Here is a 911,004-nt window from a genome sequence, read left to right on the forward strand (position 1 = left end):
GCACCGTCCCGACGTGCTGGTCATCGACCTTGAGATGCCCGAGATGGACGGTCTCGAGGCTGTCGCCGCGATCCTGGCGGAGCGTCCGCAGCAACCAGCGCTGATGCTCACCCGGCACGCCGGACCTGGGGTCCTGCGCCGTGCGCTGAGGCTCGGCGTGCAGGGCTTCATGTCCATGGGAGCCGACCCGGAGGAGATGGTCGACGTGGTTACGTACATTGCACGATGGGGGCCGTTGGATCGCCCACGATGTGCTCGAAGCCTCCGTCATCGACGACTCGCCCCTCCCCGATCGTGAGGCCGATGCCCTTCGCGAGACCCGTGAGGGCCACTCGGTCCGGGAGATTGCCCGGCGACTGCACCTGGCGCCGGGCACTGTTCGCAACCATCTCTCCAGCCCAGCGCTCTGCACAAGACCGGCCCGACCACTCGGCACGACGCCGCGAGGGTGGCGCGCGACCGCGGCTGGCTTTGACCTATCGCCCGCGCGTAGAGGTCCTGGTGCTTCCACACCGTTTGCCAGGGCCCGAACCGATCACGGGGCAGATCACGCCCCGGGATCCTGGTGCGGGACCGGAAGATGATCCCCTCTCAACGATCTTCCGATTGTCCTGGAGCGGATGCCCTTTGCGCCCCGTGGTCGAGGGCACCAGCGGCTCGATCCGCCCCCACTGCTCGTCGGACAGGACCTGATGTCGAGTCGTCGCGGTCGCCAAAGATCCTGATTCGGTCGACCACAGATGACACCGTGCGTTCACTCCTCCTCAGTGCCCTCGAGGTGCTGGTAGGAAAGTAGGTACGCCTGGCGGAGTGCTTCAACCTGCGCCGGATTGTAGAGCTCGGTGACCGCTCGGGTGAGATCGCGGAGCGATTCTCCGGTACGGGCACTGAGCGGAGGGGTCCGCAGGCCCGGGCGCTCTGCGTAGATCATCTCGAGCATGGGCACCAGACGCGCGGCGACGCCGCGAATCTCATCCGGCCCCGCGTTTCCAGGGAGTTCGTCGAACTCATCGTCCGCATCCTGGTGGGCGGCGACGATCTCCTTCATGTCCTGCACGCCTCGAGCGTGGAAGAGCTGCGAGTTGATCATGACCATCGCCCGGTCGGCGGGGGTGAGCGTGCCCGCGACCTCGGTAAAGCCGGCGGGCGTGTCCGATGTGGTTCGGTGCCGGATGAGCTCGGCGATCTCAGCGCGCAAGTTCTGTTGGTGGGTGATCGACTCGGCGAGCTGAGCGTCGAGCTGGTGCAACGTCTCGGCGAATGCTGCCTCGGAGGCCTCCAGACCGGCGATCTGGGCGAGCCCCATCCCGAGGTCACGTAACCGAGCGATCTGCAGGACGCGAACGAGATGAGCTGTGCCGTACTGCCTGTAGCCGTTCGCGGCGCGTTCCGGCTCGTCGAGCAGCCCGATCTCGTGGTAATGACGGATGGTCTTGACCGTGGTCCCCCCGAGCTGGGCGAGGCGCCGGGTACTCCAGGCCATCAGTGCTCGGAGGCATCGGTCGAGGTGCAGCTGCGCATGACACCCATCTTCGAACGCCGGGCTCGGCAAGGGAAGCCGCGCAGGAGGGCGGCGCGATCCCGAGCGGCATTGACCGTGCCCCCGGGGCAGAGTTTCGACTGGCAGACACACCGCTACTCCCGGAAGGAGCTCCGATGACCGCCCTTGACCGTTTCGTCGATGTCTCCCGCCCGTTCGGTGCCCACATCGCCATGCGCTGGTGGGCACCGCTGCTGCTGACCCTCCTCGTGGTCGGCGCGACGTACATTCTGCAATTGCTGTTCCTCTCGGCCGCCGCGATCGTCGAGGTCGGACTGTGGGGGAAGGACCCGAACGATGCCACTCTCACACCCCTCACCTATCTCGCCACCAACTTCGCGATCATCCTCATCGCTCCACTGTCGCTGCTCGCATTGCGGGTGACCAGCAAGGCTCCCTGGCGCAGCGCCATAGCGCTGGACCGAAAATTCTCCTGGCGCCGCCTCAGCAGCTACACAGCTCTGTTCGCCGGGCTGATGGTCGTCCTGAACCTGCTCATCCACCTGGTCGAGCCCTCACCGGGCTCCGCCTTCGCCATCACCGGAACGACGGTCGCCCTTGTGATCATCGTTCTCCTGACGACTCCTCTCCAGGCTGCAGCCGAGGAGATCGCATTCCGCGGAGTGCTCACCGCTTCCTACGCCGCGTGGATCCGCGCGGCGCGCCCCGCGCTCGTCGTCGGGATCGGCCTCTCCACAGTTCTCTTCGCCCTGCTGCACACCAGCTCTGACCCGTGGATGCTCCTGAATTACCTCGGCCTCGGAGCGAGCACGGCACTCATCGCCCTGATCGGCCGCGGCCTCGAAGCCTCCATCGCCTTCCATGCCATGAACAACGTGTTCGCCATGGTGATCGGATCCCTCTTCGCATACGGCGGAGGTATCAGCCAGGATCGGTCAGCGGGCGCCGCCGGACCGTACATGCTGCTGTCGCTCCTCGCCCAAGCAGTCGCCGTCCTCCTGGTGTGGAGGATCGAGAAGCGGCGAGCAACTGCAGCGATGGAGGACTGACACGAGCAGATCCTCCAGGCGGCGGCATAGGGAACACTCATGATCGGGCGCGTCGGACGCCTCATCGGCTGCCCATCGCCGATCGAGGGCCGTGCCCGTGCAGCCCCATCTGCGCATGGCTGGTTGGAGACTGCAGCAGGTCCCGGGGTGCGGTGTCGAGGCCGGACAGGCATGCCTCGACCATCGCGGGCAAGGCGCGGGTGGGCCTGCACCAGGGCGTCGAGCGTCGCCCAGGTGACGGCGAGAAGGGTGAGCACCTCAGCGGCCGACGTCGTCGCCTGCGAGCTCTCACGGGTCAGCGCGGTATGGCCGATGATCTCCCCCGGCTCGACCCGACAGATTTCCCACCGGGTGGTCTCGGCATCCAGCGTCACGGGGGTGATGACCCGTCGGGCGCGGAGCCGGGATCGTGCTCGGCGGGATCGTTCCGGAGTTCGGCCCAGTGGCGCAGGCGCTCGGCGACGGCATGTTCATGGCCGTGCTCGGTGGGCTCGTAGAACGTCTGGCGGGGCATGTCGTCGGGGAAGTAGTTCTGGCCGGAGAAGCCTCGCTCGGTGTGGGGGTCGTACTCGTACCCCTTCCCGTATCCGAGGGTCTTCATCAACTGGGTCGGGGCGTTGAGGATGTGCGCCGGCGGCGCGAGCGAGCCGGTCTCCTTGGCGGCTCGCATGGCTCGATTCATACCCCGGTAGACCGCGATGGATTTCGGGGCGGTGGCGAGATAGACGACGGCTTGGGCGATCGCGAGCTCTCCTTCGGGGGAGCCGAGCCGCTCGTAGACGTCCCATGCGGCGAGTGCCTGGTGGATCGCCTGCGGGTCGGCGATGGCGATGTCCTCGTTCGCGAAGCGCACGAGCCGTCGGGCGATGTAGAGGGGGTCCTCGCCGCCGTCGAGCATCCGGGCCAGCCAGTACAGGGCCGCGTCGGGATCGGAGCCGCGCATTGCCTTGTGCAGCGCCGAGATGAGGTTGTAGTGCCCTTCCTGGGACTTGTCGTACAGCGGGGCGCGCTGCTGCACGAGCTGGGCCAGGCCCGCTGCGTCCAGCGACCCACGAACCGTCTGCAGCTGCTCGATGAGGTTGATCAGATAGCGCCCGTCGCCGTCGGCCATCGCGATCAGCGCCTGCCGGGCGTCCGCGTCCACCGGCAGCGGCGTCCCGGTCGCGTGCTCCGCTCGCTCGATGAGCGCCGTCAGAGCGGTTTCGTCGAGCCGATGGAGGACGAACACCTGGCAGCGGGAGAGCAGCGCGCCGTTGAGCTCGAAACTCGGGTTCTCGGTCGTCGCGCCGACGAGCACGATCGTGCCGTCCTCGACGTACGGCAGGAACGAGTCCTGCTGGGCCCGGTTGAATCGGTGGACCTCGTCGACGAACAGCAGCGTTCCCTGCCCCAGATCACGCCGCCGCTGCGCCGCGAGGAACACTTTCCGCAGATCACTGACGCCGGAGAACGTGGCCGAGAGCTGCTCGAACACCAGGCCGGTGCTTTCGGCGAGCAGGCGGGCGATGGTCGTCTTCCCACAGCCGGGCGGGCCCCACAGGACCATGGACACCAAGCGGCGCTCGGCGACCATCGACCCGATCGGGCCTCCGGGGGCGAGCAGATGGTCCTGGCCGACCACCTCGGTGAGAGTCTGCGGGCGCAATCTGTCCGCCAGGGGCCGCGACGACTCGTCGGCCTCGAACAGCGCCGGTGGGTCCTGGTTCACCTGTTCGTCTCCCTTCCCGCGCCGTGCACGGAGAATGCTCGTGACCTACTCGGGCCGGTCCTTCGCCGGTGCCTGATGCTCGGCGAGCCGGTAGGACTCGTGCACGAGATCCTCCACCAGAGCGGGAGTGATTCCCTCCCCTGCCGCGACGGAGATCCAGTGCTCCTTGTCCAGATAGTGCCCGCGGCTGATCGACGCGTGCTCGCGACGCAGCGCATCGCCGTCGTCGGGCTCGGCCTTGAGCGTGATGATCTCGAGCTCCGGATCGTCCTCGGTCACGATCAGGAACACCTTTCCCGTGACCTTCCACACCCGCAGATGCCGGGTGAACGGATACCCGCTGCTGGTGCCCGGCAATCCCTCCGCCGTCTCCCGCGCAACCCGCTGAACGTCCGTCCCGCCCAGGCTCATGACGTCTCCTGGGCGAGAGCATGCGGATCGACCGGCTGCTGGTCCTCGGGCAGGTACTTCTCCACCGCGAGCACAGACGACGCGACCCCGGCCGTGGTGCCCTGCATCGGCGTGCCTCCTCTGTGCGGTAGGGATACAGATCTTGAGCTGTACCGAGAGCGTGTACGTCCGATCGTCGTATCGTCGCACGCGCCGAGGTGCCTCTGGGCCCAGCTCTTCGTCTCCGAGCAGTCTCGGACCGTGATGCGCGCAAGGAATCATGCACCATCGCGGTCACGAAGAACGTCGGAAATCACCACATAAGAGACTGGGCGGAAAAATCGGACCGAACGAGCTTCATGCGAATCAGCCCCTACGATTCGGGCGTGACCCACGTGCGGCGATCATCGACGTTGAAATCGCAGCAACAATCGGCGGAATCAGGACGAACACTGAATAGAAGATAAATACCCTCCACCACAGTTGATCGAGAAACCCCTCCGCTGTCGCGGTCACCAGCGCAAGTATCAGCACAAGATAACCTGCCACTGTGACCAACGAAGCAGACCTCGGCCGCCCGGTCGCAACGCACGCGATGAAGAAAGTCATGATGACCAAGGCAGCGGCAACACCAGACAGCAAGATCGGGTATCTGTAATACACAAAGGCCATGGGGTGGCCAGTCGTGACCCAGCTGTACACGAGGCCAGCTGCAACCGCTGTCAGCAGAACGCTCGCCGCATAGTTCCTGACAACCCTGTTCATGTCTGACCAGGTACCTATTCGTTCGGGCCGCAGCTGTCCCGTGCGAACCAAGGGAAGCCTTCTGCGATGGGAGGCGATACTACCACTGAAGACTGCGCCGCCATCCGCGCCCCCTTGCAGCCCCACAGCACATCGTCGGTGCTCTCGGATGCGCGGTAGTCCTTGATCGCGCGGGTCCAGTTGATGCCGGAGCGCGGCGGCCAGGACCACAGCGCCGAGACCTTCGTAGGCACGTCGGCCCCGTACCGGGTCTCCCACTTGGCGGGGTCCTCATCGAGCATTGCCTCGGGACCGCGGAACACCGCAGAGTCCACCAGCCCCTCAGGGGTCTTCCACGCCGCGGCCACCGATGTCGTCGATGTCTGCCAGGTCGTGATGTCCGGGCCGCCCGCGGGGCCGGTGCGCACGTTGCAGACCTCGACCCCGAGTCCGTCCGGGGTCACGCGGGTCTGGCCCTTGTCGCCGGTGTCGTCCACGGGCCGCTTCGGCAGTTCGTCGATCCGCAGGCCGAGTGCGTCGCTCCAGGTGCCGGAGTAGGCCAGGAAGTCATCGATGCCCGCTTGGGGTCGACGGTGTCACCGCCCCCAAGGGACAGATCGATCAGGTTGGTCGAGGCGGTGTTGCGCTTGGCCAAAAACTCCATCAACCCGTAGGCGGCGTCCCACACGGACGCGTTGCGTGCGATGTCGCCGTCGAAGGGGCCGGTCCCGGACGGCTCACGGAGTAGTCTGGCTGCGACGTCTCGGTTCGGCCGGCTCCGCCTAGATTCCGTTCAGGGTCATCGATCGAGGTACGAGTTGAGAACGAGTTATTCGGTGTAGCACCGTGAGATCGGCGGATCTTGACTGAGGCGTCGCGAGACAGTTTTCGACCATACGCGCAGGTGACAGCCACTAAACCCCCAGTGACCTGCAGGGGCAAGACACCCCGTTCAATAATCCGTAGGTTGGAGGTTTGAGTCCTGCTGGGGGCACTGCCGTCCCCGTTCCCTCTGGAGCCGCCCACATGCTGAAGTTCCTCACGATCGGCGCGATCGCGCTGCTGCTGGTGCTCCGGCTGCTGCGCACCCGGTTCGGGGCCCGCCTGCTGGGCGTGTCCGTGCGCGTGATGACCTTCGTCTACCTCGGGGTGCTGGTGATCACGGGGATCGCTGCCGGGCTGCTGGAGCAGTGGGTGCTGCTGGGGGTCGTGGTCCTGCTGCTGGTGCTCAGCGGTCTCGAGGAGCTGCGCCGTCGCGCTCGACGGTCCACGGACGTCGCCCCCTCGCGTTCCCGGCGCTGACCTGGATCGTCCCGGACCGCGGAGAGGCCTCAGCAGGCAGGCCGGGCTCGCCGACCTGCAGGTGCTCCCAGACGGTCCCCGCGCTCGTCATCATCGCTCGGGCCTGTTCCGCGTCGACGTCCGGGAGGCGGAAGGCGCCGCTGCCGCCCGCCGACGCCGCCACGACGGTTCCCAGGCCCGCGCGCCGCTGGAACGGCGAGCGGGTGAGATTCCAGCCCAGCACGTCGTCCCGCCCCAGCACATCGGTGCGGCGGAAGAGGGATCCCTTGCGCAGCACGACGTGGCGGTCGGTCACCTGGTGCCCCAGCCCGCGGGAGTTGTCCTGGGCGAGCACAGCCGTGACCAGGCCGAGGACGACAGCAGTGAGGACCGGGATCCACCACAGGGTCGGCATGAACAGAGCAGGGATCACGGCGAGGAGGACCCCGGCCGCGGTGAGCAGCCCGGCACGCAGGAACCGCTTGCGTCGCGCTGCGGGCGGGTGGGAACGCAGAGCGTCGGGCACCGGGGCGCCGAGTATCGTTCCGGCCACCTCTGCACCGACCGTTCGGGGCGCGGCGGGCACCAGCGCCGGCGACTGTGCGTTCTGCTGATCCCCCTCCGGGGCCTTCACGCCGACGGCGATGACATCGAGCCGGGCCCCGCCCGCACGGCGCAGCCCCAGCGGCTCGTGCAGCGTCACTCCCCGCAGCCGGTCCCCGTCGAACACGGTGGACCGGCTGACGAGCAGTCCGCGCCGCAGATCGAGGGACCCGTCCTCATGCCGTCCGAGCCGGTACCCCCACCAGCCCTCGAGATAGACCGCGAGAGTGCCGATGGCCCCGATGACGATAGCGCCCACGACCAGTACCGGAAGCAGGACGACCAGAGGGATGGCTCCAGCCGACGTCCCGAGCCAGGCGATCAGCACGGGCACCGCCTGGAACCAGTCGAAGACCTGGAAGACGACGCCGTAGGCGGCCAGGCCGATCGCCCCGGTGGCCAGGGACACCGGGGCATAGCGCAGCCAGCCCCAGTCGATCCTCGCCAGAATGCCGGTCTCCGCGGTGGCCCGCTCCCCCAGCAGCTCGGTCCGCAGCGCATCGGCGACGGCGCGGTCCAGGGCCTGGAGCTGGAAGCGCTCCCCGCCCCCATCGGCGGTGGCCAGTTTGACCTCTGCGATGCCGAGTCGGCGCTGAACGAGGTCCGCGGACAGCTCGACGTTGCGGATCCGCTCCCGGGCGAGGGAGGTGCGGGAGCTTCCCAGAAACCGCACGCGCCGTTCGATCCGGGTGGCGTCCAGGCGGTATGTCGTGGTCCGCAGACGGATCCATTCCGTCGCGGCGATGAGAGCGCTGAGCACCACGACGCCGCCTCCGACCCAGAGCAGCACCCAGCCCGGACTGACGCCGACCAGCAGCAGACCGACCGCCACCACCACGCCGATGCCGAGGAGCACGGCGGTGAGAGCGAGGACGGATGCTGCGATGGTGCGCACGTCCAGGCGCTGCCACGGCACCTCGGACTCGGGGTCGTTCACGTCGCATCCTCGTCGTCGGCCTCCGTCAGCACCGTGAAGCGTTCGACGAGGTCCGTCGCGAGCTCCGCGTCCAGGGCGCTGATCCGGACCGCTCCGCGTGCGGAGGCGGTGGACACCGAGATCGTGGCCAGCCCGAAGGAGCGCTGGAGCGGCCCACGATCCAGGTCGACGGTCTGGATGCGCGACAGCGGCGCCGCCCGCCACTCCTCCCACAGCAGCCCGGTACGGCTGTAGAGCGCGTCGTCGGTCGCCTCCCAGCGGTGGATCCGCCACCGCACCCGGGGCACGACGAGGCTGGCCGCGATGCCGAGCAGCAACAGGACGAGCGCGGGGATCAGCAGCCACCAGCGGGCCGAGTCGATGAGGAACCCGAGCACGGCGAGCACCACCACCGGCAGGGCACACCACAGAGCGGTCTGCACGGTCCACCAGGGACGGCACCGCGGATCGATCCGGTGCCGCGGTGGGCGCAGGGCGAAGCCGGCGGACGGGGACTCGTCGGCGCCGAGCGCAGGGCCTGGGTCGGGGGCGGCGGGAGAAGACATCACGGTCTCTCGATCGTCGGAAGGTCGGTGGACCGGGCGATGACCCACCGTATCGTCGGCCCTGCGCCCGGACCAGAGAAATTCCTGCCGGGCGGCCTCTGAGGTCCCGCGCCCTCAGAGGTCGCGGCCGTGCCGCGAAGAGGCCTCGTTCCAGGCGACGACCCAGTCCGGCACCTGCACGTCCTCCGGGACCGGGCCGACGAGTTCCAGCACGTCGTCGATGTCGACCGAACCCCCCGTGCGCCGCAGGAAGCGGGCCCGGATGATCGCGTCGGCGCAGACCGTGTCACCGACGCGGAAGACCTGCTCCATGTAGATCCAGCGGTCGTCGTGCCCGAGCACCCGGGACGAGAGGTCGAAGCGCTGTCCCAGCGTCAGCGACCGCCGATAGGTGATCGACTGCCCGGCGACCACCGGGAACCAGCCCTTCTCGGTCACCCGCTTCCAGAAGCCCGACCGGAGCATGAGGTCCATCCGCCCCAGGTCCATCAGCGTCAGATAGCGGCCGTTGTTCATGTGCCGCTGCACGTCGAGATCGAGAGGGTTCACGCGGAAGCGGACGTGGGAGGTGTCCCACATGGTCAGCCGGCTGCGGAAGCGCACCCGGATCATGAAGACCAGCAGGCGGAAGTACAGGTTCACGTCGGCTCCTCCCCGAGCATAGGTGACTCCATGGTAATCACTGTCGTGGCAGGAGGGGCGCTCGGACGACGCATCTGCACGGGACGCGGCCTTGTCGATCACGGGTAGCTCGCCAGGCCGTCGGCTCTGGAGTCGGACCGGGACGACGACTTCCTGGGAGCTGTCGCGATACTGTGGTCCGGTGACTTCCAGCTCTTCCCGCGCCCCCAACGACCGCATCATCTGGGTCGACTGCGAGATGACCGGCCTCGACAAGCAGCGCGATGCGCTCGTCGAGATCGCGGTGCTCGTGACCGACGCCGATCTGAACGTCCTCGGAGACGGCGTCGATGTCGTCATCAAACCACCGGCCCAGTCGCTGGAGGGCATGGATCCTTTCGTGGTGAACATGCACACCGTCTCCGGCCTCCTCGAGGAGCTCGACGACGGCATGACCCTCGAGCAGGCGCAGGAGCTGTGCCTGCAGTACGTGCGCGAGTTCTGCCCCGAGCCGGGCAAGGCTCCGCTGGCGGGCAACAGCGTCGGCACCGACCGGGTGTTCCTGGACCGGGACGTCCCCGAGTTCGCGTCCTGGCTGTCCTACCGCACCATCGACGTCTCCAGCCTCAAGGAGCTCGCCAAGCGCTGGTTCCCCCGGGTGTACTACAACATCCCCGCCAAGCACGGCGGCCACCGGGCCCTCGCCGACATCCGCGAGTCCATCCAGGAGCTGAAGTACTACCGAGAGGTGCTGCTGATCGACGAGCCCGGCCCCACCACCGCCCAGGCGCAGACCGCTTCGCGCACCTTCGAGCTCTCCGCCGAGCCGACTCCCGGGGCCGACGTCCCCGCCCCGGGTCCGCACGTGCCCTGGCTGGACCGCGCCTCGCACCGCAGCTGGCTCGAGGGGGAGGGCGATGAGCTGCTGGTGTTCGGCTCCGAGTCCGTCCGCGAGGACGGCGGGTTCGCCTGGCTCGACGAGAACGGCGCCCCGGATCTCTCGCGCCCCTCCGAGCTGTGGATCACCTGCCGGATGACGCACAGCTTCGCCCTCGGTCATCTGCTCGGCCGCCCCGACTTCGGGCGCTTCGCCGATCACGGCATCGCCTCGCTGCGGGGCGTGTTCCACGACGACGAGAACGGCGGCTGGTTCGCCTCGGTCGCGGCGGGCAAGCCGGTCGACGACTCGAAGCAGGCCTATGCGCACGCCTTCGTCGTGCTCGCAGCCTCCTCCGCCGTCGCCGCCGGGCGTCCGGGCGCCGCCGAGCTGCTCGACGAGGCGCTGACGGTGCTGGATGAGAAGTTCTTCGACGAGGACGCCGCGATGAGCGTGGACACCTTCGACCGCGCCTTCGGCGTGTGCGAAGAGTACCGCGGGATCAACGCCAACATGCACACGGTCGAGGCCCTGCTGGCCGCGGCCGACGTGACCGGGCAGCGGCGCTGGCTGGATCGCGCGGTGGGCATCATGACCCGGGCGATCGACGAGTTCGCGCGCGGCAATGACTGGGCGCTGCCGGAGCACTACGACACCTCCTGGACCCCGCTGCTGGACTACAACCGCGACGAGCCCAACCATCCCTTCCGCCCCTACGGCGCCACCATCGGGCACTGGATCGAGTGGGCCCGCCTGGTGCTGCACGGTCGGGCCGCGCTGATCACCGCCGAGGGCGAGGCCCCCGAGTGGATGCTCGAGGCGGCCACCGCCCTGATGGAGAAGGCCGCGGCGAGCTTCGGGGCCGACGGCGAGCCCGGTTTCGTCTACACCGTGGACTGGGACGGCACTCCCGTGGCGCGCGAGCGCATGCACTGGGTCGCGGCCGAGGCCGTCGGCGCGGCCGCGGTGATGCACCAGGTGACCGGCGATCGGGTCTGGGCCGAGCGCTACGAGCAGTGGTGGGAGTACATCTCCACCTACCTGCTGGATCCCGAGACGGGCTCCTGGTTCCACGAGCTCGACGCGGACAACGAGCCGCAGGGCGTGACCTGGCCGGGCAAGCCGGACATCTACCACGCCTTCCAGGCGACGCTCATCCCGCGTCTGCCCGTGGCGCCGACGCTGGCCGCGGCGCTGCGCGACGGGCTGCTCGACCGGGATCTCTGAGCCGGCCGACCTGCCGCGGGGTGCTGAGGAGCGTAAGTCAGCTCTCGAGGCGGTCGACCGCGGTCTCGAGCCGCTCGACCTTGCCCTCGATCTCCCCGTCGTGCCCGGGACGGATGTCCGCCTTGAGCACGAGGGAGACGCGGGAGCCGTAGCGCGCCGCCTCGGCGGTGGCGCGCTTGACGACGTCCATGACCTCGTCCCACTCCCCCTCGACCTCGGTGAACATCGCCGAGGTGCGGGTGGGCAGGCCGGAGTCGCGCACGATGCGCACGGCGGCGGCGACCGCGTCGTGGACGCTCGCGGCATCGGCCCCGTCACCGAGGGTGCGCACGAGCGCGGGGTCCGAGGGCCGACCGGTGGGCTGGATGGAGAATGCAACGATCATGGAACCAGTGTCCACCTTCGGAGCAGATGCAACACGTCTCACACTCTCCCCGGGCGCTCCCGAGACGAGAACTCCCTGCGGAGCCGGTATGCTTGTCTCTCGTTGCGGGTCGCGATCCGCACATGGTGGTCGTAGCTCAGTTGGTAGAGCTCCTGGTTGTGGTCCAGGCGGTCGCGGGTTCAAATCCCGTCGATCACCCTCTGTGATGTCTCAGGACATCGTGAACGGGTGAACCTCAGATCGAAGGGGTTCACCCGTTTTTTTTCATGGGTGGATCCGGGGTCGAAGGCGTGTCCGGCGATGACCGCGCCGGACTCGATGCCTTCCGGGACCGCGCGCTCGTCTCGATGCCTTCCGGGACCGCGCGCTCGTCTCGATGCCTTCCGGGACCGCGCGCTCGTCTCCCACTCCTCCTGGTCACGGCTCATGCCAGATGATGGGCTCCGGCCACTTCGCCGTCAGCGAGTCGCCCGACGAGACACCGCGGACCCGGCGGCGGACCCAGGGCAGCACGTGGATGCGCGCCCAGTGGGCGTCCGCCCGGGCCCGGGCGAGGCGAGCCGGTGCGGCCGTGAGCTCCCCGGACGCGGAGCCGTCGTCCTCCTCGTCGTCGGGGTCCAGGCCGAGCGCCACGAGTGCGGCATCGGTGACACGGCGGTGGCCCTCCGGGGTCAGGTGCAGCCGGTCATCGGCCCACATCCGCGGTGAGGCGATCGACTCCATCCCCCACAGGTCCAGCACGTATGCCCCGTGCTTGCGGGCGATCGACCAGAGGCTCGAGTTGTACGCGCCGGTGCGTCCGCGGGTGAGCGACATCGGTCCGCTCCCTTTGAAGCCGGCGGCAAGAAGCACGTCAGTCCCCGCGGCGCGGAGGGTGCCCACCGCGTCGTCGATCCTCTCGGTGAGATGCTCGAGATCCGCGTGGGGACGCAGCAGATCGTTGCCGCCGCCCACGAGGGACACCAGGTCGGGAGCGGTTGAGAGCGCGAGGGGCAGCTGCTGATCGAGGATCTGGCCCAGGAGCCGGCCTCGGATCGCCAGGTTCGCGTACTCCAGCGCTCTCTGCCCTGCCGCGATCCGTCGTCGTGAGAGAGCATCCGCAAGCCGATCGGCCCAACCGCGCTGAGTGGCCGCGGACGCGGTGCCCGCCGGCGCCGACGAGCCGTCGGGATACGGGTACGGATCCCAGAGGCCCTCGGTGAAGGAATCACCGAGAGCGATGTACCGCGTCCAGCACGGCGCATCTCTCCCGGAGCCGGTGTGCGACGTCGCGGCGGGAGCCGGAACGCGCGGGGCGGGGGCAGCGGGCAGGTCGGGGTCGTACGACATGGTCCCTCCGGTGACGCCGAGAAGCGAGGACCGGACAAGAGTGGCACGTTCCGGCCGTGACATCACGGTGTTCGCCGACCTACCGGTCCGAGCGCGCGGCCCTGCAGGAGGCCGGAACACGCCGACGAGCTCCGCCGGCCCGACCCGTCCTCCGGATGTCCGCGGACCCGACGAACTGCCGCTCACCCGACCCGCTCTTGCGGCCTCCCGCGCCGTCGCGCAGGCTGGTGCCATGATCATCGATGAGCTGCTCGCCCTCGAGCACCGCGGCTGGGACTCGCTCTGCGACGGCACCGGAGACGACGTCTACGGTCGCCTCCTCACCGCCGACGGCGTCATGGTCCTCGCCCACGGGATGGTGTTCGACCGCCCGACAGTCATCGCATCCCTGGCCGAGGCCCCGCCCTGGCAGCGGTACGAGATCCGCGATGCGCGCCTGATCGAGATCGACGCGGCCACGGCGATCCTCGTCTACACCGGGATCGCCTCCCGGGACGAGGACGAGCAGCCCTTCCGGGCCCTCATGTCCAGCACGTACACGCGCCGCGACGGTCAGTGGCGGCTCGCGCTCTATCAGCAGACGCCGATCCCCGCCGACCCCGGGGAGGGGGCATGAGCGACGAGGCCACCGTGCGGCGCCTGGCGACGGCTCTCCCCCGCGTCACCGAGAAGCCCTCCTACGGCACTCCCGCGTTTTACGCGGCCGGGAAGATCTTCGCCCGGATGCACGAGCAGCCCGGCGTGCTGATCTGCTGGCGGGCGGACCTCACCGAGCGCGAGGCGCTGCTGGCCGCGGATCCGCAGCGCTTCTTCACCACGGACCACTACCGTGGGCACGCCAGCGTGCTGGTGCGCCTGGAGCAGATCGACGAGACCGAGCTGGCCGAGCTGCTGGCCGAGGCCTGGGAGGCGCGCACCGGACGGCGCGCGCCGGAGCCGGGGGCCGACCCGGGCGTGTGATCCCCGGCGGGCACGAGCGCGTCATCCCCGCTGCGACGGGGACCAGGCGCCCGCGCCGCACCGCTCCCCGGGGATCCGGCGAGGTCTCCGCCTGCACCACCCATGGTCAAACGCCCCGCACGGGGATACCGTGAGGAGGCCCAGGTGAGTTCGGGAGGACGCCATGGCACAGTTGCCGGATCGTGCAGACATCGTCGTCATCGGAGCCGGGGTGGTCGGCAATGCCGCCGTCAGCCACCTGGCCGATCTGGGATGGCGCAGCATCGTCCAGATCGACAAGGGACCTCTGCCGGATCCGGGCGGCTCGACGGGCCACGCCTCGAACTTCGTCTTCCCCGTCGACCACTCCAAGGAGATCACCGACCTCACGGTGGACTCCCTGCGCCAGTACGACGAGCTCGGTGTGCTCTCGCTGTGCGGCGGCATCGAGGTCGCCCGCAGCCCGGAGCGGATGCAGGAGCTGACGCGACGGATGACGTCGGCCCGGGCCTGGGGCGTCGAGGCGCACCTCATCTCCCCCGCCGAGATCCAGCAGCTCGTGCCGTACTGCGATGCGCGCCTGCTGCTCGGCGGCTTCCACACCCCGACCGGCGCGATCGTCGACCCGATCCGGGCCGGAGAGCTCATGCGCGAGCGCGCCGAGTCCGTCGGCGCGCTGACCACCTGCGCCGAGACCGAGGTGCTCGACCTGGAGGTCGAGCACGGACGCATCCGCCGCGTGGTCACCGATGCCGGTCGGATCGAGGCGGAGACCGTGATCATCGCCTGCGGCGTGTGGAGCCCGCGCATCGCCGCCCTGGCCGGGGCGGCGATCCCCCTGACCCCGGCGGTCCACCAGATGATCGACGTCGGCCCGATCCCGCAGCTGGAGCAGACCGATCAGTGGATCAGCTTCCCGCTGCTGCGCGACATGGACTCCCTGATGTACGAGCGCCAGCGCGGGCCCGACCTCGAGATCGGCTCCTATGCGCACCGGCCCCTGCTGCACCACCCCGACGAGATCCCGCCGGTGGGCGACCACCCCGGGCAGGCCACGCCGACCAGCTTCCCCTTCACCGAGGACGACTTCACGCTGCAGATGCAGCAGGCCCAGCAGATGTTCCCGGAGCTGCTCACCGATCCCGAGCCGCCCCGGACGGCGGCGCTGAACGGCCTGCTCTCGCTGACCCCCGACGGCGGGGCGCTGATCGGCGAGACGCCGGAGGTGGCCGGGCTGTGGTCGGCCGCCGCGGTCTGGATCAAGGAGGCCGCCGGCGTCGGACGGATGCTCGCCGAGCTGATCACCGACGGGACCAGCGAGATCGACCCGCACGGCTCCGACATCGCCCGCTTCGCCCCGGCCCAGCGCACCTCCTCCCATGTGCTCTCCCGCGCCGCGGAGGGCTTCCCGAAGATCTACGGGATCACCCACCCGCGCGAGCAGTGGCTCTCGGACCGCCCCCTGCGCACCAGCCCCTTCCATCCGCGCACCGAGGTGCTGGGTGCGCGGTACTTCGAGGCCGCCGGGTGGGAGCGCCCGCAGTGGTACGAAGCCAATGCCGACCTGCTCCAGGAGTACGGCGACCAGGTCGATCGGCGCACGGCCGAATGGGACCGGCGCTGGTGGTCGCCGATCATCGAGGCCGAGCACCGGGCGATGCGGGACCGGGTCGCGATGGTCGACCTCGGCGCCTTCGCGATCTTCGACATCCACGGTCCCGGAGCGGTGGATTATCTCGAGCAGCTGGCCGTGGCCCGCATCGACGTGCGCGTCGGCCGGGTGGTCTACACGCCGCTGCTGACCCCGGCGGGGACCTTCCGCTCGGACCTGACGATCGTGCGCCGCGGCGAGGAGGACTTCCGGGTCATCACCGGCGGCGCCGAGGGAGCGCGGGACCTGACCTGGTTCCGCGGCCACCTGCCCGCGGACGGCTCGGTGCAGCTGACCGACGCCACCTCGGCCGTGACCACCCTGGGGCTGTGGGGGCCGCGGGCCCGCGACCTGCTGGAGCGCGTCACCGAGCACGACCTGGCCTCCGAGGCCTTCGGCTTCGGCACCGCGCAGGACGTGCAGATCGGCTCGGTGCCCGCCTCCCTGCTGCGGATCTCCTACGTCGGCGAGCTCGGCTGGGAGATCCACCTGCCCGTCGAGCACGGCCTGCGGGTGTGGGACCTGCTCTGGGGCAGCGGCCAGGACCTGGGGCTGGTCGCCGCCGGCATCGGCGTCTACGGCACCACGGGCCGGCTCGAGAAGGGCTACCGCCTGATGGGCGCCGAGCTGAACGCCGAGTACGACCCCGTGGAGGCCGATCTCGCCCTGCCGAAGGTCAAGACGCACGACTTCGTCGGCAAGCAGGCCTACCTCGCCGCCCGGGCCGCGGACCCGGCAGCCCTCCTGTGCACGGTGGCTCTCGACCCCGTCGCCGACGACACCGAGCCCCGCTGCCCGACCGGCGGCGAACCGGTCCTGACCCCCGACGGCGAGCCGATCCTCGACGCGAAGGGTCGGCGCTCCTACGTCACCTCGGCCGGACCGGCCCCGTCGCTGGGGTGCTACCTGCTGATGGTGTACCTGCCCGCGCAGCACGCCGTCGAGGGCACGGCGCTGCAGGTCGAGTACCTCGGGCGACGTCTCCCCCTCACCGTGCTGACCGTCGGGCGCACGCCCGCCTTCGACCCGCAGGACCTGCGGATGAAGGGATGAGGGGCCGCGTGCTCAACCGGTGACGTCGGCGCGATATCCGAGCCGCTGCGAGATCGTCTCGCCCTCCCGGACAAGCACCTCCGCGACCCCCGGCAGATCCTCGGGAGCCAGACGGTAGGCAGGACCGGCGACCGACAGCGCCGCGATGACGCCCCCCTCCGGCCCTCGGATCGGGGAGGCCACGGCGTTCAGCCCCTCCTCGAACTCCTCGACCACCGCGGCCCAGCCCCGCTCGCGCGCCTCGTCGAACTGCCGGCGCAGCGCGTCGGCATCTATCACGGTGGCCGCGGTGAACCGTTCCCGCGGCGCTTCCAGCACGGCATCGCGATCGGCGGCGCTCAGGTGTGCCATGAGCATCTTCCCGCTCGACGTGGCGTGCAGGACCGTCCGGTTCCCCACCCAGTTGTGCAGGGCGACGGTCCGGGTGCCTTGCGCCTGGTACACGTTGACCGCGGCGCCCTCGCGCAGGATCGCGACGTTGACGGTCTCCCCGAGCTGCTCCGCCAGCGCATCGCACACAGGTCCTGCCTCGGCGGTCAGATCGAGATTCGAGCGGGTGGCCGCCGCCAGACGCAGCACCCCCATCCCGAGCCGCACCTTGCCGGAGACGCCGTCGCGTTCGACGAGGTCATGATCCTCCAGCGCCGCGATCAGCCGGGAGGCGGTCGAGCCGTGGACCTCCAGCTCCCGCGCGACCTCGCCGACGCCCGCCGCGCCCTCGCGGGCGAGGATCTCCAGCACCCGTGCCGCCCTGTCCACCGACTGCACCGAACCATTCGTGACCATCCTCCGATACTACCCGCAGAACCTCGTGCTTTGCGCACGACGCAACCCATTGCGTATTACGCGCACAGATGGGAAAGTGGAGTACGGACACGACGTTGGAGGCCATGATGGCTGTGAACCAGAATCCCCACGTACTTCTCTACCCGCGCATCCGCAAGTCGCCGTTCTTCTACGCCTCCCGGCGTCACGGCGTGCAGATGTACAGCGTGTACAACCACACGTACCACCCCCGGCACTACGGCGACCCGGTCGCCGAGTACTGGGCGCTGCTGGAGGGCGTCACCCTCTGGGACGTCGGCGTCGAACGGCAGATCCAGATCTCCGGACCGGACGCCTTCGACTTCACCAACCTGCTGGTCACCCGCGATCTGAGCAGGTGCAAGGTCGGTCAGTGCAAGTACGTCTTCCTCACCGACCAGCATGGTGGGATCCTCAACGACCCGGTCCTGCTGCGCCTGGAGGAGAACCGCTTCTGGCTCTCCCTGGCCGACAGCGACATCCTGCTGTGGGCCCGCGGCGTCGCCACCTACGCCGGGATGGACGTCGACATCCGGGAGATCGACGTCGGCCCGGTGCAGGTCCAGGGCCCCAAGTCCTACGCCGTCATGCGGGACCTGCTCGGCGATTCGGTGGCGGACATCCGCTACTACTACCTGCACGACTTCACGATCGACGGGATCGACGTGACCGTCTCGCGCACCGGCTACACCGGGGAGATCGGCTACGAGATCTACGTCCACAACGCCTCCCGCGACGCCGCACGGCTGTGGGAGCTGGTGTGGGAGGCCGGGCAGCCGCACGGGCTGAAGGTCATCGGGCCGTGCCACATCCGCCGGATCGAAGGCGGCATGCTCGCCCACGGGGCGGACATCACGGTCGACACCAACCCCTTCGAAGTCGGGATGGGCTACGACTGGATGGTGGATCTGCGTCAGGAGGCCGACTTCATCGGCAAGGAAGCGCTGCGCCGGATCAAGGCGGAGGGCCCGCGCCGCAAGCTGGTCGGTCTCGAGATCGGCGGGGCGCGGCTGGGCAGCTACAACGACGGCTCCATGATCGACGCCTTCCCCGTCCACCACGACGGGTCGGTGATCGGTCAGGTCACCTCGGCGTGCTGGTCCCCCCGCCTGGAGAAGAACATCGGCCTGGCCCTCGTGCCGACCGAGTTCTCCGCCGTGGGCACGGCCGTCACGGTCGACACGGGCGAACGGCCGGGGACCCTGCTGCCCTCCGGCGAGGAGCTCGTCGACGCCGTGGTGGTCCCCAAGCCCTTCATCGATCCCACGAAGGAGCAGCCCAAGGGAGATGTGACGGCCCTGGCCGCAGCCGGTTCCGCGGGCATCGCCGGGGCGTGAGGTGAGCTCCCGCGGAGCGGACGTCGCGGACCCCGTCCCGGCGGGCCCGGGCGCGGCGCAGTTCGAGGTGCTCCCGCTGCGGGGGATCACGGACCGTGTCGGCGCCCACCTCTCGCCGGGGGTGCGCGTGACCGTGACCGCCTCCCCGGCGCACGGCCTGGAGGCCACGCTCGCAGTGGCGTGCGAGCTGGCGGGCCGAGGCTTCACAGCGGTCCCCCACCTCCCGGCGCGCCAGATCCGGGACCAGCAGGAGGTGCGGGAGATCCTGGAGCGGCTCGAGAGCGCCGGGATCCACGAGGTGTTCGTCATCGCCGGCGACGCGCCGCGACCTGCCGGGGACTTCGAGGGCTCGCTGCCCCTGGTGGAGCTCCTCGCCGCCGAGGCCCCCGATCTCACGATCGGGGTGGGCGCGCACCCGGAGGGCCATCCGTTCGTCGACGAGCGCGAGGCGATGCGACTGCTGCGCGCGAAGGCGGAGCACGCCTCCTATCTCGTGACCCAGATGTGCTTCGAGGCGGTCCCGCTGCTGGCCTGGATGCGCGGGCTCCGAGCTTCCGGTATCGCTCTGCCGGTGCGCCCGGGCATCGCCGCCCCCGTGGGCACCGCGCGGCTGCTCCGGATCGGGGCGCGCATCGGGGTGGGCCGCTCGCTGCGGATGCTCGGCGGCGAGGGATCGGGGATGCGACGACTCGTCGGCCCGGGCTCCTGGGATCCCGGCGCCCTGCTGGAGGACCTCGATCAGGCCCGGGAGGAGCCGGGGCTCGCGCTGGCCGGGCCGCACGTGTACACCTTCAACGACCTGGAGGCGGCGGCACGCTGGCGAACAGGCGCGTGAGCACGGCTCGAGGGCGGATCGAGGGCGCGGATCGCGGGCGTAGCCTGACCCGATCGACGGTCGGATCGCGGGCGGTGTCCAGGACGTTCCGCTCCCCCTCAGAGAGATCTGGCATCGTCGAGGGCCCGGATCTCTCCTCGAAGGGGCAGCACCTGATGGATGATGACGACTCGGCCCAGGCCGACACCTCGCAGCGCGTGAGCTCGTTGGTGCGCGCACGGCAGGAGGAGCTGAGCCGTCCGGGCACCGACCCGGAGCAGCTGGCCGCACAGATGAAGCAGGTCCACGAGGAGTTCACCCGGCTGCGGATGTACTACCAGTTCGGCATCGACGAGGTGCAGACCAAGGTGAACATCCTGCGCCAGGAGTTCGAGCAGATCCACGAGTACTCCCCCATCGAGCACGTCCGCTCCCGCCTGAAGTCCACCGAGAGCCTCGTCGAGAAGGCCGTGCGCACCGGCGGCGATATGACGATTCCGGCGATCCGCGAGCGGGTCCATGACATCGCCGGCGTGCGCATCACCTGCAGCTTCGTCTCCGACGTGTACTGGATCGCGGACATGCTGCGCCGTCAGCCGGATCTCGAGGTGCTCACCACGAAGGACTACATCGCCTCCCCGAAACCCCACGGGTACCGCTCGCTGCACCTGATCGTGCAGGTGCCGGTGTTCCTCTCCGAGCACACCGAGCACGTCCCCGTCGAGCTGCAGCTGCGCACCATCGCGATGGACTTCTGGGCCAGCACCGAGCACAAGCTGAGCTACAAGTACCGTCGCAACCTGCCCGCTCCTCTGCGTGCGGAGCTCGACGACGCCGCCCGGGTCGCCGCGGATCTCGATGCGCGGATGGAGCGACTGCGTTCGGAGATCCGCCCGATGCCCGACCCGGAGCGGCCCGCGCGCTCATAATGGGGTCATGAGCAACTCGACGAAGCGTGTCCTGATCACCGGTGCCACGGGCGGTGTCGGCGCCCGCCTGGCGGACGACCTGCGCGAGGAGTACGACCTCGTCCTCCACGGCCGCGACGCGGGCAAGGTGCCGCCGGATGTGGAGTTGAAGCTGGCGGAGCTCGCCGAGTACGACCAGGTGCTCGCGCTGATGGACGGTGTCGACACGGTCGTCCACCTGGCCGGAGCCTCCTCCCCCGAGTCCCCCTGGGAGGCGGTGCTGGAGGCGAACCTCATCGGGCAGCGCAATGTGCTCGAGGCGGCCCGCGATGCCGGGGTGCGGCGGGTCGTGCTCGCCTCCTCGAACCATGCGATGGGCATGTACGACCGCTATGAGCAGTGGCCCGTCTACCCGGACCAGATCCAGCGGGCGGATTCGCTCTACGGCGTCTCGAAGATCTTCGGGGAAGCGCTCGGGCGCTACTACCACGACGAATACGGCCTGGACGTGATCGCGCTGCGCATCGGCTGGGTCGCCGAGGACCCGCTCGCGGCCGAGGAGGACGTGCTGCGGGCCATGTGGCTCAGCCCCGCCGACTGCACCCGGGTGGTGCGTCGTGCCATCGAGGCCGAGGTGCGCTTCGGCCTGTTCTACGCGATCTCGGACAACCCCAACCGCCGCTGGTCGCTGACCAACACGACGCTCGAGCTGGGATACCGCCCGCAGGACTCCTGGACGGATCTGCCCGGTGCCGAGGAGCACGTGGTCGAGGGCGGAGCCGACGTGCGGGACTCCTGGCCCCTGGGCTCGTGAGCCTCGCGGCGCGCACGCTGCGGGTGCTGGTCGCCCTCGCCGTGCTCGCCGCCCTGGTCCACGACGTGGTCGTCGCCGCCCGGGACGGCCTGCTGGCCCAGGACGTCTCCTACTTCACCAACCAGTCGGGCCTCGCGTTCGTCCTGCTCGTGGCCGTGGGCCTGGTGCTCGGGCGGAAGCGGCCGCCGTGGCTGGAGGACGTGCGGGGCGCCGTCGCGTTCTACCTGGCGATGACGGGGATCGTCTACGCGCTGCTGATCGCGCCGCCGTCGGAGCTGCTGCGCTGGGACATCGGCTGGACCGGGATCGTGCTGCATCGCCTCGCTCCCGTGGTCGCGGTCGCGGATTGGCTGCTGACCCCGCGGCAGCGGCCCGCCCCGGCCCGACGGATCCTGCTGTGGCAGCTCTATCCCATCGCCTACCTCGTGCTGACCTGGGTGCGCGGCGGGGTCACCGGCTGGTATCCCTATGACTTCCTGGACCCCTCGGTCTCCTCCTGGGCGCAGGTCCTTCTGGTCACCGTGATCGTGCTGGGGGCGTTCTTCGCCGTGGCCGCGCTGCTGCATCTGTGCTGCGGGCGGCTGCGGACGGGACCGTCGACGCAGGAGGCCCCCGAACCGTTCGCACGGCGCAGGCGCGAGCGCTCCTGAGCTGCCGGCGCCGTCTCCTCTGCACCGGTCGTGACGTCAGTGGTGCCCTTCGGCGATCAGCGCCTCCATCTGCGCGCCAGCCTCCTGGTCGCCGATGATCTCGACCTTCTCGCTCTGCCCGGAGAGGTGCTCGAGGGCCTGTCCCCTCCCCCAGGCCCACAGGTCAAGAGCGAGCGGCGATCCGGACACCTCCGCTCGCGGCAGACCGTCCGTCGCGTCCTCGTCCGTGGCGAGCCGGCCGACGGGGACATCGAACTCCTGCCCGTCGCGGGGTCGGGTCCCGGTCCAGCGGCTGATCAGCAGCCGACGGGGCTGCCCGGCGTCGGCCGTGATCTCGGCGAGGGCGACCGGGGCGAGACCGGCCCACTCCGGGATCCACTCGAGAGCGGCGGGCCACATCACTCGCAGCACGTGATCGAGACCGGCATGGGCGACCTGCGGGGCGATCGGGCTCACCCTGCGGCCGGCGGCGAGCTCTGCGTCGACGCGGTGGATGGTCGCCTCATGGATCTGCATACTCCGGATGACGGAGACGGTCTGCTCCGCCGAGTACCAGAACCATGCCGGTTCCTCGTCGTCGTGCGTCTCGAGCTGGCTCAGGAGCGCTTCGGTCGCCGCGGCGCGCCGCTCCAGCAGCTCCTCGAACTGCTCGGGTCTCGCCGCCGCGGCGTCCTCGAGCTCCTGGGCCTCCTCCTCGCGGGTGACGCCGCGGGCGAGGATCGCGCCCCAGAACTCGTGGACCTCGGTGAGGTGCCACAGCAGATCGGCGGCGGTCCAGTCCGGGCAGGTGGGGACCTTCTGCTCGGGGTCGGTGGTGGTGAGGGCGGCGGCGAGAAGGTCCGCTTCGTCGCGGATCACGGAGACGGCATCGATGCTCATCTCTCCATCGAAGCACTCCCGCCCGAGAGACGGAAGCCTCGCGCCGTCCGAACGGTCCATCCGTTGCGCCCGGTCCCGAGGCGGCCTAGCGTCGGGATGGAGCACGTGCCCGCTCCGATCGGTTGCCCGGGCCCGCCCTCGTGCTCCGTCGACCGGGCCGCACGGACGGAGCACCGCAGGCTCCGACGACGGCTGGGAGGCCATGATGCGCACCGTCCCGTTCGACAGCACCCTCGCGTTCCTGCGCGAGGGGTATCCGTTCATCGCCTCGCGGTGCGAGGCCTCCGGCGCTGACGTGCTGACCACGCGTCTGGCGCTGCACCCGGTCACCCTCCTGCGCGGCGCCGAGGCGGCGCGGGTCTTCTACGACGGGCGGCACCTGACCCGGCAGGGCGCGATGCCGGCCCTCGTCCAGCACCTGCTGCAGGACGAGGGCTCCGTCCAGAGCCTCGACGGCGCGGCGCACCACCGCCGCAAGAAGATGTTCCTGTCGCTGATGGGCCCCGACGCGATGGATCGCCTGGGCGCTCTGTTCGAGGCCGAGTGGGACCATGCGCTGGCCAGGCTGCACGACAGCGGCCGAGTGCGACTCGACCACCTCAGCCGGGTCGTGCTCACGCGGGCGGCCCTGCGCTGGTGCGGGATCGGGCTGGAGGCGGTCGGTGTCCCGCGGCTGACGACGGAGCTGAGCCTGATGATCGACCAGGTGGCTCGACCGGGGCCCGCGAACTGGTACGCCCGATGGCGTCGGCGAGGGACCGAGCGCTGGGCGAGCGAGCTCGTCGAGCAGGTGCGGGCCGGGGGCCTGACCCCGCCGCCCGAATCACCGCTGGCCGTCCTGGCCGCCCACACGGAGGACGGGGATCTGCTCCCACCTCGGGTCGCGGCCGTGGAGATCCTGAACCTCCTGCGGCCCCTGCTGGCCGTCTCCCGCTTCATCGAGTTCGCCGCCGTCGCCCTGGTCCGGCATCCGCAGTGGCGGGACACCTTCGCCGCGGGGGACGAGCGCGACCTCGAACCGTTCGCGCAGGAGGTGCGACGCTTCTTCCCCTTCTTCCCGGCGGTGCCGGGGCGGGTCCGCGCTCCCTTCCGGATCCAGGATCATGACTTCCGCATCGGCGACCGGGTGATCCTGGACCTGTACGGCACCTGCCACGACCGCCGGACGTTCCCCGACCCGGACAGCTTCCGTCCGGAGCGCTTCCGCGGCTGGTCCTGGCAGGAGGATCCCTTCACGCTGATCGCCCAAGGCGCCGGGGACCCCGAGGAGGACCATCGGTGCCCGGGCGAGGGGAGCACGGTCGCCCTGCTCGAGCGAGCAGTGCGCCTGCTCAGCCGCAGCGGGCTGACGATGCCTCCGCAGGATCTGTCGATCCCCCTGAACCGCTTCCCGGCGGCGCCCCGCAGCGGCGTGGTGCTCGCCGGGCTCTGAGGGCCCTGGCGCTCGCCGGGCTCCGTGCGGCGATGGTGCTCCCCGATCTCTGACCGTGCTCAGCGCGCCCAGCGCTCGAGAACCTCCGCGGAGTCGGCGAGATCGGCCTGCCGGTCCCCGATCAGCAGGTCCCGCACGGCCCGCGTGTGCTCGGGACGCTCGTCGGCCACCGCGTCCTCGACGATCGTGGCGCGGATGTTGTTCGCGTAGGCGTCCCGCGCGGTCTGGGCGATGCAGGCGTGTGTCGAGACCCCTGCGATGACGACCCTGCTCACGGCGAGGTTGTGCATCCGCAGCAGCAGGTCGGTGCCGAACCAGGCGCTGTCGCGGGTCTTCTCGAGCCGGGTCATGCCCGTGGTGTCGAGCTCGGCGATGACGTCGGTCGCCGGGTCCCCGTGGAAGAGGAAGCCCTCATCGTCCTCGAGCATCGAGAGCGTCCAGGTGGAGCGGTCGCGGCTGTGCTCGGTGGAGATCAGGAAGATCGGCACGTCGGCGCCGCGTGCCGCCGCCGCCAGGGAATCGACGGCGGTGACGACCGCGGTGCGCGCCTCGGCGAGCGCGGGGCCGGCGAAGAATGCCTCCTGCAGATCGATCAGCAGCAGGGCATCGGCAGGTCGCGAGGTCACGGCGTCGGCATGCCCCCGTTGACGTGCAGGGTCTCCCCGAGCACATAGCTGGACTCCGGCGAGGTGAGGAAGACGTATGCCGGGGCGAGCTCGGTGGGCTGGCCGGCGCGGCCCAGCGGCGTGTTCTTGCCGAAGTGCGGCAGCGCCTCCTTCGGCTGACCGTCGGAGACCTGCAGCGGGGTCCAGATCGGCCCGGGAGCCACGGCGTTCACCCGGATGCCCTTCGGGGCGAGCTGCTGGGCGATGCCCTTGGAGAAGTTGTTGATCGCGGCCTTGGTGGAGGCGTAGTCGATCAAGGTGGTCGAGGGCTCGTAGGCCTGGACCGACGTGGTGTTCACGATCGTGGAGCCGGCCGAGAGATGCTTCAGCGCCGCCTTCGTGATCCGGTACATCGCGTGGATGTTGACCTCGTAGGTGGTCATCCACTGCTCCTCCTCGAGGTCCTCGAGGCTCTCGACGGCGATCTGCCGGCCGGCGTTGTTCACCAGGGCGTCCAGTCCTCCCAGCTGGGCGACCGCGTCCTCGACGAGCTGTCGGCAGACGTCGGCGTCGACGAGGTCGCCCGGCAGCAGGATCGCCCGGCGCCCGGCCTGCTCGATCACATCGGCCACGTGCTCGGCGTCCTCCTGCTCCTGCGGGAGGTAGTTCATGGCGACGTCGGCGCCCTCGCGGGCGAAGGCGATCGCGACGGCGGCACCGATCCCGGAATCGGCGCCGGTGATCAGAGCCTTGCGGCCCTCGAGCCGTCCGGTGCCGCGGTAGGAGTCCTCGCCGCGGTCGGTGCCGGGGATCAGATCGGCGTCCAGGCCGGGTTCGCTCTGGTCCTGCTGCGGCGGGGTGATGTCCGGAAAACGGGTGACGGGGTCGACGACGGTGAGTTGATCGGTGGATGCCATGGGTTCTCTCCTGATCGGTCAGGGCGGGTCCGGTCGCGTCGCACGGAGGTGCGGCGCGGTCAGTGCGTCTGTGTGGGGGCGATGGTCGGGGTGGGGGCGATGGTCGGGGCGGGGACGATGGTCGGGTCGAGGACGACCTTGATGCAGCCGTCGTGCTTCTTCTGGAACAGGTCGTAGCCGACGGCGGCCTCTTCGAGAGGCAGGCGATGGGTGACGAGGTCGCCGACGCCGAGCGGGTCGGCGGGATCCTCGACCAGCGGCAGCAGCTCGTCGGTCCAGCTGCGCACGTTGCACTGGCCCATCCGCAGCTGCAGCTGCTTGTCGAACATGGTCAGCAGCGGCATCGGGCTGGCCGCTCCCCCGTAGACGCCGGCGAGGGAGACGGTGCCGCCGCGGCGGACCAGATCGAGGGCGGTGTGCAGCGCCGCGAGCCGGTCCACGCCGGCATGTTCCATCAGCGGTCGGGCGACGACGTCCGGCAGCTTGCCGACGAGGGTCTGGGCGAGTCCGCCGACGGGGCTGTCCTCGGCCTCCATCCCGACGGCGTCGAGGACGGCGTCCGGCCCCCGCCCCTGTGTCTCCTCCCGGATCTCGCCGACGGTCCCCTCCGACAGATCGAACACCTCGATGCCGTACCGCTCGGCCAGGGCGCGGCGCTCCGGCACCGGATCCACGCCGAACACCCGCGCTCCCAGATGCCGCCCGATGCGGGCGCTGAACTGGCCGACCGGGCCCAGGCCCAGCACCACCAGGGTGCGGTGCTCGGGGACGCCCGCATACTGCACGGCCTGCCAGGCGGTGGGGAGGATGTCGCTGAGGAAGAGGTAGTTCTCGTCCGGCAGCTCGGTGCCGACCTTCATCAGCCCGTAGTCCGCGTGCGGCACGCGCAGGTACTCGGCCTGCCCGCCGGGGACCTGCCCGTAGAGCTTCGAATAGCCCAGCAGCGCAGCGCCGGTGCCGTACTCGGTCACCTGCGTGGTCTCGCACTGGGACGGCAACGCCTGCTCGCACATCGTGCAGCGGCCGCAGGAGATGGTGAAGGGGACGACCACGCGGTCGCCGGGTCGCACGTGGGTGACGCCCGCCCCGATCTCCTCGACGATGCCCATGGGTTCGTGGCCGATGACGTCGCCCGGGGTCATGAACGGGCCGAGCACCTCGTACAGATGGAGATCGGATCCGCAGATCGCGGTGGAGGTCACGCGGATCACCGCGTCGGTGGGCTGCTGGATGATCGGATCGGGGGCGTCCTCGACGCTCACGTGCTCAGGGCCCTGCCATGTCACTGCTCTCAATCGTCCCGCCTCCTCGGTGTGGTCCCGTGCGGCGAACTTCCACCGTAGGGTCCCGCGGCGCTCATGTCTGCAGGGTCGACCGGAAGGTCTGCATCGGGGGGTGTCCCTATGTTTCGAGTCAAGCCGCGAGGGCGGCCGGCTCAGGGGTAGGGACGGTTCTCGGGGGCTGGTAGTAGGTGCCGTCGCGGAGCATTGCGAAGATGACGTTGCAGCGGCGGCGGGCCAGGCAGATAACGGCGGCGTTGTGACGTTTGCCCTGGGCTCGTTTGCGGTCGTAGTAGGCCTTCGAGGCAGGGTCGTGGTTCGAGGCGACCCAGGCCGAGTAGAACATCGCGTTTTTCAGGCGTTTGTTGCCGGATCTGGCGGGGAACTCGCCGCGGATCGAGGTTCCGGATCTTCGCGTGACCGGCGCGATGCCTGCATAGGCCGCGAGGTGGCCGGGGGTTTCGAACGCGGAGCCGTCGCCGATGTTCAGGAGGATCTGGGCGGCGGTCTTGATGCCGATCCCCGGCATGCTCATCAAGACCGAGGCGAGAGGGAAGTCCTCCAGCATGGCCTCGACCTCCCGCGCCACTGTCGCCCGCTGTTCCTTCAGTTCCTTCACTTGACCAGCGACTCGGGGGATCACGAGCTCCACTGCCGCGGTCGCCGGCACGACCACGGTCTGCTCGCCCAGCGCCTTGAAGATCTGGTCGATCAGCGCTTCGGGATCGCGACGCGAACGGGACCGGGCAAACCGTAGAACCCTGGCCCGGCCTGCAGCCCTGAACCTGGTCGGGCCGCCAAACTTCTCCAGCAGGTCCAGCACGAGCCCGGTGGCCAGACTGCCGCCGGCGAAGACGCGCTCGAACGCAGGATGAATCTGCGTGAGCAGAGACCGAATCCGATTCAGCGCCCTGGTGGTCTCGTGGGCGAGATCCTCATCGAAGCCGGCGAGGACCTTGAGCGCCGAGAGAACCTCGTTGTCGCGGTCGACCTGGCGAAGCGTGTGGGGCATGGTGCGGGCCGTGTCGGCAATGATGAACGCGTCCCGCGCGTCGGTCTTTGACCTGCCCGGATAGAGGTCTGCAGCCTTCCGCATCGCCAGGCCCGGTAGGTAGGCGACGGAGCAACCGGAATCTCTGGCGACCGCGATCGGCAACGCTCCGATGGTGTTGGGCTGATCGACGACCATCAGTACCTCGCCATGCTTCTGCAACTGAGTGAACAGCTCGCGGAGCTTGGTCTCGTCCTGCGGGAGCGGCTTGTCGAACAGCTTGTTCCCGTCCGGGTCCAGAGCGCAGGCATGGTGGCCGGACTTTCCGACGTCCAGGCCGATGACGACCGCAAATCGTGTGTCCATGATGCTGTCCTTCCTTGGAGCATCATCGCTGGTCGCAGTCTTGACACCCGATGCCGGCACCCACGTTACGAAGAGACCTCAGCAGTGCTGGGCCGTGTCCCTATCAGCGGTCAACGCGTGCCTCTCGACCGGGCGGCAACACCCCCCGGACCATTGATGGCAGGGCAACAAAGCCATACCCGGCCGAGCGACCAGACCCCCGGCGATCGGGGGTGCTCACAAGGTAACGGGGGAGCTCGTCGACCGGGGAGGGAACACCGCGAACCGATCGGACGGCGGCGCCGACGATGCAGATCCGGCCCAGCTGTGCCGGTTACTGTGCACCTCGTCCCCGCCCCGCGAGAGAAGAGCCCGATGCCTGCCTCGACCACGCTGACCGCCACCGCCCTCCAGGCCGGATATCCCGGAGAGTCGGTGCTGACCGGTGTGGACCTGACCCTCCGCGCCGGCGCCGCGCCGCTGGGGCTGATCGGTCCCTCCGGAGCGGGCAAGACCACCCTCGTCCGGTTGCTCCGCGGCGTGCTGAAGCCGAGCGCCGGGCAGGTCACGCTCGATGGCCGCAGCGTGCACCGCCTGCGCGGCAAGGACCGCCGCGCCTTCGGCGCCGCGGTGCGCTTCGTCTCCCAGTACGCGATGACCATCTCCGACCCCCAGGAGACGGTCTCCTCCCGGCTGACGCTCGCCGCGAAGGAGGCCCGCAAGGGCGGACGCACCCATGCCGTCTCTCCCACCGAGATGCTCGCGACCGTGGGCCTCGACGAGCGGTACCTGACTCGTCGGATGCGCACCCTCTCCGGCGGCGAGACGCAGCGGGTCGCGCTGGCCACGGCGCTGGCCACCCGGCCGGAGATCCTGGTGCTGGACGAGCCGCTGACGGCGGTGGATCCCGGTATGCGCGGAGAGATCTCCGCGACCCTGCGGGAGATCATCGAACGCCTGGGCATCGGCGTGCTGATCGCGTCGCACGACCTCGAACTGGTCCAGCGCCTGTGCCCGCAGGTGGCGTTCCTGGGCCAGGGTCGGATCCTCGCGCAGGGCACCGTCGCCGAGGTGCTCGCCCGCACCGAGCACGAAGAGATCCGCGAGCTCGCCGAGAATGCCGCGGAGGCCGTGCAGCGGTTCCGCTGATCGCAGGCGACGTCCGGCGAGCCTCCGTGCGCGACGTCCTCGCGACGTAGAATGCAGGGGGACATGCGCACCGGTGACCCATAGATCAGGCGGCATGCGATGCGATCGCGTCCATGGCAGAGAGGGGACGTCATGGGATCTCGCACGGGCGATGGTCTGGGACACCGTTCTTCGCACAATGAGGGAGAGGCGATCGGCGAGGATCCGCTCGCCGTCGAGCTGGCCGATCTCGCACAGGACCTGTACGACCGCTCTGCGGATGAGCTGCTCGAGGCGATGGTCCGAGCCGCGGTGCAGATGATCCCCGGTGTCGAGGACGGCTCGATCAGCATCGTCATCGGTCGGGCGACGATGTCGTCGCAGGCACCGACGAGCGATCTGCCGAGCAAGGTCGATGCGATCCAGATGGAGGAGCGCGAGGGCCCCTGCCTCTCGGCCGCCTACGAGGAGACGACGGTGCGCATCTCGGACATGAACACCGAGCAGCGCTGGCCTGCCTTCTCACGTCGCGCCGCCGCGGAGACGGGCGTCCGCGCGATGTTGGCGTTCCAGCTGTTCGTCGAAGACGAGAACCTCGGCGCCCTGAACCTCTACTCCAGCCGGCCCGATGTGTTCACCGACGAGTCCGAGCACGTGGGTCTGCTGGTGGCAGCGCACGCCGCCGTGGCCTTCGCGGAATCGCGCGAGGTGACCCAGCTCAACGAAGCGATCGCGAGCCGAGATCTCATCGGGCAGGCCAAAGGCATCCTGATGGAGCGCTACAAGATCACCGGCAACCAGGCGTTCTCCATGCTGTCCGAGATCAGCAGCCGAACCAACACGAAGCTGATCGCCGTCGCCGAGCATCTCGTAGCCAGCGGAGAACTGCACAGCATCCGGGAGACGTCGCCGGCACCCTCGGTGCGGACCTCGCCGAACGCTGCCCGCTGACCCCTGCGGCGACCGTCGAGCACGCGACCCGATTTCGTAGACCGAGTGGTTGAAGGCCCTGCTCCGACCTGCCCTCCGGGCACGATCCGGGAACGAGTCCCGGCCCGTCACCTGGCCAGCGAGGTGCTGGCACGCGATGCGGGGGTGCGGAGGATCCGCTCCCTGCGGTCCCCGCGATGCCGCCGACCTTGCCGCGGGCACGCGCCGTGGTTACGTTCGAGAGCAGGAAGACTCCCGCATCGTTCTCCGCTGATCACCGCCGGGAGGTCCACGTCGAGCACGGCACGGCGAGCTTCGAGGACCTCTGGCTCCGGGCGCCGTCGATCGCCTGCGCACGGAACAGCAGGCACCAGTCACGACCCGAAGGGAACACATCATGGCCAACGTCAGCGAATTCATCATCGACCGACTCATCACCTGGGACCTGCACCGCTTCTACGGCTATCCCGGCGACGGCATCGGAGGATTCGACGGGGCTCTGGAGAGCGCCGAGCGGGACGGCAAGGACTTCCGGTACATCCGGCCCACACACGAGGAGATCGCCGCATTCATGGCGACCGCACATGCCAAGTTCACCGGCGAGACCGGCGTGTGCATCGCGACCTCGGGGCCCGGGGCGGTCCATCTGCTCAACGGCCTCTACGACGCCCGCATGGACCACCAGCCGGTGCTGGCGCTCGTGGGACAGCAGGCACGCGTCTCCCTGGGCAGCGACTTCCAGCAGCAGATCGACCTCGAGCGCGTCTTCCAGGACGTGGCCGGGTACGTCGAGACCGTCACCACACCGATGCAGGCCCAGCTCGTCCTCGACCGTGCGCTGCGCATCGCATCCACCCGTCGCTGCCCCGCCGTGGTGATCCTGCCCAATGACGTCCAGACCGCCGAGATGGAGACGCCGACCGCCGAGCACTTCGTCTCCCGAACCGGCATCGGGCGTCCCTCGACCCGTCTGCGACCGCCGGTGGACGAGCTGCGGCGAGCCGCCGCGGTGCTGGACGAGGGCGAGCGGATCGCCCTGCTCGTCGGCGCGGGCGCCCGGGGAGCGACCGACGAGGTGCTCGCCGTCGCCGACCGTCTGGGCGCGGGCATCGTGACGTCGCTGCTGGCCAAGGACGTCGTCCCCGGCGACGTGCCGCACCACACGCAGCAGGCGGGCCTGCTCGGATCCCGCCCCAGCTACGACATGCTGCAGGACTGCGACACCCTGCTGATGGTGGGTTCGAACTACCCGTACACGGAGTTCCTGCCGCCGACGGGGCAGGCCCGCGGTGTCCAGATCGATCTGAAGGCCGACAACCTGAGCCTGCGGTACCCCATGGAGGTGAACCTGATCGGGGACGCCCGGGAGACCCTGAGCGGACTGCTCGAGCATCTCCAGCATCATGACGACCGCAGCTGGCAGAACGGCATCGCCGAACAGATGAAGGACTGGGACGAGGTCACCGCCGGCCTGGCGGACGTGGAGGCCGAGCCGGTCAATCCCCGGTACGTCTACCAGACGCTGAATCCGCGCCTGCCGCGGAACGCGATCATCACCGCCGACGCCGGGAGCACCGCGGACTGGTACGGCCAGCACATCAAGCTGGGCCAAGACATGATGGGCAGCCTCTCGGGCTCGCTGGCCTCGATGCTCGCCTCGATGCCGTACGCCCTCTCCGCGAAGTTCGCCCACCCCGATCGCCCCGTCGTGTGCACCATCGGCGACGGCGCCTTCCAGATGCTGGGCATGAACGAGATGCTCACGGTCAAGCGCTCCTGGCGCGAGTGGGAGGACCCGCGCTTCATCGTGCTGGTCCTGCACAACAACGATCTCACCCAGGTCTCGTGGGAGATGCGTCAGGCCGGTGACCCCCGCTACGACACGAGCCAGCTGCTCGAGGACATGAACTACGCCGACTATGCGGAGCTGCTCGGGCTGACCGGGATCCGGGTGGATCGCAAGGAGGACGTCGCCGCTGCCTGGGACCGGGCCTTCGCGTCGGATCGTCCCGTCATCCTGGACGTGCGCACCGATCCCGACACCCCTCCGCTGCCGCCTCATATCACCCTCGAGGACGCCAAGAACATGACCGCGACGCTGGCCAAGGGCGACCCCGCGGAGGGCGCCGTCATCGCGCAGTCGGCGCGGGGCATGGCCGCCGCGCTGTTCGCGAAGGCTCGGGAGACTTTCCATCGCGATCGGTGATCCTCCCTCGGGGCCGGGATCGCCTCACTCTCCCCCATCGCCGCCACTACCATCGGTGCCACGCCATCGGCGGTGAGCAGCCCCCTTCTCAGAGAAATCTGCCTCGGCGTCGGCGCCGGCACCCGGTGCCAGGCCGCACCGACGCTTCCGCGCACCGCGACGTGCCAGGCATTCGACGACGAACGAATCGAGGACCCATGAGCTCCCTCCGCACCTCTCGTCCCGGCCCGAAGCTGGCGGCCACCGCGATCGGGACAGTCGGGGTCGCGGCGCTCGGCGTCCGTGATCTCCTGCAGCGCCGGCACTCCATCCTGCGGATCTACCCCGTGCTGGGCCACGCCCGCTGGGCGGCCGAAGCGATCCGTCCCGAGATCCAGCAGTACTTCATCGAGTCCAACACCGACGGGCGCCCCTTCGACCGGGACGCCCGCACGATGATCTACCGGCGCGCCAAGGGCCTCGGCTCGGACGATGCGTACGGCACGCAGAACGACATCACGAGCGCGGGGTACGACCACATCCTCCATGCCTCGAGCCCGCTCGAGCCGATGAAGACACCGCCTCGGGTGCGCCTGGGCGGGCCCGACTGCACCCAGCCGTACGACACCTCGATGCTCAACATCTCCTCGATGAGTTTCGGGTCCCTGTCCGCGAACGCCGTGATGGCGATGAACTACGGTGCCAAGGAGGGTGGATTCGCGCAGGAGACCGGAGAGGGCGGCCTGTCCAAATATCACCTGAAGTACGGCGCCGACATCATCTGGGAATTCGGATCGGGCTACTTCGGCTGCCGCACCTCCGAGGGACACTTCGACCCCGACGAGTACGCCCGGAAGGCGAACAAGCCTGAGGTCAAAGGAACTCTGATCAAACTCAGCCAGGGTGCCAAGCCCGGGGTGGGCGGCGTGCTCCCGGCAGCCAAGATCACACCCGAGATCGCCGCGGCACGCGACGTCGCACAGGGCGAGGACTGCGTCAGCCCTGCGGCCCACACCGCGTTCTCCACCCCTGTTCAGATGATGCATTTCATCGCCCGGCTGCGCGAGCTGTCCGGTGGCAAGCCGGTCGGATTCAAGCTCTGCGTCGGCGACCGCGCGGAGGTCCTGTCCATGTGCAAGGCCATGCTGGAGACCGGCATTACTCCTGACTGGATCTCGGTCGACGGTGCCGAGGGAGGCACCGGCGCAGCACCGCTCGAACTCGAGGATCACGTGGGAACACCGCTGTCGGAAGGGCTGATGACCATTCAGAACGCGCTGGTCGGCACAGGTCTGAGAGAACGGATCGCGATCGGATGCTCGGGGAAGATCGCAGGCGGCAATGACATCGTCCGGAGAGTCGCCCTCGGCGCGGATTTCTGCAACGCGGCCCGTCCGATGATGATGGCCACCGGGTGCATCCAGGCCCAGCGGTGCAACACGAATACCTGCCCCAGCGGGGTGGCGACGCAGGACCACCGTCGCAGCCGTGCCGTCGTCGTCGAGGACAAGGGCCCGCGGGTGATGCGTTTCCAGCAGGAGACGGTGCAGTCGGCCCTGCAGCTGCTGGCCTCGATGGGTCTCGAATCGTTCGACGATCTCGGTCCGGATCATGTGCTGCGACGCATCGACCCGGCCCGGGTCGTGACCTACGGGGAGCTCTACACCTGGCTGGACGAGGGCGAACTGCTCAACGGCGCGTCGGACTCGGCGTGGGCGCACGATTGGGAGCTCGCCGACGCCCATCGCTTCCAGGGCGCGCGGCCGTCCCACCAGCGCCACCGCAAGCATCGTCGCGACACGGACGCCTCGGACGGATCCTCCGACGGCCGGTGATCGGTGACGACACAGCGCCCGGTGCCCCATGCCCCGCCATGAGTTCCGAAGCCATGACGAGATCAACCGCAGAACGACTCATGGTGATTGATCCTGTTCCTGCCCTGCGGGAGCGGACTTGCTATGAGCCTCTGGCCTCAACTCACCCTGACGCGCAGGGTCCGGGTCGAAGCCCTCACCTCTTACCTCCGGGTGCGCCCACTGCGTACAGTCCGATACCGAGACGTGAAAGAGGGAGCAATCTTGTGATGACCGCCGACCGCAGACCAGAGTTTCCCGCCCCGACTGCCCCTGCGGCCTCGCGCGACGACGTCCTGCTCCGCTACCTGGACTACTTCCGCGCGGTCCTGGTCTCCAAGCTGGACGGAATCGCCGACTCCGAGCTCCGCTCCAGCCGCCTGCCCAGCGGGTGGACGCCGCTCCAGCTCCTCTCCCACGTGATCCATGTCGAACGACGCTGGCTGGAATGGGGCTTCGAAGGGCGCGACGTGGCCGATCCGTGGGGCGATGAGCGCGACGGGGCCTGGTACGTCGGTCCCGATCATTCGGTATCCGACCTCCTGGGAGCGCTGAGCGCGCAGGCGGATCGCACCCGGACCATCGTCGACGCGCATGCCCTGGAGGAGAAAGGACGACCCGGACCGCGGTGGGACGGTGCCGAACCGGCGACCCTCGAGCGCGTGCTCCTGCATCTCGTGCAGGAGTACGCGCGGCACGTCGGCCACCTCGACATCATCCGTGAACTCATCGACGGTCGGACCGGCGAGGAGTAGCGCCCGGGGCGCGTCACGATCTCACGGGTGACGCAGGGGCGAACCGCTCCCAGACGCGGTGACCACCCAACAGGGACTGGATCTCTCCGAGCACCGCGAACGGCTCGTCCCCGAGGACGATGCCGGCGCCGCCGGACCCCGTGTGCGCCTCGAGCGCACCGCGTCCGTCGCCCCAGGCACCCATCGCCTTCGCGTGGTGCCAGCATTCGTCGATCAGCTTCCCGACCCGTGGCTCGATCGCGCCGGAGCCGGGCGCACCGGCCGTCGGGTCCACCGAGGGCCGGGAGTCGGGAGCGGTGAGAGGGGCGCCCGCCAGCAGGAGCGCATCGAACTCGACGGACGCGGCGGTGGCGAAGGTGCGGCCCACGGGGACTCCAACCACCTCACCGCCGTGCGGCGCGATGACCAGGGGCGTCATCGAGGCGGCGACGATCTTCTCGTGCAGCGCCAGCAGGCCGGAGTTGTCGTCCTCAGGGTCGACGACGATACCGATCATCCGCCCGTCGATCGGCCACGTCCCACCGAGCTGGGACAGCGGCCCGCTGGTGACCACCTGGCCGTCGCTCTCGCCGTCGGCGGCGACCGTCGGCTCCGGCGCGGCCATCCCCAGCGCCGCGGCGACGCGGGAGCACAGCTCGCCGTCGATGTTCGCCAGGCATTGCAGCTGGCGCTCCCGGATGACGTTCTCGTAGCACTTGCCCAGCTCGAAGGAGTAGGCATCGATGATGTGGTCCCGTTCGATGGGCGTCATGCTGCGCCAGAACAGGCGGGCCTGACTGTAGTGGTCCTCGAAGGTCGCCGAGAGCTCCCGCTCCTTCACGCCCTCGGGCACCCGCACGGGCAGATCCGTGAACGCGCCATCCGCCTCCCCGGCCATGAACGGGCACCCGCCGTCCAGCGAGTTGGGCTGGTACGGCGCCACACCCGCGTAGTCGCCCTGCTGTCCGTAGCCGTCGCGCAGCATGTCGTTGATCGGCGCGTGGGCCCGGTTGATCGGCAGCTGGGCGAAGTTCGGCCCGCCGAGGCGGGTCAGCTGGGTGTCGACGTAGGAGAACAGCCGTACCTGCAGCAGGGGGTCGTCGGTGACGTCGATGCCGGGCACCAGGTGCCCGGGGTTGAACGCCACCTGCTCGGTCTCGGCGAAGTAGTTGCTGGGGTTGCGGTCCAGGGTCATGCGTCCGATCGGCTGGACGGGCGCGAGCTCCTCGGGGACGAACTTGGTGGGATCCAGCAGGTCGATGCCCTCGAAGGACTGCTCCTCGTTGTCGGGGAAGACCTGGATGCCGAGCTCCCAGCTGGGGTGTGCTCCGGCCTCGATCGCGTCGGAGAGGTCACGGCGGTGGAAGTCGGGGTCCGCGCCACCCAGGATCTGCGCCTCTTCCCAGGTCAGGGAGTGCACGCCGAGGGTCGGCTTCCAGTGGAACTTCACCAGGGAGGTCTCCCCGTCGGCGTCGGCGAGCCGGAAGGTGTGGATCCCGAAGCCCTCCATCATCCGGAAGGAGCGCGGGATGCCGCGGTCTCCCATGAACCACAGGGTGTGGTGCTGTGCCTCCGTGTGGAGGGAGACGAAGTCCCAGAAGGTGTCATGCGCGCTCTGAGCCTGCGGGATCTCCCGGTCCGGGTGGGGTTTGGCGGCATGGACGACATCGGGGAACTTGATCCCGTCCTGGATGAAGAAGACCGGGATGTTGTTCGCGACCAGGTCGAAGGTGCCCTCGTCGGTGTAGAACTTGGTGGCGAAGCCGCGGGTGTCCCGCGCGGTGTCCATCGAGCCCCGGGAGCCGACGACGGTCGAGAACCGGGTGAACACCTCGGTGCGCTTCCCCTTCGCGAGGAAACCGGCCCGGCACACGGACTCCGCGGTGCCATAGCCCTCGAAGACGCCGTGCGCGGCGGCACCACGGGCGTGCACGACGCGCTCCGGGATCCGTTCGTGGTCGAAGTGGGTGATCTTCTCACGCAGGTGGTGGTCCTGCAGCAGCACCGGGCCGCGCCGACCGGCCTTCAGCGAGTGATCGGTGTCCTGCAACCGCGCGCCCTGTGAGGTCGTCAGGAACTCGCCCTGCTGCGCGGTCGTGGACCGGTCGGGCCCGGGCTCCGCCCCCGTCGGGGTCCGTGGCTGGGCCCCTTCCTGGTCGGGCTTGGGCGGCAGCGGACCGGTGGGATCGGTCGGCTCCCCGAGCGACGGCGGGCGGCTGCTGGGGCGGCCGGGTGCCGGAGTGGGGGTGTTGTTCGCAGGCGTCATGACGTGCTCCTCCTCAAAGGGGGCCGAACGAAGTCCGTGACTCCCGTCACCGTAGGCCCGCCCGGCTCGAGCACGAAAGACGGTCCCCTCCGACCACGGCCGAAGCACGTGGACCGAGCGGTCTGCCCGCGAGAAGGGGCTGGCGCCCCCGACGGTGTCGTGGCCCGCGAGAACCTGACGACCTCTGTCGATCCGGGCGGCCGGCGACATCATCGAGCACCCAGATGCCGTCCTCAGCCGCACTCCACCCAGCAGGACGACGACGTCATGACCAATGACCGCTAGCGTCGGCGTCATGCCGACTGCGCCGCCTGCCCCGAAAGTCCTCGTGTTCGACGTCAATGAGACGCTCAGTGACATGGCCGGGATGCGCTCCCGCTTGGCGTCCGTCGGCGTGTCGCCCACGGCGTTCCCTCGGTGGTTCGCCGGGGTTCTGCGCGATGGGTTCGCTCTGACCGCTGCGGGAGGGTATGCCGATTTCGCCGACCTCGCTCACGACGGTCTGCGGGCATTGACGGATGGCATGGAAGTCCCGGCGCTGACCGATGAAGCCATCGAGCATGTGGTGGCCGGGTTCGCCGATCTGGAGGTTCACCCAGATGTCCCTGCCGGAGTTCGCGCATTGCACAGGGCCGGGTTTCGCCTGGTCACGATGACCAATGGCAGCGTGGCGGTCACCGAAGCCCTGCTGGAACGCGCAGGATTGCGAGACCATTTCGAGTTGCTGCTGGATGTCCGAGGTCCGCGGTGCTGGAAGCCGGCGCCCGAGGCGTACCGGTACACGATCGACGCCGCTGACGTCACCCCCGCTGACGCGATGCTGGTCGCGGTGCATCCCTGGGACATCGATGGCGCGGTGCGCGCCGGCCTGCGCGGCGCGTGGATACGCCGCGGCACGCCTCCCACTGCATACTCGAGCGCGATGAGGCCTCCGACCCTGGTCGCGGATGGCCTGGACGAGCTGAGCCACCTGCTGACCCGCGGCAGCGGAAGCTCAGGTCCTCATCCACGGGTCGACCGGTGAGGACGCAGAGGCTGTTCACGGTGAGTCGCGATGCCCGCCTCGCTCACGCGCAGCAGAGCCGTGGCGTCGTAGGGAGCCGACCGGCGAAGCGTCCAGGTCTCGTCGCGCGATCAGTTCGAGAACGGAGCCGGACGGTCCCGCGGAACAGATGCTGCAGCTGGAGCAGCACTCCGGAGAAGAGTGCGACGGCGTCGAGATCGTCGATGTATGCGGCGATATGCCGAATCCTCATGCGGCCAGGCACTGCGCTCAAGAGCGCTTGAAGTCGACCCCCGCGACCATCCACCTCTCGCTGGCAGACCTCTACGACGGCCTCGGCCTCTTCAACGACACGAAGAAGCCCCACCGGCCATCCGGTGGGGCTTCGACTGTCGGTGCGCCATCAGGGATTCGAACCCCGGACCCGCTGATTAAGAGTCAGCTGCTCTAACCAACTGAGCTAATGGCGCCGAACAGAAAAGAACTTTACCTCTCTGTCGCGGTGACGCCAACTCGAGGAGCCCCTGTGTGAGAGAGCCGACAGCCCCTCGGGCGGCGTCCTCCCCGACCCTTCCGCATCGGCGGTTCCGGCGGTCAGTCCCGGAGCGATCACATAGACTCATTCCCCCAGGAAGGTCGACGTTCGAGGGTCCCCGCGGGCCGTCGGCGAAGGAGGTCAGCGTGAGGATCGCGGTCACCGGTGCCACCGGAGTGCTCGGCCAGGAAGCTGTGGAGGCGCTCGTCGCCGCCGGGCACGAGGTCACAGGCATCACCCGACGCGATTCCGGTGTCCCGATCATCGAGGGTCGCGGCGGCGGCGCCGCCGTGGCCGATGTGTTCGACCCCTCCGACCTGGCCCGCGCCTTCCGCGGATACGACGTGGTCGTCAATGCGCTCGCCCACGTTCCGGTCGGCATGGCCGGGCTGCGACCGCTGTCCTGGCGCGAGGACGACAGGCTCCACCTCGAGGCCTCCGTCGCGATCGCCCGGGCCGCCTCCGAGGCCGGCGTCCGCAAGCTGATCCAGGAGTCCACCATCTACCTGTATCCGGACAACGGGTCGGAGTGGATCGGCGAGGACCAGAGCCTGAGCGTCCGCAACCAGGCGTTCCGGCCCCGGGTCGCCGAGATGCGCGCGGCGGTGGACTTCGCCTCGGCCGATCGCAGCTCCGTCGTGCTGCGCCTGGGCCAGCTGTTCGGCCGCGATCCCCACACCACGCATGCGCTGAAGGCCACCCGGGACGGCGATCCGATCCTGCTGGGCAAGCCGGAGAACTACGTGACGCTGCTGCACCATTCGGATGCGGGCCGCGCGTTCGTGGCGGCGCTGCGCGCCGACAGCGGTTTCTACAACGTGGGCGGCGAACCGATCACCAAAGCCCGCTGGGCGAAAGACCTTGCCATGGAGGCCGGCGTCGCCACGCCCGCCAAGTTCTACCCGGAGATCACCCAGGCCATCGTCGGCACCCGGTTGGACACCCAGCGCCGCTCGCTGCGGGTCTCCTCGCTGCGGTTCATGTCCGAGACCGGTTGGCGGCCGACGGTGGGCCCGTCCACCCCGGGCTGGTCGAGGCGCTGAATCATGCGCATCGAGCCTCTCACCCTCGACGACACGTCCCGCTGCCCCTGCGGGAGCGGCGACGCCCACGGCGCCTGCTGCGGCCCGCTGCTGGCCGGCGCCCGCCGCGCCGCGACCGCCGAGGCCCTGATGCGCTCCCGCTTCACGGCGCACGTGGTCCAGGACGCGGACCACCTGCTGCGCACCTGGCACCCGAGCACCAGCCCGTCCTTCCGCGACCTCACCCGGTCCGTCGGCGACGAGATGGAGTGGAAGCGGCTGCTGATCACGGAGACCAGCGGCGGCGGGCCCTTCGACGACGAGGGCATCGTGGAGTTCACGGCGATCGCCCGCACCCCTCAGGGACGCCGCGAGCTGCGCGAGCGCTCCCGCTTCGTGCGCGAGGACGGCCAGTGGCTGTACGTGTCCGGAGAGCTGAAGAACGCCCCGAGCCGCCACTGAGGCGGGCCCGGGGCGCGGACAGGATCCGAGACGGCGCGGTCAGCGGCCCGCGGCCGCAGACCTCTTCTCCGCCTTCTTCGCGACGTCCTGCAGGACGGCGTCGAGCTCTCCGGCGTACTTCTCCGCCTCCGTGGAGCCGGGCAGTGAGGACTTCTTCAGCGCCGCCCGGACGTCCTTCGCGGACCGAGCGGTCTGACGCCGGGTCTGCTTGATGGTCCGGGCGACCTTCTGGCCCTGGGTGGGCTCGCGACGCGAGAGAACCACGGCGATCGCCACGCCTGCCCCGAGGACCACCACGCCGATGACGCCTCCAGCGATGGCCGTCAGCGGCACCGAGGAGGTCTTCTCGTCATCGGCGTCGGAAAAACCCTTCACCGAGCCGACGATCTCGTTCTTCCAGCGGGTCACCGCATTCTTGGGGTTCACACGATCGACCAGCTCGTCGATGTCCGACGCCAGGTTGTCCTGCCGGCGGTACGCCTCGTCGCGCATGTCGTCCAGGCTGTTCTTCTTGGCCACCACTGCCTCCGGGGGTCGTCAGGGCTTGATTGCGCCGATCGTATCGCGAGCATGCCGTCCGTCCGGAATCGGCACGATGCAGGACGGGATCGGATCTGCTCCATGGCGGGATCGGATCCGCCGCGGGCCGGCTCAGCCCTGGGTGCGGGCGAGGAAATCGTCGGCGCCGCCGACCAGCTCGATATGACCGGTCGGAACGTCGGCGCTCGCCATCGCCACGACCTCGGCAGCGAACTCCTCGACGGAGTAGAGCTTGCCCGCGGCCTCGCGACGCTCCTCGAGCGCACCGGGACGCGCGCGGTTCAGCAGCGTGGCGGTGACGGTGCCCTCGATCATGTCGCCGGAGACGACCACGAAGGAGACGCCCTTCTCGGACATCTCGCCGAGCCGCTCGGTCAGGGCGGTCTCGCCGGCGCGCTTGGACCGGGCCACGAGCTCGTACTCGGGCATGGTCTCCACCTGGTCGATGAAGTGCGCCTGGTGGCTGGTCACGAAGACGACGCGGCCCCCCGGGGAGAGGCGCTCGAGGCCTGCGGTCAGGGCGGCGACCTGGGCGTCGCGGTTCAGCCGCATCGCGTAGTCCTCGCCGAGGTCCGCCTCCATCCCGCCGGAAGCATTCAGGACCAGCAGGTCGAGGCTGCCGAAGGTGTCGAGGGCCGTCTGCATCAGGGCACTCACGTCCTCGGCGTCGGTGAGGTCCGCGCCGACGGCGACGGCCCTGCCCCCGGCGGCCTCGATCTCGGTGACGACCTTGTTCGCCCGGGGCGCCTTCTGGCGGTAGTTGATCACGACGTTCGCGCCCTGCTCGGCGAGGAGCTTCGCGGTGGCGGCGCCGACTCCGCGCGAGGATCCGGTGATGACGGCGGTCTTGCCTGCGAGGGCGCTCATGGAGGTCTCCTGTGAGGTCGGGACGGGATCGTGTCGAGGAGGCGGGACGGGTGCTCGCGCTGCCCGCAGCGGGCAGGGAGCATCGCGCCACCAGGGCCCCGAGCCTACCCGGAGCACCCTTCCAGGGCCGATAAGCTGTCCCGGCGCGCGAGTGGCGGAATTGGCAGACGCGCTGGATTTAGGTTCCAGTGCCCGAGGGCGTGGGGGTTCGAGTCCCCTCTCGCGCACGCACCCGAGCTCGCCGCACCCCGCAGGAGAATGTCACCATGTCGTCGCAGCACGGTGACGGATCCAGCGCAGCGGGGTCCTCGGCGCATGGCGGTTCCCTGCTGCTGGGCCTCGCGGCGACCTGCCTGCTCGCCCTCAGTCTGAGAATCCCGACGACCTCCCTGGGACCTGTTCTTCCCCGGATCGGCGAGGTGACGGGCCACGGGGAGACCTTCCTCTCGCTGCTCACGGCGATCCCCCTCGCCCTCACGCTCGTCGCCGCTCCCGTCTCGCCGCGCATCGCCCGGCGGCTCGGACGGGACCGGGCGGTGGGTCTCGCCCTGGCCGTCGTCGCCGTCGGGGTCCTGGTGCGGTCGCTCCCCGGGGACGTCCCGCTGGTGGCAGGGACGGTGCTGCTCGGGCTCGGCATCGCGGTGGCAACGGTGCTGGGACCGGCGACGATCAGTTCCGCCAGGCGCGCGGACCGACCCGCGCTGACCGCCACGTACTCGATGTCGCTGAGCGTGGGCCCGGCCCTCGCCCTGGCCCTGACCGTTCCGCTCATGCATGTCGCCGGTCTCGACTGGGCCGGGGCCCTCGCGCTGTGGTCCCTGTGCGTCATCGCGGCCTGGGCGCTGTGGATCGCCCGCACCCGGGATCTGCATGCCGCCCGCGTCCCGGAGCCGATCAACGGCGCCCACGACACCGACGCGACCGGCGCGACCCCGGCGGTGATCTCCGATCCGGGCGTCTGGCAGCTCGCGCTGTACATGGGGCTGACGTCCCTCACCTTCTACACCACCTCGACCTGGCTGCCCACCGTGCTGGTCCTCGGCGGGACGGGGACGGCTCCGGCGGGTGCCGCCGCCTCGCTGGTGAGCATCGCGGCGATCCCCTTCTCCTTCGCCGCGCCGATCCTCCTGCGTCGACCCGGCTCTCGCCTCCTGGTGCTCCTGGCACCGCTGGTCGCTCTCGCGGGCATCGTCCTGCTCGTCGTGACCGGGTCGTCCGCGCCCATCGCCATCGCCGTGCTCCTCGGCATCTCCCAAGGGCTGTGCCTCGGGATCTCTTACGACAGAGTCGTCCAGTACGCCTCGTCCCCGGATCACGCGGCCTCCGTCTCGGCGCTGACGTTCACCGTCGGCATCGCCCTCGCGGCGCTCGGTCCCCTGCTCTTCGGAGCCGCACTCGAGGCGACGCGCTCGACGCTGGTCCCCCTGTGCGGACTCGGGGCGACAGTCCTCCTCCAAGGGATCATCGGGCTGCGGTCCCGGGCGCTCGGGCCCTCATGACGTCGGCCCGGTCGGCGCAGCCCGGCACGAGGTCCCGCCGATGCCTCGCTAGCATGGGTCGGGGCACGAGGGTCCGGAGCCGATTCCGGCGCTCTCCCGCGCCCACAGCATTCGCGACCGGAGGAGACGCCCCATGACCCTGTTCGGGCTCGTCCGCCATGGGCAGACGGACTACAACCTGCAGAACCTCTTCCAGGGGTCCTCGGACATCCCCCTGAACGACACCGGGATCGAGCAGGCCCACCGCGCCTTCGACCGGCTGCCGCCGGTGGATTGGGATGTGATCATCTCCTCGCCGCTGCAGCGCGCCGAGCAGACCGGCCGGATCATCGGCGAGGACCACGCGATCCCGTTCGGGGGCACCGACGCCCGCTTGGTCGAGATCGACTGGGGCGCGGCCGAAGGGCGACCGGTCGAGGAGATGGAGCGGCACTACCCCGATCGCTCCTTCCCCGGCCGCGAGGACCACCAGGCCGTCGCCGACCGCGGCTACGACGCCCTCGAGGCGCTCGAGGAGCGCTACCCGGGCCAGAAGGTTCTGGTCATCGCCCACGGCACCCTGATCCGATTCATCCTCTCGGGGATCATCGAGCAGCCGCTGCCCTCGATCCCCAACGCGACCCTGTCGACCGTCGAGCTCGAGGCCACCACCTGGCGGGTGCGGATGATCGCCGGGGTGGAGGTCGACCATGCCGTGAAGGTCGCCGATCGAGATCAGAACCCCCGCTTCTTCGTCGAGAAGGGTCAGCTGGCGCCGGCCCAGCTCGCGGCGACCTCTCCGACGCGGGCCGACGCCGCACCCGATGGCGCCGCATCCGACGGCGCCGCGTCCGACGGCGCCGGGGCCCCCACCGTTCACTCCGAAGGAGGACCGCGATGAACAACCGCACCGCCGTGGACGCCGAGGGCGCCTGGTTCGAGCCCGAGGACATCGCCCAGCTCCGACGCCGGCTGCCGATCCCTTATGTCGACGTGGTGCCGGTGCGCACCGACGTCGACGGGTCCGTGGTCGAGGTCGGTCTGCTGCTGCGCGCCTCCGGGGACGGGCAGATCGTGCGCGCGATCGTCTCCGGACGCGTCATGATCCACGAGACGATCCGCGAGGCCATAGGCCGGAACGTCGAGAAGGACCTCGGGCCGATGGCGCTGCCGCGGATCCCGGTCTCGCCGGTGCCGTTCACGGTTGCCGAGTACTTCCCCACCCCGGGGATCTCCCCGTTCCACGACCCGCGCCAGCACGCGATCTCGATGGCCTACATCGTGCCCGTCGACGGAGAGACCGCCCCGCAGGAGGACGCCCTGGACCTGGCCTGGTTCGGGATCGACGAGCTGCTGGCGGACCCCTCTCCGCTGAGCGAGATGAACGGGGGACGTGACCTCCTCGTGCGCCGCGCCCTCGCGCATGTCGGCGCCGCCTGAATCGCCCCTTCCCGGAGGCCCAGCGCCGTGGGGCCGGCCCTGCGGCGCGCTGCCGGCCGCCGTCGCCGGGCCTCGCGGGGGTCAGCTCAGCAGGTGGGCCACGTGGCGGGAGATCGCGCGGAACGCGATGCCGCGATGCGAGATCGCGTCCTTCTCCTCGGCCGTGAGCTCGGCGGAGGTCCGCGTCTGCCCGTCGGGCAGGAACAGCGGGTCGTAGCCGAAGCCGCCCTCGCCGCGGCGCGCCCGCAGCAGACGGCCCGGCATCTCCCCGCGCTCGACGGCTTCGGAGCCGTCCGGGGCCACCAGCGCCGCGGCGCACACGAAGCGTGCCCGGCGGTGCTCCGGGGGGACGTCCGACAGCTGGGCGAGCAGCAGGTCGTTGTTGGCCTCGTCGTCGCCGTGGCGTCCGCTCCAGCGCGCCGAGAAGATCCCCGGGCTGCCGCCGAGCACGTCCACGGCCAGACCGGAGTCGTCGGCGACGGCCAGCAGGCCCGTCGCCGCGGCGGCGGAGTGCGCCTTCAGCAGGGCGTTGCCCTCGAAGGTGACGGCGTCCTCGACCACGTCGGGCAGCTCGATGCCGGCCGAGGAGATGATCTCGCGCGGCGCGAGCCCCGGCACCGCCGCGGCCAGAATGCGCTGCAGCTCGTGCAGCTTGCCCCGGTTGTGCGAGGCCAGGATGACCCGGGCATCGGCCGGGACGGTCGCCGCCGGGACAGTCATCACGGGGCGGCGAGGACGTCGCGCTGGATCGCCGTCAGCTGCTCGCAGCCGCCGGTGGCCAGGTCCAGCAGCGAACCCAGCTCCGCACGATCGAACGGGGCGCCCTCGGCAGTGCCCTGCACCTCGACGAAGGAGCCGGATCCGGTGACGACGACGTTCATGTCGGTGCCGGCCTCGACGTCCTCGCGGTACTCGAGGTCCAGCAGCGCCCGGCCCTCGACGATCCCGACGCTGATGGCGCTGACCGAGTCGGTGAGGACCTCGCGGGCCGCGGGCACGGACGTGTGCTGCTTGCCCCAGGTGATCGCGTCGGCCAGCGCGACGTAGGCGCCGGTGATCGCGGCGGTGCGGGTGCCGCCGTCGGCCTGGAGCACGTCGCAGTCCAGCTGGATGGTGTTCTCGCCGAGGGCGTCGAGGTCGATGACGGCGCGCAGGGAGCGGCCGATCAGCCGGGAGATCTCGTGGGTGCGGCCGCCGATCTTCCCCTTGACGCTCTCGCGGGCGCCGCGGGTGTTCGTCGCGCGGGGCAGCATCGCGTACTCGGCGGTGACCCACCCGGAGCCGGAGCCCTTCTTCCAGCGCGGGACGCCCTCGGTGAAGCTGGCCGCGCACAGCACGCGGGTGCGGCCGAACTCGATCAGGGCGCTGCCCTCGGCGTGATCGAGCCAGCCGCGGGTGATGCGGACCTCGCGGAGCTGGTCAGGGGTGCGGCCGTCGACGCGGTCGCCGGTGGGGGTGGGATTCTGGGTGCTCATCGAGCGGGTTCTCCTCCGTGTCGCTCAGGCGTACGGATCGAGGATAGCCGCTGGTCCTGGGCCGCCCGATCACGCCGGACGGTCGGCGCGGTCCAGGTCGTACACGGCGCCCGGCGCGGCGAGCTCGAGCGGGCCGTCGTAGACGCTGCGGGCCTCGGCCAGCGGGACCGCCGGGTCCGTCCAGGCGGCGATATGGGTGAGCACGACCTGCCCGGCCCGGGCGGCGACCGCCGCCTGCCCGGCGCGCAGACCGGTGAGGTGGACGCCGCTGAAGCGGTCGTCCCGGCCCTCGACGTATCCGGCCTCGCACAGGAACAGGTCGGCGCCGTCTGCGAGCTCGTCGAGGGCCTCGCAGGTGTCGGTGTCCCCGGAGTAGGCCAGCACGCTCCCGCCCGCGGTGATGCGGAAACCGTAGGCCTCCACGGGGTGCAGGACCTCGCGCACCTGGATGTCGAAGGGCCCGATCGTGAAGCGCTGTTCGTCCTCGAGCACGTGATGGGTGAAGGGCTCCCAGGCCACGCCGTCCGGGACGTTGCCCGTCCGTCCCAGCACCGAGGAGAGCCGCTCCGGCAGCGGCCGCGGCGCGTGGATCGGCAGCTGGGGCAGGTCGCTGCGGGAGTGGTAGGCCCAGAACACCTCGAGGCCGGTGAGGTCGAGGTAGTGGTCGGGATGCAGGTGGGAGACGATCACCGCGTCGAGATCCGCGGGGTCGATGGCGGACTGCAGCGGCCCGAAGGCGCCGGATCCGAGGTCCATGAGCACCCGCCAGGTGCGTCCGGACGCGTCCTCGTGCTCGAGGAGGTAGCTGGAGGCGGCCCCTTCCGGGCCGGCGAAGCTGCCGCTGCAGCCGATGACGTGGATCCTCATGCCGTCACCACCGGCAGGCTCGCGGTCACATCGAGCATCGGGCCCAGGAACCGACGGGAGAGCCGCACGAACGACTCGCTGCCGGCGCCCTCCGCGGTCTGGGCGAAGACGTGCCGCGGCGGCCGCTCCGACTCGCGCAGCAGGGAGGCGCCGCGCAGCTGACGGTAGACGTCCAGGGCGGTCTCCTCGGCGGAGGAGACCAGGGTGACCTCCGGGCCCATCACATAGCTGATGGGCCCGGCGAGCATCGGGTAGTGGGTGCAGCCGAGCACCAGGGTGTCCACCCCGGCCTCGCGCACCGGAGTCAGGTACGACTCGGCGACGTCGATGAGCTCCTCGCCGGTGATCACCCCGTTCTCGACGAACTCGACGAACCGGGGGCAGGCCTGGGTGACGATGTCCAGGTCGGGGGCGGCGGCGAAGGCGTCCTCGTAGGCCCGCGAGGTGACGGTGCCCTGGGTCGCGATCACCGCCACACGGTGATTGCGGGTGGCGGCGACCGCCCGGCGCACGGCCGGCTGGATGACCTCGATCACGGGAACGTCGTAGCGTTCGCGCGCATCACGCAGCACCGCGGCCGAGGCGGTGTTGCAGGCGATGACGAGCATCTTCACCCCGTGCTCGACGAGGTCGTCCATGATGTCCAGGGTCAGCGAGCGCACCTCGGCGATGGGCCGGGGCCCGTACGGACCATGCGCGGTGTCGCCGATGTAGACCAGCTCCTCCTGCGGCAGCTGGTCGAGGATGGCCCGGGCGACGGTGAGCCCGCCCACCCCGGAGTCGAAGATCCCGATCGGCGCGTTGTTCATCCCCGCAAGGTTAGTGTCGATCCGCGCCGACGGCAGTGACGGCACGCTCACTGCGTGCCGTTTCACAGTCCGATCACATTCCGGTGACGGTCGGGCGACCCTCGGTGACGACCCCGACGACCGGGGTCCTCACGCTCAGTCGAGCGCTCTGAGCAGGCTCTCCTGGAGCCAGGACAGCAGCTCGTAGACGGCGATGACGATGTCGGAGCCGACGTGCTCGTCGTCCGGATCGGTCGCGCCCTCCACGCGCTCACCGATCTGCTGGAGCATCCGCACGGTGTCGAAGTCGCCGTCGCGCTGGAGGTCCAGGCGATCGGCCAGCACGATCCGCACGTCGTTCATGGCGCGCAGCAGGATCATGGCCTGCTCGTCGTCGAGGACGACCTCGCTGTGGCCGTGGCCGGTGGCATCGAGGATCGACATGACCGTGCGGAGATCGGCGAGCTTGCCGTCGGCGAGATCCTGCTGCCCGAAGCGGCGGAACTCGCCGGCGAGCGTCGGGTCCTCGGAAGCCGCGGGGAACAGCCGCTTCACGGCGGAGTCGGCGGGCTCGCGGGGGTCGCGACCGGCGAACTCGGCCTCCAGCCGGCGCAGCGGGTCCTCGCTGTCGGCGGCCCGCTGCAGCGGGTCGGACCCCGTGTCGATGCCGAGGTCCGCCCGGATCAGGTCCGAGGTCTCCTGCGCGACCTGGGCGATGATCGCCTTCTCCTCGCCGTCGAGCCGGCAGGCGAGGCTGCCGTCGGGGCGGCGGCGGAACGCGTGGGCCATCAGCCCTCCCCCGCTCTCTCCAACGTCGCGCGCAGCCCGAAGGAATGCATGGCCTGGACATCGGTCTCGACCCGTTCCCGGGAGCCGCGCGAGACGATGGCCCGTCCTTCCTCGTGGACCTGCATCATCAGCTGCTCGGCGACGAGCCGGGAATAGCCGAAGTGCTGGCGCAGGACGAACACCACGTAGCTCATGAGGTTCACGGGGTCGTTCCAGACCACGGCGACCCAGGGCCCGTCCGTCTCGACGTCCAGCTGGACGCTCCCGGAGGGGTCGGTCACCGAGCCCGTCCCGGGCTCGGTCTGCCGCAGCTGAACCGACATTCGTGCTCCTCCTGTGTCCCGCCGCCGCCCGATCAGTCCGCTGGTGGCCGGACGCGGCGCGGACGAGTCTACGGGGCGCGCCCGACCATCGAAGGTCCCGCCACGCATTACGGTGGGCACTGTGACTTCTGCCCTGCTCACCGACCTCTACGAGCTGACGATGGTGCACGCTGCCCGTGAAGCCGGCACCGCCTCGCGCCGCTGCGTCTTCGAGGTGTTCACGCGGTCTCTTCCCCCGGGGCGCCGCTACGGCGTCGTCGCCGGCACCGCCCGGGCGCTGGAGGCGATCGCCGATTTCCGGTTCGACGAGGCCGATCTGCGCTACCTGCGCAGGACCGGCATGGTCGATGCGGCCATGCTCGAGCACCTGGCGGACTACCGGTTCACCGGGGACGTGCACGGGTACGAGGAGGGGGAGCTGTTCTTCCCCGGCTCCCCGGTGCTGCGCGTGGAGGGCACCTTCGAGGACGCCGTGATGCTGGAGACGGTGATCCTGTCGATCCTCAATCATGACAGCGGGATCGCCTCGGCCGGCTCCCGCATGATCACCGCCGCGCGAGGGCGTCCCAGCATCGAGATGGGCGGGCGCCGGGTCCACGAGGACGCCGCGATCGCCGCCGCCCGCGCCGCGTACATCGTCGGCTTCGCCTCCACCTCCAACCTCGCCGCAGGAGCCCACTACCGGATCCCGGTCGCGGGCACCGCCGCGCACGCCTTCTCCCTGCTGTTCGACACCGAGGAGGAGGCCTTCCGCGCCCAGCTGGCCTCCCAGGGCGTCGGCACCACCGTGCTGGTGGACACCTACGACGTCGAGGCGGCCGTGCGCAAGGCCGTCGAGCTGGCCGGCCCCGAGCTGGGGGCGGTGCGGCTGGACTCCGGCGACCTGGGAGCCCAGGCCCACCAGGTGCGCGCCCTGCTGGATTCCCTGGGCGCGACGGGCACCCGAGTGACCGCCACCGGGGATCTGGACGAGTACCGCGTCGAGGAGCTGCGCGACGCCCCCCTGGACGGGTACGGGATCGGCACCCGTCTGGTCACCGGGGGCGGGCATCCCGCCCCGGGGTTCGTCTACAAGCTGGTCGAGCGCGAGGGCGCCGACGGGCAGATGCGCCCGGTCGGCAAGCGGTCGCAGGACAAGGCCACGCTCGGGGCCGGCAAGAGCGCCTACCGCCTGCTGGTGGGAGGGCAGGCGCGGGCGGAGCTGGTGCTGCCCGGCAAGGAGGAGGTCGCGGAGTTCGAGCGGGAGCTGACCGCCGAGCTGATCTCGGAGCAGGCCTCCGCCGACTGGGCGCGGACCGCCCTGCGGCCCCTGCAGAGCCCGATGATCCTCGGCGGCGAGATGGTGGAGTCCCTGAGCGCCCCGCAGCGGGTGCTGGCGGCCCGCACGCGGCACGCGGCCTCGGTCGCGGAGCTGGGGCTGGCGGCCGAGGCCGGTCCGGACGGTCCGGTCGCGATCACCACCGTCACCGACGGCGCCGAGGCCGCCCGCGTCCTGCCCTGACAGGCGGTCCGTCGTCCGTCGGCGGCGGCCGACGGACCAGCACAGTCCGACAGATCACCGGCCGACAGATCAGCGGCGGCCCACGAACCAGCCGCGGACGATCCCGATGCGTTCCTGGATCTGCTCGGCACTGGCCTGGGCGACCGCCGGCCCCCCGCTGCGACTGCGCAGGGTGTTGTGCACGGAACCGTGGGGCGCGCCGGATTTCTTGGCCCAGGCCGAGACCAGGGTGCTGAGCTCCTTGCGCAGCTCCATCAGCTGCCGGTGATCCACGACGCCGGGGGTGGTGGGCTTCTCGGCGGCCCCGCTCTTCTGCCGGCGGGCCTGCTGCTGGGCCTGCTGCTGCTGGAGGACGGTGCGCATCTGCTCGGGGTCCAGCAGTCCCGGGATGCCCAGGAACTCCTGCTCGTCCTCGCTGCCGATCGTGCCGCCGGCTCCGTATTCGCCGCCGTCGAACAGGACGCGGTCGAAGGAGGCCTCGGACTCGAGCGCCTCGAAGGTCATCTCGAGCTGGTCGCTGGTCTGTTCGGGACGATTGGCCTGCTCGATCAGGCTCTCGTCGAGCCCGGTCTCCGGATCGCCCTCGGGCGGCCGCAGGTCCAGCACGTGGTCGCGCTCGGCCTCCAGCTCCGCGGCGTGCGCCATGAGGATCGGCACCGTCGGCAGGAACACGCTGGCGGTCTCCCCGCGGGTCCTCGAGCGCACGAAACGGCCGACGGCCTGGGCGAAGAACATCGGGGTGGCCGTCGAGGTGGCATAGACGCCCACCGCCAGGCGAGGCACGTCCACGCCCTCGGAGACCATCCGCACCGCGACCATCCAGCGGTCCTCGGAGGCGGAGAAGTCCTCGATGCGCCTGCCGGCGCCGGCATCGTCCGAGAGCACGACGGTGGGGGCCTGCCCGCAGATCTCCTGGAGGGTGGCCGCATAGGCTCGGGCGGCCTTCTGGTCGGTGGCGATCACCAGTCCCCCGGCGTCGGGGACGTGGCGGCGCACTTCCGTCAGGCGGCGGTCCGCGGCCGAGAGCACCGACTGGATCCATTCGCCCTGGGGGTCCAGGGCGGTGCGCCAGGCCTGCTGGGTGATGTCCTTGGACTCCAGGGCGCCGAGCTGCGCGGAGACCTCGTCACCGGTCTTGGTGCGCCAGTGCATGCGCCCCGAGTAGGTCATGAACAGCACCGGGCGCACGACGTGGTCGCGCAGCGCCTCGCCGTAGCCGTAGGTGTAGTCGGCCTTCGAGCGGGAGAAGCCCTCGCCGTCCTCCTCGTAGACCACGAAGGGGATCTGCGAGGAGTCCGAGCGGAACGGGGTGCCGGTCAGCGCGAGCCGCCTCGTCGCCGTATCGAAGGCGTCGCGCACACCGTCGCCCCAGGTCAGCGAGTCTCCCGCGTGGTGGATCTCATCGAGGATCACCAGGGTGCGCTCGGCCTCGGTGCGGGCGCGATGCAGGGCCGGGTGCATGCCCACCTGGGCGTAGGTGAGCGCCACGCCCTGGTAGTGGGAGCCGTGGGCGCCCTGGGCATTGGTGAAGTTCGGATCCAGGGAGATGCCCACGCGCGCCGCGGAGTCCGCCCACTGCGTCTTCAGGTGCTCGGTCGGGGCGACCACCGTGACCCGGCGGACCGTGCCCTCGGCGAGCAGGGCGGCGGCGATCTGCAGGGCGAAGGTGGTCTTGCCGGCGCCGGGCGTGGCCACGGCCAGGAAGTCCTTCGGATCGCGGCTGCGGTACAGCTCGAGGGCCTCGGCCTGCCAGGCACGCAGTTTGGGGACGGTGCCCCAGGCGGCGCGTTCGGGGTAGGCCACCGGCAGCGACCGGGCGGCGGCCTCGGAGGGCTGGCGCGGATCGCTGGTGGAGAACAGGGAGGGAGTCGTATTCACAGCGGGATCCACCGTACCGCCGCCGTCCGACGACCCGCCGACGGACCCGATGTGAGGAAGTCGCCGGGCGCGTCGTGACGGACGGCGTCGTGCCGTGCGGCCCGCGGCCGCCGTTGGCGCAGGTCAGCGGCGGCCGCGGAGGTCAGCGTGCGCGCGGAGGTCAGCGGTGCCCGCAGCGGACGGTCAGCGGCGCCCGCCGAAGAAGCCGCGGAAGCCGCCGCCCTTGCCCGAGCCGCCCGAGCCGCCGGAGCCGTCGTCCCCGCCGCCGTCCCGCGGAGCGCGGAACCCTTCGTAGATCTCCTTGCACTCGGGGCACACGGGGTACTTCTCGGGGTCACGGCCCGGGACCCACACCTTGCCGCACAGCGCGATCACCGGGGAGCCGCCCAGGGCCGCCTGGGTGATCTTGTCCTTGCGCACGTAGTGGGCGAACCGGTCGTGGTCGCCGTCGTCGGTGGTCTGCTCCTGCTCCTGCAGCTGGCGGTCCAGCACCGCGGTGCTGCCCGGATCGTCGCTGTACGGGTCCATCCGGGACGGGTCGGACGTGGAGGACATGGCTCGCTCCCTCGATCGGTGTCGTTGCGAAGAGCCTAACGGCCCTGCCTCCCGATGGTCAGGTGCGGTCGCTGGAACACTGCCGTCATGGATGCTGCCGTCGAGTTCTGCCGTCACCTGCCGCACGAGATCCGTCGCGTGGGCGGGTCGCTGCCGTGGCGGGTGGGGGCGCTGGTGCTCGCCATCGTGGCCAACATCGGCTTCTACCTGCCCTCGATCCCGAGCGGGGTGCCCGGAGCCGGGGTCGTCGGGGTCGACAAGCTCGTCCATCTCGTGGTGTTCGCCCTGACCGTCTGGGCGGCCGGTCGCCTGCTGGCTCCGCGCCGGCGGTTCCCCATGGGGTGGGTGGTGATCGTCGCCCTCGCCCATGCCCTGCTGATCGAGCTGATCCAACTGGTGCTGCTGCCCGAGCGCGGGGCCGAGGGCGCGGACATCCTCCTGGACGTCATCGGCATCGCCCTCGGGGTGGGGCTGTGGATCGGTGAGCGGCTGCGGCGCGCACCCCGGAGGATGCGCGCCGCAGACGATGACCTGGACCGTGGACCCGAGGTCAGCCCTCCAGCGTGATCTCGTCGGCGTACACCGCGGGCATGGCACCGGTGATGGTGTCGACCGTCCCGGCGTCCTCGCGGGCGACCTGCTCGACCGCGCTGGCCACGGCCTTGGTGACGCCTTCGTTGAAGACGCTGGGGACGATGTAGGTGGGGTTCAGCTCCTCGGCGGTGACCACGTCGGCCAGGGCATTCGCCGCGGCCAGCAGCATGCGGTCGCTGACCCGCGTGGCGTGGGCGTCGAGCAGACCGCGGAAGACGCCCGGGAATGCCAGCACGTTGTTGATCTGGTTGGCGAAGTCGCTGCGCCCGGTGGCGACGACCTCGGCGTGCTGGGCGGCCTCGGCGGGGTCGATCTCCGGGGTCGGGTTGGCCATGGCGAACACGATCGAGCGGTCGGCCATCGTGGTGACGTCCTGCGCGGTGAGGATGTTCCCGGCGCTGACGCCGATGAAGACGTCGGCGTCCTCGATCGCGTCGTGGAGGGTGCCGGTCAGCCCGCGGGGGTTGGTGACCTCCGCGATCCAGGGCAGGCGGCCCTCGAGCTGTTCGCGGCTGCCGTGGATGATGCCGTCGACGTCGGTGACGACGATGTCGCGGGCACCGGCGGCGCGCAGCAGGCGCAGGATCGCGGTGCCGGCGGCTCCGGCGCCGGAGAGCACGATGCGGGCGGAGGCGATGTCCTTCTCCACCACGCGCAGCGCATTGCGCAGGGCACCGACGACGACGATCGCGGTGCCGTGCTGGTCGTCGTGGAAGACGGGGATGTCCAGCTCGTCGCGCAGACGGTCCTCGATCTCGAAGCAGCGCGGCGCTGAGATGTCCTCGAGGTTGATACCGGCGAAGACGGGGGCGATCGCCTTGACGTGGGAGACGATCTCGTCGACCGAGTGCGCGTCCAGGCAGATCGGGAAGGCGTCGATGCCGGCGAAGCGCTTGAACAGGGCCGCCTTGCCCTCCATCACCGGCATCGCGGCGAGCGGGCCGAGGTCGCCCAGTCCCAGGATCGCGGTGCCGTCCGTGACGACCGCGACGGTGTTGCGCTTGATGGTCAGCCGGCGGGCGTCGTCGGGGTTCTCCGCGATCGCCTTGACCACGCGGGCCACCCCGGGGGTGTAGACCATCGAGAGGTCGTCGCGGTGACGGATGGGGACCTTCGACTCGATCTTCAGCTTGCCGCCGAGGTGGGCGAGGAAGGTGCGGTCGGAGACCTTGCCCAGCTCGACGCCCTCGATGCCCTTGAGGTCCTCGACGACCTCCATGGCGTGGTCGTGGCCGGCGGTGAGGACCGTGACGTCGGCGCGCATCCGCTCCGGCCCGGAGGCGGACACGTCCAGGGCGGTGACGTTGCCCCCGTGTCTCTCGATGCGGCCGGTGATGTCGCTGACGGCGGCGGAGCGCGCCGCGAATTCGAGTCGGATCGTGATGGAGTAGCTCACGGATGGCAACGGTGACATGGCTTCAGCTTAACGATGCCGGAGCACCTCCGGGAGACGGCGCACCGACGAAGACGGGGACGAAGAAGGCAGGGACGACGACGTCGGGGGCCGGGAGGTCCCGGTCCCGGCCCCGGACGTCCTCCGGTCGGAGCTCGGCGTCCGGGTCGGCCGGTGATCGGCCTCCGGGTCGGGGATCAGTCGGTGTACGGCTCGACGTCGTCGGCGTAGCGGTCCCAGAGAGTCCGAGCGGCGGCGACCTGCTGGCCGTAGCGCTCGGGGTGCGCGGAGCCCTGCACCAGCTGGGCGACGGCGCCGACATCCCAGGACGCGTAGTCGGGGGCGGCCTGGAGCAGGCCGGGCGCGGCGGCGTGCTCGCCGACCCCGAGGAAGGCCTCGATCGCGAGCTTCTTGTGCCGCACCTCGTCATAGCTGCCCCAGCCCATGGAGGGGCGCTGCTGGAACAGGCCGCCGGAGTCGGCATCGACGGCGGGCTCGTAGTTGTACAGCCACGATTCGACGATCGCGGTGGCCAGCGCGATCGTGGCCGCCTCCTCGCCCAGGTCGTGGCCCGTGACCACGGCGATGACGAACTTCGCGTTCTCGACCTGCCAGTCGTCCATGGCGTCGATCGCGAAGCCCTCCCGGGTCTCCGGGCGCGTCATGAACTCCTCCGTCCACTCCTGCTCCGCGGCGGAGGCGGGCGCGATGGTCGCTGCGGTCGTCGCGGTGGCGAGGCCGAGGACGCCGGTGACGAAGAGCGATCGACGGGACAGAGGGGTGTTCAGTGCGCTGGTCATACAGTGAATCCTTCGGAGGTCCGGGGGTCGTGGGCACCGCCCGGGTGCTCCGGGCCGTGCCAACGTAACGATGCGATCACGGTGTGAAAAGACCCTGGTCGCCGCACCAGCGGAGGCGTCCAGAACCCCTTTGGGTGATCATGACCGGAACGTCACCGGGCGCAGAGGCGGCGCGGGACCGCGTCGTCCCCGGTCGTCGCGCCGCAGGCGCCCGGTGCGGACAGGCGGTGGCATCGGCAGCGGGACAGCGTTCGCCGGAAGGTAAAAGTTCTGCAAGGTGACCGCGCGGACACGCGAACCGTGCCGCACACCACGCTCCGCCCGTCCGGCACACACCCGCAGGCTCTGCGGGCTCCGCCCGTCCGGCGCACGCCCGCGGGCCCTCGGCCTCCGTCCAGGCAGCGCGGGTTCCCCGACCTCCCGGGGCGTCGCGGCCGCCGTGGTCAGGACAGAGCGGCGATCGCCGAGCGGATCCGCTTGTCCGAGACCGTCTGCTTCGTCCCCAGGGTCTGGGCGAACAGGCTCACGCGCAGCTCCTGCAGCATCCAGTCGATCTCCTGCACGTCCGGCTCGGCGCGCCGACGGGCCGACAGCTTCGCCCGCGCTCCGGCCCAGTACTGCTCGAGGTCGCCGATCTGCCAGGCCAGCTGCTCGTCACGGCGCGGGTTCTCCGGCAGCTTCTCCAGCCGGATCCGATCGGCCTCGAGGTAGCGGGACAGATCCGGCAGATGATCCGGTCCCGTGCGGGAGATGAAGCCGTCCCCGAGCAGCGCGGCGGCGTGCTCGCGGATCTGGGTGAGGTGGGAGAGCACCGACAGCGAGGACACGCGGGCGAGCTCCTTGTGGAGCCGGGCCCCGACGGCGAGCGCCGAGGCGGCGTCCTTGACGGCCCGGGCGGCGAGCGCGTCGTGCTCCTGGCGGATCCGGGCCAGCAGGGCGTCGTACTCGGCGCGGGTGCGCACCTGCGCATCGCCGGCGAGATGGAGGGTCGCGGCGCGGGAGGCGTCGGCCAGCAGCGCCGCGGTCGAGGGGTAGTCCGAGCCGGCGACGGCGAGCTTGGTGGGATTCGGCAGCGCGTTCAGCACCGCGGGCAGGTCGGTGCCGAGCTCGCGGTCCAGCAGGGCGATCACCCCGTCCCGGTGGGCGAGGGCCTGCTCGTCGGCCGTGGCGAGGACCGCTAGGTCGACCCGCTGCAGCTGCCCGTCCTTCCCGCGGCGGGCGATGAGCGCCGGGTTGCCGGTGACCTTCATGCCCCCGACGGTGGACTCGTGCACGCTCGGCACGCCCTCCTCGGGGAAGGTGGGCAGGTCGCGGCGGGTCAGCTCGTCGGCGCGGGAGGAGACGGAGGCGTCCACCCGCTGCTTGAGGCGCTGCGTGAGCGCCCCGAGATCGTCCCCGGCACCGATCTGCTTGCCCGTCGTGTCCACCACGCGGAAGTGCATCCGCAGATGGGCGGGCAGCTTGGAGAGGTCGAACTCCGGGCCGTACAGCGTCAGGTCGTCGGGCACGCCCGGCAGCGCGACCAGCTCGTCGGCGACCGCCTCCAGGAAGGGCTCTCCGGCATCGGGATCGTCGTCGTGGAGCTTCGCGGCGACGGCCTTGGCCCGTTCGGGGGCGGGGACCAGATGGCGACGGATCGCCTTGGGCAGCGAGCGGATCAGCTCGGTGATCAGCTCCTCGCGCATTCCGGGCACCAGCCAGTCCAGCCCGCGGGACCGGACCCGATTGAGCACGTCCAGCGGGATGGTGGCGGTGACGCCGTCGGGCCCCTGCCCGCCGACGTCGCCGAAGGAGTAGCTCAGCGGCAGCGTGAGGTCCCCCTGCACCCAGGTATCGGGGAAATCGGCCAGGATCGCCTCGCGGGCATCCTCGTCGGTGGCCAGCAGGTCCTGCTCGGTGAGCGTGAGCAGTTCCGGGGTCTCGTGGCGCTGCTTCTTCCACCAGGAGTCGAAGTGCCGGCCGGAGACGACGTCCTGCGGGATCCGTTCGTCGTAGAAGCGGAACAGCTGCTCGTCGGAGATCAGCAGGTCCCGTCGCCGTGCCTTGGCCTCCAGCTCCTCCAGCTCGGCGATCAGCGCGCGGTTGTCGCGGAAGAAATGGTGACGGGTGCGCCAGTCGCCCTCGATCAGCGCGTTCTGGAGGAAGATGTCGCGGGCGGCGACGGGGTCCACCCGGCCGTAGCCGACGACACGGTCGGCGATGATCGGCACCCCGTAGAGGGTGACCTTCTCGTGGGCCATGGCGGAGGCGCGCTTCGAGGACCAGTGCGGCTCGGAGTAGGAGCGCTTGACGACGTGGGAGCCGGTCTCCTCCGCCCAGGTCGGATCGATGCGCGCGGCGGTGCGGCCCCAGAGCCGGCTGGTCTCCACCAGCTCGGCGACCATCACGTAGTCGGGGCGCTTCTTGGCCAGGGCCGATCCCGGCCACAGGACGAAGCGGGCGCCGCGGGCGCCGGAGTACTCGCGGGTGCGGTCGTCGGCCAGGCCGACGTGACTGAGCAGCCCGGCCAGGAGCGACTGGTGGATCGCCTCCGGGGAGGCGTCGTTCTCGTTCGCGGACAGGTCCACGTCCTTGGCCATGTCGCGCAGCTGGGCGTGCAGGTCCCACCACTCGCGGATGCGCAGGTAGTGCAGGTGCTCGGAGCGCACCTCGCGGCGGAACGCGGAGTTCGACAGCGCCTTGCGACGCCCCTGGAGGTGGTTCCACAGGTTCAGGAAGGCGAGGAAGTCGCTGCTTTCGTCCTCGAACCGCTTGTGCTTCTCCTTGGCCTGCTGCTCCTGGCCCAGCGGCCGCTCGCGCGGATCCTGGATGGACAGGGCGGCGACGATGATCAGGACCTCGCGCAGGGCGCCGAGCCGGTGGGCCTCGATGAGCATGCGCGCCATCCGCGGGTCCAGCGGGAAGCGGGCCAGGGTGCGGCCGACGCGGGTGAGGCGGCGCCCGCCCGGCTCGCGCGGGGCGTCCTCGATCGCGCCGAGCTCGTCCAGCAGCCGCACGCCGTCGGTGATGGCGCGGGTGGCGGGCGGCTCCACGAAGGGGAAGGCCTCGACGTCGCCGAGCCCGAGCGAGGTCATCAGCAGCACCACGGAGGCGAGCGAGGTGCGCAGGATCTCCGGTTCGGTGAACTCGTCGCGCGCCTCGAAGTCCTCCTCGGAGTACAGGCGGATCGCGATGCCCGGGGCGGTGCGCCCCGAGCGGCCGGAGCGCTGGTTCGCGCTGGCCTGCGAGATCGGCTCGATCGGCAGGCGCTGGACCTTGGTGCGCTGGGAGTAGCGCGAGATGCGGGCGAGCCCGGCGTCGATGACGTAGGCGATCCCGGGGACCGTCAGGGAGGTCTCGGCGACGTTGGTGGACAGGATGATGCGGCGATAGGTGCCCGCCGGCGGCGGGGAGAAGATCTTCTGCTGGTCCTGGGCGGACAGGCGCCCGAACAGCGGCAGCACCTCGACCGGCAGGGCGGCCCGCCCTCGGGTGCCGCGGCCGAGGTGGGCGGTCACGGCCTCGGAGATCTCGCGGATCTCCCGCTCGCCGGGCAGGAAGACGAGCATGTCGCCGGGACCCTCGGCGGCGAGCTCGTCGACCGCGTCGATGATGGCCTGGGTGAGGTCACGCTCGGTGGAGTGGATGTCCTCGAGCTCGTCGTCGTCCTCGTCCGGATCCGCCTCGAGCACCAGCGGGCGGTAGCGGATGTCGACGGGATAGGTGCGGCCGGAGACCTCGATGATCGGGGCGGGGTCGAGCTCGCCCGAGGGCAGGCGGGAGCCGAAGTGCTCGGCGAACCGCTCCGGGTCGATGGTCGCCGAGGTGATGATGATCTTCAGGTCCGGGCGCTGGGGCAGGATCTGACGGAGATAGCCGAGGATGACGTCGATGTTCAGCGAGCGCTCGTGGGCCTCGTCGATGATGATCGCGTCGTAGCGCGTCAGCAGGCGGTCGCGGCCGATCTCGGCGAGCAGGATGCCGTCGGTCATGAGCTTCAGCCGGGTGCCGCGGGCGGTCTGCTTGGTGAAGCGGACCTGGAAGCCCACGGCCCCCTCCCCCAGCGTCTGACCGAGCTCGCTCGCGATGCGCTGGGCGACCGAGCGGGCGGCGATCCGGCGCGGCTGGGTGTGGCCGATCAGGCGCCCCTCGGTGCCGTATCCCAGCTCGAGCAGCATCTTGGGGATCTGGGTGGTCTTGCCGGAGCCCGTGGCGCCGGCGATCACGGTCACCTGGTTCTGCGCGATCGCCTCCATGATGTCCTCGCGGCGCCCGGACACGGGCAGCTCGGCGGGATAGGACAGGCGCAGGTCGGGGCTCGGGGAGGACGTGGTCATGGCGCGCCCACTCTACGTGGCCGGGCCCTCCCGGGTCGCGGGCAATACGAGCGGGCGCCGCCGGGCATCTTCGTCGGCCGCCGCCGGGTCCTTCCGTCGACCCCGTCGGGATCTTCCGTCGGCAGCGGCCGGTACTCCCGTCAGCGGCACGGGACCGTCGGACGCGGCGCCCGGAGCCGTCTACCATCGGGGGCGGGTCCGCACCGGCGGGCCGACGAGACCGAGGAGGATCGCTGCCGCGATGATGCGTGCGCTGCGCAAGACGGAGCCCGGACCCGGGCTGACGATGGTGGACCTGCCCGAGCCGAGCACGGGCCCGCTGGACGTGAAGATCCGGGTGCTGCGCGCCGGGATCTGCGGCACCGACCTGCACATCCTGGCCTGGGACTCCTCGGCCGAGGCGATGTGCGACACGGTGCCGTTCACGCCCGGCCACGAGTTCTACGGCGAGGTCGTGGAGGTCGGGGTGGATATCACCGACGTGCGGGTCGGGGATCGGGTCTCCGGCGAGGGGCACGTGGTGTGCGGGACGTGCCGCAACTGCCGCGCCGGCCGCAAGCAGATGTGCATCCGCACCCGCTCGGTGGGGGTCCAGCGCGACGGGGCCTTCGCCGAGTACGTCGTGATCCCCCACTTCAATGTCTGGGTCCACGAGCACGACGGCGGCACCGAGCTGATCAGCCCGGAGCTCGGGGCCCTGTTCGACCCCTTCGGCAATGCCGTGCACACCACGCTGAAGTTCTCGATCATCGGTGAGGACGTGCTGATCACGGGGGCCGGTCCGATCGGACAGATGGCCGTGGCCGTGGCCCGCCACGCCGGCGCCCGGTACGTCGCCATCACCGACATCGCCCCGCACCGCCTGGCGATGGCCGAGGACAGCGGGGCCGACGCCACGATCGACGTCTCCTCCACCCGGATCCGTCACGCGCAGGCGGAGCTGAAGATGCGCGAGGGCTTCGACGTGGGCCTGGAGATCTCCGGGCAGCCCCGGGCGCTGCAGGAGATGATCGAGAACATGAACCACGGCGGGAAGATCTCGCTGCTGGGACTGCCCTCGCAGAGCTTCGAGATCGACTGGACGATGGTCGTCACCCGCATGCTCACCCTGCAGGGCATCTACGGCCGGGAGATGTACGAGACCTGGAACGCGATGTCGGCGATGCTGACCAGCTCGCCCGAGCTGCGCGCGAAGGTCACCCGGACCGTGACCGACGTGATCCCCGCGGCGGATTTCGCCCGCGGCTACGAGATCGCCCGCACCGGCGACGGCGGCAAGGTCCTGCTGGACTGGGAGAACCTCGGCTGACGCCGTCCTCGCCCCGTCGCGGCCACCGCGCCCCACCTCTGCGGATCCGGTCCGCCCCCGGACCCGTCCTGCCCCACCGACTCCACCCCTGATCTCCCCTGACGGAAGGACTCCCGTGTACACGGACCTCAAGGACCAGCTGACCGCCGAGCTCGCCGAGATCGAGCAGGCCGGCACCTTCAAGCACGAGCGCATCATCTCCACCCCGCAGTCCGGGCGCATCACCGCCGCACCCATGGGCCGGGGCGGCACCGAGGTGCTGAACTTCTGCGCGAACAACTACCTGGGCCTGGCCGATCACCCCGATCTGGTGGCCGCGGCGAAGAAGGCACTGGATGATCGCGGTTTCGGGATGGCCTCGGTGCGGTTCATCTGCGGCACCCAGGACCTCCACCTGCAGCTGGAGCGGGAGGTCTCCGCCTTCCTCGGCACCGAGGAGACGATCCTGTTCTCCTCCTGCTTCGACGCCAACGGCGCCGTGTTCGAGCCCCTGTTCGGCAAGGATGACGCGATCATCTCCGACGCACTGAACCACGCCTCCCTGATCGACGGGATCCGCCTGTCCAAGGCGGCCCGCTACCGGTACCGCAACGCCGACCTCGAGGACCTGCGCGCCCAGCTGGAAGCCACCCGCGCCCAGAACGACGGCGCCGGGGCGCGGCGCACGATCATCGTCACCGACGGCGTGTTCTCCATGGACGGCTACCTCGCCCCCCTGCCGGGGATCTGCGATCTGGCCGACGAGTACGGGGCGCTGGTGATGGTCGACGACTCCCACGCCGTCGGCTTCATGGGCGCCACCGGCGCCGGCACCCCGGAGCACTTCGGGGTCTCCGAGCGGGTGGACATCTACACCGGCACCTTCGGCAAGGCTCTCGGCGGCGCCAGCGGCGGCTACGTCTCCGCCCGCGCCGAGATCGTCGCGATGCTGCGCCAGAAGGGCCGCCCCTATCTGTTCTCCAACTCCCTGGCGCCGGCGATCGTCGCCGCGACGCTCACCGCGCTCGAGCTGGTCGCCGGCAGCGCCGAGCTGCGCACGAAGCTGTTCGACAACGCCGAGCTGTTCCGTCGGAGGATGAGCGAGGAGGACTTCGAGCTGCTTCCCGGCGAGCACGCGATCGTGCCGGTGATGTTCGGCGACGCGGCGCTGGCCGGGAAGGTCGCCGATGCGATGCTCGACAACGGTGTGTTCGTCACCGCCTTCTCCTACCCCGTGGTCCCCCAGGGCAAGGCCCGCATCCGCGTCCAGCTCTCCGCCGCGCACACCGAGGCCGACGTCGAAGCCGCGGTGCAGGCCTTCGTCGCCTCCCGCGCCGCCGTGCAGGGGTGATCCCGAAGGGCTGACCGCGGCCGCATCGGACGCCTTCGTCGGACCCCGGGGCGTTCCCGCGGGAACGCCCGACACGGCTGCCGTCCCCCTCCGGGAGCCTCTCCTGCGATGCTGCGCACTGTCCGAGAGCAGCGACGAGCCGGTGTGATCTCCCGTCACCGGCACGCATCGAGCAGGCGCTGCCCGGCCCGCCCCAGGCGATGCCCCCGGGGGTATGCCGTCAGCAGGGAGAGAGCGAGGCGCACGCCCCAGGCCCAGGAACGGTCGACGAGTGCCGACCAGCACGCCTCGTCCGCGATGCCGGCCCAGGTCGCTTCGGCCCGGTAGGCCCTGAGCATCGAGTCCGAGGGGTCATGCAGCAGCAGGGCGCCGAGGTCACTCGCGGGGTCCCCGATCGTGGCATCGCCCCAGTCGATCAGCGCCGCCTCGCGCACCGTCCCTGCCGGCGGGACCACGACGTTGCCAGGGTGCGGATCGCCGTGCATCAGCAGCGCAGGACGATCCCAGGTCGTCGCGCCCAGTCCGCGGTCCCACCCGCCGCGGGCCCGACGGCGGGTGACGGCATCGACCCCGGAGCGCTCGAGATCGCCCGCGAAGGCCTCCGTGCGGGTGGCGAGCGGGGCCCCGCGCACCGGGTTCGGGTCGACCCGGGGCGCCGGCAGTGAGTGGACCCGTGCCAGCATGCGCGCCACGGACCACGCCACCCCCACCCGGGATCCCTCCTCGACCTCGCCTGCGGTGCGGCCGGGGATCCACGGCACGAGCGTGGCGTGATCCGTCGTGGCCAACGGTGTCGGGATCCGCATCGGCAGCTGCTCGGCGACGTCGGCGAGATGGCGCAGCACCAAGATCTCGCGTCCCAGCAGCGGCACGGCCGAGGCCCGTCGGACCACACGGAGCACCACGGGCTCGCCGCGGACCGTGCCGACCGGCCACAGCACGTTGTCCCAGCCCTGGTCGAGCGGCGCGGCGCCCACCGTGGTCACGAAGTCCTCGAGCTCCCTGCCGGGCTCCGGGACCAGCGCCGCGCACAGCGCGTCGACGCGGGCGGCATCGACCGGCAGGTCGGCGGGCGGCGGCGCGGGATCGGGTCCGACCGGGGCGGGCATCGTCCCAGCGTACGAACGCGGGCCCGCAGTAACAAGCGCGGTCCCGCGCAGAGGACGTCCCCGTGGGAAAGCCTCGGGACTCAGCGCCGATCGTGCGGTCCCTCATTCGGCACCGGGTGATCGAGGACCTCAGGAGCGTCGACGGGAGCCTCGCCGCCGCCGGCCCGGCGCTCTCGGAGGCCCTGCGCGAAGGGCAACCCTCGGCAAACTGGCCGAGGTCGCGGGCATCGCTCGATAGCGTGGACGTCACGCGGCCGGGTCGGCGCCCCGCCGTCCCCGGGCGAGGCGGCCCGGACCGACCACAGGAGGCTCGCTTGGCTCGCATCGGTATCCAGCTCATGATGCTCAAGGACCACATCGCGGCAGAGGGGGTCCTCCCCGTCCTGCGGCGGGTGCGGGAGACCGGCTTCGACGTCGTGGAGGTCTCGCAGGTCCCGATGACGCAGCAGAACGTGGCCGCGGTGGAGGAGGCGCGAGACAGCCTCGGCATCGAGGTCGCCGCGATCTCCGCGAAGACGTCCGTCCCGGCCGGCAGCGAGGAGCTGACCCTCCAGGACCACTTCGACCTCCACGTCGAGCATGCCCGGCGCCTGGGCACCACCATGATCCGCATCGGCATGATGCCGCTCGGCGCGATGGCCTCCCAGGAGGCCTTCGACGCCTTCGCCCATGAGGCAGACGAGTACGCCCGTCGCCTCGCCGACGAGGGGATCTCGCTGAGCTACCACAACCATCACGTCGAATTCGCGAAGTTCGGCGGGGCCACGCTCCTGGACCAGCTGCGCGAGAAGGCACCGCACCTGCGCTACGAGATCGACTGCCACTGGGTCCAGCGCGGCGGACGCGATCCGGAGCGGACCCTGGCCGACTTCGCGGGCGTGCTGGACCTGGTCCATCTCAAGGACTTCCGCATCGTGCTGCCGTCCGCCGAGACGTTCGAGGCCATGCACGCCGGCGACCGTGATGCCTTCGGCGACTACTGGGCGCGCGACATCGTGCAGTTCGCCGAGGTCGGTCAGGGCACCTTGGACTGGAGGCCCGTCATCGACCAGGGCATCGCCTCCGGTGCCCGTCACCTGCTGATCGAGCAGGACCAGACCTACGGCCGGGACATCTTCGACTCCCTCGCGATGAGTCGCGACCACCTCGTCTCCCTCGGCTACGAGTCCCTGATCACCGGCTGATCCCGGTCCGTCGGCCTCCGCACGTCCCTCGCCCATCACGACCCCAGGAGCATTCATGCCCGCCCAGATCCCGCTGTCCAGCCGCGTCAAGAAGACCCTCGAGGTCGACGGTCTCCGTTTCCGTGACCTCGACGGCGACGGCGAGCTCACCCCCTTCGAGGACTGGCGGCTGAGCCCGGCCGAGCGCGCCGCGGACCTGGTGGCGCGCATGTCCCCGGACGAGAAGCTCGGTCTGATGGTCATCAGCTCCCGTCCGATGGGCATCTCCCAGCACAACAAGGACTTCACCAGCGGCGACGGCGTGCTCGATGAGCAGCATCTGCCGATCAAGCTCGATCCCCACACGAGCGCGGGAATCCCCTTCGAGGGCACCACCGAGATGATCACCGGGCTGCACATGCGCCACTTCATCATGCGGGAGGAGCCCACCGGGGCCCGGATCGCCACCTGGATCAACGCGATGAACGAGGTCGCCGAGTCCACCCGCTGGGGCATCCCCGTGATCGTGACCGCGAACTCGAAGAACGAGGCCGGCGGCTTCAAGATGGGCGGCACTCCCCAGGACCAGCCCTTCACCGCATGGCCCGGCACGCTGGGCCTGGCGGCGACCGGGTCGCTCGAGATCATCGAATCCTTCGCGGCGCATTCGCGCGCAGAGTGGGTGTCCTCCGGCCTGCGCAAGGGCTACATGTACATGGCGGACGTGTTCACCGACCCGCGCTGGTTCCGCGGCCAGGGCACCTTCGGCGAGGACCCGCAGTTCGTGGCGCGGGCGATGTCCGCCATCGTTCGCGGGTTCCAGGGCCAGGACGGGCTCTCGGCCGACGGTGTCGCCCTGACCACCAAGCACTTCCCCGGCGGCGGCGCCCGGGAGAACGGCACCGATCCGCACTACGCGGAGGGCCGCTTCAACATCTACCCCACGCCCGGCTCCCTCGAGGAGTACCACCTGCCGCCGTTCCAGGCCGCGATCGAGGCGGGCACCTCCTCGATCATGCCCTACTACGCGATCCCCTCGGACGAGAAGTCCGCCACCCCGCAAGGGCGCCTGACGGACTTCGAGCAGGTCGGCTTCGCCTTCAACAAGGAGGTGATGGACCTGCTGCGGGCGATGGGCCATCGCGGCTACATCAACTCCGACTCCGGCGTGATGTCGAAGATGGCCTGGGGCGTGGAGGACCTCACCCCGGCCGAGCGTGTCGGCCGTGCCGTGATGGCCGGCACCGACATGTTCGCCGACACCAACGACGTCGCCTCCGTGCGCGAGGCGTACGTGGCCGGGCACTTCACCGGTGATCGCCTCGACGAGGCGGCGCAGCTGCTGCTCCAGGAGCTGTTCACCCTCGGCCTGTTCGAGAACCCCTACGCGGATCCCGAGGAGGCGGACCGCGTGGTCCAGAACTCCGCCGCCCAGGCCGCGGCGACCGACGCGCACCGGCGCTCCGTGGTGCTGGCCAAGAACCACGAGGCGGTCCTGCCGCTGACCGCCGAGTCCCTGGCGGGGAAGTCGGTCTACGTCGAGCTGATGGCCAAGGACCTCACGGTCAAGCAGCTGGACGCGCTGCGCGCGCGCCTCGAGCAGGCCCATCCCGACATCGACTTCACCACCGACCACCGCCGCGCGGACGTCGCGATCGTGCTCGTGAAGCCGTTCGTCGGGTCGTACTTCGAGTTCGTGGGGATCACGGATCTGTCGATCGGCGAGCACGCCCACATCGACATCGAGAAGCTGCGTCGCATCCGTCAGAGCGTGGACACCCTGGTCATCGGGCTGGATGCCATGTACCCGTGGCTGCTGGATTCGATCGAGCCGCTGGCCGACGGTCTGCTGATCGGCTTCGAGACCCGCGAGGAGATCGTGGTCGAGGCGGCGCTCGGCGGGTTCTCCCCCAGCGGTCGGCTGCCGATCACGTTCCCGATCGACGCCGCCGCGGTCGCCGTGGACGAGCAGGGGCGCTGCGCCTCCCCCAACGACGTCCCCGGCTACGCCAAGGAGCAGCATATGAATGGGCACCCCTACGTCTACGTCGACGCCGACGGCAACCGGTACCAGCTCGGGCACGGGCTCGGCTACGGCGCCTGAACCGCCGGCGCTCCGCCCTCCGCGGGCACCGATGTGCCGACGACCTGGTGGATCCGGGCCGGTACGGCCTTTTCGTCGGGGAGCTGCACGGTGGCCACGACCCGGGAGCGACCCTGCCCCTCGGGATCAGGATCCGACGAGCGGTCGGTCCCCGTCCGTCGAACGCCGAGCATCGGCCCGTACCCCGGGGATGCGGGACAGCACGAGGTCGAGCGCGGACTGCAGCAGGCCGACCAGCGTGCCGACGGTGCTGTCCAGGAGCTTCTTCCAGAAGCGACGGGCACGGGGGTCCTTCTCGACGCTCACGTGCAGCAGGTACGCCAGGACCAGCACGAACGCGAGGATCAGCGGGTAGGCGACCCACTTGTTCTCCTCGGTCGCGAACCTCGTCAGCAGCATGTAGCCGATGTGGGCATGGACCAGGTACAGCGGGTAGGTCAGCGCGCCGGCGGTGGCCGATCCGGGGAGCCGCCAGCTGCGGACGGTCGGGTTGAGGGTCGCGAGCATAAGAGCGAACAGGATCGTCGTGAGCACCGTGAGCACCGGGTCGTGGTACGGCAGCACGGTCACATAGGCGGCGAGGAGACCGAGCGTCCGGTACACGCTCCACCCGGAGTCCGCGATCGCGGCGATGACGGCTCCGGCGGCGAAGTAGCCGAAGTACCCGCCGAGGAACGGAGTGTTCGCGGCGAAATGCGGGGCGAGCTGCGACATCACGCCCATGAGGATCGCCCAGGCCGGCATCAGCGCCGCCACGCGATGGTTCAGGCGCAGCAGCACGAGGACGAACACGGCCGCGTAGAACGCCAGCTCGTACAGCAGGGTCCAGTAGACGCCGTCCACGAACGGCTGCCCCAGCAGTGTCGGGATCATCGTGAGGTTGACCAGCACCTGCTCCAGGTCGACGCCCATCCGCTCCCCGCCGAGGACGAGCGCGAACCCGGTGGTGATCAGCACGGCCACCCAGAAGGCGGGGTACAGGCGCAGGGCCCGGCCGACGGCGAACTGACGAGCGGTCTTCCCACGGACCGACTGGACGATGACGAAGCCGCTGATCATGAAGAACAGGTTCACGCCCAGGTAGCCGTACTGGGCGAGGGCGATCACGGGCTCATGGGTGATGCCCTGGACCTTGCCGTTCTTGATGCCGTTGTACAGGTAGTGGAAGGCCACGACCGACAGGGCGGCGACGAAGCGGAGGTAGTCGACCACCTCGACGCGTCGACGAGGAGTGGCGGCCGCCTCGACGCCGTGGCGCGGGCCGGCAGCCTCGACGCGGTGGCGCGGGTCGGCTGTCTCGACGCGGTGGCGCGGGCCAGCAGGAGGTGCGATCTCATGCATCCGACAGAGTGTGCCACGCTCGTGACAGCGGACGAGGGAAGGATGCGCACCGACATCGCGGAACTCACCGGACTCGGAGGTGGGGCGAGGGCAGCGGACCTCCGCCACCAGCACCCGGCCCACCCACACCCCCGTCCCACCCACCGACCTCTGCGCAGGCGTTGCCACAGGGCCGTATGGCACCGACACCGCAGATCTCGCCGAGGCGGAGCATGGGCTGGAGCGGTCGATGGAGCGGGATGGGACATAGCGGTCCGGGCATGCAAAAGACCCCCTCCCACGCGCATCTACGCAGGTGAGGGGGTCTTTCATGGTGAGTACACTCGTGGAGCCGGCGGGAATCGAACCCGCGTCCGATAGTGTGGAGCGAGGGCTTCTCCGGGCGCAGTCCGCAATGGCGTTTTCTCAGTCCCGACGCTCGTGCGAACGCGTCGTCGACGGACTCAGTCACTCTGAGGTGTTCATCCGACCTCGATGACGAAGGTCGGCAGCAGTGGCTCCTTTGATGATGGAACGATCCGGGTCAGGAGCAAGCCCGGGGTTCCAGACTGCTAACGCTGATCAGGCAGCGAGAGCGAAGTCAGTGCGCTTGGGTTCGGCACTTATTGGTTTCCAGAGGACATTAACGAGATGACTCTGGATTCTCGGCCCGCTTCCCCTCGCTGGACAACTACCGTCGAAACCGATCGGCCCCTGGCGTGGGTCTGCAGCACAGAACTGGACGGTCTGGACGGCCGTCCCGTGTACTCACTGTTGTGTTGTCAAACATCCACGACGCTCGGGCGAGCCCGTCGCGTCTGCCTCGAGTCTACCGCGTCCGGCCCACGAACTGAAGCGAATATCCCTCAGCTCACGGCGAAGCCGGGGGATGCTGGACCGGGGCGACGGAGCGCGGGATGATGGGGCGATGGACGGACCGATCGGATTCACCGCGGCGGGCGTGCAGGTCATCGTCGACGACGAGACCCTGCGCGAGTCGGTGCAGGATCCCGCTGCGTTGGCCGCCTGGTGCGCCGAGAACCCCCAGGACCCTCGCACGGTCGCTCACCTGCGGATGCTGGGGCGCCTCGACGAGGCCGCCATCGCCGGACGGAACTCCCTGGAGGACCCCGCCCTGCCCGCTCTCGTGCGCGCGGTGCGCCGCACCCGGTATGCGCATGTCCTGCAATGGCAGGGCGCGTACCTCCCGGCCGAGGAGCAGTTCGACCTCGCCGCTGAGGAGACCGGGCTGGAGGACCCCACGTCCCCCTCGTCCCTGGCCGTGCTCGCCTCCGTGTTCCAGCACCGCGCCAAGAGCCGCTTCGAACACTCCCTCGCCCAGCGGCGGGCGCAGAACCCGCGCTCCGCGACCCGGCTGCGTCAGCACGCGCTCGAGGACGCCCGCCGGGCGCTGACCATGCGGGAGATGCTCGGGGCGACCGAGGACGGCGCTCTGGCCTCGAGCCGGCAGACCGTCGCACGCCTGGAGCGGGAAGTCACTCGATCCGCCGACGCCGCCGACGGGGCATCGGAGCCTCCCCCGCCGGGGAGGACTCAGACCAGCTCGCGCTGACGGATGGCGCGCTGCGCCTCGCGCAGGTCCTGCTTCTCGCGCAGGGTCTGACGCTTGTCCCATTCCTTCTTGCCGCGGGCCAGGCCGATGACGACCTTCGCGTGCGAGCCGAGGAAGTACAGCTCCAGCGGCACGATGGTGAAGCCCTTCTCGCGGGACTTGCTGGCGAGCTTGACGATCTCCTGCTTGTGCAGCAGGAGCTTGCGCTTGCGTCGGGTGGCGTGATTCGTCCAGGTCCCCATGACGTAGGGGGCGATATGGACGGAGTCCATCCACACCTCCCCGCCCTCGACGAAGCAGTAGCCGTCGATCAGCGAGGCGCCGCGATCGCGCAGGGACTTGACCTCGGTGCCGGTGAGCACGATGCCCGCTTCCCACGTCGCGTCGATGAAGAAGTCGTGGTATGCGCGCTTGTTCGAGGCGATGAGCCGCTTCTCGGGACCGCTGTCCGTGGTGGCCTTCTTCTTCGCCTCGCCCTTCTTCGCTGACATGGGTCCCTCCGTTCTGCAGCCGATCTGCGATGCGTGCGATGGCCGGGCTGTCGCCGCGACCGGATGCCCCAGCATACGCGGTGGTCACCGCCGGGCGCGAGCAAATATGGCGTGCTCGACCCGGCGGTGGCGCCCCGGGGGCCGCATCGGCGGACGTGCCGGTCCAGCGCCCGGCGAGCGTCATCCCCGCTGACGAGCGTCGTCGTGCCCCGCGAGCACCGGCGGGTTCCCCGCGAGCGCCGGCCGGATGCTCAGAGATAGCCCGCCGGGTTGACGGAGTTGCCGTCCTCCTGGATCTCGAAGTGCTGGTGGCAGCCGGTCGAGGAGCCGGAGGTGCCGACCTGGCCGATGGTGTCCCCGGCCGAGACCTGGGTGCCCACCGGCGGGCCATAGCTCTGCAGATGGTGGTAGGAGCTGGTGACCAGCTTCCCGTTCTGGATGCCGTGGCTGAGGATCATCTTCTTCCCGGCGCCGCTGTTGTAGGCGTGCGCGATGACGCGGCCGGAATGGGTGGCGCTCACCGGGGTCCCGCAGGCCACGGGGAAGTCGACCCCGGCATGGAGCTTGCGGGTGTTGTAGATCGGGTGGTAGCGCCACCCGAAGTTCGAGTTCATCCGGGAATTGACCGGGTAGACCCAGCCTCCGCCCGTGTTCGCCGAGCCGCTCGAGGAGCTGTCGCTCCCGCTCCCACCACCGTTGTTCTTCTGGGCCTGCGCCTCGGCGCGCTCCTGGCGGGCGCGCTCCTCGCGCTCGCGCTCCTGGCGGGCGAGCTCGGCGATCTCCTCGTCGAGCGTGGAGCTGCGGGTCTCCAGGTTCGCCTCGTCCTCCTGGTACTGGGCCTTCTTGGCCTCGAGGTCATCGCGCTGGCTCTGCTGGGTGGCGTAGAGGGCGTCGAGCTCGGCCTTCGCATCGGCCGCGGCGTCCTCCGCCGCGGTGGTGCGATCGACGGCCTCCTCCGCCTCGACCTTCAGATCGTCGATCTCCTCGCGCACTGCCGTGAGCCGGTCCGCGGAGTTCTCCGTCACGGCCTGATCGGAGCGCAGGGTGTCCAGCTGGCTGCCCTGGGAGGCCATCGTCAGCCGGTAGTTCATCGACCGGTCGACGGTCTCCTGCGGGCCCTGCCCGCCGACGTAGATGGAGGACGGGCTGGGCATGCCGCCACCCTTGTAGGCGGACAGCGCGACCTCGGCGAGCTCCTCGTCGCTGCTGTCGACCTCGGCCTGCCCGGCCTCGACCGCGCCGGTGAGCTCGTCCTCCTCGGCCTCCGCCGCCGTCAGCCGGTCACCGATCCGCTCGTTCTCCGCCTGTGCGGCGGCCAGTTCGTCCTGGGCGTCCTCGAGCTCCTGCTGTGCCTGGGGGATCAGCAGCTCGGTCTCGGCCAGGGCCATGTAGGTGTCGGCGAGCTCGTCGCTGACCCCGCCCAGCGAGATGCGGATGTCCTCGAGCTCCTGGTCGACCTCCGCCTTCTCGGCGACCTTGTCCTCCTTGTCCCCGTCGGCGGAGGCCGGGGCCATCGGGCCGGCGAGCGCCGGGGTGAGGACCAGCATCGCGGTGGCGAGGAGGACCAGTGGGCGGCGCAGGACGCTGTCGGACATGCTCACACCTTCAGATAACGGTTGAGGGAGACCACGGAGGAGGCGATGGACAGGACCGCGCCCAGGCCGATGAGCACCGGGGCGGCCCAGATCAGATCCGCCACCCCCACCGTGATCAGCTGCTCGCCGAGGGTCGGGGCGAGCCAGCCCTGGACGATGTAATGCAGCCCCATCCACAGCATCCCGGAGGCGATGACGCCGCCGATGATCGCGGCGACGGCCCCCTCCAGCAGGAACGGGAGACGGATGAAGAGGTTCGAGGCGCCGACCAGTCGCATGATCGCGATCTCGCGGCGACGGTTCGCCACGGACATGCGGATCGTGGTCGCGACCAGCAGCAGCGCGGCGATCAGCATCAGCACGGCCAGCCCGAGGGCGAAGAGGGTGGACTGGTTCAGGACGTCGATGAAGGGAGCGAAGGCGCTGAGCAGATCGGTGACCTCGTCGACGCCGTCGCGGCCCTGGAAGAACTCGACCACCGCTGCGGAGTCGTCGGCGTTCTTCAGCGTGATGTGGAAGGAGACCGGCATGTCCTCGGCGGTGAAGTTCGAGACGAACCCCTCCCCGGCGAACTGCTCCTGGTAGATCGACAGCGCCTCGTCCTGGGACCGCTGCTCGGCGGAGGCGATGTACGGCGAGAGCACATCGCCCTCGAGGGCCTGCTGGACGGATTCGATCTGGGCGTCGGTGGCCGCGCCGCCCGCGCAGGAGGCGGAGGTGGAGTGCGGCGAGCACAGGTAGATCGTCACCTGGGACTGCTCGACCAGGGTGTCCTTCATGTCCATGATCTGCTTCTGCATCAGCAGTCCGGTGCCCACGAAGGTCAGCGAGACCGCGGTGACGATGACGACCGAGATGACCATGGCGATGTTGCGCCACAGACCGGTGACGATCTCGCCGACGATGTACCGCGCCCTCATCGCCGCTCCTCCGCGTCCTCGTCCTCGGTGAAGGCGTCCTCGTCCTGGTCGAGCCGCGCCTCGCGCTCGTCGATCAGCTCCTCGTCGAGGACATCGGTGGCGGGGGCCTCGACCTCCGCCGGGCGCTCCTCCGCCTCGAGGCCCTCCAGCGGGTGCTCCTCACGATGGGAGGAATCGTCGGGCAGGTGCCCGGAGATCACGCTGACGGGGGTCTCGGACTCGTAGAGGCCGCCGGCCTCGTCGCGGACCACCAGGCCGCCGACCATCTCGACGACCCGACGGCGCATGCGGTCCACCGCCGAGTGGTCGTGGGTGGCCATCACCACGGTGGTCCCGCGCTCGTTGATCTCGCCGAGCAGGTCCAGGATCCCCTCGGCGGTGGAGGGGTCGAGGTTGCCGGTGGGCTCGTCGGCCAGCAGGATCGTGGGGCGGTTGACATAGGCGCGGGCGATGGCCACGCGCTGCTGCTCGCCGCCGGAGAGCTCGTGCGGCAGCCGCTTGCCCTTGTCCTCCAGCCCCACCATCTCGAGCATCTCGGGCACGAGGCGGCGCACCACCTTGCGGGGGGTGCCGATCACGGCGAGCGCGAACTCGATGTTCTGGTAGGCGGTCTTGGAGGGCAGCAGGCGGAAGTCCTGGAACACCATGCCGATGTCCCGGCGCAGCGCGGGCACCTTCCACGAGGGGATGCGCGAGAGGTCCTTGCCGGCCACGTACACGGTGCCGCGGGTGGGCGTGACCTCCTTGAGCACCATGCGCATCATGGTGGACTTCCCCGACCCCGAGGCGCCGACCAGGAACACGAATTCCCCGCGGGTGAACTCGATGTCGAGATTCTCCACCGCGGGGTGCTGGCCTCGCATGTACGTCTTGGTGACGTTGTCGAAACGGATCACGGGTGCCTGTTCGCTTCGGGGACGTCGTGCCGCTCCAGCGTAGGTGCGCCGACGCACGGATCACCGCAGGCGGAGGCCCAATCCGGGTCAAAACCTGGTCAAGGCCCCGTGCCGTGGCTCACGCGCTCCCGCACACGGGGTCGGCGGCCGACGGACCGCGAGCGGGCCGAGCCGCTCACGACCGTCCAGCCGGCCCCGTCGGGCCGGGCGGTTCCGGGTCGCCCGACGGCCGCAGCCGGGCGGCGCAGCTCAGGAGTCGGACTTGCCCTCGGCACGCCAGCGGATTCCGGCGTCGATGAAGCTGTCGATCTCGCCGTCGAAGACCGAGGAGGGGTTGCCCTCCTGGTACTCGGTGCGCAGGTCCTTGACCATCTGGTACGGGTTCAGGACGTAGGAGCGCATCTGATCGCCCCAGCTGGCCTTGACGTCACCGGCCAGCTCCTTGCGCTCGGCGGCCTCCTCGGCCTTCTTCAGCAGCAGCAGGCGCGACTGCATGACGCGCAGCGCGGCGGCGCGGTTCTGGATCTGGGACTTCTCGTCCTGCATGGAGACCACGGTGCCGGTGGGCAGGTGGGTCATGCGCACTGCGGAGTCCGTGGTGTTCACGGACTGGCCGCCGGGTCCGGAGGAGCGGAAGACGTCGACCTTGAGGTCGTTCTCGGGGATCTCGACGGAGTCCGTGGACTCGATCAGCGGGATCACCTCGACGGCGGCGAAGGAGGTCTGGCGCCGGCCCTGATTGTCGAAGGGGCTGATGCGCACCAGGCGGTGGGTGCCGCCCTCCACGGACAGGGTCCCGTAAGCGAAGGGGGCGGTGACCTCGAAGGTGACCGACTTGAGACCGGCCTCCTCCGCGTAGGAGGTGTCCATCACCTTGGTGGTGTAGTGGTGGCGCTCGGCCCAGCGCAGGTACATGCGCATCAGCATCTCGGCGAAGTCGGCGGCGTCGATGCCGCCGGCGCCGGCGCGGATGGTGATCACGGCGCTGCGCTCGTCGTACTCACCCGAGAGCAGGGTGCGCACCTCGAGCTCGTCAAGGGTCTTGTGGATGCTGGTCAGCTCCCGCTCGGCCTCGGCGAGGGTGTCGGCGTCGTCCTCCTCGGCCGCGAGCTGGACCATCACCTCGAGGTCCTCGATCCGGGATTCGAGCTCACTGATGCGGCGGCGTTCGGACTGTGCGTGCGACAGCGCGGCGGAGACCTTCTGGGCGTTGTCGACGTCGTCCCAGAGGTCCTGGGCCGAGGCCTGCTGCTCGAGGTCGGCGATCTTGGCGTCGAGCGCCTCGATGTCCGTCACCTGCTCGATCGACGACAGGGTCGATTGGAGTCGGGAGATCTCTGCGGAGAAGTCGATGGAAGCCACGAGGCGAGAGTCTACGGCAGGTGACCTGATCGCCTCGACGGATCGCCTCCGACCCCGCGGTCCCGAGGTGCCGATGCCGTGGCCCGCCGGGTCTCGCGCGGCGGTTCCGCCCGGTCTCACGCGGTGATCCGTCGAGTCCCACGTGGTCGATCCGGGTGGTCTCACACCGTGATCCGTCCGGTCTCACGCGGTGGCGGGGCCTTCCTCGCTGGCCCCGGGGCCACAGACAGCGGGGTCATCGGCCGGGGCGGCGCCGGCCACGAGCCAGCGCCCGAGGTCCTCGCCGACCTCGATCAGCCAGCGCTCGGAGTGCGCGATCGCCTCCTCGGGGGAGCCGGCACGGGTCACGAGGTCCCAGCTGCGGTCGATGCCGGCGCGGCGCAGCGCCTCCTGATCGAGGGTGATGACGCCGGCCACGGCCGCCACCGGCAATCCGCGCTCGCGGGCGCGGCGGGCGATCTCGGCCGGACCCTTGCCCTGCAGGGTCTGCTCGTCGAGCTTCCCCTCCCCCGTGACCACGATGTCGGCGCCGTCGAGCTGGGCGTCGACGCCGATCAGCTCGAACAGGGCGTCGGCGCCGGAGCGCTGCGCGGCACCGAGCAGGGACAGGGCGAAGCCGGTGCCGCCGGCTGCGCCGGCTCCCGGGAGGTCGCGGTGACGCGAGGACGGATCCAGCAGCGCGGCGGCCGCGGCGAGCACCGAGTCGGCGTGCGCGATCCGTGCGGCGGGGATCCCCTTCTGCGGTCCGTACACGGCAGCCGCTCCGTCCTCGCCGAGCAGAGGGTTGGTGACGTCGTTCGCGGCCACCAGGCTCACCCCGTCCAGGACGGCGAGGGCGGGGGCGAGATCCACGGTGGCGAGGGTGGCGAGCCCGTCGAGGCCCGGGCCGATCTCGGTGCCGTCGGCGGTGAGCAGGCGGGCCCCGAGGCCCTGCAGCAGTCCGACGCCCGCATCGGTCGAGGCGCTGCCGCCGAGGCCGACGAGAAGTGTCCGGGCGCCGGCGTCGACGGCGGCGTGGAGCAGCTCGCCGAGCCCGCGGGTGGAGGCGGTGTCCGGGGCGAGATCACCGCCCGGCAGGGCGCTCAGGCCGACGGCCTCGGCGAGCTCGACGACGGCGACGTCGTCCGCGAGCGCCCAGCGAGCAGTGTGGGGGCGCCCGGTGGGGCCGGTGATCGTGGTGGTGCGGGCCTGGGAGCCGGCGGCGAGCGCGGCGTCGACGGTCCCGTCGCCGCCGTCGGCGATGGGGCACGAGCGCACCGTCACCCGCGGCGCGGTCCGGGCGATGCCGGTGGCGAGGGCCCGGACGACCTCGGCGGCGCTGAGCGTGCCCTTGAACTTGTCGGGTGCGAGCAGCACGGTGCGGGTCGCGGTCATCGGGCTCTGGCCTCTCCTTCGACGGTCAGGGGAATGGACGTGCCTGTCCTGCGTGTGAGCCATCCTGCCAGGGGCGGGTGCGTCCGCGCGGTCAGGACCACACGGACCGTCCCGTCGGCGTCGACGGAGACCTCGGCGATGCGGAGGTCCTCGGTGCGGGTCGAGTCGATCGGGTAGCTGCGCAGCTGCTCCTCGGCGGCGCGGCGGGCGGAGCCGGTGTGGATCACGGCACCGGAGGAGTCGACGTAGATGCGCTCCGGGTCCACGGCCTGGGAGGCGGCCAGGGCCACGCTGTCGGCGGCGTGCTGCAGCTCGGTGCGTTCGAGGTGGACCCCCGTGATGGCGGTACCGACACCGATCACCATCAGGATCACCACCAGCACCCCGGTGGTGAGAATGGTGATGGAGCCTCGGGTCTGCTGCAGTCGGGCCCGCAAGCGGTGCATGAGTGTGCGGCCCCGATGCAGGAAGAGGCGCCGTCGGGTGGTCATCGGTCCGCTCCACGGTCGGCGCGGTACTGGTCCACCTGCACGGCGTGCGAGGCGCCGACGGCGACGGGCCCCGTCTCCCCCAGGACCGGGCCGAGCCCCGGGACCGGGACGGGGATCCTGACCTGGGCGCGCACGGTGCCGCCGGGACTCGAGCAGGGATCCTCGCTGCAGCGGATCTCGACGACGTCCCCGGCGTCGAGGCGGTAGTCCTCGAGGACCATCGCGGCATGCTGCTGGGTGCGCATCGCCGCCCGGTCCGGATCGGTCTGCACCGCGTGGATGCGGGCGGCGTCGCGGGCGATGGTGTCGGCGGCGAACACTGCGGCCTGGACCGATCCCAGGGTCAGGACCAGGTACAGCGTGGGGATGAGCAGAGCGGCGGCGAGCACCACGAATTCGACGATGGTGTTGCCGTCCTCGGAGGCCGGGCGGACTGATGTCCCGTGATGCCGTCGGCGATGGCGCGGCACCGCTCGGGGGCCGCGGCGGTCGGCGCGGGTACCGCGAGGGCCTGCGGACCCGCGTCCCGGCGTTCGGGCCGGCCGTCTCACCAGGTCTCCTCGTCGATCGCCCGTCCCTCGACGGTGAGCGTCCCGGCGGGGCCGAACAGGCCGACCAGCGGGAGCGTCGCGCTGACCTCCACCTCGATGGTGCCGTCGGCACCCTCGGCGGCGGTCGCATCCGCCTGGAACGAATCGCCGAAGCGATCGCTGATGAGGCGCTCCGCACGCTCCGCCCCGTCCTCGGGGCTCGCACCGACCAGCGAGGCATGATGCGCCCCCTGCACCGCGGCGTCGATCAGGGTGTTGCGGGTGTGGACGATGAGCGCGGCCTGGACCACCCCGAGGGCGATCAGCACGATCAACGCCGCGACCATCGGGAACTCGACCACCGCCGAGCCCTCCTCGCCGCGCAGCCGCTGGACCAGGGGCCGTCCGGGGCGCGCAGGGGTGTCCCGTCCTCCGGACGGGGACTGGCCCGGCTGGTGGTGGTGCACGGTGGTCATCTCGACGCGGGTGTGGAAGCGCGCGTGCTCAGAGGCTGCCGCCGAGGAAGGGCGCCATGGCGTTCTCGAAGATCTGGACGATCTGGTCCGAGGCGACGGCCCAGAGGGCGACCACGATCCCGGCGGTCATGAGCGTGATGAGGACCCATCCGGGAACGTCGCCGCGCGGGGAGCTCAGGCGCGCGACCAGGCGGGCGGCGCGGCCGGGGTGGTTCGCGGCGTCCTGGGTCGGTGCTGCGGCGACGACGCGGCGGGGCGAGCGATGCAGGCGGGTGCGGTGGACGGTCATGTCAGCCTCCTCGGCGGATGGCCCGGGCGGAGCTCGGGGTGGGATCGGAACTGCAGATGGTGCGGGTGCTGCGATCGGGATGGGCGGTGGGCAGCTTCTCGGGGGAAGTCGAACGGCCAGAACGGTCAGACGGAGATCTCCAGGACGGCGAGGCCCGGGAAGATGGCGAAGACGATCACCAGGGGCATCACGAAGAACACCACCGGCATGAGCATGTAGATCTCACGACGACCGGCGGTCTCCATGAGGTCGCGCTTGGAGGATTCTCGGGCGTCCTGGGCCTGGGCGCGCAGCACATCGGCCAGGGGCGTGCCCCGCTCGATGGCGACGGAGACGCCTTCGCCGAATCGCCCCAGGGACTGCAGTGGGGTGCGGGATCCCAGGGAGGCCAGGGCTTGGGAGACGCTGGTGCCGGATCGGATATCGGCGACGGTGGCGGCGAACTCGTCCGGCAATGCCCCTGAGGAGGTGCTGGCCACCCGCTCCATCGCAGCGATCGGGCTCTCCCCCGCCGCGACCGCCAGGGCGAGCAGGTCAGCGACGGTGGGGAACTCGCGGGCCATGCGCGAGGCGCGACGCGAGATCTCCATGCCCAGCAGGTAGTCCCGCAGCAGGACGCCGGAGAGCACGCCGAGGACGACGATGACCAGGCCCAGCAGCGGACTCGCTCCCCGGGTGCCGATGGCGAGCAGGGCGATGACGACGCCTCCGACCAGGCCGATCACGGCGAAGATCACCTGCTCGATACGGAAGGAGTCGGTGGAGGAGCGCCGTCCGGCCAGCCGGAGCCGACGCTCGAGCTGGTCTGCCCCGCCGGTGAGGCGCTCGAGGAGGCCCAGGGCGCGCCTGGCGATCGGGCCCAGCAGGTTCTCGGCGACCACCCGGGCGCGGCTCGTCGCGGCAGGGGCGCTGAAGAGGGAGGCGGATCGCGAGCGCCGCAGGTACGGGTCGATGCGGGCTCCCAGGTCACGACTGCGCAACCAGGGGAGAAAGCCGGCCAGGAGGGCGAGTCCGATGCCGAGCAGGAGCCCGAGAAGGGCTCCGATCAGGACCGTTCCGGAGTCGATCACCGCAGCACCCGCTCATCCTGGGGAAGGCGGGCGATCAGCAGCATGACGCGGTAGGCGATCAGCGAGACCACGGCACCGATGACGATCATCGCCATGCCGAGCGAGGAATCATAGGCCTGGGCCGCCTGCGGCCTGGTCGACATCAGCGCAAGGACCAGCCAGGGTGCGGCGAGGGCGAGGCGCGCCGCATTGACGGTCCAGGATTGCCGTGCCTCGAGCTCCGCACGGGTCCGGGCGTCCTCGCGCAGGAAGGAGGCGAGAGTGCGCAGCAGACCCCCCAGATCGGTGCCGCCGACGTCGCGGGTGATTCGCAGCGCCTCGACGATGCGGTCGCCCACCGGGTCCGCCAGCCGCACCTTCAATCGATCCAGGCACGCCGCGAAATCACCGCTGGCCTGGTAATCCAGGGAGAACTCGTGGAAGGCGGGCCGCAGCTCCTCCGGGCCCTTGCGGCTGAGCTGCACCAGCGCTTCGGGCAAGGACAATCCGGCCCGGATGGCGGAGTTGATGTGGTCGACGGCCTCCGGCCAGACCTCGCGCAGCGCGGTGGCCCGACGACGGGCCGCCGAGCGCAGGAACACCACCGGCAGCGCGGTCGAGACCGCTCCGATCGTCAGCGACGGCACGACCGCGCTGGAGGTGGCCCACAGGGCGGCGGCGATGACCAGGCCGAGTCCCGCGCTGAGAGCCGGGACCGCCGCCGGGGGGACCGACGTGAGCCCCACGGCCACCAGGTCGTCGCGCAGCCGTTCCATGGCGCGGCTGATCCGTCCGCGACGAGGCTCCTGCCCATCCTGCTCCCACAGCGACCACCAGATCGAGAGCAGGCCGAGCCCGGCGACCAGGCCCAGGAAGGCGCCGTCGCTCATGCCGCCTCCGCCCCACCGAGCAGCGCGGTCAGGTCGTGACCGGTGCGGGCGAAACGCTCCGCGTGCGGAGGATGCCCGTTCCCACGCACCAGGCGCTCGCCGATGAGGGTGAAAAGATCTGCGATCTCGATGACCTCGTCCTCCACCCGCCCACTGAGCCCGACGATCTCGCGCACGCGGCGGCGACCGTCGGCCAGCATGTCGAGGTGGACGACGAGATCGATGGAGCTGGCGACCGTGGGGACCACGAATCGGCTGGAGACGTTCTCCCCGGCGAGCAGCGGCAGGGTGCACAATTTGACGACGGCGTCTCGGGCCGAGTTGGCATGGATCGAGGCCAACCCGGGCAGACCGCTGTTCAGGGCGATCAGCATGTCCAGCGACTCCGCCTCGCGGACCTCGCCCACGATGATGCGGCTGGGCCTCATCCTGAGGGCTTCCTTCACCAGGCGCCGCATCGAGATCTCGCCGGCTCCCTCGAGATTCGCCTGCCTGGTCTGCATGGCGACGACATCCCGCAGGCCCAGCCCCAGCTCGAACACCTCCTCGATGGTGACCACGCGCTCCCGCGCCCCGATGGACTGGGCGAGACAGCGCAGGAAGGTCGTCTTGCCCGCGCCGGTAGCCCCGCTGCACACCACGTTCAGCCCGGAGGCGATCGCGGCGTCGAGGAAGTCGGCGGACTGCGGCGTCAGCGCACCCAGGGCGACCAGGCCCGGCAGGTCGAAGGCCTTGGCCACGAATTTGCGGATGTTGATCGCCCAGTGCGTGCGGGTCACGCTGGGAATCACCACGTGCAGCCGGGACCCGTCCGGCAGCAGGGCGTCCACGAAGGGGGTGCTCATGTCCAGACGTCGCCCGGAGCTGACCAGCATCCGCTCGACGATTCCGCGCACCTCGGTGTCGGACAGGACGATCGTGGTCAGCTCGCTGCGCCCGTTGCGTGCGCAGAACACCTCGCTGGGCGAGTTCAGCCAGATCTCCTCGATCGTGGGGTCGTCCAGCATCTCCTGCAGCGGTCCGAACCCGCCGATGCGGGCGGCGACCTCCGCCACCATCGTCTCGTCGTCGTGCAGCACGGGGACCTCGCCGGAGGAGGAGCGCCGGTCGTAATCGGTGACCACCTCGCGGATCAGCGGCTCGAGCTGATCGGCGTGCACGTCCAGACCGCGCCGACGGATCAGCTCCCGCGACTCGGCCTCGATGACGGTGGCTGTGTCCATCCGGTCCCCTCCCGACCCCGACCGACCGGTCCTCCCCGGCCCTCAGCTGTGGCGTGAAACACGCACGCCGGTCACTGTAAGGCGGATCGGACCCTCGAGGCAGGTGAATGTCAGGAATTGTGGACAACCCTCCCCGTCTTCTCCCATGGCAGGATGTCGACACATCCGTCCCGAGATCGTCCTCACCTCAGGAGTCCTCCTCATGGCTGATTCCCCCGACCCCTCCTCCGAGTCAGGGTCCCCCCGCCTGAGCGGGCGCACCGTGACCTACATGACCAAACGCGTGCTGGCGGAGTTCTCGCGCGACGGCGGCACCGACCAGGCCGCCAAGCTGACCTACTACCTGGTGCTCTCGATCGCACCGACGATGCTGGCCCTGTTCTCGCTGGCCACGCTGCTGTTGTCCGATATGAAGGACGAGATCGCCGGCCTGATCAAGGAGGCCATCTCCTCCGGCGCCGGCGGCAGCGGGATGGAGGTCGGAGGTGCGGTCGACTCCACCTTGGACTCCCTCATGGGATCGGCGACCGGCGGCACCATCGCGCTGATCATCGGTATCGCCACGGCTCTGTGGTCGGCCTCGGCCTACATCAAGGCGTACGGACGCGTGGCCAACCAGATCTACGAGGTCCCCGAGGGCCGGGGATTCATCCGTCTGACCCTGTCGATGCTCGGCCTGACCGTCGCGCTGATCCTCGGCATCCTGCTGGTGCTGATCTCGGTGCTGCTGAGCCAATCGATCGTGGACAGCCTGCTGGGCCCGATCGCCTCGACCATCGGCGCCGAGGGCCTGCTCGCCTTCCTCACCGACTCGTTCCTGCCGATCTGGGCCTGGGCGAAGTGGCCCGTGATCCTGGTGCTCACCTTCGCGCTGGTCTCCCTGCTGTACTGGGGTGCCCCGAACATCGCCAAGCCCTTCCGACTCATCTCCCCCGGCGGGATCTTCGCGATCGTCGGCATCGGTGTCGCCGCGGTGGCGCTGTCCATCTACATGAGCACCGTCGCCGGCTACTCCAGCTACGGCGCGATCGGCGGCATCATGGCCGTGCTGTTCGCGCTGTGGATCATCAACATCGTGATCATCCTCGGCGCGGAGGTCGACGCCGAGTTCGAGCGCGCCAAGGAGCTCGAGGCCGGCAAACCCGCCGAGGACGACCTCGCCCTGCCCATGCGCGGGTCGAAGGGCGCCGAGAAGGCGGAGGCCAAGCACGAGGACATCGTCGATGCGGGCCGTGACATCCGGCTGCGGAACCTCCACCGCGACGCGGAGGCCTACACCGCCGAGGACGCCCGCCTCACCCCGCGCCACGGCGTGCCCACCGTCGGTTCCGACGGAGCCGACGGGGCCGAGCGGGATGCGGAGGAGGCGGTGGCCGAGAGCTCCCCTGCACCGCCCGCCGCGAAGACCGGGGACTGACATGTGCGGCCGCTTCGCCTTCTTCCAGGAGATCGAGCCGCTGATCGACGACCTCGGCGCGGTCGATCTCAGCGACCCCCACCTGCGCAGCCGCTGGAACATCCCGCCGACCGCCCCGATCCACGTGGTCACCGAATCGATCGACAAGGACTCCGGGGAGGTGCTGCGGGCCCTGCGCATCGCCCGCTGGGGCCTGCTGCCCCCGTTCGCGAAGGACGAGTCCTTCTCCTCGCGCACGTTCAACGCCCGCCGCGAGACGCTCGCCGAGAAGAACAGTTTTCGCGGGAGCCTGGCGCGCTATCGAGCGCTGGTCCCCATGGACGGCTACTACGAATGGGTCCGCGATCCTGCGGGCAGGCGCAAGCAGCCCTACTTCATCGCCCCGGCCGACGGGTCCCCGCTGTACATGGCGGCCCTGGTCTCCTGGTGGAAGGGCCCGGCCAGCCACGAGGGACCCGCCGCCAGCGCGGATGGCCGCTTCCTGCTCAGCGCCACGATCATCACCCGTGCGGCCTCCGGAAAGCTCGCCGAGATCCATGACCGCACCCCGGTGATGCTGCGGCGCGACCAGCTCGATGCGTGGCTGGACCCCGCCATGGACGACCGTCACGCCGCCCAGGAGTGGATCCTGGAGGATGCGCATCTGCTCCCGGACGCGACCCTCGCCCTGCGCGAGGTGGACCCGGCCGTGGGCAAGGTCGGCAACGACGGGCCGGAGCTCCTCGAGGGGCCGCGGACCCTGCTGTGAGCTCCGAGACGGATCTGCCCACCCCGGCGCGTGAGATCCGAGGATCCGGAGCGGTCCTCCTGAGAGCGTGAGATCCGAGGATCCGGAGCGGTCCTCCTGGGAGCATGCGGTCCGACGCGTCGGCTGGGAGTCCGGACACCGACGCGCCGGACCGTCGTGACGCCGGGTTCCGCCCGTCACCCTGCGGCGGCCGGGGATCCGACCGCGGTCTGACGAGACGGGTCGCTGACTCCCCGTACCCTCGAGACCATGACGGACGGTTCCCCCCAGAGCACGGACGCGCCGCACCGGCGCCTCCGACGCCTCGACCCGTTCCGCTGGATCATCGAGAACCCCGGCACCGTCGATCTGATCGGCTTCGGTGCCGGCGCGCTCCTCATCCTCGTCTTCGCCGTCGGCACCGGAAGCTTCGGCTGGTGGACCCTGTTCACCGTGCCGATGATCGCCGCAGGGGCGCTCTGCCGGGTGCGTCCTCTGCTCGGCGTCATCGTCATCGGGATCCTCGCGGTCAGCCACCTGCTGGTGAACATCCCGGTCGTCGGCGGCGACGCGTTGACGTTCTACGCCATGTTCTGCGCCGTCGCCTACGGCGGACGCGCCGTCGGCTGGGTCGGGGTGGGGGCCGGTTTCCTCGGTGTCCTCGCCCAGGCCGGCTACTGGGGCGTGTTCACCTACTTCACGGAGTACGGCGGTCCGGCGCAGGCCGCGGGGACCTTCGCCGGGCTGATCACCATCGGTTCGATCACGATCGTGGCGATCTGGGCGCTGGCCAGCCTCCAGCGGGCCCGGGTGCGGCAGCTGGCCCTGATCAGCGACCGCGCCGAGCAGGCCGTCCGCGAGCGCGAGCAGCGGACCGCTCTCGCCGTCGCCGACGAGCGGGCCCGCATCGCCCGGGAGATGCACGACGTCGTCGCCCATTCCCTCTCCGTGATCATCGCGCAGGCCGACGGCGGCCGGTTCGTCGCCTCCCAGCAGCCCGAGAAGGCGGTCGACGTGCTCGGCACCATCGGCGAGACCGGACGCGCGGCGCTCGCGGACATGCGCTCCCTGCTCGGCGTGCTGCGCCACGAGGACGAGACCAGCTTCGGGCCCCAGCCCGGCCCGCCGATGCTCGAGGACCTGGCCGACCGGGTGCGCGCCGCCGGGCTCGAGGTGGATCTCGACCTCGACGGCGATCTCGAGGATCTCTCCCAGGCGCTCGGCATGTCCGTGTTCCGCCTGGTCCAGGAGTCCCTGACCAACGTCCTCAAGCACGCCGGGGCCGGTGCCTCCGCGGCGGTCCGCATCCATCGCACCGCCGCGCACCTGGAGATCGAGATCCTCGACGACGGCCAGGGCACCGACCCCGCCTCCGACGGTCAGGGCCACGGCCTGACCGGGATGCGCGAGAGGATGTCCGTGTTCGGCGGCACTCTGCAGGCCGGGCCGCTCCCCGGTCGCGGATACCGGGTGCGGGCCGTGGTCCCGCTGGACGGCACCCTGCGCGGCGGCGAGACCGCTGACGGCCGGACCGCCGCCGCGCACCCCGACGACACCCCGGGTCCCCCCGCCGGCCCCCCGGACACCGCCACCGGATCCGGTGCTGGATCCGGCACCGCCGCCCCCGACCCGTCCCACCCCGGAGGAGATCCCCGATGACCGATCCACTCGACCGTCCCCTGCGCATCGCTCTGGTCGACGACCAGCCGCTCGTGCGCGCCGGCTTCGCGATGGTGATCGACTCGCAGCAGGACATGGAGGTCGTCGTGCAGGCGGCCGACGGCGCCGCCGCCGTGCAGGACCTGCGCGCCCGCACCGTCGACGTCGTGCTCATGGACGTGCGGATGCCGCGGATGGACGGCATCGAGGCCACGCAGCGCATCCTCGAGCAGGCCCCGGAGGGCCGCGCCCCGAAGATCGTGGTGCTGACCACCTTCGACATCGACGAGTACGTCGTCTCGGCGATCCGTGCCGGAGCCAGCGGGTTCCTGCTCAAGGATGCCCAGCCCGAGGACCTGCTCGGCGCGATCCGCACCGTCCATCGCGGGGACGCCGTGATCGCCCCGTCGGCCACCCGTCGCCTGCTCGCCCGTGTGGTCGCGACCCCCGAGCCGCAGGAGCAGGACACCTCGCCCCTGGACGCCCTCACCGAGCGGGAGCGGGAGGTGCTCTCGCTGATGGGCCGCGGCTGCTCGAACCAGGAGATCGGGGCCCGGCTCTTCGTCGCCGAGGCGACCGTGAAGACGCATGTGGGGCGCGTGCTGGCCAAACTCGGCGCGCGCGACCGGGTCCAGGCCGTGATCATCGCCTTCGAGACCGGGCTGGTCGCCCCCGGTGCCGACTGAGACGCCGGACCGGACGGTGCCGTCGGGTCCGCAGACGCGCCCCGGACCCGACGATCCCCTGGCCTGACCGGCTCGGCGGCCCCGCCGCCGTCATCCCCTGGTATGACCCCGTCCCATCCCCCGGTCTGGCCGCAGCCGGCAGGTCGCGACCCGAGACGGACGCTCCCCGGCACCCGGACGCGGGAACATCGTCATGACCGCACACCCCGTGACGAAGGATCCCGATGACAGCCCAGCCCGTCCCCGCTCCACCCGCCACCGCGGAGGCCACCTCCCCCGCCATCGTCGCCCGCGGCGTGACCCGCACCTACGGCACCGGCGCCGGGACCGTCACCGCCCTGGACGCGGTGGACCTCGACATCGCCCGCGGGGCGTTCACCGCGATCATGGGCCCCTCCGGCTCCGGCAAGTCCACCCTCCTGCACACCCTGGCCGGCCTCGACGTCGTCGACGACGGCTCGATCCGCATCGACGGCACCGAGATCACCGACCTCGGCGACGACGCCTTGACGCGCCTGCGCCGGGAGCGGGTCGGCTTCGTGTTCCAGTCCTTCAACCTGCTGCCGATGCTCAGCGCCGAGCAGAACATCCTGCTGCCGCTCGAGCTCGCCGGCAGACGCGTGGACCGCGCCTGGCTGGAGACCATCACCACCGCCTTCGGCCTGACCGACCGCCTCGATCATCTGCCCTCGCAGCTCTCGGGCGGGCAGGTCCAGCGTGTCGCCATCGCCCGGGCCCTGGTCACCTCTCCCGCGGTCGTCTTCGCCGACGAGCCCACCGGCAACCTCGACTCCCGCACCACCGAGGAGGTGCTGGACTTCCTGCGACTGTCCGTGGACGAGTTCGGCCAGACGGTCGTCATGGTCACCCATGAGCGCGAGGCCGCCGAGCGCGCGGACCGGATCGTCTCCCTGGCCGACGGCCGTCTGGCCGCCGACGAGGATCTGCGGGGCCGGCACTGATGGCGCGCCGCACCCCGCTGAAGCTCACCCCGCTGCGCCGCCACCTCGCGGCCGTCCTGACCATCGCGCTGTCCTGCGCCTTCGTCACCATCATGGTGCTGGCCGGCAATCTCATGCAGGCCTCGTTGGCCTCCCAGGCCAGCCAGCAGTACGACGGGGCCGATCTCGAGATCTCTCGCCCCCTGACCGATGAGCAGTTCTCCTCCGAGCGGCCTCTTCCAGCTCCCGAGATCGACGGCGCCGAGCAGACCTGGCCGCTGCTGACCAACTACCTGCAGCTGACCTCCGAGGCGGACGGTGGCAGCGCATTCCTCTCGGCGGCCATGCTCCCGCCCTCGGCCACGGCCGAGCAGGCCCTGACCGACGGCGAGCTGCCCTCGGCGGCCGACGAGGTCGTGCTCGACACGGCCGCCGCCGAGGCTCTCGAGGTCTCCCTCGGGGACACCGTCACCCTGGCGGCGGACGTCTCCCCCACCGGTCAGGAGGCGAGCTTCACCGTCACCGGCCTCGCCCCCACCGCCGAGGGATCCGTCTTCGGCGGCACCCCCCGCGTGCTGGTCACCGACGCCGACGCGGCCGCGCTGCTGGGCCCCACCGAGGGCACGCTGACCGAGACCTGGCTGGCCTCTGTCCCGGAGGGCACCGATCCGGCCACCGTGGCCGAGGCCGCGAGCAGCGGTGACGTCACCGTGCGCAGCGTCGAGGAGGCCGAGCAGGAGGCGACCTCCGAGCTCACCCAGGGCTCCGCCGCCCTGGGGATGATGCTCGGCGTGTTCGTGGTGATCGCCCTGTTCACCAGCGCCGTGGTCATCGCCAACACCTTCGCGGTCACCATCGCCCAGCGCACCCGATCCCTCGCCCTGCTGCGCACGCTGGGGGCCACTCGCGGCCAGGTGCGCCGCGTCGTGCTGCGGGAGTCCCTGCTGGTCGGCGTGCTCGGCGCCGTCGCCGGCCTGGTCAGCGGTCATCTGCTGGTCCAGGCCGCCCTGGCCGTGGCCGATGCCGTGGGCTGGCTCGACGGGCTGATGATCGTCCCGGTCGGCCTGTGGTCGGTGCTGCTGCCGGTGATCGCCGGGGTGGTCATCACCCTGGCAGCGAGCCTGGCCCCGATGCGCGCGGCCACCCGGGTGGCACCGCTGCAGGCGCTGCGGCCCGAGCCGCCCTCGCAGCGCCGCGGGCTCGGCGCCCGCGGCGTGATCGGCATCGTGGCCGTCGTGCTCGGTGTCCTCGCCCTGGTCGGCGGCACCCTGCTGGCCGTGCAGGACGCGCCCTCGCTCGGAGTCCTGCTGGCGATGGCCGGGGGCGTGGTCAGCTTCACCGGCGTGCTGCTGGTGCTGATCGTCCTGACCCGCCCGCTGTCCTCCCTGATCGGCCGGATCATGGGCCGCTTCGGAGGACTCCCGGCGAGGGTGGCCAGCGCCAACGTCGCCCGGAATCCCCGGCGCAGCGCCGCCACGATCTCGGCCCTGCTCATCGGCACCACGCTGATGACGATGATGGCCGTCGGCGCGCGCACTGCCGAGGAGACGCTGACCTCGGAGCTCGATTCCCGTCGTCCGATCGACCTCATCGTCAGTGCCGAGGAGATGCCCGAGGACGGGGTCGATCAGATCGCCGGGATCGAGGGCATGGACGGGGCTCAGCCCGCCGCCCGCACGGACATCGACGTCGGAACCACCGAGCCGATGACGCTGTACGGCACATCCCCCGACGCCGTGCGTGAGACCTCCCACCGGCCCGGCATGGCCGACGAGCTCGAGGACGGCATCGTGCTGCTGGGGTCCGAGCGGGCCGAGCGGTTCGGCGTCACGGACGGGCAGACCCTGAGGGTCGAAGGTGCCGACGGGAGCCCGCAGGAGCTGCGGGTCCAGATCGACGCCAATCTGGCGATGTCCCTGGTCACCCCCGCCACCCTCGAGCAGATCGCCGGGGACGGGGCCACCCCCGTGGTCCTGGGTGACTTCGCTGATCCGGGCACCGCCGAGCGCGGGGACCTCGACGCCATGACCCTGGTCAACACGATCACCGAACAGACCGCCACGTCGGGCTGGTCCGAGGTCAGCACCGACGTCGGCGGCGCCGAACGCGAGATGTACGGGCAGATCCTCGACATCCTGCTGGGCATCGTTGTGGCCCTGCTCGCGGTCGCCGTGGTGGTCGCGCTGGTGGGGGTGGCCAACACCCTCAGCCTCGGTGTCGTCGAACGAACCTCGGAGAACGCCCTGCTGCGGGCGCTGGGCACCACGCGGCGCCAGATGCGGGCCATGCTCGGCTGGGAAGGCGTTCTGCTCGCCGTGGTCGGAGCCGTGCTCGGCATCGTGATCGGCAGCGGGTACGGGGTGCTCGGCATCAATGCTCTGCTGGGGTCCACCTACCCGGTCACGGTCACCATCCCCTGGGGCCAGGTCGGCCTGGTGCTGCTGCTCGCGATCCTCGCCGGGGGCGCGGCCTCGGTCCTGCCCGGTCGGGCCGCAGCCCGCACCGCGCCGGCGGCCGCGCTGGCCGGCGGTGAGTGACGCGCAGAGGTCCTGAGGAGACCGGGCCGGTGCGACGGCCAGCAGAGAGGACGGGCCCTGCCCCGGAACGCTCCGGAGCAGGGCCCGTCCCTCACAGCACGTCGATCAGACTCCACCCCCGGACCGATCTCCTACCGTTCGTCCCTCACAGCACGTCGATCAGTCGTCACCGCCCGGCAACGGGGTCGACCGCACCAGGTTCAACAGCAGCACGAACAGCACGATCGCCAGGCTGAGGGCGAGACCGCCCGGCCAATACAGACCGGTGCGCAGCAGGCTCGCTCCGACCAGCGCCTGGAACAGCTGCCAGGTGATGCCGTATCCGAGACCGAATCGCCCGGCGACCAGGATCGACCGGGCAGCCAGTGCCGTGCCGGCCGCGAAGATGAGCAGGAAGACCCCCAGGCCGATGCCGAACCGGCCGTTCAAGCCTCCCGCGGTGACCATCACGAAGCAGTAGGTGGCGGTGGCCGCGAGCAGCAGGGTCTCGACCCCGAGGAGGGCCGCGACGGTCGGGCGGATCCGCGGGCCGGGTGCTGGGGCGCCACCGGGACCGGAGCCGGCATCGCCAGAGGCCGTGGATCCGGCGGAGTGGGTATCGGTGGGCATGGGGAGACTGTATCCGTCGGCGGCGACCTCCCGCAGATCACCGCTCCCGCGCCTCCCTCACCCCGTCGCGCCCCGCCCGAAGCACTCCCCGCGGCCTTTTTCAACGCCTTCGTGCCGGGCATCACGCCGCCCTCCGACCTTGTGGGAAGTGCCACCCAGCTCGGCCACGCAGGCCCTTGTCGAGGCCGCGACCTGCCCAGAGAATGGAGGTCGGCTCGCTTTGACGTCGAGATCCGCGACAGCTGTCGCCGCCGCCGGATCCGCATCGACGAGCCGGAGACCCGAGAACGCCCCACCCGGAGCGACCCTCGCCGCGTCACGCCCCACGGGGTGGGGCGTGGCGTTCTGGAAAGAGAGAGTGACGATGGACTGGCGCCACCGTGCCGAGTGCCTCAACCATGATCCCGAGCTGTTCTTCCCGATCGGGAACACCGGACCGGCGATCACGCAGATCCAGGAGGCGAAGGCGGTGTGCCAGAAGTGCGACGTCATGACTGCATGCCTCAAGTTCGCCCTCGAGTCCGGTCAGGATTCTGGCGTCTGGGGAGGTCTTTCCGAGGACGAGCGTCGCTCCCTGAAGCGGCGCAACGCGCGCGCCCGCCGCGCCAGCTGAACCCTCGTCCTGCGTCCCGGAACGCCGGGTCGCGGGACATCCGCCCGGGGCGGAGTGCGTGCAGGCGCTGAGCGCCTTCGCGACCTCTCCGCCCCGGGCGGACCTGATCAGAGCGTGAGCGGGTCCAGGTGCACGTCGACCACCGCCCGCGTCCCCCCGTCGGGAGAGTCCTGCCAGGTCAGGGTCCCGCCCAGCTGACCCTGCACCAGCGTGAGCGCGATATTCGTGCCCAGACCGGTCGGCTTGGCCGCTCCCATCCCCTCGCCGTCGTCCTCGATGTTGATGACCAGATGCGAACCCTTCCGCTCGCTGCGGACGCTCAGGGTGCCACCGGTCTCCGAGAGCCCGTGCTCCACGGCGTTCGTGGCCAGCTCCGTGACCACCAGGGCGAGCGGGGTCGCTTCCTCTGCCCGGATCGACCCCACCCGGCCGAACTTCTCGGTGCGCACCTCCACCTGGGACTCGGTGAGCCGGGGCGCTCCGGCCCGGTGCACGGTGGCGCTGGCGGCGTCCACCGCCAGGCGCAGGCAGCGATCGATCACGTCGTCGAAGTGGACGGCCTCCTCCGAGCCCTGCAGCAGGGACTCGTGCACCAGGGCGATCGTCGAGACCCGGCGCATGGCCTCGCTGAGCGCATCACGCGCCTCGTCGGACTTCATCCGTCGCGACTGCATCCTCAGCAGTGCCGCGACCGTCTGGAGATTGTTCTTGACCCGGTGGTGGACCTCGCGGATGGTCGCATCCTTGGTGATCAGCTCCCGTTCCCGGCGGCGCAGCTCCGTCACGTCGCGCACCAGGATGATCGCGCCGGTGCGCTGCTCCTTCTCGGTCAGCGGCACGGCGCGCAGAGACAGCGTTCCCCCGCGGGCCTGCATGTCGGAGCGCCAGGCGGCGCGCCCCATGAGCACCAGGGGCAGGGACTCGTCCACCGGGCTGCGCGTCTGCAGCACCTCGGTGGACAGCTCGGCCAGGGTGATGCCCTCCATGTCGCCCTCGACGCCGAAGCGATGGAAGGCGGACAGCGCGTTGGGCGAGGCCCACTGGACGACCCCGCCGCCGTCGAGCTCGACGACGCCGTCTCCGACCCGGGGGGCGCCGCGGCGGGGCGGGATGGGCGCGCCCTCGATCGGGAAGGCCCCTGCCTGCAGCATGCGCAGCACGCGCACGCCGAGCTGATGCTGTCGGATCTCGTTCGTCGAGCGGATCCCGTCGCTGATCGGGCTCTCCGCCGCCAGCACCGCCAGCGTGCTGCCGTTCTTGCGGACCGGCACCAGCAGGCCGGTGGCCTCCCGGCCCTCGCGCTCGATCGGGGTGGGCTCGCCGAAGGGCTCCGCCCCCTCGAGCAGGGCGGGGATCTCGGAGTCCGTATCGGCCTCGAGCAGGTTCCCGACCGGATCCTCGTAGTAGACGGTGGAGCCGGTCGCGGGTCGGCAGTGGGCCACGGCCTGCGGACCGTCCGCGCTCTGGATCCACAGCACCAGATCCGATCGGAGCAGATCGGAGACGAGGTTCCAGTCCCCGACGAGGTGCTGGAGCCAATCGGCCTCCTTCTCGGTCAGGGCGCGGGCGTCGGCGAGGAACTTGGACAGGCTCGGCATGCGCCCAGGATAGTGCGATCCCCCGGGGTGGACGCGACCTGACCGCCGTCGCTCCTGCCGTAGGCTGAGACCGACCGATCCCCCGGGAAGGACGAGGATGAAGCTCCGCGAGACGTTGACCCTGCCGCTGTCGGCGCGCACCGCCGCGACGATGTACGCCGATCAGGAGTACACGGCGATCCGTCGCGAGACCCTGAAGGCGACCAGCGCGTCCTCCCAGGTCGACGGCGACCCCGTCGGCTCTTTCACGGTGCGGACCGAACTCGTGATGCCGACGGACAAGGTCCCCGACATCGCGCGTCGATTCGTCGGCTCCTCCGTCACGATCCGGGAGACGCAGACGTGGTCCGCTCCCGAGCCCGATGGCAGCCGCAGGGGCACGATGGATCTCGAAGTGGTCGGGACCCCGGCCGGGCTGACGGGAACCGTACGGCTCGCCCCCACCGGGGAGATGACCAGCAGCGTCGACATCGACGGTGACCTGGTGGCCAAGGTTCCGCTGCTGGGCCCCCGACTCGAGAAGGCTGCGGTGCCCTACGTCTCCACGGTGCTGCGCGCCGAAGAGAAGTCCGCCGCGGCCTACGCGGACCGCGCCGACGACTGACCCGAGGGCGGGTTCACGACCCGACCCGGGACGAGGCGTCCTGCAGCAGAGCCTCCTGCGCCGGAGCCTGGTACGGCCACGCCCGGTGCGATCATGCCGCCCGCGGCGATCAGGCCTCTGCCGCGTCGTCGAGGAAGGCCAGAGCGGCGCCGCCCTCGGAGGCGTCGAACCACAGCAGTGCGGGGTCGGTGTCATCGGCATCGGCCGCTGCGGCGTCGAGCTCGGTCACGTGGAAACTGGCGATCCGCGCCTGCGTCGGTGCGACGGTGACGACTCCGAAAGCACCACCGTCCTCCCCGGCGACCTCGACAGCGGCATCCGGGACGTCGGCGGCGATGACGAGGGCTCGCTGATCGGCAGCGCCGATCCGGTAGGCGATGTGCACGGCATCCTGCAGCGCGTCGTATTCCAGATCCTCCACGTCCTGGCCGGGACGGTCACGGAGCGCCTCGGCGTGCACGCCCCAGGCCGCCCGCCGCGCTGCCAGTTCCAGCCGCGCAGCGGAGGACTCCAGGGCGACGCGATCCTCGGTGGCCAGCGGCAGATAGATCCTCATGGTCGCCATCTTCTCACCCGCTCCGCCACCAGGAATGCACGGCTCACCCGGACCGCGCAGCGTCCCCGGGGGCCGAGGCTTCCGCCGTGCCCGGGGCGGACTCCCCCGGCCCGAGCAGCACCGGGGATCGGGAGAGCTCCCGCAGCCCTTTGCGCAGCGGCGAGCGCGGCGCGGACTCCGCCAGCAGAGCACCGTCCCAGGCCGCGGTCCGGCAGGCGACGGGATCGTCCGGCAGCACGTGGAGGGAGGACGCCGGCAGGCGGGAGCCGACGAGCTCGCGCACCCTGTCCGCGGGGACCGGAGATCCCACCCGGTTGACCACCACGTGCAGCTCGTGCACGCCGAGGTCCTCGAGCCGGGAGTGGTCGCGCAGGAGACGAGTGATGCTCACCGGATCCGCACCGACCACGGCCAGGACCGCGTCGGCGTTCTCGAGCGCGCTGATCGTCGCCGCATTGCGCTGGGGCGCGGCCGTGTCGTAGCTGAGCTCCTCATCCTCCTCGAGCACGGCCCCGACATCGGCGACGGTGAGCCCGCCCCGGCGCGAGAGCGCCTGCCAGACCCCGTCCATCGAGGTGCGCCGCACCTCCGCCCAGCGCGCCGGGACGCCGATCCCGCTGAGCAGGTGCAGACGCGGCTGGGCGAGCGGGAGCAGCGATTCCAGCGCGTCCTCGTCGAGGGTGTCGCGATCGTGGGCGCGGCACGCGGCGACCAAGCCCGGGGTCTCGTCGAGCACTCCCAGCATCTGGCTCTGCGAGGGACCGTAGGTGTCGGCGTCCACCAGGACCGTCTCCCGTCCGGCCAGCGCCGCTTCGGCGGCAAGGTTCATCGCGATCGTCGATCGGCCGGGGGCACCGGTCGGCCCCCAGACCGCGACCAGCCGTCCGCGCGGCTCGGGGGCTGCGTCGGTGGGCTCCTGCACCCAGGCCGTGGCGTCCTCGACGTCAGAGGTGACGGCGGCGGAGATCGCCGTGAGGATCTCCTCGATCGATGAGCCGGCGGGCAGGACGCGCCGCAGCCCCAGGGTGGTCTGCTCCGGGGCGTCCTCGGAGCGCAGCCCCACCACCGCGACCTCGCGCATCATCGTGGCGAGCGGCTCCCGGCCGAGCCCCCGGACGGAGACGTCGATCAGGACGACATCTCCGATGCCTGCCGCGCTCACCGCCAGGGTCTCGGCGAGATCCGCGCAACGACGCACCACCCGGGCCCTGCGACTGCGGTCCTGCGCGAGATCATGGACGATGCGCACCTCATCGCTGCCGGAGGCGCACAGGACGATGTCGATCACGGGGTGACCCCGTACGCTCCGGGCACGCCGATCACATCGAGCCGCTCCTCCTGGGCGAGCACCTGCAGGACGGCGGCCAGGTCGTCACGGGGCACCAGCACCTCGACGGACATGGAACGCATCCCCAGCGAGCTCCCCTCGTCGATGTGCCGGACGATGCCCTCGGAGACCAGCAGCTCGGCCTGCCCCGTGCCGCCGTCCTCCGGGGCGGGACCCGTGTGCCAGAGCTCGACCTTCGCCCCCGGCGCCACGGACTCGGCGACGGTCGTGTCCACAGGGATGACGATCGGTCGCAGCGGAACGTCCGAGGCCTGGCCGACGGCGGACAGCGGCAGCAGTTCGCCGGCCTGGATCGCGCTGGTGGCGACTGCTCCCTCCGGGATGGCCTCGACCGTGCCGACGTAGAGGTCCTCCTGCTCACCCAGACGCATCTGGACCGTCGCCAGGTCGTCGGGATCGATCACGTCACCCGGGACGACAGGGCTGCGCACGACCAGCACGGGCACGGTGGCGGCCAGGCGGGAGACCAGCAGGGCGCCCATCAGCACGCTGGCCACCACCAGGATGATGCCGACGATCAGCCGGGGATCCTTCCATCGTGGCCGACGCAGCCTCATCACCGGTGCAGTCCCCGCCACGTCATCCTCCCGCCCTCGTGCCCGGCCCCCGTGGCCGAGTCCTCTCCGGGAGGCTACGGGACGGTGGGCGCCCCGCGAGGGCGGTCTGCACGATTGTGGACAACCGGGCCGATCCGGCCCGGGCAGGCGTTGTCCACAACGTTCCTTCAGGCGGAGTCGCGAGGATGGGAGACTGTTCCCGACGCAGACGGATGGTTCCGCCCGGAAAGGATTGTCGATGACGCCTCGCTTCGTGCCGTTGTCCGATGTCGCCGAGATGCTGTCGATCTCGGCGTCACAGGCGTATGCACTGGTCCGGTCCGGTGAGCTGCGAGCCATCAAGGTCGGAGGACGCGGCCAGTGGCGGGTCGAGGTCTCCGAGATCGAGTCCTACATCGAGCGCAGCTATGCGGCGACGGCCCGGATCCTCGAGCATGAACGTGCCCTCGAGCGCCAGAAGGCCGACGGGAAGCGCTAGCGGGGACGCACCGCCAGCAGAGCATCCATCGCCACGGTGATCCGGGCGGACCCCGGGACGGTGCCGCTCTCCCCCGTGGGCAGGGAACGCACGTCCACGGCATCGGCCCCGACCGTCGCGAGTCGCCCCATGACACCCCCGGCCGTCGTCTCCAGGCGCACCACGCCGCGATCACGCGCGATCGTCCGCAGCACAGAACCCAGGCCCAGCGGTGAACGCAGGGACTCCTCGGCCGGCCGCGCACGGACCGGAAGCCCCTCGAGGAGGGCGATCGCGGTCAGCGGGACGACGGTGCGGCGACCGCCGCCCTCCTCGTGCAGGGCGACCCATCCCTCCCCGACGTCCTCCACGACCCCCTCGAGCCGCAGCACCGACCCGAGGTGGAGCGTGAGAGTCCTGCCGCCCGCTCCCCGCAAGCGGTCCCCCAGGGACAGCTGTGCGCGCTCGGCCCGGGCCAGATCCTCGGAGACGGCGCGCATCTCCTCGCGCTCGTGGTGGGCGAAACGCCCTTCCAGGTCCTCGAAGATCCGCTCGAATCGCATGGCGTCACTCTAGGCGGCCGGATCGTCCCCGGATGCCCGATCCACCGCGGCGTGCGACGACCACCTGCTCCGCCCCTCGCCGCATCCCGCCGCCCATCGCCGCGCCCCGCCTCGCGCAGCGCGGCCCGACGTCCCTCCTCCCCCGACCCTCCTCGTCCACACCCGTGTCCTGCACACTTGCGCCGCGGAATGTCCCGCACTAGTTTGCTCTACATCGGTTCGTTCTGTATCAAACTTCATCAAACAGCATGATGTGACCGGGAACGAGCGGAGTCAGCGACGACAGGGGAGTTCATGGGGTCCGACGACGAGACCGCGGCGACGCCGGCAACCCGCCCGGCGTCCGCGGCACTGAGCGCGATGCTCGCAGCCGGCGGGGCGCTGGCGATGTCGAGCGCGCTGACCGCCCTGCGGCAGACGGCCACCCAGGGCGTGGGCGAGAACGCCCTGATCGCCGCGGTGCTGATGACGATCGCCGGCCTCGGCCTGGTGCTCTGCGGGTATCTCACCCTGATCTGGTCGCTGGCCACCGTGGCTCTCTTCGCCGGGCCCGCGAGCCGCGTCGGCGTCGCCGTGCTCCTCGCCCTGCGGGTGCTCGCGCCTCGGATGGCGCGACGCGTGGTGCTCGGTGCCGCCGTGGCCACCACCGCCACCGGGCTCGTGCTCGTCCCGGCCACCGCCGCCGACGCAGGGGCCGATGCCGACGACGGACAGACCCCGCGGCCGACCTCGGTGTCCTCGCAGCTCGTCCCCTCAGCGCCCTCGGACGCGGCGCCGTCGAACCCCGATATCGACCCCGAGCCCGAGGCCGAGGCTCCCTCCTCGAGCGGCGACGAGGACGGTGGTTCCCGGCAGCTGCCTCCGCTGGGATGGGGCGGCAGGCACTCACCGGGCGACACTGCGCCCTCGGGCGTCGACGCCGCAGACGAGGCAGGTGGCCCGGACACCGAACCGACGGATCTCCCGGCGCCCGCCGACACGGGCGCAGCGCCCTCGACGCCCCCGCGCACCGTCGTGGTGCAGCCCGGGGACACCCTCTGGAGCATCACCGACGACCTGCTCGGTCCTGCCCCGGACGACCCGTCCGAGATCGCGTCGGCCTGGCCGACGCTCCATGAGGCCAACCACCGGGTCATCGGACAGGATCCCGACCACCTCGAACCCGGGCAGGAGCTGATCGTGCCCGCATCCCTTTCCCCTCAGGAGCAGTGATGACCACCACCGGCCAGCGGCCCGCCCCGACCAGCGACGCCCCCGAGAACCTGTCCCTGCACGACCCCCGCGTGGTCGAGCGGATGGTCGCCCCGGTGGCGCGCCGTGCCGTGGAGATCGTGCGTGACATGCGACCGGAGAACGCGCTGTCGCGGATCGTCACGCCCGAGGTCGGCACCTTGCTGTCCCGGCGCGCGGCGCTGACCCGGCGGCTGCGGGCGTCGACCGGCTACGCACCGCCGCAGCGTCTGCTGGTCAGCGGCGTGCGCACCTGCATCGTCAACGAGCACACCGTCGAGGCGAGCTGTGTGCTGCGCGAACCCGATCGCGCCCGCTTCCTGGCGATGCGCTGGGAGCTGCGTCACTCCGGCTGGCGGGTGACCGTCCTGGAGATCGGCTGACTCAACCTCGACGTCGGCTGCGGGCCCGCCGGGCGGCCCGGTTCGAACTCGTCGGGGCGCCTTCCGGCTTGTCCTGCGGGGTCTCGGAGGCCGTCGGTGCGGCGGACGCTCCCTGGCGGGCTCGGCGGCGGCGCTGTGCCCGCGAGAGGGTCGACTCGTCCTGGACGCCGTTGCCCTCCGCGGAGGAGTACCGCAGCTCGCGCGAGGTAGTTCCGTCATCGAGCCCACGCGCGGTGAGCACGACCTTCTGCTCGCCCGCCAGCGCCTCGGAGCCGGAGCGCGGGGCGGACTCCTCGGCAGATTCCTCGCCGGCCTCGGCGTCGCCGGAGACGTCGGTCTCCGCACCGTCCTCCGCATCCGTGGCGTCGGAGGCCACCTCGTCCGAGGAGTCCTCCTTCGAGGTCTCCTCGTCCCGTGCCGTCTCCTCCTCGTCGGCGGTGGCCTTCTGGGCGGCCGCGGCCGCGGCGGCGGCCTTGCCCATCGCCGTGGAGCTGCGCAGCAGGTCGCTGACGGCCTGGGGCACCACCGGCTCAGTCTTCTCGACCTGCACCTCGAGGTTGAAGATGTACCCGACGACGTCCTCCTTGATGCCCGCGATCATGTCGTTGAACATCAGGTGGCCCTCGCGCTCGTACTCGATGAGCGGGTCGCGCTGGGCCATCGCCCGCAGACCGATGCCCTCCTTGAGATAGTCCATCTCGTAGAGGTGCTCGCGCCAGCGACGGTCCATGACCGACAGCAGCACGCGGCGCTGCAGCTGGTGCAGCCCCTCCTCCCCGAGTTCGTCCTGACGTGCCGCGTAGGCCACGCGCGCATCGGCCAGGATCTCCTCGCGCAGCACATCGGCACCGAGGTTCTCCTTGCCGCCGACCTCCTCGATGAGCTCATCGGCCGTGATCGAGACGGGATAGGCGGGCCGCAGAGCACCCCACAGCTCCTCGAGGTCGACGTCCTCGGGCGTCCTGCCCTTGGTGTGCTCGTCGACCGTCCCGCCGATCACCTCGTCGATGAACCGCCCGACGTGGGAGTCGAGGTCCTCGCCCTCGAGGATCTGGGCGCGCTCCTGGTACAGCTTCTTGCGCTGCTTGGTCAGGACGTCGTCGTACTTCAGGACGTTCTTGCGGATCTCGGCGTTGCGGGACTCGATCGAGTTCTGGGCGCGCTCGATCGCGCCGGAGACCATGCGGCCGGTCAGCGGGATCGACTCGTCCACGCCTCCGCGTGCCAGCAGCGACTCCGCGGCGCCGGAGTTGAACAGACGCATGAGGTCGTCCTGCAGCGAGAGGTAGAAGCGGGACTCGCCGGGGTCGCCCTGACGGCCCGACCGGCCGCGCAGCTGGTTGTCGATGCGGCGGGACTCATGGCGCTCGGTGCCCAGCACGTACAGACCACCGAGCTCGACGACCTCGTCGTGCTGCTCGGAGACGGCCTGCTTGGCCTTCTCGAGCTCCTCGTCCCAGGCGGCCTCGTAGCCCTCCGGGTCCTCCTCGGCATCCAGGCCCCGGGCCTCGAGGGCCGCGTGCGCCATGAACTCGACGTTGCCGCCGAGCATGATGTCGGTGCCGCGGCCGGCCATGTTGGTGGCGACGGTGACAGAGCTCTTGGCCCCCGCCATCGCGATGATCGCGGCCTCACTGGCGTGGTTCTTGGCGTTGAGCACCTCGTGATCGACGCCCTGGGCGGTCAGCAGCTTGGCGAGGTACTCGGACTTCTCGACGCTGGTGGTACCCACGAGCACCGGCTGACCCTTCTCGTGCCGCTCGACGATGTCCTCGACGACGGCGTCGAACTTCGCCTTCTCGGTGCGGTAGATGCGGTCGGCCTCGTCGGCACGGATCATCGCCTTGTGGGTCGGAATCGGAACCACGCCGAGCGAATAGGTGTTCATGAACTCGGCGGCCTCGGTCTCTGCCGTGCCGGTCATGCCCGAGAGCTTGTCGTAGAGCTTGAAGTAGTTCTGGAGGGTGATCGTGGCGAGGGTCTGGTTCTCCGCCTTGATCTTCACCCCCTCCTTGGCCTCGATCGCCTGGTGCATGCCCTCGTTGTAGCGGCGACCGGCCAGGATGCGGCCGGTGTGCTCGTCGACGATCATGACCTCGCCGTTGAGGACCACGTAGTCCTTGTCGTCCTTGAACAGCTCCTTGGCCTTGATGGCATTGTTGAGGAAGCCGATCAGCGGGGTGTTCAGGGACTCGTAGAGGTTGTCGATGCCCAGGTGGTCCTCGACCTTGTCGATGCCGGACTCGAGGACTCCCACGGTGCGCTTCTTCTCGTCGACCTCGTAATCGCGGTCCCGGCGCAGGAGCTTCACGACCTTGGCGAACTCGCTGAACCACTTGTTGGCGTCTCCCGAGCCCGGACCGGAGATGATCAGCGGGGTGCGGGCCTCGTCGATGAGGATGGAGTCGACCTCGTCGACGATCGCGAAGCTGTGCCCGCGCTGGACCCTCTCGCTCGGGTCCAGGCTCATGTTGTCGCGCAGGTAGTCGAAGCCGAACTCGTTGTTGGTGCCGTAGGTGATGTCGGCGCCGTACTGCTCACGACGCTCGGCCGGCGACATGCCGGACTTGATGACGCCGGTGGTCAGTCCGAGGGCGCGGAAGACGCGGCCCATCAGGTCGCTCTGGTAGCCGGCGAGGTAGTCGTTGACGGTGATGATGTGGACGCCCTTGCCGGACAGGGCGTTGAGATATGCCGGCAGCGTGGCGACGAGGGTCTTGCCCTCGCCGGTCTTCATCTCGGCGATGCGACCGCGGTGCAGGGCCGCACCACCCATGATCTGGACGTCGTAGGGGCGCTGGCCGAGCGTGCGGTGCGCCGCCTCACGGACCGCGGCGAACGCCTCGACCATGATGTCGTCGAGGGTCTCGCCGTCCTCCAGGCGCTCGGAGAAATGGACCGACTCCTCCCGCAGCTCCTCGTCGCTGAGCTCGGTGAAGACGTCCTCGGCCTCCCCCACCTTCCGGGCGATGACCTCGAGCCGGCGCACTTCACGGCCTTCGCCGGCGCGCAGGATCTTGTCGAAGAGGTTGACCACTCGTGCTCCCGTAGTTCTGTGGATGCGTCCTCGCGGACGGCTGATGCCTGACCCATCGTAAGCGTCACGTCACGCAGAGGAGACGACGTGCGCGGATCGTCACGAAGCGGCGCCTCGATCCCCGGCCTCCAGGACTGCGGCCAGCGGCTCGGCCAGGGCGCCGGTCCCGGCCCCGGTGCGCACCCGGACCCGATCCAGCCCCTGCCATCTCGCGGCCCGCCCCAGCTCGGCGCCGAGCGCTTCGACCACGGCTTCGTCGGCAGGTCGCTGCCGGGCCGGCAGATGCGGGAGGTCCTCGCGGAAGGTGCCGCGCACCTCGAGCACGCCCCGGGCCCGATCGGCCTTGAGGTCGACGAGGGCCGGGATGACGTCCCCGTGCAGGAACAGCAGTGAGTAGTAGCCGGTGGTGCGGCGCGCCTCAGGGGTGTAGATGCCGATGCGGTACTCGACGTCGAAGAGATGCGACAGGCGCGGACGGTGGAAGACGAGCGGGTCGAAGGGGCTGACCAGGGCGGAGATGCGCAGCGGAGTCGGCGCCGGGGCGTCCCGGTGCAGCAGCATCTCGCGCGCTCCGGCGGGGTGCTCGACCCGGACCCGCCGCACCTCGCCGGTGGCCTCGAGAGCCTCCATGGCCGCTCGGGCCTCGCGGACCGGCACCCGGAAGTAGTCGGCCAGCGAGGCGGTCTCGGCGATGCCCAGGGATCGGGCGGCCAGGGCCATCAGCGCCCGGATCGACTCGGCCCGCTCGGGGTCCTCCGCCTCGGCCGCCGGGGCGAGGTCGTCCGCGCCGGGTGGAGCGGGCGCCCGGAGCGTTCTCGGGGCGTCCTCGGCGGCGACGTAGAGCCGTTCGAACTGGGCGCTGCGACCCACGCAGTCGAGGGTGCCGGAGCGGAAGAGGTACTCCACCGCCCACTGGCTGTCGGTGCGGCGCCATCCCCAGCCGCCTCCCCGCTCGGTGTCTCCGAGGTGGCGGGAGACGGTGGCCGCGCTGGCGGGGCCGATCTCCTCGAGCGCAGCGAGGATCTTCTCCAGCAGGTGCGGGCTGGAGGCGCCGGCCTCACGGATCGCGCCCCAGTCCCGGTGAGCCGCGGCGCGGCGGCGGAAGTCCAGCAGACCATGGACCTCGTGGGTGGCGAAGGTGGCCTCGTGCGCGAGCGCTTCACGCACCAGGCGGCCGGGGCCCGGGCGCGAGAGTCGGTCCAGCACCGCCGGATCCCAGCTGCCGGTCCGGGTGAACACCGGCAAGTGATGAGCGCGCGCGAAGACGCTGACCGAGTCGATCTGGAGCAGGTGGGTGTGCTCGAGGGTGCGGCGCAGCGCCCGACGGCTGGCGGCAGGGGCCGGGATCTCGGTGCGACGGGCACGGCCCATCCCCTGCGCGCGCAGGGCGATGCGTCGGGCCCGGGTCCAGCTGAGGGTGTCGGTCACCGGGGCACTCTCCTCGGGGTGGGCCGGGCGCTCGATGCCGCTGCGCGGGATCGGCCGGCCCAGCGACGTCGGGCGGGAGGGCGCCCTCGCGCACCTCCCGCCCGAGCGATGTCGGTGGGGATCAGGACGACTGGAGCGCCGCGTCGAGCTCGATGACGCCGTAGTTCCAGCCCTTGCGCCGGTAGACGACCTTGGGGTTGCCGGTCTCCGCGTCGACGAAGAGGAAGAAGTCGTGGCCGACGAGCTCCATCTGGTAGAGGGCGTCGTCGATGCCCATCGGGGTGGCCCGATGCTTCTTCTGGCGTATCACGACCGGGCTGCCGGCCTCGGCGAGGTCCGTCTCGGACGATGTCGGGGTCTCGGACTCCTGGGACGAGGCAGCGGGCTCCGACGGGGTCTCCTGGAGCGCTGCGGGCAGGTCCTGGTCGGCAGGCATCGTGCGCACACTCGCTCCGGGCCCCTGATGGGAGCGGTCGCGGCCGCGACGATGGTCCTTGCGCCGATCGCGAGCGCGACGGAGGCGCTCCAGCAGCTTGCCGTAGGCGATGTCCAGGGCGCCGTAGAGGTCATCGGCCCTGGCCTCCGAGCGGATCACGGAACCGTTGTCGTGCACGGTCAGCTCGACGCGATCGCTGAGCTCGGCCTGCCTGGGGTTCTTCTCCTGAGAGACCTCCACGTCCACGCGCAGAGCGGCGGGCGCGAACTGGGTGACCTTGTCGAGCTTGTCGGTGAGGTGGCGACGGAATCGGTCCGGGACGTCCATGTGGCGTCCGACGACATTGATCTCCATGAGGTGTTCTCCTCCTATCCGGATGCGGCCGCTCTGAGCCCGGCCGCAGTGGCTCATCGGCTGGGGCTGGCACCTCCTGATGAGAGGGGGCTCGTCCGATGTGACGAGTCGCACCAGCATGCCACGTTTTGCTCAACGATTCCTGGTCCTCCGTCATGACAGGTCCGGATTCGCGGGTGTCCCCGCGATTCGAACGCGTGCCGAGGCGACGACGACCGCCCCGAGGACCTGCATCCCGGCCCGTGTGAGCGCCTCGTGCATTCCTCTCAGGGTCGCGCCGGTGGTGACGACATCATCGAGGATCACCACTTTCGCGTTCTCGGCCCCGGCTCGACGGACGGCGCCGCCGGACAGACGGATGCGCCGGGTGCGGCGCTGCCGCGCTCCCCGACCCTCCTGGGCGGTGGTCGGGACCGCACGCAGCGGCAGTGCGCGCGCGGCGCCGGTGCGCCCGATCGCATGGGCCAGCTCGGTCGTGTGGTCCTCCCCGCGACGCAGCCGGGCACTGCGGCGGGACGGCACCGGGACCAGATGCGGGCGGCGCACCCCGCCCGCGACGGCGAGCGTCGTCACCGCCGGGGCGAGAGCAGGGGCGAGGCGGGAACCGAGGTGCAGCATGCCGCCGTTCTTCCAGGCGAGCACCAGGTGCTGCAGGGGTCCGGTGTACTCGCCGAGGGCGAGCACCGGCAGCACCGGGGTGTGGTCCACCCCGGCCGGGAGCGCGATGCCCTCGCGCAGCTCCGGGCGGATCCGGGCGGCGGTCAGCTCCTGCAGCGCGTCGCAGCAGGTCTCGACGCGCACCGGGCGGGCGGTGAGCATCTGCGTGCACTGCGGGCACAGCCAGGCTCCCTCGCGCCCGCAGGGGCAGCGTCGTGGCGCGACCAGGGAGCAGGTCTGCGCGGCGATCTCCCGCGCCAGGGGCAGCAGGCCCATCCGTGTCCCGGGCGTCGTGTGCGTCGTGTGCGTCGTGTCCACCAGACGATTCCATCGTCCCGCCGCTCGCCGCGCTCGGGTGGGCCGTCGGGTGTGGACGGACCCGGGATGGGGAGGACGGACGGCACGCACCCGGGCGGGTGCAGCCATCCGGGTGGACGCCACGAGCACTCCGGGATGCGCCCGCCCGGCGGCCGCCGTCCTCGGCGCGCACCGAGGGTCCTCGTGGTCAGTAGAACCAGGGGTCGTGGGCGTCGAGGTCGACCGTGGTCCATCCGCTGCTGTCGCTGCGCAGCAGCGTCCCGTCGGAGGTCCCGGCCCAGATCGATTCCCCGACGACGGTTCCGGCGATGCGGTTCACGTCTGCCCGCAGGGCGGGCAGCGGCTCGCGACCGGTGGCGAAGTCGACGACCTGGGCCCGCAGCTCCTCGGTGCCGGGATCGGAGCCCAGCACGATCACGGCGACCTCGTCGTACCAGCTGGCCTGGGTGACGTCGGCGAGGAAGGTGCGCACCTGCACCGGCTCGGTCAGGGAGAGCGGCACCCCGTCCTCATCCCGGACCACCGCGCACAGGTCGAGCCGGGAACCGCCGGCGTCCGCGGAGAGCACCACCATCCGGGTGGCGTCCGCCGCCAGGTCCAGGGTCAGCACCTCTCGGCCCTCGAGCCAGGCGGCATCGACCTTCGCATCGTCCTGCGGTCCGCTGCCGGCCAGGGCCAGCAGCACTCCGCCGCTGTGCTGCGCGGAGGTCCACACGTATCCCGCGTCGTCGATCCGGGGCGGGACGAACACGCCGCCGGTCGCCGCCTCGCGCAGCGGCACCGAGTCGTCGGTCGAGGCCACCAGCACCACCGAGGCGTCCTCGGCGAGAGCTGCGGCCAGGACGCCGTCCTGGGCGATCACCGGCGAGGTCAGCTCCCGCTCCGCGAGCGCGGGCACCTGCTGCTTCGCGGGCGCGTCGGTGCTGGGGTCCGCCAGGGAGATGACGCCGGTGGGGCCGGCGGCGATCGGACGGTGCCCCGGCAGCGCCCGGTCGACCCCGGACTCCGCGTCCGCGGTGTACTCCTCGCCGTCGCGGACCAGGCGGACCCCGGACAGGGTGCGCACCGAGCGCAGCGAGGACTCGAGCTGGGCGAGGGCCGCGGCACGGGAGGGGGCGGGCAGAGCGACGATCGCGGTGGGCACAGTGATCTCCGGCGTGCCGTCCACGCCGGTGGCGACCTCGGCGTCGGTGACCTCCGGGGTATCGGGCACCTCGCTGTGCACGGCGCCCTCGAGGAAGGCGGCGGGACCGGCCGTGAGGGCCTCGAGCACCGCCGCGGCACCGCGCTGCAGGGAGAACCAGCGGTGGTCGGGGACCAGATGGATGCCGCGGGCGTCGAGGAAGTACAGCCGGGCCGGGGCATACAGGGTCTCGAAGGCCGCCTCGGACAGGAAGATCCCGTCCGCCACCTCGCTGATCCGCCACTGATCGTCGACCAGTTCCATCGCCACCTCGACCTCCTCGTTGACCGGTCCGGCCAGCAGGCTGCGGGTGCCGGCCCCGTCCACGAGAGCGAGCACCTGGAGCACCAGCACCATCTCGGTGTCGCTGATCTCCCGGACCTCCAGCTCCTGGCTGCTGGAGTAGATCGTGATCCCCGCCCGTGGGTCCCAGTCCGGTCGCTTCTCGGCCGTGAGATAGGAGCGGGCGACGGCGAAGTTCTCCGCGGAGCCCACGCCCGCCTGGACGAAGCCGACCACGACGGCCTGCGCCGTGGCGTCCTCCGGCGGAGGCAGCGCCTGGACATAGGGAGCGCCCGGCTGAGCGCGCCCGGCCAGCGGGCGGCTGGAGACCGGGGACGAGGTCGGGATGCGGGCGCAGGCGGAGCCGAGACCGAGCACCGCGACGGCTCCGGCCGCGCGCAGGACGGATCGGCGAGCGGGGGTCATCGGTCTCCTCCGAGGGTCGGCGGTTCCTGGTCGGGGCTCGCAGCAGAGCTCGGATCCGGGCTCGTCCACGGGCTCACCTCGGGGCTCGCAGCGGATCGAGCGGGGTCGGCCAGGTCCGGGAGATCCGGCAGCAGCCCGGGACCGATCGGGATCTCCCCGGTGCTGGTCACCGAGTAGGTGCCTGCCGCGTCCAGATCCCGGTCGAAGCTGCGTTCCAGCCGCAGGGGCGAGCGGACGAACGTGCCCCCTGGTCGACGCGGCAGGGTCAGGCGGAACACGGCGCCGCGGCCCTCCTGGCCCCAGGCCTGCAGCCACCCGGTGTGCAGTCGGGCGTCCTCGACCGAGATCGACAGTCCCAGCCCGGTGCCGCCCAGGGTGCGGGCGCGGGAGGGATCGGCACGCCAGAAGCGGTCGAAGACGTGCTCGGCGGCCTCCGGAGAGATGCCGTGGCCATGGTCCTGGACGAGGACCGCGATCGCATCGTCGTTCGCGGCGGTCTGGACCAGGACCGGGCCGCCGGCGCCGTGCTCGATCGCATTGGTCAGCAGGTTCCGCAGGATCCGGTCGACACGGCGGGCGTCGACCACGGCGTCCATCCCGTGGCCGGCGAGGTGGACGTCCAGCAGGCAGCCCCGGGCGCCGGCGAGCGGACGCACATCGTCGACGGCGCGCACCACGAGCGCGTCCAGGTCCTCCCGGCGTGCCTCCAGCTCGGCGGCCCCGGCGTCGAAGCGGGAGATCTCCAGCAGGTCGCCGAGCAGCACTTCGAACCGCTCCACCTGCGCCACGAGCAGCTCGACGGTGCGCTGCAGATCATCGGGCAGCTGGGGGCGCCGCCCGTCGAGCACGGAGGACGCCATACGGATGGTGGTCAGCGGGGTGCGCAGCTCATGGGAGACATCGGAGACGAAGCGCTGCTGGAGCCGGGAGAGCTCGGTGAGGTCGTCGACCTTCTGGGCGAGGCTGCGTGCCATGTCGTTGAAGGATTCCCCCACCCGGGCCAGCTCGTCCGCCCCGGCCACCTCGACGCGGCTGTCGAGGTCGCCGCCGGCGATGCGCTCCGCGGCCTGGGCGGCGCGTTTCAGCGGCGTGGTCACCAAGCGGGCGACCACGATCGCGATGCCCACGATCAGGGCCAGGAGCACGCCGCCGCCGCCGAGGATCACGCGCTGGACGAACGCCAGGGTGTCCTGCTCCTCCTGCAGGGAGTAGACGAGATAGAGGTCGTAGGAGCCGACGCCCGGCACCATGACGCGGGTGCCGATCAGCAGGGCGGGCACCGTCCGTCCCTCGGAGTCCTGGCGGCCGATGGAGCGCCAGGAGACGGCCTCGGGATTCTCGGAGACCGCACTGGTGATCTCGTCGTCGACCTCCTCGAACAGGGTGCGGTCGGAGGAGGCGACGGGGAACACCACCCCGGAGGTCTCGACCGGGACCAGGGCGACCTCCCGCCGGTCCCCGCCCCCGCGGCCGCCGGCGGACTGGACGAAGGCGTTGACCGCGTCCTGCTGCTGGGTGCTGGTGGCACCGGAGAGCTGGGTCAGCGAATCGGTCAGCTCGCGCCGGACTTCGACGGTCTCCTCGAGCACCCGGTCGCGCCGCTGCTCATACAGACCGTCGGCGATGACGGAGGAGAGATAGGCCCCCACGGCCAGCATCGAGACGATCGACAGCAGCGTCGTCACCAGCACCACGCGCAGGGCGAGCGGCCAGCCGCGCGGGTCGACGGCCTGGATGCCCAGCGCGGCGCGGGTCTCCGGCGCCGCGCCGCGCTCGGCGGTGCTCACGGGCGGTCCGACGTGCTCAGGATGCGCCTCCGGCGCGATACCCGACGCCGCGGACCGTCACGACGATCCCGGGATTCTCCGGATCGTGCTCGATCTTCGAGCGCAGCCGCTGGACGTGCACGTTGACCAGGCGGGTGTCCGCGCTGTGGCGGTAGCCCCAGACGTCGCGCAGCAGCACGTCGCGGGTGAAGACCTGCCAGGGTTTGCGGGCCAGCTGGGTGAGCAGGTCGAACTCGAGCGGGGTCAGGGAGATCAGCTCGTCCCCGCGGCGCACCTCGTGCCCGTCGACGTCGATCATCAGGTCGCCGATGGCCAGCTGCTCGGTCGTGGGCGGATCGACCCGCCGCACCCGCGCCTTGATCCTCGCCACCAGCTCCTCGGGCTCGAAGGGCTTGGTCAGGTAGTCGTCGGCGCCGGCCTCGAGCCCTTCGACCACATCGGCGGTGTCGGTGCGGGCGGTGAGCATGAGGATCGGGACCCCCGACTCGCGGCGCAGCCGGCGGCACACCTCGATGCCGTCCATCCCGGGGAGCATGAGGTCGAGCAGGACCAGGTCGGGCCGCAGGCGCGGGAAGGTCTCCAGCGCTGAGGCACCGTCGGGGGAGGTCGCGACCTCGTAGCCCTTGCCGCGCAGAACGATGCCGACCATCTCGGCGATCGCCTGGTCGTCATCAACCACGAGGATCCGTGAAGGCGTCGTCATGGAGGTCATTGTGCCATCGCGAGAGGCCGGGGCCCCGCATCCGACCGGTGCAGGGGTGTCCGGAAGATCCGCGGTCTTCGACGTTCGTCGGATCGGTCCGCGGCTCCCGGGTCCGTAGGTTGTCCCTGAGGACATCGTCCCGGCCCGGCCATCGCGCCCGGGCGGGACCGCACTGCAGCAGGAGGACAGATGAGCACGGGATGGACCGCACCGGGATCGAGCGAGAGCTCCGACCTGCCTGCCGCCGACCACCCCGCGGAGGGTCCGGCGACGGGTCCCGGACCCGCCGGAGGCGCCCCGTCCGACGGCCCGCGACGGGAGCTGGTCCAGTCCCTGCCGCTGTTCCCCCTGCGCCCCCTCGGGCTCGGCGAGGTGCTCGGGGCCGCCGTGCGCATCTATCGGCTGCGGGCGCGGACCGTGCTCGCCCTCGCCGCCGCCGTCTACGGGGTCGCGTTCGTGATCATGACCTTCACGACCGGGGCGGGAATGATCCCGATGATGGGCGACATGCAGGCGATGATGGAGGACCCCACCTCCTCCGCCGCCTCCTCCGGGGGGACCTTCTCCGCCTCCGACACCGTGCTGACGGTCGTCTCCTCGGTGGTCTCATGGGTGATCACCATGCTGGCCGCTTCCCTAGTCACCGCGGCCCTGACCGCCGTCGCGATCGGTGAGGCCACCGGGCACACGATCACCGGCGCGCAGATGCGTGCGCGCACGCGGACGCTGGCTCTGCCCGCGATCGGGATCAGCATCCTGGTCGGGCTGCTGACTGTGATCGCCGTCGGCGTGCCCACCGCCCTCGGCGTCCTGCCGCTGGTGCTGATGCGGGAGGCGACCGTGCTGACCATCGGGGCGCTTCTCGTCGGTCTGGGGATCGGGGTGCTCGCCGCCATCTGGGTCTGGGCCCGCACCATCCTGGCCATCCCCGCGCTGGTCATCGAGGACACCGGGGTGCTCGGCTCGATCGCCAGGGCCTTCCGTCTGACCGCCGGGCGAAAGCTCTGGCGGGTGCTGGGCATCGGCGTGCTGCTCTATGTCATCTACTCGCTCGCCGTGCAGGTGCTCGCCGGGGTGTTCGGCTTCGTGGCCGGCCTCGCCTACTTCGTGATCCTGCTGGCCAGCTCGATGCAGGCCATCGTGCTCGGGATGATGGTGCTCACGGTGATCTCGATGCTCGGCTCCTACCTGGCGACGGTGCTGCTGGCGCCGTTCCTCTCGGCCGGGTTCGCAGCCCTCTACGCCGACAGCCGCATGCGCCACGAGGCGTGGGACGTCGAGCTGACGCGGCGGGCCCGGCAGAGCTGGGACGCCGACGGGAGCGGCGGGCGATGATCACCGCCGGTCCCCCGCCCGTGGACCCGGACGAGGCGCGCTCCCGCCTGCTCGATGAACTCTCGAAGTCGGAGTACGACAACTCCCCCGGGTTCCTCCAGTGGCTGCTGGGGGCGATCGAGCAATGGCTCGTCGACGTCGTCGACGGCATCGACGGCACCTCCACCACCCAGGCGGTCCTCGCCGTGCTGCTGATCGGGGTCCTGGTGGCCGTGGCCGTGCTGGTGCTGCGCCGCACCGGCCTGATCCGCCGCAACCCCTCGCTCGCGGTCGCCCCCGAGCTCGACGCCGACCCGGTGCGCTCGGCCCCCGAGCTGCGCACCGCCTCCCGGGAAGCGATCGCGGCCGGACGGACCGACGACGGCACCGTGCTGGCCCTGCGCGCCCTGGTGCGCGATCTCGAAGTGCGCACCCTGCTCGACGTCTCCGCCGGTATGACGGCCCACGAGGCGGCCTCCCGCGCCGCCCGCGCCTATCCCGATCTGCGCGGCCGCCTGCTGCGCGGGGCCGATGCCTTCGACACCGCCGCCTACTCCCACCGTGCGGCCACCGAGAAGCAGGCCGATGACCTGCTGCGCCTGGCCGACTACATCGCCGAATCGGCCCCCGACCTCGTCGCGGCCGAGACCGACGACGCCTCCGCGGCCGACGACGAGGCCGCCGAGGCCGGCCCCGGGGAGCGCCCATGAGCCCGGCGGCCCCACCGCGCACCGCTGCGCCGAGCGCCCCCGCTCCCACCATCGGCGGTGCCGCCGCACCGGGCACCACCGGCGGCACGGCCGCACCGGGTCCGGAAGCCCCTGCCGCGGAGCGCCGACGCCCCTGGCTGGTCATCCTGGTCACCCTCGCGGTGCTCGCCGCCGTCCTGGCCTCCGTCGCCCGCGGGTTCTACCGCGACGGACCGCTCGAGCCCGACGCCCCCACCGCGCAGGGCTCCAAGGCCGTGGTGCAGGTGCTCGAGGACCTCGACGTCGAGGTGGACGTGGACCGCCACACGACCGATGCCACGGAGGCGCTGCACGGCGGCGGCACGGTGCTCGTGACCGCGCCGAGCTCGCTGTCGGCCCAGCAGCTGACGACGCTGGCCGACGCCCGGGAGGCCGGGGACGGCCGCCTGGTGCTGGTCGAGCCCGACTTCGTCAGCCTGTCCTATCTCACCTCGGACATCGCCCCCGCCGGGTCCCTTCGCACCGCGACCGACCTCTCGCCCGACCCGGGCTGCGGGGACCTCGCCCACGGCGCCCGGACGCTGCACGTGCCCGGCGCCGACGGGCTGTACGGGCCCTCCACCCTCTACCGCACGTCGGGCCCGGCCCAGGGCTGCTTCGGCTCGGGCGAGGGCTCCCTGATCGCCGCCGCTGACGGGATCCTCGTCCTCGGCAGCGCGGACCTGCTGACCAACGAGGGCATCGCGGCGGCCGACAACTCCGCGCTGGCGCTGAACGCCCTGGGCAGCGCGGGCGAGCTGACCTGGTACATCCCCTCCCCCTCCGACCCGATGAGCACCTCCGGGCAGACCATCCTCGGCTACCTCCCGAGCTGGGCCGGGCCCCTGGCCCTGTGGCTGCTCGCCGTCGCCGCGATCGCCCTGATCGCGCTCGGGCGCCGCTTCGGGCCCGTCGTCGTCGAACCGCTGCCGGTCACCGTCCGCCCCCAGGAGCTCGTCCTCGGCCGGGCCCGGATGCTGCAGCAGTCCGGCTCCCGCGACGCGGCGGCCGCCTCCCTGCGCTCCGCCTCCGCCACCCGCCTCGCGGACCGCCTGGGGCTGCGCCGCGAATCCGCCCTCGAGGGCCTGCTGGCCGCCCTCGCGCCCCATGTCGACCACACCCCCGAGCAGCTCAGCGAGCTGCTCGGACCCACCCCCGTCACCAGCGACCAGGACCTCGTGCACCTCGCCCAGGACCTCGACCGTCTCGAGAAGGAGATCGACCGATGACCGACACCCCCGACGTCGACCAGGACACCCGGACGGATCTCCAGAGCCTCTCGGCCGAGATCCACAAGGGCATCGTCGGCCAGGACGCGGCCGTGACCAGCCTCGTCGTCGCCCTCCTCTGCCGCGGCCATGTGCTGCTCGAGGGCGTTCCCGGCGTGGCCAAGACGCTTCTGGTGCGGTCCCTGGCCGCCGCGCTGGACGTGCGGATGCGCCGCGTGCAGTTCACGCCCGACATGATGCCGGGCGATATCACCGGATCGCTGATCTACGACAACACCACCAGCGATCTCGTCTTCCGCGAGGGCCCCGTGTTCACCAACCTGCTGCTGGCCGACGAGATCAACCGCACCCCGCCGAAGACGCAGTCCGCCCTGCTGGAGGCGATGGAGGAGCGTCAGGTCACGGTCGACGGGGCGAGCCGGCCGCTGCCCGATCCGTTCCTGGTGATCGCCACCCAGAACCCCATCGAGTTCGACGGCACCTACACCCTGCCGGAGGCGCAGCTGGATCGCTTCCTGCTCAAGGCGGTCATGCCGCTGCCCGACCGTGAGGTGGAGGTCGACGTGCTGCGCCGGCACGCCGGCGGCTTCGACACCACCGACCTGTCCGCGATGGGGCTCGGCCCCGTGGTGGACGTCCCCTCCCTGCACAGGGCCCAGGACGACGTCGCCCGCGTCGTCGCCGAGGATCCGGTGGTCCAATACATCGTGGACGTGTGCCGCTCCACCCGCCGCTCCCCCAGCCTGTCGCTCGGCGTCTCGCCCCGCGGCGCGATCGCGCTGCTGCGCACCTCCCGCGCCTGGGCATATCTCTCCGGGCGGGACTTCATCACCCCCGACGACGTCAAGACGATGGCCCCCGCCACCCTGTCGCACCGGGTGCGCCTGACCACCGAGTCGGAGCTGGAGGGCACGCAGGTCGAATCCGTGCTGGCCGCGACCCTCGCCTCCGTGCCCGTGCCCCGCTGAGGCCTCGTCGATGAGGATCTCGCTGACCCCGCGCGCGGCCCTGGCCGCGCTGCTCGCCCTGCCCGTGATCGTGCTGTGGCCGACCTGGTGGGTGCTGCTGGCACTGCTGGCGGCGTGGGCGCTGGTGGTGCTCGCCGATGCCCTCGCGGCCCCGAACCCGAGGTCGATCCGGGTGCGCCGCGAAGCACCGATCCAGGTGCGGCTGGGCCAGGAGGTCAGCGGACGGCTGCTGCTGACCAACCCCACGCGTCGCGCCGTCTCCCTCGAGGTGCGCGACGCCTGGAATCCCACCGCCGGACTGTCGCAGCAGCGGGCCGAGCTGCGCGTCCCGGCGCTCGAACGACGCGCGATCGGGCAATCCTTCACCCCCACCCGGCGCGGCGAGCACCGTTCGCGGGTGCTGCTGATCGCCTCCCGCGGGCCCCTGGGCCTCGCCCGCCGCACCGCCCGGGCCGAGGCACCCGGCCGCCTGCTGGCCCTGCACCCCTTCGGCTCCCGCCGCCACCTGCCCTCCCGGGTGCAGCGGCTGCGGGAGATCGAGGGCCTCGCCGCGATCCACCAGCGCGGCCAGGGCACCGAGTTCGACTCGCTGCGGGACTTCGTCGACGGCGACGACGTGCGTTCGATCGACTGGCGCGCCACCGCTCGCCGTCGCAGCGTCGTGGTGCGCACGTGGCGCCCGGAGCGGGACCGGCACGTGCTGATCGTCGTGGACACCTCCCGCACCTCGGCCGGGCGGCTCGGGGAGGCGACCCGGCTGGACTCCGCGTTCGATGCGGCCCTGCTGCTGACCGCACTGGCCGGGCAGGCCGGGGACCGCGTGGACCTGCTGTGCATCGACCGCATCCCGCACGTCTCGGTGCTGGGCCGCTCGCGCACCACGGTGCTCAACGACATGGTGACCGCGACCGCGGCCGTGCATCCCGCACTGGTGGAGACCGACTGGGAACGCGCCGCAGCCACGATCTCCCAGCGGGCCCGCCGCGGCTCGCTGGTGGTGCTGCTGACCCCCGTCGAATCCTCCGTGGTCCACACCGGTCTGCTGCCCGTGGCGGCGCGCATCGCCAAGGATCATCCGCTGGTGGTCGCCTCCGTCTCCGATCCGGCCCTCGAGGAGCTCGCCGCCGGCCGGGGCGACCTGGAGTCGGTGTACCGGGCGGCGGCCGCCGAGCAGGCCCGCACCGAGCGCGGCGGAGTCTCGCGCGCGCTGGAGCGGGTCGGGGCGCACGTGGTCGATGCCCCGCCGGAGCGGGCACCGCAGTCCCTCGCGGATGCCTACCTGGCGCTCAAAGCCGCCGGGCGGCTCTGAGACGAGGCAGCTCCGAGACGCGGCGGCTCTGCGACGAGGACCTCTGGCTCCGGAACGCGGCCGCGAGGCAGGAGGTGCGGGGCGCGGAGCCTCTCACCCGGCGGTGGCGATGCTGTCGCCGACCATCTCCTCGGACAAGTCGCCCGTGATGCCACGGCGGTGCACCTGCCGGCCGCGACCGAGCATGAACACCATGAACGCCAGCCACGCCACGGCGCCGAGGCCGACCCGCACCACGGTCGGCAGGCCGCTGGGCGTCACGAAGGCCTCCAGGAAGCCGGAGACCAGCAGCACCGGCACCAGGCCGATCGCGACGGTCACCAGAGCGCGGGCGGCCTGGGACAGGGCCCACATCCGGGGCAGCGGACCCGGGCGCACCCAGGCCCAGAAAGTGCGCAGGCCGGCACCGGCACCGACGAGCACGGCGGTGATCTCGAGCAGCCCGTGCGGGAGGATGTAGACGAAGAAGGTGCCCAGACCGCCGTAGGCGCCCATCACCCCGGCGGACAGGCCGATGTTCAGCCCGTTCTGCAGCAGCATGATCACCGGCCAGATCCCGGTCGCGCCGAACACGACTGCCTGGACGGTGATCCAGGCGTTGTTCGTCCACACCTGCGCGGCGAAGCCCGAGGCCTCGCCCTCGAAGTAGTAGGAGACGAAGTCGCGCTGGGCCAGCGAGCGCTGGGCCGCCTCGGGCACCACCAGCTCTCGAGCCACCGGGTCCAGCCCGAAGTACAGCCCGGTCACGACGGCGGAGAGCAGGAAGATCCCCGCAGCGAGCGCGACGGTCCAGCGCGCCGTGTACAGGGCCGCGGGCAGGTCCTCCCACAGGAAGGTGCGGGCGTGCTTCCACAGCGGGATGCGGGCACCGGTGATCCGCAGTCGCGCGCGGTGGACCAGCAGCGACAGGTGCGCCGTCAGCGCCGGGTCCGGATTCGTCGACCGCACCGTGGACAGATGGGTGGCGGTCTCCTGGTACAGGGAGATCAGCTCGTCGATCCCGGCCGCGTCGAGGGCCCGGGCGCGGGTCAGGGTTCCGAGCCGCTCCCACTGCGGTCGGTGCACGGCGATGAAGGCGTCGGTGTCCACGCTCTCAGCGTATGACGCCGCCCGCGCCCCGACCGCCGACGAAAGTCGGAGTCGGCTCGGTCGGAAGCCGACGCTCGACGCTGACCCCGGCCGCCCCGCGGTGTCAGGATGGAGCCATGACGACGACGGGTTCCGCGACGGCCACCCCGGCCGGCCTCGACCGCGAGGCGGTGATCACGGGTGATGCCGTGCTGCTGGATCTGCGCACGGCCTCCTTCGCCGCCCGCATGCTCGCTGCCCTGATCGACGGGGCCCTGCAGCTGGGGGTCCTGGTTCTCGGCACGCTCGCGGTCTCGGTCGCCGCGGCGCGCGCGGACCTCGATGACGGGCTGGTCGCCGCCGCGATCGTGACGGTGTCGGTGCTCGCCTACGTCGGCTACCCGGTGCTCAGCGAGCTGCTGCTGCGAGGGCGTTCGGTGGGCCGGCTGGCGATGGGCACCCGGGTGGTGCGGGACGACGGCGGGCCGGTGCACGTGCGGCAGAGCCTGCTCCGCGCCGTCATGGCGATGCTGGAGATCTGGTCGACCGCCGGATCGCTCGCGCTCGCCTCGTCCGTGATCGATCGTCGCTCCCGCCGCCTCGGTGATCTGCTGGCCGGCACCGTGGTGATCCAGGAGCGCATGCGCGACCTCGAGCCCGCTCGGGTCGAGGTGCCGGAGGTGCTGAGGTCCTGGGCGGACACGGCGGACGTCGGACGGCTGCCCCTGACGCTGATGCAGGACATCCGCTCGTTCCTGCCGCGCTCGGGGTCGGTCCATCCCGCCTCGCGTCGGCAGATCTCCCGCGATCTGCTGCATCGCACCCTTCCGCACGTCGCGCCCGCGCCGCCGCCGGGCACAGATCCCGAGGAGTTCCTGGCGGCCGTGGTGGCCGAGCGCTCCCGGCGGGACGAGACACGCCTGCGACGCGCCCAGGATCGCCAGGTCGAGCTCTCGGCCGAGGTCCGTGCGGTGCCGTTCAGCGGCTGACGGGACGCGGACCGCCGGTTCGGACACGGCATCGGGGCCGGCCGTCGCTGCGGAGCCGCCGCCTCGGGCCCCCAGATCGAGAGCGTCCTCGCGTCGCGCCTCGGACCCGAGATCGAGAGTGTCCGTTCGGGCGCTTCACCAGGTGCGGAGGCGCCCACAATGACACTGTCGCTGCTCCGAGCGACGGAGGCGGAGCAGCGCGACGGCGGCGGAGCAGCGCGACGGCGGCGGAGCAGCGCGACGGCGGCTCGGGGCGGCGGCGGCACAGGGCCCAGCGGCTCAGGGCGACGACGGCGGAACAGGGCGACGGGGCGCCTCAGAGGGCCGGCGGGTCCGTCCGTCCGGCGATGAGCACCGGGATCCCGTCCTCGATCGGATGCCGACGGGCGCACCGCGTGCACCGCAGTGCCGCCTCGGCGTCGGCCAGCTCGCCCCCGCAGTCGGGACACCGCAGCCGCGAGCGCAGCCAGCCGGGCACCTCGGCACCGCCGGAGACGGTCGCCGCCCCGGCGTCATCGGTCGGCGTGGTCTCCCCGGTGGTCGCCTCCGGGGCAGCGGCACCGGAGGTGGTCGCCGCGTCCACGCCGTGTGCTCCCGCGAGATCCTCGTCCTGCACGATCGCCAGGATCTCGTCCCGGATCCGGATCATGGTGGTCTCCCGCTCCGCCTCGACGTTCAGCCGCAGCAGCGGCTCGCTGTTCGATGAGCGCAGGGAGAACCACCAGCGCTCCTCGGGGCGGGAATCTCCGTCCCAGTGCTCGACGGTCAGCCCGTCCAGGTCGTCCGTGGCCGCCTCGGGGATCCGGGCCACGTGGTCGCGCACCCGCTCCCGCGCCGCGGCCGCGTCCCGCACCCGAGAGTTGATCTCCCCGCTGGAGGGATAGGGGTCGTGCTCGGCGACCAGGGCGGAGGCCGGGGAGTCGGTCTCGGCGAGCGCCGCCAGCACGTGCAGGGCCGCGAGCATTCCGGAGTCGGCGTAGAAGAAGTCCCGGAAGTAGTAGTGCGCCGAGTGCTCCCCGCCGAACACCGCGTCGTGCTCGGCCATCAGCGCCTTGATCAGGGAGTGGCCCACCGGCGAGCGCACCGGCTCCCCGCCGGCCTCGCGCACCGTCTCGGCCACGTGGCGGGAGGAGACCATATTCGCGACGACGGCGGGACGCTCCTGGCCGGCGGCGCGGGCGCGGGTCACCTCGCGCCGGGCGATGAGCGCCGTCACAGCCGAGGGCGGGATCGGGGCGCCGGTCTCGTCGAGCACCACGCAGCGGTCGGCGTCCCCGTCGAAGGCCAGGCCGAGATCGGCCCCCTCGGCCACCACGGCCTCCTGCAGGTCGCGGAGGGTCTCGCGGTCCAGCGGGTCGGCGCGGTGGTGGGGGAAGGTGCCGTCGAGCTCGAGGTGGAGCCCGATCAGCTCGACCTGGTCCAGCGCACCGAGCACCGCGGGGGCGGTGAGCGACGCCATGGCATCGGCGGCGTCGACCACCACCCGCAGTCGGCGCCGATCGGAGACGCTCACCAGGTCGTGGAGCGTCCGGACGTAGTCGGGAAGGGTGTCCAGCTCCTGGGTGCGGCCCTCGCCGCGGGCGGGGATCTCCCCGGCGTCCAGGTAGGCCTCGGCGCCGCGGCGGATCTCCTCGAGCCCCGTCTCGCGACCGACCGGGCGCGCCTCGGGCAGGCACAGCTTCAGGCCGTTGTCCGCGGCGGGATTGTGCGAGGCGGTGACCATCACGCCGGCCGCGTGGTGGAGCCCGGAGGCGCAGTACAGCTGATCGGTCGCAGACAGTCCGGCGTCGGCGACGATCGCCCCGCGGCGGACGGCCCCCTCGATCACGGCGCGGGCCAGCTCGGGAGAGCTGAGTCGCATGTCGTGGGCGACGATCAGCGCCGGCGCCTCGAGGTGGTCCGTGAAGGCGGCGCCGAAGGCGCGGGCCACGTCGACGGTCAGCTCCTGGCCGGCGATGCCGCGCACGTCGACGGCCGTGACGATCCCGGAGAGATCTGCGCGACCAGCGTGGTCCGTCCGGGACGCGGCGGTCGGGCCGGTGGACTCAGTCATGCGTGCTCCTGATGACATGCAGGTGACGGCCGGGCTGCTCGTCCTGGTCGGCGGAGCGCCGCGGTGGCCGGGGCGAGGGCGCGGGGCCCGGCCCGGGCTCCTCGGTGGGCTCCGGCCGGGGCCTGACGGCATCGGCGAGGGCGACCAGGTCGTCGCTGACCTCGCCCCCGCTGCCGGGCACGCGCAGCAGCTCCCATCCCCGCGGGGCGGTCATGCCCGTGGCGTGCTCGCTGCACAGGTCGTAGGCATGGGGCTCGCTGCTGCGCGACAGCGGCCCCAGCACCGCCGTCGAGTCCTCGTACACGAAGGTCAAGGAGCTCACGGCCGGTCGCGAGCAGGCGGTTCTGGAGCATTCACGAGCTGGCACGTCCAGCAGTGTACGCAGGCCGCCCACCGCGGCGTCGGCGGCGCGCCCGGACCAGGGAGGGCCCGGCCGCGAGCGCTAGGGTTGCCCCATGGATGTCGCGCCGCTCCCCCCGGCCTCACCGGGTCCTCGCCCCGGGCCGCGGCGCCGTGATCGGCACGGGCGCGGCCGGCGCTGGGATCTGATCCCGCCGCACGTGCCCGGGTACCGCACGCGTCGGCAGCAGTTCGACGACACGGTCGCCGAGGCCGGGGCGGCGCTCGCCGAGCGGTTCCCCCGTCGGCTCGCGCATCTGCAGGTGCTCGTCGAGGAGGTCCCGCCGTCCGATCCCGCCCCCTGGGAGGACGCGACCGTGCTGCTGGGGCGGGCGCTGCCGCCGACGCGCGAGCATCCTGCACGGGTGATCGTCTACCGCCGTCCGGTCCAGACCCGGTGCCTCGGGGAGCTGGAGCTGGAGACACTGGTGCGCCAGGTGCTGGCCGAGCAGATCGGCTCGCTGCTGAACATCCCCCCGGAGGACGTGGACCCCGACGCCTGGCTCGAGTGACGCGGTCCGCGACACACCCGGTCCAGCGCGACGCACCTGCTCCTGCGCGGCGTGCCCGGCCCTGCGCGACATGCCTGCTCCTGCGCGGCGAGCCCGGTCCTACTCGGTGAGCCGCACCGTCAGGGTCTCGGCGTCCAGCTGGGCGGAGGGCACCGGCAGCGAGGAGATGAGGTCTCCCCCGTTCCCGTCGTCCTCGCGCTGCATCCATCCGGCGTGGACGGCTCCGGGGGTGCTGGGCACGACCGTGAGCGCCCGGGTGCGCATGCTGTCGATCGCCAGCTCCTGCCAGGGGACGACGCCGGAGGTGCCCGCGTCGAGGTCGACCTCGACCGGGGTGCCGGCGGTGCCGTCCGCTCCGATCGGCACCACCGTGACGCTCGCGTCCTCCGTGGCGGCCAGGGTCAGAGCGCCGACCGCGCCTTCCGGCGGCAGAGCCAGCAGGCCGCTCGTGCTCAGGGCGGGGGCCGGGCTGACCAGGGCGAAGTCGACCGGGGCCGCGACGGTGTCTCCCGGGAGGTCCTGGCCGGTGGCGGCGGTGCGGGCGACGGCGAGCACCGGGTCCTGCGAGCGGACGGAGACCGAGTAGGCCCCGTCCGCCAGGGACGGGAGCGGCACCGGGACCACGGCCCCGGCGGGGACGTCGACGTCCTCGGCGGCGTCGGCGACCGGGCCGTCCGGCCCGGTCACCTCGATGCTCGCCGTGGTGTCCGCGCCGCGGGGATTGGCCAGCACCACGGTCGGCGTCCCTCCGGTGACCTCGAGGCCCGGCAGCACCTGCTCGACGGCGGCGGAGGGCAGCGGGGAGAGGATCTCGGCTCCCCCGGGCGTGAGGCCGTCGCGCTGCGTGGTCTGGACGTGCATCGACAGCGGGGCGCCGAGCACGGAGGCGTGCACGCCGATGGCGTCGTGACCTCCGGCCACGGATTCCAGCAGCACCCGCTCCTCGCCCCCCGGGGCGACGGTGACCTGGCTGCGGCCCTCCATCGGGGCCGGGCCGTCCTCGGTCCAGATCTGCACCGAGGCGGTCGCCGGGCGCTGGGTCGGGTTGTGCAGGACGAGGACGGAGCTGTCCCCGCGGGCGGTCGAGACGCCGAGGAAGGAGGCATCCGTGGTGGGCTCCTCGCAGCGGCTCAGGGCCAGCGAGCGGAAGTCCCCGCTGGTGGTGACGCTGGACTGCACGGCATCGGCGACGGGGCGGGACCCTTCGGCGGCGGCCGCCTGCACCGAGGGGGTCTGCTCGATCTCCCCGAGCGTCTGGACGCCGACCCCCAGCGTCGAGGCGGCGGTCGCGTCCTCGAGGGTGCTTCCGTCGCCGTCCACGGTGGTCAGGGACGGTGCGCGGGCGCTGCCATCGGCCTGCTGCTGTGTCTCGGATCCGCTCACGGTGCCGAACAGCAGTGAGGAGTCTGTCTCCAGCGCCACGGAGTTCAGTCCGATCGAGTCGCTCGGCGGCGTCAGCGCGAGCTCGTCGTCGGCTCCCCCGGTGAACAGTCCTTCGGGGATCTGCAGCGGGCCCGGGCAGCGCAGCGTGCTCGGCCCGGGCTGGGACCGGGTCTCGGCCCGGGTCACCGCCGTGGTCTCGGGCGGGGGCGAGACGCTGACGGCGCCGACGGCCGCGGCCAGCGGGATCAGGGCGGCCACGGCCAGCACCGGACGCGCCCGTCCGCGGCGCGGGGCCCGGGCCTCGGAGGCATCGGCCTCATCGTCCAGCGGGCCGGGATCGTTCTCAGCCATACATCTCCTCCGCGGAACGGGTGCGCGCGCGCCAGGGGATCGAGATCAGCACGGTCAGGGCGATCGTGGCGTACAGCAGGATCTGCCACAGGAGCCGGGCGGGCTGCTCGCGGTGGATGTCGATCTGACCGCTCTGACCGGCCGGGACGATGAACCCCTGGGCCCAGTCGTCGACCGCGACCGGCTCGAGCTCGGCGCCGTCGAGGGTCGCCCGCCACTGGCTGTCGTGGCGTTCGGACAGCAGCACGGTCCGTTCCGCGTCGGCGGTCGGGATCTCCCCCGTGGCGCCGATGACGCCGCTGGACAGGGCGACGGGCTCCTCGCCGCCGAGCACGACGGCGCGCGGCGCCGCGTCGATCACGCGCCACATGCCACCCCGGCTGCCCTCGGTGACCTTCTCCAGCAGCGTGGAAGCGTCCAGGGTGGACACGAGCTCCGTCTGCTCGCCGGTGTCCCCCTCGACGACGACGTAGCCGATGGCGAGCGCCGAGGTGGCCTCTTCACCGTCGGCCCCGGGATCCGCCCCGGTGGACAGCATCCGCGCCACGGCCTGGCGCAGGGCGGCGTCGGCGGGGTCCTCGTCGATCGCGGCCCCGGTCCCGACGGTGTCCACGGCCCGGGCATCGGCGATCGCCGCGTGCTGGATCACCGTGTCCCCGCCGTGGACGACGAGGCGAGCGGTGACGGAGGCGTCCTCCTGCTGGTCCAGCACGAGCACGCGGCTGCGGGCATCGGTGCGGCCCTGGTCGGCGGCTGCTGCGGGGACCTCCCCGCCCTCGACGCGGTCCAGGCGGAGCTGGCCGGGCAGCAGGAGCGTCCACCCGACCACCGTGACGACGCACACGGCGGCGACCAGGGTGCCGATCACGCCGGTGATCGCGCGCCGTCCGGGGCCGTCGCCCGCCTCGCGCCGGGCGAGGGCGTCGAAGCTCGCGGCGGCGCCGGCGGACAGCGCCAGCAGCGTCGCGCTGAGCAGAGCGTGCAGCGGGGCCGGGGCGAGCTGATCTCCGGCGACGGCCACCGGGACCTCGCGCACCAGCAGCACCGTCATCAGGCCCACGGCGGCCAGCAGCACGCTGAAGCGGCCGGCCCGGCCGGCGTTCCCCGCAAGCCACGGGGCGGCGAGCGCGCCGAGGACGACGGGGACCACCGGGAGCATCGGCAGCAGCAGCGCGCCGGTCGCCCCGAGCATCGGGGTGAGCTGGTCCTGGAGCCCGGACGCGACGGGCCACAGCGACAGCAGGTCCGTGGTCGTCGTGGTGCCGGCGCGCGCGGGCACCCCGCTGACGGCCAGCAGCGTCTCGGGGTGGCCGAGGTAGACGGGCACGTACGGGGCGTGCAGGGCGAGCGAGGGCAGCAGCACCCACAGCAGGCGCAGCCGCCGTCCCGGCACGGTCAGCGCGATCAGGACGAGGGCGAGGGCCGCCAGCAGCACCAGGACGGGCTGGACCGCTCCGATCACCAGCAGCAGCAGCCCGCCGGCGGCAGCCGCGGAGACGCTGGCCTGGGATGCCTTGTGCGGCAGCCCGACGGCGCGCCCCACGGCGAGGGCGAGCAGCGGAAGCAGAGCGTGGACGAGCAGCAGCGGCCAGGCCCCGACGGCGAGGGCCGCGATGAGCGAGGGGGCCAGCGCCCAGACGGTCGCGATCACCAGGCGCGCCCCGACGGCACGGGTGATCGCCCCGGCGGCCCACCAGGCCGCGAGCGCGCTGACCGGCACGACCGCGAGGACGACGGCCTCCACCAGGGTCGAGCCGGTGATCGGCAGATGACCCAGCAGACGCAGCAGCGGATCGCCCGGTCCGCGCTCCCCCAGGCCGCCCGGGATCCAGGTGGACCAGGCGGCCTCCCAGGCCGCGGTCCAGTTCTCGGGCAGCGCGCGCAGACCGGGCCCGGTCAGCTCGCCCCGACCGAAGAGGCGGCGCAGCGCCGCCAGGCCGAGCACGGTCGCGGACAGCGCGACGACGACGCTCCAGACGGTGTGGCGGCCGTAGTCGGCGTCGTCCACGCCGTGGTGGGTCCCGGCGATACCCCAGGTGGTGCGCCGGATGCGGCGGCGACGGTCGTCGTCGGCGAACACGCGGGTCCAGACGTTCTCGAGACGTCGGCGCGCCCCCTCGCCCCGGGGCAGGTACAGGGGAGCGAGGCGTCCGGCGGGAACCCGGGCCCGACGCCGGTCACGCAGCCCGCGGGAGAGCACCCGGCGCACCCGCGGCATCGCCGCCGCCCAGGCCCGCAGCTCCATCCCGGCCCGCCGGGGCTGGGAGGCGGCGACCGCTCCGATCATGCGGGCGAGCGTGACCAGGGGAAGCAGCAGGAACAGCCCCAGCGCCATGAGCAGGGAGCGGTGCTTGAGCTGGACCAGCATCCTGCCGGTGCCCTGCTCCCGCAGCCGCTCGAGGCGGGGGCGGGTCGGTCGGGGGAACAGCACGCGCGCAGAGGACTGCACCGCGACCCGCTCGCCGGAGCGCCACACACGGCGGCACAGGTCGATCTCGGCCCAGGGGGCGGGGAGGTCGGGATCGAGCCCGCCGACCTCCCGCAGGGTCTGCTCGCGGATCAGCATCCCGGGCAGGGCGACGCCGAGGACGTCCTGGCGCCAGTCCGCCTGTCCCTGATCGATCTCGCCTGGGTCCACACCGGTGATGATGTGTCCGCCGTGGGTCAGCGTGAGGCCGACGTCGACGAGCACGTCGGCTCCGTCCGCGGTGAGGTCCTGCTCCGGCTCGTCGGCCCCGGCCGTGCCCGCTGCGGGTCCGGACGTGCCCGCTGCGGCCACGGCCGTGCCCTCTGCGGGTCCGGACGTGCCCGCTGCGGATCCGGGGGTGCTGCGGCGGACGCGCTTGGCCCCGACCACGCCGGTGGTGGGGGCGTCGGCGACCATCGCGAGCTGCTGCTCGAGCGCGGTCAGGGCCGGAGTGGAGCCGTCGACGACGAACCACAGCCAGCTCTCGTCGTCTACCCCTGCGGCCAGACCGGCGCGGCGCCCGGGCCGGGAACGCTCCTCGCGCAGTCGCTGCGGGATCCGGGCGAGGTCCTCGGCCTGCTGGGTGCGTCGTCGTTCGACGCTGGCGCTGTCGACCGCGCGGGCACGGCGGCCGCTTCGGCGGTTCGCGCGGTCCGTCCCCGAGTCCGCACCGCGTTCGTCCGCGGCGCTCCCCTCCGGCGCGGGCTCGTGGCCGTGGGAGAGATGGTCGAGGGTCTCGCGCACGGCGCCGGAGCGCCCGACGGAGCCCGCCGTCATCAGGACGTCGTCGACGGTGCCGTCGCCGAGCTGCTGGTCGAGGGCCGCCAGGACGGCGTCGGGGAGATCGGTGGGGGCGAGGACGAGCACCCGGTCAGCGGGTCGGGTCTGCCCGACCAGCGCTTCGACGCTCGCGCGATGGGACCCTTCGGACGTCGACCCGCTCAGCAGGACGACAGCGGTGACATGGGGCTGACTCACCGAGGGACGTCGTCAGACCGCCCGGCGCTTGAGCTTGCGACGCTCACGCTCCGACAGTCCGCCCCAGATCCCGAAGCGCTCATCGTTCTCCAGCGCGTACTCGAGGCACTCGGCACGCACCTCGCAGGAGACGCACACCTTCTTCGCCTCACGCGTGGAACCACCCTTCTCCGGGAAGAATGCTTCCGGATCCGTCTGCGCGCACAGGGCGCGCTCCTGCCACGACATCTCGACGTCCTCAAGGTCCTCGAGGTCGTGCCATGAGGTGCCGGATTCGTCGGCGCCCTGCCCGGCGAGGTCGAGCAGGGACAGTTCCGCACGTGCGTCATCCTTGACCTGTTCGTCGTCCATCGCCACCTCTCCTTCCACTGCTGATGACCACCGAAGGCCTGTTGCGGCCCTAAAATACACCCGTGTAGTTATGGGGCGTCAAGCGCGCTCGGCGCGCCGCGCCCCTCCGACCGACCGAATCACATCCCGGGGAGGTTCCTGTGACCCCGACACAGAGTCCGCAGGTCGCACCGTCCGCGAGCGTCCCGTCGAGCCGCCCGCCGTCCCCGGGAGCGGTCCAGGTCCTGCCCGTCCACGGTATCCCGGAGATCCGCGAGGGTGATGATCTCGCGACCCTGCTCGCCCCCGAGCTGGAGACCCTCCGGGTCCGCGACGGCGACGTGCTGTGCGTCTCGACCAAGATCGTCTCGAAGGCTGCCGGACTGCGGGTGGCCCCGGAGGAGCGCGACGCCGCGGTCGAGGCCGCGGCCGTGCGGACCGTCGCCCGCCGCCGCCACACCCACGTCGTCACCTCGGTGGTGCAGATCCCCTCCGGGCCGGTGATGGCCGCCGCCGGGGTGGATTCCTCGAACGCCCCCGACGGGCCGCTGCTGCTGCCCGAGGACCCCGACGCCTGTGCCCGACGGCTGCGGGATGCGCTGGCCGAGCAGCTGGACCTGCAGCTCGGCGTGCTGCTGACGGACACCTCCTCCCGGATCTGGCGCATGGGGGTGGGGGACATCGCTCTCGGTGCCGCCGGCGTCGCCTCCCTGCAGGACCTGCGCGGAGAGGTCGACGCCGACGGCCGCCCGCTGAGCGTCACGGTCCGGGCGCTGGCCGACGAGATCGCCGCCGCCGCGGACCTCGTCAAGGGGAAGTCCGGCGGGGTGCCCGCGGCGATCGTGCGCGGGGTGCCCGCGGCGACCGGAGCCGACGTCCCGGCGCGCGACCTCTCCCGCACCGGGGGCGAGGACTGGTTCCGCCGACCCAGCCTGGAGTCGGTGTGGGTCGCCCTCGGGCTCTCCCTCGACCAGGAGCCGATCGCCCGGATGTCCCCCGAGCCCGCGGCAGAACGCCTCCGTCGTGCCCTCGAGGTGGCCGCACTCCCCCGCCCCGGGACCGCGGCCCGCCGCGCGACCGCCCGTCTCGCCTCGCCCCTCGGACGCGGCGCCGCTCATACCGACCGATCGGACGGGAACGCGGTACCCCCACCACCGGGCGATGCCTCGGTCCCCCGGGGCGCACCGGCCCCGGACGGGCCCGACGGTCCATGCACCCCGCCCGTCGTGCGCATCGAGGTCACGCCCCTCGGCGCGGGGCCTGCGGACTGGATCGCCGCCGGGGAGCTCGCCGAACGGATCCGCACCGCCCTCGGCGCGGAGTCGATCGCCGACCCCCTGCCGCCGGTGCAGATCGAGATCACCCACCCCCTGACCCCGGAGGATCCACGATGAGCCCCCAGACATCCACCCAGCTGCTCACGGCGCTCGAGCGCAGCGGGCCCCGCCCCGCCCTCGCCTGGTACGGCGAAGCCGCCCGCATCGAGCTGTCCGGGCACGTGCTGGCCAACTGGGTGATCAAGTCCATCGGCCATCTGCACGACGAGCTCGCCCTCGAACCCGAGGAGACGGTGGTGCTGGACCTTCCCGTGCACTGGAAGCGTCTGGCGCTGGCCCTGGCCGCCTGGTCGCTCGGCGCGGACGTGACGATCCTGGACCGAGACCGAGACGGGAAACAGGACCCCGAGCACGCCGCCGCCGGCCCGGCGCCCCGGGTGGTGGCGACGGATCGTCCCGACTCCCCCCTCGCCGCGGACGCCGACGAGGTGCTGGCCCTCGAGGCGGTCTCGCTCGCGCCCCGCTTCGACGGAACGCTGCCGGCCCTGGCCCACGACTGGGTGGCGGAGGTGCGGGCGAGCCCGGACCAGCTGGGCGTCGACCTGCCGGCCTGGAGCGGCCCCTCGCCCGCCGTCGCCGCCCCGCTCGGCGGGGGCGCGGTGACGCGGCTCCTGGTGGCGGGCGACGGGCTGACCGCGGCGCCCGAGATGCTCGGTGCCCTGCTGGCCGGCGGCGGGATCGTCGGTCCTCGGGCTGCGGTCGGCGAGGACCGGGCCCGGGAGGAAGCGGTCACGGGACACGCGAGCGGCGCCTGACCGCTGCGGCGCGTCCCGCCCGCGGTGGCAGCTCAGTCCGCGCGCAGGGTGGCGACGGCCTGCGTCGGGTCCCCGTCGAAGACGATCGAGCCCCGGCGCAGCACGACGATGCGCGTGCACAGCTTCTCGAGCATCTCCAGCTCGTGGGAGACCACGACCATCGTGCGCCCGGCCTCCTGGAGCTCCCGGATCCGTTCCAGGCACTTGCGCTGGAAGGGTTCGTCGCCGACCGAGAGGATCTCGTCGACCAGGAAGATGTCCGGATCGGTGTGCACCGCCACCGAGAAGGCCAGGCGCAGGAACATGCCCGAGCTGTAGTACTTCACCTCGGTGTCGATGAACTCCTCGATCTCGCTGAAGGCGACGATCTCGGCGAACTTCGCCTCGATCTGCGCCCGGCTCATGCCGAGGATCGCCCCGTTGAGATAGACGTTCTCGCGCCCGGACAGATCAGGGTGGAATCCGGCCCCCACCTCGATCAGGCCGGCCACCCTCCCGCGCAGCATCACCCGCCCGCGATCGGGGAACAGCACCCCGGAGATGGTCTTGAGCAGCGTGGACTTCCCCGAGCCGTTGAAGCCGATCAGCCCCACCGTCTCCCCCGCGTGCACGGTGAGGTCCACGTCGTCCAGGGCCAGGAAGGTGTCGGCCAGCTTCTTGCGCTGCAGCGCCGAGAACACCAGCTCCTTGAGGGAGTGATCGTGGCGCAGGGAGAACTGCTTGGTCACGTGCTCGACGCGCACCATCTCCGTCTCGGTGGGGACGGCGGCCGAGGTCGGCACATCCTGCGGGTTCGGACTCATCACGGCGCTGCCCTCACAGTTCCTGCGCGAAGCGCCGCGTGGAGCGCTCGAAGACGACGGTGCCGAGGACGAAGGTCGCCCCGGCGATCAGCAGCCCGGCCCACCACAGGCCGAAGGGCTCCCCGGGAGCCATCAGCGAGGGATCCTGCGCGACCCCCTCCACGACCTCCGGGGAGTAGCGCCAGAAGGCGACGTGGAACAGCTCGACCACGATGGTCAGCGGGTTCAGCTGGTACAGCCACCACCAGATCGTCCCCCCGATCGCCTCCTGGACCATCGTGATCCGGTACAGCACCGGGGACAACCAGGTGGCGACCATGACCAGCAGGTCCACGAAGTTCTCGACATCCCGGAAGGCGGCGTTCAGCGCGGCCGCGAGCATGCCCAGTCCCATGGTGAACACCAGCAGGATCAGCATGCCCAGGCCGAAGGCGACCAGCGCGGTCGGCGAGGGCAGCCAGCCGAACAGCAGCGCCCCCACCACCAGCACCAGCAGCTGCGGCACGAAGTGCACCAGCGCCACGATCATGGACGACCAGGGGAACAGCTGGCTGGGCAGGTAGATCTTCGAGACCAGCGGGGCGTTGCCGGTGATCGACCGGGTGGCGTTGCCGAACACCTCCCCGAACAGGTTGATCACCACGATCCCGCTGAACAGGTACACCGCATAGGCGGGGGTGCCCTTGTTCAGCTCCAGGAACACGCCCAGGGCGATGTAGAAGACGATGAACTGCACCGCGGGCTTCACGTAGCTCCACAGCATGCCGAGCATGCTGCCGCGATACCGGACCCGCAGCTCCTTGCGCACCAGCAGCCTCAGCAGGAACCGCTCGTGCAGAGGGTTCAGCCATCCGGCGTCCTGCCCCGGTGCCCGCCACCCCTGCGCCTGCTCGGCGCGGGACGGGGGTCCTGCCGCGGGAGGCTGATCCGCCGCGGGAGGCTGTGCTGCCGCGGTCACGCCGGTGCGTCCCCGGCCTCTGCGGCGACAGCGGCCTCGTCCCGGTCGCGGTCGCGGACCGGGGCAGGGTTCTGCGCGAAGGTCCGCTCCCAGGCCTCGAAGGAGGTGATGCGCTGGGCGGCCTCCCGGTAGGCGCGCTGCAGCTCGGGCCAGCGGCGGTGGAGCTGGACGTGCGCGCCGATCGCGCCGGCCAGCATCGAACGCACCTGCCGGCGGTCCCGCTTGTACCAGGACACCTGGGTGCCCTCCGCGTTGGAGACCAGAGCGCTGTCGTAGGCCGACAGCCGCCACCACTTCGCGTCGATGTGCGCGATCGCGGCCTGCGGGTTCTCCTCGGAGCGGGGCTTCGGCGGCTTCACCAGCTGCTTGGCCAGGGTCTTCACGGTCCAGGCGGGCAGCAGCGGACGGGCCGGCTCGGTGAAGGGCCGGCCCTTGCGCGGCGGCTTGTCGAGACGGACCGGCGGATAGTGGTCGAGATCCTTCTTCGCGGAGGCGTCGTCGAAGGCGGCGGCCATCTCCCGGATCTGGGGCAGCTTGGTGCCGATCGACGGATGCAGCGCGTCGGGCCCCTCGAGCACGTCCTGCTGGGCCATCAGCCGCCCGGCCTCGGTGTAGTACTGCATGGAGATCAGGTGCTTGACGTCCATGAACTGCGACTCCTTGACCACGCGGCCGCCGCGCTCGTACGGGGAGTGCAGCAGCGCGGTGATGATCCGGTTGCGCTCGTGGAAGTAGGCCTGCCAGCCCACCAGGTCGTCCTTGTCGACCCAGCTCATGTGCCACACGCCGGCGCCCGGCAGCGACACCGTCGGATACCCCGCCTGCTTCGCGCGCAGGCCGTACTCGGCGTCGTCCCACTTGATGAACAACGGCAGGCTCAGCCCGATCGCACGCACCGTCTCGGTCGGGATCAGGCAGCTCCACCAGCCGTTGTAGTCCACGTCCGCCCGCCGGTGCAGCCACGGGGTCGAGCGCAGCGGCGAGATCGAGAAGTCATGGCCCAGGACCGCCTCGGGGTCCGGCAGCGAGGGCTGGATCCGCCAGGGATCGACCACCTCGCCGAAGGTGTGCAGCACCGCACGGTTGTTGAGGTCGAACATGTGGGCGCCGACGATCGTGGGGCGGGTGGCGAAATCGGCGAAGGTGGTCATCCGGATCAGCGACTCCGGCTCGATCACGATGTCGTCGTCGCAGTTCATCACGTAGGTCGAGGCGCCGGCGGTGGAGGCCTCGTACATGCCGCGGGAGAAGCCGCCGCTGCCGCCGATGTTGCCCTGCTCGATGATCCGCAGCTGGCCGCCGAGCTCGTCCTGGAGCCCGGCGAGCTCGTCGGTGTGGTCCCGGAGCCGGTCCGATCCCTGGTCGATCACGTACATGACGTCCAGCAGCGCGCGCAGGTCCGGGTCCTCGGCGATGGTGGCGATGTTGTCCAGGCAGTACGGGACCTTGTTCATCGTCGTCATCGAGATCGAGAAGGTGCCCTCGGTGCGGGCAAGATCGGCGTCGGCCGTCCATCGCGCCCCCAGGATCGTGAGGTCCTCGTCGCCGGAGTAGGCGTCGAACCAGTACCAGCCGCCGTCGCCGAAGGCGGTCAGGGGCAGGTCGAAGACCTGCTCGGCGGGACCGCCCTCGACGGTGCGGGACGTCTGGCGCTGCAGCGTCCCGCGCGCCGTGGAGCGCATGATCACCAGCTCGCCCCGGCCTGCGGTGCGGATGCTCAGACGGATCGAGCGCACCGGGGTCCAGCGGCGCCAGTAGCTGGCCGGGAAGGCGTTGAAGTAGGTGGCGAAGGATCGCATCGAACGCGGCGGGATCTGCACCGCGTACCGATCGTTGAGCTCGGTCGCGTCCACGTGGACCTGGGTCCCCGGTCGCGCCGCGTCCGTGGTCGCCCCCGCCGCGTCCCGGTCGGTGCCTCCGAGCCCGAAGGAGCCGCCGGTGACGCCGGAGCGCACATCCTCCGCCTCGATGTACAGCGGAACGATGTCCGCCGACGCCTCTGCGGGCATGATCAGTCGTTGCAGCAGCCGCTGCGGCGGGACCTCGGGGGTCTCGTCGGTGCCGCCGGATGCGGCAGGGATCGCGTTCATGATGCTCCTCGTCGGCGCGTCTGGGATGCCCCCGCCGGTCCCGGCCGGGGCCGTCGTCTCACGCCCGCAGCAGGTCGGGCAGCTTGTTGTCGGCCATCGACAGGGCGGAGCCGATCGCCATGTGCATGTCGAGGTACTGGTAGGTGCCCAGCCGGCCGCCGAACAGGGTCCGCGGCTCCGCGTCGGAGAGCTCGCGGTAGGCCAGCAGGGTCTCGCGGTCCGAGCCGGAGTTGATGGGGTAGTACGGCTCGTCGCCCGATTCGGCGAAGCGGGAGTACTCGCGCTGGATCACCGTGCGGTCGGTGGGATAGTCGCGCTCGGGGTGGAAGTGGCGCGGCTCGATGATGCGCGTGTAGGGGACCTCGACGTCGGCGTAGTTCATCACCGAGGTGCCCTGGAAGTCGCCCACCTCGTGGTGCTCGGTCTCCAGATCGATGGTGCGCCAGCCCAGCTCCCCCTGCTGGTAGTCGAAGTACCGGTCGATGGGGCCCGTGTAGACCACCGGGATGTTCCCCCGCACGGCCTCCTTGTTCAGCGGCTGCGAGTCATCGAAGTAGTCGGTCTCGAGCTGCACCTCGATGTTCGGGTGGTCGGCCATCCGCTCGAGCCACGCGGTGTAGCCCTGCGCCGGCAGGCCCTCGTACTTGTCGCTGAAGTACCGGTTGTCGTACGTGTACCGCACCGGCAGGCGCGAGATGATCGAGGCCGGCAGGTCCTTGGGATCGGTCTGCCACTGCTTGCCGGTGTAGTTCTTGATGAACGCCTCGTACAGCGGACGACCGATCAGGGAGATGCCCTTCTCGTCGAGGTTCTCGGGGTCGGTGCCGGCCAGCTCACCGGCCTGCTCGGTGATCAGCGCCCGCGCCTCGGCCGGGGAGTACGCGGCCTGGAAGAACTGGTTGATCGTGCCGAGGTTGATCGGCAGCGGATACACCACGCCCTGATGGGTCGTGTAGACCTTGTGCTGGTAGCCCGTGAAATCCGTGAAGCCCCGCACGTACTCCCAGACCCGGGGATTCGAGGTGTGGAACAGGTGGGCGCCGTACTTGTGGACTTCGATCCCGGTGACCGGATCCACCTCCGAGTACGCGTTGCCGCCGAGGTGGGGCCGACGGTCGATGAGGGTCACCCGCGCACCGTGCTCGGCGACCGCCCGCTCGGCGATGGTCAGACCGAACAGGCCCGAGCCCACGATCAGAAGGTCAGGAGTCGACACGGAGGGTCCTTTCGACAGGTGCGGAGAGTCCGCGGGGAACCAGGTCACCGTAACCGTGCCAGGGAAACTCCTGGTTACGAGAGGGTGATGGACCCGCAGGTGTGGCGCTGTTCACGCCGACTTCTCGATGAACGTGCGGTATCCCAGCCGACGCGCCCAGCCCGGGGCCACCCGGTACGCGCCGCGGAGGACGAGATTGCGCAGGAAGAGGCCCGGACTCGTGACCCGGTCCCTCACCATGCGCCGCTGCAGCCGCACGTCGCTGGCGAACAGACGCCAGCCGCCGCGCCGTGCGAACAGCTCCTCGTCCACCCGGTAGTCGACCACCACCTCCGCGAGGTTACCCATCCTCGCCCCGCCGAGCATCATGCGCTCCCACAGCCAGTAGTCCTCCAGCAGCGGCAGGTCGCGGTATCCCCCGACGGCCAGGGCCACGGAGCGACGCAGCACGATGGTGGGGTGGTGGAAGGGACTGTGATGGGGCAGGTACGCCACGATCTCGTCGTGCGAGAGCGGGCGCGTGCGCAGCGGCCCGTCCCCGGGGGCGAGACGATCGCTGAACTCCCGCATCGCCCCTCCCATCAGGTCCAGGGCCGGCGGGCCGCTCATGGCGGGGATCTGCAGGGCGAAGCGGTCCGGTCGGCAGAGATCGTCGGCGTCGGCCCGGGCGACCAGCTCGTGGGGCGAGGCCTCCAACCCGTCCTGCAGCGCGGAGGCGACGCCCCGGTGGGCGTCATGGCGCAGCACCCGGGCGGGGCCGAAGCCGCCGTCCTCCACGCGCGCGACGAGAGCATCGAGCTCGGCGGTCAGCGGGCCGTCGACGGTGAGGATGAACAGGTCGGGTCTCAGCTGCTGCTCACGGGTGGCAGAGGTGATGGCCGCCACGACGCGCTCGGGCACATCGCGCTTCCACAGCGGCATCAGCACGACGAACGGCGTGGTCGAGCCCTGCGGTGCGGGGGTGGCCGACGGGGCGCTCACCGTCCGGCCGCCCGGTCGATCGCACGCACGTCGGCCGCGACGTCCCCGTCGGCCGCCAGCACCACGGGCGAGGGGCGCGGGCCCCGGCGCAGCGCCGCCATCAGGCCCCGTGCTCCCACGCCCGCGAGGGTGCCGCGGTGGCGCAGCAGCTGTCCGCCCCAGCCGAACGCGGTGCGTCCGCCGTAGACGAGGCGCTCCCACGGAGCGAAGGACGTCGACCTCAACAGCGCCCACAGGCGGTTGCGCACGTCGTAGTAGAAGCGGGCGCCCGGGCTGGCCTGGGCGTTGCTGAAGACCTTCGTGCGGTGCTCGACCACGGAGGCGGGGACCTGCAGCCCCCGACCGTGGCGCAGCAGGCGCCCGGTGTGCTCGAAGTCGTCGGACCAGATGAAGTAGTCCGCGTACGGCAGTCCCAGCCGGCGCACGTCCTGCCCGTTCAGCAGGGCGGAGACATAGCTGGCGGTGCGGATGGGCATGCCCCCGGCGCGGGCGGCGTCCTGCTTCTCCGCCGCGCTCGCGTCGAGCCGGGCCCGCTGGGTGTTCATGGGGTGATCCCGCCCGTCGGTCCACACCGCCCGGGAGCTGAGCACGCTCAGCCGCACCGGGGAGGCCCCGAGGGCGGCCAGCAGCGCTGCGAGCGCGCCGGGGCGCGGGATGGTGTCGTCGTCCATCAGCCACACCCAGTCGGCGCCGTGGCGCACCAGGGCCCGGGCCATGCCTGCCGCGAAGCCGCCTGCTCCCCCGACGTTGCGCCGCAGGTGGACGACGTCGGCCCCGATCGGATGCGCATCGGCGACCGCACCGCTCGCGTCGCTGGAGGCGTTGTCGATCACCACGACCGCGTCCGGGCGTCGCTGCTGGTCCTCGAGCGCGTCGAGGCACTCGCGCAGCAGGTCCTCGCGGTTGTAGGTCACCACCACGGCGACGACTCGGGCCGAGTCGGCATCGGGGTGGGCGGTCCCGGGCTGCGGCGTCGTGCCGCCGGCGGGTGCGGAATGGGTCACGGCTTCTCCTGCGGATGGTCGTGGCCGCCGGGGCGGCGCGGACCCCAGTGTACGGACGGCGTCGGGGCGGGAGCAGGAGCGGCACCGGATGAGGTGTGAAGGTTCGCGGGAGGTTCCTCGCAGGAAACCGGAAGAGTGTCCCGGGGGTGCACGGGCAGGGGCCATGGGGGACTACTGTGTCGTTCGCCGAAACACCTCCGGACCCTGTGGCCGGGAAGGAGACAGCTGTGAGCGATCAGCAGCCGCCGCGCTCCCCGCGGCCGGGAGGACCCCGCCGTCCTGCCGGGCATCGAGCGCGCGCCGGAGGCAGCGCCCGCCCGGTCACCGGTGCCCGCCGAGGACGATCCGCCCCGGGCCCCGCTGACACCCGTGCCCTGCCGCGACAGGAGCAACATCCGCCCGGCGAGCCGCGGGGCGGCCGGCAGCGCATCGTCCCCAGCTCCCGCGATGACCACCAGGCCCCCGCGGACGCCGGCGACGCCTGGGGCCCCGGCGGACCGGCCGGACCGCCCTCCGGCCCTCCGCCCGGTCCCGGGCGCCGCCCCCGTCGCCGCTCCCGCATCCCGCGGCCCGTGCGCCTCGGGGCCACGCTGCTGGCCCTGGTGCTGGTGGTCGTGGTGGGCTGGGGTGCCGGTCTGGTCCTGTGGGCCGACAGCCGCATCGAGCACGTCGACGCCCTGTCGCAGGCCGAGAACACGCCGGGCACCACCTATCTCATCGCCGGGTCCGACCGCCGCGGCGGGGAGGCGGTGGGCGACGACGGCACCGAGGGCGCTCGCACCGACACGATCATGCTCCTGCACAAGGCGCGGAACGGGAACAGCTACCTGGTCTCCCTGCCCCGCGACACCCTCGTCGACATCCCCGATGAGGGCGGGTACAAGCTCAACGCCGCCTATTCCTTCGGCGGCGCCCCGCTGCTGGTCGAGACCGTCGAGGACTTCACCGGGCTGACGATCGACCACTACGTGGAGATCGGCTTCGACGGCGTCTCCGGCATGGTCGACGCGGTCGACCACGTGAACCTGTGCATCGACCAGGACGTCGAGGACGAGAAGTCCGGGCTGTCGATGACCGAGGGCTGTCATGACGTCGGTGGCGAGCAGGCCCTGGCGTTCGTTCGCGCCCGCTACTTCGATCCCAGCGCGGATCTCGGGCGGCAGCAGCGTCAGCAGCAGTTCATCGGAGCGCTCATGGAGCGGGTGACCTCCCCGGCGGTGCTGCTGAACCCGGTGCGGCACGTGAAGCTGGCCGGCGCCGGTTCCGACTCGCTGGTCACCAGCGACGGCACCGGGATCATCGACGTCTCCCGCATGGCCCTGTCGGCCCGCGGCGCGATGAGCAACGGCACGATGACGATGCCGATCGAGAATCCCCAGTTCCAGACCGAGAACTCCGGGGTGGCGATCCTCACCGACGACGAGGACATCGCCGACTTCTTCGGCTCCATCGAGGACGGCTCGGCCGACCCCGCCTCCGGCGAGGAGGGCTGACCTCGACCCGGCGGAGGTCGAGCGGTCCGACGGAGGTGACGGACGTCGTGATGCACCGGGGACGTTCCCGCGGGAACGTCCCCGGTGCATCACGACGGGTCCGAGCCGCGGTTCAGCGGAAGAGCATGTCGATGACGATGTTCACCGAGTTCAGCATCGACTGGCCCTTGGAGCGGGAGTAGTCCGTGTAGAGGATGTGCACCGGGTGCTCCCGCACCGTGAAGCGATGACGGCCGATCTCCTCGACGATCTCGGAGGCGTGCGCCATCCGGTTCTGCTCGATCGCGATCTTCTGGCAGGCCTCCCGGCCCAGGACCCGCAGCCCGTTGTGGGCGTCGGAGAGCTTCACCCCGCTGGTGATGTTGGAGTACCAGACCGCACCGCGCAGCACCGCGCGCTTGAGCAGGCCCGGCTTGGTGCGCGCATCGAGGAAGCGTGAGCCCAGCACGATGTCCACCCCCTCGGCATCGCGCAGCGCGATCATCGAGGCCGCATCGTCGACCTGATGCTGGCCATCGGAGTCGAAGGTCACGACCTGGCGCATCTCCGGGTCCCGCAGCGCATAGTCGATGCCGGTCTTCAGTGCGGCGCCCTGTCCCATGTTGTACGGGTGGCGCACCACCGCGGCACCGGCCTCCTCGGCGATCGCCGCCGAGTCGTCCAGGCTGCCGTCGTCGACGCAGACCACCAGCGGGTACCGCGTGCGCAGGTCGCGGATGACATCCCCGACGACCGACCCCTCGTTGAACAGCGGAACGACGAACCAGGTGGTCGCGGCACCGGGGGATGCGGCCACGGCGTCCGGGTCGCTCACGGGCTCGGGGGTGCTCATGGGCTCTCCTCCTGGGGTGTCCGGCGCGTGGTGCTGGGCGGCCTCACAGCGGCGCGGGGCGACGCTCGTGAGCCGCCGATGACGATACCCTGTCATGGTGGGCCGCCCCTGGTGGTCATCATCGCGCTTACGAGGCCGGATGCGGCCTCCGACGAGGAGGAATCTCGCTGTGAAGACTGCTGTCGTCGCCCTGGGGAAGATCGGTCTGCCGCTGGCCGTGCAGTTCGCGGATGCCGGTCACGAGGTGATCGGTGTGGACACCAACCCCCGTCAGGTGGAGCTGATCAATCAGGCCACCGAACCGTTCCCCGGCGAGGCACATCTCGCCGAGAAGCTCGCCGAGCTGGTCCCGGCCGGGAAGCTGCGCGCCACCACGGACTACGCCGAGGCGATCCCGGGCGCGGACGCGATCGTGATCGTGGTCCCGCTGTTCGTCGACGACGCCACCTGGGAGCCGGACTTCGCCTGGATGGACGCCGCCACGACGTCGCTGGCCGAGCACATCACCCCCGGCACCCTGGTCTCCTACGAGACCACCCTGCCGGTGGGCACCCTCCGCGGCCGCTTCGTGCCGATGATCGAGAAGATCTCCGGGCTGCGGGAATCCCGCGACTTCTTCGCCGTGTTCTCCCCCGAGCGGGTGCTGACCGGGCGCGTGTTCGAGGACCTGCGCAAGTACCCCAAGCTGATCGGCGCCCTGACCGAGGAAGGCACGAATCGGGCCCGGGAGTTCTACACCTCGGCGCTGACCTTCGACGAACGGCCCGACCTCAAGCGTCCCAACGGGGTGTGGGACCTGGGCACCCCGGAGGCCTCGGAGCTGGCCAAGCTGGCCGAGACCACCTACCGCGATGTGAACATCGCCCTGGCGAACGAGTTCGCGCTGTTCGCCCAGGACAACGGCATCGACGTGTACAAGGTGATCGAGGCCTCCAACTCCCAGCCCTACTCCCACATCCACCAGCCCGGCATCGCCGTGGGCGGGCACTGCATCCCGGTCTATCCCCGCCTGTACCTCTCGACCGATCCCGTCGCGGAGACGGTCCGCACCGCCCGCACCCTGAACGCCTCGGTGCCCGCGAAGCTGGTCGAGCGGGCCGCGGACCTGCTCGGCGACCTGGCCGGTATGAAGGCCGTGGTGCTGGGGGCGTCCTACCGCACCGGGGTGAAGGAGACCGCGTTCTCCGGTGTGTTCCCCGTGGTCGAGGCGCTGCGGAAGCACGGCGCGGAGGTCGCCGTCCACGACACCTACTACGACGACGAGGAGCTGGCCGGATACGGCTGGACCCCCTACCACGTCGGCGAGGACGCGGATCTGGTGATCGTCCAGACCAACCACGCCGAATACCAGGACCTGTCCGCGGCCGACGTCCCCGGCATCAGGCTGCTGATCGACGGCCGCAACATCACCACCGCCGAGAACTGGAAGGGCACCCCCCGCCTCGTTCTCGGCGACGGCTCCGCCTCCACCCACCAGCAGGCCGAGGAGTCCTGAGCCGATGGGTGAGCACGAGCTGATCGTCTCCCTGGGCCCCGCCCTGGTCTCGAATCGCACCTTCATCATCCAGCTGCTGCTGGTGGCGGGGATCGTGGTGATCGTCGCCTGGCTGTTCGCCAAGCGCGGTGCGAAACAGCTCGCCGTGCGTCGGCTGCTGATCATCGCCTTCGCGGTCTTCGCCGTGGCCACGGTCCTGTTCCCGAGCGTCCTGAGCCGCGTGGCGAACCTGGTGGGGGTCGGGCGCGGCGCTGATCTGCTGCTGTACGCGACGGTCCTGGTGCTGCTGGGCTTCCTCGCCCTGCAGGAGGCCCGGACCAAGGCCGCCGAGAAGCGCACCACCTACCTCGCCCGACGGCTCGCGCTCGACGAGGCGCGGCCCCCCGGTGAGTACCGCGCCGCGGCGCTGGGCCGTCAGGACGGATGACCGCCCTGGCCGCGCTCGTCGGAGCGATCCTGCTCGTCCTGGCCGCGGCGTATCTGCCCGGGTACGCCGCCGTCCGGATGCTCGGCGGCTCGCATCTGCTCTCCCTCGCCCTGGGTCCGGCGCTGGCCGCCGCGATCGCGGGCATCAGCGCGATCGGTGCCGCCCTGGTCGGGATCCCCTGGTCCCTGCTGCCCTTCCTGCTCGGCATTGCGCTGCTCGTCGCCGGTGCCTACGGCCTGCGGCGCCTGGGGGTGACGCTGCCGGCGACCGTGCTCGACGGCGCCCTGTCCCCGCGCCGCGCCGTGCCCGGCGGGGCCGCCTGGATCGGCGGGGCGGTCGCGATCGCCCTCGCCCCCATCGCGATCCAGGCCGGTCGCCCCGACGCCGTGCTCGAGCGGTGGGACACGCTGTACCACCTCTCCGCGCTGCAGCGGATCCGGGAGACCGGCATCGCCTCGAGCCTCCAGGTCGGCGCGGTCTCGAACACCGAGGGCGATCCGAGCTTCTACCCCGCCGCGTTCCACGCCCTCGCGGCGCTGGTCCCCGGCGTCCCCACCCCCACCCTGCTGAACGCGACCGTGCTGGCCCTGGCCGTGACGCCCTGGATCCTCGGCATCGCGCTGCTGGCCCGCACCCTGTTCGCCGAGGTGGCGTGGGCGCCGACGGCCGCCGCACTCGCCGCGACCCTGATCCCGGCCACTCCGCTGGACCTGTGGATCCACCTCTCCCCCATTCCGAACCTCGCCGGCTTCGCCGCGCTGCCAGGAGCGCTCGCGGCCGCCGCGGCCCTGTGGACAGCGCTGCTGCCGGGCACCGCCGTGCGCCCCGCGATCGCCGCCGCTCTCGCCGTCGGCGTCGCCGGTGCCGGGCTGGGCCTGCTGCACCCGAACGTCGCGGTCACGGCCCTGATCCTGCTGGCGGTGCTGACCGCCGTCACCGCGGCGGGACGGTGGCGGCGCCGCCCCGCCCTGATCGCGGTGCCCGTGCTGGCCCTGCTGCCGGTCGCGCTGCTGTCCTACACGCCGCTGGGCTCGGACGTGACCGGCTTCAACGGAGGCCTGGAGGTGTCCTGGTGGCTCGCTCTCGGCGAGGTGCTGCTGGGGCTGCTCACGGTCTGGCCGATGGCCCTCGGGGTCGTCATCGCCGTGCTGTGGTGGCCGGGGCTGATCACGTCCTTCGGCTCGTCCACGCGGCGCTGGCTCGCGGTCGCCTGGGTGGTGATCGCGGTGATCTATCTCGACGCGGCACTGGATTCGCCGCTGAACCTCTCGGCCCTCTACTACCGCGGTCAGGACCGGATCTCGATGCCGCTGGCGATGCTCTCCGCGGTGCTGGTGGTGCCGGGCCTGCAGGTCTGGGCACGGGTGCTGGGCCGCCGCTCCCGGGAACGAGCACGCCGTCCCGGCCCGTCGATGGCGACGGCCGTGCTGGTGATCGCCGCCGTCCTCGCCTCTCTCGCCTCGATCCCGGCCCGCACCGACAACGCCGCCAAGAACCTCGCCGCGGACTATCCGGGGCGCGGGCGCTTCCTGCAGGCCGACGAGCGCGCCCTGTTCGAGCAGTACGGCCCGCAGATGGACCGCGACGGCACGGTGCTGGCCAGCCCGTTCTCCGGGGCGGCGCACCTGTATGCCCTGCAGGGGCAGGACGTGCGGCTGCCCGTGGCCGGGATGGCCTACACGGATCTGGACCGCGACCTGATCTACGCCACCGAGGACGCCGCGACGGATCCCGCCGACTGCCGCCTGCTGGAGGAGAACGGGATCGCCTACGTCTACCAGGAGCTGCGGCCCTACAACAGGCACAAGACCTCCGATTCGGTGAACTTCGCCGGACCGGACCTGGGCCGGGTGCTGTTCCAGACGGTTCACTCCCGCATGATCGAGATCGACTGCGACCCCGGGGACGGGAGCTATGACCCGGTCTGATCCCGCATCACGGACGATCCCCGCACCGCATCCGAGCCCCGCGTCGTCTCCGGGCCCCGCGCCATCTCCCGGTTCCTCGCCGCGGTGGGGCCCGGACGGCCGGCTCGCGGCGTCCGCGCCGCGGCGGTACTCCCCGCTGCTGGACGTGATCCGGATCCTCGCCGTGATCGCGGTGATCGCCGTGCACGTCACCGCCGACCATCTGGACTCCGGCTCGACCGTCGCGATGCACGTGCTGCGCTCGCTGCTGTCCACGGCCGTGCCCGCCTTCATCATGATCTCGGGCGCGCTGAACCTGGCTCCGTCGGCGATGCGCCACGGCTCGGGCCGTTTCCTGGGCCGACGGCTGCGCCGCCTGGTCCCGGCCACCCTGGTGTGGACCGCCTTCTACGCGGGCGTCATGGGCATCCTGCTGACCGGCGAGCCGCCGGACTGGCGAGCGGAGATCGTCGACCTCCTGACCGCCTCCACCTATCCGCATCTGTACTTCCTGCCGCTGATCCTCGGGCTGACCGTGATCACCCCCGTCATCACCGCCTATGTGGGCGATTCCGGGCGACGGGCGTGGATCTGCGGGGCGGTCGCGGCCGGCTGGGCCCTGGTCGTGATGGCGGTCCCGCCGCTGACCCAGGGGCTGCTCCAGGAGCCGCTGGTGCCGCTGCAGATGGGGATCCTGACCTACTTCCTGCCGTTCATCGGCTACTACGTGCTGGGCCGTGCGGCGTGGGCCGCGCCGGTGCGCCGACGGCCGGCCCTCGTCCTGCTGCTGGTGGCGGTGCCGGCGCTGACGGCGGCGACCGTCTGGGCGTACCTGTCGCGGACCACGGACACCCCGCCCGGGCAGGTGCTGCTTCCCACCTATGTGGCGCCGACCGTGATGCTGCTGTCCCTGGCGCTGGTGGTCGCCCTGATGGGTCTGGGCCGCCGATGGACGGTGACCGCACGCACCGAACGGTTCCTGCGCACCGTCGGCGATGCCACCTTCGGCGTCTTCCTGGTGCACTTCGCGATCCTGGTCGGTCTGCGCGAGCTCGGATATCCCGAGGTGTCCGTGCTCACCGTGACCGGGCTGCTCGTCCTGGTCACCCTCGGCGCCTTCGCCGTCTCCCTCCTCGGCAAGAAGGTCCCCGGGCTGCGCGCGATCCTCTGAGCGCGGTCCCAGGGGTCAGCGGCGCAGGCTTGCCATCACCTGCGATGCCCCGGCGGCCGCGCATCCCGCCAGCGAGGCGTTCTGCAGCGTCCAGGAGCGCAGGTGCTCCCGCGACGGTCGGCCCTCGCCGCGCAGAGCACGGTCCAGCGCCGCGGCCACCGCCTCGACGTCGTGATCGCACGCCCACCCCAGGTGGTTGTCGCGAATGCGGTCGTGGGCGGCCCCCTCCCCCGCGTGGATGACGGGGGTGCCGGTCGCGGTGGCCGCATAGATCTTCGTGGGCAGCGCGAACTCGTAGCCCTGCCCGGGCGTGATGGAGGACAGCCCTGCGACCGCGCCGCGCAGGTGCGCGGCGACCTGGGAGGGCGGGATCTTGTCGCGGAACTCGATCCCCTCGATGCCCTCGGCGCGCACCCGCGCCTCGAGCTCGTCGCGGCCGGATCCCTCGGAGAAGAACAGCAGGCGGGCCCCGGGATGGTCGACCCGCACGCGGGCGAAGGCGTCGACGAAGACCTCGGCGCCCTGCCATTCGGAGACGGTGCCGGCGTAGACGACGTATGGCGCCGTCTCCCCGCCGTCCTCACCGGCAGTGGTGAAGGTCTCGGTGTCGACGCCGTTGCCGACCATGGTCAGGCTCGCTCGCCGGCCGATGAGCTCCTCGATCCGGTGCTGGACGCCCGGGGAGATGGTCAGCACCGCGTCGGCCCGCTTCCACACGGTCTTCTCCGCCCAGCGGACCGCCGAGCGCACGAGAGAGGGGACCCCGTCGACGCTGTCGGTCGCATCGGACCAGACGTCGGCCGCATAGAAGGTGTACGGCACCCGCCGGATCGCCGCGGCGACCATGCCGACCATGCCCGTGGTGGGCGGCGGTTCGAGCACCAGGGCGTCCATGGGGCGCTGGGCCAGCAGCCGCAGCGCGAGCGGCAGGTCGAAGCTGAGATAGGAGAGGTACCCGCGCACCTGCCCCTGGTGGTCGCGCTTGACCGGCCAGCGCGAGACCTTCCGGGACCGGGAGCGGACACGCCCCGCACCGGGGGCAGTGGTGGTGAGAACCGTCACCTCGGCGCCGGCCCGTTCGAGGGCGAGCACCAGGGCCTCCTGGCGGAACGCGGCCGCGACCGGCTCCGGGGTGAACAATCGGGTGGCGACGACGACGTGCGGCGGGCGGCCGGGGCGGCGGCGGGCGGTGCGCGAGCGGGCCATCAGGCGCGCTCCGCCAGGGCCTCGACGCTGCGGGCGGCCGCGCGGCCGTCGCCGTAGTGCGGTGGTCGCTCTGCGGTCGGGCGGGGACGGCCCACGGCGGCGGGCAGCTCGCGCGGGTCGGTGACCAGGCGGTTCCAGTCACCCTCGAGGGTCTCGACCCATTCGGTCTCGGTGCGGATCGTGGAGCAGGGGGTGCCCAGCAGGTAGGCCTCCTTCTGCAGACCGCCGGAGTCGGTGATCACGGCGCTCGCGCGCTGGACGGCGCCGATCAGCTCGGGATAGGCGACGGGTTCGCCGACGTGGACGGCGCCGCCGGCCAGGGTGATGCCGGCCTCGGCGGCCTTGGCGACCAGGCGGGGGTGGGCGAACAGCGCCACCGGCAGCTCCAGGTCCTGCAGTGCGGTGACGAGGGCGCGCAGGCGCTCGGGGTCGTCGGTGTTGTCGGCGCGGTGGATGGTCGCGACGGCGAAGGGCTCGGCCGGGTCGATGCCCGGGGGCAGCACGAGGGCGGCGTCGCGCACGGACTCCGCCACGCGCAGGCACACGTCGGTCATGACGTCGCCGGTGACCAGGGTGCGCTCGGCGAGGCCCTCGGCTGCCAGGTGGGTGCGGGCGACCTCGGTGGGGGCCAGCAGCAGGTCCGCGGCGTGGTCGGTGAGCACGCGGTTGTGCTCCTCGGGCATGCGGCGGTTGAAGGAGCGCAGCCCGGCCTCGAGGTGGGCGACGCGCAGGTGCATCTTCACCGCGGACAGAGTGCCGGCCAGCGTGGAGTTGGTGTCGCCGTAGACCAGGGTCCAGTCCGGCTGGTGCTCGGCGAGGACGTCGTCCATGCCGGCGAGCATGGCGCCGGTCTGGCGGCCGTGGGTCCCGGAGCCGACGGCGAGGTTCACGTCCGGGGCGGGGATGCGCAGATCGGCGAAGAACACGTCGCTCATCGCGGCGTCGTAGTGCTGGCCGGTGTGGACGATCACGTGCTCGACGTCATCCCGCCGCGCGGCCGCATCGGCGATCGCGGCGAGCTTGACGAACTGCGGGCGGGCGCCCACGACGGACAGGATCTTCATCGACGGATCTCTTCCTCTCGGCACCGGTCGGGCCTCGGCTGTGCCGACCGGGTCGACGGTATGGTGAGCGCTGACCACCATAGTCACCCGCCGGCACCGGACGGCACATCACGACACGTCGAGGACGGGCGCGCGGGATCACCTGCGGCACGCTCGGGAACGGACTTTGCATGACCTCAGGACGGCGTGCGGCGACCCCACGGATCGCAGTGCTCGTGTACAACGACGCCGCCAACGACTCCCGCGTGCTCAAGGAGTCCGCCTCGCTGCGCGATGCGGGCTACGAGGTGCGGATCATCGCCGTCGAGCGCCGCGAGCTGGGGCGGGACGCGGACGTGACCGCCCTCGGGCCGCGGCTGATCCTCGAGCGGGTCCCGGAGTTCGCGATCGAGCGGATCCTGCCGGCGCTGGCCCCGCACTGGCGCCGGCTGATCAGCGGAGCCGACACCGCCACCGAGCGGGCCCCCACGAGCTCTCCGGTGCAGGCCCTGCGCCATCCGTCCGCGCCGCTGGCGGGGGTGAGGGCGGGCCTGCTGCGCGGGCTGCGCAGCGTCGGCGAGCGCGCCTACCGCACGGTCGCGCTCGGGACCTACTGGAAGAACGCCACGGCGGCGGGCCTGCGGGCCGCTCCCGAGGTGATCCACGCCAACGACGGCAACACCCTGGTCCCGGCCCTGCTCATCCGGGCGCTCTCCCGCGGCGAGGTCGCCGTCGTCTACGACTCCCATGAGCTGTGGCGCCACCGCAACGTACGGTCGGACCGCTGGCTGGCCCCGCTGCTCGAGACCGTGACCGAAGCGATCGGCATCCGCCGCGCCGACGGCGTGATCACCGTCTCCCCATCGATCGCGACGTGGCTGCGCGACACCTACCGCCTCGCCGAGGAGCCGACCCTGGTGCGCAACGTCCCGGTCGCCGACGCCCTGCCCTCGCGCTCCACCGGGGTGCTGCGCGAGCGCGCCGGATTGACCGAGCAGCACCGCGTGATCGCCTACGGGGGCCGGATCACCTCGGCCCGCGGCATCGAGGAGACGATCGCCGCGCTCCCCCACCTCGACGAGGACGTCCACTTCGTGCTGCTCGGTTACGGGGAGCGGGCCGCGCTGGACCAGGTGCGGGCCGAAGCCGCACGGCATGACGTCACCGACCGGGTCCACCTGGTCGGGGCCGTCGCTCCCGACGACGTCTCCCGCTCCCTGGCCGACGGCGATGTCGCCGTGGTCCACGTGCGACCGATCTGTCTCTCCTACCGCTACGCGCTGCCGAACAAGCTCTTCGAGTCGATCCGGGCGGGGCTGCCGATCGCCGCGGCCGACCTGCCCGACATGCGCCAGGTCGTCGAGGAGCTCGGGGTCGGTGAGGTGTTCCGCGGCTCCAGCCCGCAGGATCTCGCGGAGGCGCTGGCGGCCGTCCTGGAGGCCCCCGAGACGTATCGGGAACGGGCCCGGGCCGTGGCCCCGCAGCTGACCTGGGAGCACGAGACCGAGCCCATGCTCGCGCTCTACGAGCGGGTGCTGGCCGCACGACAGGGGGCCCGCCGATGAGGATCACGCTCGTGGCGACCTGGTTCCCGACCTCCGTCGCCCCCTCCCGGGGATCGTTCGTGGTCCGGGACGCACTGTCCATCGCCGCGACCCATGACGTGCGCCTGGTCCATCTGGTCCCGCCGGCCGACGACGACGGCACCCGCCGCCTGGTCCACGAGGGCCTGGACGTGCTGCGGATCCCGATGGATCCCCGCCGCCCCGATCAGGTCCTCGCCGCGGCCCGACAGCTGCGCCCCGCGCTGGCGGGCGCCGACGTCGTGCACTCCATGGCGTTCTCCGCCCTGCTGCCGCTGGTGCTGCGCCGCCCCACCGCCCCGTGGCTGCACACGGAGCACTGGTCCGCGCTGACCACCCCCGGGACCCTCCCGGCCCCCGCCCGTGCCGGGCTGCCCCTGCTGGCGCGGCTGCTGTCGGCCCCGGACCGGGTCACGGCGGTGTGCGAGTTCCTCGCCCGCCCGATCCGTGCGGTCCGCGGGGCCCGGCCCACCGACATCGTCCCGTGCATCGTCGAACCGGGAGAGGTGGCGCAGCGGCGCGACCGGAGCGACGGGGCCCTGCGCCTGGTCTCCACCGGCGGGCTGATCCCCCGCAAGGACCCGCTGCTGGCCGTGGACGTGCTCGCCGATCTCGTCGACCGCGGGATCGACGCCCACCTCGAGTGGCTCGGCGACGGGCCCCTGCGGGATCAGACCCTGCAGCGCGCCGCCGCGCGGGGGGTCCAGGAGCGCCTGGCCCTGCCCGGAACGGTCGACGGGCCCGGGGTCCGTGCGGCCCTGGCGCGGGCCGATGTGTTCTTCGGCCCCACCCGCGCCGACAACTTCTTCGTCTCGGCCGCGGAGGCCATCGTCGCCGGGCGCCCCGTCGTCCTCGGCGCCACCGGCGGCCAGGGCGAGTACGTCGAGGCCGCGGTGGGCGAGCTCGTCGACGTCCAGGAGACCGCGCCGTACGTCGAGGCGATCCTCGCCCTCGACGCCCGCACCCGCGACCTGCCTGCCCGCACGATCGCCGACACCATCGGGGACCGCTTCTCCGCCGCGACCGTCGGCCGCGGCTACAGCGCCCAGTACCAGCAGCTCCCCGCCCGCCCGGGAGGCCGCTGATGAGGCCCGTCGACGTCATCATCGCCTGCCACACGCCCACCCGGCCCGTCGGCCGCGCCGTCGCCTCCGTCCTGGACGGAAACGGGGACCACGCCGCGGTGACCGTCGTCTGCCACAACCGGCCCGCGGCGGAGATCGCTGACGCCGTCCGCCCGGAGCATCGCGAGCACGTGCGATTCCTCGAGCACCACGACGAGCACCGCTCCGCCTCCGGACCGTTCAACGCCGGGATGCGCGCCGCCGCGGCACCCTTCGTCGCGATCATGGGCTCGGACGACACCCTCGCGCCGGGAGCCGTCGCCTCGTGGCTCGCCGTCCAGGAGCGCACGGGCGCGGATTTCGTCATCACCCGTCTCGCCCTCGGGGCGGCCTCCGCCGGGGTGCCCACCCCCGCGGTGCGCATGGCCCGCGGCGGGCTCGTCGATCTGGTCGCGGACCGGCTCAGCTACCGCTCCGCGCCGCTGGGCCTGCTGCGCCGCGAGATGCTCGAGCGCACCGGGCGGTATCTCGTCGAGGGGGCGCAGATCGGGGGCGACGTGGGCATGGTCACCGCGCTGATGGCCACGCAGGCCACCGCCTACGACCGCTGCGGGCCGCCGTACGTGATCGGGGAGGACGCCGGGGACCGCGTGACCTACGTGGTGCGCCCCGTGCGCGAGCAGCTGGGCTTCTTCCCGGACCTGCTGGACGCGGACTGGTTCGCACGGCTCCCCGCGGCCGCTCGGCGGGCGATCGGCGTGAAGCTGCTGCGCATCCACGTCTTCGGGGCCGTCTTCTACCGTCAGGACGTCGAGATCTGGACCCCGCGGGAGCGCGCCGATCTGGCCGAGACCACGGCGTGGGTGATCCTGCGCGCCCCGGGGTGCCTGGCACCGCTGTCGCGGGCCGACCGCGATCTGGTCGACGCCTGCCTGGACCCCTCGATCGGGGCCGCGGAGCTGGTGCATCGTGCCCGGGCCCGACGTCGGCACGGCCGCCCGGCCACGATCCTGACCCGCGGGGCCGGCCATCTCCTGGACCGGGAGGCGCCGCTGCGCTTCATGGCGGCGTCCCTCGCGGTGCGCCATCTCCCCCGGCTCAGCGCCGCGCGGCGATCGCGGTGATCGCCCGGCGCCAGGTGTCGATCTGGTGCTCGGCCGAGAGCTCCGTCGCGGCGGCGTCGGCCGCGTGCTTGAACCGGTCGACGTCCGCGGGGGTCATCGTCTCCAGCGCCGCCCGGAGCGAGGCCGCGTCGGCCCCGTCGAGCACCCTCCCGAGTCCGTGCTCGCGCACCAGCTCTGCCATGTCCGGAGAGGGCCCCACCAGCACCGCGGTGCGGGCCTGGACCGCTTCGAAGAGCTTGTTGGGCAGGCTGTGCTCGAGGTTGAAGGTGGTGGCCGGGAAGACGACGATCGAGACGTCGTACTCGGCGACGGCGTCGACCAGCTCGGTGTACGCCACCGGGTCGCGGAACGTCACCGCGGGCAGGTCGGAGGCCCGCTCGCGCAGCGCCTCGATGTAGCCGGGCTCGCTGGGCACCAGCATCAGATCGAGCGTGAGGGTCGCCGGGGCGCCGCGCAGCGCGTCGATCATCGATTCCAGACGACGGTTGGCCCGGGCCACGCCGGTGTGCAGCAGACGGATGGTCTGCCCGGTGGGGCGCGGCGCGCGGTCCTCGTAGGCCGACGCGTTGGTCACCACCTGGACGTCCACCCCGAACCGGGCCGCGTACTCGTCGGCCAGGCCCGGGGAGACGGTGGTGATCGAGGCGACCTCCGGCAGGCAGGTGCGGCAGATCCAGCGCTGGTACGGCGCGACGAACCAGCGCCAGGAGCGCACGTGCTCCTTCTCCCGGGGAGCGTACTCGTGCAGGTCCGCGTGCACGCCGAGGCGGGGGGCGAGCCAGAGCGCGAGCGGGAGGGTGTTCACGTCGTTGGCCAGGACGATGTCCGTCGTCCCGACCCGGTCCGCGAGCGCCTCCCGGGCCGCGCGCACGGCGCTCATGTCCCAGTAGGCCCGGCGGTACCTGCCGCTGAGCAGGTACTGCTTGCTGCTGGGCCAGGCGCGGGTGCCCTCGGGCAGCTCGATATGGGTGACCTCGGGATGCGGGGAGGTGCCGAAGCCGACGGTGGTGACCTCGAACTCCGCAGCGAGCAGATCGATCTGGCGCTGGACGCGCGGATCCCGGGTGAGCGTGGAGAACGACGCGATGAGCAGGGAGGTCATGCGCCCGTGTCCTCGGTCGTCGCGGTCAGCTCCGTCGCCGTGGTCTCCCCGGTCGCTGCTGTCTCCTCGGTCCCGTCGATCACGCCGCCGGAGACGAGCCCGGCGAGGGCGGCCTGCTCGGCGAAGGCGGGCACGGAAGCGACCACCTCGTCGAAGGTGCCGGAGGCGGCGACCTGGCCCTCGGACAGGTAGAACACGACGTCGCAGTGCTGGATGGTGGCCAGGCGGTGCGCGATGGTGATGGTGGTGACGTCGTCGCCGAGGTCCCGGATCGAGCCGGTCACCGCGGACTCCGTCTTGGTGTCCAGGGCGCTGGTGGCCTCGTCCAGCACCAGCACCGTGGGCTCGGCGTACATCCCGCGGGCGATCCCCATGCGCTGGCGCTGCCCGCCCGAGAGCGTCATGCCGCGCTCCCCGAGGCGGCCCTGGATGCCCTCGGGCCGTGCCTCGATCACGTCCAGCAGCTGCGCGCGATCCAGGGCGGTGCGCACCCGCTGTTCATCGACCTGGTCCGGGTCCCAGGTCAGGGCCACGTTCTCCCCGACGGACACGTCGAACAGCGCGACCTCCTGGGGGACGTATCCGACCGAGGAGCGCCACTGGCGCAGCACGGTGGTCATGTCGGTCCCCCCGATCAGGATGCGACCGCTGCTCGGGGTGAGCAGCCCCAGCAGCAGATCCACCAGGGTCGACTTGCCGGCCCCGGAGGTGCCGACGACGGCCACGGCGGATCCTGCCGGGATGCGCAGGGAGACGCCGTCGACCGCGGGCTGGTCCCGTCCGGGGTAGGTGAAGGTGACGTCCTGCAGGACGATGTCGTGCAGACCCCGCTCGAGGGTGCCGGTGTCGGGCTCGTCCTGGCGCTCCACGGCCTCTCGGGCGAACTCGATGTCGTCGACGATGTAGTCGGCGAAGGCGGCGTTGGTCAGGATGCGGTTCTGGGTGGACTGGAACCGGGTCAGGGAGGGCACCAGGCGGAAACCGGCGACGGCGAACAGCGCGACCGAGGTCATCGCCGCGGTGGCGCCGTCGTCCGGGAGCCCGGTGAGGTAGCCGACGCCGCCGACGACCACGAAGCCGCCGACCATCCCGGCGTCCAGCACGAAGCGGGGCATCTGGTTGTAGTACTGGGCGAAGGCCCGGGTGCGGGAGGCCTTCGCGCGCCGGTCGGCGACGATGTCGGTGACCTCGCCCTCGTTGCCCTTCAGGGTCAGCTCCTTGAGGGAGGCGAGGACCTCGCCGAGCAGCCGCACCACCCGGATCGAGTTGTCGCGGTTGCTGGACCCGTTGGTCACCGCCCGCGGGGTGATCACGCGCGAGAGGATCATGGCGATGATGCCCAGGTAGGCGAAGGTCGCCAGCGCGATCTGCCAGTCCAGGATCAGCAGTCCGATGCTGATCACCGTGATCGTGGCGAACTCGGCGACGACGGTCATCGAGGGCATGAGCACGTTCGCGACCACGGCTGCGACCCCGGAGTCGACCATCCGGATGATCTCCTGGGTCGACTTCGAGGTGCGGTCCACCCAGGAGGCGGACATATAGGAGCGGAACAGCGTCTGACCGATCGCGACCTCGTGCTGGGCGAAGCGCTGGGTGGCGATGCGGATCGTCAGCAGGTTCAGGAAGCTCTTGATGATGATCAGGCCGACGAAGGCCGCGACCATCACCATCATCTCCTCGAAGCTCTCCAGGGTCCATCCCACGACGGGGATGGTGACGGTGCTCCCGGGGGACATGAGGGCGGGGATCACCAGCGCGATCGCGCCGAGGGCGACGACGTCCAGCAGCGCCAGGACGCTCATGACGACGCCGAATGTCACCAGGAAGCGCCGGGAGTCCCGGGGCAGCACCGACAGGGTGCGTCGAACGATCCGGATGGTCTGCTTCACGGGGTGTTCTCCTCGGTCGTCGGTCCTCGTCCGTCTGCGCGGTCCGCCAGCAGGTCCGCAATGGGGAGTACGCTCAGCATGCGAGATCCAGCTCGTACAGAGCGTACGGTCCATCCTGGGCGAGGAGAGTCAGCCGATCCGGGGGGATGTCGTGGACGCCACTCCATCGGTCCGAGACCTCCGGATTCATCCGGCTGCCGGAGAACTCGGACGAGTCGCGGTACAGATGCGTGGGGCCCACCCGGTCCACCGCTGCGCAGATCCGTTCATAGGCGTTCGCCGCCGGATGATCGACGCGCTGGGCGTAGCCGGCGATCAGGGCCGTGTCCTCGGTCAGCGGCCGCGACATGGTCGGATACACGGTCTCGACCCCGCCCACCGACCAGTACAGCGGAGCCCCGTCCAGCGGGTCGGCGAGCACGACCGCGTCCTCGGGCAGCTCGGCCGCGGTGCGCTCGATGAACGCGCGCTCCTCCGCCGTGACATAGGGCGAGAGCTGCAGGCCGTAGGCCGTGTAGGCGAGCGAGCCCAGCAGCGGCAGCCGCCCGGGGGCGAACGCTCCGACGACGACCGTGATCAGCACCAGCACCGCCGCCGCAGGAGCGAGCATCGAGCGCGGCCCGCCCCGACCGGTCGCGACCAGGGCGAGCACCCCGCGCGCCATGAGCAGCACCAGCAGGCACATCATCAGCGGCGCGATCCGCTCCCGGGCGCCGTACCAGGGGTTGACCAGGGCGGTGGTCAGGGGGCTGTCGATCTGGGTGGACAGGCCCAGCACGATCGCGGCGAGCACGCCGAGGGCAGCGCTGACCCCGACCACCTCGCGGCGCCGCAGGGCGGCGACCGCGCCGACGACCGCGAGCAGCCAGATCACCGCGAGGGGCCACAGGGGCGCGCCGATCACCGGGATGCGCGGGGAATCGACCAGGATCTCCCCCAGCACCTCGCCCAGCCCCTGTGCGCTGGGCCGCGTGAGGTCCATCCCGCCGAGCAGCGTCCCGGAGACGACCACGAAGGCGAGCGCCGCGGCCAGGGCGAGGACCACCTGGATCACCCCGCGCCGCCGCTGCCCGTCCCGGATCCGATGCACGCCGGAGACCAGGACCAGCAGTCCCGCCACGACCGCGACCGAGAAGAGCATCGAGGGGTGGGCGAGCGCCGTGCCGAGCAGGATGGCGCCGTGCCCGGCGGCGGCCGGGAGGGTGAGCGGTCCGTGCCGACGGTCGACCAGGCGGACTGCGGAGGCGATCGCGACCGGCAGGCAGAGGACCCCGAGCACGATCGGCCACAGCCCCATGACCAGCCCCATCGCGGGTGTGCTGAGGAACAGGGTCGAGGCGAGCGCCGCCAGCGCCGCCAGCACCCCGGCTGCGCGTCCCCGGGGCGCGATCGTCGCGACCATCGCGCCGACGGCGCAGGGCAGGGCGGCCAGGAGTGCGAGCATCAGGGCGTTCGCGGCGACGATCGTCTCCAGCGGCAGCAGCGCGGCGAGGGCGTCGAAGGTCACCGGGTAGTACGTCGGGGTCCCGTAGATGTCCACCAGGGCGGTGGTGAGGAAGGCGTCGCCGCCGTCTCGGATGGTCGCGATCGCGGAGAGGTGGAAGAAGGAGTCGTAGCTGCCGTTCAGCGTCGAGATCCCACCCATCCCGCGGGTGGCGGCGGTGACGACGAGCACCCCGCCGAGCACGCCGACGGCGGTGACCACCGCGCCGGGCCAGGGCGGGGTGGGCGGAGTCCGGTTCTCGGCCCCCAGGGCCCCGGCCGCAGCGTCCGGGGCGCTGCCCTCGGCATCGTGGGCGCTGCGTGCGGCCTCCGGGGTCGGGGCGCTGCGACGCCGGCCGCTCCGGGACAGCCGCCGCCGCAGGAGGAATGCGAGGCCGCAGACCAGGGCGATCCCGATCAGCACGCTCCCCAGCTGCCAGTCGATGCCGGCCAGGGGGAAGAGACCGCTGAGCAGCGTCATCAGCAGGATGGTCACCACGGGTGAGAATCCCCAGGCCAGGCGCACCCGGGCGCCGACGGCGCGCAGCAGGAGCAGCCCGGGGACGCCGAGCAGGGCCCAGGCGCCGAGCACGGGCAGGATCCAGCTCATCCGCGCTCCCCAGGTCGTTCCGCGGCGAGGACGGGTCGTCTCATGCCGCGGCGGGATCCGGGGTCAGCGCGTGCTCGTAGGCGGCGACCAGCACGTCCGGGTCCCGGTGCGCGAGGGCGAAGTCCCGGGCCTCCCGGGCGGCCGCCGCATAGCGCTCGGGGGCGGCGAGGTCGAGCACCCGCTGCACGGCGGCGTCGACGTCGGCCACCACCCAGTCGCGCTCGTACAGCGTGGCCGGTCCCCCGTAATCCGCCGCATCCGGCCAGTCGCGGATGACGGCGGGGCATCCGGCGGCCAGGCCCTCCATGACGGACTCATGGGTGCCTTCATGGTGCGAGGAGGACAGGATGATCCCGGATTCGGCGAGCAGGGTCGGGACATCCTCGCGGCGGCCGAGCTGCTCGACCGCATCGGGGTCGAGCGCGGCCAGGCGATCGCGCACCCGGCGATGGAAGGAGCTGTCCTGGGAGGCGGAGGCCGGCAGGCCGGGGCCGATCAGACGCAGGCGGTAGCTCGTATCGCGGGCGCGCAGCCGGGTGAGGACCTCGAGGGAGAACAGCACGTCCTTGACCTCGCGCCGCCAGCCCACCTGCACCAGCAGGTGCGGGTCATGATGCGAGCCGGGGTCCGGACCGAGTCCGCGGGCGAGCAGGTTGCCCACCCGCACGGCGTCGACGTCGGCGAATCCGGGGGCGACGATCCGAGCCAGGTTCCACACGGGCGGGGAGACGTACAGCATCCGGTCGATGCGGGCGTGGTCGTGCAGCAGGACGAACGGGGTGAAGGCCTCGAAGCGGTGCAGCCGGGCCATCAGCGCGCGCGGTGCCCGATCCAGGAGGGTGACCCAGGTCAGCACGTGGTGGCTCCACTCCACCAGGACCACGTCCGCCCACTCGTAGCCCGCGACGATCTCGGGCGGGGTCGGCATCCGCCGCCCGGTCGTGACGAGGTCGTAGCGTCCGCGCAGGATCCGGTCGCGGTCCGGGAAACCGGCCTCGGCGAGCTCGTCGACCTCGATCTCGCGGACCTCGAACCGTCCGGTCGCGCGCAGGGCCGTGATGATCGGACGGATGAAGGTCCAGTTCTCCTGGGCGATGACCAGCAGGCGGGTGGTGGCGTCGCCCTCGTCGCGGCGGCGGGGTGCGGGCCGCTCGGGCAGGCTGGGAGCGGGCACGGTGCCATGCAGCATGATCGTCCCCATCGCCGAGTCCTGCAGCGGTCGCAGGAACGCGGCCGGATCGGCGGCCAGCGGCGAGCTGCCGGCCTGGTGCAGCGCGGGGTCGTAGCTGATGCGCAGGGCTTTGTCGTACCAGCGCAGGCTCGCGGAGATCCTGCCGCGGGCCAGGCTGTGATCGGCGAGGGCGAGCAGGGCGTCGACGTCCGCGTGCCAATCGGTGCGGTCCGGGTCGTCGGCCAGGCGGTGCTGCGCCGAGAAGTAGATTCCCATTCCCCCGACCGTGCCGGGCAGGCGGCGTGCGATCCGCGACCCGGTGCGGATCGCGCGATCGAGGAGTCGGGAGAGGTCAGCCACCGAGGGCGGATCCGTCCAGATGGACGACGCTGCGGTCCTGGGCGGATTCCAGAACGGCTTCGACGGTGCGGACCGTGTGCAGGCCTTCGCGCATGGTGACGATGTTCGACGTGTCGCCGCAGATCGCGTCACGGAACGCCTCGTGCTCGGTGGCCAGCGGCTCCCGGCGCTGGATCGAGTAGGTGATCGAGTCGCCCTCGCTGACCCCGCGGAAGGAGGCCATCGATTCCCAGAGGTTGGTGGTCGCCTCGGCGTTGGTGTGGAAGGTGAGGTCTGCGTTGACGGTGTCGGCGATCAGCGCGCCCTTCTCCCCCGTCACCACGGTGACCCGCTCCTTGAACGGGGACAGCCAGTTCACCAGATGATTGGTGATCGTCCCGTCCTCCAGCCGACCGGTGATCGAGACCATGTCCTCGTCCCGGCGGCCGCTGCGACGGGTCGAGGTCGCGGCCACGTCGGCGAACGGCGACTGAGCCACCCAGGCGGTGAGGTCGAGGTCGTGGGTGGCGAGGTCCTTGACCACGCCGACGTCCGCGATCCGCGCCGGGAACCCGCCCTGACGCCGGGTGACGATCTGGTAGATCTCCCCCAGCTGCCCATCGGCGATGCGCCGACGCATCTCCTGCAGCGCCGGGTTGTACCGCTCGATGTACCCGACCGCACCGACCAGCCCCGCATCCTCGAAGGCCGTCGCGATCTCCTCGGCCTCGCTGACGTCGAACGCCAGCGGCTTCTCCACGATGCAGTGCACCCCCGCCTCCGCCAGGGTCATCGCCACGTCACGATGGAACTGCGTGGGCACCGCCACCACCGCGTAGTCGATCCCCGCCGCGATCAGCGCCTCCACATCCGGCAGCACGTCATGGTCCGGCGCCGCCCCATGGGGATCACCGAAAGCATCCGCCACCGCCACCAGGTCCACGCCCTCCAGCGCCTGCAGATTGCGGGCATGATGGCGCCCCATCATGCCCAGACCGATCAGCCCGGCCCGCAGCGCCCTCTTCTCGTCCGTGGTCCCGCTCAGGGCCCTGCTCGTCGTGTCGCTCATGCTCATGCCCCTGCCTTCGCCACCGTGTTCACAGCCGCCACGACCCGCTCCCGATCCAGATCCGACAGCGACGGATGCACCGGCAGCGACAGCACCTCGGCCGCCAGCATCTCCGTCACCGGCAGATCGACCTCGGTCCGGAACGTCGCCAGACGATGGACCGGCGTCGGGTAGTACACCCCGCAGCCCACCTGATGCTCCTCGCGCAGCGCGGTCGCGAACGCATCCCGCTCCGCCGCCGAGGCACCCTCGATCCGAACCGTGTACTGGTGATACACATGCGTCGCCTGCTCACGCACCACCGGCGTCACCACGCCCTCCAGGTGCTGATCGAAGAACGCCGCATTCGCCTGCCGCGTCGCCGTCCATGCCGCCAGCTTGCCCAGCTGGACCCGACCGATCGCCGCATGGATGTCGGTCATGCGGTTGTTGAACCCCGCGACCTCGTTCGCGTACTGCGCCTCCATCCCCTGGTTGCGCAGCAGCCGCACCTGCCGCGCCAGCTCCCCCGAACCGCAGGCGACCATGCCCCCCTCCCCCGAGGTCATGTTCTTCGTCGGATACAGCGAGAACATCCCACCCTGACCGAACGTGCCCACCTGCGCGCCCTGCCACCTCGCCCCATGGGCCTGCGCCGCGTCCTCGAACACCCACAGCCCATGCTCCGCAGCGATCGCGCAGATCCGATCCATCGGCGCCGGGTGCCCGTACAGATGCACCGGCTGGATCCCCACCGTCCGCTCCGTGATCGCCGCCTCGATCGCGGCCGGATCGATCGTGAACGTCTCCGGATCCACATCCACGAACACCGGCGTGCCCCCGCACACCGCTACCGTGTTCGCCGTCGCCGCGAACGTGAACGACGGCACGATCACCTCATCGCCGACCCCCAGACCCAGGCCCAGCATCCCCAGATGCTGCCCCGAGGTCCCCGAGTTCACGGCCACGACCTCCCGACCCCCGGCCAGAGCACTCGAGAACTCCTGCTCGAAAGCCGCGACCTCCGGCCCCTGCGCCACCATGCCCGAAGCCAGCACACGATCGACCGCGTCCCGCTCCTCCTGCCCGATGATCGGCTTCGCCGGAGGAATCATCGTTCGTTCATTGTTCATGCGGACATTCCATCCTGTTCGTCGGAGTCGAGGAGCTCGGCCGGGCGGGGAGCACCGGCCTGCGGTGAGGAGGCGAGCAGCAGTCCGCCGGTGGAGTCGTCGGGGACGTACCACTCGCCGGTGGTGGGGCAGACCCAGGCGTCGGTGCCGTCGGCGGCGGGGGTGAGCTTCTGCCCGGAACGGCCCACCCAGGCCAGGCGCCGGGCGGGGACCCCGGCGACGAGGGCGTGCGGCGGCACGTCGTGGACCACGGTGGCGCCGGCGGCGACCATGGCCCAGGTCCCGATCGTCACCGGCGCCACGCAGACGGCGCGGGCACCGATGGATGCGCCGGTCTCGCAGGTCACGCCGACGGCGTCCCAGTCCGAGGCCGATTTCGGGGTGAGGTCGGGAGCGACGGCGCGGGGGAAGTGGTCGTTGGTGAAAACCGCCGCGGGTCCGACGAAGACGCCGTCGGCGAGCTCGGCCGGCTCGTAGACCAGGGCGTAGTTCTGGATCTTGCAGCCGGCGCCCATCACCACCCCGCTGCCGATGTAGGCGCCGCGGCCGATGACGCAGTTCGCGCCGAGGCGGGCCCCTTCCCGCACCTGGGCGAGATGCCAGATCGAGCTGCCGTCCCCGATGGTCGCGTCCGGCGAGATGTCAGCCCCGGGCGCGACCCGGTACGCGGGTGTGTCACTCATGGCTCCGACGATACCGTGACGGATCGGGAAGGTCGCACCGGCGTGCCGTCAGGTCGGACGTCTCGTCGCCGGTGGACGGCCCGCCGGACGTCTCGTCGCCGGTGGACGGCCCGTCGGACGTCTCGTCGCCGGTGGACGGCCCGCCGGGCGTCTCGTCGCCGGTGGACGGCCCGCCGGGTGCCGCGAGCAGCCAGCTCGGGCCCCACCGTGTGATCGACCGGTCCAGGGCGAGGGAGCCGAGCACGGCGAGCGCCGTGACGGCGGGGATGACCAGCAGCTGGCGGGACAGCGCGGTCAGGTGGTCATCGACCCCGAGCAGGATCCATGCCACCACGCCGACGTTCAGCAGCACCGGGTGGACGAGGTAGATCACCAGGGTGCGGCTGCCGAGGTGGGAGCCGAGGCGCGCCGCTGCCCCCCAGCGGGCCAGCAGCGGGACCAGGGCGACGGCCGCGCCCAGACCGGTCAGCGACGCGGCGAGCTCGATCAGCCGCACCAACGGCAGCGGGGCGTCGCTGCGCAGGACGGCAGCGGCCAGCACGGCGAAGACGGCCAGCAGCCCCGCTCCCGCGAGCAGCCCCGGGACGGCGCGGACCCGGGCCCCGATCGCCAGCAGCGGTCCGTGCAGCGCGGCGCCGAGCAGGTACCACAGGGCGTTGTCGGTGAGCTGGAAGACCCCGTAGGTGAGGTCGCCGTCCACGCCGCCGGCGAGCATCCCGGCGTGCAGGACGGGGGCCAGGAGGTAGACAGCGAGGGCAAGGGCGACCGTCGCCGTCGGCCGGTCCCGGCCCAGCCGCGCGAGGGCGAAGAAGATCGGGAGCACGGCGATGAACCAGTACGGGGAGCCGATCACCAGCATGCCGGTGACCTCGCCGAACAGGAAGCCGACGGGGTCGCTCGGGGCGTAGCGGGGCCAGCCGGTGACGGCGAACAGCAGGCACCACAGCAGATAGGGCCAGAGCAGATCGAGCACCCGGGGCCTCAGCACGGCCCGCCAGGGGCGGCGGACGGCGCGGGTCGCCAGGGCACCGGCGATCAGGAAGAACAGCGGCATCCGCAGCGGGATGAGGGCGACGTTCACCCGGCTCCACCATCGGGCCGCCGGCGAGTCGCTGCCGCCGAGCAGCTCGGGTCCGGCCGAGACCGCCACGTGGTAGAGCACCACCAGCAGGATCGAGATCGCCCGCGCCAGGTCCAGCCAGGCGATCCGAGTCGGCGGGGCGGCGGGCGAGCGATCCATGGAGCGGCCTCAGCGCTGGGCGCGCAGGGACTCTCCCTTGGCCACGGCGATCTCCCGCAGCTCGGCCTGGAAGGCGACCATGCGCTCGCGCAGTCGGGCCGCCTGCTCATCACCGCCGGCCGCGAGGATCCTCGCGGCCAGCAGCCCGGCGTTGCGGGCCCCGCCGATGGAGACCGTCGCCACCGGGACCCCGGCGGGCATCTGGACGATCGAGAGCAGGGAATCCATGCCGTCCAGGTGCTTCAGCGGCACCGGCACGCCGATCACGGGCAGAGGGGTGAGGGAGGCGAGCATGCCGGGCAGGTGCGCCGCACCCCCGGCGCCGGCGATGACGACGCGCAGGCCGCGCTCGGCGGCGGAGCGCCCCCAGGTGATCATGTCCTCGGGCATGCGGTGGGCCGAGACGACGTCGACCTCGGCGGCGATCTCGAACTCGGCGAGCGCCTCCTCGGCGGCCTTCATGACCGGGTAGTCGGAGTCGGAGCCCATGACGATGCCCACCGGGGGCCGGGACGCGCTCTCGATCATCGGGTCTCCTTCGAGGGGCCTGCAGGGATGGGACGAAAGGTCGGGGCGGGGCCGGCGGCGGTCTCCGGGCTCCCGGAGTCCGGGCCGCCGGTGTCCGGGCCGACGGCGTCCGCGACGGAGGGGCCGTCGATGATCAACCGCTCGGCGCGATGGGCCCGATCGAGCAGGTCCGTCGCGTCCTCGCCCACCAGGGTCACGTGGCCGAGCTTGCGGCCGGGGCGGACCGACTTTCCGTACAGGTGGACCTTCAGCTCCGGGTCGGCGGCCTGGGCGGCATGGGCGCCGGGCGCGAGGTCCTCGGCGGCGCCGCCGAGCAGATTGACCATCACCGCGACCGGGCCCCGGGGCGCGGTCGAGCCCAGCGGGAGGTCGGCGACGGCGCGCAGGTGCTGTTCGAACTGCCCGGTCACGGCCCCGTCCATGGACCAGTGGCCGGTGTTGTGAGGGCGCATCGCGAGCTCGTTGACGCTGACGGCGCCGTCGGCGGTCTCGAACAGCTCGACGGCGAGCATCCCGACCACGTCGAGGTCCTCGGCGATCGCGAGGGCGAGGGCCTGGATGCGCTGCTGGGCTGCGGCGTCGAGGTCGGGCGCGGGGGCGACGACCTCGTAGCAGACGCCGTCCTTCTGGACGGACTGCACGACGGGATAGGCGAGGGCCTCTCCCCCGGGCCGACGGGCGACCTGGGCGGAGAGCTCCCGGGTGAAGGGGACGAGCTCCTCGGCGAGCAGCTCGCCGTGGTCGGACAGCCAGTCGTCGGCCTGGTCGGGGCCGTCGATGATCCGGACTCCGTGGGCGTCGTAGCCGCCGCGCGGGGTCTTGACCACGAGGCGTCCTGCGGTCTCCGCGAGCGCCGCGGCGAGGTCCTCCCGGGAACCGACCCGCCACCAGCGCGGACAGGGATGGCCGAGCTCCCGCAGGCGCTCGCGCATGACCAGCTTGTCCTGGGCGTGGGCGAGCGCGGCGGGTCCCGGCCGCACGGCGGCCAGTCCCTCGTCCCGGACCGCCTCGAGGATCTCGGCGGGCACGTGCTCGTGGTCGAAGGTGATCACCTCGACGTCGCGGGCGAGGGCGGCCACGGCGTGCTCGTCGTCGTGCCGGCCCAGGCGCATCTGTCCCGCGACCGCCGCGGCGCTCTCCCCGGCGTCCGTGGCGAGCACGGGCGTGGTCAGCCCCAGCTCGATGGCGGGGCCCAGCATCATGCGGGCCAGCTGACCGGCACCGACGATGCCGATGCGGCGGGCCCCGCGGGGCAGGCCGGCGGCGGACGGGGCGGGGGGCTGCGCAGTGGTCGACACGGCGGTCAGTGTACGAGGCTCAGGCCCGGGAGCGCGGGCGGCGACGGACCACGGACCCCTGCGGGAGGCTCTCGAGGTCGTCGCCCGCCTCGCTCGGTGGATCCTCGACGGGCTCCGGATCGTCGACGTCCTCCCCGGGGGCGGAGATGAGGAACACGCCGAAGGTCGCGGGAGTCTCGGTGAGCAGCTCGAGGCGTCCGCCGTCGTCCTCGACCAGGGTGCGGGCCAGGGCCAGGCCGACGCCGGTGCCCGAGGAGCTGCGCCCGGAGATGGAGCGCTCGAAGATGCGGGTGCCGAGCTCCGGATCGATCCCGCCGCCCTCGTCGGTCACCTCCACCACCGTGGAGTGCTCGTTGCGCCGCACCTTCACCGTGGTGCGGCCGTCGCCGTGCGTCAGCGCGTTCTCGAGGAGCGTGGCCACGACCTGGGTGAGCGGACCGTTCGACCCCCACACGGCGGCGCTGCGCGGCACCTGGATGCGCAGCTCGCGGTGGGCACGGCGGTAGGCCGGCGACCACTCCTCGCTCTGCTGGGTCAGCACCGAGCGCAGCTCGACCACGCCGGGGGTGCGGCGCTGCGAGGAGCGAGGGGCGTTGATGAGGTCGTGGACCACCTCGGTGAGGCGGTCGATCTGCTCCAGGGAGATGCGGGCCTCCTCGCGCACCCACTCCTCGGAGCTGGTCGCGAGGATCTCGTCCAGTCGCATGGACAGTGCCGTCAGCGGGGTGCGCAGCTGATGGGACGCGTTGGAGGCGAGCTGGCTCTCGGCCTCGAGCCGCTCGGTGAGCATCGCGCCGGAGCGGATCAGCTCCTCGGCGACATCGTCGATCTCCGTGATCCCCGAGGGGTTCCAGGGGCCGCGGGCGCGACCGGACCCCATCTCCTCCGCCCGGCGGTTCAGCCGGGCCAGCGGCATCGAGATCCGTTGTGCCTGCCACAGGGCGACGGAGGCGCCCACGGAGAGCGCCGAGAGCCCCGCGACGACGATGATCACCCAGGCGCTGGCGGTGTGCGCCCGGACGTCGGACTGCGGGATGTCCACCACGATCTCCTGCTGCTCGGCTCCGCGACCGCTGACCGAGAGCGGGTCGCTCCCGGGAGGATCGCCCGCCGTGATGGTGTCGCCCTCGCGCGTGGTCACCGAGATGGCGATGTTCAGGTCGGTCTGCTCGTCGACGATGCCCTGCAGCAGCGCCTCGTCCAGCGGCCTGCCCTCACTCAGGCGCGCGTCGCTGGCGACCCGCACGGTGTCGAGGATGTCGGTGGCCTCGGCGGAGAGCCGCTGCTTCGCCAGCTGCAGCCAGGACCAGCCCAGCGGTATGCCCAGCAGCAGCACCGCGAGGACCACGGTGATGATCGTGGCCTGCAGGACGCGTTGCCACACCCGTCAGCTCTCCGCCCCGGTCTCGAAGCGGAAGCCGACGCCCCGGACGGTCGTGATCCGGCGCGGGTTGGTGGCGTCGTCGCCGAGCTTCCGGCGCAGCCAGGAGACATGCATGTCGAGGGTCTTGGTCGAGCCCCACCACTCGGCGCCCCAGACCTCACGCATGAGGTCGTCGCGGGTGACGACGCTGCCGGACTCGCGCACCAGCACGGTCAGCAGGTCGTACTCCTTGGCCGACAGGCTCAGCTCCTCGCCGTCGACGTAGGCGCGGCGGGCGGAGACGTCGAGGGTCACGCCGTTGACGTCGAAGGCATCGCCGGATTCCTCCACCGCCTGCGTGCGCCGCATCAGGGCCCGGATGCGGGCTTGCAGCTCGCCGAGCCGGAAGGGTTTGGTCACGTAGTCGTCGGCGCCGGCATCGAGCCCGACCACCGCATCGACCTCGTCGGCCCGGGCGGTGAGGATCAGGATCGGCGATTCGAGACCCCCCTTGCGCAGACGGCGGGCGACCTCGAGACCGTCCAGATCGGGCAGGCCGAGATCGAGGATCACGAAATCGATCGGGTCCCCTGCGGCCGCGATCGCGAGCGCATCCATCCCGCGCGAGGCGCGCGTGACGGTGTACCCCTCGCGGTCCAGCGCGCGGGAGAGAGGTTCAGCGATGGCCGAGTCGTCCTCGACGAGAAGCAGTCGTGTCACGCAATCCATCCTATGTCGCAGCGGGCGACGGGGCGCGCGGCCCCGTCCTCACAGACCCAGGTCGAGCGGCGCCGAGCGGTCGCGGCGCATCTCGTTGATCCGCACCGTCCCGATGCCGTGGAGCTCCACGTCCTCGCCCTCGCTGAGGGAGAAGCCCCCCGGCAGCGCCTGGGTGATGGACTCGGCGGTCTCGGCATCGACCATGACCGCTCCCGGCCGCGCCACCGATTCCATCCGGGCGGCGAGGTTGACCTTGGGCCCGAAGACGTCACCGTACCGGGAGAACATCGATCCCCAGGACAGGCCCACCCGGATGGGAGGCAGCTGGGAATCGGCGGTGATGGCCTCGGCGAGGCTGACGGCGATCTGCGCACCGTCCTCGGGCGTGTCCGCCAGGAACATGATCTCGTCGCCGACCGTCTTGACCACGCGGCCGCCGCCGACGGAGATGAGGTCGCGGCTCACCGCCTCGAAACGACCGACGACGTCGGCCAGCTCGCTGCCGGAGAGGTCCTGGGCCAGCCGCGTGAACTGCACCAGGTCCGCGAATCCGACGGCCCGCTGCAGCGGGAACAGCTCATCGGTGTCGCGGTGGAGCACCTCGGAGCCCGCGCGCGCGGCGTACGCGGCGAGCTGCCGGCGGAAGGCGAACATGACCTGGGACTCGAGGGTCTCGAGCAGCTCGGGGATCTCATCGAGCATCTGCTGGCGGGCTTCGGCGTCGTCGGCCCCGTCGGCGTGCTTGGCCTCGTCGACCAGCGCCTCGGTGATCCACATGGCCAGCCGCCCCATGTGGAAGCCCAGCCCGCGGGTGATGCTGGCGAAGGCACGCTCGGAGAGCACCCCGTCCTCGACGATCGCGGAGAGGTCGCCGATCGAGTAGGCGTCCTCCTCGGTGAACACCACGGTGTCCTCGTCGACCGGGCTGAAGCCCAGCGAGCGCCAGTACACCGAGGCCAGCCGCTCCGGGATGTCCTGCTGCTGGGCGAGGTCCCGGCGCGAGAACTTGCGGGGCCCCTGCAGCAGCACCTTCTCCAGCGCCCCGACGCTGCGGCGCACCTCCGCGAAGCGACGATTGAGGTCGAGGATCTCCTGGTCGTCGAGCGGAGTCTGCACGAGATCAGGGGATTGCTCCGGGGGCACGCTCGCGGGCTCCGACGGGGAGGTCCCCGCGGAGGTGGTCGTGTGCTCCAGGTCTTCGGTTCCACCCGTCACGTGCCGTGCTCCTCCTGTTCAGCGCCGCCCGCGGCGCCCGTCGCGGGCCGAGCGGTTCCGCCCGGCCTCACATGCCTCACATCGCCGACGTCCACGGCCCGGCGGCCCCCGGTCTCGAGGTCCACCACCAGGCGGCCGTGCACGTCGACAGCCCGGGCGGTGCCGTGCAGCGAGGGAGACGGTGCTCCGCCCGCCCCGACCGATCCCAGCGGATCGACCCGCACCGACCGTCCGAGTGTGAGGCACGTCATAGTGTAACGGTGTGCCAGCCCTGCTGCGTCCGCGTCTCCCGTCGTGGACTCCAGCGTCGCCAGCTCGGCGGCGAGCGCCTGCACGAGGTGCTGCTCGATCCGTCGTCGCAGCTGATCGACGTCGGTCGCCCCCTCGCGAACCCCTCCGTCGAGGCCTCCGCCGTCGCGGACTTCGCCGTCGCGACGGATCCCGCCGTCGCCGAGCAGCCAGGCCGCGTCCGGAACCTCCGCGCCGTCCCCATCGCGGACCGGTCCCTGCACGTTCAGCCCGATCCCGATCAGCACGAGATCGCTCCCCCGCCCCTCGACCAGGATCCCGCCGAGCTTCCGACCGTCGGCGGTATGGAGGTCGTTGGGCCATTTCAGACCCAGCACCGGGCCCTGCGCCCCGACCGCGGCCGTGACGGCCTCGAGTGCGGCGAGCCCCGCAGCCAGCGGGATCCAGGTGCGCTGCTGCGGGGCGAGAGAGGTGCGGTGGGCATAGGTCAGGTACACATTGCCCCCGGCCGGGCTCGCGAAGCGTCGGCCGAGCCGACCGCGTCCGGCGGTCTGCTCGCCGGTGGCGACCACGAAGGGCGCCTCCTGCCCGTCATCCAGGAGCCGAGCCGCCTCGTCCTGGGTCGAGGGCACGCGCGCCCGGCGACGGATCGTGGGGCTCGGGAGCACCCCGAGATCGGGGACACCCTCGGAATCGGGGACGCCCTCGGAGCCGGGGACGACCGTCGAACCGGGATCGACCCCGGGGCCGGCATCGGATCGCGCCACAGTCCTCATCCCTCCCGTCCCCTTCCTGTCGTGCTCATGACGACCCTCACACAGGATCGTCCGGGTCGGAGACATGTCCGACGGACCGGGCCCACGCCGGTCGGCGTCGGCCCTCGTCGAGAGTTCGTAGCGTAGTATCCCGGTGTTCAGCTCCCCGGATTGAAGGCGGCCCACGGGCCGCAGCAGGAGGCTCCGTGACCGACGCCCCGCGGCCGCTCACCACCGCCCAGCGACTGGAGGACCTCCGCGAGCGTGACGCCGCCGTGGTCTCCGCCGCCGATGAGGTCGCCGTCCAGAAGCAGCACGCCCGGGGGAAGAAGACGGCCCGCGAGCGCATCGCCGACCTGCTGGACGACGGCTCCTTCGTCGAGACCGACCGCTTCGTGCGCCACCAGGCCCGCAACTTCGGCATCGACGCCAAGCGGCCCGACGGCGACGGCATCGTCACCGGGCACGGCACCATCGACGGCCGCCAGGTGTGCGTCTACGCCCAGGACTTCACGGTCTTCGGCGGCTCCCTCGGCGAGGCCCATGGCCGCAAGATCCAGAAGATCCAGGATCTCGCCCTGTCCACCGGGGTGCCGGTGATCGGCATCCTCGACGGCGGCGGCGCCCGCATCCAGGAGGGAGTGGCCTCGCTGGCCGCCTTCGCGGGCATCATGCGGCGCAATACCCGCTCCTCGGGCGTGGTCCCCCAGATCGCCATGATCATGGGCCCGGCCGCGGGGGGCGCGGTGTACTCCCCCGCCCTGTCGGACTTCATCGTGATGGTCGAGAAGACCTCGCACATGTTCATCACCGGCCCCGATGTGATCCGGACCGTGACCGGGGAGGACGTCGGCTTCGAGGAGCTCGGCGGGGCCCGCACGCACTCCTCCCGCTCGGGCGTGGCGCACTACATGGCCCCCGACGAGGACGAGGCCATCGAGTACGTCAAGGACCTGCTCAGCTACCTGCCGGCCAACACCCTCAGCCCCGCGCCGTCCTTCCCGGTGCGATTCGAGGAGACACCGACCCCGCAGGACACGGCGCTGGACGCCCTGATCCCGGACTCCCCGAACCAGCCCTACGACATGCTCACCGTGCTGCGCACGATCCTGGACGACGAGGAGTTCCTCGAGGTCCAGCCGCTGTTCGCCCAGTCCATCCTGGTCGGATTCGGGCGCGTCGAGGGCTACAGCGTGGGCATCATCGCCAATCAGCCCTCGCACCTGGCCGGCACCCTGGACATCGACGCCTCCGAGAAGGCGGCACGGTTCGTGCGGCTGTGCGACGCCTTCAACATCCCCGTGCTCACCTTCGTGGACGTGCCCGGCTTCCTGCCCGGCACGGACCAGGAGTTCGGCGGCATCATCCGACGCGGCGCGAAGCTGCTGTACGCCTACGCCGAGGCCACCGTCCCGCTGGTCACGGTCATCACCCGCAAGGCCTACGGCGGCGCGTACATCGTGATGGGCTCGAAGGACCTCGGGGCGGACATCAACCTCGCCTGGCCCACCGCCCAGATCGCCGTGATGGGCTCGCAGGGCGCGGTCAGCATCCTGCACCGCCAGCACCTGCGCACCGTGCAGGAGGAGGGCGGTGACGTCGCCGCCGAGCGCACCGGTCTGGAGACGGAGTACGAGGAGCAGTTCGCCACCCCGTACACCGCCGCCGAGCGCGGCTGGATCGACGGCGTGATCCGCCCGTCCGACACCCGCCTCGAGATCGCTCGGGCGCTGCGGGCGCTGCGCACCAAGCGCGACTCCCTGCCCACCAAGAAGCACGGGAACATCCCGCTGTGAGCGAGCAGGCCTCCTCCGCCGAGCAGCCGGTCGCACCCCGTGCCGACGTCCGTCTGGTCCAGGGCCGTCTGGCCGCCGACGAGCTGGCGGCGATCGCCGTCGTGGTCTCGGCGATGAGCGTCACCAGCCGTCTGGAGGCGGACGAACGGGCCCTGGCCCAGGGCCGCGCCGGAGGACCGGGCGCCTGGAGCGACCCCGTGCACAGCCATCCGCGCTCGCACGCCCTGCGCCACCATGCCTCGGCCGCGGCCTGGCAGTTCTCCGACCGCTGAGCCGTCACCGACGCGGAGCAGCGATTCGAGCTGCCCCGCTGCCTGGGCCGGCCCGGCCCCTCCTGCCCTGCACGATCGGCCGACGGGTCCAGGAGCAGCTGCGCGAACGCGACGGCGGTCCTGCCCGCTGCTTCCCCTTCCGAGCCCTCGACCTGGGCAACCCGCCGCTTTCCGTCCTCGAAGGAGTCCTGTCATGACGACGCCGTCCACGCCCCTCCCGGAGCCCGATGCGGTGACCGGCCTGCCGGACCACGATCCGCTGCTGCTGCTCGCCTCCGCCTCGGCCGGCCGCCGCGCCACGCTGCGTGCCGCCCGCATCGAGCACGGCACCCTGCCGGTCGACCTCGACGAGGAGGCGATCCTCGCGGCGGCCCGCGAGCGCGCCGCCGCCACCGGAGATCCCGAGGACGCCCTCACGCCTGCTGAGGAGGTGCTGCTGCTGGCCCGCGAGAAGGCGCTGGCCGCGACCGCCCGCAGCGAGGGCGGCTACGTGGTGCTCGGCGGCGACTCGATGCTCGAGCTCGACGGCGTCTCCATCGGCAAGCCCCACACCCCCGAGCGGGCCGCCCGGCGCTGGCGGGAGATGCGGGGACGCACGGCGACCCTGCACTCCGGGCACTGGCTGGTCGACGACCGCGACGAGGCCGACGGCGGCACGGCGGCGACCTTCGGGGCCACCGCGAGCTGCCGCGTCACCTTCGCGGAGGTGACCGACGAGGAGATCGACGCCTATGTCGCCACCGGCGAGCCCCTCGGCGTGGCCGGAGGATTCACCCTCGACGGCGTGGCAGGGCCGTTCGTCGAAGGCGTCGAGGGCGACCCGCACGCCGTCGTCGGCCTCTCCCTGCCGCTGCTGCGCCGGATGCTGGGCGAGATCGGCATCGCCGTCCACGAGCTGTGGGATGAGGCACTGCCCGCCAGCGCCGCCGGGGACTCCCCCGCCACCACGCCGCCGCCTGCGACCGCGTGAGCCCACGCGGTACTAGACTCGGCCTCTGCTGACTCCCGGAAGGAACTCTCGCCCATGCCCGCACGCTCCTCCAAGCCCCGCCCCCTGTCCACGGTGCTGATCGCCAACCGTGGAGAGATCGCGGTGCGGGTCGCCCGAGCCTGCCGGGATGCCGGGCTCCGTTCGGTCGCCGTGTACGCCGATCCGGACCGCGACGCCCTGCACACGCAGATCGCCGACGAGGCCTACGCCCTGGGCGGCACCACCGCCGCCAGCTCCTACCTGGTCGTCGACAAGATCCTGGACATCGCCCACCGCTCCGGGGCCGACGCGATCCATCCCGGCTACGGATTCCTCTCCGAGCGCGCCGACTTCGCCCAGGCCGTCATCGACGCCGGGCTGACCTGGATCGGCCCGCCCCCGTCGGCCATCGAGAAGCTCGGCGACAAGGTCTCGGCCCGCCACATCGCCCAGAAGGCCGGCGCGCCGCTGGTCGCCGGCACCAAGGATCCCGTCCAGAACTCCGACGAGGTCGTGGACTTCGCCCGCGCCAACGGGCTGCCGATCGCCATCAAGGCCGCCTTCGGCGGCGGCGGCCGCGGCCTGAAGGTCGCCCGGGAGGAGTCCGAGGTGCGCGAGCTGTTCGACTCCGCCGTGCGCGAGGCGACGGCCGCCTTCGGACGCGGCGAATGCTTCGTGGAGCGCTACCTCGACGCACCCCGGCACGTGGAGACCCAGTGCCTCGCGGACATGCACGGCACCGTCCAGGTGGTCTCCACCCGGGACTGCTCCCTGCAGCGCCGTCATCAGAAGCTGGTCGAGGAGGCGCCCGCGCCCTTCCTCTCCTCCCAGCAGAACGCGCAGCTGATCTCCTCCTCCAAGGCCATCCTGCGCGAGGCCGGATACGTCGGGGCCGGCACCTGCGAGTTCCTCGTCGGGGCCGACGGCACCATCTCCTTCCTCGAGGTCAACACGCGCCTGCAGGTGGAGCACCCCGTGACCGAGGAGGTCGCCGGCGTCGACCTGGTGCGCGAGCAGCTGCGCATCGCCGCCGGCGAGACCATCTCCGCACAGGATCCCGTCTCGCGCGGGCACTCCTTCGAGTTCCGCATCAACGGCGAGGACCCGGGTCGCGGCTTCATGCCCGCCCCCGGCCGGATCCAGCGCTACGACCTGCCCTCCGGCCCCGGTGTGCGCATCGAATCGGGCGTGCGCGCGGGAGACGAGATCTCCGGCGCCTTCGACTCCATGCTGGCCAAGCTCGTGATCACCGGCGCCACCCGGCAGGAGGCTCTCGAGCGCTCCCGTCGGGCGCTGGCCGAGTTCCGCATCGACGGCCTCCCGACGGTCCTGCCCTTCCACCGGACGGTGGTCGAGGACCCGGCCTTCGCCCCGGCCGACCCGGAGGAGCCCTTCACCGTCCACACCCGCTGGATCGAGACCGCCTTCCACAACGATCTCCCGGCCGCCCCGCTGCCCGCTCAGCCCGACGAGCCCGAGGATCGCGAGGCCGTCGTGGTCGAGGTCGACGGCCGCCGGGTCGAGATCAGCCTCCCCGCCTCCCTGCGCGCGCCGCAGCAGCCGGTGCACCAGCGCCGCAAGCGCAGCCACCGCGGGGTGGGCGAGTCCGCCGCCGGAGGCAACGCGGTGACGGCACCCATGCAGGGGACCATCGTGAAGATCGTCGCCGAGGAGGGCCAGAGCGTGGCCGACGGCGACCTGCTGGTCGTCCTCGAGGCGATGAAGATGGAGCAGCCCATCACGGCGCACCGCTCCGGGATCGTCAAGAACCTGGCCGCCGAGATCGGCGCGACCGTCTCGGCGGGCGCCGTGCTCTGCCAGATCGAGGACTGACCCGGGCAGGGCCTCCCCTGCGGGTCCCTCCGCCCTGTCAGCGGGTGACGGTGATGCTCGCGCGGCGGGCGACCTCCGCGAGGGAGCCGGTCAGCGAGGGGTAGACGGTGGACGTATCGGCGACCTGGTCCGCCGTGAGCCGATGGGCGACCGCCAGGGTGTAGGGCAGGATCAGCTCGCTGGCCCGCGGGGAGACCACCACCGCACCGAGCACGGTGTGGGAGCCGGGGCGCACGATGAGCTTCACGAAGCCCTCGGAGAGCCCCTGCATCTTCGCGCGGGGGTTCGTGTCCAGGGGCAGCGTGAGCACCTCGCCGGCGACGACGCCGTCGGTCACGTCCTGCTCGCTCACCCCGACCACCGCGATCTCCGGGCTGGTGAAGATCGCCGAGGAGACCTGCGCGGAGATCAGCGGGGAGACCGCATCGCCCAGGGCGTGGTGCATGGCGATGCGCCCCTGCATGGCGGCGACCGAGGCCAGCGGGTACACGCCGGTGCAGTCGCCGGCGGCGTAGACGCCGCGCACGGAGGTGCGCGAGACGCGGTCGGTGTCGATGTGGCCGCTGTCCTTGATCCGCACGCCCGCGTCCGCGAGGCCCAGGTCGGCGGTCCAGGGGATTCCCCCGAGAGCCATCAGCGCATGGCTGCCGGCGATCTCCTCGCCCGAGGTGAGGGTGACGATCACGCCGTCCTCCGTGCGGCGCACGGAGGCGGCGCGCGATCGGGACTGCACGTGCACACCGCGCCGGGCGAAGGCGTCCTCGAGCACGTCGGCCGCGTCCCCGTCGGTGCCGGGCAGCACCTTCGCTCGGGAGGAGACCAGGGTGACCTCGCTGCCCAGGGCCCGGTAGGCGCTGGCGAACTCGGCCCCGGTCACGCCGGAGCCGACCACGATCAGGTGCTCGGGCAGGCTCTCCAGCGCGTACACCTGGGTCCAGTTCAGGATCCGCTCCCCATCGCAGGGTCCGGTCTCCAGCTCGCGGGGGCGGGCGCCGACGGCCAGCAGGATCACGTCGGCCCCGAAAGAATCGTGCACCTCGCCGGAGGCGTCGAGGACCTCCACGGCGGAGGCCCCGGCGAGGCGTCCGCGCCCGTCGACGATCTGCACGCCGGCGTCCTCCAGGCTCGCGCGGATGTCCGCGGACTGTGCTGCTGCGAGGCGCTGGACGCGGGCGTTGACCGCGCCGAGGTCGACGTCCAGGCTCCCGGCCCCGGGCGCGGAGCCGTCCTCGGCGTCGCGGATCCCGAGCTGCTGGGAGGTGCCGACGACGTCGAGCACGTCGGCCGTGGCGATGAGGGTCTTGGAGGGGACGACATCGGTGAGCACGGCTGCTCCCCCGATGCCGCGCTCCTCGATCAGGACGGTCTCGGCGCCCTGGCGCGCCGCGGTCAGCGCGGCCTCGTAGCCGCCGGGACCGCCGCCGATGATCACCACCCGGGAACGGTCACCGGCACGGGCGACACGATGGGGGTCCGACGCAAGGGCGGTGCTGGGATCGCTCACGCCCTCCATTGTGGCCCACCGCGCCGAGGCCGGGGCCCGTTTCTGCGGCGGGGAGGCGGCAGCCTGCGTTACCTTCGATCCATGACTGAGACCTCCTCCGACCCGTACCTGCTCGCCCGCGACGCCGCCGCCGCGATCGCCGAGGCCAGCGGCGTCGCCTCCCATGACCTCGCCCTGGTGCTGGGGTCGGGCTGGGCCGGCGCGGCGGACCTGCTCGGCGAGACCGTCTGGCAGGCCGACGCCACCACGATCCCCGGGTTCCGGCCCCCGGCGGTCGCCGGCCACGTCGGCACCCTCCGCTCGATCCGCGTCGCGGGCAGCGGCGCCCGCGCCCTGGTCCTGGGCGCCCGCACCCACTTCTACGAGGGTGCCGGGGTCGACGCCGTCGTGCACGGCGTGCGCACCGCCGCGGCGACCGGCGCCCGCACGATGGTGCTGACCAACGGCTGCGGCGGGATCGATCCCTCCTGGGTCCCCGGCACCCCGGTGCTGATCTCCGACCAGATCAACTTCACGGGGGCGACGCCGCTGGCGGGCGCGAACTTCGTGGACCTCACCGACCTGTACACCCCGGCGCTGCGGGACATCGCCCGCGAGGTCGATCCGAGCCTCGACGAGGGCGTGTACATGCAGTTCCGAGGGCCGACCTACGAGACCCCCGCGGAGGTGCAGATGGCTCGGACCGTCGGCGCGCACCTGGTCGGCATGTCCACCGCCCTCGAGGCGATCGCGGCCCGTGAGGCCGGGATGGACGTGCTGGGCATCTCCCTGGTGACGAACCTGGCGGCGGGCATCAGCGCCCAGGCGCTCAGCCATCAGGAGGTGCTCGAGGCCGGCCGCGACGCGGGCCCGCGGATCTCGGAGCTGCTGGCCGAGACCGTCCGCCGCATCACCGGCGGCGCCCCGTCGGCCAGGACCGAGGGGAGGGCGTGATGACTCCCGACGACGGCGGCACCACCTCGCCCGCCCTCCTGGACCCTGCGCTCCACGAGCGCGCCGAGGCCTGGATCGCGGACGATCCCGACCCGGCGACCCGTGCGGCGCTGACCTCCCGGCTCGAGCAGGCCCTCGCCGGGGGTGAGTCGGCGATCGAGGAGATCACCGATGCGTTCTCCGGCGAGCTGGAGTTCGGCACCGCCGGGCTGCGCGGGAAGATGGGGCCGGGGCCGAACCGTATGAACCGTGCGGTGGTCTCCCGCGCGGCGCGCGGCCTGGCCGACCATCTTCTCGGCGACCTCTCCCTCCCCGAACCGCTGGTCGTGATCGGCTACGACGCCCGATGCAACTCGCAGGACTTCGCCCGGGCCTCGGCGGCGATCCTGACCGCTGCCGGCTGCCGGGTCCGCCTGCTGCAGCGGCACGGCCCCACGCCCCTGGTGGCCTTCGCCGTGCGGCACCTGGAGGCCGACGCCGGCATCGTGGTCACCGCCAGCCACAACCCTCCCGCGGACAACGGGTACAAGGTCTACCTCGGCGGCCGTGCCGCGGACGCGAACGGTCGCGGCGTGCAGATCGTGCCGCCCTCGGACGGACAGATCGCGGCCCGCATCGCCGCCGTCGGCCCAGCGAGCGCGATCCCCCTGGCCGAGACGGGCTGGGAGCTGCTGGGCGATCAGCTGCGCGAGGACTATCTCGCGGCGATCTGCGCGCTGCCGGACCCGGACGGGCCGCGGCAGGTGCGCATCGTGCACACCGGGATGCACGGGGTCGGCACCGAGACGGCGCTGGCCGCGCTGGCCCGCACCGGCTTCGCCGAGGTGCGCACGGTGGCCGAGCAGGCGGATCCCGATCCGGACTTCCCCACGGTCTCCTTCCCCAACCCCGAGGAGCCAGGCGCGATCGACCTCGCCCTCGACCTGGCTCGCACGGCCGAGGCCGACGTGGTGATCGCCCACGACCCCGATGCCGACCGCTGTGCGGCCGCCGTCCACGACGAGCACCTCGGCGACTGGCGGATGCTGACCGGCGACGAGCTGGGAGTCCTGCTGGGCGATCACCTGATCCGCCGTCACGGGTACGAGGGGGTCATGGCGCGGTCGATCGTCTCCAGCCGCTGGCTGGACCGGGTGGTGCAGAGCGCGGGGCTCGAGCCTGCGGCGACGCTGACCGGCTTCAAGTGGATCACCCGGGCTCCCGGCATCGTCTACGGCTACGAGGAGGCGATCGGCTACTGCGTGCTGCCCGAGGTGGTGCGCGACAAGGACGGTCTCTCGGCCGCGCTCGTGGTCGCGGAGATGGCGGCGCTGGCACGGGCCGAGGGGACGACGCTGATCGACCGGTTGGACGAGCTCGCCGCCGAGCACGGCCTGTTCGCGACCTCGCAGCTGTCGATCCGGGTCGAGGACCTCGCGGCGATCCCCGCGATGATGCGGCAGCTGCGCACCGCTCCGCCGACGCAGCTGCTGGGCTCCGCGGTGACCACCACCGAGGACCTCTCCGAAGGGTCGGTGCAGACCACCGGGCTGCCGCCGACCGAGGGCCTGCTGCTGCTCAGCGCGGAGGACACCCGTGTGGTGGTGCGACCCTCGGGCACCGAGCCGAAGCTGAAGTGCTACCTCGAGGTGGTCCAGCACGTTCCCGCGGGAACGTCCACGGCGGAGATGACGCGGCTGCGATCCCGCTCCGGCGAGCGCCTGGACCAGCTGCAGGGCGAGCTGCGCGAGGCGCTCGGGCAGTCCTGACGTCGGCTCCGCCGCGAACGGCTGGTCTCCGAGGAGCCCGACCGTCGCGGCGGACCAGGGCGGGCGCTGCCCGCCGAGGTCAGGACCCGCTGCCGGCGCCGCCCTCGAGGATCGCCCGCGAGGAGGACAGGCCCAGTCGGCTCGCCCCGGCGGCGACCATCGCCTCGGCCGCCTCGCGGGTGCGGATCCCGCCGGAGGCCTTCACGCCGAGCCGGTCGCCGACGGTGCGGCGCATGAGCTGGACGGCGTGCTCGGTGGCTCCGCCGGCAGGGTGGAACCCGGTGGAGGTCTTCACGAAGTCTGCGCCGGCGCGCTCGGCGACCTCGCAGACCGCGACGATCTGCTCGTCGGTCAGGGCGGCGGATTCGATGATCACCTTCAGCACCACCGGTGCCGGAGCGGACTCCCGCACGGCCCGGATCTCGTCCTCGACGTCCGCGTAGGCCGCGGCCCGGGCGAGGCCGACGTTCAGGACCATGTCGACCTCGTCGGCGCCCTTGGCCACGGAGTCCGCGGCCTCGGCGGCCTTGATCCCCGGGGCGTGCTGGCCGGAGGGGAAGCCGCAGACGGTCGCCACCGTGACGGTGGTCCGCACCGGGAGCATCGAGGGAGAGATGCACACCGAATAGGTGCCCAGGTCCTCGGCCTCGCGCAGCAGCGCGGTGACGTCGTCCCGCGTGGCTTCGGGCTTGAGGAGGGTGTGGTCGATGAGGGCGGCGAGCTGGTCGCGATCGGAAGTCGTCATGGTGCGATCTTGGCAGACAGCCCTCGCGCCGCGCATCCGGGACGGCGACGATCGGGTCGCGACCGAGGATCAGATCACGACCGAGGACCGGATCGGGGCCCCGGGGCCCGGCCGGTGGCCGGGGGCCGTGGCCCCGGGCGCGTGCCCGAGGCAGGATGTCGGCATGGACCATGATGTCGGACGGGACGAGGAGGCGTCGGCGGCCTGGCCCGGCGCCCGCCCACACGCTGACCCGCTTCGTCGGCCGGGAGTCCGAGACGTCGGACCTGGCGCAGCTGGTGTCGCGCTCCCGCCTGGTGACGCTGGTGGGCGCCCCGGGGGCCGGCAAGACCCGCTTGGCCGCCGAGACCTCACCCCTGCTGGCGGAGTCCTTCCGCGACGGGGTGCGACCGGTGGCGCTGGCCACCGTCTGGGCCCCGGGCGACGTGCTGACCGGGATCGCCGCCGCCCTCGGCGTCCGCGCCGACGACCAGGAGAGCCTGCTGGACGCCCTGCTCGCCGTGCTGCGGCCCGCCCGCACCCTGCTCGTCCTGGACAACTGCGAGCATGTGATCGGCCCGGTGTCGACCCTCGTCGAGCGGATCCTCGGCGCCGCACCGCGGGTGCGCGTCCTGGCCACCAGCCGGGTGCCGCTCGGGGTGCCCGGCGAGCATCTGCACCGCGTGGGACCCCTCGATCGCTCGGAGGCGTACGAGCTGTTCGTCGATCGCGCCCGGCTGGTCACGGACCTGGACCTGGACCAGGTGGGAGCCTCCTGGGTCCATCGCCTCTGCGACCTGCTCGACGGCCTCCCCCTGGCCCTCGAGCTGGCCGCCCGGCAGACCCGCGTGCTGTCCCTGCCCGACCTGGCCGAACGGCTCGACCGCGAGCTGGCCCGGACCGACGACCCCGGTTCCCCCGGGCCCGGGAGACCGACGATGGAGGCGACCCTCGCCGGGAGCTGCCGAATGCTGTCACCCGCGCAGAACGAGCTGTTCGATCAGCTCTCCGTCTTCTCCGGGGACTTCGACGTGCCGGCCGTCGAAGCGGTGGCCGCGGGCCTCGAGGACGTGGTCTGGGAGGTGGGCACCCTGGTGGACCACTCGCTGCTGTGGACCCGATCGACCGGCTCCGGGTCTCTGCGCTGCCGGATGCTGGAGCCGATCCGCCAGTACGCCGCCGCTCGCCTCGCGGCCCGGGGCGGGGCCGACCGGGTCCGCGAGCGACACGCCCGCTACTTCCTGGCCGCCGCCCGGACCGCCTCCCGCGGGCTGATGGACGTGGACGGACATCATCGGTACGCAGCGCTGCGGAGCATGGAGACGAACGTCCTGGCCGCCGTCGCCTGGGCCCGCAGGGTCGATCCGGACCTCGCCCTCCAGCTGCTGACCTGCCTGTCCGGCTACTGGGAGCACCGCGGCCATGTCCTCGAGGCCTGGACCCGGCTCGAGGAGCTCCTCGAGGACGGCTCGGTGTCGGTCCGGACCCGGGCCGACGCCCTGGTGGCCCTGGCCCAGCTCAGCTACCGCCGCGAGCAGTACCGGCTCGCTCAGCGGTGCACGCAGGAGCTGATCCCGCTCATGCAGGAGCTGGGCGACCACGACGGACTGGCCCGGGGCCTGAGAGCCCGTGCCCAGGCCTGCATGGCCGCCGGGGATCACGATGCCGCTCTCGCCTCGGCACGGGGCAGCGTCCCGGCGTTCCGCGAGACCGAGGACCGCCTGGGCGAGGCGTGGTCGCTGACGAGTCTGGGCGCCTGCTTGATCGCCGCGGGCCGGCTCGAGGAGGGTCTGGAGGCGGACCTCGCGTCCTGGAAGATCCTGCAGGCCGAGCCGGAGGCGCCCACGGTGGCCCGCTCCACCCACGTCGGTCTGGCGTTCGCCTACGCGAACCTGGGGGACACGGCGGCCCATCGCCGCCATCTGACCGCTTCGATCGAGGCCCTGCAGCAGGTCGGCGCGCTCGAGGGCGACTCCGAATGGCTGTGGGGGGCGGTGTCGCTGGCTCATGACGAGGGCCGCTGGGCCTCGGCCCTCCGGATGGCCGCGCTGGCTCGTGCGAAGGGCCGACGGGGCAGCGGCCTGATGCCCTTCGCGCGGGAGTTCTGCGACCGTGCGACCGACGACGCCGAGCGGCGGGTCGGCGCTGAACGAGCCGCCGACCTCGCCGAGCAGGGGGCGCGGATGACCACCGAGCAGGCTCTCGACGAGGCGCTGGGCCGTCCGGAGGCCGATGCCTCTCCCCTGACCCCGCGGGAGCGCGAGGTCGCTCGTCTGACCGGACAGGGGCTGAGCAATGCGGAGATCGCCGAGCAGCTGGTGCTCTCCCGGCGGACGGTGGAGACCCATCAGGACCACATCCGGCAGAAGCTGGGCCTGGCGACCCGGTACGAGGTGATGGCCTGGGCGATGTCAGGATCCGTGTGATCACGGATGGTGCCGACCTCGGTGCCGTTGCAGGCTCGAGGGATGACGGACATCACACAGGCCGACTACCTCTTCGACAACAGCACCGACGCCGGACTGACGCACATGGAGATGCTCTCGGCGATCTTCGACCGGCACAGCATCCAGGTCCTCGAGCGGACGGGGCTCCGGGCGGGCGCACGCTGTCTGGACGTCGGGGCCGGTTCCGGCTCGATCAGCCGCTGGCTGGCCGACCGGGTCGCTCCCGGGGGCGCGGTGACCGCCCTGGACATCGACACCAGCAGGATGTCGGAGCATCCCGGGGTGCGCATCCGCCGGCACGACCTCGACCACGGACTGCACGGGGACCTCGCCGGCCCGTACGACCTGATCCATGCCCGACTCCTCCTCACCCATCTCCCCCGCCGCCACGAGATCCTCCGCGAGCTCGTCGACGCCCTCGCCCCCGGCGGCTGGCTGGTGATCGGGGACATGACGGATCGACCCCTGGGCGTCCTGTCGGAGCACAGCGCCCGGGACATCGCCGTGTGGGAGCGGATCCAGCACCTCTCCCACGAGGTCGTCAGCCCCGCCGGCGGGATCGACTTCGGCTGGGCCCGGCGCATCGACGCCGCGATGGTCGGGGCCGGGCTGGAGGAGCTGCACGGCATAGAGGTCTCCGAGACCGTCGACGGCGGCTCCCCCGGGGCGCTGCTGCATGCCTCGCTCAACGCGCAGGCCGCTCGGCACCTGCTGGATGCGGGCGCCGACCCCTGGGAGATGGAGCGGTACCAGGAGCTCACCCGGGACCCGACCTTCCGCAGCTGGTTCTACCAGTTCATCTGCTGCCGGGGGCGCAAGCCCTTCTGATCCTCCGGTGCCCCGGCCCCTGCGGAGGGCCCGGGGCCGCGGACTCCTCGTCGACATCCGTCGAGATCTCACCTCTCTACCTATGTGATAGGTTGCCCGGCATTGGTGCAGCGCGGCCCGCCGGGGCGCGCAGCACGAGATATTCCCGCCCTGGCCCCGAGGAGTCCCGTCGATGTCGACGCCCACACCACTTCCCCGTCCCGCCGCAGCCGCGAGCGCTCCCACCCGCACGACCATCGGCGCCGACGTCGACCCGTACGTCGTCGACGGGTCGCAGACCACCGAGCCGCCGCGCAGCTTCCGGGGCAAGCTGAAGTTCCTCGGGCCCGGCATGATCACCTCCGCGGCCGTCGTCGGCTCCGGCGAGCTGCTCACCGCGACCACGCTCGGCGCCCAGGTCGGCTTCATGCTGCTGTGGCTCGTGCTGGTCTCCACCTTCCTCAAGGTCTGGGTGCAGATCGAGCTGGCCCGATGGTCGATCTCCACCGGCCGCGTCGCCCTGGACGGCTACGACGACGTCCCGCCGCGGGTCGCGAAGCGCGGCTGGATCTCCTGGCTCGTGCTGCTGATGTTCCTGCAGTTCTTCATCGGCCAGGCGGGCGTCATCAGCGCCTCCGCCTTCGCCTTCAGCTCCCTGTTCCCGATCGGCCCCGAGCCCTACTCGATGCTGTCGATCGGCAGCTGGGTCGCCATCCTCGTCGTGGTCGCGATCGGGATCCACGTCGCCAATCGCTACGCCGTGGTCGAGAACATCTCCACCGTCCTGGTGCTGCTGGTGACGGCCTTCGCCGTCGTGATGCTCTTCCTCCTGCACGGCACCGAGTTCGCCTGGACCCTGGGCGACGTGGCCGACGGGATGCGCTTCGAGATCTCCCTGGGATCGGCCGGCATCGCCCTGGCCATGTTCGGCATGACCGGCGTGGGCGCCGGCGAGACCACCGCCTACACCTATTGGGTCGTCGAGAAGGGCTATGCGAGCTGGACCGGGCCCAACGACGGCACCGAGAGCTGGGTCGCCCGCGCCCGCGGCTGGATCTCCGTGATGAAGGTCGACGCGTGGGTGTCCTGGGCGATCTACACCGCCTCCACTGCCGCCTTCTACATGCTCGGCGCCGCCGTGCTGCACCCCCAGGGGATCGTCCCCGAGGGCAACGACGTCATGACCACGATCTCCTCGATCTTCGACTCCGCCGTCGGCACCTGGGGCGGCGTCCTCTTCCTGCTCGGTGCGGGACTGGCCCTGTTCAAGACGATCCTCGCCAACGTTCCCAGCCTCGGCCGCCAGGTGGGGCACACGCTGTCGATCTTCGGCGCCTACGACTGGCGGGACCAGGTCGCCCGCGACCGCTGGCAGCGGGTCATCATGATCATCCTGCCGATCGGCTGGGGCATCCTGGGCACGGCGGTGTCCTCCCCGCTGGCCCTGGTGATCATCGCCGGCATCCTCAACGCGATCTACCTGATCGGCGCGGCGATCGCGACGCTCTACCTCGCGCGGACCCAGACCGATCCGCGCATCCGTGACGGCCGGCCGACCTCGGTGCTGCTGTGGATCTCCGCGATCGCCATCATCTTCGTGGGCGTCATCGGACTGTTCAATGCGTTCTGAGGTGCCTGAGGAGCCGATGGCCGGAACGCTCGGGGACACGACCTGGCGCTATCTGACCGCCGGGGACGATGCCCCGGGGTCCACGGAGCTGGGACGGACCTCGCTGTCGGATCAGGCGCGCCGCGCCGTCCTGGACCTGATCGACGAGCAGGGCCTCGGGGCCGGGGACGCGCTCCCCTCGACCGGGGCGCTGGCGGAGCGCTTCGCGGTGTCCAAGACCGTGGTGCGCGAGGCCCTCAGCGCCCTGGCCGCGCTGGGGATCATCGAGATCGCCAACGGCCGCAGCGCCACCGTGCGGGCACCGGACAGCTCTGTGGTCCGCTTCTACCTCTCCCGCGCCGTGCGCGACTCCCCCGGCGACGGCTTCACCGCGCTGATGGACCTGCGCAGCCCGCTCGAGATCCGCGCGGCGCAGGTGGCCGCGAGACGCTTCTCCGTCGCCGCGACGGAGGGCCCGCCGGCCACGGAGGCCGCCCGGGCCCGGCTGCGTGGGCTGCTGGCGGAGATGGACGAGGCCTTGGACGACTCCCGGCTCTATCCCGAGCTCGACCTGCGGCTGCACCAGGAGATCGCGCGGCTGAGCGGCAATCGGGCCCTGCACGGCATCCTCGAGGCGGTCAGCACGCCGCTGTTCCGTGCCATGCGAGATCTGCGAGCCACCCGGGATCAGCACGGGCTGGTCGGCGCCGAGCACGAGGACCACGCCCGCATCGTGCAGGCGATCCTCGACGGGGACGAAGCGGCCGCCGCGGCGGCCATGTCCGCGCACATGGTCTCCGTGGAGGCCTTCGCGATCCCCTCCCCCGGGTCGACCTCGGTCCCCGGGTCCGACGGCCCCGCCGTCTGACCCGCGCTCTCCTGCGATCCGCCCTCCGGCGGCGCCCCTCGCCGGCGTCGCCGCAGCCCCTCCCGGTGCCCCCGGCAGCACCTCGACCCGAAAGGCATCCCATGCGCTCCCTGGAGATCCACGGCATCGACGACCTCCGCGTCGTCGACCGCGACGACCCTGCTCCCGGACCCGGCGAGGTCCAGATCGCCGTTGAATGGGGCGGCATCTGCGGCTCCGATCTGGCCTATTGGCGCCGAGGCGTCTCCGGCACCGCGGTGATGAGCCATCCGTTCGTGCTCGGCCACGAGGTCTCCGGCCGCGTCTCCGCGCTCGGCGCCGGGGTGAGCGGACCGGGCGTGGGCAGCCCCGTCACGGTGCATCCGGCGCGGACCACCGGACCGCTCCCGGAGCGTCTGCGCGGACGCGAGAACCTCCACCCGGATCTGACCTACCTGGGCTCGGCCGCCGGTGATCCGCACACCGACGGCGCCTTCGCCCAGACGATCACGGTCCGCGCCGACCAGGTGGTGCCGCTGCCGGCCGGGCTCGACACCCGGCGGGCCGTGCTCGCCGAACCGCTGGGCGTGGCGATGCACGCCGTGACCCGGGCCGGCGACCTCACCGGTGCCCACGTGCTGGTCAGCGGGTGCGGCCCGGTGGGTCTGCTGGTCGTCCTGGCCGCTCGGGACGCCGGTGCCGCCCGGATCAGCGCCGTGGACCTCTCCTCGCCGGCCCGCGAGCGGGCGCTCGCCCTCGGCGCCGACGAGGCGCTGGAATCCGCCGCGGACATGAGCGAGGAGATCACCGTGGCCTTCGAGGCCTCCGGCGCTCCTGCCTCGCTGGACGGGATCCTCCGCCACATCGCGCGCGCCTCCGTCGTGGTGCAGGTGGGGAACCTCCCGCCGACCCCGATCTCGGTGACGCTGGGCCCGATAGTCTCCCAGGAGCTGGAGTACCGCGGCACCTACCGCTTCGCCTCCGAGATCGAGGACGCCACCCGCCTGCTGGCGCGCACGCCCCGGGCCGAGCAGGTCATCACCCACGTTCTCGACCTCGAGGATGCCCACGCCGCCTTCACCACGGCCGCCACCGACCCGGCCAGCAGCAAGGTCGTGCTCCGCCTGAGCTGATGCCCGCGGTCGGACGACCGTTCGGGCGCCCGGGGCAGCCGGAGCCCCGTCGTCGGAGGAGACGGCACGATCGCTTAGACTCGACGCCCGTGACGACTCCCGGACCCCTCCCCCGCCCGCCGCGGCGCATCGTCCTGCTCGCCGGCCCCTCCGGCAGCGGGAAGGGTCTGATGGGCCGGCGCTCGGGACTGCCCGTGCTGGGTCTGGACGAGTTCTACCGCGAGCACGACGACCCGGGCCTGCCCCGACGGTTCGGGATCGTGGACTGGGATGATCCGGCGTCCTGGAATGCCGGTGCCGCGCTCGAGGCGCTCACCGCCCTCGCCCACGACGGAGCAGCCGACGTCCCCGAGTACTCGATCTCGGCCTCGCGCCGGATCGGCAGCACGCGCCTCGAGGCCGGAGGCGCCCCTGTGATCATCGCCGAGGGCATCTTCGCCGCCGAGCTGATCGCCCCGCTGGCCGCCGCGGGCCTGCTGGCCGACGCGGTCGTGCTGCGCCGCCCGGTCCCGGTGGTGTTCACGCTGCGTCTTGCCCGGGACCTGCGCGAGCATCGCAAGCCGCCGCTGACGCTGCTGCGGCGCGGCTGGGGACTGGCCCGGGATCAGCGCGGGGACCTCGAGAGGTGGATCCGCGCGGGGATGCGTCCGGAGGGGCTGACCTCCGGGGTGCGCCGTCTCCGCGCCCTGACGGCCCTCGCCGAGGCGGAGGCCGCGCACGGTCCGGGACCCCGGGCCTCGGACGTCCTGCGGATCACGGCCGTCAGCTTCCTGCGTCCCGGCCCCCACGGCCCGGAGGTGCTCGCGGTGCGCAAGCGCGGCACGGGCACCTATATGCAGGTGGGCGGCAAGCTCGAGGCGGGAGAGACCGCACTCGAGGCGGCGGTGCGGGAGGTCGCCGAGGAGATCGGCGTACAGCTGGAGCCCCGCGATCTCGAACCGCTGGGGGATTTCGAGGCGGTCGCCGCCAACGAGCCGGACACCCTGGTGCGCTCGAGCGTGTTCGTCTGCCGCCGGGAACTTCCCGAGCCGATCGCCGTCCGGGCCGAGCTGGCCGACCACCGATGGGTGCGGGTGGACGATCCGGGCACCGGACCGCGCCTGGCCCCGCTGATGCTCGAGCACATCCTCCCGGCGCTGCGGGGGCTCTGAGGTCCCACCACAGTCCCCTGAGGCCCCGCCCTCCTCGGACGTCCCTCCCTCCTGGGAGCCGCCTCAGGCGATGCGGTCCCGCACGATCCTGCGCTCACCGGCCGCGGACCCGGGCGCCGCGAAGGTCCAGGACCCGTCGATTGCCGCGAGAGCCCGGTCCACGCGCTCCGGGGTGTCGGTGTGCAGCCGGGCCAGGACGTCGCCGGAGCGCACCTCGTCGCCGATGTGCGCCGTGATCTCCACGCCGGCGGCGGCCTGCACGGCCTCGCCGGGACGGGAGCGTCCGGCTCCCAGGCGCCAGGCGGCCACGCCCACGCCCATCGCATCCAGCCCGGTCACCACGCCGTCCTCGCGGGCCCGGAGGTCCTCGACGTGCCCGGCCGTCGGCAGCGGGGCGTCGACGTCTCCGCCCTGGGCGGTGATCATCGCCCGCCAGGTGTCCATGGCGCGGCCGTCGGCCAGTGCCGCCTCGACATCCGGATCGTGGATCCCGGAGGCCTCGAGCATCTCGCGGGCCAGGGCGCAGGTGAGCTCGACGACGTCGGCCGGTCCCCCGCCGGCGAGCACCTCGAGGGACTCGCGCACCTCGAGGGCGTTGCCGGCCGTGCGGCCCAGCGGGGCGGACATGTCGGTCAGCAGGGCGACGGTGCGCACCCCGGCATCGGTGCCGAGCTCGACCATGGTGCGGGCGAGTTCGCGGGCGTCGGCCTCCTCCGTCATGAAGGCCCCCGCCCCCGTCTTGACGTCCAGGGTGAGCGCCGCGGTGCCCTCGGCGATCTTCTTGGACATGATCGAGCTGGCGATCAGCGGGATCGCCTCGACGGTGCCGGTGACGTCGCGCAGCGCGTAGAGCTTCTTGTCCGCCGGGGCGAGCCCGGAGCCGGCCGCGCAGATGACCGCGCCGACCGCCTCGAGCTGCGCCATCATCTCGTCGTTCGACAGGTCGGCCCGCCAGCCGGGGATCGCCTCGAGCTTGTCCAGGGTGCCGCCGGTGTGGCCGAGCCCGCGCCCGGACAGCTGCGGGACCGCGACGCCGTAGCTGGCCACCAGCGGGGCCAGCGGGAGGGTGATCTTGTCACCCACGCCCCCGGTGGAATGCTTGTCGGTGGTGGGCTTGGACAGGGACCGGAAGTCCATCCGCTCGCCGCTGGCGATCATCGCGTCCGTCCAGCGGGCGATCTCGCGCCGTTCCATGCCGTTCAGGAAGATCGCCATGGCCAGCGCCGACATCTGCTCCTCGACGACCACACCGCGGGTGTACGCGTCGACGACCCAGTCGATCTGCTCGTCGCTGAGACGTTCATGATCGCGCTTGGCGCGGATCACGTCGACGGCGTCGAAGGGCTCGACGGCGGGGGTCGACGGCGCGGGGGCCGAGGAGACGGGAGCGGACGGGGCGGGCTCGGAGGATCCGGTGGTCATGGGGTGCTCCTCGGGAGATCGGGGCGTCGGCCGCGGTCAGATGGTCCGCAGCTCGGGCTGGAGAGGTCGGGCGGGAGTGTCGGGCGGGAACTCGTCAGGGGCGCAGGTCGGCGGGCCCGAAGGCCTGGGGCAGCACGGCATCCATGCCCAGCGGCCCCTCGGGGGTGAGGATCACGAGGTCGTCTCCGGCGTGCTCGGACAGCAGCTGGCGGCAGCGACCGCACGGCATGACCACCTCGCGCTGGTCGCGGCCGAGGTGCTCGGCGCCGCCGACGCAGACGAAGCGGGCCAGCCGTCCCCCGCCGCCGGCGATGAGCTCGCTGATGAGCCCGCATTCCGCGCAGAGGGTGACGCCGTAGCCGGCGTTCTCGACATTGCATCCGCGCACCAGGCGGCCGTCGGTGGTCAGTGCCGCCGCCCCCACCCGGAAGTGCGAGTACGGGGTGTAGGCGCGCTCGGCGATCTCGCGGGCCGAGGCCAGCAGCGTCGCGAAGTCGGACGTGGTGCTCATGCTTCCGATGGTCTCATTGCTTGACGTACGGGGTGCCGTTGGCGGCCGGGACCCGCACCCGGCCGACGACGCCCGCCACCGCGAACAGGGCGACGACGTAGGGGAGCATCAGCAGGAAGTCGCCGGGGATGTCGACGCCGCCCTGGGCGGCGGACATCGTGCCCAGCCGCAGCTGGAGGGAGTCCGCGAAGGCGAAGGTGAGCGCCGCCAGCAGCGCGCCGATCGGGTGGTAGCGGCCCAGGATCATCGCGGCGAGCGCGATATAGCCCTTGCCGGCGGACATCTCCTCGCCGAAGGCGACCCCGGTGCCGATGGTCAGCGTCGCGCCGCCGAGGCCGGCGACCGCGGAGCCCAGCATGACGTTGATCCAGCGGGTGCGGTTGACGTTGATGCCGACGGTGTCGGCCGCTCGGGGGTGCTCGCCGACGGACCGCACGCGCAGGCCCCAGCGGGTGCGGAACAGCGCCACCGTCAGTGCGGCGACGATGATCCACATCAGGTAGACCAGCACGTTCTGCTCGAACAGGACCCGACCGATGACCGGGATGTCCGCGAGCACCGGGATGCGCAGGGTGGGCAGGCGCAGCGGCGAGTTGAACATGCCGGGGTTCTGGCGCATCACGGTGCCGAAGAAGAAGGACGTCACGCCGATGGCGAGCACGTTCAGCACCACGCCGACGATGATCTGCTGGACCCGGTAGCCGACGGCGAACATCGCCAGCAGGGCCCCCATCACCAGGGCCATGAAGGGCGCGGCGATCAGGCCGACCCAGGCGCTGCCGGCCAGGGAGCCGACCAGGGCCGCACCGAAGGCGCCGAAGAGCAGCTGGCCCTCGATGGCGATGTTGATGACGCCGGCGCGCTCGGAGAGCACTCCGGACAGCGCCCCGAACGCCAGCGGCACCGCGAGGGCCAGGGTGCCCTGCAGCAGGGTCGCGACGCCGAGGGTCCGCTCCGAGATCACCCAGGTCAGGAACGCGAGGATCCACGCGAGAGCGAACACCGCGATCAGCGTGGTGCGCACCGCCGGGCGGGGACGGGCGACGCGGGCCTGCAGCAGCCACAGGGCCGCCGAGACGGCCAGGGCGATCACCGACAGCACGATCGCGGCACCCATGGAGGGGACCGTGATGCTCTGCGGGACGAGGCCGCCGGGGTTGATGTCCCGGGATCGGGCGAGGGCGTAGACGGACTCGGCACCGGGGATGCCGCGCAGCCCGAAGAGCACCAGCGCGATGACGCCGAGCACCGTGGTGGTCGCGGGCAGGTGCCACCAGCTGTCCGGGCGGACGTCGGCGTGGTCCGCGCGGATCTCGGGATCGTCCTGGACGACGGCGGGTGAGGTGGTCATCGCTGGTCTCCCTTCGCGTCGGTGGGCTCGTCGCCGTCGGTCGCGGGCGGGGTCGGATCGGGCGGGGTCGGATCCAGTGGTGTGTCCGGGGGCGGGGATCCGGGGGACGCGGTGCCGGAGGAGCCGGCGTCGGGTGATGCGGCGGCCGGTGATGCGGCGTCGGACGGGGCCGCGCCGGGCAAGGCGGCGGAGGCGGCGGACGCCGCGGCCGTCGTCCGTGCCCGGCGCACACGGGAACCGTCACCGGGATGGTCGATGCGGCGCAGGCCGACCAGGGTGCGCACGAGCGGCGGGGCCGCGATGAACAGCACCACCAGCACCTGGATGACCTGCACGAGGTCCAGCGGCACGCCCTGGTTGGTCTCCATGAAGCGGCCGCCGGTGGACAGACCCGCGAACAGCAGACCCGCCAGCACGATCCCCACGGGACCGGAACGACCCAGCAGCGCCACCGTGATGGCATCGAAGCCGATGCTGCCGGCGATGCCCTCGGTCAGTCGCTTCTCGGTGCCCAGCACGTGGACCGCCCCGGCGAGTCCGACGAGCGCCCCGGCGACGGCGAGGACCAGGAAGGAGGTGCGGGCCGTGGAGATGCCGGCGACCCGGGCGGCGCGCGGGTTCGAGCCGACGGCGCGGAACTGGAAGCCGAGGGTGGAGCGGCTCATCAGCCACCACAGGGCCGCGGCGCAGCCTGCGGCGAGGAAGATCCCGGCGTGCAGGCGGAAGCCGGAGCCCAGCAGGTGCGGCAGCGCCGCTGAATCCGCAATGGACGGGGAGGTGGGCTGTGCCTGGTTCGCGCCGGTGAAGGCGGCGGTCTTCAGGGCGAAGAACAGCAGGTAGGTCGCGATCCAGTTCAGCATGATCGTGCTGATGACCTCGTTGGCGCCGAAGCGGGCCTTGAGGAAACCGGCGATGCCGCCCCAGACGGCTCCGGCCAGCACGCCGCCGAGCAGGGCGAGCAGCAGGTGCACGACGATCGGCAGGTTCCAGGTGAAGCCGATGTAGCCGGCGGCCATGGCCCCGACGATCAGCTGGCCGGTGCCACCGATGTTGAACAGCCCGGCGCGGAAGCTGACGGCCATGCCGGCGGAGGCGATGATCAGCGGGGTGGCGACCGTCAGGGTCTCTGTCAGGGGGCGCAGCCCGGTCGCGAGGGCGGGGAGGAGCACATAGGTTCCGCTGCCGCCGGCGTCCCGCAGGTCCTCGGCCACCCGGGAGAAGCCGGGGCCGTCGAACACGGCGCCGCGGAACATGGCTCCGTAGGCGTGGGTGACGGACTGCCAGATCGCGGTCACGGCGTCGGTGGGTCGGTCGAAGAAGTAGCCGAGGGTGGCGCGGACCTCCTCGTCGGCGATGACGATGAGGACCGATCCGATCAGGAAGGCGAACACGAAGCTCATCACGACGACCAGCAGGTCGCCGCGGGCGATCCCCTGGAGCGTCCGGCTCAGGCGCGTCTCGGCCCGTTCCTCGGGCGGCGGCGGGGTCTCGGTGTCCCCGGATCCGACCCCGGGGGCGGATCCGCTGCCGGCGGGTTCGGCGACGGCGGTGCTCATACGATCTCCCCTTCGTCGGCGAGCTGCGAGTCGGTGGTGCGAGCGCCCTCGGCGACGGCGGTGCGGGCGGCGTCGGCCGTGTAGCCGGCCATCATCAGCCCGAGCACGTCGCGGTCCTCGTCGCCCGGGACGATGCCGAGGATGCTGCCGCCGTACATCACGGCGATGCGGTCGGCGAGCTGGGTCACCTCGTCGAGCTCGGTGGACACGATGACCACGGGGGTCCCCTGATCGCGCTCGTCGAGGATGCGGCGGTGCAGGAATTCGATGGAGCCGACGTCGACGCCGCGGGTGGGCTGCGAGGCGATCAGCAGCGAGAGCGTCCGGTTCAGGGCACGGGCCATCACGACCTTCTGCTGGTTGCCGCCGGACAGAGTGGACACAGCGGAAACGGTCGATCCGGTGCGCACGTCGAACTCGGGGATCAGCCTCTCGGCGTTCTCGCGGATCTCCCCCAGGTGCATCGCGAGGCCGGAGGCGAAGGGCGGGCGGTCGTGCTGGTCCAGCACGAGGTTCTCCGCGACGGTGAAGTCGGGCACGAGGGCGTCATGGGTGCGGTCCTCGGGGACGAATCCGACGCCGGCGTCGAGGACCTGCTTGGTACTGCGGCCGATGAGCTCTCGGCCTTCGAGCCGAGCGGAGCCGTGGACGGTGGTCTCCAGGCCCAGCAGCGCCTCGGCCAGCTCGGTCTGCCCGTTGCCCTGGACACCGGCGATGGCGAGCACCTCGCCGTGGCGCACGTCGAAGGAGACGCCGTCGAGGGTGCGGACCCCGGCGTCGTCGGTGACCCGCAGGTTCTCGACCTGCAGGGCGATCTCCCCGGGTGCGGCCGCGGCCTTGTCCTGGGCGAGGGAGACCTGGCGGCCGACCATGAGGGAGGCCAGCTCCGCCTGATCGGCCGACGGATCGGCCTCGCCGACGACCTGGCCGCGGCGGATCACCGTGATGCGATCGGAGACGGCTTTGACCTCCCGGAGCTTGTGGGTGATGAACACGATCGAGGTGCCCTCGTCGCGCAGCTGACGCATGATCGTCATCAGCTCGTCGGTCTCCTGCGGGGTGAGCACCGCGGTGGGCTCGTCGAGCACCAGCACCTCGGCGTGGCGGCTGAGCGCCTTGATGATCTCCACCCGCTGCTGGGCACCGACCGGGAGGTCCTCGACCAGCGCGTCGGGGTCGAGGTCGAAGCCGAAGCGGGCCGAGATCTCGCGCACGAGCCTGCGGGCCGCGGCGAGGTCGAGCAGGCCGCCGCGGGTCGGCTCGTGGCCGAGCACCATGTTCTCGGCGACGGTGAACACGGGCACGAGCATGAAGTGCTGGTGGACCATGCCGATGCCGGCCGCCATGGCGTCCCCGGGGTCGGAGAACGACCTCGGGACGCCGTCTATCACGATCTCGCCGCCGTTGGGGCGGTACAGCCCGTACAGGACGTTCATCAGGGTCGACTTGCCCGCGCCGTTCTCCCCCAGCAGGGAGTGGATCTCCCCGGGTTCGACGACCAGGTCGATGGCATCGTTGGCCACGAAGGTCCCGAAGGTCTTCGTGATTCCGCGCAGTTCGAGCTTCACGGTTCTCTTTTCGTCGTCCGTCGGCGTCGGCCGAGGTCATCCGCCGCGGAGCCGGCGTCGGCCGAGATCGTCGGCCGGGCGGTCGGACGAGGCGGTCCCGGCCCGGTCGGGGCCGGGACCGCCTCGGGGTCTCGACGTCTCAGGCGCCCTGGGGGGATGCCGTGGACTCGACGGTGACCTTGCCGTCGATGATGTCCTGCTCGAGGGCGTCGAGCTCGGTGACGAGCTCGGCGGGGACGTCGTCCTCGTACTCGTGGAACGGGGCCAGGCCCACGCCGCCGTTCTCGAGGGTGCCGACGTAGGGGGCGGCGTCGAACTCGCCCTCGGACGAGGTGGTGATGACGTCCTCGACGGCGGTGGTCATCTCCTTCATGACGGAGGTGAGGATGACCTCCTGGGCGGCCGCGTCGCTGGAGTTGGTCTCGTACCCGTCGGCGTCGACCCAGATCACCGTGCGGTCGTCGCCTTCCTTGGCGGAGGCCAGGGTGCCGGCGCCCACGGGGCCGGCGACCGGCATGATGATGTCCGCGCCGGCGTTGTAGAACTCGTCGGAGACGGCCTTGCCCTTGGACTGGTCCTCGAAGGTGCCCACGATGGAGCCCTCCTGGCTCTCCTTGTTCCACCCCAGGACCTGCACGTCCTCGCCCTTGGTCTCGTTGTAGTACGCGACCCCGTCGACATAGCCGTCCATGAAGATGGTGACGGTGGGGATGTTCATGCCGCCGTAGGTGGCGACCTTGCCGGTCTCGGTCATGCCTGCGGCGAGGTAGCCGGCGAGGAAGGCGGCCTCGGCGGTGTTGAACTCGATCGGCTTGACGTTCTCGACCTCGATCGGGTTGCCGTCCGCGTCCTGCGCGGTGGAGTCGACGATCGCGAAGTTGGTGTCCTCGTTGGCCTGGGCCGCGTTCCCCGTGGCGGGCGCCAGCAGGAAGCCCACCGTGATCACGAGGTCGCAGCCCTCGGTGACCATGTTGTTGATGTTGGGGGCGAAGTCCGAGGTGGTCGTCGACTCGGCCGAGGCCGTCTCGACGCCGAGGTTCTTCTCCGCGGCCAACAGGCCGTTGTAGCTGGACTCGTTGAAGGACTTGTCGTCCCAGCCGCCGGAGTCGGAGACCATGCAGGCCTTGTAGTCGCTGCTGCCACCGCCGTCGCTGGAGCCGCCGCCACCGGCATTCTCCTCGGGGGCGGTGCCGCAGGCGGCGAGGGTGAGTGCGCCGGCCCCGATCAGGGCGAGCGCGCGCGCGTGAAGCTCTTCATGGGTTCCTCCGCAGGAGAGTCGGGACCGATCGGGCCCCGCGTCGACTCGGGCGACTGCTCTGTCGCGTTCCGGAAGGACAATAGCCCCGCCGCGGCCCCGTCGGAGGCCGTGCCAGCACCTGGATGGGAACCGTTATGCAATCGACGCGAGCGCGAGACCGCGGCGTTTCCGCAGGACGCTCCGGAGGCCGTTCAGGAGGACGTCCGGACGGCGACCGGGCGCTGTGGACGCCGGCGCTCGCGACCTGTCCGGGCGTCCGCGTCAGCGCAGATGACCGTGTCCCGTCCCATCCAGTCCTGCGACGAGACGGGAGAGGTCCTGGGCGCGGTCGTCGGCGAGGACCAGCAGGACGTCCTCGGTGTCGACGATGCTGATGCCCTCCAGCCCGACCAGGGCGATGGGGCGATCGCGGGACCCGTACACCGTCGCCGTGGAGGAGACCGCCCCGACATCGGCGGTGCCCAGCACCTGGACGTCGCCGCCGGCGACGTCCCCGTTCGGCTCCGCCGCGCCCGCGGAGCCGACCGGTGGCGACGCGCGCAGCTGGCGGGCCAGCGCGGCGAAGTCGCCGATGTCGTCCCAGGCGAAGTCCGCGGGCACCAGGGCGACCCTCCCGGCGGCCGCGAGCGGCTCGGCCAGGGCGTGATCGATCGCGATTCTCGTCAGCTGCGGCCAGATCCGCTCCAGCACCTCCTGGTACCGGGCCGTGCCGTGCGCGGCAGCGATCGCCCGGACCCCGCGGGCGAGCGACGGGATCTGGGCGGCGAGCTCGTCCAGCAGCACGCGGGCGCGGGCCACGAAGATGCCGGCGTTCCAGGAGAAGGTGCCCGCGGCGAGGAACTGCTCGGCCCGATCACGGTCCGGCTTCTCGACGAAGCGGGCGACGGGGCGGGCGCCGACGGCATCCAGCGCGGTCGCCCCGGAGCCGCCGTCCCCCGCGGCCGCCGTCGCGGTGCCCGGAGCGCCGCCGGCCGCCCCCGCCGTGCTCTGCGCGCCCGTCCCCTGCTCGATGTAGCCGAATCCGGTCGCCGGGCGGGTCGGGGTGACGCCGAGGGTGACCAGATAACCGAGCTCGGCCGTGCGCCGCGCGGTGGTGACGGCGCGGACGAAGGCCTCCTCGTCGCCGATCAGGTGGTCCGCCGCGAAGGAGCCGATGACCGCCTCGGGCTCCTCCCGCTCCACGAGGGCCGCGGCCAGGGCGATCGCGGGCATCGAATCGCGGGGGGAGGGCTCGGCGAGGACCCGCGCACGGGGGCCGACGAGACCCTCCGCCTGAGACGTGACCGCCTCGGCGTGCTCGACGCCGGTGACGATGATCGGGGCGCGGTCCGTGAGCGGAGCCAGGCGGGCAAGGGTCTGCTGCAGCAGGGAGCGACCGGAGCCGGTGAGGTCGAGCAGGAACTTCGGATGCGCACGGCGTGAGAGCGGCCACAGACGGGTTCCGGCGCCGCCGGCCGGGATCACGGGGACGAAGGGAGCCTCAGGCATATGGCCAGCGTATCCGGGGCCCGGGAACCGGTGGAGGGACGACGCCCCGGGGACGGCGAGCCGTGTTCGCAGCACTCCGGGATGCACAGAACCTGCACGTCATGGTGCTACGCTGGCTCCGCCCCTGTCGGGGGCGATGATGATGTCGCCGTGTCGTGAAACGGGCGCCCGCCAGGCGCCCCGAGCGCCGCGAAGGCCGTCCGGGCCCGTCCCGGGGCCCGCGCGCCCCACCTCTGCGGCGGCGCATCCCGCTTCCCGTCGCCACCCGTCGCTTCTGGAGGATCTCCGTGGCATCAGCCCAATCCGGGACGCTCTATCGCGGACGCGAGGGCATGTGGTCCTGGGTCGCCCACCGCATATCAGGAATGCTCATCTTCCTGTTCCTCCTCGTGCACGTCCTGGACACCGCGCTGGTGCGGGTCTCCCCGGAGGCGTACAACGAGGTCATCGGTCACTACAAGACCATCGTGTTCGGTCTCGGAGAGATCGGACTGGTCGCGGCCGTCGTCTTCCATGCCCTCAACGGCCTGCGCATCATCCTCGTGGACTTCTGGTCGAAGGGCACCACCCACCAGCGCAAGCTGTTCTGGGGCGTGGTCGTCGTCTGGGTGGTCCTCATGGCCGGCTTCCTCCCCCGTCAACTCATGCACATGTTCGGAGCGTGATCATGAGCGCACAGTCCTCTCCCGCGATCCCTGATCCCACCACCCGCTACGCCCGCACCGGCCAGCGGGGCATCAACGCCGAGATGCTGTCGTGGCTCTTCATGCGCATCTCCGGCGTCCTGCTCGTGATCCTCGTCTTCGGCCACCTGTTCGTGAACCTGTGGCTGGGCGAAGGCGTCAACGGCATCGACTTCGCCTTCGTCGGCGGCAAGTGGGCCTCCCCGTTCTGGCAGGTCTGGGACCTGCTGATGCTCTGGCTGGGGCTCTTCCACGGCGGCAACGGCGTCCGCACGATCATCAACGACTACGCCCGCAACCCGACGCTGCGGCTGACCCTGAAGGGTCTGCTGTACTTCGCGGTCGTCGTCACCGTCGTCCTGGGCACGCTGGTGATCTTCACCTTCGATCCCTGCCCCGTCGGCGCCGAGCCGAGCCTGCTGCCCTCCTTCTGCACAGGCTGAGCCCCCTCCCGGAGGCCCGCTCGGCCCCCGGAACCCTCTTCCCGGTCGCCCCCTCGAAACGGAGCAGTCACCAGACATGCAGACCCATACCTACGACGTGGTCATCATCGGTGCCGGCGGTGCCGGCATGCGCGCGGCGCTGGAATCCTCCGGCCGCGCCCGCACCGCGGTCGTCACCAAGCTCTACCCCACGCGCTCGCACACGGGCGCCGCGCAGGGCGGCATGTGCGCCGCCCTGGCCAACGTCGAGGACGACAACTGGGAGTGGCACACCTACGACACCGTCAAGGGCGGCGACTACCTGGTCGACCAGGACGCCGCCGAGGTCATGGCCAAGGAGGCCATCGACGCGGTGCTCGACCTGGAGAAGATGGGGCTGCCCTTCAACCGCACGCCCGAGGGCCGGATCGACCAGCGGCGCTTCGGCGGGCACACCCGCGACCACGGCGAAGCGCCGGTGCGCCGCTCCTGCTACGCGGCCGACCGCACCGGTCACATGATCCTCCAGACCCTCTACCAGAACTGCGTCAAGCAGAACGTCGAGTTCTTCAACGAGTACTACGTGCTCGACGTCCTGATGACCGGCGACCCGCGCACCGACGAGGGCGTGCGCGCCTCCGGCGTGGTCACCTACGAGCTGGCCACCGGAGAGATCCACATCTTCCGCGCGAAGTCCGTGGTGTTCGCCTCCGGCGGGTTCGGGAAGATCTTCAAGACCACGTCGAACGCCCACACCCTCACCGGGGACGGCCCCGCCATGGCGTTCCGCCGCGGCATCCCGCTGGAGGACATGGAGTTCTTCCAGTTCCACCCGACGGGCCTGGCCGGCCTGGGCATCCTGCTGTCGGAGGCGGCCCGCGGCGAGGGCGGCATCCTGCGCAACAGCGAGATGGAGCGCTTCATGGAGCGCTACGCCCCCACGCTCAAAGACCTCGCCCCGCGCGACGTGGTCGCCCGGGCGATGGCCAACGAGGTGCGCGAGGGACGCGGCTGCGGCCCCAAGAAGGACTACGTCTACCTCGACCTGACCCACCTGGAACCCTCGCACATCGATGCGAAGCTCCCGGACATCACCGAGTTCGCCCGCACCTATCTCGGGGTGGAGCCCTACACCGAGCCGGTGCCGGTCTTCCCCACGGCGCACTACGGCATGGGCGGCATCCCCACCAACATCAAGGGTGAGGTCCTCCGCAACGAGACCGACATCGTCCCCGGGCTGTACGCGGCCGGGGAGACCGCCTGCGTCTCCGTGCACGGCGGCAACCGCCTGGGCACGAACTCGCTGCTGGACATCAACGTGTTCGGCCGACGCGCCGGCATCGCCGCCGCCGAGCACGCCGACACCGTCGAGATGCCGGACCTGCCCGACGGCGTCCAGACCCCGACCGACGAGCTCCTGCAGCGGCTGCGCGACCGGCCCGCCACCGAGGACCGCATCGCCGACATCCGTCGCGAGCTGCAGGAGACGATGGACGCCAATGTCCAGGTGTTCCGCACCGACGAGACCTGCCGCACGGCCCTGGGCGACATCGAGGCGCTCAAGAAGCGCTACGAGACCGTCGCGATCCAGGACAAGGGGATGCGCTACAACCTCGACCTCATGGAGGCCGTCGAGCTGGGCTTCCTGCTCGACCTCGCCGAGATCGTCACGCTCGGTGCGCTGAACCGCAAGGAGTCCCGCGGCGGCCACTTCCGCGAGGACTTCGATACGCGTGATGACGTCAACTACCTCAAGCACACGATGGCCTACCGCACCCTGGAGGGTGAGGAGGGGTCCGAGGGCACCACGGTCCGTCTGGGTACCAAACCCGTCGTGATCACCCGCTACGAGCCGAAGGAGCGTACTTTCTGATGACTGCCGTCGCCGAGAAGCCCCAGGCCGAATCCCCGCAGTCCGCCGCGGAGGAGATCCCCACGTTCCAGGTGACGATGCGCATCGCGCGCTACAACCCGGAGGACGACAAGGGCACCCACTGGGAGGACTTCACCGTCACGATGCACGGCACCGACCGTGTGCTCGACGCCCTGCACGAGATCAAATGGCACCAGGACGGGTCGCTGACCTTCCGCCGCTCCTGCGCCCACGGCGTCTGCGGCTCCGATGCGATGCGGATCAACGGCCGCAACCGTCTGGCCTGCAAGACGCTGCTGAAGGACCTCGACATCACCAAGCCCGTCACCGTCGAGCCCATCAAGGGGCTGCCAGTGGAGAAGGACATGATCGTCGACATGGAGCCCTTCTTCGAGTCCTACAAGGAGGTCATGCCGTTCCTGGTCGCCGAGGGACAGGAGCCCAGCCGGGAGCGTCTGCAGTCGGCCGAGGAGCGCGAGCGCTTCGATGACACCACCAAGTGCATCCTCTGCGCCGCCTGCACCTCCTCCTGCCCGGTGTTCTGGACCGACGGGCAGTACTTCGGCCCCGCCGCGATCGTCAACGCGCACCGGTTCATCTTCGACTCCCGCGACGACGCCGGCGAGCAGCGCCTGGAGATCCTCAACTCCAAGGAGGGTGTGTGGCGCTGCCGCACCACCTTCAACTGCACCGAGGCCTGCCCGCGCGGCATCCAGGTGACCAAGGCGATCGCCGAGGTGAAGCAGGCCGTGATCCGCGGCCGCGTCTGACCCGTCGCGCAGGGGGCGGGAGCGCCCCCGCGCCGCATGACCTGACGTACGACGCCCCGTCCGGAGAGATCCGGGTGGGGCGTCGTGCTGTGCTGTGCGTCCGGCAGAAGTCATGCCATGCCCGGAGGCCCGGGGCTGCGGGCGGGCGCTCCCGCGGGAACGCCGCACCCGAGCGGGCCCGCCTCAGGAGTTCACGCGGATGACCTCTTCCTGGTACGGGGCGATGACGGTGCCGGAGATCCGCAGATCCAGCACGAGGAAGGGGCGCTGCTCGGGCGCTTCAGCGGCCCAGCTCGACACCCGGTCCAGGTCGGCGAGGGAACGCACCACGATGCCCTCGGCCCCGGCCGCCGCCCCGAGAGCGGCGAAATCGATCTCCGGGATCAGCATGGGCTCGCGCACCAGGCCCTTGAGCCCGTAGAGGTTCACCTCGGCGCCGTAGGCCGCGTCGTTCCACACCACGGCGATCCCGCGGCCCCCGGCACTGCGGACGGCCGATTCGAGGTCGGCCAGGGCCATCGCCCCTCCCCCGTCGCCGGTGGTCAGCACCACGGTGGAGTCGGGATTGGCGCGGGCGGCCCCGGGCACGCTGGGCCAGCCCAGTCCGATCGACTGGAAGGCGGTGCCGACCATCGCCATGCGGTGGGGGTCGGCGATCGGCCAGTACATATTGGCCCAGGCGATGAAGTGGCCGCCGTCCGAGACGACCACTCGGTCCTCGGGCAGCAGCTCGCCCAGGCGGGCCGCGGCGGCTCGCGGGTCCAGGCGGCCGTCCTCGGCGAGCTCGGGTCCGACGGCATGGGTCCGCAGCGCCGGGGCGTCGACGGTCTCCCGCCACGGCGGTGTCGCTCTCCGAGCCGGATTCTGCTCCTGGTGCCGAGGCAGGGCGCGGGTGATCGCCTCGAGGCTCAGCCGCGCGTCGGCGCGCACGAACCCTCCCACCCGCGCGTGGGTCGCCGCGGGTGCTGTGTCCACCTGCCACACGGTGGTGTCTGGCTGGAACAGCTCCCCGAAGCGCATCGTGAACTGGTTCAGGTCCGCGCCGACCACCAGGGCCACATCGGCCTCGCGCACCCGTTCCATGGCCCCGGGGGCGCCGAAGCCGCCGGCGACGCCGAGGTCGTAGCGGTCCTCGGGGAAGATGCCGCGCCCCAGGGCGGTGGTGGTGGTCAGGGCGCCGGTCGCCGCGGCGAGCTCGCCGAGGGCCTCCCCTGCCCCGGAGAGCCAGGCGCCGCGCCCGGCCAGCAGCAGCGGGCGCTCGGCGCCGGAGAGGTCCTGGGCCAGGCGCGCGATCGCGGCACGGGTGAAGTCGGCCCTGGGGGCGAGCGGTTCGGGCCGCCCGGGGCCGGGGACCTCCGGGACGGAGCCGATGTCGAGCCGGGCGACGTCGTAGGGGATCGCGAGCACCACCGGGACGCGATAGGACAGGGCGTGCTCGATCGCGGTCACGGTCGCCGCGGCGGCGTCGATCCGTCCCACGGTGTAGGTGCGGACGCCGACGGCGGAGCTCAGCGCGATCTGGTCGACGTCCCAGGGGCGCGGGCCGGAGGTGGGCTCGTCGCCGACCACCAGGACCAGCGGGATGCGGGCCTGGGCGGCCTCGGCGAGGGCGGTCAGCGTGTTGGTGAATCCGGCGCCGTAGGTGGTCGTCGCCGCAGCCAGGCGGCCCGAGGTCCGGAAATGCGCGTCGGCGGCGACGACGGCCCCGGCCTCGTGGCGCACGGCCGTGTAGGTGGCGTCGGTCTCGCGCAGCAGGGCGTCGAGGAAGTAGGCGTTGCCGTTGCCCATCAGGCCGAAGACGTCGTGGACGTGCTGGGCGAGGGCGCGGGCGACATGGGTGGAGACGATGGCCATGGGGGTCCTTCCGAGATGTATGCGGAACGCAGATGCGCTGTCCGTATATGTCTCGCCCCAGGTCCGCCTGCGGTTTCGTGCCCCTTGTGAGAGCACCGGCGTCGACTCCTCCGTGAGCCCGCCTGACGGGGTCGAGGGTAGCACCGCCGGCCTCGCGGGCCCGCCGGGACGACGGCGGCGCCGCCCGCGCCGATCGAGGCTGCGGGCGGCGGCGGGCGTGGGTCAGGAGTAGGAGATCACCAGCGGCGCATGGTCGGACCAGCGGGTGTCGTAGCTGGGGGCGCGATCGACCGCGGCGGAGCTCGCCCGGGCGGCGAGGTCCTCGGTGGCCAGCTGGTAGTCGATCCTCCAGCCCGAGTCGTTGTCGAAGGCCTTCCCCCGCTGGGACCACCAGGTGTAGGGCCCGGGCCCGTCGCCGTGCAGGGTGCGGTGGACGTCCACGAAGCCGGCGTCGGTGGTGAGGCGGTCGAGGTACTCCCGCTCCTCGGGCAGGAAGCCGGCGGACTTGCGGTTCCCCTTCCAGTTCTTGATGTCCCATTCGGTGTGGGCGATGTTGATGTCGCCGGTGAGGACCACGTGGCGCCCGTCGGACCGCAGCTGCTCGAGGTGGAGCATCATGGTGTCGAGGAAGGCGTACTTGTCGGCCATGGTCTGCGGCTTCTCGGTGTTGCCCGAGTGCATGTAGCAGGAGATGACGGTCAGCGCCCGGCCGTCGCCGAAGGGATCGGCGAGGTCGATCTCGAGCCAGCGGCCGGTGTGCGCGTCGCCCTCGAGCCCGGGCAGGCCGTGACGGACGCCTTCGAGGTCGGCGTCCTGGCGATTCGAGCGCACGGCGATCGAGACGCCGGCGCGGCCCTTGAGCTGCGAGACCTCGCTGGCCGTGGACCAGTCCTCGCCGACCAGGTCGGGGACGAGGTCCTCGGGGGCCCGTACCTCCTGCAGGGTGACGACGTCCGCGGGGGTGGAGGCGAGCCAGTCGCCCATGCCCTTGCGGGCGGCGGCGCGGATGCCGTTGACGTTGACGGTGGCGAGGGTGAAAGTCATGGCTCGAGTATCCCAGGTGCTGCGCCGCTGCCGGTGCTCAGCTCCGTGAGTGGTTCCTCCATGCAGATGACAGGCTCATCTGATCCCGGGACCGGGAAGGGTGTACGGCTGGCCGAACTTGCCTCTGTCCGTGAGGATCTCCGGGATCGTCTTCTGGTCCCCATAGGTGCCGTCCTCCCGGCTCACGGAGACGTCGACGGTGTCGACGACCCTGCCGTCCTCGAGGTACTGCCGCATCGAGGGACCGGTCTCGATATCTTTGATGATGTTCCCGGTCTGACCTGTAGCGTCGTTGATGCTGTCTTGATAGTTCTGCACACCATGGTTCTCGCCGGGGTTGCTCGTCGGCGCGGGAAGACCGATCTCGTCCCGGTGCGACGCCGTCCCCGTGGCGTCGTGGGGGTCGCCGTCCAGGGTCGGCACGACGTCACCGACCGGGTGGTCACCGCGCAGCGGCGCGCCGATGTCCGCGAGCACCGGTGATGAGGGCGCATCCAGCACGGGTTCGTGCGCGAAGTTGACCGTCCTCGTGGAGGCGGGCACATCGGCGAGCTCGACCGGGCTGCCCACGCTCACGACGTTGCCGAAGTTCCATCCGTCGGGGGCACCGTTCACGGAGGGATCCGCAGCCAGATTGTTGGCGACGATACCTCCCTGGGAGTGAGCGACGAGGGAGACGTCCGCCCCGTGGGGGATCCCGGCGGATTCCATCGCCGCGATGACGGCCTGGGAGGAGTCAGTCTCCTGGCCGCCGAGGGCACCCGGGTTCTGGTTCCAGTCCATCGGATTTCCTGTGGCATCCGGCCCGATGATGTTCTCCATCGCCCCGTGGGAGCCAGGGACGTAGACGATGTACCGGGTCTGTCCGTCGTCGCCGAGGACCTGTTGGACGCGGATGGACGTCGAGTCCTCCTTCTGCGCCTCCCCGGCCGCGCGAAGGTTGTCCATCATCTCGGCGATCGTCGACGGGTCCGTGGCGCCGCCCGGTCGGCTGATGTCATCTGCCGTGATCGGCGCGATGTCATCGCCGGGGTCGTCGTGCGATCCCAGAGCAGCGCCGAGGCGAGGGCCGATGCTGCTGAGAAGAGGTCCCCCAGCAGTCGTCGGCGTGCCGCCGAACGCGATCGCCCCGCTGATCGCACCTCCGGCGAGCATCGACGCGACGCCACCGGCGATGAGCCCGCCCGCGCCGCCATCGGCCCCCGAGGCCCGATCCTGCTGTGCGACGTGGTCGACGAGGTCGGCAGCGGAGGTGTCGCAGCGTCGGGTCCATTCGGCGAACTGCTGCATCACGGAAGATGCCTGATCGCGGAAGGCGTCGGCATCCGAGCCGACCCAGGCCACCGCGGCGACGGATCCCATCAGCTCGGTCTCCAAGGACTCCAGGCGACGAGCTCGCGATGTCAGAAGCTCTGCGTGTCCGTGGACCTCCTCGGTCTCCATCCCCAGGAATCCGCTCATAAGCTCCCTGCCCCTTCCCTGCGCCGGGTGTTCCGGTTCGCCCTCGGCGCCGGGATCAGGCTAGAGCGATGTCACCGAGGCGGCCATGGGGACTGGTCCCCATGGCCAGGTCCCGCCGGGCCGTGCGACGACGGAGCTGCACAGGTCGTCTCAGCGCTGCTCGGCGGCGCGCTCGGCCGCCTCGACGACGTTCTTCATCAGCAGTGCGCGGGTCATGGGGCCGACGCCGCCGGGATTGGGGCTGAGCCAGGCGGCGACCTCGGCGACGTCCGGATCGACGTCCCCGATGAGCTTGGCCCTGCCGCCGGCGGGATCCTCCTGGCGCGAGACCCCGACGTCGAGCACGATCGCGTCGCGCTTGACGTCCTCGGGGCGCACCAGGTGCGCGCTGCCGGCGGCGGCGACGATCACGTCGGCGCGCCGCAGCTGGGCCGGCAGGTCCGCGGTACCGGTGTGGCACAGGGTGACGGTCGCGTTGTACTCGCGACGGGTCAGCAGGGAGCCGATGGAGCGGCCGACGGTGATGCCGCGCCCGACGACCACCACGTCCTTGCCGCGGAAGTCGAGACCGTGGCGCTCGACCAGCTCGATCACGGCCCGCGGGGTGCAGGGCAGGGGGGTGTGGATCGGGGTGTAGGCGTTCAGCACCAGACGGCCGAGGTTCATCGGGTGCAGACCGTCGGCGTCCTTGGCCGGGTCGATCCGCTCGAGGATCGCGTCCGTGTCGATCTGCGCCGGCAGCGGCAGCTGGACGATGTACCCGGTGCAGGTGGGGTCCTCGTTCAGCTCGTCGACGAGCGCCTCGACGTCGGCCTGCGCGGCGTCGGCCGGGAGGGTCTTCTGGATCGAGTGCAGACCGATCTGCTCGCTGTCGCGGTGCTTGCCGCGCACGTAGGCGGCGCTGCCGGGGTCCTCGCCCACCAGGACGGTCGCCAGGCCCGGACGGTCGTGTCCGGCCTCGACGAGTCGCGTGACGCGCCCGGCGAGCTCCTCCTTGATCGCCTTCGCGGTGGCCTTGCCGTCGAGGATCTGTGCCGTCATGGCGCTCCTTGTGTGGGGGTGGTGGGTGGGAGACGCGGAGTGGTGGTGGGTGGGAGACGCGGAGTGGTGATGGGTGGGAGACGCGCAGTGGTGGTGGGTGGGAGACACGCAGTGGTGCTGGTCGCCAGCGGCCGCCAGGGGCGGGGACGGGCGCAGGGCCCGGCGCCGCCGCGCCGGGCCCCACGGGGCCGATCAGTACTGCTGCAGGTCCGCGTACAGCGGCTTCGCGGCGGCCAGGGCCGAGGTCCGTGCGCGCAGGGTCTCCACGTCGGCGCCGCCGGTCAGGGCCAGGGCGATGACCTCGGCGACCTCGGTGAACTCCGCGGCGCCGAAGCCGCGGGTGGCCAGGGCCGGGGTGCCGATGCGCAGGCCGGAGGTGACGCGCGGCGGGCGCGGATCGTTGGGGACCGCGTTGCGGTTGACGGTGATGCCGACCTCGTGGAGACGATCCTCGGCCTGCTGACCGTCGAGCTCGCTGTCGACCAGATCCACCAGCACCAGGTGGACGTCGGTGCCGCCGGAGAGGACCTTGACGCCGGCGGCCGCGGTGTCCTCGGCCTGCAGGCGGTCGGCGAGGATCTTCGCGCCCTCGAGGGTGCGGGCCTGGCGGTCCGCGAACTCCTCGGAGGCGGCGACCTTGAGGGCGACGGCCTTGGCGGCGATGACGTGCATGAGCGGGCCGCCCTGCTGGCCCGGGAACACGGCGGAGTCGATCTTCTTCGCCCACTTCTCGGTGCACAGGATCATGCCGGAGCGGGGGCCGCCGATGGTCTTGTGGATCGTGGTGGAGACGACGTCCGCGTAGGGGACGGGGCTCGGGTGCAGACCGGCCGCGACCAGGCCCGCGAAGTGGGCCATGTCCACCCAGAGGGCGGCGCCGACCTCGTCGGCGATCTCGCGGAAGGCCGCGAAGTCGAGCTGGCGGGTGTAGGCGGACCAGCCGGCGACGATGACCTTGGGCTGCTCGGCGACGGCGAGCTCCCGCACCGCGTCCATGTCGATGAGGCCGGTTGCGGGATCGGTCTCGTAGGCGACGATGTCGTACAGGCGGCCGGAGAAGTTGATCTTCATGCCGTGGGTGAGGTGGCCGCCATGGGCGAGCGAGAGGCCCATCAGCTTGTCGCCGTGACGGGCCAGGGCGTGCATGACCGCGGCGTTCGCGGTGGCGCCGGAGTGGGGCTGGACGTTGACGTGCTCGGCGCCGAAGAGATCCTTCGCGCGCTGGATCGCGATCTCCTCGGCGACGTCGACCTCCTCGCAGCCGCCGTAGTAGCGACGACCCGGGTAGCCCTCGGCGTACTTGTTGGTCAGGACGGATCCCTGGGCCTGGAGCACGGCGCGGGGGACGAAGTTCTCGCTGGCGATCATCTCCAGCGTGCGCTGCTGGCGGGCGAGCTCACGGTCGAGGACGCCGGCGATGTCCGGGTCGAGTTCGGCGATGGACTGGTCGAGGACGTTCACGGGGCCTCCTGCGGTGACGGGCGGGACTACGGCGGGCGCCGCTCCCATATCCTAGGCCGAGCTCACAGCTGGAGGCCCAGCCGGACGGGTTCCGGGACCAGGTGGATCCCGTAGGCCTGCTCGACGCGGTCCTGCACGTCGTGCGCGAGGGTCACGAGATCCTCGCTGCTGGCTCCGCCGCGGTTGGTCAGCGCGAGCGAATGCTTGGTCGAGACCGCGGCACGCTCCCCCACCGCGTGCCCGCGCTCCACACCGGAATGGCTGATCAGCCACGCCGCGCTGGTCTTCACACGGCCGTCCCCGGCGTCGAAGCGCGGCGCCTCCGGGGGCAGGGCGGCGGCCCGGTCGGCCTCCAGGATCGGGTTGGTGAAGAAGGAACCGGCGCTCCAGGTGTCGTGGTCGGCCGGATCGAGCACCATGCCCTTGGAGGCGCGCAGGGCGAGGACCGCCTGGCGCACCTCCTGCATGGGGGCCCGGTCCCCCACCTCGACGCCCAGCGCGCCGGCGAGCTGGGCGTAGCGGATCGGGGTGGAGAGGTGGCCGAGGGTGTGCTGGAAGGTCACCGAGAGCACCACGTACCGGCCGGTGGCCGAGGGCACGGGCCCGGTGTGGCGGGTGCGCTTGAAGACGCTGTCGCGATAGGAGAAGTCGCAGTCGGCGGCGAAGAAGGTGCGCACGGCCCGGCGCTCCCGGTCCCAGGTGCGCACGCGGGAGATCGTCGCGGAGACCTCCTGGCCGTAGGCGCCGACGTTCTGGATCGGGGTGGCGCCGACGGTGCCGGGGATGCCCGAGAGCGCCTCGATGCCGACCATCTCGCGGGCGATCGCGTAGCGCACTGCCCGGTCCCAGTTCACGCCGGCGAAGTATTCGACGATCGCTCCGCCGCAGGTGGGATCGAGGGGGGTGAGCTCGGCGGGGTCGACGGGGATGCCGTCGGGCTCGCCGGAGGCGCCGACCTCGCAGGTGGCATCCAGCAGCGGCGGGTCCTCGGGATCGCGCAGCAGCACGACGGTGCCGTCGAACGGCTCGTCGGAGGCGACCAGGTTGGATCCGCCTCCCAGGACCAGCAGCGGCCGACCGGCCTCGTCGGCGGCGGAGACCGCGTCGATCACCTCATCGGCGGTGCGCGCCTCGACCAGGTCCGTGACGGGGCCGCCGATGCGGAGGGTGGTGAGATCACCGAGCCTCATGCCGAGGCGCCCGCGGTGGTGGCGATGGTGGCGCGAGCACGTCCGAGCACCTTGGTGCCGTCGACCTCGGCAGTGAGGTCCGCACGGGCGGTCCCGGCCGCCTCGTCGACAGCGCCGACGACGGCGACGACGTCGAGGGTCACCGAGCCCGTGGCGGGCACGGGGACAGGGTTGGTGAACCGCACCGAGTACTCGCGCACGAGGGTGGGGTCGCCGAGCCGCTCGAGCAGTCCCGTGAGGGCGGTGCCCATGGTGAGCATGCCGTGGGCGATGACGCCGGGCAGGCCGGCCTCGGTCGCGGCGGTGTCGTTGTAGTGGATGGGGTTGAAGTCGCCGGAGGCGCCGGCGTAGCGCACCAGGGAGTCGCGAGAGATCTCGTGGCGGGTGCGGGCGAGCTCCTGGCCGATGCTCAGACCGGTGAGGTCCAGCGGCTCCGGGCCGGTCGCGGGCGTGGTGGGGGTGTCCGAGGTGGCGGTCATCTCTGCTCCTGGGGTCGTGGCGTCACGGCCGGTCGACGGCGGACGGGCGGGTCGGCGGCGGGCGCGGGTTCGGCGGGCCGGTGGCGTGCGGAGTGCAGGTCGGGGCGGTCAGTCGCCGCGCACGACGATCAGGCTCGTCACGCTCGCGACCTCGGCACCGGCCTCGTCGGCCAGGTCGACGCGGGTGGTGATCATCGTGTGGCCCCCGGCGGCGCGCACGGATTCGACGCTCAGCGTGGGGACCAGGCGGTCCCCGGCGACCACGGGGCGGTGCAGGGCGAAGGACTCCTGGCCGTGGACGACCCGCGTGAAGTCGATGCCGGCGGCGGGATCCTCGATGTACTGGGCCTCCGTGGCCTGAGCGAGGGAGACCAGGAAGGTGGGCGGGGCGATCACGTCGGCGTGCCCGGCCTCGCGCGCGGCGGCGGCGTCGGTGTGCAGCGGGGAGCTCGAGCCCGTGGCGCGGGCGAACTCGGCGATCTTCACGGAGGAGACGGTGTGCACAGGACCGGCAGGGTACGTGCGGCCGGCGAAGGCGGGATCAGGGGTGGTCGTCATGAACTCTCCCGGGGGACGTGGCGCAGGGCCGACGGTGGACGGTGGGCATCAGGTCGACGGCGGGTGAGGGGCCGAGGACTGCTGTCTGTTCGATGATCTCACCCTCGAGGATGGTCCCACCGTCGCTCGCACGGCGTCGGACATCCGGCCCGCACGGCCTGGAACCGGCTCCGGACGCACGAAAAGCCACCCGGGACATGCCCGTGTGGCCTTTGGTGTGGTGCGCGGGGCCCGCTCAGCGGGTCTCGCGATGCGCCGTCTGCTTGCCGCAGGTCGGGCAGAACTTCGACAGCTCCAGCCGGTCCGGGGTGTTGCGACGGTTCTTCTTGGTGATGTAGTTGCGCGCCTTGCACTCGACACAAGCCATGGTGATCTTGGGACGCACGTCGGAGGTCTTGCTCGCCACGGTTCGCCTCTTTCGTCCGGGTGGCGCGCCCAGCGGCGCACCTCGTGGGTCCCCGTGCTCGGGGGATGTGGAACATGCACTCCGGTAGGACCGGCGTGGTACCGAGGGCGGGGATCGAACCCGCGACCTCACGATTATGAGTCGTGCGCTCTAACCGTCTGAGCTACCCCGGCTTGACCGATGAGAACGGCCCGATCTCGAATGAGACCGGGCCGCCGCATCCATCAGAGCCCTGAAAGGGAATCGAACCCTTGACCTTCTCCTTACCATGGAGACGCTCTGCCGACTGAGCTATCAGGGCAACCTGATGAACCTTACCCGCCGGTCTGCCGCGAGGCAATTCGGGGGCTGGTCCCGGTGCTTCGAGTCACAAGGACTCTCCGCGGTGGCAGGTGAGGGATTCGAACCCACGAAGGCGATGCCAGCTGATTTACAGTCAGCTCCCTTTGGCCACTCGGGTAACCTGCCGTCGTCCGCATCCCTCGGCATCCGATCGAGATCGGGGTGCCGTCGGCAGCGGACTCGGAACAGCATACCGGCGCGCCGCCGACGGCGCTAACCCAGAGGCCCTCTGCGGCGCATGAAGAAGGTCACAGGGGTCGATGGGGCTCCCGACCAGGCCCGTTGGGCGCGCCCGCCGATGCACGAGGATGCAGGAGAAGGACAGGACCGGCCCCTCGGGCCGGTCCACGAGAACAGCTCCACCCGCGAGGGTGACCGCAGAGCGTCACCCCCGTGGGTGGCGGCAGGAGGGAAGGACGCACCGTGGCAGATTCATCGTTCGACATCGTCAGCGAACTCGACCGCCAGGAGATCGACAACGCCGTCAACCAGGCCATCAAGGAGGTGGGTCAGCGCTACGACTTCCGGAGCACCGGGGCATCGGTCGGGCTCCACGGCGACGAGATCGTGCTGACCGCCAATGCGGAGGAACGGGTGCTCGCGGTCCTCGACGTGCTGCAGTCCAAGCTGATCCGTCGCGGGATCTCCCTGAAGGCGCTGGACGTCGGGGAACCGAAGCAGTCCGGCAAGGAGGTGCGCCTGGTCGCCGCCCTCAAGGAGGGCATCTCGAGCGAGGACGCCAAGAAGATCTCGAAGATCATTCGCGACGAGGCCCCCAAGTCGGTCAAGGCGCGCATCCAGGGCGAGGAGCTGCGGGTGTCCTCGAAGAACAGGGACGATCTGCAGTCCGTGATCGCGCTGCTGAAGGAGAAGGACCTCGACCTCGCGCTCCAGTTCACGAACTACCGCTGAACCCCCTGCTCAGCAGGTCAAACCTGGCCTATAGTCCGCAGAGAGTCCGCAGGAGCATCGAGAACGGACCGCATCAGGGTCGCCGCCGCGTCTCTGGTGCGGTCCTCTGCGTCCGGCCAGAGGTGGCTGTACGTGTTCAGCGTGATGGACGGCTGGGAGTGCCCCAGCGCCCTCTGCACCGTCACCACGTCGCAGCCCGAGGAGATCAGCGCCGACGCATAGAAGTGCCGGAGCGTGTGCAAGGTGTAGGTCGCCGGGAGCTTCGCGGCCTTGCGGATCTCGCGCCAGATGTGGCCGGCAGAGTTGCGGTTCAGCAGGTCTCCCCCGCGGAAGAAGAAGTAGCTCTCGTCGCGGATCGTGCCGATCTCCGAGATGTGCCGCGCCAGAATGTCGGCCAGCTCCTTCGGGATCGCGATGGTCCGCTCCGAGCCGGCCTTCGGCGACTCCAGCCGCGTCGACTCCACGTTGTCGCCCTGCACCTGCCGATCCACGCGCAGCGTCCGCCGCAGGAAGTCGACATCACCGATCTGCAGGCCCGCCGCCTCCCCCAGGCGCAGTCCTGCGAAGGCGCAGACCGCGACCAGCGCGCGGTACTCCTTCGGCGCGGCATCGAGGGCGGCACGGACCTGCTCGACGGTCGGGATCACCATGGTCTGCTCGGCCCGGCGCCTCCGAGGTAGCTTCACACCCTCCGAGGGGTCGACGGGGATCTCCCTGTCGCGGACCGCGCCGCGCAGCACCATCGACACATAGTTGAACCGGGTGCGCACCGTCGACGGGGCGAGCCGCCCAGAGGACTCCTTCACCCATTCTTCGACGTGCGAGCGCCGGAGCTTCGCCAGCGGCACCGAGCCGAACGACACCGACTCGACGGCCTGGTCCGCTGACTCCCGGGTGCCGCGGGCCCACACCTGACGATCAGCCCACGACGGGTACCAGGCAGAGAAGGTCGCCTTGCCGGCGCTGGGGTCGACGTACTGACCCGTCTTCTTCGACGCCGTAACGTCGTCCAGCCAATCCTGCCCGTCGACCTTCCGCCTGAAGTGCCGCGCGCGCTCCTTCCCCGCGTCATCGCGGTACCGGGCGCGCCAGCGGCCGTCAGGACGTTTCCGGATCGACGCCACGGCCGTCCCTCCCGATGCCGAACTTCTCCCGCAGATCGGCACTGTCCGTCACCAGCTCCGGCTCCTCGCCGTCGGCCTTCTGGCGCTCCTCCCGCTCTCGCTTCATCTGCCTCATCGCTCCTCGCTGAAGATCCTGGACACTCTCTCCTAAGAGACGTTGCGTCTCTTTCACGAGGAACGTCCACGCGTTCACGTCATCCTCAGCAATGTCGAGGTCTTCCGCGCCTAAAAGCGACGTGATGTTTTTGAGCTCAGCGATACCGTCCAACCAGTCCAGAATGCCGTTATGACCGGACTCGCGTCCATGGAGCGCCATGCGGTATGCGCGCTCTAGTTCCACTACCGGAGAATCTACCGGGCGCAGCAAGTCGCTCATAGCTAGGCCTAGAGCTTTAGCGATGGCCATTCCTTCATCGAGACGGATCGTGCGCGTGCCGTTCTCGATCTTCTGCACGGTCTGCGGGAAGAACTTGAACCCCTCCAAGGTCACCAGCTCAGCGAGCTCGGCCTGACTCAGCTCGCGTTCTTTCCGGTAGCGCGTCACGTTCTTTCGGACATCCGCAAGGTGGTCCCTGGTGTTGTCTTCCATGCCCAGACTGTACACCGCGGGAGTGTCCTGTTGACACCCCAGCCGTGCCCGTGCTTCACTAACACTCACAGGGTGTCGAAGAGGCACCACAGGAGTGAGAGAGGAGGACACCGTGAACATCAAGCTGCTGACCATCCCCCAGGCAGGGGAGCTGCTCGGCAAGACCGCTCGGCAGATGGAGTGGCTGATCTACACCGGCCAGGCACCGCGCTCGGCCAAGATCGGCGGCCGTCGCATGTTCCGCGAGTCGGACATCGAGAACTGGGTCAACGAGCAGTTCGAGAAGGAGTCCGCATGACCACCACGACCAACGAAAAGACCCCCAGCGCCGATCTTGCCGGATGCCGCGCTGAGGGCCTGGAATCCACCCCGATCAAGGAGATCAAGATGAACAGCACCATCGTATCCGCGGCCGTCCCGACCCGCATCCAGCTTGACGAGTTCGCGGTGATCGACGTCGACCCCCGCGACGAGAACGCGGAGATCACCTTCTCCTCGCGCAACGAGTTCGGCGAGACCCGCACCACGTTCGGGATCGCCCTCGCGCCAGAGGAGGCCCGCAAGCTTGCCTCCGCCCTGTTGGACGCGTCCGCGCCCGACCTCGGATCGGCCGATGCCGAGGAGATCGAGGAGCACGTCGCGGTGGCACGCAAGATGCCCGTCAACGTCCCAGTCTCCGAGCTCGCCGCCGGCACCGTGACCGACATCTTCCGCTGGGCGCAGGACCACGACATGGGTTCGGGCGACGTGATGGCCATCGTCGAGGATTACATCGACGGCGTGGCCGAGGCCGAGTGCATGTCGCCCGCGAAGGTCGCCGCGAAGATGCGCGAGGCCCGCTGATGCGCACGATCAACTGGCGCGCCCATATGCAAGCGATCTTCTCCAGCAGGGCCGGTCTGCGAGTCGGCCCCTCCGATCAGCCGGGGAGCTTCGGGATCCTCGGCCCAGACATCTCGGTCACCCGTCCCCGAGCCGGTGATTACACGGGAGTCCTCAGCTATCCCCGCACCGCGGACGACCATCGGCGACTCGGAGATCTGCTCCATCGCATCGCCGACGACATCGACAACTGACCCCGAGGGGGCGGCACCCAGTAGAGGTTCCGCCCCCTCTCCATCCCGAAGGGAGGACCGATGACCCCCATCCCCAGCTTCAACCTTCCCGCCCGCCTCGACCCCGAAGGACTCGACTACACCGAGCGCGTCGTCGCCGCGGGTGTTCTGGGCGCTGCGCCCGATCTCACCACTGAGACGATCGCGGCGCTGCGCGGCAGCGACTTCGAGTCTGTGGCCCTCGAAACTGTCGTGCGGGCCGTCGACCGGACGATCCGCGCGGGACGGCGGAAGACCCCGGCGAGTATTACCTCGGTTGCCGTCGAGCACGGCGTTATCCGTCAGCGGCACGAGGTCGAGTTCGAGCGGCTCTTGCACGACCTGATCGACGGCGGCATGGGCGACCTCGGCACCTGGCAGGCACCGACGCTGATCTTTCGCAGCGGACTGCGGTCGCTCCTTGAGATCACCGACCGCGCCGAGCAGGTGCGCGAGATCTACCAGCCCGACGGGCCATGGTTCGGACACTCCGGTCTCGACCCTGCAGGAGCGTCGATCGCGGCAGCGCCCGACCTTGCTGATGCTCTCGATGGTCTCGCCCAGCAGCTACAGGCCGCGGCTCTCAGGCTGCGTACCGAGGTCGCCCCGCGTGACGAGTTCACGGCACGGCGCCTCGCCACGAGACCCGGTGTCCGGCTCGTCCGTCAGGCGGTGAGCGCATGAGCCGCCCCGGCCACGAGATCCTCGACGAGCTCGAGCAGACCTTCCGTCGCTTCACCATCCAGCAGGCACCCCAGGACTACGAGGCCCTCGCCCTCTGGAGCTTGTACACCCACGCGGCCGCGTCCTTCGATTACGCCCCTCGCTTGGTGCTGACGAGCGCTGAGAAGCGCTCCGGGAAGTCCCGCACCATGGAGATCGCCGCGGCGCTGACGCACAACCCGATGATGACGGCCTCGGTCACCCCAGCGGCGCTGTACCGATCGATCCCCAACGACGGCGGGACCCTCACGGTCTTCGCCGACGAGGCCGACACGATCTACGGCAAGAATGCCTCCAGCGAAACCGCAGAAGCGCTTCGCGGATTCATCAATGCCGGATTCAGGCGTGGATTTCCCACGATGCGATGCGAAGGACCGTCCAACATCGTGACGGCCTACTACACCTTCTCTCCGGTCTGTATCGCGGCGATCGGCCACCTTCCCGACACAGTGGTCGACAGAGCGGTGAACATCCGGCTCCGGCGCCGTAAGGCCTCCGAGACCGTCGACTCCTACCGGCTTCGCACCGACGAGCCAGGACTGCTCGATCTCGCTGCTGCGGCCACCGAGTGGGCCATCGAGCACGCTGACGAGATCACTGCCCACACTCCTATCGACGTACCGGTCGACGACCGGGCTGCGGATCTCTGGGAGCCGCTCATCACGGTGGCGGACATCGCCGGCGGCTCTTGGCCAGATCGGGCGCGTGACGCTGCTCGGCACCACACCGGGGCCGAGGCCGACGACGAGGACGAGTCCACCGGCATCGAGCTGCTGAGGGACACCAAGGAGGTGCTCGAGCTCCATCACGGGGACCGCATTGGCTCCAGCAGTCTGGTCGAGCTCCTCAGGGGGAAGGACGAGTCGCGATGGGCGGACGAGGATCTCAAGCCGCGGCGCCTCGCGATGACGCTCAAGGAGTTCGGGATCAGACCGACGAGGATGCCCAGCGGCAGTGGGCGCGGGTACTGGATCAGCAACTTCGAGGACGCCTTCGATCGCTACTTGACCCCCTCCATTGCCCCTATCCCCCCTACCCCCTCGCCTCAAGCGACAGAAGCGACAGATTTGCAAGATGACCAGGGAGAACAGTCCAGTCACATCTCTGTCACTTCTCCCCCGTCTGTCACTTCAAGTGACAGACCGACAGAGAACCGACAGAGCCATCCTCGCAGGTCACGCCCTGAATCTGTCGCTTCTGTCACTTCTAGCAGGGGGGTCGACGGGGAAGAGGGAGAACAGCACCTCGGACCCCAATTATTCGACGCAGGTTTCGGCCATGGAGGCGATGCCGCATGACCCCCGGCCCCCGCACAGTCGCCGTCCGTCCGTGGCGCTGGCACTACGACGAGACCGGGACCGTCGAGCTCTGCATGACGCTCTCGGACAGGCGATCCCAGATCATCATCCCGGCCTGGCAGCTCCGCGACATCGCCGACGCCCTCCACGACCGAGCCGACGAGCAGGAGCAGACATCGTGACGATCCACCCCACCTCCGAGGAGCCCCGATGACCGTGATGCGCAGAGAGATTGACGTGCCCGTTGCCGAGCTCTTCGACAGCCTCGAATATGGCGACTTCGCCGCCCCTGCGACTCCTGTCCCCGGTTGGCGGTATCAGCCGATCACCGCGGACGGGATGATCAGGAACGCCGACCCCGACACGCTTGAAGCACCCCTTGCTCTCTGCGGGGGATGGGAGCTCGAACGTTCGCAGCTGTCCATGTGGAACAGGCCCCGGACCCCGAAGCAGCTTGTCGCGATCCACCACGACCCGGCCTGCGTCTGCGGCTACCGCATCTGTAACACGCTGGGCACTCTGCGTGATTACATGCGCCAAGAGTCCGAGATGTGGAACCTCGACGACCCGATCGCCTACGGCAAGGACGGCTTTGCGGCGATCGCTCTCGTCTCGGTTGAAGGCCACGGAATCGCCGCCGCCCGCTCCACCGTCGAAGCTGAACATCCCGGCACGATCCGGATTACCAACTACCGCCTCACCGGGACGGTCTACATTCCGCGGACGTGGAGTCACGTCGAGATCCCAGACTCCGTGGCCGATGCGGTTGCGGCCCGCTACCCGGCCCTCACCGTCGAGCGGATCCCCACCCTGTACGAACCGCCCGGCGTGACCGCCAGGCCGGCACCAACCCCCAGTGTCGACGCGTACCACCCGGAGACGGAGCGGTGGGGACGCGAGGGGGCCGCGTCGGCGCTCATCCGCAACGACGGGAAGTTCCTGATCGTCCGGAGCCTCAGTATGCCCCGCTGGGAAGCACCCGGCGGCGCCCGTGGCCGACACGAGACGTACCAGGACGCTGCGCTGCGGGAGGCCGGAGAGGAGGCCGGATATCGACCAGTCAGATTCGAAACGCTCGCCGACGTTCATTTCGAGGACCGCGGCTGGAATCACCATTCGTTCGCGATCGATGCGCGTTCCGGATTCAACACCAAACTGCAGAAGCTTGTCCGCGCCATGCATGCACCGAGGTGGGCCGACCGTCAAGCACTCAAAGGATTGGCGATGTTCGGTGCCCTGACACCCGACTTCAAGCGCGATTTGCCCGAGCTGCTCGCAGCGTTCGATCGCCACGACAAGGAGAACAACCAATGACCGACGACCAGTCCTGGACCTACCCCCACGACCGCGCTAATCCGCAATGGGTCACGAACGCGGACGGGGAGACCACGAAACTCGTGTTCACCGACGAGGATGGCAATCCGATTCCCGCCTGCCCCGAATGCGCCGGCATCCATTTGTACGGCCTGACATTCGAGCACGCGCCGCGCTGCGCACTCTACGAGGCCGACGCGTCCCGAGCTGCCGCCGACCACGAACTAGGGAGAGGAGTACGCCCCGCGACAGTCACCGAGGAGGCCTTCGCCGCTGCGCTCGGCACCGTCGCCACCGACGGGCAGCAGCTGATGGTCACCTTCGCGCACGGCGGTATCCACCACCGTGCTGCACACATCGAAGAGGAGGAGACGAAATGATCGACGGACCGGAATACCACGACGAGGACGGCAACCGCCTGTTCAACCAGGAGCAGGTGAACGTTCTGCTCGCGAGAGGGAAGCGCTCCACCCGCGCCGTCAAGGCCGACGAGTACGACAAGGCCTGCCGCGAGCGCGACATGTGGAAGCGCCACGCCCAGACGAACCTCGGCAAGATCGAGGCCCTCGAAAAGATCATTGACCGATACATCATGGAGGACTGACCAATGAGCACCAACACCACCCAGAACCCGCAGGACGCCGCCCAGGACCACGAGACCCCCGAGGACGCCCAGGACGCCGCCGAGGCACCGGAGACCGACCAGGAGGCCACCGAGGAGACCCAGGAGTCGCCGAACAAGGAAGCCGCCCGGTACCGGGTCAAGCTGCGCGAGACCGAGACCGAGCGGGACCAGCTCTCGACCGAGCTCGCCACCGCGCAGGCGACCATCGACCAGCTGAGGACCCGGCACCTCGAGGACGCCCTCGGTGCCACGCAGCTCGCCGCGCTGCGCTACCACGAGGTCTCGACCGACGATGTGCTGCGCGAGGACTGGACCGTCGACCCCGACGCCGTGAAGCGAGTCAAGGACCAGGGCAAGCGCCGCGGCGTCATCTGGCGCCCCACCGGCGCGGCCTACAAGCCCAACGCCGGCACCGGCGGTGCTGACACCGGCCAGCCCGTCTCCTGGGCCGACGCCGCCCGCGGCAACCGCGCCAACTGACCAGGACCAGGTAGACTAACTGCAGGACGGTGAGGTCGGGTCGCACGCCAGGCGCGGCGACCCGACCCTCCACCTCCCGGACGACGCCCCAGGCAGGGTGTCCCGCAACAGCCCCAGGCGGGCCAGCGGTAGACCAACTCATACCCCTGCCTGAAAGGCACCCCATCATGAGCTTCATGACCACTTCCCTCGGCGTCGACTCCATCCTTCCTCCGGAGTACGGCGCACTGATCACCGACCCCCTCGAGGCCGAGGCCCTCGCCTTCCGCCCCCAGGTCGCCACCACCACCCGCCTCGCCGAGCACGGCGTCCTTCGCATCCCCCGCGTCGTCTCCGACGCCGCCGCCCAGTGGGTCGAAGAGGGCCAGGAGATCGCCACCAGCGAGCCCACCCTCGACGAGATCACCGTGATCCCCACCAAGGTCGCCGGCTTGGTCCCCACCTCCCGCGAGCTCGCCAATGACAGCAACCCCGGCGCGATGGATATCGTCGGCCGATCCCTCGCCCGCGCCATCCGCGACCAGATCGACGCTGCGTTCACCGGAGACCTGGCAGCGCCCGCGCCCAGCGGCCTCGCCAGCCTCACCGACGGGATCAACGTCATCGAGTCCGGACCGCTGACCGACCTCGACCCGATCTACGAGGCGCGCGCCGCTGTCGAGTCCGCCGGCGGCAGCGCCACCGTCGTGCTGGTCAACCCGGCCGATGCCCTCGCGCTGCGGAAGGTGAAGGAGTCCGACAGCTCCAGTCGTGGCCTGCTCGACACGCTCGACACGCTCGACGGTGTTCCCGTCATTCGACACGCAGGCATCACGGCAGGACAGCTGTGGGTGATCGACAACAGCGCGGTCTACACGGCTCTGCGTGAGGACGTCGAGATCGCCATCTCGGACGGGCCGTACTTCACCTCCGACCGGATCGCGATCCGCGCCACCGCCCGCGTCGGCATCGCCTTCCCCTACCCCGGACGGCTCGCACGCATCGACGTGACCGCAGCCTGATCACACCGAACGGCCCGGAGCATCCGACCAGATGTTCCGGGCCGTTCCTCTGTCTACGGCCGCGATCTCAGCGCCCAACCCCACCCCTGATGCCCCTCCCCCAGTCCCCGCTCCACACATCCTGCATAGTCGGGATTCCCTCCCCGACCCTCTGACCTGGTGTTTCGTCTGGATGCGTTGGTGTATCGAGAGCGCCATATCTGACTGTGCAGGTCACATGGTTTTATCCGTAACACTGAGGTAGGCTGGTGCCATGCCCAGGACATGCGAACAGTGCGGCGGCCGACTGGCCGTGACGGCGCGGCGCGACGCCCGGTTCTGTCAGGCGAAGTGCCGCGTGTACGCGCAGCGGCAGCGGACCGCGATCCCGGCCGAGCTGAGGTTCGCGGACCGGTGGACGCGCCGTGTCGGCAAGCGCCCGTTCACTCCGATGGGGTCGTCGGCAGCGTCGACCAGGCCGGGGACGTGGAGCACGTACCGGGACGTTCGCGCGTCGAAGCTCGGCGACGGGATCGGGTTCATGCTGGGCGCCGGCTTCGCCTGCCTCGACCTGGATCACTGCGTGAGCCCGGACGGCAGCATCTCCGAGCTCGCGCAGCACGCCCTGGCCGTGAACCCCGATGCGTGGGTAGAGCTGTCCCTCTCCGGCACGGGCCTTCACGTCTGGGGGCTCATGCCCGAGGGTCCGGGGCGCAAGCAACACGGCCTCGAGGTCTACTCCAAGTCGAGGTTCATCGCCCTGGGCAGCACGTACCGACAGGGCGGGCTGTACCCGCTGCGAGTGCCCGAGCTGGTGGCGTGATCGCTCCCCGGATCAGGTGAGGTCGCAGTCCGCAGAAAGTCCGCAGGAGGTCCCGCGGAGCACGTCGAGCCTCAGTAGACCACCGTGGAGTCAACGCAGGTCAACGCGGATTCTCCGTACTTTGCGGGATCGCGCAGAACCCCCGGAACAGTTCACGAACTACCGCTGACGAGGAGCCGCCCGGTCCGCGGCACGGGCGCGGCCCGGACGCGGCGCGGCGCCGGCCCGGTACGTGGCCAAGGCCGGGGCAGGGCGAAGGCACCGGGTCGCGGCGAAGGCCCTCGCGCACGGCGAAGGCCCCGTCCCCCACCATCGGGGAACGGGGCCTTCCACTCGCCAGCTCAGGCGATCACTGCTGATTCGAGGTCGTGTCCTGCTCCTCAGCATGCTGGTTCAGCAGCTCCGAACGACGCTGGAACGCATCGACCAGATTCGTCACCGGACCGGACACGAACGAATTCCACTCATCCAGATACGCATCATAGTCCGGACCGATCCACTCGACCGAGGTCACCACGCTCGACACGCTGTCGATCGCATCGAGCACCTGCGACCCCGCATCGCCGACCGCACTCGCGACCTCACGACCGTCCTCCGGATTCATACCCTTGAAAGCCATCACAAACCCCTCACAAACACATCAGAACAACAAGCAAAAAAGAAGAAAGTACCCGCCGGAACTCAGGCAGACGCCTCACGCTGAGCATTCGCATTCCGCGACGCACTATCCGAGAGCTCCGTGGTCCGCTGCACCAACTGATCGATCATCTGACCGAGCTCACTCTCGAACTCGCTCACGAACTGATCACGGTCCTCACCGGTCCAATCCAGCTCCGACACCCGCCCCTGCACCTGCGTGTAGATCTGACGAGCCTGCTCACCGGCCTCGGTGATCCGAGTACCCATCTGCTCGACGGCCTCCGGGTTCATACCCTTCTTCATGGTGTCCTCCATGTCGTGGTTGTCATCATCCCCACCCATCAGAGCCGAACTCCACGACCACCGGCCGCTTCCACATCCCCATCCCTCCAGGTGATGACCCCACACTAGACGGACCGTCCCGGCCTGACCATGGGGACAACTCCCCATCGTCCTCCCCACCCCGGTTTCATGCTCTCCGCCCAGGTCACCGCGAATTTTCTGCTTCACAGCGGTTGTGGACAACAGGGAACTCCCCACCCGGTCGCCCCTGCGCGGGCATGGTCCGGGAGGGGGCCGGCCCCGGGTCATGGCGAAGGCCCCCGCGTACGGCGAAGGCCCTCGCGCACGGCGAAGGCCCCGTCCCCCACCATCGGGGAACGGGGCCTTCCACTCGCCAGCTCAGGCGATCACTGCTGATTCGAGGTCGTGTCCTGCTCCTCAGCATGCTGGTTCAGCAGCTCCGAACGACGCTGGAACGCATCGACCAGATTCGTCACCGGACCGGACACGAACGAGTTCCACTCATCCAGATACGCGTCATAGTCCGGACCGATCCACTCGACCGAGGTCACCACGCTCGACACGCTGTCGATCGCATCGAGCACCTGCGACCCCGCATCGCCGACCGCACTCGCGACCTCACGACCGTCCTCCGGATTCATACCCTTGAAAGCCATCACAAACCCCTCACAAACACATCAGAACAACAAGCAAAAAAGAAGAAAGTACCCGCCGGAACTCAGGCAGACGCCTCACGCTGAGCATTCGCATTCCGCGACGCACTATCCGAGAGCTCCGTGGTCCGCTGCACCAACTGATCGATCATCTGACCGAGCTCACTCTCGAACTCGCTCACGAACTGATCACGGTCCTCACCGGTCCAATCCAGCTCCGACACCCGCCCCTGCACCTGCGTGTAGATCTGACGAGCCTGCTCACCGGCCTCGGTGATCCGAGTACCCATCTGCTCGACGGCCTCCGGGTTCATACCCTTCTTCATGGTGTCCTCCATGTCGTGGTTGTCATCATCCCCACCCATCAGAGCCGAACTCCACGACCACCGGCCGCTTCCACATCCCCATCCCTCCAGGTGATGACCCCACACTAAGCGCGGTCCCCGCGGCGGTCGATGGGGAGAACTCCCCGTGCCGAGCTCCCCATCCCGTGCTCCCTGCGCGGCCCCGTCCGCCCCGCAGCGTGCCTCGGTCAGCTCAGGTCGATGCTCACCGAGTCCTGGATGGTGCGGACCACCTCGATCTCGTCCTCGGCAGACTCCGCCCCGCAGCTGCCGACGATCTCCAGCACGTCCACCGCCACTCCTGCGCGGTCCAGGACCGTGTACCGGGCGGCCTGCACCACGGTGGGCCGGCCGGGCTGGGTGTAGCCGTACTCGCTGGCGATCCAGGAGGCCCCCTCGATCTCGATCTCGCCGGTGCCGAGCTCCTCGAGCTCGGGAAGCGCCGCCTTGCGCTGCTCGAGGCCCGTCCGGGCCGCCTCGAGGGTGAAGTCGGGTCCGAAGCGCTGCACGGTCACGACGACGTTCGCGCGGAACTGCCCGTCGGTCCGAGGCTGGGCGACGGCCAGCTGGACCCCGGGGACCGTCAGCGTCTCCCAGTCGTCCGGGACCTCGACGGCGACCCGCGGCGGACCGGGAAAGTCCGCACTCGGGTACGAGATGCGCTGGGCCATGTGAATTCTCCATTCCGTCCACGGGTGACGGCGACAAAGCTACCAGGAACGGCGAAAACCCGAACGGATATCCGTTCGGGTTCCCATGCGCGTTCGCGGGAGCCGGCCGGCTCCTCGACGCGTGGCGGTCTCCTCAGGTCGTCGAGGCCGCGTCCTGCTCGGCGGCATTGCGGTCCGCCGTCTCCCCCAGCTCGTTGACGGAGTTCATGATCTGCTGCAGCGCGGGAACCATCTCCCCGGACCACTGGCCGCGGAAGCGGTCCGCGTCGGGCCCGGTCCAGTCGACCCCCTCCAGTCCCGAGGTGAGCTCCTGCTCGATCCGCGTGATCTCGTCGGCGGCCTCGCGCAGCTGGCCCGACATCCGACGGACCTCTTCGACGTTCATACCCTTCGTGGCGTTCACGGTGGATTCCCCTTCCTGGTGTCTCGCGACCGCGCCCGTTGAGTGCCCCGGCCCCTCCGTCGTGTTCGACATCCACACTGTAGAGCGGATGGGCGGGCCGGACCATGGGGAGGAGTCCCCATGGGGATAACTCGCCGCACAGGGCCTGCCGGCGAGGTCAGCAGGAGGCGCAGGCGCGGGGTGAGCACGCCGGCGCGACCGGAAGCGATCAGCCGGTGATCTGTGCGACCTGCAGTTTCATGGCGCGTCCGCTATGGATGAGGAATCCACGGCCTGCGGGGAAGTCCGCGCGACGGATCCTCCCCAAGCTGGTCCCCAGCAGCGAGTCGCCGTCCATGTCCCCGGGCTGGAGCAGCAGTCCGCGCCGGCCGGCCTTGAACGGCTGGGCGAGCACGTACGCCTGCGACCACGACGCGGACTCGTTCTCGCCGACGACGAACTGCCCCTCCCGGGTGCAGGCCCGGATCAGCTTGTCGAGGTCGTTCTCGACGCCGCTGCCGGTGAAGTCGGCGACCCCGTCGATGAACAGGGCCAGGCGCCCCTCGCCGACCGCGCCGGACTCGATGGTCCGGCGCAGCTGCGCCGCGAGCTCGCGGACGGTCTCCGGGTCCGATCCTTCCACGTCCCAGACCGGCAGCCCGGTCAACGGTGTACGGCGCGAGGAGAACCGCACCAGGCGCATCGGGGTCTCCATCGCCTTCAGGCCCGAGGCGATGGTCAGCATCGCGGTGGTGCGCCCCGATCCCATCGGACCGGAGACCATGAACGCCCCGCGCGGCTCATAGGCGATCTCGGCGAGGGTCTCGTCGGCCAGTCCCAGCACGGGGCGACCGTCGACCACGCCTCGCAGCTGGGAGAACTCCACCCGTTCGGGCAGGCGCCGGATCTCCGGGGCTTCGGGCACCCCGGCCCGGCGCATGGCCCGGGCGAGCTTGGAGACCTCCCGGGACTGGATGGCCACGTTCGCGTCACCGCCGTGGACGGCCACCTGCATCTCGTGTCCGGCCAGGATGGCGCGCCCGGCCGGCGAGCTGCCGTCCAGCACGTCCTTGGGCTCGCCGAACCCGGCGTAATCATCGATGTTGGACATGCGGTGGATGAGTCGACGCTGGATCGAGGATCCCAACGAGGTGGGGATCGCGCTGGGGCGATCACCGGTGACGATCACGTGCACGCCCACCTGGCGGCCGTCGGTCGCGATCTGCACGAAGGCCGTGAACCACTTGGAGAGGTTGGAGTAGTCGTAGGCCTCGCGGAAGGCCGCCATCCCGTCGACCAGCAGCAGGATGCGCGGCACGTCCGGGGAGCCGGAGAGCTCTCGGTACTCGGCCACCGACCCGGCCCGGACCTCGGCGAAGTCCCGGGCCCGGTCGTCGATCATCGCGCGCAGGGTGCGCAGCAGGCGGATCACGCGCTCCTCGTCGTCGCCGCCGACGATCGAGCCGACGTGCGGCAGCTCCTCGAGCATCGTCAGGCCCGAGGCACCGAAGTCCAGGCCGTAGACGTGGACCGGGCCGCCGCGCACCGTCGAGGCCGCGGAGATCGCGATCGTGCGCAGCGTGGTCGACTTCCCGGAGCCGCCGGTGCCGTAGATGGCCATGTTGCCGTCCCGGTCCGGGTAATAGGAGACGGTCGGCTGGGCCTGATCCTCCGGGACATCCATGACGCCCATGAGCAGCTCTTCATCGGTGCGCCGGGTGGGCAGCCGCGACAGGTCGTAGGCGTCGGCGAGTTCGGACAACCAGGGTTTGCGCGGGACGGGGACCCCGGCCTGCTCGGCCGCGCCGATGACGGTGTGGACCACGCGGGAGATGTCATTGGGTCCCGGGTCCGCGACCTCCTTGGTGACAGGGGCGGGGATGTCCCACTGCTCCCCGGTGCCGAAATCCTTCTCGACGATGTCGATGCGCGCCCGCTCGGGCTCATCGGTGGTCCAGCCGCCCGCGTACCCGGTCTGGAAGGTCGCGATCCGACCCGGGCCGGTCTTGGCCGCGGCACGGCCGGGGATGCTCGGGTCGAAGTGGGCGGCCATCTTGTCCCCGAGGATGTCCTTGGAATCGGCCTCGTCGGCCATCCGCAGCGCGATGCGCAGGTTGGTGTTGGCGCGCAGGTTGTCCTTGATGACCCCGGCGGGGCGCTGGGTGGCCAGGATCAGGTGCAGCCCCAGCGAGCGTCCACGGGCGGCGACGTCGACGACGCCGTCGACGAATTCGGGGATCTCCTTGGCCAGCGCCGCGAACTCGTCCACGATGATGATCAGGCTGGGCGGCGTCTCGGGATCGCCCGTGCGCTCCAGCGACACCAGGTCCTTGGCCTTCTTCCGGTTCAGCAGGTGCTCGCGGTACTGCAGCTCGGCGCGCAGCGAGGTCAGGGCGCGGCGCACCAGGTGCTGGGAGAGGTCGGTGACCAGGCCCACGGCATGGGGCAGCTCGATCGCGTCGGCGAAGGCCGCACCACCCTTGTAGTCCACGAACAGGAAGGTCACCCGGTCCGGGCTGTGAGCGGTGGCCATACCCATCACCCAGGCCTGCAGGAACTCCGACTTGCCGGCACCGGTGGTGCCGCCCACCAGAGCGTGCGGTCCGTTGGTGCGCAGGTCGAGGTGGTAGGCGTCCTGACCGTTGTGGCCGATCAGGCCGCGCAGGTTCGCGTCGTGCTTGAGCCGCTGCGGCTCCGACCCGTCCCGCGGGGTCAGGGAGTTGTTCTCCTTCCACCGCTCGATGATGTAACCGGGGTCCTCGGCCATCGCCATGCCGCCGAGCTTGAGATAGGAGATCGCGCGGGGCAGGTCCGAGTCGTCGTCGATCGGCACGCCCGCGTCGACCACCGGGGAGAGGTGGCGGGCGACGCCCGCGGCCACCTCGACGGAGACGGTCTCCACGGCCACCGGGTAGAACCGCTCCCCCAGGCGCACGTGTCCGGCGCTGGCGCCTTCCACGGCCTCCTCCACGGCGACGTAGGTGCGGCAGGCGGCGGGCAGCGCCGCGATGTTGGAGGCGCACCAGATCACGTGCACGCCGACGTCGGGACCGCGCTCGGCGATGCGCACCAGGCGGGCACGGTCGACGGGGGCGTCGTCCTCGATCACCACCACGAGGTTCGGCGTGATCGGCTCCGGCGGGATCTCCGGCTCCGCGGTGATGTCCGTGGTCATCGGGGTGCGCAGCGCCGCCGGGGCGTCCTCGGAGCGCTGGGAGATCAGCTCCTCGATCCGGGCGAGCAGGGAGGTGCAGCGGCCGGGGGTGTCGGCCAGATGATCGCCGGGCAGCGGGGAGTGCGGGCTCGAGGTGTGCGGCAGCCACTTCAGCCACTCCCACATGCCGCGGCTGGAGCGCGAGGTGATCCCGGCGATCGCCATCTCCGCCGGCGAGTGCAGGGAGAACATCTGGGTGACGAGGCCGCGGGCCACCCCGTCGGCCTCCTGACCGCCCCCGGCGACGCCGATGTTCCCGGCGTAGCGCAGCTGAGCGGAGATCGGCACCCCCGCGATCATCTTGTACTCCTCATGCATGTCGTCGAGCATGTCGTAGTACATGGGGATCGCATCGTTCTCCGCCGGCATCTCGATGCCCACGCGGGATTCCGCCACGCCGAGGCCGAGGCGCACCGTGGCGAAGGCGCTGTGCTCGGGGCGGTGCGTCCACAGCAGACGGCCCAGCCGGAATGCGGCATCGACCGTGTCGGCCGCCGAGGGCGTCTCGACCAGTCGCACCGCCCGCTCGAGGTCCTGGGCCGCGGTGACCCGCCGCTTCAGGGAGGCCAGTCCGTCCTCGAAGTTCTTGATCTGCTGCTCGAGCTGCTTCTTCTGCTGGAACTTGCGGTTGAGGTACCCGGCGGTGGCCATCATCGGCATCATGAACACGAACATGAGCGAGAAGGGACTCCGGGTGATCGAGAACATGAGCCCGCCCATGAGGAGCGGGGCGAACATCATGAAGATCGGGAAGAACTGCGGATTCGGTTCCTTCGGCGGCGTCGGGGACTTCAGCGGCCGATACGGGAAGCGGGGCACCACGCGCGGGGAGCGGTTGAACTCCACCACCGGGGAGCTCGGCGCGGTGCCGCCCAACCGGTGCAGGGCGATCACCGAGAACGTGGTCTGGCCGATCAGGACCGTGTCGGCGGGACCGATCACGGCGCGCTGGACCTGCTCACCGCCGATCACGACGCCGTTGGAGGATTCCAGGTCGACGATCTCGATCGACTCGCCGACGTTGATGCGGGCGTGGCGCTTCGAGAGCATCGGGTCGGAGATGCGGATGTCGAGGTCGCCTTCGCGGCCGACGACGCTCGAGCCGCTGGGCAGGGGGAACTCGCGCCCCGCTTCGGGTCCGGAGAGCACTCTCATCAGGGCGACCGCCGCCCCGCGGGATTCGGAGCGGGTGGCGTACTCCTGGGATGAGCGCGCGATCGAGACGACGCTGCCGGAGCGCAGGCCGGCCTGGATCAGGTCGATCTCACGCTCCAGGGACCGCAGACCGTTGGCCCCCGGCCCGGCGCCGGGGTCCTGGACCTGCAGGGTCAGGCCCTCCGGGGGGTCGACGTCGTCGCGCAGCGGATCGGCCAGGTACAGCGCATTGGCCACATCGGCCACGGACGCCGTGGCGTCGGCCGTGACCTCGAGATCCGTCAGCCGGTCCTCGGGCCTGCGCAGCGTGAGCTTGATGCGCATCCGTCGTCCTCCCCCTGGCGGGCTCCTCGCCCGTCCTCCCGGGCCGTCCTGATCGGACGGTCCGCTCCATCATCGTGTGTCCTCGCACCGGTCCGGATCGGCCGGTCGATCAGTCCGTGCCGGTCAGCCCCCGGCGCCATGAGCCCTCGCCGTCCGGGCCGCACGGGTCAGTCCTCCTCCTGACCGGCCTCCTCCGGGGCCTGGTCCAGCAGCGGCAGATCGTCGGTGGTGACCAGGCGGGAGAAGACGGCATGTTCGACGAGGCGAGCGCGCCGGTTGCTGGCCAGCTTGCCGGGGCCTCCGCGCAGCCCCCGCACCCCGAGGCGGTCGAGCTTGTCGCAGACGTTGTCCAGCTTGCGGTTGAACTTCGTCATCTGCCAGCCCAGTCGCTGGGAGGCCTGAGCCGACGTCGGCACCGAGCTCATGCCCGAGCCCTCCCGGGTCAGCATCCCTTCGGCCAGGGCGAGGATCAGCAGCTTCTGGCTCGGGGTGAGCTGCACCGCGCCGACGGTCGTCTCCCCTGCCGGGTCGTCCGGGCCCGCCGTCCGGGCGAACTCGGGGGATTCGGCGTGGACGGAGAAGTCATAGGTGGTCGGCCCCGCCGTGAAGACGACCTTCGTCTCGTCGAAGACCAGCGGGATGCGGGCCCCCGGCGCCAGCCAGGCCTGCATGGACCCGGAGCCGTCGGTGATCGTCGCCGACAGCCGGGACCCGATGTTGGCCAGCCACCACATCGATTCGACCTGGACGATGGTGAGGAACCGGCGGTGCAGGAACGGATTGTCCTCATCGACGGTGAGATCGGCCTCGCGGCCGATCGTCAGCTCCTCCCCCTCCTCGGCGCGGTACCACTCACCGCAGAACTCGACCGAAATCGTCGACGCCATCGTCTCCCTCTCCCCTCTGTCGTCCCAGCTCGCCAGGTCGTGGCGCGCTGCCCGACCATCCGTCCCCGTGCACGGTACCGCTCACCCGTCCTCCAGGCAGGCCTGAACCGCGCCGCTGGCACCGCCGTTCTCATCGACGGTGACCACCTCGGCGCAGAGGTCCTCGATCCCCGGAGGGATCTCGAGCACCGTCGAGTTCTGTCCGTACACGTCCCTGCGCCCGGAGAACTCCTCATAGTTCTCGGGCAGGTCCTTCCAGTACACCTGGAAGTGGTCGCCCTCCTCGTAGTCCGCCGGATACGCCCACTCCACCTTCGCGCGCGCCGTGACGCCGCCCTCCTTCGCGGGCGCGATCTGCTCGACGCCGACGGATGTCGGCTTTCCCGGTGGTTCGCGCGGGGCATCGGGGGTGTTGACCTCGATCGTCGCCCGCTCCTTCTCCTCGGGAGCCACGAAGTACCGCACCCCCAGGGTCGCCCCGACGCCGACCAGGACGACCAGGACGGCGGCCAGGGTGACGAACGGCCAGGCCGGTGTCCTCGGTGTCTCCTCCTCCGGCTCCCGCTGCGGCGGTGGCAGCGGAGCGGGGCCGGAGGCCATCCGCGCTCCGGCGGGGCGCAGCTGGGTCGCCTCCCCGGGGGACGAGGACGCCGAGCTCGCACGGCCCGGCCCGGCCGGCGAAGCGGCCCCGAGCGCCGGGGCGACCCCGGCGAAGGGGTCCAGTCGGCGTCGGTCGCCGTGTCCGGTGGTCCCCGTCTCCGGGTCGACCGTGGCGACCTTCCGGATCCGGGTGTGCATGTCCATCTCGTCGTCCTCGGCGCTGTGCATCGCGGGGGTGCCGCGGTCGTCGAGGACGTCCATCTGGGTGACCGGCAGCGACAGCGCCAGCTCCACCTGCTGCAGGCCGCGGCCGAAGGCGAGCGCGGTGTCGTAGCGCCCGGCGGGATCCTTCGCCATCGCGATCGACAGCACCCGGTTCAGCTCCGGGGGCACGTCGGGCCGGTCCAGGGCCTCCAGCGGCTCCGCGGCGATGCGGTGGATGAGGTCGGAGGCGGTGTTGCGCTGTCCTCGACGCTCGAACGGGGTCCGGCCCGCCAGCAGCGAGTACACGGTCGCGGCCAGGGAGAACACGTCGCTGCGCACATCGGCGCGGGGCGGGTCGGCGAAGAACTCCGGAGGAGACCAGGGGATGGACATGCCCTGGGAGTCCTCGACCTCGTGCCCCTGCGCGGTGGCGATGGAGATCCCGAAATCGGTCAGGGCAGGGCGGCTGTAGTCGGTGACCAGGATGTTGGCCGGTTTGATGTCGCGATGCAGGATGCCGGCGCGATGCGCGGTCTCCACGGCCCCGGCGATCTGGACGCCGACCCGCAGCGCCTCGGCGACGGTGATCCGCTCCTTGCGGAAACGCACCCCGTAGTTCGGGCGCGGGCAGTACTCCATGACGATGTACGGCCGATGGTCGTCGGAGACCTCGGCCTGGTGGATCGTGACGATCGAGGGGTGGGTCGACATCTGCGCCATGACGTTGGCCTCGGCGTCGAACTGACGGCGCACCGAGTCGTCCAGCACGTTCGAGAGCAGCACCTTGATCGCGACCCGGCGCTGCGGGCGTGCCTGGCGGTAGAGGAAGACGTCCGCGAAACCGCCCGAGCCGAGGATCTGCTCGTACTCGTAGCCGGGCAGCCGCGGCGGTGGCGAGGGCGGCCGACTGCTCATGCTCGTTCCCTCATCCGCAGCTGGACGCCGTCGCCGAGATCGAGGACGTCTCCCTCGTGCAGCACCACGCCCTCCCGCGGGCGCAGCCGCAGCGGGTCGGCGCCCTCCCGGTACAGCGTGGTGCCGTTGGTGGTCCCCAGGTCGAGAGCGACCACGTGCCAGCCCTCGAGCCGCAGCTCGAGGTGCGAGCGGGAGATGTCCTGCTGCGGGCTCGGCACGGTGATCAGCTGCGGGACGTCGTGGACGCTGACGCGGGAGGCGCGGGGCCGGCGCCCGACGATCGCGGAGCGGTCCAGCACGAACCGGTCGCCGGTGGAGAGCTCGATGGCGCCCAGCGGTGGGCGGGCGACGGTCCGCGGCGTGCCGTGGAGCGGTCCGCCGCAGGCGCGGCAGGTCGAGCGCTCGGGGGAGTTCGCGTGCCCCGACGGGCAGACCAGACCGGACAGGGTGACCGTCCCCGCGGTGGGCTGGTCGGCGCCGGAGGCCGAGGACGCCCCGGGCGCTGCGGGGCCGCCGCGAGCGCCGTCATCGACTGGTCGGGCCGGGGGCCCGGAGGGCGCCACAGGATGCGGGGCATTCGCGTGACGATCCCCGATTGCTCCGGGGTCCACCCGGGGCGCGCCGTCGGACTGCCGGCCCTCAGGCTGCTGTCCGTAGGGCTGCTGGCCATAGGGCTGCCGATCGTAGGGCTGCTGGCCATATGGCTGCCGATCATAGGGCTGCCGTCCGTAGGGCTGCTGGCCGACCTGTGCGGAAGCGTCCACCGGCCCTGGCTGCGGCGCCGGAGGGCTCTCAGCCATGTGCACCTGCGGGTAGGCAGGCGCGGGGCGCGGGGGCGTCGCCGCCCGGCGCGCGGCGGTCCGGGCGATCTCCGGGGCCGTGCGGCCGACGCCGGGCACCCAGTCGATGAAGTCGCCGCCGGAGGCCGCGGGCGACGACTCGACAGGTGCTGCCGCAGCACCGTGGTCCTCGGCCTCCGCCTCCGGGGGTGCGGCGGCCGGCGGCGCGATCTCCTCGGCGTGCGGGCTCGGCGCCGCGTCCTCCGCCGGGTCGTCGTCCTCGTCGCGCCGCACTGCGGCGTCTTCGATCCGCCGGAAGACGGTCTTGCCGAACAGGTCGTCGTAGGCGCCGGTGCTGTCGAGATCGGGCGCTGAGGATCCGGCCGGCGCAGCGGCGCGACGCGGGCGCGGGGCGGGCACCTGCTCGTCGGGCTCCTCGTGCTCGCCATCGTCGATCGGAGCGATCCGGGTGATCGGCGCCCCGGATTTCTCGTCCGTTTCCGAGGCGGGCTCGGCCACCTCCTCGAGCGGAGCGACCTGGGTGTCCGAGGAGACGACCTCCTCATCCGTCTCGGGCGGCGCCGGGGTGGGGATCGAGGGCGGCGGGGTCGGTACCGCGGGTGCCGACGAGGCCTCCGGGACCGGTGATGCCTGCTCGGTCGGAGCCGCCGCCGGCTCAGCAGGTTCCGCTCCCCGGCCGGAGGGTGCGGGGTGCGACGCGGCCGGAGCGGCCGCCGGCTCGGCGGAGGCGGCTGACTCCCCCGCGGGCTGTCGGCCGGGTCGCTTGCGGTCGAACAGCGAGGTGCTCACCAGGCGTCGACGCGGGGCCGCCGGCGTCGCCGGGGCCGCTGCGGTTCCCGTGCTCGCCGGAGCGTCCGCAGCCCGCGTGGCCTCCGGCGCGGTGGTCGGCTCGGCGGCAGGGCGGGCGGTGGCAGCAGAATCGCTCGCGGATTCCGCGGCGTCGGCGGTGGGCTCGGTCGGCCCCGCCGCCGAGGGGGCGGCGGGATCGGTCGCCGGCACGGGTGCGGCGACCGAGGGCGCGGGCACCGGGGTCGGGGCTGCGGGGACCGGGGACGAGGCGGCGGGGGGCGGGGACGACGGCGCGGGTGTCGGCTCGGCCGGAGGCGTCGGCACGGATGCAGCGGCCGCAGCCGCCGGCCTCGCCTCCGCGAACAGTCCGTCGAACATATTGGGCCCGTCGGAAGCGGGCTCCGCGGCCGCGGCACGGGAGGATCCGCCTCGGGAGAGGGACGGAGGCATCTCCCCCGGCTTCCGGTCCGCGAGCTTCGGCGTGCGGGCGGACGAGGAGCTCGAGGCGGACGCGCCGGTGGAGGGCCGGGACGCCGGAGCCGGCTTGCTGGCGCGGCGCTTGGCGGCCTCCGGGTCCTCGATGGACCTGCCGTCCTTCTCGACCTGCGCCGCGAGGTCGGCGCGGGCCTCCTCGTCCAGCTCCGCGGGGTCGATCACCATCTGCACGAATCCCCGCACCCGGGCGACACCGGAGGAGACGCGCGGAGCACCGACGGGCTCCTCGACAGGCAGATCGCCGAACGCGATGCGGCGCACGCCCTCGAGGGTCGTCAGGACGAACGGCTCCTCGTCGGTCCCGGCGACCTGCTGGGCACCGTCGGCGGTGTAGACCGCGAGGGGCGTCCTGCCCTTCACCCCGAGGGTGGCGGTGGTGCCGTGGACGACGCCGAACAGGATCGCGGCGAGCGTGTCGGCGCTCTCGAGCCCCGCCTCCTCGACCAGTGTGTCGAGGAGGACCTCGGCGGCGGGGGCGTCCCCCAGCACGGTCCAGGCGGCCTCAATGACCTCCTTGCGCGTGCCGGGGACCAGGACCGCCCAGCCGGCTTCGCGGACGACGAGCGTGGCGGGGCCCTGCTGGGTCCAGGTGCCGAGTCCGAGCAGGGGGGCCGGAGCGGTCGCCTCGGTCTCCTCGGTCATCGACCACTGCCTCCGGTCTCGGGGATCCCCCGGGGCAGGGTGTCCTCGTCGATCTCGAACTCGTCGTCCGCGGAGTCGGCGCTGCTGCCCGCGGTGTCCTCGGAGGCCAGGGACAGGCCGATCACCTCGACCGCCTCGACGACGACGACGCTGACGTTGTCGCGGCCGCCGCCGTCCAGGGCCAGACGCACCAGGTCCTTGCTGAGCGTGCGCACGTCGGCGGGCCCGCGCAGCGTGCGCTCGATGGTCGAGTCGTCGACCTCGCCGGTGAGCCCGTCGGAGCAGATCAGCATCCGGTCGCCGACCTCGGCGGGGATCAGCCAGTAATCGGGATCGGACTCCGGTCCGGCGCCGAGCGCACGGGTGACCATGTGCCGATACGGGTGCACGCGGGCTTCCTCGAGGGTGAGCTCGCCGCGGTCCATGAGCTCCTGGACCACCGAGTGATCGACGCTGACCTGCTCGAAGATCTCACCCGACAGGCGGTACACCCGGGAGTCGCCGAGATTGAGCACCACCCAGTAGCCGATGCCGTCCAGGACCATGGTGGCGACTGCGGAGACCGTGGTGCCCGCGCCCAGGGTGGACTCTCCCCCGAGCTCGCCGATCCGGTCCGCGGCGCTGCTCAGCGCTTCGCCGAGCTGCTCGACGGTGACGTTCTCCTGGATCGTGAGCTTCTCGAACTCCTCGACCGCGATGGCGCTGGCGACTTCACCGGCGTTGTGACCCCCCATGCCGTCGGCGACCAGGTAGATCGGCGAGGCGTCGAGGATGCTGTCCTCGTTGGTGGCCCGCACATGCCCGACGTGCGTCGCCGAGGCGGAGACGACGCGGACCGTTCCATGGACATCGGGATCGGACAGGGACCGCTCGATCACTGCTCCCTCTCCACCGACAGCGTCCGGTCACCCAGGGTGACCTGCGCGCCGGATGGAAGCACCGTCGGCGAGTTCGGGACCAGACTCTCTCGCGAGCCGTCCTCCCGCACGACGCTCGAACCGTTGGTCGACCCGAGATCGGTGACGACGACGTCCTGACCGGTGCCATCGATGCGCAGGTGCGTCTTGGAGACCGAACGGGTCTCGTCCTTGAGCACGAACAGCACGTCCTGGCCGTCGGAGGAGGGGTTGCGACCGATCACCACGGCCTTGTCCACCACGCGATCGGAGCCGTCGTCGGCCGTCAGGCGCACCCTCTTCACCGGGGGCATCGGCACGGCGGAGACGCGCGTCTGCTCCAGGTCCTCGATCGACTCGTCGGGAACCGTCAGCCGGGTCTGCTCGTCCACGCCGTCGTCGGTTCCGCCCCAGGCATCGCCGGTGAGCTCGTCCGGAGCCCCTGCCGGCTCCCCGGTCGGCGGAGGCCCCGCCCCCTGTGCGTCCGCGCTCTGAGCCGGGACGGGATCCGCCGACGGGGTCGGTGCCCGGTACGGGGACTGCTGCGCCGGATCACCGTACGATCGTGCCGGCTCCGGCTCCTGCGGGGCCCGCTCCGGGAACGGCTGCGGGGCAGCCAGGCCGTCGGAGGGTGCCGGCTCCTGCGAGGCCTGCTCGCCGTAGGAGGGTGCCGGCGGCTGCAGGGCGTCCGGTGCGGTGCCCCAGGACTCCTGCCCCGCGGGTTGGTCCGGCGCGGGAGCGTACTGGTCCTGGCCCCATGATGCCTGCGAGGCGGCCGGAGGCTGCTGGCCCCACTGCGGCTCCGGCCGGCTCTGCGCCGAGGGCTGACCCCACTGCGCCTCGGACTGCACCGGGGGCTGACCCCACTGCGGCTCAGGCTGGGCCTGTGCGGGAGGCTGCGGGGACTCGGACTGCTGGGCGACCGGCTGCACGGGCGGTGGCGCCCAGGCGCTCCCGGCATCCTGCGCGGCCGGGACGGCGGGTTCCTGCGCCGACGGGGCCGAGGACCAGGGCGAGGCGCTGATCGGCGCGTCGGTGGCCGAGGAGCTGCTCGGGGCCGAGGGGGCGTACGGGCTCGCACCGGCCGGAGCGTCGGTGCCCCATCCGCCGTCGGATCCCTGTCCGGAGGGACCCTCGCTGCCGTCGTGCCAGGCGGCGCCCGGTTCGGCCAGGAGGTTCTCATGGGCGCTCACGGCCACCGAGGGGTCGCCCAGGTAGTGGTCGTTGCTCGCGCGCTCGAAGTCGTCGCGGCGGGGTACGAAGGGATTGCGGCCGGCCTTGACGTCGACCACGACGGAATCGATCGCCCGGTCGTGGAAGCCGCGCAGGATCTTCTTCGGATCGATGAAGATCGACAGCCCCATCAGCCACGGGATGATGCCGTACAGCACCCAGCGGCCCAGCGCCCGCAGGAATCCGATGCCGCCGCCTGCGCTGAACCGCGTGATGCGCAGCCCCATGATCAGCTTGCCGAGGGTGAACCCCTTGGCGCCGGACAGCCAGATCATCAGGATCGAGTACGCCAGCGGCAGGGCGACGCCCACGCCGAGCAGGATGTACGGGAGCACGGCACCGGGATCCTGCACCAGCAGGACGATGCCGATCACCAGCGGGATCATGACCAGGAATGCGATCACGCCGTCGATCAGGACCGCCACGAGGCGCTTGAGGGGGGACGCCGGGATGCAGCCGTCCAGCGGCGGCTCCATCTGCGTTCCCTGCCCGGGGCCGGGCCCCGCGGCGTCCGGGCTCCACGCCGGAGCGGGTGCCGGCGGCGGTGACCCGGGCCCGCTGGGCTGGCCCGCGGAGGCTCCGGGACCGCTGGGGTTCATCGGTGGCTGAGTGACCATCATCTGATCGTACTGTTCCCGGGGGCGCAGCGTCGTCGACCCGGGCTCCTTCGGAGTCAGGGACTCCCGGGAGATCAGCTCGATGCCCTCGTCGTCCTCCTCGTCCTGCTCCCGCTTCCCGAGGTCGCGGGAGCGGGCCCTCGGAGGCGTCGACCAGGCCCCGGGAGCGTCCGTGGCGCGGCGCTCGTACGGCGAGGCCTGGTAGCGCGCCCCGCACTCACCGCAGATCACGGCCCCTTCGGTCAGCAGCGTCCCGCAGGTGCTGCAGTATCGCGTCCGGCTCATCAGGTCGAACCCTTCCTCGACGACTTCTTCGCTCTGCTCTTCTGCACGCTCCGCAGCGACGACCTGCGCCGACGCATGGCCTCGGCACGGCGCTGGGCCTTCTCCCGGGCGCGGGTCGTGGCCCGCTGCCGCTTCTGCTCCGCCCGACGGTCCTGGGACCGGCTGCGGAAGGAGCGCAGGGAGATCGCCGACCGCAGCTTCTTGTGCCAGGGCACCGCAGCGGTCATGTCATGGCGGGCGGTCATCACGTGCGACCAGTACTCGTCGGCCGCCGGCTCGGCGAGGTCGTCGGGGCCGAAGACAGCGCGATCGGCCCGACCGGCGAGGGTCAGAGCGCCCAGCTCGGGCAGGTCCGCGTGCAGGCGGGCGGCGGTCTCGGCGCGCGTCATGTTCGGGTCCGGCTTGCGCCCGAGATCCGTCATGAGATCGAGGATCTCCTGCCAGCCGCCGTCGATGCGATCCGGCGGCCCGCCCCGCGTGCGTCGCCGTCCGCGACGGACCGACTTCGCCACGATGACCGCCACGACGGCGAGGATCACCAGCAGGACGGGGATCATCCCGAAGGCGGCGTAGACGACCCAGGAGGTGGTCTCGTCGGTCTCTTCCTCGTCGTCCTCGGAATCATCGCTCATCGCGCCGGGCGGCGGGCTCGGCGGTTCCGCCGGCGGGGGCGGAGGCTGCGCGACCTGCGGCAGAGGCTTGTCGACTTCCTTGGGCTCGGGCTGCGTGGGCTCCTCGTCCTCCTCGGGCGCCGGATCGAAACGCTCCCAGCCCTGTCCGTCGAAGGCGACCTCGACCCAGGCCGTGACATCGTCACCGGTGATGGAGACGGTCCCGTCCTGCCCCTCGGGGACCTCGAAACCCATCACCACGCGGGCGGGGATGCCGATGGATCGGGCCAGCACGGCCGTCAGCGCCGCGAACTGCTCCTCGTCACCGATCTTGCCGAGCGGCTGCGCGTCGTCACGATCCTCGTCGAAGCCGATCGGCTCGAGCATGGCGAGCAGGCGGCTGGCGCCGTGGCCGGGCAGGGAGGCGGCATCGTCTCCGAGGCCGTGGGAGAAGTAGGCCTCTGCCTTGATGCCCCGCTGCAGATTGGCGAATCGCTCGTAGTCGGACTCCGAGGTCCCGGCCCACTCCTCGGCGATGGCTGCCATCTTGTCCATCCGCGAGTTCGGCGGCAGCTCGATGTCCGCGAAGCGCGCCGTCTTGATCTCCTCGGTGGACATCGGCGCGTACGGCTCGTAGAGCAGGTCGTAGGTGTCGCCCTGGCGCAGACCGGAGGCGTTCACCGCGGTCTGGGACTTCTCGTTGAGGTAGAGGTTCTCCGCGGTGGCGCCGGCCCGATCGATGGGCATCTCGTCGATGTCGATGCGGTCGGTGCGCTGCCCGAGCGTGGGCATCCAGACGCCGGAGTACGCCCCGATCGTGACCGTCGAGGTGCGCTGGTCGGGGCCGGCCTCGTGGAGGTTCACCCCGGTGGCGGTGGGCAGGAAGGCGCCGGAGGCGCTGTCCTCGTCACGGTTGCCGGCGACGTCGTAGACATGCAGGTTGTACTGGTCCATCGTGGCCAGGCGCACCTTCGCGCCGCCCTCGACGCCGGTGACGGTGAACAGCTCCTCCTCACGCTGATTCTTGAGGTAGCCCCGGAACTCGCTCAGCGGCGAGACGTAGTCGTGCGGGTCGAACGGTGGGGTGATGTGGTTGCGCTGGGCGTAGCGGACGGTGCCCTCGGGCGGGTCCAGCAGCGCCTGGGCACCGACGGCGAGTCCGCCGGCCAGCGCCATGATCACGGCGCCGCCGATCACCCGTCGGCGCAGCACCGGGTTCTTCCACGAGCCCGGCCGCACGGTGTCGGAGATGATCGTGGACTGTGCGCTGTCCAGCCGTGCGCCTTCGAAGCGCCAGGTCAGCCAGCCCACCGAGATCACCGCGAACAGCACGCCGCGCAGCACCGGCAAGAACACGTCGGTGGTGCCGAACACGATGGCCAGGAGCACCAGCGCGATCGGGAACAGCCAGGCGAGAACGTAGAACCGGGTGCGCAGCACCACCGTCATGCCCAGCAGCGTCAGCAGCAGCACGCCGATCCACACCACGCCCAGCACGCCCTGGGCGGAGCCCACCGGCGATGCGACCGTCAGGGCCGCCTTCCAGCTCGTCACCGGGGCGAACAGCAGCTCCTTCAGGGAGCCGAGGCTCGGCACGATGCCCCAGATCGCCCGGGTGGGGGCGGCGAACATGGATCCGAACAGGAAATAGACCACGAGCACCACCGGGGTGATCCGCAGCGGTCCCCAGCGGAAGCGGGCGGCGATCAGGGCGATGAGGGTGCCGAAGACCATCGCCATGATCCCGGTCAGGAGGTACTGGATCCCGCCGTAGACCGTCTGGAAGCCCATCAGGGCCAGGAGGAGCAGGGCGGCCAGGACGGCGATGTCCGTCGCGCGCCGCCCGTGGGTGACGCTCGAGAAGTAGGTGGGGCGCGGGGCGCGGGAGCTGGTGGCGGTCATCGTCCCACCGCTCTCATCGCGCGGGCCAGGGTCTCGAGCGACCCGAGGGTGACCACGTCGAGGCCGCCGATCGCGGAGCGCTTGACCTCGGCATCGTCCACGCAGCGGATCGCCACGGCCATCACCCCGATCGGAAGCTGGTTGGCGGCGGAGTTCAGCTCGCGCGCCGTGGTGTGGGATCCGACGACCATCATCACCGCGGAGGCGTTGGCGGCCAGGTCGGTGGCCTTCTGGCCCAGCTCATGGAAGGAGATCTTCTCCTTGAGCGGGTCGATGACGGTGTAGTCGTCCATCAGCCGACGGAACGTGCTGGTGCGCTGGCGCGCCTCGAAGGTGAAGGGGGTCAGCTCCTTCTCCTCGCGCAGGGTCTGGGCGGAGATCGAGGCCGCGATGGAGACGGCCAGCTCGAACTCGTCGTCGCTGGCGTAGTGCTCGGCGAGGTTGTCCAGCGCGACGACCACGTGGGAGCGGCGGGTCTCCTCGAACTGGCGGACCATGAGCTTGCCGGTGCGAGCGGTGGTGCGCCAGTGGACGTGGCGGCGATCGTCGCCGGGCGCGTAGTCGCGCAGGGCGTGGAAGGCGATGTCGGAGCTGGAGAGATCCGAGGACGGGGTCCCCTCCAGGTCGCGGAGGAAGCCGCTGGCCGCTTCGTCCAGGCGCACGGTGCGCGGGTGGACGTACAGCTCCTGTGCCTTGGCCCAGGTCACCTGGCGGCGCATCAGCGAGAGCGGGTCGTCGCGGACGGATCGCACCGGCCCGACGACCAGCACCGCACGCCGCTTGGTGGGGACCGCGAACAGCTCTTCGTGCTCGCCGCCGGCGTCCAGGCGCGGCACCATGAACTGGGCGGTGGCCGCGCCGACGGCCAGCTCGATGCGGGAGGGCAGGATGGGGCGCTGGGTGGGGTTGGCGACCTCGACGCGGCCGACGGCCCGGGTCCCGACCACGACGCGGTGCGTCTGCAGGTCGAGGGTGACCTGGTAGCTGGACCTGCCGAGGACGAACAGCCCGGCGATCACCAGCGGCACCGTGAGGACGAGGGCCACCACGTTCAGCTCGGTCAGGTGCAGCAGCAGCCCCAGGACCCAGCAGGTCACGGCGACGGCGAAGACGGCCCAGCCGATCGGGGAGACGACGTCCAGGGCCGGGTGGACGCGGCGCATCCACAGCTCGACCAGGCGGTCCCTGACGCCGGCGAGGCCGGTGCTGCGCGGGGTCCCGCCCGTCCCCGGGGCGTCGGCCGACGACCCCGCATCCGCCGAGGAGCCGGAGCCCGCGGGCGACCCGCTCGAGGAGTTCGTGGCCCCGCGGCGCCGATCCCTCGCCTGGGCTCGCTTCCCGGCCTTCGTCGCGGCACGCCGCTTCTTCGCCGCGGCCTTGGCGACCTTGGCGTCGGCGGTGTCGGTGGGGAGGGAGGACTCGGGACTCATGCGGACTGCTGACGCGCCTGGGGAGGCGCCACCTCGCTGAGGATCTTGGTCATGACGGTCTGAGCCGTGGTGCCCGCGAACTCGGCTTCGGGATCGAGCACGAAGCGGTGCAGCCACACGGGCTCGACCAGGTGCTTGACGTCGTCGGGGATGACATAGTGGCGGCCGTTGACCGCGGCCCACACCTTGACCGCGCGCATGAGGGCGATGGCGCCGCGGATGGACACGCCCACGCGCACCTCCGGGGCGAGGCGGGTCTCCTCCATCAGGCGCGAGACGTACTCGAGCACCGCGGGGTCCACGTGCACGGTCGAGGCCAGCTCGGTCATGTCGTTGACGGCCTGCAGGGAGATGCGCGGGCTGAGCTGGCTGGAGCGGTCACGCAGCGCGGAGCCCTGGAGGATCTGCACGCTCGAGGCGTGATCGGGATAGCCCAGCGAGGTCTTCATGAGGAAGCGGTCCAGCTGCGCCTCCGGGAGGCGGTAGGTGCCGGCCTGCTCGATCGGGTTCTGGGTGGCGATGACCAGGAAGGGGTCGCCGACCTCATGGGTCACGCCGTCCACGGTGACCCGCCCCTCCTCCATGACCTCGAGCATGGCCGACTGGGTCTTCGGAGAGGCGCGGTTGATCTCGTCCGCCAGCACGATGTTCGCGAACACAGGGCCCTTGTGGAACTCGAAGGACTTGGTGTTCTGGTCGTAGATCGTCACGCCGGTGACGTCCGAGGGCAGCAGGTCCGGGGTGAACTGGACGCGGGTGCTGGTGCCCTGCACGGTCGCGGCGATCGAGCGGGCCAGGGAGGTCTTGCCGGTCCCGGGAGCGTCCTCGAGCAGCACATGGCCGGGGGCCATCATCGCGGTCAGCACGAGGCGGACCACCTCGTTCTTGCCCAGGACGGCCTGTCCCACGCTCTGGACGAGCTTGTCGAAGGTGTCGGCGAACCAGCGGGCCTGTTCAGGGGTCATGCTCATGGAAAGAGGGTTCCTTCTGTCTCGGAGGGGCGCGTCGTGCTGTCACCCGGTCATCGGATGGGCAAAGGATCAGTACGGCCTGTAGATCCCGTCGGCGACGACCTCCCATTTGCCGTTCACCTTGGCCTCGATCGTCATCGGCCAGTCCGGTTCACCCCCACGGACGTACCCGTAGAAATTCGACTTGCGTGCGGAGGTGGCCGTTCCGTTGCTGTCTGCCGTCATGGTGATGGTCTTGTAGTGCGTCTCGCCCTCATTGGAGAACGAGACCTTGTAGGACTCACCGGGTGTCATGTTCTTCAAGGTGAAGCGGAACCACCGGCAGTTGTTGTTCGAGCACCCGTCCGTCCCGTCGGGGACATCGCCTCCCCACTGGGCATTGCCGCTCATCTGCGGCGTCTTCTGCCAGGACTGAGCCTTCTGGTCGTCCGAGACGGTCTTGCTGACCAGCCCCTCGCCGTTCTTCACGCGAGCCTCGGCGGCGACCGTCTTCCCGGAACCGATATTCTTCGTCACTGTCGCGGAGTTCTTGCTCGTGGACTGCCACGAGCCGCCACCGACCCGGTACTGCAGCGTCTTGCCGCCGCCCCCACCGTCCGAGCCGTTGGCGGTGATCTCGAAGGTCACCGGGCACTTCGAGCCGCTCGAGCACTTTTCATTGTTCGAGGAGATGCTCGGCCTGTCCGGCTTCGTGTACGGCGTCACCGAGTTCGACGACTTCGACAGCGCGCTCTCGCCGCCCTCGAAGCGGTTCCTGGCCTGGACCTGGAACTTGTAGGACTTGCCGTTCTTCAGACCCGACGCCGTGTACGAGGTCTTCGAGGCGTCCACGACGGCGCGGCCTCCGCCGCTCCAGGTGATGACGTAGTCCTTGACGGGGGTGCCGTGGTCCTTGGCAGCGGACCAGCTGACCGTGGCCTTGCCGTTCGGATCCTTGCCGGGCAGCGAGGCCTTCACGCCCGTCGGAGCAGCGGGCTTCGCCCACGGGACCACGGCATTCGATGATCCCGAGCTCCCTCCCTTCCCGACGGAGTTCACCCCCTGGTACGTGAAGGAGTGCTTGGAGTTCTCATCGAGGCCCTGGAAGGTCGTCTTGGTCTTGGAGGCGGGGACCGTCTGGGACGCCCCTGAGGAGGATGTGACGACGTACTCCGTGATCGGCTCGCCGTTCGCCTCAGCGGTGGTCATCTCCGGCCAGGTGACGGTGATGCCGCCCCCGAGGGGATTGTTGATCCTCGACGCCGTCGCCGTGCCCGCCGGGGCGGCCGGCTTCCCCGCGGGATGCTCCGCCCGGGACCACTCCGACCACTCCGAGGGCTCCTCGGCGAGGTTGTGCGCGCGGACCCGGAACCGGTAGTCGGTGCCGTTGGTCAGATCCTGCCACGTCGTGCTCGTGGATCCCGCCTCGAGCTCCTGGGACTGGATCTCGCCGGTGGAGGTGTTCTGCATCTGCAGGTCGTAGCGCTGGATCGCGGAGCCGCGGTTCACCGGCGCACTCCACGACACGGTCAGCTGCGTATCGCCCCGCTCGACCGACGGGGAATCCGGCTTCTCCGGGCGCACGTCGGGGCGCGCCTCGGCCGACGGAGCCGACGGGTCGGACTTCCCGACGTCATTGATCGCCACGACCTTGAAGGTGTACTTCGTGTCGTTCGTCAGCCCGTCGATGGTGCACGAGGTCGACGCGCAGGTCTTCGAGACGGCGGGTCCGCCGGCCGAGGTCACCTGGTATTCGGTGATCGGGGCGCCGTTGTCGTCACCGGCGGTGAAGTTGAGTTCGACGAAGCCGTCGCCCACATCGCCGACGCGCGGCGCGGACGGCGCATCGGGCGTGCCGCGGACGGTCACATGGATCTCGCCGTTGGCCATGCGGTCCGGGTCCTGGGTGTCGTCCAGGACGGAGTACTGGATCGAGAGGACCCCGTGGAAGTCCGCGTCCGGGGTGACCTCGACCTGGTCCCCTTCGACCGAGACCTCTCCCTCGCCGTTGATGACGCTGGCGGCCTCGACGGTCCGCTTCCCGCCCGGGAAGGGGTTCGAGTCGTTCTCCAGCACCGCGATCTTCTCGGTGTCGCCGGCATCGATCTGGGCCGTATCGAGCACGGCGGACAGCAGCGGTTTGGTGGAGGCGACGACGGTCACCTCGACGGTCGCGGTCACCGGTGGGTTGGTGCCGTCGCTGACCGAGACCGGGACCTCCAGGACCGTCCCCTTGGTCGCCTGCGGCGTCGCGTCCGCGATCACCGTCGATCCCTCCAGGCTCACCTCGAGACCCTCGGCCTCGGGAACCTCCCCGAGCGAGTAGCTCAGCTCATCACCCTCGGGGTCCTCGGCCGAGGCGGCCAGGTCCACGCTCCCCTGGACATCGCCCTGTTCGACCTCGAGCGCGGCGCCCTGCAGCGTCGGCGGGAGGTTGGCCTCCTCCGGGGCGACGACCACGGGGATCGCCAGGGTCGCCGTCGCGGCCGCGGAGTCGCCGACCTCGCCGTCGGTCACCTCGACCGAGATGCTGTCGCGGCCGGAGAAGTCCTCGGCGGGGCGGTAGCGCAGCGTCGTCTCGTCCTCGACCAGCTCGGAGCCGTCCGTGTGCGCGGCGGTCACCAGCGACGGATCGGTGATCTGGGCGTTCTCGGCCCCCGGGCGCACCCGCACGTTCGCGGGGTCGGCGAGGTCGATCTCCACCTCGGAGCCGGCCTGGACCTCGACGGGCTGGCCGACCCACTTCGGGGCCTGCTTGGCCGTGCCGGGGACCCAGACGTATCCGGCGGACGTCATGCCGTCCTGGTCCTCGATGACGTATCGCAGGCGCTGCTGCTCCTCCTGCGGGGTCACGCGCACCGTGTCCTCTCCGCGCAGGGAGGCCCCCTCCGGATTGCCCTCGAGCGTGACCTTCAGGTCGGAGGTGCTCCCGTCGGGATCGGAGTCGTTGGCGAGCACGTCGACGTCGATGTACTCGCGCTCGGGATCCATCACCTGCTCCGCAGGGACGAAGTCGTCCCGGGCGACGGGACTGCGCAGCGGCGCATTGGGGTCGACCTTGACGGTCACCGAGGCCGAGCTCTTCAGCTGCCCGTCGCTCGCGCTGTAGAGCAGGGTGTGGGTCCCGGGCTCGGACGGAGTCGTCGCCGTGACCACCCCCTCGATCTTCTCGTCCTCCGGATCGGCGACCTCGATCTCGGTCATCGCCTCGACGTCCTCGCGCACCACGCTCAGCGGGGTGCCCTCGGGGTCGGTGTCGTTCTCGAGCACCGGGATCTGGATCTCCCGATCCGGGCGCACCTCCACGGTGTCGTCCACCGCGTAGGGAGGCTGGTTCATCTCGTTGGGCTGCGCCACGCCCACCAGCACCTCTGCGGTGCCGATGGCCCCGTATCGGTCCATGACCTGGTACCGGAAGCGATCCGTCCCGGCGGAGTCCTTGTAGGGGGTGTACTCGATCCACTCGCCGTTGGCGCTCTCGACCACGCCCAGCTGCGGGGTGGGGCTGGTGATGCCGGTGAGCATCACGGAATCACCCTCGGGGTCGATGCCGCTGGTCGGGACCGGGATCCTCACCGTGGACCCGGCGACCGTGCGGGCTTCGAGGTTCTCGGGCTTGGGCGGGGAGTTCGAGGCATCCCGGGGGACGATCTGGATCGTCACGCGGGCCGCGCCGTCGCGACCGGTCTCATCCATGACCTGGTAGGTCAGGGTGACCTCCCCGCTGGCGTCGTCGTCGGCGCGGAAGCGCACCTGGTCCTGATGGGACTCGGCGTGGCCCGCGGTCTCGGCGTCGGACTTGTCCAGGATCTCCCCGAGGTGCATCTCGGAATCCGTGGGCGAGACGTCGTTGCCGATCACATCGATCGAGACCATGTCCCCGGCCCGGACCACGGCACGGTCGGGCACGGCGATCGGGTTGGCGAACTGGGTGTCCGTGCTCGCCAGCATCACCCGGATCGTGCCCTCGGTGCTGCCGGCGGAGTTCGCGACCTCATAGGTCAGCGGCACGGGTTCGTCGGACACCGTCGCGCCGGGCTCCGCCTCGACGCGCACCAGGTGGTGAGCGACGATCGTCGCCTTCAGCCCGCTGTCCTCGGGGACCTGGACGGAGTTCACCACCAGCACGCCGCCGGTGGGATCGACGTCGTTCTGCAACGGGTCGATCAAGGTGTCCGTCCCGGTGGTGACCGTGCCCAGGTCGTCGACCGCGACCGGAATCAGATCGTCCGAGGCGGGCTCGACGATGTCGACGCGGATGATCCCCAGGGAGGCGGAGCTGGCACCGCTGGCGGCGACCGTGTACTCGAGGTAGTAGGTACCCGGGCTCGCCCCGGACACGCGGATCGTGCCCGCGTCCAGGACCGCGTCGATCTCGAGGGCATCCGGCCCGGTGACATTGGTCAGCTCGAGCTGACCGCCGTTGGGGTTCAGATCATTGACCAGGGGTTTGATCGTCGTCGTCCGTCCGGAGACGATGCTGGCGTGATCGGCCGTCGTGATCGGCGCGAGGTCGTTGTCGGTCACGGCCTCGACCTCGACGGTGCCTTCGTGGGTGGCGCCGTTCTCGTCCCGGAACTCCACGGTGACCGTCTTGGTCCCGGTCTGGATCCCGGCGTCGTTGAAGGTGATCAGGCCGTCGGGCTGGAAGCTGACGACGTCCTCCGGCTCGGCGACCGCGTTGGTGAGGTAGAACGCGTCCCCGTCGGGGTCCTGCCAGTACGGCTTGATGTTGAAGCTGATGTCCTCGCCGGAGCGCACCTGCACCTTGGTGGTGGCACCCTCGACGGGTTTCGGCGGCTCGTTCGTGCTCTCGCCGTGCACGTCGAGGTCGACGCTGGCGGTGTCGGTGCCGCCGCGTCCGTCGTCGGCCTTATAGGTGAAGCTCGCACTGCCGGAGGCGTCCTCGTCCACCACCACCTGCATCTGGGTGCCGCCCTGGATCGGGGTGACCGTGCCGATTCCCGGCTGGTCCCCCTCCAGGCCGACGGTCAGGACGTCCCCGTCGGGGTCCGTGTCGTTGCGGGTCACCGGCAGCACCACGCTGGCCCCGGGGCGGACGCCGAAGGAGTCGTCGTTGGCCGTCGGCTTCCGGTTCTCCTCCTCCCGCTCGGCGGCGGTGTTGGTGATGGTGGTGGTGAGAGTTTCCTTCTCCTTCTCCTTGGACTTGTCGGTCTGGATGTCCTGGGAGATGTTCCAGTCCTCGACGACCTCCATGTTCTCGGCGATCTTCCAGGACAGGCCGAACTCCTGGTCGTTGAGCACGACCAGGTCATGGTTCACGCGGAAGGTGAGGTCCGCGGCGCTGTCGGCCTCCGGGATGGAGTCCTGGACCGGTTCGCCGCCCTCGCAGATGCGCACGTAGCGCACCGATTGGTTCCATGCCCCGTAGGCACAGCCCTGGGCCTGCGCGGGTGCCACCGGCTCCCCCGTGCCCCCTGCTGCGATCTTCTGGGCGTCCCCGCCGGCCAGGGGCACGAGGAACAGGGTGTCCTCGGTGGCGACGACGACATCGTCCGAGGCCGAGCTGGGCTGCTGCAGCTGGGCCGCCTGGAGGTCGGAGACTCCGTAGTCCGAGAGGCTGTACTCCGAGGCGTCGGTGCCGATCCGGAGCAGCCGGTTCTCCTTGTCGAGGATGACGGGGTCCTCCCCCACCGTCGTCATCTGGAGCATCTCGGGCTTGGCGCTGACGTTGCTGACCGTGATGGGCTTGTCGGCCTCGGTGTCCCGGGTGTCGTCGGTGCGGGGGAACTTCAGCAGCTGCTCGCCGTCCAGGACGAAGACGGTGCCCTGGGTCGACACGGCGATCTTCGGGGCTTTGTCCTCCGCCTCATAGGTCGGGTCGACATCGCCGGCGTCGAACGCCGCCGCCTCTCCCGGAGTGAGGATCCAGACCTTGCCGTCAGGGCCCGCGATGGCCACGCGATCGCCTCCGAGCTTCACCTGCGTGCCCGCCTGGAGCTCGACGAGGCCGCCGCGCTGGACGGAGGCGGTGTTGATCGGTGTGATCCCCCGCGGTCCCGTCTCGATCACGGTGTCCCCGGATTGCAGGATGTCGAGGTCGTCGCCGCTCATCGACAGCCGGGCATCGAGCTGGCCGGCGTCGACGTTCAGGCGGCCCATGAGACGCTGATCGGAGCCGGTCACCCAGACACCGCCGTCGGAGACCTCGACGTCCGAGGACGACAGTCCCGGGTAGTGGATCGCGAATCCCGTCACGACGAGCGCCACCACGGTGAGCACGGCGCTCGAGACGACGGTGGACCGTCGTCGGCGCTGCTTCACCCCGGCGGTGACAGACATGGTGATGACCCCTCGAAATCGCTTCCTCGCTCCACCCGCACGCCCCATGACCCCATTGCATCCCCGCCGGGGTGCACCCCCGGGGTCGGCCCTGCCGTGCGCGCGACCGTCCCAGGGTACTCGCCGGGTCTTCTGGGTGCCACGAGCGACATATCACCTTCGGGAATACACCGTCGTGACGCACGGATCCGGGGGCTGACCTGGACAGGTCCTCAGCGGTGCCGTTCGACCAGGCTGCGGGTGAACTCGATCAGCGCCTCTCGCACCACGCCCGCGGGCAGCTCCTCGAGGATCGCCACCGACTCATCTGCCGTGCGCTGCCCCAGCTCCCGAGTGGCCTCCAGAGCGGGGTCAACCTGCAGCAGTGCCACCAGCTCCGCCAGGGACTCGTCGCTGCTGAGATCGCCGTCCAGACGTTCGACGATCGCCAGGCTGCGGGCGTCGCCCTCCTGGGAGGCACGACGTCGTACGAGGAGGGTCGGCATCGTCGGGACCCCCTCCCGCAGATCGATGCCGGGCGTCTTGCCGCTGGTGGCCGCGTCGCTGCCCAGGTCCAGCACATCGTCCGCGAGCTGGAAGGCCACGCCGACCTTCTCGCCGTAGCGGCGCATGATGTCGCCCGTGCCGGCCGGTGCTCCGGCCAGGATGGCGCCGAGCTCCCCGGCGAGGGCGAGCAGCGACGCGGTCTTGTCGGACAGGACCGAGATGTAGTGCTCGAACGGGTCATCCTGCGGCGCGGGGCCGACGGTCTCGTGCAGCTGGCCGAGGCACAGCCGTTCGAAGGTCTCGGAATGCAGCCTCACGGCGGCTGGGCCGATGCGGGCACTCAGAGCGCTGGCTCGGGCGAAGAGGAAGTCCCCGGTCAGGATCGCGACGTTGTTGCCCCAGAGGGCGTGCGCGCTGTCGGTGCCCCGCCGCGTCGGCGCAGAGTCCATGACGTCGTCGTGGTACAGGCTGGCCAGATGCGTCAGCTCCACGAGCACCGCGGCATCGAGGACGTTGTCCTCCTCGATGTCGCCGAGGGCCGCGGCGAGCAGCACGAGCATGGGGCGGACCCGCTTGCCGCCGGCGTCCATCAGGTGACGGGCGGTCCAGCGGGTCATGTCGTCCGAGGTCGCGACCGAGGCCCGCAGGCGATCCTCGATGGACTCGAGACGGTCCGCGATTCTCGTCGCGACCGCCTCGTCGACGACGGGGACGGCCGGCAGCGAGGACGTCATGACTCTCCTGGGACTCGGCGGGAACGCCTTCGGAGTCGTTCCCCGGCTCTGGCTACTTCGTGGACGGCGACGACGGGCGTCGCCCCCGCTGTACGGGGCACCTCCCGATACCGTCTCGCACACGGTCGCCCAGTCTACCCTCGGCCCCTCGAGGGGACCCATCGCAAAGGTCCCGGCGTGACAGGTGGTACGTCAGCATCGTGCTCCTCCAAGCCGCACGCACCACGAGCCGGCCCGCGCGGCTGCCTGGACGAGTTCCTCGCGAGCGAGCGGCCGCGGTAGCCTTGAGCACCGCGTCGAGAGCCCGGTGACGGCACGCCGTCATGGACGCCGGCACCGCGTCGGTCAGCCGCGGTCACGGCTCGGCACCCGCACGGCACCGCAGGGCACGGGACGTGCACGGCACGGCACCGCAGGGCACGGCACGGCACGGCACGGGACGGACCCGGGGCATGAAAAAAAGGGAGTGGGAGGCGCGAAACCAGCCTCGAGACGAGGGGTTTCCAGCAGCCTCCCACTCCCGTGGAAGATGTCCGGCGGCGTCCTACTCTCCCACACCCTCCCGAGTGCAGTACCATCGGCGCAATCGAGCTTAGCTTCCGGGTTCGGAATGGAACCGGGCGTTTCCTCGATGCTATGACCGCCGTAACACGACGAGACAACCAGCCCACAAACACCAACCCCAACCGGGAACAGTGTCCAGGGATTGTTTCTCCAGAACCACACAGTGGACGCGAACACACAACAGTAAACAAAAATGTGTTATTAAGTCATCAGCCATTAGTACCAGTCAGCTCCACACATTGCTGTGCTTCCACATCTGGCCTATCAACCCAGTCATCTACTGGGGGCCTCTCACACCACAAGGGTGCATGGATATCTCATCTTGAAGCAGGCTTCCCGCTTAGATGCTTTCAGCGGTTATCCCTTCCCGACGTAGCCAACCAGCCATGCTCTTGGCAGAACAACTGGCACACCAGAGGTCAGTCCATCCCGGTCCTCTCGTACTAGGGACAGGACTTCTCAAATATCCAACGCGCGCAGCGGATAGGGACCGAACTGTCTCACGACGTTCTAAACCCAGCTCGCGTACCGCTTTAATAGGCGAACAGCCTAACCCTTGGGACCAACTCCAGCCCCAGGATGCGACGAGCCGACATCGAGGTGCCAAACCATGCCGTCGATATGAGCTCTTGGGCAAGATCAGCCTGTTATCCCCGGGGTACCTTTTATCCGTTGAGCGACACCCATTCCACAATGGAGTGCCGGATCACTAGTTCCTGCTTTCGCACCTGCCCGACATGTCTGTCTCGCAGTCAAGCTCCCTTGTGCACTTACACTCAACACCTGATTGCCAACCAGGCTGAGGGAACCTTTGAGCGCCTCCGTTACTCTTTAGGAGGCAACCGCCCCAGTTAAACTACCCATCAGACACTGTCCCTGATCCGGATCACGGACCGAGGTTAGGAATCCAGAACGACCAGAGTGGTATTTCAACAATGACTCCACACTCACTGGCGTGAATGCTTCCCAGTCTCCCACCTATCCTACACAAGCCGTCCCGAACACCAATATCAAACTATAGTAAAGGTCCCGGGGTCTTTCCGTCCTGCTGCGCGTAACGAGCATCTTTACTCGTAATGCAATTTCGCCGAGTTCGCGGTTGAGACAGTGGAGAAGTCGTTACGCCATTCGTGCAGGTCGGAACTTACCCGACAAGGAATTTCGCTACCTTAGGATGGTTATAGTTACCACCGCCGTTTACTGGGGCTTAAATTCTCAGCGTCGACCCCCGAAGGGATCTAACCGGTCCTCTTAACCTTCCAGCACCGGGCAGGCGTCAGTCCGTATACAGCGTCTTACGACTTCGCACGGACCTGTGTTTTTAGTAAACAGTCGCTTCTCCCTGGTCTCTGCGGCCCTCACCGCTCTCACGGTTCGGGCCCCCCTTCTCCCGAAGTTACGGGGGCATTTTGCCGAGTTCCTTAACCACGATTCTCTCGAACGCCTCGGTATTCTCTACCTGATCACCTGAGTCGGTTTCGGGTACGGGCGACCGTATTCGTCACGCCGGAACTTTTCTAGGCAGTACAGGATCACTCACCTTCGCCCCTACGGGATCCCCATCACGTCTGACCCTCATGGCCCCAGCATTACCCGGGGCCGGGCTGCACGCTTAGACGGACTATTCCATTAAGTCCGCGGAAGCTACCTCACTGCGTCATCCCACGCGCTGACCTACTACAACCTTGGTTCCCAGCCTCACCAACCTCCACACCCCGAAGGGTATGGGGCCAGCTCGGGTGGTTAGCATCGGAAGCCTCGGTATGGGTCCTCCTACGATCGGTTCGGGAATATCAACCCGATGTCCATCGACTACGCCTGTCGGCCTCGCCTTAGGTCCCGACTAACCCAGGGCGGATAAACCTGGCCCTGGAACCCTTGATCAATCGGCGGACGGGTTTCTCACCCGTCTATCGCTACTCATGCCTGCATTCTCACTCGTACAGCCTCCACCACTGGGTTCCCCCGCGGCTTCACCGGCTGCACGACGCTCCCCTACCCACCCCAGCACAAGGCTGGAGTGACACAGCTTCGGCGGTGTGCTTGAGCCCCGCTAAATTGTCGGCGCAGAATCACTTGACCAGTGAGCTATTACGCACTCTTTCAAGGGTGGCTGCTTCTAAGCCAACCTCCTGGTTGTCTCAGCAACTCCACATCCTTTTCCACTTAGCACACGCTTAGGGGCCTTAGCTGATGTTCTGGGCTGTTTCCCTCTCGACCATGAAGCTTATCCCCCACAGTCTCACTGCTGCGCTCTCACGTATCGGCATTCGGAGTTTGGCTAAGGTCAGTAACCCGGTGGGGCCCATCGCCTATCCAGTGCTCTACCTCCGACACGAAACACGCAACGCTGCACCTAAATGCATTTCGGGGAGAACCAGCTATCACGAAGTTTGATTGGCCTTTCACCCCTATCCACAGGTCATCCCCTCCATTTTCAACTGAAGTGGGTTCGCGCCTCCACGCGGTCTTACCCGCGCTTCACACTGCCCATGGATAGATCACTTCGCTTCGGGTCTAGAGCCGGCGACTGAACGCCCCGTTCAGACTCGCTTTCGCTACGGCTACCCCACACGGGTTAACCTCGCCACCGACCACTAACTCGCAGGCTCATTCTTCAAAAGGCACGCCGTCACCCCAAAAGGCTCCGACGGATTGTAAGCACACGGTTTCAGGTACTATTTCACTCCCCTCCCGGGGTGCTTTTCACCTTTCCCTCACGGTACTTGTCCGCTATCGGTCAAGAAGTAGTATTCAGGCTTACCAGGTGGTCCTGGCAGATTCACACCGGATTTCACGGGTCCGGTGCTACTCGGGAACAGCATCACGCCGCACATCAGTTTCGTCTACGGGGGTCACACCCTCTACGCCGTCGCACTCACCACGACTTCGACTACTGCTATGCGTCCACGTCGATCCGCCGGCAGACGGACCAGACACGTCCCACAACCCCCGACCTGCAACCCCTGCCGGGTATCACACAGACCAGGTTTAGCCACCTCCGCTTTCGCTCGCCACTACTCACGGAATCACTCTTTGTTTTCTCTTCCTGCGGGTACTGAGATGTTTCACTTCCCCGCGTTCCCTCCACACCACCTATACATTCAGTGGCGGGTACCGCGACATGACTCGCGGTGGGTTTCCCCATTCGGACATCCTCGGATCACAGCTCTGTTGTCAACTCCCCGAGGCTTAACGCAGACTCACACGTCCTTCGTCGGCTCTTCTTGCCAAGGCATCCACCGTGCGCTCTAAAAAACTTAGCAACACAAAGACACAAAATCATAAAAATTGCTTACAAGATGCTCGCGTCCACTATGTAGTTCTCAAGAAACAACCCCACACCCACCACACCCGCAAACCAGCGGACCATGACGAGGGAGGACCAGCCACACACCCCAGCACCCAAAAGCACCAGGGACGCGTGCAGCCTCACAACCCAATAGCGTGTCTCCACCTCGAACCACCCGGCAGCACTCGTTCCAGACCCCTCAAAAAGAGGCCGTACTGAAGAAACCACACCGACTGGTGAAGTGCCCATTCATTGATGTTCCACCCGTGAGCAACCATCCCCACCACACTCGGGCAGGAAAATGGCCACCATAATGGTGATGCTCCTTAGAAAGGAGGTGATCCAGCCGCACCTTCCGGTACGGCTACCTTGTTACGACTTAGTCCCAATCACCGATCCCACCTTCGACAGCTCCCTCACAAGGATGGGCCACTGGCTTCGGGTGTTACCGACTTTCGTGACTTGACGGGCGGTGTGTACAAGGCCCGGGAACGTATTCACCGCAGCGTTGCTGATCTGCGATTACTAGCGACTCCGACTTCATGGGGTCGAGTTGCAGACCCCAATCCGAACTGAGGCCGGCTTTTTGGGATTCGCTCCACCTCACAGCTTCGCAACCCATTGTACCGACCATTGTAGCATGCTTGAAGCCCAAGACATAAGGGGCATGATGATTTGACGTCGTCCCCACCTTCCTCCGAGTTGACCCCGGCAGTCTCCCATGAGTCCCCGCCACTACGCGCTGGCAACATGGAACGAGGGTTGCGCTCGTTGCGGGACTTAACCCAACATCTCACGACACGAGCTGACGACAACCATGCACCACCTGTGAACCAGTCCGAAGAAAGCCACATCTCTGCAGCCGTCCGGTCCATGTCAAGCCTTGGTAAGGTTCTTCGCGTTGCATCGAATTAATCAGCATGCTCCGCCGCTTGTGCGGGCCCCCGTCAATTCCTTTGAGTTTTAGCCTTGCGGCCGTACTCCCCAGGCGGGGCACTTAATGCGTTAGCTACGGCGCGGAGAACGTGGAATGTCCCCCACACCTAGTGCCCAACGTTTACGGCATGGACTACCAGGGTATCTAATCCTGTTCGCTACCCATGCTTTCGCTTCTCAGTGTCAGTAATGGCCCAGAGACCTGCCTTCGCCATCGGTGTTCTTCCTGATATCTGCGCATTTCACCGCTACACCAGGAATTCCAGTCTCCCCTACCACACTCTAGCCTGCCCGTACCCACCGCACGCCCGAGGTTGAGCCTCGGGTTTTCACGGCAGACGCGACAAGCCACCTACAAGCTCTTTACGCCCAATAATTCCGGACAACGCTTGCGCCCTACGTATTACCGCGGCTGCTGGCACGTAGTTAGCCGGCGCTTCTTCTGCAGGTACCGTCACTTTCGCTTCTTCCCTACTGAAAGAGGTTTACAACCCGAAGGCCGTCATCCCTCACGCGGCGTCGCTGCATCAGGCTTTCGCCCATTGTGCAATATTCCCCACTGCTGCCTCCCGTAGGAGTCTGGGCCGTGTCTCAGTCCCAGTGTGGCCGGTCGCCCTCTCAGGCCGGCTACCCGTCATCGCCTTGGTGAGCCATTACCTCACCAACAAACTGATAGGCCGCGAGTCCATCCCCCACCGAAAAACTTTCCAGCAACCACCATGCGGTGGAAACTCATATCCGGTATTAGCCTCGATTTCTCGAGGTTATCCCGAAGAGGGGGGCAGGTTACTCACGTGTTACTCACCCGTTCGCCACTAATCAGGCGGTGCAAGCACCACCATCATCGTTCGACTTGCATGTGTTAAGCACGCCGCCAGCGTTCGTCCTGAGCCAGGATCAAACTCTCCATGAAAACATAGAAAAATCCCAGCAAACAACAAACAACTAGCATAAACTGCTAATCATCCGTTAAAATTTGCCATTCAAAATAATGGCATCAATAAACAGACACGCTATTGAGATATCAAGCAACACGCGCACATCGTTTCCATCCCGCGATCGCGGTCTGAGTCAGAGGCTCGGATGCGCCGTCCGGGATGACCCGGTGACGACTTGTTGTGCTTCGTCGTCCCGGCGCGAGTCGCTACTCTAGCAGTTCCTCGCGGCCAAGTCCAACTCCGCTGTCCGTGTCGTGCATCTCGGTCAGATCGCTGGGCGATCATCCCGCCGTGCCGGTCACGGCCGCTCCTCTGGTTGCCCAGGAGACCGGGTCAGCATCTCGTCCTCATCCGCTCCTGGCCGCCAGCTCCTCGGGGGAACCTCTCGGCCTCTCGCGTCTGCGTCCTCGCTGCTGACAAGAGAAGACATTACGCGGCCTCGGGCCCACGGGCAAACCGGGATGTTCGCCGTCCGTTCACCCGTCTGCACATCCATCAGTGCAGGTCATCGCTGCTTTCCAGGCTCTGGGAAAGCGCTCGTTCACTCCGATGTGACCCACGTCTGTAAGGGGCGTCACGGGAATCGGATCCGGTGGGGCGTGCGCCGCCGGCCCGGAACGCGCAGCGCCCCGGTCCCCCACCAGGGGAACCGGGGCGCCGCAGGGCGAGGGGCGTCAGCCGACCAGGCGCACCATCGCGGCGTTCTTGCGTCCGCGGCGCAGCAGCAGGTGACGGCCCGGCAGCAGGTCGAGCTCTCCCAGCTCACGGGTGAGCTCGTCGGCGGTGAGCTTCTCGCCGTTGACCGAGAGTCCGCCCTCGTCGGCTCCGCGACGGGCGGCGCCCTTGGACTGTGCGATGCCGGTGGCGATGAAGGCGTCCACCAAGGGGGTGGTCGGACTCAGCTCGGCGCCGGGCAGCTCCCGGGCGATCGAGTCGACGGTCCGCTCCTCGAGCGCCCGCACGTCCCCGCGCCCGAACAGCACCGCCGCCGCGGCCGTGGCCTGCGCGGTGGCCTGCTCACCGTGGACGAGCGTGGTGAGGTCGTCGGCCAGGGCGCGCTGCGCCTGGCGCTTGTGCGAGGCCTCCTCGGTGGCCTGCTCGAGCTCGGCGATCTCCTCCTGGCAGCGGAAGGTGAAGTAGCGCAGGTACTTCACGACGTCCGCGTCGGCCGCGTTGAGCCAGAACTGGTGGAAGGCGTAGGGGCTGGTGAGTTCGGCGTCGAGCCAGATCGCGCCGCCCTCGCTCTTGCCGAACTTGCTGCCGTCCGCCTTGGTCACCAGCGGGGTGGTCAGCGCATGGGCGTCGTGCCCCTCGACCTTGTGGATCAGCTCGACCCCGGAGAGCAGGTTGCCCCACTGGTCGTTGCCGCCGTACTGGAGGCTCACCCCGTAGCGTCGGTGCAGCTCGAGGTAGTCGATGCTCTGCAGCACCTGGTAGCTGAACTCCGTGTAGCTGATTCCCTCGTCGCTCTGCAGACGGCGGGCGACGGTCTCCTTGCCGAGCATGGTGCCCATGCGGAAGTGCTTGCCCATGTCCCGCAGGAAGTCGAGGGCGCTCATCTGCCCGATCCAGTCGAGGTTGTTGACCATGGTCACGGCGTGCTCGCCCTCGAGGTCGAGGAAGCGGGAGATCTGGGAGCGCAGGCTGTCCACCCAGCCGTGCACGATCTCCGCGTCGTTGAGCACGCGCTCCCCGGACATGCGTGGGTCGCCGATCAGGCCGGTCGCCCCGCCCACCAGGGCGTAGGGGTGGTGGCCGGCGAGCTGGAGACGCCGCATGGTCAGCACCTGGGTGAGGTGGCCGACGTGCAGGGAGGCGGCCGTCGGGTCGAAGCCGCAATACAGGCTGACCGGTCCGTCCGCCAGAGCTCTGCCGAGCGCCTCGCGCCCGGTGGTCTGCACGACGAGTCCTCGCCAGGCGAGCTCGTCCAGGACGGAATGCATCGATCGGTTCCTCTCGGTGGGGCACGCAGTGCCGTGACGGGGTGCGGAGGTCGGAGCGGACGGGGGCCGGGCGGACGGGCACCATGGACGTCCGGGCGGGCGTCGTGCGCCATTGTCACAGATCCGGGCCGACGGGACCGTGCGACGCCACGACCGCAGACCGACGGCCGACGACCTCACCGGTCATCGGTCGCTCCGGGAGCGCCGGGCCCGTCCGCCCGGATCACCGGCGGCGGAGGGGTCCCGGCGCGACCGTGCTCAGCGGTCCCGGGTGAAGGACCGCAGGTCGCGGATGGTCTCGGCGACGGCCTGTTCCTGCTCCGCCACCCGCGCCGGGGCGGTCCCGCCCTTGGCGTCGCGGGAGGCGATCGAGCCCTGGACGGTCAGGACCTCGCGCACCGAGGCGTCGAGGTGCTCGGAGATCTCGGCGAATTCGGCATCGGTGAGGTCCCACAGCTCCTTGTCCTGCTCCTCGGCGACCTTCACGCAGGCCCCGGAGATCTCGTGCGCGCTGCGGAAGGGCACGCCATGGCGCACCAGGTGGTCGGCGATGTCGGTGGCGAGGGAGAAGCCCTGCGGGGCCAGCTCCGCCATCCGCTCGGTGTGGAACACCAGAGTCGCCATCATCCCGGTGAAGGCCGGCAGCACCAGGTCGAGGGAGTCGACCTGGTCGAAGACGGGCTCCTTGTCCTCCTGCAGGTCACGGTTGTACGCCAGCGGCAGGGCCTTGAGCGTGGTCAGCAGCCCGACCAGGTCGCCCACGACGCGGCCCGCCTTGCCGCGGGCGAGCTCGGCGATGTCCGGATTCTTCTTCTGCGGCATGATCGAGGAGCCGGTGGAGAAGGAGTCGTCCAGGGTGATGAAGGAGAACTCCTTCGTGTTCCACAGGATGATCTCCTCGGCCAGGCGCGACAGATCGATGCCGATCATCGCCAGCACGAAGGAGAACTCGGCGGTCAGGTCCCGCGAGGCGGTGCCGTCGATCGAGTTCCACACCGAATCCGTGAAGCCCAGCTCCGCGGCGACGGCCTGCGGGTCCAGTCCCAGGCTCGAGCCGGCCAGAGCCCCGGACCCGTACGGCGAGACGGCCGTGCGGCGGTCGAGGTCGGCCAGGCGCTCCACGTCGCGCAGCAGCGGCCAGGCGTGGGCGAGCAGGTGGTGGCTCAGCAGCAGCGGCTGGGCGTGCTGGAGATGCGTGCGGCCCGGCATGGGGACGCCGTGCACCTCGCGCGCCCGCTCGAGCAGCACCTCGGCGAGGTCGAGGACCTGGTCGCCGACGGCGCGGGCCTGGTCGCGCAGAAACAGCCGGATCAGCGTGGCGATCTGGTCGTTGCGCGAGCGGCCGGCGCGCAGCTTGCCGCCGAGCTCGCCGCCGGCGCGCTCGATGAGGCCGCGCTCGAGGGCCGTGTGCACGTCCTCGTCGTCCGCGGCCGCGACGAATTCGCCGGAGGCGACGTCGGCCGCGAGCACGTCGAGGGCCTCCTGCATCCGAGCCAGCTCGTCATCGCTCAGCAGCTCCGCGGCATGCAGCACGTTCGCGTGGGCCTTCGAGCCGCGCAGGTCGTACTGGGCCAGGCGCCAGTCGAAGTGGGTGGACACGGACAGGGCGGCGAGCGCGGCGGCGGGGCCGGAGCCGAAGCGTCCGCCCCACAGCGCGGCGCTCGCGCCCGAAGGTGCCGAGGTGGCCTCCGGGCCCGGGGTCGAGGTGCTCACTCGGCGTCCTCGGCGTCCAGGTTCTCCCCGTTGCCGAAGGCGACGTCGCGGGCCGCGGCCTGCTTGGCGGCCAGCCCGTAGATGTCGATGAAGCCGCGGGCGCTGGACTGGTCGAAGGCGTCGCCCTCGTCGTAGGTGGCGAGGTTGAAGTCGTACAGACCGGTCTCCGAGCGGCGGCCGGTCACGGTGGCGCGGCCGCCGTGCAGCGTCATCCGGATGTCGCCGTTGACGTAGCGCTGGGTGTCCTCGATGAAGGCGTCCAGGGACTTCTTCAGCGGGGAGAACCACTGGCCGTCGTAGACCATCTCGGTCCAGCGATCGCCGACGGTGCGCTTGAAGCGGGCCTGCTCGCGCTCGAGGGTGACGCGCTCGAGCTCCTGGTGGGCGGTGATCAGGGCCATGGCGCCCGGGGCCTCGTAGACCTCGCGGGACTTGATGCCCACCAGACGGTCCTCGACGATGTCGATGCGGCCGATGCCCTGGGCGCCGGCGCGGCGGTTCATCTCCTGGATGGCCTGGAGCGGGGTGACCGTCCGGCCGTCGATCGCGACCGGGACGCCGCGCTCGAAGGTGAGGACGACCTCGTCGGCGACCGGCGGGAAGGCCGGATCGTCGGTGTAGCTGAAGATGTCCTTGGTGGGCTCGTTCCAGATGTCCTCGAGGAAGCCGGTCTCGATGGCGCGGCCCCACACGTTCTGGTCGATGGAGAACGGGTTGTGCTTCGTGGTCTCGATCGGCAGGCCCTTGCGCTCGGCGTACTGGATCGCCTTGTCGCGGGTCAGGGCGAGGTCGCGCACCGGGGCGATGCACTTCAGCTCGGGGGCGAGCGAGGTGATCGAGACCTCGAAGCGCACCTGGTCGTTGCCCTTTCCGGTGCAGCCGTGGGCGACCGTGGTGGCGCCGAACTTCTTGGCGGCCTTCACGAGGTGCTTGGTGATCACCGGGCGGGAGATCGCCGAGACGTTCGGGTAGGCGTCCATGTACAGCGAGTTGGTCTTGAGGGCTGCCATGCAGTACTCCTCGGCGAACTCGTCGCGGGCGTCGGCGACGTAGGCCTCGACGGCGCCGCAGTCCAGGGCGCGCTGACGGATCACCTCGAGGTCCTCGCCGCCCTGGCCGACGTCCACCGCGCAGGCGATGACGTCGGCGCCGGTGGCGTCGTGGATCCAGCCGATGGCCACGGAGGTGTCGAGTCCGCCGGAGTAGGCGAGGACGATGCGTTCGGTCACGGGAATGCTCCTAGAAGGGGGGTCGGTCGGTGGTCGGGGCGGGCGGGGCGCGGGCCTCGCCCGGGTCTGTGAGGTCTTGCGGGGTCTGTCAGATCTCTGGGGGTCGGTGGGTCGCTCAGATGCCGGGGGCGGGATCTCCGGGGGCCGTGTCCACGGGGACCGCGCCGGGCTCGGGCGGCGCGGGGGGCTCAGGCGTCTCAGGGACCTCACGGCGCCCGTCGGCCAGGTCGAGCAGCCGCGCCGCGAGGCGATCGCCGCCGACGGGGTCCCGGGAGACCAGCAGCACGGTGTCGTCGCCCGCGATCGTACCCAGGACGTCGGGCATCACCGATCGGTCCAGGGCAGAGGCGAGATACTGCGCTCCGCCCGGCGGGGTCCGCACGACGACGAGGTTGCCGCTGGCTTCCGCGGAGACGAGGAGACCTTCCGCCAGGCGCGGCAGGCGGGCCTCGAGCAGCTCGCTCTCGGCGGGCGGGCCCGTCGGCCGCGGCGCGCCGCCCTCGGGAGGCAGGCGGTAGACGAGGCTGCCGGCCGAGCCGCGGACCTTCTCGGCCTGCAGCTCGACGAGGTCGCGGGAGAGCGTGGCCTGCGTGACCTCGATCCCCTCGGCGGTCAGCAGCTGTGCGAGCTGCGACTGCGAGGAGACCTCCCGGTGGGTCAGCAGCTGGACGATGCGCTGCTGCCGGGAGGTCTTGGTCTGGGCCAGGGCCCGGCGCTGTTCGCTCATCGTCGCTCCCCCGCCGGGCGGGCATGGCCGGCCGTGGTCGCATCGGGATGCTCCAGCAGCCAGGTGAGCAGCGCCTTCTGGGCGTGCAGGCGGTTCTCCGCCTCGTCCCACACCACCGAGGCGGGACCGTCGATCACGGAGGCGGCGACCTCCTTGCCGCGATAGGCGGGCAGGCAGTGCAGGAAGATGCCCCCGGAGAGGTCCATGAGCTCCTCGGTGACCTGGTACGGCGCGAAGGTGGCCTCGCCGCGGCCGTCCTCACCCTCCTGCCCCATCGACACCCAGGTGTCGGTGAGCACGGCGCTCGCCCCGGCGACGGCCTCTCGGGGATCCTCGGTCACCCGGACCGAGCCGCCGGTGGCGGCGGCGATCTCGGTGGCGCGCGCCAGGACCGCCGGGTCGGGCCGGTGGGAGGCGGGGGCTCCGATGCGCACGTCCATGCCGGCGGTCGCGCCGCCGAGCAGGTAGGAGTGGGCCATGTTGTTGGCGCCGTCGCCGAGATAGGCCAGCGAGCGGCCGGTCAGCGCCGCGTCGCCATCGGCCAGCCCCCCGGTGTGCTGGGCGATGGTCTGCAGGTCCGCGAGGATCTGACAGGGGTGGAACTCGTCGGTCAGGGCATTGACCACGGGGACGGAGGCGTGCGCGGCCATCTCCTCGATCCGCTCCTGGCCGAAGGTGCGCCACACGATCGCCGAGACCATGCGGGTGAGCACCTCGGTGGTGTCGCCGATCGACTCCCCGCGCCCCAGCTGGCTCGCCCCGGCCTCCATCACCAGCGGGCTGCCGCCGAGCTCGGCCACCCCGGTCGCGAAGGAGATCCGCGTGCGGGTCGAGGACTTGTCGAACATGATGGCGACCGTGCGCGGCCCCTCGAGGGGACGACGGGCGAAGCGATCCCCCGCCAGCTGGAGGGCGAGGGCGAGGACCTCCTTCTGCTCGGCGGGGGCGAGGTCGTCGTCGCGCAGGAAGTGGCGGGGCATGTCAGTTCCCTCCGGCGGCCGTGGCGGCCGCGAGCAGGTCGGGCAGGGCGGCGACGAAGCTGTCGAGGTCCGCCTGGGCGATGATCAGGGGCGGGGCGAGGCGCAGGGTCGAGGCGTCGGGCGCGTTGATGATGAAGCCGGCCTCCAGCGCCGCGGCGACGACCTGCTTCGCGATCGGCTCCGCGAGCCCGATGCCGAGCAGTAGCCCGGCGCCGCGCACCCCGGTGATCAGGGGGTCCTCGAGCGCGAGCACGTCGGCGCTCAGCTGCGCACCGACGGTGCGGACGTGCTCGAGCACGCCGTCCTCGAGCAGGGTGCCGATCACGGCGAGGCCCGCCGCGGCGGCCAGCGGATTGCCGCCGAAGGTGGTGCCGTGCTGGCCGGGCTGGAGCAGGTCGTGGACGTCCGCGCCGAAGCTGATCACGGCACCGATCGGGAAGCCGCCCCCGAGGCCCTTGGCCAGCGTCATGACGTCGGGCTGCAGGCCGTCGATCCCCTGGTGGGCGAACCAGTTCCCGGTCCGGCCCATGCCGGTCTGGACCTCGTCGAGGATCAGCAGGGTGCCGTGCTCCCGGGTGAGGCGACGCAGGGCGCGGAGGTACTCGGGGCTCAGCGGCAGCACTCCGGCCTCGCCCTGGATGGGCTCGGCGAACACGGCGGCCACATCGCCGGGGGCGAGGGCCTCGGCCAGAGCCCGCTCGTCACCGGCGGGCACGAACTCCACCCCTCCGGGCAGCGGCTCGAAGGGAGCCCGGTAGGCCTCCTTCGCGGTCAGGGCGAGAGCGCCCATGGTGCGGCCGTGGAAGGAGTTCGTCAGGGACAGGATGCGCGGTCGCCCGGTGCGGCGCGCGATCTTGAACGCCGCCTCGTTCGCCTCGGTGCCGGAGTTCGCGAAGAACACCCCGGAACCGGCCGGGGCACCGGCGAGGGTCAGCAGCTTCTCGGCGAGCTCGATCTGCGGGGCCGTGGCGAAGAAGTTCGAGACGTGCCCGAGGGTCTCGGCCTGCTTGGTCAGCGCGGACAGGATCGCCGGATGGGCGTGGCCGAGGGTGTTCACGGCGATACCGGCCAGCAGGTCGAGGTACTCCTTCCCGTCGGTGTCCCAGACGCGCGTCCCCTCTCCGCGGGCGAGGATCCGCTGCGGGGCGCCGAACACGGGCAGCAGCGCCTCGCCGTAGCGCGTGGCGAGGTCGCCGGAGCCCTCCCCCGCGCCGGCGGAGTGGATGGGGGGCCCCGAGGTCGTCCCCTGCGGGGAGTTCTTCTCCAGCTCAGACATAGTCGTCCCTCCTGACCATCGTGCCGACACCCTTGGTGGTGAAGACCTCCAGCAGCACGGCGTGCTCGATGCGCCCGTCGATCATGGCGGCGGTGCGCACCCCGGCGTCGACCGCGCCGAGCAGCGCCTCCGCCTTCGGGATCATCCCCGAGGTGAGGGTGGGCAGCATCGCGCGCAGCTCGCTCGCGGAGATCTCCGGGATCAGCGATCCGCGATCGGGCCAGTCGCGGTAGAGGCCCTCGACGTCGGTGAGCATCACGAGCTTCTCGGCGTCCAGTCCCTCGGCGAGCGCCGCGGCCGCGAGGTCGGCGTTGATGTTGAGCACCTCGCCGGTGGGCTCGCCATGGGCGTCGATCTCCGGGGCGATCGAGGAGATCACCGGGATGCGGCCGCCCGCGAGCAGGTCGCTGATCGCATCGATGTGCACGCCGTCGACGGCGCCGACATGCCCGAGGTCCACGTCCTCCCCGTCGACGACGGCGCCGCGGCGCGTCGCGGTGAGGAGTCGCGCGTCCTCGCCGGACATCCCCACGGCGAAGGGACCGTGGTGGTTGATGAGGCCGACGAGCTGGCGCCCCACCTGGCCCACGAGGACCATGCGCACCACGTCCATCGTGTCGGTGTCGGTCACGCGCAGCCCGCCCTGGAAGGCGGAGTCGATGCCGACGCGGTCGAGCATCGTGGTGATCTGCGGTCCGCCGCCGTGGACCACGACGACGTGGATGCCGGCCAGGCGCATGAAGACCATGTCCGCCGCGAAGCCGCGGCGCAGCTCCTCGTCGACCATGGCGTTGCCGCCGTACTTCACCACGACGATCCTGCCGCGGAACCGCTGCATCCAGGGCATCGCCTCGATGAGCACCTCGGACTTCTCGCGCGCCTCGGTGCGGGCGGCGTCGAGCTGGGCGAGCGGGTTCTTGCCGACCAGCGGGCCGTCGGTCGCGGCCGGGTCGGGGGTCTCGTTCTGCGAAGACGTCTCGGGCTGGTCGGTCATGAGGAGTAGGCGCTGTTCTCTTCGACGTATTCGTGGGTGAGGTCGTTGGTCCAGATGTCCCCGCTCGCGGAGCCGGCACCGAGGTCGACCTCGATACGGGTCTCGCGCGGGGTCATGTCGACCTCGGAGCGGTCGCGGTGGGCGCCGCCGGAGCGGCACACCTGCACGCCGTTGACGTGCACGGAGAGGTCGTCGACGGCGAAGGGGGCGACGGACTCGGGCACGCAGCCGGCGGCGGCCACGATGCGGCCCCAGTTCGGGTCGTTGCCGAAGATCGCGGCCTTGACCAGGTTGGAGCGGGCGATCTCGCGCGCCACGGCGAGGGCCGCGTCCTCGGTGCTCGCGGAGCGGACGACGACGTGGACGTCATGGCTCGCGCCTTCCGCGTCGGCGACCAGCTGGCGGGCGAGGTCGGCGCTGACCGTGCGGACGGCCTCGGTGAGCTCCTCGAGGCCGGGGGCGATCCCCGACGCCCCGGAGGCCAGCAGGATCACGGTGTCGTTGGTGGACATGCAGGCGTCGGAGTCGACCCGGTCGAAGGTGGTCGCCGTCGCGGCGCGCAGCGCGGCGTCGGCGGTGGCGGCGTCGACGTCCGCGTCGGTGGTGAGCACGACGAGCATGGTCGCGAGCTGCGGAGCGAGCATCCCGGCGCCCTTGGCGATGCCGCCGACCGTCGCGCCCGACGGGGTCGTGGCCTCGGCGGTCTTGGCCACCGAGTCGGTCGTCATGATCGCGCGGGCGGCGGCCGCATCGGCCTCGCCGCCCGCGGTGAGCTGCTGCGTCGCCTCGGTGACGCCGGCCAGCAGCGGGTCCATCGGCAGCCGTTCGCCGATCAGGCCGGTCGAGCAGACCAGGACGTCCTGCGCGGAGACGTCCAGGAGGCCGGCGAGGTGCTCGGCGGTGCGGTGGGTGTCGGCGAAGCCGTCGGGGCCGGTGCAGGCGTTGGCCCCGCCGGAGTTCAGCACCACGGCGCGCGCCCGGCCGTCGGCGACGGCCTCGCGCGACCAGAGGACGGGGGCGGCCTGCACGCGGTTGGCGGTGAAGACGGCGGCCGCGGTGTCGCGGGGGCCGTCGTTGACGACGAGGGCGAGGTCCGGGGCGGCGGCGGGCTTGATGCCGGCGTCGAGGCCGATGGCGCGGAAGCCGTGGGGACGGGTGATCGACACGAGGTCTCCTCTGTCGGGTCGGTCGGGACGGGGCCGACGGTGCGGGGCTGCGGTGGGGTGAGCCGGGACGGTGTGCGCTGCGGGGGGACGCGGGCTCAGGGGGCGATCGCGGTGCGGGTGAGGCCGGTGCCCTCCTCGATCCCCAGAGCGAGGTTCAGCGACTGCAGCGCGGCGCCGGCCGTGCCCTTGACCAGGTTGTCGATCGCTGCGATCACGGTGGCCTGGCCGCTTCGGGGGTCGGTCGCGGCGCCCAGGCGGATGGTGTTCGCCCCGACCACCTCCCCGGTGGAGGGGAAGACCCCCTCCTCGAGCACGGTCACGAAGTGCTCTTCGGCGTAGTCGGCACGCAGGGCGTCCAGCAGATCCGCGGTGGTCGTCGAGTCGGTCACCGGCGCCGTGATCACCGCGAGGATGCCGCGGCTCATCGGCACCAGCACGGGGGTGAAGCCCAGGCGGAGATCCTCGCGCCCAGAGGCGCGGCGCAGATTCTGGAGCACCTCGGGGACGTGCCGGTGGGTGCCGCCGACGGCATAGGCCGAGGCGGCCCCGGAGATCTCGCTGAACAGCAGGTGCTGCTTGGGGGCACGGCCCGCGCCGGAGGGGCCGACGGGCAGCACGGCGCTCATCCGGGTGGCGTCGATCAGCTCGGCGCGCACCAGCGGGGCCAGGGCAAGAGAGACGGCGGTGGCGTTGCAGCCGGGGACGGCGATCTCCCGGGCGCCGACCAGCAGCTCGCGCTGGCGGCGGCCGTCGGCCAGCGGCAGTTCGGGCATGCCGTAGGTCCAGGTGCCGGAGTGCTCGCTGCCGTAGTACGCCGCCCAGTCCTCGGCGCTCTCGAGCCGATGGTCGGCGCCGAGGTCGAGCACCAGCACGTCTGGGTCCTCGACCCGCAGGGCGGCGGCGATCTGTCCCGACTGCCCGTGGGGCAGGGCGAGGATCACCACGTCGTGGCCGCGCAGCGTCTCCACCGTGGTCTCCTGCAGCACGGGGTCGTGCCCGAGGTCGATGTGCGGGGCGACCTGGCTGAGGCGCTTGCCGGCGCTCGAGTGCGCGGTGACGGTGGCGACTTCGATGCCAGGGTGCCCGGCCAGCAGGCGCAGCGCTTCCCCGCCGGCGTACCCGGACGCCCCGACGACGGCCGCTCGCGGCAGGCGCGTGGGTGCCGCACTCGCCGCCGCGGGCGCGGGGGCGGTGATCGCGGACGCAGGGGTCGCAGGAGTGGGGGCACCCGGTGCAGAGGTCATGTCGGAAGTATATACAGCTGACTGCATGATCAGCCAATGGGATTCCTGCGGGTGCCGTCACATCGGCCGACCGAGCCCGGCGCACCGTCCGCCCGAGTCCCGACCCGCGAGAGCTCAGGCCCGGTCGAGCATGCGGTGCTTGAGCCGCTTGCTCCACTCGTAGGTGGTGTGGTGGATCTCGTCGTCCTTGAAGGCGACGCCATCACGGCCATCACCCAGACGCCGCCGGACCAGGTCGATCAGATCATCGAGCACTGCCAGGTCCTGCAGCAGGCCGTCGCCGACGACGCTCCGTACATCCCGGTGCAGTCCAACGGCGCGGGCGGCATGTTCACGACGAAGCAGTGGTCCGGGCTCAAGCAGGCCGAGGAGATCGACTACTTCCCGCGCGTCGACGGCTACAACAACATGATCCGGACCATCGCCGACTTCACGCCGACGAAGGGCTGATCAGTTCAGCGCAAGGACCACCCGCACGGGCCCGCCCCGCACCCCGAGGAGGGTGCCGGGCTGGCCCGTGCGACGAGTGCAGCCGCTGCCTGGCGGAGCAGCGGAGGCATCCGTCTCACCCGTACTGGGCCGTACTGCCGTAGAACGGCCCGGTGAACGCGGAGACCAGCTCGGACTGGTCGCTGGGCTGCAGCTGGTAGGTCACCAGCGCCCCGTACCCTCCCTCGAGAGTCCGCTCGGCGAAATCACCGACGAGCTCCGGGGTCGTGGCGCTGCCGGCGCGGAAGTCGACGGCGGCGGCCCCGTACCGCGAGCGAGGAAGCCCCGGCACATCGAGATCGAGGAACGCGCCGTAGTAGGGGTTCCAGGCATAGTCGATGGCGTCTCCGACTCGTCGGCCCTCGAACACCTGGTGCTCCGCAGCAGGCCCGATGACATAGAAGCTGATCAGCTTGTTCGGCAGATGCTTGCGCAGCGACTCGACCAGGTCGACGAACGAGTGCTCGTTGGGCATCCCGGTGCCGTTCTTGCCGTACTCGACCCACTCGTCGTCGAGATCCACCCCGTCCAGCCCGTAGCGGCGCACCGTGGTGGCGACCTCCTGCGCGAACCGATCAGCGGCGTGCGCGTCGGGGAAGTTGGCGAAGCCGGCCCCCTGGTGGTTGCCGAGGACCGACAGCGTGACCTTGATCCCCAGCTCCTGGAGCGGGCGCACGAGGGTGTCGCCATGATCGAGGACGTGCTGGACGTTCTCGTTGAGGTGCAGGTAGGCACGCTCGCCGTCGTAGTTGATGTTCGCCGCGAAGATGACGGCGACGTCGAATGCGGCGCTCCCGTCGTCGAGCGTGTACCGGCCGACGTTCTCCAGGGTGTTGTCGTTGACCTCTATGTAGGCGATGGAGACGGGGCTGCGTCCGGGCCGACGGACGGGATCGGCCTGGGCGGGGCCGGCGAGCGCTGCGGCGGAGAGCCCGCCGAGGGCGAGACCTCCGGTCCCTGCGAGCATCGTCCTGCGAGAGATGGCTGCCATGAGGTCTCCTCCGGTGAGGTCGTGGTCGATGCCCGGCGGGCTGTGCGTCGTCGCACGACGAAGACCCTAGCCACTTCACCGCATAAGTACCAGACGCCGACCGTCCGATTCCTGCACGAGAGCGTCCCTCGTCGTCGCCCCGGCTCCCACGACTCCGGCACCATCCCTCAGCCGCGCTCCCCCATCACCCGTGCGAAGGGCACCAGCCAGGTGTCGAGCAGTTCGAGCGTCTCGCGCTCCCCGAGCGCCTCGGGACTGTCGCACCAGACCGAGAGCGAGGCGCCGAGCACCGGATCGGGCGTTCCCGCGGGAACGCGGGGCACGTCGAGATGGACGTCCTGGGCGGCGAGCCCCATGAAGCGGCGCGGGGCGAAGGTGTCCTCGAGCAGGCCGAATCGTCCTCGGCCGTGCGGGGCAGGGATCCCGTCCCCGGAGAGCACGAAGTACAGCAGGTCCCCGTGCGAGGTGACCACGCGATACCCCGACCCGAGGAAGTCGTGCACCGACGGGGTCCACTGCCGCCAACGGATCCACACATCCAGCACCACCTCGGTGCTGATCGGCACCAGCGGCGCCGCGGAGGCGGGGACCACGTGGTCGTTCCACAGCATCGGGGTACGGCCGAGCTCGAGGGCCCGTGCGGCCAGGGTGTTGATGAACAGGGCGTACGAGTCGTGCGCCGTCGCCCCCTCGCCCACCTCTCGCCGCGCGTGCTCGACCAGGGACGGGAATCGCTCGGGATGCTGAGCGTCCTCGTCCTCCCAGGGCGCGGCGAAGAACTCGTCGCCGCCGAGGTGGATCGCGTCCCCGGGGAAGGCCCGGGCTGCGGCCTCGAGCAGCTCGAGCGCGAAATCCAGCGCCTCGGGACGGGAGATGTCCAGCCGATCCGCGTGCACGGTGCCGTGGCGGTCGACCAGCCGCAGCTGCTCCCGGCCGACCAGCAGCGCGGCGGCATGGGAGGGCAGGTCGACCTCGGGGATCAGGGAGATGCCCGCGGCACCGGCGGAGGCGACGATCTCCGCGATGTCGCGCGCGTCCCAGGCGTCGTCGGCCGCGAGCTCCTCGAAGCCGGGCAGCCGCACCCCGACGCGATGGGTCTCGGTCAGGTGCAGGTGCAGCGCGGTGAAGCCCAGGTCGGCGAGGCGGCCGATCAGCGTGATCACGGCAGCGGGCGAGAACGCCTTCCGGCCGACGTCGAGGCTGATGCCGCGGTAGGCCGCCGTGGCCAGGCCGCTGGGTGGGGCCGATCTGCCCTCGGGCGTCGTCGTGCCCTCAGCCGTCGCCATGGCCCCCGTCGCGCGGGGCGCGCAGGAAGGGGATCACCGGCAGCCGGACCCGGCGTCCTCGATGTGCCTGCACCGTGCCGACGATGCCGTAGACGAGCTCGAGGATCCCCACCACGAACCACAGTCCGAGGACCGTGAAGACGACGGCGTTCATCGCCGGGTGGAACACGACGCCGCCGGTCCCCGACGGGGTCCCGGTGAGCAGGCCCACCGTCACGGTGATCGCCAGGAGGATCGGATAGCACAGCTGGGTCAGACCCCAGTTCGCCGCCCGCACCCCGTTGACCGCGGCGAGGCCGCCGTGCTTGCGCTGTGCGAGGCCGACGACGACCTGCACGGCGCCGACGATGAGCACGTTGACCACCGGGATCGGGATGTAGGCGAGGAAGCCGAGCGCCCACGCCACGGTCCCCCGCTGCTGGGGCAGGGCCGGTTCGGCAGGGGCCGGTTCGGCAGGGGCCGGTGCGGCGTGGGCCGGGGCCGATCCGGCCGGGACCGCGGCCGGCGCCGGTTCGGCGGGGGCAGGGTCCGATCCGGGCGACGGTCCGCCCGCCATCGCGTCCGCGTGTGCATCGCTCATGCTCGGAGCACGCCCCCGACGGCGGTCTCCACCGCGGTGATGCAGCGCCGCCGGGCCTCGCCGATCTGCTCCGCGCTCAGCGTGCCCTCGGCCGAGCGCAGCCGCACGGAGAAGGCCAGCGACTTCTTGCCGTCGCCGATCTGGTCTCCGGTGTACACGTCGAACAGGTGCACGTCCTCCGCCAGGTCGCCGATGCCCACCACGATCGCGGCCTGGACCGCGCTCGCGGGCACCGAGTCCTCCACCACGAAGGCGAAGTCCTCCTTGGCCAGCGGGTACGTGGGCACGGGAACGGCCCGTACGACGCTCGGCGCCGAGGCGATCAGGGCCTCGAGATCGAGCTCCAGGGCGCTGGTGCGCGCCGGGAGCGAGAACTCCGCGACCACGGCGGGGTGCAGCTCGCCGGCATGGCCGACGACGACGGACCCCCCGTCGGCCCCGGCGATGCGCAGCTCCCCGGCACGACCGGGATGGAAGGGCGCGATCTCGCGCTGGCGCACCTCGAGACGGGCGCCGACGGCCATGGCCGCGCGACGGGCGAGGTCGAGCGCGTCGGCCCAGCCCCAGGGCGCAGGATCGCCCTGCCAGGAGCCCGGCCCGGAGGCGCCGCCGACCACGGCCGCCAGGGTGCGGGTCTGCGCGGGCAGCGCGCCGAGGATCTCCTCGAGCTCCGCGTCGGTGGGACGCTGCGAGGCCGCCGGGATCGGCGAGCGCGCCTGCGTCCCGCGGGCGATCGAGGTGCCGGCGATCTGGAAGATCGCCACCGACTCCGCGCCCCGGCCCAGGTTGCGCCGTGCCACGGGCAGCAGAGTCTGCAGCAGGGAGGTGCGCAGCAGGGGCTCGTCGTCGGCCAGCGGGTTCAACAGCCGCACGGCCTCGCGTCGCGGATCATCCTCCGTGTAGCCGAATGCGTCGAAGATGCCGTCGGCGACGAACGGGGCGGAGGCGACCTCGGTCAGGCCCGCCTCGACCAGCGCCCGGTTCGCATCGCGGCGCGCCCGCTGGGCGATGGTCAGACCGCGACCGCCGGGGGCCGTCGGCAGGACCGAGGGGATCTTCTCGTAGCCGACCAGGCGTGCGATCTCCTCGACCAGGTCCTCCCGCAGGGTGAGGTCCGGGCGCCAGCTCGGCGGGGTGACCACGAGGGTGTCCTCGCCGCTTGCGTCGACGGTGCAGCCGATCTGCTCGAGGGACCCGCGCACCTGCGCCGGGGTGTACTCGATCCCGACCACGCGCTCGGCGTCGCCGAGGGCGAGGGTGATCGCGACCGGCTGCTGGACGGTTCCCTCGTCGGTGACCTCCGGGGCGATCGTCCCGCCGCCGAACTCGACCATCAGCTGGGCCGCGCGGTGGGCGGCGACCAGCGGAAGCTGCGGATCCACGCCGCGCTCGAAGCGCTTGGAGGCCTCCGACGGGAGCCGGTGGCGGCGGGCGGAGCGGGCCACCGTGACGGGGTCGAAGGTCGCGGCCTCCAGGACGATGTCCCGTGTGGCCGGGGAGACCTCGGTGTCCTCGCCGCCCATGACGCCGGCGATGCCGAGCACGCGCGCGCCCTCGCCGCCGTCGCTGTCGGTGATCAGCAGGTCCTCGGCATCGAGGCGGCGGGTGACGTCGTCGAGCGTGGTGAGCTCCTCCCCCGCCCGCGCACGGCGCACCACGATGGGGGCGACGACCTGCTCGGCGTCATAGGCGTGCAGGGGCTGGCCGAGATCGAGCATGACGTAGTTGGTCACGTCGACGATCAGGGAGATCGGTCGCATGCCGGCCTGGGTGAGGCGCCGCGCCATCCAGCGGGGCGTCTGCGCGGTGGGATCCACGCCGTGCACCTCGAGGGCGACGAAGCGGCTGCAGCCCGGGCCGGACGGGAGCGGGGCGTCGTCGTGCAGCTGCACCGCGACGCCGGGTCCGGCCGGGGTCGGGACCTCGACGGTGGTGACCGGGTCGGTGAAATCCGCGCCGGTGGCGTGGGAGTATTCGCGGGCCACGCCGCGCATCGAGAAGCAGTACCCGCGGTCGGGGGTCACGTTGATCTCGACGACCTCGTCGGACAGCCCCAGCAGGGCGATCGCGTCGTCGCCGGGCGCGGCGCTCAGGCCTTCCGCATGCCCGCGGCCGAGCACGATGATGCCGTCCTCGCCCGACGGATCCTCGCCCAGTCCCAGCTCCTGGCCGGAGCAGATCATCCCGTCGGATGTGTGCCCGTAGGTCTTCCGCGCGGCGATCGCGAAGTCTCCGGGCAGCACGGTGCCCGGCAGGGAGACCACGACGAGATCTCCCGCGACGAAGTTGTGCGCGCCGCAGACGATGCCGCGGCTGGGGCGCTCCGCGCCCGGCTGGGGGTCCTGGGGATCGTCGGCGTCCTCGTTGTGCTCGGGGCCGACGTCCACGCGCACCCAGTTGATGGTCTTTCCGTTCTTCTGCGGCTCGCCCACGAGCTCGAGCACGCGGCCGACGACCAGCGGGCCGGTCACCTGCGCGCCGAAGATCGTCTCCTCCTCGAGGCCCACCCGGGAGAGGTCCGTGGCGACCTGCAGGGCCGAAGCGTCGGAGGGCAGGCTCGCGTGCTCGGCGAGCCAGGTCAGGGGAATGCGAGGCATCTCAGATCTCCGTCCCGTAGTGCTGGGAGAAGCGGACGTCGCCCTCCACCATGTCGCGCATGTCCGCCACGCCGTTGCGGAGCATGAGCAGACGCTCGATCCCGAGGCCGAAGGCGAAGCCCTGGTACCTCTCGGGGTCCACCCCGGCGGCGCGGAGCACGTTCGGATGGACCATGCCGCAGCCGCCCATCTCGATCCAGCCGGTGCCGCCGCAGACCCGGCAGTCCGGGTCCGCGTCGTGGTCCAGGCCCAGCCGCGCCTGGCAGCGGAAGCAGCGGAAGTCCATCTCGGCGCTGGGCTCGGTGAAGGGGAAGTGGTTGGGGCGCAGCCGCGTGATGGGCGCCCCGCCGAACAGGTGCGCCGCGAGGGCGTCCAGCGTCCCGACGAGGTTCGCCATAGTCAGGTTCTCATCGATCGCGAGACCCTCGACCTGGTGGAACATCGGCGAGTGGGTCGCGTCGATCTCGTCGGCGCGGTACACGGTCCCCGGGCAGGCCACGTACAGCGGGGCGCCGCGCTCGAGCATCGCGCGGATCTGCACCGGCGAGGTCTGGGTGCGCAGCAGCATCCCGGAGCCCTCGGGCGCGACGTACAGCGTGTCCTGCAGCGAGCGCGAGGGGTGCTCGGGATCGGCGTTCAGGGCATCGAAGTTCAGCCAGGAGGACTCGATCTCCGGGCCCTCGGCGATCTCCCAGCCGATCCCGACGAAGAAGTCGCCGATGCGATCGGTCAGCGTGGTCAGCGGGTGCGCGGCGCCCCGGGGGCGCAGATCCGTGGGCAGCGTGACGTCGACGGTCTCGGCGGCGAGCGCGGCCTCCTCCTCGGCGGCGGCGAGCTCCTCCTGCCGGGCCGACAGCGCCTTCTGCACGCGGCCCTTGCCCTGGCCCACCAGCTTGCCGGCGGCGGCCTTGCGGTCCTTGGGCAGATCCTTGATGGCGCGGTTCGCGGAGGTCAGCACGCTCGCATCGCCCACGTGCCGGGTCCGCACCTGCTTCAGGGAGGCGGTGTCGGGCGCAGCGGCGATCGCGGCGAGCGCGTCGTCGACCGCGGCGGTGATGCTCGCCTCGTCGATCTGGGGCGCCTCGGGCGCGGGGGGTGTGTCGGACACGGGCATCGCTTTCGTCGGGAGTCGTCCTGAGGGGTCACGGGGTGCGGGCACCGGGGCGCGGCACCGCGGACCATTCTAGGAGGCCCGGCGCGCGGACGTCGGCCGTGCCTGCGAGCGAGGGTCGTCGGCCTGGTGTCCCGTCGTCGACCGCGCCCACGAGCGGACGCCGACCGCGCCTGCGAGCGGACGTCCGCCGCGCCTGCGCGTGCACTCTCGGCACCCGGCCCGGACCCGTCCGGCCCTGCTCATCGACAGGCGCCGCGGAGCTGGTCACGGCTAGGCTGGCCCGGAACCCCGACCTCGAAGGAGGCCAGCATGTCCTGGACCGTGAAGGGCGTCGTCGCCCGCGCCGAGAAACAGCCCGCCGAACTGGTCGACATCGTCGTACCGGACCCGGGACCGAACGACGTCGTCGTCGACATCGAGGCCACCGGTGTCTGCCACACCGATCTCGCCTACCGCGACGGCGGCATCAACGACGAGTTCCCCTTCCTGCTGGGCCATGAGTCCGCGGGCCGCGTCTCGGCGATCGGCGAGGACGTCACCCACGTCGAGATCGGCGACTACGTCGTGCTGAACTGGCGCGCCGTGTGCGGCCAGTGCCGCGCCTGCAAGAAGGGCGTGACGCAGTACTGCTTCGACACCCACAACGCCTCGAAGCCCATGACCCTCCCGGACGGCACCGAGCTGACCGCCGCCCTCGGCATCGGCTCCTTCGCCGAGAAGACCTTGGTCCACGAGGGCCAGTGCACGAAGGTCTCCCCCGACGCCCCGCCGGAGGTCGCCGGTCTGCTGGGCTGCGGCGTCATGGCCGGCATCGGGGCCGCGATCAACACCGGCGCCGTCCAGCGCGGCGAGTCCATCGCGGTGATCGGCCTGGGCGGCGTGGGCTGCGCGGCGATCGCCGGGGCGGAGCTCGCCGGGGCCACGACGATCATCGGTCTCGATGTCGACGAGCAGAAGCTCGCCGCCGCGGAGGAGCTGGGCGCCACCCACACCCTGGCCACCAAGGGACTCTCCCCGCAGCAGGTCGCCGAGAAGATCCAGGAGCTCACCGGCGGCTTCGGGGCCGACGTCGTCGTCGACGCGGTCGGCATCCCGCAGACCTACGAGACCGCGTTCTACGGACGCGATCTCGCCGGCCGCGTCGTGCTGGTCGGCGTCCCCCGCCCGGACGTCGAGATCACGCTGCCGATGCTGGACGTGTTCGGCCGCGGCGGCGCCCTGAAGTCCTCCTGGTACGGGGACTGCCTGCCCGAGCGGGACTTCCCGTATCTCACGGACCTGTTCCTGCAGGGCCGGCTGCCGCTGGACCGCTTCGTCACCGGGCGCACCGATCTGCCCGGGGTCGATGCGGCGCTGGATTCCCTGCACGACGGCGCGAACCTGCGCACCGTGGCGGTGGTCTCCTGATGAGCATCCGACTCGATCACGCCACCACCTCCGGCACCTTCAGCCTCGACGGGGAGACCCACGAGGTCGAGAACAACGTGTGGGTGCTCGGCGACGACGAGCAGTGCCTCGTCCTCGACGCCCCGCACGACGTGACGACGGTCCGTGACCTGGTGGGCGAGCGCGAGTGCGTCGGCATCCTGCTGACCCACGCGCACGACGATCATGTGCGGATGGCCCCGGAGCTCTCCGAGGCGCTCGAGGCTCCGATCCTGCTGAACCCGGCCGACCGCGAGGTCTGGCAGCTCACCCACGGCGACCTCCCTTGGGACGGCGACGTCACCGACGGTGACATGTTCACCCTCGGCGGCGTGGACCTCGAGGCCCTGCACACCCCGGGCCACTCCCCCGGCTCGACCTGCTACTACGTCGAGGAGCTCGGCGCGGTGTTCGTCGGCGACACCCTGTTCCAGGGCGGTCCCGGCGCCACCGGGCGGTCGTTCTCCTCGCGGGAGACGATCGAGCAGTCGATCCGGGAGCGCCTGTTCGCGCTGCCGGAGGACACGGTCGTGCACACCGGGCACGGCCCGGACACGACGATCGGGGCCGAGAAGAGGGCCGCGCAGGGCGATTGGCTGTGAGAGCCTCTCGCGCTCGGCCCTGCTGAGCACCATCTGCTGCTGACGGCGGCGGTCGCATCCCTGCGGCCGTCGCCGTTCGTGTGCGCGGGGTCGCAGAAGATGCTCGTGTGCGCGGGGCCGCGGATGATGCGCGGGGCTGCAGACGATGCTCGCGGGCCGCAGGGCCAGCGTGACGTCCCCCGTGGCGATGCGGGCCGCCGTACGTGCATGCGGAGCCGCGCGCGGTCGACAACGAAGAATCATCCGCCCGTTCGACATTCCATCACTGCAGGTCATCCTCGCCCCGAAGTTATCCACAGCTCTCCATCTGTCACACCCTCCTCTGTAGAATAGGTCACACGTTCGATGATCCGGCGGGGAGCAGTTCTCGCCGCAGACCCCAAGGAGGCGAGGGACGATGGGCGAGTTCGACGACGGCGCGGCACCGTTCCTCCTCGCGCCTCCCAGCCCCGAAGCGGCCGCGGCGGCGAAGCAGACGGCGGCCCGGAAGCGGCGTCGCGGCCCCATCTCGCGCGATGCGGTCCGACGTGCGGGGCTCAGCAGCTCTCCGCGGATCGCGCAGAAGCTGGCGGAGCTGTGGGACAGCGGCCGCCAGGACTCCCGCCGCCTCGCCCTGCGTTATCTCGTCGTCATCGAGGCGTCGCAGGACCCCTGGGGTCCGGAGCTCGATCGGGATGCCGCGGCCATGGAGGAGCTGCACGTCTCCCTCGCGCTGCGCTGCACGAGGGTGCAGGCCGCACGGACGATCCGCGAGTCCCATCGCGTCGGCGCCCTGCTCCCCCACATCCTCGACCGCCTGGCCGAGGGTGACTTCCCCGCCGCATGGTTCTCGACGGTGATCGAGCGCACCCACGAGCTCGGGGACGATGCTGTGCGCGAGGTGGACGAAGCGCTCGCGGACGCCGACCTCGCCATCAGTCCCGAGGCCTTCTCGCGGCGCCTCGGCCATCTGATCACGGCCGCGACCGCGCACAGCGAGCTGCCCGAGCACGCCACCCCCGAGGCTCGCCGCCGCGTGGTCCTCGATCCGCCGCGGCCCGATGGCACGGGCTGCCTGCGCATCATCGGCCCGATCCCGGAGCTGCTGGATCTCAGCCGCCGTCTCGACCAGGCCGCCCATGCCGTGAAGAACGCCCAGCTGGCCGCGCTCGAGGACGGCACGCCGATCCCCTCGGATCCCGACGGCATGATCGAGAGCACCGGCCAGGTGCCGCCCCTGACCACCACCCGCTACTCGGTGCTGCTGGGTGCGTGGCTCGACACCGACGGGGTCGAGGTGCCCGCAACGAGGTTCCGCATGACGGTGACGGTGCCGTTCATGACCCTGCTCGGAGAATCCGATGCTCCCGGCATGCTCGACGGCACCACTCCCATCCCCGCGGACATGGCGCGTGACCTCGCGGGCCGCGAGGATTCCTGGTACCGGGTCCTGACCGACCCTTCCACGGGCCGCTTCCTGCCCCTGGCCGCGGATCGCTACCGTCCGACGGCCGCGCAGCTGGAGCATCTTCGGCTGCGCCACCCCACCTGCGCGGTGCCCGGATGCAACCGGCCCACCTCCTGGCTGGCCGAGGCGGACCACATCGAGGAGTTCGACCATGAGGATCCCGCCTCCGGTGGTCCGACCGACGTGGACAACCTGCACGACCTCTGCCGCGAGCACCACCGGCTGAAGACGCTCGGCCTGCTCGATCCGGTGCGCGACGACCTCGCCGGCAAGACCTGGTGGGACGTCTCCGGGATGCTCATGACGATGCAGGACGACGGCCGTGACCTCGCCACCGAACAGGTCGTGACCGAGATGACCACAGCCTGGGAGCAGTTCGAAGCATCACGGGCGATGCGCACGGAGAGCACACGGCGACGGCGCGAGGTCCAGGAACGAGGGCTCTCCCCGGGGGACGTGACCACCGGTCCGGATGGTGAGGACGGATGGTGGGTCGGCCGCGATGGCGACCTGCATCCGCCCGGGCCGCCTCCGCCCTTCTGAGCCGCTCCTGCCGCCCGATCGACCGGGCTGCGGGGCAGGGCTCCGCGCCGCCCTCCGCGGCGATCACCCGGGAGGCTCGGACGCATCCTTCGACCGCTGGTCACGAGGCTGCGTCTCGTCGTGCGACGCCTCGACCCCGTGCTCATCCGTCGCGGTGGTCGCAGAGCCCGGTTCTCCCGCCCCTGCCGCGTCGGGGTCCGACATCGCAGAAGCCGACATCGCAGGGTCCGGCACCGCAGGAACCGACACCGCAGGGCCCGAGGACGCAGGCCCTGAGGCCCCGGGTTCGCGGCGTGCGGTCTCCGGTGCCGCCGCCGGCGCCTCCCCCCGCAAGCTCGCGAGGTATGCGTTGTACGCCTCGAGCTCCGCCCCGCCGTCGCGGTCCGCCTTGCGGTCGAACTGACGGGCGCGACGATCCTCGGACTGCATCCACATCGTCGCCATCAGGATCGCGTAGAAGAAGGTGGGGATCTCCGAGACCGCCCACATGATCGTGGCCCCGCGCTCCTGGATCAGCGCGAGCTGGTCGGCCGTGTACATCCCGAGCTCCCCGTACCAGTCCGGGGCGATCAGCCAGGTCGCGGAGACCAGCGCCACTCCGAAGAAGGCATGGAAGGCCAGAGTGACCAGCAGGGTGATCAGCTTCAGGATCGGGTTGATGGTCCTGGTGGACGGATCCACCCCGATCAGCACCCAGGCGAACAGATAGCCCGAGGCCAGGAAATGCACGGTCATCATCACATGGCCGACGTGCGTGTACATCGCCGCCTCGAACAGCGGCGAGAAGTAGAAGATCACCAGCGACCCGGCGAAGATCAGCCCGGCCACCGGCGGGTTGGCGACGAGCTGGGAGTACCGCGAGTGCAGAGCGGCGAGAACCCATTCGCGGATCCCGCGGGATCCGTCGGTCCGCGGGGCGACGGCACGCGAGAGCAGGGTGACGGGCCCGCCGAGCACCCACAGCGGCGGGGCGATCATCATCATCGCCATGTGCTGGACCATGTGGGCATCGAAGCGGAACCGACCCCAGGCGGCCACTCCCCCGTTCATCACCCAGGCGAAGGCCACGCAGCCCATCACGAAGGCGAGAGTGCGGTGCCACGGCCAGGTGTCGCCGCGGCGCACCAGCCGCACCACGCCGATCACGTACAGCGCGGCCATGGCCACGGCCAGCAGCAGCGCGATCCAGTCGGGCTGGAACAGCGTGAACATCGTGGCGGGGCCGAACTCCTGCTCCGGCGGCAGGTAGCCCACCAGCGACAGGACCTTCAGATCTCCCTCCGCAGGGATCTCCTGCGGCACCGGGGGCGCCGAACGCCCCAGAGCGATCGAGGCCCCGATCACGGCGGCCATCACCACGCCCTCGGTCGCCGCCAGGTGGCGGAAGCGCAGCCGATCGCCCAGTCGGCGGCGCTGGACGGCGCCGAGGCAGGCCAGCGTCACCAGTCCGATCGCCTTGACCAGCACCACGCGGCCGTAGCCGGTGCTCAGCAGCTCGCCCCAGGCGGACATGCGTATCGAGGCGCTGACCAGACCGCTGATCGCGAGGGAGGCGACCGCGGCCAGAGCCCACGGGGAGAAGCGGCGCACCGTCGTCGTCAGACGCTTGTCGTCGAGCCACGGCGCGATCAGGCCGATCACCAGCAACCCGCCGGCCCAGACGGAGACGGCGACCAGATGCAGGACCATCGCGTTGACCGCGTTGACGTGATCCAGGCTCGCTCCGGCGTGGCCGGCGAGTCCCAGGGAGGCGACGCCGAGGCCGGCGAATGCCAGCCCCCAGCAGGCCAGGACGGTGGAGCGGGCCAGCGCATAGGCGAGGGCGGACAGCGCCGCCAGGATGCCGATGGTCAGCTGGGTCCGGCCGAGGTCCCCGTTCAGGGCGATCTGCCAGATGTCCAGTCCGGAGTTCGCGCCGGCGGCCTCGAGCCCGCCCAGCGGGATCTGCGTCACCGACGCCACGGCCCACAGCAGGGCACCGGCCGCGCCGAGGCGGATCGTGCGGCGCCGCACCCGGTCCAGGGTGGTCACCTCGCGTCGGCCCGGGCCCGGCAGCAGCAGCACGGCGGTCCCGCCCGCGCCGACGGCGAGCAGCAGGCCCAGATGGTGCAGGGCGCGCACGACGGGGGTGCCCCAGGTGACCAGCGGGGAGGCGGGGACGAGCGTCGCGGGTTCGGCGGCTCCGGTGGCGAACAGCCCGACCAGGGCGCTGGCGACGGTCAGGGCCAGCAGTGCGGGGACGGCGAGGGCGGCGATCCGCAGGACGCGGGAGCTCATGCCCGCGCCCGCCGTCGCCGCAGCGTCTCGAAGAGGCAGACCGTCGCTGCGGTGTGGACGTTCAACGATTCGGCGTGTCCGGCCAGCGGGATGCGCACCGCGAGCGGGGCCGCGGCCACGACGTCCTCGTCCAGGCCGTGGGCCTCGTTGCCCAGGATCCAGGCGATCCGCTCGGGCAGGTCGGCGGTGAACAGCTCGGTGGGTGCGTAGCCGCTGGTGGCGGCCGCGGTGATGTCCGAGGCGGCGAGGGCCGGGAGCAGCTCGGCGCTCTCGGCGCCGGTGATCACGGGGAGGTGGAACAGGCTGCCGGCGGAGGCGCGGACGGCCTTGGGGGCGTAGGGGTCGGCGCTGGTGCGGGTGAGAACCACGAGGTCGGCGCCGGCGGCGTCGGCGGTGCGGATCAGGGTCCCGACGTTGCCGGGGTCGCGCACCTCGTGCAGCACGACCACCGTCACGGGCCGGTTCGAGGGGAGGTCACCGATCGCGGTGACGGCTCCGGCGGCGTCCGGGGCGGGCAGGGAGCCGACGGCGAGCACGCCCTGGGGGCTGACCAGTGCTCCGGTCCCGTCGGGCGCATCGGACTCGGGGCCGGTCTCGCGGACCATGGCGCGCAGGATGCGGTCCTCGACCTCGTGCACGGCGATGCCTGCGGCGGCGGCGAGGTCGGGGAGATCAGGGTGGTCGGTCGCGGCGCGAGCAGTGATCAGCAGCTCGAGCGCCAGCTCGGGGCGGTGCGTGAGCAGGGAGCGGACCGCCTGCGGGCCCTCGATCCGGAACCGATGCTGCTTGCGACGCGCAGAGCGCCCGGCCAGCGCCGCCACCGTCCGCACCCGCTCGGAGCGGGGGGAGGTGATCGGGGGCTGATCCGGGCGCTCGGTCATCGCGTGATGGGGCGCGATGTCAGGCTGCCGGGGCGTTGACGTCCTTGGGGAGGGCGTTCTTCGCGACCTCGACCAGGGCGGCGAATGCCGGAGCATCATTGACCGCGAGCTCGGCGAGCATGCGGCGATCCACCTCGACGCCGGCCAGGCCGAGTCCCTGGATGAGGCGGTTGTAGGTCAGGCCGTTGGCGCGGGACGCCGCGTTGATGCGCTGGATCCAGAGCTGACGGAAGTTGCCCTTGCGCTTCTTGCGGTCGCGGAAGTTGTAGGTCTGCGAATGCAGCACCTGCTCCTTCGCCTTGCGGTACAGGCGAGAGCGCTGACCGCGGTAGCCGCTGGCCTGCTCGAGGATTTCCCGACGCTTCTTATGGGCGTTGACCGCCCGCTTCACGCGTGCCACGTGATACTCCTTCGATCGTAAGTTCAGGGCGCGGGAGACGTGCTCCCGCGTGGGCGAGTCAGCGGCCCAGCAGCTTCTTCATGCGCTTGACGTCGGCCTTGTCGACATTCGTGTCGCTGCCGAGCCGGCGCTTGCGGGTGGAGGACTTGTGCTCCAGCAGGTGGCGGGCGTTCGCCTTCTCACGCATGAGCTTGCCCGAGCCGGTCACGCGGACGCGCTTCTTGGTCCCGGAATGGGTCTTGTTCTTCGGCATGTGCCTGTTCTCCTTCGTACGTTCAGGACGCGGAGCCGGTGTCGGCGTCGGCCGCGGAGTCGGACGAGGAGTCCTTCTGCCGGGCGGCGGCCTTCTCGGCATCGGTCTTGCGCTTGCGGGCCTCGGCCATGGCCTGGGCCTTCTTCTTGTGAGGCCCGAAGACCATCACCATGTTGCGGCCGTCCTGCCGCGGATGGGACTCGACGAAGCCGTATTCGGACACGTCCTCGGCCATGCGGCCCAGCAGTTTCACGCCGCGCTCTGGACGGGACTGCTCACGTCCGCGGAAGCGGATGATGACCTTGACCTTGTCGCCGCCGTCAAGGAACTTCTCAACATTGCGGCGCTTGGTCTCATAGTCGTGGGTGTCGATCTTCAGGCCCATACGGATTTCCTTCTGGACCGTGTTCGCCTGGTTCTTCCGCGACTCACGGGCCTTCAGGTTGGCTTCGTACTTGTACTTGCCGTAATCCATCAGGCGGGCGACCGGCGGGTTCGCGCCGGGTGCGACCTCGACGAGGTCGAGATCTGCTTCCGCGGCGAGACGCAGGGCGTCCTCGACACGGACCTCACCGACCTGTTCGCCGGCGGGCCCGACCAGCAGGACCTTGGGGACCCTGATCTGACCGTTGATGCGCTGTTCGCTGATGTTGGCTCCTCACCTTGGTTCGAGTCGGACACGACGAAGGCCCCCGCTTCATGCGGAGGCCCCAAGGTGCTCGACGCCGGAGCGTCGGTCGGACCGTACGGCCCGACGTCCGGGCACGACGACCCGGCTGCGATACTGACCCGGCGGCTGTTCGCTCCCGGCCCGAAGGACGCGAGCGGGTTGCTGCAAGGTGGGAAGGGACTCCACTTGAGGAACGACGTGACGAGGGTTTCGACCTGTTCCAGTCGTCTATTCTAGCAGGAGCGTTCGCGCAGTCCAGGTGATGTGCGTCGCGTCCACGTGCCGCGACCAGTGAGGAGTTCGGGTGGGTATCGACCGAGGCACTGGCGAGGAGCCTGATCCGCGCAGCGGGCCGTCCCCCTCGTCGGCCGATGCACCGCATCCTGCCGAGGGCAGGGCGTCGACCGGCACCTCGCAGGCGGGCACCCCACGGTCGGGCACCCAGCAGCCCAGGTCTGGCCAGCCCAGGTCTGAGCACCACGGTGCTGAGCAGCCCGGCCCTGAGCGGTCCGGCACCCAGCAGCCCGGTCCCGAGCAGCCCGACGCGCAGCAGCCCGACTCCGCTCCGGAGTACGACTACGGGACACCGGAGACGGCAGAGCCCTCCGCCGGGGGAACCGCCGCGGATCCCGCGACGGGCCAGTCCCCGGCGTCCGAGCTGCACCCCGAGACCGGCCTGCGACCCGGCACTGCGCCCCGTGCGGTGCTGCGCCCGGTGCCCGAGGGCTTCCCGACCCCTCCGCCGCGCCCGGCCCGGCCGAACCGTCGCCCCGCGCCGAGCGCCGACGCGGAACAGCCCTCCCGGCGGCGACCGGCGGTGATCATCTCCCTCGTCGTCGTCGCGGTGCTCGTCCTGGTGGTCGCGATCGGCGGCAGCATCATCGTCTATCGCGCCCTGAGCCCGGGCCCCTCCGACGCGGCGTCCCCGGCGGCCACGGCGGAGGAGGACGAGGGCGCGGCCGGCGAGGTCGCGATCGCCGACGTGACGGTCCAGGAGGTGAGCACCGAGATCGGGGTACGCGAGGTCGGCGGCCCCGGATCGGACGCTCTGGAGCCCGAGGGCGAGTTCGTCGTGGTCACCGTCGAGGTCGCCAACGACTCGGACATCGCCGTCTCGATCGACGGGCACGAGACGCTGCGCACCGCGGACGGGGAGACCTACGAGCCCGACTCCGAGGCCTCCCGGAAGTACGTCGCCGAGAGCAAGGCCTTCGGCACGATCGCGCCGGGCGAGAGCGGCACCTTCCATCTCGTCTACGACGTCTCCGTCGGTGCCGAGCCGACGGAGCTGGAGCTCGACTTCAGCGAGAACGCCGCGGTCGGCACCGGCGTCCTCCCCCTGGGCGGCTGACCCCGCCCCGCCGACCGGCCGCCGCCCGGCGGCCCGCACCTGTACCCGCTGCGGTCACCGCCGGTGACCGCGCACCCCTGAGCACGAAGGATCGCCATGAACGAGAACCACGTCCACGACCTCACCGACCAGGACACGGAGGCCGACGACGCGCTGCGCGACATCTCCGAGGTCGCCGCGGTCGAGATCATCACCTCCGCCTGCGTGCACCTGATGAGCGCCGCCGCGGTGAAGGTGGGCCTGGCAGAGGACGAGGAGACCGGTCAGTACCAGGACCTCGCCGAGGCCCGGAAGCTGATCACGTCGCTGGCCGGCCTGGTCACCGCCGCGGCCCCCGAGATCGGCAACGAGCACGCGCGCTCGCTGCGCGATGGGCTGCGGTCCTTGCAGCTCGCCTTCGCCGAGGCGCTGCCGTTCCCGGACGATCCCGGGCAGGCCCCGGGCGAGAAGTACACCGGCCGGGTCTCCTGACCGGTTCTCCTCTCCTGACCGGTTCTGCTCTCCTGAGCGAGTCGCTCAGGACCCCAGCACGAGCCGCAGGGAGCTGATGCGTTCGGCGACCAGCGGCTCGGCGCCGAGCCGGGTCGAGACCTCATCGACCACGGCCCGGACCTGGACCTTGGTCAGCCCCGGGCGCAGTCGCAGGTGGAGGTCGACCTCGCTGCGCTCCCCCGCCCGTGCAGCGAGCTCCACGACCTGGTCCGTGGCCTCGGCCACAGAATCCAGCGCCGCGGTGAGATCGGGGTCCAGATGGGGCGGGATCCACTCCCGGCCCTGGGCGAGGGCCCACAGCACGGAGCGGGGCAGCAGGATCGGCCCGGTCCCGCCCGCCTCGTCGTCGCGGCCATCGCCCGCCGCACCCTGCCCGGCCGTGTCGCGGCCCGCCTCGTCGCCTCCGGACGCGGCGTCCACCAGCAGGGCGGTGCAGCCCTCCTGCACGGCGGCCTGCGCCGCCTGCGGGGCTACCACCGGCACCGGACGGGCGTCGCTCCGCCAGGCTGCCAGCTGCGCGACCGAGGTGAAGATCGGCAGCACCCTCGACCCGTCGGGCGCGGTGATCGAGACCATCGCCATATCGGCGCCGTTGTCGCCGGTCACCCCGTGGGCCGTGGTGCCGGTCCCGGTGGCGACCGCCATGATCGGCACCAGCACCCGGTGCGCGGCGAGCGCGGCCACCAACGCCCGACGGTGCGGATCCGCGCCCGAGCGGTGGTCGCGCAGTGCCCGGGCGACCTCGGGCGGGGCGGAGCCGTCGTCGCCCGGGAAGGGGCTGACGGTGTAGTCCCGTCCTGCCCAGGGCACCCCGGCGGTGTCGGTCAGCGGCGACTTCTCCCGGAAATGGGCGGGCAGCGAGCGGTGCGCCTGCTCGGCGCGAGCCGCCTCCTCGTGATCACCGGTGCGAGCGGTGCCGCCCTTGACGTGGGGGTGTTCGGGTGTCTCGCTCACGGCCGCCCCGCGACGTCCAGCGCCTCGCCCATCGTGAATGCCTGCGCATACAGGGCCTTGCCCACGATCGCGCCCTCGACGCCCGCGGGCACCAGCTCCCGGAGCGCCGCGAGGTCCTCGAGCGAGGAGATGCCGCCGGAGGCGACGACCGCGGCGTCGGTGCGGGAGCACACGTCGCGCAGCAGGTCGACGTTGGGTCCGCGCAGGGTGCCGTCCTTCGTGACGTCGGTGACGACGTAGCGCTGGCAGCCGGCCTCGTCCAGGCGCTCCAGGGTCTCCCAGAGGTCCCCGCCCTCACGGGTCCAGCCGCGGGCGGCCAGCGTGGTGCCGCGGACGTCGAGGCCGACGGCGATCCGGTCGCCGTGCTCGGCGATGATCTCCGCGGTCCATTCGGGGTTCTCCAGGGCCGCGGTGCCGAGGTTGACCCGTCGGCAGCCGGTGGCCAGCGCGGCCGCGAGGGACTCGTCGTCGCGGATGCCTCCGGAGAGCTCGACGTTCATGTCGACGGCGGCGACCACGTCGGCCAGCAGGGCGGCGTTGGAGCCGTGCCCGAAGGCGGCGTCGAGGTCGACCAGGTGCAGCCAGCTCGCGCCTCCGTCCTGGAAGGCGAGGGCGGCGTCCAGCGGCGCGCCGTAGGCGGTCTCGGATCCTGCTTCGCCCTGGACCAGGCGGACGGCCTGGCCGGACTGCACGTCGACGGCGGGGAGCAGCTCGAGCACGGGAGCGGTCATGGGGTGCCTCCTGGCGGCGGGGTGGGCCGGGGTCGAGGCCGGCGCTGGGACCGAGGTCTCCGGTCGGGACCGGGACTCCGATGGGGATCGTGAGGTCGGATGGGGTCGAGTGGGGTCGGGGCGCGAGACCCCGCGGCGGGGGGTGCCGGTCCCCGCGGGAGGGCCGGGGCGGCCGACGGGGTCAGCCGGCCTGGATCCTCCAGAGCGACGCGCCGATGCAGGCCAGGCCCGCCAGAGCCATGGCGACGACGGCCCACCGGGGCTTCTGGGAGCGGTGGAAGGACCAGGCGCCGCCGAGGACCATGCCTCCGGCGAACAGCAGAAGGAAGGCGTAGATCATCGGGTGGGCTCCTCGAGGGTCGCGGTTGAGGCCGATGGTGCGGCCGCCGGGGCCGAGTCCGTCGCCGTGGCTGGGAGTGTCCGGTCTGCATCGGCGGCGCCGCGACGCGGCAGGGTGCGCAGCCAGTTGGCCAGCAGCGTCGCCCCGGCCTCCCCGGACTTCTCCGGGTGGAACTGGGTCGCGGTCAGCGCCGCGTTCTCCACGGCGGCGACGAAACGGTCGCCGTCGTGCTCGGCCCAGGTCACCAGCGGTGCGGGGAGGGAGCCGATCTGCTCCATCTGCCAGGAGCGGGCGGCATAGGAGTGGACGAAGTAGAAGCGCTCGGCCTCGATGCCCGCGAACAGCCGCGTCCCCGGCGGGGCCTCGACGGTGTTCCAGCCCATGTGGGGCACGACGGAGGCCTGGATCCGGGTGACCTCGCCGGGCCACTGGCCGAGCCCCGCGCTGCGGGTGCCGTGCTCGGTGCCCGCGTCGAACAGAATCTGCAGACCGACGCAGATGCCGAGGACGGGCAGGGCGCCGGCCAGGCGACGCTCGATGATCCTCTCTCCACCCACGGCCCGGATCTGCTCGATGGTGGCGGCGAAGGCGCCGACACCGGGGACCACGAGGCCGTCGGCGGCCAGGGCGCGCTCCCGGTCCGCGGTCAGCTCGACCTCGGCGCCGGCGGCCTCGAGGGCGCGCACGACGGAGCGGACGTTGCCCGAGCCGTGGTCCAGGACCACCACGCGGGCGGCGGTCTCGGCACTCACTTCTGCTTGCCCTTGCCGGCGATCCAGGACAGCGCCTCGGCGCGGGTGATGGTCGCGGGGTCGATGCCGTCGTCGAGCTCCGCGAGCTCCGTCGCGCCGAGCAGCAGCTCCTCGACCAGGTCGTCGACCGCTCCGAGGACGATCGCGGGAGAGATGTCCTCGCCGCGCTGGCCGTTGCGGTAGCGGGTGGCGGTCATGCGGTCGCCGCGACGCCAGAACAGCACGATGCCGTTGCGCTGCAGGGCGGCCGAGGCGATCGCCGCGAGGTCGTGGGCCGCGGTCTCGGCCAGGGCGCCGACGGCGATCGCCCCGGTGCGGGTGTCGAGGGTGCGGCTGCCGGTGGGGATGTCGATCCCGTCGGTGCGGGCCTCGCGGCCCAGCCGGATCGCGCCGGCGAGCGCCGTGGCCGAGGCGACGGAGGTCGCGACCACGGCCATCGTGGGCTCCTGGTCGTCCTCGGTCCCCTCGGAGAGCACGTCCTCGACGGTCAGCGGGACCTCGTCGAAGGAGAGCCCCTCGGTGAGGCGGGCGAACTCGGCATCGATGTCGCCGCCGGGACGGCCGGACGCGGCGGGTTCCTGTCCGTCGGCGGGCTCCTCGTGGGGATCCTCGTGCGGGTCGCGGGGGTCGGCGGTGCTCACAGCGCTCCCTTCGTGGAGGGCACGTCCAGCACGCGGTCGTCGACGGCGCAGGCGGCGCGCAGCGCGCGGGCGAGCGCCTTGAACTGCGCCTCGACGACGTGGTGGGGGTCGCGCCCGTCGAGCAGGCGGATGTGCAGGCAGATCGCGGCGTGGTGGGCGAGCGACTCGAAGACGTGACGGGTCAGCGAGCCGGTGAAGTGCCCGCCGATCAGGTGCAGGGCCTGCGCCTCGCTCTCGCCGGAGTGCACGCAGTAGGGGCGGCCGGAGAGGTCGACCACGGCCTGCGCGAGGGCCTCGTCCAGGGGCACCATGGCGTCGCCGAAGCGGGCGATGCCCCTCTTGTCGCCCAGCGCCTCGCGCAGCGCCTGGCCGAGCACGATCGCGGTGTCCTCGACGGTGTGGTGCGCATCGATATGAGTATCACCTGTCGCCGACACCTTCAGGTCGAAGCGCGCGTGGGTGCCCAGCGCCGTGAGCATGTGGTCGAAGAACGGCACGGAGGTGGAGATGTCCACCTGGCCGGTCCCGTCGACGTCGAGGGTGACCTCGACGGAGGATTCCCGCGTCGTGCGGGCGATGCTGGCGCGGCGGGACGGGCGCGCAGCGGCGGCGGAAGCGGGATCGGTCATCGGGGGTCGGCCTCCTCGAGGGCGGTGCGGAATGCGGCGTTGTTCTCGGGTGTGCCCACGGATACGCGCAGCCAGCCGTCGGGGCCGACGGCCCGGACGAGCACGCTGCGCGCCAGGAGGGCCTCGAACACGGCGTCCCGGTGGGCGAAGGTGCGGAAGAGGATGAAGTTCGCGTCGGACGGTGCGACGGCGTGACCGCGCCCGATCAGGTGCGCGGCCAGGACGTCGCGCTCGGTCCGCAGCAGCGCGACCTTGCCCAGCAGCTCCTCGCGATGGGCGAGGGCGGTGCGGGCGACGGCCTGGGTGACGGCCGAGAGGTGGTAGGGCAGGCGCACGACACGGACGGAGTCGACGACGGCCGGGTCGGCCACCAGGTAGCCCAGCCGGGCCCCGGCCAGGGCGAAGGCCTTGGACATGGTGCGGGTGACCACGAGGTTCGGATGGGCATCCAGCAGGGTCAGCGCGCTGGGCACCCCGTCGCGGCGGAACTCGCTGTAGGCCTCGTCGACCACCAGCAGACCGCGGGTGGCGGCCAGGGCGTCCGCGGCGGCCTCGACCACGTCGAGCGTGAGCGCGGTGCCGGTGGGGTTGTTCGGGCTGGTCAGCACGACGATGTTCGGGCGGTGGGCGGCGATCGCCGCGGTGACGTCCTGCGCGGTCAGCGCGAAGTCGGGGGCCGGGCCCCGTTCGGCGGTGACCCAGTCCGTGTAGGTGTCGCGCGCGTACTCCGGGTACATGGAGTAGTGGGGCGTGAACCCCAGGGCGGTGCGGCCGGGGCCGCCGTAGGACAGCAGCAGCTGGTGCATGACCTCGTTGGAGCCGTTGGCGGCCCAGACCGCCTCGGGGGCGGGGGCCCGGACGTCGGATTCCGCGGCGAGGTATGCCCCGAGGTCGGCGCGCAGGGCGAGGGCCTCCCGATCCGGATAGCGGTTCAGTCCGACGGCCGCCTCCGCGGCGGCGCGGCCGATCGCCGCGGCCAGCTCCGGGGAGGGCCCGTAGGGGTTCTCGTTGACGTTGAGCGCATGCTCGACCTCGAGCTGCGGGGCGCCGTACGGGGCGGCACCCACGATGCCGTCGCGCGGCACGGGCAGCGCGGCAGGGGCCGTGGTCGAAGCAGAGGTCTCGGGCATGGTGCCCATCGTAGTTCGGGCGCGGCTCCGATACCTCTCCCGCCCACCGTCCAGACGGCTCGGGCACCGACGTCCAGGAGTCTCGGGCGCCGACGTGCCCGGTCGGGCGTGGTCCCGTTCACAGCGCCGCTCCCGCTGGGAGGTCGGACCAGGTGTCGGGGATAGCCTGGGGCGATGTTCCGTTCCCTGGGTGCCCTGGTCGGCGACCTGCTGGTCGTCATCCTCTTCGTCACGATCGGCTTCCTGCAGCATGGCACGCCGCTGACCTCGCAGAACATCATCCTGGTGGGCTGGCCGTTCGCCGTCGGCGTGCTGCTGGGACATCTCGCGATCCGTGCCTGGAACGCCCCGTTCCGGATCTGGCCCCACGGCGTGTTCGTGTGGGCGATCACCCTGGCGGCCTCCATGGCGATCCGCACGCTCTTCTCCTACGGCACCGAAGTGTCGTTCATCATCACCACCGCGATCGTCACCGGCGTGCTGATGCTCGGCTGGCGCGCGGTCGCTCTGTTCCTCACCCGCGGCGAGCGGAAGCGCCCCCGGGTCGTCACCGGTGCCGAGGCGGCCGAGATCGACCAGGCCGCGGTGACGGCGGCGGGGAGCGACGGGGACGAGCCGAACGGGACCGCATCGAGCAGGACCGCATCGGGTGGGACCGCATCGGACGAGACCGGGACGGGCGAGACCGCAGCGGGCGAGCCGACCGGTGCCGACATCCCGCCGTCAGGACGCGACACCTCCCGCTGAGCGTCACCCGAGGACCGGGACGTTCCGGCTTCACCGCCGGCTGCTGATCACCTGGTCGATCTCGAGGCCGTGGCCGCGGGGATACAGCGGGTCGGCGGTCCCGCCGGGCACGTCCTCGTCCGCGGCCCGCACCGCCTCCATGGAGCGCGGCAGCTCGATCGGCAGGCGTCCGCGCGGCGGGAGCACGCCGCTGATCGCATCGGCCCAGGCCGCACCGGAGATGCCGAAGCTGCCGGTCAGGGCGTCGCACTCCCCCACGATGCTGGTCAGCACCGCGGCGCGATCGAGGTCGACGTCCAGGATCAGCGGGCAGTCCGTGCGGATCCGGGCCAGCCGGTGGGCGAGACCGGGCGGGAACCCGAGGTCGCCCTGGTGGAACCAGGATTCCAGGAACAGGTCGTCGCGGGGCTGGAACGGAGCACCGAGCCGCACCAGCGCCACCTCCGCCTCGGCCGGGGAGCCGACCCTCACCCCGAGGTCGGCGATGACCTCGTCGGCCACGCCCTCGGCGTAGATCCGGGTGCTGCCCGTCGCGGTCAGCAGCGGCAGGACCCGGCCGTCATCGTGCAGGACCACCACACTGTGCGCCTGCGCCTCGTGGCCGCGGCGTCGGTCCGCCGCCGTGCCGACGAGGTCGTCGGCCGCGGACTCGTCGACGTAGGGGTCGTCGAACAGGCCGAGAACGAACTTCGCCCGCAGCAGGCGGCGGGCCGAGGCGGTCACCCGCTCCTCGGCGACGGTGCCGTCGCGGACCAGGTCCAGCAGCAGCTCCATGCACTCCTCGCCGCCGAACTGGTCGGCTCCCGCCTCGAGGATCCGGGCCATGCGCTGGGAGGGCGTGAGGTGCTCGACACCCCAAGCGCGGGCCGGCAGCACCTGGTCGCCGACGTGGTTGTCGTTCACCAGCTCCCAGTCGCTGAGGATGACGCCCTCGTAGCCGAGCTCCTCGCGCAGCAGTCCGGTGAGCATCTGGCGGTTGAAGCCGAAGCCGACCTCCTCGATCTGCTCGCCGCCGCGCTCCAGGCCGACGGGCCGGCCGTAGTAGGGCATGATCGCCTCGGCCCCCGCCTCGACGGCCACCCGGAACGGCTGCAGGTGCTCCTCGAACCGCCCTCCCGGGTAGACCTGGTCCCGACCGTAGGGGAAGTGCGCGTCCTCGCCGTCCTTCTGCGGGCCGGCGCCCGGGAAATGCTTGACGGTGGCCTGCACCGACGCCTCGCCCTCGGCGCCGCGCAGACCCTCGAGGGCCGCGGCGACCAGACGCGCGACCTCCTGCGGGTCCTGGCCGAAGCATTCGCGCTGACGGGCCCATCGCGGGTCGGCGGCGAGATCCGCCACCGGATGCAGCGCCGCACGGATCCCGACGGCGGTGTATTCGCGCCGCACGGTGTCGGCCCAATCGCGGACCAGCTCGACATCGGCGAGAGCACCGATCCCCAGCGGCTCCGGCCACAGGGAGAAGAACGAGGTCGCCCAGGAGGCGCCCGCGTTCTGCGCGTCGCCATGGCGGGGATCGGTGGAGACGGTGACGGGGATGCCGTGCGGAGCGGACTCGGCGAGCTCCTGGAGCCGATTGTGCCAGCGGGCCGCCGCACCCGCGCTCTCCAGACCGTGGACGTTGAAGTGGTTCATGGCCTTGCCGAGCACCACCTCCTCGGTCCCGGACTTCGAGATCGCCCCGGGCTCGTCCAGCAGGGTGCCGTCCGGACCGGTCTCGATCACGGTGTGGAACATGAGCCCGACCTTCTCGGCCAGGGAGAGCCGGCCCAGCAGGTCCTCGGCGCGCTCGGCGGGCATGCGGCGCGGATCCTCGAAGGGGTCCATCACGCCGTTGCGGTTCAGGTCCCGGTACGGGGTGCCGTCCGCGGCACCGACGAGACGGGGACGGGAGCGGTCAGCCGTGGGCACGGAAGACCTCCTGCTCGATCACGGGGCGCAGCCGTGCGGCGACCTCGTCGGTGGCGAACCACTCGTGCAGCTGCTCGTCCAGCAGCACGTTGCCGAGAGCCCCGAGGACCATCGACTGGTCCAGGGAGAGGTGACGGCGGGCGATGACGCCGGAGCGCACCGCCACCGCGTCGTGGAATCCACCGGGGCCGTAGGCGCCCAGCTCGGTCTCGATCCGCGAGAGGTTCTCGAGCGCGGAGTCGCGCTCGTGCTGCAGCGCCAGCGCGGCGGCGTGCGGGGTGACGACGCCGTCGAGGCCCTGCGGGTAGGGCTCCCCCTGGTGCCAGTCCGTGCCGGCCGCGTCGGAATAGTAGCCGGTGGGGTTCAGCCCGAGCGCGTCGACGCCGTACTCGCGGTATCCGGCATGGGGATCGGAGCTGGGCGAGAAGCCCCAGTAGCCGTAGCCGGCCTCGTCGAGGCCGTGCTCGCGCTGTGCGCGCACGTGCAGGGGGTGATTCCTCCCCCAGCTGTGCGGGCCCCAGGCGGCCTCGGGCACGAACAGGTCCGGCATCAGCTCCTCGAACATCGAGCCGCCCCAGCCGGGCACGATCTCCATCCCGCGGTAGGTATGGGCGCCTTCGAAGACGGCCACGCCCTCGTGCTCGGTCCAGTCCCCCACCGGCGGCATCTCGGGCCAGGTCCACTCGGGCGGGAAGGTGCGGTAGGTCGTGTAGTAGGCGCCGGCGGGGATCTGGCCGGTCATGATTCCCAGGTAGGTGACCATGCGGGCCTCGGAGACGGCGGTGTCGTAGTGGTGCTCGCTGTGGTACCAGACGTCCGCGCCCGGGATGCCGCCGAACAGCGGGCGCAGGTGGACCCCGTCGCGGCCGGGGTCCTCGACCCAGAAGCCGCCGATGGTCTGCCCGGGCTGGGCGTCGACCTCTCGGTCGAAGAACACGTCCCAGCGCATCGCGTCGAAGAGCCGACGGGCGCGGCGCCGGTTGGACGGGTCGGCCTGCGCGACCACGTGCAGCGCGGCGCCGAGCCAGCCCATGTCGACGCTGGAGACGAAGGGGACCACGGGATCGCCGGAGCCGGGCCAGGTGCGCAGCACCGAGCCGTCCCGCTCGTCGTACCAGTTGAAGAACATGCCCGAGGGTTCGTGGTGGTCCATCTGCTCGAGCGACGCGAGGGTGCGGGCGATGCGATTGCGCGCGTGACCGGGGGTGATCAGCCCCAGCTCGCGGGCGATCAGGACGGACCACAGGGAGCCGCCGATGTTCGTCGGCGAGGTGTTGCCGGAGTGACCGGAGAGGTCCGCGTCGATCGCGTCGGAGATCAGTCCCGTCTCTCGGACGGTCATGGTGTCCAGACAATGCCAGGTGTCCGCCGCCCAGCGGCGCAGCAGGGCGTCGTCCCCGCGGTCGGAGCCCGTCGTGGGCCGGGTGAGTCCGGCCGGGGCGACCGGCGGGACGCCGGTCCCGGCGGGGCCGGGCGGCGCGGCCGCAGCGGCGGAGGTTCCCGCAGCGGTGCCGGCGAAGGCGCCGGCGCCCAGCAGCGGGACGGTGAGCAGGGTGCGTCGGTCGATGGGGTGCACGAGGCCTCCTCGAGGCGATGGGGTGCTTACTTGATGCCGCTGGTGGCGATGCCCTGGATGAAGTAGCGCTGGAAGAACAGGAAGACGACGAGGATCGGCAGGACGATGAGCGTGGCCCCGGCCAGGAGCAGCCCGTAGTCCGTCTGGTTCTGCCCGGTCGAGATCAGGGCGAGGGCGACCGGCAGGGTGTAGGTCGACTCGCTGGAGGAGACGACCAGCGGCCACAGGAAGTTGTTCCAGGAGCCGAGGAAGGTGAGGATGCCGAGGGTGGCGAAGGCGGGCCCGGCCAGCGGCAGGTAGATGCGGAAGAAGATCGCGATCTCCCCGACGCCGTCGATGCGGCCGGCCTCCAGCAGCTCCCGGGGCAGGCCCAGGAAGAACTGCCGCATGAGGAAGACGCTGAAGGGCTGGACCAGGAACGGCAGGATCAGCGCCGGAATGGTGTCGGCCAGCCCCAGGTTCACGATCAGCACGTACTGCGGGATGAACGTGACCAGGCCCGGGATCATCAGGCAGCCGAGCACCAGCAGGAACAGCACGCGCTTGAAGGGGAAGTGCAGGTGCGCCAGCGCGTAGCCGAACATCGAGGAGAAGAAGAGGTTCCCGACGGTCACCGCGATCGCCACCACCGCGGAGTTCTGGAAGTAGCGGCCGAAGGGGCGGTCGAAGAGCCGACGGAAGTTGTCGAGGGTCGGCTCCTCCGGGAGCCACGTGGGCGGCACGCGCAGCAGCTCGCCCTGGGTCTTCAGGCTGCCCAGGATCATCCAGACGAAGGGGGTGATCACCAGCAGCAGGAAGGCGGTCAGGACGATGTAGGTCAGGACGGGGCGGCGACGATCGATCATCACTTCTCCCTCATCAGGCGGAACTGCGCGAGGGTGACGATGCCGATGACGATGAACGTCAGATAGGCCATCGCACCGGCGACTCCGTAGTTGCCGAACCCGAACTGGTTGTACGTGTACATGGAGGCCGAGATCGTGGCGTGCAGCGGGCCGCCCTGGGTCATCACGAACGGCTCCTCGAAGAACTGCAGGTACCCGATCGAGGTGGTGACCATGACGAACAGCATCGTCGGCCGGATCGACGGCAGGGTGACGTTGAGGAATCGCTGCCAGGCGGAGGCGCCGTCGAGCGCCGCGGCCTCGTGCAGCTGCTGGTCCACGGCCTGCAGGCCCGCCAGGAAGATGACCATCGAGGTGCCGAAGTTGCGCCAGACGGCCATCACGATCAACGACAGCAGGGCGGTGCGCTCATCGCCCAGCCAGTTCGGTCCGTCGATCCCGACCCAGCCGAGCACCGTGTTGACCAGGCCGTTGTCGGGCCGCAGCAGGAACCGCCACACGACGGCGACGGCCACGATGGAGGTGACCACGGGGGTGTAGAAGCCCACGCGGAACACCCCGCGCAGCCGGGTGACGCCCCGGTCCAGGGCGAGCGCCGCGGCGAGCCCCGCGGTGATCGTCAGCGGGACGCCGATCAGGACGAACACCCCGGTGTTCACGGCGGAGCGCCGGAAGACGGGGTCCTCGAAGGCGGCGATGTAGTTGTCCAGGCCGACGAAGTCGACGGCGAAGGGCGAGCGGATGTCGCTGATGCGCATGTCGGTGAACGACATGAACATCGACTGCAGCACCGGCCACGCGATGAACACCGCGAACAGCAGCACGAAGGGCAGGGAGAGCAGCAGGCCCGCCCGGGCCTCCGCCGCGGCGCGATGGCCGCGGCGGCGAGCGGGCGCCGACGAGCTGCCCGGCCCCGGCCCCGGCGGCGACGGGGAGGCCGTGGCGGAGGCGGACGGGGTGGTCATCTCAGGCGCCGGTCCCGATGCCCTGCGCGTCGGACTGGACGGACTCCAGCGCCGCGGCGGGGTCGAGGTCCTGCTTGCAGACCTGCTCGATCTGGGCGTCGAGCTTCGCGGCGACCTGCTCCCAGGTGGCGATCGTCGGCGGGGCGAAGGCGTTGCCGAGCTGGGTGTGGAAGACCTCGAACTTCTCGTTGGAGGCGACGGCCTCGTCCTCCCAGGCGGACTGCAGCGCCGGCAGGTCGCCGACCTGCTCGAACCACGCCACCTGCACCTCGGGGCGGGAGAGGTGCTCGATGAGCTTCCAGGCCGCGTCGCGGTTCTGCGAACCCTGGAAGACGCCGATGTTGGCGCCGCCCAGGAAGCTGGCGCTGGTCTCCTTCTCCGGCATCACGAACACGCCGTACTTGTCGGCGAAGCCCTCGCCGCCGACGCTCTCGACGGCGGCCATCATCCACGGCCCGGAGATGAACATGGGCACGGCGCCGGAGACGAAGTCCTGCTCGGTCGCGCCCTCCGGCGGCGCCGGATCGGAGACCCCTTCGGTGAAGTAGGACTGGTAGTAGGCCAGCGCCTCCTCGTTCTCGGCGCTGGCGAAGGTGAACTCGTCGCCGGCCTCGGTGACGACATCTCCGCCGTTGGACCAGAACAGGGGGAGCACGGTCTGCCAGGAGCCGTCACCGCCGGGCTGCAGGGCGATGCCCCACTCCCCCTCCGGTCCGCCCTGCATGGCGCGGGCCATCTCGAACAGTCCCTCCCAGTCGGTGGGCGGCTCGGTGATGCCGACCTCCTCGGCGATGTCCTTGCGGTAGAAGACCACCCGGGTCTCGACGTACCACGGGACCCCGTAGACGGTCTCCTCGACGGTGACGGACTCGAGGGCACCGGGGAAGTAGTCGTCGGTGGCGATGTTCTCCGGGGTGGGCTCGAGCGCGTCCAGGCTGACGAACTCGGCCATCCAGGTGGAGCCGACCTGGGCCACGTCCGGTGCGGTGCCGGCGGCGATGGCGGAGGTGAACTTGTCATGGGCGGAGTCCCAGGGGATCGGGGTGACCTCGACGGTGACGTCGGGGTTGTCCTTCTCGAAGCCCTTGAGCAGCTCTGGCAGGGCCTAGCCCTCGGCGCCCATGGCCCAGACGTTCAGGGAGCCGGTGGCGGGGCCCTCGGCGATGGGCTCGGCGGAGACGGCCCCGCCGCCGCCCTCCTCCTCGGGGCGTCCGCAGGCGGCGAGGACGCCGAGCGTGCCGGCCGCGCCGAGGGACCCGGTGAAGGTGCGGCGGGAGATGCGCGAGGTGCGTGCGGTGTTCGTCATGACGACTCCTTCGTCGGTGGTGCGGTGGTGCTGGATCGGCGATGCGGTGGGAGGTTCGGCGATGCAGTGGGAGGTGGTGTCGGCGAGGTGCGGGCGATGGTCGGCGGCGAGGGGTGCGGCGCCTCAGGGCGCGACGCCGGCGGGTGGACATCCGCAGGAGCGGCGCAGCACGACGGAGGAGCCGACGGTCACGGGCCGCTGGGCCTCCTCGCCGTCGATGCGTGCCGCGAGCCGGTGGGCGGCGAGCGCCCCGAGCTCCGCGACGTCCTGCCGGACCGTGGTCAGGCCCGGCGTGAGATAGCGGGCGGTGACGGTGTCGTCCCAGCCGGTGACGGCCAGGTCCCCCGGAACATCGACCCCGGCGGCGGTGAGGCGGGCGATGATCGCCATCGCCAGCTCGTCGTTGCCGCAGACCAGGGCGTCCAGGCCGGCCAGACCTGTTCCCACGGGTCCGGCGGGACCACCGGCGCCGTCGGCACCGTCGGGCGCGGCTGTGCCACCGATCTCGTCGGACCCGTCGGACGCGGCTGCGCCGCCGACCTCGACGGCCCCGTCGACCACGCCGGTCGCTGCGGGAACGGCGGCCGCGTCGGCGCGGCCCGCGCTCAGCAGCGACTCGGCGATCGCGATCCCGGCCTGTTCGACGGGATCGGCGCGCAGATGACGGCCCGGGGCGAGCCCGGCGGATTCGAGGGCGTCGAGGTAACCGCGGTGGCGTCGGCCGATGTCGGAGCCGTCCTCGGGATCGCCGACGAAGCCGATGCGGCGGCGCCCGTGATCGATGAGGTGGGTGGTGAGCCGGCGTGCCGTCTCGCGGTTCTCGGCGTAGAAGGCGTCGACCCCCTCCAGCTGTCCGCGGGCGACGCTGACCGTGGGACGCAGGTTCGCCACCTGGGCGACGAGCTCGTCGTCCGCCCCGCTGCGGGCCATGAACGCGATGCCGTCGACCCGTCCCAGCAGGTCCAGCACCGCTGAGGGATTCTTCTCCTGCGGCGTGGCCAGGGCCAGGACCACCGAGAGCCCGAGCTCGGAAGCCGCCACCTCGAAGCCGACCAGCAGCTCCGCGTAGTAGGGGCCGTCGATGTGCGGCAGGACCACGCCGAGCGCCTTGCTGCGGCGCACGGCGAGCGCGCGGGCCGCCGCGGCGGGGACGTACCGCAGGTCGCGGGCGGCCGCGAGGACGGTGTCGCGGGTGCGGGGGGCGACCTTCGCACTGTCGGCGAAGACGCGGCTCACGGTTGCGATCGACACCCCGGCGCGTGCGGCGACCGAGTAGATGGTGGGTCCCGGAGAACTCGCGCCGTTGGCCATCATCGGCCCTCCTGTCTCTGCGTTCCGCCGGGTCCTGGTGGTGCCTGGGACCTGCCGCATCCGGTGGCGCTCTCTCGCCCCGAGGGCCGGATGCGATCCGTGATGGAAGCGCTTACAACGCGACACTGTATGCGCTTACATGTAAGGCGCGCAACCGTTCGCGGCACGCGAGATGCGCCTCTCGGCGCCGGAGCTCAGTCCTGGAAGCGGACGTCGATCGCGGTGCCGTGGGCGGGCAGGCCCTCTGCCGCGGCGAGGGTGGTCGCGGTCTCGCGGGCGCCGGCCAGGGCGTCCTGGTCGTAGTGGACGACGTGGATGCCGCGCAGGAAGGTCTGCACGCACAGGCCCCCGTTGAAGCGCGAGCTGCCGCCGGTGGGCAGCACGTGGTTGGAGCCGGCGGCGTAGTCGCCCAGACTCACGGGGCTGTGGGGGCCGACGAAGACCGCACCGGCATTGGTGACGCGGGCGGCAACGGCGGCGGCGTCGGCGGTCTGGATCTCGAGGTGCTCGGCCCCGTAGGCATCGACCACGGCCAGGCCCTGGTCGAGGTCGGCGACGAGCACGAGCCCGCTCTGCTCCCCCCGCAGCGCCTCGTCGATGCGGTCCCGATGACGGGCCGCGGGAACCTGCCGGGCGAGCTCGGTCTCGACCGCACGGGCGAGCTTCTGGTCGTCGGTGACCAGCACGCTCGCGGCCATCGGGTCGTGCTCGGCCTGGGAGATGAGGTCCGCGGCGACATACGCGGGATCGGCCGTTCCATCGGCGAGGATCGCGATCTCGGTGGGACCGGCCTCGGCGTCGATCCCGACCCGTCCGCGCACCAGGCGCTTGGCGGCCACGACGTACACATTGCCCGGGCCGGTGATCAGATCGACCGGCTCCAGCAGGCCGCCGTCGTCGAGGTCCTCGGCCCCGTGGGCGAGCAGGGCGACGGCCTGGGCGCCGCCGGCGGCGATCACCTCGCTCACCCCGAGCAGGGCGCAGGCGGCCAGGATCGTGGGGTGGGGCAGCCCGCCGAACTCCTTCTGCGGCGGGGAGGCGAGGACGATCTGCTCGACCCCGGCGACCTGCGCGGGCACGACGTTCATCACGACGGAGCTGGGGAGCACCGCGCGACCGCCCGGAACGTACAGGCCCACCCGACGCACGGGCACCCAGCGCTGGCTGACCGTGCCCCCGGGGACGACCTGCACCGTCTCCTCCGGCCGCGCCTGCGCCGTGTCCACGCGACGCACCCGCGCCGCGGATTCCTCGAGGGCGGCCCGGATCGTCGGGTCGAGCTCGTCGAGCGCGCGCTGCAGCTCTGCCTGCGGGACCCGCAGATGCTCGGGCCGCACTCCGTCGAACCGCTCGGAGGCGTCGAGCACAGCGGCCGCGCCCCGCACCGCGACATCCTCCACGACGGGGCGCACGGCGGTGGCGGCGGCCTCGACGTCCAGCTCCGCACGCGGCAGCGCCGCGGTGAGCTCGGCGGCGGTCAGGGTCCGCTCGCGCAGGTCGGTCACGGCGAGGAAGGGGGCAGGTTCAGGCATGGGGGCAGTCTAGAAGGGCGCCGCCGACGGGGCACGCCGTGCCCACGGCCCGGAAGGACGTCCCGGCGCGGTCCGGCCGTTGCGGCGACTAGGGTCGTGCCGTGCTCGTCGCCTTCCTCCTCACTCTCCTCGCCGGTGGTGCCACCAGCATCGGCGCCGCCCTCGGCGTGCTCGGTCGCGGCACGAACCCGAAGGTGCTCGGCGGCGGTCTCGGCCTGTCGGCCGGGGTGATGCTCTACATCTCCTTCGTCGAGCTGATGCCCCAGGGCGCGCAGATCCTCTCCGACGGCGACGCGGTGACCACCCGGGGCACGGCGCTGGCGGTGCTCTCCTTCTTCGTCGGCATCGTGCTGATCGCGGTGCTGGACCGTCTGGTGCCGGAGTCCGTGAGCCCGCACGAGTTCGCCGGGCGGATGACCGGCAGCGAGGGGCACGCCGAGGTGCGCGATGCCGCCGAGCAGGCCGAGGACCGGGCTCTGCGGGCGCGGCTGCTGCGCACCGGTGCGGTGACCGCGGGCGCCCTGGCCCTGCACAACGTGCCGGAGGGCTTCGCGACCTTCGTCGCCGCGATGCAGGCCCCCGAGATCGCGATCCCCGTCGTCGCGGCGATCGCCGTGCACAACATCCCCGAGGGCCTGGCGGTCGCGGTGCCCGTCCGTCGGGCGACCGGATCACGAGCGAAGGCCTTCTGGCTCGCGACGATGACGGGCCTGGCCGAACCCGTCGGTGCGGTGATCGGGTTCCTGCTGCTGGCCCCGCTGCTCGACGGCGGCGCGATGGGCGCGATCCTGGCCGGTGTGGCCGGCGTGATGGTGTTCGTCTCCCTCGACGAGCTGCTGCCTGCGGCCGAGGAGACCGGCGAGCACCATGCGGTGATCTACTCCCTGATCGCGGGGATGGCGATCATGGCGCTGACCCTGCTGGTGCTCTGACCCTTCTGGCGCCGTGAGCGGGCACTCCGGTACGTTCCTGCCTCAGGGGAAGCTCCCGGAGCCGTTCGGGACCATCATGTTCAGGGAGGGGATGGCATGCGGCAAGGGCCCGGCGACCAGCGCCCGTCGACGCGTTCCCTCTCCCCTGGTGCGTCCGGGCAGACCCGCCACGGGACCGCGCGCTCGTCCGCCGCCCGACGACTCCGCCGGGTCCTCGCCGCCTCCACCCTCCTGCTGACCCTCGCCGCCTGCGACGGCCTCCCCCGCGACCAGGATCCGACGTCGGCCGATCCCGCGCCGACCATGAACCCGACTGAGGTCGCGCAGTCCGAGCCCGCCACCGTGGATCCGTCCTGGCTGTGCGCACCCGACGGGGAGGCCGAGGCCCCCGCCTACACCCCGGAGCCGGGCGAGTTCACCCCCGAGACCGTGCAGGCCGAGGGCAGCACCGTCACGATCTCCGGCGCCTTCGACCTCGAGGACGGCTACGAGTACGGCGGCTTCGCGCCCGACGCCACGATCGTCCCCGCGGACCCCGCGCACCGCGGCACCCCGGCCGACGGGTACGACACCCACCTCGGCACCGCGAACGCCCCTGCTCCCCCGATCGTGGTGCGCGAGCGGGTGGAGGTGCCGGCCGAGGGCGCGACCCCGTCGGCGGCGACGGCGCGGCTGACCCTGGGCACGTGCGACGACGCCCCGCTGCCGGATGGCCAGTACCTGCTCTCCCTGCGCGGCGGCGGGGTGGACGGGCCCGGCCGCGGCGAGGACGGCTGGAGCTCCTCGACTCCGGTGATGCTCGACGTCGTCGACGGAGAGCTGCAGAGCGTGCCCGGCGCTCTGGCGGCCTCCGACGGCGAGGTCCCCGCGGACCTCGCCCCGCTGCACTGCCGCGCGCCGTTGGAGGCCGTCGGGGACGGCGACGGGCTGAGCGTGGCCGTCTCGCGGCAGGAGTCCCGCGTGTCCACGCAGGTGCCCGAGGAGGAGGTCGGCGTCTCCGTCGATGCCCGCGTCACCGTCACCTCGAAAGACCTCGGCACCCGCGCGCTGCTGCAGGGCGTGGTGCTGACGAACCCGGCGACCGGCACCGTCGTCGCCGGGGCGCGCAACGCCGAGGCCGTCGGCCTGCAATGGATCGGTGCGGAGGGCGTCGCCACCGCCGAGTCCGCCTGGACCACCCGCGGGACCTGCACCCGCGCCCCGCTGGAACCGGGCGATTACGCGGCGCACGGCTTCGCGGTGACGGTCGACGACGAGGGGTCGACCCACGTGGTGCTCTCGGATCCCTGGACCGTCGAGGTGGTCGAGGAGAGCGCCCCGTCCTGAGCAGCCCGTCGGGGCGGTGAGAGGGTCTCGTCACGTACCGTGGAGGTATCCGCATCGATCCGGCGGGCCCGCGCCCGCCGTCGATTAGTCTTGACGTCAAGACACATGCCGCACCGACCCGAGGGAGCCCCGCGACACATGGCGCGCATCATCTACACCCACACCGACGAGGCACCGATGCTGGCGACCGCATCGTTCCTGCCGATCCTCGACGCCTTCTCGAACACCGCCGGGATCGACGTCACCACCCGGGACATCTCCCTGGCCGGCCGCATCGTCGCGGCCTTCTCGGACCGGCTGCCCGAGGACCAGCGCGAGGCCGACGCTCTGGCCGAGCTGGGCGAGCTGGCGAAGACCCCCGAGGCCAACATCATCAAGCTGCCCAACATCTCCGCCTCCGTGCCGCAGCTGAAGGCCGCCGTCGCGGAGCTGCAGGGCCAGGGCATATCCCTGCCGGACTACCCGGAGTCACCCGAGACCGACGAGGAGAAGGACGTCCGCGCCCGCTACGACTCGGTCAAGGGCTCGGCCGTGAACCCCGTGCTGCGCGAGGGCAACTCCGATCGTCGTGCGCCGGCCGCGGTGAAGAACTTCGCCAAGAAGCACCCCCACCGCATGGGCGAGTGGTCGAAGGACTCCCGGACCTCCGTGGCCACCATGGACGCGAACGACTTCCGCGCCAACGAGAAGTCCGTGGTGGCCGATGGCGAGGACACGCTGTCGATCGTGCACGTCGGATCCGACGGCGCCGAGACGGTGCTGAAGCCCTCGATCCCCGTGCTGGACGGCGAGGTCGTCGACTCCACGGTGATGCGGGCCGAGGCGCTGGACGCGTTCCTGCGCGAGCAGGTCGCCGCCGCCAAGAAGCAGGGGGTGCTGTTCTCCGTGCACCTGAAGGCGACGATGATGAAGGTGTCGGATCCGATCCTCTTCGGCCACGCCGTCCGCGCCATGTTCCCCACCCTGTTCGACCAGTTCGGCGACCAGCTCGCCGCGGCGGGGCTGTCCGCGAACCACGGCCTCGGCGGGATCCTCACCGGGCTCGAGGAGTTCGACGCCGAGCTCCGCGACGGCGTGCGCGCCGTGATCGACAAGGATCTGGCCGACGGCCCGGATCTGGCGATGGTCAACTCCCACAAGGGCATCAGCAACCTCCACGTGCCCTCCGACGTCATCATCGACGCCTCCATGCCGGCGATGATCCGCACCTCGGGCCACATGTGGAACTCCGACGACGCCGAGCAGGACACTCTCGCCGTGATCCCGGACTCCTCCTACGCGGGCGTCTACGCCGCCACCGTCGAGGACTGCCAGAAGAACGGCGCCTTCGACCCGACCACGATGGGCACCGTGCCCAACGTCGGCCTGATGGCGCAGAAGGCCGAGGAGTACGGCTCGCACGACAAGACCTTCGAGATCGCGGCCGACGGACAGGTCGAGGTGCGTGATGCCTCCGGCACCGCACTGATGAGCCAGGACGTGGCGACCGGGGACATCTTCCGCGTCTGCCAGGCCAAGGACGCCCCGATCCGCGACTGGGTCCAGCTCGCGGTGCGCCGCTCGCGCGAGTCCGGGATGCCCGCGGTGTTCTGGCTCGACGAGTCCCGCGCCCACGATCGCAACCTCATCGAGAAGGTGAACACCTACCTCGCCGAGGAGGACACCGAGGACCTGGACATCCAGATCATGTCCCCGGTCGAGGCCACGAAGCACACCCTCGCGCGGGTGCGTCGCGGCGAGGACACCATCTCGGTGACCGGCAACGTGCTGCGTGACTACCTCACGGACCTGTTCCCGATCATGGAGCTGGGCACCAGCGCCAAGATGCTCTCGGTGGTGCCGCTGATGAACGGCGGCGGCCTGTTCGAGACCGGCGCGGGCGGCTCCGCCCCCAAGCACGTCCAGCAGCTGATCGAGGAGAACTACCTGCGCTGGGATTCGCTCGGCGAGTTCCTGGCGCTGGCCGAGTCGCTGCGCCATCTGGCCCGCACCGCGGACAACGCCCGCGCCGCCGTGCTCGCCGATGCGCTGGACCGCGCCACGGAGACGCTGCTGAACGAGGGCAAGTCCCCGCAGCGCAAGCTCGGCACCATCGACAACCGCGGGAGCCACTTCTACCTCGCGATGTACTGGGCGCAGGAGCTCGCCCAGCAGAGCGAGGACACGCAACTGGCGGAGGCCTTCGGCCCGATCGCGCAGGAGCTCACCGACAGCGAGGCGACCATCGCCGAGGAGCTGCTGGCGGTGCAGGGCTCCCCGGCCGACATCGGCGGCTACTACCGTCCCTCCGATGCGAAGGCCGATGCGGTGATGCGCCCCTCGGCCACCTTCAACCGCATCCTGGAGGAGATCTCCGCGGCGCTGTGACGGCAACGACGCCCTAGAAGCAGGCGGGGCAGGTCACCAGTGGTGACCTGCCCCGCCTGCTCATCTCGCCTCCGATCGCCGAAGGACCCGCCATGCCTGTGATCCCCTCCCCCGTCGACGGCATCGACCTGCGCTACGACGTGACCGGCACCGGCCCTGCCCTGGTGCTGCTGCACGGCTCCGTGCTCTCGCGCGCGATCTGGCGGGGGCTGGGCTACCTCGAGCCGCTGTCCGCCGAACTCACGGTGATCCGGGTCGATCTGCGCGGCCACGGACTCTCCGGCGCCCCGCGGGATCCGGCCGCGTACACCCAGGACATCTTCGTCGCCGACCTGCTGGCCGTGCTCGATGCCGTCGGCGTCGGCCGCGCGGCACTGCTGGGCTACTCGCTGGGTGCCCGGATCGCGCTGAGCGCGACGCTGGAGCATCCCGGGCGCGTGAGGCGTCTGATCAGCCTCGGGGGGTCCGCCTCACCGCAGCGGGGCGCGGTGGATTCGGTGTTCTTCCCCGGCGTGATCGACGCGTTGCGCGAGGATGGCATGGAGGCGTTCTGCGCCGGCCAGGGGCTGGGTCCGGAGGTCACCTCGCGACGCGCCCGCGCCACCCGCACCGCCTTCCTCGCCGCCGACCCCTGGGCGATCGCGGCCCTGCTGGAGGCCACGGATGCGGCCCCGGGGATCCCGGACGAGCCCCTTGCCGACTGCACGGTCCCGGCCCTGTGGATGGCGGGTACCGAGGACCACCCCCGGTTCGAGGAGTCCCAGCGCGCGGCGGAGGCGATGGCCGATGCGGAGTTCGTGCCGCTGCCGGGCCGCGACCACGGCGGCACCCTGTTCCCGCCCGACGAGATCCTGGCCCACGCCCTGCCGTTCCTGCGCTGAGGGGAATGCCGGCGCGAGGCACACAGACCAGTCAGAGCACCTGGCGGATCAGCGCGGCCAGAGCCACCACGACGATGATGCCGCGCAGCAGCCACTCCGGCATCCGCTTGGCCAGGTGCGCTCCGAAGAAGCCGCCCAGCAGCGCACCGAGCGCGATCGCGGCGCTGCCGATCCAGACGATCTCCGCGTCGATCAGGAAGAACGCGATCACGTACACGACCGCGGCGGCGAGGTTGACCGCGAGGCTCATGAGGTTCTTGATGCTGTTGACCGAGCCCATCGAGCGGCCGGTGAAGATGCCGAGGATCCCCAGGTACAGCACACCCTGCGCGGCGGTGAAATAGCCGCCGTAGACCGAGGCGGCTCCGAGGGATCCGATCAGGGCCGGCGAGCGCAGCGGGCTCCGCTCGGCGGACGCTCCCGTGGCACGGCTCGGGCCGGACGCGCCCGCCGCGAGGTCCGTCGACGCATCTGTTTCTGCGTCCGTCGCTGTGTCGGCCTCCGTGTCCGTGTCCGCAGCCGGGAGCCCGCGTTCCTCCCGCCGCGTCGCCCGGCGCTCGCGCCCGGACCGGATCGCGGCGGTGAGCGGCTTCTGGAAGAGGACCATCGCCAGGGCGAGCACGATGAGCACCGGTACGACCACGTCGAGCGCCGCCGCCGGGGAGACCAGCAGCAGGAGCGCCCCGGCCGTCGCGCCGACCGTGGCGGTGATCGTCAGGGGCGTGAGGTGCTGTTTCTCGGCGGCGATCTCCCGGCGGTATCCGAGGCAGGAGCCGAGGGTCGAGAAGAACATCCCCACCGTGTTGGTGCGCACCGCGACCCCCGGCGGGACGCCGACGGCCATCAGCACCGGGAGCGTGAGCAGGGACCCCGATCCGACGGCCGCGTTGATCGCGCCGGCGACGGTGCCCATCACGAGCAGGACGATGAGGCTGAGGGGTTCCACGACCGCTGACCCTACTGGCGGCCGCGAATCGGCGGCGGGATGTCCGAGCGCGCGTGGCGGGCATGACAGGGCCCGGCCCGCCCAATGCGAACCGGGTCCCGGGACGGCGCGCTCACAGCACGTCGATCAGGCCTCTGCCCTACCGCCCGATCTCCTGCCGATCGCAAGCTCACAGCACGTCGATCAGGCCTCTGCCCTACCGCCCGATCTCCTGCCGATCGCAAGCTCACAGCACGTCGATCAGGCGAGAGCAGCCTTCGCCGCGTCGTAGTCCGGCTCCTCGCCGATCTCGGCGACCTGCTCGGCGTGGACGATCTTGCCGTCCGCGTCGGCCACGACGACCGCACGGGAGAGCAGACCGGCCAGGGGACCGTCGGTCATGGTCACGCCGTAGTCGCCGCCGAAGGTGGAGCGGAAGGCGGAGCCGGTGACCACGTTCTCGAGGCCTTCGGCCCCGCAGAAGCGGGCCTGGGCGAAGGGCAGATCCTTCGAGACGCACACCACGACGGTGTTCTCGAGGCCGGCGGCCATCTCGTTGAACTTCCGCACGCTCATCGCGCAGGTGCCGGTGTCCAGCGAGGGGAAGATGTTCAGCACGACGCGCTTGCCGGCGAGGTCCGCGCTCGAGACGGGGGCGAGGTCCTGGCCGACGAGCTCGAAGGCCGGCAGGGCCTCTCCGATCTCGGGCAGCTCGCCGACGGTGGTGACAGGGTCATTCTTGAAGGTGATGGAAGCCATGACCCCATCCTCGCCCTCCGGCCTGAACGGCACAAGCCGACTCCTGGGAGCATCCCGACAGGTCGGGCGCGTGCCGGAGGCGCCCCGACGGTCGGGGCCGGGAGCGGGCGCCCGCCACGCGGTCAGTCCATCGTCTCCCGCAGCCGCGCGATCTGCTCGTCGACGTCGAAATCCGCCGTCGGCCACTGCGGATCGATGCCTCTCAGAGCGTCCAGCAGGAGCTGCTGGACGGCGATGCGGGCGTACCACTTGCGGTCGGCCGGGACCACGGTCCAGGGCGCGTTCTCGGTCGAGGTGGCCCGCAGTGCGCGCGTGTACGCGTCCATGTAGGCGTCCCAGTGGGCGCGCTCGTCCACGTCGCCGGGGCTGAACTTCCAGTGCTTGTCGGGACGCTCGAGGCGCTCCATCAGCCGCTCCCCCTGCTCCTGGGCGGAGATGTGGAGCATGACCTTGACGATCACGGTCCCGGCGTCGGTGAGCTCCTTCTCGAAGGCGTTGATCGCCGTGTAGCGCCGGCGGATCTCCGCCGCGTCGGCCCAGCCGTGGACGCGGTGGATCAGCACGTCCTCGTACTGGGAGCGGTCGAAGACGCCGATCATCCCGGGCTCGGGAGCGTGCTTGCGGATCCGCCACAGGAAGTCGTGGCGCTTCTCCGCCCGGGTGGGGTCCTTGAACGCCGTGATGTCCACGCCCTGCGGATCGACGTCACCGACCACGTGCCGCATGATGCCGCCCTTGCCGGACGTGTCCATGCCCTGCACGATCAGCAGCACGGAACGTCCATCGTCCTGCTCGTGGTGGGCCGCGTAGAGCCGCTCCTGGAGATCATCGAGGGTGCTGTCACGGGTAGCCAGCAACTTCTTGCCGTCGGCCTTCTTCCCGCTGAAACCCGGGGTGGCCCCGGGATCCAGCTCGGTGACCTCGCCCGTCCAGCCCGGGCCGAGGCGGAACCCCGTCGGCGTCTTCTCGGCATGCTTGCGCTTCTTCGCCATGGGTATCTCCTATGTCAAGCGGCTTGCCGGACGCAAGTCGTTGAGGTGGGGTTCAGTGGAATCGGGGTGTTGGCGAGGGCTTCGGCGTGGGCGTGGGTGAGAGTGCGCCAGATGCGGCGGGCGATGGCATTCTTGAGACAGCGGAGTGCTTCCATCACGGTCTTTCCCTGTTCTCGGAGTCGTTCGTAGTAGTCCTTGCCGGGCCCCTCGAGGCGAATCTGGGTCAAGGCGATACGGTGAATCGCGCAGTTCAACTGACGATTCCCGCCCCTGTTCAGACGGACCCTTCCCTCGGTCTTGCCTGACCAGACCGGGATCGGAGCGCAGCCGGCGAACATCGCGTACTTCCCGTCGTTCGCGAACCGTTCGATCCCCGCGGTCTCGGCGATGATCTTCGCGGCCGACAACTCCGCGCAGCCAGGGATCTCCAGTAGGACCGGCTCCACCTCCCGGACCATGGCACGCAGCCGCGCATCGAGCTCGCTGATCGAGTGGCAGAGCCGTTCAAGATCGGCAAGGACCATGCCTGCGATCTCCGCGACGATCCCCTCGCTCGTCTCGATCACGCCCCGCACCTGTTCCTGGGCCGGTCGATGAGTCAGCGCGCGCGGTGCCGGATCGACTTCAGGATCAAGTTCGTGCAGGTGCCAGCGCAGGCGGTTGATCACCCGGGTCCGCTCCGCGACCAGGTCCTCACGACGGGCCAGGACCAGCTTGATCTCTCGTGCCTGCTCATCGGTGAACGCGATGGGAAGATCCTCTTCCCTGGCCAGCGCACGAGCGACGGCGAGAGCATCGATCGGGTCGGACTTCCCGCGGGTGCGCGCTGCGGCGCGTTGGCGAGCCATCAGCTTCGCCGGAACTCTGACCACGGGCTCTGCGTGGGCGAGGAGGTCGCGTTCGAGCAGACCGGTGAGGTGGCGGCAATCCTCCAGCCCCCACCGACGATCCTGCTCGATGAAGCTCTTCCGGGCCCAGCGATATGCGTTCTCGTGACCGCTGTGAGTCGCGCGGACCGTGATCTGCCCGATCTGCTTGCCCGCCGCGTCGACCGCGACGAAGGTGTGCGAGTTCTTGTGGACGTCAGCGCCGATCAGGACCACCATGGCGACTGCCTCCCTTGTATTCGAGTGGGGTCGAACGGTCGGGCCGGTCGGCGGACAAACCTCAGTGGGGCAGCTGCACGCTCCTATCAAGTCACGCCGGCCGGTCCTTCCCACCCGGCGACGGCAATACCCATGCAGGCCAGCTCAACACGGAGCGGCAGCCAGGCTAAGAGCCAATCACCGGATGGAAAGGATCCAACCACCGCGACACCCGCGGCACCACCAAGCCTCACACTGAGGGCAGGCTAACCGCGGTGCCGCCCGGGCACGAGGGTCGCGGCGAACTTGACTCTTCCGATCGGTCGGCGGAGTGTCTTCCGCATGACGATCACCGCCATCACCGATGCTCATGTCCATCCCGTGTCCGCGCCCGCCTTCGACGGCACCGTCCTGGTCGAGGACGGCCGGATCACGGCCGCCGGAGATGACGTCGCGGTCCCCGCGGGCGCCGAGGTCGTCGACGCCGACGGCGCCTGGCTGCTGCCGGGCTTCATCGACGCCCACGTCCACCTCGGCGTCGATGAGGAGGGCGAGGGCTGGGCCGGCCAGGACACCAACGAGATGACCGATCCGGTGATGGCCGCCGCTCGCGCGATCGACGCGATCAACCCCGTCGAGATCGGGTTCGACGACGCGATCATCGGCGGGATCACCGCCGTGAACGTCAACCCCGGCTCCGGGAACCCGATCGGCGGTCTGGCCGTCGCGATCCACACCCACGGCCGGGTGGTCGACGACATGGTGCTGCGCAGCCCCTCCGGACTGAAGGCCGCCCTCGGCGAGAACCCCAAGCGCGTCTACGGCGAGCGCACGCAGACGCCGTCGACGCGCCTCGGCGTCGCCCTGACCATCCGCAAGGCCTTCGCCACGGCGCGCGCCTGGATGGGCAAGGACGAGGCCGACCGCGACGCGGACCTGGTCTCCGAGGCGCTCGCCCGCGTGCTGAACCGTGAGATCCCGTGGCGCCAGCACTCCCACCGCGCCGACGACATCGCCACCGCCCTGCGGCTGGCCGAGGAGTTCGGCTACGACCTGGTGCTGGACCACGGCACCGAGTCGTACCTGATCGCGGACAGGATCGCGGCCGCCGGGGTGCCGGTGCTGTACGGCCCGCTGATCGTGTCCCGCTCGAAGGTGGAGGTCCGCCACCGCACCCCGAAGGCGCCGGGCCTGCTCACCGCCGCCGGGGTCAAGGTCTCGATCATCACCGATCACCCGGTGGTGCCGATCGAGTTCCTGGTGCACCAGGCGGCGCTCGCGGTCACGCACGGCATGGCCCCGGACGACGCCCTGCGCGCGATCACCCTGCACCCCGCCGAGGTCCTCGGCGTGGCCGACCGGATCGGGTCGATCGAGACGGGCAAGGATGCCGACCTGGTGCTGTGGGAGGGCGACCCGCTGGACACCCGGCACCGCACCCTGCGGGTGTGGCAGGGCGGCACCGAGGTCATGCACCGCGACGCGTCGGGCGAGCCGGTGGTCGCCGAGCGCTGATCCGCGACGCGGCGCAGATCGCGCCGACGTCGCGGGGTCTCGCTCCGGCGGAGGGGGCGGGCCGTCCTCGCTCGCGGGCTGCGCGCTCGATCAGTCCTCGACGCGGACCTCACCGGTGCTGACGTCGACGTCGACCTCCACGTCGTCCTCGCCGTCGGAGGATTCGATGTCGACCTGGTAGCGGATCGTGCCGTCGTCGGAATCCAGGTCCCAGCCGGAGACCCGGCCGTCACGCTCCTGGACGGCGAGGTCGAGGGCCTCCGGGGGCGTCATCGGCGAGGTGACGTCGACGACGGGATCGTCGACCTCGTCGTCCTCCTCGTCGTGCTCGAGCACCTTCCCGGTCGTGGCGTCGATGTCGAGATCGTGCTCCTGGCCGTCGACGGCCACCTCGATCTCCCAGACCCAGCCGTGGTCGTCATCGTGGTCGATCGAGACCGACACCGTCTCGCCGCCGCCCGCGGTCTGCACCGCGATGCCGACGGCCTCCTCGGCGGGGACCGGCAGCTGTTCGGTGGCGAGGTCGGCATCGGCGGGCAGGGCGGCCGCATCCTCGGAACCAGCGGTGTCGGAAGCGGACCCGCCGCCGTCGCTGGCCGCCGTGTCGCCGCCGTCGCTCGCCGCCGTGTCGTCACCGGTCTCCCCGCCGCCGTCGTCGCTGGCGGAGCTGCCGGAGCCGGCACCCTGGGTGATGCCCTCGTCGTTCTCATCGCTCTGCCCGCCGCAGCCGGCGGCCAGAGCGATCACGAGCGCACCGAGAGCGGCGGCGCGGGCGGTGGTGGTAGAACGCGTCGTGCGGATCATGTCCGGTCTCCTCCTGTGGGGCGTCGGCCCCGATGAGTGGTCGATGACCCCAGCGTAGAAGCGGTTTTCAGTTCCGGCGAGCTTCCTGAGAGCACTCTCATCGTCCTCTCATCCGGGGGGCGCAGCCCGGAAGTGCTCCGCCCTCGTCGGCCACTCCTGGAGCGGAACCGAGCCCGGCGTCCGTCCTTCCCCCGCCTCCGCGTCCGCCGTACGGTGAGGCCAGGCCCTCCGGGGCCCTCGACGGCACCCACCTGCTGGAAGGCGTCATGACCACCACCGCGACCTGGCCGAACTCCCCCGCCCACGCCCCGACCGAGGAGGAGCTCGACCGGCTCCACGCCTGGTGGCGCGCCGCCAACTACCTCTCGGTCGGGCAGATCTACCTGATGGACAATCCGCTGCTGCGCAAGCCCCTGCAGCGCGAGCAGGTCAAGCCGCGCCTGCTCGGCCATTGGGGAACCACCCCGGGCCTGACCTTCCTGTACGCGCACGCGAACCGGGCGATCCGGCAGCGCGGCCTGAACGCCCTGTACATCACCGGCCCCGGCCACGGCGGACCGGGTCTGGTCGCCGCGAGCTATCTCGAGGGCACCTACTCCGAGGTGTACCCCGCCGTGGGGCAGGACGAGGAGGGCCTGAACCGCCTGTTCACGCAGTTCTCGTTCCCCGGCGGGATCCCCTCGCACGTCGCCCCCGAGACGCCCGGATCGATCCACGAGGGCGGCGAGCTCGGCTACTCCCTCTCCCATGCCTACGGGGCGATGTTCGACAGCCCCGACCAGATCGCCTTCACGGTGGTCGGCGACGGCGAGGCGGAGACCGGCCCGCTGGCGACCTCCTGGCACTCCAACAAGTTCGCCAACCCCCAGCAGGACGGCGTGGTGCTGCCGATCCTGCATCTGAACGGGTACAAGATCGCGAACCCCACGGTGCTGGCGCGGATCGGCGACGAGGAGCTCGACGCCCTGCTGCGCGGCTACGGCCATACCCCGCTGTTCTTCACCGGCGGCTTCGACGACGAGGACCCGATCGCCGCGCACGAGCGCTTCGCCGCCGTGCTGGATGAGGCCCTCGACCAGATCGCTCAGATCAAGCAGCAGGCGCAGGAGGACGCCGCGGCCGGCCGGGAGAGCGAACGCCCCGCCTGGCCGATGATCGTCTTCCGCACCCCGAAGGGCTGGACCGGGCCGAAGACCGTCGACGGCAACGTCACCGAGGGCTCCTGGCGCTCGCACCAGGTCCCGCTGGGCGGCGCCCGTGACAGCGACGAGCACCTCGCCGAGCTGGATGCCTGGTTGCGCTCGTACCGCCCCGAGGAGCTGTTCGACGAGGACGGGCGACTGCTCGAGTCCATCGCGGAGACCGCTCCGCAGGCGGAGCTGCGGATGTCGGCGAACCCCTCGACCAACGGCGGCTCCGTGCTGGAACCGCTGCGGCTGCCGGACTTCCGAGAGCATGCGGTGGCCGTCCCCCACCCCGGCGGCGCCACCGCCGAGGCCACCCGGGTGCTGGGGACCTGGCTGCGCGACGTGATCCGCGATAACCCGCACAACTTCCGGATCTTCGGGCCCGACGAGACCGCCTCGAACCGCCTGCAGGCCGTCTACGAGCAGACGGACAAGCAGTGGAACGCCGAGATCGAGCCCCATGATCGCCAGGAGCACCTCGCCCGGGCCGGCCGGGTGATGGAGGTGCTCTCCGAGCACCAGTGCCAGGGCTGGCTCGAGGGGTACCTGCTGACGGGCAGGCACGGGGTGTTCTCCTCCTACGAGGCGTTCATCCACATCGTCGACTCCATGGTCAACCAGCACGCGAAATGGTTGAAGGTGACGAACGAGCTGGAGTGGCGTCGGCCCCTGGCGTCGCTGAACTACCTGCTGAGCTCGCACGTGTGGCGTCAGGACCACAACGGGTTCTCCCATCAGGACCCCGGCTTCATCGATCACATGGTCAACAAGAAGGCCGAGATCGTGCGGGTGTACCTGCCGCCGGACGCGAACACGCTGCTGTCGACCTACGACCACTGCCTGCGCTCGCGCCAGTACGTGAACGTGGTCGTCGCCGGCAAGCAGCCGGGCCCCACCTGGCTGTCGATGGACGAGGCGATCGTCCACTGCACCCGGGGGCTGGGCATCTGGGAGTGGGCCGGAACGGAGGTCGACGGCGAGGAGCCGGAGGTGGTGCTGGCCTGCGCCGGCGACGTCCCCACCGTCGAGACGCTCGCCGCCGCGAAGATCCTGCGCACCAGGATCCCCGCGCTCCGGGTCCGGGTGGTCAACGTGGTGGATCTGATGCGGCTGCAGGACGATTCCGAGCATCCCCACGGGCTCGCGCAGCGGGACTTCGTGGGACTGTTCGGCCAGGACATCCCGGTGGTGTTCGCCTACCACGGCTATCCCTGGCTGATCCATCGCCTCGCCTACCGCCATGACCGCAGCTCGCGGATCCACGTGCGCGGCTACAAGGAGGAGGGGACCACGACCACGCCCTTCGACATGCTGATGCGCAACGACACCGACCGCTTCCATCTGGTGATGGACGTGCTGGACCGGGTCGAAGGGCTCGCGACCCGATATGCGGGGCTGCGTCAGCAGATGGAGGACGAGCGGTTCCGGGCCCGGGCCTTCGCGTACGAGCACGGGGAGGACCTGCCGGAGATCGCGGGGTGGCAGTGGGACGAGGGCGCCGGTGCCCAGGACGAGACGGTCGGGGCCACCGGCGGCGACAACGAGTGAGGGTCCGCGGGGCGATGCGATCGACGGGGCGATGCGATCCACGAAGCAGCGGGGCAGGATCCGCCGGACGCGGCGCGGGACGAGGGAGGCGGACCCGGTCAGTCGACCCGGCGCAGGGCGCTGCCCTTGTGCATCGCCACATGGTCGGTCTTGTCGCTGGCGATCTCGTACTGCGGATCGTCCGGGCTGCAGTGCCGGGTGCGCCCCTTGAACGGCACGTCCTTCGTGTGCGCGGCCGTGATGACGCCGCTGACGACGCCGGCCTCAGAGTTCCATTGCACGTGGTCGCCCACCGAGAATTCCGTCATGACCCGATCCTGCCACCGGTGGCGCGGGGACGTCCGAGCGATCGGTCGGCTCCCGCGGGAAGCCTGCTCGGTACGATCGAGGGATGGGACGACATCCAGACCCCTCTGACCCCGCCTCGTCGGCCGGGTCCGCCGATGACGTCGTGCGGCGGATCGTCCGCGTCCGCGGGCAGGTGCAGGGCGTCGGATTCCGGATGTCGGCGGCCTCGCAGGCCAAGCACCTGGGCGTGAGCGGGACCGTGCGCAATCTGTGGGACGCCTCGGTGGAGGCCGACGTCGAAGGCCCCGCTGAGTCGGTCGAACAGATGATCAGCTGGCTGCGCGAGGGACCACCCAGCGCGCAGGTCAGCGGGATCGACGTGCGGTCCGAGAGCCCCCGCGGGGCCGAGGCCTTCCGCATCACCGGTTGAGGCGGCTCACACCGTCGCGCGATCTCCTGAGCTGGTGCGCAGGTAGTGCGCCGCGACGAGCACCCCCGCGGTCACCATCACCGTGGACGTCAGGATCACCGCGGTCTGGCCGGCGCCCTCCAGCAGCACCCCGCCGACGAGGGCTCCGCCGGCGATCGCGGCGTTGAACACGGCGCTGTTCAGCGCTGTGCCCTCCTCGATGACCTCGCCGGCCTGCGTGTTCACGAAGGCCTGGACGGTCACCGAGACCGCCCCGACGAACAGTCCCCACACCAGCATGACCAGCAGCGCCGAGACCGGACCGCGCATCAGCACCAGCACCGCGAGCAGCCCGGCGCCGATGCCCGTGGAGACCACGAGCACGCCGAGCGGGGCGCTGCGCCGCAGCAGCGGGGCCACCGCGAAGTTGCCGATCAGCCCGGCGATCCCGTAGGCGAGCAGCATCCCGCCCACACGGGTGAGGGGCACCTCGCCCCGCTCCAGCAGGATCGGGCTGATGTAGGCGTAGGTGATGAACTGCGCGAGGACCACCAGCACGGCGAAGGCCAGCGCGTAGCGCACGCCGCGGTGCCGGGCGGCGGCCAGCATCATCTGCGGGGTCACCCGGGATTCGGTGCGGACGGGCCGGACGAGCACGAGCAGCAGCACGGTCACCACGGCCGCGGCGGCGCCGACGACGGCGAAGGCGGAGCGCCACCCCAGATGGGTCCCGATCCAGGCTCCGACGGGGACACCCAGGACCAGGGCGGCACCTGCCCCGCCGAAGGCGAGGGTCAGGGCACGGGCGGCCTGCTCGCGCGGCACCTGGCCGAGGGCGACGATGGCCATCACCGCCCAGTACAGGCCGATCGAGATCCCCGCGAACAGTCGGGCGATCAGCAGCACCGCGAAGGTCGGCGCGACCACGCTGAGCGCGCAGGAGACGACCACGGAGGCCATGGCGATCACCGGCACCAGACGACGGTCCATCCCGCGCACGATCACCGGGGTGAGCAGGGCGACGACCCCGGCCAGGAATCCGGGGACCGTCACGGCGAGGCCGGCCACGCCCTCGCTGACGCCGAGATCCGGTGCCATCACGCTGAGCACGCCGATCGGCAGCTCCTCGATCGTGACGAGCACGAAGATCCCCACCGCCAGCGCCGTCACCGCAGCCCATCGCCGTGCGCCGTCCACTGCTGCTCCTTCACCTCGTCCTCGCGCCGCTGGCGAACCGCGCGCCGTTGGGCGTGCGCCGTCCGGACCTGACCGCCCCGCGGGATCTGTCCGCACCGCGACCGATGTCCGCGCCGCGGCGCGTGTCCGGACCGACGACGGCCCCGCCCATCCTGCCGGATGACGGGGCCGTCGACGTCGACCGTCTGTGCGAGTGCCTCAGCGCGCGGCGTCGAGGGCCGCGCCGACCTCCTGCTCGCCGTCGTTAAAGGTGAGGAACTTCCCTGCGGTCGCCGGACGCTCGAGCACGCCGGCGATCACGCGGGCGACGTTCCCGCGCGAGACCGTGCTGCCCTCGGTCGCGGCCAGGTCGATGCGTCCGCTGGGCTCTTCGAGGGTGAGGCCGGAGGGCCCGAGGACGGTCCAGTCCAGCTGCGAGTCCTGCAGATGGGCGTCGGCCCGCGCCTTCGCCTCGGCATAGGCGTGGAACGGCTCGCTCTCCGGCACCCCGTGGTCGAGGGACGCTCCGAAGTAGCTGACCATCACGTAGCGGTCCGCGCCGACCCGGGCGGCGGCGTCCATCGACGCGACCGCCGCGTCGTGGTCGACGGCCCAGGTGCGCTGCGGGTTCCCGCCGCCGGCGCCGGCGGACCACACCACCGCGTCCTTGCCGCGCAGCAGCTCGTCCCAGCCGGCGGCGTCCAGCGATTCGATGTCCGCCACGACGGCCTTCGCGCCGGTGGCCTCGACCTCCGCCGTCTGATCCGGGTTGCGGATCACCGCGTGGACGGTGTGCCCCGCCTGTGCCAGCAGCGGCTCCGCGAGCAGCGCGATCTTGCCATGTCCTCCGATGAGTGCAATATCCATACCCCCACCTTTGCACCGTCATCGTCTGGCGTCGAGGCCTATGGGCGATGGTTCGCTCGCAGAGCAAATGCCGGTGACGGTGCGAGAACACGGACAGAGAGCGGAGTCCTCCCGCTATCCTGACCCGGACCGTCGACGGACGGTCGGGACCCCGGGGGAAGGAATCTCGCCATGGCCGGTGGCCTCGCCGCCCTGCTCGATGACGTCGCCGCACTCGCGCGCCTGGCCGCCGCCGGCGCCGACGACGTGGCCGCCGCCTCCGCGAAGGCGGGTTCGAAGGCGATGGGCGTGGTCATTGACGACGCTGCCGTCACGCCGCAGTACGTCCAGGGCATCAAGCCCAAGCGTGAGCTGCCGATCATCTGGCGCATCACCAAGGGGTCGCTGCGCAACAAGCTGATCTTCATCCTGCCGGTCCTGCTTCTGCTCAGCGTCTTCGCCCCGTGGCTGCTCACGCCGATCCTCATGCTCGGCGGCCTCTATCTCAGCTTCGAGGGCGCCGAGAAGATCTGGGAGCTGGTGCGCGGAAAGCCCAAGAAGGCGCCGGCCACGTCGAAGGGGGCGGCGGCCGAGGACAAGATCGTCGCCAGCGCCGTGCGCACCGATCTCATCCTCTCCGCCGAGATCATGGTCATCTCCATGAACTCCATCGACGCCGAGTCCCTGTGGGCTCGGGCCGCCGTGCTGATCGTGGTCGCGCTCGGCATCACCGCCCTCGTCTACGGCGCGGTCGGGATCCTGGTGAAGATGGACGACGTCGGCCTGGCCATGACCGAGGACGAGGACTCCGAGGTCAAGCAGCGCTTCGGCGCGGGCCTGGTCGCGGCGATGCCGAAGGTCATGGACGTCATCAGCTACGTCGGCATGATCGCTATGCTCTGGGTGGGCGGCCACATCCTGCTGGTGGGCACCGATGAGCTCGGGCTCGCCCAGCCCTACGGTCTCGTGCACCACCTCGAGGTCGCCGCCGGGGGCGTCGCCGGCATCGGTGCCGTCCTCGCCTGGCTCGTGAACACCGCCTTCTCCTTCGTGTTCGGCCTGATCATCGGCGCCGTCGTCGCCGTCATCGTGCACTTCCTGCCCTTCGGCCACCACGGGGAGGCGGACGCGAATCCGGAGGCGGAGGCGGACGCGAATCCGGAGGCGGACGAGGACGCGAGTCCGGAGGCGGATGCGCCACGGGGCGACGCCGAGCCGACCGACGACGACGACGCGGGCACGACGGGCTCACCATCACGCGAGCGCCGGTGAGACCCAGCGGACGGGGTCCGCGGTGACGGTGCCCGACGCTCTTCGACGAGGGAGCACCGCCCAACTCCCCACCGATGGCGTGTGGTGCCGTGCACAACGGCCGGGTAGCGTCCACGGATGATCACATCAGTCGCCTCTGCCATCCTCTACGTCAGCGATCAGGCTGCCGCTCTGGAGTTCTACCGAGACGTCCTCGGATTCGACGTCGTCATGGACGCCGAGATGGATGAGGCGTCGCGTTGGCTGGAGGTCAAGCCCTCGGGCGCTCAGACCTCGATCGTGCTGGCGTCCGCAGAAGGCTTCGGCAGACGACCCGGCGACGGCGCGTTCCTGACGTTCGCCGCGGACGATGTCGCGGCGACCGTCGAACAGCTCAGGGCGCGAGGTGCCCGGACGTCCGATGTGATCCGGGAGCCCTGGGGAACCTACGCAACAGTGGATGCGCCGGACGGGCACAAGCTCCAGTTCAACGAGCGCCCCCAGAACTGACGGCCGTCGAGCCGACGGCGGGGTGATGGCCGGCAGTGTTCCGGGCCGACCGGATCCCGCGCGGAGGCATCCGGGCAGACCCCTGGAGCGCCAGCGGTGAGGGCCCCGCTCAGATGGTCCCGGCCGACGGGGTGACCGGCGGTTCGGCGGACCAGGGGAAGACGATCCACTCATCGGTGCGACGCCACACGAAGTCCGGGGAGACGACGGAGGCGGACTTCGCGTACAGCACCGCGCTGCGGGCGTCGGCCCCCATCTCGCGCAGCAGGTCCAGGACCAGGGCGAGGGTCCGCCCGGAGTCCGCGACGTCGTCGACGACCAGCAGGCGCTTGCCCTGGATCGACTCGGCATCGAGCATCGGGGCCAGCAGCACCGGGTCCGGCAGGGTCTCGTGCACGTCGGTGTAGAACTCGACGTTGATGGCGTCCGCGAGCTTCAGGCCCAGCGCATAGGACAGCGAACCGGCCGGCAGCAGGCCGCCCCGCGCCACCGCGATGACGATCTCCGGATCGAAGGCGGAGTCGGCGATGGTCTGCGCGAGCTCGCGGGAGGCGGTGCCGAAGAGCTCCCAGTCCAGGACCTCCTTGGTCGTGAGCTCGGACGAGTCGGCATGGAAGGCCTGGGACATGCGGTCACTTCTCCTCGGGTGCGGTCGGCGCAGAGTGTCCCGATGGTATCCGCCGACGGCCCGTGCACGGTCGCTGAGGCGGGTGCACGCGAGGGAGGTCTCGTCCGGGCGGTGCACCACGCGACAGAAGGCCTCGTCCGACTCTGCTTCGCTGTTGCCTCGCTACCCCAGAACTGGCACACCTCCACAGATCCCCACACATACAAACTGTTGTTTTCTGTGGGTTCAGTGCGTAGAGTCCTGGCATCCAGCGGCCGCATCCGGCTCCGGCTCCGAATCCCAGGTTCCGCGGGACCTCCGCCCCTCCTGAGGAACGACTGTGTCATCTCGGGCGCTTCCGCACCGGACGAGGCGCCCAAGACGACACTCTCGAAGCCACGTATCGACGCCAGAGCTCGACAGCAGGTCTTGGTGGTAGATCTTCACGTCACATCACGAAGGCAGGTGACCCGCATGTACGCCCGCGAACGACAGCGCCAGGTCCTCGATGTCCTCAGCAGCTCCGGACGCGTCACCGTCACGGCGCTGGCCGAGCATTTCGCGGTGACCACCGAGACGGTGCGCCGCGACCTCGACCAGCTCGCCGCCCAGGAGCTCCTGGTCCGTGTGCACGGCGGTGCCGTCCCCCGCAGCACCGCTGAGCTCGAGCCCGACCTGGAGTCCCGGCGCACGACCCACGTCGAGGCCAAGCGCCGGATCGCTCTCGCCGCCGCGCGCCTGCTGCCCGCCGATCCTCGAGCCGCCGTCCTGCTGGATGCGGGCAGCACCACGGCCGAGCTGCTCCCGCACCTCGCGCTCCGTCGCGGACCGGTGATCACCAATGCGCCCGCGATCGCCCAGGGTGCCCTCGTCCACACCGATCTCGAGGTGCACCTGCTGCCCGGCCGCGTCCGCCCCACCACCCAGGCGGCGGTGGGCTCCTCCACGGTCGACGCGGTGCGCGCGCTCCATCCCGAGGTCGCGTTCCTCGGCTGCAACGGCCTGGACGAGGAGGGCTTCACCACGCCCGATCCGGACGAGGCCGCCGTGAAGGGGGCCATGGTCCGCTCGGCCGGGCGGCGAGTGGTCCTCGCGGACTCCTCCAAGGCCGGGACGCGCCACCTGGTCACCTTCGCCCGCAGCACCGAGATCGACGTCGTCGTCACCGACACCGCCCTGCCCGAGGCGATCCGCTCGTCCCTGATCGAGGCCGGGATCGAGGTGATCCAGGCATGATCATCACCTTGACGGCGAATCCCTCGCTGGACCGCACCGTCGACCTCGGCGGTCCCCTCACCCCGGGCGGCGTGCACCGGATCGCGAGCGAGACCATCCAGCCGGGCGGCAAGGGTGTCAACGTCGCCCTCGGCATGCAGCGCGCCGGGCTCGACGTCACCGCGATCCTGCCGGCGGCAGCGAGCGATCCGCTGCTCGGCCTGCTGGAGGCGGAAAGCCTGACGCATCGCGCCAGCCGAGTGGCGGGGAGGACCCGGACGAACCTGACCGTGCTGTCCACGCCGCAGCTGACCACCAAGCTCAACGAACCGGGCACCACGCTGACCCCCACCGAGATCGCAGACCTCGAGCACCTGCTGCTGTCGGCCGTCGGGCCGGGTGATCTCGTCATGCTCTCGGGATCGCTCGCCCCCGGCGTCCCCGTGGACGAATACGTCCGTCTGATCGACCGGCTCCGGGATCGAGGCGCCCGGGTGGGCGTGGACACCTCCGATGCCCCGCTCGATGCACTCGCCGCCGCCCTGCCGACCACCTCCCCGGACTTCCTCAAGCCCAACGCCGAAGAGCTCGGACAGATCGTCGGCGTCCGCGGCGATCAGCTCGAGGAGCAGGCCGCGGCCGGGCGCCTCGACGGCGTCCGCGACGCCGCACTCATGCTGCATCACCGCGGCGTCGGTGCCGTGCTGGTGACCCTCGGCGGATCGGGCGGGCTGCTCGTGACCCAGGGCGCGGCCTGGTACTGCCCCTCCCCCGTCGTGCCCGTCGTCTCCACCGTCGGTGCCGGGGACTCCGCGACCGCCGGCTATCTCATCGCCCGCGTCCGCGGCGAGGAGCCCGGACGCTGTCTGGCCCGTGCGCTGGCCTACGGGACGGCGGCCGTCGGACTGCCCGGCACCACCATCCCCCGCCCGGAGCAGGTCCGCCTCGAGACGGACCGCGTCGTCCGGCTCTGACCGTGCGGCCCCGCCGCCACGTCACCTCTGCCCCTGTTCCTCCCGCTACCCTCCCGCGCGGCGTCTGCGCCGCAGCCCCTGCCTCCCGGTGCCCCGGGAGCGTCCTGTCGAAGGAGAAACCATGCCCGGATCACTGATGACCCCTGAGCTGGTCCGTCTGGAGGTCACCCCTCCCGGCGACAAGAACGCGGTGATCGGCCTGATGGCCGACCTCATCGCCGCCACCGGCCGCGCGGACCGCGACGGCCTCGAGGCAGGCCTGCTGAGGCGCGAGGAGTCCTTCGCCACCGGCATGCCCGGCGGCTTCGCGATCCCCCACTGCCGCACCGAGGCCGTCCAGGAAGCCGCCCTGGGCTTTCTGCGCCTGGCCGAGCCGGTCGATTTCGGATCGGCCGACGGCCCGGCCGACCTCGTGATCGGCATCGCTGCCCCGGCGGGGACCGACGACCAGCACCTGAAGCTCCTCGCGCAGCTGTCCCGCGCGCTGATCCGCCCCGAGTTCCTCGCGGACCTGCGCGCCGCCCAGGAGCCGCACGAGGTCTCCGACCTGGTGATGGGGATCCTCGAGCCGGAGGAGGAGACGCGGACGGAGACCGCCGCGGGCGATGATCCGTCGGCCGACGGACCCGGGGGCGATGGTTCCGACGCGGCTGGGACCGCCGAGACCGCAGCGGCCGCTGGAGCCGCTGGAGCCGCCGGAGCCGCTGGAGCCGCTGGGTCCGCTGGAGCCGCTGGGGACGCCGGCACCGCCGGGGCCGCCGGGGCCGCAGGGGCCGCTGGGGACACCGGAACCGCCGGGGCTCCCCGAACGAGCGCAGACGCCGACTCCGCGCCGGTGCTGCTGGCGATCACCTCCTGCCCGACCGGCATCGCCCACACCTACATGGCCGCCGAGTCCCTCGAGAACGCCGCGAAGGACAAGGGCCTCGAGCTGTTCACCGAGACCCAGGGCTCCGGCGGCATCACGCCCTTCACCGACGAGCAGATCGCCTCCGCCGGCGCACTGATCGTCGCGGCCGACGTCAGCATTTCCGGGCGGGAGCGCTTCGCCGGCCTCCCCCTCGTCGAGCACCCGGTCAAGCGGGCCATCTCGCACGGCCCCGAGATGATCGACGAAGCGGTCGCGGCGGTGTCCGACCCCTCGGCGCGCCGGGTTCCCGCCGCGAGCGGTGAGACGGCGAAGGATTCCAGCTCGTCCGGCGCCTCCGAGTCCGCAGCGCGGCAGTCCTGGCCGAAGCGCATCCAGGCCTCCGTCATGACCGGCGTGTCCTACATGATCCCGTTCGTCGCCGCCGGCGGACTGCTGATGGCACTCGGCTTCCTCATCGCCGGCTTCGACGTCGCCTTCATCGCCCAGGACGTCGCCACCGGCTTCTCCCTGGGCGAGCTGCCGGGCCATCAGTCCTACGAGGGCGCGACGGGCACCACCGAGACCGAACGCGCAGGACTGGCCCTTTATCTCGGCGCCGTCCTGTTCACCCTGGGCACCACGGGGATGGGCTTCCTGGTGGCCGCGCTGTCCGGCTACATCGCCTTCGGGCTGGCCGGACGACCCGGCATCGCCCCCGGATTCATCGGCGGCGCCGTCTCCGTGCTGATCGGCGCAGGCTTCCTCGGCGGCCTGGTCACCGGTCTGCTGGCCGGCCTCGTCGCCCTGTGGCTGACGACCCTGAAGCCGCCGCGGTGGCTCGCCGGGCTGATGCCCGTGGTGATCATCCCGCTGGTCACATCGCTGCTGGTCGGTGGCCTCATGCTCCTGTTCCTGGGCCGACCGCTGGCCTCGCTGATGACCACGCTGCAGGACGGCCTGACCGGGATGTCGGGATCCTCGGCCATCCTGCTGGGCGTCATCATCGGGCTGATGATGTGCTTCGACCTCGGCGGGCCTGTGAACAAGGCGGCCTACCTCTTCGCCACGGCCGGACTGTCCCAGGGCACCGAGGCGTCCTTCGAGATCATGGCGGCCGTGATGGGCGCGGGCATGGTGCCGCCGCTGGCGATGGCGCTGTCGACGGTGGTGCGGCGCCGGCTCTACACGGATCTGGAGCGAGAGAACGGCACCACCGCCTGGCTGCTCGGCGCGGCCTTCATCACCGAGGGCGCCATCCCCTTCGCCGCGGCCGATCCGCTGCGGGTGATCCCCTCGATGATGACCGGCGGTGCCGTCACCGGCGCTCTGGTGATGGCCTTCGGCGTGGGCTCGCAGGCCCCGCACGGCGGCATCTTCGTCGCCTTCGCGATCTCCCCGATCTGGGGATTCGTGATCGCGATCCTCGCCGGCGCCATGGTCGCAGGGACCGTGGTCACCGTGCTGAAGGAGAGCGCACAGCGCAAGCACGCCGTGGCCGCCTGACCTGGTCGGTCGCTCTCGTATCCGCGGGCGTCATACGAGCAGATGCCGCCCCTGTGCGGGCTCCTGCTCACGGACCGCCCGTGGATACGAATCCATGGTGCCGCAGGGCTCGACCCTCCGAGGGAGGATCCCTGCCGTGGGGCTCGGGCGGTTCGCACCGGATCCGCGGAAGCGCCCCGCCTCGGCGGGGCGCTTCCGTATGCTCGAGCCCGATACGGGCGATGCCAGGCGGCTCACGCGGTCGCGGATCACAGACGGCTCCGGGAAGAGGACGATGATGCGGGAGACCGACGGCGCCGTCCTGGCCGAGGGCACCTTGGGGCACATGCCCGCCTACGGCAGTGCGCACCTGAGCATGCTCGCCCTGCTCGTGATCGCCGCGGTGCTGCTGGTCCGCTGGGCCCGGCGCGCCGAGGCCGCGAAGGTCGATCGGACCCTGCGGATCGCCGGCTGGGCGCTGCTGGCCAACTCCGTGTTCTGGACGTTCTGGGGGTTCATGCCCTGGTCCTGGAACCTCCAGGAGTCACTGCCCCTGCACTACTCCGACGCCCTGCGCTTCATCGCCCCGATCGCCCTGATCACGCGGGCCCGGTGGGCGATCGTGGTCAGCTACTTCTGGGGCCTGACCCTGAACATGCAGTCGGTGCTCACTCCCGACGTCAACTACTTCGTGTGGATCCCGCTGGAGTTCGTCGAGTACTGGATCGCGCACCTGAGCGGAGTCCTCGTGCCCGTCGTCCTGACCTGGGGTCTGAGATTCCACCCCACCTGGCGCGGTTACGGCCTGGCGTACGCGGTCACGGCGGGATGGGCGGTGCTGGCCTTCACGCTGAACCTCCTGGCCGGCACGAACTACGGCTATCTCAACGGCGCGCCCGACGGTCCCAGCCTGCTGGACGTGATGGGACCGTGGCCGCTCTACCTGCTGGTGGAGGCCGTGGCCATAGCGATCGTGTGGGCGCTGATGACCTGGCCATGGACCGCGATGGACCGGCGTCGGGGAGCACCCCTGGACGGCCCGGGTGCGCTGCTGCGACGACCGGGCCGGGACGCCTGCGGCCCGTTCACCCCAGCAGCTCCAGCTCGGCCAGGCGCAGCGGCCCTTCGGCGGTGGTGATCACCAGCCGGTGGTGGGTGAACGCCCGCGGTGAGGCGACGGCGAAGGGGCGGGTCTGGCGGCGCCAGCGGAAGCTCTGGGAGGAGCGCTCGTCGAGCAGCTCCCACGTCTCGGCGTCGTGCGACCCCTCGAGCCGCCACGCGATCGGGTCCCCGCCGGCTTCGGCCGCCGAGGTCAGGGTGAGGAAGCGGGCCGGCAGCGGCTCGCCCAGCTCGGGCAGGTCGATCACCGCGCTCGCACCGTCCCAGGCGCGCTCGGTGCGGGAGTCGTCGTCCCGCAGGGGGTCCTCGGGGTCGGCGGCGAACAGGTCGCGCAGGGGCTCGGGCCGCTCCCCCGGCGTGCTGGCCGACGGCGGCACCTCGCCCCACGTGCCCTTCTCGTCGCCGAGCGTGACTTGGATCCGCCCGCCCAGGTCCGCGTGGTCGATCCAGGCCTCGGGGTGCTCCTCGCCGTCGACCGTGACGCCCGTGATGCAGGCGTGCTGCGGGTCCTGACCGTCCGTGGTGACGGTGAAGGGCTCCCCGCCCAGGGGCTTGACGTGCACGTGGTCGAACAGCGGCGCCACCAGGTGGTAGCGCCCGGTGCCCAGCTGCAGCGGGTACAGCCCGAGAGCGGTCAGCAGCCACCAGGCGCTCATCTCGCCGTTGTCCTCGTCGCCGGGGTACCCCTGGCCGATCTGCTCGCCGACGAACAGGCGGCGATGGACCTCGCGCACCACCTCGGAGGCCCGGTGCGGAGCCCCGGCGTGGTGGAAGAGGAAGGGGATGTGGTGGGAGGGCTGGTTGGAGACGCCGAACTGGCCCATCCGCACCGCCCGGGCCTCGTCCATCTCATGGATGACGTGGCCGTAGGTGCCCTTGCGGTCGGCCCGCTCGGGGGTCGCGAAGAACTCCTCGAGCTTCGCCCGCAGGCCCGCCCTGCCGTCGTGCAGCGTCGCCAGGCCCTCCCCGTCGTGCGGCACGTGGAAGGCGAAGTTCCAGCCGTTGGTCTCCGTGAAGTCTCCGCCCCACTCCTTCGGGTCGAATTCCTCGGGACTCTTGGCGAAGCCGCCGTCGGGCCGTCGGCCCTGGAAGAATCCGATCGACGGGTCGAACAGCAGTACATGGTTGGCCGAACGGGCCCGCAGATACGTGGCCTCCTCGCGCAGGTGGGCCGCCTGTTCCTCGTCCCCGGTGCTCGCGGCGAGCAGCTCGGCCTGGGCGGCCAGGCCGAAGTCGTTGATGTGCGCCTCGAGCGTCCAGGAGACGGACTCTGAGGTATCGGTGTCGACGTAGCCGGTGAACACGGCGCGCTCGTTGCCCCGTCGGCCCACCTCGGTGCGGTCCGGGGCGACGGTCGCGTTGCGCAGCCCGGATTCATAGGCGGCCAGCGGATCCGGCAGCGGCACGCCCTTGACGGCGAGGTCGGCGAAGGCGATGTCGCTGCTGGTGCCGGTCATGCAGTCGGCGTACCCGGGCGAGGACCAGCGGGCGATCCAGCCGCCTTCGCGGTACTGCTGGACGAAGCCGTCGGCGAGCTCGGCGGCCAGCTCCGGGTACAGCAGCGCGTACGCGGGCCAGGCGGTGCGATAGGTGTCCCAGAACCCGTTGTTCACATGCAGCTTCCCGGGGATCACCTGGGCGTTGGTGCGGGTGTCGGTGGCCTCGCCCTTGACCGGCAGGACCGGACTGGCGTGGACGGGCTGGGGCCGCTGGGAGGTCCCGGCGTTCTCCCAGTGGGAGTTGGGGTAGAGGTTGAGCCGGTAGAGATTGCCGTACAGGGTGCGCAGCTGCGGCGGAGTGGCCGTGCCGGGTTCGATCACCCGCAGCCGCTCGGTCCACGCCGCGTGGGCCGCCGCCCGAACGTCCTCGAACCGTCGGCGCTCGACCTCCTGGGCGAAGGTCCGTCGGCCCTGATCGATCCCGAGGAAGCTGGTGACCAGGCGGACGGTGACGCGTTCGGTGCCGGCGGCGAAGGTGAGCACGCTGCCGGTGGACTCGCCGTGAGCGGCACCGACGGCGATCGGAGCCGGCTCGACCTCGGCGAGCACGAACATGCGCGTGGCCCCGTCGGCCCGGTCGTAGCCCTGGGCGAGGCCGGAGTCGACCCAGGCCCGCAGCCGTCCGTCGAAGACGGCGCCGGCGGCGTCGATGCGACTGTGCTCGTCGACGCCCTCGAGCAGCAGGTGCAGCTCCCCCGCGTCGGCATCGGCGTCGATCTCGCAGATCGCGCCGTGGTCGGTCGGTGCCAGACGCAGCGAGGTCCCCCCGTCCAGCGCCACCTCGTACAGGTCGGGCCGGGCGGTCTCGTCGGCGTGATCGAAGCCGAGGGCACGCACCGTCGGCGAAGCATCCGGTTCGCTGCCCCGCAGGGGCATGAGCACGAATTGGTTGCGGTCGCCCATCCAGGGGCTGGGCTGGTGGGAGATCGCCAATCCCTGCAGACGAGGGCGGTTGTCCTCGCCATTGCTGCGGTGGTACTCGTACACCCAGCGGCGGGTGCGGGCATCGGTGGCCGGGGTGAAGAAGGCGAAGCCGTTCGGGACGGCGGTCAGCGGGAGGTTGTTGCCGCGGGAGAAGTCGCCGGAGGCGTAGGTGCCGCGCCGCGTATCGACCCAGGCCACGGGATCCTCGCGCGACGGGGCCGCAGGCAGAGGAGCGAGATAGGGACCGTCGATCCAGCCGGTCATCTCCTCGGGCTCGGGACGCTCGGCCTCCAGAGCCTCCTCCCGGGTCTCGACGAGGTCGGCCTCCTCGTCCGCCGGGACGTCGACGCTCAGGCGGACCTCGGCGATCGTGCGGCCGACGGCGACCTCGAGCGGGACCTGCACGTCGTTCCACTGATCGGCGTACAGGATCCGTCCCTCGCCGAGGCCACGTGCGGTCGCGGGGGTGCCGTACTGGTCGTGGGGGTCGAGCTCGGACAGCCGGGCGCCGTCCTCGAAGACCAGCTCCACGGCGACGAAGGTCGCGCCCCAGGTCTGGGCGCCGTCCAGTCGCGGGTGGAGGTAGGTGCGCAGCACCTCGCCGCGCTCGACGATGCGTCCGATGAGCGCGGGCAGTCCCTCGAGGAGGGGAAGCGTCCGCTCGGCGCTCTCCCCGGCACGGGCCGCATAGCGCAGCGCAGACGGTGCGAGGAAGCCCGCGGCGTCCTTGCTGGTGGGGGATCCGACGGGGCCCGGGTCTGCAGTGACGATCATGAGCACCAGGCTATCGACTGAGCGCGGCCGACGCGCCTGTCCCTCCCGGCGCGGCGAAGGTCGGGACCGGAGGGATGCCGGGATCCTCTGACTGCGCGATGGGGAGTCCTCCCCATCGGGGAGGCACGCATCCGGGCCAGAGGTGCGGGATACTTGCCGTGCACTCGAGGACCTTCAGGGGAGACACTATGGCCTACGCCCAGGCACCGCACGACGGGCCGATGACTCCGCCGCCCAGCCGCCCCCGGCGACCCACCTGGCACTGGCTCGTGGTCGGCGGCATCGCTCTGATCGGTCTGCTCGTGGTCGCGGCCTTCGCGGTGTTCATCGGTTGGAAGATCCTCGATCGCGGCGATCCGGAGCAGACCGTCGACGACTTCTACACCTCGTTGCAGGACGCCGATTGCGAGCTGTTCATGGAGTCGACCACGGACGAGTTCCAGGAGGCGACCGGACTGACCTCCTGCTCGATCTTCGACGACAACATCGCGGGAGTCTCCGCAGTGGACTACGAGGTCACCGAGCGCACCAACCGGCAGGGGTATGCGATCTTCGAGGTGACCGAGTCCTACTCCGCCGACGGCCAGTCCGAATCCGTCGACCTCCGCTTCTACGTGCGCCGCATCGACGGGCAGTGGGACCTGGACCTCATGGAGCTCGTGGAACCGGGGTCGAACCCCATCGCCTGATCCACTGCTGGAACTCGTGCCGGCGACCGTCAGGACGGTCGATCAGGGCGGTCCGTGAGCCGGTGCGCCCGGCAGCGCGCCTGGTAGGACTCGCTGCCGCCGATCTGTTCGGCCGTGGCCCGCAGCGCGTCCCCGCCATCGGCGAGCAGACGGATGTGGAAGGCGGCGTCCGCGCCGCAGACGCTGCACACGGCGGTCAGCTTCACGACCTCCTCCGCCTGCGCCATCAGGCTCGGGACCGGTTCGAACGGACCGCCGTCGTAGGTGACGCAGAGCCCGGCCACCTCGACCTGGATCCCGGCCGTGAGCAGCTGCTCGATCACCGGGATGATCCGGGGGCCGAAGAACTGCGCCTCGTCGATCGCGACCAGGTCGGGGGCCCTCCCCTCCAGCACCTCGAGCACCGCGTCGGCGGTCTCGAGCATGCGCGCGGGCACGGTGCGGCCGATGTGGGTGCTGAGGCGCTCCGGGCCGCCCCGGTCGTCGAGCCGGTGGCCCACGACCTCGACCTGGAGGCCCGCCAGGCGTGCGCGGTGGACGCGCCGCAGCAGCTCTTCGGTCTTGCCGGCGAACATGGGGCCCGCGATGACATGCAGTCGACCTGCCTCACCTGTGCGCATGGTGTCAGAGTACGCGCGGGCCCGGCGAGGCACGCGGGGCTGACGTTCCGGGGACCAGTCGCTCCGGCGTTCAGTCGCTCAGCTGTGCTCGGAAGGCGTTCTCGGCGTCGGTGCCGAACGGGACGAACACGACCTCGTCGATGCCCGACGTCCCGGTCTTCTGCTGGGCGGAGACATCCCGGACGGTCTCGACGGCGATGCGGGCGGCGTCGTCCATCGGCCAGCCGTAGACACCGGCGGAGATCGTGGGGAAGGCGACGCTGCGGGCACCGATCTCCTCGGCGACGCGCAGTGCCTCGCAATAGCACGAGGCCAGGGTCCGGGAGCGGTCCTCACGCGTGGAGTGCACGGGGCCGACGGTGTGGATCACCCAGCGGGCCGGGAGCTTCCCCGCCGTGGTCGCGACCGCCTGTCCTGCGGGGAGCCCCTCGGGCAGGGAGGTCTCGCGCAGTCGACGGCACGCGGCGAGGATCTCCGGCCCGCCGCGGCGATGGATGGCGCCGTCCACGCCGCCGCCGCCGAGCAGGGACGAGTTGGCGGCGTTGACGACGGCGTCGACGGCGGTCTCGGTGAGGTCTCCGGGGGCGATGCGCAGCTTCATCTCTTCACGGTAGCGGGGAGTTCGGAGCACCGCACGACCGCCGGGGCGGCCCCTCAGGGTCGTCGGGGTGGGGTGTGGTCGGTGGTGAGGATGAAGTCGGTGCGGTCGTTGGGCTGGTGGTGGCGGTATCCGGGCCAGCTGTTCGCGGCGAGGTGGGGGCGGTGGGTGGTGGCCGTGGATCGTCCGACACGGTCCAGGGCTTTCTCCAGCATGGCCGTGGGCCCGGTCCTGGCTGGGACCGGTCCGTGCATGCCCTCGACCACCCAGGGAGTCCACCGTGTCCGCGCAGGGCCGGCGGGGCCGGCGGGCTCGCTTGGGTTGGCGGGGTCGGCCGGGTCGGCGGGGTCGGCGGGGTCGGCGGGGTCGGCGGGGTCGGCGGGGTCGGGGTGTCGGGCCAGGCGGTGGCGGGCGGTACCGACCGGGTCGAAGTTGTGGCCCGCCCGGCGGGCTTTTTGCCCATACCGCGTCGTCCACTCCACACTGGCCCGCCGGCCGTGCGCGTCGGTGATCACCCGGGCGGTGACGCCGGCTTCTTCCTTCTGGTTGTCTGCCGCGCACAGACTGTTGCCGTTGTCCCGCGACGTCGCCCCACCGCGGGAGTGCGGGGTGATGTGGTCGATCTGCCGGATCGGCGCGTCACAGTACGGTGCCCGGCAGGTGAGGTGAGACCACCGCAGAAACCGCGACAGGGCGGGCGGGAACGCGCGGGAGCGGGACTGGACCGCGACCAGCTGCCCGTCCTCGGGATCGATATACAGGTTCCGCAGCGCCAGCTTCAGCTGCGGATTGTTCTCCCCGGCCGCGGTGATGGCCTGCAGCATCTCCTCCCGCACGTGCTCATAGGGCACCGAGCCGACGCCCTCGATCACCGCCGCATCAGCGTGGGCCGGGGCCAGCAGCGACCGGTCGGTGATGATCACCCCGATCTCCATCGTCGTCCCCCCTGCGCTCCCGTCCCCGTCGCGGGCGCCACGGCCCAGCAGCACATCGACGAACTGATCAGCCATGATCTGCTGGTGACCGCGCCGGTCCCCACCGGCTCGGGCTTTCTCCGCCCCCAGCGACAGTCGTTTGCGGATCCGGGCCGCGTCCATCGCGCCGACCCGCGCGGTCAGGGTGGACATCCCGTCCTCCGCCCGACGCATCGTGACCCCACGCTGCTGACGAGCGCGCAGGTGCCGGCCCGCCGCCCCGTCGGGGTCCAGGGCGTGCAGGACCTTCTCGGCCTCACCGGCCCACTCCTCGACCCCGCACCCCTCCAGCTCGGCCAGACGCTCGGTGAGGACCTCATCGACCCGGCTGCGCAGCGCCGGGCCGGCCGAGGCGAGGACCTTTCCCACCCGGTGCGCGGCTGCCGGCGAGGCCTGTCCCCGTGACAGGGCCGCGACCATTGCCGGCATCGAGGCGACCAGGCGCCGGGAGCTGGACATCGTCTGTCCCGCCGCGGCCGGCGACGCCTTCAACGCGAACGACGCCTCCGACCGTGCGGTCTTCACCGCCGCCCGGCCCCTCTCGCCCCGCGCCAGCGCGTCGTCCTTCGCCGCTGCTTCCAGATGCACCAGCGCCCGGGCCTGGACCGCCGCCATCGCCGAGGACAGTTCCCCCAACCCCGTCAGCACCCCGATCGTCTCGACCGCAGAGAGCCCCTCCAGCGAGGAAGACCCCCGCGCGCCCAGCTCCGCGAGCGGCCCGATCACCGCAGACAGCTCCACACCCCCGACCACGACCCCACCCTCACCGGCCGTGATCTCCACCCCGCAACCACCCGCCGCGGACTCGGCGCGACCACCCGCCGCGGGCTCAGCCGGACCACCCGCCGAGGACGCGGCGCGATCACCGGTCGAGGGCCCGGCGGTTCCGCCGGTGGAGGGTCCGGCGGGTCCACCGGTGGAGGGCTCGGCGGGGCCACCGGTGGAGCCATCACCTGCTCCCGCGGTCTCCGCACCCTCGAACTCGTCATCCATGCCATCCAGTATCGCATGACTGTTCGACTTACTGAAGAGTCACCACACAATTTCTCGAAGATCGCCCGAGAATGTGGATAACTACCCTCTGGGGAGGAAGGTCGAGGATCTTTACGTCCGACTCGAGGGATGCTCGCCAGTGCTGCCACCAGCGGATCCTCAATTCAGGCCACAAGCGCCTCCACCGTCGCCCCGGGTCCGCCTCTCCGACCGCAGAACAGCACTGCCCCACCCCTGTCAAGACACCGATCACGAATGTGGACAAACCGAGATTGTGGAGGACGCACAATCACTCCCGACCCCCGACGAAACAGCTCCAGGACCCCGCGCGCCCGCGGCTCCACACCGCCCTCAGGCCGTCAGCACTCCGCCAGCACGCTCGTCGGCAGGAACGAGCGCGCCGACGTCACTCCCCCGCTGTTTACGCCGTCCGCCCCGGGGTCGCCCTGCGGGCAGTTGCGGACGCACCCCGGTGCGCCCTCGGAGCCGATCCACCCAGCGTCGCGGCCTGCGATAGTGGGCAGGAGATGGCGGGCAGGAAGAGTCGTCGGGAGGATGCTGTGATGATGCGAGGGACGACGCGAAAGAATCGACGCATGATCGACCCGCCCGATGCCCGCGCGAGCACAGCTGTCCCCGGGAGGACGACTGCCCCCGTGGGCACGACTGCCCGCAGGAGCATCGCCCTGCCCGCATGAGCACTCCACGCACCTCTCCCCTGGCAGGTCGCAGGCCGACCCGAGCTGATCTGGCCGCCTTCGCCGCCTCGCCGCAGGACGCGCTCGTGGACGTCCTGCCCGATCCCGCACGCGGCCAGGTGCTGCGCCTGCTCATCGTCGGCATCAACCCGGGCCTGTGGACCGCCGCCGTCAACGCGCCCTTCGCCCGCCCCGGCAACCGGTTCTGGCCGTCCCTGCACCGCGCCGGCCTCACGACGCGACTGGTCGACGCCGCGAGCGGCCTCGAGGAGGACGATGAGGAGGATCTTCGCGAGCGCGGGATCGGGATCACGAACCTTGTCGGCCGCGCGACCGCCCGGGCCGACGAGCTGAGCACCGCCGAGCTGCGGGCCGGCGGCGAGGAGCTGGCGCGGCGCGCCGCAGCCCTGCGGCCGACAGCGGTCGCGATCGCCGGGATCACGGCCTTCCGCACAGCGTTCGGCGACCGGAGAGCACGGCTGGGAATCCAGGACCCGCAGACGATCCCGCACTGGCCGCAGGGCGTGACGCTCTGGGTGGTGCCGCAGCCGAGCGGGCTGAACGCGCACGCCACCGTCGAGACTCTCGCGGGAACCTGGCGAGAGGTCGCCGCAGGGGCAGACGTCCCCGTCTCCCGGCCGACCTCCGAGGGCGAGTGACCAGGCGCGTCCCTGCACGCCCCGCACGGCCCGCGGGCCCGCGCACAGCGGGGCGTGCGTTCGCGGCGGGGGTCAGCCGTCGCGCTCCGTCTCCGGCTTCTTCTCTCCGGTGGACCAGAAGTACAGCAGGTCGGTGCCGTTGACGAGACGGTCCCCGATCGCCCGTTGCTGGTAGATCACCGGGTTGTGCGAGGCCAAGGTCCGGACGTTGCGCCAGTGCCGGTCCAGACCCCGACCGCGCGAGGTGGCGGAGGCTCCGCCCACGTCGAACAGCTCCGTCGTGACGCGAAGGATATCTCGGACCGTCGTGATCTGTGCTTGGACGGTGCGCAGCTCCGCCGCGTCGGTGAGTTCCTGCGCCCGGGCACCTCCGGCGGCGTCCTGTGCTGCGGCGAGCGCACGGGCGGCTGCGAGGACCGAGTCCTGCGCGGAGGCGACATCGGCGGACAGCGTCCCCACCACCTGCTGGATCAACGGGTCCGTCGCGGCGCTCGCCCCGCTGCCCTGCGAGTAGACACGAGTGCGGGAACGCACGAACCCGATCGCGTCCCGGAGCGCAGCGCGCCCCGCCCCCACGAGGGAGGAGAGCAGGACGAGCTGGAGGAACGCGGTCTGCGTCGTCGCGGCCCCGTCCCCGCGCCCCTCGAGAACGCGCACCCGGGAGGCCGGGACCGCGACGCGGTCGAAGAGCGTCGATCCGCTGCCGGTGAGGGTCTGGCCGAAACCGTCCCAGTCGTCGCGCAGATCCACGCCCGGGTCGTCGGACGCGACCGTGACCCGGGCTCGCCGCCCGTCGGGAGTCCTCGCCGAGACATTGATCCAGTCGGCGAAGATCGATCCCGTGGAGTAGTGCTTCTCGCCGGAGAGTCTGTAGGCCTCTCCGTCCGGGGTCACTGTCGTGCGGAGGTCCCCGACCGTGGCGGTGCTGCGCTCGTGACTGGCGTTGCCGACCACGGCCCCGTCCGCGATCACGGACAGCCAGGATTCCGCCTCCCTCGTCTCCGCGCCGATCAGAATGTCCTGCACGAACGCGAAATGCGCCCGCAGCAGCTGGGGCAGGTTGGAGTCCGCCTCGCCCAGGTCGAGAAGCAGGCGGAACAGGGTCTCGGTGCCCGCCCCTGCTCCACCCTGTGCCCTCGGCACGGTGACGGCGGTGAATCCCGCCGCGGCGAGCGCCCTCACCTCCGCGTGCGGGAGTCGTCGCTCCCGGTCCCGCTCGGCGGCTCCCTGCACGATCGTGGCGAGGACCGGAGCGAACCTCTCCCGCAGCTCGGTGTACTCGCTGTCGATCGGGCCGACGTCCGGGCTGTCGAGGGGCGCGGTCGCGGTGTGTGTCTCGGTGGTGGTCATGCGATCTCCTCCAGATCGGGTCGGGGCAGCGCGGCGACGAGCTCGCGCGTGTAGTCGTGCTCGGGGGCGAAGAACACCTCGTCGGCCGTGCCGGACTCCACGATCCGGCCGCCCTGCATCACCAGCACCCGGTCGCTGAGGTGGTGGACGACGCCGAGGTCGTGGGAGATGAACAGGTAGGCGGTGCCCAGCGCGTCCTGCAGGTCCGCGAGGAGGTCGAGGACCTGTGCCTGGATCGAGACGTCGAGGGCGGAGACCGGCTCGTCGAGGACGAGGATCTCGGGACCGGGCGCAAGGGCGCGGGCGATGGAGACGCGCTGGCGCTGTCCTCCTGACAGGGTGAGCGGATGGCGGACGGCATGCTGCGGCTCGAGTCCGACGGCGACGAGCAGCTCGTCGACCCGGGCGACCCGTTCGGCTCGACTCGTCGCGGCGGGCACCGCATCGGCGATCGTGCGGCCGACGGTCCAGCGGGGGTCGAAGGATCCCAGCGGGTCCTGGTGCACGACGCCGATGCGCCGTCGTCGCTCGCGACGCCGCCTCTCGGGCAGCCCGGACCACGGCCGTTGCCCCAGCAGGACACGGCCGGAGGTCGGATCGGTCAGCGCGAGCGCGATGCGGGCGAGGGTCGACTTGCCCGAGCCCGAGGCACCGACGATGCCCAGCGTCTCCCCGGCCCGCAGCTCGAAGGAGACGTCGTCGACCACGGTGCGTCCCCGGCCGTCGGGCCCGCGGAACTGCTTGGAGACCCCCTCGAGCGCGAGGGCCGGCCCGGCCGGGAGCTGCCGCTCGTCCCGGCGAACCTCGATCCGGGTCGGCGGGGCGTCGGAGAGCCGCCTCCCGCGCGAGTGCGCCGAGGGGACCGCGGCGATCAGCCGCTTCGTGTAGTCCTCGCGCGGCCGGGTGAGGACCTCGCTGGTGGGGCCCTGCTCGACGACGCGGCCGTCGTTCATGACCAGCACCTGGTCGGCCAGCCGCTCCACCACGGCCAGGTCATGGCTGATCAGGACGACGGCCCGTCCGTCCCCGAGGCTCTTCTCGAGCAGCGCGAGGATCTGCGTCTGCACGGTGACGTCGAGCGCCGTGGTGGGCTCGTCGGCGATGAGGATCTCGGGCCCGAGGGCGAGGGCGGCGGCGATCAGCGCCCTCTGCCGCAGGCCCCCGGAGAGCGCGCCCGGCAGCTGCCGAGCGCGCAGCTCCGGCTCGGGCACCCCTGCCGCCTCGAGCAGCTCGAGCGTTCGGGGCCACCGGTCCGCACGCGGAACGCCGTGGATACGCAGCGGTTCCGCGATCTCCGCCCCGACGGTCCGCAACGGGTCGAGGGAGACGAGCGCGTCCTGGAGGACGTACCCGATCCTGCTCCCCCGCAGGCGCCGGAGCTCGGCCGCCGAGCACGTGAGGAGGTCCGCCCCGGCTTCGAGCGTCGTCGCGGTGACCTGGGCGCGGTCGCCGTTCAGACCCAGCAGGGAGCGCGCGGTGACGGACTTTCCGGAGCCGGATTCGCCCACGATCCCCAGGCAGCTTCCGGCCCGGACCGAGAAGGACACGTCCTGGACGACCTGGGTCCCATCGAAGGCGACCGAGAGGTTCTCGACGTTTATCGGCGCGCTCATCGGAGGATCCCGGAATCGTTGATGCGCTGCAGGTGCCGGCCGAGCACGGTGAGCGAGAGGGTGAACAGGACGATCGTGATGCCGGGGAAGAAGTCCATCCACCATGCCTGCTGGATGTAGGTGCGTCCCGCGTTGAGCATCGCTCCCCATTCCGCCGTGGGCGGCTGGACCCCCATGCCGAGGAAGCCGAGCGCCGCGGCCCAGACGATCGCTTGGCCGATGCCCAGCGTGATCAGGACGGTCAGCGGCCGGAAGGCGTTCGGCAGGAGGGTGCGCAGCAGGATCCGGGCCGGCGGATGACCGAGGGCGCGGGCGGCCTCGACGTACAGCGAGCCACGCACAGCGAGCACCTGGCCGCGGACCATGCGCGCGTACCCCGGCATCGTCGCGACGCCGACCGCGACCATCTGGGTCAGGGCGCTGTTGCCGTAGACGGCGATGAGGATCATCGCCAGCAGGATCCCGGGGAAGGCGTACAGCACCTCGATCACCCGGGTGACGGTGGCGTCGGCGAACCGCCCCGCGAGGCCCCCGACGAGACCGAGCACGAGCGCCCCGACCAGGCCGATCGCGGTAGCACCCAGTCCGATGGCCAGCGACTGGCCGGCGCCGTGGATGACCCTGCTGAACACGTCGCGCCCCGACTGGTCGGTGCCGAAGACGTGCTGGATGCTGGGGGCGTCGAAGCTCTCCGACAGGCTGATCTCGAGCGGGTCCTGCGGAGCGAGCAGATCGGGCAGCAGCGCCGCGAGGAGGACCAGCGCGACGACGGCACCTGCCGCCCAGACACCAGGACCTCCCAGAGCGGGGTGGCGTCGGAGGCGCCGTACGGGGCGCGCGCCCTCCTCGAGCGCGGGGGCCTCGGGAGCAGGTGCCAGGACGGTCATGAGGTGGCTCCGATCGAGCTGCGCAGTCGGGGGTCGACCGCGACATAGGCGAGATCCGTGAGGACGTTGGCGACGACATAGACGAGGGCCACCACGAGAGTGACGCCGACGACCAGGGGGAGGTCCTGGGCGGTCACGGCCGCGACCAGCACCTGTCCGATCCCTTGGCGGGAGAAGATCACCTCGACCACGACCGCTCCGGAGATGAGGGAGCCCAGCCCCCATCCCGACAGGGCGATGCCGGGCAGCGCCGCATGGCGCAGCACATGACGCCATCGCACGTCCCCGGGCCCCGCGCCGCGGGAGAGGGCCGAGAGCACGAAGGGTTGACGCTGTGCCGCCTCGAACTCGTCGCGGGTGACCTGCGCGAGGAAGCCGCCGAGCGGTATGCCGAGGGTCAGCGAGGGCAGGATCATGCCCAGCGGTCCCCCGTCGACGACCGGCAGCCAGCCCAGCACGACGGCGAAGACGACCAGGAGCAGCACTCCCAGCCAGAAGGGCGGCAGTGCGGCCAGGACGACCTCGAGGGCCGATCCGATCCGGCCGATGGCCCCGGGGCGACCAGCCGTGATCAGCGTCGAGGCGAGCGCGAGCACCCAGGCGACGACCAGCGCCGCAGCCGTGAGCTGCAGGGTCGGCAGGATCTGCGCGCCGATGACGTCGAGGACGGGTTCCTTCATGGTGTAGGACTCGCCGAGGTCGAGCTGGACCAGACCGCCCAGGAACGCGGCGTACTGCACGAGGAGGGGGTCGTCGAAGCCGTACTGCTCCCGGACCGCCTGGACCGTCGCCTCGGGCGGATTCGCCGAGGCACCGCCGAGGATCGCGAGGGCAGGGTCCCCGGGGACCAGGTGCTGGAGGAAGAACACGATCGTGGCGACCGCCCACAGCAGCAGGAGCGAGGATCCCACCTGCGCGGCGAGGCGGCGGAGCACCGGGGGGACCCGGGGCCCGGAGCGGACGGAGCTCTGGGCGGCAGACGAGTCAGCGGCAGGCGGGTCGGAGACCGACGGATCAGCGGCAGCGGTGGCCATCTCAGCGCCCTCCTCGGACCAGGTAGGCGTCGTGGAGGACGGGTTCGCCCTCGCTCGGTTCGATCCAGATGTCGCGGACCAGATCGGAGCGGACGGCGAGGCGCGTCTGGATCGGGTAGAGCGGGACGTGCCAGGTCCGGGCGACGAGAAGTTCCTGCGCCCGCGAGTAGAGCGCCACCTGCTCCTCGGCATCGGTGGTGGCCGCGGCGGCGAGCAGCGTCTCGTCGAGCTCCTCGTCGTAGTCCTGGGACACGTTCTGGCCGTTGCCGAGCTCCAGCGTCTCCTGCGAGAACTTGATGTACATGACGTTCGGCGTCGGACTGTTCCAGTAGCGCCCCTGGATGTCGTACCGCGTCGGGTCGCTCTTCATCGCGGTCATCGTGGCGGCGTCGGAGGGGAGCAGCTCGATCTTCACCCCCACGCGCTTCTCCATGGCCTGGAAGTTCTGATAGATGGTGAGGTCCGCCGGCGGGGTCTCCCCCGGATCCGAGGCGTAGGGCAGACGGAGGGCGAGGGTCCTGCCCTCCTTCATGCGGTACCCCTCGGCATCGCGCCCGGTCCAGCCCGCCTCGTCCAGGAGGTCGTTCGCCCGCCCGGGGTCATAGGGGAAGGGCTCATGGAATCGTTCGTCGTACGCCGGGGTCCCCGAGGAGACGGCATTGCCCTCGTAGGGGAAGACGCCCGCGTAGGCGCTGGCGACGATCCCCCGCGCGTCGGAGGCGTGCACGATCGCGCGGCGCACCCGGAGGTCGTCGAGCGCCGGGTCGGTCGTGTTGAGGTCGAGGGCGAACGGGACCCCCGAGTGGATGAAGTCCTCGGTGTCGATGGTGTCGTCGGCCCGGGCGGCCGGGACCGACTCGGGCGGCAGGTTGAAGATCGCGTGTGCTCTGCCGGACTGCAGCGCCCCGAAGCGGGCCGTGTTGTCCGGGAGGAACCGCCAGGTCACCTTCTCGAGATAGGCGGGTCCCTGGTGCTTCGCATCAGCGGGCGCCGAGGTGTAGTTCTCGTTGCGGATCATCACGACCTCGCGGTTGCGCTTCCACTCGGTGACGATGAACGGCCCGGTCCCGACCGGCGCGAGGCAGTTCTCCTCCAGGCCTCGTGCCATCGCCGCCGGGGACTCGATCCCGAAGAAGGCCTGGGAGAGCACCGTCAGCAGCGGTGAGTACGGGCGCTTCAGGGTCAGACGCACGATGTGCTCCGAGATCGCCTCGGCGGACTCGAAGTACGGCGAGAGGTAGAGCAGGGCGGTCGAGGACTGCGTCGCGGGGTCCATGATCTGCTCGACGTTGGCGACCACGGCCTGCGCGTCCAGCGACTCCCCGTCCGTGAACTCGACGCCCTCCTTCAGCGTGAAGTCGTAGATGAGGCCGTCCGAGGAGATCTCCCAGGACTCGGCGAGCCAGGGCACCACCGTGCCGTCCTCCTGCATCGAGACCAGGGAGTCGAGGTACTGCCGTGCGATGTACGTCTGCGGCATGTCTCCGCTGTTGTGCGGGTCGAGACAGGTCGGCTCGCGATCCGTGGCGTACACCAGCTCCCCTCCCGACCTCGTTCCGGTGGGAAGGGTCGCGGACGGGGCGGGCGGCCCGCAGGCGGCGAGGCCGGTGCTCGCACCGGCGACGCCGATCGCGGCGAGCAGATGTCGTCGACGCACGATGGACCTCCTGGTTCTCGTCGGGTCGTCGGGTTCTTCCCGTGCTTGTCATGGAACGATCGCCGAGAACTCTAAGTACAGCTTGGGGCTGGCCAAAGTTTTATGACGGGGCGCGAACGAGTGCGTCGGCGTCGGGCCCGACGGTTCTTCGGCCGTCATCGGGGTTCACGCCGGATGCGCACCCGGGCCCCGACGACACATCGTGCAGGGGTCCGCCCCTCCCCCACGATCGGAGCCTCATGAGCCCCAAGCCACTGATCCTGAACCTCTTCGAGATGAACTGCGTCGGGCACATCACCCACGGCCTCTGGCGCCTGCCGGGGAACAACCGGCACCGCTACACCGACGTGAGCTACTGGACCGAGCTCGCGCGCCTGGCGGAGGACGGCGGCTTCACCGCGATCTTCCTCGCCGACGTCGTCGGTGCCTACGACACGTACGGCGGGTCGGCCGAGGCCGCGCTGCGCGAAGGGCTGCAGATCCCCAACAACGACCCCATGCTCGTGGTTCCGGCGATGGCCGCCGTCACCGAACGGCTCTCCTTCGGGATCACCTTCTCCACCAGCTACGAGCCGCCCTTCGCCTTCGCCCGCCGCATGTCCACCCTGGACCATCTCACCGGGGGCCGCGTGGGCTGGAACATCGTCACCTCCTACCTCCCCAACGCCGCGCGCAACTTCGGCCTGGCCGAGGAGATCGAGCACGACCGCCGCTACGAGATCGCCGACGAGTACCTCGAGGTCCTCTACAAGCTGTGGGAGGGCTCCTGGGACGAGGACGCCGTGGTGCGGGACGTCGAGGGGAACCTGTACAGCGATCCGACCAAGGTCCACCGCATCGACCATGCGGGCGCGAACTTCTCCGTCGCCGGACCCCATCTCTCCGAGCCCTCGCCCCAGCGCACCCCCACCTTGATCCTCGCCACCGCCTCTCCGGCGGGAGCGGTGCGGGCAGGGCAGAACGCAGAGCTCGTATTCACCCACGGCCCTCTGCTGGAGAAGACCGCACCGGCGGTGCGGGCCGCGGCGGAGGAGGCGGGGCGCGACCCGCAGGAGCCGAAGTTCATCGTCCAGGCCGCCGTGATCACGGGGCGGACCCAGCAGGAGGTCGACGAGAAGCTCGCGCAGTATCACGCCCACCGCTCCACCGAGGGACTGCTCGTCCACCAGTCGGTGCCGATCCGTGCTCTCGAGCACCCGCGGGAGCGGACCATCGCAGAGGCGCTCGAGGTCGAGGGACTGCCGGCCGACACCCCGGTGGGTCGCCGTGGCACCCAGGAGACGGTCGGGGACCTGCTGGCCGCCGTCGACGAGGCCTGGCACGACCGCTTCTTCGTGGCCGGGACGCCGGAGGCCGTGGCCGACGCGATCGAGCACTGGCTCGACGTCGACGGGATCGACGGGATCAATCTGCGCCAATACCACTCCTTCGACACGGTCCGGGACTTCGCCGAGCTGATCTCACCGATCCTCCGCCGCCGCGGGCGGCTCCCGGAGCGCAGCGGCACGATGCGCCGCCAGCTCACCGGCCACGACCGACTGCCGACGGAGCACCCGGCCACCCGTTTCCGCGGTGCCTTCGCGGGGGTCGGTGTCTGACCCCGTCTTGCGCTCAGGACGGACACCCCGTAACTTTGGTGAGGCTAACCTAAATGCTGACCCGGGCGTGTGGACCTCGACCCCGTCGTGCCGGGCCCGTCCTGACGCGCGTCCGCGCGCACCACCGAAAGGCCCCCGATGCCACAGATCTCCCGCCGTGTGTTCGCCGGCTCCTCCCTCGCCCTCGCCGCCGCGCTGGCCGGCTGCTCCTCCGGGGGCGCGTCCGGGACCGGCGGCTCGGACGGCGGGGGCGATCCGGGCGGCGGCACCTCCGCGGACGGCACCGAGATCACCATCGAGCACGCCTTCGGCACCACCACGATCCCGGCTGTCCCCGAGGTGGTCACGACGGTCGCCTGGGCCAATCACGAGGTCCCGCTGGCCCTCGGGGTGGTCCCTGCCGGCATGGCCGCGGCAAATTTCGGCGATGACGACAGCAACGGTCTGCTGCCCTGGGTCCAGGAGGCGCTCGAGGAGCTCGGCGCGGAGACGCCGGTGCTGTTCGACGAGACCGACGGCATCGACTTCGAAGGGGTGGCGGACACCGCGCCCGAGGTGATCCTCGCGGCGTACTCCGGGCTCACCCAGGAGGACTGCGACACCCTCACCCAGATCGCACCGACGGTGCCCTACCCCGAGATCGCCTGGGGCACGCCCTGGCGCGAGATGATCACGGTCAACGCCACCGGGATGGGCAGGGCGTCCGAGGGTGATCAGCTGGTCACGGACCTCGAGGCGCAGATCGAGGAGGCCGTCGCAGCACATCCGGCGATCACCGGCAAGAACGTCATGTTCCTGACCCACGTGGACACCACCGACCTCTCCGAGGTCAGCTTCTACACCGCCCATGACACCCGGACGATGTTCTTCGAGGACCTCGGCATGGCCATCGCCCCGAGCGTGGTCGCGGCCTCCGAGGAGACCGAGGAGTTCTCCTCGACCGTCAGCGCCGAGAACGCCGACGTCTTCAGCGACGTGGAGATCATCGTGACCTACGGCGACGAGTCCCTGCTGGCGGCGCTCGAGGCCGACCCGCTGCTGTCCCAGATGCCTGCGGTCTCACGCGGCGCGGTGGTGAACCTTCCCAGCAACAGCCCGCTGGGCACTGCCGCGAACCCCACCCCGCTGGCGATCCCGTACATCCTCGAGGACTACCTGGCCGAGCTGGACCGCGCGGCGTCGGCCTCCGCCTGATCGCGTCACCCGCACCTCGATGACCACGAGAATCGGCTCCCCGCCCGGGACGACCGCCGCCACGCTGCGGCGGTCGACCCGGACGCGTTCCCTGTGGCTGCTGCTCACCGTGACCGTGCTCCTCGCCGTCGCGGTGGCCTCGGTGACGATCGGGGCCCGCGACGTCGGGGCGCAGGACGTCCTCGCCGCGATCGGAGGGTCGACGGACGGCTTCGGCGCCGCCGCGGTCGCCAAGCGCATCCCCCGTACGCTGCTCGCCGCCCTCGCGGGCGCCGCACTGGGCGTCTCCGGGGCCGTCATGCAGGGCGTGACCCGCAATCCCCTCGCGGATCCGGGGATCCTCGGCATCAACACCGGGGCCTCCCTCGCCGTGGTGATCGGCATCGCCCACTTCGGGCTCGCCGCTGCCTCGACGTTCATCTGGGTGGCGATCCTCGGGGCGGCCGCCACCGCCGCGCTCGTGTACGTGCTGGGGTCCCTCGGTCAGGGCGGGGCGACCCCCTTGAAGCTGGCCCTGGCGGGTGCTGCGACCGGGGCGGCGCTGACCTCGTTCATCAGCGCGGTCGTGCTGCCGCGCTCCGACATCGGCGACAGCGTGCGCTCCTGGCAGATCGGCGGCGTGGGCGGCGGGACCTACGCCTCGCTGCAGCAGGTCGCACCGTTCCTGCTCGCCGGGTTCGTCCTGTCGCTGCTGTGCTCGCGCGGGATGAACACGCTGGCTCTGGGCGATGAGCTCGCCGCCGGGCTCGGCGAGCGCGTGGCCCTCACCCGCGCCGTCGCGGCGCTCGGCGCGGTGGTGCTGTGCGGCGCTGCGACCGCCGTGACCGGCCCGATCGGCTTCGTCGGCCTCGTGGTCCCGCACGCCTGCCGACTGCTGATCGGTGTGGATCATCGCTGGCTGCTGCCCTTCAGCGCGGTGGTCGGGGCGATGCTGCTGACCGCGGCCGACGTGCTGGGCCGGGTCGTCTCGCGGCCCGCGGAGCTCGACGTCGGCATCGTCACCGCGCTGATCGGCGCCCCGTTCTTCATCGCCATCGTGCGTCGGCAGAAGCTGGTGAGCCTGTGAGCCCGACGACGGATCAGGACGTGCGCGACGCGGCCGACGGGGACCGCGCCCGCGCCGTCACCGCCGACGGGGACCGCGCCCGCACCGCCACCGCCGACGGGGACCGCGCCCGCGGCGTCACCGCCACCCCGACCACCCCGACCAGCGCGACCAGCGCGACCCTCGAGCGGGTGCGGGCGGGTCGGCGTCGGCGCGGCGCCCGAACCGCGCTCGCGATCTCCCTGCTCGCCCTGGCGATCGTGGCCGTGCTCTGTCTGTCGCTGATGGTGGGGCGGACGTTCTACCCGCCGCAGGACGTGCTGCGGGTGCTCGCGGGCCAGGAGGTGCCCGGGGCGAGCTTCACGGTGGGCAGCCTGCGCCTGCCCCGCGCCGTGCTCGGCCTGCTCGCCGGGGCGTGCTTCGGCCTGGGCGGGGTCACCTTCCAGACCATGCTGCGCAATCCGCTGGCCAGCCCCGACATCATCGGGATCTCCTCCGGGGCGAGCGCCGCGGCGGCATTCGCGATCGTGGTGCTCGGACTGTCCGGGACCACCGTCTCCCTGGTCGCGATCCTCGCCGGGCTGGCGGTCGCGGGCGTGATCTTCCTGCTGTCCCGCCGGGGCACCTCGGCCGGGACCCGGCTGATCCTGGTGGGCATCGGCATCGCCGCGATGCTGCAGAGCGTGACCGACTGGGTGCTCTCCACGGCCGGGCAGTGGGACCTGACCGAAGCGCTGCGCTGGCTGACCGGTAGCCTGAACAACACCTCCGCCGATCAGGTGTGGCCGGTGCTCGGGGCGCTGGTCGTCCTCGGGCCGCTGCTGCTGTCGAGGTCCCGGGAGCTGCGGATCGGTCAGCTCGGGGACGACGCCGCCCGCGCGCTCGGTGTACGGGTGGACCGCACGCGGCTGCTGGTGGTGATCGCCGCCGTCGGCCTGATCTCCTTCGCCACCGCGGCCTGCGGGCCGATCGCCTTCGTGGCGTTCCTGTCCGGCCCGATCGCCGCCCGTCTGGTCGGTCCCGGCAGCTCGCCGCTGGTGCCGGCGGCTCTCGTGGGCGGCCTGCTCGTGCTGGTCGCGGATCTGGTGGGCCAGTACGCCACCGGCACCCGCTATCCCGTCGGCGTCGTCACCGGCGTGCTCGGCGCCCCGTACCTGATCTACCTCATCATCCGTGTGAACCGTCGAGGGAGCTCCCTGTGACCACCAGCCATACCCTGACCGCCGCATCGCTCAGCGTCGGCTACGCCGACCGCACCGTCATCGACGGTCTCGACCTCGAACTGCTGCCGGGGCGGGTCACGGCGATCGTCGGCGCCAACGCCTGCGGGAAATCGACCCTGCTGCGCTCCATGTCGCGCCTGCTCACCCCGCGCCACGGCCAGGTGCTGCTGGACGGCCAGCAGGTGCACCGGATGCCCGCCAAGAAGCTCGCCCGCCTGCTGGGGCTGCTCCCCCAGTCCCCGCTCACGCCGGAGGGCATCACCGTCGCGGACCTCGTCGGTCGCGGCCGGCACCCGCATCAGGGGATTCTGAGCCGCTGGTCGACGTCCGATGATGAGGCGGTCGCCGCTGCCCTGGACACCACGCGCACCGCGGACCTCGCCGATCGTCCCGTCGATGAGCTCTCGGGCGGGCAGCGCCAGCGGGTGTGGATCGCGATGGCGCTGGCCCAGGACACCGATCTGCTGCTGCTCGACGAGCCGACCACCTTCTTGGACGTCAGCCATCAGGTCGAGGTGCTCGACCTGCTCACGGATCTGAACCGTTCCCGCGGCATCACCATCGTGATGGTGCTGCACGACCTGAACCTGGCCGCTCGGTACAGCGATCAGCTGGTCATGATCGCCGGCGGCGCGGTGCGGGCGAGCGGGCCCCCGTCGGAGGTGCTCACCGAGGAGCGCGTGCACGAGGTGTTCGGGCTGAGCTCCCGGGTGATCCCCGATCCCGTCTCCGGGCTGCCGCTGATGGTTCCCATCGGCCGCCATCGCGTGCGGGGCGACGGGGCCCAGGGGGCCGACGGGATCTGACCCCGCCGGCCCGCACCGCTCAGACTCCCCGGGCGACGGGGTTGTCCATCCGCCCCGCGTACAGCAGCGAGGAGGCCTGGTCGCCCAGATCGACCATCGCCAGGGTGTTGCGCAGCTGCAGCCGGTTCAGGCAGGAGTGCGCGAAGCTGCCGGCGCGCAGGTCGACGTCCCCGCCCGACCCCCGCGCGGTGTCGGGGTGTTCGGCCTCGTAGCTCTCCAGGACTTCCGCGACGACCTGCCAGAAGGCCTTCGCCGACATCACCCCGTCGGCCGCGAGGATGCCGCTGAGGTGCCGCAGCACGCCGTCGAAGACGTCGGTGAAGATCGACAGCGCCTTATCGTCCCCGCCGACGCGGGCCCGGACCCGCTCGATGTCCGCCGGCAGCGAGCGTCCGCCCACCACGGCCATCTCCTCGCCGATGTCCTTGAGGAAGGCGCCGACCACCGCATGGCCCCGCATCCGCAGGATGAGGTTCTCACCGTGGGGCATGACGACGACGTCGTGCGCGAGCAGGAGGTGCACGAGGGGGCGGAGATAGGCCTGCAGGTAACCGGTCAGCCAGGTGCGGACCTCGAGTCCCGAGGCACGGATCGAGGCGGTGGCGAAGGCGGTGCCGTCGTGGTCGCGGTGCAGCAGCGCGGCCATCGTCACGGCCTGCTCGCCGTCAGTCAGCAGCGGCAGCGGGTTCTCGCGCCACAGCGCCGCGAGCATCTTGCGATGGGGATTGCTCACGGCGGTGCGGTGGTAGACGTCGCCCGTGTAGCCGAGGGCCGATCGCTCCCGCAGCAGGGAGAAGCCGCGAGCGGCGAACTCGGCATCGCCGGCGACGACGCTCTGGAGCCAGTCGTTCACGGCCGGGGTCTCGCGCATGTAGTGCGGGGACAGCCCGCGCAGGAAGCCCATGTTCTGGATGGCCAGGGCGGTCTTGACGTAAGGGGCGCCGGGGCGGGTGCGGTTGAAGAAGGTGCGCAGGGACTGCTGGGGCTGGTGCTCGTCCCCGCCCGGGCCGAGCACCACCAGGTCACCGCGGGCCACGTCCGGGGCGAAGGTGATGGGCACCCGGTGCTCGGCCTGCCACGGGTGCAGGGGCAGCAGGTGGTAGTCGGCGGGGTCGAGGCCGCGGCCGACGAGTCGCTCCGCGAAGGCGTCCCGTTCCTCGGGGCTCAGCGCGAGCTCGAGATGGGCGGTCTCGCCCATGCCCTCCCCCAGTGACAGGTGGCTGTGCTCACGGCGCGCGGCGACCCAGATCAGGCGGGTGGTGCGCCCGCATTCGGGAGCATAGGCGCGATAGTCCGCCAGGGAGTAGCCGATGCGGCCGTTGTTGGCGAGGAAGCCGGGGTGGCCCTCGGTCATCGCCGCCTCGACGGTCTGCAGGTCCGCGTCCAGCAGCTCGGCGGTGGTCGGTCGCAGGCCGCGACGGGCCTGCTCGGCGATGGCGGTGCGGGCGGCGAAGGTCGAGGCGAGCTCCTCGAGATAGGTGGAGACCAGGTCCTCGGGCAGGCCGAGCCTCTCCTGCAGCTCCAGCACCAGCTCCTGGACGTCCAGCGGCCGGGGCGCCCCGTCGACGGTGCGCTCGAGGGTGTCCTGCTCGAGCAGCCAGTGCTCCAGGGGCAGCACCTGGGCCCGGAAGGTGTAGCACGAAGGGCCGGCGGTCAGCTGCCAGGTGTCCTCGCCGGTCGGCTCGGGACGGAGCAGGCGCTCGTGGGAGAACTCGGCGAGCGCCTTGGCGACGAGGTGGCGGTGCGCGGCGGCGCCGTGCTCGGCCGCGAGGTGGGCCCAGGGGGCTGCGGGCCGCCCCGGTGCGCCGAGGGCACCGGCCGACGAGGCGTCCTCGGAGACCGCACCGGTCGCTGCGCCCGGCCCGGCACCGAGAGTGCTGAGGGCGAAGTCCTCGCGGGTGCAGACGCTGAGGGCGGCGCGCTTGGTGTGCCCGTCGGCGGTCAGGTCGATCTCCCGCAGGGTGCGGAAGCCGGCCGCGGCATTCTTGCGCAGGATCGGTGTGTGGGATGCGTCGGGCTCGACGATGACCCGCAGCGCGCCGCGTCCGTCGCCCTCGCGCTGGCAGAAGGAGACGGTCTCGGCCATGACGGCGGCGGTGAAGCCGCGGATTCCCTCGCCCTCGGGCGGTGCGATGAGCAGATGCATGCCCAGATCACCGGTCCGCGTCGCGAACTGCGTCGGATCCAGCAGCAGCTCGGGGTGGTAGGTCTCGACGTAGAACGCCGGGTGGCCGTCGGCGCGCCCCAGCCAGGCGTCCTGGCGGGGATCCTCGGCGAGCGCGGCGAGATGGGCGCGGATCTCGCCCTCGGTGCTCTCCAGCAGATTCCAGGAGCGGGCACGAGGATGGATCAGCCAGCGGTGGACGGCGGCGGCGTCGCGGGCCGGATCGGCGGGCTCGAGGGTGAGGCTGGGCATGGAGGAACTCCTGGTGGTCGATGGATCGGCGGACGCCTGCCCGGTGGCGGTCGGTCCGAGTGGTGCCCGTCCGACGGAGCCCGGACGGGGTCGGGCGGTCACGCGGATGCTCCGGCCGAGGAGGTCTGCTGGGGTGGCAGTCCGAAGCTCTGGAAGGCGATGCGACGCTCGATCGGATAGGGCTCGCGCCCGGTGATCGCGGCGAGGACGACGCTGGCCCGCCAGGGCCCGAAGCCGAGGTCGGGGGCGGTGACGCCGTGGGTGTGGATCTCGGTGCCCAGCACGTGGAGGCGCTCGGCATCGTCGACGGTGTAGTCGCGGCGGGCATCGAGCCGCCCGGCGCGGTCGAGGCGGATCCGATCCGCGAGCGGGCCCAGGAAGTCCGGCAATCCGGCGCGGTAGCCGGTCGCCGCCACGACGGCGCCGGTGCGGTGCTCGCGCTCGGTGCCGAGCCGAGCATGGCGGAGCCCGAGGACGCTCGCCCCGGTGGCCGGATCCCGCCGGGCGGAGGTCACGGCGACGTCGCTCAGCAGCGTCGTCGGCAGCTCCTGTCCGCCCTGGCTGAGGCGGTAGAGAGTCTCGTGGATGTCGTCGATCAGGTCGCCGCTGATGCCCTGATGGAGGGCGCGCTGGCTGCGGCCCAGCTCATCGCGCTGCTCCTCGGGCAGGCTGCGATGGTGGTCGGTGTACTCCGGGGAGGTCATCTCCAGGGTGAGCTTGGTGTACTCCATCGGGAAGAACCGTGGCGACCGTGTGATCCAGTCCAGCCGGATCCCCCGAGCGCAGGCCTCCTCGAGCAGGTCACGGTAGATCTCGGCGGCCGACTGGCCGCTGCCGACGATGGTGATCGCCCCGCCGGCCAGCAGCTGTCGACGATGCTCGAGGTAATCGGCGCTGTGGATCATGGGCCCGGCCGTCGGGTCCGCGGCCGTGCTCTCGGCGAGGCCTGCCAGGGCGGGCGGCAGGCTCGGCCGTGTGCCGACGCCGAGCGCCAGGTGCCGGCCGCGGTGGACCTCGTGGCCGATGACGTCGCCGTCGGCGTCGAGGATCTCCGCCGTCACCGCGAAGTGCTCACGGCCGGACGTTCCGCCACCGCTGCGACCCTCGACGGCTGGGTCGATGGTCGGATGGACGACTGGGTCGACGGCCGGATCGACGTTCGGGTCGACGGCTGGGTCGATGGTCGGATCGACGGCTGGGTCGACGGCTGGGTCGACGTTCGGGTCGACGGCTGGGTCGACGGCAGGCTCGACGGAGACCACGCGGCGTCGCCAGCGCAGGCAGTCCAGCTGCTCGGCGACCCAGCGGCAGTAGGCCTCGTACTCGGTCCGCAGCGGGTAGAACGACTCGCGGATGTAGAAGGGGTAGAGCCGCCCCGTGGCCTTGAGGAAGGCGAGGAAGGAGTAGGGCGAGGTGGGGTCGGCGAGGGTGACCAGGTCCGCGAGGAACGGGACCTGCAGGGTGGCCGTCTCGAGCATCATGCCGGGGTGCCAGCGGAACTGCTCGGCCTGATCGAGGAAGACCGCGTCGACGTCGTCGAGGGGTTCGGCGAGGGCCGCCATCCCGAGGCCGAAGGGGCCGATCCCGATCCCGACGAGGTCATGGATCGTCTCTTCAGCACCGGCGTCGGCCGCGAGAGCGGGCGATGCGCCATCCGCAGCGTCGACCGTCGTCCGGGGCGCGGCGCCCGTCGCGTCGTCAGTCGCGCTCATCGTCGGGCTCCTGCGCTGCCGGCCATCCCGGCGGGTTCGGGGGCGGACGCCGAGATCGGAACCTGCGCCGGCGTCTGCGCGGCGAGGTCGGAGCCGGCGAGCAGTCCGCGTCCGGTGGCCCGCACCAGGTCGAGCACGGCTGTGAGGTCGTCGAGCGTGGAATCGGGGTTGAGCAGGGTGAGCTTCAGCCAGGGGGTGCCCTCGACGGTGGTGCGGGCGACCATGGCGCGTCCGGAGTCCAGCAGCACTCGTCGGATCAGCGGCACCAGGCGGTCCGCGCTGGCGGCGTCGATCCCCGCGGGGTGGAAGCGGAACAGCACGGTGCTCAGATCGCTGCGCCCCAGCACGGTGAAGTCCGCATCGGCCTGAAGCAGCTCCCGCGCCGAGGCGGCGAGGTCGCAGACCGCATCGACCATCTCCCCGAGCCGCTCGGGGCCGAGGGCGCGCAGCGTGGTCCAGAGCTTGAGAGCGTCGAAGCGGCGGGTGGTCTGCAGGGACTTGTCGACCTGATTGGGCTCGGCATCGTCCCCGCCCGCCTCGGCCGCCGGGTTGAGATAGTCGGCGTGCCAGGCCACCGCGGCGAGATCCGCGGGGTCGCGCACGAGGACAGCGCTCGAGGAGACCGGCTGGAAGAAGGTCTTGTGGAAGTCGACGGTGACGGAGTCGGCGTGCTCGATGCCATCGAGCAGGTGCCGCCGGGTGGGCGAGAGGAGGAGGCCTCCCCCGTAGGCGGCGTCCACGTGCAGCCAGACGCCGCGCTCCGCGCAGAGCCGCGCGATCGGCGCCAGCGGGTCGATGAGTCCGCGATCGGTGGTGCCGGCGGTGGCGGCGACGGCCATGACCACATCACCGGCAGCCTCCCGGCGCGCCATCTCCTGCGCGAGCGCCTGCGGGCAGAGCCGCCCGTCGACGTCGCCGTCCACCGTGATCACGGCGTCCTCGTCCAGTCCCAGCAGCAGCGCGGCGCGCGCCACGGAGAAGTGCCCGGCGGCTCCGGCGAGCAGACGCAGGCGGGGCAGGTTCGCTCGCCGTGACCCGTCCAGATCCCGCAGTGCCCGCTCCCGGGCCAGGAAGAGCCCCTGCAGGTTCGACTGCGTGCCGCCGGAGGTGAAGACCCCGTCGCCGCCGGCCAGACCGATCCTCCCGGCGGTCCAGTCGATCAGGCGCCGCTCCATGAAGGTCGCGACCAGGGACTGGTCGTAGGTGTCCACGGAGGTGTTGATCGCTGCGAGCATCGCCTCGGCGGCCACCGCCGGCACCGCCACCGGGCAGTTCAGATGCGCGGTGTAGGCCGGATGATGGAACCACACGGTGTGGCCGGCGTAGAGCCGATCCGCCTCGCGCAGGGCGTCGCGGCACCCGATCCCGGCGGTGTCCAGCTCGACCGCGTCCACCAGATCGTGCAGGCGCCGGCCGTCGGGACCGGACGACGGCGCGGCGACGGTGCGGAAGCGGTCGGCGATCGTGTCCACCACCTCATGCAGGAGGGCGGAGTACTCGTCGGCGCTCGCGGCACCGAGCAGAGCGGGCACGGCCCCTGTGGTGGTGCATTCGGTCCTCTGCGGACGGGGAGACGGCTCTGGCATGGCGGAAAGGTCCTCCTGGCTCAGGGAGCACGCCGACGCGCACCCCTCCTACTTAGGCTTGGCTACCCTAAGTAGCGATGCGCGACCTCGCGCAACCCGCCGCCGCACCCCGCATGAGATAGCCCACGCCCCTCGCGACCAGGCCGATGTCCAGAATCTTGCGTCGTCGTCGGGCGACGACAGATGATCACGGCCGACGGGACCCGCGGGAGAGCCGGGTCGGGAGTTCTCCTTGCGGTGACCCCCTCCGCGTGCAAAGGTGAGGTGACCCACGCGGTGCAACGAGGCCGAGCTGGGAGCTCGGTCCCCCGCACGTCGAGCACGCAGGAGGTCATCCGTGAAACTGCCCTGGCTGAAGCCCGCCCTCGAGGCCCCCGGCCCCTTCACGTCGGTCCACATCGACACCACCCGGACCGATCCGCACGCCGTCGGCCAGCTCGAGGCGCGATGGGCGCGGATGCGCTCCGATCTCTCGGCCGACGGGGCACCGGCTGCGCTGCTGGACCGGATCGAGGAGACGGTGCTGAGCCCCTCCTCGATCGGTGGGCGGCACGGCCGGACCCTGCTGGCGACCGACACGGAGGTCCTCGTGGACCGGGTGCTGCCCGCGCCACCGCTGACGGAATCGGCGCATCGCGGCGAGCACCCCCAGCTGCTGCCCCTGCTGCAGCTGACGCCCTTCGCCGTCAGCCAGCTGCTGATCATCGTCGACCGCGCCGGCGCCGATCTCCACCTGCGCGCCCCGGACAACCCGTCCATCGCGCACGGCCACAACGATCTGGACGCGGACGCGAGCGTCGAGGGCGGCCACGACGTGCTCCACAAGGCGAGCCTCGGGGGCGGCACCCAGCACGGGTGGCGGGCGAACAACTACGAGACCCGGGTCGAGGACTCCTGGGAGCGCAATGCGGACGCGGTCGCCGGGACGGTCGAGCGGATCCTGCGCGAGAAGTCCCCCGACATGCTGATGCTCAGCGGGGACGTGCGCGCCATGGGTCTGCTGAAGGACGCCCTGAGCCCGGAGTCCCGCGCGCGGGTGATCGACGTGCCCGGCGGCACCCGCGGGGTCGCCTTCGATCGCGGCCCCTTCCGGGAGGAGCTGACCGCTGCGACGGAGGAGTTCGTCGCCCACCGTCAGCAGGAGCTGGCGGAACGCTTCCGGGAGAGCCAGGCCCGCGACGGCGCCTCGGTGGGAGGCGCTTCCGAGGTCGCCCAGGCGCTGACCCGGGGCCAGGTCGAGGAGCTGGTGTTCGTCTCCGCGCACGCCCCGGACACCATCGAGGACCTGCTGCGCCGGACGCTGCTCACCGACGGCGCGGTCTCCGCCCTGCCGGAGGACGTCGACGGGATCCCCGAGGGCGTCGGCGCCCTGCTGCGCTGGCGGGACGGGACCACGCCGTCCAACAGCATCGGCAGCATGACCGGGGACTCGCAGCGCGAGTGAGGCGTCGGCCGCTCCGGGGACCGGACGGTCCGATTCCTCGACAGGGAGGGGGCGCGTCCCCAGGATGGAGATGCACGAGCATGGACGACACCATGCGGTACGTCCTCAGCAACGCCGTCGAAAGAGGTGAGCACCGTGCCCGAGGCATGGAGCGACAAGCGTGAACGACAGTACGAGCACGTGAAGAAGAGCCGGCTGGATGAGGGCAGCTCGGAGGAGGAGGCCGAGGAGGTCGCCGCCCGGACCGTGAACAAGACCCGCGCCCAGGAGGGTGAGTCCGACGAGGCCAGCAAGACCTCCACGCAGGACAAGTCCCCCTCGGAGCGCGGCTGGGAGCGATCCGGTTCCGGCCCGCAGGGACGCACCAAGGATCAGCTGTACCAGGATGCGAAGCGCGAGGACGTCGAGGGCCGGTCGCAGATGGACAAGGACGAGCTGCAGGAGGCGGTCGAGCAGCACGAGGACAGGTGAGCCGGCGATCCTCGCCGACCGAGGAGCGCCGAGCCGACCGAGGAACGCTGAGCAGATGCTCAGCGGTCTCCCAGGCAAGCTGGGCCGACGGTCCGGACTCACCCAGGAACGCTGTATAGCGTTCCTGGAGACATCGGGGGAGTATCCCGCACGCTGCGCCCGTCACCACGAGAGCTGACGACAGCCTTCCGGGCGCAGCGGCCTGCCGCAGACGTCGGCGGGTGGAGAGACTCGGGTCGACCACACGACCCACGAAAGCAGATCCTTGACTGTCTCTCCCCTCGTCTGGGTCCTCACGATCATCGCGATCGTCGGACTCCTGGCCTTCGACTACTTCTTCCACGTGCGCAAGGCGCACATCCCCACCATCGGCGAGGCCGCGGTCTGGTCCGGCATCTACGTCGGTATCGCCCTCGTGTTCGGCATCGGCGTGCTCATCCTCGGCGGCTCCACCATGGGGGCCGAGTACTTCGCCGGCTACGTCACGGAGAAGGCGCTGTCGATCGACAACCTCTTCGTCTTCCTGGTGATCATGGGGGCCTTCGCCGTGCCCCGCCAGGACCAGCAGAAGGTGCTGCTTTTCGGCATCACCTTCGCGATCATCGCCCGGTCGGGCATGATCACGATCGGCGCTGTCGCGATCGATCGCCTCTCCTTCGCCTTCTACATCTTCGGGGCGATCCTGCTGTACACGGCCGCCAAGATGATCCTCGACGAGGCCAAGGACGACGACCCGGACGCGGAGAAGAAGGACAGCTTCTTCGTCGGCCTGGTCAAGAAGGTCCTGCCGGCCACCGACGAATTCGACGGCGACAGACTGTTCACGATCGAGAACGGCAGACGCGTCCTCACCCCCATGCTGCTGGTCATGATCGCCATCGCCGGCACCGATCTGCTGTTCGCCCTCGACTCCATCCCGGCGATCTTCGGCCTCACCCAGAACACCTACATCGTGTTCACCGCGACCGCGTTCTCGCTGCTGGGCCTGCGGCAGCTGTACTTCCTCATCGACGGGCTGCTCGATCGCCTCGTGTACCTCTCCTACGGGCTGTCGGTCATCCTCGCCTTCATCGGCGTCAAACTCATCCTGCACGCCCTGGGCACCAATGAGCTCTTCTTCGTGGCCGGCGGCGAACCGCTGGACGTCCCCGAGGTGAGCACCGGACTGTCCCTCACCGTGATCATCACCGTCCTCGTCGTGACCGTGCTGGTCTCGCTGCTGTCCCCGAAGGGCCGCGCGCAGGCGGCGGTCAACAACGCCCACCGCGAGGCCGTCGCCTACGTGGAGATGACCTATGCAGGCTTCGAAGCCCGACGGGACGCGATGTACGAGCGCATGCTCGAGGACGAGAAGACCCTCCAGGGCCTGCCCTCGAAGTTCCAGGACCTGGTGGTCTCCGAGCAGAACGTGCGCGCGCTGCTCGCCGATGCCCACCGGATCCACGAGGCGCGCCTGGAGTTCAACCAGCGCGGTGAGCGATCCGACGAGCAGCCCGAGGGGCTGGTCGTCACCCGGGCCGACGGCACCATCGCGACCGACGGGAACGGGAAGGTCGTGACCGTCTCGGAGGAGGAGGCCGCCCTCGCCCGGTCGCAGGCCAAGCACCGCGAGCGCGAGGATGACCGTGCCGCGTACGCCGGAGGACACCGGGGCTGATCGCGTCGGCTGAGCACACCTGGCGACCACACCGGCTGACCGCGGCTGCTGCCCGTGCCGGTTTGTCCGCGGCTGCTGCCCGCACCGTTCGGCGCCGCCCGGGGCTCGCCCGACGGGCTCACCGGTCGGGGCGGGGTCAGCGGGTCCGGACCGGCCGCAGCTCCGCGTCGGCCCTGCGCACCGCGACCATCAGCAGCAGCTGGGCCAGGAGGTACGTGCTCATCACCCAGAATCCCTGGTCGGCAACGGTGAGCACATCGAAGGCGTCCAGTGCGATCAGGGAATCGGAGACGACGAAGACCGCTCCCCCGACCGCGCCGATCCGGCCGAGCCCGGTGGCGAGGACGGCCATCGTCGCGATCGCCGCCGAGTACACGGCGATCGCGGGCAGCAGCGCACCGGCGCTCGGCGCGCACACCAGCACGATCGCCGCCGCGGCGACCAGATAGGGCGCCGCGCGCACCGGTCGGGCGAGCAGGGAGCGGTGCCGGTACGGCCAGAAGGCGCAGGCGTAGACCACCTGCGCGCCCAGGAAGAACACGACCATCACCAGGAAGGAGAGTTCCTCCGGGGCGAGGCGCGGCGCCGAGTCCCCGAGCCAGGACAGGGCCAGGGCACCCAGCGCGAGGCGCACCAGGGGCCCGCGCGGCGAGCTGGTGGAGGTCCACAGCACCGCGGCGAGCACCGGCATCGCCAGCACCTGGGTGAGGCCGGCCAGGACGGCGACGCCGCCCAGCTGCGCCGCCAGGTGCACGGACCAGACCAGGACGAGGAGCACCACCGCCCGACGTCGTCGCACCGCCTCGGTGCGCGGGCGGCGGCCCCGACCCGTCACCGCTCGGTCCATGCCGAGATCGTACGGGGGAGCTTCCCGCGCCGCGCCGGAATCCGCTGGCCGAACCCGCCACCACGGTGGCAGACTTCTGCGATGGCCTCGACGACCCCGCCCGCCGACCTCGACGACCTCCTCGCCCTGGCCTCCGCGCACGGCCTCGAGCTGGACCGCTCCTCGCTCCGCGCCGAGGAGATCGGCCTGGACTTCCGCGTCGTCTTCGGGCGCGAGGCCGACGGGACCGACTGGGTGCTGCGGATCCCGCGGAGAGCGGACGTGCTCGCCCGGGCGGACATCGAGGGGCGCCTGCTCGGGCTCATCGCACCGCAGCTGGATGTGGCGGTGCCGGAGTGGCGGGTCCACTCCCCCGACCTGATCGCCTATCCCCTGCTGCCGGGCACCCCGGCCCTCTCGATCGGGGGTGACGGCGAGCTCACCTGGAACATCGACATGGCCTCCCTCGACTATGCGGCCTCGCTCGGGGACGCCGTCGCACAGCTGCACCGGATCGATGCCGACGCGGCGGCCGAGACCGCGATCGAGGTGCGCACCGCCGATCAGGTGCGGGAGGCCTGGCGTCACGACCTCGATCGCGTGGCGGAGTCCTTCCGGATCGCCCCGGCCCTGTGGGAGCGCTGGAACGCCTGGCTGGCCGAGGACAGCTACTGGCCCTCCCGCACCGTGCTCACCCACGGGGAGATCTATCCCGGCCACACCCTGGTCCAGGGCGAGCAGATCTCCGCGATCCTCGACTGGACCACGGCAGCTGTCGGGGATCCTGCCAAGGATCTGATGTTCCACCAGGTCAGCGCCCCAACAGAGGCATTCGACGTGGCGCTCGAGCACTATGTACGCGGCGGCGGGCAGGTGTGGCCGCGACTGGCAGAGCACTGCACCGAGATGTATTCGGCAGGGGCCGTCGGCTACGGGCTCTATGCCCTGGAGACCGGCGAGCGCGCCCACCGGGACGCCGCCGCAGCAGCGCTGGACCCGTCGTCGGAGACGGCGGACGCGGCAGCGGACGACCCGGCCTCGGAGGCGTGAGTCACGTCCGTCGTGACCATTCCGTGACCTGAAGAACAGAAGCGCTCCAGGTCACATTCCCGCACAGGATCCCGCGAGGCGCCACATCATCCCTGGTCAGGGTTTCGCGCTGCGATGACGCGCCATGGGCCCGGCACGCGGTGCCACGTAAAATCCCCGTTTCCCCTTGGCCATGCCCCTTGCCCGGAGGGGGGAGCGCGCCCCTAGCGTGACTGTCGTTCGAGACGCGAGATACGCGACGTGCGCCCCGTGACCCATGGGGGCCGCAAGAACCGCGAAATGCGAAAGGACGTGTTCATGCCTCGGCACAACACGCACGCCATGAGGACCACAACGGCCGCGCGCCGCGGCCTCGCCCGTACCGCCATCACCCTTGCCGGCGGCGCCGTCGTCGCCACCGGCATGCTCGCCACCGGCTCCGCGGCCAACGCCGCTACCGGCTGGGACGAGGTCGCCGCCTGCGAGTCCGGCGGCAACTGGTCCACCAACACCGGCAACGGCTACTACGGCGGCCTGCAGTTCTCCCAGCAGACCTGGGACGCTTTCGGGGGCTCGCAGTACGCCTCCAGCGCCGACCAGGCCTCGAAGAGCCAGCAGATCGCCGTCGCCGAGAAGGTCCTCGCCCAGCAGGGCCAGGGTGCCTGGCCGAACTGCGGCGGACCGCTCTCCGGCGGTGCCGACACCTCCGGCGCCCCGGCTGCCGAGGACAACAGCTCCTCGGAGGAGAGCTCCTCGGACGAGGGCTCCTCCGACGAGGGCTCCTCCGACCAGAGCTCCTCCGACCAGGGCGACTCCCGCGAGGCCCGCGAGCCGCAGCAGCAGGCCGACCGCTCCACGCAGCGCGAGAGCACCGAGAAGCAGGGTGACTGGAGCTGCGACGGTGACGGCATCGCCGACAACTGCACGGACAACGGCTTCACCAAGGAGACCGAGCAGGACGACGAGGGCCAGCAGGCCCCCGAGCCCGCCCAGGAGCAGGCTCCGGAGCCCGAGACCGAGCAGCCCGCCGAAGAGGCCGCCCCCGAGGCCGGCTCCCAGGCCACCGGTGATCTCCAGGTCGCCGGCACCCTCGAGGTCGACGGCAAGATGGGCCCCGAGACCGTGACCGCCCTCCAGGATTGGCTGGGCGTGGAGCAGACCGGTGAGATGAACGAGGAGACCACCCTCGCACTCCAGGACTGGGCGGGCACCGCTCAGGACGGCGAGATCGGTGACAACACCGTCGCCGGCCTCCAGCACGAGATCGGCGCCCAGCAGAACGGCTCCGAGAACATCGAGGACGGCGAGGGCACCACGAAGGTCCTGCAGAGCTTCCTGAACCTCTACTGATCCTCCCGCGGCTTCCCGCCGCACCCGCGGTCACGCACCGCATCTCCCGGACGGCCGGGTCACCCATCAGGGTGGCCCGGCCGTCCGTCGTTCGTGGGCGGCTGGGCCATCCGTCGCCTGTGGCAACAGTCGGCAATTTCCACATCGGCGTGACGCATTGCGCACCGGACGACTGATCGTCGCTCCCACCGCCGTCCTCGACGTCCCTGGTGACAGCCCCGTCGCCGTCATCACGCCCGTGACCTGCCCCACATGTGGGGTGCCGTCGTCGTGCAACTGATGGCAAGAACCTCGTGCGGTATGGGGCCCCGACCAGAATCGGTCCATTCGTTCCGCCCGGTCTTCCGGCCGAGGCGACGATCACGACACAGGGACCCCACCGGGCCTTCTCCTGTGTCCTCTCAAGGATGAGGAGCGAGGAGCACAATGATGAGCACCACGGACGCATTACCCGGGCCGGACCGCATGGTCCCGACTGGCCCGCCGATCGCGGCGCACACACGGCCGTTCAGCGTGCGCGACAAGATCGGCTACATGTTCGGAGACTTCGGGAACGACTTCACGTTCATCCTGCAGTCCACGTTCTTCCTGATCTTCTACACCAATGTGATGGGGATCAGCGCCGCCCACGTCGGGACCCTGCTGTTCGCCGCCCGCATCCTCGATGCTTTCACCGACGTCGGCGCGGGCCGACTGATCGATACGCTGCGCCCGGGCCGCAGCGGCCGATTCAAGCCCTGGCTGCTGCGCATCATGATCCCGGTCGCCGGCGCCGCCTTCCTGATGTTCTCCCCGTTCCTCCAGGACGGCAGCTACGGCGCGCGCCTGGCCTGGATGATCGTCACCTACATCCTGTGGGGCTCGGTCTTCTACACCCTGATCAACATCCCTTACGGCTCGATGGCCTCGGTGATCTCCAACAAGGCCGGCGAGCGCGCCTCGCTGTCCGTGTTCCGCTCGCTCGGCGCCACCCTCGCCAACCTCGGCATCTCTGTGATCCTGCCGCTGATCGTGTTCGTCCAGATCGAGGGCAACTCGGAGATCTCCGGCAACCGCATGATGTTCGCCGCCCTCGGGTGCGGCATCCTGGCGGTCGTGTGCTACCTGCTGTGCTTCACGAACGTCGAGGAGCGCATCCAGACAGCGCCGAAGCCCAGGGGAGAGCGCATGGGTTTCGCGAAGACCATGGGCACCCTGATCACGAACCGCGCGCTGACCGGCCTGATCTTCAGCTCGCTGTTCATGCTGATCGCCTTCATGATGATGGGCGGCATGATGCCGTACCTGTTCAACGAGTACTTCAACAACGGCCAGCTGCTCAGCGCCGTGAACTTCGTGGGTATCGCACCCACCCTCCTGCTGGTGCCGTTCGCCGCGAAGCTCGCGAAGAATCTCGGCAAGAAGGAGGTCGGCGTCGTCGGCATGCTGCTCGGCGTCGCCGCGGGCCTGGTCCTGTTCGTCCTGCGCACCGACAGCCCGGTGGTGTTCATGATCGGCTACGCCGTTCTCATGTTCGGTGTCGCCTGCCTGAACATCCTGATCTGGGCGTTCATCACCGATGCGATCGACTTCCAGGAGGTCCGCACCGGGGAGCGCAACGACGCGACGGTGTACGCCACCTACTCCTGGGCCCGCAAGCTCGGCCAGGCGATCGCAGGTGGCCTCACCGGGTGGGCGCTGGGCTGGATCGGTTACGAGTCCGCCGCGGGAGGCACGGAGCAGTCGCAGGGAGTGCTGGAGGGCATCTACACCCTGTCCACCCTGCTCCCCGCCGGTCTGCTCCTGGTCTCGGTGCTCGCTCTGGCCTTCTGGTACCCGCTGTCCAAGAAGCGGGTCGAGGCGAACGTCGCTACCCTCGAGGCCAAGCACGCCGGGGATGACGCTCAGGCCTGATCCGCCCCCACGGCGGGCCTGTCCAAGGGGCCGCTGAGGAGCATGACCGTGCGGTGCCGCTTTCGCGGTGCCGCACCCCGTCCTCACGATCCGCTTGACGGATCGTCACCATTGACCGAAGACAGGAGACAGGAGACACCATGTCGGAGAAGCCAGAGAAGAACGTACGGCTCGGGATCATCGGGCTCGGCGCCCAGGGCGGCATGTACGCCGGCGTCATCAGCGAGGGCAAGGTCGCGGGCATGACCCTCGGCGCCATCGCCGACGTCGACCCCGCGAAGAAGGAGGCCGCCGCCGAGAAGTACCCGGAGGTGCCCTTCTACGACGACTACCTCGCGATGCTGGACTCCGGCGACGTCGACGCCGTGGTCACCACGGTGCCGCACTTCCTGCACTCGGAGATGACGATCACCGCGCTCGGCAAGGGCATCCACACCCTCACGGAGAAGCCGGCCGGTGTCTACACCAAGCAGGTCGAGGAGATGAACGACTTCGCGGCGGCTCATCCCGAGACCACCTTCGCGATCATGTTCAACCAACGCACCAACCCGGTCTACACCGATCTCAAGAAGCTCATCGACTCCGGTGAGCTCGGGAAGCTGCGCCACACCTCGTGGATCATCACCACCTGGTGGCGTCCGCAGGGCTACTACGACCAGTCGGCCTGGCGCGCGACCTGGGGCGGCGAGGGCGGCGGCGTCCTGGTCAACCAGGCACCGCACCAGCTGGACCTCTGGCAGTGGCTCGCCGGCACCCCGAAGAAGGTGTTCGCGAAGCTCGCCTTCGGGTTCCAGCGCGACATCGCCACCGAGGACGAGGTCAACGCGGTGGTCGACTTCGGCGAGGGCGTGACCGGACACTTCATGACCTCCACCAATGACTTGATCGGCACCGACCGCCTGGAGATGCTGTTCGACCAGGGCAAGATCGTCGTCGACGGCTCCAAGAAGGTCACCATCACCCGACTCACGGAGCCGGAACGGGATCTGAGCGACAAGATGTCGATGCAGGACGTCGCCAAGCTCTTCCGCGGCGAGATGGACCCCTCCGAGGTCTACACCGTCCAGGAGAAGGAGTACGAGTCGGTCTGGGGCAAGCAGCACCTCGACGTCCTGACGAACTTCGCGGCCAACGTCAACGACGGCACCCCGCTGATCGCGGACGGCGCCGAGGGCATCAACGGCGTCCGCCTCGCCTCCGGCATGCAGCTGTCCGCCTGGACCGGCCGCGAGATCGACCTGGTCGACTACCCGGCCGAGGAGTACCTCGCCGAGCTCAACCAGCGCATCGAGGCCGAGGGGAAGTTCCCCGTCCGCGACTGATCGCTTCCCCGGGACGGCCCGGAGCCGACACCACCGTCGGCCCGGGTCGTCCCGTTCCCGGATTCCCGCACGCACCGCTCGCACCCCGGAGCCGGCTCCCCCGGCTCCTCGCCCTCGTCGAAGGAGAACCACCATGCCCGTCCTCGGACTCCAGCTCATGATGCTCAAGGACCAGATCAACGAGAAGGGAATGTACGAGGTGCTGCGCCAGGTGCGCGAGCTGGACATCGACGCCGTCGAGGTCTCCCAGGTGGAGATGACCGACGAGCTGATCGACGACCTCGTGCGCGGCAAGGCCGACTTCGGCGTCGAGACCGCCGCCATGAGCGCCTCCATCGCCCCGGGCGGCAACGGCTTCGCCCTGGAGACCGAGTTCGACCGTGCCGTCGAGGCCTGCCGGAAGACCGGCTCGCGCTTCCTGCGCATCGGGATGATGCCCTTCGGGGCCATGACCTCGAAGGCTGCCTGCGAGGAGTGGGCCGCCTCCGTCGAGCCCTACGCCGCTCGCCTCGCCGAGCAGGGCATCACGCTGTGCTACCACAACCACCACGTCGACCTCATCCAGTTCGACGGCGAACGGATCTTCGACATCGTGCGCCGGGTCGCCCCGTCGCTGCTGTTCGAAGTGGACCTGCACTGGGTCCAGCGCGGCGGCATGGCACCGCTGGACATGCTGGCGGCCTACGAGGGCGCCTGCAAGCTCATCCACGTCAAGGACTTCCGCATCGCGCCGCTGCCGGCCGAGACCTATGAGAAGTTCGAGGCGCAGGAGATCGACATGAAGGAGTTCTACGGCGCCTTCCTGTCCCTCGCCCAGTTCGCCGAGGTCGGCCAGGGCAACATGAACTGGCCCGCCCTGCTGCCGGCCGCCGAGAAGGCCGGCGCGGAGTACTTCCTCATCGAGCAGGACGACACCTACGGCCGCGACCCGATCGACTGCATCCGTGACTCGCGCGAGTACCTGAGGTCCATCGGGTACTGACCCGTACGCGGCACTGCCGCCACCGGCACCACGCCCGTCGCCCGTGCTCTCGCACGGTGCGGCGGGCGTCGTGCGTCCCCGGGCCCCGCACCGGGGCCGAGGTGCCTCCGGGCAGGATCGCGGTCGGCGGCGTCAGTCGTCGGTGGTGGAGCGCTGCAGGTAGGTGCGGATCTCCCGGATCTTCGCGGTCTTCGTGGCACCGGCGAAGCGGATCACGTGGCAGAAGTCCACCCGCTCGCCCTCGCACACGAGGTAGCCGTCGCACGCGGCGAGACGGCCGTGGTTCAGGACGGTGAGGATCTCTCCGCTCTCGGGGGACGGCGGAGGCCCCACATACCCGTCGCTCGTCGGCGCAGGTTCACCGGCGAGCATCCAGGAGGCATCCTCCCGGAGCCACGCGCGCACGCTGTCCTCCTCCCCCGCCGCCCAGGCCGCCGCGATGTCCGCCACGATCGCCATCCGCGGGGAGTTTCCGCAGTCCTCCGGAATCATCATCTCCATGGCTCGACACCCTAGAGCTGCATGGCGGCATCCTCCAGACCCCCAGCACATCGATCATGTCGCGCTCGAGGCGGCGAAGGCCCCGTGCGCTTGACGCGACGTCACGCTTCACCGTGGTGCATGCACCGATCGCGACGGCCTGCCGCGACTGCAGCGGATCCTGGTGCTGCGGGAGCTCGGTCCGGGAACTGGTGATGACCACGATGTTCGACGGATTCGACCACACGCAGCACAAGGAGGAGGTCGAGGAGCGGTGGGTGCCGAGGCGTTCGCGGGCCTCGGTGACATATATGTCGCCGATCCGCACTGCGGGGCCACGTTCTCGGTCGAGGGCCGGCCTTCGCCGGTTATGTGCGCGATGCCATGACCGTCGACGCCCTGGACCCTCTCCCGTAGGGAGTACCGTTACCGTTTCGTGATGCTGCACACGGAACTCGGATTCCTGAGGGGAGTATGAGCGCTCCTGCAACGGGATCCCAGGTTTCGGGGCGTAGCGTCGCTCGCGCCGTCAACCTCAGGAGGCACAGTGAAGGTCCCCCGCACCAAGGCGATCCGCAACTCGGTCGCCGCCGTCTCGTTCGCCGCCATCGTGGCGCTGACCGGATGCAGCGACCAGGGCGCTCCCTCGGGCGCCAGTGATGGTGGCGGTCAGAAGCCGGCCGCCAGTGATGGCGGCGCCCCCGCCGGTAGCGACGGAGGAGGCCAGGCGATGCCCGAGGCCGACACCTCGGACGTGCCGGACGTCGTCGCTGAGGTCAACGGCGAGAAGATCTCCAAGGACGAGTTCGTCACCTTGTACGAGTCGCAGTTCCAGCAGGCCTCGATGCAGCAGCAGCAGTCCGGCCAGCAGCTCGACCAGGCCGAGCTGAAGAAGCAGGTCGCGAACCAGCTCGTCGACAACCGTCTGCTCCTGCAGGCCGCCCACGACGCCGGCATCGAGCCGACCACGAAGGACGTCGATGCGACCCTCGAGCAGATCGCGAAGCAGAACGGCCTGAAGTCGGGCGACGAGGTCATCGCCGCGCTCGAGAAACAGGGTATGAAGGAGAAGGACGTCCGCGAGGACGCTGCCTCCCAGTTCGCCCTGACCTCCTACATCGAGCAGGAGGCGGACATCAAGGAGCCGAGCGAAGAGGAGCTGAAGGCGCAGTACGACCAGCTCGTCCAGCAGCAGCAGGCCGGCGGGCAGCAGTCCGGTGGCCAGCAGTCCGAGGTTCCGCCCTTCGAGGACGTCAAGGGGCAGCTCGCCGACCAGGCCAAGTCCCAGCAGCAGAACGAGGCGGCCACCCAGATGGCCAAGGATCTGCGGGAGAAGGGCGACGTCACGATCAACCTGTGATCATCGCTCGCTCCGCCCGGTGACGGCGGCCGCCTCCTGGCGATCCGGCCCCGCACCACGACAGACCCCGTCGGTTCCGGCCGACGGGGTCTGTCGTCGTCGGCTCCGGCCGACGGGGCCGTCCCCCTCGCAGGGATCCGCTCAGAGATCCCGTCGTGTGCGCTTGCGGACGGCGTTGCGCACCGACAGCGCGATGACCACCAGCAGCAGTCCGTAGATCACCAGGGTGATCGGGCTGGAGACGAGCACCCGCGGATCCCCGACGGAGGAGAGAAGGGCGTCGCGCAGCGAGGACTCCGCCAGCGGCCCCAGCACCATGCCGATCATCAAAGGCGCGACCGGGTAGTCGTAACGGCGCATCAGGAATCCGATCACGGCGATCACCAGGAGCAGCACGAGATCGAAGACGGCCGCGGAGGTCGCCCAGATCCCCAGGCCGCAGAACAGCGTGATCCCGGCGTACAGGTACGGCTTCGGGATCAGCAGCAGCTTCGCCCACAGCTGGGCGAACGGCAGGTTGATCACCAGCAGCACGATCATGGCCAGGAAGAAGCTCGCCAGCAGCGGCCACACCAGGTCGGCGCTGTTCTCGAACAGCAGCGGGCCGGGCTGCAGACCGTACTGCTGGAAGGCCGCGAGCATGATCGCGGCGGTCGCCGAGACCGGCAGACCGAGTGCCAGCAGCGCCCCCATCGCCATGCCCGTGGTGGCATTGCCGGCGGCCTCCGGCGCCGCGAGGCCGCGGATGGCGCCCTTGCCGAACGTCGGGACGCGCCGGCGCCGGTCCAGCCGCCGCTCGGCCTCGTAGGCGAGGAAGGTGGGGACCTCGGCGCCCCCGGCGGGGATCACACCGAAGGGGAGGCCGATCAGGGTGCCGCGCCCCCAGGCCGGGGCGGCCTCGGCGAACTCCTTCCGACTCAGGAACGGGCGTCCCTTCCCCCGGCGGACCCGGAGGTCCTCCCGGTCCCGGCGCACGCGGGAGGCCACGAACAGCACCTCGCCGAGGGCGAGGACCGCGACGGTCACGGTCACCAGCGAGATGCCGTCGAACAGCTGCGGAGAGCCGAGGGTGAAGCGGGTCAGTCCGGAGATGCCGTCGGTGCCGATCAGCGTGATGCCGATGCCCACCACCAGGGCGGCCAGGCCCTTCAGCACGTTGTCGGCCACCACCGAGGAGGTGGCGACGAAGGCGAACAGGGCGAGCGCGAAGAACTCGGCGGGCCCGAAGCTGGAGGACAGCTTCACCAGCGTGGGCGAGACGAAGACGACCAGGACCGTGGCGACCATGCCGCCGACGAACGCGCCGATCGCGGCGGTGGCCAGGGCCTGGGGTGCCCGGCCGGCGTTGGCCATCTTGTGGCCCTCGAAGGTGGAGGCGATGGCCGAGGCCTGGCCGGGCGTGTTCAGCAGGATCGCCATGGTCGAATCGCCGAACAGGCCGCCGAAGTACACCCCGGCGAACAGGATGAATGCGCCGGTCGGATCGAGTGCGAAGGTCATCGGCAGCAGCAGTGCCACCGCCATCGAGGAGCCGAGCCCGGGCAGCACGCCGACGGCGGTGCCCAGGAGGCAGCCGACGACGACCCAGAGCAGGTTCATCGGGGTGAGGGCTCCGGCGAAGCCCTGCATGAGCAGGTCGAGCTGGTCCATCAGAATCCCCCTCCCAGGATGCCGGAGGGCAGGATCAGTCCCAGCCCGGTGCCGAAGATCAGATACACGACCGAGCTGAGGAACAGCGCGACCAGGATGTCGAAGAGCGGACGACGGGACCCGAACCCATGCGCGGCGCACCAGAACAGCAGGGCGCCGGCGAGGATCCATCCGAGCCAGGGCAGCAGCAGCGCGAAGGCGAGGAAGCCGCCGACGACCCAGCTCAGGGCCACGAAGTCGGAGTGGGTGCGGTAGTTCTGACCCGCGGTCTCGGCGACCGGCTCCGGCGTGCGCAGCACGCCGAGGGCGAGCAGCGCGGCCAGGACGAGCCCGACCGCCCCGAGGATCATCGGGACGAAGCGCGGGCCGGGGAACTCGGTGTCACCGGCGTCGAGGAGCCCCGCCCCGATCACCAGGAACAGGCTGAAGGCCGCCAGCAGACCTGGCATCAGCAGGGCGGAACGGCCGTGCCAGAAGCCGTGAGCCTTCTCGTCCGCAGCCGGGGCCGCGGGCCCGTGCCCGTCGGGGTCGGGGGCCGCGTGCTCGTCCACGGTCGCGCCGCGGGGAGTCTGTTCGTCGGGGGCGTGGCCGCCGGTGGTGTCGGCGCCGGTCATCCGCGGATCTCCTCGAACAGGGCGCCGATCCGCTCGGTCTCGTCGGCGACGTACCGGATGAGCTCATCGCTGCCCAGCGGGACTTCCTTCCAGTAGTACCGCTTCACGGCGTCCTTCCATTCGGGGGTCTCGATCGCCTCGGCGATGAGCTGCTCGAGCTCGGCGACCTCCTCGTCGGTCACCACCGGTGGGGCGAACAGCGCCCGCCAGTTGGTCAGCGTCACGTCGTAGCCGAGCTCGGTGAGGGTGGGCATATCGATGCCCTCCAGCCGATCGGGGGCGACGATGCCGAGGCCGCGCAGCCGCCCGGCCTCGATCTGCGGGTACATGTCCGCGAAGCCGCCGGCAGTGGCCTGGGCCGTGCCGTTGAGCAGCGCCTGGATCGCCTCGCCGCCGCCGTCGGAGGGGATGTACGTGGTCTCGCTCGGGCTGATGCCGACGTTCAGGGCCAGGTCGGTCATCACCAGCTGGTCGAAGGAGCCGCCGCCGGTCCAGGCGAGTGCCGCGGGATCCTCCTGCCAGGCGGTGACGAGGGAGTCGAGGTCCTGGTGCGGAGAGTCCACGGGCACGGTGACCAGGGCGTACTCCTCGACCACGCGGGCGATCGGGGTGACATCCGTGATCACCGAAGCGGTGTCGAACTGGATCTGCGCGGCGATCTGCCCGGTCCCCCCGACCATCAGGGTGTTCGGCTGGTTCTGCTGGCTGACGCTGCCGATGGCGATGGTGCCGCCGGCGCCGGGGACGTTCAGCACCTGCACGTTGCCGACCAGCCCGTTGGTGCGCATCGCCTGCTGCATCTCGCGCTGGAAGGCGTCCCAGCCACCCCCGGCGGCCGCCGGGGCGACGAGGGTCAGGTTCGCCCGCACGTTGGATCCGCCGGCCGCTGTGCGGATCGACTGATAGGCGGCGGCCCCGATGACGGGGACGGCGAGGACGCCGAAGCCGATGCTCAGCGCGCGGCGTCGGGTCGGCTGCGCCGGAGGCGGCGCGGTCTCTTCCGGGGGTGCCATGGGCACGACTCCTTCGTCGGGGGCGCAGCTCGGGGCAGGTCGGCGCGCCGATGCGTGTGACCCGTCCATGGAAACATGCTGCTGCAGATGCCTGCGCACGCTGTCCGCGCATCGGTGATGGATGCTTGCGACCGCCGTCCGCGCATCGGTTAGGGTTCCGGCACACGACGTCGTCACAGCTCGCGAAGGAGCGCCCATGTCTGTTCTCGTCGCCGGCACCGACACCCCGGCAGGTCAGGCCGCCTACCAGTACGGGATCGAGGAGGCCCGCCGACGCGGCGAGGACCTGGTCGTGTTCCTGATGGAGGGCGAGCACTCCCCCTCCCCGGATCTCGGAGAGGTCAGCGAGAGCATCGAGCACCCCGACGACCGCACCCACTCCCCCTCCGGCGACCTCATCGACCGGGCCGAGCGCGACGACATCTCGGCGGTGGTCATCGGTGTGCGTCATCGCACAGCGGTCGCGAAGCTGTTCCTCGGCTCCTCCGCCCAGCAGATCATCCTCGAGGCCAACAAGCCCGTCATCTGCATCAAGTCCTGACGGTCAGGAGCTCGCGGCGCCTCTCAGATCCTGCCGGCCCGGAGCTCCTCGGCGAGATGCTCCGCCTGGCGGATCGCGAGCGCCACGATCGTCAGCGTCGGGTTCGCCGCGGCACCGGTGGTGAACTGCGAGCCGTCGGAGACGAACAGGTTCGGCACATCGTGCGCCCGGCCCCACTTGTCGACCACGCCGTCCTCGGGCCGCTCGCTCATGCGGCAGGTGCCGAGGTTGTGCGTGGACGGGTACGGGGTGGTGCGATGGCTGCTGACCGCACCGACCGCCCCGTACAGCCGCTCGGCCGCCGAATAGGCGTGCTCGCGCATGGCGAGATCGTTGGCGTGGTCGTCGACGTGGACGTTGGCGACCGGCAGTCCGTGCTGGTCGGTGACCGTGGAGTTCAAGGTGATCGCGTTGGACTCCTGCGGCATGTCCTCCCCCACCAGCCAGCAGCCGGCGGTGTTCTCGTAGGCATCCAGGAGCGCCGTGAAGCTCGGGCCCCAGGCCCCGGGCTCGACGAAGCTGGCCAGGAAGGCCGGCCCCAGCGAGATGGTCTGGATGTAGTAGCCGCCGGCGAAGCCGCGAGCGGGGTTGTGCACCGACTCGTCGGAGATGTTCCCGGCCATCGTCTCGCCGCGGTACATCGTCACCGGTTCGTCGAACTGCGCGTACACGCTGCCGGTCATGTGGCGCATGTAGTTGCGCCCCACCTGCCCGGAGGAGTTCGCCAGGCCATCGGGGAACAACGAGGACGAGCTCAGGTGCAGCAGGCGCGGCGTCTCGATCGAGTTGCCGGCCACGCACACGACCTTCGCGGCCTGCCGGTGCAGGTCCCCGTCCCGGTCCAGGTAGATCACCGCATCGACCCGGCCCGAGCGGTCGTGCAGGATCTGGGCGACGTGGGACTCCGGGCGCAGGTCCAGAAGCCCTGTCCCCAGCGCCCGCGGGATCTCCCGCACCCTCGTCGACCATTTCGACCGGTTCTTGTCCCCCTGGAAGTTGAAGCCGTCCTGGATCGAGGCGGGCCGGCCGTCGTACGGCTCGGCGTTGGTGCCGTAGGGACCCGTGGCGTAGTAGCGGTAGCCGAGCTTCTCGGCCCCGGCGGCGAGGACCTTGTAATTGTTGTTCGCCGGCAGCGGCGGCCGGCCGCCGCGATGCGTCGAACCGATCGCGTCCTCGGCCCGGGTGTAATACGGCTCGAGGTCCTCGAGACCGATGGGCCAGTCCAGCAGGTTCGCACCGTCCACGCGGCCGTAGGTGCTGCGGGTGGCGAACTCATGGGCCTTCAGGCGCGGGGTCGCGCCGGACCAGTGCGTGGTGGTGCCGCCGACGGCCTTGACGATCCAGGTCGGCAGGTTCGGGAAGTCCCGGGCGATCCGCCAGCTGCCGGAGGTGGTGCGGGCGTCCGTCCAGGCCATCTGGTTGAAGGCCTCCCACTCGAGGTTCATGTAGTCCTCGCTGTGCAGGTACGGGCCCGCTTCGAGGACGACGCACTCGATGCCCTGACGGGTGAGCTCGTAGGCGAGGGTGCCTCCGCCCGCGCCGGATCCGATGATGACGACGGCTTCGGTGTCGTGGTCGATGGTCTTCATGCTCCGTCCTTCCTCCGGTTCCCGACGCGCCCTGCTCTGGCCCTGCTCTGCCCGGCGGGCACTGCGGCACCGCGGGTGCTGGACGTGCTGGCCGCCGCCGGCAGGTCCGAGACGACCTCCTGGAGCGGTTCGCCGTCGTACTCCTCGATCCGGGGATCGGGCAGCCAGTCCAGGTCGTCGAAGCCACGATCGATGTAGCCGCCCTTGTCGAAGGACGGTCCCTCGTAGCCGAGCGCGTCCCACACCTCTTCGTCCTCGTAGAGGGTGACGACCACCGTCTGCCGGACGAAGCCGAAGAAGGTGGTGTGCTGGATGCGCAGCAGGATCGGCAGGGCCTCCTGGGCGCTGAGCTGTTCGAACCGGCCGTCGGCCAAGGCCTGCAGGGAATCCAGTCCCTGCGCGAGCTTGAGCCGCATCCACGTGCTCTCCTCGGCCTGTCTCTGCACGACGGCGGCGGTCCGCGCGTAGGCGGAATCCGGGACCGTCTCATGGGGGAACGCGGCCTTGATCAGGGCGATCAGCGTGCTCTCGGCCTCCGCTGTGCCCTCGACGTCGTTGACGGCCTCGCTGCTGTGCGCTGCATTCATGACCTCTCCTTCCCTGGCCTCCTCGCCAGTGATGTGGAGCACAATCTAGGAGGCGCGCAGAGCGCGGGCAATCCGCGTTATCGCGGGGTGAGAACGATCCGGGGGCTCAGGAGTGATGCGCCCCGAGACGGTAGGCGCGGCCGGCCCTCGAGGCACAGGCCCGCACCCGGTCCTCGACGTGCCGCGTCCTGCCCGCATAGGCGGTGACCGGCGCCGAGACGGCGACCGTGCCGATGAGCATCCCGTCGTCGGCCTTGATCGACGCGGCGAGGCAGTCGGTGCCGCGCTGGAACTCCTCGTGCTCCCAGGCAATGCCCCGATCCGCGATCTCGTCGAGGTGACGGCGCAGCTCCTCCGGGTCGGTGAGCGTGTTCGCGGTATGGGCGCGCAGTTCGCCGCGGTCGAGATAGGCATCGCGGTCCTCGGGCGTCAGGGCGCTGAGGCCGACCTTGCCGAAGGCGGTCGCATGCGGACTCTCGTGGAATCCGAAGCCCATCGGGGACAGCCGCGGGCTCTGCGGGGAGTCGGAGACATGGACGACGACGAAGTCGGTGCCGCGGTGGATGGCGAGGTAGGCGGCCATCCCGAGGTCCCGGAACATCGCGTGGACCTCCTCGCGGACGGAGCGCGGAATGCCGAGGTCGTCGTGGAGGCCGACGGCGAGGCGGTGCAGCTGGTAGCCGAGGGCGAAGCGCTGCTCATCGCGCAGATGGACCAGGTATCCGGCGCGGATCAGTTCCTGGGCGGTGCGGTAAACGGTGGGCAGCGGGATCGCGGTGGCCTCGGCGATGGTGCGCGCGGTGCTGCTGCCTCCGGCGGCCACGGCCTCGAGCACGGCGAGCGCGCGGGCGATCTGACCCGTCGGGGCCTCCTCGTCCCGATCCGGCATCGTGTTCATCCAACCCCCTCGTGCTCTGCTCCCATTGTGCCGCAGGATCCGTTGTGTGCCGCAGGATCCGTTCTTGCCCTGCGAGAATCGGGCTGTCGCCTGCGCCGGTCGTGGGGCAGGCTGTTCCCGTCGCTCGATCAGACCCGATCAGAAAGGACCCGACGATGATCCTCATCAACGTGAAGTTCCCCGTGAAGTCCGAGTTCGCCGAGCAGTGGCCGGAGATCGCCCGCGAGTTCACCGAGACCACGCTCGCCGAGCCCGGCAACCTGTGGTTCGAGTGGTCGCGCAGCGTGAAGGAGCCCAGCACCTACGTGCTGATCGAGGCGTTCACCGACGAGGGCGCCGGCCCGCACGTGAACTCCCCGCACTTCGCACGGATGCAGGAGGAGTTCCCGCAGTACCTCACCGCGACACCGCAGATCGTCTCCCACCAGGTCGAGGGCGACGGCTGGGGGCCGATGGGCGAGCTGCAGGTGGACTGACGGATCGCCCCCTGCCGGGTCACGACAGGTCCGCGGGGTCGATCTTCCCGAGCTCGGCGCGGACCAGCGCCGCGGCCAGTCGGGCGCGGTCTTCCGGATCGACGAGCGCATCGAGCTCGTCGGGGTCCTGGGGCAGGCCGAGCCGGCGGGCGCCGTCGAGCGCCTTGCGGTCGTAGGAGGGGGCGAGGTCGGGCCAGACCCCTTGCACCTCGCGCGCGAAGATCGACGCGCCGGTGGGACCGATGCCCGGGAAGTCCTGGAGCAGCTTCCGCACGTCCCCAGGCCCGTCCGCGGAGTCCCGGAGTGCGCGCAGATCCCCGCGGTAGGTGTCCAGCAGCAGACGGGCACCGTCGCCGAGGCGAGAGGCGGTGGACTCATCGTAGCGGCGGTAGTGTCCTCGCCCCAGGGCGTCGACCCGTTGCTGCCAGGTGGCCTCGTCCATCTTCTGCGGGGTGCGGAACCCGGCGGCGGACAGCTCCCGGGCGGCCGCCACGGCGATGTCGGCGTCGATGCGCGTGGACAGCAGGGTGGCCAGCACCAGCAGGCGGTACAGGGGTGAGGGCTTGTCCCGGAGGGTGATGCCCGCCTGTGCGGCATAGGTGGTGCCATGCGCCTCCAGCACAGCGGTGGCGAGCTGTCGGTGCGATCGGTTCATCATCGCTCAGCGCTCCCAGTCGGTGCCGGGAGGGTGGGGCAGGTACGTCGGCACGTACTCGAGCAGCTGCAGCCCGCCGGCGAAGGTGCGGGCCTCGGTCAGCTCGAGACCGTAGTCGGCGAACTGGTCCCAGATGCGTTCCAGGCCGGTGCGGCCGGTGAGCACCGGGAACAGGACGATGCGGAAGCGGTCGACGAGCCCTGCCCGCATCAGCGAGCTGCTCAGCCGGATGCTGCCGGTCGTGGTCAGCGGACGAGTCGAGGTCTGCTTCAGCTCGCGCACGGCCTCGACCGCGTCGGTGCTGACGAGGGTCGTGTTCGGCCAGGACAGGGGGGCATCGAGCGTGGAGGAGAACGCCACCTTCGGCATCTCGGCCATCTGGGCGAAGCTCTCCTTCTCCTCCTCCGCGACGTCGATTCCTGCGGCCTGCTCGGCCATCTGCGACATGAGCCGATAGGTCGTCGCCCCCATCAGCGTGAGGTGTTCGGGTTCCTGGCTCAGCCACTCGAGGTATTCGCTGCTCTGCAGTCCCCACCAGCCGGGCCACCCCTCGCCCGCGGCGCAGCCGTCGAGGGAGAGGATGAAGTCGACCAGCAGCGGCTGGGTGGCGGAGGTGGGCGGCGCGGTGCTCATGGGACGTCCTCGTCGTCGAGATGACTGCCTGTCCGTGCCCGGACCACGCTACGGGGCGCACCAGGTTCCGGCTACCCCGGCCATGGCCCGGGACCACGGGTCGGCGCCGCTGCGGATCCGTCCGGTCGGTGCGCGACGCAGGGCCGTCGCCCGACGGTCAGGCCGTGCCGCGGGCCAGACGCGCCAGGGTCACCGCGAGCCCGGCGGCGACGAGGGCCCACGCCAGCAGGGCCACCCCCAGGAACACCACGCCGACGACCTCGACCATGGGCAGGTGCTCGACCCGACCCAGCCGCATCGAGGCGACGGCGAACATCCCCAGCGGGAAGACCATCGACCACAGGGACGGGGTGTATCGCAGCGGGACGCGGTGGAGCACGTGGCGCCAGAGACCGGCGCCCGCCAGGAGCGGCATGAGCCAGGCCGCGAAGCACCAGAACACCACGACCGTCCCGCCGATGAGCCCGCGGGCCGCGTCGACCATCGGCACCGGGGTCATGTCCACGATGCCGGCCCCGGCGACGACCGAGATCGCCAGTGCCCCCATCGACACCCAGTACGTCGGCTCGAACTGCTCCGGGGTGATCCCGTGGTGGACGACCCGCAGGATCACCAGCACGGCGATCCCCAAGTAGAGGATGATCCCCACCGACCACGCCATCACCGTGAGCACGCCGAGCACGTCGGCCAGTCGGGGCGTCGCCGGATGCAGCCCGGACAGGCCGACGGCGAGGGACTGCGAGGCCACCGACCAGATGAACCAGGACCCGTTGGTGCGGGCCAGGATCGGCTCGCCGTCGCGGGTCATCAGCACCTGCCACGGCAGCACGTATCCCAGCACCAGCCAGATCGCCGCGGCCAGGGCCAGCAATCCGGTCGCGACCGTGCCCCACCCGTGCTGGTGCAGGCCCACGGCCACCACATCGGTGCCGGCGACGATCGTGAAGAAGGCGAAGGCCGTCTCCGGGTTGCGCGCGTCGGCCCGCAGGCGGTCGCCGTGGCGGAACCAGCGCGCCACGAAGAGGACCACCAGCACCCCGTAGGCGACGGCCGCGATCCCCAGCGGGATCAGCGCGAGGCGCGAGGCTCCCGCCTCGTGCACAGCGATGGAGAGGATCCCTGTGCCCATCACCAGCGCGAAGTAGCCCGGGGACAGCTCTGCGAGGGCCTGGTCCGCTCGAGCGGCGAGGATGGAGGGAGGACTGGTCACGCCTCCATTGTCACCTGAGATTCCCCTGAACGGGATCACGGGCGCGAGACCGCCCGGGCCCACCGCGGGATTCCGGCCCGTGAGACCTCGAACATTTAGTTGCACCCACTGCAATTTCAGGCCTACTGTCGTGCACGGACGATCGCCGGTGGCGCTGCAGCATGCCCACGGCCAGGAGCGTCCGCAATCCATGACGCAGGAGAGGGGCCAGGTCGCGTGACGAGCAAGACCACAGGAACGCCGCACGGAGCGACCGACGGTGAAGGACCCGACAGCGGGTCCCCGCACGTCGTCGGTCGCAACGTGGTGCTGGCGACACTGGTCTCCGGGGCCTTCATCGTCATCCTGAACCAGACGCTGCTGAACACGGCGCTGCCGGCCTTCATGCGCGAGTTCGGCATCACGGCGGTCTCAGCGCAGTGGGTGACCACGACGTTCATGCTGGTCAACGGGATCATGATCCCGGTGACGGCCTTCCTCATCCAGAAGTTCACCACACGGACGCTGTTCTTCACCGCGATGACACTGTTCACCGTCGGCACGGTGATCTGCGCCGTCGCGCCCGCGTATTCCGTGCTGCTGCTGGGCCGGGTGATCCAGGCGGCCGGCGGCGGCATCATCATGCCGCTGATGCAGAACATCCTGTTCGCCGTGTTCCCGATCGACAAGCGCGGCACCGCGATGGGTACCTTCGGTCTGGTCATCGCCTTCGCGCCGGCGATCGGCCCCAGCCTCTCCGGGTGGATCGTGGACCACCTTCCCTGGCAGACCCTCTTCATCATGATGCTGCCGATCGCGATCATCGACATGATCGTCGCCTACTTCATCCTCAAGAACGTCACCGAGCGCACCTTCCCGCGCCTGGACGTGCTCTCGATCATCCTGTCCACCCTCGCCTTCGGCGGCCTCCTGTTCGGCCTCGGAAATGCCGGCAATTCCAGCTGGACGAGCCCGCAGGCCCTGGTTCCGCTGGTGATCGGCGCGCTCACCCTGGTCTGGTTCGTCCGCCGCCAGCTGCGACTTCCCGAACCCATCCTCGAGTTCCGCGTGCTGCGCTACCGCATGTTCACCCTCGGCACCCTGCTCGGCATGCTCGTGTTCATGGCGATGATCGGGGGGATGCTCCTGATCCCGCTGTACATGCAGAACATGGTCGGCTACACCGCGATGGAGTCGGGACTGGTGCTGCTGCCGGGCGCGGTCGTGATGGGGCTGATGTCTCCCGTGACCGGGCGGATCTTCGACCGCTTCGGGGCCTCGGTGCTCGCCGTCGTCGGCTTCACCCTGGTCACCGTGACGACCTTCCTGTTCGCGGTGCTGACCACCGAGACCTCGCTGGCCTACATCGCCGTGGTCAACGCGGTGCGGATGTTCGGCACCGCCATGGTGATCATGCCGGTGACCACGGCGGCGCTGAACCAGCTTCCCCCGCATCTGATCCCCCACGGCACGGCGCTGAACAACACAATGCGCCAGATCGCGGCCTCGGTGGGCACCGCCGTGCTGGTGACGGTCATGGCGGAGTCCGCGCTGGATCCGGAGAAGTACGGCGTCTCCGGGGCGATCCACGGGGTCAACGTCGCGTTCATCGTGGCGGGCGTGATCGCCGCCCTCGGCGTCGTCGGAGCATTCTTCCTGCGTGGCACCAAGCCTCGCCAGGTCTCGGCCGATCCCTCGCCGCAGGACGCTCCCACCTCCTGACCCGTCGGCCGCGCGAAACCCGTCGGCCTCGCGAACGCACCCGGGGCCCGGGTGCGTTCGCGAGGCGTCAGCTCCGGGGCCCGGGTGGTGCCGGGTCGGCGTCCCAGTTCCCCCGCAGCGCGGCCTCGCTGCCGGCCATCCACACCGCGAACATCGCGGCCCCGAGATCGAAGGCCACCAGGCGGGAATCCCAGCGCCCTTCGCCGGGCACGTCGCGGGCGCTGTGCACGCCGCGGGCGACGAGGGCGAGGCCGCCGACGAGGTTGGCGGCTCCCCAGACGGCGTTGATCCGGTGCGAGGAGCGCGGACCGCCGATCGGCGTGAGGTGGCGCCGTCCCGCCACCGCGGTGGCCAGGTGCGGGATGCTGTTGGCGCACAGCACGCCCGCCACGAAAGCTCCGGTGCGTGCTCGAGCTGCTGTCATCGTCATCCTCCGGGAGATCACCGTGGGCCCGGCTGCTCCGCACCCCTCGACCCCAGTGTGGCGCACGGCACAGGTACGCTCCTCCTGACGAGTGCATCACCATCCCCCAGCACATAGTGGACCTTCGAGCCAAGTAACTCTAGGGTCGCCTGTGGCCTGCGGCTCCGTCGTGTGCGCAGCTGCGGGTATCGTGCCCCGGTCGGGCCCGATCGCCCTGCGATCGGGTGCGGCCCGTCCGCCCCTCGATCGAAAGGACCCCGATGGCCGAGGCCTCCCAGATCCCTCGCCCTGCGAAGACCCCCGATTCCGGGAGAGACCCCGGGGGCGGCGATCCGGCCTCGCAGAGCACCGGCACCCCCACCGCGTCCCCGGTGAACTGGCCGGTCTTCGTGGGCACCGCCGCGCTCATCGTCGCCTTCGTGCTGTTCGCGGCGATCTGGCCCGGCACCGCGGACACCGTCATCTTCGGCGCCATGGATTGGATCGCCACGAACTTCGGGTGGTACTACGTCCTGACCGCCACCATCGTGGTGGTGTTCGTGCTGATCGTCGCCTTCTCGAAGGTCGGCCAGACCAGATTGGGTCCGGACCATTCGGTGCCGAAGTACAACATGTTCACGTGGGCGGCGATGCTGTTCGCCGCCGGCATCGGCGTGGACCTGATGTTCTTCGGGATCTCCGGCCCCGCCACGAACGTCCTCACTCCCCCCGAGGCCCCGCCCGGCTCCGACGAGGCCGCTCGGATGGCGCCCCTGTGGACGATCTTCCAGTACGGCATCCCCGGCTGGGCGATGTACGCCCTGATGGGCATGGCCTTCGGCCTGTTCGCCTACCGGTACCACCTGCCGCTGTCCATCCGCTCGGCCCTGGCCCCGATCTTCGGCAAGCGGATCCACGGCGCGGTCGGCCACGTCGCCGAGATCGGCGCGACGATCGGCACCATCTTCGGCATCTCGGTCTCCCTGGGCATCGGCGTGGTGTTCCTGAACTTCGGGCTCTCCGCACTGTTCGGCGTCCCGAACTCGATCGCCGTGCAGATCGCGCTGATGGCCCTGGCCGTGTTCATCACGATCCTCTCCACCGTCTCCGGCGTCGACAAGGGCATCCGTCGGCTCTCCGAGCTCAACGTGCTCCTCGCCGTGACCCTCATGCTGTGGGTGCTGTTCTCCGGGAACACCCATCATCTGCTCAATGCCCTGGTCCAGAACATCGGCGACTTCTTCTCGCGCTTCCCGTCGATGATGATGAACACCTTCGCCTACACCGATGGCGCCGCGGAGGTGGGCTACTCCGCAGACCAGTGGATGGCCGACTGGACGCTGTTCTTCTGGGCCTGGTGGATCGCCTGGGCTCCCTTCGTGAGCCTGTTCCTGGCCCGCATCTCCCGCGGCCGCACCCTGCGCCAGTTCGTGGTCGGCGTGCTGCTGATCCCCTTCGCGTTCATCCTGCTGTGGGTCTCGATCTTCGGGAACGCGGCGATGAGCTTCTTCGGCGACGAGAACTTCCTGGACCTCGCCGTGAACCAGCCCGAGTCCGGGTTCTTCAACCTGCTCGAGCAGTACCCCGGAGCGCTCTTCACCGTCTCCCTGGCCCTGCTGACCGGGCTGTTCTTCTACGTCACCTCCGCCGACTCCGGCTCGCTGGTGATGTCGAACATGACCTCGAAGCCCTCGAAGACCGACTCCGACGGTGCGCCGTGGCTGCGCATCGTGTGGGCGGTGATCACGGGTGCGCTGACGCTGGTGACGCTGTTCATCGACGGCGTCTACACACTGCAGGCGGCGACGGTGATGGTCGGTCTGCCGCTGTCCGTGCTGGTCTACCTGGTGATGTTCAGCCTGTGGAAGGTGCTGCGCACCGAGAAGGCGGGCATGGAGTCCCGGCAGGCGACGCTGCCCGCGCTGCTGACCAGCCGGGTGCGCGAGAGCGGCGAGCGCGGCTCCTGGCGCCAGCGGCTGCACAAGCGCATGTCCTACGCCGACGAGGAGCGGGCGCGGACCTTCGTGGAGACCGTCGCCGCCCCGGCGATCGAGGAGGTCGCCGGGGAGCTCACCACGATGGGGGCCGACGTCTCCTGCCATCGCGGCGTGCACCCGGACAGCTCGGTCCCCTTCGTCGACCTGCTCGTCGCCTTCCAGGGCGCCGAGGACTTCAAGTACCAGGCCTACCCCGTGGCCTATTCGGTGCCGAGCTTCGCCGCGAATCTCTCCACCGTGCGGGACGTCTACTACCGCATCGAGATCTTCTCCCTGCTCGGCTCCCGCGGCCGCGACATCATGGGCTACACGAAGGATCAGGTCATCACCGATGTCCTGGACGCCTACGACGCCCACATCATGTACCTGACGATGAGTCAGGAGATCGGCACCGCGACCGGGACCGTCCCGGTGACGGCGCCCGAGACCTGGATCGACACCGACCAGGTCCTCGATCAGCGGACCGGCCACGCGGCCGCCTCCCCGGCCGAGGCGGAGCCCGCCACCGGGACCACCACGACGACCGGCACCGCACAGGCCACCGAGACCACCGAGACCACCGAGACCACCGAGACGAAGGAGCGTCATGACTGACCAGATCGCGACCCTGTACATCGACGGGGCGTGGGTGCCCGCCACCACGGGCGAGACCCGCACCGTCACCTGCCCGGCCGATCAGCGCGAGGTCGGCGTCGTCTCCGAGGCGAGCGCCGAGGACGTCGAGCGCGCGATCCTCGCGGCCCGTCGGGCCTTCGAGGAGCGGATCTGGGCCGACAAGCCCGCCGCCGAGCGCGGAGACCTCCTGCTGCAGGTCGCCGACCAGCTCCAGGAGCGCAAGGACGAGTTCGCCCGTGCCGAGGCGCTCGACACCGGCAAGCGCCTGGTCGAGGCCGAGGGCGACATGGACGACATCACCGCCTGCTTCCGCTACTTCGGCAAGATCGCCGACCAGAACCCGGGCCGTCTGGTCGACGCCGGCGACGACAGCGTCATCTCCCGCGTGGTCCAGGAGCCGATCGGCGTGTGCGGCATGATCACGCCCTGGAACTTCCCGCTGCTGCAGGCGGCGTGGAAGATCGCCCCGGCGCTGGCTGCGGGCAACTCCTTCGTCATCAAGCCCGCCGAGCTCACCCCGCACACCACGATCCTGATCGTGGACGTGCTGGACTCGCTGGGCCTGCCGGCGGGGGTGGCGAACCTGGTGCTCGGTGACGGCGGGACGGTGGGCGCTCCCCTGTCCTCCCATCCGGAGATCGATCTGATCTCCTTCACCGGCGGTCTGGTCACCGGGCGGAAGATCGCCTCCTCCGCAGCGCAGGGCATCAAGAAGGTCGCCCTCGAGCTGGGCGGGAAGAACCCCAACGTGGTCTTCGCCGACGCCGACTACGAGGCCGCGATCGACAATGCGATGAACGCCGGCTTCATGGATTCCGGTCTGCTCTGCTCCGCGGGCACCCGCCTCGTCGTCCAGGACACCATCGCCGAGCAGTTCGTGGACGACCTGGTCGCCCGGGCCGAGGGCATCGTCATGGGCGGACCTTTCGATGAGCAGGCGGAGACGGGTCCGCTGATCTCGCAGCAGCACCGTGACAAGGTCACCGACTACGTCGAGCGCGGGGTGGAGGCCGGGGCGCGGCTGCGCACCGGTGGTCACTGGGGCGGGCCCGAGCACGAGCAGGGCTTCTTCTACGCCCCGACGGTGCTGGATCGGTGCACGGCCGAGAACCCGGCCGTGATCGAGGAGGGCTTCGGCCCCGTGATCACCGTAGAGACCTTCTCCACCGAGGCCGAGGCGATCGCGATCGCCAACGACACCGAGTACGGCCTGGCCGGAGGCGTGTGGACCTCGGACTCCGGGACCGCCAACCGGGTCTCGCGCCGACTGCGCCACGGCACCATCTGGATCAACGACTTCCACCCCTACCTGCCGCAGGCGGAGTGGGGCGGCTTCAAGATGTCCGGCGTCGGCCGCGAGCTGGGCCCGTCCGGGCTCGGGGAGTACACCGAGTCCAAGCACATCTACGAGAACACCGAGCCGGCCGTCACGGGCTGGTTCCCCCGCAAGAGCTGATCGACCTGCCGCGCCGTGACCGCGGCACCGGATCAGCGGCCCCACCCGGGCCGAGCGACCGCGCGGCGGGTCCCGTCGGCCCGCCGCGCCCCGAGCGAGAATCCCTCCATCGACAGGAAGCAGGAGACATGTCCTCGAAGGACCTCACGTCCGAGAATCCCATCGCCGAGTTCGACTACGTCATCGTCGGCGGCGGCTCCGCCGGTGCCGCGCTGGCCTCGCGCCTGAGCGAGGATCCGAGCATCGATGTCGCCCTGCTCGAGGCCGGGCCCTCCGATCTCGAGCACCAGGAGGTGCTGCAGCTCAAGCGCTGGCCCGAGCTGCTGGAGTCCGGGCTGGACTGGGACTACCCGATCGAGCCCCAGGAGAACGGCAACTCCTTCATGCGCCATGCCCGCGCGAAGGTGCTGGGCGGCTGCTCCTCCCACAACTCGTGCATCGCCTTCCACCCGCCCGCGGAGGACATGGACCTGTGGGAGAAGCTGGGCGCCGAGGGCTGGAACGCCGAGACGATCATCCCGCTGATCGCGCGGCTGGAGTCGAACATGTCCCGGTCCGGCGAGGGCCACGGCACCGACGGTCCCGTGCACCTGATGGACGCTCCGGCGGAGGACCCGGTGGGCGTCGCCCTGCTGGATGCCTGTGAGCAGGCGGGCATCCCCCGGGCCACGTTCAACGACTTCGAGACCGTCGTCAACGGCGCGAACTGGTTCCAGGTCAACCGCCAGGCCGACGGCACCCGCGCCTCGTCGTCCGTCTCCTACCTGCACCCGAACCTGGAGCGGGAGAACCTCCACGTCCTGACGGGTCTGCAGGTGATGCAGGTGCTGTTCGACGAGAACGAGCGGGCCACGGGCGTGGAGTACATCGACAACGCCTTCGACCGCTCCTCGATCATGCATGCCCGGCGCGAGGTCATCCTCTCCGCCGGAGCGATCGACACGCCGAAGCTGCTGATGCTCTCCGGGATCGGCCCGGCCGACCACCTCGCCGAGGTGGGTATCGACGTCCGGGTCGACTCCCCCGGCGTCGGCTCGAACCTGCAGGACCACCCGGAGGCCGTGATCTCCTGGGAGTCCTCGCAGCCGATGACCCGCGATTCCACCCAGTGGTGGGAGATCGGGATCTTCACGAACCTCCAGGAGGGTCTGGACCTGCCGGACCTGATGATGCATTACGGCTCGGTGCCCTTCGACATGCACACCCGTCGTCAGGGCTACCCCACCTCCCCGGAGTCCTTCGCGCTGACCCCGAACGTCACCCATGCCCGCTCGCGCGGCACGGTGCGGCTGCGCACGATCGACTACCGCGACAAGCCGCGGGTCGATCCGCGCTACTTCACCGACGAGGACGGCCATGACATGGCCGTCGCCGTCGCGGGGATCCGCAAGGCCCGCGAGATCGTCTCGCAGGCGGGGATGGACGCCTACCGCGGCCGGGAGCTGTTCCCCGGCGAGGACGTGCAGTCCGACGAGGAGATCGCCGACTACGTCTCCAAGACCCACAACACCGTCTACCACCCCGCCGGCTCCTGCCGGATGGGCGCGGTCGACGACGACATGTCTCCGCTGGACCCGCAGCTGCGGGTCAAGGGCGTGACGGGTCTGCGCGTGGTCGACGGCTCGGTGATGCCGCAGCTGGTCGCCGTGAACCCCAACATCACCACGATGCTGATCGGAGAGCGCGCGGCGGATCTGATCCGCGGCGCGCAGCACGAGGACTGATCGATCCCCTCCGGGCCGACGCTCGACGAAGGGCGCGATCCCGCACCCGTGGTGCGGGGTCGCGCCCTTCTCGTGCCAGGTCTCGTGCCAGGACCGCCGAGGTCTTGTCGGCGACGGCGACTGCCTGCTGACTCCCCCCCCCCATGGGAACACAGTCGTACCGCCACGCACGCGTCGAGCCGTCCGGATCCTCACCCCCGGCAGGTCGCTCGTGCCGCGCCCGTCGGCTTCTGTCCGCCGCGGGGGTGGCTCACCGTGGGCTTCGGCACCGTGCACACCCTCGCGGCCCCGTTGCTCCCCGGCAGGCCCCGCGTCTGGGCACAGACCCTGTCACGCGGTCCATGGCGCACGATCTCCCTCGAGCCGACGGACGACGCTCGTCGTCACGCCGAAGCGTTCTGGGTCGGACCGGGAAGCTTCGGCCCGCCCGCCGCACTCCTCGGAGCCCTCTTCCTGACAGGGGCCCGAGACGGCGCACGAGTCCCAGCGCCGGTGGCCTGGGGGACTCTGGCCTGGTCCGTGGCACTCACGGCCCTGCTGCCGAAGTCTCCGGCCTGGGCGTCGCTGCCCATCGGGCCGATGCTGCTGCTGTCACGGCGGGGACATGATCGCGGACCACGGGGCTGACACGGCGCCGAGGAGACCGCCGACCTCGGCCCGGCGGGCCGCTCGCTCTCAGCGCGTCGCGTCGATCAGCAGCTTCCCGCCGGCCTCGCCCCGCCTGCTGACCTCGAGGGCCTCGGCAGCATCGGCGAGCGCGAAGCGGCGATCGATCGGGACCGCCAGGGTGCCGGCGGCGACCTTCTCCAGCAGGGTCCGCAGGCGCGGGGCGTCCGGGCGCACCCACACCCAGCGGCCCCCGACCTCCTCGACCGAGGGATCGGCGATCGAGACGTGCCGACCTCCCTCGGTGAGCAGCGCGAGGGTGTCCTCCCGGACTCCGCCCACGAAGTCTGCGACGGCGCTCACGCCGTCGGGCGCGATCTCACGCACCCGGTCGACGAGGCCTTCGCCGTAGGTCACCGGCGTGACGCCGATGGCCTGCAGCTTCTCGTGATGGCGGGCCGAGGCGGTGCCGATCACGCGCGCGCCGATCTCCCGGGCCAGCTGCGCGGCGAGGTATCCGACGCCGCCGGAGGCCGCGTGGATCAGCAGGGTGTCCTGCGCGCTCAGCCGCAGGGTCTCGAGGCTGCGCAGCGCGGTGAGGCCGGTCAGCGGGAGCCCTGCGGCGACGTCGGCGTCCACGCCGTCCGGGATCGTCGTGACCAGGTCGGCAGGCAGCGCCACGTACTCGGCGTAGGTGCCGCCGTGGATGAGGTGGGTGCGCCCGTAGGAGGCGACGCGGTCCCCCGGGGCGAACTCCGGGGTGTCGGGGCCGACGGCCTCGACGACTCCGGCGACGTCCCAGCCGGGGATGACGGGGAATACGGTCTCGATGAGCCCGTCCAGGCCGCCGGCCATCACCTTCCAGTCCACCGGGTTCACGGAGGCGCGCTCCACCCGGATCATGACGGTGCCGGGGCTGGCCTTCGGCAGCGGGGCGTCGGTGAGCTCGAGGGTGCTGGGGTCGCCGTACTCGGTGTAGGTCATCGCTCGCATACCCGGCACAACTCGGTCGGCTCACCGGGAATTCCTCGGCCGTCGACCGTCCGGTCGCACAGCCCTCACCATCTTTCGTCGCTCAGCGTGACCTCACGGGCTCCTGGGCCGTGAGGTCGCGCTGAGCGACGCATGTCTGCCGGCCCCGGGCGCCCCGGTGCCGGACCGCCCGCCCCGGCGCCGTGTGTGACCCCGGGGCGGGAATCAGTCCTGCGGGATCCGGATCAGGCCGCGCCGTCGGCCCCACCCTGCGGGATCCGGATCAGGCCGCGCCGTCGGCCCCACCCTGCGGGATCCGGATCAGGCCGCGCCCTCGGCCCCACCCTGCGGGATCCGGATCTGGCCGTGCTGCAGGGCACCCCAGAAGTCGCCGCGGACGTAGCGCTGCTCGGGGTCCGGCTCGTGGTCCCAGTGCCGGACGGTGCCGCGCTGGAGGGCCTCGGCCACCAGGCGGCGGCGCGCCTGGCTGGTGAGGATCTCCGCTTCCAGGCCGCGGAGGTCGTACTGCGCCTCGAGCTGGGCCCGCATGCTCGCCGTGACCTCGGCGTGCTCCGGGGCGTCGGCGACGCTGCGCAGCTCGCTCGGGTCGGCGACCAGGTCGAACAGCTGATCCGGATCGCCGGGGCAGACCACGAGCTTGTACTGGCCGCGCACCAGGGTGAGCTGCGGGCGCAGCGTGCCCTCGGCGAGGTACTCGATGGTCACGTCACGATCCTCCGGCCCGGAGCGGCCGCTGCGCTCCCGACGGGCGGATTCCAGCAGGGACAGGCCACGCCGAGCAGGGGCGATCTCCTCCTCGGGCGACCCGGTGGAGGCCACCTCCGGGTCCGTCCCGGCGAGCTCGAGCAGGGTGGGCATGAGGTCCAGCAGCGAGACCGGGTTCTCGTAGCGGCCCTGCGGCACCAGGTGCTCGGGGCCGCGGATGATCATCGGCACCCGCGAGGACTCCTCGTAGGGCGACATCTTGAACCACAGGCCCTTCTCCCCGAGCATGTCGCCGTGGTCGCTGGTGACGATGATGACGGTGTCCTCGGCCAGTCCGAGGGTCTCCAGACGCTCGCGGATCCTGCCGATCTGGTCGTCGATGTAGCTCACCGCCGCGTAGTAGGAGCGCCGGGCCCGGCGCACCTCCTCGTCGGTGGTCTCGCGCTGATCGAAGCCGCTCATGGCCCGCAGCCGGTGGCTGTGCGGGTCCTGTGCCGGGTCGGGGACCTCGGGGTGCGCGGGGTCGGGGATGTGGACGTCCTCGAACCGGTCCCAGTGCTCCTGCGGCGGCTCGTAGGGGTCGTGCGGGTGGATGAAGCTGGTGACCATGAGGAAGGGGATCCGCTCCCCCGCCGCCTGGTTCGCCCGCACCCGGTCGTTGAGGTGGCGCAGCGTGCGGAAGGACACCTCGTCGTCGAAGTCCTGCTGGACCGTCGCCTGGGAGGCTCCGGCGGTGTAGACCGCGTCGGCGTCGTGGTACCACTGCAGGCGATCGTCGAGCTCCCGCCGCCAGTCCGGGACCATGTCCATGTCCGCGGGGTAGACGTCGGTGGTCAGCCGCTGCTCGAAGCCGTGGTGCTGGTCGGGGCCGATGAAGTGCATCCGGCCGACGAGCGCCGTGTGGTAGCCGGCGGCCCGCAGGTGGTGGGCGAAGGTCGGTGTCGAGGCGGCGAAGTCGTCCCCGTTGTCGTAGCAGCCGATGTCCGAGGGCATGCGCCCGGTCATCATCGACGCCCGGGACGGGGCGCACAGCGGGGTGTTGCAGTAGGCCCGGTCGTAGACGGCGGCGTCGGCCGCCAGGGCGTCGATGTGCGGGGTGCGGGCGGCCGGGTCGCCATAGGCGCCGAGCGCCTGGGCGGCCATCTGATCGGCCTGGATGACGACGATGTTCGGTCTCATGAGCGGGTGTGCCCCTTTCGTGGTCGGTGTGGTCTCGCGGGCGTGGCCGAGGCGCGGGCAGGCCGCGCGCCGCCGGGGCCGGGGAGCGGGGACGCGGCACGGAGGCTGCCCCGTTCCCCGGCCTCCTGTCAGTTCTTCGTCGGTGCCTCGGGATCGCCCTCGGGCGAGGAGGACCCGTTCACCGCGTCCGGGTCGACGGTCTCGACCTCCCCGGTCTCCGGGTTCCAGCCGTCGGCCCACTGCCCGGTCGCGAAGTCGAATCCGACCGGATCGCCCTCTTCATCGGTGCGCTGGTACCACTCGGTGTAGTCCTCGTGGGTGGAGTCGACCTCCGCGCCGGCGCCCTCGCCGGGCTCCGTGCGGATCACCTGCAGGCTGAAGTCGTCGTCGTAGCGGTCCACGCCGTCGACCACGGCATTGCTGACCGCGACCTCGGCGTACTGCTGGCGCAGGGCGAGCGGGTCGGTGCGCAGCTCGCGGACCCAGGCGACGATGATCAGCAGCATCACGAAGGCGAAGGGCACGGCGGTGATGATCACCAGCGACTGCAGACCTTCGAGCGCGGTCTCGTCGCCCAGCAGCAGCATCACCAGGGCGATGCCGCCCATCACCAGGCCCCAGAAGACCACCACCAGCTTCGGCGGGTCCTGGCCGCCGCGGGTGGTGAAGATGCCCATGACCACCGAGGCGGAATCCGCCGCGGTGATGAAGAAGATCGCGAGGATCGCCATGATCAGCACGGGGAACACGCCCGCGAGCGGCAGGTTCTCCACCATCGAGAACAGCACCTGGGCCGGTTGGACCGTGTCCATCTCGCCGAGCTTCCCGTCGCGGTACATCGAGATCGCGGTGCCTCCCATCACCCCGTAGGCGACGAACAGCAGCGCGGAGGGGATGAGGATGACGCCGAGGATGAACTGGCGGATCGTGCGACCGCGGGAGATGCGGGCGATGAACACGCCCACGAAGGGCGACCAGGAGATCCACCAGGCCCAGTAGTAGACGGTCCAGGCCGACTGGAAGTCCAGCGTCTCCTGGCCCCAGGAGGCCGAGCGCGCCATCATCTCGAACAGGGATCCGACGTACTCCATGACGGCCGAGGGCAGCATGTTCAGCAGGAACAGCGTGGGCCCCAGGATGAACAGCAGCGCGGCGAAGCCGATCGTGAGCACGATGTTGGTGTTGGAGAGGTAGCGGATGCCGCGGGAGACGCCCGAGACGGCCGAGATCACGAAGCCGATGGAGAGCACCGCGATGATCAGGACCATCACCGTGTTGGTCAGCTCCGAGGCGCCGGAGACGATGACGACGCCCTCGCCGATCTGCAGCACCGCGATGCCGAGGGCGGCGGCGGTGCCGAACAGGGTCGCGATGATCGCGAAGATGTCCACCAGCTGTCCGGCCCACCCGTCGGTGAGCCGCTTGCCGAACAGCCGCTCGAAGATCGAGGACATCAGCAGGGTGCGCCCGCGCCGGTACGCGGCATAGGCGACGGCGCCGCCGACCAGGGCGTACATCGCCCAGGCGTGGAAGCCCCAGTGGTAGTAGGTCTGGGCGAGCGCCTGGTGCAGGGCCTCGACGGTCTCCGGATCGTTGGTCAGCGGCGGTGGGGTGATGAAGTAGGTCAGCGGCTCCGAGGGGCCCCAGAACATCACGCCGATGCCGAGGCCGGCGGCGAACAGCATCGCGACCCAGGAGAAGGTGGAGAACTCCGGCTTCTCCCCGTCCTTGCCCAGGGGGATCTTCCCGTACCGGGACAGGGCCAGGATCAGCATGGCGACCAGCACGACGCTCGCGACCGCGTTGAACAGCCAGCCGAGATGGGTCATGGTCCAGGCGTACGCGGCGTCGGCGACCTCGCCGACGCTCGCCGGGTTCACGATGCCCCAGATCACGAACGCGACGGTCAGGACTCCGGCCACCCCGAGGATGATCTTGTCGACGCCGTAGCGGCGCCGCTGCTCGTCGATGGCGATCCCCGGCACCAGGGCCGGGTGGATGTCATGGGGGTATTTCGGCCGCGAGTAGTCGATGCTCGCCAGCGGGTTGCCGGAGGGTCGATCGGGGCGCTGCGCCCGATCTCGGTCCCGTCTCCGGGTGGCGTGCTCGTCCTCGTTCATCGCGGCTCGACTCCGTTCATATAGGGATCAGGGCAGGTCACAGGCAAGCTGCGGCGCCGGGACCACGGTGCCCGAGTCGGGTCGTGGCCCCGTCGAGCGGGTGCAACCAGCAACCCACTGTATCGAGGACCAGAAGTCTGGCCACCGCGGGAGCGCCCCTGGCAGCTCTCGAGTGCGGCATGACTCCCCGGGAGGCGCTCCCGGGACGCACGTCGTGGGGTCCGCTCCGCAGGGCCCCGGATCCGGCGTCCGCGGGGATCCCACATGCGGGAGCTGCGAGCACACGCGGCCCAGGAGGCCTATGGTGCGAAGAATGCTGTCTGTCACCACGCTGCGCGAGGCGTTCTCCCATTTCCCGCAGGGTGTGGTCCTCGTCGCGGCGGAGATCGACGGGGTTCCGCACGGACTGGTGGCCTCGACCTTCACCGTCGGCGTCTCCCTGGACCCGCCGTTGGTCTCGCTGGCCGTCCAGCATTCCTCGCAGACGTGGCCGCTGCTGGCCGCGCGTCCCGTGCTGGGGGTCTCTCTGCTGGGTCGCGATCAGTCCGGCGTCGCCCGTCAGCTGGCCTCGACGAGCCGGGAGAACCGATTCTCCGGGGTGCCTCGCGAGGTCGACGAGAACGGCGCGCTGACCCTGCAGGACGCCCCGGCGACGATGAGCACGCAGATCTACGGCACCACGGAGGCCGGGGACCACGATCTGGTGCTGCTGGAGGTGCTCTCGATCGACAGCATTCCCGGCGCACAGGCGATGGTGTTCCACCGCAGCGCGTTCAAGGAGCTCTCCGCGAGAGATCTGCCGGCCTGATCCCGTCCCGCGGGGCCTCGCTGTCCCGGTCCCGCCGGGAGCAGGTTCGCCCCGCCTGATCCCACCCGACACCCCGGATCGTGACCTCCGCGCGCATCACGCGTAATCTCGAGGTCAGGTCTCGCGCGCACCGCGCCGGGAGCAGCGAGCAGAGAGGGGGGAGCAGTCATGTCCCTCCATGAAGGTCGCACCTATGTCGTCACCGGAGCGGACGGCGGGATCGGGGCCGCCGCCGCACGCACTCTCGCCGCCCGCGGGGCCCGCGTGATCCGCTGCGGGCGCGGTCCCGAGGTCGACGTGCGCGCGGACCTGGCGGACGATCCCGGGCGCGATGAGCTGGTCCAGGAGGTCGCACGCCGCGCTCGCGGCGGCGTCGACGGGCTGGTGCTGGTCGCGGGCCCGATCTCCGCTTCGGAGCGCACGGTGCACGAGGACTACTTCGGGACCCTCGCCGTGCTGGCCGGGCTGCGGGTGCTGCTGCGACGGAAGCGGTCCCCGCGCGTCGTGGTGGTCACCTCCGCGTCCTCGCTCACCGCCGGGGACGGTGACGTGATCAGCGCCTGCCTGCGCGGGAACGAGGAGCTGGCGGGAGCGGCTGCAGAGGTGGCGGTCGCGAGCGGCCGCGGCGGAGAGCTGTCCCGGTCCGCGGCGATCGCTCTGAACCGGTGGGTGCGCCAGTCGGCGACCGCCGAGGAATGGGCGGGCACCGGGGTGGTCGTCAACGTCGTCGCGCCGGGGCTGGTGGAGACCGACGCCGCCCGCGAGGTGATGCTCGCCGATCAGGATCAGCTGAACGTGCTGCGCACGGCGCTGCCCCAGCCGCTCGGCCTGCCGGGGCCGATCCAGGCGGTGGCCGATGCGATCGCCTGGATGGTCAGCGAGGAGAACTCGTTCATGGCCGGACAGATCGTGTTCGTCGACGGCGGGGCCGATGCGGCGCTGCGCAAGGACCATCCCTATGCCGAGGGTGCCCATTACGGGCCTCTCGCGATGGGCCGGATGATGTACTGGTCGCTGCGCGCGAAGGCCCGGCCCTGGCTGGAGCTGCGCAAGGGTCGGCTGGGCGGGTGACCGCCCTCGAGAAATCGGCGACGCAGCTGGCGGCCGGCCTCGGTCTCGAGCTGGCCTCCCCGCTGCCCGCCCGCAGCAACCAGGCGTGGCGGGCACGGAGCAGGGGCGAGGAGCTCGTCCTGCGCTGTCATCGCGATCTGCTGGAGATCGGTGCGGAGCAGCTGGGCCGCGGGCTCTCCTGGCAGGCGGAGGTGCGTGAACTCGCCACCGCGGCCGGATGGCCGACGCCGCGGCCCCGCGGGGCCCCGTTCCGAGATGCCGGCCGCTGGTGGACCCTCGAGGAGTTCCTGCCGGGAGATTCCCGTCGCACGAGCGCAGCGGAGCGCGCGCGGCTCCTGGCCGCCTGGCACGCCACGGCGTTCTCGCGGGAACTCCTGGGACCGCGCCCGGGCGCGGTGGACCATCTCGCGATCCTCACGGCCACGGACGCTGCGGAGGTGCTGGGCCGGTGCGACCCGCCGGATCGCCGCTGGCTGCTGCGCCGTCTCGAGCAGGCCACGGCGATGGCGGAGGGCATCGACTGGTCGGCGTCGCGGACCGTCGTGGTGCACGGCGATCTCACGGACCCGAATCTGCTATGGCGCGGCGAGCATCTGACGGGACTGCTCGACCTCGAGCTCACCACCGTCGATCGCCGCGTCACCGATCTGGTGCTGACGTGGCGCTGCCGGCACGACGGCCTCGTGATGGCCCTGGATCGGATCGATCCGCTCACCCCCGACGAGTGGCGGATGCTGCTGGTGGACTGGTGGGCGCAGCTGCTCACGCTCGCCGCCTTCCATCTCCGCCGAGGTCGCTCGCCCGAGCGCTGGGAGCTCGACGGTCTGCGGCGGGAGTCCCCGCTCTCCCTTCTCCTGGAGCGCGGGGAGCTGCCCGACCACGCGGGGTGATCGGCTCCCAGGACCTCCGATAACTGGTGCTGTCGCAGCGATTCTGGTCGTGTGTCAGGGGTGTGCGGCACTCTCGGAGCACGCACCGCCCCTCCCTGCACGACCGGCCGCGCACGACCCGCCTCATCGGCGACGTACGGCAGCGGCTCCCCATTCCTCGGCGGTGCCTCCTCTCTGCGCGACGGTCCGTCGGCGCCCGCGGAGGACCATGCATTCCCGAGAGGACACCTCATGCGCTTCACCCGTGCCTTGGCCGACGTCTTCGGCGACCAGCTCGAGCAGGACCGGATCCGGCAGGCGCTGGTCGCCGCGCGACCCGCTCTCGCCGGGCAGGTGCACGCCGACGAGGAGCGGCCGCTGTTGCAGATCCTGCGGCCCCGGGGCGCCGCCGTGCTGGTCGCCAAGACCTCGGAGGGACCGACCGGGGCCCAGTGGGTGGTCGGCGTCCCCGGCACACCGGAGCCGACCCTCCACGAGGCGACCAGCAGCGAGGAGATCGTCCGCCTCGTGCTCGATGCGGTGGACGGAGTCACGGCGGAGGAGGAGGAGACGGATCCGGCGGGCGCGGCGGACGACTCCCGCGCCGAACCCTCTGACGGCTGACGGGCACCCAGCCGCCAGGATCCCGCGGACGACCCGAGCGCTGCTCCCGACGAACGGGTCGCCCCGCTCAGCGCTCGATGACCTCCAGCGGGGGCCGGCGGACGAAGAACGCCAGGACGACGGCCACCAGTGCCAGGGCCAGACCCACCCCGAAGGCCCGCTGCGTGCCGTGCGCCGTGGCGATCGCGGCGTCGCCCGCCGGGGAGGCGTGCATGCCGATCGTCAGAGCGGTGACCAGGCCCGCTGTGCCGAAGGCACCGCCGAGCTGCTGCATCGTGTTGACCACAGCGCTGCCGTGGCCGTAGAGGCGGCGCGGCACGGAGCCGAGCGAGGACGTCATCAGGGTGGTCATGAGGATGCCCATGCCGACCGAGAACACGGCGAAGGAGCCGACGATCCAGGCCACCGAGGTCTCGAGGTCGACGAGGATGAGCATCGCCATCCCGGCCGCGAGCAGGAGAGTTCCGGGCACCAGCAGCGGAGTCGGCCCGACCCGGTCGTAGAGACGACCGATGATGGGGGCGACGGCGGCCTGGAGCAGACCACCCGGCAGGGTCACGAACCCGACTGCGATCACCAGCAGTCCGAGCGATCCCTGCAGGAAGATCGGCAGAGTCACGACAGCACCGAGCATCGTGGCCATGCCGAGGAAGAGGATGACGACGCTGAGGGAGAAGTCCCGGTAGCGGAACACGGACAGATCCAGCAGCGCCGACCCGTCGCGGGCCTGCAGGACGAGCTGGCGGCGCACGAAGGCGACCAGTCCGACCAGGCCGATCACGGCCGCGACCACCGGGGTGATCCAGGCGCCGCTGATGATCTCCGCGGCGTGGGCGAAGGCGAAGACGATTCCGCCGAAGGCCGCCACGGACAGCAGGACGGACGCGATGTCCAGCGGCGCCCGGCGGGTCTCGCTCGCATCCCGCAGCACGAATGCGCCGACGAGGAACAGCACCGCCGCGATCGGCAGCATGAGACCGAAGACCCAGCGCCAGCTGAGAGACTCGATGACGATGCCCGAGAGCGTCGGGCCGATCGCCGGGGCGACCGAGATGACGATCGAGTTGACCCCCATCACCGCTCCGCGCTTCTCGGGTGCGACCAGGGTCATCGTCGTGTTCATCAGCAGCGGCATGAGGATCGCGGCGCACAGCGCCTGGATCACGCGGCCCACCAGGATCACGAGGAAGGTGGGGGCGAAGGCGGCCAGCGCCGTACCGACCAGGAACAGCGACATCGAGGCGATGAACAGCTGCCGGGTCCGGAATCGCTGCAGGAGGAACCCAGTGGTCGGGATGACCACGGCCATGGTGAGCAGGAAGGCGGTGGTGAGCCACTGCGCGGTGGCGGCCTCGATGGAGAAATCGGCCATCAAACTGGGCAGCGCGACGGACAGAACCGTCTCGTTCAGAAGCATCACCAGCGCGGCGATCACGAGGACGGCAAGCGTCGAGGTGACGGCCCTCCCCTCGGGGCGCTGGAACGAGGAGCGGGTCCCGGGCGCGGCGCTGCCTGGGGAGAGGGTCTGAGACATGGAGGGGGGAGATCCTGATTCATGAGGCGGGCTCGAGGAGCGAACCCGCCGATTCTGGCATTGAGTGCCATCTTTTCGTCAGCATGAAACTGGCAGTGAGTGCCCTTTTTCACGCGCAAGCCGCCCCGGTGACTCCGTCAGCCCCGTGGGACGGCGCCCGCCGCCGACGCTGCGCCACCCCGCGGGCAACCGCTCCGCGTGTGAGGATGGGCCGATGACCACCGAGGAGGCGGGCGTCGGCCGGCGCGAGCAGAATCGCCGGCGCACCGAGAGAGCCCTCCACGAGGCCGCGCTCGCCTGCGCCGAGCGCGACGGCTATCGGGGCGCGACGGTGGCCCGGATCGCCGAGGCCGCCGGGGTCGCGCCGCGCACTTTCTTCCGGTACTTCGCGACCAAGGACGAGGTGATGGTGCCGGGCCAGCAGCGCGTGCGCCGCCTGGTCGAGGAGGCCGAGCTGCCCGAGGGCGACCTCGCCCCGGCGGTCCGGGCGATCGCTGATCTCTGCGAACGAGCGCTCGGCGCGGCAGAGCTGATCCCCGAGCTGGAGGAGCTCCCCCGCTTGGAGCGCCTCGTGGCCGGGTCCCCGGAGCTCCAGGCGGCCATGACCCACCACGACGCACAGATCGCCGAGGCGGTGACCACGCGCCTGATCGCGCTGCTGCCGCAGGCGAATCCGCTCGACGTACATCTGGCCGGCGAGGTCGTGATGGCCATGTGGCGCACCTCCTGGGATCGCTGGCGCGCCGAGGCTCTCGAGGTCGGGCCGACGGCGCTGCCGCTGGAGAACTTCCGCGCCTGCCGTGCTCGCCTCGCCCCCGTCCTCGACGCGCTCACCGGTCGCTGAGTTCACCAACGTCGAAAGGCCCGCCGCGCGGGGCCCAGCGCTCTACGCCGGTGCGGCACACTCGAGGGATGGATGATCTGCTGGTGACGTCGGGACCTGGGGCACCCCATGGGCTCCGCATCCCGGCGAGCGAGCTCACCGAGCAGTTCTCCCACTCCTCCGGCCCTGGTGGTCAGGGCGTGAACACCGCCGATTCGAAGGTACAGCTGGGCCTGGACCTGGCCGCCACCTCCGCGCTGGACGAGGATCAGCGGGCCCGGGTCCTCGGCCACCTCGGCCCGCGCCTGGCCGGCACCGTGCTGAGCGTCAGCGCCGAGGAGCATCGCTCCCAGCGCCGCAACCGGGTCGCCGCCCGCGAGCGCCTCGCGGCGCTGCTGCGCGAAGCCGTCGCCCCACCGCGGCCGCGTCGGCCGACGAAGCCCACCCGCGGCTCGCAGCGGCGACGGCTGGAGAGCAAGCGGCAGCGCGCGCGGACCAAGCAGAACCGTCGGCGACCGGGCATCGAGTGAGCCGCCCGTGCCGCGCCCTGGCCGCGCGGCGGGGTGCCGGCTAGTCGCTCAGCAGGTCCCGCAGCACGGCGACCTGGCTGTGCTCGATGTCCTTCGTGGCCGTCAGCAGGGTCAGCCGCTTCCCCGTGGGCGCGTCCCGGAGGCGCTGGAGCGCCTCGCGACCCTGGTCGGTCTCCAGCTCCTTCCGGTACCGGCGGGAGAACTCCTCGAACTTCTCCGGGTCGTGGCCGAACCACTTCCGCAGCTCCGTGGAGGGGGCGACGTCCTTGTTCCAGTCATCGAGCCGGGCGTCCTCCTTGCTCACCCCGCGCGGCCACACCCGGTCCACCAGCACCCGGGTGCCGTCGTTGTGCCCCACCTCGTCGTACATGCGCTTGACCGTGATGTTCATGATCCACGTATACACCGCTGAGACCCGGAGGGCCGACCGGTCGGACCGACCGGTCCCGTCGCCCCACGGGGCGGACGCCGCGCCGACGGCTACACTCTGGATCGTGACAGTGCTCACACCGTCCGCGACCGAGGGCGTGCTCGCCCCGGCGATCGAGCTCGCCCGGCAGCGACCGGCCGAGCTCAGCGTCACGGACCTCGCGGACCACGTCGGCTACAGCCCCTTCCATTTCTCCCGTCTCTTCGCACAGCAGGTCGGTATCGGCCCGGGCCAGTACCTCACCGCCCTGCGGATCGAGACGGCCAAGCATCTGCTGCTGGCCGATACCGACGCGGTGATCGACGTGGCCACCGCCGTCGGCTTCGACTCCCTCTCGAGCTTCGCCCGCCGCTTCCGGGCCACGGTCGGGGTGCCGCCCGGGCAGCTGCGTCGGCTCGCCGAGCACATCAGCGACCGGCCGCCCAGGCCGTTCTCGCTGCTGAGCGCCGGGGAGGGCGTGGTCCGGGCAGCCCTCGAGCTGCCCGCGGACTTCAGCCCGCGCGGTGATGCCTCCATCTGGGTGGGCTGGTACCCGCATCCCGCACCGATCGGGCTGCCCCGCTCCGGCGTGCTGGTCTCGGGGGTCGACGCCGTGGAGCTGCCGCTGTGCCCCGGAGCCCCGTTCCTGCTCGGATTCGCCGTGCCGGTGCATGCCGATCCCCTGGACCAGCTGGCGCCGTCGGCCCCCGTCGTCGCCGTCCATCCCTCGCCCCTCACGCGCTCCGCGCAGGTGACCCTGGCCTTCGCGGCCGCGACCGCCCCGCGGCCGCCGCTGCTGACCGCACTGCCCAGCCTGTGCACGCGGTGACCGCAGGGCGCCGGATCCCGCGGCGAGGGACGGGGCCGCGCAGGGGGACACGACGAGGAGCGACGAGGAGCAGGACTGCGCGGACACGGGGCTGCGCAGGATCGGACAAGGATGCCGAGCCCCGCGCCCATAGCGTGATCCCACGACCTCGGGCCCCGGGCCCGCCCCACCGAAGGAGCAGCCATGACCCGCAGCACCGGCACCAGCACCTGGATCGACGCCAGCGTCACCGACCTCGACAGCGCGAAGGCCTTCTACTCCAGCCTGTTCGGCTGGGAATTCGAGGACATGGGCGAGGGGTTCCACCACTACCACCTGATCCGCAACGACGGAACGCTCGTCGGCGGCCTGATGGACGTCAGCGGGATGACGTGCCCGGACGGTGAACCCCTGACCGCTGAATGGGGCGTGCACCTCGCGGTCGACGATGTCGACGCCCGGGCCGCGACCGCCACCGAGCACGGGGCGACGCTGCTGATGCCGATCGACGACATCGGCTCCTTCGGCCGCACGGGCACGATCCTGGATCCCACCGGGGCCCTGGTCGGCATGTGGCAGGCCCGCGACCTCGAGGGCTACGAGTTCACGGGCGACCCCGGCTCCCCCGTCTGGTTCGAGCTCATGACCCACGAGTTCGACGCGGCCTCTGCCTTCTACACCGCTGTCTTCGACGCGAACCTGGTCCCCATGGGCGAGCCCATGGAGGATGACTCCTTCCGCTACTCCACCAACGGCCCGGCCGAGAGCGCCAGCTGGGGGCTGTGCGATGCGAGTGGTGTGATGCCGAAGGAGGACACCGGCTGGCGGGTCTACTTCGGGGTCGAGGCCTCCGAGGCGGCGCTGGCCAAGGTCGCGGAGCTGGGCGGGACGGTGCTGGACGGTCCGACCGATTCGCCCTTCGGACGGATCGCCACCATCGCCGACCCGTCGGGGGCCACCTTCCAGATCAGCGCGATGAGCGAGGCGGTGACGGAGGGGTGAACCGGGCGGATCGCCTCGCCCGCCCCCGCGGCGCCGAGCGCTGACCCGCCACGCTCGCATCACCATGACACGCACCACGATCCTGTTCCTGCACTCGGCGGGCCCACAGTCAGCGACCGAGGGCAGCGGCCCGCTGCTGGCACGGCTTCGGGCCGAGCTGCCCGATGTGCCGATCTCGGCACCTGCTCTCCCGACGCCGGATGATCCCGATCCGGAGGCGTGGGAGGAGGCCGTCCGGGCGGAGATCGCCGGACAGGAGGGACCGGTCGTCGTCGGCCACTCCCTCGGCGGATCCGTGGCGCTGAGGGTGCTCGCATCGGGTGGTCCCGCCTGGCCCGAGGCGGTGCGCGGCGTCGTCACGATCGCCGCGCCCTGCTGGGACGAGCACGATCCGGATTGGCCCGTCGCCGGATTCGGCCTGCCACCGGATGTCGTCGATGCCCCCGCATCTGACGACGTCCTGCTGCTGCACGGCACCGCCGATGAGCTCGTCCCGCCCGACCACGCCGACCGGCTCAGATCCCGCCTGCCCTCGGCGCAGGTCCGGCGGATCGAGGGCATGGACCACGCAGCGGCTGCGCACGCCGACCGGATCGCCGAGGTGCTGCGGCCGCTGCTGGGCGCGTCCGACGAGGCTTTCCCGCCAGATGCCGACGCCACCGGCCCGGGGAGATCGGGGTGGACGCGTTCGGGATCGACCTCTCCCCGACGATGATCGCCATCGCCCGACGGGATCACCCCGCTGCGCGGTTCGAGGTCGGCACGATGACGGGCCTGCTGCGGGAGGCCGGATTCACGATCGACTCCGAGGTTCTCCTGCGACCGGACGACGAGGTGCCCGGAGCCCTCGTCCTGGCGCGGAAAGCGCCGCTGAACAGAGCGCGACACGGGACGTTATGGGCCGACGGACCACCACGACGGTTTCGTCGGTCCATATGGTCCACAGTTCTGATGCGGCACCACTCACCGCAGCATCCATCGCCGCCGCCGCACCCCAGCGACGGTCCGCGCGACGCGGAGGGGCTGAGCTCGGGCGTCGGCCCTGGCCCCCGCGTCGGCCACAGCGCAGCGTGACGCCACCGATCCCGCGGGGTCCGGTCCCGCGACCGAACACCAGGAGGACACCATGGCAGGGCACGTCTACAACATCACCGAGATCGTCGGCACCTCGCCGGAGAGCAGCGATGCGGCGGTCGCGAATGCCGTCGCCGAGGCGTCGAAGAGCCTGCGGAACCTCGACTGGTTCGAGGTGCAGTCGATCCGCGGCCGTCTCGAGGACGGCGCGGTCGCTCATTGGCAGGTCGCGATCAAGGTCGGTTTCCGCCACGAGGGCTGACCCCGGGCGGTGGCCGCGCGAAATCGCCTTGGAGCGTCCGCATCGGTGGTCCACGATGGGGCGATGACTGCGGCACCCACCCGTTCCTCCCATCCCGTGCTCCCCTGGCTCGCCGCGCTCGCGGTCATGGTCATGTGGGCGTCCTCGTTCGTCGTGATCCGCGCCGCCGGGGCGGACCTCTCCCCCGGGGCGATGTCGCTGCTGCGGGTGGGATCGGCAGCGATCGTGCTGGTCCCTCTGGTGGCGGCGGGCCGCGTCCGCTTCCCGCGGACCGGGCGGTTGCGCGCGGCCGTGATCGGCTGGGGTGCGGTGTGGTTCGCCGCGTACACGCTGGTGCTGAACGCGAGCGAGCTGTTCCTCGATGCCGCGACGGCCGCGATGCTGGTCAACGTCGCCCCGCTGATCGTGGCGGTCGCCTCCGGGCTGCTGCTCGGCGAAGGGCTCTCCGTCCGTCTGATCTCCGGGGTGCTGGTCGCCTTCGGAGGCATCGCACTGATCACCGCGGCGACCTCCACCGGTCACGTCGCCGCGGCCGGGCTCGTGCTCGGTCTGCTGGCGGCGGTGCTCTACGCCGGCAGCGTGCTCGCCCAGAAGCCGTTGCTCGCCCACATCGATTCGACCTCGATGACCGTGATCGGCATCGGCGCCGGCTTCCTCGCCTGCCTACCCTTCGCGCCCCGGCTGGCCGGTGAGGTGGCCGATGCCCCGGCCTCCTCCCTCCTGGCCGTGGTCTACACGGGCGTGTTCCCGACGGCACTCGCCTTCCTGCTGTGGGGCTATGCGCTGACGCGCACCCCGGCCGGGGTGCTGACCTCCTCCTCGCTGCTGGTCCCCGCGATCTCCCTCGTGCTCGCGTGGCTCCTGCTCGGGGAGACCCCGCCATTGCTGGCCGCGGCCGGCGGTCTGCTGTGTCTGACCGGAGCCGGGTTCGCGATCCTCCCGAACGTCCTCGCGGCGGTCAGGACCGCTCCGCTGCGCAGCAGGTCCCAGCCGGAGACCGTCCCCGAGCGCTGCGATGACCCGGCCGTGGAGTCCTGAGATGGCCATGCACCTCGGACAGCTCGAGCTCACGAGGCAGGATGCACAGCGGCTGATCGGCCGTGCCCTGGCCCGTCTCGGCCTGCCTGCGGCGTCGTGCATCGTCCCGCTCGTCGGCGCGGGCACGACCAGTCATGTGCTGCGGGTGGGGCCCGACCTGCTCGCCCGGTTCCCGCTCACCGGGGAGGACGCGGGCCAGGAACGTGCGTCCCTGACGGTGGAGCATGCCGCCATGGAGGAGTTCGCACGGTGCTCCCCCGTGCCCGCGCCGCGGCCCGTCGTGATCGGCGAGGGCGATGCCACATATCCCCTCCCCTTCTCGGTGCAGACCTGGGTCGAGGGGGAGATCGCCACACCCACGTCGGTCGCCCGGTCCGGCGCGTTCGCCGCGGACCTCGCCGACCTGATCCGCGCCCTCCGGGCCGTCGACCCCCGGGGCCGCACCTTCACCGGCGAGGGCCGCGGGGGCTCCCTGCCCGACCACGATCCGTGGATCGCCGAGTGCCTGGACCGCAGCGAGGGTCTCCTGCCGGTCCCGGAGCTGCGCACCCTGTGGAAGAGGCTGCGCGGTCTGCCGCACGAGAGCGCCGACGTCATGAGCCACACGGACCTGATTCCCGGGAACCTCCTGGTCGACGACCAGCACCTGGTGGGTGTCCTGGACACGGGCGGTTTCCGCCCCGCCGATCCTGCTCTGGACCTCGTGGCCGCCTGGCACCTGCTGGAGGACGACTCCCGGGACGTTCTGCGTTCCCGTCTCGACGTGCCCGAGCTGGACTGGCGGCGGGGAGCCGCCTGGGCCTTCGCGCAGGCCATCGGCCTGGTCTGGTACTACGAGCAGACCAATCCGGTCATGAGCGCTCTGGGCCGCAGCACGCTGCGGCGCCTGCTCGGCGCGGGCGAGGACCTGCGGGGGTGAAGGGGCGAGGAGGTCACGCCCCGCCCTCAGAAGCAGGCGCATCCACCGCGCCCCGCCCTCGGAAGCGGGCGCATCCACCGGCGCCCCGCCAGCAAGCAGGCGCTGCACAGGGGATGCTTGCTCGTATGGCGCCGGTGGATGCGATGCCTCCTCCCCGCGCCGCCACCGACGGCATCCCCGGGTCCTGCGACGTTCAGTCGTCCGTGTCGCCGACCCGCGCGACCAGCTGAGTCGGGTTCACGAAGCGCAGCGCGATGATCAGCGTCACCAGCATCATCGCCGTGTACACGAAGGCCATCGCCGAGACCAGCGGTCGCGGCTCGGAGCCTCCCGCCGACGTCATGGCGCGGAAGATCGTCACCACCAGCGTCTCGGTCCCCGGCCCGGAGACGAGATAGGTCAGCTCGAACATGCCCACCGTGCGCACCAGCACCAGGATCGCGGCGGCGAGGATGCCGGGCACCAGCATCGGGCCGAGGATCCGCAGGAACACGTGCCGCATCCGGGCACCGCTCATCCGCGCGGCGTTCTCGATCGCCGGATTGATCTGCTCGATGAACGGCGTCATCGTGATGATCACGAACGGCACCGAGGGCACCAGGTTCACCAGGATCACCGCCAGCACGGTCCGGCCCAGCCCGACGTTGTAGATCACGGTGGCCAGCGGGATGCCGAAGGTGATCGGCGGGATGATCACCGGCAGCAGGAACAGCGCGGTGACGGCCTTCTTGAACGGGAACTGGTGCCGGGCGAGCACATAGGAGGCGGGCACGCCGATCAGCACCGACAGCACCACCACGGAGAAGGCGACCACCAGGGTGACGGCGATGACGTGGGTGAGCTCGAAGCGGGCCCACGCCTGGCCGTACCAGCTGGGGGTGAACCCCGTCGGCAGCCAGTCGTCGTACCAGGCGCGACCGAAGGAATCGATCACGACGCTGATCAGGATCCCCAGCAGGAACACCAGGAAGGCGGCGATGCCCGCCCAGGCCAGCCAGGTGCTGGGCTGGGCCGACAGGGACTTGTCGCCCGGGATCCGGTCGTCGCCGCGCTGCCTGCTCGGCGGCTCCGGGACCGGCAGCGCGGAGTCCTCGGCGCCGACCGGGACCTCCTGCGGCGTGGAACGGTTCGTGTCCTGGGTGGTCATCAGCCCTTGCCCCCTGTCGAGCCCTTGTAGAGGAAGGAGCGTGCGAACAGCACGATCGCGACGACGATCAGCTCGGCCAGGCCCATCATGATCGCGACGGTCGAGGCCATCGGATAGTCGAACTGCTCCCCGAAGAAGCGGTAGGCGACCACGGCGAGCACGCGCGTGGACCCGCTGGGGTCGCCGACCAGCGTGGCCGACGGGAACACGCTGAAGGCGAGCACGAAGGTGAGGATGAACGTGGTCGCCAGCCCCGGGGCCAGCAGCGGCAGGGTGATCTTCGTGAACCGCTGGGCCCATCCGGCGCCGAGCGAGCGGGCGGCCCGGTCCAGCGAGGGGTCGATCCCGGAGAGATAGGACGAGATCAGCAGGAACGCGAAGGGGAACCCGGAGATGATCAACGACAGCAGCACGCCGATGTAGTTGTGCACCAGCTCCAGCGGTGTGTCCAGGATCCCGAGATTGATCAGGGCCTGGTTCAGCCAGCCCTGGCGGCCGGCGAAGATCAGCAGACCCTGGGCGGTCAGCACGGTGCCCAGGGTGATCGGCAGCACCAGCAGCGTCGAGAGCAGACGCTTGCCGCGGAACCGGTGCTGGAGCTTGATCGCCAGCGGGATCGAGACGAGCACGTTCAGCAGCGCCGCCGGGATCGCCAGGCGTGCGGTCAGCCAGACGGACTCGAACGTGAAAGCGTCCCCGAAGAACCGCAGGTAGTTGGCGAAGATTCCGCCGCCCCAGCGCTCGACCGTCTCCTCGGTGGGCTGCAGCGTGAGCCCGAAGCCGTAGGCGAAGGGGTAGACGAACAGCGCGAGGATGAACACGATCGCCGGGACCATCATCAGCAGCTGCGCATCGATCCCGCGGTCCGCCAGCCGATGGCGCAGGCTCGCACTGCCCCGCGAGGGCCTGCCCCGCGTCGCCTGAGCGGTCATGACGCCACCGCGTCGGCGTGCTCCGCCGGGGCGACCGCGTCGAGATCGCGCTGGTAGACCAGCGCCCGCGACGGCTCCACCGTCAGCAGCACCGTCGACCCCACCTCGGGGGCGTGCTCGGACCGCACGTGCAGGGCCCGGCCGCCCGGCGTGCGGACCTCGACGGCGTACTCCCGGCCCTGGTACTCGACGACCTCGACCTCGGCCTGGATGGTGTTGGCCGCCGTCGGGCCCGCGTGGTCGCTCCGCTGGACGAGGAGGTCGGTGGGCCGCACGGCGACCCGCACCTCGTCACCGGCCGCCACCGTGTTCACGGCGGTGCCCAGCAGCTCCATGTCCTCGGCCGCGACCCGCACGCGCCCCTCCCCGTCCGCTGCGGCGCGCTCGGCGGAGACCGTGGCGTCGATGAGGTTGCGGTAGCCCATGAAGTCGGCGACGTGCCAGTTGGCCGGCCCGTCGTGCAGCTCCTGCGGCGTCCCGATCTGCTGGACCTGCCCCAGCCGGAGCACCACCAGGCGGTCGGCGAGCGACAGCGCCTCCTCCTGGTCGTGGGTGACGTAGATGGTGGTCAGCCCCAGGGTCTGATGCAGACGCCGGATCTCGGTGCGCATCTCCAGCCGCAGCTTCGCATCGAGGTTCGACAGCGGCTCGTCCATCAGCACCACGCGGGGCTCGATGACGATCGCGCGAGCGATCGCGACCCGCTGCTGCTGCCCGCCCGAGAGCTGACCGGGCAGCTTGGTGGCCTGGTCCTCGAGCCGCACCAGGCGCAGCGCCTCGGTGACGCGTCGGGTGGTCTCCGATCGGCCGACGCCCCGCATCTGCAGCCCGAAGGCCACGTTCTTCGCGACCGTCAGATGCGGGAACAGGGCGTAGCTCTGGAACACCATCCCGAAGTCGCGCTTCTCCGGCGGGAGGAGGTCGATCCGCTGCTCGCCCACGCGGATCTGACCGTCGGTCAGCGGCAGCAGCCCGGCCAGGCAGTTCAGGGCGGTCGATTTGCCGCAGCCCGACGGGCCGAGCAGCGCGATGAACTCCCCGCGCTGCACGGTCAGGTCGAACCCCTGCAGGGCCGTGGTGCCGCCGAACCGTCGGCCGACGTTCTCGATGCGCAGGGAGTCGAACTCCCCGCCGGACGTCGTGGTCATCTCATACCTTCCTGTCTCCTGTGCCGGCCGGGTCGCCGGGCTCTCAGCCCTCGCTGCCGACCTGGCGGTCCCAGAGGTCGAAGGCGGTGACCATCAGGTCCGGCTCCAGCGGCGTCTCCTTCGGGGCGGACTCGATCAGCTCGTCGTACCAGTCGCGGCCGAACTCCTCGACCACCTTCTGGCTGGACTCGGGCGCGAGGTCGAGGGTCGCGCCCTCGACGGCCGGGCCGGGGTAGAAGTAGCCCTCGTCGTAGGCCATGGCGTTGTACTCGGGCTCGAGCATGCCGTTGAGGAGGTTGAGGATCGCGGAGATCTTGTCTGCGGTCTGTCCGGCGGGGACCACGGCGTAGTGGGCGTCGGTGACCCAGGTGAACTCATCGAAGGGCGCGGCCTCGAACTCCGCGGGCAGCTGCCCGGTGGCACGCGGGTTGATGTCCCAGCCGGTGGTGGTGGGGATCAGGTCCCAGGTGCCGTCGGCCATGTTGGAGATGACCTGGCCGGTGCCGCTGGGGTAGCTGTCGATGTACTGGCCGATGTTCTTGAGGTACTCCCAGGTCTTCTCCCACCCGTTCTCGGGATCCTTGGGATCGGAGTCGCCGAGGATGTACGGCAGGCCCATGAGGAAGGTGCGCCCGGGCCCGGAGTTGGCGGGGCGGGCGTAGCCGAACTTGCCGGGGTGCGCCTCGGCCCAGGCCAGCAGATCCTCCGGGGTGGTCGGGACCTCCTCGACCTTCTCCGGGTTGTACTGCAGCAGCGGGCCGGAGGGGTAGTACGAGACCACGGCGCCGTAGCCGGAGGCGAGCTCCTGCATGGCGGCGGCCGGCTCGAGGTAGGTGTCCTGGTTGCTCAGGCGATCGCCGTAGGACTCGATCAGCGGGACCCACAAGTCCGAGCCGATCCCGGCCGACAGGCCGTCGTTGCCGGTCAGCACCATGTCGACCTCGAGGCGGCCGCTGTCGACCTGCGGCTTGATCTGGCCGACCAAGGACGGCGCGTCACCGGATTCGAAGCCGACCGAGGAGATGATCTCGGGGTTGTCCTCGGCCCACTTCTCGATCATGGGGCCGAGCTCCTTCTGGCCGCCGGCGACGTCGAAGATGTTCAGGGTGACCGCCTCGGACGGGGTCTCGGGGACGTCCTCGGCCGGTGCCGGCTCGGAGCTGTCCCCTCCCTCGCCGGGTGCAGTGCAGGCGGCGAGGCCGACGACGCCGGCGGCGACGATGCCGGTGGTCGCTGCGCGACGGGTGATGGGCCGGCGGGAGATGCTGGTCATGGCGGATTCCTCCTGGATGGGTCCCGGCACTGCGGTGTGCGCGGGAGGTCGGGGTCGATGCTCGCCGAGAGGTCAGCGAGCGAGTGGGGTGGGGGCGACCGCGGTGGTGGCGGTGTGCTCCGCCGGGACCGGGGCGGCGTGCGCCGACGGGGCGACGGCGGTCGAGTCGCGGACGATGAGCTCCGTGGGCAGGATCTGCGGGAGCGGGGCACGGTCGGAGTCCAGGGCGCCGACGAGCAGGTCGACCGCGGTGCGGCCCATCCGCGCCCGCGAGGCGTCGACCGTGGTGAGGTGGGGGCGGACGTAGGTCGAGGCCGCGACGTTGTCGATGCCGCCGATGCTCATGTCCGTCGGGACCCGGACGCCGCGCTGGATCAGCCGGTCGATGATGCCCAGCGCCAGCAGATCGTTGAAGGCGACGACGGCGGTGACGCCGCTGGCGATCGCCTGGTCCGCGGCGCCCTGGCCGCCCCGGAGGTAGGGCAGGAAGGATCCGAGGTCGATCAGGTCGACGTCCTCGGTCTGCTCGCCGAAGCGGTGCGCCGCGTCGGCCCGGCGGCGATGGGTCCAGGACACCGACGGCCCGCCGGCGTAGGCGATCCGGCGGTGGCCGAGCGCGACCAGGTGACGCAGCGCGGAGACCATGCCGTGCTCCTCGTCGAAGACCACGGACGGCAGATCGTCGACCTGGCGGTTCGCCAGCACGGTGGGGACCCGGGCGGCGACGGCGCGGATCGTCTCGTCGCCGGCGCGGGGTGAGCACAGGATCAACCCGTCGACGCCGTCGGCCACGGTCTCGAGCATCGTGCGCTCGATCATCGCGTCCTCCTCGACGTCGGCGACGACGACGAGGAGGCCTTCGGCGCGGGCCCGGGCCTGGACGCCCTTCGCCATCAGCCCGAAGAAGGGGTTCTCGAGATCGGGGACGATCAGCCCGATGGCCCCGGGCCGCACGGTCGGGCCCGGGTCGACAGCGGCGGGGCGGTAGCCGAGCTCGCGGGCGACCCGGCGCACGTGCTCGCGGGTGTCGACGGCGACGAGGTCCGGCTTGGACAGGGCGCGCGAGACGGTGGAGATCGACACCTGCGCCGCGGCGGCGACGTCGCGAACGGTGGGGCTGGGCATGCCGCCTCGCCTCCTCCCGCGCTGGTCGCCCTCGGCTCGCTGCCGATGTGTCGAAACAGTGCGCCGTGTTGCAGTGTTGTGTCAATCACAGTCACCGAAACGTGACCTGGGGTTCGACTGACCAGTGCATCGACGCAGGTCGCGAGCTTCCCACGCATCACGCGGAGCGCCACGCTGGACTGAAACGTGTTTCAGGCTGCTCCGGAGTTCGGCCAACGCAGCCAAGCGATCTCGGACGTCGTCGCGCCTCGACCAGAGATCTGACCGGCGCCCCATCCCTCTCTGGCCGGCCCAGCTCTCGTATGTCTGCACCGCAGTGCACCCTCGAACCTAACCCGCCGGGCCGCCATGTCTCGGCCGGCAACGCACGCGCTCCCATCCCCAGGAGGTTCACATGTCCGCCCTCGCGTCGGCCGTCGCGGCCCATGTCCTTCAGGGCCGCAGCTTCGGACAACGAGCAATCGCGATGATCGCCTCGATCTATGCAATCGCGTCCGTCCTCGGCCACCACCTTCGAGACATTCCCTCACGGACTGGCGACGCGGTCATCGCAGACGCTCTGCGAGCCCTGGACCTTGACGGTCCTGCCGATTGGTTCACGGACACCCTGTTCGCACAGCTCAGTGAGTCCGTCGTGGCGCTCGCCTGTCTTGCAGCCGTGCTGGCCGCATCCGTGATCAGCATGGTCTCAGTGTTCTCCACCACCATGTACAACGCGACGCCGCAGGCATCGTTCATCTGCCTGCTCAGCCTCGCCCTGCTGATCGACCTCGAGGCGATCTCAGCGGCACAGGCGCTGGGTGGGATGATCGTCTCCGGGGTGCTCGGCGGAATCTTCTGCGCGCTGAGATCCGATACCTCGGCGACGGAAGCAGCAGCTATCGGGCTGCTCACCGTCGTCTCCCCTGTCATTGCAGTCGTCTACGCCCCACTGCGTGCCATCTCGTGGCTCCTCCGCGAGCCGCGAAACGAGGAAGGCGCGATGCGCATCGAAGGCGGATTCGATCCTGTGCGCGTGCGCATCGTCGACGACATCCGCCCCACTGGCGCACGAATCGATCCGTGATCTCACGCCATAGCTGGTGCTTTCCCGGTGCGCGGCGATTGGCGGGACGTCTCGGGTGGGCGACGCAGAGGGGGTCGAGCCATGCTCATAACCCGCCACGCTGCTGAGAACCAGGGTCCTCCTTCGAATACTCGAGGCCGTTCCGGGCAGCCAGATCGGCCTCCTCAGCTTCCTCGACATCCCCGAACTCCTCGATCGGGGCGTCCAGCACGACGCCGCGGCGGATGGAGATCGTCACCGCCACCGCGATCGCGGCGACGGCCACCGCGGCGATCACGTACCGCAGGGGATTCGCGTCCCCGCTGAGCGCGGACATCCCCACCACGGCCGGGGCGATCAGCACGGCCACCAGGTTCATCACCTTGATCAGCGGGTTGATCGACGGACCAGCAGTGTCCTTGAACGGGTCGCCGACGGTGTCGCCGATGATCGTCGCCTCATGGGCGGCGGAGCCCTTGCCTCCGTGGTGGCCGTCCTCGACGATCTTCTTGGCGTTGTCCCAGGCACCTCCGGAGTTGGCGAGCAGGATCGCCATCAGCACGCCGGCGGCGATGGCGCCGGCGAGGTAGCCGGCCAGGGAGGGGGCCCCGAGGCCGAAGCCCACGGCGATCGGGGCGGCGACCGCGAGCAGGCCGGGGGTGGCCAGCTCCCGCAGCGAGTCGCGGGTGACGATGTCGACCACCCGGCCGTACTCCGGCTTCGCGCTGCCGTCCATGATCCCGGTGATCTCCCGGAACTGTCGGCGCACCTCGAGGACCACGGCACCGGCCGCTCGGCCGACGGCGCTGATCGCGAGACCGGAGAACAGGAACACGACCGAGGCGCCGATGATCACGCCCACCAGGGTCTGCGGGGCGAAGACGACGGACTGGTCCAGGAAGTCCTGGTAGCGATCGCCGAGCACGCCATGGATGGCGTCGGTGTACGAGCCGAACAGCGCGGTGGCCGCGAGCACGGCGGTGGCGATCGCGATCCCCTTGGTGATGGCCTTGGTGGTGTTGCCGACCGCGTCGAGCTCGGTGAGCACCTGCGCGCCCTCGCCGTCGACGTCCCCGGACATCTCGGCGATGCCCTGGGCGTTGTCGGTCACCGGGCCGAAGGTGTCCATCGCGACGATCACGCCGACGGTGGTCAGCAGCCCGCAGCCGGCCAGGGCGATCGCGAACAGTCCGGCGATGCCGGCACCGCCCAGCAGGAACGCGCCGAAGACCGCGGCCGCGATCACCAGGGCGGTGAACACCGCGGATTCCAGGCCCAGCGAGAACCCGGAGAGCACCACGGTCGCCGCCCCGGTGCGGGAGGTCCCGGCCACCTGGCGCACCGGACGGTCCTCGGTGCTGGTGTAGTAGCCGGTCAGGAACAGGATCAGCACGCCGAGGGCGATGCCGATCGCCACGGAGCCCGCCGCGAGGATCCGCGGATCGTCGACCGTGGCCGTGACGTCGGAGACGCCGAGCTCGGCGAAGCTGCCCGGGAGGTAGACGAACGCCGCCACCGTGCACAGCACCGCCGAGATGATCGCCGAGAGCACGAACGAGCGTCGGATGGTGCGCAGCGCGCTCTCACCGGCGCGCGGCGTGGTCAGGTAGATCCCGATGAGGGCCGTGATCACGCCGATCGCGGGGACCAGCAGCGGGAAGACCATCCCGGCCTCGCCGAAGGCGGCACGGCCCAGGATCAGCGCCGCGACCAGGGTCACGGCGTAGGACTCGAACAGGTCCGCGGCCATCCCGGCGCAGTCGCCCACGTTGTCCCCGACGTTGTCGGCGATGGTGGCGGCGTTGCGCGGGTCGTCCTCGGGAATGTTCTGCTCGACCTTGCCCACCAGGTCGGCGCCGACGTCGGCGGCCTTGGTGAAGATGCCTCCGCCGACGCGCATGAACATCGCGACCATGGCCGCTCCGAACCCGAAGCCCTCCAGGACGAGCGGGGCGTCGCTGCGGAACAGGAGCACCACGGCGCCGGCCCCGAGCAGGCCGAAGCCGATGGTCGCCATCCCGACGCAGGCGCCGGTGCGCACGGCGATCAGCATCGCCGTGTCGCGTCCGGTCTCCCGAGCGGCCGCGGCGACCCGGACGTTCGCCCGCACCGCGAGCCACATGCCCAGGTAGCCGATCAGGCCGGAGAACGCCGCACCCGCCAGGAACGCCACCGATCGGGCGCCGCGCAGCAGCATGCCCTCCGCGCCGGTGGCGCCGTGCGCCGGCAGCAGGAGCAGCAGCACGAAGGCGATCACCGCGAAGACGCCCAGGGTGCGCAGCTGCCGTCGCAGGTAGGCGGCGGCGCCTTCCTGGACCGCCCCCGCGACCTCGTTCATGCTCTCCGTGCCGGGGCGCGCCCGCAGGACCTCGGTCCGGAACCTCAGGGCCATCGCCACCGCCACCAGGGCGATCACCACGATCACGCCGACCGTGGTGAGGCTCGCGGCGGACAGCTGTATCGGTTCCGGGTTCATCAGGTCCTCCGCACGTCTTCGTGGGTCGCAGGGTCCGGCGTGACGCCGCCCCCATCACAGTGATCGCGGTCACGCTCGTGCCGGGCACCCTAGCCGGAATCCGACGGTGCGGGTACCCCCGGGGTCGGCCCGGGCGGGCGCGGACCTCCCCGTGACAGGCGCGTCGTCCGGACTCGGGGAGGGACATCGCTTACCGTGAGGGCGTGCCCCTCCCATCGGATGACCGCCCCCATCTCGAGCTCACGCGCCGGGGTCGACTGCTGCGGTCGGTGCTGGTCGTGGTGGTGCTGATCGTCCTCGTGGTCGCCGTGACCGCGATCGTGCGGGCTGTCGCCGGACAGGGCGATCCGTCCTCCGGTGCGGCCTCCTCGCTCACGGGGACGGCCGAGGAGCCGGACGCCCCCGATCCGTCGGACGCGGGCGGCTCATCCGACGGCAGCGCCTCCGATGCCGACGGTGCGGAATCGGCCGAGGACCCCGCATCGTCGACGCCGGAGGCCGAGACTCCGGCGGCCGATCGCGCGGCGGCCGAGGGTGCGGCGGACCCGTCGGACGAGGAGATCCAGCGCTCCGGCGACGTCGGCGACGGCACCTGGACCGCGGCCGAGCCCGCCGGCGACTCCGCGCCGGAGGCGGCGACCGTGCACACCTACGCCGTCCGCGTCGAGGACGGCATCGACCTGGACGCCGAGGAGGTGGCCGGCCAGATCGAGGAGATCCTGGCCGACGACCGCGGCTGGACCGCGCGCGAGGATGTCGCCTTCGAGCAGGTCGCCTCCGGCGAGGACGCGGACTTCACGATCTCCCTGGCCTCCCCGCCGACCGCCGACGAGCTCTGCCTGCCGGCGGAGACGGGCGGTCTGTGGAACTGTCGGGTCGGTGCGGACGTGGTGCTGAACTCGGATCGCTGGCAGCTGATGACGCCCACCTATGACGATCTCCCGGCGTACCGCGCCTACATGGTCAATCACGAGGTGGGGCACTTCCTGGGCCACGACCACGTCCCCTGCGGCGGCGAGGGCGAGCCGGCCCCGGTGATGCTCCAGCAGTCGATGGGCCTGGACGGCTGCGAGCCCAACGCCTGGCCGCTGGGCGAGGGCGAGAACTGAGCGGGCGGCGCTCTGCCCTACAGTGAGCGTGTGCTGCGACTCCTCCTCTCCCGTGCGTTCTGGACCCTCAGCCGATGGCGGCTGACCGGTGAGCGCCGACCGCAGCGCTCCACCGTGCTGGTCGGTGCCCCGCACACCTCCAACTGGGACTTCGTGCTCATGCTCGCGCTGGCCTGGCGGCTGCGGATCAAAATCCACTGGCTGGGGAAGCACAGCCTGTTCGTCGGCTGGCGCGGGCCGATCATGCGAGCCCTCGGCGGGATCCCCGTGGACCGTTCCGACCCCAGCCGCATCGTCGCCGAGGTCGTCCAGCGGGTCCATGCCGGCGAGGAGTTCGGCCTGGTCGTCACGCCCGACGGCACCCGCAGCGGGAACACGCATTGGAAGTCGGGGTTCTACCGGATCGCTCGCCAGGCCGGGATGCCCGTGACGCTCGGCTACGTCGACGGGCCGACGCGGACCGCCGGGCTCGGCCCGACCTTCGACCTCACTGGTGACGTCGCGGCGGACATGGACCGCATCCGCACGTTCTACGCCGACAAGCGCGGCGTCCGCCCGGCGCATCGCGTCGAGCCGCGCCTGCGCGAGGAGGATCGGGAGGACTGAGGGGCGGGCGGCCCGGAGGTCCGACGGCAGGAGGTCTGCTGTGCCGGGCATGAGCACTCTGCGCGTGGATCACCTCGGACTCGTCCTCGAGGATCTCGACGCCGCGATCGGCTTCTTCACCGAGTTCGGCCTGCAGGTCACCGGGAGCAGCACGGCGATGAGCTGATCGGCGAGATCGTGGCGGCTCAGTGGAGGTGCCGGTGAGGATGGACCTCGATCACCGACGACGCCCGATTCCGAGGGGCCGCGCGCCCGGGAGCGCCGTCCCCGTCGTCCCGTCTCGCTCGGGAGCGCTCGTCCCCGTCGATCAGCAGGCGCAGGAACAGGCCGCCGGCGAGCACTCCGCCGACGAGGTCGCTGGCCCAGTGCCAGCCGAGCATGAACGAGACCACCACGGAATTGACCGTGATCGCTCCGACGCCCCAGCACAGCAGACGCACCAGTCTCGGGGAAGCACTGCTGTAGCGGGCGATCAGGTACACGACCGCGCCGTAGATGAGCACGGCCTCCGCGGCGTGGCCGGAGGGGAAGCTGATCCCCTCGGACCCCTTCTCGAAGAAACCGGCCTGGAAGAACCGGGGATCGCGATCGTAGGTGACCCCCCGCGCCAGGAACACCTTCATCCCGCCGACACCGATGAGGAAGGCCGCCTCGGTCAGCAGCGTGAACACGATCGGGCGCCAGGAGCGTCGGCGCCGGGCCAGCACGATCGCGACGACGGCCAGGGCGGGCAGACAGACCGCGTTGCTGGCGATGCGGTCCAGGACGTTCTGCGCGAACCAGATCAGGTCGGGGTTGATGCGGTAGAGCCACATCTTGGCCAGGAACAGGTCCAGCTGCTGCAGGGGTCCTCCGGCGAGGAGGATCACCGCGAGCAGGGAGATCGCGAGCGTCCAGGGTGAGGTCAGCCGCCCGATCCACGTCACGCTGCGGGCCCGGGTCAGGTGGCGTTCCAGCGGTGAGTCGATCGGGGTGCGGGGGGACATCTCAGAATCGGCGACCATCGCTGAGAAAGTCTAGATGGGTTCCTGTGACCGGCTAAGGAGCAGAGTCCAACTTCACGATTCGCCGATCGGCCCACGGGACCGAACGGACATTTCATGATCGTCGCCATGCGGTTCGCCCGCTCTCGCCGTCACCGACCTTCCGACCGAGTGCATCTAGCGCAGCAGGCGGCTGAGCAGTCGGTGCGCCGTCCGTCGGCCGACGCGCTTGCCCACGGCCTCCGGACCTCGCTGCGCGGCCCGCACGTCCCCCTGGGCGCGTCGTGCTCGAAAGAGCCATTTCAGCATATCGACCTCCTCGCCACGGACCGGCGGGCGACGGGATCATCCCGGTGCCGGTCCTCTCCGCGTCAACCTTCCACACCGGTGCATGGAGCGCAAACTCCTACAGCCATCCTTCCTCCCGCGCCGCCCGCAGGGCCTCCGCACGGTTGCGCGCTGCGGTCTTCCCGATGGCGCTGGAGAGGTAGTTGCGCACCGTGCTCGACGAGAGGTGCAGGGCGTCGGCCATCTCGGCGATGGGCGCCCCGCCGTCGGAGGCGACCAGGACCTCACGCTCGCGCACGGTCAGCGGGCTCGGCCCGGCGCGCAGCGCCTGGGCCGCCAGCACGGGGTCGACGACGGTGCTCCCGGCGGCCACCGTCCGGATCGCCCCCGCCAGATCCTCCACCGGGTCGTCCTTGACCAGGAAGCCGCGGGCCCCGGCGTCCATGGCGCGTCGCAGGTAGCCGGCGCGGCCGAAGGTGGTCACGATGATGACCGCTGTGCCGGGACTGGCCCTCAGCACCTCGTCGATCACGTCCAGCCCGCTGCGTCCCGGCAGCTCGATGTCCAGGACCAGCACGTCCGGGCGATGCACGGTCACGGCCTCGACCACCTGGTCGCCGCGCTCCACGTCCCCGACCACGAGAAGATCGGCTTCGAGCCCGAGCAGGCCGGTCAGGGCCGAGCGCATCATCGTCTGGTCCTCGGCGACCACCACCATGGTCCGGGGCGGCGCGGTCACGGCATTCATGGGGTCGTCCCCTCCCCCGTCGGCACGCTCACGCCGAGCCGGAATCCGCCCTCGGTGTGGTCGGCGGCGAGCACGCCGTCCAGCAGTTCGGCGCGCTCGCGCAGACCGGACAGTCCGGAGCCGGGCCGCGTCGGTCCCCTCTCCTGCTGTCGTCCTGGATCGGCGCGTCCGCGCGCGCTGCCGTCGTCGGTGATCTCCACCGTGGCCTCGCCCCCGTCGGACTCCACGAGGATCGTGACGGTCCGGGCGCGGGCGTGGCGCAGGATGTTGGTCGTCCCCTCTCGCACCACCCAGGCGAACAGTCGATCCACGGCCGGCGGCAGCGCGGGGGCGTCCGCGGTCACCTCGACCTGCACCCCGGCGTCGGTCAGGGCGGCGTCGGCGGCCTCCAGCTCATCCTCCAGGGTGACCTCCCGGTAGCCGGCGACTGCCTGGCGCACCTCGCCCAGGGCGGTGCGGCCGATCTCCTCGATGCCCTGGGCGTGCTCGCCGGCCGCGGCCGGGTCGACGGGGACGAAGCGTCGCACCGCCTCGGCTTTCACGACGATCAGGGACAGCGTGTGTCCGAGCAGGTCGTGGAGGTCGCGGGAGAAGCGTTCGCGCTCCTCGACGACGGCGGTGCGGGCGAGACGTCCCTGCGTCGCACGGAGGGCCGCTGCGGTCTCGGCGAGGACATCGATCAGGTGGGCGCTGATGCCCGCCATGTACGTCACGACGGCGAAGACCAGGGCGTCGGCGAGAGAGCCGGTGGTGAATCCTGCGGCGACGGCACCGCTGACGGCGAGGCCGCCGACGAATCCCATCGCCGTCCGGCGCCGGATCCCGACGGCCATCCCGAGGGCCAGCAGCGGGTAGAGGAAGACCTGGTGCTCGCTCCAGAGGACCTGATATCCGGCCACCATCACGGTGGAGGCGGCGACCAGCACCTCCGTGCGCCGGCCAGGACCGAGCCGATCTCGCGCCAGAGTCGTCGCGAGGTGCGCGGCGGCGAGGAGCAGCAGGGCCAGCAGCTGCCCGGGATGCCCGTCCTGGATCGTGCCGACGATCGGGGCGAGCAGCAGGAGGGGCGACCATGCCAGGGCGTACCAGGGTACGGGGCGACGGGCGATCAGCGGCAGGACGTGCTCGTCGCAGTGGTTCGGTGCCGGCGGCGCGGGATGGACGACGGTGCTCATGATGCCTCCGCGGTCACGGTACGCCCGGCCGCGGACCGCGGCACGGCACTTCGGCGGAGCCCGAGGATCAGCACCGTCCCGACCAGCAGGTGCATCCCCTCGAGAACCAGCAGAACGCCTCCGGCGGCACCGGAGACGACCGGCCCGATCAGGGACAGGACGAGAACGAGGATGCCGAGCCGGGTCCATCGCGCCCGTCCACCGGGTCGTCGGCCCAGCAGTGCCAGCAGCAGCCACGCTGCCGCGCCGCCCAGCAGGGCGGCTGCCGTGACGGAGCCCGGTCCGACGCTCTGCCCGGCGCCGGGCACCTCGAGGGGGAGCCCGCCCAGCGCCGTGGCCGCGCCCCGGACCAGCAGGCCGACGGCGACGGCCGCCCCGAGCGCGGCGACGGCGGGGCCCGGCCGCACCCGGTGTCCGATCGATGCGGTGTCGGGGGTGGTCGAGGTGCTGTGCATGGCGCGCTCCTGGCGTCGAGGGAGCCATCGGTCCCCGATGGCGTGATCGACGCTACGGAGCCGGACAGTCGACCGGCAGAGTCGGCTGTACTCACCTCAGCAGGACATTCGTCCTGCGGGTGGCGCCGGCGCCGGCGCAGGCATCAGGGCGTCAGGGCGTCAGGGGAAGCCCCGCAGCCGGCGCGGGCGGCTCGGCTACTTCACGTCCTGGCCCATGGTGGAGACCATGGTGGTGGAGGTGACCGGGGCGGTGGCGCCGCCGGTCCGGGAGGACAGGGTGCCGGCGAGCTTCGTGGCCAGCCAGGTCAGGATGTAGTTGATGACGATGAAGATCACCGCCGCGACCACGAGGGTCTGGAGGATGTTCGAGTACCCGGAGCCGAGCTGCCGGGAATACTGCAGCAGCTCGTAGAAGCCGATCAGGAACCCCAGGGCCGAGTCCTTCAGGATCACCACGAACTGGCTCAGCAGCGACGGCAGCATCGCCGTGAGGGCCTGCGGCACCTCGACGACCCGCAGGGACTGGTTGCGCGTCATGCCGACGGCGGCCGCGGCCTCGCGCTGCCCCTTGGGCAGGGACTTCACGCCCGCCCGGATGAGCTCAGCGATCACGGCGCCGTTGTAGACCGTCAGTCCCACGATGACCGCAAAGTAGGCGGAGTCCTCCGAGGCGATCAGACCCGTGGGGGCGATCCGGCGGGAGATGAAGAAGTACAGGAAGAACATCATCACCAGCACCGGAACGGCGCGGAAGAACTCCACGACGACGCCGGAGGCTCCGCGGATGATGGCGAACGGGGCCAGGCGGAGGAAGCCGAAGACCAGACCGAAGACCATCGCCGTCACGACGGCGATCCCCGAGGACTGCAGGGTGAACTGCAGGCCGGGCAGGTAGTAGTTGGCCCAGGCGTTGCCGTTCAGCGCGTTCGCCCACTGGTTCGGAGCCAGCTGGCCTTGTCGGTCCAGCTGCAGCAGCACCAGCGCCGCGACCACGAGGACGCCCGCCAGGGCGATCAGATTCGCGACCAGGACGGTGCGCTTGGCCCGCGGGCCGGGCGCGTCGAACAGGATGCCGGGCGCGGCGCTCATCGTGCCACCGCCAGCTTGTCGGAGAGCCAGGTCGTCACGATGCCCATCGGGATCACCAGGATGCAGAAGCCGATCGCGATCGTGAGGAAGATGTAGATCATCAGGTTCGGATTGAACTCGATCATGGTGCTCATCAGGCCGGATGCCTCCGCCACGGAGGCCGCGGCGGCGACCGTGGTGTTCTTGGTCAGGGCGATCAGCGTGTTGCCCAGCGGCGTGACCGCTCCGCGCAGCGCCTGGGGCAGCACCACGATCCGGGCAGCCGGGAGGAAGGTCAGCCCGATGGCGCGTGCGGCCTCGACCTGCCCCAGCGGCACCGTGTTGACGCCGGAGCGGATCGCCTCGCAGACGAACGAGGCGTGGTAGAGCGACAGCGCGATCACGGCGTAGGTGAAGAAGTTCAGGTCGAAGTCCGAGAAGAACTCGACCTTCAGCTGCCCCCAGACGGCGAGGACGCCGAGCACCATGATGATCGTCAGCGGCGTATTGCGGACGATGTTGATGTATGCGGTGCCGATGGTGCGGAACGAGGCCACCGGGGAGATCCGGAACAGGGCCAGGATCGTGCCCAGGATGAACGAGCCGACGGCGGCCAGCAGCATCAGCTTGATGTTCATCCAGAAGGCGCCGAGCACGTCGTATTCGGCGAAGAGTTCTATGAATCCGTTCATGCGCTTCCTGTCTCGGTGGCCGTCGGCCGGGTGGAATGCACCGGCCGATCGCCGACGGAGGACGAGGGCGGCGGGCCGGGCCTGCGCTCGGCCCGCCTCCTCATGGGGTCCGGCTCGGTCGCCCGGTCCGGCTCGGTCGTCCGGTCCGGCTCGGTCGTCCGGTCCGGCTCAGTCGTCGCAGGATTCGAGCTCGGACTCCGGACCGGTGTTCAGCTCCTCATCGGGGGTGTAGCCGGTGCCCTCCGTGGCCGTGTCCAGGGCCTCCTGCCAGGCTCCCTCGTCCTTCATCTTCGTGATCGCCTCGTTGATCGCCTCGCACTGGTCCGAGCCGGTGGGGATACCGACTCCGTAGCGCTCGACCGTGAACGCGTTGCCGACGACCTCGAACTTCCCGGCGTTCTCCGGGGTCGCGGCCAGACCGGCCAGGATGATGTCATCGGTGGTCACGGCGTCGACCTGACCGGACTCGAGGTAGGTCACGCACTCGGCATAGCCGCCCTGCTCCACGAGCTCCACGCCCTCGGAGTAGTCGTCCTTGATCGCCTGGGCGGAGGTGGACCCCGTGACCGAGCAGAGGTTCTTGCCGTCCAGGGTCTCGGGGCCGGTGATGTCCGACTCGCCCGCGCGGACCAGCAGGTCCTGGCCGGCCACGAAGTAGGGACCGGCGAAGTCCACCCGCTCGTCCCGCTCGGGAGTGATGGAGTAGCTCGCGAGGATCATGTCGACCTCGCCGCCCTCCAGGGCGTTCTCGCGGTTCGCCGACGGGGTCTGGACCCATTCGATGTCGTCCTCGGCATACCCGAGCTCGCCGGCGACGTACTTGGCCACCTCGACGTCGAAACCGACCGGGTCGCTGTCGCCCTCGCGGAAGCCCAGGCCGGGCTGGTCGTACTTGATGCCGATGCGGACGGTGTCGCCGCCGCCTTCGCCACCGCCACCACCGCCGTCGGCGCCGTCGCCGCCGCCGGATTGGGACGGGGAGCAGGCGGTCATGACGAGAACGGTCGAGGCGGCCAGCGCCGCCGCGGAGAGAAGCTTCTTGCGCATCGTTCCTCCAGTGGTGAGGGGTGGGTGGTGAGGTGTGCTGCGGTCAGTGCGCCAGGATCTTCCCGAGGAAGTTCTTGGCGCGTTCGTGCTGCGGATCCGTGAAGAAGGATTCGGGGTCGGTGTCCTCCAGGACGCGCCCCTCATCCATGAAGACGACGCGGTCACCGGCCTGGCGGGCGAACCCCATCTCGTGGGTGACGACGACCATGGTCATGCCCTCCTTGGCCAGCTGGACCATGACGTCCAGGACCTCCTGGACCATCTCCGGATCCAGCGCCGAGGTCGGCTCATCGAACAGCATGACCTTGGGCTTCATCGCCAGGGCGCGAGCGATGGCGACGCGCTGCTGCTGACCGCCGGAGAGCTCGGCGGGCATCTTCTTGGCCTGCTGGGCGACGCCGACGCGCTCCAGCAGCGCCATGGCCTCCTGGGTGGCCTGGGCCTTCTTCAGGCCCTTGACCTTGATCGGCCCCACGGTGACGTTCTCCAGGATCGACTTGTGGGCGAACAGGTTGAAGGACTGGAACACCATGCCCACGTCGGCGCGCAGCTGAGCGAGGGCCTTGCCCTCCTCGGGCAGCGCCGTGCCGTCGATGCGGATGGTGCCGCCGTCGTCGATCGTCTCCAGCCGGTTGATGGTGCGGCACAGGGTGGACTTGCCCGAGCCCGACGGTCCGATCACGATCGCGACCTGACCCTCCGGGATGGTCAGGTCGATGTCGGTGAGGGCCTGGAACGACCCGAAGTGCTTGTTGACATTCGTCAGTTCGACGAGCGGACGCTTCTCCGCTGGAGCGCCGGCAGGGGGACCCTCGGATCCCGGTGTGGTCTGCGTCATAGCGCTGAGACTATAGGGTCGCCGCGGCCATTCCTCGTGGTCTCCGGACACTTGATCAAATCGTTGTCTGCTCAGGTGAGGTCTTCTGCCCGAGTGGAATTGTCTGTTCGGGTGGATCCGGGGCCGGGCCGCTCCTGGACCGGGCGCCCTTCCGGGCGCGGCCGGTCCGGTCGGGTCAGGCGCCGGGATCCGCCGCCGCGCGCAGCATCCTGCTCGCGGTCGCCGTGACGAGGTCCCGGAGCTCCCCCGGGTGGTCGATCCTCACCGTGCAGTCCAGCACCGCGAGCAGCGCGGGGATCCAGTCGAGGTGCTCGGCGTGGATCTCGGCCCGGTACCAGGGCAGGCCGCCCTCGCCGTCGACGTCGGCCTCGCCCTCGCCCTCGAGGTCGGCAGGGGGGTCCAGCCGTTCCAGCCGGGCCACGGTGGATGGAAGATGGGCGCGCAGGTGGTCCTCGGTCGCCCGCAGCCGCAGCACGACCTGCCAGCGGTAGTCCGCCGCGACGAAGTGCTCGATGAGACGATCCGTGGGGTCGGCCCGGTCGCCGGCGGCGGGGTCGGCTGGGGGCGAGGGCGCGAAGGTGCCGGGAAGCGTGCGCGCGGTGCGGATCCGATCGAGCCGGAACGTCTTCTCCTGCTGCGCGTCCGGGTCGAGCGCCAGCAGGTACCACCGGCGTGCGTGCGCGACCACGCCGGAGGGATGGACGGTGCGCCGCGACGGCTCCCCCGTGCGGTTCCGGTACCGCACCTCGAGGGGGCGCCGGTGGGTCACGGCCTCGGCCAGGGTCAGCATCACGGCGGGGTCGGGGACGTGGCTCGGCTGCTCGTCGCGACGCGAGATAGTCCCGAGGACGTCGTCGACCCGGTGCGCGTCCTGCGCCGGCAGGGCCCGGCGGATCTTGGACAGCGCGGTCTGCGCGGTCAGATCCGGATCGTCGGAGGCCGCCTGCGCTCCGGCGAGCCCGACGAGGACGGCGACCGCTTCCTCGCTGCTGAACATCAGCGGCAGCACCCGTCGGCCCGGCGCGAGGCGGTATCCGCCGTAGCGGCCTCGCAACGATTCGACGGGCAGCCCGAGGTCGACCAGGCGGGCGACGTCGCGGCGCACCGTCCGCTCATCGACGCCCAGGCGCTCGACCAGCTCGGAGACCGTGCACACGGGCACGGACTGCAGCGCCTCCAGCAGCTGCAGCGCTCGCGCCGTCGGGTCCGTCATGACCCCATCATCCTCCGATACCGGGCAGGTATCGCCCGGTATCTCCCTTACGGTCGCTCCGTGCCGGAGCCGCCGGCCGCACCACCCGAGGAGACGACCATGCAGCTTGCCGCGACCCGCATCTTCACCGACGACGTGGACGCGCTCGTCGCGTTCTACGAGGGAGCCACCGGGATCGACGCCGCGCGGCCCCACCCGCTGTTCGCCGAGCTGCGCACCCCGTCGGGCACCCTGGCGATCGCCAGCACCTCCACGGTGCCCCTGCTCGGCGACGGTGCCGCCGCGGCCCGTGCCAACCGCAGCATCGCGTTGGACTTCCTCGTCGACGACGTCGACGCGACCTACCGGAGACTGCAGGGAGTCGTCGACGTCTTCGTCAACGAGCCGACGACCATGCCCTGGGGCAACCGGTCCCTGCTGGCGAGGGACCCCGACGGCACCCTGATCAACTTCTTCGCCCCGGTCTCCGAGGTCGCCGGAGCAGACGTGCGGCTCGGGGCGTGAGCGCGGGGCGAGCCTTCCGGTTTCCCTCCCCCGCATCCGAGGGCTATCACCACTGCGGCGGCCGACGGCCCTGCGTACCGTGGAGGGCATGAGCACATTCTTCGACAGCATCCGCGGCATCGGCTTCCGACGGGGGCCGCGACGAGTCGCAGCCGGCATCGGCGGCGGCCTCGCCCAGCAGTTCGGGATCAACGTGTGGCTGGTGCGCGTCCTGGTCCTGGCGTCGTTCCTGCTCCCCGTGCTGGGAGTCGGGGCCTACGTCGCAGCCTGGATCCTGCTGCCCTGGCAGGACGGCCGCATCCCGCTGGAGCGCGCGATCGCGGGGCTGCGGTAAGAGGTCCCTGCCCCGTCATCCCCTCGTCACCAGGGCGTCATCCGGGCGGAGTTCACTGACCGGATGGAACGCTCCTCGTCACCGAACCGCCGGGCCCTCCTCATGGGCGCTGCCGCCACGGCCCTGACCACTTCCCTGCCGGTCGCCGGGGCCGCCTCCGCCGCCCTGCCCCGCCCCGCGAGCCCGACGCCGTCGCGGCTGACGCTCCCGTCCGGTCTCCAGACCGGGGACGTCACCTCACGCTCCGCGGTGCTCTGGTCCCGCGCCTCGGGAGAGGGGCGGCTCCACGCCGTCCTGCACGCCCTCGACGCCGACGGCGAGCGCCTCACCGGCACCGGCCGTGGGCGCGGGAAGGGCCGCGGTCACAACGGGCGGCCGATCACCCTGCGCGGACCCTGGGCCACCGCGGAGACCGACTTCACCGCCCGGATCAGCGCGAACGGCCTCCCCGCCGGCACGGCCTTCGAGACCGAGCTGTTCTTCGAGGACGAGCACGGCGGGCGCAGCGAAGTCGGCACCGGGCGCTTCAGCACGGCCCCGGGCAAGCGGTCCGACGGAGCGCAGAGCTTCGTCTGGACCGCGGACACCGCCGGGCAGGGATACGGCATCAACCCCGACGTGGGCGGCATGTTCGGCTATGAGACGATGCGCGCCCTCGCCCCGGACTTCTTCCTCCATGCCGGCGACACCATCTACGCCGACGGCCCGATCGCCGAGACCCTCGAGGAGCCCGACGGCGCCGTGTGGCGCAACGTCGTGACCGACGAGGTGACCAAGGTGGCCGAGACCCTGCAGGAGTTCCGCGGCCGCCACCGCTACAACCTCCTGGACGACAACATCCGCGCGATGTACGCCGAGGTCCCCGTCATCGCCACCTGGGACGACCACGAGACCACCAACAACTGGTGGTCCGGCGAGGTGCTCACGGACGAGCAGTACACGGTCCGCGACGTGGACACCCTGGCCGCCCGGGGCCGCCGCGCCTGGCAGGAGTACCAGCCGATCGCCGATGAGCGCGCCATGTCCCAGGGATCCGGCTTCGAGCCCGAGCGCATCTACCGCCGGATCGAGCGCGGCCCGGACCTGGACGTGTTCGTCCTCGACATGCGCACGCACAAGGGCGAGAACACCGACGGCATGGAGCAGCAGGCCACCGCGATCCTCGGCGAGGAGCAGCTGCAGTGGCTGCTGCGCGGGCTGAAGACCTCGAAGGCGACGTGGAAGGTGATCCTCGCCGACCTCCCGCTGGGCATCGTGGTCCCCGATGGGGATGCGCAGGAGTCGATCTCCAACGCCGACAGCGGCGCGCCGCTGGGGCGCGAGCTCGAGCTGGCCCGCCTGCTCTCCGGGATCAAGCACCAGAAGACCCGGAACGTCGTGTTCCTCACCGGCGACGTCCACTACTGCGCGGCCCACCACTATTCGCCGGAGCGGGCCGCGTTCACGGATTTCGATCCCTTCTGGGAGTTCGTGGCCGGCCCCATCAACGCCGGCTCCTTCGGACCCAACGAGATGGATCAGACCTTCGGGCCCCGCGTGGACTTCCAGAAGGCCGGCCCCGCGATGGGATCACCGCGGGACGGCACCGGCCAGTTCTTCGGCCGGGTCCAGATCGCCCCGCAGGGCGAGGAGTTCACCGTCGAGCTGATCGACGCGAACGGCGACGTGCAGTACACCCGGACGCTGACGCCTCAGCTCTGATGTCAGCCCGGCCCCGTCCCCGACGAGGCTCGGCCGGATACGGACCCGAGGTCCGGAACACCACCCACGCACCGCCGCGCGAGGCTCGCTGCTCATTTCCGTCGCACCAGCGCACGAGTGGTGACCAGCAGACCGAGTGCGGTCCACAGCGCCAGGACCAGCAAATCGCGAACCTCGGCCGTGAAGACGTCGGAGGCGACCCCGGCCCGCAGGAGATCCGCAGCGGACTGGACGGGCAGGACGCGGTGCACGGACTGGAACCATTCCGGCAGCTGGCTCGCGGGAAACGTGATCGGTGAGAACAGCAGGACGAAGAACACCAGCACCTGGGAGAGCAGTTGCGCCAGCATCGCGGGGAAGGTCACCGCGATCGCGTATCCCACCGCGGTGGCCATCGTCGTGACCAACAGCGAGGCGAGGATCAGCAGCGGCCAGTCGAAGGAGAAGGTCAGGTCGTAGCGCAGCCACGCGACGAGGAGCCCGATCGCCACCCCGGGCAGTGCGATCAGCGTCCACACCGCGAGGTCGACCGCCAGCAGCAGCGGCCGTGCGACCGGCAGTGCCCGCTGGTAGTCGAGCGCGCCGGACGCCCGGACCCGGGAGACCCCTTGCGGCACGATGACCAGACCGATGGTCAGCAGCAGGATCGTCGGCGCGCCGGAGGACAGGAACAAGGCGCTGTCCGGCGTGATGTCGGGGATCAGGAAGCCGAATCCGATGACGATCCCGGCGGCGAGCATGGATTGGATGACGACGATGAGAGGCAGCGTCGGTCCGATCGATGCCAGCGACCAGCGCATCATGGTGCGGAAGCTGCTCCACGGGCTCACCTGGACCGGAGCGATCGGCTCGGGTCGTGGAGCAGGGGACGTCGTCGGGGCTGTGGTCGACTCAGGCATCAGTGGTCTCCCGGTGGGTCGAGGTGGTGTCGAGGTGGATCTCGTCCCGGGGCTCGGGCTGCGCGGTGAGGGCCAGGTAGGCGTCCTCGAGCGTCGCCGGCGCGAGCGAGAAGCCCTCGACCCGGTCGTCGGCGTGCTGGGCGGTGGCCCAGGAGACGGCGGCCGCCGCGTCCTGGGCAGCGACGGTGAGCAGGATCCGCCTGCCGGTGCGTACCCGGCGCAGCACCGGCAGGTGCGGGTCCGACTCGGACGGATCCGCCCCGTCGGGTGGCAGCTGCAGTTCCAGACGCAGGTCGCTGTCCTGTGTTCCTCGCAGGCGCGCGGGTGATCCGTCGGCGACGAGCCGACCCCGGTCGAGGACGACCAGTTCGTCCACGATCCGTTCGGCCTCGGCGACGTTGTGGGTGACCAGCAGGACGCCGCTGCCGAGGTCGCCTCGGCGGCGCACCGCGTCCCACAGCAGGCGGCGCCGGGAGGCATCGATATCATTGGTGGGCTCGTCCAGGATCAACAGCGGGGTGGGCGCCGCCACGGCCATGGCGAAGCCGGTCAGTCGTCGGATCCCGCCGGACAGGCCGCTGCCTTCGGGAAGCGCGCGCCGGTCCAGCCACGGTCCGATGTCCAGCTCCTCGGCCAGGTCGATCGCGGCCGCGCGGGCGTCGCGGACCGACAGTCCGCGGAGGCGGCCGGCGATCTCGATCGCCGAGCGCGGGGTGAGCCCGTCGATCGGGGTCTGCGCCTGGGGCTGCAGGGCGACGTGTCGGCGTGCGGCGGCGGGAGCCTGCACGGCGTCGGTGCCTCCCACCCGGATGTCGCCTGCCCCGGGTTTCAGCAGCCCGACGACCTGGGAGACCACCGTGGTCTTCCCCGCCCCGTTGTGGCCCAGCAATCCCACGACCTCCCCGGCGCGGACGCGGAGGGAGATGCCGTCGTTGGCGATGACCTGTCCGTAACGGCGGGTGAGACCGGTGATGCGCAGAACGTCGATGTCCATGACAACTCCTCGAATACCATCGGTATGTAGATACCGACAGTATTCGGATACCTCTGGTAGGTCAAGAACTCGCGCAGCTCTACCCTGGAGTCATGACACAGCTTCCCGATCCCCTCTCCCGCCGGGATCGCCAGCGACAGACGCGCGAAGCGCTGATCTTCGCGGCACGCGCGGTGTTCTCCGAGGACGGCTATCACGCGGCGAGCCTGGAGCGGATCGCGCGCGAGGCCGGCTTCTCGAAAGGTGCCGTGTACTCGAACTTCGACGGCAAATCCGCCCTGTTCCTGGCCGTCATGGATCAGAACCTGGAGCTCGCGGAGGCCGACCCGAGGCACCCGTTCGAGAAGCCGAGCAACCCGGCCTCGACCGGGTGGGATGTGGCGGAGCGGGAGGGGTACCCGCTGGAGGCCACGCAGGGCTTCGCGCTGGCCACCCTCGAGTTCATCGCCAGCGCGGCCCGCGACGAGACGCTCGCCCCGCAGCTGCATCAGCGTCTCGCGGCAGTCCTGGACCGCTATGACGCGATCGCCCGGAAGGCCCGCCCCGACGACGAGACGCTCGGCGCCGCGGAGGTCGGCACACTGCTGGCCGCGCTGGATCAGGGTGCCGGGCTGATCCTGCTCGCCGGGGACGTGATGCCGGATCCCGCCGTCTTCACCGCCGGGATGCGCCGCCTGGTCGATCCGGCGCGCGCCGCGGCCGAGGCCGGACCGGAGGCGTGAGGCGCACAGGGCGTCGCCGTCGCCCTCGATGGCACGGTCCTCAGCATCAGCGAACTTCGCTGACCCACTGCTGCCGGCCGGCCCTCACCCGCCCTCGCGGCCCCACCTCACCAGAACTCTCTTCGCGGCGACGAGCACTCCGAGCAGTCCCTGCACCCACGTCATCCCCGTCGCCTCTTTCCCGACCGCTCAACCAGCGCCCGCCGTCGGCGACGTCGAAGGGGATCTCGCGCCGTCGGCCGGCCCGGCCGATGGCCGCGCGGCGCGGCAGATCCCGCCGAGCACGAATACGGTGCGGCGATCGTAATCCGTCCGGGCCGGCCTCCCGCCGTGCTTGAGGGCCAGGGCGTTGTCACGGGTCAGAGCCTGGAAGTCGCCCGGCGTGAATCCGGGCGCCAGGACGCCGGCGGCACGCCCGTCCGTGACCAGTTCGTCGTGGAAAGCTCCCGCGACATGGCACAGGTTCATGAGCTGCTCGGAATCGGGGAACTCCTGCAGCAGCACGTCGTTGACCGCCGGCAGCCGGTACTGCAGATCCCGGATCGCTCCGACGTAGGAGCAGATCCGCTCCCGGATCTCGGCGATCGACCGCGCATCGTCGACGATGTCCCGCAGCTCTGCTGCGACGAGGTCGTCGAGAACGGCGTCGATCACGCCGATGCGCCCCCCGAAACGATTGAAGATGGTCGCCTTGCTCACGCGAGCCGCCGCAGCGACCTCCTCGAGCGGTGCAGCGAGCCCCTGCTCGCGGAACACCTCCACCGCGGCGGCACGGATCCGGTCGACGTTGCGGCGGGCATCCACGCGCAACGCCGGCGAGGGTTCGGCACTGGTCACACACCACTCCATGACGGACAGGACAACTTGACCCGGCGGGTCAGATTCGTGCACGATCGTACCCGATCACAAGTTGACCCCATGGGTCAATTTGCGCGCACCGCACCATCCGCGTCGTCCACCCCGCTCCCGCGACAGCACAGGACCCGGACGCCGCCCCACCGGAAGGACACCCTCATGATCATCGTGACCGGAGCGACCGGCACCCTCAACGGGGCCACGGTCGACCACCTCCTGACGCAGGTTCCCCCCGCCCGCATCGGCGTCAGCGTCCGCGACCCCGACCGCGCGAAGCATCTGGCCGACCAGGGTGTCCGCGTGCGACGGGGCAGCTACGACGACCCCGCCGCCCTGCGCCACTCGTTCGCCGGCGCCGAGCAGGTGCTCCTGGTCTCCTCGAGCGACGTCACGGCGGACGTCGTCACGCAGCACCGGACGGCGATCGATGCCGCCGTCGCCGCCGGCGCGGAACGGATCCTGTACACCAGCGCCCATGGGACCGGTGTCGACACCCCCTACCCGCCGCTCTCGATCCATGCGGCCACGGAGGCGCACCTCGCCGCCTCAGGCGTTGCCTGGACCGCGCTGCGCAACGGCTTCTACGGAGACCTCGGGCAGCTGCTCGGCCCGTGGCAGAGCACCGGAGCGATCGCCAAGCCCGCCGACGGCCCGTTCACCTGGGTCGATCGGCGCGATGCCGCCGAGGCCGCCGCGACGATCCTCACCGGGGACGCCCCGCTCGAGGGGCCGGTCGAGCTGACGCCGTCCTCTCCGGTCACTCTCGCGGACTTCGCCGCGGCGGCCTCCGAGCTCACCGGGCGTCACGTCGAGCGACTTGTCGTCGAGGACGAGCAGTGGGTCGCCGGGGAGACCGAGAACGGTGTGCCGGAAGCGGCCGCACGCTTCACGCTCTCGATGTTCCAGGCGACCCGCAGCGGCCATTTCGCACGCACGGATTCCACGCTCGCCCGGCTCCTCGGACGGGAGCCGCGCAGTATCGCCGAGCAGCTGGCGGGGGCGGCTCGCTGAGCTGCGGGGGCTCGCGGCCTGCGCGTCAGAACTCCGCCACCGGGTCCATGACCGACAAGCCCAGGTGTTCGGCAACCGTCTTCATCGTCGTGTCGTGACTGGCGACCGTGAGCGGAGCACCGACCAGGAGCGCCGTCGCCAGGTGGAGAGCGTCGAGAGTCCTGACGTGCCGCTCGATCGACTCCGCCACCGTATGGGTCTCCCGGCTGATCTCGAGCATGCCCACACGATCGAGAAGCGCCGTCCCGTCCGCGAGCGAACTGCCGTCGCGTCGCAGGACCCGGACCACCTCGGTCCGCAGGAGGCGGGAGGAGACATGCGTCGTCCCGGGAGTCTGCATCCACGACTGCAGCCGGGCACGCTCGGGAACGTCCAGGATCGTGCGGAGCGCGACCGAGGAATCGAGGTAGACGATGTGCGCGGTCACGAGTCAGTGATTCCCGCGCATCTCGTCGAGCAGCGCGTCGACCTCGCCCTCGGCGTACGCCCTTCCACCTGGGTGGCTGGGCCAGGGCGCGGGCGTCGACGCGGGCGGCGTGTATCGCCCCTCGCGTTCGAGCCGGACCAATGCTGTGTCCTGCTCTCGGACCGTGCTGACCCTCCAGCGCGGCGTGCCTCGCTCGGTCACCACGACATCGTCGGTGTCAGTGACCCGCGCGAGCACGGCCGCGGTGTGCTGGTTGAGCTCGCGCTTGTTGATGGCCTGCATGACACTCATTGTACTACGCATGTCTGACATTGAAGGGAGGGTCAGAAGTCGGTCTCCGATGCCGAGCACGGTGCGTCGCCGGTCGCGAGCGGAGAGCTCGCGACGCGCGACAGGGCCGGGGCCGTCTCGCCGTGGAGTCGGGGGCTCAGGAGCGCTGGATCTTCTTCACGGCCTTGCCGCGGGCCAGCTCGTCGACGACCTTGTCCATGTACCGGATCTTCTGCATCAGCGGGTCCTCGATGTCGTGGCCTGCGCTCGGTCGCCGTCGCCGCGTGCTTCCTCGTGCGACGCACTCTGCGACGAACAGGACGGATGCCCCGGTCCCGACGCCCGCGCCCGTGGCATCACATCTCCTGCAGCGACCACGGATAACCGTCCGGATCCTCGAAGAACGCGAAGCGGGACCCCGGCATGCCCTCGGGGCCGAGCTGCTGGACGGCACTGATGGGGACGTCCCGTGCGGTCAGCGCGGCGACCGCGGCGTCGATGTCCTCGACGACCAGTTGGGGACAGGTCGACGAGGGCGGCCGGCCGATCGGCATCCCCTCACCGATCACGACCGAGCAGTCAGAGTGCACCACCCGATGAAACGCTCATCCGAGCGACGGGCGACGGCAATGCGAACGCCCGACCCGTCATCGGACATCTGGCGGCATCCTGCCAAGAATCGCTCGATGCGGGATCGGTCCGTCCACGGCGGTGAGTCCCAAAAGCGCATCACCTGAGCATTGCTCTGCAGCGCATAGAGATCCTCGCCGTCGGCGTCAAGGAACGGCCGCAACAACAGACGGTCGGTGTGCAACGTCGGCACCGGGAGGGACACGAATCCCAGCCTCTCACGGATTGCCGCGGACTCGCCTGCGCAACCGGAGACGGCCCGGCCAGCGGATGCTGCGCCGACAACGTCGCACTATGAATCTCCCTTCCACCGAGTTCCGACAGAGATGGCTGTCCTCTGGATCGCGACTCCGACAGTGGTGGCGACGACGGCAGCAGCGTGAGCCGGTCATCGATCAGTCCGCGAGTCGGTCCCATGGGTGTCCAACACCTGCTCGATCACCTCGGCCGCCCTGGGAGCGCCGCCGGCTGCGACGCACTCCTCGCGCATCCGAGCCAGTCGTCGGTGCACGTCGGGGTCCTCGGCCACTGCGTCCACCGCTGCCCAGAGCGACGAGGCGTCGAGGTTCTCGGGGCTCAGTGCCCGGCCGAGTCCGAGTTCGGCGATCCGATCGGCTTTCGCGCGCTGCTCGGCCATCTGCGGCACCGCCACCATCGGGACCTGATGGTCGATTCCTTCCATCGTGCTGCCCATTCCGGCGTGCGTGACGAAGGCGCGCGCATGGCGAAGAACGGCGAGCTGCGGCACCTGTTCATGGACCTCGACGTTGTCCGGGACCGACCCGAGACCGTCGGGGTCGACCTGGTCGCCGATCGCGAGGACCACGTGCCACGGGCGGGCAGCGGCCGAGGAGATCATCATCCGGAAGAAGTCGGGCTGGGCGTTGTAGCCGGTGCCCAGCGCGACGAGCAGGACGGGAAGGTCGCCGGCAGGAGGGGTCCAGTCAGTCTGGAAGGACCGCTGGGTCAGGGCTGGTCCCACGAAGTCCCAGCCGGTGAAGGTGTCGCCGGCGTATTGGAAGGCGCGCGGGATGGTGACCAGCCGCGCTGCGGCCAGCTTGCCCTGCATGAAACTGCCGATGTCACGGATGCCCTGGCTGCGCAGGTAGCGTCCGATCCGGAGAATCTGCCACAGGAACCGCGGGCTCAGCGGGTTGATCTTGGTGTAGGCGTTCATCGACCAGTGCTCGTTGCCCACGAAGTTCGGCCACGTCTCGACCGCCGATACATCCCAGTGATGCGCCAGGACCCTCCCCCACCAGGCGAGTGTGCCATCGTGCAGGACGAGGTCGGGAGGTGGCGCGTGGATGAGCCGAGGCACCATGGCCGCCGTCTCGTCCAGCAGCAGCCCCATGGCCCCGATGAGCTCCTTGCCATGCATCTGCGGCGGGCCGCCCTCGAGCTGCTCCCAGGTGGAGGTGACCGGCTCGAACCGGGCGCCGGTCTCGATGATGCGTTCGGCGAACATCTGCGGGGCCCAGTACGTCACCTGGTGCCCACGCCGGACCAGCTCAGTCACGATGCCGAGGGTCGGATTGACGTGTCCGGCACCCAGCGGCCCGTATGCATAGACGGTGGCCATGGCCGTGATGCTACGCGGGAGGTTCCGGGTGGTGAGGTGAAGTGCCGAGCGCGGGTCCTCCAATGGGCCTTGGGCCACCGTACGAGGCCTTCGAATCAGGCACACCATGATGGTGGTCCCACGCGGTGAAGCGGGACTCCACCACGTGCCCACGGTTAGCAACCTCATTCACCGGCCCCGCGCGAAGCCGGCGGCCGACCAGCGCAGCCGCGGATGCTGAACAGCCTTTCTCTTCTCCGCGTCCAGGCCCTCGAGACCTCGAGTCGACACGAGAAACGGTGGTAGGTAGACTGGCCTACCTAGATCGCTCGAAGGCAAGGTGGACATGGGAAGAGCAAGGGAGCGGCTGCTCGTCGCCGCGTCGAGGCGGTTCTACGACGACGGCGTGCATGCAACAGGGATCGACACGATCACCTCCGAGGCCGGAGTCGCGAAGAAGAGCCTCTACAACAACTTCTCATCGAAGGCAGAGCTCGTCAGCGCCTACGTCGACGCCCGCCATGAGGAGTGGCTCGACCTGCATCGGGAGCGCTCTGCGAAAGCTTCGACAGCCACGGACCGGGTCCTGGCGGTCTTCGACGCCTACATCGACCACGCGAACGACGGCCACGACAACGGCTACCGAGGATGCGGGCTGCTCAATGCGGCCGCCGAATTTCCCGCGGGACACCCCGCGCGTGACGCCGTGCGCGGACACAAGGAGCAGGTGGAGCGGATCCTGTTCGAAACACTGGAAGCCGTGGTCACCGAGGCCGAGGCGCTGGAGCTGGCCGAGCACTTCAGCTTCCTCCTCGAAGGAGCCGTCGCACGGGCCGGTCTCGAGGGCACCCCTGCGCGCCTGGAGCACGCCCGGGCCATCGCATCACGGATGCTGGCCGCACTGTGAAGCGAGGCTCCCTCACCGGCATCTTCGCGGTGCTCGTTGCCGCCTTCCTGTGGGGCACCACGGGGACCGCGGCGACGTTCGCACCGTCAGTCGGGCCGCTGGCCATGGGCGCGGCAGCGCTCGGCATCGGCGGCATCCTGCAGGCGGTCATCGCTGCCCCTTCGCTCCGCCGGGAACGTCCCGCACTGTCTTCGCAACGTGGGACAGTGCTCGCCGGAGCCGCAGCCGTGCTGATCTACCCGCTGGCCTTCTACAGCTCGATGCATCTGGCTGGCGTCGCGGTCGGCACGGTCGTGTCCCTCGGCTCTGCCCCGATCGCCTCGGGCCTTCTGGAACGGGTGATCGAGCGACGCAGGCTCAGCGGCTGGTGGATGCTCGCAGCGGCGCTCGGCATCGCGGGGAGCACATTGCTGTGCGTTGCGAAGATGCACGATGCGCCGAGCGAGGCGTTCCCCACGGTCGCCGGTATCGTCCTCGGCCTGGTCGCCGGAGCGACGTACGCCCTGTACTCGTGGAGCGCTCACCGCCTCATGAACCGCGGCGTCGGGCGCGCGGCAGCGATGGGTGCTGTCTTCGGCCTGGGCGGCATCGCCCTGATGCCCGTGCTCCTGCTCACCGGCGCACCGCTCGTCGCCTCGGCTCAGGCGTTCACGGTCGGGACCTACATGGCGCTGATCCCGATGTTCCTGGGATATCTGCTCTTCGGGTACGGCCTCACGCATGTCTCCGCAAGCACCGCGACGACGCTCACCCTGGCCGAGCCCGCCGTCGCCGCCGTCCTGGCCGTGGTCATCGTCGGAGAGCGCCTGCCCGTCATCGGCTGGGCCGGGCTCGCGGGCATCTGCGCCTCGCTCCTGATCCTCGCCCTCGCACCAGCGACGCACGGGGCCGCCACCGAGACGTCGTCTTCGAACAGGCGCCCCGTGAGGCAAGGAGCCTGAACCAGGCCGCTGCGGCAGGACGTCGCCGGACTCGGAGACCCATTCCGACTGCCGGGAACGAATCGCCCGGTGCAGCCCAGATGGTTCGCGGCTTCACCGGCTATCTGCAGGGTGCGCTCGATCGCGTCCCGCGCCGTGCTCATCAGGGCCGTGCCACCGTCAAGAGCAGCGCCATGGCGCGGCCATCGAGCTCGACCGCGTCGTTAGGCTGGTGGGATGGCGACAGTACTCCTCGTGCGGCACGGCCGCACCACGGCCAATGCGACGGGACAGCTGGCTGGGCGGACCGCCGGCGTCAGGCTGGACCAGCTCGGACGGAAGCAGGCGGCGCTGACCGGGGACAGGATCGCGGCCGCGCCCGTGGTCGGGGTCGTCTCGAGCCCCCTCGAGCGCTGCACGGAGACCGCCGGAGCCATCGTCGAGCGCCAGAAGGGCGCACCGCCCTCGTCGGTCGAGCCCGAGCTCATGGAGTGCGACTACGGCCAGTGGCAGGGGCGCCAGCTCAGCGATCTCGCGACCGAGGACCTGTGGCGGGTCGTGCAGTCACAGCCTTCCGCCGCCGTCTTCCCCGGTGGCGAGTCCATGGCGGGGATGCAGGCCCGGGCGGTGGCAGCGATCCGACGCCACGATGCCGCCGTCGAGGCCGAGCACGGACCGGGCGCGGTGTGGGTGGCGGTGAGCCACGGCGACATCATCAAGTCGATCCTGGCCGACGCGCTCGGCATGCACCTCGACGTCTTCCAGCGGCTCGAGGTGGGCCCCGCCTCCGTGTCGATCGTGAGCTATGGCGCGAGCCGGCCGCGGGTCTCGGCGACCAACACGGATTCCGGTGACCTGTCCTGGCTCGCACAGGCGATCGCCTCCGGCGACGCGCCCGTGGGCGGCGGTGCCGGCACGCCCGACGCGGACGGCAGCGCCAGGGCGCCCGACGCGGACGGCGGCGGTGCAGGCACATCCGACGCAGACAGCCGAACGCCTAGGATCGTCACATGACCGACGCACCTGCACATGTTCACGAGTTCGACTGGCCGGACCGGGTCGTCATCGGGACGGTCGGGCGTCCGGGAGCCCGGACGTTCTACCTGCAGGCGCGCGCAGGGGCACAGATCGTGAGCATCGCACTCGAGAAGCAGCAGTCGGCTCTGCTCGCGCAGAGGATCGACGAGATCCTCGACCAGCTCATCGCCGTCGAGGGCAACCGCTACAGCGTTCCCACCGGCACTCCCGTCGAGCTCGTCGACAACGATCAGCTCGAAGCCGTCCAGGAGCAGTTCCGCGCAGGAACCATCGGCATCGGATGGGACCCGACCACAGCGCAGGTGATCATCGAGGCACACCCCCTCCTCCTCGACGACGACGAGCTCGACCGAGGCGCTGAGGTGGAGTCCGAGATGCTGCGGGTGAGGATGCCGGTCGGCGCTGCCCGTGCGTTCACCCAGCGCACCCTGGAGGTCGTGGACGCCGGGCGTCCCCTGTGCACGCTCTGCGGCTATCCCATCGACCCCGACGGTCACATCTGCACCATTCCCGGGTTCTGATGACCGCGACGGACCTGGCGACCGCCGATCTGACGCTCACCGGCCGCATCACGACGGCGTCCAACGCGACGTTCCTGGGCAGCGTCGGTGACGCGGTGGTCGTCTACAAGCCGGTGGCGGGTGAGGCCCCGCTCTGGGACTTCCCCGCCGGCACGCTGGCCCGCCGGGAGATGGCCGCCTACCTGATCTCCCAGACCCTCGGATGGGGCGTCGTGCCGCGCACCTGGATGCGAGACGGCCCGATGGGCGAAGGGATGGTGCAGCTCTGGCAGGAGCAGGATCCCACCCAGCGCGCCGTGGACCTGATCGCGACGGACCACCTGCCCGCGACGGGCTGGAGAAGCGTTCTCGAGGGACAGGACCAGGACGGGCAGAGGATCACCCTCGCCCATGAGGACACGCCGCCGCTCCGACGCATGGCGGTGTTCGACCTGATCGTCAACAACGCCGATCGCAAGGGCGACCACATCCTCGCCATGGCCGACGGACATCGCTACGGCGTCGACCATGGGCTCACCCTCCACCGCGACGACAAGCTCCGCACAGTCCTCTGGGGATGGCTGGGAGACGCTCTGACCACCGAGGAGCGCGACGGCGTCGACCGTGTCACCAACGGGCTGCACGGCGAGTTGGGCCGACGCCTGACGGACCTGCTCAGCGCGGAGGAGATCGCCTCGCTCGCCGCGCGCTGTGCCCAGCTGCGCGCGGCAGGGCGGTTCCCGGCGCCGAGCGGTGAGATGCCGGCGGTGCCGTGGCCTCTCTTCTGAGGGCCGCCGCATGCTCCGGCGATGCCTCCGCGCTCGGTGGGGACATCGATGACTCCCGAGCTGGTCGCGGGATGCGGCCCCACTGCACAGGGAAGCGGAACTCCACCGAGTTCCGCAGCCGAACAACCTTTGACGTCAGGCGACCTGCATACGCCCAGTCGGTGACCGCATCGATGGACAGGTGCACCGAGCCTGTGCGCGCGGCGGCGATCTCAGCAACGCATGTCTTTCCGACTCCGGGAAGACCGGAGATCACGATGAGACGCCCGGTCATGCGACCTGCAACGGCGTGATCGCGGCAACCTTGTCGCGCAGTGCACGGCGCTCAAGCCGGAGCTCGTAGTTCGACTGCAGATTCATCCAGAGCTCCTCGGACGTTCCGAAGTAGCGCGCCAGACGGATCGCCGTATCAGCAGTGATCCCCCGCTTGCCGTGCACGATCTCGTTGATCCGGCGCGGCGGCACACCGATGGACACGGCAAGCTTGTTCTGCGTGATACCGAAGCCCTCGATGAAATCCTCCATCAGGATCTCTCCCGGGTGGATCGGCTCGATCAGGTCGCGCTCAGTGGTAGTCGACGAGTTCGACATTGTCCGCACCTCCCTCTCTCCAGACGAAGCAGAGACGCCATTGCGCATTGACGCGGATGCTGTGCTGCCCGCGTCGGTCGCCGACCAGACGCTCCAGGCGGTTGCCCGGCGGGACCCTGAGGTCCTCGACATCCTTCGCCGCATGAATCAGCTCGAGCTTCCGCAAGGTCGCCCGCTGCACCGTCCGGTCAACGCGCTTGACGTACTGCTCATGCCAGATGCGCTCGGTGTCCTTGCTGCCGAACGATCTGATCACGAGACCAGTGCATAACGGATGCCGTCAATAACGCTAGACGTTAAACCGGAACTCCACCACGTGCCCACACGTAGGGCCATCACGAGCAGGAACTTGCACACTGCCCTTCTGACCTTCCGTCTGATCGGCGCGCAGTGCTCGCAACGCCGACGAATGTCGGCAGACGGTTCCGGTCATGCCAGCAGACCGCCCAGGACGAGCTCCGAGAGCAGCTCGTGATCCTCCGCGTCGCCAGGACGCCCCAGCAATGCCGCGAGAGGCGGCTGCACATAGAGGCTCGTGGGAGCGGTGACGAGGAAGTAGAACATGTACCACGGCATCGGCCGGCACTCCCCGGTCGCGACGACTCGCTCGAAGATCGCCCGGAGTTCGTCGTTCACCGGGCGGATCAGGTCGTAGATGTAGGCGAGCCGCTCAGTGTCCTGACGTGATTCCTGATCGATCAGGGCTGCCAGCCCGGCCTCGTCGAACGCCGTACGGTGCATGGCCCTGACTGCCCCGATGAGCCGCGTCAGGTCGTCCGGGGCATCAGCGCGCAGTGCCTCCACGACCGGCGGTCCCGACTTACTCACCGCATGCTCGACTGCGGCTTGCCAGAGCTTCTCTTTGTATCCGAAGCGGTCGGAGAGGAAAGTGTGCCCCATCCCGAGCTCGGCGCTCAACCGGCGCAACGAGACGGCGTCGTAACCCTGCACCGCGAACACCGCGAGGGCGCTGGACAACACGTGATCCGCGTCGATCGTCTCGTCGTCAGCCGCAGGGCGGCCCGGACGTCGTCGATCTTCCATCTCTCCTCCTCGATCCAATCGATCACCCTACTTTAAATCAGGCACATGCCGGATTAGGGTGGCACGGACGGCTCGCTTCAATCGAGGAGATCTCATGCCCCGCATCGCGCCCGACATCACCATCCCCGATCTGCGAGGACGACGCGCGATCGTCACCGGCGCGAGCGACGGCATGGGGCTCGGCATCGCGAGGAAACTCGCCGCCGCAGGCGCGACCGTCCTCATGCCCGTCCGCACTCCCAGCAAGGGCGAGGCGGCGGTCGACACCATCAAGTCCTCGGTCCCCGAAGCAGACGTCTCCCTGGCATCGCTCGACCTGGCATCACTCGACTCTGTCGACGCCTTCGCGCGAACGGTCCTGAACGAAGGCGATCCGATCCATATCCTCATCAACAATGCCGGGATCATGACGCCGCCCGAGCGTCGCGTCTCCCCCGACGGGTTCGAGCTGCAGCTCGCCACCAATCACCTGGGTCACGTTGCCCTCGTCGCACACCTCCTGCCCGTTCTGCAGCGCGGACGCGCCCGCGTCACGTCGCAGATCAGCGTCGCCGCGAACCAACACTCGATCAACTGGGAGGACCTGAACTGGGAGCGCAGATACGCCCCGGACCCTGCCTACAGCCAGTCCAAGATCATGCTCGGACAGTTCGGCCTCGAGCTCGAACGCCGTTCTCGAGAAGCCGGATGGGGCATCTCGAGCAACCTGGCTCATCCCGGCGTCGCGCCGACGAACCTGCTCGCGGCACGACCCGACCTGGGGCGCGCCCGCGAAACCCCACGCCGGAAACTCATCCGAACGCTGTCCGCCCGCGGAGTTCTCTTCGGAACGGTCGAGAGTGCCCAACTCCCCGCCCTGCTCGCCGCGACATCTCCCAACGCGCACGGCGGGTCCTTGTACGGCCCTCGCGGGTTCCTGCATCTCGGCGGAGCGCCGGCTGAGCAACCGCTCTACTCCCGGCTCACACGTGCGCAGGAGGCGGCGCGGACATGGGAGACATCGGAGCGACTAGCGGGCGTGGCGTTCCCTGCGTGAGCGAGCACGACGGCGCGAGCGGAGACGCGACCGCGCATCGGACGCCCACCCCGCCTTGGCCGGGACGACGCCGAAAGAAGGGGACACGTCACTCATTCACTCTCGCCGCGGCCGCGACCGAGCGCGCCAGCCATGCCGGGGCGCGCCCGTGATGCTGGGGCGGGATCAGCTCACCGGCCTCGCAGCACGCGACGAGTTGATGCGTCCGCCGCTCCCACGTGTCAGACTGCTTCGCGGACATGATCCAGTGGTGGACGGCCTTGCGGTACCCCGGTGTCGCCGCGTCGAGAAACGCAACGGACCGCGGCGACGCATCGATGATCGCCTGCAACGCAGGAGCGATCCCCGCCTCGGCGTTCTCATGCGTGTAGACACCGGATCGATCAGCGGAACGCCGCTCATACGCCGCGATTCCAGCCTGATGCATACGCCCCTGCGACGTCAGCCGCTCGACATGCGCGATGTTCACGTTCGACCACGTGCTTCGGTGCCTGCGCGGCGACCAGCGCTGGCGACGTGAATCGTCGTCGATCCTCTGCGACACCGAATCGATCCACCCGAAGCACAGTGCCTCGATCACCGCGTCGGCCCAGGTGAGGCCGCGATCAGGGACATGGGCGAGGCGGAGCTCCATCCACAGTTCGCTCTCGGTGTCGTGATAGCGCTCAAGCCACGCGCGGAACTCACCGGCGTCACGGAAGAAGACGGCCGGACGCTCGGCTGACCCGCCAGGAGTCCCCGGCCCACGTCTCATGCCCCCACCTCGCTCGCCATGTGTGCGCGGCGCGCGAGAACGGCGAACGCCTCAGCGAGAGCAGGAGGCTCGACGCCGTCAATATCGGCCTCGAAACGGAGGAACGCAGCGGCAAGAGCGCCCCATGACCACGACCCGGCGCGCAGTCGGCACCGCTCGTCGGCGAGCTCCTCGACGGTTCCGTCACCGGCGAAGGGATGAACGCCACGCGCCGGCAGATCGAGGACCACTGCCCCCTCGCACGGCCAGCGATCGACGTGGTCCGAGCCTTTGAAACGCGCCGAGACGAACGCGGCAACGGAGCCGCCAGGGATGGCCCGCGGGGTGAAAAGCGCCCCATGCGGAGGGCGCAGCACCAGGCGGTCCACACGCAGCGTGCGCCAGCCATCGTTGTCGAGGTCCCACGCGAGCAGGTACCAGCGCCCACCTAGGGTAATGAGACCGTGAGGCTCCAGGCGATTCCGCTCGAGCGTCGTGTCCGCTCTGCTGTAGTCCACACGGAGGATCCGACAGTCGCGGACCGTGGCCGACAGCTCGACGAGGACCTCGGGCGGTACGACGGGCGGAGGACTATCGCCGGGGCGCGCCGACAGTGACGTGACCGGCATGCCGTCGAGCCGATGCCGCAGCCGGCTCGGCAGCACCTGGCGCAGCGTGGCTAGTGCGCGCGCCGCCCCCTCTTCGATGCCGCTTCCCGGAAAGACGTTGGACTCGAGAGCGATCGCCAGGGCGACCGCCTGATCGTCGTCGAACAGCAGCGGCGGCAGGTCGGCCCCGCCTTCGAGGCGGTAACCGCCGTCCGGGCCGGTGAGCGCGCCGACCCGATATCCCAGCGCCCGCAGCCGCTCGATGTCGCGACGTACAGTGCGCTCGCTCACCTCGAGCCGCCCGGCGATTTCGGGCCCCGACCAGTCGCGGCGCGCCTGCAGGAGCGAGAGGAGTTGCAGCAGGCGGTATGTCTGTTCGGCCATGAAACCACTGTAGATCGAGTTGCGGACAGAAGCTGACCTAGTTGGCGTGGATCGTGATCTGACGCCGGGACGGCCCGGCGAAGAACTCTCAAGGAGCTGAACCATGAGCATCATCACCACCACGCACCTGAACTTCCGCGGCGATGCCCGCCCGGCGCTCGACTTCTACCGGTCGGTGTTCGGCGGCGACATCACCGCCTCCTCGTATGCCGACTTCGGCATGCCCGCCGATGCGTCCGGCGCAGGCGGGCTGGTATTCGGCATGCTCGCTTCGCCATCGGGCTTCCGGCTGATGGCGTACGACATCCCACACCAGACGGGCGGATCCGCGGATCATGCCGGCACGACGACCCGCGAGAACGGGATGACCATCACCGACCAGCCCGCCTTCGTGTCCGTGCGCGGCGAAACTCTCGATGAGATCCAGCACTACTGGAGCGGCCTCACCGACGACGCAACGGTGATCGAACCACTCGCCGCCTCGTCATGGAGTCCCGGATTCGGCATGCTCACCGACCGCTTCGGCGTGACCTGGATCCTCGACGTCGCCGCCTGACACCGCGTATTCGTCGTCGGGGCCATCTGTGCGGTGCCCCGACGACGAATCGCCGAATCCGCGATCTTCGCCGGAGCCACAGACGGTTGACCTGCGGAGAAGTCAGCCACCTCGCTGGCTATGCCGCAGCATCACGCGTCCGAACCGGACCCACACTTACACATTGAACCGGAACTCCACCGAGTTCCGGCACAGACCAACCTCTGACTATCAGTAGCCAGGTTGCCAGCGCTAATCATCCCGCGGGTCAGCGCGTTGCTCTGATCAGTTCGTACAGTGCACGGCCGAGACCAGGTGCGCATAGCCACCGGCGATGCACAGGAGCATTCTCACCACCATGCGGTCGGCGAGTTATGGCAGGGGATCGCAGTTGAAAAGCAAAGCGCGTAGCTCGCTCCTGAGCACCGCGATCGGGCGCAGAAGGATCTCAGGTAGAGGTTGCCAAGTCATCACAGTCATCGAGCGCCGGCTGTTTCGATGTCGTGTACGCGGTGTGGGCGGCGAGAATAGCCGTCACGGCGAGTACGGCGGCGCTCAACGCAATCACCGGCAGGTGATCGATCAGCAGCATCGCTGCGATCGTGATCCCCACCAGCACGGCTGCTGCGATGAATCGGGACCGTGCGAGGCGTCCGAATCGGGACCGGAGGAACAAGAGGTTCCCTGCCAGGTATACGAGCGGACCTGCGGCCGTCACGAGAACGATTGCGGGCGTGAGGTGGTCGTGGGAGAGCCGTAGCTCGATGGAGACGGCAACGAGGATCGCGCCCAAGACCATGAAAGCATGCGCGTAGGCATAGGCCGAACGGAGAGCTCCGGTTGACGAGTCGCCGCCTTGGGTATCAGGGCCAGCAAGGGCGAAGTAGTTCCACCAGAGCACGAACAGAGATGCGAAGCCGACGAGCATGCTCAGGGCGAGCGACGCAGTGAGCTGACCTTGGGCGACAATGCTGCCGCCCATGAGCAGGATCGACTCGCCGAGGGCGATGATGAAGACGAGACGGTTGCGCTCGGCCAGGTGCTCGGCGTCCGTGTCCCACTGGTCCATGGGCGCTGCGCCGATGCCGGGGATCCGGTAGTGGGCCAGCGGGGCCGCGTAGTCGATGAGCACCGCGATTAGCCAGAGACCCAGCCGCCATTCAAGGGGCAGTGCCGCACCGAGGACCCAGAAGATGCCGGCCATCAAGGTCCACAGCAGCAGCATGCGGTAGTTGGCAGCGAGCTGATGGCCGCGGTAGGCGATCATCATGAAGACCGGGCGAAGGATGCCCATGAACACGTAGCACCCGACGAACAACCAGGCTCCGTCACCGAAGGCACTGGGGATGGCGATCGACATGCCCAGTGCGGCAAGCATGAGCACCCCGGAGAGCAGCTGCACTAGGGTGCGGCTCGGATCCAGCCAGTTCATCGCCCAGGCGGTGTAGTTCCAGCCCCACCACACCGCGGCGAACACCACGATGGTCTGGGCAGCGCCTTCCCAGGAGAGGTGCTCGATGAGCAGGTGCGAGAGCTGGATGATGGCGAAGACGTAGACCAGGTCGAAGAAGAGCTCGACGGGGCCGGCCTCGGATCGACGGTGCCCGGTGCGCGCGAGCGGGAAGGTAGTCATGGTTGGCGAACCTCGTGTGTGTTGTGCGGGGCCTCGAGGACGACAGCAACGAGCGGGCGTCCCTTTGGCTGAACGCCCGCTCGAGATGCCAGTGTTGGCTCTAGCCTTCGCGGATCGTCATCTTCGCGAGCTTGTCGCCGCCGACGTCGAAGACGAACTTCGAGCGGCCGTTGGCGTGGTCGGAGCGCCAGTCGCCGATGACGGTGATCGTGTCGCCGGCGGTCTCGACTTCCTCGACGGCGAGAGTGCCGTGGGAGCCGATGAACTCCTTGTCGCTCCAGGCCTTGATCTGCTCGCGCCCGTTGAAGGTGCGGCCCCAGTCGTCTACAGCCCCGTCAGGAGCGAAGGCGTCCAGGAAGGCCTGTTCGTCGTGCCTATTGACGGCGGCGATGAACGAGGCCACGGGTTCGGGGACGGTGGATGCTGCCATGAGGTGCTCCTCTTCTCGAAGGGTCGGGCTCAGCGAGTGGTGTAGCCGCCGTTGGCGAAGATGGTCTGCCCGGTAATCCACCAGCCCTCGGAGGCGAGGAAGCGGACGATCGGGGCGATGTCCTCGATCTTGGTGAGCTGGTTGCTCATGCCCTGGGACTTGTGGAACTCGACGCGCTCCGGGGTCTCCTGGGCGTAGAAGAACGGGGTGTCCATGGGGCCGGGCGCGATCGCGGTGACGGAGATTCCCCGGTCCGAGAACTCCTTGGCCGCGGCGCGGGTGAAGTGCTCCACCGGCGACTTACCACCGGCATAGGTGGAGTAGCCATCCGTGAACGCAGCCAACAGCGCGGTGACGATGGTGATGATCTTGCCGCCGTCGGCGAGGTTCTTCCCGGCCTCCTGGATGAAGAAGTACGCGGCCTTGGAGTTGATGTCGAACATCGAGTCGTACTCGTCCTCGGTGGTCTCCATGATCGGCTTGCGCAGCACCTTGCCGGCCGTGTTCACCGCGACATCGATCTTCCCGATCGCCGCCTCCGCGTCGGCGAACAGGCGGGCCACGTTCGCGGGGACCGTGAGATCGCTCTGAAAGATCACGCCCTTGCCCCCAGCGGCTTCGACTGCGGCGAGCGTCCGCTCCGCGTCGGCGCCGCTGGAGTCTGAGTTGTAGTGGATCGCGACGTTCGCGCCCGCCTCCGCCGCCTGGCGAGCGATGAGCCCGCCGAGGTTCTTTGCGCCGCCCGCGATCAACACGTTCTTGCCGTCGAGTGTGTGCTCGGCCATGATGCTCCCTCTATATCTTCGATATGCCACAGTATCTGTCTGCTACATGAGCTAACGTAGCACCATGACAGGAGCACCGACAAGCGATACACGGGAGCGGATGATCGCGGCTGCCGCGGACCTCATCGCCGCCTCCCCCGGGGAGGAGTTCTCCCTGCGCGCTGTGTGCGACGCCGTCGGGGTGAAGATGCCCACGCTGTATCACTTCTTCGGGTCCAAGCAGGGACTGATCGACGCGGTCATCGAGCACGGGTTCGACCTGTACTTGGGGGAGAAGGCGTCGATGGAGTCCTCGGGCGATCCCATCCAGGACATCCGCGCCGGCTGGGACGCCCACGTCGCATTCGGCCTGACCAACCCCGGGTTCTACACACTCATGTACGGCAACGTCAGACCCGGATACTCGCCAGCCGCCCAGTCACGACCCAGTGAGATCCTGCGTGGACTCACGGCGAGGGCTGCCGATCAGGGCAGGCTCATCGTCCCTTCCGAGCAGGCCGCCGCGCATATCCTCGTGAGCAACATCGGCGTCACCCTGCGACAGCTCATCCTGGCAGCGCCGGATCCTGCCCTCTCTCAAGCTGTCCGTGAAGGCGCTATCTCGGCGATCACCGGTAAGGGAATGCGAGCCGACAACCCGCTCACCACCGCCATCGAGCGCGCCGCAGCACAACCAGATGTCCTTGGTAAGGCAGAGACCCAGCTCCTCATCGAATGGCTCGACCGGCTGGGCAGGGATAACGAGAAGCTGCAGTAGGCGAGTGCCAACTAACTACGGAGAGGCACAGCGGTTCAGGAGGTAGAGAACAGACCTTCTTCGATCAAGCCAACGCCGTGCCTATGGGCAGGATTCGCGCCCGGATGCAGAGTGCCTAACTGGCTCTTCGCGGTTCGTGGTGAATGACCCTGCTGTGGAGGGTGTTCACGCTACGGTTCTCGCGGCGCTGGTCAGCAGGATACGCATCCGGTAGTTCTCCGCGTTGCGGAATCCGCGGCCGGTGCGTTTGATGTTCTTGATGCCGGTGTTCGCGGCCTCGACGCGGGCGGTGGTCGCGCCGGTGACGATGGGGACCTCGATCGCGTCCCACCAGGCCACGACGGTGTCGTAGAGCTTTGTCGCCTCGGGCATGTTCGCGATCTGGGCGAAGTAGCCCATCCGCATCCGTTCGTCCCAGGCCTGGGCGAGGGTGTCGGTGGCCAGCAGGCGGCGGAGTTGCTCCTTGATGCCCCAGGCGGCGGAGAGCTCGTCGGTGGGGTCATCGGTGCGGAACACGTCCTCGAGCCGCTCCCAGGCTCGCGGGGTGAGGGTGTCGCCGCCGCGTAGCAGCAGCATCCGGTGGGCCCAGGCCGGGTCGTCCTTGCGGCCCCGGCGACCGCGGTGGGTGCGGGCCAGGCGCTGCCTGATGGTGGTGACCATGTCGTTGCCGAGCTTTACGAGGTGGAACTTGTCGACCGAGACCGCGGCGCGGGGCAGGTAGGTCCGTAGTGCTTTGCGGAACGCGGCCGAGGGGTCGATCGCGACGATCTCGATCCGCTCCCGCCAGGCCTCGGAGCGCTGGGCGAGCCAGTCCCCGACGGTGGCGCTGTCGCGGCCGTCGACGATGCCCAGGACCTGCCCGGTGGCCAGGTCGACCAGTGTCGTCATCCACGGCTCGAACCGCCTCCAGGAGCCCTGATCGGTGCGGAACCAGCGCACTGACCGGTAGCGGTGCTCATCGATGCCCAGCCGGGTCACGCACGTCTTCTCGACGTCGGTCAGGACCACGGCAGCGGCGCTGAGGGCGGCCTGGACCAGCCACCACGAGACGCCGTGGGCCCGGGCGACCTCGGAAGCTGCCCGGCCGGAGGTGATCACGGCCGAGACGACTTGATCGCGCAGCCTGGTGGTCGAGCGGGCGTATCGGGGGATCTGCTCGGTGGCCTCAGCGAACGTGCCCCGGGCGCAGGCCGGCTCGAGACAGAACCAGCGCCGCTTGGCCCACACCACCACCGTCGCCCCGGCGACGGGAACGTCCCTGACTTGCTGCATCCGGCGGGAGTGGACCTGCGTCGCGAGCGCCCCGCAGGACGGACAGCCCGGCGGGACGGTCGAGGCGATCACCACCCGCCGGCTGCCATCGGGCAGGTCGACGGCATCGATGACGCGGTAGTTGGGCAGGTTGAAGATCGTGCTCGCAGCATCCCGCTGCGAACCAGTATTCTCGTGCACAGGCTCGTGGTCCTCTGGAATGTGGATGTCTTGACAACACCCATCACAGCAGGACCACGAGCCGTTCTACGCCAACGACGCGACGCTCCCCATCACCACGAACCGGGAAGAGCCGCCTAACTCAACGAGAGGTAAATCGCCCACAGAGACTCCTTCTCGAGGGACGAAATCAACCTTACCGGCCAGAGACAACGGGATGCCGTCTAGCCCGTCGGACCCCACCTGACGCTAGTTTGAAAAGCGGAATTCAACGGCGTTCCGGCACAAACCAACCTCAGAGATCGCCGTCGGCCCCGACACCTCCAAGACGTGCGCCAAAGCCAGCGCAGAGCAAGTGAGCGCATCCGTCAGCGCTATCCACCAGCACGTCCAACTGACCGGTTGGCCGCCGTCGGAGGCATATTCTCACGGCCCGCGCCTTGGCGCTGCGGATCAGACGTCAGATCGGAAGTCCACCACGTCGCCGCCGTGAGAACCGTGCGCAGTCTCGACTGTCCTCTCGCCACGGAGACCGCCCAACGCCCGAAGAACCTCTAGATCGTGGTGGTCCTCGGCGCGGAGGGAGTATCCGGTTCGCAGCTCCCTTAGCCGTTCGGCGCATGCGACGACCATCGTCCGACCGCCGATCTCGCCGACGGTTCGCTCGCGCTCCCGATGGACGAAGGTGTCGTCGCCGAATCCGCGCTGCACACCATCACCGTTCGCGTCGATCTCCATCGGGTGCACGTCGACAGCATGGTCGCCCCGGCGAAGCTCCACACGGATCGGACGCCAGTCCTCGACGATCTCGTAGCCGGCGCTCTTGAGCCACGCGATGAGGTCATCGACGACCGTCGCGTCGACGAAGATGTCGAGGTCCCCGTGCGATCGCGTCTGCGAACCGTACAGGGCGTCGACTGCCCACCCTCCGTTGACCTGGTAGACAGCGGATCTCGACCCGAGCCATTCGACGACACGGACGACTTCGACCGCGCTCATCCCGACGAACGTCATGCGAACTGCAGCGGCGTGATCGCAGCAACCTTGTCGCGCAGCGCCCGACGCTCGAGCCGCAGCTCGTAGTTCGACTGCAGGTTCATCCACAGCTCCTCGGAGGTCCCGAAGTATCGAGCGAGACGGATCGCCGTATCCGCGGTGATCCCCCGCTTGCCGTGCACGATCTCGTTGATCCTGCGTGGTGGCACACCGATGGACACGGCAAGCTTGTTCTGCGTGATCCCGAAGCCCTCGATGAAATCCTCCATCAGGATCTCTCCAGGATGGATCGGCTCGATCAGGTCGCTCTCAGTGGTAGTCGACGAGTTCGACATTGTCCGCACCTCCCTCTCTCCAGACGAAGCAGAGACGCCATTGCGCGTTGACGCGGATGCTGTGCTGCCCGCGTCGGTCGCCGACAAGACGCTCCAGGCGGTTTCCAGGCGGAACCCGGAGTTCCTCGACATCCTTCGCCGCATGGATCAGCTCGAGCTTCCGCAAGGCCGCCCGTTGCACCATCCGATCAACGCCTTTGACGTACTGCTCATGCCAGATGCGCTCGGTGTCCTTGCTGCCGAACGATCTGATCACGCCATCAGTATATAACGCGCACCGTCATTAACGCTAGACGTTAAATCGGAACTCCACCACGTCGCCGTCCTTCATGACGTAGTCCTTGCCCTCCATGCGCACCTTGCCCTTGGCCTTGGCCTCGGCCATGGATCCGGCCTCCATGAGATGGTCGAAGGAGACGATCTCGGCCTTGATGAAGCCGCGCTCGAAGTCGGTGTGGATCACGCCGGCGGCCTGCGGGGCGGTGGCACCCTGGGGGATGGTCCAGGCGCGGGATTCCTTGGGGCCGGCGGTGAGGTAGGTCTGCAGGCCGAGGGTGTCGAAGCCGACGCGGGCCAGCTGGGAGAGGCCGGATTCGTCCTGGCCGGTGGATTCGAGCATCTCGGCGGCCTCGGCGTCGTCGAGTTCGATCAGCTCGGCCTCGAACTTCGCATCGAGGAAGATCGCCTCGGCCGGCGCGACCGACTTCCGCAGCGCCTCCTGCGACGCGGTGTCCGCCAGGCCCTCCTCGTCGGTGTTGAACACGTAGATGAAGGGCTTGGTCGTCATCAGCTGCAGCTCGCGCAGCGCGGAGGTCTCGATGTCGGCGGCATCGGCGCCCTGGTACAGGGTCTTGCCGGTCTCCAGCAGGGCCTTGGCCCTGGTGACGTTCTCCAGCACGGAGGCGTCGAGCACGCCGCGCTTGGTCTCCTTCTCCAGGCGCTGCATCGAGTTCTCGATGGTCTGGAGGTCGGCGAGGATCAGCTCGGTGGTGATGATCTCCATGTCGCCGGAGGGGTCGCTGGAGCCCTCGACCCGGGTCACGTCGGGGTCGGAGAAGGCCCGGGTGACCTGGCAGATCGCGTCGGCCTCCCGGATGTTCGAGAGGAACTTGTTGCCCAGGCCCTCCCCTTCGCTGGCGCCCTTGACGATGCCCGCGATATCCACGAACGACACGGTCGCCGGGAGCTCCTTCTCGCTGTGGAAGAGCTCGGCGAGCTCGCCGAGCCGCGGATCGGGCAGCGGCACCATGCCGACATTGGGGTCGATGGTCGCGAACGGATAGTTCGCGGCGAGGACCTCGGCGCGGGTGAGGGCATTGAACAGGGTGGACTTGCCGACGTTGGGCAGTCCCACGATTCCGATAGTAAGAGCCACGGGAGGAGATTCTACGGGGCCGTGGTCGGCTCCGCCGCCGCGTTCCGGGTGAGTTCGAAGACCCCGACCGGGGCGTGGCCCTGCAGCCCCTCTCCAGGCGCGTGCCATGAGCCCCTCTCGCGCCGCCATGACCGACGCGACCGCCTCGTCCGCACCGGCTCGCCGCCCCGCGGGGCCCGTCGGCCCTGCCGACGGGCCCCGCGGTCCACAGGTCAGTAGGCGACGGTGAAGCGGGTGCGACGGTGCGCGGGCTTCTCGATCTCGTCGACCACGGCGAGCGCGAGATCGGCACCGGAGATGAAGGATTCGCCGTCCTCGTCGGACAGCAGCACGTCGCCGCCGAGGCGGTAGGCGCCCTTCGCCTCGCCGGGGGCGAAGGCGCCGAAGCCGCCGGCAGGGCTGACGAAGAACCAGTCCAGGTCCTGGTCGGCGCCGCGCAGGTCCTGCAGCACGGCGTCGAGCACCCGGGGCTCCTGAGCGAACTCCGTGGGGAAGTCCGGGGTGTCCACGAGCTTGGGACCGTCCTCGGCGACCAGCAGCGAACCGGCACCGCCGATGACCCCGAAGCGAATCCCGTGGTCGTGCGCGAGGCGGGCGACGGTCTTCTCGACGGCGCGGAAGGCCTCGGGATCGGCCATGTCGCCACGCGGGGAGAGCGCGGAGACGACCACGTCGGCCGCCTCGAGCACCTCGGAGAGGAAGGACTCCTCGCGCACGTCCCCCGTGCGGTACTCGGCCTTCTCCACGGGTTCGGATGCGGCCGTACGGCTGACGGCCAGCACCTGGTGACCGCGCGAGACGGCTTCGGCGACGAGGTGGCCACCTGCGTATCCGGTGCCTCCGAGAACGACGATGCGCGACATGCTGCTCCTTCCTGCACCCGGAGGTGCGAGGTCGGCGACGAACGCCGCCCGACCACTGATGATTGAGGCTTGAACAATATACTCGGTCGCGGATCCGCCGGAAGGAGTGTTCATCGAGAGCGCATTCGGCGCCTGCTCCGCCCTCGGGAGAGTCTCGCCGCCACGGTCGAGGCGTGGCGACGTCCGTCCGTCACACCTCCGTGGTGTGCTGATCCCATGAGCGGAACACAGATGCTCCTGCTGGGGCTGATCCTCGGCGCAGCGCTCGGCGCGGTCGTGAGCTGGCTGGTGATGCGAGAGCGCGCACGGTCCGCCGAGCTGCGCCACCACGCGGCGGCCGATTCCTCGGGTCAGCTGCTGCGCCTGGCCGACGAACGGCACGAGCGGGACGTCGCCCGCCGTGACGCCGCCGAGGAGGAGCGCGAGGCCGAGCTGCAGCGCACCCTCGCACCGATCACCGCGACCCTCTCCCATCTCGAGCGCTCCCTGGCCCGCTCCGAGGCCGCCCGGGGGGAGGCCGAGGGGGCGCTGCGCTCGCATCTGGCCCAGCTGTCGCAGCGCGCCCAGTCCCTGGAGACCGGCACCAGTGCGCTCACCGCAGCGCTGCGCGCCCCCACGGCCCGCGGCCGCTGGGGCGAGGTGCAGCTGCGCCGGATCGTCGAGGCCGCCGGCATGCTCGAGCACGTCGACTTCACCGAGCAGCTGCCCGGCACCCGGGCCGACGGGGACAAGGGGCAGCGTCCGGATCTCGTGGTGCACCTGGCCGGGGACCGGCACGTCGTCATCGACGCGAAGGCCCCGATGGACGCCTACCTGGATGCGACCGAGGAGGCCGACCCGCAGCGCGCCGCCGCCCGACGGACCGCGCACGCGAAGGCGCTGCGCCACCACGTCGGCGTGATCTCCTCGAAGGCGTACTGGAAGGCCCTCGGGGACACCCCGGAGTTCACCGTGCTGTTCGTGCCCAGCGACGGTGTGCTCGCCGCCGCGCTGGAGACGGATCCGGTGCTGCTGGAGGACGCCTTCGGCAAGGACGTCGTGATCGCCTCCCCCGCGACCCTGGTGGCGCTGCTGCGCACGGTCGCCCACACCTGGCGCACCGATGCCCTGAACCGCGACGCCCGGGCGGTCCTGGATGCCGGGCGCGAACTGCACCATCGCCTCGGCACCTTCACCTCCCACCTGAGCAAGGTGGGGCGATCGCTGGACTCCTCCGTCGCCGCCTTCAACGACGCGGTCGGCTCCCTGCAGTCACGGGTCATGGTCACCGCAAGGCGCTTCGAGGATCTCGGGCTGACCGGCACGCCGGTCGACGAGGTCGAGCAGCTCACCCGGCGGGCCCGCACCCTCGAGGACGAGGAGATCGCCGACCTCGCGTCTCCCCCGGAGAACCGGGGAGATGGCGAGGTCGAGTCCGAGGGCAGCGCCGGCTGAGGTGCGGATACGGGAGCTGTGACGCTCCCGCGGGAAAGCTCTGCCGCGAGATGTCCGGAGGCGACCTGGGACGCGATCCGTCCTCCCCACCGGCGCTCCATCCCCAATCCGAGGTGGGCGCGCGGACTGTCGGCCCTTCGTGCCACAGTGGTGCCCATGACCGAGAGCAGCACCGAGCACGGCGGCGGCGATGCTCCGCGGCCGGCACCGGCCCCGACCGCCGCGCTGACCACGGCGGAGAATCCCTGGCCGCTTCGCCAGCTGTCGGTGAAGGTCGGCGAGTACGTCGCCCGCATGTCCCCGCTGTGGGTCGAGGGCGAGATCGTCCAGTTCAACCGGCGCCCCGGGGCGGGGCTGTCGTTCATGACCCTGCGCGACGTGGACGTGGACATGTCGTTCTCCGTGCCGGTGCGCGAGTACGTGCTAAGGGGACTGTCGATCGAACCGGTCCCAGGTGCCCGCGTGGTCGTCCACGCCAAACCCACCTTCTGGACCAAGCGCGGCAGCCTGCAGCTCGAGGCCGACGACATCCGGCCCGTCGGGCTCGGCGAACTGCTGGCCCGCCTCGAGCAGCTCAAGCGTGTGCTGACGGCGGAGGGGCTTTTCGAGGCGGCCCGCAAGCAGTCGCTGCCGTTCCTGCCCCGCACGGTGGGTCTGATCTGTGGCCGCGAGTCCGCCGCCGAGCGGGATGTGGTGGTCAACGCCCGTCGCCGCTGGCCGGCGGTGCAGTTCGAGATCCGTGAGGTCGCGGTCCAGGGGAACAAGGCGGTCCGCGAGGTCTCCGCCGCGCTGCGCGAGCTCGACGGCCGGGAGGACGTCGACGTCATCATCCTCTCGCGCGGCGGCGGCTCCCTCGAGGACCTGCTGCCCTTCTCGGACGAGCAGCTGACCCGCCTGGTCGCCGGGGCGAAGACGCCGATCGTCTCGGCCATCGGCCACGAGGTGGACACCCCGCTGATCGACCTCGCGGCCGACGTCCGGGCCTCGACCCCCACCGATGCCGCCAAGCGCGTGGTGCCGGATATCCAGGCCGAGCTGGACCAGCTCGACCTGGGCCGGACCCGCCTGCGCTCCGCGATCCGCGCCCGCCTGGAGCGCGAGCAGTCGGCGCTGGATGCGATGCGCTCCCGGCCCGTGCTGGAGAACCCTTCGACCATCCTCGCCGGCCGCGCCGACGAGATCCGTTCCCGCATCGCCCTGGCCCGCACTCTGGTGGGTGCTCGCCTGGATCGGGCGGCCGACGAGGTCGATCATCTCGGGAGCCAGGTGCGCTCGCTCAGCCCGCTGGCGACCCTGGAGCGGGGCTATGCGGTGGTCCAGAGCCCGGACGGGACGATCGTGCGCTCCCCCGAGGCCACCTCCGTCGGAGATCCGCTCTCGGTCCGGGTCGCCGGGGGCCGCTTCGGCGTCCAGCGCACCGAGACCGATCCGTACACGCCACCCGCTCCGTGAGAGTCGTGCCCACGCCGCCGCCCGACGGCACGCGGTTCTCGCCCCGAGGCCCTGCCTGACACTGCCCGATCGCTGCCCGAAGAAGTCCCCCGATCCGTCACCCTTTCGAGGAGTCGCCATGACCCAGTCCCCCGCCGAACCCTCCCCCTCCGATCCCGCTGCTCCCACCGATGCTGTCGAGGACGGCCCGGCGCAGGCCCCCGAGGTCACTCCCACCGAGGACGTCCAGCTGCCGCCGGACATCGCCGAACTCTCCTACGAGGCCGCGCGGGACCAGCTGGTCGAGGTGGTGCGCCGCCTCGAATCCGGCCAGGGCGGGCTCGAGGACTCGATCGGCCTGTGGGAGCGCGGGGAGATGCTCGCCCGTCGTTGCCAGCAGTGGCTGGATGGAGCACGCGAGCGTCTCGACGAGGCCGTCAGCGCGCGACGTCAGGCGGACTGACCGCCCACATCATTCCTGGACGTCGGCGAGCGCCTGCTCCATCAGCGCCTGGATCTCCTCACGGTCCGTCGCGCCGTGCACGAGCAGACCGAAGTCCTCGCCCTGGCAGGAGAGGGCGAGCTCCGTCGTCCCGTCCGTGTCACCGCTGAGCACCTGGCACTGGGCACCGCCGATGCTCAGCTCCTCCTGGACCGTCGCACCCGGCAGCGCCGAGGACAGCATCGGGGCGCCGACCTCGGCCGCCTCCGTCAACGTCACCAGCTGGTCGCTCGGGGAGGTGTACTCCACGGTCCATTGCGGCGACTCGCCACCGGTGAAGCGGGCGGAACGCTCCGTCCAGCCCTCCTGCGGATTCGGCGCCGCGACGGGGAAGCTCACGGCATCCTGCGCTCGTTCGGCGCTCTCGGAGACGTCGAGCTCCGAGTTCGCCAGCGGCTCCCGCCCCGGATCGCTGCCCACGCCGAAGAACGCGATCGCGATCACGACGACGACCGCCATGGTCAGGACGAGGGCCCAGATCATGTTCCGCAGCACGGTGTTCTTCTTCGACGGCAGCTCGTAGGCCGACTTCGGCTGCGGTCGCGGCTCCGGGGTCTCCGCGACGTCCTCCGGCGCAGAGTTCGCCGGGGCCTCTGGAGTCTCCCGCGAGTCCGGGGTCTGGTCATCAGGCACGTGCATACCTCCATTGTCCCCGCTGCGTCGGGTCCCCGCTCCCAGGGTGCGGCCCCACCAGCGCTCCCCGCGTTCGCCCCGGCCGGGGAAACCTGCGATGATCGACGCGTGACCGCGACATTCCTCATCACTGGAGAAGCACTCACCGACATCGTCGTCGACGCGGACGGCGCACGGCGCGAGCATCCCGGCGGCTCCCCCCTGAACGTGGCCGTGGCCCTCAGCCGCCTCGGCCATGATGCCCACCTGCTCACGCGCATCGGCCGCGACGATCGCGGTGACGCGATCCGCGCCCATCTGGCGGACTCCGGCGTGGAGCTCACGCCGGGCAGCACGGTCGACGCGCCCACCTCGACCGCCCAGGCCACGCTGGATGCGACCGGCGCCGCCACCTACACCTTCGACCTGGTGTGGGATCCCGACCCCGCGGGGCTCCCCTCATCGGTCGACGCCGTGCACACTTCGTCGATCGCGGCGGTGACGGACCCGGGAGCGGCGACCGTCATGGACGTGCTGCGCCGCACCCGCGACCGCGCCACGATCAGCTACGACCCCAACGCCCGGCCGACCCTGATGGGCGAGGCGGAGCCCGTGCGGGAACGGGTGGAGGCGAACATCGCCCTGAGCGACGTCGTCAAGGCATCCGACGAGGACGTGGCCTGGCTGTACGGCACCGACGACGTCGAGGACGTCGTCGCCTCCTGGCTCGAGATGGGCCCGGCGCTGACGGTGATGACCCGTGGCGATGACGGCGCCGTGGGCTTCGCGGGTTCCGGCCGCGTGCAGGTCTCCCCCGTCGTCGTCGAGGCCGTCGACACCGTCGGCGCCGGGGACACCTTCTCCGCCGGGATCCTCGATGCCCTCGCCGCGAAGGGCCTGCTGGGCGCGGACCGGCGAGAACCGCTGGCCGCGATGCCGTCGGACGACGTCGCCACCGTGCTGCGCCGCGCATCCTCGCTCGCCGCCATCACCGTCTCGCGGGCCGGGGCGAATCCCCCGTGGAGCCACGAGCTCACCTGACCCGCCCGTCAGCCGGCTCCGTCGGCCGGTCCACCTTCGACCACCCGCCCCGCCCACCAGACCCACCGGCCCGTCGGCCGATCCATCGATCTCGCCATCACGCGGCCACGCCGCGCGTCGACCACCCCGTACTCCGTCCGACCCACCACCACCCCCGAGGAGGCCTCTCCATGTCCCAGTCCACGCCCGGCACCGCCCAGGACGGCTACCGCATCGAGCACGACACGATGGGAGAGGTGCGCGTGCCCGCCTCGGCCCTGTACGGAGCCCAGACCCAGCGCGCCGTCCAGAACTTCCCGATCTCGGGACAGGGGCTCGAGCCCGCGCACATCCACGCCCTGGCTCAGGTGAAGAAGGCGGCCGCCCGCGCTAACCAGGACCTGGGCGTGCTGGATGCCGGCATCGCCGAGGCGATCATCGCCGCGGCCGACGAGGTCGTCGCCGGTCAGCACGATGACCAGTTCCCGGTCGACACCTACCAGACCGGCTCCGGCACCAGCTCCAACATGAACATGAACGAGGTGCTGGCGACCCTTGCCTCCGACGGCGACCGCCAGGTCCACCCCAACGACCACGTCAACTGCTCGCAGTCCTCCAATGACGTCTTCCCGACCTCGGTGCACGTCGCGGTCACCGCGGGCGTCGTCGAGAAGCTGCTGCCCGCGCTCACCCATCTCGCCGAGGCGCTGGAGACCAAGGCCGAAGCGTGGAAGGCCGTCGTGAAGTCCGGCCGCACCCACCTCATGGACGCCACCCCCGTCACCCTCGGCCAGGAGTTCGGTGGCTACGCGGCCGCGATCCGCTACGGCATCGAGCGGGTCGAGGCGGCGCTGCCGCGCACGGCCGAGGTCCCCCAGGGCGGCACCGCCGTGGGCACCGGCATCAACACACCGACCGGGTTCCCGCAGAAGGTCATCGCCAACCTCGCCGAGCAGACCTCCCTGCCGCTGACCGAGGCCCGCAACCACTTCGAGGCACAGTCCGCCCGCGACGGGCTGGTGGAGATGTCCGGGGCACTGCGCACGATCGCCGTCTCCGTCACCAAGATCTGCAACGACCTGCGCTGGATGGGCTCCGGCCCCAACACCGGCCTCGGCGAGATCGCGATCCCCGACCTGCAGCCGGGCTCCTCGATCATGCCGGGCAAGGTCAACCCCGTCATCCCCGAGGCCGTGCTCATGGTGTGCGCGAAGATCGTCGGCAACGACGCGGCCATCGCCTGGGGCGGCGCGCAGGGCGCCTTCGAGCTCAACGTGCAGATCCCCCTGATGGGCACCAGCCTGCTGGAGTCGATCCGGCTGCTCGCCAACGCCTCCACGGCCCTGGCCGACAAGACGGTCGACGGTCTGGTCGCGAACGAGGAGAAGGCTCGCTTCTACGCCGAGGCCTCCCCCTCGATCGTCACCCCGCTGAACAAGCTCATCGGCTACGAATCCGCCGCCAAGATCGCCAAGCACGCCGTGGCCGAACGGGTCCCGGTGCGCGATGCCGTGATCGAGCTGGGCTTCGTCGAGCGCGGCGAGCTGACCGAGGAGCAGCTCGACGCGGCCCTGGACGTGCTGTCGATGACCTCGCCGAAGGCCTGATCGCCGGGCAGGGAGCACTCCGCCGACAGCGCACCGGTCGCCCGGTCATGGGTCGGTGATCGCATCCACCGGCGCTCTGCGAGCAGGCGACGTCGTATACGGCCCGCCATGCTCGCAGGCCGCCCGTGGATGCGACCGGCTCACGCGGTGTCGGAGAGAGCCATCGACTCACGCTGTGCCGGCAAGAGCGACCGACGCACGCGGTACCGGAGAGAGCCATCGACTCACGCTGTGCCGGCAAGAGCGACCGGCTCACGCGGTGTCGGAGAGAGCCATCGACTCACGCTGTGCCGGCGAGAGCGACCGGCTCCAGCGGCACTGGCGAGAGCGACCGGCGCCCGCGTGGTCGGATCAACTCACCGGGGACCTTGTCGGGCGTCAGTCCCAGCGGAACACCCGCACCGCCACGACTACGCTGACTCCCGTCCACACCAGGCACACCAGCACGTCCGGCCAACTGCCGTGCCCGCCCGCGAGCGCGGTGTTCAGCAGCTCTGCGGAGGCGCCGCCGGGCGTGAGGTCCGTGAGCGTGCGCGCCCAGTCGGGCATGACCGCGCGGGGGATCCACAGCCCGGCGCAGAACAGCATGAGGATCGCGACGAGGTTTCCCACACCCGCAAGCACCTTCACGGTGGGGATCAGCGCGCACAGCACTGCGCCGACGGCCAGGAACACCGCACTCATCAGCAGGATCACGGCCGCCAACAGCAGCGGATGATCGGGCGCCCGTCCCCCGGCGGCGATCGTGACCAGCACGATCACGGAGGCCACCACCACGGCCAGCACCGCGTGCACGGCGATCGTCGCCACGAGCAGGTTGGAGGGGGCGATCGGTGTGGTGCGCAGCCGCCGCAGGAAACCGGACTCACGGTGCGTGCCGAGGGTCTGCGGCATGACCATCACGCCGGTCATCGTCACCGAGAACATCACGATCGGGGCGGTGAACGCCTCGATCACGCTGAGCCCACCGAACGCGGCCCGCTCGACGCGGGCGGCCGGGATCAGCGCCAGGATCACGATCGCCAGCAGCGGCAACCCGACGCTGAACAGGATCGAGGCCGGCGAGCGATAGATCTGGCGCATCTCGGCGCGGGTGAGGGCGGCGCTGGCCGCAGCAGCGGTCATCGCAGGGTCCTCTCGTCGGCCGGGCGGACGCCCGGTGCGGCATTCTCGTGCTCCTCGCCGGTGACGAGACGGTGGTAGGCGTCCTCGAGAGTGGGGCGGTCGACGCCGACGCCTCGCGCCCGGATCCCCCGGCGCGCCAGGTGGGCCAGCACCGCCTGCGGGCTGGCGTCGCCGCCGTCGACGACGATCGCTCCCCCGGACCGGGCGACGGCGGCGACGTCCTCGCACTGCTCGAGCTCCGTCAGGACGAGCTCATCGACCTCAGCCTGGAAGGTTGTGCGCTGCACTCCCGTGCGCCCCACGATCTGCTGCGGCGAGCCGTCGGCGATGATCTCGCCGTCCTGGAGGATCACCATCCGGTCGCACAACCGCTGGGCCTCCTCCATCGAGTGGGTGACCAGGAGCATGGTCATGCCCTCGGCTCGTCGGCGTTCGAGCTGGGCCCAGATGCGGCGGCGTGCGGCCGGGTCGAGCCCCGTGGTCAGCTCGTCGAGGATCGCGATCCGCGGGCGGCCGATGAGGGCGAGGGCGACCGAGAGCCGCTGCTGCTGCCCTCCGGAGAGCTTCGCGAAGGCCTGATCCGCCTGAGACGTCAGGTCGAACTCCTCCATCAGCTGGTGCGGGGGCAGCGGATCCGGGTAGAAGGCGGCGAACAGCTCGAGCACCTCGCGGGTGCGCAGCACGCCGGGGACGCGGATCTGCTGCAGCTGGACCCCGAGGAGGCGACGCAGTTCCGGGGTGGGGCGGGAGGGGTCGATGCCGGCGACGGTGATCGTGCCGCCGTCGTTCTCGCGCAGACCGGCCAAGCATTCGACAAGCGTCGTCTTCCCGGCCCCGTTGGGGCCGGCGACCCCCAGGATCTCCCCTTCGTCGAGGTCGAGATCGACGCCCCGGAGGACCGGGCGGTGCGCATAGTTCTTCGTGAGTCCACGGAGCGAGAGCAGGGGCATGACCTGATCCTCCGCCTGTTCTCGAGGACGCGGATCGACCATTCGGGGTGCAGTGCATTCACCGATCGGGGGACCCCATCGAGCTCGCACGCGCACGACGTCTGCGTTGTCGACTTCGCGCCGGCGCTCCTCGAATCGCCCCGGCCCACCTACGCGACGAGCGCGCCCTCTCCGCGTCGAGGACGCTTCCTGTACTCGCCACGGCGGTAGATCGCCAGCAGCATCCGCTCCGTCTGTGACCAACGCCGGAAGACCTGCTCCCACGACAGACGGGTCACGGTGTATCCCCAGGAGGTCAGGTGGAGGTCCCGCTCTCGGTCCTCGTCGTAGCTGCGCGGGTCGTCGTGGAACTCCCGGCTGTCGCACTCGATCACCCAGCTCTCCCCCACCAGCAGGTCCATTCGTCGCCGCCCGTCGGGGAAGCGGACCTGGGAGCGGACCGCCACTCCTCGGGACTCGAACCACCAGCGCACGGTGGTCTCGGTGCCGGACTCGGCATCGCCGCGAACCCGTGCGAGTGGTCGCCGCGCGCATTGCGGCAACGAGGCGATGATCCTGTCGACGTCGCGCCGGCTGAGCATCTCGCGGTGCATCGCGGACTCGAACAGCACCGCTGCCTTCACCACGGGGAGGCAGCGACCGGCATGCTCGAGAATGAGCTGCACGTCCGGAACAGGGTCGAGGTCCGGCCACGCCCGCAGCTCGGGACCATGGAGGACCAGAGGCTGTGCCTTCCCGCTCGGGACGGCTTGCCCGCCGCGGCGTCGCACGCGGAGCGCCCGAGTGTTCTCGAGCTCGAGCCCGGCGGTCAGTCTGCGGGGGCGGTAGACATGTGTCCCGGTATGGGGAGGAGTCCAGAGACCGTGCACGGAAGCGCCATCGAGGCAGGTGGGACGCACTCCGAGGCGCAGCAGCGCCACGATGTCCGGTGGCGCTTCCGGGGTGGCGTACCACGGCTGAATGCTGGTCACCGCATCCTCACGGAGCCATCTGGCCAGAGTCCGGCGCGCGATCCCTTCAGCTCTGAGCTGCTTCTTGTGCCGGATACCTGGGATCTCCATGGCCCGTATCCGATCACCGACACGCCGTCGCCGTCTCCGTCGTGCGCACGCCTGTGGACGGCAGAAGCCTGGGGAGGAAAGGCAGCCACGGGCGCGGTACGCGACCTGCGCGACAGATGGCGACCTGCGCGACAGTTCGCGACCTGCGCGACAGATGGCGACCTGCGCGACAGTTCGCGACCTGCGCGACAGATGGCGACCTGCGCGACAGTTCGCGACCTGCGCGACAGATGGCGACCTGCGCGACAGTTCGCGACCTGCGCGACAGATGGCGACCTGCGCGACAGTTCGCGACCTGTGCGACCGCTGGCGACATGCGCGACAGCTGGCGGCGGCGCCACAAGGGGGCGATGTGAGTGGCCCCAGACCGTGATCGCCGCATCGACCGGCGCTATAGGAGCAGCCAACGCTCCCACGAGCCCTCCCCGCTGACATGGCGCCAGCGGGCACGATCCCCACTCAGCACTGCACCATCCTGGTCCTGATCCACCGACCGGCCCACCCGGCGCGACCCGCCGACCGGCCCACCTGGCGCGACCCGCCGAACGGCCCCACCGGCGCGACTCACCGGCTCGGCGGGGCCCTGCGCGGTTCACGCCCCTGGCGGTCGTCCCGGGACTCAGGGCACCGGCTCGTCCAGCACGTGCGTGACCAGCTCCGCCACCTTGGACCGCTCGGAGCGCTGCAGGGTCACGTGCGCGAACAGCTCCTTCTCCTTGAGCGCCTCGACGACCGAGGCGACCCCGTCGTAGCGGCCGATGCGCAGGTTGTCGCGCTGGGCGATGTCGTGGGTGAGCACCACCCGGGAGTTCTGCCCGATGCGGGAGAGCATCGTCAGCAGCACGTTGCGCTCCAGGGACTGGGCCTCGTCGACGATCACGAAGGCGTCGTGCAGGGACCGACCGCGGATGTGCGTCAGCGGCAGCACCTCGAGCATGCCGCGCGAGAGCACCTCATCGATCACGTTCTGCGAGACCATCGAGCCGAGCGTGTCGAACACGGCCTGCCCCCAGGGGCCCATCTTCTCGCCCTGGTCGCCGGGCAGGTAGCCGAGCTCCTGACCGCCGACGGCGAACAGCGGGCGGAACACCATGATCCGGCGCTGGGTGCGGCGCTCGAGCACCGCTTCGAGTCCCGAGCACAGCGCCAGGGCGCTCTTGCCCGTGCCGGCGCGACCGCCGAGGGAGACGATGCCGATGGACTCGTCCTGCAGCAGGTCGATCGCGACCCGCTGCTCCGCGGAGCGGCCGCCGACCCCGAACACGGTCTGGTCGCCCTGGACCAGACGCACCTGCTTGTCCCGGGTCACCCGTCCCAGGGCGGAGCCGCGCGGGCTGGTGATGGTCAGCCCGGTGTGGACGGGCTGGTGGGCCACCTCGGGGATCTCGATCCTCTGGCCGTCGTAGAGGTCGCTCATGCTCTGCTCGTCGACGGCGGCGGTGACCATGCCGGTGTATCCGCGGTCGCGGGCGAGCTCTGCCCGGTACTCCTCGGCGTGGATGCCGGAGGCCGAGGCCTTGATCCGCATCGGCAGATCCTTGGAGACCAGCACGACGTTCTTGCCCTCGAGCTGCAGGTTCTTCGCGACCGCCAGGATGCGCGTGTCGTTGTCACCGAGGCGGAATCCGTCCGGCAGCGACTCGACGCTCATGTGGTTCAGCTCGACCTGCACGTGCCCGCCCTCCTTGCCGATCGGCAGGGGCACCGAGAGGTTCCCGTGCATCTCGCGCAGGTCATCGAGGATCCGCAGGGCTTGGCGGGCGAAGTAGCCGAGCTCGGGGTGGTGACGCTTGGCCTCGAGCTCGGTGACCACGACGATCGGCAGCACGACGTCGTGCTCGGCGAAGCGGTGCAGGGAGAGCGGGTCGGACAGCAGCACCGACGTGTCCAGCACGTAAGTGATCAGCCCGGTCTCGATGCCCGACAGCACCTGCTGGGCGGCCCCCGGCACCAGCGAGGGCACCACGGGCGATCCGTCGGAGTTCGCCGCGCCGATCACCCCCGGGCCGACGCCGTCCCCGGTGCCGGTGAGCGCCGGATCGGCGGTCATGGTCTCGCGGGCAGTGGTGGTGTCGTGCATCGGAGCCTCCCGAATTCTCGCGGATGCCTGGACCTTAGCCCTGCCGGCATCCGCTGCCGGGCGCGTCCCGCCGTCTGCGGGCTCGACGTTCACCCGATCGTCACCCGGAGTTCTGCCGACCTCCCGGTGCGGCCAGTCTGCCACCGCCGGGGCGGTCCGGCGGGAGGCTGCGAACATTCGTCGCTCAGCGTGACCTCACGGCCCATACGACCTTCAGCTCACGCCGGGCGACGAAAGCTCGCAGGCCGCCCTCGGGCCGGCGCCCACCACAGGGCCGCCCCACCGCCCGGCTCCCGACGCTCGGGCCCTCAGGCGCCGTAGCGACGTTCGCGGCGGCAGAAGTCCCGCAGGGCGCGCAGCAGGTCGACACGGCGGAATCCGGGCCAGTAGGTCTCGCAGAACCAGTACTCCGAATGCACCGACTGCCACAGCAGGAAGCCGGAGAGGCGCTGCTCGCCCGAGGTGCGGATGATCAGGTCCGGGTCCGGCTGGCCGCGGGTGTAGAGATGCTCGGTGATCGACTCGACGCTGATCGCCTCGGCGATCTCCTCAGGACTGCGGCCCTGCAGTCCGTAGTCGCGCACCAGTTCCCGGACGGCGTCGACGATCTCTTCGCGGCCGCCGTAGCCGATGGCGACGTTGACCGTCAGCTGCGACTCCGGCGCGGCGCGCTCCTGGATGCGGTCGATCCCGTCGCGGACCTCCTCGGGCAGGGCCTCGGGCGTGCCGGCCAGTCGCACGCAGTAGCCCGCCTCCGCGATCTGCTCCACGGTGGAGGTGATGATCTCGTAGAGGGCTTCGAGCTCCTCGGGCGTCCGGCTGAGGTTGTCGGTGGACAGCATCCACACGGTGACCAGGGGGATCTGCAGGCTCTCGCACCAGGAGAGGAACTCCACGATCTTCGCGGCACCGGCGCGGTGACCGCCCTCGGTGGTCTCACCGGCCTCCTTCGCCCATCGACGGTTGCCGTCGACGATGACGCCCAGGTGCTGAGGCAGCTCGAAGGCCTCGAGCTCCCGGACGAGCCGACGCTCGTAGACGCGGTACAGAAGGCCGTTGTCGTCCACTGCAGCCTCCGCTCCCCGGGTCGGATGTCTCTGCGGCGCACGGCGTCCCGAGGGATCCGGGCACCGTGGTCCGTCGCTGTGCGGCCCGACCCACTCGCCGCACCCTTCCAGTATCGATGATGCCGGACGCCTCGCCCGACGCTTCGGGCCGATCAACACCGGATCGTCACAGCGCCCCCGTGTGACCTTACGCGAGCGTAGGTTACGCTCGGCGACATGCACACCAGCTCCCACCGGGAGGACGATCCGAGCTCGTCGGAGTCTCCCGTCGGCCCGTCGGCGCCCGTCGCGGACGACGCCCCGGCGACCCCCGGCCCCGGCGGCTCGGCCGGGAACGATCCATCGCCTGCCGCGGCGGACGACCCGCAGGACCCGGACGACCCGCAGGACCCGGCGCTGCGCGAGGCCGTGGAGGCGGTCGCCGAGTCGGGAGCCCCGCCCACCGTGGCCGACGCGGAGATCCCCACCGCCCAGACGCATCCCTTCGCTCCGCGGACTCTGACCCGGTCGATGGCGGCCCGGGCACGGCAGCTCGGGCTGCAGCTGCCCAAGCCCCGCCTGCGCGGCGTGCTCCATCTGATCGCCTTCCCCACCTCGCTGGTGGTGGGCCTGCTGCTGATCGTGGTGGGCGAGACGCTCGCGATCCGCCTGGCCTGCGCCGTGTTCGTGCTGACCGCGGGGATGCTGTTCGGCGTCAGCGCCGTCTATCACCGCGGCACCTGGTCCCCGCAGCGCGCGATCATGCTGCGCCGCTTCGACCACGCGAACATCTTCTTGATCATCGCGGGCACCTACACCCCGCTCGCGGTGATCCTGCTGGCTCCTCGTCAGGCGTGGACGCTGCTCGGGATCGCCTGGGGCGGCGCCCTGATCGGGGTGTGCTTCCGCCTGTTCTGGACCGGTGCGCCGCGCTGGCTCTACGTACCCGCATACATCGCCCTTGGCTGGGTGGCGGTCTTCTACATGCCCGCTCTGTACGCCACGGGCGGGGCCGCCGTGGTCTGGCTGCTGATCCTGGGCGGCCTGGCCTACACGGTGGGGGCGGTCGTCTACGGCCTCAAGAGGCCGAATCCGTCCCCGGCCTGGTTCGGGTTCCACGAGATCTTCCACGCGGGCACGCTGATCGGCTTCGGCTGCCACTTCGCCGCGGTCGCGACCGCGGTCCTGTGAGCCCCGGAGCACGCGCTCCCCGATCCCGGGGCCTGTGAGCTGGTGGGATCGACCCCAGGGAGTCAGCGCCGGTCGTCGCCGCGGGGGTGGGCCCCACCGTCGGTCCCAGGGTCTCCCTCGCCATCGGCCCTGGAGCCGGCATCGCCGTCGGTGCCACGGTCGGCGTCGCCGTCGGTCCCGTGCTCACCGTCGGTGCCGGTTCCGCCGTCAGCGACCTCCGCGTCCTCACGGCCACCGTTCCCGCTGTCCCTGTCCCCGGTGTCTCTGTCCGCGGGGCCTCTGTCCGCGTGCTCCCCGCCGTCGTCGCCCTCGGCGCGCTGCGCCTCGTCGGCGTCCTCGGCCTCCTGCTCGGCCTGTGCTCGTGCCTCGGCCTCGTTGCGGGCACGGACGCGTCGGGTCCGACGGGTCATGTCCAGCACCAGCAGCACCACGGCCACGGCGAGGATGAACGTCGCCAGGAAGCCCGGCAGTCCCGGGGAGACGGTGACGGAGTTGAAGCCTTCGCCGTCGGACGGGGCCGGGTCCGCGAGCAGGATGCCGCCGGCAGCCGACAGGGCGCCCAGCGGTGCCGCGATCACGGCCTCGCCTCGACGCTCTCGTGGCGCAGACCGGCGAAGAGGTCCTGTTCGGGCAGCTTCACCCCGATCCGGGAGATGTGCAGCTCGTAGTCCTCGGTGCCCCACGCCTCCGTCTCCACGTCATGCGAGATGCGGAAGAACGGCCCGTCGGGGTCCACCTGGGTCGCGTGAGCGCGCAGCGCGTCATCGCGGACCCCGAGGAACTCCCGCACATCGATGCGCGTGGTCAGCACCCGGTCGGTCGACTCGTCGAGGCGCTGCAGCATCTGCTCCAGCTCTTCGTTCGGCGTCCCCGCGGCGCGCATGTGCCGCGCGACGGCGGAGAACCGCTGGCGATGGAAACCGTTGATGTAGTAGAGCTTGGCGACCGCCCAGGGCTCGCCGAGCTCCGGGGCGAAGTCGGGATCGGCCGCGAGGTCGAAGGCCGCGAGACTGACCCGATTGGTCTGGACGTGATCCGGGTGCGGGTAACCGCCGTTCTCGTCGTATGTGGTCAGCACGTGCGGCCGCAGTCGGCGCAGCGCCTCCACCAGCGGGGCGGCCGCTTCCTTCACGGGCAGGGTCGCGAAGCTCCCCTCCGGCAGCGCCGGCATCGGGTCGCCCTCGGGAAGGCCCGAATCGACGAAGCCGAGCCACTCATGATCCACCCCGAGGATCTCCTGGGCCGTGGCCATCTCGCGGCGACGCACCGCGGGCAGCACCTCCGGGGTGAGCGTCGGGTCGTCGCGCAGGCGCGGATTGAGGATGTCACCGCGCTCACCGCCGGTGCAGGTGATGACGGTGACCTGAGCGCCCTCGCGGGCGTAGCGCGCGGTGGTTCCGGCACCCTTGGAGGATTCGTCGTCCGGATGCGCGTGGACGGCCACCATCCGCAGGGTCTCATCGGGGGCGGGCAGCTGGACGGTCACGATTCTCCTCGGCGACGACGGCACGGGGACGAGGCTCCCCGGGGACCGGTGCGACTCCCGAACAGGGGTCCCACCAGCGCCCGATCCTACGCCACCGCGCCTGGGCGGACCCCGGACCGGTCGAGAGCACTGCACCGACGTGACCGGTCCCTCTCGAGTCGTCCGCGCCCCTGGGAGACCGGGCGGTCGGGCTCTGGGACGATGAGGGCATGAATGGCACTGTGCAGCGCCCCGCGGACCGCTACGGCGCACCGCTGCTCTCGAAGCGCGCCACGCGGGTGCTCATCGGCCTCGTCGCGATCGTGTTCCTCGCCGTCGTCGTGCTGGTGGGCTACTGGTCGACGAGCGCGCCGATCCGATCGCAGATGGTCGGGTACGACCACGTCGCCGACAACGTCATCGCGGTCGACTACACGGTCACGATGGATCCGGGGACCGGAGCGACCTGCCGTCTCCAGGCCATGAACAAGGGGCGCGCACAGGTCGGCTTCGTCGAGACGACCATTGCGCCGCAGACGGAGCGTCGCACGGCGCATCGCGTGGAGATCTCCACCCAGGGCGAGGCGGTCTCCGCCGAGGTCCTGGGCTGCGAACCCACCTGAGCCGTCCGGCGGCTGCGCGGCGCCGATTACTCGGACCGCGAAATCACCCCGGAGGTCCCCGGGACAGGGAAAAGAGCGGTGTAAGGTATCCCGAAACCGGCATCACGCCGGGGATCATCACCCGCAGCACGGGGCGCATGAGGACATGTGCCCCGTGATTCGCGTATAGGGGCCCTTTTTCGGAGTTCCCCGTGCGCATGGACCGAAGACGACAGGAGTGAACCCATGAGCAGCCAGCCGAATGGCGCCTGGCTCACCCAGGACGCGTACGACCGCCTGGCCAAGGAGCTCGCTGAGCTCGAGGGGCCGGGTCGCACCGACATCGCGGAGCGCATCGCCGCTGCCCGCGACGAGGGCGACCTCAAGGAGAACGGTGGATACCACGCCGCCCGTGAGGAGCAGGGGAAGATGGAGGCGCGCATCGCCGATCTCCAGCGCCTGCTGAAGAACGCCGTGGTCGGCGAGGCGCCGAAGGACGACGGGATCGTCGAGCCCGGCATGGTCGTCAGCATCACCCTGGCCGGGAAGGACCGCACGTTCCTGCTCGGCAATCGGGAGATCGCCGAAGGCTCCTCCGAGCTCGAGGTGTACTCCACCGAATCGCCGCTCGGCAGCGCGATCCACGGCTCGAAGGTGGGCGACACGGTCGACTACACCGCACCGACCGGGAAGTCCTTCCCGATCGAGATCCTCAAGGCCAGCCCGTACCACCCGTGAGGCGCACCGCGCTCGCCCCGTGAGCGCGGCGCCCTCGCCTGCACGATGACGACGGCCCCCGATCCGGCTTCTGCCGGAACGGGGGCCGTCGTCATGCGGTCTGGTGGACGCAGCGCGAGGTCACGGACGGGAGGAGGGCGGCTCCTCGGAGTCCGTCGTCGACCCCGGCGCGTCCTCCGACCCCAGGGCATCGTCCGCAGCCGGACCGTCCGAGGCCGGACGGTCCGAAGCCGGACGGTCCGAGGCACGAACGTCCGAAGCCTGGCCGTCGGAGGCCGGACCGTCGGGGGACGGATCCGTCGCGTCCGTCGGTCCGGCGACGGGCGCTTCGGTGGCCGGCTGGTCGGCAGGGACGGTTCCCGCTGACCCGGGGGATCCCGGCGATCCGGGGGACCCCGCCGAACGAGCCCCGTCTGCCGCTCCGGCCGGCACCGCCTCGCGCTGTGCCCCCAGCCCGGTGCGGGCGGACTGGGCGTGAGCGCGGGAGGCGGCGCTGATCGCGGAGAAATGGTCCGCGATGGGCTGGTCCGTCCCCAGCTCCGGGCTGGGATCGCGGCCGACGATGTACAGCAGCGTCGCATTGACGAAGGCGATCAGCGGGATCGCGAACAGCGCCCCGGGGATCCCGGCGATCATCGCGCCGCCGGCGACGCCGAGGAACACCGCCAGCGGATGCAGCTCCACGGCCTTGCCCATCAGGAACGGTTGGAGGATGTTGCTCTCCAGCTGCTGGACCAGCAGCACGATGCCGAGCATGATCAGCGCGAAGATCCAGTTCTGCAGCACCAGCACGAGCAGGATCGCGATGGCCCCGGAGGCGATCGCACCCACGAGGGGGACGAAGGAGAACAGGAACACCAGCAGCCAGATCGGCACCGCGTAGGAGCCCAGGCCGAGGAAGACCATGCCGAGGGCGATGCCGACGGCGTCGACCGCGGCCACCATGATCTGGGTGCGCACGTAGGCCGACAGCGCCTTCCAGCCGCGCCGGAACGCCTCATGGGTCCCCAGGCGCGCGGCCGGCGGCATCAGGCCCACCACCCAGCGCCAGATCGTCGGCCCGCTGGAGAGCAGGAAGAACAGGGTGAACAGGCAGATCACGATGCCGGTGGCGAGGTTGCCGAGCACGGCCGCGGTGCTCACCGCCGAGTTCACCAGCGTCTCCGCGTTCTCCTGCAGCTTCGCGAGCCCCTCGTCGATCGCCGAGTTGATCATCGTGTCGTCGATCTGGAAAGTGGTCGTCACCCAGTTCGTGATCGACTGGAAGCCGTAGACGGCCTTGGCCTGGATGTCGGCCCACTGGGCGATCAGCTGCCGGCCGGCCAGCGTGAACATGCCCGCCACCACCAGCAGCAGGCCCAGCAGGGAGACGCCGCTGGCCGCCGCCCGGCCCAGGAAGGTGTAGCGGGTGAGGATCTTGACCACGGGCGTGAGCATCACCGCCAGCAGCACGGCCAGCAGCACCGGGATCAGGATGCCGGTCACCTGCAGGGCGCCGTACAGGATCACGGCGGTGGCGGCGACGATCACGATGATCCGCCAGGACCACGCGGCGAGCCGACGGATCCCCAGCGGGATCTCCTCGACCTCCGGGGCGAGACCCGGTGCCCGCGGGGTGGGGCGCAGCTTCGTCATGGGGTTCCTTCCATCGAGCACCAAGGCGACTGCGGGCATCCTAGTCGGCCGCCAGCGCACCGGCGCACGCGCGGTCGTGCCCCACGAGACCGGGCACGGTGCCCGGGCTCCCGATCGGGCGTCCGCCGCACCCCGACGAAGGTCGGACCGGGCCTGGCCCTCCGGCGGAGCAGGCAGGAATCCCGGCCCGATAGCGTGATCCCATGCACTTCGCCGACCCCTCCTCCCCGTCCGGCTCCTCCGTCGCCGACCAGCCGGTCCACCCGGCCGCCGTCGCGGATGCCGCCGCACCGGTCCCGGCCGATGCCGCGGTGCTCCCCGAATCAGCTCTGTCGATCCGTGGACTGCGCAAGTCCTTCGGCCGGACCGAGGTGGTCCACGGGATCTCCCTCGACGTCCCGCGCGGATCCTTCTACGGCATGGTCGGCCCCAACGGCGCCGGCAAGACCACCACCTTGTCCATGGCCACCGGGCTGCTGCGGCCCGACGGCGGCACCGCGCACGTGCTGGGCACCGACATGTGGGCCGAACCCACCAGCGCCAAGGAACAGCTCGGGGTGCTCGCCGACGGGCTGCGCACCTTCGATCGCCTCACCGGTCGCGAGCTGCTGACCTATGTCGGCCTGATCCGCGGCATGGAGCCCGACGTGGTCCAGGAGCGGATGGAGTCCCTGCTGGCGGCGCTGGACCTGGCCGGTGAGGACGGCAAGCTGGTCGTCGACTACTCGGCGGGCATGACCAAGAAGATCCTGCTGGCCAGCGCCCTCCTGCACGCACCACGCCTGCTCGTGCTCGACGAGCCGCTCGAGGCGGTCGACCCGGTCTCCGCGCAGGTGATCCGGAAGATCCTGACGGCCTACGTCGACGGGGGCGGCACCGTGGTGCTCTCCAGCCACGCCATGGAGCTGGTGGAGGGGCTGTGCAGCCACGTCTCGATCATCGCCGACGGGGAGCTGCTCGCCGCCGGGACGCTCGACGAGGTCCGCCGGGGCGGCAGCCTCGTGCAGACCTTCATCGATCTCGTCGGCGGCGGCGACGTCGCGGAAGGGAGCCTGTCGTGGCTGGAGTCCTGAGCAGCGAGCATGCTGCGACCGCCTCGGCGGCCGACGTCCACCACGGAGAGGTCGCCCGGACGTCCCTGGTGCGGCTCCTGCTGCGCCTGAAGTGGACGCTGTGGAAGCGCTCCTACCGCAAGAACGTCGGCAAGCTCATCGGGACTCTGTTCGGGGTGCTCTACGCCCTCGGCGGCCTGGTCGGCCTGGTGTTCGCCTTCCTCGGCACCACGCTGTGGGCCGGTGAGGGCGAGACCTTCGGGCTGGTCATCCGGGGCCTGGGGACGGTGACGGTGCTGGCGTGGTTCCTGATCCCCGTGCTGGCCTTCGGAGTGGACGACACCCTGGATCCGCGCTCCTTCGCCCTGTTCCCGCGCAGCGCGAAGGAGCTGCAGCCGGGCCTGTTCGCCGCGTCCGCGCTGAGCCTGCCGAGCCTGTTCACCCTGCTCGCCGTCGCCGTCGCCACAGCCTTCGAGGTGCTGTGGCTGGTGCTGTTCGGCCAGGGCGTGGGGTGGATCCTCGCCGCGATCGTGCTGCTGATCCCTGCCAACCTGGCCGGAGTGGTGCTGTGCCTGCTGCTGCCGCGCGCCTGGTTCGCGCACTCGGCGAGCAAGGCCTCCTCCCGCAGCGGCCGTGAGCTCGGCGGAATCTTCGCGATGATGGTCATGTTCGCCGCGATCTACGGCTTCTCGCTCAGCATGCAGCGAATCGAGGACCTGAATGTCGAGCTGGTGCGCCAGTGGCTGCCCGGCGTGGTCGACGTGCTCGCCTGGACCCCGTTCGGGGCCCTGTTCTCCGTGCCGATGGACCTCGCCGAGGGCGCGGTGCTGCCGGCCCTGGCGCGCCTGCTGATCGGCGCGGCCACGATCGCGCTCACCTGGCTGTGGTGGCGCCGCTCCATCGATGCCTCCCTCACCTCCGCGCTGACCGGTGACGCCTCCTCGGGCACCACCAAGGTCTCCGCCCTGGTGCCGCGATGGGCGAAGCCCTCCCCCTTCGGGGCGGTGCTGGGCAAGTCCCTGCGCTACTGGCGGCGCGACACCCGCTACCTGGCATCGATCGGCATCTACCCGTTGATCATCGTGTTCTTCGTGGCGATGGGCCTGGTGCTCCCCGAGTCGCGCCCGATGATGCTCGCATTCACCGTGTTCATGTGCGGCATGACCGGGGTCAGCCTGTGCAACGAGATCGGCTTCGACGGGCCCTCGGGCTGGGTCAACATCACCGCGAACCTGCCCGCGCGGGCGAACCTGCTGGGCCGGGTCGCCGCGATCGCGGTGCTCATGGTCCCGCCGGTGCTCGTGATCACGGTGGCCCTGCCGCTGCTGTACGACATGGCATACCTGATCCCGCTGGTGCTGCTGGCCTCCGTCGGCGTCATGATCTCCGGCTGGGGCTCCTCGGTCGCGGTCGGCGCGATCATGCCGTACCCGGCCTCACCTCCCGGCACCAACCCGATGAAGGACAAGTCGGCCTCGAGCGCCAACGCGATGCTCACGATGGCGATCGCGATGGTCTCCGTGTTCGTCCCGCAGATCCCGACGATCGGCCTGGCGATCTGGGGCCTGGTCGTGGGCAGCGAGGTGCTGCTGCTGGTGGCAGGACTGGTCTCGCTGGTCCTGGGCGTGCTCGCCTTCTGGGTGGGGCTGCGGATCGGCACGGCGCGCCTGGAGGCGCACTATCCGGACCTGTTCCAGAAGGTCCGCGACTTCCTCTGACCTGCGTCGGCGACACGTGCGCGGCCCTGCGGCCGGGCACCCGCCCGCTCACGCAGCCAGAGTGCGCTGCATGACCAGGGCGTCGATCCCCCGGCCCCGGATCCGGTAGTAGCCGCGGCGCCGGTCGATCTCGCAGTACCCGGCGGCGGTGTAGAAGCGGCGGGCGCGGGCGTTGTCCTCGCGCACCTCGAGCAGCATCGAGGTGGCGCCGGCGGCGCGGGCCTGCTGCTCGCACCAGGTCAGCAGCGCACGGCCGATGCCGAGGCCCTCGCGCAGGGTGCCGATGGTGTGCAGGTCGGCCAGGTCTCCGGCGATCATGATCCCCGCGTACCCCAGCAGCCGCCCCTGCGCGTCGACGCCGTCGGCGGCGAGGACGTAGCGACGGTCGGGGTGGGCGACCTCCTCGGCGAGCTGGAAGACGGTCCAGGATTCGTCGGGGAACAGCTCGAGCTCGGCGTGGGCGATCGCCTCGACGTCCTCGAGGGTCGCGGGGCGCAGGCCCCACTTCCCCGTCGGCTCCGCGTCGCGGTGGGCTCCCGCGGCGCTCCCGGCGGCTCCGTCGGGTGCCGAGCCCGACGCATGCTGGTCCGTCATCTCAGCGGCCCAGGGCGCTCTTGCGGGCGGTGGGCTTGGCGGCGTCGGGCTCGCGCAGGTACAGCGGCGCCGTGTCGGAGAGGTCCTCGCCCCGGGCGATCCGCTGCGCGGCGGCGAGGATCAGGTGCCCGGCGTCGGCGTGCGCCATCTCGGCGGTCGCCGGCAGCAGCTGCGGGTACAGTCCGGTCCCGGAGCCGACCAGGAGGTCGCAGGCGGTGAGCTCGGCCGCGACATCCGCGGGCGCGTCCACGGCCGGTCCCGCTTCGCGGGTGACGGTGCCGTCGGCGGCGCGGCGGTAGCGCGCGTGGTAGACCTCGCGGCGGCGGGCGTCCAGGGCCACGGCGACGGTGACCGGTGCCGTCCCCTCGCCTCCGGCGGCGGCGAGGGCCTGGTGCGCGAGGGCGTCCAGCGAGCTGATCCCGTGCAGCGGGAGGTCCAGCACCCCGGCGATGCTGCGGGCGGCGACCAGCCCCACCCGCAGACCGGTGAACGGGCCGGGCCCGCGGCCGACGACGATGCCGGTGAGGTCGCTGCGCCCGGCGCCCGCCTCGGCCATCGTCTCCTCGACCAGGGCCAGCAGCACCTCGTCGTGGTGACGGGCGCGGTCATCGCCGCGGACGGCGAGGATCTCCGGGGCGTGCCCGTCCCCGCCGAGCGTTCCACGGGCGACGGCGACGCTCACCGCTCCGGAGGTGTCTATTCCCAGCAGCATCAGCGGTTCTCCTCGTCGGTGGCGGCGGATCCTTCGCGTGCGGACGGGACGCGCTGTGCAGCGTCCGCTGACGGGCCGGGCTGCGCGGAGGGGCCAGGCTTGGCGGAGGGGCCGGGCTGCACTGAGGGGCCAGGCTGCACGGAGGGGCCGGGCTGCGCGGAGGGGCCGGGCCGCGCAGAGGGGCCGGGCTGCACGGAGGGGCCGGGCTGCGCAGACGTTCCGGACAGCGCGGACAGCGCGGAGGCGAGCTCGGTGCGCGCCCGCTCGTCCCAGCGCCGGCCGCTCGGGGTCAGGCGCAGGGTGCGGGGCTCGTCGGGGTCGTCGGGGTCCTCCACCTGGTCGGGCCGTTCGAGCTCGACCAGCAGGACGGAGTCCACGAGGTGCTCCACCCGGTCGCGGCCCCATTCCACGACGGTGACGGAGGCGTCGAGGTCGGCTTCGAGGTCGAGGTCGTCGATGTCGCCGCCCCCGCCGAGGCGGTAGGCGTCCACGTGCACGAGGGCGGGGCCGCCGCGGAGACTGGGGTGGACCCGCTCGATGACGAAGGTCGGGGAGGCGACGGGACCGCGCACCCCGAGGCCCTCGCCGAGCCCCTGGGTGAAGGTGGTCTTGCCGGCGCCGAGCGGACCGTCCAGCACCAGCATGTCGCCGGCGCGCAGCACGGTGGCGAGCGCGCGGGCGGCGGCGCGGGTGCCGTCGGCGTCCAGGGTGCGGATCTCGAGGTCGTTCACGGGAGCACTTCCCGGGTGACCCGCCCGGAGACGGAGGTGAGGATCTCGTAGGGAATGGTCCCGGCGGCCCGCGCCCAGTCGTCGGCGGTGGTGGCGGCCGGGCCGTTGGGGGCTCCCCCGGCGTCGCCGAAGACGAACACCTCGTCCCCGGCGCGCGCGTCGGAGTCCGGGCCCAGGTCGATGACGATCTGGTCCATGCTGATCCGGCCGATCTGGGCGGCGCGGCGGTCCCCGGACTCGGTGCGCACGAGCACCTCGCAGCGGTCGCTGCCGGCACGGTGCAGCCCGTCGGCGTAGCCGAGCGGCACCAGGCCGACGCGGGTGCGCTGGGCGGTGGTGTGGATCCGGCCGTAGCCGATGCTGTGGCCCTCGGGGACCTCCTTGACCATGGCCAGGCGGCTGCTGAGGGTCATGGCGGGGCGCAGCGGGACGTCGGTGGCGACCGGCGGATAGCCGTACAGGGCGATGCCGGGGCGCACCAGGTCGCGGTGCAGGTCGGGGCGGGTCAGCAGCGCGGCGGAGTTGGCGATGTGCTGGAGCGGGACGGGCCCCACCTCCTCCTCGAGCGCCGCGCACGCCGAGTCGAACAGCTCGACCTGCTGGTCGGTGGCCGGATCGGCCGGGTCGTCCGCGCTGGTCAGATGGGTCCAGGCGGCCACGACCTGCAGGAAGTCGTCTTCGACCATCGCCGCACCGAGCTCACGGATCTGCCAGGGCAGGACCCCGCCACGCCCCATGCCCGTGTCGATCTTCAGGTGCACGCGGGCCCGACGGTCGGCCTGTCGGGCGGCGTCGGACACGAGCGCGATCATCTCCGGGGAGCCGACGGACACGTCGATCCCGGAGGAGAGCACCTCGGGCAGCACGATCTCGGCGGTGTGCGGCTCGTACAGCCAGGTGAGGATGTGCGCGTCGAGATCGGCGCGGGCGAGCGCGAGCGCGCTGGCGGGGTGGGCGACGCCGAGCCAGGTGGCCCCGCCCTCGAGCGCGGCCCGAGCGGCGGTGAGCATGCCGTGCCCGTAACCGTCGGCCTTGACCACCGCCATCAGGGCAGTCTGTTCCTCCAGCAGTCCGGTCAGCGCCCGGGTGTTCTGGGTGATCGCCGCAGGGTCGATCACGGCCCGGTTGGGCACGTGCCGAGGGTCCTCGGCGGGGATCGGAATGGTCATCGAGCTCCTCGGTTCACGACAGGGCGCTCGCCAGGATAGTCCCGAGAGCCTCGGGGACGTGCTCGGCGACGTCGAGGGCGACCAGGGGCAGCATCCCGTCCCGGGAGGCGAGGCGCCCGGCGCGGCCGTGCAGGATCGCGGCCAGCGACGCGGCGTCCGGGCCCGCCAGCCCGGCGGCGAGCAGGGTCCCGGCCATTCCCGCGAGAACGTCCCCGGTGCCGGCGGTCGCGAGCTGGCTGGTGGCATCGTCCTGGGTGCGCAGCGGCCCGCCGTCGGCGGGGGCGACGAGGGTGATCGCGCCCTTGAGCAGGACGGTCGCTCCGGTCGCCGCCGCGAGGGCGACCGCGAGATCGGAGCCGGGGAGGTCCCGGTCGATCCCCAGCCGCTCGGCCAGGCGGTCCGCCTCTCCGCGGTGCGGGGTCAGCACGACGTCTCCGGAGAAGCGGTGCGCCGCGCCGATCGCATCGAGGCCCCCGGCGTCGATCACGCCCCGGGCGACCTCTCCCCGTGCGCCCTCTCCCCCGGCGGTGCTGAGCAGGTCCACACCGGCGCGGGTGCGAGGATCATCACCGGACAGGCCGGGGCCGACGACGAGGGCGTGCAGGCGGCCGATCGCCTCCGGGTCGACCGACTCGGCGGGGTGCCCGACGACCTCGGGGCGGGTGTGCAGGACGAGGTCCAGCACGCTCTGCGGGGCGATGACCCGGACCATCCCGGCACCGGAACGGGCCGCCCCCGTGGAGGTCAGGACCGCGGCGCCGGGGAAACGAGGACTGCCGGCGGCGATCGCGACCACGCCGCGGGAGTACTTGGTGGCGTCCCGCTCCGGGCGCGGCCAGCGCTCCGTCACCTCGGCGTCGTCCAGGCGCAGCACGGCGGCCTCGGTCGGGAGGTGATCGGCCAGGCCGAGATCGACGAGGTGGACGTGGCCGGCCAGCTCGGCGCCGCCGGGCAGCAGCAGCCCGGCCTTGACGGCCCCGAAGGTGACGGTCTCGCGCGCCGCGAGGGCACCGGGCGCCGCCTGTCCCGTGGAGGCATCGACGAAGCTGGGCACGTCGACCGCGATCACGGGTACTCCGCAGCGACGCACCGCCTCCAGCAGCGTGGTCAGGCGCGCAGGGACCTCGGGACGGCCGCCGATTCCGACGATCGCGTCCAGCACGAGGTCGACCTCGGCGAGCCGGGACTGCAGATCCTCGGGGTCCGTGTCGTCGAGATCGTGGAGGGTGCCTCCGGCCTCGCGGAGGGCCTCGGCCCCGCCGGCATGGAAGCCGTCGGCGGCGGCGATCGCGTCGGCGGCGATCCCCTGACCGCGCAGCAGGGCAGCAGCGTGGAGCCCGTCCCCACCGTTGTCCCCGCTGCCGGCGAGCACCACGACAGAGGGCTCGTCGGGGGCGCGCAGGTGCTCTGCGACCCGGCCGGCGAGCGCTCGCGCGGCATGCTGCATCAGGGGTCGGCCGGCGTCCAGGAGAGGACGTTCCGCCGCGCGGACCTGCTCGGTGGTGTAGCCGCGGATCATCGTGCCTCCTCGTGGTCGGCGGGCTCGCCGCGCTCGGCGACCACGATCGCGGTCGCGATGTCCCCGTCGTGCGAGAGCGAGAGGTGCAGGTGGGCGACGCGCTGGGCCTCGGCGGCCCGCAGCGTGGCGCCGCGCAGGCGCAGATAGGGGCGGCGGGCCTCGGTGCGCTCGACGGTGACGTCCTGCCAGGAGAAGTCCCCGGGGGCGCCGAGGGCCTTGCCCACGGCCTCCTTCGCGGCGACCCGGGCGGCGCGGGAGGCGGCCGACAGCTCTCGCTCCTTCGGGGTGAACAGGCGCGCCAGCAGAGCGGGGGTGCGCTCGATCATCGCGGCCAGGCGCGAGATGCCCACGACGTCGACGCCCACACCGGCGACGGTGCCGTCCTCCCGGGGCGCGAACGCCCGGCCCCCGAAGCTGTCGTCGGGGCCGGGCGTCGGCGTCGCGGTCGGGAAGCTGCTCATCCCCGCAGTATCACACCCCGACCCGAGGATCGTGTGGCAGCCCTATCGGGCAGGGTCGCCGCAACCGGCCGGACGGACGAGAGGACGTCACCACCGGCCGCCGGGGTCACTCGACGGTGACGGACTTGGCGAGGTTGCGCGGCTGGTCCACGTCCAGGCCCTTCGCGGTGGCCAGCTCGCAGGAGAAGATCTGCAGCGGGATCACAGTCAGCAGGGCCGCGAACAGGGTGCGCGTGGCGGGCACCCGGATCACCTCGTCGGCGTAGGGCAGCACCGCGTCGTCGCCCTCCTCGGCGATCACCAGGGTGCGGGCACCGCGGGCGCGCACCTCCTGGATGTTGGAGACCACCTTGGCGTGCAGCGAGTGGCGGCCATGGGGCGAGGGCACGATCACGAAGACCGGCTGGCCCTCCTCGACCAGGGCGATCGGCCCGTGCTTGAGCTCGCCGGCCGCGAAGCCCTCGGCATGGATGTAGGCGATCTCCTTGAGCTTCAGGGCCCCTTCCATCGCGGTCGGGTAGCCGACGTGACGACCCAGGAACAGCACGCTGGTGACGTCCTGCATCTGATCGGCGAGCCGCTCGATCTGCCCGGAGTTGTCCAGCACCTGCTGGATCTGGTCGGGGATGCGCTCGAGATCGCCCATCAGCGCCGCGATCTCGTCGGGGTAGAGGTTCCCCCGCACCTGCGCCAGGAACAGACCCAGCAGATAGCAGGCGGCGATCTGGCCCAGGTACGCCTTGGTGGAGGCGACGGCGATCTCGGGGCCGACGTGCAGGTACAGCGCGGCGTCGGACTCCCGCGGGATGGTCGAGCCGCGGGTGTTGCAGATCGCGATGACCTTCGCGCCCTGCTCGCGGGCATGGCGCACGGCCATCAAGGTGTCCATCGTCTCGCCGGACTGCGAGATCGCGACCACCAGGGTCTTCTCGGTGACGACCGGGTCGCGGTAGCGGAACTCGTGGGCGAGCTCGACCTCGGTGGGGATGCGGCACCAGTGCTCGATGGCGTACTTGGCGACCTCGCCGGCGTTGGCGGCGGTGCCGCAGGCGACCACGACGATCTTGTCGACGCTGCGCAGCACGGAGGGGTCGATGTCCATCTCGTCGAGCTGGAGGGAGCCGGCGGCCAGGCGACCCAGCAGCGTGTCGGCCACGGCGCTCGCCTGCTCGTGGATCTCCTTGGCCATGAAGGAGGAGTAGCCGCCCTTCTGCGCGGCGGCGGCGTCCCACTCGATGGTGTAGCGCTTGGCGTCGGTGACCTCGTTCCCGTCGAAGTCGATCAGGTCGACGGAATTCGCCGTGACGGTGACGACCTGGTCCTGGCCGATCTCGAGGGCCTCCTTGGTGGAGTCCACGAAGGCGGCCACGTCCGAGCCGAGGAAGTTCTCGCCGTCGCCGAGGCCCACGACCAGCGGGGAGTTGCGGCGGGCGGCGACGACGGTGTCCGGGGCATCGCGGTGCACGGCCAGCAGGGTGAAGGCGCCCTCCAGCTGGGAGGCGGTGCGACGCATCGCCTCGGTGAGGTCGCCGGCGGACTCCATCTCGCGGGCGATCAGGTGCGCGGCGGCCTCGGAGTCCGTCTCTGAGGTGAAGGAGCGGCCGTCCTTCTCGAGCTCGGCGCGCAGGGTCGCGAAGTTCTCGATGATGCCGTTGTGGACCACGGCGAGCTCGCCGTCGCGGCCGCCGACGTGGGGATGGGCGTTGATGTCGGTCGGGCCCCCGTGGGTGGCCCAGCGGGTGTGGGCGATGGAGACCTGTCCGGTGGTCTCCGGCGCGCCGTCGAGGGCGTCGCGGAGGTTGACGAGCTTCCCGGCGCGCTTGGTCACGCGCACGCCGTCGTCGTCGAGCACGGCGACGCCTGCGGAGTCGTAGCCGCGGTACTCGAGGCGGGCGAGGCCCTGGAGGGCGACGTCCACGGGACGGGAGGAGGGGGCTGCGGCCTGCGGGCCTGCGTATCCGACGATTCCACACATGCCGATCACGCTAACGATCCCGGAGCTCTCGCGCCGCTTCCGAGCGGCCTCGGCAGGAGTCGTTCCTCACCCTGACGGGGGTGCGTGCATGCGCCTGGCCGAACCTGCGCACGACCGGTCAGATTCGCGCAGTGGCGATGAGTGGTCGGTTCGCCCGACGGAGCGTGCCGGGCGGGGAGGCTCGGTTCGCCCGACGGAGCGGGCCGAGCGGGGTCGGTCGGTGCAGACGTCGTTCCGGTCGGGCGCGGGCGGTCCTCCCGTGAGGCACGGTCGGTCGTCCCGTCGGGCGCGGGCGGTCGGCGCAGACGCCGCTCCCGTCGGGCGCGGGCGGGCCATCCCTTCGGGCGCCGGTCTCATCTCACAGCGTGGTGGCCGGTTTCTCGGCCCGGAGCTGGAAGAATCATGGCCATGAAGGCCGCTTCAGCGTCGAGCACCGTCACCCCGTTCGAGGAGATCCCGCGGGATGACTGGGCACGCCTGTCCAATCAGACCCCTCTGCCGTTGTCCGAGGACGACATCGCCAAGCTGCGAGGCCTGGGCGACCGCCTGGACCTGCGAGAGGTCGACGCCGTCTACCGGCCGATCTCCCGTCTGCTGAACATTCAGGTCGCGGCGGCGCAGGCGCTGCGCCGGGACCGCGAGGGCTTCCTGGACCATCATCAGCACCGCACCCCGTACATCATCGGCGTGGCGGGTTCGGTCGCGGTCGGCAAGTCGACCACGGCCCGTCTGCTGCGCGAGCTGATGGCGCGCTGGCCGGAGACGCCGCAGGTCCAGCTGGTGACGACCGACGGCTTCCTGCTGCCCAACGCCGAGCTCGAGAGGCGCGGCATCATGCATCGCAAGGGCTTTCCCGAGAGCTACGACCGACGCGGCCTGCTGCGCTTCGTCGCCGACGTGAAGTCGGGGCAGGAACGGGTCGAAGCCCCGGTGTATTCCCATCTGTCCTACGACATCCTCGAGAACGAGCGGGTCGTGGTCGAGCAGCCCGACGTGCTGATCCTGGAGGGTCTGAACGTGCTGCAGCCGGCCCGGCCGCGCCGCGACGGGCGCCTGGGGATGGCGGTCTCGGACTTCTTCGACTTCTCGGTGTACGTCGACGCCCGCGTCGAGGACGTCCGGCGCTGGTACGTCGACCGTTTCCTGCAGCTGCGCCGCACCGCGTTCTCCGACCCGCGCTCCTACTTCCGGCGCTATGCGGACCTCAGCGATGACGAGGCCGTGCAGACGGCGGAGCGGATCTGGCGCACCATCAACGGGCCGAACCTCACCGAGAACGTGCTGCCCACGCGCGGCCGCGCAGACCTCGTGCTGCGCAAGGACGGCCGACACCGCGTGCATTCGGTGCTGCTGCGCAAAGTCTGAGCGGCCGCAGCCGTCACCGTCCGGCGAACCCGCCCGTGCCGGCGTTGCCGCCCGCCGACCCGGCCCGCTCCACTGAACCGGCCCCTCCCCACTGAACCAGCCCGCCCCCGGCCGAACTCTGCACAATCGTGGCCAAGATCGATCTTGGCACCATCAACGCAGAGCTCGGAAGAAGAGCCGGGGCAGCCAACCCGGAAACCGGCCCCTCCCCACCGAACCGGCCCTTCTCGCCACCGAACCAGCCCGCCCCCGGCCGAACTCTGCACAATCGTTGCCAAGATCGATCTTGGCACCATCAACGCAGAGCTCGGCGCGGGAGTGGGCTCGGCGCGGGAGTGGGCTCGGCGCGGGAGTGGGGTCGGCGCGGGAGTGGGGTCGGCGCGGGGGTGAGCTCGGCGCTGGGGAGGGCCCGGCACTCGGGGTGGGGTCGGCGCGGCGGGTGGGGTGGGGTCAGAGGGCGACGCGGTCCCGGACGATGGTGGCGAGGCGTTCGGCGACCGAGCCGGCCACCTCGTCGGAGGGAGCCTCGACCATGACGCGGACGACGGGCTCGGTGCCGGAGGGGCGCAGCAGGACCCGGCCGGTCTCCCCCAGTTCCGCCTCCGCCGCGGCGACGGCGTCGAGCACGCCGCGGTCGATGGTGGCGCGGGCCTTGTCGACGTTCTTGACGTTGATCAGCGCCTGCGGGAGGCGGGTCATGACGTCGGCCAGCTCGCGGGCGGTGCGGCCGGTCTCCGCCATGCGCTGGAGCAGGTGCAGGGCGGTCAGCTCGCCGTCGCCGGTGGTAGCGTGCTCGGCGATGATGACGTGGCCGGACTGCTCGCCGCCGATGGAGTAGTCGCCGAGGGTCATCTCCTCGAGCACGTAGCGGTCCCCGACCGCCGTCTGGCCCAGCATGATCCCGTGCTCGCGCATGGCGAGCTTCAGGCCGAGGTTGCTCATGACGGTGACCACGAGGGTGTCGTCGTGCAGGCGGCCCTTCTCCTTGAGGTCGAGGGCGAGGATGCCCATGATCTGGTCGCCGTCGATGATCTTGCCGTCCGCGTCGACCGCGAGGCAGCGGTCGGCGTCGCCGTCGAAGGCGACCCCGATGTCGGCTCCGTGCTCGCGCACCGCAGCCTGCAGCGGGCCGAGATGGGTGGAGCCGACGCCGTCGTTGATCAGGCCGCCGTTGGCGTGGTCACCGATCACGTGGACGGTGGCGCCGGCGCGGCGCAGCGCCTGGGGCCCGGTCTCGGAGGCCGCGCCGTTCGCGCAGTCGGCGACCACGCTGAGCCCCTCCAGAGAACGATCCAGGGTCGCGACGAGGTGCTCGACGTAGGCGTCGACCGCGCCCTCGTACCGGGTGATGGTGCCGACGTCGGCCCCTTCGGGTCGGTCCCACTCCTCGCCGAGCCGCGCCTCGATCGCATCCTCGACCTCGTCGGGCAGCTTGGTGCCGCCGCGGGCGAAGAACTTGATGCCGTTGTCGGGCGCGGGGTTGTGGGAGGCGGAGATCATCACGCCGAGGTCCGCGCTGGTGGACTGGACCAGGTGGGCCAGACCCGGGGTGGGCAGCACCTCGGCGTCGAGCACGTCGACCCCGGCGGAGGCGAGGCCCGCGCAGACGGCGGCGGAGAGGAAGTGCCCCGAGGGGCGGGTGTCCCGGGCCACGATGGCGCGCGGCCGACTGCCGCCGAAAGCACCCAGCGTGCCCAGGACGTGGGCCGCTCCCACGGAGAGCTCGACCGCGAGCTCCGCGGTGATGTCGCCGTTGGCGCGTCCGCGCACTCCGTCGGTTCCGAACAGTCGTGCCACAGGGATCTCCTCATGAGGACGGGGGTGTCGTCGTCCGGGCGGGGCCGCCGCACGGCGGGGCCCGGGCCGGACGTCCGCTGTGAGACTACCCGCTGCCCCGGCCCCCACTCGTCATCGATCCGCTCGCGACGTTACTTTGGGAGGTATGCCTGACGCCGTCCTCCTCCCCCGCCTGCTGCCGTCGGCCATCAGCCACCACGTCGGCGACCGGTCCGCGGGCCGGGGGCTCGCCCGGGCCCGCGGCGGAAGCGTCGAGGACCTGCACTGGGACGCCGACACCTCGACGGTCGATGCCGACGTCACCGATCAGGACGGCACCGTCCAGCACCCCCGAGCAGTGCTGGTGGAGTACGAGGAGGACGCCGTCTCGCGGCGGTTCCTGCCCTCGGCCCCGGGCGGCCTGTGGCGACCGCGCTCCTCCGAGTGCAGCTGCTCCGCCGGCGGCAGCTGCGAGCACGTCGCGGCGCTGCTGTACCGGCTGAACGACCTGGGCACCCGCGCCGAGGCATCGGACCCGCCGCCCGAGTGGCGCAGCGTGCTGCGTCCCCTGCTGGGCTCCTCGGGCCCTCGCGGGGCGGCCCGGCCGCTGGCGATCGGGGTGGATCTCGAGGCCGGCCCGTCCGGTGCGGGAGCCTCCCGGAACCGGCGCGAGACCGCCACCCCGGCGGATCTGGGGACCGACGCCGACCTGTGGCTGGGGCTGCGACCGCTGACCCGCGGCCGCACCGGGTCCTGGATCAAGGGCGACCTGTCCTGGCGGAGCTTCGAGGGCCGGTTGTCGGCCCGGGAGTACGACGCGGTCCAGACCGAGGCCCTCTCGCGGCTGTTCGCCTCCGCCTCCGCGGAGCGCTCCTACTCCAGCGGGGCCATCGACCACCTGTGGCTGAACACGATCACCTCCCCGCTGCTGTGGCAGTCGCTGGTCCATGCGCGCGACGCCGGGGTCGAGCTGCTGCCGGGAGCGGGCCTGACCTCGGTCGCGCTGCTGGGCGAGGCGGACGTCGGCCTCGACCTGCGCCTGGACGAGACGGCGGAGGACCTGCAGGTGCTCCCCCGCCTCACCCTCGACGGCGAGCACGCCCCGCAGGCTCGTCTGCTGGGCGCGGCCGGAGTGCTCGACGTCGCCCCGCACGGCGAGGACGCCCTCGCCGCCCGCATCGCCCCGCTGGTCTCCCCGGTCCCCCGCGCGCTGCGCTCGCTGCTCCAGCGCCGCCGACCGCTGCGGGTCCCGGCCGCGGACCGGCAGGCCTTCCTCGAGGTCGCCTACCCCCAGCTGCGCTCCCTGACCAGCGTGACCAGCTCCGACGCCAGCGTCCAGATCCCGGCCGCACGGCGCCCCACCCTGCGCCTTTCCGCCTCCTACGCCTCCGGCGACCGCCTCACGCTGCGCTGGTCCTGGCACTATCACGATCCCGATCGCCTGCTGCCGATCGACCAGCGGCAGGGGGCCCGGCGCGACCTCGCCCATGAGGACGAGGTGATCGCCGCCGCCATGACACGGTGGCCGACGGCGGGCTCCGCGGATCCGGAGCTGCTCAGCGGCCCCGACACCGCCGAGTTCACCGAGCACGTGCTCGACGAGCTCGCGGCGATGAATCATGTGGAGACCGAGGTGGTCGGCACACGGCACGCCTACCGCGAGCTCGACGGCGCCCCGGACGTGCGCATCACCCAGCAGACCACCCCGGGCAAGAACGACTGGTTCGACCTCGGCTTCCAGATCACCGTCGAAGGCCGGGAGATCCCCTTCCCCACCCTCTTCGTCGCGCTCGCCCGCGGGCGCAGCCGGCTGCTGCTGCCGGACAAGACCTACTTCTCCCTGGACCACCCGGCGTTCGACACCCTGCGGGAGCTGATCCGCGAGGGCGAGGCGCTCGCGGAATGGGAGCCGGAGCAGCAGCAGCTCAGCCGCTTCCAGGTGGACATGTGGAACGACCTCGAGGAGATGGCAGACGAGGCCGCCGCGAGCGCGGCCTGGGAGCGCACCGTCGGCCGGGTGCGGACCGCCCCCGACGCCGACCCGCCTGCACTGCCCGATTCCCTGGACGCCGATCTGCGCCCCTACCAGCGGGAGGGCTACGCCTGGCTCGCGACCCTGTTCGACCAGGGCCTGGGCGGAGTGCTCGCCGACGACATGGGCCTGGGCAAGACCCTGCAGACGCTCGCCCTGATCGCCCGCGCCCGCGAGGAGCACGCCCCCAAGGGATCCGCCGCCGACGCGCCCCCGTTCCTGGTCGTCGCCCCCGCCTCGGTGCTGCCGGTGTGGCGCCGCGAGGCCGAGCGCTTCACCCCGGACCTGGACGTGCGGGTGCTGGATCGCACCTCCGCCTCCCGCGGCGCACCCCTGAGCAAGCACATCGCGGGCGCGGATCTCGTCGTGACCAGCTACACGGTGCTGCGCATCGACGACGAGGACTTCGCCGCGCAGACCTTCCAGGGTTTCGTGCTCGATGAGGCCCAGTTCGTCAAGAACCGCCGCTCCCGCACCCATCGCGCGGCCAAGGGCGTGCGCGCCGACTTCCGCCTGGCCATCACCGGCACCCCGATGGAGAACTCGCTGGATGACCTGTGGGCGATCCTGGACCTGGTCGCCCCGGGTCTGCTGGGCGGCGCGAACGGCTTCCGCCAGCGGTACACGCTGCCGATCGAGACGGGCGAGCACCCGAGCCGGATGGAGCTGCTGCGTCGGCGCGTCAAGCCGTTCCTGCTGCGGCGGACGAAGGAGCTGGTGGCTTCCGAGCTGCCCGAGAAGCACGAGCAGGTGCTGACCGTGACGCTCGGCGAGCAGCATCGTGCGGTCTACGACTCGATGCTGCAGCGCGAGCGCAAGAAGGTCCTGGGCCTGATCGAGTCCGACCTGGATCGTCAGCGGTTCATCGTCTTCCGCTCCCTGACCCTGCTGCGGATGATGGCGCTGGATCCTCGCCTGGTCGACGCCGAGGCGTACGGCGAGGTGCCCAGCTCGAAGCTGGAGGCGCTGTTCGACCGGCTCGAGGAGGTGCTCGGCGACGGGCACCGGGTGCTGCTGTTCAGCCAGTTCACCTCCTACCTGGACCGCGTCGCGGGCGAGCTCGAGGAGCGCGGAATCCGCTACGCGCACCTGGACGGGTCCACCCGCGACCGCGACGCGGCCGTGGCCGGATTCCGCGAGGGCGACGCCCCGGTGTTCCTCATCTCGCTGAAGGCGGGCGGCTTCGGGCTGACGCTGACCGAGGCCGACTACGTGTTCCTGCTGGATCCCTGGTGGAACCCGGCGGCGGAGAACCAGGCCGTGGACCGCGCCCACCGGATCGGGCAGGACCACCAGGTGATGGTGTACCGCATGGTCGCCGAGGACACCATCGAGGAGAAGGTGCTCGCCCTGCAGCAGCGCAAGGCGGAGCTGTTCGACGCCTTCACCGACGGCGGGGAGGCCTTCCGCTCCGCGATGACCGCCCAGGACATCCGGGAGCTGCTGAGCTGATCGCTCGGATGCCGTGCGGAGCGGCTTCTCCGATCCGCTCCACCCAGCCGTGCTCTGCGCTTTTGTTGCCATAGGGCTGGGTGCGAACGGCATTGCAGATCTCGGAGTATGCGGACGGGGAAGAACCACCCGCCGCGGTCATCGGGTCCAGCCCACCGTCGCTGCGCCGTAGCCGCCGACGGGACGCTCGAGGGTGCGTCCCTCGATCCGCAGCGGCGGCGGCACCGCCTCCAGCGGTCCGTCGGCGGACATGACGCTCACCCGCGGCACCTCGAGCGCTTCGCGTCCGACGGCGGGCGGGGCGGCCCGTGCGTCCGGCGACGGCTCGGCCAGCAGCGTGCGGGCCGCGCCGAGCAGATTCACCCGGATCGTGGTCGCCCGGCCGCGGACGAGGCCGTCGAGGATGTGCCCGGCCATCCGGTGCCCGCTGGCATGGTCGAGGGCCTGCACGGGGAGGGCGCCGGGCCGCCCGTCGGTGCCGCAGCGCACCGCGATCCCCGTCGCGGCCTGGACGATCGAGTCGAAGCCCGCCCGTCCGCCCCAGGGCCCGTGCTCACCCCAGGCGGAGAGGGAGACGAGCACAGCCTGCGGGGCTGTCCGCTCGAGGTCCTCGGTGCCCAGACCGTGGGCGTCGAGGGCACCGGGACGATAGCCGTCCAGGATCACGTCGGCCTCGGCGGCGAGCTCCCGCAGCCGATCCGCGTCGCGCCGGAGGTCCAGCAGTGCCAAGCGCTTGCCCATCCCGGTGGAGAGGTGCTGGGCGAGGATCTCCGGACGGTGCGGAGGATCGATCCGGAGCACGTCCGCACCCAGGCAGGCGAGGAGCTGGGTGCAGGTGGGGCCGGCGATCACCCGGGTCAGATCGAGCACTCGCACCCCGGTCAGCGGCAGCGTCGCGGGACGTCCCTCGACCGCGCCGGCGGGAGCCGCGATGGGCTCGTGAAGGCTGCTCAGCTCGGGCCTGCCCCGGCGGTCGTCGACGCTCGACCAGGGGTCCCCGGCGGTGGCGAGGTGGTGGGGATGACCCTGCCACTCGTGCTCGGCGCGGACCGCCACCGCGATCCCGCCGGCGGCCGCGATCCGGGTCTCGACCTCGGCGACCTCGCGGCGCCCGACCTCCCGCTCGAGACCGGCACGATCGTCGATGCCGAGCACCTCGCGGATGATCGCCGCGTGATGGGGATAGTTGCCGTGCAGACGCACCCAGCCGTCACGACCTGCGACGAAACCGGAGAACTCACCCCACGCCCGCGGGGCCCGGCCGTCGATGCGCAGATGCTCATGGGCGGCGAAGGACGCGGCCGTCAGCGCATCGGTGGTGTCGATGCGGATGTCCAGGCCGCGGGCCGCGGCGAGCTCGGCAGCGGCGTCGCGCACCCGGCGCACCTCGGTCCGGGCCAGGTGCTCCGTGTCGAGCGGCCCGCCCCACCAGCGCCGAGGGCCGTCCACCATGCCCCCAGAGTAGTCCTCGCCGACCGCCGCGCCTCGGGTGGGTGGCCGCGGGCCATCGCCCTCCCCGCGCGGCGCGCTGTCACACCTCCGCCGCCTGCGGTGTCCCATGGGCAGACCCGTTCACGCAGGAAGACCCAGGAGTGAGACCCATGACCCGCACCCTCGAAGCCGTCGTCATCGGAGGCGGCTACGCCGGCGTCGTCGCCGCGAACCGGCTGAGCACGTCCGACGAGCTGTCCGTCACCCTCATCAACCCCCGCCGTGATTTCGTCGAGCGGATCCGGCTGCACCAGCGGGCAACCGGCACGTACGGCGCGACGGTGCCGTACGCCGACGTGCTGGCGCCGAGCATCCGCCTCACCGTCGACTCCGTGACCAGGATCGATGCCCCGTCCCGGAGCCTCGTGCTGGCCTCCGGTGCCGTCGCGCGCTACGACCACCTGGTCTATGCGGTCGGCAGCCATGCCGCGACGTCGGAGGTGCCCGGCACCGCGGAGCACACCATCGCGCTGAGCACTCTCGAGCAGGCCGACGACCTCCGGGACGCCCTGGCGGCCGTGCCGACCCGTGCACCGGTCACCGTCGTCGGCGGCGGGTCGACCGGGATCGAGGTCGCCGCCGAGCTCGCCGAGTCCGGCCGCCCGGTCACCCTGCTCGCCGGCGACCGGCTCGGGCCGTCCCTGCACCCCGCGGCACGGGCCACGGTGGCGCGACAGCTGGGGCGGCTCGGTGCCACGGTCCTCGCCGGCGCGGGCGCCCGGGCGGCTGCCGTCGTCGACGGGGGCGTGCACCTCGCCGATGGCCGCGAGCTGCCGAGCGCCCTCACCGTCTGGACCGCGGGGTTCGGCGTCCCCGATCTGGCCCGTCGCAGCGGTCTGAGAACCGATCCCCTCGGCCGCCTGGTCACCGACGAGACGCTGACCAGCCTCGACGACGAGCGGATCGTCGCCGCCGGGGACTGCGCCGCCCCCTCCGGGGTGCCCTACCGGATGTGCTGCGCCGCTGCGCAGCCCCTCGGGGCGCAGGCTGCGGACACGGTGCTTCGGCGCGTGGCCGGCGACGCGCCGCGCGGCAGGTCCCTCGCGATCCCCGGACAGTGCCTCAGCCTCGGTCGCAGGGCAGGCCTGCTCCAACTCGCGCGACGCGACGACACCGCGCTCCCCGTCCATCTCGGCGGCCGGCTCGGCGCCGGGCTCAAAGAAGCCGTCACCGCCGGGACCCTGGTGGGCCTGCGCACCATGTCGCGTCGGCCCGGCATCATCCCCGCCCTGGGCCTGCTGCAGGATCCGCGCCGAGCCGGACGCCTCGCCGCAGCCTCCCCCGATCTCGCCCCTGTCCAGGACCGCCCCGCGCTGGCAGACTGAGCACCCTCCTGAGAGGTCGATCATGCCCGATGCCATGCCCCGGTCCGCGACCGACGCCTTCGTCACCCACCGGAACCTGCTGTTCACCGTCGCCTACGAGATCCTGGGCTCCGCGGCCGACGCCGAGGACGTGCTGCAGGAGAGCTGGCTGCGGTGGGCGGAGGTGGACCTCGACGAGGTCCGCGAGCCCCGCGCCTACCTGGTGCGGATCGCGACCCGTCAGGCCCTGAACCGGCTGCGGAGCCTCGAGCGGCGCAAGGAGGACTATGTGGGGCAGTGGTTGCCGGAGCCGCTGCTGACCGCGCCCGACATCGCGGAGGACGTGGTGCTCGCGGACAGCGTCTCCATGGCGCTGATGGTGGTGCTCGAATCGCTCGCACCCACCGAGCGCGCGGTGTTCGTGCTGCGGGAGACGTTCGGCTTCTCGCACCCCGAGATCGCCGAGGCCGTGGACCGCTCCCCCGCCGCGGTGCGGCAGATCGCCCATCGTGCCCGGGAGCACGTCGCGGCGCGCCGCCTGCACCACCGCACGGACGCCGCGGAGGCACGTCGCACGCTCGACGCCTTCACCCGCTCGATCGAGACCGGTGACGTGCAGGCACTGATGGACGTGCTGGCACCGGACGTCGTGGTGCTGGCGGACGGCGGCGGCATCAAGCAGGCCGTGCCCAATGCGGTGCGCGGGGCCGACAGGGTCGCCCGCCTGTTCCTGGGCGGGATGAGCAAGGCGCCCGGGACCCTCACGGCACGACCGACCGCCGTCAACGGCCACCCGGCCCTGGCCATCGACCTCGACGGCGAGCTGGACGGCGTCTTCAGCGCACAGATCCGGGACGGGCGCATCGCCGAGATCTACTACGTCCGCAACCCGGAGAAGCTCTCCCGCCTCTCCTCCGCGACGGTGCTCACGGCGCGGTGAGCCCGCGAGCGCGGCATCACGGGGCGCACGATCACGGGCGCTGGATCAGACGCGTGGGATCGCGGGCGCGGGCCCGGGACGGCAGCTCAGGACGACGAACGGCCCCGACCGGTGCAGGTCGAGGGCCGTTCGTGCAACGTGCTCGGTGCGGAGCGATGCTCCGCGCCCGATCAGCGCTTGGAGTACTGCGGCGCCTTGCGGGCCTTCTTCAGACCCGCCTTCTTGCGCTCGATGATGCGCGCATCGCGCTTGAGGAAGCCGGCCTTCTTGAGCGTCGGGCGGTTGTTGTCCCGATCGATCTCGTTCAGGGCGCGGGCGACGCCGAGGCGCACGGCACCGGCCTGGCCGGACGGGCCGCCGCCGCTGATGCGGACGACGACGTCGAAACGGCCCTTGAGGTCGAGGACCGTGAACGGGTCGTTGACCTCCTGCTGGTGCAGCTTGTTCGGGAAGTAGTCCTCGAGGCTGCGCTCGTTGATGGTCCACTGGCCGGAGCCGGGGATCAGACGCACGCGGGCGACGGCCTGCTTGCGACGGCCGGTGCCGTAGCCCGGTGCGGTCGCCGACTGGCCGGCGCCGACGGCGGCTTCGCCGGTGGACTCGGTGGTGAAGTTGGACGGGACGTTCTCGTCCGTCTCATCGGTCGTGGGCTCGAGGGTCTCGGGGGTGGTCTCAGTCACGGTTCTCCTTGGTTCGTCCGTGCGGCAGGGCGGAGTGGCGGGACGCCCCGCTTACTGCGCCACCTGATCGATGGTGAAGGGGACGGGCTGCTGAGCGGAATGCGGGTGCTCGGAGCCCGAGTAGATCTTCAGCTTCTTGATCTGCTGATCAGCGAGCTTGTTCTTGGGGAGCATGCCACGGATGGCCTTCTCCACTGCACGCTCGGGATTCTTCTCGAGCAGCTCGGAGTAGGGGATGCCGCGGAGGCCGCCGGGGTAGCCGGAGTGGCGGTACGCCAGCTTGGCGTCCCGCTTCTTGCCGGTCAGCGCGACCTTGTCAGCGTTGATGATGATCACGAAGTCGCCTGCATCCACGTGGGGTGCGAAAACCGGCTTGTGCTTTCCCCTCAGGAGCTGTGCAGCCTGGGAAGCGAGCCGGCCGAGGACGACATCGTTTGCGTCAATGACGTACCAGGAACGCTCGACATCGCCGGGCTTCGGGGTGAACGTACGCACTCGTGCCTTCTTCTCTCGTCATGGTGCCCGAGCAGCAGGATGCCGACCGGACACGGTTCGATGGACCGTGGGCACGCTTCCTTCGGGTAAAAGCATGGCCCTGTCGCTGCGCCCGTCCCGCTCCGCACACGATGCGACGGCGGTCCTGGATGTGTGTGAGATGCCCTTTTCGCGCCGGGCGTGAGAAATCGGCTGCGGAGTCGGGCACACATCAAGGCACAACGACCCTCCACGATAGAGCGTCCGAGCTGGCAGCGTCAACGCGAGGAGGCCTCGGCGGGGGTGTGATCTCCGGCTCTGTCGGCCATCGCACCGCGCAGTTCAAGCCCGGCGCGTCCGCGTGAACGCCGGTGCGCCCGCGGGAACCGGCGCGCCCGCGCGAATTCAGCCCCGGCGCGCCCGCGCGATGGCGGCGCGGGCGGCGAGCTCCTCGTCGGGCGGGTAGGCGACGTGGTCGAGGGTCAGCCCCTGCGGCGGGCACATCGGGGCGGAGCCGAGGCCGTCGCGGGTGGCGGCTTCGCGGGTGCGGGCGGCGAGCACCTGGGCGGGCCAGCCCTCGTCCCGTCGGCCCTCCCCCACGGCGATCAGGGTGCCCACCAGGGAGCGCACCATGTGATGGCAGAAGGCGTCGGCGACCACGGTCGCGACGACCAGGCCCTCGTCGGCGCGGCCGACGTCCGGACGCTCCCAGCGCAGCTCGCGCAGGGTGCGGATGGTGCTCGCGCCCTCGCGGGGCCGGCAGAAGGAGAGGAAGTCGTGCTCGCCCAGCAGCGACTCGCTCGCGCGCGCCATGGCGGGGACGTCCAGATGGCGACGGTGGCGCAGCACGTCGCGCCGCAGGGGGTCGTGGACGGCGGGACCGTCGGAGATGCGATAGCGGTAGCGGCGCCAGAGTGCGCCGAAGCGGGCGTCGAAGTCACCGGGGACCTCGCGGGCGACGTGCACGACGACGTCCTTCGGCAGCACTCCCGCGAGCCGGGTGATGAGGGACTCGACCGGGCTGCGGTCGGAGCGCCCGGGGAGGGTGGCCAGCACCTCGCGCGGCACGTCGAGATGACAGACCTGGCCGCGGGCGTGGACGCCGGCGTCGGTGCGACCTGCGACGGTCACCCGCAGCGGGACCCGGGTGATGCGGGCCAGCGCGTCCTCGAGCTCGCCCTGCACGGTGCGCTGGCCGGGTTGGGCGGCCCAGCCGCGGAAGGCGGAGCCGTCGTAGGAGAGGTCCAGGCGCAGCCGGGCGGTGGGCGCCGCGGGCCGGGTCTGCTCCGCGGCGGGGGCCTGCTCAGGGACGGTCCACTCCACCGGGGTCGCGGTGCGGTCGGGGTCCGGGAACGCGGCGGGCATGGCTCAGATCGTAACGGCGTCGGCGGGTGGCCCCACGCATCGGGGCGACCTCTGTCTCCCACCTCAGGTACCCCGTGTCTCCCCCATGAGGCACCCCCGGTTCCCCGCCCCGATGCCGCAGTGCGGTCACTTCATCGGGGCTGGCGGCCTGCTCGGTACGCTGGCTGACGTGAAGATCCTCGTCATCGGCTCCGGAGGCCGCGAGCACGCGATCATCCGTCGCCTCGCCGCCGACCGCCCCGCCCCCGAGCTCCATGCCGCTCCCGGAAACCCCGGGATCGCCGAGCTCGCCACCTGCCACGATGTCTCCGTCAGCGATCTGGATGCCCAGGTGTCCCTCGCGCTCGAGCTGGCCGCGGACCTCGTGGTGGTCGGCCCGGAGGCCCCGCTGGTCGCCGGCAGCGCCGACCGTCTGCGTGCGGCGGGGCTGACGGTGTTCGGCCCGTCGGCCGCCGCCGCGCAGCTCGAGGGCTCGAAGTCCTGGGCGAAGGAGATCATGGCCGCCGCCCGTGTTCCCACGGCCGCGTCGGTGACGGTCACGGCCATCGAGGAGCTGGGGGCCGGGCTGGACCGGGTGAATCCGCTGTCGGACGTTCCCTTCGTGGTCAAGGCCGACGGGCTCGCCGCCGGCAAGGGCGTGGTGGTCACTCCCGATCGCGACGCCGCGGTCACCCACGCCGAGGCGGTGCTGACCGCGGGCGGGACCGTGGTCCTCGAGGAGTTCCTCGACGGACCCGAGGTGTCCCTGTTCTGCGTCAGCGACGGCACCCGGGTGGTCCCGCTGGCCCCCGCGCAGGACTTCAAGCGCGCCCTGGACGACGACGAGGGTCCCAACACCGGCGGCATGGGCGCCTACTCCCCGCTGCCCTGGGCTCCGGAGGGCCTGGCCGACGAGGTCGTGCGCACTGTCGCCCAGCCCACGATCGACGAGATGGCCTCCCGCGGCACCCCCTTCGTCGGCGTGCTGTACTGCGGCCTCGCCCTCACCTCCCGGGGCGTGCGAGTGGTCGAGTTCAACGCCCGCTTCGGCGACCCGGAGACGCAAGTCGTCCTCGAGCGGCTCGCCTCCCCGTTCGCTCCCCTGCTGCTCGCCGCCGCCCGCGGCGACCTGAGCACCGTCCCCGCCCCGACCTGGCACGACTCCGCCGCCGTGACCGTGGTCGTCGCGTGCGCCGGCTACCCGGCCGCGGCCCGCACCGGGGACGTGATCGCCGGGATCGACGCGGCCGAGATGCTCGGCACCCACGTGATCCACGCCGGCACCGTCCGCGACGAGCACGGTGCGCTGCTCAGCGCCGGCGGCCGCGTGCTCTCCGTCGTCGGCGCCGGGGAGGACCTCGAGGCCGCTCGCGTGCTGGCCCTGGCCGGCGCGGAGGCGATCGCCCTCGAAGGGTGCCAGCACCGCCACGACATCGCCCGCACCGCCGCCCGGGACGCGCAGTCCGACCCCGGCGCACCGTCGACGTCGAACACACAGTCCGCATCGAGCGCGGGATCCACACCGGGTGCCCACCCCGCGTCGGACGCCCCATCGACCCCGATCCCTGACGAGGGAGCCCCCGCATGAGCCCCACCACCTCCACGCCCCTGAACGAGGCTCCCCAGCTGCCCGGCTGGGACCACGTCGTCACCGGCAAGGTCCGCGAGCTGTACGTCCCCGCCGGCGTCGACCCCGCCGAGGCGAGCGAGGTGCTGGTGGTCGCGACCGATCGCATCAGCGCCTACGACCACTCCCTGCAGCCCGGCATCCCGGACAAGGGCCGGGTGCTCACGGCCATCAGCCGGTTCTGGTTCGACCAGCTGACCGACCTCGTCCCGAACCACGTGATCTCCGCGTCCGACGTGCCCGCGGAGGTCGCCGGCCGTGCGCTGCGCTGCCACGGTCTGGACATGGTGCCGCTGGAATGCGTCGCCCGCGGCTATCTCACCGGGTCAGGGCTGGCCGACTACCGGGCCGGGGGCTCCGTCGGCGGGCACGTGCTGCCCGGCGGCCTGGTCGACGCCTCGCGCCTGGATCCGGCGATCTTCACCCCGTCCACGAAGGCGGAGGCCGGGGAGCACGACCAGAACATCACCGTCGCCCAGGCTCGGGACCTGGTGGGCGCCGAGCTCGCCGACGAGCTGGAGCACCTCACCCTCGCGGCGTACGAGAGAGCCCGGACGATCGCCGCGGAGCGCGGCATCCTGCTGGCCGACACGAAGTTCGAGTTCGGCCGCTCACGCACCGACGGCACCCTGATGCTCGGCGACGAGGTGCTCACCCCCGACTCGAGCCGGTTCTGGTCCGCGGACTCCTACGTCGAGGGCCGCACCCAGCCCAGCCTGGACAAGCAGTTCGTGCGCAACTGGCTGACCTCCCGCGCCTCCGGCTGGCACAAGGGCACCGACACCCCGCCCCCACCGCTGCCGGCCGACGTGGTCGAGCAGACCCGCGACCGCTACGTCGAGGCCTACGAGCGTCTCACCGGCGAGCGGTTCTGACCCGCCGCCCCGGACCGGGCACCCCCTCAGGTCAGGATCAGCACGGCGGTGACCACCGCGGCCACCCCGACGACGAGAACGGCGTCGGCCCCGGTCAACGACACCGGTCGCCAGACGGTGCGGGGACCGTCGCCGACCCCGCGGGACTCCAGAGCGAGGGCGATCCGCTCCGCCGCGCGGATCGCGTCCACCAGCAGGGAGAACGCGCAGCGCAGCAGACGGCGCGGCCCGAGCGCCGGTGTCGAGCCGTCGGCCCGCAGGGGCAGGCGCACCCGGTGCGCCCGGGTGAGGACCCGCCAGCGCCCCGGGAGCTCGTCGAGCAGGCGCTGGCCCGCGAGGAGGGCGAGGGCGTACCGCGCGGGCAGACGCGCATGCTCGTGCAGGCTCACCATGGTGGCGCGGGGATCGGTCGCCCGGGCGACGCCGAGGGCACCGAGCCCGATCACCAGGGCGCGCAGGGCGAGGGCCGCGCCGAGCACCAGACCCTCCTCGGTGATGCGCACGGGCAGGTCCGGCCACGGTTCGTGCCCGGGCCTGCTCAGCACGTTCACGCTGAACACCCCGAGAGCGAAGAGCGCGAAGGGCAGCTGCCCGCGCAGCAGACGGAGCGGTCCCAGGCGGGTTCCCGCCATCACCGCGACCGAGAGCAGAAGATACAGCACCGCGAGCGGCACGGGATCGGTGAGGAACAGGCACACCCCGCTGAGCGCGGTGAGCAGACCCAGCAGCACCGTCGGGTTCCGGGACGCGAGTGGTCCTGACCGCCCGGACCCGGCCGGCCCGAGCCCGGTCTCGGCTCCGGCTCCGGCTCCGGCTCCGGCTCCGGCTCCGGCCACAGCCTCGTTCTCGGCCGCGACGCCGGTTCCCGGGCCTGCTTCGTGCCCGCCGCCCGGGACCAGCCCCGCCGCGATCATCAGCTCCCGGTCCGCGAGCAGGTCGGCGGGAGACAGCGGCGCCCGCGCCGTGCCGTCGACGATCACCACCACCGTGTCGGCCGCGGTCACGGCGCTCAGGTCATGGGTGGTCATCACCACCGCGCGCCCCTCGTCGGCGGCGGACCTCAGCAGGCCCATGACCGTGCGCTGAGCGGCGCGGTCGAGGCCGAATCCGGGCTCGTCGGCCAGCAGGACGGGTCGGCCCCCCAGCAGCATCGCCGCGATCGACAGTCGCCGCTGCTGCCCACCGGAGAGGCGGAACGGACTGGATCCGGACCAGTCCGTGAGCCGAAGTCGCGCCAGCATCGCCTCGACCTGCTCCGGGGACGCTCCGGTGTCGGCGAGCTCCTCCTGCACCGTCGCCCCGACGAACTGGGATTCCGGTCGCTGGAAGACGAGCCCGGCGGCCGCCCCCGTGACGGTGCCCGCGTCGGGCCGATCCAGCCGCGCGAGCGCTCCGAGAAGGGTCGACTTCCCGGCTCCGTTGCGGCCGACGACCGCCAGGACCTGCCCCGCGACCAGGTCGAGATCGATGCCGGAGAGCACGGTGCCGCTGCCGTGGCCGAGAGCGAGACCCCGGGCACGTACCGCGATCGGCGGTGCCTCGGCCGGCGTGTCCGAGCGCCCCGTGATCCCCGCTGCGCCGCCGAGGTGCCGTCGACCGTCCTCGTCCCGCGAGAGCTCCCGCTCGACATCCCGCGGCAGCCAGCACCCGGCGTCCCGCAGCGCAGGGCCGTGCTCGGCGAGGACGCCCTCGGTGGGCCCGTCGGCCAGGATCCGCCCGGAGCGGTCCAGAGCGATCGTGCGCCGCGGCAGCGCCACGACCCCCTGCTCCCCCGCCCACTCGTCGAGTCGATGCTCGACGAGCACCGACGCGACCCCGGGCTGCGCGACCGCCGCCTCCACGCTCTTCCGCACGACGGCCACGCCGTCGGCGTCGAGCATCGCGGTGGGTTCGTCGAGCAGCAGCAGCCGTGGTCCGGTGACGGTCGCCGCCGCGAGGGCGACTCGTTGCAGCTGCCCGCCGGACAGGCTCCGGGTCCGCCGATGCCGGAGCCGTTCCGCCCCGGTGCCGCGCAGCGCGGCGTCGACCCCGGGTCCGATCCACGTCCGGGGCACGCATCGGTTCTCCAGAGGCAGCGCGACCTCGTCGGCGACGTCCGGCAGACACACCCCGCTGACCGGGTCCTGGCCGAGGTAGCCGACCACGTCCGAGAGGGCGGCGACACCGTCTGCCACCGGGTCCCGCCCGTCGATCCGCACCTTCCCGGAGACGCTGCCGCGCACGTGAGACGGCACCGCGCCGGCCAGTGCCAGCAGGAACGTGGACTTGCCGGCGCCGGAGGGGCCGAGCAGCAGGACCTGCTCTCCCGCCCGGAGGGTGCCGGTCCAGGGGCCGACGCCGTCCCCGGAGGGCAGGACGACCTCGAGGTCCTCGGCCCGGACCACCGGCCGGTCACCCTCGGCCGCGCCGCAGCCCGCGGGGGCGCGTCCCGTCGGGCGCTCCGCACAGGCTGCGACGACGCGATCCGCCCGCCCGGCGCGACCGGGTGGCGACGCCTCAGCGGACACGGCGGGCGGGGGCGTCGTCGACCGTCCTCGGATCCGCGCTCTGCCGGGATCCGCCGATCGCGAAGTTGTCGAGCACTCCGGTGCGCACCAGGGCGTCGACCAGGACCTTGGCGAGCAGGCCGCCGAGGACGATGCCGGAGACCACCTGCATTCCCAGTCGCAGCCCCAGGATGTCCTGCCCGTACCAGCCCATCCGCACGGCGGTCCAGAAGAAGACCAGACCCGCGCCGAGGGCGCCGGAGAGGGCGTAGGTGCCCCATCCGAACCGGCGGTACCGGGTCAGTGCGAAGGGCAGCTCGCTGCCCGCCCCTTGCAGCGCGGCGGACAGCAGCAGCAGCGGACCGACGGGACTGCCCAGGAACACGACCTCGACGACGGCCGCGAGGATCTCCGCGATCACTCCGCTGAACGGGCGGCGGATGATCGCGACCGCGACGGGCCCCACCAGCAACCAGGACCCGGCCAGGACGTGCTGGGCGAGGTCCCCGGCGGGCCCCATGGCGATCGCCAGAGCGTTCCAAGTCTGGACGAACACCCAGTACAGGAAGCCGAAGACGGTTCCGAGCACCACCACCAGCACGATCTCGCGCAGGTCCAGCCGGCCGCGGGCCCGGGCGGTCATCGCGTCACCGTCCCGAGGTCCCGGACCTCGTGCGAGGGACTGTTGAGGCTGACCGTGAGATGGCTGGTCACGTGCTGGACGCCGCGCCCCACCAGCACCCATCCGGCGAGCGCGGTCGCGAGCACGTCCCCGACGTCCCCCTCGAGCCGGGTCGCGAAGTGCTCGGAGCCGCGGAAGGTGCCCAGGTCGCGGGCATGATCGATCGCCGCGCAGATGTCCCGCATGTGGTCGGGGGCGGTGCCGTCCGCGGCGACCTGGTCGGCCAAGGGGTACAGGGCCCACTCCGCGGTGGCGAACCGCCCGGTCCGGCGCGGGGGCGGGACCTCGGCGCGACGCGGCCCGGCGCCGCCGGGCAGCTCGCAGACGACCTCGCCAGGGCAGCCGCGGGACAGGTGCACGGTCAGCGCGGCGTGGTGCTCGGTGCGGGCGAGTCCCTCGCCGAGGTCGATCAGCCAGCGCAGGAGGTCCGCCTCGTGACCTCCGACATAGGTGGAGACGTCGCCGGTCTCGCGCACCAGAGAGCTCTCGTCGAGACCGGAGAGCGTCTCGCCGAGGATCCGGGCGTAGTCGTCGGCCATGACGGCGGCGGTGATCCGGGCGCCCACCCCGAAGCCCAGCGGGGTCTCGACAGGGTCCGCGGAGGCGGTCGGGGCTCTCCCCTCCCCCGGGGCGGCGGACGAGGCGGGAGAAACGGACGATGCAGCAGCGGTGGTCACGATCCGTGCCTTTCACGACGCGGCACGGACGCACAGCGGCTCTCGCCCTGCGGAGGCTCCCTGCGCCGGCATGATCCGGATCAGGTTCTACGGTCGGAGTCGGAGTACTCCCTCTCAGCCCGGCTCACCGGGCTCCCGTGCACACGGCCACTGTAGCCGCCGACGGGAGCGTGCCGCAGACCTGTCCATGCGCCGGCACGCGCGCTCAGTCCTCCACCAGGGGGACGAAGCGGAACCCGCCGTGCTCGGTGTCCCGCACCCGGCCCCCGCGGCGCTCGAGGCGATGCATCGTCGTCCCCACGGGGATCACCATCACCCCGCCCTCGGCCAGCTGGTCGAGCAGCGCGTGAGGGACCTCGCGCGCTTCGGCGGAGACCAGGATCCGGTCGTAGGGGCCGTCCTCCGGGGCGCCCAGCACACCCGGGCGGGCGAGCCGGATCTCCGCCACGCCCGCGGGGTCGGCGGCGACGAGGGCCTGTCGCGACGGTTCGATGAGCGCCTCCTGGCGCTCCACGCCGATCACCCTCCCGCCGGGTCCGGCGAGCTGTGCGAGCAGCGCCGTCGTCCACCCCGACCCGGAGCCCAGGTCGAGCACCCTGCCACCGAGCGGCACGTCGAGCAGCCGGAGCATGACGGCGACCGTGTAGGGCTGCGAGTTCGTCTGGCCGTGGCCGATGGGGAGCGGGGCGTCCTGGTCCGCCCGATCACGCTGCTCCTCGGGCAGGAACCGGGCACGCCGAACCGCTCGGAAGGCGAGGTCCACGGCGTCGGCGTCGTGCTCCATGACGACCACTCATCCCCTCGAGGTGATCTCGACGACGCCGTCGGCCGGCCAGTCGCGCACCTCGGTGCCCTCGGGGGCGAGGTTCGTGGACTGGCGCAGGAAGATCGGTCGGCCGACGTCGCTGGCGATCGCCTCGTGCACGGGCAGGGCGAGGACCGGGCGGACGCTGCGCAGGAAGTCGATGGTCTCGGACATCTTCGACCACGGCGCGACGACCGCGAAGGCGAGCACGTCGATCCCGTGGAACTCGGGGACCGGCTCGAGGGAGTCCCCGGTGATGCCGAGGCGCGGAGAGTCGCCGGCGGTGAGCACCAGACCCGTGTTGCCCACCCGGGGGATGTCGGGATGGATGATCGCGTGCTGGCCCCCGACGGCGCTGATCCTCAGAGCCGGGTCATCGCCGACGGGCGGGAACTCGTGGGCGGCCCCGGCGCTCAGCGGGAGCAGACGCTCGCCGTCCACCGCCGGGACGTCCTCGGCCGGCTCTGCCAGCTGCGTCGCGGTCTCCGGCTCCGCGATCACGATCGCGTCCGGGCTCGCCGCGAGCACCTCGGCCAGCAGGGCGCGATCGAGGTGGTCGGGATGCTGATGGGTGATCGCGATGGCATCGATCGTGCTGAGGGTCCCGGGACCCAGAGCGCGCACGGCCCGCCCGCTGAAGCCGCCCGGGTCGACCAGGAGCCGTCTCCCGGCGGTCTCGACGAGCAGGCATGAATGGACGAGGTGACGGATCTTCATCGCTGCCTCCGGCATCGGTGGACTCGGACACGACGAACGTAACCTGATTCGCCGCAGGGCGCGAGGGGTCGCGCGCCGGGCGCCGACCGCCGGGCGCCGAGCTCTCCCCCGGGTCGCCGGGCACCCGCCGGCCGGACTCTGCCGCCGCCGGGTGCTGGGCGCTCCCCCGCCGGGCCCCCGCGGCTCGGTACGATGGCCGGGGTCGGCACCGAGATCGTCGGTGAGCCCGGGAGCCGCTCCCGTCCCGCCCAGCAGAACGCACCCGTCCGGCCGCCCGCGAGCGGCCGATGTCCTCCAGGAGAGCGCCCCATGCCCCGCGTCGTGGTCCATGTCATGCCGAAGCCGGAGATCCTCGACCCGCAGGGGAAGGCCGTCGCCGCGGCGCTGCCCCGCCTGGGCTTCGAGGGGATCAGCTCCGTGCGCCAGGGCAAGCGGTTCGAGCTCGAGGTCGAGGGCGAGGTCACCGACGCGGTGCTCGCGAACCTCCGCGAGGCCGCCACCACCCTGCTGTCCAACCCCGTGATCGAGGACGTCACCGCCCTCGATGTCGAGGAGGGCCAGGCCTGATGCGCATCGGTGTGGTGACCTTCCCCGGCACGCTCGACGACCGCGACGCCCTGCGGGCCGTGCGCCTGGCGGGCGGCGATCCGGTCGCGCTGTGGCACGGCGAGGACGATCTGCTGGACGTCGAGGCGATCGTGCTGCCCGGCGGCTTCTCCTACGGCGACTACCTGCGCGCCGGCGCGATCAGCCGCTTCGCCCCGGTGATGGACAAGGTGGTCGACGCCGCCCGCGGCGGGATGCCCGTCCTCGGCATCTGCAACGGGTTCCAGGTGCTGTGCGAGACGCATCTGCTGCCGGGCGCGATGATCAAGAACTCCCACCGCTCCTTCCTCTGCCGCGACCAGCCGCTGCGGGTCGAGAACACCCGCACCGCCTGGACCACCGAGTACGAGCAGGACCAGGTCATCCGGATCCCGCTGAAGAACCAGGACGGCCAGTACGTGGCCGACGAGCGCACCCTGGCCGAGCTCGAGGCCGAACAGCGCGTCGTGTTCCGCTACACCGCCGGCGCCTCCCACGGCCCGGCCGGCTTCGAGTCCAACCCCAACGGGTCCCGGCACGACATCGCCGGTGTCACCAACGCCGAGGGCAACGTCGTGGGGCTGATGCCCCATCCCGAACATGCCGTCGAGACGGGCTTCGGCCCCGACGAGCCCGGGGCGGGCACCCGCACGGGCGTCGACGGGCTGAGCATGTTCACCTCGGTGCTGCGCAGCCTGGTCGCCTGACCCTCGATCCTCCGCGCCCCGCGCCCACGAGCGCCGTCCCCCTTCCGGGGGGGGGTGTCCCTATGTTTCGAGTCAAGCCGCGAGGGCGGCCGGCTCAGGGGTAGGGACGGTTCTCGGGGGCTGGTAGTAGGTGCCGTCGCGGAGCATTGCGAAGATGACGTTGCAGCGGCGGCGGGCCAGGCAGATAACGGCGGCGTTGTGACGTTTGCCCTGGGCTCGTTTGCGGTCGTAGTAGGCCTTCGAGGCAGGGTCGTGGTTCGAGGCGACCCAGGCCGAGTAGAACATCGCGTTTTTCAGGCGTTTGTTGCCGGATCTGGCGGGGAACTCGCCGCGGATCGAGGTTCCGGATCTTCGCGTGACCGGCGCGATGCCTGCATAGGCCGCGAGGTGGCCGGGGGTTTCGAACGCGGAGCCGTCGCCGATGTTCAGGAGGATCTGGGCGGCGGTCTTGATGCCGATCCCCGGCATGCTCATCAAGACCGAGGCGAGAGGGAAGTCCTCCAGCATGGCCTCGACCTCCCGCGCCACTGTCGCCCGCTGTTCCTTCAGTTCCTTCACTTGACCAGCGACTCGGGGGATCACGAGCTCCACTGCCGCGGTCGCCGGCACGACCACGGTCTGCTCGCCCAGCGCCTTGAAGATCTGGTCGATCAGCGCTTCGGGATCGCGACGCGAACGGGACCGGGCAAACCGTAGAACCCTGGCCCGGCCTGCAGCCCTGAACCTGGTCGGGCCGCCAAACTTCTCCAGCAGGTCCAGCACGAGCCCGGTGGCCAGACTGCCGCCGGCGAAGACGCGCTCGAACGCAGGATGAATCTGCGTGAGCAGAGACCGAATCCGATTCAGCGCCCTGGTGTGAATATTCGCGTCACTGGGGTCCGTCGGTAGCGCGTCTCGGGGCCGGTGCGCGAGTCGGGGTGTAGCGCGCTCGGGGGCCACCGACGGTGTGCTTGGGGGCCACGTCCATAGGCTCCTTCCGCCGCGTGTATAGGGCACGTGGCGGAAGGAGCAATCGGAAATGGTACGGAAGATTAGAGCGAAGCTCGTGCTGCAGCTGCGGGCGGAGGGCTTGTCCGGGCGGGCGATCGCGGCGTCGCAGGGCATGTCGCGCAAGAGCATCACGGCAGTACTGGAAGCTGCAGACGCGGCCGAGATCAGCTGGGACGATGTCGCCGACTTCCCTGACGGGGAGGTGTATGCCTGGTTGTTCCCGGGCCGGGGTGAGCATGAGAGCGTGTTCGCCCAGCCGGACTGGGAACGCGCCCACCGCGAGATGGCCCGGGTGGGGGTGACGCTGAAGCTGCTGCACGGTGAGTACGTCGATGCCTGCGCTGCTGCGGGAGATCCGGCGATGGGCTATGACCGGTTCTGCAAGACCTACCAGCGTCATGTCCTGGTCACCGGGGCCGCCTCCCGGGTCGGGCACAAGGCTGCCGCGAGCGTGGAGGTCGACTGGTCCGGCCCCACGATGACGCTGAGCGACCCGGTCACCGGGAAGGAGACCAGGGTCTACCTGTTCGTGGGGTGCCTGCCGTTTAGCCGCTACGCGTTCGCCTGGCCGGCGCTGGATATGCGTCAGGACACCTGGCAGCGCGCGCATGTGGCGATGTTCGAGGCCTTCGGCGGGTCGACGCCCCGGGTCGTGCCGGACAACCTCAAGACCGGGGTGATCAAGCATCCCCGCGAGGGCGAGGTCGTCCTCAACGACGCCTACCGGGAGATGGCCGCGCACTACTCCGCGGCAGTCCTTCCCGGCCGGATCAAGAAGCCCAAGGACAAGGCCAGCGTGGAGAACACGGTCGCGCACGTGGCGACCTGGATCATCGCGGGACTGCGGGATCGACGATTCACCTCGCTGCCGGAGTTGACAGCAGCGGTCGCCGAGCGGATGGACGAGTACAACGCCGAGCCGTTCCAGAAGCGGCCCGGGTCTCGGGCCAGCGTCTTCACCGCGGAGGAGAAGCCGTTGCTGACCGTGCTGCCGGCGGTGGGCTATGAGATCTCGCGGTGGGTCTATGCCCGCCGGGTCGGACGCAACGCGCACGTGGTCTGGGAACGGAACTACTACTCGGTGCCGTTCGCTCATATCGGGGAGCGGGTGGATCTGCGGATCACCGACCGGGCGTTGGAGGTCTATCGCGGCACCGAGCGGCTGACCAGCCACCTGCTGCTGCCGGAGACTGCGGCCAATGAGTACCGCACCAACGAGGCTGACCTTCCCGGTGGGGAGCGTTACCAGCCCTGGGACGCTGCACGAGTGAGGGCGTGGGCCGAGCGGATCGGCCCCGCAGCCGTGACCGTGATCGACCGGATCTTCGAGTCCGTGCCCATCGATGAGCAGGGCCTGGACGCCGCGCTGGCGGTGCTGCGCCTATCGCGCCGCTACTCCAGTGAACGGGTAGAAGCGGCCTGCCAGCTGGCGCTGGCCGGGAGGGTGAGGTCGCCGCGTTATGCGCACCTGCACCCCATTTTGGCGACCGGCCAGGACCGGATGGCCGCGTTGCGGCCACCACGAGAAGAGAACGCTGAGCAGGGCGGTTACGTCCGTGGCGGCGACTACTACGCCGGAGGTGTGAAGTGAGCGTCATCGATATCGAGACCAAGCGCAAGCTGCGCGAGATGGGCGCGGCACCGCTGCTGGAAGCGTTCGAGACCCAGGATGAGAACCTCGTGCTGGGGATGGGGTTCGAAGACCGTCTCCAGCTCGCCGTCGACGAGGCCCACTCGATGTTCACCCACGCGAAGGTCGAAGGACTGATCCGCCGGGCCAGACTGCGTTACCCCGGTGCTGACCTCCGCCGGCTCGACCTGATCGAGCAGCGCGGCCTGGACCGCAACGTGATCACCCAGCTCGCGACGTGCTCATTCATCGCCCGCCAGCAGAACGTCGTCTTCCAGGGCTTCACCGGCTCGGGGAAGTCGTATCTGGGATGCGCATTGGCCAAACAGGCTTGCCAGCACCGAATCCGTGCCCACTACATCCGGATGCCCGACCTCGCCGAGGCCTGGGCCCTGGCCCGCGACAAGCCCCAGGGGAAGAACAAGTTCCTGCGGAAATACGCAGCGTTCAGCCTGCTGGTGATCGACGAGTGGCTCCTGGACCACCCTGACGCGGACATGCGCTACATGCTGCTGGAGCTCCTCGAACACCGCTACGACAACGCCTCGACCGTGTTCTGCACCCAGTACGCGAAGAAGGACTGGCACCAACGCCTCGGCTCCGGAGTCCACGCCGACGCGATCATGGACCGGATCGTCCACAACACCATCTGGGTCGATACCGGCAGCCACAACATGCGCGAGCACGTCGCCACGCTCAAGTAACCAACCCCGGTGGAGGCCGGCGGCCCCGACAGCCGCGACCGCTGGCCCCCACCGGCACTACCCCTGGCCCCCAGAGGCAATATCCGGTGGCCTCCACAGCTTCAAATATTCACTGGTGGTCTCGTGGGCGAGATCCTCATCGAAGCCGGCGAGGACCTTGAGCGCCGAGAGAACCTCGTTGTCGCGGTCGACCTGGCGAAGCGTGTGGGGCATGGTGCGGGCCGTGTCGGCAATGATGAACGCGTCCCGCGCGTCGGTCTTTGACCTGCCCGGATAGAGGTCTGCAGCCTTCCGCATCGCCAGGCCCGGTAGGTAGGCGACGGAGCAACCGGAATCTCTGGCGACCGCGATCGGCAACGCTCCGATGGTGTTGGGCTGATCGACGACCATCAGTACCTCGCCATGCTTCTGCAACTGAGTGAACAGCTCGCGGAGCTTGGTCTCGTCCTGCGGGAGCGGCTTGTCGAACAGCTTGTTCCCGTCCGGGTCCAGAGCGCAGGCATGGTGGCCGGACTTTCCGACGTCCAGGCCGATGACGACCGCAAATCGTGTGTCCATGATGCTGTCCTTCCTTGGAGCATCATCGCTGGTCGCAGTCTTGACACCCGATGCCGGCACCCACGTTACGAAGAGACCTCAGCAGTGCTGGGCCGTGTCCCTATCAGCGGTCAACGCGTGCCTCTCGACCGGGCGGCAACACCCCCCGGACCATTGATGGCAGGGCAACAAAGCCATACCCGGCCGAGCGACCAGACCCCCGGCGATCGGGGGTGCTCACAAGGTAACGGGCGGCGCTCCTGCGTTCCCGGCCGACGGGAGCAGCGCTCCGGGCCGACGGGCTCAGACGCGCTCGGCCGACAGCACGGTGAAGCGGCGGTCCCGGGCGCGCTGACGCACGGGGCCGACGCGATGCTCCACCTCGGTGCGATAGCGCAGGTGGGAGTTGTGCACGAACCACAGCTCGCCGCCGGGCCGCAGCACCCGCGCGGCGGCGTCCAGCAGACCCTGCACCAGGGTCGCGTCGACGGCGGTGCCGTCGTGGAAGGGCGGATTCAGCAGCAGCAGGTCGGCGCTGCGATCGGCCACTCGGAACAGCGATTCGTCCCAGGTCACCTCCGTGTCCTCGCGGTCGAGACCGTTCGCATCGAGGGTCGCCCGGGTCGAGGCGACCGCGTCGGCGTCGTCGTCGCTGCCCAGCACGTGCGCGTTCGGCAGCGCCGCCGCGAGGTAGGCGGTCAGCAGCCCGTTGCCGCTGCCCAGGTCGATCGCCCGGGCGATCGGTGCGGCCTCCGTCTCCGTCCGGCCGACCAGGTGCCGCTCCAGCGCCTCCAGCAGCAGAAGGCTGCCGGCGTCGGCCGTGGCCCCGCTGAACACTCCGCCGATCCCGCGCAGCTGAAGCGTCGACGCCGTCCCGCGCACCGTGAGGTGGGCGATGCCGTGGCCCACCGGGAGCGGCGGCGGCTCCTCGCGCGGCGCGGCGGCCACGAGGGCGCGGGACTTGCCGAGCCCGCGGGAGGCGCGCACCTCGGTGAAGACCCCGCCGAGCACGACGTTCTGGGTGCGGGTCATGTGCTTCACGCGCCCGCCGGCCACCAGCGTGACCTGCCCGGCCCGCGAGATCTCGACGGTGCGGTGCTCGAGGTCGGCGAGCGCCTTGGGCAGCCGCATCAGGGCGAGATGCGGGCGGGACGCGGCGGCGATCTCGGCGAGGGATGCGGGGTGGTCGCCACCGGGGATCTCCAGGTGGCCGGCGGTGATCTCCTCGGAGAAGCGGGCGCGCAGAGCCAGGGTGGTCGCATGCGAGACGGACCAGGACACCACGGCCCCGTCGCTGGCGCGGCGATCCAGCGCGGCGGCGGTGAGCTCGCCGGTGACGTCGTCGACCACGAGCACCGTTCCGGGCCGGTCGAGCCCGCCCTCCTCGGCGGCGGTCCGCAGGATCACGCGGTCGGTCTGGTCCGGCCCGCCGGGGCCGTCGGATGTGCTCGCGATGTCGGTGATGCCCGGGGCATCGGCGCGGGTCGAGAGCTCGGCGGCGCCGGAATCGTCGGGGCGGCTCGCATCGGTGGTGCCGGAGGCGCCGGACGGGGCCTCGTCGTGCTTCTGGGTCATCAGATCCTCGGTCAGGGGGCGGGGTGGCCGACGCGTCCGCGGGAGCGGAGCCGGCCGTGGGGAAGCGTCGGGGCGGGAAGCGCCGCCGGGGTGTGGGCGGCGAAGGGGCCGAACTGCTCGTCGGCCGGATCGAGGCCGCCGCGCTCGCGGGCGATCTCGGCGATCGGGGCGTCCTCGAGGGCGAGCTCGACGCCGATCTCGGCCTGGTAGCGGGCCCGGAACTGCTCGATCTCCTCGTGGGTGCGGGCGACGAAGTTCCACCACATGATGATGTCCTCCTCGAGCGGCTCCCCGCCCAGCAGCATCACCCGCAGGTCCTCCTCCCCCTCGGCGCGCAGCACGAGGTGGTCGGCGCCGTCGGGCAGCAGGGCCAGATCGCCCCGCTGCGCACGCGCCTCCTGCTCCCCGGGGCGCAGGTGCACGCTGCCGCGGTCCACCAGCAGAGCGTGCTCGTGGGCGGGATCCAGCTCGATGCGCAGCCAGTGCCCGGCGTCGACGTCGATCTGAGCCATGGTCAGCGCGGTGTCGGTGGCCAGGGGGCTGGCGTCCTCGAGCATGGCGCCGACCTCGTCGGCCGCCCGGAACCGGCCCAGGCCGATCCGCACCCGGGCGGTCGCCGTCGCGAGCTCGCGCGGGGTGTGGATCGCGAACTCCCCGTCGCGGAATCGTGCCCGGTCCGGCAGCGCGTACCAGAGCTGGACGCCGTGCAGGATCGTGGTGTCGAGGGCGGAGAACTCCGAGTGGGTGATGCCGGAGCCGGCCACCATGAGGTCCACCTCGCCGGAACGGACCAGGGCATGGCTGCCGATCGAGTCGCGGTGGGTGATCGCGCCCTCGAACAGCCAGGAGACCGTCGCCAGCCCGGTGTGCGGATGGCGGGCGACCCGCATGCCCCCGTCGGCGGAGACGTCGTCGGGCCCGAAGTGGTCCACGAAGCACCAGGCGCCGACCAGCGAGGTGCGGCGCGCCGGCAGCGTGCGGTGCACAGTCATGCCGCGCGGCCCTCCGAGCGGGACCACCCGAGGCTCGAGCAGGACCACGTCCTGGAAGGAGCTCATGGACCGAGTGTAGGGGCGCGCGGCCGGCCCGGTGCCGCTCCGACCCGGTCACTCGTCCCCGGCCCGCGCTCCCGGTGGCCCTCTTCCCACTCTGCCGTGGCCTGCGTACCGTGACCGCATGTCGACCCCGACGGCCCCCGCCGCCCAGCTGCTGTCCCGCGCCGTCGCCGACGGCATCGTCCCGGGCGGGGTGATCGCCCACGGCCACGATCCGCAGCCCGTCGCCGCCGGGGCGATGTCCGTCGGCGGCCCGCCGATGCCTGCCGACGCGATCTTCCGCATCCAGTCGATGACCAAGCTGGTCACCACGATCGCCGCGCTGCGTCTGGTCGAGCAGGACGTGCTCGCCCTCGACTCCCCCGTGGCGGCCTGGCTGCCGGAGCTGGCCGCCCCGCGCGTGCTCACCCACCCCGAGGCGCCGCTTTCGGACACCGAGCCGCTGCGCTCCCCGATCACGCTGCGCCACCTGCTGACCAACACCTGCGGCTACGGCATGATCCTGCAGGACACCCCGCTGGCCCGGGAGATGACGGTCCGCGGAGTCGAGGCCGGCCCGCTGCCGCCCCCGCTCGGGGCCGACGACTGGATCGCCGCGCTGGCCTCCCTCCCCCTGGTCGGTCGGCCCGGCGAGGTGTGGCGCTACCACCATTCCTTCGGCCTGCTGGGGATCCTGCTGTCGAGGATCAGCGGCGCCACGGCCGGCGAACATCTCGCCGAGACCCTGCTGGACCCGCTGGGCATGGCCGATACCGGCTACTTCGTGCCTCGCGAGAAGGCGGACCGCCTCCCCGCCTTCTACCAGGTCGACGGCGAGCAGCTGGTCGAGGCCGAACCGCTCGGCGGCGGCTTCCACATCGGCGAGCCGCCCTACGACGTGAGCCACGGCGAGCTGCTCTCCACCGCCGGGGACTACCTGCGGCTGCTGCGGGCGCTGCGCGACGGGGAGCTGCTCGGCCCGGAGCACCTCCGCATGCTGCGCACGGACCAGGTGCAGCCGGTGGCGAAGCAGCCCGAGGCCTTCTTCCTCGGCTTCTGGGAGCAGACCTCCTGGGGGTTCGGGCTGGCCGTGGTCACCGGAGGGCCGCACCGCGGCCGCTGCAGCTGGTCCGGCGGGGCGGGCACGGATTTCTTCCTCGACCCCGACGGCACCCTCGGGCTGCTGCTGACGCAGGTGGAGATGGGCGGGCGCATCACACCGCTGCTGGAGGCGTACGGGGAGCTCTCGGCGCCGGCCGAGGGCCTCGCGCGGCGCTGAGCTCCGCGCCCACGGGCCCCGCCGGGTTCGCCCCCGGGCCCCGCCGGACTCGCCACGGGCCCCGCCGGGTTCGTCGAATTCCCCCGCCGTGCCGACCGCTCGTGCCAGCATGGAGCGCATCGTGACCCGCGCCACCGATGTCGCTGCTGCGTCCCGACCGGGCGGAGACAGGTCCCGGGGCGCCCCACCGTCCGCGAGGAGCACCGCATGTCCCGTCCGTCCGCCCGCCGGTCCGTCACCACCGCACTGGGCGTCGCCGGCGCCGCGGTGGGTGCGCTGGCCGCCCGCGACCTGACCCAGAAGAAGCATTCGATCCTGCGCATCTACCCCGTGATCGGGCACATGCGCTATCTGCTCGAGGGCATCCGGCCGGAGCTGCAGCAGTATTTCATCGAGCGCAACTGGGACGGCCGCCCCTTCGACCGGGAGATCCGCACCGTCGTCTATGAACGTGCCAAGGGCATCCACGGTGAACAGGCCTTCGGCACCGAGCGCGACGTCAACGCCACCGGGTACGAGTACCTGGTCCACTCCCTGCACCCGGAGATGCAGCCGCCCATCCCGCCGCGGACCCTGATCGGCGGCCCGGACTGCACCCGGCCGTACTCGATGGCGCTGCTGAACGTCTCCGCGATGAGCTTCGGCTCGCTGTCCTCGAACGCGATCGAGGCGCTGAACGCCGGTGCGCGCGAGGGCGGCTTCGCCCATGACACCGGCGAGGGTTCGCTGACCCCGTACCACGAGCAGGGCGGGGACCTCATCTGGGAGCTGGGCACCGGGTACTTCGGCGCGCGCACTCCCGAGGGACTGCTGGATGAGGACGCCTTCCGCGAGAAGGCCGCGAAGGACCAGGTCAAGTGCATCTCCGTGAAGCTGAGCCAGGGCGCGAAACCCGGCATCGGCGGAGTGCTGCCCGGCCCGAAGGTCACCGCCGAGATCGCCGGCATCCGCGGCGTCCCCGAGGGCGTCAAGTGCGTCTCCCCGCCCGCCCACGCCATGTTCGACACCCCGACGGGGCTGATCGAGTTCATCGCCCGCCTGCGCGAGCTCTCCGGCGGAAAACCGGTGGGCTTCAAGTTCTGCGTCGGCTCCAAGGTGGAGGTGCTCTCGCTGTGCAAGGCCATGCTGGAGGTGGGCACCACCCCGGACTTCATCCACATCGACGGCTCCGAGGGCGGGACCGGGGCCGCCCCGCTGGAGTTCGAGGACCACATGGGCATGCCGCTGACGCAGGGCCTGATGACCATGCACAACGCTCTGGTCGGCACGGGGCTGCGGGACCGGATCAAGATCGGCGCGGCCGGCAAGGTCGCCGCCGGCAACGACATCGTCAAGCGCATGATCCAGGGCGCCGACTACACGCTCTCGGCCCGCGCGATGATGATGGCCGTCGGCTGCGTCCAGGCCCTGAAATGCCACACCGGCCACTGCCCCACCGGCGTGGCCACCCAGGATCCGCGGCGGGTGCGAGGTCTGGTCGTGGAGGACAAGTCCGTGCGGGTGACGCAGTATCAGGAGGGCACCGTCGCCGGGGCGATGAATCTGATGGCGGCGATGGGCGTCACCGACCCCGCCGAGCTGCGCCCCTGGATGCTGCGCCGCAACCTCTCCCCGACGGAGAACGCCTCCTACGCGACGCTGTACGAGTGGCTGGAGCCCGGGGCGCTGCTCGAGGGCCCGCCCGAGGGGTGGGCCGACGCCTGGGGCGCCGCCAGCGCGGACAGCTTCCGCACCCACCACCACGCCTGATGGAGTCGACGTCCCGCCGGGGCGTCACTCCCAGGTCGCGGTCCCCGGATCCACGCCGTGGGCCCGGGCGTTCTCCTCGATCACCCGGCGCAGCCACGCGGCGAGCCCCTCGGCGCGCTGGTCGTAGTGGGCAGCGAACCGTGGGTCCTCCGTGTACATCCGCGCCAGCACCACCTGCATCGCGCGGCTGCAGTCGTAGTGGCGGTCGATCGAGGCACGATGGCGCTCGGCGAGCGCGTTCGCCTCCTCGCCACCCGGCTCGACGCCGCGGCCGAGGGCGGCGGCGAGATCGGCCTCGAGGGCGTCGGTCTCGTCCTTGACCTCCTGCCACTGCTCGGCGTCCCAGGATCCGGTGCGGGCGACGGACTGCTTCCAGGCGTCGGTGTCGCCCCAGCGCTCGCGGGCTTCCTCCTGGTAGGCGGGGTCCCAGTCGGTGCCGAAGATGCGGGCCTGCTCCTCGGGGCTCAGGGCGACGTTGGTCTCACGGTTCATGTCTGTCCTCTCGATCATCTCGTCGACGGCGGCCGCCGTCTTCTCGAGCCGGCGGATCCTCTCGGTCAGGAGGGTCCGCTGGCGCTGGAGGTGCTCGCGCGGATCGACAGCGGGATCATCGAGGATCCGGCCGATCTGGGCGAGCGCCAGACCGAGCTCGCGGTAGACGAGCACCCGGTGGATCCGGGCGATGTCCTCCGCGTCGTACAGCCGATACCCCGACCAGCTGCGCCCGCCAGGGCGCACCAGGCCGATGCCGTCCCAGTGGTGCAAGGTGCGGACGCTGACGCCGACCAGGTCGGCGACTCGCCCCACGGTGAGGTCGTCGTGCACTGTCGTCTCGGTCATGGGGACCACCTTCCGGCCTGACGTCGCGTGAGGGTCAAGCGCTTCTCCGGGGCGCCCGGACCGGTGGAGCGCGATCGGGTCACGCCACGATCCTCCCGCAGCCGCCGCGGCGGCACCAGCGCGGCGCGGATCGTGCGCCCCGTACGCTGATCGCATGAGCCTGCCCGTCCTGATCGACTGCGACACCGGCATCGACGACGCGATCGCCCTGACCTACCTCGCCGCACGTTCCGAGGCCGAGATCGTCGGCGTGGTCTCCAGCGGCGGGAACGTCGACGTCCACGCCGTCCACCGCAACAATCGAGTGCTCACCGAGCTGCTGGGGCTCGAGGTGCCCGTCTGCCGCGGCGCGGAGTCGCCGCTGGTGGCGGAGCCGATGACCGCGGGAGACACGCACGGCCCGACGGGTCTCGGCCATGCGCAGCTGCCGGAGCCCACACGTCCTGCGGATCCTCGCGAGGGGGCGCAGCTGTGGGTCGACGCCGTGCGGGAGCACCCCGGCGAGCTCGGCGGCCTCGTGCTGGGGCCGCACACGAACCTCGCCCTGGCCCTGGAGCTCGAACCCGCGCTGCCCCGCCTGCTGAAGCGGCTGCACATCATGGGCGGGGCGATCAATCACCGCGGGAACACCGGCCCCACCAGCGAGTGGAACATCGCGGTGGACCCCGAGGCCGCCCAGCGGGTGCTCGCGGCCTTCTCGGACGCTCCGAGGCGTCCCGTGCTCGGCTCCCTCGAGGCGACCGAGACCGTGCAGTTCGGCCCGGACACCCTGAGCCGCGTCGAGGACCTCGCCCGGCGCTCCGGGCATCCGGTGGCGAGGATCCTGGTCGGCGCCCTGCGCTGGTATTTCGCATTCCACGAGGCCGACGGTTTCGGCTGGATGGCGCACGTCCACGACCCGCTCGTGGCCGCCCATGCAGTCACGGGCGACTTCGCGGGCACCCGACCGCTCGCGGTGGATGTGGAGCTGGTCGGCACCCTCACGCGCGGCCAGACCGTGGGCGATGAGCTGAGCCGCTGGGGCCGCGCGCCGAACGTCGACGTCCTCACCGAGGTGCGGGCCCCGGCGCTGATCGAGCACCTGCTCGCGTCGCTCGAGCACGGCCTGGACCGCCCGACGGGTGCCTGAGCCACCACGGGGAGCCGTCCCCCGAGCCTCGTCACGCCGTCATGTCGTAGAAGGTTCCGGTGAGCTGGAACCTTTGACGACATGACGCGGTCACGCGGGGAGACATGACGCGGTCACGCGGGGAGACATGACGCGGTCACGCGGGGCGGCATGGCGCGGTCACGCGGGGAGACATGGCGCGGTCACGCGGCGACTTGGCCCGGTCACGCGGGGAGACATGGCCAGGTCACCCCGGTCGCCCGAGGCGATCAGCCCAGGGACGTGACCTCGACCTCGAAGCAGCGCCGCGGTCCCTTGTCCCCGGATCCGGCGCGCCAGCCGGTGCAGCGGACCGTGCCCGCGGAGCTGTCGTCGTAGGCCACGAGCACGGTGCCCGGCAACGTCACCGGGGCGTCGAAGGTGACGTCCCAGCGCAGCGGCCGCGAGAGGTCCACGCGGGCTTCGGTGAAGGCGCGCGAGGCGGTGTACATCCCGTGGGCGATGGCCCGGGGGAAGCCGAAGACCTTCGCGCTCGGGCCCGAGAGGTGGATCGGGTTCACATCGCCCGCGACCGCGGCATACCGGCGCCCGGTGTCGGCGCCCAGTCGCCATCGCCCCGTCGGCCTCGGGGCCTCGAAGGCGACGCGCTCCCGGCGACGGCGCTCCGTCTGCGAGGAGTCCCCGTCGGCCGCGGCCTCGGAACCCTCCCCCTTGGCCAGGTAGGTCGAGACGTCGGTCGCGAGGATCTCACCGTCCTGGCCGAGGATCGTCGAGACCGCCTCGAAAGTGCGGCCCTTGCGGTGGGGCCGCAGATCGCGCACGCGGCATTCGACGTCGACCCGCTCCCCGACCCGGACGGGGCGGTGCTGGAGCACCTGGTTGCGCAGGTGCACGAGCCCCAGCAGGGCGAAGGGGAAGTCCCGCCGGGCCATCAGGGCCAGCGAGACCGGGAAGGCCAGCACGTGCAGCACGCCCGGGTGGACGAGGTCCGTGGCCGGACCGCCCATCAGGTGGTCGAAGTCCCGGGCCCGCTCGGCATCCAGGCGCACGCCGCGGACCCGGTAGGCGATGCTCGGCAGCGTCGGCTCCCCCCGGGCGCCGCGTCGGGCCGAGCGAGGGTCCAGAGCGGCCGCGTACACCGCCGGGAACGACGGCACGTCGGCGAGGTCCCGGACCCGTTCCGTCGGGGTCGGCGTGCTCCGCACCGCGCTCACTTCCCCACCATGTTCTGGCCGCACACCCGCACCGTCTCGCCCCGCAGACCGCCGGCCTCCGCGGAGGCGAGGAAGGCGATCGTCTCGGCGACGTCGACGGGCAGCCCGCCCTGCTGCAGCGAGTTCAGCCGACGCGCCACCTCGCGGGTCAGGGCCGGCATCCGTGCGGTCATCTCGGTCTCGATGAACCCGGGGGCGACCGCGTTGGCGGTGCCGCCGAGGGACTCGAGGCGGGCGGCGAGGGCGTCGACGAAGGCGATCACCCCGGCCTTGGAGGCGGCGTAGTTGGTCTGTCCGCGGTTGCCGGCGATGCCGCTGGTGGAGGCCAGCGAGATCACTCGGGGCTGGTCGCCCAGGACCGCGCCGGTCTCTCCCGCCCCACCGGCCTCGATCAGGGCGTCGGTGAGGCTGATCTGGCTGGCGATGTTCACGGCGAGCACCGGGTCCCAGCGCTCGGCGGTCATGTTCGCGAACATCTTGTCGCGGGTGATGCCGGCGTTCAGCACCGCGATGTCGAGCCTCTGGTCCCGGTCCCGCAGTGCGGCGACCAGGCGCTGCCCCGCGTCCGGCGCGGTGACATCGAGCTGGATCGGCACGGCGCGCAGCTCATTGGCCAGGCGTGAGAGCTCCGTGCCCGCGCCGGGCACGTCGAGCACGACCAGGCGGGCGCCATCGGCGGCGAGGGTGCGGGCGATGGCCGCCCCGATGCCGCGGGCCGCGCCGGTGACCAGGGCGGTGCGGCCGGCCAGCGGGTTCTCGCGGTCCTCGGTCGTCGAGCCCGCCGTCGAGGAGACGCGCAGCAGCTGACCGGTCACGAAGGCGCTGCGGGCCGAGAGCAGGAACCGCAGCGAGCCCAGCACGCCGGGCGCCGTCAGGCCCACGCCGTCGGCGGCGAGGATCCCGTTCGCCGTCCCGCCGGCGCGCATCTCATGGGCGAGCGAGCGCAGGAACCCCTCGACCCCGCCGCGAGCGGCGTCCTGTCCCGGGTCCTCGCCGCGCGCGGGGCGGGAGATCGTCACCACTCTCGCCCCCGGGGCGAGCGAGCGCATGGCCCCGGCCAGCGGCAGCAGGATGCGGCCGAGGTCGGCGGGGGCGGTGATCTCGTCGAGCACCGCGATCACGGTGCCGACGCCGCGCAGCTCCTCGAAGCGGCGGCGCACGTCGGCGCCCCAGCCCAGCAGCTCGCGAGCGATCTGGTCCGCGCCCTCGGATTCGCCGAGCACGACGACCGGGCCCAGCACCGGCTCGGGACGGTCCCCGCGGCGCGGCAGCGGCGCGGGACGGGGCAGACCGACCTGCTTCGCGAGGAGCTTGCCGGGGGTGGAACGGACGAAACGGGTGTAGGCGTCGGTCATGGGTACCTCCAGGAGACGGGTGGGAGTGCGGCGCCGAGCGCACGCTCGAGCGATGCGGGCACGGCCGGGCCGACCGGCCGTCCCCGCACCGGCTCAGTCCGCGACGGACTCGAGCAGGACGACGGTGCCCTGGCCGGCGGCGGCGCACACGGAGATCAGGCCGCGCTGGACGCGGCCGGTCTCGACCTCCTTCTGGTGCAGCAGCTTGGCGAGGGTCGCCGTGATGCGCCCGCCGGTCGCGGCGAAGGGGTGCCCGGCCGCGAGCGAGGAGCCGACGACGTTGAGCTTGCTGCGATCGATCGCTCCGAGCGCACCACCGCGGCCGAGCTTCTCGCGGCAGAACTCCTCGGACTCCCAGGCGGACAGCGTCGCCAGGACGGTGGAGGCGAAGGCCTCGTGGATCTCGTAGAAGTCGAGGTCCTGCAGGGTGAGGCCGTTGGCGTCCAGCAGCTCGGGCACCGCATAGGCGGGGGCCATCAGGAGGCCCTCGGCGCCGTGGACGAAGTCGACCGCGGCGCTGCGCGCGTCGACCACGCGGGCCAGCGGGGTCAGGCCACGCTCGTCGGCCCACTGCCGGCTCCCCATCAGCACCGAGGAGGCGCCGTCGCTGAGCGGGGTGGAGTTGCCGGCGGTCATGGTGGGCTCGGGGACCTCGGGGCTGCTCACCCCGAAGACGGGCTTGAGGGACCCGAGCTTCTCGAGGGTGGAGTCGGGGCGCAGGTTCTGGTCCCGGGACAGGCCGCGATAGCCGGTGACCAGGTCGTCGAAGAAGCCGGCGTCGTAGGCGGCGCCGAGCTTCTGGTGCGAGGCCAGCGCCAGCTCGTCCTGGGCCTGGCGGGTGACGCCCCACTGGGCTGCGGTCTGCGCCTGGTGCTCGCCCATCGACAGCCCCGTGCGCGGCTCGCCGTTGCGGGGCGGGACCGGCGCGAGGTCGGCAGGGCGGATCGCCGTGAGGGCCTTGATGCGCTGCCCGGCGGTCTTGGCGGCGAAGGCGCGGTGGAGGATGCGGCGCAGCCGCGGGGTGACCTCGATCGGGGAATCCGAGGCGGAGTCGACGCCGCAGGCGATGCCGGAGTCGATCTGGCCCAGCTGGATCTTGTTCGACACCCGGATCACGGTCTCGAGGCTGGTCGCGCAGGCTCGGGAGACGTCGATCGCGGGGGTGCGCGGGTCCAGCGGCGTGCCCAGCGCGCTCTCGCGCGTGAGGTTGAGGTCGCCGGCGAGCTTGAGCACCGCGCCGCCCGCGACCTCGCCGAGCTTCGCGCCCTGCAGCCCGTATCGGGCGACGAGGCCCTCGAGCGCGGCGGTCAGCATGTCCTGGTTGGAGATCCCGGCGTAGGGTCCGCCGGAGCGGGCGAACGGGATGCGATTGCCTCCCAGGATCAGCGCATCGCTGGGAACGTCGGAAACGGTCACTGTGGGCACCTCTTCATGGTCAATGCGGGGTTCCGCCGTCTGAGCGGGTTCCGCCGTCAGAGCGGGATCGTCGTCGCCGGGTCCCGGCGCCGGGCGGAGTCCGTGATCGGGTGGATTCCCGACGGATCCCGATCGGGACTTTACATAGAACCGACGGTACTTGATACCCTAGGTTCTGTGAATGCGACGACGCAAGCCCCCGTGGACGGGCGATCGGCCCGCTGGGCGCGCCACCGGGAGGAGAGGCGCGCCGAGCTGCTCGATGTGGCCCGGCATCTGATCCACGTCAGCGGCCCCGAGGTGACGATGGAGGACATCGCCGCGGCCTCCGGCACCTCGAAGTCGATCGTCTACCGCTACTTCGAGGACAAGGCGACCCTCCAGCAGGCGCTCGGACGCAGCATCCTGGCCGCGATGCACACCAAGCTGCTCGAGGAGATGGCCGCGCTGGAATCCGCCGTCGGTCGCGAGCCGGAGCCCGACGAGCGCCTGCACGCCATGATCCGCGCCTACGTGGAGACCGCCCAGCGCTCCCCCGGCGTCTACCGCTTCGTCACCCGGCCCAGCGATGGGCTGAACCACTTCCTCAGCTCCGTCTCCCGGCTCGTCACCACCTTCCTGCCCGAGGACGTCCCCTCCCCGCGGATCTGGGCGCGCGGCGCCGTCGGCTTCGTCGAGAGCGCGGTCGACATCTGGATGACCGACGTCGAGCAGGACGCGGACCGCACCGCCCAGCAGGACCAGCACGCCCGGCAGGACCAGCACGCCCGGCAGGACCAGCACGCCCAGCAGGAGGGCTCCGCCCCTCCGGGCGCCCCCACCACCCCGATCTCCTCCGACCAGCTCGTCACCCGACTCGTCACCTGGCTCATGAAGGGAATGCACGCATGACTGCCCACACCGACCACGCCCCCACCGACTCCGCACCGAGTTCCGCCACCCCCACCGGCCCGATCCCGCTGCCGCCCCAGGGAGGCGACCGCCTCGACATCGAGGCGGTCAGCGAGGCCCTGCTGGGTTCCTGGGCCGAGAGCCGCCGCACCGCCCGCGAGCGCGCCGCCCGCCCCGAGTTCCACCGCCCGCTCGACGCGACCGTCGCCGAGCACCGCGAGCACACCTTCGCGCAGATGCGGACCCTCGCCGCGGAGGACGTCTCCCACCCGATGCTGCCCGAGCACCTCGGCGGTCCCAACGACAACGGCGCCAATGTCGCCGCGTTCGAGGAGCTGGTGGTCGCCGACCCCTCCCTGCAGATCAAGGCCGGCGTGCAGTGGGGGCTGTTCACCTCCGCCATCGTCCAGCTCGGCGACGAGGAGCAGCAGAAGGCGTGGGTCCCCGACGCGATGAGCCTGGCCGTCCCCGGCGCCTTCGCCATGACGGAGATCGGTCATGGCTCCGACGTGCAGTCGCTGGCGACCACCGCGACCTACGACCCGGCGACCGAGGAATGGGTGCTGAACACCCCCTTCCGCGCTGCGTGGAAGGAGTTCCTGGGCAACGCCGCGCTGCATGCGAAGGCCGCCACGGTCTTCGCCCGGCTGATCACCCAGGGCGTCGACCACGGCGTGCACTGCTTCTACGTCCCGGTGCGGGACGCCGACGGTGAGCTGCTGCCCGGCGTGGCCAGCGAGGACGACGGCCCCAAGGGCGGTCTGAACGGCATCGACAACGGCCGTCTGGCCTTCGACCACGTCCGCGTGCCGCGCACGAATCTGCTCAACCGCTACGGCGACATCGCGGCCGACGGCACCTACACCTCGCCGATCGAGTCCCCCGGCCGTCGCTTCTTCACCATGCTGGGCACCCTGGTCCAGGGGCGGGTCTCCCTCGACGGTTCCGCGAACCGGGCCAGCCAGCTCGCGCTGCACATCGCGATCACCTACGCCACCCAGCGCCGCCAGTTCACCGCCGCCGATCCCACCCGGGAGACGGTGCTGATGGACTACCAGGCGCATCTGCACCGCCTGCTGCCCAAGCTCGCCGCCACCTATGCCGGGTCCTTCGCCCACGAGCAGCTGCTGCACGCCTTCGACGACGTGTTCTCCGGGCGCGGGGACGACCCCGAGGCCCGCGAGGACCTCGAGACGCTCGCCGCCACGCTGAAGCCCACCTCCACCCGCCTGGCGCTGGACACCATCCAGGAGTCCCGCGAAGCCTGCGGCGGGGCGGGCTTCATCGCCGAGAACCAGCTGGTGGGCCTGCACCAGGACCTCGACGTGTACGCCACCTTCGAGGGCGACAACACGGTGCTGCTTCAGCTGGTGGCCAAGCGCCTGCTCAGCGACTACACCTCCGAGCTGAAGAACGTCGATCGCGCCGGCATCGGTCGCTACATCGCCCAGCGCGCCGAGGTGCTCGCCAAGCGTCACACCCCCTGGGCGCGCCTCGGCCAGGACTTCTCCGACCGCGGCAACCCTCGGCGCGCCTCCGATTCCATGCGCGAGGCGGACTTCCAGGAGGCGATGCTCGCCGATCGCGCGCGGGTGAAGGTCGAGGAGGTCGCCCTCGCTCTGCGCTCGGCGACGAAGATGGATCCCGCCGATGCCGCCGCGGAGGTCAACAAGCATCAGGTGGAGATGCTGGAGGCCGCCCGTGCCCACGCCGACCTGGTCCGCTGGCGCGCCTTCACCGCCGCCATCGAGCGCTTCGAGGACGAGGGCACCCGCGCGGTGCTCACCGATGTGCGCGACCTGTTCGGGCTGAGCACCATCGAGGACGACCTCGCCTGGTTCCTCCTCAGCGGCATGATCTCCACGCAGCGCGGTCGCCAGATCGACTCGGATCTGCGCCGGCTGCTGTGGCGGCTGCGCCCGCACGTCCTGGATCTCGTCGCCGCCTTCGACATCCGTCCCGGGCACGTCCGCGCCCCGATCGCCCTGGGTGGAGAGCACGAACGACAGGAGGAGGCGGCCGCGTACTTCCGCGCGCAGCGGGCCGACGCCGACGCCCCGGTCAGCGAGAAGGCCCTGCGGGACCGGGAGAAGCAGCGCCGGAAGCAGGCCGCGGGCCGCTGACCGCACCGGGTCGCACCGGCCGCTCCGCGCGCCCCGGGGACGCGGGGATCGCGCCGGTTCAGCCGCCCCGGGCTGGACCGTTCACGCCGGCCGTGGGCGGTCCTGCCCGGCGGGGCGCGGCGATCGTAGACTGTGGGCGCCGCGGCGCACCGCGCCCGCACCCCGGCGCCGGCGACCGCCCGCGCACCCGTGCCCTCGTGATGAACGGATTCGACCCCGCGATGACCGCTGACGACGCTCGCCCCTCCTCCCCCGCCGCGCCCGGGGACGTCGACACCACCGAGCATGCCGCCGGCACGCCCGGGACGACCCAGCCCTACGCGGACCTCGGTCTCAAGGACGACGAGTACGCGAACATCCGCGAGATCCTCGGCCGCCGCCCCACCAACGCCGAGCTCGCCATGTACTCGGTGATGTGGTCCGAGCACTGCTCCTACAAGTCCTCCAAGAAGCACCTGAGCACCTTCGGCGAGCACACCACCGAGGAGATGCGGGCCAAGCTGCTGGTGGGCATGGGCGAGAACGCGGGCGTCGTCGACATCGGCGACGGCTGGGCGGTGACCTTCAAGGTCGAGTCCCACAACCACCCCAGCTACGTCGAGCCGCACCAGGGGGCCGCGACCGGCGTCGGCGGCATCGTGCGCGACATCATCTCCATGGGTGCGCGCCCCGTCGCCGTCATGGACCAGCTGCGCTTCGGGGCGATCGACCATCCCGACACCGCGCGGGTGGTCCACGGCGTGGTCTCCGGCGTCGGCGGCTACGGCAACTCCCTCGGCCTGCCCAATATCGGCGGTGAGACCGTCTTCGACGCCTCCTACCAGGCCAATCCTCTGGTCAATGCCCTGTCGATCGGGGTCATGCGCCATGAGGACATCCACCTCGCCTCCGCCACCGGACCGGGCAACAAGGTCGTGCTGTTCGGCGCCCGCACCGGCGGCGACGGCATCGGCGGCGCCTCGATCCTGGCCTCGGAGACCTTCGAGGAGGACGGTCCCGTCAAGCGCCCCAGCGTCCAGGTGGGCGACCCCTTCATGGAGAAGGTCCTCATCGAGTGCTGCCTCGAGCTGTTCGCCGCCGACACCGTCGAGGGCATCCAGGACCTCGGGGCGGCGGGCATCTCCTGCGCCACCAGCGAGCTGGCCGCCAACGGCCGCTCCGGCATGCACATCCACCTCGAGGAGGTGCTGCTGCGCGACCCCACCCTGACCGCCGGCGAGATCCTCATGAGCGAGTCCCAGGAACGGATGATGGCCGTGGTCAGCCCCGCGAAGCTGGCCGAGTTCGAAGCGATCGTGGCGAAGTGGGACGTCGAGGCCGCCGTGATCGGCGAGGTCACCGGTGACGGACGGCTGACCATCGATCACCACGGTCACCGCATCGTCGACGTCGATCCGGCCACCGTCGCGGTCGACAGCCCCGTCTACGACCGCCCCTACGCGCGGCCCGCATGGCAGGACGCCCTGCAGGCCGATCGGGCCGAGGACCTGCCCCGGCCCACCGGTGCCGAACAGATCGGCCACGCGATCCGCGAGCTGATCTCCTCCCCGAACCTCGCCTCGAAGGGCTGGGTCACCGACCAGTACGACCGCTACGTGGGCGGCAACACGGCCCTGGCGATGCCCGACGACGCCGGCGTGCTGCGGATCGACGAGACCACCGGCCGCGGCGTGGCCCTGGCGACCGACGCCAACGGCCGCTACACCAAGCTCGATCCGCGCACCGGCGCCCAGCTGGCGCTCGCGGAGGCCTACCGCAACGTCGCGACCGCCGGCGCGCGCCCGCTCGCGATCACGGACTGCCTGAACTTCGGATCTCCCGAGGACCCCGGGCCCATGTGGCAGCTGGTCGAGGCGATCGGCGGCCTCGCCGAGGCCTGCGAGACGCTCGGCGTCCCGGTCACCGGCGGCAATGTCTCTCTGTACAACTCCACCGGCGAACCCGGCCGGATCGACTCCGCCATCCACCCCACCCCGGTGGTCGGGGTGCTCGGCGTCTTCGACGATGTCTCGCGTCGCCTCCCGTCCGGCTGGCAGGCCGAGGGCGAGTCCGTGATCCTGCTGGGGACCACCCGCGAGGAGCTCTCCGGCTCGGCCTGGGCGCAGGTGGCCCATGACCATCTCGGCGGACTGCCCCCGCAGGTCGATCTCGCGGCCGAAGCAGCGCTGGCCGAGGTGCTGATCGGGGCGAGCACGAACGGTCTCGTCTCCGCCGCCCATGACCTGTCCGAGGGCGGTCTGGTGCAGGCCCTGGTCGAGGCCGCCACCCGCTTCGGCATCGGTGCGTCGGTGGACCCCGCTCTCCTGGCCGAGCGTGACGGGGTGGACCTGTTCACGGCGCTGTTCTCCGAGTCCCAGGCCCGGGCCCTGGTGTCCGTGCCGTCGGCCACGGAGGAGACGCTGCTGGCCCTGACCGCGCAGCACGGCGTCCCGGCGCTGCGGCTGGGGACGACCGGCGGCGGCGAGCTCGAGATCGCCGGGCTCGAGCCCCTCGGGATCGGCGCCCTGCGCGAACTGCGCGAGGGCACCCTGCCGCGGTACTTCGGCTGAGCGGGCGGCGACCCGCGCCGCATCGAGACCTACCTACGGAACCCTTTCGTGGCCTGAAGGGGTTCTGAACGTCGGTCTCGGCTTGTCAGGGCATCGTCCGGCGGGCCCGAACGCGGCCCGTACCGCCACGGGGTCACGGGCCGCTCTCCCCCTCGCGAACACGAAGGAGCCCGCCGAGCATGTGCTCGGCGGGCTCCTTCGTCTCTCGGGAAGATCAGGGGCTCAGGCCTCCTTGGTCTCCTCCGTGCTGTCCTCCGCGGCCTCGACCGGGGTCTCGGCCGGAGCGGCCTCCTCCGCGGCAGCGGCGTCGTCGGCCTTCGAGGCGCCCTTGGCGGCGCCCTCGGCCTCCTTCACCACGGCCTGCTTCGGGGAGTACTCCTCCTGGACCAGCTCGATGACCGCCATCGGGGCGTTGTCGCCCTTGCGGGGCGCCACCTTGGTGATGCGGGTGTAGCCGCCGGGACGCTGAGAGAAGGTCGGGGCGATCTCCTCGAACAGCGAGTACACGACGCCGCGGTCACGGATCGTGCGCATCACGCGACGGCGGGAGGAGAGGTCACCCTTCTTGGCGAAGGTGACCAGACGCTCCGCGTAGGGACGCAGGCGCTTGGCCTTGGTCTCCGTCGTGGTGATCGCCTTGTGGCGGAACAGCTCGGTGGCGAGTCCCGAGAGGATCATCCGCTCATGTGCGGGGGATCCCCCGAGGCGCGCGCCCTTGGTGGGTGCAGGCATGGTCGTTCTCCTTGAAAATTTAGGTCAGTACTGGTCGCCGAAGTCGTCGGAGTAGGACTCCAGGGCCGACGGGTCGAACCCGGCCGGGGAATCCTTCAGCGACAGTCCGAGGTCGACGAGCTTGGCCTTGACCTCATCGATGGACTTCTGCCCGAAGTTGCGGATGTCGAGCAGATCGGCCTCGGAACGGGCGGTCAGCTCACCGACGGTGTGCACACCCTCGCGCATGAGGCAGTTGTACGACCGCACCGTGAGGTTGAGGTCGTTGATCGGCAGCGCCAGATCGGCAGCCAGCGCCTGATCGGTCGGCGACGGGCCGATCTCGATGCCCTCCGCCTCCTGGTTCAGCTCGTGGGCCAGACCGAACAGCTCGACCAGCGTCTTGCCGGCGGAGGCCAGCGCGTCCCGCGGGGAGATGGCCGGCTTGGTCTCGACGTCGACGATCAGCTTGTCGAAGTCGGTGCGCTGCTCGACACGGGTCGCCTCGACCTTGTAGGTCACCTTGAGCACGGGCGAGTAGATCGAGTCGACCGGGACCCGGCCGATCTCGCCGTCCACGCCCTTGTTCTGGGCGGCCGACACGTAGCCGCGACCGCGCTCGACGATCAGCTCGATCTCCAGCCGGCCCTTCTCGTTGAGGGTCGCGATGTGGAGGTCCGGGTTGTGGATCTCCACGCCCGCGGGCGGGGTGATGTCGGCCGCGGTCACGTGACCGGCCTCCTCCCGGCGCAGGTACATCACGACCGGCTCATCGTTCTCCGAGGAGACCACGAGGTTCTTGATGTTGAGGATGACCTCGGTGATGTCCTCCTTGACCCCGGGGACGGTGCTGAACTCGTGCAGCACGCCGTCGATGCGGATCGAGGTGACCGCGGCACCGGGGATGGAGGACAGCAGGGTGCGGCGCAGGGAGTTGCCGAGGGTGTAGCCGAAACCCGGCTCGAGCGGCTCGATGACGAACCGGGACCGGGTGTCCGACACGACCTCTTCGGTCAGCGTGGGGCGCTGTGCAATGAGCACTGTGGATCCTTTCTGCGAGCGTCCGCCATATGACGCTCAGAAGGGGGCGGTGAGCCTAGAGGGTGAGTGGTGTCCAGGGGCGCCGCGGGCGACGCGGCCCGCCGACGCAGAGGTCGGCCGCGACCGGCGGGGTCAGGAGCCCCGGTCGCGGCCGACGTGGTCAGACGCGGCGGCGCTTGGCCGGACGGGTGCCGTTGTGCGGCTGCGGGGTGACGTCCTGGATCGAGCCGACCTCGAGGCCGGTCGCCGTCAGCGAGCGGATCGCGGTCTCGCGGCCGGAGCCCGGACCCTTCACGAAGACGTCGACCTTCTTCATGCCGTGGTCCTGCGCCTGGCGCGCGGCGGCCTCGGCGGCCATCTGGGCGGCGTACGGGGTCGACTTGCGCGATCCCTTGAAGCCGACCTGTCCGGCGGAGGCCCAGGAGATGACGGCACCGGTCGGGTCCGTGATGGACACGATCGTGTTGTTGAACGTGCTCTTGATGTGTGCCTGGCCGTTGACGATGTTCTTCTTGTCCTTGCGGCGCGGCTTGCGCGCAGCGGCCTGACGGGTCTTGGTTGCCATACGGCGGAACTCCTCTGGTGGGTGTGGGGTGCGCCGGATCCCTCAGCGGCGCGAAGTGACTGCGGGTCCGAAGACTCCTGCGGTCCGACGGCTGTCGCCGTGGATCAGCGGGTCTTCTTCTTGCCGGCGACGGTGCGCTTCGGGCCCTTGCGGGTGCGCGCGTTGGTCTTCGTGCGCTGGCCGTGGACCGGCAGGCCGCGGCGGTGGCGCAGGCCCTGGTAGCTGCCGATCTCGACCTTGCGACGGATGTCGGCGGCGACCTCGCGGCGCAGATCGCCCTCGGTGCGGTAGTTCTCCTCGATGTGGTCGCGCAGCTGGACGAGCTCCTCGTCGGTCAGCTCGCGCACGCGCTTGCCACCGGGAACTCCGGTCGCGGCCAGCGTCTCGAGGGCACGGGTACGACCCATGCCGAAGATGTACGTCAGGGCGACTTCGAGGCGCTTCTCGCGCGGAAGGTCCACTCCCACCAGACGTGCCATGTGCAGATTCTCCTACTGTCTCGGAGGCCTGATCCGACACCCCGCCCTCGGGTCTGTTCCCGGGACGCCGCAGCCTCCGCGCTGCGGGTGGCCGGCCTGGTGGCCGGTGGTGTCGACTCTTCTGTTGTGTGTCCGCGGTGCGGACGGGTGCCCTCGCGGGCGGCCGCCTCGGGGGCGGCTGTCACGGCCGGAGCCGGGACGAGCGGACGGATCCGTTCAGCCCTGGCGCTGCTTGTGACGGGGGTTCGAGCAGATGACCATGACGCGTGAGTGGCGACGGATCACCTTGCAGTTGTCACAGATCGGCTTGACGCTCGGCTTGACCTTCATAGCTTTCCTTCTCCCGGGACGATCACTTGTAGCGGTACACGATGCGGCCCCGGTCGAGATCGTAGGGGCTCAGCTCGACGACCACGCGGTCCTCGGGAAGGATGCGGATGTAGTGCTGGCGCATCTTCCCGGAGATGTGCGCGAGCACCATGTGCCCGTTGTCGAGCTCGACCCGGAAACGCGCGTTCGCGAGCGCCTCCACGACTCGGCCTTCGACCTCGATCACGCCGTCCTTCTTCGCCATGCCTCCCCAATCTCTCGCCTCCGGAGGACCGGGGGCCGAGTTCCGCATTCGATGAATACTCAGTCCTTGCACACCGGTCGTCGGGCGACGGTACGGTGGTCAACGAGGGCGGCGCCGGAGCGCGTCGTCGTCGCGGCGACTCGACACGGCGGAGCCGGTCGAGAGGTCGGCGCGACGGGACTGCACGACTGCACACGACGAGATCGCGCGCGGAGCACACCCGATGGACGAGCCTACACTCCATGGCCGGGAACAGCGAGTGCCAGCGGTGATGACGCCCATCACGTCCCCTGCCGCCGCCCGCCGAGGTCGTGCGCGTTCTCCCGGGCCCGATCCGGACCCGATCATTCGCGCGGCTCCCGACCGAGGGCGGGCCGACCCCCGGAGGGCGGGCTCGCCCGGCCCGCGGCTCAGGCCGCAGGCCCGGCGAGCGGATCCGGGGCCGCGGTCAGACCACGCAGGGCGAGCTCGGCGGCGCCCCCGTCCCCGGCAGTGAGCACCAGCAGCCCGCCGTCGGTGACGGCGACGGAGTGCTCCCAGTGGGCGGCCCGGCCGCCGGCGGTGGCGCGCACCGTCCAGTCGTCGGACTCGAGCTCCCAGTTGCCCGGCCCCTGCATCAGCATGGGCTCGATCGCCAGGCACATCCCGGGGCGCACGCGCGGCCCTCGGGAGCGGGTGCGGTAGTTCATGACGTCCGGTGCCTGGTGCATGGCGGTGCCGATGCCGTGCCCGCCGAACCCTTCGAGATGGGACAGGGACTGGCCGGCCTCCTCCTCGACGTAGTCCTCGATCGCCGCTCCGACGTCGCCGACCCGCTGCGCCGTGGCGAGAGCGACGATGCCGGCCCAGAGCGCCTCGTGCGTGATGCGCACCAGGTCCTCGTCGGCCACCGAGCGGGGCGCGCCCACGACGTGGGTGCGCGCCGCATCGGAGTGCCAGCCGTCGATGATCAGCCCGCCGTCGATGGAGACGATGTCGCCGTCCTGCAGCACGCGCTCGTCGGGGATGCCGTGGACCACGACCTCGTTGACGCTGATGCACAGCGTCGCGGGATAGCCCTGGTAGCCCAGGAAGTTCGGGGTGGCGCCCTCGTCCAGGATCATCTCGTGGGCGAGGCGATCCAGCTCGGCGGTGGTGGTGCCGGGCCGGATGCTGCGCTCGAGCATCTCGTGCACACGGTGCAGCAGGTGGCCGCTGCGGCGCATGATCTCGATCTGCTCGGGCGTCTTCAGCTCCACCCGCTCCGGGAGGATGCTCATCGCTCTGCGAGCGCCTCCCGCAGCGCGACGGTGACCTCGTCGATGCCGGCCATGCCGTCCACCCGCCGCACCAGGCCGCGGTTCTCGTAGACGTCGATCAACGGGGCGGTCTGCTCGGCGTAGACCTCGAGGCGGCGCCGGATGGTCGCCTCGGTGTCGTCGCTGCGACCCTCGGCCCTGCCGCGCTCGAGGAGGCGACCGACGACCGCATCGGTCTCCACCTGGAGCAGCAGCACGGCGTCCAGCGAGGTGCCGAGCTCGGAGAGCGTGGCGTCGAGGGCCTCGACCTGATCGAGGGTGCGGGGATAGCCGTCCAGCAGGAAGCCGTCCTTCGCGTCGTCCTCGGACAGACGCGAGCGCACCATGTCGTTGGTGACCGAGTCCGGGACGTACTCGCCGGCGTCCATGTAGGACTTCGCGAGGACGCCGAGCTCGGTCTCGCCGGCGACGTTGGCGCGGAAGATGTCGCCGGTGGAGATCGCGGGGATCGATAGCGACTCGGCCAGGCGCACGGCCTGGGTGCCCTTGCCCGCTCCGGGCGGGCCGACGATCAGCAGTCGGCGGGCGGTGGGTGCGGATGAGGAGGAGGTCACCGAAGAATCCCTTCGTAGTGGTGCTGCTGGAGCTTCGCATCGATCTGCTTGACGGTGTCGAGGCCGACGCCGATGACGATCAGCAGGGACACGCCGCCGAGCGGGAAGTTCTGCGAGACACCGAGGTAGGCGAACGCGAGCAGCGGCATCAGCGAGATCACCGCGAGGTAGATCGCACCGGGGGTCTGGATCCGGTTGATCACGTAGCGCAGGTAGCGTTCCGTGGGCTTGCCGGCGCGCACGTTGGGCACGAAACCGCCGTACTTCTTCATGTTGTCGGCGATCTCCTCCGCGTTGAAGGTGATCGAGACGTAGAAGAAGGCGAAGAAGACGATCAGGCCGACGTAGACCACGGCGTAGATCCAGGAGAACGACTGCCCCATCACCAGGTGCGCGTTGATCCACTGCACCCAGCCCGCCTCCGGATTGCCGAAGGAGGCGGCCATCTGCGGCAGCGCCAGGATCGAGCTGGCGAAGATGACCGGGATGACGCCGGCCTGGTTGACCTTGATCGGGATGTAGGTCGAGGTGCCGCCGTACATGCGGCGCCCCACCATCCGCTTGGCGTACTGCACCGGGATCCGGCGCTGGGACTGCTCGACGAACACGACGCCGATCATGACCACCAGCGCCACGAGGATCACCACGGCGAAGATCATCCAGCCCTGCAGCTGGAAGACCTGGCCCATGGCGCTCGGGAAGGACGAGGCGATCGAGGTGAAGATCAGCAGGGACATGCCGTTGCCGACGCCACGCTCGGTGATCATCTCGCCCATGAACATGATCAGCACGGTGCCGACGGTCATGGCCAGCACCATCAGCAGCAGGGTGGGCACGGACTGGTCGGGCACCAGCGTGAGGTTGCAGCCCGGGAAGAACTGCCCGGAGCGCACCAGCGTGATGATCGTGGTCGCCTGCAGCACCGCCAGACCGATCGTCAGGTAGCGCGTGTACTGCGTGAGCTTGGCGGTGCCGGAGGCGCCCTCCTTGTGGAGCGCCTCGAACCGCGGGATGACCACGCGCAGCAGCTGCACGATGATGGAGGCGGTGATGTAGGGCATCACGCCGAGCGAGAAGACGGACAGCTGCAGCAGCGCGCCGCCGGAGAACATGTTGATCATGCCCATCGCGGAGGCGCCCTGACCCGAGGACTGATCCGCGCACATCATCACGTTGGTGTAGTCGAATCCCGGAGTGGGAACGAAGACGCCGAGGCGATAGACCGCGATCAGGCCGAGCGTGAAGAAGATCTTCGCCCTCAGCTCGGGGGTGCGCAGCGCGCGCACGAACGAGTTCACCAGTTTCCCTCCTGGAGGTCCGGGGACAGGACCGTAGGGCGTCCCGGTCCGTCCCGGTGCCGCAGATGCTCGGCGGCCATCGGACCGGCCCCGGTATGACGACGGGGCACCGCAGCACAGATTATTCTGCGCCGCAGTGCCCCGTCAAAAGAGACTCACGCGGTGGTGACGGACCCGCCGGCCGCCGCGATCTTCTGCTCCGCCGAGGCGGAGAACTTCTGTGCGGTGATGTCGAGCTTGACGCTCACGTCACCGGTCCCCAGCACCTTGACGGGCTGGTTCTTGCGCACGGCGCCCTGGGCGACGAGATCCTCGACCGTGACCGTGCCGCCCTCGGGGAACAGCTCGGACAGGGTCGACAGGTTCACGACCTGGTACTCGACGCGGAACGGGTTGGTGAAGCCGCGCAGCTTGGGCAGACGCATGTGCATCGGCATCTGGCCGCCCTCGAAGCCGACCGGCACCTGGTAACGGGCCTTGGTGCCCTTGGTGCCGCGACCGGCGGTCTTGCCCTTGGAGGCCTCGCCGCGACCGACGCGGGTGCGTGCGGTCTTCGATCCCGGCGCGGGGCGCAGGTCGTGCAGCTTCAGCAGGCTGTCGGTGTTCTTGTCAGTCATGGAGTTCAGTCCACCTCTTCGACCGTCACCAGGTGGGTGACGGCGCGGATCATGCCGCGGATCTCGGGGCGGTCTTCCTGCACCACCGTGTCACCGATGCGCTTGAGGCCGAGGCCTCGCAGGGTGGCTCGCTGGCTCTGGTTGCCGCCGATTTCGGAACGGACCTGGGTGACCTTGATCTGCATCAGGCACCCACCTTCTCGGCGCGCGCCGCGGCGCGGCCCTCGGCCTGGGCCCGCAGGAGCGCCGCCGGGGCGACGTCCTCGACCGGGAGGCCACGACGTGCCGCCACGGCCTCCGGCTCCTCGAGCTGCTTGAGGGCATCGACGGTGGCCCGCACGATGTTGATCTGGTTGGTCGAGCCGAGCGACTTGGAGAGCACGTCGTGGACTCCGGCGCACTCCAGCACGGCGCGGACCGGACCACCGGCGATCACGCCGGTGCCCGGGGCGGCCGGGCGAAGCATGACGACTCCCGCCGCATCCTCGCCCTGGACCTTGTGCACGACGGTGCCCTGGATGCGGGGGACGCGGAAGAAGTTCTTCTTCGCCTCCTCGACACCCTTGGAGATCGCCGACGGGACCTCCTTGGCCTTGCCGTAGCCGACGCCGACCGTGCCGTCGCCGTCACCGACCACCACGAGGGCGGTGAAGGAGAAACGACGGCCGCCCTTGACGACCTTCGAGACACGGTTGATGCTCACGACACGCTCGAGGAACGTCGACTTCTCGGCGTCCTGACCGCGTCCGCGGCCCTGACGGCCACCGCGGTCGCCGCCCTGGCGTCCGCCGCGCTCGTTGGTGGTGTTGGTGGACTTGTCGTCCCGCCGGCCGGAGGCCGCGGGACCGTTGCTTCGCTGCTGTGCAGCCATATTCAGATCCTCTTCTCGTCCTGTGTCCGGGGGGCGATCACAGCGCCAGGCCGGCTTCGCGAGCGCCGTCCGCGACGGCGGCCACGCGGCCGTGGTACTTGTAGCCGCCGCGGTCGAACACGACGGAGTCGATCCCGGCGGCCTTGGCGCGCTCGGCGACCAGGGTGCCGACGGTGCGGGCCTTGTCCGCCTTGGGCGATTCGGCGCCGCGCAGGTCCGTCTCCATGGTCGAGGCGGAGGCGAGCGTCTTGCCCACCCCGTCGTCGACGACCTGGACGAAGACGTGCCGGGCCGAGCGGGTGACGACCAGGCGCGGACGCCCGGCGGTCCCGATGATGCGGCGACGGACCCGCAGGTGGCGACGGCCGCGCGCACGCAGCTTGCTGCCGCGGTTGCCCTTGGTGTGCTTGAGTGCGTAACCCATGATCACTTACCAGCCTTTCCGGCCTTGCGCACCACGTTCTCGTCCGCGTAGCGCACGCCCTTGCCCTTGTAGGGCTCGGGCGGGCGGATGCCACGGATCTTCGCCGCGACCTGACCCACATGCTGCTTGTCGATGCCGGAGACCGAGAACTTGCTCGGGGTCTCGACGGCGAAGGTGATCCCCTGGGGGGCCTTCACCGTGACGGGGTGGGAGAAGCCGAGTGCGAACTCGAGATCGGTGCCGTTCGCGGTCACACGGTAGCCCGTGCCCACGATCTCCAGCTTCTTCTCGTAGCCCTCGGTGACGCCGAGGACGATATTGCTGACGAGCGTGCGGGTCAGCCCGTGCAGCGCACGGTTGTCCTGCTCGTCGTCGGGGCGCCGGACGACGATCGCGCCGTCGTCGTTGCGCTCGATGGTCAGGGGCGACGGTACCTCGTGCGAGAGCTCGCCCTTGGGGCCGGTCACCGAGATGGTGCGGCCGGTGATGCTGACGTCAGTGACGGCTGCCGGCACGGGGACCGGTCGGAATCCGATGCGGGACATAGTGTTCTCCTCCCCCGCTCACCAGATGTAGGCGAGGACTTCCCCACCTACACCCTTCTGGGCAGCCTGCTTGTCGGTCAGGAGGCCGGAGGACGTGGACAGGATCGCCACGCCCAGGCCGCCGAGGACCTTGGGCAGATTCGTGGACTTCGCGTACACCCGCAGGCCCGGCTTCGAGATGCGCCGGATTCCGGAGATGGCACGCTCGCGGCTTTCGGAGTACTTCAGCTCGAGGACGAGCTTGCTGCCCACCTCGGCCTCGTCCTCGCGCCAGCCGAGGATGTAGCCCTCTGCCTTCAGGATGTCCGCAATGCGGGCCTTCAACTTCGAGTACGGCATGGACGCGGTCTCGTGGAACGCGCCTGAGGCGTTCCGGATCCGCGTGAGCATGTCCGCGATCGGGTCGGTCATGGTCATGTCTGTTGCTTCTTCCTCACCTGGTTTCCCGCGGCATCATCGCTGTGCCCGGGACCTCTGGCGGTAGTCCTTACCAGCTGCTCTTGGTGACGCCGGGGAGCTCACCGCGGTGAGCCATCTCGCGAAGGCAGACTCGGCAGAGCCCGAACTTGCGGTACACGGAGTGCGGACGGCCGCAGCGCTGGCACCGGGTGTAGGCGCGCACCGCGAACTTCGGCTTGCGCTCCGACTTCTTGATCAGGGCTGTCTTGGCCATATCAGTTCTCCTTGAAGGGGAAGCCGAGCAGCTTCAGCAGCGCGCGTCCCTCGTCGTCGGTCTTCGCAGTGGTCACGACCGTGATGTCCATACCGCGGACGCGGTCGATCTTGTCCTGGTCGATCTCGTGGAACATGACCTGCTCCGTGAGACCGAAGGTGTAGTTGCCGTTGCCGTCGAAGTGCTTCGGCGACAGTCCGCGGAAGTCGCGGATGCGCGGCAGCGCGGTCGACAGCAAGCGGTCCAGGAACTCCCACATGCGGGCGTTGCGCAGGGTGACGTGCGCACCGATCGGCATGCCCTCACGCAGCTTGAACTGCGCGATGGACTTGCGGGCCTTGGTGACCTGGGGCTTCTGACCGGTGATGTCGGCGAGGTCACGGATGGCCCCGTCGATCACCTTGGAATCGCGTGCGGCGTCGCCGACGCCCATGTTCACGACGATCTTGGTCACACCCGGGACCAGCATGACGTTCTCGTAACCGAACTGCTCGGTCAGCTGCGCCTTGATGGTCTCGTTGTACTGGGTCTTCAGACGCGGGGTGGGCGCCTGGGTGACGGTCTCGCTCATCTCAGATGTCCTTCCCGGAGCGCTTGGCGTAGCGGACGCGCACCTGCTTGGAGCGGCCGCTGTCGAGCTCGACGGTCTCGACGCGGACGCCGATCTTGGTCGGCTTGTTGTCCTCCGGGTCGACCAGGGCCACGTTGGAGACGTGGAGCGGCGCCTCGCGCTGCTCGATGCCGCCCGCACCACCGGCCTGGTTCGGCTTGAGGTGGTGGGTGTGGCGGTTGATCCCCTCGACGAGCACGCGCTCGGAGTCGGGGAACACCTGCAGGACGCGGCCCTGCTTGCCCTTGTCGCCGGCCTCGAGGCCGCGCTGGGCGGCCTTGTCGCTGTCGCTGGTGCGACCGGTGATCACCTGGACGAGGTCGCCCTTCTTGATCTTCATCTTTGCCATGTCACAGCACCTCCGGTGCCAGCGAGATGATCTTCATGAAGCGCTTGTCGCGCAGCTCGCGACCGACGGGGCCGAAGATGCGCGTTCCGCGCGGCTCGCCGTCGGTCTTGAGGATCACCGCCGCGTTCTCGTCGAAGCGGATGTAAGAGCCATCGGCACGCCGACGCTCCTTGGATGTACGGACGACGACAGCCTTGATGATGTCGCCCTTCTTGACGTTGCCACCGGGGATGGCGTCCTTGACGGTCGCCACGATGGTGTCGCCGATGCTGGCGTAACGGCGACCGGAGCCACCGAGAACACGGATGCAGAGAATCTCCTTGGCACCCGTGTTGTCGGCGACCTTCAGTCGCGACTCCTGCTGAATCACTCGTTCTCCTATCGTCTCACCGGTTCTCTTCCGACCCGCGGGAGCGAGCCGGCCGAGCCTTGCGGAACGGAATATGGACACTGCATGGTGCGCCGTATCGCCCCTGGCCACAGGTGCGACCGCGGGCATCACCGCCGACGGGTCCCGGGCACCAAAAAACCCTCGGCCGGACTCAAGCACTAGCGTGGGGAACGCGAGGCGTTCGCTTCTCGTGCACGGTCTCCGGCGAGGACGGATCTGGTGGTCCCGGATCCTGCCGCGGACTCCTGCTCGCACGCACCACGAGGGTGGGCGCGCACAGATGTCCGGCAACCGCTCAAGACTACGGGGTCGCACCTGACCTGTCACCCCTTCGGGGCCACCCGGCCGGTGTGTGCTTGCTCTCTCGAAGCATCCGTAGACTCCAGGGATGATCGATATCGATGTTGCCCGCAGGCTGCAGGAGTCAGGCCTCCTCTGGGACCCGGTGGAGGGGGACCTCTTCACCATCGACACGGAGCTGCTGCGCGACGAGGCGTTCATGCTCTCCTCGATGGTGGTCGAACCCGCGGTGGGCCGTGGCGGGGAGCGGGTCTTCCGCTTCAACGGCACCACCGAATGGGCGTTGGACTCCGTCGAGCAGCAGGAGGCGATCTGGATCCCCCGCGAGGACCAGCTGCGCGCCGCGCTCGGAGCGTCCTTCCGCAGTCTCCACCGCGCGGACGACGATGCGTATGTCGTGACCCTCTCCCCCGCCGACGGGGCGGAGCCGCGCGAGGTCCGGGCGCCCCACGCCGAGGACGCCTACGCCGGGGCGCTGCTGGTCCAGCTCACGGGGCGCTGACGGAGCCGCGACGACGACAGGGCCGGCCCTCCCCGAGGGGAGGACCGGCCCTGTCAGGATCCGGGTGCGGTCACGAGGACCGCGGGATCACTTGGCGCGCTCGAGGATCTCGACCAGACGCCACCGCTTGGTCGCGGAGGTCGGACGGGTCTCCATGATCAGGACACGGTCGCCGTAGCCGGCGGTGTTCTCCTCGTCATGGGCCTTGAACTTGCTGGACTTCGTCGTGACCTTGCCGTAGCGGGCGTGCTTGACACGCTCCTCGACCTCGACCACGACGGTCTTGTCCATCTTGTCCGAGACCACGAGACCGCGGACGGTCTTGCGGTACGGGCGCTCGTGGGAGGAGGCGTGCGCGCCCTCCTTGTCGAGCTCCTCTGCGGCCGGGATATCGGCCTGGGTGTTCTCAGTCATCTCTGTTCCTCGCTTCGCGGTCACTCGGCGGAGCCGGGGGCCTGACGGATGCCCAGCTCGCGCTCGCGCAGGATCGTGTAGATCCGTGCGATGTCCTTCTTGACGGACCGCAGGCGGCCGGAGCTCTCGAGCTGACCGGTAGCGGACTGGAAACGAAGCTTGAACAGCTCGTCCTTGGCCTTCGCCAGCTCCTCGGCAAGCTTGACGTCGTCCAGCTTGTCCAGTTCATCGGCGGTGAGCTTGGTCGCTGCCATCAGATGTCACCACCCTCTCGGCTCAGAATGCGGCACTTCATGGGGAGCTTGTGCATCGCCAGGCGCAGGGCCTCGCGAGCGATCTCCTCGTCGACGCCGGTGATCTCGAACATGACCCGTCCCGGCTTGATATTGGCGACCCACCACTCGACGGAACCCTTGCCGGAGCCCATGCGGACCTCGGCAGGCTTCTTGGTGAGCGGTCGATCGGGGTAGATGTTGATGAACACCTTGCCGCCACGCTTCATGTAGCGGGTCATGGCGATACGTGCGGCCTCGATCTGGCGGTTGGTGACGTAGGCCGGCGCGAGCGCCTGGATGCCGTAGTCACCGAACGCCAGCTCGGTTCCGCCCTTGGCCATGCCGCTGCGGGTCGGGTGGTGCTGCTTGCGGTGCTTGGTCCTGCGAGGGATCAGCATTGTCGCTCAGGCCTCCGTTCCGGACTGCTCTGCGGGAGCGGACGCCGGCTGCTCGGCGGGAGCGGATGCCTGCGGAGCAGACTCCGGGTCCTCCCGACGGGCGGCTGCATTGCGCTCGTTACGACGGCCGCGCGGGCGCTCGGCACGCGGGCCGCGTCCGCCGGAGCGGGGACCCTGCGAGGCGGCCTGCTGGGCCGCGAGCTCCTTGGCGGTGACGTCGCCCTTGTAGATCCACACCTTCACGCCGATGCGGCCGAAGGCGGTGCGTGCCTCGTAGAAGCCGTAGTCGATGTTCGCGCGCAGGGTGTGCAGCGGCACGCGCCCTTCGCGGTAGAACTCGTTACGGCTCATCTCGGCACCGCCGAGGCGGCCGGAGACCGCCACGCGGATGCCCTTCGCGCCGGCGCGCTGCGCGGACTGCATGCCCTTGCGCATCGCACGACGGAAGGAGACGCGGGCGGCGAGCTGCTCGGCGATGCCCTGAGCGACCAGCTGGGCGTCGGCCTCGGGGTTCTTGACCTCGAGGATGTTCAGCTGGATCTGCTTGCCGGTGAGCTTCTCCAGCGCACCGCGCAGCCGCTCGGCCTCCGCGCCGCGACGCCCGATGACGATGCCCGGGCGGGCGGTGTGGAGATCGACGCGGACGCGATCCCGGGTGCGCTCGATCTCGACCTTGGAGATGCCGGCCCGCTCCATGCCCTTGGACATGAGCTTGCGGATCGCGACGTCTTCCTTCACGTAGTCGCGGTAGCGCTGACCCTCCTTGGAGGAGTCGGCGAACCACCGGCTGTTGTGCTCCGTGGTGATCCCGAGGCGGAACCCGTTCGGATTGACCTTCTGGCCCATTCGGGACTCCTTACTTGTTCACGGGAGCGACCACCACGGTGACGTGGCTGGTGCGCTTCTTGATCTGGAAGGCTCGACCCTGTGCACGCGGCTGGAACCGCTTCATGGTCGGACCTTCATCGACGAATGCGGCGGAGACGACGAGCTCGCGCTCGTCGAAGCGCTCCCCCGCCTGATCTGCCTTCACCCGCGCGTTGGCGATCGCGGACTCGACGAGCTTGAGGACGGGCGCGCTGGCTGCCTGCGGTGCGAACCGCAGGGTGTCCAGGGCCTCGGCCGTGCTCTTGCCACGAATCAGGTCCACAACGCGGCGAGCCTTCATGGGCGACATGCGGAGATGCCGCACCTGCGCCTTGGCTTCCATTGCTGTCCTGCTTTCTTCTGGATGTCGGGACGTGCTGCCGTGCTGAGGGTGATCAGCGACGACGGCCCTTTCTGTCGTCCTTCTCGTGGCCCTTGAAAGTCCGCGTGGGAGCGAACTCGCCGAGCTTGTGGCCGACCATCGACTCGGTGATGAACACCGTGACGTGCTTGCGACCGTCGTGCACTGCGAAGGTGTGGCCGAGGAAGTCCGGGGTGACGACCGAACGACGCGACCAGGTCTTGATGAGGTTCTTGGTGCCCTTGTCGTTCTGGACGTCCACCTTCTTCTGAAGGTGGTCGTCGACGAACGGGCCCTTGGCGATACTGCGAGGCATGTGTGGTTCTCCCTATCAGCGCTTCTTGCCGGTCCGACGACGGCGCACGATGAGCTTCTCGCTCTCCTTGCCCGGTCGACGGGTACGGCCCTCGGGCTGACCCCAGGGCGACACCGGATGACGACCACCGGAGGTACGGCCTTCGCCGCCACCGTGGGGGTGATCGTGGGGGTTCATGACGACGCCGCGCACGTGCGGACGCTTGCCCTTCCAGCGCATACGGCCGGCCTTGCCCCAACTGATGTTGGACTGCTCGGCGTTGCCGACCTCGCCGATGGTGGCGCGGCAGCGGGCGTCGACGTTGCGGATCTCCCCGGACGGCATGCGCAGCTGCGCATAGGGCCCGTCCTTGGCGACCAGCTGCACGGAGGCGCCCGCGCTGCGCGCGATCTTCGCGCCGCCGCCGGGGCGGAGCTCGATCGCGTGGATCACGGTGCCCAGCGGGATGTTGCGCAGCGGCAGGTTGTTGCCGGGCTTGATGTCCGAGCCTGCGCCGTTCTCGATCCAGTCGCCCTGACGCAGCTTCGACGGGGCGAGGATGTAACGCTTCTCGCCGTCGGCGTAGTGCAGCAGCGCGATGCGCGCGGTGCGGTTGGGGTCGTACTCGATGTGTGCGACCTTGGCGCCCACGCCGTCCTTGTCGTGACGACGGAAGTCGATCACGCGGTAGGCCCGCTTGTGGCCGCCGCCCCGGTGACGGGAGGTGATACGACCGTTGTTGTTGCGGCCGCCGGACTTGGACAGCGGGCGGACCAGCGACTTCTCCGGCGTGGATCGGGTGACCTCGACGAAGTCGGCGCCACTCGAGCCACGACGACCGGGCGTGGTCGGCTTGCTCTTACGAATTGCCATGTGGGTTTCCCTCAGACTCTCTTCGGCTCCTCGGATATCGGCCGCCTCAGGCGACCGACCCTCCGAAGATGTCGATGGCTCCGTCAGTCAGGGTGATCACGGCGCGCTTGGTGTCCTTGCGCTTGCCGGTCCCGAAGCGCGTGCGGCGCGACTTGCCCTGACGGTTGATCGTGTTCACCGAGGAGACCTTGACGTCGAAGATGGACTCGACGGCGATCTTGATCTCGGTCTTGTTGGCGCGGGCGTCCACCAGGAAGGTGTACTTGCCGTTGTCCATCAGCCCGTAGCTCTTCTCGGAGACGACCGGGGCCAGCAGGACGTCGCGGGGATCCTTGTTCAGCGAGGTCACTTCGACTCCTCCTCGGCGGCCTCATCGGCCGGGGTGGACTCCTTGACCGCGTTCACGAACCCGGCGGCCAGAGCGGCCTCCTCGGACGCGAACCAGACCTCGGCCTTGGTACGGCCGTACCACGGGGAGTCCTCGGTGTGGAACTTCTTCGAGCCCTGGTTGCCCTTGATGGCGAAGCCCTCGGGTGCGGAGCCGTCGGCCAGCGGGGCCGCGGAACCTGCACCGAAGGGGCTCTCCTCGGCAGCGGCGGCCGGCGCCTCGGAGGCCGGGGCGGCAGCAGCAGCCTTCGCCGTGGCGAAGGAGGAGGCAGGAAGGGTCAGGGTGGCCTGGGCCACGAAGTCCTCCAGCGCACCGGCGGTGAACACGACGTCGTCGGCGAGCATGACGTCGTAGGTGTTCACCTGGTCCGCGTACAGGACGTGGGTGGTCGGCAGGTTGCGCGAGCTCAGCGCGCCCAGGTCGTCATCACGACGCACGACGACCAGCAGGTGCCGGCGATCGGAGACGTGGGACAGGGTGACGCGGGCCGCCTGGGTGGAGGCGACGTCCCCGGTCAGCAGGGACGAGACCACGTGGACGCGGCCGTTGCGGGCCCGATCGGAGAGGGCACCGCGCAGAGCGGCGGCCTTCATCTTCTTCGGGGTGCGCTGGCCGTAGTCGCGCGGGACGGGGCCGTGGACGGTGCCGCCGCCGGCGAACTGCGGGGCGCGCAGGGAGCCCTGACGGGCACGACCGGTGCCCTTCTGCTTCCAGGGCTTCTTGCCGCCGCCACGCACCTCGGCGCGGGTCTTGGTCTTGTGGGTGCCCTGACGGGCCGCCGCCTGCTGGGCGACGACCACCTGGTGGATCAGGGGCACGTTGGTCTGCACGTCGAAGATCGACGCGGGCAGCTCGACGGTGCCGGACTTCTTTCCGGCGGTGTCGAGCACCTCGACGGTCAGGTTCGCTGCCATCGGGCTCAGGCCTCCTTCGCGGGGCTCTTGACAGCCGAGCGGACGAGCACGAGGCCGCCCTTGGCGCCGGGAACGGCACCCTTGACGAGCACGAGGCCCTTCTCGACGTCGACCGCATGAACGGTCAGGTTCTGGACACTGGTGCGATCGCTGCCCATGCGGCCAGCCATGCGCTGACCCCTGAAGACGCGACCGGGGGTGGAGGCGCCGCCGATGGACCCGGGCTTGCGGTGGTTGCGGTGCTGGCCGTGGGTGGCGCTGACGCCGGCGAAGCCGTGACGCTTCATGACGCCCGCGGTGCCCTTGCCCTTGGAGGTGCCGACGATGTCGACCTTCTGGCCGGATGCGAAGACCGACGCGTCGATCTCCTGACCGAGGCTGTACTCGGCGGCGTCCGCCGTGCGCAGCTCCACGAGGTGACGGCGCGGGGTCACGCCGGCCTTCTCGAAGTGGCCCTTCAGCGGGGCCGACACCTTGCGGGGGTCGATCTGGCCGTAGGCGATCTGCACGGCGTCGTACCCGTCGGTCTCGAGGGACCGGATCTGGGTGACGACGTTCGCACCGGTCTGCACGACGGTCACGGGGACCAGCTTTCCGCTGTCGTCCCAGACCTGGGTCATGCCGAGCTTGGTGCCGAGCACGCCGGACACCGGACGGGCCTTCTGCCCTGTCAGTTCGTTGCTCATGTCCACCTGCCTCAGAGCTTGATCTCGATATTGACGTCCGCCGGCAGGTCGAGACGCATGAGCGAGTCCACAGCCTTGGGCGTGGGGTCGACGATGTCGATCAGTCGCTTGTGCGTGCGCATCTCGAAATGCTCACGGGAGTCCTTGTACTTGTGGGGAGAACGGATCACGCAGAACACGTTCTTCTCGGTCGGCAGCGGCACCGGGCCCACGACCGTCGCACCCGCGCTGGAGACCGTCTCGACGATCTTGCGCGCCGAGGTGTCGATCACCTCGTGGTCGTACGACTTGAGCCGGATGCGGATCTTCTGTCCCGCCATGGCGTCCTGTCTCTCTTCTCGTCTGGCATGGATGCAGCCGATCCCGGTACCCGAGGACGGGCGTGTCGGCCTCTGCGGGGCACACAGCCCTGCCTACGGCCGCCGGATATCGGCTGCTTCTGCGTCGCTTCCCTCGTCGATGCGCGATCAGCGCCGGTGGCGCAGTTCGCATCCTCGGGACGGACCTCATCCGGTGATCATTCGCCGGGGTACTGGACCCACGGAGAACGGAACCGGGCATGTCGGCCCGCGCAGACAACTTGTACAGTCTGCCAGAGCCCTTCGCCGACGACAAGACGGGCCCGGGTGCACCCCGTCACATCGGGGGCCCCGAGCCCGTCCGGAGGCCTCGACCGGGCGCATCACCCGCCGCTGCCTCGCGGCGGGTCGGCCGTCACCGGGCGATCATTTGTCCGAGCCGCGCCCGACGCCGCCCTGCAGCTGGCGCTGGAAGATCGCGTAGACGATGAGCACCGGCAGGATCGTGATGGTCACGGCGGCGAACATCGCGCCCCAATCCGACTGGTAGCCCTGCTGGGCCTGCATGTTCGCAAGCCCCTGGGCGAGCACGAACTTACTCTGGTCCGTGTTGAGCACGACCGGCAGCAGGAACTGGTTCCACAGGCCCAGGAAGTTGAAGATGGTCACGCTGGCGAGCCCGGGAGCCGCCATCGGGACCATCACCGTGAAGAAGGTGCGGAAGTCCCCCGCACCGTCGATGGCGGCGGCCTCGGCGATCTCTTCCGGCAGCTGTCGGAAGAACGCGTAGAGGAAGAACACCGTGAACGGCAGGGCGAAGCCGGCATAGGCCAGGATCAGCCCTACGTAGGTGTTCCGCAGCCCCATCGATTCCAGCACGAAGAACAGGGGCACCACGGCGAGGAACAACGGGAAGGTGAGCCCGGCGATCATCCCGTAGTAGATCACCCGACGCCCGGGGAAAGCGTACCGCGCCAGGACGTATGCGCACATGGAGCCCAGCAGCATCACCAGGAACAGCGCTCCGCCGACGACGATCAGCGTGTTCCCGAAGAACCGGCCGATGCCGGCCTCGGTCCAGGCGGTCACGAAGTTCTCGAGGTTCAGCTTCTCGGGAAGGCTGAACGGAGACGTGAGGATCTCCCGCGAGTTCTTGAACGAGCTGTAGAAGGTCCACAGCAGCGGAAGGACCACCAGCAGCGCCCAGATGGTCAGGACCACGTTGGCGATGACACCGAACGTCCGGTCCCCGCCGGAGGACGCGGAACGGGCACGTCCACGCCGAGATCCGGAGGTGTCGGCGGAGTGCGCTCGCGCGGGGTCCGTCGGTGCGGTCCGCGCGGCATCGGGGCTCTTCGCCATCACACATCCTTCCGTCGGAAGCTGAACAGGACGATCACGGCCATGAGCATGGTCACGAGAGCGAGCACCACGCCCATGGCCGAGGCGAGCCCGAACCGCGAGTCGAAGAATGCCGTCTGATACAGGTACCGGGAGATGACCTCCGTGCTCTTGGCCGTGCCGCCGTTCGGGGTCATCACCTGGACGTACACGAACATGTCCAGCGCGACGATCCCCATGTACACGGCGGCCGTCGAGACGTTCTCCCGGATCATCGGCAGGATCACCTGCACGGACAGTCGCATGCGCCCACAGCCGTCAAGACGTGCGGCCTCGACGACCTCGGCGGGGACCGCGTGGATCGCCGCGACGAAGAGCACCATGTAGAACCCGAGCAGGTTCCAGACCACGGCCAGCATGACCGCGATCAGCGCGAAGTCCGGGTCTCCCAACCAGCCGATCCCCGGGTCCAGGCCGATCAGGCCCAGGGTGCCGTTGAGCAGCCCGCCGTTGGGTGAGTAGATGAAGGCGAACAGGATGCCGACCACGACGGCCGGGATCACGTAGGGGAAGAAGCTCACCATGCGGAAGAAGTTCGCCCCGCGCACGCCCCGGATCTCGCCGCGCGTGCTGCCGCCGACCGTGACCAGGATTGCCAGCGCGAACGCCAGCACGATCACGATCGTGGGCAGCGCGACCAGCAGGATCAGGTTGTTGGTCAGCGCCTTGAGAAAGGTGGGGTCCTGGAACAGCGTGACGTAGTTGCCCAGTCCGATGAACTCGGGCGCGGCCGCCAGGCCCCGCCAGTCCGTCAACGAGTAGTAGATCGCCTGCGCGACCGGCCAGACGACGATGACGACGTACAGCAGCAGCGGCAGTCCGAGGAAGACCGCGAAGAACAGGGCTCGAGCGGGTGTGATCCTGCGCAGAGCCCCTCGGGTGCGCGGAGGCGTTCCCGAGGGGACTGCTGTGGGAACGGCCGCCATCACTCGGGGACGTCGAACTTCTCGATGCTGTCGTCCTCGCGGATCGCATCGAACAGACCCTGCTCCCGCTCCCGGGCCTCGTCGGCCGTCAGGGCGCCGCTGAGGAACTCCGTCCACAAGGTGACGGTGTCCGGGCCCATCCCGTACCAGTCACGATGGTTGTAGTGGAAGGTGTTGTCCCCGGCGGCCGTGATCATCTCGTTGGTGGAGGCCAGGGCCGTCGACCCGAAGGCATCCTCGGGAATGGTGTCCTTGAGGATCGTCGGGGACGATGTGATCTTCGAGAAATTCTGTGCCTGCTCCTGGGAGAGCATGATGCGCAGGAACTCGAGGCCGCCGGCCCCGTTCTCGGCCTCGCTGGGGACGAAGAACGGCTCCCCCGCCGTGCCGTGGATGGTCTCCGGCGGCATGGCGCCCCCCGAGCTGAGCTGCGGGGTGGGCACGCCCACCATCTCGTAGTCCTCCGGGGTGATTCCCTTCTGCTCGTTCTCGATCCATGAGCCCGACGGATACATGACGGCGTCGCCCGTGACCCACTGCGCCTGCGCCTCGGTGTGCTTGATGCCTGCGCCGCCCGAGAGGAAGTACCCCGCTTTGACCGCGTCCTCGATCGCCGCATACGCGGCGACGACGGAATCCTGCTCGAAGGCGTCGGGCTCGAGGCGGTCGAGATTCTTCCGCACCTCGAGGCCGCCCTCCTTGATCGCCATCGAGACGGCGAGCTCCCGGTAGTAGTTCGAGGCGTTCTGCCCGCCCCACGGGAACAGCGCCAGGTCCTCGCTCTTGGCCGTCTCCCCGATGGTCATCACGTCATCCCAGGTGACGGGCGGAGTCCAGCCCTTCTCCTCGAACTGCTTGCGGGAGAACCACACCGCATAGACGGTGTAGACATAGTTGAGGGCGTACAGCTTCCCGGAGTAGGTGCCCGGAGTCAGCGAGCCGGGGATCAGCAGATCCTTGAGCGTGCCTCCGTCGAGGGACGGGGCCTCGACCAGCTGATCGAGCTCTGCCACGCTGCCCTCCCCCACCAGCGCACCGGCGTTCATGGACTGTGCACCGGAGTTGTCGAAGAGGTCCGGCGGGTTGCCGCCGATGAAGCGAGGCTGCAGGTCCGGTTGGATGTTCACGGTGGAGGAGACCTTCACGTCGGCGTCCGGGTACATCTCCCCGTACTTCGTGCCGGCGTCCTTCGCGTACTGGTCGCCGTAGCCGCCGTTGAAGATGACGACGTCGACCTTCGCGTCGCCCGAGACACCGAAGGGGTTGTCGTCGGAGACCTCCCCCTCTCCGGTGCCGACGCCCGCATCGTCGTCGCCCTCGTCACCGCCGCCGCCACCGCCGCCACCGGCGGCACAGGCGCTCAGGGCAGCAGCCCCGGTGCCCACCCCGGCCAGGCCGAGGAAGAGTCGTCGGGACGCTCCGAGCTTCTCAGCCGGCGTGTCGAGCATGGTGGAATCCTTGGGGTCTTCCATTGCTCCCTCTTTCATCATTGAAACTGAGGATGTCCTGTTCAGGGTGCGCGACGCGACGCCGCACCGCTGGCGTCAGTATAGAAGCGCTCTGCTCAGATCTGCGTGTCTCACGAGACGCGTGATCAAAAAGTTGCAAAGGTGTCACCGATCGGCAGGGGCCGATCGACTGGTCGAGCACGATCACGCACCTGCTGGTCCCATGCTGGTCCCGTGCGCGTGCTCGCGACACTGACTGCTGGTCCCGTGCGCGTGCTCGCGACACTGACTGCTGGTCCCGTGCCCGTGCGCGAGCTACGTGCTCACCTGCGCATGGGCGCGTCGGGGGCTTGCGAGCACTTCCCATCCGGCATTCACCCGCAGTCCAGCCGCCTCGCCAACTCCTGACCTACGCTGGCACGATGAACCAGCCACCGCAGTCCCCCTCCCCGCTGACAGCGCGGCTGTACGACCTGGAGTACCCGCGGTCCCTCGGGGTCTACAGCACGTACCAGGAGGTGCAGGCCGTCGTCGACACCCTCGCCGACAAGCACTTCCCGGTGCAGTCCACCTTGATCGTCGGCACAGACCTGAAGCTCATGGAGCGGGTCACCGGCCGTAAGACCTGGGGTCGCATCATCGGTCAGGGCATCATGTCGGGGCTGTGGATGGGCCTGTTCCTCGGCATCCTGCTGTTCCTGATCACCTCGCCCAGCAGCATCTGGGTGGTGCTGACCAGCGTGCTGATGGGCATCGTGTTCTTCACGGTCTGGACCGCGGTCGGCCATCTGCTCACCGGGGGCAAGCGCGACTTCACGTCGATGGTCGCCACGATCCCCATGCAGTACGAGCTGCTCGTCGAGCACAAGCACGCCGAGCAGGCTCGTCAGCTGCTGGCGGAGTCCGGCGCCGTGCCGATGACCTCCCCGCCGCCGCCCGGAACCGTGCCCGGGTACGAGGCCGGTGGTATCCGCGGGGGCGGGAGCGGGAGCCCGCAGCAGTTCGGCCAGCAGGCGGGCCACGGCCAGCCCGGTCAGCAGTACGGCCAGGGGCAGTCAGGCCAGCAGTACGGCCACGGCCAGCCCGGTCAGCAGGCGGGGCACGGCCAGCCCGGTCAGCAGTACGGCCAGGGACAGTCCGGCCACGGCCAGTTCGGTCAGCAGTACGGCCAGGGACAGTCCGGCCACGGCCAGTTCGGTCAGCAGTACGGCCAGGGACAGTTCGGCCAACGGCCGGGCCAGCAGTACGGCCAGCAGGACGGTCGCCAAGACGGTCAGCGGCCGTACGGTCAGGCACCGGATGCTCAGGACGGAAAGAGCTCCCCCGCCTGGCCGGGATCTGATCCCGGCCCGGCGGCACCGCCCGCTTCGCCGTCCGGACGGCCGTCGTACGGACAGCCCGCCACGCCAGCCCCCGCCGGCACCGGCGAGGATCGACCCTCCCGGTCCGGGCGCGCCTCCTTCGGTCAGCCTGCCGGAACACCGCTGCGCGAGCATGAACCGACCACGGATCCTCGCGACGGCCCGGACGATTCCTCGCATCCCGACGCATCCCGCTCCTCGAGCAGTTCGCCGGCGGACGACGACCCCTCCCGCGGATCTCGCTGATCCCTTCGGAGCACCGCCTCGGACTGCCGGGCCCGCTGGGGCCGGCCCTCGGCTGACGGGTACCGCCCTCGTCGTCACCTGCGCCGCCGGGCTGCCGGGCCTGCTGGGGCGGGCCCTCGGCCGACTCGGTGCCGCCCTCGTCGTCACCTGCGCCCCTGCTCCGCCGTCCGGTGGGGCGGGGGCGCTCTCGTGCACAAGACCCTGAGACCCTGACGACGCCGACGCGACCGCAGCGACGTCGCCGCCGGCCTGCTCTCCGGCAGACCCTCGGTCCCCGGACCCGTCGGAGGAGCCTCCGCTGCGGACGCGGTGGCGCACCGGGGACCGGACATGGGCCTGTGATCGCATCCACCGGCGCTCGGTGAGCACGTGACGCCGTACAGCGCACAGCGTGCTCGTCATACGCCACTCGATGCGACCGGCTCCCAACGCGCATCTCCTCGGCCCGGAATGCGCAGATACTCGGCCCGGAATGCACGGAGACTCAGCCCGGATGCACGGAGACTCGGCCCGGAATGCACGAAGGCCCCGACCCGGAAACCCGGGTCGGGGCCTTCGTCGACGCAGCGTCCTCAGGACGCCGTCACCGCTGCGGGGTCGCCCCCGCGATGATCACTTGACGATCGTGGTGACGCGGCCGGAGCCCACGGTGCGGCCACCCTCGCGGATGGCGAAGCCGAGGCCCTCCTCCATGGCGATCGGCTGGATCAGCTCGACCGTCATCTCGGTGTTGTCGCCGGGCATGACCATCTCGGTGCCCTCGGGCAGCGTGATGACGCCGGTGACGTCGGTGGTCCGGAAGTAGAACTGCGGACGGTAGTTCGAGTAGAACGGGTTGTGACGGCCGCCCTCGTCCTTGGACAGGATGTAGACCTGCGCCTCGAAGTTGGTGTGCGGGGTGATCGAACCCGGCTTCACGATGACCTGGCCACGCTCGACCTCGTCACGCTTGGTGCCACGCAGCAGCAGGCCGCAGTTCTCGCCGGCCCACGCCTCGTCCATCTGCTTGTGGAACATCTCGATGCCGGTGACGATCGTCTTCTGCGGCGCACGGATGCCGACGATCTCGATCTCGGAGTTGATCGCGAGCTTGCCGCGATCGACCTTGCCGGTCACGACGGTGCCGCGACCCTGGATCGTGAAGACGTCCTCGACCGGCATGAGGAAGGGCTGGTCCATGTCACGGACCGGATCCGGGATGGACTCGTCCACCGCATCCATGAGGTCCTCGACGGACTTGACCCACTTCTCCTCGCCCTCGAGCGCCTTGAGCGCGGAGACCTTGATGATCGGCGCGTCCTCGTCGAAGCCCTGCTCGGTCAGCATCTCGCGGACCTCCATCTCGACGAGCTCGATGATCTCCTCATCGTCGACCATGTCGGCCTTGTTGAGCGCGGCGAGAACGTAGGGGACGCCGACCTGCTTCGCGAGCAGGACGTGCTCACGGGTCTGCGCCATCGGGCCGTCGGTGGCGGCGACCACGAGGATCGCACCGTCCATCTGAGCGGCGCCGGTGATCATGTTCTTGACGTAGTCGGCGTGGCCGGGGGCATCGACGTGCGCGTAGTGGCGCTTATCGGTCTCGTACTCGATGTGCGAGACGTTGATCGTGATGCCGCGCTGCTTCTCCTCGGGCGCATTGTCGATCGTGTCGAAGTCACGGGCCTTGTTCAGCTCCGGGAACTTGTCGTACAGGACCTTGGAGATCGCGGCGCTCAGCGTCGTCTTGCCGTGGTCGACGTGACCGATGGTGCCGATGTTGACGTGCGGCTTGGTCCGCTCGAACTTGGCCTTGGCCATGGTGGTGTCCTCCTAGGACTTCTTCTCGTGGTACTTCTGGATCGGGATCGGATCCCTCCCGGGAGGGGAGGTGGTCCGATGGAAGTGCGGGGGAACAGGAGAAGGAGCCTACCTGCTCCCCCGGCTTCTCACTCGCCCCGGGTCTTCGCGATGATCTCCTCAGCGATGCTGGCGGGGACCTCCGCGTAGCTGTCGAACTGCATCGTGTACATCGCCCGACCCTGGGTCTTGGACCGCAGGTCGCCGACGTAGCCGAACATCTCCGACAGCGGGACGAGAGCACGGACGATCTTGACCCCGCTCGCGTCCTCCATCGACTGGACCTGACCGCGTCGTGCGTTCAGGTCGCCGATGACATCTCCCATGTACTCCTCCGGAGTACGGACCTCGACGTCCATGAGCGGCTCGAGGATGACCGGCTGCGCCTTGCGCAGAGCCTCCTTGGCCGCCATGGAGCCGGCGATCTTGAACGCCATCTCCGAGGAGTCGACGTCGTGGAACGCACCGTCGATGAGGTCAGCCTTCACGTTCACGACCGGGTAGCCGGCGACGATGCCCGACTCGAGGGCACTCTGGATGCCCGCGTCCACGCTCGGGATGTACTCGCGCGGGATGCGGCCACCGGTGACCTTGTTGTCGAACTCGTAGAAGACGCCGTCCTCGGCATCGGTCAGCGGGCCGAAGGTGATCTGCACCTTCGCGAACTGGCCGGAGCCGCCGGTCTGCTTCTTGTGGGTGAAGTCGTACTTCTCCACGACGCGCTTGATGGTCTCGCGGTAGGCGACCTGCGGCTTGCCGATGTTCGCCTCGACGTTGAACTCACGGCGCATGCGGTCCACGAGGATGTCGAGGTGGAGCTCGCCCATGCCGCGGATGACCGTCTGGCCGGTCTCCTCGTCCAGCTGCACCTGGAAGGTCGGATCCTCCTTGGCCAGCTTCTGGATGGCGACGCCCAGCTTCTCCTGGTCGCCCTTGGTCTTGGGCTCGATGGCCACCGAGATGACCGGCTCCGGGAAGCTCATGGACTCCAGCTGGATCTGCTGGTTCGGATCCGTGAGCGTGTCGCCCGTGGTGGTGTCCTTGAGGCCGATGAAGGCGTAGATGTGGCCCGCGAAGGCCTCCTCCACCGGATTCTCCTTGTTGGAGTGCATCTGGAAGAGCTTGCCGACGCGCTCCTTCTTGCCGGTGGTGGCGTTGACGATCTGCTCGCCCTGCTTCACCTGGCCCGAGTACACGCGCACGTAGGTCAGCGACCCGAAGAACGGGTGCGTGGCGACCTTGAACGCGAGGGCCGAGAACGGCTCGTCCCAGTCGGCGCTGCGGGTCAGCTCGACGCTCTCGTCGCTCGGCTTGTGACCCACCATGGGGGGCACGTCGAGCGGGGAGGGCAGGTAGTCGATGACGCCGTCGAGCATGGGCTGGACGCCCTTGTTCTTGAAGGCGGTGCCGCAGAAGACCGGGTAGGCCTCGGAGTTGACCGTCATCGCACGGATGCCGGACTTCAGCTCGGCGACGGTGAGGTCGCCCTCCTCGAGGTACTTGTCCATGAGCTCCTCGGAGCTCTCGGCGACGTCCTCGACGAGCTTGCCGCGGTACTCGTCGACCGTGTCCTGCAGATCGGCGGGGATCGGGATCTCGCGCTGCCACTGGCCGCGCGAGGGGTCACCCTTCTTCGAGTTGATGGCCTTCATGTCCTCCTCGAGGATCTCCGGCCAGTCGTAGGCCTTCATCTCGACGAGGTCGACGATGCCGGTGAAGTCGTTCTCGGCACCGATCGGGACCTGCATGACCAACGGCTTGGCGCCGAGACGGTCGACGATGGTCCTGACGGTGAAGAAGAAATCCGCACCCAGCTTGTCCATCTTGTTGACGAAGCAGACGCGCGGGACGTCGTACTTGTCGGCCTGGCGCCAGACGGTCTCGGACTGGGGCTCCACGCCCTCCTTGCCGTCGAACACCGCGACGGCGCCGTCGAGCACGCGCAGCGAGCGCTCCACCTCGACGGTGAAGTCGACGTGGCCGGGGGTGTCGATGATGTTGATCTGGTTGTCGTGCCAGTAGCAGGTCGTCGCGGCCGACGTGATCGTGATGCCGCGCTCCTTCTCCTGGTCCATCCAGTCCATGGTGCCGGCGCCGTCGTGGGTCTCGCCCATCTTGTAGTTCACGCCGGTGTAGAAGAGGATGCGCTCGGTGGTGGTGGTCTTGCCGGCATCGATGTGAGCCATGATGCCGATGTTTCGGACCTTGTTCAGGTCACTGAGCACTGCGAGTGCCACGGGCTTGAGCCTTTCTGGAGAACGGAAGCTGGTCGACGTGCCGGAGGGCAGTCGGTGGGGCCCACCCGTGCAGGGGGACCCCACCTGAACTCACCAGCGGTAGTGCGCGAAGGCCCGGTTGGACTCGGCCATCTTGTGAGTGTCCTCGCGACGCTTCACCGCGGCACCGAGGCCGTTGGACGCGTCGAGGATCTCGTTCATCAGTCGCTCGGTCATGCTGTTCTCGCGACGGGCGCGGGAGTAGCTGACGAGCCAGCGCAGCGCCAGCGTGGTGGCGCGGCCGGGCTTGACCTCGATCGGGACCTGGTAGGTCGCACCGCCGACGCGGCGGGAGCGGACCTCGAGGGACGGCCGGATGTTGTCCAGCGCCTTCTTCAGGGTGACGACCGGATCCTGGCCGTTCTTCTCGCGAGCGCCCTCGAGGGCGTCGTACACGATGCCCTCGGCGACGGTCTTCTTGCCGTCCAGGAGGATCTTGTTGATGAGCTGGGTGACGATCGGCGAGCCGAAGACGGGGTCGACGGCCAGCGGGCGCTTGGGAGCGGGGCCCTTACGAGGCATTACTTCTTCTCCTTCTTGGCGCCGTAGTGGGAGCGGGCCTGCTTGCGGCCCTTCACTGCCTGGGTGTCGAGCGCGCCACGGACGATCTTGTAGCGCACACCGGGGAGGTCCTTCACACGACCACCGCGGACGAGCACGATCGAGTGCTCCTGGAGGTTGTGGCCCTCACCCGGGATGTATGCGGTGACCTCGACGCCGGTGGAGAGGCGCACACGGGCGATCTTCCGCAGCGCCGAGTTCGGCTTCTTGGGGGTCTGGGTGTACACGCGCGTGCAGACGCCGCGGCGCTGGGGAGACCCCTTGAGCGCGGGCGTGCTGGAGGAACCGGACCTGGCGTCCCGTCCCTTGCGCACCAACTGCTGGATAGTGGGCACAGCTTCTCTTCCTGTTCAGCCCTCGGCGCTGTTGGCACCGAAGGATCGACTTCTTCGACCGCTCCTGCGGCCGGCGACCCGATGCACCGTCCCCACGCCCGGGGAACGTCGGCGGATCGACCCGCCCGTCAGGTGATGGCACCTGCCGGGCGTCCAGGAGGACCGTGATCGGTGCCCACGGGCGGTGCCGGGCATGGCAGCCGTCCCGCATTCGGGCACGCCGCGAGGATCCGCTCCTCGCGGGGGACACCCTCCGCGATCTCCCCGCAGGGTGATCACGGGACTCGTCCCGGGTCACGACCAGAGGGCACTCCGGACGCAGTGGCAGTCTACTGAGGCGCGCCGCATGCGGTCAAAGCCTCTGGAGGGTTCCGACGCAGATCACATGACGGTCCGTGACCGGACCACTCCCCCGGTCCGGTCCGGACACGCACGAGCGCGCCGCGATGATCGCGGCGCGCTCGTGCGGTGCAGGTCAGCGGCTGCTCGACGCCGTCAGGGTCGAGGGACCGTCGGAGGGAGCCGAGGGACCGCCGGACCGATCGGTCCCGCTCAGCCGATCCCGAGCTGGGAGGTGCAGGAGGGCCATGCGCCCCAGCCCTGGGTGGCCTGGACGTTCTTGGCCACGGCGATCTGCTGGGCGCGGCTGGCCTGGTGGGCCACCGGAGCGTACTGCCCGCCGCCGAATGCCTGCCAGGTGGACTTGGTGAACTGCAGGCCGCCGGAGAATCCGTTGCCCGTGTTGATCGACCAGTTGCCGCCCGACTCGCACTGGGCCAGGCGATCCCAGACCGACCCGCTGGGAGCGGCCGGGGCGGAGGCGCCGGTGCTGCCGGACTCGGAGGTCGACTCGCGCTCGGAGCTGCGCGAGGAGGAGCTCTCCGAGCGCGAGGAATCCGAGGAGTCCGAGGAGTCCGAGGAGGAGTCGGAGCTCTGCTCCTTCGGCTCGGGCTCGGGCTTCGGCTCGGGCTTCGGCTCCGGCTCGGGAGCCGGCTTGGTCCCCTCGGCCACGACCTTGTCGACGGGCTTGCTGGTGACCTTCTCCGAGACCAGCTCGGAGTCGGTGACCTCGCCGTCGACGACGGTGTCGGTGAAGACCTTCTCCGTCGTGCCCTTCTTGCCCTCGGTGGTGACCTCGGTCTTGCCCTCGAGGAGGTCGTCGTCCTCGACCGTCTTGGTCTCGAACGGGATGTCCTCCGTCTCGGTGCGCTCCTTCTCGCGGATGCGCTGGACCGTGATGGTCGCGCCGTCCTCGAGGATCGAGTCGCGGTCGACGGAGGCCTTGTCGGTGTCCTCGATGTTGCCGAGGACCTTCTTCATGGCCTCGTCGACGGTCAGCGCGGTGACATCGAAGGTGTCCTGGCCACGGGCACCCTTGAAGGTCACGGTCTTGCGGGTGACGACGTTGATGTGTGCGGAGTCGTCCGGCAGCTCGGTCTCGGCCTTCGGGCTGACCCGAGCGCCCTCGGCCTCGTAGTCCACGTCCTCGAGCGCATCGCCGACGGTGTCACCCGTGGTGAGCAGCTTCTGGTCCTTGCCGTCGATGGTGACGGTCACCGGCGTGCGCTGGACGACCTGGATCTTCATGCCGTCGGTGACGGTCTCGCCCAGATCCGGGACCACGAGGTCGGTGTCCTTGACCTCGATGCCCTGCGCCTGCAGCAGCTCGGAGACGGTCGGGCTGAAGGTGCGCACGGTCGACTGGTCGCCGTACACGGTCACCGCCGCCTCGTTGGACATGGCGAAGGCGGTGCCCCCACCACCCAGGCCGACGACGCATACGGTCGCAGCCGCGACGATCCACGGAGTCTTCTTCACTGTTCCACCTGTTCTCTGCCGCCCCTCGACGGCCTCGTTCCCTGAGCACATGTGCCCCGGAGACGGGGCCGGGAGTTCCGGCGCGAGCGCGCTGCCGATGTCGGAGCGCTGCGGGAAGGTCGCGGGAACTGCCGTGGTCCATGGTTCCGCCCCGCGCCCGTCCCGGGGAAGGCCGACACCCAGACTTTGGGCAAGGCCCCGAGAGATTTTTACCCTCCCGTGAAGAACGGAGTCCTCCAGGTCACGTCAGCGCCCGCTGAGCGGGCCCTGGGCGTGGTGCGGGACACGCGACGAGGGGCGGCCCCACCGTGTGGTGGGACCGCCCCTCGGGGTGGTCGCTGAGGGCCTGGTGGCCGTTCAGCGCTCCTGGCGACTCAGCGGAAGTCGGTGCGGAACGGGTCGGCGTAGTCGATGTCGTCGAGGTTGACGGCACCGGTCTGGCCGAAGCCGGAGAAGTCCAGCTCGTCGTAGCCGGGCACCTGGTACATCTGTGCCTTGGCCTCGTCGGTGGGCTCGACCGCGATGCGGCGGAAGCGCGACAGGCCGGTGCCCGCCGGGATGAGCTTGCCGATGATGACGTTCTCCTTGAGCCCCATGAGCTGATCGCTCTTGCGGTTCAGGGCGGCTTCGGTGAGCACGCGGGTGGTCTCCTGGAAGGAGGCCGCCGACAGCCACGAATCGGTCGCCAGCGACGCCTTGGTGATGCCCATCAGCTCCGGACGGCCCGAGGCCGGCTGACCGCCCTCGGAGAGGATCCGCCGGTTCTCGCGCTCGAAGATGACGCGCTCGGCGAAGTCACCGGGCAGCAGGTCGGTGTCACCGGATTCGATGATCGTCACGCGACGCAGCATCTGGCGCACGATGACCTCGATGTGCTTGGCGTGGATGTCCACGCCCTGGCTGATGTACACCTTCTGCACCTCGTCCACCAGGTGCTGCTGCACCGTGCGGGGACCGAGGATGCGCAGAACCTGCTTGGGATCGACCGAACCCTGGCACAGCTGCTGGCCGACGCCGATGTGGTCGCCGTCCGCGATCAGCAGGGTGACGCGCTTGGAGACCGTGTAGGTCACGGGGTCCGAGCCGTCGTCCGGGGTCACGGTGATCCGGCGCTGCTTGTCGTTCTCCTCGACCTCCGCGCGACCGGCGAACTCCGAGATCGGCGCGAAGCCGGCCGGGGTACGGGCCTCGAAGAGCTCCTGGATACGGGGCAGACCGTGCGTGATGTCGCCGTCCGCGCTGGCCACACCACCGGAGTGGAAGGTGCGCATGGTCAGCTGGGTGCCGGGCTCGCCGATGGACTGGGCCGCGACGATGCCGACGGCCTCGCCGATGTCGACCAGCTGACCGGTCGCGAGCGACTTGCCGTAGCACTTGGCGCAGGTGCCCACCGCGGAGTCACAGGTCAGCACGGAGCGGACCTTGAGCTCGCGCACGCCGGCCTCGACGAGCTGCTCGATGAGCACATCGCCCACCTCGGAGCCGGCCGGAGCCGCCTCCGTGCCGTCGGCGCCGATCGCCGCGGTGGCCAGGACACGTCCGTACGCCGTCGACTCCACGTGCTCGTGGGCACGCAGCGCACCGGCCTCCTCGACCGCGATCGGGAGCATCAGACCCTTGGTCGTCCCACAGTCGTCCTCGCGGACGATGACGTCCTGGGAGACATCGACCAGACGACGGGTCAGGTAGCCCGACTGCGCGGTCTTCAAGGCGGTGTCCGCCAGGCCCTTGCGGGAGCCGTGCGAGGCGATGAAGTACTCCAGGACCGAGAGCCCCTCCTTGTAGTTGGAGAGGATCGGACGCGGGATGATCTCGCCCTTGGGGTTGTTCACCAGACCGCGCATACCGGCGATCTGACGGATCTGCATCCAGTTGCCGCGGGCGCCCGAGTCCACCATCCGGTAGATGGTGTTGGTCGAGTCGAAGTTCTCCCGCATGGCCTTGTCGACCTCGTTGGTGCCCTCGGTCCAGATGTCGATGAGCTCCATGTTGCGCTCGGTCTCGGAGACCAGACCGAGGTCGCGGTTCTCCTGGACCTGTGCGGCCTTCGCCTCGTACCTCGCGATGATCTCCGCCTTGTTCGGCGGGGTCACGACGTCGGACAGCGCGAAGGACGCACCCGAACGGGTCGACCACGAGAAGCCGTAGGACTTCAGAGCGTCCAGCGACGCCGCGACCTGGCCCTTGTCGTAGCGCTCGGCGAGAGCGTTGACGATCCCGCCCAGGCGCTTCTTGCCGACCTGGCCCTGCACGTAGGGGAAGTCCTCCGGCAGCGTCTCGTTGAAGTAGACGGTGCCCAGGGTGGTGTCCAGGATGATCGGATCACCCTCGGTCCATCCCTCGGGGGCCTCCCAGTCGCTCGGCGGCACGACGTCGGTGAAGCGCATGTTCACCGGCGCGTTCAGGTGCAGGTCGCCACGGTCGAAGGCCATGATCGCCTCCGCCACCGAGGCGAAGGAGCGGCCGACGCCGGCCACGTCCTCGCGGCGCGTCGTGAGGTGGTAGAGCCCGATGATCATGTCCTGGGCGGGCATGGTCACGGGACGACCGTCGGACGGCTTGAGGATGTTGTTGCTGGACAGCATCAGGATGCGGGCCTCGGCCTGCGCCTCCGCCGACAGCGGCAGGTGCACCGCCATCTGGTCGCCGTCGAAGTCCGCGTTGAACGCGGCGCACACGAGCGGGTGCAGGTGGATGGCCTTGCCCTCCACCAGCTGCGGCTCGAAGGCCTGGATGCCCAGACGGTGCAGCGTCGGCGCACGGTTCAGCAGCACCGGGTGCTCGGTGATGACCTCTTCGAGGACGTCCCACACCTCGGGGCGAGCGCGCTCGACCATCCGCTTGGCGGCCTTGACGTTCTGCGCGTGGCTGAGCTCGACCAGCCGCTTCATGACGAAGGGCTTGAACAGCTCGAGCGCCATGCCCTTGGGCAGACCGCACTGGTGCAGCCGCAGCTGCGGGCCGTTGACGATGACGGAGCGGGCGGAGTAGTCCACGCGCTTGCCCAGCAGGTTCTGACGGAAGCGTCCCTGCTTGCCCTTGAGCATGTCGGACAGCGACTTCAGCGGGCGGTTGCCCGGTCCGGTGACCGGGCGGCCCCGACGGCCGTTGTCGAACAGCGAGTCGACCGACTCCTGCAGCATGCGCTTCTCGTTGTTCACGATGATCTCGGGCGCGCCGAGGTCCAGCAGCCGCTTGAGACGGTTGTTGCGATTGATCACGCGACGGTACAGATCGTTGAGATCGGAGGTCGCGAAGCGGCCGCCGTCCAGCTGCACCATCGGTCGCAGATCCGGCGGGATGACCGGGACGCAGTCCAGGACCATGCCGGCAGGCGCGTTGGTGGTCGAGCGGAAGGCGGAGACGACCTTGAGGCGCTTCAGCGCCCGGGCCTTCTTCTGCCCCTTGCCGGTGGCGATCACCTCGCGCAGGATCTCCGCCTCGGAGTCGAGGTCGAAGTCCAGCAGGCGGCGCTGCAGCGCCTCGGCGCCCATGCCGCCCTCGAAGTAGGTGCCGTAGCGCAGCTTCATGGCGCGGTAGAGCTGCTCGTCGCCCTCGAGGTCGGCGACCTTGAGAGTCTTGAAGCGCTCCCAGATGGCGGTGACGCGCTCGATCTCCGCATCGAACTTCTTGCGGATCTGTGCCTGCTCGCGCTCGGAGGAGTCGCGGACCTTGCGCTTCGCGTCGGCCTTGGCACCCTCCTCCTCGAGCTGGGCGAGGTCCTTCTCGGCGGACAGGGCGCGGTCGTTCAACGCGGCGTCCCGGTCGTTGCCGAGCTCCTTGACCTCCAGGTCGTAGCGCGCCTGCAGGTCGGGCATGTCCTCGTGGCGAGCCTGCTCGTCCACCGAGGTGATCATGTACGCGGCGAAGTAGATGATCTTCTCGAGATCCTTCGGCGCGAGGTCCAGCAGGTAGCCGAGGCGGCTCGGCACGCCCTTGAAGTACCAGATGTGGGTGACGGGAGCGGCGAGCTCCACGTGGCCCATGCGCTCACGGCGCACGGAGGACTTGGTGACCTCCACGCCGCAGCGCTCGCAGACGATGCCCTTGAAGCGCACGCGCTTGTACTTGCCGCAGTAGCACTCCCAGTCCCGGGTGGGGCCGAAGATGCGCTCGCAGAACAGGCCGTCCATCTCGGGCTTCAGGGTGCGGTAGTTGATGGTCTCCGGCTTCTTGACCTCGCCGTGGGACCAGCCGCGGATGTCGTCGGCGGTGGCGAGGCCGATGCGCAGCTCGTCGAAGGTGTTGACGTCGATCACAGGTGTCCTTCTCTCGATCGGAAGAGGGGGTGTCTGAGGGAACGGGGGTCGAGGGCGGGGCCAGGGGCCGACGACGGCGTGCGTCGTCGGGCCCGGCCCGCGTCCCTCAGACCTCTTCGATGGAGCCGACGCCCTCGTGGGGTCGGCGGGACAGGTCGATGCCGAGCTCCTCCGCGGCGCGGAAGACCTCCTCGTCGCTCTCCTTGACGTCCTGGGCGGTGCCGTCGCTGGACAGCACCTCGACGTTCAGGCACAGCGACTGCATCTCCTTGAGCAGCACGCGGAAGGACTCGGGGATCCCGGGCTCCGGGATGTTCTCGCCCTTGACGATGGCCTCATAGACCTTCACGCGGCCGGCGATGTCATCCGACTTGATGGTCAGCAGCTCCTGCAGGGCGTAGGCGGCGCCATAGGCCTCGAGGGCCCAGACCTCCATCTCGCCGAAGCGCTGGCCGCCGAACTGGGCCTTACCGCCCAGCGGCTGCTGCGTGATCATCGAGTACGGACCCGTCGAGCGGGCGTGCAGCTTGTCGTCCACCAGGTGGTGGAGCTTCAGGATGTACATGTAGCCCACGGAGATGGACTCGGGCAGCGGCTCGCCGGAGCGACCGTCGAACAGCTGCGCCTTGCCGTCCTCCTTGACCATCCGCACCCCGTCCCGGTTGGGGCGGTGATTGGCGATCAGGCCGGTGACCTCCTCGGCCGAGAGGCCGTCGAAGACCGGGACCGCGACCGGGGTGTCCGGCTCGCCGTGCAGAGCCGCCTCGGGCAGCTCGGCGGCGTTGGGGTCGCTGGGGTCGAGATCCCAGCCGGCCTTGGCCACCCAGCCCAGGTGGGTCTCCATGACCTGGCCGATGTTCATACGGCCGGGCACGCCCATGGGGTTGAGGATGATGTCGACCGGGGTGCCGTCCTCGAGGAACGGCATGTCCTCGACCGGCAGGATCTTCGCGATGACGCCCTTGTTGCCGTGACGGCCGGCGAGCTTGTCACCGTCGGTGATCTTGCGCTTCTGGGCCACGTAGACGCGGACCATGTCGTTGACGCCGGTGGGGAGGATGTCCCCGTCCTCGTCCTCGGTGAACACGCGCACGCCGATGACGGTGCCGGACTCGCCGTGGGGGACGCGCAGCGAGGTGTCGCGCACCTCGCGGGCCTTCTCGCCGAAGATGGCGCGCAGCAGGCGCTCCTCCGGGGTCAGCTCGGTCTCGCCCTTGGGGGTGACCTTGCCGACCAGGATGTCTCCGGGCTCGACCTCGGCGCCGATGCGGATGATGCCGCGCTCGTCGAGATCGGCCAGCACGTCGTCGCCGACGTTCGGGATGTCGCGGGTGATCTCCTCCTTGCCCAGCTTCGTGTCGCGGGCGTCGACCTCGTGCTCCTCGATGTGGATCGAGGTCAGGACGTCGTCCTGGACCAGGCGCGAGGACAGGATGATGCCGTCCTCGTAGTTGTGGCCCTCCCAGGACATGAAGGCGACCAGCAGGTTCTTGCCCATGGACAGCTCGCCCTCGTCGGTCGAGGGACCATCGGCCAGGATCGAACCGGCCTCGACGCGGTCACCCTCGTCGAACAGCACGCGCTGATTGTAGGAGTTGCCGGCGTTGGAGCGCTGGAACTTCCCGATCGGGTACGTCTGACGGGTGCCGTCGTCGGCCATGACCTGGATCAGATCGGCCGACAGCTCCTCGATGACGCCGCCCTTCTCGGAGACGACGACATCGCCCGCGTCGACGGCGGCACGACGCTCCATGCCGGTGCCGACCAGCGGCATCTCCGCCTTCAGCAGCGGAACGGCCTGGCGCTGCATGTTCGAGCCCATGAGCGCACGGTTGGCGTCGTCGTGCTCGAGGAAGGGGATCATCGCGGTGGCGACGGAGACCATCTGGCGGGCGGAGACGTCCATGTAGTCGACGTCGCCCGCATCGACCAGGTCCGGCTCGCCGCCGGGCAGGCGCACCAGCACCTGGTCCTGGACGAAGCGGTCGTCGTCGCCGATCTTCGCATTCGCCTGGGCGATGATGTGGCGATCCTCGTCGTCCGCGGTGAGGTAGACGGTCTCGTCGGTGACCAGACCGTCGATGACCTTGCGGTACGGCGTCTCGATGAAGCCGAAGGGGTTGATGCGGGCGAAGGTCGCCAGCGACCCGATCAGACCGATGTTCGGACCCTCAGGGGTCTCGATCGGGCACATGCGGCCGTAGTGCGAGGGGTGGACGTCACGGACCTCCATGCCGGCGCGGTCACGGGAGAGGCCGCCCGGGCCCAGCGCCGAGAGGCGACGCTTGTGGGTCAGGCCCGACAGCGGGTTGTTCTGGTCCATGAACTGCGAGAGCTGGGAGGTCCCGAAGAACTCCTTGATCGCGGCCGTCACGGGACGGATGTTGATCAGGGTCAGCGGGGTGATCGCCTCGACGTCCTGCGTGGTCATGCGCTCGCGGACGACGCGCTCCATGCGGGACAGGCCGGTGCGGACCTGGTTCTGGATGAGCTCGCCGACGGCGCGGATGCGACGGTTGCCGAAGTGGTCGATGTCGTCGGTCTCCACCCGGATGGTCCTGCCATCCTTGCTGGTGGTCTCCGCGAGGCCGTCGTGCAGCGCGACGATGTACTTGATCGCGCCGACGATGTCCTCCAGGCGGAGGGTCGACTCGGACAGGCGGCCCTCGAGACCGAGCTTCTTGCCGATCTTGTAGCGGCCGACCTTGGCGAGGTCGTAGCGCTTGGCGTTGAAGTAGAGGTTGTTGAGCATGGCCTCGCCCGCATCGCGCGTGGGCGGCTCGCCCGGACGCTGCTTGCGGTAGATGTCCATGAGCGCCTCGTCCTGCGAGGTGATGCGGTCCTTCTCGAGTGTCGAGCGCATGGACTCGAACTCGCCGAACTCCTCGAGGATGTCGCTGTGGGACATGCCCAGCGCCTGCAGCAGCGTGGTCACCGACTGCTTGCGCTTGCGGTCGATGCGCACGCCGACCTGGTCGCGCTTGTCGACCTCGAACTCGAGCCAGGCACCGCGCGAGGGGATGACCTTCGTGCTGTAGATGCGCTTGTCGCTGGTCTTGTCGATGCTCTCCTCGAAGTACACGCCCGGGGAGCGGACCAGCTGGGAGACGACGACACGCTCGGTGCCGTTGATGATGAAGGTGCCCTTGTCGGTCATGAGCGGGAACTCGCCCATGAAGACCGTCTGGGTCTTGATCTCACCGGTCTCGTTGTTCATGAACTCCGCGATCACGTACAGCGGAGCGGCGTAGGTGAGGTCCTTCTCCTTGCACTCGTCGACCGTGTACTTCGGGTCGTCGAAGGTGTGGTCCCGGAAGGACAGCGACATATTGCCGGCGAAGTCCTCGATCGGGGAGATCTCTTCGAGGATGTCGGCGAGACCGGAGGTCTGCGGGACGTCCTCACGACCGGAGGCAACGGCCTCCGCGGCACGCTCCTGCCAGAGGTCGTTGCCCAGCAACCAGTCGAACGAGGTGGTCTGCAGACTCAGCAGATCCGGAACGTCGATGGGGTCGCCGAGCTTCGCGAAGGTCACGCGAGGAGAGGCGGTGCGAAGTGCGATGTCGTTAGTGCGATCGGTGCTCGAGGCAGCCAAGGGGGGTCCTTCCACAGGCCGATGACGGAATCCCAGGCGCGGCGAACACCCGTCAGGGTGGTGGAGCAGGAATGACGGACTGCCGGAGCAGTCAGAGCAGCAGAACCCACGGGCGACGCACAGCGCAAGGACCGAGCATACACAAATTCGCGGATGGACGCAACGGTCGCGGCGCGACCGGCTCCATCCGCGTCGGCCGCTATATGCCTGGCGCGGAAGTTCTCCGGCGGGGCGTCCGAACCTGCGCCGATCCGCGAGCTCTGCTCAGCGGGGCACGCACGGACGGAACACCTCCGTAACGCGAACAGAATGGAGGCAAATGCCCGAGGAGTCAAGCATGCGACCCGATCCTCGGGGTGTCGCGGCACGTCGCAGCGGACTGATCCTCGCCGAGGCGTGTGGACATGCGGTAGGCGTACCGCCCGTCCGGCAGCGTCGCGCCGCCCATGGCCGCTCGGTGCGCACGCCGGTGGCCGAGATCAGCTCGTCGCCGGCGTGCATCGCATCCATGGGCGCCATGTCAGCAGGCGGGCCTTCTCGGGACGGTGGCTGCTGGCACAGAGCCGGTGGACGCGACGAGCCACGTTCGCGCGGTGTGCCCGGAGCCTGCACCGGCCGGCGATGTCCGCACCGGCACTGACCGACGGGGCCCGCGCCTGCGCCACGGACAGCAGAAGGGCCGCCCCGCTGATGCGGGACGGCCCTTCCGGGAGCAGTGCGACTGCCGTCAGGTGAGGCGCGCGCCGGAGCGAGCGCCTGCGATCACTTGACGGAGACGGTCGCGCCGGCCTCCTCGAGCTTCGTCTTGGCGGCCTCGGCGTCGTCCTTCTTGACGGCCTCGAGGACGGGCTTGGGGGCCTCGTCGACGAGCGCCTTGGCCTCCTTCAGTCCGAGGGAGGTCAGGGCGCGCACCTCCTTGATGACGGCGATCTTGGCGCTGCCGGCGGAGTCGAGGATGACGTCGAACTCATCCTTCTCTTCCTCCTCCTCGGCCTCGCCGCCACCGGCGGGGGCGGCACCGCCCGCGACGGCGACCGGAGCAGCAGCGGTGACGTCGAAGACGTCCTCGAACTGCTTCACGAACTCGGAGAGCTCGATGAGGGACATTTCCTTGAAAGCTTCGATGAGCTCGTCGTTGCTGAGCTTCGCCATGGTGGCGTTCCTTCCTGTTGTCGGGACCTGCGTCCCTGCGGTGATCAGCGGCGCACACGCGCCTGGTCTTGCGGTCCGGTCACCCCTGCTGGGGATCCCGGGGGACAGCGCTGTGGCTGTGGGTGCGAAGAAGTCCGAGGACTCAGGCTTCTTGCTTGGCCCGCAGCGCGTCCACGGTGCGTGCTGTCTTCGACAGCGGCGCCGCAAACACTGCGGCGGCCTTGGACATCGACGCCTTCATGGCGCCGGCGGCCGTGGCCAGCAGGACCTCGCGGGACTCGAGGTCCGCGAGCTTCTGGACGTCCTCCTTCGAGAGCGTGGCGCCCTCGAAGTAGCCGGACTTGATCACGAGCTGCTCGTGAGTCTTGGCGAAGTCACGCAGAGCCTTCGCAGGCTCCACCGGCTCACCCTTGATGAAGGCGATCGCGGTCGGCCCGCTGAGCGTGCCGTCGAAACCGGAGATGCCGGCCTCGCGGGCGGCGATCTCCGTGAGCGTGTTCTTCACCACGGCGTAGGTCGTCTCGGAACCCAGCGCGCGACGGAGCTCCTGGAGCTCCTCCACGCTGAGCCCGCGATACTCGGTGATGACAGCGGCGTCGGACTCACGGAAAAGTTCCGCGATCTCCGCGACGGCGTCCACCTTTTCGGGGTTCGCCATGGCCCTCCTTCCAGAGGTCTCTCGCCACCGGGTGAAGGAGTCCTGGAACGGAAAAAGCCTCGACACGCAAGTGTCGAGGCCTCGCTCGCACAGTCACCCATGCCACCAGGGGCTCCGGCCGGGGCCGGACGGGTACGACCGTGCGAAAGTCGCTTCGTCACCTGCGCAGGCCATCCCGGACGGGATATCTTCAGTCGTTCTCGAGGTCGAGGACGACGACCGGCGGTCTTCGGTGGTTCCAGAGTAGACCAGGACCGGGGGTCGACGCCACGGGAGGAGCGGCGTCGTGCATCACATCGGCCATGCTCCCCGCCCACGCCCACGTCCAGGTCCGCGTCCGAGAACGTGCCGAGCGCCTGGCACCGCATGCGTGCGCAGCCGACGAGTCTGAGGGTATGCGCAGCCGACGAGTCGGAGGGATTGGGCAGCCGCCGATGAGTTCCCGAACCGGACGGCCCCTGCCACGCCGAACCCGTCACGTCCGTTCCGGTCATGCGTCCCGCCGACGGGATGGATCCGCGGAACCGGTCGGCGCGTTCTGCGCGGTAACGCAGCATCCGTTCCTGCGTGCGACGACGCCCCGCCCACCACAGGGGTGGACGGGGCGTCGGATACTCTCCTCACCTGGTTCCACGGGGGACGCAGGTCGAGGACCCGGAGGGCGAGGCCTTGTCGATCAGGCCCTGTCGGTCTGCCTGATCTCCTGCCGTTCGTGCCTCACAGCACGTCGATCAGAAGAGTCGGTCCGCCTGATCTCCTGCCGTTCGTGCCTCACAGCACGTCGATCAAAAGAGTCGGCCTGCCTGATCTCCTGCCGTTCGTGCCTCACAGCACGTCGATCAGGCCTCGTCGGTCTCCTCGAGCAGGTTGCGGGTGCGGCTCACGTCGACCGGGATGCCCGGGCCCATGGTGGTGGACACGGTGATCTTCGAGATGTACCGACCCTTGGAGGCCGACGGCTTCAGCCGCAGGATCTCCTCGAGGGCCGCGACGTAGTTCTCGACCAGCTGCTGGTCGGTGAAGGAGACCTTGCCGACGATGTAGTGCAGGTTGGCCGCACGGTCGGTGCGGAACTCGATCTTGCCGCCCTTGATGTCGCCGACAGCCTTGGTCACGTCCATGGTGACGGTGCCGGTCTTCGGGTTCGGCATGAGGCCGCGGGGGCCGAGCACGCGGCCCAGCTTGCCGACCTTGCCCATCAGGTTCGGCGTGGCCACGGCCGCGTCGAAGTCGGTCCACCCGCCGGCGACCTTCGCGATCAGCTCGTCGTCGCCGACCTCGTCGGCGCCGGCCTCGAGCGCGGCCTCAGCCTGCGCGCCGGTCGCGAAGACGATGACGCGCGCGGTCTTGCCGGTGCCGTTGGGCAGGTTGACGGTGCCGCGCACCATCTGGTCGGCCTTGCGCGGGTCGACGCCCAGACGCATGGCGACCTCGACGGACGCGTCGAACTTCGCGGGAGAGGACTTCTGGGCGAGACGGAGAGCGTCCAGCGGCGCGTACTCGCGCCCCTCTTCGATCTTGGCCGCGCTGTCCTTGAATGCCTTGCTACGGAATCCCATTGTCGTCAGTCCTCCACCGTGATGCCCATGGACCGAGCGGTGCCCTCGACGATCTTCGCCGCGGCCTCCCAGTCGTTCGCGTTCAGATCAGGCATCTTGGTCTCCGCGATCTCGCGGATCTGCGCCTGGGTGATCTTGCCGACCTTGTCGGTGTGCGGGGTGGCCGAGCCCTTCTGAAGGCCGGCGGCCTTCTTGATGAGCTCAGCGGCCGGCGGCGTCTTGGTGATGAACGTGAACGAGCGATCCTCGTACACGGTGATCTCCACCGGGATGATGTTGCCGCGCTGATCCGCAGTGCGGTCGTTGTAGGCCTTGACGAACTCCATCATGTTCACGCCGGCAGCGCCGAGCGCGGGACCCACGGGCGGCGCAGGTGTGGCCTGGCCGGCCTGGATCTGGAGCTTGATGACGCTCGCGATCTTCTTCTTCTTGGGAGCCATTGCTCTTCCTCAATCTGTCGTGGTTCGGGCGGGGCTCATCATGCGCTCCTCCCACAGCTGGACCATCTCCCGCACGGGGCGGGGGGAGGTCCGGTGCGACGTTACCTGCACGTCGCGTCGGCGTCGACCGGGATCAGGGGTGATCCTGGTCGTACTCCCGCGGCCGGGGCCGCGGTGCCGATCAAATCTTGGCGACCTGGTCGAAGGCGAGCTCGACAGGGGTCTCGCGGCCGAAGATGGACACCAGGACCTGCAGCTTCTGCGACTCCGTGTGGATCTCGGAGATCGTGGCCGGCATGGTCTCGAAGGGGCCGTCCATGACGGTGACGGACTCGCCGACGTTGAAGTCGGGCATCTTCTGCGCGGCGGCGGGCTTGCTCGCCGAGCCGGAGCTGCGCTTCTTCTCGGGCAGGCCGACGGACGGCTCGAGCATCGAGTAGATCTCATCGAAGTTCAGCGGCGTCGGCTCGGTGGCGTTGCCGACGAACCCGGTCACGCCCGGGGTGTCCCGCACGACCCTCCAGGACTCGGTGGTCAGGTCCATGCGCACCAGCACGTAGCCGGGGATGCGGACGCGGCGGACGATCTTCTTCTGGCCGTTCTTGACCTCGGTCGCGTCCTCCATCGGGACCTGGACCTCGAAGATGTAGTCCTCCATGTCCTGGGTCTCGGTCCGCGTGGCCAGCTGGGTCTTCACGCGGTTCTCGTGACCGGAGTAGGAGTGGACGACGTACCACTCGCCGAGCGCGGCGCGCAGGTGACGGCGCAGCTGGACCAGCGGGTCCTCCTCGTCGGGCACCTCGGTGGGGGCGTCCTCGCCCTCGCCGACGGCGCCGTCGGCGGAATCCTCGTCGGCGGAGCCCTCGTCAGCGGAGCTCTCGTCGGAGGCGTCGCCATCGGCGGAGTCTCCGTCGGCCGCGGCGGACTCGGTCCCGTCGGCGGACTCACCGGCCTCGTCGGCGGACCCGCTCGGGACGGCGGGCTCCTCCGCGGCGGTCGCCTGCTCGGGCTCGTCGGCGACGTCGGGGCTCGCCTCGGCGGCCTCCTCGCCCTGGGGTGCGGAGGTCGCTGCCTGCGGGGAGGACGAGAACGACAGGGAGTCGTCGACGTCCTGGTAGGACTCTTCGGGGGATGAGGTCTGGTCGCTCATCAGCGGGAACCTGCTTTCCTGACGGCTGGGGACTGATCGGGCACGGTACGCGTACTTCCTGCGGCGCGGACCGGCCTCAGATCCCCGCGTCGGGGTCCGAGAACGCGATCCGGGACAGCCAGCTGAACGCGGCGTCGAAGCCGAAGATCAGCATGATCATCACGACGACGAACGCCAGGACCGTGATCGAGTACACGACCAGCTCCGTGCGGGTCGGGACGACGACCTTCCTGAGCTCCGCAAGAACCTGGCGGATGAACAGACCGATGGCCAGGAACGGGTTCTTCGACCCGGAGCCTGGTGCGTCGCCCTTGGTGGGCGCCGACGAGGCGTTCTGGCTGGAATTCACGTCAGGACTGTCCGATCTCATCGAGGTCATCCGCATCCGACCGGGTGGACCCGGCCGGATCGGCAGGGCAGACAGGGCTCGAACCTGCAACCTGCGGTTTTGGAGACCGCTGCGCTACCAATTGCGCCACTGCCCTTCACACGGGGAGCCCCCGCGAGGTCGTTCCGCGCCGCCCCGGAGGACTTTCGCGATTCTGACCAGCGACCAGCATACAAGCCTCGGCGACCCGGTGCGAATCCGCTGGCGTCAGATCACATCGCACCATCAGTGCCCCGGGGCCGGTGCCGTCGCCGACCGGAAGGACCTTACCCCCTCCGCCCATTCATCTGCGCCAGGGATCGACATCCGATCGCTGGTCGTCCTGGCACGAGAGGGAGACCTCTGCCACGATAGGCAGGTGACCTCCGACGACGCCATCCCCACCGCCAGCACTTCTCCCTCCGCTCCGCCTGCTGGGCACGAGCGCATCTCGAAGCGGGTCGGCGCGATCTCGCCCTCGGCGACCCTCGCGGTCGATGCCAAGGCCAAGGCCTTGAAGGCGGCTGGCCGACCGGTGATCGGCTTCGGCGCCGGCGAGCCCGACTTCCCGACGCCCGCGCACATCGTCGAGGCCGCGATCGAGGCGGCCCCGGTCCCTGCCAACCATCGCTACTCCCCCACGCCCGGACTCCCCGAACTGCGCGCGGCCCTGGCCGAGACGATCTCCGCCTCCACGTCCCTGCCGATCGAGCCGGCGCAGGTCCTGGTCACCAACGGCGGCAAGCAGGCCGTCTACCAGACCTTCGCGACCCTGCTGGACCCGGGCGACGAGGTGCTGCTGCCAGCCCCCTACTGGACGACCTACCCCGAGGCGATCCGTCTGGCCGGCGCCACCGAGGTGCCGGTGCTGGCCGGCGTCGACCAGGGCTATGTGCCCACGATCGAGCAGCTCGAGGCGGCCCGCACCGAGCGCACCCGCGCGATCGTCGTCTGCTCCCCGTCGAACCCGACCGGTGTGGTGCTCAGCGCCGAGCAGCTGGCGGAACTGGGACGCTGGGCCCACGAGCACGGGATCTGGGTCGTCACCGACGAGATCTACCAGCACCTGACCTACGACGGCGTGCCCTTCACCTCGATCCTCGCGGCGGTCCCGGAGCTCGCCGGGACGACGGTGATCCTGGGCGGGGTGGCCAAGTCCTTCGCCATGACCGGATGGCGGGTGGGCTGGATGGTCGGCCCCGAGGACGTCATCGCGGCGGCGAGCAACCTGCAGTCGCATCTGTCCTCGCACGTGAACAACATCGCCCAGCGTGCCGCGATCGCGGCGGTGACCGGCCCGATGGGGCCCGTCGAGGAGATGCGCACCGCCTTCGACCGCCGCCGTCGGACCATCGTCGAGAAGCTCGCCGCCGTGCCCGGGTTCACGGTCCCCACCCCCACCGGGGCCTTCTACGCCTTCCCGGACGTCTCCGGGGCGCTGGATCGGGAGATCCGGGGCAGGAAGGTCACCACCTCGACAGAGCTGGCCACGGTCATCCTCGAGGAGGCCGAGGTCGCGGCCGTGCCCGGGGAGGCCTTCGGCGCCCCGGGGCACCTGCGCTTCTCCTACGCCCTGAACGACGAGGAACTCGTCGAGGGCATCGACCGCGTGGCCGCGCTGCTGGCGGAGTGAGCCCGGGACTGCCCGGCGGCGGCAGGACGGCGAGGACCCGATGACCGCAGCGATCGCCGGCCGGGACCTGGTCGCGCTGCCCAAGGCCCATCTGCACCTGCACTTCACCGGGTCGATGCGCCCCTCGACCCTGGTCGAGATGGCCGCCGAGCGCGGGATCCGCCTGCCGAGGTCCCTGACCGACGACGTCGCGCTCCAGGTCGAGCCCACCCGGCGCGGCTGGTTCCGCTTCCAACGCCAGTACGACGCGGCGCGCGCCGTGGTCGACTCCGAGGCGGCGATGCGCCGGATCGTCGACGAGGCCGCCCGCGACGATGCCGCCGAAGGATCGGGCCGGCTCGAGCTGCAGGTCGATCCCACCAGCTACGCACCGTTCGTCGGGGGCCTCACCCCCGCGCTGGAGATCGTGCTGGACCAGGCTGCGCGCTCGGAGCAGGAGACCGGCGTGAGCATCGGCATCATCGTCGCCGCGTCCCGGACGCGCCACCCGCTGGATGCCCGCACGCTGGCACGGCTGGCGGCGCTCCACGCGGGACGCGTGATCGGTTTCGGGCTGTCCAACGACGAGCGTCGCGGCACGACCGCGGACTACGAACCGGCGTTCCGGATCGCCCGGGAGGCGGGGCTGCTCTCGGTCCCCCACGGCGGGGAGCTGCTGGGACCGGCGCACATCGAGGACGTCCTGGACCACTTGGCCCCGAGCCGGCTCGGGCACGGGGTGCGCTCCGCCGACGATCCGGCGCTGCTGGCCCGCATCGTCGATGCCGGGATCGGGCTCGAGGTGTGCCCGGCCTCGAACGCCTCGCTCGGGGTGGTCGACGACGCCGCCGACGTGCCGCTGCGGCAGCTGCTCGACGCCGGCGCGCAGATCGCCCTCGGCGCCGACGACCCGCTGCTGTTCGGCTCCCGCCTGGTGCAGCAGTACGAGACGGCGCGCGACATCGGTCTCAGCGACACCGAGCTGGCGCACCTGGCCGCGGATTCGATCAGGATCTCCGCCGCGGATGCCGCCACCCGGCAGCGCCTGCTGGACGGGGTGCGCGACTGGCTCGCCGCCCCGGTGCCGCGCGACCCGGCCTGAGCACCGGCACCAGCACCGACACCGCACCGCACCGCACCGCACCGAACGAGGCGACCCGAGCCGCGGACCCGGGCCGGGGACGACGGCTGCGCTCAGCGGTCCTGGCCGGCGCCCTCGGACGGCAGCGCGAGGAAGAACTCCGGCGCCGTGAGGCCGTGCGCGGCGAAGGCCGCGGCGATCTCCGCCGCCACCGACTCCGCCTGCTCGGCCTCGACCAGCGCGATCGTCGACCCGCCGAAGCCACCGCCGGTCATCCGGGCTCCGTGGGCCCCGGCCTGCCGGGCGGCGTCCACGGCGACGTCCAGCGCCGGGACGGTCACCTCGTAGTCGTCCCGCAGCGAGTCGTGGGAGGCGTTCAGCAGCGCGCCGAGCTCGGCGACGTGCGCCCGCACCGTCCCGGAGGCCAGCAGCGCATCGAATTCCCGCACCCGCTGGATCTCGGTGAGGACGTGCCGGGCGCGACGGCGCACCAGCTCGTCGTCGATCCGGTCCAGCAGGTCCTGGAGGTGCTCGACGTCGGCGTCGCGCAGGGTGGGGACGCCCAGCAGCTCGGCCGCCCGCTCGCTGTCCGCACGGCGGGCCGTGTACTCGCCGTCGACATGGGAGTGCTCGGCGCGGGTGTCGGTGATCAGCAGCGCCAGGCCCTGGGCGGCCAGGTCCCACGGCACGGGACGGGTGGAGAAGTCCCGGCAGTCCAGGAACAGCGCGTGCCCGGCGCGGGAGAGCACGGAGGCCGACTGGTCCAGGCCGCCGGTCGAGGCACCGGCGAAGCCGGTCTCCGCGGTGATCGCGGCCCGCACCCTGTCCAGCGGCCGCGTCCCCAGGCTCAGCAGCGCATCGATCGCCTCCGCGGCGGCGCATTCCAGGGCGGCCGAGCTGGACAGTCCCGCGCCCAGCGGCACCTGGCCGTCGATCATGATGTCCATGCCCTGCGTGGCCGCCCCGGAGATGTGCTTGCGCAGCGCCCACAGCACCCCGGCGACGTACGCCGGCCAACCCTCGACGGCGCCCGGCGTGAGCTCGCGCGCGTCCAGGTCCAGGACGCTGTCGTCCTGTGCCGAACGCAGTCGCACGCGGTCGGTGGGCGTGCGGGCGGCCGCGGCGAAGCAACGGTGCGAGATCGCCATCGGCAGGCAGAGCCCGTCCTGGTAGTCGACGTGCTCACCGATGATGTTCACCCGGCCCGGCGCCGACCACACACCGTCGGGCGCGTACCCGAACGCCTCCACGAACAGCGCCTCGGCGCGGGCGGCGGCCTCCTCGCGGTCCGGTGCCGCCGAGAGCGTCACCGCAGCGGTCTCCACGGCCGTGCCGGCGGAGGTGCGAGCGGGATCGATGCCGGCGTCTGCGGCAGTGTTCATCGATGTTCCTTCCGAACTGTCGGGGCCGGATCGCCCGGACGGGCCCGGGGCGATCTCCGGCACAGCGTGCGAAAGTCTAACCATCACCGCGACAAGATTCCGGGAACGTTCCCTCGGGAGCGCGCCGTGCGAGGTCCGGGAGCGCGCCGTGCGAGGTCCGGGAGCGCGCCGTGCGAGGTCCGGGAGCGCGCCGTGCGAGGTCCGGGAGCGCGCCGTGCGGGTTTCAGGGGCGCACGGCGAGGCAGGCGGCCGACGGGGCGGGGATCGGATCCGCGGCCACCGAGAGCTCGTCACCGTCCCGGCGCAGCACGTCGATCCGGTCGCCCTCCTGGGCCGCGACCAGCACCAGCTGTCCGAGCTGGGTGAAGTGCCGCGGATGCGCACCCACCGCGATCTCGGACGTGATCTCGGGACGCATCATGGTCAGCGACAGTGCCGAGAGGGTGCCCGGTCCTCGGTTGGCGACCAGCAGCATCGATTCGTCGGCCGTCAGCTCGAGGTGCGAGAGCGCGTTCTCGCCCTCGGTCCGGCTGCCGGGGATCACCGATCGCACGCTCCAGCGGTGGCTGGATCCGCGCAGGACCGGCGGGGTGCCGGGCTCGTGCTCGGAGGGTCGGCGCACCGCGGTCGCGATCGTGCCGGAGAGCTCGCAGGAGATGTGCAGCTGTTCGGATTCGTGGTCCGCGGCGAGGTGCCGCGGGCCGCTGCCCCGGTTCAGGGGGATCTCGCCGACCAGTCCCATCTGTCCCTCGGCGTCCTGGCGGTACAGGAAGACGCGGTCCAGGCCGAGGTCAGGCACCGCGAGCGAGTCCGTGCCCGGCAGGGCGGAGACCTGGTGAGGGTGGGGAGTGCCGTCCTCCCCGAGATCGCGGTGGTGATCGACGTCGATGAGCTCGACGGGCACCCCGTCGGCGTCCAGTCGCACGGTCTCGACCGTGCCGGATCCGTAGTCGGCCACCAGCAGCGTCCCCGCGGTCCGGCCCGGGGCGAGGTGGCAGCCGCCGGATCCCTCGAGCGCGAGGTCGGCGACGAGCTCGGCCGTGGAGCCGTCGGGCGCGACGCGCACCGCGACCACTCGGGTGGGGTCCGTCTCGAGCACCGCGTACAGCAGGCTGCCGTCGGCGCTCCAGAGCACGAAGGACGGATCCGGCAGCTCGACCGTCGGCCCCCGCCGCACCGTGAGGGCGGCGCCCTCCCCCGTCTCGGTCCCGTCGCCCTGGGTCAGGTGCAGCAGCTCGAGGCCGGAGCCCCGACCGCTCCCGCTGCGGGAGTAGCTGCCGACGGCGATGGTCGCGGTGGTGCTCATGGGTTCTCCTCGGAGTCGGTTCGCCGTCCCGGGTCCTCCTGCGGTGGGTCCAGGTCCTCGAGATCTTCCAGGTCCTCGAACATCGAGGCGGACAGCGCTGTCATCTCGCCCGTCATCGTAGAGGGCTCGACGACCTCCTGGCCGTCACGACGCCGGCGTCGGCGCGAGCCCAGGGAGAGGCGGCGTCGGCGCAGCGTGGTGAACGGCGTGGAGATGCTGGGGGTGTAGGCGATGGCGCTGCGCCGGAAGTAGGGCACGATCCGGGCGGCCAGCAGCTGGCCGAGCACGAGCCCGGCCGCGATGCCGACCGCGATCTCGCCGGCGCTGAACAGGTCGGCGGCCCCGGAGCGGACATCGTCGCCGAGACCCAGCAGACCGCGGTAGATGAGACTGCCGGGGACCAGCGGGATGACCCCGCCCATGACGAACACCAGGGCCGGGGCGCGCAGGCGGTCGCCCAGCGCCACGGCGATCATGCCGGAGACGAAGGCTGCGAGCGAGACGGCGTACACGCGATCCAGGACGAGCCCGGAGAGCAGGTGGGAGACCAACCCGGACACCAGCGACACCCCCGCGATCCAAGGCAGCATCCGCCAGGGAACGTGGGCACCCACGCCGTAGCCGAGACCCATCCCGAGCCCGGCGACGAGCACCCAGACGACCGTGATCAGCGAGATCGGGATCGAGGCGCTGACCGAGATGTCGGTGCCGAGCGCGTCCGCGAGCAGCATGCCGCCGCGCACACCGGCCACGATCCCGACGGTGAGCATCAGCGTCTCCAGCATTCGCCCGGCGGCCGTCAGGTACCAGCCGGTGACCGCGTCCTGGACCGCGCCGATGGAGGCGAGGCCGGTCAGCTGCACGATGATGCAGGAGACCACCACGATCGAGGAGTTGACGGTGGGGTTGATCATGCCGACCAGCACCGCGACGCCGACGGCCAGGAAGCCGCCGAAGGCCTGCCCGTAGAAGGCGGGGATGTGCATCCGCGCCAGGAACTGCCCGGCGGCGGTCAGCAGCCCCGAGGCGAGCGTCGCGGCGGCGAGCACGAGCGGGTCCGCCCCGAAGTACAGCGACAGGGACCCGCCCATCACGGCGAAGCCGAGCACCACCAGCGGCAGCTTGTTGGCAGGTGCCGTCTGCGGGACGCTCTCCGCCGCGCGGCGGGCCTGCTCCAGGGGGATCTCACCGCTGATGTAGTCGTGGGTGATGTCCTCGAAGGCCGAGAGCCGGGCGAAGTTCTGGGTGCGGGCGCTGGCGGCGCGGACCCTGGTGAACGGGGTCGCCGACTCGTCGGCGAGGTAGGAGATGATCACCTCGTCGAAGGTCACCTGGACGGAGACGTTGCGCAGGCCGGAGGAGCTGGTGATCCGCAGGACGGTCGCGGTCACCTCCGAGGCGGCCGCGCCGTTGCCGAGCAGCCCGACGCCGACTCTCATCGCGAGGTCGAAGACGGCATGGAGCCGGACAAGATCGGTGGGCACGGGACTGATCGTCCCATACGGACCAGCTCAGGACACAGATCTGGGGACCCTGGCGCTCGTCACATTCCGGGCGTCCGACGCGGCACCGCACCCGACCGCCCGCGGACTGCCCGGACGGGGTTCCGACGGGGTCAGGGGCAGGGCTCGACGGGGCGCGGACCAGGAGGCCGACGGGTGCGGATCAGAGGCTCCGACGGGTACGGGCCAGGAGGTCCGACGGGTGCGGATCGCCCGGTCCGACTCAGAGGTTCGGGGACGTCGAGAGCACGCCGATCCCGATGGCGAGGACGGCGAGCACGCCGACGTCGATCAGCCTGGTGCGCACTGCGAGCGCCCCGGCGGCGTGCACCGGCAGCACGGCCCGCAGCAGGGCCAGCACTGCGAGCAGCGCGGCCAGCAGCTGACCGGCCAGGGGCGCGCCGACGACGGTCCCGACCACCGCGATCGCCATCACGGTCGGGATCGACAGGACCAGCACCCACTGCCGACGGCAGGCGGCAGCCACGGTGAAGGGAGAACTCTGGGCACGCACATGGCCATGCTACGTCTCCCGCCCGGTTACGCTGGCCAGGAGGTCGGCACCGCCGTCGACCACTTCGCGACCTGGAGGACTCCTCGACATGACCAGCCCCGGTTCGACGCCTGACACCGCGACGCGCATGGAGCACGACCTGCTCGGCGATCGCGAGGTCCCCGCGGACGTCTACTACGGCATCCAGACCCTGCGTGCGCAGGAGAATTTCCACATCACCGATGTGCCGCTCAGCCATTTCCCCCGGCTGATCGAGGCGCTCGCGCAGGTCAAGCGGGCCACGGCGCGGGCCAACCATCGCCTGGGAGCGCTCGACGACGAGCGCGCGGCCGCCATCGAGCAGGCCTGCGCGGAGATCGCCGGCGGTGACCTCACCGAGCACTTCGTGGTGGACATGATCCAAGGCGGTGCCGGGACCAGCACCAACATGAACGCCAACGAGGTGATCGCGAACCGCGCGCTGGAGATCATGGGCCGGGACAAGGGCGACTACGAGTTCCTGCACCCGAACAACCACGTCAACCTGGCCCAGTCCACCAACGACGTGTATCCCACGGCGCTGCGCCTGGCGATGATGCTGACGTTCCCCGCCCTGGCCGAGTCGATGGACCATCTGATCACCACGCTGCGGGAGAAGGGCGAGGAGTTCGACCACGTCCTGAAGATGGGCCGCACGCAGATGCAGGATGCGGTCCCGATGACCGTGGACCAGGAGTTCAACGCCTGGGCCACCACGATCGAGGAGGACGTCCAGCGCCTCACCCGCACCGCCACCCTGTTCCAGGAGATCAACCTGGGCGCCACCGCGATCGGCACCGGGATCACCACCGACCCGCGCTACGCCCAGCTGGCCGCCCGAGAGCTCTCCGAACTGACCGGGGTCCCCTTCGTGGTCGCCGCAGACCTGGTCGAGGCCACCAGCGACACCGGTGCCTTCGTGACCTACTCGGGGATCCTCAAGCGCATCGCGGTGAAGATCTCCAAGATCTGCAACGATCTGCGCCTGCTGTCCTCCGGTCCCCGGGCGGGTCTGCACGAGATCAATCTGCCCTCGGTCCAACCGGGCAGCTCGATCATGCCGGGCAAGGTGAACCCGGTGATCCCCGAGGTCGTGAACCAGGTGGCCTTCGAGGTGATCGGCAACGACCTCACGGTGACCTTCGCCGCGGAGGGCGGTCAGCTCCAGCTGAACCCCTTCGAGCCGGTGATCGGGTTCAACATCCTCGAGTCCACCCGCATCATGACCCGGGCGATGAACACCCTGGCCGATCGCTGCATCTCCGGGATCACGCTGAACCACAGCATCCTCGAGGACAATCTGCGCCGGTCGATCGGCGTGATCACCGCCCTGGTCCCGGTGATCGGGTACGCCGCCGCCACGGAGGTCGCCTCGGAAGCGCTGGAGACGGACCGTCCGGTCGCCGACCTCGTGCTCGAGCGCGGGCTGCTGGACGAGGTCCGGCTGAACGCGCTGCTGTCCCCCGCGTCGATGACCGCCCCGCACCGGGCGACCCCCACCGGCACCGTGCCGGCCGTCGAGGATCCGGGCCTGGATTCCGGGGAGATCACCCGGCTCCCGATGGAGTTCCCCGCCGATATCTGAGGCGCGGGTCCGCCGGGGCTCCGCGGTGCAGGGGCCCGGGGCCGGTCCGCCGACTCCCGGGACTCCTGCACCGGGTCCCGCCACGACTCACGCGTCCCCGATGCCGCTCATTCGTCGGCCTCTTCCATCTTGCCGCGCATGACGAGCTTCGGGTCCGGGGTGCCGACGACCTCGTGGTCCTTGTCCTCGTACTCGAACTGGGACAGGAAGTAACGCATCGCGTTCAGCCGCGCCCGCTTCTTGTCGTTGGAGCGGATGATGGTCCACGGCGCATACTTCTTGTCCGTGCGACGGAACATCTCCTCCTTGGCCTGCGTGTACGCCTCCCAGCGGTCCAAGGATTCCAGGTCCATCGGGGAGAGCTTCCAGCGCCGCACCGGATCCAGCTGACGGATCGCGAAGCGGGTGCGCTGCTCCTTCTGGGAGACGGAGAACCAGAACTTGGTGAGGTAGATGCCGGAGTCGACGAGCATGCGCTCGAAGAAGGGCACCTGGTTCATGAAGGTCTCGTACTCCTCCGGGGAGGCGAAGCCCATGACCCGCTCCACGCCGGCGCGGTTGTACCAGGACCGATCGAACAGCACCATCTCGCCCTCGGTGGGCAGATGCTGGATGTAACGCTGGAAGTACCACTGCCCGCGTTCGCGGTCGCTGGGCTTGTTCAGCGCCACGACGCGGGCGGTGCGGGGGTTGAGATGCTCCGTGAAGCGCTTGATCGTGCCGCCCTTGCCTGCCGCATCCCTCCCCTCGAAGAGGATGATCGACTTCTGATCGTTGTCCTCGAGCCAGTACTGGTACTTCAGCAGCTCGACCTGGAGCTTGTACTTCTCGCGCTCGTACTCCTCGCGCTCCATCCGCGTCTCGTAGGGGTACCCCTCCTGCCAGGTGTAGACGGGGTTGCCCTGCGGATCGATGAGGTCCGGATCGGGCGTATGACCGTCCGCGACCGTGTACCCCTCGTCGCGCAGATGCTCGATGTACTCGCGCAGGCTCTGGTTCTCGGGAATCCTCACGGCCACTCCTTCGGCATCACGCTGGTGTATGCCCCAACTGTAGAGGGCAGGGATGACGCTGCGGTGAACGTGCCCGTCCCGCCGCTGACCCGCCTCAGTGCGCGAAGTGGCGGGTCCCCGTGAGGTAGAGGGTCGCTCCCGCGGCGCGGCAGGCCTCGATGACCTCCTCGTCACGGATGGAGCCTCCGGGCTGGACGATCGCACGCACCCCCGCGTCGAGCAGGATCTGGGCGCCGTCGGCGAAGGGGAAGAAGGCGTCCGACGCCGCGACCGCGCCGCGGGCGCGCTCCGGGGCGGTCTCGCCCTCGGCATGCTCCCCGAGGGTGTTGGCGCGGGAGACGGCCAGGCGGCAGGAGTCCAGGCGGTTGACCTGGCCCATGCCGAGCCCGACGGCGGCTCCGCCGGTCGCGAGCAGGATCGCGTTGGACTTCACGGCCCGCACGGAGCGCCAGGCGAAGGCGAGGTCCGCCAGGGTCGCCTCGTCGGCCCCGTCCCCGGCGGCCAGGGTCCAGCTCGCGGGGTCGTCGCCCTCGGCATCGATCGAGTCGGTGTCCTGGACGAGCATGCCGCCCCAGATCTCGCGCATCTCGACCTCGCGGGAGTACTCGCCCTGAAGGCGCAGGATCCGCAGGTTCTTCTTGGTGCGCAGCAGCTCGAGTGCCGCGTCCTCGTAGGCGGGGGCCAGGATGACCTCGGTGAAGATCGGCTTGACCTGCTGGGCCATGGTGAGCGTCACGGGTCGGTTGGTGGCGATGACGCCGCCGTAGGCGGAGAGCGGGTCGGTGCCGTGGGCGCGCAGGTGAGCGGCGGCGATGTCCTCGCCCTCGCCCGCCACGGCGATGCCGCAGGGGTTGTTGTGCTTGACCACGGCGACGCTGGGACGCTCGTGGTCGAAGGCGGCGCGCACGGCGGCGTCGGCGTCCACGTAGTTGTTGTAGCTCATCGCCTTGCCGCCGAGCTGCTCGGCGCCGGCGATGCCGGGCTCCTCGGGGTCGGTCACGGCCAGGCGGGCGCGCTGGTGGGGGTTCTCGCCGTAGCGCAGGGTGGCGGTGAAGCCGAGCTGGGCGGCATCCTCGTCGCTGAGGTCGAGGATGCTCTGCGGGGCGTCGGCCGCGGCGTCCTGGTCCTCGGACGGCGTATCGCCCTCGTCCTCCGCGTCGACCTCGGGGAGCTGGTCGAGCATCCAGTCGCTGATCGCGTCGTCGTACTCGGCGGTGCGGGTGAAGGCGATGGTGGCGAGCTCCTGGCGCTCGGCCAGGGTGAAGCCCCCGGCCGCGGCGGCCTCTCCGGCCGTCGCATAGACCTCGGGGTCCACGACCACGGCGACGGAGGCGAAGTTCTTCGCGGCACCGCGCACCATGGAGGGCCCACCGATGTCAATCTTCTCGATGATCTCGTCGAAGGTGCCGCCGGCGGCGACGGTCTCGCTGAACGGGTAGAGGTTCACCACCACCAGGTCGAAGGGGGCGATGTCGTGCTCGGCCAGCTGGGCGCGGTGGGACGGAAGGCGCTGGTCGGCGAGCAGGCCGCCGTGGACGCGGGGGTGCAGGGTCTTCACGCGGCCGTCGAGCATCTCGGGGAAGCCGGTCACGGCCTCGACGTCGGTCACCGCGAGGCCGGCCTCGCGGAGGGTGGCACCGGTGGAGCCGGTGGAGACGATCTCGACGTCGTGCTCGAGGAGGGTGCGGGCGAGGTCGACGATGCCGGTCTTGTCGAAGACGGAGATGAGGGCGCGGCGGATCGGGCGGCGCGGTGCGGTGGTCACGAGGCGTGCTCCTGTTCGGATCGGGCTGTGCGGATCTGACTCTCCAGCGGGCACCCAGGCGGTCGATGCCCACAACCGTCACTCCCCGGTGGTCGCCCACCTTCGCCAGTCGTGTACGACCACTGTAGCGGCACCCAGGGCCCGTCCGGGGTGTCAGCCGGCGGCGGTGAGCCGTCGGACGACGTCGACCAGCAGGGGCTGCTCGGCGGCCTTGATGCGCTCGTGCAGGGTGTCCTCGGTGTCGCTGTCGAGCACGTCGACGGCGACCTGCGCGAGGATGCGACCGGTGTCCACGCCCGCGTCGACCTCGATGACGCTCGCGCCGGTGATCTTCACGCCGTGGGCGAGGGCGTCGCGCACGCCGTGGGCGCCGGGGAACGCCGGCAGCAGCGCCGGGTGGGTGTTGACGATGCGTCCGCCGAAGGCGGCCAGCAGAGGCGGCCCGACGAGCTTCATGAACCCGGCCAGCACCACCAGCTCGGGGTCCAGACGGGACACGGCCGCGGTGAGAGCGCGGTCCCAGGCGGGGCGATCGGGGTGGTCGCCGAGGCGCACCACCTCGGTGGGGATCCCGGCGGCGTGCGCGTGGTCGAGGCCCGAGGCCTCGCGGTCGGCGATCACGCCGACGACGGCGAAGGGGCAACTGGGCTCCTGCGCCGCACCCAGCAGGGCGGCGAGGTTGGAGCCGGTGCCGGAGATGAGGACGGCGATGGGGGTGCGGGTCACCCGATCAGGGTAGTCGCCGTGCGAGCCCGCGGCGGGTGCCGCTCGATGCGGGGCCGGGGCGGGAATCTGTCGCCGTGCGGGACCGGGGCGGGTGCGCGGCCGGGCCGTCGTGGACCTCGGGGCCTGCGCCCAGGGGCACCGGGCACAATGGGTTCGATGAGCAACGAGCACCATGACGATCAGGATCGGCGCCCCTCCGACGAGGCCGCAGCCCGCTCCCGGCGGCTGCTGGGGGCATTGGTCGTGACGATGTTCGCATCGTGGTTGCTGCTGATGGCTCCGCTGCCCTTCTCGCTGGCCGCCGGCGTCACCGCCCTGGTGGCGATGGTGCTGCTGGTGCTGCTTTCGGTGCAGTCCTTCCGCCAGGGTCGCTGGGGGATGGGGCTGATCGGGGTGCTGGTGGGCGTGCCCGCCACGGTCATGATCGTGGTCGGATCCCTGCTCTCGCTGGTGTTCTACGGACCGATGTCGGAGGTCGAGGAGTGCCGCGCCACGGCGATCACCCAGCAGGCGCAGTCGCAGTGCGAGACCGAGGCCCAGGACTCCATGGCCGGCTGGGTCAGCGATCTGCTGGGCGGCTGACGCCGCCGTTCTCCTCCGCGTCGTGCTCGGGATCGGACCAGGCATCCGTGACGTCCTGCCCGTCCACGATCTCTCCGTCCAGGACTGTCTCCTCGGCGGGAGCTGGGGAGACCGCCGACGCCGCACCTCCCGGTGACGTGGGGGACGCCGCAGACGCAGGCGATGCTGCCGATGCGGGCGGTGCAGGCGATGCTGCGGACGTCGCCGGGGAAGGGGATGTCGCCGAAGGGGCGGACGATGCCGAGGAGGCGGACGTCGCCGATGCCGCAGATGTTGCCGAGGATGCGGACGTCGCCGATGCCGCGGACGTCGCCTGTGCCGGCGCAGGCCGGGGGCGGGCCTCCGGAGCGCTGCGCTCCTGCGTCTCGGCCCGCTCGACCTTCTGCCGCAGGGACGCCACGCTCGTGCGCACCCACGGCAGCAGCGGCGTCGCGAGCACCCCGATGACCCCACCGGTGGCGAGCACGACGAGGCCGACCAGCGGCAGCAGGAGGGACCCCATCTGCGGCCCCACATGCACGAGCCTCCCCTCGCCGATACCGCCCGTCGACAAGCCTGCGAGCAGCAGCACGCCGATCACGACGACCACGGGATAGGCGATCCAGGCGGTGACCCGGTCGCGCCGCTCGAGGTCCTCGACGTCCCGGACCAGACGCACCGCGCCGAGCGCGATCGGGATCACCGGCAGCACCAGCAGCGCCCAGGCCCAGCCGGGGAAATCACCGGGGCCGGGAACGGCACCCAGCATCGGGAGCGCGGGCATCACCCCGGTCTCGGCGCCGTCCAGGGAGAGCGAGGTGGAGGTGCCGAGACCCACGGTGCCGCCGGCGACGACCACCAGGGCCCACACCGCCAGCAGGGGCAGCAGCGCCAGCTGGATGAGGGTGAGCACGATCCCGCCGGTGATCCCGGGGTCCAGGTTCCCGAACAGGGAGGCCTGCGCGGGCATCGACACCAGCATCATCACGACGGTCATCGCCATCCCGACGCCCAGGAGCCCGAGCAGCGCGATGAGGGTCGCTCGGGCGACATCGCCATACGGGGCCGGCAGCAGATCGAGCACCCGCACACCGGGCACCGTGGACGTGGCCTCACGGCGCAGCGACCACAGCAGTCCCGTCAGCCCACCGAGGACCGCCACCATCGCGCCGGAGACGACGGCGGAGGTCACCACGGGGCTGGTATCGATGCTGCGCCCGATCCCGGCGAGCACCCCCACCCCGATCGCATAGATCGCGGCGTAGGCCCCCAGCGCCCCACCGGCATCGCGCAGGGCACGCACGCGCAGCACGCCGTCGTCCCGGACCAGGCGCAGCGCACGCCCCACCCGGCGCATCCCGAACGCGGCCAGGACCAGCAGCAGGGCGAGCAGTCCGAAGGGCGTCAGGGTCACCGCTCCGTCGATCACCCCGGTGCTCAGGATGATGCCGCCCCCGTGGCCCAGGACCAGGACGTTCAGCGCGATGATGATCGCGTCCAGGACGCTCGCGGTCGATCGGGTCCCGGCGACCTGCGCGGCCAGCGCGGGCACCACGACGATGGCGAGCGCGGTTCCCAGCGAGAGCGCTGCGGCGAGCGCCCCGCGGACCAGGGGTGTCGCAATGCTGTCGCGGGTGCTGCTCACGAACTGCTCCTTGGGCGGGTCACGACAGGGGGAAGCGGATCCGAGGCGGGTCCGATGACCCCGCACTCGGGGTCGCGCTCCATGGTCGCACCCCGGCGCGCCCGAGCCGTGCATCCCGGAACGGGACGCGGGTCACGGCGCGCGGCAGGGTCGGTGTCGCATAATGACTGCGATGCCCGCCCCGAATCTGAGTCCCGAGGACACCGAGCACCCGGTGACGCTGTCCGTCCGTACCCTGCGCCTCGAGGAGTCCGTCGACCTCGTCGGCCATATCCCCGCTGCGGTCAGCGGCGCCTGGCTGCGCCACGGTCAGGGCGTGGTCGCCCTCGGTACGGCCTGGTCCGCACGGACCACCGGCCCCCACCGCTTCGCCGCCGCCAGCTCCGCCTTCCAGGACCTGGCCTCCCGCGCCCGGGTGGACGACGAGGTCCGCACCCGCACCAGCGGCCTGATCGCCCTGGGCAGCTTCTCCTACGCCGACACCTCCGAGCGCGCCTCCCAGCTGATGGTCCCGCGGGCGCTGCTCGGCGTGCACGACGGGGAGTCGTTCCTGACCGTGGTCGGCGTCGACGAGGACCCGGTGCTGCCCACCTCGTGGCACGATCTGTTCCCCTCCACCCCCGTCGGCCCCGCGACCGCCGACGCGCTGGAGGTCGAGGCGGATCACACCCCCGATGAGTACCAGGCGCTGGTCGACGAAGCCGTCGGCGAGATCCGACAGGGCCGCGCCGCCAAGGTGGTGCTCTCCGAGCGCACCACGGTCCGTGCGTCCCAGGACATCCGACCGGCCGTGCTGCTGGCCCGTCTGGCCCGCGCCTACCCGAGCACCTGGGTGTACCACCTCGAGGATGTGATCGGCGCGAGCCCGGAGATGCTGGCCCAGACCGAGAACGGCCGGGTGTTCTCCCGGGTCCTGGCCGGGACCCGTCCGGTGGCGGATGACGGCGAGCTGGACGAGATCGACCGCCGCGCCTTCCGCTCCGACGCCAAGGAGCTGTCCGAGCACGCCTTCGCCGTGGAGTCGGTGGTCGAGCGGCTGGCGGGCCTGGCCGAGGGCATCGACGTCTCCCCGGAGCCGTTCGTGCTGCGTCTGCCGGGCCTGGAGCATCTGGCATCGGACGTCTCCGCCGGACTGCGCAACGGTGTGACCAGCTTGGACGTCGCCTCACGACTGCATCCCTCAGCCGCCGTGTCGGGCACTCCGCGCGAGGCGGCCGATGAGATCATCGCCCGTCTGGAGCCGCGCGATCGGGGTGGCTACGCCGCCCCGGTGGGCTGGATGGACGGCCAGGGCGACGGGCAATGGGCGATCGCCCTGCGGATGGCGCATCTGGGCGACGATCGGACCGTGACGCTGCAGGCCGGCGGTGGGTTGGTGGCGGCCTCCGATCCTGTCTCCGAGCACGCCGAGGTGCTGGCGAAGTGCCGACCGATGCTGCGGGCGCTGCGGGGAGATCCCCACGAGGAGCCGTCCGACCTCACCTGACGCAGCGATCAGCTCGGGCTGCTGCCCAGGGTGATCTCCAGGGTCTGCTGGTCCTGTCCGCGCACCACGGTCAGGGTGTGCTCCGAGCCGACCTCCATCCCGCGCACGATGCCGGTCAGGGCGGCGGCGCCGCCGACCTCGGTGTCGTCGATCCCGGTGATCAGGTCGTCCGTGCGCAGCCCGGCCTCCGCGGCGGGGCTGCCGGGCTCGACGCTGACCACCTCGGCGCCGTGGTGGGCGACGTCCCCGAGGGTGACGGTGCCGTCGGTGCTGGTGACTCCCATGAAGGCATGATCGGCGGAGCCGTCCTCCTGGAGCTGCTCGGCGATCATCGTCGCGGTGTTCGCGGGGATCGCGAAGCCCAGGCCGATGCTGCCGGCCTGGCCGGAGGAGTTCGGGATCCCGGCGATCGAGGAGTTGATGCCGATCACCTGACCGGCGGCATCCACGAGCGGGCCGCCGGAGTTGCCGGGATTGATCGCGGCATCGGTCTGGATCGCGGAGGTGTAGGTCGCCTGCGAGCCTCCCGCCTCCCCGGTGGCCGAGACCGGTCGGTCCACGGCGGAGATGATCCCGGTGGTCACGGTGTTCTCCAGTCCCAGCGGGGTCCCCAGCGCCATCACGGGCTGCCCGACGGCGACGGTCGAGGAGTCCGCGAAGGTGGCCGGTTGCAGCTCCTCCGGCGGGGAGTCCATCCGGATCACCGCCAGGTCCGTGTTCGGATCGGTGCCGACGATCGACGCGGTGTAGCTCAGGCCGTCGCTCATCGTCACCTGTACGGCGCGGGCGTCCTGGACGACATGGTTGTTGGTGAGGATGGAGCCGTCCTCATCGAGCACCACGCCGGTGCCCTGTGCGGTGCCCCCGCCGGTGGAGACCTCGATCGCGACCGTGCTGGGAGAGACCTGCTCGGCCACCGAGGCCCAGTCGGGGTCGTCGACGGTGGAGACCGAGGCGGGGCTGGCGTCGGCGCTGCTGGGCGGGGCCTCCTGCGCGGTCGACGTCGGGTCCGGGCTCAGCAGCTGGTCATAGGCGACGACGCCGCCGAGCGTGAACCCGCTGGAGACGAGCATGCCGAGAGCGACCAGGCCGGTCACCCCGCCCCAGCCCGGGCCGCGACGGCGCGGGCTCCCCGGGGGCCCTCCGGTCGCGGCGGTCGCGGCGGTCGGTGACGGGCCGGTCGAGGCGGCGGCCGCCTGGACGCCGGGCCCGATCGGCCCGGTCGAGGGGGCGCTCCCGTAGGGATCCCCGAAGGTCGCGGGATAGCCGAAGCGGTCGCGGTCCTCCCATGCGGGCGACCACGGCCGCGCGGAACCCGGGGCATCGGTCGGGGTGTACGGGTCGAGGCGCTCGGTGGGCGGCGTGGCGGAGGTGCCGGCGGATCCCGACTCCGTGGTCGACGGGGTCGAAGCGGGCGACGGCGTCGGCGCAGCGGGGCCGCCCGCGGCGGGGCTGCTCACGGCCGGATCGCCCGCGGCGGGTTCGCCGTAGTCGAAGTGCGGCCAGGCCTGCTCCGGCGGTCGGGCAGTCCCGTCCTGGCCGGAGTGGTCCTGCCCGGACCGGTTCTGCGGGGTCTCGTACGGGTCGTTGACGTCCTTCATGTCTGCCATGGGATCACCTCCATCACCAGGTTCTACGAATGTGCGCTGTGCTCTTCCTGGACGAGCAGCACCCGCAGGCCGTGATCGCTCTGCGCCAGAGCGCCGGCGAGGCCGTCGGGACCGACCCGTCGGACGCGCGCGCCCAGGGCAGCCGCCGCTGCGGCGATGTCGGTGCCGTGCGGGGTGGTGAAGAAGCGTCGCAGCAGTTCGGGCGGAGCCGCGGCGTGCTCGAGCCCGGAGAAGATGCGCCCTCCCCCGTCGTCGACGATGATCACGTCCAGGTCCGGGGCCTGCTCCTCCGGACCGATGATCACCCCGGTGAGATCGTGCAGGGCGGTCAGGTCCCCCATCAGCACGCGCACTCGGCTCGTGCCACCATCGGCCCCCTGCTGGGCGAGAGCGATGCCGCCGGCGACGGACGTGGTGCCGTCGATGCCGGCGAGCCCGCGATTGGCGAGCACCCGTCCGGACGTCGTCCCGGCATGCTGCTCGAGGTCGCGCACGAGGCTCGAGGACCCCAGGACCAGGATGTCCCCCTCCCCCGTCGCCTCCCAGACGGCGAGCGCCGCCCGCTGCTGCCAGTCGGCGGGAATTCCCCCGTGGGAGACGGCAGCCTCCTGCCAGGCGGCCAGGTGGTCACGGCGGCGGGCATGCTCCGCCTCGTCGCCCGCGTCGGCCTCGTCGTCGCCGATCGCGGCCGGCACCACCAGCCGGGCACGGCGCGCGGCGTCGGCCCAGTCGGGGTGCGGATCGACGACGACGACGTCGACGTCCTCGGCCCCCAGCAGCGCGCCGACGACGGGGCGGGACAGCGTCGGATGGCCCAGGACGATGGCGCGGTCGGGGCGCAGCGGGTGCTGCTGATCGGCCATGATCCGTCCGAGCAGGGCCGGATATCCGCGCACGAAGGACGGTCCGCCGCGTGCCTCCGAGCTCGGCTCGGCCAACAGCGGCAGCGTATGCCGCTCCGCGAGCTCGCGCGCCGCGGTCCCCGCCCCGTCCCCGGCCACGACGACCGTGCGGGAGGAGATCGGCACCGGCTGCGGGGGCGGCGGGGCCGGGCGCGTGCGGCGGGTCAGCACGAGGCGCTGCGGCGCGTCGCCGGCCGCTGGCGCCTTCGCGGCGGGCGGGGTCTGTGCCGCCTGCTCGGCGGCGGGTGCTGCTCGCGGGACGAGCGGGTCGCGGAACCCGAGGTTCAGGTGCACGGGGCCGGGATGCTCGCCCGTCGCGGCGGCGACCGCGCGGGCGATCGTGGAGACCGCGGTGCGCAGCTCGACCGGTGTGGCACCGGTCGCGGTCGGGGCCGGCAGGTCCGCGTCGAACCGGGTCAGGGAGCGGTACAGGCCGACCTGGCGGGTGGTCTGGTTCGCCCCGACGTCGCGCAGCTCGGCGGGGCGGTCCGCGGTCAGCACGATCAGCGGGATCCGGCCGTGGTGGGCCTCCATGACGGCGGCGTGCAGGTGGGCGGTCGCGGTGCCCGAGGTGGTCGCGACGACCGCCGGATGCGTGACGTCGTATCGGGACAGGCCGAGGGCGGTGAAGGCCGCGGCGCGCTCGTCGATGCGGACGTGGGCACGGATGCGTCCGGGACGCCGCGAGCCGGTGCGCTGCGGGTCTGTGGTCTGCGCGTCTGTGGTCTGCGGGTCCGGGGTCTGCGGCTGGGCGAGCTGTGGGTCGGCGAGGCCGTAGACGAGCGGCGCGGAGCGCGACCCGGGGGCGAGGACCGCATCGGTGACGCCGAGTGCGGCCAGCGCTCTCCACAGGACGATCGCCTGGTCGACCGCGCCGGAACCCGTCGGGGTGGGCAGGGGGATCCCGTCGTCCGGGGCGGAGCGATCGCTGACGTGCATGGGATCAGCGTAGTTCGCCAGGTGCCCGGCTCGCGCGGTCCCGGCGCGCGGTCCCGTCCGCCGCCCCGGGGCGGCACGTCGGTCCGGGACCGCGACTCAGAGCTGCTCGGCGCACTCCGCCAGGCGCTGCGTCCAGGCCGTGGCCAGATCCGCCGGTGCGGCGTGCCGCTGAAGGAGGTCGGGCGCGGGCTCCGGCCGGACGACGGGCAGGGTGCCGCCGTCCGCGAGCAGCGGGTCGGTGACCAGGTCGCCGGTCAGCAAGGTGGCGGTGGCGAGACCGCAGGCGTACGGAAGCTCGGGCAGGGCGGCGGCGAGGGCGACCCCGGCGCTGAGCCCCACCCCGGATTCCAGGGCCGAGGAGACCACCACGGGAAGATCCGCCTGCTCGGCCAGGTCCAGGCACCGCTGCACGCCACCCAGCGGCTGCACCTTCATCACCAGCACGTCAGCCGCCTCCGCACGGGCCACCCGCAGAGGATCCTCGGCGCGTCGCACGGATTCGTCGGCGGCGATCGGCACGTCCAGGGCGCGGCGCAGGGCGGCGAGGTCCTCGATCTCGGCGCAGGGCTGCTCGGCGTACTCGAGGCCGCCCGCGGCGCGGTCCAGCACCGGGAGCGCCTCCAGGGCCTGCTCGAGGGTCCAGGCGGCGTTGGCGTCGACGCGCAGGCGGGCGTCGGGCCCCAGGGCGTCCCGCACGGCTTCGAGCCGTTCGGCGTCCTCGGCGAGGCTGGAGCCGGGGTCGGCGACCTTTATCTTCGCGGTGCGTGCGCCGCCGACGGTCGCGATCCGGTGGGCCAGCACGGCTGGGACCACGGGGATGGTGACGTTGACCGCGATCCGCTCGCGGACCGGGGCGGGGCGGGGCTCGGTGGCGTCGGCGAGCGCGGAGCGCAGCCACGGGGCGGACTCCTCGGTGCCGTAGTCCCAGAAAGGCGAGAACTCGGCCCAGCCGGCGGGACCGTGCAGCAGGACGCCGTCCCGCTCGGTGATGCCGCGGAAACGAGTGGTCATCGGGATCGTCCATGCGAGCGCCCGGTCGATGCCGCGCTCGCGCAGGGCGGTGGGGATGTGCATCCCTCGAGGCTAGCGGGCCGGTGCCGGTGCCGCGAAAGCCGGTGGGCGGGTCGCGAGAAAGGGATGGAGCGCGAGGACGCATGCCGGCTACGCTCTGCCGCGATGACCTCTCACCAGCTCCGTCCCGTCCGCGAGGACGACGCCTCGGCGATCCTCGAGGCCTTCCTCGCCGCTCCCGACATGGCCCGCCAGGGGGAGGTCGCCACCCTCGAGGACGCCGAGGAGATGGTGCGGTGGCTGTCCGCTCCCGGCCGCCGGGGGACGGCGATCGCCCGCCGGGACACCGATGGGCTCCTCGAGCGGCAGAAGTTCCTCATCGACGGTGCCCGCCAGGATGTGCACACCTATGGGCGCCTGGTCTCCGATCCGGTTCCCGCCACTGCGGAGCTGCCCTGGGGGCGCTGAGCCCTGCGCCCCGGGCGTGTCGCCCCCCCCCGCGGCCGGCGGACGACCCCGCCGCGGCCCGGGGGCGATGACCACCGCGGCCGGACTACCCTGGCAGGCATGACCACGCCTCCGGATCCGCTGCCCCGCCAGGTCTCCGAGACCTTCGACCCCCGGCTGTGGCGGGAGGTGGGCGCCGCCGAGCACGGCGGGTCGGCCTTCACCGACCTCACCTACCATCGGGCCGTCGAGCGCGTCGAGAGTCCCGACGGCGAGCGGACCAGTCGTGATCTGCCCACGGTCCGGATCGCCTTCGACCGGCCCGAGGTGCGCAACGCCTTCCGTCCGCACACGGTCGATGAGCTGTACCGGGCCCTGGACCACGCCCGGCTCGACACCGGGGTGGGCGTCATCCTGCTCACCGGCAACGGCCCCTCCCCCAAGGACGGCGGCCGCGCCTACTGCTCCGGCGGGGATCAGCGCATCCGCGGACGCTCCGGCTACGAGTACGCCGAGGCCGAGGAGCTCGGCGAGACCGACCGGGTGCGCGCCGGCTCCAGCGGCCGCCTGCACATCCTCGAGGTGCAGCGTCTGATCCGCACCATGGGCAAGGTCGTGATCTCCGTCGTCAACGGCTGGGCCGCCGGCGGCGGGCATTCCCTGCACGTGGTCTCCGACCTCTCGATCGCCTCGCGCCAGCACGCCCGCTTCATGCAGACCGATGCGAACGTCGGCTCCTTCGACGGCGGCTACGGCTCTGCCTATCTCGCCAAGCAGGTGGGCCAGAAGCGCGCCCGGGAGATCTTCTTCCTCGCCGAGGAGTACTCGGCCCAGGACGCCTACGACTGGGGCGCGGTGAACCGCATCGCCGATCACGAGGAGATCGAGGTGGAGGCGCTGGCGATGGCCGCACGGATCGCCACGAAGTCCCCGCAGGCGATCCGCATGCTGAAGTTCTCCTTCAACCTGGCCGACGACGGCCTCATGGGCCAGCAGGTCTTCGCCGGCGAGGCGACCCGGCTGGCCTACATGACCGACGAGGCCGCCGAAGGGCGCGACGCCTTCCTCGAGAAGCGCTCCCCCGACTGGTCCCGGTTCCCCCACCCGCAGGGCTGAGGGACGATGACCGTCCCGCACGACGCCTCCGATCCGCGCGACCCGGCCGCCCCGCACGACCGGACCGATCCGCGCGATGCCGCAGCGTCGCACGACGTCGCCGGTCGGCCGTGGCTGGTGCCGGACCCGTATGACGCCTCCGCCGCCTCGCTGACCGCCCACTCCCGCGCGATCGGAGAGGTCATGGCCGGCACCGGACGACTGTGGCGGGGACCCTTCGCGCCGCCGACCGCGCTGCCGACAGGATTCGAGGACACCGCCCTGGTCGTGCCCACCTCCGGGTCCACCGGCACCGCGAAAGCCGTGGCCCTTTCCCGCGATGCCCTCCTCGCCTCGCAGGATGCGACCGCCCGCCTGATGGCCGTCGACCCCGCGGCCACCGCGACCGACGGGCACGGCCTCTGGCTGCCCCTGCTTCCCCCGACGCACATCGCCGGCGTGCAGGTCATCGCCCGCGCCCACCGCACCGCCCAGGTGCTGGGTCTGGATGGCCCGGCGCTGCCCGATCCCCTGCCCGACCTGCGCGGCCATTTCGACGCCGCCGCCTTCGTCGCCCTCGCCGAGCCCGCCCTCGCCCAGGCCGAGCAGGCCGGTCTGCCCGCGTTCACCTCGCTGGTGCCCACCCAGCTGACCCGCATCGTCACCGGCGCGACCGGGGCCGACGCCCGGGCCCGCTCCGTCCTGAAGCGATTCGCCGCAGTGCTGGTGGGCGGCGCCGCCACCGGTCGAGAGATCCTCGCCAGGGCCGCCGCCCAGCGGATCCCGGTGCGCACCACCTACGGCTCCTCGGAGACGGCGGGCGGCTGCGTCTACGACCGCACCGCCCTGCCCGGCGTCGCGCTGGACCTCGAGACGCCCGACGCGAGCGGGGCCGGGCGACTGGTCATCGCCTCCCCCACCCTCGCGCTCGGGTATCTCACCGCCGACGGCGGCACCGACACCGCACCCTTCGCGCGCACCCCGGACGGTCGACGCACCTTCACCACCTCGGACCTCGCCGAGCTGGACACCGACGGCGCGCTGACCGTGCTCGGCCGGGCCGACGACGTGATCAACACCGGCGGACGCAAGGTGCTCCCCCAGGACGTCGAGCAGGCCATCGACCGCTCCCTCATGCTGCGCGGCCTGGTGCGCTCCAGCGTCGTGGTCGGGGTGGACGACCCCGACTGGGGCCAGCGGGTCGAAGCACTGGTCACCCTCGAGGACGGGGCGGAACCTGCCGAGGCGACGGCCCTGGTGCGCTCGGCCCTGCGCACCAGCGACGTGCCCGCGCACATGATCCCCAAGCGGGTGCACGTGCTCGACCAGCTGCCGCTGCTGGGCATCGGCAAGATCGACCGCGCCGCCGCACGCCGCCTCGCCGCCGCACGCTGAGGACCCGGACGGCCCGGGACCTGTGCTCTCCGCCACGGTCCCGAGACGCGCCCTGACCGGGGCGTATCCTCGGGGAGGCCCCCGACCGGGCGGCCACCGATCGCGTGAGGAGCACGATGGCCAGCCTGTCGCAGTGGGTCGAAGGCGCCCGCCCCAAGACCCTGCCCGCCGCGCTGGCGCCCGTCGCCGCCGGGACCGGGGTCGCGATCTGGCAGCTCGGCGAGCAGTCCGGCTCCGTCGACTGGGCCCTGGTGATCCCCCGGGCCCTGCTCGCCCTCGCCGTCTCCTTCAGCCTGCAGATCGGCGTGAACTTCGCCAACGACTACTCCGACGGGATCCGCGGCACCGATGACGACCGGGTCGGCCCGTTCCGACTCACCGGCTCCGGCGCCGCCGCCCCGCGCACCGTGAAGAGCGCCGCGGTCGGCTCCCTCGCCGCCGGGGCCGTGTTCGGCATCGCCCTGATCGCCCTTGCGCAGATCTGGTGGGCCCTGGTGGTCGGCGCCGCCGCCATCGCCGCGGCCTGGTTCTACACCGGAGGGCGCAGACCCTACGGGTACCGCGGGCTCGGCGAGGTGTTCGTCTTCGTCTTCTTCGGCCTGGTGGCAGTGAACGGCACCGCCTACGCGATCACGCCACACCCGAACTGGGTCGCGCTGCTGGCCTCGATCGCGATCGGGCTGCTGGCCGTCGCCCTGATGCTGACCAACAACCTGCGCGACATCCCCACCGACGCCGTCGCCGGCAAGCGCACGCTCGCGGTGCGGCTCGGACAGCGCGGAACCCGCGCCCTGTTCACCGTGAACCTGCTGGCGCCGTTCGTGCTGATGGTGCCGGTGATGGTGGCCCACCGGCCGGTGCTGCTGGTGCTCGTGGCCCTGCCGCTCGCCTACGGGCCGGTGCGTGCGGTCCTCGGCGGCGCCCGCGGCCGCGACCTGATCCCGGTGCTCGGGAGGACGGGGCGGCTCGAGCTGGTGTTCTCGCTGCTGCTCCTGCTCGGCCTGGCACTCTGAGGCCGACGGGCTCCGCGGCCTGAGCGCCGCCGCGAGTCAGCTGCGCCGTCGCCTGCTCTCCGTGCCCGGCTCCGGTTCGCCCACCGTGTCCGGCGCGGGATCGCCTGCCGCGTCCTGCTCGCCCCCGGCGCTCGCGTCGTCGACCTCGCCCGCCTCGTGGGCGAGATCGGGCAGCACCGCGGGTCCCGCGCCCGGTCGCTCCTGGTCCGCGTCGTCCTCGTCCGCGTCGTCCTCGTCCGGGCCGTCGTGGACCTCGTCGTGCGTCCCGTCCTCGTCGAGGGCCGCGTCCTCCGCATCGGCGTCGTGGTCGACCGGTCGCCCCTTGCGCGCGCGCCGCCGCTCGTCGGCCGCCTTCCAGCGCAGCGCGGCGGAGGAGCGCAGTCGATCCAGGAAGAGGATCGAGATCAGCATCGCGATCAGCGCCGCCAGCGCGGCCGCGAGCAGCAGGCCGACATCGAACAGGGTGAGGAGCCACCAGATCCCCACCCACAGAAGCAGGCGGATGACGGCGAACAGGGCCATATCTCGCATGGACCCAGGGTAGTTCTCCCGGATGGGAACTCCCGACCCTGCCCGGGTTCAGGTCCGCTCAGTAGACTCCGGTCATGCTTCGCGGCTTCCTGGTGGTGCTATCCATCGCTCTGACGGTGTTCGCTCTGGCCGACTGCGTCCAGACCGAGAAGGACAAGGTCCGGGGCGTCCCGAAATGGGCCTGGGTGGTCCTGATCGTGCTGCTGCCCTGGGTGGGGCCGATCACCTGGTTGGTCGTCGGCAAGGACCGGCCGAACGAGGGCGGGACCGACCGCCCGCGGCGCGACGGACCCACCGCGCCGGACGAGGACCCCGAGTTCCTGCGCCGGCTCGACGAGGACATCCGCCGGGAGCGTCGTGAGCGCCGGCAGCGCGACCAGGGCGGCGAGGGCACGGGCGGCTCCCCCAGCGGGTCCCCGAACACCTGAGCCACCCGGTTCTCCGGCTCAGAGACCGGAGTAGGAGTGCAGTCCGTTGATCACCGTGTTGACGATGGTGTAGTTGAACACCACGGCCACGAAGCCGGCCAGGGCGAGGCCGGCAGCGCGGCTGCCGCGGAAGCCGCCGGTGGCGCGGGCGTGGAGATAGGCGGCGTAGATCACCCAGATGATGAAGGTCCATACCTCCTTGGGGTCCCAGCCCCAGTAGCGGCCCCAGGCCTCTCGGGCCCAGATCGCCCCGAAGATCAGCGTGAAGGTCCAGCCCACGAAGGCGACCGAGTGGATCCGGAAGCTCAGGGCCTCCAGCACCGTGGAGCTGGGCAGACGGTCCAGCACGTGACCGAAGCGTCCCCAGTGCTCCTCCGGCGCGTCCCCGGCCTCGGCCTTCTGGACCAGGGCGCGCTCGTGGCGCGCCTGCAGCAGCTGCAAGGAGGCGACGACCGCGCCGAGGATCGACAGCGAGGTCGAGAGGATGGCGACGGAGATGTGGATGTAGATCCAGTGGGAGTTCTGCAGGCTCGGGGTCAGCGCTGCCGCCGGGACGATCCACAGGGTCTGGGCCAGCAGCATCGCCAGCAGCACCGGGCCGACCACGAAGGTGCCCAGGACCCGCAGCTCGGCGCGCTTGATGGAGAAGATCAGGAAGACGGCCATCACCACGGCACTGCTGGTGGTGGTGAACTCGTACATGTTCGCCCAGGGCACACGCTGGGTGGCGATCGCGCGGGTGGCCACGCCCGCGATGTGCAGGACCGTCGCCGCCAGGGCCAGGAGGAACGCGAAGCGCTGGGACGTCATCGTGCCCGAGGACCCACCGCCGGCGGTCGCGTCGGTCCCGTCCCCGGCTTCGTCGGCCTCCGCGGGCAGGCTCGAGGTCCCGGAGGCGCCGCCGACCGTCACGGGCTGAGCAGCGCGCGCCGTCCGATGCTGTTCCTCGCGGGCCGCCAGACGCTCGTCGCTGCGGCGCTGCGAGGTGGAGGCGAGGTCGGCGGAGAAGCCGATCAGCGCCAGCACGTACAGCACGATCGTCACCACGATGAGGAGATTGGAGATCTCCGCCAGCTGCTGGTCAATCACTGTGCACTTCCTTCGGGGGGTGGGTCGGTGACCGTTTCCGGCCCCGTCGTCTCGGAGGGCCGGGGCCCATCCTGCTCCGCGGCGAGCTTCTGCGCCAGCGCCGCCACGTCATCGGGCAGCGCGGGATCGTCGCTGCGGGCGAGTCCGGCGACCTCCAGCACGACCGTGCCGTCGGTGCCGTGGACCCCCTCGGAACGGCCGACACGCACCCAGAGGCGGCGACGCGGCACGAACAGCGACAGGATCAGTCCGCCGGTGGCGGTCAGGGCGCTGACCAGCACCCAGCGTTCGAACGGATCGTGGGCGACGTCGAAGGCCGCAAAGCGGCGCACGCCGTCGAAGGTGATCTCGGAGCCGTCGGGCAGCTCGAAGCGCTGGCCGGGGGTGAGCTTGATCAGCATCGGCGAGCCGTCCTCGCCGGTGACCTGGTCGAGGGAGCTGACATCGACCTCGTAGGCATTCTTCGGGATGCCCGCATCCAGACCGAGATCACCGTGGTACGCGGTCAGCGCCAGCATCGGGTTCATCAGATCGGGATAGATCGAATGCGGGCCCTTCTCGTCGATCTGCCCGGTGGGCAGGAAGAAGCCGACCACGGCCGTCTGCTCGGGCTGTGCGTCGGGCGCCTTGATCACCAGCTGGGAGGTGTACCCGGTGTCACCCATCGGCACCGTGATCACGGGCCCTTCGGCCACCACGGTGCCCTCGGGGTCGGTGACCGTCACCTCGGGGGCGTAGCCGTTGCCGAGCAGGTACATGGAGCTGCCGTCGACGTGCAAGGGCTTGTTGACCTGCAGGGTGCGCTTCTCGTGTTCCTCGCCCGGGGTGGTCACCGCGATATCGGCCTCGAAGGACAGCGGCTGGCCCACGCGGGACTCGTCGGCGCCCTCGAGCACGTACTCGGCGCGGAAGTCCTCCAGGGTGAACTGGAACGGGGGCATGGCGGAGGAGTCGAACCAGGCGCCGGACTCGAAGTAGTCGTACTGGGTCAGGGAGTTGGAGAAGCCCTCGCCCTCGACCACGGTGATCTGCCCGCGGTAGCTGGTCAGCTGGCCGCCGGCCACGCAGATCAGCACGCCGACCAGCGCGATGTGGAACAGCAGGTTGCCGCTCTCGCGCAGCAGCCCCCGCTCGGCGCTGACCGAGCGCGAGCGCTTCTCCTCGCGCACGACGGTGCGGTAGCGCGAACGTCGCAGGGAGCGGTGCGCCGCCTCCAGCAGGCTGTCGGCGTCCGCCCCCGGCAGCTCGAGGCGGGTGTACCCGGTGAAGCGGGTCAACCGCGAGGGCGTGCGGGGCGGCTGGGCCCGCAGCTGGCGCAGGTGCACCCCCACCCGCGGCACGATGCAGCCGATCAGCGAGATGAACAGCAGCAGGTAGATCGCCGAGAACCACGGCGAGGAGAACACGTCGAAGAAGCCCAAGGTGTCGAGGATCTCGCCCCAGCGGCCGTTCTCGTCGAGGAACTCCTGCGTCAGCGAGGGGTTCACGCTGCGCTGCGGGTACAACGAGCCCGGCACGGCGGCGATGGCGAGCAGCATCAGCAGGATCAGGGCGGTCTGCATGCTGGTCAGCTGGCGCCACAGGAAGCGCAGCGTGCCCCGCAGGCCGAGCGCGGGGGCGTTCGCACCGCGCCGCGGCGGGCGGGGGGCGTCCTTGTCGCGCTTGCTGCTCCAGGCGTCGGCGGCGATGTCCGTGCCGCGGTCGGTGCCGGTCGGGCCGCCGGCATCGCGGGGTCCGCGGCGGTGGTTCGGGTCGTTCGGGTCGTTCGGGTCGTTCGGGTCGTTCGGGTCGTGGTCCAGGGTCTGATCCGTCCTGTCCGGGGCCGTCTCGGGCCCGTCGTCCTTCTCGCGCATCACACCACCGGCTCGAAGGTCGCGACAAGCCCTTGCAGCTCGCTCATCCAGGCCGCCCACACACCGGTCATCAGCAGCACGCCGATCGCGATCAGCAGCGCCCCGGAGAGCAGGCCGATGGTGCGTCGGTGCCGCGCGAGCTTCTTGGACAGGCCCAGGGCCCGGTCGAACAGCAGCGCGAACAGCACGAAGGGGATGCCGAGGCCGAGCGAGTAGGCCAGGGCCAGGATCCCGCCGCGCAGTGCCGCGCCATCTCCCCCGCCGTCCAGGGACAGGGCGACGATCGCGGCATAGGTGGGGCCGATGCACGGGGTCCAGCTGAGACCGAACACGAGCCCCATCAACGGGGCACCGAGGAGCCCTGCGTCGGGCTTCTTGCTGGTCACGGGACGGTTCGACCCGAGCCCGGGGAACACCCCCAGGAACACGAGACCCATCAGCAGCACGATCGCCCCGGCGATGCGGTTGATCCACACGCTGTAGGCCTGCAGCAGGTAGCCGAGCGCTCCGGCGAAGCCGCCGAGGATCATGAACACCACGGCGAAGCCGGCGACGAAAAGGATGCTGCCGGCAAGCATGCGGCCGCTCCCGGCGCGGCCGCCCGAGGGAGCAGCTCGGCGGCGGCCCCCGCCGCCGACCCGGCCGGCCCCGCCGGTGCCGACGGCGCCCTGCCCGGCGAGGCCGGAGACGTAGCCGAGATACCCGGGCACCACCGGCAGCACGCACGGGGACAGGAAGGCGACCAGACCGGCCGCGGCGGCGACGGCCACCGCCAGCAGCAGGGAGCCGGACAGCGCGGTGGCCTGGAAGGCGTCTCCGACCTCGGCAGTGATCATTCGTCCAGCACCTTGTCGATCATGGAGCGCAGCGTCGAGGGATCGATGCCGCCGGAGATGCGGGCGGCGACGCGGCCCTCGCGGTCCAGCACCAGCGTGGAGGGGACGGCGTTCGGGGCGACCTGGCCCCGCAGCTCGTACATGATCTCCGCGTCCTGGTCGGGCAGCGAGGGATAGGTGATCCCGTAGCTCTCCTCGAAGGCCTTCGCGGGCCCGGCGCTGTCGCGCACGTTGATGCCGACGAAGGAGACTCCCTGGTCGGCGTACTCCTCGTGGATGGCCTGCAGGTCGGGAGCCTCCTTGCGGCAGGGCGGGCAGGAGGCGTACCAGACGTTGACCACGAGCAGCTCCCCGCGATGATCTGCGGAGGAGAAGTCCTCGCCGTCGAAGGTCTCGCCGGAGAACTCGAGCGGCTCATCGCGCTCCGCGGGAGCGATCTCGGTGGTCACGCCGTCGCCGGAGACATATCCGGACTCGTAGCGGCCGCTGGTGTCGGCTCCGCAGGCGGCGAGCAGCAGCGCCGTGGACGCCGCGCCGGCGGCGCCGAGCAGGCCGCGGCGGCTGGGCCGTGGCGGACGGGACTGCGCGCTCACGTCAGCTGTCCTCCGGTGGCGTCGACCGCTCCGGCGTACAGCTCGGCCGCGGGTTCCGCATAGGAGACGTCGGCCAGATGGGGGCCGACGAAGCGCAGGCTGGTCACCGAGCACAGTCCGCACCGGCGGCGGCGCGGGTCGTGGCACAGCGGCTTGCCCTCGGCGCTGCGGCGGGTCACCCAGATCGGGAGCTGGTGCAGCACCAGCACCGCGTCGTGCCCCTCGGCCGCGGCGCGGGCGTCGTGGATCGCGGCGGTCACCCGGGCGACCTGCTCGCGGTACGGCTCGCCCCAGGAGGGCCGCAGCGGGTTCAGGAACCAGCGCCAGTTGCGGGGATCGCTGAGCTTCGCCGTGCCGTACCCCATGCGCTGCCCCTCGAAGTGGTTGCCCGATTCGGTGATCCGCTGGTCCGTGGTGACGTCGAGCCCGTGGGCGGCGGCGATCGGCGCGGCGGTCTGCTGGGCGCGCAGCATCGGGGAGGAGCGCACGAGGGCGACGTCGGAGCCGACGAGGTGGTCGGCGACCCGCTGGGCCATCTGCTGCCCGCGGTCGCTCAGGCGGTACCCGGGCAAGCGTCCGTACAGCAGGCGCTCGGGGTTGTGCACCTCGCCATGGCGGACGAGGTGGACGGCGGTGGTGGTCACGGGTGCGCGGTCCTCACTCAGGAGATCAGCTGGATCGATGCGGTCGGTCGGGCCGAGCCGCCTCGAGCCGCTTCATGGTACCAACCCAACCTCCGATCAGTCCTGGGAGGCGGCCGGGACGTGAGGAGCCGGACTCCCGATCCCGATCGGCGCGTCCTCCGGGATGGCGCGGCCCAGGATCCGCCCCAGCTCGAGGAAGTCGTCGTGGCCGACGACGTCCAGCAGCAGCTCGCGCACGGAGCGCACATGGGTCGGTGCCGCCTTCGTCAGCAGGGCGACGCCCGCATCCGTCAGCTGCGCCTGGCGTCCGCGACCGTCGTCCGAGCAGCGCACCCGCTCGACCAGCCCGCGCTTCTCCATGCGGGAGACGGTGTGGGTCAGGCGCGAGCGGGAGTGGACCACCCGGTCGGCGAGTTCCGACATCCGCAGGAACTGCTGATCCGCCTCGGACAGCCGCACGAGGATCTCGTACTCGCCGAGGGTCAGGTCGATCTCCGGGTCCGCCTGGAGCGCCTCCGAGAAACGGTCGGCCAGCAGCGTGGTGGCGTACAGGAAGCTGCGCCAGGCAGTCTGCTCCGTCCGGGTCAGCCAGAGATCCTCCGGCCGCGAGGCCCGGTCCGTATCGTGGGGCTGCGTGCTGTTCATCACTCTCTCCTGTTTCTGCGGTGCCGCTTCTTGCGTCACTCCCGAGTCTAGTTTATGTTTCAAGCATACGCCTCGTGATCGTCACCTCGGTCACGCACACCGGACCCGACACAAGGAGACACCTCATGAACGACCTCACCCCCGGCACCTGGACCCTCGACCCGGCCCACACCTCCGCGAGCTTCACCGTGCGTCACGCCGGCATCTCCAAGGCCCGCGGCCAGTTCACCGACGTCGAGGGCGCCCTCGAGGTCGGCGAGGGCGGCCAGAACCTCGCGTTCAACACGACGCTGAAGACCGCCTCGATCAACACCTCCCAGGAGGATCGCGACAACCACCTGCGCAGCGGCGACTTCTTCGACGCCGAGAACTTCCCGACGATCACCTTCACCTCCACCAAGGTCGAGGGCGACACCCTCGTCGGCGACCTGACCATCCGCGACATCACCAAGCCGGTCACCCTGGACTTCGCCTACGAGGGCGCCGCGACCGATCCCTTCGGTGTCTACCGCGCCGGCTTCAGCGGCGAGACCAAGATCTCCCGCAAGGAGTTCGGCCTGACCTGGAACGCCGCCCTCGAGGCCGGTGGCGTGATGGTGTCCGACGAGGTCAAGATCTCGATCGAGGCCGAGTTCACGGCGCCGACCGCCGCCTGATCTCTCCCCCCGCGCCCCGCGCGAGCACACCCTCGCCGCAGGGCACCGACGGGCCGTCCGCACACCGCGGGCGGCCCGTCGTCGTCTGCAGACGTCCCCCGCGTTCACATCACCCTCCTGCTCGTGGCGGCCGGCCCGGATCGTCCGGTCGACCTCGGTCCGCCGTGCCCATCCCGTGCGGTCCCGGCGTCCGGCCCGATGCCGACACCGTCATCCTCTCGATAAGGTGCGCCCCATGACCACCCCCCGCATCCCCGCTCCCACCGACCCGGACACCCGGGTCCTGTACCTCACCCGGGAGGGCTGCCACCTCTGCGAGGACGCCCTGCCCGTGGTCCGGTCCGAAGCGGATCGGGCGGGCACCGGCGTCGAGGTGCAGGACATCGACGCCGACGAGACGCTGCGCGCGGACTGGGATCACGACGTTCCCGTGATCATCGTCGACGGCGCGGTCCACGCCCGCTACCGCGTGGATGCCGAACAGCTGCGTGCAGCGCTGGCGAAGCGCTCGTGGTGGCGGCGCCTAACCGGTCGCGCCTGAGCCATCGGTGCCCGCGACAGCAACGGCCCCCGCCGATCGGCGGGGGCCGTTGCGCGTCAGGCAGCGCTCACTTCTTGTTGCGGCGCTGGTGGCGGGTGCGGCGAAGCAGCTTGCGGTGCTTCTTCTTGGACATGCGCTTGCGTCGCTTCTTGACGACAGAACCCATAGGAAGCCTCAGTTCTGCAGGCCTGCGCCTGCGGGGATGATGCGGCGATCAGAATGCGCGGCCCGCGGAGACTGCACAGAGATCTGCAGAGGCACTGCGCGGGTCCGGCGCCACGGTCGACCAGTCATTCTACACGGGCCTCCCGGGGGGATCTCCGTGCGCAAGTGCGAGATCCCTCGCAGCGCCCTGGGCGCGTGCGAGCTCCGCGTCGACCTCCTCGACCACGAGACGGAGGGCGACCTCCTGGACCCGTGCCCGCAGCACCCGACGGGCCCGGCGGCGGTGGCCGATGGCCGTCAGCGCTGCGAGGCCGCCGCCCGCCGCGCCGATCACGATGCCGGCCGCTATGCCCAGCACCAGCAGGGCCGTGGGCAGCGGGATCGGGATCCACAGATCCTCGATCATCGGCATCGGCGGCGGCGGGATCTGGAGGAGGGCCAGGACGACGTTGAGCGTCAGCCAGCCCAGACCCACCACCCACGTGAGCATCGCCAGCCACTGCAGCACGTCGAGGACGGGCCACCACCACGAGGAGCCGCGGGCTCGCAGATCCGCCCCGGCCACTGCTTGGTCCAGCGCGTCGGGCAGCTCGTCCTCCCGGGAGCGCGCGGCACCGCGCACCGCCGCGCGCCACGGGTCGCTGCCGCCCGCCGAGGCCGCATCGGCGAACTGGCGGACTCCGCCCGATGCGCGGGCCCGGGCGGCCGCGTCGGGTTCGGGCAAGGAGGTGCGCTCCAGACCCTCGCCATCGCGCTCGGCGGCGATGCCCAGCCGTCGCAGCGGGTCCGGTCGCATCCGCCGCGCCCAGCGCAGCACCGGCCATCCCACGCGTCCGGCGGCCCGGAACCGGTAGGAAGCACCGACCGCCCGGGCGACCGGGTCGACGCGGGCGGCGGTGGCCAGGTCCTCGACCAGGAGGTCGACCTCCTCCGTCGCAGCGTCGGCGGGGAGCCCGTCGGGATCCGCGGCCTGCTGCAGCCGCTCCGCCGCCTCGCGCACGTCGGCGCGCTGACGGGCCGCGGCGGCCTCGCGGCTGCGGGCGAGGCCGACGAGGTGCTCCCGCAGGTCCTCGATCCCCTCCCCCGTGCTCGCGGAGGTCCCGACCACGAGGGCCTCCTCGAGGCCATCGTCGGAGGCGATCCGCGTCAGCGAGTCCAGCACGCCCTCGCGCTCCTGCTCGCGCAGCCGGTCGAGCTGATTCAGGACCAGCACGGTGACGGCGTCGTGTCCGGCGAAGCGGCGCACGAACTCCTGATGCAGGACGGCATCGGCGTACTTCTGCGGGTCGGTCACCCACACCAGCACGTCGACCAGGCCGGTCATGCGTTCGGCGATGGCGCGGTTGCCGGCCTGGATCGAGTCGAGGTCGGGCAGGTCCAGCAGCACGATGCCGGGCGCCGCGCCCGGGTCCCTGCGCCGTGCCCGTCGGCCGCGGCGTCCCGGCTCGGCGGCAGCCTCCAGGGCGGTGCCGGTGCCGTCGAGGTGATGGCGGTCCTCGACCTCGAGCCAGTCCAGCAGCGCATCGCTGTCCGCGGCGCCGAGCACCGCCGCGACGGGTGCCGAGGTGGTGGGCCGGCGTACCGCGGCGCGGGAGATGTCGGTGCCGACCAGGGCATTGATGAGGGAGGACTTCCCGGATCCGGTGGCGCCGAACAGGCCGATCACGGTGTGCTCGGCCGAGAGGGCCCGGCGGCGGTCGATCCGGGAGAGGACCTCCCGGGCGGCCTCCACCTCTCCGCCGGGGGCGATGCCGTCCAGGGCGTCGGCGGCCCGGGTCAGGGCGTCGAGCCGTTCGGCCAGCGGGGCCGGCGCGGGAGCGGAGCGGGTCAGCAGGGGGCTCATGCGGCCTCCCTGATCTCTCGGGCGAGCTGCTCGAGGGCCGCGGCGTCGGACTCCAGCTGCTGCTCGGAGCCGGTCCGGCCGAGGTCGTCGAGACGTTCGAGGAACGGGGTGGAGCGCTCGGCGACCAGGGCGTCGAGCCGGGCGGTCAGACGCTCGCGGGCCACCCGGGCCATGCGTCGGACGGCCTCGTCGCCGAACACGGTCTCCAGCAGCTTCTGGCCGACGACGGCGGTGGCGGCGCCCGCCCCGACCTCGAGCCCGGTGGGGATGAAGGCGGTCGAGGCGAACACGACCACCATCAGGGCGACGCCGACGACGTTGACGCCGAGGGAGAGCACCCGTGCCTTGGTGCGGCGGTCGGAGCCCTCCTCGCGCACGAGGTCGAGCACGTCGCCCTGCCAGGCGCGGATCCCGGCGGCGACCTCCTCGCGGTAGCCCTCGGGGATCCGGGAGAGGTCCTGCCCCTCGGCGAGGGACCGGCCGGAGGCGGTCGCCCGCCAGGCGGCCTCGGCCCGCTCCGCGCCGCGAGCGGTCTCGTCGACCACGACGTGGACGAGCCCGGTGCCCAGGGCCTGCTCGGCGGCGACGGACGGAGCCGGCTTGCCCGAGACGGCCAGCCCCACCCGGTCCCGGACCCGGGCCACGAAGCTCTCCAGGCCGCGGATCATCTCTCCGGTGCCGACGACGTCCTGCCAGCGGGCGAGCACCTCGCCGCGCAGCAGGGAGCCGTCCCCGAGCGCCTCGTCGATGCGCTCGCGGGAGCCGGTGAACGCCTCGGTCGCCTCCTGGCGCAGTCGCTCCCGCTCGGCCTGCTGGGCGCTCGCGTGCTCGGCGATCTGCCGGGTGGAACCGGCCAGGGCGGTCACGGCGCCGGCGAGGGTGCGCCGGGCGATGCGACCGCGGGCCTCGGCATCGGCGGCGAGGCGGGTGAGGTGCTCCTGGAGCTCGGCGACGGCGGTCGGCGGCAGCATCCCGCTCTCGTCCAGCTCGGTCTCGGGGACCAGGAACAGCCGCGCGACCTCGATGCCGTTGCGCTCGAGCATGCCGCGCAGGTCGTCGGCGAGCTCCTCGGAGATGCCGGCGCCCTGCGGGATGCGGTTCATGACCACGTCCACCGTGACGTCGCGTTCGGCCGCTGTGCGCAGCACCTCCCAGGGCACGGCGTCCGCGTAGCGGTTCGCGGTGGTCACGAACAGCCACAGGTCGGCGGCGCGCAGCAGCTGCCGGGACAGATCGCGGTTGCCGGCGGCCACGGAATCGATGTCCGGGGCGTCCAGCAGTGCCAGGCCCGGCGGGATGCGGCTCTCGGCGTGCAGTTCCAGGCTGGTGGCGGGATCGATGTCCCCGGTGGTGTCCCCGGCGTGGGGCGCCTCCGGGTCCTCGCCCGCGGCAGCCGGGACTGCGCCCGCAGGGTTCGTGCGCTCGCCGGCGGCACCCGGGCCTGAACCGGCGTGGACGCGGGCCAGGCCGGGCAGGATCCGGGTGCCGGTGAACCAGGGCTCGTCGTCACGATGGTGCAGCAGCACGGGCCGACGGGTGGTGGGCCGGATCGCGCCCGAGCGGCTGACGACCTCCCCGACCAGGGCGTTGACCAAGGTGGATTTCCCGGCCCCGGTCGAGCCGCCGATGACCGCCAGCAGCGGGGCGTCCAGGGACTCCAGGCGCGGGATGACGTGGTCGCCGAGCTGGGAGAGGGCTGCGGAGACCTCGGCGCGGGCCCGGTCGGCGCCATCGACGGGCAGAGGGAGCTCGAGGGCACGCAGGTGCTCGGCGAAGGCGTCGAGCACCGTGGTCGGCTGTGTCGTCATGCATCCCCCGGTGGTCATGGTGCGGCGAGTCGTGGCGCGGCCCCGGCCCTCGGCGAGTCGTGACCGTGGCGTGTCCCGACCCCCGGTGCGTCGCGACGCAGCCCCATGGGCAGGACCTCCACGCGACATTGTGGCAGGGCCGGGCGCGAGCAGGGGCGGATCGCATCCGGGACGCGGACGCTCCTATGGTGTGTCAAGCGGGTAGCGGTGGGTTCTCGAGGAGTCGGTAGAGGTCTCGGACGATGTATCGCTTCAGGCAACGTTTGATCTCTCGCGGGGTCTTTCCTTCGCAAGTGCGGCGGGCGGTGTAGTCCTTAGTGCGCTGGTCGTAGCGCTGGCGTGAGAGCACGATCGTGTGCAGGGCGCGGTTGAGCTGCCGATCGCCGTACCGGTTCAGCCGGTATCTGGTGGTGGTCTTGCCGCTGTTGGCCGGCAACGGGGCGACGCCGGCGAGCATCGCGAACGCGGCCTCGTCACGCACGCGACCAGGGTGGGACCACGCGCAAAGCACCGTCGCCGCGACGATCGGCCCGACGCCCTTCTCAGCGAGCAGATCGGCACGCCAGGACCGCACGATCGCCCGGATCTGCTTCTCGTGCTCGTTGGACTCGGCCTGCAGCACCTGGGCGCGGCGGGCCAGATCGCGCAGCACCCTGGCGGTGGTGGCGGTCTCCGCATCCCACGAGGTATGGATGCGGAACCGGGAAGCGATCTCGACCATCTCGGGCAGCTTCCGGTCGCGCAGCTTGGCACGCAGGCGCTCGGGAGCGGCGATGGCGAGGCTGAACAGCTGCCGCTGTGCAGTGGTCGACGCGTCGACCGCGGAGCGGCGAGCTGCCAGTAGCACCGACAGAGCCTGCCGCTGCGGACCGGTGCGCGGGGTCCCGCGATGCGGGCGTGCCATCGCTTCACGGGCGGCGCGCACCGCGTCCAGCGGATCGGACTTCGCGCCATTGCGGCGCTTGGCCCGCTGGGGGCGGTCGAGCTCGAATACGACCTCGTCCCCACGCTCCAGCAGGTGGGTCAGGCCGGCGCCGTGGCCGCCGGTGCCCTCGATGGCCCACACCCGCAGGGGTGAGTGTTCCTCGGCCACTTCTACCAGTTCCTGGTAGCCGGCCGGGGTGGTGGGCACCGTGATCTCGGCGAGTACTCCACCGGTGGCGGTCTCGACGATGGCGGCGGTGTGGGTATCGACGTGGGTGTCGACCCCGATGACGATCTCTGCGATATCGGTCAGACTGGTCATGCGTTCCTCCTAGCTCCGGAGCGGACGAAATGGGTCCGGTCCGGGAGGAGTCACGGCAGGACTGTGACGGGACACGCGGGCGCGGCTACGCCCGCGGTCAAGCTCCTGATCAGGCCAGTCAGCTCCGACCGGGCCGGGTCCGACGACACCGAACGGACAAGTCCGCGCAAAGGCACGAAGCCAGTCAGCCCACGGGTCACGCACGGTGCCGTCGAACACACCCCATCAGCACGAGGCCGATAACGCCATCCTCACAGTCAGTCCACGAACGGGTCCAGGCCCCACTCGGGGAAGGCACCGCGCCGTGCGGCCTGGATGGCGCGGTCCAGGGCGTCCTCGGGGTCGAAGCCGTTCTCCCAGTCGCGCACCGAGAGCGGTCGACCGTCGCCGTAGATGCGGATCGCGGGTTCCGGGGACAGTCCGTGCTCTCCGCGCACCCGCGACTCCGCCTCGAGGTAGGTCAGGGGCAGCGGCGTGCTGGGGTCGATCGCGTCCCCGCTGGCGACCGCGAGCAGCTGCGCCCAGGAGCGCGGGACCACGTCGATGACCGCGTATCCGCCGCCGCCGAGCGCCAGCCAACGTCCGTCGCACACCTCGTCGGCGAGCTCGCGCAGCAGCATCATCACCTCGCGGTGCGCTTCGAGGGTGACGGAGAAGTCCGCCAGCGGGTCCACCCGGTGGGTGTCGGCCCCGTGCTGGGTGACCAGCAGGGTCGGCTTCACGGCACGCACCAGGGCGGGCACGGTGGCACGGATCGCCCGCACCCAGCCGTCGGCCGTGGTGCGCGGGGGCAGCGGCACGTTGATGGCGGTGCCCCGGGCGTCCGCACCGCCGGTGTCCTGGACGAACCCGGTGCCGGGGAACAGCCGCTCGCCGGTCTCGTGGACGGAGAGCGTCACCGCCCGCGGTTCGTCCCACAGCGCCAGCTCCACGCCGTCGCCGTGGTGCACATCGACGTCGACGTACATGACCCGCTCCTCGCCCTGGTCCAGGGCGTGACGGATCGCGATGGCGGCGTCGTTGTACACGCAGAAACCCGACGCGCTCGCGGGGCGGGCGTGGTGGAGACCGCCGGCGATGTTGACGGCGCGGCGCACCTGTCCTGAGCGAATGGCGTCGACGGCCGCGATCGAGCCGCCGGCGATGCGCGCCGAGGCGGTGTGCATGCCGGGGAAGGCCGGCACGTCGTCCCCGCCGATGCCGAAGCGGATCAGGTGCTCGAACCGCGCGGCCCCGTCATCGTCCGCGTCGACGCCGTCGCCCGCTCCCCCGTCGTCACCGTCCCCCTCGTCCCTGTCGTGCCGCAGCTGTTCCCGTGGGGCCGATGCCGCACGCACGGCCGCGACGTAGTCGGGGTCGTGGACGGCGCCGAGCTGCTCGTCGGTGGCGACCACGGGCTCGATGGTCCGCACTCCGGGGCGGTCGAGCACGCCGGCGCAGCGAGCCAGCTCCCGGGTGAGGCTGAGCCGGACCGGGGACATCGGGTGGTAGGGCCCGAAGTCGTACTCGCACAGGTCGTCGGACCAGACGATCCCGCAGCCGCCCGAGGCGGCGGCATCGGTCGGAGCATCGGTCTCGGGAGCGGGCGCGGCGTCGGGCATGGCTCGAGCGTACCCAGTGCGCCGCCGGGAGGCGCGTGGCCTGCCTCGGACCGGGCCGGGACGGTCGTAGACTTCCGCGGACGCGACTCCAGATCGCCCGGACCCGAGGGGACACACCACGATGAGCGAACGCGAGGCATGGTCCGCGGCGCACGGCGCCCGGCCCTCCCGGGGCCGGAAGCCGGCGTCGTCCTGGCGCTCCGCCCTGGCCTCGCTGGCCAAGGTGACCCCCGCCCGGTTCACGCTCGCCGTGTTCACGGGGATGATCGCGCTGTTCACCGTGCTGCTGTCGCTCCCGGCCTCGACGACGTCCGGCCAGCGCACCGAGTTCGTGGATGCGCTGTTCACGGCGGTCTCGGCCATCTGCGTGACCGGTCTGGTGACGGTGGAGACCGGCACCCACTGGTCGACCTTCGGGCTCACCGTGATCATGATCGCGATGAAGGTGGGCGGCCTCGGCATGATGACGCTGGCCTCCCTGCTGAGCCTGTCGGTGATGCACCGGCTCGGGCTCGCCCAGCGGGTGATGACGGCGACCGAGACGCGAGCCGAGCGGCTGGCCGAGGTCGGGGGCGTGCTGCGGATCATCCTGGTCACCTCGACCGCCTTCGAGGTGATGACGTTCGTGGCGCTCGCGCCGTACATGGTCGTCACCGAGCACGACGTCGGCGAGTCGCTGTTCCTGGGCCTGTTCTACGCCATCAGCGCCTTCAACAACGCCGGCTTCGTCCCCGAGGCGCAGGGGGTCGAGCAGTACCTGGGCGATCCGTTCTTCTCCATCCCGGTCGCCCTGGCGGTGTTCGTCGGTTCCCTGGGCTTCCCCGTGATCCTGGTGGTGGTCAAGAAGCTGCGCACCCCGCGCCGCTGGAGCCTGCACGCCAAGCTCACGCTGACCACCACCGCTCTGCTGCTGGGCGCGGCCTGGCTGGGCTACCTGGTGATGGAATGGGCGAACCCCGCCACCCTCGGCGACGACCCGATCCCGACCAAGCTCCTCGCCTCCGGGTTCGCGGCGGTGATGCCGCGCTCGGGCGGCTTCGCGACGATCGACGTGGCATCGATGACCGCGGAGTCACGCCTGCTGACGGACCTGCTGATGTTCATCGGCGGCGGCTCGGGCTCGACCAGCGGTGGCATCCGGGTGACGACCTTCGCGCTGCTGATGCTCTCGATCTGGGCCGAGATCCGCGGCAATCCCGATGTCGAGGTGTTCGGCCGACGCATTCCCCATGAGACGATCCGACAGGCCATCGGGGTGCTGGTCATGAGCGCCACGGTGGTGTTCGTGTCGGTCTTCGCCCTGTTGCGGATGACCAGCTTCACGCTGGATCAGTCGATGTTCGAGGTGCTGTCCGCCTTCGGCACCGTCGGCCTGTCCACGGGAATCACCTCGGTGCTGCCCACCGAGGCGAAATGGGTGATCATCGCCTGCATGTACATCGGCCGTCTGGGTCCGATGACGCTCGGCGCCGCGCTCGCCCTGCGCCACCGCACCCTCATGATCCAGCTTCCGTACGAGCGTCCGATCGTCGGCTGATCAGCTCGGGGCGCGGACGGTCCGACCGTAGACTGTGCTCGCCCGACCCGCGGATCCCCGCGCAACCGGCCGGGGCGGAGGAGGAGACATGGCTCGCGGCGCGCGCGACAACGGTGTGCTGGTGATCGGTCTGGGCCGTTTCGGCGCCTCGATCGCCCTGACGCTCGAGAAGCTGGGCACGCAGGTTCTCGCGGTCGACTCCAGCGAGGAGCTGGTCCAGAAGTACTCCGGTCAGCTCACCCATGTGGTGCGGGCCGATGCCACCCAGCCCGAGGTGCTGGACCAGATCGGGGCCGGGGACTTCTCCCTCGCCGTGGTCGGGGTGGGCACCTCGATCGAGGCCAGCGTGCTGATCGCCGCGAACCTGGTGGACTTCGGCAAGCCGGTGATCTGGGCGAAGGCGATCTCCGCCGCGCACGGCCGGATCCTGCAGCGCATCGGCACCCACCACGTGGTCTACCCGGAGGCCGACGCCGGCAAACGCGTCGCACACCTGGTGGGCGGCAAGCTGATGGACTTCATCGAGTTCGACGACGGCTTCGCGATCGTGAAGATGCGGCCGCCGCGCGAGGTGCAGGGCATGACGCTGGCGGAGGCCGACATCCGCGCGAAGTTCGGGGTGACGATCGTGGGCGTGAAGTCCCCGGGCAAGGACTTCACCTATGCGGTGCCGGAGACCACGGTCGCCGCGCACGATCTGGTGATCGTCTCCGGCCACACGCACCTGATCGAGAAGTTCTCCAACCGGCCCTGACGGGCCGCCAGGCCCCGGGGCCGTGCTCCCGAGCGTCCGTTCCGAGACCGCAGCGGGCCGATCAGTCCCCGGTCATCTCGCGGGACGTCTGCGCGGCAGCGGCCATCGCCGCGGCGACACCGGGGCGCACGCCCTCCCGCTCGAGCGCCGCGAGGCCCTGGACGGTGGTGCCGCCGGGGCTGGAGACCCCGTTCTTCGCGACGGCCGGATGCATCCCGCTCTCCAGCAGCATGGTCGCCGCCCCGCGCACGGTCTGCTGCACGATGGAGTCGGCGAGGTCGCGCTTGAGTCCCAGCCGCACGGCCTCGTCCGTCATCGCCTCGATGATCGAGAACACGAAGGCGGCCAGGGACCCGGCGGCGCCGATGAAGGCGTGGACCTGCTGCTCCGTGATGTCCACGGCGACGCCGGCGCGGGAGAACAGGGCGTGGACGAGGGCATGCTGCTCGTCGGTCACGGCGCTGCCGCGCATCAGGCCGACGGCCCCTTCCCCCACCGAGATCGGGGTGTTGGGCATGGCGCGCACGACGCTCTGCCCCGTCGGCAGCACCTCCTCGATCTGCGCCAGGGTGATGCCGGCGGCGAGGGAGATCACGAGGGTGCCCGCTGGGAGCTGCTCGCCGATCTCGGCGGCCAGATCGAGGATCTGGTACGGCTTCACCCCGAGGACCACCACGTCGGCACCCTTCAGCGCCTCGGCGCGGGAGGGGGCCGCGGTGGCACCGAGCTCGGCCGCGGCACGTTCGCTGCTGGCCGGGGTCGAGTTCGCGATCGCCAGATTGCCGGGCCGGACTCCGGCGGCGAGGAAGGCGCGGACGACGGGACCGCCCATGTTGCCGGCCCCGATCACGGCGACGTGGAGCGGGTCGAGCTGGGGCGCGCAGCTCTGATCGGGGTCCGAGGCCGTGGGCTGTGGGGTGGCGTTCATACGATCCAGGGTACGGCGCGGCCTCCCGGGCCGGGGACCTCGGGCCCGGGGCGGATCACGCGCTCCGGGTCCCGTCCGGCGCAGCCGTCGAGTCCGGCCCGGCGGCCTGCCGGGACTCGACCAGGACCAGCAGCTGCACGGCGAGGACGCCGAGCGCGGCGATCGCCAGCAGCAGCGGCCAGTCGCCCCCGGGTCCGCGGAGGGCGCCGGCGGCGTCCTGCCAGGGCCACAGGCTCCGCAGAGCACCGATCATCACGCCGGCGAGGACGACCATCGTCCCGCGGTGGTGGCGCGTCAGCAGGTGCCGCATGAGCTTGACGATCACGACCAGTCCGACGACCGCCCACAGCCCGAACCAGGCGAGGTAGCCGAGGTCCCGGTCGTCGACGGCCTGCAGGGTGGGCTGGTAGAGACCGAGGCTGAGCAGGATGAACGAGCCCGACACCCCGGGCAGCACGAGGGCGCACACGGCGACCGCGGCGGCAGGCGCGATGATCCACGGGCTGGGCTCCAGCCCGGTCGTGGGGAGGGAGGTGACCGCCAGTCCCGCCAGCAGACCGAGAGCGACGAGGAGGAGCTCGGGCGCTCGCCAGGAGCCCCCGGAGAGGCGCATCGGCACCAGCACCGATCCGAGCACGAGACCGAAGAACGCCGCCCGCATGAGCTGCGGGTGGCCCTCGACCAGGCCCGCGATCGGACCGGCCACGGTGAGCACGGCCGCGGCCATCCCGACCAGCACCGGGAGCACCAGAACCCAGGGCACGGCGCGCAGGTGGTCCCGGATCGCCTCGCGCCGGTCCGGGCCGGTCAGCAGACGGCGTGCGGCGGCGCCGAGATGGTGTCCCGCATCGATCAGCTCGTCGTAGATGCCGGTGACCAGGGCGACCGTGCCGCCGCTGACCCCGGGCACGGTCTCGACGATGCCGATGAGCGCTCCGCGCAGGAGATTGCCGAGAGGGTTGCGGTGTCGGGGTCGGATCGGCGTCCCCGCCGGCTCGGAGGCCGGCTCGGGCGCGGTGTCCGGGGCGGGATCCGTCATGGTGGACAAGCTTACGAAACCGGGCCCCGCACACCTCAGGAGTCGGGATCACGAGTGGTCGTGCTCACTGACGGGACGGACCGTCCGGCCGGAGGAGCACGGTCGCCGCGACGGGCTGGAGATCCTCGAGCAGTGAGCGTCGCTCAGCGGCCGCCGCCCCAGTGCGGAGGGACGCCTCCGCGGAGGCGGACGTCGTTGGATTCGTCGGTCCCGGGTTCGGGGGCGTCCTCGGCGACGCGGTCGGGGACGTGGGGACGCCGCTGCGGCGCGCTCCCGCCCTCCGGGGCCTGTTCGGGCTCGTCCCAGGCGATGGGCCTGCCGGTCACCGAGGAGATGACGACCCGGTCCGTCCCCCGGTGCACCGATGCCCTGCCGGACCCGGCACCGTCATCGGACGAGGACGTGGTCACTGCCGCTCCTGGTAGCGGCGGATCGCGCTGGAGACGGACACGTCCAGCAGCACGGAGCGCTGCTCGAAGCCGAGGAAGCTGCGCACCTCGGTCGCGAGGTGCTCCTCGAGACGGGCTCGGCCGTCGGAGCAGATGTACTCCACCACCGCATCGAAGTCCTCGCTGGAGTAGAAGGACAGCTGGTGCCCGGCGGGGATCTGCGGGCGCGGCAGGCGATGACGGATGGTGCCCACCCCGGTGGGTGATTCCGAGCGCTCCTCGGTCTGGACCAGGCGCAGCGCCCGCTCCACGGCCCGACGGATCCGCTCGGCCTCGCCGTCGGGGTCGATGAACAGCGCCCAGGACCAGACCCTTTCGGTGGCCCAGCCGGCGGCCTCGAGCCGCTCCGCCCGCAACCGGTCGCGCTCGCGCTGGCTGGTGGTCCCGACGTAGCGGGCGCCGTCGGTGTCGACGGCCAGCAGCAGGCGTCCGGGCAGGTCAGGATGGCCCAGGGCGAGCTCGATACGGTCCGAGGTCGCCCCGAAGTCGCTCTCGACGAGCAGTCCGAGCCGCCACAGCCGGTCGGCGAGGTCGCGCACCAGCGCATCGGTCTCGAGCTCGCGCGGCGCGGGTGCCTCCGTGGGCTCGGCCGACTCGGCGACCGGATCCGTGCTCTCGGCGGCGGGGCTCGCCGGGGACTCGGCCTGCTCGGTCGGCGACGGTGCCGACGAAGATGCCGCCGACGGGGACTCCGCGGACGCATCGGCGCTGCCCGGCGCATCGCCGGATTTGCGGGCCACGGCGGCCGCGATCGCGGCGTCGAGGTCCTCATCGGAGAGATCCTCGCCGCCGTGGTCGGCGGCGGCGTGCTCGGCGTCGGCGGGATCCTGGTCAGGGGCGAGCCCCGAGCCGGCGCCGGCCGATGCTCCCATCGCGGCGGGAGCGCTCACGCCTGCGGCGCCGGAGCTCTCCGGGTCCTGCCCGTGCGGGGCCACGGCGGCGAACGAGGAGCGCGGGGCCTCGGGCTGCGGAGGGTCGATCGGCTCGTCGCGTCCGGTCAGCGCCGCGACGTGCGGGACGACGGGGATGTCGGGACCGCCGCGCAGCACCCACAGCATGGCGCGCAGGTCGCGGGCGCCGTCGCTGCGCAGACGTGCATGGTCGAGGTCCTCGACGTCGATCGACGAGACGACGGTGGTGCGTCCGCGCGCCCGCGTGATCACCGTGGCCAGGGCCTTGCGGCCGTCGACCTCGGACAGCGGACCGAAGCGGTGCAGCAGCCTCCCGTGCGGGGTCTTGCCGAACCCGATCGAGACGATGATGTCGTCGCGCAGGATCGAGCTGGCCTGCTCGGCCGGCAGGACCGTGAACACCTCGCGGGCCGCAGGGTCGAAGTACTCGCGCAGGGCGGGGATCACGGAGACCGTGCTCATGATCCGGTCCATGAGGCGGCGCGCGTGGTCCTCGGTGAAGGTCAGCACCGCCAGGGAGCGCTCCGGGCGGGAGCGGGCGTGCTCGATGACCAGGTCGGTGACCCGGCGCAGCTCGGCCTCGGTGCTCTCGACGTACTCCATGCCCTCGGTGACCGGTCCGCGGCCGTTCTCCACCCGCACGAGGCGGTCGGGTTCGGGGGCGATCGGACTGGGCACGGCGACGACCTCGCCCACCAGAGCACGGCGCTGGGCGAAGGTGCGCAGACCCTCGGTGGCGGGGTGGGCATCGCGCAGCAGCTCGATGTGCGGGGCGATGCGCAGCATGTCGTCGAGCAGGCTCGGTGCGGCGTCTCCGCCGTACTCGAGCGGATCGCCGACCACGACGGTCTGCTCGGCGCGCACGATCGAGGGCAGAGCGGCGGCGGTCGGCAGACGTCCCCCGTCGGCCACGATCAGCACGTCGAAGTGGCGGCCGCGCGGGATCACCTGCGGCACCAGGTACGGGGAGGCGAGCCAGGCGGGCCGGGCCGCGAACAGGATGTCCTCATACTTCGCGGCGAGGTCCCGGATCGAGACGGTCGAGGAGCGGGCGAGCTCGCCGATCGCGGCGCGGGAGGTGTCCGGGTAGGTCTTCATCGTCGCCACACGGATCTCGTCGGCCGCGGCATGGACCCGGGCCGACGCATCAGCCAGGTCCTCGGCGTCCAGGCGCCGGAACCGCTCGGCGACCTGCGAGAGCGAGGTGCCGTCGTACTGGGAGATGGTGGGCTCGGCGCCGGCGATCAGCTCCAGGACGCTGCTCCACCAGCACAGCTCGAGCTCGGGGCCCACCTGGTCGATCGGCACCCGACGGGCACGGAGGTCCTCGACCAGGTCGCCGAGCCCGTCGAAGCTGAGGCGCCGCAGCAGCTCGGTGCGCCGCGGCAGGGACTCGAGGTCGCCGCGGTCCGCGGCGAGCGCCTCGACCCGGCGCGAGAGCTCCTCGATGTCGGTGCGGGCGAGGTCCGTCCCGGCCGGGGTGCCGTCCAGCAGCACGGCCAGCTCATCGAGGATCCGCTGGGTGCGCTCGGCGGCGCGATGGGCCCGGTCGAGGTCGGCGGGCAGCGCCGGGCCCGACGGGGCAGAGGGGGTGGTGGTCTCGACCCCGCCCTCGGAGCGGGTCGCCTCCCCGGTGACCGCCGCGCGGCGCCAGGCGTCGGTGACCCGGCGGGCCTCGCTGAGATCGCGGTGCAGGTCCGGGGTCAGCGAGGCCGGGCGCTGCAGCGCGGCGGCGTCCCGGCGCAGCCGACGGCGCAGGCCGAACCCCATGGTCACCCCGTGCTCTGCGCGCCAGGTCTTGTCCGCCGTGGCCGCGACGAGGTCGGCCAGCTGGGCGGAGAACACGGCCGCCTGGAACGTGCCCAGCAGGGCACGGACGCGGTCCAGCAGGGCGAGCCGCTCGGTCAGCTGCTCGAGCGTGGTGGGCTCGCGGAGCCCGAGGTCGCCGCCGACCTCGGCGTACACGGTGCGCAGCTGGGGCATGATCTCATCGCGCAGCTGGTCGATGAGCTCCTCGGCCCGGGCCGCCTGGGTGTCGGAGCTGATGGGGGCCCCGTACCAGGCGGTCTCCTCGGGGCCGGTGGTCAGCAGCCCCACGTCCGCGGCCTCGCGCAGCGACGTGGTGAACCGCTCCCGGTCCGACCCGACCATCTGCGCGGCGACGTCGGCCCTCAGCCGTACCGGGGTGCGCGGGGACGGGCGCAGGCGGGTCAGGGCCGCCAGCGCGGAGAGCGCGTCGTGCGCGGTCGCGTTCCAGGGCTGCTGGGTGCGGTGCATGGCCTCGACGTGGCCGACGAGGATGTCGCGCATCTCGCCGAGCTCCGCCGGGGCCGTGTCCTCGGCCCCGAGACCGTGGGATCCGGCCCGACGCAGGCTGCGCAGCAGCGCCGCGGAGGCGTTGCGCTGCAGCGACGGGTCCGGCGAGAGGTCGAAGACGAGCTCCTCGAGGCCCCGCTGCTGGGCGGTGGCGACCAGCTGAGCGAGGTTGCGACGGCGCCGGGAGACGATCAGGACGCTGCGGCCGCGGGCATTGAGCTCCTCGGCGAGGTCGACGACGAGGTCGAGGCTGCCCGTGCCGGGAGGAGCGGCGACGGCCAGATCCTGACCGGCGAGCACCCGGGCCAGGACGGCGCGGTGGTCGGGGTCGACGGCGGAGACGAGCTCGTCCTCCGGCACGTCGGGTACCTCCTGCTCGGCCTCGACGCCGCGGACCACGGCCTGGGCCCCGGCGTCGCCGGCGAGGGCGGCCACCAGCGGGGAGGCGACCCAGTCGGGGCGGTCCTCGACGAGGTCCTCGGCGACGGAGCCGGCGGCATCCATCAGGTTCCCGACCACCAGGGCGTGGGTGATGCGGAAGCCCGGCAGCGGTTGGCCGAGGGAGCGGAAGGCGTCCAGGACAGGATTGGGATCGAACCCGTGGGCGCCGTCGGTGGTCGCCAGCAGCGCCCGGGCATCGACCGCGACCCCGGCTTCACGCAGCGAGCGCAGCAGCACGGGGTTGAGGTCGGCGGTGGAGTCGACCTCGAGATCCACGTCCTCGCGGGCGTTGCCCCGCAGGCGCAGCGTCACCGGCCGCACCAGGACCGGGGCGTGGATCGGCGCGGAGCCGTCCTCGGGGAACCAGGTGGCCTCGCCGATGCCGAGGTGGCAGGTGGTCAGCCCGACCTCCTCCGCATGACGCTCGGCGATCTCGCGGATGGCGCGGGCATGGGCGCGGGCGTCGGCGAGGGCCCCGACCTCGCGGACCAGCGAGGACAGGCGCGTCGGACCGCGGCCCGCCAGGAGCTGTGCGAGGCCCGAGGGGTGGGAATGGGTCAGGTCCAGGACGGCCGAGCCGGCGCGGATCTGTGTGAGGAAGGAGGGGGCGGTGACGCCGCCCGTGATCTGCTGGGCCCAGCCGTCCAGGGCGTCGGCCACGAGGTCCTCGCGGCTGAGGGGTCGGTGCTCGCGCGGCTCGGCGGGGAAGTCGTCCTCGTCCTGCTCGGGAGCGATCCCGGCCCCGACCTCGTCGAGATGGCGGTCCACGACGACGTCGTAGCCGCCGGTGCCCGTCCCGGCTTCCCGGGCCGGCGATGCCGAGGCGCGATCGCGCTGCCCGGCGACGCTGGGCTGGTCCTGCGCCTCCTGCTGGTCCTGCGCGCCGCGCTGCGCGGTGTCGCGACGCTCACGGGCCAGGGCCGACAGGGCGTCGTCGCGCGCGTCCGCGTCCTCGACCGTGCTGTCTGGGCGCTTCTTGCCGCGCAGGAGTCTCCACATGGGACCTCACGCTACCGGGGCCGTGGCCCGACCTCGTGCAGGCGTGCCGCCGATGGGCGGCCGTCCTGCTCACACCTCGTGCAAGGTCACCGAGGCCTCCTCGAGGTGGGCCCTCAGCTCGTCGGGCACGGGGCCGGGGATGATCAGATCGGTGAGCACGGAGACCGGGCAGATGCCCGCCAGGGCGCGATGACCGAACTTGTCCGGCGTCGCCAGGCCCACCACTCGGCGGGCGTGCCCGATCATGATCCGGGTGACGCCGGCCTCGGCGTCGGAGTTGCAGGTCAGCCCCGCGGCGATGTCGAGGCCGACCGTGCCCACGAACATGGTGTCCAACCACAGATCCCGCATGGTCGCGGTCGCCAGCGGGCCGGTGAGCTCGAAGGAGTAGGGCTCGGCGACGCCGCCGAGCACGACCGTGCGCACCGACGGGCGCAGCACCGCCTCGGTGGCGATGTTCAGCGCGGCGCACACCACCGTCAGACCGGGGGAGCCGTCGCGGGAGTCGAGATCTCCGCGCGCCACGGCCCGCCGGGCGGTGGAGGTGGTGGTGCGCCCGCCGTTGAAGCCGATGATCTGCCCCGGTTCGACCAGGGTGGCGGCGTGGTCGGCGACCCGCTCGCGGAATGCCGACCCCTCATCGGTGCTGCGCGGGACGGTGGCCAGCGAGTAGGCGACATCGACGGCGACGATCCCCCCGTGGGTACGACGAGCCAGCTGCGCCCGCTCCATCTCCATGAAGTCGCGCCGCACGGTGGACTCGCTGATCCCCAGCTCCCGCGCGACCTCCGCGACGCTCAGGCGCTTGGTGGTCGACAGCAGCGTCAGGACGTGGTCCCAGCGCGCCGAGCGGTCCCGGGGAAGGCGGAAGGCGGGCTCTCGGACCGCATCGGACTTCTCGTCAGCTTCGGAATTATGCACAGTCACGCACCCAGTATTGCGCGGCTGGTCAGGATTTGTCCGCAAAGCGGTCAGGATTCGTCAGATCCAGCCATATGTCCAGGTCACATTTGAGTCACCGCGAGAAGCCGACGTATGTTGACGACGTCGCCCTGCACGGGGCGGTTCCGCGAACGAAAGGACACCGATCATGGGTTTCGATGACGCGCTGAACAAGGCCAAGGATCTCGCCGGCGAGAACTCGGACAAGGTCGACCAGGGGATCGACGCCGCGACCGAGCAGATCAAGGAGCGCACTCCGGACTCGGTCGACGAGCACGTCGATTCCGGTGCCGATGCCGCCCGCGAGCAGTTCGGGCTCGGCGGCGGCGAGGGAGAGGGCGAGGAAGGGGGCAACTGACCTCCTCTCTTCTCTGACGTCGAGAGGCCCCCGATGCTTCGGCATCGGGGGCCTCTTCGTGTGTCGCGGGGTCGGTGTCGGGGCGTGCGCGGGCCGGATGCTCCACGCACCCTGGGACGGCCTGTCCGCGAGCGTGCGGGGCCGCCGGCCGCCGCGGGCTCCGGACGGCGGTTCCGGAGGACGATGCCTCCGCCCGGCTCAGCGGCGCTTGCGCAGGGTGAAGAAGGCGGCGATCGCGACGCCCACCACGGCCACCCCGACGATGCCGAGCAGCAGGGGCATCGCCGAGCTCTCGGAGCCGGTGTCCTCGCCGGCAGATGCCTCGGAGGAGGCGTCGTCCTCCGAGGCAGCCCCGCCGGCCCCGTCCTCGGCCGAGCCGCCTGCGTCGGACGCGGTGCTCGAGGCGGATCCCTCCGCGCCCCCGGCGTCGCTCGCCTCGGATCCGCCGCCGTCGCCGGCCGCGGACTCCTCGTCACTCGGAGCCGCCGCGCCGGCGGTGTCCTGCTCGACGTCGAAGGTGAAGCTGCCCTCGATGGGATGGCCGTCGCTGGAGACGACGCGCCACTGGACGGTGTAGGTCCCGGCCGCCAGCGGCTCCTCGAGCTCGGCGGTCACGGTCGGTCCGTCGACGGTGGGCGTCACCTCGGAGACGGTCTCCCCGTCCGCGTCGTCGATCCGCACCACCGGGCTCACCTCGAGGATGTCCGCCGAATAGGTCAGCGTGATCGCCTCGGGCGAGGTCTCGAGCGTCTCGCCGTCGGAGGGATCGGTCTCGATCAGGGTGTCGTGGGCGTGCGCCGGCAGCGGGAGCACCGCCAGGACGGCGAGCGTCAGGGCGGCGGCGAGCGCGAGCAGCGCCGTGGGGCGGGCAGGGCGGCTGGTCAGGGTGGTCACACCAGCAGGCTACGCCAGCTGGTCGGAGCCGATCCTGGAGGGTGAGGGAGGTCGCAGGAGCTCACGGCCGGGGCAGCTCGACAGCGTGGGTGAGCACCGGCAGGGCCTCGCGGGCGGACTCGATCTCGGCGAGGTCGAGGTCGACCAGGAGCATCCCGGGCTCGCGTCCGAGCTCCTGACGGATCTCCCCGAGGGGGCCGACGACGGCGCTCTGACCGATCCCCCGCGGCGTCCGGCCGCAATGCCCGGGCGGCGGGGCCTGGTCGGCCGCGAGGACCACGGCGGTCGAGTCCAGCGCCCGGGCCCCCACGAGCAGCCGCAGCTGCTCGGACTTGGTGGGGCCGTCGCCCCAGGCCATCGGCAGCAGCACGGCGTGCGCTCCGCGACGGGCCAGGGCCGCGAACTGCTCCGGGAAGCGCACGTCGTAGCAGGTGGCGAGGCCGAGGCGGGCGCCGTCGAGGTCGAGCGTGATCAGCTGGTCGCCGGGGGCGACGGTGTCGGACTCCCGCACGCCATAGGCGTCGAAGAGGTGGATCTTGCGGTACTCGGCGCAGACGGAGCCGACTCCCCCGTCGCCGCCCTCCACTCTGCTCCCGGGGTCGCTCTGAGCGCCGCTCCCGGGGCTGCTCCGAGGGCCGCGTGCGATGAGGGTGTTGTGCACCCGAGCGCCGTCGGCCGGGGTGAAGGATCCGGCGACCACCACCAGGCCGTGATCGGTGGCGAGCTCCTGGATCAGCTGGGCGAACTCCTCGTGGTGGGCCTCGGCGGCTGCGCGCAGGTCGGTGCCGAAGGGGGTCAGGGTGGCCTCGGGCAGCAGCACCAGACGGGCGCCGGCGGCGGCCGCGTCCGCCACGGCCCGACGGACGATCCCGGCCGTGGTCCCGTAGTCCTCGCTGACCTCGATCTGGGCCAGGGCGATGCGAGGGCCCGCCGCGCGGCGCACCTGCTCGAGGGCGTCGGGGGTGTCGATGTCGGCCCCTTCCGCTCCGCTGGCCCGATGGGAGACCAGCTCGTCGTCTTCGAGCCGGGCGTACAAGCGCCGCAGGCTGAGATCTGCCCACCCGCCGCCGGGATTCTCGACGTCGGCCAGGGCGCGGCGCAGACGCGCCAGCGGCCAGGCGGCGCAGAGGAACTGGAGGCGGCCGTCCTCTGCGGTCAGCGCGGTGACCTTCTGCCCCGCCCGGCTGGTGGCGGCGAGCGCGGTGAGGGTCTCCCGGCGCAGCATCGGCATGTCGCCGCCGAGCACCAGCACCGTGGTGCTCGGGTCGGCGTCCTCGAGGGCGGCGATCCCTCGCCCGAGCGCGGCCAGCGGCCCGGAGCGCGGCGGGTCCTCGAGGACGAAGCGGGCGTCGTGGCGTGCGGCGAGCGCGTCCCCGTCCGTCCCACCGGGGCCGACGACGATGCGCCGATCTGCCGGGGCGACGCGCAGCACCCGCTCGAGCGCGGTGGCCCCGGCGATGGGCAGCCGCGTCTTGTCCTGCCCGCCCATGCGCGAGGCGGCCCCGCCCGCCAGGATGATCGCGGCGGTGGTGGCGGTTCTCTCGTGCTCCGAGCTCGACATGGAGCGATCCTCCCACGGGCGCTAGGATGTCGGCGGTCCGTGGGGCACCCTGTGTCGTCGTCCGCGGGCCGATCGGCCCCCGTAGCTCAGGGGATAGAGCACCGCTCTCCTAAAGCGGGTGTCGCGCGTTCGATTCGCGCCGGGGGCACTGAGAAGTAGCAGGTCAGAAACTCGCGAGGATGCACAGTCCGACACCTGAACGCATCGGCGGTCCGCACACGCTCCGCACCAGCATTCACGCGCACCCCACGGCGCCGACCCGCGACCCCGTCCACCCTCGCCTCAACGGAGCCTCGCCAGCATGTGGATCTCTGCTCCATCCACACCGGGCTAGTCCCCCTTGCCTTGTGCTTGCCAGGGGGGATAGCGTAATGTGATGGTCAAGCCCCAGAAGTACCGGGACGTCGCGAGATTCCTCCGTTCGCAAGGGTGGCGGCACGTCAGGACCAAAGGCTCACACGAGATGTGGGAGGGCCCACATGGCGAGAAGCAAAGCGTTCCCCACCATTCCCAGGTGTCTGCCGGAGTCGTGCGACAGATCATCGAACGGCTCCCCGGCACGCCGGCCAACTGGAAGTGAGGTTCCCATGACCGTCTACGACGTGACCAGCTACCGGGACGGACCCTGGTGGACCTTCGAGATCCCTGCCCTCACGTCCCCCGCGCCGGCGAAGGGCAGGAACATCGTCGCCATGGGTCAAGCGCGACGCGCCGAGGATGTAGCACGGGAAGCTCGTGACGTGATCGACCTCTGGACAGATGACGGCGATATCGAAGTGCGCGTGCATTACGCACTCCCCGACGGGGTAGAAACCGCTGTGCACAGCGCTGCCGAACGCGAGGAACGAGGTCGGGCTGCGCTGGATGAAGCTGCAGCGCTGCGTCGCAAGGCGGTCCAGGAGCTGCGTTCCCAGGGGCTCAGTCAAGCCGACATCGCAACGCTTCTAGGCCTGTCCCGCCAGAGGGTGCAGCAGCTCTCCGCGGTATGAGGGCCCCCGCAAGGGTCGCTGTTCCTGGCTCGCCCTTGCTTCTGGGCTGCGCACCCGGAGAGGGTGCACTTCTCCTTGTTCCGGACTCTCGGACCCACGCGGTGTCGCCGCCACGGTGAACAGGGTGTCGGGCGCACGACGGGACCGATCTTCGTGTACCGCTCCCCGGGTGCGCGATACCGTGACGGAGTGCCCCACCTCACCTCTGCCCCTGAGTCCTCCGCGCCCACCGACCCTGCCGCACCGACGGCGTTCTCGGACTTCTGCGATATCGACGGCTTCCTGCGGATCCCTCGCCTGACCTCGCTGGCCGCCGGCCCCGACGGCCGCGTGGTCGCGGCGATCCAGGAGGCCGACGAGCACGGCGCGAAGCTCGTCTCCTCCCTCTGGGAGCTCGACCCCGGGGGGAGACAGCCGGCTCGGCGCCTGACCTTCTCCGCCCAGGGCGAGAGCTCCCCGCGCTTCGCCCAGGACGGGTCGTTGCTGTTCAGCTCCGCCCGGCCCGACCCGCAGGGGGAGGCCGAGGAGGACACCTCCGCGATCTGGCGTCTGCCGCGCACCGGCGAGGCCGCCGTCGTCGCCTCCGCCCCGGCCGGGCTGACACTGCTGGCCGTCGCCGAGGACGGCTCGATGCTCGGGGCCACCTCCGTGCTGCCGGGCGGGACCCTCGAGGACGACGCCGAGCGCCGCACCGCCCGCCAGGACGCGAAGCGGACCACCATCTGGCACACCGGCTTGCCGATCCGGCAGTGGGACCACGAGATCGGCGACAGCAGCCGCCGCCTGGTGCTCGTCTCCGAAAGCGGCGACCTCACCGACCTCACCCCGGACGTCGGCACCGTGACCCTGAATACCGCGTCCGCGGACCTCTCCCCCGACGGCGCCACGGTCGCCGCCTCCTGGACCCAGCGCGTGGGCGGCGGGGAGACCCGCAGCTCGATCGTGCTGATCGACACCGCCACGCTGCGCCGCGTCGTGCTGCTGCAGGGCGATGACGAGGCCCAGTACGACAGCCCGCAGTTCTCCCGCGACGGTCGGCACCTGGCCGTGATCCGCTCGACCGCCTCGAGCCCGACGGACACCAGCTACAGCCGCCTGGAGATCCATCCGATCGGCGGCGGCGAGCCGGCCACGGCCCAGCTCGGCGACCTGAGCATCGGCGAGGTGGAGTGGACCACCGACGGCACCCTCCTGGTGGCCGGTGATCTGCACTCCTCCGGGGCGATCCTCGCCATCGATCCGGCGACGGGAGAAGTGCGCACGGTGGCGGGCGACGGGGTCTTCTCCGCTCTCGCCCCGGCGCCCGACGGGTCGCTGTTCGCCCTGCGCAGCGATATCGGGACCCCGGCCCGGCCGTTGCGGATCACGGCTGCAGACGTCGCGGCCGAGCGGTCCGCCGGCGCCGCCCGCGAGCAGTCCGCCCCGGGCGTCCTGCGCGAGCTGCCCGCCCCGGGCGCCGTCGCCGCCCTGCCCGGCACGCTGGAATGGGTGCAGACCGACGTGGACGGGGTCGGCGTCGGCGGTTGGCTGTGCGTACCGGCTTCCGCCTCGGCCGCCTCCCCCGCGCCGGCGATGCTGTGGATCCACGGCGGCCCGCACGGCTCCTACAATGCCTGGAGCTGGCGCTGGTGCCCCTGGCTGGCGGTGGAGCGCGGCTACGCGGTGCTGATGCCGGATCCGGCGATGTCCACCGGCTACGGGGACGCGGGGCTGAACCGCGGCTGGCCGCGCCGGCCCGATGTCGTCTTCCGTGAATGCGAGACGCTCCTCGACGACATGCTGGAGCGTCCGGAGCTCGACGGCACCCGCACCGCGATGCTCGGTGCATCGTTCGGCGGGTTCATGGCGAACTGGATCGCCGGACACACGGACCGCTTCGATGCGATCGTCACGCACGCCGGGCTGTGGGCGCTGGAGCAGCAGCACCGCACCACGGACGCCGCCGCGTCGAAGATGCGCGTGCACCGCCACGAGGACGAGGACCCGGACTGGTATCGCGCCTACTCCCCACATCGCGCCGCCGACTCGATCACCACCCCGATGCTCGTCACCCACGGCAACCGCGACTACCGGGTGCCGATCAGCGAGGCGCTGCGGCTGTGGTGGGACCTGGTCTCGGGGTGGGACGGCCCGCCGCAGACGATGCCGCACCGGTTCCTGCAGCTGACCAGCGAGAACCACTGGGTGCTGACCCCGTCGAACGCCCTGGCCTGGAACCGGGCCGTGCTGGCCTTCTGCGACCAGCACGTCCTCGGCGGCGACCCGATCCCCGAGGTGCTGCCCTGGTGAGCTGTCCGGGCTGACGGGCCCCCTCTGCTGCGGCGCACCCCGGCCTGTCCGCTCCGCCTGCTGAGATTCGGCTCCCTGCGTGAGCTCAATGCCTATACGCCTGTGAGGTCACGCATGATGCCGAAAGTTCGCAGCCACCCCGACCGCCACCCCGGCACCCACCTGCAGCAGCCACCCACCTGCTGCGCGCCCTCGGAAGGATCTCAGCTGAGTCGGTCGCGGAGGATGCCCAGGAACTCGTCGGCCCGTTCGACCTGGAGCGCCAGCTTCTCGCGCCTCGCCCTCGAGTCCTCGAGGGTGGCGTGCAGCTGCGCGCGCGCCGCCTCCTTGTCGTCCCGGGATGCCGGCCCCTCGAGCACATCGAGCAGCTCGAGCAGCTCGCCCATCTCCGTGGTGGAGTATCCCAGGGCTTTCATCCGCCGGATGGTCAGCATCCGGCGCAGGTCGCTCTCGGTGTAGACGCGGAAGCCGCCCTCGGTCCGCCCCGTGGGAGGAATCAGCCCGATCTCCTCGTAGTGGCGCAGGGTGCGTGAGGACAGCCCCGTCCTCTCGGCGAACTCCCCGATGTGCATCCCGGCTCCTTCCCGCTGCTCCTGCTGTGTCCGGCCACATCCTGCGGCTCGCGCTCGGTCCGGCCACATCCTGCGGCTCGGGCTGTGTCCGACCACACCGGACGACGGCTCGCGCCCAACCTTAACGCTCCGTTAAGGTGTTCCCGGAACCTTCCCCCTTCGTCAAGGTTTCGCCATCCCGCCCTCTCCCGAGGAGACGACCGTGTCCGCTGTCCTGACCTCCGACTCGCCGACGCCCCTGGAGCGCCAGAGCGTCCGCCTCACCCTGCGGCGCCCGGGCTGGCTGAAGACGGAGATCCTGGGTGGTCTGGTGGTCGCCCTGGCGCTGATCCCGGAGGCCATCGCCTTCTCGATCATCGCCGGCGTCGATCCCCGCGTCGGCCTGTTCGCCTCCTTCACCATGGCGGTGACCACGGCGATCCTCGGCGGGCGTCCCGCGATGATCTCGGCCGCGACGGGCGCCGTCGCCCTGGTGATCGCCCCGCTGATGGCCTCCCACGGCCTGCAGTACCTGATCGCCGCCGTGATCCTGGCGGGCGTCCTGCAGATCGTGCTCGCGCTGGTCGGGGCGGCACGCCTGATGCGCTTCATCCCGCGCTCGGTGATGGTCGGCTTCGTCAACGCGCTCGCGATCCTCATCTTCCTGGCGCAGGTTCCGGAGCTGCTCGGGGTGCCGTGGCTCGTCTACCCCCTGGTCCTGCTCGCCGGCGTGATCGTGTTCGGGCTGCCGCGGCTGACCACGGCGGTGCCGGCGCCGCTGGTGGCCATCCTCGTGCTCACCGTGCTCGTGGTGGCGTTCGGGTGGGACCACATCCCGAGCGTCGGCGACAAGGGCGCCCTGCCCGAGTCGCTGCCCTCCCTGTTCCTCCCCGACGTCCCCCTGACTCTGGAGACGCTGGAGATCGTGGGGCCGTACGCGCTGGCGATGGCGGTCGTGGGCCTGCTCGAGTCGCTGATGACCGCGAAGCTCGTCGACGACATCACCGACACCCGTTCGAACAAGACCCGCGAAGCGTGGGGCCAGGGCGCGGCGAACATCGTCACCGGGTTCTTCGGCGGCCTGGGCGGCTGCGCGATGATCGGCCAGACCACGATCAACGTGAAGGCCGCCGGCGCCCGCACCCGGATCTCCACCTTCCTGGCCGGGGTGTTCCTGCTGATCCTGGTGGTGACCCTCGGCGACCTGGTGGCCCTGATCCCGATGGCCGCGCTGGTCGCGGTGATGGTCTTCGTATCCTGGGCGACCTTCGACTGGCACTCGATCCGCCCCCGCACCCTCGCCCGGATGCCGAAGTCCGAGACGACGGTCATGCTGGTGACGGTGGTGGCCACGGTCTCGACCGACAATCTGGCGATCGGCGTGGTGCTCGGTGTGCTGGTCGCGATGGTGGCCTTCGCCAACCGGGTCGCCCATTTCGTGCGGGTCGACCGCGCGCTGATCGAGGACACGGACGGCACGGTCACCGCGCGGTACACCGTGCGCGGGGAGCTGTTCTTCGCCTCGTCCAACGACCTGTACACGATGTTCGACTACGCCGGCGATCCCGAGCACGTGGTGATCGACATGCGCGATTCCCACCTGTGGGATGCCTCCACGGTGGCCGCGCTGGACGCGGTCACCGACAAGTACACCCAGCGCGGCACCGAGGTCGACATCGTGGGACTGAACGAGGCCAGCCGTCGCATGCGGGTGCGCCTGACCGGGCTACGCTGAGGACCACCCAGCAGCGGGCCGCGCCCGCCGGGTCCCGACCGGACAGAGGACATATGACTCACCGCACGCGCCGCCCCTTCGACGCCACCTGGCTTCCCTTCGGGATGATCATCGGCTTCGTCGTCGGGATCGGCACCGCGCTCGCGGTCACCGACAATCTGCTGGTGGGCGCGGCGACCGGGTTCCTCATCGGGGTCGCCCTCGGGGTCGCGCTCGGGCTGCGTACGCGCGATCGGTCCACGACCGACGAGGACACCGAGGACGACCGCTACCGCGCCTCGCACGGTGATCCGACACTCCACCGGGACGACGACGAGCGCTGAGCGACGCCGCGCCGTGCCGGACGCCGATCACCGATCGCCGATCACCGATCACCGATCACCGATCACCGATCAACCCTCCCCACGTCATCGCCGTCCACAATTCTTTGAGGTGTCGTACCGCGAAATCCGAGGTCGTGGTGCCATGGTGGTCCTCACCTGGCCAGGACGGGCCAGTGATCATCGTCTGACGTCTCCAGGAGGATCCGATGAAGGTCACCGACACACATGGCACCGCGGCTGGCCACTTCGACTATCTCGAGGCCGAGACCGCGCCGCAGACCGCCCCCGTCGACGGCCATGACCTCCCCGCGGTAGGCACCGACGACCTGGTCGATCTGGTCGAGACGACCGGCTCCCGCCCTGCGGTCATCGGTCCCGTCCGCACCGGCGCCGAGCCTCTCGCCGCACGCAGCGCCTGAGGCGCTCGCCCCGGGTCTGCCATCGCCGTCCCTCGCCCGGGCACGGCCCTCGACACGGAGTCCGGGCCGGGGTCGCCGTGCCCGCGGGCGTGTCCGACGGCGCGGTCAGCTCCGGTCCGGGCGACGAGCAATGGTCACCAGGTGGTCGACCGGCCCGTTCCCCGCCTGCGGGCTGAACGAGAGCTGCTGCTCAGCCCCGCCGTGCAGGGCACGTTGCAGGAAGTCGCGGGCGGCCGCGATCGCCGCGAGGTCGTCTCCCCGCCCGCGGGTCGGACCCCGCTCGTCGGCTGGCCCCCGCTCGTCCGCCGCGCCCAGCTCGTCCGCCGCGTCCTGCGTGGTCGCGAGCCGCCGCAACGGCCCTGCACCAGGATCCCGCGCGACGGCGAGACGGGCGTACTGGGCGGCGATCGCCGCGGAGAGGGTGCACCCGGTGCCATGCGTCCCCCGTGTGCGCACGCGCTCGTCCCGGAGCTGGTCGATCCCCCCGGGATGAGCGACCACGTCGACCATCTCGTCGCCCGCACGATGCCCACCCTTGAGGACCACGACCTCGACGCCGCAGCCGCGCAGCTGCTCGGCCTGCTCGCTCATGGTCTCGAGGTCGTCGGCCTCCGAGACCCCGAGCAGCTGCGCGGCCTCCGGCAGGTTGGGGGTGATCACGTCGGTGAGCGGCAGCAGGCGCTCGCGCAGCAGATCCGTCGCGACATCGGGCAGCAGCACGTCTCCGCTGGTGGCGACCATGACGGGGTCGAGCACGAGGCGGCCGAACGCCTCCCTCCGGCTCTCGATGGTCTCTGCCACGGCGGCGATCACCTCGGCGGAGGCGAGCATCCCGATCTTCGTCGCATCCAGCGGGATGTCGTCGAGCACGCTGGTGATCTGCCGCTGGACGTCCTGCGGGGCGATCGGGATCACGGCCTGCACGCCGAGCGTGTTCTGGGCGGTCAGGGCCGTGATCGCCGAGGTGCCGTAGACGCCGAGGGCGGTGAAGGTCTTCAGGTCGGCCTGGATCCCGGCTCCCCCGCCCGAGTCCGAGCCGGCGATGGTCAGCGAGGTCGGTGGTCGCATGGCGGGGAGCTCCTGGACGGAGGAAGGGGTGGTCGAGGACGGGGTGGTCGCGGATGGGGTGGTCGCGGATGGGGCGGCCGCGCCGGGCGATTCATCCACGACGGCTCCCCTCCTCGAAGGCCGCGAGCAGCTCGGCGGCCGCCCGCTCCGGGTCCGCCGCCGCGGCGATGCGCGAGACGACGCAGACGCCCTCGACGCCCGTCGCGGCCACCTGTCCGGCCAGCACGGCATCGATCCCGCCGATCGCCACGGTGCACGTAAGGTCTCGGCCCTGCGCTCCCGCCGTCCGACGGGCCGCGGCCCACGGCGCGAGGCAGGCGGCGAGGCCGTCGAGGCCGAGCGGCGCGGCCGCGTCGGTCTTGGTGTCGGTGGCGCGGATCGGGCCGATGCCCAGCACGTCGGCCGACCCGTCGGCCAGGGCCTCGTCCACCTGGCCGGGGGTCCCGGTGGACACGCCGATCATGAGGTCGTCCCCGAGGATCTCGCGGGCGCGGGACGGGGGCACGTCGTCCTGCCCCACATGGAGGTGGCAGCGGGTCTGCTCGGCCACGGCGAGCCGGTCGTCGACCACCAGCGGGATCTGTGCCGCGCGGGGCCCGAGTCCTGCCCGCAGCACCTCGCGACACTCGCGGACCAGCGCCACGAGATCGGCATCGGTGGCGTGCTTGTCCCGCAGCTGGATCATGCCCGCCCCGCCGCGGACCGCCGCCACCACCACGGCCGGCACGGCGTCGATCCCGCCGGACAGCTCCGAGTCGGTGACGTGGTAGAGACGCAGGTCAGCGGCGTGCGCCGCGCGCAAGGAGGGCCGGATCATGCCGTCACTCCGGCCGGGTCCTCCTGGATCTGGACCAGGGTCACGACATCCTCGGGGGTGAGGGTGTCCAGGGCGTCGAGCCAGGCGACGGCGAAGGATCCCACGCCGCGGGCCTCGCGGGCGGCGACGGTGCCGGCGGCGCCGAGCAGGGCGTGGGCGGCCAGGACCGCATCGTGCGCGGTGAGGTCGCTGCCGCGGATGGCGCCGAGCAGGGCGGCGCAGACCGCGCCGAGGGAGCAGCCGGTCCCGATCACGCGGGGCAGCAGGGCGTCCCCACTGGTGAGCACCGTGGTGCGGTCGGCGGAGAGGATCGCGTCGCGCTCCCCGGAGACGGCGACGACGGTGCCGCTGCGGCGGGCGAGATCGCGGGCGGCACGCAGGACGTCGTCGACGGAGTCGGTGGCGTCGACGCCGCGGCCGCCCGCGCCGTCACCCGCCAGGGCGGCGATCTCGGAGGCATTGCCGCGGATCGCGGTGGGGCCGAGGGCGAGCAGCTCGTGGGCGAGCGGGGTGCGCACGGGCAGGGAGCCGATGGCGACCGGGTCCAGCACCCACGGCGTGCCGGCCTCCGCGGCCGCGCGGGCCGCGGCGGGCATGGCCGTGGCCTGGTCCGAGGAGACGGTCCCGACGTTGATCAGGACTCCGTCGGCGGCGCCCGCGAAGACGGGAGCCTCCAGGGGGTGATCGACCATCGCCGGGGCGGCGCGGACGGCCAGCAGGACGTCGGCGGTGATCTGCTGGACGACGGTGTTGGTGAGGCACTGGACGAGGGGGCTGCGCTCGCGCAGGACCTCGAGGGCGTGCCGGAGTCGGATGCCGGGCGTGCTGGCAGTCATGGGTGACGATCCCTTCGCAGGTGTGGACCAGGGCAGGTTCGACGGGTGTGCTCTCAGCCGTCACCTCGACGGCACCCCGTGTCACTGGTCGGCGACTCTAGCAGCAGCCCGACGTCGGCCGGTCGTCGCCTCGGGGGCCCCGGACCGCGGACTCGTGGCCCGTCCGTGACCGCTCGGAGGCGCACACTCCTCGTGAATACATGACGCTTCCTTGACCTTTTGTTGACTCTTTGGCACGCTGGTCCGGGTGCCGTCTCGTCGGAGCCGGTTCGTCCGACCGGGCACCCGCACCACAGCCCCGCACAGCGCGGGACCGCAGTCGTCTGTCAGGGGACCGCGGCGCGGCCCGGTCCCGGACCGGCCGCGTCGCGGTGATGGTCAGGTCGCTCACCGACGCTTCCCCGCCCGCATCCGGTCGCCTATCGTGGGACCTGCACCGCCAGCGGACCGGCGGCGCCGCGGCCGGGACGACCCGGTCGCCGGGACCCGACGAGGACGGCCTCGGAACAGGATGCGTCCCATGCCGTCGCTCGACCGCTCCCCCGCTCTCACCGGCCGCGCCCTCGTCGCCGCGATCCTCACCCGCGACGTCCTCGTCCGTCTCGTGCTCGGCTGGGCCTCGGTCGCCGCGCTCGCCGTTCTCGCCCCGGATCCGGGGGCGTCCTCCGGCCCGGTCCTGCTCCTGCTGCTGGCCGCGATCGTGGTGGTCATCGTCGTCGCCGCGGGCGGCGTCGTGCAGCAGGCCGAGGCCCTCGCGCACCGGCTCGGCGACCCCTACGGCACGCTCGTGCTGACACTGTCCATCGTGGTGATCGAGGTGGTGCTGATCGCCGCCGTGATGCTCGGCCCCGGCGAGCACACCACCATCGCCCGGGATTCGGTGATGGCGGTGTCGATGATCATCCTGAACCTGGCGCTCGGGATCTGCCTGCTGGTCGCCGGGATCCGGCACGGCGACCTGCGGCCGAATCGGGTGGGGGCCTCGACCTATCTTGTTCTGCTGGTCGCCCTCGGCGCCCTCGCCTTCGCCCTGCCGGCGCTGATCGGCCGCGGCGGATCCTTCACCGCGGTGCAGGCCGTGGTGATCGTCGTGGCGGCCGTGGGACTCTACGGATTCTTCCTGTGGCGCCAGGCCGGCGCGCAGGCCGGAGACTTCCAGGAGGTCGAGGTGCCCGCCGGCGCCACCTCGTCGGCCCCTTCCGGCCCCGACCCGTCGACCCCCGTCGCCACGACCTCGTCGACCCGCGCCGACGCCGCCCCCCTCCCCCCGGAGTCCGACCCGATCACCCGGGTGCTGGCGACCCATCGCACCGAGCTGCTGGCCCGGACCGCCGTGCTCGTGGCCACCGTGCTGCCGATCGTGCTGCTCTCCCATCACATGGCCTCCCTGCTGGACGAGGGCCTGGCCCGTCTCGGGGCTCCCGCTGCCCTGGGCGGGGTGCTCATCGCGATGATCGTGTTCACGCCGGAGACGATCACCGCGGTGCGGGCGGCGCTGGGCGGGGAGATCCAGCGGGTGGTGAACCTGTGCCATGGCGCGCTGGTCTCGACCTATGCCCTGACGATCCCCACCGTGCTGGTGATCTCGCTGCTCACGGGGCAGCAGGTGGTGCTCGCCGAGTCCGGCGCGAACCTGCTGCTGCTCGGGGCGACCCTTGCGGTCTCGGCGATCTCGGTCGCCGCGGAGCGCGTCACCGCCGTGCACGGCGCCGTCCACCTGCTGTTGTTCGTGCTCTACGCTCTCGCGCTGTTCGCCTGACCTCTCCGCCCGCCGCGGGAGAAGCGGGCACTGCCGCGCGGCGGGCGAGGACCGGGCACTGCCGCGCGGCGGCGAGAACCCGGCTACGCTCGAGGGATGAGTGCGACGACGTCTCAGATCCCCACCGATGCCGGTGACCTGCCCGGGCTGCTCTGGCTCCCCGACGACCTCGACCAGCCGGTGCCCGGCCTGGTGGTGCTGCAGGAGATCTTCGGGCTGTCCGCGTACATGCAGGAGCGCTGCGCAGACCTCGCGGCCCTCGGCTACGCCGTGCTCGCCCCGCAGCTGTTCGCCCGCCTGGACCCGCCGGTGGTGGGCCTGGAGGACGGCGACGACGCCGAGGCCTGGCTCGCCGAGGGCATGGCCCTGACCGAGCGTCTGCCGTGGGAGCGCGCCGAGGCCGACGCCCTCGCCTCCCTGAACGCGCTGCGGGCGCATGGCGCCGTCGACTCCGAACGGGTCGGCGTGCTCGGCTTCTGCTACGGCGGCGGCCTGGCCTTCGCGGCGACCGCCGCCGCAGCGGACGAGGGCCGCGCCCCCTCGGTGCTGGTGAGCTACTACGGCTCGGCGCTGCCCACCCTGCTGGACCGGGCGCCGCAGGTGACCGCACCGAGCCTGCACCACTTCGGCACGGCCGACGCCTTCATCCCCCTCGAGACGGTCCAGCAGATCCGCGAGGCGGTCACCGCCGGCGGCACCCGGGACCAGGTGCGCTTCGAGCTCCACGAAGGCGCCGGGCACGCCTTCGACAACCCGCACCCCTTCCTGCATCACGGCCCCGCGGCCGCGGCCGCCTGGCAGCAGACCGTCGACTTCCTCACCGAGACCCTGCCGACGCGTTCTTGACCAGGCTCAACCGGCCACGGCCGCCCGCCGCCGCGGTACCGGCCGACGTCGGCGCGCAGGTGCCGCGCAGCGGTGACGTGCGCCAGATCATCCCCGAACGCCCTGCGTGCCACGCAATTGCGCACGTGATCGAATAGTTATCTCCAGATTGTCGGACAGTCCGGACATCCGATCGACGGCGCGGGCACATCGCTCGTCATCCCAGGCCATACGGCTTTCCAGAACGCCTCCGCTCTGCTAGGGCCACCTCCTGGGCGTCCCTCGCTCAGGGGTGAACGCCCTGTTCCTGGGCACGGGCCATTTGCCGACGCCCAGAGGACGGGCGATCATGAAGAGCGGACCGATGCCCTGCACGTTGGGGGGAACAAGCAGAGAGGAGTCGGTCCGCACCTGCCGAACGTCAATCGACGAAGGAGCCCCAGTGCCACCAGTCATCACCGCCGACGGCCTGTACAAGGTCTTCGGTCGACGGCCCGCCCGCGGAGTCGAAGCACTCCGTCAGGGTCGGGACCGCGCCGAACTGCGCGACGAAGGGCTCACCGCCGCCGTGATCGACGCCAGCTTCTCCGTGGAACCTGGTGAGAACTTCGTCGTCATGGGGCTGTCCGGATCCGGCAAGTCCACGTTGATCCGCATGGTCAACGGACTGCTGCCCGCGAGCGCCGGCGAGCTGCGCATCGGGGACGAGGTGCTCTCGACGATGTCCCCCGCGAAGGTGCGCCAGGTGCGCCGCGAGCGCATCTCGATGGTCTTCCAGCACTTCGCGCTCCTCCCCCATCGCACCGTCGGGGAGAACGCCGCCTACGGTCTGAAGGTCGGCGGCATGAACCGCTCCGAGCGGGAGAAGAGGGGCAACGACGCGCTCGAGATGGTCGGGCTCAAGGGCTGGGGCGGCTACAGCCCCGACAGCCTCTCCGGCGGCATGAAGCAGCGCGTGGGCCTGGCCCGTGCGCTGGCCGCCGGCACCGACATCATGCTGATGGACGAGGCCTTCTCCGCCCTGGACCCGCTGATCCGCCGCGACATGCAGGACCAGCTGATCGAGCTCCAGCAACGCCTGGAGAAGACGGTCCTGTTCATCACCCACGACCTCAACGAGGCCATGCGCATCGGTGACCGGATCGCCATGATGCGCGACGGCCGTATCGAGCAGGTCGGCACCTCCGACGAGATCCTCAACGAGCCGGCCAACGACTACGTGGCCCGATTCATCCAGGACGTCGACCGCTCCCGCGTCATGACCGCCGCGGCCATCCTGGAGCGGCCGGCCGAGACGCTCGGCGAGGACCACGGCCCGCGCACCGCGCACCGCATGCTGCGCGAGACGCAGAACGCGTGGCTGATCGCTCTGCACCGCGACCGCACTCCCCGCGGCGTGCTGTGGGAAGAAGATGTCGCCGAAGCCGTCCGGCGCGGCCAGGATCAGCTGCCCTGGGCGCCGGGACGTGAGATGCCCGTGGTCACCCACGACACCCCCATCGCCGACCTGTTCGCCCCCGCCGCCCAGCACATCAATCCGCTGGTCGTGGTCGACGACGACGGCAAGTTCCTCGGAGTGATCCCACGCGTGACGCTGCTGACGGCCGCCGGCACCGGGCACAACGAGAACGGGGACGCGGTCGAGACCGTCGAAGCACCCGACCCAACCCTCTCCACCGGGGGCGATGCCCTGGGAGACACGACCCACGAGACGCTCGGAGGTGACCGATGAACCCGGACGAAGCCCTCATCCCGCGCCTCCCACTCGGCGACTGGACCGAGAGCGGCATCGACTGGCTGAAGGACAACGCCGCGTGGGCGTTCGACGCCTTCACCTGGGTGATGGAACTCCTGGTCGAGAACCTCACCGCAGGGCTGCTGTTCCTGCCCGCGCTGCTGATGATCCCGCTGATGGCCCTGCTCGCCTGGGCAGTGCGCTCCTGGCGTCTGGCCGTCGGCACATTGATCATGATGCTCGCGGTGCTGGCCATGGACCAGTGGGTGCCGATGGTGCAGACCATGGCGCTGGTGATCGTCGCGACGGTATTCGCCGTGGCCATCGCGGTGCCGTTGGGCATCCTCGCCGCCATGAACTCCTCGGTCAGCGCGATCGTGAAACCGATCATGGACTTCATGCAGACGATGCCCGCCTTCGTCTACCTGATCCCGGCGGTCACCTTCTTCTCGATCGGGCTGGTGCCCGGCATCTTCTCGACGATCATCTTCGCACTGCCCCCCGGCGTGCGCATGACGGAGCTCGGCATCCGGCAGGTCGATGCCGAGACCGTCGAGGCCGGCGAGTCCTTCGGCGCCACCCGCGGGCAGATCCTCCGCGGCATCCAGTTCCCCCTGGCGGTGCCAACCATCATGGCGGGCGTCAACCAGGTCATCATGCTGGCCCTGTCCATGGCCGTCATCGCCGGCATGGCCGGCACCGACGGCTCCGGCAAGCTGGTGGTCCAGGCGATCTCCACCCTCGACCTGCCGCTCGGTGTCGAAGCCGGTCTCGGCGTCGTCGCCCTCGCGGTCTTCTTGGACCGCGTCACCGCAGCGCTGGGCAATCCCGGCGACTACAAGACCTCGCTCATCGCCCTGGCGAAGCGACGTCGTGCGGCCACCCCGGCCTGACCCCTCCGTAACCATCGAACACCCCTGGAAAGGATGATTGATCATGACCAAGCGAAACTCGCTCTGGACCCCGAGCTCCCTCTCCCGCCGCGCCGCCCTGGTGGGCGGCGCCGGCCTGCTGGGCGGCCTCGGTCTGACCGCCTGCGGCAGCGGCAGCGGCAGCGGCAGCGGCAGCAGTGACGGTGGCAGCGGAGGTGGCGGCCCCGAGGGCAAGACCATCACGCTGGGTTACATCGCCTCCTGGACCGACGGCCTGTCCACCGCGTACCTGCTGGACAATCGTCTGACCGCGATGGGCTACACGGTCGAACACGAAACCATCGCCGATGCCGCCCTGCTGTACGCGGGCCTCGCCCAGGGTGACCTGAACGTCTACCCCTCGGCCTGGCCCGAGGTCACTCACGCCGACTACATGGATGAGTACGGCGACGATATCGAGGACCTGATCGGCTACTACGAAGGGGCGAAGCTGAACCTCTCCGTGCCCGACTATGTCGAAGGCATCTCCTCGATCGCAGATCTGAAGGGCCAGGCCGATCGCTTCGGCGGCAAGATCTACGGTATCGAGCCAGGCGCCGGCCTCACCGGTGCCACGCAGGACGACGTGATGCCCGGGTACGGCCTCGACGACTACGAGCTGGTCACGTCCTCCACCCCTGCGATGCTCACGGAACTGAAGAATGCGGTCGATGCCCAGGAGGACATCGTCGTGACCCTTTGGAGCCCGTTCTGGGCGATGACCGCCTTCCCGGTCGTGCCGCTGGAGGACCCGGAAGGCCTCTTCGGTGAGCCGGAGGCGCTGCACCACCTGGCACACAAGGGCTTCACCGAAGAGTTCCCGGAGGCCGCGGATTGGATCTCTCAGGCGAAGATGAACGACGAGCAGTTCGGCTCGCTCGAGGACATGGTCGTCAACCAGTTCGAGGAGGGCCAGGAGGCCGAAGCGGTCGAGAAGTGGCTCGAGGAGAACCCCGACGCCATGCCGCCGCTGCCGGGCGAGTGAGACCCGGCAGCTCACCGGTGACTCGGACCGCCGCCTGAACACCTCGGCCGACGCCACACAGGACGGGCCGGTCGCGACGACGTCGCGGCCGGCCCGTCCTCGGTTCTCGATGATCAGCCCTCGATGCGCACCTCGGACCCGGCCTTCGCGGAGGCGTAGCAGGCGTCGATCACCTCGGCGCGGCGCAGGGCGAGCGAGCCGTCGTGCGCCGCCCAGTCGTCGGAGCGGACCTTCTGGAGGAAACCCGCGACCGCTGCGGCGTGGCGCCCGTCCTCGCCGACGACGGGCTGCAGCTCCGCCGGGATGCCGGCGACCTCGGTCCACACGGTGATGGTCTGGTTCCCGGGCGTGCCGCCCCATTCGATGGTGGCCCCGCCGTCGGCCCCGTAGAGGGTGACGTAGCAGAGGTCCTCCGGGATCCACTGCGCCCAGCTGGACTCGAGCAGCAGGGTGCCGCCGCCGTCCAGGCGGAGGAAGGCGGTGGCGAGGTCCTCGACCTCGAAGGGCGCACCCTCCTCCGCCTGGGAGATCCCGAAGCCGGAGCCGCCGCGGCCCAGCGGCCCGAACTCGGCGTGGGTGGAAGCGGAGGCTGCGGTCACGGCCGGCTCCCCCAGCAGGTGCAGGGTCATGTCGAGCATGTGGATGCCGATGTCCATCATGGCGCCGCCGCCGGAGCTCTCGGCCTTGGTGAACCAGGTGCCCAGCCCCGGGATGCCGTGGCGGCGGATCCAGCCGGTCTTGGCGTAGTAGAGCTTGCCCAGCACCCCGGAGTCGACGACGTCCTTCAGGGCGGTGACGTCTCCGCGCTGGCGATGGTTGAAGGACACGTCCAGCACGCGTCCCGCGCGCCGTGCGGCGTCGACCATTCCCGCCGCGGCCTCGGCGTTCTGGGCCATCGGCTTCTCCGTGATCACGTGCACCCCGGCCTCGAGCGCGGCGGCGGCCATCGACGCGTGCAGGAACGTCGGGGTGGCGATGGAGACGACGTCGAGCTCGGCCTCGGCGAGCATCTGCTGCCAGTCGCGGTAGCGCCCCGGCACCTCGTGCTCGTCGCCGAACCGCGCCAGCAGGTGCTCCTCCATCGCGGCGAGCGCGACCAGATCGACGGTGGGGTCGGCGGCGTAGGCGGCCACATGCTGCTGGCCGGCCCAGCCCAGGCCGATCACGCCGGCGCGCAGTCGGCGCGGGGTCTCCTGAGGTGCGGTGGTCATCGTGGCGGGGTCCCTTCCTCGGTGTGCATGGAGCAGGGGCAAGCCTATGCGGCTGTCAGCCGGGACGTCGTCCCCTCGGCCGCTGCCACGCCTACCCCCGCGGCCGCTCCCCCTGCTCCCCACGGATCAGTTCATCGAGCGCGACGAGCGCATCGCGCGCTCCCTCCAGCGCGGCCGCGTGCTCCGGGGACAGCTGCTCCTGCGCGGCCCGCAGCGGTCCGCTCCAGGCGGCGGCGATCGCCTCGTCCTCGGCGAGCGCCTCCTCGGTGGGCACGATGTGGAAGGTCCGGCGGTCCTGCAGGCTCGGCTCGCGCACCACGAGTCCGCGCTCCAGCAGCGTGCGCAGCGCCGCACTGGTGTTGGGCTGGCGCAGACCGAGCCGGCGCGCCAGCTCCCCCACCGTGAGACCCGGGCTGTCGAGGACGTGCTTGAGCAGCGCGAGCTCCGTGGTCGGCAGCGGGTCGGCGGTGGCGGCCTCCGGCACCCGACGGTGAATGCTCCACGCGAGATCGCGCAGCACCATCGCCACATCGCGGGGCCGCGGAACCGGATCCGTGTCGAGGGTCATGCATGGCACCCTACTGGATATCTTCTAATATATATGTAGCCACATCTTGTTGTCGGGCCCTCCTCCTCACTCTCGGAAGGCGTGTGCAGTGACCTCCTCCCCCGATACCGCGGACCGCGTGATCGTCCCGCCCGGCCGACTGTTCGTCGCGGTCCTGGTGCTGCTGACCGCCGTCGCGCCGCTCTCGATCGACATGTACCTCCCGGCGTTCCCGACGATCGCCGAGGAGCTCGGCACCACCGCCACCGGGGTCCAGCTGTCGATGACCGCGTTCCTGATCGGCATGGCGCTCGGCCAGCTGTTCGTCGGCCCGCTGTCCGACGGGATCGGCCGTCGCACGCCGTTGCTCGTGGGCACCTTCGTGTGCTTCGTCGCGAGCGTCCTCTGCGCGGTCGCACCGAGCATCGAGGTCCTCATCGGCGCCCGCTTCCTGCAGGGCCTGGGCGGCGCCGCCGGCGTCGTGCTCGCCCGGGCGATCGTCTCGGACACGGCGCGCGGTGCCCTGGCCGCGAAGCTGCTGGGCGCGCTGATGATCGTCAGCGTCATCGCTCCTGTCGCCGCCCCGCTGGGCGGCGGGGCGATCATCGCCGGCATCGGCTGGCGCGGCGTGTTCTGGATCGTCGCAGGCCTCGTGCTGCTGATGCTCCTCGCCGCCGTCGTGGTGGCCCAGGAGTCCCTGCCCACCGAGGAGCGGACGTCCGGCGGCATCCCCGCCACGCTCCGCTCCGCCCGCGAGGTGCTCGCCAATCGCACCTACACCGGCTACCTGCTGACGTTCTGCCTGTCCTTCGCGGCCCTGTTCGCCTACATCGCTGCCTCCCCGTTCGTCATCCAGAACATGCTCGGCTTCTCCGCGACCACGTTCTCGCTGCTGTTCGCCGTCAACGCGGTGGCGATCACCGTGACCAGCGCGATCACCGCGGCCCTGGCCGGGAAGGTCGCCTACCGTCGGATGACCGTTGGGGGCTGACCGCCGGGACGATCGCCGCCGTCGGCCTGCTGGGCTGCGCGCTGAGCGGGGTGCCGACGCTCCCGACGCTCGTGCTGTTCGCGCTCTTCCAAGGCTCGCTCGGGTTCGTCTTCGCCAATGCGACCACCCTCGCCCTCGCGGAGACCGGGCAGAACGCAGGGACCGGTTCGGCGTTCCTCGGCTCCCTCCAGTTCCTGCTGGCCGCGCTCGTCTCCCCGCTGGTAGGGCTCGCCGGCGAGGCCACCGCGGTTCCCATGGGGATCGTCATGGTGGTCACGATCGTCCTGGCAGGAGTCTCCTTCCTGGCTCTTCCGCGACGAGACGCCGACGGGCCGCGAGACGCCGACGGGCCGCGAGTCGCCGACGAGCAGGCCTCGGGCGTCGAGGACTACGCCCCGTCCGCCTGATCCCCCAGCGCCGCGGGCACCTCGCCCGGGGGATGCAACGGGGGCGGTGCGCTCTCGGCATTCCGGGCCGCATCGCACCACAGGGTCCCTAGGGTGGAGTCATGATGACCTCACCACCACCTGTCGACCCCTCAGCGACCGGCTCGCCGACCCGCGGTGCCCACCGCACCCGCACCGTCGTGCTGATCGCCGTGGCCGCCGCCGTGGTCGCCGGGCTCGTGGGCCTGGGCCTCGGAGGACTCGGCGGCGTCCTGATCTCCTCCAGCGGCTTCGGCGGAGGCGACCGGAAGGGCCAGGACATCGCCGACGGCTGCGTGATCCTGGATCGGTTGGAGGACGATCTGCCCGTCGAGGAGGGCGCGGTGAGCCTGGAGGAGCCGCTGCTTTTCGAGCTCGGCGCGGCCGGTCAGCTGTTCATGGCCGCCGGCGCGGGAGATCAGGACAGCGAAGCCTGGCTCACCGGGAAAGAGCTGGTGAGCGGGACGGCGACCCTCGATATGAAGGGGATCAACGACAGCGTGGAGACGGCGCAGACGACGATCTGCGCCTGAGCAGGGCACCTCTCCGCTCAGTCATCAGGGGACACCCGTGTCGTCCTCACCATCAGCACCGTCGTCGCCCTCTCCGTCGGCGAACGCGGCCGTTCCCGTCTCAGCGGCGGGGCACTCGAGCGGACTCGGCGAGGTGACGCGCGTGATCCCGGAGTATCCGGTCCAGGCGACCTGATGCCCGGGGTGCTCGGCGTCCTCGAGCCGCTCGACGTTGAGGGTGTCGAGTTCCTTCTGGTTGCAGTGCGCACAGGTGTCCTGCCCGTTCTCGAGCGAGGTGAGGCCACCACGCGCATGGGGGACGACGTGGTCGCGCTGTCGGCTGGAGGCATTGCAGAAGGGCCCGCGGCAGGAGCTGTCCCGCCAGCTGAGGAATCGGGCCATCGCGGGCGGGAACGTTCGCGCCCGCGAGTCCATCTGCACCAGCTCCCCCGTGGTCGGATGGGTGTACAGACGCCTGATCACCGCCCGGATGGCGGACCCGTCGTCCCCGAAGGGATCCCGATGTCCGAGGGCGGGCTGCGCGGCGACAGCGCGCAGCTGGTCGCGAACGGCTTCGGCCGGGACGGGACCGTACCCCTCGATGTGAGCGACGTCGCCGACCCCGGGATGGAACAGGGCGCGATCGGTGATCATCACTCCGAGATCGAGGCGGAAGGGGTCCATCCCGTCCTCGCGACCCAGCACCGTGTCGGTGAGCGCGTCGACCATGAGGGCTCCGTGACCCGTGCGCTCGCCCCGGACCTGTCGGCGCTCTGCCTCGAGGGAGAGTCGCTTGTGGACGAGCTGGGCGTCGGCGGCGGGCATGCGGGCGGTCAGGGTCGCCATCCCGTGCTGCCCGCGCGCGAGCGTGAGGTGGCGTCGGGTCCGTGCCCGTCGGTGCCGGAGGGCCTCGCCGTCGGGGTCGAGCTCGCCGATCGCGGTGGCGACGGCTGCCTTCCACTTCCTGGTCCCGGCGCCGTCGAGGGTGGAGAGTCGCCCGTGCAGGAGGGTATCGACCTCCGCGCGCTGGTCGGCATCGAGAACGCTGGTCGCATCGGCCGCACCGTAGAGGGAGGTGGCCGGAGCCCGACCGGAGATCATGGCCGAGAGCAGGTGAGGCATGGACTCGACCATTCGGCGGGCCGAGGTCACGGTGCGGCCGGCGTCCGCCGGGGAGCGTCGCGTCGTCAGCGACAGGTCCCGGGTCGCGATGCCGTGGGCCTCCTGGGCCACCTGGCCCGACCCCTCCTCGTTCGCCTCATGACCGCTCGCGTCACGCGTGGCTCCGCGCCGATCCCTGCGCGTGGCGTCGTCGAGGGCGACGACGGTGCGGGTCTCCAAGGCATCGATCAGGCCGCGGGAGGTCTGGATCCTCGCCAGCAGCTGCGTGTAGTCCTGACGCCCGCGACCGGTCACCTCGAACATGTCCCCGGGGGTCGAGGCGATCGCCTCGAGGAGGACGTCCGCCTCGGCAAGCAGGTCCGTGAGCGCAGACGGCCCACCCTCACGCAGCGCGAGGAGCCACGCCGAGGAAGCGATGGGATCCTCGGGACAATCCTGCGGGGGCGGCGGCATCAACATGCATCCATCCTGCCCACTCGAGGACGGTATCGAAAGCACCTTCGGTCATTGTGGATAACCCGACCCCTGCAACCCGACGCCCGCCACGTCACCATGCCCGCACGTCACCGGGACCCTTCCCCTGACCTGCACCATCCCCGAAGAAACACCCATCCTCCACTTTGGGTGCGCAGAAACAATGTGGAGGACGATGAAGGGGAGGGTCCTGAACGCCGTCTACTCGGGCATCCGCCCGTGGCCCGGTCCGCGCCCGACCCTTGCCCCGACTCCGGATCCGGTATCTGATGGAGGGACGAGTCCGCACGTCCCATCACAGGAGGCCACGATGAAGAAGCTGCCGAGGAAACCGACGGCGACCGGTCCGGCCGAGACCTTCACCGGATCGGTGCTGGTCGACGGCATCCGCGGTCCGATGGATGGCTCCCGGGTCGCCATGGCCCACGTCCACTTCGCCCCGGGCGCCCGCACGTACTGGCACACCCATCCCGTCGGCCAGACCCTCTACGGCACCGACGGCATCGGCGTGGTCGTCTCCCGGGACGGCAGCGTGGTGACCCTCGAGCCGGGTCGCACCGTGTGGATCCCACCGCACGAGGAGCACTGGCACGGGGCGTTGGATGACCAGCTCATGGCCCACATCGCGATCCAGGAGGGTGATGATACCGACGAGACGGTGACGTGGCTCGACCCGGTCGGCGACGAGGAGTTCGCCCGCGCGAACGAGACCGCACGGGGCCGCTGAGCGCAGCCGGCCGCATCCTGCAGTCTGCACGTCGACCCCGCACGGCGTCCGGCGGCACGACCGCCGCCGGCACGACACTCGGCAGCACGGCGGCCGCCAGGAGACGTCCGCCGGCACGTCGACCAGCGGCACGACGACAGGATCCGTCGGAGACGGATCAGTGCAGCGCACGCACCGCGGCCACGGCCGTATAGAGCGCTCGGTGCGCGTCGCGCATGACGGCGTGCGCCCGGGCGGCCGACGGATCCGGTGCCACGGTGCGACCGCCGGAGCGGAAGGCCAGCGGGCGGATGCTGTGGTCCATGCCGAGCTCGTCGGCTGCGGCGAGCGCGCAGCCGACCAGGGCCGCGTCCGCCCCGTCGACCGCGCGCACCTCCCGGCCCGTGACATCAGCGAGGATCCGCAGCCACGGGGCGGAGGCGGTGCCGCCTCCGGCGACGGCGAGCGGACGGCTCCGCTCCCCCGTGCTCCGATCGCTCCGGGACGGGGCCGAGATCGCCGAGACGAGCGCATGCGCGACGCCTTCGAGGACGGCGGCGTACATGTCGATGTCGCGAGTTCGCGGGCCCATCCCGACGAGGGCGGCGCGCAGGTCGCCATCGCGCACCGGGTACCGCTCACCATGGATCGAGGGCAGCGCGAGCAGCCCCGTCGGTCCTCTCCCCTGCCGTGCCTCCCGCTCCTCGAGCCGTGCATCGGCCTCCGCGGGGCTCGCCCCGCCCAGCAGCGCGGCGCGGGCCCAGTCCGCGGCGGCCCCGGCGGCCAGCAGCGCCGAGATCCGCAGGACCAGGTCGTCCCCGGCCGCGAGGGCGAGGTGGTGCGAGACCGGAGCCTGCTCGGCGGTCGCCGCGCTCCTGTCAGCCAGAGTGACGTCGGCCCGAGTGACGTCGGCCCCGCCATCGTCGACCGCGGTCCGCGGGATCACCGCGGCCAGCCAGCCGCTGGTGCCGAGGTAGGCGTAGTCGTCACCCACCTCGAGGCCGACGATCCCGAGCGTCGTCGCGCCCGCATCCCCCGGGGCGAGCACGATCGGAACGCCGCCGGGCACGCCCAGCAGATCCTGTGCCGCGGTATCGGTGCGGCCGACGACCTGCCCGGTCGCGGTGGTCAGCGCGGGCAGCAGGTCCTCGTCGAGGGAGGCGGCACGCGCGATAACCCCGGAGAACGTCCCCGTTCGCGCCTCCAGCAACCCGGTGGCGGCGGCTGTCGTCGGATCGCACCACCGGCCGCAGCCGAGCGCGTGCGCGAGGTACCCGGCCGGCCCGAACACCATGCCGCGTGCGCGGCCGGCGAGGTCGGGATCCGTTCGGACCAGGCGTCGGAACATCGCGGCGCAGCTGGTGGCGTCCTGCACCGTGGCCGTCAGGGAATCCCACGAGATCCCCTCGCTCTCGAGCCGTGCATGGATCTCCTGGGCATCCTGCCCGGCACGCGTGTCGCTGTACAGGACCGCGGGCGCGATCGCGCCGTCCGGATCCAGGAGCACGAGGTCCTGCATCTGGCCGGTGAGGCTGAGGGCGAGGACGTCACGGGTCGCGCCGGGGACGTGCAGGAGCTCGGTGATCGCCGTGCGGGCGGATCGCAGCCAGTCCTGCGGATCCTGCTCCGCTCCCCCGTCCGCCGTGGTGCGCGTGGGGTAGGGGCAGCTCGCCCGGCCGTGGATGCTGCCGTCGAGGTCGATCAGGGCCGCCTTGGCGGCGGACGTCCCGAGATCCAGACACAGCACAGACGGCATGGGGCCACAGTAGGCGTTCCAGCAGCCTGAGCGGCAGGTGCCCGCGGACGAGCGCGGCCCGGGCTGCATGCCATCTCCGCGGACACGACCTGTCCTCCGCCCGGTCCAGGATGGATGCCGGGGCGGGCGGAGCTGCCACGCCGCCCCCGATGCTCCCGCGCAGCACCGCGATGACGGAGGCACCCATGTCCAGCACCATCCAGGTCACATTCGATGCCCGCGACCCGCGCTCGCTCTCGATCTTCTGGAAGGAGGTGCTCGGCTACGTCCATCCTGCCCCGCCCGGGGTGGAGCTCGCCCCGGGTGCAGATTCCCTCGCCGCGTGGGACGAGTTCCTCGAGGCGAACGACGTCCCGGTCGAGCTGCGCAACAGCTCCTCCGCTCTCGAGGACCCCGACGGAACCGGCCCGCGGATCTTCTTCCACCAGGTCCCCGAGGACAAGGTCGCCAAGAACCGAGTGCATCTCGACGTGCGCACCGCCTCCGATCTGCGCGGCAAGGAGCGGATGGCGGCGCTGGAGACCGAGGGCGCCCGGCTGATCGCCCTGGGGGCGGAGCGCCTCGCGCGCCACGAGCCCGAGGCCCCGCTGAGCATCGGTTTCCTCGTCCTGGCTGACCCGGAGGGCAACGAGTTCTGCCTCGATTGAGCGGGTGGAGCGTCCGGGAGGCGGCGGACGATCGGACGGACGGCGGGGGCCTGCCGACGTCCACCGCCGCGGGACCGCACCGGGCAGCGCCCCTCGACCCGCCGCGCCCGGACGCGGATACTGGGGACCACCGCACCCCTCAGGAGGCAGACATGGTCGACGACGACGATGCCCGGCTCGCCGTGCTCGCCCTGCGCGCGGAGCAGGGTGAACTCACGATCCCGCCCGATGCAGTCCGCCGCGGACCGGCGGCCCGGGCGGACACCCACACGATGCTGTTCACGGTGCTCGGCCGCCTGCCGGCGACAGCCGAGAGCGACCTGTTCGGGCCCGGCATCCAGCGGGTCCTGTACGTCTACTATCCCGAAGGATCGACGCTGGTCGGCGCCGTGCTGGATCCTCCGGTCTCGATGCACGCGCCGACGACGGACGCCCTCGACGCGAAGGTGCGGGCATATGTCGCCGAGCAGCGCGGCGTGGTCGAGGCCGACGTCCACCCCTTCGGCAAGCGCGTGGACCGCGAGCGGGCCGTCCAGACGCTGGTGCGGCTGGCCGACGACCCTCGGTAGGCGGGCCGGCCATCCCGGCAGACGGGTCGACGGCCCGATGAGCCGGTCGCTCGCTCCGGCGACCGATCGTCGGTCGACGCTCCGAGCGGACCGGACGCTGCCCCGGAAGACCAGTCGATGACCCCGACGGTCAGCCGCGGCCGAGATACCTCCGGGCGCTGTGCTGGGCCTTGTCGATCGTGGCGCTGTGTCGCGGGGAGGCGCGGCGGGCGGTGTCGGCCGCGGTGTCGGTCAGGCGCCCGGCGACCTGGCGCCCCTTCTCGGTCCGCAGCGCGGCCCGTCCGGCGTAGAGCAGTCGGCGGAGCTTCATGAGGGAAGTCGACCATCTGCGGCTGGACCCGCCCTGGACGCCCGCCGGGAGAAGCGGGCCCGACGTGTTCAGGCCCGCCAGTGCGCGGGGTTCAGCACCAGCAGGCAGATGGGTACCAGGAGCAGTGCGGCGACGGCCCCGAGCGCCGAGAAGCTGGTGGCGGCCATGAGCGGGCCCGCGGCGAACGACGTCGTGGCCCCGAGGAGGTTCGACAGCGCATCCGCCCCGCCCTGCGCGGAGGCGCGCGAGCGGTCCGCGATGACCGTGGCGAACAGGGCGGAGGCGGCCACATTCATGAAGGACCAGCCCAGGCCCAGCAGGACCAGGGAGACCATGACGCCCGCGAGGGAACCCGCCGCGAAGATCGCCGCGGCCAGGGAGCCGGCGAAGATCGCGATGCCGATCGAGATCGTGGCGCGGTGACCGATCCGGTCCACGAGGATCCCGACCACCGGGGAGAGGCCGAACATCCCGGCCACGTGGAGGCTGATGGTGAGGCCGACGATGGTCAGCGACCCGCCCTGATGCTCGATGTGCACCGGCGTCATCGTCATCAACGAGACCATGACGACCTGCGAGGTCAGCAGCGCCACCAGCGCGGTGCGGGCCCGACGGTTCGCCCGGAGCTCGGCGACCATGCGGCGGAATCGCTCGCCCCGACGGAGCCGGGCGGGCGCTCCGGCCGCCGCGTCGTGAGCGAGCGCCGCCTGCCGTCGGGCGAGGACCAGCAGCGGATCGGGCCGCAGCAGAGCGAAGATCACGGTGCCGGCGAGCAGGGAGGCCACGGCGGCGATGAGGAACGCCGCCGCGTACACGCTGAGCCCGGTCGTCGCGCCGAGCACCTCCCCCGGCACCCCGAGATTCGGGCCCAGGACGTTGCCGATCGCGCCCATCCACACCACGAGGGAGAGGGAGCGGGCGCGCGTGGACGGCGCGGCGAGGTCCGTCGCCGCGAAGCGGGACTGCAGGCTCGCCGCGGTTCCCGCACCGGTCATGAGCAGGCCCAGGAACAGCGGGACCACGAGCTCGAACTGTGCCGAGACGACCAGCAGCGCCGCGCCGGCGGCGGCCACCCACCAGCCGGTGGCCAGCGCGGTGCGCCTCCCCCGCCGGGCGGCGAGGTTGCCCAGCGGGATCCCGAGCAGCGCCGCCCCGAGGGTGGAGGAGGTGCGGGCGAGACCCGCCCAGGCCTCGTTGTCGGTGACCTCCCCGGCCAGCAGGATCCCGATCGTCGGGGTGACGCCCAGGCTGATGGTGCCCAGGATCTGGGCGATCACGAGCACCACGAGGGTGCGGCGCTGGGTGCCCTCCAGGGCTCCGGCAGTCCCGGTCGACGGGGTACCGCTCGTCGGGGTACCGCTCGTCGGGGTCTCGGTCGTCGGGGTCTCGGTCGTCGGGGCGTTCAGGCTCTCCGGACTGGTCATGGGCGTCAGGGTCCACCGTCTCGTCGGTCAGGGCCGGGTCCAGGACGCTCCGACCCCGCCCTCGGCGTCGTGGCAGCGCGGCACGCTGCGACGTTCAGGGTACCGAGAGCTGCCGGGGCTCCGTCTCCTGGGCATCCGCCGATGGGTTGCTCGCGACGGGCGGGACGCGGCGGGTGCCTCGGGGTGCGGGGACGGTGTAGAGGAAGCCGGTCACCGGCCTCAGGAGCACGGCGAGCACGCAGACCCCGAGCGTGACCAGGAAGAAGAGCGCGGAGGTCGCGCGGCTCGGCGGCAGGTCGAGGTGCCGGGCGAGGAGCTCGATGACCGGGAGGTGGACGAGGTACAGCACGATCGAGTGGCGTCCCAGCCACTCCAGCACGCGCACGGCCCGGACCCGGGGCAGCCGTTGGGCGAGGGCGACGCCGGAGAGCACGGCAGCCAGCACCACCAGCTGGGAGAGGACCGGTACCTCGGGGTCACGATCGATCCGCACGGCGAGAGCCGCCCACCCCAGGGCCAGGAGCAGACCGGGGGCGAGGACCCAGAGCGGCAGCGTGCGGGCCAGCACGACCCGGCGCAGCGCGGCGCCGGCGAAGAAGAACACGGCGTAGTACACGAACTTGTCGGGCCGATAGGTGGGGTCGATCAGGGCCGAGCCGAACTGCTGCATCACGGTCCAGGCCACCAGGGACGCCAGCGCCACCCACATCGGTGGGATCCGCCGGGTGAGCAGGCCGACGACGTAGTACACGAACAGCGCCAGCAGGAACCAGGTGTACATGCCGTTCACCCACCACAGCGGGTCGGTGCCGAACCCCCAGCCCATGATCGCCAGCATGAGCAGCGACCACAGCAGCCACGGCCACAGCAGGCTGCGCACCTTGCCGAGCAGGAAGCGGCCGGCCGGCTTCTCCAGCGACCGCGGCAGCAGGATGCCGGAGGCGAACAGCAGCGCCGGCATGCGGAACGGCTTGGCGGCCTCGGAGAGCAGCACGGCCTCGGGCGCGGTGCCGCCGTCCCAGACCTGCTGGACGATGCTGATGTGGTGGACGATCACCAGCAGGATCGCCGCGCCCCGCAGCAGGTCCATCCAGTGCTGCCGCCCCTGCAGGGGTCCCGGCTCGAGACTGCTCATGGCGATCGAGCGTAGACGGACGCGGCGGGCCCGGCCTCGTCCGCGCCGCGTTCGCCGGACGAACATCCGGTGACGAGTCGGTGTCCGGGCGATGGCCGCGATCCGGCGCCGCGCGGGGTGCGGCGCCGTCGTCGATCTCCCGTCGGCCCGACGCGACAGAACGTGGCCGGACACACGTGCCGGGGCGGGACCCGCCGGCCTTACCGTGTCAGAGGCACAAGAAGAACCCTCCCCCTCCCCGGAGCACGCCCACCATGAGCACGACGACGCAGGACACCCCCTCACCCGCCCCAACCCGGCGCCGGCCCGGCCTGAAGGCCCGCCACCTCCACTTCATCGCCCTCGGCTCCGCGATCGGGACGGGCCTGTTCTACGGCTCGGCCGGCGCGATCCAGGCGGCCGGCCCCTCGGTGCTGCTGGTCTACCTGCTCGGCGGCGCCGTCGTGTACTTCATGCTGCGGGCGCTCGGCGAGATGGCGGTGCGTATGCCCGTCTCCGGTTCCTTCGCCGAGTACACCCGCCGCTTCCTGGGTCCGTGGGCCGGGTACATCACCGGGTGGATGTTCGCCTTCGAGATGCTCATCGTGTGCCTCGCGGATCTCACCGCGATCGCGATCTACATGCGGTTCTGGTTCCCGGACACGGCCCAGTGGATCTGGGTGGCGCTCACGCTGCTGATCGTGGGCGCCGCGAACCTCGCGAGCGTCCGCTGGTTCGGGGAGCTCGAGTTCGTGTTCACGATCGTCAAGGTCGCCGCGGTGGTCGCGATGGTCCTCGGCGGTGCGGCGATCCTGGTGTTCGGCCTCGGCGCGCAGAGCGGCGGGAATCCGCTGACGAACCTCACGGCCGACGGCGGCTTCTTCCCGCACGGCGCGGGCGGCATGATCAGCGCCTTCATCCTGGTGCTGTTCGCCTTCGGCGGAACCGAGATCATCGGGGTCGCGGGCACCGAGGCGGAGGATCCCGGGAAGGCCGTCCCGAAGGCGGTCAACACGGTGCCGGTGCGGATCCTGCTGTTCTACGTGCTCGCGATCGGCGTGATCCTGCTGATCAATCCCTGGCGCACGATCACCGGCGAGCAGTCGCCCTTCGTGCAGATCTTCGACACCCTCGGCGTGAACTGGGCGGCGGCGGCGCTGAACGTCGTGGTGATCACCGCGGCGCTCTCGGCGATCAACGCGGACCTGTTCGGCGCCGGCCGGGTGGTCGCGGGGATGGCCCGGCAGCGCCTCGCACCGCCCGCCATGGCTCGCACCGTCCAGGGCGTCCCCGTCGTCACCACGGTGGCGATGATCGGCGTGCTGGTCGTCGGCGTCGTGCTGAACTGGACGCTGCCCGAGGCGGTGTTCACGATCGTCGCCTCGCTCGCGACCTTCGCGACGATCTTCGTGTGGCTGATGATCCTGCTCGCCCAGGTCGCGTCGCGCCGCGGCATGTCCCCCGCCGAGCGGGAGGCGCTGGGGTTCCCGGTGCCGCTGTGGCCCTACGGGCAGGCGTTCGCGATCGCGTTCATCCTGTTCACGGTCGGCATCATGGTCTGGCAGCCCGCCTACCACCTGGCGCTCGCGGTGGGGATCGGCTTCCTCGCGGTGATGTCGCTGCTCTACGCCGCGGTGGTCCGCCGACGGGTGGAGCACGGCTGAACCGGCTCAGGCCGGTCGGGCCATCGTCCCGTCGAGCCGGAGGGTGTCGCTCTCGTCGCGGATCTCCCCGGCCTTCACCGACGGATCACCGCGGCCGCGCCGCTTCGCGGTGTCGAGCGGCTCACGATGCCGACGGGGTGCGGGAGCGGTGATCCGCAGCAGGGCGATCATCATCAGGCAGACGGCGAGCGCTGCGGTCAGCGGCGTGGTCCCGGCCAGCAGGAGCAGCAGCACGGCGGCGAGCCCGAGCAGCACGCCGTGCAGGGCGCGTCGGGGAGAATCCGTCGGCTGCGGTGCGCGCCGGCGTTCGATCCCGCCGAGCAGCCACGCCACGCCCCCGGTGGCCAGAACGGTCCCGAGCAGCCAGGCGGGCCGGGTCATCCACCACGCGAGTCCGGAGGGCTCGAGGAGCAGACCGGCGTGGAGCATGGCGACCTCGGCGGAGGCCCCCGCCGCCAGCAGCAGCACCGGCAGGTTCCACAGGTAGATCGTCATCGAGTGCGCGGTGACGAAGCGGGTGCATGCGGCGACGCCGGGACGCTCGCTGAGAGCCGTCAGCGGTCCCCGCAGCAGGGAGATCAGCAGGGTCTGGGCGAGGCCGACCAGCAGCAGTGCAGTCGTCGGCGGATTCATGTGCGCGATGAGATCGGCGGACCACGGCCCCGCGGCGATGACGAGGACGAGGACCGCCACGGCCGCGATCCCTGCCGCCCTGCGCACCGACACGGAGAGAAGGTCGAGATACCCGTCGGCCAGGAGGAATCCCAGCTGCTGCAGGGCGAGCCAGACGGCGGCGAGATTCGCGTAGCCGATCGCGTCGAGTCCGGTGGCGCCACGCAGCAGATCGATCCCGACGGCCGCACCGGCGAGCCCCGCGAACAGCGCCCAGGGCGCCCGGGCGTGGAGCGCGAGCTGCGCGGGAAGCAGGGCCTGGCAGGCGAGGAACACCCCGAGGAACCACAGCGGTTCGCTGTAGCGCAGGCCGATCTCCCTGACCAGCTCGACCGGGGTCCCCGCGCCCGCCAGCAGCGCGAGGCCGAGGCCGACGACGCCGATCGTCACCACCGCGGGCAGCAGGAGACGGTGGACGCGTCCGGCCACGAACGCCGTCGCGGTGCCGCCCCGTGCGAGGGAGCGACGGTGCGCCACCAGCCCTGCGAAGCCGCCGATCACGAAGAACACCGGCATCACCTGCAGGGCCCAGGTGACCGGTGGGTACCACGTCGCGCCCCGGGTGGCGTACTCGAGGACCGGCCCCGCCTCCCCGACCGTGGCGCTGACCTGCAGACCGTGCAGCACGAGGATCGCGAGCAGGCACAGCGCACGGACCAGGTCGATGCCGGTGTCCCGCGCCGCGGGCAGCGGTGGGTGCCGACGGGTGGGCGGCGGTGCGGCGGGGGCGTCGGCGCGCGGGAGCGGCCGGCTCGGGCTGAGGGTCATGGGGTCCTCCTCGGATCGTCGCGAGGAGGTTAGGAGCGCGGCGCCCGAGGGCACGTCGCCCGGTCGGGCGATGTGCGCCCCCTACCGTGGAGTGAGCCCGTCGCGGCAGGCCGTACCGGAGGTCAGGAGGCGGGCTCTACGAGGCCGTTGTCGAAGGCGAAGATGACGGCCTGCACCCGGTCGCGGGCGTCGATCTTCGTCAGCAGCCGACCCACATGGGTCTTCACGGTGTGGTCGGAGATGAACAGCTCCAGGCCGATCTCCCGGTTCGACAGGCCCCGCCCCAGCAGGACGAGCACCTCCCGCTCCCGCTCGGTGAGGCGCGCGATCAGGGCCGCACCGCGCGGCGGTCGGGGCTTCTGCGCGGCGAACTGCGCGATCATCCTTCGGGTGATGCCCGGAGAGAGCAGCGCATCACCGGCGGCGACCACCCGCACGGCGTGGGCGAGCTCCTGGGCCGAGGCATCCTTGAGCAGGAACCCGCTCGCCCCGGCCAGCAGCGCGTCGTAGACGTAGTCGTCGATGTCGAAGGTGGTGAGCATGAGGATCCGCGGAGGACGGACGAGAGGGCTCGCGGGGTCGAGGATCCGACGGGTCGCCTCGATGCCGTCCATCTCGGGCATCCGCACGTCCATGAGGACCACGTCGGGCTCGAGCCGCGCGGTGCGGGTGATCGCTTCCGCGCCGTTGGTGGCCTGGCCGATCACCCGCAGGTCCTCCTGCGCGTCCAGCAGCGCGGCGAATCCGGCGCGGACCATCGCGGCGTCGTCGACGATCAGCACGGTGGTGCTCATGTGGATTCCTCCCGGTGGTCGGTGATCGGCAGCGCGGCCGTGACGGTCCAGCCGCCGTCGCGGTCGGGCCCGGCCTCGAGGCTCCCGCCGAGCAGGGCGGCGCGCTCGCGCATCCCGCGCAGGCCGTGGCCGCTGCCCGGGGTCTCGCCGACGGCGGAGTCCTCCGGCGCCCGATTGTGGACCCGGATCATCAGAGTGTCCTGCGGGGCGTCCAGCACCACGTCGACCGGTGCGCCGGGGGCATGGCGCACAGCATTGCTCAGCGCTTCCTGCGTGATCCGGAACGCGGTGACCTGCACGCCCGGGGGCAGCACGGGCGAGCCCACGGGCATGGACAGCCCGACCTCGGCGCCCGCCCGACGGGCACCGTCGACCAGCTCCGAGATGTCCTCGAGGCGCCGCTGCGGGGTGAGCTCCGGGGCGTGGTCCTCGGTGCGCAGCACGCCGAGCAGCCGACGCATCTCCACCAGCGAGCCCCGGGCGGTCTCCGCGATCTCGCCGAACTCTCCGGCGGCCTCGGCCGGCAGGTCAGGGATGCGGTACTCGGCGGTGGAGGCCTGCACCTGGATCAGCGAGGTGCTGTGCGCGACGATGTCGTGCAGCTCGCGGGCGATCCGGGTGCGCTCCTCGACCAGCAGCCGCCGCGCCTGCTCCGAGGCGGTGTGCTCCCGCTCCCGGTCCAACTCCTCACCGATCCGGAGGCGTCCGGCGATCAGCACGCCGACCAGGAGCGCGCCGGCGGCGAGGGAGACCGTCACCAGCAGGTCCACGCCCGTCATCGAGCGCGGGACGGCGCCGGCGAACAGTGAGCCGATCAGCAGCGACCCGGCGCTCGGGATCCCCCAGGCCGCCAGGCCCGTCCGCCAGCCGTGGAAGGCCGTGACCACCAGCACGAACACGACGAACGCGATCATCGCGGGGACGGACCACGGCCACGGCCAGGACAGATCGCGCTCGGCCGAGGCCAGCAGCGGCAGCAGGATGGCCGCGCCGCTGAACACGACGATCGCCGCCCGCGGTCTCGTCAGCGCCAGCAGATGCGCCCCGCACAGGGCCGCGCCGACCGGGATGGCCAGGGGCACCGCCGTGCCGTACCCGGCGGACTGCAGCGCCACCAGCACCGAGAACAGCACGATCGCGACGGCCATGAGGACGACGAGCGCCCAGGTGCGCCGGTAGGGCGGGCGGGTGACGGGAGGGCCGACGGGTATCACGCCGTGATCCTAAGGAGCGGGAGCACGGCTCCGCATCGGCCCGGAGTAGGGGTTGCGGTGGTACCTGCGAGGGAGTATCCGGCCATCACTCTCGGTGACTCACACGCACGGGATGTGACCACGGCACCGAGAATCAGCGCCCTGCCGGCTCCGCGGTCATGCCCCCGGGAAGAAGGGTGCGGCCGGCGCCCGGCCCGGGGGCGCCTCGCCCGTGTCCGGCGTCCCGTCGGCGCGGCGCGCCCGCGCCGACCGTCGGAACCAGTTCACGAGCATCCCGGGCACGAATCGATCCACGAACGGAGCACCGAACCGTGCGAGCACCTCGACCACCAGCCCGATGAAGAACGCGACCAGCGGCATCCAGAGGGCGAGGCCGATGGTGACCCCGAGGTCGCCCATCATCCCCATCTGCACCTGCATGCTGGCGCGGACCACCGCGAGCAGGACCACGGAGCATCCGAAGTAGGCGAGCGGAAGCGCCGCCCAGGAGATGACCAGCGCGAGGATGTTCCCGGTGTCGATCTCGCGGTCCCGGTGCCACAGCAGCGACACCACCGCGGGCATCAGCAGAGCGATCAGCACCATGGGGATCCACACGTACCAGGGCAGGTCGAAGAACCACAGGAACTCATCGGTGCGCTCGATCCCGAAGCTCTCGACGCCGCCCTGCGCGTTCAGATGCATCGGCACGGTCAGCATCCCCAGCCCGGGCAGCAGCGCGAGGCCGGTCAGCCCCCAGACCGGGAGTGACAGGACCAGGGAAAGCAGGGACTGCCCGTCCCCCTCGAGAACCATCGCGATCGCTCCGCCCACCACCATCAGGGCACCGACCGGCACGGCGAATGCCAGGGCGTGGACGATCGCGAGCCGGGGCGCAGCGGCGAGATCCGCCACCACCGGCCACCAGGCGGGCTTCTCGCCCCCCGCGACATGCCCCAGGAACAGCGGAAGACCGATGAGCACCCAGGTGCCGACGAACATGTCCACTCCGGCGGAGTGCATCGAGAGCGATACCCCGAGCGAGTCGTCCTCGACCGCGAACGCGGTGATGCGCGTGGCGGTCACGGCGACGATCGCTGCGGCGAGCCCGGAGATCCCCGACCACAGCAGGGCACCGAGCGCGCCGTTGCCGCCCCAGCCCCCGGCACCCCAGCGGCGCTGGATGAGTCGGGCGGCGAAGAAGGCGGTCGCCACCATCGCGACGGTGATCAGCAGCGGCAGTCCCCGCCAGCTCATCGTGGCACTGCCCAGGAAGCCCATGCTCAGGTCGACGTCGTAGGAACCGAAGGAGGCGAGGGAGACCAGTTGGAACGGAATTCCCACCAGGCCCACGATCCCGCGCCACCCGCCGCCGGACGACGGGGAAGTCGCGCCATCGGTCGGCACGGCGGCGCCCCCGGTCAGTTCCCCCGTGTCGAGGGTGAGCACGGAGACGACGGCCGAGACGATCACCAGCAGCGAGGCGCCGAGGGCCACCACATAGGCGAGCGCGCCCGCCGCGAAGGTGGGGAGGGGGTTGCCGATGCCGACCTTCGTCAGCGCGGCGCCGGCCTGCGCCGCGGACAGCGTCTGAGTCCCCTGCGCGCCCGACGTCGCCTGCGTCCCGGGCTCGCCCGACGGCGCCGCCGAGGCCGACGGGCCCCAGACGGCCCAGGGCGCCGGCGCGGCGGAGGAGGGCGAGGTGGGCGGTGCCGCCGAACCGAGCGATGGCCCGGAAGCCGGACCCGGAGGAACGGAGTCGGATGCTCCCTCGAACGGTGACGACGCGGGTGGCACCTCGCCGTACCCGTTCGGCCCGGATTTCTGACCCGGATAACCGCCGCCGGGGTAACTCGGGCTTCCCCCGTCACCGTAGGGATAGTTCGTCTGCGACATGCGTGCCCCTCTCGCGCGGCCGGCCTTCGTGGCGCGGTCATGCACCCCTGCTGACGAGCCTAGCCGGTGACGCGCAGCCGGGAGGACAGGGAAGGTCGGGGCGATCCGCCCGACGGTCACTCCCCCGCGACCCGCAGACCGGCCGGCCGCACGCGGGCAGATCAGAAGAGGCTCACGACCCCGTACACCACCAGGACCAGGGCGAAGGCCACCACGGACTCGATCGCCTGCTGCACGGTCCACACCTTCAGGGTGGTCTTGACGTCCATGTTCAGCAGCCGGCCGACGATCCAGAAGCCGGAGTCGTTGACGTGGCCCGCGAACACGGAACCGGCGGCGAGCGCCATCACGAAGCAGGCCACCTCGATGGGGCTGTAGCCACCCTCGAGAACACCGGGGGCGACGAGTGCGGCCGCGGTGGTCAGGGCCACGGTGGCCGAGCCCTGGGCCACGCGGAGCGCGACGGCGATCAGGTAGGCCGCCAGGATCAGCGGGATGCCCAGCGCGCTCATCGAGCCGGAGATCGCGTCGCCGATTCCGGTCGCCTGCAGCACGCCGCCGAACATGCCGCCGGCGCCGGTGATCAGGATGACCGAGCAGACGGGGCCGAGCGCGTTGTCCATGGTCTTCTCGAGCGCGCTGCCGCTCCTGCCGCGGCGGAAGCCGAGCAGGACCACGGTGACCAGCACGGTGATCAGCAGGGCGATCGGCACCTCACCGATCATCCGCATCGCCTGGACCACGGTGGCGTCCGGATCGACGACCCCGGCGGAGCCGAGAGCGTCGAGCCCGGTGTTCAGCAGGACCAGGATCAGGGGCAGCACCAGGATCAGGATGATCAGGCCCGCACGGGGCGGATTCTCGACCTCCTCCTCGTCACCGGTGAGCCCGGCGAAGGCGGCGTCCGGGACGTTGATGCGGTGACGTTTCGCGACGCGCTTGCCCCACACGTGACCGGAGATGAACCAGATGGGGAAGGCCAGCACCAGGCCCAGGATCATCACATAGCCGAGGTTGGCTCCGAGGAACTCGGTGGCGGCGACAGGCCCCGGGTGGGGCGGCAGGTACACGTGCATCACGGACAGCGCCGCGGCGACGGGGACGCCGAAGGCCAGCAGGTTCCCGGTCAGTCGCCGCGCCACGGCGTAGACGATCGGGACCATCAGCACGAAGGCGGCGTCCATGAAGATCGGGAAGCCGACGAAGAGGGAGGCCACTCCCAGGGCGAAGGGAGCCCGTCTCTCCCCGAAGAGCCTGATCATGAACTCCGCGAGCGAGCGAGCGCCGCCGGAGGTCTCGACCAGCGCCCCGAGCATGGCTCCGATGGCGACCAGCAGGGCGACGCTGGCCAGGGTGTCTCCGAAGCCCCAGATCATGGTCGGGACGACCTGGGAGACCGGGATGCCTGCGGCCACGGCCGTGAGCAGGCTGACGAGGATGAGCGCGAGGAAGGCGTGGACCTTCAGCTTCATCACCAGGAACAGCAGCAGGAAGACGGCGACGACGGCGACGGTGATCAGCCCGCCGGCGCCGAGCCAGCTCACCCAGCCCGTCTCTTCTATCCAGTCCATCGGGGCACCTTTCATCACACGGGGTCCAGCAGTGTTCGGATCCCGCAGCGGTGGTTACGGGAGGGGGGTCGGGTCAGTCCTCGACGGTCACCATTCGGCGAAGGATCCGTCGGCGTGGCGCCAGATCGGGTTGCGCCAGCGATGGCCGACGGCAGCACGCTCCGTGACGTATTCCTCGTCGATCTCGATCCCGAGACCGGCTCCGGTCGGGATCGCCACCATCCCGTCGACGTAGTCGAAGACGGATCGGTCCACGACGTAGTCGAGCAGGTCGTTGTCCTCGTTGTAGTGGATGCCCAGGCTCTGCTCCTGGATGAAGGCGTTGTAGGCGCCGGCATCGATCTGGAGGCAGGTGGCCAGGGCGATCGGGCCGAGGGGGCAGTGCAGGGCGAGTGCCACATCATAGGCCTCGGCCATGGCGGCGATCTTGCGGGTCTCGGTGATCCCGCCGCTGTGGCACGGGTCGGGCTGGATGATGTCGACGGCGCCGGTGGCCAGCACGTGCTTGAAGTCCCAGCGGGTGAACAGCCGCTCCCCGAGGGCGATCGGCGTCGGGGTGGTCCGCATCGTCTCGAGCAGCGCATCGATGTTCTCGCTGAGCACGGGCTCCTCGAGGAACATCAGGTGGAAGGGTTCGAGCTCGCGGATCAGCACCTTGGCCATGGGGGCGTGCACTCGGCCGTGGAAGTCCACCGCGATGCCGATGTCGTCGCCGACGGTCTCGCGGATGGTGGCGACGTTCTGGACGGCCTTGGTGACCTTGTCCCAGGAGTCGATGAACTGCATCTCCTCGGTGCCGTTCATCTTGACCGCGGAGAATCCTCGGGCCACGGCGTCCTGTGCCTGGCGCGCGGTCTCCTCCGGTCGGTCGCCGCCGATCCAGGAGTAGACGCCGATCCGATCGCGGACCCGACCGCCCAGCAGCTGGTGGACGGGCAGGTCGTGCGCCTTGCCCTTGATGTCCCACAGGGCCTGGTCGATCCCGGCGATCGCGCTCATCAGGATGGGGCCGCCGCGGTAGAAGCCGCCGCGGTACATGACGGTCCACAGGTCCTCGATGTTCGCGGGATCCTGGCCGATCAGATGGTCCGAGAGTTCTTCGACGGCGGCGCACACGGTCGCGGCGCGACCCTCGACGACGGGCTCGCCCCAGCCGACGATGCCCTCGTCGGTCTCGACCTTCACGAAGGCCCAGCGGGGCGGGACCTGGTAGGTGGTGACGGCGGTGATCTTCATGCCTGGTCCTTCTCTCGGTGGTGCCGGTCCCAGATGCGCATCAGGTCCTCGGCGGCGGCGCGCACCTCGTCGGCCCGACGTCCGGGGGTGTACAGGGTGGTTCCGATGCCGGCTCCGGCGGCTCCGGCTTCCAGCCAGCCGGGGAGCGTTTCGGCGTCGATCCCGCCGACGGGCAGGAACTGCGCGTCGGCCGGGACCGTCGCGGACCATGCCTTCATGCCGGGGATGCCGACGCTCGGGGCCGGGAAGATCTTCAGCGCTCGGGCGCCGGCGTGCAGGGCGGTGAAGACCTCGGTGGCGGTGGCGACGCCGGGACTGGGCTCCATGCCGAGCTCGAGGGCGCGGGCGATGACCGCGGGATCGGTGTTGGGCGCGACCACGAGCGTCCCGCCGGCGTCATGGACCCGGTCGACGTCTTCGACCTGCACCATGGTGCCCCCGCCGACGCGGGCGTCCTCCGGGAGCCGGTCCGCGAGCAGACGGACGGTCTTAAGCGGCTCCGGGGAGTTCAGCGGCACCTCGAGGCGCCGGAATCCGGCGTCATAGAGGGTGTCGCCGATGGACGGTGCCTCGGCGGGCGTCAGGCCGCGGAGGATGGCGATGAGGCCGGTGTGCTGGTTGCTCATGCGGGGTACGGCTCCTTGGCCTGGTGCGGTGGGGCGTCGGTTCCCTCAGAGGCCCGGGCGAGCCGGGGCACCCTCAGGGGCCCGGGCAAGCACGGCGGCGTGGGGAAGCATCGCGCCATCGTCCGGAATGCGTCCCACCATGTAAAAAGGCATCCTACTATGTGCGACATGTCTGCTCTCGGCACGCCATCCTCCCGGTCCCCCGCCCTGGATTCCCCCGATCCGCCCCGGGGGACGCAGGCATTGCGGCGCGGACTCGCTGTGGTGCAGGCCGTGGCCGACGGCGCCCGGACTCTCGCGGAGATCTCGACCGCAACGGGCCTGACGAAGTCGACCGCGCACCGTTTGGCGCAGGGGCTGGTCTGTGAGCGGATCATCGCCGAGACCGGGCAGGGCCACTACCGCCTGGGAGGCCGACTGATCAGCTGGGGCGGTGCGGCCATCGCCGAGAATCCCGTGACCGAGGTGGCCGGTCCTGTCCTGGCTCAGCTCTCCGAGACCACCCAGGACACGGTCCATCTCGCGTGCGAGGATGCCGACACCGTGTTCTACCTGCACAAGATCGACGGCCGCCGGGGAGCCACGATGCGCTCCCGGGTGGGTGGCCGTGAGCCGCTCATCCGCACCGGCATCGGCAAGGCGCTGCTGCTTGATGGGGCAGACCGCTGGGAACACCTGGCGGACGCGGCGCACTCCTGCCGCCCCTCGTCGACCGGCGACGAGCACGCCGACTTTCCCGCGCTCATGGCGCACTACGCTCGGCGCGGGATCGCCATGGACATCGAGGAGAACGAACCCGGGATCCGCTGCGTCGCGGCACCCGTGCGCGATGCTCACGGACGCATCGTCGCCGCGATCAGCGTGTCCGCGACGACGCCGTACATGGCGTCCGAGCGCATGGAGGCCCTGGTCGACATCGTCGGGAGCGCCGCCCGCGACATCAGTATCGGCCTCGGGGCACGCCCGCCGTTCCGTCCGACGGGATGACCGACCTACTTTCCAGAGCGGGCACGATGCGTCCTCAGTGGGCCCGGCGGGGATCGAACCCGCGACCCGCGGATTAATAGTCCGTCCAGGCATGGGTGGCCAGCTAGGTCCTAGCAGGCCAAAGCGTTCGTCCTGCCGGAACGGGCCCCAACGACGCCACCACTCCTCACGGATACTGCTCTAACTCCAGAGACGTCTGAGCGCCGAGGCCCTCGCGAGGCTGTATACGTTGAGCGTCTTCGCGAAGAGTCTGTGAGGCGTAGTGGATCCATCCACGGAGAATCTCGGTCAGTAGGTGACGGACACGGGCGTCAATCTCGCCGCGGACTTCGCGTGCTTGCTCGAGTGTGCTGCCTGCTGGGTCGCGGAGGTCCCCGTCTTCGTAGCGTTTGCCGGGGTAAATGGGGCAGGCGTCTCCGCAGCCCATGATGATGACGACGTCGGCTGCGCGGACGACATCGTCGGTGAGGGGTTGGGGAATGCGGAGGCCAGGTCGATCCCGATCTCTCGCATCACTTCCATGGCCCGTGGGTGCACCAGTCGCTGGGGGTGGATCCGGCGGAGCCGACGTGTACTCGACCGGCCGCGTGGCGGTCCAGCAGTGCGGCTGCCATCTGTGAGCGGCCTGCGTTTTGGACGCACACCAGCAGCACTTCGGGGGCATCGTGCGGGGCGGCTCCCTTGGACTGTGCGAGCGCGGCCAATCGGTCGCGGGCGAAGCGCTCGGTGAGTGACGGCAAGTGCGAGGTGATCTTGGAGGTGCGAGCCAGAGCGGTGTACGACTCGAAGACGTACCGGTCGACCGTTTCGGCGGCGAGCACTCCGGTGAAGCGGTGAGAGAGGTCTCCAGCGATGCGGTGGAGGACGTGCTCGGCGCTCAGGAGCGAAGGGTCTCCCGCTGCGATGCCACTCGACCCTCAGCTCTGGGCGGAGGCGGTCGGAGCGTCCTGCGGGAGCAGGCTGGCGATGAGTTCCTCGATGCGTGCGCGGATCTCATCGCGCACCGGGCGGACCTCCGCGACACCCTTTCCGGCCGGATCGTCGAGCTTCCAATCCTCGTACCGCTTGCCGGGGTAGAACGGGCAGGCATCCCCGCAGCCCATGGTGATGACGACGTCGGAGGCCTGGACGGACTCGGGGGTGAGGATCTTCGGGGCCTGGTGGGAGATGTCGATGCCGACCTCCGCCATCGCCTCTACTGCCGCGGGGTTGATCGAGTCGGCGGGCGCGGAACCGGCGGACCGCACCTCGATGCGGTCACCGGCGAGTTCACGCAGCCATCCTGCCGCCATCTGCGAGCGGCCGGCGTTGTGGACACAGACGAACAGAACACTGGGGCGTGCGGTCATGAGGATCTCCAAAGCAGGCAGTAGGGAATCAGGCGATATCGAGGAAGGCGCGGAGTTCAGCGAAGGCCGACGGGACGACCGAGTAGTGGGCCCAGCGACCCTTCTGCTCGCGCGTGAGCAGGCCAGCGTCGACGAGCTTCTTCATGTGATGGCTGACGGTCGGCTGACTGATCCCGAGCGGTTCGGTGAGGTCGCACGCACAGACCGAATCGCAGCCCTGGGCTGCGACGTGGGAGAGGAGCCGGAGGCGCGTCGGATCGGAGAGCGCCTTGAGCAGTGCGGCGATCCTCTCGGCGCCGACGATGTCGACGGGCCCAGCGGACAGCGTGCAGCACTCCTCGGTCTCGCGACCCGCGTCGAGTCCGGCAGAAGTGATCTCAGTAGTCGTGGACATGGCCTCACCTTACATTGACAGTCATCGATGTACAGCATAGCGTTCGCATCGATATCCGTCGATGGAAGGTGCCGAACACTGATGAGTACGACCACCAAGGACGTGGAGCAGCCACGCGTGATGAAGGAGATGTCCTTCCTGGATCGCTGGTTGCCGGTGTGGATCCTGGCCGCGATGGTTGTAGGGCTCCTGCTGGGACGGTTCATCCCTGGCCTGAACACCGCTCTGGAGGCGGTGAAGATCGGCTCCGTCTCCCTCCCCATCGCGATCGGGCTTCTGGTGATGATGTATCCGGTCCTCGCGAAGGTCCGCTACGACGAGACCCGCCGCATCGGCGCGGATAGGCGTCTGCTGATCTCGTCGCTGGTGCTGAACTGGCTGATCGGGCCTGCCCTGATGTTCGCCCTGGCGTGGATCTTCCTGGCCGACCTCCCGGAGTACCGCACCGGCCTGATCATCGTCGGGCTCGCGCGCTGCATCGCCATGGTGCTGATCTGGAACGACCTCGCCTGCGGCGATCGTGAAGCCGCTGCGGTGCTGGTGGCAATCAACTCCGTCTTCCAGGTGATCGCCTTCGGTGCCCTGGGTTGGTTCTACCTCCAGGCGCTCCCCTCGTGGCTGGGCCTGCCGACCACCTCGGCAGAGTTCTCGATCGGCGCGATCGTCCTCAGCGTGCTGATCTTCCTCGGCATCCCCCTGATCGCAGGGTTCCTCACCCGCGTGATCGGGGAACGGGCGAAGGGGCGTACCTGGTACGAGGAGCGGTTCCTCCCGAAGATCGGCCCCTGGGCTCTGTACGGTCTGCTCTTCACGATCGTGCTGCTGTTCTCCCTCCAGGGCGACGCGATCCTTTCCGCACCAGGGGACGTTGCACGCATCGCCCTGCCCTTACTGGTCTACTTCGTGGTCATGTTCCTCGGCGCATTCCTGCTCGGGCGGGCGATTGGGTTGAACTACGCGAAGTCCACGACCGTCGCCTTCACCGCGTCGGGCAACAATTTCGAGCTCGCGATCGCCGTCGCGATCGGCACCTTCGGCGTGACCTCCGGTCAAGCCCTTGCGGGTGTCGTCGGTCCGCTGATCGAGGTCCCCGTCCTCGTCGCCCTCGTCTACGTCGCCCTCGCGATGGGCCGCCGGCTCTTCCCCGGCGACTCCACCGTCCCCACCCGATGACCCAGCAGAAGGAAGAACTCGCGATGACCACGAAGCGCCCCGCAGTCCTGTTCGTGTGCGTGAAGAACGGCGGCAAGTCGCAGATGGCGGCCGCCCTCATGCGGCATCACGCCGGAGAGGCCGTCGAGGTGCACTCGGCCGGCACCCGCCCCGGCAGCGCGATCAACGCCCAGTCCGCCGAGGCGATCGCCGAGATCGGTGCGGACATGTCCTCCGCTGTTCCGCAGCTGGTGACTCCGGAGCTGCTGCGCGACGTCGATCAGGTGGTCGTCATCGGCGGTGAAGCTGTCATCGAACCCGTCGAGGGCAAGACCACTCCGGTGACCACCTGGCACACCGATGAACCCTCGAAGCGCGGCATCGACGGGATGGAACGCATGCGCCTGGTGCGCGATGACATCGACGGCCACGTCCGCGCGCTTCTGACCGACCTCACCCAGTCCCCGAACTGACCCCCAAGCACCTAGGAGATCCCATGCTCACCACCTCCACGACCTCGGACCCCGCGGTCATCATCGGTGCCGGACCCATCGGTCTGGCCGCCGCCGCCCACCTCTACGAGCGCGACCTGCCCTTCATCGTCCTTGAGTCCGGGCCCGCAGCCGGAGCGGCGATCACCGGCTGGGGGCACACCCGTCTGTTCTCCCCGTGGCAGCACAACCTCGATTCTGCCGCTCAGCGCCTCCTCGAAGCCAGCGGCTGGACCGCCCCCGACGCCGATACTTTGCCGACCGGTCACGAACTGCGCGAGCAGTACCTCGAGCCCCTCGCTCAGCTTCCTCAGCTCGCCGAGTCGATCCGCTACGACGCACGTGTCACCGCTGTCTCCCGCGCCGGCGTCGACAAGACCCGTACCGCACGCCGCGAGGAGACCCCCTTCCTCGTCCGGATCGAGACCACCGACGGGCACAGCGAAGACGTCCTTGCCTCTGCTGTCATCGATGCGTCCGGCACCTGGTCCACTCCCAACCCGCTGGGCCAGGCCGGGCTCCTCGCTCCCGGTGAACGACAGGCCCTCGCCGCGGGTCGCATCACGCCGCCACTGCCCGACGTGCAGGGCCGTGATCGCGAACGCGTCGCCGGCAAGCGCGTCATGGTGACGGGTACCGGCCACTCGGCCGCCAACACCCTGCTGGACCTCGCAGAACTGGACGCTGCCACCACGATCATCTGGGCCGCCCGCACCGCAGACCTCACTCGCGTCTACGGCGGAGGAGAGCAGGACGAACTCGCAGCACGCGGGGCACTCGGCACCCGACTGCGCACACTGGTCGACACCGGACGCATCGAAGTTCTTACCTCGTTCACCATCACCCACTTCACCGGCGAGGACGCGTTGACCGTTCACGCGGTGACCCCGGACGGGGAACGAGAGGTGAGTGTCGATGTGCTGGTCCCGGCCACCGGGTTCCGTCCCGAGCTTGGCATGCTCTCTGAGCTGCGTCTGAGCCTGGACCTGGCCGTCGAGGCGCCCGCACAGCTGGGACCGCTCATCGACCCCGAGTTCCACTCCTGCGGATCCGTCGAACCCCACGGGGAACGCGTCCTCGCCCACCCGGAGAAGAACTTCTACATCGTCGGCATGAAGAGCTACGGCCGCGCCCCCACCTTCCTCATGGCCACCGGCTACGAACAGGTCCGCTCCATCGCCGCTGCATTGGCCGGCGATCGTGACGCAGCAGACGCGGTCCACCTCGAACTGCCCGAGACCGGCGTGTGCACCACCGACCTCGGCGGCAGCTGCGACGCCCCCGCCCCAGCCGCCGACGCCTGCTGCAGCAGCCCGCAACTCATCGAGCTCTCCGCCGGCTGATGACTCCGCAGCGGGGCGGCATGTTTCCCAGTCGCTCCGCTGCAGTGCTGCCAGAAGGCGGACGTTCTGACTGCCTCAGTGGCCATCGCCGAGTTTGCCAGAAAGGCGCTCCAGGCGTTGGAAGCTAGCGCCGTCGAGGCCTAGATGCGTGCTTCCTTGCCGCGGGCGGAGTACTTGGACTGGACGGCGTCGAGGCTCGCGACGGTGGAGGCGTCCCAGATATCGGCGGCAGCGAGATCGATGATCACGATGTCCGGGTATCCGGCGTAGTCGAACTGGTCCCGTTCGCTAAGGAGTTGCGTGAGGCGAACCGTGACCCGACCTTCGCTGGTGCCATTGTTGTCTCCCCGGGCGAAGCAGGCGAGACGGACGGGGCGGTCTCCGATGAGCAGAAGAGCATGTTGGACGCGCTCCACTTGCGCAAGATCGACCTGGCCGATCGAGTTCTGGTCGGCAACCCAGGCGGTTACATCGGCGAGTCCACGAGCAGAGAGACCTCGTATGCCCACGCCAAAGGCAAGCCGGTCTCGTTCACTCATCCGGTCTGATCACTGGAGCTCCGAGGTCCACGGAGGCCTCCCATTGCCGTTGCGGCCGCGCCCGGCACTACACGTCGAACCGCGTTGCTGCCAGCGTTGCTGTCATCGCTCATTTCGAGGCGGTACGCGGAACCAGGAACGCGGCTCTGACCAGGGTGGGCCCGGCGGGGATCGAACCCGCGACCCGCGGATTAAAAGTCCGCCTGGACACGGGTAGCCAGCCAGGTCCTAGCAGGTCAGGGTACTCGCGCAGCTGGACCGAGCCCGCCGATCGCCACCGCGTTGCTGTCAGCGTTGCTGTCATGCTCCGAAGGGGAACCGCCGCAACCGATGACACGCGGGACTGCTGCGGGATGTGCCGCGCTGCGCGCACCGGGAGGCCGGATGCTCAGGCTCCTTCTTGGAATAAGCGCGTCACAGACCTGCACAGATCTTAAGAGGCGCGGGTACGCGCGGGCACAGCAAACGAGCATGCTGGGCCGCACAAACTGCCCTCACCCGCCTGGGACCCCGTCGAATGCGACCGCTACGGCAGGCACCTCAGCACTCGCCTCCGCATGAGATCCTGACCGCGCCCCCGCCGGCACCGTTGCGCCGGCGCCGAGCGCCCGCTACTGTTGGCATCGGGTAGCAGTTCCATCGCGGACCACGCGCCAACTCCGAGAGGCAGCCCGAGTGGCTGCCTCTCGTGCTTTCCGGATCAAAGGGGACCGACTGCAGTGCTCGTGGCCTACCTGGACGAACTTGGGCATGTGGGCCCGTACATCAGTACAGGCCACAAAAAATTCAATCACAACCCGATCTTTGGGTACGGCGGAATCGTGTTGCCCGAGAGGCAGATCCGAAAGTTCGGCGCGAAGTTTGAACACCTAAAAGCTAGGCAATTTAGAAACGAAATAATCCCTTCCGGAAAGCATCCCAGAAGATGGGAGAAGAAGGGGTCTGAAATATTCAGCACTGGAGCTCACAGCAAGTATCCAGAGCGGGCCGATCTGATTGCAGATCTAGCCGATTATCTACGCAAACTGGACGGTCGCGTCGTGTTTTACGGACACCGCAAGCCGTTCGGCACGACCAAGGAAACCGGTCGCACTCCTAGCGAAACCACAACACTTGCACTGACCGAGGTCGTGCGGAGACTCTGCCGGTATGCCGACAAGCGCGACGAAAGTCTGATGGTTCTGTTAGACCGAGGTGGCCCAATGCCTCGTGAAGAAGCTATTACCGCGATGGCGAGCTTTATATATTCGTCTGACGAGCGATCCGTCAAGCGGATCGTAGAAGTTCCCGTCGAACTCGAGAGCCATCGTTACGGATCCGTGCAGTACGCCGATTGGCTCTGCTCAATACTTAGTCGCGCGAGCCACTATCACTTCTCGGATTCGAACGAATTTGCCTGGTCGCCGCCGGTCCTTGAACAAATTGTTGGTGGACGCATAATGCAAGGATCCAGAATCTGGCTGCCCGAACACAAATGGGCTGTGACCGAGAAGGCACTAGTACGCCCAGGCAAGTGGATCGACTCGGGCAAGGCGCGGAGTCTGAGCAGCGGACACACTGAGCACCTAACCCAGTCCGTGCGGGACGCCATCCGTCATTAACCGGCCACGCCCTCCGCAACTCGCGGCATTGCGTCTCGCAGCGGAGCGAGGAAGCGCAGTGCCGCGAGTTGCGGGCGCGGCGAAGCCGTGCCCTTGAAGGAGTAGGGAAACTTCTCACGGTTTCTGCGTTGGCTCCAGACATGACGCACAAGCCCAAGGCCCTGTCGTCCGGCAGGATCTCCCAAGGCTTGCTTCCGGAACCACCGCGATGGCGAGGCAACGTTTCGTCCTAGAGCATGGCAGGAGCCCCTGTCGCGGTCGGAACCCTGGGCGCACGCCGTCCTGTGCACCACGCTGCGAGTCCAACCTCGAGGAAGGACCCGCCATGTGCGGACTATTCACGCTGGCATTCGGTCTGAGCATTATTGATCAGATGCAACCCTGGTGTTCGTGAGGTGCTTGGGTCCTAGTGCCCGACGAAGGCCTTGAATGCGCACTCCGACCGGCAGCGCTCGTCACTGTCCGGGCAAGCGTCGACGTGAGCCCGCGCCTCGTGTAGCTGTGCTTGTAGATCGGCCAGGACCCGGAGCTGCTGCTCGACAGCGGAAATCTGTTCGGCCAGCAGAGGCTGGAGCGTGGCCTTGACTCCCGTGCAGGTGCCGGTGTCCGCGAGGTCGAGGAGGCGGCGGATCTCGGGCAGCTCGAGGCCGAGCCGCTTGGCCGAAGCGATGAAATCCAAGCGCTCCAGGTGGCCCACGTCGAAGTCCCGGTATCCGTTGGCGCTCCTGTGCGCGGTAAGGATACCGAGGCGCTCGTAATAGCGCAGCGTGCTCGTGGGCACTCCTGTGCGCTCGGCGACCTCGGAGATCCTCATGCTCCGACCATAGGGCGTTCCGACTTGACCTTCAACCTAGGTTCAAGGTCTAAGGTCGATGATATGACGTACGTGATCGCCCTGCCCTGCGTGGATGTGAAGGACCGTGCGTGCGTGGACGAGTGCCCGGTCGACTGCATCTACGAGGGGCAGCGAATGCTCTACATCCACCCCGACGAGTGCATTGACTGCGGAGCCTGCGAGCCGGTCTGCCCCGTCGAGGCGATCTACTACGAGGATGACCTGCCCGACCAGTGGTCCGCCTACTACCGAGCCAACGTCGAGTTCTTCGACGACATCGGCGCGCCAGGCGGGGCCGCGCTGCTGGGCATGATCGACAAGGACCACCCGATCGTCGCCGCCCTACCTCCGCAGAACGGTCAGGACAGCGGGTCCTGACCCCAGGCGGCTCGACCCTGAGCGCGATTGCGCGTCCAGCACTGGTGCGAGAACGAACCGAAGGAGACTCATGCGCGCGAGCGCGGAATGGATGGAGCGGCACCAGGTGGTGCTCTACGTGGCGGGCCTGGCACTCGGGGCTATCGTTGGATTGGCCTGGCCTGCGGTTGCCCATCCTGCGGAGCTGGCAATCCACCCGGTGCTGGCCCTGTTGCTGTACGCCACGTTCCTAGGAATCCCCTTCGACAGGATCGGGCGGGCGTTCAGGGACTGGCGGTTCCTCTCGACGATCCTTGTCGTCAACTTCGTCCTGGTGCCGATGATCGTCTGGCCGCTCTCTCGAATCGTCGCCCACGATCAGGCTCTCCTCGTCGGAGTCCTGTTCGTGCTGCTGACCCCCTGCATCGACTACGTCATCGTCTTCGCCGGACTCGCCGGCGGCGACGAGGAGCGGCTCCTGGCTGCGGCCCCGTTGCTGATGATCGCTCAGATGCTCCTGTTGCCGGTGTACATGTGGCTCTTCGTGGGTGCGGAGTTCGCCAGCTCCATCGAGGTCGCGCCGTTCGTCGAGGCGTTCGTGCTCATCATCGCGCTTCCCCTCCTGGCCGCGGCACTGACCCAACTCGCCGCTGCCCGGTGGCAGGCCGGTAGGGGTCTCGAACTGTTTGTTACCGGGGCGATGGTGCCACTGATGATCACGACGCTGGCGGTCGTCGTCGCTTCGCAGATCTCCGGCGTAAGCGCCCGGCTCGGTTCACTGCTCCTGGCGGTGCCGGTCTACGTACTCTTTGCTGCGGTGATGGTGCCGGTCGGGATGCTGGCCAGTCGCGTTGCTGGGCTCGACGTTCCGGGAAGGCGTGCAGTCATCTTCAGCGGGGTGACTCGCAACTCACTTGTGGTCCTGCCTCTGGTGCTCGCCTTGCCGGCAACGTTTGAGATTGCTCCACTCGTGGTAGTGACTCAGACACTCGTGGAGCTCGTCGCCATGATCATCTTCATCCGGCTTATCCCCCGGGTCCTCTCGGTCCGGCCAGGAGCCGGCAGTGAACGGACCTCCCCCCGGCACACTCGCGAGATCGAGACCTAGCCCCTGCCTGAGCTACTCGTGGCCGAGAAGCACATCTAAGTCCTGCCCTTCCGTTCCGGTGGCCAATCCCACGAGGCGATAGGGCGATGGCCTTGTGCAGCTAGCCTGGCTGGGGCTATCGAAGTAGCGGACAAAACGATGAACGTGAGACAGGAAGGCATGATGATGACTGGTACTGCTCGAGGGGTTACCCATGTTGAAGAAGCTGTGCCGCACAGAGTCTCTGAGGCAGTCATCTTGCCGGCCCGAGCCGTGACCACTAAGAACCGTTATGAGGCGAGCCGGTGAGCTCGATGCGCACCAGAATCCTCATCGTGGGCGCTGCGGCCCCATGGGCTGTTCTGTGGACGGTGATCGCGGCTGCCATGGCGGGAGCGCCGGTCTCGATGGAGCTCGTCGATGCTGGCCCGGTGGTGCGGTGGGGGTTGCCGATCGTCGATGCCCTCGGTGATGTCGTCGGTGCCGCCACCGTGGCGTGCCTCGTGCTGGCGCTCGTCGTCTTGCCCCGACGTCCGGAGCCGCCCGCGTCGGAGGCTGATCAGGATCCCGGTGCCGTCTCTCGGTTCCATCCGGCGTACGAGCGGGCGCTCGATATCGGCATGGGCCTTGGAATGATGTGGTCAACGCTGCTGGTCGTGCGGATGGTCCTTGGCTACGCTTTGGCGGCGGGCCAGGCACCCTTCTCCCCGCGCTTCGGCTCCGATCTCCTGATGTACATCACTCGGCTTGAGCTCGGTCAATACCAGCTTGCCGGTGCGGTGTTCGTCGCTGCTGCCTCGACCATGCTGATCGTCGTGAGGTCCCGCATGGGGCTCCTGATCGCGCTGGGCTTGGTGTTCGCGACGTTGGTGACGAAGTCGATGACGGGCCATGCCTCAGGGCAGACCTCTCACGAGGCGGCCACGAGCTCGATGATCGTGCACCTCGTGGCTGCCGGAGTGTGGCTGGGTGGGCTGGCGCTGCTCGTGCTGGTCGCGGGCCAGCTCGGAGCACGACTGGGGGATGCCGCTGAACGGTTCAGCTCCCTGGCGCTTGCTTGTTATGGAGCGTTGGCCGCCAGCGGAATTGCCTCTGCCTTGGTCCGGCTCTCCGCGCCCCTGGACCTTGTGACCACGGCGTACGGGTGGATGCTCGTGCTGAAGACGGCGCTGCTGGTGCTGCTGGGCGGAGCAGGCTGGTGGCAACGCCGTCGGGTGCTGGTCCGGCAGCGGGACTCGGACCGCCGGAGAGACTTCCTGTGGCTCGCCGCGGGAGAAGTCTTCCTGATCGCCGCGGCGACCGGACTCGCTGCCGCATTATCGAACTCGGCGCCTCCGGTGCCGGACGAGCCCGAACCGGTCACCTCGACGGCTGAGGCGCTGACCGACTACCCCTTGCCCGCTCCGCCCGAGCTGACGACACTGCTCACGACCTGGCGTGTTGACGTCGCCGGGATGGCGCTCGCCCTCGGTCTCGCTGTCATCTACCTCTGGGTGCGGATGCGCCGCCTCGTGCCGGAGACAGGCGGGCGGACCTGGCCCGTGGCGAGGACGGCGGCGTGGATCGCGGGATGCGCGGTCATCCTCTGGGCAACCAGCGGGGCACCGGGGGTGTACGCGCCGGTGCAGTTCTCTGCGCACTTGGGCCAGCACGCCCTGCTTGCTCTGGTGGCGGCCCCGCTGCTGGTCGCCGGTCGTTTCGGTGACCTCGTGCGGGAGCGGATCGCTCCTCGGTCGGATGGGTCTGCAGGGTTGCGCGAGCTCGTCGACTGGAAGCCGGGCTCTCGCGTGGGTCAGTGGCTCACTCATCCGGCGGCGCTGGCGCTGCTCGGCGCGGCGGGATTCGCGGCGATCTACCTGACACCGGCACTCGGCGCGGGATTGCATACCGCGCCGGGCCGACTGGTCATCCTCACGGCCGCCGTGGTGGTCGGCGCTGCGGTGGCACTGCCATTCCAGGGCAGGGCGCTGGGCGGTGGCAGGGTCGCTAGGGTGGAGCGCTGGGTGGCCCTTGCTGTGGGGACCGGCGTCCTTGCTGGCCTGGCGATTGTGTTGGCGCTGGCGCTCCCGGTCGTGGAGCCCGACTGGTTCGCGGCCATGGGGCGGACCTGGGGCGCCGATGCGCTCGGGGATCAACGACTCGGTGGCTGGCTGCTGCTGGCGATGGTGCTGGTGCTGGCGGTCCTGCACGGCGCACTGATCCCGCGTTCGCGCCGACCCAGCGAAGAACTCTCGGCCGATCGTGACGCTGCGGCGCGGCAGCGAACTCGCTCAGCGCCTCGGCCCGGCTCGTCGTGATGCGGGGCCCTCAGCGGGTTCCCGATGGTCAGGGGGTGAGGCGGGTCAGTCGGTGCGGTGACCGGAGTTGCGGCGCAGGCGGACGACGATCGCGCCGATGACGGCGAGCACCAGCAGCAGGGCGAGGCCGCCGAGGATCATGCCGAGGGGGAGCCCGCTCTCGCTCTGCGATGCATCTGCCTGCTCGACAGGGGTGGCTTCGGCGCTCGGCTCGCCCGTGCCGGTGGTCGGGGCCTCCTCATCTGACCCGGAGTCTGCTGTGTCCGTGGCCTCGGCGCCGACCGTTACGGTGAAGTCGACTGTGCCCTCGATCGGGTGACCGTCCGAGGAGACGACACGCCACTGGACCTGATAGTCGTCGGCCGGCAGCGCCGGTAGATCGATCGAGGCCGTGTTGCCGGACAAGGTGGGCGTCTCGGTGAAGATCTCCTCGCCGGCGGAGTTGGTCAATCGCACGACCGGGGAGAGGTTGAGCACCTCGTCGCTGTAGGTGAGCTCGAGCGTCTCGGGGGCCTGCTCGAAGCTCTCGCCGGAAGCCGGACTCGACGAGATCAAGGAGTCGTGCGCCGATGCTGCGGGCAACAGTGTGGGCACCGCCAGCGGCATCAGCACGGCGGCGAGCATCCCGACAAGGCTGGCCAGCGTGACCCGCACCGACGCCTTGGTGGCCCTGCGCGCAACTGTCGTGTCCGCTGTCATAACATTCCCCTCTTCGGATGACCCCTCTTGCGGGCGGGTTTGTCCCCGTGACCGGGGCGCATCGAGTGTAGCGGCGTGCCACGAGACACCCACGGAAGCGTTTCCCAGGATCGGCTCGTCTGACTACACCACTTCACATTAGCCCAAACAGCGATATCATCGCCGTATGACGATTGATGCTTTCCTGGCCGAGCCCCAGTTCGAGGTCGCAGACAGCCACGCCGCGCTCTTCCATGCCCTTGCCGAACCGACGCGCCTGGCCCTCCTCCAGCACCTCTCGACCGGTGAGCACCGGGTTCGCGACCTTGTCGAGCACATGCACCTTGCCCAGTCGACCGTCAGCAAGCACCTCTCGTGCCTGCGCGACTGCGGTCTGGTCACCGCACGCACCGAAGGCCGTTCCTCGTGGTTCGCCCTCACCGATCTGCGCCGGCTGACCGACCTGCTCGAGGTGGCGGACGACCTGCTCGAAACATCCGGGACCACCTTGTCCCTGAAGAACCACCGCGACCACGAGGACCTCGAGGACGGGGACCTCTGATGAGCTCGGGACACGACCACTCACACGGCGCCGGCGGGCCGAGCACCGCCCGGACGCGACTCGCCATCGCTTTCGCCATCACGACCGTCATCGTGCTCGCACAAGCGATCGGGAGCGTCGTCACCGGAAGTCTTGCCCTGCTCACGGACACGGCGCACGCCCTCGTCGACGCCTCCGGTCTGCTCGTCGCGCTGATCGCGGCGACGATGATGCTGCGTCCGGCGAGCAGCGGCAAAACCTGGGGGTTCGCTCGTATCGAGGTACTGGCGGCCTTGGCTCAAGCCACGCTTTTGATCGTGGTCGGCACCTACACCGCCGTCGAGGGCATCTCGCGACTGACGGACCCCCCGGAGGTCCCCTCGGGAGAGCTGCTCATCTTCGGTGTGATCGGGCTGGTCGCGAACATTGTCGGGATTCTCGTCCTGACCGGAGGCAAGGACTCGAGCCTGAACATGCGTGCCGCGTTCCTTGAGGTCCTCAATGACGCTCTCGGGTCGCTCGGTGTGATCACCGCCGCGATCGTGATCCAGGTGACTGGGTTCCAACAGGCCGACGCACTGGCCGGATTGTTCATCGCTGCGCTGATCGTGCCCCGAGCGTTCCGCATCATGGCCGAGACGCTGCGGATCCTCATGGAGTACACCCCGAAGGGGATTGATCTCGATCAGGTGCGCGAGCACATCCTCGCGCTCGAACACGTCCAGGACGTCCACGACCTGCATGCCTCGGCGATCGGGAGCAATCTGCCGATCTTCTCGGCGCACGTCGTCGTGGGGGAGGAGTGCTTCGAGTCGGCTCACGCGCTGGGGATCCTCGAAGAGGTCCATCTCTGCGTCAGGACGCACTTCCCGATCGCGTTCGAGCACGCCACGATCCAGTTGGAGAGCCCGTCCGTGCATCGTCGTGAATCCGAGCGCACCCTGCACGCGTAGCGTCCACCGATCCGCACATCTCTTGGCCGCGGGGGAATGCGACAAAGCGGCGCGCAGCCCACCCGGGGGTGGGTTGCGCGCCGCGGTGAGTCGCTGGACTCAGCGGAAGGAGACGAAGGTGGGATTGCCCCAGATGGTGCGCTCGGTGACGGCGCCGGGGGAGCGGCCTGCATCAACGACCTTGTCGCCGCCGGCGTAGATCCCCATGTGTCCGGGCCACACGACGAGGTCGCCGGGCTGGGCCTCGGACTTGGAGATCTGGGTGCCGGCGTCGACCTGCTGGCCGGATGTGCGCGGAAGGTCGATGCCGACCTGCTTGTAGGCGTACTGGGTCAGGCCGGAGCAGTCGAAGCTCACGCCCGGGTTGCTCGAGCCCCAGGAGTAGGCGGCGCCCATCTGGGTCCGTGCGGCGTCGACGATCGCCTGCCCGGTGCTGCTGGCGGAGGATGCGGGCGCAGGAACTGACGCGCCGCCACCGCTGACGGCCGGGGTGGAACCGTTGAGCGAGCCGCGCGTCTCGGGGCCCACCACGCCGTCGACCTGCAGGTCGTTGCTCTGCTGGTAGTCCTTCACCGCGCTATGGGTGAGCGGGCCGAACTTTCCGTCGACGGCGAGTGAGGCACCCTCATCGTTCAGTGCGGACTGGAGCTGCTCGACCGAGGCGCCCTGGGATCCCCAGCGAAGCTTCTCGGAGGAGTCCAGCGCCTGCGCCGGGGCCGGAGCAACGGGGGCGACGGCCTGAGAGACCGCGGACGGCGCGGTGGCCGGAGCCGTGGGTGCCGCCTGTGCCGCCCCGCTGGCGAAGGCGGAGCCGAGGAGGACGGTGCCGAGGACGGCGGCGCCTCCGGTGCCGCGCAGGGCGCGTCCGCTGGGGCGAAGAGGGGTGACTGCGCGGCCGTCCGCGCGATGGGAATTGCTCGTGGCCATGAATTTTCTCCGTGTATATCCCCGAGTTTATGCACGGGGTCGTCTGGCATGGGGTCGCGGTAACGTCGACAGCAGAGCATGCGTCGGGAAGAACATCTCGTCCCTCGTCACCGGTGGAACCAACGTACCGATCGAGACGACCGCTGAATAGCGTTATGAGCGACCCCGACCAACGATTTCGCCTGCTCTTGAAGCCCATCGCGGCATAGGCCCCGGGGGCATACCTTCTCTTTACTGAACCCCGATGCCGCTTACTGAACCCCGATGCCGCGATGGGGTCGACGTCACGAGTCGCAGTCGAGGTGGGCGAACCCCGTCGGTCATCAGGCAGCACATCGGCAGGAGAAGAAGCCTTGCTGGGCTCACACGATGGGCTGGAACGTGGCGATGGAGCCTTGCAGCTGGTCCATCCACGAGGCCCACGTTCCCGTGAGCAGCAGCAGGCCGATCGCGATGAGCAGCGCCCCGGACGCAATTCCGATGAGGCGGCGATGTCGTGCAAGTGCCCTGCTCACGCCCATTGCCTTGTCGAGCAGGAGCGCGCTGAGGACGAAGGGGATGCCCAGCCCGAGCGAGTACGCGAGCGCCAGCGTCGCGCCCCGCGTCGCAGAGCCTCCATCGGCGCCGGCGTCGAGGGAGAGGGCGATGATCGCGGCGTAGGTGGGGCCGATGCATGGTGTCCAGCTCAACCCGAAGACGAAGCCCATCAACGGGGCTCCCAGAAGGCCCGCATCAGGGCGTCTCCTGGAAACCTGGAGATTTCCTGTCAAGCGGGGGAATGCTCCCATGAAAATGAGTCCCATGAACATGACGATGATGCCCGCGACCCGATTGATCCATACCGCGTGCGCCTGAAGCAGATACCCCATTGCGCCAGCGAACCCGCCCAGCGCCATGAATACCACCGTGAAGCCAGCGACGAACAACATGCTGCCGCTCAGCATCCTCCCAGTCCCTACGCGGGAAAGTCTGGGCGATCGCCTCGCATTCCCGATGTTCTCAGGCGTTTCCCGGGGTGGCTTGGTGGCCTGCGGTCCTTGTCCGGCGAGTCCGGAGACGTAGCTGAGGTAGCCCGGCACGATGGGCAGCACGCACGGTGAGAGGAACGCGATCAGGCCCGCGATCATGGCGACCGTGATGGCCAGCAGAAGAGACCCGGACAGGGCGATCGACTGGAAGGTCTCTGCGAGTCCGTTGCTGGTCACGTGGCTCCTTCGTCGAGGACGGCGTCGAGCATCGATCTCAGGATGGAGGGGCTGATCGCCCCCGAGATCCGGCCCGCGACGCGGCCCTCGTGGTCAAGGACGAGAGTCGTCGGAACAGCGTTGGGCGCGACTTGGCCGCGCAGCTGGTACATGATCTCTGCGTCCGAGTCCGGCAGCGAGGGGTAGGTGATGCCGTAGGTCTCCTCGAAGGCCGCGGCGGGCCCTGCCGAGTCGCGGACGTTGATCCCGATGAACGAGACGCCCTGGTCGGCGTACTCCTCGTGGATCGCCTGCAGATCCGGGGCCTCCACCCGGCATGGCGGACAGGAGGCGTACCAGACGTTGACCACGAGCACCGATCCCCAGTGTTCCGTGGAGTCGAATCGTTCGCCGTCATAGGTGTTCCCGGTGAACTCGACGGGTTCTGTGCGATCGGCGGGAGCGATCTCGGTGGTCACGCCGTTGCCGGAGACGTATCCGTCGTCCCCGGAGGCGTATCGATCCCCGGTATCAGTGCTGCCGCAGGCAGTGACCAGGCCAGTGACGACCAAGCAGCTGGTGGCGTAAAGAATCCGTCGCCGGGAGTGGGCGCGCATGTACTCGCTCCTTCATGAAGATCGTGAGGGGACCGGTGGTGGGCAGGACGAACTCTCCCGCGCCTAGAACAGCGTGGACCAGTAGTCCCAGAACTTCACGGCGATGAGTGCCAGGATCACGAGGTACCAGGCCACGAGCACCGGGACACGGAACTCGATCACGAGAAGGGCGGCCCGCCGTATGGCCGGGGTGAATCTGTCTGCCAGGTCACGGAGATGGTGGATCGTGGTGAACCAGAACAACGGGATCGTCACTGCCCACACGACCATGCAGTATGGGCACAGTGCCTCGATCTCGTAGAGGCTCTGCCCGATCAGCCACTGCACGAAGAGCGCCGCGAAGGTCACGCCCGCCTGGATGAGCACACTCATCCAGCGCGCCACGCGGGCACCGGCGAGAAACGCCAATCCGAGGGCGAGAACGGCCGCGAAACCGGCGATGCCGAGGATCGGATTGGGGATACCGAAGGCCGAGGCCTGCGGGGTGTCCATCACCGAGCCGCAAGAGAGCACCGGATTGAGGCTGCACGAGGGGACGTAGCTGGGGTCCTCAATCAGTGCAATCTTCTCGATCAGCAGCACGACGGCCATGACCAGCCCGATTGCGCCGGTGACCGTGAAGAGCATCCCCAGACCGCGTGGCGCCCTCGAATCCCGAGGCGACCCGGCGGCCGGGCCGTCAGCCTTCGAGCGCGGCATCGAGAGGATCCGTGAGGTCCTCGACCCGGGTAGGCTCCAGGCGCTCCCCGTCGACGAAGAAGGTGGGGGTGCTGGTGACACCGAGCGCCTCGGCGTCGGCAGCACTCTGCTCGATGCGCGCGAGGGTGGCCGGATCGTCATAGACCTGCTCGAAGCGCTCCATGTCGAGCCCGAGCTCCTCGGCATACCCGAAGAACGCTTCCCGCTGCGACGTCTCCTGATGACTCCACTCGTCGGCGTTCTCGAACAGCGCCTTGTACATGGCCTCGAATTCGCCCTGCTCCCCGGCGGCCTCAGCCGCCTTGGCGGCTTCGACAGAATTTCCGTGCAAGGGCAGGTACCGCACCACGAAGGTCACCCGGTCGCCGTACGCGGCACGAATCTCTTCGACCGCAGGATATAGGGAGAGACAGGCCTCACACTCGAAGTCGAGGTACTCCACGAAGACGGCCTCGCCACCCTCCGACAGCCGCGGACTGTCCTCTCGCACGAGCTGCCCCGTCGCGGCTCCGGTGGCCTCCGAGGAATCGGCCTGGTCTTCCTTCGGGTCCAGGAAGATCACGAACCCTGCGAAAACCACGGCGGCCACGGCAATCAGTCCCAGGGTGAGCTTGACGCTCCTGCTCATGCCTGTCCTCCTGTGGTCGTCGACTTTCGCAGATCCTCTCTGACGAGGCTGTATGCCCCCTGCGCAGCGGCGCGTCTGCGCGTCCGAGCAGCGCGCATTCCGTTGGCGATGACGACGACCTCGGCGACCTCGTGGACCAGGACGACCGCGGCGAGACCGAGCATGCCACTCAGTGCAAGAGGTAGGAGCACGACAATGATCAGCAGCGACAGGACGATATTCTGGTTCATGATGCGTCGTCCACGACGGGCATGGTCGAACGCGGCCGGGAGGAGACGCAGGTCGTGCCCGGTAAACGCAACGTCGGCCGACTCGATAGCTGCATCCGAACCGGTGGCACCCATCGCGATCCCGATATCCGCGGCGGCCAGTGCCGGGGCGTCGTTGATGCCGTCTCCGATCATCGCCACCGGAGCGGTACGGGAGAGTTCACTGACCGCGGCGGCTTTGTCCTCGGGGCGCAGCGCGGCCCGCACATCGCTGATCCCGGCCTGGTTCGCGAGGGCTTGCGCGGTGCGCAGGTTGTCTCCAGTGAGCATGGTGATCCCGGTGCCTCGTCCGCTCAGGGTGCGGATCACCTCGGGAACTTCTGGCCGCAGCTCATCGCGCACTCCGATCGCGCCGACCGGCTCATGCTCGTGGTGCACGATGACCACAGTCATGCCCTGAGTCTCGAGTTCCTCTACTCGCTCCGCGAGGGCGCCCGATGCCAGCCAGCGCGGGCTTCCGACCGTGATCACGGCTTCGCCGACGACCCCCTGGATGCCCTGACCAGCCAGCTCCATCACTTCTGTCGCCTTCGGTGCTTCGGGTGCAGCGGCGGTGATCGCGGCGGCCAGCGGGTGGGTGCTGTGCTGCTCGAGCGCGGCCGCCCAGGCCACTACCTCGCTTTCGACGGCATTGGCAGTGAGGACGGCGGTGACGGTTGGCTCATTGCGGGTCAGGGTGCCTGTCTTGTCGAGAGCGACGTGGCGGATGCCGCCGAAGCGTTCGAAGATCGCTCCGGACTTGATGACCACCCCGAACTTGCTGGCCGAGCCGATCGCCGCGACCACGGTGATCGGCACGGAGATCGCTAGCGCGCACGGCGATGCGGCGACCAGAACGACCAGCGCGCGGGTGATCCACAACTCCGGATCGCCGAATATCGATCCGATCAGCGCGACCAAAGTCGCGAGGATCAGCACTCCGGGAACCAAAGGGCGGGCGATGCGGTCGGCGAGACGGGCGCGGTCGCCCTTTTCGGCTTGGGCTTGCTCGACCAGCTCCACAATGGTAGTCAGCGAGTTGTCCGTCCCTGCTGCGGTCGCCTCGACCTCGAGAGTTCCGGCGTTGTTGATCGCCCCTGCCGAAACCGCATCGCCAGGTTCTACCTCGACAGGAATCGATTCCCCGGTGATCGCGGAAGTGTCCAGACTGCTGTGCCCCGAGCGCACGATCCCGTCGGTCGCGATCCGCTCACCGGCGCGCACCAGCATCACCTGACCCGCGGTCAGCTCTCTTGCGGCGATCGGAGTCCACGTACCGTCGATGGAGACGGACGCGGTGTCGGGGACCAGCTTCAACAGCGCCCGCAGTCCGCCACGGGCCCGGTCCATCGCCTTATCCTCCAGCGCTTCGGCGATCGAGTAGAGGAACGCCAGCGCTGCGGCTTCCTCGACGTAGCCCAGGATCACCGCACCGACCGCGCTGATCGTCATCAGGAGACTGATGCCGAGCTTGCCCTTGAGCAGTGCCCGGATCGCGCCGGGCGTGAACGTTGAGGCGCCCAGAAGCAGGCCACTCCAGAAGAGCGCAAGGGCGGGTATCCCCGCACCGGACCACTCACAAAGGAGGCCAGTAAGGAACGCGATACCGGAGAGCACGGGAAGGAGCACCTCGCGGTCCTTCCACCAGGGCCCGTCGCCATCGTCGTGATTGCTGACGTCGACGCTGTTCACCTGCGGGTCCGTCACCGCGCTCACGCGAGTGCCTCCGCATCGCAGCAGCCCGGGACTGGGCAAGTGGGATTGAGGCACGCGGCACTCTCATCGACCGCGAGAGTCACTTCGACCAGCGCGTTCAAGGCCGCGGTGAGGTGCGGATCGGAGATCTCATACCGGGTCTGCCGTCCCTCCGGCTCGGCGACCACGATCCCGCAATCCCGTAGGCAACTTAGATGGTTCGACACGTTCGACCGCGTCAGCTCAAGCTCGCGTGAGAGCACTGCTGGGTAGCTCGGAGCCTCCAGAAGTGTCAGCAAGATTCGTGACCGTGTCGGATCTGCCATCGCACGGCCCAGGCGGTTCATGACGTCCAAACGAGATGCAATAGTCAGCATGGGGTGACCATACAGTGGTCACTGACCAGTATGGAAGTTCATGGCCGGATAGCTGGATCACGGTCCGATCCGGCCGTCTCCAAGACAACGGCGGCGGTAGCCTTCTAAGGGAAGTCCTCCCGCACGGGGGCGCAGCAGGGGGGGGGGACGTCGGGACCGTTTGCCAGCAGCGACGAAGGCATTGGAAGCACGACCCTCCCTTTCGGGGTGCTACTCGCCATCCTGAGCTTCGCGAACTCGTCAGGCGGCTGAACCGCTTTCTCAGATGCACGCTTGTCTCCGCACTCACCGGCTCCTCGGAACCTAGGTACGCGCGCGAGTGGGCTGGCTACGACAGCCCGACCCTGGCCCTGGCCCTGACGCCACGAAACGTCTTCGCACGGCCGACCAATCGTGGCGAAGGCTCGCCGCGGTCGAGGGCGAAGCTATCGCCCGTGCTTGGTCCGTTTGTGCCAACCCGTGAATCTCGGACGACTCACCGGTACATGCCGTTCGACACGGGCGCCTGGAAGCTGTCTCGACTGCCGCCCAGGCCGTCGTCGATGAAGCTTTCAGCGGCTGACCGCTGTGCTCAACCGAGGATACTCGCTGGCCACACGCATCCAGTGGACCACGAATCACTTTATCTTTGCTCAGAGAGATTTACGCCGGCCTGTTCCACGGCGTGACGTTCGAACTCGACGTAGTGCGCATGCTCTGGCCCAAGTCGAGCAAGCGCATGATCGATGAGGTTCGGTGAGAGCTGCGCCAATGCTTTGTCGCTCCCCATGCTTAACGCGCTTACGCCGGAGTACCCGCGGAGCGGGTTAGGGTCGAAGCGGGATTCGACGAAGGTGCGCTCGCGCCAACCCTTGCCATGGAGCACTTCGGCTGTCTCGTCAACGAAAGCAGTGCACGCCTGCCGAATATCCGAGCGAATGCCGTAGTCATGGCGCGATTGGTCGCTCGCCTCGCGCAGCATCTCGTCGTCGACTGATGCGAAAGCGATCTCCACCAGGTCGAAGGACACTCGGTCGCTCAAGAGTGATCTGATCGCCTCCACATGGGTCGGCGCGTACCTACGCCGTAGGTTCCCCGGCGTGACACGTTGCCAACTCGCGACCTCCTGAAGACTGGGGCGTTCGCTTGCTACCGCGTGCGCGTAGGCGGTCAGGAGCGTCCGGAGGTCCTTGGCGATGCGCTCGGACTCGTTCGCGAACCCAAGGGTGGACAACAGGAAAAGCTCGTCACGCTGCCCCGACTCCAGTTCCCGCTGTGCAGCGCCAGTCGTCTCACACGCGCGCAACCTCAGCCTCTCCGCCAGATCGCGGACTGGCTCAGGCAGGCCGACGGAGTCTCCGACCTGCACGTTGGTAGTGACGTACGACTGGCTCATGCCTCCATCATACGCACAGCCTCGCAATGTCACTTGACAAACGTCAAGTGTCATGTGTCTACTGGTGGAGCCAGATGTTCCCAACTCAAGGAGGCCAGCGATGGCTGTTCAGACCCGTTTCCCCATCCAGATGGAGGACGTGTTCCCCCAGGGTGCGTACATGATCGGAGAGGTCCTCGCCGCTGACGACTTCGACAAGAAGAGGGCCGGCGAGGTCGACCCCCAGCAGCGGGACAAGATCTCGGGCCAGCGTGTCTGGCAGGTCCGGGTGCTCGATCCGGATCCCGAGAGCCGCAAGGGCCAGGCCGAGGTGACCGTGAAGGTCTCCTCCGATCACCAGCCCGTGCCGCCCAAGGGTCCGACCACCGGCCCGTTCCGCGCTGTGGCCTTCGAGGGGCTCACCCTCACGCCGTACGTGGACCAGAACGGGAACTTCCCGAAGATCGCGTACTCGCTGCGTGCGGCCGGCTTCGCCGAGGCCAAGGCCTCCGCTCGCACCTCGAGCACCGAGGCGGCGTGATCATGGAGCGGAAGGCGATGCGTCTGCTCAACGTCGCAGCGATCGGGATCCTGCTCTGGCAGGTCGTCCCGCTCGGCTGGCAGCTGGCGTTCGGGGGTGCGTGAGCAATGCACACCGCCTCCCTCGCCTTCCGCTTCGGCCTTGCCGAACTGCGCTGGATCGCCACGGCCCTGTGGGGTCATGTGTGCTGGTTCCACCGGTTCTGGTTCGTCGTCGCGATGTTCACCTGGCTCACGGCCGATCTCCTCGGCAGCTGGAAGCCCTTTGCCGTCGTCGGTGCGATCGCGCTCTACTTCGTGCTCTGGGCTCGGTTCTACCCTGAGAGCTACTTCCGCGCCATACACCGCCCCCTCTGGCGGCGGGAACTCTGGCTCGACCTGCTCGAGACCTGGCCGCTGCTCATGGAGGAATGCGGGCTCTCCTCCGTCAACATCGACCGTGCGGGACAGAAGCACACTCGCGTTCCCACCATTGCGAGCAAGCGCTGGCACCGCAACGAGCTCGTCCTCATCCCGGGGCTCCTGACCGGTCAGACCGTGGAGGACTTCCAGTCCGTCGCGGAACGTCTTCGGACCACCGTGGGCGCGACAAACCTTCGGGTGACCGGGGACCTCTCCCCCACCCTCAGTTTCACCTTCGGTGATGCCCTCGCAGAGACCCTCTATCGCGGGCTCCCGGAAGCGGAAGACCCCTGGGACGGTCGCTCGGCGTGGATGGGGATCGATACCCGGGACGAAGACTGGTGGCTCCGTGTTGCGGGCACACACACCCTCGTCGCTGGGTCCTCCGGCTCCGGCAAGGCGTCCCTCGTCTGGGGCGTCACCATCGGCCTTGCCCCTGCCATCGCCCGCGGAGAAGCACAGGTCCACGGGATCGACCTCAAGGGCGGTGTCGAACTGGGGATGGGCAAGGACCTGTTCACCCGCTACGCCGTGACTCCCGCTGAAGCCGTGGTGGTCCTCGAAGAGGCGGTCGACGCCATGAGCGCTCGCCTCGAACGGATGGCCGGGAACTCCCGCCAGCACTCGGCAAGCTCCGATGAGCCCCTCGTCGTCGTCCTGATCGACGAGGTCGCCGCTCTGACGTCGTACATCGAGGACCGCGACCTCAAAGGCCGTGCCCGCACAGCGATGTCGCTGCTCTGCTCCCAGGGCCGCGCCGTCGGCTACACGGTGGTCGCCTGCCTCCAGGATCCCCGCAAGGAGACGATCCCCAACCGTGGCCTGTTCACACAGATGGTCGGACTCCGGCTCCGGGATCGCGAGGAGACCTCCATGGTCCTCGGGGACGGTGCCGTCGCTTCCGGCGCCCTCTGCCACAAGATCCCGCTGGCCTCACCGGGCATCGGCTACGTCGTTCCCGAGGACGGCTCTGAACCGATTCGCGTACGTGCCGCCTTCGTCGATGACGACCTGATTCGGGCTGCGGCTGCGCGGTTCCCCGCCCCCTCGACGATTCCCGTGGTCGTTCCGGAACCGGCGGAGAAGCCCCGCAGCTCACGGTCCCGCCCTCGGACCAAGCCCGACACGGAAGGAGCAGAATCGTGAGCGACACCGATCTCTACGCCCTCGACGTGGACGACCCCACAGCACTTAAGCGGATGCTCTCCGACGGCTTCGAGGACTGGTCCAAGCAGGCCGCCTCGACAGGGTTCTGCTCCCGTCCGGTGCGCCTCTTCGGCCAGGCAAGCACCTTCGACCGCCGGTCCGGACAGCACCTTCACACCTTCGACAGCCGCGACCTGCCCGACAGCGTCCTCTACATCCGCTGCGGCAATCGACGCTCCTCCCGCTGCCCCTCGTGCTCCCACGAGTACCAGGGCGACATGTGGCACCTCCTCTCTGCAGGCGTCTCCGGCGGAGACAAGGGAGTTCCGGAGAGCGTCTCCACCCACCCACTGGTGTTCCTCACCCTGACGGCTCCGTCGTTCGGCACTGTGCACTCGTCGACTCGTCCCGGTGCCCAGCCCCGGCCGTGCACCGTCAATTCCGCGCCGGGGCAGTGCGGGCACGGTCGCCCTCGTCGTTGCACGGAGCACCACGACGTCGACGATGCTCGGGTCGGTCAGGCACTGTGCCGGGACTGCTACGACTACGAGGGGCAGACGATCTGGCAGTGGCACTGTCCCGAGCTGTGGCGGCGGTACACGATCCGGCTGCGCCGTCTTGTCGCCGCTCACCTCGGCATGAGCGAGAAGGCCTCGAGGGATCTCCTTCGCGTGCAGTTCGCCAAGGTCGGCGAGTATCAGAAGCGCGGGGCGATCCACCTTCACGCGCTCGTTCGGCTCGACGGCGCTCCGACGGACGAAGAGCCCTTCCCCTCCCCCGCTGTCGACGTCCCCGCTTCCTGGCTCGCAGAACGCTGTCTGGAGGCCGCGCGGGACGTTGAGATCGATGCCGCCCCGGTCGACGCCTATGATTCCGCTCGCGTGCTCCGCTTCGGACGTCAGGTCGACGCCCGGCCCGTCCAGCGCCACACCCACGAGGACGGCGACGTCTCCCCTGAGATGGTGGCGGCCTACCTCGCCAAGTACGCCACGAAGTCGGCCGGCGATGTCGCCACAGAGGGCACGCCGAATCGCCACTTGAAGCAGCTTCGGGAGACCTGCCTTGAGCTGTGCGGCCGGGCGCTGCTCGATGAGGGGTTCTCGAGCCCCTACGCACTGCTCGGGAAGTGGGCTGATGCCCTCGGCTTCCGCGGGCACTTCGCCAGCAAGTCCCGACAGTTCTCGACCACCCTCGGCACGCTCCGCGACGCACGGCGCAAGTACCACCGCGACCGCGAACAGCTCGAGACCCGCGGAGACCTCGCGACTGTCGACGACTCCCTCGACGCCGTCGAACACACCGTCGTGATCAACGAATTCCGCTTCGTCGGACAGGGCTGGCTCACCCCCGGTGATGCCGAACTTGCCCGTTCCGCCGCTGACGCAGCACGCGAGTGGAAAGACGCTCGCCGCGCTGCACCTCGACCCCACGAGAAAGGAAAGAACCATGGAGAAGCTCTGCTTCACCGCTGAGGAAGTCGCTGATCGGCTCAGCGTCTCGAAGACCCGGGTATATGACCTGATGCGCTGCGGCGAGCTGCCCAGCGTCAAGCTCGGTCGCTCCCGCCTGATCAAGGCCGTCGATCTTCTCGCCTACGTCGAGAACCTCGAACCGGCCCCCGTCGTCGCATGAGCCGCGCGAACGGTGAGGGCAGCATCTACCGGCGCAAAGATGGCCGGTGGGCTGGCGCTGCGTACGTCCTCACCCCGGACGGTGCCCGCAAGCGGAAGACGGCGTACGGGAACACCCGCAAGGACGTAAGCACCAAGCTCGCCAACATGCAGGACAAGTCCCGCTCGGGCATCGCAGCAACACCCGGACGCCTCACCGTGAAAGCTTTCCTGGAAGCATGGATGCGTGATGTGCAGGAACCTCGCCTGAGCCCTGCGACGTACCAGACGTATGAGGGATACATCCGGAACCACATCGTGCCCGCGTTGGGATCAAAACCGCTGGGGCAGCTCACTGCCTCGGATCTGAGGGAGTTCCTCGGCGCGAAGACTCGTGAGGGAAAAAGCGCGGCCACGGTCAAGCAGATCCACGCGATCATCCGCTCCGCTCTCCAGCACGCGATGCGTGAGGACCTCGTTCCGAGGAACGTGGCGAAGCTGGTCGTCGTCTCTAACCCCGTACGCCAGGATGTCGAGCCGTTGACCCCGGAGGAGGCGAAGAAGCTCCTGAAAACAGCGAAGGGGCACGATTGGGAAGCCCTTTGGACCCTCTACGTCGGACTCGGGCTGCGACGAGGTGAAGCCCTGGGGCTCCGGTGGAGCGATGTCGACCTCGAGAACGGTCGCCTGCGGGTCGTGCAGTCCCTTCAGCGCTCCAGAGGAGAGCTGCGCCTGAAGAGCCCCAAGACAGACACCTCGCGCCGTCGGATCGTGCTCCCCGCCTTCTGCATCGACGCCCTCACCCGTCACCGCACCTCCGAGCGAGAGAAGCTTGCTTCGCTCGGGCTGCCCGTTGACCCGACAACACTCGTTTTCACCTCCCAGGCCGGCACCCCCATCGAGCCCCGCAACGTGAACCGTGCCTTCGAGGCACTACTGAAGAAGGCGAAGCTGCGCCGAGTCAAGCTGCACGACCTCCGCCATACCTGCGCCTCCTTACTCCTCGCTGAAGGCGTCGCTCCGCGCGTCGTTATGGAACTGCTGGGGCACTCCGCCATCGCGGTCACCATGAACACCTATTCGCACGTCATTCCTGCATTGCAGGACGAATCCGCCCAGCGGATGGATGCCCTCTTTCGAGCCTAGGTTACGAGGTTACGAGGTTACGGATCTGAGCCTGAACTTGCGGATAGCTCTATCTGCGACCTATCTTTCGTGGACTCACCAAAAGGAGAATTTCGTGAAGCATCCGCTCGTACCGTCCATCGAAGTGCTCGGCGCGCTTCCGTTGAGCCACCTGAATGATCAGTCGATCTACGGAAACAGGGTTGAACCGATCGTCCAACTGGACTCACACGACCGAGTCGCTGCTCGTCGGTACCAGCAGGAACTGCCGTCTCAGGTCCTCTACGTCGACCGCCTCCCAAGAAGACGTAGCAGGCCCGACTGCATCATCGGAGTCGGATTCATCGTCGCGTGGGCCACTCCCCTCGGTGTCGCTCAGGGAGTCCTCCTCGAGGACTTCGACGACGCTTTGGAGTTCGGTCGCTTGGCGATGAAGGGACTTCATAGCGCCCACTCTTTCTTGTTTCGCGCCGCATCGATCACTAAATGGAATCCCACCACCGAGGTTGACGATAGATCGATCGTCGTCGATGCGGAAGCTCTCGAGTGGCAGCCGGGTTCGCAAGTGCAGTGGGCAAGCCCACTCGAGATCCACCCCGCCAAATACTCGCGCCGATAACAGCGATCTAGAAATATAGCCAGTCAAGGCGAAGGAGATGAACCACGTGGTATTGAAGCATCCGATCGGGGTTGTTGACCGTGAGTCGATTCCGTGGGAGTTGTTCAACGGGCCGGCGTATGAGGTCGAAACGCTGCCCGCAGAGTCAGACAGCGAGGTCACCGTCGAGCACTGCTTCATCGCGTCGGCGTCGTTCGGCACCGGTAGCTGCTGCTGTGCGCTGCCCTTCGCTGATGTAGCGAGCGCTCGAGCTTTCCTTGGCTCCGCGAAGCGGACCTCGCTGGGCGAGGGAGATGTTCATCTGACCATCTACCGGGCGGCGATCGTGTGGAGCGGAGTCCCCGGCATGTTGCTCCAGTCGACCTCGCTGCTCACCGATGCGTGGATTGACGCCGATGCACTCACAGCTCACGACGATTGGAAGCGTTTCGCGGAGATGTAATCTTCGACGGAACGAACTTCACCGCAAGAGATCCCCGTGCCGACAACAGGCATGGGGGTCTTGCCGTTAGTCGTCACTGTTGCCAACGTGCTGCCACCATCGAGCACAGGGCCCTAATGGGAGCTCTGCGCATCGCGGCAGCGAGAGCCTCACGGTGTCTATAAGGCCGCGGAGGACCGAGGGGCCCGTTGCTGTCACCCCTGGTCCAGCACAGCACACACAGCCGCGTTGCTGTCAGCGTTGCTGTCATTGCCCACTTTGGGGCGAGGTCTGGAAACACGAACTTGGCTCTGACCAGGGTGGGCCCGGAGGGGATCGAACCCTCGACCCGCGGATTAAAAGTCCGATGCTCTGCCAACTGAGCTACAGGCCCTGGCCCGCATCGCGGGCCCGTCCATCTTAACGGCGCTCGAGGGCGCTCTGGGACACTGCTCCCCGGTCCACATCGCGCCCGCCCACCAGAGAAATCACGTGCTCTCGTCTCACCCCGGGTCTAGCGTTCACGGTGATCGGGACCGCCACCTCCACCACCGCACCGTCGAGGAGCGACATGACCGAGCCGCGCACATACCCGCAGGGCGTGCCCTCCTGGGTGGACGTCGAGACCGCGGACCTCGAGACCACCGCCGCCTTCTACGGCGGCCTGCTCGGCTGGACCTTCACCGAGGCCACGCCGCCCGGATCCGAGTTCCGGTACCTCGTCGCCCAGCTCGACGGGCAGGACGTCGCCGGCGTCGGCGGTCCCGTGTCGTCGGCCCCCAGCTCCCCCACGCCGGGCTGGAACACCTACATCGCCGTCGACGATGCCGAGGACGCCGCCGCCCGCGTCGAGGCGGCGGGCGGCAGCATCGTGCGCGGACCGGCCGACTGCGGGCCCGACGGCGTCTCGGTCATCGCCGCCGATCCCGCCGGTGTCGAATTCCGACTGTGGCAAGCCCGTCGGCGGCTCGGGGCACAGGTCGCCAACGTGCCCGGAACCTGGAACTTCAGCGACCTGCGGGCGGCGGACCCGTCGGCCGTGGCGCCGTTCTACACCGAGGTCTTCGGCTGGGAGCTGCAGGACGCCGGCGCCACGACGTTGCTGCGGCAGCCCGGCTACGGCGCGCACCTGCGGGACACGATCGATCCGCGCATCTACGAGCGACAGGCGGCCATCGGCGACGACGGCAGCTTCGCGGACGCCATCGCCTGGATGGAGCCGGCCGGAGACGGCGAGCGACCCCACTGGCACGTCCGCTTCACGATCACCGACCGGGATGCGGCCGCGACAGCGGCGGAGCGCCTCGGCGGCGCCGTGCGGGGCCGCCTCGACACCGACTGGACCCGCGAGGCCACGATCGTCGACCCGCACGGGGCGGAGTTCACGATCAGCCAGTTCCTGGCGTAGCCCGAACGGCGGACGCCGGGGCGGCCGGACTCGCGTCCTGCCTCCCCGGCGTCGTTGCGTGCACGGTGATCAACGCAGGTTCGCGGTGGGATCAGTCCCGCGAGCTCGCCAGCTCCCGCTCGTCCTGGTAGTCGCTGACATCCTCGTCCACCCAGACCTCGACGTTCTTGATCTCGGGCAGATCCGAGGATCGGAAGATCGGGTCCAGGCCCTGGGCACGCTGGGCGTTGTAGTGCCGCAGCAGCTTGAAGGCCGTCGGCGCGAGGATCGCGATCACCACGAGGTTCACCAGAGCGATGAACACCATGGAGACCCCGGCGATGGTCCAGGCCAGATCCACGGCGATCACCGAGCCCAGGAACACCAGCGCGACGACGGCGCCGCCGAAGGCGAGATGCCAGCCGCGCTTGGAGGTGATGAAGTGCATGTTCGCCTCGCCGTAGGAGAAGTTCCCCAGCACCGAGGTGAAGGCGAGCAGGAACATGATCACGGCCAGCAGGACCGCGGCCCAGGAGCCGAGATTGCTCGACAGCGACTCCTGCACCATGACCAGTCCTTCGCCGCCGACGGACACGTCCGGGAAGGCGACCAGCACGATGAACGCGGTGATGGAGCAGATCAGGATGGTGTCGAAGTAGACGCCGAGGGTCTGGACCAGGCCCTGCTTGACCGGATGGCTCACCGAGGCGGTGGCGGCGACGTTCGGGACCGAGCCCATGCCGGCCTCGTTCGAGAGCATCCCGCGCTGGACGCCGTTGACGATCACCGCGCCGAAGCCGCCGCCGATCGCGGCCTGCGGGCTGAAGGCCTCGGTGACGACCTGAGTGATCACGCGCGGCAGCTCGCCGAGGTTCATGCCGACGATGATGATGCCGATCAGCAGGTAGATGATCGCCATGATCGGCACCATGTTCTGCGCGACGGTGGCCACGCGGCGCATCCCGCCGAAGATGATCGCGGCGGTGAGGACGGCCAGCAGAATGCCCAGGACGATGGGCAGCCAGGTCATCGATTCCGGATCGGCGTAGACGGCGACCGCTCCGGTGACCGCATCGACGATGGTGTTGGCCTGCAGCGAGGTGAAGGCGAAGGCGAAGCAGAAGATGAACAGGACCGCGAAGAACAGCCCGAAGCCGCGGCTGCCCAGCCCGCGCTGGATGTAGAAGGCCGGGCCGCCCTTGTAGGTGTCGTTCGCCCGGGTCTTCCACAGCTGGGCGAGGGTGGACTCGATGAAGCTCGCCGCACCGGTGAGCAGGCACATCACCCACATCCACAGCACCGCGCCCGGGCCGCCGAGGAAGATCGCCCCGGCCACGCCGGAGATGTTCCCGGTGCCCACGCGCGCCGCGGCGGAGACGGAGAAGGCTTGGAAGGCGCTGAGGGACTTGGTGCGCTCGGTGCGTCCGCGGCCCGCGCCGACCTTCTCGCGCTGGGCCTTCTGCGTGATCGCCCCGAGCATCGCCGGGATCATGCGGAACTGCACTGCTCCGCTGCGGATCGTGAAGTAGAGGCCGAGCACGATGACCACGGGCATCCCTGCCCAGGTCCACAGCCAGCCCTCGGCGTTGCCGAGGAACTCGTTCAGGGTCTCGAGGGGGTTCATGACCTCGACGGTACCGAGTCGGGCGCCGGGCGGTCCGCCGATTCCACCGTCTCGAGCCGGGTTCTACCGCAGACGAGTCCGTTGCTCCTCGCGCGCGCGAGGATCGTGCCCCGCCCCACACGGGAGTGACGCATGCCACATCGGACCGGCACCCCTTCCGTTCTGGCAGTTCACGGGCGCACCGAAACTCCAGCTCAGCATGTATAGACGGGGGTTGTCCGACAATCCGGCTGTCGGAGCCGCCGGGGTCACGTTTGCGTCACGACACTCCGAGGCGCCCCGTCCGCGATGAGGTCGGGGGTCCACATTCGTCGCCACTGTCGATAGCGTGGGGAACCGTTATGGGCCAGCTGACAACCAGTTCCGACCGCCACTCCTCGACCCGAGACACCACAGGGACCCCGGTCCCCGGCTTCGAGATCACCTCCCCCACCCGTCACCAGGGCGCCGACATGTGGCGCGTGGCCCGGGACAGCGGGACGCTGGACCTGAACACCTCCTACGCCTACCTCCTGATGGCACGGGACTTCGCGGAGACCTCCCGCGTCGCACTCCAGGACGGCGAGGTCGTCGGCTTCGTGCTCGGCTACCGCCGCCCGCTCGATCCCGGTTGCCTGTTCATCTGGCAGATCGCCGTCGACTCCTCGATGCGCGGCCGTAAGGTCGCCGCGCAGATGCTCGACGCGCTGGTCTCGGACCTCTCCGGCGTGCGCACCCTCGAGACCACCATCACCGAGGACAACGCCGCGTCCCAGCGCCTGTTCGCCTCGTTCGCCGAACGCCACGGCGCCGCCCACCGCATCGAGCCGCTCATCGAAGAAGCCGACTTCCCGGACCCCGGGCACGGCGCCGAGCTGCTCCACCTGATCGGGGAGCTGAACTCCGGTTCCTGAGCGCCACCGAGCACGACCCGTCCCGACGGGCGCTCCCGCGCGCCCCGACACCGTCAGACCACCCTCAACCCTCTAGGGAGAGAACATGACCACCACCGCTGATCACAGCAGCACCACGACCGCCTACGAGTCCGAGGTCCGCAGCTACTCCCGCGGCTGGCCCGTCACCTTCACCCACGCCAAGGGCAGCACGCTGACCGCCGAGAACGGCCGGGAGTACACCGACTTCTTCGCCGGCGCCGGCACCCTGAACTACGGCCACAACCACCCCGAGCTGAAGAAGGTCGTCATCGACCACTTCGCCGAGGACCGCCTGGTGCACGGCCTGGACATGTTCACCGACGTGCGCAGCCAGTTCCTGGAGACCTTCAACGACCTCATCCTCGCCCCGCGCAACCTGGACTACAAGGTCGCCTTCCCCGGCCCGGGCGGCACCAACGCCGTCGAGGCCGCGCTGAAACTGGCCCGCAAGGTCACCGGGCGCGAGTCCGTCGTGAGCTTCACCAACGGCTTCCACGGCATGACCCTCGGTGCCCTGTCCGTCACCGGCAACTCGATGAAGCGCGGTGGCGCCGGGATCCCCCTGGTGCACTCCACCCCGATGCCGTTCGACGACTACTTCGGTCAGATCGTCCCGGACTTCATGTACCTCGAGCGTCTGCTCACCGACGGCGGCAGCGGGCTGAACAAGCCCGCCGCGGTGATCGTCGAGACCGTCCAGGGCGAGGGCGGCATCAACGCCGCACGCGCCGAGTGGCTGCGGGGGCTCTCCCAGCTGTGCAAGACGCACGACATCCTGCTGATCGTGGACGACATCCAGATGGGCTGCGGCCGCACGGGCGGCTTCTTCAGCTTCGAGGAGGCCGGCATCGAGCCGGACATGGTCACCCTGTCGAAGTCCATCAGCGGCTACGGCATGCCGCTCGCGCTGACCCTGATCAAGCCCGAGCTGGACATCTGGGAGCCGGGCGAGCACAACGGCACCTTCCGTGGCTTCGCCCCCGCCTTCGCCTCCGGCACCAAGGCCTTCGAGCTGTTCTGGAGCGATGACGAGCTCGAGAAGTCCACGATCTCCAAGGGCGCCTACATCGAGAGCCGCTTCAACCAGATCGCCGCCCGCCACGCCGATCAGCACGAGCTGGTCGTCAAGGGCCGCGGCCTCGCGCGCGGACTCGGCATGCCCGACGGCGAGCTCGCCGGCAAGGTCACCACGCAGGCCTTCGAGGAGGGCCTGCTGGTGGAGACCTCCGGCCCGGACGACGAGGTCGTCAAGCTGCTGCCGGCGCTGACCATCCCCGATGACCAGCTGCGCGACGGGCTGGACATCATCGAGAAGGCCGTCGACGAGGCGCTGACCGCCTGAGTCCCCACTCCCCGTCGGCCCGTCCCTGCCGGGGGCGGGCCGACGTTCCTGAGCGCCTGCTCAGGGCCCGAAGACCTGCTGATCCACGAAAGAGGTACCCCCCATGCTCGTCCGCACCCTCGACGAGGTCACCGACACCGACGCCGACATCAAGTCGGAGAACTGGCGCTCCAAGCGCATCATCCTGGCCAAGGAGGGCGTCGGCTTCTCGGTCCACGAGACCACGCTGTACGCCGGGACCGAGAGCTACTTCTGGTACGCCAACCACATCGAGGCCGTGTTCATCACCCAGGGTGAGGGCACCATCGAGGACCTCGCCACCGGCGAGACGCACGAGCTGGCCCCCGGCAGCCTCTACCTGCTCAACGACCACGACAAGCACATCGTGCGTCCCCGCACCGAGATCAAGTGCGTGTGCGTGTTCAACCCGCCGGTGACCGGCCGCGAGGTGCACGACGAGAACGGCGTGTACCCGCTGGTGACCGAGGACGCCTGAGCCGTCCCCGCGACGCCGCCGTGGGGCGGCCGACGCATGAAGGAGGGGCCCACCCGGAGCATCGCGCTCCCGGTGGGCCCCTCCTCGTTCTGTCTGGGGCACGGCCCGCAGGCCTCGAGATCCCGCAACCTTCGAGATCCCGCAGGCCTCGTGGTCCGTCGTCGGCCCGGCCCGCGAGCATCCGGACCGGCCCGCGAGCCTCGGGCCCCGGCAGGCCTCAGACGCGGGCGGCGCGCTTGCGCACGATCAGGAGGATCACGCCGATCACCAGCAGCACGAAGCCGACGAATCCGCCGGCGAGTCCGAGCAGGATCCCGCCGACCGCGCCGAAGATGCCGCCGATGGAGACGGGCGGGCCGACGGCGACCGGGGTGCCGCCGCAGTCGATCGCGAACTCGCCGGATTCGTTGACCTCGGCGATGTCGAAGGACTCCCACGTGGTGCCGTCGATCGTGGTGGAGCTGGTGCGGTTCGGGCCGTCGCTGAGAGAGCCGCTCGACGGTCCGGTGACCTGGCAGCTCGGCATCGGGGTCCCGGCCTCGGCGTAGAACTGCAGCAGATCGCCCTCTTCAGCGGTGACCGTGCCCGAGCCGCTGTCGAGCACCTCGATGTCGCTGATCCCGCCCGCGGTGCTGCTGATGCCGATCACCGTGATCACGATGCCCGCGATGACGCTCACCGCCAGGATCACCGCGCCGAGGACGATCAGGACCACCGGTGCCTTGCCGGTCTTCTTCGGCGTCGGCGCTTGGCCATAGCCGGGCGGACCGTACGGGCTCATGGCCGGTTGCGGGGCGGAGTTCGGGACGGTCACGGGGGTCCTCCTGGAGTTCGGCCTGGGAGCTCGGCGAGGGCCGCGGAGCGCGCCTGCCCAGCGTATCGCCCCGTGCACCGCCCCCGCATAGACTCGGGCACATGCCTGATCCCCTCGTGCTCGCCGCCGACGTCGAGACCGAGCTGGTCGAGAAGCGCTCCCGCTTCCTGACCCGTCTGCACCGGGTGGACAGTCCCGAGCAGGCCGAGGCGCTGATCCGCGCCGCCCGCCGCGAGCACCCTGACGCCCGCCACCACTGCACGGCGCTGGTGCTGGGCGAGACCCCGCAGCGGGCGGAGGTCCATCGCTCCAGCGACGACGGGGAGCCGTCCGGGACGGCGGGGATGCCGATGCTGCAGGCGCTGCTGCACGCCGGGCTGATCGACACCCTCGCGATCGTGATCCGCTATTTCGGCGGGATCAAGCTGGGGGCCGGGGGCCTGCTGCGTGCGTACACCGCAGGCGTGGAGCAGGCGATCACCGCCGCCGAGCTGCACTGTCGCACCTCGCTGGTCGTCGCCGAGCTCGAGGTCTCGCTCGCGGAGATCGGCCTGGCCGAGAATGCGGTCCGTCTCTGGGCCGACGCACACGGTGCGCAGGTGGAGCCGACGGCCTACACCTCCCGGGCCGCGACGCTGACCGTGCTGGTCGCCCCGGAGCACCTCGCCGCCCTGCAGGCCGACGTCGCGCGCTGGTCCTCCGGCAGGGTCGCGGTGGACGAGACGGGGCGACGGATGGCCGATGTCGCGCTCGAGGCCACGGATCCTCCGCAGTCCTCCTGAGCGCACGGGTGCACAGAGCACAGAGCACAGAGCACAGAGCACAGAGCACAGAGCACGAGGCGTCCTCGGTGCTCGGCGGGGCGAGGCCTCGGCACGACGGCGGCGCCGCCCCGGAATCCGGGACGGCGCCGCCGTGAGGTGGGGGTGAGGAGTGGTCAGTCGCGGTTCTTCGTGACCAGGCCGTAGATGGCCATCACGATGATCGCGCCGACGATCGCCAGCAGGATCGTGCCGATGCTCCAGGGGTTGTCCATGATGCCGCTGATCCCGTTGCCTCCGAAGAGGCCACCGATGAATCCGCCGACGATCGCGCCGATGACTCCGAGGACGATCGTCATGCCGATGCCCATCGCCTGCTTGCCGGGCATGACTGCCCGGGCCAGGAGGCCGATGATGCCGCCGATGATGATCCAGGAGATGATGATCCAGAGAAGTCCCATGATCGTCTTTCCTCACTGTGCGGGGAAGGGGAAGTGTTGCATCGCAAGTATCCGTCAGAACATCTCGAATTGACGACGACATCCGCATTTTCGCAGGTCATATCGGCGACCGGGCGGTCCGGCGCGTCGTGGGACACACCGGGCGGGTCGGATTCCGTCGGACCCGGCCCCGACATGCCGACGGCGCCGGACCTGGTGCGGTCCGGCGCCGTCGGCGCAGGTCACGGGCGATGCCCGGGGTGGGACGGGATCAGAAGTCCCAGTCGTCGTCCTCGGTCTCGACGGCCTTGCCCATCACGTAGCTGGAGCCGGAGCCGGAGAAGAAGTCGTGGTTCTCGTCGGCGTTCGGCGACAGCGAGGCGAGGATGGCGGGATTGACGTCGGTCTGGTCCTGCGGGAACAGGCCCTCATAGCCGAGGTTCATCAGCGCCTTGTTGGCGTTGTACCGCAGGAAGGTCTTGACCTCCTCGGTCCAGCCCACCGGATCGTAGAGATCCTCGGTGTACTGCTCCTCGTTCTCGTACAGCTCCATGAGCAGCGAGAACGTGTAGTCCTTCAGCTCCTGCTGCCGCTGCGGGGTGGCCTTCTCGACGGCCTTCTGGAACTTGTAGCCGATGTAGTAGCCGTGGACCGCCTCGTCCCGGATGATCAGGCGGATGATGTCCGCCGTGTTGGTCAGCTCGCCGCGGCTGGAGTAGTGCATCGGCAGGTAGAAGCCGGAGTAGAACAGGAACGACTCCAGCAGCGTGGAGGCGACCTTGCGCTTCTCCGGGTCATCGCCGGTGTAGTAGTCCATGACGATGTTCGCCTTCTTCTGCAGCGGCTCGTTGAACTCGCTCCAGCGGAAGGCCTCGTCGATCTGCTTGGTGTCCGACAGGGTCGAGAAGATCTGGCTGTAGGACTTGGCGTGCACCGACTCCATGAAGGCGATGTTGGTGTACACCGCCTCCTCGTGCTGGGTGATCGCGTCGGGGATCAGCGACACGGCACCGACGGTGCCCTGGACCGTGTCCAGCAGGGTCAGGCCGGTGAACACGCGCATCACCAGGTTCTGCTCCTGCTCGGTGAGCCGGTTCCAGGACTGGACGTCGTTGGACAGCGGGACCTTCTCGGGAAGCCAGAAGTTTCCGGTCAGGCGGTCCCAGACCTCCTGGTCCTTCGGGTCCGGGATCCGGTTCCAGTTGATCGCCTGGACCGTCGTCTTCAGGTGGTCGTTCACCGCAGCCTCACTAGCTCCTCAGGGGTTCGTGTCGGATGCGTCCAGTCTAGGCAGAGGGCCCGCCGGACGCGCCCAGGGGCCGCTCCCCGGCGCGGTGGCTTCGGACACCTCCGGCGGCCGGGTCCGCTCTCATCGCCGAGCCGGCGACGGATTCGTCGACACCGTCCGGGTCGACGCCGTCGCCCGCGCCGCCGCGTGGGTGCCCTCGGCCGAGCCGCCGTCGCCGTCGTCCTCCGCGGTGAAGGTGAGGTCGGTGGCGGTGTCGCACTCGGTCTGCGAGATGCGCAGGGCGTCCTCGGTCCGCAGCAGATCGCGGCCGCGGGTCTCGGGGACCAGGAAGGTCGCGGCGGTGGTGATCGCCGCGAGGGTCGCCATGTACAGGGCCAGGACCATCCAGTTCCCGCCGGTCCAGGCGAGCAGCGCGGCGCCGAGCACGCCGGCCAGACCGCCGGCGAGGACGGCCGAGATCTCTCGGGCCATGGCCACACCGAGGTAGCGATGTCGGTTGCCGAACAGCTCCGGCAGCATCGCGCACTGCGGGCCGAGCATCGAGTTGACGGCCACGCCGAGACCCACCGCGATCACGGCGATCGCGACGACCTCGTTGCCGAGCGAGAGCAGGTACCAGGCGGGGACGCTGAAGATCAGCATGAAGACCGCGCCGAAGCGGTAGACGGGCACGCGGCCGACGCGGTCGGAGATCCGTCCGGTCAGCGGCACGGAGAAGATGCCGATCAGGGAGCCGAGGGTGACGCCCCAGGTGACCATTCCGCGGTCCATGCCGATGGCCGCGGAGGTCACGAAGGCCAGCGCGATCGACTGGAACATGTAGGAGCCGCCGTTCTCGGCCATGCGCAGGCCGATGCCGACGACGACGCCGGCGCGGCCCCGGGTGAAGATCTCCCGGATCGGGCGCTCGGCGACCTGCTCCTGCTTCTCGAGCTGGATGAAGGACGGCGTCTCCCGCAGTCGGGCGCGGATGAACAGGGCGATGAGGATCAGCCCGGCCGAGGCCAGGAACGGCAGCCGCCAGCCCCAGCTCATGAAGGCCTCGTCCGGCAGCATGGTGAGCAGGAAGAAGACGACGGAGGCGAGCAGCGTGCCGGCCTGGATGCCGATGAACGGCAGGGCCGAGAAGAAGCCTCGGCGTCGCACGGGCGCGTACTCGGCCATCAGGACGGTGGCCCCGGCCTGTTCGGCGCCGGCGCCGAAGCCCTGGGCGAGCCGCAGGACGACCAGCAGGATCGGCGCCAGGACGCCGACCTGCTCGTAGGTGGGCAGCACGCCGATCAGGGTGGAGGCGCCGCCCATGAGCAGGATCGTCGCCACCAGCACCCACCGTCGGCCGATCCGATCGCCGATGGTGCCGAAGAACAGCCCGCCGAAGGGGCGGGCGAGGAAGCCGACGCCGTAGATGCCGAAGGCTGCGACCGTGGCCATCGCGGGATGGGCGCTGGAGAAGAACAGGCGGTCGAAGACCAGGGCGGTCATCAGGCCGTACATGGCGAAGTCGAAGTACTCCAGCGCGCTGCCGACGCTCGAGGACAGGGTCGCCCTCTTCAGGTTCGCGGCGTACTCCGTCTGGGACATCGTCCCCGCGCCGTCGGCGCCGGAATCAGTGGGTGTCGAGCTCACGACATCTCCTTCGATGCGGTTCGCGGGCCACGTCAGATGCGGGCCCCGGTCACGTTCACTGCGCCAACGTACTCTCTTCTGAACGATGTGCAACCCCTTGAACACACGGTGGTCGGCGACCTGGCCCTGGTCCGACGGGAGCCCGTCGGTCGTGCGGGGGACGTGCGTGCGGGCGCGCAAGAACGGCCCGGCCCGAAGCGTTCGGACGGGGCTGGTCGCCGTGGTCTCAGGCCGAGGCCTCCGGGCGTCGGGCCAGGGGGTTCGTCAGCTTCGCGGCGATGCGGAGGACGGCTGCTCCGATGCGCTCGATGGTCGCGTCATCGGCCTCGTCGGTCGACAGGGCCACCCCGATCGCCATCGGCGGATCGCCCGGCCTCCACGGCTCCAGCGGGGCCGCGACACCGTGGACCCCCTCGATGGACTCCCCGCGATCGACGGCGTAGCCGACCTCGCGAGCACGGCGGATCCGCGCGCTGATCTCGCCGGCATCCCGGGAGGACCGGGAGGTGGGCGGGCGCAGCGCGTCCGGACGGAGCAGAGGGGCGATCTGACCCTCGTCCTCCCGGAGCAGCATCGCGGTCCCGACGGCGCAGTAGACCAGCGGCAGGCGGGACCCCAGCGGGGTGCCGAGGCGGTGGCGACGACCCTCGTGACGGGCGAGATAGATGGCGTCGGCCTCGTCACGGGTGGCGATCTGGACGACCTGCTCGGACAGCTGCGGATCCGCCTCCACGACGGCGAAGAACTCGCGGACCTGGTTGAACTGGAGGGCGAAGGACCCACCCAGTTCGGCCGTCCGCATGCCCAGCCGGTAGCCGCTGCCCACCCTCTGGATCATCCGCTCCGCCTCCAGCGCGGCGCAGATGTTGGAGGCGGAGGATTTCGCGATCCCGACGGCGCGCGCGATGTCGGACAGGGTCTGGGGATTCCCGGCCGCCCGTTCGAGCACGTCGAGGATGCGCAGTCCGCGGGTGATGGCGGGCGAGGGGTCCCTGGTTTCGCTCATGGGTCAGTAGAACTCCACGGTGTCGACGACGTTTCGCAGCTCCCGGCCCTCGAGGTGACGGCGCAGGTTGTCGATGAACAGCTCCACGATCCGCGCTTCCTCGGCGGAGGACAGCGCGGCGGTGTGCGGACTGATCAGGACATTCGGATGATCCCACAGAGGACTGTCGGCGGGGAGGGGTTCGGTGGCGGTCACATCGAGGGCGGCGAAGCCGATCCGGCCGTCGTCCAGCGCACCCACCAGGGCGTCCTCGTCCACCACGGTGCCACGACCGACGTTGACCAGGATCGTCCCGGGTGCCGCGGACTCCAGCAGCCCCTGGTCCACCAGGCCGTCTGTCGACGTGGTCCCGGGGAGGGTGAGGACCACGGCGTCGGCACGGGAGATCGCCTCCGGGAGCTCGTCCATCGGGACGATCTCCTCCACGTGCGGGACGGGAGTGCCGCTGCGCGAGGAGCCCAGCACCCGGCTGCCGAGGGCGGAGAACATTTGCGCGCAGGCGCGCCCGATCCCACCGAGGCCGAGGACCAGGACCGTCATCTCCGCGAGCTGCCGCATCTCCCAGCGCTCGCCCCAGTGATGGTCCCTCTGCAGGGACGTCAGGCGCGGAAGCGTCTTGGCTCCGGCCAGCACCCCGAAGAGGGCGAACTCGGCCAGGGGCGAGCCGTGCACGCCGGCGGAGGTCGTCACCGCGACCCGCTCGAGCTCGGCGGCCTCGAGGCCTGCCGCCCGCAGCTGGGATCCGCCGCCGGCGGCCATCGCCTGCACCCAGCGCAGGCGGGGGTTGGCGCGGACGGTCCGGGCCAGCTGCGCGGGGTCGACATCCGGAAGGCTGAACAGCACGTCGGCCGAATCGACCATCGCCTCATAGGCACGCTGCTGCTCCGGGGTGCGGGAGTGGTCGGGATCCCCGCTCCAGTCGGCCGGCCCCTGGCGCGGGCGGTACAGGGTGTGGTCCCGCACGACGTCCACCTCGGGCACCTGCTGCTGGATCTCCTGGCACAGCGGCTCCGGGAGGTCGACGGCGATCACGACGCGAGGACGTCCGAGCCCGGTCCTGCCAGGCCGTTCGGGGGACTCGCGCGCGTGCGCACCGTGCGCTGAGCGAGACTCCTCGGTCACCCCGGGGGCTTCGTGCGCAGGGAGGGCGTGGTGGGTCATGGAGAGCTCCTGTGCTCGGCGGCGGCCGTCCAGCCGGATGCCGGGGGTCGGCACCGAGCCCACCCTACAAGCTTGTTCATTCCGCTGGTCGCCGTTCGACTCTTTGGACCGCGGGAGTTCGGGGCCGGAACGCAGTCCAGACCCGGACTCCCGTCACGACGAACACGTGACGCGCCTCCGCCTTTCGTCGGACGACACCGCCCGGGCGGGTCCGTAGGTTCGAGGCAACGCAGGAGGGTCCGCCTCCCGGTGACTGCTGCGCACAGGACGATCCGGACGGGCCGGAACGCCCCTGCGCAACGGTCGAGAAGGGCAGCGCCGACCGCCACCGATCGCCCTGTGAAAGGCCACATCGTGACCTCGTCCACCGCCTCCGCGTCGATCCCGCCCGCTCCCCCGGCAGCTCACCCTTCGACCCGCTCACTCGCCCCCGACATCGCCCGCGGGCTGATGCTGGCGCTGATCGCGGTCGCGAACGTGTCCTGGTACCTCTGGGGGCACGAGGGCTCCGTCGGCATGACCCCGCACGTCCCCGCGCAGGGTCCCGTCGACACCGTGATCCAGGTGGTGATGACCCTCGCGGTCGACCACCGGGCACTGCTGAATATTCGCGTCACTGGGGTCCGTCGGTAGCGCGTCTCGGGGCCGGTGCGCGAGTCGGGGTGTAGCGCGCTCGGGGGCCACCGACGGTGTGCTTGGGGGCCACGTCCATAGGCTCCTTCCGCCGCGTGTATAGGGCACGTGGCGGAAGGAGCAATCGGAAATGGTACGGAAGATTAGAGCGAAGCTCGTGCTGCAGCTGCGGGCGGAGGGCTTGTCCGGGCGGGCGATCGCGGCGTCGCAGGGCATGTCGCGCAAGAGCATCACGGCAGTACTGGAAGCTGCAGACGCGGCCGAGATCAGCTGGGACGATGTCGCCGACTTCCCTGACGGGGAGGTGTATGCCTGGTTGTTCCCGGGCCGGGGTGAGCATGAGAGCGTGTTCGCCCAGCCGGACTGGGAACGCGCCCACCGCGAGATGGCCCGGGTGGGGGTGACGCTGAAGCTGCTGCACGGTGAGTACGTCGATGCCTGCGCTGCTGCGGGAGATCCGGCGATGGGCTATGACCGGTTCTGCAAGACCTACCAGCGTCATGTCCTGGTCACCGGGGCCGCCTCCCGGGTCGGGCACAAGGCTGCCGCGAGCGTGGAGGTCGACTGGTCCGGCCCCACGATGACGCTGAGCGACCCGGTCACCGGGAAGGAGACCAGGGTCTACCTGTTCGTGGGGTGCCTGCCGTTTAGCCGCTACGCGTTCGCCTGGCCGGCGCTGGATATGCGTCAGGACACCTGGCAGCGCGCGCATGTGGCGATGTTCGAGGCCTTCGGCGGGTCGACGCCCCGGGTCGTGCCGGACAACCTCAAGACCGGGGTGATCAAGCATCCCCGCGAGGGCGAGGTCGTCCTCAACGACGCCTACCGGGAGATGGCCGCGCACTACTCCGCGGCAGTCCTTCCCGGCCGGATCAAGAAGCCCAAGGACAAGGCCAGCGTGGAGAACACGGTCGCGCACGTGGCGACCTGGATCATCGCGGGACTGCGGGATCGACGATTCACCTCGCTGCCGGAGTTGACAGCAGCGGTCGCCGAGCGGATGGACGAGTACAACGCCGAGCCGTTCCAGAAGCGGCCCGGGTCTCGGGCCAGCGTCTTCACCGCGGAGGAGAAGCCGTTGCTGACCGTGCTGCCGGCGGTGGGCTATGAGATCTCGCGGTGGGTCTATGCCCGCCGGGTCGGACGCAACGCGCACGTGGTCTGGGAACGGAACTACTACTCGGTGCCGTTCGCTCATATCGGGGAGCGGGTGGATCTGCGGATCACCGACCGGGCGTTGGAGGTCTATCGCGGCACCGAGCGGCTGACCAGCCACCTGCTGCTGCCGGAGACTGCGGCCAATGAGTACCGCACCAACGAGGCTGACCTTCCCGGTGGGGAGCGTTACCAGCCCTGGGACGCTGCACGAGTGAGGGCGTGGGCCGAGCGGATCGGCCCCGCAGCCGTGACCGTGATCGACCGGATCTTCGAGTCCGTGCCCATCGATGAGCAGGGCCTGGACGCCGCGCTGGCGGTGCTGCGCCTATCGCGCCGCTACTCCAGTGAACGGGTAGAAGCGGCCTGCCAGCTGGCGCTGGCCGGGAGGGTGAGGTCGCCGCGTTATGCGCACCTGCACCCCATTTTGGCGACCGGCCAGGACCGGATGGCCGCGTTGCGGCCACCACGAGAAGAGAACGCTGAGCAGGGCGGTTACGTCCGTGGCGGCGACTACTACGCCGGAGGTGTGAAGTGAGCGTCATCGATATCGAGACCAAGCGCAAGCTGCGCGAGATGGGCGCGGCACCGCTGCTGGAAGCGTTCGAGACCCAGGATGAGAACCTCGTGCTGGGGATGGGGTTCGAAGACCGTCTCCAGCTCGCCGTCGACGAGGCCCACTCGATGTTCACCCACGCGAAGGTCGAAGGACTGATCCGCCGGGCCAGACTGCGTTACCCCGGTGCTGACCTCCGCCGGCTCGACCTGATCGAGCAGCGCGGCCTGGACCGCAACGTGATCACCCAGCTCGCGACGTGCTCATTCATCGCCCGCCAGCAGAACGTCGTCTTCCAGGGCTTCACCGGCTCGGGGAAGTCGTATCTGGGATGCGCATTGGCCAAACAGGCTTGCCAGCACCGAATCCGTGCCCACTACATCCGGATGCCCGACCTCGCCGAGGCCTGGGCCCTGGCCCGCGACAAGCCCCAGGGGAAGAACAAGTTCCTGCGGAAATACGCAGCGTTCAGCCTGCTGGTGATCGACGAGTGGCTCCTGGACCACCCTGACGCGGACATGCGCTACATGCTGCTGGAGCTCCTCGAACACCGCTACGACAACGCCTCGACCGTGTTCTGCACCCAGTACGCGAAGAAGGACTGGCACCAACGCCTCGGCTCCGGAGTCCACGCCGACGCGATCATGGACCGGATCGTCCACAACACCATCTGGGTCGATACCGGCAGCCACAACATGCGCGAGCACGTCGCCACGCTCAAGTAACCAACCCCGGTGGAGGCCGGCGGCCCCGACAGCCGCGACCGCTGGCCCCCACCGGCACTACCCCTGGCCCCCAGAGGCAATATCCGGTGGCCTCCACAGCTTCAAATATTCAACTGCCGCTGTTCGCGTTCCTGTTCGGCTACGGGATGGTGCAGTTCTACCGCTCCCGCATCGACCGCGGGATGGAGCCCCGGATCGTGCGGGCCATGATGCGCCGGCGCCACTGGGGGATGCTGCTGCTGGGCCTGCTGCACGCGACGCTGCTGTTCTACGGGGACATCCTGGGGGCGTACGCGATCGGCGGGCTGCTGCTGGTGTGGATCTTCTTCGGCCGACGCACCCGCACCCTGATCATCTGGCTCGCCGTGATCGTCGGCCTCATGGCCCTGTTCGCCGTCTTCTCGGTGGTCAGCGCCGTGGCCCTGGTCTACTTCGCTCCCCCGGAGGCTCTCGCCGCCGCCGGTTCCGGCACCTTCGAGATGGGTCAGCTGCGCGATGTCGCATACGGCCAGCCGTATCTGGTCTCGCTCCTCGCGCGCCTCGGGGTCTGGGCCGTGGGGATCGTGCCGATGGGGGCGGTCGTCACGCCGCTGCCGATCCTGCTGGGCTGGCTCGCCGCCCGGCGGCGCGTGCTCGATGAGCCGTGGCGCCACCGGCGGCTGCTGACCGGCGTCGCGGTGGGCGGGATCGTCGTCGGGTGGCTGGGCGGTCTGCCCGTCGTCCTCGGCTTCCTGGGCGCCCTGCCGCTCCCGGAGAGCGTCTCCTGGGCGTTCAGCGGTGTGAACATGCTGGCCGGGATGGTGTGCGGCGTCGGATACGCCGCCGCGTTCGGGCTGCTGGCCGCCCGGCTCGAGGGCCGCGGCGCCAGGTCGGGGACGCACGCCGAGGCGTCTCCGGACGGCGCACCGCAGGACAGTGCACCGACGGACAGTGCACCGACGGACAGGGCGGAGCGCCGCGAGACCCGCCGGGCGGCGTCGGCGGCCGAGGCCGCGCAGTCCCCTGCCGAGCGCGCCTACGGCGTCCCCGCCGCCGAGGACGTCCCGGCGCCGACCAGGAGCCCCGGCGTGCTGCTGCGCGCGCTGAGCGCCGTCGGGCAGCGGTCGTTGAGCTTCTACCTGTTCCAGTCCGTGCTGCTCGCCCCGCTGATGGCGAGCTGGGGCATCGGCCTCGGGGTGCACCTCGGCACGGCGGGCGCCGTGGGGATCGCGTTCGCGGTGTGGCTGCTCTCGCTGCCGATCTCCCTGGCGCTGGATGCGCGCGGCCTGCGCGGACCGGCCGAGCTGGTGCTGCGGCGGATGACGTACGGCACGCATGATCCGCGTCCGTCCCGGGCCGCCCCGACACCCTGAACACAGAAAGGCCGGGGCCCGCACGAAGATCTCTCCTCGTGCGGGCCCCGGCCCTCGTGCTGAGCGGAGGCTCAGAGCATGCAGCTCACGCAGCCCTCGACCTCGGTGCCCTCGATCGCCATCTGACGCAGGCGGATGTAGTACAGGGTCTTGATGCCCTTGCGCCAGGCGTAGATCTGCGCCTTGTTGATGTCACGCGTGGTCGCGGTGTCCGGGAAGAACAGCGTCAGCGACAGGCCCTGGTCCACGTGCTGCGTGGCCTCGGCGTAGGTGTCGACGATCTTCTCGTAGCCGATCTCGTACGCGTCCTCGTAGTACTCGAGGTTCTCGTTGGTCATGTACGGCGCGGGGTAGTAGACCCGGCCGATCTTGCCTTCCTTGCGGATCTCGATCTTGGAGACGATCGGGTGGATCGAGCTCGTCGAGTGGTTGATGTAGGAGATCGACCCGGTCGGCGGGACCGCCTGCAGGTAGGCGTTGTACATGCCGTGGGCCGTGACGTCCTCGCGCAGCTGCTTCCAGTCCTCCTGGGTGGGCAGGTGCACGCTGGAGTCCTCGAACAGGCCGCGGACCTTCTCCGTGCGGGGCTCCCAGACCTGGTCGATGTACTTGTCGAAGTACTCGCCGGTGCCGTAGGCGGAGTTCTCGAAATCGTAGAAGATCTCGCCCCGCTCCTTGGCGATCTTGTTCGACGCCTTGATGGCGTTGTACGTGACCGCGTAGAAGTACATGTTCGTGAAGTCCAGGCCCTCGTCGGAGCCGTAGAAGATGGACTCCCTGGCGAGGTAGCCGTGGAGGTTCATCTGCCCCAGACCGATCGCGTGCGACCTGCGGTTGCCCTCGGCGATCGTCGGCACCGACTCGATGTCCGAGTTGTCCGAGACGGAGGTCAGGCCGCGGATCGCGGTCTCGATGGTCCGCGAGAAGTCCTGCGAGTCCATCGCCTTGGCGATGTTCATCGAGCCGAGGTTGCAGGAGATGTCCCGCCCGACCTCGTCGTAGGTGAGGTCGTCGTTCATGGCCGAGGGGGTCGAGACCTGCAGGATCTCCGAGCACAGGTTCGAGTGCGTGACCTTGCCGGGGATCGGGTTGGCCCGGTTCACGGTGTCCTCGAACATGATGTACGGGTAGCCGGACTCGAACTGGATCTCCGCGAGGTTCTGGAAGAAGTCGCGCGCCTTGATCTTCTTCTTGGAGATGTTCGGGTTGTCGACCATCTCGTGGTAGACGTCCGAGACGTTGACCTCGGCGAACGGCTTGCCGTACTCGCGCTCCACGTCGTACGGGGAGAAGAGGTACATCGGCTCGTTCTTCTTCGCGAGCTCGAAGGTGATGTCGGGGATGACCACGCCGAGGGAGAGGGTCTTGATGCGGATCTTCTCGTCGGCGTTCTCGCGCTTGGTGTCCAGGAACCGCAGGATGTCCGGGTGGTGCGCGTTGAGGTACACGGCTCCGGCACCCTGGCGGGCGCCCAGCTGGTTCGCGTAGGAGAAGGAGTCCTCGAGCAGCTTCATGACGGGGATGACGCCGCTGGACTGGTTCTCGATGTGCTTGATCGGCGCGCCGTACTCCCGCAGGTTCGACAGCAGCAGCGCGACGCCGCCGCCGCGCTTGGACAGCTGCAGCGCGGAGTTGATGGAACGCCCGATGGACTCCATGTTGTCCTCGATGCGCAGCAGGAAGCAGCTCACGAGCTCGCCGCGCTGGGCCTTGCCCGCGTTGAGGAAGGTGGGGGTGGCCGGCTGGAAGCGGCCGTCGAGGATCTCGTCGACCAGGTTCCGGGCGAGCTGCTCGTCCCCCTCGGCGAGGGTGAGGGCCACCATCACCACGCGGTCCTCGAAGCGCTCCAGGTACCGCTTGCCGTCGAAGGTCTTCAGCGTGTACGAGGTGTAGTACTTGAACGCGCCGAGGAATGTCGGGAAGCGGAACTTCTTCGCGAAGGCCTGCTCCGACAGGGACTCGATGAAGGAGAAGTCGTACTGGGCGAGCATCTCCGGCTCGTAGTACTTGTTCTCCACCAGGTAGTCCATCTTCTCGCGCAGCGAGTGGAAGAACACCGTGTTGGGGTTCACGTGCTGCAGGAAGTACTCCCGGGCGGCGAGGCGATCCTTGTCGAACTGGATCTTGCCGTCCGCTCCGTAGAGGTTGAGCATCGCATTCAGCGCGTGGAAGTCGAGCTGCCTGTTGTGCTCGACCGGGGGCATCTCGGTCAGTGTCGCCAAAACTCTTCCAATCCGTCGTGCACCCTCTGCACATCGCGGGGGGTGCCGAACAGCTCGAACCTGTACATGTGCGGGACACGGCACTTGGCGGAGATGATGTCTCCGGCCAAGCAGAACGCGTCCCCGAAGTTGGTGTTCCCCGCACCGATCACGCCCCGGATCCGAGCCCGGTTGCGTTCGTCGTTGAGGAACTTGATGACCTGCTTGGGCACGGCACCGCGGCCGTTGCCCCCGCCATAGGTCGGGACCACGAGGACGAACTCCTCGTCGACGACGAGGTGCTCCTCCTTGGGGTAGAGCGGGATGCGCGAGGCCGACATCCCGAGCTTCTCGACGAAGCGCTGGGTATTGCCCGAGACCGAGGAGAAGTAGACGAGGTTGGTCACGCCGACACCTCCCGGAGGCCGATCAGACCGCGGTGGCGCGGCGCTCCGCGCCGGCGCCCGCCGAGAGCGCCTTGATCTTGTCGGGACGGAAGCCGGACCAGTGGTCCTGCTCGGTGATGACGACCGGGGCCTGGACGTAGCCCATCGACTTGATGCGGGCGAGTGCATCGGCATCCTCGGTGATGTCGACGACGTCGTAGGCCATGCCCGCCTTGTTGAGGGCGCGCTTGGTCGCATCGCACTGCACGCAGAGGGGCTTGGAGTACACGGTGATGTCCAAGGGAAGGGCCTTTCTCGAGCGCCGCGCCGACGGCGCGAAGAGGGTGGTTCTTGCTGGTGGTTCAGGAGGTCCGAAGACCGTGCCGCGGAGCTCTGGACCCTCCCCACCGCCTCCGACGTCATGACTTCTGATGCGGTGGTCGGTCCCCGGGGAGCCCGGATCTCTGCGACAACGTCAACACTACACCTAGTGGTGCCTCGACGGAACGACCACAAGATGTACTGAGTTACAACCCTGTCATCCACAATCGGGTGTTGATGGGTTGTGGACAGATCGCCAGGAGTGGGGACAGGGCGCGGGGCCCACGCACGAAAGCCGAGGGTCCATGCACATCGCAGTGTGGACGAGGGGTCCGACAGCCGGCCCGACGGTGGATGCCGGCCGCCCCGCAGGACCCGGAATCATCCCGGTTCCAGGGCGGATGTGAGGCGGATCCTCGGCGTGTCCGACGCGCGTCCCGGCGTGTCGTCGGCGTGTCGTGATCCGGCGTCCCGGCGCGGCGGCGTCGGGGGCTCACCGTGTCGCCCGCGCGCCTCCGGGGCGTGCCGGGTGCGCGCCTCCGGAGCGTGCTGGGTCTGATCCCCCGGTGGCGCGGATGCGCGCCCTGGATCACTGCGGCTCCGGGCCGCTCGGTGCACGCCCAGGACCCCCGGAGCGACGGGCTCCGGGGGTCCTGGGCCGCGTGCACGAGGAGACAACCGGACGGGTCTCCTCGCCGCTCAGCGGGTCGGGTCCTCCGGTCGCTCGGCGGACGTCGTGCCGTCGTCGGCCGTCGAGTCGCCGGGGGTCGCGGGGCGCGTGGTCCCGGCGGTGGGCGGCCAGGTCGACTCGGTCGGGGTCTCGAGGTTCCAGACGTCCCCCGGCTCCGCGGCCGATGCCGTGGTGCGGTCCTCCTGCGCGGTCGAGGCAGCGCGGTCCCCCTCCCCCGCCGAGGCGGTGCGGGACTCCTGCGCGGGCGGGGCGGCGGGGTTCCCCGCCTCGGTCGCAGCGGCGCCGCTCTCCTCGGGGTCACTCCCCCGTGTCTCCTCGAGCGCGCTGATCTCCGCGGCCGAGGGGAGCTGCTCGGTCATCTGGGTCCCGGCAGGAGCGGTCCGCTCCTCTGCATCGGGGGTCGGAGCGACCTCGGCCTGCTCGAGGGTCTCGGCCGCCGGTTCCGGAGCGGGCGATGCCCGCTCGCTCGCTGCGTGCTCCCCCGCTTCCCCGTGGGTCGTCGCCGATCCCACCGTGGTCATCGTCGGCGCGCCCGGGGTCGTCGCCTCGACAGCGGCGGTGGCCGTCGAGTCGTCGGCTGTCGCCGCGTCGTCGGACGTCGTCGCCTCACCGTCGGACCCGACCGCCTCACCGTCCGACCCGACCGCCTCGCCGTCGGACCCGGCCTCCGCCGCCTCTTCCTCGGACTCGGCCTCCTCCTCGGGGTCCTTGTCGATGCTGCGACCGTCGGCGGCCACGATCGTGGCGAGGACCTCGCGCAGCAGCGTGACCTGGGCGCGCGCCTGCTCCGCCCCGGAGATCGGTGCAGTGCCCTTCTCGACGAAGGCGTGGAAGGCATCCCACATCAGCTCGGCCGAGCCCTTGGTGGCGGTCGTCCCGGTCTCCTGGACCACGCCGCTCTTCTTCTCCCGCAGCGCGACCGTGGAGCGGCGATCGCCGTGGGAGGGCGCCGGCAGCTCGACCCGCATCCGGCGGCGGGCCGAGAGCACCTCGATGTGCTCGGAGTACTCGGGGGCGAAGGGCAGGTAGTGCCAGACCAGCCGCACCTGCGCTCCCCCGCCGAGGGAGCCGAGCAGCTCGATCGAGCCGGGGATCACGCCCTTGGGCCAGTGCCGCACCGCGACCAGATCCGTGATCGGTCCGTAGGTCGCCTCGAGGACGGCCATCTGGTGCGCGACGCCGGTCAGCAGACCCTTGACGTAGAGGTCACGATCGCGCTGGGTGGCTCCGTCGCCGGAGCCGGCCACCACTGCGGCCTGCAGCTCGCTGCGGCGCTGGGTGCGCACCTCGGAGGGCAGATCATAGGAGGAGGTGGTCACGTGGGCGCCGCCGAACAGCGGCTGGCTCGCCGGCATCAGCACCTCGTGGTCGACCATCCGCAGGTCCTTCAGGGCGATCTGCTCGGACATCCTCTGCACGGAGTCGTCGTACTGCTGGGGGTAGGCCATCATCAGCAGAGGCCGACCGGTCATCCGCTCGAAGTCGGCGACCTTCGCGATCTCCTCGGCGGAGTAGCCCAGCGGCGGCTCGACCAGGACGGGGATCCCCCGCCGCATGAGCTGCAGCAGATCCTCCGCGTGCAGCCCGTCGGTCGACAGCACGGCCGCGTCCACGCTCACCGTCTTCGCCCGCACCGCGGTGATGAGATCCGCGACGGATTCGTAGCGCACGTCCTCATCCAGTCCCCACACCTCGGAGGACTCCCGACGCCGCCGCGGCGAATGATCCACCAGCGCGGTCACCGCGAACCGGTCCCAGCGCCGCCGCAGCACCGGCAGGTGCACGGCCTGGGCCATGGTTCCGGCGCCGATCACGGCGATGTTCAGGGTCTTCGGCATCGACAGGCTCCTCGGGCTCATCAGGGATCGGCCTCCGCCACGGGGCACCGCGGCGCGATGGCCGTCCCCGGCTCCGCGCCTCCGGTCCGGCGCGTGACGCACGCCTGTTCTACCACACCGGTGGTGACCGCCACCTGGCCACTTCTCCAGTGCGACCTGCGCATCATCGAAGCGCACGACGGGGTACGTCGTCCCGCCCGGCCCCGGAGCGGATATATCCTGGCACGCAGTCCAGGACATCTTCAGGAGGACCCCGTGACCCAGCGCTTCTACATGGGTGTTCGCACCGCCGTGCGCCCCCTCGTCTCGCTCGTCTGGAACCCTCGGATCACCGGGCTGGAGAACGTGCCGCGCGAGGGCGGGTTCATCATCGCCTCGAACCACCTCTCCAACATCGACAGCTTCGTGATCCCGGTGGCCTTCCCGCGCCAGATCCGATTCGTCGCCAAGAAGAGCCTGTGGACCCAGAAGGGGCTGAAGGGTCGGATCCTGACGTGGTTCTTCACCGCCGTCGACGCCGTCCCCGTCGATCGCGAGGCGCTGTCCTCCGGGAAGGGCGCTCTGCAGTCCGCCCAGGTCATCCTCCGCGAGGGCGCCGGGTTCGGCATCTATCCCGAGGGCTCGCGATCCAGGGACGGCAAGCTCCACCCGGGAAAGCAGGGCGCGGCCTGGCTCGCCCTCGAATCCGGGCGCCCGATCATCCCCGTCGGCCTCAAGGGCACCCAGGAGCTGATGAAGCTGAAGCTGCCCGAGCGGGGGGCGGTCACCGTGCGCATCGGGGCGCCGATCGATTTCAGCGACCTCGACCCCGCCGCCTCCAAGGGGAAGAAGCGCCGCCTGATGACCGCACGGATCATGGACGAGATCCAGGCGCTGTCCGGCCAGCAGCGCTCCGACGTCCCCACCTCCTCCGCCCGCTCGGAGTTCTGAGCGCTCTCCCGCCCCCGCCGGGACCACGGCGGACCCCGTAGGATCGGGGCAGGCCGCGCGCATCCCGGGCGCGGCCGATGTCCGGACCGCACCCGAGGAGAACAGATGGCAGTCGTCGTCGGATTCATCCCCACCGAGGTGGGCTTCAAGGCGCTGGCGGCCGCACGCGAACAGGCGGAACGACGCGGCGGCCCGCTGATCGTCGTCAACGTGGTGCGCGAGGGTGTCCAGGAGGATCCCCGCCACGCCGATGATCAGCAGCTCGAGATCGCCCGGGACCAGCTGCGACAGTCCTCCGTGCGGGTCGCGATGCGCCAGGAGCACACCGAGGACGACATCGCCGACGTGCTGCTGGACGTGGTCGAGGAGGAGAAGGCCGAGCTGCTCGTGCTCGGCATCCGACACCAGAACGATCTCGCCCGCCACCTGTTGGGTCTGACCGTGCAGAAGCTGCTGCTCTCCTCCCCCAGCGAGGTCCTCGTCGTTTGACGGTGCCCGGTTCCCGCTCCGGCACAGTGGCCGAACCGCGGACTCTGCGCGAGAATGATGCCAGGACACCGCTGTCGCTACGGCCCGCCATGAGACCTGATGGTGCGTGCTGGGGCAGCCATTGCTTCGCAGGATGCAGGGGGATCCATGGCTCGGGCCACGACGATCGATCGCGATGCCTGGCTGGGGTATCGCTGGGCCAGGCACGGCCTGGGCGGCGATGCGGTGAACGGTGACCTCGACGATCTGTTGGTGCTCGGGGTGCAGGGGAACCGGCAGTCCCGTGGCGAACACGCACTGTCTCAGCGCGTCGAGCATGTCCGTGACACCGCGGTCGCCGATGCGATCACCCCCGAGGGGCCGCTGGTGTGCCTGTGGTCGGTGCGCGGTGCTCCCCACGCCCACCGTGCAGAACAGCTCGATCTGGTGCGCGATGCCTTGGAACCCTCGGCGTCCGACGACGGCGGCCCCGAGTTCGTCCGGGCCGTCGACGACGTCGCGGAGGCGCTCGCGGGGATCGTCACGCCCGGGATGTCCAAGGGAGAGGCCAGCCGTCGGGTCAGCGACTCCGTGGCGCCGTCCCTGGTGACGTGGTGTGCACGGTGCCGAGCTCGGCACGTGGACGACGAAGTCTTCCGAGCGGCCGGTCGACGGGCCCAGATCGTGCTGGGGAGCGAGGGGCGCACGACGACCCTGTCTCCGAAGCCGATAGTCACCCAGGAATCGGTGGAGTCCCCCCGCGAACGGCTCCTGGCAACCTTCTTCCGCGTCAACGGACCGCTGACCAGGACCATCTATCGCGAGTGGAACCACGCCGGCGTCCACAGCGTCGGCCGGTCGTGGGAAGACCTCGGCGACGAGCTGGTCCGCGTCCAGGTCGGGTCGGCGCGCTATGACCTCCCCGGGTCACTGCTGCCCCTGATGGACGCAGCGCCGTCGGCCCGAGGGGTCGCCCTGGTCCCCTCGAACGACCCGTACCTGCGCCAGACCGATCGTGCCCTTCTGGTGCCGGAGGCCGGCCGTAGGAAGAAGGTGTTCACAGCCCTGTCGGGGCCCGGCGCCCTGCTGGTGGATGGTGAGATCGCCGGGATCTGGAGATACCGTCGTTCGGCGGCGGAGGTGACCATCGAGCTGTTCGACCCGGTGCACGCTGCGCAGAAGACGGCGGCCGAGGCGCGGGCGGCGGCGATGGCATCGTCGACCGGCGACGACAGCCCGACCGTCATCTGGTCGTAGAGCACGACCGCCGAACGCGCAGACGACGACGCGGCCCGCCCCCAGGAGGGGACCGGCCGCGTCGTCATGGGAGACCGAGGCCATGCTCATCGCACGACCCCGGATCACCGGATCAGGCGTCCAGCGGGTCGCCGCCCGGCTGGTCGTCGGCCGCGACGGTGCCGATCGCCTTCTCGATGCGCTCACCGATGTTCTGGTCGATGTTCTTCCAGTACTGGATCGCGTTGGACAGCACCGGCTCCTCCACCGTGCTCAGACCGCCGGAGACGGTCTCGACCAGGCGCTCGCGGGAGGCATCGTCCAGGACCTCCCGGACCATGATCCCGGGCTGGACGAAGTCACCGTCCTCGGCGTGCAGGGAGTAGGCGGCGCGGACCATCTCGCCGTCGGCCTCCCAGCCGTTGTCGACCGGACCCTGCTCGTTCTGGTACTTGCGACCGTAGGAGTTCGGGGCGTACACGGGCTGGTCGCCGCTGTGGAAGAACTCCATCGCCCCCTCCTTGTCGTAGGAGTTGGTGGGAACGATCGGGCGGTTCACCGGCAGCTGGTTGAAGTTGGTGCCGATGCGGTTGCGCTGCGCATCCGGGTAGGAGAACGAGCGGCCCAGCAGCATCTTGTCCGGGGAGAGCCCGATGCCCGGCACCGTGTTAGAGGGGCTGAAGGCGGCCTGCTCGATCTGGGCGAAGTGGTTCGTCGGGTTCTCGTTCAGCGTGACCGTGCCGACCTTGATCAGCGGGTAGTCCGAGTGCGGGACCGTCTTGGTGAGGTCGAAGATGTTGAAGCGGTAGGTCTTCGCATCCTCGTACGGGATCACCTGCACCGAGAGGGTCCAGCTGGGGAAGTCGCCCTGGGCGATCGACTCGAAGAGGTCGCGGCGGTGGTAGTCGCCGTCGACGCCGGCGAGGCGGTCGGCCTCCTCGTTGCTGAGGAACTCCATGCCCTGGTCCGTGTGGAAGTGGTACTTGACCCAGAACTTCTCGCCGGACTCGTTGATCCACATGTAGGTGTGGGAGCCGTAGCCGTTCATGTGGCGCCAGGACTTCGGCAGCCCGCGGTCGCCCATCACGTAGGTGACCTGGTGCGCGCTCTCGGGCACGGAGGTCCAGAAGTCCCACTGCATGGTGTTCGAGCGCAGTCCGGAGTCCGGGAGCCGCTTCTGGGAGTGGATGAAGTCGGGGAACTTCATGGGGTCGCGCACGAAGAAGACCGGCGTGTTGTTGCCGACCAGATCGTAGTTGCCCTCCTGGGTGTAGAACTTCATCGAGAAGCCGCGCACGTCGCGCCAGGTGTCGGGCGAGCCGAGCTCACCGGCGACGGTGGAGAAGCGCTGCACCATGGGGGTCTTGCGGCCCGGCTGGAACAGATCCGCCTTGGTGTACTTCGAGACGTCCTCGGTCACCTCGAGCACGCCGAAGGCGCCCGAGCCCTTCGCGTGGGGGCTGCGCTCCGGAACGCGCTCGCGGTCGAAGCGGGCGAGCTTCTCGACCAGGTTGGCGTCATGGAGCAGCAGCGGGCCGTCGGCGCCGATGCTCAGCGAGTGGGCGTCGGACTCGCGGGGAGCACCGGACTCCGTGGTGCTCGGGATCTTCGGGTCGAAGTCGGTCATGTGCATCTCCTGTGGTCGTGCGGTTTCTGACAGGTCGTAACGAAACGTTCGGATAGGTCGGGTAGGGGTCAGATGTCCCTGACTGCCAGGCCCTGTCACCAGGGCCGGAGGCTCAGGGGGTCTCGGGGGTGCGGTGCGCGGTGGTCTCCGACGGGGCGGGCGCACCGGTCGGCACCGCCGCAGGCGTCGCAGAGGAGGCGGTCTTCGCCGCTCGGCACTCGGAGCACACGCCGCGGTAGACGACGTCGGCGATCTCGATCTCGAAGCCGTGGTCGTCGTGCGGGATCAGGCAGGGGGCCTCGCCGATCGCACAGGGAACGTCCTCCAGGCGGCCGCATTCGCGGCACACCAGGTGATGGTGGTTGTCGTGGCGGTGCAGCTCGTACTGCATGCTGCGGCCGCCGAGGGAGACCCGGCGCAGCAGCTCGGCGTCCGACAGTGCGTTCAGCACGTCATAGACGGCCTGCCGGGAGACGGTGCCCAGACGTTCGCGGACCTGCCGGGCGATGACCTCGGCGTCGGCATGGGGATGAGCGGCAACCGCGTCCAGCGTCGCGAGCCGCGGAGCGGTCACGCGAAGTCCGGCACCTCGCAGGGCGGAGGTGTGGTCGATGCTCGGCATGGCTCGATGCTATCCGCTTTTCTGGACTTGTTCAAGAAACGGAAGTGTTCTGGAGGGACCGAGGAACGGTGAGGACGACCGATCCATCGATCGATCGTCACTCTGCCGCTGGGACGCTCCCGCCATCCCACTGGCGGCACCCGACCACTTGATCGGTTGCCGGGAGGCCACCACCGATAGTCTGTCGCGGTCGCTTCGCAGTGTCCTCGAAATCCATGGCGAGGCGACCCCTGGGAAGGGACGCCTTCATCCTTCTACGGCGGGATGAGGGCATCTGCCACGGGCAGCACGTCCGGTCATGGGTCACCGTCGACACGGCCGGACACGACGAAGCGCCCCCGCTCAGCTCTCGCTGGGCGGGGGCGATCTCTCTGATTCGCGCTGACCTCGTCCATTGTCAGATTTCGCGCGCCCGTCCAGGCACTCTTATCCGCGTCAGCCGTGAATGGCGAGGCGGTGGACTCGCGCGTCCCCGACGTCCATCGCCTCGCCGATCTCCATGCGATCGAGGCACCAGCGCAGGTGCCAATGCGGCTCACGGTCGGCGTTCGCGTACCCCTCCTCGAGGAGGTAGTCGGCTGCCGGCCCGGTCGAGGGGAACTCGCCTTCCCCGTCGGGAGTCTCGACGGCGAACTCAGCTGTGGTGGTCATGGTGCGAAGCCTAGATCGCGGACGGGCCCTGACCAATGCGCTCTGATCCGGCACGCTGGACCCCGACGACGGGAGGACAGCAAGCGATGAGCACCGCGGGCGAACGCCTCGAGGCAACTGTATGGCTCGACGCCAGGAACCCGGACCTCCCCGCGGCACGTCGCACCGCTTTCTATACGGCCGTCGACGAGTACTACACGCAGCACCCGATCGCGGACCCGCGCCCCCAGGCGCTCGACATTCTGAAGCAAGATGCTCGTGTCTTCGCCGAGATCCTCGACTCCATCCTCGGCAAGGATCAGCCACCGACTGATCAGGTGGCGCCGGTCACCCCGTGTGCACGATGAACACACGATGAATGCCATCGACCCCACCGAGCTGCTGCTGGGTGGGGTCTATCAAGTCTGTGGCCTGTGGAGCCGCCTGCCGGAATCGAACCGGCGACCTATTCATTACGAGTGAATCGCTCTACCGACTGAGCTAAGGCGGCGTTCCCGCCGGTCACGCGGCGGACCGCATCACTGTACGGGACGCGAGGCGGCGGGCGCAAAGCGATCGGGAGCGATCCCCATCACGCCCCGTCGTCCGATGCCCTCACGTACCCGGCGCCCGCTCAGCAGGTGAAGCCGTCCTCGGGCACCGTGTCCTCGAGGAGGTAGGCGTCGACCTGCTCCTCGATGCAGCCGCCGGAGCGCCCGTAGGCGGTGTGGCCGTTGCCCTCGAAGGTCATGTGCACGCCGCTGTCCAGCTGCTCGGCGAGGCCGACGGACCACTCGTACGGCGTGGCCGGGTCGCCGGTCGTGCCGATCACGAGGATGGGATCCGCGCCCTCGGCAGAGATCGGGGCGGGCTCGCGCAGCGGCGGGACGGGCCACTGGGCGCAGCCGTCCCCGCCCATCACGGGGCCGAAGGTCGGGAACTCCTCGGCCAGGCGCTCGGCCTCCTGCTCCTGCCACTGCTCGTCCGCGATGCCGGGATGATCCAGACAGTTGATGGCGGTGATCGCGTAGGTGGCGTTCGTGCGATAGGACCCGTCGTCCTGTCGACCGGCGGACTGGTCGGCGAGGTTCAGCAGCGCCTCGCCGTCCCCGTTCATCCCCGCGGTGAGGGCGTCGCGACCGGTCGGCCAGAGCTCGTCGCCGTACATCAGCATCAGCACGGCGGAGCGCGCGAGCGCGCCGGTCAGCGGGCGGTCCGGGTCGCCGGTGTCCAGGGGGTTCTCGTCGACGGCGGCGAAGAAGGCCTGCAGCTGCTGCTTCCCCTCCTCGACATCACCCTTGAGCGGGCAGGAATCGGCGTTCTCGAGGCAGTCCTCGACGAAAGCGCTGGTCGCCTTCTCGAAACCCTCGGCCTGCCCGGCCGTGAGCTCGTCCATGGTGATCGTGGGGTCGATCGCCCCGTCGAGCACGAAGTGCCCCACCCGATCGGCGTACAGATCCGCGTAGGTCGACCCGAGATAGGTGCCGTAGGAGTACCCGAAGTAGTCGAGCTTCTCGGAATCCAGGGCCGCGCGGAGCACGTCCATGTCCCGCGCGGTGGAGTAGGTGTCGAGGTAGGGCAGCACGTCGCCGGAGTTCGCCTCGCAGGCCTCGGCGATCTTCGCGCCCCACTTCTGGGACATCTCCTCGGCCTCGGCAGTGCCCGGCTCCGCGGTCTCGGCGCGGTACTGGTCGGTCTCCTCGTCGCTGAGGCACTCGATCCCGGCGGAGCGCGACACGCCCCGCGGGTCGAAGCCGACCACGTCGTAGGCACTGCGCACCTCCGGGGAGAACAGGTACGGGACCGACTCCAGGAAGTCCACGCCGGAGCCGCCGGGACCGCCCGGGTTGACCACGAGGGACCCGGCGTCCTGCTCGCTGCCGGCCAGGCGACCGACCGCGATCTCGATGTCGCCCTGGGAGGGGTCGTCCCACGCCAGCGGGACGGTGATCGTCCCGCACTCGGCGTCCTCGGCCATGAGGTCCTCGCACGGCCCCCACTCGATGTCCTGCTCGTAGTACTCGGCGTACGCCGGATCCGAGGCGGGGTCCGAGGGCAGGTCCTGGGCGGCGGAGGTGCCGAGGTCGTCGAGCGGAAGATCCGCCTGCTCACCCGGCGCGTGCTGACCCGCACCGCTCTCCTCCTCCGAGGCCGAGGGGGATTCCTGCTCGCCGCCGAGGTCGGTGCATCCGCTCAGCAGCAGGACGGTCCCCGCTGCTGCCGCGGTCAGTCGGGTCAGCGTCCGTCGCGACAGAGCGGCGAGTGTCATACGGGAGTTCCTTGTCCTGGGGAGCGGGAGCGGGTCCGGGGAGCAGAGGCGAGGGGCCTCCTCGGCCGCCGACCGCCGCCATCCTAGGCCTCCCGCAGCCCCGGGGCGGGGAGGATCATCCGACCTCGCGGTGGTTCCAACGCCAGGCTCCGTAGGCGGCGGGAAGGATCACCAGCAGCACGAGCGGGATCAGCTCGAAGGCCCCGGCCGTCCCGTCGGCGAGCGCCACGGAGGCCGTCTGCAGGTCCAGAGCGCGCACCACGTCCACGACCGTCTCCGATCCAGTGATCATCGCGACGCCGCTCGCGGTGGCGATGACAAAGGGGAAGCCGATCGCGGCGAGCAGGCCCAGCACGGTGGACTGCAGGGCGAGACCCATGGCGAGGGAGAACAGCAGGACGGCGGCGAGCCCGGCGAGCTGGGTGGTGAACACGTCCTCGAGGGAGTCGAACCGGGCGCCGTCGCCGATCAGGTCCCCGCCGATCCAGGTGGCCACGGCGGCCAGACCGATCGACAGCAGCACGAGGACGGCGATCACCACGATGGCGGCGATGACCTTCGAGGCCAGCACCCCGCCGCGGCCGGGTCGCTGGAGGAAGGTGTTCTGGATCGAGCCGTCGGACCACTCCCCCGCGATCATCATGACGGTGATGATCGGGATGATCAGCGACAGCGGCAGGGACAGGACGATGACGGAGACCTCGACGTCGGAGGTGGCGTCGGGCATGAAAGCGGGCTGGACGAGCCCGCCGAGGGCGGCGAAGGCCACGATCAGCAGCAGGGAGATCGCCATCAGGATGGCGGCGCCGCGGGTGTCGAGATGGGCGCGGATGTCGAGAGCGGGTCTCATGGGTCTCTCCTCGAAGAGGGATGCGAAGACATGGAGGGCGGGACCGGGTTCAGGGCCGGGTGGTGGCCCGGATCAGGGCCCGGTGCGGGCCGGGATCGGAGCCGGGTGCGGGTACGGGTACGGGTGCGGGTGCGGGTGCGGGTGGCGAACGGGAGCCGGGTTCAGGGCTGGGCGACGGCGGCCGATGCGACGGGCTCGGCGCCCTCCGGCACCGAACCGTCCGGCTCGGGCTCCGCCTGCCCGGTGAGGGCGAAGAAGACCTCCTCGAGGCCGCCGTGGTCGGTGGCACCCAGGGAGGTGAGCACGATCTGCTCCCGCAGGGCGAGACGCCCCACGTCCTCCGGGGCGAGGCTCACCTCGAGCTCGTCGGCACCCCGCTGCTCGTAGGCGATGCCGTGCGTATCGAGTGCGGCGCGCAGCGCCCTGGGGTCCAGGGCGCCGACGCGGGTGCCGCCCTCGCTGGTCAGCTCATCGAGGGTGCCCTCGCGGACCAGGCGTCCGCCGGCGATCACCACGAGCCGGTCGACGGTGGCCTGGACCTCGCGCAGCTGGTGGCTGGACAGCAGCACCGTGCCGCCGGCGTCGGCGAAGGAGCGCAGCAGGCGGCGCATCCAGCGGATCCCCTCGGGGTCCAGACCGTTGGCGGGCTCGTCGAGCACCAGCACGGCAGGGTCCCCGATCAGGGCGACGCCGATGCCGAGCCGCTGGCGCATCCCGTAGGAGTAGCCGCCCACGCGCTTGGCGCCGGCGTGGGCCAGGCCCACCGTCTCCAGCACCTCGTCGGCCCGGGAGGCGGGCATCCCGATCGTGCGGGCGGTCAGCCGCAGGGTCTCCAGCCCGGTGCGGCCGCGGTGGAGGCCGCCGGCATCGAGCATCACGCCGATGGTGCGGGCGGGGTGCTCGAGGCTGCGGTAGTCCGCGCCGCCGACGAGGGCCTGGCCGGCGTCGGCCTCGGCGAGGCCGGTGAGGATGCGCAAGGTGGTGGACTTGCCGGCGCCGTTGGGGCCCAGGAAGCCGGTGACGCTGCCGGGATGGCAGACGAAGGTGAGGTCGTCGACGGCGGCGCGGCCGCCGTAGCGCTTGGTCACGCCGCGGATCTCGAGGGCGGCGGCGCCGGGGACGGAGGCTGCGGAGCTGCGATCGGCCGGGGCGGCGACACCGCGATCGGCGGAGGCAGGGGTCTGTGCGGTCATGTCTCGACAATGCCGCGTCGGCCCGCACGGCGGACAGCGACCACGGGTCAGGAGCCGAGCGACGATCGTCGGTCGACGGGGGCCCGGCGCCGTCCCGGCCCCCGACCTCCGTCGGGGGCGTGGGCGACCTGCGGCTGGATCATGGCGGAGCCGACGGTCGCGGAGTCTCCGGCGCGACGGCCGCCGATACAGTGACCGCGTGGATGAACTGGGAGCGCCGGTGCGCCGAATCTGGCAGGAGGTGCTGCTCCTCGCCGTCGTCCTGGCCGAGGTGGTGCTCGGGGTGGTCCTGCTCTCCACGGCCCAGGATCTGTGGCAGGCGGGCGCCACCGTCGTGCTCGGTCTCGCGCTGCTGGCGCGGCATCGGCACTGGCCATGGCTGCTGCCGCTGATCCTGATCGCGAACGCCGGGGCGTGGTCGCTGGCCGTGCTGATCATCGGCACCTACGCCTATGCCACGCGCAGCCACCACCGGCTGCGCACGCTGCTGGTCTCCCTGCTCGCCGCCGCCAGCGGCGTGGTGCCCTCGCTGGTGGCGGGGACCGAGAGCGCCACCGGCGCGGTCGGGATCATGGGGATCGTGGTCACGCTGCTGGTCGTCGCGGCCTCGGCCGCCACCGGGATGTACACCTCGACCCGGCGGATGCTGCTGGCGCAGCTGCAGAAGCGCGCTGAACAGGCCGAGTCGGGTCAGGCCGCCGCCGAGGAGCAGGCCCGCCGCGCCGAGCGCACCCGCATCGCCCGCGAGATGCACGACATCGTCGCCCACAAGATCTCCCTGGTGGCCCTGCAGGCCGGCGCGCTCGAGGTCAACCCCACCCTCGAGCGCGAACAGGTCCAGCAGTCCGCGGGGCTGATCCGGCAGACCGCCACCACGGCGCTGTCCGAGCTGCGCGAGGTGCTGGGGGTGCTGCGCGGCGACAGCGAGGAGGCTCCGCTCGCTCCGCAGCCCACCTGGGAGGACGTCCGGCGCCTGGTGGCCACCTCGAAGGACGCCGGCATCTCGGTGGATCTGTTCGACTTCATCGACGATCCGGTGCCGGACCAGTTGGCTCGCACCGCCTTCCGCGTGGTCCAGGAAGGACTGACGAACATCCACAAGCACGCCCTGCACACCCGGGCACGGGTGGCCCTGATCGGTGAGCCGGGAACGGATCTGGTGATCGAGGTCAGTAATGTATTGCCCAAGGGGTTCACGACGGACCTGCCCGGGGCCAGGATGGGCCTGTCGGGGATCGAGACCCGTGTGACGCACGCGGGCGGCACGATCACGTCGGGCCCGACCGATGATGGACGCTTCGAAGTGAGGGCGGTGATCCCGTGGCCGATGACGACGTGACGCGCGTGGGACTGATCGACGACGATTCTCTGGTGCGCGCCGGGCTGGCGATGATCCTGGGGGCCGATCCGGCCCTCGAGGTGGTGGGCCAGGGCAGCGACGGCTCCGAGGCGGTGACCCTGGTCCAGAAGCATCGCCCCGACGTGCTGCTGATGGACGTGCGCATGCCCGGGCTCGACGGCATCGCGGCGACGAAGGCGGTCACGGCTCTGCCCAGCCCGCCCAGGATCGTCATGCTCACCACCTTCGACATGGACGAGTACGTGTTCCAGGCCCTCGAGGCCGGGGCCAGCGGCTTCCTGCTCAAGGACACCCCGCCGCAGGAGCTGGCGCGCGCCGTGCACGTGGTCGCCGGCGGGGAGGCGATGCTCTCGCCCACCGTGACGCGGCGGATGCTCTCGCACTTCTCCGAGGCCAACCCCGGCACTCGCCAGGACCGCCACCCCGGGCTCGACCAGCTCACCGATCGCGAGACCGAGGTGCTCGGCGCCGTCGGCGCAGGACTGTCGAACGCACAGATCGGGATGCGCCTGTTCATGAGCGAGGCGACGGTCAAGGCCCACGTCTCGAAGATCTTCGCGAAGCTCGACTCCACCAACCGCGTGCAGATCGCGATCATCGCCCACGAGGCCGGGCTCAGCGACCTCGACGCCGCCCCCGGGCACTGACGGCGGGGCAGGGCACATGCGGCACCATCGGGACTGGTGTGAGCTGCACGGTGCGCGGCGCGTGGTCGTGGTGCGAGGTGCGTGGTGCGAGGTGCGTGGTGCGACGTGCGCGGTGCGTGGTGCGCGGCACGTGGTACGCGGTGCGCGGTGCGTGGTGCGCGGCACGTGGTGCGTGGTGCGTGGTGCTCGCAGCACCCGTGACGCATCCCGTGTCGCAGAAGGTTCCAGCAACCTGGCACCTTTCTCGACATCCACGCCAGCCGACGCTCGCCAGCGGAGCGGCCCAGCCCCCAGCCGACGCTCACCGGCCGCCGCTCAACCCCAGCCGACGCTCACCGGCCGCCGCTCAACCCCAGCCGAGCTCGTGCAGGCGCGCGTCGCTGATGCCGAAGAGGTGCCCGAGCTCGTGCAGGACCGTCACCGCGATCTCCTGGACCAGGTGGTCGCGGGAGCGCGCCACCCGCTGCAGCGGGCCGCGGAAGATGAAGATCCGGTCCGGCTGCGCGTAGCCGTCGAAGACGGAGCGCTGATCCAGCGGGATCCCCTCGTACAGCCCCAGCAGCTCGGTGCCGCCGGACTGCGCCCGATCGGGCTCCTCCTCGACCAGGATCGCCACGTTCGCCTCGGCGATGGCCCGTGCGATCTCCTCGGGCAGGGAGTCCAGGGCATCGTCGACCGCCTCGTCGAACTCCCCGCGGCTGATCCGGATCATGGGTCCATCGAACCATGGCGCGCCGGGGGTGGTCGTCTCGGCGCCGCCGGGCGTGGTCGTGTCGGATACGCCGCATCTGCGGCCGCGGCCTCGGCGCGAGGCCCCCAGGGTGGGTATGCTCGTCCCGGGCAGTTCTCTGCTCGGGCCCCCATCGTCTAGAGGCCCAGGACACCGGCCTTTCACGCCGGCGACACGGGTTCGAATCCCGTTGGGGGTACTCCTGCGATCCGCGCACCTGGCATGCGGAGCGGAGGAGATCGGAGTGCGAGACGGCTCACAGCCCAAGTGGTGCGGAGCCCCGAGAACGTCCGGTAGAGTTGTCCAGGTCGAAGCGCGCAAGCGCCGAGAAAACGTAAGGCCCTGTAGCTCAGTTGGTTAGAGCGCCGCCCTGTCACGGCGGAGGTCGCCGGTTCAAGTCCGGTCAGGGTCGCCACTGACGAAGGCCCCGGAACCCGGTTCCGGGGCCTTCGTCGTTCCCGGGACCGCAGGCAGAACAGCGGCGGACCCTGTCAGCTTCAGAGAATCCCGTCGGCCCCGGACCTGCGTCGTCGTGGCTCATCGCACCCGAGGCCGCCGACCCGCTCGCGACGGGCTCGGGCATACGCTCGAGGAATGAGCACCCCCACGCTGAATCACCGCATCCGCCTCGCCGCGAGGCCGCACGGCGAACCCGGCCGCGACGACTTCCAGCACGACGCCGTCGAGATCCGCTCCCCCGGCCCCGGCGACGTCCTGCTGCGCACCCGCTACGCCTCCCTGGACCCCTATGTGCGCGGGCGCATGAGCGATGCGAAGTCCTACTCCGCCCCGATGGAGATCGGGGACGTGATCGTCGGCGGCACCGTCTCCGAGGTGGTCGAGTCCACGGTCGACGCCTTCTCCCCCGGCGATGTCGTCCTGTCCTACGGCGGCTGGCAGGAATACAGCGTCGAGCCCGCCGCGCGCCTGCGCCGCCTGGACCCCGCGGCCGCACCGATCACCACCGCCCTGGGCGTGCTCGGCATGCCCGGCTTCACCGCGTACGCAGGCCTGCTGGGAATCGGCAGGCCGCAGACCGGCGAGACCGTCGCCGTGGCCGCCGCGACCGGCCCCGTGGGCTCCGCCGTCGCCCAGATCGCCCGCATCCACGGTGCGCGCGCGATCGGCATCGCCGGTGGGGAGCAGAAGGTCGCGCGGCTGCGGGAGCTCGGCGTCGACGAGGCCGTGGATCACCGGGCCCCGGACCTTCCCGGCCGGCTCGCCGAGGCCGCGCCCGACGGGATCGACGTGTACTTCGAGAACGTCGGCGGGGCGGTGTGGGATGCCGTGCTGCCGCAGCTGAACGAGTTCGCGCGCGTGCCGGTGTGCGGCCTGGCAGCGACCTACAACGCGACCGAGCTGCCGGAGGGCCCGGACCGGTCCGGGCAGCTGATGGGCGCGGTGCTGACCAAGAGCCTCACCCTGCGCGGCTTCATCCAGCGCGAGTTCGTCGACGCGATGTTCGAGGACTTCCTGCGCGATATGACCGGGTGGGTGGCCGACGGCCGCGTCCAGTACACCGAGGACATCACCGAGGGTCTGGACAGCGCTCCGGAGGCCTTCGGGGGACTGCTGCGCGGGGAGAACTTCGGCAAGGCCATCGTCCAGGTCTCCTGACGGCGCCGCATCGGGCGCGACCGACGGGCCTCAACGGCCGCGCTCGCGAATCCCGGCGGCCGCGGCTCCGACCACGGGCGGCGCCGACGGGCTTCGTCGGCGCGCCCGTGGCATGCCTCTCACTGAGCAGAGCCGGTTGGGCGCTGCCGTGGGACCCTGTTAACCTTGACCTCGGCCGCTCTCAGCGGTCACGGCTCTGTAGCTCAGTTGGTAGAGCGTTCGACTGAAAATCGAAAGGTCACCGGATCGACGCCGGTCGGAGCCACCACCGGTCGAAACCCCCTGGTCCGCCAGGGGGTTTCGTCGTTCCCGGAGCGTGGTCGGAGCGGCTGTGCGCTCACCGCTGCGGGCGCACGATCCCCGCGAGCACGAGCATGCAGGCGCGCTGCGCGACGATGCCCCGCTGCGCGGCCGGGATGCCCGTCATCACTGCGGCCACCATCGCGACCGCCGTCGAGATCTCCTCGGGAGTCACCTCCCGCAGCAACCTGCCCGCCCTCCGCTCCCGCTCCAGGAGCACCACGGCAAGGGTGCGCATCCGCTCCCCGAGCATCGCCACCTCGACGTCGTCCGCCGCGGAGCGCAGCAGGGCCGACAGCTCCCCCGACTCGAAGGCCTGCTCGGCGATCACCGCGAAGAACTCGCGCAGTCCCGGCGTCGCATCCGGGGACTCCGCATCCGGGGACTCCGCATCCGGGGACTCCGCATCGAGGAACTCCGCCTCGAGCTCGTCGATGTTCTCCGAGAACACGGCGGCCGCCAGCGCCGTCCGGGTCGGGAAGTGCCGGTACAGGCTCCCCTGTCCCACACCGGCACGCTGGGCGATGGCCCGGAGCGGGACCGTGAGTCCGCGGGCGGAGAACTCCACCCGGGCCGCAGCGACCAGGGCCCGCCGATTCTCCGGTCCCGCGCCGGGGCCGCGGTTCTGCTTCTTCTCAGACGGCTCGGGCGGCATGGGAGTAGCCTAGCTCCGGACAGTATTGTCCGGTAGGTGCTCACGGAGTTCACCACCGCATCGCTCATGCACCGCGGATCCTGCGCCGTCACCGTCGAACACGGGACGGAGCCGTCCCCGCCGCAGCCGTCCCGAGGAGAGAACCCATGTCCGATTCCCAGCACACCCCGCAGATCGCCGAGTGGGACGAGGTCATCACCTCGGGCCGCTTCGACGGGGCCGTCCTCATCGTCACCGGCGCCGGCTCCGGCATCGGGCGGGCCACGGCCTCGCGCCTCGCCCGGGAAGGCGGCCGCGTCGTCGCGGTGGACGTCTCGGCGACGGGGCTCGAGGAGCTCGCCGCCGAGCTGCCCGACGCGAAGATCACGACCGTCGTCGCGGACATCACCGATGATGCCGGGGTCGCCGCGATCGTCGAGGCCGCCGGAGAACGGATCGACGGGCTCGCGAACATCGCCGGGATCATGGACGACATGACTCCGGTGGACGAGATGTCCCTGGACCTGTGGTCCCGCGTGTTCTCCGTCAACGTCGACGGCACCATGAAGCTCATGCGAGCCGTCATCCCGTCCATGCGCCGAGCCGGCGCGGGGTCGATCGTCAACGTCGCCTCCGAGGCCGCGCTGCGGGGGTCCGCCGCCGGGGCCGCCTACACCGCCTCGAAGCATGCGGTCGCCGGCCTCACCAAGAGCAGCGCCTTCATGTACGGGCCGTCGGGCCTGCGCATCAATGCCGTCGCACCCGGCCCGGTGGCCACCGGCATCGGCTCGACCTTCGCCTCCGAGCTGGGCGCCGAGCGCGTTCAGCGGGCGATGGCCGTGCTGCCGCAGGTGGTGCGAGCGGATGCGCTCGCCGCGTCGATCACCTTCCTGCTCAGCGATGACGCCGTGAACATCAACGGCGCCATCCTGCCCTCGGACGGCGGCTGGTCGGCGGCCTGACCCGGGCTGCGTCGAGGCGTCCCGACTCCTCGACAACCTCTCCGGGATCGAGAAGAATCCCACCGGGGCCACATCCTCCTGCAGTGGGACTCGATCGGCCAGGACGACCGCGCGAGCGCAGAGCGCCCGACCAGGTGCGAACACGTCCGCGAGGATTCCCGCGACGACCGGATGTCGAGAAACCGGACCCGGCTCCGTCCCTGACATGAACGCGACCACCGAGGGTCGCATCGCACAGAGGGAGAGCATCATGGCCAAGTACCTGCTGCTGAAGCATTACCGCGGCGCCCCGGCGTCCGTGAACGACGTGCCCATGGATCAGTGGACCGAGGACGAGATCTCGGCGCACATGCAGCACATGGACGCCTTCGCGACGCGCTTGGAGTCCACCGGCGAGTTCGTCGACAGCCAGGCGCTCAGCCCCGAAGGCACCTGGGTCCGCTACGACGGAGAGGGCCGGCCTCCGGTCACCGATGGACCGTTCGCGGAGACCAAGGACCTCATCGCCGGGTGGATGATCATCGATGTCGACACCTACGAGCGCGCCCTCGAGCTGGCGGGCGAGCTGTCCGGCGGGCCCGGAGCGGGCGGGAAGCCGGTCGGCGAATGGCTGGAGCTGCGGCCCCTGTTCGTCCCGCCGACCACGATGACGGAGGTCGGCGAGATCGTCGGCCAGGAGCAGCGCTGAGTGTCCGAGATGCACGCGTTGGACGAGGACCTGCTGCGACGGCTCACCCCGGCCGTCCTGCGGGTCCTCGTCCGCCGCGGCGCCGACTTCGCCGCGGCAGAGGACGCCGTCCAGGACGCCCTGATCGAGGCGATCCGGGACTGGCCCGACGCCCCGCCGCGGGATGCGAAGGGCTGGCTGATCACGGTCGCCTGGCGGAAGTTCCTCGACGGCGCCCGGTCCGAGACCGCCCGTCGTCATCGCGAGGACCGGATCGACGCCGAGCCCTCACCCGGTCCGATCGCCGAACGCGATGACACGCTGTGGCTGTTCTTCCTGTGCGCGCACCCGTCGCTCACGCCGTCGTCGGCCGTCGCCCTCACCCTGCGGGCCGTCGGCGGGCTCACCACGAGGCAGATCGCCGAGGCCTACCTGGTGCCCGAGGCGACGATGGTCCAGCGCATCAGCCGGGCCAAGCGCACGGTGGCGGGGGTGCGGCTGGACGAGCCCGGATCGCTGGGCACCGTGGCGCGCACGCTGTACCTGATCTTCAACGAGGGCTACTCGGGTGAGGTCGACCTGGTGGCCGAGGCGATCCGTCTCGCCCGCCTGCTCGCAGGGGCGGTCGATGACCCGGAGGTGTCCGGTCTGCTCGCGCTGATGCTGCTCCACCACGCGCGGCGCGCGAGCCGGACCGCGGCCGACGGCCGTCTCGTCCCGCTCGCCGAGCAGGACCGCTCCCTCTGGGACACCTCGCTGATCGCGGAAGGGGTCGCGATCCTGCAGGCGGCGCTGGTCCGCGATCGTCTGGGCGAGTTCCAGGCCCAGGCCGCGATCGCCGCCCTGCACGCCGACGCCCGCAGCACCGCGGAGACCGACTGGGTCCAGATCCTTCAGTGGTACGACGAGCTGGCCGCGCTCACCGAGAACCCGGTCGTGCTGCTGAACCGTGCCGTCGCGGTCGGGGAGGCCGACGGGCCGCGGGCCGGCCTCGCCGCCCTTTTCGAGCTCGACGACTCCCTGCCGCGCTACGCGGCGGTCGCGGCGCATCTGCACGAGGCCGACGGGGACCGGGCGACCGCCGCCCAGCTCTATGCCGAGGCGGCGCGGAAGGCATCCTCGCTCGCCGAACGGGATCACCTGACGCGACAGGCGGCGCGGCTGAACAGCGAGGCTTCTCCGGGAAGGGCGTCGCCGTCCGGCGCGAACGGATCGGGCTGATCTGCGAGGCACGTACCTCCGGGGCACAGCCGACGCCGCACCCGCTCACTCCCCCTGCTGGGCCTCCACGGCCGCCACGATCTCCTCGACCGCCTCGTCCAGGCTCATCCGGGAGGTGTCGATGATCAGGTGATAGCGGGTCGGCTCGGCCGGGTCCCAGCCCATCAAGCGCCCGGACATCCGCGGGCGCATGCGGTCCTCGCGCACCTGGCGCTGGGCGGCGACCTCCGGGGTGAGCTCGTAGTCCACGGTCGCGCGGGCCACGCGGTCCTCCACCTCGCCTTCCATGCGGACATGGATGGCACCCTGCACGTCCCCGAGGATCATGGTGGCGTCGCGACCCACGACCACGCCGCCGGAATCCTTGACCAGCTTCATCACCTCACCGACGTTCTGGCGCACCATCTGCGAGGTGATCTGGGCTTCGCCCGACTCGGCGGCGACGTCGACCTCGACCGTCGGCCAGGAGAAGGTGTGCAGCCACCGCAGGGAGCGGCCGGTGCGAGAGTCCTCCAGCACCCGGGGCCGGGACGAGGAGGCTCGCTCGAGGTCCTCGGAGCTGAAGCGCGTGCCCGCGAAGGCCACCCCCAGCTGCTCGGCGACCCGGGCGCCGACGGACGAGGCGCCGGCCCCGTACTGCTCGTTGATCGTGACCACGGGACGGGTGGCGATCAGTCGCTGACCGTCCCGGGAGATCACCACCGCACCGCCGGGCTTCGTCGCACCGACGGAGGCCCGGGCGCGTCGCTGGCGCAGATCCTGGACGATGCTGCGGTGCTCCTGGGCACCCAGCGGGTAGAGCACGATGATCAGCGCGGCGATCACACACAGCACGGCCGGGGCCCACCCGGCGGCGATCTTGATGCCCTGGACCGCCTGCTCCGTCTGCTCCGGCGCGCCGGAGGCGTAGCCGAACGCCCCGATGATCGCACCGCCCAGCGCGCCGCCGATGCCCTGGCCGGTCTTGCGCACGAAGGACAGCACCGAGTAGCTGCCGCCCTCGGCGCGCGTGCCGGTCTTCCACTCGCCGTAGTCGACGGTGTCGGCCTGCATCGAGAACATCAGCGCGTTGGTGCCGCCGAAGCCGATGCCGTAGACGAGGAAGGCGAGCAGGGCCAGCGGCAGGCTGCCGGTGGGGGTCAGGCCGATCAGCACCAGGCCGGCGACGGCGACGAGAGCAAGCCCCACATAACCGATCCGCTTGCCGAACTTCTCGGTGATCGCCGGGATCGCCGTGGCGGCCGCGATGGTGCCGATCGTCTGGGCGAGGAACAGCAGCGTGAAGTATCCCGCGCCGCCGACCACGTCGCGGGCGTAGTACATCATCACCGCGTTCATGGTGAAGGAGCCGCCGAGCAGGAACAGCGCGCCCAGGCACAGCAGCAGCAACGGCTTGTTGCGCACCACCATCGCCAACGTGGTGCGCAGGGTCAGGGTGCCGGTGCCGGGCGGGACGACCTCACGGGTGTTGCGGAAGCAGACCCAGTACAAGATCATCGCGATCAGGGCCAGGGCGACGGTGGCCAGGGTGAACGTCAGGCGGATCCCGTCGGCCGTGGTGTCCTCGAACTGGGGCGAGAGCACCAGGGAAAGCACCACACCGGTGATCGAGGACGCGATCGACCGGGCGCCGGAGAGGCGGGAGCGGTCGGTGGCGTTCTCCGTCATCGCCGCCGAGAGCGAGCCGTAGGGGATGTTCACGAAGGAGTAGCACAGCTGGAACGCCGCATCGAACAGCAGGATCCAGGCGACCGTCGCCATCGGGCCCAGCCCGGCCGGGGTGCTGAACAGCAGCACCAGCGAGACGACCAGGAAGGGGCTCGCCCACAGCAACCAGGGCCGCAACCGCCCGTGGCGGGTCTCGCGGCGGCCGACGGTGTTGCCGGCCACGAGGTCGGTGACGCCCGCCCACACCTTGGTGACGCCGTAGATGGTGCCGGCGATGGCCGCGGGGACCCCGGCGATGTCCGTCATGTACACCATGAGGAACAGCGAGGTCATCTGGAAGGCGACGTTGTTGGCCGCGTCGCCCATCGCGTACCCGAGGACACGGCGCCTGGGCAGGAGATCCGTCCTGCTACCGGTCGCCTCGGCTGCGCTAGACATAGGTCACCTCTCCTGGTCTGCTCGACCGGTCGGTGCGCGTCAGGGCGCCGGGCGCCGCATCGCGAGGGTGGTCGAGAGCATCGCGCGTCCGGGGCGCCACCCCCACGGTCGTCGTGCGACCAACTGTTTCATATTTCTACGGTCTCCCGGCGACCGAAGGTCCCGCGCCGTGGGTGACGCTCACCTCCGGGCGAGACGCCCCACACCTCAGGGCGAGGCGCCCCACACCTCAGGGCGAGGCGCCCCTCACCACGGGCGAGGTGCCGCTCGAGCGCGTGCGGCTCACCGCCGGCTGAGTCGCCCCTCCACGTCCGGCCAGGCCACTTCGAGGTTCTCCGTGGCCATCAGGCCCTTCGTCGCCAGGTAGTCCGCCAGCCGCACGCCCTGCGGCGACAGCTCCACGATGGTCAGCCCCGCGACCTCGCTCTCGGTGTCGGCATCGAGCACCCACTGCTCGGCGAGCTCGGAGATGCCGTGCGCGGCCAGCCGCTCCTCCCCCTCCTCGAACTCCCCGGGGCTGCCCAGGGCATGACCGAGCAGCGTGCGGGGCTGGACGCGGTCGTAGTCCTCCGTGAGCGGCTCGAGGTACCCCACGGTCTCCCCGTCCTCACGGGTGACGCTGACCCAGTCGTGCTTCTCGCTCATGACCGCCCATCGTAAGCCCACCCGAGCCGAACCTCCCGCCCGGACCGAGAACCCGCTGCATACCGTCTATACTTAGCTCCGTGGCGAACCTAGACACTCATGCCGAAGACGCACCGTGCTGGCCTCCGACCTGGGTCCGCGCGCTGCTCCCCAGCGCGATCCTGGCCTGCCTGGAGGACACCCCTCTGCACGGCTACGCGATCGCCCGCGCCCTCGGTTCCCGCGGATTCGGGGTTCCCCAGGGCGGATCGCTGTACCCGGCGCTCGCCCGGCTGGAGGAGTCCGGGACGATCTCGGCCGAGTGGACGCCCGGGCCGTCCGGCCCTGCCCGTCGGCAGTACACGCTCACGCCCCGGGGGCAGCGACAGCTCACGCGGGACCGGACGATGCTGGGCGCGCTCACCACCGCTCTCGGCCCCGACCCGCAGGACGGCCGCGACGCCGTCGACGCCGATTCCTCGAACCCGACCGCTGCGGCCACGGCGACGAACGGGGCGACCCATGACCTCTGAGGACGTCCCTCCCGGGGCCGAGGGCGGCCCTGCCGGCCCCGAGCTCCATCGCGTCCGCCGTGAGTTCCTCGCCGCCCGCGGAGTCGATGACGACCCCCGATGGGCGGAATCGGCCCTGGTGACCATGGTGTTCGCCGACGTGCAGATCGACGTGGCCGAGGAGGCACTGATCGACGCCGCAGCCCTGGTCCAGCAGAGTCAGGAGAGCCCCGAACAGCTCTACGGCCCGCCCGACCGGTGGGCGGGCGAGACCGTGGAGTCCCTGCGCGAGAGCGGTATCGCGGTCTTCGAGGACCCGATGCCGCCCGACCTGCGCGGGAGCGTGCTGACCGTGTTCGGCGTCGCCGCGGGGCTCAGCGCCCTGTTCGTCGCCAGCGACGTGCTCTCGCTCCTGCTCGGCACCGGGCCGGACAAGAGCCTCACCCTCGGGCTCGCGGTGGCCCCCCTGCTGCTCTCCGCGGCGATCATCATCCTGTGGCGGGTCTACACCGAGGCCTCACGCCGCTTCTCCTTTCCTGCCGTGGTCGCCCTGAGCGTGCTGGTCCTCGCGATCTGCGCCGGGGGGACCGCGGCGGTGATCATGCCGCTGGGCCAGACGGAACCCGTGGCCGGCCGAGGGTGGATGGTCACCCTCGTCCCCCTGTACGGGCTGATCGCCGCCGTCCTCGCCAGAGTGTGGCCGAAGCCCTCGGCCGCCCCACAGCCGCTGACGGTGCCGGAAGTGCTGGAGGGCGCGGCCGTCGAGGACGAGCAGTGGCTCCGGCGGGCGCGGGCGGCTCTGCGCGAGCGCGGTGACCTGCCTGAGAAGCGGATCTCGGCCGCACTGAGGGAGGCGCAGGAGCACGCCGCCGACCACGGGACTCGACTGCTCGAGGAGTTCTCCTCCCCGGAGGAGTATGCCCGGTCCCTCCCTCGGGACCCCCGGGTGACGCCGCGACGGATGACCGTGCTCTACGGTGCCCTCGCTCTGTGCTGGCTCGCCGCGGGAGTTCTCGGCGCCGCCGAGCAGCACTGGGAGCCGAGCTGGGACCAGGGGATGTACGCGGTGCTCGTCCTGATCAGCCTCTGGCTGGCCTGGACCCATGCCCGGTCCTGGCGAGCAGCGGCGACAGGCACCGCGACCGGAGCGTGACGAGGCCGGGCATCGGTCGCCGTCCTGCTCTGGCGGGCGGCACGGATCGCGCGCCGTCCTGCCCTTGCGGGCGACGGCGAGCGCCGTAGGGTGAGGGGCATCACGCACCCGGAATGGCCCGGGCCCCGACCCCCGTGGAGGACGACGATGTCTGCCGAGAACCCCGATCTGGCGATCGCCCAAGCAGCGACCCTGCGACCGATCGCCGAGATCGCCGAGAGGGCGGGGATCCCCGCCGACGCCCTGGTGCCCTACGGATCCGACAAGGCCAAGGTCGACGTGCGGAAGATGTCGGCCCCTGCCTCGCACGGCAAGCTCGTGCTGGTCTCGGCCATGTCCCCCACGCCCGCGGGCGAAGGGAAATCGACCACCACCGTCGGCGTCGCCGACGCGTTCACCCTCAAGGGACAGAGCACGATGGTCGCGCTGCGCGAGCCGGCGCTGGGCCCGATCATGGGGATCAAGGGCGGCGCCACCGGCGGCGGCTACGCGCAGGTCGTGCCGATGGAGGACATCAACCTCCACTTCACCGGCGACTTCCACGCCATCCAGATCGCCAACAACACCCTCGCGGCGCTCGTGGACAACCACATCCATCAGGGCAACCAGCTGCGCATCGACCCTCGTCGCATCCAGTGGAAGCGCGTCGTCGACGTCAACGACCGTGCACTGCGATCGATCGTCGTCGGCCTCGGCGGCCCCACCCAGGGCGTGCCGCGCGAGGACGGCTTCGACATCGTCGTCGCCTCCGAGATCATGGCGATCCTGTGCCTGGCGTCCGACCTCGCCGATCTCGAGGCCCGGATCAGCCGGGTCGTGGTCGGCTTCACCTATGACCGCGCCCCCGTGACCGTCGAGGATCTCGGCGTCGCCGGTGCCATCACCATGCTGCTGAAGGACGCCCTGCTGCCGAACCTGGTCCAGACCCTCGGCGGCACCCCGGCGCTCGTACACGGCGGCCCGTTCGCGAACATCGCCCACGGCTGCAACTCGCTCGCCGCGACCCGGCTCGCCCTGTCGCTGTCCGAGATCACCGTGACCGAGGCCGGTTTCGGGTCGGATCTTGGCGCCGAGAAGTTCCTGGACATCAAGGCCCGTCTGGGCGGTCTCTCCCCCGACGGCGCCGTCGTGGTCGCGACCGTGCGCGCCCTGAAGATGCATGGCGGCGTCGCCAAGGACGACCTGGCCTCCGAGAACGTCGAGGCCATCCTGGCGGGCACCGTCAATCTCGGTCGGCACGTGGAGAACCTCCGCAAGTTCGGGCTCGAGCCCGTGGTCGCCGTGAACCGCTTCCCCACCGACACCGAGGCCGAGCTCCAGGCCGTGCTCGACTGGGCGCGACAGCAGGGCTTCCGCGTCGCCCTCAGCGAGGTCTGGGCCAAGGGCGGCGAGGGCGGGCTAGCGGTGGCCGACGAGCTGCTCGAGGCGATGAAGCCCGCCGGTGGGAGCGCCGGGAGCAGCGGGGCCGGCGGCAGCGCCGGAGGCGGCGGCGCCAGCGGCAGCGCCGGAGGCGGCGGCGCCAGCGGCAGCGTCGGAGGCGGCGGGGCCAGCGGCAGCGCCGGGGGCGGTTTCCACCATCTCTACGACCCCGCCGACGGGGTCGAGGCGTCGCTGCGCACTCTGGCCCGCGAGCTCTACGGGGCCGATGACGTGGTCTTCGAGGACAAGGCACCCGCCCAGCTGCGGATGCTGCAGCGCAACGGCTGGGACCAGCTGCCGGTATGCGTCGCCAAGACCCAGTACTCCTTCTCCGACGACCCGAAGCTGCTGGGGGCGCCCACCGGGCATGTGCTGCACGTGCGGGACCTGGTTCCGAAGATCGGGGCAGGCTTCGTCGTCGCCATGACCGGCGCGATCATGACCATGCCGGGGCTGCCGAAGGAACCGGCCGCGACGCGCATGGGCGTCACCGACGACGGGGAGTCGATCGGGCTGTTCTGACCCGCGACCCCACCCGCGACCACCCGCACCGCCCCGTCCATCCGCGACCACCCGTATCCCCCGTACCCCCGTACCCCCGTATCCCCCGTATCCCCCGTATCCCCCGCGATTGTGCGCTGTGCTTCCAGTTCTGGAAGCACAGCGCACAATCGCGGGGGACAGAGCCCATGAACCAGGGATCGCGCGGGACAGAGCCCATGAACCAGGGATCGCGCGGGCCAGAGCCCATGAACGAGGGATGGCATGGTCCAGTGCCCATAGCCGGAGTGGCGGGCGAGGGTCGATGGACCGGGGTCGGCGAGCTGGGTCGGCGCGCGCGGCGCAGGGCGTGGGCAGGCCGATCAGGGCCGGGGGTCGCGCTCGGCGACCTCCTCGGCCTCGCGCTCGGTCTCGTCCTCGAGGTCGACGTCGATGATGTCCGCGTCGTCCACGTCCTGGGAGCCCGCCTCCGGCTCTTCCCAGTTGCGGTCGGTGATCGCATCCTCGGTGGTGGCCACGATGTTCTCGGGGAATCGTTCCTCGCCGTCGGAGGCCATCCCCTCGTGGTCGTCGTCCTCGTCGTCGATGAAGCCGTCCTCGTCATCATCATCGTCCGAGGGGGTCGCCAGGCGCGGGCTGAGCTCGTCGATCGCGTAATCGCCGCCGCGCACGAACCCACGGCGGAATGCCGCGCGGCCCACCATGATGCTCGCGGCCGGCACGGTGGTCATCTGGGCGATGAGCACGACCAGCAGGAACCCGGCCAGAGTCCAGGACCCCACGTGCAGGCTGACACCGGTGAAGACCAGCAGCAGCCCGAGAGTCTGCGGCTTGGAGGCGGCGTGCAGGCGCATCAGCACGCCGTTGAAGCGGTTCAGGCCGATCGCGGCCACCACCGCGAGCAGCAGCCCGACGCCGATCAGCACCGCGGCGACGATGTCGAGAATGCTCATCGGTGCTCCCCCGTCCCGTCCGTGGCCCCGAATCCGGACTGTCCGTCGTCGGTGGGGCGCCCGTCATCGCCGAAGAACCCGTCGCCGCCCCCGGGACCGTGCGCCTCCTCGCCCTCGGGAGGCCGCCAGTCATCGTCCTCGGTGCCGCGCCAGTCGTCGTCGGCACCGACGCCGTGCTCGGGGTCCTCGTCCTCGAAGCCGCGCGTTCCCGACTCGGCCCCGAATCCGTGCGCGGAGTCCTGGGACGCGGCGAGCTCCTCGTCGACCACGTTGAGCGGCTCGGCCCGCACCCCCTCGCGGGAGGGGTCACGGTGGCGGAAGTGGATCGACTCCATCGGTCCGGTGGCGGTCTCCGTGCCGCCGCGGCGGAGACGTCGGCCCGCAGCGGGCTCCTCACGCCCGACGAACCGGGCGAAGGTGACGGTGCCGATGAATGCGAGACCCGTCAGGCCGAGCATCGCGGGGCCGGCCCAGGCGGCCTCGGCCGAGGCCGCGTACAGCGCCATGCCGAGCACCACCAGCACGACCAGGGAGTCGATCGCGACCGCGCGGTCGAGGATGGTGGGGCCGACGATCATGCGGTAGACGACGGCGAGCGCGGTCAGGGACAGCACGCCGCCGCAGACCACCAGGACGACATCGAAAGGAGTCATCGCAGGCCCGCCTCCCCGAGCACCTCGCGGTTGCCGACGGCCCACAGCAGCCGCTCCTCCTGGGCGTGGACACGGTCTCGGGCGGCCTCGACCTCCTCGAGCGTCCCTGCTCCGATGACGTGCATGAACAGGGTGCCGGTGGCGCGCTGGGCCTCGACCACCACGGAGCCGGGGATCAGCGTGCACAGCACCCCGGTGACGGTGAGGAAGAGGTCCGAGCGGGAGGCCATCCGCACCGCGATCACGGAGCTGGGAACCTGCGGCCCGGGACGGATCGCGTACCAGCCGACCTGCAGCGCGGATTCGCACAGGTCGTACACGAAGCGCAGCAGGAACAGCGTGAACCGCAGCGGGCGCAGGGTCAGCTCGTGGCCCATCGGCGGCATCGGGAACAGCACGAACACGATGACGGCGACGAGGGTGCCGCCGAGCACGTTCTTGAGGTCGATCCCGCCCCACAGCAGGCACCACAGGGCCACGGCCAGGAAGATCCACAGCCAGGAGCGGCGCAGGTCGCGCAGGCGTCTGCTCGTCATCGCGCATCCACCTTCTCTCCGGCGTCGTCGATGCGGTACACCAGCTGGTCCGCGCGCTCGTCGCCGAGGACCGCTCCGACGTACGGGGTGCGCTCGAGCACCGAGGACGCCGCCTCCTGCGAGTAGCTCATGATCGGGCCGGCCAGCACGGTCAGCAGCAGGGAGAACGCGATCAGCGCCGCGGTCGCGCCGGTCATCACCCGGGGGATCGCGACGGCGCGGGAGATGATCTCGTCGCTGGCCGGCTGCCAGAAGGCCCGGTTCCAGATCTTCGCGATCGCGTAGAGGGTCAGCAAACTGGTGATCACACTGATGGCGATCAGGATCCATCCCGAGGTGCGGTCGTACTCGATGCCGGCCTCGATCAGGCCCACCTTCCCGATGAAGCCGGAGAACGGCGGGATGCCCGCGAGGTTCATCGCGGGTACGAAGAAGAGGACCGCGATCAGCGGGGCCAGCTTCGCCATCCCCCCGAGCTTGATGAGGTTCGTGGTCCCGCCCCGGGTCTCGATGAGACCGGCGCCGAGGAACAGCACGGACTGCACGGTGATGTGGTGGGCGACGTAGTAGATCGTCGCGCCCATGCCCAGCTGCGTGCTCATCCCGATGCCGAACAGCATGTAGCCCATGTGGGAGACCAGCGTGAAGGAGAGCACGCGCTTGAGGTCCGTCTGCGCGACCGCGCCGAGGATGCCGACGAACAGGCTCAGCGCCGCGGCAGCCAGCAGCAGGTTCTGGATCTGCGAGGCCGGGAACAGCAGCGTCTCCAGGCGGAGGATCGCGTAGATGCCCACCTTGGTCAGCAGGCCGGCGAACACGGCGGTCACGGGGGCCGGTGCCGTCGGGTAGGAGTCCGGCAGCCAGGCGCTGAGGGGGAAGATCGCGGCCTTGATCGCGAAGGCCACCAGCAGCATCAGCTCGAGCATCATGCGGGTGCCCGGCTCGAGGCCGTCCAGGCGCACGGCCAGCTCGGCCAGGTTCACGGTGCCGGTCGCGGCGTAGACGGCGGCGATCGCCGCCAGGAAGATCACCGAGCTCAGCAGGGAGACGATCACATAGGTGGTGGCGGCGCGGATGCGGCTGGCCGAGCCGCCGAGGGTCAGCAGCACGTAGCTGGCCGCCAGCAGCACCTCGAAGCCGACGTAGAGGTTGAACAGGTCCCCGGCGAGGAAGGCCATCGACACCCCGGCCACCAGGGCGAGATAGGTGGGGTGGTAGATCGCCACCGGGGTGCGTCCCGCGCGTTCGTCGACGGTCTGGGCGCTGGAGTAGATCAGCACCGTGAGGGTGACGAAGCTGGAGACGACGAGCATCAGGGCGGTCAGCCGGTCGGCGACCAGCACGATCCCCAGCTGCGGGGTCCAGTTGCCGATCTGCAGGACCAGCACGCTCTCCTGGGTGACGTACCAGCCCATCGCCAGGGCGACGACGAGGATGGCGACCAGGGTCAGGATCGACAGCCACATCTGGATGCGGGCGTGGTGGCGCATCAGCAGCGAGGCCGCGGCACCGCCCAGCGGGAGCATCACCGGCAGGGCGAGGAGGAGTTCCATGCTCATGTCTCCCCCCGTCCGTCGGTGTGCTCCCGGTCGGTCTCGGTCGCGGGGCCGGCTCCGGGGGCGTCGGCCGCGTGATGATCACGGTCGCTGCGGGGGAAGCCCCGCCGCGGCGAGGACGTGCCGCCCTCGTCGGCCTCGGTGGCGTCCTGGGGGACGTCCTCGGCGCTGGTGAGGTCGGAGCCGAGCTGGTCGTCGTCGGTCGGGGCGAAGCCCTGGGAGTGCATCAGCGCACCGCGGCGCGACTCCTCCGACAGGGCCTGGGACCACGGCAGCTTCTCGGCGTCCTCGGAGCGGCGGCGACGACGACGCAGCACACGACGGTCCTCGACGTCGTCGGGGACCTCGTCGTGGCCGAACAGCTGCCAGGCGCGGTAGGCCAGCGCCATGCCGAAGGCGGTGATGCCCAGGGAGATCACGATCGCGGTGAGCACCATCGCGAACGGCAGCGGGTCGGTCATGTCCTCCGGGTCCCCGGTGCCCTCGAAGGGCGGCAGGCCCGGCGGGCCGGCGGCGACGATGAACAGCAGGTTCACCCCGTTGCCCAGCAGCACGAAGCCGAGGATCACCCGGGTCAGGGTGCGCTCGAGCACGAGGTAGACGCCGCAGGCGACGAGCACCCCGGCGGTCAGCAGCAGCGCGAGGCTAACGGACATCGGTCTCCACCTCCTGCTGCTGGTCGATCTGGGCGCCGAGGGAGCGCAGGAAGTCGAGGATGACGCCGACCACCACGAGATACACGCCGGTGTCGAACAGCAGGGCGCTGGGGAAGTGCAGCTCGCCCAGCAGCGGCACCTGGACCACCGGAGTGACGGTGGAGAACACGCTGCCGCCCAGCAGCGCCGGCAGCACGCCGGCGATGACGGCGATGGCCATCCCGATGCCGAGCACGAATCCGGCCTGCACGGGCGCGGCCTCGGAGAGCTCGTAGCGTCCGCCGGCGAGATAGCGCAGCGCGAGGGCGAGACCGGCGACGAGTCCGCCGGCGAAACCGCCTCCGGGCAGGTTGTGGCCCGCCATCAGCAGGTACAGGGAGAACATCATCATCAGCGGGAAGGCGATGCGGGTGATCACCTCGAGCACCACCATCCGCCGTTCCGGGGCGAGGGTGAGTCCGGCCGAGAGCCAGGTGCGCCAGCGGTTGCCGCCGGCGACCTCCTCGGGCCGGGCGTCGAAGTCCAGGACGTTCTGGGGCAGGGTCGAATCGGTGCGGCGCTTCCAGATCGAGGTGTCGGTGTCGAGGTCCCGGACGCGGGAGATCGACTGCTCGCGCCGGGTGACGAAGATCAGCGAGGCGACGCCCGTGGCGACCACCAGCAGCACCGAGATCTCGCCCATGGTGTCCCAGACGCGGGCGTCGACCAGGGTCACGTTGACGACGTTGTGGCCGCCGCCGATCGTGTAGGCCTTCTCGATCAGTCCGGGTCCGAGGGGCGCGAGGTAGCGGGCGTCGGCGGCGTACAGGGCGGCGCCGCACAGCACGACGGCGGTGCTGATCGCGATCGCCCACCGGCCCCAGGCGCCGATCTTCAGCGGTCGGCGCGAGAAGTGGGTGGGCAGCCGGCGCAGCACCAGCACCAGCACCACGGTCATCGCGGTCTCGACCAGCACCTGGGTGGTCGCCACGTCCGGGGAGCCCGCGACCAGGAACAGGACCGCGACGGCGTAGCCGGTCACGGAGATCAGGAACACGGCGCGCAGGCGGCGCCGGGAGCGAGCCGCTCCGAGAGCCGCGAGCGCTGCGACCGGCAGCACGATCAGCTCGACGGGGTGGTGGAAGAGCACCAGGTTGTCCGGCACCGGCGACAGGGAGACGGCGATCGGGGCGACCAGGGCGATCAGCACCAGCAGCATGGTGCCCAGGGTGTAGGGCAGCGAGCCCCGCTGGAACAGCGGCGTGACCGCGACCGCGGCGGAATCGACCAGACGCATCACGCGGCGGAAGGCGCGCTCGGAATCGATCCGGTCGAGCATCTCCTCGTTCGCCCAGCTCTGCGGGGAGACCTTCTTCTGGAACCGGGCCAGCGGCTTCGCCGCCAGGCACGCCAGGACCCCGACGCCGAGGGCGACGGCGGAGGCCAGCAGCGGCACCCCCAGGTGCGGGATCACCGCGAGGTGGACGGTCTGACCGGTCTCGGGCAGCACCGAGGAGAAGCCCCGCAGGATCGTCTCCAGCGGGCCGGTCAGCGCCGCCAGGGCGACCGACAGCACGGCGACCAGGGCCGGCGGCAGCCAGAACAGCACCGGGATGGTCGGCTTCTGCACCGCGGGCGCTCCCGGGGCCGTGCCGAAGGCACCGTGGACGAATCGCCAGGAGTAGGCGACGGTCAGGATCGAGCCGACGACCAGCGCGATCAGCAGGATCCGGTGCCAGGTCTGGCCGTACCAGAGAGCCGTGAACAGCGCTTCCTTGGCGACGAAGCCGTACAGCGGCGGCACCGCGGCCATCGAGGCCGCCGAGACGATGCCGATCACGGCGACCATCGGCGCGACCTTCGCCACGCCGGAGAGCACTCGCAGGTCACGGGTGCCGAACTTCTTGTCGATGATGCCCACAACCATGAACAGCGGGGCCTTGAACACGGCATGGGCGATGAGCATCGCCAGCCCCGCCAGCAGGGCGTCGTGCGTGGCCACGCCCGCCACGGCGGAGAGGAAGCCGAGCTGGGAGACGGTGCCGTAGGCCAGCAGCAGCTTGATGTCGGTCTGTCGCAGGGCACGCCAGCCGCCGAGGATCATCGTCGCCGCTCCCAGCGCCGCGATGATCATGGTGATGATCTCCAGGTGGGTCAGCGCCGGTCCCATCCGCAGGATCAGGTACACCCCGGCCTTCACCATCGCCGCGGCGTGGAGGTATGCGGAGACCGGGGTGGGCGCGGCCATCGCGCCGGGCAGCCAGAAGTGCGTGGGGACCAGGGCGGACTTGGTCGTGGCCCCGGCCAGGATCAGCAGCACGGCGATGATCAGGAACGGCCCGGCCTCGCTCCACATCTGCGAGGCGACGATCTCCGAGAGCCGCAGGGAGCCGGCCTCGGCGGCGACCATCAGCAGCCCCACCAGCATCGCCAGTCCGCCGGCGGTGGTGGAGATCAGCGCGTTCATGGCCGCGCGGCGGGATGCCTGCTTCTCCTGGTAATGGCCGACGAGCAGGTAGGAGAAGACGGTCGTGAGCTCCCAGAAGGTGTAGAGCACCATCACGTCGTCGGAGAGCACCAGACCGACCATGGCGCCCGCGAAGGCCGTCAGCACGCCCGCGAAGCGGCCCAGCCCCGGTTCGGTGTTCTTGAAGTACCGCGCGCAGTACAGCAGCACGATCGCGCCGATGCCGGTGGCGATCAGGGCCATCACCCAGCTCAGCGGGTCCAGGCGGAAGGCGAGGTCGATGCCGAAGGCGGGGATCCACGGGACCGAGATCTCCAGCGGATTCTCGGCGAGGGCGACGGGATCGATCGTGGCCAGCCAGATCGCGGACGCGGCGGGCACCGCAGCCAGCGGGAAGAACGCGCTGCGCCCCATCAGCCGCACCAGGAGTGGCCCCAGCAGGGCCGCCACCAGATGGGCGAGGAGCATCGAGTACACGCAGTCTCCGTCCATCGTGCGGGGGTGAAGGGGGCCGCAGACATTCTACGGGAGGTCGCGCTCGAGTTTCTGTGGGAACTGCCTCCTCGGACCCGCGGGACGTCTCGCTCTTCTGGCGTGCCCGGGAACTCTCCGGGCGGGCCTCGCGGGTGCGGGAACGACTCCGCGGGCTCCGTAGAGTGTGCCCATGGCCACCACCGAGGACCAGGGCGGCCGCGGACACGCGGCGACCGCACCCCGACTCCCCCGTCGCCCCGTCGTCTCCTTCGCCCTGTGGGACGGCGGGATGTCCGCCTTCAGCTCCGTCATCCTGACGTTCGTCTTCGCGACCTATGTCGCCAGCGCCGTCGCCGCCGAGGGCGCCGTCGGCCAGGAGGCGATCACCGCGGCCCAGGACCACGGCTCCCGCGTGCTGACCACCTGGCAGGCGATCGGCGCCGTCGCCGTCGCGCTGCTGGCGCCTCTGCTGGGCAATCTCGCCGACCGCGGCGGGGCCCGCAACGCCCTGCTGCGGATCACGACGCTGGCCACCGTGGTCGTCGTGGCGCTGATGCCGATGGTCGCCCTCGACGCCGATTACCTGGTGCTCGGCGCCGCCCTGATCGCCCTCGCCGTCGTGTTCAGCGAACTGGCCGGGGTGTTCGTCAACTCCGTGCTGCCCGAGGTCTCCACCCCGGCCAACCGCGGCCGGGTCTCCGGGACCGCGTGGGCGGTGGGCTACTGGGGCTCGATCGTGTGCCTGGCGATGGTGCTGGTGCTGTTCGTGATGCCGGGGACGGGGCTGCTCGGGATCACCGGGGAGGGCGGCTGGAACTACCGGGCGATCCCGCTGTTCGTGGCGCTGTGGATCCTCGTCGGGACGCTGCCGCTGATGCTCTGGGCACCGAAGCACCCCGCCTCGGCCCCCGGCGAGAAGTGGACCCCCTGGCAGGGGTATGCCAACATCGCCCGGCGCGTGGTGCGGGCCTTCCGCGAGGAACCGGTGATGCTGCAGTACCTGGTCGCCTCGGCGATCTACCGCGATGGGCTGGGTGCGGTGTTCTCCATCGCCGGGGTGCTGGCCGCCAACGCCTACGGCTTCTCCACCGTCGAGATCATCATCTTCGGCATCGCCGCCAACCTCATCGCCGGCATCGGCGTCTTCCTCGGGGGCCGCGCCGACGACCGCATCGGCACCCGCTGGATCATCATCATCGGCTGCCTCGGCATCATCGTGCTCGGCCTGGTGGTGCTGGCCTTCGGCTCGTCGACGGTGTTCTGGGTGGCGGGACTGGCGATCTGCCTGTTCGTCGGCCCGGTGCAGTCCGCCTCTCGGAACCTGCTCACGCGCCTCTCGCAGCCCGGCCGCGAGACGGAGAACTTCGGGCTGTACGCCACCACCGGCCGTGCGCTGGGCTTCCTGGGCACCGCGGCCTTCGCCGCGTCCGTGGCGATCTTCGAGTCCACCCAGGCCGGGATCCTCGGCATCGTGGTGGTGATGGCGGTGGGGCTGCTCGCCTTCCTGCCCATCCGGCTCGGCGCTGCGGGGCGGGCTCCCGGCGACGCGTGAGGCCGACGGCACCGACCGACGGGCACCTCCGGGTGACGGGACCACCGGGCGACAGGGCCCACCGAGCTATGGGACCACCGGGCGACGGGACCCACGGGGCGGCCCGGGCCGCGGCCAGCTCTGGTGCCGGCGGGCTGCGGGAGATCAGGCGAGATGGTCGGGATCGACGAGGAATCCCTCGAGGTCGACGACGTAGCCGCCGACGGTCTCGGTGAGCAGTCCCGCGATCAGCCCGATCCGCCGGTAGGCCTGCGACCAGCGCTCGGCGGTCTCGGCGTCCGGCGACTCGACGGCGTCCTCGGCCTCGTCGGTCGGCACATGCACCAGCTCGTAGTCGACCGCGTCGTCCATCCAGCTCAGCGCCGCCAGAGCCACCGGTCGGGAGCTGCGCGCCACCCGCACCTCGAGGTGGCCCCCGTCATCCAGGTCGATGGTGGCGCTGTATCCCGGTCGGGAGATGCCCTCGGCGACCTGATCGAGCTCCGCCTCGGGTTCCAGCGGCGCCAGGAGCTGGGCGAACGACTCCGGGGCCAGAGCGTGCGGGGAGACCACGGTCAGGTCCCGCACGTGGAAGGGATGCGGCTCCAGACGGTGGCCGTCGTCGGTGACCACGGCGCCGTACAGCCTCCGACCCAGCGACCAGACGAGGTCGAGAGCGCGCCGCTCGGCCCCGAAGGGCACGCCCTCCGGGAAGGCCCTCCCGTAGCCATGGGAGTCGGTCATGCCCTCGGGCATCGGATCCTCCCGCTCACGCGGCGCGTCCACGGTCCAGCGGCCGGCGCCGCGCGGGGAGTGATCCGGCACCAGGCGGGTGTCGTCCCCGCAATCGATGACCCCGTCGGGCCCGAGCTGCGCCTGCGGACGGACGTTGCGCACCATCGCCAGCACGTCCTGCGGGTCGGTGTCCCTCGGCAGCTGCAGACGGTGGCCGGTGCGGGTCGGCACGGCGCTGTCGGTCGCAGTGCCGTCGGTCGCAGTGCCGTCGGTCGCGGCGCCGTCGGTCTCGGCACTGGTCGGCGCGGTGCCGTCGGTCGGGACACTGGGGTCGGTCACTGTCCCTCCTGCACGGGGATCGAGGTGCGATGGAAGTTCTGGGCGGAGCGGGAGGGCGTCGGCCCCCGCTGGCCGAGGTATCGGTTGAGGTTGCCGGCGCTGCCATAGGGGTTGTCCGCGGCGCTCGAGAGCCGGAAGAAGCACAGCTGGCCGATCTTCATGCCCGGCCAGAGCGCCACGGGCAGGGTCGCCATGTTCGACAGCTCCAGGGTGATGTGCCCCTGGAAGCCGGGGTCGATGAAGCCGGCCGTGGAGTGTGTCAGCAGGCCGAGCCGTCCCAGCGAGCTCTTGCCCTCCAGCCGGGCGGCGACGTCGTCGGGCAGCGTGATCTGCTCGTAGGTCGAGGCGAGCACGAACTCGCCGGGGTGGAGCATGTACGGCTCCTGCGGGTCCACGGCGATCTCGCGGGTGAGCTCCCCCTGCTCCTGGGCGGGGTCGATCATCGCGTACTTGTGGTTGTCGAAGAGTCGGAAGTAGCGGTCGATCCGCACGTCGACGGAGGCGGGTTGGATCATCGCATCGTCGAAGGGGTCCAGTCGCACCCGTCCGGCCTCGATCTGGCTCCGGATGTCATGGTCGCTCAGCAGCACGGCGCCCACCCTATCCGCACCGACGTCGCGAGGGCAGGGGCGCCCACCCCGTCGACCGCCTCCGCTCGTCCCGTCGGCTGCCTCCGCTCAGTTCGCACCATGGTCCCGGCTCAGGTATGCTGGTCCGCGTTGCCCCGAGCAACGGCGTTCGTCGAGATCGTCGCGGCCCGGTCGGCGATGCGCGGGTGTAGTTCAATGGTAGAACTTCAGCTTCCCAAGCTGACAGCGCGGGTTCGATTCCCGTCACCCGCTCCCCCGGAACCGTCGGCCCTTCGGCCGACGGTTCTTCTGTCTCCGACCCCGACAGGAGAGCTCCACCGCAGGCGTCGGCGCGATTCTCCGCCCCCATTCGTCGTGGTGTAAGAATGCGTCATGCCCAAGATCATCGGAGGCTCCCTCGAGGAGCATCGCGAACGCACGCGCGAGAAGATCTTCGTCGCGCTCGCCGAGCTGCTGGAGACCCAGGACTTCGAGACGATCACGTTCTCGCGGATCGCGACCGCCGCCGACGTCGGCCGCACCGCGATGTACAACCACTTCCCGGACCGCGAGACCCTGCTGGTCGAATACGCGCTGCACGAGACCTCCGACTACATCGCCCAGCTGCGGGCCGGGGTCAGCGAATCGGCCACGCCCCGCGAGGCCGCGCTCGCCTACGTGCGGACCCAGCTGGAGCTGACGGTCTCCTTCCACATGCCGCAGTCGATGGGCAAGGCGTCCCTGACCCCTGATGCGGTCGCACGGATGCGCGAGCACGTGGTGCTGATCGAGGACGTGCTGCGGCGGATCGTGGACGACGGGATCGCCAGCGGCGACTTCGACGCCGACCTCGACGTCGACGCGACGGTGCCGATCATCAACTCGCTGCTGGTCGGATCGGCCGCCAGAGGGTTCTCGCGCCCCGCTCTGGAGCAGTTCGTGCTGCGGGGGCTCGGCGCGGCGGTCTGATCACCGCACCGGGGCGGCCCGGACGAGGACCGACATCCCCCGACAGCACCGTCGGCAGGGGCGAGAGGGCCGGGCCCGTTCCTCCCGGGCTCGGGAGCGCGGGAGGAACGGGCCCGGGGCCCCGGGCGCGCCGGGCACGAGGCCCCGGAGGTGCCGGGCGCGGGCCCCTGCGGGTCAGCGCGAGCCTCTGCCGCCGCCCTTCCGAGTGCCTCGTCGCTTCGCCCGCGTCCCCGAGGAAGCGGGTCTGGTCACGGCCGCCGAGACCTGCTCGGCGTCCTCCTCCTCGACCTCCCAGTCCATCGCGTCCAGACCGTCGGAGGGCTCCTCCTCGGCGCGTGAGAACAGCGGGCGGGAGATCTCCCCGATCTCATCCTCCAGGTCGACCTCCGCCGCCGTCGAGGCGATCACCCAGCAGGTCAGCGCGATGATCAGGGCGATGACCGCGATCCCCCAGCGCAGGTACATGCTCGTGCCGTCGGTGCTCATCGCCACCATGGCGGAGACGCCGAGGGCCGAGAGCAGGGACGAGGTCAGCAGCAGCGGCAGCGCCACCGAACCGATCGCGGAGCGCAGGGTGCCGGTCAGCACCGCGCCGCCGAGGGCGCCGGAGTGGCCCCAGGAGCCGGGACCGCCGTAGCGGCCGTGGCCGATGATCGCGGCCGCGTTCTCCAGGGTCGCACCGGCTCCGAGCGACCACAGACCGAGAGCGAGGGCGGTCAGGGCGGCCCCGATCACCAGCCCCGGCAGCGCGGCCGGACCGAGTCCGAAACCGGCCACGATCGGCATCAGCACGACGATCACCACGGCGGGCAGCACGGCACGACGCACCATGTCCGGAAGGTCCTCGAGGTTCACCACGGCGCGCTTCTCGAGCATCGCCGCCCGGGTCTCGACGACGGCGCTCGCGCCCAGCCGGCGGGCGCCGTCCAGGAGCGAGGCGGTCACCAGCAGGACCGCGACCACTCCCAGGCCGATCCCGCCCACCAGCGGCAGGGAGGTGGGGCTCAGCCCATGCAGGGCGCGGTCCTCCCAGACGGTCGCCGCCCGCGGTGCGACCTGGAGCGCGGTGGCGATGGGCCCGAGCGCGGCCAGCGCCGTGAGCGTCGCCGCGAGCAGCAGAGCGGCCCGGGGGCCGGTGGCGGCGCCGGCGGCGGCATCGCGCAGCGAGCGCTCCGCCTCCGGGCGGTCCACGAGGGTCGGCGCCATCAGCGATCCGGCGTGGGCGACGGCCACCACCAGTGCCCCGAGGCCCGTGAAGGACAGCAGCGCCAGCGCCATGGCCGGCACACCCGCGCTGAGCACGCTGAGCACGCCGGCGACGATCAGCAGCAGCGCGAGGGCCCCCGCCGCGAGCAGCGCGGTGGAGCCGAGGCCGGCGGTGGTGCCCAGCGCGCCGCCGGTGCGGCTGGTGCGGGCGGTGCGCAGCACGGTGGAGCCGATCCTGTTGCCCGTCCCGTCCAGCAGCAGGATCGCGGCGAGCGCGACGACGACGCCGAGCCCGAGGGCCGAGGCGGCCGCGACGCTGGGCGAGATCGTGTACAGCGTGACCATGTCCAGCAGGGCGCTCGCACCGCGGGAGTCGTCGGTCTGGGAGACCAGCGTCCCCAGATCGGAGCCCGCCTGGGCGATCTGCGGCTCGAGCTGTTCGCGCGGCAGCGGCTGCGGGCCGGTGATGGCCTGGTCGGTGAAGTTCTCCATGCCCACCTGGGGGAAACGCAGGTCCTTGTAGGCCGAGGGGAGCCACAGCGCGGCGGCCGCGACCATCCCGGCACCGCCGAGGAGGGCGGGGACGACCCCGCCCAGGCGCAGCGCCCCGCGCTCGTGCCCGGGCTGTCCGCGGTGCGGGACGAGGGCGACGACGCCGCCGGCCAGCAGCGCGACGCCGAGGGCGAGCAGCACCACCAGGATGCCCTCGGCTGCGAGCACCGGGACTCCCAGCAGGACGCCGACGGCCGCGGCCGCGGTGGTCAGCGCGACCAGGTCGGCGCTGCCGGCGGCGCCGCGGCGGAACATGCGCGCCCCGCGCAGCGGCGCGGCTCCGAGGTTGGCCGGGTCGTCGGTGTCGATCTCGTGCTCATCGGCGCCGACGAGGATCGCGGAGGAGGCCGCGGCGGTGTCGAGCGGAGCGGCGGTCGCGCGGAGGGCGAGTGCCGAGATGGCCGCGCCCCCGGCCAGCGCCATCAACGCCGAGGAGCCCGCGGCCTGCAGGAACCACACGACGATGACGACCGGGAGGATCGCCACGGCCAGCGCCCCGGTGGTCGTCAACGCCCCCAGTCGGGAGATGAGGGCGGGGCGACGCTCGGGATCCAGGCCCAGCGAGGCCAGCTGCACGGCCAGCCCGCGCCACGCGGCGAACGGTCCCAGCGCCAGGCCGACCACCATCATCGCCGAGCGCAGGATGCGGTCGTCGGTCGATCCGGGCACCAGGTACAGCAGCACCACGGCGGGCAGTCCGACCCACAGGATGATCGACCCTGCGGCAGACAGCTGTCGGCCGAGACGACGTCCGAGGTCGTCGTCGACCTCGGCGGCGTCCTCGTCGCGCTGCAGACGGCTGGGGACGACCGCGCCGGCGACCAGGGCGGCCACGGAGAGCAGGCCGAGCACCAGCAGGGTCACGGCGATGTCATCGCCCAGGGGGAATTGCGTGATCAGGTCCAAGAGACAGCTTCCGACGTCGGGGCTCTGCAGGGTCGCAGGGCGGCTCAGGCGAGCAGGGACAGATCCAGGTGGGTGGGGGCGCCGTCGACGACGCGGATCGGCACGCCCCAGTCCTGCTGATGCATGTGGCAGGCGGGGAACTCGACCGCGGGATCGGCGTCACAGGAGGCGGCACGGGCGCTGACGTGCAGGACACCCTCGGAGTAGGCGGGATCCAGGGTCAGGGTGCGCTCCAGCGACGTGTCGACGCCGGACCCGTCGGTCAGCATGGCCGACGGAGTGGTGGAGACGGTGACCTGGGTGGAGGGGCCCAGCGAGTCGTCGAGCTTGTGCCCCTCGGGCGGGGTGAACAGCACGCGCACCGTCAGCGGCCCGGGACCGACGTCGGTGACGGGGCGCTCGGAGCGCTGGGCGCCCAGGTCGATGACGCGCTCGGCTGCCTTGGCGACCGGCACCCAGGTGACGCGGTGGGCCCCGGACTCCACCACGATCAGCTGACCGATGCCGTCGACCGGGGGGCCGACGATCGCATCGGAGGGCTCATCGAGATCGGTCGCGACGGTGACCACGGTGACCGAGGCGGACGACTCGGCGTCGTCCTCCGCGTGCTCCTCGATGATCCGGATCGACCCGTTGTAGGTATCGACGACCGCGATGCGGCCGTCGGGCAGAGCGGTGACCGCCAGGGGATGCTGGAGGCGCGCGACGTCCGCGGAGCCGTCGACGTGGCCGAAGTCGAACAGCCCCTGTCCGACGAGCGTGCTGACCTGCATGGTCTGTGGGTCGAGCACGCGCACCGCGGAGGTCTCGGAGTCGGCGACGACGATCCGGCCGTCGCGCAGCTCGTCGAGGCCGGAGGGCTGCGCCCACCAGGAGGAGACGGCGGCGCCGTCGATCAGCCCTTCCTGGGTGGTGCCGGCGAGCACCATCAGGGCTCCGGTGACCGGGTCGAAGGTCCACAGCTGGTGGATGCCGGCCATGGCGATCACCGCGCGGTTCAGCACGCGGGACCAGGTCAGATCCCACGGGGTGGACAGCGCGTAGCTGCGCGCATCGCCCTCGCCGCGCGGCTGCTGATCGCCCTGCATCCACTGCGAACCCGAGCCGGCGACGGTGCTCACCTCGGTCGCGGTGCGCGAGCGCAGCAGGCGATCCTGACCCACCTTCACCCCGCGCAGGAGATGATTGGAGGTGTCGGTGACCAGCAGGTCGTAGCCGACCTCGGCGGCGACGTCGTCCGGGAGCGCGAGAACGCCGTTGGGCTCGGCGAACTGGGCGGTCGCGCCGTCGCCGTCCGCGTGGCCGCGGGCGCCGGTGCCGATGATCTCGTCGACGGTGTGGCCCTCGTCCTGGAAGACCACAAGGCGGTGCTGGCCGGCGTCGGAGACCACCAGACGCCCGTCGGGCAGCGTGGTGAGCTTGGACGGGAAGCGGAGGGTCTGGGGCACCCGCTCGGTCAGCACGGTCGGCGCGGGTCCGCGGCGCAGCGAACCGTCGGCCTCCCCTTCGACGACGAGGCGGGCGACCAGCTGGTCGATGTTCTCCCCGTGGCCCTCGCCGGAGAGGTTGCCGGCGATGCGCCCGTGGGTGTCGAGCACCATCAGGGTCGGCCAGGCACGGGCGCCGTACTCGGTCCAGGTCTCCAGCTCCGGGTCGTCGATGACCGGGTGGGAGACCTCGTAGCGCTCGATGTTCGCCGCCAGCGCCTCGGGATCCTTCTCGAACTCGAACTTCGGGGAATGGACGCCGACGATGACCAGCTCATCGGCCCACTTCTCCTCCAGAGGACGCAGCTCGTCGAGCACATGCAGACAGTTCACGCAGCAGAACGTCCAGAAGTCCAGCAGCACGATCTTGCCCCGCAGCGACTCCAGGTCGAGGTCGACGCCGCCCGTGTTCAGCCACCCGCGCCCACGCAGCGGGGAGCCGTGGGCCCGGTCGGTCAAGGGCGCGGAGGGGTCGCTCGGTGTGGTCATGGGGTCCAGTGAACCCTGTTTCGAGGCGCAGTGGCCAACTCAGGTGACGGTCGTGGACATTCGCACTCCCGACGCGCGGGAGCGGTCGGGGCCGCGGGCCGGTGCATCGGGCCGCTCACCAGGTGGCGATCCATGCGGCCAGGTCCGGGTCGGTCAGGGAGCCCAGGACGAGATCGGCCTCCGGAGCGGGATGGCCGGGTGCCGGCACCGCGATGAGCCGCAGCCCGGCGTCCCGGGCGGCGCTCGCTCCGGTTCCGGAGTCCTCGAGGGCGAGGGCCTGATCGGGCTGGACCCCGAGGGCACGGGCGGCCCGGGCGTACATGTCGGGGGCCGGTTTCGGGTGCTCGACGGTGTCCGAGGCCTCCAGCACGGCGAAGTGCTCCCGCAGGCCGCCGAGGCGCAGCTTGTCCTGAAGGGATTCCAGCCAGGAGTTGGAGGCGCAGCCCAGCGGGACGCGGGCCCCGGCCGCTTCGACGATCTCGCGGGCGCCGGGCAGCAGGCGGATGCCGCCGCCGAGCTCCCGGTCGAAGGCGACGTGGAGGTCGGCCAGGAGAGCTTCGCTGCTGCTGTTCGAGCGGTCGGCGAGGATCGTCGCCGCGTCCTCGATGGTCGAGCCGTGCAGCGCGGTGTCGTCCTCCGGGCGCAGCTGCGCGCCGTGGGCGGCGACCACGGCGTCCTGGGCGAGCTGCCAGACGCTCTCGGTGTCCAGCAGCAGCCCGTCGCAGTCGAAGACGACCGCCTGCGGCGTCCAGTCGCCGAAGACCTGCCGGAACCGCTCGGGATCGCCCGTGCCGGGAGCTGGAGCCGGTGTGCCGGGGGCAGGAGCCGGCGTGCCGGGGGACGTCGATCCGGCCGTCCGGTCGCCGGCACCGGGGGCGGGAGTCATCGCCGCACGTCCCAGCCGGCGATCCAGTCGGTCAGCACGTCGTCCTCGAGGGTGGTCAGGCGGCGCTGGGCGCGGGGGTCCTGCCCGGGGATGGACGGCACGGCGATCAGGTGCAACCCGGCGGCGAGCGCGGCGGCCGCTCCGGTCTCGGAGTCCTCGAAGCCGAGGCAGTCGGTGGGGTCGACGCCGAGCATCTCGGCGGCCCGCAGGTAGATGTCCGGCGCGGGCTTGGGATGGGTGATGTCCTCGACCGCGACGTGGGCGTCGACCACCGCGTCCAGGCCGGTGGCCTCGAGCTTGTGGTCGAGCATGTCCCGCGGGGAGTTCGAGGCGATCGCCACCGGGCGCTTCGCGGCCACCGCCCGCACGGTCTCCATGCCGCCGGGCAGCGGAACCAGCTGCTCGCGGCCGCGCAGGCCCTCGCGATGGGCGGCCAGCAGCTCCTCGGCGACGATCTCAGGAGACTTGTCGACCAGGCGGCCGATCACGGTCACGACCATCTCCGCCGACTGTCCGGTGACCTGACGGCGGGTGGCGGGGTCCATCCGGACCTGGTGCATCGCGAGGTAGGCGTCCTGCACGCGAACCCATTCGGCCTCGGTGTCCACCAGCAGTCCGTCGAAGTCGAAGATGACGGCGGCGGGAGTCCAGGAGGGCGGCCAGTTGTCCAGCGGGGACGACGGCAGGGGCGCGGGTGCGGAGCTCATGATGGCCCCAGCGTATCGATCCCGCCTGCACGATGTCTCACCGCTGAGCGACTCTGCGCCCCGCGTAATCCGCACGGCCCGGTGGGCCGGCTGCCCTCGCCGAGCACCTCACGCTCCCCTGTGCACTGGCACGCTCCGCTGGGCGCTACCCCGCGCCGCCGTGCGCTGCCCCGCTCCGCCATGCCGCGAAAAGTGCCAGAAACATGGAACCTCACACGACACAACACGGCAGCGGGGCGACGCGGGCGCTCGGCGCGGAGGTCAGCTCGCGGCGACCAGTCCTCGTTCGATGTCGGCGAGGATGTCGTCGATGTGCTCGACGCCGACGCTCAGGCGCACGAATCCGGGCTCGATGCCGGCGGCGCGCTGCGCCTCCTCGCTGAGCTGGGAGTGGGTCGTCGAGGCGGGGTGGATCACCAGGGAGCGCACATCGCCGATGTTCGCCACGTGCGAGTGCAGGGTGAGGGCGTCGACGAAGCGTCGACCGGCCTCGAGCCCGCCGGGCAGGACGAAGCCGAGCACGCTGCCGGCGCCGCGCGGGAGGTACTTGTCCGCGGTCGCCTTGTACGGCGAGGAGTCCAGCGACGCCCAGGTCACGGTGCCCACGCGGTCGTCGGCTTCGAGGGATGCGGCGACCCGATGGGTGTTCTCCAGGTGGCGCTCCATGCGCAGCGGCAGCGTCTCCAGCCCCTGCCCGATGAGGAAGGCGTTGAACGGGGAGATGGCCGGGCCGAGGTCGCGCAGCAGGTTGGTGCGGGCGCGGGTCGCGAAGGCGGCGGGGACCCCGGCGAAGACGAGGCCGTTGTAGGACTCGTCGGGTTCGGTGAACTGCGGGTACTTCTCGGCGTGGGCGGAGAAGTCGAAGCTGTCGCCGTCGACGATGACGCCGGCGATCGAGGTGCCGTGGCCGCCGAGGAACTTGGTGGCGGAGTGGACGACGACGTCGGCGCCGTGCTCGAGCGGTCGCAGCAGGAACGGGGTGGCGACGGTGTTGTCGACGATCAGCGGCACCCCGACCTCGTGGGCGACGTCGGCGACGGCCCGCAGGTCCGGGATGTCCTGCTTGGGATTGGGGATGGACTCGACGAAGAACGCCCGCGTGGTCTCGTCGGCCGCGGCACGCCAGGAGGCAGGGTCCGTGGGATCTTCTACCCACTGCGGGGTGATGCCCAGGCGGCTCAGGGTGTGCTTGAACAGGTTGTACGAGCCGCCGTACAGGCTCGGGGAGACGGCCACCGAATCCCCGGCGCCGGCGAGGTTCAGGATCGAGATCGTGATGGCGCTCTGCCCGGAGGCCACCAGCAGGCCCGCCGCGCCGCCCTCGAGAGCGGCGACCCGGTCCTCGACCGCGCTCTGCGTGGGGTTGGTGATGCGGGTGTAGATAGGGCCGGCCTCGGTGAGCGCGAAGCGATCCGCGGCGGACTCCGCCGTCGGGAACACGAAGCTGGTGGTCTGATGGATCGGCAGGGCGCGCGAGCCGGCGTCGGAGTCCGGCTGCTGACCGGCGTGGACGGCGAGGGTCTCGAACTTCTGGGGCTGCTCGGTCATGGGGGCTCCTTCTCAGAACGGTGTTGCCCCCAGCGTGGCGCATCGTCGTCGTGGCATCGAGGATCGTGAACCCGTATGACACCGCCGCCTGCCCTGCGGCCGCCCGCGGGGCCGTCGCGTTCACCCCGCAGCCACCCCGAGCCCGCCACCGCGGCCTTTCGCAGCGGGACCGGCGCGGGAGCACCGCGGCCGGGTCTCATCCCGGCAGCGCGAGCAGCTCTCCCTGCCAGCGGCTGCGCAGCCAACGGTCGTGCGACGCGATCAGCACGGTGCCCGGCCAGTCGGCCAGCGCGCTCTCGAAGCGGGTCGCGGTGACCAGGGCCAGGTGGTTGGTGGGCTCGTCCAGGACCAGCAGCTCGGGCGGGTCCAGCAGCAGAGCGGCGAGCATGACCCGACGCAGCTGACCGCGGGAGAGCAGATCGAGGGGTCGGGTCAGGTCGCGGGGATGGACCAGACCGAACAGCTCCGGCACGGCGTCGTCCTCCGACGGGGGTCGGCCCCCGCCCGCGCCACCGGCCGTGCCCGCGCCGCCGACCGTGCCGGTGCCCGTGCCGCCGACCGTGCCGGCAGCTCCGTCCGTGCCCGCGGCGGCTGCCCGCAGGTGCTCGCCGACGGTGCGTCCCGGGAACGCCGCATCGTCCTGACCGAGGTAGCCGATGCGCAGTCCTCGGGGGCGGTCGACGGTGCCGTGCGTGGGGGCGAGGTGACCGGTCACGGTCTCCAGCAGCGTCGATTTCCCGGAGCCGTTGGCACCCGTGACCAGCAGATGCTCCCCGGCCGACAGGCTGAACGAGACGGGGCCGAGGCGGCCGTCGACGGCGAGGTCGCTCGCCGTCAGCAGCACCCCGCCGGCTGCTCCCCTGCCGCTCCCTGCGGCCGTGCCGCCTCCTGCGACGGCACCGCGTCCCGCTCCCGGGCCCTTCGCTGATCTGCCCCGGCCGGGCACCGGCGGCAGATGGGTGAAGTGCAGCTCCGCGGGAGGCTTGCGGATCTGGTCCTGCTCGAGCTGGGCGAGCCGGGCGCGGGCCTCCCGCAGCCGGCGGGAGACGACGGTGGCGTTGCGGTCCGCGTAGAACTTCTTCGACGCCCTCGCCTCGGTGCGCGGCTCGGCACCGACGTGGCCGACGGTCGCGGAATCCTTCACGGCCTGGCGCAGGTCCCTCAGCTCGTCCTGCTCGGCGCGGAAGCGGTGCTCCCAACGGTCCCGCGCGGAGAAGCGGGCCACCAGGTAGTCGCTGAACCCGCCCGTGGAGAGGGTCAGCCCGCCCGGCTCGTCGCGGGCCGGGGACTCGGCGGGGTCGAGGTCCAGCTGCGCCGCCGTGGCGTCGTCGAGGAAGGCGCGATCGTGGCTGGCGATGAGCACCGGGCCCCCGTGGGCGGCGATGGTGGCGGTGAGGAAGGCGGCGCCGTCGTCGTCGAGATGATTGGTGGGCTCGTCGAGCAGCCAGGTGGTGGGGCGGGAGATCAGCAGGTGCGCGAGGGCGAGACGTTCGCGCTGGCCCCCACTGATCTCCCCCAGCGGCGTCGCGGGGACGATCTCGTCGAGAGACAGCCCGGCCAGGACGGTCTCGGCCCGACGGTCCGCGTTCCAGACATCGGCGAGCGTGGCCTCGGCGAGCAGCTCGTCGTAGCGGTGGGCCGCCTGGGCCGCGGGCTCGCCGTCGCCGGCGGCGAGGGCCTCCCCCGCGGCGACGAGCTCGCGCTCCAGGCGCCGGGATCGCTCCAGCGCGTCGGCGACGACGTCGGCGAGTGCGGTGGCGGGGCCGGCGGGCAGCTCCTGGTGCAGGACGCCGACGGGGCCGGGGGCCGACGCCGTCCCGGCGTCGGGGGCCAGGTCCCCGGCGAGGATCCGCAGCAGCGTGGATTTGCCGCTGCCGTTCTCCCCGAGCAGCCCGGTGGGTCGTCCCGCGGGCACCACGAGGCTCACATCGGTCAGGACGCGCCGGTCGGGGTAGGAGAAGGACAGACCGTCCGCCCGCAGGTGCAGGCGAGGGTCCCCGGAGTCGGTGCGGCCGACCGGGACGGCGGACGACGGGGAGCCGACGGGCGGCGTCGGGCGGGCGGGGCGCACGGGCGGCGTCGAGTGCGCGGCGGACGTCGAGTGCGCAGAGGGTGAGGAGTGCGTAGGCATGGATCAGCTCCGGATCACGAGGAATCGGGGACGGCGGGGCTGATCACAGACGCATGCGTCGGAGTCTAGGGACCCCGCGGCGGCCGCGTCGAGCGATTATCCACGGCCCCGTCGCGGCGCCTGCGGAGCGCGCGGCACGGGGCCACCAGCGGGGTGGTCACGCCTCGGCCGGCCCGTCGGCCCCTTCTCGCAGGGCGGCGACGGCCGTGCGGATCCCGGCGGGGTCCCCGACCCGCTGGGCATCCCGGGGATGCTCGGCGAGCGCGGCCTCGGCGGCAGCCACGTCGACCTCGGCGAGCAGAGCGACCAGGGCGGGCCGGACGCTGCCATCGGCCGCCTCGAGCACCTCCGCGGCCCGCTCCGCGCTCTGACCGGTGGCCTGCACCAGCATCCGCACGGTGCGGCCGACGAGTTTGGCATTGGTGGGGCGCACGTCGATCATGAGATTCCCGAAGGTGGTCCCCAGGCGCACCATCGTGGCGGTGGACAGGGCGTTCAGGGTGAGCTTCTGGGCGGTGCCGGCCTTCATCCGGGTCGAGCCGGTGACCACCTCGGGGCCGACGTCCAGCAGGATCGGGATGTCCACGGCGGAGGCGAGCTGCGCCTGCGGGTTCGCGGAGATCAGCGCGGTCGGCAGGCCCCGTTCCCGGGCCTCGGCCAGGGCGCCGCGCACGAAGGGTGTGCGGCCGCTGGCGGCGAGGCCGATGACGACGTCCCCCGACCCGCAGCTGCGGGCGACCAGATCGGCTCCGGCGTCCGAGTCGTCCTCCGCCCCCTCGACAGCGGTGAGGAAGGCGCCCGGACCGCCGGCCAGGTGCGCGGTGACCATGGACTCGTCCGCGTTGAAGGTGGGGGCGAGCTCGACCGCGTCGAGCACGGCCAGCCGTCCCGAGGTGCCGGCGCCGACGTAGTGGACCGTATGCCCGCCGGAGATCGCGGCGACGCACACCTCGATCAGCTCGGCCAGCGGCCCGGCCTGTGCCTGCACGGCGGCGGCGACGGTCGCGTCCTCGGAGAGGATCACGTCCACCATGCCGCGGGCATCGAGCGCATCGAGCTCGGCGCTGGCCGGGTTGCGCTCCTCGGTCGGAGAGGCGAGGTCCACCAGTGCGGTCACGTCATCGGGGTCGGTCACGGGGTCTCCTGGGATCGGGGCCGGGGGCCGCACCCAGCGTAGCGAGGCTCGCCCGGACCGTCCTCGCCCTACGATGAAGCCCTGATCCGGGGAATCGCCACAGTGAGGACCATCATGGACGCCGACGCCTCCGACCCGACCCGCGTCGTGATCGCCGGGGACATCGGCGGCACCCGCTCGCGGCTGGTCCTCGCTCCGCTGGGAGGAGGGGTGAGGGCCGAGGCCGAGGGGCCGGGCGCGAACCTGCGCTCCTCGGGCTCCGCCGCCCTGGACCATCTGGCCGACACCGTGGCCGCGGTCCTGGAGGACGGCCGCCACGAGCTCGGCGACGGGATCGAGGTCGCCGCGGTCTCGCTCGGCATCTCGGGCGCCGGTCCGGCTCGGGCGCACGAGGTGGCCGCCGCCGTCGGCGAGCGGCTCGCGCGTCTCGGCATCCCCGAGGACCGTCTGCTGGTCACCGATGATCTGCACACCGCCTTCCTCGCAGGAGGCGTGGGCGATGACGGGCTGCTGGTGCTGGCCGGCACCGGCGCGGTGGCCGTCCGCTTCCAGCAGCGTGAGGCGGTCGCTCGCCGCGACGGGATGGGCTGGCTGCTCGGCGACATCGGCTCGGCGGTGTGGCTGGGACGGCGCACCCTCCAGGCGGTCGCGGCGGACCTCGACGGGCGCGGCCGACGGACCCACCTGACCGAGCAGGTCGCCGACATGCTGGATCTCGATCTGCGCGACGGACTGCTGCCGCCCTCCCCCACCGGCGACCCGCGCCAGGATCTGATCCGCGCCCTGGACGAGCACCTCCCGGCCGGAGCGCCGGCCGCTCTCGGACGGTTCGCCCGCCTGCCCGGCACGGTCCCCGAGGACCCGGCCGCCCGCGAGATCCTCGACACCGCCGTGCGGCACGTCATGGACACCGTGCGGGCGCTGGATCCGGAGGGGGGCCTGCCCGTGGTGCTGGCCGGTTCGGTGCTGGCCACCCCCGGGCCGATCCACGACGAGATCACCACCGGCCTCGAGGCCGACGGGCGCTCCTTCACCACGGCCTCCTCCGGTCTTCCCGGTGCCCTGCTGCTGGCTCGGGAGAAGGCCGGCGAGAACCGGGGATGACCGTCGCGGTCCGTTCGTGGGTCGCTCGTGAGCCGCTCGAGGTCCGTTCGTGGGCAGCTCGTGCGCCGCCCGCTGACCGTCCCCTGACCACCCGGTGACCGCCCGCTCCGGATGACGGGGCCCGGAGTGCGTCCGGGGCCGGAGCCGTGCAGACTAGGATGGCCAGCGTCAGCCCGCCGCTGAGCCGGGCGTCCGGGGATCTCTCCGGCCGCCGCGCGCCGTCCGACCCGGAAGGTTCTGCTCGATGCCCGACCTCCACGACCAGATCTCCACCCGCGACAAGGTGCTGATCATCGGCGCCGGGCCCGCCGGCCTCGCAGCCGCTGCGGCCCTGAAGGCCCTGGAGGTCCCCTTCGACCTGGTCGACCGGGCCAAGCACGTCGGCGGCATCTGGAACGAGGAGCGCGAGGACACCCCCGTGTGGCCCGCGCTGGAGATGATCTCCTCGCGGGAGTTCACGCAGTACGAGGACATGCTGCAGCCGGTGTCCTTCCCCGAGTTCCTCAGCCCCGGCCACATGGCCAAGTACCTGCGCGCCTATGCGGCGCGCCACCAGCTGACCGACGATTTCCGCCCCGGCGTCGCCGTGCGCTCCGCCCGCCCCTTCGGCGAGGGCGTGTGGCAGGTCGAGCTGTCCACCGGCGAGATCATGATCTACCGCGCGGTGATCTCCGCGCACGGCATCTCCCAGCGCCCGCACCGTCCCGACTGGGCCGCGGACGTCCCGAAGTCCGTGCGGGTCATCCACTCCTCCCAGTGGGAGGGCCCGGACGGGCTCGAGGGCCAGCGCGTGCTCGTCGTCGGCTCCGGGCAGTCCGCCGCCGACATCTCGGTCGACGCCGCCCGCCGCGCCCTCGAGGTGCGCTGGTCGATGCGGACCGGGCACTGGGTGGTGCCGCGACGGATCGGCCGCGTCCCCGGGGACGTCGCCGCCTCCCGCGAGCCCTCCATGCTCGGCGGACTGAACGCCAAGATCGCCGAGGCCGTCGTCACCCGCAGCGTCGGCCACCCCGCCGACGCCGGCCTGCCGCGTCCGGCCGCCCCGCTGCTCGAGGACTCCGTGATCATCTCCGACGAGGTGCTGGATCGCGTGCGCGAGGGCCGGATCACGCCCGCCGGCGAGGTCACCGGGATCGACGCCGACGGCACCCTCACCCACCTCGGCCCCGAGTCCCACGCCGGGCACATCCGCTATGCCCCGGATCTGATCGTCCTGGCCACCGGCTACGAGGTCGGCGCCGATCACCTGAGCGAGGAGATCGTCCCGCGCACCGCGAGCGGCGAGCCCGACCTGTTCCTCGGGGCCTTCCCGCGCGGCCGCGACGATTTCGCGGTGCTGGGTCAGCAGCGGGTCGCCGGCGGCGTGCTGCCGGTGCTCGTGGAGCAGGCCGATCTGGCCGCCTACATGATGGCCGCCGCCCGGGGCGGGGACTCCCCTGCGCTGCGGCAGTTCCAGCGCCTGCGCGCCGGCTCCGAGAGCGCCGTGCCGACGGCCGCCGCTCCCGCCGGCGGCGGGGCGCTGGGTCGCCTGGGCGGAGTGCTCGGGACGAACCGGGTCACCGCTCGCAGCACCCCGGGCGACCGCGGCGGGACCGATGGCGCCGGCGAGGACCTCGTGCCCTCGGTGGATCGCGACACCCTGCTCGCGCGTCTGCGCTCGGTGCGCGAACTGTTCGACTGATCGATTGATCGGCTGACCGGGTGATCGATTGATCGGCTGACCGGCTGAACCGGCACCTCGCGCGTCAGCGCGCCTGCCCGGCCGCCTCCGTGCTCCGATCGCAAGGGCGACCGCCCCGGGGGTTCGGCGTGCGTCGCGGCCGCAGCGCGGGGCCGACCGCCAGGGCGGTCGCCGCGACCACCACGAGCACGGCGATCCCGCCGCGCTGCTGATCCGCCAGGGCGTCGGCGAACCACGTCCGCCCGGTCGCTCCGAACCAGCTCGCGGCGATCAGCAGGTCGGTGCTGACCAGCACGATCCCCCCGGCCAGTCCCAGCGCGACCGGTGCCGCGGCCACCAGGATCCGCGCTGCGTCGCCGCCCGTGGCGCGCACCGCGAGCGCGACCAGCACACCGCCGGTCAGCGCCAGCATCTGAAGCGCCAGATGCGCGGCATGCCCGTCGAGCGCGGGGCGCAGGAAGGGTCCTGCGTACACGGCCCCGAGCAGGGCCACGGGCGCTGCGGCGATCAGGGCCGCGAGCCACCATCGACGCCCCAGCGTGCGCCGCGCCAGGGAGGGGATGGTGATAACGCTGCCCAGCAGCACCCCCGCGACCGCCATCAGCAGCACGTGCTGCAGCAGATGCGCGGAGACCAGCACCTTCGAGTACACGTTCAGCGGTCCGCTGGTCAGCAGCACGAGCACGATGCCGGAGAGCACCAGGCGCCGGCTCGCGCCGCGGTCCCGCTGCGGGCTGCGCGGGCGCCACCACACCAGCACCATGACGCAGGCCAGCAGCATCCCGAAGGGGGCGGGCCGCCAGGCGGTGAGCACGGTGGCCAGGTCCGGGGCGGGCGGCAGCGGGTATCCGGTCAGGACACCTGCGGGGCCCGGCGGCGGGGTGCCGGCCTCGGCCGGGGGCGGGGAGGAGCTCATGGCGGCGGCGATCGCCACGGCCAGTCCCATCAGGGCCAGTTCGAGGATCGCCAGGCGGCGATAGGTGCTGGCGGCCTGGCGGCCGGGGTCGTCGGCGCCGAACCCGGTCGCGATCTGGCGGCGCTGCAGCACTCCCAGCGCTCCCAGCGCGAGCAGCAGCACGGCCTTGGCCACGCCGAGCTGGACGTAGGCGCTGGTGAGAATCTCCCCCACCGAGTTCATGCGCACCGCCAGCGCCCACACCCCGCTCAGGGCGAGGGCGACCCAGCAGATCAGCGCCAGGTGGGAGTAGCCGCGCACCACCCGCGCATCGTCACGGGCAGTGCGCGGCAGGGCCTGCAGGAGGCCGAGGCCGCCCAGCCAGATCCCCACGGCCAGCAGGTGCACGAGCATCGTGGAGGTCGCGACCTCGTGGTCCTGGCCGCCGCCCGCATGTCCCGTCATCGCGCTGCAGAAGGCGACCAGGCCCGCGGCGACGGCCACCGCGCGGGCGATGGCGGGGGTGGTGCCGACGACCGCGATCGTGGTGGCCGCCGCGGCGATCACCAGCGCGGTCAGATACCAGGCGCCGAGGTCGGTGGCCAGGTACACGTTGAGGTCGGAGCCGAAGCGGGCCGAGATGAGGGGCTGGCCGGTGGCCAGGGCGTAGGAGAAGGCGAGGGATGCACCCCGGGCCAGGGTGGTGACGCCCGCCGCGATGGCGACCAGGGTCATCGCCCGGGCCCGGTCGGCCTCCTGGTGCAGCAGCCACCCGGCGACGACGGACCCTCCCAGGGTCAGCGCCGCGGCGAGGTCGGCGATCATCGCGGCGATCGGGCCTCCATGGCGCGCCACCGGACCGGCGTTGCGCAGCACGAGGTTGTCCCCGCCGGCCGCGGCGGCCGCCAGGACGGAGATCAGGGCGAGCACGGCGAGCGCGCCGAGCAGGATGGCGAAGAGGGCCGGGGCGGGACGGCGCGGCGCGGTCGTGGTCGTGATCACGAGGCGATCACCAGCCCCAGCCACAGCAGCGACATCCCGGTGCCGACGGTCAGCAGGAAGTAGGCGACGCCGAGCGCGAAGCTGCCGCGCCTGAGCAGTTCGACGATGTCGAGCGCGGCGGTGGACAGCGTGGACAGGCCGCCGCAGAAGCCCACGGCCAGCAGCAGGAAACCGAGCTCGCCGACGCCGGAGACGGCGGACCCGAGGCGGGCCACCACGATCCCGAGCACGAAGCAGGCCAGAGCGTTGGCGAGGAAGGTCAGCCAGGGCTTGGCGCGGAGGTCACCGTCGCTGCTGCGGCGGGCCGCTCGGCGCATCCCGGCCTCGCGCAGCCACCAGCGCAGCACGGAGCCGCCGGCGCCGCCGATCGAGACCAGGATCGCGCCCAGCAGGAAGGTCCCCACGCTCATGACTCCTCCTCCGGGCTCCGGGGTGCGCTCTGCCCGGAGCGGGACGTGTCCGGCTCGACGTCGTCCGCACCCTGCTCGGGGCGAGGCGCGTCCGATGCGACGCCGTCCGTGGACCGTTCGGCGTGCGTCTCACCCGGCACGACGTCGTCCGCTCCGGGTACGACGTCGGGCGCGCTCGGCACCACGCCGGAGTCGATCTGCGTCGCGGGGGCGCCGTCCCGTGCTGTGCGGGAGCTCCCGCGTCCGGCGTGATCGCTCCGCGCGGCCGCGCGATGAGCGAGCCGCCGCCCGCCGAAGATGCCGCCGACCACGGCGCCGAGGCAGACGAAGACGGTCAGCAGCGCATAGGTGAAGGCCTGGGTCGGGAAGTCGGCGCCGATCATCGCCGCACCCTCCAGCACCACCATGGACGCGGAGGTGAACCCGCCGCACAGACCGGTGCCGAGCAGGGGCTGCATCCAGGGCCGCCCGGGCCGCACCTCGAGCGCGCCCGTGAGCACGCCCAGGGCCAGACAGCCCAGCACGTTCGCCCACAGGGTCGACCAGGGCAGCTCGACCAGGGTGGGGGTGGAGACGGTGGGGGCGAGCACCGCGAGCACGAAGCGCAGCAGCGACCCGATCGCGCCGCCGACGGCGACCAGCAGGGCGACCCGGCGCGGGGTCAGGCGGGCCTGCACGGGCCCCGAGCCGAGGGTGTCGCCGTCGGTGACGTCCTCGAGCCGCAGCGCGGCCATCTCGACCGTCTGCATCCGCGGGTCGTCGCGCCGCGCGTGCGGTGGTGGGGTCGGGCTCGGGGTCACCGGATCAGGGTACCGACGAGCGTGCCGGGACGGTCCCAGGCTTCGGCCGACGTGCGCAACCCCGCATCGCCGCGACCCGTGCGGCGAGGCCCGCCGCTCGCAGCCGCGGAGACTTGATCCTGCCGATGCCGCCGCGTCCTGCGCGGGCGCCGACGCTCCGGCCGGCCCGGGACGCCGCTCAGCCCCAGACCAGACCCAGCGCGGGATCCTCGAGCACGGCGGAGACGTCGCGCAGCAGCTCGGCGCCGAGCGCCCCGTCGATCAGGCGGTGGTCGAAGCTCAGCGCGAGCTGCGCGACCTGGCGCGGAACGAGCTGGCCGTCGACCACCCAGGGCTTCTCCTTGATGGCGCCGACGCCGACGATCACGGATTCGCCCGGGTTGAGGATCGGGGTTCCGGAGTCGATCCCGAACACCCCGAAGTTGGTGATGGTGATCGTCCCCTCCCGGGTGTCGGACAGGGAGGTCCGCCCTGCGCGCGCGGTACGGGCGAGGTCGTCGATCCCCTCGGCGAGCTCGCGCAGCGTCATGAGGTGCGCGTCCTTGAGGTTGGGGACGATGAGCCCGCGCGGGGTGGCCGCGGCGATGCCCAGGTTCACGAAGTGCTTGTAGACGATCTCCTGGTTCTGCTCGTCCCAGGAGGCGTTGACCTCGGGGTTGCGGCGGATCGCCACCAGCAGCGCCTTCGCGATCACCACCAGGGGGCTGATCTTCACGTCTGCCCATTCGCGGGAGGCCTTGAGGTCCGCGACGATCTGCACCACCCGGGTCATGTCGATCTCGTTGAAGACCGTCACGTGCGGGGCGGTGAAGGCCGAGGCCACCATGGCCTCCGCGGTGCGCTTGCGCACCGAGCGGATCGCCACCCGGGTGGTGCGCTCGTCGCTGGCTACCCGGGCGAAGGGCTGGTCGCGGGTGGTCTTCATGGCGCCTCCGAGGCCCTCCGGGGCCTGGGGGGACTCCTCGGGGAAATAGTGCCCGTCGGCGACCGCCTCCGGGTGGTAGGAGGCATCGCCGGACATCGAGCGCTGCTGGGCGGCGAGGACGTCGTCGCGGGTGACTGTGCCGTCGGGGCCGGTGGCGAACACGTCGGCGAGCGCGACCCCGAGGTCCCGGGCGAGCTTGCGCACCGGGGGCTTGGCGAGGATGCGGCCGATCGGCACCTGGGGGCCGTCGTCCTGGGCGATCTTCCGCCGCCGGCGGCGCTGCGGGGCCGCCTTCGCGCCGTAGCCGACGAGGTTCTTGGGCTCCTCATCGGTGGCGGCGGCGGGAGCGGCGGGAGCGGCTGGCTGGGCCGGGGCGTCCTGCGGGGCGGGGGCTCCCGCGTCGGCCGACGCGCCCTGCGGAGCGACCTCGGCGGCGGTCTGCGCGTCGTCGGCCGCAGCCGCGGGGGCGGAGTCGCCGCTGGGTGCCGGGCCGCCGGCGGTGTCGACCTCGAGCAGGGGCGTGCCCACGGGCACCTCGTCGCCGACGGCCACCAGGATCGCGACAACGGTGCCGCCGACGTGGCTGGGCAGCTCGACGGCGCTCTTGGCGGTCTCCACCTCGACCACGGGGGCGTTGATGGCGATGGTGTCGCCCACGGCGACCTTGATGTCGATGATCTCGGCCTCGGTCAGCCCCTCACCGGGATCGGTGAGCGCGATCGTGACGACCGCTGAGGGAGAGGGAGTCGCGGTCTCGTCTGGCTGCTCGTTCATGAGTCGATCCTTTCACGCAGGGGCGCGGCCGTCCGGCACGGGGCCGTCAGTGCTCGAGCAGACGGTCCACGCCGTCCAGCACCCGGTCGAGGTCGGGGAGGTAGGCGTGCTCCATGCGCGCCGGCGGGTAGGGCAGGTGGTAGCCGCCCACGCGGATCACGGGGGCCTCCAGGTGGTAGAAGCACTCCTCGGTCAGGCGGGCGGCGATCTCGGCGCCGAGCCCGCCCAGGACCGGTGCCTCGTGCGTGATCAGCAGGCGGCCGGTGCGGCGCACCGAGGCGGCGATCGTCGGGTAGTCGACGGGGGCCAGCGAGCGGGCGTCGATGACCTCCAGCTCGATGCCGTCCTCGGCGGCGGCCTCCGCGCTCTCGAGCGCCAGCGGCATGCTCGGGCCCCAGGCCAGCAGGGTCGCGTCGGTGCCGGGGCGCACGACCTCCGCCTGCCACGGGGACAGCTCCGGGCGCTGGTCGGGGTCCACGTCACCCTTGACCCAGTACCGCTTCTTGGGCTCGAGCATGATCACGGGGTCCTCGCACTCGATGGCCTGGCGGGTCATCCAGTACGCGTCCTGCGCGTTCGAGGGGGCGAGGATCCGCAGACCGGCGGTGTGCGCGAACAGCGCCTCCGGGCTCTCGGAGTGATGCTCGATCGCGCCGATGCCGCCGCCGTGCGGGATGCGGATCACGATCGGCATGTGCACGGTGCCGTTCGTGCGGTTGTGCATCTTCGCGACCTGGGTGGTGATCTGGTTGAACGCCGGGTACACGAACCCGTCGAACTGGATCTCGACCACGGGCCGGTAGCCGCGCACGGCCAGGCCCACGGAGGTGCCGACGATCCCGGCCTCGGCCAGCGGGGTGTCGACCACGCGCTGGGAGCCGAACTCGGCGTGCAGGCCGTCGGTGACGCGGAAGACGCCTCCGAGCACACCGATGTCCTCGCCCATCAGCAGGACCTTGTCGTCCGCGCGCAGCGCATCGCGCAGCCCGGCGGTGATCGCCTTCGCGATCGGGAGGTTGGTGCTGCTCATGCGAGCTCCCCCTTCTGCTCGGCGGCGTCGTCCCGCCCGACATCGTCGCCCTCGTCCTCGAACTGGGCGATGTAGTCCAGGTACTGCTCGCGCTCGGCCTCGACGATCGGGTGGGGCTCGGCGTAGGCATGGGTGAACATGCCCACCGGGTCCGGGTCCTCCATGCCGTGGATGTGGTGGTGCAGGGCCATGGCGAGGTCGTGGGCCTCCTCGTCGCAGCGGGCGATGAACGCCTCGTCGATCTCCTCGAGCTGCTCGAGGTGGCGGCGCAGGCGCAGGATCGGATCCTTCTCGGCCCATTCCTCCTCCTCGGAGGAGGGGCGGTAGCGGGAGGTGTCGTCGCTGGTGGTGTGGGCGGCCATGCGGTAGGTGACGGCCTCGATGAAGCGCGGGCCCTCCCCCGCGCGGGCGGCATCGAGCGCCTCGCGGACGGCGGCGAGGATCGCGAGCACGTCATTGCCGTCGACCCGCACCGAGGGGATGCCCCAGCCGCGGGAGCGCTGGGCGAGCGGCACCCGGGACTGGACCGAGGTGGGCACGGAGATCGCCCATTGGTTGTTCTGGGTGAAGAAGACGACGGGGGCGTCGAAGGAGGCGGCGAAGGTGAACGACTCCGAGACCTCCCCCTCGCTGGAGGCGCCGTCGCCGAACAGGGCGAGGACCGCGGTATCGGTCTCGGGATCGCCCGTGCCGACGACGCCGTCGCGCTGCAGCCCCATGGCATATCCGACCGCATGGGGCGCCTGGGAGCCGAGCACGATCATGTACGGGTGGGTGCGCAGCTCGTTGGGGTCCCAGCCGCCGTGGCTGACCCCGCGGTAGGACTCCAGCAGGCGCCACGGCTCGATGCCGCGGGCCCAGGCGATCCCGTGCTCGCGGTAGGTCGGCACCAGGTAGTCCTGCTCGCGGGAGGCGTGGCCGGCACCGATCTGGGCGGCCTCCTGCCCCAGCGCGCTGGCCCACAGGCCCAGCTGGCCCTGGCGCTGCAGGCTGGTGGCCTCGAGGTCCGCCGCCCGGATCATCACCATGTCGCGGTAGTACCCGCGCAGGCGCTGGGGGGAGGCGAGGTCGTCCTCGCCTCCGCGGCCGGCGAGAACCTCGTCCAGCTCCGCATGCGGGGTCCGGGTGCCGTCGGCCGCGAGGAGCTGGATCATCGGCTCCTCGGCCGCGACGTCAGGGATCGTGGATCGGAATACGCTCACGACGAGGAGCGTAACCTACGGTGCCGTAAGGAAGAAAGATTCCCAGGTCACTGCGGAGTTGCGAGCTCGAGACGGGTGAGCGGGAGGGCGTCGGCCGACGGGGTTCGCAGCGCCCGCAGACCGTGGGGCGGGGTCAGGGACCCGAGCACCACGGGGGTGGTCGCGCCGGTATGGGCGGTGCCGTCGGCGCGGGCCAGGGTGCCGGGCAGTCCGTGGGCGCCGAGATAGCCGAGCAGGGCGATCAGCAGCGCCTCCTTCCCGTCGGCCGGGATGCCGAGCGCGTCCGCATCCAGCAGCGGCACGGGATCCAGGTGCGCGGCCAGGCGCTCGCGCAGCAAGGGGTTGCGCACTCCCCCGCCGGAGCCGACCACGCGGGTGGCGCCCAGCTCCCGGATCGCCCGGGCGATGGTCACGGCGGTCAGCTCGGTGAGGGTCGCCAGCAGGTCGGGCAGGCTCAGGGCGGCGACGACCTCGTCCCCGAGCAGGCGGCGCACGTAGGCGCCGTCGAAGTGCTCGCGGCCGGTCGAGCGCGGCAGCGGCCGGGCGTAGAAGGGGTCGCTCAGCAGGGTCCTCAGCGCCTCGGGGTCGACGGTGCCGGTGCGGGCGCGGGCCGCGTCGTGGTCGGCGCTGTCCCCGGTCGCGGCGTGCACGGCGGCGTCGAGCAGGGCATTGCCGGGGCCGACGTCCCCCGCGACCACGTCCGCCGCGGTCATCTCGCCCGCGGAGGTCCCGCCGACGGGGTGCCGGCCCGGGGGCTCTGCGCCGCCGACGAGGCTCACGTTGGAGATCCCGCCGATGTTCAGCACGGCGGTGCGCTCGCGGGGATCGGCGCCGAGCAGCAGCTGGTCCAGCAGCGGTGCCAGGGGCGCTCCCTGCCCACCCGCGGCGACATCGGCGCTGCGCAGGTCGCTGAGCACGGGAACGCCGGTGGCGCGGACGATCCGGGAGGGATCCCCGATCTGCAGGGTGCTGAGGACGCGACCGTCGCGGACGTCGTGGTAGACGGTCTGGCCGTGGGTCGCCACCAGGTCGGCGCCGCCGTGCTCGGCGAGCACCCGGGCGGCGACCTCGGCGAAGGCGTCGCCCACCGCGGCGTGCAATCGGCTCCAGGTCCCCGCGTCCGCAGCGGCGGGCGGCAGGGCGGCGCGCAGTGCGTCTCGCGGCGCATCGGCCCAGGGCTGCTCGCCCACGTGCAGCAGGTGCGCCCGGGCGGTGCCGGGTTCGGCCGCGTCGCGGGAGAACTCCGCCAGGACCACGTCGATGCCGTCCAGGCTGGTGCCGGACATCATCCCGAGCACGCGCATCAGCGCGCCTCGCCGAGCATCGCGTCCGCGGCCGCCCGCATCAGGGGGCGTCCCGCGCCGTGGGCGAGCACCAGGTGGCGATGCTCGGGAGCTGCGTCCGGCACGCCGACGTGGACGACGACGGCGTCCGGCCGACGCTCCAGGAGAGTGGCCAGCCGGGCACCCTCCTCCCGGTCGCTGCGCGGCAGGCGGGTGACCGCGAGGACCTGCCCGGTGGCGGGGATCCGGCCGGGGTAGTCCGGGACATCGGCCTGCAGCCCCCGCTCACGCAGGGCCGTCACCAGCTGCTGGGGGCGCGCCCCGGAGGCGTGGTCCGCCCGGCTGCGCAGGTCCAGCACGGTCACCGGCGCCAGGTCGAGCCGGGCGCCGCGAGTGCGGACGGCCCGGGCTGCGGCGTCGGCCCCGAGCTGCTCGGCGTGCTCCACGGCGTCCTGCAGATCGGGGGCGGGGACGAAGCGGCGCCTGGTGCGCAGACGGCGGCAGTGCTCGCGGGTTCTCTCGGCGCGGTCGTGGAGGTCCTCGCGGCGCAGCCGGCCCGAGGCGACGGCGCCGACCAGGGCGTCGTGGGCCTCGTGCAGCATCTGCTGGTCGTCGCGGCCCATCGAGGTGCCCAGGCACAGCAGATCGGCTCCGGACTCGATCGCCCGCACCACCGCCTCAGGGAAGCCGGGGTCGGCGGCCACGGCCCGCATCTCCAGGGCGTCGGTGATCAGCAGGCCGTGGAAGGTGCCGCCGATGGTCTTCTCCAGCAGGGGCCGGGCCCAGGGGGAGATCGAGGCCGGACCCTCGCCGAGGGCGGGGACCAGCACGTGGGCGGTCATGGCGGCGTCCAGCCAGGGCAGGATCCGCCAGGGGGCGAGGTGGTCGCGCTCGAACTCCGTGCGGTCGAGGGCGATGCGGGGCAGCGAGGTGTGGGAGTCGGTGGCGGTCGCGCCGTGGCCCGGGAAGTGCTTGGCGCAGGTGCCGAGCCCGGCCTCGATCAGCCCGGTGGCGAACGAGCGGGCGTGGGCGGCGACGCGGTCGGGGTCGTCGCTGAACGCGCGGGTGCCGATGACGGGGTTGGCCGGGTCGGTGGAGACGTCCAGCACCGGGGCCAGGTCGAGGTCGATGTCGCAGGCGGCCAGGACGGCGCCCAGGGCGTGGCCGGCGCGGCGGGTCAGCTCGGGGTCGTCGACCTCCCCCAGGGCCCAGGCCGTGGGCAGGGACGAGCCGGTCGCCGCCTGGAGACGGGTGACGTCTCCGCCCTCCTCGTCGATCGCGACCACGCAGTCCTCGGCGCAGACGTGGACGGCGCGGGCCAGCTGCGCCGCCGTGGACGGGTCCGGGGTGTTGTGGCCGAAGAGGATCACCGAGGCCAGGCCCGCCTCGAGCACCTCCGTGAGCCACGCCGGCAGCTCGGTGCCGGTGAACGGCGCCATGAGCACGCCGAGCGCGTCGGCGTCCCAGGTCACGGGGTCGATGCTCGTCGAGCTGGGCGTCATCTGCTCTCCTGCCAGGGGGTCCGCGGCGACGACGCCGCGGGATGTCCCGTCCCCACGCCGCGCGGGCGCGGCGGTGGAGGGACGGGAGGATCGAGCATATCGATCCCGGGTGAGGACGGGGTGGCCGGCCAGGAGCCGCAGTGGCGGGGCCGCCGGCCGGGGCGGGCGATCCCTCGGCGTCCTCGGCCGGGGCCGGTCCGTCACTCGGCGACGGCGCCCCGGCGTGCCTCCTGCTGGTCGTACAGCGCATCCAGATCCAGCGCCTCCTGCTCGGCATCGAGATCCTGGACGTCCAGCGGGCAGTCACCGAGGTCCGGGACGGCCAGGCGCTCGCCACGCTGATTCATCGACTGGTGCGCGATCACCCCGGGCAGTGTGTAGCGGGCGGCCTGCCAGGCGTTGACCACGGGCTGGACCCCGTCGACCACGGCGCGGGCGAAGTCGTCGACCAGGAAGTGGTGGGCGCCCTCGTGCCCGTTGGGAAGGCCCTGGAACTCCTTCGGCAGCCGGGCCTGATGGTGGGCGGGTGCGGCGCCGGCGACGAAGGCGTCACGCAGGTCCGGAGAGACGTCCGCCAGGCGAGGATCATCCAGGCTCATGGTCGAGCCGGTGGCGATCAGGTCGGTCACCTCGAGCACGCGCCGCTTGTCGTGCCAGTAGGTGACGTCGACGGTCTCCTCGAAGGATGAGGCCTCGCCGAAGAAGCGGAAGCGGGACTCGCGCTTGTGGCTGGGGTAGCCCACACGGCGCAGCTCGTTGGTGCGGAAGGCACCGCCGTTGTCCATCTCGAACAGCGCGAAGGCGTTGGAGACGTCGTTGTCGAACATCGAGACGTCCTTGTCGAAGACCCCGTCGCCGCGGGTGTCCGGCCGGCCCAGCGCCGAGACGGAGACCGCGTGCCGCTCCCCGAGCACCCCGAGGATGCCGCCGATGGAGTGGGTGGGGTACAGCAGCGGCGGATAGGAGGCGGTGGACTTCCACTGCTCGCCGCCGGAGTACTTGTAGGCGTCGTAGAAGCCCAGATCCATGTCGTGGACGTAGTCGCCCTCGGCGTAGAACACCTCACCGAACGCGCCGGAGCGGTGGATGCGGCGGGCCAGCACCACGGCGGCGTTGTACTGGCTGGTCTCGCCCATCATGTAGACCAGGCCCGTGCGCCGGACCTCCTCGGTGATCGCGCGGATCTCGTCCTCCTCGATCGCCATCGGCACCGCGGAGTAGACGTGCTTGCCGGCGCGCAGGGCCGCCAGGGCGTGCTCGCCATGCGTCCAGCGCTGGGTGAAGATCGCGACCGCGTCGACATCGGAGGCGAGCAGATCCTCGTAGGTGTCGAAGCGCCGCGCGAAGCGCACTCGGCTCCCCTCGCGGTTCTCGACCGCGTCGATCCGCTCCGGGACGGCGTCGACCGCGTAGAGCGCCTCGATCTCGGGGTGGGCGGCGAACAGCTCCGCGAAATGCGAACCGAACTGCCCGATCCCGACGATGCCCAGCGTGAACGACATATTTCCTCCTTGAAACTAAGTGTTGGGAGGAACGCTACGACACGCGCACAGGTCACGGCAAGCCCCGGCGCCGCCGCCGGAACGGGCGCCGCGATCAGATCCGGCGCCAGCGCCCGCCGCGGAACACCTCGCGCCAGGGCGGGACGACGCGTCCGCCGGCGGCCATGCGGCGGCGCAGCCGCCGTCGGCTGATCAGCATGCCCGCGATGCCCAGCAGCAGGATCGGGATCTGCACGGCGAAGGCCACACGGAACGAGGCCAGGTCGTAGTTCCCGTCGGGCCGCTGCAGGTCCAGGAGCATGCCGATCAGCAGGATCGAGACCAGGGCGGCGAGGAACCCACCCATCAGCACGACGCCGGTGGCGGTGCCCAGGCGATGGCGGGCGAGGTCCGTGCGGGGGAAGTCGAAGCCGATGTTGGAGCCGGGCCCGCCGATCGACAGCCCGGCGACCAGGACCAGCAGCAGCCAGATCGGAGCCGGGCCGGGCCACAGCAGCACGGCCACCAGCGGCACCAGGATGGCGACGATCACCAGCAGCACCAGGGTGGAGCGGCGCAAAGGGTGGCGCTGGGTCAGCGCCCCGATGACCGGGCCGCTGATGATGCCGACGGCCACCAGCACCGTCATCACCGCCGAGGCGGCGGGCCGGCTGAGCCCCTCCCCCGCGGTGAGATACGGGTACCCCCACATCATCGAGAACACGATGCCGGGAAAGCCGGAGCTGAGGTGCGTGAAGAAGCCCAGCTGGGTGGCGGGGTGGCGGATGATGCGCCCGACGAGCAGCGGGATCCGCCGCAGGTCCTGCTTCGTGCGGGGGCGCGGGGTCCCGGGCGGGGTCGCCCGGATCACCAGCACGGCGAGCAGGGCCGCGGCACCGCTGACCCCGGCCGCCGCGCCGAAGGCCGTGGACCAGCCGGACAGCGTCAGCACGGCCACGAACGGCACCGCGGAGGCGATCTGGCCGACCTGACCGAGGATCGCGGTGAGCTGGGTGACGATCGGAACCCGGGAGCCGGAGAACCAGGCGGGCACCAGACGGATGGCGCTGGAGAAGGTCAGGGCGTCCCCGGCGCCGACGATGATGCGGGCGACGACGGCGAGCGCGACGGTGTCGCTGCCGGCGATCAGCAGCTGGCCGGCGGCCATCAGCAGGGCCCCGGCGGTGATCGTCACGCGGGAGCCGTAGCGGTCCAGCAGCAGCCCGGCCGGGACCTGGGCCAGGGCGTAGACCAGCAGCTGCAGCACCACGAACGTGGAGACGATGGTGGCGGAGGCCTGGAAGCGCTCGGTGGCCTCGAGGCCGGCCACCCCCATCGTGGTGCGCTGCAGGACGGCCACCGAGTAGGCGAGGACGGCGGCGATCCAGACGAGATAGGCGCGAGGGCCGCCGAGCCGGGAGGGAGTGGCTCCCGCCCCTGTCGTCGGGGCATTGCTGCGCGCCTGCATCGTGGTCCTCTCCTCTCGCCCGGGACCTGTCCGCACCGGTCGCGAGAAGGCCCACAGGTCGGCCTCGTTCTGCTGCGGACCAGGTTACAGGTCGATCACGGCAGGGCCGAGCGGTGTCCACGCCTTGCCAGGCCCGTCGTCGACAGCCAGGCGGCCATCCCCGATCTCCCGACCCGTCGGCGCTCCCGCGCCGCCGCCCCCGACGAAAAGCGGATGCTCCCCACGACCTGAGGTGCTTCGATGGACTCATGCACCCTCTCGCGCGACGTCGGGCGACCGGGTACCTGCTGGACTGCACCGGGTACCTGGGGATCGCTGCGGCGATGGTCCCGTTCGGGCTGGTGGTGAATGCGCTGACCAATCTGGGGCCCCGTCGCTCCTCCGTCACCGCGGTCAGCGCCATCCCGCCCGCGATCGCCACCGTGCTGGCGGCGCGCGCCGAGTCCGGGCCGTGCCGGGCGACCTGGGGCAAGCGCCGCAGTGGCCTGGAGGTGACCGCCTTCCGGGAGCAGGTCCTCGCGGGCGCGAGCGACGCGCAGGATGGGGCCGCGCCCGGTGCCGTCGCGGGCGAGCAGGCTGCGCACGGCGCGCCGATCACGGTCGGCCAGGGGCTGATCCGCAACACGGTGAAGATCTTCGTGCCCTGGCAGCTCGGCCACCTCACCACGATCGGTGCCGTCTACGGGGACTTCGAGACGATGCGTCCGGGGACCGTGACGGTCTCGGCCCTCACCTATGGGCTGGTCGGGACCTTCGCCGTGATGGGCCTGCGCGGCCGCGGGCGGGGCCCGCACGACCTGGCCGCCAGGACCGTCGTGGTCCTCAGCGCCGCCGCCACGCTCCCGCGATCTCGATGAGCAGGTCGTTGGCCTGCTGCTCGGCGATGGTGGCGCGCACCCCGTCGTTGCCGTAGGCCCGCAGCACGAGGCCGCGCTCGTCCGCGAAGGCGGCGAAGGCCCCGGACCCCTCCCCCACCGGGAAGAACACGAAGTTGCCCTGGGAGACCGGCAGCTGCCATCCCTGCTCGGCGAGCGCAGCGGTGACCCGGGAGCGCTCGTCCCGGATCCACTCCGCCCGCTCGGCGAGCTCCTCCTGCACCTCGCCGCGCAGGCTCGCCAACGCCGCGACCTGCGCGGGAAGGCTCGAGCCGAAGGGCACGGTGACCTGGCTCAGCGCCCGGGCGAGCCGCGGGTGGGCGACGGCGTAGCCGATGCGCAGGCCGGCCAGCCCCTGCAGCTTGGAGAAGGTGCGCAGCAGCACCACGTTGCCGTGGCGTCGGAAGATCCCGGCGGTGCCCACAACGGTGGCCGGATCGTGGAACTCGCGGTAGGCCTCGTCGATCGCGACCACCACGTCCTCGGGGACGCGGTCGAGGAACTCCTCGATCTGCTCGGTGGACAGCGACGGCCCGGTGGGGTTGTTCGGGGTGCACAGGACGATCAGGCGGGTGCGCTCGGTGATCGCGGCGGCCATCGCCTCGAGGTCGTGCTCGAAGGTGTCCGTGAGCGGCACCTGCACCGAGACGCCGCCGTGGGAGCCGACCAGGATCGGGTAGGCCTCGAAGGAGCGCCAGGCATAGACGACCTCGTCGCCCTCACCGACCACGGCCCGCACCAGGTCGCCGCTGACGGCGACCGAGCCGGTGGACACCGCGATCTGGGAGGGGTCCACGCCGTGCTGGGCGCCGAGTGCCTCGCGCAGGTCGAGGGCGGCCATGTCCGGGTAGCGGTTGCTGCCGGCCAGGGCGGTGACCGCGGCGTCGCGCACGGCGTCGACCGGAGGGAAGGGCGACTCGTTCGAGGAGGCCTTGAAGCGCCGGGTGCCGTCGTCGGCGGCGGGCTTTCCGGGGACATAGGCGGGCAGCGCCTCGAGCGCGGGGCGGATCCGGACCTTCTCGGCGGGTCCGGGAAGCTGGTCGTGGGTGGTCTGCGCAGGCATGCCTCCACAGTAGGGCGCGGCGGCCCCGGCGATGTCCGCGCCCCGCCCACGGAAGGGCTGACATCGACAGCGCAGCGGGGTGACCGTGAGGACATCCCCCGTGCATCGCCGGGCCGGGACGGGGACAATGGCGCCATGCGATTCCTCGGACACATCATCGTCACCGGCCTCGCGCTGTGGGTGACGGCCCTGATCCTGCCCGGCATGCATCTGGGCGACGACAGCGCGACCGCGCTCACCCAGGTGCTCACGATCGCCGCGATCGCGCTGATCCTCGCGCTGATCAACACGATCATCAAGCCGATCCTGTCGTTCCTCACCCTCCCGATCACCTGCGTCACGCTCGGGCTGTTCCAGCTGGTCATCAACACCCTGATGCTGCTGCTGACCAGCTGGGTCTCGGGGCTGCTCGGCCTCACCCTGGACTTCGACACCTTCTGGTGGGCGCTGCTGGCCGGCATCATCATCGGCATCCTCTCCGCGATCGTGGAGGCCGTGACCGGACTGGGCGATGATCGCGAGGACCGTCGGCGCGAGGTGCGCGACTGACCCGCTCCGGGAACCGGCCGGGCGGCGTGACGGACGGCCCGGCCGGATGACCCGTGGCCCGGTGCCGACCGTCGCCGAGGCCGGCGCCGAGCGCCGCCGGACCCGACGCTGAGCGACCCCGTCGCGTCGGGCCGGGGTTCTGGGAGAATGCCGCCATGGCTCATTCCTTCGCGGACATCACGCCGCCGATCGCCCTGACCCCTCTCGACGGCCGCTACCGGGCGCAGGCCGCTCCCCTGGTCGACCACCTCTCCGAGGCCGCGCTGAACCGCTCGCGACTGGTGGTGGAGACCGAGTGGATGATCCACCTGCTCGACACCGGCGTGATCCCCGGCCTGCGCACGCTCACCGAGGATGAGCGCGTCCTGCTGCGCGCCATCCCCGAGGACTTCGGGGCCGAGGGCATCGCCGAGCACGCGGAGATCGAGCGGGAGACCGTGCACGACGTCAAGGCGATCGAGTACTACATCAAGCGCCGCCTGGCCGGCACCAGCCTCGAACCGCTGGCCGAGGTGGTGCACATCTACTGCACCAGCGAGGACGTCAACAACCTCTCCTACGCCCTGATGATCAAGGGCGCTGTGCACGAGGTGTGGCTGCCCGCCCTGGACGACGTCATCGGCGACCTCACCGCCCTCGCGAAGGACACCGCCGAGGTGCCGATGCTCTCGCGCACCCACGGCCAGCCCGCCACCCCCACCACGCTGGGCAAGGAGATCGCGGTGTTCGCCCACCGCCTGGGCCGTCAGGCGCGCCGGATCGCCTCCGACGAGGTCCTCGGCAAGATCAACGGCGCCACCGGCACCTACGCCGCCCACGCGGTCGCCGTCCCGTCGGCCGACTGGGAGGAGGTCTCCCGCAGCTTCGTCGAGCATCTGGGGCTGACCTGGAACCCGCTGACCACCCAGATCGAATCCCACGACTGGCAGGCCGAGATCTACGCGGACATCGCCCGCGCCGGCCGGATCCTGCACAACCTGGCCACCGACGTCTGGACCTACATCTCGCTGGGCTACTTCCGCCAACGGCTGTCCGCCCAGGGCGGCACCGGCTCCTCGACGATGCCGCACAAGGTCAACCCCATCCGCTTCGAGAACGCCGAGGCGAATCTCGAGATCTCCGCAGCGCTGCTGGACTCGCTGTCCCAGACCCTGGTCACCTCGCGCCTGCAGCGGGATCTGACCGACTCCACCACCCAGCGCAACGTCGGACCGGCGCTGGGGCACTCGCTGCTGGCGATCTCGAACCTGCGCCGCGGCCTGGCCGGCCTGGACGTGGACGCCGACGCGATGGCCGCGGACCTCGAGGGCAACTGGGAGGTGCTCGGCGAAGCGGTGCAGTCCGTGATGCGCACCCTCGGCGTGCAGGGCGCCACCGGGATGGACAACCCCTACGAGCGGCTCAAGGAGCTCACCCGCGGCCACCGCGTCACCGGTGAGGGCATGCGGGAGTTCGTCGGCTCCCTGGGCCTGCCGGAGGCCGAGCGCGACCGGCTGCTGGCGCTGACGCCGCACACCTACACCGGGTACGCCGCCGCTCTGGTCGGCCACCTCGACGACGACGGAGGACAGCCGTGATGACCGAGGACGAGAAGGTCCCTGAGGGCGACGCGACCGACCCGGCTGCGGGCGCAGCGGGCGGCTCCGCCGGCGGGGCCGACGGTGCCGCGGGCGGGGCCGACAGTTCCGAGGCCGCGGTGCCGAGCGCGCATCCCGGGGACCACGGCACCCATGGCGACCCCGGCTATCTGGGCCAGAAGTCGCCGTACCTGCGCCGTCTGAAGCTCATCGAGGGTCAGGTGCGCGGGGTGCACCGCATGGTGGAGGAGGACACCTACTGCATCGATGTGCTCACGCAGATCTCCGCGGTCACCAAGGCACTGGAGTCGGTGGCGCTGGGACTGGTCGACGACCACATCCATCACTGCGTCCACGATGCCGCCCACTCCGGGGACACCGAAGAGCTGGACCGCAAGATGGACGAGATCATGGGCGCCGTCAAGCGGCTCATGAAGTGAGCACCGACCCGCTCGCCCCGGGCTCGTCGGCCCCGGGCCCCCGGCTCTCCACCGGCCCACAGTCCTCCGCCGGGCCGCAGTCCTCCGCCGGGCCGCTCCCGGATCCGGATCCGTTCGCCGCCGCTGCCCTGCCGCGCAGCTTCGGAGACCGCGACGTGCTCGAGCTGGCCCCTCTGCTGCTGGGCTGCGTGCTCGTCGGCCGCGGTGTGGCACTGCGGATCACCGAGGTCGAGGCGTACGTCGGGGCGCAGGACCCCGGCTCGCACGCCTACCGGGGTCGCACCGCCCGCAACGCCACCATGTTCGGCGAACCCGGGCACCTGTACGTCTACCGGCACATGGGACTGCACTCGTGCATGAACATCGTCGCCGACGCCGAGGGCACGGGCACCGGGTGCCTGGTCCGGGCCGGTGAGATCGTCGGCGGTCAGGAGCTGGCGTATGCACGGCGCCGTGCCTCCGGGGTGTGCCGCAGCGACCGGGACCTGGCCCGGGGCCCCGGGCGGGCGACCGTAGCCTGCGGGATCACCTTCGACGACGACGGCCTGGACCTGTGCGACCCGGACAGCGGGATGCACCTGTCCGGCCGGCTCGATGCGCGGGACCTCGCCGACGGCGAGCGAGCGGGCGAGGCTCCGCTGATGCCGCACCCGCGCCTGGCCGTCGGGCCGCGGATCGGGCTGCGCGAGGAAGCCTCGCACCCCGAGCTGTTCCCCTGGCGCTACCGGATCGCCGGGGACCCGACGGTCTCCGGGCCCGGTCGGATGAACCGCTGAGAGGTCAGCGGGGACGCAGGCCGCCCGTGCCCTGCGTCAGCCGGGGTGCGGGTCGTCCGTGCGGCGCGTCAGCCGGGGCGCAGGTCAGCGCGGTCGTACCGAGATCGAGTCGATGCTGGCATCGGCCGGCAGCCGCAGCGCCAGGCCGACGGTGGCTGCGACCGTCGCGGGCTGCATGTAGTTCTCCTCCTGGTACTCGCCGCCCTCGAAGGACCGCAGCTGGCGCTGCATGTCCGTGGCGACGCGTCCGGGGTGGATCGAGCTGACCCGTACTCCGTGCTCGCGCTCCTCCAGGCGCAGCGAGTCGGCCAGGGCGCGCAGGGCGAACTTCGCGGCGCTGTAGGCGCCACGGGTCGGCACCGCGTTGTACCCGGAGCCGGAGTTGATCATCACGACCGTGCCGCGGGCGGCACGCAGCGCAGGCAGCAGCAGCTGGGTCAGCTCCATGACCGCGACCACGTTGAGGTCGAAGGACTCCGTCCACTCCGCCGGATCCGACTCGGCGACGGTGCCATTGACCAGGATCCCCGCGGAGTGCACGAGCCCGGCGAGCCCGTCGGGCAGCTCCAGGCGTTCCACGGCGGCGGCAGTGGCCGTGCGATCGGCGAGGTCGGCGGCGAAAGGTTCGGCCGACGGGTATCGGGCGGCGAGCTCTGCCAGAGCGGCCTCGTCACGTCCGCCCAGGATCAGGTGGTGGTCGGCGGCAAGCTCGTCGGCCACGGCACGGCCGATCCCGCGGTTCGCCCCGGTGATCAGGACGGCGGGGCGGGATGTGGACGAGGCGCCGGACGTGCTGGTTGCGCTGCCGGCACCGGGCGTGGTGGTGGAGCTGCCGGCACCGGGCGTCCTGGTGGCGCCGGACGCGCCGGCGGGGTGCTGCTCAGGTGCTGGGGTGGTCATGGCCCGAGTCTTTCACGACGCCGAGTCCGTCAAGACCCGGCGCTGACCCTCCCCCACCCTGCCGACATCTGCGTATTCGTTCCCACACGCGGCCTTGGCACCAACACCGCAGAACTCGACCACCGGGAGGCGGAGATGCTGCCAGGTGGGATCATGGCGAGGTGCAGACCATCACGCCGAGCCGAACCTGGGTGCGGGTCGAGGTCCTCCTCATCCTCGCCCTCTCGCTGGGGCAGAGCGCCGTGTACTCGCTGATCGCCCTGGTCCAGGCCCTGGCGACCGGTCCCCTGTCCTCGCAATCCACGTCGCTGAACTCCTCGATCCGCGAGAATGCGTGGCTGGACCTGTTCTACCAGCTGCTCTCGATCGCCTTCACCCTGGTGCCCGTCGCCCTCGTGATCATGCTGCTCACCCTGACCGCGGGCTCGCTGAAGCAGGCGCTGGCCGATCTGGGACTGGACCTCGGCCGACCGGTGCGAGATCTCGCCTGGGGCGTGACGATCACCGCCGGGGTCGGGGTGCCGGGACTGGCGATCTATTACCTCGGCCGGGCGCTCGGAGCGACCGTCGAGGTGACCCCGCGGCGCTGAACACGCACTGGTGGACGCTGCCGGTGCTGGTGCTGCAAGCGGTCAAGAACGCAGTGCTCGAAGAGGTCATCGTCGTCGGCTACCTGTACCAGCGGCTCGAGCGCCTGGGCTGGTCGGGGCGGCGGATCATCCTCGTCTCCGCCGTGCTGCGCGGGGCATACCACACGTATCAGGGGATGGGGCCGGGGCTGGCGAATCTCGCGATGGGGATCGTGTTCGGCGAGTGGTACCGGCGCACGCGGCGCACGATGCCGCTGGTCATCGCGCACACCCTGCTCGACGTGTTCGCCTTCGTCGGCTACGCGCTGCTGAAGAGCGTCATCAGCACCTGAGCAGGCGCCGGCGGACGAGCAAGCGCTGGCGGGCGAGCAGCGCTGGCGGGCGAGCAGCGCTGGCACCGGAGCAGGCGCTGGTTCGGCCCGGCACCGACCACGTTCCCCGGGCTCAGAGGATGTAGGCGTCGCCCTCGCCGTCGGACTCGATCGGGAGCCCGGACTCGAACCACTGGTCCATGCCGCCGCCGACGTTGATGGCGTCGAAGCCGTTGGCGGTCAGCCACTGGGCGACCTGGAAGCTGCGCCCGCCGGTGCGGCAGACGATGTAGAGGTCGTCGTCGGTCTCGGGGAGCTCCTCGAGCTTCTCCATCAGCGAGCTCGCCGGGAGGTGCTGCGCGGACGGGGCATGGCCCGCGTCCCACTCGGACTGCTCACGCACATCGATCAGATGCGCACCCTCGGGGACGGCGGTGGGGGCGACGGTCTCGAAATCCATGCCGCCCAGCCTAGTGGCCGCCGCGGCACCATGGGCGAGGTGGGACCCGCGGCACGACGGGCGAGATGGTCCCCACGGCACCCCGGGGCACCCCGGGGCGAGATGGCCCCCGCGGCAGCCCGGGGTACCCCGGGGCGACATGGCCCCGCGGCAGCCCGGGGCGAGCGCACGCTGCCGCACGGCGAACAGCCGCTCTCCGCACCGCCGAGTGTCTGCACCCCACGACCAGCGAGCGGCCGGTCCGGGAAGGGACCGGCCGCTCGCGGCGTGCTGGGCAGATCTGCGTCAGACCGCCCGCACGGCATACCGCTTCACCAGGGGCGAGCCCACCAGCACCGCGGCGATCACCAGCGCGTAGGCACCGAGCACGCACGCCAGGTACTGCACGGCCATCAGCGGGTCGCTCGGGGCGCCGCCGAGGAACGAGGTGACCACCAGCAGCGCCGTCCCGGTGGCGATCACCGAGCTCAGCCCCACCGGGATCGCGATCTCCGCGATCCTCGCCCGGTGCAGCTGCCCCACCTCGGCCCCGGCGATGTGCTGGGCGCGCAGGCGCGGCGCCTGGTCGATCACCCGAGCGGTCTGGGAGACACCGGTGCTGACCGCGGCGAGCACCGCAGCGATCCCCAGGGTGAGCAGCCCACCGGTGGTCATGGCGGTGAACATCATCGCCTCCTCCGGATTGCTGCTCTCCCCCAGAGTCGCGATCATCGTGAGGAACCCGGCGATGACCAGGGCGAAGGTAATGCCGGAGACGGCGCGCCAGCCGGCCCGCGGGTCGCCGGCCAGGCGGCGCGCCCCCACCATCAGCGAGGGGGTGGGCGCGGACTTGGCGAGCGCGAGCGCCGTGACCCACACGATGAACGGGCCGACGACGTTGATGCTCGCGACGATGGCTGCGACGAACAGGATCATGATCGCGACGGTGAGCATCCCGTCGGCCACCTGGCCCAGGATCATCCCACCGACCTGCATGAAGACGAGGAATCCGATGATCAGTCCGGCCCAGAGGAGCAGGCGGATCACGGACATGCGCACCACGCGGGAGTCGCGGGCGACCCCGAGCGGGCTGAGCACCACACCGGTCAGGGAGACGGCCGCCGAGCCGACGGCGATCACGACGAGGGCGATCACCAGGATCGGATAGGCCCACCAGGGCATCAGCAGATCGGCCGTGGTGAACGGGGTGATCCCGAAGTCGAGGCGGGTCAGTGCGGGGCTGACGGCGAGGTGCACGCCGAGCCCGAGCACAGCGCCGAGCAGCGCCTGGGCGGCGACGTCGAGCACCGCGACAGAACCTACTTGGCCGCTGGTGCCGCCGACCAGACGCATCGTGGCCAGGTCCTTCTCCCGTCGGGCGAGGGAGAGCCGGGCGGCGGATCCGCCCAGGCCGACGGCGCTGGGCACCAGCAGCACGGAGGCGATGATCGCACACATGACCAGGAAGCCCATGATCGACTCCTCCCCCGTGCGAGGCAGGGTGTCACCGGAGGGCAGGCGGCCGACGAACGCCGCGGCGCCGCCGACGACGGTCGCGGTGATCGCGGTGGCTGCGGCGAAGGCGACCACCGGCAGGATGTCGGCGAGGGCGCCGCGTCGGCGCAGCAGCAGCGGGGCGGAGGCCAGCAGCGCGCTCATCGGGTCACCGCCGGATCCTGGACCGGCTGCTCCGCGGCCGACGGGCCCTGGCCCGGCTGCGCGGCGGGGCGGACGAACTCCTGGGCGATGCGCCCGTCGCGCATGGCGACGGTGCGTCGGCAGACCGCGGCGACCTGCGGGTCGTGGGTGACCATGACCAGGCTGGCGCCGGACTCGCGGCACGTGTCCACGAGGATCTGCAGCATGGTCTGGCCGGTGCCCTGATCGAGCGCGCCCGTGGGCTCGTCGGCGAAGACCACCGAGGGGCGCCCGGCGAGGGCGCGGGCGATGGCGACCCGCTGGGCCTGGCCGCCGGAGAGCTGGGTGGGCCGACGGTCGTGCATGCCCTGCAGTCCGAGCCGGTCCAACCATCCGCGACCCTCTGCGGTCGCGGTGCGCCGGGAGATGCCGGCGAGCATGCGCGGCAGGATCACGTTCTCCAGCGCTGTGAGCTCGGGCAGCAGCTGACCGTCCTGGAAGACGAAGCCGAAGTCGTTGCGGCGCAGACGGGTGCGGGCGCGGTCGCCGAGGCTGGCGAGGTCCGCGCCGTCGTGCTGCACGGTGCCGGAGGTGGGGCGCAGGATACCGGCGAGGATGTGCAGCAGCGTGGTCTTGCCGCAGCCGGACGGGCCCATCACGGCCAGGGAGTCGGCGCGGGCGATGTCGAGGTCCACGCCGTCCAGCGCGTGGGTCGCGGTGCCCTGCTCGCCGTAGGTCATCGCCAGGCGTCGGGCCGAGAGCACCGGGGCGGGGTGCACGGTGGGCGGCCCGCCGGCAGCGGCGGGACCCGTCGCGAGGACCGAGGGGGAGGACGAGGTCAGAGGTGTGCTGTTCATGGGGCCCAGAATCCCCCGCCTCCCCTGCGGCGCACATCGGCCCCGGGATCGATATCCCGGGGCCGATGTCAGACCGTGGGTGGACTCTCGGGCGCCGTGCAGGCGCCGGCACCGCACCGGTGTCGGAAGCGGCGACGGTCAGGACCGACGGCCGGCCGCGCCGTCGGGATCAGCCGAAGCGGCCGGAGATGTAGTCCTCGGTCTGCCTGTTCGTCGGGTTGGTGAAGATGGTCTCGGTGTCGTCGATCTCGATGAGATGGCCTGGCTTGCCGGTCCCCGCGATGTTGAAGAAGCCGGTGCGGTCCGAGACGCGGGATGCCTGCTGCATGTTGTGCGTGACGATCACGATCGTGTACTCCTCCTTCAGCTCGTGGATGAGGTCCTCGATCGCGAGGGTGGAGATCGGGTCGAGCGCGGAGCAGGGCTCGTCCATCAGGACGACCTCGGGCTGGACCGCGATGGTGCGGGCGATGCAGAGACGCTGCTGCTGACCGCCGGACAGACCCATCCCGGGCTTGTCCAGGCGGTCCTTGACCTCTTCGAACAGGTTCGCGCCCCGCAGCGAGCTCTCGAGCAGCTCCTCGCTCGCCTTCTTCGACATGCGGCGGCTGTTGAGCTTCACGCCGGCCAGGACGTTGTCCCGGATCGACATGGTCGGGAACGGGTTGGCCTTCTGGAAGACCATTCCCACGCGCCGGCGCACGTTGACGGGATCGACCCGGGGGTCGTAGATGTTCTCCCCGTTGATCTCGATCTTCCCCCGGGCGTAGGCGCCGGGGATGACCTCGTGCATGCGGTTCAGCGTGCGCAGGAAGGTCGACTTGCCGCAGCCGGAGGGGCCGATCAGGGCGGTCACCGAGCGGGGGCGGAGCTGGACGTCGACGCCCTCCACGGCGAGGAAGTCGCCGTAGTAGATGTCGAGGTCCTCGACGTTGATGGGCTGAGGGGCTGCCATCGGGTGTCCTTTCGTGGGGCTCAGCGGCTGAGCTTCGGCGAGAAGTAGTAGCTGATCAGTCGGGCGATGATGTTCAGCACCATCACGATGACGATCAGGGTGAAGGCCGCGGCCCAGGCTCGGTCGATGTTGGCCGTGGTCGCGCAGGCGTAGACCTGCTCGGTGAAGGGGTCGGTGACCGTATCGCTCATGCAGTTCGCGCTGCCGGCCTTGTACTGCTGGTTGATGAAGGTCGGCAGGGTCGCCATGCGGCCGTCGAACATGTTCCAGTTCACCGAGGTCACCATCCCGACGGTGAGCAGCAGCGGGGCCGTCTCGCCGATCACCCGGGCGACGGCCAGGGTGATGCCGGTGGTCAGCCCCGCGATCGCGGTGCGCAGCACGACCTTGACGATGGTCAGCCACTTCGGAACGCCCAGGGCGTAGGCCGCCTCGCGCAGATCCATCGGCACCAGGCGCAGCATCTCCTCGCTGGAGCGGACCACGGTGGGGATCATCAGCAGCGAGAGCGCGACCGCGCCCATGATGCCCATGCGCACGCCCTCGTCGGGCAGGATCGCGATGAACAGCGCCAGGCCGAACAGGCCCGCGACGATCGAGGGGATGCCGGTCATGACGTCGACCAGGAAGGTCACGCCCTTGCCCAGCACGCGGCGCCAGCCGTAGTCGGCGTACTCGACCAGGAAGATCGCGGTGAACAGCCCGATGGGGATGGAGATGATCGATGCCCACAGGGTGATCAGCAGCGTGCCGATCGCCGCATGGACGACGCCGCCCGCATCCGCGCCGCCGATGATCCCGGACATGTCCGAGGTCCAGAAGGCGAAGGGGCTCGGGGCCGCCTCGATGACGCGGACCAGGCCTCGGGAGACCACTTCCCACAGCAGGGAGAGCAGAGGGAACATCGCGACCGCGAACGCTCCGATGACCAGGAGGGTCATCAGCCGTTCCATCGCCCAGCGGCGGCCCTCGCGGATCCTCGCGTACAGGTAGCCGAAGACCAGGTGGAGCAGGAAGCCCAGCAGGACGGCGCTGGGGATCGACAGGGCGTCGACGATCGCGAGCACGGCGATCGCGACGAGCAGACCGGCCAGGCCCGTCAGCACCAGGTGGTACCACGGCAGGCGGCGCTCCTGCGTCGACCGCATCGTGGTCGACGGCGTGTATTCGGAGGTGGGGGTCGTGGTGCTCATGATGACCTCAGCTCTTGGCGCCGCTGCGGGCGACGATCCAGCGGGCGGCGGCGTTGATCAGGAAGGTCAGGATGAACAGGACCAGCCCGGTGAAGATCAGCAGCGACATCTCGGTGCCCGAGGACTCCGCCTCCTTCGCGGCGATGTTCGCGGCGATGGTCTGGTGCATGCCGACCTCGAGGATGTGGAACGAGAAGGTCGCGCCGGGCGCGAGGATCATCAGCACGGCCATGGTCTCGCCGAGGGCGCGGCCGAGGCCGAGCATCGAGGCGGCGACGACGCCGCTGCGGCCGAAGGGCAGCACGACGGTGCGGACGGTCTCCCAGCGCGTCGCGCCGAGGGCGAGCGCGGCCTCCTCCTGCAGCGTGGGGGTCTGCAGGAACACCTCACGGGCGACGGCGGTGATGATGGGCAGCACCATCACGGCCAGCACGATCGCGGCGGAGGCCAGGTTGCGCATCGGCGCGTGCGGGTCGCCGGCGAACAGCGGGATCCAGCCGAAGTACGTGTTGAGGAAGACGTACAGCGGCTCCATCTTGGGGACCAGCCAGATCCCGCCCCACAGGCCGTAGACGACCGAGGGCACCGCGGCCAGCAGGTCGATCATGTAGCCGAGCGCGGAGGCCATGCGCGGCGGTGCGTAGTGGGAGATGAACAGGGCGATGCCGACGGAGATCGGGATCGCGACGACCAGGGCGATCGCAGCGGCCAGGATGGTGCCGAAGATCAGCGGGAGCGTGGTCTCCACCAGGGAGAACGTCGCGCTGTCGCCGAGGATCTCCCGGCTCTCCTTCATGGCGGGGATGGACTCGCTGGTGAGGAAGATGGCCACCAGGGCGAGGGTGACGAAGATGAGCAGTCCCGATCCGATGCTCAGGGCCGAGAAGACGGAGTCACCCAGTCGGCGTCCGCTGGTCCTCATCGAGGTCGGGGGCGCGTCCGGGGTCTCCGGTGCGACGTCAGTGGTGCTCACAGGGGGCCTTCCTCAGAGCTCTTCGGGGGCGGGGGCGGTGACACGGCCGTGCCGCCGAGCCACGAATGACCCGACGGCACATCCGTGTGCAGGAGCGATGATCAGCCGACGCTGATGCTGTCGATCGACTTCTTGACCTCGGCGGAGAGCTCCTCGGTCAGCGGGGCCGACCCGGCGTTCTCGGCCGCGATCTGCTGGCCCTGCTCGGAGGTGATGAAGGAGGCGTAGGACTTCACGGCCTCGCCGGTCTGGGCGTCCGAGTAGGAGCCGCACATCACCAGGTAGGAGACCAGGACGATCGGGTAGACGCCCGCCTCCTCCGTGGTGCGGTCCAGCTCGAAGACGATGTCGTTCTCCTCGCGGCCCTCGGCGCGCGGGGAGACGTCGACGGCCTTGGCGGCAGCCTCGGAGCTGTACTCGACGAACTCGTCGCCGACCTGGACGGCGGCGACCCCGAGGTCACCGGCCTGCGAGGCGTCGGCGTAGCCGATGGTGCCCTCGCCGCCCTGGACGGTGGAGATCATGCCGGACGTGCCGTTGCCGGACTGACCGCCGGAGATCGGCCAGGTCTCCACGGGACCGTGGGTCCACGCGTCGGGCGCGTTCTGGGAGAGGTAGTCGGTGAAGTTCTCGGTGGTGCCCGAGTCGTCGGAGCGGTGCACCGGGACGATGTCGGTGTCGGGGAGGTCGGCATCCGGGTTGTGCTCGACGATCTTCGGGTCGTTCCAGCTCGTGATGTCACCGGCGAAGATGCCGGCGATGACCTCGGGCGGGAGGTTGAGGCTGTCGACGCCCTCGAGGTTGAACACCACGGCGATCGGGGAGATGTACAGCGGCACGTCGATGGCCTGCTCGCCGTTGCACACCTCGGTGGAGGCGGCCAGCTCCTCCTCGTCCATGGCGGCGTCGGAGCCGGCGAAGGAGACCTGGCCGGCGAGGAACTGCTCGCGGCCCGTGCCCGACCCGGTGGCGTCGTAGGTGACCGTGAGGTCGCCGCCCTCGGACTGCACCATCCCCATGAAGGTCTCGGTCCAGGCGGTCTGCGCGTTGGCCGCGGAGGACGCACCGGCACCGGCGAGGTTGCCGGTCAGCTCGGCGTAGTTGCCGCCGCCGGCGGCGCCCCCGGCATCGGATCCCTCGGAGGACGAGGAGGAGGACGAGCCACCGCCGCAGGCCGAGAGCGCGAGGCCGCCGACCAGACCGAGCGCGGCGAGCGAGGCGAGCTTGTTCTTGCGAACGTTCACTGCTGTTCCTTTCGGGGCCGGAGGCCCGGGGACACATGAGGCGACAAGGGGAGAAGTCTGTCGGCGCTGACGCTAAGGAGCACAGATGACGAGCCGCCCGCTCATGCGTGAACAGCAGGTGAACAGGGCGATATGGCGCACGAAAGTGCTGGTCATACCGCAGACACGATCAGGTCACATCGCGCACGGCGCCGTGCTGCGGAGGTGAGGACCACCCACCTCGCACGGCTCCGCCACGCATCGGTCGGGAGGTCGGCACCGGGCACACCCCGAGACCGGTCATGGCGTCGGCCCGGGTCCCGGACCGACCTCGCTCAGGTGCCCGAGAAGTAGAAGGCCGCGCCGAACACGACGATGAAGTAGACCACGACGGCGGCGAGCATGAGCGTCCCGAGGATGCTGATCACGAGACCGGCGATGGCGAAGCCGCGCCCTGCCTGTGCCGGCTCGGCCCCCGGCGCGGTCTCGCGCATGCCGAGGATCGAGAAGATGAGACCGATGGGGGCTGTCAGCCCGGTGCACAGGACCAGGGAGACGAGGCCGACGATGAATCCGGTCAGGGCCATCGCGGAGGTGGGCAGGGGCGGTGCGTAGCCGGGAGCGGACGCCGGCCAGGCCGGGCCGGGACCGTAGGCAGGGCCGACGGACCCGTGGCTCGTGGCGGCGGACGGCCCGGACGGGGAGGAGAAGGCGCCGCCGTACGCCCCGGCGCCGCTCGCCCCGTACGGGTCTCCGCCGCCGGCCCCGTAGGGGTCAGCACTGCCCGCCCCGTACGGGTCGCCGCCGTGCGAGCTCGTCGCATAGGGGTCCTGCCCCCAGGTCCCGTCGGCGGCATAGGGATCGGGCGAGCGCCCGCGGTCCTCGCTCCCGCGATCGCGGTCCTCACCGTCGTGCCCGGTCGGGTCCCACATGCTCATCCGTCATCCCTCTTCCCCTGGTCGAAGATCGTGCGCGTCGTGCCTGCTGCCGCGTGGTGCGTCAGCTGATGTTGGGCAGGTGGCGTTCGATGGCGACGACCTCCCCCTGCGAGGTGGTGTGCAGGACCAGCGCCTCCCCGGCCGCGAGGAACGGGTCCTGGCGCGGCAGCTCGAGCGCGGCGCTGGGCCGGGCGACCTCCCGCACGGCCCGGATCACGGAGGGCAGCACCGGACGGTGCGTGCACACCACGGTGCCCTGCGCCTCGTGCAGCACCCGTTCGATGACCGCCCGGGTCCTGGAGGGATGGTCCTCATGGTCCGACTCGGTCAGAGCGTCCTTGGTGCGGGTCGTGAGCCCCTCGACCCGGGCCAGCGGATCGACCGTGGCCGTGCAGCGCTTCCAGGGACTGCTCACGATGCTGCGCGGGTCGAAGGCGTCCAGCAGCGGGGGCAGGGCCTGGGCCTGCTTGCGTCCTTTGGAGTTCAACGGGCGGGTCCCCTCCCCCTTGCGCCACTTCTTGCGCGCCAGCGCCGCACCGTGGCGCTGCACGATGATCGGCACCGTCGTGAGCTCCTCGGCGTCCTGGTACCGGCGCAGGGCGGCCAGGCACACCTGGTCGCCCTGGCGGGTCAGCAGATGCTCCGCCTCGTCCAGGCTCGCCCATGCCACGCCGTCGATCTCCGAGGCGTCCACGGGGCCCGGTGCCGACTTCGCCCGCACGGTCCCGCACCAGTACTGCACGATCTTGGTGCGTCCGTCGGGCAGCAGGTACACGGAGGCCGGCAGCGGCCGGTGCAGACGCACCCGATATCCCGTCTCCTCGGCGACCTCGCGCACTGCGGCGGCCGGGAACGTCTCCCCCTTGTCGAGCTTGCCCTTGGGGATCGACCAGTCGTCATAGCGCGGCCGATGCACCAGCAGCACCTCGGTCCCCTTCTTCCCCTCCCGCCAGGTGAGGGCCCCGGCGGCGAGCACGGGGGGCGGTTTCCCCGGAGCGACCTGCATCGATCAGCTCTTCTCTGGCATGCGCATCTGCACGTCCCGGCCCGAGATGCTGAATCCCCACCGCTCGTACAGCGCCAGAGCAGGGGCGTTGTCGGCCTCGACGTACAGCTCCACCCCGGGCACCCCGGCCCCCTGCAGCCGGGTCAGCGCGGCGGCCAGCAGGTGGCCGGCCACGCCGTGACCCTGCACGGCGGGGGAGGTCGCCACCACGTAGATCTCCGCATCCACAGCGCCCGACACCTCGCCGGTCCCCGCCTCTCCCGCCGGCTCCTGCTTGACCCACACGAAGCCGACGAGGTCCTGGCCGCGACGGGCGACCAGCAGGTCCTCGGGATCGAACCACGGTTCGGCCATGCGCTGGTCGAGGTCCGCCCGGGTCATCGCCCCCTGCTCGGGGTGGTCGGCGAAGGCGGTGGCATTGACCTCGAGCCACGCCTCCGCGTCGCGGTCCGCCTCGAAGGTGTCCACTCGCAGGTCCTCCAGGGTGGGGGCCGACACCTCGGGCACCGGGTGCGCCGGCCCCAGCGGGCGGTGGAGGGTCAGCAGAGAACGGGTCTCGTGCAGACCGGCATGGGTGAGGAAGGCGAGGGAGCTCTCGAGCGCTCCGTGGGCCCAGACGCCGGCGTCGGGCCGCAGCTCCAGCGCCGCGCGCAGCAGGGCGGTGCCGTGCCCGCGGCGACGCTGCGAGGGACGGACCATCCCCTGGACGGTGCCGTCGGCCAGCACGCTCACGTAGCCGAGCAGCGGCTGCCCGGTCTCGCCCGCGGGTTCGTCACCGATCGCCTCGCCCGCGGAGACGTCGGCTTCGGCTGTCAGCACGATGTGCTGCGCATCTCCTGCGGTCGTGGTGACCGCGAGCCGGGCCGCCTCGTCCAGCGGGGAGACACCGTCGTGGGAGGTGACCGTCGCGAGCAGTTCACGGATCGCCGCGCCGTGGGACTGCGACAGAGCAGCCGTCGTGATCATGGGGTCCTTCCGGGGCTCTGGATGATGCTGAGCATGCCGCCACCAGCGGGCGCTCGTAGACTGCCACTGTAGCGCCCGTCGGACCACCGCCGTCGGCGACCGCGAATCGACCGGATCCGAGTGCGAGGGAGGCCCCATGACCGCTCCCGAGCGCGCTCCGCTCGGCGCTGCCCTGGCGCTCCTGCTCGCCCTGGTCTCCCTCACCGGCCCCGCCTCCCCCGTCCTCATGGCGGGCGCTGTCGCCCTGCTCACGGTGCTGGTCGCGTGCGCGTGGCCGGATCTGCTCGAGCTCCCCTCCCCCGGCGGCACCCGGCTCGTGCTCGCCGGCGTCGGAGTGGCCGGCGCCGCCCTCGCCGCGAGCTCGACGGACCGCTTCTCGCCGATCTCCGGGGTCGTGATGCTCTGCGCCGTGGGGGTGTTCGCCTCCTTCGCCCAGCAGATGCTGCGGGCGGACCGCCGGGAGCTGACCGCCTCCCTGACCGGCACCGTCGCGGGCGTGTTCGTCGCCGGGATCTCGGCGACCTGGGTGCTCGCCCAGGTCGAGGCGCTCTCGAACGGTCGCAGCGGCCTGGTCGCGGCCGTCGCCGCCGGGCTGGCCGCGACCCTGCTGCTCAATGCCACCCCGCTGCCCCCGAGGCCGCGTTTCATCGCCTCCCTCCTGGCGGGCACCGGCGTGACCGCCCTGCTGGCCACCTCGCTGGCGGGCCTCGGCCTCCCGCTCGCCGCGGGTCTCGGAGTGCTGATCGCGATCGGAGCCGGCTGCTCCCAGCTGCTGGTGGGGTCCTCGCTCGTGGCCCGGGAGCCCCTGCCCTCGCTCGCGGTGGGTGCGGTACCGGTCGCCACCGCGGGAGTCATCGCGCACCTCGCCGTGCTGCTGCTCCCCTGAGCGCCGCCCCGGGACGATAGACTCGGTGCCATGTCCGCACTCTCCATCTTCTTCATCATCCTGGTGGTCCTGGTGGGCCTCGGCACCCTGGCCTTCGCCGCACTGGTGATCTCCCGCCTGTTCAGCCACTGATCGGTCGCTGCGCACCATGCCCATCACGCTCGACGCCTCGATGCCCGCATCGCTGTATCCGCTGGCCTGGCTGATCGGCACCTGGCAGGGGACGGGCGCCGTCCATCGCCCCGGTGATCCCGACGTCCCCGACCGGCGGATCGAGCAGCAGCTGGTCTGCAGCGCCCGGGAGGACGGGACCCTCGGCTGGCGCTCGACGATTCACGAGGTCGACGACCCCGCTCCGCTGCCGCCCACCAGCGCCTTCGCCCGTGACGAGGCCGCGGCCCCCGCCCCTGCGGGCTCCGGCGACCGGACCCTGCTGATGCGCGAGGACGGCATCTGGACCGTCGGCGACCCCCTGCCCGGCCAGGACCTGGCCGCCGCGCGCGCCGCGAAGCCCGGAGACCCCGCCGGAATCCTCTCGCATGCTCTCCAGGCGCATTTCGAGCGCCGCGACGGAGCCGACGAGAGCTGGTCGGGTGAGGTGCGCGGACCGCGCGTGCAGCTCGCGCTCGCCTCCCCCGATGCCCCGACCCAGGTCGCCGCCACCCGCATGTTCGGGTACGTCAGCGGACGCCTGATGTGGCTGTGGGAGCAGCGTCTGCCCGCCGGCGCGGACGACGCGGGAGGGAACGACGGATCGACCATGGCCCCCTACCTCTCCCTGGAGCTCACCCGTGCCTGATCAGGACCCCCGGCCCGATACCCACCCTGCGCAGCCCGCTCGCGACATCCGCCCGCTGCTGAGCGACGGCGCCGTCCTCGGGGACGGACCCGATGCGGCCGTCCCCACCCACTACGGAGCCCCGCTGCGCGAGCAGCGTCGGCTGCTGCAGGGCCGAGCCGTCGTCGACCTCGGCCAGTTCGAGGTGCTCGAGGTGCGCGGGGCGGATGCCCGCAGCTGGATGACGACGGTGAGCACCCAGGTGCTCGCGGGCACCCCCGTCGGCTCCTCGGCGAGCCTGGCGGTGCTGTCCCCGCGCGGCCGCGTCGAGCACCTCGCCTCCGCCGTCGTGCTGGACGAGGACGCGCTGCTGCTGATCCTGGACGCAGGCCGCCGCCAGGGCCTGCGACAGTACCTCGAGATGATGCGCTTCGCGGCCCGGGTCGAGCTGACCGATCGGGACGACCTGCGGGTGCTGGGCGCCGTCGCCCCGGCCGGCGAGGTGCTGGCCGAGCTGGAGCCGCCGGATCCCGTCGCCGTCTGGGCCGAGCCGTGGCCGCAGGTCGCCCCGGGCGGGGTCGCCTACGGCCCGGATCCGGAGGACCCCGTCGGCGCCGTGCTCACCGTCGCCGATGCCGACGCACTCGCCCAGCTGCCCTGGCGCGGCGAGCATCTGGCCGGCATGAGCTCCTGGGAGGCGCTGCGGATCGCCGATCATCGGGCCCGCGCGACCCGCGAGGTCGACGAGCGCTCCATCCCCCATGAGCTGGACCTCCTGCGCACCTCGGTGCACACCGAGAAGGGCTGCTACCGCGGTCAGGAGACCGTCGCGAAGGTGCTGAACCTCGGCCAGCCGCCGCGGCGTCTCGTCATGCTGCACCTGGACGGCTCCCAGGACGTCCCCGTCGCCCCCGGGGGCGAGGTGCGTCTGGACGACGCCGACGGCAAGGTCGTCGGCGCGGTCACCTCCGCCGCGCTGCACGCGGACCTCGGCCCGATCGCCCTCGCCGTCATCCGTCGTGCGGTCCCGCTCGACGGCGCGCTGATGGTGCAGGTCCCCGTCTCCACCGGGGACGGCGGCTCCGACTCCGTGTGGATCGACGCCTCGCAGGAGCCGATCGTGGTGCCCCGCGAGCACGGCGAGCGTCCGGCCACCGCCAAGCTCTGAGGCGGCGCCGCGCCGGATCCACCGCGTCCTCACATCCGCGGCCCCGCGTCCACGCCGTCACCACAGCATCCCCACCGCCCTCCTACCGGCGGCGCCTGTACGAACGGCACGGACCTGGAAGAATGACGACCATGAGTGCACAGGCCGACCAGGAGGACTGGAGCCGACACCGCCGGCAGGCGATCGAGGTCAAGGAGCAGGCGCTGCAGGCGGCCCGCGAGGACGAGCACCGTCGGGCGACGTCCATCATCCGCGAGGCCATCGCGCGCTTCCAGGACGCCGGCATCATCCCGATCCCGCTGCGGGCACGGCCGTACATCGGCTCCGGCACGATCCGCACGGCGCTGCAGGGCTGGTACCTCAAGCACGACCTCTCCCTGGCCGTGGACGCCGGGGGTCGCTACTACGTGATGCGGGTCGACGGCGGTCTGCGCGCCCGGCTGCGCGGCGCCACGCCGGAACCGTCGATGGCGCCGCTGGTGGTGGGCCGCGGAGCGCGCGACGGGGACACCTTCGGCCTCGAGGAGCTGCTGCAGATGCGGCTCGAGGATCCGGTGCGCCCATGAGCCGCCGCGCCGAGAAACCCTCCACGGGCTCGTCCCGGGCCTCCACCGCGACCACCGCGATCCCGGTGCTCGAGCGGGCCCGGTCCTCGGTCTCCTCCTGGTTCCTCACCGGGCTGTCCCGGGGACGCCAGGACGTGCTGACCGTCAGTCGCGCCGCTGTGGCCGCGAGCCTCGCCTATCTCGTCTCCAGCGTGCTGTGGGACCACGAGTTCCCGTTCTTCTCCTCCATCGTCGCCTTCGTCATCATCGGCTTCGGCATCGAGAAGAAGATGCGCAAGATCGTCGAGATGGCCTCGGGGGTGATGTTCGGCGTGCTGCTCGGCGAGGTCGCCCGGCAGGTGATCGGCTCGGGGACCTGGCAGATCCTGGTGGTGGTGTTCTGCGCCGGCATGCTCGCGCGGTTCATCGACAAGTCGAATCTGTTCGGGTTCCAGACCGCGATCCAGTCGCTGCTGGTGATGATCATGCCGCACACGCCGACGATGACCCCGGGCGGGCGCGTGCTGGATGCGGTCACCGGGGTGGTGGTCGCGATCATCGTCCACCTGCTGCTCTCCGGGGATCCGCGGCGCCTGCAGTCCCGGGCGGCGATCTCCTTCTACCAGGAGCTCGAGGACTCCCTGGTGTCCCTGGCCCTGGCCGCACGCAGCGGCGACCGGGACGTCTCGCAGGCAGCGCTGGTCACCCTGCGCGACTCCTCCCAGAAGTACACCGACGAGTGGACCCTGGCAAACGACGTCGCCAACGAGATGGCGACCTTCTCCCCGTCCGGACTGCGCCACGCCGACGACGTCGGCCGCCTGGAGCACCTGCTGATCGGCTCCGACCGGGCGATGCGGAACATGCGGGTGATCGCCCGGAGACAGACGGAGTTCCTCGACGCCGTCCGGGGCGACGCGCATTCGACCCTGGCCGACGCCCTGCTGGCCGCCCGGGACGCGGTCACGGAGCTGTCCACCGCGGTCACGCACGACGAGGTCGACTTCACCACCGCACGGCGCAGGCTGCAGCTGTACTGCTCCTATCTCACCCCGGAGATGCTGCTGCGCAACGACGAGGGCACCCGACCGGGTCGCGCCGGACACTTCGAGGGCGTCACGCTCACGGTCCAGCTGCGCTCTCTCGCGATCGACCTGCTGCAGGCCACCGGTCTGACCGCGTCCGAGGCCAAGCAGTTCCTGCCCAGTCTCGTGATCGCCGCGGACGGCGACGCCATCGGCCCCCGCCCGCTGACGACGGAGATGCGGGCGCTGGAGCCGCCGGCGACCACGGAGGCCCTCGAGCTGCTGATCACCTCCCGCTCCGATCCCGACCGGCGACGCTGAGGCAGGTGGCGCTGACGCGGCGTCGCTGAATCGGCGTCGCTGAATCGGCGTCGCAGGAGCGAGCGACGCCGGGAGGGGCGGAGCAGCAGGACGCACCGGGCGCACCGGGCGCACCGGTGGCGTCCGGCGTCCCTTCAGCCCGGACCCGTATCCTGGAGCGATGATCGCCCTCATCCAGATGTGGATCTTCCTCGTGCTCGCCCTGGCCCTCCTGGCCGCGGAGGTCTGGGCCTTCATCAATGCCCTGCGGTTCCGCGCCGACGCCTATGTCGCGGCCGGCAAGCGCACGAAGCTCTTCTGGTGCGTCCTGACCGGCGTGGCCATGCTGGTGGGCTTCCTGTCGCTGCCCTACCCGGTCGGTCGCGGCGGAGCCTCGATGCTGTTCATGCTGATCGGCATCGTCATCGCGGGCATCTTCCTGGCCGACGTCCTGCCGGCGCTGAAGCGCGTGATGGGACGCGCCGCCGGCAACCGCTGGTGAGGCCGCATCGGCCCTCCCGTCGGGACCCCTGCTGGTGACCGGGGCCGACGCACCCTCCGCACCGCACGAGAGAACCCCGGAGCCTTCGCTCCGGGGTTCTCTTCTGGTGCGGGGTTCCGCTCGGGGGCGGACCTGCCCGCGCTGCGTCGATCAGCCCTGGTGGGTGCCCGCCGAGCGCAGGTTCTGGCAGGCCTCGACGATGCGAGCGGCCATGCCGGCCTCGGCCTTCTTCCCCCAGGCGCGGGGGTCGTAGGCCTTCTTGTTGCCGACCTCGCCGTCGACCTTCAGCACACCGTCGTAGTTGTCGAACATGTGGGCCGCGGCCGGACGCGTGAAGGCGTACTGGGTGTCGGTGTCGATGTTCATCTTGATGGTGCCGTAGTCCAGCGCCTCGGAGATCTCCTCCTCGGTGGAGCCGGATCCGCCGTGCATGACCAGGTCGAACGGACGCTCCGTGCCGTACTCCTCGCCGACGGCCGTCTGGATCTCGTCCAGGACCTTCGGGCGCAGCTTGACGTTGCCCGGCTTGTAGACGCCGTGCACGTTGCCGAAGGTGAGGGCGGTCAGGTAGCGGCCCTTCTCGCCCAGGCCGAGCTTGGCGGCGGTCTTCAGGCCGTCCTCGGGGGTGGAGAAGAGCTTGTCGTTGGAGACGTTCGCCTGCACGCCGTCCTCTTCGCCGCCGACGACGCCGATCTCGATCTCGAGGAGCTTCTTGGCCTCGACGGACTTCTCCAGCAGGCGCTCGGCGATCTCGAGGTTCTCGTCGACCGGCACGGCGGAGCCGTCCCACATGTGCGACTGGAACAGCGGGTCCAGGCCCTTGTTCACGCGGTTCTCGAGGTCCCACTGGATCAGGGGCTCGACCCAGGTGGGCAGGACCTCCTTGGCGCAGTGGTCGGTGTGCAGCGCGACGGTGATCGAGTAGTTCTTCGCCACGGCGTGCACGTACTCGGCGAGCGCGATCGACCCGGCGACGCGATCCTTGATGGTGGAGCCGGAGAGGTACTCGGCACCGCCGAAGGACACCTGGATGATGCCGTCGGAGCCCGCCTCGGCGAAGCCTTGCAGCGCGGCGGTGGCCGTCTGGGAGCTGGAGACGTTGACGGCCGGGTAGGCGAACTTGCCCGCCTTGGCGCGGTCGATCATCTCTGCGTACTGATCCGGGGTTGCGACTGCCATGAGGCATTCTCCTTGGGTCGAGCGGCGTGATGACGGCCGGGGGCGCGCGATGCGCCGCGCAGGGCCGTCCTATCCTCCTCATTGTCCCATAGGGCGCCTCCATGCCGACCGGGCCTTTCATCCCGTGGGAAGGTCGACGGCCGGCCTCCGCTCGGGCAGGCCGGACGCGCTCAGCGCAGCGGCCCCTCGGGGATCTCGCCGTGCTGCAGGATCCAGGTGTGCATCGCGATCGCGGCGGCGGCGGCGACGTTGATCGAGCGGGTGGAGCCGAATTGCGTGATGCCGACGACGGCGTCGGCGGCGGCGAGGAGCTCCGGGCTCACGCCGGGTCCCTCCTGCCCCACGACCAGCACGGCGCTGCGCGGCAGCAGGGCGTGCTCGATCGGCATCGCCCCGGGGACCAGGTCGATCGCGACCAGCGGGCGCCCCTCCTGGCGAGCCCAGGCGACGAGGTCCGCGGCGTCCGGATGATGGATCTCGTGCTGGTAGCGGTCGGTGACCATGGCCCCGCGACGGTTCCAGCGTCGTCGGCCGACGATGTGGAAGGCGCCGACGGCGAAGGCGTTCGCGGTGCGCACGACGGAGCCGATGTTCGCGTCGTGGCCGAGGTTCTCGACGGCGATGTGGAGATCGTGGCGGTGGGTGTCGAGCTCCGCCACGATCGCCTCGCGGCGCCAGTAGCGGAAGCGGTCCTCGACGTTGCGGCGGTCCCCGGCGGCGAGCAGCTCGGGGTCCAGGTGCGGGTCCGTCGGCCACGGCTCGGGATGGGGGCCGACGCCGACGACGCGCTCCGGCTCGGATCCGTCGGCGGGAGACTCCCGGCTCACTGCGCGGACCCGGGGGTCCCGTCGGACCGCGCGGAGGCCCCGTCGGGCCCGGAGTCCTCGGCACGTGTCGCGCCGTCGGGCCCGGAGCCCTGGAGGTCCTCGGAATCCTCGGTCTCGTCCTCCTCCTGCTCGAGGATCGCCTCGTCCGGATCGGGCAGGCCGAGCCGGCGACGGGCCATCTCGCGGCGGATGAGCTGGATCGCGAAGACCAGGATGACGAGGGCGATGATCGCGTAGACGACGTTGGAGAAGATGTCGGTGTACGGCTCGATCACGGTCCAGTTGCTGCCCATGAAGTAGCCGATGGTCAGGAAGACGGAGTTCCAGATGGCGCTGCCGGCCAGGGTGAGCAGGGTGAACGTGCCCAGCGGCATCGCGTACAGGCCTGCCGGGATGGAGATCAGCGAGCGCACGCCCGGCACCATGCGGCCGAAGAAGATGGCCTTGTGGCCGTGCTCGTCCATGAAGTCGACGGTCTTGTCGTAGTCCTTCACGTGCAGCAGCGGCAGCTTCAGGAAGATCGTGCGCAGGCGCTCCGGGCCGAGCAGGCGGCCCAGGCCGTACAGCAGCCATGCCCCGGTGATCGAGCCGCCGATCGAGGCGAGCAGCATCGCCCAGTAGGTGTTGTTCGGGCCGGCTGCGGCCACGCCGGCCAGCGGCAGGATCACCTCGGACGGGACCGGAGGGAACACGTTCTCCAGGAAGATCAGCAGCGCGACGCCGAAGGCGCCGAAGCTGTCCATCGTGCTCACGGCCCAGTCGACGATGTTCATGCAGGTCTCCTCGATCCTCGGTCGGCCGGTGCGGGAATCGGTCCGGACGGCCCGGCGGGGTCGTTCCCCGGAGAGGATCGCCGCCCCCGGATCGGGCCGGGCAGGGCCCCTCGCACCGCCCCGACCATGCTATGCGGTCTCCCCTGCACGTCCCCCGTGGAGGAGACCGATTGCGCAGGACCTTCACCAGCGCTGTCCCGACTGCTCACGCGTGGCCCTGCCGAGTCCGCCGCTCTGCTCGGTCGGTCACGCGGCCCGGGCGGCGAGGGCAGAGGGTCGACCCCGCCGGCCAGGCGGGACGGTCCCTCAGATCTCCAGCTCGGAGATGTCGTAGGCGGCGAGATAGCGGTACCCGGCGGATTCGACGGCCGCACGGGAGGCTTCCGAGCGGTGCACGATCACGGCGACCGCGTCGATCCTCGCCCCGGCCTCCTCGAGCGCCTCGCAGGCGGTCAGCACGCTGCCGCCGGTGGTGGAGGTGTCCTCGACGGCGACCACGCGACGATCGCCCACCTCGGGGCCCTCGATGCGGCGCTGCAGGCCGTGGGCCTTGTTGGCCTTGCGCACCACGAAGGCGTCCAGCGGGGTGCCGGTGGCCGCGGAGGCATGGAGGATGGAGGCGGCGACGGGATCGGCGCCCAGGGTCAGCCCGCCGGCGGCTTCGACGCCGGGCAGCAGTCCCTCGCGGCGCAGCAGATCCACCATCACGCGGCCCACCAGCGGCGCCGCCTCATGATGGAGGGTGATGCGGCGCAGGTCGACGTAGTGATCGGCTTCGGCACCCGAGGAGAGGGTGACCTGTCCGCGCACGACGGCGAGATCGCGGATCAGCTCGCGCAGGCGTTCGCGCGCGGCATCGATCGAGTCGGAGGGGACGGGTCCGGTGCTGGTCTCGGGCATGAGCTCAGCGTAATCGACCACACCGCGCGGGGACGGGCTGTGCGAGCAGGGCGGGCCGCGGATCAGGACGGCGAGGCAGGAGCACCCTGCTCCGGGTCTCCTGCTCCGGACTTGCGGTTCAGGATCTACTGTTCGGGATCGCGCTCCCACGGCGCATGGAGCTTGCGTCGGGAGGCCTTGCGTCGCGAGCGCTTCACGGCTCGGCGCTGGAGGTGCTGATACCAGGACTGCGACGTCATGGCCCTCACCAGCGGACGCGGTGCGATCCGGGAGACCTCCCCTGCGGTGCGGTAGGTGACCGAGGGGATCGACAGCACCGTGCCCCGTGCGGTGTCCTTGAGCGCCTGCTCCACCACGAAGGGGGCCTTCAGCCAGGTGATCCGCGGCAGCCCGTCCATGCTCATCGATGCCCGCTCGTGGAACTCGGTCTGGACGAAGCCGGGCAGCAGGGCGGTCGCGGTGACCCCGGTGCCCTTGAGCTCCATCGCGAGGGATTCGGTGAACACCGTGACCCAGCTCTTGGACGCGGCGTACGGCCCCGCAGTGGTGTACCCGGCCAGGGAGCTGACGTTGAGGATCGCCCCGCGACGGCGCTGGACCATGGTGCGTGCGGCCGCGTGGGACAGCACCAGCACCGCTTTCATGAGCGTGTCCATCTGCTTCTCATGGTCCTCGACGCCCACCTCGAGGAAGCCGCCCCGCAGCCCGTAGCCCGCGTTGTTGATCAGCAGGTCCACCCGGTCGACGGGATCGGTGATGCGGATCGCGACCCGCTCCAGCGGCTCCCGGTCGGAGAGATCGGCCGGTAGGACCTCGACGTCGACGGTGTGGACGTCCCGGATCTGCTCGGCGACCGCGCGCAGACGGTCCTCGTCGCGGGCGACCAGCACGAGATCGTGCCCGGTGCCGGCCAGCTGCCAGGCGAACTCCAGACCCAGTCCGGAGGTCGACCCGGTGACCAGTGCGCGCGCCATGGGCAGAGTTTACGACGGTTCGCGGCGGCGCACGGGCGTCTGCGCTCCCCCGTAGGATCGTGTCATGCGCATCGCGACCTGGAACATCAATTCGCTGCGGGCACGGATGGAGCGCGTGCTCGCCTTCCTGGAGCGCCACGACGTGGACGTCCTGGCCCTGCAGGAGACCAAGGCGAAGCCCGAGCAGCTCGATCTGACCGCCCTGTCCGACGCGGGGTACGAGGTCGCCGCCCACGGCCTGAATCAATGGAACGGCGTGGCGCTGATCTCCCGCATCGGCCTGCACGACGTGCGCACGGAGCTGCCGGCGGCGCCGACCTGGCCCGAGGACGAGACCGGTGTGGTCGAGGCCCGCGCGCTCAGCGGCGTGGTCGGGGACGGGCTGCGCGTCTGGTCGCTGTACGTGCCCAACGGGCGCGAGCTCGACCACCCCCATTACGCCTACAAGCTGCGCTGGCTGGAGGCGCTGCAGGCCGAGGGCGAGCGCGACCTGGCGACGGATCCGCAGGCCCGCACCGTGCTGGTGGGCGACTTCAACGTCGCCCCGCAGGACGAGGACGTCTGGGACATGGCCGCCTTCGACGGCAAGACCCACGTGACCGCGCCGGAGCGCGCCGCCTTCGAGGCCGTGGTGGATACGGGGTACGCCGATGTGGTGCGTCCGGACCACCCGGGCCCGGGGACCTACACCTACTGGGACTACCAGGCGCTGCGCTTCCCCAAGAAGGAGGGCATGCGGATCGACTTCGTGCTCGGCTCCCCGGCCGTGCAAGCGGCGGTGAGCGGGTCGTTCATCGACCGGGAGGAGCGCAAGGGCAAGGGCGCGTCGGATCACGCGCCGGTGGTCGTCGACCTGGAGTTCTGAGCACCTGGGGTTCTGAGCACCCCGGGGACATGAGCACCCCGGGGACATGAGTACCCCGGGGACATGAGCACCCGGCAGCGACGCCGGGGACCTGAGCACCCGGCCCCACACATGGTGGAGCGGCGACGCGATCTCTCGCGGCGCCGCTCCGGACGAGCCATCTGCATCGGTATCAGGCGTGCACGGTGTGTGGCTGCGGTGGCGCTTTCGACGCCTCACAGCCGGTCCGTTGCGGGGACCAGTCGCACGTGGGTTCCGGTGCCGGTATTCGTCGTTGTGCAGATCACACTACGCCGGGTACGCAGAGGGTGCAAGCCCCGGCCCCGGAGCGTCCTTCCTCCCCAGAGGGTGGTTGTCCACCATCGAGGTCGATGCGGTGCGCTGACGCTCCTGAGCTGGCCACCATGGCCGCATGACCAGCACCACCATCCCACCGACCCGTCGCCCCGCACCCCCGTCGGACCTCCTCCATGCGGCCGTCCCCACGGAGCCGGCGGGCCGTCCCGACGCCGCTCCCCGGCGGCGGCGAGCACGGTTCCCCGGCCCTCTCGCGCAGTCGACCGAGGCGACCTCGCAAGGGCGCCCGCAGGTGCGCTGGCTGGGATCCGAGGTCGCTCTCCTGGAGCGCGTGCGCGATCACGCCACCGCCGTGGGGATGGACCTCGTCGACGCGTCCGGTGACGGTTCCTCGGCGGGTCGGCCCGCCGCTGTCGTGATCGATGGTGCCGCACTCGCCGACGATGCACGCCCTCTGCCCGGCCCCTCCGTCCCCCTGCTGGTGGTGATGGACGGACCCGAAGTCCCCGTCGCCGCGTGGAAGCGGGCGCTGGGTGCCGGGGCCCGGGCCGTGATCACCCTGCCCGACGGCTCCGACGAGCTGCTCTCCCTCCTCGCCGAGCTCGCTCGTCCGCGGGCGGCGTCGACCCTGGTCGCCGTGACCGGCGGCTGCGGCGGGGCCGGCGCGTCGAGCTTCGCCGCCCGCCTGGCAGCGGCGGCACGCTCGAGCGGACCGGTGGTCCTGGTCGATGCCGACCCGCTGGGCGGCGGCCTGGACCTGCTGGTGGAGGGGGTCGGGTCGGCCGGCATCGGCTGGGCCGACGCCGCCGGTCTCGGCCCCGACGACGGCGAGGCCCTGCGGGAGGGGCTGCCCCGGGTCGACGAGGTCTCCCTGCTGGCCGCGCAGGATCATGGAGGGCCCGACGCGTCCTCGCTGTCCAAGGTGCTCTCGGCGCTGGCCCCGCTGGGTGGGACCGTGATCGTGGACCTGGCCTCCGCCCTGGTGCCGGTCGCGGCCGAGCATGCCGACCGGGTCCTCCTGGTCGTACCCACTTCTGATCATGCGGTGCGGGCCGCCGCCCGGCGACTGCGCAGCTGGCCTCAGCTCGACCCCCCGACCCAGGTGGTGGCGCGTCGTCGCGGCCCGCTGTCCCCGCCGGAGGTCTGCGAGGATCTCGCCCTGCCGCTGGCCGGCTCCTTCCGCGACAGCCCGCGGGGAACGGTGCCTCTGCTGGACGTGCGCCGGGGCGGCGCCGACCGCGCGGCTCGTCGCCTGCTGGCCCGGCCCGGGGCGGAGCACGGGTCATGACGGCGTCGAGGGCCGCTCCGGCCGAGGACCTCTCCGACCTGCTGGAGCTCGTGCGCGAGGACCTGGTCCGCTCCCCCGGCCCCGTCGACGTCCCGCGCATCGCCCGGGTCCTGAGCCGCCAGGGTCGCGTGCTCGGCGCCGCGGCGACGCTCGAGGTCACCGCCCATATCCGGGATCACATCGACGGGCTCGGCCCTCTGCAGGGCCTGGTCGGCCCCGGGGTGACCGATCTGCTGGTCAATGACGACGGCTCGGTCTGGGTCGACGACGCCGACGGCCTGCGGCCGACCACGGTGCATCTGACCCCGGCCCCGGCCCGGGACCTCGCGGTGCGCCTGGCGACCGCCGGCGGACGGCGTCTCGACGACGCCGTCCCCTGGGCCGATGCCCACCTGCCCTCGGGCATCCGCGTCCACGCCGTGCTGCCGCCGCTGTCCCCCGGCGGCGCGATCCTCTCCCTGCGTCTGCCCTCCTCCGAGAGCCTGGACCTCGCGGCGCTCGCCGAGCTCGGCGCCGTCGGCCAGGAGGCCCGTGCGGTGCTGCTCGCCCTGGTCGCCGCCCGAGTGCCGTTCCTGGTCACCGGGGGCACCGGGACCGGCAAGTCGACCCTGCTCGCGGCCCTGCTGCGGGAGGCCCCGCCCACCGAACGGATCGTGGTGGTCGAGGACGTCCTCGAGCTCGCCGTGGACCATCCCCATGTGGTGCACCTGCAGTCCCGCCACGCCAACAGCGAGGGCGCCGGCGCCGTGGATCTGACGACCCTGGTGCGCCAGAGCCTGCGGATGCGCCCGGATCGGATCGTGCTCGGGGAGTGCCGCGGCGGGGAGATCCGCGAACTGCTCCAGGCGCTGAACACGGGCCATGAGGGCGGCTGCGGCACCGTCCATGCGAACACCGCCGCGGACGTGCCCGCCAGGTTGGAGGCCCTCGGCGCCCTCGGCGGTCTGGACCGTGGCGCCCTCGCCGCTCAGGTCAGCAGCGCCCTGGAGGTCGTGGTGCACCTCGGGCGGCGCGGCGGCGTCCGCCGGCTCGAGGAGATCGCCGTGCTGCACCGGGATCGCGAGGGGATGCTGCGCGCCACCACGGCCCTGCGCGCCGAGGAGGGCGGTCTGCGGGAGGGCCCGGCCGCCACCGCATTGTCCGAGCGTTTGGCGCGCGAGCCGCGCTCCTCCTCCCCTGCGACGCAGGCGATGGGCCCGGAGGCGGCGTCGTCCGCGGCACGGGTGCCCTCTGCCCCGTCCGCAGCGTCCGCCTCCGCATCGTCCGCCTCCTCGTCGCCCCGGACCGGCCGGAGGGCGGCGTGATGCTGCTGATGCTGTGCGGACTCCTGGCGGCTCTGTGCCTGGTCTGGGTCGTGACGCCGCCCACGGCCCCGGCGTCTCCGCAGGGTGCCAGGGCGCAGGCGCGGCGCTCGGGGGCGACCCCGCTCGAGGTGGCGCGGATGGTGGAGCAGCTGGCCACGGTGATCGGTTCCGGGGCGTCTATCCGTCGCGCCTGGGGCGCGGTCGCCCGGTCGCTGCCCGTGGGGGAGCTTCGAGAGCTGGCCCGCGCCGCGGCCTCCGGGGCGGATCCCCGGCGAGCGGCCCCGGGCCGGCTGCACGGCTCGGAGACGATCGGGTCGCTCGGCGCCGCCCTCGCGGTCTGCGAACGCACCGGGGCGCCCACGGCCGGGATGCTGCAGAGCCTCGCCGATGCCCTGCGGGACCTGCACGATGCGTCCTTGGCCCGGCGCACGGCTTTCGCGGGGCCGCGCTCGACCGCCCGGATCCTGCTGGTGCTGCCGCTGGCCGGGCTCGGGCTGGGGATGCTGCTGGGCGGGGATCCGCTGCGTCTGCTGCTCGCCTCGCCCGCCGGGAATCTGCTGGGTGCCCTCGGCATCGTGCTGACCGCTGCGGGCTGGTGGTGGATGCGGCGCCTGATCCACCAGGCGGATCCGCCTCGCGGCAGCCATGTCGACCCCTCGGTCGTCCTGGAGCTGATCGCCGGGGCCCTCGACTCCGGTCTGCCCCTGTCCCGCTCCGTCGCCGCGGTCGCACAGGCTCTGCCCGCGGGACCGGATGCTCAGCTGCTGGGCCGATCGGCCGCCGCGCTGGAGGCCGGACTGCCCGCCGCGCTCGCCGTCGACGACCTCCCGCCGGCCTTCGCCCCGCTGGGGCAGTCCGCGGTCCTGGCGGAATCCGCCGGAGCGGATCTGTCGCGCGTGCTGCGATCCGCGGCCCGGGACGGGCGCAGGGGGCGCGCCCGGTATGCGGAGGTGCGGGCGGCCCGGCTCGCGGTGCGTCTGGTGCTCCCCACCGGCATCACACTGCTGCCGGCCTTCGTCGTACTGGGGATCATCCCGACCGTGATGTCCCTGCTCGGCGGCACCTTCGCGCTCACCACCACGGGGTCGATGCTGCCATGACCATCGCGCCGCCCCGGGCCCGGGCCCCGCCGTCGGACGGCCACGGCGGGTGAGACGCCGCAAGGTGGCGGCTGCGGCCGCCGTATCGGGACGGCAGTCGCCGTCTGCCCGCGGCAGCTCGTCGCCCCCGAATCGGGCGGCGACGCGCCGCTCACGAATCGGACGGTATCGCGCCGTCCACGAGATGAAGGAGAAGTCCATGTCCGCCACGAAGAATCGGCTGCGTCGCGGCCTCGACCGCGTGATGCGGGACGAGACCGGTGCATCCACCGCTGAGTACGCCATCACGGTGCTCGCAACCGTGGTCGAGCAAAAGCATACTTAGATGGCGCTGAGATGCGCTGAGATGCGCTGTCGTGGTTATAATTGGAGCGTGGCCGAGGTTCGGTCACTACCCCGACCGGAGCAGTGCTCCTCCGGCGGAAAATGAGAAGCGCCGGCATGAGCACACCGGTGGAAGAGGGACTGGCGGGCGACCCACCACCCTCGGATGACAGGGCAGGGTCGCGTGTCGGAATCCAGGGATGGGCTCCTCCGACTGCCACTGGTGACCCACACTCGCGGGACCGGCGTGACTCCCGGCGCGAGGAAATAGGCCAGAGTCACAGGTTCCGAGGAGATGGGCTCTCTTGGGTGGACCGGCCGAGCATGACCCACACTCGTCGGACCTGGCGCTCCAGCGACGAGGACATGGCCTGAGCGAAGCCGCCCTTACTGGTAGGTGAGGGACTTACGAGGCGGCCACGAGTACACGGGTAATGACTCCTAGGGAGTCCCTGTGTCCTCGACACCCCCAGTCTCGCCCATCTATGTCACCCTTCAGCAGGCCGTCGCTGAAGGCTACGCTGCATACTCGACGCTACGCGGCTACATCGCTGACGGTCGGCTTCCTGCAATTTATATCGGCGGCAGGATTAAGATCCGTCGCGAGGATCTCGACGCTCTCGCGACTCCTGCGCGGCAGGCGCCCACTCGTGACGTCGTCGCCGCTGTCGAGCGAATTGTTGCCGAAGCGCCACCGTTGACACCTGAGCAGCGCGAGCATCTCGCGGTCATCCTGGGCGGCACATCGTGAGCGCGAAGACTACCGGCCCGAACGGCCACGAGGCCGTCGGTTTCGCCGGCGCCGATTCGGCGATCGCGGACACCCTGTCCAACTGGTGCTCCCGCAGTGCCGACTCAGCCTACGCGCGCAACTGCTCGCCGATGGCGCGCCAACTGCCCGCCGACCTACTCGAGGCCACGGACGCACATCGGATACAGACCGATGATGGTGATGGCGTGAGTGCCACCGACCGCGTGCCGGTATCACCTCGTGACGGTCGTGTACCAGTTGTACCCGTTTTGGTTTATGGAAGTGGCACACACTCCTCGCTCGTATATCAAGCGAAACCGGGCCGTGTACCGAATGTACCAATCTACTTCGAGCCAGGATTTCTGCCTCAGACCCCGCCCAAGAATGGGTACGAATGGGTACGTCGGAGCAAAAGTGCAGTTCAGCCCGGGTGCGCACGCGCCTGTGGTCTTGAGATGACGTTCCCGAGATTGGGTACGACGGATCAGCGTCGCAGGCGTTGTAACTCCTGGTCAGAAGCAATTTGTAGCAGCTCTGCCGGCGTACCCATTCTCCAACCCGAGAATGGGCGCGAATGGGTACGAGGGTTCCTGGAGGTGCAGCGAGGAGTTGACGCGCGGCCGCGTCCTCCCTGAGGGATGGCCTCGGCTCACAGGCGGCCAGACACAAGAAAAGGATGCCTGGCGAATGGCATCTCCGAGCATCCGCAGAATCTCTGAAGCAAGGAATACATTAGCAATGTCAAAAACATCAACCGCGCCTCGTCATCGGCGCTTCAAGGTGACCAGCAAGCTCCTCACTCGTACGCAGTTCCTGGAGGGAGTCGACCGACCCAACGTCAAGCGGTACGTGGGCGTAGTCCATGACCGCGATGGCGTCGACCCGCATGTGCAGGGCTGCATCGAGCTTGTGGAAACCCGGACTGTCGCAACGGTCGAGAGGATGTTCGGCTGTGACGTGCAGGTGCAGCCTCTGGTCAATACGAAGGGGGACCCGCACTCCTGGGCGCGGTACATCCGCTATCTGCTGCACGAGAGTCCGTATGAGCAGGCCAAAGGCAAGGCGCGCTACGAAGATGAGGAAATTTTCGCAACGCCCGGCTACGACTGGCGCGCCGAAGTCGATGCGCTGACAAGCAAGGAGGGCTACAAGGTCCCGCTGCTCGAGGAGATCAAGAGCAAGCTGATGGTCATTGAGCTCACGCCGCTCGACGTCAAAGAGATGCATCCGGAGCTTTATGCAAAGAACTACGCAGCGATCAATCAGGCGTACGAACACAGCGGCTCGATCGTCAGACAGCTCAGCCGCAGATTGAAGGATCGACTGTGCGAGCTGGATGACGTCCACAAGGCGTACCCGAGGCTGTACGCCAAGTTCCACGAGCAATTCGAACGGGAGTACGAGAAAGGCCAGAGAGCAAGGCGCGAGGAGCTCCGGCGGATGGCTAGCCAGGCGGGCGACGCCGCCGTGGCGGTCACGGAGACGCCTGCGACTCCCGTGCAAGTGCTTGCATCGCCTGAGTCTCGGTCGAGGTCCGCAGCGACGCCTGCGACCGATGCCAAGCCGGAGCGCCCCGAGCGCATCGAGCGCCTTCTGAAGGGTGTGCGTCTGCGGGTGGGCAGCTTCCCGGACTGGCGGCTCGTCGAGTACGTGGAGGATGTCTACGACAAGGCGATGACCGATGAGGAGTTCACGGACGAGGAGAACGCGCAGATCTGGCACGAAGAGCACGGGTATGTCCTTGATGAACTGCGCGCTGAACTCACCGGAGGTCGACTGACGGTTGCTGGCGTCGAGATGGTGGCCTGCGCCTGCGGTAACGGCTTCGCGCCGATCTGCTTCGGCGCTGAGGGCTATGTTGCAGAGCTCGATGAGGCAGCGCAGGAGGCGATCGACATCGACTCAATGGGGTGGTGAACCCAATCCGTGTGAAGAAGGGAGGGGTCGCACTCCCCGATGTGCGACACAGGTCGTCCCGAGGTGAAGGTCGCTTCGGTGCAGTCCCGGGTTTCCCGGTGGAAGTGAGGAAGAGCAATGACATGGGCAGATGAGATCGAGGCGAAGGCTGCAGAAGCACTGGCAGCGAAGCGTGACTATGAGAAGCAGGTCCAGCGGGGTGCTGCGAGGGCCAGCTACGAGCGCTCGCGCATCGCGGAGGAGCTCTACCGGTTGTTCGATGTGGAACCTGTCGGCCGCGACAAGGCCGAGGCGAAGCGGGCACAGATCCTGCTCAAGAGGATCGAGGAGATGATCGCCCAGACCGGTACCCAGACCTCGCGTCTGGATGTGTCCGAGGATGCCGTGGAGGACGGCACAGAGGGGGCTCCTTATGTGTCGAGCTTGGCGTCGGTCGACCCCCTCTCTGGCGACGGTGAGGATGACGGGATGGAGCATGTGTAGCCCGTCGATCCTGCGACACAGAAGGGCCCCGATGCTACGTAGCGTCGGGGCCCGCCTGTGTCTTCGGCCGAGTCGCCTGCGACTCGGATCGGCACTTGTGCGGGAGGTGCGCCCGCGCACCGAGGCCCATCAGGCGCGCAGCGCCGGGGGAGTCCAGATGGGGGCGTAGCCCCCTCTGGCCAGCAGCCCCCCAGGTCCGAGCGAAGCGAGGATTTGTATACTGGGGGGATTGCTGGCTAGCAGGGATATACTCGGCTATGATGGTAAGCATTGAGTACCCTCTCGGCGGTTCAGGGCATCGTTTAGACGCTCGCCGAGAGATGGGGATCGTCAGGATGGTTCCCGGTCGGAGGTCTGCTTGCAGGGCGCCGGGTACGTAGCGAAGGAGGTGGCCCTGTGGCGTCCGAGCAGACTGTCGTTGTGTCCGCCAGGATGACGGTGGAAGAAGCTGAAGAACTTGACCGTGTCGGTACCGTCGAGCCCGCCGTGAAGAATCGGTCCTCGGCTGTCCGCCGACTCATCGCCGCGTCGTCGACGGTGGGTGCCAAGAGCATCACCAAGGCCGCCGTGACAGGTGCAGAACTGCGCCTCGGCCGTCGCGCTGCGCATGTGCCAGAGAGGGTGCGCGACGCACTCGCTCTGCGCGACGCGGTGCTGCACACGCGCGAGGACCTGACCGTCGCCATGGGCGCGGTTGAGAAGCAGACACGCGCCGCGGGTTACTCGCTCAACCAGATCGCCCGGGCATGTAACGTCCTCGCGTTCCGCAGGAGCCATGGGGTTGGACCCGTGGCTCCGTTCGATGAAGGTGAGGTCGCGGCGCTCAAGGCCGAGAACGATCGTCTGATCGAGTGCGTCGAGGAGCTGTCCCGGACGGTCTCCGAGAAGTTCGCCAGGCTCGATGAGTTGACTCGCAAGCCGACGCCTCGCTCCGGTAAGTAGGCCGCCGTGCAGACCAAGATTATCCCGACCGATTCGACCGCTGCGACGCTTCGGTATGTCACGGGGAGCAAGCGATACGAGGCTGTCCCTGCGGGCAGTCGGATGGCGCATATTAGCGCGCAGAACTGCGGCGTCTCGACTGCGGTCGACAACTTCTCCCAGCTGCGTCGTGAGTACCGTCAGGACAAGCGGGAACGGAAGCTCCCAGGTCGGTACTACGAGCCGGATGATCCGACTGACGCCACGCACCTCAAGCAGGGCAAGAACTGGCGTGAGGCTCGCTCCGGCGAGGAGGCCACGCATGTCCGGGTTGCTCCGGAGAACGAGTTCGCCATGTGCAACGACGGCTACCACATCATCGTGTCGTTCGGTCTGCACGAGGTGAATCCGGACGATCCTCAGCAGACCGCCGAGGCGTTCCGCTTCGTTGAGGACTCAATCCAGCAGATCTATCCGGGCCAGCAAGGCCTCCTCGTCGGCCAGACAGACGCCGAGGGGTCGCCGTCCGCGAGGGCGCGCGGGGAGGGCGGGAAGTTCCACGTCCACTACGTCACCAACTCGGTGCTGGCCAAGGACATGGAGCTGGGCGGAACTCGGTTTCGCGCGGGCCAGCGGCAAAAGGGCGACCTCACCAACATCGACGACGTCCGTCGCCGTATGGACGACCGTCTCAACACGCATCATCAGGAGTACGGGCTGCCGGCTCAGGTGATGGCACCTGTGGGCAGTCGGGAGTATGAGAGGGGCGTCGCCAGCAAGAAGGACTACTACGACCGCGTGAAGGGCAAGCTGTCCGATGAGGACCGCGTTCGTCTTGCCGTTGATGACGCCCTCGGCAACATCCATGAGAGGGAGGGCACCCAGTTGGGGGGCATGTCCAGCAACGTCCGTCTGCAGGTGTTTGGCGAGCGTCTCATCGAGATGACGGGCAACGAGGTGCAGACCTCGATCCGCACGACAAAGGCGGGAGATCAGAAGCTGCGCAGCTACCGTCTCGACGGGCGCGCGACTCCTTTGGGTCGCAAGCTCGGCAAACCGTACATGGATCAGGGCGTGCAGGAGCAGCTCGAGGAGATCGCTCAGGGGACCTGGGAGCGCCAGGCTGCGCACCAGGACCTGACTCATCTCCCTAAGAGGGAGATGAGCGACCTTCCGGTCGAAGAGCTCACCGAGGTGCGCCGAGGGCTGCGCACCAGCGTCGCGGCCGACATGGTCGAAAAGATGTGGCGGGAGAATCCCGAGATGCACGCCGCCTACCTGCGCCAGGTACGTGAGTCCGGCGAGGGCTCTGTTGCCTCTCACGAGGAGGTCACTCGCTCTGCTCAGGAGGCATACATCCAGGGGGAGCTGGCCGAGTACATCGCATCCGGTACCGCGTTGCTCGAGGAGCAGCGGCAGCAGGATGTCAATCGTGCTCGCCAGGAAGAGCTCGAGGCTCAGCGGGAACAGGCGCGCCAGGAAGAGCTCGAGCGGGCACGCGAGCAGCAGGCGGCCCGAGACCGCCGCCAGGCCCTCAGCGAGGCCGAGGAAACCCTGGAGAAGCCCTCCCGGATCACCGTCACCGATCGTCCCGCTGGACCCGTGCAGGGCGTTGCCCAGGCCGACGAGGACGCTGATCGCCCGTACCCAAGCCTTCCGCTGGAGTCGGGGCGGATCGACGGCACGTTGGGCCACTCGACCGAGGACGTGGACATGCTCGCGGTGATCGCCAAGAGCCGCCGCCGCAGTGAGGAGACGCCCTCTATGTACATGGTGGACTATCAGCTGCGCGAGGGTCAGCCGCTGGCTCAGTATCAGACCGGTCTGAGCCTGTTCCAGAGCACTCCCCGTGATGGCGCGCCCACGACGTTCAAGTCAACCGACAGATCTGCGCTGCAGAAGGATCTCGGCGGTGTCATGGACGAGTTCGTGGATTCGCCCTATGTGCTGCAGTCCGGATTGATCAGGCCGAACACCAAGGTCCGCGTCGTCGCGTTCACCGCGGACCTCGAGACCATCGACAGGCGGCGGGTACCGATGGACATCAGGCGGACGGATCGGCCGATCACGGCCGACGTCATGAAGCGTCAGGAAGCCCTGCTCATGGAGTCGCACGCGCTGCGCAACGAGGGGCGTCTGGCCGACTTCTCGCCATCGTTCAAGGTCAAGCAGGAGCGCATGGAGCGTGCTCGTGACGGTCGAGGCCCATCGGTTCAGAACGACCGCTCAAAGGAAGGCGGGCCGAGCCTCTGACGGCCCCAGCCCACTGTAGAACCTGAGTGTCCAAGCGCGCGGACTTCGCTGGGTGCTCAGGCGGCGGGGGTGCTGCTCTCGTGGGCGTAGGCGCCCGTGCCGTTCAGGGCCGCGTAGAGCGTCGTGCGGGACACGCCCAGCCCCCGGGCCACCTTGGCATGCGCGACGCCCGTCTCGAGGCTCTGGCGGGCGTCCTCGGAGGTATTGTCAAGACCTGTGGATGAGTAGTTTCAGGCGGCCTGGTGATCCGGCGCTGATCCGGGGGTGGTTGGGCCGCTCGACGAGGCGTCCTATATGGAAGCGAGCGCCGGGGCGGACGAGGGTGACGAGGTGGGACGCATTGACGGCGCGCCAGCGGAGGTGCGCGGGCTCGACGACCCTGAAGGCCATCGCCACGTCAGCGGCCCGTGAACCGGAAGGTCGACTCGATCGGGTTCGTCGTGCGCGGGTGGAACCAGTGCTCGGCCGAGTAGTCGCAGAACTCCAGCTGCACCTCGAGATCGTCGATGATCCTCGCGACTGCCTTGGGCCGCTTCGCGCCGTAGAGGCCGGCGAACTTTCTGGCCGGTCTCCGCGTGGGCGCGGTCCTCGACCTGCCAGATCTCGGTCAGGGTCTTCTTCGCCCGCAGCATCAGACCAGACCACAGCTAAGTCCTCAGATGCGACGAATCGGACATGCCCACCGCCCCATGTCACAGACCACGTTCAGTTCAATTCCGCAAGCGTGAGCCAAGTCGGACGCCACCTTGGCCACTGCGTCCTCTTGACGTCCGACTGAGCAAGTGGGAACGTGATGGGGGACACTTTAAGGAACTCCGACAATGGCAGGGATGTGATTGACGTGGCTACAAATCGTCGCAATCTCGTATTTAGAATCGCGCCGGCAATTGCGCTGGGGGGCGCGTTCGCAGCCGCTCCAAGTGTAGCGCGCGCCGATGGTGGGCAGGAAGATGTAGGTGCAGCCGGTGACCGTGCTAAGCGTGGCCTTAGCAATGCAGAATTGAAGGAGTACGAGGATCTCGAGACCGCTTTCGGCGAACTCGGGGATCTCACGGATGCCGAAGTCCAAGAGCTCGCTGAGAGTCAGATGGCGACGGGAGGGGAGAGCGATCCGGCGGTCGCCAGGATCCCTCTTCCTGGGCCCGCAGCTCTCGTGAGCTGTGCCCTGACGGCAGCCTGGGTCTTCCGTGGCGGGGTCTCGGAGAACCGTGTCATCATGCAGGTGACCGAGGTGGTCGTGGGTTGCGTGGGGATTCCTGCCACCTCCTGGGTGCTCGTCCGCGTGGCTCGGCTGGTGTGGCGGTATCGGAAGAAGATTGCAGCCGCCCTCGCAGCGGCCGGTCTTACTGCGGCTCAGCTTGCCCCGCTGAGGAACGCACCCTACCCCGGCTGAGGCCGCCACTGGCACTTAAGGGCTGGAGATGATTTGTCTTGAGGATGCCTTCGCGAGTTGGGTTTCAGCGCGCGGCGTTGTATCTCGGTGTTTCCGTTGCGGGATTGGCGGCACTCGTAGGTGTGTACTGCCTCATCTCTGGTAGGTCGCTGGGTGAAGCGCTGGGAAACCTTTGGATTGCACTGGTTATCGCCCTAACGGTGGCTGTTGCTACGGCTTTTCGTGATCAGCGAGAAGAAGGTGGCACGGATTCAGAAGAGTCGCATCATGAATAGCGATTGTGAACTCCTGCAGTTGCAGTTGCTATAGCCTAGAGGGTGCCAATGAGAGGGTTCGGATCGCAGATCCAGTCGGACCCTCTCAGGAGGGTGAGATTGTGTCACGATCTGCGGATGAGAAGTTTCAGGCGACTCGCTGATCCGGCCCTGATTCGAGGGTGTCGGAGTGGTCGCGGCGTTCGACGAGTTGTCCTTTCTCGAATATCGCTCCGGCGCGGACGAGTGCGACGAGGTGGGGTGCGTTCACGGCGCGCCAGCGGGTCTGGGCGGACTCGATGAGCTTGAATGCCATCGCGATCCCAGCGGCGCGAGACCCGGGCCCTTTCGTGACACGCTGGCGCAGCCGGACGGTGGCGAACGTCGACTCGATGGGGTTGGTGGTGCGCAGGTGGATCCAGTGCTCGGCGGGGTAGGCGTAGAACTCCAGCAGTACGTCGAGGTCGTCGGTGACCTTCGCGGCGGCCTTGGGCCACTTGGCCCCGTACTCGTCGGCGAAGACCGCCGCGGCAGCCTCAGCGTGCTCACGATCCTCGGCCTGCCAGATCTCGGCCAGTGCCTTCTTCGCCCCCGGCTGGGCCGACTTGGGCAGGGCGTTGAGCACATTGGCGATCTTGTGGAACCAGCAGCGCTGTTCCCGGGTGGTCGGGAAGACGTCGCGGAGGGCGGACCAGAACCCCAGTGCGCCGTCCCCGATCGCGAGCACGGGGGCGGCCATCCCGCGACGTTTGCAGTCGCGCAGGAGGTCGGCCCACGACTCGGTGCTTTCGCGGTGGCCGTCATCGAGGGTGATCAGCTCCTTGGTGCCGTCGGCGCGCACGCCGATCATTACCAGCAGGCAGATCTTGTCCTGGTTCAGGCGGACCTTGAGGTGGATCCCGTCGACCCAGACGTAGACGTAGTCGGTGCCGGCCAGCGACCGGGTGTTGAACGCGGCCGCCTCGCCCTGCCACTGGCCGGTCAGGCGGGTAATCGTTGCCGGTGACAGGCCCGCGGCTGAGCCGAGGAACTGCTCCAGCGCCGAGGCGAAGTCGCTGGACGAGAGGCCGTGCAGGTACAACAGTGGCAGCACCTCGGCCACCTGCGGGGACTTGCGCGCCCAGGCGGGCAGGATCGCCGAGGCGAACCGCTTCCGCTCACCCGTAGCCTCGTCGGTGCGCTTGTCGTTGACCCGTGGGGCACGGACCGGTACTGCACCGGCCGCGGTGGTCACCTCGCGGGTGGCGTGGTACCCGTTGCGCACCACCAGCCGGTGGCCGTTGTCGTCGACCTCGTCCGCCGAGGCGTCGACGTAGGCGGCGACCTCGGCCTGCAACGCGGCCGCGAGCATCTGCCGGGCACCGTCGCGAGCGATCGCATCGAGCATCGACTCGCCGGGCGGGTTCGGCCCGGCCTGGTTGGAGTCGGAATCGTCGGGGACTATCTTGAGCATCGGGCGTACCTTCCCGAACCAGCGCGTCAACGCCGGTTCTTGATCAGAGTCTTCGTTCCTTGTAGATCAGCCTCGGGAAGGTGCGCCCCTTGCACGCCACCCCGCCGAGACTCATCCACAGGTTCTGATCATTCCTCGCGTCCTCGATCTGCTCGGCGCTCAGGCGCACCGTGCGCTGGTAGACGCCCTTGGCGCGGGCTGCGGCGATGCCCTCGGCCTGGCGCTCCCGGGTGGTGGCGCGCTCGAGCTGGGCCACGGCCGCGAGGATGGTCAGCATGAACTCGCTCTGGGGAGTGTCGGTGCTCAGCTCGGGGTTGTCGACGAAGACGACCTGGACCTGTTTGGCGCGCATCTCCTCGACGAGGGCGAGGAGGTCGGTCGTGGAGCGGGCGAGGCGGTCAGGCGACTTGACCTTGACGATGTCGCCCTCCCTGACATAGCCGATCAGTCGGGCCAGCGCCGGTCGGTCGCAGGTGTTCTTGCCGCTGACCTTCTCGGTGAAGAGCTTGTCCACCTCCCCGAGCGCCTGCAGTTGGCGGTCGAGGTTCTGGTCAGCAGCGCTGACCCTGGCGTAGCCCACGGTCTTGCCGGCCATGCCCTCTGAACAACATCCTCGGACCGGCCGACCAGCACCACCACGAGGCCCGGTGGTCCGCAGGACCGACGGGCGACGCGACGCGAACGATGCCTAAAAAGAAGGCCCGCCCGTGACTCCCCTGGGGGAACCACGAGCGGGCCTTGTTGATGTGTCAGTCGGTGATCCAGTCACCGTTCGAGTCAGTGGTGTAGCCATCGACCTCGCCCTCGAGCACTCCGATCTCGCCGGAACGCATGACCGTGAAGGTGAACGACGCGGCGTCGCTGGTCGTGTCATCCTCGCCGCTCTTCGGGAGACGGAGGGTGAACGTCGCCGAATCCTCGTCGCTGACCGAGGACGCACAGGGCTGGACCAGGGTGATGTCAGAACCATCGTCCGAGGCGTAGGCCCCCGTCTCGGGGTCCGCCTCGTCCAGCGCATCGAGCGCAAGTGCGCCGTCTGGGAACTGCCCAGTCTCGTTCCCGGGGTCGCCGGGTAGTCCCAGAGCGCTCAGGAGCGTGCCACGCGGCGTCCCCTGGCTCTCCTGTGCTTGGCGTTCAAGTGCATCGACGTCCAGCTCACCGTCTGCTGTCACGGGACCGACCATCACGTCCATTTGCTCGATGGCTTCCTCCGTGCCGGCAGCCGCGACGAACTCGTCCCAGCTGGCGTATCCGAGCTGGTCGAGAGCGGCCTGCAGGTCGGCGTCGAAGGTCTCCTTCTGCTTCTCGACGGACTCGGCGGCGCTCTGGCCGGAGGCCTCGAGTGTGGACTTCCCATCTCCGGCGTAGGCCACCTGCAGGTCTACGGCGCAGCGGTCGGCGGATTCGAGCTCGTGCGGCGTGAAGGCCATGCCCGAGACGAGGAGGCCATCCATGTCCTCCCCGGCCGCCTCCATGAGGCTCTCGGGGATGCGGACCTCGAGCGCGCCGGCGTCGCCGGCGTACGTGGGCTGCGCGAACTCGTAGACGTTCTCCTGCGCCTCAGCGGGGCCGTCGCCCGTCGATGCATCGGTGGACCCGCCGCAGGCGGATAGCACCAGGGGGGCTGCCAGTGCGAGGGCGGCAAGGCCGAATGACCTACGCGCGGTCATGGTCATGGTCATGCTGATCTCCTAGTTGGGTCCGTGATGGACAGGGCCGTAGGGGTCCGCCAGTCACCAACAGCGATGAGGTGTTCATACGTCTTGGCTCATAAACGAGCCGAATCCCCACAGGCCAAACATAACAGGCCTTGCAAATAGGGTGTTCTATCACAGGCCCGATGGGGACGATTGTTCTGTGAACTGGACAAATGCGGACGCGCGTCGCCTCGGAGCGACCCTCCGCAGCCTGAGGGAGCAGAAAGTACTTACGCAGGAGGGCCTGGCCTACTCCGCCGGCCTGACAAAGAACTCACTCCAGCTGCTCGAGGCCGGGCGCGGCTCGGGCCGGAAGGACTCCACGAGCCCCTCGAACCCCCGAATGGCGACGATGACGAGCCTTGCCGGCGCCCTCGACATGAGCGTGTCGGAACTGCTCAGGAAGGCGGACCTGTAGCTGCGGACACCTGGTGGCCAGATCGTGGTCTCGCCGCGGCCAGCAAGAGGCCAATGAGCACCCACGCATCGACTGCTCCAAGAACCGTTGCCGTGCTCGGGCCAGCTGAGGCCCATGTGTGACCACTTGCGGTCACTGTCTGGCCGGTACGTGGCCGCCCAGCGGGCAGGTCGCTGGGAGCCCCTCGAACGGCCAGCCCGCGGCCACAAAGTGGCCGCGAGGTGACCATGACTCTTGCGGGGCCGACTTCTCTCGATCACAGGTCCCGGAAGACGAAGACGCCGCCGTCTTCACTGTGCTCGACGGTGTAGTCGAACAGCAGATCGCGCGCCCACTGGTCGTAGTCGATGTACCGGCGCACCTCGTCGGAGACGCCCTCGAGCAGGCCGCCCTCCTCGAGAATGTGGTCGGCGTACTCACGCCAGGAGCACCACTCGCCCTCATAGCGCTCCTCGAAGTCGGAGGTGCTGGGCAGGTCGCCCGTGCCCTCGGCAACGTACGAACCGGACTTCACCCACGCGAACAAGGCCTCCCGCTGATGATCGGGCACCGCGGTGAGCACCTCGCTCCACTGGGCGGCGTCATGCGGGCTCATCTCTCCCTGGATGGGGATGCCCTCGTGGTCCATGACCCAGAGCTCCTCGTGGCCGTCAGGGTCGTATGGGGAGCCGTGCAGCTTCGCCGGCGTGACATCGTCGCAGTCATCCGCGTCGTACCAGCTGCCCAGCAGGTTGCCCTCGTTGTAGCAGGCAAGGCATCCAACCCAGGCGCGGGGCTCGGTGTGGCGGATGTTGGTGGTGATGGCCATGGAAGCGTCCTCCTCGATCATGAGCAGGCAGGCGCCATGCTCGTCACGAGGTCACCCGGGCCGCCTGCGGCGGCCTGTCAGCTCGAGGCATTCCACCAGCCTGAACGGCCGCATCCAGCCTTATCCGGGAACGGCGGCGCATCGAGCTCGATCGGCGCCGGGTTAGGATTGGACAAAGGGACCGTGATGCACTGTGACGTGCGGAGACGGACCCGAGCCGTGCGAGTGTGAGGATCTAAATGTCGAGGTTAACGGACCTTCTGCGCGCTGCTAAGCAGCTTGACCCTCAGCTTGGTGAGGACCTGGAAGCCGAGATCCGACCGTTGCAGGAGCGTCTGCCCTTCGGCCTCAACTTCGAGAGGCACGCACCCGAGGCAGTCGAGTTGGCAGGCCACAAGATCCGCAAGGGCAGCAAGGTACGAGTCCTCCCGCCGAGAGGGTCCACTGTCCGCGGGGACCAGCGTATTTGGGTGGTGACGTCGATCCGCGGCAACTCCGCTGAGCTTACGACTCCGAATGGCGAAGAGGTCGAGACTGTGACGGTGCAGCTCGACGATCTTATCCTCGTTGCAGAATTTAGGGATCGAATCTACCCCGGATTGCGCCCAGACGGATCTGTCGAGCGTCGTGATGACAGACCATTCCACAGCGTTATCACTGGAGAGAACTTTCATGCTTTAGCCCTTTTGACATTCACTCATGAGCAAGCCGTTGACGTCATATACATCGACCCGCCCTACAACTCTGGTGCAAGCGACTGGAAGTACAACAACAACTACGTGGCAGAAGACGACCTGTATCGCCATTCCAAGTGGCTGGCGTTTATAGAGCGCAGATTAAAGCTTGCTCGCAGACTCTTGCGGCGAGACGGAACCCTTGTGGTCACGATTGATGAGCACGAGGTTAGCCGGCTTGGCGTGTTGTTGAGTCAGCTCTTTCCGGAGAGCACGGTCCAGCTAGTGACAATAGTGAACAACCCAAAAGGCGTCACACAGGAGTACCTCTCCAGGGTTGAAGAGTATGCCTACTTTGTGTTCGGACCTGAAGCTCAACTTGGCTCTGTCGACGATGACCTCCTCACTCATCGAGATATAGATGAAAGTGGTGGCGACGGAGAGGTTCAGCGCCCTCGATGGAAGGGTCTATTGCGGTCGGGCGACGACTCGCTTCGCGTGAACCGTAAGGATATGTTTTATCCGGTTTGGTTCGATGAATCTACAGGCCGGTTGGATCATGCGGGTGATCCCTTACCTTGGGGCGAAGTGCCGTTCTTCGAAAAGAAAAACGGGTTAACTCCGATCTGGCCTATTCGACGGGACCTTCAAGAGGGACGATGGGGCGTCGGAAAAGATACTCTGAATTTACTCATTAAACAAGGCTTTGCGGCGGTAGGCAGGTTCGACAAGAAGAGAAACACTTGGGCGGTCTCATACCTGTCCCGCCAAGTTCGTGATGACCTTGCTCTCGGTCTATTACAAGTGCTTTCCGCTAATGAAGCTACTGGTGTCGCCGACGTGGCATACGTGGTCACGGCTGCACGCCGAATTAGAACAGTATGGCATCGCTCTAGTCATGACGCCGGTGCGCATGGAACTGACTTGATTCGAAGTCTCCTTGGTTCTGGCCGAGGGTTCCCCTTCCCAAAATCTCTCTACGCGGTCGAAGATACTCTTCGCCCACTCGTGATCGGCAAGCGGGATGCCGTTGTGCTCGACTTTTTCGCGGGCTCGGGAACCACAGCCCACGCGCTGATGCGCTTGAATCGGCAGGACGGCGGTAAACGAAAAAGTATTCTCGTCACGAATAACGAAGTGTCCGCGACAGAACAAGAGTCGCTAAGAGCCACAGGTTTCCGTCCTGGCGATACCGAATGGGAACGTCTCGGGATCTGCGATTTAATAACCAAGCCGCGAATCCAAGCAGCAATTGCTGGCAGCACATCCAAGGGCGAGCCAGTCAACGGCGATTACAAGTTTGTGGACGAGTTCCCGATGTCTGAAGGGTTCGAGGAGAACGCAGCGTTCTTCACCCTGACCTACGAGTCACCGTGGCGGGTCAGCACGGATCGTGCGTTTTCAGCCATCGCCCCGATGCTCTGGCTACGGGCCGGTGCCGTCGGCCGCAGAATCGACTCAATCTCCGACGGCTGGGATGTGGCAGATAGTTACGGCATCATCAACGACCTGGACCGTGCGTCTGAGTTCATCGCGGCGCTTGTCGCAGTAGAGGGCCTTCGGATCGCCTTCATCGTGACCGACGACGAGGGACGCTACCAACAGGTGGCCAATGAGATCCCTGGCGTAGAGACGGTGCGCCTCTACGAGGATTACCTCCGTAACTGCGAAATGACCGGTGACTTCTGATGCGCTTCACCCTCAAGGACTACCAGGCCGACGCCGTCGGCGACACGCTCCGGGAACTCGCCTCGGCACGCGACTTCTACCGCAGCGCGAGTAAACGCGTCAGCTCCGTAGCGCTGGCCTCCGTAACCGGCTCAGGCAAAACGATCATGGCCGCGGCCGTCATCGAGGCACTGTTCTGGGGCAGCGACGACTTCGACGTCGTTCCGGACCCGAACGCAGTCGTGCTGTGGTTCAGCGATGACCCATCCCTGAATCAGCAGACAAGGCACCGCCTCCAGCAGGCGTCGGACCGACTGAGGAATCGACTGGTCACGGTTGAGCACCCGTTCCGCCATTCGAAGCTTCAGCCGGGCAACGTCTACTTCATCAACACCTCGAAGCTCTCCCGCAACAGTCTGCTCGTGCGTGGGCATGACAGCGCAGACGTGCTACCAGGGATGGACTCCCATCCGGACACGGTCCCTTTCACCTTCTGGGACACACTGCGGAACACGATCGAAGACCCGAACCTCACGCTGTACATGGTCCTTGACGAGGCACACCGCGGCATGGGCCGTCGGTCGTCGTCGGACACTCCGACCATCGTGAAGCGGCTCATCAACGGGCACAGCGGTGTCCCGCCGATCCCGATCGTGTGGGGCATTTCGGCCACCGTGCATCGGTTCGAGGAAGCAATGGCCGCTGCCCAGGTGAAGGAGAACCGAGTTCACCTCAGCACGATCGAGGTGGATACTGTCCGCATTCAGGAGTCGGGCCTGCTCAAGGACGACATCGTGCTTGACTTCCCGGCAGAGTCTGGTGATTTCAACACCGTGCTGCTGCGTCGTGGCGTGCGCAAGGTCAAGGCGATGTCGGCTGCCTGGTCGGAGTACGCCGCTGCACAGAACGAACCGGAGCCGGTCAACCCGTTGCTCGTGCTCCAGGTGCCGAACAAGCCCTCGCCCACCGAGATGGCCGCGGCGATCGACGCGATCTACGACGAGTGGCCCGAGCTGGGGCACGACGCTCTCGCCCACGTGTTCGGTGAGCACAAGGCGCAAGCCTTCGGTCCTTACAGCGTTCCCTATATCTCGCCCGAGCGGGTGCAGGACGCCACATACATCCGCGTGCTCCTGGCAAAGGACGCGATCAGCACCGGCTGGGATTGCCCTCGTGCCGAGGTCATGGTCTCGTTCCGTCCGGCGAAGGACGAAACCCACATCACGCAGCTGCTCGGCCGGATGATCCGCACACCGTTGGCCCGGCGTGTGGAGGGCGACGACCTCCTTAACAGCGTCGAGTGCATCCTGCCGAAGTTCAACAGAGCTACTGCCAGCCTCGTGCTTGAGAAGATCATGGGCAGCGACGTGGTCGACCCTGATGGTGATACTGGCAAGCGTGTCCTGATTGATCCCCTGCTCATGACACCGAACCCTGCGGTGCCGGACGAGGTGTGGGACCTGTTCTCGGAGCTTCCCACGGAGACGCTGCCGAGGAAGCACGCGAACCCGATCAAGCGCCTGACCGCCTTGGCACACGCTTTGGCGGCCGACGGTCTGGTGCCAGATGCCGGCCAGTTCGCGCATGAGCGCCTGCACGGCGTGTTGAACGGACTTGCTGCCCAGTACCCGAAGGAGCTTTCCAAGGCTCAGGAGGATGTACTCACGGTGGCCGGAGGGACAGTCCGTGGCCATCACGGTCTGCGTACCGATGACACCTGGACCGAAGATGCCGACGATCGAGCGATCCAGGAGGCGTACCGCCACGGGGCTCGCAACATCACGCCGGACATCGCACGGACTTATATCGACCACCTCGCTGAGGATGCCGACGACGAGGACGTCCTGCGAGACGCCCACGTGCGCGTAGCCGCACTGGCAATGCTTCCGCAGACGCGACCGAAGCTGGACGAGGCAGCAGACGCGCTGGCAGCAGAGTGGCTGGGCAAGCATCGAGTCTCGATCAAGGGCCTGTCCGAGTCGCGACAGAGTCTGTACGCCGAGATCACCGCGATGAGCACCGATCCGCAGCTGGTGTCGATGGCACTGCCGAAGAACCGGCAGGAGGAGACCAAGCGCTTTGTCGGCGATACGGCCCGGCTCCTCGAACGCCGTCCTCTCCACCTGCTCTCGGACGAGGAGGGGATGTTCCCTGTCGGAAAGCTCAACCCGGATGAGATCGAGGTGCTTGACACCGAGGTGGCACGTGGAGACTTGCTTGCCTGGTACCGGAACCCGACCGGTGGCCGGGACTCCATGAGCCTGGCTTACCAGGACCGGCACGGCGACTGGCGCACGCTCCGACCCGACTTCCTGTTCTTCATCGACAGCAGCGAGGGCGTGCAAGCGAACATCGTAGATCCTCACGGCGCATGGCTGCCGGACGCACTGGCAAAGCTGCGCGGCATGGCACGGTTCGCGGAGATCCACAGCGACGCCTTCCATCGGATCGAGTCGATCTCGCGGATCGATGGCAAGCTGCGCGTGCTGGACTTCAAGCTGGCGGCGGTGAGGAGCGCTGTGCTGGACGCACGCGATGCGGATGACGCCTACCGGCAGGTATCTGATTTGTTCTCGTAAATACCGTTGACAGGCATTAGTTATGACTAAACCTTCTTTCAGTCCGGAAGAGTTCGAGCACCCGTTAAGCCGACTCGCGAAAAGTCTCAACGGAGGACTGGAATACCCCGTACCAACATCTGACCGATGGTTGCGAGTAGGTCTGGCGCTAGCTCCGTGTTCAGTACTGGTGCTCGTATCCATTATCTGGTCTCCGGGCGCTCCCTTCCTGCTGGCTTTCGCGGGCGCTTTCGCGAGTATCCAGCTGGTTGGACCGTACAAGAGATGGTCTGATTTCGTCAGCGACCACCTGCAAGAGGCACGAGAACAGCATAGAACCGCTCTCCAGTGGGCTGTCATCAAATTGAACTTCCACAGTTCGCCCAAATTGTGGATAGGCCTGCGGCCGGTTGGCTACTCGCCCCTTGGTGAGTTGTTAGCAAGACGGCGGTTCCCGGGCTTGGTCCGGCGCTGGAGAAGAAGCTTCATCGACATAACGGGTCGAATGGTAGATCCCTCAACTTCAATGCCAACACCTGCCGCGTATCCCCGGTGGATATACGACCGGCGGGAAAGGTTCAGTTATTGGATCTTCGCGAGAAGGGGAAGCAGTGTGTTCTTCCGCCTACTTCGCGGCCTAGTCGGTTGGGTCCCGCTCCTTGTGGATAGGTGCGTATCTTCGGTTGCTGACTCCAAAGTGGTCTCGAAGCACAAGCAACAGAAGGCCGAGCGGCTGCTCACACAAGTCGGGAGGGAGCTCGTTCGCGCGACGACGTCTCGGGATGGGGACCGTCCAGTGCTACTCCTCGCCGCGCAAATTGGCCTGGATTATCGGAAACCTAGCATCAAAGACGGGTGGGTGGACGACGATGGAGTCAAACAGCAACTTCGGAAGCATGACTAAATCTATGTTCAACAAACGGTCGTATGTCGAACGCTGACGGATCGGCCGCCGAAAGGACGATTAATCGCCCCAATCTGTTCACAAACCCGTTCATTAACCGGTAGGCTGTAAGCAGGTTACTGAACACGTATGTTGAACGGGAGATTGTCATGGCACTGGTCGGCTTTGTCAGTATTCGAAGTCGTCTGCACGCATGTCTGAAGTCGCCTGCACGGACGAGTTGGGAGCCAGGGCGCTCTTGCGTCCTTACTGTGCGCCCATGATCGCGAGGTAAGCAGTCGACCTGCCCACGGAGAGCAGCTCGGCAAGCTCACGCTTGCCGTGCTCGTCAGCGGCGTGCAACCTGCGCAAGTTTCTGATGAGTCAACGCGCGGCAAGTTGACGTAGATCACCTGCTTCGATACGTTGCCGGTAGACAGCAAAACAGACCTTAGGGGGAACCATGGAACCGAGTCGCCGTTCACTGATCTTCAGGATCGCTCCCGCCCTAGGAGTGGCTGCAGGGTCTTTAGCAATTCCCAGCATTGCATCTGCGGATGACCCTGGACTTGACGAACAAGGAATCCATGAAGGGATCGATTACATCGAATCCATCCCAGACTCTGCACTTGTGAGCCAAGAGGCCTTCGACAGCTGGAAGCAAGAAAACCCTGTAGTCTCCCCCAGGGGCGCTGTGGGTTGCGGAATCGCGATTACTACCGCATTCGTATCCAATGCTCTCGTTGTGTCAAAGGTCCTGAAGATTAAGGCGGCAATCAAGGCCGCTGGCGGAGCCAAGAAGTTCGCTGACCTCCTCATCACCGGCTTCAAGGTTGCCAAGGCCGAAGGCAAGAGCAATAGTGCGGCTATCAAATTCGCCGCTCAGGAGGCCGCAGCAATCGGGGGGTCGGAGGCCCTGACTGCGATCCTTGAAGTCCTATCCGTTGCTGGTGTCGCGGAGAAGTGCTTTGGAGTTGACCTCTAAGCAATGAGTAACGATCCTCGCGCACAAAGCGGCCATCCTTCGGGGGCAAGCGAGGGTGGAAGCTCAGACACATGGGCGCTTTTATTCCTCGCTCTAGCCCTACTCTCAAACATGATTTTTGACGATCCGCCCGAGCAGTACCTTGGAATAGCATTCGCAGCGATTGCTTTGGGTTTTGCAATCGTTCATATTGTTCGTGCGCACACCAAACGGCGACGATAGATATTTGGGGTGGGATGGCAGTTAGATCGCGGGGCGCTCGACGCGTTGACTTTCCGCAGGATTGCTCCGGCATGGTCAGACCGAACAGGTGGGGTGCCGCTTGAAGAGGCGTAAGCGATTTAGATTAGACCGACCGAGAGTAGGGCCTCACTTCTTTGCCGGCTGGTCTTACTGCTGCACTGATCGACGCGACGTACGCGCCGGTGGGGGCGCGGAGACCTAAGCGAAGTCCCCTAGTCGGGTGACCGTGAGTCAGACCAGACGCCCTTCACCGCCATCCCGGTCCATGGCGATTGATCGTGGCATTCGCGCAGAGACGCGACTGGGTGCTGCGGCCGATGGTGGCCCCTCAAGAACGTAGTCGCGCTGGTGGGCTCTACGGCGATCGCTCGACGATAGATCGGCATCCGTGGACGCCTGGCCAGCGCCACGGCGCCTGCTCTTGATCAAAACCCGCGTCTGGTGGTTCTGCTCCACCCGTTCGATCATTCCTACGACGATGAGGGAACATGAAGACGCACTCTTTTACCCGCAAAACGTGAGGTCGTCGCTGTCCCGCGGCCCGATCTGCTTGGGTGACGTCTCCTCTGGCTTACTTGCCTCGGTGCTGGGACAGGAGTTTGCGTCCGTCCTCGCGGAGTTCGCCGGTGGGTGAGACGTGCCGGTAGAGAGTCTGGCGAGTCACGCCGAGTTCTTGGCAGAGGTCGCCGACGTTGGTGTCGGGCTGGCCCATGGACGCGGCGGCCAGGCGGACCTTGGCAGGCGTCATCTTGAAGGGGCGCCCACCCTTGCGCCCCCGGGCGCGGGCGGAGGCCAGCCCAGCGACGGTGCGTTCGGAGATCAGGGCCCGTTCGTATTCGGACAGGGCGGCGAAGATCCCGAAGACGAGCTTGCCGGAGGCGGTGGTGGTGTCGATGGCTGCGCCCTGTCCCGTGAGGACCTGCAGCCCGACGCCCCGGGCGGTGAGGTCGTCGACGATGGTGACAAGGTGGCGTAGGTTCCGTCCGAGTCGGTCCAGCTTCCACACCACCAACGTGTCCCCCTCGCGCAGCCCCTTCAGGCAGGCGACCAGCTGAGGCCGGTCATCCTTGGCGCCGGAGGCGTGGTCCTCATACACCCGCTCGGGGTCCACGCGGGCCGCGACCATCGCGTCGTGTTGCAGGTCGGTGGTCTGCGACCCGTCGGCCTTCGAGACCCGTACATACCCGACCAGCATCAGTCTCATCCCCCATCACGTATACGACCGATTACGTGACAACACCAGCTCGTCAGCTCGCTAGGGGCAAATGTATCACATAACCAGTCACCTAATCTAAGTCATGCGAAGGGGTAGTTTCAATCAATATGTGACAGTCGTGTCCGAGCCGGTCCGAGTCTTCGGTAGATGCGTCTGGGCCCGTGTCGGCGGGAGGTGGTCGTCGGGGATGCCGGCAGAGATCAGGTTCTCGCGGATACTCTGGAAAATCGTTTCGCTGTGCGTCAAGGCAGTCAGGGCGGACAGTAGCTGCCGAGCAGCGGCGGGATCTTCTTGGGCGAGGGCGATGGCATCGTTCCTTGCCTCTCTGGCCTCTTTCCAGTAGTTCCGAGGTGTGGGGACCGGTGGAGTGCCGTCAGGAACGGGCCGATGAGGCTCGGGGGTCAGGAGCTGGGCGAGGGTGCCGTGGCCGGCGACGTCGCCGGCTTCGATCAGGTCCAGGGCGGTGGCGGCAGCTTCGAGGAACATCTGCTGTTTCGGCCAGGGCAGCGCCTCGTAGCAGCGCCAGTGACCGACGAAACCGGCACGGACGGGATGGCCGGTCGTCTGCCAGATTTGGTCCATGGTGCGCCGAGAGCGGATGCGCAGCTTCGAGAACGGGGTGGACAGCTCGTCGATGAGCGTGCGCAGCAGCCGGAACCAGACCCCGACGTGGACCGATCGGCGCGGCAGAGTGACCGCGCCCATGCGCAGGCCCTGGTGCGTGCGCCGATCCATGGCGGTGACGGCCTCCGACGGCGCGGGGACCGTCGTGTCCGCGGGTCCCCAGCCGAGGAACGTGCCGGCGGCACCGATGGTCGGTGTGAGCGTGCAGCCGTGTTCGGGGCAGCTGAGCGTCAACGGCAGCTGGGAGACCACAGTGAAGGCCGGCGCCGTCGCCATGCAGTGGCGGCAGGCGCGGCGCAAGGGGCCGGAGGCCGGCATCCAGGCGAGCCAGCCGGATACCGGGCGGTGGCGTCGTTCCTTGGCAGTCAGGAGTAGTGAGTCTTGATGAACGTAGGTGTTGAACGCCTCCCCGGGCTCCGACTCTGGGCCGAGGGTATCCAGCAGCCAGGGCACCTGCCCGGCGATGGTCATCCGGCGCACGTCGCCGAGAGCAAAGCCGGTGCGCTCTGACAGCGCCAGCAGCACCGAGGTCGGCGGGTCCCAGTCCAGATCGCCGCGCGTGCGGACGGGCTCGGTTCCGGGCGGGGCGAGGTCGTGCCGGAGCAGCTCCTCGACCTCCATGTCGTAGAGCGCGGCCAGCCGGTTCACCCAAGACGAGAGTGCCTCGTCAGTGCGCGGTGGCGGGTGCAGCGGCCAGCGGCGCCTCATGCGAGTTCGCGTTCGAACATCCGGCGTCGTTCGGTGGGGCCGGCGTAGGGCGTCATCAACAAAGTGCGCTGGTTGATGGTCTCTTCGCCAGACTCGATCGCGGCCACGGCGGCGTCGGTGAGCAAGTGGGTGAGCTCGCCGATGGTGCCCTCGCTGCGGGTGAGTAGGTAGCGGGCCATGTCCTCGGTGGCGATGGCCGAGCGGCGGCGCAGCGGGAAGGCGGCGGCGAAGCTCGCCAGCAGCGCACGCGTCTCCTCGCCGGGTTCCCATCGGGGCAGGGTGACAGGCTCGAAGCGGTTCTCCAGCTGGTCATCGGAGCGGATCGCCAGGTACGCCTCGCGCGTGCCGACCCCGACCAGCGGGATGCGCAGCTCGTTGCCCAGGAACCGGATCAGGTTCAGAAACTCTCGTCGGGTGTTCCCGCGGCCGGCCAGGACGTTGTGTAGCTCGTCGATGACCAGGATCCGCACCCCGACCGCGCGCAGCAGCGACAGCGTGGCCTGCTCCAGCTCGGCCACACGCTGCCGGGGGCGCAGCGGCGCACCCATCGCGGCCAGCAACGCGACGTAGAACCGGCTCACCGTGGGCTCCGAGGGCATCTGCACGGCCAGCACCGGCATCTGCTCATGATTGGCGTGGGACGTGGACGGGTGGAGGCGGCGGAACTTCTCGATGATCATCGACTTGCCGTTATTCGTCGGGCCGATCAGCAACAGGTTCGGCATGCGCTGCTTGCTCGGCCACGCGTACAGCGTCTCCAGCCGCTCCAGCGCCGCGGTGGCGCGCGTGTAGCCGATCCACCGATCAGCGCGGACGTGCCCCAGCCTCTCCTGCGCTGGCAGCCGGGCCACCGACCGGGCACTTTCATGCAGATGATCCAGGTCGAAAACCGTGAGGTCCTCGCCGGCCCAGTGCTGGCCCTCGTTCACCATTGTTCGATCACCTCGAACGGTGCCACGGACCCCGCATCGGAAGCATTGCCGGTCTCGTCAACGGCAGCCGAGATGTCATCGGGCGGCGCCGCGGCGGGATTGGCCCGTGAGGCCGCGGCGCTCGCGTGGCCGCGGCGTTCGGCGTCGCGGCGGGCCCTGCGCGTGGCGGATCCAGCGGTGTCGGTGATGGTGCGCATCTGCTCAACCATCCGGAACAGCGCCTCCTCGTCGACCTGCGCCCGTCCCTCGGCCCGGAGCCGCTCCACTGCGGCGCGGTGCTCCCACACACTCACCGCCGGATGCGACAGCGTCCGGTACGGCACCGGCAGATAGGACGCGCCCTCGGGATCAAGGACCCAGATGCGGCTGAGGTCGCGGGGGTCGCGGCGAATGACGAACCGGTCCAGTCGGTCGCGGCGGGCGATCCACGGCTTGAGCGCGTCGCTGAAGTAATGGACGTGGTCGAGGACGAACCCGGTGCGGGTCAGCGTCCTGCGGAACACCGGCAGGAAGTCCACCAGGAATGCCGTCTCATTGGTCACCGTCACCACCGGCGTCTGGGCAGTACCGGTGGCCCAGCGAGCCTGCGGCGTCTGCCTGGTGGTGCTGTGGACCTGCCCGTGGTAGCTCGCTACCGCCAGCGCCAGCCACTTCTCCAGCTCCGCGACCGTCAAAACGGCCTTACTCTCGGAGTCGTAGTCGCCGCGCTGTGCCGGGTTGGAGAACGTCGTGCCGGGCAGCTCATGGACCATCTCCATCAGCGTGCCGATCACGCGCTCGACGATGCCGCCGTAGTGCGGGCGACCCGGCGGCCGGTAGCGCAACGTGATGCCGTGCTCCTGACAGCCTCGCCGCAGAGCCTCGCTCTTGAACTCCGCGGCGTTGTCCAAGAACAGCTCGCCCGGCTTGCCGGCCATCGGCCAGCCCACCTCGATACCGAGGCGCTCGACCCAGGCCCGCTTGTCGGTGACCATGTGCGCCAGACACAGCCCCACCGACAGCGCCGAAGGGGCCTCCAGCGTGATCACCAGACCCACGATGGACCGAGAGAAGACGTCGATCGCGACGGTCACGTACGGCCGCCCGATCGGCAGACGGTGCCGCTCATCGACCACGATCAGGTCCACCACGGTGTGATCGATCTGGACCTGCTCCAGCACGCCGGACACCGGTGGCACCCGCCCACCTGCTGACTCCAGCGACCGGGCCGCGTCCCGCCCCTCGCGGGCCACTGTCCCGGCGCGTGGGTCCAGGGCGGCGATGCGGCGCACGATCACTCCGCGTGAGGGAACGGGCAGGCCCCGGGTCCGGCACGTCTGCGTGATCTCCCGGTGAACCGCGGCAGTCTTCTTCCGCTGCCGGGTCAGGTAATGCTTGCCCAGCACCTCCCGGATCACCGCCTCCACCTCGGCCGACAGCCGCTGGCCGCCGCGGCCGCCGCTGGAACGACCCGGGATCAGGTCCGAGACCACGCCCTGCCCCTCACGCCACCGACGCAACAAGACATAGACCTGCCGCCGAGAAATACCCAGCCGCTCAGCCGCGGTCTCCACCGCCTCGACGCCGACCGTTCCGGCCTCGGCCAGGGGGCCGATCACCCCGGCCCGACGAACCGCCAGCGCCCACACCTCATCGGAGACGGTCAACAGACCGCGCTCAAGAACCACGTCATCATCGACTGCGTCGTCGTGCACAGGACTATGGAACAACGCGCCGGTCGTGCACACGGGTAGGGACACGCCGAAAGTTCACACTCCCATGCACACGACCCCGAACACGCAGGTCACTTGTGCAGGCGACTTCGGACATCGACAGGCTTGGTGCGAGTGAGCACGAAGAAGCAGGAGACGTCTCGGCAGCACGATGCCCTCGACCCGCTGTGCGTCAAGGTGTTCGAGGAGAAGGTCAGCGGCAAGCTCGACGTCGACGCCCGACCTGGGCTCCGCGAGGCGATCGAGTACATGAGGGACGGCGACATGTTAACCGTGCAGGAGGTCGACCGGCTCGGCCGCAACCTCCTGGAAGGACTCATCGTCCTGACCGACCTGTTCGAGCGCGGCATCGCGGTCAAGGTGTTGGAGGGGATCGCAGCCGGCGAGCACACCGAGCGCAGCCTCATCCTCGACCTGGCGCTGGCACTTGCCGAAGACCGTCGCCGCGACATCGTCCGCAAGACGAAGAATGGGCTGGAGGCGGCAAGGAAGCGCGGCAAGGTCGGTGGCCGGCCGCGGGTGATCGACGACGACAAGCGCATGGTGGTCCTCGCCCGTCGGGAACGGGGCGAGTCGATCCGAGAGATCGCGGCAGCCATAGGCGTCTCGGTGGGAGCCGTGCACGGTGTGATCTCCGAGCATGATCGCCTGGCGAAGACGGGGGTCTGAGCCTTGTTCGAGAGGGAAGGCGAGGCGTATCGTACCTGCGCCGAATGCGGAGCGGACTGCGAGCCGGAGCCGTTCGATGCCGGAGAAGGGCAAGGCATCAGAATCGCCTTCGCGTGCCCGACCCACGGCGTCCATAGCGTTGTGGACCCGTTCGAGGGCAAGCGGTAGCCCACTGTTCAGGTGGCGGACCGTTTCCAGTTGATCTCGACGGTGTCGGCGGCGGCGGCGAGGGTGGTGATTCGCTTTCCTGCACCGACGGGATGGATTACCACCGTCATGAGCGTCTCCACCACAGCGCGGCGACGGGCGAGCGTCCTCTCCTCATCGTGCCACCAGGCGCGAGCGTCAGCTACCCCGACCAGCTCGGCGAGAGGGTCGCTGGTGACGGCGCGGGCGATCTCTGTATCCACGGCCCGCAGCTGGTGATTGAGGTCGTCTAGGGCTTCCTCGGCGTCTTCCTCGGTCGCACTGCCGGACGCGATCAGCTTGAGAACACTCTTGCGCCGCCCGAGTAGGGCGATGCGCTGGGCGTGGAGCACCCGGACGTCGACGGCGTCCGGCTTCGAGGCCAGCAGGTCGAGCGTGTCGGGCTTGGACAGGCGTGCGATGCACACCTCTGAGATGAACTCGTCGATGATCTCGCCCCGGCGCATGATGTGGCCGTTCACGCAACGGTACGTATGATACCGCTGGCCGGGAGCGGTGCCGGAGCCATCCTTCCGAGGGGTCGGGTGGGTCATCCCGCGTGCGGAGCGGACCGGCTGGCGGCACACGAAGCAGATGGCCAGGCCGGAGAGCAACCACTTCCGGGCGGTGCCCTGGTGGTTGGGCTTGACGCCGACGAGCTTGTCGCGAGCGGCGACAAGGTGACCGCGCTCGATGAGGGCCTCCCACGCGCCGGGCGTGCAGGCCGCAAGGTCGATGGCGGCGAGATCGTGTGGCTGGCTTCCTTGGGACGGAGCCAGTAGTGCCGAGTACAGAGGGTTCATGAGGATGCGGCGGATCGTCGGTGTGCGCCAGCGGGCACCTTTGCGTGTCGACCTGCCGGCGGTGTTGAGGTCGCGGGCAATCTGTCCGAGAGGAGCACCGGCCAGGAACTCGTTGAAGATCACCCTTACGTCTTGGGCCTCGTCTTCATCGATGACGTACCTTGTCCCGATCTGGTCACGGTTGGCGGCGGCGACCCACCTATAGCCGTGTGGCGCCTTGCCGGGAGACGGGTGTCCAGCGACGCGACGCTCTCGGGCATAACGGGCGTCTCGCTGAGCCTTGAGCTTCACCTCGTTCTCGGCGACCAGGACGAGCAACTTGAGCTGGAAGTCGTCGACAGCGGTGTCGATGCCCTGCCGGATGACGATCACGCGCATGGCTCGCCGGGGCGGAGTGACGTCAAGGACGTCGGTGAGGTTGCGAGTGAGTCGAGAAGTCTCGGTGACGATCAGGATGTCGAACTGGCCGTCGTCGAACGCGCGGAGCATCTTGTGCCAGTCGGTCTTGGGGCCTCGCTCTGTGGTGCCGCTGGTGTCGTTGTCGATGTACTTGGCGAGGACCGGCCAACCGCGCCGATGAGCGTCCTCCTCACAATCGATGATCTGCTGCGTGATGCCCTGATCCTCCTCGACGCTCTGGCGTGCGTAGAGGGCGACACGAGGAACAGCGCCGGCGGGTTCGGTAGTCATGATTCAAGTATGCCGTAAGTCGTCTATAGCGGCCGCCTGCGGGTTCGCCGCCGTCCTGGTCGCTCTGCTGGCGTCCGGCGAGGTGCGGGAGCTCCTGCTGGGGATCATCACGTCCGCTCTGTCGATGGGGTCGTGATGACGCGGTCCGCCCGGTCGTCCCGCTGGCGGGACGACCGGGGGTCCGCCACGGCGGAGACGGCGATCGTGCTGCCCGTGGTGGTCGTGATGGTGCTCGTGATCCTGCTGGTCGGCGCCGGTCTGGGCACCCAGCTCCGCCTCGAGAGTGCGGCTCGTGGTGCTGCCCGGGAGCTGGCTCGCGGTGAGTCGGCCGCCGCCGCGGTCGACACCGCTCAGCGGATCGGCGGCGAGGACACCCAGGTGCAGGTCTCCGGCAGCGGGGCGTGGGTGCAGGTGGAGGTCACGCGGGTGGTGGAGGCTCCGGTCGGGACGCTGTCGGGGGCTCACTGGGAGCTGTCGGCCGACGCCGAGGCTCGACGGGAGCCGCATCTGGTCGACGGCGGCGGGTCATGAGCACCGGGGCCGCCGGGGTGCTGGCGTGGACCGGGGCCGCGACCGCTGCCGTCGCGGGGCTGTCCCTGCTGGGCACCGGAGTGCTGGCGACGTCGCAGGCGGCCACCGCCGCGGATCTGGCGGCCCTCGCCGGAGCCGACGCCCTCGCAGCTGCGAGCACCCGGCCCTGCGCGGTGGCGGCGGAGACCGCCTCGCGCAACGACGCCCGGCTGACCAGCTGCGAGCGACGCGCCTGGGACGTCCTGGTGCAGGTCGAGGTCGACGCCTCGCCGCTGCCGCCGGCGAGCGCACGCGCCCGGGCGGGGCCCGGACCCGAGGAGCTGCCCTGACCGTGCCGGGCCGTCGGCGTGCCCGACGGGCGGAGACCTGATGACCGCCACCCCGCCGCCCGCACTCCGGCTCAGGCCGGCGCCGGGGCCTCCGGCCGCAGCAGGGCCAGCAGCTTCTGCGCCTCCGGTTTGGACAGCGGCTCGTTGCCGTTGCCGCACTTGGGGGAGACGACGCACGCGGGACAGCCCGCCTCGCAGCCGCATTCGGCGATCATGTCCGCGGTGGCCCGTACCCACGCGGCGGCGTCGTCGGCCCCGCGCTCGGCGAAGCCGGCCCCGCCCGGGGCGCCGTCGTAGACGAAGATCGTCGGCTCGCCGGTGTCCTCGTGCTGGGCGGCGGAGACCCCGCCGATGTCCCAGCGATCGCAGGTCGCCAGCAGCGGCAGCATCGAGATCGCGGCGTGCTCGGCCGCGTGCAGCGCGCCGGGCAGCTCCTCGCCCGGGAGCTCGGCGGCGTCGGTCCGGGACTGCGGGATCACCCACCACACCGCCTTCGTGGTCAGGGTGCGCGGGGGCAGATCGAGCGGGTGCTGGGCGAGCACCGCCTGCGTGAACACGTCCCGCACCTGGTAGCCGGTGACCTGGTCGGTGACGTCCACGGTGCCGAAGCACAGCTGGACCCCGTCGGCCCAGGCGACCTCTCGATCCGTCTGGCGGATGCGGATGGTCGAGGTCGACTGCGGGTGGGTGGAGTGCAGCGGGTCCTCGCGGTGGACGAAGGCGACCGCCTGCTCGACGTCGAGATGGCGCACCACGTAGCTGGTGCGCTGGTGGAGGTAGACGGCGCCGTCGTGGACCTGGGTGTGGGCGCTGGCCGCGTCGACGGTGCCCAGCAGGGTACCGCTGGCCTCCTCGACGATCCGCACCGGCTCCCCGCCGCTGCCGCGCAGGTCGGTCAGATCGTGCGCGGACTCGGTCATGGTCCAGTACCAGCCGGTCGGGCGGGCGCGCAGGACGCCGCGGGCCGCCAGGGTGGTCAGCAGCTCCCGGGCGGTGGGCCCGAAGATCTCCTCCTCGCCGTCGCGGATCGCGAGCTCGGAGGCCGCGGCGCAGAGGTGGGGCGTCATCACATAGGGGTTCGCGGGATCGAACACGGCCGCCTCGACCTCGGCGCCGAACACCGTCTCGGGATGGTGGACGACGTAGGTGTCCAGCGGATCCTCCCGCGCCACGAAAAGCGCCAACGCATCACCGCCGCGCTCCTGGCGCCGCCCGGCGCGGCCGAACTGCTGCCACAGGGAGGCCCGGGTGCCGGGCCAGCCGGCGATCACCACGGCATCGAGCCCGGCGATGTCGATGCCCAGCTCGAGCGCATTGGTGGAGGCCAGCGCCCGCAGCTCCCCGGAGCGCAGGGCGTCCTCGAGCTCGCGGCGCTCCCGGGCCAGGTAGCCGCCGCGGTAGGCCGCCACCCGCCGCGCCCGATCGGCCAGCTGCGGGGACAGCGCGTGCTCGGCCTTCTGCTCCAGCAGGCGCCGGGCCCCGCTGGAGACCAGCTCCGCCCCGCGGCGGGAGCGGGCGAACACGAGGGTCTGGATGTCCCGCTCGACCAGGTCCGCCAGCAGTGCGCCCGCCTCGGAGGTGGCCGAGCGGCGCAGCGGCTCCTCGGCGCCGGACCGGTGCGGCGTCCCGTCGGGGTCATCCTCCTCCGCGTCGTCGTCCGGCTCCGCCGGGCCCCGCCCGGCGGCTTGGCCCAGATCCCGGCCCGCGGCGGCGCCCCCGGGGCCCCGGCCGTCGACCCGGGTGCGGGTGCCCGGCTCCCACAGGCCGACGGTCAGCCCGGCCCGCGGAGAACCGTCCTCGGTGACCGCGGTGACGTCCTGGCCGATCAGCCGGCTCGCCGACAGCTCGGGGTTCGCGGTCGTGGCCGAGGCCAGGATGAACGTGGGATCGGCCCGGTAGTGGGCGGCGATCCGCCGCAGGCGCCGCATCACCATCGCCACGTGGCTGCCGAAGACGCCGCGGTAGCTGTGGCACTCGTCGATGACCACATAGCGCAGCGCCCGGAAGAAGCTCGCCCATTGCTCGTGCCCGGGCAGGATCCCGAAATGCAGCATGTCCGGGTTGGTCAGCACCACGGTGCCGTGCCGACGCACCCAGCGCCGCTGCTCGGTCGGGGTGTCGCCGTCGTAGACCGCGACCCGGGCATCGCGCAGCCCGGCCCCGTCGGCCATCGCGGTGATGTTGGTCAGCTGATCGGCGGCCAGCGCCTTCGTCGGCGACAGATACAGGGTCGTGGCACGCCGTGCCGCGGGGTCGAGCTCGCGGGCGCCGACGGCGGTGAGCATCGGCAGGAGATAGGCGAGCGACTTGCCCGAGGCGGTCGCCGTGGCCAGGACCACGTTCGTCCCCTCGTGCGCCAGCTGCGCGGCCTGCTCCTGATGGGTCCAGGGCGCCGTGATCCCCTGCTCACCCAGGTGCGTCAGCAGGCGCGGATCGACCCAGTCGGGGAAGCTGCCGCGGCGACCGGCCCGGGCAGGGCGCTGCTCGACGTGGGTGAGGCAGGTTCTGCGGATCTGCGGCTGCGAAAGATCGGCCAGGAGGTCGGCCGCTCTGCCTGCCCGCATCCGCTCCTCGATTCCTCGACATCTCCTCCACCCGCGCTCCCGATCGGTGACAGGCGGCTGGGGCACAATCGTAGCCATGTCCTCCGACCCACCACCGGTTCCCCCGAGGGCGCTGCCGGCGCTGATCTCCGCGCTGCGGTCCGATCTGCTCGCCGCGCCGTACACGAGCGCGGCGATCGAGGCCCTGCTGGGGCCCGTCGCATCCGCTGCGCTGGCCCGCGAGAACGCGGTCCCGGCCGATCGCGTGACCGCTGCACTGCTCGATCCCCCCGCGGTGCTGCTGCGGCTGTTCACCCTGGGCGCCGTGGTGCCGCGCTCGCTGGTGGAGGCGGCCCTGCCCACCCTCGGGGTCGACGGGGCCCTGCACCTGGGGCTGCTCGGGCCCGCCTCCCTGGCCGATCCGTACGGCCGGGACGATCATGCCGCCGACGATCCGGACACCCCGCTGCGCGCCCTGATCGACCTGGCCCCCTATGCGGCGAGCGACGACGCGGGCGAGATCTCCTGGTGGATCGCCTCGGACCTCTCGGAGCTGGCGACCGGCCGTGCGCTGGGGCCCGAGCACGTCCTCGGCGTTGGCGGCGCGTCGCTGACGCTGGCGCGGATCACCCCGCGGGAGCAGGTGGGGACGGTGCTGGACCTGGGCTGCGGCGGCGGGATCCAGGCGATGCACGCCTCCCGCCACGCCGATCGCGTGATCGCCACGGACCTCTCCGCCCGGGCGCTGGACTTCGCCGCCTTCAACGCCGCGCTGAACGGGATCGACCTCGAGCTGCGCCAGGGTTCCCTGCTGGATCCGGTGGGCGAGGAGAGCTTCGACCTGATCATCTCCAACCCGCCCTTCGTCATCACCCCGCGGGGCCGGCCCCACGGAGGCCACGGGGCCGACGGGGCCGACGGGGCCGACGGGGCCGGGGCCGACGGCAGCGGGACCGCGACCCCGAGGTGGACCTACCGCGACGGCGGCCGCGCCGGCGACACCCTGCTGGCCGAGCTGCTGACCGCCCTGCCCGCGCATCTCGCGCCGGGCGGCCGCGCGGTCCTGCTCGGCAACTGGGAGATCTCCCCCGACGCCGCCTGGGACGAGCACCCGCGGTCCTGGCTCGAGCCCGCCGCGGCCGGCGGCGTCGACGCCTGGGTGATCCAGCGCGATCAGGAGGATCCGGCGCAGTACGCGGAGACCTGGGTCCGCGACGGCGGCGTCACAGACCGCGACCAGCGCTGGTCCGCCCTGGTGTCCGCCTGGCTCGCGGACTTCGCCGACCGCGACGTCGAGGCCGTCGGCTTCGGCTACCTCCTGCTGCACCGCCCCGACCCGGGCCTCTCCGCCTCCCGCCGCGGCGTGCTGCGCACCGAGGTCGCCACCGGCACCGGCACGGGATCGCCGGCCGCCCATCTCGCCGCCGGTCTCACGGCGCTCGATGTCCTCGCGGGCCTGGACGACGAGGCCCTCGCGACGCGCCGCCTCGTGCGCGCCGAGGACGTCGTCGAGCGCCGCCATCTGACGCCGGGTGCCTGGGATCCGATGCTGATCGAGCTGGTCCAGGGAGCGGGCCTCGCCCGCGTGGTCCGCGCCGATCAGATGCTGGCCGCGACCGTCGGCGCCCTGGACGGCACCCTCACCGTCGGCCAGGTCGTCGCCGCGGTGTGCGCCCTGACCGATGCCGACCCCGACGAAGCCCTCGAGCAGGTGCTGCCGATCCTGCGCGACCTCGTCCTCACATCGATGGTGACCCTGTGAACGATTCCCTCGAGAACCCAGCCGCCCCACGGTCACTGCGCCCCCGCGGCGCGACGGCCCGGCCGCTGCTGTCCCTGCTGGCCGCGGCCGCCTGCGCCGTCCTGCTCATGCTGCTGGCCCGCACCGCGGTCGGCATGGCGAGCGGGCAGCGGCTGGACCAGCTGATCCTCTCGGGAGCTCAGGACTACGAGGGGACCCTGGCCCAGTACGCGGCGACCGCCGTGGGGACCGTGAGCTTCCCGGTGATGGCCGGGCTGCTCGCGGCCGCCGTCGTGCTGGTGCTGCTGCGCCGACGCCTGGCCCTGCTGCTCCCGCTGGGTCTGCTGGTGGTCGGCGCGAACCTCACCACCCAGATCCTCAAGCACCTGGTGGTCTCCCGGGAGGCGCTGGGCCCGGGCATCGACATCACCCCGAACTCCTTCCCCTCCGGGCACACCACCCTGGCCGCGGCGGCCACGATCGCCGTGGTGCTCGCCTCCGGCCGGGGGCGCGTGGTCCTGGCCCCGCTGGGCGCGGTGTGGACCGCCGCGGCGGGCATCGGCACCCTGGTGCTGGGCTGGCACCGGCCCAGCGACGTGATCGGTGCGATCGTGATCGTCGCCGCCTGGACCTTCCTGGTCCTGTTCCTCGACGGGCTGCACACCCGCCACCGTCTCGGCCGGGCCACGCCGCCTCCGGGGCACGGACGACGTCGCCGCGGCGGCGCAGAGTCCTCCGGAGGACGGCCGCGCCGTCTGCGCATGTCCCCGGCCGACGCGGTGGTCGCCGTGCTGCTCGGCCTGGCGGGGGTGGCGGGGCTTGCCTACGGCGGGTTCCAGCTGTCCTCCCTGCAGCTGCCGCTGGATCTCGAGGACGTCGCCCAGCAGCAGGGTTCCTTCGTCGCCATGGCCGCCCTGATCGGTGGCGGCACCACCGCGTGGATGGCATTGGTGCTCGTGCTGCGCACGCCGATCTCACACAGGAGCCGCTCCGGCGACCGTGTACCGTGAGCAATCGCCGAGCGCTCGGACGAGCCCGGCGGACCCCGGACCACGGCATTCAGCTACGGCGGACGGGCCGCGACGCGACGCGGCGAGGAAGGACATATCAACGTGACTGGCGGACGGCATCTGGTGATCGTCGAGTCCCCGGCGAAGGCCCGCACGATCGGGCGCTACCTGGGCGACGACTTCATCGTCCAGGCTTCGGTCGGACATATCCGAGACATCCCGGTGCCCCGTGACCTGCCGGCGGATATGAAGAAGGGTCCCTACGGGCGGTTCGGCGTGGACGTCGAGGACGGCTTCGACCCGTACTACATCGTCAGCCCCGACAAGAAGAAGACCGTCGCGGACCTGAAGAAGGCCCTCAAGGAGGCCGACACCCTCTACCTCGCCACGGATGAGGACCGCGAGGGTGAGGCGATCGCCTGGCACCTGCTGGAGACCCTCAAGCCCAAGAAGTCCCTGCCGGTCAAGCGCATGGTCTTCCACGAGATCACCAAGGACGCGATCCAGGCGGCGCTGGAGAACACCCGCGAGATCGACTCCCACCTGGTCGACGCGCAGGAGACGCGGCGGATCCTGGATCGACTGGTCGGCTTCGAGCTGTCGCCCGTGCTGTGGCGCAAGATCAAGCCGTCCCTGTCGGCCGGCCGGGTGCAGTCGGTCGCGACGCGCCTCGTGGTCGAGCGCGAGCGGGAGCGGATGGCCTTCGTCCCCGCCGACTACTGGGACGTGACCGGCACCTTCGCCGCCGAGACCGGCCAGTTCAGCGCGAAGATCTCCACCGTCGACGGCTCCCGCGTCGCCACCGGCTCCGACTTCGCCGACGACGGCACGCTGAAGCCGAAAGCCAAGACCGCCGCCGTCCTGACCGAGGAGTCCACGAAGACCCTGGTCGAAGCGCTGACCGACGCTCCGGCCGAGGTCGCCGCGCTGGAGTCCAAGCCGTACACGCGCCGGCCGGCCGCACCGTTCACCACCTCCTCGCTGCAGCAGGAGGCCTCCCGCAAGCTGCGCCTGGGGGCCCGCCAGGCGATGCGAGTGGCGCAGTCGCTGTACGAGAACGGCTACATCACCTACATGCGTACCGATTCGGTCACGCTCTCCGGGGAAGCGATCAAGGCCTCCCGCGGCCAGGCCGCCGAGCTGTACGGCTCCCAGTACGTGCCGGACAAGCCGCGCTACTACCAGACCAAGTCCCAGAGCGCTCAGGAGGCGCACGAGGCGATCCGCCCCGCCGGGGACCGCTTCCGCACCCCGGCCGACGTGGCCGGGCAGCTCTCGGGCGACGAGTTCCGCCTCTACGAGCTGATCTGGAAGCGCACCGTCGCCTCGCAGATGGCCGACGCCAAGGGCACCACCTCCACCGTCGAGCTCTCGCTCGAGCAGTCCGGCCGCACCGCGACCTTCCGCGCCGCCGGCACCGTGATCACCTTCCGCGGCTTCCTGGCCGCCTACGAGGAGGGGCGCGACGCCAGCCGCTACGGCAACGACGACTCCGGCGACAAGCGCCTGCCGCAGATGGAGGAGGGCCAGCAGCTCGACACCCGCGAGCTGACCCCCGACGGCCACACCACGACACCTCCCCCGCGCTACACCGAGGCCTCGCTGGTGCGGGCGCTGGAGGAGCGCGGCATCGGCCGTCCCTCGACCTACGCCTCCACCGTCGCGACGGTGCAGGATCGCGGCTACGTGCTGCGCCGGGGCAGCGCCCTGGTGCCCAGCTGGACCGCCTTCGCCGTGGTGCGCCTGCTGGAGGAGCACTTCGGGGCGTTCGTCGACTACGACTTCACCGCCCAGATGGAGCAGCAGCTGGACCGCATGGCCCAGGGCGAGCTGGGCCGCAAGGAGTACCTCGAGGAGTTCTACCGCGGGGACGGCGAGAACGGCCCCATCGGGCTCAAGCGCATGGTCGACGACCTGGGCGACATCGACGCCCGGGCGATCAACAGCATCGAGATCGGCGAGGGCATCACGCTGCGCGTGGGCCGCTACGGCGCCTATGTCGAACGCGCGGCGCGCGACGAGAACGGTGAGCTCATCGAGGGCGCGACCCCGCAGCGCTCCTCGGTCTCCGACGAGGTCGCCCCCGACGAGCTGACCGTCGCCAAGGCCCAGGAGATGCTGGAGCGGGCCAAGGACGACGGGCGGGTGCTGGGCACCGATCCGGAGACCGGGCACGAGGTCGTCGCCAAGGACGGTCGTTTCGGTCCCTATGTCACCGAGGTCCTGCCGGAGATCGAGGGCGACAAGACCCCGAAGTCCAAGAAGCCCAAGCCGCGCACCGGCTCGCTGCTGACGTCGATGGACCTGGCCACCGTCACCCTCGAGGACGCTCTGAAGCTGCTGAGCCTGCCGCGCGTGGTCGGCACCACCGAGGACGGCACCGATGTCACGGCGCAGAACGGCCGCTACGGCCCGTACCTCAAGAAGGGCACGGACTCCCGCTCGCTGGAGACCGAGGACCAGATCTTCTCCATCACGATGGAGGAGGCCGAGAAGCTCTACGCCCAGCCCAAGACGCGGGGGCGGGCCGCCGCCAAGCCGCCGCTGAAGGAGCTCGGCACCGACCCGACCAGCGAGAAGCCGATCGTGATCAAGGACGGCCGCTTCGGCCCGTACATCACCGACGGCGCCACGAACGTCTCGCTGCGCTCCACGGAGAGCGTCGAGGAGATCACCGAGAAGGTGGCGATCGAGAAGCTCGCGGACAAGCGCGCGAAGGGTCCGGCGAAGAAGAAGGCCCCCGCCAAGCGCACCACCACGCGCTCGAAGAGCTCGACCGCGACGAAGAGCTCGACCGCGTCGAAGAGCTCGACCGCGTCGAAGAGCTCGACCGCGAAGAAGTGAGTCGCGTCGGCGCCTGACGGGCCGCACCGACCACGAGAACGGGGCACGGACCACCAGGTCCATGCCCCGTCCTCGTGCCACCCGGCCGCTCCCCTGTCGGCCGCTCGCCATCCGCCGGCCCCCGGCCGCCGACGACGTCCTCGCGGGCGCGCACCATGCCTCGTGTCGAGCGCACCGGCCGCCTCGCACACCCCTTCTCGGTTTCGGACAAAACGGTCGCATGCGCGTATGCTTCGAGAACTGGACCACTCCGGTCGCATCCACGCATGCCAGGTCACAAGGCGGCATCGACGACGAGCCGCGTCGCCCCGGACGTTCCCCGCCGACGCGACCGGCCTAGAGTGTGACCAGGAGCTCGCCTCTGACTCACGAAGGAGTGATCATGAATCGACGTCTCAGTCGGCGTGCGGTCATGTCCGGGGCCGCCGCCACCGCGGCCCTGGGGATGTCCGGTTGCCTGCAGAACCCCGATCCGGCCGGCGGAGGCGGTGGTGGCACGGTCGAGCGCTACACCCCCGGGGACACTCCCGGCTCGGGCACGGTGAGCATCCTCGGCGCCTTCGGCGGCCAGGAGCGGGACGCCTTCATGGCCTCGCTCGAGGACTTCCAGGCCGATTCCGGCATCACCATCGAGTACACACCGGACTCCGACTTCACCAACACCGTCCAGCAGCGCGTGGGGGCGGGAGCCGCCCCGGACATCGCCCTGTTCCCGCAGCCCGGCGGCATGTTCGACCTCGCCGAACAGGGGACGATCACCCCGATCGACGTGTACCTGGACTACGACCAGCTGAACTCGACCCTGATCCCCGGCTTCCTGGATTCGGCCCGATTGCAGGGCCGCGTCTACGGCGCCCCGATGCGCATGGCCTGCAAGTCGCTCATCTGGTACCCGAAGAAGGCGTACGAGGAGGGCGGCTACGCCGACGAGCCCGCCACCATGCAGGAGCTCTACCAGATCACCGACCAGATGAAGGCCGACGGCATCACGCCGTGGTCCGACGGCTGGGGCGCCGACCAGGCGACCGGCTGGGTGGGCACGGATTGGATCGAGGAGTTCATGCTCCGCGTCCACGGTCCCGTGGTCTACGACGACTGGGTCAAGCACCGCATGCCCTTCAACGCGAAGGAGGTCGTGGAGGTCTTCGATCTCGTCGGAGACCTGCTGAAGACCGAGGGCAACGTGCTCGGCGGCACCGACGCCATCATCAGCACCCCCTTCTCGGAGGCACCGCTGCCGCTGTTCGACGACCCGCCGAAGGCGATGCTCGTGCGCCAGGGCAACTTCGTCACCGGCTTCTTCCCCGAGGACGTCCAGGCGAACATGGACGAGGAGGTCGGCGTGTACGCCATGCCCACCTGGGAGGGCGGCTTCGACGGCCAGCCGATCCTGGGCGGCGGCGACCTCGCCACCCTGTTCACCCTCAACGACGACACGGTGAAGGTCATGGAGTTCCTGACCTCCGACAAGTTCGGCGGCGAATGGGCGGAGGCGGGCGGCTGGCTGAGCCCCCACCGCACCTTCGACCAGTCTCTGTACTCCTCCGAGATCACCCGGCAGATCGCCGAGATCGCCTCGGAGGCGGCGGCCTTCCGCTACGACGGCTCGGACCTGATGCCGACGGCCGTGGGCGCCGGGTCCTTCTGGAAGGGCATGGTCGAGTGGCTGCAGGGCGCGAAGACCTCTCAGGAGGTCTGCGACGAGATCGAGAACGGGTGGCCGAAGTGACCACCGCGACGCAGACCCACAAGGGTCCGCAGGCTCCGCCTCCCGCGGAGGACCACGAGAAGAAGCACGGCACCGCGCGCCCCGCGCGCGTGCTCGTCGGAGCCGTCGGCATGGCGGTCACCGCCTGGTTCGTGTGCAACGCGTTCCTCGCCTTCGCCTACTACCCGCAGTGGTTCGCGAACTCCGGGATCCTCATCGGCCTGCTGGGCCTGATCCTCGGCATCGGCGGCTCGGTGGTGTTCTTCCTCTTTTTGAACATCTGCATCGAGGGCTTCCCCGCGCGGTTCTCCGCCGGGCTCATCCCCTACGCATTCCTGCTGCCGGGGTTCAGCCTGATCGGCATCTTCCTGCTCTACCCGACGGTGCAGACGATCGTGTACTCCTTCGCGAACGACGATTCGACCGCCTGGGTGGGGCTGGACAACTACCGGGCGATCTTCTCCAGCGGCCACTTCTGGTCCACCCTGCTGAACAACTTCCTGTGGATCCTCATCGTCCCGGTGGTCACGGTCGCCTTCGGCCTCGCCGTCGCGGTGCTGGCCGACAAGCTCTCCCCCGCCGGGGAGAACGCGGCGAAGTCGATGATCTTCCTGCCGATGGCGATCAGCTTCGTCGGCGCGGCGACGATCTGGGCGCTGGTGTACGCCTACAACTCCCCCGGGGAGGCCCAGACGGGCCTGCTCAATGCCATCGTCACGACGCTCGGCGGTGATCCTCAGCCCTGGTACCAGATCGACACCGCCCGGCTGAACTCCCTGGCACTGATGGTGATCCTGATCTGGCTGCAGACGGGCTTCGCGATGGTGCTGATCAGCTCGGCGATCAAGGGTGTCCCCGAGGACACCGTCGAGGCCGGGCGCATGGACGGCGCCAGCGAGATCCGCGTCTTCTGGCAGATCGTGTTCCCGCAGGTGCGCCCCACGCTCATCGCCGTGCTGATCACGGTGCTGATCCTGGTGCTGAAGGTCTTCGACCTCATCTACGTCACCACCAACGGCCTGTACAACTCCGACGTGATCGCGAACCTCTTCTTCCGCAAGCTGTTCACCGATCAGCAGGCCGGGCAGGCCTCGGCCATCGTGGTCGTGCTCCTGATCCTGGTGGTGCCGATCCTGATCTATCAGGTCAAGAGCTTCAGGCAGCAGGAGGCGAACCGATGAACGCGACGGCGAAAGGGACGATGAGAGGGACGATGAGGGACGGGCGCAAGCGCTCCCCCGTCGCCACCATCGCAATGCCCCTGTTGGCGCTGCTGTGGACGATCCCGACGATCGGTCTGCTGGTGACGAGCTTCCGCGACCGCGAAGCGGCGGCCTCCACCGGCTGGTGGACGGCCCTGTGGGAAGGCGGCTGGACCTGGGACAACTACGCGCAGGTGCTCACCGATTCATCGGTGACCGGCTCGCTGATCAACTCGGTCGTGGTGGCGGTGCCGGCGACGGTGCTGCCGATCATGTTCGCGGCCTTCGCCGCGTACGCGTTCACGTTCATCAACTTCCCCGGCAAGGACGTGCTGTTCATCATCATCGTCGCGCTGATGGTGGTCCCGATCCAGGTCTCCTTCCAGCCGATGCTGGACCTGCTGGGCCCGCGCGGCCTGGGGATCAACGGGCAGTTCCTGGCGGTATGGATGCTGCACACCGGCTTCGGCATGCCGCTGGCGGTGTACATCCTGCGCAACTACATGACCACCCTGCCGGGCTCGGTCGTCGAGAGCGCGAAGATCGACGGGGCCTCGCACTTCCAGACGTTCTGGCGTCTGGTCGCACCGATGTCGTCCCCGGCGATCGCCGCCTTCGCCACGCTGCAGTTCCTGTGGGTGTGGAACGACCTGCTGATCGCCAAACTGTTCCTGGGCGGCGGGGAGAACAAGACGATCATCGTGAACCTGCAGCAGATGCTGGGCACGCAGGGCCAGGGTGCCGAGATCCTGACCGCCGGCGCCTTCATCTCGATGGTGATCCCGATGATCGTGTTCTTCTCCCTGCAGAGGTTCCTGGTCCGCGGCATGACGGCAGGGTCCGTCAAGGGTTGATCGACGTCCTTCGTCATGCGGAGCGCGAGCGGTAGGAGATCAGCCGGAAGTCAAGGGATAGGTCCATGTACTCCGCGGATTCAGCCGACGGCTGACCTTCCTCCACAGCGCCCCCGACACCATCGCGGTGTCGGGGGCGCTGGGTAGATTGGACCCATGAACTCGACCGACGAGCCCCCGGGCGATGCCGCCGTGCCGGCGCTGTCCCTGCCCGCCTCCACCGTCCCCGAGCCGTCCACGGCACCGGGCCTGCGCTGGGGCGTGATCTCCCCCGGCCACATCGGCGACCAGTTCACGGCGACCGCGCACCGGGCCACCGCCTCCCGAGTGGTCTCCGTGGTCTCCCGCTCGCAGCAGCGGGCCGAGGCCTTCGCCGCGGAGCACGGCATCGAGCAGGCTTTCTCCTCGGTGACGGAGATGCTCGCCGCCGGCGGCCTGGATGCCGTCTATGTCGCCTCCCCGCACGCCCAGCACCATGAGCTGGCCCGCCCGGTGCTCGAGGCGGGCATCCCGGTGCTGGTCGAGAAGGCGTTCACCCTCAACGGCACCCAGGCCCGGGACCTGCTGGACGTCGCCCGGGAGCGCGGCGTCTTCGCCATGGAGGCGATGTGGGCCCGCTTCCTGCCGCAGTTCGACGTGCTGCGCCAGGTGGTCGCCTCCGGTCTGCTCGGCGACGTGATCGAGGTCGCCGCCGACCACGGCCAGTCCTTCCCGGAGGACCCCGCCCACCGCATGTACGCCCCGGAGCTCGGCGGCGGCGCCCTGCTCGATCTGGGGGTGTACCCGCTCTCCTTCGCCCAGATGGTCCTGGGAGACCTCACCGACCTGGCGGTCCGGGGCGACCTCACGGCCACCGGCGTGGACGCGTACCTCGCCCTGCTCGGGCGCGGGGAGGGCGGAGGCCGGGCCCGGCTCTCCTCGACCCTGCTCGCCCGCACCCCCACCGAGGCCGTGGTCAGCGGCACGGCGGGCTCGGCCCGTCTGTCCGGGGCGTTCTTCGCCCCCGGAACCCTCACGGTCACTCTGCTCGACGGCCGCTCGGCGTCGTTCAGCCATGTCGGGGACCCGGGCGACGGCATGGCCTACGAGATCGCGGAGGCCGCCCGTCGGATCACCGCCGGAGATCTCGAGTCGCCGCTGATGAACTGGGCGGATACGCTCAGCGTGATGGACACGATGGATGCCGTCCGCGCCGAGCTCGGCGTGGTCTACCCCGCAGAGGAGCCCTCATGACCATCCTGGAATCCTCACGCGGGCTGCGTATTCCCTCCCCGCACCCGCCCAAGCGCGGGGTGTTCATCTCCTTCGAGGGCGGGGACGGGGCCGGCAAGTCCACCCAGATGCAGATGCTCCACGACCACCTGGTCACCGAGCGCTCCGTCGCCGAGGATCTCATCCTCACCACGCGCGAGCCCGGCGGCACCGAGCTCGGCCGGTCGGTCCGCGACCTCCTCCTGCACGGCGAGCACGTCGATCCTCGCGCGGAGGCGCTGCTGTACGCCGCGGACCGCGCGCACCACATCGCCACGCTCGTGCGACCTCATCTGGCGCGCGGCGGCCTGGTGCTCGGCGATCGCTACCTCGACTCCTCGATCGCCTATCAGGGGGCGGGTCGCTCCCTGGAGCCCGACGAGATCGGCTCGCTCTCGCTGTGGGCGGTCGGCGGCCTGCTCCCCCACCGCACGATCCTGCTGGACGTCCCGACGGAGATGCTCCAGGAGCGCCGCGCGACCGGTCAGGACCGTCTCGAGAGCACGGGAGGCGACTTCCACGCCGCGGTGCGCCAGGAGTTCCTGGACCTCGCCGACGCCGACCCGGATCGCTTCGCCGTCATCGACGGCACGCAGCCGCGCGAACAGGTGCACGCCCAGGTGCTCGAGGCCGTCGCCGGGGTGCTCGGCCTGTTCGACCCGACCTTCGAGCCGGCCCCGCCGACCAAGCACCGGGACGAGCTGTGACGACGACCGATCAGGGCGGGCCCGGCGCACCCGGCGCTCCGAGCAACCCGACGGCGCAGGCTGCTGGCGGCGACGGGGCCTGGGCCGATGTCGTCGGCCAGGAGGCCGTGGTCGCCCAGTTCCGACGTGCCGCCTCGTCACCGGAGTCGCTCGCCCAGGCCTGGCTGATCACCGGGCCTCCCGGATCCGGGCGCTCCACGGCGGCGCGCGCCTTCGCCGCCACCCTGCAGTGCGAGGTCGGCTCGGGCTGCGGGCGGTGCCACGCCTGCCGGACGGTGCTGGCGGGCACGCACCCGGACGTCACGGTCGTCGCGACGGACAAGCTCTCGATCGCCAAGGATGAGGTGCGGGCCCTGGTGATGACCGCCCAGCGCGCCCCCGCCACCGGAGCGCACCGGGTGATGATCGTCGAGGACGCCGACCGCATGAGCGCCGGCACCTTCAACGTGCTGCTGAAGTCCATCGAGGAGCCGCCCCCGGCGACCGTCTGGATGCTGTGCGCTCCGTCGGCCGAGGACCTCGCCCCGACGATCCGGTCGCGCTGTCGGCAGGTGACGCTCTCGGTTCCGTCCTCGGACGTGGTCGCGGAGCTGCTGCGCCGTCGGGACGGCGTACCGGAGGATCTCGCCCTGCGGGCGGCGCGCGCCTCCCAGGGCCACATCGGCCTCGCGCTGCGGTACGCCACGCAGGAGGGCGCCCTGGCGGCGCGCGAGGACTCCGCCCGCACGCTGCTCTCCCTGCGGGGTGCCGGGCAGGCGGTGCTGGCGGCGCAGGAGCTGGTGGACCGTGCCACGGCGGAGGCCAAGACGCATGCCGACACCGTCGCCACCGAGGAGAAGGAGCGCTTCCTGCGCTCGGCGGGGATCGATGACGGCAAGATCCCGCCCTCGCTGCGCTCCCAGGTGCGCCAGCTCGAGGAGGACGCCAAGCGGCGTCAGACGCGTCTGGTGCGCGATGTGCTGGACCGCTACCTGCTCGACGTCCATTCGGTGCTGCGCGATGTGATGAGTCGCCAGCTGGCCACCGGCAGCGAGCTGGTCAACGTCGAGGTCGCCGGGGAGATCGAGCAGGTCGCGGCGAATGGCTCCGGATCGACCACCCTGCAGCTGCTGGAGGCGGTCCAGGAGGCCCGGAATCGCATCAGCGGGAACGTTCCGCCGCTGCTGGCCATCGAAGCACTGCTGGCCCGCATCGCCCTCGACCAGCGCTGAAGCCGGCGCAGGAGCCGGCGCTGAACGACGGCACCTCACCACCCCCGCCGGAGCTGAGCACCGACCGCTCGGTCACCTGAGTCCTCCGTCGCCACATCGCCACATCGCCACATCGCCACATCGCCACATCGCCACATCGCCACATCGCCACATCGCCACATCGCCACATCGCCACATCGCCACATCGCCACATCGCCACATCGCCACATCGCCTGAGGATCCCACCACCCCTCACGCCATTGCGCGCTGTGCTTCCACAAACGGAAGCACAGCGCGCAATGGCGTGAACTGAGCGACGGTCAGCGCCCGTCAGGGCTGGGGAGTCGGGTCCGCACCGTCCTGAGGAGCCGGGTCCTCGTCGGCCTGGGACGTCGAATCCTCACCGTCCTGGGGACTTGGGGCCTCGTCGGGTGTACCGTCGTCGGTCGTTCCCGGGGCGGGCCGGCTCTCGTCGGACGCATCCTGGGCGGGCTCCGGCTCGCCCTCCGCAGGCTGTCCCTCGGTCCCGGTGACCTCGGGGGCGGCGGCATCCATGGACGCGTCCGCTTCGGGGATCTCGGCGGTGATCTCACCGGACAGCTCAGGGGTCGTGCTCGGAGACTCCACCGCCTCGGTCGAAGCGCCCGCCACCTCGGTCAGTGCGCCAGCCGCCTCGCTCGGAGACTCCGCCACCTCGGTCGGAACGCCCACCGCCTCGGTCGGTGCGCCCACCGCCTCGGTCGGAGCGGCGGCCGGCACGGACACCTGGGCTGGGACCTCGTCCTGCGGCGAGTCCGCCTCGGGAACCTCGGCGACCGTCTCCGCCGGTGCATCAGCGTCCGCCGCGTCGACAGCCGTCGCCCCGTCGGAGCCGTTCTCGCCCCCGGAGGCCATCGCACCATCAGCGGGCGTCACCACGTCGGCGGGCTCGCCCGACTCGGGCTTGGGCTGGATCTCGACGTCGAGCTCATCGACCACCACGCCGGCACCCCGCGAGATCTCGCGGTCGTCGTCCTGCTGGCCGGTCTCGGAGTGCGCCCCGCAACCGAAGCCGAGGTGGACGACCCGACCGTCGGCCGGGGACCACTCGTTGGTGCACACGCCGAACTCGCCGCGCAGGGAGCCGGAGAGCTTCGAGAGGAAGCCGCAGCTGGAACAGCTGGCCGACACGGTGCCCTTGCGGCCGCGGCCGGAGATCTGGCGAGGGCCGAAATCGCCCTCCATCCAGCGCTCGGCGGCTTCGGCGCGCCCCAGCGGGGAGAGCACTCGGGGACGTCCCAGGCCGAGCTCCCACAGTGCGACGCGGTCGGCGTCCTCGTCACCGGTGGCCTCGTAGCCCTGCTCGAGGCGGGCGTCCTGCTCGTGGTACGGCAACAGATCGTCGTTCCCGATGTCCTCGGGCTTCAGCCGCTCGGACCACGGCTCCCACTCCGGCGCGAGGATCGCATCCTCTCCCGGCAGCAGGGCGGTCTCGGCGACGGTCGGGGCCTTCGCCCGAGGTGCGCGCGCGAGGACCACGACCCAGGACCAGCCGCGATACCCGGGCATGGTGCACTCGAAGACATGCGTGACCAGCCGTTCCCCGCTGACCTCGACGCGCTGGTGGTCGCCGACCTGGCCGGGCTCGGTGACCTCGAGCAGCGCCTCGCGGGCGAGCTCGACGGCGTCGGCCGCCACCGCATCCAGCTTGGGCCGGGTGGTACGGGGGCGGCGGGGGGCGGTGGTCGGCTGCGTCATATGTTCAGGCCTCGAAATTGTCGGCGACGGCACGGAGCACGGTGGAGATCTTCTGCGAGTGCCCGCGATCGGGGTAGCGGCCCTGGCGGAGCCCGTTGGAGGCGTCGTCCAGCAGACGGATCAGGTCCTCGACCATATCCGCCATCTCGTCGGGCTTCGCCCGGCGAGCGCGGCTGACGGTCGGGGCGGGCTCCATCAGGCGCAGGGAGAGCACCTGGGGGCCGCGGCGGCCGTCGACCATGTCGAAGTCGACGCGGGCGCCGGGGCGCAGCGTCGTGACCTCCTCGGGCAGGTTCGAGGCGTGCACGTACACGCTCTGACCATCCTCGTCATCGAGGATGAAGCCGAAGCCCTTCTCGGCGTCGTAGAACTTCACCTTGCCGCGTGGCACGTGGATCCCATTCCTTGTCTGCTGATGGCGGTCCGCTGGGTCAGGGCCCGGGAGCTCATGGACCCGCTGTGGGTCCGACGGGTCGCATGCTCCGCGGGGTGCCGGAGTCCGTCCGGCAACGATGGAGTCTATCGTGCGGAACCGACAGCGTGGCGAGCGGATTTCTCGTTCGTGACCGCGGCCACCGGCGGTCCGGGTCTCGACGCCGGGACGACCGCCGCGCCAGCCCGTCGGCCGCACCGCAGCAACCCGTCATCCGCGCCGCGACAGCCCGTCGGCCGCTCCGCAGCAACCCGTCGTCCGCGCCGCAGCAGCTCGTCGTCGGCACCGCGTCGCCCCTCAGCGGCGGCGCTCGGGCGGGATCTCCCGGGTCGGGGAACCGGACGGGACCGGGTCCAGTCCCAGACCCACCAGCAGCTGCTCGAGGATCATGGCGGTGAACCCCCAGACGAACGCGTCCTCGGGCAGCTCGAACACGGGCCCCACGCCCTGTCCGCGCAGCAGACCTCGTCGGCGGTGCGCCGGATCCGTCAGCGACCCGGGCCCGACCAGCGGCGCCCAGACCACCCTCTCCACCTCGATCGGGTCCTGCACCCCCAGCGGCAGCGGGCCGGGGGCCCACCCCAGCACCGGGGTCACCCGTTGGACGCGCCACGGCATCGGGATCGGGGCGAAAGCACCCGCGACCTGGACGTGACGGGGATCCAGACCGGTCTCCTCCTCGGCCTCCCGGAGGGCGGTGTGCACGTCGTCGCGGTCGCCGGGATCGAAGCCGCCGCCGGGCAGGGAGAACTGGCCGGGCTGGGAGCGCATCGCGTGTCCGCGCTCCTCCAGCACCACGTGCGCCTCCTCCAGACTGGTCCCGGTGACCAGCAGCAGCACGGCGCTGCGGCGCACCGCTCCCGAACCGTCGGCGGGATCTCGAGGATCGGGGTCGCGCCGCAGCAGCACTTCGCCGCGTCGGGCACGCTCGGCGAGCGGGGCGAGGAAGTCCGGAAGGGCGCCGGTCGCGGGCCAGGGCTCGCTCATGCCGTTCCCGCGCTCGGGCACACGTCGGCCAGCACGCAGTCCCCGCAGCGCGGGGTGCGAGCGGTGCACACCCGGCGGCCGTGCAGGATCAGACGCAGACCGAGGAGCGTCAGGTCCTCGGCGGACCCGCCCCTGCCGTCGGCGTCGACGCGGGCGATCACGTCCTCCTCCACGGCCCGCGGATCCGTGCTCGCGGTCCAGCCCAGGCGCCGGGCGAGGCGGCCGACGTGGGTGTCCACGGCGAGCAGGGAGTGGCCGAACCAGGCACCGCGCAGGACATGGGCCGTCTTGCGCCCCACCCCGGGCAGCGCCTCGAGCGCCGCCTGGTCGTCGGGGACCTCGCCGCCGTGGTCGATCACCAGGCCACGGGCCAGTCCGATGATCCGACGCGCCCGGGTGGGCCCCATTCCGAGCGGTCGGACCACGTCGGTCACAGCGGCCTCCTCGGCGCCGGCGAGCGCGGCCGCATCCGGCCAGTCGGCGAACAGATCAGGGGTGACCTGATTGACCCGCACATCGGTGGTCTGGGCCGACAGCACCGTCGCGACCAGCAGTTCGAAGGCGTCTCGATGGTCGAGCTCGGTGCGCGCGCCGGGATACTCCGCAGCCAGGGAGGAGGCGACCCGACCGGCATCCGCGGGGCCGAGAAGAGGGTCCTCGACGGCTCCTCGGGAGGTCGACGGCGGCATTCGATGTGCTCCTCGTGGCGGCGGTGGCGGACCCCGATGGCGTCGGCGCGATAGTGTTTCCCCATCATGTGACAGTGGCCACCGCAGTTCGTGGCGTCGGTCACCATGGATAGCACAGCACGGTCCCGGTATTCGGGACCCCACCATCAGGAGGTTCCGTGGACGAGAACATCGTACGGTCATCGCCGCTGTTCGCTGCGCTCGACGAGGACGGCAAGCAGGCCGTGCTGGCGTCGATGAAGCAGGAGGACTACCACCGCAGCGCCATCATCTTCCGCGAGGGCGATCCGGGCGATCGGCTCTTCATCATCGGATCGGGCAAGGTCAAGGTCGGTCACGCCTCGGGCGACGGCCGGGAGAACCTGCTGGCCGTGCTCGGCCCGGGCGAGACGCTCGGCGAGCTGTCGCTGTTCGACCCGGCACCGCGCAATGCGACCGCCACCGTGGTCGCCGAGTCGACGCTCTACTCGCTCTCGCAGCAGGACCTGTACCGGGTCCTCGCCCAGCGTCCCGAGGTCGGTCGACACCTGCTCGCCTCGCTCGCACGGCGTCTGCGCAAGACCAACGAATCGCTCGCCGATCTGGTCTTCGCCGACGTGCCCGGTCGTGTGGCCAAGAACGTCCTGGACCTCGCCCAGCGCTTCGGTCGCCAGACCGACGACGGCGTGATGGTCGCCCACGGCCTCACCCAGGAGGAGCTGGCCCAGCTGGTCGGCGCCTCCCGCGAGACCGTGAACAAGGCGCTCGCGGACTTCGCCTCGCGCGGCTGGATCCGGCTCGAGGCCCGCGCGGTCCTGATCTCGGACGTGGAGCGCCTGCGCCGCCGCGCCCGCTGATCCGACGGGGCCCCGATCGAGCCGTCGATCGCGCCGCCCCCACACGCCGTTGCGCGCTGTGCTTCCAAATACGGAAGCACAGCGCGCAACGGCGTTCCTGCTCGGTGGGGCCCTGCCTGGCCCGACGCGGACTCCGGCCCGCATGCGGCTCGTCTCCGTCAGCGCTCGTCTCCGTCAGTGCCCGTCGGCGAGGTGCTCGAGGGTGGCGCGGAGGTTCCAGCGCGCGGCCTTCTGCAGGTTCTCGGGCAGGTCGGGGCCGTAGACCGCCCGCAGCAGCCGCTCGAGGGTGAGCACGCCCGCCGTCCGGGCCCGTCGCACCTGCTCGATGCGCTCGTGACGGTGCTCGATCGCCGCGTCGATCGCCTCGAGGGCCTCCAGCGGGTTCTCGTACGGCGTTCCGTGCCCGGGATGGATGGAGCCGATCCTCCCGTCCTGGGCCATCGCCCGCAGGATCGCGAGGGACTGGAGGTGCTCGGCGATCGTGCCGCCGTCCTCGGGCACGATCACCGTGGAGGAGCCGCCCAGCAGGGTGTCCCCGCTGAGCAGACGTCCGCCGTCCACCAGCACCCCGACGGAGTCGGCGGTGTGGCCGGGCAGATGGATCACGTGACCGACCACCCCGTGGTCCCCCTCGAGGGTCGAGGGCAGCGGACGGGACCCGGGCAGGGAACCGGGGTCCGCGGCCCACAGCGGGACCTCGACCCCGCCGCGGGCGGCGAGCTGGCGGGCCAGGGTCGCCGCTCCCGCGCTGTGGTCGAGGTGGCGGTGGGTGACCAGCACGCCCCGCGGTCGCGACCCGTCGCCGCAGGCCACCAGCAGCTCCGCAAGATGCTCGGGGTCCTTCGGGCCCGGGTCGACGACCCAGACCTCGTCGCCGTCACGCAGCACGTAGCTGCGCGTGCCGGTCAACGTCATCGGCCCGGCGTTGTCCGCCCGGACCGCGATCAGCTCGACCGCGGGCGCCTCGGGGTCGCGCGGCGGGGTGCTCTCGGACACGGCTCAGCGGGCCGGAGGGGTGGCGGGAACGGCCGGGCCGTCCAGCTCGACCACCAGCTCCAGCTCGACGGGCGCGTCCAGCGGGAGCACCGCGACGCCGACGGCGCTGCGGGCATGTCGCCCTGCGTCGCCGAAGACCTCGCCGAGCAGTTCGCTGGCCCCGTTGATCACCGTCGGCTGCGCGGTGAATGCGGGATCGGAGGCGACGAAGCCGGTGAGCTTGACGACGCGCACCACACGATCGAGGTCGCCGACCAGGTCCTCGATCGCCGCGAGGGCGTTGAGGCAGCTGATCGCAGCGAGCTCGGCGGCGCGCTCCGTGGTGACCTCGGCGCCGACCTTCCCGGTCGCCGGCAGCGCGCCGTCGACGAAGGGGAGCTGGCCGGAGGTGTGGACGTGGTCCCCCGTGGCGACGGCAGGCACGTACGCAGCGACCGGCGCGGCCACGGCGGGAAGGCTCAGCCCCAGCTCCGCCAGCCGCGTGCGGACCCGCGCTCCGGGCTCCTGACCGGTGGTGACCATCGGATCAGCCCTCGGTGCGGGGACGCTTGAGATAGGCGACCAGGTTCTCGGGATTGGGCCCCGGCACGACCTGGACCAGCTCCCAGCCCTCCTCGCCGTAGTTGTCGAGGATCTGCTTGGTCGCATGGATCAGCAGCGGAACGGTCAGGTACTCCCAGCGGGTGACTGTGCTCATGGGGCGAGCCTACCGGCCCGCCCCGCTCCTGGGCGGCCCCGGAGGTCCCGTCCGATCAGCTGCCGACGGCCTCCTGCGAGGCGCGGCGCAGCACGGTGGACCAGTCGGTGACATCGGGGTTCCGGCGCAGCAGCCGTCGGCGTTCTCGTTCGGTCATCCCGCCCCACACGCCGAAGTCGACCCGATTGTCCAGGGCGTCGGCGAGGCATTCGGTCCTCACCGGACATGCTCCGCAGGTGGCCTTGACCGCGTGCTGCTCCGCGCCCTGGACGAAGAACCCGTCCGGATCCATGCTCACGCAGGCTCCGCGTGCGGCCCAGCTCGAGTCCGCGGTGATGGGAGTGGCCCCGATGGTCATATGCAACCTCTTTCCAGATCTTCGTTGACCCGATTTCTGCGACCACTGTAAGGAGATGCTCGCCACAGTGCCAAATTCTCGGGCGCCCGAGACCTTTCCGTGATATTGGGCGAGGAGCGACACATCCGCTGGTCGGCCCATGTCGCGTCCGGTCACATCCCCGCATCGGGTTCGTGAAGATTCGTCCACGCCCGCCCCGCCTCGTGGTCTCGCGCACCCGCCCGCCGTACTGTTGGACCATGGCCCGCACTACGTCCAGCTCCGCTTCCGGACGCTCCCTCCCCGTCGCCCTGGCGCAGTCCTTGTACCTGATGCTGGGGATGCTCGCCGTCTCCGCCCTGGCCGGCGTGCTCCTGGCGGCCTTCTTCCTACCGGCGGTCTCGGCCTCCTCGGCCGTCGCCAAGGACGGCGTGGCGCTGTTCGAGTCCTACCCCTCGGAGCTCGAGGTCGAGCCGCTGAACGAGGCGAGCCGGATCGAGGCGGCCGACGGATCCCTGCTGGCGACGTTCTACACGGAGAACCGGATCATGGTGCCGCTGGAGGAGATCTCCCCGCACGTCCAGAACGCGGTGATCGCCGTCGAGGACCGCCGCTTCTACGAGCACGGCGGCATCGACCCCAAGGGCATGCTGCGCGCCTTCGCGTCCAACGCCGCCGGCGGTGCCACCCAGGGCGGCTCGACCCTGACCCAGCAGTACGTGAAGAACGCGCTGCTGATGGACGCGGTCCAGCGCAACGACAAGGAGGCCCAGCTCGAGGCGACCGAGCAGTCCTACGGTCGCAAGCTGCGCGAGGCGAAGCTGGCGATCTCCCTCGAGAAGCAGTGGAGCAAGGACGAGATCCTCAACGCCTACCTCAACGTCGCCCAGTTCGGGCCCTCGCAGTACGGCGTAGAGACCGGGGCGCGCCATTACTTCTCCAAGCACGCCTCGGAGCTCAACCCCGGCGAGGCCGCCCTGCTGGCCGGCATCACCAACGGTCCGAACCAGTACGACCCCGTCTCCCATCCGGAGGCGGGCGAGCAGCGCCGCAACGAGGTCCTGCGGGACATGCTGGGCCAGGACTTCATCACCCAGGAGGAGTACGACAAGTACACCGAGCAGCCGGTCGAGGACATGCTCACCATCCAGAACGTCCGGGCCGGGTGCACCTCTGCCGGCGCGAACGGCTTCTTCTGCGACTTCGTCACGCGGTCCCTGCTGAACGATCCGGAGTTCGCCCCCACCTACGAGGAGCGGCGCGAGCTGCTGTACGGCGGGGGGCTGACGATCAAGACCACGCTGGACCCGGAGAAGCAGAAGACCGCCACCGACATCCTCCAGCGCAAGGTGCCCGGCGACTCCGAGAGCGGATTCGGGCACTCGATCGTGACCGTCGAGCCGGGCTCCGGCAACATCCTGGTGATGGCGGAGAACCGGGAGTTCAACCCCCACGCCGAGGTCGAGCCCGGCGAGACGGCGATCAACTACAACGTGCCCCAGGCCCTGGGAGGCAGCAGCGGCTTCCCCGTCGGCTCGACCTTCAAGCCGTACGTGCTCCAGCAGTGGCTCAAGAGCGGCCGCAGCATCTACGACAAGGTCAGCACCAGCCGTGAGCCGATGAAGACCTTCCCGGCCCAGTGCCTCCGCCGTGGACGCTGGTACGAGGAACCCGGGTACAACCCCGACAACGCCGTCTCGGTGCCGATCTCCCCCATGGAGAGCGTCCTGAACGGCACGAAGTACTCCATCAACACCGCGTACGCGAACATGGCCCGCCAGCTGGACCTGTGCAAGATCGCCGAGGGCGCCCGCGAGATCGGCGTGGTGCCGGCGACCCACAATCCTTATGATCCGGCGACCTGGAACAACGACATCGCCGACGTCTACGGCACCGAGCTGGCCCCCGCCGTGGTGGTCCTCGGAGAGGTGCGCATCTCCGCCCTCGACATGGCGGGCGCCTACGCGACCTGGGCCGCCGGGGGCACCTACTGCACCCCGCAGGCCATCACCGCGGTCATCGACCGCAACGGCGAGGAGATGGAGACCACCGGCGCCGACTGCCACCAGGCGGTCGAGAAGGACATCGCCGACAAGATGGCCTGGACCCTCCAGCAGGACCTCGAGGACCCCGAGGCCACCGGCAAGGGCAAGGTCATCCCCGGCCATCCCGCGGGCGGCAAGACCGGCACCTCCGGATCGCAGTTCCACACCTGGTACGTCGGCTTCACCCGTCAGATGTCCACCGCCGTGTGGTTCGGCCACCCCAACGGCAACATCCGCCCCGGCGGCTTCGAGGTCGACGGGAAGATGCTCCGCAGCGGTCGCGTCTGGGGCAACACGGTCTCCCTGCCCACCTGGCAGGAGTTCATGACCAAGGCGAGCGAGGGCATGCCCCGCGAGCCCTTCCCCGCGAAGCCCGAGAACAAGAAGGACAGCGCCGCGAACGAGGCCGTGCAGAAGGGGACGGTGCCGGACGTGTCCGGCATGGTGCTGTCCCAGGCCAAGGCGTCGCTCGAGGCGGCGGGGTACTCCTACGAGATCCGCAACGAGCCCTCGGACTCGGTCGGCAAGTGGTACGTGATCGGCACCGACCCGGGAGCGGGGACCAAGTTGCCCGAGGACGAGACCGTGGTCATCCGCCAGTCCTCCGGGAAGGGCTGAGGTGCGCCCTCTCCTCGCGGCCTCGACGGCCGCGGGCCTGGCAGGGCTGGGCGCCGGAGCGGCGGCGCACGTCTGGTCCCGGCACGTCGAGATCCACCGCTACACCCTGCGGGAGACCGAACTGCGCATCCTGCCTCCGGGCGCGCGCACCCGCCGCCTGCTGCACATCAGCGACATCCACCTGATGCCCCAGCAGCACCGCAAGCTCGCCTTCCTCGAGTACCTCGCCGCGCTGCGCCCGCACCTGGTCATCGACACCGGGGACAACATCGCCTCGGCCGCCTCGGTCCCGGTGCTCGCCCAGGCCCTGGACCCCCTGCTGCGCCGTCCGGGCGCCTTCGTGATGGGGTCGAACGACATGTACGAGCCGGCGCCGAAGAACCCGGCCCGGTACCTGCTGCCCGACGCGCGCCCGGAGGGCCTCACCGAGCGCACCGAGCCGGACCTGCCCACCCAGGAGCTCGCACGCCGTCTGTCGGAGCACGGCTGGAAGGACCTCACCAACGCCCGGGCGAGCATCGAGCTGGGCGGGCTGGAGATCCGACTCGTCGGGGTCGACGACCCGCACCTGGACCGCGACGAGATCCCTCCCGCGGCCGATCCCGCGCCTCCTGCTCCCGAGCACGGCAACGTGCTGCACCTCGGGGTCGCCCATGCGCCCTACCGTCGCGTGCTGGACGGCTTCGTGGCGGACGGGGCCGATCTGATCCTGGCGGGCCACACCCATGGCGGACAGCTCCGCGTGCCCGGCGTCGGTGCGCTGGTGACCAACTGCGACCTCCCCCGACAGCAGGCACGAGGACTCTCGGACTGGCAGGGCGTGCCCCTGCATGTGAGCGCCGGACTGGGGGCGAGCCCCTACTCCGACTACCGCCTGTTCACGCCGCCCGAGGCGACCTTGCTCACTTTGCGTGCTCCGCGACCCGGACAGGGGTCCTGAGCACTCCGAACCCCTGCTAAAGTTGCTCCTCGGTGCACCGCTTCGGTGGGCACCACCGGGGTGTGGCGCAGCTTGGTAGCGCGCCTCGTTCGGGACGAGGAGGTCGCAGGTTCAAATCCTGTCACCCCGACCACCGGCGTCATGACGGCGCCACCGACGACGGGTCGGAGCTTCGGCTCCGGCCCGTTCTCGCATTCCCGTCATGCCCGTCGGCCGCCGCCCCGCCGCGCTGGAGCCCCGCGATGCACCCGACCCCCGCGACGCATCCGCTTCCCGACCACGCGGCCGCACCCCACCGACGCGCGGAGGTCACCCCGTCACACACCCGCGACGCCCCGAACCCGCGACGCCCGGCCAGGATTCGGACACCTCACCGCATCCGGAAGGGGCCGGGCCCGGCCGTATGATCACCCGGTGATCCTATTTGTCCGTTTTGAATTCGCAGAATCACATCCGCGTAATTAACACAGACATTTTCTGATTCTTGGGAACAACACGGTGGAATTGTCCGAATCTACGTAAAGCTTTGGCAAATTCCTGGGCTCTGATCGGTAAACCTCCCTAGGGGCTGCGCGTGACCTGCACATACAGTGACCAGCGGCGTCCCATGATCGGGGGCGCTGACCGTGTCGCCGCCTTCCCGTCACCGGCCCGGTTGCTTCCTCCTCTTCCCTGGGTGACGGGCGCTGGCCGTGCGCGCGCGTCGTGTTCGAGCTCGCGAGGCGACGGAGAAAGTGATCGCTTCACATGTTCCGCACAGCTCCTCGAGGCACACACCGGGCAGCCGGCCGTGCCGTGATCGACTATCGGGGCCTCGCGGCTCCGGTCGGTCGAGGCGTGGGAGGAGTCGCCGCCATCGGCGCCGTCTCCGCCACCGCCGCTCTCACGGGCACCGCATCGGCCACGGCCCAGGGCCCGTCCCCGGCGACCAGTGGCACCGTCCGTTCCGCGGCTCCGGCCGTGGCGCCGTCGGTGGCTCCGGCCGCACCCCGATCCACGTACTCCGGCGTCAAGCTGCGCCTCGGTGCCCGCGGCGATGCCGTCCGGCACCTCCAGCGCGAGCTGAACGGCCACGGCGCCTCGCTCGCGGTCGACGGCGTGTTCGGGTCCAGGACCCTGGGGGCCGTGAAGGACCTGCAGTCCTCGGCCCGCATCGCCGTGGACGGCGTGGTCGGCCCGCACACCTGGAACGCCCTGGCCGGCAGCTCCTCGTCGTCCTCGCAGCCCACGCTGCGCGCGGGCGATCGAGGATCCGCTGTCAGGACCCTCCAGTCCCAGCTCAACGACAGCGGAGCCTCGCTCTCGGTCGACGGCGTCTTCGGCAGCAGGACCGTCCATGCGGTCCGTGCACTGCAGTCCGCCGCCGGCATCAGCGTGGACGCCGTCGTCGGGCCGAAGACCTGGAACGCCGTCTACAGCGACGTCCGGATCTCCGGCGGCTCCGGGTCCGGGGCCTCGGTCAGCGGGCAGGCCATCATCAACCAGGCCCGCTCGCAGATCGGCGTGCGGTACCAGTGGGGCGGGGAATCCCCCTCCACCGGCTTCGACTGCTCCGGTCTGGTGCACTACGCGTACAACCAGGCCGGCATCGACCTGCCGCGCAAGACCGCCAAGGGCTACGTCTTCGGCGGGAAGATCATCTCCCAGTCCCAGGCAGAGCCCGGCGACCTCGTGGCGTTCACCGGGAACGACTACGGGCACATGGGCATCTATGTGGGCAACGGGAAGATCATCGACGCCTCCGGCTCCCGCCAGCAGGTCGTCGAGCGCTCGATCTGGAGCGCCCCGCACGTCTTCGTCACCTACCGCTGATCCGCTGATCACCCTGTAGGGGACGTCCCCAGCCACGACGACCTGCTCGACGCGAGAGCGTCACCGGGAAGGAGCAGGACGCCGTGAAGGAGCCCGGTCGGCACCGCCGACCGGGCTCCTGTGCGCCCGGACCCCGACGGAGCGTCCGCTCCCGACCCCGACCGACCCGCTCCCGCCGCGACCGCACGGTCCGCCCTGCTCGCTCGGCCCACCGGGACGCCCGGGCCGTGGCAAACTGGGTGAGACCCACGACATCCCCGTCCCAGGAGAAGTTGATGCCCGACCCCATCGCCCTCGTCCCGCTCCCTCAGTCCGTCATCTGGTCGGAGGGCGTCTGGGAGACCAGCGCACCCTGGGACGGTCTGTCCGTCGGCCTCACCGAGGAGCTCCCCCGCACGGAGTACGCGCTGTCGATCTCCCCGCAGGGGGCCAGCCTCACCGCCGGCAGCGAGGCCGCGCTGGCCGATGGGCGCAACACCTTCGCCCAGATCGTCACCGGGGCGGGCGAGGCGATCCCCTGCGTGACCATCAGCGACTATCCGAAGCACGCCTGGCGCGGCATGCACCTGGACGTCTCCCGCCATTTCCGCACCGTGGCCGAGGTCGAGACGCTGATCGACGCGATGGCGCTGCACCGGCTGAACGTCCTGCACCTGCATCTGACCGACGACCAGGGCTGGCGCGTCGAGATCAAGGGCTATCCGAAGCTCACCGAGATCGGGGCATGGCGCGAGCAGACCCTGGTCGGCCACATGGGCGAGGACGATCAGTCCTGGGAGTTCGACGGCACGGCGCACGGCGGCTCCTACACCCAGGACGAGCTGCGCTCCCTGGTCGAGTACGCCCGCCGACGGGGCATCATGATCGTGCCCGAGATCGATCTGCCCGGCCACATGCAGGCCGCCATCGCCGCGTACCCGAATCTCGGGAACTTCCCCGAGCAGCAGGTGGGCGTGCGCGAGGTCTGGGGCATCTCCGACCACGTCCTCGGAGTCTCCGACGAGGTCTTCGACTTCCTGCGGGACGTGCTCACCCAGGTCGCGGGGATCTTCCCGGCCCCCTACGTCCACATCGGCGGCGACGAATGCCCCCGCGTGGAATGGGAGCGCTCGCCCGAGGCACGCACCCGGATGAACGAATGGGGCCTGACCCGCGTCTCCGAGATCCAGGGCCGCTTCACCCAGTTCGCGGCCGACGTCCTCGCCGAGGCGGGCAAGCGCATCATCGCCTGGGACGAGGTGCTCGACAGCCACCTCCCCGATGACACCGTGATCATGAACTGGCGCCACGGCAACGGCCTGAAGACCGCCACCTCGCGCGGATTCCAGACCATCATCGCGAACAACGAGCACACCTACTTCGACCACTACCAGGCCGATCCCACGCAGGAGCCGCTCGCCATCGGTGGTCTGACCACCGTCAAGGACGTCTACACGGCCACGTTCTCCCCGCACAAGCTCACCGATGAGCAGCGCTCGCTGCTGATCGGCGTCCAGGGCCAGCTGTGGTCGGAGTACACGCCCACCGCGGCGCAGGTCGAGTACATGGCCTTCCCCCGGATGTGCGCTCTCGCCGAGCGCGCCTGGGGATCGCCCGAGCAGAGCTGGGACGAGTTCGAGGAGCGGCTGCGCGGCCACCTGCCCCGCCTCGACGCCTTCGGCATCCGGTACCGCCCGCTGGACTGACATGCCCTCCTCCCACCACGACGCCCATCCCTATGGGAGGTCGGCCGACGACGTCCGGCGCCGTGACCAGCGCGTGCGCCGGACACGACGCCTGCGCGCGACGCAGCTGGCGTTCTTCTCGGTGCTCGCGATCGTCCTGGTCGGGATCGGCGCCTATGCCGTGAGGGAGTTCCGCGAGCCGGTCGCCGAGCCCGGGGTGATCGCCCCCAAGGGCGACGGCTCGGAGCCCAGCGAGCTGACCTGCCCCGAGCCCGGCACGCTCCCGCTGGACCCGGCCGAGGTCACCGTCACCGTCCTGAACGGCACCGGCCGCAGCGGGCTGGCCGGGCAGACCTCCGACCAGCTCGGCGAGCGCGGATACACCGTCGGGGATCCCGGCAACACCGACCGGTCCAGCGGTCCGGCCACCATCGTCTACGGGCCCTCGGGCTACGTGGCGGCCCAGTCGGTCCTGGCCCAGCTCCCGGAGGCGACGCTGAGCATGGATGACCGCGATGACGCCACGGTGTCCCTGCTGCTCGGCAAGGGGTTCGACGGACTGGCGGAGGAATCCGATGCCGCCGCCGCCCTCGAGGAGCCGGTCGCCATGCCCGAGGGCTGCTAGTCCTGCCAAGCGCGGCGGTCGGCCTCCATGCGGGTGCCGATCCACAGCGCGACGCCGCCGCCGAACAGCAGCAGCAGGGCGATGGTGCCGTAGACCATCGCGGTGGCGGGCGCCGAGGGCATCAGCCCGGCCAGCAGGCTGTTGATCCCGCTGACCTCATGACCCGTGTCCCCGGCACCGGTGAGAGTGCGGTCCACCTCGACGACCAGAGAGGCGGTGGTGGGGATCCCCTCGCTGTCTCTGACGTGGTAGGTGATCGGAGTGGTCCGGCCGACGAACCCCTCGGCCGGGGTGAAGGTGACGGCCCCGTTGGCGCTGACCGTGTAGGTGCCCTCGGCCGGGATCACCAGGCGCTTGCCGCGCCCGTCCTCCAACTCGCTGAGGTTGGTGGCCTGCAGCGACGAGATCTCGACCGATTCCGGGACCAGGGGCTGGGACCCGCTGCCCGCGGTGTCGTTGCCGAGCACGTCCACGGTGGTCGCGGTCTGCGGTGCGGTGCGCTCCTCGTCATCGCGCATGGTCGCGATCACCGGGGAGATGGTGGCCTGGAAGGTCGCTTCGACCCGGTTGTCCGCGTAGACGCCCTGCGCCGTGATGCCCACCGGCGAGGAGGTGCCGGTGAAGGAGTCCTGGGGGGTCATGGTCACCGTGCGCGACTCGACGTCGATCCGCCACGTGCCCTCGCCCTCGACGACCGCCTCGGTGCCGTCCTCGGAGAGCTCGGCCCCCTCGGGCAGGGCCCCGGGGTCGAAACGCAGGGAATCGGTGCGCACGTCTCGGATCCCGGTGGTGGTCAGATCGAAGTGGACCTCGCTGCCGGGGGTGGCGGCCACCGCCCGATCCATGAGGATCGGATAGGCGGTGCTGAGCAGCGCGGTCCCGGAGGTGTGGCCCTTCCCGTCCCCGCCGGCGATGCCCATCGGCGCGGTCACCCGCACCTCGGCGCTCTCCGGGGAGAAGCGCACGGTGGCACGGTCGCGGTCCAGCACCCACGTCCCCTGCCCGGGGACCTCGACCTCGGTGCCGTCCTCGGAGACGCTCACGCCCCCGTCCCCGGCCGCCGGCACCAGGTGGAGCGTCTCGGGGTCGACGTACTGCTGCCCCTCCCCCACCACGAACAGGATGTCCTCCCCGTACGGCGCCGACCAGTCCAGGTCGGAGATGATCGGGACGGTCAGCTCGACCTCGCCGGCGCGGACGACGGTGCCCTCGGCGTCCTCGACCACGACCCGCACCGGATCCAGCTGGCGCCCGAGCCCCGGGGCCGCCGGGGCGTGGCGGAGCGTGCTGCCGTCGGCCGAGAGCTGCCAGATGCCCTGTTCCGGCACCGTAGCCCGGCTCCCGTCGGCCACCAGGGTGGAGCCGGCGGGCAGGCCGGCGAGCTCGAGGCGGACCGATCCGCCCTCGGGGACCTGGTCGTCCAGGGCGATGTCCGTGGGCTCCCCGGCGGAGCCCCGCGCCGTGATCTGCTCCAGCTCCAGCACCTCGGGGGTGAACACCTCCGGCAGGGAGCGGCTGCCGTGGATGCTGCCGACGGTCACGGCGACCGGGGTGGTGGGGCCGTCGACACCGCTGAGCGGGGTGAACACCAGATCGTCCCCGATCAGCGACCAGGTGCCCTCCCCGTCCACGGCGATGCTCCGGGCGTCCTCGCCGAGCGTCATCCGATCCGGGGCGCCCCCGTCGACCGCCTGCGGCACGACCAGCCGCGCGGTGTCGAGCTCGAGCTGGTCCTCGACGTCGTCCTCGACCAGGGAGACCAGCGGCACCCTCGTGACGGCTCCGGGGACCATCGCGAGGCTCGATGCCTCGGCCGGGAAGGGGAAGGGGCCGTCCTCCCCCAGCGCCGCGGCGGGCAGGGTCAGCGTCACGGCGAGCGTCCCGGAGGCGATCAGCGCGGCGAACCGCGCGGCGACCCTTCTCAGGCCCGCGCGCGCACGGGGACGCGTCGTCTGCTCAGGCACCCGGTCAGGGTAGCAAGGGGAGCTCCGTCCGAGCCGGACGGTCGGTTCCACCGCCGCCCGAGCCGGGGCCCTCTACAGTGAGGTCATGGACGAGCCGAGCTCACCGGTCCCCTCCGCCTCCGCCTCCGACGCCCCGACGATCGACACCGCTGCGATCGACACTGCTGAGATCGACGCTGCCGCGATCGACGTCACCGCGCTGCCGCCCCTGCCGGAGCTGCTCGACGCGCTCACCGACCAGCTGGCGGCATGGATGCCCGCTCAGCGCTGGTACGCCCGCAAGGGCACCGGGACCCCCGACGTCTCGATCCGGGGATGGGCGCCGCTGCGGGTGGCCGACGACCATCTCACCGTCCTCGTCGTCCTCGCCGCGGCCGTCCCGGGATCCGACCCCGAGGACGCCTCCGCCCGCACGCTCTACCAGGTGCCGCTGGTGCTGCGCCGCCCGGACGAGTCCGTGGGACGGCGCGAGGAGGGCTCGGAGGTGGGCGTGCTGGCGGTCCCGGGCGGCCCCCTGCGCGTGGACGATGCCACCCTCGACGCCGACGGGAGGGCGGCGCTGATCGCGACCCTGGTCTCCGGGGACGGGGCGCTCGGTCCGTCGCTGGCCCTGGCCTCCCACCGGACCGTCCCGGACGGCCCGCTCCCGCTGGGCCGGGCGATGCGCAGCCGCCCGCTGTCCGGTGAGCAGTCGAACTCCTCGATGATCATCGAGACCGAGGGCGCTTCGCCGCTGATCCTGAAGCTGTTCCGCGTGCTCCAGCACGGGCAGAACCCCGACGTCGTGCTGCAGGGCGCGCTCACCGCCGCGGGCAGCACCCGGGTCGCTCCGCTGGTCGGCTCGGCGACCATCCGGGTCGGCGGGGTGCGCACCCAGTCGCTGCTGGCCCAGGAGTTCCTGCCCGATGTCGAGGACGCCTGGCGCACCGCGCTGCGTCTCGCCCTCGCCGGCGAGGACTTCACCGGGCCCGCCCAGGAGCTCGGCGCCGCCGTCGCCGAGGTCCACCGCGATCTCGCCGCCGCCCTGGGGACCGTCCCGGCCGAGGGCGCCGCGGTCGCCGAGATGGTCAAGCAGATGCGGAGCCGTCTGATGGAGGTCGCGGCGGAGGTTCCCCGGCTCTCCGCGCACCGGCCGACGATCGAGGCGCTGTACGCGGCCGCCGCCGAGGTGCGGTGGCCGCCCCTGCAGCGCATCCATGGGGATCTGCACCTCGGGCAGGTGCTGCGGGCCCCGGACCGCGGCTGGGTGCTGCTGGACTTCGAGGGCGAGCCGCTGCGTCCTCTCGCCCAGCGGTCCCGTCCGGACTGCCCGCTGCGGGACGTCGCCGGCATGCTGCGCAGCCTGGACTACGTCTCCGGCGCGGTCGCCCATGAGCATGCCCGGGATGCCGCGGCGTGGACCGCCGCCTCCCGCTCGGCCTTCCTGGCCGGCTACGGAGCGCAGAGCGGGCAGGCGCCCGATCCGCGGGTGCTCGCCGCCTTCGAGGCCGACAAGGCCGTCTACGAGGCGCTGTACGAGGCGCGCAACCGGCCGGACTGGCTGCCGATCCCGCTGGCCGCGCTGGAGCGGATCAGCGCAGCCGCCGCGGAGGCGGGGTCAGCGGGCTGATCGGCGAGGGCGGGCTGGTCGATCCCACCGGGCGCAGCGATCCCGGCAGGAAGGGAGCGCTGACCGCGCGGACCGCGACCCGCACCCCCACGATCACGTCGAGCAGGTCACCGGTGGCGTCGGTCCAGGTGGCGCCGCAGATCCCGTGGGCATCGCTCTCGGAGCGGCGCCGCATCCCGAACGCCGTGGCGACCGCGTCGGCGGCCCCGAGCAGACGGGCGGCGCCCGCGTCGGCCCGGCCGGGTGCCCCCGAGCTGGCCAGCAGCGCGCTGACGTGGCAGAAGGTCTCCATGCCGCGCCAGGACACGCCGGAGGACCGGTCGCGCTGGGGCCGATGGTCCTCGAAGCCGAGCAGACCGGACTGCTCCTCGAGCAGGGCGGCGGTGGCAGCGCTGAGCAGGGCGTGGATGCGGGCGTGGGTCTCGTCCTGACCGGCGATCTGCGGCGGCGGCCCGGTGGGCAGAGCTGACATCGCTGTCCACCTCACGCGTCTCGCACTGTCCGGCCCGACGGCGTCGTGCCGGCTCCGCCCGACCCGGGCGAATCCGGATCAGGGTATCGGCCCGTCGCGGACCTGCCGATGGGGAGAACTCCCCATCCACGCGCCCGGCCCCACCCCTCCGCGAGTCGAGCTCTGCGTTCCCGGCCCCTCCGCGGGTCGAGCTCTGCGTTCCCGGCCCCTCCGCGGGTCGAGCTCTGCGTTCCCGGCCCCTCCGCGGGTCGAGCTCTGCGTTCCCGGTGCCATGACGCGCAGAAGGAACGACACCGCAGAGCTCGCCCAAAGGGACACCCAGAACCCGCCCAAAGGGACACCCAGAACCCACCCAAAGGGACACCGCAGAGCTCGCCCAAAGGAACACCCGGGGCCCACCCGGAGGGAAGGGGCGGTCGGGCCCGCGACGGCCGGACCGGCTCCTGTCCGGCCCGGTCCGGTCCCTCTCACTCCTCCGTCGGGACGAATTCCACCGGGGCGACCGAGGAGTACCGGTCCTGCCGGATGGAGACCACGCCGACGCCCCCGATGAACGGGGCCAGGGCCTGCGGGTTCTTGCCGGGGTTGGCCAGGATCACCTGGAACCCGAAGTGACGGAAGGACTCCATGGCAGCGGTGATGAACTTGCCGGCGCCCTTGGAGAAGGCCTCGTCGATGATGATCGGGGCGTAGCGGGGCACCTCGGCACCGGTGCCCGCCAGCTGGTAGCGCAGGGCCGCCGCCAGGCAGAACGTGGCCAGGCGCTCGTTCTGGCCGCCGGAGAGCGGGCCGCCGGACTCATGGGCGTGGACCACCGTGCCCTCGGCGTCGATCTCCTCGGCGTGGAAGTGCACGTGGCGGCGAACGTCGAGGATCACTCGGGAGACCTGGTCCTCGCGGGTGCGGGCCGCGCTGATCATGTCCATCAGGTGACGCAGGGACAGGAAGCGCTCCTCCGCCAGATCCCGGTCCCGGCTGATGTCGTTCAGCGCGGTGTCCGCGACGGCGTCCTCGAGCGCCCGCTTGAACTCGTCCAGCGCCGCCAGGTGCACCGGCCGCATGGACAGCTGCAGGTAGCGGCCGGAGTGGAACTCGACCTGGGCGAGCAGGGCGTTGATGCGCTGGAGGCGCTTGCGGATCTCCGCCGGTTCGCGGGCGATGGCGGTGGCCAGGGCCTGCACGTCGCCGAGGGTGTTGCCGGTGAAGAACTCGAAGAAGCGGTCCTCGACCTCCGGAAGCTTCTCCTCCTCGATCCGCTGCAGGATCGCCAGGAAGTCCTCGACCCCTTCGAGGGTCGGGGCGGTGTCCCCGGCCTGCGCGGGCCAGCGGCGGGAGAACTCCCGCATGGCGGTGCGCATGTCCTCCTCCGCGCGGGAGGTGCGGCGGGTCAGCGCCATCAGCTCGGCGTCCAGCGTGGCCGAGGCGTCCTTGGTGACCTGGTCGATGTTGCCGATCACCAGGGACGGGGCGATCGCTCGGAAGCGCTCGGCGAGCTCGGCCTCGACCTCCGGGTCCAGGCTGGACTCGGCGACCCGCTCGCGGGCCGCGGCCAGGCGCTCCTCGGCCCGCTCGGTCTGCTCGCCGAGCTTGCCGGCCGTGCGCACCACCTCCAGCAGCTCCTCGTCGGAGTCGGCGATGGAGCGCTCGACCTCGTCGATCTGCCGGGCCAGCTCGCTGAGGGCGGCGGAGCCGTCCTCGGCGGCGCGCACCATGTCGCCCAGGTTCGCGATCCGTCGCGCGACCGAGGCGGCGTCGATGTCGTCCCACTCGACGGCGCTGATCGACTGCAGGGCGTAGAGCCGTTCCCGGCGCTGCTCGCGCTCGGTCTCGACGTCCTTGCGGCGCGCCTGCGCCTCGAACAGCTCCTGCTCGGCGCGGGTGCGCTCGGCCTCGAACACGGCGCGCTTGGCCCGGTTGTCGAAGCCCAGGACCCACTGCGAGCGGTCGTTGATGCGGCGGTCGGCGTTCTTCTCGTGGCGGCTGGCGGAGTGCTTGATCTGACCGGAGCGCAGCACGGCCCGGTTCAGTCGCGTGAACTCCTCGAGGGACTCCGCACAGGTGTAGTCCATGCGGGAGGCGATCTCGTGGCTGAGCCAGACGTGGAACTCGCCGTCCTTGACGTCCAGCTTGGCGGCCAGGGTCCGCTCGTCGATCGCCTTCGCGGGGCGGCGCAGGTCGGTGTTGACCCGGTTGTAGGAGATGCGTCGACGCAGCTTGGTGCGGTCGATGACCGCGGCGACCTCGCGGTAGACGCGGTCGGGCACCAGGATCGAGCGGGCCAGGCCGCGCAGCGCCTGCTCGGCGGCGGCGGTCCATTCCTCCTCGCCGGTGCGCACCTGGAGCAGCTCGGCGGCGAAGGGCAGCTCGGTGGGGGCGATGCCCACCTCGGAGGCGATGTGGTCGCGCAGGGCGACGTCCTCGGAGTGCAGGTTCGAGGCGCGGGAGGTGAGCGAGGCCAGCTCCTCCCGGGTGCTCTCGACGGTGGCGGACAGCTCGCGGACCCGCGCCTCCGCCTCCCAGCGGGCGGAGTCCGCCCCCTTCTCCTCGGTCTCGAGGGACTCGCGCAGGGTCTCGACCTCGCGCTGCAGGGCGAGGAAGAGGTCCTCCCCGGCGGGAGTGCGCAGATCGACCGTGGCCAGCTGCGCCGCGAACTCGGTGCCGCGCTCGCGGCGGCGGTCGCGCTCGACCTCGAGGCCGGCGATCTGCTGCTTCCAGTCGTCGATCTCACCGCCGCCGGCGCGCTTGCGCTGCTCCTTGAGCTGGGTGAGGTCCGAGCGGGCCTCGGCGACGTCCTGGGTCAGACGGCGCTGCTGGGCGCCGAGGCTGTCGCGCTCCAGCTGGAGACGCTCGGTCTCCTCCCCCAGCAGGCGCACCAGGTGCTGGGCGGCGTACACGTCGATGTCGGCCCGACGGTCCACCAGCTCCCCGCCGCGCTCGCGCATCGCGGTCCAGTCCTCATGGTTGCCGCGCAGGCCGCGCAGCAGATCGCGCTGCTCGCGGGCGGTGACCAGCGCCTCGTACACCTCCGAGAGGTTCTGGAAGTTCGCCAGCGCCTGATCGGCGAGCTCGAAGGTGCGCGGCGCATCGAGCATGTAGTCGCGCAGCAGGGCGTTGACGTCGCCGAGCTCCTTGGCGGACTGGATCTTGTGCAGCAGACCCAGCGCCTTCTCGTCCGGGATGCCCAGCAGCTGGCAGAAGGCGGCCCGGTACTCGCGGAACTGCCGGAAGGTGTCGGTGCCGGGGTGGGCGGCCTCGAGCGCCTTGCCCTCGATCTGGGAGGAGACGAACTGGCGCAGGTCGGTGACGTCCAGCGGCGTGCGGGAGATGACGTACAGGCTCTTGACGTCGGAGTCGGAGCTGTGGCCCGCGTGCAGCAGGAGCAGCCTCGAGAGCTGGACGGTGCCGCCCATCCCGTCGCCGTAGCGCAGGGTGAGCACCGACAGGGTGGTCTTCTCCCGCAGCACCTCCTGGCTGAACTCGCCGGTGGCCTGGTCGTAGTGCATCGCCCAGGCACCCCGCACGTAGCTGGCCACGGTGCGGCGGTACTTCGAACGGGCCGGGCCCGCGTCGGAGGCCGCAGCGTTGAACTGCAGCGAGCGCGGCGGGGTCAGCAGAGCGCTGATGGCGTCCAGCAGGGTCGACTTGCCGGTGCCGGGCCCGCCGGTGAGGAAGTAGCCCTTGGTCGAGATCGGCAGATCGTGGGTGCCGTGGAAGGTTCCCCAGTTCGAGACCTGCACCGCGGTCAGGCGCCACTGCCCCGGATGCGGATGGTCGGGATCGCGCGCGATGCTCTGCGCGGTCTCATCGGCCTCGGGCATGCCCGGCAGGTCGAGGCCGTCCTGGGCGGTATCGGTCGCGGAAGTCACCCGGCAAGACTACTAAGGAGCGCGGTGTGCGCGGGCCGGGTCGGGGTCGGCGTGGCCCGGATCGCGGTCGGCGCCGGCCGAATGCGCACTCAGCCCTCCGGTCGGCCCTGGCGCCAGTACCCCATGAAGGAGACCTGGCGGCGGTCGATGCCGAGCTCGGAGACGAGATGGCGGCGCAGCATCTTGATGGTGCCCGCCTCTCCCGCGAGCCAGGCGTAGAAGGTGCCGTGGCCGGTGGTGGTCTCCCACAGGATGCTGGAGTCGATGTCGATGTCCTCGAGCTCGGCGCGCCCGGCGCTGCCGCCGAGGCCGTCGGCGTCGAGACCGGCCTCGATCCGGAAGGCCTGGGCGTCCTCGCACATCAGCCGCTGGACCTCCGCGGCCATCAGCTCCCCGTGGGGCCGCTCGCCGCGGACGAGCCAGGTGACCTGGACCCCCGAGCGGGTGAGGACCTGCTGCTGGTCGGAGGCGTCGGGCACCTCGATCACGGCGTGGCCGGCGATCGCCTCGGGCAGAGCCTCCAGGATCGAGCAGATCGCGGGAGCCGCGGTCTCGTCGCCGACCAGCAGCACGGTGCGGGCCGCGCCGGGACGGAACTCGATGCCTCCGTAGTCGGGGCCGACGACGTGCCGGTTCGGGCCGAGCATCGAGATGGTGTCGCCCACGCGGGCGTCGCGGGCCCAGCGCGCGGCGACGCCGCTGCCGGGGATCTCCTCCGCATCGAGGTGGAGGACCACGTCGATGTCGATCTCGGGATGCGCGGTCAGGTTGCCGGGATGGCCGGCTCCGCGCTGCGCCCGCACCGTGTAGGTGCGCATCCACCCGCGGTCGACGGGGTCGATCTGCAGCCACGTGCGGTACCACTCGGCGTGGGTGGCGGGGTCGAGCAGTGCGCCCGGGCGCACGGTGGCGAAGTGGTCGGCCGACGCCTCCGGGCCCCGGATGATCAGCTTGATCCGCATGTCCAGCGGATGCCCGCCGGCGCCGAAGTGCACCAGGTCCGGGGAGGTGAGGGTGAACCGCAGGAGGTTCTTCCCGATCGGCGTGATGGCTCCGACGCTCAGCTCGAAGGCGAGCTGGGAGCTCGCCTCGAGGGCCGGGGCCAGGGCGGGCACGGCGGTGGTGTCGGTCGCCGCCGCCTGTGCGCGGGCAGCGGTCGCGGTCGCGGCGCTGTGGGCGGCGGCCGCGGCGGCCTGGGTGGTCGTCGTCAAGGCGTCCTCCTGGGAATCGGCGGGGGCGGAGCGGCCATCTGCCGCGCTGTCGTCGTCGGCGGTGCGGGGCTCGGGGGCGTCGGCGGTGCGGGGCTCGGGGGCGTCGGAGGCGTCGGAGGCGTCGAGGCTGTCGCGGCCCAGCGGGAGCACCATCGGGCTCGCGGTGACGGGGTCGGGCACCACCAGGGCGTCGAGGTCGAAGACCTCGCGGACCATCTGCGCGGTGATCACGTCGGCGGGGGCGCCCTCGGAGTGGATCTCGCCGGAGAGCACCGCGACCAGGTGATCCGCATAGCGCGCGGCGAGGCCGAGGTCGTGCAGGACGATGCCGACGGTGGTGCCGCGGCGACGGTTGAGCTCCCGCACCACATCGAGCACCTCGAGCTGGTGGGTGACGTCGAGGTAGGTGGTGGGCTCGTCCAGCAGCAGCACCTCGGTCTCCTGGGCCAGCGCCATCGCGATCCAGACCCGCTGGCGCTGACCGCCGGAGAGCTCGGCGACGGGACGGTCGGCCAGCTCCTCGCTGCGGGTGGCGGTCAGGGCCTCCTGGACGGCCCGCTCGTCGTCCTCGCTCCATCGCGGGACCAGCCCCTGATGGGGGAAGCGCCCGCGGGAGACGAGCTCGCGCACGGTGACGCCGTCGGGCGCCTGCGGAGCCTGCGGCAGCAGGCCCAGCCGTCGGGCCAGGCTCTTGCCGCCCAGGGAGTGGATGTCGGTGCCGTCCAGCAGGACGCTGCCGCGGCGCGGCGTCATCAGGCGCGACAGTCCGCGCAGCACGGTGGACTTCCCGCTGCCGTTCGCGCCGACGATGATCGTGATGCGGCCCTCGGGCAGGGCCAGGCTGAGGTCGTGGACGACCTCGCGCCGGTCGTAGGCCAGGTGGAGATGGCGGGCCTCCAGGAGAGGCCGGGGCGGAGCATCCTGGCCGCCCGGGCGTGCGGGGAGGGGGTCACGGGTGCGCGTCATGTCGAGCGTCACGGCAGATCCTCCCGGGGTTGCACCACCGGATCGACGATGGTGAGGCAAACCTGACCTTATTCCGCAAGCCGTGCGGTGCGCAATTGTCTCTCGCGCTTCCGGCCCGGCCGCACCCCATCGATGCACGCCGCAGAAGGGCGGGCGGCCCCGGATGCGACAGGCATCACGTCCCGCATGTCGACGAGCAGGCCGCCCGGCCCCATCCCGAGATCCTGCGGACGGGGCCTCACCGGCGGAAATCCCCCTGGGGGGCGCGCGGCAGGGTCCCGTCCCCCCGTGGCCCACGTTGGTATAGTCCCGGCACCGATGAGGTGATGCTGTCGCCACCGCGGCGATCGGCCCTGCTCGACCGCCTCCCCGTCCGCCGTGCACGGCGGACGGGTGCGGAACCTGTCCGACGACGGTGAGGAGTATCGATGCAGGACGCGCGGAGCGGTTCGCGTCGGCCGGAGCGGCCCGGCCGCGACCGCGGCGCCGACCCGTCGGCCGACGGGACCCCGCTGACCCTGCAGGCCTCCCCCACGGTCTCCTCGACCTCGCAGGACCCGTCGACCTCCCTGTGGGACCGGGCCTTCCCCGCCGCCTGGTGGCGGCCGGTCCTGGCCGGGAGACCGGTGACGGTGCGCGTCGAGGGCGGCGCCGCCTCCCTGCGGGGCGCCCGGAACGGCCGCGCCCTGCGACTGGGACCGATCCCGGAGGGCCGCCGTGAGCTGACCGCCGACGACCTCGAGGCCGACTGGCTCTGGATCGAGGGGGACGCGACGGCGGTGACCTGGAGCATCGCAGCCGAGGCCACCCTGCCGCCGGTGACGGTGGTGGTCCCCACCTACCGCCGCGAGGCGGATGCGAGGCGGCAGGCCGACCGCTTCGCCCGGATGGACGTCGTGACCACCGTGGTGGTGATCGACCAGGGCGGGACCCTGGCCGAGGACGCCGCGTTCACCCGGCTGTGCGCCGCCTCCGACGCGATCCGCCTGGTGTCCCAGGAGAACCTGGGGGGCTCGGGCGGATACGCCCGCGGCATGCTCGAGGCCGCCGACGACCCCGGCGCCGCCGTGCTCTTCTCCGACGACGACGCCGTCCTCAGCGAGGAATCGCTGCGACGGATGCTCACCTATCAGGCGCTGGCGGAGCGACCCACGATCCTCGGCACGCCCCTGTTCTCCTCCGTCACCCCCAGCTACCTGGTCGCCCACGCCGAGTCCGTGCGCACCGGCATCTTCCAGTGGAAGCCCGCCGACAGCCTGGGTGACGGCGTCGACCTGGCCGGGACCACCCCGGAGCAGTGGACCTTCCTCTCCCCCGCGTCCGCGGTGAACTACACCGGCTGGTGGGGCACCCTCTTCCCGCCCGGCACCGTCGCCGACCTGGGCCTGCCCGCGCCGCTGTTCCTGAAGTGGGATGACGCCGAGTACGGTCTGCGCGCCACCGCGCACGGCTACGCGCATGCGGTCCTGCCCGGGACCTCCGTGCACCATCCGCCGTGGAACGCCTACCGCACCCAGATGACGTGGACCGCGCGCGTGCTGCACCGCAACCGCCTCGCGATCGCCGCCGCCTACGGGGCCGGACGCGGCGTGATCGGCTCCTCGCTGCTGCACCAGACCAAGCACATCCTGGCCGGCCACCTGCTGACCGCCGAGCTCTGGCAGGAGGGCATCACCGCCTTCCGGGCGGGCCCCGACGCCTGGCTGGGCAGCGACCTGCGCCGCGCCCGGGCCGAGGGGGCGCAGGTCGCGGAGACCTGGCACACCGAGCACGACGTCGACGAGACCGCGACCCCGACCCGCACCACGCCACTGCCCCTGCTGCCGGCGGTGGGGCGCGCTCTGGTGCGGATGCTGCGGCCCGATCAGCCGCCGCGGGTGGTGCTGGCCGTCGATGCCGACGCCGTGCACTGGCGCACCACGATGGGGGCCGACACCGTGATCATCACCGAGGACGGTCGGCCGCTGACCGCGTTCACGGTGCGCGGCTCCGACGCCCGGCGCGCCCTCGTGCGCACTGCGAGCTCCCACCTCGACCTCGCCGTGAACTGGGGGCGGCTGCGCCGCCGATACCATCGGACCCTCCCGCGGCACACCACCGCCGACTCCTGGGCCGCCCTGATCGGCACGGACCGCGCCACGGGGGCGAGAACCCCGGACGACCCGATCGACCCCCCTCGCCCGATCCCCCCGACCGATCCCACCGACCCGACCACCCCGACCAGGAGGCCGTGAACATGCCGGCACGCGGGAACGCCCTCCGCCGCAGGGTGCGCAGCCTCGGCGGCAAGCTGCTGCGCCGCTACCGCCTGCTGCCCGGCGGGATGCCGGACGGCCTCGGGGACGACGAGGCCCTGCGCGGAGCGAGTCTGGACGGCGAGGTGGTCGTGTACTTCCCCGACACGGTCGACAGCCTCTACCAGCTGCGCAGCTGGTACGGGCCGCTGCGCGAGCTGCACGCCGCCCAGGGCGTGACCGTCGTGTGCATGGACTCCCGCACCGCCGCGACGATCCGCGAGGAGAGCGCGCTGCCGACGGTGACCATCGCCCTGGACGCCACGCTGGATGCGATCATCCTGCGCAGCGGCACGAAGCTGGTGCTGTACGTGAACTTCAACCCGCTGAACACGGCGGCCCTGCGCTCCCGCTCGGCGATCCACATCTCGCTGCTGCACGGGGACTCCGACAAGGCGGTCTCGGTCTCCAACCAGGTCAAGGCCTACGACTACTCCTTCGTCGCCGGGCAGGCCGCGATCGACCGGTTGGAGCGGTACACCTCCCTGTTCGACGCGTCCGCCCGCTGCATCCCGATCGGTCGCCCTTCGCTGGACACCGACTCGGTGCCCCGCAGCCCCGGCTCCCCCGATCGCCCGGTGGTGCTCTATGCGCCGACCTGGGAGGGCGGCCAGGCCTCCGTCGGGTACTGCTCCCTGCTCACCCACGCGGAGCCGACGGTGGCCTCGCTGGTCCGGGCCGGCCTCGCCGTCATCTACCGCCCCCACCCGCTCACCGGGGTGCGGGTGCCCGAGTACGGGGAGGCCGACGCCGCCCTGCGCGCACAGGTGGAGGCCGCCGGCTCCCTGGTGAGCACGGACCGCCCCCTGCAGCAGGACTTCGCCGACGCGGATCTGCTGCTGTGCGACGTCTCCGCCGTGGCGAACGACTGGCTGCCCACGGGCCGGCCGCTGATCATCACCCGCTCCACCGATCCGCAGGCGCACGACGCCGGCACCGAGCTGCTCGGCGTGGTGCCGCGCCTGGCCGCAGCGGACGCGGACGACGCCGGAGCGACAGCGCGGGCGCTGATCGAGCACGACCCGCTGCTGGAGAAGCGGATCGAGCTGACCGAGTACTACCTCGGGGACACCACCCCCGGGGCCTCCCTGCAGCGGTTCCTGGACGCCTGCCGCCACCTGGCCGCCCGCCGGGACGAGCTGTGGAGCCGGATCCAGGAGAACGAGGGGATCACCTCCCCCGATCCGAGCTGAGCCGGCCGCCGGCGGTGAGGGATGACTCGCGCTCCCGCGTGCCGACCGGAAAACCCACCGCGGGCTTGTACAGTGAACGCCACGGGCCGTCCCGGTGACAGCCCCGTGAACTCGACGGATGCGGGCCTGTGACCAGGCGACTCGTCGCCTGTGGGCAGACCCGCCAGCCCGCACGAAGGAACCCATATGTACTCACTCATCCTCCTCAACGGTGGGATAGGCGCTCGCACCGGTGCGAGTCAGCCGAAACAGCTCCTCAAGCTCCGAGGGATACCGATCCTGGTGTACGCGCTCGTCACCGCAGATCGGGTCGAGCAGATCTCGCAGATCGTGGTGAACTACCCGCCCGATTGGCGCGATCAGGTCGAGGAGGTCCTCGAGGCCTACGCGATCTCGACCCCGGTCACGCTGGTGGAGGCCGGAGATTCCCGGCACTCCTCGGTCGCCGCGATGCTTCCGCACTGCACCAACGACGACGTGATCATCCACGAGTCGGCTCGCCCCCTGGTGCGGACCTCCGACTTCCAGCGGCTGATCGACTCGCAGCACCGCAACGTCTCGCTGATGTCCGAGATCTCCTTCACGGTCGCTCCCGTGGACCCGGAGACCTCCGCGGTCACCGGCTCCCTCGAGCGCGACCGGCTGCGCAACGTGCAGCTGCCGCAGAAGTTCTCGAAGTCCGATCTGCAGGACGCGCACTCGCGGGCCCTGGAGCAGAGGACCGAATACACCGAGGACGCCACGCTGGTCGCCGACAGCGGGTTCCCCGTCCACTTCGTGGATGGATCGGACCGCAACTTCAAGGTCACCACCAGCACCGATCTGAAGATGGCAGGATTCCTCCTGCGACCCGAGGAGGACGACGATGAGTAAGACCGCGCTCGTCACCGGAGCATCGCGAGGCATCGGCCTCGAGACCACCCGTCGCTTCATCCTCAACAACGACGACATCACCACCGTGGTGATGTGCGCGCGTGACTCCGAGGACTTCGACCACAACGTCGCCGAGCTCGAGAAGGAGCTGCCCATCGGGCGCCGGATCGTGCCGATCAAGGTCGACGTGGGCGACCGCCCGGCCCTGAAGGCGGCGATCGAGCAGGCCCACGACACGGTCGGCAACATAGACGTGCTGGTCAACAACGCCGGATACACCAATCCGGTGCCGCTGCAGCAGGTCGACATGGACGACTTCGAGAAGACGATCAACGTGAACCTCTACGGTCCGTTCACGATCGTCCAGACACTGCTGAACCGGGGCAACACCTTCGGCCTCATCGTCAACATCGCCTCGACCGCGGGCATCAACGGCCGCTCCGGCTGGCTCACGTACTCGGCCTCGAAGGCCGCCGTGATCAACATGAGCCAGGTGATGCGCGAGGAGCTGTCGATCTACGGCACGCGCGTCGTGTGCCTCTCCCCCGGACGCACGGCGACGGATCTGCGCAAGACCCTCGCCCCGGACGAGGATCCGAGCACGATCATGCAGCCCGAGCACGTCGCCCAGGTCATCAACACGATGTCCTCCCCGGTGGGTCGCTTCATCGATTCGGAGAACATCGTCGTGCGTCAATGACTCCGACGCGTTCCTGATGACAGCAGGGCCCGTGCACCGGTGGTGCACGGGCCCTGCTGCCGTCCGGGCTGCTGTCCGGAGGTCACATCGGCCGCGGAGCCTCAGCCCACCTTCTTGGCCGCCGCGGCGCTCTTCTTCCGCTGCGCGTTCCGTGCGTGGACGTACTCCTTGTACGCCTGGCACACCTCCCGCGAGCCGCCGTCCATCACGAGCCGGCCCTCATGGACCCACAGCACGCGCGTGCACATGCTCTGGACCGTCGCGAGCGAGTGGCTGACCAGGAACACGGTGCCGGCGGACTGCCGGATCTCGTCCATCCGGGCCTTGCTCTTGGCGCGGAAGTGGGCATCGCCGGTGGCCAGCGCCTCGTCGATCATGAGGATGTCCGGGACCGCCGAGGCGGAGATGGCGAAGCGCAGCCGCGCACCCATGCCGGAGGAATAGGACTTCATCGGCAGGTTCACGAAGTCGCCGATCTCCGCGAAGTCGACGATCTCCTGATACTTCTCCCGGGTCTCCTCGAGGGTCAGTCCGTTGGCGAGCGCGCCGATCATGATGTTGCGCTCCCCGGTGAGGTCCTTCATGAGCACCGCGTTCACGCCGAGCAGCGACGGGTTGCTGGCCACGTGCACCGTTCCCGCCGCCGGCGGCACGAGCCCGGCGATGGCCCGCAGCAGGGTCGACTTGCCCGAGCCGTTCACCCCGATGATGCCGATGGCCTCACCGTGGCGGGCGGCGAAGGAGACCCCCTTGATCGCCTTGACCTCGCGAACGGGCGGATCCGCGGCCCCCCGGCGCGCCAGGCGTCCCAGCAGGCCGGACTTCCGCCCCGGTCCGTGCCCGACCTTCTTCGCGCCGAAGACGCGATAGGACACGTGCAGGTCGTTGACCAGCAGGGAGAGCTGGTCCGAGGGGATCTCCTCGGGCGGAGTCGCGTCGAGGTCCTCCGGATCGATCTCGAAGTCGATCTCGTCATGGGTATCAGTCACGTCCGTATCGCTCCTCTCCGCTCCAGAACACCAGGAATCCGATGACGCTGAACAGCACGGCCCAGATCACCCCGAACAGCCACATCGTGGCGTCGGGCGTGTAGGCCGGCTCATTCAGCAACGAGGATCGCACCAGGTAGAGGTACACGGCCACGGGTTGGTACTCCAGGATCCACCCCCAGCTGAAGACGCCCACGACCCTCTCCATCGAGAAGATCACGCCGGAGGCGTACATCAGGATCCGCATGAAGTGCGGCAGCAGGTTGTCGAGGTCCGGCGTCATGGCGACCCACCGGGCCACCATGAACGCGCAGCCCGTCGAGAAGATCCACATCAGGATGACCGCCGGGAACAGCAGCAGCCAGTACCAGTCGATCGTGACCTTCCCTGCGATGGGCAGGAACCCGGAGAGGTACGAGATCACGCACATGACCACCAGGGCCGGACCGAGGACGGTGAGCTCTGCGAGCACGCCGGCGATCGGGAGCACCGCGCGGGGGAACTGCACCGAGCGCACCAGGTTCAGGTTCTTGTTCAGCGAATGGGCGCCGGCCATGACCGAGCGCTCGAAGAAGCGGAACATGAACACCCCGACCACGATGAACGCGATCGTGTTCTCGATGCCCTGCCGGCCGATCTGCAGGAGGAACCCGAAGATCAGCACGTAGACCGAGGCGTTGATGATCGGGGAGATCAGCGTCCAGACCTGGCCCAGATAGGTGCCCTGGTTCTCGGAGTACGCCTTGGAGACGGCCATCACGCGGATGAACGAGCGGCGCTCCCACAGCTCCCGGAAGTACGCGCCCAGACGGGGGCGGACGCCGATCGCCTCGAGCCCGTTGTCCCGGACGGCGGTCTCCACCGCGGCCGGCGCGAAGGTGCGCTCCAGCGGGGGCGGCACCGTCGGTGTCGCCTCGAGCTCTGGCTCGACGTTCGTCAAGACGCTGCTCCCATCTCGCCGAGGGCAATTGCTTCGCGGCCGTACGGTCCTCGGGCTGTCGTTCATGATAGCGACGGGGGAGGTCCACGTCCGGGACCCCCGCCGTTCACGAGGACCCACTGTACGGCGATGCACCCTCACGGCACAGACGCGGTGACGCACGCCCCCTGACCACGGTCCGGCCGGCACAGCGACACCTTCAGATGTCCCGCAGCGCCCGCGTCAGACCCTCCTGCAGGTCGTACAGGCCGACGGGCTCGGCGTAGCCGTCGATCACGGCGTCGACGACCGCGCGCAGGGACTGCGGGCCCCCGGTCGGCACCGTGTACTCGCGGTAGCGATCCGCGACCGGGTAGGCCGAGTAGTAGTCGTGGAACTTGTACAGCCCGCCCTTGAGTCGGTCGCCGAGGCGGATGTGCGCGTTCGGCACGCCCAGGGCATCCGAGAAGATCAGCCCGTGCAGGCTCGAGGAGATCACGGCGTCGCAGGCGGCGATCTCCCGGGCGACCTCCTGCGGGGTCCACGCCACATCGATCACTCGGACGCCGGAGCCCAGCGCTCGCATCTGCTCGATCACCGGCGAGGAGACGTCGTGGTAGTGCGGGATCACCCCGAGGCTGTAGCGCTTCTTCACGGCACCGTCCACCAGCAGCGGGGCCAGGATCCCGGGGTCCCCCAGGGCGATCTCACGGGGGGAGAGGTTCTCCACCCGGGCGAGGGTCGACCGGCCCCGCACCGCGAGCGCGTCGAGACGGGCGGGCTCTTCCTCGTCCGCCGCGGCCCGGATGAATCCGCTGCCCCAGATGCGGGGCTGGTTCTGCTTCTGGCGGCGCAGGATCATCTGCACCACCGAGCCGGCGCCGACCAGGTCGCACGACTCCGGTGCTGACCAGGTGACCCGCCGACCTGTGAGGCGCTCGACCAGCGGCGGGGTGAGCTCGTCACCGAAGTTCAGCCGGTGAGGGTACTTCCAGCGCCACCAGAAGGTCTTGATCGGGGCGCTCATGAGCGCCGGTCCCGAAGACGACGAGCGGCGCGGACCAGCGCGGGACCGAGGACGGGGACCGCGCCGACCTTCGACGCTGCCCGCTCCCGCACCGCCCACAGCCGCTCGGAGCGGGTCCGCGGGTCAAACGTCGGCAGGGGCATCCGGTTGCGGCCGCTGTCGCCCGGGGCGGTGACGCGTAGTGCGCCATCCTCGTCGAGCGACAGACCGAACCCGGCGGCACGGGCGGGCCAGAACTCGGTGCCGCTGGCCCGCAGGGGTGTCTTCGCGTCGCCGAGCACGGCGCTGACGGCAACCGTTGCGCCGACCATCTGCGCGGTCAAGGGCAGGCGCAGCCCGATCAGACGCTCGCCGAGGCGAACTGCCGGGAGGAGCTGCCGACCGCCATGCTGGTGCACGCCCTCCAGGTGGCCGAAGTACTCGTCCTGAGGGGTCGGCTCGCTGGTGGTCTCCACGAGCATCACCGCCCGGCCGTTCTCGTCGAGCGTGAATCCGACCGCTCGGGCTCCTGCCAGCTTGCGGTGCATCACGCCGCCCTGGTCGATGGACAGGTTCCCGTGCCCCTGCGTGAAGTAGGCGATCACGCGGTCCTGAGGGGTGGGATCATCGGCGAGGTTGGTCTCGCCTTCGGGCTCGATCGTGCGCGCCCGGTCGGAGCCGAGGCGGATCGTCTTCTCGAACTCGCCGAACCGGACCGCGACGACGACGTCCCACACCCCACGATCCAGGCCGTCGTGCTCGGCGCCGACGGCGAACGTCGACGCGCCCGGCGTGAGGTCCTCGGAGACGATCCGGAAATCTGCGATCTCCTCGTCGTTGCGTTTGCGGGCCCGCAGCATGATCGAGTCCGGGGCGCCGTCGAGATCGGGGATGCGGACAGTCGCGGCGATCATTACCCGCCGACCATCGATCCTCACGTCCTCAAGCCTGCAGAGCATCCTGGGCGCGTCGACGACGAGCTCATCGGGCGGGACCAGATGAGCGACGCTCTCCGGCAGGTGACGCCGGAATGCACCGTCGCTATAGGTGAGCCGGCGGGTCGGCTTCCCGGCGAGGTAGGAGGAGTAGGCCTGCAGACCGTCGAGGTCACCCGCCATCAGCAGATCCATCTCGGAACGGATGTCGTCCTCGATGACGCGGCGCACGCCCTCGGTGTAGAGGTGACCCACCCGGGAGCGGAATAGCTCGCCAAGCCGCTCCTGCTCCGCACGCTCCACGCCCTGCCAGCGGGAGTCGAGCGCACGCTTCATGGTCCAACCCATCGGACGTTTTAGCAGCGCATCGCGGCTCTCGCCCGGCTCCGTGTACTGCTCGATGACCTCGCTCAGCCGCACGGCGATCATAAACTGGGACTCGGAGCTCTGCTTCACGAGCGTCAGATTGCTGCCGTCGGTCCGGTGTCGGATGACGTAGTAGTCCATGTCGGCGAGGATCGAGATCTTCCTCGCGTTCAGATAGACGGCTGCCATGAACGGCTGGTCCTCGCCGACCTTCTGATCCTCCGGGAAGCGCAGATCGTGGCTCTCGATGACCTCGCGACGGATCAGCTTCGTAGGCCCGAGGGTGTTGAAGACCTTGTGCTCGACCAGATCGGCATCCAGGATGGTTCGACGGAACATGGTGCTCGGGGCCTGGCGCCTGTCGGTGCTGGTCATCTTGCCGAGTACGACGTCGGAGCCCTCGGTGCGAGCGACCTCGACCATGCGGCGCAGTGCATCGGGGGTGAGCCGATCGTCGGAGTCGAGGAAGAAGAGGAAATCTCCCCGCGCCCGGCCGATCGCGGGATTGCGTCCGCCGCCCGGGGTGCCCGAGTTCTCCTGGGTGATCACGGTGATCCGGAGATCCTCGGCCGCCAGCTCAGCAAGAACGGCGTCGCTGCCGTCGGTCGAGCCGTCGTCGACGGCCAGGATCTCCACGGCATCACGGTCGATGGTCTGCTCGCGCACTGACTGGATCGCCTCGCGCACATAGTCCACGGAGTTGTACACCGGGATGATCACGGAGACCTGGGGAGTCATGGGACCTCATCTCTCGGGGGGTCTGGGGCTCGCGTCGGCCGAGCGGAATGCAGCGCCCGCTCCGCGCCCCGACCGCCGGGGCTGTCGCTGGCGGGAAGCGTAGCACCAGCTTCTTCGCAGGTCAGGACCGGGACGTGCCGGACTCGTGCGACCCGGGCACGAGAACCACGCCAGGTCACAGCGCCATCACGACACCGGATCCGAGCTCAGGAAGGACCTCTCGGGACCGGATGCTCAGGGCGTGAGTTCCGCCTCATCGGCCCCTGCGAGGCCGAGCTCCTCGCGGGCGACCTCGACGAATCGGTCCGCATAGTTCTCGCGCGCGATGTCTCCGAGATAGTAGGTCGCCCACGCCTTCCGCTCGGCCTCGTGCGGATCGGCACCGGTCAGGTCGTCGAGCACCTCGTGGAGGTTCTGCGGGTCGGCGCCCTCGGAGACCAGCACGTAGGCGGCGCGGGCCATCGGGAACTCCCGGGCGAACTCCTCGGCCCCCGTGCGCGGGGAGACCATGGCCAGCGGCTTGCCCGAGTGCAGGAAGTCCCCGACCACGGCGGAGACGTCGGAGATCATCGCGTCACTGGCGTTGAAGCAGTCCACGACGCTCATGTCGTTCTCCGCGAGGTCGCCGTAGAGGTGCTCCCGGCCGCTGGCCGCGGCATCGGAGGCGAGCATCTCGCGGATCTGCCGGCAGGCTTCCTGCAGCTCCGGCGAGCGGTTGCTGTAAGGGTGGGGACGGAAGACCACGCGGCAGCCGCGCTCGAGCAGGGCCCGCACGATCGCGGGCCCGATCGGCAACGAGGAGTAGTTCGTCTCGGCCTGGTAGCCCAGCCAGGTGGGCGCATAGAGGACGGAGCGGTCCTCGAGCTCGCCGATCGGCCCGCGCGCCTGCTCGACGTCCTCGACCTGGGGGCGGCCGACGATCCGGAAGATCTCCGGTCGCATCGTGACGCCGAACGTGTCGAAGCGGTCGATGGCCGCCTGCCCGGCCACGAAGTCCCGGTCGTACATGCGGATGACCGGGGTGGCGCTGGAGGCCTTGTCGGACTCCCCGTGCAGGAGCTGGATGTGCGTCAGACCGGCGTAGCGCACCATGTGGTTGTTGCGCATGGCGTTGTTCACGTAGAACACGCCGCGGGCCGAGGGCACGATCAGATCGTCGAGATCCGTCAGGGAACGCCGCAGCAGCACCGGGTGCTCCGTGGCGTTCGCGAGCTGGCGGAAGTTGGGGACGGTGCGCACCACCAGCACGAACGGGACACCGAGCCGCTCGAGATAAGGCAGCCACATGGTGACCTGGAAGGCGGAGCGGGGCGGGGCGTGCCAGTAGACGTAGAAGCCCGGCTCCAGCGCCTCGAGGGTCTCGGGCAGCCGGGCCTGGAAGCGTCGGCGCTCCCGGATGCGGCCGACGCAGTCCGACAGGGCGATCAGCGACATCACGAGCGAGGCGAGCGAGATCAGCGAGATCACCGGCAGCAGCACGCCGGGTGCGAGAGTGGCGAGCGCGAGCGCGAGCAGCCCCAGCAGGTTCAGCGGGAAGATCCAGCCGTAGCGGAACGATGCCCGGTTCCGCCCTTCGTGGCCGGGGAAGTTCTCGGCGTACGGCGCGGCGACCCCGTTCAGGGAGCGCAGCATCGGCTCGACCGCGAGCGCCCCGACGGCCAGGACGGCGCCGACGAGCTCCAGCACCCGGACCTCGCCGACCGTGTACAGCAGCACGGCGGCCGCGGCGATCAGGAGATATCGGGCGGTCAGGTACCGGCCGATCCCGCCGATGCCCCGCGGTCCTCGTGTGAAGGCGCGCCGCTGGCGCCACAGGATGATCACCAGCGGGACGAGCGGGGCGATCACGGCGAGCCGCTGATCGCCCAGGCCGACGACCACGACGATCGACAGCACCGCGAGGGTGTTCACGACGACCGACCACAGGGACAGCATGTCCGCAGCCTTCTGGACACTGATCGCCTTCACGCGTGGCACCTCTCGTTCCGGGGCAGGAGGACGCCCCGTCTCGCGCGGGGCACCGCACGATCTTGCCATGCGCGGAGCGCCCGGCGTGCGCGCTGGGGTCAGCGCGCCCGCCGGCGCGGACGGCGCAGTCCCACCCGGCGGGCGAGGTCCCGGGCCGTTCGTGCCACGTCCTCGACGGCCGCCACCGCGCCGTCCGGGATGCTGGGCCCCGACGGATCGACGGTGGGGAACACCACCGGATCGGGCAGACGCACGATCACGGCCCCGTCGGCATCGGCCACCCGGATCCTCCGATCCGAGCCGCGGACCGTGGAGGGCAGGGCCGCGGCGAGCAGCCCGTCTCGCAGGGAGACCGTCGGGATCTCCTCGCCGGGGCGGTCCTGGTCGATGCCGCGGAGCGTGGAGATCCGCAGGGACGCCGGACGCTGGACCCGCAGCAGGGCGACGTGGCGGCCCGGCGCGGTCTCCAGCACCGAGAGCATCTCGGCCAGGGGGCCGGCCCGGGTGATGCGGACGTACCCGATGTCCACGGAGAGGTTCCCGAAATCCCGGGTGAAGTAGGCCGTCCCCACCTCCCGGCCGTCCGCGTCGGTCACCAGGCGACGCTCCGAGGTGATGTGGGGGCTCCGGCGACCGCCGAGCCGGTTCTGGATCTCCTGGTCCCCGTAGCGCTGGACGACATGCACGTCCCAGACCGCTCTCTCCAGCCCGGAGACCTCGACCTCGGCACGGAAGCGCACCGCGTCCCCGGAGCTCCCGGAGGGCCCTCCCTCCCCCGCGAGCTCCACGTCGTGGGCCGGCACCTCGAAGCTCTCCTCCGTCCCGCGCCGGCGGACGCGCAGCACGACGCCGTCCGGAGGGGTCGTGCTGCGCCGGACCTGAGCCCGGGCACCGATCCGGAGGCGCCCGTCCTCCACGACGAGCTCCTCGAGAGCGACCATCCCGACCACCTTCACGTCGCGGAGCTCCTCCTGGCCGATCGACTCCACCAGATCCGCCGGCAGGTCGAAGCGGAAGGCCCCGTCCTCGACGACCAGGGACTCCTCACCCCCGTCCTTCTCCCACCGGATCAGCTCGCGCAGGAGGTCGGTGAGCCCCGCGAGAGCGAGCCTCACCTTCAGCCGGTACAGGGGCTCGAGATGTCCCCAGACGCGTTCCGTCAGGTAGGGACCGATCGCCTCCTGGATATCGGTGACCACGGACTCCTGCTCCGCCTCGGACAGGCTCAGGAATCGCGAGCGAACCGATTTGCGCAGCGCTCCGCGCACCGGACGCCGCAGGAGACCGTCGCGAAGCTCTCCCGGCTCGGTCCCGTCGATGATGACGTCGACCGTCGCAGCCAGCAGCGCCGTGTAGTCCAGCGAGGTCCGGGAATCGGAGGTGACGTTGTCCCCGCCCTCCCTCGTGCGGATCAGCACGTAGGCGCGGTCGGCGCGGATGCTGATCTTCCGCGCTGCCAGGTAGCAGGTCAGCGTGAACGGCTGGTCCGAGCCGACCCGCAGATGGGTCGGGTTGTGCGCGCCCGTCCTGCGCACCAGATCCGTCCGGAACAGCTTGATCGCCGTCAGCGAGTTGAAGAGGCTGTCCTGGACCAGGTCGGCCTCGGCCTTCGAATGCGTGAACATCGACCCCGGGGCGTGGCGTCCGTTCAGGCCCACCATCCGCGCCAGGACGATGTCGGAGCCCTCCTCCTCCGCGTAGGCCACCAGCTCGCCGAGCGCTCCCTCGGTGAGCACGTCGTCGGAGCCGAGGACGAAGAAGTATTTCCCGCGCGCAGCCGCGATCCCCTTGTTGCAGGGATCGGCGGGGCCGCCGGAGTTGGGCTGATCCAGGACCCGGTAGTTGGGGTATCGCTCGGCGTACTCGGCCAGGACCTTCTCGGAACCGTCGTCGGAGCCGTCGTTGACCAGGATGACCTCGAGCTCGGCGGGACCGAGCCGTTGCTCGGGGATCGCATCGAGCGTCTCCAGCAGGTACGGCATCGAGTTGTACACCGGGATGACGAGCGATACGAGCGGTCGATCGCTCCCCCGCCGACTGCTGCTGCCCTGACTCATGACGAGAACCTCCTCGGATCCGTGGCCCCCTCGGCATGCACGGATCGCGCGGCGTCACTCCTGCTGGACACCCCATGGAGGAATGGCCTCACATCGTGAGCATTCCGGCAATCTCATTCCGGCAGTGCCGATCTCCGACCGCAGGTGGGCGTGTGAACCCCGGGCATGCCCTACCGTCCGGTCGGGAATCGGGACGCTCCCTCAGCCGCTCTCGGCGGCCGCATCCTCGGCTCCGCCCTCGGTCTCCTCGGCGTCGTCCGCCGGATCCTCGAGACCGCCGACGCCGGCCTGTCGGTACAGCGCGATGAACTCACGGGCGGTATCCGGTCCGATCATCAGGCGCAGCACCGGGGAGACCTCGTAGTCATCCCCCTGCTCGTCGAGCAGACCGGCTCGCTGGATCTTGGCGATCGCGGCGCGGACCTCCTTGGCGAAGCCGGCCTCGTCGGTCGAGGTGGTGCGGCGGTAGGCGGCCAGCGCCTGCTGGATCTCGGCCTCGGAGACCACGGTGCGCTGACCGCGGGAGGACTGGGTCAGCAGCATCTGGCGCAGCACCAGCAGCAGCACGGAATCCAGACGGTTCAGGCCGGTCAGGCGGCGCAGCAGCTTGGGCGCATCGGGGTCGGACTCGCTCTGGCGCACGAAGGCGACCTGGGCATCGTCGTCGACCACGAGCTCGAGGAAGAGATCCGCCAGGCGGGCCTCGATCCCGGCGCGATCGCGCAGCAGCTGGGCATAGCGCGCGGGGTCGCGCCGACCGTCCAGGAACGGACCCTGCAGCAGGTGCACGAGGACCCGCCGGGAGTCCTCGACGAGGGCGGTGCCGGGAAGCGACGTCGCGTCCTCGACACCGGCATCCCGGGCGTCATCGGCTTCGGTACGGGGCACAGAGCTGGTCACGGGCACACACTGTACCGGCGCCGCCGCTGCCGCTCAGGGAGCGTGCCCGCACCGTCGCCGAGGACCCGTCCGAATGGTCGATCGTTGCGGAAATGACACCATCGGGGCCTTGCATCTGGTGGAATCACCATCAAGCGCCGGATCACATCCGGCCCGTCAGGTCCCCCGCCCCCGTGCAAGGAGTCGACCATGAACGACCTTCCGATCTCCACCCCCGTCCTCGTCGTGATCATCGTGGCGATCCTTCTGATCCTGCTCATCCTGCTCGCGGTGGGGATGTCGGCGTCGAGACGGCGCAAAGCCCGCCAGCAGGCGGAGGACCGCCGACGTGCCGCCGAGCTGCGCGAGCAGGCCGAGAAGGAGGAAAGATCCGTCCAGCAGCGCGACCTGACGGCCAAGGAGCGCGAGCTCGAGGCCGAACGCGCCGGGCTGGAGGCGGATCGCAAGGCCACCGAGGCCGAGCAGGAGCAGATCGTCGCCGAGCGCCGACGCGTCGAGGCCGAGGAGGAGCGCTCCGCCGTCGAGCGGGAGCGCAGCGCGGTGGACCAGCGTCGCACGGAAGCCGATCGCCTCGATCCCGAGACCCCGGACGACGGACGCGGTCCGGTGGGCACCGCGGATGATGACCGGACCGCCCCGGCCCCGCGCGAGGACCGCGAGGACCGGGACGGCCTCGAGAAGGACCGGCCCGCGAAGGACGGCGACGAGAAGGACGGCCCGGGGGCAGGTGCCGCGACCGCGGGAGTCGCCGGAGCTGCCACCGCCCCGGAGCCCGCCGCCGAGGATCCGACGGGAACACAGGACCCGCAGACCCCGGCCGACGCCCGCTCCGCGACCGACGCGACGGCCCCCACGCATCGCGCGGCGGGCACGGACGTGCCCCAGGACCAGACGGCTCGACAGGAGCCGACCGCACCACATCCGGACGCCTCCGCGGACGCTCGCGGCGAAACGCCGGGAGCGCACCGTGAGGATCCGACGGCTTCTCCGCAGCACGAGCGCGCTCCGCACGGGGACGAGCAGAACGCTCACCGGCAGGACACCCGCGGCCAGGAGGTCCGCGATCGGGAGGCCCGCCACGAGGGCGAGGACTCCGGTCCCGGCGCCGGTGCTGCGACGGCCGGTGTCGCCGGTGCAGCCGGAGTCGGCGCGGGAGCTGCCGCCGCTTCGGCGCACGGACGCGACGAGGACCCTCGCGTCGAAGACCCCGAGCCCGCTCAGCACGACTCCCGTGAGGGAACCGACGCCGCGACATCGAGCCGCGCCGAGGCTGGTGCGGGTGCCGAGGCCGGCGCCGGGGCCGGTGCCGCGACCCCGACCGAGCAGGGCTCGGGTCTCGAGCAGCCACTCGATGAGCAGACGCTCAGCGACCGGGTCGCCCACGGGGACGACGAGGCCGCCCACGACCCGCGGGTCCATGACACCGGTCGTCCGGTGCGGCACACCGCCCAGCCGGATCCCGCAGCCGGGCGGCCCCGACCGGAGGACGGGCAGCCCGCGGCCGGCCGGCCCGACCTGGAGGACGGACGGTCCGCCGCCCCGATCCAGCCGTTCGACGCCCCGGACCAGGAGGGCGGGAACCGACCCGTCCAGGACGAGCCCGCTCGACCTCTCCCGGACGAGCCCCGTCGACCGATCCAGGACGACTCCGTCCGCTCGACGGCTCACAGCACGTACAACCGCCCGGCGCCGGCCGATGCGGCAGGGCCGGCCCCGGCAGAGCCCGCCCATCGCTCCGAGGAGATCCCCCCGCTCAGCGGTCGGCCCGCCGCGTCGCCCTACGGCGAGGGTCAGTACGGGGCAGAGCCCGCCGAGTTCCAGCAGGTCGACGACGAGGAGCGCCTGCGCTCCTCGCGGGACGGGCAGGTCGATCCCGAGCAGCCGCTGACGGACGAGCACGGATCCCCCGCACCGCGGGCGCCTGAGTTCCGGCCTCCCGAGGACGGTGCGCCGGAGGGACGCCGGCCGCAGGACGGCTCCGGCCCGCGCGACTGACCTCGACCGGACATGACGCCGGCCCGGGAACCCCTCGAAGGGTTCCCGGGCCGGCGTCATGTCGAGGTGGCGTCGTGCGGCGCTCAGGCACCCTTGCGCACGGTGATGGACCAGCCGGCGTCGCCGACGCGGTCGAAGGCGACCACGTCATGGCCGTCCTCGGCGGCCCACTGAGGCAGCGAATCGGTGGCCTGGGTGCAATCGAAGCCGATGATCAGGTCGTCACCGGAGCTCAGCTGCTCCATCGCGCTCTTCGCATCGATCAGGGGGAAGGGGCAGACGGCCCCGTTGGTCTCCAGGGTGTAGGCGGTCATGAGAACTCCTTGTCACATCGTGGTCCGGGATGTCGGTCGTGGTCCGGGAAGCCGGGAGCGGCTTCAGGCGGCAGGGGTGAGCACCGGGGCAGGGCGGCTCGCGGCGGCCGCCTTCTGCGGCCGCACCAGGAAGATCCAGGCGGCGCCCCAGGTGCCGAGCATGATCGCGAGGAACGAGACCCAGCCCTGGTAGCTGAACAGGCTGGTCTCGACGAGGGAGTTGCCGATGGTGCAGCCGCCGGCGAGGGAGGCTCCGATGCCCATCGCCACGCCGCCTCCGCCGCTGCGCAGCATGGTGGAGGCGTCCGGCACCCGCCAGCGGAACTCGCCCGAGGCCTTGGCGGCGATGAAGGAGCCCACCAGGATGCCCAGGACCAGCATCACCGACCAGTCGACGAGGGTGACGTCGCCCGTGGTGAGGAAGGTGACGATCTTCGCGGAGGGGGTGGTGATGCCCAGGCCGCCGTTGCGTCCGGCCGCGGTGGACAGCGGCCAGGCGATGATCGCGATCAGGCCCAGCAGCACGCCGCCCGCCCACGGGTTCCAGACGACGTCGGCGAGGTAGCGGCCCAGGCCCGTGCGGCGGGCGGGCAGCTTCGCGGTCCGGTGCCGGGCATTGATGCGGATCTGCCGGACGACGAGCACGGCGACGATCGCACTGAAGACGACGACGGGCACCCAGACGCTGACCCCGAGGGTCTCCTGGATGGTGGTGTCCCCGACCGTGCGGGCGCGGGCGGCGTCGTTGAAGCCGGCCAGCGGCCCGTACTTCATGACCGCGGCGAACAGCGCGTAGAAGATCAGGGCCACCCAGGAGCCGAGCAGGCCCTCCCCGGCGCGGTAGTAGGTGCCGGTGGCGCAGCCGCCGGCCATGACGATGCCGATGCCGAACAGGAAGCCGCCGCCGACCACGGCCAGCGGGGCGAAGCTCGCGGGCTCGGGGGCGATCACGCCGATGCCGGTCAGGGCGGCGACGCCGATCGCCTGGATCGCGATGGCCAGGAGGAAGGGGACGAAGTAGCGCGAGGAGCGCGCCATGTAGAGGTCACGGAAGGCGCCGGTGACGCAGAAGCGCGAGCGCTGCAGCACGTAGCCGAGCGCGGCGCCGAGGAGGAGGCCGGTGAGGATCATCCCGACACGCTAACTAATGAGCGCCATAAGCGAAACCCTGTGTCACGGGATGACGGGACCGCCCCACGAACACCTTCGACAACTCCGGCCGACTGCGCTCCCCGGGCATCATCGGTCGGCGGTGCCTGCCGGTAATGTTTTTCCATGACCGCAGAACCGCTGCCCCTGTACTACCTCGGCGACAGCCACATCCGTTACCTGAAGAAGGCTGCGAAGATCGGCATCCTGGCGCCGCACGAGGTATCAGGGGTCGAGGTGGGTGGCGCGACCGCCGTGGGCATGCGGAACCCGAACGCGAAGACGAACGCCCTCGGTCGGTATCGGGAGTGGATCAGGGACAAGCCGCGCGAGGCGATCGTCGTGTTCCATCTGGGCGAGGTCGACTGCGGATACGTGATCTGGTACCGCGCCGAGAAGTACGACGAGCCCGTCGAGGTCCAGATGATGCACTCCGTCGAGGCGTACTTCGAGTTCATCGATGAGCTGCGCGACATGGGCTTTCACCGCATCATCATCTCGGGCGCCACGCTGCCCACGATCACCGATGACGATCAGATCGGGGAGGTCGTCATCAAGCGCAGCGCGATCACCGCGACCCAGAAGCAGCGGACGGAGCTGACTCTCCGCTACAACGAGGAGCTGTGCACTCGGGCGGAGCAGCGAGGGCTGCCGTACATCGATATCGCCGCGGACGTCCTCGATCCGCAGACGGGGGTCGTGGACGTCAGGCTGCGGCATCCGAACCCCGAGAACCACCACATGAACGGCAATCTGGCGGCCCCGTTCTGGGCACGCCGGCTCCACACGGCCATCGCGCGGTACCAGGCACCGGTGCAGAACCCGCGCGAGTGGACGTGCACCCGCGCCACCTTCCTCAAGGCGTACCCGGGGCACTCCAAGAACATGCCCGGCGACATGCGTCAGCCGGTAGCACCCGGCGATGTCGTCAGCGGCGACGACATCCAGAGGGCGGGGCAGCACACGGTCCTCCGGAACGCCCGGATCAACGGAGAGAGCTTCCCCCTGCTGACCCTGCTGCACACGCAGCATTTCTCCTCCGCGACCCCGATCACGAACACGAACACGAACACGAACACGAACACGAACACGAACACGAACACGAACACGAACACGAACACGAACACCGTGGAGCATCGCAGCCGGCTGTTGCGCTCTCTGCAGGGCATCCTGCACCGGGATCGGCGCGACAGGTGACGCGCGACGGTGCGGAGACTCCGCGCCGTCGTCCCCCGGGTGCCAGACTGGCTCCATGCCCACGAACCGCCCCCGCACCCGGATGGACGACCTCACGGTCGAACGGGTGCTGCGCGTGGTCGAGGCGATCCCACCGGGGCGGGTGGCCGCCTACGGCGAGGTGGGCGCCGTCGTCGGCGTCGGACCCCGCCTGGTGGGACGGATCCTGCGCACCTGGGGCTCCGGGGTGCCGTGGTGGCGGGTCACCAACGCCTCCGGGGACCATCCTCTGCTGGGCCGCGCCCTCCCCCACTGGGAGGCCGAGGGCATCATCGTCAAGCGCAACGGCCTCGGCTGCCGGATGGCGGAGTTCGGCGCCGACCTGGAGCAGCTGCGAAAGGAGTCGGCCCCATCGCTCGCGGACCTCGAGCGCCTCGACGCCGGTGACAGCGCCGACGACCGCGCTCACTCCACCGGCACGTCGTCCAGGAAGTAGAACGAGGGGATCTTCGCGGCGTAGAGGTTCCCGTCCAGCTCCTGCCAGGTGACGACCTCGGTGGACCCCTCGCGCTCCTGCGCATGGGAGGTGGCCAGGAACATGAGGCCGATGACGCTCGCGAGTCCCTGCTGGGCGGGCTGCTCCCGCAGCACGTCGCCGATCGAGGCCTGCCCGGAGCGGCCTCGCACGTCGTTGACGTGGCCGGTCAGCCCCACCAGGTCGATGTCGTTGGCGCGCACCAGGTCCGCCAGCACCTCGACGCTGAGCGCCGTGGCGTCGTGGACCTCGGCCTCGGCAGGCGCCCCGGGATCGGTGGGGTCCTTGAGCCGATGCTGGGACACCGAGGAGAGCTGGACCCGCGAGAGGTCCAGGTCGAGCGGGAAGGGGGTGCGGGTGACGACCTCGTCCTTCTGCGCGAGGGCCACGCCCTGCGCCTCCTGGAGCGCCTCCAGCAGCACGCGGTGCTGGCGGAAGTCCTGGGAGCGCACGAAGCGCGCCAGCGAGCGGTACAGCTCGGTCTTGACGTCCAGCACCTCCTGGGCCGGGTCGTAGAGGTCGCTGAACACGTTGGCCAGGCGCTCGCGCTCGTCCCGGCTGAGGCTGCGGGCGAAGTCGCGCTCGAGGAGACGGTCCACGAGCTCCTGGGCGGTGCGGGTCTGACCCGGGTCGTTGAGCATCCGGAAGAACGCGGTGAAGGTGCGGCCGACGCTGGACTGGCCCAGCAGGTCGTCCCCGGCCAGCAGCTGCTCGAGGATCTCGCCGCGAGAGGTCTCCGGGGAGAGGATCTGCTCGCGCAGATGCAGATCGACCGCACGCAGGTCCTCGCGATACTGGAGGAAGTCGCCGGAGAGCTCGGAGGCGATCTGCAGGATGTCGCGCAGCCGGTCGGTGGAGGCTTCCTCGCTGGGCAGCATGAGCTCACCCTCGGCGAGCTCGCGGATCTGCGCCTCGACGCTCTCGCGCTGACGCTGCAGGTCCGCCAGGCGCACGTCGCGGTCGGTCTCGGTCTCGTGCGCCAGGCGCTCGAACTGCTGGACCACCAGGGTCAGGCGCGACTCGGTGGTGGTGGGCCGGTGCTCCTCGAGGGAGGCGATGAACTGGATCGCGTCGATCGTGGCGGGCGAGGGCTCGAAGGTGGTCTCGGTGCGCTGCGGGTCGTCGCGACGGGTCAGATAGCCCTCGCGCACCCAGCCGTCCACGTATTCGGCGGCGCTGCGGCCGCTGCGACCCTCCGTGCTCTCGTCATCGTCGTCGACGACATCCGCGGAGGCGGGATCCTCGTCGTGCAGCAGCGATAGATGGGCCCCCACGCGGGCGACGAGCTCGCTGCGCGGCAGGCGTCGATCGCCGGCGGGGAAGACGGACTGCAGGATCGCCAGGACGGCAGGGGCCTTGGTCGCGGCGAGCAGGCGCCAGGTGCTGGCCCGGCGCAGCTGCTCGTAGGCCTCCTTGCGCGCGGACACGGCGTCGCTGCGGCGGTCGGTCCACCGGTTCGGCTCGGTCGTGGTCACGACGAGGGAGTCTACCGGCGCAGCCATGGCCCGGGGGACGAACAGAGCGCCTGAAGGGACCAACCTCGGCACGCCTGTTCACAACGCATGCCGCACCGATGACACACGAGAGTCGGAGCGTCGACGTGCCCGTTCCTCCACCACGCCATGTCAGTCGTCTGACACGAGAGTGCATTGACCTGAGGAGTGAGGAGCCGGGCCATACCAGAGCCACGACATGCAGGAAAGGCGATGATTTCGCCCGGCCGGTCACTGCCCGTCGACGTGCCGGAACCTCTCCCAGGCAGATTGGCGGGTCACACCGAGACCCTCGCCGATGGACCCCCATGACGTCCCGCGCGAGCGCATATAGGTCACGAGGTCGCGCTGGAATCTTTCGAGCTGCGGGCGCTGCCCGGTGACGCCGCGGAGCATTCGCACCAGTTCTTCCTCGGTGTGCGCCTCGAAGGCGGCCGTGGCCGTCTCGGTGCCCTCGTCGAAGGAGCGTGCTGCCTCGCGGGCGCAGTCACCGCAGATCATCACGCCGAGCCCGCCGAGGAGCGGGCGACCCTTGACGCCCGGGAGACCGCAGAAGCCGCAACGCATCTCGGAGATCCCGTTCGGTCCGTGCATGCTCCGAGTCTAGGGGTGCCCCCAAGGCCCCGCTCCCGACGAACCCGCTCGCGCCGCGACGACTGTTCGACACCTCCCATCTGTCAGGGTATCCTGACACCTGAGATGTCAAGGCACCCTGACGCAGGCCTGGGGGCGGGCGGCCGAGGTCGACCCGCCCCCACCCCGGAAGCGACGGTGACCATGCGCAGGATCCTGATCGCCACGGTCGGCGAATCCACGGGCGACGACGCCGTCCGAACCCTGCTGCCGCTGATCGCGGTCACCATCCTCGGGGTCGGGGGTGGGCTCCTAGGTCTGCTGAATGCTCTGCCCTTCCTCTGGTACCTGTGCGCCCATCGCCAGATCGGCGCGTCGGTCGACGCGCTCGGGCACCGGCGCGCGATCATGCTCGGCAACGGCCTGCGAATCCTCACCGTGGGGGCTCTGATCCTCCTGCTGGCCGTCGGCCACCTCTCGGCGCCGGTGCTGCTCGTCGTCGCCGCGCTGCTCGGGCTGGGCGATGCGCTGTTCACCACCGGGCATAGCGCCATGGTCCCCGCGATCGTCGGCCGCGAACGCACCGCGGATTGCTATCAGCGGATCGAGGCCGTCAGCGCCATCGCGCGGGTCTCCGGGCCGGCGGCGGTCTCGGCACTGCTGCGCGTCGCCGCCCCCGCCGCCGCCCTGGCGCTCGGGGTCGTGGCCTACCTGCTCAGCCTGTCAACCCTCGCAACCCTGCCACGACCGGAGGCAGCGGGCCCCGCCCCTGCCGCCGCGTCCGCTTCTGCTCCGACCCCCGAGCTCACGGAGTGGACGGTGCGCAGGGTGCTGACCACCCGCGGGCTCGGTCACCTCACCCTGGCCACCACGCTCCTGAATGCGGCGGCGATGATCTCGGGCACTGCGCTGGTGCTCTTCGCACTCGAGACCCTGGGGCTGCCCCCGGCGATGGTCGCGCTGTTCGCGGCAGCCGGGGCGCTCGGCGCGCTCCTCGGCGCGGCCGGGTCCCGGCCACTGCGCACGCACCTTCCCACCGGCGCCGCGAAGCTGCTGGCCACGACCGGCGTAGCACTCTCCAGTCTGCTCGCCCCGGCCGCGCTGCTGGTACCCACCGGACAGTCGGTTCTGATCGGGGTCGGCGAGCTGATGGTCGCCCTGTGCGCGACCATCTCGATGATCATCGGCTCCGACGTGCCCGCGCGCTTGGTCCCGCAGAGCCACCTCGGCCGGGCGTTCGCGGCGATCCGGCTGCTCACGATCGGGGTGATGCCGCTGGCCAGCGTCCTCGGCGGCCTAATCATCGCGGCCACGTCCCCCCTCGCGGCCCTGCTCGTCGCGGCGGGAGTGGCGGCACTGGCCTGCCTGCCGCTGGCGCGGGTCCGGCACTGGTCTCCCCCGGGCCCCGCCGACGCCGCACCCGGGACTTGAGACCCCGACAGCGCCGAGAGCCCCGCTCCCTGGCTGAAGCCCCGCGGTCCGGGTAAGCTTCCACGTGAACGTTCACGTATCCGGTCCACGACCGGTCTCGAGCCCAGGAGACGCCTCACCGATGAGCACCCCGCTGCCGCCCGCCGATCCGACCGTCCGCTGGTGGGAGGAGCTCCCCGCCGGCAGGAACCGCCTGCGCGGTCGCGCCCACCTGCATTCCGACGCGCCCGAGCTGAGCCTCGACGGGACCTGGCAGTTCCGCTACGGCACCCGGGCCGACGGCTCCGACCTGGGCGAGAGCGCCGAGATCGAGGTGCCCGGGCTGTGGCAGCTGCAGGGCTACGGCGCCCCGCAGTACACCAACGTCATCTACCCGATCCCCCGCGACGTCCCCCACGTGCCCGACGAGAACCCCACGGGCCACTACGGGCGCAGCGTGCAGGTTCCCGCGGACTGGGCCGCCGAGCTCGCCGCAGGGGCGCGCGTGCTGCTGCGCTTCCAGGGCGTGGACTCGGCGGCGAAGGTCTGGATCGACGGCGCCGAGATCGGCGTGACCGCCGGGTCGCGCCTGACCCAGGAGTTCGACGTCACCGACGCCCTGGCGGCTCCCGGCGAGCACCGGCTCGACGTGCGCGTGGTGCAGTGGTCGGTGAACACCTACGTCGAGGACCAGGACATGTGGTGGGCCTCGGGCATCTTCCGCAGCGTGGATCTGCTGCTGCGCCCCACCGGCGGCATCCATGACCTGGTCACCGTCGCCGACTACGACCCCGCCACCGGCCGCGGGAGCCTGCGCGCGAGCGCGTACGCCGCGGACGGCTCCCCGCTCGCGGCCACGCTCGAGGTCCCCGGGCTCGACCTGTCCGCCGCCACCGGTCAGGACGCGACCGACGTGGGCGAGGTGCGGCCCTGGTCCGCCGAGGACCCCCAGCTGTACGACGTCACCGTGCGCACCGACTCCGAGACCGTGACCCTGCGCGTGGGCTTCCGGCGCGTGGAGGTGGACGGGGAGATCTTCCGCATCAACGGCGAGCGCATCGTCTTCCGCGGGGTGAACCGCCACGAGGCGGATCCCGTCGTCGGCCGCGCCCAGCAGCTGGCGAACCAGGATCTGGACGTCGCCCTGATGAAGCAGCACAATCTCAACGCGGTGCGCACCTCCCACTACCCGCCCCACCAGCGGTTCCTCGAGGTGTGCGACGAGGCGGGACTGTACGTGATCTGCGAGGGCGACTTCGAGACCCACGGCTTCCACGCCGATTCCACCGGGGGAGAGGACGGCACCGGCGCCGCGGAGGGGCCCGCGCAGAACCTGCTGTTCGAGGAGTCGCTGGTGGAGCGCTCGGACCGCTTCGTACGCCGCGACCGCAACCATGCCTCGATCGTGATGTGGTCGATCGGCAACGAGGCGGCCAGCGGCCCGGTCACCGAGGCGATGGTCGCCGCCGTCCGCGCCACCGACGCCACGCGTCCCGTGATCTACGAGCAGGACTACGCCGCGGAGTACGTCGACGTGTTCTCCCTGATGTACTCCACGGTGGAGGAGACCGAGCAGATCGGCAGGCGGGAGCTGTCCCCCGAGTACCAGGACAAGCTCACCGCCATGCTGCGCAGCTTCGCGCTCGACGTGCCGGAGGGTCACTTCGCCGATCCGCCCGCGCTGACCAAGCCCTTCGTGTGGATCGAGTACGCCCACGCCATGGGCAACGGCGCCGGCTCCCTGGAGGAGTACATGGAGCTCACGGAGCAGTACCCGGCGCTGCACGGCGGCTTCATCTGGGAGTGGATCGACCACGGCCTGGAGACCACCGACGCCGAGGGCAACCGCATCTACGGCTACGGCGGGGACTTCGGCGAGCGCCTGCACGATTCGAACTTCGTCGCCGACGGACTGGTGCTGCCCGATCGCACCCCGTCCCCGGCGCTGCTGGATGCCAAGCACCACTACTCCCCCGTCGGGCTCGAGGTCTCCCCCACCAGCGTGCGGATCACCAACCGCTACGCCTTCTCGGATCTGACCGGTCTGCGCGGCGAGGTGTCCGGGGACGCCCAGGAGAGCTGGCAGGAGCTCGAGCTGCCCGCTCTCGCGCCCGGCGAGGTCGCCGAGGTGGCGCTGCCGATGCACGACGGACCGACCACCACGGTGCGGCTGCGGACCCGCGAGGCCCAGGGCCCGGTCCCCGCCGGCCACCTGGTCGTCGCCGCGGACCACGTGGACGCCGAACGCCTGCGTTCCGCCACCGCCCCGTCGGCCGGTGCCGCCCTCGTCCCGCAGCGCCTCGAGGACGGCAGCTGGACCCTCGGCCCGGCCCGCCTCGACGACCTGGGTCGCCTGGTCGGGCTGGGCGAGCTGGATCTCGAGCAGGCCGGGGTGGATCTGTATCGCGCCCCGGTCGACAACGAGCGCGCCCGCACCCGCAACCCGCTCGAGGCGCGCTGGAAGCGGATCGGGCTCGACGTGGCCCGGCGCCGCCTGGTGGAGATCGGCGCCGACGGAGACGCCCTGGTGGTCCGCACCCGGATCGGCCTGGACGGATCGGCGCTCGGCGCGGACGTCACCGAACGCTTCCGCGGGGACGCTGCCGGGGTGGAGGTCCAGGTGACGGTGACCCCGTCGGCCTTCTGGCCCGAGGACCTGCCGCTGCCGCGGATCGGGTGGACCCTCGCCCTGCCCTCGCGGCCGGACCAGGTGGAGTACGCCGGGTACGGGCCGCACGAGTCCTACCCCGACACCGGCGGCGGCACCACCTTCGCCACCTGGCGCTCCTCTCTCGCCGATCTGCAGGTTCCCTACGTGTTCCCGCAGGAGAACGGCAACCGGGCGGGCATGGTCCGTGCGCAGCTGACCGGCGGCTCCGGACCCTCGCTGGGGCTGCGAGCGCCGGCCGGGCTGGGCCTGGCGGTGCGCCCCTGGTCCACCGCCGAGCTCGACGCCCGGGCGCACGACGGGGCCCTGCGCCCCGACGGCCGCACCTGGGTGACGCTCTCCGCGGCGCTGCACGGCGTGGGCTCGGCGGCCTGCGGTCCGCTGCCGCTGCCGCAGTACGTCCTCCCCGCCCGCGAGGAGACCTTCTCCTTCCGCCTGGAGGCTGCGACCCTCTGAGGTCGCACTCCCCCGCCGCGCGGCATTCCGGGTCGGTACGCTGGTCCGGGGTGCCGCACGGCGCCGATCCGCAGCACGGGGGAGACGACGGATGACGCAGGGGAAGGGGCCGCACGAGGAGCCACCGGCCTGGTCACGGACCACCGCGGCCCGCACGGGGCCCGGGCCGACGGATGGCGGCTTCGCGTTCGCCCCGGTCGACACGCGACGCTCCTCCACGATGGTGACGCTGACCACGTGGATGCTGATCACCGTGATCATCGTGATCGTGGTGCGTCTGCTGGACGCGGCGATCGGCGTCGCCGCCGCGATCGCTGCCCCGGCGATGATCAGCAGCGGCACGTTCGACGACGGGGTGGTCCTCGTCGCCGGCGGCGCCATCATGAACCTCCTGTTCCAAACGGTCAACGGGCTGCTGTCCGGGGCTCTGCTGGTGCTCGCGATCTGGACCACCGTCAAGGCTGCGGGCCGTGGCCGTATCGGGGCGATCATCCTCGTCGTCGCGCTGGTGCTCTCGCCGCTGCTGTACCTGATCGGCTCCGTGATCTCCACCCTCGTCACGGGCGATGCCGGAGACCCCGCGTTCTACGGCGACTCGTCCCTCGCCCATGCGATCTTCGAGGTGCTCCGCACCCTCCTCGTCGTCGCCGCGCTGATCGTCGGCGCCGTGATGGTACGTCGGTGGGCGACAGCCCAGGGGTGAGCGGACGATCGCTCGGCCACGGCCAGGACCCCACCCGAGGTGCGGCACGTCGGACCGGTAGCCTGGTCCGGGGTGCCGCGCGGCACCTCGCGACGCAGGGCAGAGGGAGACTCATGACGCAGGGGTACGGACCGCACGACGGACAGCAGGGGCAGTGGGGCCAGGGCGACCCGAACGCGCAGCCCCCGTGGGGCCAGAGCCCGCAGGACGAACAGCCCGCGGCGCCGCAGTGGGGCGCCAGCCCGCAGCAGAGCGCACCACAGCCGCAGTCCCCCTCGCAGTGGGGACAGGCCAGCCCGGCCCCCGCCTCGCCGTGGGGCCAGTCCTCCCCGGCACCGGGCGCCGGCTACCCCGGTGATCCAGCGGCGGGGGCTTTCTCCTCGCCTCCGGTGAGCCCCGTCTCGCGGAAGACGGCGGCCGCCGGCCTGGTGAAGTGGATGTTCATCGGCGCGATCGCCGTCGTGGCGCTCCGCGGCGTCTACCTGTTGAGCAATGTCATCGTCTCGGTCTTCATCGTCGGTCTCGCCGATTCGGTCACCGATCCGGATGCCCTCGCTGCGACGGCCGGGATCAGCATGCTCGCGCTCCTGCTCTTCCTGGGACTGGTCACCCTCGTATCTCTGGCACTGCTCGTCCTCGCGATCATCGCGGCCGTGAAAGCGGCGGGCCGAGGCCGAGTCGGAGCGATCGTCGTCGGGTCGACGGTCGTGCTCTCCTTCGCGATCTACCTGGTCGCCCGCGTCATCGGTCTGATCGCCCAGAACGGCGCGCAGTTCGACAGTGACGCCCTCATGACCATCGCCATCATCGAATACGTCGTGATGGCCCTGCACTGGCTCGTCGTCTCAGCGGCACTCATCGTCGGATCCACCATGGCTCGCCGGTGGGTCAAACAGGCCGACTGACCGGACCGTCGATCAGCCCAGCAGCAGGGTCTGCTCGCCGACGGTGACCAGCGCTCGACCGTTCCCGGCCCCGTGGACGGACCGCACCGGATCGGTCACGACGGCATCGGCGGTGACCGTGCCGGTGGTGGCGTCGACGACGCGCAGTCGCTGTGCGCCGCGCGGCTGCAGGGAGCGGGTGCGCTCGGTGGGGTCGAGCACCACGGCGGTATCGCTCTCGAGGGTCCCGTGGACCGGGGCCTCGGGGGCCGACAGCGGCAGCGTCCAGATGTTCGTGCCGTCGGCGGTGTCGTAGGCGACCAGCTGTCCGGAGGTGTTGGCCCGAACCATCCGGGCCCCGTCGATCCCGAGCCGGACGGTGGCCTCGACGGCCTCGTCCAGCGCCCCCGCCCCGGGCTCGGTCCACGCCGCGCGGTGCTCGGACGCGACGATCTCGCCGCTGATCCCGGTGTCCTCCTCGGTGCCGGTGGCGAGCACCCGGCCGTGGTCGATGTGCACGGCCCACTGCCCGGCCGGCGACGGTTCGGAGGTCCACAGCACCTCCCCGCGGACGTGGGCGGTGGCGGTGAGGGCCCCGTCGGGGGCGGAGCAGACGGTGACCACGACGGGGGCGTCGGTGCGCGGGGTCGGACCGTTCACGCTCACACGGCAGGGCTGATCCGGGTCGGCCAGCACGCGGCCGACGGGGAATCCGGTCGCGGCGTCGAGCTGGATCCATCCTTGGGCGGGATCGAAGTGCAGCGGGACCGCGGGCAGCACGCCGGTGGCGCGCACGGCGTCGAGCAGGCCCGGGGCCGCATCCGGTCGGGCAGCCACCTCGACGCCGGCGGGGTCGATGCCCCGGGCTTCGTGGGTCCCGGGGGCGGAGAGCGTCCATCGCGGCTGGTCGCCGGCGGTGAGGTCGTAGCCGCTGAGGGTGCACGCTTCGGCGTCGGTCTCCTCGCACTCGCGCACGACCAGCAGGTCCTCGCTCAGGGCGAGCGGGATCCCCGTGACGGCGGCGATCTCCTCCGGGCCGGATCCGGTGCGGCCCGAGCCGGTGAGGTCGGAGACGACGGTCCGCCCGCCGGTCACCTCGATGAGCCGGGTGCCGTCGGCGGAGAGGGCGAGCACGTCCGCCGCGCTCGCGTCGACCTCGTGCACGGTGCCCCGGTGCAGCAGCTGGGCGGTGCCGTCGCCGCGGCGCACGAGCACCGGGGCGTCGGCGGCGGGCACGGAGTGGACCGTGTCCCCCTCGGCGAGCGCCGGGATGCTCGCCGAGGCGGCCTCCCCGAGCGGCGGGACGCGGGTGGCCATCACGGCGGGGACGGTCAGGGCCAGGGCGAGGGCGAGCGCGAGTGCGCCCGCGAGCAGGCGGCGCGATCCTCGGCGCCCGCGCGCGCCGAGCAGCACCAGCAGCACCGGACCCGCTCCGGCGCCGGCCAGGATCCCGGCGGCCAGGCGCAGCGCCCCGATCAGGAACTGACCGCCCACCAGCGCGGCGATCCCGGCCAGCGCCAGCAGCACGACGGCGAGCCCGATCGCCGTGGTGGTGTCCGGGCCCTCGGCTCCCGGCGCCGCGGAGGACGTCTCGGGGTCCGGCGTCGCGGCCGACGTCTCGCTCATCGCGTGCTCACCACGGGCTCACCGCGGGGAGCCGTAGTAGGCGCCGGTGGTCTCCTCCCGCAGCGCGTCGAAGTCGCCGCTGAGCAGGGAGGCGCGGATCCGGTCCACCAGGCGCACCACGAACCGTTCGTTGTGGATGGTGCATAAGGTCGCCGAGAGCATCTCCTTGGCGCGGAACAGGTGGTGGACGTAGGCGGCGGTGTAGTGGGTGCAGGTGTAGCAGTCGCAGGTCTCGTCGATCGGCGCGAACCGGCGGCGGTACCGCGAGCCGGTGAGGTTCACGCGCCCGGTGGCGGTGTAGACGGCGCTGTTGCGCGCCACCCGGGACGGGGAGACGCAGTCGAAGGTGTCGGCGCCGGCGGCGATCGCGACGAACAGGTCGTCGACCTCGCTGATGCCCAGCAGGTGGCGGGGTCGGTCCTCGGGCAGCTCCTCGGTGACCCAGCCGACGATGGCGGCGAGATTCTCCTTCTCCAGCGCCCCGCCGATGCCGAAGCCGTCGAAGACCTGCCCGCCCGAGTCCATCGCTGAGAGGTCACGGGCGGCCCGTCGGCGCAGGTCCTCGTACTGGGCGCCCTGGATGACGCCCCACAGCTGCTGGTAGGGGCGGTGGGTGCGCTCCTCGGTCAGCCGGGCGTGCTCGGCCAGGCAGCGGATCGCCCAGCGTCGGGTGCGCTCGAGCGCCTGCTCCTGGTAGCCGCGGGAGTTCATCAGCGTGGTCAGCTCGTCGAAGGCGAACATGATGTCCGCCCCCAGCCCGTGCTGGATCTGCATCGAGACCTCGGGCGTGAAGCGGTGCACGTCGCCGTTGAGGAAGGAGCGGAAGGTGACGCCGTCGTCGTCCACGTGCGCCAGGCGCTCCTTGCCCTCGGCGACCGCGTCGTCCTCCCCGGAGGAGGTGCGGGCCTTCTCGCCTCCGGAGAACTCGCTGGACAGCACCTTCTTGAAGCCCGCACCGAGGCTCATCACCTGGAAGCCGCCGGAGTCGGTGAAGGTGGGGCCGGGCCAGTTCATGAAGGCGCCGAGCCCGCCGGCCGCGTCGATCAGCTCGTGCCCCGGCTGGAGATACAGGTGATAGGCGTTGGCCAGCAGCGCCTGCGCTCCCAGCTCGCTCATCGACTCCGGCAGCACCGCCTTGACGGTGGCCTTGGTGCCCACGGGCACGAAGGCGGGCGTGGCGATCTGTCCGTGCGGGGTGGAGATCACGCCGGCGCGGGCCGAGCGGCCATGGCGGGCGGAGATCTCGAAGCCCGCTCCCGAGGGGGCCGGCCGGGGGTCGACAGGATCGACGGGGTCGGCAGGGCGGGCGGGATCGGCACTCTGAGCGGTCACCGGGACATGGTCCCACGGTCCCGCTCGAGACCTCCGCATCCACCTCGATCCACTAGGATCCAGCGCAGCGCCGGGAGGATTCCACGAGACCGTTCCCTCGGCGGCAGGGCCGACATCGACGGGAGGGGACCACGATCAGCTCGCCCGGTGATCCCCCCGACCCGCACTCCGGCCGCTCCCCCGCCCGCGGCGCCGACGCGCCCCGCGCGGGCCGTCGCGCACGTCCGCTGAGCGAGGAGGAGCTGGCCCGTCAGCGCGCCCTGGAGCGCGCCCTCGCGCCCGACGCCTCGCCCTGGGAGCAGCCGGCCGCACCGCTCGCCGACGATCTCGAGGACTGGACCCAGGACCCGGAGCCCGACCTCGCCTCCGAATCATCGGCGCACCCGTCCGCGCCCCCGGCCCGCTCCGGCCTGGCCGCGTGGACCGCCGGTCCCCTGCCCTCGACCGCCTCCTCCCTCGACGACTGGCTGCAGGGGCCGCGGGAGGCCCACGCCGAGCGGGAGGCCGAGGACGCCTGGTCCACCGCCGACTCCGTCTCCGGCACCTGGCGACCCGTCCGCGATGCGGGCCCGGGGACCTCCGCTGCCGCCGGCTCGGAGTCCGCGGCGCCCGGCGCCCCGGAATCCGCGCCGGCACCGCCGCGGACCCGTCCCGTCTTCCGCCACGAGCTGCACGGCCTGCGCGCCGTGGCCCTGGGCCTGGTGGCGATCTACCACATCTGGCTCGGCCGGGTCTCCGGCGGCGTCGACGTCTTCCTGTTCCTCTCCGCCTTCTTCCTCACCGGCACCTTCGTGCGCCGTCTGGACAGCGGACGTCCTCTCGGGGTGCCGCGCTACTGGCTGCACACCTTCAAGCGCCTGATGCCGCCCGCGGCGGTGACGATCCTGCTGACCCTCGCCGGGTCCGCCGCCTTCCTGCCCTCCTCGCTGTGGCCCACGGTGATGCAGGAGGCCGTGGCCTCGGCCGCCTACGTGCAGAACGCCCTGCTGGTGTTCCTGCAGGTCGATTACCACGCCCGCGACGCCGGCGGCGCCTCGCCGCTGCAGCACTTCTGGTCCCTCAGCGTGCAGGGCCAGGCCTTCGTGGTGTGGCCGCTGCTGTTCCTGCTCGTGGTGCGCCGGGCGCGTCGTGGCCGCAGCGTGCGCCGCCCGCTGATCGCCCTGCTGCTCGTGATCGGTGCGGCGTCGCTGACCTGGTCGATCATCACCACCCAGACCCATCAGCAGGTGGCCTACTTCGACACCGCCGCCCGGCTGTGGGAGTTCGCGGCCGGGTCCCTGCTCGCCCTCGCGCTGCCGACGATCGACCGCCTCACCGGTGCCCGTCGGCCCGAGGAGGGGCAGGCGCCACGGCTGCGCACCGGGCGCGCCCTGCTCGGCTGGGCGGGCATCGCCGCCCTGCTGGCCTGCGGCATCGTGCTGGACGTCTCGACCATGTTCCCCGGCTGGATCGCCATCGTGCCGCTGGCCGCCGCCGGGGCCGTGGTGGTCGCCGGGCACTCCGGGCGTCGCTGGGGCGTGGACGCCCTGCTCTCGACCAGACCGGCCGCCTTCGTCGGGGACATCTCCTACGCCCTGTACCTGGTGCACTGGCCGGTGCTGGTGATGTGGCTGCACCGCAGCGGACAGCAGCGCGCCGGGCTGCTGGACGGGCTCGCGGTGCTGGCCGGCTCGGTGCTGCTGGCCTGGCTGATCACCCGTGCGGTCGACGCGCCGGTGCGCCGCTCGGTCTGGCTCGAGGCCCGGCCCCGTCGGGCGCTGACCGCGGTCGCGGCGAGCTTCGCGCTGGTGGCCGTCGCCGCCGGCGGCTGGTGGATCGGGCTGAACCGCGCCGAACCGTCGACGCCGGTGGCCGCCGCGCAGGACCTGCCCTCCACCGAGGCCGCGACCGAGGTCGCCACCGAGGCCCCGCCCGAGATCCTCCCCCACGGCTGGCAGCTCGGCGCGCAGTGGCCCGACCTGCCCGAGCGCTGCGGCGGGCCCTGGGCCCCGGCGGAGGACTTCCACAACGTCAACTGCCAGCAGCTGCTGCCCGCCGACGCCTCCGCCGACGGCACGATCGTGGTCGTCGGCAGCTCCCACGCCCGACAGTTCATCCCCGCTCTGATCCCGTACGCGACCGAGCACGACCTGCAGATCGTGAACCTCTCCATGGACGCCTGCGGATTCACCACCGAGGTGGAGCACAGCCCGTACTGCCAGGGCTATGACCAGTACGTCCTGGACTACGTCGAGGCCCACTCCCCCGAGCTCGTGCTGACCACCGTCACCCGGACCGGGCTCGGGGACGGCGGCGGCGAGAGCGACGAGAGGATGCCCGAGGGCACCGCGCCCGCGGTCCGGGCCCTGCTGGAGCGGGAGGTGCGCGTGATCGGCGTGCGCGACACCCCGCGCTGGGAGCAGGACCAGTTCGCCTGCGCGGAGGCGGTGATCGAGGAGGGCGGCGCTCCCTCCGATGCCGACGCCGCCTGCGGGGCCGACGCCGCGGACAAGCTGGCCCCGACGAACCCCGCCGCCGCCCTCGCCGAGCTCCCCGGGGCCGAGGATCGTCTCGCCCTGGTCGACCTCGGCGCGTCGATCTGCCCGCAGGGTCGGTGCTCCCCGATCCTGGGCGAGTCCTATGTCTACATGGACGACGACCACCTCACCCGCACCTTCGTCGAGAGCGTCCTCGTCACCCCCGTGACCGAGCAGCTCACCGAGAGTTTTCCCGCCCCCGCCGCATGACAGGATGAGCAGATATGTGGACCGACGTGATCCCCGGGGTGCTCGTCGCCGTCGCGCTGCTGGTGGCACCCGGGGCAGCGGCCCTGCTGTGCTGCCGCGTCTCGTGGCCGACGGCGCTGGTCGCCGCCCCGCCCGTGTCGCTGGCGCTGCTGGCGATCTCGACCCTGCTGGCCGCCGTGGTCGACTCCTCCTGGGGTCCACTGTGGATGCTGGCGACCACCGTGCTCGGTGCCGGGGTCTGCGCGGTGTGGTCCTTCGCGACCCCCTGGGGCCGGCGGACCGCGCGCTGGTCGCCGCTGTCCGCGGCGGCGGCAGGGCAGTATCTGATCGGCCAGGTCATCGCCCTGCTCTTCCTGGTGCCGCTGTTCCTGACGGCCTTCGTCGCGCCGACCACGATCGCCCAGCGGTACGACAACGCCTTCCACCTCAACGCCATCGAGTCGATCGTCCGCACCGGTGAGGCGACCCCCTTCGACACCGGGCAGCTGCTGCGCGGTGCCGTGTACCCCAACAGCTGGCACACCGCCGCCGCGCTGGTCCAGGAGCTCAGCGGGCTCGGGCTCGCCCAGACCGTCCACGCCCTGACCCTGGTGACGGTGCTCGGCGTCTGGCCGCTGTCGGTGTGGCTGCTCATCGAGGTGCTCGTGCGCCCCGGGATCGTGGCCCGTCTGGTCACCGGTCCGCTGTCCCTCGCCTTCGCCGGCTTCCCCCTGGTGCTGCTGGACTGGGGGCTGGTGTACCCGACGATCCTCGGCCTCGCCGCCGCGCCCGCCCTGGCGGCGGTCCTGATCCATCTCGCCCTCGACCGCTCGCTGCTGGCCTCCCCCGTGCGGATCGCGGCGATCATCGCGGTGATGGGCATCGGCGTGGGCATCGCCCACCCGGGCGCGGCGCTGGCCGGGCTGATCATCGCGCTGCCGATCACGGTCCTCGCCCTGGTCCGGCAGCTTCGGGGCCCGGTGCTGGACTCCCTGCGCCGACCCGCCGGCTCGAGATCGCGCCACGCCTCCCGCGGCTGGTCCCTGCGGACCGTCCCCGCCATGGACCTGGGCCGGGCCGCCGTGCTGATGGTGGTGGCGGTCGGCATCATGGCCGTGTGGGCGACGATGGCCCCGAGCACCGACACCGCCCCCTGGACGGCGTTCCAGTCCACCCCGCAGGCCCTCGGCGAGGCCTTCCTCGGCGGGGCGATGGAGCGCTTCACGCTTCCGCTGATCGTGGTGCTCAGCACCCTGGGGCTGCTCGGCGCCCTGCTCGGACGGGGCCGCGATTCCCTGGTGCTGCCGGCGATGCTGGGCCCGGTGGCCGTCTACTGGGCCTCCTCGGCGGCACAGGACGTCTTCTGGCGCAACCTGCTGTCCGGCTTCCTGTACCGCGACAACTTCCGCACCTCCGCGGTCGTGACCCTGGTGGCCGTGCCGCTGGTCGTGGCGGGTGTCGAGACGCTGCTGCGGGGGCTGCGTCGCCTGGTCACGGCCCGGCGGGCGCGTCGGACCGAGGGGGAGAGCACCCCGACGGCGCTTCCCACCGCGGCCGCCCTGGTGGTCGGGGTGCTGGCCTCGACCGCGCTGTCCTGGCACGTCTCGAGCGACCCGCACGTCCAGGCGCGCTTCGAGACCGTCTCGGATGCCTACCGCACCTGGGAGTTCGCCGATCTGGTCTCCGGGCCCGAGTTCGCCATGTTCGAGGACCTGTCGGAGCACGTGCCCGAGGACGGCTATGTCATCACCGACCCCTGGGAGGGCGGCGGTCTGGCCTACGCCTTCGGCGACCGCGAGGTCTCCCGCATCTACATGACCGTCAAGCGCACCCCCGAGGAGAAGTACGTCGACGCGCACTTCCAGGACATCGCCTCCGACCCCCGGGTCTGCGCGGCCCTGCCCGCGGACCAGCCGCTGTACTACCTGGACCTCGAGGAGCACCGCCTCGGCGGCAACAAGATCGAGGACTCCGGCTACCTGGGCTTCGAGGGCATCACCGAGGACACCCCCGGCTTCGACCTCGTCCACCGGGTCGGTGACGTGCGCCTGTACGAGATCGACACCTGCTGAGAGCGCTGCGGTGATGGTTCAATGAACGCGTGACTCCGTTCTCCGCCGCCGCGCCCTCACCCCGTGCCCGCACCACCGCCGCAGACCTCGGGGACTTCGTCACCGCCTCTCCCTCGAGCTTCCACGCCGTCCGCGAGAGCGTCCGGCGGCTCGGGCAGGCCGGCTTCACCGCGCTGGAGGAGACCGCCCCCTGGTCCGCGGCCGACGTCGCCGGGGACCGCTACGTGGTCCGTGACGGCTCCCTGATCGCCTGGTCGACCCCGACCTCCGCCGATGCCACCACCCCCTGGCGGATCGTCGGCTCCCACACCGACTCCCCCGCCCTGAAGCTGAAGCCGAACCCGGAGCTGGGCGCCGAGGGTCTGGCCCAGGTGGGCGTCGAGATCTACGGCGGCCCGCTGCTGAACTCCTGGCTGGACCGCGAGCTGCGCCTGGCCGGGCGGCTCGCCCTGGCCGACGGCACCACGACCCTGGTGGCCACGCCCGGGATCCTGCGCGTCCCCCAGCTCGCCGTGCACCTGGACCGTGCCGTGAACCAGGAGGGGCTGCGCCTGGATCCGCAGCGCCACCTGCAGCCGATCCTCGCCCTCGGCGAGGCCGATGTGATGGAGCTGCTGGCCGCGGAGGCCGGCGTCCGCGCCGCGGACATCGTCGGCTTCGACATCGTCACGGTCGACTCCCAGGCCCCGGCGCTGTTCGGCGCTCACGAGGAGTTCCTGGCCTCCGGCCGGCTCGACAACCTCACCTCCGTCCACGCCGGGCTGCAGGCGCTGATCGCCGTCGCCGCCGGCGACGGGACCACCTCGGCGACGTCCCCGGGACCGGCGCCGATCGCGCTGATGGTGGCCAACGACCACGAGGAGGTCGGCTCCTCCTCCCGCTCCGGCGCCGGCGGCCCCTTCCTCGAGGACGTGCTGGTGCGGATGCACGCGGCCCTCGGCGGCGACGAGGCCTCCCGCCGCCAGGTGCTCGCCTCCTCGATGGTGCTCTCGGCCGACGCCGGCCACGCCGCCCACCCCAACTATCCCGAGCGCCACGACCCCGTCACGCGGCCGCGCCTCGGTGAGGGGCCGATGCTGAAGATCAACGCCCAGCAGCGCTATGCCACCGACGCCGTGGGGATCGCGGCCTTCGTCGCCGCCTGCGGGAGCGCTGGGGTGCCCCACCAGACCTTCGTGTCGAACAACGCGATGCCCTGCGGATCCACCATCGGACCGATCACCGCGACCCGGCTGGGTATGACCACCATCGACGTCGGCCTCGCCCTGCTGTCGATGCATTCGGCCCGAGAGATGTGCGCGACGGCCGACCCGCTGCTGCTGCAGCAGGCGGCCGCCGCGTTCCTGCGCGGCTGACCGGCCCGCGCCCTGATGAGTCCCGACGTCCCGGGCACCGCCGCGACCCACGCCGGACGATTCCGGCCGGAGCTGCACGGGCTGCGCGGCCTGGCGATCGGCCTGGTCGTGCTGTACCACGTGTGGTTCGACCGGGTCTCCGGCGGGGTCGACGTGTTCCTGTTCATCTCCTCGTTCCTGCTGGTCGGAACGTTCCTGCGGGTCATCGACCGGGGCGGGGCGACGAGACCGCTCGCCTACTGGGCACGCACCTTCAAGCGGCTGCTGCCGCCGACGGCGGTGGTCTCGCTGGCGACCCTGGCCGGGGTCTGGCTGATCCTGCCGCCGCAGCGCTGGATGCCCGCCCTGACCGATGCGGCCGGATCCCTGCTGCACGTGCAGAACTGGGTGCTGATCCGACGCGGGGTGGACTACTACGCGGCCGACGCGGCCGGCCCCTCCCCCTTCCAGCACTTCTGGTCGCTGTCCATCCAGGGGCAGGTGTTCCTGGCCTGGCCGCTGCTGATCGCCCTGGCCGTGGTGGTGGCGCGGCTGCTGCGCCGCCCTGTGCGGCCGGTGCTGGCCGTGGCGTTCGCAGCGGTGCTGGTGGCCTCCTTCGCCTGGTCGGTGCACTCGACCGCCACCCAGCAGCAGATCGCGTACTTCGACACCTTCACCCGGCTGTGGGAGTTCGCCGCCGGCAGCCTGCTGGGCCTGCTGCTGCCCTGGTGGGAGTCCCGCAGCGCCGCCCGACGAGACCGACGATACCGACGGGGCCGACGCCGCGCGAGAACCGGTGCGGCTGTGGCACCGCGCGTGGTGGCGGGCTGGCTGGGGATCGCCGGTCTGGTCTCCTGCGGGCTGCTGATCGACGTCCAGGGGGCCTTCCCCGGGTGGATCGCCGCCTGGCCCCTGGCCGCCGCGGCCCTGGTGCTCATCGTCGGCACCACGGGGCATCGGCTGTCCGTGGACCATCTGCTGGCCACCGGCCCCGCGAAGGTGCTCGGGGACATCTCCTACGCCCTGTACCTGGTGCACTGGCCGCTGCTGACCCTGTACCTGGCCCACACCGGGAAGCCGCGCGCCGGACTGCTCGACGGCCTGGTGCTGATCCTGGTCTCGCTCGCGATCGCGTGGCTGCTGACGTCCCTGGTGGACACCCCGATCCGACGCTGGCCCTGGGCGGGCGCCCGCGCCCGACGCTCCGGACTCGTCGCCATGGCCACCCTGGTGATCGGCCTCGCCCCGGTGATCGGCGCCCAGCAGTACCTGCTGGCCGGGCAGCGCGCCGCGGAGACGCAGGCGGTGGCGGACAACCCCGGCGCCCGGGTGCTGGAGACGGACTACGAGCCCGCACCCGGAGCGGACCCGTCGGCCGCCGTGATCCCCACGGCCGCCCTGGTCGGCGAGGACTGGGTCAGCGGCGAGGAGGAGTGCTCCGGGCAGCTGGCGCCCCGTGGGTCGGAGACCGAGCAGCTCGGTGCCCTGTGCCGCGTCGTGCCCGGGGCGAGCGCGGACGCCCCGGTGATCGTCAGCGTCGGTGATTCCCGCATGGAGCAGTTCTCCGCCTCCTTGATCGAGCTCGCGCAGCGGGAGGGCTGGACCCTGGTGACGCTGTGGAAGGGCGGCTGCACCTTCGCGCCGGACGCCGAGATCAGCCCCGACTGCGACGCCTTCTCCCGGGCCGCCGCCGACTACCTCGACCGCGTGGACCCCGACACCGTGGCCCTGGCCACCACCACCTTCGGCCACGACGGGGCCGAGACGCTCACCCCGGGGATGGATACGACCCTGCCCACGATCACCGGGCGCGGGACCACCGTGCTGGCCGTGCGCGCCCTGCCGCGCTTCGAGGACGATCCCGCCGGGTGCGCGGCCGAGCACGGCGCCGACGCCGCCTCCTGCGAGGTCCCGCTGCCCGCGCCGCTGACCGAGTCCCGGCCCGACGCCGAGCTGCTGAGCACGGTCGGTGAGGCGGCGGTGCCGGTCGATCCGGTCCCCCTGGTCTGTCCGAACGGGACCTGCTCCCCGGTCATCGGGAAGGTGATGGTCTTCCTCGACGGCGACCACCTCACCGGCACCTACGCCGCCACGATGCAGGACGGCGTCGATGCCCAGCTGGCCGCGGGCGGCTTCACCTGGTGAACCGCACCGGACCGAGCACGGGGACGGCGGGTCAGGATCCCTCGACGCTGCGCCGCGCGATCTCCTCGACCGCGGCCACGGCGGCGCGGGCCCGGGTGACGGTCCCGTGGTCGGGCCCGTGCTCCCGCTGGGCGTCCTTCAGCAGCTCGTCGACCTGGTAGAAGGCGTCCTCGAGGTGCCCCGCCTCGGCGGTCGCCTCGCCGAGCTCGGCCCGCAGCTCGACCGCCTCCGGGGAGAGGGACTCGCCGGATTCGAGCAGGTCTAGCAGGCGACGGGTGGCCGCGTGGATGCGCTGCTGCGGGGTGCTCACTGGTGCACCATCCTTAGTGCGGCCTTGTTCGGTAGGGTCGTGGCCACTCGGTCCCGGTGGGTGCACGGCCAAGAGTGCGAGCCGTTCGACGGCCGCGATGAGTTCTGCCGGCCCCGCCGGGCCGAGGCCATCTGATCGGCGTCAGGAACATGCCCCTTCGAGGGCCGAGCAGTGAGCTTCCGGCAGGTGGCCTCCACCGAGCGGTGCTCCTTCGAGAGTTCTGGAGTACGCGCATGTATGTCGGATGGGACTGGGGCAACACCACCCACGCGGTCGCCGTCATCGATGATCAGGGCCACATGATCGATCGCTGGCCCTGCCAGCACACCGAGGAAGGTTTTCGAGCCACCTTCGCCCGCCTGGCCACCCACGACACGCCCAGCGAGCTGCCGGTCGCGATTGAGACCACCCGCGGACTGACCGTCGACCGGCTCCTGGGCGCCGGGCACCCGGTCGTCCCGGTCCACCCCAATGCGTTCAACGCGGTCCGGCCCCGCTGGGGCGCGGCCCGCGCGAAGGACGATCCCGGCGACGCGTTCAAGCTCGCCGACTACCTCCGCACCGACGGGCACCGCTTGCGGACCCTGCGCCCGATCGAGCAGGCGACGCTTGAACTGCAGGCGCTGGTGCGCGCCCGCGAGGATCAAGTCACCGCCCGCGTCGCGGCGACCAACCAGCTCGACGCCCTGCTGGCCGAGCACTGGCCCGGCGCCGGCGCGGTGTTCTCCAGCCTGGACTCCGACATCGCGCTGGCTTTCTGCGACCGATTCCCCACCCCCTCCAGGGCCCGGCACCTGGCGCCGGCGAGGATGCGGGACTGGCTGGCCCGACAGCACTACTCGGGACGGGTCGATCCCACTGACCTGGTGGCCAGACTCCGCGGGGCACCCGCGCCCGCCTCGCGGCTCGGCGAGGAGACGATCGCCGCGCTGGTGCAGGCACAGGTCGCGGTCATCCGTGCCCTCAAGACCGCTATCGACGACCTCGAGACCCAGATCGACACCGCTCTGGCCGCCCACCCCTGGGCAGCGTTGATCGAGGCCCTGCCCCGAGTGGGGACCGTCAACCTCGCCCAGATCATCGGCGAGGTCGGCCCGCTGCTCGAGCACGCCGCCAGCGCGGACCAGCTCGCCGCCGAGGCCGGCGTCGTGCCCGTCACCCGCGCCTCGGGCAAGTCCCGCGCGGTCGTGTTCCGCTACGCCACCAACCGTCGCGCGCGGCAAGCCCTGGTCCGCTGGGCCGACAACTCCCGACACGACTCGCCCTGGGCGAGAAACATCTACGACACCGCCCGCGAACAGAACAAACGACACCCCCACGCCGTGCGGATCCTCGCCCGCTCCTGGCTGCGGATCATCTACGCCTGCTGGCGCGACGGTGCCTGCTACGACCCCCTCACCCACGAGACCCGCAGAACGGACAGAACACACCAAACCACCGACCTCGCGGCATAGAGGTTGACTCAGGGAACTCATCGGGGCTCCTGCGGGGACGGGGAGGAGGGGACGGACCTGATCCTACGGGCCGCTCCTGCGCCCACGGGCAGTAGTCTGGGCAGGCCATGGAGATCAATCCCTACGAGTCGCGTCTGCGCATGCTGCAGCAGTTCGACGGCGTGCAGATACAACGCGAGGCGACCCCGGACGAGGAGACCGCCGGCTGCCCGGGATGCCCGTACTTCTGGACCTGCCCGGTCCCGCATCGCGGGGAGGAGGTCTCCGCCCCGGAAGAGATCGAGCCGGCGGACGTCGAGGGCGTCCTCGGCCCGCGCCGCCGCTACCGCCCGCGCGACGAGTCCGACGTCGGCTGGACCGACGACTGGGTGGACGAGGACGGGCTGCGGATCGAGATCGACGAGCACGAGGCCGAGGCCGAGGCCGAGCCGTCACCGGGGACCGCACCCCTGGAGCGCACCCGCCGCACCGAGCAGGACCGACCCCCGCGTCGGGGCCTGTTCAGGCGTCGGGACTGACGCGCCCGCCGGTGCCGGGATCGGCGTCGCCCGGGCCGAACCCGGCCGGGCAGTGCCCCTCGCGCAGCGCGAGGCGGGCGAGGGTCGCGACGGGGACCGTCGCCGGAGCCTGCGCGCGCAGATCATCGATCCGCGGGGCATCCGTCCCCAGCTCCTGGCCGGTCAGCTGCGGCGGAACCGTGCGGTCCACCCGCATCCACCCGGCCGGGACGACGCCGTCGGGCCCGCTCGTGCCGTCGGGCCCGCTGGTGCCGACGGGCCCGCTGGTGCCGTCGCCCGTGGCCCCGGAGGAGATGTCGATCCCGAAGATGGTGTGGAAGGCCTCGACGTAGGCATCGGCGAAGCCGGCCTCGGCCAGGTGCCGGGCTCGCTCGGCCGGGTGGTGCATGACCTTGGCGAGGATCCTGCGCACGCTGCGGTCGAGCACGTCGGCGGTCTCTCCCGCGACGTCGCGGCGCAGCCGGTCGATCTCCTCGTCGGCGGCGTCGGCCACCTCGCGGCGCATGGCGGCCATCGCGGGATCGATGCGGCGCACCTCCTGCTGGGCGCGGAAGGCCTCTGCGGTCTCCTCGACGATCTCGCGCGCCGCGGTCAGCGCCGGGTCGTCGCCGGCCCCGATCCCGACCGCGAGATCGCCGAGCCCCAGCACGGTCACGCCCTTGAGGTGGCTGACCAGGGGGTGGAGGTCGGAGTGCAGGGCGAGGTCCAGCACGATGGTGCGTCCGGCGCCGAGGAACTGCTCGGGGAACAGCGAGGTGCCGCGGCCGGAGCAGGCCAGCACCAGGTCCGCCTCGCGCAGCGCCCGATCCAGGCCGTCCGCGGCGACGACCTCGGCGCCATGGCGCTCGGCGAAGCCGGCGGCGCGCCCCGAGGGGGAGTACACCCGCAGATCCGTGACGCCGCGCCGGGCCAGCTCGGCCAGCCCCAGACGGGCGTAGGCCCCGGTGCCGACGATCAGCACGGTGCGGGACTCGAAGCCGCCGAGCTCGACACCGGCCCGCTGCACCGCGACCGCCGCGCCGGAGCGTCCGGCGGCGCCGACGGGAGCCTGGGTCGCGACCCGCTTCGCGCAGCGGAAACCGTGCTGGAAGAGGTCGTGGAGCATCGAGGTGGTGCGGCCGTCGCGACGGGCGGCCTCGTAGGACTGGCGCACCTGACCGGCGATCTCGGCCTCGCCGAGCACCAGGGAGCGCAGTCCGGAGGTGACCTCGTACAGGTGCTGGGGGACGGGGGCGTCCATCGCGGCGTCGAAGCACAGCGAGACCACGTCGCGCTCGAGCCCGCTGGTGCGGGCGATCGCGTCGATCACGAGATCGATGCCCTCGTGGAAGCGGTCCACGTCGAGGTAGACCTCGAGGCGGTTGCAGGTGCTGACCACCACCTGGCCGGCCACCACCGGGGCGGCGCCGCTCGCCTCCGCCCGCTCGGTCTGGAGCTGCTCGATGACCGCCGGAAGGGTGCCTGCATCCCGGGTCAGGGCGTCGAGCACCTCGAGATCGAGATGCTCATGGGTGGCACGGAGAGCGGCGAGCATGATCGCAGTCTAGGCCCGCCCGCCGCAGCGCCGAAGGGGCCGGCTCGACCTCTCGGGAAGCATGTGCACAATGGGTGCGTCATGACACAGAACAGCACGTCAGAGCCACCTTTTGCCGACATTGCGTCAGATAGTTCGCGACGCGTGTCAGAACCCGGGATCGCCGCAGGCCCACGCGGTGGCAGCACTCCTGACGACTCCGCAGCGGCCGCCTCCTCGACCCTCGATGCAGCCCCCGACGGCGCCTCCGCGCTGCCTCCCGGGCACCCCGCCGCGCGACCCGTCGGCGAGGGCGGTGTGGCCGACGCCTCGCTCCTGCGAGAGCTCAGAGGTGACCGAGCAGACACCCCCAGCGTGTGGTTCATGCGACAGGCCGGTCGCTCCCTGCCGGAGTACCGGGCCCTGCGGGAGGGCACCACGATGCTGGATTCCTGCGTGCGCCCCGAGATGGCCTCGGAGATCACCCTCCAGCCCGTGCGCCGCCATCGCGTCGACGCCGGCATCTTCTTCTCCGACATCGTGGTCCCCGCCCGTCAGGCGGGCCTCGGCGTCGAGATCACGCCCGGTGTCGGCCCCGTCTTCGACCACCCGATCCGCACCGAGGCCGACGTCGACGCCCTGCCCCCGCTCGACGACGCCTACGAGGCGGCGCTCGACCCGATCCGGGAGGCCGTGCGGCTGACGGTCGCCGAGCTCGGCACCACGCCGCTGATCGGCTTCGCCGGTGCTCCCTTCACCGTGGCCAGCTACATGGTCGAGGGCGGTCCCAGCCGAGACCACCTGCGCACCCGCGCCCTGATGCGCTCGCGGCCCGAGGTGTGGGAGCGCCTGGCGCGCTGGGTCTCCGAGCTCTCGGGCCGCTTCCTGCGCGCCCAGGTGCTGGCCGGGGCCTCCGCGGTGCAGCTGTTCGACTCCTGGGTGGGCGCGCTCGGCGCCGACATGTACACCGCTCACGTCCAGCCGCATTCGGCCGCGGCCCTCGCCCGCGTCGCCGATCTGCCGGTGCCGCGCATCCACTTCGGGGTGGGCGCCGCGCATCTGCTGCCCCAGATGTGGGAGGCCGGGGCGACCGTGATGGGCGTGGACCATCGTCTGCGTCTGGACCAGGCGCTCGACGTCCTCCCCGCGGGGGCCCCGATCCAGGGCAACATCGACCCCGCCGTGCTGTTCACCTCCGAGCAGGCCCGCTTCGACGAGGCCCGCTCCGTGCTGGCGGCCGGCTCCCGGGCGAGCGGCCACGTGGTCAACCTCGGCCACGGCGTCCCGCCGGACACCGATCCGCAGGTCCTGACCGACCTGGTGAGCTTCCTGCACGAGCAGGACGCGCACCGGGCATGAGCGAGCGCACCCTCGTCGTCGGCGGCGGCCTCGCGGGGCTGCTCGCCGCGCGTCGTCATCAGCGCGCCGGGCACCGGGTGGTGCTGCTCGAGGCCACCGGCACCATCGGCGGCGCGATCGCACCGGTCGAGCTCCCGGGCGAGGACGCCGCCGCGGACCTCGCGCTGAACGCGGGTGCGGAGGCGTACGCGACCGGCTCCGGAGCGGTCGACGCCCTGGTGGCGGAGCTGGGCCTGGCCGAGCTCGTCGTCGCCCCGCGGGAGGGCCTGGGCAGCCGCGTGGTCTCCGACGCCGGGGTGCACCCCGCCCCGGGCGGATCGGTCCTCGGCATCCCGGGCGATCCGCTGGCCACCGACGTCCGGGCCGTGCTCGGCACCCGGGCCGCCCTGCGCGCGAGCCTGGAGCGGTTCCTGCCCGCCTCCATCGGCGCCCGGCCCGGTGCGACCGTCGCCGAGGTGGTCGCCCGGCGGCTCGGGCCCGCGGTGCTCGAGCGCCTGGTCGCCCCGATCGTCGGCGGGGTGCACTCCTCCGATCCCGCGCGTCTCGAGTTCGCCGCCGCGTCCCCTCCGCTCAGCGCGGGTCTGGCCGAGCACGGCTCGCTGACCGCGGCCGTGCGCCGCCTGCGCGGCGGCAGCACCGCGAGCGCCGGCACCCGCGTCCACTCCCTCGCCCCCACCCTCGCCGCCCTGCCCGAGGCGCTGCGGGAGCAGATCCTCGCAGCCGGCGGCATCGTCCGCACCTCCGTCACGGCACGCGCCGTGGAGCGTTCGGAGGCCGGCTGGGTGGTGCGCACCGATCGCGACGAGAGCCTCACGGCGGACCGCCTGGTCCTCGCCTGCCCGCCCGATACCGCCCATGACCTGCTGGCGCCCGCCGGCGGAGACCTCCGGGCGATCGCCGAGGCGATCCCGCAGGCCCCGTCGGCCGCCGTGCGACTGGCCGTGCTGGTGCTCGACGCCCCGGCGCTGGACGCCTTCCCCTCCGGCACCGGCGCCCTGGTCGCGCCGGGCACCGCGGGGATCCGGGCGAAGGCCCTGACCCACGCGAGCGCCAAGTGGACCCACGTCCAGCGCCTGGCCCGAACGGCTCTGCCGTCGGCCGCGAGCCCGCACGTGGTGCGGCTGTCCTACGGTCGACCCGGGGAGGAGCTGCCCCCGCGCGAGGAGATCGTCGACCTCGCCCTCGCCGACGCCTCCCGGATCCTCGGCACCGAGCTGGGTCCCGAGCAGCTGCGCGCCGCGCGTGTGATCGACTGGGACCGGGCGATGCGCCAGGCCCGGCCCGGCCATCGCGCCGCCCTCGAGACCCTCGGCGAGCTGCTCACCGCGCTCCCGTCCGCCCGCACCCTAGAACTCGTCGGCTCCTGGCGGGCCGGCACCGGCATCGACGCGATCGTCCGCGCCGACTCCGCCGCCATCGACCCATCCGCTCCGGACTCATCCACCACGGAAGGACCCCGCTCATGACCTCCCCCGAAGAGCTCGCGACGACCACCCGCTACACCAGCTACACCGTCTTCCGCCGGATCTCCGGCCTGACCGAGGACGGCGAGGTCACCGCCGCGCAGATCACCGCCGCCCTCGGCGACGTCACCGGACTGATGGACGCGGAGGGGGCCGAGATCCTGGGCTTCTACGACGTCTCCGGCTTCCGGGCCGAGGCCGATCTGATGCTCTGGCTCGCCGCCGACGAGCCGGCCGCCCTGCAGTCCGCGCTGCGCGAGTTCGAGCGGTCCCTGCCGGGCACCTGGCTGCATCGCGAGTGGGCCGGCGTCGGCGTGCACCGGATGGCGGAGTTCGCCCGCGGCCACGTGCCCTCCTACATGGTGCCGGGCAGCGAGCGGAAGCAGTGGATCACCGTCTACCCCTTCGTGCGCAGCTACGACTGGTACCTCCTGCCCGACGACGAGCGCCATCGCATGCTGCGCGAGCACGGGATGCTGGGCCGTGAGTACCCGCAGGTCAACGCCAACACGGTGGCGGCCTTCGCCCTCGGCGACTACGAGTGGCTGCTCTCCTTCGAGGCGGATGACCTCCACGACCTGGTCGACATGATGCGCCACCTGCGCTACTCCGACGCCCGTCTGCACGTGCGCGACGAGCTGCCTTTCCACACCGGACGCCGGCTCGGGAGCCACGAGGACGTCGCCGAGCTGCTCGCCTGAACCTCTGCTCGCCCGAGCCCCCTGCCGCCACCCACCCGTTCCCGGAGGAACACCACCGATGACCATCCCCCCGCTCGATACGACCCAGTACGACGCGATCCTCTTCGCCTCCTTCGGCGGCCCCGAGGGGCAGGACGACGTGATCCCGTTCCTGCGCAACGTCACCGCCGGCCGCGGCGTGCCCGATGAGCGCCTCGAGGAGGTCGCCGGCCACTACCGCGCCCTCGGCGGCCGCTCCCCCATCACCGCGCAGAACCGCGCGATGATCGCGGCGCTCCGGACGGAGCTCGCCTCCCGCGAGATCGATCTGCCGATCTACTTCGGCAACCGCAACTGGGAGCCGTACACGGCCGATGCGCTCTCCTCGCTGCACGCCGACGGGCACCGCCGCGTGCTCGCCCTGCTCACCAGCGCCTACTCCTCCTATTCCGGGTGCCGCCAGTACCGCGAGGACTTCGCGCGGCGACTGGACGAGGCCGACCTGCTGGACGAGGTCACCATCGATACGTCCCGCTCCTACTTCAACCACCCCGGCTTCCTGGCCCCGGTCGTCGACGGGGTGCGGACGGCGCTGAGCGATCTCGAGCGCGCCGGCCACGACACGGACCAGGTGCGCGTGCTGTTCTCGACCCACTCGATCCCCACGGCCATGAACGACGCCTCCGGACCGGTCACCCCGGGCGACCAGGAGCAGGGCGACTGGTACGTGCGCCAGCACCTGGCCGCCTGCCGCTACGTCATGGACCAGCTGCACGACGATCTGCCCGTCGAGCCGGAGTGGGAGCTGGTCTACCAGTCCCGCTCGGGTTCCCCGCGCACCCCGTGGCTCGAGCCCGACGTCAACGACGTCATCGAGCGCGTCGCCGAGGACGGCTCCGCCGAGGCGGTGGTCGTGGTGCCGATCGGTTTCGTCACCGACCACGTCGAGGTGATCTGGGACCTCGACACCGAGGCGAAGGAGACCGCCGAGCAGAAGCAGCTGGCCTTCCGCCGCGTCGCCACCTCCGGCACCGATCCGCGCTTCATCGCCGCGCTGGGGGACATCGTCGCCGAGCACCTCGACCCCTCGCGGGAGCGGGTCGCGGTCACCGAGCTCGGGGCGGTCGAGGACGTGTGCGGGCACAACTGCTGTCAGGTCGACGCCGGCAGGGCGGTGCCGGCCGAGCAGAGCGTGAACACCCTCGTCGAGATCGCGGCGCACCTGCGCGAGCGGGAGGCGGCCCCGGCGGGAGTGTCCTCATGACGACACAGGAGCACACCGAGGACCCGCGAGGCCTGGCCCCGCTGCGGATCGGCACCCGCGCCTCCGCCCTCGCCCTGACCCAGTCGGGACAGGTGGGCGAGGCCCTGGTGGAGAGCACGGGCCGGGAGGTCGAGCTGGTGCACGTGAGCACCCACGGCGACATCGACCGCACCAGTCCGCTCGCCCAGATCGGCGGCACGGGCGTGTTCGTCACGGCCGTGCGCCAGGCGCTGCTGGACGGCACGGTCGATGTGGTGGTCCATTCCTGCAAGGACCTGCCCACCGCGGAGCTGGAGGACATCCGCATGGCATGCATCCCGCCCCGGGAGGACCCGCGCGATGCCCTCTGCGCCCGCGACGGACTGAGTCTCGATGAGCTGCCCGAGGGCGCGAGCGTCGGCACCGGCTCCCCGCGCCGTGCCGCGCAGCTGCTGCGCGCCCGCCCGGATCTGGACGTGCGGGCGATCCGCGGCAACGTCGAGACCCGCCTCGCCCGGGCCCTCGGCGAGGACGCGGACCTCGACGCCGTGGTGCTGGCCGCCTCCGGCCTGCAGCGGGTGGGCCGCGAGGCGGTGATCAGCCAGCTGCTGCCGGTGGAGATCATGCTCCCCGCTCCGGCCCAGGGTGCGCTGGCGGTCGAGGCCACGGTCGCCGCGCTGGACGGCGCCACGGCGGATACCGCCCCGGCCTGGTTCGGGCCGCGGATGGCCGCCGTGGACGACCCGGTCACCCGCGCCGCGGTCACCGCGGAGCGGGCGCTGCTGCGGGCGCTGGAGGCGGGCTGCTCCGCCCCGGTCGGCGCCTACGGCGAGATCCTCGGGGATGAGCTGCGGCTGCGGGCGCTCGCGATCCGGCCCGACGGCTCCCACGTGGTCGAGGGCTCCGCGCGCGTCGCCTTCGACCCGGCCGAGGACGCCGCCTCCGGGCAGGACTCGCTGCCCTTCCGGCTCGGCACCGAGCTCGCCGACGATCTGCTCGAGCGCGGCGCCGGGCAGATCCTGGCCGAGGCGAAGGACTGATCAGCCGATGAGCGCCCCGATGCCGACGCCGCCCCGCCCCGTGCTGGTCACCCGACCGGCCGGGCGTGCGGACGCCCTGGTGACCCTGCTCCAGCGGCAGGGCCTGGGCGTCGAGCATCGGCCGCTCGTCCATCTCACGCTCGAGGGCGGGACGGAGCTGGCCGGTGCCTGCCAGCGGCTCGCCGCCGGGGCGTACACGCATCTGGTGGTCACCTCCCGCACGACGGTCGAGGCGCTCCTGGCCGCGTCGGACGCGGGGAGCGCGCCGCGTCTCGTCGTCCCGGCGACCACCCAGGTCGTCGCCGTCGGCACCGGCACCGCGGAGGCTCTCGCCGCCGCCGGCGCCCCGGCCTCCCTGGTCGCGGACGGGTCCGGCGCGGCGCTGGTGGGGGCGATGCCTCCGGTGGCCGACGGGACGGGCGAGGTGCTGCTGCCCGCCTCGGCCGCCGCCTCCCCGACCGTTCCCGAGGGGCTGGCGGCGAAGGGCTATCGCCTCGAGCAGGTCATCGCGTACCGCCCCGAGACCGTGCCCCTGCCGGCCGCGACCGCCGATGCCCTGCGCCGCGGCGAGTACGCCGCGATCGTGCTGACCAGTCCGATGATCGCCCGCGCCGCGGCCTCCGTCGGGGTGCACGAGTCGACCGCCGTGGTCACGATCGGCGCACCCACCGATGGAGCCGCTCGCGCGGCCGGCCTCCCCGCCCCCGTGCAGGCCGAGGCCCCGACCGATGACGCGCTCGTCGGCGCGGTGCTGTCCGCGCTGTCCTCCCGCAAATCCTGAACCACCCTGCTGCTGAACCATCCTGCTCCTGAACCATCCTGCGCTCTCTCGTCGCTCCTCCCCCTGCCCGACCCGCCCACCCCGCCCCTCCGTGCGAAGGAGTTCCTCATGACCGTCCCGGACCGCCTCGGCCCCACCCCGATCGACCGCCCCCGTCGGCTGCGATCCACCCCCGCGATGCGCTCGCTGGTGCGAGAGCACACCGTGCGACCTGCGGACCTGGTGCTGCCGATGTTCGTGCGGGAGGGAGCGACGGAGAACACGCCGGTGTCCTCCATGCCCGGCGTCGTCCAGCACACGATGGACTCCCTGGTGCGCGCGGCGACCGAGGCGAGCGAGCGCGGCGTCGGCGGGGTGATGCTGTTCGGCGTGCCCGAGCACAAGGACGCCGTCGGCTCGGGGGCGACGGATCCGGACGGCATCCTGAATCGGGCGCTGGCCCGTCTGCGCTCCGAGCTGGGCGATGACACGGTGATCATGGCGGACCTGTGCCTGGATGAGTTCACCGACCACGGCCACTGCGGGGTGCTCGATACCGACGGGCGCGTCGACAACGACGCGACGCTGCTGCGGTACCGCGAGATGGCGCTGGCTCAGGCCGAGGCGGGTGCCCACCTGCTGGGCCCCTCGGGGATGATGGATGGTCAGATCGCCGCGATCCGCGACGCCCTCGACGCCGCCGGGCATCTGGAGACCGCGGTCTACGCCTACACCGCGAAGTACTCCTCGGCGTTCTACGGACCCTTCCGCGAGGCGGTCGATTCCTCGCTGCAGGGTGATCGACGCACCTACCAGCAGGATCCCGCCAATGGTCAGGAGGCGCTGCGCGAGCTGGAGCTGGATCTGGCCGAGGGCGCGGACCTCGCGATGGTCAAGCCCGGCCTGCCCTATCTCGACGTGCTGAAGGAGATCGCCGCGGCCTCGCCCGTGCCGGTGGGGGCCTACCAGGTCTCCGGCGAATACGCGATGATCGAGGCGGCGGCCGCGAACGGCTGGATCGACCGGGACCGCACCGTGCTGGAGTCGCTGCTGGCCTTCCGCCGCGCGGGTGCCTCGACGGTGCTGACCTACTACGCCAGCGAGGTCGCGAGCTGGTACTGCGACGGCCTGCCCGACCACCTGCGCGAGTTCCTGTGACACTCGCCCCGACGATCTCCGGCCTGACGACCTCTGGCCTCACGATCTCCGGCCTGACCAGCTCTCACCCCCAGATCTTTCGACCCGAGACTGCCCGACCCGACGACCCGAGGAGCACCCGATGACCCCCGCCGATGCCACCACCGTCTCCGCCGATCTCTTCTCCCGCGCCCAGCAGGTGATCCCCTCGGGCGTGAACTCACCGGTGCGGGCCTTCGGCTCCGTCGGCGGCACCCCGCCGTTCCTCACCTCCGCGCAGGGCGCGCTGCTGCACGATGCCGACGGCCGCGACTACGTGGATCTGGTCGGGTCGTGGGGGCCGATGATCCTCGGCCACGCTCATGAGCCGGTCGTCGAGGCGGTGCGCGACGCCGCGGGGCGCGGGCTGTCCTTCGGCGCCCCGCAGTCCGGGGAGGTCGCTCTCGCCGAGGAGGTCGTCTCCCGGATCGCGCCGGTCGAGCAGCTGCGCCTGGTCAACTCCGGGACCGAGGCGACGATGAGCGCACTGCGGGTGGCGCGGGCCGCGACCGACCGTGATGTGGTCGTGAAGTTCGCCGGCTGCTATCACGGGCATGTCGATGCTCTGCTGGCCGAGGCCGGCAGCGGCGTGGCGACCTTCGCGATGCCCGGCTCGGCCGGGGTGACCGCCGCGACCGCCCGCGACACCGTCGTGCTCCCCTACGGGGACCGCGCGGCCGTCTCGGCCCTGTTCGCTGCGCGGGGCGGGGAGATCGCCGCGGTGATCACCGAGGCGGCGCCGGCGAACATGGGCGTCGTGCCGCCGCGCGAGGAGGACGGGATCGGCTTCAACCGCTTCCTGGCCGAGACCGCACACGCCAGCGGCGCCCTGCTGATCAGCGACGAGGTGCTCACCGGATTCCGGGCGAGCCGCGAGGGCTACTACGGGGTCGACGGTGAGGGCTGGACGCCGGATCTGATGACCTTCGGCAAGGTGATCGGCGGCGGCCTGCCGGTCGGCGCTTTCGGGGGACGGAAGGATCTGATGGGTCTGCTGGCTCCGGCCGGACCCGTCTATCAAGCGGGCACGCTGTCGGGGAATCCGCTGGCGACGGCCGCGGGTCTGGCCACCTTCGCCGAGCTGGACGAGACGGCGTACGCGACCTTGGCCTCGACCTCGCGGGCTCTGCAGCAGATGGTCGCCGATGCGCTGACCACAGCAGGCGTTCCCCATGTGATCCAGAATGCCGGGACCCTGTTCTCCGTGTTCTTCCGCGAGCAGCCGGTGACCGGCTACGACGATGCGAAGATGCAGGACACCGAGGCGTTCACCCGGTTCTTCCACGCAATGCTGGATGCCGGTGTGTACCTGCCGCCGTCGGCCTTCGAGGCCTGGTTCGTCTCGACCGCCCACACCCCGGAGGTGCTGGACCGGATCGCCGACGCGCTGCCGGGTGCTGCGAAGGCCGCCGCGTCGGCCTGACCCGGCGGGGCCCGCGCCCGGCCGGTGTGTGATCGGCGCCGGATACCGGGCCGAGGGCAGGGTGCTGACGGACGTCGGGTGACCGAGCGGGTGCCCGGTGCTGCCGGACCGTCGCACTGGTCGGGCCCTGAGGTGGGCACGGACGTGTGACCGTGGTCGTCGCTCTCCAGCGTGGGAGTGGGGTCCTCGCCGTATCGCGGGCCGAGGTCGACGCTGGGGACCGGCTCGGTGACGATCGATCCCCCTGCGGTGACCGCCGGCTCCGTGGTGGGACCCCCGCCAGCGGCCTCGGACGCAGCACCGGGTGTTCCGTCGGTGGGCCCTGCCTCGGGAGTTTCCGCCGGGGAGGTCGTCGTCTCGACGGGGCCGGGTGCTGACTGGACGGGGCCCGGTGCTGTCTCGTCGGAGGCCGTCGGTGTCGCGTCGGGGGCGGCCGGTGTCGCGTCGGGGGCGGCCGGTATCTCGATGGGCGCCGTGAAGCGTGCGGCACCGGTGGTCCGCGTGGTGCCGTTGCGGCTGGTCCAGCGCACCCGGTGGCCGGGCTTGCTCCGATCACGCTCGACGGAGCTGGTCTGGTTCTCCTTGTCGTTGCAGAAGGCGCACAGACCCTGCCCGTTGTCGAGGAAGGTGTGGCCGCCGGCCGCGTGGGGGCGGATGTGATCGCTCTGGCGGATGGGCGCATCGCAGTGCGGCCCACGGCAGATCTGGTCCCGCCAGCGGATGAAGCGCGCCAGCCCATTCGGGAACTCGCGCGCGACCGACTCGACGGCGACCAGCTCTCCGGTGGTGGGGTGGGTGTACAGCCGTCGCAACGCCAGGCGGGCGGCGGCTCCGTCGTCCCCGCCGAGCTCGTCGGCGGCCTGGTTGCTGAGTGCGCGCAGGGGACCGCGGAGGTCCTCCCGGACGGCCTCGGCGGGAACCGGGCCGTACCCCTCGATGTGTGCCAGGTCCCCGCGCTGCGGATCGAGCAGGGCGCGATCGGTCATGATCACGCCGATGTCCAGGTCGGTGCGGTCCATCCCGTCCTCCGCGCCGAGGAGGGTGTCGACGAAGGCATCCGCCTGGATCTGCTGATGCCCGCGCCGATCCCCCGTCGCACGGAGTCGCTCCGCTTCGAGGGAGAGTCGCTTGCGGATCGTGTTCGCCGCCAGGGCGGGCACGTGAGCGCGGATGGACGCCATGCCGTTCTGCCCGCGCCGCATGGTCACGCTGCGATGCCGCCGGGCGTGGTGATGGCGCTTCGCCTCCCCGTCGGGATCGGCCTCGGCGATCGCGGCGGCGACGGCGCCGTTCCATTGCTCGGACCCGCAGCTGTCCAGCTCCGCGAGTCGGGCGCCGAGGATCGCATCGACGTGCTCGCGCTGAACAGGCGTGAGCGGTCCGAGCGAGGTGGCGGTGGATCGGGCGCCGGTGGCGGTGAGTCGCCCGGTCGCCATCGCCGTGAGCATCTCCGGCATCGAGTCGACCAGACGGCGTGCCGCGGCGAGAGTACGGCTCGCGGTGGCCGGTGCCCGCCGGGTGCTCATCGAGACGTCGCGGGCGGTGGAGTTCTCGGCCCGGATCTCGGTCATCGCCTCCGACTCGGCGGCATCGGTCTCCTGCGCGGCTTCGGCCAGTGCTTCGGCGCGGAGCTCGGCGCGCGTCGCATCGGCGTGGCCGACCATGGCTCGCATCTCCAGGGCGTCCATCGCGGCGCGCTGTTCCTGCAGGCGCTTGATCACGGCGGAGTACTGGTCCGACGTGGCTCCGGGGGTCGTGAAGAGGCCACCCGGATCGGTGGCCAGTTCGGCGAGCAGGAAGCCCTGGTCTCCGAGCAGCTCGGCGAGTGCGGCCGGTCCGGTTCCGCGCACAGCATCGAGCAGCTGCCGGGTCGGATCCTCGGCCCCCGCTGCATCGAATTCCTGCGCGAAATCGTTCATGCCTCCATGATGCGCTCAGGCACTGACAATCGAAGCCCGCGAGAGCGAATGTGGAAAACCCTCTTGCGGGGAGGAAAGATGACGATGTCGAGTCCGACCTTCGGCGTGCGACTGTCGAGACTCGACCGTCGCGACGCAGCCTGTCATCTGCCCTCCATCCGAGGTCGCACCTCCAGTCGACCGCTCCCCCTGGAAGCACGCGATCCTCCCTATCTC

General features: G+C 70.7%; 807 protein-coding genes, 17 tRNA genes, 3 rRNA genes, 1 other RNA gene, 8 pseudogenes and 2 riboswitches (1 of these 838 only partly in view). Of the genes and pseudogenes, 344 read left to right on the forward strand and 492 right to left on the reverse strand.

Annotated elements, in window-relative coordinates; translation table 11 throughout:
• Together JOF44_RS20610 and JOF44_RS20615 are read left to right on the forward strand one after the other, a co-directional pair.
• A pseudogene (locus tag JOF44_RS20610) lies at positions 1-298 on the forward strand (response regulator) (its annotated part extends 38 nt beyond the left edge of the window); the annotation flags it as partial.
• Positions 252-584 (forward strand): LuxR C-terminal-related transcriptional regulator, encoded by a 333-nt coding sequence (locus tag JOF44_RS20615; RefSeq protein WP_342591669.1) that lies wholly within the window; start codon positions 252-254, stop codon positions 582-584. The pseudogene JOF44_RS20610 and the gene JOF44_RS20615, both read left to right, overlap by 47 nt.
• Here the strand turns inward: JOF44_RS20615 and JOF44_RS04960 are convergent.
• Positions 484-716, reverse strand: a pseudogene (locus tag JOF44_RS04960) (transposase); the annotation flags it as partial. The gene JOF44_RS20615 and the pseudogene JOF44_RS04960 overlap by 101 nt on opposite strands.
• Positions 717-754: 38 nt before the next feature.
• Complete coding sequence (locus tag JOF44_RS04965; protein ID WP_209888048.1) at positions 755-1,552, reverse strand: helix-turn-helix domain-containing protein; 798 nt, start codon at positions 1,550-1,552, stop codon at positions 755-757.
• Positions 1,553-1,656: 104 nt separating this feature from the next.
• Here JOF44_RS04965 and JOF44_RS04970 point away from each other — a divergent pair, with 104 nt between their 5' ends.
• Entirely contained in the window at positions 1,657-2,550 is an 894-nt protein-coding gene (locus tag JOF44_RS04970) for a CPBP family intramembrane glutamic endopeptidase (RefSeq protein ID WP_209888051.1), read from the forward strand.
• A 370-nt stretch (positions 2,551-2,920) separates the two neighbouring features.
• Here the strand turns inward: JOF44_RS04970 and JOF44_RS04975 are convergent, their stop codons facing one another.
• The 3 genes from JOF44_RS04975 to JOF44_RS04985 all read right to left on the reverse strand — a co-directional run bounded on the left by JOF44_RS04975 (position 2,921) and on the right by JOF44_RS04985 (position 5,889).
• Positions 2,921-4,258 (reverse strand): replication-associated recombination protein A, encoded by a 1,338-nt coding sequence (locus JOF44_RS04975; RefSeq protein ID WP_342591670.1) that lies wholly within the window; start codon positions 4,256-4,258, stop codon positions 2,921-2,923.
• Positions 4,259-4,303: 45 nt separating this feature from the next.
• Entirely contained in the window at positions 4,304-4,669 is a 366-nt protein-coding gene (locus tag JOF44_RS04980; protein WP_209888054.1) for an MmcQ/YjbR family DNA-binding protein, read from the reverse strand.
• A gap of 758 nt (positions 4,670-5,427) precedes the next feature.
• Entirely contained in the window at positions 5,428-5,889 is a 462-nt protein-coding gene (locus tag JOF44_RS04985; protein WP_209888057.1) for a hypothetical protein, read from the reverse strand.
• A gap of 529 nt (positions 5,890-6,418) precedes the next feature.
• Here JOF44_RS04985 and JOF44_RS04990 point away from each other — a divergent pair.
• Positions 6,419-6,694: a hypothetical protein gene (locus JOF44_RS04990; RefSeq protein ID WP_209888060.1), complete on the forward strand. Its 276-nt coding sequence runs from the start codon at positions 6,419-6,421 to the stop codon at positions 6,692-6,694.
• Here JOF44_RS04990 and JOF44_RS04995 read toward each other — a convergent pair.
• From JOF44_RS04995 to JOF44_RS05005, 3 genes are all read right to left on the reverse strand, one after another.
• The gene (locus JOF44_RS04995; protein WP_209888063.1) at positions 6,621-8,213 is read right to left on the reverse strand and encodes a PH domain-containing protein; all 1,593 of its coding nucleotides are present in this window, start codon (positions 8,211-8,213) and stop codon (positions 6,621-6,623) included. The genes JOF44_RS04990 and JOF44_RS04995 overlap by 74 nt on opposite strands.
• Entirely contained in the window at positions 8,210-8,758 is a 549-nt protein-coding gene (locus JOF44_RS05000; RefSeq protein ID WP_209888066.1) for a PH domain-containing protein, read from the reverse strand. Before JOF44_RS05000 ends, JOF44_RS04995 begins: the two co-directional genes overlap by 4 nt.
• Before the next feature lie 114 nt (positions 8,759-8,872).
• Positions 8,873-9,400 (reverse strand): acyl-CoA thioesterase, encoded by a 528-nt coding sequence (locus JOF44_RS05005; RefSeq protein WP_209888069.1) that lies wholly within the window; start codon positions 9,398-9,400, stop codon positions 8,873-8,875.
• A gap of 181 nt (positions 9,401-9,581) precedes the next feature.
• Between JOF44_RS05005 and orn the strand changes: the two genes are divergently transcribed.
• Positions 9,582-11,483: an oligoribonuclease gene (gene orn, locus JOF44_RS05010; protein ID WP_209888072.1), complete on the forward strand. Its 1,902-nt coding sequence runs from the start codon at positions 9,582-9,584 to the stop codon at positions 11,481-11,483.
• 37 nt (positions 11,484-11,520) lie between these two features.
• Here orn and JOF44_RS05015 read toward each other — a convergent pair whose 3' ends face one another.
• Positions 11,521-11,868 (reverse strand): thiamine-binding protein, encoded by a 348-nt coding sequence (locus JOF44_RS05015; protein WP_209888075.1) that lies wholly within the window; start codon positions 11,866-11,868, stop codon positions 11,521-11,523.
• A gap of 125 nt (positions 11,869-11,993) precedes the next feature.
• On the opposite strand from JOF44_RS05015, the gene JOF44_RS05020 reads away from it, so the two are divergent.
• Positions 11,994-12,066, forward strand: a tRNA-His gene (locus JOF44_RS05020).
• A 219-nt stretch (positions 12,067-12,285) separates the two neighbouring features.
• Here the strand turns inward: JOF44_RS05020 and JOF44_RS05025 are convergent.
• Positions 12,286-13,197 (reverse strand): SGNH/GDSL hydrolase family protein, encoded by a 912-nt coding sequence (locus JOF44_RS05025; RefSeq protein ID WP_209888078.1) that lies wholly within the window; start codon positions 13,195-13,197, stop codon positions 12,286-12,288.
• Between the two features lie 232 nt (positions 13,198-13,429).
• Here JOF44_RS05025 and JOF44_RS05030 point away from each other — a divergent pair, with 232 nt between their 5' ends.
• The 3 genes from JOF44_RS05030 to JOF44_RS05040 all read left to right on the forward strand — a co-directional run bounded on the left by JOF44_RS05030 (position 13,430) and on the right by JOF44_RS05040 (position 16,840).
• Positions 13,430-13,813, forward strand: a complete 384-nt coding sequence (locus tag JOF44_RS05030; RefSeq protein ID WP_209888081.1) for a nuclear transport factor 2 family protein — start codon at positions 13,430-13,432, stop codon at positions 13,811-13,813.
• Positions 13,810-14,157 (forward strand): MmcQ/YjbR family DNA-binding protein, encoded by a 348-nt coding sequence (locus JOF44_RS05035; protein ID WP_209888084.1) that lies wholly within the window; start codon positions 13,810-13,812, stop codon positions 14,155-14,157. The genes JOF44_RS05030 and JOF44_RS05035 overlap by 4 nt, the downstream gene beginning before the upstream one ends.
• Before the next feature lie 163 nt (positions 14,158-14,320).
• Positions 14,321-16,840: a GcvT family protein gene (locus JOF44_RS05040; protein WP_209888087.1), complete on the forward strand. Its 2,520-nt coding sequence runs from the start codon at positions 14,321-14,323 to the stop codon at positions 16,838-16,840.
• A 12-nt stretch (positions 16,841-16,852) separates the two neighbouring features.
• Here JOF44_RS05040 and JOF44_RS05045 read toward each other — a convergent pair whose 3' ends face one another.
• The gene (locus tag JOF44_RS05045) at positions 16,853-17,626 is read right to left on the reverse strand and encodes an IclR family transcriptional regulator (RefSeq protein ID WP_209888090.1); all 774 of its coding nucleotides are present in this window, start codon (positions 17,624-17,626) and stop codon (positions 16,853-16,855) included.
• Between the two features lie 107 nt (positions 17,627-17,733).
• Between JOF44_RS05045 and JOF44_RS05050 the strand changes: the two genes are divergently transcribed.
• From JOF44_RS05050 to JOF44_RS05070, 5 genes are all read left to right on the forward strand, one after another.
• Positions 17,734-18,981 carry a glycine cleavage T C-terminal barrel domain-containing protein gene (locus JOF44_RS05050; protein ID WP_209888093.1) on the forward strand — a complete coding sequence of 416 codons (1,248 nt, stop codon included), beginning with the start codon at positions 17,734-17,736 and terminating at the stop codon, positions 18,979-18,981.
• A gap of 1 nt (position 18,982) precedes the next feature.
• Complete coding sequence (locus JOF44_RS05055; RefSeq protein WP_209888096.1) at positions 18,983-19,816, forward strand: methylenetetrahydrofolate reductase; 834 nt, start codon at positions 18,983-18,985, stop codon at positions 19,814-19,816.
• Positions 19,817-19,971: 155 nt separating this feature from the next.
• Positions 19,972-20,724, forward strand: a complete 753-nt coding sequence (locus JOF44_RS05060; RefSeq protein WP_209888099.1) for a GTP pyrophosphokinase — start codon at positions 19,972-19,974, stop codon at positions 20,722-20,724.
• A gap of 7 nt (positions 20,725-20,731) precedes the next feature.
• Positions 20,732-21,517, forward strand: a complete 786-nt coding sequence (locus tag JOF44_RS05065; protein WP_209888102.1) for an NAD-dependent epimerase/dehydratase family protein — start codon at positions 20,732-20,734, stop codon at positions 21,515-21,517.
• Complete coding sequence (locus JOF44_RS05070) at positions 21,514-22,167, forward strand: Pr6Pr family membrane protein (protein WP_209888106.1); 654 nt, start codon at positions 21,514-21,516, stop codon at positions 22,165-22,167. Before JOF44_RS05065 ends, JOF44_RS05070 begins: the two co-directional genes overlap by 4 nt.
• 36 nt (positions 22,168-22,203) lie before the next feature.
• On the opposite strand, the gene JOF44_RS05075 is transcribed toward JOF44_RS05070, so the two are convergent.
• Positions 22,204-23,046: a maleylpyruvate isomerase family mycothiol-dependent enzyme gene (locus JOF44_RS05075; protein ID WP_209888109.1), complete on the reverse strand. Its 843-nt coding sequence runs from the start codon at positions 23,044-23,046 to the stop codon at positions 22,204-22,206.
• Positions 23,047-23,248: 202 nt separating this feature from the next.
• Between JOF44_RS05075 and JOF44_RS05080 the strand changes: the two genes are divergently transcribed.
• On the forward strand, positions 23,249-24,478 hold the full coding sequence (locus JOF44_RS05080; RefSeq protein ID WP_245348858.1) for a cytochrome P450: 1,230 nt from the start codon (positions 23,249-23,251) through the stop codon (positions 24,476-24,478).
• Between the two features lie 59 nt (positions 24,479-24,537).
• Here JOF44_RS05080 and JOF44_RS05085 read toward each other — a convergent pair whose 3' ends face one another.
• The 4 genes from JOF44_RS05085 to JOF44_RS05100 all read right to left on the reverse strand — a co-directional run bounded on the left by JOF44_RS05085 (position 24,538) and on the right by JOF44_RS05100 (position 28,637).
• Entirely contained in the window at positions 24,538-25,104 is a 567-nt protein-coding gene (locus tag JOF44_RS05085; protein ID WP_209888111.1) for a cysteine hydrolase family protein, read from the reverse strand.
• Positions 25,101-26,000 (reverse strand): SDR family oxidoreductase, encoded by a 900-nt coding sequence (locus tag JOF44_RS05090; protein WP_209888114.1) that lies wholly within the window; start codon positions 25,998-26,000, stop codon positions 25,101-25,103. The genes JOF44_RS05085 and JOF44_RS05090 overlap by 4 nt, the downstream gene beginning before the upstream one ends.
• 59 nt (positions 26,001-26,059) lie before the next feature.
• Complete coding sequence (locus tag JOF44_RS05095) at positions 26,060-27,295, reverse strand: alcohol dehydrogenase catalytic domain-containing protein (protein ID WP_209888117.1); 1,236 nt, start codon at positions 27,293-27,295, stop codon at positions 26,060-26,062.
• 118 nt (positions 27,296-27,413) lie between these two features.
• Positions 27,414-28,637: an IS110 family RNA-guided transposase gene (locus JOF44_RS05100; protein ID WP_209888120.1), complete on the reverse strand. Its 1,224-nt coding sequence runs from the start codon at positions 28,635-28,637 to the stop codon at positions 27,414-27,416.
• A 354-nt stretch (positions 28,638-28,991) separates the two neighbouring features.
• On the opposite strand from JOF44_RS05100, the gene JOF44_RS05105 reads away from it, so the two are divergent.
• From JOF44_RS05105 to JOF44_RS05125, 5 genes are all read left to right on the forward strand, one after another.
• The gene (locus JOF44_RS05105) at positions 28,992-29,765 is read left to right on the forward strand and encodes an ABC transporter ATP-binding protein (RefSeq protein WP_209888123.1); all 774 of its coding nucleotides are present in this window, start codon (positions 28,992-28,994) and stop codon (positions 29,763-29,765) included.
• A gap of 132 nt (positions 29,766-29,897) precedes the next feature.
• Positions 29,898-30,695: a GAF and ANTAR domain-containing protein gene (locus JOF44_RS05110; RefSeq protein WP_209888126.1), complete on the forward strand. Its 798-nt coding sequence runs from the start codon at positions 29,898-29,900 to the stop codon at positions 30,693-30,695.
• A 376-nt stretch (positions 30,696-31,071) separates the two neighbouring features.
• Positions 31,072-32,880 carry a thiamine pyrophosphate-requiring protein gene (locus tag JOF44_RS05115; RefSeq protein WP_209888129.1) on the forward strand — a complete coding sequence of 603 codons (1,809 nt, stop codon included), beginning with the start codon at positions 31,072-31,074 and terminating at the stop codon, positions 32,878-32,880.
• 197 nt (positions 32,881-33,077) lie between these two features.
• Entirely contained in the window at positions 33,078-34,694 is a 1,617-nt protein-coding gene (locus JOF44_RS05120) for an FMN-binding glutamate synthase family protein (protein WP_209888132.1), read from the forward strand.
• 248 nt (positions 34,695-34,942) lie between these two features.
• Positions 34,943-35,467 (forward strand): DinB family protein, encoded by a 525-nt coding sequence (locus JOF44_RS05125; RefSeq protein WP_209888135.1) that lies wholly within the window; start codon positions 34,943-34,945, stop codon positions 35,465-35,467.
• Between the two features lie 13 nt (positions 35,468-35,480).
• Here the strand turns inward: JOF44_RS05125 and JOF44_RS05130 are convergent, their stop codons facing one another.
• Positions 35,481-37,712 (reverse strand): catalase, encoded by a 2,232-nt coding sequence (locus JOF44_RS05130; RefSeq protein WP_209888138.1) that lies wholly within the window; start codon positions 37,710-37,712, stop codon positions 35,481-35,483.
• A 295-nt stretch (positions 37,713-38,007) separates the two neighbouring features.
• Between JOF44_RS05130 and JOF44_RS05135 the strand changes: the two genes are divergently transcribed.
• Positions 38,008-38,736: a haloacid dehalogenase type II gene (locus tag JOF44_RS05135; protein WP_209888141.1), complete on the forward strand. Its 729-nt coding sequence runs from the start codon at positions 38,008-38,010 to the stop codon at positions 38,734-38,736.
• Between the two features lie 375 nt (positions 38,737-39,111).
• On the opposite strand, the gene JOF44_RS05140 is transcribed toward JOF44_RS05135, so the two are convergent.
• Positions 39,112-39,185, reverse strand: a tRNA-Lys gene (locus tag JOF44_RS05140).
• Between the two features lie 211 nt (positions 39,186-39,396).
• Between JOF44_RS05140 and JOF44_RS05145 the strand changes: the two genes are divergently transcribed.
• Together JOF44_RS05145 and JOF44_RS05150 are read left to right on the forward strand one after the other, a co-directional pair.
• Positions 39,397-40,293 carry an NAD-dependent epimerase/dehydratase family protein gene (locus tag JOF44_RS05145; RefSeq protein WP_209888144.1) on the forward strand — a complete coding sequence of 299 codons (897 nt, stop codon included), beginning with the start codon at positions 39,397-39,399 and terminating at the stop codon, positions 40,291-40,293.
• Positions 40,294-40,296: 3 nt separating this feature from the next.
• Positions 40,297-40,734, forward strand: a complete 438-nt coding sequence (locus JOF44_RS05150) for a YchJ family protein (protein ID WP_209888147.1) — start codon at positions 40,297-40,299, stop codon at positions 40,732-40,734.
• A gap of 39 nt (positions 40,735-40,773) precedes the next feature.
• On the opposite strand, the gene JOF44_RS05155 is transcribed toward JOF44_RS05150, so the two are convergent.
• A complete protein-coding gene (locus JOF44_RS05155; RefSeq protein ID WP_209888150.1) occupies positions 40,774-41,253 on the reverse strand; it encodes a hypothetical protein in 480 nt (159 codons plus the stop codon).
• Between the two features lie 132 nt (positions 41,254-41,385).
• Positions 41,386-42,141 (reverse strand): SDR family oxidoreductase, encoded by a 756-nt coding sequence (locus JOF44_RS05160; RefSeq protein WP_209888155.1) that lies wholly within the window; start codon positions 42,139-42,141, stop codon positions 41,386-41,388.
• 145 nt (positions 42,142-42,286) lie between these two features.
• On the opposite strand from JOF44_RS05160, the gene JOF44_RS05165 reads away from it, so the two are divergent.
• From JOF44_RS05165 to JOF44_RS05180, 4 genes are all read left to right on the forward strand, one after another.
• Positions 42,287-42,368 (forward strand) — tRNA-Leu (locus JOF44_RS05165).
• A 39-nt stretch (positions 42,369-42,407) separates the two neighbouring features.
• The gene (locus JOF44_RS05170) at positions 42,408-43,640 is read left to right on the forward strand and encodes an MFS transporter (RefSeq protein ID WP_209888166.1); all 1,233 of its coding nucleotides are present in this window, start codon (positions 42,408-42,410) and stop codon (positions 43,638-43,640) included.
• Positions 43,641-43,773: 133 nt separating this feature from the next.
• The gene (locus tag JOF44_RS05175) at positions 43,774-44,520 is read left to right on the forward strand and encodes a histidine phosphatase family protein (RefSeq protein WP_209888169.1); all 747 of its coding nucleotides are present in this window, start codon (positions 43,774-43,776) and stop codon (positions 44,518-44,520) included.
• On the forward strand, positions 44,517-45,059 hold the full coding sequence (locus JOF44_RS05180) for an NUDIX hydrolase family protein (RefSeq protein WP_209888172.1): 543 nt from the start codon (positions 44,517-44,519) through the stop codon (positions 45,057-45,059). Before JOF44_RS05175 ends, JOF44_RS05180 begins: the two co-directional genes overlap by 4 nt.
• Before the next feature lie 81 nt (positions 45,060-45,140).
• Here the strand turns inward: JOF44_RS05180 and rdgB are convergent, their stop codons facing one another.
• The 6 genes from rdgB to clpS all read right to left on the reverse strand — a co-directional run bounded on the left by rdgB (position 45,141) and on the right by clpS (position 49,301).
• Entirely contained in the window at positions 45,141-45,779 is a 639-nt protein-coding gene (gene rdgB, locus JOF44_RS05185) for an RdgB/HAM1 family non-canonical purine NTP pyrophosphatase (RefSeq protein ID WP_209888175.1), read from the reverse strand.
• Positions 45,779-46,534: a ribonuclease PH gene (gene rph / locus JOF44_RS05190; RefSeq protein WP_209888177.1), complete on the reverse strand. Its 756-nt coding sequence runs from the start codon at positions 46,532-46,534 to the stop codon at positions 45,779-45,781. Before rph ends, rdgB begins: the two co-directional genes overlap by 1 nt.
• A gap of 69 nt (positions 46,535-46,603) precedes the next feature.
• Complete coding sequence (locus JOF44_RS05195) at positions 46,604-47,401, reverse strand: MBL fold metallo-hydrolase (protein WP_209888180.1); 798 nt, start codon at positions 47,399-47,401, stop codon at positions 46,604-46,606.
• Complete coding sequence (gene murI, locus JOF44_RS05200; RefSeq protein WP_209888183.1) at positions 47,398-48,210, reverse strand: glutamate racemase; 813 nt, start codon at positions 48,208-48,210, stop codon at positions 47,398-47,400. The genes JOF44_RS05195 and murI overlap by 4 nt, the downstream gene beginning before the upstream one ends.
• A 135-nt stretch (positions 48,211-48,345) precedes the next feature.
• On the reverse strand, positions 48,346-48,978 hold the full coding sequence (locus tag JOF44_RS05205) for a DUF2017 domain-containing protein (RefSeq protein ID WP_209888186.1): 633 nt from the start codon (positions 48,976-48,978) through the stop codon (positions 48,346-48,348).
• Positions 48,978-49,301, reverse strand: coding sequence for an ATP-dependent Clp protease adapter ClpS (clpS, locus tag JOF44_RS05210; protein ID WP_209888189.1), 324 nt, complete (start codon positions 49,299-49,301; stop codon positions 48,978-48,980). The genes JOF44_RS05205 and clpS overlap by 1 nt, the downstream gene beginning before the upstream one ends.
• Before the next feature lie 121 nt (positions 49,302-49,422).
• Here clpS and JOF44_RS05215 point away from each other — a divergent pair, with 121 nt between their 5' ends.
• The gene (locus JOF44_RS05215; protein ID WP_209888191.1) at positions 49,423-50,802 is read left to right on the forward strand and encodes a nicotinate phosphoribosyltransferase; all 1,380 of its coding nucleotides are present in this window, start codon (positions 49,423-49,425) and stop codon (positions 50,800-50,802) included.
• 69 nt (positions 50,803-50,871) lie between these two features.
• Here the strand turns inward: JOF44_RS05215 and JOF44_RS05220 are convergent, their stop codons facing one another.
• Both JOF44_RS05220 and JOF44_RS05225 read right to left on the reverse strand, forming a co-directional pair.
• Positions 50,872-52,680 carry a DEAD/DEAH box helicase gene (locus tag JOF44_RS05220; RefSeq protein ID WP_342591671.1) on the reverse strand — a complete coding sequence of 603 codons (1,809 nt, stop codon included), beginning with the start codon at positions 52,678-52,680 and terminating at the stop codon, positions 50,872-50,874.
• Between the two features lie 183 nt (positions 52,681-52,863).
• Positions 52,864-53,235 (reverse strand): DUF3039 domain-containing protein, encoded by a 372-nt coding sequence (locus tag JOF44_RS05225; protein ID WP_209888197.1) that lies wholly within the window; start codon positions 53,233-53,235, stop codon positions 52,864-52,866.
• An 87-nt stretch (positions 53,236-53,322) separates the two neighbouring features.
• Here JOF44_RS05225 and JOF44_RS05230 point away from each other — a divergent pair, with 87 nt between their 5' ends.
• Positions 53,323-53,802, forward strand: a complete 480-nt coding sequence (locus JOF44_RS05230) for a VanZ family protein (RefSeq protein WP_209888200.1) — start codon at positions 53,323-53,325, stop codon at positions 53,800-53,802.
• Here JOF44_RS05230 and JOF44_RS05235 read toward each other — a convergent pair.
• The 3 genes from JOF44_RS05235 to hrpA form a co-directional block, all read right to left on the reverse strand.
• Positions 53,786-55,243 carry an NAD-dependent malic enzyme gene (locus JOF44_RS05235; RefSeq protein WP_209888203.1) on the reverse strand — a complete coding sequence of 486 codons (1,458 nt, stop codon included), beginning with the start codon at positions 55,241-55,243 and terminating at the stop codon, positions 53,786-53,788. The genes JOF44_RS05230 and JOF44_RS05235 overlap by 17 nt on opposite strands.
• Before the next feature lie 176 nt (positions 55,244-55,419).
• On the reverse strand, positions 55,420-56,022 hold the full coding sequence (locus JOF44_RS05240) for a hypothetical protein (protein ID WP_209888206.1): 603 nt from the start codon (positions 56,020-56,022) through the stop codon (positions 55,420-55,422).
• Positions 56,023-56,465: 443 nt separating this feature from the next.
• Positions 56,466-60,338, reverse strand: coding sequence for an ATP-dependent RNA helicase HrpA (gene hrpA / locus JOF44_RS05245; protein WP_209888209.1), 3,873 nt, complete (start codon positions 60,336-60,338; stop codon positions 56,466-56,468).
• A gap of 244 nt (positions 60,339-60,582) precedes the next feature.
• Here hrpA and tdh point away from each other — a divergent pair, with 244 nt between their 5' ends.
• On the forward strand, positions 60,583-61,647 hold the full coding sequence (gene tdh, locus JOF44_RS05250; protein WP_209895696.1) for an L-threonine 3-dehydrogenase: 1,065 nt from the start codon (positions 60,583-60,585) through the stop codon (positions 61,645-61,647).
• Between the two features lie 115 nt (positions 61,648-61,762).
• Positions 61,763-62,977, forward strand: coding sequence for a glycine C-acetyltransferase (locus JOF44_RS05255; protein ID WP_209888212.1), 1,215 nt, complete (start codon positions 61,763-61,765; stop codon positions 62,975-62,977).
• Positions 62,978-63,132: 155 nt separating this feature from the next.
• Here the strand turns inward: JOF44_RS05255 and JOF44_RS05260 are convergent, their stop codons facing one another.
• Positions 63,133-64,086 (reverse strand): phosphotransferase, encoded by a 954-nt coding sequence (locus JOF44_RS05260; protein WP_209888215.1) that lies wholly within the window; start codon positions 64,084-64,086, stop codon positions 63,133-63,135.
• A gap of 314 nt (positions 64,087-64,400) precedes the next feature.
• Between JOF44_RS05260 and JOF44_RS05265 the strand changes: the two genes are divergently transcribed.
• Together JOF44_RS05265 and JOF44_RS05270 are read left to right on the forward strand one after the other, a co-directional pair.
• On the forward strand, positions 64,401-65,270 hold the full coding sequence (locus JOF44_RS05265) for a sugar phosphate isomerase/epimerase family protein (protein ID WP_209888226.1): 870 nt from the start codon (positions 64,401-64,403) through the stop codon (positions 65,268-65,270).
• A 55-nt stretch (positions 65,271-65,325) separates the two neighbouring features.
• Positions 65,326-67,353 (forward strand): glycoside hydrolase family 3 protein, encoded by a 2,028-nt coding sequence (locus tag JOF44_RS05270; RefSeq protein ID WP_209888229.1) that lies wholly within the window; start codon positions 65,326-65,328, stop codon positions 67,351-67,353.
• Between the two features lie 126 nt (positions 67,354-67,479).
• On the opposite strand, the gene JOF44_RS05275 is transcribed toward JOF44_RS05270, so the two are convergent.
• Together JOF44_RS05275 and ssrA are read right to left on the reverse strand one after the other, a co-directional pair.
• On the reverse strand, positions 67,480-68,694 hold the full coding sequence (locus tag JOF44_RS05275) for an acyltransferase family protein (RefSeq protein ID WP_209888233.1): 1,215 nt from the start codon (positions 68,692-68,694) through the stop codon (positions 67,480-67,482).
• Between the two features lie 323 nt (positions 68,695-69,017).
• Positions 69,018-69,388: a transfer-messenger RNA gene (ssrA, locus tag JOF44_RS05280) on the reverse strand.
• Between the two features lie 213 nt (positions 69,389-69,601).
• Here ssrA and JOF44_RS05285 point away from each other — a divergent pair.
• Positions 69,602-70,246, forward strand: coding sequence for a hypothetical protein (locus JOF44_RS05285; RefSeq protein ID WP_245348859.1), 645 nt, complete (start codon positions 69,602-69,604; stop codon positions 70,244-70,246).
• Here the strand turns inward: JOF44_RS05285 and smpB are convergent.
• From smpB to JOF44_RS05350, 13 genes are all read right to left on the reverse strand, one after another.
• The gene (gene smpB / locus JOF44_RS05290; RefSeq protein WP_209888236.1) at positions 70,228-70,737 is read right to left on the reverse strand and encodes an SsrA-binding protein SmpB; all 510 of its coding nucleotides are present in this window, start codon (positions 70,735-70,737) and stop codon (positions 70,228-70,230) included. The genes JOF44_RS05285 and smpB overlap by 19 nt on opposite strands.
• Before the next feature lie 251 nt (positions 70,738-70,988).
• On the reverse strand, positions 70,989-72,332 hold the full coding sequence (locus JOF44_RS05295; protein WP_209888238.1) for a murein hydrolase activator EnvC family protein: 1,344 nt from the start codon (positions 72,330-72,332) through the stop codon (positions 70,989-70,991).
• 2 nt (positions 72,333-72,334) lie between these two features.
• A complete protein-coding gene (gene ftsX / locus JOF44_RS05300) occupies positions 72,335-73,252 on the reverse strand; it encodes a permease-like cell division protein FtsX (RefSeq protein ID WP_209888241.1) in 918 nt (305 codons plus the stop codon).
• Positions 73,249-74,148, reverse strand: a complete 900-nt coding sequence (gene ftsE, locus JOF44_RS05305; protein ID WP_209888244.1) for a cell division ATP-binding protein FtsE — start codon at positions 74,146-74,148, stop codon at positions 73,249-73,251. Before ftsE ends, ftsX begins: the two co-directional genes overlap by 4 nt.
• Positions 74,149-74,397: 249 nt before the next feature.
• Positions 74,398-75,510, reverse strand: coding sequence for a peptide chain release factor 2 (gene prfB / locus JOF44_RS05310; RefSeq protein WP_209888249.1), 1,113 nt, complete (start codon positions 75,508-75,510; stop codon positions 74,398-74,400).
• Positions 75,511-75,693: 183 nt separating this feature from the next.
• Entirely contained in the window at positions 75,694-76,884 is a 1,191-nt protein-coding gene (locus JOF44_RS05315; protein ID WP_209888251.1) for a glycerate kinase, read from the reverse strand.
• On the reverse strand, positions 76,881-77,375 hold the full coding sequence (locus tag JOF44_RS05320) for a TadE/TadG family type IV pilus assembly protein (RefSeq protein ID WP_209888254.1): 495 nt from the start codon (positions 77,373-77,375) through the stop codon (positions 76,881-76,883). The genes JOF44_RS05315 and JOF44_RS05320 overlap by 4 nt, the downstream gene beginning before the upstream one ends.
• The gene (locus JOF44_RS05325) at positions 77,372-77,767 is read right to left on the reverse strand and encodes a hypothetical protein (RefSeq protein WP_342591672.1); all 396 of its coding nucleotides are present in this window, start codon (positions 77,765-77,767) and stop codon (positions 77,372-77,374) included. The genes JOF44_RS05320 and JOF44_RS05325 overlap by 4 nt, the downstream gene beginning before the upstream one ends.
• Positions 77,768-77,922: 155 nt before the next feature.
• Positions 77,923-78,381 (reverse strand): TadE family protein, encoded by a 459-nt coding sequence (locus JOF44_RS05330; protein ID WP_209888257.1) that lies wholly within the window; start codon positions 78,379-78,381, stop codon positions 77,923-77,925.
• Between the two features lie 28 nt (positions 78,382-78,409).
• Positions 78,410-78,670, reverse strand: coding sequence for a hypothetical protein (locus tag JOF44_RS05335; RefSeq protein WP_209888260.1), 261 nt, complete (start codon positions 78,668-78,670; stop codon positions 78,410-78,412).
• A gap of 125 nt (positions 78,671-78,795) precedes the next feature.
• Complete coding sequence (locus tag JOF44_RS05340) at positions 78,796-79,740, reverse strand: type II secretion system F family protein (protein ID WP_209888263.1); 945 nt, start codon at positions 79,738-79,740, stop codon at positions 78,796-78,798.
• Positions 79,737-80,609: a type II secretion system F family protein gene (locus JOF44_RS05345; RefSeq protein WP_209888265.1), complete on the reverse strand. Its 873-nt coding sequence runs from the start codon at positions 80,607-80,609 to the stop codon at positions 79,737-79,739. The genes JOF44_RS05340 and JOF44_RS05345 overlap by 4 nt, the downstream gene beginning before the upstream one ends.
• On the reverse strand, positions 80,606-81,832 hold the full coding sequence (locus tag JOF44_RS05350) for a TadA family conjugal transfer-associated ATPase (RefSeq protein ID WP_209888268.1): 1,227 nt from the start codon (positions 81,830-81,832) through the stop codon (positions 80,606-80,608). The genes JOF44_RS05345 and JOF44_RS05350 overlap by 4 nt, the downstream gene beginning before the upstream one ends.
• A gap of 202 nt (positions 81,833-82,034) precedes the next feature.
• Between JOF44_RS05350 and JOF44_RS05355 the strand changes: the two genes are divergently transcribed.
• The 6 genes from JOF44_RS05355 to JOF44_RS05380 all read left to right on the forward strand — a co-directional run bounded on the left by JOF44_RS05355 (position 82,035) and on the right by JOF44_RS05380 (position 89,799).
• Positions 82,035-83,249: a YihY/virulence factor BrkB family protein gene (locus JOF44_RS05355; protein ID WP_209888271.1), complete on the forward strand. Its 1,215-nt coding sequence runs from the start codon at positions 82,035-82,037 to the stop codon at positions 83,247-83,249.
• A gap of 1 nt (position 83,250) precedes the next feature.
• Entirely contained in the window at positions 83,251-83,997 is a 747-nt protein-coding gene (locus tag JOF44_RS05360; protein ID WP_209888273.1) for an SOS response-associated peptidase, read from the forward strand.
• Between the two features lie 249 nt (positions 83,998-84,246).
• Complete coding sequence (locus JOF44_RS05365; RefSeq protein WP_209888277.1) at positions 84,247-85,635, forward strand: sensor histidine kinase; 1,389 nt, start codon at positions 84,247-84,249, stop codon at positions 85,633-85,635.
• The gene (locus tag JOF44_RS05370; RefSeq protein WP_209888280.1) at positions 85,632-86,321 is read left to right on the forward strand and encodes a response regulator; all 690 of its coding nucleotides are present in this window, start codon (positions 85,632-85,634) and stop codon (positions 86,319-86,321) included. Before JOF44_RS05365 ends, JOF44_RS05370 begins: the two co-directional genes overlap by 4 nt.
• 224 nt (positions 86,322-86,545) lie before the next feature.
• A complete protein-coding gene (locus JOF44_RS05375) occupies positions 86,546-87,283 on the forward strand; it encodes an ABC transporter ATP-binding protein (RefSeq protein WP_209888283.1) in 738 nt (245 codons plus the stop codon).
• Positions 87,283-89,799, forward strand: a complete 2,517-nt coding sequence (locus JOF44_RS05380) for an ABC transporter permease (RefSeq protein WP_209888286.1) — start codon at positions 87,283-87,285, stop codon at positions 89,797-89,799. The genes JOF44_RS05375 and JOF44_RS05380 overlap by 1 nt, the downstream gene beginning before the upstream one ends.
• A gap of 159 nt (positions 89,800-89,958) precedes the next feature.
• Here JOF44_RS05380 and JOF44_RS05385 read toward each other — a convergent pair whose 3' ends face one another.
• Complete coding sequence (locus JOF44_RS05385) at positions 89,959-90,408, reverse strand: hypothetical protein (protein WP_245348860.1); 450 nt, start codon at positions 90,406-90,408, stop codon at positions 89,959-89,961.
• Positions 90,409-90,772: 364 nt separating this feature from the next.
• Between JOF44_RS05385 and JOF44_RS05390 the strand changes: the two genes are divergently transcribed.
• A complete protein-coding gene (locus tag JOF44_RS05390; protein ID WP_010549779.1) occupies positions 90,773-91,021 on the forward strand; it encodes a WhiB family transcriptional regulator in 249 nt (82 codons plus the stop codon).
• A 107-nt stretch (positions 91,022-91,128) separates the two neighbouring features.
• Here JOF44_RS05390 and JOF44_RS05395 read toward each other — a convergent pair whose 3' ends face one another.
• On the reverse strand, positions 91,129-92,619 hold the full coding sequence (locus JOF44_RS05395) for a sensor histidine kinase (RefSeq protein ID WP_209888289.1): 1,491 nt from the start codon (positions 92,617-92,619) through the stop codon (positions 91,129-91,131).
• Positions 92,620-92,716: 97 nt separating this feature from the next.
• Here JOF44_RS05395 and JOF44_RS05400 point away from each other — a divergent pair, with 97 nt between their 5' ends.
• Positions 92,717-93,223 (forward strand): DUF2505 domain-containing protein, encoded by a 507-nt coding sequence (locus JOF44_RS05400; RefSeq protein ID WP_209888292.1) that lies wholly within the window; start codon positions 92,717-92,719, stop codon positions 93,221-93,223.
• A gap of 109 nt (positions 93,224-93,332) precedes the next feature.
• Here JOF44_RS05400 and JOF44_RS05405 read toward each other — a convergent pair whose 3' ends face one another.
• From JOF44_RS05405 to JOF44_RS05415, 3 genes are read right to left on the reverse strand one after another with little or no spacing between them, the layout of a single operon-like run.
• Positions 93,333-93,779, reverse strand: coding sequence for a DUF6912 family protein (locus JOF44_RS05405; RefSeq protein WP_209888295.1), 447 nt, complete (start codon positions 93,777-93,779; stop codon positions 93,333-93,335).
• Positions 93,780-93,822: 43 nt separating this feature from the next.
• The gene (locus JOF44_RS05410) at positions 93,823-95,067 is read right to left on the reverse strand and encodes a CpaE/TadZ family protein (RefSeq protein ID WP_209888298.1); all 1,245 of its coding nucleotides are present in this window, start codon (positions 95,065-95,067) and stop codon (positions 93,823-93,825) included.
• Positions 95,064-95,705: an SAF domain-containing protein gene (locus JOF44_RS05415; protein ID WP_209888302.1), complete on the reverse strand. Its 642-nt coding sequence runs from the start codon at positions 95,703-95,705 to the stop codon at positions 95,064-95,066. The genes JOF44_RS05410 and JOF44_RS05415 overlap by 4 nt, the downstream gene beginning before the upstream one ends.
• Before the next feature lie 217 nt (positions 95,706-95,922).
• Here JOF44_RS05415 and JOF44_RS05420 point away from each other — a divergent pair, with 217 nt between their 5' ends.
• The gene (locus tag JOF44_RS05420) at positions 95,923-96,162 is read left to right on the forward strand and encodes a helix-turn-helix transcriptional regulator (protein WP_209888305.1); all 240 of its coding nucleotides are present in this window, start codon (positions 95,923-95,925) and stop codon (positions 96,160-96,162) included.
• Here JOF44_RS05420 and JOF44_RS05425 read toward each other — a convergent pair.
• The gene (locus tag JOF44_RS05425) at positions 96,159-96,704 is read right to left on the reverse strand and encodes a hypothetical protein (RefSeq protein ID WP_209888308.1); all 546 of its coding nucleotides are present in this window, start codon (positions 96,702-96,704) and stop codon (positions 96,159-96,161) included. The genes JOF44_RS05420 and JOF44_RS05425 overlap by 4 nt on opposite strands.
• A 294-nt stretch (positions 96,705-96,998) precedes the next feature.
• Here JOF44_RS05425 and JOF44_RS05430 point away from each other — a divergent pair, with 294 nt between their 5' ends.
• Together JOF44_RS05430 and JOF44_RS05435 are read left to right on the forward strand one after the other, a co-directional pair.
• A complete protein-coding gene (locus JOF44_RS05430) occupies positions 96,999-97,916 on the forward strand; it encodes a LysM peptidoglycan-binding domain-containing protein (protein WP_209888311.1) in 918 nt (305 codons plus the stop codon).
• Positions 97,916-98,317, forward strand: a complete 402-nt coding sequence (locus tag JOF44_RS05435; RefSeq protein WP_209888314.1) for an Rv3235 family protein — start codon at positions 97,916-97,918, stop codon at positions 98,315-98,317. The genes JOF44_RS05430 and JOF44_RS05435 overlap by 1 nt, the downstream gene beginning before the upstream one ends.
• Position 98,318: 1 nt before the next feature.
• On the opposite strand, the gene secA is transcribed toward JOF44_RS05435, so the two are convergent.
• The 7 genes from secA to mtrA form a co-directional block, all read right to left on the reverse strand.
• The gene (gene secA / locus JOF44_RS05440; protein ID WP_209888317.1) at positions 98,319-101,354 is read right to left on the reverse strand and encodes a preprotein translocase subunit SecA; all 3,036 of its coding nucleotides are present in this window, start codon (positions 101,352-101,354) and stop codon (positions 98,319-98,321) included.
• Positions 101,355-101,453: 99 nt separating this feature from the next.
• A complete protein-coding gene (locus tag JOF44_RS05445) occupies positions 101,454-102,782 on the reverse strand; it encodes a winged helix-turn-helix domain-containing protein (protein WP_209888319.1) in 1,329 nt (442 codons plus the stop codon).
• Between the two features lie 121 nt (positions 102,783-102,903).
• Complete coding sequence (gene hpf / locus JOF44_RS05450) at positions 102,904-103,572, reverse strand: ribosome hibernation-promoting factor, HPF/YfiA family (RefSeq protein ID WP_209888322.1); 669 nt, start codon at positions 103,570-103,572, stop codon at positions 102,904-102,906.
• 153 nt (positions 103,573-103,725) lie between these two features.
• Positions 103,726-104,547: a ComF family protein gene (locus tag JOF44_RS05455; RefSeq protein WP_342591673.1), complete on the reverse strand. Its 822-nt coding sequence runs from the start codon at positions 104,545-104,547 to the stop codon at positions 103,726-103,728.
• A gap of 187 nt (positions 104,548-104,734) precedes the next feature.
• Positions 104,735-106,438: an LpqB family beta-propeller domain-containing protein gene (locus JOF44_RS05460; protein ID WP_209888325.1), complete on the reverse strand. Its 1,704-nt coding sequence runs from the start codon at positions 106,436-106,438 to the stop codon at positions 104,735-104,737.
• Positions 106,435-108,225 carry an MtrAB system histidine kinase MtrB gene (gene mtrB, locus JOF44_RS05465; RefSeq protein WP_209888328.1) on the reverse strand — a complete coding sequence of 597 codons (1,791 nt, stop codon included), beginning with the start codon at positions 108,223-108,225 and terminating at the stop codon, positions 106,435-106,437. The genes JOF44_RS05460 and mtrB overlap by 4 nt, the downstream gene beginning before the upstream one ends.
• Before the next feature lie 16 nt (positions 108,226-108,241).
• Positions 108,242-108,937, reverse strand: a complete 696-nt coding sequence (mtrA, locus tag JOF44_RS05470) for an MtrAB system response regulator MtrA (protein ID WP_083713335.1) — start codon at positions 108,935-108,937, stop codon at positions 108,242-108,244.
• 180 nt (positions 108,938-109,117) lie between these two features.
• On the opposite strand from mtrA, the gene JOF44_RS05475 reads away from it, so the two are divergent.
• From JOF44_RS05475 to JOF44_RS05495, 5 genes are read left to right on the forward strand one after another with little or no spacing between them, the layout of a single operon-like run.
• On the forward strand, positions 109,118-110,263 hold the full coding sequence (locus tag JOF44_RS05475) for a glycerophosphodiester phosphodiesterase (protein WP_209888331.1): 1,146 nt from the start codon (positions 109,118-109,120) through the stop codon (positions 110,261-110,263).
• Entirely contained in the window at positions 110,260-110,952 is a 693-nt protein-coding gene (locus tag JOF44_RS05480) for a DUF4129 domain-containing protein (protein WP_209888335.1), read from the forward strand. The genes JOF44_RS05475 and JOF44_RS05480 overlap by 4 nt, the downstream gene beginning before the upstream one ends.
• Positions 110,949-112,199, forward strand: coding sequence for a DUF4350 domain-containing protein (locus JOF44_RS05485; RefSeq protein ID WP_209888337.1), 1,251 nt, complete (start codon positions 110,949-110,951; stop codon positions 112,197-112,199). The genes JOF44_RS05480 and JOF44_RS05485 overlap by 4 nt, the downstream gene beginning before the upstream one ends.
• On the forward strand, positions 112,196-113,167 hold the full coding sequence (locus tag JOF44_RS05490; protein WP_245348861.1) for an AAA family ATPase: 972 nt from the start codon (positions 112,196-112,198) through the stop codon (positions 113,165-113,167). Before JOF44_RS05485 ends, JOF44_RS05490 begins: the two co-directional genes overlap by 4 nt.
• A gap of 10 nt (positions 113,168-113,177) precedes the next feature.
• Positions 113,178-114,476, forward strand: a complete 1,299-nt coding sequence (locus tag JOF44_RS05495) for a DUF58 domain-containing protein (RefSeq protein ID WP_209888340.1) — start codon at positions 113,178-113,180, stop codon at positions 114,474-114,476.
• A 93-nt stretch (positions 114,477-114,569) separates the two neighbouring features.
• Here JOF44_RS05495 and JOF44_RS05500 read toward each other — a convergent pair whose 3' ends face one another.
• Complete coding sequence (locus JOF44_RS05500; protein ID WP_209888343.1) at positions 114,570-115,565, reverse strand: stage II sporulation protein M; 996 nt, start codon at positions 115,563-115,565, stop codon at positions 114,570-114,572.
• Between the two features lie 116 nt (positions 115,566-115,681).
• Between JOF44_RS05500 and JOF44_RS05505 the strand changes: the two genes are divergently transcribed.
• Positions 115,682-116,533, forward strand: a complete 852-nt coding sequence (locus tag JOF44_RS05505; RefSeq protein WP_209888346.1) for an RDD family protein — start codon at positions 115,682-115,684, stop codon at positions 116,531-116,533.
• A gap of 316 nt (positions 116,534-116,849) precedes the next feature.
• Here the strand turns inward: JOF44_RS05505 and JOF44_RS05510 are convergent, their stop codons facing one another.
• Complete coding sequence (locus JOF44_RS05510) at positions 116,850-118,586, reverse strand: phosphomannomutase/phosphoglucomutase (protein ID WP_209888348.1); 1,737 nt, start codon at positions 118,584-118,586, stop codon at positions 116,850-116,852.
• The gene (locus JOF44_RS05515; protein WP_425351031.1) at positions 118,579-118,980 is read right to left on the reverse strand and encodes a DUF3499 domain-containing protein; all 402 of its coding nucleotides are present in this window, start codon (positions 118,978-118,980) and stop codon (positions 118,579-118,581) included. The genes JOF44_RS05510 and JOF44_RS05515 overlap by 8 nt, the downstream gene beginning before the upstream one ends.
• Positions 118,981-119,041: 61 nt before the next feature.
• Here JOF44_RS05515 and JOF44_RS05520 point away from each other — a divergent pair, with 61 nt between their 5' ends.
• Positions 119,042-119,497 (forward strand): metallopeptidase family protein, encoded by a 456-nt coding sequence (locus JOF44_RS05520; RefSeq protein WP_209888350.1) that lies wholly within the window; start codon positions 119,042-119,044, stop codon positions 119,495-119,497.
• 99 nt (positions 119,498-119,596) lie between these two features.
• Here JOF44_RS05520 and JOF44_RS05525 read toward each other — a convergent pair whose 3' ends face one another.
• Genes JOF44_RS05525 through JOF44_RS20945 form a run of 3 tightly spaced genes read right to left on the reverse strand, consistent with a single transcriptional unit; the run spans position 119,597 to position 125,027 of the window.
• Positions 119,597-121,231, reverse strand: a complete 1,635-nt coding sequence (locus tag JOF44_RS05525; RefSeq protein WP_245348862.1) for a DUF5719 family protein — start codon at positions 121,229-121,231, stop codon at positions 119,597-119,599.
• Positions 121,224-124,676 (reverse strand): hypothetical protein, encoded by a 3,453-nt coding sequence (locus JOF44_RS05530; RefSeq protein WP_209888352.1) that lies wholly within the window; start codon positions 124,674-124,676, stop codon positions 121,224-121,226. The genes JOF44_RS05525 and JOF44_RS05530 overlap by 8 nt, the downstream gene beginning before the upstream one ends.
• A gap of 12 nt (positions 124,677-124,688) precedes the next feature.
• Positions 124,689-125,027 carry a WhiB family transcriptional regulator gene (locus JOF44_RS20945; protein ID WP_281067078.1) on the reverse strand — a complete coding sequence of 113 codons (339 nt, stop codon included), beginning with the start codon at positions 125,025-125,027 and terminating at the stop codon, positions 124,689-124,691.
• Positions 125,028-125,167: 140 nt separating this feature from the next.
• Here JOF44_RS20945 and cofE point away from each other — a divergent pair, with 140 nt between their 5' ends.
• Complete coding sequence (gene cofE, locus JOF44_RS05540; protein ID WP_209888354.1) at positions 125,168-126,400, forward strand: coenzyme F420-0:L-glutamate ligase; 1,233 nt, start codon at positions 125,168-125,170, stop codon at positions 126,398-126,400.
• The gene (locus JOF44_RS05545; protein WP_209888356.1) at positions 126,397-127,098 is read left to right on the forward strand and encodes a TIGR03089 family protein; all 702 of its coding nucleotides are present in this window, start codon (positions 126,397-126,399) and stop codon (positions 127,096-127,098) included. Before cofE ends, JOF44_RS05545 begins: the two co-directional genes overlap by 4 nt.
• A 32-nt stretch (positions 127,099-127,130) precedes the next feature.
• Here the strand turns inward: JOF44_RS05545 and JOF44_RS05550 are convergent, their stop codons facing one another.
• The 6 genes from JOF44_RS05550 to JOF44_RS05575 form a co-directional block, all read right to left on the reverse strand.
• The gene (locus tag JOF44_RS05550; protein ID WP_209895707.1) at positions 127,131-127,901 is read right to left on the reverse strand and encodes an ABC transporter ATP-binding protein; all 771 of its coding nucleotides are present in this window, start codon (positions 127,899-127,901) and stop codon (positions 127,131-127,133) included.
• A 13-nt stretch (positions 127,902-127,914) separates the two neighbouring features.
• Positions 127,915-128,859 (reverse strand): ABC transporter permease, encoded by a 945-nt coding sequence (locus tag JOF44_RS05555; RefSeq protein WP_209888358.1) that lies wholly within the window; start codon positions 128,857-128,859, stop codon positions 127,915-127,917.
• Positions 128,856-130,949 (reverse strand): glycosyltransferase, encoded by a 2,094-nt coding sequence (locus tag JOF44_RS05560; protein WP_209888361.1) that lies wholly within the window; start codon positions 130,947-130,949, stop codon positions 128,856-128,858. The genes JOF44_RS05555 and JOF44_RS05560 overlap by 4 nt, the downstream gene beginning before the upstream one ends.
• 58 nt (positions 130,950-131,007) lie before the next feature.
• Positions 131,008-132,165, reverse strand: coding sequence for a UDP-galactopyranose mutase (gene glf / locus JOF44_RS05565; protein ID WP_209888364.1), 1,158 nt, complete (start codon positions 132,163-132,165; stop codon positions 131,008-131,010).
• Between the two features lie 111 nt (positions 132,166-132,276).
• Positions 132,277-133,146 (reverse strand): glycosyltransferase, encoded by an 870-nt coding sequence (locus tag JOF44_RS05570; protein ID WP_342591675.1) that lies wholly within the window; start codon positions 133,144-133,146, stop codon positions 132,277-132,279.
• On the reverse strand, positions 133,143-134,150 hold the full coding sequence (locus JOF44_RS05575) for a glycosyltransferase (RefSeq protein ID WP_209888367.1): 1,008 nt from the start codon (positions 134,148-134,150) through the stop codon (positions 133,143-133,145). The genes JOF44_RS05570 and JOF44_RS05575 overlap by 4 nt, the downstream gene beginning before the upstream one ends.
• A gap of 227 nt (positions 134,151-134,377) precedes the next feature.
• Here JOF44_RS05575 and JOF44_RS21085 point away from each other — a divergent pair, with 227 nt between their 5' ends.
• Positions 134,378-135,643 carry an LCP family protein gene (locus tag JOF44_RS21085; RefSeq protein WP_342591676.1) on the forward strand — a complete coding sequence of 422 codons (1,266 nt, stop codon included), beginning with the start codon at positions 134,378-134,380 and terminating at the stop codon, positions 135,641-135,643.
• A 112-nt stretch (positions 135,644-135,755) separates the two neighbouring features.
• Here JOF44_RS21085 and JOF44_RS05585 read toward each other — a convergent pair whose 3' ends face one another.
• Positions 135,756-136,475, reverse strand: a complete 720-nt coding sequence (locus tag JOF44_RS05585) for a glycosyltransferase family 2 protein (RefSeq protein ID WP_209888370.1) — start codon at positions 136,473-136,475, stop codon at positions 135,756-135,758.
• 169 nt (positions 136,476-136,644) lie between these two features.
• On the opposite strand from JOF44_RS05585, the gene JOF44_RS05590 reads away from it, so the two are divergent.
• The 4 genes from JOF44_RS05590 (at position 136,645) to JOF44_RS05605 (ending at position 141,475) form a co-directional block, all read left to right on the forward strand.
• On the forward strand, positions 136,645-137,970 hold the full coding sequence (locus JOF44_RS05590) for a nucleotide sugar dehydrogenase (protein WP_209888373.1): 1,326 nt from the start codon (positions 136,645-136,647) through the stop codon (positions 137,968-137,970).
• A 4-nt stretch (positions 137,971-137,974) separates the two neighbouring features.
• The gene (locus JOF44_RS05595; protein WP_209888376.1) at positions 137,975-138,397 is read left to right on the forward strand and encodes a DUF2304 domain-containing protein; all 423 of its coding nucleotides are present in this window, start codon (positions 137,975-137,977) and stop codon (positions 138,395-138,397) included.
• Positions 138,394-140,325: a DUF6541 family protein gene (locus JOF44_RS05600; RefSeq protein WP_209888379.1), complete on the forward strand. Its 1,932-nt coding sequence runs from the start codon at positions 138,394-138,396 to the stop codon at positions 140,323-140,325. The genes JOF44_RS05595 and JOF44_RS05600 overlap by 4 nt, the downstream gene beginning before the upstream one ends.
• A 145-nt stretch (positions 140,326-140,470) precedes the next feature.
• Complete coding sequence (locus tag JOF44_RS05605; RefSeq protein ID WP_209888382.1) at positions 140,471-141,475, forward strand: acyltransferase; 1,005 nt, start codon at positions 140,471-140,473, stop codon at positions 141,473-141,475.
• 15 nt (positions 141,476-141,490) lie between these two features.
• On the opposite strand, the gene JOF44_RS05610 is transcribed toward JOF44_RS05605, so the two are convergent.
• Together JOF44_RS05610 and wecB are read right to left on the reverse strand one after the other, a co-directional pair.
• Positions 141,491-142,681, reverse strand: coding sequence for a glycosyltransferase family 4 protein (locus JOF44_RS05610; RefSeq protein WP_209888385.1), 1,191 nt, complete (start codon positions 142,679-142,681; stop codon positions 141,491-141,493).
• Complete coding sequence (gene wecB, locus JOF44_RS05615) at positions 142,681-143,745, reverse strand: non-hydrolyzing UDP-N-acetylglucosamine 2-epimerase (RefSeq protein WP_209888386.1); 1,065 nt, start codon at positions 143,743-143,745, stop codon at positions 142,681-142,683. The genes JOF44_RS05610 and wecB overlap by 1 nt, the downstream gene beginning before the upstream one ends.
• Before the next feature lie 170 nt (positions 143,746-143,915).
• Between wecB and JOF44_RS05620 the strand changes: the two genes are divergently transcribed.
• The 3 genes from JOF44_RS05620 to JOF44_RS05630 are packed head-to-tail and all read left to right on the forward strand — an operon-like array spanning position 143,916 to position 147,495.
• Positions 143,916-145,289 (forward strand): glycosyltransferase, encoded by a 1,374-nt coding sequence (locus tag JOF44_RS05620; RefSeq protein ID WP_209888388.1) that lies wholly within the window; start codon positions 143,916-143,918, stop codon positions 145,287-145,289.
• The gene (locus JOF44_RS05625) at positions 145,286-146,392 is read left to right on the forward strand and encodes a glycosyltransferase family 4 protein (protein WP_209888390.1); all 1,107 of its coding nucleotides are present in this window, start codon (positions 145,286-145,288) and stop codon (positions 146,390-146,392) included. The genes JOF44_RS05620 and JOF44_RS05625 overlap by 4 nt, the downstream gene beginning before the upstream one ends.
• Positions 146,392-147,495, forward strand: coding sequence for a glycosyltransferase (locus tag JOF44_RS05630; protein ID WP_209888392.1), 1,104 nt, complete (start codon positions 146,392-146,394; stop codon positions 147,493-147,495). The genes JOF44_RS05625 and JOF44_RS05630 overlap by 1 nt, the downstream gene beginning before the upstream one ends.
• Here JOF44_RS05630 and JOF44_RS05635 read toward each other — a convergent pair.
• From JOF44_RS05635 to JOF44_RS05700, 14 genes are all read right to left on the reverse strand, one after another.
• Positions 147,470-148,597 carry a glycosyltransferase gene (locus JOF44_RS05635; protein ID WP_209888394.1) on the reverse strand — a complete coding sequence of 376 codons (1,128 nt, stop codon included), beginning with the start codon at positions 148,595-148,597 and terminating at the stop codon, positions 147,470-147,472. The two genes, JOF44_RS05630 and JOF44_RS05635, sit on opposite strands and share 26 nt — an antisense overlap.
• Positions 148,594-150,489 (reverse strand): ABC transporter ATP-binding protein, encoded by a 1,896-nt coding sequence (locus tag JOF44_RS05640; protein ID WP_209888397.1) that lies wholly within the window; start codon positions 150,487-150,489, stop codon positions 148,594-148,596. The genes JOF44_RS05635 and JOF44_RS05640 overlap by 4 nt, the downstream gene beginning before the upstream one ends.
• A 73-nt stretch (positions 150,490-150,562) precedes the next feature.
• Positions 150,563-152,581, reverse strand: a complete 2,019-nt coding sequence (locus tag JOF44_RS05645; protein ID WP_209888400.1) for a DUF6541 family protein — start codon at positions 152,579-152,581, stop codon at positions 150,563-150,565.
• A 40-nt stretch (positions 152,582-152,621) separates the two neighbouring features.
• The gene (locus JOF44_RS21090; protein ID WP_209888402.1) at positions 152,622-154,112 is read right to left on the reverse strand and encodes a glycosyltransferase; all 1,491 of its coding nucleotides are present in this window, start codon (positions 154,110-154,112) and stop codon (positions 152,622-152,624) included.
• A complete protein-coding gene (locus JOF44_RS05655; protein WP_209888404.1) occupies positions 154,105-155,160 on the reverse strand; it encodes a Gfo/Idh/MocA family protein in 1,056 nt (351 codons plus the stop codon). Before JOF44_RS05655 ends, JOF44_RS21090 begins: the two co-directional genes overlap by 8 nt.
• 2 nt (positions 155,161-155,162) lie before the next feature.
• Entirely contained in the window at positions 155,163-156,272 is a 1,110-nt protein-coding gene (locus JOF44_RS05660) for a DegT/DnrJ/EryC1/StrS family aminotransferase (protein WP_209888407.1), read from the reverse strand.
• Complete coding sequence (locus JOF44_RS05665; RefSeq protein ID WP_209888411.1) at positions 156,269-156,955, reverse strand: acyltransferase; 687 nt, start codon at positions 156,953-156,955, stop codon at positions 156,269-156,271. Before JOF44_RS05665 ends, JOF44_RS05660 begins: the two co-directional genes overlap by 4 nt.
• A complete protein-coding gene (locus JOF44_RS05670; RefSeq protein WP_209888414.1) occupies positions 156,948-158,195 on the reverse strand; it encodes an acyltransferase family protein in 1,248 nt (415 codons plus the stop codon). Before JOF44_RS05670 ends, JOF44_RS05665 begins: the two co-directional genes overlap by 8 nt.
• A gap of 9 nt (positions 158,196-158,204) precedes the next feature.
• Positions 158,205-158,723, reverse strand: a complete 519-nt coding sequence (purE, locus tag JOF44_RS05675; protein ID WP_209888417.1) for a 5-(carboxyamino)imidazole ribonucleotide mutase — start codon at positions 158,721-158,723, stop codon at positions 158,205-158,207.
• On the reverse strand, positions 158,720-159,925 hold the full coding sequence (locus JOF44_RS05680) for a 5-(carboxyamino)imidazole ribonucleotide synthase (protein WP_245349239.1): 1,206 nt from the start codon (positions 159,923-159,925) through the stop codon (positions 158,720-158,722). The genes purE and JOF44_RS05680 overlap by 4 nt, the downstream gene beginning before the upstream one ends.
• 115 nt (positions 159,926-160,040) lie before the next feature.
• Positions 160,041-161,405, reverse strand: coding sequence for an ATP-binding protein (locus tag JOF44_RS05685; RefSeq protein ID WP_209888423.1), 1,365 nt, complete (start codon positions 161,403-161,405; stop codon positions 160,041-160,043).
• A gap of 3 nt (positions 161,406-161,408) precedes the next feature.
• Positions 161,409-162,104 carry a response regulator transcription factor gene (locus tag JOF44_RS05690; protein WP_209888426.1) on the reverse strand — a complete coding sequence of 232 codons (696 nt, stop codon included), beginning with the start codon at positions 162,102-162,104 and terminating at the stop codon, positions 161,409-161,411.
• 48 nt (positions 162,105-162,152) lie between these two features.
• On the reverse strand, positions 162,153-163,220 hold the full coding sequence (locus JOF44_RS05695; protein WP_342591677.1) for an adenylate/guanylate cyclase domain-containing protein: 1,068 nt from the start codon (positions 163,218-163,220) through the stop codon (positions 162,153-162,155).
• 95 nt (positions 163,221-163,315) lie between these two features.
• Complete coding sequence (locus JOF44_RS05700) at positions 163,316-164,335, reverse strand: biotin--[acetyl-CoA-carboxylase] ligase (RefSeq protein WP_342591678.1); 1,020 nt, start codon at positions 164,333-164,335, stop codon at positions 163,316-163,318.
• A gap of 194 nt (positions 164,336-164,529) precedes the next feature.
• Here JOF44_RS05700 and JOF44_RS05705 point away from each other — a divergent pair, with 194 nt between their 5' ends.
• The 4 genes from JOF44_RS05705 to JOF44_RS05720 all read left to right on the forward strand — a co-directional run bounded on the left by JOF44_RS05705 (position 164,530) and on the right by JOF44_RS05720 (position 169,194).
• Positions 164,530-166,119 (forward strand): acyl-CoA carboxylase subunit beta, encoded by a 1,590-nt coding sequence (locus JOF44_RS05705; protein WP_209888434.1) that lies wholly within the window; start codon positions 164,530-164,532, stop codon positions 166,117-166,119.
• Entirely contained in the window at positions 166,116-166,391 is a 276-nt protein-coding gene (locus JOF44_RS05710) for a hypothetical protein (protein WP_209888437.1), read from the forward strand. Before JOF44_RS05705 ends, JOF44_RS05710 begins: the two co-directional genes overlap by 4 nt.
• Before the next feature lie 193 nt (positions 166,392-166,584).
• Positions 166,585-167,361, forward strand: coding sequence for a Maf family protein (locus JOF44_RS05715; protein ID WP_209888439.1), 777 nt, complete (start codon positions 166,585-166,587; stop codon positions 167,359-167,361).
• A gap of 54 nt (positions 167,362-167,415) precedes the next feature.
• Positions 167,416-169,194: an acetyl/propionyl/methylcrotonyl-CoA carboxylase subunit alpha gene (locus JOF44_RS05720; protein WP_245348865.1), complete on the forward strand. Its 1,779-nt coding sequence runs from the start codon at positions 167,416-167,418 to the stop codon at positions 169,192-169,194.
• Between the two features lie 37 nt (positions 169,195-169,231).
• Here JOF44_RS05720 and JOF44_RS05725 read toward each other — a convergent pair whose 3' ends face one another.
• Complete coding sequence (locus JOF44_RS05725) at positions 169,232-170,707, reverse strand: NAD(P)H-quinone dehydrogenase (RefSeq protein WP_209888443.1); 1,476 nt, start codon at positions 170,705-170,707, stop codon at positions 169,232-169,234.
• A gap of 72 nt (positions 170,708-170,779) precedes the next feature.
• Between JOF44_RS05725 and JOF44_RS05730 the strand changes: the two genes are divergently transcribed.
• Together JOF44_RS05730 and JOF44_RS05735 are read left to right on the forward strand one after the other, a co-directional pair.
• The gene (locus JOF44_RS05730) at positions 170,780-171,631 is read left to right on the forward strand and encodes a purine-nucleoside phosphorylase (protein ID WP_209888446.1); all 852 of its coding nucleotides are present in this window, start codon (positions 170,780-170,782) and stop codon (positions 171,629-171,631) included.
• Positions 171,631-173,379: a phospho-sugar mutase gene (locus tag JOF44_RS05735; RefSeq protein WP_209888449.1), complete on the forward strand. Its 1,749-nt coding sequence runs from the start codon at positions 171,631-171,633 to the stop codon at positions 173,377-173,379. Before JOF44_RS05730 ends, JOF44_RS05735 begins: the two co-directional genes overlap by 1 nt.
• A gap of 79 nt (positions 173,380-173,458) precedes the next feature.
• Here the strand turns inward: JOF44_RS05735 and deoC are convergent, their stop codons facing one another.
• Positions 173,459-174,124 carry a deoxyribose-phosphate aldolase gene (gene deoC, locus JOF44_RS05740; protein ID WP_209888452.1) on the reverse strand — a complete coding sequence of 222 codons (666 nt, stop codon included), beginning with the start codon at positions 174,122-174,124 and terminating at the stop codon, positions 173,459-173,461.
• Between the two features lie 170 nt (positions 174,125-174,294).
• On the opposite strand from deoC, the gene JOF44_RS05745 reads away from it, so the two are divergent.
• The 6 genes from JOF44_RS05745 to JOF44_RS05770 all read left to right on the forward strand — a co-directional run bounded on the left by JOF44_RS05745 (position 174,295) and on the right by JOF44_RS05770 (position 182,097).
• Positions 174,295-176,529 (forward strand): ATP-binding protein, encoded by a 2,235-nt coding sequence (locus JOF44_RS05745; protein ID WP_209888455.1) that lies wholly within the window; start codon positions 174,295-174,297, stop codon positions 176,527-176,529.
• 42 nt (positions 176,530-176,571) lie between these two features.
• On the forward strand, positions 176,572-177,378 hold the full coding sequence (locus tag JOF44_RS05750; RefSeq protein ID WP_209888458.1) for a class I SAM-dependent methyltransferase: 807 nt from the start codon (positions 176,572-176,574) through the stop codon (positions 177,376-177,378).
• A gap of 172 nt (positions 177,379-177,550) precedes the next feature.
• A complete protein-coding gene (locus JOF44_RS05755; RefSeq protein WP_209888461.1) occupies positions 177,551-178,987 on the forward strand; it encodes an Nramp family divalent metal transporter in 1,437 nt (478 codons plus the stop codon).
• 16 nt (positions 178,988-179,003) lie between these two features.
• Positions 179,004-179,834: a FadR/GntR family transcriptional regulator gene (locus tag JOF44_RS05760; protein WP_209888464.1), complete on the forward strand. Its 831-nt coding sequence runs from the start codon at positions 179,004-179,006 to the stop codon at positions 179,832-179,834.
• A 101-nt stretch (positions 179,835-179,935) separates the two neighbouring features.
• Positions 179,936-180,946, forward strand: a complete 1,011-nt coding sequence (locus JOF44_RS05765) for an L-idonate 5-dehydrogenase (protein WP_209888467.1) — start codon at positions 179,936-179,938, stop codon at positions 180,944-180,946.
• A gap of 89 nt (positions 180,947-181,035) precedes the next feature.
• Positions 181,036-182,097 (forward strand): NUDIX domain-containing protein, encoded by a 1,062-nt coding sequence (locus JOF44_RS05770; protein WP_342591679.1) that lies wholly within the window; start codon positions 181,036-181,038, stop codon positions 182,095-182,097.
• Between the two features lie 63 nt (positions 182,098-182,160).
• On the opposite strand, the gene JOF44_RS05775 is transcribed toward JOF44_RS05770, so the two are convergent.
• The 7 genes from JOF44_RS05775 to JOF44_RS05805 form a co-directional block, all read right to left on the reverse strand.
• A complete protein-coding gene (locus tag JOF44_RS05775; RefSeq protein WP_209888469.1) occupies positions 182,161-183,519 on the reverse strand; it encodes a thymidine phosphorylase in 1,359 nt (452 codons plus the stop codon).
• Positions 183,520-183,613: 94 nt separating this feature from the next.
• Positions 183,614-184,030: a cytidine deaminase gene (locus tag JOF44_RS05780; protein WP_209888472.1), complete on the reverse strand. Its 417-nt coding sequence runs from the start codon at positions 184,028-184,030 to the stop codon at positions 183,614-183,616.
• Between the two features lie 13 nt (positions 184,031-184,043).
• Positions 184,044-185,381: an ABC transporter permease gene (locus tag JOF44_RS05785; protein WP_209888475.1), complete on the reverse strand. Its 1,338-nt coding sequence runs from the start codon at positions 185,379-185,381 to the stop codon at positions 184,044-184,046.
• A complete protein-coding gene (locus JOF44_RS05790) occupies positions 185,378-186,937 on the reverse strand; it encodes an ABC transporter permease (protein ID WP_209888478.1) in 1,560 nt (519 codons plus the stop codon). The genes JOF44_RS05785 and JOF44_RS05790 overlap by 4 nt, the downstream gene beginning before the upstream one ends.
• On the reverse strand, positions 186,934-188,505 hold the full coding sequence (locus JOF44_RS05795; RefSeq protein ID WP_209888481.1) for an ABC transporter ATP-binding protein: 1,572 nt from the start codon (positions 188,503-188,505) through the stop codon (positions 186,934-186,936). Before JOF44_RS05795 ends, JOF44_RS05790 begins: the two co-directional genes overlap by 4 nt.
• Before the next feature lie 139 nt (positions 188,506-188,644).
• Positions 188,645-189,622, reverse strand: a complete 978-nt coding sequence (locus tag JOF44_RS05800) for a BMP family lipoprotein (RefSeq protein ID WP_245348866.1) — start codon at positions 189,620-189,622, stop codon at positions 188,645-188,647.
• Positions 189,623-190,024: 402 nt separating this feature from the next.
• Positions 190,025-191,251: a mannose-1-phosphate guanylyltransferase gene (locus JOF44_RS05805; RefSeq protein ID WP_209888484.1), complete on the reverse strand. Its 1,227-nt coding sequence runs from the start codon at positions 191,249-191,251 to the stop codon at positions 190,025-190,027.
• A 287-nt stretch (positions 191,252-191,538) separates the two neighbouring features.
• On the opposite strand from JOF44_RS05805, the gene sdhC reads away from it, so the two are divergent.
• From sdhC to JOF44_RS05825, 4 genes are all read left to right on the forward strand, one after another.
• Positions 191,539-191,916 (forward strand): succinate dehydrogenase, cytochrome b556 subunit, encoded by a 378-nt coding sequence (sdhC, locus tag JOF44_RS05810; protein ID WP_209888487.1) that lies wholly within the window; start codon positions 191,539-191,541, stop codon positions 191,914-191,916.
• 2 nt (positions 191,917-191,918) lie between these two features.
• Positions 191,919-192,377 (forward strand): succinate dehydrogenase, hydrophobic membrane anchor protein, encoded by a 459-nt coding sequence (sdhD, locus tag JOF44_RS05815; protein WP_209888490.1) that lies wholly within the window; start codon positions 191,919-191,921, stop codon positions 192,375-192,377.
• A gap of 76 nt (positions 192,378-192,453) precedes the next feature.
• A complete protein-coding gene (sdhA, locus tag JOF44_RS05820) occupies positions 192,454-194,229 on the forward strand; it encodes a succinate dehydrogenase flavoprotein subunit (RefSeq protein WP_209888493.1) in 1,776 nt (591 codons plus the stop codon).
• Positions 194,229-194,999: a succinate dehydrogenase iron-sulfur subunit gene (locus tag JOF44_RS05825; RefSeq protein WP_209888496.1), complete on the forward strand. Its 771-nt coding sequence runs from the start codon at positions 194,229-194,231 to the stop codon at positions 194,997-194,999. Before sdhA ends, JOF44_RS05825 begins: the two co-directional genes overlap by 1 nt.
• A gap of 183 nt (positions 195,000-195,182) precedes the next feature.
• Here the strand turns inward: JOF44_RS05825 and JOF44_RS05830 are convergent, their stop codons facing one another.
• The 12 genes from JOF44_RS05830 to JOF44_RS05885 form a co-directional block, all read right to left on the reverse strand.
• Positions 195,183-196,853: a thiamine pyrophosphate-binding protein gene (locus JOF44_RS05830; RefSeq protein ID WP_209888499.1), complete on the reverse strand. Its 1,671-nt coding sequence runs from the start codon at positions 196,851-196,853 to the stop codon at positions 195,183-195,185.
• A 222-nt stretch (positions 196,854-197,075) separates the two neighbouring features.
• Positions 197,076-197,897, reverse strand: a complete 822-nt coding sequence (locus JOF44_RS05835; protein WP_209888502.1) for an exodeoxyribonuclease III — start codon at positions 197,895-197,897, stop codon at positions 197,076-197,078.
• 75 nt (positions 197,898-197,972) lie between these two features.
• Positions 197,973-199,358, reverse strand: coding sequence for a hypothetical protein (locus JOF44_RS05840; protein ID WP_209888505.1), 1,386 nt, complete (start codon positions 199,356-199,358; stop codon positions 197,973-197,975).
• 150 nt (positions 199,359-199,508) lie between these two features.
• Positions 199,509-200,399, reverse strand: coding sequence for a bifunctional methylenetetrahydrofolate dehydrogenase/methenyltetrahydrofolate cyclohydrolase (locus JOF44_RS05845; protein WP_209888508.1), 891 nt, complete (start codon positions 200,397-200,399; stop codon positions 199,509-199,511).
• A gap of 192 nt (positions 200,400-200,591) precedes the next feature.
• Positions 200,592-201,860: a serine hydroxymethyltransferase gene (glyA, locus tag JOF44_RS05850; RefSeq protein WP_209888511.1), complete on the reverse strand. Its 1,269-nt coding sequence runs from the start codon at positions 201,858-201,860 to the stop codon at positions 200,592-200,594.
• Positions 201,861-201,922: 62 nt separating this feature from the next.
• A complete protein-coding gene (locus JOF44_RS05855) occupies positions 201,923-203,050 on the reverse strand; it encodes a UDP-N-acetylmuramate dehydrogenase (protein ID WP_209888514.1) in 1,128 nt (375 codons plus the stop codon).
• Positions 203,047-203,529: a MaoC/PaaZ C-terminal domain-containing protein gene (locus tag JOF44_RS05860; RefSeq protein ID WP_209888517.1), complete on the reverse strand. Its 483-nt coding sequence runs from the start codon at positions 203,527-203,529 to the stop codon at positions 203,047-203,049. The genes JOF44_RS05855 and JOF44_RS05860 overlap by 4 nt, the downstream gene beginning before the upstream one ends.
• A gap of 108 nt (positions 203,530-203,637) precedes the next feature.
• On the reverse strand, positions 203,638-204,087 hold the full coding sequence (locus tag JOF44_RS05865; protein ID WP_209888520.1) for an FAS1-like dehydratase domain-containing protein: 450 nt from the start codon (positions 204,085-204,087) through the stop codon (positions 203,638-203,640).
• A 235-nt stretch (positions 204,088-204,322) separates the two neighbouring features.
• Positions 204,323-204,493, reverse strand: a complete 171-nt coding sequence (gene rpmG, locus JOF44_RS05870; protein WP_076807681.1) for a 50S ribosomal protein L33 — start codon at positions 204,491-204,493, stop codon at positions 204,323-204,325.
• Between the two features lie 96 nt (positions 204,494-204,589).
• Positions 204,590-204,666, reverse strand: a tRNA-Met gene (locus tag JOF44_RS05875).
• A 55-nt stretch (positions 204,667-204,721) separates the two neighbouring features.
• Positions 204,722-204,794, reverse strand: a tRNA-Thr gene (locus JOF44_RS05880).
• A gap of 85 nt (positions 204,795-204,879) precedes the next feature.
• Positions 204,880-204,961, reverse strand: a tRNA-Tyr gene (locus JOF44_RS05885).
• A gap of 297 nt (positions 204,962-205,258) precedes the next feature.
• Between JOF44_RS05885 and JOF44_RS05890 the strand changes: the two genes are divergently transcribed.
• Positions 205,259-205,747 (forward strand): YajQ family cyclic di-GMP-binding protein, encoded by a 489-nt coding sequence (locus JOF44_RS05890; protein ID WP_209888523.1) that lies wholly within the window; start codon positions 205,259-205,261, stop codon positions 205,745-205,747.
• Between the two features lie 17 nt (positions 205,748-205,764).
• Here the strand turns inward: JOF44_RS05890 and JOF44_RS21095 are convergent, their stop codons facing one another.
• Positions 205,765-206,871, reverse strand: a complete 1,107-nt coding sequence (locus tag JOF44_RS21095) for a tyrosine-type recombinase/integrase (protein ID WP_342591680.1) — start codon at positions 206,869-206,871, stop codon at positions 205,765-205,767.
• The gene (locus JOF44_RS05900) at positions 206,846-207,460 is read right to left on the reverse strand and encodes a helix-turn-helix transcriptional regulator (RefSeq protein ID WP_209888525.1); all 615 of its coding nucleotides are present in this window, start codon (positions 207,458-207,460) and stop codon (positions 206,846-206,848) included. The genes JOF44_RS21095 and JOF44_RS05900 overlap by 26 nt, the downstream gene beginning before the upstream one ends.
• A gap of 112 nt (positions 207,461-207,572) precedes the next feature.
• Here JOF44_RS05900 and JOF44_RS05905 point away from each other — a divergent pair, with 112 nt between their 5' ends.
• The 12 genes from JOF44_RS05905 to JOF44_RS05960 all read left to right on the forward strand — a co-directional run bounded on the left by JOF44_RS05905 (position 207,573) and on the right by JOF44_RS05960 (position 214,797).
• Positions 207,573-207,758 (forward strand): helix-turn-helix transcriptional regulator, encoded by a 186-nt coding sequence (locus JOF44_RS05905; RefSeq protein WP_342591681.1) that lies wholly within the window; start codon positions 207,573-207,575, stop codon positions 207,756-207,758.
• Entirely contained in the window at positions 207,755-208,303 is a 549-nt protein-coding gene (locus JOF44_RS05910) for a hypothetical protein (protein WP_209888529.1), read from the forward strand. Before JOF44_RS05905 ends, JOF44_RS05910 begins: the two co-directional genes overlap by 4 nt.
• Complete coding sequence (locus tag JOF44_RS05915; protein ID WP_209888531.1) at positions 208,303-208,536, forward strand: hypothetical protein; 234 nt, start codon at positions 208,303-208,305, stop codon at positions 208,534-208,536. Before JOF44_RS05910 ends, JOF44_RS05915 begins: the two co-directional genes overlap by 1 nt.
• 60 nt (positions 208,537-208,596) lie before the next feature.
• Positions 208,597-209,238 carry a hypothetical protein gene (locus JOF44_RS05920; protein WP_209888533.1) on the forward strand — a complete coding sequence of 214 codons (642 nt, stop codon included), beginning with the start codon at positions 208,597-208,599 and terminating at the stop codon, positions 209,236-209,238.
• Positions 209,235-210,575, forward strand: a complete 1,341-nt coding sequence (locus tag JOF44_RS05925; protein ID WP_209888535.1) for a DUF3631 domain-containing protein — start codon at positions 209,235-209,237, stop codon at positions 210,573-210,575. Before JOF44_RS05920 ends, JOF44_RS05925 begins: the two co-directional genes overlap by 4 nt.
• Entirely contained in the window at positions 210,572-210,757 is a 186-nt protein-coding gene (locus JOF44_RS05930; RefSeq protein ID WP_209888538.1) for a hypothetical protein, read from the forward strand. The genes JOF44_RS05925 and JOF44_RS05930 overlap by 4 nt, the downstream gene beginning before the upstream one ends.
• Before the next feature lie 28 nt (positions 210,758-210,785).
• Positions 210,786-211,889 (forward strand): NUDIX hydrolase, encoded by a 1,104-nt coding sequence (locus JOF44_RS05935; protein ID WP_209888541.1) that lies wholly within the window; start codon positions 210,786-210,788, stop codon positions 211,887-211,889.
• The gene (locus JOF44_RS05940) at positions 211,886-212,269 is read left to right on the forward strand and encodes a hypothetical protein (protein WP_209888544.1); all 384 of its coding nucleotides are present in this window, start codon (positions 211,886-211,888) and stop codon (positions 212,267-212,269) included. Before JOF44_RS05935 ends, JOF44_RS05940 begins: the two co-directional genes overlap by 4 nt.
• Positions 212,266-212,493 (forward strand): hypothetical protein, encoded by a 228-nt coding sequence (locus tag JOF44_RS05945; protein WP_209888547.1) that lies wholly within the window; start codon positions 212,266-212,268, stop codon positions 212,491-212,493. Before JOF44_RS05940 ends, JOF44_RS05945 begins: the two co-directional genes overlap by 4 nt.
• Before the next feature lie 3 nt (positions 212,494-212,496).
• Entirely contained in the window at positions 212,497-212,994 is a 498-nt protein-coding gene (locus tag JOF44_RS05950; RefSeq protein WP_209888550.1) for a hypothetical protein, read from the forward strand.
• Between the two features lie 176 nt (positions 212,995-213,170).
• Positions 213,171-213,995 (forward strand): phage major capsid protein, encoded by an 825-nt coding sequence (locus JOF44_RS05955; RefSeq protein ID WP_209888553.1) that lies wholly within the window; start codon positions 213,171-213,173, stop codon positions 213,993-213,995.
• Between the two features lie 253 nt (positions 213,996-214,248).
• Complete coding sequence (locus JOF44_RS05960; protein ID WP_209888556.1) at positions 214,249-214,797, forward strand: bifunctional DNA primase/polymerase; 549 nt, start codon at positions 214,249-214,251, stop codon at positions 214,795-214,797.
• A 349-nt stretch (positions 214,798-215,146) separates the two neighbouring features.
• On the opposite strand, the gene JOF44_RS05965 is transcribed toward JOF44_RS05960, so the two are convergent.
• From JOF44_RS05965 to argC, 29 genes are all read right to left on the reverse strand, one after another.
• Positions 215,147-215,416, reverse strand: coding sequence for a hypothetical protein (locus tag JOF44_RS05965; protein WP_245348868.1), 270 nt, complete (start codon positions 215,414-215,416; stop codon positions 215,147-215,149).
• Between the two features lie 62 nt (positions 215,417-215,478).
• Positions 215,479-215,778, reverse strand: a complete 300-nt coding sequence (locus tag JOF44_RS05970) for a WXG100 family type VII secretion target (protein ID WP_209888560.1) — start codon at positions 215,776-215,778, stop codon at positions 215,479-215,481.
• A 347-nt stretch (positions 215,779-216,125) separates the two neighbouring features.
• Complete coding sequence (locus JOF44_RS05975) at positions 216,126-216,380, reverse strand: hypothetical protein (RefSeq protein ID WP_209888563.1); 255 nt, start codon at positions 216,378-216,380, stop codon at positions 216,126-216,128.
• 77 nt (positions 216,381-216,457) lie between these two features.
• The gene (locus tag JOF44_RS05980) at positions 216,458-216,757 is read right to left on the reverse strand and encodes a WXG100 family type VII secretion target (protein ID WP_209888560.1); all 300 of its coding nucleotides are present in this window, start codon (positions 216,755-216,757) and stop codon (positions 216,458-216,460) included.
• Positions 216,758-216,924: 167 nt separating this feature from the next.
• Positions 216,925-217,407, reverse strand: coding sequence for a hypothetical protein (locus JOF44_RS05985; protein WP_209888566.1), 483 nt, complete (start codon positions 217,405-217,407; stop codon positions 216,925-216,927).
• 133 nt (positions 217,408-217,540) lie between these two features.
• Complete coding sequence (locus JOF44_RS05990; protein WP_342591682.1) at positions 217,541-217,810, reverse strand: WXG100 family type VII secretion target; 270 nt, start codon at positions 217,808-217,810, stop codon at positions 217,541-217,543.
• 208 nt (positions 217,811-218,018) lie between these two features.
• Positions 218,019-222,482, reverse strand: coding sequence for a type VII secretion EssC family protein (locus JOF44_RS05995; RefSeq protein ID WP_209888569.1), 4,464 nt, complete (start codon positions 222,480-222,482; stop codon positions 218,019-218,021).
• Between the two features lie 167 nt (positions 222,483-222,649).
• Positions 222,650-223,369 (reverse strand): FHA domain-containing protein, encoded by a 720-nt coding sequence (locus JOF44_RS06000; RefSeq protein WP_209888571.1) that lies wholly within the window; start codon positions 223,367-223,369, stop codon positions 222,650-222,652.
• An 81-nt stretch (positions 223,370-223,450) separates the two neighbouring features.
• Positions 223,451-225,088, reverse strand: coding sequence for a serine/threonine-protein kinase (locus JOF44_RS06005; RefSeq protein ID WP_209888573.1), 1,638 nt, complete (start codon positions 225,086-225,088; stop codon positions 223,451-223,453).
• A complete protein-coding gene (locus tag JOF44_RS06010) occupies positions 225,085-227,814 on the reverse strand; it encodes an FHA domain-containing protein (protein ID WP_209888575.1) in 2,730 nt (909 codons plus the stop codon). Before JOF44_RS06010 ends, JOF44_RS06005 begins: the two co-directional genes overlap by 4 nt.
• Positions 227,811-228,692 carry a PP2C family protein-serine/threonine phosphatase gene (locus tag JOF44_RS06015; RefSeq protein ID WP_209888577.1) on the reverse strand — a complete coding sequence of 294 codons (882 nt, stop codon included), beginning with the start codon at positions 228,690-228,692 and terminating at the stop codon, positions 227,811-227,813. The genes JOF44_RS06010 and JOF44_RS06015 overlap by 4 nt, the downstream gene beginning before the upstream one ends.
• Entirely contained in the window at positions 228,689-230,845 is a 2,157-nt protein-coding gene (locus JOF44_RS06020; RefSeq protein ID WP_209888579.1) for an RDD family protein, read from the reverse strand. The genes JOF44_RS06015 and JOF44_RS06020 overlap by 4 nt, the downstream gene beginning before the upstream one ends.
• Positions 230,845-233,358: a transglutaminase domain-containing protein gene (locus tag JOF44_RS06025; protein WP_209888581.1), complete on the reverse strand. Its 2,514-nt coding sequence runs from the start codon at positions 233,356-233,358 to the stop codon at positions 230,845-230,847. The genes JOF44_RS06020 and JOF44_RS06025 overlap by 1 nt, the downstream gene beginning before the upstream one ends.
• A complete protein-coding gene (locus JOF44_RS06030) occupies positions 233,355-234,788 on the reverse strand; it encodes a DUF58 domain-containing protein (RefSeq protein ID WP_209888584.1) in 1,434 nt (477 codons plus the stop codon). The genes JOF44_RS06025 and JOF44_RS06030 overlap by 4 nt, the downstream gene beginning before the upstream one ends.
• Positions 234,785-235,759, reverse strand: a complete 975-nt coding sequence (locus JOF44_RS06035; protein ID WP_209888587.1) for an AAA family ATPase — start codon at positions 235,757-235,759, stop codon at positions 234,785-234,787. Before JOF44_RS06035 ends, JOF44_RS06030 begins: the two co-directional genes overlap by 4 nt.
• Before the next feature lie 69 nt (positions 235,760-235,828).
• Positions 235,829-242,041 (reverse strand): Ig-like domain-containing protein, encoded by a 6,213-nt coding sequence (locus JOF44_RS06040; protein ID WP_209888590.1) that lies wholly within the window; start codon positions 242,039-242,041, stop codon positions 235,829-235,831.
• A 212-nt stretch (positions 242,042-242,253) separates the two neighbouring features.
• Positions 242,254-243,261: a polyprenyl synthetase family protein gene (locus JOF44_RS06045; protein WP_209888592.1), complete on the reverse strand. Its 1,008-nt coding sequence runs from the start codon at positions 243,259-243,261 to the stop codon at positions 242,254-242,256.
• A gap of 531 nt (positions 243,262-243,792) precedes the next feature.
• Positions 243,793-243,909, reverse strand: a 5S ribosomal RNA gene (gene rrf, locus JOF44_RS06050).
• Between the two features lie 113 nt (positions 243,910-244,022).
• A 23S ribosomal RNA gene (locus tag JOF44_RS06055) occupies positions 244,023-247,091 on the reverse strand.
• 356 nt (positions 247,092-247,447) lie between these two features.
• Positions 247,448-248,966, reverse strand: a 16S ribosomal RNA gene (locus JOF44_RS06060).
• Together the 16S, 23S and 5S rRNA genes form the textbook arrangement of a ribosomal RNA operon.
• 699 nt (positions 248,967-249,665) lie before the next feature.
• Positions 249,666-250,934, reverse strand: a complete 1,269-nt coding sequence (gene tyrS / locus JOF44_RS06065) for a tyrosine--tRNA ligase (RefSeq protein WP_209888594.1) — start codon at positions 250,932-250,934, stop codon at positions 249,666-249,668.
• Positions 250,935-251,192: 258 nt separating this feature from the next.
• Positions 251,193-252,647 (reverse strand): argininosuccinate lyase, encoded by a 1,455-nt coding sequence (gene argH, locus JOF44_RS06070; RefSeq protein WP_209888596.1) that lies wholly within the window; start codon positions 252,645-252,647, stop codon positions 251,193-251,195.
• Positions 252,644-253,876 carry an argininosuccinate synthase gene (locus JOF44_RS06075; protein WP_209888598.1) on the reverse strand — a complete coding sequence of 411 codons (1,233 nt, stop codon included), beginning with the start codon at positions 253,874-253,876 and terminating at the stop codon, positions 252,644-252,646. Before JOF44_RS06075 ends, argH begins: the two co-directional genes overlap by 4 nt.
• A gap of 115 nt (positions 253,877-253,991) precedes the next feature.
• Positions 253,992-254,603 carry an arginine repressor gene (locus JOF44_RS06080; protein WP_209888600.1) on the reverse strand — a complete coding sequence of 204 codons (612 nt, stop codon included), beginning with the start codon at positions 254,601-254,603 and terminating at the stop codon, positions 253,992-253,994.
• Positions 254,600-255,583 (reverse strand): ornithine carbamoyltransferase, encoded by a 984-nt coding sequence (gene argF / locus JOF44_RS06085; RefSeq protein ID WP_209888602.1) that lies wholly within the window; start codon positions 255,581-255,583, stop codon positions 254,600-254,602. The genes JOF44_RS06080 and argF overlap by 4 nt, the downstream gene beginning before the upstream one ends.
• A gap of 1 nt (position 255,584) precedes the next feature.
• On the reverse strand, positions 255,585-256,859 hold the full coding sequence (locus JOF44_RS06090; RefSeq protein WP_209888604.1) for an acetylornithine transaminase: 1,275 nt from the start codon (positions 256,857-256,859) through the stop codon (positions 255,585-255,587).
• Complete coding sequence (gene argB, locus JOF44_RS06095; protein WP_245348869.1) at positions 256,852-257,853, reverse strand: acetylglutamate kinase; 1,002 nt, start codon at positions 257,851-257,853, stop codon at positions 256,852-256,854. The genes JOF44_RS06090 and argB overlap by 8 nt, the downstream gene beginning before the upstream one ends.
• Positions 257,850-259,019 carry a bifunctional glutamate N-acetyltransferase/amino-acid acetyltransferase ArgJ gene (gene argJ, locus JOF44_RS06100; protein WP_209888607.1) on the reverse strand — a complete coding sequence of 390 codons (1,170 nt, stop codon included), beginning with the start codon at positions 259,017-259,019 and terminating at the stop codon, positions 257,850-257,852. The genes argB and argJ overlap by 4 nt, the downstream gene beginning before the upstream one ends.
• A 95-nt stretch (positions 259,020-259,114) precedes the next feature.
• Complete coding sequence (gene argC, locus JOF44_RS06105) at positions 259,115-260,263, reverse strand: N-acetyl-gamma-glutamyl-phosphate reductase (protein WP_209888610.1); 1,149 nt, start codon at positions 260,261-260,263, stop codon at positions 259,115-259,117.
• Between the two features lie 171 nt (positions 260,264-260,434).
• On the opposite strand from argC, the gene JOF44_RS06110 reads away from it, so the two are divergent.
• Positions 260,435-260,713: a hypothetical protein gene (locus JOF44_RS06110; protein WP_209888613.1), complete on the forward strand. Its 279-nt coding sequence runs from the start codon at positions 260,435-260,437 to the stop codon at positions 260,711-260,713.
• Between the two features lie 115 nt (positions 260,714-260,828).
• On the opposite strand, the gene JOF44_RS06115 is transcribed toward JOF44_RS06110, so the two are convergent.
• From JOF44_RS06115 to pheS, 5 genes are all read right to left on the reverse strand, one after another.
• Positions 260,829-261,743 carry an endo-beta-N-acetylglucosaminidase H gene (locus JOF44_RS06115; protein WP_209888616.1) on the reverse strand — a complete coding sequence of 305 codons (915 nt, stop codon included), beginning with the start codon at positions 261,741-261,743 and terminating at the stop codon, positions 260,829-260,831.
• A 167-nt stretch (positions 261,744-261,910) separates the two neighbouring features.
• On the reverse strand, positions 261,911-263,029 hold the full coding sequence (locus tag JOF44_RS06120; RefSeq protein WP_209888619.1) for a family 20 glycosylhydrolase: 1,119 nt from the start codon (positions 263,027-263,029) through the stop codon (positions 261,911-261,913).
• Positions 263,016-263,609, reverse strand: coding sequence for a magnetosome magnetite crystal formation protein family (locus JOF44_RS06125; protein WP_245348870.1), 594 nt, complete (start codon positions 263,607-263,609; stop codon positions 263,016-263,018). Before JOF44_RS06125 ends, JOF44_RS06120 begins: the two co-directional genes overlap by 14 nt.
• Positions 263,606-266,206, reverse strand: coding sequence for a phenylalanine--tRNA ligase subunit beta (pheT, locus tag JOF44_RS06130; protein WP_209888622.1), 2,601 nt, complete (start codon positions 266,204-266,206; stop codon positions 263,606-263,608). The genes JOF44_RS06125 and pheT overlap by 4 nt, the downstream gene beginning before the upstream one ends.
• 1 nt (position 266,207) lies before the next feature.
• On the reverse strand, positions 266,208-267,320 hold the full coding sequence (gene pheS, locus JOF44_RS06135; RefSeq protein WP_209888625.1) for a phenylalanine--tRNA ligase subunit alpha: 1,113 nt from the start codon (positions 267,318-267,320) through the stop codon (positions 266,208-266,210).
• A gap of 309 nt (positions 267,321-267,629) precedes the next feature.
• Here pheS and JOF44_RS06140 point away from each other — a divergent pair, with 309 nt between their 5' ends.
• The 3 genes from JOF44_RS06140 to JOF44_RS06150 all read left to right on the forward strand — a co-directional run bounded on the left by JOF44_RS06140 (position 267,630) and on the right by JOF44_RS06150 (position 271,337).
• A complete protein-coding gene (locus JOF44_RS06140; protein WP_209888628.1) occupies positions 267,630-268,727 on the forward strand; it encodes an S-(hydroxymethyl)mycothiol dehydrogenase in 1,098 nt (365 codons plus the stop codon).
• Positions 268,727-269,347: an MBL fold metallo-hydrolase gene (locus tag JOF44_RS06145; protein WP_209888631.1), complete on the forward strand. Its 621-nt coding sequence runs from the start codon at positions 268,727-268,729 to the stop codon at positions 269,345-269,347. Before JOF44_RS06140 ends, JOF44_RS06145 begins: the two co-directional genes overlap by 1 nt.
• A gap of 397 nt (positions 269,348-269,744) precedes the next feature.
• Entirely contained in the window at positions 269,745-271,337 is a 1,593-nt protein-coding gene (locus JOF44_RS06150; RefSeq protein WP_209888634.1) for an HNH endonuclease signature motif containing protein, read from the forward strand.
• A 63-nt stretch (positions 271,338-271,400) separates the two neighbouring features.
• Here JOF44_RS06150 and JOF44_RS06155 read toward each other — a convergent pair whose 3' ends face one another.
• From JOF44_RS06155 to infC, 5 genes are read right to left on the reverse strand one after another with little or no spacing between them, the layout of a single operon-like run.
• The gene (locus JOF44_RS06155; protein ID WP_209888637.1) at positions 271,401-273,614 is read right to left on the reverse strand and encodes a bifunctional copper resistance protein CopD/cytochrome c oxidase assembly protein; all 2,214 of its coding nucleotides are present in this window, start codon (positions 273,612-273,614) and stop codon (positions 271,401-271,403) included.
• Positions 273,611-274,495: a TrmH family RNA methyltransferase gene (locus JOF44_RS06160; RefSeq protein WP_209888640.1), complete on the reverse strand. Its 885-nt coding sequence runs from the start codon at positions 274,493-274,495 to the stop codon at positions 273,611-273,613. The genes JOF44_RS06155 and JOF44_RS06160 overlap by 4 nt, the downstream gene beginning before the upstream one ends.
• 19 nt (positions 274,496-274,514) lie before the next feature.
• Complete coding sequence (gene rplT / locus JOF44_RS06165) at positions 274,515-274,895, reverse strand: 50S ribosomal protein L20 (RefSeq protein ID WP_076807739.1); 381 nt, start codon at positions 274,893-274,895, stop codon at positions 274,515-274,517.
• 58 nt (positions 274,896-274,953) lie between these two features.
• Positions 274,954-275,148: a 50S ribosomal protein L35 gene (gene rpmI / locus JOF44_RS06170; protein ID WP_076807741.1), complete on the reverse strand. Its 195-nt coding sequence runs from the start codon at positions 275,146-275,148 to the stop codon at positions 274,954-274,956.
• 22 nt (positions 275,149-275,170) lie between these two features.
• Complete coding sequence (gene infC, locus JOF44_RS06175) at positions 275,171-275,797, reverse strand: translation initiation factor IF-3 (RefSeq protein ID WP_209895727.1); 627 nt, start codon at positions 275,795-275,797, stop codon at positions 275,171-275,173.
• Between the two features lie 325 nt (positions 275,798-276,122).
• Between infC and JOF44_RS21100 the strand changes: the two genes are divergently transcribed.
• Together JOF44_RS21100 and JOF44_RS06185 are read left to right on the forward strand one after the other, a co-directional pair.
• On the forward strand, positions 276,123-277,169 hold the full coding sequence (locus tag JOF44_RS21100; RefSeq protein ID WP_209888643.1) for a DUF4352 domain-containing protein: 1,047 nt from the start codon (positions 276,123-276,125) through the stop codon (positions 277,167-277,169).
• A gap of 96 nt (positions 277,170-277,265) precedes the next feature.
• Entirely contained in the window at positions 277,266-277,640 is a 375-nt protein-coding gene (locus tag JOF44_RS06185) for a DUF1844 domain-containing protein (protein WP_209888646.1), read from the forward strand.
• 45 nt (positions 277,641-277,685) lie between these two features.
• On the opposite strand, the gene JOF44_RS06190 is transcribed toward JOF44_RS06185, so the two are convergent.
• The 7 genes from JOF44_RS06190 to JOF44_RS06220 form a co-directional block, all read right to left on the reverse strand.
• Positions 277,686-278,615 (reverse strand): SseB family protein, encoded by a 930-nt coding sequence (locus JOF44_RS06190; RefSeq protein WP_209888649.1) that lies wholly within the window; start codon positions 278,613-278,615, stop codon positions 277,686-277,688.
• Entirely contained in the window at positions 278,612-279,346 is a 735-nt protein-coding gene (gene priA, locus JOF44_RS06195; protein ID WP_209888652.1) for a bifunctional 1-(5-phosphoribosyl)-5-((5-phosphoribosylamino)methylideneamino)imidazole-4-carboxamide isomerase/phosphoribosylanthranilate isomerase PriA, read from the reverse strand. The genes JOF44_RS06190 and priA overlap by 4 nt, the downstream gene beginning before the upstream one ends.
• A 181-nt stretch (positions 279,347-279,527) precedes the next feature.
• Positions 279,528-279,686, reverse strand: a complete 159-nt coding sequence (locus tag JOF44_RS06200) for a hypothetical protein (protein WP_209888655.1) — start codon at positions 279,684-279,686, stop codon at positions 279,528-279,530.
• On the reverse strand, positions 279,683-280,438 hold the full coding sequence (gene hisH, locus JOF44_RS06205; protein WP_209888658.1) for an imidazole glycerol phosphate synthase subunit HisH: 756 nt from the start codon (positions 280,436-280,438) through the stop codon (positions 279,683-279,685). The genes JOF44_RS06200 and hisH overlap by 4 nt, the downstream gene beginning before the upstream one ends.
• Complete coding sequence (locus tag JOF44_RS06210) at positions 280,435-281,079, reverse strand: hypothetical protein (protein ID WP_209888661.1); 645 nt, start codon at positions 281,077-281,079, stop codon at positions 280,435-280,437. Before JOF44_RS06210 ends, hisH begins: the two co-directional genes overlap by 4 nt.
• A complete protein-coding gene (hisB, locus tag JOF44_RS06215) occupies positions 281,076-281,708 on the reverse strand; it encodes an imidazoleglycerol-phosphate dehydratase HisB (RefSeq protein ID WP_209888665.1) in 633 nt (210 codons plus the stop codon). The genes JOF44_RS06210 and hisB overlap by 4 nt, the downstream gene beginning before the upstream one ends.
• On the reverse strand, positions 281,705-282,838 hold the full coding sequence (locus JOF44_RS06220; RefSeq protein WP_209888668.1) for a histidinol-phosphate transaminase: 1,134 nt from the start codon (positions 282,836-282,838) through the stop codon (positions 281,705-281,707). Before JOF44_RS06220 ends, hisB begins: the two co-directional genes overlap by 4 nt.
• Positions 282,839-283,012: 174 nt before the next feature.
• Between JOF44_RS06220 and JOF44_RS20630 the strand changes: the two genes are divergently transcribed.
• A complete protein-coding gene (locus JOF44_RS20630) occupies positions 283,013-283,585 on the forward strand; it encodes a DUF3054 domain-containing protein (protein WP_245348871.1) in 573 nt (190 codons plus the stop codon).
• A 30-nt stretch (positions 283,586-283,615) separates the two neighbouring features.
• Here JOF44_RS20630 and JOF44_RS06230 read toward each other — a convergent pair whose 3' ends face one another.
• The 8 genes from JOF44_RS06230 to hisD all read right to left on the reverse strand — a co-directional run bounded on the left by JOF44_RS06230 (position 283,616) and on the right by hisD (position 293,028).
• Complete coding sequence (locus JOF44_RS06230; protein WP_342591685.1) at positions 283,616-285,493, reverse strand: glycoside hydrolase family 3 protein; 1,878 nt, start codon at positions 285,491-285,493, stop codon at positions 283,616-283,618.
• A complete protein-coding gene (locus JOF44_RS06235) occupies positions 285,480-287,069 on the reverse strand; it encodes a glucoamylase family protein (RefSeq protein WP_209888671.1) in 1,590 nt (529 codons plus the stop codon). The genes JOF44_RS06230 and JOF44_RS06235 overlap by 14 nt, the downstream gene beginning before the upstream one ends.
• A gap of 26 nt (positions 287,070-287,095) precedes the next feature.
• On the reverse strand, positions 287,096-287,914 hold the full coding sequence (locus JOF44_RS06240; RefSeq protein ID WP_209888674.1) for a carbohydrate ABC transporter permease: 819 nt from the start codon (positions 287,912-287,914) through the stop codon (positions 287,096-287,098).
• On the reverse strand, positions 287,914-288,879 hold the full coding sequence (locus JOF44_RS06245; RefSeq protein WP_209888677.1) for a carbohydrate ABC transporter permease: 966 nt from the start codon (positions 288,877-288,879) through the stop codon (positions 287,914-287,916). The genes JOF44_RS06240 and JOF44_RS06245 overlap by 1 nt, the downstream gene beginning before the upstream one ends.
• A 1-nt stretch (position 288,880) precedes the next feature.
• Positions 288,881-289,981, reverse strand: coding sequence for a sugar ABC transporter substrate-binding protein (locus JOF44_RS06250; protein ID WP_342591885.1), 1,101 nt, complete (start codon positions 289,979-289,981; stop codon positions 288,881-288,883).
• A 3-nt stretch (positions 289,982-289,984) separates the two neighbouring features.
• Positions 289,985-290,185, reverse strand: coding sequence for a hypothetical protein (locus JOF44_RS20635; protein ID WP_245348872.1), 201 nt, complete (start codon positions 290,183-290,185; stop codon positions 289,985-289,987).
• 123 nt (positions 290,186-290,308) lie between these two features.
• Positions 290,309-291,499 carry a LacI family DNA-binding transcriptional regulator gene (locus tag JOF44_RS06255; RefSeq protein WP_209888680.1) on the reverse strand — a complete coding sequence of 397 codons (1,191 nt, stop codon included), beginning with the start codon at positions 291,497-291,499 and terminating at the stop codon, positions 290,309-290,311.
• A gap of 191 nt (positions 291,500-291,690) precedes the next feature.
• Complete coding sequence (gene hisD / locus JOF44_RS06260) at positions 291,691-293,028, reverse strand: histidinol dehydrogenase (RefSeq protein ID WP_209888683.1); 1,338 nt, start codon at positions 293,026-293,028, stop codon at positions 291,691-291,693.
• 101 nt (positions 293,029-293,129) lie between these two features.
• On the opposite strand from hisD, the gene zupT reads away from it, so the two are divergent.
• The 4 genes from zupT (at position 293,130) to JOF44_RS06280 (ending at position 298,534) form a co-directional block, all read left to right on the forward strand.
• Positions 293,130-293,960 (forward strand): zinc transporter ZupT, encoded by an 831-nt coding sequence (zupT, locus tag JOF44_RS06265; protein WP_209888686.1) that lies wholly within the window; start codon positions 293,130-293,132, stop codon positions 293,958-293,960.
• A 96-nt stretch (positions 293,961-294,056) separates the two neighbouring features.
• Positions 294,057-295,286 (forward strand): hypothetical protein, encoded by a 1,230-nt coding sequence (locus tag JOF44_RS06270; protein ID WP_245348873.1) that lies wholly within the window; start codon positions 294,057-294,059, stop codon positions 295,284-295,286.
• Between the two features lie 138 nt (positions 295,287-295,424).
• Positions 295,425-297,653 (forward strand): NADP-dependent isocitrate dehydrogenase, encoded by a 2,229-nt coding sequence (locus JOF44_RS06275; RefSeq protein ID WP_209888689.1) that lies wholly within the window; start codon positions 295,425-295,427, stop codon positions 297,651-297,653.
• Positions 297,654-297,745: 92 nt separating this feature from the next.
• A complete protein-coding gene (locus tag JOF44_RS06280; protein WP_209888692.1) occupies positions 297,746-298,534 on the forward strand; it encodes an alpha/beta fold hydrolase in 789 nt (262 codons plus the stop codon).
• A 31-nt stretch (positions 298,535-298,565) separates the two neighbouring features.
• On the opposite strand, the gene JOF44_RS06285 is transcribed toward JOF44_RS06280, so the two are convergent.
• The 4 genes from JOF44_RS06285 to JOF44_RS06300 form a co-directional block, all read right to left on the reverse strand.
• Positions 298,566-299,480 (reverse strand): sulfite exporter TauE/SafE family protein, encoded by a 915-nt coding sequence (locus JOF44_RS06285; protein ID WP_209888695.1) that lies wholly within the window; start codon positions 299,478-299,480, stop codon positions 298,566-298,568.
• A gap of 240 nt (positions 299,481-299,720) precedes the next feature.
• Positions 299,721-300,218, reverse strand: coding sequence for a thiol peroxidase (tpx, locus tag JOF44_RS06290; RefSeq protein ID WP_209888698.1), 498 nt, complete (start codon positions 300,216-300,218; stop codon positions 299,721-299,723).
• Positions 300,219-300,340: 122 nt separating this feature from the next.
• A complete protein-coding gene (locus JOF44_RS06295; RefSeq protein WP_209888701.1) occupies positions 300,341-301,210 on the reverse strand; it encodes a PPK2 family polyphosphate kinase in 870 nt (289 codons plus the stop codon).
• A gap of 14 nt (positions 301,211-301,224) precedes the next feature.
• Positions 301,225-302,316, reverse strand: a complete 1,092-nt coding sequence (locus JOF44_RS06300) for an IS110 family RNA-guided transposase (protein WP_245348874.1) — start codon at positions 302,314-302,316, stop codon at positions 301,225-301,227.
• Between the two features lie 321 nt (positions 302,317-302,637).
• On the opposite strand from JOF44_RS06300, the gene JOF44_RS06305 reads away from it, so the two are divergent.
• Positions 302,638-303,810: an amidohydrolase gene (locus tag JOF44_RS06305; protein WP_209888704.1), complete on the forward strand. Its 1,173-nt coding sequence runs from the start codon at positions 302,638-302,640 to the stop codon at positions 303,808-303,810.
• 90 nt (positions 303,811-303,900) lie between these two features.
• On the opposite strand, the gene JOF44_RS06310 is transcribed toward JOF44_RS06305, so the two are convergent.
• A complete protein-coding gene (locus tag JOF44_RS06310; RefSeq protein ID WP_209888707.1) occupies positions 303,901-304,614 on the reverse strand; it encodes a PepSY domain-containing protein in 714 nt (237 codons plus the stop codon).
• A gap of 266 nt (positions 304,615-304,880) precedes the next feature.
• Between JOF44_RS06310 and JOF44_RS06315 the strand changes: the two genes are divergently transcribed.
• A complete protein-coding gene (locus JOF44_RS06315) occupies positions 304,881-307,349 on the forward strand; it encodes a phosphoketolase family protein (protein ID WP_209888710.1) in 2,469 nt (822 codons plus the stop codon).
• Between the two features lie 98 nt (positions 307,350-307,447).
• Here the strand turns inward: JOF44_RS06315 and JOF44_RS06320 are convergent, their stop codons facing one another.
• On the reverse strand, positions 307,448-307,657 hold the full coding sequence (locus tag JOF44_RS06320; RefSeq protein WP_209888713.1) for a hypervirulence associated TUDOR domain-containing protein: 210 nt from the start codon (positions 307,655-307,657) through the stop codon (positions 307,448-307,450).
• Positions 307,658-307,740: 83 nt separating this feature from the next.
• On the opposite strand from JOF44_RS06320, the gene JOF44_RS06325 reads away from it, so the two are divergent.
• Complete coding sequence (locus JOF44_RS06325) at positions 307,741-308,067, forward strand: acylphosphatase (RefSeq protein WP_209888716.1); 327 nt, start codon at positions 307,741-307,743, stop codon at positions 308,065-308,067.
• 6 nt (positions 308,068-308,073) lie between these two features.
• Here the strand turns inward: JOF44_RS06325 and JOF44_RS06330 are convergent, their stop codons facing one another.
• Entirely contained in the window at positions 308,074-309,243 is a 1,170-nt protein-coding gene (locus tag JOF44_RS06330; RefSeq protein WP_209888719.1) for an MFS transporter, read from the reverse strand.
• Positions 309,244-309,441: 198 nt separating this feature from the next.
• Positions 309,442-310,089, reverse strand: coding sequence for an NAD(P)H-binding protein (locus JOF44_RS06335; protein ID WP_209888722.1), 648 nt, complete (start codon positions 310,087-310,089; stop codon positions 309,442-309,444).
• A gap of 171 nt (positions 310,090-310,260) precedes the next feature.
• Between JOF44_RS06335 and JOF44_RS06340 the strand changes: the two genes are divergently transcribed.
• Together JOF44_RS06340 and JOF44_RS06345 are read left to right on the forward strand one after the other, a co-directional pair.
• The gene (locus JOF44_RS06340) at positions 310,261-311,340 is read left to right on the forward strand and encodes a DUF808 domain-containing protein (RefSeq protein WP_209888725.1); all 1,080 of its coding nucleotides are present in this window, start codon (positions 310,261-310,263) and stop codon (positions 311,338-311,340) included.
• Positions 311,341-311,457: 117 nt separating this feature from the next.
• Positions 311,458-311,829, forward strand: coding sequence for a VOC family protein (locus tag JOF44_RS06345; protein ID WP_209888727.1), 372 nt, complete (start codon positions 311,458-311,460; stop codon positions 311,827-311,829).
• 109 nt (positions 311,830-311,938) lie between these two features.
• Here the strand turns inward: JOF44_RS06345 and JOF44_RS06350 are convergent, their stop codons facing one another.
• On the reverse strand, positions 311,939-312,457 hold the full coding sequence (locus tag JOF44_RS06350; protein WP_209888730.1) for a phosphoribosyltransferase: 519 nt from the start codon (positions 312,455-312,457) through the stop codon (positions 311,939-311,941).
• 453 nt (positions 312,458-312,910) lie between these two features.
• On the opposite strand from JOF44_RS06350, the gene JOF44_RS06355 reads away from it, so the two are divergent.
• The 4 genes from JOF44_RS06355 (at position 312,911) to JOF44_RS06370 (ending at position 318,095) form a co-directional block, all read left to right on the forward strand.
• Positions 312,911-313,672, forward strand: coding sequence for a DeoR/GlpR family DNA-binding transcription regulator (locus JOF44_RS06355; protein WP_209895732.1), 762 nt, complete (start codon positions 312,911-312,913; stop codon positions 313,670-313,672).
• Complete coding sequence (locus JOF44_RS06360) at positions 313,669-314,625, forward strand: 1-phosphofructokinase family hexose kinase (RefSeq protein WP_209888733.1); 957 nt, start codon at positions 313,669-313,671, stop codon at positions 314,623-314,625. Before JOF44_RS06355 ends, JOF44_RS06360 begins: the two co-directional genes overlap by 4 nt.
• Before the next feature lie 121 nt (positions 314,626-314,746).
• On the forward strand, positions 314,747-316,978 hold the full coding sequence (locus JOF44_RS06365) for a PTS fructose transporter subunit IIABC (protein ID WP_209888735.1): 2,232 nt from the start codon (positions 314,747-314,749) through the stop codon (positions 316,976-316,978).
• Between the two features lie 274 nt (positions 316,979-317,252).
• Positions 317,253-318,095 carry a YwaF family protein gene (locus tag JOF44_RS06370; RefSeq protein ID WP_245348875.1) on the forward strand — a complete coding sequence of 281 codons (843 nt, stop codon included), beginning with the start codon at positions 317,253-317,255 and terminating at the stop codon, positions 318,093-318,095.
• On the opposite strand, the gene JOF44_RS06375 is transcribed toward JOF44_RS06370, so the two are convergent.
• Positions 318,043-321,273, reverse strand: a complete 3,231-nt coding sequence (locus tag JOF44_RS06375; RefSeq protein ID WP_209888738.1) for a GH92 family glycosyl hydrolase — start codon at positions 321,271-321,273, stop codon at positions 318,043-318,045. The two genes, JOF44_RS06370 and JOF44_RS06375, sit on opposite strands and share 53 nt — an antisense overlap.
• 188 nt (positions 321,274-321,461) lie before the next feature.
• Here JOF44_RS06375 and JOF44_RS06380 point away from each other — a divergent pair, with 188 nt between their 5' ends.
• Entirely contained in the window at positions 321,462-321,962 is a 501-nt protein-coding gene (locus JOF44_RS06380; RefSeq protein ID WP_209888741.1) for a hypothetical protein, read from the forward strand.
• A 29-nt stretch (positions 321,963-321,991) separates the two neighbouring features.
• Here JOF44_RS06380 and JOF44_RS06385 read toward each other — a convergent pair whose 3' ends face one another.
• From JOF44_RS06385 to JOF44_RS06395, 3 genes are all read right to left on the reverse strand, one after another.
• Positions 321,992-322,582: a thymidine kinase gene (locus JOF44_RS06385; RefSeq protein WP_209888744.1), complete on the reverse strand. Its 591-nt coding sequence runs from the start codon at positions 322,580-322,582 to the stop codon at positions 321,992-321,994.
• A gap of 70 nt (positions 322,583-322,652) precedes the next feature.
• The gene (locus JOF44_RS06390) at positions 322,653-323,183 is read right to left on the reverse strand and encodes an O-acetyl-ADP-ribose deacetylase (protein ID WP_209888747.1); all 531 of its coding nucleotides are present in this window, start codon (positions 323,181-323,183) and stop codon (positions 322,653-322,655) included.
• 53 nt (positions 323,184-323,236) lie between these two features.
• Entirely contained in the window at positions 323,237-325,147 is a 1,911-nt protein-coding gene (locus JOF44_RS06395) for a DUF222 domain-containing protein (RefSeq protein ID WP_245348876.1), read from the reverse strand.
• 694 nt (positions 325,148-325,841) lie between these two features.
• Between JOF44_RS06395 and JOF44_RS06400 the strand changes: the two genes are divergently transcribed.
• Positions 325,842-326,504, forward strand: a complete 663-nt coding sequence (locus JOF44_RS06400) for a mismatch-specific DNA-glycosylase (RefSeq protein ID WP_209888750.1) — start codon at positions 325,842-325,844, stop codon at positions 326,502-326,504.
• A 72-nt stretch (positions 326,505-326,576) separates the two neighbouring features.
• On the opposite strand, the gene JOF44_RS06405 is transcribed toward JOF44_RS06400, so the two are convergent.
• From JOF44_RS06405 to JOF44_RS06425, 5 genes are read right to left on the reverse strand one after another with little or no spacing between them, the layout of a single operon-like run.
• On the reverse strand, positions 326,577-327,854 hold the full coding sequence (locus tag JOF44_RS06405; protein ID WP_209888753.1) for an acyl-CoA dehydrogenase family protein: 1,278 nt from the start codon (positions 327,852-327,854) through the stop codon (positions 326,577-326,579).
• Entirely contained in the window at positions 327,851-329,467 is a 1,617-nt protein-coding gene (locus tag JOF44_RS06410) for a dipeptide ABC transporter ATP-binding protein (RefSeq protein WP_209888757.1), read from the reverse strand. The genes JOF44_RS06405 and JOF44_RS06410 overlap by 4 nt, the downstream gene beginning before the upstream one ends.
• The gene (locus JOF44_RS06415) at positions 329,464-330,354 is read right to left on the reverse strand and encodes an ABC transporter permease (RefSeq protein ID WP_209888760.1); all 891 of its coding nucleotides are present in this window, start codon (positions 330,352-330,354) and stop codon (positions 329,464-329,466) included. The genes JOF44_RS06410 and JOF44_RS06415 overlap by 4 nt, the downstream gene beginning before the upstream one ends.
• Positions 330,351-331,388 (reverse strand): ABC transporter permease, encoded by a 1,038-nt coding sequence (locus JOF44_RS06420; protein WP_209888763.1) that lies wholly within the window; start codon positions 331,386-331,388, stop codon positions 330,351-330,353. Before JOF44_RS06420 ends, JOF44_RS06415 begins: the two co-directional genes overlap by 4 nt.
• Before the next feature lies 1 nt (position 331,389).
• Entirely contained in the window at positions 331,390-333,045 is a 1,656-nt protein-coding gene (locus tag JOF44_RS06425; RefSeq protein ID WP_342591686.1) for an ABC transporter substrate-binding protein, read from the reverse strand.
• 239 nt (positions 333,046-333,284) lie between these two features.
• Here JOF44_RS06425 and JOF44_RS06430 point away from each other — a divergent pair, with 239 nt between their 5' ends.
• From JOF44_RS06430 to JOF44_RS06450, 5 genes are all read left to right on the forward strand, one after another.
• On the forward strand, positions 333,285-334,643 hold the full coding sequence (locus tag JOF44_RS06430) for an NtaA/DmoA family FMN-dependent monooxygenase (RefSeq protein WP_209888766.1): 1,359 nt from the start codon (positions 333,285-333,287) through the stop codon (positions 334,641-334,643).
• Between the two features lie 138 nt (positions 334,644-334,781).
• The gene (locus JOF44_RS06435) at positions 334,782-335,837 is read left to right on the forward strand and encodes an ABC transporter substrate-binding protein (protein ID WP_209888769.1); all 1,056 of its coding nucleotides are present in this window, start codon (positions 334,782-334,784) and stop codon (positions 335,835-335,837) included.
• Between the two features lie 19 nt (positions 335,838-335,856).
• The gene (locus JOF44_RS06440; protein ID WP_209888772.1) at positions 335,857-336,903 is read left to right on the forward strand and encodes a FecCD family ABC transporter permease; all 1,047 of its coding nucleotides are present in this window, start codon (positions 335,857-335,859) and stop codon (positions 336,901-336,903) included.
• A 170-nt stretch (positions 336,904-337,073) separates the two neighbouring features.
• The gene (locus JOF44_RS06445; RefSeq protein ID WP_209895738.1) at positions 337,074-338,084 is read left to right on the forward strand and encodes a FecCD family ABC transporter permease; all 1,011 of its coding nucleotides are present in this window, start codon (positions 337,074-337,076) and stop codon (positions 338,082-338,084) included.
• Entirely contained in the window at positions 338,081-338,911 is an 831-nt protein-coding gene (locus JOF44_RS06450) for an ABC transporter ATP-binding protein (RefSeq protein WP_209888775.1), read from the forward strand. Before JOF44_RS06445 ends, JOF44_RS06450 begins: the two co-directional genes overlap by 4 nt.
• 19 nt (positions 338,912-338,930) lie before the next feature.
• Here JOF44_RS06450 and JOF44_RS06455 read toward each other — a convergent pair whose 3' ends face one another.
• The 3 genes from JOF44_RS06455 to JOF44_RS06470 all read right to left on the reverse strand — a co-directional run bounded on the left by JOF44_RS06455 (position 338,931) and on the right by JOF44_RS06470 (position 344,571).
• Complete coding sequence (locus JOF44_RS06455; protein WP_209888778.1) at positions 338,931-341,327, reverse strand: GNAT family N-acetyltransferase; 2,397 nt, start codon at positions 341,325-341,327, stop codon at positions 338,931-338,933.
• A 98-nt stretch (positions 341,328-341,425) separates the two neighbouring features.
• Entirely contained in the window at positions 341,426-342,889 is a 1,464-nt protein-coding gene (locus tag JOF44_RS06460) for a lysine N(6)-hydroxylase/L-ornithine N(5)-oxygenase family protein (RefSeq protein WP_245349262.1), read from the reverse strand.
• Positions 342,890-343,035: 146 nt separating this feature from the next.
• Positions 343,036-344,571 (reverse strand): pyridoxal phosphate-dependent decarboxylase family protein, encoded by a 1,536-nt coding sequence (locus JOF44_RS06470; RefSeq protein WP_342591687.1) that lies wholly within the window; start codon positions 344,569-344,571, stop codon positions 343,036-343,038.
• A gap of 391 nt (positions 344,572-344,962) precedes the next feature.
• Between JOF44_RS06470 and JOF44_RS06475 the strand changes: the two genes are divergently transcribed.
• The 3 genes from JOF44_RS06475 to JOF44_RS06485 all read left to right on the forward strand — a co-directional run bounded on the left by JOF44_RS06475 (position 344,963) and on the right by JOF44_RS06485 (position 348,197).
• Positions 344,963-346,069: a baeRF2 domain-containing protein gene (locus JOF44_RS06475; protein WP_209888784.1), complete on the forward strand. Its 1,107-nt coding sequence runs from the start codon at positions 344,963-344,965 to the stop codon at positions 346,067-346,069.
• 126 nt (positions 346,070-346,195) lie between these two features.
• Positions 346,196-346,540: a plasmid stabilization protein gene (locus tag JOF44_RS06480; protein ID WP_342591688.1), complete on the forward strand. Its 345-nt coding sequence runs from the start codon at positions 346,196-346,198 to the stop codon at positions 346,538-346,540.
• 265 nt (positions 346,541-346,805) lie between these two features.
• Positions 346,806-348,197, forward strand: coding sequence for a TerC family protein (locus JOF44_RS06485; protein ID WP_209888787.1), 1,392 nt, complete (start codon positions 346,806-346,808; stop codon positions 348,195-348,197).
• Positions 348,198-348,333: 136 nt separating this feature from the next.
• On the opposite strand, the gene JOF44_RS06490 is transcribed toward JOF44_RS06485, so the two are convergent.
• Positions 348,334-349,044, reverse strand: a complete 711-nt coding sequence (locus JOF44_RS06490; RefSeq protein WP_209888790.1) for a lysoplasmalogenase family protein — start codon at positions 349,042-349,044, stop codon at positions 348,334-348,336.
• 81 nt (positions 349,045-349,125) lie between these two features.
• Here JOF44_RS06490 and JOF44_RS06495 point away from each other — a divergent pair, with 81 nt between their 5' ends.
• From JOF44_RS06495 to JOF44_RS06515, 5 genes are all read left to right on the forward strand, one after another.
• Entirely contained in the window at positions 349,126-350,073 is a 948-nt protein-coding gene (locus JOF44_RS06495; RefSeq protein WP_209888793.1) for a macrolide 2'-phosphotransferase, read from the forward strand.
• A gap of 321 nt (positions 350,074-350,394) precedes the next feature.
• Entirely contained in the window at positions 350,395-351,402 is a 1,008-nt protein-coding gene (locus JOF44_RS06500; RefSeq protein ID WP_245348877.1) for a transglycosylase family protein, read from the forward strand.
• A gap of 429 nt (positions 351,403-351,831) precedes the next feature.
• Entirely contained in the window at positions 351,832-353,295 is a 1,464-nt protein-coding gene (locus JOF44_RS06505) for an MFS transporter (RefSeq protein WP_245348878.1), read from the forward strand.
• A 140-nt stretch (positions 353,296-353,435) separates the two neighbouring features.
• Positions 353,436-354,617, forward strand: a complete 1,182-nt coding sequence (locus JOF44_RS06510) for a Gfo/Idh/MocA family protein (protein ID WP_209888799.1) — start codon at positions 353,436-353,438, stop codon at positions 354,615-354,617.
• 133 nt (positions 354,618-354,750) lie between these two features.
• The gene (locus JOF44_RS06515) at positions 354,751-355,599 is read left to right on the forward strand and encodes a sugar phosphate isomerase/epimerase family protein (protein WP_209888802.1); all 849 of its coding nucleotides are present in this window, start codon (positions 354,751-354,753) and stop codon (positions 355,597-355,599) included.
• Positions 355,600-355,731: 132 nt separating this feature from the next.
• Here the strand turns inward: JOF44_RS06515 and JOF44_RS06520 are convergent, their stop codons facing one another.
• Complete coding sequence (locus JOF44_RS06520) at positions 355,732-356,100, reverse strand: hypothetical protein (RefSeq protein ID WP_209888805.1); 369 nt, start codon at positions 356,098-356,100, stop codon at positions 355,732-355,734.
• A 526-nt stretch (positions 356,101-356,626) separates the two neighbouring features.
• On the opposite strand from JOF44_RS06520, the gene JOF44_RS06525 reads away from it, so the two are divergent.
• On the forward strand, positions 356,627-357,439 hold the full coding sequence (locus tag JOF44_RS06525) for a SurA N-terminal domain-containing protein (protein ID WP_209888808.1): 813 nt from the start codon (positions 356,627-356,629) through the stop codon (positions 357,437-357,439).
• A gap of 141 nt (positions 357,440-357,580) precedes the next feature.
• Here JOF44_RS06525 and JOF44_RS06530 read toward each other — a convergent pair whose 3' ends face one another.
• From JOF44_RS06530 to JOF44_RS06540, 3 genes are read right to left on the reverse strand one after another with little or no spacing between them, the layout of a single operon-like run.
• Entirely contained in the window at positions 357,581-359,089 is a 1,509-nt protein-coding gene (locus JOF44_RS06530; RefSeq protein WP_209888811.1) for a tripartite tricarboxylate transporter permease, read from the reverse strand.
• Positions 359,089-359,703, reverse strand: coding sequence for a tripartite tricarboxylate transporter TctB family protein (locus JOF44_RS06535; protein WP_209888813.1), 615 nt, complete (start codon positions 359,701-359,703; stop codon positions 359,089-359,091). Before JOF44_RS06535 ends, JOF44_RS06530 begins: the two co-directional genes overlap by 1 nt.
• Positions 359,700-360,716, reverse strand: coding sequence for a tripartite tricarboxylate transporter substrate binding protein (locus tag JOF44_RS06540; protein WP_209888816.1), 1,017 nt, complete (start codon positions 360,714-360,716; stop codon positions 359,700-359,702). Before JOF44_RS06540 ends, JOF44_RS06535 begins: the two co-directional genes overlap by 4 nt.
• Positions 360,717-360,912: 196 nt before the next feature.
• Here JOF44_RS06540 and JOF44_RS06545 point away from each other — a divergent pair, with 196 nt between their 5' ends.
• On the forward strand, positions 360,913-361,257 hold the full coding sequence (locus JOF44_RS06545) for a universal stress protein (RefSeq protein WP_209888819.1): 345 nt from the start codon (positions 360,913-360,915) through the stop codon (positions 361,255-361,257).
• Positions 361,258-361,280: 23 nt separating this feature from the next.
• On the opposite strand, the gene JOF44_RS06550 is transcribed toward JOF44_RS06545, so the two are convergent.
• The 3 genes from JOF44_RS06550 to JOF44_RS06560 all read right to left on the reverse strand — a co-directional run bounded on the left by JOF44_RS06550 (position 361,281) and on the right by JOF44_RS06560 (position 364,331).
• The gene (locus JOF44_RS06550; protein ID WP_209888822.1) at positions 361,281-362,846 is read right to left on the reverse strand and encodes a GMC family oxidoreductase; all 1,566 of its coding nucleotides are present in this window, start codon (positions 362,844-362,846) and stop codon (positions 361,281-361,283) included.
• Positions 362,843-363,433: a hypothetical protein gene (locus tag JOF44_RS06555; protein WP_209888824.1), complete on the reverse strand. Its 591-nt coding sequence runs from the start codon at positions 363,431-363,433 to the stop codon at positions 362,843-362,845. The genes JOF44_RS06550 and JOF44_RS06555 overlap by 4 nt, the downstream gene beginning before the upstream one ends.
• A 106-nt stretch (positions 363,434-363,539) precedes the next feature.
• Positions 363,540-364,331, reverse strand: coding sequence for an IclR family transcriptional regulator (locus JOF44_RS06560; RefSeq protein ID WP_209888827.1), 792 nt, complete (start codon positions 364,329-364,331; stop codon positions 363,540-363,542).
• 155 nt (positions 364,332-364,486) lie between these two features.
• Here JOF44_RS06560 and JOF44_RS06565 point away from each other — a divergent pair, with 155 nt between their 5' ends.
• Positions 364,487-364,807: a putative quinol monooxygenase gene (locus tag JOF44_RS06565; RefSeq protein WP_209888830.1), complete on the forward strand. Its 321-nt coding sequence runs from the start codon at positions 364,487-364,489 to the stop codon at positions 364,805-364,807.
• Between the two features lie 19 nt (positions 364,808-364,826).
• On the opposite strand, the gene JOF44_RS06570 is transcribed toward JOF44_RS06565, so the two are convergent.
• The 3 genes from JOF44_RS06570 to JOF44_RS06580 all read right to left on the reverse strand — a co-directional run bounded on the left by JOF44_RS06570 (position 364,827) and on the right by JOF44_RS06580 (position 367,305).
• Entirely contained in the window at positions 364,827-365,465 is a 639-nt protein-coding gene (locus JOF44_RS06570) for an HhH-GDP family DNA glycosylase (protein WP_245348879.1), read from the reverse strand.
• 3 nt (positions 365,466-365,468) lie between these two features.
• Positions 365,469-366,095, reverse strand: coding sequence for a dihydrofolate reductase family protein (locus tag JOF44_RS06575; protein WP_209888833.1), 627 nt, complete (start codon positions 366,093-366,095; stop codon positions 365,469-365,471).
• 157 nt (positions 366,096-366,252) lie between these two features.
• Positions 366,253-367,305, reverse strand: a complete 1,053-nt coding sequence (locus JOF44_RS06580; RefSeq protein WP_342591689.1) for a tellurite resistance/C4-dicarboxylate transporter family protein — start codon at positions 367,303-367,305, stop codon at positions 366,253-366,255.
• 216 nt (positions 367,306-367,521) lie between these two features.
• Here JOF44_RS06580 and JOF44_RS06585 point away from each other — a divergent pair, with 216 nt between their 5' ends.
• On the forward strand, positions 367,522-369,006 hold the full coding sequence (locus JOF44_RS06585; RefSeq protein WP_209888839.1) for an MDR family MFS transporter: 1,485 nt from the start codon (positions 367,522-367,524) through the stop codon (positions 369,004-369,006).
• Between the two features lie 67 nt (positions 369,007-369,073).
• Here JOF44_RS06585 and JOF44_RS06590 read toward each other — a convergent pair whose 3' ends face one another.
• Positions 369,074-369,430, reverse strand: a complete 357-nt coding sequence (locus JOF44_RS06590) for a hypothetical protein (protein WP_209888842.1) — start codon at positions 369,428-369,430, stop codon at positions 369,074-369,076.
• Between the two features lie 260 nt (positions 369,431-369,690).
• Between JOF44_RS06590 and betT the strand changes: the two genes are divergently transcribed.
• The 4 genes from betT (at position 369,691) to JOF44_RS21245 (ending at position 375,828) form a co-directional block, all read left to right on the forward strand.
• Complete coding sequence (betT, locus tag JOF44_RS06595) at positions 369,691-372,000, forward strand: choline BCCT transporter BetT (protein ID WP_209888845.1); 2,310 nt, start codon at positions 369,691-369,693, stop codon at positions 371,998-372,000.
• Positions 371,993-373,477 (forward strand): aldehyde dehydrogenase family protein, encoded by a 1,485-nt coding sequence (locus tag JOF44_RS06600; RefSeq protein ID WP_209888848.1) that lies wholly within the window; start codon positions 371,993-371,995, stop codon positions 373,475-373,477. The genes betT and JOF44_RS06600 overlap by 8 nt, the downstream gene beginning before the upstream one ends.
• Before the next feature lie 128 nt (positions 373,478-373,605).
• A complete protein-coding gene (locus JOF44_RS06605; protein WP_209888851.1) occupies positions 373,606-375,201 on the forward strand; it encodes a GMC family oxidoreductase in 1,596 nt (531 codons plus the stop codon).
• Between the two features lie 255 nt (positions 375,202-375,456).
• On the forward strand, positions 375,457-375,828 hold the full coding sequence (locus JOF44_RS21245) for a DUF6463 family protein (protein WP_377785234.1): 372 nt from the start codon (positions 375,457-375,459) through the stop codon (positions 375,826-375,828).
• Positions 375,829-375,876: 48 nt separating this feature from the next.
• Here JOF44_RS21245 and JOF44_RS06610 read toward each other — a convergent pair whose 3' ends face one another.
• From JOF44_RS06610 to JOF44_RS06620, 3 genes are all read right to left on the reverse strand, one after another.
• The gene (locus JOF44_RS06610; protein ID WP_342591690.1) at positions 375,877-376,791 is read right to left on the reverse strand and encodes an NADP-dependent oxidoreductase; all 915 of its coding nucleotides are present in this window, start codon (positions 376,789-376,791) and stop codon (positions 375,877-375,879) included.
• 309 nt (positions 376,792-377,100) lie between these two features.
• Positions 377,101-378,684 carry a choline-sulfatase gene (gene betC / locus JOF44_RS06615; protein ID WP_209888858.1) on the reverse strand — a complete coding sequence of 528 codons (1,584 nt, stop codon included), beginning with the start codon at positions 378,682-378,684 and terminating at the stop codon, positions 377,101-377,103.
• 128 nt (positions 378,685-378,812) lie between these two features.
• Positions 378,813-380,804 carry a BCCT family transporter gene (locus tag JOF44_RS06620; RefSeq protein WP_209888861.1) on the reverse strand — a complete coding sequence of 664 codons (1,992 nt, stop codon included), beginning with the start codon at positions 380,802-380,804 and terminating at the stop codon, positions 378,813-378,815.
• A gap of 313 nt (positions 380,805-381,117) precedes the next feature.
• Here JOF44_RS06620 and JOF44_RS06625 point away from each other — a divergent pair, with 313 nt between their 5' ends.
• The 4 genes from JOF44_RS06625 (at position 381,118) to JOF44_RS06640 (ending at position 384,176) form a co-directional block, all read left to right on the forward strand.
• Positions 381,118-381,612: a flavin reductase family protein gene (locus JOF44_RS06625; protein ID WP_209888864.1), complete on the forward strand. Its 495-nt coding sequence runs from the start codon at positions 381,118-381,120 to the stop codon at positions 381,610-381,612.
• Positions 381,613-381,780: 168 nt separating this feature from the next.
• Complete coding sequence (locus JOF44_RS06630) at positions 381,781-382,683, forward strand: SDR family oxidoreductase (protein ID WP_209888867.1); 903 nt, start codon at positions 381,781-381,783, stop codon at positions 382,681-382,683.
• On the forward strand, positions 382,680-383,573 hold the full coding sequence (locus JOF44_RS06635) for a phosphotransferase (RefSeq protein WP_209888870.1): 894 nt from the start codon (positions 382,680-382,682) through the stop codon (positions 383,571-383,573). Before JOF44_RS06630 ends, JOF44_RS06635 begins: the two co-directional genes overlap by 4 nt.
• Positions 383,574-383,804: 231 nt before the next feature.
• Complete coding sequence (locus JOF44_RS06640) at positions 383,805-384,176, forward strand: hypothetical protein (protein WP_209888873.1); 372 nt, start codon at positions 383,805-383,807, stop codon at positions 384,174-384,176.
• Positions 384,177-384,243: 67 nt separating this feature from the next.
• On the opposite strand, the gene JOF44_RS06645 is transcribed toward JOF44_RS06640, so the two are convergent.
• Positions 384,244-385,710 (reverse strand): MDR family MFS transporter, encoded by a 1,467-nt coding sequence (locus tag JOF44_RS06645; RefSeq protein WP_209888876.1) that lies wholly within the window; start codon positions 385,708-385,710, stop codon positions 384,244-384,246.
• A 214-nt stretch (positions 385,711-385,924) separates the two neighbouring features.
• Between JOF44_RS06645 and JOF44_RS06650 the strand changes: the two genes are divergently transcribed.
• Entirely contained in the window at positions 385,925-386,554 is a 630-nt protein-coding gene (locus JOF44_RS06650) for a TetR/AcrR family transcriptional regulator (RefSeq protein WP_209888879.1), read from the forward strand.
• Between the two features lie 68 nt (positions 386,555-386,622).
• Positions 386,623-387,063: an alternative ribosome rescue aminoacyl-tRNA hydrolase ArfB gene (arfB, locus tag JOF44_RS06655; protein ID WP_209888882.1), complete on the forward strand. Its 441-nt coding sequence runs from the start codon at positions 386,623-386,625 to the stop codon at positions 387,061-387,063.
• Positions 387,064-387,103: 40 nt separating this feature from the next.
• Here arfB and JOF44_RS06660 read toward each other — a convergent pair whose 3' ends face one another.
• Positions 387,104-387,454, reverse strand: coding sequence for a DUF488 domain-containing protein (locus tag JOF44_RS06660; protein WP_209888885.1), 351 nt, complete (start codon positions 387,452-387,454; stop codon positions 387,104-387,106).
• 103 nt (positions 387,455-387,557) lie between these two features.
• On the opposite strand from JOF44_RS06660, the gene JOF44_RS06665 reads away from it, so the two are divergent.
• The 6 genes from JOF44_RS06665 to JOF44_RS06690 all read left to right on the forward strand — a co-directional run bounded on the left by JOF44_RS06665 (position 387,558) and on the right by JOF44_RS06690 (position 392,575).
• Positions 387,558-388,301, forward strand: coding sequence for a helix-turn-helix domain-containing protein (locus JOF44_RS06665; RefSeq protein ID WP_342591691.1), 744 nt, complete (start codon positions 387,558-387,560; stop codon positions 388,299-388,301).
• A 183-nt stretch (positions 388,302-388,484) separates the two neighbouring features.
• Positions 388,485-389,282 carry a VOC family protein gene (locus JOF44_RS06670; RefSeq protein WP_209888891.1) on the forward strand — a complete coding sequence of 266 codons (798 nt, stop codon included), beginning with the start codon at positions 388,485-388,487 and terminating at the stop codon, positions 389,280-389,282.
• Between the two features lie 64 nt (positions 389,283-389,346).
• Positions 389,347-389,997, forward strand: coding sequence for an alpha/beta fold hydrolase (locus tag JOF44_RS06675; protein ID WP_209888894.1), 651 nt, complete (start codon positions 389,347-389,349; stop codon positions 389,995-389,997).
• Between the two features lie 411 nt (positions 389,998-390,408).
• On the forward strand, positions 390,409-390,618 hold the full coding sequence (locus tag JOF44_RS06680; protein WP_209888897.1) for a dodecin: 210 nt from the start codon (positions 390,409-390,411) through the stop codon (positions 390,616-390,618).
• 63 nt (positions 390,619-390,681) lie between these two features.
• A complete protein-coding gene (locus tag JOF44_RS06685) occupies positions 390,682-391,656 on the forward strand; it encodes a DMT family transporter (RefSeq protein WP_209888900.1) in 975 nt (324 codons plus the stop codon).
• A 1-nt stretch (position 391,657) separates the two neighbouring features.
• A complete protein-coding gene (locus JOF44_RS06690; RefSeq protein ID WP_209888903.1) occupies positions 391,658-392,575 on the forward strand; it encodes a phosphotransferase in 918 nt (305 codons plus the stop codon).
• A gap of 193 nt (positions 392,576-392,768) precedes the next feature.
• Here the strand turns inward: JOF44_RS06690 and JOF44_RS06695 are convergent, their stop codons facing one another.
• From JOF44_RS06695 to JOF44_RS06715, 5 genes are all read right to left on the reverse strand, one after another.
• The gene (locus JOF44_RS06695; protein ID WP_209888906.1) at positions 392,769-393,722 is read right to left on the reverse strand and encodes an ABC transporter permease; all 954 of its coding nucleotides are present in this window, start codon (positions 393,720-393,722) and stop codon (positions 392,769-392,771) included.
• The gene (locus JOF44_RS06700) at positions 393,722-394,654 is read right to left on the reverse strand and encodes an ABC transporter permease (RefSeq protein WP_209888908.1); all 933 of its coding nucleotides are present in this window, start codon (positions 394,652-394,654) and stop codon (positions 393,722-393,724) included. The genes JOF44_RS06695 and JOF44_RS06700 overlap by 1 nt, the downstream gene beginning before the upstream one ends.
• Positions 394,651-395,802: an ABC transporter ATP-binding protein gene (locus JOF44_RS06705; RefSeq protein ID WP_209888911.1), complete on the reverse strand. Its 1,152-nt coding sequence runs from the start codon at positions 395,800-395,802 to the stop codon at positions 394,651-394,653. The genes JOF44_RS06700 and JOF44_RS06705 overlap by 4 nt, the downstream gene beginning before the upstream one ends.
• A 43-nt stretch (positions 395,803-395,845) precedes the next feature.
• Positions 395,846-397,075, reverse strand: coding sequence for an extracellular solute-binding protein (locus tag JOF44_RS06710; RefSeq protein WP_209888914.1), 1,230 nt, complete (start codon positions 397,073-397,075; stop codon positions 395,846-395,848).
• A gap of 72 nt (positions 397,076-397,147) precedes the next feature.
• Complete coding sequence (locus JOF44_RS06715; protein ID WP_209888917.1) at positions 397,148-398,200, reverse strand: LacI family DNA-binding transcriptional regulator; 1,053 nt, start codon at positions 398,198-398,200, stop codon at positions 397,148-397,150.
• A 394-nt stretch (positions 398,201-398,594) separates the two neighbouring features.
• Here JOF44_RS06715 and JOF44_RS06720 point away from each other — a divergent pair, with 394 nt between their 5' ends.
• Positions 398,595-399,266, forward strand: a complete 672-nt coding sequence (locus tag JOF44_RS06720; protein ID WP_209888919.1) for a hypothetical protein — start codon at positions 398,595-398,597, stop codon at positions 399,264-399,266.
• 85 nt (positions 399,267-399,351) lie between these two features.
• Here JOF44_RS06720 and JOF44_RS06725 read toward each other — a convergent pair whose 3' ends face one another.
• A complete protein-coding gene (locus JOF44_RS06725; protein ID WP_245348880.1) occupies positions 399,352-401,721 on the reverse strand; it encodes a sodium-translocating pyrophosphatase in 2,370 nt (789 codons plus the stop codon).
• A 203-nt stretch (positions 401,722-401,924) separates the two neighbouring features.
• Between JOF44_RS06725 and JOF44_RS06730 the strand changes: the two genes are divergently transcribed.
• Entirely contained in the window at positions 401,925-402,830 is a 906-nt protein-coding gene (locus tag JOF44_RS06730; protein ID WP_209888921.1) for a DUF3152 domain-containing protein, read from the forward strand.
• A 30-nt stretch (positions 402,831-402,860) separates the two neighbouring features.
• Positions 402,861-403,436: a 1-acyl-sn-glycerol-3-phosphate acyltransferase gene (locus JOF44_RS06735; RefSeq protein WP_209888924.1), complete on the forward strand. Its 576-nt coding sequence runs from the start codon at positions 402,861-402,863 to the stop codon at positions 403,434-403,436.
• 185 nt (positions 403,437-403,621) lie between these two features.
• On the opposite strand, the gene JOF44_RS06740 is transcribed toward JOF44_RS06735, so the two are convergent.
• From JOF44_RS06740 to JOF44_RS06780, 10 genes are all read right to left on the reverse strand, one after another.
• Positions 403,622-404,440, reverse strand: a complete 819-nt coding sequence (locus tag JOF44_RS06740) for a phosphatase PAP2 family protein (protein WP_209888926.1) — start codon at positions 404,438-404,440, stop codon at positions 403,622-403,624.
• A 156-nt stretch (positions 404,441-404,596) separates the two neighbouring features.
• Positions 404,597-404,728, reverse strand: coding sequence for a hypothetical protein (locus tag JOF44_RS20950; protein ID WP_281067083.1), 132 nt, complete (start codon positions 404,726-404,728; stop codon positions 404,597-404,599).
• Positions 404,729-404,825: 97 nt separating this feature from the next.
• Complete coding sequence (locus JOF44_RS06745) at positions 404,826-405,455, reverse strand: response regulator transcription factor (protein ID WP_245348881.1); 630 nt, start codon at positions 405,453-405,455, stop codon at positions 404,826-404,828.
• Positions 405,452-406,630, reverse strand: coding sequence for a sensor histidine kinase (locus JOF44_RS06750; protein WP_209888929.1), 1,179 nt, complete (start codon positions 406,628-406,630; stop codon positions 405,452-405,454). The genes JOF44_RS06745 and JOF44_RS06750 overlap by 4 nt, the downstream gene beginning before the upstream one ends.
• A complete protein-coding gene (locus tag JOF44_RS06755; protein WP_209888932.1) occupies positions 406,627-407,085 on the reverse strand; it encodes a DUF6069 family protein in 459 nt (152 codons plus the stop codon). Before JOF44_RS06755 ends, JOF44_RS06750 begins: the two co-directional genes overlap by 4 nt.
• A gap of 195 nt (positions 407,086-407,280) precedes the next feature.
• Complete coding sequence (locus tag JOF44_RS06760; RefSeq protein WP_209888935.1) at positions 407,281-408,174, reverse strand: amino acid ABC transporter permease; 894 nt, start codon at positions 408,172-408,174, stop codon at positions 407,281-407,283.
• Positions 408,171-408,845 (reverse strand): amino acid ABC transporter permease, encoded by a 675-nt coding sequence (locus JOF44_RS06765; RefSeq protein WP_209888938.1) that lies wholly within the window; start codon positions 408,843-408,845, stop codon positions 408,171-408,173. The genes JOF44_RS06760 and JOF44_RS06765 overlap by 4 nt, the downstream gene beginning before the upstream one ends.
• A gap of 168 nt (positions 408,846-409,013) precedes the next feature.
• Positions 409,014-409,892 (reverse strand): glutamate ABC transporter substrate-binding protein, encoded by an 879-nt coding sequence (locus tag JOF44_RS06770; RefSeq protein ID WP_209888941.1) that lies wholly within the window; start codon positions 409,890-409,892, stop codon positions 409,014-409,016.
• Between the two features lie 43 nt (positions 409,893-409,935).
• On the reverse strand, positions 409,936-410,730 hold the full coding sequence (locus JOF44_RS06775) for an amino acid ABC transporter ATP-binding protein (RefSeq protein ID WP_209888944.1): 795 nt from the start codon (positions 410,728-410,730) through the stop codon (positions 409,936-409,938).
• Positions 410,731-410,905: 175 nt separating this feature from the next.
• On the reverse strand, positions 410,906-411,943 hold the full coding sequence (locus tag JOF44_RS06780) for a helix-turn-helix transcriptional regulator (RefSeq protein ID WP_209888947.1): 1,038 nt from the start codon (positions 411,941-411,943) through the stop codon (positions 410,906-410,908).
• Positions 411,944-412,042: 99 nt separating this feature from the next.
• Between JOF44_RS06780 and JOF44_RS06785 the strand changes: the two genes are divergently transcribed.
• From JOF44_RS06785 to JOF44_RS06795, 3 genes are all read left to right on the forward strand, one after another.
• Entirely contained in the window at positions 412,043-412,447 is a 405-nt protein-coding gene (locus tag JOF44_RS06785; RefSeq protein ID WP_209888950.1) for a VOC family protein, read from the forward strand.
• 88 nt (positions 412,448-412,535) lie between these two features.
• The gene (locus JOF44_RS06790) at positions 412,536-412,781 is read left to right on the forward strand and encodes a PspC domain-containing protein (RefSeq protein WP_209888953.1); all 246 of its coding nucleotides are present in this window, start codon (positions 412,536-412,538) and stop codon (positions 412,779-412,781) included.
• Positions 412,782-412,844: 63 nt separating this feature from the next.
• Complete coding sequence (locus tag JOF44_RS06795; protein WP_209888955.1) at positions 412,845-414,482, forward strand: alkaline phosphatase D family protein; 1,638 nt, start codon at positions 412,845-412,847, stop codon at positions 414,480-414,482.
• Positions 414,483-414,574: 92 nt separating this feature from the next.
• On the opposite strand, the gene JOF44_RS06800 is transcribed toward JOF44_RS06795, so the two are convergent.
• The gene (locus JOF44_RS06800; RefSeq protein WP_209888957.1) at positions 414,575-415,381 is read right to left on the reverse strand and encodes an ABC transporter permease; all 807 of its coding nucleotides are present in this window, start codon (positions 415,379-415,381) and stop codon (positions 414,575-414,577) included.
• Positions 415,374-416,375 carry an ABC transporter ATP-binding protein gene (locus JOF44_RS06805; protein WP_209888959.1) on the reverse strand — a complete coding sequence of 334 codons (1,002 nt, stop codon included), beginning with the start codon at positions 416,373-416,375 and terminating at the stop codon, positions 415,374-415,376. Before JOF44_RS06805 ends, JOF44_RS06800 begins: the two co-directional genes overlap by 8 nt.
• 92 nt (positions 416,376-416,467) lie before the next feature.
• Between JOF44_RS06805 and JOF44_RS06810 the strand changes: the two genes are divergently transcribed.
• Positions 416,468-417,097 carry a TetR/AcrR family transcriptional regulator gene (locus tag JOF44_RS06810; RefSeq protein WP_209888961.1) on the forward strand — a complete coding sequence of 210 codons (630 nt, stop codon included), beginning with the start codon at positions 416,468-416,470 and terminating at the stop codon, positions 417,095-417,097.
• Between the two features lie 189 nt (positions 417,098-417,286).
• Here JOF44_RS06810 and JOF44_RS06815 read toward each other — a convergent pair whose 3' ends face one another.
• Entirely contained in the window at positions 417,287-417,934 is a 648-nt protein-coding gene (locus tag JOF44_RS06815; protein ID WP_342591692.1) for a TetR/AcrR family transcriptional regulator, read from the reverse strand.
• A gap of 177 nt (positions 417,935-418,111) precedes the next feature.
• Here JOF44_RS06815 and JOF44_RS06820 point away from each other — a divergent pair, with 177 nt between their 5' ends.
• Positions 418,112-418,963, forward strand: coding sequence for an NAD(P)H-binding protein (locus JOF44_RS06820; protein WP_209888963.1), 852 nt, complete (start codon positions 418,112-418,114; stop codon positions 418,961-418,963).
• Between the two features lie 25 nt (positions 418,964-418,988).
• Here the strand turns inward: JOF44_RS06820 and JOF44_RS06825 are convergent, their stop codons facing one another.
• The 6 genes and pseudogenes from JOF44_RS06825 to JOF44_RS06850 all read right to left on the reverse strand — a co-directional run bounded on the left by JOF44_RS06825 (position 418,989) and on the right by JOF44_RS06850 (position 421,872).
• Positions 418,989-419,390, reverse strand: a complete 402-nt coding sequence (locus JOF44_RS06825; RefSeq protein WP_209888965.1) for a type II toxin-antitoxin system VapC family toxin — start codon at positions 419,388-419,390, stop codon at positions 418,989-418,991.
• 3 nt (positions 419,391-419,393) lie between these two features.
• Positions 419,394-419,672, reverse strand: a complete 279-nt coding sequence (locus tag JOF44_RS06830; RefSeq protein ID WP_209888967.1) for a type II toxin-antitoxin system prevent-host-death family antitoxin — start codon at positions 419,670-419,672, stop codon at positions 419,394-419,396.
• 145 nt (positions 419,673-419,817) lie between these two features.
• A pseudogene (locus JOF44_RS06835) lies at positions 419,818-419,916 on the reverse strand (DUF2200 family protein); the annotation flags it as partial.
• A gap of 100 nt (positions 419,917-420,016) precedes the next feature.
• Positions 420,017-420,250 carry a VOC family protein gene (locus tag JOF44_RS06840; protein WP_209896276.1) on the reverse strand — a complete coding sequence of 78 codons (234 nt, stop codon included), beginning with the start codon at positions 420,248-420,250 and terminating at the stop codon, positions 420,017-420,019.
• Complete coding sequence (locus tag JOF44_RS06845; RefSeq protein ID WP_342591693.1) at positions 420,226-420,495, reverse strand: GNAT family N-acetyltransferase; 270 nt, start codon at positions 420,493-420,495, stop codon at positions 420,226-420,228. Before JOF44_RS06845 ends, JOF44_RS06840 begins: the two co-directional genes overlap by 25 nt.
• Before the next feature lie 183 nt (positions 420,496-420,678).
• Positions 420,679-421,872 carry a macrolide family glycosyltransferase gene (locus JOF44_RS06850; RefSeq protein ID WP_209888969.1) on the reverse strand — a complete coding sequence of 398 codons (1,194 nt, stop codon included), beginning with the start codon at positions 421,870-421,872 and terminating at the stop codon, positions 420,679-420,681.
• Positions 421,873-422,197: 325 nt separating this feature from the next.
• Between JOF44_RS06850 and JOF44_RS06855 the strand changes: the two genes are divergently transcribed.
• The 5 genes from JOF44_RS06855 (at position 422,198) to JOF44_RS06875 (ending at position 426,004) form a co-directional block, all read left to right on the forward strand.
• Complete coding sequence (locus JOF44_RS06855; protein ID WP_209888971.1) at positions 422,198-422,758, forward strand: TetR/AcrR family transcriptional regulator; 561 nt, start codon at positions 422,198-422,200, stop codon at positions 422,756-422,758.
• Positions 422,755-423,699, forward strand: coding sequence for a DMT family transporter (locus JOF44_RS06860; protein WP_209888973.1), 945 nt, complete (start codon positions 422,755-422,757; stop codon positions 423,697-423,699). Before JOF44_RS06855 ends, JOF44_RS06860 begins: the two co-directional genes overlap by 4 nt.
• Positions 423,700-423,915: 216 nt before the next feature.
• Entirely contained in the window at positions 423,916-424,692 is a 777-nt protein-coding gene (locus JOF44_RS06865) for a histidine phosphatase family protein (RefSeq protein WP_209888976.1), read from the forward strand.
• Positions 424,689-425,237: a DUF3090 domain-containing protein gene (locus JOF44_RS06870; RefSeq protein WP_209888979.1), complete on the forward strand. Its 549-nt coding sequence runs from the start codon at positions 424,689-424,691 to the stop codon at positions 425,235-425,237. Before JOF44_RS06865 ends, JOF44_RS06870 begins: the two co-directional genes overlap by 4 nt.
• Positions 425,237-426,004 carry an SCO1664 family protein gene (locus JOF44_RS06875; protein WP_209888981.1) on the forward strand — a complete coding sequence of 256 codons (768 nt, stop codon included), beginning with the start codon at positions 425,237-425,239 and terminating at the stop codon, positions 426,002-426,004. The genes JOF44_RS06870 and JOF44_RS06875 overlap by 1 nt, the downstream gene beginning before the upstream one ends.
• A gap of 270 nt (positions 426,005-426,274) precedes the next feature.
• Here the strand turns inward: JOF44_RS06875 and JOF44_RS06880 are convergent, their stop codons facing one another.
• The 3 genes from JOF44_RS06880 to JOF44_RS06890 all read right to left on the reverse strand — a co-directional run bounded on the left by JOF44_RS06880 (position 426,275) and on the right by JOF44_RS06890 (position 427,639).
• Complete coding sequence (locus JOF44_RS06880) at positions 426,275-426,595, reverse strand: HigA family addiction module antitoxin (RefSeq protein ID WP_209888984.1); 321 nt, start codon at positions 426,593-426,595, stop codon at positions 426,275-426,277.
• Positions 426,570-426,851, reverse strand: coding sequence for a type II toxin-antitoxin system RelE/ParE family toxin (locus JOF44_RS06885; protein ID WP_130630072.1), 282 nt, complete (start codon positions 426,849-426,851; stop codon positions 426,570-426,572). Before JOF44_RS06885 ends, JOF44_RS06880 begins: the two co-directional genes overlap by 26 nt.
• A 173-nt stretch (positions 426,852-427,024) precedes the next feature.
• Entirely contained in the window at positions 427,025-427,639 is a 615-nt protein-coding gene (locus JOF44_RS06890; RefSeq protein ID WP_209888987.1) for a TetR/AcrR family transcriptional regulator, read from the reverse strand.
• A gap of 94 nt (positions 427,640-427,733) precedes the next feature.
• On the opposite strand from JOF44_RS06890, the gene JOF44_RS06895 reads away from it, so the two are divergent.
• Positions 427,734-428,675, forward strand: coding sequence for an SDR family oxidoreductase (locus tag JOF44_RS06895; RefSeq protein ID WP_209888989.1), 942 nt, complete (start codon positions 427,734-427,736; stop codon positions 428,673-428,675).
• An 88-nt stretch (positions 428,676-428,763) separates the two neighbouring features.
• Here the strand turns inward: JOF44_RS06895 and JOF44_RS06900 are convergent, their stop codons facing one another.
• Both JOF44_RS06900 and JOF44_RS06905 read right to left on the reverse strand, forming a co-directional pair.
• The gene (locus JOF44_RS06900) at positions 428,764-429,429 is read right to left on the reverse strand and encodes a YdeI/OmpD-associated family protein (protein WP_209888992.1); all 666 of its coding nucleotides are present in this window, start codon (positions 429,427-429,429) and stop codon (positions 428,764-428,766) included.
• A complete protein-coding gene (locus JOF44_RS06905; RefSeq protein WP_209888995.1) occupies positions 429,426-430,400 on the reverse strand; it encodes a helix-turn-helix transcriptional regulator in 975 nt (324 codons plus the stop codon). Before JOF44_RS06905 ends, JOF44_RS06900 begins: the two co-directional genes overlap by 4 nt.
• A 103-nt stretch (positions 430,401-430,503) precedes the next feature.
• Between JOF44_RS06905 and JOF44_RS06910 the strand changes: the two genes are divergently transcribed.
• On the forward strand, positions 430,504-430,956 hold the full coding sequence (locus JOF44_RS06910) for a VOC family protein (RefSeq protein WP_209888998.1): 453 nt from the start codon (positions 430,504-430,506) through the stop codon (positions 430,954-430,956).
• A 427-nt stretch (positions 430,957-431,383) separates the two neighbouring features.
• Here JOF44_RS06910 and JOF44_RS06915 read toward each other — a convergent pair whose 3' ends face one another.
• From JOF44_RS06915 to JOF44_RS06925, 3 genes are all read right to left on the reverse strand, one after another.
• The gene (locus JOF44_RS06915; protein WP_209889001.1) at positions 431,384-432,568 is read right to left on the reverse strand and encodes a low temperature requirement protein A; all 1,185 of its coding nucleotides are present in this window, start codon (positions 432,566-432,568) and stop codon (positions 431,384-431,386) included.
• Between the two features lie 100 nt (positions 432,569-432,668).
• The gene (locus tag JOF44_RS06920; RefSeq protein ID WP_209889004.1) at positions 432,669-432,998 is read right to left on the reverse strand and encodes a nuclear transport factor 2 family protein; all 330 of its coding nucleotides are present in this window, start codon (positions 432,996-432,998) and stop codon (positions 432,669-432,671) included.
• A 29-nt stretch (positions 432,999-433,027) separates the two neighbouring features.
• Positions 433,028-433,783, reverse strand: a complete 756-nt coding sequence (locus JOF44_RS06925) for an SDR family oxidoreductase (RefSeq protein ID WP_209889007.1) — start codon at positions 433,781-433,783, stop codon at positions 433,028-433,030.
• Between the two features lie 100 nt (positions 433,784-433,883).
• Between JOF44_RS06925 and JOF44_RS06930 the strand changes: the two genes are divergently transcribed.
• Positions 433,884-434,540, forward strand: a complete 657-nt coding sequence (locus JOF44_RS06930; RefSeq protein WP_245348882.1) for a TetR/AcrR family transcriptional regulator — start codon at positions 433,884-433,886, stop codon at positions 434,538-434,540.
• 165 nt (positions 434,541-434,705) lie between these two features.
• Here JOF44_RS06930 and JOF44_RS06935 read toward each other — a convergent pair whose 3' ends face one another.
• From JOF44_RS06935 to JOF44_RS06960, 6 genes are all read right to left on the reverse strand, one after another.
• On the reverse strand, positions 434,706-435,992 hold the full coding sequence (locus JOF44_RS06935; RefSeq protein ID WP_209889013.1) for an ISL3 family transposase: 1,287 nt from the start codon (positions 435,990-435,992) through the stop codon (positions 434,706-434,708).
• A 432-nt stretch (positions 435,993-436,424) separates the two neighbouring features.
• Positions 436,425-436,985 carry a nucleotidyltransferase domain-containing protein gene (locus JOF44_RS06940; protein ID WP_209889015.1) on the reverse strand — a complete coding sequence of 187 codons (561 nt, stop codon included), beginning with the start codon at positions 436,983-436,985 and terminating at the stop codon, positions 436,425-436,427.
• Positions 436,982-437,302 (reverse strand): HigA family addiction module antitoxin, encoded by a 321-nt coding sequence (locus tag JOF44_RS06945; RefSeq protein ID WP_209889017.1) that lies wholly within the window; start codon positions 437,300-437,302, stop codon positions 436,982-436,984. The genes JOF44_RS06940 and JOF44_RS06945 overlap by 4 nt, the downstream gene beginning before the upstream one ends.
• The gene (locus JOF44_RS06950; RefSeq protein ID WP_209889019.1) at positions 437,277-437,558 is read right to left on the reverse strand and encodes a type II toxin-antitoxin system RelE/ParE family toxin; all 282 of its coding nucleotides are present in this window, start codon (positions 437,556-437,558) and stop codon (positions 437,277-437,279) included. Before JOF44_RS06950 ends, JOF44_RS06945 begins: the two co-directional genes overlap by 26 nt.
• Positions 437,559-437,591: 33 nt before the next feature.
• Positions 437,592-438,677, reverse strand: coding sequence for a redox-regulated ATPase YchF (ychF, locus tag JOF44_RS06955; RefSeq protein ID WP_209889021.1), 1,086 nt, complete (start codon positions 438,675-438,677; stop codon positions 437,592-437,594).
• 212 nt (positions 438,678-438,889) lie between these two features.
• Complete coding sequence (locus JOF44_RS06960; RefSeq protein ID WP_209889023.1) at positions 438,890-439,540, reverse strand: NAD(P)-dependent oxidoreductase; 651 nt, start codon at positions 439,538-439,540, stop codon at positions 438,890-438,892.
• A 216-nt stretch (positions 439,541-439,756) separates the two neighbouring features.
• On the opposite strand from JOF44_RS06960, the gene JOF44_RS06965 reads away from it, so the two are divergent.
• The 3 genes from JOF44_RS06965 to JOF44_RS06975 all read left to right on the forward strand — a co-directional run bounded on the left by JOF44_RS06965 (position 439,757) and on the right by JOF44_RS06975 (position 442,868).
• Positions 439,757-440,974 (forward strand): DNA recombination protein RmuC, encoded by a 1,218-nt coding sequence (locus tag JOF44_RS06965; protein WP_245348883.1) that lies wholly within the window; start codon positions 439,757-439,759, stop codon positions 440,972-440,974.
• Positions 440,975-441,130: 156 nt separating this feature from the next.
• Positions 441,131-442,426 (forward strand): exodeoxyribonuclease VII large subunit, encoded by a 1,296-nt coding sequence (gene xseA, locus JOF44_RS06970; protein WP_209889026.1) that lies wholly within the window; start codon positions 441,131-441,133, stop codon positions 442,424-442,426.
• Between the two features lie 118 nt (positions 442,427-442,544).
• Complete coding sequence (locus JOF44_RS06975) at positions 442,545-442,868, forward strand: exodeoxyribonuclease VII small subunit (RefSeq protein ID WP_245348884.1); 324 nt, start codon at positions 442,545-442,547, stop codon at positions 442,866-442,868.
• A 9-nt stretch (positions 442,869-442,877) separates the two neighbouring features.
• Here JOF44_RS06975 and JOF44_RS06980 read toward each other — a convergent pair whose 3' ends face one another.
• Entirely contained in the window at positions 442,878-443,546 is a 669-nt protein-coding gene (locus tag JOF44_RS06980) for a DUF4245 domain-containing protein (RefSeq protein WP_245348885.1), read from the reverse strand.
• Positions 443,547-443,648: 102 nt separating this feature from the next.
• Here JOF44_RS06980 and JOF44_RS06985 point away from each other — a divergent pair, with 102 nt between their 5' ends.
• Together JOF44_RS06985 and JOF44_RS06990 are read left to right on the forward strand one after the other, a co-directional pair.
• Positions 443,649-444,560 (forward strand): carbohydrate kinase family protein, encoded by a 912-nt coding sequence (locus JOF44_RS06985; protein WP_209889032.1) that lies wholly within the window; start codon positions 443,649-443,651, stop codon positions 444,558-444,560.
• Positions 444,561-444,730: 170 nt separating this feature from the next.
• Complete coding sequence (locus JOF44_RS06990) at positions 444,731-446,146, forward strand: class II fumarate hydratase (RefSeq protein ID WP_209889035.1); 1,416 nt, start codon at positions 444,731-444,733, stop codon at positions 446,144-446,146.
• Between the two features lie 378 nt (positions 446,147-446,524).
• Here the strand turns inward: JOF44_RS06990 and JOF44_RS06995 are convergent, their stop codons facing one another.
• The 5 genes from JOF44_RS06995 to JOF44_RS07015 all read right to left on the reverse strand — a co-directional run bounded on the left by JOF44_RS06995 (position 446,525) and on the right by JOF44_RS07015 (position 452,429).
• Positions 446,525-447,271 carry an ABC transporter permease gene (locus tag JOF44_RS06995; protein WP_209889038.1) on the reverse strand — a complete coding sequence of 249 codons (747 nt, stop codon included), beginning with the start codon at positions 447,269-447,271 and terminating at the stop codon, positions 446,525-446,527.
• Positions 447,268-448,221 (reverse strand): ABC transporter ATP-binding protein, encoded by a 954-nt coding sequence (locus JOF44_RS07000; RefSeq protein WP_209889041.1) that lies wholly within the window; start codon positions 448,219-448,221, stop codon positions 447,268-447,270. The genes JOF44_RS06995 and JOF44_RS07000 overlap by 4 nt, the downstream gene beginning before the upstream one ends.
• Positions 448,222-448,370: 149 nt before the next feature.
• Positions 448,371-449,192, reverse strand: coding sequence for a hypothetical protein (locus tag JOF44_RS07005; RefSeq protein ID WP_342591694.1), 822 nt, complete (start codon positions 449,190-449,192; stop codon positions 448,371-448,373).
• 709 nt (positions 449,193-449,901) lie between these two features.
• Positions 449,902-451,362, reverse strand: coding sequence for an RNA 5'-3' helicase PhoH2 (phoH2, locus tag JOF44_RS07010; protein WP_245348886.1), 1,461 nt, complete (start codon positions 451,360-451,362; stop codon positions 449,902-449,904).
• A 308-nt stretch (positions 451,363-451,670) separates the two neighbouring features.
• Positions 451,671-452,429, reverse strand: coding sequence for an isoprenyl transferase (locus tag JOF44_RS07015; protein WP_209889048.1), 759 nt, complete (start codon positions 452,427-452,429; stop codon positions 451,671-451,673).
• A 216-nt stretch (positions 452,430-452,645) separates the two neighbouring features.
• Between JOF44_RS07015 and trhA the strand changes: the two genes are divergently transcribed.
• Positions 452,646-453,599, forward strand: a complete 954-nt coding sequence (gene trhA / locus JOF44_RS07020; RefSeq protein ID WP_342591695.1) for a PAQR family membrane homeostasis protein TrhA — start codon at positions 452,646-452,648, stop codon at positions 453,597-453,599.
• Between the two features lie 62 nt (positions 453,600-453,661).
• On the opposite strand, the gene JOF44_RS07025 is transcribed toward trhA, so the two are convergent.
• On the reverse strand, positions 453,662-454,177 hold the full coding sequence (locus tag JOF44_RS07025; protein ID WP_209889051.1) for a hypothetical protein: 516 nt from the start codon (positions 454,175-454,177) through the stop codon (positions 453,662-453,664).
• Positions 454,174-455,085 (reverse strand): mycothiol conjugate amidase Mca, encoded by a 912-nt coding sequence (gene mca, locus JOF44_RS07030; protein ID WP_209889054.1) that lies wholly within the window; start codon positions 455,083-455,085, stop codon positions 454,174-454,176. The genes JOF44_RS07025 and mca overlap by 4 nt, the downstream gene beginning before the upstream one ends.
• Before the next feature lie 209 nt (positions 455,086-455,294).
• On the opposite strand from mca, the gene JOF44_RS07035 reads away from it, so the two are divergent.
• Positions 455,295-455,687 (forward strand): DUF4307 domain-containing protein, encoded by a 393-nt coding sequence (locus tag JOF44_RS07035; RefSeq protein WP_209889057.1) that lies wholly within the window; start codon positions 455,295-455,297, stop codon positions 455,685-455,687.
• 225 nt (positions 455,688-455,912) lie between these two features.
• The gene (gene greA, locus JOF44_RS07040; RefSeq protein ID WP_209889060.1) at positions 455,913-456,404 is read left to right on the forward strand and encodes a transcription elongation factor GreA; all 492 of its coding nucleotides are present in this window, start codon (positions 455,913-455,915) and stop codon (positions 456,402-456,404) included.
• 120 nt (positions 456,405-456,524) lie between these two features.
• On the opposite strand, the gene JOF44_RS07045 is transcribed toward greA, so the two are convergent.
• On the reverse strand, positions 456,525-458,039 hold the full coding sequence (locus JOF44_RS07045) for an AI-2E family transporter (protein ID WP_209889063.1): 1,515 nt from the start codon (positions 458,037-458,039) through the stop codon (positions 456,525-456,527).
• A 203-nt stretch (positions 458,040-458,242) separates the two neighbouring features.
• Here JOF44_RS07045 and JOF44_RS07050 point away from each other — a divergent pair, with 203 nt between their 5' ends.
• Positions 458,243-459,112, forward strand: a complete 870-nt coding sequence (locus JOF44_RS07050) for an ABC transporter ATP-binding protein (RefSeq protein ID WP_209889066.1) — start codon at positions 458,243-458,245, stop codon at positions 459,110-459,112.
• A complete protein-coding gene (locus JOF44_RS07055) occupies positions 459,097-460,809 on the forward strand; it encodes a hypothetical protein (protein WP_209889068.1) in 1,713 nt (570 codons plus the stop codon). The genes JOF44_RS07050 and JOF44_RS07055 overlap by 16 nt, the downstream gene beginning before the upstream one ends.
• A 48-nt stretch (positions 460,810-460,857) precedes the next feature.
• Here the strand turns inward: JOF44_RS07055 and JOF44_RS07060 are convergent, their stop codons facing one another.
• From JOF44_RS07060 to glmS, 7 genes are all read right to left on the reverse strand, one after another.
• Complete coding sequence (locus JOF44_RS07060; RefSeq protein ID WP_209889071.1) at positions 460,858-461,403, reverse strand: GNAT family N-acetyltransferase; 546 nt, start codon at positions 461,401-461,403, stop codon at positions 460,858-460,860.
• Between the two features lies 1 nt (position 461,404).
• Positions 461,405-462,115: a tRNA (adenosine(37)-N6)-threonylcarbamoyltransferase complex dimerization subunit type 1 TsaB gene (tsaB, locus tag JOF44_RS07065; RefSeq protein WP_209889074.1), complete on the reverse strand. Its 711-nt coding sequence runs from the start codon at positions 462,113-462,115 to the stop codon at positions 461,405-461,407.
• Positions 462,115-462,846: a tRNA (adenosine(37)-N6)-threonylcarbamoyltransferase complex ATPase subunit type 1 TsaE gene (gene tsaE / locus JOF44_RS07070; protein ID WP_377785295.1), complete on the reverse strand. Its 732-nt coding sequence runs from the start codon at positions 462,844-462,846 to the stop codon at positions 462,115-462,117. Before tsaE ends, tsaB begins: the two co-directional genes overlap by 1 nt.
• A complete protein-coding gene (alr, locus tag JOF44_RS07075; protein WP_209889077.1) occupies positions 462,843-464,015 on the reverse strand; it encodes an alanine racemase in 1,173 nt (390 codons plus the stop codon). The genes tsaE and alr overlap by 4 nt, the downstream gene beginning before the upstream one ends.
• A gap of 13 nt (positions 464,016-464,028) precedes the next feature.
• Positions 464,029-465,534 carry an NAD(P)H-hydrate dehydratase gene (locus JOF44_RS07080; RefSeq protein ID WP_209889079.1) on the reverse strand — a complete coding sequence of 502 codons (1,506 nt, stop codon included), beginning with the start codon at positions 465,532-465,534 and terminating at the stop codon, positions 464,029-464,031.
• A complete protein-coding gene (locus tag JOF44_RS07085; RefSeq protein ID WP_209889082.1) occupies positions 465,531-465,995 on the reverse strand; it encodes a holo-ACP synthase in 465 nt (154 codons plus the stop codon). Before JOF44_RS07085 ends, JOF44_RS07080 begins: the two co-directional genes overlap by 4 nt.
• A gap of 106 nt (positions 465,996-466,101) precedes the next feature.
• Entirely contained in the window at positions 466,102-467,970 is a 1,869-nt protein-coding gene (glmS, locus tag JOF44_RS07090; RefSeq protein WP_209889084.1) for a glutamine--fructose-6-phosphate transaminase (isomerizing), read from the reverse strand.
• Between the two features lie 408 nt (positions 467,971-468,378).
• Between glmS and coaA the strand changes: the two genes are divergently transcribed.
• Entirely contained in the window at positions 468,379-469,335 is a 957-nt protein-coding gene (gene coaA, locus JOF44_RS07095) for a type I pantothenate kinase (RefSeq protein WP_209889087.1), read from the forward strand.
• A gap of 450 nt (positions 469,336-469,785) precedes the next feature.
• On the opposite strand, the gene glmM is transcribed toward coaA, so the two are convergent.
• Positions 469,786-471,132, reverse strand: coding sequence for a phosphoglucosamine mutase (glmM, locus tag JOF44_RS07100; protein WP_209889090.1), 1,347 nt, complete (start codon positions 471,130-471,132; stop codon positions 469,786-469,788).
• 145 nt (positions 471,133-471,277) lie between these two features.
• Between glmM and JOF44_RS07105 the strand changes: the two genes are divergently transcribed.
• Positions 471,278-474,595: a DEAD/DEAH box helicase gene (locus tag JOF44_RS07105; RefSeq protein WP_209889093.1), complete on the forward strand. Its 3,318-nt coding sequence runs from the start codon at positions 471,278-471,280 to the stop codon at positions 474,593-474,595.
• Between the two features lie 138 nt (positions 474,596-474,733).
• Here the strand turns inward: JOF44_RS07105 and JOF44_RS07110 are convergent, their stop codons facing one another.
• Entirely contained in the window at positions 474,734-476,047 is a 1,314-nt protein-coding gene (locus JOF44_RS07110; protein ID WP_209889096.1) for a CoA transferase, read from the reverse strand.
• A gap of 149 nt (positions 476,048-476,196) precedes the next feature.
• Here JOF44_RS07110 and JOF44_RS07115 point away from each other — a divergent pair, with 149 nt between their 5' ends.
• Positions 476,197-477,411: an NAD(P)/FAD-dependent oxidoreductase gene (locus JOF44_RS07115; RefSeq protein WP_209889099.1), complete on the forward strand. Its 1,215-nt coding sequence runs from the start codon at positions 476,197-476,199 to the stop codon at positions 477,409-477,411.
• Positions 477,412-477,445: 34 nt separating this feature from the next.
• Positions 477,446-478,330, forward strand: coding sequence for an RNA polymerase sigma-70 factor (locus tag JOF44_RS07120; protein WP_245348887.1), 885 nt, complete (start codon positions 477,446-477,448; stop codon positions 478,328-478,330).
• 170 nt (positions 478,331-478,500) lie between these two features.
• On the opposite strand, the gene rpsI is transcribed toward JOF44_RS07120, so the two are convergent.
• From rpsI to truA, 3 genes are all read right to left on the reverse strand, one after another.
• Positions 478,501-479,010, reverse strand: coding sequence for a 30S ribosomal protein S9 (rpsI, locus tag JOF44_RS07125; RefSeq protein ID WP_209889105.1), 510 nt, complete (start codon positions 479,008-479,010; stop codon positions 478,501-478,503).
• A gap of 51 nt (positions 479,011-479,061) precedes the next feature.
• On the reverse strand, positions 479,062-479,505 hold the full coding sequence (gene rplM, locus JOF44_RS07130; RefSeq protein ID WP_209889108.1) for a 50S ribosomal protein L13: 444 nt from the start codon (positions 479,503-479,505) through the stop codon (positions 479,062-479,064).
• A gap of 384 nt (positions 479,506-479,889) precedes the next feature.
• A complete protein-coding gene (gene truA / locus JOF44_RS07135; protein WP_209889111.1) occupies positions 479,890-480,849 on the reverse strand; it encodes a tRNA pseudouridine(38-40) synthase TruA in 960 nt (319 codons plus the stop codon).
• Between the two features lie 169 nt (positions 480,850-481,018).
• Between truA and purD the strand changes: the two genes are divergently transcribed.
• On the forward strand, positions 481,019-482,416 hold the full coding sequence (purD, locus tag JOF44_RS07140; protein ID WP_209889114.1) for a phosphoribosylamine--glycine ligase: 1,398 nt from the start codon (positions 481,019-481,021) through the stop codon (positions 482,414-482,416).
• Positions 482,413-483,330 carry a phosphoribosylaminoimidazolesuccinocarboxamide synthase gene (locus JOF44_RS07145; RefSeq protein ID WP_209889117.1) on the forward strand — a complete coding sequence of 306 codons (918 nt, stop codon included), beginning with the start codon at positions 482,413-482,415 and terminating at the stop codon, positions 483,328-483,330. The genes purD and JOF44_RS07145 overlap by 4 nt, the downstream gene beginning before the upstream one ends.
• Positions 483,331-483,356: 26 nt before the next feature.
• Here JOF44_RS07145 and JOF44_RS07150 read toward each other — a convergent pair whose 3' ends face one another.
• The 5 genes from JOF44_RS07150 to JOF44_RS07170 form a co-directional block, all read right to left on the reverse strand.
• Entirely contained in the window at positions 483,357-485,714 is a 2,358-nt protein-coding gene (locus JOF44_RS07150) for an ATP-binding cassette domain-containing protein (RefSeq protein ID WP_342591696.1), read from the reverse strand.
• A 112-nt stretch (positions 485,715-485,826) separates the two neighbouring features.
• Positions 485,827-486,459, reverse strand: a complete 633-nt coding sequence (locus JOF44_RS07155) for an ECF transporter S component (protein WP_209889123.1) — start codon at positions 486,457-486,459, stop codon at positions 485,827-485,829.
• Positions 486,456-487,175 (reverse strand): YkoF family thiamine/hydroxymethylpyrimidine-binding protein, encoded by a 720-nt coding sequence (locus JOF44_RS07160; protein WP_209889126.1) that lies wholly within the window; start codon positions 487,173-487,175, stop codon positions 486,456-486,458. The genes JOF44_RS07155 and JOF44_RS07160 overlap by 4 nt, the downstream gene beginning before the upstream one ends.
• Positions 487,176-487,215: 40 nt before the next feature.
• A riboswitch (TPP riboswitch) is annotated at positions 487,216-487,324 on the reverse strand.
• Between the two features lie 56 nt (positions 487,325-487,380).
• Complete coding sequence (locus JOF44_RS07165) at positions 487,381-487,959, reverse strand: protein-L-isoaspartate O-methyltransferase family protein (RefSeq protein WP_209889129.1); 579 nt, start codon at positions 487,957-487,959, stop codon at positions 487,381-487,383.
• A gap of 9 nt (positions 487,960-487,968) precedes the next feature.
• Positions 487,969-488,697 (reverse strand): MBL fold metallo-hydrolase, encoded by a 729-nt coding sequence (locus tag JOF44_RS07170; protein ID WP_209889131.1) that lies wholly within the window; start codon positions 488,695-488,697, stop codon positions 487,969-487,971.
• 309 nt (positions 488,698-489,006) lie between these two features.
• On the opposite strand from JOF44_RS07170, the gene purS reads away from it, so the two are divergent.
• Positions 489,007-489,264, forward strand: coding sequence for a phosphoribosylformylglycinamidine synthase subunit PurS (purS, locus tag JOF44_RS07175; protein ID WP_209889133.1), 258 nt, complete (start codon positions 489,007-489,009; stop codon positions 489,262-489,264).
• Positions 489,264-489,989 carry a phosphoribosylformylglycinamidine synthase subunit PurQ gene (gene purQ, locus JOF44_RS07180; RefSeq protein WP_209889135.1) on the forward strand — a complete coding sequence of 242 codons (726 nt, stop codon included), beginning with the start codon at positions 489,264-489,266 and terminating at the stop codon, positions 489,987-489,989. Before purS ends, purQ begins: the two co-directional genes overlap by 1 nt.
• 72 nt (positions 489,990-490,061) lie before the next feature.
• On the opposite strand, the pseudogene JOF44_RS07185 reads toward purQ, so the two are convergent.
• Positions 490,062-490,850: pseudogene (locus JOF44_RS07185) on the reverse strand (IS110 family RNA-guided transposase); the annotation flags it as partial.
• 157 nt (positions 490,851-491,007) lie between these two features.
• On the opposite strand from JOF44_RS07185, the gene istA (JOF44_RS07190) reads away from it, so the two are divergent.
• Positions 491,008-492,570 (forward strand): IS21 family transposase, encoded by a 1,563-nt coding sequence (gene istA / locus JOF44_RS07190; protein WP_209887479.1) that lies wholly within the window; start codon positions 491,008-491,010, stop codon positions 492,568-492,570.
• Positions 492,567-493,313: an ATP-binding protein gene (locus JOF44_RS07195; RefSeq protein WP_342591655.1), complete on the forward strand. Its 747-nt coding sequence runs from the start codon at positions 492,567-492,569 to the stop codon at positions 493,311-493,313. The genes istA (JOF44_RS07190) and JOF44_RS07195 overlap by 4 nt, the downstream gene beginning before the upstream one ends.
• A 114-nt stretch (positions 493,314-493,427) precedes the next feature.
• On the opposite strand, the pseudogene JOF44_RS07200 reads toward JOF44_RS07195, so the two are convergent.
• From JOF44_RS07200 to JOF44_RS07210, 3 genes and pseudogenes are all read right to left on the reverse strand, one after another.
• Positions 493,428-493,871: pseudogene (locus JOF44_RS07200) on the reverse strand (IS110 family transposase); the annotation flags it as partial.
• A 282-nt stretch (positions 493,872-494,153) separates the two neighbouring features.
• Complete coding sequence (locus tag JOF44_RS07205) at positions 494,154-495,425, reverse strand: class I SAM-dependent methyltransferase (protein ID WP_209889137.1); 1,272 nt, start codon at positions 495,423-495,425, stop codon at positions 494,154-494,156.
• A gap of 11 nt (positions 495,426-495,436) precedes the next feature.
• The gene (locus tag JOF44_RS07210; protein ID WP_209889138.1) at positions 495,437-496,483 is read right to left on the reverse strand and encodes a pirin family protein; all 1,047 of its coding nucleotides are present in this window, start codon (positions 496,481-496,483) and stop codon (positions 495,437-495,439) included.
• A 118-nt stretch (positions 496,484-496,601) separates the two neighbouring features.
• On the opposite strand from JOF44_RS07210, the gene JOF44_RS07215 reads away from it, so the two are divergent.
• Together JOF44_RS07215 and JOF44_RS07220 are read left to right on the forward strand one after the other, a co-directional pair.
• The gene (locus JOF44_RS07215) at positions 496,602-497,738 is read left to right on the forward strand and encodes a serine hydrolase domain-containing protein (protein ID WP_209889139.1); all 1,137 of its coding nucleotides are present in this window, start codon (positions 496,602-496,604) and stop codon (positions 497,736-497,738) included.
• A gap of 207 nt (positions 497,739-497,945) precedes the next feature.
• Entirely contained in the window at positions 497,946-499,487 is a 1,542-nt protein-coding gene (locus JOF44_RS07220; protein ID WP_209889141.1) for an FMN-binding glutamate synthase family protein, read from the forward strand.
• A 24-nt stretch (positions 499,488-499,511) separates the two neighbouring features.
• Here the strand turns inward: JOF44_RS07220 and JOF44_RS07225 are convergent, their stop codons facing one another.
• Positions 499,512-500,327 (reverse strand): MerR family transcriptional regulator, encoded by an 816-nt coding sequence (locus tag JOF44_RS07225; RefSeq protein WP_209889143.1) that lies wholly within the window; start codon positions 500,325-500,327, stop codon positions 499,512-499,514.
• A gap of 154 nt (positions 500,328-500,481) precedes the next feature.
• On the opposite strand from JOF44_RS07225, the gene JOF44_RS07230 reads away from it, so the two are divergent.
• Positions 500,482-501,456 (forward strand): nucleoside hydrolase, encoded by a 975-nt coding sequence (locus tag JOF44_RS07230; protein ID WP_209889146.1) that lies wholly within the window; start codon positions 500,482-500,484, stop codon positions 501,454-501,456.
• A gap of 248 nt (positions 501,457-501,704) precedes the next feature.
• On the opposite strand, the gene JOF44_RS07235 is transcribed toward JOF44_RS07230, so the two are convergent.
• From JOF44_RS07235 to JOF44_RS07245, 3 genes are all read right to left on the reverse strand, one after another.
• Positions 501,705-502,649, reverse strand: a complete 945-nt coding sequence (locus JOF44_RS07235) for a MaoC/PaaZ C-terminal domain-containing protein (protein WP_209889148.1) — start codon at positions 502,647-502,649, stop codon at positions 501,705-501,707.
• Positions 502,646-504,004, reverse strand: a complete 1,359-nt coding sequence (locus tag JOF44_RS07240; RefSeq protein WP_209889151.1) for a 3-oxoacyl-ACP reductase — start codon at positions 504,002-504,004, stop codon at positions 502,646-502,648. The genes JOF44_RS07235 and JOF44_RS07240 overlap by 4 nt, the downstream gene beginning before the upstream one ends.
• Positions 504,005-504,097: 93 nt before the next feature.
• Positions 504,098-505,420: an acetyl-CoA C-acetyltransferase gene (locus JOF44_RS07245; protein ID WP_209895763.1), complete on the reverse strand. Its 1,323-nt coding sequence runs from the start codon at positions 505,418-505,420 to the stop codon at positions 504,098-504,100.
• A 177-nt stretch (positions 505,421-505,597) separates the two neighbouring features.
• Between JOF44_RS07245 and JOF44_RS07250 the strand changes: the two genes are divergently transcribed.
• The 3 genes from JOF44_RS07250 to purL all read left to right on the forward strand — a co-directional run bounded on the left by JOF44_RS07250 (position 505,598) and on the right by purL (position 510,983).
• Positions 505,598-506,311 carry a TetR/AcrR family transcriptional regulator gene (locus JOF44_RS07250; RefSeq protein ID WP_209889153.1) on the forward strand — a complete coding sequence of 238 codons (714 nt, stop codon included), beginning with the start codon at positions 505,598-505,600 and terminating at the stop codon, positions 506,309-506,311.
• Positions 506,308-508,434, forward strand: a complete 2,127-nt coding sequence (locus tag JOF44_RS07255; protein WP_209889156.1) for an acyl-CoA dehydrogenase family protein — start codon at positions 506,308-506,310, stop codon at positions 508,432-508,434. The genes JOF44_RS07250 and JOF44_RS07255 overlap by 4 nt, the downstream gene beginning before the upstream one ends.
• A 221-nt stretch (positions 508,435-508,655) precedes the next feature.
• Positions 508,656-510,983, forward strand: coding sequence for a phosphoribosylformylglycinamidine synthase subunit PurL (gene purL / locus JOF44_RS07260; protein WP_209889159.1), 2,328 nt, complete (start codon positions 508,656-508,658; stop codon positions 510,981-510,983).
• Between the two features lie 222 nt (positions 510,984-511,205).
• Here the strand turns inward: purL and rplQ are convergent, their stop codons facing one another.
• From rplQ to rplN, 19 genes are all read right to left on the reverse strand, one after another.
• Positions 511,206-511,715, reverse strand: a complete 510-nt coding sequence (rplQ, locus tag JOF44_RS07265) for a 50S ribosomal protein L17 (protein WP_209889160.1) — start codon at positions 511,713-511,715, stop codon at positions 511,206-511,208.
• A gap of 24 nt (positions 511,716-511,739) precedes the next feature.
• On the reverse strand, positions 511,740-512,735 hold the full coding sequence (locus JOF44_RS07270; protein WP_209889163.1) for a DNA-directed RNA polymerase subunit alpha: 996 nt from the start codon (positions 512,733-512,735) through the stop codon (positions 511,740-511,742).
• Positions 512,736-512,895: 160 nt separating this feature from the next.
• Positions 512,896-513,300, reverse strand: a complete 405-nt coding sequence (gene rpsK / locus JOF44_RS07275) for a 30S ribosomal protein S11 (protein ID WP_076808050.1) — start codon at positions 513,298-513,300, stop codon at positions 512,896-512,898.
• Between the two features lie 104 nt (positions 513,301-513,404).
• Entirely contained in the window at positions 513,405-513,779 is a 375-nt protein-coding gene (rpsM, locus tag JOF44_RS07280; RefSeq protein WP_209889166.1) for a 30S ribosomal protein S13, read from the reverse strand.
• Between the two features lie 216 nt (positions 513,780-513,995).
• Positions 513,996-514,109, reverse strand: coding sequence for a 50S ribosomal protein L36 (gene rpmJ / locus JOF44_RS07285; RefSeq protein WP_010532506.1), 114 nt, complete (start codon positions 514,107-514,109; stop codon positions 513,996-513,998).
• Positions 514,110-514,131: 22 nt separating this feature from the next.
• Positions 514,132-514,353 carry a translation initiation factor IF-1 gene (infA, locus tag JOF44_RS07290; protein ID WP_076808056.1) on the reverse strand — a complete coding sequence of 74 codons (222 nt, stop codon included), beginning with the start codon at positions 514,351-514,353 and terminating at the stop codon, positions 514,132-514,134.
• Positions 514,354-514,763: 410 nt separating this feature from the next.
• Positions 514,764-515,612, reverse strand: coding sequence for a type I methionyl aminopeptidase (map, locus tag JOF44_RS07295; RefSeq protein ID WP_209889169.1), 849 nt, complete (start codon positions 515,610-515,612; stop codon positions 514,764-514,766).
• Complete coding sequence (locus JOF44_RS07300) at positions 515,609-516,205, reverse strand: adenylate kinase (RefSeq protein ID WP_209889172.1); 597 nt, start codon at positions 516,203-516,205, stop codon at positions 515,609-515,611. Before JOF44_RS07300 ends, map begins: the two co-directional genes overlap by 4 nt.
• Complete coding sequence (gene secY / locus JOF44_RS07305; RefSeq protein WP_209889174.1) at positions 516,202-517,503, reverse strand: preprotein translocase subunit SecY; 1,302 nt, start codon at positions 517,501-517,503, stop codon at positions 516,202-516,204. Before secY ends, JOF44_RS07300 begins: the two co-directional genes overlap by 4 nt.
• A gap of 155 nt (positions 517,504-517,658) precedes the next feature.
• Positions 517,659-518,120: a 50S ribosomal protein L15 gene (gene rplO / locus JOF44_RS07310; RefSeq protein WP_209889177.1), complete on the reverse strand. Its 462-nt coding sequence runs from the start codon at positions 518,118-518,120 to the stop codon at positions 517,659-517,661.
• A gap of 5 nt (positions 518,121-518,125) precedes the next feature.
• Positions 518,126-518,308 (reverse strand): 50S ribosomal protein L30, encoded by a 183-nt coding sequence (gene rpmD, locus JOF44_RS07315; RefSeq protein ID WP_281067129.1) that lies wholly within the window; start codon positions 518,306-518,308, stop codon positions 518,126-518,128.
• On the reverse strand, positions 518,305-518,991 hold the full coding sequence (rpsE, locus tag JOF44_RS07320; protein WP_209889183.1) for a 30S ribosomal protein S5: 687 nt from the start codon (positions 518,989-518,991) through the stop codon (positions 518,305-518,307). Before rpsE ends, rpmD begins: the two co-directional genes overlap by 4 nt.
• Positions 518,992-519,028: 37 nt before the next feature.
• Positions 519,029-519,415 (reverse strand): 50S ribosomal protein L18, encoded by a 387-nt coding sequence (rplR, locus tag JOF44_RS07325; RefSeq protein ID WP_209889186.1) that lies wholly within the window; start codon positions 519,413-519,415, stop codon positions 519,029-519,031.
• A gap of 2 nt (positions 519,416-519,417) precedes the next feature.
• On the reverse strand, positions 519,418-519,960 hold the full coding sequence (gene rplF / locus JOF44_RS07330; protein WP_209889188.1) for a 50S ribosomal protein L6: 543 nt from the start codon (positions 519,958-519,960) through the stop codon (positions 519,418-519,420).
• Positions 519,961-519,978: 18 nt separating this feature from the next.
• The gene (gene rpsH, locus JOF44_RS07335; protein WP_209889190.1) at positions 519,979-520,377 is read right to left on the reverse strand and encodes a 30S ribosomal protein S8; all 399 of its coding nucleotides are present in this window, start codon (positions 520,375-520,377) and stop codon (positions 519,979-519,981) included.
• Positions 520,378-520,447: 70 nt separating this feature from the next.
• Positions 520,448-520,633 carry a type Z 30S ribosomal protein S14 gene (locus JOF44_RS07340; protein ID WP_010550318.1) on the reverse strand — a complete coding sequence of 62 codons (186 nt, stop codon included), beginning with the start codon at positions 520,631-520,633 and terminating at the stop codon, positions 520,448-520,450.
• A 1-nt stretch (position 520,634) separates the two neighbouring features.
• Entirely contained in the window at positions 520,635-521,204 is a 570-nt protein-coding gene (gene rplE, locus JOF44_RS07345; RefSeq protein ID WP_209889192.1) for a 50S ribosomal protein L5, read from the reverse strand.
• Between the two features lies 1 nt (position 521,205).
• The gene (gene rplX / locus JOF44_RS07350; protein WP_209889194.1) at positions 521,206-521,592 is read right to left on the reverse strand and encodes a 50S ribosomal protein L24; all 387 of its coding nucleotides are present in this window, start codon (positions 521,590-521,592) and stop codon (positions 521,206-521,208) included.
• A gap of 1 nt (position 521,593) precedes the next feature.
• Complete coding sequence (rplN, locus tag JOF44_RS07355; protein WP_076808071.1) at positions 521,594-521,962, reverse strand: 50S ribosomal protein L14; 369 nt, start codon at positions 521,960-521,962, stop codon at positions 521,594-521,596.
• Between the two features lie 409 nt (positions 521,963-522,371).
• Here rplN and JOF44_RS07360 point away from each other — a divergent pair, with 409 nt between their 5' ends.
• On the forward strand, positions 522,372-522,785 hold the full coding sequence (locus JOF44_RS07360; protein WP_209889196.1) for a hypothetical protein: 414 nt from the start codon (positions 522,372-522,374) through the stop codon (positions 522,783-522,785).
• Positions 522,786-522,872: 87 nt separating this feature from the next.
• On the opposite strand, the gene rpsQ is transcribed toward JOF44_RS07360, so the two are convergent.
• The 14 genes from rpsQ to ngcE all read right to left on the reverse strand — a co-directional run bounded on the left by rpsQ (position 522,873) and on the right by ngcE (position 532,330).
• Complete coding sequence (gene rpsQ, locus JOF44_RS07365; protein WP_209889198.1) at positions 522,873-523,199, reverse strand: 30S ribosomal protein S17; 327 nt, start codon at positions 523,197-523,199, stop codon at positions 522,873-522,875.
• 20 nt (positions 523,200-523,219) lie between these two features.
• Positions 523,220-523,453, reverse strand: a complete 234-nt coding sequence (rpmC, locus tag JOF44_RS07370) for a 50S ribosomal protein L29 (RefSeq protein WP_114853752.1) — start codon at positions 523,451-523,453, stop codon at positions 523,220-523,222.
• Positions 523,453-523,872, reverse strand: a complete 420-nt coding sequence (gene rplP / locus JOF44_RS07375) for a 50S ribosomal protein L16 (RefSeq protein WP_209889200.1) — start codon at positions 523,870-523,872, stop codon at positions 523,453-523,455. The genes rpmC and rplP overlap by 1 nt, the downstream gene beginning before the upstream one ends.
• Positions 523,873-523,878: 6 nt before the next feature.
• Positions 523,879-524,718 (reverse strand): 30S ribosomal protein S3, encoded by an 840-nt coding sequence (gene rpsC / locus JOF44_RS07380; RefSeq protein WP_209889203.1) that lies wholly within the window; start codon positions 524,716-524,718, stop codon positions 523,879-523,881.
• A 10-nt stretch (positions 524,719-524,728) separates the two neighbouring features.
• The gene (gene rplV / locus JOF44_RS07385; RefSeq protein ID WP_209889205.1) at positions 524,729-525,082 is read right to left on the reverse strand and encodes a 50S ribosomal protein L22; all 354 of its coding nucleotides are present in this window, start codon (positions 525,080-525,082) and stop codon (positions 524,729-524,731) included.
• Positions 525,083-525,134: 52 nt separating this feature from the next.
• The gene (gene rpsS, locus JOF44_RS07390; RefSeq protein ID WP_209889207.1) at positions 525,135-525,416 is read right to left on the reverse strand and encodes a 30S ribosomal protein S19; all 282 of its coding nucleotides are present in this window, start codon (positions 525,414-525,416) and stop codon (positions 525,135-525,137) included.
• A 15-nt stretch (positions 525,417-525,431) separates the two neighbouring features.
• Entirely contained in the window at positions 525,432-526,268 is an 837-nt protein-coding gene (gene rplB / locus JOF44_RS07395) for a 50S ribosomal protein L2 (RefSeq protein ID WP_209889211.1), read from the reverse strand.
• Positions 526,269-526,314: 46 nt separating this feature from the next.
• Entirely contained in the window at positions 526,315-526,617 is a 303-nt protein-coding gene (gene rplW / locus JOF44_RS07400) for a 50S ribosomal protein L23 (protein ID WP_209889214.1), read from the reverse strand.
• The gene (gene rplD, locus JOF44_RS07405; protein ID WP_209889217.1) at positions 526,614-527,570 is read right to left on the reverse strand and encodes a 50S ribosomal protein L4, sunset domain variant; all 957 of its coding nucleotides are present in this window, start codon (positions 527,568-527,570) and stop codon (positions 526,614-526,616) included. Before rplD ends, rplW begins: the two co-directional genes overlap by 4 nt.
• Before the next feature lie 5 nt (positions 527,571-527,575).
• Positions 527,576-528,256 (reverse strand): 50S ribosomal protein L3, encoded by a 681-nt coding sequence (rplC, locus tag JOF44_RS07410; RefSeq protein ID WP_209889220.1) that lies wholly within the window; start codon positions 528,254-528,256, stop codon positions 527,576-527,578.
• 11 nt (positions 528,257-528,267) lie between these two features.
• Entirely contained in the window at positions 528,268-528,576 is a 309-nt protein-coding gene (gene rpsJ, locus JOF44_RS07415) for a 30S ribosomal protein S10 (protein WP_076808092.1), read from the reverse strand.
• A 405-nt stretch (positions 528,577-528,981) separates the two neighbouring features.
• On the reverse strand, positions 528,982-529,917 hold the full coding sequence (locus tag JOF44_RS07420; protein ID WP_209889223.1) for a carbohydrate ABC transporter permease: 936 nt from the start codon (positions 529,915-529,917) through the stop codon (positions 528,982-528,984).
• Positions 529,917-530,882 carry a carbohydrate ABC transporter permease gene (locus JOF44_RS07425; protein WP_209889226.1) on the reverse strand — a complete coding sequence of 322 codons (966 nt, stop codon included), beginning with the start codon at positions 530,880-530,882 and terminating at the stop codon, positions 529,917-529,919. Before JOF44_RS07425 ends, JOF44_RS07420 begins: the two co-directional genes overlap by 1 nt.
• Entirely contained in the window at positions 530,882-532,330 is a 1,449-nt protein-coding gene (gene ngcE, locus JOF44_RS07430) for an N-acetylglucosamine/diacetylchitobiose ABC transporter substrate-binding protein (RefSeq protein WP_245348888.1), read from the reverse strand. The genes JOF44_RS07425 and ngcE overlap by 1 nt, the downstream gene beginning before the upstream one ends.
• A gap of 422 nt (positions 532,331-532,752) precedes the next feature.
• On the opposite strand from ngcE, the gene JOF44_RS07435 reads away from it, so the two are divergent.
• Complete coding sequence (locus tag JOF44_RS07435; protein WP_209889230.1) at positions 532,753-533,937, forward strand: YflT domain-containing protein; 1,185 nt, start codon at positions 532,753-532,755, stop codon at positions 533,935-533,937.
• Positions 533,938-534,549: 612 nt separating this feature from the next.
• Here the strand turns inward: JOF44_RS07435 and tuf are convergent.
• From tuf to JOF44_RS07505, 14 genes are all read right to left on the reverse strand, one after another.
• Positions 534,550-535,737: an elongation factor Tu gene (gene tuf, locus JOF44_RS07440; RefSeq protein WP_209889231.1), complete on the reverse strand. Its 1,188-nt coding sequence runs from the start codon at positions 535,735-535,737 to the stop codon at positions 534,550-534,552.
• A 128-nt stretch (positions 535,738-535,865) separates the two neighbouring features.
• The gene (gene fusA, locus JOF44_RS07445; protein ID WP_209889233.1) at positions 535,866-538,013 is read right to left on the reverse strand and encodes an elongation factor G; all 2,148 of its coding nucleotides are present in this window, start codon (positions 538,011-538,013) and stop codon (positions 535,866-535,868) included.
• 90 nt (positions 538,014-538,103) lie between these two features.
• Positions 538,104-538,574: a 30S ribosomal protein S7 gene (gene rpsG / locus JOF44_RS07450; protein WP_076808104.1), complete on the reverse strand. Its 471-nt coding sequence runs from the start codon at positions 538,572-538,574 to the stop codon at positions 538,104-538,106.
• Positions 538,574-538,948 (reverse strand): 30S ribosomal protein S12, encoded by a 375-nt coding sequence (gene rpsL, locus JOF44_RS07455; RefSeq protein WP_076808106.1) that lies wholly within the window; start codon positions 538,946-538,948, stop codon positions 538,574-538,576. Before rpsL ends, rpsG begins: the two co-directional genes overlap by 1 nt.
• Positions 538,949-539,500: 552 nt before the next feature.
• Positions 539,501-540,766 (reverse strand): resuscitation-promoting factor, encoded by a 1,266-nt coding sequence (locus JOF44_RS20955; RefSeq protein ID WP_209889235.1) that lies wholly within the window; start codon positions 540,764-540,766, stop codon positions 539,501-539,503.
• Positions 540,767-541,140: 374 nt separating this feature from the next.
• Complete coding sequence (locus JOF44_RS07465) at positions 541,141-545,025, reverse strand: DNA-directed RNA polymerase subunit beta' (RefSeq protein WP_209889239.1); 3,885 nt, start codon at positions 545,023-545,025, stop codon at positions 541,141-541,143.
• Positions 545,026-545,131: 106 nt separating this feature from the next.
• The gene (gene rpoB, locus JOF44_RS07470) at positions 545,132-548,620 is read right to left on the reverse strand and encodes a DNA-directed RNA polymerase subunit beta (RefSeq protein WP_209889243.1); all 3,489 of its coding nucleotides are present in this window, start codon (positions 548,618-548,620) and stop codon (positions 545,132-545,134) included.
• Between the two features lie 762 nt (positions 548,621-549,382).
• Positions 549,383-549,772, reverse strand: a complete 390-nt coding sequence (gene rplL / locus JOF44_RS07475; RefSeq protein WP_209889246.1) for a 50S ribosomal protein L7/L12 — start codon at positions 549,770-549,772, stop codon at positions 549,383-549,385.
• 142 nt (positions 549,773-549,914) lie between these two features.
• Positions 549,915-550,430: a 50S ribosomal protein L10 gene (gene rplJ / locus JOF44_RS07480; protein WP_209889249.1), complete on the reverse strand. Its 516-nt coding sequence runs from the start codon at positions 550,428-550,430 to the stop codon at positions 549,915-549,917.
• Positions 550,431-551,269: 839 nt separating this feature from the next.
• Positions 551,270-551,989, reverse strand: a complete 720-nt coding sequence (rplA, locus tag JOF44_RS07485) for a 50S ribosomal protein L1 (protein ID WP_209889252.1) — start codon at positions 551,987-551,989, stop codon at positions 551,270-551,272.
• Positions 551,990-551,994: 5 nt separating this feature from the next.
• On the reverse strand, positions 551,995-552,429 hold the full coding sequence (gene rplK, locus JOF44_RS07490; protein ID WP_209889255.1) for a 50S ribosomal protein L11: 435 nt from the start codon (positions 552,427-552,429) through the stop codon (positions 551,995-551,997).
• Positions 552,430-552,610: 181 nt separating this feature from the next.
• Positions 552,611-553,579 (reverse strand): transcription termination/antitermination protein NusG, encoded by a 969-nt coding sequence (gene nusG, locus JOF44_RS07495; protein WP_209889258.1) that lies wholly within the window; start codon positions 553,577-553,579, stop codon positions 552,611-552,613.
• A 76-nt stretch (positions 553,580-553,655) separates the two neighbouring features.
• Positions 553,656-553,928, reverse strand: coding sequence for a preprotein translocase subunit SecE (secE, locus tag JOF44_RS07500; protein ID WP_209889262.1), 273 nt, complete (start codon positions 553,926-553,928; stop codon positions 553,656-553,658).
• 63 nt (positions 553,929-553,991) lie between these two features.
• Positions 553,992-554,064: transfer RNA gene (locus tag JOF44_RS07505), tRNA-Trp, on the reverse strand.
• Positions 554,065-554,325: 261 nt separating this feature from the next.
• Between JOF44_RS07505 and JOF44_RS07510 the strand changes: the two genes are divergently transcribed.
• Together JOF44_RS07510 and JOF44_RS07515 are read left to right on the forward strand one after the other, a co-directional pair.
• Complete coding sequence (locus JOF44_RS07510; protein ID WP_209889265.1) at positions 554,326-555,579, forward strand: pyridoxal phosphate-dependent aminotransferase; 1,254 nt, start codon at positions 554,326-554,328, stop codon at positions 555,577-555,579.
• A gap of 40 nt (positions 555,580-555,619) precedes the next feature.
• Positions 555,620-556,660, forward strand: coding sequence for an adenosine deaminase (locus JOF44_RS07515; protein WP_209889267.1), 1,041 nt, complete (start codon positions 555,620-555,622; stop codon positions 556,658-556,660).
• Positions 556,661-556,752: 92 nt separating this feature from the next.
• Here the strand turns inward: JOF44_RS07515 and galK are convergent, their stop codons facing one another.
• The 4 genes from galK to JOF44_RS07535 all read right to left on the reverse strand — a co-directional run bounded on the left by galK (position 556,753) and on the right by JOF44_RS07535 (position 561,343).
• Positions 556,753-558,021 carry a galactokinase gene (gene galK / locus JOF44_RS07520; RefSeq protein ID WP_209889270.1) on the reverse strand — a complete coding sequence of 423 codons (1,269 nt, stop codon included), beginning with the start codon at positions 558,019-558,021 and terminating at the stop codon, positions 556,753-556,755.
• 223 nt (positions 558,022-558,244) lie between these two features.
• Entirely contained in the window at positions 558,245-559,327 is a 1,083-nt protein-coding gene (locus JOF44_RS07525) for a lactonase family protein (protein ID WP_209889273.1), read from the reverse strand.
• Positions 559,324-560,811 (reverse strand): threonine/serine exporter family protein, encoded by a 1,488-nt coding sequence (locus JOF44_RS07530; protein ID WP_209889276.1) that lies wholly within the window; start codon positions 560,809-560,811, stop codon positions 559,324-559,326. Before JOF44_RS07530 ends, JOF44_RS07525 begins: the two co-directional genes overlap by 4 nt.
• A gap of 241 nt (positions 560,812-561,052) precedes the next feature.
• Positions 561,053-561,343: a DUF3017 domain-containing protein gene (locus JOF44_RS07535; protein WP_209889279.1), complete on the reverse strand. Its 291-nt coding sequence runs from the start codon at positions 561,341-561,343 to the stop codon at positions 561,053-561,055.
• An 88-nt stretch (positions 561,344-561,431) separates the two neighbouring features.
• On the opposite strand from JOF44_RS07535, the gene JOF44_RS07540 reads away from it, so the two are divergent.
• A complete protein-coding gene (locus JOF44_RS07540) occupies positions 561,432-562,946 on the forward strand; it encodes an aspartate ammonia-lyase (protein ID WP_209889282.1) in 1,515 nt (504 codons plus the stop codon).
• Between the two features lie 107 nt (positions 562,947-563,053).
• On the opposite strand, the gene ppk2 is transcribed toward JOF44_RS07540, so the two are convergent.
• The 3 genes from ppk2 to purN form a co-directional block, all read right to left on the reverse strand.
• The gene (gene ppk2, locus JOF44_RS07545) at positions 563,054-563,959 is read right to left on the reverse strand and encodes a polyphosphate kinase 2 (protein WP_209889286.1); all 906 of its coding nucleotides are present in this window, start codon (positions 563,957-563,959) and stop codon (positions 563,054-563,056) included.
• 94 nt (positions 563,960-564,053) lie between these two features.
• Complete coding sequence (purH, locus tag JOF44_RS07550; protein WP_209889289.1) at positions 564,054-565,724, reverse strand: bifunctional phosphoribosylaminoimidazolecarboxamide formyltransferase/IMP cyclohydrolase; 1,671 nt, start codon at positions 565,722-565,724, stop codon at positions 564,054-564,056.
• 45 nt (positions 565,725-565,769) lie between these two features.
• Positions 565,770-565,847, reverse strand: a riboswitch (ZMP/ZTP riboswitch).
• A gap of 30 nt (positions 565,848-565,877) precedes the next feature.
• Complete coding sequence (purN, locus tag JOF44_RS07555; RefSeq protein ID WP_209889292.1) at positions 565,878-566,450, reverse strand: phosphoribosylglycinamide formyltransferase; 573 nt, start codon at positions 566,448-566,450, stop codon at positions 565,878-565,880.
• Positions 566,451-566,606: 156 nt separating this feature from the next.
• Between purN and JOF44_RS07560 the strand changes: the two genes are divergently transcribed.
• Positions 566,607-567,032 (forward strand): hypothetical protein, encoded by a 426-nt coding sequence (locus JOF44_RS07560; protein WP_209889296.1) that lies wholly within the window; start codon positions 566,607-566,609, stop codon positions 567,030-567,032.
• Here the strand turns inward: JOF44_RS07560 and JOF44_RS07565 are convergent.
• Positions 567,010-568,656, reverse strand: a complete 1,647-nt coding sequence (locus tag JOF44_RS07565) for a cell division protein PerM (RefSeq protein ID WP_209889298.1) — start codon at positions 568,654-568,656, stop codon at positions 567,010-567,012. The two genes, JOF44_RS07560 and JOF44_RS07565, sit on opposite strands and share 23 nt — an antisense overlap.
• A 172-nt stretch (positions 568,657-568,828) precedes the next feature.
• Here JOF44_RS07565 and JOF44_RS07570 point away from each other — a divergent pair, with 172 nt between their 5' ends.
• Positions 568,829-570,142 carry an isochorismate synthase gene (locus JOF44_RS07570; RefSeq protein WP_209889300.1) on the forward strand — a complete coding sequence of 438 codons (1,314 nt, stop codon included), beginning with the start codon at positions 568,829-568,831 and terminating at the stop codon, positions 570,140-570,142.
• Between the two features lie 8 nt (positions 570,143-570,150).
• Here the strand turns inward: JOF44_RS07570 and JOF44_RS07575 are convergent, their stop codons facing one another.
• The 3 genes from JOF44_RS07575 to JOF44_RS07585 all read right to left on the reverse strand — a co-directional run bounded on the left by JOF44_RS07575 (position 570,151) and on the right by JOF44_RS07585 (position 574,667).
• Positions 570,151-571,752, reverse strand: a complete 1,602-nt coding sequence (locus tag JOF44_RS07575; protein ID WP_209889302.1) for a trypsin-like peptidase domain-containing protein — start codon at positions 571,750-571,752, stop codon at positions 570,151-570,153.
• Positions 571,753-571,775: 23 nt separating this feature from the next.
• Positions 571,776-573,593, reverse strand: coding sequence for a 2-succinyl-5-enolpyruvyl-6-hydroxy-3-cyclohexene-1-carboxylic-acid synthase (gene menD, locus JOF44_RS07580; RefSeq protein WP_209889304.1), 1,818 nt, complete (start codon positions 573,591-573,593; stop codon positions 571,776-571,778).
• Positions 573,594-573,689: 96 nt separating this feature from the next.
• Positions 573,690-574,667 (reverse strand): o-succinylbenzoate synthase, encoded by a 978-nt coding sequence (locus tag JOF44_RS07585; protein WP_209889307.1) that lies wholly within the window; start codon positions 574,665-574,667, stop codon positions 573,690-573,692.
• Between the two features lie 102 nt (positions 574,668-574,769).
• On the opposite strand from JOF44_RS07585, the gene JOF44_RS07590 reads away from it, so the two are divergent.
• From JOF44_RS07590 to JOF44_RS07605, 4 genes are all read left to right on the forward strand, one after another.
• Positions 574,770-575,072 carry a hypothetical protein gene (locus tag JOF44_RS07590; protein ID WP_209889310.1) on the forward strand — a complete coding sequence of 101 codons (303 nt, stop codon included), beginning with the start codon at positions 574,770-574,772 and terminating at the stop codon, positions 575,070-575,072.
• 99 nt (positions 575,073-575,171) lie between these two features.
• The gene (locus JOF44_RS07595) at positions 575,172-576,167 is read left to right on the forward strand and encodes a 1,4-dihydroxy-2-naphthoyl-CoA synthase (protein ID WP_209889313.1); all 996 of its coding nucleotides are present in this window, start codon (positions 575,172-575,174) and stop codon (positions 576,165-576,167) included.
• A 6-nt stretch (positions 576,168-576,173) separates the two neighbouring features.
• Complete coding sequence (locus tag JOF44_RS07600) at positions 576,174-577,541, forward strand: AMP-binding protein (protein ID WP_209889316.1); 1,368 nt, start codon at positions 576,174-576,176, stop codon at positions 577,539-577,541.
• 116 nt (positions 577,542-577,657) lie between these two features.
• A complete protein-coding gene (locus JOF44_RS07605; RefSeq protein WP_209889320.1) occupies positions 577,658-578,554 on the forward strand; it encodes a 1,4-dihydroxy-2-naphthoate polyprenyltransferase in 897 nt (298 codons plus the stop codon).
• A gap of 36 nt (positions 578,555-578,590) precedes the next feature.
• On the opposite strand, the gene JOF44_RS07610 is transcribed toward JOF44_RS07605, so the two are convergent.
• Positions 578,591-579,085 carry a DUF4229 domain-containing protein gene (locus JOF44_RS07610; RefSeq protein ID WP_209889323.1) on the reverse strand — a complete coding sequence of 165 codons (495 nt, stop codon included), beginning with the start codon at positions 579,083-579,085 and terminating at the stop codon, positions 578,591-578,593.
• 74 nt (positions 579,086-579,159) lie between these two features.
• Here JOF44_RS07610 and JOF44_RS07615 point away from each other — a divergent pair, with 74 nt between their 5' ends.
• Entirely contained in the window at positions 579,160-579,513 is a 354-nt protein-coding gene (locus tag JOF44_RS07615) for a PLD nuclease N-terminal domain-containing protein (protein WP_209889326.1), read from the forward strand.
• A gap of 18 nt (positions 579,514-579,531) precedes the next feature.
• Here JOF44_RS07615 and ccsB read toward each other — a convergent pair whose 3' ends face one another.
• The 6 genes from ccsB to JOF44_RS07645 form a co-directional block, all read right to left on the reverse strand.
• Positions 579,532-580,602, reverse strand: a complete 1,071-nt coding sequence (gene ccsB / locus JOF44_RS07620; protein ID WP_209889329.1) for a c-type cytochrome biogenesis protein CcsB — start codon at positions 580,600-580,602, stop codon at positions 579,532-579,534.
• Entirely contained in the window at positions 580,599-582,455 is a 1,857-nt protein-coding gene (resB, locus tag JOF44_RS07625) for a cytochrome c biogenesis protein ResB (protein WP_245348891.1), read from the reverse strand. The genes ccsB and resB overlap by 4 nt, the downstream gene beginning before the upstream one ends.
• Positions 582,455-583,291, reverse strand: coding sequence for a cytochrome c biogenesis CcdA family protein (locus tag JOF44_RS07630; RefSeq protein ID WP_209889332.1), 837 nt, complete (start codon positions 583,289-583,291; stop codon positions 582,455-582,457). The genes resB and JOF44_RS07630 overlap by 1 nt, the downstream gene beginning before the upstream one ends.
• Positions 583,288-583,884: a TlpA family protein disulfide reductase gene (locus tag JOF44_RS07635; protein WP_342591697.1), complete on the reverse strand. Its 597-nt coding sequence runs from the start codon at positions 583,882-583,884 to the stop codon at positions 583,288-583,290. Before JOF44_RS07635 ends, JOF44_RS07630 begins: the two co-directional genes overlap by 4 nt.
• Complete coding sequence (locus JOF44_RS07640; RefSeq protein ID WP_076808165.1) at positions 583,881-584,528, reverse strand: histidine phosphatase family protein; 648 nt, start codon at positions 584,526-584,528, stop codon at positions 583,881-583,883. The genes JOF44_RS07635 and JOF44_RS07640 overlap by 4 nt, the downstream gene beginning before the upstream one ends.
• Before the next feature lie 96 nt (positions 584,529-584,624).
• A complete protein-coding gene (locus tag JOF44_RS07645; RefSeq protein ID WP_209889335.1) occupies positions 584,625-585,173 on the reverse strand; it encodes a MarR family winged helix-turn-helix transcriptional regulator in 549 nt (182 codons plus the stop codon).
• Positions 585,174-585,298: 125 nt separating this feature from the next.
• Here JOF44_RS07645 and JOF44_RS07650 point away from each other — a divergent pair, with 125 nt between their 5' ends.
• Positions 585,299-585,829 (forward strand): YceI family protein, encoded by a 531-nt coding sequence (locus JOF44_RS07650; RefSeq protein ID WP_209889338.1) that lies wholly within the window; start codon positions 585,299-585,301, stop codon positions 585,827-585,829.
• 235 nt (positions 585,830-586,064) lie between these two features.
• Positions 586,065-586,370, forward strand: coding sequence for a glutaredoxin family protein (locus tag JOF44_RS07655; protein ID WP_209889341.1), 306 nt, complete (start codon positions 586,065-586,067; stop codon positions 586,368-586,370).
• Between the two features lie 67 nt (positions 586,371-586,437).
• Here the strand turns inward: JOF44_RS07655 and JOF44_RS07660 are convergent, their stop codons facing one another.
• The 5 genes from JOF44_RS07660 to JOF44_RS07680 form a co-directional block, all read right to left on the reverse strand.
• Positions 586,438-586,536 (reverse strand): 30S ribosomal protein bS22, encoded by a 99-nt coding sequence (locus tag JOF44_RS07660; RefSeq protein ID WP_076808172.1) that lies wholly within the window; start codon positions 586,534-586,536, stop codon positions 586,438-586,440.
• Positions 586,537-586,665: 129 nt separating this feature from the next.
• Complete coding sequence (locus tag JOF44_RS07665; protein WP_209889344.1) at positions 586,666-588,378, reverse strand: dynamin family protein; 1,713 nt, start codon at positions 588,376-588,378, stop codon at positions 586,666-586,668.
• Complete coding sequence (locus JOF44_RS07670) at positions 588,375-590,186, reverse strand: dynamin family protein (protein ID WP_209889347.1); 1,812 nt, start codon at positions 590,184-590,186, stop codon at positions 588,375-588,377. Before JOF44_RS07670 ends, JOF44_RS07665 begins: the two co-directional genes overlap by 4 nt.
• A 193-nt stretch (positions 590,187-590,379) precedes the next feature.
• The gene (locus JOF44_RS07675) at positions 590,380-591,432 is read right to left on the reverse strand and encodes an IS110 family RNA-guided transposase (protein WP_209889350.1); all 1,053 of its coding nucleotides are present in this window, start codon (positions 591,430-591,432) and stop codon (positions 590,380-590,382) included.
• Between the two features lie 257 nt (positions 591,433-591,689).
• A complete protein-coding gene (locus JOF44_RS07680) occupies positions 591,690-593,033 on the reverse strand; it encodes an acetoin utilization protein AcuC (protein WP_209889353.1) in 1,344 nt (447 codons plus the stop codon).
• Between the two features lie 121 nt (positions 593,034-593,154).
• Between JOF44_RS07680 and JOF44_RS07685 the strand changes: the two genes are divergently transcribed.
• A complete protein-coding gene (locus JOF44_RS07685; RefSeq protein WP_209889356.1) occupies positions 593,155-594,570 on the forward strand; it encodes a TrkH family potassium uptake protein in 1,416 nt (471 codons plus the stop codon).
• Between the two features lie 88 nt (positions 594,571-594,658).
• Positions 594,659-595,324 (forward strand): potassium channel family protein, encoded by a 666-nt coding sequence (locus tag JOF44_RS07690; RefSeq protein ID WP_209889359.1) that lies wholly within the window; start codon positions 594,659-594,661, stop codon positions 595,322-595,324.
• A gap of 61 nt (positions 595,325-595,385) precedes the next feature.
• On the opposite strand, the gene proC is transcribed toward JOF44_RS07690, so the two are convergent.
• The 5 genes from proC to JOF44_RS07715 all read right to left on the reverse strand — a co-directional run bounded on the left by proC (position 595,386) and on the right by JOF44_RS07715 (position 603,334).
• A complete protein-coding gene (gene proC, locus JOF44_RS07695) occupies positions 595,386-596,252 on the reverse strand; it encodes a pyrroline-5-carboxylate reductase (RefSeq protein WP_209889361.1) in 867 nt (288 codons plus the stop codon).
• A 55-nt stretch (positions 596,253-596,307) separates the two neighbouring features.
• The gene (locus JOF44_RS07700; protein WP_209889364.1) at positions 596,308-597,291 is read right to left on the reverse strand and encodes a DUF368 domain-containing protein; all 984 of its coding nucleotides are present in this window, start codon (positions 597,289-597,291) and stop codon (positions 596,308-596,310) included.
• A gap of 143 nt (positions 597,292-597,434) precedes the next feature.
• On the reverse strand, positions 597,435-597,701 hold the full coding sequence (locus JOF44_RS07705) for a hypothetical protein (RefSeq protein ID WP_245348892.1): 267 nt from the start codon (positions 597,699-597,701) through the stop codon (positions 597,435-597,437).
• Positions 597,698-602,407, reverse strand: coding sequence for a DUF4011 domain-containing protein (locus tag JOF44_RS07710; RefSeq protein WP_209889366.1), 4,710 nt, complete (start codon positions 602,405-602,407; stop codon positions 597,698-597,700). The genes JOF44_RS07705 and JOF44_RS07710 overlap by 4 nt, the downstream gene beginning before the upstream one ends.
• A gap of 69 nt (positions 602,408-602,476) precedes the next feature.
• Complete coding sequence (locus tag JOF44_RS07715) at positions 602,477-603,334, reverse strand: DeoR/GlpR family DNA-binding transcription regulator (RefSeq protein ID WP_342591698.1); 858 nt, start codon at positions 603,332-603,334, stop codon at positions 602,477-602,479.
• A 163-nt stretch (positions 603,335-603,497) separates the two neighbouring features.
• Between JOF44_RS07715 and JOF44_RS07720 the strand changes: the two genes are divergently transcribed.
• Positions 603,498-603,707 (forward strand): antitoxin, encoded by a 210-nt coding sequence (locus tag JOF44_RS07720; RefSeq protein WP_209889368.1) that lies wholly within the window; start codon positions 603,498-603,500, stop codon positions 603,705-603,707.
• 198 nt (positions 603,708-603,905) lie between these two features.
• On the opposite strand, the gene JOF44_RS07725 is transcribed toward JOF44_RS07720, so the two are convergent.
• Together JOF44_RS07725 and JOF44_RS07730 are read right to left on the reverse strand one after the other, a co-directional pair.
• Complete coding sequence (locus JOF44_RS07725; RefSeq protein WP_209889370.1) at positions 603,906-604,601, reverse strand: copper resistance protein CopC; 696 nt, start codon at positions 604,599-604,601, stop codon at positions 603,906-603,908.
• Positions 604,602-604,662: 61 nt separating this feature from the next.
• Entirely contained in the window at positions 604,663-606,162 is a 1,500-nt protein-coding gene (locus tag JOF44_RS07730) for a nitrilase-related carbon-nitrogen hydrolase (RefSeq protein WP_209889372.1), read from the reverse strand.
• Positions 606,163-606,237: 75 nt separating this feature from the next.
• Here JOF44_RS07730 and JOF44_RS07735 point away from each other — a divergent pair.
• The 4 genes from JOF44_RS07735 to JOF44_RS21105 all read left to right on the forward strand — a co-directional run bounded on the left by JOF44_RS07735 (position 606,238) and on the right by JOF44_RS21105 (position 609,440).
• Positions 606,238-606,310 (forward strand) — tRNA-Arg (locus JOF44_RS07735).
• A 228-nt stretch (positions 606,311-606,538) separates the two neighbouring features.
• On the forward strand, positions 606,539-606,742 hold the full coding sequence (locus JOF44_RS07740; protein WP_209889375.1) for a type II toxin-antitoxin system HicA family toxin: 204 nt from the start codon (positions 606,539-606,541) through the stop codon (positions 606,740-606,742).
• Positions 606,743-606,749: 7 nt separating this feature from the next.
• Positions 606,750-607,151: a hypothetical protein gene (locus JOF44_RS07745; RefSeq protein ID WP_209889378.1), complete on the forward strand. Its 402-nt coding sequence runs from the start codon at positions 606,750-606,752 to the stop codon at positions 607,149-607,151.
• Positions 607,152-607,340: 189 nt separating this feature from the next.
• Positions 607,341-609,440, forward strand: a complete 2,100-nt coding sequence (locus JOF44_RS21105) for a prolyl oligopeptidase family serine peptidase (RefSeq protein ID WP_209889381.1) — start codon at positions 607,341-607,343, stop codon at positions 609,438-609,440.
• Between the two features lie 203 nt (positions 609,441-609,643).
• On the opposite strand, the gene JOF44_RS07755 is transcribed toward JOF44_RS21105, so the two are convergent.
• Positions 609,644-610,012 carry a MerR family transcriptional regulator gene (locus JOF44_RS07755; protein ID WP_209889384.1) on the reverse strand — a complete coding sequence of 123 codons (369 nt, stop codon included), beginning with the start codon at positions 610,010-610,012 and terminating at the stop codon, positions 609,644-609,646.
• 202 nt (positions 610,013-610,214) lie between these two features.
• On the opposite strand from JOF44_RS07755, the gene JOF44_RS07760 reads away from it, so the two are divergent.
• The 3 genes from JOF44_RS07760 to JOF44_RS07770 all read left to right on the forward strand — a co-directional run bounded on the left by JOF44_RS07760 (position 610,215) and on the right by JOF44_RS07770 (position 612,468).
• Positions 610,215-611,726 (forward strand): SulP family inorganic anion transporter, encoded by a 1,512-nt coding sequence (locus JOF44_RS07760; protein WP_342591699.1) that lies wholly within the window; start codon positions 610,215-610,217, stop codon positions 611,724-611,726.
• Positions 611,727-611,779: 53 nt separating this feature from the next.
• Positions 611,780-612,049, forward strand: coding sequence for a hypothetical protein (locus JOF44_RS07765; protein ID WP_209889386.1), 270 nt, complete (start codon positions 611,780-611,782; stop codon positions 612,047-612,049).
• A 206-nt stretch (positions 612,050-612,255) separates the two neighbouring features.
• Positions 612,256-612,468: a hypothetical protein gene (locus JOF44_RS07770; RefSeq protein ID WP_209889389.1), complete on the forward strand. Its 213-nt coding sequence runs from the start codon at positions 612,256-612,258 to the stop codon at positions 612,466-612,468.
• A gap of 105 nt (positions 612,469-612,573) precedes the next feature.
• Here JOF44_RS07770 and thiD read toward each other — a convergent pair whose 3' ends face one another.
• Genes thiD through thiM form a run of 3 tightly spaced genes read right to left on the reverse strand, consistent with a single transcriptional unit; the run spans position 612,574 to position 615,189 of the window.
• Positions 612,574-613,635 (reverse strand): bifunctional hydroxymethylpyrimidine kinase/phosphomethylpyrimidine kinase, encoded by a 1,062-nt coding sequence (gene thiD, locus JOF44_RS07775; protein WP_342591700.1) that lies wholly within the window; start codon positions 613,633-613,635, stop codon positions 612,574-612,576.
• Positions 613,628-614,353 carry a thiamine phosphate synthase gene (gene thiE, locus JOF44_RS07780; protein ID WP_209889392.1) on the reverse strand — a complete coding sequence of 242 codons (726 nt, stop codon included), beginning with the start codon at positions 614,351-614,353 and terminating at the stop codon, positions 613,628-613,630. The genes thiD and thiE overlap by 8 nt, the downstream gene beginning before the upstream one ends.
• Positions 614,350-615,189: a hydroxyethylthiazole kinase gene (gene thiM / locus JOF44_RS07785; RefSeq protein ID WP_209889395.1), complete on the reverse strand. Its 840-nt coding sequence runs from the start codon at positions 615,187-615,189 to the stop codon at positions 614,350-614,352. Before thiM ends, thiE begins: the two co-directional genes overlap by 4 nt.
• A 520-nt stretch (positions 615,190-615,709) precedes the next feature.
• Here thiM and JOF44_RS07790 point away from each other — a divergent pair.
• The 5 genes from JOF44_RS07790 to JOF44_RS07810 all read left to right on the forward strand — a co-directional run bounded on the left by JOF44_RS07790 (position 615,710) and on the right by JOF44_RS07810 (position 621,404).
• Positions 615,710-616,948, forward strand: coding sequence for a calcium:cation antiporter (locus tag JOF44_RS07790; protein ID WP_209889398.1), 1,239 nt, complete (start codon positions 615,710-615,712; stop codon positions 616,946-616,948).
• A gap of 96 nt (positions 616,949-617,044) precedes the next feature.
• A complete protein-coding gene (locus tag JOF44_RS07795) occupies positions 617,045-617,794 on the forward strand; it encodes a dienelactone hydrolase family protein (protein ID WP_209889401.1) in 750 nt (249 codons plus the stop codon).
• Between the two features lie 421 nt (positions 617,795-618,215).
• Positions 618,216-619,505: a quaternary amine ABC transporter ATP-binding protein gene (locus JOF44_RS07800; RefSeq protein ID WP_342591701.1), complete on the forward strand. Its 1,290-nt coding sequence runs from the start codon at positions 618,216-618,218 to the stop codon at positions 619,503-619,505.
• Positions 619,502-620,401 (forward strand): ABC transporter permease, encoded by a 900-nt coding sequence (locus JOF44_RS07805; protein WP_209889407.1) that lies wholly within the window; start codon positions 619,502-619,504, stop codon positions 620,399-620,401. Before JOF44_RS07800 ends, JOF44_RS07805 begins: the two co-directional genes overlap by 4 nt.
• A gap of 43 nt (positions 620,402-620,444) precedes the next feature.
• Entirely contained in the window at positions 620,445-621,404 is a 960-nt protein-coding gene (locus JOF44_RS07810; protein ID WP_209889409.1) for a glycine betaine ABC transporter substrate-binding protein, read from the forward strand.
• 113 nt (positions 621,405-621,517) lie between these two features.
• Here the strand turns inward: JOF44_RS07810 and JOF44_RS07815 are convergent, their stop codons facing one another.
• Together JOF44_RS07815 and JOF44_RS07820 are read right to left on the reverse strand one after the other, a co-directional pair.
• Positions 621,518-622,615 (reverse strand): Gfo/Idh/MocA family protein, encoded by a 1,098-nt coding sequence (locus JOF44_RS07815; RefSeq protein ID WP_209889412.1) that lies wholly within the window; start codon positions 622,613-622,615, stop codon positions 621,518-621,520.
• A 91-nt stretch (positions 622,616-622,706) separates the two neighbouring features.
• Positions 622,707-623,183, reverse strand: coding sequence for a MarR family winged helix-turn-helix transcriptional regulator (locus JOF44_RS07820; protein WP_245348893.1), 477 nt, complete (start codon positions 623,181-623,183; stop codon positions 622,707-622,709).
• 88 nt (positions 623,184-623,271) lie between these two features.
• Here JOF44_RS07820 and JOF44_RS07825 point away from each other — a divergent pair, with 88 nt between their 5' ends.
• From JOF44_RS07825 to JOF44_RS07835, 3 genes are all read left to right on the forward strand, one after another.
• Positions 623,272-624,153 carry a Bcr/CflA family efflux MFS transporter gene (locus tag JOF44_RS07825; RefSeq protein ID WP_209889415.1) on the forward strand — a complete coding sequence of 294 codons (882 nt, stop codon included), beginning with the start codon at positions 623,272-623,274 and terminating at the stop codon, positions 624,151-624,153.
• A 71-nt stretch (positions 624,154-624,224) separates the two neighbouring features.
• Positions 624,225-624,560: an MFS transporter gene (locus tag JOF44_RS07830; RefSeq protein WP_209889418.1), complete on the forward strand. Its 336-nt coding sequence runs from the start codon at positions 624,225-624,227 to the stop codon at positions 624,558-624,560.
• A gap of 101 nt (positions 624,561-624,661) precedes the next feature.
• Positions 624,662-625,111 (forward strand): hypothetical protein, encoded by a 450-nt coding sequence (locus JOF44_RS07835; RefSeq protein WP_209889421.1) that lies wholly within the window; start codon positions 624,662-624,664, stop codon positions 625,109-625,111.
• A 24-nt stretch (positions 625,112-625,135) separates the two neighbouring features.
• On the opposite strand, the gene JOF44_RS07840 is transcribed toward JOF44_RS07835, so the two are convergent.
• Positions 625,136-626,671, reverse strand: a complete 1,536-nt coding sequence (locus tag JOF44_RS07840) for an HNH endonuclease (RefSeq protein WP_209889430.1) — start codon at positions 626,669-626,671, stop codon at positions 625,136-625,138.
• A 325-nt stretch (positions 626,672-626,996) separates the two neighbouring features.
• On the opposite strand from JOF44_RS07840, the gene JOF44_RS07845 reads away from it, so the two are divergent.
• Positions 626,997-627,413, forward strand: coding sequence for a (R)-mandelonitrile lyase (locus JOF44_RS07845; protein ID WP_209889432.1), 417 nt, complete (start codon positions 626,997-626,999; stop codon positions 627,411-627,413).
• Positions 627,414-627,570: 157 nt separating this feature from the next.
• Here JOF44_RS07845 and JOF44_RS07850 read toward each other — a convergent pair whose 3' ends face one another.
• The gene (locus tag JOF44_RS07850) at positions 627,571-629,148 is read right to left on the reverse strand and encodes an FGGY family carbohydrate kinase (protein ID WP_209889433.1); all 1,578 of its coding nucleotides are present in this window, start codon (positions 629,146-629,148) and stop codon (positions 627,571-627,573) included.
• A gap of 185 nt (positions 629,149-629,333) precedes the next feature.
• Between JOF44_RS07850 and JOF44_RS07855 the strand changes: the two genes are divergently transcribed.
• Positions 629,334-629,795 (forward strand): VOC family protein, encoded by a 462-nt coding sequence (locus tag JOF44_RS07855; protein ID WP_209889438.1) that lies wholly within the window; start codon positions 629,334-629,336, stop codon positions 629,793-629,795.
• 152 nt (positions 629,796-629,947) lie between these two features.
• The gene (locus tag JOF44_RS07860; RefSeq protein ID WP_209889441.1) at positions 629,948-630,364 is read left to right on the forward strand and encodes a hypothetical protein; all 417 of its coding nucleotides are present in this window, start codon (positions 629,948-629,950) and stop codon (positions 630,362-630,364) included.
• A gap of 130 nt (positions 630,365-630,494) precedes the next feature.
• Here the strand turns inward: JOF44_RS07860 and JOF44_RS07865 are convergent, their stop codons facing one another.
• The 3 genes from JOF44_RS07865 to JOF44_RS07875 all read right to left on the reverse strand — a co-directional run bounded on the left by JOF44_RS07865 (position 630,495) and on the right by JOF44_RS07875 (position 633,233).
• Complete coding sequence (locus JOF44_RS07865; RefSeq protein ID WP_209889443.1) at positions 630,495-630,674, reverse strand: hypothetical protein; 180 nt, start codon at positions 630,672-630,674, stop codon at positions 630,495-630,497.
• Between the two features lie 68 nt (positions 630,675-630,742).
• On the reverse strand, positions 630,743-632,098 hold the full coding sequence (locus JOF44_RS07870; RefSeq protein ID WP_209889446.1) for an MFS transporter: 1,356 nt from the start codon (positions 632,096-632,098) through the stop codon (positions 630,743-630,745).
• A 94-nt stretch (positions 632,099-632,192) separates the two neighbouring features.
• Positions 632,193-633,233 (reverse strand): acyltransferase family protein, encoded by a 1,041-nt coding sequence (locus tag JOF44_RS07875; RefSeq protein WP_209889449.1) that lies wholly within the window; start codon positions 633,231-633,233, stop codon positions 632,193-632,195.
• A gap of 254 nt (positions 633,234-633,487) precedes the next feature.
• Here JOF44_RS07875 and JOF44_RS07880 point away from each other — a divergent pair, with 254 nt between their 5' ends.
• Positions 633,488-634,876, forward strand: coding sequence for an amino acid permease (locus tag JOF44_RS07880; RefSeq protein ID WP_209889452.1), 1,389 nt, complete (start codon positions 633,488-633,490; stop codon positions 634,874-634,876).
• A gap of 6 nt (positions 634,877-634,882) precedes the next feature.
• Here JOF44_RS07880 and JOF44_RS07885 read toward each other — a convergent pair whose 3' ends face one another.
• The 7 genes from JOF44_RS07885 to JOF44_RS07915 form a co-directional block, all read right to left on the reverse strand.
• A complete protein-coding gene (locus JOF44_RS07885; protein ID WP_209889455.1) occupies positions 634,883-636,316 on the reverse strand; it encodes an acyltransferase family protein in 1,434 nt (477 codons plus the stop codon).
• 122 nt (positions 636,317-636,438) lie between these two features.
• Positions 636,439-637,110, reverse strand: coding sequence for a response regulator (locus JOF44_RS07890; protein WP_209889456.1), 672 nt, complete (start codon positions 637,108-637,110; stop codon positions 636,439-636,441).
• The gene (locus JOF44_RS21110; protein WP_209889459.1) at positions 637,107-638,324 is read right to left on the reverse strand and encodes a sensor histidine kinase; all 1,218 of its coding nucleotides are present in this window, start codon (positions 638,322-638,324) and stop codon (positions 637,107-637,109) included. Before JOF44_RS21110 ends, JOF44_RS07890 begins: the two co-directional genes overlap by 4 nt.
• A gap of 156 nt (positions 638,325-638,480) precedes the next feature.
• Positions 638,481-640,199, reverse strand: a complete 1,719-nt coding sequence (locus JOF44_RS07900; RefSeq protein ID WP_209889462.1) for a hypothetical protein — start codon at positions 640,197-640,199, stop codon at positions 638,481-638,483.
• Between the two features lie 161 nt (positions 640,200-640,360).
• Positions 640,361-641,770 carry a GntP family permease gene (locus JOF44_RS07905; RefSeq protein WP_209889464.1) on the reverse strand — a complete coding sequence of 470 codons (1,410 nt, stop codon included), beginning with the start codon at positions 641,768-641,770 and terminating at the stop codon, positions 640,361-640,363.
• An 87-nt stretch (positions 641,771-641,857) separates the two neighbouring features.
• Positions 641,858-643,006, reverse strand: coding sequence for a galactonate dehydratase (gene dgoD, locus JOF44_RS07910; RefSeq protein ID WP_209889466.1), 1,149 nt, complete (start codon positions 643,004-643,006; stop codon positions 641,858-641,860).
• Positions 643,003-643,632: a 2-dehydro-3-deoxy-6-phosphogalactonate aldolase gene (locus JOF44_RS07915; protein ID WP_209889468.1), complete on the reverse strand. Its 630-nt coding sequence runs from the start codon at positions 643,630-643,632 to the stop codon at positions 643,003-643,005. The genes dgoD and JOF44_RS07915 overlap by 4 nt, the downstream gene beginning before the upstream one ends.
• Positions 643,633-643,800: 168 nt before the next feature.
• Between JOF44_RS07915 and JOF44_RS07920 the strand changes: the two genes are divergently transcribed.
• Positions 643,801-644,619: an IclR family transcriptional regulator gene (locus JOF44_RS07920; RefSeq protein WP_245348894.1), complete on the forward strand. Its 819-nt coding sequence runs from the start codon at positions 643,801-643,803 to the stop codon at positions 644,617-644,619.
• 38 nt (positions 644,620-644,657) lie between these two features.
• On the opposite strand, the gene JOF44_RS07925 is transcribed toward JOF44_RS07920, so the two are convergent.
• The 4 genes from JOF44_RS07925 to JOF44_RS07940 form a co-directional block, all read right to left on the reverse strand.
• Positions 644,658-644,767, reverse strand: a tRNA-Asn gene (locus JOF44_RS07925).
• Positions 644,768-645,131: 364 nt separating this feature from the next.
• The gene (locus JOF44_RS21115; RefSeq protein ID WP_342591702.1) at positions 645,132-645,440 is read right to left on the reverse strand and encodes a three-helix bundle dimerization domain-containing protein; all 309 of its coding nucleotides are present in this window, start codon (positions 645,438-645,440) and stop codon (positions 645,132-645,134) included.
• A gap of 96 nt (positions 645,441-645,536) precedes the next feature.
• Positions 645,537-645,968 carry an arsenate reductase ArsC gene (locus tag JOF44_RS07935; protein WP_209889471.1) on the reverse strand — a complete coding sequence of 144 codons (432 nt, stop codon included), beginning with the start codon at positions 645,966-645,968 and terminating at the stop codon, positions 645,537-645,539.
• Between the two features lie 28 nt (positions 645,969-645,996).
• Entirely contained in the window at positions 645,997-646,362 is a 366-nt protein-coding gene (locus JOF44_RS07940; protein WP_209889472.1) for an ArsR/SmtB family transcription factor, read from the reverse strand.
• Between the two features lie 81 nt (positions 646,363-646,443).
• Here JOF44_RS07940 and arsB point away from each other — a divergent pair, with 81 nt between their 5' ends.
• The 3 genes from arsB to JOF44_RS07955 are packed head-to-tail and all read left to right on the forward strand — an operon-like array spanning position 646,444 to position 649,348.
• Entirely contained in the window at positions 646,444-647,535 is a 1,092-nt protein-coding gene (gene arsB, locus JOF44_RS07945) for an ACR3 family arsenite efflux transporter (RefSeq protein WP_281067086.1), read from the forward strand.
• Positions 647,536-647,558: 23 nt separating this feature from the next.
• Positions 647,559-647,987: an arsenate-mycothiol transferase ArsC gene (locus tag JOF44_RS07950; RefSeq protein WP_209889474.1), complete on the forward strand. Its 429-nt coding sequence runs from the start codon at positions 647,559-647,561 to the stop codon at positions 647,985-647,987.
• 23 nt (positions 647,988-648,010) lie between these two features.
• Complete coding sequence (locus JOF44_RS07955) at positions 648,011-649,348, forward strand: NAD(P)-binding domain-containing protein (RefSeq protein WP_209889476.1); 1,338 nt, start codon at positions 648,011-648,013, stop codon at positions 649,346-649,348.
• 140 nt (positions 649,349-649,488) lie between these two features.
• Here JOF44_RS07955 and JOF44_RS21120 read toward each other — a convergent pair whose 3' ends face one another.
• Positions 649,489-649,887, reverse strand: coding sequence for a hypothetical protein (locus tag JOF44_RS21120; protein WP_209889479.1), 399 nt, complete (start codon positions 649,885-649,887; stop codon positions 649,489-649,491).
• Positions 649,888-650,043: 156 nt separating this feature from the next.
• A tRNA-OTHER gene (locus JOF44_RS07965) sits at positions 650,044-650,153 on the reverse strand.
• Between the two features lie 459 nt (positions 650,154-650,612).
• Between JOF44_RS07965 and JOF44_RS07970 the strand changes: the two genes are divergently transcribed.
• Entirely contained in the window at positions 650,613-651,488 is an 876-nt protein-coding gene (locus tag JOF44_RS07970) for a DUF3800 domain-containing protein (protein ID WP_209889482.1), read from the forward strand.
• Between the two features lie 406 nt (positions 651,489-651,894).
• Here the strand turns inward: JOF44_RS07970 and JOF44_RS07975 are convergent, their stop codons facing one another.
• On the reverse strand, positions 651,895-652,302 hold the full coding sequence (locus JOF44_RS07975; protein WP_209889485.1) for a MerR family transcriptional regulator: 408 nt from the start codon (positions 652,300-652,302) through the stop codon (positions 651,895-651,897).
• Between the two features lie 63 nt (positions 652,303-652,365).
• Here JOF44_RS07975 and fdxA point away from each other — a divergent pair, with 63 nt between their 5' ends.
• The 3 genes from fdxA to JOF44_RS07990 all read left to right on the forward strand — a co-directional run bounded on the left by fdxA (position 652,366) and on the right by JOF44_RS07990 (position 656,064).
• Complete coding sequence (fdxA, locus tag JOF44_RS07980; RefSeq protein WP_209889488.1) at positions 652,366-652,701, forward strand: ferredoxin; 336 nt, start codon at positions 652,366-652,368, stop codon at positions 652,699-652,701.
• Between the two features lie 70 nt (positions 652,702-652,771).
• On the forward strand, positions 652,772-653,788 hold the full coding sequence (locus JOF44_RS07985) for an arsenic resistance protein (RefSeq protein ID WP_209889491.1): 1,017 nt from the start codon (positions 652,772-652,774) through the stop codon (positions 653,786-653,788).
• 293 nt (positions 653,789-654,081) lie between these two features.
• Positions 654,082-656,064: a cytochrome c oxidase assembly protein gene (locus JOF44_RS07990; RefSeq protein WP_245349314.1), complete on the forward strand. Its 1,983-nt coding sequence runs from the start codon at positions 654,082-654,084 to the stop codon at positions 656,062-656,064.
• A 45-nt stretch (positions 656,065-656,109) separates the two neighbouring features.
• On the opposite strand, the gene JOF44_RS07995 is transcribed toward JOF44_RS07990, so the two are convergent.
• Positions 656,110-656,763 carry a copper resistance CopC family protein gene (locus JOF44_RS07995; RefSeq protein ID WP_209889497.1) on the reverse strand — a complete coding sequence of 218 codons (654 nt, stop codon included), beginning with the start codon at positions 656,761-656,763 and terminating at the stop codon, positions 656,110-656,112.
• A 166-nt stretch (positions 656,764-656,929) separates the two neighbouring features.
• On the opposite strand from JOF44_RS07995, the gene JOF44_RS08000 reads away from it, so the two are divergent.
• Positions 656,930-657,304, forward strand: a complete 375-nt coding sequence (locus tag JOF44_RS08000) for an ArsR/SmtB family transcription factor (RefSeq protein WP_076806520.1) — start codon at positions 656,930-656,932, stop codon at positions 657,302-657,304.
• Positions 657,304-658,236: a cation diffusion facilitator family transporter gene (locus JOF44_RS08005; RefSeq protein ID WP_076806522.1), complete on the forward strand. Its 933-nt coding sequence runs from the start codon at positions 657,304-657,306 to the stop codon at positions 658,234-658,236. The genes JOF44_RS08000 and JOF44_RS08005 overlap by 1 nt, the downstream gene beginning before the upstream one ends.
• A 99-nt stretch (positions 658,237-658,335) precedes the next feature.
• On the opposite strand, the gene JOF44_RS08010 is transcribed toward JOF44_RS08005, so the two are convergent.
• The 8 genes from JOF44_RS08010 to JOF44_RS08045 form a co-directional block, all read right to left on the reverse strand.
• On the reverse strand, positions 658,336-659,163 hold the full coding sequence (locus JOF44_RS08010; RefSeq protein ID WP_076806525.1) for a C40 family peptidase: 828 nt from the start codon (positions 659,161-659,163) through the stop codon (positions 658,336-658,338).
• A 362-nt stretch (positions 659,164-659,525) separates the two neighbouring features.
• Positions 659,526-660,368, reverse strand: coding sequence for a cytochrome c biogenesis CcdA family protein (locus JOF44_RS08015; protein ID WP_076806526.1), 843 nt, complete (start codon positions 660,366-660,368; stop codon positions 659,526-659,528).
• A complete protein-coding gene (locus JOF44_RS08020) occupies positions 660,365-660,964 on the reverse strand; it encodes a TlpA family protein disulfide reductase (protein WP_076806528.1) in 600 nt (199 codons plus the stop codon). The genes JOF44_RS08015 and JOF44_RS08020 overlap by 4 nt, the downstream gene beginning before the upstream one ends.
• 63 nt (positions 660,965-661,027) lie before the next feature.
• Positions 661,028-661,555, reverse strand: coding sequence for a vitamin K epoxide reductase family protein (locus tag JOF44_RS08025; RefSeq protein WP_245348895.1), 528 nt, complete (start codon positions 661,553-661,555; stop codon positions 661,028-661,030).
• A gap of 88 nt (positions 661,556-661,643) precedes the next feature.
• Positions 661,644-662,291 (reverse strand): DsbA family protein, encoded by a 648-nt coding sequence (locus tag JOF44_RS08030; RefSeq protein WP_209889503.1) that lies wholly within the window; start codon positions 662,289-662,291, stop codon positions 661,644-661,646.
• A complete protein-coding gene (locus tag JOF44_RS08035) occupies positions 662,288-664,246 on the reverse strand; it encodes a heavy metal translocating P-type ATPase (RefSeq protein WP_377785290.1) in 1,959 nt (652 codons plus the stop codon). Before JOF44_RS08035 ends, JOF44_RS08030 begins: the two co-directional genes overlap by 4 nt.
• Before the next feature lie 5 nt (positions 664,247-664,251).
• Positions 664,252-664,611, reverse strand: coding sequence for a Cd(II)/Pb(II)-sensing metalloregulatory transcriptional regulator CmtR (gene cmtR, locus JOF44_RS08040; protein WP_209889509.1), 360 nt, complete (start codon positions 664,609-664,611; stop codon positions 664,252-664,254).
• Between the two features lie 622 nt (positions 664,612-665,233).
• Entirely contained in the window at positions 665,234-665,986 is a 753-nt protein-coding gene (locus JOF44_RS08045) for a hypothetical protein (RefSeq protein ID WP_209889511.1), read from the reverse strand.
• 100 nt (positions 665,987-666,086) lie between these two features.
• Here JOF44_RS08045 and JOF44_RS08050 point away from each other — a divergent pair, with 100 nt between their 5' ends.
• The 7 genes from JOF44_RS08050 (at position 666,087) to JOF44_RS08080 (ending at position 671,849) form a co-directional block, all read left to right on the forward strand.
• A complete protein-coding gene (locus tag JOF44_RS08050) occupies positions 666,087-666,506 on the forward strand; it encodes a plasmid replication, integration and excision activator (RefSeq protein ID WP_209889514.1) in 420 nt (139 codons plus the stop codon).
• Between the two features lie 107 nt (positions 666,507-666,613).
• Entirely contained in the window at positions 666,614-668,053 is a 1,440-nt protein-coding gene (locus tag JOF44_RS08055; protein ID WP_209889517.1) for a P-loop NTPase family protein, read from the forward strand.
• On the forward strand, positions 668,050-669,525 hold the full coding sequence (locus JOF44_RS08060) for a replication initiator (protein WP_209889520.1): 1,476 nt from the start codon (positions 668,050-668,052) through the stop codon (positions 669,523-669,525). The genes JOF44_RS08055 and JOF44_RS08060 overlap by 4 nt, the downstream gene beginning before the upstream one ends.
• On the forward strand, positions 669,500-669,685 hold the full coding sequence (locus JOF44_RS08065) for a helix-turn-helix domain-containing protein (RefSeq protein WP_209889522.1): 186 nt from the start codon (positions 669,500-669,502) through the stop codon (positions 669,683-669,685). Before JOF44_RS08060 ends, JOF44_RS08065 begins: the two co-directional genes overlap by 26 nt.
• Positions 669,682-670,809: a tyrosine-type recombinase/integrase gene (locus JOF44_RS08070; protein ID WP_209889525.1), complete on the forward strand. Its 1,128-nt coding sequence runs from the start codon at positions 669,682-669,684 to the stop codon at positions 670,807-670,809. Before JOF44_RS08065 ends, JOF44_RS08070 begins: the two co-directional genes overlap by 4 nt.
• Before the next feature lie 94 nt (positions 670,810-670,903).
• Positions 670,904-671,407 carry a hypothetical protein gene (locus JOF44_RS08075; RefSeq protein ID WP_209889528.1) on the forward strand — a complete coding sequence of 168 codons (504 nt, stop codon included), beginning with the start codon at positions 670,904-670,906 and terminating at the stop codon, positions 671,405-671,407.
• A gap of 46 nt (positions 671,408-671,453) precedes the next feature.
• Positions 671,454-671,849, forward strand: a complete 396-nt coding sequence (locus tag JOF44_RS08080; RefSeq protein WP_209889531.1) for a hypothetical protein — start codon at positions 671,454-671,456, stop codon at positions 671,847-671,849.
• A 300-nt stretch (positions 671,850-672,149) separates the two neighbouring features.
• Here JOF44_RS08080 and JOF44_RS08085 read toward each other — a convergent pair.
• Positions 672,150-672,222, reverse strand: a tRNA-Lys gene (locus tag JOF44_RS08085).
• Between the two features lie 177 nt (positions 672,223-672,399).
• Here JOF44_RS08085 and JOF44_RS08090 point away from each other — a divergent pair.
• Positions 672,400-673,236 (forward strand): VOC family protein, encoded by an 837-nt coding sequence (locus JOF44_RS08090; RefSeq protein ID WP_209889534.1) that lies wholly within the window; start codon positions 672,400-672,402, stop codon positions 673,234-673,236.
• A 91-nt stretch (positions 673,237-673,327) separates the two neighbouring features.
• On the opposite strand, the gene JOF44_RS08095 is transcribed toward JOF44_RS08090, so the two are convergent.
• Entirely contained in the window at positions 673,328-674,839 is a 1,512-nt protein-coding gene (locus JOF44_RS08095; protein WP_209889537.1) for an alanine/glycine:cation symporter family protein, read from the reverse strand.
• 341 nt (positions 674,840-675,180) lie between these two features.
• Between JOF44_RS08095 and ectA the strand changes: the two genes are divergently transcribed.
• The 3 genes from ectA (at position 675,181) to JOF44_RS08110 (ending at position 677,591) form a co-directional block, all read left to right on the forward strand.
• Entirely contained in the window at positions 675,181-675,732 is a 552-nt protein-coding gene (ectA, locus tag JOF44_RS08100) for a diaminobutyrate acetyltransferase (protein WP_209889540.1), read from the forward strand.
• An 85-nt stretch (positions 675,733-675,817) separates the two neighbouring features.
• A complete protein-coding gene (gene ectB / locus JOF44_RS08105) occupies positions 675,818-677,095 on the forward strand; it encodes a diaminobutyrate--2-oxoglutarate transaminase (protein WP_209889543.1) in 1,278 nt (425 codons plus the stop codon).
• Positions 677,096-677,198: 103 nt separating this feature from the next.
• A complete protein-coding gene (locus tag JOF44_RS08110; RefSeq protein WP_209889546.1) occupies positions 677,199-677,591 on the forward strand; it encodes an ectoine synthase in 393 nt (130 codons plus the stop codon).
• Positions 677,592-677,808: 217 nt separating this feature from the next.
• Here JOF44_RS08110 and JOF44_RS08115 read toward each other — a convergent pair whose 3' ends face one another.
• A complete protein-coding gene (locus tag JOF44_RS08115; RefSeq protein ID WP_209889548.1) occupies positions 677,809-678,405 on the reverse strand; it encodes a hypothetical protein in 597 nt (198 codons plus the stop codon).
• Positions 678,406-678,506: 101 nt separating this feature from the next.
• Here JOF44_RS08115 and JOF44_RS08120 point away from each other — a divergent pair, with 101 nt between their 5' ends.
• On the forward strand, positions 678,507-679,187 hold the full coding sequence (locus JOF44_RS08120; RefSeq protein ID WP_209889552.1) for an IMPACT family protein: 681 nt from the start codon (positions 678,507-678,509) through the stop codon (positions 679,185-679,187).
• Between the two features lie 155 nt (positions 679,188-679,342).
• Here the strand turns inward: JOF44_RS08120 and JOF44_RS08125 are convergent, their stop codons facing one another.
• The 5 genes from JOF44_RS08125 to JOF44_RS08145 form a co-directional block, all read right to left on the reverse strand.
• A complete protein-coding gene (locus tag JOF44_RS08125) occupies positions 679,343-679,627 on the reverse strand; it encodes a GlsB/YeaQ/YmgE family stress response membrane protein (protein ID WP_209889555.1) in 285 nt (94 codons plus the stop codon).
• A gap of 250 nt (positions 679,628-679,877) precedes the next feature.
• Positions 679,878-680,846, reverse strand: coding sequence for a class 1b ribonucleoside-diphosphate reductase subunit beta (gene nrdF / locus JOF44_RS08130; protein ID WP_209889557.1), 969 nt, complete (start codon positions 680,844-680,846; stop codon positions 679,878-679,880).
• 129 nt (positions 680,847-680,975) lie between these two features.
• On the reverse strand, positions 680,976-682,436 hold the full coding sequence (locus JOF44_RS08135) for an MFS transporter (RefSeq protein ID WP_209895800.1): 1,461 nt from the start codon (positions 682,434-682,436) through the stop codon (positions 680,976-680,978).
• Positions 682,437-682,707: 271 nt separating this feature from the next.
• Positions 682,708-683,487, reverse strand: a complete 780-nt coding sequence (locus JOF44_RS08140; protein WP_209889560.1) for an IclR family transcriptional regulator — start codon at positions 683,485-683,487, stop codon at positions 682,708-682,710.
• Between the two features lie 3 nt (positions 683,488-683,490).
• Positions 683,491-684,648 (reverse strand): D-2-hydroxyacid dehydrogenase, encoded by a 1,158-nt coding sequence (locus JOF44_RS08145; protein ID WP_209889563.1) that lies wholly within the window; start codon positions 684,646-684,648, stop codon positions 683,491-683,493.
• A gap of 354 nt (positions 684,649-685,002) precedes the next feature.
• Between JOF44_RS08145 and JOF44_RS20670 the strand changes: the two genes are divergently transcribed.
• The 4 genes from JOF44_RS20670 (at position 685,003) to JOF44_RS08165 (ending at position 689,069) form a co-directional block, all read left to right on the forward strand.
• Positions 685,003-685,281 carry a hypothetical protein gene (locus tag JOF44_RS20670; RefSeq protein ID WP_245348896.1) on the forward strand — a complete coding sequence of 93 codons (279 nt, stop codon included), beginning with the start codon at positions 685,003-685,005 and terminating at the stop codon, positions 685,279-685,281.
• A 130-nt stretch (positions 685,282-685,411) separates the two neighbouring features.
• Positions 685,412-686,974 (forward strand): IS21 family transposase, encoded by a 1,563-nt coding sequence (gene istA, locus JOF44_RS08155; protein ID WP_209887479.1) that lies wholly within the window; start codon positions 685,412-685,414, stop codon positions 686,972-686,974.
• Positions 686,971-687,717 (forward strand): ATP-binding protein, encoded by a 747-nt coding sequence (locus tag JOF44_RS08160; RefSeq protein ID WP_342591655.1) that lies wholly within the window; start codon positions 686,971-686,973, stop codon positions 687,715-687,717. Before istA (JOF44_RS08155) ends, JOF44_RS08160 begins: the two co-directional genes overlap by 4 nt.
• An 86-nt stretch (positions 687,718-687,803) precedes the next feature.
• Positions 687,804-689,069, forward strand: a complete 1,266-nt coding sequence (locus JOF44_RS08165; protein WP_342591706.1) for a DUF418 domain-containing protein — start codon at positions 687,804-687,806, stop codon at positions 689,067-689,069.
• A 71-nt stretch (positions 689,070-689,140) separates the two neighbouring features.
• On the opposite strand, the gene nrdE is transcribed toward JOF44_RS08165, so the two are convergent.
• The 4 genes from nrdE to JOF44_RS08185 form a co-directional block, all read right to left on the reverse strand.
• On the reverse strand, positions 689,141-691,273 hold the full coding sequence (gene nrdE / locus JOF44_RS08170) for a class 1b ribonucleoside-diphosphate reductase subunit alpha (RefSeq protein WP_209889566.1): 2,133 nt from the start codon (positions 691,271-691,273) through the stop codon (positions 689,141-689,143).
• 5 nt (positions 691,274-691,278) lie between these two features.
• The gene (gene nrdI / locus JOF44_RS08175; RefSeq protein WP_209889569.1) at positions 691,279-691,677 is read right to left on the reverse strand and encodes a class Ib ribonucleoside-diphosphate reductase assembly flavoprotein NrdI; all 399 of its coding nucleotides are present in this window, start codon (positions 691,675-691,677) and stop codon (positions 691,279-691,281) included.
• A gap of 22 nt (positions 691,678-691,699) precedes the next feature.
• Positions 691,700-691,957, reverse strand: coding sequence for a glutaredoxin-like protein NrdH (gene nrdH / locus JOF44_RS08180; protein ID WP_209889572.1), 258 nt, complete (start codon positions 691,955-691,957; stop codon positions 691,700-691,702).
• A 719-nt stretch (positions 691,958-692,676) separates the two neighbouring features.
• Entirely contained in the window at positions 692,677-694,506 is a 1,830-nt protein-coding gene (locus JOF44_RS08185; RefSeq protein ID WP_209889575.1) for a Gfo/Idh/MocA family protein, read from the reverse strand.
• Between the two features lie 255 nt (positions 694,507-694,761).
• Between JOF44_RS08185 and JOF44_RS08190 the strand changes: the two genes are divergently transcribed.
• The 3 genes from JOF44_RS08190 (at position 694,762) to JOF44_RS08200 (ending at position 697,161) form a co-directional block, all read left to right on the forward strand.
• Positions 694,762-695,436, forward strand: a complete 675-nt coding sequence (locus JOF44_RS08190) for a lysophospholipid acyltransferase family protein (protein ID WP_342591707.1) — start codon at positions 694,762-694,764, stop codon at positions 695,434-695,436.
• A gap of 105 nt (positions 695,437-695,541) precedes the next feature.
• The gene (locus tag JOF44_RS08195) at positions 695,542-695,925 is read left to right on the forward strand and encodes a universal stress protein (protein ID WP_209889577.1); all 384 of its coding nucleotides are present in this window, start codon (positions 695,542-695,544) and stop codon (positions 695,923-695,925) included.
• A 147-nt stretch (positions 695,926-696,072) separates the two neighbouring features.
• Positions 696,073-697,161: a DNA glycosylase AlkZ-like family protein gene (locus JOF44_RS08200; RefSeq protein WP_209889580.1), complete on the forward strand. Its 1,089-nt coding sequence runs from the start codon at positions 696,073-696,075 to the stop codon at positions 697,159-697,161.
• A gap of 112 nt (positions 697,162-697,273) precedes the next feature.
• Here the strand turns inward: JOF44_RS08200 and JOF44_RS08205 are convergent, their stop codons facing one another.
• From JOF44_RS08205 to JOF44_RS08215, 3 genes are all read right to left on the reverse strand, one after another.
• Entirely contained in the window at positions 697,274-698,767 is a 1,494-nt protein-coding gene (locus JOF44_RS08205) for a catalase (protein ID WP_209889582.1), read from the reverse strand.
• 112 nt (positions 698,768-698,879) lie between these two features.
• A complete protein-coding gene (locus tag JOF44_RS08210; protein ID WP_209889585.1) occupies positions 698,880-699,389 on the reverse strand; it encodes a Fur family transcriptional regulator in 510 nt (169 codons plus the stop codon).
• 435 nt (positions 699,390-699,824) lie between these two features.
• Positions 699,825-700,040, reverse strand: a complete 216-nt coding sequence (locus tag JOF44_RS08215; protein ID WP_209889588.1) for a hypothetical protein — start codon at positions 700,038-700,040, stop codon at positions 699,825-699,827.
• An 86-nt stretch (positions 700,041-700,126) separates the two neighbouring features.
• Here JOF44_RS08215 and JOF44_RS08220 point away from each other — a divergent pair, with 86 nt between their 5' ends.
• Positions 700,127-700,387 carry a hypothetical protein gene (locus JOF44_RS08220; RefSeq protein ID WP_209889591.1) on the forward strand — a complete coding sequence of 87 codons (261 nt, stop codon included), beginning with the start codon at positions 700,127-700,129 and terminating at the stop codon, positions 700,385-700,387.
• A gap of 67 nt (positions 700,388-700,454) precedes the next feature.
• On the opposite strand, the gene JOF44_RS08225 is transcribed toward JOF44_RS08220, so the two are convergent.
• From JOF44_RS08225 to JOF44_RS08240, 4 genes are all read right to left on the reverse strand, one after another.
• A tRNA-Thr gene (locus JOF44_RS08225) sits at positions 700,455-700,530 on the reverse strand.
• A gap of 123 nt (positions 700,531-700,653) precedes the next feature.
• Positions 700,654-702,288, reverse strand: coding sequence for an alpha/beta hydrolase (locus JOF44_RS08230; RefSeq protein ID WP_209889593.1), 1,635 nt, complete (start codon positions 702,286-702,288; stop codon positions 700,654-700,656).
• Positions 702,289-702,403: 115 nt separating this feature from the next.
• Entirely contained in the window at positions 702,404-703,138 is a 735-nt protein-coding gene (locus JOF44_RS08235) for an ABC transporter permease (protein WP_209889596.1), read from the reverse strand.
• A gap of 161 nt (positions 703,139-703,299) precedes the next feature.
• Positions 703,300-704,331 carry an ABC transporter ATP-binding protein gene (locus JOF44_RS08240; protein ID WP_209889600.1) on the reverse strand — a complete coding sequence of 344 codons (1,032 nt, stop codon included), beginning with the start codon at positions 704,329-704,331 and terminating at the stop codon, positions 703,300-703,302.
• Positions 704,332-704,530: 199 nt separating this feature from the next.
• Between JOF44_RS08240 and JOF44_RS08245 the strand changes: the two genes are divergently transcribed.
• Entirely contained in the window at positions 704,531-705,670 is a 1,140-nt protein-coding gene (locus JOF44_RS08245; protein ID WP_342591708.1) for a sensor histidine kinase, read from the forward strand.
• The gene (locus tag JOF44_RS08250) at positions 705,652-706,338 is read left to right on the forward strand and encodes a response regulator (protein WP_342591709.1); all 687 of its coding nucleotides are present in this window, start codon (positions 705,652-705,654) and stop codon (positions 706,336-706,338) included. Before JOF44_RS08245 ends, JOF44_RS08250 begins: the two co-directional genes overlap by 19 nt.
• Positions 706,339-706,684: 346 nt before the next feature.
• On the opposite strand, the gene JOF44_RS08255 is transcribed toward JOF44_RS08250, so the two are convergent.
• Positions 706,685-707,050 carry a metallopeptidase family protein gene (locus JOF44_RS08255; RefSeq protein WP_209889605.1) on the reverse strand — a complete coding sequence of 122 codons (366 nt, stop codon included), beginning with the start codon at positions 707,048-707,050 and terminating at the stop codon, positions 706,685-706,687.
• 144 nt (positions 707,051-707,194) lie between these two features.
• Here JOF44_RS08255 and JOF44_RS08260 point away from each other — a divergent pair.
• The 4 genes from JOF44_RS08260 to JOF44_RS08275 all read left to right on the forward strand — a co-directional run bounded on the left by JOF44_RS08260 (position 707,195) and on the right by JOF44_RS08275 (position 708,953).
• Positions 707,195-707,267 (forward strand) — tRNA-Glu (locus JOF44_RS08260).
• Between the two features lie 139 nt (positions 707,268-707,406).
• A tRNA-Asp gene (locus tag JOF44_RS08265) sits at positions 707,407-707,483 on the forward strand.
• A 179-nt stretch (positions 707,484-707,662) separates the two neighbouring features.
• Entirely contained in the window at positions 707,663-708,685 is a 1,023-nt protein-coding gene (locus tag JOF44_RS08270; RefSeq protein ID WP_209889608.1) for an NADP-dependent oxidoreductase, read from the forward strand.
• 192 nt (positions 708,686-708,877) lie between these two features.
• Positions 708,878-708,953, forward strand: a tRNA-Phe gene (locus tag JOF44_RS08275).
• A gap of 69 nt (positions 708,954-709,022) precedes the next feature.
• Here JOF44_RS08275 and JOF44_RS08280 read toward each other — a convergent pair.
• Positions 709,023-709,640 carry a TetR/AcrR family transcriptional regulator gene (locus JOF44_RS08280; protein WP_209889611.1) on the reverse strand — a complete coding sequence of 206 codons (618 nt, stop codon included), beginning with the start codon at positions 709,638-709,640 and terminating at the stop codon, positions 709,023-709,025.
• Positions 709,641-709,786: 146 nt separating this feature from the next.
• Between JOF44_RS08280 and JOF44_RS08285 the strand changes: the two genes are divergently transcribed.
• The 3 genes from JOF44_RS08285 (at position 709,787) to JOF44_RS08295 (ending at position 712,469) form a co-directional block, all read left to right on the forward strand.
• On the forward strand, positions 709,787-710,581 hold the full coding sequence (locus tag JOF44_RS08285; protein WP_209889613.1) for an SDR family NAD(P)-dependent oxidoreductase: 795 nt from the start codon (positions 709,787-709,789) through the stop codon (positions 710,579-710,581).
• Between the two features lie 250 nt (positions 710,582-710,831).
• Positions 710,832-711,269 carry a YciI family protein gene (locus tag JOF44_RS08290; protein ID WP_209895808.1) on the forward strand — a complete coding sequence of 146 codons (438 nt, stop codon included), beginning with the start codon at positions 710,832-710,834 and terminating at the stop codon, positions 711,267-711,269.
• A gap of 9 nt (positions 711,270-711,278) precedes the next feature.
• Positions 711,279-712,469 carry an RNA polymerase sigma factor gene (locus JOF44_RS08295; protein WP_209895810.1) on the forward strand — a complete coding sequence of 397 codons (1,191 nt, stop codon included), beginning with the start codon at positions 711,279-711,281 and terminating at the stop codon, positions 712,467-712,469.
• A 45-nt stretch (positions 712,470-712,514) separates the two neighbouring features.
• Here JOF44_RS08295 and JOF44_RS08300 read toward each other — a convergent pair whose 3' ends face one another.
• Entirely contained in the window at positions 712,515-714,575 is a 2,061-nt protein-coding gene (locus JOF44_RS08300; protein ID WP_209889627.1) for a cytidylate kinase family protein, read from the reverse strand.
• Positions 714,576-714,857: 282 nt separating this feature from the next.
• Positions 714,858-715,220, reverse strand: coding sequence for a serine/threonine protein phosphatase (locus JOF44_RS08305; RefSeq protein ID WP_209889630.1), 363 nt, complete (start codon positions 715,218-715,220; stop codon positions 714,858-714,860).
• Between the two features lie 80 nt (positions 715,221-715,300).
• On the opposite strand from JOF44_RS08305, the gene JOF44_RS08310 reads away from it, so the two are divergent.
• From JOF44_RS08310 to JOF44_RS08320, 3 genes are all read left to right on the forward strand, one after another.
• Positions 715,301-715,732, forward strand: a complete 432-nt coding sequence (locus JOF44_RS08310; RefSeq protein ID WP_209889633.1) for a PadR family transcriptional regulator — start codon at positions 715,301-715,303, stop codon at positions 715,730-715,732.
• Positions 715,722-716,864, forward strand: coding sequence for a hypothetical protein (locus tag JOF44_RS08315; protein ID WP_209889636.1), 1,143 nt, complete (start codon positions 715,722-715,724; stop codon positions 716,862-716,864). Before JOF44_RS08310 ends, JOF44_RS08315 begins: the two co-directional genes overlap by 11 nt.
• Before the next feature lie 147 nt (positions 716,865-717,011).
• Entirely contained in the window at positions 717,012-718,805 is a 1,794-nt protein-coding gene (locus JOF44_RS08320) for a formate--tetrahydrofolate ligase (protein WP_209889639.1), read from the forward strand.
• 341 nt (positions 718,806-719,146) lie between these two features.
• Here JOF44_RS08320 and JOF44_RS08325 read toward each other — a convergent pair whose 3' ends face one another.
• Genes JOF44_RS08325 through JOF44_RS08350 form a run of 6 tightly spaced genes read right to left on the reverse strand, consistent with a single transcriptional unit; the run spans position 719,147 to position 726,052 of the window.
• Positions 719,147-719,737: a cation:proton antiporter gene (locus JOF44_RS08325; protein ID WP_209889641.1), complete on the reverse strand. Its 591-nt coding sequence runs from the start codon at positions 719,735-719,737 to the stop codon at positions 719,147-719,149.
• Positions 719,734-720,390: an MrpF/PhaF family protein gene (locus tag JOF44_RS08330; protein ID WP_209889644.1), complete on the reverse strand. Its 657-nt coding sequence runs from the start codon at positions 720,388-720,390 to the stop codon at positions 719,734-719,736. The genes JOF44_RS08325 and JOF44_RS08330 overlap by 4 nt, the downstream gene beginning before the upstream one ends.
• Positions 720,387-720,926 (reverse strand): Na+/H+ antiporter subunit E, encoded by a 540-nt coding sequence (locus tag JOF44_RS08335; protein WP_209889647.1) that lies wholly within the window; start codon positions 720,924-720,926, stop codon positions 720,387-720,389. Before JOF44_RS08335 ends, JOF44_RS08330 begins: the two co-directional genes overlap by 4 nt.
• Entirely contained in the window at positions 720,923-722,485 is a 1,563-nt protein-coding gene (locus tag JOF44_RS08340; protein WP_209889650.1) for a Na+/H+ antiporter subunit D, read from the reverse strand. Before JOF44_RS08340 ends, JOF44_RS08335 begins: the two co-directional genes overlap by 4 nt.
• Positions 722,482-723,138, reverse strand: coding sequence for a Na(+)/H(+) antiporter subunit C (locus tag JOF44_RS08345; RefSeq protein WP_209889653.1), 657 nt, complete (start codon positions 723,136-723,138; stop codon positions 722,482-722,484). Before JOF44_RS08345 ends, JOF44_RS08340 begins: the two co-directional genes overlap by 4 nt.
• Positions 723,128-726,052, reverse strand: coding sequence for a Na+/H+ antiporter subunit A (locus JOF44_RS08350; RefSeq protein WP_245349322.1), 2,925 nt, complete (start codon positions 726,050-726,052; stop codon positions 723,128-723,130). Before JOF44_RS08350 ends, JOF44_RS08345 begins: the two co-directional genes overlap by 11 nt.
• A gap of 196 nt (positions 726,053-726,248) precedes the next feature.
• On the opposite strand from JOF44_RS08350, the gene JOF44_RS08355 reads away from it, so the two are divergent.
• Positions 726,249-727,610: an MFS transporter gene (locus JOF44_RS08355; protein ID WP_209889659.1), complete on the forward strand. Its 1,362-nt coding sequence runs from the start codon at positions 726,249-726,251 to the stop codon at positions 727,608-727,610.
• 144 nt (positions 727,611-727,754) lie between these two features.
• Here JOF44_RS08355 and JOF44_RS08360 read toward each other — a convergent pair whose 3' ends face one another.
• Positions 727,755-728,663: a hypothetical protein gene (locus JOF44_RS08360; RefSeq protein WP_342591710.1), complete on the reverse strand. Its 909-nt coding sequence runs from the start codon at positions 728,661-728,663 to the stop codon at positions 727,755-727,757.
• The gene (gene dcd, locus JOF44_RS08365) at positions 728,660-729,253 is read right to left on the reverse strand and encodes a dCTP deaminase (protein ID WP_209889661.1); all 594 of its coding nucleotides are present in this window, start codon (positions 729,251-729,253) and stop codon (positions 728,660-728,662) included. Before dcd ends, JOF44_RS08360 begins: the two co-directional genes overlap by 4 nt.
• Before the next feature lie 181 nt (positions 729,254-729,434).
• Here dcd and JOF44_RS08370 point away from each other — a divergent pair.
• Both JOF44_RS08370 and JOF44_RS08375 read left to right on the forward strand, forming a co-directional pair.
• Positions 729,435-729,505 (forward strand) — tRNA-Gly (locus JOF44_RS08370).
• 120 nt (positions 729,506-729,625) lie between these two features.
• The gene (locus JOF44_RS08375; RefSeq protein ID WP_209889664.1) at positions 729,626-730,201 is read left to right on the forward strand and encodes a TetR/AcrR family transcriptional regulator; all 576 of its coding nucleotides are present in this window, start codon (positions 729,626-729,628) and stop codon (positions 730,199-730,201) included.
• A 174-nt stretch (positions 730,202-730,375) separates the two neighbouring features.
• On the opposite strand, the gene JOF44_RS08380 is transcribed toward JOF44_RS08375, so the two are convergent.
• From JOF44_RS08380 to JOF44_RS08410, 7 genes are all read right to left on the reverse strand, one after another.
• Positions 730,376-732,865, reverse strand: a complete 2,490-nt coding sequence (locus JOF44_RS08380) for a sodium/proton-translocating pyrophosphatase (protein WP_209889667.1) — start codon at positions 732,863-732,865, stop codon at positions 730,376-730,378.
• Positions 732,866-732,909: 44 nt separating this feature from the next.
• Positions 732,910-734,841 carry a thioredoxin-like domain-containing protein gene (locus JOF44_RS08385; RefSeq protein ID WP_209889670.1) on the reverse strand — a complete coding sequence of 644 codons (1,932 nt, stop codon included), beginning with the start codon at positions 734,839-734,841 and terminating at the stop codon, positions 732,910-732,912.
• Between the two features lie 115 nt (positions 734,842-734,956).
• Entirely contained in the window at positions 734,957-735,727 is a 771-nt protein-coding gene (locus JOF44_RS08390; protein WP_209889673.1) for an HAD family hydrolase, read from the reverse strand.
• Positions 735,724-736,434: an HAD family hydrolase gene (locus tag JOF44_RS08395; protein ID WP_209889676.1), complete on the reverse strand. Its 711-nt coding sequence runs from the start codon at positions 736,432-736,434 to the stop codon at positions 735,724-735,726. Before JOF44_RS08395 ends, JOF44_RS08390 begins: the two co-directional genes overlap by 4 nt.
• A gap of 261 nt (positions 736,435-736,695) precedes the next feature.
• Positions 736,696-737,982, reverse strand: coding sequence for an O-acetylhomoserine aminocarboxypropyltransferase/cysteine synthase family protein (locus JOF44_RS08400; protein WP_209889679.1), 1,287 nt, complete (start codon positions 737,980-737,982; stop codon positions 736,696-736,698).
• A 196-nt stretch (positions 737,983-738,178) separates the two neighbouring features.
• The gene (locus JOF44_RS08405) at positions 738,179-740,113 is read right to left on the reverse strand and encodes an ABC-F family ATP-binding cassette domain-containing protein (RefSeq protein WP_209889682.1); all 1,935 of its coding nucleotides are present in this window, start codon (positions 740,111-740,113) and stop codon (positions 738,179-738,181) included.
• Between the two features lie 157 nt (positions 740,114-740,270).
• Entirely contained in the window at positions 740,271-741,248 is a 978-nt protein-coding gene (locus JOF44_RS08410; protein WP_342591711.1) for an N-acetylmuramic acid 6-phosphate etherase, read from the reverse strand.
• 114 nt (positions 741,249-741,362) lie between these two features.
• On the opposite strand from JOF44_RS08410, the gene JOF44_RS08415 reads away from it, so the two are divergent.
• Together JOF44_RS08415 and JOF44_RS08420 are read left to right on the forward strand one after the other, a co-directional pair.
• Positions 741,363-742,352, forward strand: a complete 990-nt coding sequence (locus tag JOF44_RS08415; protein WP_209889685.1) for an N-acetylglucosamine kinase — start codon at positions 741,363-741,365, stop codon at positions 742,350-742,352.
• Between the two features lie 244 nt (positions 742,353-742,596).
• Complete coding sequence (locus tag JOF44_RS08420) at positions 742,597-744,033, forward strand: flavin-containing monooxygenase (RefSeq protein ID WP_209889688.1); 1,437 nt, start codon at positions 742,597-742,599, stop codon at positions 744,031-744,033.
• A gap of 64 nt (positions 744,034-744,097) precedes the next feature.
• Here the strand turns inward: JOF44_RS08420 and JOF44_RS08425 are convergent, their stop codons facing one another.
• The 10 genes from JOF44_RS08425 to JOF44_RS08470 all read right to left on the reverse strand — a co-directional run bounded on the left by JOF44_RS08425 (position 744,098) and on the right by JOF44_RS08470 (position 756,805).
• Positions 744,098-745,930: a CopD family protein gene (locus tag JOF44_RS08425; RefSeq protein ID WP_342591712.1), complete on the reverse strand. Its 1,833-nt coding sequence runs from the start codon at positions 745,928-745,930 to the stop codon at positions 744,098-744,100.
• Positions 745,927-746,340 (reverse strand): fluoride efflux transporter FluC, encoded by a 414-nt coding sequence (locus JOF44_RS08430; protein WP_209889690.1) that lies wholly within the window; start codon positions 746,338-746,340, stop codon positions 745,927-745,929. Before JOF44_RS08430 ends, JOF44_RS08425 begins: the two co-directional genes overlap by 4 nt.
• Positions 746,337-747,140 carry a fluoride efflux transporter FluC gene (locus JOF44_RS08435; RefSeq protein ID WP_342591713.1) on the reverse strand — a complete coding sequence of 268 codons (804 nt, stop codon included), beginning with the start codon at positions 747,138-747,140 and terminating at the stop codon, positions 746,337-746,339. The genes JOF44_RS08430 and JOF44_RS08435 overlap by 4 nt, the downstream gene beginning before the upstream one ends.
• A gap of 178 nt (positions 747,141-747,318) precedes the next feature.
• Positions 747,319-748,839, reverse strand: a complete 1,521-nt coding sequence (locus JOF44_RS08440; protein WP_209889693.1) for a dihydrolipoamide acetyltransferase family protein — start codon at positions 748,837-748,839, stop codon at positions 747,319-747,321.
• Between the two features lie 46 nt (positions 748,840-748,885).
• Positions 748,886-749,869, reverse strand: coding sequence for an alpha-ketoacid dehydrogenase subunit beta (locus JOF44_RS08445; protein WP_209889696.1), 984 nt, complete (start codon positions 749,867-749,869; stop codon positions 748,886-748,888).
• On the reverse strand, positions 749,866-751,023 hold the full coding sequence (locus JOF44_RS08450; RefSeq protein WP_209895820.1) for a thiamine pyrophosphate-dependent dehydrogenase E1 component subunit alpha: 1,158 nt from the start codon (positions 751,021-751,023) through the stop codon (positions 749,866-749,868). The genes JOF44_RS08445 and JOF44_RS08450 overlap by 4 nt, the downstream gene beginning before the upstream one ends.
• Before the next feature lie 95 nt (positions 751,024-751,118).
• Positions 751,119-752,375: an anhydro-N-acetylmuramic acid kinase gene (locus tag JOF44_RS08455; RefSeq protein WP_209889698.1), complete on the reverse strand. Its 1,257-nt coding sequence runs from the start codon at positions 752,373-752,375 to the stop codon at positions 751,119-751,121.
• Entirely contained in the window at positions 752,375-753,856 is a 1,482-nt protein-coding gene (locus tag JOF44_RS08460) for a glycoside hydrolase family 3 N-terminal domain-containing protein (RefSeq protein WP_209889701.1), read from the reverse strand. Before JOF44_RS08460 ends, JOF44_RS08455 begins: the two co-directional genes overlap by 1 nt.
• Before the next feature lie 200 nt (positions 753,857-754,056).
• Entirely contained in the window at positions 754,057-755,358 is a 1,302-nt protein-coding gene (locus JOF44_RS08465; RefSeq protein WP_209889704.1) for a Gfo/Idh/MocA family protein, read from the reverse strand.
• A 94-nt stretch (positions 755,359-755,452) separates the two neighbouring features.
• Complete coding sequence (locus JOF44_RS08470) at positions 755,453-756,805, reverse strand: MFS transporter (RefSeq protein ID WP_209889707.1); 1,353 nt, start codon at positions 756,803-756,805, stop codon at positions 755,453-755,455.
• A 248-nt stretch (positions 756,806-757,053) separates the two neighbouring features.
• Here JOF44_RS08470 and JOF44_RS08475 point away from each other — a divergent pair, with 248 nt between their 5' ends.
• Positions 757,054-757,662 (forward strand): hypothetical protein, encoded by a 609-nt coding sequence (locus JOF44_RS08475; protein ID WP_209889709.1) that lies wholly within the window; start codon positions 757,054-757,056, stop codon positions 757,660-757,662.
• Here the strand turns inward: JOF44_RS08475 and JOF44_RS08480 are convergent.
• Positions 757,628-758,743 carry a histidinol-phosphate transaminase gene (locus tag JOF44_RS08480; RefSeq protein ID WP_209889712.1) on the reverse strand — a complete coding sequence of 372 codons (1,116 nt, stop codon included), beginning with the start codon at positions 758,741-758,743 and terminating at the stop codon, positions 757,628-757,630. The genes JOF44_RS08475 and JOF44_RS08480 overlap by 35 nt on opposite strands.
• A 135-nt stretch (positions 758,744-758,878) precedes the next feature.
• On the opposite strand from JOF44_RS08480, the gene JOF44_RS08485 reads away from it, so the two are divergent.
• The 4 genes from JOF44_RS08485 to JOF44_RS08500 all read left to right on the forward strand — a co-directional run bounded on the left by JOF44_RS08485 (position 758,879) and on the right by JOF44_RS08500 (position 762,085).
• The gene (locus tag JOF44_RS08485; RefSeq protein ID WP_209889715.1) at positions 758,879-759,292 is read left to right on the forward strand and encodes a phage holin family protein; all 414 of its coding nucleotides are present in this window, start codon (positions 758,879-758,881) and stop codon (positions 759,290-759,292) included.
• Positions 759,293-759,447: 155 nt separating this feature from the next.
• Positions 759,448-760,869, forward strand: a complete 1,422-nt coding sequence (purB, locus tag JOF44_RS08490; RefSeq protein ID WP_209889718.1) for an adenylosuccinate lyase — start codon at positions 759,448-759,450, stop codon at positions 760,867-760,869.
• Positions 760,869-761,309, forward strand: a complete 441-nt coding sequence (locus JOF44_RS21125) for a metal-sensitive transcriptional regulator (RefSeq protein WP_342591714.1) — start codon at positions 760,869-760,871, stop codon at positions 761,307-761,309. The genes purB and JOF44_RS21125 overlap by 1 nt, the downstream gene beginning before the upstream one ends.
• Positions 761,306-762,085, forward strand: a complete 780-nt coding sequence (locus JOF44_RS08500) for a DNA-3-methyladenine glycosylase (protein WP_342591715.1) — start codon at positions 761,306-761,308, stop codon at positions 762,083-762,085. Before JOF44_RS21125 ends, JOF44_RS08500 begins: the two co-directional genes overlap by 4 nt.
• An 84-nt stretch (positions 762,086-762,169) precedes the next feature.
• Here JOF44_RS08500 and JOF44_RS08505 read toward each other — a convergent pair whose 3' ends face one another.
• On the reverse strand, positions 762,170-762,985 hold the full coding sequence (locus tag JOF44_RS08505) for an SDR family oxidoreductase (RefSeq protein ID WP_209889721.1): 816 nt from the start codon (positions 762,983-762,985) through the stop codon (positions 762,170-762,172).
• Positions 762,986-763,146: 161 nt separating this feature from the next.
• Here JOF44_RS08505 and JOF44_RS20675 point away from each other — a divergent pair.
• Positions 763,147-763,907 (forward strand): annotated as a pseudogene (locus JOF44_RS20675) (CPBP family intramembrane glutamic endopeptidase).
• Positions 763,908-764,019: 112 nt separating this feature from the next.
• On the opposite strand, the gene JOF44_RS08520 reads toward JOF44_RS20675, so the two are convergent.
• The 10 genes from JOF44_RS08520 to mshD all read right to left on the reverse strand — a co-directional run bounded on the left by JOF44_RS08520 (position 764,020) and on the right by mshD (position 774,074).
• Positions 764,020-764,346 carry a rhodanese-like domain-containing protein gene (locus JOF44_RS08520; protein WP_209889724.1) on the reverse strand — a complete coding sequence of 109 codons (327 nt, stop codon included), beginning with the start codon at positions 764,344-764,346 and terminating at the stop codon, positions 764,020-764,022.
• A gap of 285 nt (positions 764,347-764,631) precedes the next feature.
• Complete coding sequence (locus JOF44_RS08525; RefSeq protein WP_209889727.1) at positions 764,632-765,984, reverse strand: FtsX-like permease family protein; 1,353 nt, start codon at positions 765,982-765,984, stop codon at positions 764,632-764,634.
• Entirely contained in the window at positions 765,981-766,820 is an 840-nt protein-coding gene (locus JOF44_RS08530) for an ABC transporter ATP-binding protein (protein WP_209889730.1), read from the reverse strand. Before JOF44_RS08530 ends, JOF44_RS08525 begins: the two co-directional genes overlap by 4 nt.
• A gap of 169 nt (positions 766,821-766,989) precedes the next feature.
• On the reverse strand, positions 766,990-767,775 hold the full coding sequence (pstB, locus tag JOF44_RS08535; protein ID WP_209889733.1) for a phosphate ABC transporter ATP-binding protein PstB: 786 nt from the start codon (positions 767,773-767,775) through the stop codon (positions 766,990-766,992).
• 20 nt (positions 767,776-767,795) lie between these two features.
• Entirely contained in the window at positions 767,796-768,968 is a 1,173-nt protein-coding gene (gene pstA, locus JOF44_RS08540; RefSeq protein WP_209889736.1) for a phosphate ABC transporter permease PstA, read from the reverse strand.
• Positions 768,969-768,975: 7 nt separating this feature from the next.
• On the reverse strand, positions 768,976-769,941 hold the full coding sequence (gene pstC / locus JOF44_RS08545) for a phosphate ABC transporter permease subunit PstC (RefSeq protein WP_342591716.1): 966 nt from the start codon (positions 769,939-769,941) through the stop codon (positions 768,976-768,978).
• Between the two features lie 101 nt (positions 769,942-770,042).
• On the reverse strand, positions 770,043-771,185 hold the full coding sequence (gene pstS / locus JOF44_RS08550) for a phosphate ABC transporter substrate-binding protein PstS (RefSeq protein WP_209889739.1): 1,143 nt from the start codon (positions 771,183-771,185) through the stop codon (positions 770,043-770,045).
• 314 nt (positions 771,186-771,499) lie between these two features.
• Positions 771,500-772,102, reverse strand: coding sequence for a DUF4190 domain-containing protein (locus JOF44_RS08555; protein ID WP_209889742.1), 603 nt, complete (start codon positions 772,100-772,102; stop codon positions 771,500-771,502).
• 61 nt (positions 772,103-772,163) lie between these two features.
• Entirely contained in the window at positions 772,164-773,108 is a 945-nt protein-coding gene (locus JOF44_RS08560) for an NUDIX hydrolase (RefSeq protein ID WP_209889745.1), read from the reverse strand.
• 3 nt (positions 773,109-773,111) lie between these two features.
• Entirely contained in the window at positions 773,112-774,074 is a 963-nt protein-coding gene (mshD, locus tag JOF44_RS08565) for a mycothiol synthase (RefSeq protein ID WP_209889748.1), read from the reverse strand.
• 136 nt (positions 774,075-774,210) lie between these two features.
• Between mshD and JOF44_RS08570 the strand changes: the two genes are divergently transcribed.
• From JOF44_RS08570 to JOF44_RS08595, 6 genes are all read left to right on the forward strand, one after another.
• Entirely contained in the window at positions 774,211-774,960 is a 750-nt protein-coding gene (locus JOF44_RS08570; RefSeq protein WP_209889751.1) for a hypothetical protein, read from the forward strand.
• 148 nt (positions 774,961-775,108) lie between these two features.
• Positions 775,109-775,759: a heme-binding beta-barrel domain-containing protein gene (locus JOF44_RS08575; RefSeq protein ID WP_209889754.1), complete on the forward strand. Its 651-nt coding sequence runs from the start codon at positions 775,109-775,111 to the stop codon at positions 775,757-775,759.
• Positions 775,752-776,906 (forward strand): CAF17-like 4Fe-4S cluster assembly/insertion protein YgfZ, encoded by a 1,155-nt coding sequence (gene ygfZ / locus JOF44_RS08580; protein ID WP_209889757.1) that lies wholly within the window; start codon positions 775,752-775,754, stop codon positions 776,904-776,906. Before JOF44_RS08575 ends, ygfZ begins: the two co-directional genes overlap by 8 nt.
• A 131-nt stretch (positions 776,907-777,037) precedes the next feature.
• Positions 777,038-777,472 (forward strand): hypothetical protein, encoded by a 435-nt coding sequence (locus tag JOF44_RS08585; protein ID WP_209889760.1) that lies wholly within the window; start codon positions 777,038-777,040, stop codon positions 777,470-777,472.
• Positions 777,469-778,797: an FUSC family protein gene (locus tag JOF44_RS08590; protein WP_209889763.1), complete on the forward strand. Its 1,329-nt coding sequence runs from the start codon at positions 777,469-777,471 to the stop codon at positions 778,795-778,797. Before JOF44_RS08585 ends, JOF44_RS08590 begins: the two co-directional genes overlap by 4 nt.
• A 160-nt stretch (positions 778,798-778,957) precedes the next feature.
• Positions 778,958-779,278: a DUF2516 family protein gene (locus tag JOF44_RS08595; RefSeq protein WP_209889766.1), complete on the forward strand. Its 321-nt coding sequence runs from the start codon at positions 778,958-778,960 to the stop codon at positions 779,276-779,278.
• A 150-nt stretch (positions 779,279-779,428) separates the two neighbouring features.
• On the opposite strand, the gene fbaA is transcribed toward JOF44_RS08595, so the two are convergent.
• From fbaA to JOF44_RS08620, 5 genes are all read right to left on the reverse strand, one after another.
• Positions 779,429-780,457: a class II fructose-bisphosphate aldolase gene (gene fbaA, locus JOF44_RS08600; protein WP_209889769.1), complete on the reverse strand. Its 1,029-nt coding sequence runs from the start codon at positions 780,455-780,457 to the stop codon at positions 779,429-779,431.
• A gap of 170 nt (positions 780,458-780,627) precedes the next feature.
• The gene (locus JOF44_RS08605; RefSeq protein ID WP_209889772.1) at positions 780,628-781,284 is read right to left on the reverse strand and encodes a TrmH family RNA methyltransferase; all 657 of its coding nucleotides are present in this window, start codon (positions 781,282-781,284) and stop codon (positions 780,628-780,630) included.
• Positions 781,281-782,057, reverse strand: a complete 777-nt coding sequence (locus tag JOF44_RS08610) for a DedA family protein (protein WP_209889775.1) — start codon at positions 782,055-782,057, stop codon at positions 781,281-781,283. The genes JOF44_RS08605 and JOF44_RS08610 overlap by 4 nt, the downstream gene beginning before the upstream one ends.
• Positions 782,058-782,363: 306 nt before the next feature.
• Complete coding sequence (locus JOF44_RS08615) at positions 782,364-782,957, reverse strand: orotate phosphoribosyltransferase (protein ID WP_209889778.1); 594 nt, start codon at positions 782,955-782,957, stop codon at positions 782,364-782,366.
• A gap of 125 nt (positions 782,958-783,082) precedes the next feature.
• On the reverse strand, positions 783,083-783,931 hold the full coding sequence (locus JOF44_RS08620) for an SDR family NAD(P)-dependent oxidoreductase (RefSeq protein WP_209889781.1): 849 nt from the start codon (positions 783,929-783,931) through the stop codon (positions 783,083-783,085).
• A gap of 64 nt (positions 783,932-783,995) precedes the next feature.
• Here JOF44_RS08620 and JOF44_RS08625 point away from each other — a divergent pair, with 64 nt between their 5' ends.
• The 10 genes from JOF44_RS08625 (at position 783,996) to JOF44_RS08670 (ending at position 795,434) form a co-directional block, all read left to right on the forward strand.
• Positions 783,996-784,796 carry an exodeoxyribonuclease III gene (locus tag JOF44_RS08625; protein WP_209889784.1) on the forward strand — a complete coding sequence of 267 codons (801 nt, stop codon included), beginning with the start codon at positions 783,996-783,998 and terminating at the stop codon, positions 784,794-784,796.
• A gap of 412 nt (positions 784,797-785,208) precedes the next feature.
• The gene (gene ssd, locus JOF44_RS08630) at positions 785,209-786,381 is read left to right on the forward strand and encodes a septum site-determining protein Ssd (RefSeq protein WP_209889787.1); all 1,173 of its coding nucleotides are present in this window, start codon (positions 785,209-785,211) and stop codon (positions 786,379-786,381) included.
• Entirely contained in the window at positions 786,378-787,685 is a 1,308-nt protein-coding gene (locus tag JOF44_RS08635; protein ID WP_209889790.1) for a TadA family conjugal transfer-associated ATPase, read from the forward strand. Before ssd ends, JOF44_RS08635 begins: the two co-directional genes overlap by 4 nt.
• Positions 787,685-788,785 (forward strand): type II secretion system F family protein, encoded by a 1,101-nt coding sequence (locus tag JOF44_RS08640; protein ID WP_209895828.1) that lies wholly within the window; start codon positions 787,685-787,687, stop codon positions 788,783-788,785. The genes JOF44_RS08635 and JOF44_RS08640 overlap by 1 nt, the downstream gene beginning before the upstream one ends.
• Before the next feature lie 199 nt (positions 788,786-788,984).
• Positions 788,985-789,110, forward strand: a complete 126-nt coding sequence (locus JOF44_RS08645) for a DUF4244 domain-containing protein (RefSeq protein WP_245348897.1) — start codon at positions 788,985-788,987, stop codon at positions 789,108-789,110.
• A 453-nt stretch (positions 789,111-789,563) separates the two neighbouring features.
• On the forward strand, positions 789,564-789,860 hold the full coding sequence (locus JOF44_RS08650) for a helix-turn-helix domain-containing protein (protein ID WP_209889793.1): 297 nt from the start codon (positions 789,564-789,566) through the stop codon (positions 789,858-789,860).
• Between the two features lie 780 nt (positions 789,861-790,640).
• Positions 790,641-791,777 (forward strand): hypothetical protein, encoded by a 1,137-nt coding sequence (locus JOF44_RS08655; RefSeq protein WP_209889796.1) that lies wholly within the window; start codon positions 790,641-790,643, stop codon positions 791,775-791,777.
• Positions 791,778-791,894: 117 nt separating this feature from the next.
• The gene (locus JOF44_RS08660) at positions 791,895-792,260 is read left to right on the forward strand and encodes a hypothetical protein (RefSeq protein ID WP_209889799.1); all 366 of its coding nucleotides are present in this window, start codon (positions 791,895-791,897) and stop codon (positions 792,258-792,260) included.
• Between the two features lie 396 nt (positions 792,261-792,656).
• The gene (locus tag JOF44_RS08665; protein ID WP_209889802.1) at positions 792,657-793,202 is read left to right on the forward strand and encodes a hypothetical protein; all 546 of its coding nucleotides are present in this window, start codon (positions 792,657-792,659) and stop codon (positions 793,200-793,202) included.
• Positions 793,203-793,208: 6 nt separating this feature from the next.
• On the forward strand, positions 793,209-795,434 hold the full coding sequence (locus tag JOF44_RS08670) for a hypothetical protein (protein WP_209889805.1): 2,226 nt from the start codon (positions 793,209-793,211) through the stop codon (positions 795,432-795,434).
• Between the two features lie 207 nt (positions 795,435-795,641).
• Here the strand turns inward: JOF44_RS08670 and JOF44_RS20680 are convergent.
• A pseudogene (locus tag JOF44_RS20680) lies at positions 795,642-796,057 on the reverse strand (IS256 family transposase); the annotation flags it as partial.
• 377 nt (positions 796,058-796,434) lie between these two features.
• Here JOF44_RS20680 and JOF44_RS08675 point away from each other — a divergent pair.
• Positions 796,435-796,827 (forward strand): hypothetical protein, encoded by a 393-nt coding sequence (locus JOF44_RS08675; protein ID WP_209889808.1) that lies wholly within the window; start codon positions 796,435-796,437, stop codon positions 796,825-796,827.
• Positions 796,828-797,229: 402 nt separating this feature from the next.
• On the opposite strand, the gene JOF44_RS08680 is transcribed toward JOF44_RS08675, so the two are convergent.
• From JOF44_RS08680 to JOF44_RS08690, 3 genes are all read right to left on the reverse strand, one after another.
• A complete protein-coding gene (locus JOF44_RS08680) occupies positions 797,230-798,534 on the reverse strand; it encodes an IS256 family transposase (RefSeq protein WP_209889811.1) in 1,305 nt (434 codons plus the stop codon).
• Positions 798,535-798,577: 43 nt separating this feature from the next.
• Positions 798,578-799,129 carry a recombinase family protein gene (locus JOF44_RS08685; protein WP_209889814.1) on the reverse strand — a complete coding sequence of 184 codons (552 nt, stop codon included), beginning with the start codon at positions 799,127-799,129 and terminating at the stop codon, positions 798,578-798,580.
• A 154-nt stretch (positions 799,130-799,283) separates the two neighbouring features.
• Positions 799,284-800,216: a hypothetical protein gene (locus tag JOF44_RS08690; RefSeq protein ID WP_209889817.1), complete on the reverse strand. Its 933-nt coding sequence runs from the start codon at positions 800,214-800,216 to the stop codon at positions 799,284-799,286.
• Positions 800,217-800,391: 175 nt separating this feature from the next.
• On the opposite strand from JOF44_RS08690, the gene JOF44_RS08695 reads away from it, so the two are divergent.
• Positions 800,392-800,649 carry a helix-turn-helix domain-containing protein gene (locus JOF44_RS08695; protein ID WP_209889819.1) on the forward strand — a complete coding sequence of 86 codons (258 nt, stop codon included), beginning with the start codon at positions 800,392-800,394 and terminating at the stop codon, positions 800,647-800,649.
• 256 nt (positions 800,650-800,905) lie between these two features.
• On the opposite strand, the gene JOF44_RS08700 is transcribed toward JOF44_RS08695, so the two are convergent.
• Positions 800,906-801,457: an antirestriction protein ArdA gene (locus tag JOF44_RS08700; RefSeq protein ID WP_209889822.1), complete on the reverse strand. Its 552-nt coding sequence runs from the start codon at positions 801,455-801,457 to the stop codon at positions 800,906-800,908.
• Positions 801,458-801,927: 470 nt separating this feature from the next.
• Between JOF44_RS08700 and JOF44_RS08705 the strand changes: the two genes are divergently transcribed.
• The 3 genes from JOF44_RS08705 (at position 801,928) to JOF44_RS08715 (ending at position 808,225) form a co-directional block, all read left to right on the forward strand.
• Entirely contained in the window at positions 801,928-803,820 is a 1,893-nt protein-coding gene (locus JOF44_RS08705) for a DNA methyltransferase (protein ID WP_342591717.1), read from the forward strand.
• A complete protein-coding gene (locus JOF44_RS08710; protein ID WP_209889828.1) occupies positions 803,820-806,378 on the forward strand; it encodes a DEAD/DEAH box helicase in 2,559 nt (852 codons plus the stop codon). The genes JOF44_RS08705 and JOF44_RS08710 overlap by 1 nt, the downstream gene beginning before the upstream one ends.
• A gap of 1,325 nt (positions 806,379-807,703) precedes the next feature.
• Positions 807,704-808,225, forward strand: coding sequence for a hypothetical protein (locus JOF44_RS08715; protein WP_209889831.1), 522 nt, complete (start codon positions 807,704-807,706; stop codon positions 808,223-808,225).
• Positions 808,226-809,039: 814 nt separating this feature from the next.
• Here the strand turns inward: JOF44_RS08715 and JOF44_RS08720 are convergent.
• From JOF44_RS08720 to JOF44_RS08735, 4 genes are all read right to left on the reverse strand, one after another.
• Positions 809,040-809,663: a recombinase family protein gene (locus JOF44_RS08720; protein ID WP_209895830.1), complete on the reverse strand. Its 624-nt coding sequence runs from the start codon at positions 809,661-809,663 to the stop codon at positions 809,040-809,042.
• A 123-nt stretch (positions 809,664-809,786) separates the two neighbouring features.
• Positions 809,787-810,956 (reverse strand): TniQ family protein, encoded by a 1,170-nt coding sequence (locus JOF44_RS08725; RefSeq protein WP_342591718.1) that lies wholly within the window; start codon positions 810,954-810,956, stop codon positions 809,787-809,789.
• Between the two features lie 56 nt (positions 810,957-811,012).
• Positions 811,013-811,948, reverse strand: a complete 936-nt coding sequence (locus tag JOF44_RS08730; protein ID WP_209889836.1) for a TniB family NTP-binding protein — start codon at positions 811,946-811,948, stop codon at positions 811,013-811,015.
• Positions 811,942-813,642 carry a Mu transposase C-terminal domain-containing protein gene (locus JOF44_RS08735; protein WP_342591719.1) on the reverse strand — a complete coding sequence of 567 codons (1,701 nt, stop codon included), beginning with the start codon at positions 813,640-813,642 and terminating at the stop codon, positions 811,942-811,944. Before JOF44_RS08735 ends, JOF44_RS08730 begins: the two co-directional genes overlap by 7 nt.
• 132 nt (positions 813,643-813,774) lie before the next feature.
• On the opposite strand from JOF44_RS08735, the gene JOF44_RS08740 reads away from it, so the two are divergent.
• Positions 813,775-814,329 (forward strand): recombinase family protein, encoded by a 555-nt coding sequence (locus tag JOF44_RS08740; protein WP_342591720.1) that lies wholly within the window; start codon positions 813,775-813,777, stop codon positions 814,327-814,329.
• 176 nt (positions 814,330-814,505) lie between these two features.
• On the opposite strand, the gene JOF44_RS08745 is transcribed toward JOF44_RS08740, so the two are convergent.
• Entirely contained in the window at positions 814,506-816,008 is a 1,503-nt protein-coding gene (locus JOF44_RS08745) for a recombinase family protein (RefSeq protein WP_209889845.1), read from the reverse strand.
• Between JOF44_RS08745 and JOF44_RS08750 the strand changes: the two genes are divergently transcribed.
• Genes JOF44_RS08750 through JOF44_RS08760 form a run of 3 tightly spaced genes read left to right on the forward strand, consistent with a single transcriptional unit; the run spans position 816,007 to position 816,868 of the window.
• On the forward strand, positions 816,007-816,144 hold the full coding sequence (locus JOF44_RS08750; RefSeq protein ID WP_209889847.1) for a DUF4244 domain-containing protein: 138 nt from the start codon (positions 816,007-816,009) through the stop codon (positions 816,142-816,144). The two genes, JOF44_RS08745 and JOF44_RS08750, sit on opposite strands and share 2 nt — an antisense overlap.
• The gene (locus JOF44_RS08755; RefSeq protein ID WP_209889850.1) at positions 816,144-816,539 is read left to right on the forward strand and encodes a TadE family type IV pilus minor pilin; all 396 of its coding nucleotides are present in this window, start codon (positions 816,144-816,146) and stop codon (positions 816,537-816,539) included. The genes JOF44_RS08750 and JOF44_RS08755 overlap by 1 nt, the downstream gene beginning before the upstream one ends.
• Positions 816,536-816,868, forward strand: a complete 333-nt coding sequence (locus JOF44_RS08760; RefSeq protein ID WP_209889853.1) for an Rv3654c family TadE-like protein — start codon at positions 816,536-816,538, stop codon at positions 816,866-816,868. The genes JOF44_RS08755 and JOF44_RS08760 overlap by 4 nt, the downstream gene beginning before the upstream one ends.
• Before the next feature lie 71 nt (positions 816,869-816,939).
• Here the strand turns inward: JOF44_RS08760 and JOF44_RS08765 are convergent, their stop codons facing one another.
• On the reverse strand, positions 816,940-819,432 hold the full coding sequence (locus JOF44_RS08765) for a DEAD/DEAH box helicase (protein ID WP_209889856.1): 2,493 nt from the start codon (positions 819,430-819,432) through the stop codon (positions 816,940-816,942).
• 76 nt (positions 819,433-819,508) lie between these two features.
• On the opposite strand from JOF44_RS08765, the gene JOF44_RS08770 reads away from it, so the two are divergent.
• The 9 genes from JOF44_RS08770 to JOF44_RS08810 all read left to right on the forward strand — a co-directional run bounded on the left by JOF44_RS08770 (position 819,509) and on the right by JOF44_RS08810 (position 831,939).
• Entirely contained in the window at positions 819,509-821,173 is a 1,665-nt protein-coding gene (locus JOF44_RS08770) for a DUF7059 domain-containing protein (RefSeq protein WP_209889859.1), read from the forward strand.
• On the forward strand, positions 821,170-822,162 hold the full coding sequence (locus JOF44_RS08775) for a phosphatase PAP2 family protein (protein ID WP_342591721.1): 993 nt from the start codon (positions 821,170-821,172) through the stop codon (positions 822,160-822,162). Before JOF44_RS08770 ends, JOF44_RS08775 begins: the two co-directional genes overlap by 4 nt.
• Before the next feature lie 102 nt (positions 822,163-822,264).
• A complete protein-coding gene (topA, locus tag JOF44_RS08780; protein WP_209889862.1) occupies positions 822,265-825,006 on the forward strand; it encodes a type I DNA topoisomerase in 2,742 nt (913 codons plus the stop codon).
• Positions 825,007-825,388: 382 nt separating this feature from the next.
• Complete coding sequence (locus JOF44_RS08785; protein ID WP_209889865.1) at positions 825,389-826,735, forward strand: ABC transporter substrate-binding protein; 1,347 nt, start codon at positions 825,389-825,391, stop codon at positions 826,733-826,735.
• Positions 826,723-827,895 carry a carbohydrate ABC transporter permease gene (locus JOF44_RS08790; RefSeq protein WP_342591722.1) on the forward strand — a complete coding sequence of 391 codons (1,173 nt, stop codon included), beginning with the start codon at positions 826,723-826,725 and terminating at the stop codon, positions 827,893-827,895. The genes JOF44_RS08785 and JOF44_RS08790 overlap by 13 nt, the downstream gene beginning before the upstream one ends.
• Positions 827,896-827,927: 32 nt before the next feature.
• Positions 827,928-828,770 (forward strand): carbohydrate ABC transporter permease, encoded by an 843-nt coding sequence (locus JOF44_RS08795; protein ID WP_245348899.1) that lies wholly within the window; start codon positions 827,928-827,930, stop codon positions 828,768-828,770.
• Positions 828,771-828,926: 156 nt separating this feature from the next.
• On the forward strand, positions 828,927-830,003 hold the full coding sequence (locus JOF44_RS08800; protein WP_209889868.1) for a Gfo/Idh/MocA family protein: 1,077 nt from the start codon (positions 828,927-828,929) through the stop codon (positions 830,001-830,003).
• Positions 830,000-830,728 (forward strand): dTMP kinase, encoded by a 729-nt coding sequence (tmk, locus tag JOF44_RS08805; RefSeq protein WP_209889871.1) that lies wholly within the window; start codon positions 830,000-830,002, stop codon positions 830,726-830,728. The genes JOF44_RS08800 and tmk overlap by 4 nt, the downstream gene beginning before the upstream one ends.
• Positions 830,725-831,939, forward strand: coding sequence for a DNA polymerase III subunit delta' (locus JOF44_RS08810; RefSeq protein ID WP_209889874.1), 1,215 nt, complete (start codon positions 830,725-830,727; stop codon positions 831,937-831,939). Before tmk ends, JOF44_RS08810 begins: the two co-directional genes overlap by 4 nt.
• A 309-nt stretch (positions 831,940-832,248) precedes the next feature.
• On the opposite strand, the gene JOF44_RS21130 is transcribed toward JOF44_RS08810, so the two are convergent.
• The 4 genes from JOF44_RS21130 to JOF44_RS08830 all read right to left on the reverse strand — a co-directional run bounded on the left by JOF44_RS21130 (position 832,249) and on the right by JOF44_RS08830 (position 835,764).
• Positions 832,249-833,655, reverse strand: a complete 1,407-nt coding sequence (locus tag JOF44_RS21130) for a DUF3027 domain-containing protein (protein WP_342591723.1) — start codon at positions 833,653-833,655, stop codon at positions 832,249-832,251.
• A 4-nt stretch (positions 833,656-833,659) separates the two neighbouring features.
• Positions 833,660-834,046 carry a cold-shock protein gene (locus JOF44_RS08820; protein WP_209889877.1) on the reverse strand — a complete coding sequence of 129 codons (387 nt, stop codon included), beginning with the start codon at positions 834,044-834,046 and terminating at the stop codon, positions 833,660-833,662.
• 339 nt (positions 834,047-834,385) lie between these two features.
• Positions 834,386-835,075: an NUDIX hydrolase gene (locus JOF44_RS08825; RefSeq protein WP_209889880.1), complete on the reverse strand. Its 690-nt coding sequence runs from the start codon at positions 835,073-835,075 to the stop codon at positions 834,386-834,388.
• Complete coding sequence (locus JOF44_RS08830; protein WP_209889883.1) at positions 835,072-835,764, reverse strand: endonuclease III domain-containing protein; 693 nt, start codon at positions 835,762-835,764, stop codon at positions 835,072-835,074. Before JOF44_RS08830 ends, JOF44_RS08825 begins: the two co-directional genes overlap by 4 nt.
• A gap of 158 nt (positions 835,765-835,922) precedes the next feature.
• On the opposite strand from JOF44_RS08830, the gene JOF44_RS08835 reads away from it, so the two are divergent.
• Entirely contained in the window at positions 835,923-836,600 is a 678-nt protein-coding gene (locus JOF44_RS08835; protein WP_076808401.1) for a Crp/Fnr family transcriptional regulator, read from the forward strand.
• A 174-nt stretch (positions 836,601-836,774) separates the two neighbouring features.
• On the opposite strand, the gene JOF44_RS08840 is transcribed toward JOF44_RS08835, so the two are convergent.
• From JOF44_RS08840 to JOF44_RS08855, 4 genes are read right to left on the reverse strand one after another with little or no spacing between them, the layout of a single operon-like run.
• A complete protein-coding gene (locus JOF44_RS08840) occupies positions 836,775-837,596 on the reverse strand; it encodes an MBL fold metallo-hydrolase (RefSeq protein WP_342591725.1) in 822 nt (273 codons plus the stop codon).
• A gap of 3 nt (positions 837,597-837,599) precedes the next feature.
• Positions 837,600-838,118: a RidA family protein gene (locus JOF44_RS08845; protein WP_209889886.1), complete on the reverse strand. Its 519-nt coding sequence runs from the start codon at positions 838,116-838,118 to the stop codon at positions 837,600-837,602.
• A gap of 4 nt (positions 838,119-838,122) precedes the next feature.
• The gene (sp36, locus tag JOF44_RS08850) at positions 838,123-838,293 is read right to left on the reverse strand and encodes a Sp36 family protein (protein ID WP_209889889.1); all 171 of its coding nucleotides are present in this window, start codon (positions 838,291-838,293) and stop codon (positions 838,123-838,125) included.
• A gap of 55 nt (positions 838,294-838,348) precedes the next feature.
• Entirely contained in the window at positions 838,349-838,651 is a 303-nt protein-coding gene (locus JOF44_RS08855; RefSeq protein WP_209889892.1) for a WhiB family transcriptional regulator, read from the reverse strand.
• Positions 838,652-838,890: 239 nt separating this feature from the next.
• On the opposite strand from JOF44_RS08855, the gene JOF44_RS08860 reads away from it, so the two are divergent.
• The 6 genes from JOF44_RS08860 to JOF44_RS08885 all read left to right on the forward strand — a co-directional run bounded on the left by JOF44_RS08860 (position 838,891) and on the right by JOF44_RS08885 (position 846,334).
• Positions 838,891-841,293: a penicillin-binding protein gene (locus JOF44_RS08860; RefSeq protein WP_209889895.1), complete on the forward strand. Its 2,403-nt coding sequence runs from the start codon at positions 838,891-838,893 to the stop codon at positions 841,291-841,293.
• Position 841,294: 1 nt separating this feature from the next.
• Entirely contained in the window at positions 841,295-842,233 is a 939-nt protein-coding gene (locus JOF44_RS08865) for a metallophosphoesterase (RefSeq protein WP_209889898.1), read from the forward strand.
• A gap of 56 nt (positions 842,234-842,289) precedes the next feature.
• Positions 842,290-842,366 (forward strand) — tRNA-Pro (locus JOF44_RS08870).
• Positions 842,367-843,070: 704 nt separating this feature from the next.
• Entirely contained in the window at positions 843,071-844,045 is a 975-nt protein-coding gene (locus tag JOF44_RS08875; protein WP_342591726.1) for a C40 family peptidase, read from the forward strand.
• A 275-nt stretch (positions 844,046-844,320) separates the two neighbouring features.
• Entirely contained in the window at positions 844,321-845,730 is a 1,410-nt protein-coding gene (locus JOF44_RS08880; protein WP_209889904.1) for a beta-N-acetylhexosaminidase, read from the forward strand.
• A 1-nt stretch (position 845,731) separates the two neighbouring features.
• On the forward strand, positions 845,732-846,334 hold the full coding sequence (locus tag JOF44_RS08885; RefSeq protein ID WP_209889908.1) for a LytR C-terminal domain-containing protein: 603 nt from the start codon (positions 845,732-845,734) through the stop codon (positions 846,332-846,334).
• On the opposite strand, the gene JOF44_RS08890 is transcribed toward JOF44_RS08885, so the two are convergent.
• On the reverse strand, positions 846,331-848,298 hold the full coding sequence (locus tag JOF44_RS08890; protein ID WP_209889910.1) for an Ig-like domain-containing protein: 1,968 nt from the start codon (positions 848,296-848,298) through the stop codon (positions 846,331-846,333). The genes JOF44_RS08885 and JOF44_RS08890 overlap by 4 nt on opposite strands.
• Positions 848,299-848,383: 85 nt before the next feature.
• Between JOF44_RS08890 and JOF44_RS08895 the strand changes: the two genes are divergently transcribed.
• A complete protein-coding gene (locus tag JOF44_RS08895) occupies positions 848,384-849,907 on the forward strand; it encodes a maltokinase N-terminal cap-like domain-containing protein (protein ID WP_209889913.1) in 1,524 nt (507 codons plus the stop codon).
• Here the strand turns inward: JOF44_RS08895 and JOF44_RS08900 are convergent.
• From JOF44_RS08900 to JOF44_RS08910, 3 genes are all read right to left on the reverse strand, one after another.
• A complete protein-coding gene (locus JOF44_RS08900; RefSeq protein ID WP_209889916.1) occupies positions 849,870-850,379 on the reverse strand; it encodes a hypothetical protein in 510 nt (169 codons plus the stop codon). The genes JOF44_RS08895 and JOF44_RS08900 overlap by 38 nt on opposite strands.
• 467 nt (positions 850,380-850,846) lie before the next feature.
• The gene (locus JOF44_RS08905) at positions 850,847-854,245 is read right to left on the reverse strand and encodes an ATP-binding protein (protein WP_342591727.1); all 3,399 of its coding nucleotides are present in this window, start codon (positions 854,243-854,245) and stop codon (positions 850,847-850,849) included.
• A gap of 89 nt (positions 854,246-854,334) precedes the next feature.
• The gene (locus tag JOF44_RS08910; RefSeq protein ID WP_342591728.1) at positions 854,335-856,434 is read right to left on the reverse strand and encodes an SIP domain-containing protein; all 2,100 of its coding nucleotides are present in this window, start codon (positions 856,432-856,434) and stop codon (positions 854,335-854,337) included.
• Positions 856,435-856,850: 416 nt separating this feature from the next.
• Between JOF44_RS08910 and JOF44_RS08915 the strand changes: the two genes are divergently transcribed.
• The 4 genes from JOF44_RS08915 to JOF44_RS08930 all read left to right on the forward strand — a co-directional run bounded on the left by JOF44_RS08915 (position 856,851) and on the right by JOF44_RS08930 (position 861,482).
• A complete protein-coding gene (locus JOF44_RS08915) occupies positions 856,851-858,656 on the forward strand; it encodes a glycosyltransferase (RefSeq protein ID WP_209889919.1) in 1,806 nt (601 codons plus the stop codon).
• Positions 858,657-858,658: 2 nt separating this feature from the next.
• Positions 858,659-859,909 (forward strand): CDP-glycerol glycerophosphotransferase family protein, encoded by a 1,251-nt coding sequence (locus tag JOF44_RS08920; RefSeq protein ID WP_209895844.1) that lies wholly within the window; start codon positions 858,659-858,661, stop codon positions 859,907-859,909.
• 186 nt (positions 859,910-860,095) lie between these two features.
• Positions 860,096-860,782: an IspD/TarI family cytidylyltransferase gene (locus JOF44_RS08925; RefSeq protein WP_209889922.1), complete on the forward strand. Its 687-nt coding sequence runs from the start codon at positions 860,096-860,098 to the stop codon at positions 860,780-860,782.
• Complete coding sequence (locus JOF44_RS08930; RefSeq protein ID WP_209889925.1) at positions 860,775-861,482, forward strand: SDR family NAD(P)-dependent oxidoreductase; 708 nt, start codon at positions 860,775-860,777, stop codon at positions 861,480-861,482. The genes JOF44_RS08925 and JOF44_RS08930 overlap by 8 nt, the downstream gene beginning before the upstream one ends.
• Before the next feature lie 101 nt (positions 861,483-861,583).
• Here the strand turns inward: JOF44_RS08930 and JOF44_RS08935 are convergent, their stop codons facing one another.
• The 7 genes from JOF44_RS08935 to JOF44_RS08965 all read right to left on the reverse strand — a co-directional run bounded on the left by JOF44_RS08935 (position 861,584) and on the right by JOF44_RS08965 (position 871,360).
• Entirely contained in the window at positions 861,584-862,471 is an 888-nt protein-coding gene (locus JOF44_RS08935) for an ABC transporter ATP-binding protein (RefSeq protein ID WP_209889928.1), read from the reverse strand.
• Positions 862,464-863,411, reverse strand: a complete 948-nt coding sequence (locus JOF44_RS08940) for an ABC transporter permease (protein ID WP_245348900.1) — start codon at positions 863,409-863,411, stop codon at positions 862,464-862,466. The genes JOF44_RS08935 and JOF44_RS08940 overlap by 8 nt, the downstream gene beginning before the upstream one ends.
• Before the next feature lie 199 nt (positions 863,412-863,610).
• Positions 863,611-864,417: a polysaccharide pyruvyl transferase family protein gene (locus JOF44_RS08945; RefSeq protein WP_209889931.1), complete on the reverse strand. Its 807-nt coding sequence runs from the start codon at positions 864,415-864,417 to the stop codon at positions 863,611-863,613.
• Complete coding sequence (locus JOF44_RS08950) at positions 864,414-866,435, reverse strand: glycosyltransferase family 2 protein (RefSeq protein WP_209889934.1); 2,022 nt, start codon at positions 866,433-866,435, stop codon at positions 864,414-864,416. The genes JOF44_RS08945 and JOF44_RS08950 overlap by 4 nt, the downstream gene beginning before the upstream one ends.
• Positions 866,436-866,669: 234 nt before the next feature.
• Positions 866,670-868,403, reverse strand: coding sequence for a CDP-glycerol glycerophosphotransferase family protein (locus tag JOF44_RS08955; protein WP_342591729.1), 1,734 nt, complete (start codon positions 868,401-868,403; stop codon positions 866,670-866,672).
• Between the two features lie 98 nt (positions 868,404-868,501).
• Positions 868,502-870,460 (reverse strand): glycosyltransferase family 2 protein, encoded by a 1,959-nt coding sequence (locus tag JOF44_RS08960; protein ID WP_209889940.1) that lies wholly within the window; start codon positions 870,458-870,460, stop codon positions 868,502-868,504.
• A gap of 201 nt (positions 870,461-870,661) precedes the next feature.
• On the reverse strand, positions 870,662-871,360 hold the full coding sequence (locus tag JOF44_RS08965; protein ID WP_209889944.1) for a DUF4194 domain-containing protein: 699 nt from the start codon (positions 871,358-871,360) through the stop codon (positions 870,662-870,664).
• Between the two features lie 189 nt (positions 871,361-871,549).
• Here JOF44_RS08965 and JOF44_RS08970 point away from each other — a divergent pair, with 189 nt between their 5' ends.
• Positions 871,550-873,355, forward strand: coding sequence for a hypothetical protein (locus JOF44_RS08970; protein WP_209889947.1), 1,806 nt, complete (start codon positions 871,550-871,552; stop codon positions 873,353-873,355).
• Between the two features lie 83 nt (positions 873,356-873,438).
• Here the strand turns inward: JOF44_RS08970 and JOF44_RS08975 are convergent, their stop codons facing one another.
• Both JOF44_RS08975 and JOF44_RS08980 read right to left on the reverse strand, forming a co-directional pair.
• Entirely contained in the window at positions 873,439-873,669 is a 231-nt protein-coding gene (locus tag JOF44_RS08975) for a sulfurtransferase TusA family protein (RefSeq protein WP_209889950.1), read from the reverse strand.
• Between the two features lie 63 nt (positions 873,670-873,732).
• The gene (locus JOF44_RS08980) at positions 873,733-874,800 is read right to left on the reverse strand and encodes a YeeE/YedE family protein (protein WP_209889953.1); all 1,068 of its coding nucleotides are present in this window, start codon (positions 874,798-874,800) and stop codon (positions 873,733-873,735) included.
• Positions 874,801-874,944: 144 nt separating this feature from the next.
• Here JOF44_RS08980 and JOF44_RS08985 point away from each other — a divergent pair, with 144 nt between their 5' ends.
• Entirely contained in the window at positions 874,945-876,015 is a 1,071-nt protein-coding gene (locus JOF44_RS08985; RefSeq protein ID WP_209889956.1) for an SGNH/GDSL hydrolase family protein, read from the forward strand.
• Positions 876,016-876,070: 55 nt separating this feature from the next.
• The gene (locus tag JOF44_RS08990; protein WP_342591730.1) at positions 876,071-876,490 is read left to right on the forward strand and encodes an MGMT family protein; all 420 of its coding nucleotides are present in this window, start codon (positions 876,071-876,073) and stop codon (positions 876,488-876,490) included.
• Here JOF44_RS08990 and JOF44_RS08995 read toward each other — a convergent pair.
• Positions 876,460-878,004 (reverse strand): DUF3375 domain-containing protein, encoded by a 1,545-nt coding sequence (locus JOF44_RS08995; RefSeq protein ID WP_342591731.1) that lies wholly within the window; start codon positions 878,002-878,004, stop codon positions 876,460-876,462. The two genes, JOF44_RS08990 and JOF44_RS08995, sit on opposite strands and share 31 nt — an antisense overlap.
• 249 nt (positions 878,005-878,253) lie before the next feature.
• Positions 878,254-878,616 carry a ClpX C4-type zinc finger protein gene (locus JOF44_RS09000; protein ID WP_209889961.1) on the reverse strand — a complete coding sequence of 121 codons (363 nt, stop codon included), beginning with the start codon at positions 878,614-878,616 and terminating at the stop codon, positions 878,254-878,256.
• Between the two features lie 183 nt (positions 878,617-878,799).
• On the opposite strand from JOF44_RS09000, the gene JOF44_RS09005 reads away from it, so the two are divergent.
• From JOF44_RS09005 to JOF44_RS09020, 4 genes are all read left to right on the forward strand, one after another.
• The gene (locus JOF44_RS09005) at positions 878,800-880,026 is read left to right on the forward strand and encodes an MFS transporter (protein ID WP_245349342.1); all 1,227 of its coding nucleotides are present in this window, start codon (positions 878,800-878,802) and stop codon (positions 880,024-880,026) included.
• Between the two features lie 121 nt (positions 880,027-880,147).
• Positions 880,148-883,129: a glycoside hydrolase family 2 TIM barrel-domain containing protein gene (locus JOF44_RS09010; RefSeq protein ID WP_209889968.1), complete on the forward strand. Its 2,982-nt coding sequence runs from the start codon at positions 880,148-880,150 to the stop codon at positions 883,127-883,129.
• Positions 883,130-883,220: 91 nt separating this feature from the next.
• Positions 883,221-883,832, forward strand: a complete 612-nt coding sequence (locus JOF44_RS09015) for a hypothetical protein (RefSeq protein ID WP_209889971.1) — start codon at positions 883,221-883,223, stop codon at positions 883,830-883,832.
• Positions 883,833-883,945: 113 nt separating this feature from the next.
• Positions 883,946-884,737, forward strand: coding sequence for a hypothetical protein (locus tag JOF44_RS09020; protein ID WP_209889974.1), 792 nt, complete (start codon positions 883,946-883,948; stop codon positions 884,735-884,737).
• A 12-nt stretch (positions 884,738-884,749) separates the two neighbouring features.
• On the opposite strand, the gene JOF44_RS09025 is transcribed toward JOF44_RS09020, so the two are convergent.
• Together JOF44_RS09025 and tgt are read right to left on the reverse strand one after the other, a co-directional pair.
• The gene (locus JOF44_RS09025) at positions 884,750-886,342 is read right to left on the reverse strand and encodes an outer membrane protein assembly factor BamB family protein (protein WP_245348901.1); all 1,593 of its coding nucleotides are present in this window, start codon (positions 886,340-886,342) and stop codon (positions 884,750-884,752) included.
• An 18-nt stretch (positions 886,343-886,360) separates the two neighbouring features.
• Complete coding sequence (gene tgt, locus JOF44_RS09030; RefSeq protein ID WP_342591733.1) at positions 886,361-887,674, reverse strand: tRNA guanosine(34) transglycosylase Tgt; 1,314 nt, start codon at positions 887,672-887,674, stop codon at positions 886,361-886,363.
• Positions 887,675-888,141: 467 nt separating this feature from the next.
• Between tgt and JOF44_RS09035 the strand changes: the two genes are divergently transcribed.
• From JOF44_RS09035 to JOF44_RS09050, 4 genes are read left to right on the forward strand one after another with little or no spacing between them, the layout of a single operon-like run.
• Entirely contained in the window at positions 888,142-890,400 is a 2,259-nt protein-coding gene (locus JOF44_RS09035) for an acyltransferase family protein (RefSeq protein ID WP_281067137.1), read from the forward strand.
• Positions 890,401-890,414: 14 nt separating this feature from the next.
• Entirely contained in the window at positions 890,415-892,451 is a 2,037-nt protein-coding gene (locus JOF44_RS09040) for a DUF6541 family protein (RefSeq protein WP_209889980.1), read from the forward strand.
• 29 nt (positions 892,452-892,480) lie between these two features.
• On the forward strand, positions 892,481-893,806 hold the full coding sequence (locus JOF44_RS09045; RefSeq protein WP_209889982.1) for a M18 family aminopeptidase: 1,326 nt from the start codon (positions 892,481-892,483) through the stop codon (positions 893,804-893,806).
• A 15-nt stretch (positions 893,807-893,821) separates the two neighbouring features.
• Positions 893,822-895,930 carry an acyltransferase family protein gene (locus tag JOF44_RS09050; protein WP_209889985.1) on the forward strand — a complete coding sequence of 703 codons (2,109 nt, stop codon included), beginning with the start codon at positions 893,822-893,824 and terminating at the stop codon, positions 895,928-895,930.
• A gap of 31 nt (positions 895,931-895,961) precedes the next feature.
• On the opposite strand, the gene JOF44_RS09055 is transcribed toward JOF44_RS09050, so the two are convergent.
• Entirely contained in the window at positions 895,962-896,240 is a 279-nt protein-coding gene (locus JOF44_RS09055) for a hypothetical protein (protein ID WP_209889988.1), read from the reverse strand.
• A gap of 233 nt (positions 896,241-896,473) precedes the next feature.
• On the opposite strand from JOF44_RS09055, the gene JOF44_RS09060 reads away from it, so the two are divergent.
• Positions 896,474-897,694 (forward strand): IS110 family RNA-guided transposase, encoded by a 1,221-nt coding sequence (locus JOF44_RS09060; protein WP_209889991.1) that lies wholly within the window; start codon positions 896,474-896,476, stop codon positions 897,692-897,694.
• Between the two features lie 107 nt (positions 897,695-897,801).
• The gene (locus JOF44_RS09065) at positions 897,802-898,212 is read left to right on the forward strand and encodes a hypothetical protein (protein WP_209889994.1); all 411 of its coding nucleotides are present in this window, start codon (positions 897,802-897,804) and stop codon (positions 898,210-898,212) included.
• Here the strand turns inward: JOF44_RS09065 and JOF44_RS09070 are convergent.
• Positions 898,196-899,746 (reverse strand): glutamyl-tRNA reductase, encoded by a 1,551-nt coding sequence (locus JOF44_RS09070; protein ID WP_209889997.1) that lies wholly within the window; start codon positions 899,744-899,746, stop codon positions 898,196-898,198. The genes JOF44_RS09065 and JOF44_RS09070 overlap by 17 nt on opposite strands.
• 297 nt (positions 899,747-900,043) lie before the next feature.
• Between JOF44_RS09070 and hemE the strand changes: the two genes are divergently transcribed.
• The 8 genes from hemE to hemL all read left to right on the forward strand — a co-directional run bounded on the left by hemE (position 900,044) and on the right by hemL (position 908,869).
• Positions 900,044-901,084 carry a uroporphyrinogen decarboxylase gene (gene hemE / locus JOF44_RS09075; protein ID WP_209895854.1) on the forward strand — a complete coding sequence of 347 codons (1,041 nt, stop codon included), beginning with the start codon at positions 900,044-900,046 and terminating at the stop codon, positions 901,082-901,084.
• A complete protein-coding gene (locus JOF44_RS09080) occupies positions 901,081-902,550 on the forward strand; it encodes a protoporphyrinogen/coproporphyrinogen oxidase (RefSeq protein WP_209890000.1) in 1,470 nt (489 codons plus the stop codon). Before hemE ends, JOF44_RS09080 begins: the two co-directional genes overlap by 4 nt.
• Complete coding sequence (gene hemQ / locus JOF44_RS09085) at positions 902,547-903,248, forward strand: hydrogen peroxide-dependent heme synthase (protein ID WP_209890003.1); 702 nt, start codon at positions 902,547-902,549, stop codon at positions 903,246-903,248. The genes JOF44_RS09080 and hemQ overlap by 4 nt, the downstream gene beginning before the upstream one ends.
• Before the next feature lie 58 nt (positions 903,249-903,306).
• Entirely contained in the window at positions 903,307-904,491 is a 1,185-nt protein-coding gene (locus JOF44_RS09090) for a ferrochelatase (protein ID WP_209890006.1), read from the forward strand.
• Positions 904,488-905,510 carry a hydroxymethylbilane synthase gene (gene hemC, locus JOF44_RS09095; RefSeq protein ID WP_209890009.1) on the forward strand — a complete coding sequence of 341 codons (1,023 nt, stop codon included), beginning with the start codon at positions 904,488-904,490 and terminating at the stop codon, positions 905,508-905,510. Before JOF44_RS09090 ends, hemC begins: the two co-directional genes overlap by 4 nt.
• A gap of 7 nt (positions 905,511-905,517) precedes the next feature.
• The gene (locus JOF44_RS09100; protein ID WP_209890012.1) at positions 905,518-906,291 is read left to right on the forward strand and encodes a uroporphyrinogen-III synthase; all 774 of its coding nucleotides are present in this window, start codon (positions 905,518-905,520) and stop codon (positions 906,289-906,291) included.
• A 108-nt stretch (positions 906,292-906,399) separates the two neighbouring features.
• Positions 906,400-907,428: a porphobilinogen synthase gene (hemB, locus tag JOF44_RS09105; protein ID WP_209890015.1), complete on the forward strand. Its 1,029-nt coding sequence runs from the start codon at positions 906,400-906,402 to the stop codon at positions 907,426-907,428.
• Between the two features lie 121 nt (positions 907,429-907,549).
• Entirely contained in the window at positions 907,550-908,869 is a 1,320-nt protein-coding gene (gene hemL / locus JOF44_RS20685; RefSeq protein ID WP_245348902.1) for a glutamate-1-semialdehyde 2,1-aminomutase, read from the forward strand.
• Positions 908,870-909,495: 626 nt separating this feature from the next.
• Here hemL and JOF44_RS20690 read toward each other — a convergent pair.
• Positions 909,496-910,788, reverse strand: a pseudogene (locus JOF44_RS20690) (DUF222 domain-containing protein); the annotation flags it as partial.
• Positions 910,789-911,004: the final 216 nt, after the last annotated feature.

Origin of the sequence: Brachybacterium fresconis, assembly GCF_017876515.1 — a bacterium.
Taxonomy (GTDB): Bacteria; Actinomycetota; Actinomycetes; order Actinomycetales; family Dermabacteraceae; genus Brachybacterium; species Brachybacterium fresconis.

What these genes read in the sequence shown, in the direction of transcription:
- JOF44_RS04970 (WP_209888051.1), top strand. Translation starts at nt 1,657, where the DNA reads ATGACCGCCCTTGACCGTTTCGTCGATGTCTCCCGCCCGTTCGGTGCC.
- JOF44_RS04980 (WP_209888054.1), bottom strand. Translation starts at nt 4,669, where the DNA reads ATGAGCCTGGGCGGGACGGACGTTCAGCGGGTTGCGCGGGAGACGGCG.
- JOF44_RS04990 (WP_209888060.1), top strand. Translation starts at nt 6,419, where the DNA reads ATGCTGAAGTTCCTCACGATCGGCGCGATCGCGCTGCTGCTGGTGCTC.
- JOF44_RS05000 (WP_209888066.1), bottom strand. Translation starts at nt 8,758, where the DNA reads ATGTCTTCTCCCGCCGCCCCCGACCCAGGCCCTGCGCTCGGCGCCGAC.
- JOF44_RS05015 (WP_209888075.1), bottom strand. Translation starts at nt 11,868, where the DNA reads ATGATCGTTGCATTCTCCATCCAGCCCACCGGTCGGCCCTCGGACCCC.
- JOF44_RS05025 (WP_209888078.1), bottom strand. Translation starts at nt 13,197, where the DNA reads ATGTCGTACGACCCCGACCTGCCCGCTGCCCCCGCCCCGCGCGTTCCG.
- JOF44_RS05030 (WP_209888081.1), top strand. Translation starts at nt 13,430, where the DNA reads ATGATCATCGATGAGCTGCTCGCCCTCGAGCACCGCGGCTGGGACTCG.
- JOF44_RS05035 (WP_209888084.1), top strand. Translation starts at nt 13,810, where the DNA reads ATGAGCGACGAGGCCACCGTGCGGCGCCTGGCGACGGCTCTCCCCCGC.
- JOF44_RS05040 (WP_209888087.1), top strand. Translation starts at nt 14,321, where the DNA reads ATGGCACAGTTGCCGGATCGTGCAGACATCGTCGTCATCGGAGCCGGG.
- JOF44_RS05045 (WP_209888090.1), bottom strand. Translation starts at nt 17,626, where the DNA reads ATGGTCACGAATGGTTCGGTGCAGTCGGTGGACAGGGCGGCACGGGTG.
- JOF44_RS05050 (WP_209888093.1), top strand. Translation starts at nt 17,734, where the DNA reads ATGGCTGTGAACCAGAATCCCCACGTACTTCTCTACCCGCGCATCCGC.
- JOF44_RS05060 (WP_209888099.1), top strand. Translation starts at nt 19,972, where the DNA reads ATGGATGATGACGACTCGGCCCAGGCCGACACCTCGCAGCGCGTGAGC.
- JOF44_RS05065 (WP_209888102.1), top strand. Translation starts at nt 20,732, where the DNA reads ATGAGCAACTCGACGAAGCGTGTCCTGATCACCGGTGCCACGGGCGGT.
- JOF44_RS05075 (WP_209888109.1), bottom strand. Translation starts at nt 23,046, where the DNA reads ATGAGCATCGATGCCGTCTCCGTGATCCGCGACGAAGCGGACCTTCTC.
- JOF44_RS05080 (WP_245348858.1), top strand. Translation starts at nt 23,249, where the DNA reads ATGATGCGCACCGTCCCGTTCGACAGCACCCTCGCGTTCCTGCGCGAG.
- JOF44_RS05090 (WP_209888114.1), bottom strand. Translation starts at nt 26,000, where the DNA reads ATGGCATCCACCGATCAACTCACCGTCGTCGACCCCGTCACCCGTTTT.
- JOF44_RS05100 (WP_209888120.1), bottom strand. Translation starts at nt 28,637, where the DNA reads ATGGACACACGATTTGCGGTCGTCATCGGCCTGGACGTCGGAAAGTCC.
- JOF44_RS05105 (WP_209888123.1), top strand. Translation starts at nt 28,992, where the DNA reads ATGCCTGCCTCGACCACGCTGACCGCCACCGCCCTCCAGGCCGGATAT.
- JOF44_RS05110 (WP_209888126.1), top strand. Translation starts at nt 29,898, where the DNA reads ATGGGATCTCGCACGGGCGATGGTCTGGGACACCGTTCTTCGCACAAT.
- JOF44_RS05115 (WP_209888129.1), top strand. Translation starts at nt 31,072, where the DNA reads ATGGCCAACGTCAGCGAATTCATCATCGACCGACTCATCACCTGGGAC.
- JOF44_RS05120 (WP_209888132.1), top strand. Translation starts at nt 33,078, where the DNA reads ATGAGCTCCCTCCGCACCTCTCGTCCCGGCCCGAAGCTGGCGGCCACC.
- JOF44_RS05125 (WP_209888135.1), top strand. Translation starts at nt 34,943, where the DNA reads ATGACCGCCGACCGCAGACCAGAGTTTCCCGCCCCGACTGCCCCTGCG.
- JOF44_RS05130 (WP_209888138.1), bottom strand. Translation starts at nt 37,712, where the DNA reads ATGACGCCTGCGAACAACACCCCCACTCCGGCACCCGGCCGCCCCAGC.
- JOF44_RS05135 (WP_209888141.1), top strand. Translation starts at nt 38,008, where the DNA reads ATGCCGACTGCGCCGCCTGCCCCGAAAGTCCTCGTGTTCGACGTCAAT.
- JOF44_RS05150 (WP_209888147.1), top strand. Translation starts at nt 40,297, where the DNA reads ATGCGCATCGAGCCTCTCACCCTCGACGACACGTCCCGCTGCCCCTGC.
- JOF44_RS05160 (WP_209888155.1), bottom strand. Translation starts at nt 42,141, where the DNA reads ATGAGCGCCCTCGCAGGCAAGACCGCCGTCATCACCGGATCCTCGCGC.
- JOF44_RS05170 (WP_209888166.1), top strand. Translation starts at nt 42,408, where the DNA reads ATGTCGTCGCAGCACGGTGACGGATCCAGCGCAGCGGGGTCCTCGGCG.
- JOF44_RS05175 (WP_209888169.1), top strand. Translation starts at nt 43,774, where the DNA reads ATGACCCTGTTCGGGCTCGTCCGCCATGGGCAGACGGACTACAACCTG.
- JOF44_RS05180 (WP_209888172.1), top strand. Translation starts at nt 44,517, where the DNA reads ATGAACAACCGCACCGCCGTGGACGCCGAGGGCGCCTGGTTCGAGCCC.
- rdgB (WP_209888175.1), bottom strand. Translation starts at nt 45,779, where the DNA reads ATGACTGTCCCGGCGGCGACCGTCCCGGCCGATGCCCGGGTCATCCTG.
- rph (WP_209888177.1), bottom strand. Translation starts at nt 46,534, where the DNA reads ATGAGCACCCAGAATCCCACCCCCACCGGCGACCGCGTCGACGGCCGC.
- JOF44_RS05195 (WP_209888180.1), bottom strand. Translation starts at nt 47,401, where the DNA reads ATGAGGATCCACGTCATCGGCTGCAGCGGCAGCTTCGCCGGCCCGGAA.
- murI (WP_209888183.1), bottom strand. Translation starts at nt 48,210, where the DNA reads ATGAACAACGCGCCGATCGGGATCTTCGACTCCGGGGTGGGCGGGCTC.
- JOF44_RS05205 (WP_209888186.1), bottom strand. Translation starts at nt 48,978, where the DNA reads ATGGCCCACGCGTTCCGCCGCCGCCCCGACGGCAGCCTCGCCTGCCGG.
- clpS (WP_209888189.1), bottom strand. Translation starts at nt 49,301, where the DNA reads ATGTCGGTTCAGCTGCGGCAGACCGAGCCCGGGACGGGCTCGGTGACC.
- JOF44_RS05225 (WP_209888197.1), bottom strand. Translation starts at nt 53,235, where the DNA reads ATGTCCTCCACGTCCGACCCGTCCCGGATGGACCCGTACAGCGACGAT.
- JOF44_RS05230 (WP_209888200.1), top strand. Translation starts at nt 53,323, where the DNA reads ATGGATGCTGCCGTCGAGTTCTGCCGTCACCTGCCGCACGAGATCCGT.
- JOF44_RS05235 (WP_209888203.1), bottom strand. Translation starts at nt 55,243, where the DNA reads ATGTCACCGTTGCCATCCGTGAGCTACTCCATCACGATCCGACTCGAA.
- JOF44_RS05240 (WP_209888206.1), bottom strand. Translation starts at nt 56,022, where the DNA reads ATGACCAGCGCACTGAACACCCCTCTGTCCCGTCGATCGCTCTTCGTC.
- hrpA (WP_209888209.1), bottom strand. Translation starts at nt 60,338, where the DNA reads ATGACCACGTCCTCCCCGAGCCCCGACCTGCGCCTGTCCTATCCCGCC.
- tdh (WP_209895696.1), top strand. Translation starts at nt 60,583, where the DNA reads ATGCGTGCGCTGCGCAAGACGGAGCCCGGACCCGGGCTGACGATGGTG.
- JOF44_RS05260 (WP_209888215.1), bottom strand. Translation starts at nt 64,086, where the DNA reads ATGCCCGCCCCGGTCGGACCCGATCCCGCGCCGCCGCCCGCCGACCTG.
- JOF44_RS05270 (WP_209888229.1), top strand. Translation starts at nt 65,326, where the DNA reads ATGCCCGCCCAGATCCCGCTGTCCAGCCGCGTCAAGAAGACCCTCGAG.
- JOF44_RS05275 (WP_209888233.1), bottom strand. Translation starts at nt 68,694, where the DNA reads ATGCATGAGATCGCACCTCCTGCTGGCCCGCGCCACCGCGTCGAGACA.
- JOF44_RS05285 (WP_245348859.1), top strand. Translation starts at nt 69,602, where the DNA reads ATGGACGGACCGATCGGATTCACCGCGGCGGGCGTGCAGGTCATCGTC.
- smpB (WP_209888236.1), bottom strand. Translation starts at nt 70,737, where the DNA reads ATGTCAGCGAAGAAGGGCGAGGCGAAGAAGAAGGCCACCACGGACAGC.
- JOF44_RS05295 (WP_209888238.1), bottom strand. Translation starts at nt 72,332, where the DNA reads ATGTCCGACAGCGTCCTGCGCCGCCCACTGGTCCTCCTCGCCACCGCG.
- ftsX (WP_209888241.1), bottom strand. Translation starts at nt 73,252, where the DNA reads ATGAGGGCGCGGTACATCGTCGGCGAGATCGTCACCGGTCTGTGGCGC.
- JOF44_RS05315 (WP_209888251.1), bottom strand. Translation starts at nt 76,884, where the DNA reads ATGACCGCGACCCGCACCGTGCTGCTCGCACCCGACAAGTTCAAGGGC.
- JOF44_RS05320 (WP_209888254.1), bottom strand. Translation starts at nt 77,375, where the DNA reads ATGACCACCCGACGGCGCCTCTTCCTGCATCGGGGCCGCACACTCATG.
- JOF44_RS05330 (WP_209888257.1), bottom strand. Translation starts at nt 78,381, where the DNA reads ATGACCACCGTGCACCACCACCAGCCGGGCCAGTCCCCGTCCGGAGGA.
- JOF44_RS05335 (WP_209888260.1), bottom strand. Translation starts at nt 78,670, where the DNA reads ATGACCGTCCACCGCACCCGCCTGCATCGCTCGCCCCGCCGCGTCGTC.
- JOF44_RS05345 (WP_209888265.1), bottom strand. Translation starts at nt 80,609, where the DNA reads ATGAGCGACGGCGCCTTCCTGGGCCTGGTCGCCGGGCTCGGCCTGCTC.
- JOF44_RS05350 (WP_209888268.1), bottom strand. Translation starts at nt 81,832, where the DNA reads ATGGACACAGCCACCGTCATCGAGGCCGAGTCGCGGGAGCTGATCCGT.
- JOF44_RS05355 (WP_209888271.1), top strand. Translation starts at nt 82,035, where the DNA reads ATGGCTGATTCCCCCGACCCCTCCTCCGAGTCAGGGTCCCCCCGCCTG.
- JOF44_RS05360 (WP_209888273.1), top strand. Translation starts at nt 83,251, where the DNA reads ATGTGCGGCCGCTTCGCCTTCTTCCAGGAGATCGAGCCGCTGATCGAC.
- JOF44_RS05365 (WP_209888277.1), top strand. Translation starts at nt 84,247, where the DNA reads ATGACGGACGGTTCCCCCCAGAGCACGGACGCGCCGCACCGGCGCCTC.
- JOF44_RS05370 (WP_209888280.1), top strand. Translation starts at nt 85,632, where the DNA reads ATGACCGATCCACTCGACCGTCCCCTGCGCATCGCTCTGGTCGACGAC.
- JOF44_RS05375 (WP_209888283.1), top strand. Translation starts at nt 86,546, where the DNA reads ATGACAGCCCAGCCCGTCCCCGCTCCACCCGCCACCGCGGAGGCCACC.
- JOF44_RS05380 (WP_209888286.1), top strand. Translation starts at nt 87,283, where the DNA reads ATGGCGCGCCGCACCCCGCTGAAGCTCACCCCGCTGCGCCGCCACCTC.
- JOF44_RS05385 (WP_245348860.1), bottom strand. Translation starts at nt 90,408, where the DNA reads ATGCCCACCGATACCCACTCCGCCGGATCCACGGCCTCTGGCGATGCC.
- JOF44_RS05390 (WP_010549779.1), top strand. Translation starts at nt 90,773, where the DNA reads ATGGACTGGCGCCACCGTGCCGAGTGCCTCAACCATGATCCCGAGCTG.
- JOF44_RS05395 (WP_209888289.1), bottom strand. Translation starts at nt 92,619, where the DNA reads ATGCCGAGCCTGTCCAAGTTCCTCGCCGACGCCCGCGCCCTGACCGAG.
- JOF44_RS05400 (WP_209888292.1), top strand. Translation starts at nt 92,717, where the DNA reads ATGAAGCTCCGCGAGACGTTGACCCTGCCGCTGTCGGCGCGCACCGCC.
- JOF44_RS05405 (WP_209888295.1), bottom strand. Translation starts at nt 93,779, where the DNA reads ATGAGGATCTATCTGCCGCTGGCCACCGAGGATCGCGTCGCCCTGGAG.
- JOF44_RS05420 (WP_209888305.1), top strand. Translation starts at nt 95,923, where the DNA reads ATGACGCCTCGCTTCGTGCCGTTGTCCGATGTCGCCGAGATGCTGTCG.
- JOF44_RS05425 (WP_209888308.1), bottom strand. Translation starts at nt 96,704, where the DNA reads ATGCGATTCGAGCGGATCTTCGAGGACCTGGAAGGGCGTTTCGCCCAC.
- JOF44_RS05430 (WP_209888311.1), top strand. Translation starts at nt 96,999, where the DNA reads ATGGGGTCCGACGACGAGACCGCGGCGACGCCGGCAACCCGCCCGGCG.
- JOF44_RS05435 (WP_209888314.1), top strand. Translation starts at nt 97,916, where the DNA reads ATGACCACCACCGGCCAGCGGCCCGCCCCGACCAGCGACGCCCCCGAG.
- hpf (WP_209888322.1), bottom strand. Translation starts at nt 103,572, where the DNA reads ATGGAGATCAATGTCGTCGGACGCCACATGGACGTCCCGGACCGATTC.
- JOF44_RS05460 (WP_209888325.1), bottom strand. Translation starts at nt 106,438, where the DNA reads ATGACCCCCGCTCGCCGATCCGTCCTGCGCGCGGCCGGAGCCGTCGCG.
- mtrA (WP_083713335.1), bottom strand. Translation starts at nt 108,937, where the DNA reads ATGACCTCCATGACGACGCCTTCACGGATCCTCGTGGTTGATGACGAC.
- JOF44_RS05475 (WP_209888331.1), top strand. Translation starts at nt 109,118, where the DNA reads ATGAGCACGGGATGGACCGCACCGGGATCGAGCGAGAGCTCCGACCTG.
- JOF44_RS05480 (WP_209888335.1), top strand. Translation starts at nt 110,260, where the DNA reads ATGATCACCGCCGGTCCCCCGCCCGTGGACCCGGACGAGGCGCGCTCC.
- JOF44_RS05485 (WP_209888337.1), top strand. Translation starts at nt 110,949, where the DNA reads ATGAGCCCGGCGGCCCCACCGCGCACCGCTGCGCCGAGCGCCCCCGCT.
- JOF44_RS05490 (WP_245348861.1), top strand. Translation starts at nt 112,196, where the DNA reads ATGACCGACACCCCCGACGTCGACCAGGACACCCGGACGGATCTCCAG.
- JOF44_RS05495 (WP_209888340.1), top strand. Translation starts at nt 113,178, where the DNA reads ATGAGGATCTCGCTGACCCCGCGCGCGGCCCTGGCCGCGCTGCTCGCC.
- JOF44_RS05505 (WP_209888346.1), top strand. Translation starts at nt 115,682, where the DNA reads ATGACGACGACGGGTTCCGCGACGGCCACCCCGGCCGGCCTCGACCGC.
- JOF44_RS05510 (WP_209888348.1), bottom strand. Translation starts at nt 118,586, where the DNA reads ATGACTGAGTCCACCGGCCCGACCGCCGCGTCCCGGACGGACCACGCT.
- JOF44_RS05520 (WP_209888350.1), top strand. Translation starts at nt 119,042, where the DNA reads ATGGATGTCGCGCCGCTCCCCCCGGCCTCACCGGGTCCTCGCCCCGGG.
- JOF44_RS05525 (WP_245348862.1), bottom strand. Translation starts at nt 121,231, where the DNA reads ATGGCTGAGAACGATCCCGGCCCGCTGGACGATGAGGCCGATGCCTCC.
- JOF44_RS20945 (WP_281067078.1), bottom strand. Translation starts at nt 125,027, where the DNA reads ATGGACGACGAACAGGTCAAGGATGACGCACGTGCGGAACTGTCCCTG.
- JOF44_RS05545 (WP_209888356.1), top strand. Translation starts at nt 126,397, where the DNA reads ATGAGCCCCCAGACATCCACCCAGCTGCTCACGGCGCTCGAGCGCAGC.
- JOF44_RS05550 (WP_209895707.1), bottom strand. Translation starts at nt 127,901, where the DNA reads ATGAGTCCGAACCCGCAGGATGTGCCGACCTCGGCCGCCGTCCCCACC.
- JOF44_RS05560 (WP_209888361.1), bottom strand. Translation starts at nt 130,949, where the DNA reads ATGAACGCGATCCCTGCCGCATCCGGCGGCACCGACGAGACCCCCGAG.
- JOF44_RS05585 (WP_209888370.1), bottom strand. Translation starts at nt 136,475, where the DNA reads ATGAGCACCCCCGAGCCCGTGAGCGACCCGGACGCCGTGGCCGCATCC.
- JOF44_RS05595 (WP_209888376.1), top strand. Translation starts at nt 137,975, where the DNA reads ATGGGTGAGCACGAGCTGATCGTCTCCCTGGGCCCCGCCCTGGTCTCG.
- JOF44_RS05600 (WP_209888379.1), top strand. Translation starts at nt 138,394, where the DNA reads ATGACCGCCCTGGCCGCGCTCGTCGGAGCGATCCTGCTCGTCCTGGCC.
- JOF44_RS05610 (WP_209888385.1), bottom strand. Translation starts at nt 142,681, where the DNA reads ATGGCCCGCTCGCGCACCGCCCGCCGCCGCCCCGGCCGCCCGCCGCAC.
- wecB (WP_209888386.1), bottom strand. Translation starts at nt 143,745, where the DNA reads ATGAAGATCCTGTCCGTCGTGGGCGCCCGCCCGCAGTTCGTCAAGCTC.
- JOF44_RS05620 (WP_209888388.1), top strand. Translation starts at nt 143,916, where the DNA reads ATGACCTCAGGACGGCGTGCGGCGACCCCACGGATCGCAGTGCTCGTG.
- JOF44_RS05625 (WP_209888390.1), top strand. Translation starts at nt 145,286, where the DNA reads ATGAGGATCACGCTCGTGGCGACCTGGTTCCCGACCTCCGTCGCCCCC.
- JOF44_RS05630 (WP_209888392.1), top strand. Translation starts at nt 146,392, where the DNA reads ATGAGGCCCGTCGACGTCATCATCGCCTGCCACACGCCCACCCGGCCC.
- JOF44_RS05635 (WP_209888394.1), bottom strand. Translation starts at nt 148,597, where the DNA reads ATGACCTCCCTGCTCATCGCGTCGTTCTCCACGCTCACCCGGGATCCG.
- JOF44_RS05645 (WP_209888400.1), bottom strand. Translation starts at nt 152,581, where the DNA reads ATGAGCTGGATCCTGCCCGTGCTCGGCGCCTGGGCCCTGCTCGGCGTC.
- JOF44_RS05655 (WP_209888404.1), bottom strand. Translation starts at nt 155,160, where the DNA reads ATGAGCGACACGACGAGCAGGGCCCTGAGCGGGACCACGGACGAGAAG.
- JOF44_RS05660 (WP_209888407.1), bottom strand. Translation starts at nt 156,272, where the DNA reads ATGAACAATGAACGAACGATGATTCCTCCGGCGAAGCCGATCATCGGG.
- JOF44_RS05665 (WP_209888411.1), bottom strand. Translation starts at nt 156,955, where the DNA reads ATGAGTGACACACCCGCGTACCGGGTCGCGCCCGGGGCTGACATCTCG.
- JOF44_RS05670 (WP_209888414.1), bottom strand. Translation starts at nt 158,195, where the DNA reads ATGGATCGCTCGCCCGCCGCCCCGCCGACTCGGATCGCCTGGCTGGAC.
- purE (WP_209888417.1), bottom strand. Translation starts at nt 158,723, where the DNA reads ATGATCGAGAGCGCGTCCCGGCCCCCGGTGGGCATCGTCATGGGCTCC.
- JOF44_RS05680 (WP_245349239.1), bottom strand. Translation starts at nt 159,925, where the DNA reads ATGATGCTGGGCCCCGCCATCGAGCTGGGGCTGACCACGCCCGTGCTC.
- JOF44_RS05715 (WP_209888439.1), top strand. Translation starts at nt 166,585, where the DNA reads ATGACGACGCCGTCCACGCCCCTCCCGGAGCCCGATGCGGTGACCGGC.
- JOF44_RS05720 (WP_245348865.1), top strand. Translation starts at nt 167,416, where the DNA reads ATGCCCGCACGCTCCTCCAAGCCCCGCCCCCTGTCCACGGTGCTGATC.
- JOF44_RS05725 (WP_209888443.1), bottom strand. Translation starts at nt 170,707, where the DNA reads ATGGAGGGCGTGAGCGATCCCAGCACCGCCCTTGCGTCGGACCCCCAT.
- JOF44_RS05730 (WP_209888446.1), top strand. Translation starts at nt 170,780, where the DNA reads ATGACTGAGACCTCCTCCGACCCGTACCTGCTCGCCCGCGACGCCGCC.
- JOF44_RS05735 (WP_209888449.1), top strand. Translation starts at nt 171,631, where the DNA reads ATGACTCCCGACGACGGCGGCACCACCTCGCCCGCCCTCCTGGACCCT.
- deoC (WP_209888452.1), bottom strand. Translation starts at nt 174,124, where the DNA reads ATGACGACTTCCGATCGCGACCAGCTCGCCGCCCTCATCGACCACACC.
- JOF44_RS05745 (WP_209888455.1), top strand. Translation starts at nt 174,295, where the DNA reads ATGATGTCGGACGGGACGAGGAGGCGTCGGCGGCCTGGCCCGGCGCCC.
- JOF44_RS05750 (WP_209888458.1), top strand. Translation starts at nt 176,572, where the DNA reads ATGACGGACATCACACAGGCCGACTACCTCTTCGACAACAGCACCGAC.
- JOF44_RS05755 (WP_209888461.1), top strand. Translation starts at nt 177,551, where the DNA reads ATGTCGACGCCCACACCACTTCCCCGTCCCGCCGCAGCCGCGAGCGCT.
- JOF44_RS05760 (WP_209888464.1), top strand. Translation starts at nt 179,004, where the DNA reads ATGGCCGGAACGCTCGGGGACACGACCTGGCGCTATCTGACCGCCGGG.
- JOF44_RS05765 (WP_209888467.1), top strand. Translation starts at nt 179,936, where the DNA reads ATGCGCTCCCTGGAGATCCACGGCATCGACGACCTCCGCGTCGTCGAC.
- JOF44_RS05775 (WP_209888469.1), bottom strand. Translation starts at nt 183,519, where the DNA reads ATGACCACCGGATCCTCCGAGCCCGCCCCGTCCGCTCCCGTCTCCTCG.
- JOF44_RS05780 (WP_209888472.1), bottom strand. Translation starts at nt 184,030, where the DNA reads ATGAGCACCACGTCCGACTTCGCGACGCTGCTGGCCTCGGCCCGCGAG.
- JOF44_RS05785 (WP_209888475.1), bottom strand. Translation starts at nt 185,381, where the DNA reads ATGACCACCTCACCCGCCGTCGTCCAGGACGATCCCGAGATCCGCGCG.
- JOF44_RS05790 (WP_209888478.1), bottom strand. Translation starts at nt 186,937, where the DNA reads ATGAGCACCGCCGTCGCCGAACCCGCCGGCAGCGGATCCGCCCCCGGG.
- JOF44_RS05800 (WP_245348866.1), bottom strand. Translation starts at nt 189,622, where the DNA reads ATGGTCTCCGACTCCGGCGGCTGGGACGACAAGTCCTTCAACGAGTCC.
- JOF44_RS05805 (WP_209888484.1), bottom strand. Translation starts at nt 191,251, where the DNA reads ATGCCTGAGGCTCCCTTCGTCCCCGTGATCCCGGCCGGCGGCGCCGGA.
- sdhD (WP_209888490.1), top strand. Translation starts at nt 191,919, where the DNA reads ATGAGCGCACAGTCCTCTCCCGCGATCCCTGATCCCACCACCCGCTAC.
- sdhA (WP_209888493.1), top strand. Translation starts at nt 192,454, where the DNA reads ATGCAGACCCATACCTACGACGTGGTCATCATCGGTGCCGGCGGTGCC.
- JOF44_RS05825 (WP_209888496.1), top strand. Translation starts at nt 194,229, where the DNA reads ATGACTGCCGTCGCCGAGAAGCCCCAGGCCGAATCCCCGCAGTCCGCC.
- JOF44_RS05830 (WP_209888499.1), bottom strand. Translation starts at nt 196,853, where the DNA reads ATGGCCATCGTCTCCACCCATGTCGCCCGCGCCCTCGCCCAGCACGTC.
- JOF44_RS05835 (WP_209888502.1), bottom strand. Translation starts at nt 197,897, where the DNA reads ATGACTTTCACCCTCGCCACCGTCAACGTCAACGGCATCCGCGCCGCC.
- JOF44_RS05840 (WP_209888505.1), bottom strand. Translation starts at nt 199,358, where the DNA reads ATGAGCGGATTCCTGGGGATGGAGACCGAGGAGGTCCACGGACACGCA.
- JOF44_RS05845 (WP_209888508.1), bottom strand. Translation starts at nt 200,399, where the DNA reads ATGACGGCACAGATCCTCGACGGCAAGGCCACCGCGAAGGCGATCAAG.
- JOF44_RS05855 (WP_209888514.1), bottom strand. Translation starts at nt 203,050, where the DNA reads ATGAGGCTCGGTGATCTCACCACCCTCCGCATCGGCGGCCCCGTCACG.
- JOF44_RS05860 (WP_209888517.1), bottom strand. Translation starts at nt 203,529, where the DNA reads ATGACCGCCACCTCGGACACCCCCACCACGCCCGCGACCGGCCCGGAG.
- JOF44_RS05865 (WP_209888520.1), bottom strand. Translation starts at nt 204,087, where the DNA reads ATGACGACCACCCCTGATCCCGCCTTCGCCGGCCGCACGTACCCTGCC.
- JOF44_RS05900 (WP_209888525.1), bottom strand. Translation starts at nt 207,460, where the DNA reads ATGGAAGACAACACCAGGGACCACCTTGCGGATGTCCGAAAGAACGTG.
- JOF44_RS05910 (WP_209888529.1), top strand. Translation starts at nt 207,755, where the DNA reads ATGACCACCACGACCAACGAAAAGACCCCCAGCGCCGATCTTGCCGGA.
- JOF44_RS05915 (WP_209888531.1), top strand. Translation starts at nt 208,303, where the DNA reads ATGCGCACGATCAACTGGCGCGCCCATATGCAAGCGATCTTCTCCAGC.
- JOF44_RS05920 (WP_209888533.1), top strand. Translation starts at nt 208,597, where the DNA reads ATGACCCCCATCCCCAGCTTCAACCTTCCCGCCCGCCTCGACCCCGAA.
- JOF44_RS05925 (WP_209888535.1), top strand. Translation starts at nt 209,235, where the DNA reads ATGAGCCGCCCCGGCCACGAGATCCTCGACGAGCTCGAGCAGACCTTC.
- JOF44_RS05930 (WP_209888538.1), top strand. Translation starts at nt 210,572, where the DNA reads ATGACCCCCGGCCCCCGCACAGTCGCCGTCCGTCCGTGGCGCTGGCAC.
- JOF44_RS05935 (WP_209888541.1), top strand. Translation starts at nt 210,786, where the DNA reads ATGACCGTGATGCGCAGAGAGATTGACGTGCCCGTTGCCGAGCTCTTC.
- JOF44_RS05940 (WP_209888544.1), top strand. Translation starts at nt 211,886, where the DNA reads ATGACCGACGACCAGTCCTGGACCTACCCCCACGACCGCGCTAATCCG.
- JOF44_RS05945 (WP_209888547.1), top strand. Translation starts at nt 212,266, where the DNA reads ATGATCGACGGACCGGAATACCACGACGAGGACGGCAACCGCCTGTTC.
- JOF44_RS05950 (WP_209888550.1), top strand. Translation starts at nt 212,497, where the DNA reads ATGAGCACCAACACCACCCAGAACCCGCAGGACGCCGCCCAGGACCAC.
- JOF44_RS05955 (WP_209888553.1), top strand. Translation starts at nt 213,171, where the DNA reads ATGACCACTTCCCTCGGCGTCGACTCCATCCTTCCTCCGGAGTACGGC.
- JOF44_RS05960 (WP_209888556.1), top strand. Translation starts at nt 214,249, where the DNA reads ATGCCCAGGACATGCGAACAGTGCGGCGGCCGACTGGCCGTGACGGCG.
- JOF44_RS05965 (WP_245348868.1), bottom strand. Translation starts at nt 215,416, where the DNA reads ATGGCTTTCAAGGGTATGAATCCGGAGGACGGTCGTGAGGTCGCGAGT.
- JOF44_RS05970 (WP_209888560.1), bottom strand. Translation starts at nt 215,778, where the DNA reads ATGGGTGGGGATGATGACAACCACGACATGGAGGACACCATGAAGAAG.
- JOF44_RS05975 (WP_209888563.1), bottom strand. Translation starts at nt 216,380, where the DNA reads ATGAATCCGGAGGACGGTCGTGAGGTCGCGAGTGCGGTCGGCGATGCG.
- JOF44_RS05980 (WP_209888560.1), bottom strand. Translation starts at nt 216,757, where the DNA reads ATGGGTGGGGATGATGACAACCACGACATGGAGGACACCATGAAGAAG.
- JOF44_RS05985 (WP_209888566.1), bottom strand. Translation starts at nt 217,407, where the DNA reads ATGGCCCAGCGCATCTCGTACCCGAGTGCGGACTTTCCCGGTCCGCCG.
- JOF44_RS05995 (WP_209888569.1), bottom strand. Translation starts at nt 222,482, where the DNA reads ATGCGCATCAAGCTCACGCTGCGCAGGCCCGAGGACCGGCTGACGGAT.
- JOF44_RS06000 (WP_209888571.1), bottom strand. Translation starts at nt 223,369, where the DNA reads ATGGCGTCGACGATTTCGGTCGAGTTCTGCGGTGAGTGGTACCGCGCC.
- JOF44_RS06005 (WP_209888573.1), bottom strand. Translation starts at nt 225,088, where the DNA reads ATGAGCAGTCGGCCGCCCTCGCCACCGCCGCGGCTGCCCGGCTACGAG.
- JOF44_RS06010 (WP_209888575.1), bottom strand. Translation starts at nt 227,814, where the DNA reads ATGACCGAGGAGACCGAGGCGACCGCTCCGGCCCCCCTGCTCGGACTC.
- JOF44_RS06020 (WP_209888579.1), bottom strand. Translation starts at nt 230,845, where the DNA reads ATGAGCCGGACGCGATACTGCAGCACCTGCGGGACGCTGCTGACCGAA.
- JOF44_RS06025 (WP_209888581.1), bottom strand. Translation starts at nt 233,358, where the DNA reads ATGACCGCCACCAGCTCCCGCGCCCCGCGCCCCACCTACTTCTCGAGC.
- JOF44_RS06030 (WP_209888584.1), bottom strand. Translation starts at nt 234,788, where the DNA reads ATGAGTCCCGAGTCCTCCCTCCCCACCGACACCGCCGACGCCAAGGTC.
- JOF44_RS06035 (WP_209888587.1), bottom strand. Translation starts at nt 235,759, where the DNA reads ATGAGCATGACCCCTGAACAGGCCCGCTGGTTCGCCGACACCTTCGAC.
- JOF44_RS06040 (WP_209888590.1), bottom strand. Translation starts at nt 242,041, where the DNA reads ATGTCTGTCACCGCCGGGGTGAAGCAGCGCCGACGACGGTCCACCGTC.
- JOF44_RS06045 (WP_209888592.1), bottom strand. Translation starts at nt 243,261, where the DNA reads ATGACGTCCTCGCTGCCGGCCGTCCCCGTCGTCGACGAGGCGGTCGCG.
- tyrS (WP_209888594.1), bottom strand. Translation starts at nt 250,934, where the DNA reads ATGCATTCCGTCCTGGACGAGCTCGCCTGGCGAGGACTCGTCGTGCAG.
- JOF44_RS06080 (WP_209888600.1), bottom strand. Translation starts at nt 254,603, where the DNA reads ATGAGCGAACAGCGCCGGGCCCTGGCCCAGACCAAGACCTCCCGGCAG.
- argF (WP_209888602.1), bottom strand. Translation starts at nt 255,583, where the DNA reads ATGCCCCGCCACTTCCTGCGCGACGACGACCTCGCCCCCGCCGAGCAG.
- JOF44_RS06090 (WP_209888604.1), bottom strand. Translation starts at nt 256,859, where the DNA reads ATGTCTGAGCTGGAGAAGAACTCCCCGCAGGGGACGACCTCGGGGCCC.
- argB (WP_245348869.1), bottom strand. Translation starts at nt 257,853, where the DNA reads ATGACCGACCAGCCCGAGACGTCTTCGCAGAACGAGACCCCCGACCCG.
- argC (WP_209888610.1), bottom strand. Translation starts at nt 260,263, where the DNA reads ATGACCTCTGCACCGGGTGCCCCCACTCCTGCGACCCCTGCGTCCGCG.
- JOF44_RS06115 (WP_209888616.1), bottom strand. Translation starts at nt 261,743, where the DNA reads ATGGCAGCCATCTCTCGCAGGACGATGCTCGCAGGGACCGGAGGTCTC.
- JOF44_RS06120 (WP_209888619.1), bottom strand. Translation starts at nt 263,029, where the DNA reads ATGGCGACGGCTGAGGGCACGACGACGCCCGAGGGCAGATCGGCCCCA.
- JOF44_RS06125 (WP_245348870.1), bottom strand. Translation starts at nt 263,609, where the DNA reads ATGAGCGATGCACACGCGGACGCGATGGCGGGCGGACCGTCGCCCGGA.
- pheT (WP_209888622.1), bottom strand. Translation starts at nt 266,206, where the DNA reads ATGCCTCGCATTCCCCTGACCTGGCTCGCCGAGCACGCGAGCCTGCCC.
- pheS (WP_209888625.1), bottom strand. Translation starts at nt 267,320, where the DNA reads ATGCCCGTGTCCGACACACCCCCCGCGCCCGAGGCGCCCCAGATCGAC.
- JOF44_RS06140 (WP_209888628.1), top strand. Translation starts at nt 267,630, where the DNA reads ATGTCCTGGACCGTGAAGGGCGTCGTCGCCCGCGCCGAGAAACAGCCC.
- JOF44_RS06145 (WP_209888631.1), top strand. Translation starts at nt 268,727, where the DNA reads ATGAGCATCCGACTCGATCACGCCACCACCTCCGGCACCTTCAGCCTC.
- JOF44_RS06150 (WP_209888634.1), top strand. Translation starts at nt 269,745, where the DNA reads ATGGGCGAGTTCGACGACGGCGCGGCACCGTTCCTCCTCGCGCCTCCC.
- JOF44_RS06155 (WP_209888637.1), bottom strand. Translation starts at nt 273,614, where the DNA reads ATGAGCTCCCGCGTCCTGCGGATCGCCGCCCTCGCCGTCCCCGCACTG.
- JOF44_RS06160 (WP_209888640.1), bottom strand. Translation starts at nt 274,495, where the DNA reads ATGACCGAGCGCCCGGATCAGCCCCCGATCACCTCCCCCCGCTCCGAG.
- rpmI (WP_076807741.1), bottom strand. Translation starts at nt 275,148, where the DNA reads ATGCCGAAGAACAAGACCCATTCCGGGACCAAGAAGCGCGTCCGCGTG.
- JOF44_RS06185 (WP_209888646.1), top strand. Translation starts at nt 277,266, where the DNA reads ATGAACGAGAACCACGTCCACGACCTCACCGACCAGGACACGGAGGCC.
- priA (WP_209888652.1), bottom strand. Translation starts at nt 279,346, where the DNA reads ATGACCGCTCCCGTGCTCGAGCTGCTCCCCGCCGTCGACGTGCAGTCC.
- JOF44_RS06200 (WP_209888655.1), bottom strand. Translation starts at nt 279,686, where the DNA reads ATGATCTACGCCTTCCTTCTGCTGTTCGCCGGAGGCATGGTCCTCGGC.
- hisB (WP_209888665.1), bottom strand. Translation starts at nt 281,708, where the DNA reads ATGACCGATCCCGCTTCCGCCGCCGCTGCGCGCCCGTCCCGCCGCGCC.
- JOF44_RS06220 (WP_209888668.1), bottom strand. Translation starts at nt 282,838, where the DNA reads ATGCCCGAGACCTCTGCTTCGACCACGGCCCCTGCCGCGCTGCCCGTG.
- JOF44_RS20630 (WP_245348871.1), top strand. Translation starts at nt 283,013, where the DNA reads ATGTTCCGTTCCCTGGGTGCCCTGGTCGGCGACCTGCTGGTCGTCATC.
- JOF44_RS06240 (WP_209888674.1), bottom strand. Translation starts at nt 287,914, where the DNA reads ATGATCGATCGTCGCCGCCCCGTCCTGACCTACATCGTCCTGACCGCC.
- JOF44_RS06245 (WP_209888677.1), bottom strand. Translation starts at nt 288,879, where the DNA reads ATGACCACCCCGTCCGCCTCCGCCACGGCCTCCCCGTCGCCGCCGGGG.
- JOF44_RS20635 (WP_245348872.1), bottom strand. Translation starts at nt 290,185, where the DNA reads ATGACGAACACCGCACGCACCTCGCGCATCTCCCGCCGCACCTTCACC.
- JOF44_RS06255 (WP_209888680.1), bottom strand. Translation starts at nt 291,499, where the DNA reads ATGATGGCCAACGGCGCGAGTTCTCCGGGACCCACCATCTACTCGGTC.
- hisD (WP_209888683.1), bottom strand. Translation starts at nt 293,028, where the DNA reads ATGCCTGAACCTGCCCCCTTCCTCGCCGTGACCGACCTGCGCGAGCGG.
- JOF44_RS06270 (WP_245348873.1), top strand. Translation starts at nt 294,057, where the DNA reads ATGCGGCAAGGGCCCGGCGACCAGCGCCCGTCGACGCGTTCCCTCTCC.
- JOF44_RS06275 (WP_209888689.1), top strand. Translation starts at nt 295,425, where the DNA reads ATGGCGCGCATCATCTACACCCACACCGACGAGGCACCGATGCTGGCG.
- JOF44_RS06280 (WP_209888692.1), top strand. Translation starts at nt 297,746, where the DNA reads ATGCCTGTGATCCCCTCCCCCGTCGACGGCATCGACCTGCGCTACGAC.
- tpx (WP_209888698.1), bottom strand. Translation starts at nt 300,218, where the DNA reads ATGGCTTCCATCACCTTCAAGAATGACCCTGTCACCACCGTCGGCGAG.
- JOF44_RS06295 (WP_209888701.1), bottom strand. Translation starts at nt 301,210, where the DNA reads ATGGCGAAGAAGCGCAAGCATGCCGAGAAGACGCCGACGGGGTTCCGC.
- JOF44_RS06300 (WP_245348874.1), bottom strand. Translation starts at nt 302,316, where the DNA reads ATGGTGGTCCTGATCGGCGCTGACGTCCACAAGAACTCGCACACCTTC.
- JOF44_RS06305 (WP_209888704.1), top strand. Translation starts at nt 302,638, where the DNA reads ATGACGATCACCGCCATCACCGATGCTCATGTCCATCCCGTGTCCGCG.
- JOF44_RS06310 (WP_209888707.1), bottom strand. Translation starts at nt 304,614, where the DNA reads ATGATCCGCACGACGCGTTCTACCACCACCGCCCGCGCCGCCGCTCTC.
- JOF44_RS06315 (WP_209888710.1), top strand. Translation starts at nt 304,881, where the DNA reads ATGACCACCACCGCGACCTGGCCGAACTCCCCCGCCCACGCCCCGACC.
- JOF44_RS06320 (WP_209888713.1), bottom strand. Translation starts at nt 307,657, where the DNA reads ATGACGGAATTCTCGGTGGGCGACCACGTGCAATGGAACTCTGAGGCC.
- JOF44_RS06325 (WP_209888716.1), top strand. Translation starts at nt 307,741, where the DNA reads ATGGGACGACATCCAGACCCCTCTGACCCCGCCTCGTCGGCCGGGTCC.
- JOF44_RS06335 (WP_209888722.1), bottom strand. Translation starts at nt 310,089, where the DNA reads ATGGATATTGCACTCATCGGAGGACATGGCAAGATCGCGCTGCTCGCG.
- JOF44_RS06340 (WP_209888725.1), top strand. Translation starts at nt 310,261, where the DNA reads ATGGCCGGTGGCCTCGCCGCCCTGCTCGATGACGTCGCCGCACTCGCG.
- JOF44_RS06345 (WP_209888727.1), top strand. Translation starts at nt 311,458, where the DNA reads ATGATCACATCAGTCGCCTCTGCCATCCTCTACGTCAGCGATCAGGCT.
- JOF44_RS06350 (WP_209888730.1), bottom strand. Translation starts at nt 312,457, where the DNA reads ATGTCCCAGGCCTTCCATGCCGACTCGTCCGAGCTCACGACCAAGGAG.
- JOF44_RS06355 (WP_209895732.1), top strand. Translation starts at nt 312,911, where the DNA reads ATGTACGCCCGCGAACGACAGCGCCAGGTCCTCGATGTCCTCAGCAGC.
- JOF44_RS06360 (WP_209888733.1), top strand. Translation starts at nt 313,669, where the DNA reads ATGATCATCACCTTGACGGCGAATCCCTCGCTGGACCGCACCGTCGAC.
- JOF44_RS06365 (WP_209888735.1), top strand. Translation starts at nt 314,747, where the DNA reads ATGCCCGGATCACTGATGACCCCTGAGCTGGTCCGTCTGGAGGTCACC.
- JOF44_RS06370 (WP_245348875.1), top strand. Translation starts at nt 317,253, where the DNA reads ATGATGCGGGAGACCGACGGCGCCGTCCTGGCCGAGGGCACCTTGGGG.
- JOF44_RS06375 (WP_209888738.1), bottom strand. Translation starts at nt 321,273, where the DNA reads ATGATCGTCACTGCAGACCCGGGCCCCGTCGGATCCCCCACCAGCAAG.
- JOF44_RS06380 (WP_209888741.1), top strand. Translation starts at nt 321,462, where the DNA reads ATGGCCTACGCCCAGGCACCGCACGACGGGCCGATGACTCCGCCGCCC.
- JOF44_RS06385 (WP_209888744.1), bottom strand. Translation starts at nt 322,582, where the DNA reads ATGCGCACAGGTGAGGCAGGTCGACTGCATGTCATCGCGGGCCCCATG.
- JOF44_RS06390 (WP_209888747.1), bottom strand. Translation starts at nt 323,183, where the DNA reads ATGAAGCTGCGCATCGCCCCCGGAGACCTCACCGAGACCGCCGTCGAC.
- JOF44_RS06395 (WP_245348876.1), bottom strand. Translation starts at nt 325,147, where the DNA reads ATGGATGACGAGTTCGAGGGTGCGGAGACCGCGGGAGCAGGTGATGGC.
- JOF44_RS06400 (WP_209888750.1), top strand. Translation starts at nt 325,842, where the DNA reads ATGAGCACTCCACGCACCTCTCCCCTGGCAGGTCGCAGGCCGACCCGA.
- JOF44_RS06405 (WP_209888753.1), bottom strand. Translation starts at nt 327,854, where the DNA reads ATGACCACCACCGAGACACACACCGCGACCGCGCCCCTCGACAGCCCG.
- JOF44_RS06410 (WP_209888757.1), bottom strand. Translation starts at nt 329,467, where the DNA reads ATGAGCGCGCCGATAAACGTCGAGAACCTCTCGGTCGCCTTCGATGGG.
- JOF44_RS06415 (WP_209888760.1), bottom strand. Translation starts at nt 330,354, where the DNA reads ATGACCGTCCTGGCACCTGCTCCCGAGGCCCCCGCGCTCGAGGAGGGC.
- JOF44_RS06420 (WP_209888763.1), bottom strand. Translation starts at nt 331,388, where the DNA reads ATGGCCACCGCTGCCGCTGATCCGTCGGTCTCCGACCCGCCTGCCGCT.
- JOF44_RS06430 (WP_209888766.1), top strand. Translation starts at nt 333,285, where the DNA reads ATGAGCCCCAAGCCACTGATCCTGAACCTCTTCGAGATGAACTGCGTC.
- JOF44_RS06435 (WP_209888769.1), top strand. Translation starts at nt 334,782, where the DNA reads ATGCCACAGATCTCCCGCCGTGTGTTCGCCGGCTCCTCCCTCGCCCTC.
- JOF44_RS06440 (WP_209888772.1), top strand. Translation starts at nt 335,857, where the DNA reads ATGACCACGAGAATCGGCTCCCCGCCCGGGACGACCGCCGCCACGCTG.
- JOF44_RS06455 (WP_209888778.1), bottom strand. Translation starts at nt 341,327, where the DNA reads ATGCCCAGCCTCACCCTCGAGCCCGCCGATCCGGCCCGCGACGCCGCC.
- JOF44_RS06460 (WP_245349262.1), bottom strand. Translation starts at nt 342,889, where the DNA reads ATGGCGGCCCTCGCCGAACCCCTCGACGACGTCGACGCGGTCTTCCTC.
- JOF44_RS06490 (WP_209888790.1), bottom strand. Translation starts at nt 349,044, where the DNA reads ATGGACCGAGCGGTGACGGGTCGGGGCCGCCGCCCGCGCACCGAGGCG.
- JOF44_RS06495 (WP_209888793.1), top strand. Translation starts at nt 349,126, where the DNA reads ATGGCCTCGACGACCCCGCCCGCCGACCTCGACGACCTCCTCGCCCTG.
- JOF44_RS06500 (WP_245348877.1), top strand. Translation starts at nt 350,395, where the DNA reads ATGAGGACCACAACGGCCGCGCGCCGCGGCCTCGCCCGTACCGCCATC.
- JOF44_RS06505 (WP_245348878.1), top strand. Translation starts at nt 351,832, where the DNA reads ATGAGCACCACGGACGCATTACCCGGGCCGGACCGCATGGTCCCGACT.
- JOF44_RS06510 (WP_209888799.1), top strand. Translation starts at nt 353,436, where the DNA reads ATGTCGGAGAAGCCAGAGAAGAACGTACGGCTCGGGATCATCGGGCTC.
- JOF44_RS06515 (WP_209888802.1), top strand. Translation starts at nt 354,751, where the DNA reads ATGCCCGTCCTCGGACTCCAGCTCATGATGCTCAAGGACCAGATCAAC.
- JOF44_RS06520 (WP_209888805.1), bottom strand. Translation starts at nt 356,100, where the DNA reads ATGGAGATGATGATTCCGGAGGACTGCGGAAACTCCCCGCGGATGGCG.
- JOF44_RS06530 (WP_209888811.1), bottom strand. Translation starts at nt 359,089, where the DNA reads ATGGACCAGCTCGACCTGCTCATGCAGGGCTTCGCCGGAGCCCTCACC.
- JOF44_RS06535 (WP_209888813.1), bottom strand. Translation starts at nt 359,703, where the DNA reads ATGACCGGCGCCGACACCACCGGCGGCCACGCCCCCGACGAACAGACT.
- JOF44_RS06540 (WP_209888816.1), bottom strand. Translation starts at nt 360,716, where the DNA reads ATGGCACCCCCGGAAGAGACCGCGCCGCCTCCGGCGCAGCCGACCCGA.
- JOF44_RS06545 (WP_209888819.1), top strand. Translation starts at nt 360,913, where the DNA reads ATGTCTGTTCTCGTCGCCGGCACCGACACCCCGGCAGGTCAGGCCGCC.
- JOF44_RS06550 (WP_209888822.1), bottom strand. Translation starts at nt 362,846, where the DNA reads ATGAAGACCATCGACCACGACACCGAAGCCGTCGTCATCATCGGATCC.
- JOF44_RS06555 (WP_209888824.1), bottom strand. Translation starts at nt 363,433, where the DNA reads ATGAATGCAGCGCACAGCAGCGAGGCCGTCAACGACGTCGAGGGCACA.
- JOF44_RS06560 (WP_209888827.1), bottom strand. Translation starts at nt 364,331, where the DNA reads ATGAACACGATGCCGGATCGGGACGAGGAGGCCCCGACGGGTCAGATC.
- JOF44_RS06565 (WP_209888830.1), top strand. Translation starts at nt 364,487, where the DNA reads ATGATCCTCATCAACGTGAAGTTCCCCGTGAAGTCCGAGTTCGCCGAG.
- JOF44_RS06570 (WP_245348879.1), bottom strand. Translation starts at nt 365,465, where the DNA reads ATGATGAACCGATCGCACCGACAGCTCGCCACCGCTGTGCTGGAGGCG.
- JOF44_RS06575 (WP_209888833.1), bottom strand. Translation starts at nt 366,095, where the DNA reads ATGAGCACCGCGCCGCCCACCTCCGCCACCCAGCCGCTGCTGGTCGAC.
- JOF44_RS06590 (WP_209888842.1), bottom strand. Translation starts at nt 369,430, where the DNA reads ATGACAGCAGCTCGAGCACGCACCGGAGCTTTCGTGGCGGGCGTGCTG.
- betT (WP_209888845.1), top strand. Translation starts at nt 369,691, where the DNA reads ATGGCCGAGGCCTCCCAGATCCCTCGCCCTGCGAAGACCCCCGATTCC.
- JOF44_RS06600 (WP_209888848.1), top strand. Translation starts at nt 371,993, where the DNA reads ATGACTGACCAGATCGCGACCCTGTACATCGACGGGGCGTGGGTGCCC.
- JOF44_RS06605 (WP_209888851.1), top strand. Translation starts at nt 373,606, where the DNA reads ATGTCCTCGAAGGACCTCACGTCCGAGAATCCCATCGCCGAGTTCGAC.
- JOF44_RS06610 (WP_342591690.1), bottom strand. Translation starts at nt 376,791, where the DNA reads ATGACCTACACCGAGTACGGCGACCCCAGCACCCTCGAGCTCACCGAC.
- betC (WP_209888858.1), bottom strand. Translation starts at nt 378,684, where the DNA reads ATGAGACCGAACATCGTCGTCATCCAGGCCGATCAGATGGCCGCCCAG.
- JOF44_RS06620 (WP_209888861.1), bottom strand. Translation starts at nt 380,804, where the DNA reads ATGAACGAGGACGAGCACGCCACCCGGAGACGGGACCGAGATCGGGCG.
- JOF44_RS06625 (WP_209888864.1), top strand. Translation starts at nt 381,118, where the DNA reads ATGCTGTCTGTCACCACGCTGCGCGAGGCGTTCTCCCATTTCCCGCAG.
- JOF44_RS06630 (WP_209888867.1), top strand. Translation starts at nt 381,781, where the DNA reads ATGTCCCTCCATGAAGGTCGCACCTATGTCGTCACCGGAGCGGACGGC.
- JOF44_RS06640 (WP_209888873.1), top strand. Translation starts at nt 383,805, where the DNA reads ATGCGCTTCACCCGTGCCTTGGCCGACGTCTTCGGCGACCAGCTCGAG.
- JOF44_RS06645 (WP_209888876.1), bottom strand. Translation starts at nt 385,710, where the DNA reads ATGTCTCAGACCCTCTCCCCAGGCAGCGCCGCGCCCGGGACCCGCTCC.
- JOF44_RS06650 (WP_209888879.1), top strand. Translation starts at nt 385,925, where the DNA reads ATGACCACCGAGGAGGCGGGCGTCGGCCGGCGCGAGCAGAATCGCCGG.
- arfB (WP_209888882.1), top strand. Translation starts at nt 386,623, where the DNA reads ATGGATGATCTGCTGGTGACGTCGGGACCTGGGGCACCCCATGGGCTC.
- JOF44_RS06660 (WP_209888885.1), bottom strand. Translation starts at nt 387,454, where the DNA reads ATGAACATCACGGTCAAGCGCATGTACGACGAGGTGGGGCACAACGAC.
- JOF44_RS06670 (WP_209888891.1), top strand. Translation starts at nt 388,485, where the DNA reads ATGACCCGCAGCACCGGCACCAGCACCTGGATCGACGCCAGCGTCACC.
- JOF44_RS06675 (WP_209888894.1), top strand. Translation starts at nt 389,347, where the DNA reads ATGACACGCACCACGATCCTGTTCCTGCACTCGGCGGGCCCACAGTCA.
- JOF44_RS06680 (WP_209888897.1), top strand. Translation starts at nt 390,409, where the DNA reads ATGGCAGGGCACGTCTACAACATCACCGAGATCGTCGGCACCTCGCCG.
- JOF44_RS06685 (WP_209888900.1), top strand. Translation starts at nt 390,682, where the DNA reads ATGACTGCGGCACCCACCCGTTCCTCCCATCCCGTGCTCCCCTGGCTC.
- JOF44_RS06690 (WP_209888903.1), top strand. Translation starts at nt 391,658, where the DNA reads ATGGCCATGCACCTCGGACAGCTCGAGCTCACGAGGCAGGATGCACAG.
- JOF44_RS06695 (WP_209888906.1), bottom strand. Translation starts at nt 393,722, where the DNA reads ATGACCACCCAGGACACGAACCGTTCCACGCCGCAGGAGGTCCCGGTC.
- JOF44_RS06700 (WP_209888908.1), bottom strand. Translation starts at nt 394,654, where the DNA reads ATGACCGCTCAGGCGACGCGGGGCAGGCCCTCGCGGGGCAGTGCGAGC.
- JOF44_RS06705 (WP_209888911.1), bottom strand. Translation starts at nt 395,802, where the DNA reads ATGACCACGACGTCCGGCGGGGAGTTCGACTCCCTGCGCATCGAGAAC.
- JOF44_RS06710 (WP_209888914.1), bottom strand. Translation starts at nt 397,075, where the DNA reads ATGACCAGCATCTCCCGCCGGCCCATCACCCGTCGCGCAGCGACCACC.
- JOF44_RS06715 (WP_209888917.1), bottom strand. Translation starts at nt 398,200, where the DNA reads ATGCCCAGCCCCACCGTTCGCGACGTCGCCGCCGCGGCGCAGGTGTCG.
- JOF44_RS06720 (WP_209888919.1), top strand. Translation starts at nt 398,595, where the DNA reads ATGTCCGCCCTCGCGTCGGCCGTCGCGGCCCATGTCCTTCAGGGCCGC.
- JOF44_RS06725 (WP_245348880.1), bottom strand. Translation starts at nt 401,721, where the DNA reads ATGAACCCGGAACCGATACAGCTGTCCGCCGCGAGCCTCACCACGGTC.
- JOF44_RS06740 (WP_209888926.1), bottom strand. Translation starts at nt 404,440, where the DNA reads ATGGTCGCCGATTCTGAGATGTCCCCCCGCACCCCGATCGACTCACCG.
- JOF44_RS20950 (WP_281067083.1), bottom strand. Translation starts at nt 404,728, where the DNA reads ATGCTGAAATGGCTCTTTCGAGCACGACGCGCCCAGGGGGACGTGCGG.
- JOF44_RS06745 (WP_245348881.1), bottom strand. Translation starts at nt 405,455, where the DNA reads ATGAATGCCGTGACCGCGCCGCCCCGGACCATGGTGGTGGTCGCCGAG.
- JOF44_RS06750 (WP_209888929.1), bottom strand. Translation starts at nt 406,630, where the DNA reads ATGAGCACCGTCGTCCATCCCGCGCCGCCGGCACCGAACCACTGCGAC.
- JOF44_RS06755 (WP_209888932.1), bottom strand. Translation starts at nt 407,085, where the DNA reads ATGCACAGCACCTCGACCACCCCCGACACCGCATCGATCGGACACCGG.
- JOF44_RS06760 (WP_209888935.1), bottom strand. Translation starts at nt 408,174, where the DNA reads ATGAGCGCCGCGCCCGGCATCCTGTTCGACGCGCCCGGCCCGCGGGCC.
- JOF44_RS06765 (WP_209888938.1), bottom strand. Translation starts at nt 408,845, where the DNA reads ATGAACGGATTCATAGAACTCTTCGCCGAATACGACGTGCTCGGCGCC.
- JOF44_RS06770 (WP_209888941.1), bottom strand. Translation starts at nt 409,892, where the DNA reads ATGCGCAAGAAGCTTCTCTCCGCGGCGGCGCTGGCCGCCTCGACCGTT.
- JOF44_RS06775 (WP_209888944.1), bottom strand. Translation starts at nt 410,730, where the DNA reads ATGACGCAGACCACACCGGGATCCGAGGGTCCCCCTGCCGGCGCTCCA.
- JOF44_RS06780 (WP_209888947.1), bottom strand. Translation starts at nt 411,943, where the DNA reads ATGACGGACCCGACGGCGCGAGCGCTGCAGCTGCTGGAGGCGCTGCAG.
- JOF44_RS06785 (WP_209888950.1), top strand. Translation starts at nt 412,043, where the DNA reads ATGCAGCTTGCCGCGACCCGCATCTTCACCGACGACGTGGACGCGCTC.
- JOF44_RS06790 (WP_209888953.1), top strand. Translation starts at nt 412,536, where the DNA reads ATGAGCACATTCTTCGACAGCATCCGCGGCATCGGCTTCCGACGGGGG.
- JOF44_RS06795 (WP_209888955.1), top strand. Translation starts at nt 412,845, where the DNA reads ATGGAACGCTCCTCGTCACCGAACCGCCGGGCCCTCCTCATGGGCGCT.
- JOF44_RS06800 (WP_209888957.1), bottom strand. Translation starts at nt 415,381, where the DNA reads ATGCCTGAGTCGACCACAGCCCCGACGACGTCCCCTGCTCCACGACCC.
- JOF44_RS06805 (WP_209888959.1), bottom strand. Translation starts at nt 416,375, where the DNA reads ATGGACATCGACGTTCTGCGCATCACCGGTCTCACCCGCCGTTACGGA.
- JOF44_RS06810 (WP_209888961.1), top strand. Translation starts at nt 416,468, where the DNA reads ATGACACAGCTTCCCGATCCCCTCTCCCGCCGGGATCGCCAGCGACAG.
- JOF44_RS06820 (WP_209888963.1), top strand. Translation starts at nt 418,112, where the DNA reads ATGATCATCGTGACCGGAGCGACCGGCACCCTCAACGGGGCCACGGTC.
- JOF44_RS06830 (WP_209888967.1), bottom strand. Translation starts at nt 419,672, where the DNA reads ATGCAGGCCATCAACAAGCGCGAGCTCAACCAGCACACCGCGGCCGTG.
- JOF44_RS06850 (WP_209888969.1), bottom strand. Translation starts at nt 421,872, where the DNA reads ATGGCCACCGTCTATGCATACGGGCCGCTGGGTGCCGGACACGTCAAT.
- JOF44_RS06855 (WP_209888971.1), top strand. Translation starts at nt 422,198, where the DNA reads ATGGGAAGAGCAAGGGAGCGGCTGCTCGTCGCCGCGTCGAGGCGGTTC.
- JOF44_RS06865 (WP_209888976.1), top strand. Translation starts at nt 423,916, where the DNA reads ATGGCGACAGTACTCCTCGTGCGGCACGGCCGCACCACGGCCAATGCG.
- JOF44_RS06870 (WP_209888979.1), top strand. Translation starts at nt 424,689, where the DNA reads ATGACCGACGCACCTGCACATGTTCACGAGTTCGACTGGCCGGACCGG.
- JOF44_RS06875 (WP_209888981.1), top strand. Translation starts at nt 425,237, where the DNA reads ATGACCGCGACGGACCTGGCGACCGCCGATCTGACGCTCACCGGCCGC.
- JOF44_RS06880 (WP_209888984.1), bottom strand. Translation starts at nt 426,595, where the DNA reads ATGTCGAACTCGTCGACTACCACTGAGCGCGACCTGATCGAGCCGATC.
- JOF44_RS06890 (WP_209888987.1), bottom strand. Translation starts at nt 427,639, where the DNA reads ATGGAAGATCGACGACGTCCGGGCCGCCCTGCGGCTGACGACGAGACG.
- JOF44_RS06895 (WP_209888989.1), top strand. Translation starts at nt 427,734, where the DNA reads ATGCCCCGCATCGCGCCCGACATCACCATCCCCGATCTGCGAGGACGA.
- JOF44_RS06900 (WP_209888992.1), bottom strand. Translation starts at nt 429,429, where the DNA reads ATGAGACGTGGGCCGGGGACTCCTGGCGGGTCAGCCGAGCGTCCGGCC.
- JOF44_RS06905 (WP_209888995.1), bottom strand. Translation starts at nt 430,400, where the DNA reads ATGGCCGAACAGACATACCGCCTGCTGCAACTCCTCTCGCTCCTGCAG.
- JOF44_RS06910 (WP_209888998.1), top strand. Translation starts at nt 430,504, where the DNA reads ATGAGCATCATCACCACCACGCACCTGAACTTCCGCGGCGATGCCCGC.
- JOF44_RS06915 (WP_209889001.1), bottom strand. Translation starts at nt 432,568, where the DNA reads ATGACTACCTTCCCGCTCGCGCGCACCGGGCACCGTCGATCCGAGGCC.
- JOF44_RS06920 (WP_209889004.1), bottom strand. Translation starts at nt 432,998, where the DNA reads ATGGCAGCATCCACCGTCCCCGAACCCGTGGCCTCGTTCATCGCCGCC.
- JOF44_RS06925 (WP_209889007.1), bottom strand. Translation starts at nt 433,783, where the DNA reads ATGGCCGAGCACACACTCGACGGCAAGAACGTGTTGATCGCGGGCGGC.
- JOF44_RS06930 (WP_245348882.1), top strand. Translation starts at nt 433,884, where the DNA reads ATGATCGCGGCTGCCGCGGACCTCATCGCCGCCTCCCCCGGGGAGGAG.
- JOF44_RS06940 (WP_209889015.1), bottom strand. Translation starts at nt 436,985, where the DNA reads ATGACGTTCGTCGGGATGAGCGCGGTCGAAGTCGTCCGTGTCGTCGAA.
- JOF44_RS06945 (WP_209889017.1), bottom strand. Translation starts at nt 437,302, where the DNA reads ATGTCGAACTCGTCGACTACCACTGAGAGCGACCTGATCGAGCCGATC.
- JOF44_RS06960 (WP_209889023.1), bottom strand. Translation starts at nt 439,540, where the DNA reads ATGTCGCGCATCGTCGTTCTCGGAGGCACCGGATACGCAGGTGGCCAC.
- JOF44_RS06965 (WP_245348883.1), top strand. Translation starts at nt 439,757, where the DNA reads ATGAGCGGAACACAGATGCTCCTGCTGGGGCTGATCCTCGGCGCAGCG.
- xseA (WP_209889026.1), top strand. Translation starts at nt 441,131, where the DNA reads ATGACCGAGAGCAGCACCGAGCACGGCGGCGGCGATGCTCCGCGGCCG.
- JOF44_RS06975 (WP_245348884.1), top strand. Translation starts at nt 442,545, where the DNA reads ATGACCCAGTCCCCCGCCGAACCCTCCCCCTCCGATCCCGCTGCTCCC.
- JOF44_RS06980 (WP_245348885.1), bottom strand. Translation starts at nt 443,546, where the DNA reads ATGCACGTGCCTGATGACCAGACCCCGGACTCGCGGGAGACTCCAGAG.
- JOF44_RS06990 (WP_209889035.1), top strand. Translation starts at nt 444,731, where the DNA reads ATGTCCCAGTCCACGCCCGGCACCGCCCAGGACGGCTACCGCATCGAG.
- JOF44_RS06995 (WP_209889038.1), bottom strand. Translation starts at nt 447,271, where the DNA reads ATGACCGCTGCTGCGGCCAGCGCCGCCCTCACCCGCGCCGAGATGCGC.
- JOF44_RS07000 (WP_209889041.1), bottom strand. Translation starts at nt 448,221, where the DNA reads ATGCCCCTGCTCTCGCTCCGTGGACTCACGAAGAACTATGCGCACCGC.
- phoH2 (WP_245348886.1), bottom strand. Translation starts at nt 451,362, where the DNA reads ATGCACGACACCACCACTGCCCGCGAGACCATGACCGCCGATCCGGCG.
- trhA (WP_342591695.1), top strand. Translation starts at nt 452,646, where the DNA reads ATGCACACCAGCTCCCACCGGGAGGACGATCCGAGCTCGTCGGAGTCT.
- JOF44_RS07035 (WP_209889057.1), top strand. Translation starts at nt 455,295, where the DNA reads ATGAATGGCACTGTGCAGCGCCCCGCGGACCGCTACGGCGCACCGCTG.
- greA (WP_209889060.1), top strand. Translation starts at nt 455,913, where the DNA reads ATGAGCAGCCAGCCGAATGGCGCCTGGCTCACCCAGGACGCGTACGAC.
- JOF44_RS07045 (WP_209889063.1), bottom strand. Translation starts at nt 458,039, where the DNA reads ATGACGAAGCTGCGCCCCACCCCGCGGGCACCGGGTCTCGCCCCGGAG.
- JOF44_RS07050 (WP_209889066.1), top strand. Translation starts at nt 458,243, where the DNA reads ATGCACTTCGCCGACCCCTCCTCCCCGTCCGGCTCCTCCGTCGCCGAC.
- JOF44_RS07060 (WP_209889071.1), bottom strand. Translation starts at nt 461,403, where the DNA reads ATGACGGACCAGCATGCGTCGGGCTCGGCACCCGACGGAGCCGCCGGG.
- tsaB (WP_209889074.1), bottom strand. Translation starts at nt 462,115, where the DNA reads ATGCTGCTGGGAATAGACACCTCCGGAGCGGTGAGCGTCGCCGTCGCC.
- alr (WP_209889077.1), bottom strand. Translation starts at nt 464,015, where the DNA reads ATGACCATTCCGATCCCCGCCGAGGACCCTCGGCACGTGCCCAACCGG.
- JOF44_RS07080 (WP_209889079.1), bottom strand. Translation starts at nt 465,534, where the DNA reads ATGATCCGCGGCTACACCACCGAGCAGGTCCGCGCGGCGGAACGTCCT.
- JOF44_RS07085 (WP_209889082.1), bottom strand. Translation starts at nt 465,995, where the DNA reads ATGAGCAGCTTCCCGACCGCGACGCCGACGCCCGGCCCCGACGACAGC.
- glmS (WP_209889084.1), bottom strand. Translation starts at nt 467,970, where the DNA reads ATGTGTGGAATCGTCGGATACGCAGGCCCGCAGGCCGCAGCCCCCTCC.
- coaA (WP_209889087.1), top strand. Translation starts at nt 468,379, where the DNA reads ATGAAGGCCGCTTCAGCGTCGAGCACCGTCACCCCGTTCGAGGAGATC.
- JOF44_RS07105 (WP_209889093.1), top strand. Translation starts at nt 471,278, where the DNA reads ATGCCTGACGCCGTCCTCCTCCCCCGCCTGCTGCCGTCGGCCATCAGC.
- JOF44_RS07110 (WP_209889096.1), bottom strand. Translation starts at nt 476,047, where the DNA reads ATGGTGGACGGCCCTCGGCGCTGGTGGGGCGGGCCGCTCGACACGGAG.
- JOF44_RS07115 (WP_209889099.1), top strand. Translation starts at nt 476,197, where the DNA reads ATGACCCGCACCCTCGAAGCCGTCGTCATCGGAGGCGGCTACGCCGGC.
- JOF44_RS07120 (WP_245348887.1), top strand. Translation starts at nt 477,446, where the DNA reads ATGCCCCGGTCCGCGACCGACGCCTTCGTCACCCACCGGAACCTGCTG.
- truA (WP_209889111.1), bottom strand. Translation starts at nt 480,849, where the DNA reads ATGCCCGCCGCGTTCCCGGACCCCGACCGCACCGCGACCCCGGTGGAG.
- JOF44_RS07145 (WP_209889117.1), top strand. Translation starts at nt 482,413, where the DNA reads ATGAGCCCCACCACCTCCACGCCCCTGAACGAGGCTCCCCAGCTGCCC.
- JOF44_RS07155 (WP_209889123.1), bottom strand. Translation starts at nt 486,459, where the DNA reads ATGACCGCCCGGGCCCGCGGCCGGCTGGACCTGCGCGAGATCGTGCTG.
- JOF44_RS07165 (WP_209889129.1), bottom strand. Translation starts at nt 487,959, where the DNA reads ATGGAGCACGACGCCGACGCCGTGGACCTCGCCTTCCGAGCGGTTCGG.
- JOF44_RS07170 (WP_209889131.1), bottom strand. Translation starts at nt 488,697, where the DNA reads ATGAAGATCCGTCACCTCGTCCATTCATGCCTGCTCGTCGAGACCGCC.
- purS (WP_209889133.1), top strand. Translation starts at nt 489,007, where the DNA reads ATGCCCCGCGTCGTGGTCCATGTCATGCCGAAGCCGGAGATCCTCGAC.
- purQ (WP_209889135.1), top strand. Translation starts at nt 489,264, where the DNA reads ATGCGCATCGGTGTGGTGACCTTCCCCGGCACGCTCGACGACCGCGAC.
- istA (WP_209887479.1), top strand. Translation starts at nt 491,008, where the DNA reads ATGGTACGGAAGATTAGAGCGAAGCTCGTGCTGCAGCTGCGGGCGGAG.
- JOF44_RS07205 (WP_209889137.1), bottom strand. Translation starts at nt 495,425, where the DNA reads ATGACCCAGAAGCACGACGAGGCCCCGTCCGGCGCCTCCGGCACCACC.
- JOF44_RS07210 (WP_209889138.1), bottom strand. Translation starts at nt 496,483, where the DNA reads ATGAGCTCCTTCCAGGACGTGGTCCTGCTCGAGCCTCGGGTGGTCCCG.
- JOF44_RS07215 (WP_209889139.1), top strand. Translation starts at nt 496,602, where the DNA reads ATGTCGACCCCGACGGCCCCCGCCGCCCAGCTGCTGTCCCGCGCCGTC.
- JOF44_RS07220 (WP_209889141.1), top strand. Translation starts at nt 497,946, where the DNA reads ATGTCCCGTCCGTCCGCCCGCCGGTCCGTCACCACCGCACTGGGCGTC.
- JOF44_RS07225 (WP_209889143.1), bottom strand. Translation starts at nt 500,327, where the DNA reads ATGACCGAGACGACAGTGCACGACGACCTCACCGTGGGGCGAGTCGCC.
- JOF44_RS07230 (WP_209889146.1), top strand. Translation starts at nt 500,482, where the DNA reads ATGAGCCTGCCCGTCCTGATCGACTGCGACACCGGCATCGACGACGCG.
- JOF44_RS07240 (WP_209889151.1), bottom strand. Translation starts at nt 504,004, where the DNA reads ATGACCGACGCCTACACCCGTTTCGTCCGTTCCACCCCCGGCAAGCTC.
- JOF44_RS07255 (WP_209889156.1), top strand. Translation starts at nt 506,308, where the DNA reads ATGACTGCCCACACCGACCACGCCCCCACCGACTCCGCACCGAGTTCC.
- purL (WP_209889159.1), top strand. Translation starts at nt 508,656, where the DNA reads ATGACCGCTGACGACGCTCGCCCCTCCTCCCCCGCCGCGCCCGGGGAC.
- rplQ (WP_209889160.1), bottom strand. Translation starts at nt 511,715, where the DNA reads ATGCCTGCACCCACCAAGGGCGCGCGCCTCGGGGGATCCCCCGCACAT.
- rpsK (WP_076808050.1), bottom strand. Translation starts at nt 513,300, where the DNA reads ATGGCAACCAAGACCCGTCAGGCCGCTGCGCGCAAGCCGCGCCGCAAG.
- rpsM (WP_209889166.1), bottom strand. Translation starts at nt 513,779, where the DNA reads ATGGCACGTCTGGTGGGAGTGGACCTTCCGCGCGAGAAGCGCCTCGAA.
- rpmJ (WP_010532506.1), bottom strand. Translation starts at nt 514,109, where the DNA reads ATGAAGGTCAAGCCGAGCGTCAAGCCGATCTGTGACAACTGCAAGGTG.
- infA (WP_076808056.1), bottom strand. Translation starts at nt 514,353, where the DNA reads ATGGCGAAGAAGGACGGCGTGATCGAGGTCGAAGGCCGAGTCGTGGAG.
- map (WP_209889169.1), bottom strand. Translation starts at nt 515,612, where the DNA reads ATGAGCATCCTCCCGGAGCGGGTGGAGCTGAAGACGCCCGAGCAGATC.
- rplO (WP_209889177.1), bottom strand. Translation starts at nt 518,120, where the DNA reads ATGACTGACAAGAACACCGACAGCCTGCTGAAGCTGCACGACCTGCGC.
- rpsE (WP_209889183.1), bottom strand. Translation starts at nt 518,991, where the DNA reads ATGGCTGCACAGCAGCGAAGCAACGGTCCCGCGGCCTCCGGCCGGCGG.
- rplR (WP_209889186.1), bottom strand. Translation starts at nt 519,415, where the DNA reads ATGGGTTACGCACTCAAGCACACCAAGGGCAACCGCGGCAGCAAGCTG.
- rplF (WP_209889188.1), bottom strand. Translation starts at nt 519,960, where the DNA reads ATGTCCCGCATCGGATTCCGACCGGTCCCCGTGCCGGCAGCCGTCACT.
- rpsH (WP_209889190.1), bottom strand. Translation starts at nt 520,377, where the DNA reads ATGACCATGACCGACCCGATCGCGGACATGCTCACGCGGATCCGGAAC.
- JOF44_RS07340 (WP_010550318.1), bottom strand. Translation starts at nt 520,633, where the DNA reads ATGGCCAAGACAGCCCTGATCAAGAAGTCGGAGCGCAAGCCGAAGTTC.
- rplE (WP_209889192.1), bottom strand. Translation starts at nt 521,204, where the DNA reads ATGAGCGAGACCGTCACCCAGGCGCCCACCCCGCGTCTGAAGACCCAG.
- rplX (WP_209889194.1), bottom strand. Translation starts at nt 521,592, where the DNA reads ATGGCAAAGATGAAGATCAAGAAGGGCGACCTCGTCCAGGTGATCACC.
- JOF44_RS07360 (WP_209889196.1), top strand. Translation starts at nt 522,372, where the DNA reads ATGATCGATATCGATGTTGCCCGCAGGCTGCAGGAGTCAGGCCTCCTC.
- rpsQ (WP_209889198.1), bottom strand. Translation starts at nt 523,199, where the DNA reads ATGACTGAGAACACCCAGGCCGATATCCCGGCCGCAGAGGAGCTCGAC.
- rpmC (WP_114853752.1), bottom strand. Translation starts at nt 523,453, where the DNA reads ATGGCAGCGACCAAGCTCACCGCCGATGAACTGGACAAGCTGGACGAC.
- rplP (WP_209889200.1), bottom strand. Translation starts at nt 523,872, where the DNA reads ATGCTGATCCCTCGCAGGACCAAGCACCGCAAGCAGCACCACCCGACC.
- rpsC (WP_209889203.1), bottom strand. Translation starts at nt 524,718, where the DNA reads ATGGGCCAGAAGGTCAATCCGAACGGGTTCCGCCTCGGGATCACCACG.
- rplV (WP_209889205.1), bottom strand. Translation starts at nt 525,082, where the DNA reads ATGGAAGCCAAGGCGCAGGTGCGGCATCTCCGCATGTCGCCCATGAAG.
- rpsS (WP_209889207.1), bottom strand. Translation starts at nt 525,416, where the DNA reads ATGCCTCGCAGTATCGCCAAGGGCCCGTTCGTCGACGACCACCTTCAG.
- rplB (WP_209889211.1), bottom strand. Translation starts at nt 526,268, where the DNA reads ATGGCAATTCGTAAGAGCAAGCCGACCACGCCCGGTCGTCGTGGCTCG.
- rplD (WP_209889217.1), bottom strand. Translation starts at nt 527,570, where the DNA reads ATGGCAGCGAACCTGACCGTCGAGGTGCTCGACACCGCCGGAAAGAAG.
- rplC (WP_209889220.1), bottom strand. Translation starts at nt 528,256, where the DNA reads ATGAGCAACGAACTGACAGGGCAGAAGGCCCGTCCGGTGTCCGGCGTG.
- rpsJ (WP_076808092.1), bottom strand. Translation starts at nt 528,576, where the DNA reads ATGGCGGGACAGAAGATCCGCATCCGGCTCAAGTCGTACGACCACGAG.
- JOF44_RS07420 (WP_209889223.1), bottom strand. Translation starts at nt 529,917, where the DNA reads ATGGCGAAGAGCCCCGATGCCGCGCGGACCGCACCGACGGACCCCGCG.
- JOF44_RS07425 (WP_209889226.1), bottom strand. Translation starts at nt 530,882, where the DNA reads ATGGCGGCCGTTCCCACAGCAGTCCCCTCGGGAACGCCTCCGCGCACC.
- ngcE (WP_245348888.1), bottom strand. Translation starts at nt 532,330, where the DNA reads ATGCTCGACACGCCGGCTGAGAAGCTCGGAGCGTCCCGACGACTCTTC.
- JOF44_RS07435 (WP_209889230.1), top strand. Translation starts at nt 532,753, where the DNA reads ATGAACCAGCCACCGCAGTCCCCCTCCCCGCTGACAGCGCGGCTGTAC.
- tuf (WP_209889231.1), bottom strand. Translation starts at nt 535,737, where the DNA reads ATGGCCAAGGCCAAGTTCGAGCGGACCAAGCCGCACGTCAACATCGGC.
- rpsG (WP_076808104.1), bottom strand. Translation starts at nt 538,574, where the DNA reads ATGCCTCGTAAGGGCCCCGCTCCCAAGCGCCCGCTGGCCGTCGACCCC.
- rplL (WP_209889246.1), bottom strand. Translation starts at nt 549,772, where the DNA reads ATGGCGAAGCTCAGCAACGACGAGCTCATCGAAGCTTTCAAGGAAATG.
- rplJ (WP_209889249.1), bottom strand. Translation starts at nt 550,430, where the DNA reads ATGGCGAACCCCGAAAAGGTGGACGCCGTCGCGGAGATCGCGGAACTT.
- rplA (WP_209889252.1), bottom strand. Translation starts at nt 551,989, where the DNA reads ATGGGATTCCGTAGCAAGGCATTCAAGGACAGCGCGGCCAAGATCGAA.
- rplK (WP_209889255.1), bottom strand. Translation starts at nt 552,429, where the DNA reads ATGGCTCCCAAGAAGAAGAAGATCGCGAGCGTCATCAAGCTCCAGATC.
- nusG (WP_209889258.1), bottom strand. Translation starts at nt 553,579, where the DNA reads ATGAGCGACCAGACCTCATCCCCCGAAGAGTCCTACCAGGACGTCGAC.
- JOF44_RS07515 (WP_209889267.1), top strand. Translation starts at nt 555,620, where the DNA reads ATGACCGCAGCGATCGCCGGCCGGGACCTGGTCGCGCTGCCCAAGGCC.
- galK (WP_209889270.1), bottom strand. Translation starts at nt 558,021, where the DNA reads ATGAACACTGCCGCAGACGCCGGCATCGATCCCGCTCGCACCTCCGCC.
- JOF44_RS07525 (WP_209889273.1), bottom strand. Translation starts at nt 559,327, where the DNA reads ATGAGCACCACCGCGACCATCGCCGTCGGCAGCTACTCCCGCAGCGGG.
- JOF44_RS07540 (WP_209889282.1), top strand. Translation starts at nt 561,432, where the DNA reads ATGACCAGCCCCGGTTCGACGCCTGACACCGCGACGCGCATGGAGCAC.
- JOF44_RS07560 (WP_209889296.1), top strand. Translation starts at nt 566,607, where the DNA reads ATGAGCAACGAGCACCATGACGATCAGGATCGGCGCCCCTCCGACGAG.
- JOF44_RS07570 (WP_209889300.1), top strand. Translation starts at nt 568,829, where the DNA reads ATGCCCGCCCCGAATCTGAGTCCCGAGGACACCGAGCACCCGGTGACG.
- JOF44_RS07575 (WP_209889302.1), bottom strand. Translation starts at nt 571,752, where the DNA reads ATGGCAGACATGAAGGACGTCAACGACCCGTACGAGACCCCGCAGAAC.
- menD (WP_209889304.1), bottom strand. Translation starts at nt 573,593, where the DNA reads ATGCACGTCAGCGATCGCTCCGCCCCGGACGACGGGATCCCCCTGCCC.
- JOF44_RS07585 (WP_209889307.1), bottom strand. Translation starts at nt 574,667, where the DNA reads ATGCACATCCCCACCGCCCTGCGCGAGCGCGGCATCGACCGGGCGCTC.
- JOF44_RS07590 (WP_209889310.1), top strand. Translation starts at nt 574,770, where the DNA reads ATGACCTCTCACCAGCTCCGTCCCGTCCGCGAGGACGACGCCTCGGCG.
- JOF44_RS07595 (WP_209889313.1), top strand. Translation starts at nt 575,172, where the DNA reads ATGACCACGCCTCCGGATCCGCTGCCCCGCCAGGTCTCCGAGACCTTC.
- JOF44_RS07600 (WP_209889316.1), top strand. Translation starts at nt 576,174, where the DNA reads ATGACCGTCCCGCACGACGCCTCCGATCCGCGCGACCCGGCCGCCCCG.
- JOF44_RS07605 (WP_209889320.1), top strand. Translation starts at nt 577,658, where the DNA reads ATGGCCAGCCTGTCGCAGTGGGTCGAAGGCGCCCGCCCCAAGACCCTG.
- JOF44_RS07610 (WP_209889323.1), bottom strand. Translation starts at nt 579,085, where the DNA reads ATGCGAGATATGGCCCTGTTCGCCGTCATCCGCCTGCTTCTGTGGGTG.
- JOF44_RS07615 (WP_209889326.1), top strand. Translation starts at nt 579,160, where the DNA reads ATGCTTCGCGGCTTCCTGGTGGTGCTATCCATCGCTCTGACGGTGTTC.
- resB (WP_245348891.1), bottom strand. Translation starts at nt 582,455, where the DNA reads ATGCGCGAGAAGGACGACGGGCCCGAGACGGCCCCGGACAGGACGGAT.
- JOF44_RS07630 (WP_209889332.1), bottom strand. Translation starts at nt 583,291, where the DNA reads ATGATCACTGCCGAGGTCGGAGACGCCTTCCAGGCCACCGCGCTGTCC.
- JOF44_RS07645 (WP_209889335.1), bottom strand. Translation starts at nt 585,173, where the DNA reads ATGAACAGCACGCAGCCCCACGATACGGACCGGGCCTCGCGGCCGGAG.
- JOF44_RS07650 (WP_209889338.1), top strand. Translation starts at nt 585,299, where the DNA reads ATGAACGACCTCACCCCCGGCACCTGGACCCTCGACCCGGCCCACACC.
- JOF44_RS07655 (WP_209889341.1), top strand. Translation starts at nt 586,065, where the DNA reads ATGACCACCCCCCGCATCCCCGCTCCCACCGACCCGGACACCCGGGTC.
- JOF44_RS07660 (WP_076808172.1), bottom strand. Translation starts at nt 586,536, where the DNA reads ATGGGTTCTGTCGTCAAGAAGCGACGCAAGCGCATGTCCAAGAAGAAG.
- JOF44_RS07665 (WP_209889344.1), bottom strand. Translation starts at nt 588,378, where the DNA reads ATGAGCCCCCTGCTGACCCGCTCCGCTCCCGCGCCGGCCCCGCTGGCC.
- JOF44_RS07670 (WP_209889347.1), bottom strand. Translation starts at nt 590,186, where the DNA reads ATGACGACACAGCCGACCACGGTGCTCGACGCCTTCGCCGAGCACCTG.
- JOF44_RS07675 (WP_209889350.1), bottom strand. Translation starts at nt 591,432, where the DNA reads ATGACCAGTCTGACCGATATCGCAGAGATCGTCATCGGGGTCGACACC.
- JOF44_RS07680 (WP_209889353.1), bottom strand. Translation starts at nt 593,033, where the DNA reads ATGCCCGACGCCGCGCCCGCTCCCGAGACCGATGCTCCGACCGATGCC.
- JOF44_RS07685 (WP_209889356.1), top strand. Translation starts at nt 593,155, where the DNA reads ATGAGCGAACGCGAGGCATGGTCCGCGGCGCACGGCGCCCGGCCCTCC.
- JOF44_RS07690 (WP_209889359.1), top strand. Translation starts at nt 594,659, where the DNA reads ATGGCTCGCGGCGCGCGCGACAACGGTGTGCTGGTGATCGGTCTGGGC.
- proC (WP_209889361.1), bottom strand. Translation starts at nt 596,252, where the DNA reads ATGAACGCCACCCCACAGCCCACGGCCTCGGACCCCGATCAGAGCTGC.
- JOF44_RS07700 (WP_209889364.1), bottom strand. Translation starts at nt 597,291, where the DNA reads ATGACGGATCCCGCCCCGGACACCGCGCCCGAGCCGGCCTCCGAGCCG.
- JOF44_RS07710 (WP_209889366.1), bottom strand. Translation starts at nt 602,407, where the DNA reads ATGTGGAGACTCCTGCGCGGCAAGAAGCGCCCAGACAGCACGGTCGAG.
- JOF44_RS07720 (WP_209889368.1), top strand. Translation starts at nt 603,498, where the DNA reads ATGGGTTTCGATGACGCGCTGAACAAGGCCAAGGATCTCGCCGGCGAG.
- JOF44_RS07730 (WP_209889372.1), bottom strand. Translation starts at nt 606,162, where the DNA reads ATGTCGAGCTCGGAGCACGAGAGAACCGCCACCACCGCCGCGATCATC.
- JOF44_RS07740 (WP_209889375.1), top strand. Translation starts at nt 606,539, where the DNA reads ATGGTCAAGCCCCAGAAGTACCGGGACGTCGCGAGATTCCTCCGTTCG.
- JOF44_RS07745 (WP_209889378.1), top strand. Translation starts at nt 606,750, where the DNA reads ATGACCGTCTACGACGTGACCAGCTACCGGGACGGACCCTGGTGGACC.
- JOF44_RS07755 (WP_209889384.1), bottom strand. Translation starts at nt 610,012, where the DNA reads ATGCACATCGGGGAGTTCGCCGAGAGGACGGGGCTGTCCTCACGCACC.
- JOF44_RS07765 (WP_209889386.1), top strand. Translation starts at nt 611,780, where the DNA reads ATGACTCACCGCACGCGCCGCCCCTTCGACGCCACCTGGCTTCCCTTC.
- JOF44_RS07770 (WP_209889389.1), top strand. Translation starts at nt 612,256, where the DNA reads ATGAAGGTCACCGACACACATGGCACCGCGGCTGGCCACTTCGACTAT.
- thiE (WP_209889392.1), bottom strand. Translation starts at nt 614,353, where the DNA reads ATGATCCGGCCCTCCTTGCGCGCGGCGCACGCCGCTGACCTGCGTCTC.
- thiM (WP_209889395.1), bottom strand. Translation starts at nt 615,189, where the DNA reads ATGACTGCCAGCACGCCCGGCATCCGACTCCGGCACGCCCTCGAGGTC.
- JOF44_RS07790 (WP_209889398.1), top strand. Translation starts at nt 615,710, where the DNA reads ATGCCGTCGCTCGACCGCTCCCCCGCTCTCACCGGCCGCGCCCTCGTC.
- JOF44_RS07795 (WP_209889401.1), top strand. Translation starts at nt 617,045, where the DNA reads ATGAGTGCGACGACGTCTCAGATCCCCACCGATGCCGGTGACCTGCCC.
- JOF44_RS07805 (WP_209889407.1), top strand. Translation starts at nt 619,502, where the DNA reads ATGAACCCGGACGAAGCCCTCATCCCGCGCCTCCCACTCGGCGACTGG.
- JOF44_RS07810 (WP_209889409.1), top strand. Translation starts at nt 620,445, where the DNA reads ATGACCAAGCGAAACTCGCTCTGGACCCCGAGCTCCCTCTCCCGCCGC.
- JOF44_RS07815 (WP_209889412.1), bottom strand. Translation starts at nt 622,615, where the DNA reads ATGACCACCGCACCTCAGGAGACCCCGCGCCGACTGCGCGCCGGCGTG.
- JOF44_RS07820 (WP_245348893.1), bottom strand. Translation starts at nt 623,183, where the DNA reads ATGACCCTCGACACGGATCCGGTTCCGCGGCCCCGCGATGTGGCGATG.
- JOF44_RS07835 (WP_209889421.1), top strand. Translation starts at nt 624,662, where the DNA reads ATGATGACCTCACCACCACCTGTCGACCCCTCAGCGACCGGCTCGCCG.
- JOF44_RS07840 (WP_209889430.1), bottom strand. Translation starts at nt 626,671, where the DNA reads ATGTTGATGCCGCCGCCCCCGCAGGATTGTCCCGAGGATCCCATCGCT.
- JOF44_RS07845 (WP_209889432.1), top strand. Translation starts at nt 626,997, where the DNA reads ATGAAGAAGCTGCCGAGGAAACCGACGGCGACCGGTCCGGCCGAGACC.
- JOF44_RS07850 (WP_209889433.1), bottom strand. Translation starts at nt 629,148, where the DNA reads ATGCCGTCTGTGCTGTGTCTGGATCTCGGGACGTCCGCCGCCAAGGCG.
- JOF44_RS07855 (WP_209889438.1), top strand. Translation starts at nt 629,334, where the DNA reads ATGTCCAGCACCATCCAGGTCACATTCGATGCCCGCGACCCGCGCTCG.
- JOF44_RS07860 (WP_209889441.1), top strand. Translation starts at nt 629,948, where the DNA reads ATGGTCGACGACGACGATGCCCGGCTCGCCGTGCTCGCCCTGCGCGCG.
- JOF44_RS07865 (WP_209889443.1), bottom strand. Translation starts at nt 630,674, where the DNA reads ATGAAGCTCCGCCGACTGCTCTACGCCGGACGGGCCGCGCTGCGGACC.
- JOF44_RS07870 (WP_209889446.1), bottom strand. Translation starts at nt 632,098, where the DNA reads ATGACCAGTCCGGAGAGCCTGAACGCCCCGACGACCGAGACCCCGACG.
- JOF44_RS07875 (WP_209889449.1), bottom strand. Translation starts at nt 633,233, where the DNA reads ATGAGCAGTCTCGAGCCGGGACCCCTGCAGGGGCGGCAGCACTGGATG.
- JOF44_RS07880 (WP_209889452.1), top strand. Translation starts at nt 633,488, where the DNA reads ATGAGCACGACGACGCAGGACACCCCCTCACCCGCCCCAACCCGGCGC.
- JOF44_RS07885 (WP_209889455.1), bottom strand. Translation starts at nt 636,316, where the DNA reads ATGACCCTCAGCCCGAGCCGGCCGCTCCCGCGCGCCGACGCCCCCGCC.
- JOF44_RS07890 (WP_209889456.1), bottom strand. Translation starts at nt 637,110, where the DNA reads ATGAGCACCACCGTGCTGATCGTCGACGACGCCGCGATGGTCCGCGCC.
- JOF44_RS07900 (WP_209889462.1), bottom strand. Translation starts at nt 640,199, where the DNA reads ATGTCGCAGACGAACTATCCCTACGGTGACGGGGGAAGCCCGAGTTAC.
- JOF44_RS07905 (WP_209889464.1), bottom strand. Translation starts at nt 641,770, where the DNA reads ATGGACTGGATAGAAGAGACGGGCTGGGTGAGCTGGCTCGGCGCCGGC.
- dgoD (WP_209889466.1), bottom strand. Translation starts at nt 643,006, where the DNA reads ATGAAGATCACCGCCGTCACCACCTACCAGGTCCCGCCCCGCTGGGCC.
- JOF44_RS07915 (WP_209889468.1), bottom strand. Translation starts at nt 643,632, where the DNA reads ATGAGCAACCAGCACACCGGCCTCATCGCCATCCTCCGCGGCCTGACG.
- JOF44_RS07920 (WP_245348894.1), top strand. Translation starts at nt 643,801, where the DNA reads ATGTCTGCTCTCGGCACGCCATCCTCCCGGTCCCCCGCCCTGGATTCC.
- JOF44_RS07935 (WP_209889471.1), bottom strand. Translation starts at nt 645,968, where the DNA reads ATGACCGCACGCCCCAGTGTTCTGTTCGTCTGTGTCCACAACGCCGGC.
- JOF44_RS07940 (WP_209889472.1), bottom strand. Translation starts at nt 646,362, where the DNA reads ATGTCCACGACTACTGAGATCACTTCTGCCGGACTCGACGCGGGTCGC.
- arsB (WP_281067086.1), top strand. Translation starts at nt 646,444, where the DNA reads ATGAGTACGACCACCAAGGACGTGGAGCAGCCACGCGTGATGAAGGAG.
- JOF44_RS07950 (WP_209889474.1), top strand. Translation starts at nt 647,559, where the DNA reads ATGACCACGAAGCGCCCCGCAGTCCTGTTCGTGTGCGTGAAGAACGGC.
- JOF44_RS07955 (WP_209889476.1), top strand. Translation starts at nt 648,011, where the DNA reads ATGCTCACCACCTCCACGACCTCGGACCCCGCGGTCATCATCGGTGCC.
- JOF44_RS21120 (WP_209889479.1), bottom strand. Translation starts at nt 649,887, where the DNA reads ATGAGTGAACGAGACCGGCTTGCCTTTGGCGTGGGCATACGAGGTCTC.
- JOF44_RS07975 (WP_209889485.1), bottom strand. Translation starts at nt 652,302, where the DNA reads ATGAGGATCTCCGAGGTCGCCGAGCGCACAGGAGTGCCCACGAGCACG.
- fdxA (WP_209889488.1), top strand. Translation starts at nt 652,366, where the DNA reads ATGACGTACGTGATCGCCCTGCCCTGCGTGGATGTGAAGGACCGTGCG.
- JOF44_RS07985 (WP_209889491.1), top strand. Translation starts at nt 652,772, where the DNA reads ATGCGCGCGAGCGCGGAATGGATGGAGCGGCACCAGGTGGTGCTCTAC.
- JOF44_RS07990 (WP_245349314.1), top strand. Translation starts at nt 654,082, where the DNA reads ATGCGCACCAGAATCCTCATCGTGGGCGCTGCGGCCCCATGGGCTGTT.
- JOF44_RS07995 (WP_209889497.1), bottom strand. Translation starts at nt 656,763, where the DNA reads ATGACAGCGGACACGACAGTTGCGCGCAGGGCCACCAAGGCGTCGGTG.
- JOF44_RS08000 (WP_076806520.1), top strand. Translation starts at nt 656,930, where the DNA reads ATGACGATTGATGCTTTCCTGGCCGAGCCCCAGTTCGAGGTCGCAGAC.
- JOF44_RS08005 (WP_076806522.1), top strand. Translation starts at nt 657,304, where the DNA reads ATGAGCTCGGGACACGACCACTCACACGGCGCCGGCGGGCCGAGCACC.
- JOF44_RS08010 (WP_076806525.1), bottom strand. Translation starts at nt 659,163, where the DNA reads ATGGCCACGAGCAATTCCCATCGCGCGGACGGCCGCGCAGTCACCCCT.
- JOF44_RS08020 (WP_076806528.1), bottom strand. Translation starts at nt 660,964, where the DNA reads ATGCGCGCCCACTCCCGGCGACGGATTCTTTACGCCACCAGCTGCTTG.
- JOF44_RS08025 (WP_245348895.1), bottom strand. Translation starts at nt 661,555, where the DNA reads ATGGCCGTCGTGCTGCTGATCGAGAAGATTGCACTGATTGAGGACCCC.
- JOF44_RS08030 (WP_209889503.1), bottom strand. Translation starts at nt 662,291, where the DNA reads ATGAGCAGGAGCGTCAAGCTCACCCTGGGACTGATTGCCGTGGCCGCC.
- cmtR (WP_209889509.1), bottom strand. Translation starts at nt 664,611, where the DNA reads ATGCTGACTATTGCATCTCGTTTGGACGTCATGAACCGCCTGGGCCGT.
- JOF44_RS08045 (WP_209889511.1), bottom strand. Translation starts at nt 665,986, where the DNA reads ATGAGCCAGTCGTACGTCACTACCAACGTGCAGGTCGGAGACTCCGTC.
- JOF44_RS08050 (WP_209889514.1), top strand. Translation starts at nt 666,087, where the DNA reads ATGGCTGTTCAGACCCGTTTCCCCATCCAGATGGAGGACGTGTTCCCC.
- JOF44_RS08055 (WP_209889517.1), top strand. Translation starts at nt 666,614, where the DNA reads ATGCACACCGCCTCCCTCGCCTTCCGCTTCGGCCTTGCCGAACTGCGC.
- JOF44_RS08065 (WP_209889522.1), top strand. Translation starts at nt 669,500, where the DNA reads ATGGAGAAGCTCTGCTTCACCGCTGAGGAAGTCGCTGATCGGCTCAGC.
- JOF44_RS08070 (WP_209889525.1), top strand. Translation starts at nt 669,682, where the DNA reads ATGAGCCGCGCGAACGGTGAGGGCAGCATCTACCGGCGCAAAGATGGC.
- JOF44_RS08090 (WP_209889534.1), top strand. Translation starts at nt 672,400, where the DNA reads ATGACCGAGCCGCGCACATACCCGCAGGGCGTGCCCTCCTGGGTGGAC.
- JOF44_RS08095 (WP_209889537.1), bottom strand. Translation starts at nt 674,839, where the DNA reads ATGAACCCCCTCGAGACCCTGAACGAGTTCCTCGGCAACGCCGAGGGC.
- ectA (WP_209889540.1), top strand. Translation starts at nt 675,181, where the DNA reads ATGGGCCAGCTGACAACCAGTTCCGACCGCCACTCCTCGACCCGAGAC.
- ectB (WP_209889543.1), top strand. Translation starts at nt 675,818, where the DNA reads ATGACCACCACCGCTGATCACAGCAGCACCACGACCGCCTACGAGTCC.
- JOF44_RS08110 (WP_209889546.1), top strand. Translation starts at nt 677,199, where the DNA reads ATGCTCGTCCGCACCCTCGACGAGGTCACCGACACCGACGCCGACATC.
- JOF44_RS08120 (WP_209889552.1), top strand. Translation starts at nt 678,507, where the DNA reads ATGCCTGATCCCCTCGTGCTCGCCGCCGACGTCGAGACCGAGCTGGTC.
- JOF44_RS08125 (WP_209889555.1), bottom strand. Translation starts at nt 679,627, where the DNA reads ATGGGACTTCTCTGGATCATCATCTCCTGGATCATCATCGGCGGCATC.
- JOF44_RS08135 (WP_209895800.1), bottom strand. Translation starts at nt 682,436, where the DNA reads ATGTCCCAGACGGAGTACGCCGCGAACCTGAAGAGGGCGACCCTGTCC.
- JOF44_RS08140 (WP_209889560.1), bottom strand. Translation starts at nt 683,487, where the DNA reads ATGAGCGAAACCAGGGACCCCTCGCCCGCCATCACCCGCGGACTGCGC.
- JOF44_RS08145 (WP_209889563.1), bottom strand. Translation starts at nt 684,648, where the DNA reads ATGACCCACCACGCCCTCCCTGCGCACGAAGCCCCCGGGGTGACCGAG.
- istA (WP_209887479.1), top strand. Translation starts at nt 685,412, where the DNA reads ATGGTACGGAAGATTAGAGCGAAGCTCGTGCTGCAGCTGCGGGCGGAG.
- nrdE (WP_209889566.1), bottom strand. Translation starts at nt 691,273, where the DNA reads ATGCCCCCGGTCGAGCACAACAGGCAGCTCGACTTCCACGCGCTGAAT.
- JOF44_RS08185 (WP_209889575.1), bottom strand. Translation starts at nt 694,506, where the DNA reads ATGCCGAAGACCCTGAACATCGCCGTGATCGGCGCCGGAACCATGGCC.
- JOF44_RS08195 (WP_209889577.1), top strand. Translation starts at nt 695,542, where the DNA reads ATGGCAGTCGTCGTCGGATTCATCCCCACCGAGGTGGGCTTCAAGGCG.
- JOF44_RS08200 (WP_209889580.1), top strand. Translation starts at nt 696,073, where the DNA reads ATGGCTCGGGCCACGACGATCGATCGCGATGCCTGGCTGGGGTATCGC.
- JOF44_RS08205 (WP_209889582.1), bottom strand. Translation starts at nt 698,767, where the DNA reads ATGACCGACTTCGACCCGAAGATCCCGAGCACCACGGAGTCCGGTGCT.
- JOF44_RS08210 (WP_209889585.1), bottom strand. Translation starts at nt 699,389, where the DNA reads ATGCCGAGCATCGACCACACCTCCGCCCTGCGAGGTGCCGGACTTCGC.
- JOF44_RS08215 (WP_209889588.1), bottom strand. Translation starts at nt 700,040, where the DNA reads ATGACCACCACAGCTGAGTTCGCCGTCGAGACTCCCGACGGGGAAGGC.
- JOF44_RS08220 (WP_209889591.1), top strand. Translation starts at nt 700,127, where the DNA reads ATGAGCACCGCGGGCGAACGCCTCGAGGCAACTGTATGGCTCGACGCC.
- JOF44_RS08230 (WP_209889593.1), bottom strand. Translation starts at nt 702,288, where the DNA reads ATGACACTCGCCGCTCTGTCGCGACGGACGCTGACCCGACTGACCGCG.
- JOF44_RS08235 (WP_209889596.1), bottom strand. Translation starts at nt 703,138, where the DNA reads ATGAGACCCGCTCTCGACATCCGCGCCCATCTCGACACCCGCGGCGCC.
- JOF44_RS08240 (WP_209889600.1), bottom strand. Translation starts at nt 704,331, where the DNA reads ATGACCGCACAGACCCCTGCCTCCGCCGATCGCGGTGTCGCCGCCCCG.
- JOF44_RS08255 (WP_209889605.1), bottom strand. Translation starts at nt 707,050, where the DNA reads ATGATCCGGATCAGCCGCGGGGAGTTCGACGAGGCGGTCGACGATGCC.
- JOF44_RS08270 (WP_209889608.1), top strand. Translation starts at nt 707,663, where the DNA reads ATGAGCACCCCCACGCTGAATCACCGCATCCGCCTCGCCGCGAGGCCG.
- JOF44_RS08280 (WP_209889611.1), bottom strand. Translation starts at nt 709,640, where the DNA reads ATGCCGCCCGAGCCGTCTGAGAAGAAGCAGAACCGCGGCCCCGGCGCG.
- JOF44_RS08285 (WP_209889613.1), top strand. Translation starts at nt 709,787, where the DNA reads ATGTCCGATTCCCAGCACACCCCGCAGATCGCCGAGTGGGACGAGGTC.
- JOF44_RS08290 (WP_209895808.1), top strand. Translation starts at nt 710,832, where the DNA reads ATGGCCAAGTACCTGCTGCTGAAGCATTACCGCGGCGCCCCGGCGTCC.
- JOF44_RS08295 (WP_209895810.1), top strand. Translation starts at nt 711,279, where the DNA reads ATGCACGCGTTGGACGAGGACCTGCTGCGACGGCTCACCCCGGCCGTC.
- JOF44_RS08300 (WP_209889627.1), bottom strand. Translation starts at nt 714,575, where the DNA reads ATGTCTAGCGCAGCCGAGGCGACCGGTAGCAGGACGGATCTCCTGCCC.
- JOF44_RS08305 (WP_209889630.1), bottom strand. Translation starts at nt 715,220, where the DNA reads ATGAGCGAGAAGCACGACTGGGTCAGCGTCACCCGTGAGGACGGGGAG.
- JOF44_RS08315 (WP_209889636.1), top strand. Translation starts at nt 715,722, where the DNA reads ATGACCTCTGAGGACGTCCCTCCCGGGGCCGAGGGCGGCCCTGCCGGC.
- JOF44_RS08320 (WP_209889639.1), top strand. Translation starts at nt 717,012, where the DNA reads ATGTCTGCCGAGAACCCCGATCTGGCGATCGCCCAAGCAGCGACCCTG.
- JOF44_RS08325 (WP_209889641.1), bottom strand. Translation starts at nt 719,737, where the DNA reads ATGAGCATTCTCGACATCGTCGCCGCGGTGCTGATCGGCGTCGGGCTG.
- JOF44_RS08330 (WP_209889644.1), bottom strand. Translation starts at nt 720,390, where the DNA reads ATGACTCCTTTCGATGTCGTCCTGGTGGTCTGCGGCGGCGTGCTGTCC.
- JOF44_RS08335 (WP_209889647.1), bottom strand. Translation starts at nt 720,926, where the DNA reads ATGACGAGCAGACGCCTGCGCGACCTGCGCCGCTCCTGGCTGTGGATC.
- JOF44_RS08340 (WP_209889650.1), bottom strand. Translation starts at nt 722,485, where the DNA reads ATGAGCATGGAACTCCTCCTCGCCCTGCCGGTGATGCTCCCGCTGGGC.
- JOF44_RS08345 (WP_209889653.1), bottom strand. Translation starts at nt 723,138, where the DNA reads ATGTCCGTTAGCCTCGCGCTGCTGCTGACCGCCGGGGTGCTCGTCGCC.
- JOF44_RS08350 (WP_245349322.1), bottom strand. Translation starts at nt 726,052, where the DNA reads ATGCTCCTCGCCCATCTGGTGGCGGCCCTGCTGGGGCCACTCCTGGTG.
- JOF44_RS08355 (WP_209889659.1), top strand. Translation starts at nt 726,249, where the DNA reads ATGGCCACCACCGAGGACCAGGGCGGCCGCGGACACGCGGCGACCGCA.
- JOF44_RS08375 (WP_209889664.1), top strand. Translation starts at nt 729,626, where the DNA reads ATGCCCAAGATCATCGGAGGCTCCCTCGAGGAGCATCGCGAACGCACG.
- JOF44_RS08385 (WP_209889670.1), bottom strand. Translation starts at nt 734,841, where the DNA reads ATGACCACACCGAGCGACCCCTCCGCGCCCTTGACCGACCGGGCCCAC.
- JOF44_RS08390 (WP_209889673.1), bottom strand. Translation starts at nt 735,727, where the DNA reads ATGACTCCCGCCCCCGGTGCCGGCGACCGGACGGCCGGATCGACGTCC.
- JOF44_RS08395 (WP_209889676.1), bottom strand. Translation starts at nt 736,434, where the DNA reads ATGAGCTCCGCACCCGCGCCCCTGCCGTCGTCCCCGCTGGACAACTGG.
- JOF44_RS08400 (WP_209889679.1), bottom strand. Translation starts at nt 737,982, where the DNA reads ATGACCGAGCAGCCCCAGAAGTTCGAGACCCTCGCCGTCCACGCCGGT.
- JOF44_RS08405 (WP_209889682.1), bottom strand. Translation starts at nt 740,113, where the DNA reads ATGCCTACGCACTCCTCACCCTCTGCGCACTCGACGTCCGCCGCGCAC.
- JOF44_RS08415 (WP_209889685.1), top strand. Translation starts at nt 741,363, where the DNA reads ATGGACGCCGACGCCTCCGACCCGACCCGCGTCGTGATCGCCGGGGAC.
- JOF44_RS08420 (WP_209889688.1), top strand. Translation starts at nt 742,597, where the DNA reads ATGCCCGACCTCCACGACCAGATCTCCACCCGCGACAAGGTGCTGATC.
- JOF44_RS08430 (WP_209889690.1), bottom strand. Translation starts at nt 746,340, where the DNA reads ATGAGCGTGGGGACCTTCCTGCTGGGCGCGATCCTGGTCTCGATCGGC.
- JOF44_RS08440 (WP_209889693.1), bottom strand. Translation starts at nt 748,839, where the DNA reads ATGAACGAGCAGCCAGACGAGACCGCGACTCCCTCTCCCTCAGCGGTC.
- JOF44_RS08445 (WP_209889696.1), bottom strand. Translation starts at nt 749,869, where the DNA reads ATGAGCAGCACCAACCTCCCGATCGCGAAGGCGATCACCGCCGGGCTG.
- JOF44_RS08450 (WP_209895820.1), bottom strand. Translation starts at nt 751,023, where the DNA reads ATGATCCAGCTCCTCGCGGCCGACGGCACCCGGACCCCGCATGCGGAG.
- JOF44_RS08455 (WP_209889698.1), bottom strand. Translation starts at nt 752,375, where the DNA reads ATGCGCGTGCTCGGGATGATGTCCGGCACCAGCCTGGACGGCATCGAC.
- JOF44_RS08460 (WP_209889701.1), bottom strand. Translation starts at nt 753,856, where the DNA reads ATGACGCCCAGCTCGACGAGCATCGACCCCGTGACCTGGGACGCCGAC.
- JOF44_RS08465 (WP_209889704.1), bottom strand. Translation starts at nt 755,358, where the DNA reads ATGTCGTTCACGCTGGGCATCGTCGGGATCGGGCAGTTCGGTTCGCAT.
- JOF44_RS08470 (WP_209889707.1), bottom strand. Translation starts at nt 756,805, where the DNA reads ATGCAGGCGCGCAGCAATGCCCCGACGACAGGGGCGGGAGCCACTCCC.
- JOF44_RS08475 (WP_209889709.1), top strand. Translation starts at nt 757,054, where the DNA reads ATGCACCCTCTCGCGCGACGTCGGGCGACCGGGTACCTGCTGGACTGC.
- JOF44_RS08480 (WP_209889712.1), bottom strand. Translation starts at nt 758,743, where the DNA reads ATGCCTGCGCAGACCACCCACGACCAGCTTCCCGGACCCGCCGAGAAG.
- JOF44_RS08485 (WP_209889715.1), top strand. Translation starts at nt 758,879, where the DNA reads ATGCGATTCCTCGGACACATCATCGTCACCGGCCTCGCGCTGTGGGTG.
- purB (WP_209889718.1), top strand. Translation starts at nt 759,448, where the DNA reads ATGGCTCATTCCTTCGCGGACATCACGCCGCCGATCGCCCTGACCCCT.
- JOF44_RS21125 (WP_342591714.1), top strand. Translation starts at nt 760,869, where the DNA reads ATGACCGAGGACGAGAAGGTCCCTGAGGGCGACGCGACCGACCCGGCT.
- JOF44_RS08505 (WP_209889721.1), bottom strand. Translation starts at nt 762,985, where the DNA reads ATGACCACCCCAGCACCTGAGCAGCACCCCGCCGGCGCGTCCGGCGCC.
- JOF44_RS08520 (WP_209889724.1), bottom strand. Translation starts at nt 764,346, where the DNA reads ATGGATTTCGAGACCGTCGCCCCCACCGCCGTCCCCGAGGGTGCGCAT.
- JOF44_RS08525 (WP_209889727.1), bottom strand. Translation starts at nt 765,984, where the DNA reads ATGAGCGCGCTGCTGGCCTCCGCCCCGCTGCTGCTGCGCCGACGCGGC.
- JOF44_RS08530 (WP_209889730.1), bottom strand. Translation starts at nt 766,820, where the DNA reads ATGAACAGCACACCTCTGACCTCGTCCTCCCCCTCGGTCCTCGCGACG.
- pstB (WP_209889733.1), bottom strand. Translation starts at nt 767,775, where the DNA reads ATGGCAGCCCCTCAGCCCATCAACGTCGAGGACCTCGACATCTACTAC.
- pstA (WP_209889736.1), bottom strand. Translation starts at nt 768,968, where the DNA reads ATGAGCACCACGACCCCCACCTCCGAATACACGCCGTCGACCACGATG.
- JOF44_RS08555 (WP_209889742.1), bottom strand. Translation starts at nt 772,102, where the DNA reads ATGAGCATGTGGGACCCGACCGGGCACGACGGTGAGGACCGCGATCGC.
- JOF44_RS08560 (WP_209889745.1), bottom strand. Translation starts at nt 773,108, where the DNA reads ATGCAGGTCGCTCCGGGGAAACCGCCCCCCGTGCTCGCCGCCGGGGCC.
- mshD (WP_209889748.1), bottom strand. Translation starts at nt 774,074, where the DNA reads ATGATCACGACGGCTGCTCTGTCGCAGTCCCACGGCGCGGCGATCCGT.
- JOF44_RS08570 (WP_209889751.1), top strand. Translation starts at nt 774,211, where the DNA reads ATGACCGCTCCCGAGCGCGCTCCGCTCGGCGCTGCCCTGGCGCTCCTG.
- JOF44_RS08575 (WP_209889754.1), top strand. Translation starts at nt 775,109, where the DNA reads ATGCCCATCACGCTCGACGCCTCGATGCCCGCATCGCTGTATCCGCTG.
- JOF44_RS08585 (WP_209889760.1), top strand. Translation starts at nt 777,038, where the DNA reads ATGAGTGCACAGGCCGACCAGGAGGACTGGAGCCGACACCGCCGGCAG.
- JOF44_RS08590 (WP_209889763.1), top strand. Translation starts at nt 777,469, where the DNA reads ATGAGCCGCCGCGCCGAGAAACCCTCCACGGGCTCGTCCCGGGCCTCC.
- JOF44_RS08595 (WP_209889766.1), top strand. Translation starts at nt 778,958, where the DNA reads ATGATCGCCCTCATCCAGATGTGGATCTTCCTCGTGCTCGCCCTGGCC.
- fbaA (WP_209889769.1), bottom strand. Translation starts at nt 780,457, where the DNA reads ATGGCAGTCGCAACCCCGGATCAGTACGCAGAGATGATCGACCGCGCC.
- JOF44_RS08610 (WP_209889775.1), bottom strand. Translation starts at nt 782,057, where the DNA reads ATGAACATCGTCGACTGGGCCGTGAGCACGATGGACAGCTTCGGCGCC.
- JOF44_RS08615 (WP_209889778.1), bottom strand. Translation starts at nt 782,957, where the DNA reads ATGCCCGAGACCAGCACCGGACCCGTCCCCTCCGACTCGATCGATGCC.
- JOF44_RS08620 (WP_209889781.1), bottom strand. Translation starts at nt 783,931, where the DNA reads ATGGCGCGCGCACTGGTCACCGGGTCGACCTCCGGACTGGGTCTGGAG.
- JOF44_RS08625 (WP_209889784.1), top strand. Translation starts at nt 783,996, where the DNA reads ATGCGCATCGCGACCTGGAACATCAATTCGCTGCGGGCACGGATGGAG.
- ssd (WP_209889787.1), top strand. Translation starts at nt 785,209, where the DNA reads ATGACCAGCACCACCATCCCACCGACCCGTCGCCCCGCACCCCCGTCG.
- JOF44_RS08635 (WP_209889790.1), top strand. Translation starts at nt 786,378, where the DNA reads ATGACGGCGTCGAGGGCCGCTCCGGCCGAGGACCTCTCCGACCTGCTG.
- JOF44_RS08640 (WP_209895828.1), top strand. Translation starts at nt 787,685, where the DNA reads ATGCTGCTGATGCTGTGCGGACTCCTGGCGGCTCTGTGCCTGGTCTGG.
- JOF44_RS08645 (WP_245348897.1), top strand. Translation starts at nt 788,985, where the DNA reads ATGTCCGCCACGAAGAATCGGCTGCGTCGCGGCCTCGACCGCGTGATG.
- JOF44_RS08660 (WP_209889799.1), top strand. Translation starts at nt 791,895, where the DNA reads ATGACATGGGCAGATGAGATCGAGGCGAAGGCTGCAGAAGCACTGGCA.
- JOF44_RS08680 (WP_209889811.1), bottom strand. Translation starts at nt 798,534, where the DNA reads ATGCTCAAGATAGTCCCCGACGATTCCGACTCCAACCAGGCCGGGCCG.
- JOF44_RS08685 (WP_209889814.1), bottom strand. Translation starts at nt 799,129, where the DNA reads ATGGCCGGCAAGACCGTGGGCTACGCCAGGGTCAGCGCTGCTGACCAG.
- JOF44_RS08690 (WP_209889817.1), bottom strand. Translation starts at nt 800,216, where the DNA reads ATGACCATGACCATGACCGCGCGTAGGTCATTCGGCCTTGCCGCCCTC.
- JOF44_RS08700 (WP_209889822.1), bottom strand. Translation starts at nt 801,457, where the DNA reads ATGGCCATCACCACCAACATCCGCCACACCGAGCCCCGCGCCTGGGTT.
- JOF44_RS08710 (WP_209889828.1), top strand. Translation starts at nt 803,820, where the DNA reads ATGCGCTTCACCCTCAAGGACTACCAGGCCGACGCCGTCGGCGACACG.
- JOF44_RS08715 (WP_209889831.1), top strand. Translation starts at nt 807,704, where the DNA reads ATGGAACCGAGTCGCCGTTCACTGATCTTCAGGATCGCTCCCGCCCTA.
- JOF44_RS08720 (WP_209895830.1), bottom strand. Translation starts at nt 809,663, where the DNA reads ATGCTGGTCGGGTATGTACGGGTCTCGAAGGCCGACGGGTCGCAGACC.
- JOF44_RS08730 (WP_209889836.1), bottom strand. Translation starts at nt 811,948, where the DNA reads ATGGTGAACGAGGGCCAGCACTGGGCCGGCGAGGACCTCACGGTTTTC.
- JOF44_RS08750 (WP_209889847.1), top strand. Translation starts at nt 816,007, where the DNA reads ATGATTCAAGTATGCCGTAAGTCGTCTATAGCGGCCGCCTGCGGGTTC.
- JOF44_RS08745 (WP_209889845.1), bottom strand. Translation starts at nt 816,008, where the DNA reads ATGACTACCGAACCCGCCGGCGCTGTTCCTCGTGTCGCCCTCTACGCA.
- JOF44_RS08755 (WP_209889850.1), top strand. Translation starts at nt 816,144, where the DNA reads ATGACGCGGTCCGCCCGGTCGTCCCGCTGGCGGGACGACCGGGGGTCC.
- JOF44_RS08760 (WP_209889853.1), top strand. Translation starts at nt 816,536, where the DNA reads ATGAGCACCGGGGCCGCCGGGGTGCTGGCGTGGACCGGGGCCGCGACC.
- JOF44_RS08765 (WP_209889856.1), bottom strand. Translation starts at nt 819,432, where the DNA reads ATGCGGGCAGGCAGAGCGGCCGACCTCCTGGCCGATCTTTCGCAGCCG.
- JOF44_RS08770 (WP_209889859.1), top strand. Translation starts at nt 819,509, where the DNA reads ATGTCCTCCGACCCACCACCGGTTCCCCCGAGGGCGCTGCCGGCGCTG.
- JOF44_RS08785 (WP_209889865.1), top strand. Translation starts at nt 825,389, where the DNA reads ATGAATCGACGTCTCAGTCGGCGTGCGGTCATGTCCGGGGCCGCCGCC.
- JOF44_RS08795 (WP_245348899.1), top strand. Translation starts at nt 827,928, where the DNA reads ATGAGGGACGGGCGCAAGCGCTCCCCCGTCGCCACCATCGCAATGCCC.
- JOF44_RS08800 (WP_209889868.1), top strand. Translation starts at nt 828,927, where the DNA reads ATGAACTCGACCGACGAGCCCCCGGGCGATGCCGCCGTGCCGGCGCTG.
- tmk (WP_209889871.1), top strand. Translation starts at nt 830,000, where the DNA reads ATGACCATCCTGGAATCCTCACGCGGGCTGCGTATTCCCTCCCCGCAC.
- JOF44_RS21130 (WP_342591723.1), bottom strand. Translation starts at nt 833,655, where the DNA reads ATGACGCAGCCGACCACCGCCCCCCGCCGCCCCCGTACCACCCGGCCC.
- JOF44_RS08825 (WP_209889880.1), bottom strand. Translation starts at nt 835,075, where the DNA reads ATGAGCGAGCCCTGGCCCGCGACCGGCGCCCTTCCGGACTTCCTCGCC.
- JOF44_RS08830 (WP_209889883.1), bottom strand. Translation starts at nt 835,764, where the DNA reads ATGCCGCCGTCGACCTCCCGAGGAGCCGTCGAGGACCCTCTTCTCGGC.
- JOF44_RS08845 (WP_209889886.1), bottom strand. Translation starts at nt 838,118, where the DNA reads ATGGTCACCACCGGTCAGGAGCCCGGAGCGCGGGTCCGCACGCGGCTG.
- sp36 (WP_209889889.1), bottom strand. Translation starts at nt 838,293, where the DNA reads ATGAGCACAGTCACCCGCTGGGAGTACCTGACCGTTCCGCTGCTGATC.
- JOF44_RS08855 (WP_209889892.1), bottom strand. Translation starts at nt 838,651, where the DNA reads ATGACCATCGGGGCCACTCCCATCACCGCGGACTCGAGCTGGGCCGCA.
- JOF44_RS08860 (WP_209889895.1), top strand. Translation starts at nt 838,891, where the DNA reads ATGGCCCGCACTACGTCCAGCTCCGCTTCCGGACGCTCCCTCCCCGTC.
- JOF44_RS08880 (WP_209889904.1), top strand. Translation starts at nt 844,321, where the DNA reads ATGCCCGACCCCATCGCCCTCGTCCCGCTCCCTCAGTCCGTCATCTGG.
- JOF44_RS08885 (WP_209889908.1), top strand. Translation starts at nt 845,732, where the DNA reads ATGCCCTCCTCCCACCACGACGCCCATCCCTATGGGAGGTCGGCCGAC.
- JOF44_RS08895 (WP_209889913.1), top strand. Translation starts at nt 848,384, where the DNA reads ATGGACGAGCCGAGCTCACCGGTCCCCTCCGCCTCCGCCTCCGACGCC.
- JOF44_RS08900 (WP_209889916.1), bottom strand. Translation starts at nt 850,379, where the DNA reads ATGTCAGCTCTGCCCACCGGGCCGCCGCCGCAGATCGCCGGTCAGGAC.
- JOF44_RS08915 (WP_209889919.1), top strand. Translation starts at nt 856,851, where the DNA reads ATGCAGGACGCGCGGAGCGGTTCGCGTCGGCCGGAGCGGCCCGGCCGC.
- JOF44_RS08920 (WP_209895844.1), top strand. Translation starts at nt 858,659, where the DNA reads ATGCCGGCACGCGGGAACGCCCTCCGCCGCAGGGTGCGCAGCCTCGGC.
- JOF44_RS08925 (WP_209889922.1), top strand. Translation starts at nt 860,096, where the DNA reads ATGTACTCACTCATCCTCCTCAACGGTGGGATAGGCGCTCGCACCGGT.
- JOF44_RS08930 (WP_209889925.1), top strand. Translation starts at nt 860,775, where the DNA reads ATGAGTAAGACCGCGCTCGTCACCGGAGCATCGCGAGGCATCGGCCTC.
- JOF44_RS08945 (WP_209889931.1), bottom strand. Translation starts at nt 864,417, where the DNA reads ATGAGCGCCCCGATCAAGACCTTCTGGTGGCGCTGGAAGTACCCTCAC.
- JOF44_RS08950 (WP_209889934.1), bottom strand. Translation starts at nt 866,435, where the DNA reads ATGACTCCCCAGGTCTCCGTGATCATCCCGGTGTACAACTCCGTGGAC.
- JOF44_RS08960 (WP_209889940.1), bottom strand. Translation starts at nt 870,460, where the DNA reads ATGAGTCAGGGCAGCAGCAGTCGGCGGGGGAGCGATCGACCGCTCGTA.
- JOF44_RS08970 (WP_209889947.1), top strand. Translation starts at nt 871,550, where the DNA reads ATGAACGACCTTCCGATCTCCACCCCCGTCCTCGTCGTGATCATCGTG.
- JOF44_RS08975 (WP_209889950.1), bottom strand. Translation starts at nt 873,669, where the DNA reads ATGACCGCCTACACCCTGGAGACCAACGGGGCCGTCTGCCCCTTCCCC.
- JOF44_RS08980 (WP_209889953.1), bottom strand. Translation starts at nt 874,800, where the DNA reads ATGATCCTCACCGGCCTCCTCCTCGGCGCCGCGCTCGGCTACGTGCTG.
- JOF44_RS08985 (WP_209889956.1), top strand. Translation starts at nt 874,945, where the DNA reads ATGACCGCAGAACCGCTGCCCCTGTACTACCTCGGCGACAGCCACATC.
- JOF44_RS08990 (WP_342591730.1), top strand. Translation starts at nt 876,071, where the DNA reads ATGCCCACGAACCGCCCCCGCACCCGGATGGACGACCTCACGGTCGAA.
- JOF44_RS09000 (WP_209889961.1), bottom strand. Translation starts at nt 878,616, where the DNA reads ATGCACGGACCGAACGGGATCTCCGAGATGCGTTGCGGCTTCTGCGGT.
- JOF44_RS09005 (WP_245349342.1), top strand. Translation starts at nt 878,800, where the DNA reads ATGCGCAGGATCCTGATCGCCACGGTCGGCGAATCCACGGGCGACGAC.
- JOF44_RS09010 (WP_209889968.1), top strand. Translation starts at nt 880,148, where the DNA reads ATGAGCACCCCGCTGCCGCCCGCCGATCCGACCGTCCGCTGGTGGGAG.
- JOF44_RS09015 (WP_209889971.1), top strand. Translation starts at nt 883,221, where the DNA reads ATGACGCAGGGGAAGGGGCCGCACGAGGAGCCACCGGCCTGGTCACGG.
- JOF44_RS09020 (WP_209889974.1), top strand. Translation starts at nt 883,946, where the DNA reads ATGACGCAGGGGTACGGACCGCACGACGGACAGCAGGGGCAGTGGGGC.
- JOF44_RS09025 (WP_245348901.1), bottom strand. Translation starts at nt 886,342, where the DNA reads ATGAGCGAGACGTCGGCCGCGACGCCGGACCCCGAGACGTCCTCCGCG.
- JOF44_RS09040 (WP_209889980.1), top strand. Translation starts at nt 890,415, where the DNA reads ATGTGGACCGACGTGATCCCCGGGGTGCTCGTCGCCGTCGCGCTGCTG.
- JOF44_RS09050 (WP_209889985.1), top strand. Translation starts at nt 893,822, where the DNA reads ATGAGTCCCGACGTCCCGGGCACCGCCGCGACCCACGCCGGACGATTC.
- JOF44_RS09060 (WP_209889991.1), top strand. Translation starts at nt 896,474, where the DNA reads ATGTATGTCGGATGGGACTGGGGCAACACCACCCACGCGGTCGCCGTC.
- JOF44_RS09065 (WP_209889994.1), top strand. Translation starts at nt 897,802, where the DNA reads ATGGAGATCAATCCCTACGAGTCGCGTCTGCGCATGCTGCAGCAGTTC.
- JOF44_RS09070 (WP_209889997.1), bottom strand. Translation starts at nt 899,746, where the DNA reads ATGCTCGCCGCTCTCCGTGCCACCCATGAGCATCTCGATCTCGAGGTG.
- JOF44_RS09080 (WP_209890000.1), top strand. Translation starts at nt 901,081, where the DNA reads ATGAGCGAGCGCACCCTCGTCGTCGGCGGCGGCCTCGCGGGGCTGCTC.
- hemQ (WP_209890003.1), top strand. Translation starts at nt 902,547, where the DNA reads ATGACCTCCCCCGAAGAGCTCGCGACGACCACCCGCTACACCAGCTAC.
- JOF44_RS09090 (WP_209890006.1), top strand. Translation starts at nt 903,307, where the DNA reads ATGACCATCCCCCCGCTCGATACGACCCAGTACGACGCGATCCTCTTC.
- hemC (WP_209890009.1), top strand. Translation starts at nt 904,488, where the DNA reads ATGACGACACAGGAGCACACCGAGGACCCGCGAGGCCTGGCCCCGCTG.
- JOF44_RS09100 (WP_209890012.1), top strand. Translation starts at nt 905,518, where the DNA reads ATGAGCGCCCCGATGCCGACGCCGCCCCGCCCCGTGCTGGTCACCCGA.
- hemB (WP_209890015.1), top strand. Translation starts at nt 906,400, where the DNA reads ATGACCGTCCCGGACCGCCTCGGCCCCACCCCGATCGACCGCCCCCGT.
- hemL (WP_245348902.1), top strand. Translation starts at nt 907,550, where the DNA reads ATGACCCCCGCCGATGCCACCACCGTCTCCGCCGATCTCTTCTCCCGC.